The following is a 705,796-nucleotide window of genomic DNA, read 5'->3' on the forward strand; positions in this document are numbered from 1 at the left end:
GCGGCACGCGCCAGGCGCGCCCGACATCAAGCGCCAAAGGCGAGCGGCGATTGACGATGCGGTATTCATAAGCCCGGCGCTTGCAGGAAAAGCGCGCGTGAAAATCATCGTCCGCGGCTTCAGCGGACAAAATCGAAATCGGATGCGGGCGCATGTGATGGTTGATCGCATCGCGCACCTTGTCGGCGCTTACCGCTTTTTCAATCTCGATATGCGCCGTCATAGCCAGCGCATGAACGCCCGCATCCGTGCGCCCCGCCGCAAAGGCCGCCACATCTTCGCCGCAGAACGCCTTCGCCGCGTCCTCCAGCACTTCCTGAATAGACAAGCCGTTGTCCTGGCGCTGCCAGCCGACAAAATTCGTCCCGTCATATTCGAGCGTGAGCTTGTAGCGCGCCATCAGGAAAGCGTGGCGCCCTTCTCGAGCGCAAAGCCGCGCAGGAACTCTTCTGCAGTTTGGGCTTTCTTTCCGGCGCGCTGAAGCGTCACAAGCTCGACTGCGCCCTCGCCGCAGGCGATGACAAGCTTTTCATCCGTATCGAGAATTTCCCCCGGCGCGCTCGCCCCTTCTGCGGGGCGCGACATCAGCACTTTGACGCGCGCGCCTTGCTGCTCGAACCAGGCGCCGGGGAACGGCGCCAACCCCCGAACATGGCGGTCGACCTCCGCCGCCGGCCGCGACCAGTCGATGCGCGCTTCGGCGGGGCTGATTTTCTCGGCGTAAGTGACGCCTTCTTGCGCCTGCTCCGTCTCGGTGAGCGCGCCGCGGTCGAGCGCGGCAAGCGCCCGGGGACCGAGCTGCGCCGCCACGCCGGAAAGCTTGTCATGAAGGCTGCCGGCGGTGTCGTCATCGGCGATGGTCACGGTCTCCGACAACAGGATCGGCCCGGTGTCGAGCCCCGCCTCCATCTTCATCACCTGCACGCCAGTGGTTTTGTCGCCGGCCATGATCGCGCGCTGGATCGGCGCCGCGCCGCGCCAGCGCGGCAACAGCGAGGCGTGAAGATTAAGGCATCCCAAACGCGGCGCCTCGAGCACCGCCTGCGGCAGGATCAGCCCGTAAGCGACGACCACCGCCACATCGAGATCGAGCGCGCGGAACGCGCCGATCTCTTCTTGCGCTTTAAAATTTTTCGGCGTCCTCACGTCAAGCCCGAAACTTTCCGCAAGCTTATGCACCGGCGAGGGCGTCAGCTTATGGCCCCGGCCGGAAGGTTTCGGCGCCTGGGTGTAAACCGCCGCGATGTCGTGGCCGGCCGCTGCCAGCTCCGCCAGAACCGGGACGGAAAATTCCGGCGTTCCCATAAAGGCGAGGCGCATCGCGAGAGCTCCGGCGTGGCGCGGCCTTTAAGAGGCGGCGGCGAGACGCTGTTCTTTTTTAAGTTTCTTCAACACCCGTTCGCGCTTCAGCCGCGACAGATGATCGATGAAAAGGACGCCTTCGAGATGGTCCATCTCGTGCTGAATGCAGGTGGCAAGAAGGCCTTCTGCTTCGAGGATCTGCTCATTTCCGTCATAGTCGAGATATTTGACGCGGCAGCGGGCCGGCCGCTCCACCTCGTCGAAATATTCGGGCACGGACAAGCACCCCTCCTCATAGACATTCATGTCTTCGGACGGGTCGAGAATTTCCGGATTGACGAAATAGCGCGGCTCCGGTTCTTCGTCCTTGCCGGCGAGATCCATGACGATGACGCGCAACGGCACGCCCACCTGGATCGCGGCGAGGCCGATGCCCGGCGCGTCATACATGGTCTCCAACATGTCATCCATGAGCGCGCGCAGTTCGCCGTCGACCGTCTCCACAGGCTTTGAAACCTGGCGAAGGCGCGCGTCGGGCGCAGTCAGGATGGGGCGAATGCTCATGGCTTTGACCTATGGCTGGCCCGGCCCGTCGTCAAGGCGCCCGGGCCGGTCAGGACTACAGGGCGGGCGGCGAAACATGGTTAACGCTAAACCCTCGCTTTTTATGGGAATTTCCCATATTGTGCCATAGTCAGGTGGTGTTTCGTGTTGGGGAATTGACCATGCAATGGCTCGCGCCGTCCGTGCAGACCGAGGGTCCCGGAACTGCGGAGGAAGCCGCGCCCGCTAAACCGGGGCAGGCTAAAAGCCAGGCGCAGGCCGGAACCGCACAGCCCGACCCGCTGATCAGCGGACCGGCGCCGGCTCTCTGGGCGGGCGTCGGCGCCTTTCTCCTGATCTTCCTGATCGCCATGATGCTGATCATCCGGGGACGCGTCACGGGCGCCAAGCCTCGCGCCGGCAAAGCCGGGCCCGCCACCTATTTCGAACCGGCGGGCGAAGACGCCGAAATCACTTTCGATGAGGATGAAGCGGAGACCGAGCCGCAGGACGCGCAAGAGCAATGGCGCGACGACGAGGCCGACGAAGCTGAGATCACTGTCGAGCGCGGCCATGAAAGCGGGTCTTTGCACGAAGACGAGCCCGCGCTTCAGGAAGCGGAACAGTCCGCCCCCGAACCGGCGGCGCCCGAAGAACCGGAAAAGAAGAAAAAGCCCGCCTTCGCCGGATTGTTCGGAAGGAAACCCAAGCCCGCGCCGACGCCGGAAGAGGAAGCCGCGCCCTCTGATGCGGCGCCAGACGACGAGGCGCTCTATCCTGACGAACCAGAAGAACCTGCTCTCGGCTTCTTCGCGCCAGAAGTGGAAAGTGGGCCGCAAAACGCGCCGGAAGAAGCGCCCCGCGACGAACCGCCGGCTTATCAGCCTGCGCCGGAAGTAAAGCCCGCAGAGGCTTTCGCCCATGACGGGGAATCCGAACGCATCGGTCACGCCGAAGAGGCCGCGCGCGAAGCATTGAAACGCGCGGAAGACGCCGAAGCCCTCGCCCGCGATTTGCAGCGCGCCAATGAAGAAGCGCAAAGGGTGATGACCGTCGGCCTCAAGCAACAGGAAGCCGCCCTCGACCAGCGCGCCGAGGCCATGGCCGAGATGGAGCGGCGCCTCTCGGCGATGTCGGACGAGTTCAAAGAGCGCCTCGAGACCGTAAGCGCGGCGACGGCGAAGCTCTCCGAAAGCGCGCCGCAGGCTCAAGGCCCCGCGTTTCACGATGCGCCCGCCGGCGTTTCGGAAGACCATTTCGCCGAATTCGCCAATCTTCTGGGCGAGCAGTTCGACGCCTTGCGCGGCGAAGTGAAAAGCGCCGTCGACAAACTTTCCAAGCGTCTCGATCACCTGCCTTCGTCGCCGGCGGCGGCGACCGCCACGGCGGCGCGGGTTCAGCTTTCGGACCTTCTCGGCGACGCGCTGGCGCCGCAGCGTTACAAGCTCGGCTACAAACTGCCCACGGGCCGCACGGCCGAAGCCGCCATCATCATGCCGGGGCCCATGGCGCCCATCGCCATCGATGCGCGTTTTCCGGTCGAGGCTTTCGACTCGTGGCAATTATCGCGCAACGCCGGCACCGAAACCGAATTGCGCCGCGCGGTCCTGCGCAATATCGCCGATGTCGGCGAGAAGCTGATCGCGCCGGAAGAGACCGCCGACTGCGCCATGATGTTCATTCCGTCGGAGAACATTCTTTCCGAACTGCACGCGCATTTTTCCGATCTCGTTCAGGAGAGTTATCGCGCCCGCGTCTTCATGGTCTCGCCGACCTCGCTGATGGCGACCCTGCACACAATCAGCGCGGTGATGGCCGGCGCGGGGCTCCGCGAATCGAGCGCCATGAGCTTTCTCGACGAATTGCACGCCCTGCGCGAGCGCGTCGCCACGCTCGAAAGCACGCGCCAGAACGGGGCCGGCAAGGCGCCCGAAAAGGCCGAGAAACCGGCGGAAACTCAGCCTGCGCCGCAACAGCCCGTGCAATACTCGGCCGTGTTCGACAGCCCGCCCGCGCGCCAATCCGGTGAAAGCGGCGACGACAAATCGCCCTTCCCCTTACGTTAAGCCGGAAACTCAAGCCGCGTCTTCGCGCCCATCTTCACCTTTGTCTTCACCGACGTCATCCTCGCAATCCTCCGCCTCATCGCGAAGCTGGCGCGGCCTTTCCTCCACCGGCGCTAAAAGCTCGATGTCGGTTTCAACGCCGGGGATCTCATAGTCGGCGAATTTGCGCGCGCGGGAGAGAACGCGGGATTCAAACCCGCCCACCGTCGCATTGTATTTATTAAGCGCGCCCGAAAGCGCCTTGCCGAGCCCGCCGAGATTTTTGCTCATCACCTGCAGGCTGTCGTAAAGATCCTTCGCCATGGCGGCGACGGCCTGGGCGTGTTCGGTCATCTTTTCCTGGCGCCAGTTCAAGGCCGCCGATTTCAGCATGGCGATCAAGATGGTCGGCGAGGCGATGAGGATCTTGCGGTCGAAGGCATCCTGATAAAGCTGCGGGCGCGCCTCGAGCGCGGCGGAAAAGTAATTCTCTCCGGGCACGAACATCACCACATAGTCGAGGGAGTCGCGCAAAGACGCGGCGTATTCCTTTTTCGCAAGGCTCTGGACGTGCTTCCACAGGTCGTCCGCATGCCGCGCAAGATGGCCGGCGCGCGCCTCCTCCGTGTCCGCCTCGATGGCGTCGAGATAGGCGCCGAGCGAGACTTTTGAATCGACGGCGACTTTGCGCCCGCCGGGCAGGCTGACCACCATGTCCGGCTGTTTGCGGCGCTGCTCGGCGTCGTCATGGCTCGCCTGTTCGACGAAATCCACATAGGCGCTCATGCCGGCGATCTCGACCACATTGCGCAATTGCTCCTCGCCCCAGCGGCCGCGGGTTTTCGGCCCGGCGCGCAGGGCGGTCGCCAGCTTGCTCGCTTCGGCGCGCACGTCATGAGTTTGTTTTGCGAGTTCGCCGATCTGGCTTGCGAGCGCGCCGCGGGACTCGGTCTGCTCCTTCTTCAGTTCGTCGAGACCCTTTTGATAGCGCACAAGCGTTTCGCTGACCGGTTTCAGCAAATCGTCGAGCGCCTTCTGGCGCTTCTCGTTGTCGCTTTGCGCGCTTTCGCGGTAGCGCTGAAAAGTTTCCTGCGCGCGTTTCAGAAAAGCTTCATTGGCGCCTTCGAGCAATTGCGCCGTCGTTGCCTTGAACTCGGTTTCCATGCGGGTCTTCAGCTCGCTCAAGGCGCGTTCGCGTTCGGCGATGGTCGCCTTGCTTGCCGCAACATCGCTTTGAAGTTGCTCGCGCAGGCGCTTTTCATGCGCCAGCTCGTCGCGCAGGGCGTCGTAATGGATCGTCTGCTCTTTCGCCGAAGCCAGCGCGATCTGTGTTTCGTGCAGCTCTTCACGCAGGCGCGCCGACCGCTTCGCGGCGCGGCGGGACTGGATGATGAAAAACACCGCGGCGATGAATAGAAAAAGCGCCAGCCAGAAGGCCGGGCCGTCGAGCGGGAATCCCGCCTGGGAGAGCGCATCCATGATCATCTCCAAAGACTAGCAGATTCGCGGGAGCAGCGGCGACTGAGCGCTTTCCCCAGAAGGCCCCGCCGCGCGGGGGCCCCGTAAGGCTTTCTTTAAGCCTCCCGCCTAGGCTCGCAGCCCATGAATCTCGCCGTTTTCAACAGGGCCGACGGAGCCGCGGATATCCGCCTCACCGCGCTGCAGGCGAAGGTCGGCGCGATCGCCGTCATCTTGCCCTTGCTGGCGGTGGGGATCGCACAGATCGTTCTTGCAAAAAACTACATCACCCCGGCCGGCCCGCCGCTCGGCGGCGATTTCATCACTTTCTGGACAGCGGCGAAGGCGGCTGTCGCGGGCCAGGCGACGACGATCTACGACGTGGAGACGTTCCGGGAATGGCTCGCGCGCCTCGCCCCTGGCGGCGAAGGGACGCGCTTCACCTGGCAATATCCGCCCACCTATTTCCTGATCATCGGCCTCTTGGCTTTCCTCCCTTACGGGCTCGCCTATGCGGTCTGGACCGGCGGGGGCTTTGCCTGTTTCGCCGCCGCAACGCGCGCCGCCGGCCTGCGCGGGCTTGCGCTGTTTCTCGTCATCGCGGCGCCCGCGACCTTTCAAGCGGTGATCACCGGCCAGAACGGATTTTTGACGGCGACGCTTCTCCTCGGTGCGACGCTCATGCCGGACAAGCGCCCGCTCCTCGCCGGGGCTTGCGCGGCGGCGCTCACCGTCAAACCGCAACTGGGCCTGTTGATCCCCATCGCCTACGCCGCGGGCGGGCATTGGCGCGCTTTCGGTTACGCCGCGGGCGGCGCGGTTGTCTTCGCCGGCGCCAGCGTCGCGGCCTTCGGCGTCGAGGCGTGGACGGCGTTTTTCGCCAGCATCATGACCGCCGGCGGCAATATCGCGAGCGGCGTCATGCCGCTTTTCAAAATGCCGACCGTCTTCGCCGCGCTGTCGCTGGCGGGGGTCCCGGCGCCGATTGCGCTCGCCTTTCATCTTCTGGGCGCGGGCGCAGCCATGTGGGCCACATGGAGGGTCTGGCGGGAGAGCGACAATCGCGCGCTCAAAGCCGCCGTCGTCTGCGCCGGAGCGTTTCTGGTCGCGCCATACGCCTATTATTATGAGCTCGTCATCATGGCGGCGCCGATTGCATTGCTTGCGGTCGAGGCGTCTCGCGAAGGCTGGCGGCGATACGACCACCTCCTGCTGGCGGGGCTGTTCCTTGTACCGATGATCCTGCCGGGAACGCCGACGCAAGACGGCTTCAACCTCGCCTTCGTCGCAACGGTGTTGGCCTTCATTTTTGTCTTACGGCGCATGCAGCCGCAAAGCCTGACAGCCTAATAAGGCCGGCGGGATTTCATCGCCGCGGCGAGCGTGCCCTCATCGAGATAGTCGAGCTCGCCGCCAACCGGCACGCCCTGCGAAAGCCGCGTGACCTTGACGCCGGAGCTTTCAAGATGATCGGTCAGATAATGCGCCGTCGTTTGACCGTCGACCGTGGCGGCGAGCGCCAGGACGATTTCCGAAATGCCGCCCTCCTTCCCCCGCGCAATGAGCGAGCCGAGATTGAGATCGTCGGGACCGATCCCGTCGAGGGGCGAGAGCAAACCGCCGAGCACATGATAGCGGCCCTTGTGCGCGCCGGCGCGTTCGAGCGCCCAGAGATCGGCCACATCCTGAACCACGCAAAGCACCGTCTGGTCGCGATCGGAATCGGCGCAGACGGCGCAGGGGTCGACCGAATCCCAGTTGCCGCAGACCGAGCAGGCCTTCACTTTGTTGGCCGCCTCGTCGAGGGCGTAAGCGAGCGGGCGCATCACCGGATCGCGTTTTTTCAGGAGATAAAGCGCGGCGCGCTTGGCCGAACGCGGCCCCAGCCCCGGCATCTTGGCGAGGAGGTCAATCAGGCGCTGTAACTCGGGACCGATGGTTGCGGCGGGCATGTTTATTGTTTCACAGTGGAAATTTCGTTGATCCGATCTATCAGAGCTGCACTAATTCTCAAAAACATAATCACAACAGTCTCATTCAGATTCGGCACTTCTTCATGAACTGCCCTGTTTCTCGCCAATTGGAATTCTCGCACGAGACCATACTCTTCTTCACTCAATATACCTTCGCGAAAAAGTGATTGCGCCAAAGATGAAAAAGAATACCTCGGACGATGTGTGGTCCCGGCTGGCTTAAGCTTAGTCCGTAAAGCACGCTCTACCATCGCCCATGCTTCTATTACGACGATGTGAAGCCTGTCAGAGTTATTGCGCAAAAGGTCTTGATATTCTTTTGGCAAATCATCCGGGATATCCAACCCCGCGCTTTCAGCATCCGATTCTAATACTTCAAGCCTGTCTCTGAAGGTGACTTCCCAATCTTTGTACTTTGCGGATTTTATGAATTCTGGAATTCTCGCTAAATATGGTCGGCCCCATACGATCAAGCCAACCAATGTTATTGGCCATACAAGCGTCTCTATTATAGCTGCGACAAATTCAAGAAAATTCATAAGCCATCAAAACGGCAGCTTCATGCCCGGCGGGAGGGGCATGCCGGCGGTGAGCTTTTTCATCTGCTCTTCGGTTTCCTTTTCGAGCTTGGCCTTGGCGTCGTTGATCGCCGCGGCGACGAGGTCCTCTAAAATCTCCGCCTCGTCCTCTTTCATCAAGGAACGCTCGATGGCGACGGCCTTCGCATAGCCCTTGCCGTTCAGGACGACCTTCACCATGCCGGCGCCGGCCTCGCCCGTCGCCTCGATGTCGGCGAGCTTTTCCTGCATTTCCTGCATCTTGGCCTGCATCTCGCCGGCCTGTTTCATGATCTCGTTCAAATCCATTACGCTTTTCCTGTTTCCTGTCTTGCAGCCACCGCTTCGGCGACGGCGTCGTCATCGGGATCGACGGGAGCGTCTTCCTCCTCGTCGGGCTCTGGCGCCGCGGGCGCTTCCGGCTCGCGGATCGCGGTCACTCTGGCGTCGGGGAAGAGCTCCAGCGCCTTCATGACCATGGGGTGCTCCATCACCTCGCGCTCGCGCGCGCCGCGCACCGTCTCCTCGCCCTCATGCTCCGACGTGACGGACACGATCCACGCCTTGCCGGTCCATTCTTTCAACCGCTGGGTCAGCCGGTTGGCGAGGTCCGGCGGCGCGTCGTCATGCAGGCGAAGCTCGATCTTGCCTTCCTTGAAGGAGACGAGGTGAACGTAAGACTCAAGCTCGGTCCGAAGCTTGGCGTCGCGCTTTTCCCCGGCGAGGCGCACCACATCGGCGAAAGCGCGCAGCCAGACTTTGCTGTCCGCCGGGCGCTGCGACAGGGGCGGATGAATGTCGATGACATTGGACGGCGCGGCTTCGCTCGCGCGCGCAGTGACCGGCTCGCGCGACGGCGCCGATGCTGCTGACTGGGCGGATGCGCCGCTTACGCCCCGGTCGCCGCTAGTGTTTTTTTTTAAGGCCTTGAGCGCTTCGTCCGGCGTCGGCAGGTCCGCCGCGAAGCACAGGCGAATGAGCGCCATCTCGCCCGCCGCCGCCGCGTCGGGCGCCATTTGGGTTTCCTGCAACCCCTTCATCAAAAGCGACCAGACGCGGGTCAGCGCGTTCATTTCAAGGTTCGCGGCGAGCGCCTTGGCGCGCTCCGCATCGGCCTCGCCCGCGGGACCGTGGGATGCGGCTTCCGGCCCCGCCGCCTTGATGCGCGTTAAGAGGTGGGTGAGGTCCAGAAGATCGCGCAACACCTGCGCCGGTTCGGCGCCGCCGTCATATTGCACGCGGAAATTTGTCAGCGCAGCCTTGGCGTCGCCCTTCATCGCCGCTTCAAGAAGATCCCAGACGGAGGAGCGGTCGGCGAGGCCCAGCATGTCGCGGATCATGTCGGCCGTGACCGCCTCTCCTCCTTGCGCCGTATGCTGAACGATCGCCTGGTCGAGGATGGAGAGCGCGTCGCGCACCGAGCCTTCCGCGGCGCGCGCGATCATCCACAACCCGTCGCGGTCGACCGCGACATTTTCCTTTTGCGCGATGGACGCCAGATGCTCCGTCAGCACTTCCGGATCGATGCGGCGCAAATCGAAACGCTGACAGCGCGACAGGACCGTCACCGGCAATTTCCTGATTTCCGTCGTCGCGAAAATGAATTTCACATGGGGCGGCGGCTCTTCGAGCGTTTTCAAAAGCGCGTTGAACGCCGCCGTCGACAGCATGTGAACTTCGTCGATGATGTAGACCTTGTAGCGCGCTTCGACCGGCGCATATCTGACGCCCTCAATCAGCTCGCGAATGTCGCCGACCCCGGTGCGCGAGGCGGCGTCCATTTCCATCACATCCGGATGGCGGCTTTCGGCGATGGCGCGACAATGACGGCCCTCGACCGCCATATCGATCTGCGGACCGTCATCCTCGCCGTTCGGGCCCACATAATTGAGGGCGCGGGCGAGAATGCGCGCGGTGGTCGTCTTGCCGACGCCGCGCACGCCGGTGAGGATATAGGCGTGGGCGATACGGTTGGCGGCGAAGGCGTTTTTCAGCGTCTTCACCATGGCCTCATGGCCGATCAGGTCCTCGAAGGTCTGCGGACGGTATTTGCGCGCCAGCACCTGATAGGCGCCGCCGCTCTTTTCCGCGTTGTCTTCCGTTTCGGCCATCGGTTCCGCCATACTTCCCGCTTGAATATGGCGGGGCGGGCCGCGCTTCTCAACCGTCTGTTTTCACCGTTTGTTTTTGGCGCTTCAGAAAGGCGGCGTCTTCATCCGCCCGGTATTGAAAGACCTCGCTAAAGGGAACGCCGAAGGCCGCGGCGATCCGGAACGCCGCCTCGAGCGTGGGGGCGTATTTGCCCTTTTCGATGGCGGCGACGGTCTGGCGCGTCATGCCGATGCGCGCGGCGAGATCGCCCTGGCTCATATCGCCATGTTCAGCGCGCAAGACGCGGATGCGATTGCTGATCGGCGTTTTCCCCATGGGCGCCCTCACGCACCCCGGCGGTAAAGGAAGACCTGATAGAGGGTCTTGACGATTTCCGAGGCGGCGAGCCCCAGAAACAGGATATTGGCGGTCAGATAGGCGCCCTCAAATAGCGCGACGGCGAGCGCGAACAGCGCCGCGAGCCCGAGAACGAAGCCGCCGAGTTCATCGGCCTTCAATTCGATGCGCCGGTCGCGCTCGTCCTCCGCCTCATTGGCCGATTTCGGCGAGAAGATCGCCGCGGCGATATGCGCGGCGACGATAAGCGCCACGAAAGAGATTATCGTCACGACCATGACGTCTGTAGTCCCGGCGCCGAAGCTGCCCGCCTCGTATAGCGACCAGGCGTAGCCCCCGAAGATCCAGATCAGCGCCGCCAACATGATCCAGGCGCTTTTTTCCTTGAAGGTCATATGCCCCTCTCTGTGTTGTATACCCTGTCGAACATAATGTTCGGTATATTTTACATTATGTTAAGAAAAGAGATCATACTTCGTTGCGCGCCTCGACGCGCGACGGTCTTGGCGGACCAAAGCAAGGGTCTGAAATTTCAAGGAAAAAAGGGTGGAAGGCTGAAACGACCCGCGCGGAAACTCGTTGTGGCTGCTTCCTTCCGGACCTGACCAGGTTGGCGAGAAGCGCGTCCGCCAGCCTTCCGGGGGCGTATATCGACGCTCATCTTCGTGATTGCAAGAGGCCGCCTTGTGATGACCGCCTCTGCGCCGCCCATGCTATCGCGAGCGGATGAAATCCGAGGGGGAGGACCCGATGAACAGACTAGTTAAACTTTTCCCGTGGGCCGGCGGGCTCTTCATTTCGGCGATCTTTCTCGATTCGCTGCGCTTCAAATTCACCGGCCATCCGACGCCGCAGCACATTTTCACGACCTTGCGGGAGTGGTCGGGGATCGCGCTTTTCTATCCGGCGGGGCCGTGGATCATCGGGCTTGGCGAGTTGCTGGCGTCGCTCCTCCTCATCGGCCTGCCGGTTATTTTCTTTCTGGCGAACCGCAAGCGCCTGATCGCGCCGGCGCAGTTCCTCGGGGCGCTGATCGCCATCGCCATTATGAGCGGCGCGATCTTCTTTCACCTTTTCACGCCGCTTGGCGTCGAAACGCCGGTGGAATGGAACGGCGATACGCCGACCGCCTTCGCGCCCAATCTTTTTATCGCCGCCTGCATCAGCTGGCTTTGCGCGGCGCTTATTCTCATCATTCGTCGCCGCGCGCTCAGCGTTTTCTCAGGCGGCGCCGTTCACAGTGCATAAAGCTTGCGCGGGGCTCACGCCCTTGCGACAACAGCCGCCATGAAAGAAGGCGACAATCCGAACTGGTTCGCGAACAGCCCCCTGTCGCGGGTCAATATCGAGAAGGATCAGCACGCATTCGTCGAAGCGCGCCTCGCCGATCAGACAAGCCTTCTCCTTCCCATGTGGCGCGGCGATCCGCTGATGAAGGACGGCGCGCCCGCCTTCCTGAACATCGCCGCGCTGTCGGAATTTCCGAAAGACGCGCCCTTGATCCTCCTCGGCCTGATTGGCGAGCGCGCCTATTTCGCCGTCGATATCTCGTCGACCGCCGACAGCGCAGAGACCGCGCCGTTCACGGAGCTCGGCGGCTATATGCCATTGCGCAATGCGGCCGGCGTTTTATCGCGCGACGATCTTGCTGTTGTCGGCCAGGCGCGCTGGTTTTTCGAGTGGCGCCGGAAACATCGCTTCTGCGCCAATTGCGGGGCGGAAACCGAGTTCGACCCCGGCGGCGCGAAGGCTCGTTGCCTCAAATGCGAGGCCGAACATTTCCCGCGCCTTAACCCCGTCTCCATCGTGCTCGCCGTCAATGAAGACGCCTGCCTGCTCGGGCGCGGCCATCAGTTCCCGCCGGGCTTTGTCTCGGCGCTCGCCGGTTTCGTCGAAGCAGGCGAAACACCGGAAGAGTGCGCGCGACGCGAACTTTTCGAGGAAGCGGGCGTGACGATCGACAATGTGCGCTATCTCTTCTCGCAGCCCTGGCCGTTCACCTGTGCCTTGATGATGGGCTTTCACGCCGAGGCGCAAGACCGCGCGCTTACGGTGGATACGGACGAATTGGCCGAAGCGGGCTGGTATGACAGGAAAGACGTCGAGGCGGTCTTGAACGGCGAAGAACGCGGCTTCGTTCTGCCCCCGCCCTTCACCATTGCGCGCCAGCTGATCGAGCGCTGGGTGAAAGACTAGGCGCTAGATGTTCCGCTCGCGGCCCTTTTTGTAGACGCCGAGAATTTTCAGCGACGACGAAAAGAAACTGAGCTCTTCGAGCGCGAGGCGCATGGGTTCTTCGGAAGGATGGCCTTCCGCGTCGGCGTAGAACATGGTCGCCGAGAAGGACCCGCCGAGCTGGTAGCTTTCCAGCTTGGTCATGTTGACGCCGTTGGTGGCGAAGCCGCCGAGCGCCTTGTAAAGCGCAGCCGGAATGTTCCGGACTTCGAAAATGAAACTCGTCACCACCGGGCCGTCCTCGGGCGAGGCGTCCATCGGCTCGCTCGCCATTTCGAGAAAGCGCGTCGTGTTGTGAGGCGCATCCTCGATGTTCTTTTTGAGGATCGTCAGACCGTAAAGCTCGGCGGCGCCTTCAGAGGCCACAACCGCCTCCTCCATATGGCCCGACTCGGCGAGACGCCGCGCCGCGCCCGCCGTATCGCCGGCGGTTTCCGGGCGGATATTGTGGGCATGGAGAAAATCGCGCACTTGCGCCAGGGCGACAGGGTGCGAACGCGCCACCTTGATGTCTTCGAATTTCGCCCCGGGCTTGGCCATGAGATGGTGCTCAACGGGGAGGAAATATTCGGCGATGATGTGGAGCCCCGCCCGCGGCAGGAGATGGTGAATGTCGCCCACCCGGCCGGCGAGGGAGTTTTCCACTGGCAGCATGGCCCGCTCCGCCCGGCCTTCGGTCACGGCTTCCACCGCCTCTTCGAAGGCGCCGCAGGGCAGAGGCTCGAAATCCGGGGCGTAGCGCCGGCAGGCGAGCTCGGAAAAGGCGCCCGGCTCGCCCTGATAGGCGATGCGCTTAGTCTCGGCGGCTTTCTCTTCCGTCATGGTCGGCTTCCCTGATTTTCCCCCGAAGGGCCGTCGGCGCTTATGCACAATGGGAGACGGGCCGGCAAGCGCCGGAAAAGGCCCCGGCCCCTCTCGCCGTTTTCCGCCCCCCCGCGCGAAAAGGCCGCGCTGGCCGCGCCGAGGGACCGCATTGCACAGCGCTAAGAAGACCGGTAAGAACCGCGCGACTTTTCTCGCCGCCCCGATCCGCGGGCCGTAATTGCCGGGATATTCCGATGAAAGATCCGCTTTTTAGCAACAAGGTCGCGGCCGCCGTTTTGACGGCCCTCTTGCTGATTTTCGGCCTGCCGCAGCTGACCAAGGCGCTGTTCGGCGGCGGCCATCATGGCGGCGGTGAAGAGCTTCACCTCGCTTATGGCGGGGAAGTCGACTTCGGCGGCGAAGCAGGGCCGGCCGAAGAAGAGCCGGAAGCCGATCTCGGCACGCTTCTCGCCAATGCGAGCGCTTCCAGCGGCGAGCGCCGCGCAGCGCTGTGCAAGTCCTGCCACACCTTCGAAGAAGGCGGCGCCAACGGCACCGGGCCGAATCTGTGGGGCATTGTGGGCCGCGAAGTCGCGGGGCATGCGGGCTTCAACTACACCAACGCCCTCAAAGAAGCGGGCGGCGTGTGGACCTATGAACGCCTCGACCATTTCCTGGAGAACTCCCAGAACTATATTCCGGGCACGGCGATGGTGCAGCGCTTCGCCAAGCCTGAGCAGCGCGCCGATATTCTCGCTTATCTCGGCACGCTCTCCGATGATCCGGTTCCCTATCCGGAGCCTGCTGCGCCCGCGGAAGACGAAGCCCCGGCTGAAGAAGACCACGCAGCGCTTGAGAGCGACGGCTCAAAAAAAAACGCTCATTAGATGACGATCTCGCCCTCTATTTTGAGGGCGTGAAGCCGGTTCCGGCGAGCGTCGACGTCAATGAGAGAATGGCCCTCCTTGGCGAGGCGCTGTATCACGACACGCTGCTTTCCGGCGACGGCACGGTCTCCTGCGCCACCTGTCACGGGCTCGAAACGGGCGGCGTAGACAGGCTCCCCGTTTCCACAGGCGTCAAGAACCAGCGGGGACCGATCAACGCGCCGACCGTCTACAACTCCGCGCATAATTTCGTGCAGTTCTGGGACGGGCGCGCCGCGACGCTTGAGGAACAAGCCGCCGGCCCTGTCGAAAATCCGCTGGAGATGGGCGATCAATGGCCGGAAGTCGTGAAGAAAGTCGCCGCCAGCGAAAGCTACCGTCCGCAATTTGATGCGCTTTTCGATGGCGAAGTGAACACCGCCACAATCACCAAGGCCATCGCCGAATTCGAACGCACGCTGGTGACGCCGGACTCCGCATTCGACAAATATCTGAAAGGCGACAAGGCGGCGCTCACCGAAAAGGAAAAACGCGGCGCCCTGCTGTTCGCCGAGAGCGGCTGCACGAGCTGCCACACCGGCTCCTATTTCGGCGGGGAAAGTTATCAGAAACTAGCGGACAGCTATTTTGAAGCCCGCGGCGGCGAGATGACCGAAGCGGACAATGGGCGTTTCAATGTCACCGGCGAAGAAGCGGACCGCCATATGTTCAAGGTTCCGATGCTGCGCAACATTGCTGTCACACCGCCTTATTTCCATGACGGATCGGCGCCGGACCTGGAAACGGCCGTCACGATAATGGCCCATCACCAACTCGGTCTTGATCTTTCAAAAGAAGACGCCGCGGCCATCGTTGCGTTCCTGGGCTCCCTTACCGGCGAGTATAAAGGCGTGCCCCTGGACAAGATGGCCAGCAACTAAGCGCTATCGCAGCGCCACCGCCGTGCCGTTGCAGGAAACCAGCAGCATCGCGCCCTTCTGGGTGTCCACCGCCTCGTAATCGATGTCGACGCCGACAATGGCGTCGGCGCCGAGCCGGGCCGCTTCCTCCTCCATGTCGCGCATGGCGTGATCGCGCGCCTCGCGCAGCGCCTTCTGATAGCCCTGCGAGCGCCCGCCAAGAATATCGGTGATGCCCGCAAAAAGGTCGCGAAAAATATTGACGCCGAGAATCGCCTCGCCGGCGACGACGCCGAGACTTTGACGGACCTCGCGTCCCGGGGCGGAATCGGTGGTGGCGACGATCATGAAAAAACTCCCTTGCCGACGTCACGACATAGGACGCGGCGAGCTGGCTTCAAGTTTTGCATGGGCGCGGCGCGATAAAACGCCGATGCTGCGCAATCAAAAGAGGCCGAGAAACTTCTTCCGGCGCTTGTGTTTTTTGAAATGCGCCCTGCCCTCTTTCGATTCGAGGAAGACGGAATAATCGATTTCCGGCCGTTCGATCCGCATGGACGTGGCGCGCAGCCCGCGGATGAGATCGTCGCCCGCGGCGGAAAACGCCGTCGCGGCGACGAAATCCTCCGGTTCGGAAGGAAGCGCCGCATCGGCCTTTTTCTTCTTGCCGGCGAAGAGCTTTTCTTTTTTCGAGAGATTTTCGCGCAGCGCCGAAAACGCCGCCGAGGCCGGCGCATCGAAGTTTTCCGGCAGGAAAGCGGCGTCTTTCGGCGAATAATCCGCGCGCGGCGGCACGGGGATATTGTCGACGCCGCGGCCGGTCAGCTTGCGCGAGGTGGTTTCTTCAAAACCCGACCAGATCTGTTTCAGCCTGTCGCTCATCTCGGTCTCCTAAAGCTCCGCCTTTTCGCGCTTCCATTCGAGCCCGCCATTGCGCGTGATGACCGCGACGTCGATGGGCCCGCCCACGGTTTCGACGGAATGCATCACTTTCTGCTGGAAGGAATTGAGCTTGATCAGCGAGGCCGCCGTCTCGCCCAGCTCCTTTTTCGGCAGGGAATTGATGGCGCGCAGAATCGGGCGCGTATGCACTGCATACTGATAATTATCGACGGAGCGGAAGAACTCGTTCACGGCGACGGCGAGATTGTTGCTTGAATAATCGCGGAAGATGGCGTTCTTCTGCGCGTCGCTCAAATTCGGCGTGCGGCCCACAATGTCGGCGACAAGCCCGCGCGAAAGCTTCAGGGTTTCGGAGTAAACGAACATCCGCAGATACTGGTCCATGCCTGTGAGGAAGGTGCGGATCATCCGGTCCTGCGCGAAGGGCTGGAAGACGGGCCCTGAATCCGCGCCGATATCGGCCTGGCGGTCGCGTTTGCGCTTTAAAATGCCGAGCACCACGGAAGAGGCGAGATAGGAGCGCATGGAAGGAAATTTTTCCTTCGCGCCGAAGCCCGCGAAAACCACGCCCGTATAATGCTCGAAAAACGCGTCTTTCACGACGGCGAAAACGGCGATGTCGCGCAGGCGGTTCATCGTTTCTTCGCTAACCGAAAGGCCGTGATATTCGCTTTTCAAGGACCCCACGAGACTCTGGATCAACTGGTCGATCTCGCCGCCATAGCGCCGGCGCACCTGCTCGGCCATGCCTTTCGGGAAACACGGCAAATCGCCGCGCGGGCTGTCGTCGGGGCAGCGCTGGTAATCCGCATGTAACTCGCCGACCACGAATTCGAAAATCGACGAGATATGATCGTGCACGCCGCCGCGATGCGCCTGTTGAAACTGCTGAACCTGGTAATCGAACTCTTCGGCGAGCACCGTATAGACGACGGCGACGACCTTGAAGAATTCCGTATCCTGATGATCCGCCGGAAAGAGGTCCGGATTGCCGGAGATGAACTCCATGAAATCGTCGGCGTAGGCCGCGACGGTGTCGAGCGGGCGTCCGCGCGACTGCTCGCGATAAAGCGAGATCACCGTCTCCCATGGCGTCGACATGATTTCGGCGTTGTTATAAATCATCACCGCGACCGGCTGGTTCTCGACCAGCGGAAACAGCTTGTCGGCGGAATTATAAGTCTTGAGGTAGCGCTCCCCGGAAATGGTGACGGCGCTGTCTGCGGCCATCGCCACCGCCTGGCGGTTCATCAACACGACTTCGGACGTCATTTGCCCCTCACGACTCCCCCGCGCCCTCATCCGCCGCGCGGGCCGCCCTCCGGCTCTCGCGGCCTCTCGGGCCCCTCACCGCGCCCAAGAAGGGCGCAAGAGCGGATGTTAACGGGAAATTCACCAATTGGAAACGGGCGGAGGGCGCCGCCCGCCCTATCCCCATTTGAGGAGTTTCCATGAGAAGCCGCCTGCCGGAACAGGCGCTTGGCCGGTTACCCGTCCGTTAAGCAAAGCCCCTGAAAAATTAGGAAAAATTTTCATTTCTCGGCCGGAAAGTGGGCCATCGCGCGGATGGAGGCCTTGGCCATGACTCCTGAGATTTTCACCAGCTTCACCCTCATTGAATGGGTGCTTTTCGGCTTTATCGGCGCAAATGTGGCGATTGTCGGAATCTGCCTCGTCCACAACGGTTTCAAGCGGCTGGGCCATCACACCGAAGAATAACCCTCAGGCGTAGCGCGACGCCTCGAAACCATACGCCTCGCGCATCTGCGAAATCTCTTTCAACTTGGCGTCAAAACGCGACCAGTCGTCGTCATCGGCGATCGGCACCCAGATCGCTTCGACCTCGTCGATCAACATGGTCGCGGGGCGCGCGCGGGTGAAATAATCGTGCTTGAGCCGCTCCGGCCTTTCCGGCGTGAAGGCCGTCAGAGCCTCGCGCAGGGGTTTGAATTTTTCCTGGGCGTAAAGCTCGGCGGCTGGACTTTTGTCGGCGCGGGGCTCTGACGGCGCGCCGCAGAACCAGTCGAAAAACACCTGTTCGTAAGGCGCGCCGGTTTCGGTCATCCATTTCAGGAAGTCGGCGACGAAACCGAAATCATTCTCGCCAGTATGTTCAACACCCAGACGCCGGAAAAACGCATCAGCCATGGCCTCCTCATAGGCCGGAGCGAAAGACTGGAGCGCCTTGTTGAGGGGGTCGGACGGCGCGATGCGCGACAGGGCGCCGCCGAGCTGGGCGAGGTTCCAGGCGCCGGCCTCCGCTTGCCGCCCGAAGGCGTAAAGCCCCGTCTGATCGAAATAAGCGGCGGTGAAGGACGGATCGGCGACCGGCGCGAACCGCCATGGTCCGTAATCGAAACTTTCGCCCGTGACGTTCATATTGTCGGTGTTCAAAACGCCATGAACGAAGCCCGCCGCCATCCATTGCGCGCAAAGACGCGCAGTGCGCTGAACGACACCTTCGAAAAAAGCCGCGACCCGCTCCTCGTTCATCTCATGCAGGAGATGCGGATAAAATTGCGCAACGCAGTAGTCGACGAGATCGGCGATCGCCTCGTCTTCCTTTTCATAGGCGAGACGCTGAAAGGCGCCGAAACGCACATGGGAATGGGAAAGCCGCACCATCACCGCCGAGCGCGCCGGCGACGGTTCGTCTTCGCGATATAGGTCTTCCCCGGTCTCGATGAGGCTGAAGGTCTTCGAGGTGTAAACACCGAGCGCTTCGAGCATCTCCGTCGCCAGCACCTCGCGCACGCCGCCTTTCAGGGTGAGCCGCCCGTCGCCGAACCTCGAATAAGGCGTCTTGCCCGAGCCTTTGGTGCCGAGATCGAGCAGCCGGCCCTCGCCGTCGCGCAGCTGCGCGAAAAGGAAGCCCCGCCCGTCGCCGATATCCGGATTGTAGGTGCGGAACTGGTGGCCGTGATAGCGGATGGCCAGCGGCGCTTTCAGATTGTCCGGCAAGGGCTCGAACCGGCCGAAATGAGCGATCCATTGCTCTTCGGAAAGCCCCCCGAGCCCGATTTTCTCCGCCCAGCGCTGATTGCGGTAGCGCAGCGTACAGCTCGGAAAATCCGCCGCCTCCACCGCATCGTAGAAGGGAGCGCCATTTTCCCGCCCGAGACGGTCAAAAATCGGAGCCGGCTTATAATTTTCTTTCGCCAATCTGGACCTTCTTAATCATTTGCGCCAAAAGTCGACGCTGTTCGCGAGCGCGAAAAACCGCGCTTTCATTCCTAACACGCTGACACAGAGATTATACCATGGACGCCGCCCGCCTGCCCGCCGCTCAAGATGTTCGCGCCGCCGCCGAACGGATCGCGGGCCGCATTAAGCGCACGCCGCTCGTCCATGCGGAGAAGCTCTCCGCCTTCACCGGCGCGGATATCTGGCTGAAGCTTGAAAATCTTCAATATACCGGCGCCTTCAAGGAGCGCGGCGCACTCAACAAGCTGCTTGTCATGAGCGAGGAAGACAAAAAGCGCGGCGTCATCGCCGCGTCCGCCGGCAATCACGCCCAAGGCGTCGCCCGCCACGCCGGCGCGCTCGGCGTGCCCGCCGTCATTGTCATGCCGGTGACGACCCCCGATGTGAAGGTCCGCCAGACCCGGGCTCTTGGGGCCGAAGTGGTGCTCACCGGTCACGATTTCGACGAGGCGAAAGTCGAAGCGGCGAAAATCGAAAAGGAGCGCGGGCTCACCTTCGTCCATCCTTTCGACGATGCGGACGTGATCGCCGGACAAGGCACGATCGCGCTCGAAATGCTCGAGGACGGCCCCGATTTCGACGCCATGATCGTTCCCATCGGCGGCGGCGGCCTGATCGCCGGCATGGCCCTCGCGACCAAGGACGCCGCGCCTGACACGCAAGTTGTCGGCGTGCAGACGGCGCTCTTCCCGTCCATGCTGAACGCCATCGACGGCGGCCATCGCGATACGGGCGGCTCGACCCTCGCCGAAGGCATCGCCGTCAAGGACGCCGGCGCCCTCACCCGCGAGATCGTGCGCGAAACGGTGGACGACATCGTGCTTGTGGACGAACGCATTCTCGAACGCGCGCTTTCCATGCTGATGATGGAGCAAAAGCTCCTGGTCGAAGGCGCGGGCGCCGCCGGGCTCGCCGCCATCCTCGCCGATCCGGCGCGGTTCAAAGACAAGACCGTCGGCCTCGTTCTTTGCGGCGGCAATATCGACGCGCGGCTCCTCTCCATGATCTTGATGCGCGACCTCGCCCGCTCGGGCCGCCTTGCCCGTCTTCGCGTGCAGCTCCTCGACATGCCGGGCCAACTCGTCCGTGTAGCGAGCATCATCGCCGAAAATGACGGCAACGTCACCGATGTGGGCCACCACCGCACCTATTCGGACCTGCCGGCGAAAATGACCTGCATGGACGTCACCGTCGACACCCAGGGCGAGGAGCATCTGGGCCGGATTATCCAGAATCTGCGCAAAGAGGGCTACGAGGTCGAGATCGCCTCTTACTAGAGCGCGATCTGGGGCGCGCGATCCTTTTCTTGATTGCGACAGGCGTATGAGAATCCTCACGCAAGTCCTGTCGCAGTGCAGCAGAGAATAAACACGCCTGTTTCACTCTTCTTGCAGCCGGGCGCGCCGCTTTTTCGTTGAATCTGTCCCGCACGACCTTATTTTGATGGCGTACGCGAAGGGGCGAGGGCGATATGACGAAATCCATGCGGCTTTGGGGGTTCACGGGGCTTTTTGTCGTCGCTGCGGCGCTGCTCGGTTTCAGCGCGCTCGCCCAGCCTTCCAACACAAGCGCCCCCTCCGGCGTCATCCTCACCCTCGACGGCGCGGTGACGCCGCCGGCGGCGCAATATCTCGAACGCGAGATCATGGCCGCTTCCGAGGCCGGCAAGGAAATCGTCATCATCGAAATCGACACGCCCGGCGGGCTGATGACGTCGATGAAGACCATCATCAAGGCGATCCTCGCGTCGGAAACGCCTGTGGCGACCTATGTCTCGCCGCAGGGCGCGCGCTCGGCGAGCGCCGGGCTTTACATCATGTATTCCGCTCATGTCTCCGCCATGGCGCCCGCAACCAACACCGGCGCGGCGACGCCGGTGGAAATCGGCGGCTCTCCGTCGAAGGACAACCCGTTCGACGAGAAAGATCCGGGGATCGAAAAAAGCCCGGAAAAGACAGGTAATCCCGACGCTAGCGAAGGCGGCGCCGGCGCGGAAGAAACGGACAATGCCGAAGACCGCGCAGCTGAGTCCGTGCGCGAGCGCGACCGGAGCGTCACCGAAGAGGATTACGAGGAGCTGGCCGGGGACAATCCCGGCGCGCCCGTCGACCGGACGGAAGCCGAGCCGCAATCCTCGCCGATCTCCAGCAACGACGCACTGCGCGCCAAAGCCATCAACGACGCGGTCGCCTATATCCGGGCGCTCGCCGAAGAGCGCGGGCGCAACGCCGACTGGGCGGAAAGCGCCGTGCGCGACGCCGTTTCCGTCACCGCGAACGAAGCCCTGCGCCTCAATGTCGTCGATCTTGTCGCGAGCGACCTCGACGACCTCCTCAAACAGATGAACGGGCGCACAGTGACGACGGCGTCCGGCGAGAAAACGCTGAACACGGAGAATGTCCGGCTTGAACGCGTCGAGGCGACTTTCGTCGAGCGCATCCTGAGCTTCATCGCCGACCCCAATGTGGCGGTCATTTTGATGTCGCTCGCCACCACCGGCATCATCATCGAAATGTGGAATCCGGGATCGATCTTCCCCGGCGCAGTCGGCCTCGTTTGCCTCATTCTCGGTTTTTATTCCTTCCAGGTGCTGCCCTTTAACTGGCTCGGCCTGGCGCTGATGGGCGCCGGCGCGCTGTTCATGCTGGTGGAGGCCTATACCCCGACATTCGGACTCATCGGCCTTGTGGGGCTCTTATTGTTCGGTTTCGGCCTGTTTGTGGTCTTCCCTGAAGGCTTCCGCGTTTCGGGCGCGGTCATCGGGGCTATTCTCGCCATCGCCGGAGGCTTCCTCGCGCTCATCCTGTTTGCCGTCGTCGGCTCGCGCAGCCACGGGCCGCTGATCGGCGCCGAAGCCATCCGCAAGCGCGAAGGCGTCGTCGACGAGTGGAGCGGCGGGGAAGGCTGGATCCTCGTCGAAGGCGAGCGCTGGCGCGCACGCTGCGACAAACCGCTTTCGAAGGGCGACCGGGTGCGCGTCATCGAAGTGGACGGCCTCGTTCTCGTCGTGAAACAGGCCAAGGCCGGCGGTCTGTTGGGCGGATTGCAGCCGAAAGAGGCGTGAACGAATGATTGAGGTCGCCGGATTGCCGGACCACCCGATCCGCTTTGCGGCGATCCTGCTGCTCGCCGGCTTCGCCGCCATTTCCATCGCCAAAATCTACGGCCTCTTCTTCATGCGCTGGAAAAGCCCCTATCGCATGGGACAGTCCATGAACGTGCAGCACGCCGAAGTCGTCGAATGGACCGAAAGCCCGGCCGGCGGCGAAGGCTATGTCAAGGCCGGCGGGGAGTTGTGGCGCGCAACATCCAAGGACTCATTGAAACCCGGCGATGAAGTGAAGGTCGCCGCCGTCAACGGACTGACATTGTCCGTAACGAGAAAATCCGGGTAAGACGCGAACAGCCGTCCCTGCCCGAGGACAAAAGGAGAAATCACATGCCCGGAATTGGCTTTTTAGGAGCGATCTTACTGGCGCTTTTCGTTATCGTGCCGGCCGTCATCAAGGTCCTGCGCGAATATGAGCGCGCGGTCATCTTCACGCTCGGCCGGGTGGGCCGCAAGGCCGCGGGCCCCGGCCTCGTCATCCTGATCCCGATCATCCAGACCATGCGCAAAGTCGACATGCGCACTTTCGTCCATGACGTGCCGACCCAGGACGTCATCTCCCGGGACAACGTTTCGGTGAAGGTGAACGCGGTCATCTATTACCGCGTCGTCGATTCCGTGCGCGCCGTGGTGCAGGTCGAAAACTATATGGCGGCGACCAGCCAGCTCGCCCAGACCACCCTGCGCTCGGTGCTCGGCAAGCACGATCTCGACGAGATGCTGCAGGAGCGCGACAAGCTCAACAAGGACATCCAGGAGATCCTTGACAGTCAGACTGAGGCCTGGGGCATCAAGGTCGCCAATGTGGAGATCAAGCATGTGGACGTGGACACGTCGATGATCCGCGCCATCGCCAAACAGGCCGAAGCCGAACGGGAGCGGCGCGCCAAGATCATCCTCGCCGAAGGCGAATTCCAGGCGGCGGCGAAACTCTCCGAAGCCGCGGAGGTGCTGGCCACCTCGCCGGGCGCCATGCAGCTGCGCTATCTCAACTCGCTGCAGGAGATCGCCGGCGACCAGACCAACACCATCGTCTTCCCGTTCTCCATCAATGAAATCGTCGACCGCATGCGCTCGTAATGCCGGTCGCCTTGGTTTAGGACAGGCGGCGCGCCCGGCCGGGGCGCGCCGTTTTTCATGATGCCGAACGAACCTATTGATAATATTCAGGAACTGGATGCGCGCGGCTATCGCTGTCCGCTGCCGGTGATCCGCATGGAAGCGCGGCTGCGGCGGATGGCGCCTGGGGAAAAGCTTCTCGTCAGGGCGGACGACCCGGTCGCTGCGCTCGACATTCCCCATTTCTGCCGGGAAGCGGGACACGAAGCCCTGCGCCGGCCGGACGAAGGCGGCCCGGGCGCGCCGGTTTGCGTCTTTCTGGTCACGCGGGGGCCGAATCCGGCCTGAATTCCGGCCGTCGCCCCATCCGTTCCGGAGCGGGGGCGCCCTTTTGCTTTCAGAAATGGTAAAGGTTAATATGGAGGGACGCTCCGAGCCGTGCTTTAATGCGGTCTCGGACGCTCGGTGAAGCGCCGAACCGGGACCGCGAAGGCATGACGCCACAGTCGCGAATGCTGGCTCGGGGGAGTCTGTAGGGGAAGCGGGGATATGAAAAGAGATCCGAAGATGCTGTTTGGAAAAGCGCGCCGCCTGATCGGCGGCATTGCGGTCGCGTCCGTGCTGGCGTTCGCCGCCGCCGCGCCGGCGCATGCGACATTCGAGGCCGGTCTTGAAGCCTACAAGAACGGGCAATATTCGCAGGCGCTCGACATCTGGCGGCGCTTCGCCGTTGCTGGCGACATTCGCTCGAAAAAAGTCCTCGGCGACGTCTATTCCGGCAAGGCGCTGGAAGCGGCCCGCGGCTCCGCCGCGCCGCTGGAGGAAATTCCGGTCGACAATGTCCAGGCCCTCGTCTGGTACACGCTCGCGGCCTATCACGATTTCTCCGCATACCAACTTCCCACCGCTGACGAAGTCAACGCGCAGATCCTCGCCGAAGGGCGCCTTACGGAAATCCGCTTCCGCATGAGCTCGCGCGACGTCGACAAGGCCGAAGACCTGATCGCCCGCACTTTTGAAGCCGGCAGCCCTTACGACATCTACCGTCTCGGCGAGATGTATCAGAAAGGCGCCGGGCTCGAAAAAGACAACACCAAGGCGCTTGAAATGTACGCCCTCGCCAAGGAGCGCGGCGTCGGCGAGGCGAGCGCGGCTTACGAATTCCTCGAGCCTTTGATGAACAAAAAGGAAGTCGAGAACGCGCTCGACAAAGTCGCAGACTGGCAGCCGCCCCTGCCGCCCGAACACACGGGCAAAACCCGCCAGCAGGAAGAACTCGAGCGCCTCAAGAAAGAGCTTGAGGAAATCCGCATGGCGGACGCGCTTGAAGCGGTCTCCGACATCGATGTGGAGCTTATCCAACGCGCGCTTAACGCGCTCGGCTATCGCGCCGGCGTCGTCGACAACAAGCTCGGCCCCTCGACCCGCGAGGCGATCCGCCGCTTCCAATACGCCCAGGTCGCCCGCGACCGCGACATGAGCGATGAGGAAAAAGAGGCGGTGGTGACCGGCGTCCTGACGCCGCGCCAGACCGTCGATCTCTTCGGCGAAGCCGCCAAAGCGAAACATCCGATGTCGCAATATGTCTACGGCATCATGCATGTGCGCGGCATCGGCGTGGAGCAGGACGGCCAGCAGGCGGTGAAATGGCTCAGCGACGCGGCGGAGCAAAATCTCGCCATCGCCCATTACGCCCTCGGCGTCGTCTATCGCGACGGCACCACAGGGCTCAACGAAGTGGCGCCGGACGAGCGAAAGTCCGCCTTCCACCTCGCTCGCGCCGCAGCGCTCGGCTACAAGCCGGCGAACGACGCGCTGCGCCGTTTAAGCTTCGAATATACGCGTGACATTCAGTAATGGGGGATCTTGAGATGAACCGCATGAAGTTGAACCATTTCGCCCCCGCTCCGGTCCGCGCCATGGCCGCCGGCTTATTGGCGGCGGCGTTCACGGCGACAAGCGTTCAGGCGCAGTCGCTGGGCGGCTTTCCGATCCGCGAGCCGGACGCCGGCTCGTCGAGCTCCAGCTCCTCCGGCGGCTCGAGCAAAAAAGGCCCGATGCAGATCATCGTCGATGCGAACGGACCGGGCCCTTACAAAACCATTTCCGCCGCGCTTGACGATGTCGCCGAAGGCGGCGTCGTTTATGTGATGCACGGCGTCTACAACGAATCCATCAAGCTCGATAAATCGGTGTTCATCCAGGGCGACCGCGGCCCCGGCTCGGGCGTTGAAATCGCCGCGCCGATGAACGCGCCCTGCCTCACCTTCAAGCCGAAACAGGGAACCGCGCACGCCGTCGTCGCGAATGTCCAGTTCAAGGCGAAGATCAATTCCGGCGCGGCGGCCTGCGTCGATGTCGATCAGGGCGTTTTCACCCTGAAGGAAAGCGACGTCCTCGGCTCCGGCGTCAAGCCCGCGGTGAAAATCAACGGCGGCACGGTGATGCTTGAGAAAAACCGCATCTCCGCCGGCTCCGAAGGCGTTTTCGTCACGCAGCCGCATTCCCTGTCGCAAAGCTTCATCATCGACAACAAGATTTTGCAGAACAAGGTCGGCGTCGACATTGCGAGCGGCAGCCGCGCCGATGTCGTGGTGGCCGGCAACGAGATCTTCGACAATCTCGACTCGGGCGTGAAATCCTCCGGCTATGGCTCGGCCAAGCTGATCGGCAACAAGATCCGCAACAACAAGGGCTCGGGCGTCATCCTCGACAAATACGCCAAGCTCTCGCTGGTTCGCTATAACGAAATCGCCCAGAATTCAGGCGACGGCGTCGCCATTCCGTTCGGCGTCAACGGTGTCATCGAAGACAATGACATTGTCGGCAATGACGGGCTTTCGATCTTCGTGCGCGACGGTCTCGAGCCGAAGATCACCAACAACACCATCGAAAACAACAAAGGCGACCGCTGCTCCAAGAAAGACCGGCGCAAGGGCCGCTGTTAGGCTTTGCTTTCATCCAAACACAAAAACCCCGCTCCGGCGGGGTTTTTTAATCGACCAAAAAAGGAAAACCTAAGACGATGAGCGAGTTGCCGCCCTGCCCGCAATGCGGGTCGACCCTGACTTACGAAGATTCCGGCCTGCTGGTCTGTCCGGAATGCGCCCATGAATGGACCCCGGGGACGGCGGCTGAAGAGGCGGCGTCCGGCGTTGTCGACGCCAATGGCAATGCGCTCAGCGACGGCGACACGGTCACGGTCATCAAGGATCTCAAAATCAAGGGCTCCTCGCAGGTCGTCAAAGTCGGCACAAAGGTGAAGAATATCCGCCTTACAGGCGGCGACCATGACATCGACTGCCGCATCGACGGCGTCGGCGCCATGAAGCTGAAATCGCAATTCGTGAAAAAGAGCTGAGGCGCCGCCGTAAGTTTTGCCGCAAGTTTTGTTTGCGCCGCGCATAGTCCGAAGGACGAAGCGTGGTGCCCCCCGCCGGAATCGAACCGGCACTCCCGAAGGAACTGGATTTTGAATCCAGCGCGTCTACCAGTTCCGCCAGAGGGGCTCATAGCACGGTCGACGTGAGGGCGGCATATTAGGTGGCGCGAAGGCGCGGTCAATGGCTCCCGAAAGATTTGTTAAGGCTCGCCTAGGTATCATCGGCGAAATCCTCTACATGGCTTAACAGGCGGACGATTGTGAGACAGATGACCGAGAACGGTCCGACCCCAAAAGAGAAGATGCGCGGCGCAACCCGCGTCCTCCATGACATCCTCGACGATCTGAAACGCGCGGCGCCCGAAACCGCCGCCGCGTCTTCAGACGCCGCTGCAGCTCCGACAGCCGCCCCCTCCGCCGCTTTGGGCGATGTCGTCGACCGGCTCGACGAGCGGGCCTTCGGCTTCCTCCTCCTTCTCCTCGCCCTGCCCTGCTGCCTGCCTTTCGTTTATCTCCTGCCGCAGATCGTGGCCCTGCCCATGCTGGCGCTCGCCGGACAGATGGCCATGGGGACGCGTCATCCCTGGCTGCCACAAAAGCTCCATGACCGGCGTTTCGAGATCGCCGCTTTTTCGAATGTGCTCGCACGCGCGGAAAAATACGGGGGCTGGCTGGAGCGCATCGCCACTCCGCGCTTGAGGCCCGTTACGAGCCATCTGGCGCTGCGCATCATCGGCGGCCTGATGCTGCTGCCCATCGCCTCGATCCTGATGCCTTTCCCCCTGACCAATACGGTTCCCGGCATCGGCGTCGCCATCGCCGCGCTCGGCATTATCGAGCGCGATGGCGTTCTGGTGACCGGCGGGCTGCTGATCGGCTTTATCTGGGTGCTCCTGCTGATCTTTGTCGGCGCGGAAACCCTGCATCTCGTCAAGGACTGGCTGACCGGCGGGGCCTGAGCCCCACGAAGATGTGACGATCCGTCTTGAGGCCGGCCCTTTGCATCAAGGTTATAACAGCCGTCATGCTCAAGGCTTTCTTCAACCGGATGTCCTTTACCGAGCGCGTGCTGGGGCTGTCTTTCCTTGCAAGCGGCGCGATGCTGGCCGGCGCTCATCTGTTTGAAAAAGTCGGCGGGCTCGTCCCTTGTGTTTTGTGCCTCAACCAGCGCGAGGCGCACTGGACCGCGCTCGCCGTGGCGGCGGCGGGGCTCGTGGCTGCGCGCCTCTTTCGCTCCAAGCTCGGCGCCGCAGCCGCCGTTGGCGCCGCGGCCCTCGTCTACGCTGTCAGCGCGGGCCTCGCCTTTTACCATACAGGCGTCGAATACGGGTACTGGCCGGGCCCGGCGATCTGCGCCGGCGGCGGCGTCGACGCCATCGATCTCGACAATCTCGCCGCCTCTTTAAGCCAGAAGAGCGACGCCCCCTCCTGCGAAGACGTGCAATGGCGCTTTCTTGGCGTCTCCATGGCTGGCTATAATCTTCTGGCGTCGGCCGGGCTTTTCGCGCTGACGCTCCTCGCCGCGCTGACGGAAACCCGCGCGGCGAAACGCACAAGGCATGGAGCCCCCGCATGAAGACGCCGCAAAAGCCGGGCCCTCGCGCCGGACGCATTGCCGAGATGCTGCGCGTCGATCACGCCGGCGAATATGGGGCCGTCGCCATTTACCGCGGCCAGCGCGCCGTCTTCGACAAGCTGACGCACAAAGCGGAAACCGCCGCCCTCTTGAAAGAGATGGAAGAGGGCGAGCACCATCACCTCTCGACCTTTGACGCGCTTCTCGCCGACCGCAAAGTGCGCCCCACCCTGCTCGCGCCGTTCTGGAACGCCGCCGGCTTCGGGCTGGGCGCGGCGACCGCGCTGATGGGCGAGAAAGCCGCCATGGCCTGCACCGCCGCCGTCGAAGACGTCATCGAAAAACATTACGCCGAACAGATCGGCGAGCTTGAAACGGACGAGCCCGCACTCGCAGAGACCGTGCGCGAATTCCGCGACGACGAGCTCGAACACAAGCACACGGCCGAGACCCACGGCGCGCAAGAGGCGCCGGGCTACAACCTCTTGTCCTCGGCGATCCGGTTCGGCTGTCGCGCCGCCATCCGCATCGCTGAAAAAGTCTGAGGCCCGCTCGCCGCCTTTGCGCCCCTGGATGGACCCGGCTAGTATCGCCGCCAACCAATCTTTTCAGGGAGTTTTCATGAGAAAAGCCAAGATCCTGCGCCGGGCGGGCGCCGCCGCCGCCATTTCGGCGCTGGCCCTCGCCGCGGCCTGCAGCCCGGAGCCGGCGGAGCCATCAGGAACCGACGAGACGGCCGCGCCGACGGTCGAAGACGCAAAAGAATTTATCGCGCGCGTCGAAGACTGGTATCGTGATTTCGGCGAATATTCCGCGCGCATTCAGTGGGTCAACGCCACTTACATCACCTACGACACCGACTGGCTGTCCTCGCGCGTCGCCGCGGAAGGCACCGAGATGGGCGTTAAATTCGCCAATGAAGCAAAGCGCTTCAACGATCTCGACTTGCCGGCCGAGATGCGCCGCAAAATCGAGTTCATCAAGCTCGGCCTTAACCTGCCGGCGCCGGAAAAGCCGGGCGCGGCGAAAGAGCTTGCGGACATCAACACCCGCATGGGCTCTACCTACGCCACCGGCAAGATCGAACTGGACGGCGAGACAGTCGCCCGCGTCGACCTTGAAGAGATGATGGGCACGGTGCGCGATCCCGATAAACTCGAGGAAATCTGGGTGAAATGGCGCGAAATCCCGGTCGCCGAAAATGACGACGGCACGACCATGAAGGAAGATTACGCCCGCATGGCCGAAATCGCGAATGAAGGCGCGCGCGAGCTTGGCTTTGAGGATGTCGGCGCCATGTGGCGCGCGCGTTACGATCTTCCGCCTGCGGAGTTTGCGGCCGAGACCGACCGGCTCTGGGAGCAGGTCAAGCCGCTCTACGACCAGCTACACTGCCATGTGCGCGCCAAACTCAACGAGCAATATGGCGATGATGTCGTTCCCCTCGACGAGCCGATCCGCGCCGATCTTCTCGGCAATATGTGGGCGCAAAGCTGGGCCAATATTTATGACCTCGTTGCGCCCGCCGACGCCGACCCGGGCTATGACCTGACCGAGCTTTTGAAGTCGAACGGCTATGACGCGAAGAAGATGGTCGAGACCGGCGAAGGGTTCTTCTCCTCCCTCGGTTTCGAGCCCCTGCCCGAAACCTTCTGGGCGCGGTCGCAGATCACCAAACCGCGGGACCGCGAAGTCGTCTGCCATGCTTCGGCGTGGGATCTCGACAGTCAGGACGACATCCGCATCAAGATGTGCACCAAGGTGAACTCCGACGACTTCCAGACGATCCACCACGAGCTCGGACACAACTACTATCAGCGCGCCTATAAGGACCAGCCGCCGCTCTTCCAGAACGGCGCCAATGGCGGCTTTCACGAGGCGATCGGCGACATGGTCGCTCTTTCGATCACGCCGGACTATCTGAAGCAGATCGGGCTTCTCGACGAGGAGCCGGACGCATCGAAAGACATCGGCCTTTTGATGGCGCAGGCGCTCGAGAAAATCTCTTTCATGCCCTTTGGCCTCCTCATGGACAAATGGCGCTGGGAAGTGTTCGACGGCGAGCTAACGCCCGAAACCTATAATGACGGCTGGTGGCGCTTGCGCGAGCAATATCAGGGCGTGCGCCCGCCGGTCGCGCGAGACGCCCATTATTTCGATCCGGGCGGGAAGTACCACATCCCCGGCAACGTCTCCTATACGCGCTATTTCATCGCCCATATCCTGCAGTTCCAGTTCCACAAGGCCGCCTGCGAACAGGCCGGCTGGACCGGGCCTTTGCACCGCTGCTCGATCTACGGCTCGAAGGAAGTCGGCGAGAACTTCAACGCCATGCTGGAAATGGGCGCCTCGAAGCCCTGGCCCGAAGCGCTCGAAGCCTTCACCGGCACGCGGGAAATGGACGGCGAAGCGGTGGTCGAATATTTCGCGCCGCTGATGGAATGGCTCGAAGAGCAGAACAAGGACCGCACCTGCGGCTGGTAAGCGCCGCTGCGAACTGAAAAAAGAAAAGCCCCGTCGAAGCGGGGCTTTTTTATTTGCGCGAGGCTTTTTCGTCGTGCCCGGACGTTCCTTCGCGCGCGCCGAGCACGGCGGCGACATCGTCGAGCGAGACGCCCTGCTCCGCCAGCATGACCAGTAGGTGGTATAGAACGTCGGCGGCTTCAGCGGTGAGATGGGCTTTGTCGCCCGACACCGCCGCAAGCGCGGCTTCCACCGCTTCCTCGCCGAATTTCTTGGCGCATTTTTGCGCCCCGCCGGCAAGCAGCGAGGCGGTGTAGGACTGATCGGCGCCCGCGCCCTTACGCGCGGCGATGGTCGCCTCAAGCCGCTTCAACACCGCACCGATATCGCTGCTTGCGTCAGTCATTCGCTCCGCCTTTCAAGCCGCCGACTTGGAAAACCGCATGGGAAGCCCCGCCTTCGCCATGGCTTCTTTGGCTTCGAGGATTGAGATTTCCCCGAAATGGAAAATCGAGGCGGCGAGCACGGCGGAGGCTTTGCCCTCTTTCGCTGCTTCCACGAGATGCTCCACCGACCCGGCGCCGCCGGAGGCGATCACCGGCACGTCCACGGCCTCGGCGATGGCCCGGGTCAGCGCGATGTCGTAGCCGGTCTTGACGCCGTCGCAGTCCATGGAGGTCAAAAGGATTTCCCCGGCGCCGCGCGCGACCACGTCTTTTGCGAATTCGACGGCGTTGATCCCGGTCGCATTGCGCCCGCCATGGGTGAAGATTTCCCAATGCCCATTATCAGGGGGATCCCCGACGCGTTTCCCATCGATGGCGACGACCACGCATTGCGCGCCGAACCGCTCCGCCGCGGCGTTAATGAGGTCGGGATTGTTTACCGCCGCGGTGTTGATCGCCACCTTGTCGGCGCCGGCCAGCAGCAGCGCCCGGAAATCGTCGAGCGAGGCGACGCCGCCTCCGACGGTCAGGGGCATAAAGCAATGCTCGGCGACATCGGAGACCTTGTCGAGGAGGATGCCGCGCCCTTCGTGGCTTGCGGAAATGTCGAGAAAGCAGAGCTCGTCGGCGCCGGCGGCGTCATAGGCTTTGGCGGCGTCGGCGGGGTCGCCCGCATCACGCAGATTGACGAAATTGACGCCTTTGACGACGCGGCCGTCCTTGACGTCGAGACAGGGGATGATCCGTATATTGAGCATTCGTGATCTTTGTATTGTGCGTTTTCTGACGGAAAACCGGCTTCCACTTTTCCGGAAAACGCTGGGTTATTCCCGCCAGAAGGGCGTCATCTTTTCGAACGCATCCCAGGCCGCGTCAATCTTTTTGGCCGCCTCGCGCGCTTCGGCGGCCTTATAGCCGGAAATGAAGCCGGCGGCGCGCATCAGCCCTTCGCCGCCCGCGCCTTCGCCTCGAGCCGCCCGTTCGGCGAGCCCCTGCGCCACCACCGCGTCATTCACCGCGCCGAAAGCGTCCTGCAATGTCGAGAGCGCCGCCATATATTCCTTGCGATGGGTCTTCGGATAGATGCCCCGGAAAAGCTGGATCGGGTAGCGCAGTTTTTTGAGCGCGATGCGCAAAGGATGACGCGCGGCAAGCTCATGAGCGCCAATCGCCTCTTTTGCGGTCCGCCTGGCTTTCTTCAACGCCCGGTCGAGGACCTTTGGGGCGAACTCCCGGGCGGGCCGGAAGAGCGATTTTTTCGCGTCCTCGCGCCAGCCCATCAGGGTTCCCGCCGCCATCACGTCGATGAGGAACTGGGTGAACTCCCGCCCGCTGACCGCGGCGACGGCGTCCTGCCACGCCGCCGCGCGGGCGATCTCGGCCCGGGCCTTGAGGGCGCGCAAGCCTTCCGGCGCATAGGCGCCCTCCTGAGCCGCCGGCAGGGTCTCCTCCAGGAAGACGTCCCAGTCCCGGGCGGGGCCCATGGCGCCGGCGATCAGCTTCGCGCGCGCCGCCAGCCGCGCAATCTCGTCCGAGCCGACATAGCGCCGGAAGATCCGCTCGATCGCCCGCAGGCGCCGCAGCGCCACGCGCATCTGATGAACGCCCTCGGGCCTGCGATAGTCGATCAGCGCCGGCTGGAGCTCTGAAAGGCGCGCCGCAATCTGCGTCAGGGACGTGCCGAGAACGTCCGCCGCACTCATTTCGGGATCGATATTATCCTTCTCGCGCTTGGGCGTCGGGTTCGCCGGATCCTGCAGCGCCAGGGCCGTCTCGAGTTTGGTTCCGCCGGACAGTCTCAGCGGCGCATTATCCGTCAGGAGCCGGGCGAAATCGAAAACCGCCGCCGGTTCGCCCTCAATGAGCTCAAGCTCGACCTCCGCCAGCGGTCCCGCAAAGATGCGCCCCTCCCCGTCCCGGCTTTCAGCCTGGCCGAGATCGACGGCGAGCTCAATTTTGGCGTCCCTGTAGGCGATCTCCGCCGCCCAGCGATCCACCGCCGTGCCGGCGACGGGAATGAGCTTGGGGATAAGGCCTTCGATGAGCGCGTCGATCTCCTCTTCGCCGACCGGGGCCGGGAAATCCTCGGCTTTGGCGATCGCAACCTCGTATTCCATGCGGGAGGCGGCGTTCGCCCCCTTCGCCTTGACCGCCTGAATGTAGTCCGCCCCCTCTTCGCGCAGCCTGAGGCTGCGGCCCCGCTTCGCCAGTACGCCGTCTTCGGTGTCGAAATAGGTGGAGGAAAGCCGCTCCCAGGCGCCGTCTTTCGGTGCAATCGCTGAAAAGAAACGGCTTTTCGGCAGCGCCGCCAGATCTGCAGGCGCGCCGACAAATTTCAGCTCAAACTCGGTCCGCCCCGCGCCCATGGTTTCGCGGCCCTCATTCTCCACAACAAGATCACTTTACTGGACTTAGGCAATAAAGGGCAATTGGCCCTACCCGGCGATTTTCAACGCCTCGGCGGTGTCGATGCGCCCGTCATAAAGCGCCCGGCCAATGATAACGCCCTCAATATTCTCATGGGCCGATTTCAGCGCCTTGATGTCTTCGATCCCGGCGACGCCGCCGGAGGCGATCACCGGTATGGCCGCTTCTTCGGCGAGTTTCGCGGTCGCCTCCACATTGACCCCGGCCAGCGCCCCGTCGCGGCTGATGTCGGTATAGACCACCGCGGCAAGTCCCTGGTCTTCATAACGTTTTACCAGGCTGGCCGGGGTTTCGGCGCTGTCGCCGTCCCAGCCTTCGGTCTTCACCCGGCCGTCGCGGGCGTCGACCCCGAGCACGATGCGCCCGGGATAGGTCCGGCAGGCCTCGATGACGAAATCCGGATCGCTGACGGCGGCCGTACCGAGGATCACGCGGGTCATACCGGCCTCGAGCCAGCGCTCTACCGCCGCCATATTCCTGACGCCGCCGCCAAGCTGGGCTTTCGAGCCCACGCGCTTCAGGATCGCATCCACCGCCTCGCCGTTCACCGCCGCACCTGCAAAGGCGCCATCAAGGTCGACAATATGGATCCAGGAAAAACCCGCCACCTCGAAGGCGGCGGCCTGCGATGCTGGGTCTTCATTATAGACTGTCGATTCTTCCATGCGACCCTGAAACAGGCGCACGCATTCGCCGCCCTTGAGGTCGATGGCTGGGTACAAAGTCAGCTTGCGGCTCATGACGGGGACCATTCCAGAAAGGCGCTCAAAAAGGCGAGGCCGGCCTTTTGGGACTTCTCCGGGTGGAACTGCGCGCCCACCAGGTTGTCCCGGCCGATGAGCGCAGGCACCGGCCGCCCGTGATGCGTAACGCCAAACAGATGGGCGTTATTTTCGGGCTCGAAATAAAACGAATGAGCGAAGTAAAAGACCTCGCCATCCAGTCCGTCGAAGACCGGATGGTGTTCGACGGTCTCAACCGTGTTCCAGCCCATATGAGGCGCGCGAAACGCTTCGGAATGGGGTAGGGGAACGACCTCGCCGGGGATCCAGCCGAGCCCTTCCGAGCCCCCGAATTCGAGCCCGCGATTGGCGAGCAGCTGCATCCCGACGCAGATGCCGAGAAACGGCCGGCCCTCGATGAGCGCGACATGCTCCACCGCTTCTATAACGCCGTCCCGGGCGGCGAGCCCGGCCATGCAGGCGGCGAAGGCGCCCACGCCGGGCAGGATGATCCGGTCGGCCTTGCAAATGACGTCCGGATCGTCGGTCACCGAAACATGGCGGGCAAGACCGGCCTCGCGCGCAGCCCGCTCCACCGCTTTTTCGACGGAGCGCAGGTTCCCGGAGCCGTAGTCGATGATCGCCAGCGTTTCAGCCATGGGCGAGGCTTGTACCCGCGCCGCGCGCCAAAACAAGGGGAATGCGAGGCGAGGACGCAAAGAAAACCGCGCGGGGGAAAGGCCCCGCGCGGCTCTTTCATGCCCGAATAGGAACGGGGCCCGTTTAGGCCGCCGGGAAGCAGGCCTCGATGGCCGCCTTGGCGTCGTCGCTCAACCCCTCAAGATCTTCCGGCGCAGCCACGGCCAGGAGTTCCTCCGTGGCGTCAGCGTCCGCGGTTTCTGCAAGGCAGGCGCAGCCTGACGCATCGGTCCCGTTTTCTTCCGCATAGGCCTCGCAATGGCCCTCAAGATCGCCGGCGTAAGCGGGGGCCATCGCAAACCCCGTCAGGGCAAGCGCAAGTGCGATTTTCTTCATGTCGTTTCCTCCGTGTCGGCCCCGTTCTAGCGGGTGCATTTGTCCATGGCGGCTTTGGCGTCGTCCGAGGCGGCGTCATAGCGCTCCCCCGGATCGGCGATTTCGGCGAGCTCCAGAAATTCATCGGCGAGATCGTTCGCAACGATTTCCTCTTCGAGGCAGGAACAGCCCGACGCATCGCGGCCGTCCGCCTCCAATGTCTCGACGCAGGCGTCGGCCCATTCGCCGGCCTGCACGCTTGTCACGCCTGCAGCTATGATGGCGCCCGCCGCGACGGCGATGACGCATGTTTTCTTAATGATCATGAAAGACCCCTGTTGCTTGACGCCTAAACCCGGTCCCCGGGCGGTACGCAACGCACGGCGCCTTCAAGACGCCCCCAACCGGCCGCGATCTGACCTTGAAGACGGGCCAGGGTCAACTGAGCGAGCTGCAATTCCCGCGAATCCTGCAGGGGCGAGAAAGCATTTCGAAAGGTTGAACGCAGATCATGGGCTGGACGGCGAGGGGAGACGCACGATGCGAAGCCGCTTTCTAAAAACCGTTTGTCCGGCAATCCTGATTTTGCTCGCCACGCCTTCGGCGGCCGAACCGCCGGCGCCGGAATTTCCCCAGGCGCTGACCCGCCCGCTCACCGCGAAATACCGCGAGGCCTATCTAAGCCAGCTCCTGACGCAATTGCGCCGCCAGGGCCATGAAGGCCGCTATATCGACCAGGGCGTTCTCGACGAGATCGAGCAGAACAACTACGCCCAGCGGCGGCTCTCGCTTTTCCAGCAGGAGCTGCGCCGCGACAAGAACGGCGACGGCGTCATCACGATCAAGGAGATCAAGGCCGGCCTGCCGAACAACGTCACGCGCATGCGCGGCGCGGAAAGCGAGGATGATGTCCGCCGCCGCGTCGACGCCGAAGTGCAGAAAATTCTCACCGCCGACGCCAATGGCGACAAGAAGATTTCGCTCGCCGAAGCCCACGCTTTTGCGGGGGAGAAGGCAAAACTTTCCACACGCCGCCGGAGCACCGGGCTTGAAGGTCTTCTGGCGCTCGATCCGAACAAGGACGGAAAGCTGACGGCGGAAGAACTTCTTGAGATCGGGAAGGAGACTTTCTCCCATTTCGACGAGAACGGCGACGCCATTCTCGACGACGAGGAAATGGTTGCGGCCCGCGACGCCATCAATGCGAGCAGCCGCGCCGCAATCGCCGCACGGGCAAATCCCAAACAGGCGCTTCACTGCAAACCGCCCGAAGCCGGCCGCAGCGAGGACGTGATTCTCATCAGCGGCTATGAAGGCGATGCGATTTCGTCCGTATCCGTTGCAGGCATGGATCGCACGACGACAACCGGAAAGATGATTATCGAACCCGGAAAGAAGCCGCTTTATATTTTCGCAACCACTTTTGATCCTTTCATCTGGCGCGTTGAAGGCGACGTGAAACGCGTCGCAAAATTCGTCGTTGTCGCCCAGCGCGCCAATAGCGGCGTGGGGGTCGTCGGCGTGCCGAAAGAAAAAATCACTTTTCTCCCGTCCGGCGCTTGTTTCAAATATTTCTCAAAGCCCGCGAGCGGCGCTGCGCTGCAGGCGAAAGCAATTCTCGAAACGCTTGTAAAACGTCCGGTCGCAAAGCTGATCGCCAGTTACGCCATCAGCAGCATCGGCGCGCCCTCCGGCGTCATGCCCGATAAAAAACGCAGCGCCGGCCCCGGCGTCGTCTTTGTCAAAGGTCCGACCCGCTTTCTTGTGGAACAAGACGGAACCGTCACCAATCTCACGGAGAAAACCGAAAAAGAACAGCCTGCGCAAGCAAAGGCGGACGCCAACACGGTGGCCATGTTCAACCGCTTTTCGCCGGGCGGCGTCGTGGAAATCGACAAAAAGACGGTCATCGCATCGCGGCCGGCGGAACCTTATGACGTGCTGCCGCAGCAGGCGGGCCTCATCCAGCTCATGGAGGAAGACAAGATCGAGCGGTTGAGCGACGGGACTTACTATATCAAAAAACCCATCGCCCGCTTTCCAGCGGGTCTCGCCGGCGGCCATTCCGTGAAATTCATGCTGGCGAAGGACGTGCCCATGCCCGCCGGAAGCCCCAGTCACAGCTGCGTTATTTCCGAAGAGACCGGCAAACAGCTGGCGGGAAGCAGTCTGCTCTGCCGCTGATCATATTTTAACCAAGCGCGCGAGCCGCATTCCCCTTGCAGGAACGATTTTCACCGTATGCTGTTTGTTTTTCAGGAGTTGATTAGCTCCTCGTCACGGAGAGGAGGACAGCAATGGCTGTAGAAACGCAGGAAAGACAGCGCAAAGAGCCGGGTGAAGCGGAAAACACCGCTGAAGCAATCCGCGTCTCCGACCACGAGACCGCAGACGGACAGCCGGAAGCCCTTACCACCGAAGAAGTCCGACAGGGCCACACGGGCGACCATGTGCGTTATATTCTGATGGCGTCCGTCGCCGGCGCGGTTTTCGTCATGGCGATTGTGGCCGCCTACTTCTTTAACTAGCGGGACGCTTTAACTGCCCAGCGATCCTTTTGTCGAAGGCGCGCCGCCGTCGCTGCGCGGATCGAGTTCCAGCGCTTCGCGCAAGGCGCGCGCCGTCGCCTTGAAGCAGCTTTCGATAATGTGGTGCGTGTTCTCGCCGTAGAGATTTTCCACATGGAGGCAAAGCCCCGCATTCGTCGCAAAGGCGTGGAACCATTCCTTGAAAAGTTCGGTGTCCATGTCGCCGACTTTCGGGCGTGCGAAATTCACCCGCCAGACGAGATAGGGGCGCTTTGAAATGTCGATGGCCGCGCGCGACAGGGTTTCATCCATGGGGATATAAGCCGCGCCGAAACGGCGAATGCCGGCGCAGTCGCCAAGCGCTTTCGCAACCGCCATGCCCATCACGATGCCGACATCTTCGACCGTGTGGTGCATGTCGATATGAAGGTCGCCTTCGGCCCGCACCTTGAGATCGATCATCGAGTGCTTGGCGAAGCCTTCGAGCATGTGGTCGAAGAAACCGACGCCCGTCTCGACGTCGTAATCGCCGGCGCCGTCGAGATCGAGGGAGATAAAGATCTCCGTCTCCCGCGTCTTCCGCTCAACTGTCGCCGCTCTCATGGCCGTCTCCTTTGACGCCTGCCGCCGGCGGTGGCATTCACCCCATCAGGATATCGTCGGCGCCCGCCGCCATTACTATATAAGCCGCCGCGCCGTCTACGGAACGGCGCGGGAAAGCTGAAGCAAGATGCTGAAAATAGAGCAAAAATCATGAGCAATGTGTCAATGCATGGAACCACGATCCTCGCCGTCCGCAAAAACGGCATGGTCTGCGTCGGCGGGGACGGGCAGGTGAGCCTCGGCCAGACGGTGGTGAAGGGCGATGCGAGGAAGGTCCGGCGCATGGCCGGCGGCAAGGTGATCGCCGGTTTCGCCGGAGCCACCGCCGATGCTTTCACCCTCCTGGAACGGCTCGAAGCGAAACTCGAGCAATATCCCGATCAACTGACACGCGCCTGCGTCGAACTGGCCAAGGACTGGCGCACGGACCGATATTTGCGCCGCCTCGAAGCCATGATGATCGTCGCTGACAAGGGCGTGACCTTGACCCTGTCGGGGGCGGGGGACGTGCTCGAACCGGAATTCGGGGTCGCTGGCATCGGATCGGGGGGCGACTACGCCCGCTCCGCCGCGCGCGCGCTGATCGAGGAAACCGAGCTGTCCGCGGAGGAGATCGTCGGCAAGGCCATGGCCATCGCCGCCTCGGTCTGCGTCTACACGAACGACTCCCTGACGCTGGAGACCATCGTCTCCTAGCCCGAAAAGGCCTCTATCGTCGCCGAAAAGACACACCCCTCAGGAAATCTTACAGGGCTGTAAGGTCAGGCCGGCGGCGTCTGGTCCGGAATAGGGCGGGGGATCCCGCTTAATCTTTTGATAAATAATGTTTTCGCCAACGCTGGCTGTAAGCCCCTGTAATGCGCAGAAAAATCGCCGCCCTCGATACAGCCCAAGGTTGTGTTGCGCCGCAAAAAACAAGATTGACTAACCCGGCTGTTTCACCTTGATACGCCTTATCAGTGAACTTGAGTCTTGTCCGGGGGATATATGAAAAAGCTTCTTGCCATCGCAGCAACCACTGCATTGTGCGGCGCTACCGGCGCACACGCCACGACGATTTCCACCTACAACTACACCGACTACGTCTCGGGCACGTCTTCATCGCAAACTTATGAAGATGACGGCGTCACCATGAAAGTCACCGCCGGCCTTTATGACGACGACGCCGCGGCGACCGTCACCGAAGGCAAGTATAATGCACGGCCGGTTCTTTATCCCAGTTACGGAACAGGCGTCTCTCATGATCAAAATGACGGAGAACACACCGTTGACGGGTATTTCCCAGAAGTTCTGATCCTCGCCTTCGACACGACCGTCAAACTCACCGACCTCGTGTTTAATTACGCGAACAGCTACGCGAAGTTTGATTTCTTTGTTGACAGCAACAATGACGGCTCGCTTGATCAGCGCGTGTTGATCGATTCGGATTTGGATTCGGGCTATGACAGCGTATCGCTGAGCAGCCTTCTTTCCATGGACCTCTTGACCGGCAAGCTTTTCGGCGTCGGCGCCAGCTATACCTATAAATATTGCAACCATTGCAGCCTGCACAAATCGGAATGGAAGCTGAAGAAAGTGAAATTCGACGAAGTGTCCGAAGTGCCGCTTCCGGCCGCGCTGCCGCTCTTTCTGGCGGGCATCGCCGGCTTCGGTTTCGCAAGCCGCAAGAAAAAAGCGTAAAATCGCATTTATCCCTGAAAATCGGGAATTAAAGAGCGTCCTTTGGGCGCTCTTTTTTTATCGCGCGCGCCGCCGGGATTGCGATTTCCCATGGAAGCCCTATGTGAAGGCGGTCATTTTTCACGCCGCTTCAAACCCCGTATCTGGATGTCTGATTTTTCACCACGCGAAATCGTTTCCGAGCTCGACCGTTTTATCATCGGCCAGAAAGCCGCTAAGCGCGCCGTCGCCATCGCGCTTCGAAACCGCTGGCGCCGCCGGCGCGTCGAGGGCTCGTTGCAAGATGAAATCACGCCGAAAAACATTTTGATGATCGGCCCCACCGGCGTCGGCAAAACCGAAATCTCCCGGCGCCTGGCAAAGCTCGCCGGGGCGCCGTTCCTGAAAGTCGAGGCGACGAAATTCACCGAAGTCGGTTATGTGGGCCGCGACGTCGATTCCATTATCCGCGATCTTGTCGAAATCGCCGTCGGCATGGTGCGCGATAAAAAACGCGAAGAGGTGAAAGCCGCGGCGCAGGCGGCGGCCGAAGAACGCGTCCTTGACGCGCTGGTGGGCGACCATGGAACGGAATCGACGCGTGAGGCCTTTCGCCGGAAGCTGCGCGACGGCGAGCTCGACGATCGCGAAGTGGAGCTCGACCTGCGCGAAACGCAAGGCTCTTCGCCGATGTTCGAAATCCCCGGCATGCCCGGCGCGCAAATGGGCATGATCAACCTCTCCGACATGCTCGGCAAAGCCTTCCAGGGACAAAAAACAACGCGCCGCGTGAAAATCCGCGACGCTTACGAACCCCTGGTTTCCGAAGAAGCCGACCAGCTCATGGACGACGAAGCGATCGGCCGGGAGGCGGCGGATCTCGTCCAAAACGACGGCATCGTCTTCCTCGACGAAATCGACAAGATCGCCCGCTCGTCGGACCGGGCGAGCGCCGACATCTCCCGCGAGGGGGTGCAGCGCGATCTGTTGCCGCTGATCGAAGGCGCCACCGTCGCCACCAAATACGGGCCGGTCAAAACCGACCACATCCTGTTCATCGCATCGGGCGCCTTCCATCTGTCGAAGCCTTCGGACCTCCTGCCGGAGTTGCAGGGGCGCCTGCCGATCCGGGTGGAGCTCGATGCGCTGTCGCGCGACGATCTGCGGCGCATTCTGACCGAGCCCGAGGCGAGCCTGATCAAGCAGTATTCGGCCCTTCTGGCGACCGAGACGGTGACCCTTGAATTCACCGAAGACGCCATAGACGCGCTCGCCGACGCCGCGGCGGAAGTGAACGCCGGGGTCGAAAATATCGGCGCACGCCGGCTCGCCACGATCATGGAGACGGTGCTCGACGAGATTTCCTTCGCCGCCGCCAACCGGGCCGGGGAGACCGTCACCATCGACCGAGCCTATGTGGAGAACGAGCTCGGCGAAATCACCAAAAACGCCGATTTGTCCAAGTATATCCTATAGATAGGAAGGCCGCTTTCGGCGCCGGAACGGTCGCCTTTTACGCGGCGATTTTGCATCAGCAGCGGGGATTCCGGCCAGGTCGCCCCTGCCGCCCGATCCCTTTGGCGGCCGAAAGCCCCGGAAACCGGGAAAAGCCCCTTCAAGCCCCGAAAAAGCGGGCTTTCACGATCGTTAATGACAGGTTAATCTATCCGTTCTTGAGGGAGTAGGAGCGGGGAAGAACCATGGCAGACGGCGCAACGCGGCCTTGGAAACGGCGGACGATGATGTCCTACGCCGAGGATGCCGATCCCCGCTTTTCCGAAAAAGCCCCTGAAACGACGACCGCCAGTGAAATCGACAAGGGCAAGAAGCGCCCGCGCATCGCCTTCACCGGCGAGGAATGGGGGTTCGGCTATCAGGCCACGCGGGTTTTTCTGAACCGCGCCAAAGACCGCAAGACCGTCCCTGACGGCGGGCTTTCCTCGATCGGCGCCGGCATTGAACGCGAGATCGACGCCGCCACCAAGAACAGCCGCTTCGACTATGCTCACGCCGTGACGCAGCCCTTGCGCACCAAAGAGCAGTCGCTGATGGCGGTGAAGCAGGACTCTGCCGACTTTGCGGTCGTTCCCTTCTATCATCCGTATACGGGTTATGATTTCGAAACGCTTCGCGCCATGGCGGGGCTTTTCACCGTGCTCGGCGTGGAACAGATCGAGGCGACGGACAATCTCTGTCTCGCCGTGCATGAATCGCAGCTTTACGATCTCATTCAATCGTCGCATCCCGGCACCGGCTTTTCAGCGCTGCAAAGGCGCTTCCGCAAAAGCTGGGGGCTTCTCGATTCCGCGAGCGGCAACGACCCGACAGGCGATTATGACATCGAAATGCCGCGCGCCGGCCTTCCCATTGATATGGCGGATCAGAAACTGATCCGTGACCGGATCGATGTGGTGTTCGCCGGCCCAGAGGCGCAGCGGCGCTGCAAGTCGAAACTCGACGGCCTGCGCTCGGTCGGCGTCGAAGTCCGCGAAACGGCGCAGCTTGTGGAGCCTCACCGGGAGCTGGCGAAGCTCGCCCGTTCGAGCATCAATCCGTCGCGCCAGACCAACACCATGTTCGATCCGGTCAGCGGCGAAACGCGGTTTTACTCAACCCTCGGGGCGGATGCGCAGGGCTCGAGCCTCTTCGCCATGGTGCTGCCTTACGAAGTCGCCATGCGCTCTTCCGACTATGTCATCATCGACGACAATGTCGACGACGCGCCGCCGACAAAGACGCGCTTCATGGTGGTCGAGAACAATCCCGACCCGACGCTGTTCGAAGACAGATACCGCACCACCGACGCCAAGACGGCGTTCTGGGTGCAGCGCCTCCAGAAAGTGGCGCATCCGCAGATCGATTTGCCGGCGGGCCTGATGCGCTTTCTCGGGCTTTGCGCCTCGGCCGTCGCCATTGCGCTGATCGCGCTCGGCGGTTTCGGGCTCTACAATTCCATGCCGCTGCCCATGAGCGATATCGACGCCTTGCCTTACTGGCTGTCCGGCCTCACCGCAGGCGGCGCCGTCGTCTTCGGCGTCGTCACGCTCATGCTCGCCTGGGTGCTGCTTTCGGTGCAGAGCCGCGGGTCGAACGGCGTGCGCGTGCTCCTGCGCATCCTGCGCGACGGCGGCGCCGCATCGCTTGGCGATGTTGAAAACTTCCTCAGAAATTACGGCGTGCGTCATTCGCTCGTGCGCATGGGCGAGGACAGCGAAAACGACAGGCCGGCGCCGGTGGTGCTCGATATCGAATTCGACCCCGAAGACTTCGCCTACGGCCCGTTCGCCATGCTGTCGCGCCGCATGCGCGGCTCCGTCGTCAACGGCGCCATGAAGAAGGTTTTCCAGCGCTGGAAAAACCGCGGCGTCACCGTGCTCGCCGCCATGCCTTTCGAACAGGCGCAATTGCCGCGTCACCGCGCACGCCGCTGGTGGAACGAAGGGGTCAGCGCCTGGCTGGCGGACGCGACCGAAACCTGGTTCATCCGCCTGTCGCGCCTGTTGGTCGTCCTTGTCCCGGCGGCTGCGCTTGTCGCTCTGATCGTCTGGTATATGAACGGCGCGAACTAAACGTTCAACGCTTCAGGAAAACGTAAAACGCGCCGGCGCCGCCATGGCGCTGATGGGCCCGGCTCGCCCGGGAGACGAATTTGCGCACCGGCTCCTCGCCGATCCAGTCGGCGAGCCGCGCCCGCAAGACGCCCCGTCCCACGCCTTGATCGAGCCCGCGGGTCAAATCGCCCGCCCCCTTGCCGGTGATCACCAGCAGACAGCGCGCGCCCCTTGCATGGCCTTCTGCGATGAAACGGTGGAGAACGCCGCGCGCCGTGCGCTGGGTGTGGCCGTGAAGGTCGAGCGTCGCATCGATCGCAAGTCGCCCCCGGGCCGCCAGCTTGTCGAGACGCGGATCGCCCGCCGCAAAAGGGTGCTGCTGTTGAGGCCGGCGCAGCGGGCCCTCCTTATGCGCGAGCGTGCCGCCGGCGGCCTTCGGCGCGGCGCAGCGGGCTTTCGAAGAAACCCCGATAGACGGCTTCGGCCCTGATTGCGGATCCGAAACGAGCTTTTCAGGTCTTGGCTTTTTGGCGTGCGCCGGGGCGACGTCGCGCGTCGCCTTGCGCCACAGCGCCTCTTCATCGGGCGTCAGGCCGCGCCGCCGGCTCATAGCCGGATTTCCCCGGGGTTCGCGGGCAGACGCTCGGCCAGCCGCCGGGGCAGGAGGACGGTCATGGAGCCCCTGGCGTTCATCGCCCCGGCGATCACCGCCGCTTCCTCGCCCGAGCCCCAGAAGACATCGCCCCGCAAAGGCCCCTTGATAGCGCCGCCCGTATCCTGGGCGATGAGGAGACGCCGGATCGGCTTGCCGCCGTCTACGCCGCTCACCGGCTCGATGTCGACCCAGACCGGCGCGCCGAGCGTATGATAGCGCCGGTCGACGGCGAGCGAGCGCCCGGGCGTTAAGGGCGCGCCCTGCGCGCCGAGGGGGCCGAGCGCGGGATCGACCGCATCGAGCCGCCTGAAGAAAACATAGGATGCGTTTTCGTCTCTCACCTCTTCAGCCGCGTCCGCCGGCGCATCGGCGAGCCAGGCGCGGATCGATTGCATCGTCACCTCTTCAAGCGGCATAGCCCCGCGTTCCACCAGAACGCGCCCGATCGCCGTATAGGGATGGCCGTTCTGACCGGCATAGCCGACGCGCATCACGCCGCCGTCATCGAAAACGAGCCGGCCCGAGCCTTGTATCTGTAAAAAGAAAAGATCGTTGGGATCGAGCCAGGCGAGCGCGTTTGGGACCGCATGGGATTCAATGCCGCTGCGTGCTTCATAAGGGTGAAGCCGCCCGGCCTCGACCCTGCCGGCGATGCGCTCGCCTTTCAATTCATCGCGGAAAAGCCCGAGATCGACTTCCACAAGATCGTCCGGACGCGGAAGAACCGGCGCCGTATGGGTTCGCGTGGCTTCATGCGAGGCGTGATAGACCGGCTCGAAATAACCAGTGAATGTTCCTTCGCGATCGACGCGCGGCCCGGCGCGGCGGGCGCGTCCGTCCGGCAAAGGATCGCGCACGGAGAAAAGCTCCACCGGCTGGAAATGAAATTCGAAAAAAGACCGGAAGGCGCCGCGCCGGTTCGCCGGATCGGCATAGGCGCTGACAATCAGAGCCCGCGCCTCGGCGCAAGGACGCAACCAGTCGGCGACGGTTCCGGAAAAGGTCACCGAGGGATCGGAAAGGTTTAAGTTTTCCATGGGGTTGGCCGGGGCCGTGCTGCCCTGCGCTTCGAACCTGGCGCAGGAGCGCACAAAAGCTTCAAGCGCGAGAGTGGGATCGTCCTGACGCCAGCCGGGAATGTCGTCAAAGCTGACGAAGCGATAGCCGGGCGCCGGCGGGCCGTAGTCTTCGTCGGAAAACTTGCGTGCGTAATAGGGCGGGACGACGCCGGTGAAAACAAGCGCCGTCGCAATGGCCGCCAACACAACCGCGCCCGCCAGAAACAGACGCAGCAGCATTCCCGAGGCGGATTTCATGAAAAAATCACGGAGACCGGCGCTCCCCTTCTTACGCGCCGGAAAGTTTTATTCGGCGCCGCCGGTCGCCACAAGCGTCCAGTTGGGGTCGCCGCTCGCGCGCTTGCGCGAAAACGTCCAGCGGTCCTTGACGAGGTCGATGCGGTTGGGATCGCCGTCGACAATCTCGCCGTCGCGGTCGCGCGTGACGCGCACCTGGTTAGACGTGAATTCGACGACCGCCGACATGACGCCGTTCTCCACCGAACTGTCGACAATCGCCGCATGGTCGATGCCGACAAATTTGAGATCGCTCTGGTAACCGGCCGCATCGCGTTCGGAGACGGCGCTCTTGAACGCGCCGTATACGGATTCGCCGAGATAGGGGCGGATCGATTTGAGATCGCCCGACGCGAAGGCTTCCACGACCATCTCATAAGCGCCGCGGGCGCCGGCGAGGAACGCCGCCTCGTCAAAAGCGGGATCGGCGTCGCGCAGGACGCGGGCGTTGGTGGAAACGGGTTTGGGAGGGGCGTCTTCCGGCGCGGCGTTGTCGTCGTCCTCGGCCGGATTGTCCGAGGCCCGCGAGCGCGCGCCTTCGCGAACCGCCTCGAGGTCGTGACGCTGCTCATGGCCGGTGCGGGCGCCAAGCACCGAAATCAGCCGGAAAATGACGAACGCCGCGACGCCTGCAAAGAAGAGAAGCACTGGATCCATAGGGGGCAATATCGCTCCAAAACCTTAATATTGCTCAAGCACGTTCTATATAGGACCTATAGAGCAGAATACACCCGGGGTCCCATGCTGTTTGCCCTTATCGCCGTGTTTATCGTCGGCCCGATCGCCGAAATTTACGTGCTTTTGACCGCTGCGGAGGCCTTTGGGGTCCTGCCGGTCATCGCCATGTGCCTCCTGACGGCCTTTCTGGGGGGCTTTATCATCCGCTGGCAGGGGCTGCACGCCCTCAACGCGGCCCGCGCGGACCTTGAAACCGGCCGCCTGCCGGTGGATTCCGCCGTCGACGGGGCGCTTTTGATCGTCGCCGCGCCCTTCCTGATGACGCCGGGATTTCTCACCGACACGGCGGGCTTCATCCTGCTCGTCCCGCCGGTGCGGCGGATGATCGCCCGCCTGGCCCTCAAGGCGGTGCGCGGGCATATCGTGCGTCATGAGGAAGTCGTCTTACGCGATGACGAGGATTTTCGGCGCTGACGGCCCCCGCACCGCGGATCGCAGGCCAATCGGCGTGCAGGGCCGCCGGGTTGCAGGCGCGCGGCGGTGCGTGTAAGGAGCGCGCTCTTTATTCCGCAAAATCTTAACGGAACGATCTCATGTCCGATACGCCGACCCCGCCTGACGCAAACCCGCAAGGGGGCGCCCCGCAAGACCAGCCCTCGCTCACCGTGCTGGCGCAGTATCTGAAGGATCTTTCCTTCGAAAACCCCCGCGCGCCGGGCGTCTATCAGTCCAACGCCCAGCCGAAGATCGACGTCAATGTGGACGTGCAGGGCCGCGCCCTCAACACCAACCAGTATGAAGTCGAGCTCTCGGTTTCGGCCCGCGCCAATCGCGACAATGAAGAAGCGATGTTCGTCGTCGAGGCGAGCTACGCCGGGGTTTTCGAAATCACGGGCGTGCCGCGCGAACAGCTTGAGATGGTGATGCTGGTTGAGTGCCCGCGGCTGCTCTTTCCCTTCATGCGCCAGATCGTCGCCGACGCCACGCGCAACGGCAATTTCCCGCCGCTGATGCTCGAGCCGATCGATTTCATGAGCATCTATGTGGCGAATGCGCAGCGCCGCAACGCCGAAGGCGCTCAAAATGGCGCAGCCCAGAACGCCGCCCCTGAAGGCCAGGCCTGAGACAAGCCTAGCCGGCCAGCACTTTCTTCCAGACCGCCTCGTCGCCAAGCTCGGCGACGAAACTTTCATGCGCCGCGCGTTCTTCCGCCGTCACCAGAGAGGGAAGGGCGTTGGGGCGCTGGCGCGCCGGGGCGCGGCCGCCATTGAGACGGGCCGCCTCTGCGGCGTCATCGTCGCGCTTGAAATCGAGCCCGGCCTGCAGGCCCCCGGTAAGCTCGATATAGACCGTCGCCAAAAGCTTGGAGTCGAGCAGCGCGCCGTGCCCGTCGCGCTCACGGATCGACGTGTCGATGCCGAAACGCGAGCAGAGCGCGTCGAGGCTCGCCGGCGCGCCGGGAAATTTGCGGCGCGCAAGATGCAGCGTGTCGACGATGTTGTCCTTGGGAAGCGTTCTCAGCCCCGCCGCTTCGAGCTCCGCATTAAGGAAAGGCAGGTCGAAGCCGATCCCGTTATGGGCGACAAGCTGCGCCTCTCCGACGAAATCCAGGAACGCTTCAGCGACAAGCGGGTCGGTGAAAACCGGTTTGTCGCTCAGGAATTCCGCGGAAAGCCCGTGCACCTCGTAAGCGCCCATGGGCATGTCCCGCTTGGGGTTCACATAGGTATGGAAATTACGCCCCGTCACGGCGCCGTTCATCATTTCCACGCCGCCGATCTCGACAATCCGGTGGCCTTCGGAAAATTTAAATCCCGTCGTCTCGAGGTCGAATACGATCTGCCGCATGCCGCCGCCTTTACGCCCGCGCCGCCCCGCGCGAAGCCTCCTGTTTAGCCTTCATCCTCTGCAGACGAATAAAGCGCCTGCTTCACTTCGGCCGCAATCCCCTGCAGCGTGAAGGGCTTTTGGATATAGCCCGCGCCGTCGATGAGATCGAGCTGGTCGCGCACCGCCGCCTCCGCGTAAGCCGACATGAAAATCACTTTGGATTTCAGGCCCAACTCCTCGCGCGCCTGCTTGACCATGCTGGGCCCGTCGATGTCCGGCATCATCACGTCGGAAATGACGAGATCGAAATCCATGTCTTCTTCAAGCAGTTCGAGCGCCTCTTCGGCGTCGGCCGCTTCCGCCACTTCATAGCCGCAATCGGTCAGCGTCGCGACCACGAAATTGCGCACCGGGTCTTCATCCTCGACAATGAGAACGCGGCCCGCGCCGGTGAGATCCTGCGGCTCAGCCGGACGCGTGGGCCGGGCCTCTTCCGCCGTTTTCGACGCTTCCGGCTCGGCCGGTTTTTCCTGGTCATAAGCGGGAAGATAAATGTCGAAGGTCGCGCCCTTTCCGCTTTTCAGCGTGATCACCCCGTCGAGCTGGCGGACGATGCCGTAAACCGTGGAGAGGCCGAGGCCGGTTCCCTTGCCGGTGTCTTTTGTCGTGAAAAACGGGTCGAAGACCTTGCCGGCGATGTCTTCGGGAATGCCCGGCCCGCTGTCGGAGACTTCGATCAACACATAATCCTGGTCGAGAAGCCCCGGCACGTCGCGTTTTTTCACTTCGTCAGCGGTAACGCATTGTGTACGGATGGTCAGCGTGCCGCCTTTCGCGCCCATGGCGTCGCGGGCGTTCACGGCGAGGTTCATGATCGCGGTTTCAAGCTGGTGGCGGTCGACCCGCACGGTGGGCAGGCCGCGCCCGTTGATGAGTTCGAGTTTCACCTTCTCGCCGATGGTGCGCGTCAAAAAGCGGGAGAAATCGCGCAGGATTTCCGTGATCGACAAGACTTCCTTTTTGAGCGTTTGCTTGCGCGAGAAGGCGAGAAGCTGTTTCGTCGTGTTCGCCGCGCGCTGGGCGTTTTCGCGGATCTGAATGAGATCCGCATAAGCCGGATCGCCGGCGGGATGTTTCAGCATCAGCCTTTCGCAATGGCCGATCACCACCTGAAGATAATTGTTGAAGTCGTGCGCGACCTTGCTTGCGAGCTCGCCGATGCCGCGCAGCTTCTGGTCCTGCGCATATTCCTCTTCCATCTGTTTGCGGTCGGTGACGTCGACCGAATAGAGGAGGGTGCGGCGCACCCCATATGAGCCGCGCTTCCTGCGCACGGGCCGGGCGAAAAGCGCATAAGTGCGCGCATGGACGCCGCTTCCCACCGTCGCCTCGATGCCTTTCGGCGCGCCGCCCGCCCGGGTCTTGCGGCGGATTTCGTCGGCCAGTTCTTCCAGCGTCGCCTGCGTCACGGATTTGACGAGCGGCGCGTTTTTCTTCTGCGCGCCGAAGGCGTCGGTGAAGGCCTTGTTCGCCTCGATGACGCGGCCGTCGCGATTGATCTCGCCTTCAACAATGGCGACCCCGAAGGGCGATTCCGAAATATCGCCGGACAACGCCACGTCCTCCACTTCATCGCCGTCTTCATCGATGATCATCTCGACGCAGGCGAAACCTTCGCCGACGCCGCCGCGACGGAACGCGACGAAACTCGCATCGGCGGGCTCGGCGTTTTGCCGGCGCACCTGCGCGCTGATGGGGTCGCGGTCGATGCGCCAGAGCCCGCTCACAATATCCGCCGTTTCGCCGAGGACAATGTCGTCAATGGATTGCAACTCGCCGCGCTTGGCGCCGAGCTTGTCGCGCGCCGCGGCGTTCGCCCAGGCGATCTGGCCGGATTTTTCGAGCGCGAAGACGGGCTGTGGGAAATCCGCATAGGCCGCGGCGAGACTGTCATGCTCTTTTTCGTCGACCGGCAATTCGCGCAGCCGCCAGGTCACATGTTCGTCGGAGCCGCGAATGGGCCGCACGCTCACCTCGAACCGGCGGCGCTCGCCGCCGCCTTCGAGCCCCATGGTCTGATAGATGATCTCTTCGCCGGCCTCGGCGCTTTTCGCCGCCTTGCACAAACGAAAGACCTTGGTCGCTTCGGCGCCCTGCTGCGCAAACAGCCGGTCGATGCGCGGCGGCAGGCCCGCGGGCCCCATGACGCCGGCGGCGCGGGCAAGATGGAAATAGGCGCGATTGGCGTAAGTCACGACGCCGTCCCGGCGGGCGACGAGACGCGCGTCCTGATCGGAATCGAGAACCCGCTCGGCAAGGCCCAGCGCGCCGAGAATTTCCGCGCCGGCGAGTTCCACCGCCTCAGCCGGCTTTTTGCCGGTCGCGCGGCGCAGCATGACGCCGGCGACGAGGACTGGGGAAAACATTTTCATGGCCGCGCCGGTGAGAAAGACGGCGATGAGGAGCGCCAGGCCCCCGGCGAGAATGATGCCCGCCCCGCCGGAATCGCGCGCCGAAAGGATCACATAGATGATCGCTGCGACAGCGGTGAAGACGCCCGCCCAGAGGAGCCAGAAGGTCGCCGCGTTGAAGAAGCCGCCGCCGGGCGCCTTCTCCTTGACCGGTTTGCCGGCCTTGGCCGCCGCCTCGTCCATCATCGCGATGATTTCCTCGCGGGAGGGCGGGCGCGGCGCCTCGGCCGCCGCCTCCTGACCGCGGGGCGTGGCGGGGCCTTCTTCTCGCGAGGATTTGGCGGGCTCTGCGCCGGACAAGGGGCTCTCTCCGATAAGGGTGATTCGAACCCCCGACTATGGCGCGGTTCGAAATCCCGCGCCACCATCCGCCGGCGCGGGTTTTCCCGTGTTGAGGCGGTTTTTCTCTTACGCTTTGCGCCTTTCGCCCTTTCTGCGGCGCGCCTCGCCGCATTATGATTTTGTCAGTCTTGGCCGGAATGGCGGGGGTCCCCATCTCGCCAAGGAAAGCCGGCGGAGAAAGTCGCGATGAGCAAAAAACTTGGACTGGTTCTCGGCTCCGGCGCGGCGCGCGGCTGGGCCCATATGGGCGTCCTCAAGGCGCTGAAGGAAATCGGCGCCGAGCCCTACGCCATCGCCGGCTGCTCCGTCGGCGCGCTGGTGGGCGGGGCGCATCTTATCGGCGCGCTCGACGAGTTCGAGCGCTGGGCGCGCACCTTGAAACCTCTCTCCGCCCTGCAGAGCTTCGCCTTCAAACTGCACAAAGGGGGCTTCATCGACACCGCGCCCGCCTTCGAAGCCTTTAAGGACTACGACAAGGCCATTGAGGACCTCGACGTGAAATTCGGCGCCGTCGCCGCAGACCTTTCCACCGGAGAGGAGGTCGAGATCACATCGGGTTCGGTCATCGAGGCGGCCCGCGCCTCCAGCGCCATTCCGGTGGTGTTCCACGCCGTGGAGAGGCGCGGAAAATGGCTGGTGGACGGCGCGCTCGCCAACCCGGCGCCGGTCTCGCTCGCCCGCAAGCTGGGCGCGGAGGCGGTCATCTGCGTCGACCTTAACGCCGTGCCGCGCGTGCTCGACAGGTTCGACGCGCCCGATGTGCGCTTGCCGGTCCCGGTCAACAAAAGCGAACAGCACCCGGACAATATGGCCGGCGCGGTGACAAAACTCATCGACGATACGCGCGCGGCCATCGACTATCAGTTCGCCATGGCCAAAGCCCGCGCCGGAGCGCGGCCGCATCTTTTCGAAACCGCCTACGCCGCCGCCGACATTTTCCAGATGCATCTCGCGCGCGCCCGCGCCGTCGCCGAACCGCCTGACGTGCTTGTGAAGCCGGATATGCGCGACGCCCTGCCCACGGCCTTTGACCGGGCCGATGAATTCATCGAGGAAGGATACCGCGCGCTGATGAATGAGCGCAGCGCGATCGAGCGCTTGCTTAGCCAGTAAAGGAGGCGGCCTGTGAAACGCCTGACGTCAATTCTCGCCGCAATCATGCTCGGCGCCGGCGCAGCGAATGCGCAAATGCAGGATGGCCCCGCCGGCGGGATGATGAGCCCGTCTCATGGGCCGCATATTCTGCGCCATCAAAGCAGCGCCGGTTTCGATGCGACGCTGGCGCAGTTGCAGGCGGCGGTGGAAACCCGCGGCTTCAAAACTTTCGCTGTTATCGACCATGCGGCGGGCGCCGCCTCCATCGGTCAAACGCTGCGCCCCGCAACGCTGGTGATTTTCGGCAACCCGAAGGGAGGGACACCGGCGATGCAGGCCGAACAGTTGATGGCCCTCGAACTTCCCTTGAAAATGCTGGCGATCGAAGACGAGAACGGCGGAGCGACGCTTGTCTGGCGCGACATGGCGCACACATTTCATGAATATGGCGTCGAGGATCATCCGGCTGCGGAAAAAATGAGCGCCGTCCTGAAAGCGATTGCCGAAGAAGCCGGCCGCTAAAGAATATCAAGAACGCTTTCCGGCGGGCGGCCGATGGCGGCCTTGTCGCCCTTCACCACAATCGGGCGTTCGATGAGGATCGAGTTTTCCGCCATGGCGTCGATCAGCGCGGTTTCCGCCGTCGCGTTTTCCAGATCGAGCTCCACATAGGGCGCTTCCTTGACGCGCATCATATCGCGCGCCGAGCCGAGCCCCAGCTTTTTCACGAGCTCCTTCAACTCCGTTTTTGACGGCGGGTTGTCGAGATAGAGAACCACTTCCGGCGTGACGCCTTTCTCCTCGAGCAGGGCCAGGGTCTGGCGCGATTTCGAGCAACGCGGGTTGTGATAGATCGTGACGGTCATTTCAGTCCTTTTGGCGGGCGCTCCTAAAGAGACAGCCTGTATCCGCCGCTTTCGGTCAGGAGGATCGAGGCGTTCGACGGATCGGGCTCGATCTTCTGGCGCAGGCGATAGACATGGGTTTCGAGCGTGTGAGTCGTGACGCCCGAATTATAACCCCAGACCTCGTCCAGCAACACGTCGCGCGTCACCGGCTTACCGCCGGCGCGGTAAAGAAACTTCAGGATCGACGTTTCTTTTTCGGTCAGGCGGATCTTCTTTTCTTCCGGCGTCACCAGCATCTTCACCGCCGGGCGGAATTCATACGGCCCCACCTTGAAGACAGCGTCCTCGCTCTGTTCGTGACTGCGCAAATGCGCGCGCACACGAGCGAGGAGAACGCCGAATTTGAACGGCTTCGAGACGTAATCGTTGGCGCCGGCGTCAAGCCCGAGGATCGTATCGGCTTCGGTGTCGGCGCCGGTCAGCATGATGATCGGCGATTTGAAGCCGTTCTTGCGCATGATGCGGCAGGCCTCGCGCCCGTCCATGTCGGGCAGGCCCACATCGAGCAGCATGAGATCGATATGGGCCTCGTCCTTGACGCGGTCGACGGCGGCCTGGGCGGTGGAGACCGGCTCCACGGAGAACTCGTCATGGACGGAAAACTGATCGATCAGCGCATCGCACAGGAGCTCGTCATCATCGACCAGAAGAATTTTCTTTACGCGGTTCATTGCTCTCTCGCCCATATCATGAATTGAAGTCCGGGGGACATAGCCCCGACTGACCGGCTTTTGAATTCATCGCGCCTACAACTTTTCGTTACGCAGCCGTGATCCCTTCCTTAGCAGGCCGGGACCCGAAAATCGCCGTTCCAATTCTGACATGGGTCGCCCCGAGCTGGGCCGCGATCAGATAATCCCCGCTCATGCCCATGGAAAGCCCGGGTAGGCCAAGGCTTTTCGCCAGTTTGGCGAGGAGGGCGAAATGCGGCGCCGGATCGTCTTCAGCGGGCGGGATGCACATCAGCCCCTCGATTTCGAGCCCGAATTCCTCCCGGCATTGCGTGAGGAAGCCCCCAACCTCCGCCGGGGCGATCCCGGCTTTTTGCGGCTCCTCGCCGGTGTTCACCTGAATATAGAGCGTCGGGCGGCGGTCCTGTTTCTCCATTTCGCCGGCCAGAATGCGGGCGAGCTTCGGCCGGTCGACGCTCTCAATGACATCGAACGCCGCCACCGCCTCTTTCGCCTTGTTGGTCTGCAAGGGGCCGATCAGGCGCAGTTCGATATCGGGATATTTTTCTTTCAACGCCGGCCATTTCGCCAGCGCTTCCTGCACCCGGTTTTCCCCGAAAACCCTGTGACCGGCTTCGAGAACGGGCAGGATGCGGTCCGCATCGTGGAATTTCGAGACGGCGGTGACGGCGACAGAGCCCGGCGCGCGGCCGGCCTCTTTCAGGGCGGTCTCGATTTCCGCTTTAATGCTTGCGAGATTGGCGGCCGGGTCGACAGGACCGGCGCCGGAAGGATTTTCATGAGGCGACATCAAGGGCTCCGCTTGCGGGCGGCGAAACTAGCAGCGGCAGCCGCCGCGCTCAAACGCCAATCAGGGCCCCATTTGAAATTCGGGGAACCGCCCTTTTCGCTCGCCTTCCTGACCGATGCGCACCGTGCGCCCCATCCCCTGTTGGTCGCGCGGGTCCTGCCTAGGGAATCGGCGGTGATCCTTCGCGATTACACGATGAGAGGCCGGGCGGGTCTCGCCGCGCAATTGAAGTCGGTCTGTTCGGCCCGCGGCGTAAAACTGATCGTCGGCGCAGACATGGCGCTTGCAAAACGCATCGGCGCGGACGGGGTTCACCTGCCGCGCTGGTTTTCACCGGCGGGGCCTTTGCCCGGCGCCATGATCGTCACCGCCTCTGCGCATGACGCCCAGGAACTAAAGCGCGCAAAAGAGCTGGGCGCCGATCTCGCGCTCCTGTCGCCCGCTTTCCCGACGGGCAGCCATCCGGACTCTGAAAGTCTCGGCGCAGCGGCGCTCAAACGGCTCGCCGCCGCATCCCCCGTCCCCGTCCTGGCGCTGGGCGGCGTCGATGAAACGAATGCGCCGATGCTCGCCGGACCCAATGTTGCGGGCCTCGCCGCCATCGGCGCGTTTCTGGATTGATCAGTCGGCCTTGGTCCACACGGCGAGCACATTGCCGGCCGGGTCGCGGAAATGAAACCGCCGCCCGCCCGGGAAGTCGTGACGTTCAGTGATTTCGCCGCCGGCGTCGACGACGCGCTTTTCACTTGCTTCAAGGTCGTCCGCATAAAGAATGACGAGGGTCGAGCCGGCCACGGGCTTTTCCCCGCCGCGAATGCCGCCGTCGAGACCGGCGCCCTCGAAGCTGACATAAGTCTCGCCCCAGTCCTGGAACGTCCAGCCAAAAGCGGCGGCGTAAAACGCTTTCGCGGCGGATAAATCTTCCGCGGCGAGCTCCACATAATCGATGCGATTGTTTTTAGACATCAAGGCGTCTCCCATATCATCAGCAGGCGCACCATCGCCGGATGCGCCGCAAGAAGCCGCCAACGCCGTTACAATAACAGAAAAGCGGACGGCGCCCATGCCGAATTCTCCCCCAGGAAAGCCGGACAAAAAACAGGGCGGCCCAAAAGGACCGCCCTGTTTCATATCCCCTCTAAGCAGCTTAGGCGCTTAGAAACTTTAGAATTTGATCGAGCTTTCGATCACCACCGTAGCGGCCTCTTCCGGGCCGCCTGCGGCGACAGGCTTCTTGGATTCGACATATTGGGCGGCGGCGCCGACCGTAATGCCGCGTCCGAGAACATAGGTCACGCCCGCCTGAGCGGAGCGCGTATCGCGGTAAAGCGCAGGATCCAGCGGGTTCGCGGCGAGCGCGTTCGCTTCCGACTGGCCGACGCCGAGCATGAAGGCGACGTCGCCTTCCTCCTCGCCCGTGCGGAACGTAAGCCCCGCATCGAAGGCGAGATAACCGTCATTTTCAAAAGAGGCGAGGCCGGCGTTGGTCGACTTGACCGACCCGCCGAGCGTGATGCCGCGGAAAGCGAGATTGAGCCCGATGGAATAGGCTTCATAATTATTATAGATCGACGGCGGCGCCAGCGTGTCTTCGTCCGCCGTCACAAAGCTCGCGCCGACGCCAAGATAAAGCCGGTCCCGGCTCGAAAGCTTGATGCCGCGTTCGTAATAAAGCGCCGCTTCGATTGCATCGTCCCAATGGCTTTCGCTTGTCAGCGTGACACCCTCGGGCGAGATCAGGAAGCCGCCTTCCGGCGCGCAGATGAGATCGCCGCAATTGCGCAATTGCGGCGAATATGAAACGCCGAGCTGCAGCCCGCCAAGAACCCCGCCGAGGAAATTCGCCGGCGGCATATAGGTGAACTTGGTGGAATAACCGGTGAAATCGTTGAGCGTGTGAATGTCGTTGAGGCCGGAAAGATCCGTCTGCCAGTTGCTGACATTGACCGAGGTGAAAATCGTCGGCGAGGAGACGGCGAGCATGCGCGCCACGCCTTTTTCGCGTCCGATGATCAACTGGCCGAAAGACCCGCGCGCGTAACCGTAAGCGCCCTGCAGATAAGCGTCGCTGCCGACCGGCGCGATGCCGCGCGGGCCGCCGATAAGAAGGCTCGAATAGCGCCCGCCGCCGAAAAGCTGGCGCGGCTGCTGGCCGTCGAGACGCGCGGAAAGCCCGGCGCCCACTTCGAGGCCGTTATTGAGGATGGTCGAACCCTTGACGTTGATCTCGGCGTCGACATCGCCCCTGGCGTCGCCGTCGACGAGACCGGCGGCGGCGCTCGCCTCGCCGTCGACTTCGATCTTGACCGGGTCGGCGGCATGCGCCGCGCCGGCGGTAATCACCGCCGCGCCTGCGCCTAGCAACACTCTCCGGAAACCGGTCATGCCTCGTTCAATCCGCTGTTCTCGTCTTCGCGCTTCTACCGTCAGTGAGCCCCGATGCAAGGCCGGGACCTCATTCTTTTGTCTTTCGTTCCGCCCGAACCGGCCCCCGCCGATCCAAACGCCGCCGGCGAACCGGCTTCCCCTCACGCAACAGACCCCTGACGCTGCAAGCTCCGCCGCACCCAAAGTCCGCTCTCGCCGCCCCCGCGGCGTTTCGCGTTCAATTTCCGCGCCACAGCATGAGCTTATTTGGCGCGCAAAAAGGTTAACGGCATAAAGTTAACAGCTTTATGACCTTGCCTTATAATGGCGCAGCGATCGGGAGCGTTCAAGCGAAGCGGCGCTTTGGCGTTGTGTAATTGCCGGTTTGTGGTAGGAAAGCCACTCTCCGGCGGCGGGGGCGCGCCCGGAGTTGCTCACAGGAATGGGACAATCATCCATGAAGTCCGAAAAATCTATTATGTTCAAGGTCTTGGCTTTGGCAAGCGCGAGCGCGATTCTCGCTGCCTGCGGCGGCAATTCCAGCGCCAGCGGCACGCGCAACGAAACCCTTGCGAGCTACAAGTCCGGCCACGCCCAGGCCACCACAGTGAACCGCTATCTCTGGGCGGCCTCTCTCGAAACCCTTGATTTCCTGCCGGTTTTTTCGGCCGACCCGATTGCGGGGCTGATCATCACCGACTGGTATGTGAACCCGGAAGTCCCCGGGGAGCGCTTCAAGACCAATGTCTATATTCTCGATTCATCTCTCCGGGCCGACGCGCTGCGCGTCTCCGTGTTCCGGCAAGTGCAGGGCGAAGACGGGGCCTGGACCGACGCCACGGTTAATCCGGCGACGGCCCGCGAGATCGAGAACGCGATCCTCACCCGCGCGCGCCAGCTTCGCCTCAATCAAATCGAAGGCTAGAATTTCGCGCTGGAATGATGGAAAGAACGGCGCTTAGGCGCCGTTTTTTATTGCCGAAAGATCAGGACAATGTCCCGCTACAATCCGAAAGAAGCCGAGCCGAAATGGCAAAAGCGCTGGACCGAAGCCAAAGCCTTCGAGACCAGCGCCGACAAGACCAAGCCGAAATACTACGTCCTCGAGATGTTCCCCTATCCGTCGGGGCGCATCCATATCGGCCATGTGCGCAATTACGCCATGGGCGACGTCATCGCGCGTTACAAAAAGGCCTGCGGCTATAACGTCCTGCATCCCATGGGCTGGGACGCCTTCGGCATGCCGGCGGAAAACGCGGCGATGCAGACCGGCTCGCATCCGGCGAAATGGACCTACGGCAATATCGACATCATGCGCGGGCAGCTCAAACAGATGGGCCTTTCCATCGACTGGTCGCGCGAATTCGCCACCTGCGATCCTGACTATTACGAGCACCAGCAACGCATGTTCCTGGAGTTCTGGAAGGCGGGGCTCGCCTATCGCAAGGAAAGCCTCGTCAACTGGGACCCGGTGGACCAGACCGTCCTCGCCAACGAGCAAGTGATCGACGGCAAGGGCTGGCGCTCCGGCGCGCCCGTGGAGCGGCGCAAGCTGTCGCAATGGTTTTTAAAGATCACCGACTACGCCGAAGACCTTCTGGCGGCGCTCGATGACGGGCGGCTTTCCGGTTGGCCGGACAATGTCCGCCTGATGCAGAAAAACTGGATCGGCAAGTCAAAAGGCTTGCAGATGAAGTTCCGTTTTGCAGACGGAACGATGGCGCCGAAAGGCTTCGAAGACGGGATCGAGGTGTTCACCACCCGGCCGGACACGCTTTACGGCGCGAGTTTCATCGCGATCTCGCCGGACCATCCGCTGGCCGTCGAGCTGGCGCAAAACGACAAGGGTCTTCAGGCCTTCATCGCCGAATGCCAGAGCGCCGGGACCTCCGAAGAGGCCATCGAGAAAGCCGAAAAGCGCGGTTACAAGACCGCGCTCGAAACCGGCCACCCGTTCGACGACCGGCGCCTGCCGGTCTATGTCGCGAATTTCGTTTTGATGGGCTACGGCACAGGCGCGATCTTCGGCTGTCCGGCGCATGATCAGCGCGACTATGATTTCGCGACCAAATACGATCTGGCGATCCCGCCGGTGGTGCTGCCTGAAGGCGAGGACGCGGCAAGCTACGCGCTGGAGGGCGAGCCCTATATCGGGCCGGGAACAATCTTCAATTCCGATTTCCTGAACGGCCTTTCGGTGGAACACGCCATCGCCGCCGCGATCAAGAAGATCGAGGAGATAGGGCTCGGCAAGGGCGTCACGCAATTCCGCCTCAGAGACTGGGGCGTCTCGCGCCAGCGCTATTGGGGCTGTCCGATCCCGGCGATCCATTGCGAGAAATGCGGCGTCGTCCCGGTTCCAGAAAAAGACCTGCCGGTAAAGCTGCCCGATGAGGCCGACTTCTCCGAACCCGGCAACCCGCTCGACCGCCACCCGACCTGGAAGCATGCAGACTGCCCGCAATGCGGCGGCAAGGGACGGCGCGAGACCGACACTTTCGACACCTTCGTCGATAGCTCATGGTATTTCGCGCGCTTCGCCTCGCAGCCGGAAGACAAGCCGGTCGAAAAGCAAGTCGCCGACTATTGGCTGCCCGTGGATCAATATATCGGCGGCATCGAGCACGCCATTTTGCACCTTCTTTATGCGCGGTTTTTCACCCGCGCCATGAAGAAAGTCGGACATTTGTCCGTAGACGAACCCTTCGCGAATTTGTTCACGCAAGGGATGGTGGTGCATGCGACTTATCGCGATCCCGAGACCGGCGAATGGCTGCTGCCGGAAGAGGTGGTCATTGAAAAAGACAGCGCGAAACGCGCCGACAACGGCAAGCCGATCAAAATCGGCCCCATCGAAAAGATGTCGAAGTCGAAAAAGAACGTCGTGTCGCCCGAAGAGATCGCGAAGACTTACGGCGCGGATGCCGCGCGCTGGTTCATGCTTTCCGACTCGCCACCCGAGCGCGATGTCGAATGGACCGATAGCGGCGTCGAAGGCGCGTGGAAACTGATCAACCGCATCTGGGACGCCGTGCAGGCCGCGCCCGGCGCCTTGAAAACTGTCGACCTGTCGAAACCGGAAGCAAACGACGCCGACAAATCTTTAAGGCAGGCCACCCACGCCGCCATCGCCGGCGTCACCGACGACATCGACCATTTCCGCTTCAACAAGGCGATCGCGCGCATCTATGAATTCCTGAACGCGCTGAAAAAAGAGAATGGCGCGTCAGACTGGGCCCGCGCCGAAGCCCTGTCGGCGCTGGCGCGCCTGATTGCGCCCTTCACCCCGCATCTCGCCGAAGAGAGCTGGGAGACCCTCGGCGGGGAGGGGCTTGTCTGCGACGCGCCCTGGCCGAAGGCCGATCCCGCACTCCTCGCGAAAGACGAAGTCGTCCTCGGCCTGCAGGTCAACGGCAAGCGCCGCGGTGAATTGACGGTCGCGGCGGACGCCGACAAGGAGACTGTGGAACAAGCGGCCTTGTCCGATGAGGCCGTAAAGCGGCATATTGAGGGCAAGACCGTCCGCAAGGTCGTGGTCGTGCCCGGGCGGATCGTGAATATCGTCGCCAATTGAGCGGAAAGAAAAGCGTAGGCAGATGAAGCGAACAGCCATCCTCGTCGCGATAACCGCAAGCGCGCTCCTTCTTTCCGGCTGCGGCTTCCGTCCGCTCTATGCGACGGCCGAAGGCGAAACGCCGGTGAGCCGTCTCGTCGCCGTCAGGACCGTCGCCGCGCCGGACATTGTCGCGCCCTATATCGTCGAAGCCCTTCATGGCCGCATGGGCGCTGTCGGCGACGAGACGCCGCGTTACGATCTTTACGTCGAAGCCAATGAACAAGCCCAGCGCCTCGCCGTGCAGATCGACGCCACTGTGACCCGTTACAACTACCGCCTGTCGGCGCGTTACAGGGTTGTCGACAGCGTCACGGGCGAACGCTTCGAAGGATCGGCCCGCGCCGTCACCTCCTACAACATCGTCAGCTCGCAATATTCGACCCTGTTCGCCGAACGGACCGCAATCGAAAAAGCCGCGCGCCTCCTTGCCGAAGAAATCGAACGCGATCTCCTGATCCAGTTCGACCAGACGCCGGAAGAACGGGCGAAATCCAAAGGCCGCGATTACGAAACCGATCTCGATCCGTCAGAAATTCTGAACGAACCGCGGCGCGGCGAAACCGTCGAACCGATTGTCGGCGACGACGGCTTCGACGGGCCCATCGTCATTGAAAACAAAGAAGACGAATAAGCCATGGTCGCGCTTAAGGGCCGCGCCATCAAAAGTTTCCTCGCCGCGCGGGACAAAGACATCGCCGCCGTCCTGATTTACGGGCCGGATTCGGGGCTGGCGCGCGAACGCGCGCTGCACCTCGCCGGGCGCGTCGTCGAGGACCTCAAAGACCCGTTCAACGCGCTGGAGCTTTCCGACGCGGATCTGAAAGACGAACCCGGGCGTCTCGCGGATGAGATTACCGCGCTCTCCTTCGCCGGCGGCGAGCGCGCGATCCGTTTGCGCACGAGCGGGGAAGCCGCGGTGAAGGCCGTGCAGACGTTGCTCGAGGGGCTCGACAGCGGGCATCTGAAACCGAACGGCGTCGTCATCATCGAGGCGGGCGAGCTTTCCCCGCGCTCCGGACTGAGGAAAGCCTTCGAAAAAGCAAAACGCGGCGCGGCGCTGCCCTGTTACGCCGACGGGCCCGCCGACGTGCGCGCCATGGCGCAGGAGGCGGCGGCCGGCGAAGATCTTCGTTTCGATCAGGACGCGCTCGACCTTCTGGTCGCAATCCTCGGCGAGGATCACGGGCTTTCCCGCGCGGAAATCGACAAGCTGATCCTTTACAAAGGGCCGTCCGCGCTGCGCTCCGGGCCGGCGACGATCTCCCTTGAAGACATCAAGGCCTCGCTCGTGGACGGGCTCGGCGACGCCATGGACGACACCGCAAACGCCGCCGCCGACGGCGCGCCGAAACGGCTTGCGGCGGCCCTTTACAAAGCCGCCGCCGCCGGGGCGAGCCCCATCGGCCTGTTGCGCGCCCTGCAGCGTCAATTTGCACGGCTGAAGACCGCCCAGGACTTCATGGATTCCGGCGAAAGCGCCTCGTCGGCCATGAAGAAACTCCGGCCCCCGGTCTTCTTCGCTGAGGAGCGCGCCTTTGAAAACCGGCTTTACAAATGGCGGGGGGCGAAGCTCGAAAAGGCGCTCCGCATGCTGATCGACGCCGAGCTTGACGCCAAGTCCACCGGCGCGCCGCAACGGGAAATCGTCGAACGCGCCGCGCTTCGCCTCGCGGTGATGGGGGCGCGTTAGAAATGTCCGGCCGCAGCGGCTGGTGAAAGGAAATCAGGATGCTGGGCCGGCCTTTTCTGGCGCTCGGACTTTTGTTGTGCGGCCTGTCTTTCGTCGAGTTTTTATTCGCCGCCGCGGACGCCACGGTGAGCGACGAAAACTGGCAGGGCTTTCTGCTCGCCGCCGTGATCTCCGGACTTCTCGGCGGCGGCTGCGTCGGCGCCTTCTGGACCGCGGCGAGCGACAAACGTTTCGACTTGCGCTCGGGGTTCGTGTTGACGGCGCTGTGCTGGACCGTCATTCCGCTGATGGCGTCCCTGCCGTTCCTGTTCAGCAATCTCGGCATGTCTTTCACGGATGCGGTTTTCGAGACCATTTCGGGAATCACCACCACCGGGTCGACCGTTTTAACGGGGCTCGATCATCTCGATCCGATGCTGCTTTTATGGCGCTCGGCGCTGCAATGGATCGGCGGCGTCGGCATCATCCTGATGGCGATCATCATGATGCCTTTCTTGCGGATCGGCGGCATGCAGCTTTTCCAGCTCGAAAGCTCGACGCGCACGGAAGCGAGCTTGCATGCGCGCCCGCTGGCGCTGATCAACTCCATCGCCGCGCTCTATCTCACCTTGACGCTGTTGTGCACGGCGGCCTATGCGCTCGCCGGCATGTCGACCTTCGACGCGATCAATCACGCCATGACGACGCTGTCGACGGGCGGCTATTCCACCCATGACGCCTCGCTCGGGTTTTTCAACAGCACTGCGGTTTCCTGGGCGGCCATCATTTTCATGACCGCCGGCGCGCTGCCTTTCATGGCGTATCTCAAATCCTTTTCGGGCGAGCCGCGCGCCTTTCTGCGCGATCCGCAGGCGATCCCCTTTCTCGCCTTTCTCCTGGCTGTCTCGGCGGCGGGCGCGCTCTTGCTGAGCGACGAGGGCGGCGGCGACGCTTTCACCCGCGTCGCGCTGCATGTGGTGTCCATCGTCACCACGACGGGGTTCGCCAGCGAGGATTATCAATATTGGGGCGCCGGGTTCATCGGGCTTTTCTTCGCGCTCACCTTTATCGGCGGTTGTGCGGGATCGACCAGCGGCGCCATCAAGATCTATCGCTTCCAGCTTTTAGGCATCTACGCCGCCGCGCATTTAAGGCGCCTTCATTCGCCATCGATCGTTCAGGCGACGTCCTATGGCGGCATGAAGCTCGACCGCGAAATCGGGCTTTCGGTGCTCGCCTTCCTGTCGCTGTTTGTGGGCGCTTTCAGCGTCGGCGGCTTCGCGCTCTCGCTCACCGGGCTCGATTTCGTCACCGCCATGTCGGCCTCGGCGACGGCGCTGTGCAATGTGGGGCCGGGTCTCGGCGAGATCATCGGGCCCGCCGGCAATTTCGCCTCCGTTTCCGATATGGCGAAATGGATCCTTCTCGGCCTGATGCTGCTCGGTCGGCTTGAGCTTTTCGCGCTCCTTGTTCTCCTGGATCCTTATTTCTGGCGGTAGTCAGTCCGTAGACGGATCAAACATTCGCGCCCATGAGGCGCCGGCACAGATCGTCGAGCTGGTCGAGGGTGAGATAGTTGATCGTCACCGAGCCCGCGCCTTTTTTCGAATGATCGATGGCGACGTCGAGCCCCAGAATATTGGAGAGATCGCGCTCAAGGGCGCGCGTGTCGGCGTCTTTCGATCCGCTCGAAGCCTTTGATTTTTCTTCTGTTTTCGCCGCGCCACCGGCGGTTTTGCCGGCGCTGGCGCCGCCTTTGATCTCGGCCTCCGCCTGGCGGATATGGGCTTCCGTTTCGCGCACCGAGAGCCCGCCTTTGAGGACGATATCGAGCATCTGTTTCGGCGCGGAAGAGCCGAGCAGGGCGCGCGCATGGCCCATTGTGATCTCGTTCGCGGAGAGCGCATCGAGCGCCTTTTTCGGCAGGTTCAAGAGCCGCATGATGTTCGCCACATGGCTGCGGGATTTGCCGACGGCTTTTGCGATGTCGTCCTGGGTGCGCCCGAAGACGTCGGCGAGGCGCGCATAGGCGGCGGCCTCTTCCACGGGGTTCAAATCCACCCGCTGCACGTTTTCGATGAGGGCGATCTCCGCCGTCTCTTCATCCGTCAGCTCACGGATGATCACCGGGACCTTGTGAAGCTGCGCCTTTTGCGCCGCGCGCCAGCGCCGCTCGCCGGCGACGATCTCATAGCTGTCCTGGCCTTGCGGACGCACGAGGATCGGCTGCAGCATGCCTTTCGAAGAGATGGAGTTCGCCAGTTCCTCAATGGCGTCCTTGTCGAAGGTGCGGCGCGGCTGGTCGGCGTTGGCTTTGAGCTGCTCGATGGGGAGCTCGCGCTTCGGGCCGGGCGCCGCCGCGCCTTCGCGGGACGGGGAGCCGGGAACCGGCTTCGTCGCCGTCACGTCGCCCAGAAGCGCATCGAGGCCGCGCCCCAATCCCTTCATGCCGCTTTTCTTTTTCTCCGCCGCCGCCATGACGTCGCTTTCCTTCTACGCCGCTCTCTAGGCGGCTTGGGGGCGCGCGCGTTCGCGCTGGATGACTTCCGAGGCGAGCTGGATATAGGCTTGGCTGCCCGGACATTTGAGATCGTAAAGAAGCGCCGGCTTGCCATGGCTGGGCGCTTCGGAAATCCTGACATTGCGCGGGATCACGGTCGTATAGACCTTGTCGCCGAAATGGCCGCGCACGTCGTCCTCGACCTGGTTCGTGAGCTTGTTGCGCCGGTCATGCATGGTGAGGACCACCCCTTGCAGTTCGAGCGCCGGATTGATCCTGGTGCGGACCGTCTCGATGGTGCGCATGATCTGCGACAGGCCTTCGAGCGCGAAGAACTCGCATTGCAAGGGGATGATCACCGCGTGGGCCGCAGAAAGGGCGTTCACCGTCAACAGGCTCAAAGAGGGCGGGCAGTCGATCAGGATATAGCTGACCCCCTGGCCGGCCTCGGAGGCCGCATATTCCTCGATGGCGTCGGCGAGGCGGAAATGGCGCCGCTCGGCGTCGATAAGCTCGATTTCCGCGCCGGCGAGATCGACCCCGGCCGGAGCGAGGAGGAGGCCCGGAATGTCGCTTTCGGCCACTGCGGCCTCGAGCCGGTAATCGCCGGAGAGGACTTCATAAGTGGTGACGCCCCGGTCGGCCGCGGAAATGCCGAGCCCGGTGGAGGCGTTGCCCTGCGGGTCGAGATCGATGAGCAACACCTTTTCGCCGACGGCGGCGAGGGCGGTCGCGAGATTGATCGCGGTCGTCGTCTTGCCGACGCCGCCCTTCTGGTTGGCGATAGCGAGAATCCGTGGAGTGGCGCTGTTACCGGACACGGGCGAGATTTCCGATTTCTAAAATGGCGGCGCGCGGGTCTGTGCGGCTCGGATGTTTTATGACGTTCATATGCCAATATTTAGCGGCCTCGGTCAATTCACCCTCAACATCTTGTCCCTTGAGAAAGTAATACTTCGTCTTTTTGCCAGCCAATCCAGCGCTATAGCCAAGTAATTTGTCAAGGCGGGCGAGGGCGCGGGCGGTGACGATATCGGGCTTAAAGCCAAGCCGGGCGGACTCGATTCGCTCCGGTATGACCTGCAAATTTTTTATCCCCATGGCGGCGCCGGCCTCGGTCAGAAAGGCGCATTTCTTCTGCGTCGATTCGATCAGCGTCACCTGAACGCCTTCCGGCTCCAGCATGGCGGCGAGAACGAGGCCCGGAAAACCGGCGCCGGAACCGAGATCGACGAGTGTTTTTGCGCTCTCGGGCAGCAGCGGAACGAGCTGCGCGGAATCCAAGTAATGCCGATGCCACCGGTCTTTTATGGTCGAGCGCGCCACGAGATTGTGCCGCTCCGACCAATCGATCAGCACACGGTCCATTTCCAGAAGACGCTCGAATGTTTCACGTGGAACATTCGTTTCCGCCAGGAACTCCTCAGGGGTCATCCCGCCGCCTTCGCGTTCTTCTTCACCCAGGCCAGCAGCAGCGCCAGCGCCGCCGGGGTCACCCCTTCGATGCGCCCGGCCTGACCGAGGGTCGCGGGCCGGGCGTCGAGAAGCTTCGCCCGCACCTCATTGGACAGACCGGAGATCGCGCCATAGTCGAGATCGGCGGGAAGCCGCAAGCTTTCGTCCCTTTTGAAGGCGACGATGTCCGCCTCCTGCCGATGGAGATAACCGGCATAGAGCGCGTCGAAAGCCAATTGTTCCGCAACCGCATCGGGCATCTCGCCCAATTCCGGCCAGATCGCCGTCAGGGCCGCCAGATCGACTCCGGGCAGGGCCAGAAGATCGATCACCGAGCGCCGCCGGCCATCCTTGTTGAGCTTCAGCCCGTATTTTTCGGCCTCATTAGGGGTCAGCGTCGTCTCGCCCGCCCAGATCCGCGCCGCGTCGAGCGCCGATTGTTTCACGTGAAACATCTCGGCTCTACGCTCGCCCACAATCTCCGCCGCGATCCCGATGGGCGTCAGGCGCTGGTCGGCGTTGTCGGCGCGCAAGGTGAGGCGGTATTCCGCGCGGCTCGTGAACATGCGGTACGGTTCTGTGACTCCGTTGGTTACAAGATCATCGATCATCACGCCGATATAGGCTTGCGCCCGATCCAAGGTGAAGGGCTCGCCGCCAGTCGCCGACCGGGCGGCGTTGACCCCGGCTATCAGCCCCTGCGCCGCCGCTTCTTCATAGCCGGTGGTGCCGTTGATCTGGCCCGCCAGGAAAAGCCCGGGCAGGGCCCGCGTCTCCAGCGTCCGGGTCAGGGAGCGCGGGTCCACATAGTCATATTCGATGGCGTAGCCGTAGCGGACCACTTCGGCGCGCTCGAGGCCGGGGATGGTCTTCAGAAACGCCGCCTGGACGTCCTCCGGCAGCGAGGTCGAGATCCCGTTGGGGTATACCGTGGGGTCGTCGAGGCCTTCCGGCTCCAGGAAAATCTGGTGGCTGTCGCGCTCGGCGAAGCGCACCACCTTGTCCTCGATGGAGGGGCAATAGCGCGGGCCCCGGCCCGAGACGGCGCCCCCATAGACCGCGGATTTACTGAGGTTCGCCTCGATGATCTTGTGGGTCTCGGGGGTCGTATAGGTGATCCCGCAGGAGATTTGCGGCACCTCTATGCGCTCAGTCAGGAAAGAGAAGGGGACAGGGCTTTCGTCCGCCGGCTGCATCTCCAGCCGCTCCCAGTCGATGGTCCGCCCGTCGAGGCGCGCCGGGGTGCCGGTCTTCAGGCGACCCATTTTAAGCCCGAGCCCGTAGAGCCGGTCGGACAGGCCCACGGCCGGCGCCTCGACCCCACCGCCCCATTCCTTATTGGCGGCGCGGGCGTTGGCCCGGCCCGCCGGAATGCGCTTCTCGCCAATATGGATGACGCCCTTGAGGAAGGTCCCGGTGGTCAGCACCACCGCCTTTGCGCGGATTTCGGTCCCGTCGGCGGTTACAATTCCCGTGACGCACTCACCCCCTCCGTCCGCTTCGCGGACACCTCCCCCGTAAACGGGGGAGGAGGATTGCCCTTCTTCTCTTCCCCCGCTTGCGGGGGAAGTCCCGGCGAAGCCGGGGATGGGGGTTTGTGTTCCACGTGGAACATCTTCGACAATCAGGTCCTCCACCGCGGCCTCGAGAATATCGAGCCCCGGATAGCCGCTGAGGATCTCCTGCATGGTCTCGCGATAGAGCCTGCGGTCGGCCTGGGCGCGCGGGCCCCGCACCGCCGGGCCCTTGGAGCGGTTCAGCATGCGGAACTGGATGCCGGCCTTGTCGATGACCCGGCCCATGAGCCCGTCCAGGGCGTCGACCTCGCGCACCAGATGGCCCTTGCCGAGCCCGCCAATGGCCGGATTGCAGGACATCTCGCCGATCGTGTCGCGCCGGTGGGTGGCGAGGAGCGTGCGCGCGCCGGCGCGGGCCGCAGCGGCTGCAGCCTCGCATCCGGCGTGTCCGCCGCCGATCACGATGACATCGTAGTCTCTGGTCATAACTTCACTTTCGCGCGCCCATATAGGCGGGACGCTCGCGCTTGGAAACGGCTTTTGCCGTTTCGGGTGAGGGCGCCGGAATGTTTCACGTGGAACAGCCTAAAGCCTCCCCGGAAGGCGGGGATAGATTTTCATGTCACGAATTGTTGCGGTTTTACCGGGCCTCAGCCTGGAAGTTTACAAATGCGAAAGTAAACGCCGCGCCGCCCGTTTCGGGCATGGCGGCTGCAATACGCCCCCGGCTTGTGCGCAACAAACAGAGAAGGGGTGCGACATGGCTCAGTCAGGTACTTTGCGTTCAAGGGGGAAACCGCTTTTCGGAGAGGCTGTCGCGCCTTGCCCGGAAAAGACGCCGGATCTGGCCGCCGAGCTCAACCGGCGGCTGAGAGAGAAATACCGCAATTACGAGCGGGCCGCCCTGCGGCTGGAGCTCAGGGGGGATTACGACTCCGCCCAGGTCTTGCGCCGGGCGGCAGGCCGGGCGCGGCTCCTCAGGAACCGCCCGGCGAATGACCGGGGCATGGGTTAGCAGGCGGAGTTTGGGGCTGGCGCCTATTTCCCGATACAAAAACTCGAGAAAATCTCGCCGAGGACATCCTCCACGCCCACGGCGCCGGTGATCTTGCCGAGCGCCCGGGCGGCGAGGCGGGCGTCTTCCGCGGCGAGCTCCGGCGCCGTCTCGATATTGGCCTCGGCGCGGGAGAGAGCCCCGAGGGCTTCCTCCACCGCGGCGGCATGCCGGGCGCGGGTGAGGGCGGGGCCGTCGGACGCCCCTTCAGCGGCCTTCTGTGTCAGCGCATGAAGGAGCGCGGCCATACCTTCGCCGGTCTTCGCCGAGACGGCGAGCTCGGTGAAGGGCGATTGTTCTCTTTCAGGACGGGTTTCGGCCCCTTTTGCGATGTCGGCCTTGTTCCAGGCGATGATGTCGCCGGGTTTCAAGAGAGCCAATGTTTCACGTGAAACACTCATCGTTTCGCCCTCAAGAATTGTTTCACGTGGAACATCTTCCGAAGCGTCGAGAACGAGCACGCGAATATCCGCCGCCGCCGCTTTCTGGCGCGCGCGCTTTATGCCTTCCGCTTCAATGACATCCCCGGCCATACCGCGGAGCCCCGCGGTGTCGGCGACGCTCGCCGCCATGCCGGCGAGATCGAGCCGGGTCTCGACGACATCCCGCGTCGTCCCCGCGATGTCGGAGACGATGGCGACTTCCGAACCGGCGAGCGCATTCATCAGGGATGACTTGCCGGCGTTGGGCGGACCGATGATCGCGATCGAGACGCCCTCGCGGATCTTCCGTGCACGGACCGACTGGTTAAGAAACGCGGTTAACGAACTCTTAAGGTTTTTTATGGCGGGCCCGGCCCGGGTCGCGACGGCGGCGGGAACGTCCCCTTCGTCGGGAAAATCGATGTCCGCTTCGAGGGGCGCCAGGACGTCGAGGACCTGCTGGCGCCAGCCTTCCGCAGCCTCGGAAAGCCGCCCGTCGAGCTGACCCAAAGCCTGCATTCTTTGTAGGGTCGTTTCGGAATCGATAAGATCGGCGAGAGCCTCGACCTGGGCGAGATCGAGCTTGCCGTTCCGGAGCGCGCGGAGGGTGAATTCGCCGGCTTCGGCGGGCCGGGCGCCGAGCCGCGCGAGGGCTTCGTAAAGGGCCGTTTCGACTGCGCGGCTGCCATGGAGATGGAGCTCGGCGACGTCCTCGCCGGTGAAGCTCGCCGGTCCTTCGAAAAGTATAGCCAGACCGCGGTCGATCACGGCGCGGCTTTCCGGATCGCACACGCTCACCATATGCGCGGCGCGGTTATCAATCCGTTTACCAACTAACTGATTGAAAATCCCGAACGCGTCGGGACCCGACAGGCGAAACACGGCGACGCCGGCCTTCCCAGCGCCGGAGGCGCGGGCGAAAATCGTGTCGCTCCGCTCTGACATTCACTCTCCGATCATCCCCGCGCAGGCGGGGATCCAGTTAACCATCTCTGGGTCCCCGCTTTCGCGGGGACGAGCGGGAAATTTTTAGCACAAAGAACGCCTACTTCTTCGAGCCCATGCCCATCATCTGCTGGAACTGCTCGAAGCTCTTGCCGGACATGGTGAGCCATTGCGCCACCAGCTTTTCCGGATCGGCGAGGGTGTCCATGTTTTCCTTGGCCCGCTTGGTCATCTCATCGACGATCATCTTGTTCATGGGCTCGAGATCCGGCTGGCCGAAAAAGGCGCGGGCCTCCGCAGGCGTGCAGTCGATATTCACGGTGAGTTTCATGGGACCGCTCCTTTCGGCGTCTCAAAGGCCCGTAGCCAATAGCCTAATTGGTCCTTCGGGAACAGTCTCGCAAGTGCGGAATCGGCGTTATGGGGTTTCGGGGCAAGCGGCGCCGAGATAGCGCCCTTCCCCATCGAACATGGCGACGAAGTAGTTCGCCGACTGGCGCGCCGTCCGGCCATTTTCATCCCTGGGAAAGGTCTGGAATACGTCAATGAACGCCGCCTCTTCAAAAGGCCCGTAGCTCAGTCCGCGGCGAAGCAGAACCAGCTTCGCCGGACCCGTCACGCAAACCTGTCCCGTTCTGGTGTCCCGTACGGACTTCCCCGCCAGCATTTCGCATTCCGGGCGACCGAAATCGCCATCGAACTCGTCAGTACAGAAATCGACCGCCTCTTCACTGCGCCCGAAAGCGTGGACTTCCAAAAACATCCCCATTCGAAAAGCAAATTCATCGCTTTGCCGCCACGCCGGCGTGCTGTCGATGGTCTGGCTCAGCGCTTCATCCGCCCGGCCCAGTTCATAAAGCGCCTCATCGAGCTCGCGTTCCGCATAGGGAATCCGGTCGCGGTGATAGTCGATATTCTTGCGCGCTTTCTTGATCTGTTTTTCCGTGGCGTCCGGATCGCGCAGGCGTTTGCGCGCCCGGCGCAGCTGGTCGCGATGATAATCGAGCGATGAAACCGCGCTGTTATAGGCGTTTTCGGCCCGGTCCCGCGCGGCTTCCGCCCAATAGATGCGCTGGCCCTCAAGATAGCCGCTGAGGAAGGCCGGTTCGCGTTCGGCCCGGCAGACGCCGAGATAAGACTTGCCGGCGCGGGCATAGGCGTAACCGCCGCCTTCGGTGCACAACCGGCCGAGCGCCAGGTCGCGGCCTTGCGCGTAGGCCTCGTAATCGGCGGGCGCGCCATAGCCCTCGCAAAGCCCCGCCCGTTCATCGAAAGCGCGCAGGAGCCGGCCTTCGCCGCCGTCCTCGAGCCCCGCCCCGTACCAGTCGCCGGCGAGACATTCCTCTTCGCTCATCAGCTCCGTGGCGCAGCCGGACAGGAAAACCGCCGCCAGCAATGCTCCGAAGTAACGCTGCATGAAACGACCCCCTCCCTAATCCCCGAACACAGCCTCTTCTTTGAAACCGCCGCGGTCAACAACAAGCCGTGAGCCGCTTGTGGCCGCGCGCCCGACAGGATACGGGAGTCCCATGACAAAAGCGGTTTTCCTCGACGAGCATGGCGGGCCGGACGCTTTCGCCTTGCGCGACCAGACCCTCGCCGACCCGGGCCCCGGCGAAATCCGGGTGCGCCACAAGGCTGTCGGGCTCAATTTCATCGACATCTATCAGCGCAAAGGCCTTTATCCGGTCTCGCTCCCGGCGGTCCTCGGTCAGGAGGCTGCAGGCGTCGTCGAAGCGGTCGGCGAGGGCGTTTCGGACTTCGCACCGGGCGAGCGCGTCGCCTGTCTTTACGGCGTCGGCGGCTATGCGGAGGAAGGCAACGCCCCCGCCGCCCTTTCCGCGAAAATCCCTGACGGCGTATCCGACGATGCGGCGGCTGCACTCTTCCTCAAAGGCTTAACGGCGGAAATGCTGGTGCGCCAGCTCTATCCCTTGAAAGCCGGCAAAACCTGCCTCGTCCATGCGGCGGCGGGCGGCGTCGGCACCATCCTTTGCCAATGGGCGAAACATATCGGCGCGCGCGTCATCGCCGTCGTCGGATCGCCGGAAAAGGAAGCGATCGCGCGCGAAAACGGCGCCGACGAGGTTGTTATCCGTACACAGACGGAAAGCATTGCGGCGGAGGTGCGCAGGCTCACCGGCGGCGAAGGCGTCGAGGTGGTTTACGACTCTATCGGCGAAGCGACTTTCGAAGCCTCCCTCGACAGCCTCGCCCTGCGCGGGCACATGGTGACCTACGGCAACGCGTCGGGCCCGCCGCCGGCGGTGACGCCGCTCGAACTCATGCGCCGCGGCTCGCTCACCCTCACCCGGCCTTCGCTCTTTCATTACGCAACGCCCGAGCGGCTCCCCGCCATGGCCGCCGCGCTGTTCGAGATGGTCGCCAGCGGCGCGGTGAAGCCGAAGATCGCCCATCGCCTGGCCCTGTCCGACATCGCCGACGCCCACCGCCTTTTAGAGAGCGGCAAAACCGCCGGCGCGATCATCCTGACGCCGTAAATTTTGAGTATTTTCATATGGTTAGATGGTTAACCGCCGTTAGTTTTCTGGCACTCGCCGCTTGCGGTGACTCTGTAACCGACACGGAGTCGCAAAGCGCCGGCGGCTGGTCCATCGCGCCGGAGGGGGGCCTCAACGCCTTTTTCGAATGCCTCGAGGCGTCCGACGCCGCCCTCGTTTCAGCCCACCGCGGCGGGGCCTATCCCGGCTATCCGGAAAACGCGCTTGAAACCATGCAGGCGCTGATGGCGGACGTTCCCGCGATTATGGAGATCGACGTCGCGACTTCCGCCGACGGCGTTCTTTATCTCAATCACGACGACACGCTCGAGCGCACCACTACCGGCGAAGGCGCGAGCGACGCCCTTTCATGGAGCGAGATCAAAGAGCTTCGGCTCGAAGACAATGACGGAAAGCTGACGCCCTTCGCCCCGACGCGTTTCCGGGAGGCGCTGAGATGGGCCGGCGGGCGCACCATCCTGCAGATCGATTTCAAAAGGACCACGCGCTATGAAGACGTGGCCGCGGAAGTCAACCGTCAGCAGGCGGAAGACCGCGTCATCCTGATCGCCTATTCCACAGGCGCAGCGCGCAAGCTCCACAGGCTGCTGCCGGACGCGATGATCTCGCTTTCCCTCGACACCCAGTCGGCGCTGAACGCCGCCGTCGCCGCCGGCGTGCCCGACGACCGGATCATCGGCTTCACTGGCGTCGAGGATCCGCGCCCGCGTCTCTTTTCCATTCTGAACGGCCGCGACGTCGAGGTGATTTTCGGCACTTTGGGGGACGCCGATTCCATCGACAACGACATCGCCCGCTCCGGCTATGAAGCGCTTTACGCCGACATCGCCGCGCAAGGCGCCGACATCATCGCCACCGACCGGCCCCGCGCCGCCTTCGCCGCCCTTGAAGAGGCCGGCCGCGCCGTCGAGCCCGGGGAATGCGGGATCACGAAAGGAGTTTCCTCTTGAATATCAGATATTTGATGGGGCTTTCCCTGCTCTCGCTCGCCGCCTGCGGGGGACCCGCGGACGACACGGCGCCCGCCAAACAGGCGGCAGACGCCCCGTCCGCGTCGGAGGCGCCAGCGCAAGCCATAACCGCGCCCGCCGGCGAATACCGCCTCGACAAGAGCCATGCGAACCTCGTCTTCCGGGTCGATCATCTCGGGTTTTCCCATTACACGGGGATTTTCGCCGACTACGACGCAACGCTTCAATTCGACCCGGCTGCGCCCGAAAACATGAGCGTCGAGGCGGTGATCATGGCGCCCTCCCTGACGGTCCCGGCTCCGCCCGAAGGCTTTCATGCAACGCTTCTGGGCCCCGACTGGTTTGATGCCGACGAGTATCCGCAGATCACCTTCCGCTCCACAAAGGTGACGCAGACGGGTCCGCGCAAAGCGACGGTCGAGGGCGAGCTCACCATGCTCGGCGTCACGGCGCCGGTTTCCATGGAGGCGGAATTCATCGGCGGCTATGCCGGCTATCCGCCCTATGACCCTAATGCGCGGATCGGATTTTCTGCACACGGAATATTAAGCCGCTCCGATTTCGGCTTTACCCAGGGCCTGCCGCCCGAAGGCTCGACCATGGGCGTCGGCGACGCGGTTTCTTTTCAGATCGACGCCGAATTCACCGGTCCGCCGACTCCGGCGGAAGGCGAATAGATAATCATTTCAATAGCTTGTGCCATATGTCGCCGACAAGCGGTTTGAAAGGCGCGCCTCTATCTAGAGGCCGCCGGCGGCCTTTCCCGCCCGCTACCCCGCCGCGTCGAGGACGATGCGAAGCCGGGTCAGCTCTTTCAGGATCTTGTCCCAGTCGGCGCCGGGCGTTCCCTCTTTGAGATAGGCAAGCCCCGGCTCGATTGTCTTCACCGCCTTGTCTCGAATGGCGCGGCCGGCGCGCGTCACCTTCACATGCTTGACGCGCCGGTCCTTCGTATCCGGAACGAATTCCACATAGCCCTTTTCGTGAAGCCGTTTCACCGTCGACGACATGGTCGGCTGGGCGACCTGCATCGCGCCGGCGATTTCGCCGATGGTCTGTTGCGCCTTCAAGCGCAGGAGATGATTCAAGACGCCGAACTGCGCTGTCGTAAGCCCGCCGGGCATGCGCCGCTCGAATTCGCGGTCGGCAAGATTGGCGATGATCGAGATTTCGGTCATCACCTTGAACAGCGCGGGATCGCCGGGAAGCCCGGCATCGGCTTTGTCTGCATATTTAGGCATCGGCGTTGACCAGCCTCGTTTCAAGCGGCCATCGCGGCGCGGGCGGCTCGTCCTTCCCATAGCCGAAACGGAAAAGCCCTTGCATCCGCGCGGGCGCGCGAAGCCCGGCAAAGTCATGAATTTCCTCAAGAATTTCCGCCATTTCGGGATATTCCTCGAGCGCCTGACTGAAAGGCTGCATGGAAAGACCCATGCCCGCCGCCGCCTGCTGCAGGCGCACCCAGCCCGCGCCGGACCGTAATTGATCCTTACGGGAATTATTTTCCGTCGTCAGCCAGCCGAAGGCCATCGCGGTGTCGATGTTCTTTTCATAGAATTTGATCGTCTCGGCGAACGCTGTCGAGTCCGGGTCGTCCATGGCGTCCTGCGTCAGAACGCCGAACGCGCCCATGGCCTCCATGACGGGACCGGAAAGAGAAATGCCGTCGGGATGCGCATTGATCTGTTTTTCGCCGATCCGCGTATAGCTGGCGGACTCATGGCGCGGGCCCGGCGTCGTCATTTCCGTTCGCCAGGCCTTGCGGCAGATTTCTTTCAGCATTTCGAGATTGGCGTCGTCATTGGCCCATTCGAACTCGCCGTCTTCGGCGCGCAAGACGCTGTCGAGCGCGTTCAGGGTTTCCGCGCTCACGGGCCGCGACTGATCGAAAGGCGAGCGCGCGGTGCGGCGCTTCAAAAGCGCTGCAAACAAAGGGTCTTTGTCTCTTTCGCCGGTCTTCACAAAGCGCACGGACGCGATCGGGCGCTTGTCGAGAACCGGAAAAGCTTCGCCTTCGGGAAAGGCGTCCGTCTCGAGCGCGTAGCCCATCTCCGCCGCCGCCTGACGCAACAGCTCCAGAAACGCGCCGAGGCCGATAACCGTCTGCCGGTCCAGCGGGTCGGTCTCAGGCAGGCGGCGCTCAAGATCGCAGAAAAGCGTCAGCCCGTCATCGCCGTCAAGCCGGATCAACCAGGGCTGGAGATTGTGCGGGCTCGGCGCCAGCACCGCATAGGAAAGCGCGTCGAGACGCGGATCGTCGTAACCTTCGCCCGCCTCGAACCAGGGCTTGCGCGCCGGGCCGAGATTGGAATGCAGCCGAAACGCAGCGGCGCCGATCAGCGCAACGCCTGCGCCGCCGGTGATCAGCATGACCCGTCTTGAAACCATGAGACTCTCTTTCCAGCGCTGTCTGTGTCCTTTATTATATAGATACCTATCTAATAGATGTCTATGTAATTTCTATGGGAGGCGAAACGGGCCGGTTTTAAAAGGAAAATCAGGGCTGTAGGGCGCTCGCCCGGGTCCAGGCCTCGCGCGCCCGAAGCCGGTCGAAATAGGCCGACACGCGCTCGCCCATAAACTTGCCGTTGCGCGAAACCTTCAGCAGAAAAAGCACATAGCCGACGGAAATGTCGGCGAGAGAAAAATCTTCGAGAAGATAATCGCGGTCATCGAGACTGTTTTCGAGAAAGGCGAGGCAATTCTGCATTTCACCAGTCGCCCATTGCAGCATGGATGTGATGCGGTGTTCTTCCGGCAACAGGAAGGAGTGTCCGAGGAGTTGGTTCACATAGCCGCCCATGCCCGCTTCGCCGAACTGCATCCATTGCAGATAGTCCCCATACTCTTCTTGGGACGCATTTCGCGACAAGGCGCCGCCTGCATATTTGTTGGCGAGATATTCGATAATGGCGACGGATTCGATCATGCGCTTGCCGTAGTCGAAAAAGACCGGCGTCTTGCCGAGCGGATTGAGCGCCAGATAGTCCGGTTCTTTCAGTTTCGCCCGGTCGAAGGGCCGGGTTTCGATCTCCGCATCGAGATCCAGCTCAAAGATCGCCCAGGCGACCCTTAACGACCGCGTCATGGGAAAATGAATGAGCTTCAAAGCCATCGTCGCCTCCATATGATCGAGGCGACAGTAAAGGCTGGAAAGCCGCGGCCGGGCAAATCATTTACGCAGCAAAAAACGCCGAGCGGTCTTGCCGCCCGGCGCTTTCCCAAGGTCAAATTCGACCCCGGAGGGCCTACATTTTTTCGACTTCGCGCTTGAAGCCGCGGCTGACGCCTTTTTTACGCGCGATCGTGTCCCAGCACTTTTCAAAACGGCTATTCGCCGTGACCGCCTCATTGAGGCTTTCCGCAGCCTCGTCGATGGCCGCGGCGTTTCCGCTTTCCAGCGCGTCGCCGAGCGCCTCGTAACGCGAGATCAGGATGTCGATCCGGCGGTTGTCGTTGCGGCCGAACTCTCCGCACTCGTCCGTGCGGTTGGCCGTAATGCGCCGCCAGTCAGCATCCGCGCTGTCAAACGCGCCGGGCACATAAGAGTCCTTAAGGCTCGCCGCATCGGCGAGGGCGTGGCCGCTGAGAAGCATCGCGCCGGCGAAGGCGAAAAGGGCTGTTTTTTTCATCGGGGGTTCCTCCTGGGTTCAAACAAAAGCGCAACAATCCATCGCCGTCTCGTGCGCGGGGTTTTCGCACGAAGCACCGTATACAGATGAATTGCATGATGAAGCTAGAAAGCCGGGCGCGCCGCCGCAACAGCCTTTCGGCGAAGCGAAGCCTCCCTGCGCCAGAACCCATTTAAACGCGACGAACCGAAAACGCAGCGGCGCTGTTTTCCGTCCCCAGGCGCAACGCATGCGGACCCGTCATGATATTTGTAAGACCGTCGCCGCGGAATGTTTCGCGTCGCAACAATGAAGACCGAAAGCCGCCCATGCGGTGAAACGAGAGCTCAATGCGGCGAAACGAAAAAGCCACGGCGCTAAAAACCGCCTATGCTTCTCCGCAACAGCACGAAAAGGGGCGAGACATGATCGGTCTTACAGTGAACGGCGAGAGACGGCGCTATGACGGCGATCCGGATATGCCGCTTTTGTGGTATCTGCGCGACTCGCTTGACCTTAAAGGCGCCAAATTCGGCTGCGGCGCGGCGCTCTGCGGCGCCTGCACGGTGCATGTGAACGGGTCGGCCATGCGCTCCTGCGTTGCGCCCATGGCCTCGCTTGACGGCGCGGAGATCACCACCATCGAAGCGGTGAGCAAAAGCAAGGATGGGGGCGAGACCCTGCATCCCGTGCAGCAAGTCTGGCTCGACGAAGACGTCGCCCAATGCGGCTACTGCCAGACCGGCCAGATCATGGCGGTGATCGACCTTCTCTCGCGCATCCCCGAGCCGACAGATGAAGACATCGACGCCAATCTCACCAATATCTGCCGTTGCGGCACCTATTACCGGTTGAGAAAAGCCGTGCATCGCGCCGCTGCGGCCCTGAAAGAGGAGCGCGCCTCATGAACGCTCCGCTCACCGCCACCCGCCGGGATCTTTTGCGCTACGCCGCCGCCGGCGGCGCCCTCGTCGTCGCCGCGCCGCTCGCCTCCTGCGCGCGGCCGTCATCCACAGAAGAAACAGAAAGCGAAACCGGACCGTTTAAAGGAACCGTCGGGCCTTTCGTAATCATCAATCCCGACGACAGCGTCGTCATCGCTTTTCCCAATCCGGAAATGGGTCAGGGCGTCGACACCTCGCTCCCCATGCTCGTCGCCGAAGAGCTCGAAGCCGATTTCGACAAGGTCGAAACCGTGCAGATGCCGCTTGAACTGAAGGTTGCGGAAGACGGCGAAGGCTTCGCCTGGAAATATGTGGGCCAGGGCTCGGGCGGCAGCTATTCCATCGTCGGCCATTGGGAGGCCCTGCGCCAGGCCGGCGCGCTCGCGCGCCATCTTCTCCTCGCCGCCGCGGCCGAACGCTGGAGCGTTCCCGTTGCAGAGCTTGCCGCGAAGAAAGGCGTCGTCAGCCATGCGGCGTCCGGACAAAGCGCGCGCTATGGCGAGCTCGCCGAAGCGGCCGCAAACATCACCCCGCCACAGGACCCGCCGGCGCTGAAAGGGGCGAAAGACTTCACGCTGATCGGCACGGCGCAGAAGATGAAGAACGCCCGCGCCATCGTCACCGGCAAGGCGGTCTACGGCATCGACGCGCAAATGCGCGGCATGGTCCATGCGGTGATGGCGCGCTGCCCCTATTTCGACGGGACCGCGATCTCCGTCGACGACAGCGCCGCGCGCGCCGTTCCCGGCGTCATCGATGTCGTGAAAGTGCGCCGCCCGGCGCTTGACGGGCCTTACGACGTTCAGGCCGAAGGCTACGCCGTCGTCGCTGAAAATCTCTGGGCGGCGATGAAAGGCCGGCGCGCCTTGAAGATCGAATGGGATCATGGTCCTTATGCGGATGAATCGTCCGACAGCTTCAGGGCCCATTGTTCCGAGTTGCTTGAAGGCGAAGGGCAGATCGTGCGCGACGACGGCGATTTCGACGCCGCCATGGCGAACGCCGCCTCGGTTCACGAGGCGCGCTATTGGGAGCCCTATGTCAGCCATTCCCCGCTGGAGCCGCAAAACTGTCTGGCGCATGTGCGCGAGGACGGCGTCGACATCATTGCGCCCACGCAAATGCCCGGCGGCGCCAACCGCATCGTCGCCAATGTTTTAGGCCGCGAGGACCGGCTCAACATCAAGGTCCAGCCGACGCGGCTCGGCGGCGGCTTCGGGCGGCGGCTCTCCAACGATTATGTGGCTGAGGCCGCGCTCGTCAGCCAGGCTGTCGCGAAGCCGGTGAAGCTCTTCTGGACCCGCGACGACGATCTCCAGCATGACTTCTATCGCCCGGCGGGCATGCATCATCTGAAAGCGGCCTTCGACGCCGACGGCAATCTCGTCGCCTGGACCCACCGCCTTGCGAGCGCGTCGAAATATTACCGTCGTCCCAATCTTCCGGAGACGGATTATTGGCAGGCCGAACTCTATCCGGACGATTTTCCGGCCCATCTCGTCGAGAATTACCGGCTTGAATATTTCTCCGCGAAGTCGGGCGCGCCGCGCGGCTCCTGGCGGGCGCCGGCGCATACGGCAAATGCTTTCGTGGTGCAGAGCTTCCTCGATGAAATCGCCGAGAGCCGCGGCGAAAACCCGCTCGATTTGCGCTTGCGGCTTCTCGGCGCGCCGCGCGAACTTCCCTATGACGGCCATGGCGGGCCGGTCTTCAATCCGGGCCGTCTCGCCGCGGTTTTAAAACTCGCGGCGGAAAAGGGCGGCTATGGAGAAGCCATGGGCCCGGGCCGGGGCCGCGGGATTTCCGGCCATTTCACCTTCGGCGGTTATGTGGCCGAGGTCGTTGATGTGGACGTCGACGAGAATGGAAATTTGCGCGTCCCGCGCGTCGTCGCAGCGGTCGATATCGGCACGGTGGTGAACCCCAACGGCGTCGCCGCCCAGCTTGAATCCGGCGTCAATGACGGGCTGTCGACGGCGCTGCGCCTAGCGATCAATGTCGAGGGCGGACGCGTCACCAACGAGAATTTCGACAGCTATCGGCTGATGCGCATGGCCGACGCGCCGCCGGTCGTCGAAACCCACATCATCGACAATGGCGATGCGCCGTCCGGCATGGGCGAAATGGGCCTGCCGCCGCTGGCCCCGGCCCTGGCCGAAGCGATCTTCCAGGCGACGGGCAAGCGCATCCGCGCGCTTCCCATCGCCGATCAGTTGAAAGCCTAGTCGCCGGCGCTCTCTTCCCCGGCGTCGTCCATGTCGGTTTCCATGGGCTCCTGAGAAACGGCGTCTTCGTCTTCCATTGCTTCGCCGGACGTTTCTTCCATGGCGTCCGCTTCGGCCGCGCTTTCGTCGTCATTCGCACCTTCATCGATCACAATGAAATCGCCAGCTTTCTTGTCCGCTTCTTCGGCTTCTTTTTCCGCGCGTTTTTTATCTTCTTCGCTGAGGACGATCCGTGACTCCTTGTCGGACTCGAGCGGCTCCAGTTCTGCGATCAGCGGGTTGGGGCGAAGATCGAGATTGGCGCCCGTGCCGGCGTCCACGCCGATGCCGATAAGCCCGCCGGCGAGAACATTGCCGGCGCCGGAGGCGACCCCACCGCCGGTCACCCTGGGCTGCAGCACGCCGGTTACCGGCTTATAGCCATCCAGCGCAAACTCAGCATTCCATTCGCGCTTTCTTTTCAGTTCAAGCTCGCATGGCGTGACGCAGTCAAACGGCCCAAGCTTGTCGGCGCTGATGGACTCGACCGTGACGGTCGCGCCGTCAGGCGTGCTTTCAAATTTTGCGTTGTCCTTCGTGCCGCGGATCACGGTTGCGCAACCCGACGCACACAGCGCGGCGGCTGCGATCAAGATTATTTTTTGCATGGGACCCCTTTTTTCCCTCTCCACTTGAAGAGACTAACTGAAGGCTAGAAAAAAGATAGAAAATTATTGCACTGATATTTCAGCCGCTTGTGTATTGCACCGGCAATGTCCGGCGCATGCGGCCTTGCTGTCATGAACCCGCATATCCCGCGCTCGCCTTGTCCGGCCTCCCTTGCGCCCGAACATCCATATGCGCTGGCGACCCGCCGCGCGCTTGGCTCGCAAACCAGCTTCGCCTCAACGGCATGGAGTCATTCAGTTTTTCTCGGCATGGGATCAGGAAATGAATTGCGAATAATTCTCATTTGCCATTGACTCTGGCCGACCCCGCCTCCAAAAACTGCGAATTGTTCGCATTTGCAGTAATCAGGAACGGGGATTTGGGCGATGAAAGACGATAGTGAGCAACAGAGCGCGCACGGCAAGAATGCGGCGTTTTACGGCACCGCAATGGCGCTGTTCGCCGCGGCCGGGGCGGCCCAGCAGCCGGCCCAGGCGCAGGAAACCGCGCTCGCTTATGCCAATGTCAGCGACGAGATTTTCGTCGAGGGCAAGAACGGATCCTACAAGCTCGAAACCGACTCCCCGAAATACACGGCCGATCTTGTCGACACCCCGCGCGCCATTTCCGTTATCGGCGAGGACATCATGCGCGACCTTGCTGCCACGTCGCTCACTGACGCGCTGCGCACCGTGCCGGGCATCACCATGGCCATGGGCGAAGGCGGCCAGCCTTTCGCCGACCGGCCTTTTATCCGCGGCAGCGAGTCGACCTCCGGCCTCCTCGTCGACGGGTTGCGCGATTCCAGCGCCCAGTCCCGCGACGTCTATAATCTCGAACAGATCGAAGTCGCCAAGGGCCCTAACGGCGCGTTCGCCGGCCGCGGCGCGCCGGGCGGTTCGATTAATCTGGTCACCAAGAAAGCCAAGGACGAAACCGGCGTCAGCGGTCTCGTGCGCGCCGGCAACGCCAAGCAAAAGCGCGGCGAAATCGACCTCAATGTCGCCGCAACGGAGAATTTCGCGCTGCGCCTCAACGCCATGTGGCAGAATTCCGAAGTTCCCGGCCGCGACGCCGTTTTTGACGACCGCTGGGGGATCGCGCCTTCCGTCACATGGGGCTTTAACGGTCCGACGCGGGTCACGGCGAGCTATGAGCATTACGAAGGCGACGGGCTGATCGATTACGGCCACCCCCTCGATCCCGTCACGGGCGAGCCCATCGCCGACATCGATCCCGATAATTTCTACGGGCTTGTGGCGCGCGACTTCAACCGGACCGAACTTGACGCCGGCCTTTTGACGATCTCTCATGACTTGAACGACAACGTCACCATACGGAACATCACCCGCTATGCGGAATCGTCGACGGACTACATCGCCTCGAACCCGGACGACAGCCAGGGCAATGTCGTCAACGGCCTCGTCGTGCGCAATGTGAAAAGCAACAACTCGAACAACGAAACCATCGTCAGCCAGACCGACCTGACGGCGCGCTTTAAAACCGGCGGTCTGGAACACTCCATCGCAAGCGGCTTCGAGATTGCAAACGAAGAAACCGTGCGCGCCACTTACGAGGTGGAGCAGGTTGACGCGAATGGCGACCCGATCCCGCGCGGCGGCTGCGATCTCGTGGGCGCGGGCGCGCCGAGCGGCTATAATTGCACCGGTCTTTACAACCCCGACCCTTACGATCCCTGGACAGGCGCAATTTCCTTACGCGAACCGACGACCACCGAAGTCGACACGCTCGGCGCCTATATTTTCGACACTGTCACGGTGACGCAGAAGCTTCTCATCAATTTCGGCCTGCGCTGGGACAAGTTCGACACCGAGACCTCTTCCGGCCTCTCCAACAAGGACGACTTCCTGACCTATCAGGCCGGCGTCGTTTACAAGCCGACCGAAAATTCGAGCCTTTACGCCTCCTACGGAACATCCACGAGCCCGTCGGGCGTCACCGCCGGGGACGGCGGCGAGAACATCAACACGCGCAACGAAGATCTCGAACCGGAAAAGGGCCGCAACTACGAACTCGGCGCCAAGGTGGAGCTTTTCGGCGAGCGGCTGGCGCTGAACGCCGCGCTTTTCCGCACCGAAATCGTCGACGATCATGTGGCGACCGCCGCCGGGCGCGGCGCCCCGCAGGAAGCGATCGGCGAGACGCGGGTGCAAGGCTTTGAGCTGAGCGCGGCCGGCCATATCCTTCCCAACTGGAGCATCTTCGGCGGCTACAGCTATCTCGACAGCGAGATCATCGACGCCGGTCCGGTCAACACCGATACGGTCGGCAACAAACTGCCGAACACGCCCGAACACAGTTTCAGCATGTGGACGACCTATAAACCGGTTGACCGGCTCTCTCTCGGCGGCGGCGTCAATTACGCTTCCGAACGCTTCGGCGACACCGGCAACACCAAACGCGTCGACGGCTATGTGCGCCTCGATGCGGCGGCGACTTATGTCCTGACCGATAACATCGCGCTTCAGCTCAATGTCCAGAACCTGACGGATAAACGCTATTACGAGCGCGTTTACGTCACGCACATGGCGACCGTCGCGCCGGGCCGCTCGATCACCGGCACAGTGCGTTTCAATTTCTAGCCCTCCCTGCTAGTCTTGCGGCTTTCTGCTCTCATGGGCGGAAAGCCGCTTTCCTTTGGATTTCACCCATGCTCGTCAAAATTCCCGATGTCTTGAGCGCCGGCCAGCTCGCAAAAATCCGCGCGCTTCTCGACGCGGCCGAATGGGTCGACGGCAATGTCACCTCGGGCGCCCAGGCCGCGCGCGCCAAGCGCAACGACCAGCTTGCGCCCGGATCGCCGGAGGGAAAACAGGCCGGCGAGATGGTGCTCGACGCGCTGCAGGCGAACCCGACTTTCATCTCCGCCGCATTGCCGCACAGGGTCTACCCGCCCTTGTTCAACCGTTATTCCGGCGGCCAGAATTTCGGCAATCATGTGGACAACGCCATCCGTCCGCTGCCGGGGTCCGACCAACGCATCCGCACCGATGTCTCGACGACGCTGTTCCTTTGCGAGCCCGACGAATATGACGGCGGCGAACTGATTATAGACGACACCTATGGCGCGCATTCGGTGAAACTGCCCGCGGGGCACATGGTCGTTTATCCGTCGTCGAGCCTTCACCGCGTGGCGCCGGTGACGCGCGGCGCGCGCATCGCGTCGTTTTTCTGGTCGCAAAGCATGGTGCGCGACGACGGCGAGCGCACCTTGTTGTTCGAGCTGGATCAATCGATCCAGTCGCTCTATCGCAGCCAGCCCGAAAGCCCGGAGATCGTGCGCCTCACGGGCGTTTATCACAATCTCATCCGGCGCTGGTCGCAGGTTTAAAGCCCGCCATTCCCGACCGCCAAGCTTGTTCCAGGCCATGGCGCATGCGACCCTCCCGCGTGAATGTCACGGACGGGAGGCTCTCATGAATGCTGTGAAACGAAACGCCGGACTTTTCTTCGCCATTGCGCTCGCCCTGGCGCCTTTCGGCGCCGTTCAGGCTGAAGACCCGTCGCTGGGGGCGGGCGGGCGCCCGGTGGGCGCCGACTGGTCGCGCAGCCCCGTCTATGCCCAGCACGGCATGGCGGCGACCGCACAGCCGCTGGCGAGCCAGATCGCCATCGACATCCTGAAACAAGGCGGCAGCGCGGCGGACGCCGCCATCGCGGTGAACGCCGCGCTCGGGCTGATGGAGCCGACGGGCTGCGGGCTCGGCGGCGATCTTTTCGCCATTGTCTGGGACCCGAAAACCGGAAAACTGCACGGCCTCAACGCCTCGGGCCGCGCGCCCATGGGCCGCACGCTTGAAGAAACGAAAATGAAATCCGCTGCGATCATGGGCGAGGGCGAAGGCATTCCGCCCTTCGGCCATCTGCCGGTCTCCGTGCCCGGAACGGCGAGCGGCTGGTTCGCGCTGCATCAGAAATTCGGAAAGCTTCCCATGCGGACAATCCTGGCGCCGGCCATCGATTACGCGGAAAACGGTTTCCCCGTTTCGCCAGTGATCGCCGAATATCTCCGGATGAATCTCGCGCGCTTCGAAGAGTATGAGGAGATGATCGACGAGTTCGACAACGCCCGCGCGATCTGGTTCGCCGACGGCGCGCCTCAAGCCGGCGAAGTTTTCAAAAACCCGGCTCTGGCAAACACCTATAAACTGCTCGCCAAAAAAGGCCGGAAAGCCTTTTACGAGGGGGAAGTCGCCGAGACCATCGACGCCTATATGAAGCGGATTGGCGGCGATCTTCGCTATGAGGATTTCGCCGCGCATGAAGCGAACTGGGTGGAGCCTGGCTGCGTCGATTACAGGGGATATGACGTGTGCGAATTGCCGCCGAACGGGCAAGGGTTCGCGGCGCTGCAAATGCTCAACATCCTGAAAAATGTCGATCTGACGCAATGGCCGCGCGCTTCGGCGGAAGTTTTCCATTACATGGTGGAGGCCAAGCGCCTCGCTTTTGAAGATCTTGCGAAATTCTACGCCGATCCCGACTTCGCCGAGATTCCCCTCGACTGGCTGCTCTCCGAAGACTACGGCGCGGAACGGTTCGCGCTGATCGATCCTGAAAAAGCCATGACCGACCCGGCGCCGGGAACCCCGCCGTCGACCATCGACGGCGAAGGCGACACCACCTATTTCACTGTCGCCGACAAGGACGGCATGATGGTCTCGCTGATCCAGTCGAACTATCGCGGGATGGGCTCGGGGCTTTCCCCCGACGGGCTCGGCTTCATGCTGCAGGACCGCGGCGAGCTCTTCTCCCTCGATCCGGATCATCCGAACGCCTATGCGCCGGGCAAGCGCCCGTTTCACACCATCATTCCGGCTTTCGTCATGAAGGACGGCGCGCCCTTCATGTCCTTCGGTCTCATGGGCGGCGGCATGCAGCCCCAGGGCCATGTGCAGGTGCTGGTCAACATGATCGATTACGGTATGAACGTGCAGGAGGCGGGCGACGCCGCGCGTTTCCATCATTCAGGCGGGCGCAGCCCCACAGGGCTTCACGGCGATCCCGTCGGCGAGCTCGATCTCGAACCGGGCGTGCCGTCCGAGACCGTCGCGAAACTGAAAGCCATGGGCCACAAGGTCAAGATCGTCGATGACGGAATCGTCTTCGGCGGCTATGAGGCGATCCAGCGCGATTCTAAAACCGGCGTTTATTCCGGCGCCACGGAAATGCGCAAGGACGGAACCGTGGCGGGATATTAACGGGAGTTCGTCGCGCTTATCTTTGTCTCGCCAAGGTACCAGCCGTCTTTGTGCAATTCATAAATGGCGTCGCCAACATGCGCGCGCGCACCCGGCATCATTGAGGAAAAATCCAGCGCACGTTCCCGTCTTCCATCAATTTCTGTCATGACTTCCAGAAAAGCAAACCGGTCGTCTGTATCGGGGCGCACCCGAATTGATGTCTTTTCATCATTATAGGCGACGACGATAAATTCAGTATCTAGAAATTTATCCTGACGGACCGGAAAGAGAAAAATGTTTCCGTCAATCTCGAAATCCTGGCCTTTAACCGTCATGGCGGAACCTGCATGTTGACCATATTCGTCAGGCTGCTTGGATGAATCCGCATAGACTTCGACCCATCCATCGCTTTCTGATTTAAACATTGACGGCAATGGAAATGTTCTGCCGTCTTCCGTTACGAGCGATATTTGTGTGAATCTCAGTTGCTGCGGCGAGAACTTGGAAGGCGGCACCATCGGCGCAGGCGGCGGCCACGGCCCTTCATTCATCGCGGGCTTGTTAAGATCGCCTAGATTGCCATCGCAGCCGCCAGAAATGAGCGCTGCTCCGGCAAGCAAGCTTAGCGCAAAAACCTTAGTTGAGACGCTGTAACGCTTAAATGCAAAAAGACGCACCCCCCGAGGCTCCTTCTGTGCAATCGCAAGTCACCATAACCCCCGTGCACCCAAAGTTCAAAACAATACTGGATCCAAAGGGCGCTGGAGATTGTCAGAAACCATGCCTTACGTATTCATCGACTCGAAGAAATCCTGATTGGTCTTCGTCTGCTTTAATTTGTCGATGAGGAACTCGATGGCGTCGGACGTGCCCATGGGCGCGAGGATCCGGCGCAGGACGAAAATCTTCTGCATCGCGCCCTTGTCCGTGATGAGGTCCTCTTTCCGCGTGCCGGACTTGGCGATGTCGATCGCCGGATAAACGCGCTTGTCGGCGACCTTGCGGTCGAGGATCAGCTCCGAGTTGCCGGTGCCTTTGAATTCCTCGAAGATCACCTCGTCCATTTTCGAGCCGGTCTCGATAAGCGCCGTCGCGATGATGGTGAGCGAGCCGCCTTCCTCGATGTTCCGCGCCGCGCCGAAGAAACGTTTCGGGCGCTGCAGGGCGTTGGCGTCGACGCCGCCGGTCAGGACCTTGCCCGAAGACGGCACCACGGTGTTGTAGGCGCGGCCGAGACGGGTGATGGAGTCGAGGAGAATGACGACGTCGCGGCCGTGCTCCACGAGGCGCTTGGCTTTTTCGATGACCATCTCGGCCACCGCCACGTGGCGCGTCGCCGGTTCGTCGAAGGTCGAAGAGACGACCTCGCCCTTCACCGAGCGCTGCATGTCCGTGACTTCTTCCGGGCGCTCGTCGATCAGGAGTACGATCAGATAAGCTTCCGGGTGATTGACCGCGATAGAATGGGCGATGTTCTGAAGGATGACGGTCTTACCCGTGCGCGGCGGCGCGGTGATCAGCCCGCGCTGGCCCTTGCCGAGCGGCGCCACGAGATCGATGACGCGCGCGGTGAGGTCTTTGGTCTTTTCATCGTCGATTTCCATCTTCAGCCGTTCGTCAGGATAGAGCGGCGTCAGATTGTCGAAATGGACCTTGTGACGGGTTTTTTCCGGTTCTTCGAAATTGATGGTGTGAACCTTGAGCAGCGCGAAATAGCGTTCGCCCTCTTTCGGGCTGCGGATCTCGCCTTTCACCGTATCGCCGGTGCGAAGCGCAAAGCGGCGGATCTGGTTCGGCGAGACATAGATGTCGTCGGGCCCGGCGAGATAATTGGCGTCCGGCGAGCGCAAAAACCCGAACCCGTCGGGGAGCACTTCGAGAACCCCGCCGCCGTGGATTTCCACATCATGATCGGCAAGCTCTTTGAGGATCGCGAACAGCATGTCCTGCTTGCGCATGGTCGAGGCGTTTTCGACCTCGAGCTCTTCGGCGAAAGACAAAAGGTCCGCCGGGGTTCTTTCTTTCAGCTCTTCGAGCGTGATGGTTTCGGGCAACATGAAAAGCCTCTAAATCACAGGGATTTTCCCGCGCCGGACAGGCGGGACAGGGGAAGAAGCCGGCAATGGAAATACGGCGCGCGCGGGGGCCGACCATGGGCCGGGCGGCGCTCAAAAGGAAAGTTGGCCTAGATATAGGCTGAAAGGCCTATTCGTCAATGGGTTCTTGCGCCGCGCTGTTCCGGCGTTCAGCGGGTTTTTACGCTTTCGGCCTATCCTTTCCCCATCAGGGAGGCTTTTCATGCCCGCCGCCACGCTTCGCATTCTCGCCGGGATTTGCCCGCTCCTCATCGCCGCCGCCTGCGATAGAGAGCCGGAAACGCGCACCCTTCTCGACGCGGCTGAAATCTACGCCGCCCACGAAACGGTGTTCGAGTCGATCCGCGGCGCCTATCCCGGCCCCTATGAGGACTTCACCCGCATCCCGCGCCGGGACCCGGCGGAGGAAACACCCCAGACCAGGCAATTCATCAAGGCCTTGAGGAAAAACATTCCTGTCGAGTATGTCGACTTTTTCCCGATCGGCGACGGCCATGGCGACGAGCTCGACGTCGTTTTGAACCGCTACAGCGACGGCGATGACTGGCGTACGATAAGCGTGATCTATTTCAGCGAGCCTATGGCCTTTTCAGACACAAGCCCGAATGTGCGGATGTTCGAGACGTGCGATGAGCGCGCCATTGAATGGCTCGAGAGCGGCCAGAGAGAGCCCCCTTACGCCGCCTTCTGCAAGATCAACGACTCCTGGCGCGCCTATCAGCGCGTGGATTAGATCGCGGTCGCCGCACTAATTCGGATTGTCAAACCAGCTCCGCATTCCCGCATCGAGTTCGCCGCTGTAAAACAGAACCTCCGGCGGTTCCTCACGCCATGCAGCGCGATGATCAACAAAGGCAGTGAACATATCAGTCTGATGGGAGGGCTCGCCATACGCGTTTTGCAGCGCCTTTAGAACCGTGTCCCGGTCCTCGGCGTCCACCATCACCCAGACCATTTGCAGCCGATCATCGCCGATCACAAATTCGGTCCAGCGCGGCGCGCCAAGAAAATCAAGGCCGTCGCAGTCAATCTGAACCTGCTTGTCCTCGACATTCTGTAAAAAAGGCGGGTCTATCGGCCGGTTAACAAAGCCGTTGGCGCATTTGCCTTCAAGCGACTTTTCGATATCCGCGGCGCTGGCGCCCCATTCGATCACCTCAGGCCGAAGAGAATCCTCACCGGCCATAGCCTGTGTCGCGATAACCGATAAAGCTCCCCAAGCGGCTAGAAAAACCTTCATCGCGCTCCCTCCTTTTTTCAAGGGAACGTTAGAAGGCTCCTTCCGGCCTCGCAACGACCTTTCGGTCAAGCGAGTTACAAATCAGATCGGCGGTCCTGGGCCGTCCTATCAGAAGGGTTTCACGATCACCATGATCACGATGACGATCATGGCGAGGAAGGGAGCCTCGTTCATCATGCGCCAGAATTTTTCGGTGCGCGGGCGCTCGCCCTTTTCGAATTTCCGGCGCGACGAAGCGTAATAGCCATGGATCGCCGAAATCGCCACCACCAGCGCGAGTTTCACATGGAACCAGCCCTGGCTCAGGATCGCCGGATTAGCGATCAGCATCAAAATGCCGAGCACCCAGACGAAGATCATAGACGGGTTGATGATGCCTTTAAGGAGCCGGCGCTGCATCTGGATGAAATAGCGCTCCGCCTCGCCGCCCTTTTCCGACTGGTGCTGGTAAACGAAGAGACGCGGCAGATACATCATGCCCGCCATCCAGGCGATCACGAAGATCAGATGCGCGGATTTAATCCACAGATAAATCCCGGAGAGAAATTCGGCCATCAGCCGTTCCTTCGCACGAAGTCGACCAGCGCCGCCACATGTTCCGGCGGCGTCTGGGGCGTGAACCCATGGCCCAGATTGAAGATATAGGGAACGTCATGGAAGAGCTTCAGATAAACATCTGCGGCTTCCTCCATAGGCTTGCCGCCCGGTATGACCAGCAGCGGATCGAGACCGCCCTGAACCACGACGCGCTCACCGAGATTGCCGCGCGCCCAGCCCGGATCCATGGCGTAATCGACGCCATACCCGTCGCAGCCCTGTAAAAGCGCATATTCCGTCGCCTTCTCGCCGACGCCTTTGGGGAAAAGGATCACCGGCGTATCCGGCCGCGCTTTTTTCACCGCGCGGGAAATCCTGTCGAGCGGTCTGACCGAGACCGCATCGAGCACCGGCCAAGGCAGACCGCCCGCCCAGGTGTCGAAAAGCTGCACCGCATCCGCGCCGGCGTCGATCTGCGCGATCAGATAATCGATGGTTTTATCCGCAAGGACGTCGATGAGCCCGGTCACGAACTCCGGCTCCTCGTAAAAGCGTTGGCGCAACACGCCCGGATCCTTCATGGGCCCGCCGGCCATCATGTAAGTGGCGACGGTCCAGGGCGCGCCGGCGAACCCGATCAGCGCCTTGTCCTTTGAAAGCGCCGCCTTGGTTTTCGAAACCGTCTCGAATACCGGCGCCAAGGGTTCGAGAACGTCACGGTCCCGAAAGCGCTTAACCTCTTCAAGGCTTACGGGGGGATCGAGCTTCGGCCCTTCATTTTCGACGAAACTCAACTTCTGTCCCAGCGCATGCGGGATCAGGAGAATGTCGGCGAAGAGGATCGCCGCATCGAGATCGAAGCGGCGCACTGGCTGCAACGTCACTTCGCTCGCCAGCGCCGGATCGAAGCAAAGATCGAGGAACGATCCCGCTTGCGCTCGAAGCTTTCTATATTCGGGAAGATACCGTCCCGCCTGACGCATGAACCAGATCGGCGGAGAGGAGAATGTTTCTCCTTCAAAGACCCTGAGGAATTTCGATGAGACTGCCATGAGACGTACAAAGGGTCCTTCTTAACCTTCTATAAAGGATTCTTAATAAAGGATTAATATGAAGAGTCAGGCGGGAAGCCGGGGAAAACAGCGAAGCGGCGATTTATCCTTCATCTTTGCAGAAAACCCTCACAGGAATTTCCCAAGATATTTCCGGGGGAATAAGGCTTCCCGGGTTTGTTGAAAACCCCTCCAAACGCCGCAAGCCACATGAAAAATTTTCACATCCCCTCCTTCAAAACTGGATTCCTCCCATGGACCGAGCCATTCCGGGGATGGAGGTATGACCAGGCAAGATTTTCAGGTAGGGCTGGGCGCCGGACTGGTATGACTCGGAGGTTTTGCGGGGAAGGAAAAACGGGGTCGGCAAACGCCCGGGCTTTCCCCTATAGTTCCACAGGATGAGCGAGCTTAAAGCGCATAAAGAGGAAGAGATGCGGACCGCGAAGAGACGGACGCCGCTCGCCACCTATTTTCACGTTCATCTCGTTTCCGATTCCACCGGCGAGACCTTGAACGCCATGCTGAAAGCCACGGCCTCGCAATTCGCCGCGGCGAAACCGCTGGAACATATCTATGCGCTGATCCGCTCAAGAGCGCAGATGGAGAAAACCCTCGCCGAGATCGAAGCTTCGCCGGGGCTGGTTCTTTATACGGTGATCAACCCGGATCTGCGTCGGCTCCTTGAAATCCGCTGCAGCGAGTTGCAAACCCCGGCGATCTCGGTCCTCGACCCGTTGCTCAACGCTTTCACCGATTATCTTGGCCTCGAACAATCCCTGCGGCCCGGCGCCCAGCACGAACTTAACGACGCTTATTTCAAACGCATCGCCGCGCTCGATTACACGCTTTCCCACGACGATGGGCAGATGGTGTGGGATCTCGAGCCTGCGGATGTCGTGCTGGTCGGGGTCAGCCGCACGTCGAAAACGCCGACCTGCATGTATCTGGCGAACCGCGGCGTGAAAGCCGCGAATGTGCCCCTGGTTCCCACGGCCGACCCGCCGCCGGAGCTTTTCAATCTTCGAAAACCGATGGTCATCGGACTGGTGGCAAGCCCCGAACGCCTGGCGCAGATCCGCCAGTCCCGGATCGGCGGCATGAACGCCGAAGGCGCGGCGGAGGAATATTCCGATCTCGAGCTCATCCGCCAAGAGGTCCTGAAAGCCAAGCGGCTTTTCGCCAAGCACCGCTGGCCGACCATCGACGTTACGCGCAAATCGGTCGAGGAAACCGCCGCAGCGATCCTCACCAAGCTTTCCGCCCGCCAGAACCAATAGAGACGTCATGTCATCGGCCCCCCGCATTATTCTCGCCTCCGGCAGCGCCATCCGCCGGGACATCCTTACCGGCGCCGGCGTCCCGTTCGAAGTGATGAAACCCGAGGTGGACGAAGGCGTCATCAAAGACGAAGGCGGGCGCGAAGGCGTCGATCTCGAAACGCTCGCCATGCGCCTTGCGGAGGCGAAATGCCTCGATATCGCCGCGAAAACGAACGCCATCGTCATCGGCTCCGACCAGATCATGGAGTTTAAGGGCCGCGCCTATGACAAGCCGGCCTCCATGGACGAAGCGCGCGCGCGTCTTCTCGAAACGCAAGGCGCCGCCCACACCCTGATTAACGCGATCGCCGTCGCCCGGGACGGCCGGATTATCTGGCGCAATCTCGACCGGCCGAAACTGGTCATGCGGAAATTAAGCGCGGGTGAAATCGACGCCTATCTCAAGGGCGCGGGCCCGGAGATTCTTCATTCCGTCGGCGCCTATCAGATCGAAAAGCTGGGCGCGCGGCTTTTCGAACGGATCGAGGGCGACCATTACGCCGTGCTCGGCCTATCGCTGTTTCCACTGCTCGATCTTTTGCGCCGTGAAGGGGCGCTTCTCTTCTGATGGTCGAGAAAAAGAATAACACGCCAATTTTAGCGGGCGTCGTCGGCTGGCCGGTGGGTCATTCCCTGTCGCCGCTCATTCATGGAACCTGGGCGAAGCGCGCCGGCGTCAACGGCTATTACATTCCGGTCCCCGTCGCGCCCGATTATGATGATTTCGCCGTCGCTATGGATGCGCTGAAAACGCTTGGGTTTGCCGGCGTTAATATCACCATCCCGCACAAAGAACACGCGCTGCGTTACACCAGCGAAGCAAGCGATGCGGCGCGCCGCGCCGGGGCTGCTAACATGCTGACCTTTGGCGAAAAAAGTTACGCCGACAATTCCGACATTACCGGTTTCACCGAGGCCGTACGCGCAACATCCTCCGCCCCCGGACAATCGGCGCTGGTGCTCGGCGCCGGCGGCGCGGCGCGCGGGGTCGTGCTGGCGCTTCAAAGCCTCGGCTTCGCGGACATCGCCGTCGCCAACCGCACGCGCGCCAAATCCGAAGAGCTGGCGAAGACCTTCGGCCTTTCCGTCGCGGACTGGGAAGACCGTACCAAAGTCCTTGAAAATATTGATCTTCTCGTCAACACGACCAGCCTCGGCATGGCCGGACAACCGCCGCTCGAAATCGATCTTGCAGATCTTAAACCCGGCGCGCTCGTCGCCGACATCGTCTATGCGCCGCTCGAAACGCCGTTGTTGAAAGCCGCGAAAGCGAGCGGACATAAAACTGTCGACGGGCTCGCCATGCTGATGCATCAAGCTGTTCCGGGTTTTAAAACATGGTTCGGCGGCGAGGCGGTCGTCGACGATGCGTTGCGCGCGGTTCTGGTCGAGGACCTCAACAAACGGGGCGGCGCATGATCCGCATCGGCCTGACCGGCTCCATCGGCATGGGCAAGTCCACTGTGCTCGACATGTTCGCCGATTTCGGGGCCGCGACCTGGAACGCCGACGATGCGGTGCACCGGCTTTATGAAAAAGGCGGCGCCGCGGTTCCCTTTATTGAAAAAGCGTTTCCTGAGGTGGTCAAAGACGGCGCCGTCGATCGCGCGGAACTCGCCAAACGCGTGCTCGGCGATGCGGAAGCCGTCAAAAAACTCGAAGCCATCGTCCACCCGCTTGTGGGCGAGGACCGCGAAGCGTTTTTGAACGCGGCGGAAAAAGCCGGCGCCGATGCGGCGGTGCTCGACATTCCGTTGCTGTTCGAAAACGCAAGCGAAAAGTTTTTCGACGCGACCATCGTCGTCAGCGCGCCGGCGGACGTGCAGAAAAATCGCGTTCTCGCCCGGCCCGGCATGTCGGAAGAAAAATTCGAAGCGATTTTAAAGCTGCAAATGCCGGACGCGGAAAAGCGTCAGAAGGCGGATTACATCATTGACACCGGCCTCACGCTCGATGAAACGCGAGGCCAGGTCGACGCCGCCTATGCGGACATTTTGCGGAAATTTACAAAGGCCTAGAGCCTGATCCGGCGGCTCTGCGCGCTTTTGCGACAGAGGAAGACCAGACGTTTCTTTCCACGCCCCGATACGGCTTCGGCTCTAATTCTTAAAGAGAAAGAGCCTTGACCGCATCGGTTTTTTGCAGGCGAACATCTGTCCTTCAGCTTCATGCGGCTGCGCATGTATTTGCGCCAGGCTCTTTAGAGCAGGCCGGCCTTTTCCGCGAGGGCTTTCAGCGGCTGTTCCGGCCGGGCGCCCACATGGCTGATCACTTCGCTCGCCGCGATGGAGCCGAGCGCGCCGGCGGTCTCCAGCTCATAGCCGCGCGCCAGCCCGTAAAGCAGGCCCGCCGCGTAAGCGTCGCCGGCGCCGGTCGTGTCTTCCAGCTGCGGCGGTTTGACGGCCGCAACCTCGACGATGTCGCCATCGCGCGGGATCAGAACCGACCCCTTTTCCGACATGGTGACGGCGGTTAATTCGCACATCTTGCGCGCCTTGTCGGCAATGACGGCGATGTCGTCTGAACCGAACAGCGCTTTCGCCTCGTCGTCATTGGCGAGCAGGATGTCGATATGCTCGGGGATGAACTGTTTGAGTTCGTCGAACTGGCGCTCGACGCAGCCGGCGTCGGAAAGGGTCAGCGCGGAGCGCTTGCCTTCGCGCTTGGCGATGGCGCAGGCCCGCACGAACGCCTTCCTGGCTTCGGGCTGTTCGAAAAGATAGCCCTCGAAAAAGGTGATGGCGGCGCGGGCGATCTGGCTTTCGTCGATATCGTCCGCGGAGACGAGGCCGGCGGAGCCGAGAAAGGTCATCATGGAGCGCTGGGCGTCCGGCGTCACATTGACGAGACAGCGCCCGGTCCCCGGGCCGTCGCCTTCAAGCGGCTTGGTTTCGAATTCGACGCCCAGCGCGCGCAGGTCGTGACGGAAAATATCGCCCAGCGCGTCAGCGGACACCTTGCCGACAAAACCGCCCTTGCCGCCGAGCGAGGCGATGCAGGCGATGGAGTTCGCCGCGGACCCGCCGGAAACTTCAACGCCCGCGGCCATGTCTTCGTAAACCGTTTTCGCCTGGTCCTCGTCGATGAGGAGCATTCCGCCTTTCGGGATGTCGTGGGTCTTCAAAAAGGCGTCGTCGGCTTTGGCGAGAACGTCGACAATGGCGTTGCCGACGCCGATTACGTCGAGTGCGGCGTCTGTCATTTGCTATCCTTCGTGGTCAGCTTGAGCTCAAAAATTCATAAAGGGCGGCTTATAGGAAGCGGGCGGCTGAGAAGCAAGGCGCGCCGCCTTTTCGCTTTATTAATCTGCTCGCGCTTGAGTTGAATGCGGGGCGCCCCTATCGTCCGGCGTCTGTTTATAGAGGATTTACCGGGTCTTATGCGGTTCAGACATTGCGCTTTCTTCGGGCTCTTTTCGCTCGCCGCGGCCTGCGCCTCTGCGCCGGAAAGCGCTGAAGCGCCTGTAACCGCGCCTCCGGCGCCGGCCGAGCCGGTTTATCGTCTCGCTGATATTCTGGGCGCGCGCGCCAGCGCCATTGATGAGATGTTCGGCGCCCCGGCGCTGACCCGCAAGGAGGGCGCGGGTGAATATCGCCGTTACGCGCTCACCACCTGCACGCTGATCCTTATTCTGTATCCGGACGAAACCGGCGTTTCGAAAGTCGCCCATGTGGACGCGACGGCGACCCATTCCGCCGGAGAAAAACCCGACCTCGAAGACTGTCTCGCGGCGGGTTAATCAGCGGCCTCGAGCTCGGCGCTCGCCTGTTTGCGGTCGAAGGAAAAGCGTTCTTCGGAATATTTCAAAAAGAACACGAGGATTGCCGCCGGGATCCCGATGATCGCCGTGACGGCGAAGAACCAGGCGAAACCGAGGCTCTCCACCATGAAGCCGGAGAAGCCGCCGACAAATTTACCGGGCAGCGCATAGAACGAACTGAAGAGCGCATATTGCGTCGCCGTGAAGGCGGTGTTCGTCAGGCTCGACATGTAAGCGATCAGGATCGTCCCCGCCGCGCCGTAAGCGATGTTGTCGATAACGACGGCGAAGGCGAGCCCGCCTGTCGTCGCGTCGGAAAGCGCGAGCCAGCTATAGATGAGATTGGTCAGCGATTGCGCGAGGACGCCGATCAACAAACTCCATTTGAAACTGAGGCGCGCAACCACAAGCCCGCCGACAAACACTCCGCCGAGGGTGGCGAAAAGCCCGACCCCTGACCGGATCGCGCCGATGGTCGTCTTGTCATAGCCAAGATCGATATAGAGCGGGCCCGTCATGTAGCCCATGAGAAAATCCGGCACCCGGAAGAGGGCGATGAACAAGAGAATGACGAGCGCGTGAACGCCATAGCGCTCGAAAAAATCGCGGAACGGGCCGATGACGGATTTGGAGACAGTCTCGGCGAGGGGCGCGCTTTCAGGCGGCACATAATCGCGCACTTCGACTTTCGGCGCGAAAATCGCGGTCAAAAAACCGACGCCCATAAGCAGCGCCATGAACTGATAAGCGGCGGACCAGTTGACGTAATCGGCGACGATCAGCGCGCCGGCGCCCGCCACCATGATGGCGACGCGGTAGCCATATTGATACATCGCCGCCATGACGCCCTGTTCCTCGTCCGTCGCGGCTTCGATGCGCCAGGCGTCGATGGCGATGTCCTGCGTTGCGGCGGCGAAGGCGAGCCCCACGGCGATGGCGGCGACGATGAGAAGATTTCCTTGCGGGTCCGCGGCGGACATGGCGAACAGCGCCAGGGCGACGCCGATCTGCGCCGCCGCCATCCAGGCGCGCCGGCGGCCGACGACTTTTTCAAGCAGCGGCACCGGCGCGCGGTCGACCACCGGCGCCCACAGGAATTTCAAGGTGAAAGCAAATCCTGTCCAGGCGAAAAGCCCGATCTCTCCCTTTTCCACCCCGGCTTCGGCCAGCCAGAGGGAAAGGTTCTGATAGATCATGTAAAACGGAAGGCCCGATGAAAAGCCGAGCAGCAGCATGACGATGCTGCGCGCGCGCAAATAGGCCGAGAGCGACTCGAGCAATGATTTGCGGCTGCTTTTTGCGTTTTCGCCGGCGCTGTTTTCCGCGTCGTCGTCGTGTGCTGCGTCCTGTGTCATGGGCGCGGACGCTAGTCGCGTTTTCCGGCTAAAGAAAGGCGGCCAGCCCGGCGCAAGCAAACCTTGCGCGCATTGAAGGCGCGCTTTTTTTGAACGACCCGCGTCACGTCAGGAGGCTTCGCTCCACGCGCTTTCGCTTTCGCCCCATTTGGCGAGCAGCTCGGTAAGATCGTGGGGCTCGAAAGGTTTGGAAAGGAAATCGTCCATCCCCGCGGCGATGCATTTTTGCCGGTCGGCGGCCATGGCGTTGGCGGTCAGCGCGATAATCGGCGCGCGGCGCATGGGTCCGTCAAGGCGGCGGATGCGCCGCGCCGCCTCAAGCCCGTCCATCTCCGGCATATGCATGTCCATGAGGATGATGTGGTATTCGCCGGATTTCACCGCTTCCACGGCGGCGAGACCGTTCGGCGCGACGTCGACCTGGTGGCCGGCGCGGCGAATGATGGTGGTCGCGAGGACGGCGTTGATCTGGTTGTCCTCGGCGAGAAGCACGCGATAGGACTTTTCCTCGCGGGCCGGGGTTTCGGCTTTTTCTTCGGCGGGGGCGGGCGTTTCCTCTGCGTCTTCGATTAATTGTTTTTGTAAGGACGATTGTCTGATCGGTTTGATGAAATAGCCGTCGAAACCGGCCTCGCGCAGCTCGTTGATGCGGCCGCGCGCCAGCGGCGACAAAAGCACGTAAGACCGCGCGGCTTTTTGGGAAAGCGGCTGGGCGCTTTCCCCGGCGATGTAAATATCACAGAGAAGAACCGCGCCGGGATGTTCTTCGATCGCCTCCATGGCGGCGGCGGGCGTCGTTACGGCGATGACGGTCTCGGCGCCGATGGCGTCGAGCTGCAATTCAAGGCTGCGCGCGAGCACGCAAGAACGCGTGGCGACGATCACCGGCGTTGTGAAGGGCGCGGGGCCCCCTTGCGCGGCCGCCGCGCCGTCCAGGGGGACGGTGAACGTGAAAGCGCTGCCTTCTCCCAACGTGCTTTCTAGCGTGACGTCGCCGCCCATGGCGCGCACGATCTTGCGCGCGATGGCGAGGCCGAGACCGGCCCCTTCGCGCTTGCCGGACGAATCGCCTTGCGTGAATTCATCGAAGATCGCCATCTTTTTGTCTTCGGGAATGCCGATGCCGGTGTCGCGCACGGAAAAGGCCAGCTGCGCGGCGCCGTCTTTTTCGGTTACGAGTCGCGCCTCGATGCCGACGCCGCCCTTGTCGGTGAATTTAACGCCGTTGCCGACGAGGTTGATGAGGACCTGGCGCAGCCGCGCTTCATCGCCGTAAAGCTCGGCCGGCACGGCGCTGTCCACGAAGGCGGTGATCTCAATGCCTTTGTCGGCGGCTTTGGGCGATAGCAGTTCGGCCACCGATTGCACGAGCGCTTGCGGGCTGAACGGCGCGCGGCCGATGTCGAGACGGCCGGCCTCGATCTTCGAATAATCGAGAAGGTCGTTGATCAGCGCCAGAAGGGAGACGCCGGATTCGCGCACGGATTCCGCATAGGCGCGCTGGTTCGGTTCGAGCGTCGTATCGAGGAGCAGCGACGTCATGCCGAGAATGCCGTTCAAAGGCGTTCTCATTTCGTGGCTCATGGTCGCCAGCAATTGCAGTTTCGGATCGGCGTCGCCGCTCTCGACGGCCGCCGCTTCGGCGATGGCTTCGGACATGGCGGCGGCGGTTTTTGTCTTGTCGTTTTCCTCGGCTTGAGGGGCGGCGTCGGAGTCGGCATGGGGCGCGCCCACATAAAGCCGCTCGCCGCCGGAAAGCACGGTTTCCGTCCAGTCGACAATGAAGGCCCGGTCGCCGGCGCGCGCCTCGGTCCGGTAACGGGCCGGCTGGCCCGGCGCCGCGGCGTCGTCGCCGGGCGAGAAGGCGCGGCCATGCCAGCTTTCCGCGCCGGCGCCGAAAAAAGTCGCAAAGCTTTGCGAGACGAAACGAATGACGCCGGCCCTGTCGCATACGACGATCAGTTCCCGGACGGTGTCGGAAGTGGCGCCTGCCTGCCGCATTGATGTGAAGATCCCCGATTACGCAACCGGGCCCATCATCTGCGCCGCGCCTTGAAAATTGATTGACAGGCTTGGTTAACGAACCGCGTTTCAGGGCGCTCGCGGCGCGAAATCCGTAAGGTTTTCCACAGGCTGCGCAACGCCCGCCTTAACCCGGTCCGTCGTTTCGCGTCGCCGGAAGCTCACCGCCTCGGCGATGTGACGGCGCCTGACCCCGCCGCCCCCTTCGAGATCGGCGAGGGTGCGCGCGACCCTTAAGATGCGCATGTAAGCGCGCGCGGACAAGCCGAGGGTCTCGGCGGCGCGGGACAGGAGCGACGCGCCTTCCGCATCCGGTTCGGCGACGGCGGCAAGGTCGGCGTCGGCGAGGGCCGCATTGGTGACGCCGTCCTTGCCGCCGGTTCCCTGCGCGTCCCGCCCCCGTGCATATTGAGCCTCGCGCGCCGCGGCGACGCGCGCGGCGACGGTCGCGGTCGTTTCCCCCAGTGCGGGCGCGGCGAGGTCGGCGGGCGTGACGGCGGGAAGCTCGATCGCGAGGTCCATGCGGTCGAGAAGCGGTCCTGAAATGCGCGACTGATAGATCTCTTCGCAATTGGGGCCCTTCCCGCATGCGCGCCCCGAGGCCCGGCCATAGCCGCAGCGGCAGGGGTTCATGGCGGCGACAAGCTGGAACCGGGCCGGATAGCGCACATGGAAATTGGCCCGGGCGATGAGAACGTCTCCGGTTTCCAGCGGCTGGCGCAGGCAATCGAGAACCGGCGCGGCGAATTCCGGCAGCTCATCCAAAAACAGCACGCCATGATGAGCCAGCGACGCCTCGCCGGGCTTGGCGCGCACGCCGCCGCCGATCATCGCCGCCATGGAGGCGGAATGATGCGGCGCCCGGAAGGGCCGCGCCCGCGAGAGCCGCCCGCCCTCGAGCAGACCGGCGAGCGATTGCACCATGGAGATTTCGAGCATCTCTTTGGGCGAGAGCGGGGGCAAAAGGCCGGGAAGGCGCGCGGCGAGCATGGACTTGCCCGCGCCCGGCGGCCCCACCATCAGGAGATTGTGGCCGCCGGCGGCGGCCACCTCGAGGGCGCGCTTGGCGGTCTCCTGACCTTTGACGTCAACAAGGTCCGGTATGGCCGCCGGAGTCTCGAGCGCCCCGGGTTCCGGCGCGGAGAGAACCTGCGTGCCTTTGAGATGATTGACCAGCTGGATCAATGATTTCGGCGCCAAAATCGCCGCGTCGCCGCCGGCCCATGCCGCCTCCGCGCCGCTCGCCGCCGGACAGATGAGGCCGAGCCCCATGGCGTTGGCGGCGACCGCGGCGGGCAGGGCGCCGGCGCAGGGCGCGATCGAACCGTCAAGGCCGAGCTCGCCCATTACCGCGAAACCGGCGGCGGCGTCCGCCGGCGCGGCGCCCATTTCAATGAGAAGGCCGAGCGCGATGGCGAGGTCGAAATGGCTGCCTTCCTTGGGCAGGTCCGCCGGGGCGAGATTGACAGTGATGCGTTTTACGGGAAGGCCCAGCCCCACGGCGGAAAGGGCGGCGCGCACCCTTTCGCGCGCTTCGGAGACGGCTTTGTCGGGAAGGCCGACAATGGTGATGGCGTTGTTGCCGCCATTGACGAGCTGCACTTGGACGGTCACCGGCCGCGCATCGACCCCGTGAAAAGCGAAAGTGGTGATCTGCGCGACCATGCTCTCTCTCCCAAACGCTGATCGAACATAACAGGAACAAACACATTTGGGAAGCCCGCTCCCGCCGGCGTTTTCCCCAGGCGGGCCGGACCGTTTCTTGCCAAAGTTTTAAGAAAAGCTTCTCGGGGGCGAAGCCGATTCGCCTTAATAGAGCGGGTTGGAGAAAGCTTTCAGCGCTTTGGCGAAAAGGCTCGTCACGCACCAGAAACATTAACCATGATGTCCGTATCGATCATTCATGCGCCGCGCGACGAAGCGCTGGGAGAAAAAATCGCAGCCGCGCTGGCGAGCGCCGGGCATGCGAGCCGCAGGGTCAGCCCCGATCCCAATCTCGGCGATCTGCAGCTCGAAACGGAAACCGTGGTCGAGGATGACGACGAAACGGCGATCGTGGTCTGGACCGAAGCGGCGGCGAAACTTGCGCGCCTTCACCAGCAGGCCGGGGCGGCCATGGCTCGCGGGACCCTGATCCCCGTGGCCGTGGGCGGCGTGCGTCCGCCCGGCGGCTTTGAAGATCTTCCGCCGGTGGATCTGTCCGGCTGGACCGGCGCGCCGGACGATCCGCGCTGGCGCTTCGTGCTCGAAGAAATCCAGCTTGCGAAAGAGCGCACGCTTTTAAAGGACGGCGAGGTCTGGGCCGCGCCCGATAATGACGAGGGAGACGCGGCGCCGGAAGAGGCCGCGCTTTACGCCCGGCCCTTCGTCGAAAAAGACGCAGAGCCGGAAACCATGGACGCGCCGCCGGCCTTCCTGGCGCGCCCGCAGCGTTCCGGCCTCGCCCGCCGGTTCAGCGCGCGCGAAGTGGCGATTGGCGCGACGGCGGGGCTGGTGGTCATGACGCTCGCCACGGCGTTTCTGGCGCCGCTGGTCCTGCCGGGGATCGAGCGCCGCCTATCGAATGCGATCGACGGCGGCGTTGAGCCGGACCGGAGCGCTGCGGCGGCGGGCGATCCGTCGCCGGATGCGGCGACAAATCTGGCGTCCCTGCGCCCTGTGCAAACGGAGGGCGCTCCGTCTACGGATGAAGAGGTTTCTCTGACGCCGGGGCTTCCGGAAGAAGAAGACGCTATCGCCGCGCTGATCGACAGCGAGGCGGCGGATGCGAATGAAGAAACGACGCCGACCTTTCCTGCGGCGGCGAATGAAACGCCTCTTGCGATGGAAGACGGCGCCGGTGACGATGGCGCGCCCGCAGAGACGGCGATCGCCGAGAGTGTTGAAACCGGCTCCGGCCAAACGCAAACGGCCGCGCTGGACAGCGAAGGCATGGAGCGGCTGATCGCGTCAGTGAGCGACGAAGTGCAAGGAGAAGACGGGACGGAAGAAAATGCGTCGGCGCCTGACGCTGCTGCGCAAGCGACTGGCGAGGACGGCTTTTTCCGTGATTGCGTCGACTGTCCCCAGATGGCGCGGCTGCCCGCGGGACGTTTCCGCATGGGCGCGGGACAAGGCGCGCGCGATCCCGCCGAAAGTCCGGCGCGCGACGTGACTATCGCCAATCCCTTCGCGATTGGCGTTCACGAAATCACCTATGAGGACTGGGCGCCTTGCGTCGAGGCCGGCGTCTGTCCGGCCGCGCCCGAGCATGGCTGGGGCGGCGGCCGACGCCCTGTGGTCAGCGTTTCTTACGAAGACGCGCAGACATATGTCGGCTGGCTGTCGACCGTCACGGGCGAGGCCTATCGCCTGCCGAGCGAAGCGGAATGGGAATACGCCGCGCGGGCGGGAAGCGACAGCGCCTTCGCGTTCGGGCCGACCATCTCCGTCGATCAGGCGAATTTCAACGGTCAGTATCCTTATGGCGGCGGCAAAGGCGTGTTCCGTGAGCGGACGACCGAGGTTGCGAGCTTTCCGCCCAACGCCTTCGGGCTTTACGACATGCACGGCAACGCCTGGGAATGGACATCCGATTGCTGGAACCCGACCCATGCCGGCGCGCCGGGGGACGGGTCCGCGGTTGCGACGGGCGATTGCACGAAACATGTTCTAAAAGGCGGCGCCTGGAACACCGGCGGCTGGCGGCTGCGGTCGGCCCACCGTATCGGCAAGGCGTCGACCAAGCGCGAATTCGACAATGGCTTCCGCATCGCGCGGGATTTATAGGCGAATAGGTTACGCCGCGCTTTTGCGGGCGGCCCAGACGTAAATCATCGCCGCCTGATAATATCGAACAGGCCGATCGAACCCGTTCGCCGCGATCAGCGCTTCGACTTCTTCTGGCGTATGCGCCGCCACAGCCTTGCCGAACATCTCTTCATAGCGGTCTCTTCCCGCTTCATCCATGTCGGCGAGCGCCAGCGTGTTAAGCCAGATATCCATTAGCGCCGGATAGGAGGAGTCGCTCCTGTCAGGCGCGAGATCGGCGTTGACGAAAACGCCGCCGGGGCGAAGGCGTTGCGCAACAGCGTGAAAGAAAGCGCCGCGTTCATCCGTATCCGTCAGAAAATGGGAAACCAGAAAACTTGTCGCCGCATCGAAGGGCGCGCTTTGGGGAAGCGTGTCGACAACCCCGTGATGCAGCTCGCAACGGTCTGAAAGACCTGCCGCGTCAAGGTTCGCGCGGCAGACCCCAAGCATGGCTTCGGAAGGATCGAATCCGGTAAAACGCCAGCCCGGATAAATTTTTCCCAGATATAAAATCTCCGCGCCGGTGCCGACTCCGGCGCACAGGATGCGCGCATTGTCCGCAAGGCCGTCCAGCGCGCCCCGCGACAATAGATGCATGGCCTCGCTTAATGGCGAGAGCGGCTTCCAGCGCGCGTCATAAGCTTCGGCGTGGTCTTTATTAAAGGGTTGGCTTGGCGGCTGGTTGTCAGCCATCAGGAGGCTCTCTTTTTGATATTATGTTATATTATCACATTTCTGGGCAAAAGTCTATCCCGTCGCGACGGCGATGCAGCCTCGTCGTTGCGGCCGGGTCTTAAGCCGCCTTTTTCTTCCGCTTACGGAATTTTTTAACCTTGGCGTCATTGCCGCAGGTCGCCATGGAGCACCAGCGCCGGCGGCCGTTTTTCGACAGATCCACGAAAAGCCATTCGCAATTGTCGCCGCCGCAGGCGTGCAGCCGGTCGAGCCGGCCGTCCAGGAGCAGGTCTTCGGCCGCCTCGATGATGAGACGCAGGGCGCGCTCGAGCGCCGGCGCCTCGTCCCGGCAACGACGGCGGAAGCCGTCGCCTTCGCGCACAATGCGGCACTGGCTGGCGGCCCGGACCTTTCCCCGGTCCAGAGTTTCAAGATCCTCTTCGGCGACCTCCCCGCCGGTCGCGACCGCGTTGAAAATCCGCCACAGCGTCGCCCGCAGCGAGACAGCATCGTCAAACAGCGCCGCCGCCTTTTCCGGCTCCTCGGCGAGCTCCTTTTCGAGGAGCGCCATGTCCTCAGTCTCAAGAAGGCCCGCGGCTTGCGCCCAGGCGCCGAAGCCTTCGGGCCCGCCGAGGCGGTCCGCCGGGTCGCCGCCCGCCCATTCAGAGGCCGTATTGACGAAGTCGAGGGCGGCGTTGCCGCCGATCATGTCCTTATCGGACCAAGCATATGGAGAAAATCTCATTCTATAACCAGTAAAAATCGATTGAACAGTTACAATATAGGCGCTATTCCGTAACCGTCAATATGAATTTCAGGAGTTACAGCTCGAAGAGCCATCCGCTCCTACCCGGAAAGCCCGTCTCGAAAGGAGAGCCGCCCATGCCCAACACCTTCGTTTTTTCACTCCTCCTGACAGCGCTCGTCGTCGGGCTGGCGCTTCTGGAAAACGCGCTCAGCAGCGCCTTTTGAAGGAGAGATCCTCATGTCCAACACATTTGTTTTCGCTTTTCAGATCACGGCCCTTGTCTTCGTGCTGGCGCTTATCAGCCAGACCGTCGGCGTTGTGGTGTAACGCCCCGCAAGGGCCGGGACCGGGCGGCGGGCCAACCCTCGCCGCCGCCCGGTCCGTCAAGACCGTAGTCCACGACCGCCTGAAGATTTTGGGCGCGGGTCTTAATTCGGCTCGCCCAGCCGGGCGAGGTTTTCATCCGCAAGGCCCGTCAGCTTTGCGCGGCCGTCAGGCGCGACAAGAACAATCGCAAAATGCGCCGGCTGATAGATATGCGCCTCGCCTTCCTGAAAGAAATAGCTTTCCGGCGCGTAGCGCATGCGCGCATCTGCGGTCTTGATGTAATCGATCCTGATTTCGTCCGTATCCAGAACATCATTCTCGCCCGGAATGCGCGAGAAAGAGGCGACGGCGTTTTCGTCAAGTTTCAAAAAGACCTCGCCGGTTCGCGGCAAAGCCCCGATCTCTTGGGACGGCGGATAGGCCGTGTTGCGGTAATTGAGCGTCATGTAATCGCCCTGAATGAGCGAGCGCGGATCGACCGGGCCCAAGGGCAGATAGATCCGGCGCGCTTCGGCGAAGGCGTTTTCAAGGCGCATGACGGAGTAATTGACATAGGCGCAGGCGAGCGCGAGGAGCGCGGCGAAACCGAGAATGGCGAGCCAGTTGCGCTGTGCGCCGCCGCCGGATTGCGCTTCGCCGCCGGCGCTATCTTTGGAAAGCCTGCGAAAGAAAAACGCGCCGCCAAGGGTCGCCGCGCCCAGCGCCGCCAATAAGGCGGATTTTTCCAGGAGCGTCATCGACAGATCGTAATAAAACCGGCTGATGAACCAGATCACGCCGACGACGGCGACGGCTGCGAGCCCGCGATGATTGGCGGCGAACGCGGCCAGAAGGGCGAGGATGGCGACGCCGCCGGCGTTGGGCAGGACCCAGATCCCGGCGATGAGAAGCGTGCTCGCGGCGGCGAGGGGCGCCGGCGCATAGCGCGCGCGCAAAAGCCAGAGGCAGTAAAGCGCCGAGGCGATGAATGCGATTTTTGCGATCAGCCAATGCGTGTGGATATCGCCGCCTGAAGCCAAGGCAGGGAAGCTCGTGATCAGGGTGTAATAGATCACCGGGCCGATCAGCAGGGCGGCACCGGCGGGCTGTCGCACCGATCCCGGTTCGGCGCGCGCAAACAGCCAGGCGCCGAACGCCGCCGCAGCCGCCGTCGCATAATGATCGGAATGCCAGCCAATGCCGTCATCGGCGTGCAGGACGATCAGCGCGGCGACGGCGACGCCGTAAACGGCGAGCGCGGTCAGAAAGCTCAAAATGCCGTCGCGCACCCGTCTTGTGAGAAAAAAGCCTGCAGCGGCGAGCATGGCGGCGGCGCAAAGACCGCCGGACCCGATGGCGGTCGCTTCCGGCGCGCCGCCCGCATCGAAGATTTTGAACGCGAGATACCAGACCGCGAATGTCGCGGCGGTAAGACCGGCGGCGATGCAGGAAATGCCGAAATGACGCGCGAAATCGCCTTTCTGCGGGCCGCCGACAAAAACCCCGAGCGCGATAAATCCGCCGCCGAAAAGAAGCGCGATCAGGCAAACGGCGATGTCCTGGCCGCCGCTTTTAAAGTCGCCTGCGATTGCAACGCCGATGGCGAAAATCGCGATGGCTGCGAAAATCCCGGCGAGCCACCCGCCGATGGCGAGAAACATCTCCACATACCAAGGTGCGGGCCAGGGCGCGGATTTGTCCGTGCTCATGACGCGCCTCTTTCATCGCGCAGGCGCTTCAAGCCGGGGGCGAGCACCGCCGTGACGGCGACGATCCACAGCGCGCTTAAAAAGAAGAGGCCCGCAATGGCGCCGGCGCTGTCCGGAAAATCGCCGGAAAAGAGCACGCGCAGGCCGAATACAGCAATCCAGGCGGCCGGCGCGAACATCGCCATGGCCTGGACCGGCCGGTCGGGCCGCCAATAGCGATAGGCGGCGAAAAGCCCGCCGGAAACAGCGAAAAGCGCCAGCGACGCAGCGACGCCTGTCTCAAACATCCCGGCGCCGCCGGTCAGGTTGATCACCCCGCCGAACAGGGGCGCGGCAAGCGCCGCGGCGGCGATAAGCCAGGCGAGCCAGCGGGGCGCGCCGTCCGCGGTTATCTCGCGCAGAAATAAAATGACGGCGGCGCCGGCGGCGTAGATCGCAGTGGAGCGGGAGACGACGCTGTTGCCCGCCATGACCGCCCCCCAGGTTTCCTCCGTATAAAGAAAGAAAGCGATGCCGACGATAAGGAACCAGACCGCGAAATGCGCGTCATTGCGCGCGATGATGGAAAGCGGCAGCGCAAAAGCGGCCCAGATCGCGAACAGCCGCCAGGGATCGGCGCCGAGCTGATAGACCTGTCCGACGACGCCCATGGAAACGCCGATCATCGCTGTGGCGAGAATGCCTGCGGCCGCGCCGAGCCGCGAGCGGCGACCCATGACGGCCCAGCCGAGAAAGCCGATCCCCATGGCAAGTTGCGGCAGGGCGATTTTCAACGGGTCTGCGAGCTCGCGCCAGTTATAGGCGAAAAAGAAAATAACGGCGGCGATAATCTGCGCCGCGCCGAACAGTACAAAGAGCGCAAGCGCCCAGTCTTGCGGCTCGGATTGCAGGGTCCCTGGCGTGCGCGGCGCCTCTTTGTCGATTACGGGGCCGATCACCGGTTTTCCCCTCCCCATTGGTCCTCTACGGAGCATAATGGAGCCGGGCTTTCCTGGCGAGGCGTGCGGCCGCCTTTCGTGAGCGCCGGCCCTTTTCAGCTTACGGCCCGGTAATATTCCGCCATGGCGGGCCCGATGCGCTTGCAGTCGGGGTCCATGTTCGCTAGGCGCGTCAGGCCCAGCCATATGCTGGCGGCCAGTGGGGATGATGGCGCAACAGGAAACAGAGCCGGGCGCAAAAGGCGTCGTTCAACTTCTTGCCGCGAAAGCCAATGCGAATTTCGCGGAGAAGATTGCGACCGCTCTTGCGCGCGCAGGATATCGGATCGACGACGGCGCGTTCGATCTGCGCCGCATCGATGCGGTCGTCGTGCTGTGGACGGGCGTTGCGCTCGACGATGCCGATCTTATCGCCAAAGCGCGCGAAGCCTGGAAAGAGCGCCGCCTCGCGCCGGTCAGCATCGGTCGCGTCGAACCGCCTTTCGGCGCCAAAGAAATGACGCCCATGGATCTCGCCGGCTGGCGCGGCGGCGACGACGATCCGCGCTGGGGATTTGTCCTTACCGACATTGAAGAGTTGAAAGCACGCGCCCGCCTTCGGTCGCACGAAGAAGACCCGGCGGCGCCCTCTTCTGCGAAACAGGTTGCGCCTGCGGAGCCAAAATCCGAATCCCGGCCGGTTCCGCCTGCGGTCTCCTCGACAGCCGAGGCGAAAAAACCGCCGGAACCGCAGCCCCATCAGGCGGCTTCCAAGCCAGCCCCAAAACCGGCCCCGAAACTGAAAGCCCCGCCGCGCAATATTCCGCAAACGGAGCAACCGGTCGCGGTCCTGCATCCCGCGCGGCATGCGTGGCGCTATCATATCCTGCCCGCCGCGCCGGCTGTCGCGGGCGTTCTTGTCCTGCTCGGCCTGGCCGCCGGCGGCGCCTATTTCGCCGCGGGGCTGCGCCCATCCGCAAGTCCTGCGCCGGAAAAAACAGCGGCGCCGGCCGCGCCCGAAAAAGACCAATCTGCGCAGGAAAAGCCCGATCCGGACGCCTCTCTGTCGCTTGTGCGCCTCGCCCCGGGGGAAAAGCCGCCGGAAGAGCGGCGGGCGAAAACCGCGCCCGAAAAGGCGGAAACCGACCCGGTGGATAACGCCTTTCCGGCGTCCGCATCGGCCGAAGAAGCTCCGGATGTAAGCGTGACGGCGCGGCTTCGGGAGGCGGCGATCGAAAGCGGCGTCGCCGAGATGCAGGATGCGGCGGATAAGACCGATGCAGAGCAAGGTGAAGAGACGCATCTGGCTGCCTTGTCCGCGCCGCGGCTGAAGCCCGCCGCGCCGCCTGAGGAAGCCGCCGCCGACGATCCCGGCCCTGACGATCCGGATCATGAAGCGGCGCCCGCGCTCGATCAGGCCGCGCTCGCCGAACTCGCCTCCGCGGTGGAGGCGGCGCATACAAATGAAGAAGAGAGCCATCGCGGCGATTTTTTCAGTGACTGTTCAGGCTGTCCCGACATGGCGGCGCTCGACGGCGGCGCCTTTCTCATGGGCGCGCCGCGCGGCGAGGAAGGTCGTCAGCCTGCGGAGGGACCGCAAAGGCGGATCAATATCGGCTATCGTTTCGCCATCGCGACGCGCGAGACGACCTTCGATCAATGGGCCTTGTGCGTCGATGACGGCGGTTGCCGCGATTATGCGCCCCCGGACGAGGGCTGGGGCCGCGCCGACCGCCCGGTGATCAATGTCTCCTATGAAGACGCGTCGGCCTATGCGCGCTGGCTGTCGGCCAAGACCGGTTTTTATTATCGCCTGCCGAGCGAGGCGGAGTGGGAGTTCGCCGCCCGCGCCGGCGGGGAAAAAGCGATGTCTTCCGGCGCCGCGTCCGGGGAGATGGGTCCGTCGCCGGCCTCCCGGGATAACGCCTTCGGGCTTTTCGGCATGCTCGGCAATGTCCGGGAATGGACGCTCGACTGCTGGGCGCCGAGCCATCATGGCGGGCCGGCGACGGGTGCGGCCCGGATCGACGGGGACTGTTCGCGACGGGTCGTGAAGGGCGGCGCCGGGAACGCGCCGGGCTCGGCCTCGCGCCCGGCGGCGCGCCGGCCGGCGGATGTTGAAAGGCGGGCGCCGGACACGGGGTTCAGGGTGGTGCGCGTCCTGGATTGACGCTTGACGGCGTCGGCGCCTGCGCCAAGGCTTGCCAAACCGTAAAGAAGGCGACTTTGATGACGGGGGATTTTTTGCCGCGCCCGCGCGAGCCATGGGTTGCGGGCTTGAACACCCCTACTTATATCCCGCTCGAACGCGGGGGCGCGGTCGGTTTCCGGCTCTCGTCCCCGCATCCATCAACAGTCACCCTTAGGGGCGTTCCGCTTCCGGCGCTTTACGGCGCCAAAAGGGCCGATATGAAGGCCGGAAATAAAGGGACCGCTCGCTGCAACGGAGAGAAGACGAAATGGGCAAAGTTATTGGCATTGACCTCGGGACGACGAACTCCTGCGTCGCCGTCATGGAAGGCAAAGAGCCGAAAGTCATCGAAAACACCGAAGGCGCGCGCACCACGCCATCCGTGGTCGCCTTTACGGAAGACGGCGAGCGCCTGATCGGCCAGCCGGCGCGCCGCCAGGCGGTCACCAACCCTGAAAACACCTTTTTCGCCATCAAGCGCCTGATCGGGCGTCCTTATGACGATCCCACGGCCCAGAAAGACAAGGAGATGGTGCCGTACAAGATCGTCAAGGCCGACAATGGCGACGCCTGGGTCGAAAGCCGCGGCGAGAAATACGCGCCGTCGCAGATCTCGGCCTTCATCCTGCAAAAGATGAAAGAGACCGCCGAAAGCTTTCTCGGCGAGGAAGTGACGCAGGCCGTCATCACCGTGCCGGCCTATTTCAACGACGCCCAGCGCCAGGCGACCAAAGACGCCGGCAAGATCGCCGGGCTCGAAGTGCTCAGGATCATCAACGAGCCGACGGCGGCGGCGCTCGCTTACGGCCTCGATAAAAAAGAAGGCAAGAAGATCGCCGTCTACGACCTCGGCGGCGGCACCTTCGACGTGTCGATCCTCGAAATCGGCGACGGCGTGTTCGAAGTCCTGTCGACCAATGGCGACACCTTCCTCGGCGGTGAAGACTTCGACTTGCGCATTGTCGATTATCTCGCCGACGAGTTCAAAAAGGATCAGGGCATTGACTTGCGCAAGGACAAGCTTGCGCTGCAGCGCCTGAAAGAAGAAGCGGAGAAAGCCAAGAAAGAGCTTTCCTCGACCTCTTCTTACGAGGTGAACCTGCCCTTCATCACCGCAGACCAGTCCGGCCCGAAACACCTGACGATGAAGCTGTCGCGCGCGAAACTCGAAAGCCTTGTCGACGACCTCATCAAGCGCACCGTCGAGCCGTGCAAGGCGGCCTTGAAAGACGCCGGCGTTTCCTCCGGCGACATTGACGACGTCATCCTCGTTGGCGGCATGACCCGCATGCCGAAAGTCCAGGAAGCGGTGACGCAGTTCTTCGGCAAGGACCCGCATAAGGGCGTCAACCCGGATGAAGTTGTGGCGCTCGGCGCCGCGATCCAGGCGGGCGTCCTGCAGGGCGACGTCAAGGACGTTCTCCTGCTCGACGTCACCCCGCTGTCGCTCGGCATCGAAACCCTTGGCGGCGTCTTCACCCGCCTCATCGACCGCAACACCACGATCCCGACCAAGAAGTCGCAGACCTTCTCCACGGCTGAGGACAATCAGTCGGCGGTCACCATCCGCGTCTTCCAGGGCGAGCGCGAAATGGCGGCGGACAACAAGATGCTCGGCCAGTTCGACCTTGTGGGCATTCCCCCGGCCCCGCGCGGCGTGCCGCAGATCGAAGTCGCTTTCGACATCGACGCCAACGGCATCGTCAATGTGTCGGCCACAGACAAGGCGACCAACAAAGAGCAGTCGATCCGCATCCAGGCGAGCGGTGGTTTGTCCGATGACGACATCGAGAACATGGTCAAGGACGCCGAAGCCAACGCCGACGCCGACAAGAAACGCCGCGAGGGCGTCGAGTCGAAAAACCGCGCCGAAGCGCTGGTCCATTCCACCGAGAAAAATCTCGAGGAATACGGCGACAAGCTCGAAGAGACCGACCGCAAAGCCATCGACGACTCGCTGGCTGCGCTGAAGGAAAAGCTTGAAGCCGAAGATTCCGACATCGAGGCGATCGATGCGGCCGCCGGAACGCTGGCGCAGGCGTCGATGAAACTCGGCGAGGCGATGTACAAAGCCGGCGCCGCGCCGGAAGGCGCCGCCGAAGACGTCGAGCACGAAGTCGAAGGCAAAGGCGGCGATGACGACGACGTCGTCGACGCGGACTTCGAAGAAGTCGACGGCGACAAGAAAGACTAAGGACGAGCGGGGCCGCGCCCATGGCGCGGCCCTTTATCGACCGGTCTTTCCGGCTGACCCGGGGAGAGGGGCGCAAAAGACCGACAACCCGAAAAACGGGCGCGTGAAAGTTTATGGCGCAGCAGTGTTATTACGAAGTTTTAGGGATTGAGCGCACGGCGGATGCGGCGTCGATCAAGTCCGCGTTCCGCAAGCGCGCCATGCAATATCATCCCGACCGCAACAAGGACGACCCGGAAGCCGAGCAGAAGTTCAAGGAGCTTGGCGAAGCCTACGAAGTCCTTTCCGACGACCAGAAACGCGCGGCTTACGACCGCTTCGGCCACGCCGCCTTCCAGAATGGCGGCATGGGCGGGGCCAACGGCTTTGCGCGCGGCGGCATGGGCGGCGGCGCCGGCGCCGCCGGTTTTTCCGATATTTTCGACGAGATTTTCGGCGAGTTCATGGGCGGGCGCGGCGGCGGTGGACGCCGTTCCGGTCCCGGTCGCGGCGCCGATCTGAAATACAATCTTGAAATCACCCTCGAAGAGGCGTTCCACGGCAAAAAGGCCGAGCTTACCGTGCCGGGCTCCGTTTCTTGCGAGACCTGCGAGGGCTCGGGCGCAAAACCCGGCTCCGGCCCGGTCGAATGCGGCACCTGCAAAGGCGTCGGCCGCGTGCGCGTGCAGCAGGGCTTTTTCACCATCGAACGCTCCTGCCCGCATTGCAACGGCGAGGGCCGGACGATCTCCGATCCGTGTACGGATTGCGGCGGTCAGGGCCGCGTCCGGCGCGAGCGCACGCTTTCCGTGGACGTGCCGCCCGGCATTGAGGACGGCACGCGCATTCGCCTTTCCGGCGAAGGCGAGGCGGGCCCGCGCGGCGGACCGGAAGGCGATCTCTATATTTTCATCCATGTTGCGGATAACGATCTCTTCGAACGCGACGGGCCCGATCTTTTCTGCATCATGCCGATCCCCATGACGACGGCGGCGCTCGGCGGCGAGTTCGAAACGCCGACCATAGACGGCGGGCGCGTGAAAATCTCCGTGCCCGAAGGATCGCAGACCGGACGGCGCTTCCGCGTCAAGGGCAAGGGCATGACCCAGCTCGATTCCTCGGGCCGGGGCGACATCCGCCGCCGCGGCGATCTTTATGTCGAGATCCAGGTGGAAACCCCGACCAGCCTCAACGCTGAGCAGAAAGACTTGCTGCGTCAGTTCTGCGAAGCCGGCGGCGGCGAAGCGGCCTGCCCCCAGCACAAGGGCTTTTTCGATAAGGCCAAAACGTTCTGGGAGAACGTCACCGAGGGGCGGTAGCGCAAGTCCGCAAAACTTTCCTGCCCCTCTCTGGCGCGCATAAGGAAAAGTCATTCAAGGGTTTCACGACGAAACACGGGCGTTGAGTGACTTGAGGCGCATTCCCGGACTGTGAGCTCAGCCTTTTCTAGTACCGCTCGTTCCGGGCCCCCATAATCAACAGCCAGAAGATCGCTCCCATCTCGCCAATGACGCTGGCCATGGCGACGACGACGCTAAGCGTCGTGCCTACATAAATATCCGGCAGCAGCAAGGGGCCGAGAAAATTCATGAGATATCCCGCCCCGCCAAGAACCAGGAAAAAGCCGATCACGCGCGGGATGGCCCCGGAGACCAGCACCAGATAGCCAAACGGGATCAACCAGAGGCCCCAGAAAATCTCCACGAAACCCATTTCGAGTTCGTATTGTTCGATGCGCTCCATGACGCGCGCCGCCATATCCCCCGACGCGGCTTCGGCGCCCTCGGCAAGCGGCGCGACGGCGTAGAGATTCGTAAAGGCTGAAAAATGCAGCGCTACGCCGACAACCACGAAAACGACCAACAAGCCTGCCGCGAACCGGCCATAGCGCTCAAGCATAAGGAAAAGGCGGACGGCCATTCCCATAAACATGACATCGGAAAAAAGCCCGCTCGCAATCCCAAGCTTCAAAAGCAATGGAGAAGCGGAAATTCTCTCCAGGGTCGCCTGCGGGTCGTCCGCGACGAAGAGCTGGCCTGGAACATAGAGCGTGCTGAACGCGCCTGTCACGCCCAGCAACAGGTATAAAAGGCCCGCTTGCCGACCCGCTGACATCATGGCTTTAACCCCGCTTTTCTTTTTCGCACCGCATCAAACACGCCGCCGAACCGATGGCGCTCGGCCAACGCTGGAAAAGAATATCTATGCGAATTTCAAATAGAAATTGCCGAAATTAGTATTTGAGTTATACAAAAATGTATGAACTGGCAGGCGATCGCCTTCGACTGGAATCAGGTGCGCGCTTTTCTGGCTACGGCTGAGGAGGGTTCGTTTTCGGCTGCCGCGCGGGCGCTAAGACAAACACAACCAACGCTCAGCCGCCAGGTCGCCGCTCTTGAAGAGGAGCTGGGCGTTACGTTGTTCGAGCGCGCCGGCCGCAAAATGATGCTGACCGCCGCGGGCATGGACCTTCTTGAACATGTGCGGGAGATGGGCGAGGCGGCGACGCGCGTTTCGCTTGCTGCGAGCGGGCAAGCGCAAACGGTCGAGGGGCGCGTCGTCATTACCGCGACCGACGGGGTTTCGGCCACAGTTCTTCCTCCGATACTGAAAAAAATTCGTGAAACTGCGCCGGGAATTCAGATCGATATAGTGAGTACTATTGAGATACGGAATATTGCGCAGCGAGAGGCCGACATCGCTATTCGTCACGGCGCGCCGGATCGCTCCGATCTGATGTCAAAACAGGTTGGCCAAACCACGGTGTTTTTATGCGCCGCGAAAGAATATTTGCGCGCTTTCGGGCCGGTCCAGAAACTGGATGATCTTTCTCGAGCCGACTTTATCGGTCTGGGGCGAAACGAAGACATGATTGAATGGTTGCGCCAATACGAGCTTAGACTGACGCCTGAACAGTTTTCCATCAGTTCGACGAGCGGCGTCGTTATAAAGGAGCTTGTGCGTCAAGGTTTGGGCGTTGCTCTTATGCCCTTCGACCGAGGGCTGCGCTCCGAGATCGAACCAGTTCTGCCTGAACAATTTTCCATTCCAGTTCCTGTCTCGCTTACGACGCATCGCGAATTGTACGCCAGCCGCAGGATCAAACTCGTTTTCGATATTCTGTCCGAGGAGTTAAGCAAGGTCGACTGGTAACTTGACGGGCGCCGCTCCTGGCGTAACGTGAAGAATGTTTCTCCAAGGAAAGCTTTAAGCGACGTCCGGCGCCGAGCCTGCTTTACGCTCATTCTCCCCAAACCGATCCGCATTCGACAGCGTCGGGAAGAGTTTCACCATAAGGCGGTTGTGGCGAGGAAACGCCATGCCTCCTCCCGTTCTTCCCCGTGAAAGCAGGGGAGAGGGCGTCTTATGCCGCCGCCCGCCCGCACTCCGTGCCGTTCTTACATATAAGCTTCATATTGCCGGCGGTTATTAACCATCCTTCGGCGATTGTCACAAAACATCTGCATACGTCTTAAAATACTGTCACACGGATCAAGCATAAGCGCGAGCGATTGGGCGGCTCGGCATTTTGCTTATGCAATTCCGAAAACACCGACGCGCGACGGGTGCGATTTTATGGGCGCTGCCTTTTTGCGCATTTGCCGCGCTTTCCAGCTGTTCGTCGCTTCCTGATAATCCGTCTCCCGCGCAGTTGGCTGAGCTGCAGTCCGAGGTGAAGCCGCCGCGCATAGAAATCGATCCTCTGCGCGGAACGGCGTCGACCGAGCTGACCGTGATGACCTACAACGTCGCGGGGCTCCCCTGGCCGATCAAGAAGGGTCGCCGGCGCGCCCTGAAAGAGATCGCGCGGGAGGTCCGGACGCTGCATGCGGCGGGGCGCGCGCCCGACGTCCTGGTGCTGCAGGAGGCGTTCACCGCGCCGGCGCTCGCCATCGGCGAGGCTTACCCGAACCGGTTGCGCGGACCCCTGTCATCCGACCGCAGCAATACGGACGCGCCGCAGATCAGCGAAGACTTCAGGCGCGCGCGCCGCTTCGGGAAGGGCGAGCGTCTGGGCAAGGTCCTGTCTTCGGGGCTCTATGTTTTGAGCGACTTTCCGATTGCAGCCTCTTACATGACGCCGTTTCGGCGCACGAGTTGCGCAGGCTATGACTGTCTCGCCAATAAGGGCGCGATGATTGCCGTCATCGAGATTCCCGGCGCGCCCGAGCCGGTTCAGATTCTCAACACGCATTTGAATTCCAACGGCAAGTCGGGCGTGTCTCCTGAACGCTCCCTCGCGGCCCATTATCAGCAGGTCGATGAAATGGGCGCGCTGATGGCGCGCGCGGTCAACCGGCGCTGGCCGTTCATCTATGCGGGCGACTTCAACACGCGCCATGCGCCGGACCGGTTCGATCATAATGCGCAGAGCTTGCCCGGAGTTTTCGTGCGTCAACATTGCCTTCAGCCGGATGCGGGCTGCGAGACGAATATCGCCTGGGAGGGCGACGAGGCGCCGTGGCTCAGGACCCAGGACCTTCAGGGTTTCACAAGCGGTTCGAAAGTTTCCATCCGCCCGGTCCGCGCCGGGATGGCGTTCGATAAGCCCGTGAACGGGCGCAAATTGTCGGACCATGACGCCTATGTCGTCACTTACCGCCTGGCTTGGAAGCTCGAGAAGCTCGCCTCGGCTAATCACGCCTTTCGAGACGTCGCCGCCGCCGAATAGGGCGGCGCGGCGTGGTATTTGTTGCGTTTTTTCTTCATTTCGCCCGATCTGACGCGCGTCTCGCCCTAAAACGGCTTGCCGGTTTCCGCGCTTTCTTGTTGAGGTCGACAGGCAGGGCGCGAGGGGCTGACGCCCGCGCTTGCCGAAAAAAGGAGACGCTTGTGAAAACTCTTTTCGCCGTCGCCGCCGCTTGCGCGGCGATGCTGTCGCCCGCTTTCTCGCAATCCGTCTTGAAATCGCGGGAAACGATGACGCTTCCCGGTTACGCACAGGCGCTCGAAACGTCGGATGTCGACGTCTACGCCGACGAAGGAACATATGAAGCTGCGCGAAACGACAGCGCTTATATTTTTGAAAAGCTCACCTATGAAAGCGACGGGTTTGAGGTGGTCGCCTATCTGATGCGTGCGCGGAACGGCGGCGCGCGCGCAGGCGTCGTCTTCAATCGCGGCAGCTATATCCGCAACAACGCCGCGCCGGAACTTTTGCCGCTGATGCACCGCATGGCGCGTGAAGGGTTTACGGTGCTTGCGCCCATGTATCGCGGCAGCGAAGGCGCCGAAGGCCGCGACGAAATGGGCGGCGCCGATCTCGACGATCTGATGGCGACGGCTGCGCTGGCAGGGGAGCTCGATTCCATCATCGACGACGCGCTTTATCTTTACGGGGAATCCCGCGGCGCCATGATGGTCTATCAGGCGATTCGCGACGGCTATCCGGCGCGCGCCGCCGCCGTTTATGGCGGCTTCACCGATCTCGAACGGCTCATCGACTCCGATCCCGAACGTTACGCCGGGCTGACGCAGGCGCTCTGGCCGGATTTCGACGAAAACCGCGAAGCGATCATCGCGCGCCGTTCGGCTTTGCGTTTCGCCGACGCGCTCAAAACGCCCTTGTTGATCATGCATGGCGGGCGCGATGATGACATTCCTCTAGCCCACGCGCTTGATATGGCGGCGGCGCTCGCGGCGCGCGGCCGCGATTTCGATCTCGTGGTTTATGGAGACGACAGCCATGTCTTGCCGGGCCACGCCGAGGCGCGGGACGGGCGCGCGGCGCGCTGGTTTCGCGCGCACTAAGATGTCGCGGAAGGCGAGGTTTCCCGTTTCGCTTCTCCCTCCACTTCCTCAAACCGGTCCGCCCTCGACAGCGTCGGGAAAAGCTTCAGCCATGAGGCGACGGTGACCAGCGAGACGACGCCGCCGAGGAAGACGGCGCCGATGGGTCCCAGGAATCGCGCGGCGACGCCGCTTTCAAACTCGCCGAGCTGGTTCGAGGCGGCGATGAAAATGAACGAGACGGAGGAGACGCGTCCGCGCATATGGTCCGGCGTCGCATGCTGGACGATGGACTGGCGGATGAACATCGACACCATGTCCGCCGCCCCGCCGATCGCCAGCATCAGGAGCGACAGCCAGAAAATTTTCGAAAAGCCGAAACCGAGCATGGAAAGCCCGTAAATCACGATGGAGCCGAGGAGCCACGGGCCGACCTTGCGCTCCAGGGGATTGGCCGCGAGGAGAAACGCGACAATCGCGGCGCCGACCGCCGGCGCGGCGCGCAAGAGCCCCAGCCCCTCCGAGCCGACCATCAGAATGTCGCGCGCAAAAACCGGCAACAGCGCTGTGACGCTGCCGAAAAAGACGACGATGAGATCGAGCGTGATCGACCCGAGAACGAGCTTGTTGTTGAAAACATATTTAAGCCCGTCGACGATCATCGACCACCCGCGCACATTATGCACCGGTTCGTGCGGCGGCGTTTCGGCGGTGGCGAACATGACGACGGCGACAGCGGTCAAAAACGCAGCGGCGCCGTAAACCACATAGGCCCCGCCGATGAACAGGAAGCCGCCGATGGCGGGCCCGAGCATCGCCGCCCCTTGCATTCCGAGCGAATTCCACGCAATCGCCAGCGGCAGCTCGTCCCGGGGCACGAGGCGCGGATAGAGCGAGTTCGAGGCCGAGGGCGTGAAGGCGCTCACCGCGCCATTGCCGAAAGCGGCGAAAAAGATCGCCGGGATCGCGATATGGGCGGGCATGAAGCTCGCCGCGAAAAGCGATGAAATGACGAAGAACCGGACGATGTTTGAATAGACGAGGATCTTCTTGCGGTCGAAACGGTCCGCCGCCTGGCCGCCGGGCAGCGACAAAACGAGGATCGGGACGAATTGCGTCAGCCCCACAAGGCCGAGCATGAAAGCCGATTCCTCGATCGAGCGGGTGAGGCGCGACAGATCGTAAATCTGCCAGCCGATGGCGATGGCCACCATCTGGCGCTCGGCGCTGATCAGCTGCCGCGCGATCCAGTAATGGCGATAGCCCTGATGGCGAAAAATCGAAAAGGACGGAACGGAACGCATCTGGGCGCGGACCATAGGCCTCGTTCGCAACGGCGCAACCGAAAAAAAGACGTCAATCTTTTTTCGTCTTGCCATTCCGCCGCCGGCTTGCAACGCTCGCGCGTTTTTTGAAGGGGAGAGGCGGATGGCCTTGAAAGTAATCGGCGCCGGGTTCGGGCGGACGGGAACGGCGTCTTTGAAACTGGCGCTGGAAAAGCTTGGCTTCGGCCCCTGTTATCATATGAGCGAAGTGCTCGCGAACGCCGGGCATATGGATTTATGGAACGAGGTCGCCGCCGGAAAGCCGGACTGGGATGCGATTTTCAAGGACTATGCCGCCACGACGGATTTTCCCGCTTCAATCTACTGGCGCGAACTGGCCGCCTTTTATCCGGACGCAAAAATCGTTCTTTCGCTGCGCGATGCGGAGCGCTGGATCGACTCGACGCAGGAGACCATCCTGAGCCCGAAAATGATGGGGTTGATCGAGGGGACGCCGTGGCGGGCGATGCTCAGGAAAACAGTGGACGCTATTTTCGACGGCGACATCCACGATCACGACACCCTGCGGCGCGTCTTCAATGAACACAACGCGGCGGTCAAAGCCGCCTTCGGGCCGGACCGGCTTCTCGTCTTCGAAGCGAAACAGGGCTGGGCGCCGCTCTGCGCCTTTCTCGGCGTTCCGGTTCCCGACGAAGACTTTCCGCGGGTCAATTCCAAAGAAGAGCTGCAGGGCATGATCGCCATGCTGGAATCCGACATGGGGCGCGACATGATGCAGGGCAAAGGCATGCCGCAGGCTATGCGCGAACAGGTGTTTGGAAAGGACTAGGCGGAGCGGGCGATGGAGATAAGGGAAGACGACCTGACAGGCGAGGCGGTGCGTGATCTCCTCGCCTATCATTTCGAGATGATGCACGAAAACTCGCCGCCGGGCATGGCCTATGTGCTCGATGTCGAGGGGCTGAAAGCGCCGGATATGAGTTTCTGGAGCATCTGGGCGGGCGCCGACCTTCTCGGTTTCGGCGCCTTGAAGGAGCTGGAGCCGGGCTGGGGCGAGATCAAATCCATGCGCACCCATCCCGACCATCTGGGCAAGGGCGCCGGCGCCGCGATGCTCGATCATATTATCGGCGTCGCCAAGGCGCGCGGCTATCAACGCCTCAGCCTTGAGACCGGCTCGACGCCCACTTTCCTTCCCGCGATCGCGCTTTACAAAAAACGCGGCTTTGAAAACGGCGAGGCCTTCGCCGGCTATGCGGCCAGCGATTTCAATCAGTTCCTGCATCTCGATCTGTAGGCGGAGCGAATGAAAAAGGATGTTCTCTTTTTGCTGGCGCCGGGCTTTGAAGCGAAGGGACGGCGCGAGTTCTGTCCCGAATGCGCGGAGATCTGGGGCGTGCTTGCTTATTTTCCGGCGATCCGCGAAGCGCTCGACATCCGCTACGAGCCGCTCGCCCATCCGCGTCCCGGCCTTGTGAAAAGGCTGGGCGAAGGAAACTGGAACTGTCCGACGCTGGTCCTCGCCGACGGCGCGGACGCCGGCCCCCATGCGGCGGTCAAAACCGCCAACGGCGTGCATTTCCTCGATAATTCCCGCGATATCGCGCGCTATTTCGCCCACCGCTTCGGAACGCCCTTCCCGCGGGGAAGCTGATCGCTTCCCATGGGCGTTTGCCTCTCTTGCGGGAGGCCCTAGAGTGAAGTCAGGGCGGATCGAGCAGGGAGAGGCCGATGACTGCCGCATTCACCAGTATCGTGCGCACCAACAGCGAGTTGCAGGAAATCCTCGGAGAGCCGCCGGCGCCGGTGGTGATGAAAACCCTGTCGGCGCTCGACCGGCACTGCCGAGCCTTCATCGCGAAATCGCCTTTCGTGCTGGTTGCCTCGTCTGACAGCGAGGGCCGCATGGACATTTCGCCGAAAGGCGATCCGCCGGGTTTCGTGCAGGTTCTCGACGACAAGACGCTGGCGATCCCGGACCGCCCGGGCAACCGCCGCGCCGACACCTTTCATAATCTTCTCGATAACCCCCATGTAGGGCTGATCTTTCTCATTCCCGGCAAGAAGGAAACGCTGCGCGTTAGCGGCCTTGCGGAAATCGTGCGCGATGAAAGCTTGCGCGAGTCCATGGCGGTGAACGGCAAGACGCCCGACCTCGCGCTCGTGATACGCGTCGAAGAGGCGTTCTTTCACTGCGCCAAATGCGTGACGCGTTCGAAACTCTGGCGGCCTGACGACTGGCCTTCGCTCGAGGGGCTGCCGACGCTCGCCGAGACGATGATCGATGCGGCGAAAATCGATGCGCCGGCCGACGCCGTGCAGGCGATCATCGATGAGGATGAAAAAGAGCGGCTTTATTAACCGCTGAAATCAAGGGAGGCCGGATTGGCGAAAGAAACCACCTTCGTTCTGGTGCACGGCGCCTGGTGGGGCGGCGACTGGTTCTGGCGCGGCGTGGCGGACCGCTTGCGCGCCGAAGGCCATCGGGTTTTCACGCCGATGCTGACCGGTCTCGGCTCGCGCGCGCATCTGAAAGACTGCGGCGTCGATCTTTCCCTGCACATTCTCGACATCGTCAAGCTCATCGAATGGGAGGCGCTGACCGACATCGTCCTTGTCGGCCATTCCTATGCCGGCATGGTCGTCTCGGGCGCCGCGGAAAAACTTCCGGAAGGGACGATCCGCTCCATCGTTTTTCTCGACGCCTTCCTGCCGGAAAACGGCGAAGCGCTTGCCGATATCGCGTCGAACTTCAAAGACCTCGCGGGCGATCATGATCCTGTGCCGCCACCGGTCTTTTTCGCCGGCGACAATGAAGCGTTGAAAGCGATCCTCGAAAAGCGAGGCAGTCCGCAGTCGCGCGCCTGTTTCGAAGAGCCGGTCGTTCTCACCGGCGCGCGCGAGCGCATCGCGATCAAAACCTACGTGCTGGCGCAGGGGCCGGTGTTCCTGCCTTTTTACGAAAAGGCGAAAGCCGATCCAGGCTGGCGGACCGAGACCATCGACTGCGCGCATTTCCCGATGCTCGAGGCGCCGGAAGAGACGGCGGAGATTTTACTGCGCGCCATGGAGTGACGCGACCCGGAGAAGGGGGAGAGATGAGCGACAAACATACATTCGTTCTGGTGCATGGCGGTATGTGCTGTGGTCGGTGGTGGCGTGAGACCGCCGATATGTTGAGAGCAAAAGGCCATGAGGTTTACACGCCGACGCTGACAGGGCTTGGCGAACGCGCGCATCTCACCGGCCGCAAAGTCAATCTCACCACCCACGCGCTTGACGTCGCCAATCTCGTCAAATGGGAAGAGCTGAAAGACACCGTGCTGGTCGGCCATTCCTATGGCGGCATGGTGATCAGCGCCGCCGCGGAACTCATTCCCGAAGGGACCATCCGCTCCATCGTCTATCTCGACGCGATGTATTTGGATGATGGCGAATGTGTTTTCGACGCCGCGCCGGAGTTTAAAGATGCAGTTGGCGATGCCGACGAAATCCCGACGCCGAGCCCTTCTATGTTCGGCTATGACGGCGCAATCGCCGCCTATATGGAGCGCACCGGCTCGCCGCAGCCGGTGGAAACCTTTGCGGAAAAGCTGAAGCTCACCGGCGCGCGCGACCGCGTTCCCGTGAAAACATTTGTGCTGGCCCTTAACAGCGGCATTCCGGCGTTTCAGGACTATTACGATCGGCTGAAACCAGATCCGTCCTGGCGCACCGAAACCATGGATACGCGCCATAACATGATGCTCGAGGCGCCGGAAGAAACGGCGGCGGTGCTGCTGCGCGCCGCCATCTGAATTTTTCAAGCAAGGAGGGGAGCATGGGCCGTCTTGAAGGAAAAACCGCCATCGTCACCGGTTCGGGACGCGGCATCGGCAAGGCGATTGCGCTTGCTTTCGCAAAGGAAGGCGCGAAAGTCGCGGTGGTTTCGCTGACGCCGGAAAAGATCGAAGAGACGGTCGGGGCGATCAAGAGTGCGGGCGGCGAGGCGATCGGCGTCAAATGCGACATTGCAAAACCAGACGACATTACAGTCGCCGTAAAGCAGACCGCCGACGCCTTCGGCGGCGTCGACATTCTCGTCAACAACGCTTCAGCGCATGCGGCGAACGTAAAACCGCTTACCGAGGTGACGGCGGAAGAGGTTCATGCGCAGATGGATCTGGGGCCAATTGCCTGCATGCGTTTCATGCAGGCGGTTTATCCGCATATGGAGCAAAAGGGCGGGCGCGTCATCAATCTCGCGACCATGTTGGGTATCATGGGCGCGGGTCTTCTTGCGCCTTTCGCCATGGCCAAGGAATCGATCCGCACCTTAACTCGCGTCGCCGCGCGCGAATGGGGCCCGAAAGGGATCACGGTCAACGCCATATGCCCTTTCGCCATGACAGACGGGCTCATGGCGATGGGTAAGAAATTTCAGGAGGCCGGCGCCGGCGGCGGCGGACCGCCCATGCCGCCCCTGGGACGCATCGGCTCGCCCGAAGAGGATATCGCGCCGCTCGCCGTCTTTCTCGCCAGCGGCGAGGCGGGCTTTCTCACCGGCTACACCTATATGGCCGATGGCGGCGGAGCCATCGACGCCGCGCGCTAGGCGAGACACGGTTGCGCTTTCGCGCCGTTGCGCTAGGCCATGGCTCCGAAGAATAGAGAGATAAGGTCATGGTCAAGACATCCATTCTCGTCGCCGGCGCCGGCGGGCGCATGGGCCGCGCGGTGGTCGCGGAAATCCTGAAAACCCCGGGGGCGAGTCTCGCCGGCGGCTTCGAACGCCCGGGCGGGCCCGCCGTTGGCAAGGATATCGGCGTTCTCGCCGGGCTCGACGCGCTGGGTCTTGAGATCGAGGACGCGGCGGAAAAGGGCCTCGCGCGCGCCGGGGCGCTGATCGACTTCACCGCGCCCGCCGTCTCCGTTCACAATGCAAAAGCCGCGGCGAAAGAAGGCGTCGCCCATGTCATCGGCACCACCGGCTTTTCCGCGGAAGACGAGGCCGCCATCGCCGAGGCGGCGAAGGCCGTGCCCGTGGTCAAATCCGGCAATATGAGCGTCGGCGTGAACATCCTGACGGCGCTGGTTGAGAAAGCGGCGAAGGCGCTTGGCGAGGATTACGACATCGAGATTTTCGAGGCTCATCATCGCGCCAAGGTCGACGCGCCTTCCGGCACGGCGCTGATGCTGGGCCGGGCGGCGGCGCGCGGCCGCGGCGCCGATTTCGAGGCGAAGCGCGCCGACGCCGACCGCACCGGCAAGCGCGAGGCAGGGGATATCGGCTTTTCGGTGATGCGCGGCGGCGGCATTGTCGGCGAACATCGCGTCGCCTTCGCCGGCATGCAGGAAGTCATCACGCTTTCCCATTCGGCCATCGACCGCGGGCTCTTCGCCCAGGGCGCGGTCACCGCGGCGCGCTGGGCCATGGATCAGCCGCCGGGGCTTTACTCCATGCGCGACGTGCTTGGTCTCGATGGGGATGGTTAACCGTTAACCAAAGAATCTGCGGTTTCGATAGATATTCGCGAAACCAAGCTTTGCCAGAGTGCTCCTTCAGTCGAAGGGGCCTTTATGCGCACCGAGATCATCGCCGCCGCCGGGATTGTCGCCGCCTCCGTCATCGGCGTGCGCGTCTATGACGGGCGCGTCAGCGAAATCGAACGCATGGAAGCGGCCCGGTCCGTGAATACCGAAAACCGTCAGTCCGGGGGCGTAGGCGCCGGCCGCGCCGCCTCTCTCACCACCGGCTGGGGCGATGAAATCCGCATCGCCGCCGCGCCCGACCGCCAGTTCTATGTCGAGGCGGACGTCAACCGGCGCGATTTCAAATTTCTCGTGGATACGGGCGCGAGCTATGTGGCGCTGCGCGACTCCGATGCGCGCGAGGCGGGCGTTTATACATCTTACACGGACTATACCTACCCCGTGCACACCGCGAACGGCCAGACCAAGGCCGCCTTCGTCACGCTCGACGAAATCGAGATCGACGGGATCCGCGTCGAGGGCGTCAAGGCCTTCATCCTCAAGGACGAACAGCTTGCGGTGAACCTCCTCGGCATGAGCTTCCTGTCGCGCCTTGAAAGCGTCGAGGCGAGAAAAGGCGAACTGGTGCTTAGGGGATAAAGTCCGTCAATTCCTAGCTGGCTCGTAAAATCTCTTGTCGAGATCCCGGCTTGATTTTTTATACAAATATTTGTACAAATACTTGTATGAGTAAAAAAGACACATATCCTGATGGCGCTTTTTCCTATGCGGCGGACCTGCGGCCGGCTTTCGCGGCGCATATGGCGAGCCGCCTCGATGTGCTCATCTGCGCGCAGACAAAGCACGTGCTGCAAGAGGCCGGCGTAAAAACCCCGGTGCATTCGGTTTCTGTCATGATGCATCTTTTACGACAGGGCCCGGCAAGCATTGCGGATATCGCCCGCAGGGAGGGACAATCCCATCAGCTTGTTTCGTCGCGCATCGCGCCGTTAGAAAAAGCGGGGCTTTTAAAAACGAAACCGGACCCGAAGGACGAAAGGCGGAAAATCCTCGAATTCACAGTCAAAGGCGCAGCGGACGCGCGCAAGCTTGAAAAGGTTTCTGAAAAGATTGCAGCGGTGTTTCGCGGCCTCAATGAAGAGCTCGGCGTAGATTTAATGGCGATGCTGGAAGACGCAGAACAGTCTTTGCTGCGCAATCCTGTCGCCATGCGTATAAAGACGCCGGCCCTGAAGAAAAAAGCAAAAGCCGCCGCCCGTGCAGCATAATTATCATTCCCTTCGAAGCGCCATGGCTTTGTCTTTGGCGTTATGGATTGGCGCCTGCGCTGCGTTTCCGCCGGGGCATCGCAGATGTGCGCCGGGCGTTTATGAAGGCGGCGGCGACCGGGTTGTGCTTTATGAGCGTGAGAACGACGCCGGGGCGGCGGAGACAAAATACATTTTCACAGACGGCAGGCGCGGCGTATTGGGCGATGTATCCGCCATTTTAACATGCGCAAACGGCCTCGTTTCCGCTTCGGATCAAACGAAGTTTGCGAAAACCGTACTTCGCGAAACAGATACGACATTTTCCAGTAATGAGCTTGCGCTTGCAGGGCGGCTGATCGAGCCCGTTAGCGCCGACGGCGCCCGTAAGCCGCCATTGGCTGTATTCGTTCACGGCTCGGAATCGACGCCGACAATCAGCTATTCCCCATATCCTTATCTTTTTGCTGCTCAGGGTGTTTCTGTCTTCGTCTATGACAAGCGCGGCACAGGGCAATCCGAGGGTGACTATAATCAGGATTTTCAGGCGTTGGCGGCTGACGCCTCCGCCGCCGCCCAAGAGGCGCAGCGGCTGGCCGAAGGGCGGTATAGCCGGTTCGGTTATTTCGGGGGCAGTCAGGGCGGATGGGTTGCGCCGCTGGCGGCGAGGAAAATCGGGGCCGACTTTCTCGTTGTCGGTTTTGGTCTCGTTGTTTCTCCGCTCGAAGAAAATGCAGAGCAAGTTTTCGATGAAATGCGCCGCGCCGGTTATGGAGAAGCGGAAATCGAACTCGCGCGCGAGGTTACGGATGCGACTGGAGAGATTGTCGCATCTCATTTTTCGAACGGTTTCGATGAGCTGAAACGCGTAAAGAACAAATATGGAAACAAGTCTTGGTTTTCGCAAATCGAGGGCGAATTCACCGGGGCTGTTCTTCGGGCTGACGATGAGGGTTTGCGGTCAGGGAAGATTGAGGGGTTTGATGACGCACAAGTTCCCTGGCGCCATGACCCGCTTGCGGTGCTGCGATCCTTGTCCATGCCGCAACTCTGGATTCTTGCGGGCGAAGACAGAGCGGCGCCCGGCAAGGTGACGTATGAGCGGCTGTCCATGTTGCAGGAAGAAGGCTTGCCCGTCACAATCGCCGTTTATCCCCACACGGATCATGGCATCGTGGAGTTCACCCAAAATGATGACGGATCGCGCACCTATACGCGTTTTGCAAAGGGCTATTTTCGCCTTGCAGCAGACATGATGAAAGACGTGTTCAATCCGCCCTATGGGCGCGGAGAGATATCACATCCACATTAGCCTTCCCGCGCCATCAGGCTCGGCAAGGCGCCGAGATCCGCGCCGGCCTGGCGCATGAAAAACGCCCGCAAGGGCTTCACCCTGCCGACCGCGCCCATGCCGATGTCGCGCGCAAAGCGCAGCGGTCCGAAATCATTGGAAAAGAGGCGGTTCAACAGGTCTGTGCCGAGGGCGAGGGAGGCCGAGTCGAAACGCCGCCAGCGCTGGTAGTTCTGCAAAACCGTCAGGGCGCCGATGTCGAGGCCCACATCGCGGCCCTCGGCGAGAACGTCCGTGAGCGCGGCGATGTCTTTGATGCCGAGATTGTAGCCTTGTCCTGCAATCGGGTGGACGGCGTGGGCGGCGTCGCCGATGAGCGCCAGGCGCGGCGCCACATAAGTTTGCGCCAGCGTAAAGGCGAGCGGATAGGACCAGCGCGGGCCCGCCGGCGTCACGGGTCCGAGATAAGGCCCGAAGCGGTTTTCGATCTCTATACGGAAGGCTTTATCATTGAGCGCCATATAAGCGGGCGCGGCGGCTGTGCGTTCGGTCCAGACCAGCGACGATCTGTTGTTCGTCATGGGCAGGATCGCGAACGGGCCGGACGGCAGGAAGAACTCCTGCGCGAACCCCTCATGGGGGCGCTCATGGGCGACGGTGGCGACGATGCCGGTCTGGTTGTAGCGCCATTCATTGGTCTTGATCCCGGCCTCGGCGCGCAGGGCCGAATGGCGCCCGTCCGCGGCGATGACGAGTTTCGCGCAAAGCCGGCGCCCGTCGGCGAGATCGACGACCGCCTCGCCGGGATTGAATTTTGTCGCCGCGCGCCGGGCGGGCGCGAACAGCGTCACGCCGTCTTCGGCCGCGATGGCGTCGAACAGCGCGTCGCGGATGACCCGGTTCTCGATAATCCAGCCGAGCGGTTGATCTTCGCCCAGCTCGCGGCTGTCGAAGTGGAGGAAAAAGCGCGACACCGTCCCGTCGGAAAAGCGCGATTTCGCCCGCCCGTCGGTGACCAGGATGTCGCGGATGGCCTCGGCCTCCGGGGCCATGGCGTCCCACAGCCCCAGGCGCTTGAAGACCCGGGCGGAGGCGTAGGAAATCGCCGAGGTCCGCCCGTCAAAGGGGGCGGCGCGCATCTCCGCGGGGTCCATGGCGTCCACCACCGCGCAGGAAAAGCCCTGAGCCGCCAAGGCGAGGCCGGCAAGCCCGCCGGCGGGCCCGCCGCCGATGATCACGATATCGAAATTTTGGATGTCGCTCATGGGGGCGACCATCGCCTTTCGGGGCTGTTTCGTCCACTGCCGAAAGGACGCATGAATAAAGGGCGCGAATTGTTAACGAAAACCGCCGAAAAATCCGCTCATCCCCGCGAAGGCGGGGATCCAGAAGAAGCGTGCCCTTTAAGCGCGAACAGGTTTAGAGGGGGCCGGAAAGTCTCGCGCCGGCGGGCCAGACGACAGCGGTTTCAAGCAGATCCCCGCCTTCGCGGGGATGAGCGGTGGAAAGCGAAAGACATGACAGCCAGCTTAGCACGCCTGTTGAAGTTTTGCGCTGCGGTTGCGGCGGCGGCCGCCGCGGCTTCGCCCGCCGCCGCCCAGGACATGTCGCCGGCGAGCGACGTCACGCGCTATGTGATCGACTCCGCGCTGTTGATGGCGGCGGGATTTGCGGCGCTGGTCGTGATCGCCGGTTTCGCCCTGCGCGATATCGGCATGTCGCGCACCCAGAACGCACCGCAAGTCTGCCTACGGACGATCGGCGCCCTGGCGATCTCCGTCTTCGCCTTCTGGGTCGTCGGCTATCATCTCCTGTTTTCCATCGAGTCGGGCGGTTTTCTCGGCCCCTTTCAAAGCTGGGCGCCGGCCGACGACGATCCGGGCGCCGTGGGGCGCGCGTCGGGGGCTCACTGGTTCTTTCATGCAAGCCTCGCCGCCATCGGCGCCGTCATTGTCTCCTCGGCGATTTCCGAGCGCGTGCGGCTCTGGCCGTTCGTGTTCTTCGCGGCCATCTGGGCGGGCCTTATTTACCCTATCGCCGCGTCCTGGGTCTGGGGCGGCGGCTATTTCGCCGACGAATGGAGCTTCCGAGATTATGGCGGCGCGGCGGCGGTGCATCTGTCGGCGGGATCGGCGGCGCTCGCCGCCGTCATCGTCACAGGACCAAGGCCCGGCCGTTTCGGCCAAGGCCCGACGCGCCCGCAAATGTCGACGGCGCTGCCTTTGTCGGCTTTCGGGCTGATGCTTTCCGCCGCGGCGCTCATTTTCGTGATGATCGGGCTCGGCGGCTCCCTGTCTTCGGCGGAAGCGGCGATCACCGCCGGCGTCCTTGCTGCAAACGCCATGATCGCGTCGGGCGCCGGGGCGTTGGCGGCGATGATCCTGACGCAGACGGTTTACAGGCGCACCGGGCTTGTTTCGGCGATGACCGGCGCGGTGGCGGGGATTGTCTCCATCGCCGCCGACCCGATCTCGCCCGCCCTCTGGCAGGCGGCGATGATCGGCGCCATTGGCGGCGTGATCGTCACGGTGACGCCGCCCTTTCTCGACCGCTTCCGGATCGACGATGCGGGACTCGTCGTCCCCGCCCATTGTTTCTGCGGCGCCTGGGGAACGATCGTCGCCTTCTGGATGACCGAGCGGATCTGGCTGCCCGGACAGCTTCTCGGAACGCTCGCGACCGCCGGCTTTTCTTTCGTGATGAGCCTTCTCATCTGGACGGCGCTCAAATACACGATCGGCGTGCGCTCGGCGCCGCCGGAGGCGCCGCCGCTCTAACCCCCCGCAAAGCCCAAGCGAAACGTTAACCGGCGTTAACCCTTTTTGAAAAAAGCCATGGCAAAGTGGCGTTAACCTCTTTTCACCGCTGATTTCGAAGCTGATCGCCCCAGAACGTCTATGTCCTCCACCACCCGCACCTATACCCGTTCCGGACGAAGCCGCGGCCGCCGCGATCCCTTCGCCGAGCTTGCCGACCGCCTGAGATCGTTTTCGCGGGCCGTTTTGATGCGCGCCGGCGGCGCGGCGATGGTCCTCATCGGGCTCTGGCTTGTGGTTTCGCTGGCGACATTCACGATTTCCGATCCGAGCTTCAACACCGCCACATCCGCGCCGGTGCAAAATCTCGGCGGGGCGCCTGGCGCGATCATGGCCGATCTCCTGTTGCAATTCATCGGCGGGGCGGCGTTCCTGCTGCCGGCGCCGCTCGCCCTCTGGGGCGCGGTCGCGGCGCTGAAAGGCGCGCCGGAAGAGACCCCGTCCGAGTTCTGGCCGCGCCTCGTCGCTGCGCCGGCGGCGATCCTCGCCGGCGCAGCGTTTCTCGCCACCTGGCCTGTGCCGGCGGACTGGCCTTATGTGGTCGGCGCCGGCGGACTTGTGGGCGGCGTTCTTTTCGACGGCGTCGCGGGCCTTGTTTCCTTCATCGGCGCGGGACTGGCGCGCGCGCTTGTCGGCGGCGTCTTCGCTATGGCGGCGCTCGTTTCCTATTCGATCCTGTGCGGGCTTACCCGCGACCGCCTCGCCGACGCCTGGTGGGCGATTGAGGACAGCGCCTTCGCCTTGCGCGACGCCGCCCTCGACTTGAAAGCGCGTTTCGCCGGGGACGCCGACGACATTGAAGAAGACGAGGACGGCGAAGACTACGACTATGAAGACGACGAAGAGATCGGCGATCTCGAGACCGAATATGACGAGGACGGAGAGCCTGTGCTCGCCGCGCCCGCGCGCAAGCGCAAAATCATCCGCGAGAAAGCCAAGAAGAAAAAAGAAAGCCGCCGCGAGCGGCGCGAGGCCCAACCCTCGCTGCCGGTGTTTTCCGCCGAAGATTACGAGTTGCCGCCGCTCAATCTCCTCGCAAAGCCCAATATCGCGCGCCGGACGGTGATTTCCGATGAGGCGCTGGAACAGAATGCGCGCATGCTGGAAAACGTGCTCGCCGATTTCGGCGTCAGGGGCGAGATCATCAATGTGCGTCCCGGCCCGGTGGTCACGCTTTATGAGCTTGAGCCCGCCGCAGGCGTTAAATCCTCCCGCGTTATCGGCCTCGCCGACGATATCGCCCGCTCCATGAGCGCCGTCGCCTGCCGCGTCGCGGTGGTGCCGGGGCGCAATGTGATCGGCATCGAACTGCCGAACCAGGACCGGGAAATGGTCATGCTGCGCGAGCTTCTGGGCGCGGAGGAATATGAAAATTCAGGCGGGGATCTCACCCTGGCGCTCGGCAAGTCCATCGGCGGGGAGCCGGTCTTCGCCGATCTCGCGCGCATGCCGCACCTCCTGATCGCCGGCACCACGGGCTCGGGCAAGTCGGTGGGGATCAACACCATGATCCTGTCGCTGCTTTATCGTCTGTCCCCGGAGCATTGCAAACTCATCCTCATCGACCCGAAGATGCTCGAGCTTTCGGTCTATGAAGGCATTCCGCATCTTCTCTCGCCGGTCGTCACCGATCCGAGAAAGGCCGTCGTCGCGCTGAAATGGACCGTGCGCGAGATGGAGGAGCGCTACCGCAAAATGTCGAAAGTCGGCGTGCGGAACGTCGAGGGCTTCAACGCCCGCGTCGCCGAAGCCGAAGAGACCGGCGAGGTGCTGAGCCGCACCGTCCACACCGGCTATGACGAGGACACGGGCGAGCCCGTCTACGAGACCGAAGAGCTCGAATACGAGCCCATGCCGTTCATCGTCGTCGTCATCGACGAGGTGGCCGACTTGATGATGGTCGCCGGCAAGGACATCGAAGGCATGGTCCAGCGCCTCGCTCAGATGGCCCGCGCCGCCGGCATCCATCTCATCATGGCGACGCAGCGCCCCTCGGTCGACGTCATCACCGGCACCATCAAGGCGAATTTTCCGACCCGGATCTCCTTCCAGGTGACCTCGAAAATCGACAGCCGCACCATTCTCGGCGAGCAGGGCGCCGAACAGCTTCTCGGCCAGGGCGACATGCTGCATATGGCCGGCGGCGGGCGCCTGCGCCGCGTCCACGGCGCCTTCGTTTCGGATGACGAAGTCGAGAAAATTGTGAAGCACCTGAAGAAACAGGGCGCGCCGGACTATGTCCAGGAAGTCACCGAAATGCGCGACGAGGACGGCGGCGAGGCGGGCGGCTTCGACATCGGCGGCAACACGTCTTCCGGCGACGCGCTTTATGACAAGGCCGTGGCGGTGGTGGTGCGCGACCGCAAGGCGTCGACTTCCTACGTCCAGCGCCGCCTCCAGATCGGCTACAACCGCGCGGCCACATTAATCGAAAAGATGGAGGAGGAGGGGGTCATTTCGGCTGCGAACCATGCCGGCAAACGCGAGGTTCTGGTCGGCGACGACGCCGCCTGACGTCCATTCACGCTTTCTTGCAGCCCGATGCGGGACGGTTTCCTGCGTTTTCCTGATCGCCGTAACACCCCGTATCCGGACGAAATTTACGATTAACAGCTTGAATATCGGCGCAAATCAGGACTTGCGCGATTGCTATTTACGATTTGTTAGGCATACTCTGCCTCGGGGAGCGGTTCTCAATCTGGGTGGCGTATGTCGAAGAGCTATGAACATCTTCCCGGCGCATCGGGAAAGGCGCGGTTTTTCCGCCCCGCCCGCTATGAGGCTTCGGAAATTTTCTCCGGAAACGCGCCCAGACTGATTTTCGAAGATGAAGTTTTCGAACTCGAGAATATCTCGCTGCGCGGCGCGGGCGCGATCGCGCGCCGGCGCGGGGATGACGGGATTGCGCCGGGCGCAAAGGGCGTCTTGCGCCTGACCCAGCAGGGGCGCGAATTGTTTCTCGGCGCCGCCCGCAAGGCGCGCAGCGCGTACGGGTCCGGGGGAACCAGCGCCGGCTTCGAGCTTGAGGCCAACAGCTTCGATCTCGATTGGCTGATCCGTGAAAACGCTTCCGTTCTCGCCCGCGAGGCCGGGCGCGCGGAGCCGGCCCTGGAGCCGGACATCGCCTATAAAACCTTCTGCGCCGACGTCGCCGCTTATGTGGGCGGCTATCTCCTGCGCATCCAGAAATTCGTGGCGCCGATCGAAGACAAGCTGGACGATGAAGAGCGCGGCGACATCGCCCGCGACCTGGCCTCGGCGGCCGAGACCGAATGGCTCGACCTCGTGCAGGAAGGCAATCGTCTGACCGCCGAGATCCACGAGGACAAGCAGCAGCGCATCGGCTATAAATCCTACACTGAGCGCACGGTTTCCCAGATGCTCTTGAACGGTCCCGGCTGGGCGCGCTGCTATTACAAGCCGGCGGGCTATCCCGGCGACTACAAGATCATGAATTACGGCTACGAACAAAGGCCGGAAGGCGAAACCGTCGCGCAGAAATTCCTGCACCTTTTAGGGATGAGCGCTTCGCGGCCGATCATCACTCGGATGGAAATGGTGGCGAGCCTCGTCGCCGATTACGCCAATGCGCGCTCGAGCGGCGGCGACGCGGAATTCGCCATCACCAGCGTCGGCTGCGGGCCTGCGCGCGAGCTTGAAGACATTCTCGACGAAACGCCCGAGAATGTGCGCTGGCGGGTCAATCTCGTCGATCAGGAGCCCGCGGCGCTCGATTACGCCTATGAACGCATCGCAACGATGAAGGGCCGGGACCGGCTCAATGTGACGGGCCTCAACATCTCGTTTCGCGAAATGCTCCGTCCGTCGGCGGACAATGCGGCGTTCGCCAATAATGACGTGATCTATTCCTCGGGTTTCGTCGACTATCTCAACCCGCTTCTCGCCCAGCGTTTCGTCAAGCGGCTTTACGACTTCGTCAAGCCGGGCGGTCAGGTGGTCATCGGCAATGTGAACAACCTGCCGACCGGCATGATGTGGCCGCTCGAATATGTCACCGACTGGAGCCTTTATTTCCGCAATGAGAATGAAATGCGCGCCATGGCGGGCGAGATCCCCGGCGCGAAGGTTTCGGTCGTCTCCGACCCGATGCAGGCGGTTTTCTTCCTGGTGGTCGAAAAGCCGCTTTAAAGTCCGGTTGGAAAAGGCGCCGAAAATCAGCCGGCGGCTTTGTCGCGCGCCGGTTTTTGCTCTTTTTCCCTGGCTTCGAAGCGGATCTTGACGGTCGTGCCGTGCTCGCCGTCGGAAAGCAGCGTGATCGAGGCGCGTTGATCCTCGAAAATCCGCCTGGCGAGCGTGAGGCCGAGACTGAGGCCCTCGCCCGAGCGCACGAGCGTGTTTTCGGTCTGCGTGAAGGGCTTGAACGCCCCGGCGATCTGCTCTTCGCTCATGCCCGAGCCCTCGTCGCGAAGGATCAGTTCATAGGCGCCGTCCGCCGTTTTATCGCCGCTGATCCACAGGGTGGAGCCTTCGGAGGAGGCGTTGATGGCGTTTTCAATGAGGTTGTTCACGGCGTAACAGGTGTGAACGATGTCTATGTAAAGCGCGCTGTCGACAAGGCCTGACGTATCGACGCGCATCGCCTTTTTTTCAAGACCGGCGCGCATCCGCTCAAGCGCCACATCCACCAGCTCGCTGACGGGCGTGTCGACCATTTCGTATTTCATCTTGCCGGCGGTGGCGTCCACGAAACGCAGCATTTTCTGGATGCGCGACAAGAGCACATGCGCCGAGCCGTGAATTTCATTGAGGTGGCGGACATTGTCGTCCATGTCGTTCGCCGCCTTGCAGGAATTGGCGACGACTTCGGTATAGCCGATGATCTGATGCAGCGGCGTCCTCAGTTCGTGACTCATCATCGACAGGAAGTTGATTTTCGACTGGTCGGCCGCCGTCGCCTCGATCAAGAGCTTTTCGATCATTTCCGCATCGCGCTGGCGCTGTTCGTCGCGCAGCCAGATCTGACGCGAACGAATCTCCTGGGCGTAATTGGTCACCACCGCTACGAGGGCGATGGAGATCATGAAAAAATGGCCTGCGATGATGTCCGACCTGTGAAAGTCGGAATCGAGATTGAGCACCAGCAGATAGACGATGGAGGCGCCGATATAGACGCTCGCCGCCAGCCGGAACGGAATCCGCATAAGGCATGACGATGCGATGAAGGTGACGAGCACGCCGATGATATAGGGCGGCGCGTCGTCGCTCTGCATCATGGAGATCATGGCGATGATCGACAGGGCGAAGGCGAGCATGCCGCCCACTGTCAGATAGCTGAAATAGGGCTTGAACCGCTCGACATAGGAAAGCGGGATCATCGACGCGCAGAAGGTCGCCACAACGATCCGCAGCGCGATGATTTCGGTCAGGGACCGGGTGATCGTCGTCAGATCGAGAATAAGATAGAGGAGGAAGGCGATGATCGTCGCCCACCAGTAAAGCCGCTCGGTTTTGAGCTGGTTGTTCACCAGAAAACGGCGGTAGGCCGTCTCGACCTTGCGGTCCTTGAATTCGGCCGTGCCCGCGCTGATGCCGTCGCGCTTGAGACTGGCTCGAAAGCGGCGAAGAAATCCGCGCACGCGCTCTTCTGGCGTGGCGTCAAGGCGGGCATGGTTTTTCATCATGATTGTCATAGACAATGAGCGTTAAGGACTTCTTGGCGCGGCGCCTTTGGACGGCAGGATTGACGCGGCTTTCAGCGCTACTTGCGCCGGCAAGTTAATGCTTTATTAATATTGACTATGGTTGCAGCCGCTAAACAGGAAAACGCCTTCACGCCGCCGCCTTCGGGCGAGGTGGTCGACCTAGGCGTGAAGCCCGGAGCGGGGCTCGGCGTTCACGCCTTTGCGTGGACCAGCCTCGCCGTGTTTTTCGCCATGACCGGCCTGATCGCGCTGACCTCGTTTCTGGCGGTCTCGGGCGCCCTTTCCTACTGGTTCGCGGTCCCGGCCAACGCCGTTTGCCTTTACGTGCTCGCCCATCTCAATCATGAGGCGTTTCACAGCAACATCAGCGGAAGCCAGTACAAGGCGAAATGGCTGAATGAGGCGATCGGCCGGTTCATCAGCTTCGTCTTCTGGTTTTCCATGCCCGCTTTTCGCGCGATTCATTTCGCCCATCATCGCTTCACCAACGACCGGGATCTTGATGCGGATACCTGGATGGCGCGCAAGAATCCGCTGGCGGTGGCGCTCGCCTGCCTGACCCTGCAAATGCGCTATGAAGTGCAGATGCTGCGTCTTTTCCGGAAGGGCGTCATCTCGCGCCGGATCGTGATCGAGTTCTATATTGAACGGGTCATGGACATCACGCTGGTCGTCGCGGCGTTCTGGGCCGGCTACGGCTTCGAGGTCGTGATGCTGTGGCTGCTGCCGGCTTATCTCACCCTGCCGTTCCTGGCCTTCTTCTTCGCCTATGTGGTGCATGTGCCCCATGACGCGGAAGGGGGCAAATACCGCAACACCAGCGTCTGGCTCGCCCGCCGGGCCTGGATGCAGCCGGTGCTGAACGCGGTCTTCGTCTATCAGAATTATCACCTGGTGCATCATTTGCACCCGCGCATCCCGTTCTACCGGTATGAGCGCGCCTTCCGGCAGATCCGCCCGGAGCTGGAGCGCCATCGCGCCGCCATCCGCTGGGTTTGAGGGGCTTGCTTTACGGAGGCGGCCTTGATGCGAAAACACTCCGCCGCAAATTCAAATAGGACATGGATAGTTTTAATCGTGCCAGGCGGACTCAGTGACGCTTCAGCTTGGTAACAAAACCTGCTGCACAAAAATATATTTTCCTATTCGAATTTTGCTCATTGTATTGCTGCGGCGCTCACCTACTTGAAAGGTGCGCTGGCAAATCATTGCCGTGCGAAATGAAAGTCATATAACATGTTTAAGAAAAGCGATAATCAAGGCGATAAAACTCCGAAACAAGAAAAGAAAGATCATGTCGCCAAAGCAGAGCCTGCGGCCAGCCAGCCAGCCCCAACGGCGGAAAAAACCGCAGCGCCTGCGAACGAAGCCAAAAAATCATAAAACGTCTTGCGGAGGGGGCGAGTTTCCTCTCCGCCACTGTCTAATCATGCGGCGCGCCATTGTTAGGGATATTTCCCGATGCGCCCGGCCCGCGACGTCCTTTACCGATTAATTTTCAGCCCTATTTTTGTTAAGAAGGGGCGTTTTCCAAAAAGCATCATCGGTTTGTGCGCGATCATGTCACGCACGCATTATTACTTCCCGCCGCTTTTTGATATGGCTCTCGGCTTGGCCCGAAAAGTTTCCGTCACCTTCGAGAGCGTGCTTTCGATCTTTTTCGGTTTGTTCTGTTTCGGCTTTTTGGGTTCGCGATTGCTGCGCTGTTGACCTTTGGCCATGTATGAAAATTCCTTTTTATGTAAAATGCGTTGCTGGGAGACCGGCCCGCCGGATAGGCGCACCGACGGGCGATCTTTCTCCCCCGGGCCGTCCAAAAGCATCAAGTAAGCGATGGTCGTGAATGTGCGGCGTGTTTGTTCCGCACAAACATCCATGCCACGCGTCGCAATCCGCGCGGATTGGTCTTTTTGCATGAGTGCGCTTAAAATTCGTTATTTGCAAGAGATTTTCCGTATTCGAACAAAATGACGGAAAAACGCTCAATAACTTTGCCGAAAACATCCCAGCCGATTGATCTGCCGAGGATAGATAGCCATCTAAGGCTTTTGAAGGAATTCAGATATGGCGGATGTGATAGTAAGAAGCGACAAAGAGAACGGTTTAGAAACAGAGATGCAGAAATATGGGATCAAGCGCGTTCCCGTCGATTATTTCCACATCAACGGCTTTCGATATACCGATCTGAAAGACGCCGTGGCTCAGGCGAAACGAATGAGCGCTTCAAAATAGGCGCTAGTTTAGGCGGCCATCGTGAAGGTTGCAGAAACCAGGGAAAAAATGGAAAAGCTGGAAATATCGCGAAATGGCGAGACGGACCAATTTTCTGTCGTTCTTTCGAGAGGCGATGACACCATCCGGTGCATGGTTTCAGTCGCTACAGGGCACGGTGAAGACACCCAGTCAGACGAAGATAAACAGCGGGCCGCTCTTTCAAAAGCCAAGGTATTGGCCAAAGCATTGGATGCTGCAATCGAGGCGGATTGATAAGGACGCATGAGTGCCACGGTTGCCGCCTCATTTCGTCATGGATGAATAACAGGCGATCTCTAAAATTGCACATCAATAGATATTTTTTTGAATGGACAGAGCACCAGAGCAGGCGAGTTCTGGCTTATCAGGTTCATTAATCCCAACCCAATGGAGTACAATGTGAGTGATGCTGCACTAGACGAATTTCAATTGCTGAATTGTTCTGAGAGAGGCGACGGCATCTTTTCCACCAGGGAGTTTTTTCGCGGTGACATCGTGATGGTCGGCGTGATCGAAAAGGAACTCCAAGCAAACCATTCCCATGCATCTCAAATCGGAAAGGACAGATATGTGTTCCATGCGGGGTTGATCTCGAAGGTCAATCATTCATGCGCACCCAATTGCGGCATCCGTGTAAATGAAACCGGCGCGCACGACTTCATCGCGATGAAAAGCATCGGCGCAAATCAGGAAGTGACGTTCGATTACGCCATGCGGAACTACGGCGTGGATCATTTTCCGGATGTATGCATGTGCGGTGCGCCGTCATGCCGCGGGCATATAACGGGCTGGAGAGACCTGCCCGAAAGCAAGAAGGAAGAGTATGGAGCCTTTGCGGCGCCGTATCTGCGCGCGCTGGATGCCTCGCACTAGCCGACATTCTGCTGTGGAGATTATAAACCGTACACAGGATAGGGCATTTGCGTTTGCGAAGGCGTGGACGATGCAGATTGACGCGCCGCGAAGGTTCGCTTGCTGTTGCCTCAGTGGCGCCTGAGGCAAAATCGACCAAACGTCAAAATTCGCGGCTTGCAATAATTTGATGTTATTGAGAAATCTGGAGCGGGCGATGCGCTTCCGTGAAATTTTTTTATATAACAAAAACAATAACTTATTTAAATCCCAGTCTCAAAAACTAACACAAATTCTATACATTTTCTATCACAAATGAAGCGCCCGGAATTCCGGCTTTTCCTTTGGAGCGGAAAGCCGGATTCGCCTGAAATTTGGGCTTGTTTCAATAGCCTAGATCAGAGTCATCCCGCCGCTTCCAGATCGAATGCATCGCTGTCCTGACGACGATCAATCCAAAACCTATCACAAGATTTCTCGTTTGTGATTCTCACAGTCGACACGTTTAGGGGTGGTTTTTATCGATGCTGCCGGGCGTTTTCTCGTCAGCGATTTTCGCGGCCAACTGATCGATAAGCCAATCGAACCGTCGCCTGCCGAGCGCATGCGGCTCTGTCCGGATGAGCCAGTAAATAACGTATTGGCGGAAAGCCTCGAAGATGAACGAGACCTCCCGATTGATAGCGGACTTGCGCAGGTCTAAGGCTCCCGGCGCTTCGGAAGGCGCGCCTCCGGCGTGGGCTTTCGAGTAAGGTTCGAACCAGGCGCGCAATGCCTGCTCGATGATGCGGGCCGGAGCCTTCCCCCATTTTGTTGGCTTCCTCACGCAGTCGCACATAGAGATTTGGTGAAAGCAGAATGAGAATCCGCGCTAGAGTCCGTCAATGGCATGGCCCGTTTGGCTGACTGACAGATTGTTTGTGGAACCCACGGACAAGGCCGGAAGCCAAACACCCCAATAAAAACAGTGCTCCATTCGATTGCGGCGCCACTTTATTTCGTCAGAAGCGAAGAGTGGTTGGCGTGCGTGATTCCGTAGGTGGACATGATCAGGAATATGCTTATTCCGCCAATGGACGGCAGAACACACATCACGCAGCGGAGCCATAGCAGCGTTGCGTCGGATTGCTGAACATTTGGCTCGAACCCGATCTGCGTTAGCAGCCATCCGAACAGAAATGCGCTGAGTCCGGTCGCCGCCTTCATGATTACAATCAGGATTCCGAAATAGGAGCCTTCAGCTCGCGTATGGCAGGTCGCTTGCTGCTTGTCGACAACGTTGGGGGCAAGCGCCCACACAAGCGCCCAAATTCCCCCAACCGGAAAACCGATCACAGCGCAGGAGCCAATGAGCGTCGCTGCGGAGGCCGGGGCGGACAGAAAGAATACAAGGGTCGCGGGTAGCAGCATCAAGCCTGCCGCCTTCAACGCGATGGCGTTCTCATAACGTGAAGCAATGCGGCCAAGGCAAATGGAGCCTGCAATTTGCCCGATCATCATGGCCGCCAGGCCGACGCTGACAAGCGCCTCGTTTCCAAGCTCGTATTTTGCGAAGTAACCGAGGCCCTTGCCAAAAACCGAGACGAGCAATGCGCTGGAAAATGCGTAAAGCATGACGGCGCGAGAATCTTTGTCGCGAATGAAGAATACGAGTGAGCGCAATTGCGAGCTTATCGAGTGGTTTGCGCCTTGCGCGGTACGATCAAAACGCCTCACGCTCCACCATGACGCTACGAGGACCGCCGCCGATGCAACGGATACGAGGAGGCCGAACTGCCTGAATCTGTTTTGTTGATGCTCGATCAGATCGGGCGACAGTATGAAGTATGACGAGACGGCGAGAACGAAAACAGCAAGAGAGCTGAACACGAACCTGAGCGACGCCAGACGGGCCCGTTCGCTGCTGTCGTTTGAAAGGGTCGCGATCAGTGCGTTGTGTGGCAAGTCGACCAAAGTATAAGCCGAACGAAACAACAAAAGCGCCCCAAGAGCCCAGAACATTCCGTGCTCCGCCATTGCGGTCGGAAGCGAGAAAACCAGCGAGAACGAGATTGCGCATAGCGGTGCGCCAATCAGGAGAAAAGGGCCATATCGGCCGATCGGCGTCGTGGTTCGGTCCGCTATGAAGCCAATGACGGGGTCGAGGACGGCGTCCCAAATGAGCGAGAGAAAAACGATCAACCCGGCATCCCGGGGCGGCAAGCCGACCAAGTCGGTCAGATAAAAGATCAGGAAGAGTTCAAGCGTGTTCCAGACGATGGATTTTGCGAAGTTGCCGCTCGCATACCCCCAGCGCTCGACCGGGCGCAAACTGGATTTTTTTGCTTGGGTTGCAGAGGATCGAGCGTTCTGAAGATTGCCCATCCACCTGTCACCATCGCCGCGAATTGCCCTGATAGCGCCATCCCATAGCAAGCGGCGACGACAGAAACGTGTCGTCAGGCCGCGTCATCGTTGAAAAGCGCGGCGTAAATCGGGAGGGCCGCAGCCCCAATGACGCCGGCGCGGGCGCCCAGCATCGAGCCGAGTACGCGCGGACGCGGCATTTTTTGTTCGAGCTCCGTTTCCGTGCAGAAATCGGGACGATCGATCTCAACGGCGAGCATGTGATGAACCTCGTTCGGAAGACGCCCGCCAATGATAATCGCTTCAGGATCGATAAGCCTGGCGGGAAATCGAAGGGTTGTGCGCAATTGACCGCCTGCCCGTTTGATCCAGTCGCGGCACGCCGGATCGGCCGCCAGATCGATTTTTTCCAGGTCCTGGAAGTCCTCAACCCCGTGGCCGGCCTCATGGAGGGTATTCATCAGATCCAGCCCCGACGGCCGGGGTTTATTGTCAGGGAAATGGACGCCGATAATGCCGGCGTTATTGTTCATGCCGAAAAAGGGTTCGCCGCGGATCACCAGGCCGCCGCCGACCCCATACCCCAGATAGACATAGATATAGGTTTCGAAGTTCCGGCCTGCGCCAAGGAGTCGTTCGCCAACCGTTGCGCTATTGGAATCGCTGTTCATGAAGAAGGGCAGACCAAGGCGTTTTTCGAATTCGTCTGCAAGATCCCGATGCCGCAGGTCGGCGAAGAGCGGGTGCGCCGCAAGCACGCGGCCCTTCTCTTCGAAATCGCCGGGCAAGGCGACGCCTACCCCGAAGATGCGTTCCACATGGCCGGACTTCGCTTCGGCGAGTGCGTCGATGGTCTCCCGCACGCAGTCGATCAACACCTGCGTCGATGCGGACGAGATTTTCCTGTGACTGTGCTGAAGGAAGTTTCCGCCGAGATCGATCACGCCGACCTCGACGGTCGAACGGGTGAAGTTCAGCCCGACACTGCAACCACCAAGCGGGTTAATTGATAACGGACGCGTAGGGTTTCCTCTTTGGCCCGTGCGAATAATTGCGTCTTTGACAAGCGCCCGCTGTTCGAGGGCCTTGCTCAGGCGCGACACTGTCATCGCCGTCAGGCCCGTTCGGGCCGCGACGTCATTTCGACTGATAGGACCAAGCTTCCAAACGGTTTCAAATATGCGCCGCTCGCTCTCGCTCAGCGGCTCTGTCTGTTTCGTGTTCATGCTTTTTCCTATGTGATTTTATCGCAACAGGCAACGCGGTAGGCAGGCGAATACACGATTAATGATAACATTGTGTTATCATTTTGTCGCACTGCGTCGCTATAGGGCTCCCATGGGTTCTGGGGGGTCTCCAGAATTCTCGGGTCAATCTAACGTGCGAAGGGAATTGTTGTGTCGCGCAAATTTCTACTCTCGGGCGCTGCTGTGACAGCGTTTATGTCAATGTTCATGGGCGGTGCGCTCGCCCAGGAAGCGGAGGAAGCGGATGCTGACGCCGTGCTCGACGTCATCGTCGTTCCAGGCGTTCGCGGCTCGCTGAGCCGGGCGCTGGACCAGAAGGAAAGCGCAACCGGCGTTGTGGACGCCATTTCGGCCGAAGACATCGGCAAATTTCCGGATCTCAATATTTCTGAATCGCTCGCGCGCATTTCCGGCGTGACCATCACGCGCACGCCCGGCGGCGAAGGCAATGTCGTGTCGGTTCGCGGCGGTCAAACCGACTGGACGAATGTCACGGTCAACGGCTTGTCTGTAGCGACGGGCAATGTGGGGCGTGAGTTTTCGTTCGATCTGTTTGCCTCGGAGCTCTTTTCCAACGCAAAAGTCTACAAGTCCTCTTCTGCGGACATCGCTGAAGGGGGATTGACCGCAACCATTGATCTGCGCACGCCCCAGCCCCTCGGCACTGGAAACAAGATCGCGTTTTCCGCCAGCGGAACCGATTTCCACAAAGGCAATGGCGACCTCCAGCCGCGGGTGAGTGGTCTGCTTTCGCGCACTTTCGATAACGACCGTTTCGGCGTCCTCGTGTCCGCCTCCTATTCCAAAACGGCCGCGCGCGGCGACATCTCGCAGGGCTGGGGTTGGGATGACAACATCACCGGTCTTCAGACCTACCTTTCCGGGTTCACCACCGATAACGCCCCGACCATCATGGTGAATGGCGAGGCTGTGAATGACCTCGCCCGTCTTCAGGACATCGCGGCAAACACCATTTCGCCGGAATTGCCCCGCATTGGACCGAACATTCTGGAACGCGAGCGTCTGGGTGTAACGGGTTCGTTTCAATTCCGCCCGACGGAGAATGTCGAGCTCTTCGCCGACATCCTCTATGCGGACTATTCTCAGGACGAAATCCGCGCCACCGTTGATGGTATGCCCGGCTTCGGCACCGGACAGGAATGGACGAGTATCACCATTGAGGACGGGGTCGCCGTCGCAGGTTCGATCAGCAACCAGGATCAACGCTCTGAGACGCTGGACCGTCAGGTTGACTCGACGCTGACTCACATCACGACCGGCGGAAAATGGGATATTGACGGCGTCTGGTCCGCCGATGCGACCTTCGGCTATTCGAAAGCCAAGGAAGATGAGCTCAGCCGCACCTATCTCTGGCATTATGTCGGCGATTTCACCTACGATTTCTCGAACCCGAAATACCCGGAGCTGGGCGGTGATTTTGACTGGCTGGATCCCGATCAGTATTCGCCGAACCAGCTTCGTTTCCGGCCGTTTCAGAGAAACGATGAAGAGATTTCCGTTTCCGCAAATCTGGGAGCTGATTTTGGCGACACGGGCCTTACCGGCGTCAAATTCGGGGTCCAGTACCGGGACCGGGACAAGGGACAGGTGCGCCTGGCCGAGCTTCGCCCCGCCTTCACGGCGAATTTCGCCGACTACGCCATTTCCGCCCGGGACATGTTCGGAAGCAGCTATCATGAAGACGCGCCTTACCGCTCGGACTTCCTGATGACAAACATCGAGACGGCCGGACGCGATCTGCTCCCGGCGGATCTCAGTCTGACGGAAGTCGACAAACTTCAGACATATACGGTCGGCGAAGAAACCCTGGGCGCATATTTCAAGGCCGATCTGGCTTTCGACATCGGTCCGGTCCCTGTCACGATGGATAGCGGCGTGCGTTATGTGAGGACGGACGTCACGTCAGAAGGATATGTGCAGGAAGAGTCAGGTCCGGAAGCGGTGTCCTATCCCGGCAAATACAGCGACTGGCTGCCTGCCATCAATCTCAAGGCGCAATTGCGCGACAACCTGATCCTGCGTATCGCCGCGAACCGGACCATGACGCGCCCGCCGCTCGCCAATCTCGCTCCGGCTGTGAACATTTCGCCGACGGTTCTGTCGGCGAGCCGCGGCAACCCCGCGCTCGAACCCTACCGGTCGAACAATATCGACGCCTCGCTCGAATGGTACTTCGCCGACGAAGCGCTCCTGTCGGCGACTGTCTATTACAAGGATCTCGAAACCTTCATCGTCAACGAAACCCGCCCCGAGATCGTCATCTGCGGCGACATCCGCAACGACGCCGGCGAAAATGTCTGCGGACGCGAGTTTCAGGTTACAACCCCTGTGAACGGCGAAAACGGCAAACTTTACGGGCTTGAGCTTCAATACCAGCAGCCCTTCACGTTCCTGCCCGCGCCCTTCGACGGCTTTGGCGTCCTGGCGAACGCGACATTCTCGGAAAGCGAGCGGACGGACGAAGCGGGCGTCTCCAAGCCGCTGCAGGGGCAATCGGATACATCCTATAACCTGGTCGGCTACTACGAAAAAGGACCGTTCAGCGCGCGTCTCGCCTACAATTATCGCTCCGAATTTTCGGTCACGGGACGCAACGGATTTGACAATATTCAGCAGCCATACGGCCAGGTCGACGCTTCCGCCCGCTACGCCGTCACCGATCATTTCGACCTATTCCTCGAAGGACTGAACCTGTTCGAAGAGGACTGGTACACCTACGCGGCGCGAACAAACTCCGATGGCTCGGTGAATGATTTCGGCAAGCAGTTGAACCAGTATTACCTGACCCAGGGCCGGGTCATTCAATTCGGCATACGCGGCACGTTCTAGGAACGACGTCGGCCCCCGCACGTCTTCGCGCGGGGGCGGGCGACCTTTTTCCGAAAATCAACATACAAGGGTTGAAAGATTACATGCGTACCAAGAAGTTTCTAACGCCAAATGTTCTCAAGGCCGGTCTGCTGGGATTTGCCGTCGTCCTGCTTTCCGCCTGCTCAGCCGCAATGGCCGCGGGCGAAAACAAGGGTCTATATGAGGACTTGCTCAATGATGTGGATGCCGGCCCGATCATGGTCGCAGCCCATCGCGGCTGCTGGACGACCGCTCCTGAAAACACCGTCACAGCCATCGACCATTGCGTAAAACTCGGCGTGGAGATCGTGGAGATCGACGTGCAGCTTACGAAAGACCGTGAGCTGATCGTATTTCATGACAGAACCCTCGACCGAATGACGAACGGTCACGGTCCCGTATGGGACGCGACGCTCGCCGAGATCAAATCGCTGCGTCTCTATGAGCGCGACGGCTCGCCGTCCCAGATCAACGAAAAGAAGCTGATAACAAACCACAAGGTAGCGACGCTGCGCGAGATGTTCGAGGCGACGCGCGGGCGGATTCTGGTCAATCTGGAAATAAAATCGAACGACGTTTTCGGTTTCGAAGAGACCTATCAGGCTGCGCTCGATCTTGCGCGCGATATGGGCGTTGAAAATGAGGTGCTCTGGAAAATTCCATCCACAGCCCGCGCCTACGATGTGGAAATTGTCGATGGATTCTCCGGTTCCGAAGCTCCCGACACGCCGGCGGACGTGATCTATAACGCGATCGATACGAAAGGTTTGCGGCATGTCACGCCGATCGTCTGGCACGGCGCGCGCTCTTTCGAGCAATCGCTTCAGGACTTTTCCGACACTCCGGTGAAGAGTTTCGAAATCATCGCCGACGATCCGTCTCAATGGCCCCTCGGACCGGACGGACGCATCATCGGCGCGGACAAATATCGTTATCTCGGCATCGCCGTTCTGCCGCGCTGGTCGGCCGGTTACGCCGACGACATTGCGATGTCCGACCCGGACGCATCCTGGGGGCGCCTGATCGATATCGGCGCCGACGTCATCATGACCGATCGCCCGGAACAGTTGATCGAGTATCTGGAGGAACGCGGCCTCAGATGAGGATCAGATAAAGCGCCATACACCCGTTCCCGCGGCGCCTCCCGATTGTTGAGTTCCAGTGACAGTACCATTCATTCGTATGCGTATCCAATCATGGCCCCAAACAACGGAAGGAGTTCCAAAATGAAGGAATTGGGGAATAAAGGTCGTTCGCGCAGAAGGTGCGCCGGGATTGCGGCCGCCTTGTATATCGGAACATGCGGTTTTCCCGCTGCGGCTCAAATGATACCGGGCAATTGCGGCGCCACGAATATGCCGCCGGAATCAATCGTGAATGCCTTCCGCAATCGCGAGGTATATCCATCTTTCACGATGATCTGCGCGCATCGCGGCTTCTGGAGCATGGCCCATTTGCCGCAAAACTCCCAGCTCGCTTTCCAGGAGGCGATCGACTGGGGCCTTGACTGCGTGGAAAACGACATCCGTAAAACTGCGGACGGTCAATACGTCATATTCCACGACGCGAAAATGGATGTGATGTTCGCGAAGGATCTGAGCAATACGCCTCTGCCTTCGAACACCCAGATCAATCAGTATACCCTGAGCCAGCTCAAATCCTTTTTCCTGCGCGATCGGCTGCTGAATGTGACGCATGAAAAGATCCAAACGCTCGACGAGCATCTCGATCAAATCAAGGACCGAATCGTCGGGGACCATGAATTTAAAGACCAGGATCTGATGGCGAACAAGGAGGCGTTTAAGTATCTGATCGGTCTGTTGCAATCGAAAGGGATGCTGTCGCAGTCGGTGATCAAGGGAAAGCTCACCGCTGACGATTATGCGTGGGTGTTGAATGAATTGGGATTGGATGGGTCGGAAGTCACATACACGCCTAAATTCTTCAACGACCCGAAGAACACCGTGCCATATCTGACAAGCGAGATCGACAAGTTCAGATCACTGGGCGTGAAGGCCTACGAACTCGTCATAACAAGCGATGACCCACAGAACGACAATCTACGGGCAATTATACCAGATCTTGACCTGCATCATGACCGATATGGTCAGTTCGATCTGTTTCCGGAGAGCGGACGCGGACGCTACAAGGCAATGGGCGACCGTAACGAATGGGACGGGTCGACGCCGGATCCTTTGAAAGAGAAACGCGGAGATTGGGATTGGATCTTCGGGACGCAGGATTACACCTTCATGATTTCCGATCGTCCCTGCTTGCTTGCTCAATATCTCAGCGTCATGGGCAAGCGCTATCCGTTTGACAATCAATAAGACCTTCCCGCTCTCCATCGAAAGAAACGAAGATGCACGTTGCAACCGAATCTCAAAGCGCCGGCTTACCCGCGAAGCAATTTGTTTACGGTCTTCTGGGCGCCAGCATAATCGCCATCTGTTCCTCTTGCACTACTGGCCCGGATCGCGGGCAGACTGCAGAAACAGGCAGCGGACAACCGGCAGGATATGAACAGTTTGACGAGGACTTCTACACAGGGCCAGTCGAACTTATGGGCGAAGACCTGCCCGTCTATGATCCCTATAAGATCGTAGACATCCTTCAGCCATTCAAAACGGCATTTATAAACTCCGACAACTGGCGGGGCATGCATATGCTCCAGGACACTGGAAGATTTTTCATAATCGATAAATACGTAAGCGGATATTATCGGGCGGCATTCAATGCCGTAAATGATCGAACTATATTCAACACTGGAAACTCTATAGGACCCAATATCGGTGATCTCGTCCACAATACGAATATCGAGCTCAGCTTCCTGCTGAACAATTATAGCCCCAATCTTTTCTCAGGTTACAATCAGATCAATGACTATCAGGACTCGATAGCTCTTCAGACCTACGTATCTGGAAAAATTCGAGCGCAAAGCTCGGGACTCTTCGGTCATTATTGCGGCGGTCCGTACCGGTGGCCCTGGACCACAAGCCCGAACGCCAGCACGGGCGACCTTTATTATAGAGCGCAAGACACAGATGAAAACAGAATGATTCTGGTTGAAGATGGCGAAGGGCACATGCCGTTTTATGACTACGATCAAATCTGCGCGAATGGAAGCACCGCCGACGAATACACGAAATTCGAGTTCCGGCGCTTCGTTTCATCTCAAGAAGCCACGCTGCAGGCATACCGATTTTATCCGCTCACGAAAGCAACGGCATTTTGCGATGTGGACGGTCGAGATTGCGGATCGCCCGGACCGGGAGTAAACTTCGGGCCGCGCAATGACGGCGCAGCTGATTCCGCGGTCTATTTCGAAGCGCAAAACTCGGGATCAGGCATTCGCCTTCCGCCCAGCCTCTTGCGCCAGCTCATGCAAAATGACGACTTCACCATAAGCTTCTGGATGAAGACCATAGAGCCGAACCGCTTGAAATATGATAGATATCCATTGCAAAGTGATTTGTGGCAGACGGCCTTCTTCGCGACCGAGCAGAATTTGACGCCGACGCTGGGATTGGTTGTCAATGGCGGCGATCTCTACCACGGGCCGAGCACCGGTCACATTGGCCTGTTGCGAAGTCTAACAGACATCAACAAGACGCGGCGCGGCTGGGTTCAATGGCTCACCGACCCGGTCAGGATCACCAAACCAGTCGGATCGGTGGACGACCAGCCAGTATGGGTCTACGTCGTCTTGGTTTATGAGCGCAACAGGACTCAGGTATATACATATACGCCGGACCTCTACTATCGGGGTGAAGGCGTGAACGGACGGCTTGCGGTGACACGGTACAATTTCTTCACCACCGACGACTACTATCTTGCGCCGATAGCGGAATGGGGGATCGGCGCGCCGGGCAACATGCAGGATGTTCGTTATGTGTCTGGCGTCAATGCAATGTCCGATCTGGCGCTCTTTGAGGACGCCCTGACCGAACCACAGGTCAGGGACCTGATAAACGCCGCGATCATTCATGATGTCCCAATATTCAACTGAACAGAGGGCGACGGAGGTGCAAGACGTTCCGTGACGCCCCGCATATTGTCCACTTCAGGATAACTGGCCGACAGCGCGAGTCTTTGACGGCCAAACTTTGCGGATACTGGGCGCGCCCGGGATTTAGCTTCAGACCGAGCCTTGATTGAACTGATTTAGTTGTTCCAGATAATGCCGCTCCAGCGACTGCATCTGGAACAACTCCTTCAAGGTTGCCCGTCACGCAGCGGCCAGGGGTCTTGGCCCCTCTTTGTCGCAAGCCCTCGACACGGGCGGCCTCAATTTGGCGGTGTCATTTCTTCTCTTAGATTCGCCGCACGGGTGATGTCGCTTCCGTACTGATTTTGACCGCGACCTGTTCGATAAAAAAATCGAAACGCCGTTTTCCAAGCGCATGCGCGGCATCCCGCTCGCCATCGGGAAGCGGCTCGGTCCGGGTGAGCCAGTAGAGGACGTAGTGGCAGAGAGCCTCGAAGGTGAACGACACTTCCCGCTCGATCGCCGACTGGCGCAGGTCGAAGGCGTCCAGGCGTTTTAGAAGGCGCATCTCAAGCGTGACTTTGGTGTCTGGATCGAACCAGGCGTGCAAGGCCTGCTCGACGATATCCTGCAAGCGCATTCAAGCCAAGGGCGGCAGTTCCGCGCGGTTGAACTTCCAGCCGAGACAATTCTCGATGTCGTCCATGGCGTCGTCCGCTTTTCCGCACACGGAAGTCTCCTTGTCATGCAACGCCGCTTCGAGGATGGGCTCGACCTTCACCTTGTTGAGCTTGCCGGTCACACGCGCGAGATGGCCGAAACCGATCATGGCGTTGCCGCGCACGAAAACATCCGGATGGGTGGAAAGCGCGATGCACACGGATTCGACATTCACGTCTTCCGGCGGGTTCATGGAAAAGTCGATGGGCAGCATCGCCAGATATTCCAGCGGCGTGTCGTCATCGTCTTTCGTCTGGTCTTGGTCGGTCAAACCTTATCGGGTAAGAGCGGCTTCAAGCGCCCAAACTGCTCCTCACTGAGCCAGAACAGGGGATCGGACATATCAAGCTCCCTTCAGGAGTCTTGAATCACCGTTTGCGCTGCTGCCGAAGAACCGAGATTGGCCCGAAATTGACGCTGAACCCATAAACCAGCGTCTTAGAACGCCCTGAACGAGACGTTGAGTCGGTAACAAATCGTCTTCGAGAAACTGAGCCCCAACAATCAGAAAAGACGATCCGAAAGAATCAAAAAACGCTCACGCGTTTTCAACGCGTCGGCGACGATATCGGTGTTTCGAAGCAGTCAACGACAGTGTAATATCAGTATGGATAAGTCAGCTTAAGGACATTTATAATGATCACCAATCAGTACATTGATGAGATGGCAAGTTATTCGCGCTGGCAAAACGAAAACATCTATCAATGCTGCGAAGCGATTGGGCGAGAAGAGCGGTATCGCGGAATATTCTTCGGTTCAATACATGATACGCTGGATCATGTTTGTGTTGTGAACCGCTCTATCCTGATGTTTCTCCATGGCACCTTGCCGGATCGCAACCCACCCGGCAAAGCGGTATGGGTTGAACTGGAACGAACTTAAGGCCACCCGACTTGAGCAAGACGATGTTTTAGCGGCAGGTGCCCGCGAGTGGACGCAAGATTGGCTGGCAGACAATACATCCTCGCGGGACCCTGAGGTCAACGAGTTTCCCGCAATACCGCGTTGGATAATGGTGGTGCAGCTGTTCAATCATCAAACCCACCACTGCAGTCAGGTCTCCAGTGCACTGCACTCGATGAATATTGACTACGGTGCGACAGACATTCCTTGGCGTCCTGGTGCCGGCTTTTTCTCCGGATAGAAAATGAAGTTGCGGCAATACGTGATTTAAGATTTGACCTAAGCCGCTTCTGCGCAAGCATGTCAGAGTTACGCTATCGGCAACTCAGCGCAATATTCTCAGCGTCTTAAGCTCGCCCCAAACCGGCCGTTCGAAAACTAAACCGCGGTGTCCGTTCCCGGTGAATTTCTCGCCATTCGTTTGGTGCTTAGCTAGGCAGAGTTAATGGGTCCGGACCCTAGCTCGGCGACGACAGCTTCATTAGCACCAAGCCACTCACGATCAACAATGCGGCGAGAAGGCGCGTGAAGGTGAGCGCTTCACCGAGGAAAATGATACCGACCGTGAACGTACCGATTGCACCGATGCCGGTCCATACCGTGTAGGCCGTACCAAGCGGTAGCGAACGCATGGACCAAGCCAGCAATCCAAAACTGAGCAACATCGTGATGGCTGTTATCGTGCTGGGCCAAAATCGTGTAAAGCCTTCGGAGAGCTTCATCGAGAAAGCCCAACCGACCTCAAGCAAGCCAGCGATAAAAAGTGCAAACCAAGCCACAGCGACCTCCAAGTGGAAATCGCCGGGCCGTCCCGGACTTTGACCCGAAGGGGAGGACGTGGCCTCGCATAAGAGACTTATGCCATTTCTGAGTTCAGTTCAATGTCCGGGATGGCCAATCCGGTCCTTGGGTAACAGCGCCAATGGTGATTTGTGGCTCCTGAAGGAAGTTCTGTATGTCCAATCACTTGTTCTGGCTCAGTGAGGAGCAGTTCGCGCGCTTGAAGCCCGCTCCTGCCTGATAAGGCCCGTGTCGATGATCGCCGCGTTATAAGACCGGAATGCTGTCGAGCGCATGTTTGGGCGGCTGAAAGACTTTCGCGCGTCGGAACGCGCTATGACCGAAGGGCCGACGTTTTCCTATCGGCCGTATGCCTCGCTGCGACTGTCAGTTATTGGTCCGGAGCCTTACAAATTTCATCTTCTGCCGGACTAGCGCGCGTTCATCCTTTGGGCTCACAGCCCAACACGACTCCTCCCTATAGCCATGTGTAGCCATCCATGGCTATAGGTGGCTACAGGAGGATTCGTATGCCAAAATCAGAATGGCACTACCCGCGGGAAGCAATCGCTCAGCAAATCTATGACTTGCTTATCGACAGCCCAGCTTCTGCGATAAGCATTTTTGTTCCGAGGCGCACCGGGAAAACTGAGTTTCTCGAAGATGATCTTGCGCCGCTTGCGCACGGCAAGAAACACCGCGTCGTCTATGCCAGCATGTGGCAGACGCTTGACGCTCCGCTCGCCAGCTTACTCTACGCATTCGATACAGCTCTGCGCGGCGGAAAACTCACAGACCGCCTCGCGGCGGCGGCGCGGGACCTGGCGCCGAAACTGAAACTCAAACCGCCGGGTTCTGGCTCAGAAATTGAAGTCGATGTCGGGGCCTTGCGAGGAAGGCCGCAAAACAATCACCTGTTGTTGCTTGACCAGTATTGCGAGCGACTAGCGAATGACAAAAAGCACGCACCGCTATGCGTTACGACTGGTCCGCCTGACCCAAACGATAAACGGTTGGTGTCACCCCAAACTCTTTTTTGAAAGCGCGGTTGAAGGGGCCAATCGAGGCGAAACCGCTGTCAAAGGCGATTTCGAGGACGGACTGTTGCGCCCCGCTGCCAACGCGCAGGCGCCGAGCGGCATCAGCGATGCGATAGTGGTTCAGGAGCTGGTTGAAATTGGCGTAGCCCAGCCCTGCCGTGACGCACTGGCTGACCTTGTATTCCGGCGCGTTCAGTCGCCGCGCCACATCCGCGATCCGCAAAGCCGGGTCGCGGTAGATGTGGTCACGCTCAAACAGGCTTTGCATCTGCCCCGTCATTCGCGGACAAGCCGTCTGCGCCTTCTGCCTTCGCTTATTATTCTGCTTCTCTACCGGCGCCAGGGGGTGCTGCAGCCTGTAGAGGGTTGCGCCGCTCCCTCCGGTCAGGGCCAGCAGCGCCATGAGCGACTGGACCTGCGCCTCGTGCGCCTGGATCGCAAGGTTCGCCTCGCTCTGAAACAGGATAACTCCGAAAAAGAGCAACGCGCCGTAGCCGGCAAGGAACGCGATGTGAAACCAGCGTTCGCTCACAGCATCAGCACGCCGGATCCCATCGACCGCCTCAAGCAGCGTGAACAGGAGCACCGAAGATCCGATCAGGGTCACGAGGCTGAGCAGGATGTTCTCGACCGCACCGCCGTCATGCCCGGCGAGGCGCACTCCATCGATCAGGAGCATCAGACTGAACAGCGCAGCCACGAGCCCGACAGGCCAGACGTCCCTCCCTGCATCCCGGCGAAAGAGTGCGCGCGACAGGAGCCAGGCGAGACCACAACTGACACTGCTGCCTATGGCCAGGACAGATGAAACAGTCGGGAACGCGCCGCCAAGAGCCGCCTGAACAAGAAACATGGAAACAGAGGCCGAAAACACGGCCCAGCAGAGAAGCAGGTTTTTCGGCGCCCCATCAGGGATCTGCGCGCGCCACCCGCCGCGCACCCGAATTGGGGCGGGCGGCTGTATGATGTCTGCCAGTCTCATTGGCGATCACGACTAGCTGAAATCCGGCGTCAAAGCCATATTTTCATGCATTTACCGGCTCCTTCAGTGAAATCGATAGCCGATTTCCAAATCGGCAAGACGGGTAAGCCCCATTTTTCGTCAGGTGGACCGGCGATTCACAGCCTGAACGAGACCCACCTTGAAAACAAAGACTTCATCAAATCCGGCGTTCCGCCGCATTTTCCGCTTGAGCGGCGCAACATGGTTCTGCGTGGCCGTGATGGGCCAGGCGATATTCGTTATCTACATCCTCGGCTTTTACGGCCTCCGCACGGCGACCGGCGACTATGCGGGCTGGAACGATCGACAAGTCATCACCGGCCATGTCGCCGGCGACGACGTAGGCAACGTCGTGTTTGCACTCCATGTACTGCTCGCGGCGGTTATGACGGCGAGCGGCGTCCTGCAGCTCATTCCGGCGCTGCGCCGCCGCTTCCCGGCGTTTCACCGCTGGAACGGCCGCGTTTTCCTGGCGCTCGCTGTCACGATGGCGCTCAGCGGGCTTTGGGCCACCTGGGTGCGCGGCTCATATTTGTCCATCATATCGGGGCTCAGCGTCTCGCTGAACGGGGTTCTGATCCTCATCTTCGCCGCCCAGACGATCCGTCATGCGGTCGCGAGGCGCATTGCCGTGCATGAGGTCTGGGCGATGCGCCTCTTCATGGTGGCGAGCGGGGTGTGGTTTTTCCGGGTCGGTATCATGGCCTGGGTGATCCTCAACCAGGGCCCGCGCGGCAATAATGAGACCCTGACAGGCCCGGCCGACATCGGCCTGTCGTTGTCGAGCTACCTGCTCCCGCTCGCGGCCTATGAAATCTATCGCGCAGGCAAGCGTACAAAGAGCGCCAGCCTGCGTCTTGCCGTGATGGTGCTGGTCGCAGCGCTGACGCTTGTGACCCTGATCGGCGTGGGCGGGGCGGCCGCTTTCATGTGGCTGCCCGCGCTCACAACGCCGCAATAGACCTGACTGTAGCAAACCGGAGACGCCTGAAGTGATAAAATCCCTCTTTCCTTCGATCGCAGACAACCAGTATCGCGGGCGGTGGACTGCGCTGGCCTTTTTCATTCCAGCCCTGTTTGTAAAGGCTGCCATCGGATGGAACATGGCAGGCCTCAACCCGTACTTTGCGCCCGCCGACATACTGCGCGACATAGACGGTATCCCGCTCGATGCCTTTGCGCCGGAAGCGAGCGAAGCTATTCTGTTTTTCGCCATGGCCTGGGGCTTCGCCACCGTGCTGATCGGCATGGTCGGAGTGCTCGCCCTGGTGCGCTATCGCGCCCTGCTGCCTTTCTCAATTCTGCTTCTTTTGATGGAACAGGGTGGGCGCCAAGCATTTGACAAGGTTACCGCGCTGACCGGGTCAGAATCGACCACCACCGCCGAGGCCTCCTGGATCAACACCGGGTTGACGGGATTCCTGCTGGTCGCCTTTATCCTATCGATCATTCCGAAGCGGAGCACCCTCCAAAATCAATAGGATATGCCCGCCGCAAGGGTAATCCTTCCATTTTTGGCGGAATGGATTCTTCGACATGCTGCCGAGCCTGAAACCAAGGCAGCAGGGCTTCAAGCCGGTTTGCTCTGACAGCCGCAGTTTATGCCCCCCTGTAGCAGAATTCCGGGACGGTTTGGTGCTGACCCGACTTTGTTCTGACCGTCTTGCGATTTCTGGCGAAAACTCTCGATAGCCCTTTTCTTGCTTCGTATGCGGATTTTGAACGTGCGACCTCAATGCTACGTCTGCTGACAATTTATCATGTAGGGTGTCATCCGTGCATCAGGAATAAAGGTGTTGATGACCGCATCAAAATCTTTGTCTTTAATTCCCATTAAATCGAGATCTTCTTCACGAACGCGTAAATTCATATCGATTGATAGTAGCGTCTTCTCACTCTCGCCGCTGACCAATGCGTCTGCAAGGCACACACATCCATTTTCTTTATCCATCTTCATCAGTGAAAACGAGCTTGCGATGAGACTATCCCGACACGCTGCCGTGTAATTGTCCCGGCGGATACGCGTCATAACGTCTCCGGAAGATGCACTCTTCCAGGCGGGGACATCGCCAGATTTCTGTTCACTTTGCTCCTGAACTTTTTCTACTGCTCGAAGTTCTTCCGGCCAGGCCGCAAGCGCCGCTGAATCGCGCGGCTTGATGATGAATTTCGGGACGGGTGCATATTCCCCCGGCTTCGAATAGAACGACATGCGTAGCGGATATGTCCCGCTTGAACAGGGCGGACTCACGGCCGAAAGCACAAATGATAGACTACCTTTGCGGTTAATCGCGCCGCTTTGCGGAACGCAAAGGACCGCAGGCGCGCGTTTATTCCCGTTTGCTGCTTGCGCATCCTGTGGATGGTAAACCGGATTGCCGACCCCGCCATTCATGAGCGCATGGGTAAAGCCGATAGCAATGCCCTGATAGACGGACGTGTTCACATCCTCACATTTGCCTTTGCGGATCGTATGCCAGCCGGAAAGTTGCGCACGATCGCCCTGGCCGAGATTCCAGCGTGTTCTCAAGACGACGTAATGCAGATCGACATCCCCCCGATTACAGACATTCACCCAATGATATTCATTCGACTGGGCAGACGCGCTTTGGACGCCACCCGCAAAGCAGGCCAAAACGCTCAACACAAATAACAAACCACGGATCATGTCTCTTTCCCTCCATCAGGTTGAGCCGCACACCCGACGGATTGGTAAAGATCGAAGAGTGACTGATGGGCTTTTTCAGCCAAAGCGGACCAGCCCTCATTCTCCTGAATCGCCGGATGTTCCAGTAACTCGGCATCAACACTGCGCATCAGGAACGAAGCCATGTGCAACGCTTCATGCGTGAGTAGCGGATCGGGTGTCATCTTTGTCATCGGTCTTGCCGTCATTCTATTGGCCTGAATCTTGTCCGTTTGTCATTGTGCAGGCCATAGGCGCGCTTCCGTCAGAGCTTTTGCCGACAGGCAGTTCAAAACACCCGTTTGGCCAGTCCACGGTAAGGGGTGCAGCTTGTTCGGTTGAAGCACAGGCGCCAAGCAAGAGCATCAAACCGAAACACACTGAGCGCGTCATTCAACACCCATTGTTTGGTTGATGTAAGCGCGGCGGGACTCGCAGCGCCGGGCGCTCGTAAGAAAGAACGCATAGGTCGCATCTCTGATATCGGAGTCTACAATATTCAGCCCCGAATTCTGCAAATCTTTGAGGATGGCGATCACGTCGAGCCTAGAATTCGCGGCATATTGCTTCCCTGTGATTTGTGCATCCCAGAACAAGGCGTGCGCTGTGTGTTTTGCAATCAGCACATCGGCTGGGTCCGTTTCATGAGCTGTGAAGATGTCCGGCGTCGCCTTCAGGACATCTACGGCCTTGGTCATCACGGCGCGGCACCAGTATTGTTCATCCCGGCGCAGCACTCCGAAATATGCCTTATCGTCAATAATCGCTTCCATATGCCGTGTTAAAGCCGCATCCCATTGCGGTGCGTAGACAGACATGAGGAGACCGTTCATTCCCGGCAAGATCGTCTGAACCTCAGCCGCACAATCATCATAGTCATCCTCGCCAAATAAAAGGACGAGTTCCATCGCAGTGGGGTCCAGTTTGAGACCGGTCTTTCCTTGGTATCCGGCTCCAAACAAGCCATAGCCGTGCAGGACCGAGATGAACTGTGCCGCCAGAAAAACACGACGCCAATCTTGTTGATAGGAAGTGAGTTTGTCATCGTCCCCCCAGTAATCGGCATCGGGATCAATCGCATAGCAGAATTGAGCACGCCGCATCAGCTTGAACGGATCAGGATATTCGGTGGAGAGCTTCTGAGAGAACGGTTGCGGGGTGGCTTCAGCTTTCGCGCTATTAAATCCGACACCGATCACAACACCTATGATCAGAGAAATGGTGATGGCCCTAGAGAAGATGCGGTTGAAGCGTGCGGCATGCTCCCGAAATCCATTCTGATCACTCATGATTTAACTCTTCAGCGATTGAAAAGGTGACAAACCCAAACACGGCATTTCGCGAAACCTGGCAACAAACCAATATGGTTATTTTGCCGCCGCTATAGTTCTGGTCTACCTTGCAGCCAGATATTCCGAATCTTTCTGAGGCAAGCGAAAATGGCTCATCACAAGCGGAAAAAGCCGAAATCGGCACACGCGGGCTGTCTCTTGTGCAAACCTCACAAGCGGCAAGACGCTCCCAAATCGGATCGCCGGCGCTTTGCGGATCGCCGCCGCGCGATGCGGGGCTTATGACACAGAAAGGAAAGTCTTGAGATCATGGACAGGAGCGATATCACCACCTATCGGCCTGCATGGGCTTCATACTGGAAGGCATGGCTCGCGGTCGCCGCGCTAGCCGCAAGCGCATATGCTTTCTCGCAGGTCAGGGGGACTTATCTAGACACACCAACACAACGTCAGGAAATCGCGCCGTTAGTAGGCCTTGCACCAGCCTTGCTGATCATCGCGGGGGTTTTGTTCCACCGCTACACGCGCGCTTACCAGATCGAAAGTGGGCGGCGGCTTCGCACAACCATCGGCTTTATCGCCCGCGACCGCCGTGAGTTTCTGATATCTGACAAAATCCAGACTGACTTGAAACAGACCGTGCTCAGCCGATTGCTTGGTTACGGCACCTTGCGTTTCTGGACGGGAGACGACCAAAGCGGCCAGAGCTGGGTGAATGTCGCCGCCCCGAACCGGCTGGAAGCCGAGATCAAGGCGCTGGCGCTAAGTACAGACGACGCTGCGCGTAAGCCTTCGAGAACCGCCGCGAACGCACGAACAGAAAAGCCCAACTTTCATCTGAATCCGACCACCCTCACCATCCCGCCGCTCCCTAAGCCGCCGGCAGGAACGATATTCGCCAACCACGCGGTTATCCTGCCCCGGTTTCCATCCTCCTTCGTGCGCCACATCGGCTCACTTGATACAGCCGTTGAGCCTCAACAGTTTGTAACCAAAGGCGAGCCGTTGCTCACGCTGACGCTGATGACGGAAGACGAGAAACTCTTTGGCGGCGGCAAGGTTGAGGATGTCGTCATTCCGGCTCCTGTGTCCGGCCTCGTGCTAAGGCGCAGTCACTTCGCCAGCAGGCTCTCCCATGAAACGGCACTGAACCCTGCGGACGAGATGCGCGCCACCTTGTTGCCGGTCGAAGGCGAGTCAGTGGAGAACGGCGCCTTCATCTTTGGTGCATTGTGCAATGCGATGTGGAAGCACCGCGATTTCCTATTCCGACGCCAGAAAAAACTGAAGGAAATTTCAAAACACAGCCCTGGCTCTGCGCAATGGGTCGCCACATGGGCTGACGATAACACCATTCGCGAAGCCCTTGATAAAATGCTGACCCAGGCTTGCGATGAAATTCCCGCGCGCCCCGCGTTTGACGACTATCTTTGCGAGGCGTGGATCAAGCGACCGTATCTGCGCGACTTTCTCGCGCCGTTCGTTGACGAATCAGCCCTGAGAAAGGTGAATACGCATTACAAGCTGGAACAGCCGGAAATGGTCAACGAGGCAATCCGCACCCATCGCGAAACGCTTCACAAGCTCGCCGGAAGTGATTGATTTCGACCCTGCCAGACAAAGACCGTTCGTGACGAAACCACTCGTGCTCAGATGTTCAGGATAATGAAGGTGCCATACTCCGGCGCGGCCGGTGTCCAGTAACTGCTCCGGGTAGCGAACCAGACAACTTCGTACGGCGGCGGCTCGGCGGGATAGCGAATGGCCATGTCGGAGAGCACGATCACACGTTCGGTGTCCGGATCTTCCGACAGCCTGTCGAAGGCTGCCGTCAGATCACTCCCGCCATAGCCTCGGACTTCGAAGCTTTCGAGACTGTCGATATCAACGGTTTCGTCCGCCGTGACATCATCCGATGCCTGAATGATCCGCACTTGCGACACACCGGCGGCCTTGGCCGATGCCTTGATCAGCGACAGGAGCCGCGGCAGCACCCCGGTCATCGAGCCCGATGTATCGAGGATCAGGTTGAGCCCCCATCCCTCGTGCCGCCGGCCCGGCAGGACAATATCCCGCCGCGTGCCCTGCCGACGCGAGGCCCGGCGATAGGTCCTGACCTTCGGGGCGATCCTGTCGATCCCGCTCTGCAGGGCAAGTTCGACCGGTATCCGGTCATTCGTCGCGATAATATCAAGCGTCGCGGTCAAGTGCGGATAGGTGAAATCCGGATGGCGGTACCGCAGGGCGGAGGTGACAACGGCATGCGTGCCGAGTGCGGCATCTGCTGCCAGCCGCAATGCCTCCGCACGGTCTGCGATGGCATCACCGGCCGATCCTCCGCCCGAGGCCAGCGGGGCCGCGATCACCGGCACAGTGATGGACAGGCGCCTGAGATCTTCTTCGGTCAGGATATCACCCGGGCAGTCCGCTGGCGCGTCATCGCCGGAGGAAGCCTCCGAGGGGGCAAGATGTGTTCCACGCAACGCCTCTTCGAAAGGCGTTGGCATTCGCTGTTCGGGTCTGCCAGCCTCGTCATCCCAGACTGACCGGCGCCCAGGCAAAGGGACGTTGCCATCCTTCAGCCACCGCACCAGCTCCTCTGCCGAGTGATTGTCGGCATCTCCCAGCCACAGGCCATTCTTTGGCGGCATGATGCCCAGCTCATCCGTCAGTATCCTGTTGATGATCCAGTCGTGTGCGACATTGACATGCCAGGCATCATCCGGCCCCGCGCGCGCATGGCTTTGCAGGACGAGATGCCACAGTTCATGGGACATGACATAGATCGCCTCTGGCCCGGACAGCGACAGGAACCAGTCCGGATTGACGAACAGGCGGCCATCGGCGGTGATGCCGGCCGTCGGGATGCGGGGTTCGACATGGATCGCCACCATGTCGGCGAGGCCGCCCAGATAGGGCTGGAGATTGCGGACATTGTTCAATGCGCGCTGCGCATAATCCAGCGCCAGCCTCAGAGTGTCCGCCGCCGCGCTCATCTCAGGCCCGTCGCCTCCTTGAGGGATGACAGCAGGCTGTCGCTCGCCCCCAGATCCCCCCAGATACGGACCAGGCCGACCAGCAGAGAGAACCTGACCTCGCCCGGCAGGGACGACAGGAAGCGCTCGATCTCATCCGGAGAGAACTCGCTGAGGCCGCCTTCTGCTGCCATCTTCCGGATGATGCGGATGATGAACCATTTCTTCGCCGGCTCGACAGGCAGGAGCGACGGATCGCGGATATAGGCGGATGCGGGCTTCAGGTCTTCCATGCCGCTTTCCGCCAGCCCGCAGAACAGGCTCGCATCCCCGGCGCTGACCTTGCCATAGGTGAGTGCGCGGCGGGTCTGCTCCAGCGGAAGGCCCGCGCGTTCGGCAAGGTCCAGGCTGGCCGACAGCGACGCCCAGGCCCGCGGTGTGGAAAACGGCACAGGCTCGGCCGGGATGGGCCGCATCAGCGCATCGGGCACCGCAGCGATGAAGGCAATGATCTCTGAACGGATATTATTGGCGCGCGCCCAGCTGATCCATTCCTCATTGTCAGCGCGCACGTGCAGGATCAGGACGCGATTGACGAGCGCGGACGAGATGGTACGCACCAGCGCGCGGTCTTCCGCCCGGTTGCCCGCCGCAACGACCCATGTGCCTTTCGGCAGGTCGAACTCGCCGATCCGACGCTCCAGCAGCAGGGCGTAGAATGCCTTCTGCACATCCGGCCCGGCGGCGGGCAATTCGTCGAGGAAGAGGCAGAACGGTTCCCCACTTTCGGGCAGCAGGATACGCGGCGGGCAGAAGACAGAGCGCTCGCCATCGATCTTCGGTACCCCGCTGACATCCTCCGGCGCGATCTGCGTGCCCAGGAGCGAGCGGCATTCGAGCCCCGCCTCTGCTGCGGCGCTGCGCACAATGTCTGATTTGCCGAGGCCGGGCGACGACAGCAGCAACACGCTTTCGTCCGCCGCAAGCGCCTTGATGATTTCCCTGGCCTGAGAGAGCGTCACGGTCTCATTCATGATTTTCCCCTGTGGACTTCCAATCGTCAAATACTTCCGACGGGCGGTAGGTTCTGTCCCATACGTCGAAGGCGATCAGCCCCTTCATGGCAGCCCTGCTGGCTTCCGGCACCGCGCTCACACGGCCATTCTGGAACCGGGACAGGAGCAATGCCGTAACGGGATGAAAGTCGTCATTCAGGACGGCCTGCTTCTTGCCGCCGCTGGTTGCGCCGAGGGCGAGGTCCATGAGGCGGTAGAGGTCATCGAAGGCTGGCAGCCTGTGCGGCCGCGGCGCGATGATGCCAGGCACCCATGCATCGCCCTCGCCTGCCCGCTTTGCCGTGAGTAGCAGGCAGAGGAACCAGAAGGCCGCCGGCTCAAAGGGCACGATGGCGCATGCAAGGACCTTGTCGTCCTCGTCCAGCAGGCGGCCGAGCGCATCGGCAAGGCGGGCCTGCGCGCGGACCATCGCATAGGCGGCAGCGATTTCCGGCTCCCTCAGGATCCAGCCATACTTCCCGACGGCGCTGATATCGCGCGCGGCGATGAGCTTCTGGTAGGCGCGGACGGCGGGGCCCACGCGACCCTCCAGTTCGATATGGACATAGTTGCAGGCAATGATCCGCGTGACCGCCGAGAGGCCGTCTCCGGCCCCTGAGAGGACCTGCGCAACGGCGCGGACTGTTTCATCCGGACCCGCATGCGCGAGACGGTTCACCACATCACCCGCAGCCTCGGCACCAGCGCCTTCCGGAGAGAAGCGCGTAAACTCCTGCAGCACATCGGCCGCTTCTTCCCGCCGGACCGCGAGGTGCATGACCAGATCATCGACCAGCGCCTTGCCGCCGGCAGACGGTCCCGACCGCCTGCGGGGCTTCCGGTCTTCGAACGCGTCATAGTCTGCCTCTTCGCCGGCATCATCATCCTGATCGTCCGCATAGCGGGCACCGTTATCATAGTCACCATAGTAGAGGTCGAAATCGTCGCAATAGCCATTGTTCGCCAGCCATGTCATGTCATCGACATCCAGCCGGCGTGTTCGCCAGAGATAGCTGATGAGCTCGTCGATCACGCGCATGGCAGAGACTTCCCGGAGGGTGGACAGGCGGACATTCTCATTCCGGGTTGAGGCGGCTCACCAGGCAACTTCTTCATCGACGGTTTCCGGCGCGCGCATTTCGCCCCCAGTCAGGCGGCGAACGAACAATGCGCCGCGCAGATCGCCGACCTTGAAGTCACCCACCGGCATATGCCCGTCATAGGCCCAGGCCAGTCCACCTCCCAGACCGGTCGCCGTCCATAGGTGGACATTGGTCTCGAACAGCTCCGGATACAGGCGCTTGGCCACCGCGAAACTCGCCTTGCCTTTCCAGCCCCACAGATAGGCATCGTCTTCCGACATGGCGGCTTCCGCTTCGCTCATGTCGTCATCCCGGCGGTGATGGAATGGTACAAACTGGTCCAGCTCTGCCGCTGTCGGCAGGCGCCAGTCCGTGTACCCCGCTGCATCGATCACGCACTTGCCTTTCCTGTAGCCATGCTCAAACGCCGAGGCGACCCGCTTTCCGCTGCCCATATAGGCCATGGTGCTGCCGACGGCGGTGCCCACTCCGAACAGATCGGTCGCATCGCTCCACTTCATGCGGATAGGTTCGCCGGCAAATCCGCTTCCGGTCCACACCATGCCCCATGGCGCACGCAACCACATGAGTCCACTGTCAGCGTGGGACACTGTGCCATCGTCATTGTCGATGTAGTCACCCAGTGGCGTCCTGATCCGCTGGGCAACCATGTCCTTGAGGTCTTTGTATTCGACCGATTTTCCGAAATGCGTGACCTTGGCAGACTTCGCCTCTTTCAGTGTCGGAGGCTCGGGCATGCGGGATACTGGACGCGCCGTTTCTCCGGCCTGGTGGGCTGCAGGCGCATACGACGTGCCCTGTGGCCCGGATTTAAGCAGGTCGAGATAGGCGATGACACGATCGGGGTCGGACGTATTCCGCCATTCGAGCCGGCTGCGGTCATCGCCGGTCCAGAAGGCAATCGTTCCATAGTTGAGGAGACGCCCGGCAATTGTCTGACCCATGTCAGTCTGGACTTTGTCCGTCAGCGGAAATTCCCGTTTCACACGGGAAATGAAGCCGGCGAGCAGGCGAAGCTTGCGTCCGTTCTCGATCTCATAGGCGTGGGTATAGCGGTGATAGATCACACCCGCGAGGATCGGCACCAGCGCAATGGCAAGCCCGAGGCCCGAAAGCTCCACAGGAATGCCAAGGCGCTGCGCCAGTCCGTCGAACAGTTCACGCTGCACGAACCAGAGGCCTGTCACCACCACAGCCGCAAGGCCGCTCCGCCAATAGCTGGTCCATGCGGGACGCATCCGAAGAACTGTCTGTCCCTTGCGAGACAGCTGTTTGAACTGACCTGGCTGCACGTTGTGATGTCCCCTTCACACGAGAATATTGATATGCCGTGCGGAACTGCTTCCCCACGCTTTTCTGTATCGGCGGTTAGGCTAGATGACGCAACTTACCAGACGGGTTATGTCGGCCGCACGAAAGCGATGGACACTTTCAGGCCCGGATTCGTGTTAGCGAGTGTCAGCCGCGCCCCATGGCGGATCGCAACCGCCTGTACATGCCTCAATCCGAATCCATGACTGCCGGGGCCAGCCTTGCGGCCCGTTCCGGCAAGTTCCGCAATACTGGTCGTCACAACACCCGGCCCCCCATCCTGAACCGTCACTGTAAAATGCCGGTCGGTCGCGGCAAGTATCAGCGAAACTGTTGACCCTCCCGGGGCGAATTTCGCGGCATTGGACAGGAGATTCGTGATGGCACTGGCGAGCAGCGGCGCCGATGCGAGGATTTCCATCCGGTCATCCGGCGGCAGCTGCAGTTCGAAACGGATGTTCCGGTCTTCGAACGTATCGGCATAGAGTACGGCCACCGATGCCGCTGTGTCCGTGAGTGAAACGGGCTGCATGGCATAGCCCGGTGTCGACTCGATCTTGGCCAGCTCCAGGATGTGCGAGACGAGGTCCAGCAATTGCTCGGCCTCCTGCGCCGCGCTGGTATTGCCAGCAGCAAGGAACCGGTCCCGCATGATCGAGACGGCATGGTTCAGCTCATGCGCTGCGACCTGGCTGTAGGAATCCAGCCCCCTCATAAGGCGCGCCACTTCGGTCAGCGCTTCAGTCACGTTTGCGCCGAGGGTCGACAGCTCGTCTTCCTCGGGGGTGAGGAAAGCGGGCTCGACACGTGCAGCGATCTCGCCGGTACGGACCCGGTCGAAAACGCGGTTGAACGCCCGGACGCGGCGCAGGTAGCGGCGGTTCAGGAGGACGAAAAGAAGCGTGCTGACCACGCCAAGACACAGGACGGCACCAACGAGGATCGGCACGTAGTTCTGAATCAGCGCCTGCCGCGCCGTCAGCCGCCGGCCGACGAACAGGAAAAACCCGTCATCGACAGCCTCGACCCGCGCGAGCAGGATCCCCTTGCCCATGCCAAGCCCGGCGGCATCCATTTCGATCCATCCTTCGGCCAGAGGCGTGCCAGGAGGCCAGGTCGGCGCATTTCCGGCAACGGTACTTCGGTCGGACCGGACAAGCAGGTAGACGGACTGTGCATCCTCTCCGCCATCCTCGAACAAGCGTTGGCCCAGCGATGCGGTCAGGCTGGCCACGGGAGGCAGGACGTCCCGGTCCTGCGTCCGCTCTGTCAGCAGGGCGATGTCGCGGCGAATTTCCTCGCGGAGAGTCCGCTCGACCGCGCCATCAATCGCCGCCGTCGCTGCGAGACCGGCAATCACGGCCAGGCCGAGCGTCACGATCAGATTGATCAGAAGGGAAATCTGGAAGGGGGACCGAAAACTCCGGATCAAATCTCAGCGCCTCATCTTTCCGGCATTCATGCAATCGTCCAGCCACTCTGTACCGGCCGCACCACCACCTGTCACATAACCGTTCGGGTTGGCTCCTATTCGCTCGCGAGGGCCGTGCCCACGCTCCGCGCATCGCCGCTGACAAAGACGACGACGCTCACCCGTGAATCGCTGCGGTTGGTTATGACAAGGTCGATCTCCGTATGTGCGCCCGCCGGCACGAAGCAGGCAAGACGTCCACCATCCGAGATCGTCTCGCATCCTTCAGCGGCGGTCTCGCCGGGGGCCACTACCGGCAAAACCGAGAGCACGAGATCCGGCACAAAGCCGGCGAATTCCCGTGACGGTTCGACAAATATTGTTGTCCCGGCATCCTTGACGACGGGCAGGCGCAATTCCTCAGTCATGCCGGGCGACAGAAAGATGTCCATTTCCATCCCGACCGTGACATCCACCTTGCGCAAGGACCTGACCACCCCTTTACCGAATAGCCCGGAAAACACACCTTCCTCGGCTGGATTTTCCATCGCGAACATGCGTTCGATCTCGGCGAGGATCTCTGCCTCGTCTGCTGCCATCTCCCGGGTTTCGTCCATCATTATCCGGGTCGATGCGAGGAATGCCTCGCGCACCCCGGGGTGAATCCGACTGGATATCTCCATTGCGTCCAGCACCGTCATGCGGTCACGCACAGCCTCGGCCATTCCGATCGCATCGTTTTCGCTGCGGCTGGTGCGGTAAGCTTCCTCGGCGCGGAAAAGTGATGACGCGACAGATGAGTCAACGGGCGCATCCGCCATGCCGGGTGACGGCGTGACAACGCATCCTGCCAGAAAAAGGCAGAGCATTGCTATCGTGCTGAAAACCCTGAACCCCGGCATGTCTCTGCAAACCTCGTTTGTTAGGTGGAGAAACTCAATCGCAGTGCTAGGTAAAAGAGGCAATCCCATAGAGGCGGGAAAACATGGATATACGCAATTACGTGCTCGTTGTGGAAGATGATGCCGATATCGCCAGTCTTGTGGTGCACGAGGCCGGCCAGCTCGGATATCACGTCACCACAGCTGACACGGTCAATGGCGCCAAGCGCCGGACATCCGAACAGATGCCCGACATCGTGATCCTGGACCGCATGCTGGCTGACGGGAGCGAAGGCCTCGATTATCTCGCCTGGCTGAATGCGCTGGAAGGCCCGCGCCCTGGTATCCTTGTCACCAGCCGGCTGACCAGCGTCAACGATCATGTCGCCGGGCTTGAAGCCGGTGCCGATGATTATATCGACAAACCCTTCCATCCGGAGGAATTGCGGGCGCGCCTGCGCGCGGTTGCGCGCCGCGCATCATTGAGCCGTGCGCCGAACAGCGTGCTGTTTTTCGACACGCTTGAACTCCGGCAGCTGAGCGCGACGGCGCTGGTCAGGGACACACCACTGGACCTTCGCCCGCAAAGCTTTGCGCTGCTGAACGCCATCGCGACGCGGCAAGGCGAATGGGTCAGCCGGAAAGCGCTGTGGCGCGAGGTCTGGACCGACTATCCGAACCTGCCGCCTCAGGACACCGTCATCAATACGGCCATCAGCCGGCTGCGGCGCGCGCTGTCCGCGATTGATGGCGCCCCCGGCCTCCTCAGCGAGGATCTCGGCTATCGCCTGGTACCCGGCTCACAGGCCTAGCGACAGCCTGCCCCGAACGATAGAAAGCAACAAATCAGTTACCGTGGAGACAGCATATGAGCGATGGCGTCATCGGAAGATTCAAGCAATCACGCCCCCTGCAGGTTGGCCTTGCCCTGGCTGTTGCATACATCGCGGTAACATGGGGATTGTATCAGAGCTGGCTGGGTTCGGTTGAAACCTTCCTTGACGGCGCGACGAGCGGGCTCTCCCGCAACGATCCAGACCGCACACGGCGCATTATCGACGCAACCGGAAATGCGCCGGAATGGCCGTTTATCCTGAAGCTGCTGGCCTACCCCATTCCGGGGCCCGCAACCGTCGAGAATGGCGGCGCGATGCCCTTCTGGGCGGTCGCACTGCAGGGGATCTGGCTCGGCGTTGTTGGCTGGTCGGGCTTCAGCCGGACGAATGGCATGCTGCTCGTCCTTTCCGCATTTCCCTTTGCAGTCCTGGTGCTGATGAGCGGAAATGTATTTGCCAGCCTGTTCCTGGGCGCACTCGGCCCGGTCATCGTAAGCGTTGTCTGGTGGATGCTCAGCCCCTTCGCCAAGCCTGCATAGGGCAGCGCATCGGTCCGCGCGCGGGCATTTCATTCCCCGTCATAAGCAGCGCCCCGGTAGGGAATGTGGCAATCGGACTCAACCGTCACGAAGTATCGCGGGCGATCCGGATCGAACACCAGCGCGGTTAGTCCGCCACCATGCACGGCGCCGGTATCGATCCCCGTTGCGTGGGGAAATTCCGCCGGTCCATCCGGAAAGGGTTGGTGCCCGAAGACGACATGTCCGAAACGCCCGTCATAGACTTCCGCCCAGAATGGGTCTCCTTCGGCCTGCTTGCCAAGCGCGAGAAATTCCCCGGTGTCCGCATCGAGGTACCGCGTGCGTAGGATCTTCTGAAGCCGCTTTGCTTCATGGCCGGCGAGCATGGACGCGGCTTCGAGAGAAGCCGGAAACTCCTGCATCGTTCCGGGGATGCCACCATGGACGATCAGCACGCCATAGGCCGCGCAGCGGTGGAATGGCACGGACCAGTCCAGAAACGCTTCACCGGCATCGTTCAATTGCGCCCTCAGCTCTGCAAGTTCGGGCGCGCGTTCAGCCTGCGCCTTTGCCACGGCGGGACGCACATCAAGATTGCGAAGATAGCGGCGCATGCGGTCTTCATGGTTTCCTTCGACGAGCACCACTTCACAGCCCGCGCTGCGGCGAAGGCCCTCGACATATAAGACCACGCCTGCGGGATCCGGCCCCTTGTCGATCAGATCGCCAACGAAGACGAGCTTATCAGAGGGCTGAATATCTAGCTTGCAGACAAGCGCGCGCAACGGCGCCAGCATCCCGTGTACATCACCGATAATGCATAAGCGGCTCATTTCCCGACCTCACCTACCTTCCAAACCGAGCCGCGATCCTACGGGTCACCTGCCGGCACCCTTCACCTTTTCGAGCAGATCGCCAAGCCTGTCCTTCGATTTGACGTATGCGCCCTTGCCAGGCGGACCCTTGTAGGAAAGCCAATGCGGCTGCATCAGGCTGAACAGTTCTTCGACAATCGCCTGACTCCCTTCCGGCCATTCGGATACCGGAATATCCTCAAGCATATAAGCCGCCTTCGCCGCCATGAACTTGTCGGCAGAACGCAGTCCCCAGGCCATGAAATCACGCCGGTCCTGCGGACTTCTGAGAATATGCACCCGTTCAGATATGACCACATCAAGGATCGCCTTCTGCGTCTTCGTGTACTCCTCTGTTCGCGAAAGCGGCCCGGAATGCTGTTCGGGAGGCAAACAGCTTCGCGCCCATGCGATAAAGCGCTGGCATTGCTTATCGCTCATGTTCAGGAGCCAGTAGCGAGCGTTGGATAGCGCGAGCTCAGGATAGTGCTTCGAGGCGAAACTCATATACAGGTCGAATTCGTCGGCGCCGTAGAACCAGCCGGCAATGGATATGAGATAAACGAAATCCGCACGCGTTGTATCGTCCAATGCGTCCTCGATTGCGTTCCGGTGTCTTTCTTCCTGGAACAGGTCCGACAGCGCCTGAATGGAGTGACGTAACCACGGGAGGTGATCCGGACCTGTGCCCTCTTGCTCATAGTCGAAGAAGCCTTCGATAAGGTCGAACACATAAAAAAGGTCATCAAGATCGAGCTCCGTCACCGATAGGTGACCAACCAGAACAGAAAACGCTCTCAGCGCCTCGTCATAATGGTCATCCTGCTTCCAGAAGAGGGTCTGAGCGGCATCAGCATAGAAGAGCAGGAGATTGTGGACGATATCCCTGCCCGGATATTCTGCAGCGAGCCTTTCACAGAAATTTTCTTTATACAGATCGTCCAGATAGATGCGAAGATTGTATTCGAATGCGGCGCCCGGCGTGCCCGAACTGAAAAACCGAGTAGCGAATGGATGGGATGATTGCCCGGAAGACATTCTGGCACGTATCCTTTTACTTGTACTGGCTCTCTAGCCTGGCGAACGCTCCGGAGCGTTGCAATCGCTCTCGGACTGTTCCGGTTCCGGATCGCGCTGAGGCTTCCTGCGGCAGACGAATGGGCAGATCAGGATGGGCTGGCCGTCATACTCCCTGTCACAGCATGTGCGAACCTTCGACTCCCGTGCTGCGGGCTGCTCTGATGGCGGCGCTGTCGCACAGGCAGAAAGGCCAAGCAGCGCCGGCAAGAGTAAGCGCCGGTAACCGGTCCGCATCAGCCGTCGTAGCGATGCCCTGTCACTTTGCATCTGCGAACGGCCTGCACTGGCCATCGTTGAACTTCTGGTACATGGCGCCCCGGCTCGCCTCCAGCGTGCTCGTCAGTTCCTCGCTGAAATCAAGACTGAGATCAAACTGCCCGACATACTCTTGCTCGTATTCGTCCCAATCCAGCCAGTCATCTTCATAACGGACCAGCTTGACCGTGATCATGGGCGCCGGGTCGTTAGCAAACCGGCGCGCCGGGAACTTGCCCGCGAATTTAGACACTTCGATGGAGCATTCGGCATCCATGTATTCATCCTTCATGCGCATCACATTGAAACTGTCAGAAACGTCGCCGACCTTTCTGTTGCTGACATAGTATTCGCACGCATCCACCAGCGGCATCTTGGTGAGGGAATGGCTAATCCGGAGTTCCATAGTTTCGGTGACATCTCCGGTCTTGAAATCGTGTATGCGCTCAATCCACGCCGACTTGTAGACGACCTTGTCTGTAAACGCCCGGTCGGCGCCGGTGATCGGCGAATCCGGAAAAGCGAGTTTGAGGCGCGCATGAACCAGGTTCGTCTCCGGCGAATACAGAAGCTCGCCGTTCAGGCTGCGCCCCTCCACAGTGTTGCTGAACCGGCAGTATTCGGTCGCCTGTGCCGCGGAATCGGCGGAAGCTGTGCCAGCCCCTCCAGCGATTGCCGATGAGATGGCTGCAAGACAGGCCGATACGAGCCTTGTACGTTTGAACGCAGATTTACGCATATTCCATGGGTCCCCGCATTGTGGTCATCACAAGGATCCTAGCCATGGTTCACGGACCGCCCAAGTAACCAATCCTGTTAGGCTGCCAAGCGTTTGGCACCTGCAGTGATCGGTGAAGGCCCTTACCGGCGCCCGAGCCGCCGGCTGACATCAGAATAATAGGCAATCATACCCTGCTCCAGGGCTTCGACTGCCGGGCTATCACACCCGTGCTGCTTCATTGCTTCGTCCAGACCGTCGATCAACCTGTTGGTCTTCTGGTCGTTCAGCAGCCAGTCCATGAAGCGGGCATCAGAAGTCCGCACATCAGAACGCCATAGGGTCCGGAAGTGCGGCTCCAGAGAGGCTGGCACCTTGTATTGATCCCGCGTCGTCCAGTTCGTGACCCGGGATATTTCCTGGCCAAATTCGTTTCGCGTCACTGTCGACTGGCTTTTCGTCACCTCGAAAACCGGGTCGCTGGATTTCAGGCATTTCGGCCAAGCATCCTGATAGTTCAGGAGATAGGCGCCGAATACGCCATGAATGGCCGACAAATTGGCCAGTTCCCTTTCAAGCGCAGGACCGGCAGCGGGGTTCAACATGGAGAGACTGGCCCCGGCGAGTGCAATCATCGGCCGGTAGCCGCGCGTATAATGTGCATCGAGCTCCCGCAAACGGATGATGTCCTGATTGACCAGGGCGTTGAGGTAATCGCCACCTTCCAGGCCCCGGAAAGGGGCCTCATTGGCAAGGCGCGCATCGAGCGTCTCGGAGACTTTGCGGACACTCCCCCGCCCGAGATCATCGCCGAAGAAGTAGCGGCGCTCGAACCCGACCAGCGCGTCAGCCCCTGAAAGGCCATCAAGCTCCGCCTGCAACGGCTTTGCGAGGCGCTTCTGCAGCTGCTGGCGGGTATCCGTCACATCCGCCCAGCTATCCGTGAGTTTTCCAATCTCCAGAAGGTCGCCATAGAGCATGTCCATATCTCCGGCGAACATGACCTGCGTCGCCAGCTGTTCGAGCGACCGGTCATGCTTGTCAGTGCGGCGGGCTGCGGCCTGTTCCAGGGCCTCGGCGAAGTCCTTTGCCATGTCGGTCACGCGGCCCTCAAACCGCTTGCCGATCCTGCGACACGTGGCGGGCTTGCTCAGCGGGCACAGTTCGGCGGTTCCGGCCTGCGCGGCCCAGGCCAGCATGTATTCTGCTTCGCTGACATAATTCGCGTCGCGGGCATAGACCTCACTCGCGGGCTCAAGATAGGCATCCAGCTTGTCCTGCACCTCAGCCAGAAAATCCTCATCCTGATTTGCGTGATTGCGAGCGACTTCGATAAGCAGGTCAAACCGGTCCTTGTAGCGGTCATAGAAAGCCAGCCTGTCGGCGCGGTTTTCTTCAGCCCGAAGGATCGCTTTGCGCCGTTCAATGTCGGCATTCAGTTCATTGATATCGTAGCCATACCGGCTGATCCCGATCCCGCGCCACATCGTATCCAGCAAGTTGAGCTGCCCGGGCGTCATGGGAGTATCGCTCTTCAGGATATCTGATCGTGTCTCAACCCACCGGCTGGCCGTCGCGCTTTCAAAACGCCACAGGAGATGGTCCTGATGCGGCTGGCCCAGTCCTATCATATAGGCAAGCTGGTTCGTCTTGTTGCCCCGCACCCGGTCTTCCGGCCGGCAGGCGCCGCGCAACAAGCTGGCATTCTGCTTCAGCCGCTCCGGGTCGACGGTCTCATACGGCGCACCAAAAGCTCTCCTGAACGCATCTGTATAGAAGATATCATACTGTTCCACAGGGTCGCGGCGCGTCTCCTGGAACGCCAGCGCTTCGTCGCGCCAGGCCGCCAGTACGGCGGGACAGCTTCCCTCCGCCATTTCCGGGCGCCAGCCTTCGAAAGCCACAGACAGAACCGCGATCCTCTCCAGCGCGGCCTTCGCGTCCCGGTCCGTCGCAAATACCGCACGTGCCCGCTGCGCACCGCGTACATTGATATGGCGTTGTTCAGACGCAACAGCGATGGAACCGGCATCGCTCACCGCAACATCTAAGATCAGTTCGCCACGGCGGTCTCCCGACTGCGTGGTCAGCGACAGAACTCCGACGACGGGGTCATATGCCCCTTCGACTAGGATATCCGCATCAGCCGTAGTCAGGCGTGGCACGGCGCCGTTGAAGGATTCAACTCTGAGCACGCCCTGCACATCGGCTCCATCGACGTCCAGACTGAGCGTCGCTGGATAGGACTTGCGCGACTCCAGCACCAGGCCAGACCAGGATGCCGGCAACTCGACAATCGCCGCTTTCCCAAGCGGCTCCGGTCGTCCCTCAGCGGAAGAGCCATCGCAGGCCGCCAGCATCAACAGCACGCCTGCACATACGACCTGCAGGACAGTCGCGGTCGCTACCTTGCCCTGCCTCACATGCCCGACTGTCCCCCGGCAATTGCCCATGACGTCCCTCTCAATGGCCTCTTTCCATTCAAGCCCATGACTGAGCCTGAGAAAAGGGCCATCCCCAATAACCGTTTTGGTGACTTTCTCTTTCCGGAGCGCGCCATATGCTGGCCGTCTCCCCAGAGGACTGCTGCCTTGTCGTCGCCAGAAAGGATATCATATGCCGAGAACCGTTATCCTGCTTTTGATCTCGGCAATGCTGTCACTGCAAACTACGTTCGCCCAGAGCCTGGCAGATCGCAAAAACGACGATGGATCGCATACCACTTTCAGGTCATCTGAGGATTTTCTGGAGCTGCCCGCGACAATCAAAACAAAGCCTGAGACAACCACTTCCAAGGATATTGTTTCCACCTCATCAGAGACAAAAGAGAGTGTCGATTACGATGCTGAAATCCAAAAGGCACGTGGTTCAGGAGACCCACTTAAAGCGTCTATTTTAGAGGAATGCCGTGATACGCCGCCAGGCGAAACCCTGACGCTACCCTCGGCGTTCGCGGCGTTAATGCGGCAATATTGTCCGTCGCGCGATTTTCAAATTGTCACTGAAAAAAGCTATTCGAGCGCGAATGGCGCAGCGCAAGCTTCGCCCCCGTCTCGTCCGGAGGAAAGCGAGGTAAAAACCGCTGCCTGTCGTGCTGAGGCGCGCAAGCACATCATTACATGCGCCAAGATTACGGATTATCAAAATTGCGAAACATGGGGCTGCCCGGAAACCATCCAGTGCGACAAACGGCTGACTTCGTGTGATGATCATGGCGCTCCCTATGATCGCTCCGGCAATTTCTATTGTGATATGCGCGATTGGCGTACGCGCGATTTTGATCTTGAAGCTGTCTTAGAACGTGCGTGCCCTGCGCACTGAATCATAAAGGGAATACAGACGTCATGAAGCTACGAGCCTTATTTTCCATTATCTGCATGCTCACCAGTACGGGAGCAATCCATGCGCAGGATGCACAGCAATGGAGCACCACTGGAGGCTGGCAGGTTCGTTATAGCGCCTCCCCTGAATTCTGGCGGCTATATCACAATGATAGCGCCTGGAGAGATACGATCAGCGTACTCTGGGCTGACAGGCGACAAGGCGTTTCTCTGGCGCAGGCTTTTGAAGAAGTAAAAGCAACACGCGCAGAGCTGGATTCGTGTCCCGCATTACTAACAGCCGAGACTAAAGCTGAATATGAGCCCTTTGCTAAGGCTATGCTTGCTCTGACAAAAATCAAAGACCCCGAAGCCTATGCCGCAATGGATAAGAACATCCCCATCATTGGCTATGAGGCGGTGGATGCTGTGACAAAGCCGCATTGCGTTTTAATCGCACGCGAATTTTCAGGGGGTGCGATGCTGTATGCACTCATCAAAGAAGATACGGGCAGGTTAAGCACCCAGCTTGGGACGATCAGATTGGCTGTGCACGATTTGATGGATGAGATTAACAAGCGTGAAGCTTCTATAACGTCGAGCACGCAATCCACTCCGACAACATCAGGCAAGGACGTTCCGGTTCAATGTAACGGGCAACGGGCCTATGAAAACTTTGTTGTTTCCTGGTCTGCCAAAAGCGCAATTGTGTATGTGCGCAATCCGGTTTTCATTGATTCTGAACAACGTTCTTCGGATCAGTTTCGCCTTGGCGTGAGTGTTGGTGGCAACATAGATGCGACACGCGGCAGAGAAGAGACTTATTACAGCATTATAATTTCCGCAAAAGAAAATGGACAAAACACTATACCAGAAAAACGTACGCTGAGTGTTGATGGAGAAGTGGTTGAGGAGTGGGACAAAGGCGGTGGTCAGTGGAAAGCTCTATCCGAAAGCGCCATGAGCGCACTCTATTCAGGTCAGGATGCTGAGCTTGATACGGGCGGGCTGGGGCGTATTCGTTTCGACTTAGGCGGGCTTGAGACGCATTTAAAACGCGCCGATATCGCTCAACAAAAAGCTGTTATTCATAAAGCGCTCGGAGAGTGTCACAGTGAGTGATCTCCCCCGAGATTCCCAATGGTGAGTTCTAACTCTAAGCGTCGGGTTCCGGTTCGTTTTGACAATTCGCTTTCTTCAGCAGGTCGCCAAGCCGTTCCTTTTGCTTTGTATAACTGCCCTTTTTGCCCTGTCTTTTGAAAGTCGTCCAATTTGGCTCCATCTCTTCGAACAGAGCGGCAACGACGTCCTGGCTACCGGCAGGCCACTGGCTGACGGGAAGTTCCTCCAGCAAGTAAGCGGCCTTCGCCGCCAAGAATTTGTCGGCAGAGCACAATCCCCAGATTGCAAAGTCCTGTCGGTCGCGAACTGATTTCAGCGCATCGTCCGCCTTCCATATGATACGATCAAGAAGACTGGTAACCGTTTCGGAATATTCTTGCGTCCGAAAAGGCGTCTTTGACAGAAGCTCTGTGGACATATGGCTTCGCGCCCAGGTGATTAGCCGAGTGCGCTGGTCATCATTCATCTCGATCATCCAGTAGGGGTTTCTGAGCGCCTGTACTGGCTGGATCTCAGCAAAACTGAAGAACAACTCAAACGCATCCTCTCCATAGAACCAGTTGGCCATGGAGATGAGTTCATAAAAATCGGAACGGGATTTGTCCGCCAGAGCGGCATATATCGCATTTTTGTACCTGTCCTGATGGAAGAGGTTTATAAGAGACCCTATCGGCTCGTTCAGGCTGGCGAGGTGAGCGGGTCCGTCCCCTTCAGGTTCCCAGTCAAAAAAGTCCTCCACGATTTGAGAGACATAGTAGAGGTCGCTCAGGCTGAGGTCGGTTTGCAGTATGTGAGCTGCTAGATGCGGAAAGGCCTCAAGGGCTTCCCGGTACGTCTCATCCTTGATCCAGAAAATCTCGTGACCGATTTCGGCATAGGTTTCTACGAGATTGAGGATGATCGCTTCGCCCGGATACCCTGACGCGAGCGTTTCATAAAGCTTGCCCTCGTACAGGACGCCCAGATAAGTACCGATATTGTCCGAAACAGGATACCCGATTTGTCCAAAACTGGTGATCGGTACAGCCAGAGGATGTGGAGAATCTTTGGATGGCATTTTTCACTCCTGCTTTCACGCCAGCACTCTCTGAGACGTCTACCGACACGTGCCTTTTTCCTTCGCCAGGATCCGGTCGAGCCTCCCCACAGTGACTTTTTTTACTGCTTCACGAATGTTACTGGGATCAAAGCTGCTGGCCGCGATCACACGCTTACCTTCGGGGTCAGCTGACACCATGATGATTGCGGTCGCCTCCGGCGGCATGTCGAGGAGCATCGCAAGCGGGACCTTCTTCTTGAGCGACAACGAACAACATGTGGGTTCTGTTTTCTTGATCCACTGCCCCTGATAGACAGGCTGTTCATCAACAAACAGCGTGACATAGTCTTCGTTCTGCCCTGGCCAGTGAGATTTGCGAAAACTTGGCGTCACCTCGCCCTTGCTGATGTTGAACTGGCCGGCAACCATGTCATATTCCGTCGAAACCGGCCTGAGCGCAGGTTCTATCGACGAATACTTGTCCGACCAACTCAGTTCCCAGCCCGGCAATCCATCGCTCTGCCGGCAACTGTCGGGATCGGGGGCCAGATTGGCAATGATGCTTTGCCGGGTGTTGGGATGAGATTTGCTTTGAACCGTGAACTTCACTGACGAACTTGTCTCGGATACCTCGAACAGCAAATCTCCGACCTCAAAGACATCCTGCCCCCGAACATAAGCTGAGTAGGTCTCCCGCGTGTTCAGCGTTCGGGCGACATCCTCGCCAAAGAAGCCGGCAAACCCAATCAGCCCGCGAAAGGACGTGTCGCGAATAAGCCGGCGCTTGGGGATGTCGAAGATGTACGCAACGACGCCTCCGGTCAGCGGCGCTGACAAGTGCCTGACCTGCACATGCAGATCGACCAGCCCGATCCCCTGCCCGACATTGATCTTGGTCTGGCACGTCCAGTATCCCGATGACTCCCGGATATCATCACAAACGTATTTTTGAGTGACAGCTTGCGTTGCCGGGTCTGCCGGCCCGCCAAAGAAATCCTGCGGCGCCGCGTGCGCGGAAGCAGCAGCGAGCGCGCTTATCAGAATAGCAATAATCGTTCGCATGATTGGTCCCCGAAGTGAGTGTCGCCTGATTTAATACTGGCTTTCGAGCAGGCCGTGAAATCGGGCATGGATTCAGTTCCCAGTCCGCAGCCAATCCGCACGCCTGCTGGTCCTGCGCATCGACTTACGTCCACAGACATTATCTCTTGATGCCCCCAACCTGCCTTCATCCTGTATTTCTATACTTCCCCCCCCCTCGACAACCAAATAACCATGGTGGTTATGGCAGCATCTCCCATCTTCCAGAACGAACCGGGACAGATCCATGAATTGTCGCGATGCGCCGCTCATGCTTTTGATCAGTCTGCTTGTGCAATCTTCTGCGCTACCTGATCGATGAAAAAATCAAACCGCCGCTTGCCAAGCGCATGCGCGGCATCCCGCTCGCCGTCGGGCAGCGGCTCGGTTCGGGTGAGCCAGTAGAGGACATAGTGGCATAAAGCCTCAAAGGTGAACGACACTTCCCGTTCGATTGCTGACTGGCGCAAGTCGAAGGCGTCCAGGCGTTTTAGAAGGCGCATCTCAAGCGTGACTTTGGCGTCTGGATCGAACCAGGCGTGCAAGGCCTGCTCGACGATATGCGCCTGCGACTCGCCTGTTTTGGCGGCCTCCTCGCACAGCCGCGCATAGAGATTGGTCGGAAGGCGGACATGAACACGCGCTTTCGTCATGGCGCATCAGAAGTCCGGCAGAAAATCCGGGTCGTCGCGGTCGAGCGCGGCGGCGCGCCGGACGGCGTCGATGTGTTTGTCACCGACCGGATCGGCCGGTTCGTCCTCGTCGATATCCGACGTCGGCTCCGGCGTGCGATGCGGCGTGGCGGGGGTGAGCGGCAACTCCGGCTCATGAACCAGTTTACGTTCCGGGCCGTCCGCCGCCCCCAAACCCTCGGGACCGCTGTCATCGTCGGGTCCGACATTGCCTGTCCATGCCGTGGCCTCGCTATCGTCTTCGCGCGGCTGGCGCGGCGCTTCGGGGAGGGCGCGGCTCCTGAAGTTCCGGTCTTCATAATAGCGCAGCTTTTTGGCGCGAACGGGCGGCGAACCGGAGGCAAGGACAATCTCGTCATCCGGAGAGAGCTGCATCACCTCGCCGGGGGTGATGAGGGCGCGTTGGGTTTCCTGGCGCGAGACCATCATGTGGCTGAGCCATGGCGCCAGCCTGTGACCGGTAAAGTTCTTCTGCGCGCGCAGTTCGGTGGTCGTGCCGATGGCGTCGGAAACGCGCTTCGCCGTGCGTTCATCATTGGTGGCGAAGGCGACCCGGACATGACAATTGTCGAGGATCGAATTGTTCGGCCCGTATGCTTTTTCGATCTGGTTTAGAGACTGCGCGATCAGGAAGGACCGGATGCCATATCCCGCCATGAAGGCGAGAGCGCTTTCGAAGAAATCGAGCCGGCCGAGCGCCGGAAACTCATCGAGCATCAACAGTAGTTTTCGGTGCGACGGTCCCGGCAACTCCTCGGTGAGGCGCCGGCCGATCTGATTGAGGATGAGGCGCATCAACGGTTTGGTGCGCGAGAGGTCCGACGGCGGTACGACGAGATAGAGCGAGACCGGCTGTTTCGCTGTCATCAGATCCTCGATCCGCCAGTCGGACCGGCTGGTGACGTCGGCGATCAACGGATCGCGATAGAGGGATAGGAAGCTCATGGCGGTCGAGAGGACGCCGGAGCGCTCGTTTTCCGATTTATTGAGGAGTTCCCGCGCCGCCTGGGCGACGATAGGGTGAACGCCGGCGGCGCCGAGATGCGGCGTCGTCATCATAGCGCGCAAGGTGGCGGCGAAGGTCCGGTCCGGATCGGACAGGAGGCGGGCGCATCCGGCCAGCGTCTTGTCTTTCTCCGCATAGAGGATGTGGAGGATGGCGCCGACCAGCAGCGAGTGTCCGGTCTTCTCCCAGTGGTTCCGCCGTTCGAGCGAGCCTTCCGGATCGACGAGAATGTCTGCGATGTTCTGAACGTCGCGGACCTCCCGTTCGCCGCGGCGCACCGCCATCAACGGATTGTAGCGCGAGCTGTTCCGGTCGGTCGGATCGAAGCGGATACAGCGTGAGAATGTGGCGCGCCATCCGGAGGTCAGCTCCCAGTTCTCGCCTTTGATGTCGTGGACGACGGTGCTGCCCGTCCAGGAAAGCAGCGTCGGGATGACAAGACCCACCCCTTTGCCCGACCGTGTCGGCGCAAACGCCATGACGTGCTCCGGCCCGCCATGCCGGAGATAGCGGCCTTCCCATTGTCCTAGAAAGACGCCGGTGTCGTTGAACAACCCGCCTTTCCGGATATCCGATGCTGTCGCCCAGCGCGCCGAGCCATAGGTGGTGACATTTTGCTCATGCCGGCTGCGCAGGACCGAGCCGATGATTGCGGCCAGAATGCCCAGTCCTGCGCCACTGATCGTGATCAGCCCGCCGCGCGCGAAGACGTTCGGCGCGTAGGCATCATACGCGTACCACCACTGGAACAGTCTCCAGGGTTTGTAGACCGGATAGCCGGACAGCTCGAACCAGGGCGCGCCAAGCGCCGCCTGAAACTGAAGCTCTTCCGCCGTCAGTTGCGTTGCTGTCCAGAGCGCGCCGATAATCAGCGCAAAGACGATGAGGATCTGGCCGATAAGAATTCGTGTGCCGGTCATAGGTCGCTCCTGAGGTCTGATTGCGGGCTTCAGAAGGGTCGCGCCTGCGCGCGCGCGGGCCTAGTTGGACGCACGGCAAATTGCGGCAATTGCATACAAATCAGGGGCACGCTGAGGCAACCTCATTCGTCGCCCGCGGGCAGATGAGGTTCGGCGCGCAAATGGCGTTTAGCAGTCATCTAGATAGGGCGTCTTTGCGGGGCCAGAAGATTTGGCAGGCATCGCATCCCACACATCTTAATCCCCAGAGTTAATGAAGCGGAAACCGGCTTCTCCGAAGATATGGCAGGCTTCGCGCCGGGCTGTGTGAATTGCTGCCTTGGTCCGCTGCTATATGCCGACCAAACGTCTCATCTCCCGGTGGGCAGATGTGTTGGGTAGCGGCTTTTCAATGGAGATGAAAATGATGCTAGCTCCCTGGACCGGCAAGTCCCTCCGTTACTGGATTGCTGTTGGAATGAGTGTCGCCATCGCGCCTTTGGCGCTGTCCGCGCTCATCGGATTTGTGCTGCTGAACACCTACGTTGTTGATCCGTTTCATGATGTTTCGAAGCGCGAGCGCATACAGGTTGCGCCAATCCAGAATTTGAGGGTCCTGGTCTGGGACACGCTCATCCCCGTTGACGAGTTCGTCGATGAAGGCGGCGCGCAGCGCGCCGCCGCCTATCGCGCCGCCCGAGCGCGCATTGAGAATGCTTTTGCGGAACTGCAGGAAAGCCTGGCCGGGGAACCCGCCCTGCTCATGCCGGTCGAACGCGCGCTTCAGGACTGGACTGAAGCCGACCGGCTGGCGACCGAATTGGTCTCCGTAGAGCGCCCGCCTGGAGATCCCAGCGCCGCCGAGATGATGGAGCGCTTTCATGGTCGGGTTGCCGCGGCTTCCGACCGGCTTGGGGTTGCCTATAATGTGGTCGCAGAAAAGATGCAGGCCGATCACGACAGGGCGACGCGCGCTTATATGCGCTCGCAGGAACTGGCGTTGCTGGCTGGTGTCTTGTCGGCGCTCGCGGTCATAGCGGGCGTCGTTCTGATCGGGCGCGTGATGGCGGCGAGCGTGGATCGGCTGGTGGATGGAGCGGCGAAGGTTTCAGAAGGAGAGAGGGATCACCGCATCGACATTCGCGTGCCGCCGGAATTGCGCCGCGTCGCAGACGAGTTCAACCGCATGATCAAGCGCATTGAAGAGTCTGAATCCGCGCTCGCCGAACTGGCGCGGCGCGACGGCCTGACGGGCTTGCTCAATCGGCGCGCTTTCGATGAAGCGCTTTCCGAGATGTATGCGCGGATGGATCGCACGGGCGAGGAGGGCGCGCTTCTCACAATCGATGTCGACCACTTCAAACGGGTCAACGATACTTATGGTCATTCGGCCGGCGACGACGTGTTGCGTGCGTTCGCAACGCTGGCAACGTCAAGTCTGCGCCCGTTTGATCAGGTCTATCGCGTTGGCGGCGAAGAATTCTCGGTCCTGCTGCCCGGTACAAGCACAATCGTTGCCCATGATCTGGCGGAGCGGCTTCGGAAAGAGATGGCTCGACACGCGATAGCGACAGAAGCGGGCGAAGTCAGCGTAACGATCAGCATCGGCGGCGCAAAAGCCACGACGGGGCTTGAGCCGGGCAAACTCATTGAAGCCGCGGACGCCGCGCTCTATCGCGCCAAGACAACCGGCCGTAACCGGGTCGTTCTGATTGATGAGTTTGGTGCATACGAGAATCCGACAGAAAACTCGGGGAAAACCGTCGATAAGGAACAGGCCGGAGGCTGAGGCTCCCATCTGTATCCGCTTGCTCATCGTGAAAGGCCGCGCTGTCGCTCCGGTCCTATCGTCCAGCCGATGCCCCGCGCCGCCTGCTCAATAGTCAGTCTACGTCCAATCTGGCGCCCGAGCGTGTCGCGCCACGGGACCAGGACGAAGGCTATCTCATTGCCGATGATCGCCATCCTGCCTTGGGCAAGATTGACATGGCCTTCCAGCCGACCGTCGAAACGGTCGCCGACCCGCATCGAAACGGCCTGACGTCCCGAGGAGGACGCCTGCCGCGCCTGCGCTCCCTCACGCTCGCTTCGGCGCAGCTCTGCGCGCTGGCTGTCTGTGAAGCTGTCCTTGCCGGGCGCGAGCAAGCCCTCACGGCGCAGGAAGGCGAGGCGGGCGGCGCGCTGCGGTGCGAGGCCCGGATGGTTCGCCGCAGCGCTGTCGAGCCAGGTGTCGGCCTTGAGGCTCGCCTGCCGTTCGAGCGACATCCAGGAAAGGGTTCTAAGACTCAAGCCGCTTGCGCGTCGCCCCTCATAGGCCGCCGAGCGTTCAAGGAAGTCTTCCGGCACGTCCCAGGCGCCGTCTGCATTGCGCTCGACGATGCCCGCCCGGCGCAAGGCTTCGAGCCTGCGCTTGTGCGCGAGCCTGTACTCGCTTGTGGCCCCCGGATCGGCCTCTGCGTGCAGCGCATCCGACCATAGGCCGCCGCTGCGTTCCGCGATCTCTGCAATCGTCCTGTCGGCCCGGCGCGGCTCAGCGGGGCTGCGTCGCACTTCGACCACGGCTCCGGCGGGCGGCGCATTGGTCTGGTCGAGGGCGGCCGCCGGCACATGCCAGGCGCGGCCGTCGAAATCCTCCATCAACACATATCGCGTGTCCCGCAATTCATCTTCGGGACCGCTGTCGAGGACGATTCCAACAAGCGGCGCGGCGTCCGGCGCCAGCGTCTCTGCGTAGCTGAAGTTTCTGCGCTGTCCATGCTCGCGCGAGAGCGTCCGGATAATGTCGCCGCGCCGGCCCATGTCCCGAAGCGTTTCGGACCAGCCTGCCTTCATCGTCCATTCGTCCGGCCCAGCGGGCTCAGCGAGGCCAAGTGTTTTGAGGTGACGGAGGCGCGCCAGGGTGAGATGGCGCTCGAACCGGCCAGCCTCGTTTTGCGCGCGCGCGATGATGACCCGTCCATCGCTCATGGCGCGCTCCAATTCCCGGTCGATGCCTGTGAAGCGGTCCTTGTCGATTTCGCTATGCCGGGCGCGAAGAATTTCGAGGTCGCGGCGAGGGCCGAGGCGGGAGGTGACGATGTCCTCTGCCGCTTCCCGGAGCCCGTGCATGAGATAGTCCTTCGCGATCACAATATCCTTCATGCGCGCGTCCCTGCCCCGGATGACGATATGGGTGTGGGGATGACCGGTATTGTGGTGATCGACTGCGATCCAATCGAGCCGCCGTCCCGTGTCCTTCTCGATCTGCGCCATAAACTCTCGGATCGCGGGCTTCAGATCGCCGAGCGCCGCGCCGTGTTCGGGCGAGACGATGATGCGGAACTGGTGACGGTCATTTTCGCTGCGCTCCAGAAATTTTTTCGCATCGAGATCTTCGCGCTCGCGATCATAGAGACGCCCGCCGCTTCCATCACGCTCGACGCCGTCGCGCTGAATATAGCCGATATGGGCGCGATAGACGCCGGGGCCTGACTTTCCGGCGCGGGCGATATGCACTTTGACAACGACGCGACGCACGCGCTGGCGGGCGAGATGCCGGCTTGTGCGCGCCCGCGTTCGCGCCGCGCCGCCTGCGCCATAGCGCTTACCTGTAAACGCGCTTTTCTTGCCTGACTTTTTGAGCCGCGCGACGGCCCGCCTGAGCTGGGTGTGGACGCGCTTGCCGCCAGCCTTGCCGACATCCCGGATGCGTCCGAGACGCGGCGTGAAGTCGTCCGGCCCCGTCATGTCGTGTAAAAGCGCACCTGGCGCCACCTCGATTCAATAAATTCAAAGCGGTGCGAGAAAAGCGGCGCCACAACGCCGGGCAACAGGCGCCGCAAAAAAAGATGTGCAGACAAGGCGCTACCAATGAAGTGGCGCCACAGCTTTAATCTCGCCCTACCGGGTCCGCTTTTCCTCCGCTTGCTGAGCGTTTCCGCGCCTTGCATAGGCTTGCTACCCTGTCAGTCTGAAAGAAGGATGAGGGGGACGGCGACGCCGTCCACGTCTTCCGATTTTGTGACGCCGAAATACCGCCCGTCGAGGGAGCGCGGATGCGCGTTCAGGAGAAAGAACTCGCCGTCCTGGAGCGTGACGCATCCGCGCCAGACGGGCATGTCGCGGCCAAGATTGTCGCTCGCAAGCGCTGTCGCGACATGCTCTCCGTCGATGAAAATTTCGAGATTATCGCGGCAGATTTCAGCGCCGGAGGCCGCTGCAACACGCTTTAATAATGGCCAGCCGGGTCCTGTATAGCCGCGATGACTGGCCCAGAGCGCCGCATCGCTATCGGCTGAGACGGCGACCCAGCGGCCGGGGGTGATGGGCGCGCCGCTCAGCCGATAAAGCCCGAGCGGGGCGGATCGTGTCCGGTTCCAGACAAGCCAATGATGATGGGAGAAAAGGACGCCTGACAGCGCCATCGCTATGCCGGCGAAGGCGGCGGCGGCGAGCGCCCGGCGTCTCACCTGTCGCGCCGGACGCGTTGCGAGGTGGATTTGTACCGGTCGCGCCGGGACCATCGTCTGAGGCTGCGTTTGGTGTAGAACACGCGCGATCCATGCTTGCGGTAAATCGGCCCGCGCCCTTCGCAGCGATAGCGATTGAGCGTCGATTTTCCCATGCGCAATTCCCGAGCTGCTTCTTCGACGGTAAAGAGCTGATCGAGATCGTCGTCGTCTTCGTCGTCGCCATCGTTGCCGTATTCGGGGTCTTCGTAACTTTCGGTTTCCTTTGTATTGCGGGTCATTGGTCTGCCTTTCCACTCAACGCTCGAACATGACGAGAGTTTGCAGAAAATTTCAGAGAACGGGGAGCCGGAATATTCGAATTCGAATTTTCCGACATCTGCCTTTTTGCGCGCATGCACAGCAAAGCCGCCCCGGATTTTCATCCGGGGCGGCGCGCTGCTTGGGTATCGAGACCTAGTTGCGCGGGTTCCACAAGATGACGTGCCGGCCTTCGCGGTCTTTGACGGGGGCGAGATTGGCGTAGATTTTCCGTGGGCCGATCTGCGGGTCTGCGAGCGTGAGCGAGACATATTCGCGTCCCGAGGATTTGGCCTTGCGGAGCCATCCGCCGCCGACTTCGACCGAGGCTTCGCCTGCGTAGATGCGGAAGTCCGGCTGGCTTTCCATCGTCTTTTGAGCGTTCGGCTCAATCCGGATCGCAGCGACGAGGTTCATCATTGCGAGCGTGCCCTGAAAGCCGGTTTCGGTTTCGGAGACGTATCCAAGTGCGTTTGCCATAGTGTCGTTCCTTTCGTTTCTGGCTGTCTCCGGGAACCCCTTGTCCCCGTCGACGCCGGACCGTCAGGACGGCGGCGCGCGGCCCTGAACCTTCGAAAAAACCAAAACAAAAATTCGGGCGAAGCGCAGCGGAGCACCGGCGCGTGGATGAAATTTGGCTCGCGAGGAAGGCGCGTCAGCGCCGGGGAAATTTCTTCCGCGCGCCGGTTTCGGGGCCGGGCGTCGTCGTCCAGGTCTGAAGGCAGAGACGGGAGCAAGGGGGACGCGGATGGGCCAGGAACATGCGGATGGAACGGACCTGTGGCGCCCGCCGGATCGGCTCAGATATGGCTGCGGTATCGTGGAATGTTTGAATGAGGAACCGGGATGTTACATTGCGCCGTCGCGCGAGGCGGGAGTCCGCCTGCGGCAAGCAGGGGCGAACTGGCATCGCCCTCCAACGAGATCAGGCGGCCTGCGCCGTTATCCCGGAGGCAAAACTCGCGATGGAGGGTGCGATGGGACTTCGTATTCCGATCAGTTCCGCTGCTGCGGCGTGAAACACCCGCCCATGCGCTTCGGCCGGGACATTCGACAATTCGAGGGCGCTGTCTGTGACGGTGACGATGACGCCTGGAAACATCAGCCGAAGCTCGGCCGCTGCTCTCTGGACCGATGCGAGTTGCGCAATGGCGTAGGGAAACCGGAGTGTCATTGCTCATTCCCCCATGGATGAGTTCGCGGCCGCATAGACCGATTCTCGACGCGCAGCGACTCTGCGATTTCAGGTCCGCCCCTTCCGGCCGACAACTCGAAACGATCTGTCGCGGGCCTGAAATTCAGATATTGAGGACTCGCGGCGGCGGATCAGAGAAGCGTTCGCGGCGCAGCGAGAATGATGACGGAGCCCAGCAGACAGACGCCGGCCCCGATCAGGTCCCACCGGTCGGGCGGCACGCGCTCGACCAGCCACAGCCAGACGAGCGAAGCGGCGATGTAGACGCCGCCATAGGCGGCGAAGGCGCGCCCGGCCGCGGCGCTGTCGACGAGGGTCAACAGGAAGGCGAACAGGGCGAGCGAAGCGAGTCCGGGGATCGCCCACCATGCCGGTTTGTCGAGCCGGAGCCACATCCAGAAGGCGAAACATCCGGCGATTTCGGCGATGGCGGCGCCGATATAGGCGGCGATGGTCAGCATGAGTTCGTCCTTCGTTGGGGCGCGCGGCAAGCTATCCTGCAAGTGCACCCAAGCCAAACGCCGCAATAAAGAAAAGCCGCCCGGCAGTTATTGCCAGGCGGCTTCGTTCGAGCCTGACAGGGGAAAAGTCGTGAGACGGCGCCCACCTCGTTCATAGATGAAGCCCACGCCGGACGCGGGTCGAGCCGGTCTATGAGACAGCGCAATCCGCCCAATTATAGGCGATCATGATCGGCTCTGATCCGGATCGCTCAAAAGTCCCGACAAGGGCGTTCGCCGCCGCCAGATCCGGCATGTCGCAGGGAATGCAGCCGTAACGTTTCTCCATGGCGTCAGTCCATCGCCCCACATGATTGATGGCGGCGACAAGGCAATAAAGCATGCGGTAGGGCGAAGGCTCGAAACGGCCTGCGGTTTGCGCTTCCGCGAGGCGCGCGCGGGCGTCCGCCAGCCTGGCGTGAAAGAAGCCGACGCGATCGAGGCCCTCGCCTTGCAACAATCCAAGCGAAGCGCCTGCGGCGGGATAGATCAGCGGCGCTGAGAGCCGCCAGAGAGAGAAGAAAGCGGCGTCGAACGGCTCGCCGGCTTGATGTCTCCGCGCAATCTCGGCGGCCATGGCCGCGGCCTGCGCGCGCATCGGCGCGATCTCGGCGAACAGCGCCCGCTCCAGCGCGCGCGTTTCGCGCCGGCGCCGCCAGCCTTCGACGCCGGCGACGGTTCCGATGATCGTCAGAATAAGGAGAAACGCATAAACTACGGTCATTGGTCGGTCATGAACTCGCGGAACAGCGCATAGACATAGCGGTCATGGGCGCCGACGGGAAAGCCGGCCATGAACTGTTCTTCCGTCAGCCATTTCTGGGCGATCCCTTCTTCGGGCGGCCAGACATTATCGACGCGATCGCACAGATAAGCGCAGCATATGATTTCGAGCCAGTCGAGATATTTGTGATCTTCCGCGCCCTTCAGTGTCAGCGCCTGGACGATAGCGCTTTCATTGAACTCATTGGATACGTTCAGCCAGACCTTTTTTTGCCGGGCCATCCACAGTTCCTCAAGCTTCTTCGCTCTCGGCGGCGGCTCCCGCATCAGGCTGTAGCCGGGCAAACGCCATTCATAGCCATGGGAAAGCCCGCGCGGGTCGGGCGCGAATTTGTCTGAGGGCGCCCTGACGCCGGGAAGTTTGTCTGCTGGCGCCGCAACGCCGGGAAGATCGTGGCGTTCCACAAGGATGTTCGATTCCTCGTCGAGGACGAGACAAACGCAATAGACAGCCTTGGTGATGATGGTTCGCGGCGCAGGAATCGAAACGCGCGGCCGCTTGCGGTTGAACGTCCAGCCGAGGAAATTTTCGATGTCGTCCATGGCGGCGTGCGCCTGTCCGCGCACGAAGGCGTCTCTGTCACGCAACGCCGCCTCAATGATCGGCTTCACCTTCTTCTCGTCGAGCTTGCCCAGCGTGCGTGAAAGGTGGCCGAAACCGAGAATGGCGTTGCCGCGCACGAATACATCCGAATGGCTGGAAAGCGCGATGCACACGGATTCGACATTCACGTCTTCCGGCGGGTTCATGGAAAAGTCGATGGGCAGCATCGCCAGATATTCCAACGGCGTGTCGTCATCGTCTTTCGTTTGGTCTTGGTCGGTCATGCTTGTTCTTTCGCTAAAGCGCGCCGCGCGTCACTTCTTCGAGTACGCGCTCGATGACGTCGACGATTTCCGCGCGGTCTTTGGTTTCGTGTTTCCGAAGAAGCGTCCCTGTAAAGTCGCCTTCGTAAAGCTGCGTCACGAAGCGGCCGTCGGGTTCGCCCTCCGGATACCAGCCGAGATCGAGAAGCCGGTTGCGGCGCTGGTGTTTAAGCTGCAGCAGCGATTCTTTCAGCAGCGTCCAAGCATCCGGGTGATCGATGTCGACTTTGCAAAAGGTGTTATAAGCGACCGTCCAGCCTTCGGGGATGCGCAAGGGCTGCAACGGCTCGTCCGCGGCGAGCGGGATGACTGTAACGAGCCGGGCCATTAGTCGCCGCAATCCATGGGCGCGTCGAGGCTGTCGCTCGAACAGGTAAGGCGTGCGCGGCAAATCTCTTTCACGCCGTCGGCGAGACGCGCGGCGAATACGTCCGGTCTGTCCCTGAAAATGGCGCGCTCTGCGATGGGCCGAAAGCCGTCGCGCCAGCCGAGGGTCAGTGCGCCGAGATTGGCGTCCAGCGCCTTGAGGTCTTTTTCGTCGCCCTCGCCGCTCTTCATCGTCAGGAGCAAGTCCTCGACCACGCTGAAATAGGTCAGGAAGGCGGCAATGCGGGGCCCCGGATCGCGCGCGGTCTGCGCCGGAACGTCGAGCATTTCGCGCGCCAGCGCGACGCGCAGATATTCGGTGTGGTGATCGCCTCGTGGATCCCAGACCGCGCTTTCAAGCATCTGGTGGATCATGGGATTAATGTCGAGCGGACGCTCCATGCGCGGCAGAAGCCGGCCCATGCGGGGAATGAGGTCCGTGACCTGTTCATGGAGGAAAGCGTAGCTTTCGAGGCGCTGGCTTTCGTCCTTCATCGCAGCAGCGGTTTCAGCGCGTTTCGCGGCAGTTCCAATAAAGGCGCGAAACCGCACATCGAGATCGTAATAGCTGTCCCTGAAATAGGTCCGGACCGCCGCATCCACGACCCACTGGCCATCGTCGCGACAGGCGTCGATTTCCGCATTTTCAAAGCCGTCAAAGACCGGTTGCGCAAGCGCGGCGGCGGGAAAGACCAGGGCGGCCGCGGCAAGCAGCGCGGCGCATCGCCGTAACGGGATTTCATTCATGTCGCGACTCCTGTGGGTCTTTCGCGCTTTTGGCCTCGATCTCCAGCGCCAGAGCGCGCTCGGCGCAAAGGCGGCTGATCCTGCCGGCGAGGCGGCTCGACAAATCGGTGTGGTAGGGGCCCGAGATCGCCGTCTCGAACACGGGACGGAGGTCTTCCTCGTAGGTCTCAAGCACGATGCGAGGCATTTCGCGAACAGCTTCGCGCTCGGTTGGCGTCGCATTTCCGCTTGTCTGGATCTCCAGAAGATTCCGCGCAAGATCGAGGTCGGCCATGAAGCGAATGATCCGCCGTCCGGCGTCGGGAAAGGCGTCCAGCGCCTCGTAGGCAAAAGCGATGCGCATCACAGTATCCGCGTCGTTTGCGTTCGGGATGTCTATCTGGTCGAAATAGATGCGGTCGGTGAAGTCCGCCATGTCGGGTTTGCCGGCTTCATCCATCTCGAACGGCAGCAGTCGCCCGAGGAGAACGATCGCCTCTTCCGCCTCAGCAAGGAGGCGAGCGTCATGGGCGGCGATCTGATCGGCGCGCAGGCGTTTGCGGACCTCGAAGCCGCCGACAAAGCGGCGTATATGCACGTCGAAATCCTGATGCCGGGCCTCGAAATCGACGGTCTTTTTCGCGTCGCGTACAAAGTCCCGGGCGTCGCCGGAACACAGGCGCAGCGCGCGTTGATCGGCGGCGGATGCGAAAGGTGGTGCGTCGCTGCGCACTGCGTCGTGAGCGCAGGCCGAGAGGGCGAATGCAGCAAGGAGCGAAAGCATAACGTAGTGAGGGGACATGTGCTATTCACCCCACATATTGAGAGGGTCATCATCCGGATCTGTGCAGACCCCGCCTTCAACGCGTTCTTCATCAACATAAAGATACGCATAGGCTTCCTTATAATAGCGGTTGGGGTCATCTGGGTATTCACACCCAACGTCGCTGAAGCGGCTCATCGCCACGGCCGGCACCGCCAGTGTTCCATTACGGATGACGGGCTCACGAATATCGTATTCGATCGATCCGCGCAGACCGGGGAAAAGCAAGGACGGATGCTCAATCAAGACTTTTTTCTTGAGCAAGGAGTATACAAAACCGGGGCCGACACGAAACAAGCCCGCGTCTACGAAGCGCTTACTCCCAAAGCTCTCGCCATAGGGGCCCCTGTATAGGAGATTCCCATCATTGTCATAGAACAGCGAGCATGAAGTGCTGCCGCATGCTTCGCTCTTTTGGGAGGCGTCGGCGGATCCCACATATATTCCGTATCCCTCGGCCAATTGCTTCAGGCAATAATACCGGTTGTAGTCAAATGATTGCGCGGGAACGGCTATTGAACCGTCCGGACGTTTAAGTCCGCACCGCCGGTCATCCGGATAAAAAGGAACAAGGGTTGCTGTTCTATATGCCGCCATGGGATCGGGCTGGACAGGCTCGTTTACCTTGCGTCGTTGCAGTTCGGTAAAGTAGCGCGAAAAGGCCTTATCTTCGCCTGCCGCTACCGCGTCACGTTTCTTCAGGCGTTTGAGCTGTTCGCTCACAAGGGCCTTTTCCCTCTGGCGCCAGTCTTTCTCGACTGCGGCGTCGCCTGCATTTTCGGCGACGATCGCCCGCCACGCCGTCTCATAGGCCAGGAGCTGCTCCGTTGTCGGATCCTTTACGGGCAGGTGCGGCAAGCGGCGCATGGCGTCGTTCCTGCGGGCAGACCAGCCGGCAGTTCCTTCACCACCCCGCGCCGGAAAACTGGCGAAATAAGCCTTTGCACGCTCTAGCTTGAAAGCGGCGGACTTCTCCCGCCATAGGCGCTTTTCGACGCGCTTCATGACCGCCATGCCGCTGACTTCGCCTTTCAGAACGCCGACGGAAATTTCGTCGTGAGCCCGCTCGTTTGGCCCGAGCGCGCGCCCACCACTGTTGGAGATGAGCAGGCCTTTTCGCGCGACCTCTCTGGCGCTTGCGGCATTAAGCCATTTTCCCCCCATCGCCTTGCAGACATCGCCATCGGCGTGTTTCAGGGCAATGCGCGCATCCGGCAGAGCGCAGAGAAATTTGTCCCAACCGGGGCTGCCGGCGACGTTGAAACCGCTGCGGCCGTTCTGGGCGACGACGCCAGCGTCGCACGGAACCGCGATGGTCTTCGATGAGCCAACGCCATATCCCGTGTCGCGCGGATCGGGCCAACTCGCGGCGAGCATGAGATTGTAGACTTCGACCTCGCCGTCTTCAGCGGATTCGATGCGGACGCCGTCATCAGCAGGGAGACTGACATTGCCGCCCGTCGAATTCGTCCAGCGCGCCGTGCAGTTCACCACGGGCTCGCCGAGCAGATACCAGATCCTGAAATTTCCTTCGAATTTCAGGCCGTCCATGAACCAGGCGACGGCTTCGGCGCCATCACGCCGATCGGGCGGCGACCAGCTTGTTGCATAATCGGTCTGAAGGGATTTCGGCGACTGCGCCGCTGCGGCGCCCGCAAAAAGGACGAAAATCAGGACAAGGATGGCCCGCATCACCAGTACTCCACAAGTTCATCGAGATCGGCCGCGCTCGTATTGTCCGCGTTGAGGCCCGAGAAAAACGCGCCATTGTCGATATCCTGCGGGCCTTCCTCGCCGCCACCGACCGTATCGTTTTCTGCTGCGTATGCGCCGGGCGTTCGGGCAATGCCGCCGGCGCCGCCTGTTGAGCGATCTGCGAGAACTCTTTCGCGGCTTTCATGGATCGGGAGAAATTCGGCGATCAGGAACAGAAGGCCGCCGAACAGGGCCGGGAATCCGAAGACGGTAAGCGCGACCGAGGCCCATCGCCCCGTACCGGTGAGGAGCCGGAACCCGCGATAGACCCCGAAGTAAAAAGCAATCGACAGAGCCGCGCCGCCGAGGGCGAGCCATGCGGGCGGGTCTTCAATGTTGCGCGCCCCGAAGGCGATGGCGCCCATCGCGACCAGCGCGCTACCGATCAGGATAGCGAGTCCCAGTCCGACATTGCTCGCCGGCTTCGGCGCCGCTGCGGCAGAAACACTCGCCTTTGGGGATGCAGGGGCGGAAGCTGCACGCAGGTCGCGGTCGATCTCATTGGCGAGCGCGATGGCGCGAGGGTAAAGCGACGAACCCGCTTCCCCGTACAGGATCAACCGCCGGTCGCTTTCGACAGGCGTATCGTAAAGCCGGTGACCGAAAGCGCGGAGCTTCAACAGTTCGGCGCCGATGTCGTCAATGTTGAGTTCAAGCGCGATCAGCGCTGCAAGAATGAGCGCGTCCTTTCGCTCGGCCGTGCAACCTGCTTTGACGCGCGTGAAAATCGGCTCACTAACAAGCCGGTCAAGACAGGACCGGACATCCGCGCCGGCCCACCGAACGGCGTCTTCGACCAGGTCGCGGGCATAGGCTGGGCCAAAGACCTTCTGACCAGCGAGAAGACTGGTTCCCGCAATCCTTTCGGGATCGACGGTTCCCTGGATGGCGCCGCCGGGACCGTCGGCCCGTCTCACCTCGCCCAGCAACGTTCCCGTGACCAGGCGAGCCGCTAGTTGCAGATAATCCGTATCAAGCATGTCAGGATCGCTTCAATTCATGCGATAGATCGTCGTGGCGGCGCCGCGCATCGCGCAAAGCCGCCGCGATCTGCTCTCCCATCACCGCAAACGAGAACGCCCTTTGAGCAAAGGTAAGATCAGTCATATCGGATTTTCTCCTGGTCGGCGGCGCTCTGCGCCACGATTACCAGCGTTGTCTCGCGCTCGGTGCAGATCAGGCGCAATTGCGCGGCGAGGCGCGTCGACAGATCGGTAAGGTGGGCGCCGTAGATCGTTATTTCGAGCGTCGGCCGGAAATCCTGTTGATAGGTCTCCAGAAGCATGCGCGGCAATTCGCGAAGGGCGTCCTGCTCAGCGGGCGTGGCATGCCCGCTTGCTGCAGCAGCGAGCAGGTTCCTCGCAAAGTCGAGATCGGTCAGGAAGCTGATGACGCGTTTGCCTGCATCGGGAAAGGCGTCGAGACTCTCGGCGGCAAAGGCGACGCGCATCATGGTTTCGGCATCGCTGGCTTCCGGGATGTCGAGTTCGCGGACATAAATCCGGTCGGCGAGTTCGGACAAGTCGGGATCGCCATTCTCTGTCCCGATGAGCGGCAATAGCCCGCTCAGAAGCTCAATCGTTTCCTGGGCCTGCCGATACAGGGCGGCGTCATAGGCCTCGACTTCGTCAGGTCCCACGCGCTTGCGGTTTTCAAGCTCTGCGATGAGAGAGGTCATTTGCCTGTCGAAGGCATTGTACCGCTCCTGAAAATCGATGCTCTCTTCGGCTTCCCTCACCCATGCAAGCGCATTGCCCCTGCAAAACGGCGCCGTCGCGCCGCCATGCACGCATCCAGCCAGGATAAGCGTTGCGAGAGCGAGCCCTATCGATTTCGATTTCCGGGGCATCATGTATCCAACCTTCGCGCCCGGCAGGACCTTGTTCGGACCCGTCAGAGAATTCTGCGGCTTTGCGCTCTGTTTCCCGCCCAGCAGGGCTTTCGTGACCCGGCGGGGAGCAAATTGAAAATCGTCCGTTTCGTGCATGTCAGGATCACTCGAGAGCAGAAGAGGAATCGCCAAGCAAGCGCCTTGCATGGCCCAAAGCCGATGCGACCTGATCGCCATAGGCGCAAACCAGGGTGGCGCGCCCGGTCGTCTGGACCGGTTCGGCGCGGCTCGCGACAGAGGTCTCATAGGCGATGCAGTCGTCCTGGCACTCGAAACGGATTGACGTGTATTGCTTGCTTGTCACCGTATCGGTGAATTCGTGTGCGCTCATGGCGACATCCCCAAGCAGGAACCAGCTCGAAGACTCCACGCCGCCAGCGCGGTAGCGGGTCGACAGCGTGAGTTTGCCATTGCGATCGAGCGACACCGGAAGCGTGGTGACCTTGACGCTGGCTGCAGAACCCGTTTGCCAATAGGTGAAGCCGGCGCATCGCTCGTTGATATAGGCGACGGTTTCCTCAAAGCTGAGCTCGGTCACATCGACCGAAAGGTCGATCTCGCGCACCGGCGCCTTTTTTGAGGGGGCCTTATCCTCGTTCATCAGTCTGAGGCCGATGCCCAGGACCGGCAGGATGAGGATCAGGATCACGGCGGTGCGAACGCTGCGAGGTTTTCTCCTCTCGCTCATTGGAATTTGAACGCCTTGCAGAACATGTTGGAGGACTTGCCGTTGCAGACAGCTTCGTGTTCGGATTTTGTGAGCGTGACGCTACTGCCGCATCTGGCGCTGTAATTGCTTGTCACGCGATTGGTCTCGTCTACGTAGCGACTGGTTTCTTCAGCGTATCGTTCAAGATCGGCGCGCTTGGCCTCGAGGTTGCGGTAATTCCATTCCACTCCGGAACCGACGCCCGCGCCATAAAGATAGTTTTCCGATTCTACGAGGTCTTTATCTCTTTTCCTGATTTCCCTGTTCATTTGCGAAACCCGGTTCTTCATGCTTTGAACGTCATCCGCCCAGGGAATACATTCCCTGGCCAGCGCGATCCGGTCCGGGCGCAGGACGGGCTGTGCGGCGACGGGCGCAGGCGCAGGCTGGGGCGCAGATTTGTAAGGCGCATCAGGGCCGGGCGCGGGCGTGCCGTCGTCATAGATATATCTGACTTTCGCTTCCGGCGCGGGCTTGGGCGCAACCGGCGCTGACATTGGTTGTGTCGCAGAGGACGACGCGGGGGTTGAGCGTGGCTTTGCCGGCGCGTCTTTGAGCATCGCCAGTTTTTCATCGATCTTCGTTTGCTGGGCAGCGGTCGGGTCTTCGGCGCGCGCACGCTGATAGAAGAAATCCGGATCGCTGTAGCGAATTTTTTTTCCGGTGCCTTCCGTGGCGCTCATGGCGAAAAAGATATCGGCAAAGGGACGCTCGGCCCCATACGTCTCCCGCAGTTCACCGAGCGCAAACCAGCCGTCAACCATACCCAAGCGGCCGGCCTTGAGATAATGAGTTGCGGCCTCTTGTATATCGGGTTCCCCGAGCTTGCCGCCCATGATGAGCGTTGCGGCGCCATGATGCCCAATCGGATGGTCGAATTCGGCGGCGAACGCGTAATGATCATAGCTGCCCTGAATGTCGGCCTCACCGAGCTTGCCGTTCGCGAGGATCCATCCGATGTTGACGGCGGCAGCGGCCGCGTCGATCTGCACCGCACTCAAATTCGTCAGCTTGCGGCGGCAGCGGTCAAGCGCCTGCTCGGGGCTAAGCGGATAGAAGAGGCCGGGCTTCTCCTCGCAGGCCTTCCACGCGCTCTGGAGCCGTAGCCGCTCCGTCTCCGGCATTTGCCCGCGATTGCGGAAACAGTCCGTGTCTGGTGCACAAGTGGTCACCGCCGACACGAGCAGCGCTTCGGCCTGCTTATCTCCCGCGATCGCCTTGTCAGCAACTGCATTCCAATTTTCTCGGGCTTCGATCCAGTGAGGCGCCAGCACATCGGCGGACGCCGGCGCAGCGGCGCCCATCCACAGGATCGCGAATATAACAAAAGGGGTTTTGATACGCATGCCCCGCACTCCTCTATCAAACTGACAACGCTCGGCGCCAAGGCGCAAACAGGCAACCCGAAAGTATGCTCCCAGAGCGGAAGTGATCCCGCGGCCCAAGTTTGGGACGGCGCGGCGAACGCGGACCCGTGGCTCTATCCGGCGAGTGCGCAGTGTTTCCCATGGGACGCTCAATAATAGCCCGTGCCACGATAGGCCGGGTTCGGGATGCAGGGCCGGCCATCACGGGTGGCGTCATAGGTGTAGTATCCGGTGAGCTGCGGCGGGCGACCATCGGAATACCAGGTGGCGTTGTAGCCATTGCCGCCATTGGCCCAATAAGGGCAGTAATAGACGTTCGTATAGGCGCTCTCGCCGTAATAGCGCAGCTTCGCGCGGCGCCGTTCGAGGCAGACGCTGTCATAGCCGACAAACTCATCATCCTGGTTGTAGACCGAGCAAATTTCGTAGTCGCCGTCGGACAGTCGCTGCGCGCTGGCGGGTGACATCGTCATCGGCGCTGCGCAGCAGGCGGCGATCGCGATGGCGGCTATTTTTCCAGGGAGACTCATCATGGGTTCGGCGCTCCTTTGAATAGGGCGTGCGGCGTCATTTGCGGACGAGCACTTCGAAATCGAGGCGGCAGGTAAAACCTTCGTCTTCGGGGGCGCCGGTCGTCAGACGACAGGCGCAGTCCTTGATGTTGAGGCCGAGATGAGCGCGCGCCTCATCCGAAGCGGCGATGCGCGCCTGCCGGCAGGCCTCGGCCTCGGTCGGGCCCTGCGCGTCGAGGCGCCGGGGCTCCCAGACCGCTTCCTGCGCGATGGCGGTTCCGGCGGCCTGGACGATGAGCGTGAGCGCGAACGCGCCGCCGATCCGGGCCGTTTGCGGTCCGCACTTTGCCGCCGATGAGCGCCAGCTGCGCCTGCTTGTGATGCGCCTGCCGCGCGTCATGGTCGGTGCGTCCCTTCACATCCAGCCTGTTCAGGCCTTGGGATGCGGGAAACCGGTCGGGCGGTCTTTCCCCGGCCCCTGAAATCTTCCTGAATTCCCGGGAAAGACATTCTGAAGATTCTGAAACCCGTTCATTTGCAACGGGTTATGGCCTGCAGGGCCTGCGGCGCCTATCCGCGTTTAAGGAGCTCGCGCGCTTCCATGAGCGCCGGATAAGTGTCCGGCATGACCTGCGCGGCTTCGAGGCCGGACCGGCAGGCGGTCGCCTCCTTGCGGATTTCGGCGGCGTCCTCGCCGGCCATATGCGCCGAGATGCAGTGGAGGCGCGCGCGCCAGGGGTGGTCGGGCGCGAAACGGGCCCGGTCCATGGCGTCTTCGGCACGGCGGCGCTCATCGGCGGCCTCTTCGGTCCGTCCCGACACGGCGAGGGCCCGCGCCCAGCGCAGGTGGAAATGCGCCGCCTTGGCGTCCCGGCCATAGAGCACGCGCGCGCCGGTCTGACGCGCTTCGCGCATGAGCGCATCCGCCGCGCCCTTGTCGCCACGCATAGCCTCGGCGAGGGCGAGTTCGGTCATCGTATAGAGCGTCCAATAATGATCGGCGCCGAGGGTTTCCCGATAGCGCGCGAGCATCGGCGAGAGGATCGCGCGCGCCTCGTCGGCTTCGCCGCGCCAGAGATGCGCGATGGCGCGGCTATAGGCGGGCGACAGGGATTCCGGATGATCGGCGCCGAGCGTCATCGCAAAAATCCGGTCGGCTTCATCGAGATGGGGAGCGGCTTTGTCATAGGCGCCGATGGAGACGAGGAAGTCGCCATAATCGGCATGAGCCCAGGCGGTGAGCGGATGCCCAGCGCCATGCAAGGTCTGGCGCAAGGTGAGATGCCGCCGGAACGCCGGATCCGCGAGATCGTAGCGTGCGAGCTTGCGCAGACTGAGGGCGTAAAACCATTCGGCGTCGGCGCGCTCGGCGCCCGACAGGTCCGTCTTCTCCAGGACGCCGGCGAGCGCGGTCGCCGCTTCCTCGTATCGCCCGATTTCGAACAGGAGCTTGGCGCGGGTGATGCGCACGGTTGTGAGTTGCGGCGCGCTGGTGCGCAGCGCCGTCTGCTCGGCGCGGTCGCAGACGCTTTCAGCGCGGCGTGTGTCGCCAGCGAGGCGGAGGTTCTGGCAGAGCGCGCCGTCCACGGGCACGGTGTCGGCGGTTTCACGGCCCGAATTGAGATCGTGGATCAGCGCATAGGCCGCATCGAGATGCGTGACGGCCTTTTCGTATTCGCCCCAGCCGGAGAAGGCGTTGGCGAGGGCGCGATGCAGCACGATGCGCGTGGCCGGGTCATCGCGAAATCGGGTCTCCATTGTGGCGGCGGTGCGTTCAACGACCTCCCTCAGCGACTCGCCCGTCCCGGCGGACGCGTAGGGATCGGCCGGACCGAGGATGTCGACGGAAAAGAAGGCGAGCAGCGCGTCGACCTGCCGGGCCTTCATGTCGGCGGCGCGCTTTGCATTTCCGGACGCCTGCAGCAAGAGGCCGCCGCCGACAAGAAGAACAAGGAGAGCTCCAATGCTCGCCGCCGCGATTGGCGCGCGCAACGACTTCCCCAATCGCCACGGCGTCGGCGCGTCGGCTCCAACGACGGATACATCGGTCTGTTCGAACGCAACGGGCGCGTTCAGCCGGTATCCTGAGCCGTAGACGGCTTCGAGACTGGCGGCATCCTCGCCGAGCGTCTGACGCAGGCGGCTGATCGCCTTGGCGAGGGAGTTTTCATGGACAAGACGTCCCGGCCAGCCAGCGGCGAGGAGATCGTCCTTGCTGACGGCCTCGCCCGCCTTGCGCGCAAGCGCCAGGAGGACGGTGCGGCTGTTGCGATCCATGGGCGCAGGCTGGCCGGACACGCAAATCTCAGCTGAGGGATCAGCAATTTCGACGGCGCCGAATTTCCAGATGCCTGACAGTGTCTCGGTCACGCCGGTCCTTTCCCGAAGTCCGCCGGTAAAATCGGCGAGATCGCGCCGGAAGGCAATTCGGAATGTCCTTTGTAGGGAGTGGAGCAGCGGGCTCGGCAGGTGATCGCATCACCGTCTTGACGCCGTATGACGCAAATCAAAAAACCGCCCGGCAGGCATTGCCGGGCGGCTCTATCAAGCCTGACAGGGGAGAATTCGTCAGGCGGCGTCGGAGTGTGGCACGGACTGCGGTTCGGAGGAAACCTCCGCTTCGCGCGGTTCGAACAAAGCGGCGACGCGCTTCCATGCATCGGCGGGCGCAGACTCCGCGCCGCGCACGAGGCGTTGCGGCGGCGTCTGCATCCAGCCCGGACGCCAGTCCGGATTTGCATCGCAGGCTTTGCCTGCAATCCGGTTTTCGATGATGGCTTTCTGCACCTTCGCCGGATCGTTGCGGCAGGCTTTCGCGGCGGATTTCGTAGCGATGTCGGCCACCATGGCGTTGAGCGCCCGCTTGTCGCGGCAGAGGTCGAAGAAGACGGGTTCGGGCTTCCAGTAGGCGGAAAGGTCGGTCTCGCAGACATGCAGAACCGCCTCGACCAGCGCGCCGCCGGGTTCGAGGGTTTCCGCCATCGACCATGCGAGCACTTCCATGACTTCCTCGTCCGCCATGGCGAGCAGCGCGACGAAGATCTCGCACAGCCGGTAGGCGTCGCTGTTGCGCCGCGCTTCACCATTATCGCCAAGCGCCTCGAACATCGACGCGATGCGCTCGCGCTTCGCTTTCATGTCTGCGGCGGCTTTCGAGGCTGCGAGACTGGCCTCGGTTTCCGCTTTGCGGGTGCGGCATTCGTGGGCGCGAACGTCCCACAAGGCGGAGCCTGCAAGTGTGTGGGCGACCATGAGCCGGAGCGCGATGGCGGGCTCGCCCGCGAGGCTCGCCTGCGCCGCGCCATGGCGATGCAGGAGGATGTATTCCGCGAGCGGGCCGGACATTTCGGGCTTAACCGGATCGGGTTTCGCCGGTTTCTCTCCATTGGCGTTCGCCGCATGCCGCCGGGCTTCGGCTTGCCGCAACAGCCCTTCATGGAAGTTGACCGTGCCGTCATGGCGGATTTCGACAAACACCTTGCCGCCTTGGCTTTTCGGCGTCTTCACAAAGTCCCAACTCGCGAATTGCGCGCCCCGTTCGAGGGTCACAACGTCCTTCCAGCCGCGTTCGCGATAGGCGTCGATGCGGGCGGCGACGGCGTCCGATTGCGCCTTCCAGAACGCGCCTGCATCGGCAAACACATCATGGTCGCCGAAGAGGTCTGTTGTGACGGCCCCGTCATAGGTTTCGAGGTCAAAGAGGGCCTTGTCGGTGGTGATCGCCGCGCCGCCCGCGATCCATGCGCGGCAGGCCCGGCCCACAGGCGCGCGTTCGTTGTCGTCCTTGAAAAGCCGCAGCCATTCGGTCTGCTGGCTCTTGCTGGCGAGGGTGAGCGCGCGGGCGGTTTCCGCCACGATTTCCTCGTCGGCGTAGAGCTTGCGGATCGCGGGCGAAAGGCTCGCGAGCGCGAGGACACGGCGCACATCCGCCGGAACAATGCCGAAGAATTCGGCGATGGTCTCGACGCTGTCGCCTGCGTCATGGAGGCGTTTGAAGGCGACATATTCCTCCATTTCATGGGCGTCGCGGCGTCCGACATTCTCGATGATTGACGCGGCGATGGCGCTGGCGTCATCATCATCGGTCATCAGTTCGCAACGGACCATCGGGGCTTGCCCGGTTTCGGCCTCGACCTGTTTGAGGGCGTAGTAGCGCCGCCGTCCGGCGACAATACCGAACCCTTCGCCTTCGGGGCGGACCAGCAAGGGCTGGCGAACGCCCTTGGCGCGGATCGACGGATAGATGTCGCTGACGTCCGGGGCCTTGCGTGCGTAGCGCATATTGGTCTTCGAAATATGCAGGCTCGAAAACGGAATGTCCCGGCTGACGGTGTTTGGCGTGGCGTTATTAGTGGTCATGAGTCTGGTCTCCTTTAAGGGTGGTGGTGGGAAAAATGGCGGGCGGCGTCAGCCGCGCGCCTGTCGGGATTGAGGGGGGCGGCTGAGGCGTTCGGCGATGTCGTTTCCGGCGTCGATGGCTTCGGGAAGAAGCTCGCAGGCGATTTCGGTCAGGTAGGCGTTGTCCGTCCCGGGATAGTTCGCCTCGACGCCCCACAGGCTCGCGGCGGCCTCATCCAGCATGACGCCGTCGAGCGAGACGGAGAGAACGACGCCGCAATAGAACCATTCGTCATTGCGCCATGCTTCCATGATCGCCTCGGCCCTCGCCTGCGCGTCGGCGAGCCGCATACGCCAGTTGTTTCCGGGTCCGATGAAACCCGGGTCGCCGATATATTCCGATGGCCAGAATCCGTCCTGGCGCTGGTCGGGTGCGTCGCCGCAATCGTCGCGCACGATGCGCGCGACGATCTCGAAGCCCTGCGTCTCGCATGAAATGCTGTCGCCTTCGCAGACGAAGGCAGCGAAGCGTTCTGTGAAGCTCATGACGCCCTCCGCAAGTCGAAGCCTTCGCGGGCGCAGAGGTCGGCGAGGTTTTCCGCCTCCTTGGCGGTGAGGTCATCGCCAAGCTGGCGGTAGATGGTCCCAAGGGCGAAGCCCTTGGGGGTTCTGACGACATGCGCCCAGCGATAGGGCCCATGTCCGTCTTCGCGCGGTTTCGCCTGATAGCGGGCCATGGCGGTCACCGCGTCCAGAACACATGGACTTCATCGAAGCCCGTTCGGATGACGAGGATTTCGCCGGACATTTCCATGTCGCGGGCGAGCGCTTCCCAATCGATGTAGTATTCGAGGGATTTCGGGATGTCGGTCCCGCATTCGCGGGTGATGTCCTCGGCGAAGTCGGCGGTGGATTTGAACTCGCCCGCATAGTCCTCGAAGGCGGCTTTCGCCTCTTCGAGGTCATCGCCGAAATGGGTGCAGAGCTTCGCGGCGACTTCGCCATGTTCGCCGATGAATTCGGCAAGGTCGCAGACGGTTTCGAATGAGGAATATTCGGAAAGGCTCGCGTCTTCGAACCCTTCATAATCGTGTATGCTCCACTCCTCCGCCTGCGGAATAGGTGAAGCGGCAAGCATGGCCTGCACCTCTTCCATAATTTCGTCGGGCGTCGTGGCGTCTATCCAGCGGCCATGCAGAAAGCCGTTATTGTAGGCGGCAAGACACGCCACATAGATGCGCGGCCCATCGGGCCGCGCCTGCTGCGGGCTCTCCGCAAAAGGCGCGGGGCTCATTGGTTGGTCACTCATGTCTCAGCTCCTTCTCCCCGCCCGCGCTCCTTTCCCCGGAAGGGGGCGGAGGCAGGCGGCGAAAAGGCGCGTCGCCGGGGCGCATAAGGCCGCGGCGCAAGGGGGGCTGAAGGTATGAGGCCTAAAGACGATCCGGACGAAAGAGATCCCGCCCCCTTGCGGCGCGGACGCGCCCCGGCAAAAGCGCCGGCCGCCTGCAACCGCCCCCTCCGGAGAAGATACAGATGCTTACCGGCGTGGTTGACGCGTTTTTTTCATGCCGGATCGACCGGGACACAGAGTATGAGAACGGAAACCCTCGCCGAACAAATTCGACGAGGGCTTTCGATAATGCCAAGCTCATCTAGCAGATCGGCGACAGCGTCCCGTGACCAAAGAGCGTATTGGGGTATTGCGGCTCGAACGCAAATCAAACGAATTGATTTACAGACCGCTAGAGGTCGACATCTCCACTCTTCGGCTGGGATTCGCGCGTAGCGATCCAGTCCGCGATTTCCGAATGGTTTTGTGCTCCGACTTCACTCCAGAACCAATTCATGAGGCGGCGCGGAGCGAACATGGTGAGGTCGTATCGTTCGACCATGCCGCTCTCGCGATCATACACCGTCGTGTTGATAACCGAGACGCCGCATTTCGGTTCGATGTACATTGACCTTCCATCGACTTTGAACCGGGTGATGTCCAATGACTGGTAGGGCAAATCAGGGCATTCGCGCTTGTAGTCAGCGTTGTATTTCTGGATCAGCGTCCCGTCGGGCTGATAGCTGCGCATGGTCTCCCAGCGATTGCCGTTGGTGGAGCGCTGCTGCTGCACCTCGCCGAACTTGCTATTGAAGGCCGAAATGTAAGTTGGCACGTCGATGCCGACATTCGCGCCTTTCATGGCGCCGACGGAGCGGCGCACGATCATCGCGCGCATTTTCCCATCATTGATATCGGGATAATAGTCGATGATATATTGATCGCTGCGCGTGTCGGTCATGGATTCATAGAACCAGGTGGTCTCGAGCCCTTTGGGCAGCATGAAGATCTTGTCTTTCTTCTCAAGCCCGCGCTCGCTGACCAGGATCGCATCGATTTCATCCTCGGTCATGCCGACAACAATGTCCCCGACGGCGACGTCGTCGCCGAAGGTCGCGTAACTTTCCGGCGGCAGCGGCCCGGCCATGAGTTCGAGCGTGATAGTCTTTAGAAGCTCGCTCTCTTCGTCCACGGTTACGGTTACGTTATTGAGCCCGTTGCGGGTTAGGTCGATGCTCGCCTTCGGGACGCAGCGGGGTGCGGATGTGCCTGTGTTGAGCATCAGCGTGCTCGAATTCCCGTCGACACGGCCGTAATATTCGCAAGACCGGCGGCTGCTCTTTTGTTCGGTCGTCAGCTTTAGAACGTCCTCGGCGACGAGGAGAGAAGCGGTGACAATTTCGGGGCCGATCTGCACGCCGCCGCTCCAGAAGCCGTTGAACGGCGCAGTGAGGGGCGACCCGTTTCGTGATGCGGGCGCTGGTTTTGACGTGGCGCTTGCGGTCTTCGCATTCTTCGCCGAAGCGGATGTTTCTTTCCCGGAGGGCGCAGCCTGTGCTGCGGGCTCAGCCGATTGGGGCGCCGCTTCGGCGCCTTCGCTGCTTGCTCCGCAAGCGGCCGCTAAAATACTGAACGCTGCAATTGCAGCTCCCCAACGCGTCATCAGCCCATCTCCTGTTTACCCGTGCTGTCTATGCAGAGCGTACTTTCGCGGCTCACGCTTCCTGTGTCCAGCGCTGCACGCCTCAATGAATAAGGGCTATCTAGCAGCGGTTCTGGACTGAAATGTGTCAGCGCCGCTCCTAAACGCCGATAATCGGAAATTCATTGCACCGACTGGTGGTCTGCTCCCGAAAAAGTGGTCCGTTATTTGAGTTAGTCCCGGCTTCGATTAAGACGCTTGGGATCGGTGGTCCGGCCTTGGTGTTAAAATCCAGCGGCGATGAGACGCTTGGGATTGGTGGTCCGGCCCTGACGTTAAAATCCAGCAGCAAGTTGGACCTGTCCACCATGGCACAGGCCTGAGATTTCGGCAAATTCTGCCGGCGTTTTTCCATTGTGAGCCATGTGAGGCCGGCTCTCATTGTAATCGACCCGCCACGCCTCTGCGAGCCGCTGCGCTTCGCCCGGCGAGGCAAACCAGTTCACGTTCAGGAACTCGTCGCGCAGCGTCCCATTGAACGATTCAATGTGCGCATTGTCCGTCGGCGTGCCGGGGCGGGAGAAGTCCATCCGAACCTTGTGGTGATAGGCCCAGAGATCGACGATCTGACCGGTAAATTCCGCGCCATTGTCGCAGAACATCGCGTCGGGGCGTCCGCGCAGATAAACCAGCCGGTTCAACGCCCGGACCACATCTTCACCGCGAAGGCGCGAGCCGACTTCAATAGCGAGCGCCTCCCGCGTGAATATGTCCACGACGGTCAGCAGGCGGATCTTGCTCCCATTCGACAGTTGGTCGTGGACAAAATCCATGCTCCAGGCCTGGTTCGGCCGGGAGGGTTGGCAGCGGGCTTCCCGATGAACCGCCATCTTGCGCCGGCGGGGCCGTTTTGACCGTAAACACAGGCCTTCTTCGCGATAGAGACGATAGACGACGTTCTTGCCCACCTGCCAGCCCTCACGCTTCAGCATGACATGCACCCGCCTGTATCCGAACCTGATCCGTGTCGCCACGATCTCATGCATGCGCTGGCGTAAAGCCGTCAGGGGATCCCGCCTGGACGGCTTACGCTGGGTGGACCGATGCTGGCGTGTCAGCTTGCAGGCCCTTCGCTCGGAGTAGCCGTGTGACGCCCGCACATAGTCTACAACCTGCTTCATGAGCGATGGCCGGGGAACTTTTTTGACAGAACGTCCTGAAGAACGGCCTTGTCGAGGCTGAGCTCTGCGACAAGCTTCTTCAAACGGGTGTTCTCTTCCAGGACCTGTTTCAGCTCCCGGACCTGGTCCGACTCCAGCCCGCCATACTTCTTCTTCCAACGATAATACGTCATCTCGGAGATGCCGAGTTGGCGGATCAGGTCCGCTACAGGCATCCCCATCTCGACCTGCTTCAGGGCCGCCACGATCTGCTCGGTTGAATATCGCTTCTTCTTCATCGCGAACTTCCTCCTTCAGGAAATCCGCTGGAAAACTAACATCAAATCCGGACCACTTTCACCCGGTCACGTCACTTCTTCATAGCTTGTCGGGGTGGGGTAATTGACATTTGCGCCAAGAAGCTGAGTCACTTTCTGAAGCAGTTTCTGCTCGTCCCAAGTCGTGTTGACATTTGACAGCGGCATTTGGCTCTCCCCCGATATGAATAAGAAAAAAGGTCAGTAGGCAGGATAATACTTTGGATGAAAGCGACAGATTTCCGTCTGCCGCTCCGGCGAGTCGATTTGAAGAAGCCTGAGGTCAACGATGTGTTCGAGCGGGCGCTTTCCGCCTAACCGCCCGCCGATGAGCGCATAAGCCCGCTCATCAATTACGACCACGTCAAAAAAGCCGCCCAGATCCGCGTTTGATGCGATCGGCGCCGGGTCATCAGTGCTAATACTTGCTGACGTGATCGAAAGTTCACGCCCGATCGTGGTTTCAGGCATCCGCAACTTTGATTTAACTTCGTCGGGATCGGCTCCAAGCACCAATGGCTGGTCCAGTATGAAAGCGCTTGATGCTGTCCAACCATACAGTCTGTCGACGAGCAAAATCAGCGCATCCCTTGTGCCGTCATTGTCGACATCTGCAACTTCAGTGTACCAAATCGGCCGTGGCTCACCGTTCAGGACGGACCAATTGACTGAAAAAGCATTGCCCAACAACAAATCACGGGTTTCAAAAGCTTCGACCATCGTCGCGCGCTGATATATCGGCGTACGCTGTTGGTTGAGCGATGCGAGAAGCTTACCGCATGCGGCGTCACCGGTGGTGTATGCAAGTTCATACGTATCGGCAGGCCGACCTTGGATATAGAAATCGTACTTTTTCGGCTTCGTCGCGTCCGCAGCATCCAGGGCATCTTGATTGGAACTTTTCGCCGATAGTAGCTCATTCTGTGACACCGTCTGCCCAAGCGATCCAGATATGGGGCTCCCATCCATTTGCGCATGCGCGGATGGAACATTGAAGAGAACCGAGAGCATCGTGAGGGTAAAAAGCGGGAACGAGAATTTCACAGACATTGGAAAACACTCCGATTAGAGATGAAGCCGTGACGATCATGCGGCAGAGGCGGAACGTCGCCGCAAACGCAGTGTATAAAATCCGCATGACATCTGGACATTTTTGGGTCCGGCCCTTCCTATTCTGTTAAGTTAGCTCGTCGTGTTTGTTCTGGTTCCCTCTTTATTTTTCCCGATCAGGGCACGGCATCGGCCCCCCCTCCGCCCAACCATCTGATCGCCTGAAGGCGCAGAGCCTGGAGGCGGCGTTTGCGCCAGCAACAGCTGAAACTCAGCGATCTGTTCGTCCGTAAAGGAAAAATCAGTAAAACCATCAGCCATTTGAACTTCTCCCACCATTGGTTCATGAGCGCACCACGAGCTGCGTTCATGTTATCTGGTCTAGCCAGCCGTTTATTGACTCGTAAATTTCGATCAGAGACTGCTCGAACATCTTCGAACGCGCAGGATCTTGCATGCTTTCGCCGAAGCGAATTGAAAGTTGAACGGAGCTCACAATATCTTTGTCGAAACGAGCGGTATATTCACACACTCCGATGTCCGAGCACTCGAAGGTCAACGGCGCGCCGGACGTGGTTCGAAGGCTTCTCGATACGTAGTACAGTGTTGTTCGATTTTGCGCGTTTGCAACCTTCACAATGTCAAAAGCTTGTGTTTCGGAGGGCTCGCTGCTTTTGAGAGACGCATCGACATCACCGACGATCGCGGAAAGCCGATTATAGGTATCAGCGAACCGCCCGGCAGCACTGTCCGGTCGTGTTCCGTCATCATCGAGATCAAGGAACTTAACTTTCTCCGCGGACAGCAATTGAAGTTTAACACCAACAGCATGGGCATCTGTTAGCCCCAATTCATCAACCCGATTTTCGGTTTCAGTCTTCCAACCAAAGTCGTCGAGGTCTCCAGAAACCTGGATCAGGCGTGGATTGATTGGTTCATCTGTTGTCGATTGACAGTAGACATAATCGAAATGGCGATCCGATTCAGTCTTTGCGCGAAATTCAGATGCGTTCCCGCCTTGGAAGCTCGGTTCATACGATTGCGGGATGCGAATTGACGAGCTGCCCATTTCAATGCGCCATATCTCGGGTGTCTCGCACTCCCTCTTGGGGACGCGCTCATCGCCGCAAGCAGACAACAGAGTGCTGCAGAAAATAGAGAAAATGCACGAGATGGAAAATGAGGAAATCAAACGCATGGAAAAACACTCCGATCAGAGATGAAGCCGTGACGATCATGCAGCAGAGGCGGAACATCGCCGCAAGTGCAGGGTATAAAATCCGCATGACATCTGGACATTTTTGGGTCCGGCCCTTCCTAATTTATTAAGCTAGATCGTTGTGTTTGTTCTGGTTCCCTTTTTAAATATTTCCCGTTCAGAAGGCAGCACTCGCACGCCGCGACCCATAACCGGCCGGAATTGCTGCGCACCTGTCGATTGGACGCGTAACTCAGTCTGAATGGCGCGGCTGATCAGGCGTCGCGCATTTTCAATCAGGCGACATTCACTAAGAAATCCCGCCCTATTTCGCCCCCCAGGCGATTTATTTCTTCGACACTCAACCTACTGTACTCGACCTGCATTGCAATCAAAGGTTTTGTGACAAATCAAGTATTATTTTCCCCTTTTGATTTAATGTGATTGTAATTGCCTGAACTTTTTTGAGAGAGCGCTCTAAGTTTACATCTGAATTTTTATTCCGCCGCGGCGCGGTTCGTATCTGGAGACGTGTTGAACGTTTTGCCGGTTTGGCCATGCGAACGTCGCGCGGGCCCACGCATGTTCGCGCCAAGCTGCTCCTGCGCCGTCCGGTTTGTCGCGCACCTTCCAGACCAGACCGCGAGGGCTTTCAAGCAGCGTCTTCCCGAACGAATGTCCAGGTCGCATCATGACGGCGGCAGTCATTGATTCGTCGCGGGCACGATGCAACACAACGAACCAGCAGAGACAGAGGAGATCAGCGCGCTTGAGATCGCGCCGATGCGAGATGTATCTGATCCGCCGCGGATTCTCACGATCCGACCGGCGCGACCCGGTGAAACGCCGGACCTCTGGTGTGTGATCGCCCGGATGAAGGGCGGCGCGGGGCGCGTTCTCAAGGATGAGCGCGACCAATCGGCGGCGCTCGCTTTCGCCGAAGCCTTCCGGGAGCGGCTGCGCGGGACACAAACACATCCGCTTCCTGCGATTGTTGCGATCTGAACGATGCGCGGCGTCGCTCCGGGCGCCGCAAAGGTCTGATCAGCGACATGCTAGCGCAGAAACGGGTCTGCGCGCAGCAGGTCCTCCCGATAGCCGCCATCGCGCAGCGCCTCGGCTTTCTTCACCAGATACCGAACGGCATGTTTCATGGAAGGCCCGTTCCACTCTTCGCGGACCCGGATTTGGCCGTAGAGCGCGGCCGCGACATCCCTGTGATTGCCGCCGAGGGCCAGGCAATCGAGGGCGATAAGACCGTCGCGAAGAATCTGGGTGGTTTTGCTCCATTGCGCCGGCCGCGTCGGATAGACCCCGTTATAGACGTCAAAGGCGGACTGGAGCAGTTTCGACCGTCGCGGAAAACTCTGCATGTCGGTGATCATCAAGCGGACGCCAACGGGTTCAAGGCCGAGCAGCGAGACGCCGGTGCAGCAGTTTTGAATCACCGATCCGTCGCAGCGGCAAAGAAGATACTCGCGACCGGAATAATCGGTGACGTGCGTGGATTTGGAGACCGCGTTGACGCGTTCCCAGATTTCGCACGGCTCATGCGGAGCGCGGGTAACGCAGTAGATGATGATCTGGTCGGGAAAGGCGGCGAGATTCCAGACGACATCCGCGTCATGACCGTTGAGGTTGGGATCCGGCATCATGACAAGGCCCCAACGATCGGCCAGGGGCTGCGGCTCTCGCGCGCGCAGAATTCGGGCGTTTACGCATGGCGCCTTGCGCTCTGAAATATCGTCATCGCGCCGTGTCGCCGCATCGCGTCTGAAATCAGGATTTCGGCGCAGGAATTCCCAAGCCCACCGATCAGGCGAGAGACGCCAGAGATAATCGTATCGGCTGAGTTCGACCCGATCGCCGATCGTGAAGTGTTCCATCTCCCTTACCGTTTGATCCTGTGATGTTGGCCGGAGGGCGCATCAGAGGCGACCGTTGTTCTATTTTTAGTTGTTCCGCCAATATACAGTATGAGTCAAGTAAAGACGCACGCCGCCACGCCTTCGGCGGCGTCGACCGTCGTCTTCGGGAAGTTCGACTCAATTGGCTCTGAGGCCACCTGTCATGGACGCATTTACAACCAGCGGGATGATCCTGCATTGCGTGCGAGATGCGGCGTGTCGTCAGGCAAGTGAAAAAATAATGCTGCGGCAGGTTGTCGGCAGCGCGGGAGTCTGATCGCGAGCGTGCGCGATGGCGCGAGCGAACGTGTTGAGGAGACAGGCAAAATTTGCCGATGGATCGATCGCAAACACAAAACTTGTCTTTGCACCGGGGCAGCAACTCTAAAGAGTAGGCGCGCGCGGTTGAAAGCGCTTCCATGCCATGTTTGGAGGCTGGCGATGAGAGCGGCATTATGGGCTTGCGACGATATTCTGGTGGATCTTGAAGACCGCGACGTCACCGTCCGGTTCGTCCATTTCAAAACCCATGCGACGGTTACGGTTGCATTGCGGATCAACGCCCGAGCGCTCGACACATCGGTCGAAGAACTCAAGCGCAGGGTGGAAGCGCTGGCGGGCGACTGTGTCAGCGATCTTGCCTCGTTTCTCGATGGAGGGTGAGCGAACGCCGTTTTCACGCAGCGAAGACGGCGAAATACAGAACCGCAATCACAAGGATCGCGACGAGTATCCAGAAGGCGCGCGGCGGCGGTGCGGGGGTATAATCGCCGCTTCGATCCCTGTCCCATCCGCTCATGGCTGTTTTCCGTGACTTTGACTCAACAGGCGCGGCGAGGGGGCGAGGATTTGTTGGCGCCCCCGCCCCGTCTTAGCGCGCGAATGGGTCGGCGAGAAGCAGCTCGTGGGCGTATCCGCCATCGCGCAGCGCTTCGGCCTTTTTCACGAGATATCGAAGCGTATGTTTCATGGACGGCCCGTTCCATTCCTCGCGCACGCGGTCTGATCCGTAAAGGGCGTTGGCGATGTCCTTGCGCGATCCGCCGAGGGCCAGGCAATCGAGCGCAATCAGCCCGTCCCGCAACACCTGGGTCGTCTTGGTCCATTTCGGCTCAGCCGGGCCCGGCGGATCGTTGTAGACCCGGAACGCCGCCTCAAGGAGTTTGAGGCGGCGGGCATATCCGTCCATGTCGTCGATGATGAGTTTGATCCGGACCGGCTGGTCGCCGAGAAGGGACACGCCCGAACAGCGATGCTGAATCACGGCGCCGTTGCATCGCACGAGAAGATATTCCGGGCCGGTGTAATCGGTGACATGGGTGAAGGTGGAAATCAGCGTTACGCGGTCCCAGAGTTCGCAAGGCTCATGCGGCGCGCGGGTGATGCAGTACAGCTCGATCTGGTCGGGGAACGCCGTCCGGTTCCAGACGACTTCGGCGTCGCAGGCGTTGAGATCCGGGTCCGGCATGAGGACAAGCCCCCAGCGATCCGCGAGCGGCTGGGGCTCCCGGGGGAGCAGGATCTTCGCATCGACGCAAGGGGCGCGCCTGACAGAGATCGCATCATCGCGGCGAAGCGCAGCGGCGCGCTTGAACTCCGGGTTTCGCCGCAGATACTCCCAAGCCCAGCGGTCCGGGGAAAGGCGCCAGAGATAATCGTATCGGCTGAGTTCGACGCGATCGCCGAGCGTGAAGTGTTTCATCTCCCTAACCGCTGCAGCCTCTGAGGCCAGCGGGCGCATCAAAGGCAGGTCTTGTTCTATTTTCAGTTGTTTGGACGATAATCCGGATGAGTCAAGTAAAGGCGCGCGCCGTACCGGATTCCGATCCAGTCAGAAACGGTCGCTGGAATCATGCAAATGTCGCGCTTTTTCAGGCATAACGGACGCCGCTCGCCTGCAGCCGTGCGCCGTGGCGCGATCACCGGCCGCCATGAGCATTTCAGCACCAAAATAGGATCACAAAAGAGATAACGGTTGATCCAGTGCTTGCGGACAATTCGAGCAAAATCCGCAGCATAAAATACTTGAGCGCCCGGAAAGCTGACTGTAGCATCCAAGCAGGTTAGCTACCCCGCTCTGCAAATCCGCAACGGGGCATAAAGGGCCGGGCGCGGCCGGCGGACATTGCAATCCGTCTCCCGCGCGAAGCCCGACAAGAACCCGCTAGCGACCTGACAATTCGAACAACAAAGACTCTGCCGGCGCCGCAATCGCGCCTCGCAATGCATTTGCCCGCCTTCAGGTGCGCAAGGCAGCGGCGGTGATTTTTCAGTGTGGGAATTTGATATGGACGACCGTAATTCCAGGCAGCGGCACCGACGGCTTCGAACGCGTTCGCGCCGTAATGTTCGAAGACTGAAGGCGTCGAATATCCAGCCGGACGAACAGGACGCCCCGGAACACGAAGCGGCGCCGAGGACCTGGCGTGAGCTGATGGAGGACGGCAAGGCGCTGATGGATGCGGGCCGAGCTGAGGAAGCGGCATTGTCCTTCTGCTACGCACATGATCTGCGGCCCGATCATGTGGTGACGATCCAGCATCTCGGCGCGGCGCTGTTGCGCGCCGGCGATCCCAAACGCGCGCTTGGCTGGTTTGACGAGGGACTTTGGGCCGCGCCGGGCAATCCAATCCTGCTGCACGGCAAGGGCCTCGCCTATCACGCGTTGCGCGCGCGGGGCCGCGCACTTGAGGCGTTCCGGAGCGTTGTTGCGCGCGACGCGGACGCCTCGGCGTCCTGGCAATCGATCGCGGACCTGACGCCGGACGAGTGCGAGCGCCTTCATGCGATTGGCGCAGCGGCGGATGCGCTGCTGCGCGCATGCACGCGGCCGACGGCGGGCGCCGAGGATTTCTTCCGCGGCGCGACAGCTTTGATTGAGGCGCGCCGGTTCGATGAGGCGGTGTGGTTTGTCGAGAAGCATTTTCATTGCTTCGCGGCCCCGCGCATCGCTCATGACAAGCTGGCGAGCGCGCATTATCGCCGCGGCGCATTCGCGGACGCGTTCTTTCACAAGCTGCGAGCGCTGCAATGCCTCGCGCCGGAAGATGTCGGGTCGGCCGGTGCTGCTGGTCAGTTCGATCCCGGCGCGGCTCGGGCTGCGCTCGCGGACATCTACGACATACTGGGGGCGGCCGGCGTGCCGGCGTTTCTGGCCGCCGGCACGCTGCTCGGATTTATGCGGAGCGGCGGGCCGCTGGCACATGACCGGGATATCGATCTCGGCGTCATGCGTGATGATGAGGGCGGCCCCGACATTGCAAAGATCCTGCGCGAGCATCCAGCGCTGATGCTGCCGCGCGCCGCCCGTCCGGGCGACCGGTATTTCGGTCTGACGCACAAACATGTCGGCATCGATATCTTCCTCTACGCGAACGACGACGACGCCGGCGTTTGCGGTTTTTCGGACCACCCCGGCGACATTGAGTGGCGGTTCTCGGCGTTCGACGCCATTGCGCAGCGTTTCAGCGACCGGACCTTCCGCATTCCCTCCGGCGCAGAGCGCTATCTGGCGGAAACCTACGGCGCCGACTGGCGTCGCGCTGACAAGGGGTTCGCTTCGGCGATCAGCTCGCCGGCGCTTTCCGGCGTAGATGACTATGCGCGCGCTTTTTACAGCGTCGCGCGCGCAGAACGCAGCCTGCTGCTTGGCGACCGGGAAAAAGCCGCCGCGCTGATCGCCCAGTCACCCATAAAAATCGAATTCAACATTCCGCTTTCGGCGCCGCCGGCGATTGCCGCCACGCCCGCCAAAGCGACGAACAGCAATGACGCGGAGGCGTAGAAAGGCGCAGACGATGCCCTAATCCATTCGTACACGTTCCTTTTTGAAAAAGACCTGGCCAGGCAACCTGCTCCCTCGGCGCGAGAATCGTGCGAACCCTATAACTATATATTATATTTAGACTTTTTCCGATTTTCCAATTGACTCCCGGTATTGATGCGCGCACGCTGAAATTGTCTCCGGAGACGTTTGAACCCTGAAAAAGGGAAACCCCAAACCAGAAAGGAGGTGCTGACATGAAAACCAGCAAAGACAATCATCAGTCTGACGACGAATTCGAACCGCTCGAACTCGGGACGGTTTCGGAAGAAACGAAGGGCGACATTTATCCTGGCGTCGAATCCTTGGATCCGAACAGCAGGATCAACTAAGAGGCCGAATGCGAGGGTGTGAGCTCACACCCTCGCTCTTCGGTCAAACCGAGTCGCAGTCTTTTAGTCCTTCATTGGCAATATGATATGTTCGAACTCGCACAAAATGCATGTTCATGCGAAATCGGCGGCACAACGATCATTCTTGACGTTTCGGCGGATAAATTCATCCAAACCAACCAGCGTCAGTCACAGTGGCTTGATGAAATCCTAACGCATGACGATCGGAATGGCGCTCTTTCGGATTCGGCTACTCAATTCGCCGAACGACTAATTGCACGAGGAATACTGGTTCGCACAACATCAACAACAAACATGCCGAACCGAATCCGCCAAGAAGCTCCTACTGCATCAATCATGGTGAGAGCGGCTGCGGAGCCCACCCATATCGAATTGCGTCTCCTTGTCACATTCTGTCGAGCATTGATCGAGTGTTGGGCTTTGGAGCATTTTGAGTCATTTGAAGACCAGGTGCGTGCTGCGAAGAAATGGAGTTTGCGAAACCCAAAGAGCAAACCGTGCAACTCTGAAGAGGCCTACTCCGCTATACATGCCTTCCACGCGCTCACCCCATACTTTTTCTCCTTAGAGGATGCGTGCCGCTTCCGAAGCCTCGTCTTGTTGCGCTATATCTCACTGCTTCGGTATGATGCGAGCTGGGTGTTTGGAGTTCAACTCTCTCCATTCCGCGCTCATTGTTGGGTAGAAAGCCAACGGGTCGTGCTGAATGATGAACTTGAGAACATACTAGGCTTTCACCGGATCATGTTGGTGTAGGGGCCTATATCATGCATGCATTTATCGCCCTCTTATGGCACGCTGATCATCCCTCAGCGTGCCATTCAGCACACAAATTTTTGGGACGGATGGAGCAGGCCTTCGACGCCGATCACCCATGTATCAAAACTCCCGGCTTCATGCTGTTCGATCTAGGTTCAAATACCACGCGCGATACCATCATTCGTGTTAACGGGGCTGATCACAAACCGGTCGGCGCCATATTTGGCACGCTCTTTAGGCGATCTAATGCTCTGGCTCCAAGCCGCCCCATAACGAATTTTGCGCAGGATGAAATGCTACGGCTTTCGCGGTCTAGAAATGAATGCGTGCTATCGGACTATTGGGGAAGCTACTTGGCATTTCATTCGGATCAAGATGGAGGTTCCGTTATTGCGGATCCAACATCTTCGATTCCTTGCTTCTTCCTAGTGCATCAGGGGGTATTGATTGTGTTTTCTCACCTAGAGAAATGCACATTCATTGATCCAGAATCACTTTCTCTAAATTATAAATTCGTTTCTGATCTGCTAGCCTACGACAAAATTCAAAGCGGAGCGACGGGCTTCAACGAAATCCAGGAACTACGGGGTGGTGAAAAACTGGTATTCCACGGACCAAGGCTATCAAGACATCTGATATGGGATCCTCGCGTCATTGCCTCTAACCATATCGCGCCATGTTACGAAGACGCAGCCGCCGAATTGCGCGCAATGACACGGTACGTCGTTCAGTGTTGGGCCTCCGCATTTGAGCAGACGACTGTGAGTCTGTCGGGTGGGCTTGATTCCTCCATTGTCCTTAGCTGTTTGTCAGATACTCCTTTCGCGTCGAACGTGCGTGCAATTCACTTCGTGATGGGAACCGATGACCTGACTGAAGTCAAGTTTGCACGGGCCAGTGCCTTAAAAGCAAAATTGCCGCTAAAGGAAATCCAATTTGGCGCGCTCAATTTACCGCGGCTAGATAGCCATCCACGGTCAGCGCGACCATTTCGAAAGTTCCTTACTCTCATTCCGAAGCTGGCAGATATTGCCGATATTCTGAGTCCCGATTCAGCAATTCTTACTGGACAGGGCGGCGATCACTTGTTCCGAGCCAGAACTACAACGCTGGGCTTTGCAGATTTTCTAATAGATAGCGGCGTATCGCGCAACGCGTTGCGCGAATTGTTGAATAGCGCCCGATTGTCCAGAAAATCGATTTGGGCGGTACTGAGGGAAGCAATTCCATCATTGGCTCTGGGAGCAAGGAAAAGCACGCTGATAACGGGAATCGAGCACGCTTGCACGCCGGTCAACAGGAGTGCGCTCGCTAGCCTAGATCCAAGGACCTGCGCCCCAGTCTGGGCGTTAGAGGCAAACGGCCTCCCTCCCGCTAAATTTGAACAGGTCAGCACACTGATTCATTTGTTTCTTGTGCGAGAAACTTTAGATCAGCCATTTCATAGGAATTTTGTTCACCCACTAATATCGCAGCCACTGATCGAATTATGTCTGAGATTGCCTATCTACTTGCTTAGCTGGAACGGCGTTAGCCGCGGGTTGGTTCGCGAAGCGTTCAAAGGCGAGATTCCCGATTGCGTTCGAACTCGAACGGCAAAGGGAGCATCAACCCAGTTTTTCGTTAAACAGGTAACGTCCAATATTGTGGAGTTGAGGGAAGCCCTTCTGAATGGAAGACTTGTCGAAGCGAAATTACTGTCCAGAAACGACGTATCAAAATTTGCGACCGTCGAATCTGTGCAAACGCATGAATTTGGGCACAAGATGCTTATCTACTATACAATAGAGGCGTGGCTAAGAAATTGGATCGAAAAATTGGAGAACGTTCGTACATCGGCCTAGTAATAGTTATTCCTGACTCACGCTTTCTGCCAGGAATGCGTCTACCCTTTGCCAGAAGTCGATAATGTTTGCCGGCGATGAGAGTGCGTGACCTTCGCCCCAGTAGCGAACGTAGCGGGCATCTTTATCGGCTCGCTTTAGCGCTCCGAACATCTCATCGAACTGCGACATTGAAAAGCTGTCCATATCGGTCCCGACCAGCATAACCGGACACTCTATTTTCGGTGCGAGAAAGGCCGGGCTATTTCGATAGTAAACTTCCGGAGCGATAAAAGGTGTTTCTCCTATTCCGAATTCCCCGCCTTCGATTTCGTCATAGCGACCAAAATTTCCGAATAACGATCCGTAGACATAGGAATATATGCCATTGGGGCCAAAATAATGGCTGAAAAGATCGGCCCAACTGTTTGCTGCAATGACGGCTTTGTATCTGCTGGATTGCGTTGCAACGTAGAGCGCCGACACGCCCCCCTGACTGAAGCCAAATAGCGTCACCTGATCGGGATCGGCTATTCCTTGGTCGACAAGCGCATCGACCCCGGCATCTGTAACTTCATCCAATCCCGCGATAGGCCCATCTTCTGTCGTAATAAACTCGCTGGGAGTGGCGAGACGCGCATAAACATAGCCCCGACTTGCCCATAGATAAGCAGAATATGGGTCTGGATACGAGAATTTCCCCATGGTGTTTGAGCAATCTGGCCGCGCGCCCGGATAAACATCCACTATTAAGGGAAGCCGCTTCCCGGGAACATAGTTTGGCGGTAGCAATACACAGCCATTGATCGTTTTAGGCGCGAGCGTGCTTTCAGGGTCAGCGATCACATAGGTAATGGTCTTCCAGCTTCCGAGATCAATCCCCGAAAGGTGTACATTCAAATCTGCGATGCCTCTTTCCTGATTGGTTGCATCGGCAACTACAGCCAAGCGAGTCGCTAGATTGTCTTCGGTGCTCAATAGGAGCGTCCGGGCGTCAAGGCTTCCCGCCATCGGGTGTACTTCCGAAGTTTTGGCAGGGACGATGATGTTTTGCCCATCTCGACCGGCACGGAGATCGATCATTGCAACCTTAGTCTGTCCGTCGTAGCGAACATTGAACAGAGCTCCATTTTGGAATTCTGGACGATTTACTCCGCTTGCAGTCGAAAATGTACCGGGCGGAAAATACGTAAACGCGCCAGGTAGATCAGGCGTTAATTTGATACGCCTTCCGTCGGCGTCAACTCGCCATACTCCTTCCTGTCCAAACACTGTAATTGCCGCCTCGCTCGCTTGTAATAATATTGGCGAGACGCTCTTGATCGTGGCTGTGAGATTGCGATGGGTTCCAGCAGGCGCGAGTGCGTACCAGTCTGCTTTGGATAGACCGTTTTCTTCGAACCCTCGATAAGAGAATCTGGGCGCTTGAGCTTCGTCGTTCGGGATTTCGCGGGCATAGACAGCTAAGTTATCGCCAAGGAAGGCGGTTCGTTCCGGCCGCTGCATCCACCCCCGCTCTCGCTCCGACGCCAAGTCTAGTCCGATATGGTCATATCGCGTGACCTCCCCGGAGGAGAGGTCAATAGCATAGAAGCGGCCATTGCGAGGCTCATCGCCAACTCTCCAACCAAATGCAGCTAGGCGTGTCCCGTCTGGCGCCCATTCAACTGTGTAGGGAAAGAACTCCAATCCTGGGGCCAGCCTACGCTCGTGGTCGATTGTAAGGTCAAAGACCGACAAAGTGTAGGAACGGGAATCTGTGGTGACTAGCGTATCTGCACTAAGCGGCCGAGGTTTGGAGACAGCTAGCGCAGCCATATAACGGCGATCCGGAGACAACTTTAAATCTGCATACAGTCCGATTCCAATCAGTTGTTCTTTGCCAGTTTTGGCATTGGCTAGGATCAATGCGCCGTCTTCTTGTTGATCGGACTCGTCTTGAATTTTTGTTCGCACTTCGCTTGCCGTGCTCGCCGCGCCTTCCCATGCGTCATGCCAACGCCGGTAAAGTGTTTCTCCGGTATATCCTCGAACGCTTGTGAACATCGGCTCGCGACCATCAGGGAGTGCGGCAAACACAATCTCTTCGTCAGATATCCACAGAGGATTGTGACTTCCAGTTCGATCAAATGCCGGCGTGGATTTGAACTGCACCGACATATCCCGCGCCATATCGTACGCCGAAATGGATAAGTCACCCCGATAATACTGCATGATGGCAAGGTAACGTCCGTTTGGCGAAAACCCTTCTATGTAACTGCTCGGTCGTGGATCGAGGCTAGGCAATAGCTCTGGCTGTCCTCCCTTCTCTAAATTATATCGCCAGATTTGATGTCCAGATTTCGCGAAAGCATAGGTGCGGAAGCTATAGTCGACATTTTGATTGTACGGGCGTAGGCGCTCATACATGAGCCAGTTTCCGGTCGGATCGAACAGTGCGCCGCCTAAACCTTCAACCGCGAGCATGTCGTCAAGAGTGAGCTGCCTCGGTTCTGAAAGTGCGGAAATCCACGATGCGGCTAATGCTGTGATCGTCGCCAAAACGCCTGCGCGGACCATCCTACTCATAGGAAATACTTTCATGATCTGTGGAAAGGGGCGCCTTAATGGCGAAGACGCTACAGAGTGCGCCTTCGCCTAGAGAGTATGAGCTTCTAAAAGCGCTTCGCGATCTCAACCATTGCAAACCGCCCAATCGGAGAAGCATTGGTTGGGTCATAGCCTGCTATCCGATAGGCGCCCAAGGTCGGCGTAACCGGCGGGGGTTCATCAAAGAGATTTGACACGCTTAGGCTTATCCTTACACCGCCTAACCAATCGGATCTCTCGCGGTCAAACCCATAAGAAAGCGTACAATCGACTGTTGTCCAGGAATTGATGGAAACAGCATTAGTCGACTCGTCCGATTCATAACTGTCGGTATAGTTGATAATAACCGCGCCGGAGAAGGCGTCCCGCGACAACCCGAATTTAGAGCGGATTTTGAGATCAACCGGATTATATAGTGTGTTCAGGGTTGCGACTTCAGGTGTTGAGGGGGCCGCTTGCTGAACGAATTCTGCGATATAATTGGCGTTCAGCGATGCAGAGACGTTTCCAAGTGCTGTGTTCCAATCGCCATCAATATGAAAGTCAAACCCGCTCGTATCGATCGATGAGAGATTCCTGGTGATGCTCGCGTTGTTGATGATAGCTACTTCATCGAGCTGAGCGCCGAAGTTCAAGTTCGGATTATACTGCACAGCATACTGATTGATCTGATCAAGCGTCGGAAAAAAGAGAATCGTGCCATCTGGGAAAGACCCTGGGCTGTCGCTTTCAATAAATGGTGCGAATGCCGGATCTTGGTTCAACGGAATAGGAACGCGACCCAATCGATCATCAAAGCGAAGGTCATAATAGTTCAAGCTAACGGAAATGCTTTTGTCAGACCGACGTTGACTATATTCAACGCCTGCGGTGAACGCCTCAGACGTTTGCGGCTTCAAGTCGTCTGCAGTACCGAAGGTCAAGAAGTAAGCTCCATCTTCCAGAGCCGGGTACTGTCCAGTAAGCCCCAGCGCGCCGAGAACGAACGAAGTGGGGTAAACGTCACCGGCGCTGGTCAACGAGCCGACCCGCCCAAGAGGTGGGGGAACAAAGGAAGTGCTATATGTGCCGCGCACTTTTAGGCCAGAGGCGGGCGACCATAACAAACCAACCTTCGGATTGGATGTGGAGCCGAAGTCTGAGTAATCGTCGAATCGTGCTGACAAATTCACCTCTAGCCGATTGATGCCTGGAAGTTCGTTCCCGGCACCGACGACAGGAATCAGCATTTCGGCATAAAGTGCTGAAACGTCACGCGAACCTTCGGCAGTCCTACCATTCAGGCTCGTCTCGCTTGAAAACTCCTCATTGCGGAGATGACCGCCAAACGCCGTCTTCACTGCGCCACCAGGCAATGAGAAGAGATCTCCTCGCAACACAGCGTCGAGCGACGAAGTAGACGCCTCCACCTTTAGCACCGAGGACACCGGTCGATTAGATCCTGACGCCAAAGTCTTGTTGTCGAGCTTGCTATATGTAGCATCGAGCGAGACCGACCAAACATTTGACAAGTCATAGTCTGCACCACCGTGCGCGACGAGACTTTTCGTGTTTGCATCGGACGACTGAGTCACTATCGGGAACTGGGTCGTAGTGCTTTTGCTATCCACCGAGCGCCTGGAATAGAGAACATATCCAGATGTCGAGAGTGATGCCGAGACTTGCTGCTTAGCAGAAACCAAGCCGCTGAAGCGATTCTGAGCGGGCAATAATTGGAAAAGATCCAGATCTTGAAGCTGGCTGCCGTTGGACAACTCAGGGCTCGAAATCTCTGGACGGTCTGCGAGGGTCAGATTTGTGCGATCAAGGACTTCCGCAACAGCCAGAACATTGCCCCCAGTCCATGATCCACCGACTGTTTGGCTAAGGCGATACTCATTCAAACCACCATCGGTTACCGATCCATATCGGGCTGTCGTTTCCGCACCGTCAAAGTCATCTCTTAGAACAAAATTCACAACACCGGCCACGGCGTCTCCGCCATAAATCGAAGACGCGCCATCTGTGAGAATATCAATCCGCTCTAGCGCCGAGACCGGAATAAGGGATATGTCGACAAAGTCCCCAATTGCCGATGTCGGTGCAAGACGGCTCCCATTGAGAAGAACGAGTGTGCTTCCCGATCCCAGACCACGAAGGTTTGCGCCAGTGCCAAGTGTGTCGTTGGAGCCAGAGTTGGCGTCATTGGGCAAACCAACCGAAACGAACTCCGATGAGCCGCCACCAAAGTTTTGTGGCAGCGAACGCATAAACTGCTCAGTGGTCGCAGCGCCAGATTCAAGTATGTCCGCACGGGTATAGATATCGAGCGGCGAGCTTTCCGGCGCAATCCCTTGAATAAGAGACCCTGTGATCGTCACCTTCTCCTGACGAAGCGCAGCTTCCTTCTCTTCGTCACCGCCAACCTCGTCGACTCGTACCGGCGTCTCTTCGACTGGTGATGCGCGACCCTCTTCGGGCGTTCGCGTATCAGATAGCTCAGCAGCCGCCTGACCGGCGTTCCCCATCGTCGACGGACGAACAATGATGTTTTGATCCGGCCCGGAGACGAATTCCAGCCCGCTGCCCTGGAGGAGGACCGCGAGCGCAGCCTCCGGCTCATATGTTCCCTTCAGTGAGGGCGCGGTCAGGGGAGCCACCGCCGTTTCCGAGAACATTATCGCCACGCCCGACTGCTGGCCGAAGGCTCGCAGGGAATCGCCGAGCGGGGCCGGATCAAGATCGAAATCGACCGGCTCATCCGCCAATGCGGTTCCAGTCGATAGAAGCGCCCACAGCAACGCCGCCGCGCTTGCTGTCATCGTGCCTTTTCGCACGCTCGTTTTATCCCGCATGTCATTCTCCATCCCTCAGTCGGCTGAGGGTCCCATCACCTATCGCAGCGCCCCGTGGCTGCAGATCTCAGGGGTTCAACGAGCGAGGCGACAAAGCGGACGGTGTTTTTTTATGATCGCGGCGTGCGAGATACGGGCGAGCGTGGCCGATCGTGACGCAGCCGGAACCTTCGCGCGCGGAAATTGCTTTAAATCTCAAGTCGCTCGACGAGATGTCGTGCCATGAGACGTTGTCGAAACAGGCAAGAAGAAAATTCGGCGACAAGCAGGCCGGCGGCTTAGTCTTTCGCGTCAACGATGAACGTGTCGCCGACTTCGACAACTTCAATCGGCAGATACAATCCGAGCGTCGAGAGAAATTTTTCCTGGTCTCCGACCGGGAACACGCCGGAGATGCGCTCCCGCGCAATGTCCGCATCGCCGATGCGTATCTGTCGCCGGGAGTAGCGATTGAGTTCTGCGACCGCTTCTGTGAGCGGCATATCCCGGAACTCGATGCGGCCTTCACGCCATTTCAAAGCGGTTTCTATATCTGCGGGCTCGACACGCACGGGCGCATCGCCGACGAGGGTGGCGCGCTCGCCGGGCGCGAGAATGTGACCTTCGTCGCTGTCGTCACCCTGCCCCAGGGCGTTCAGGACACCGCGAATGCCGGTCGCCGCCTTGATTTCCGAGACAACCACCGAGCCTTCAACAAGCGTGACGGAGACCTGGCCGGGCTGGGCATAGACCTCGAATTGGGTGCCGAGCGCGGTTGTCCGGCTTTCAGCCGCCGCGACAATGAATGGCCGGTCGGCATCGTGCGCGACATCGAAATAGGCCTGGCCTTCGGTGAGCGTGATGTTGCGGCGGCGCGCGGTAAAATCGATGTCGATGCGGGAATCCGTATTGAGCGTGACGTGGGAGCCGTCGGCCAGATCGATTGTACGGATCTCGCCGAGCGCGGTCTCGTAGGATTCCAGATCATGGCCTTGACGCCCGGTTGCGATCAGGAGCGTCGAACTGAGCGCGACGAATGCACTTGCGGCGAGAAGGACGCCTTTGGGATTTAGGGCGAAGCGCCGGCCGGCCTGTCTTGCTCCGTCGCCGGCGTCGTGTTCGCTGCGTCCGGCCATTTCCGAAACATCGAGCATGCGCAAGGCGTCTTCGAGTTGCGCGAAGGCGGCTGCATTTTCCGGCACCTCGCGCCAGAGGACGAATTCGTCCCAGGTTTCGATCGGCAGGTCGGTTTCCTGCAAACGGGCATGCCAATGGGCCGCCGCTTCCAGGCGGCTTTCGTCCGGAGCTGGTTTCTCGCACGCCTTCATCGGCGCCGTCCTTCGGCGCGTTCAATTGATCGCGCGATGGCTTTCATGGCGGCCATGAGATCGGTTTTCGCGGTTGTCGGCGAGATCGAAAGCCGCGCCGCAACGGCCTCGACGGTCAGTCCCTCATAGCGGCGCAGGTGCAGCACCTCGCGCTGGCGCGGGCTCATCGCTTCCATTGCCTGGCTGACGAGTTGCAGGGTCTGCGTGTCGATTAACCGCTTTTCCGGCGTCACGGAGCTGCTGCACGGCAACAGATGCCCGTAATCACTGATCTCAACCGAGGTATTGCGGCGCTTCGTGTCGTGCGATTTCAGGTGATCGTTCGTCCGATTCCTGAGCGCCGTATAAATGAGACGGCGCAGTTCTTCGCCCTGCTTTTCGGGATAGGCGCGCCGGATGGAAAGGAAGGCGTCGTGCACGAGATCGCAAGCGTCTGCTGCGTCCCGGATGCGAATGCGAACGAACGCAAGGAACTGATCGTAGTTCTCGCGATAGAGCGTTTCCAAATCCCATGCGGATGTGTTTCCCGGCTCGCTTCGTTCAGCAGGCTGCGCGCTTGCATCGCGCGCAGGCACCGGTCCGGAAGCTTGCGCCCCCTGTGCCGGGGATGAGGGCGACCCACGCACAGGCCCCGGCATGAAACGAGATTGACTCATGATCGTTGAGACCGTCTGAGAGTTCGGGAGCCTTCAGATGAACCTGCCCCCCTGCTTTTAGTGGGCATATCCTCCAGCGCTTCGTCAACCCCGCTTGGATAACGCCAACAAATTTGGGCGACAGCCGACCGTACACGCAGAGCGCTCGCTCCATTCATCCGAATACGCTCTTTTGAACGCCCAAGATCAAAGTGTTGCCTGCTGCGGATTAAACTTAGCACGCACAGCAGGCAAAACCGAAAACCCGTTGCAGAGTCCGCAAAACTTTAACTTGCGTGTTCACCCCAAAGATGTATCGACCTCCATTAAGACGGCAAAAAACGTCGATACTTCCGAATAATTGTGGGGAGGCATAATCCGCATGGCGAAGCCTGCGAACAGCAGAAGCGTGCAAAAGCGCAGGACCGATCCGCGGCGATCTGCGAGACGCGGCTCATCTCGTGCGCCTACCGAGATCGACAAAGGCGTCGGTGAGACTATTCGAAAGCTGCGAACAGAGCGAAACCTGACGCTCGCCGAACTCGGAAGCGCCCTGGGCATCAGCCATCAACAACTTCAGAAATACGAAACCGGCGCAAATCGATTGAGCGCAGGCATGCTCCATGCGGTTGCGACGGTGTTCAATGTGCCGATCGATGCGCTGTACGACGGCGTGCGTCAGTCCGGCTCTGAACGCACGAAAAATCCCGCGGACGAACTCCGGCGGGAATGCGCCTATTTCATCGACCGGACGAAGTCCAAAACCACGCTCCACCAGATGGCGAAAGTGCTAAAAGCAATCGCCAGCGCGTAAGTGAAACGATTTGCAACCGGTGATATACACGGCTGCGATACGGGGTGGGCGCTGTACGCAGAACTGAGGACAACAATAGCGTTTCAGCCGGAATGCGTGGCGGTTAATTCAAATCAACCAAGAGATTAATGCCGTCCCCTCTTTATAAGAATTGTTTTTATTACAAATTTCTACCTATTGGATTCTTTAATTAGTCGCACCGCAACCTCTGTGCTACGGTTACAACACCGCTGCTTTCGAATTATCGATCCTCCCAGCGAGCATTTCCGAACAACGCCCGGAAGGCGTTTGCGGCCCGGCGGCGTGCGAGGCCAAAGAGCTTCGCACGCTCAGTCGTCCCCCTGCGTGCGTCTTCTGGCTCTACAAGAAGACTACGCCGTTGACGCCGTGCTTATCCCACCTGCCTCGCTTTCCATTCCAGGTCGGCCGCAATTCCCTTTGCAATTCCGCTTGGCGGCTCGATCATGTTTGACGAGGCGGCCCCGCATAGCGAGACGAAGTCAAAGAAGACCGAGGCCTGGCGAGACGCCATGCGAGCGGGATTGACGCTTTTGTCCGGCGGAAGGCCGGAGGAAGCTGTCGCGCAAATCGAGCGCGCCGCTGGCGAATGTCCGGAGCACATTCCAACCGCGCTCAATTTAGCCGCGGCGCTGCATTGCAGCCGAGCGCATGACCGCGCGCTTGCAGCGTTCGAAGCCGTATTGCGGCGCGATACTGGTGCGCCGGAGGCGCATCACGGACGCGGCCTTGCCCTGCACGCCCTCGGGCGGCGCGAGGAAGCGCTGGAGGCGTTCCGCAGCGCCACGCGCCTTGCGCCGGGTCTCGCCCGGAGCTGGGCGTCGATCGCCGACATCACGCCCGACGAAGGGGAACGGCAGCATGCGATCGGCGAGACGGCGCGGGCACGGGAGTGCGCCTGCCATAAGGATGGCGCAAAGACACGAGATTTGCAGAAATGCGTTAGCGCGATGCTCGCGGCGAAGCGGCATGAGGACGCTACCGGATTTGTGGAAGCGAACCGCGATTATCTTGACGCGCCAACGTATCATGACCTGATGGCGCGCTGCGCCTATCGCCGCGGCGCGTTCGAAGCCGCATTCCACGCGTCATTGGACGCGCTGCACAGTCTCGATGTGCAATCGATCCCCCCTTGCCCGAAACCCAACCCCTTCGATCCGGACTGCGCCGTCGAGGTTGTGGCGGAGCTTTGCGGGATCCTCGAAGGCCAGGGCGTGCAGGGTTTCCTTGCCGCGGGGACGCTGCTCGGCATGTGGCGCGAGGGTCATCCGCTCGGCCATGACCGGGACGCGGATGTTGGCGTCATTCGCGGACCCGACATCGCAGGGATTATCCGGCGGCATCCGGATTTGATGCTGGCGCATGACGCCCGGCCAGGCGACCGGTACTTCGCACTCACCTATAGGCAGGTCGCGATAGACATATTCGTCCATGACGTGCGCAACGATCATCTCGTCTGCGGGGTCAGCGATATACCCGGCGACATTCAGTGGAGGTTTTCGCCTTTTGCGTTGCGCCGTATCGAAATCTCGGGGCGCGAATGGATGATCCCTCATGACGCCGAACGTTACCTCACAGAGAGCTATGGCCGCGGCTGGCGAACGCCCGACAAGGGCTTCGCCTCTGCGATCAACTCGCCGGCGCTTTCCGGCGTGAACGTCTACACGCGCGCCTATTACGCCGCGACGCGCGCGAAGCGCGTGCTGCTTCAGGGCGATCGCACCAAGGCGCGTGCGCTGCTGCGCCAATCCCCTGTCGCCATCGACCAAGCCGTCGTCGAAAACTAACCGGAGGAGACAGCATGCAAGAAAGTTGAATGAAGCGATTCTTGACCGCCTTTCCCGCGAAACCGTTCCGGATCCGACGATCGAATGAGCATTATTCAGTGCACTGATTGCACGATATGGACCGACCTGCGCCGCAGGCCGGATGAGGGTGCTGGAGAGCCGCAACCCATTGTTTTATCGACCCTTTTTAATATTTTTGACAATTGACTCCCCTCTGGATTGAGCAGACTTTCTCCTGGTCGCCTGACAAGCGACATCCAGCAACTCAAGTCCTCGCAAAGGAGAACTGCAATGGACAGGATCAACGAAGACCGGCTCGATGACGAATTCGAGCCGATCGAACTCGGCTCCGTCTCGGAAATGACGATGGGCGAACCCGGCGACGATGCCGAGTTCACAGGCGAAGGCAACACGAAGCCTCTGGCCTGAGCGAGCCGAAATCTGGTGGGGGTGCGGAAGCACCCTCACTCCTCATCGAAGGTCCAAACCATATTATACGCGCCAATAGAGCTACCGCCATGCCCGACAATGCCTTCTACCTTATGCAGAACGTGCATTTTTGCGATGTCGACGGCACAATTGTCTTCCTTGATGCAAATCGAAACCGGTACTCCTCGCTCACCAAAGTTCAGTCCGGATGGTTTCGAGCTCTGCAATGCGGCGAAGAATCTACGGAGACCCTCGGACTCGCGATCAGACTTCAGCAACGGGGCCTCCTCACGGCTGACAAGGTCAACGGAAAGCCAATTGCTCCCGGACAACATTCTCGAACGACCTCCTCGCTGAGTGACAAGGCGCTGTCATCAAACAAGGAGGTTGTGTTAGAGGACGTGACTCACTTTCTCTGGGCTCTGATGTCAACGTGGCTGCTATGGCGGACACAGCGATTAAAAATCAACACAGTACTGCGTGTTTCTCAGCGTTGGACGACGTCGAATGGCTCCAGTGCAGACCATGCTGATGATCGGCTCGCTCGCGCCGTATCGGCCTTCAAGCAGCTCTCCGTATTCTTCATAACGACTCACGACCAATGCCTGTTCCGAAGCTTGTTACTTGTTCGTTTTCTGGCATTGAAAAATCTCCATGCCGAATTGGTTTTCGGCGTTCGAACGGCGCCCTTCCAGGCTCATTGCTGGGTCGAATCTCGCGGCTGCGCTTTGAACGAATTCTACGATGCCACCCATGAATTCACCAAAATTCTGTCTCTGTAGGAGATTGGCGGATTGAGATCATTCATCGCAATCTTTTGGGACGAGGACGATCCCCGAAGCGACGCTTTCGCCGCAAAGGCGAAAAAAGTGACTGAAGATGCTGAGCAGGGCTCTTGCAAGTTGGTCGAGCTCCCAGGATTCGCGGTCTATGACACTTCTGAGTGCTCATCAGGAACATCGTTTATTCACGCGCGCGACCTTGATATGGAGCAGTCTGTGGCGGTGTTTGGCGCTTTGTTCGCCAAAAGCGGAAATGGCGACGCGCAACTGTCGAATTTAAAACAAGATGAGGTGGCGCGAATTTTTAAGTCCGATGGCGCATCGATTTTTGCGGACTTTTGGGGAAACTACATTTCGTTTGTATGGAAACGTAATTCCTTGTCCGTAATAACCGACCCAACGTCGTCCATACCCTGCTTTTACACGAAAATTGACGATGTGCTCATTGTGTTTTCTCACCTGGAGAAATGTCACTTCCTGAGGCCTTCGCAGTTCACGGTGAATGAGCATTTTATTTTGACCTTGTTGGCGTACGACAAAATTCAAAATGGAGAAACCGGCCTAAACGAAGTGCGAGAGCTCATGGGTGGGAAACGCCTCCGAGCCGACAGGACGAAATATTCGGAAGACACACTTTGGGATCCAAGGGATTTTGCATTGGATGTCTTTGAACCCGCCGTGGGTGTCGCCGCGGAAGCATTGAGGGAAACCGTCAAGGGTTGCGTTAAATCCTGGGCGACTACGTATGATAGCATCTCTGTGAATTTGTCCGGTGGATTGGATTCCACGATCGTGTTGTCTTGCCTGAGGAATGGAAACACTCGGTACAACGCAATTCACCATGAGCTTATGTCCGGCGATCGTTCGGAGGCCGGATTCGCGCGAATGGCTGCTGACTATTGCGGTGTCGACCTCAAAACGATCGCGACCACCTCTGATGCGTTGGTCCCTGACACTTCAGAGCACCCATTTTCTGTTCGTCCGCACCGGTCTTTTTGCTCGCAAAACGTTCTCGCGAACAACGCCGAGAACATTGAAGCGATTGGTGATGGTTTGTTCACCGGCCAAGGAGGGGATCACCTCTTTTTTGCCCGGCGCGATAGTTTGGTGTTCGCAGATTTTCTCAAGGCGCACCGGCTTTCAAGCTCTGTGGGCAGAGAGCTAGTGAATGCGGCAAAGGTTTCAAATAAGTCTATCTGGCAGGTGATGCGGGAAGCGTTTCCATACTGCTTCGGAAAGCCGCCTATGTGTAGCATCCTGAGCTCAATTCACGAGCGCACGACCGGCGTTAGTCGCAACGTGGCTGAGATTTTGAATGGAGAGTTTCACCTGCCGGACTGGGTTTTGAACGCGCGGCAAATCCCGCCAGGGAAGTTTGGGCAGATCAACAGTTTCTATCACCTCCTCCAAATCAGGAATCTCTTCGACCGCACTGGCGGCCGGGATGTCGTTCATCCATTGATGTCGCAACCAATCGTCGAACTTTGTCTGCGGACTCCGAGCTATCTGTTGTGTAGCGGTGGAACCAGTCGGGGGTTGATACGAGAAGCCTTTAAAGGTGAGATCCCGGATGAAATCCGAATGCGCGTGACAAAGGGGAGTGCGTCTCGATACTTCGTTGACCGCATTGAAAAAAACCGCACACAAATTGCGAATACTCTTCGAGACGGAAAATTGGTCCAACGAGGCTTGGTTCGGAGTAGCGATATCGATGCATTCTTGTCGGACCAGAATTACCGGCTCGGCACCTTTGGCAGGTTAGCCCTGATATATTACGCAATTGACGCTTGGTTATTGCGCTGGCTGCCGGAGGACGACGCAACGGGTCCAATTAAGCCAGCGAATGCATGACGCGCCGAGCGCTCTTCTCAATGGCCTGTTTCAATTACGCCAGCTTCCGTCAGGAAGCGGTCAATCCGGCGCCAAAGGTCTCTTATATTCGCCGGCGACGAGGGCCCGTGCCCTTCTCCCCAGTATCGTACATAGCGGGCTTCCTTGCCGGCACGATAAAGCGCACCAAACATTTCATCGTATTGGGACATATCAAAATAATCGAGGTCGGAGTGCACCATCAGCACAGGCGCCGTTATATTCCGGGCCAAGGCGACAGGGCTGGATTGGGCGTAAATGCCCGGCGCAGACAAGGCAGACGCGCCGAAACCGTAGGGACAGATATTGTTGACCCCTTCGCCAACACATTCGTATCGCCAACGGTTGTCCCCGCCATTCTGATCAAGATGGAAATACCTCGTGAGGCCCCGTGACCCGAAGTAATGACTAAAAAAGTCAGCCCATCCATTCATGGAAATGACGGCGGAAAATCTGTCTGATTGGCTTGCGATATAGAGAGCAAGCACTCCGCCCTGACTAAATCCGTACAGAACGACGCGTTTTGAATCAATGAACCCTGTATTGGCCACGGCGTCGAGAGTTTGCTCCACCAGTTCGTCCGAGCCCGCAATTGGTCCGGCCTGATTTCGGGCAAAATCCAGCGGGATGGCCGCTCGCAAATATACGAACCCACGGGCGGTCCAGAGATCCTTGACGGACGCTGCTGGGTAGGGCGCGTCCTTGAGTGTTTCACAGGTGCTGCCGCTGCCAACCGGATAAACTTCTACTAGGAGCGGATACTTCAGTTTCGCATCAAAGTCCGGCGGCAGGATCAGGCAACTACGTATGTTCCTGGTTGCTTGGGGATCGGCAGGATTCGTCAGAGCATAAGTAATCTCCATCGTCTTGGGATGATCGACTTGATTTAGATGTTCATTAATCCGCGCAAGTTCCTCAGTGCTGTGATCTTTTCGGATTATCAGCAATCTCGTTGCAGCCCCATCGCTCACCGTGACTGCGGCCGCACGAGCCTCACGCGACGCAGCTAATACGCGTGCATCGGGATAAACAATGTTGAGTGTTTCCGTCTGAGCGCTTGGCACCGAATATTGCAGGAACTCGACCCATTGTTCGATACCATCTGCCGAAACTACCGCACCGTCCGCATCGAATGCGTTTCTCCGCTTCTCGGATGAGACACGAAATTCGTTAGACCAGCTATGAGTAGGATTGTACGTATACGAGATCGTGCTGATGTTGCGAGCACCATCCTCGGTCAGCCTCTCAATGCCCCCTTCAGCGTCGACTCTGTAGACGCCGTCGTCAGCTTTTACGACGATTGCGCTGGAATCTGAATACAACGGATAGCCTGACACATGCTCCAGGTTAGCGGTCAGATTTCGTGCCTTTCCGTTGCATGAAAAAAGGAACCAGTCGTATCGGTTGCCTCGGAGTGGACGCGCGAAAGCGACCACGCCATCGTCTAAGAGTACCGTTCGAGCCGGGCCCGTTTCCAGGAAATAGTCGGGTTTGAGTTGGTCATTTGCCAAAACAAAATCAGCGGCATCGCACCTGTGCGCCACCGGAACGCCGGCATCAAATACATAGAAATCACCATCCGCCGGGGTCTCTCCGGCTTGCCAGCCAAACACGGCGAACCGGTCGCCGCGGCTCGCCCAGACCAGGGAATTCGGGTCAACCGAGAACGGATGATCAATTTTAAGCTTGTCGACGCTCTTCAATTTCATCATCACAAGTGCATACCGGCGGTCGAAGACAGGGTGTGTCTCATTGGCGACCGGGCCGGCATCACCGGAAGGTCTCTCTCGCTCCGCCACCCTTGCGGAAATGATATACTTTTGGTCAGGTGATACGCGGGCGCTGGCGTAGCGCCCTTCAGCTATTACTCTCGACTTTCCTGTGGCGACATTAAATTCGATGAGTTCTCCCGGCGCCCAGTCCTCCGATCGATCTTGCTTTGTACTGATGACTTCTGAGGAGGTTGGCCGGTCACCGCGCCAGGCAGCGTTCCACTCCCTCCAGAGATATGTCCCGGTGGTGGGACGGGAATACATCTCGGATCCGGGTTGGAGATCTCCTCGTGTCGGAAAAACAAACGAGTTCGAAGATGTCCACTCGATCCTCTCGTTCCAACGCAGCGTCGAAACATAGCGGTCACGAATGTCGGGCATCTGATTGAGGCGTACACATCGGTTCCGTCCGATCTCGCACGCGATTAATCTGTAGCGACCGAGTTTGTATTCGAGAACGACGACGTGGGTGCTCCCCGGTGATATTGCGAACAGGTAATTAGTAGCGGCCAGATCCAGACCGGGTTGAAGCACCGGCGCACGGTCATGCCCGATGTCCTTGATCCAGAGTTGATGCCCGCTCAGACGGTAGGCATACAGAGCATATGAGTAATCATGTAGCGCATTGTACGGTGGTATTTGATTGTATACGAGCCATCGGCCATCATGCGAAAATTGCGCTTCTCCAATTCCCTCAACGCCAAGCACGTCTTCCACGGTAATGGGGCGACTGGGAATTTTTGTCGACGCCATCGCTACCGTCGGCTGCAGACCAGAGCACAAAAGGCAGCCAAGCGCGATAATAAGGCTACGTAAAGCGCTCCGTATGGCAGCATCAAAGCACATTGGTTCAATTCCCTATTTCGGCGCTTATTAAATGGGATGACCGAGAGTCAGATCCAGCTCTCGGTCACTTCTTGTTTCGTCGCTCAGCTAGCTAAAAGGACTTGCGTATATCGAACGCGACGAAGCGACCGAGCGGAGAGGCGTTGGCCGGGTCGTAGCCTGTGAGTCGATATTGCAGATATGTCGGTGTTTCAGGGGGGCTTTGATCCAGAATATTGAGGATCGTCAGATTGAAAGCAGTGTTGTCCAGCCAGCCCGCTTGTTTGTTGGCAACACGATACGAAAGGCTGAGGTCAGCGGTCGTCCACGGATCGATCGAAACAGAAGCATCTGAATCGTCTGTGCGATAGCTCGCCTTGTGGTTGATAAAGAGGTTGGCGCCGAAGCCACCTTGGGCGACGCCCAAATGCCCACGCAATTGTAAATCGATGGGGTTGTACAGTGAATTGATCCTCTCAACCGGAGCGGAAGTGACCGACGCCTGTTGAATGAAATCGATGATATAGTTCGCGTTAATCCCTGCAAAGTACCGACGGCGTCCTGTATCAAATTCATAGTCAAGCTGGACTTCGACGCCCCTGGTGATGGTCGAGGCCAGATTTCGGATGATCAGCGCGTTGTTGATAAAGCCGATGTTTTCAAGATCGGTGGCGCCACTCCTGAACTGGAGCGGCGTGGTGAAGGTCGAAATGAGGGATTGGACTTCCTCGTCAGACGGAAAGAACACGATGGTGCCCGGAGGGAATGCATCGGGATTGTCAAACGCAATTCCAGGTGCGTGGTTGAAGGTCAAGTTTTGGGGTATTGGCGTGGTTCCCAGCCTGCCATCGAATTTTATGTCGTAGTAAGTCGCTTTGGTTGTCAGCGAATGACCGCCATGATCGAGAGAATAATCCATGCCCGCCGTGAAAGCACGCGAGGTTTCGGGATCAAGGTCTGCGGCCACGCCTTGAGCAATCAGATAATCAACATTCTCCAGAGAAGGGTCCGGGAGGTCGATATTCAAAAGACCTCTGATAAACGAGTACGGGAAGACGGCACCGGCCCTAGAGGCGTAAGACCTCCCCAATGCAGGAGGCGCAAAGGAAGTGCTGTAAGATCCCCGCAGAGAAAATCCGTCGACGGGCGACCAAAGCACTCCGACCTTTGGATTCACGGTATTTCCGAAATCGGAATAGTCATCAAATCGTCCGGATGCGTTGACCTCCAAGCGCGCGATCCCCGGTATTGCGTTCGTCTGGCCGACAACTGGGAGATAAAGTTCGCCAAAGACCGCCGTGACGTCGCGCGTCGCGTGTCCGCCAGATCCGCTGGAGAGCCTGTTCCTCAAGGTCTCTCTTCGAAACTGACCTCCTACGGCTGCCTTTATATCTCCGGCGGGGAGTTCAAAGACTGATCCAGAGGTCAATACATCGACGGACCACATACTCGAATTGGTGCGGGTCCAGGTCGGGTCATTCAGCGGAGCGATGCCTTGCGCCAGTTCGTATGCCTTAACCTGACTGAAATTGGCGTCAACTGACGCGGTCCAGGTGTTGCCAATCTGATAGTCGGCACCGAGATTGGCCGAGAGGCTGTCGGAGGAAATTTCTCGCTGCGTGATGTCACTGGACGCTACGCCGCCAACGGTCAGACTTTCGGCATGGCGGCTCGAAACGAGCGTCATAGCATCGATCTCAAGTTTTGAGCCAATCTCCTGCCGCGCGGAAAACACGCCGCTGTGTCGTTTTTGGGCCGGCATTAAATCGAGCTGATCCAATTCCTCAATGGGATCTCCGTTGCTAAGGGTTGGTGTTGGGATGTCAGGTTTGTCCGAGAGCCGAAGATTGTCACGATCCAAATACTCATAGGCCGCCATCACGTTGCCAGTCTTCCATCCCTTGCCGAGAAGCTGGCTAATTCTGTACTCGTCAAGATGCCCTTCCGTGACCGTACCATACCGGACGCTCGTCTCTGCCCCTTGAAAATCATCTCTCAATACGAAGTTTATGACCCCCGCTACCGCGTCACCGCCATAGATCGAAGAGGCGCCATCAGTCAGCATTTCAATGCGCTCCAGGGCCGAAACAGGAATTGCCGACAGGTCGACGAAGTCGCCAATCGTTGACGAAGGAGCAAGTCTATTCCCATTGAGCAATGTGAGCGTTGCTCCCGACCCCAGTCCGCGCAAGTTCGCCCCAGTAGCATAGGTATTGTTCGAACGAGAATTCGTATCGTTGGGCAGTCCGGCGGGTGTGAACTCAGTCGAGCCGCCACCGAAGTTTTGAGGTAGCTGCCGAAGAAAGGCCTCCGTAGTGGTCACACCTGATCCGATGATGTCGTCGCGATCAAAGCTCAACGTCGGCGAACTTTCCGGCGCGATCCCCTTGATCAAAGTGCCGGTGACGGTGATCTCGTCAGACGTTTTTTCCTTCTCGGTGACATCTCCTTTAGAGTCGAGAGGCCTGTCTTGCTCGACTTCGTCAACGGCTGTTGCTCCGGCGCCGCGATCAATCACGGCTTGCTGTTCAGCCGTGCGGACGAGGACAACATTTGTATTCCGCGTTTCAAAAACGAGCCCGGATCCGGCGAGCAGTTTCTGAAGCGCTTCGGCGTCGGTCATTTCGCCTTCGACCGGCGTCGCCTGCTTGCCTTCGACGATGTCAGTCGTGAACATCACCTGCTTGTTGGTTGTGAAGGCGTAGCTTTTGAGCGCAGCATCGAGGCTTTGGGCCGCGATGTGGAACTCTTTTACGGGTTCTGCCGGCTTTTGCGCGGCGGCCGCCGACATCATGAAGCAGCCTGCGAGCGCCGATAGACCGCTGCCCATAAGAAACTTTTTGCGATTAGAACGAGTACGATACGTCGTAGCCTGATTTTCCGTCGACATCACTGCCCCACCTTGCCTTCTGGAACACGGCGCTCCGCCCCAATAGCGGCGCCTTTACTTTGTGTGAAACGGATGACCGCGGGGATATGTCAGCTTCAATTCAAAGAAAGTTTTAAGAAATCTCCCTTGAGCTAATTCTGGCTAGTGGCGCGAATAAAATTCTATCTGCGTGGCCGAGAGGCGGCGCGCATCGACGGGCAAATAGGCTTCGACGGCGTCCACGAACGCGTCTGTGTCGCCGGCGTGGAAGACCCCGCTGATCCGGTATTGCTCAAGGCCATCGCTCGCGATGCTGAGACGGATACGCGAGTAGCGGTTCATCTGCTCAACCGCTTCAGCGAGCGTGTCGCCGTCAAGGATCACCTTGCCGTTTCGCCAGGCGCTGGCTTTTTCCATATCGGCGTTCGTCTTGATTCCGGGCAAACCGGCATCGGGAACGACAAGCTGTTCGCCCTGCCGCAATTTGACCGGAGGGGCGACCGGGCCGTCTTCGGCATCCGGGCGCTCGCCGGTGACGACGACTTCCCCCTCGACAAGCGTTACGCGAACTTCGCGGCCGATCATGCTCACATTGAACTCGGTTCCGGTGGCGAGCACTCGTTGCGCCCCCGCGCGAACGCGGAATGGCCGGCTCTTGTCCTTAGCAACATCGAAGAACGCCTGACCGGCGAGAAGTTCAATCTCCCGGGCTTCTGCGGTGTAGCGGACGATAAGCTGCGTCGCCGCATCGAGCGTCACCCGGCTGTTGTCTGTGAGGGTGACAATGCGCGTTTCCGCTATGCCAGTCTTATAGGTTTCGCTTGCGACCACGGCTCCCGGATCGGAGACCGGTTGCGAATTCGGGTCACTGCGCAGGCCGACAAACAGAACCGGCAGCGAGATTGCGGCGACGACCGCCAGCGCTGCGGCGGCGCGCATCGCGACCTTGAAGGGTCGGCTCTGCGCCGTCAGCCAACGGCGCGTGATCGTGCCGCGGGAGCGGTCGATGGCGTCGCGCCGGACCTTGAGGATTTCGGGGGCGACGGCATTCTCTCCCATCGACGCCCAGATTGAGCGGGCCCGATCCATCGCTGCGGCGTTCACGGGCGAGGCTTCGAGCCATTCACGAAAGGCGTCGTCGTCTTCCCGGACCTCGCCATTATGCAGGCGCACTTGCCACTCGGACGCCTGCTTTCGCGCCGTTCGGCGGTCATCGGCATTGTTCGTTGGTTGCGCCGGGTTCATTCGTCTTCGACCATCTCAAGAAGGAGTTCCATTGCCCGGAACAGACGCTTGCGTACGGCGCTTGCGGAAATTCCGTAGAGATCGCCGATTTCCTGATAGGTCATGCATTCCAGACGGTTCAGGACGAGCATGTCGCGGGTTTGCTCACCAAGCGCTGACAATTGAGACAACACGAGCGCGAGTTCCTGGCGACCGCCGACGACGCGCTCGGGATTCAGCTTTTCGACTGTTTCCTGGCGCAGCCGGATTTCGGAGTAATTCTCCTGCCGGACTTTGGCGTATCGGGTTCGATCCAGCATCAGGTTGCGCGCGGTCTGGAAGATAAAGGCGTCAGGCTCTTCGATCGGTGCGCGTTCGTTTCGGCGAACGACGCGCAGGAGCACTTCCTGCGCAAGATCTTCGGGTTCGCCCGCCACGGCGGTGCGGCGCCGGAAAAAGGCGATCAGCGGTCCACGGTAGCGTTCGGACAAGGTCTTGGCTAGATCGTCCCCGGCCGCGCTGTCCGGCGTCGGCCGCCTGCCGTCCTCCAGTTTGTCCGAGTTCGCCATTCCGCCACCCCTGCGGCGCCAGTCCAGGACGGGCTCGCCGCTTAAACTGCCCGATGAGGAAAACGTTTCAAAACGCCAATGCGCCCTTGCGGCACAAAATTTTTTGGCTTTGCGCCGCCGCGCTTCCCTGCCTGCTGGCAACTGTCTGATATGATGAGGTTATTACAGCCTACAGACGTTCTCAAGCGCCGGTCCCTCTTGCCCGGTCGGGACCATGGGCGGCGTCGTCGGTCTGGGCGCGCCATAGGCTTGCATACAGGCCGCCGCGCGCCAGCAGGTCTCCATGGCGGCCACGTTCGACGATCCGGCCTTGATCGAGCACGATGATGTCGTCCGCCTTGACGATGGTGGAGAGGCGATGCGCGATGACGAGGGTGGTGACGCCCCTGGCGGCGATGGCGAGGTTATCGACGATTTCGGCCTCGGTTCTGGAGTCGAGCGAGGAGGTCGCCTCATCCGCAATGAACAATCGGGGTTGCTTCAGCGAGGCGCGGGCGATGGCGACGCGCTGTTTTTCGCCGCCGGAGAGCTTGAGGCCGCGTTCGCCGACGATGGTGTCGAACCCGTCGGGAAGCTTGTCGATGAGGCCGTCGAGATTGGCGAGGCTGGCGGCGCGCGCGATGTCGTCCTGAACGCCGTCATATTCGGGAAAGCCGATATTGTAGGCGAGGCTGTCGTTGAAGAGCGACGTGTCCTGCGGGACGAGGGCGATCCACTTACGCAGTTCTGTGGGCGGGATTTCGGCGATCGGGACGCCATCGAAGAGGATGCGGCCGGCGTCGGGATCATAGAAACGCATGATGAGGCGGACGACGGATGACTTGCCCCCGCCAGAGGAGCCGACGAGGGCGGTCATGGAGCCGGGCGCGATTTCGAAGCTGAGGTCCGTCAGCACGCGCCGGCCTTCATGATAGGAGAAGGTCACATGCTCAAAGGTGATCCTGGCCGGGCCTTCCTGAGGCCCGATGGCCGGGACGGACGCACCGGCGCCGCTTTCCGGCTTCTCGTCGAGGAGATCGAGCATGCGCTCGATGAAGGCCGCCCCCTGCCCGATGTCGCGGACGCCGAGGCCGAGGAGTTCCAGCGGCCGGACGATCTGAAGCATGTAGGCGTTGACGAGGACGAAATCGCCGACGCTCATGGCGCCCGATTGCACGCGCGCCAGGCCGAGCCACAAGGTCGCTGCAAGCCCGCCCGAGAAGATGAACGCGATTGCGATCCCGTTGACAAAGCGCGCGCGATAGAAGTCGCGCCAGCGGCTTTGCGCGATCTTGAGCGTGTCGTCGTAGCGGCGGGTGACGGCCGCTTCTCCGGTGAAGGACTTGACGGCCTCGAAATTCAGAAGGCCGTCGGCGAGCTGGGCGTTGGCGTCGATGCGGGCGGCCGAGACGCTTCGGCTGGCGCGCAGCACTTTCCGGGCGCCGTCTGCAAAGACAAATATGTAAAGCACCGCACAAGCCGCAAAGACCGCAAGAAAGACAGGATCGAGAACGAGGGCGACGACAAGCGACATGATGAGAATTTCGATAAGCCCCGGCAGCAGCGTGAACACGGCGTGCTGCATGACCAGGCGATAGCCCTGAATGCCGTTTTCGAGCGTCTGCGCGACGGCCCCGGTGGCGCGGGCGAGATGAAACCTCAAGGGCAGCGCCATGGCGTGCGCGAAGAGTTTTCGGCTCAGTTTGCGGGTGATCGATTGTTCGGATGCGCCGAAGAGGAACATCCGCATTTCGCTGGCGACGCGGCTCGCGCCCTGCGCGCCCACGTAGAGGGCCAGCAGCGTGAGCGGGTCGAGGGCGAGCATGTGGGTTGGCGCCCCGCCTGACAATGTGTCGATGAGGAGTTTGAGGGCGACCGGTCCCAGCGCTGTCAGCGCAGCGCCAAGAACGACGCAGGCGAAAGCCGCAGCAAACCGGGCGACATCGAGCCGATCGAGTTCGGGTCGGATGACGGCGAACGCCCGGTTGAAGAAGCCTTTCTGTTTGCTATGCGCTTCGACCAAATGTGTGAGACCTCTCCTTTTGCTGGAGACAGGGTGCAATATACCACAGGTTTATTGCATAATGCGACCGCAACGCGAGTTACATGTCCAATAGGTGCGCGCGGACGCAGTCGCGGCTGGATGGTATCGAAAGCGGACCTCCATGGAGCGGTCCTTTGGCGGCGCATCCCGCGAATGTTGCTGCGATGAAGGGTGAATCGCCGGTCGAACAACCGACCTGTAATCGCGGCGACGTGACTGCGCGCAAGAGTGAGGTGTTGGCCGGTTACGGTCTTTGTTTCGGGGCCGGGCATTTCAGGCGATGCGGGCCTTCCAGCTTCACAATCTCGATTCCATATGCGGCGGCGGCGCGGTGAATGTCGGCGTTTGGGTCGTGCGAGTTCACGATTTCCGCGACTTCACCGAAGTTCTTTGTGCGCATCTGTTGCGCGGCCCAAGCCTGCATGCGGCCGACAAATTCTGGCGTCTCTTCGACGATCGGATCTCTTTCCAGCCTGTGGGCTTGAGCGGCCAGGACGAAGTCTCGATTGCGATATAGAAGCGCAGTTCCCTCTATTTCACATGTCCTGCCGTCATAGGTTTCAACCGGAATGGGTCGCAGGGGAGCATAGAAGACTTTCAGACTGACGAGTTTGTAATCGGAAAACGGCCGGCGCAGCCTCCATGCAGAAAAGTCGCTCCGTGGCGCAACGGAATCCGGCCACCCATCCTTATAAAGAACGAGTTCCTTGTCGGCCGTTACGTGAATGAGAGAGTTTGCTGCAACGACGACGGCGCCTGCTGCGACCAACGTTCCGATTGCGATCGCTGCGCGATGCTTCATGCTTTCGACCTTCCCACCTCTGTCGGCGCTACTCGACCGGACCGATCAGGTCTCCGCCCTGGTTCCTGACACTACCTACAGCCTTCCCAGTGTTCCAGGCGTGCATGTCCTGCGATCAGTCGCCAAAACGAAGTACGATGGCGATTCTCGTTTTCTCCGAAATAACGCCAACACGCGTTCTGCTGGTTGAATAGTATGATCCGTGCTCGTTAAACATACCTTGGATTACCTTGGTATAATCGGGGTTTATTTCATGCAAACAATTGTCGAACATCGCCTTCAACCGGCTGTCGTCTGGCATGGGGGTTGGCCGCCATTCTCCATCCCAATATGCGGCGCTATTGGCCTTTGACCGATCAGGTTTACTGAACAACGCATCTGGACCCGATGTCCTGATTTTTTTCGCAGTTTCTTCCGTAAAAACCACAGCGGCATAGGTACAGCCAAAGCCGCCATCATGCCACCGCTTTGATGCGATGACCTCCTCAATCTGAACGCGCCTAGAGAAAAACGTTCGCGCATAGGTGAGATTGTCAAACGAAGTGATTGACCAAATAGCGAAAGAACCGGCGACATACAGGAACATCGGCGCCAGCAATGCGATCAGACACCCTATGGCCATACGTCCCGGCTTTTTAGCGGCCTCGTTCATAACTTTCTCTTTGTCGTTAACTACGCAGTAGGCTGAGTATAGGAGTTGTTTCTAAGCAAACCCTTTTGGCCATAACGAGGCAAAAATGTAACTCAGGCCGGAATCCTGTCAGAATAGCAGAAGGCGCCGAAGACAGGCCGGCGCCACTTCTCGTTCAAAGCGGCGGAATGAGATTGTAACCGCGCGCCGAGAGCACTTTCCGCGCCCAGGCGCGATCGACGGGGTCGTCGCTCGTTCTGTCCTTCAGCGCATCGCCCGCCCGGTCGAACAGGGCCACGCAGCGGTGATTGGTGTCGAAGCGAGAAAGATATTCTATTCCGTCGAGACGGGTGTTCTTGTGAACCCAGGCCGAAATCCGCTGCGGCGTGTCATAGCCGTCCGGGTGGGTCGCCGGATCGAAATGGGAGGCGACGTCGGCAATTGTCGTCCGGAACCAGGCGAGCCCCGGTCCATGAAGCTTTGCAAGTCGGACCATCCTCGTCAGGGTAAATGATGCGAAGCGCTTTTTTTCAACACGGTCCCATAAGACGTCGCGGTCTGAAGGCGTTCGCAGCAAGGTTTCTGCAAAGGGGCCGATTTCGGTCCGGCCGAGATACATGACGCCGTAGTTGCAATCGGGATCGTCCCACCGCCATGTGGCGTCGCGATTGCCGAAATAGCGTGCGCCATGCGACGGCTGATGCATCCGATGCAGAATCTGGCCTGCATTGATCCGCGCGACAGGCGGTTTGTCCCCCGAGGCCGGCATCAGGCTTCAAGGGCGCGCGCAAACCGGGCGACGCGTTCAGCCTCCGCCGGTCCTTTCCGGAGCAGTGCAATCGGCGACGCTTTGCCAAGGCCCTCATCGCCGCTGACGAGGAATTGCAAGATCGCCCAACCGCTTGTGTTCGGCGCCGCGCCGAGCACGTCAGCAATTGCAGGATTGAGCACGCCTCCGGCGAACTGGAATTTCGGAAACAGTTTCACGCCGCCATCTTCGACCACGAGCATCCTGCGGTTATTCGCGGCCTTGTAGACGGCTTGCACGCTTTTGTAGCCGAGAAGCTGGCGTACATCCTCGGCCTTTAAAGCGCCTCCCGCCGCCTTCAGCATCCGCTGTCTGAACCGGACGGCGTTGGCGGCGTCCTCGACCTTTTCGGCGTCTTCGATCGACACCGGCATGAGTTTGAGGATGGAATAGAGCAATTCCGGCGTGTCGGCGCTCTTGAGAATCTTACGTTTCTTTTCCGCTGACAACCGTCCCAACACCTTGCCCATGCCGGTTTCGAGCCGTTGAATGAGAAGATGATCGAGTTCGTTAGCAGATTTTTGTGTTGCGCTAGCCATGAGGATCATCCGGTTGAATAGGTACAATATATCAGCACTATTAGCCAAATTCAACCTTCGACGTGGCCCACCAGATTTGCTAGCCCAGCGATTTCTTGACGCGCTTGGGATTGGTGATCCGGCCCTGGGGCTAAAATCCAGCGGCAAGTTGGGCCTGGCCACTATGGAGCAGGCCAGAGATTCCGGCAGATTCTGCCGGAGTTTCTCCATTGTGAGGCCTGTCAGGCTTGCAGGGCGCGTTTTGCTTCGTCGTGGACGAACGCGTCTTCATAACTGCGCGCTTCATTTGCCAACATGCCCTCGTCGAGGAGCGCCTGTTTCCAGTCTGCCGCGATGAGTTCGGCCATTTCCCGCGCCTGTTGTTTCGCTTCGTCGCGCGTCAGGTCGAAGAATTCGCAGGCGCCGAGCGCGATGTCGTATGAGGCGTCGAACGCACCGCCCTCGACGATCCCTGTTTCAAGCACGCGCTGGCGGGACGGCGACGGATTGATGTCGAAGGCGGGCGACAGACGCCAGCGGTCGCCGCCGGCATAGAGGAAGCCGTGGTTCTGCAAGTGATCGTCCTTGTTCGAGACAAGGACCGTGAACACGATCCGGCGCCAGAGTTCGTGGAGGTCGTCGATCGGTTTTGCGGAAATCTGGCGGATGACATCGCCGATGTCGGTGTAGAACGCGCCCTCCTCGCGCGACCAATCGAGGGCGGTGCGCGCGGATATATAGGGAATTCTGGTGGGGCCGCGGCGATCGAACCGTCTGATGAGCGCGATGGGACTGTCGCTCGCCCTGAGCTCCAGCCTTGCTTCGGGGACGCGCAGCCCGCAGCGCTTTGCGAGCCGGAGCGTTGCGATTTCGGCGCGCTCGATGGGTTTCGTATCCTGGACGGATGTGAATTTGGCGATCCAGAGATGGCCGTCGGCTTCGGTGATGTTGGCTTTCGGCCGCGCGCCGCCGAGCGAGCCGCCGGCGCCGGCGAGCCTGCGCGCTTCGGCTTCGGCGCCTTCCGGGTCGCGTTCGAAGCGGTGCGCGAGGGCGCGCAGCTCTTCGAGTTCGACGAGCCGCGGAATGGGCGGGTTGAGCGCCGACAGCGGTTCGAGATCTTCACCGAGAAAGCGCAGGGCGCCCTGACGGGTCCGATCGTCGGCGAGCACGAGATAGTCGAATTCGGTGAGGCCGCCGCCAAGCGCCTTGCGCATCAGGGCCCGGCCCCAGGCGTCGGGCGCGGCGTCGGCGAAACAGCCGGACAGGGCGGAGGTTTTGTCGTCGCGTCCCGAACTGAAGAAGCCGCCGGTCCGCAAGGGGAGTGCGGGCGAGAGCGCAAAGCGGTCGGGATCGGCCAGCCATTCGGGGGCGTATTCGAACTGCGAATGCTGGCGCCGCCCGTCGGTTTCGAAACGCAGGCGTCCGACAATGCGTTTGCTTTCGCCGAGTGCGACGATGGCTTCCGGCATCAGAATCCGACCCCGCCATCATCGTCCGCGTCGGTCCCGCGGGCCGGCGCGGCGGCCGGCCGGGAGCCGCGTTTGCGGTCGATGCGTCTCGGCAGCGCTTCTTTCTCCATCAGCAGGCCGGTGTCGTCCGAACCGGGATCGAGGAATTCGGAGATCCGGCCGAGTTCGCCGAGGACGAGGCAGGCCATGGTCAGGGCTCCGATGCTGACCCCTTCATCGCCTTTTTCCAGCCTGATAAGGGTGCTTTCGGACACGCCGATCCGTTCGGCGAAATCCTTGAGGGCGATCCGCCGTTTCAGCCGGGCGGTCTTGAGGTTCGCGCCGAGCGATTTCAGCGCCCGCCGGGCGCTGGGAGATGCGATCTTAGCTGCCATATTTGAAAGCCATATACCATTTAATTGTCATATATGGAAATTAGTGTTTCAGAAGACTTAATGCAAGGCGCCGCCGCCGGAGGTGCCCGACCGGGCCGGCCTCAGCGAAAATCTCGGCTATTCCCTAATCCCGAGCCTTTTCAAGGCCTTGCCATCAGGTCTCGGGCGGCAGTGAATTATTCATTGAAAAGTGTCAGAAACTACACTACGTTTCTGACAATTGGAGACCTGAGATGAAAACCACCGAAGCCATTCTTCGATACGCCGAAGGCCTGCCGGAAGGCGCGCCGATTGCGGCAAAGGCGCTCCTGCATCTTGGCGAGCGTGCGAATGTCGATCAGGCGTTGTCGCGGCTCGTGAAACGCGGCGTGCTGATCCGCGCGGGACGCGGCGTCTATACCCGTCCTGTCGTTTCGCGCTTCGGCAAGCGTGCGCCGACGCCTGAGAAGTTCGTGGAACAGCTTTCCGCGCACACTGGCGAGGCGGTGGCGCCGAGTGGCGCAGCGGCGGCGAACATGCTGGGGCTGACAACTCAGAACCCGGCATCCATGGTGTATCTCACATCCGGCCGCACCCGGTCGCTGGCGCTTGGCCGGCAGAAGGTCGAGCTTCGTCATGCTCCGGCGTGGCTGCTTCAGCGGCCGATGGCGCGTTCCGGTCAAGCGGTGCGCGCGCTCGCATGGATGGGACGGGAACATGCGCCGGAGACCGCGCGCCGGCTCGGCGCGGCGTTGAACGAGAAAGAAAAGCAGGAACTCCTGTCCATGCGCCCGCTTGTGCCCGGATGGATGGCGAAGGAGATCAGCGTCCTTGCCGTCTGACGAACAGCTTCAGGCATTTCTGTCATTGGCCGACGCGGAGCGCGCCGAAGCGCTGGCGGTCGCGGCTGACATCACCGGGCGGCCCGCGCATCTTCTCGAAAAGGATGTGTGGGTCGTCTGGACACTGAATAAATTGTTTTCAGCGCCGTTCGGCGGCGACCTGGTCTTCAAGGGCGGGACATCGCTCTCGAAGGCGTATGATGTCATCAGCCGGTTTTCCGAAGACATCGATCTGACTTACGACATCACCGCCTTTATTCCCGATCTAGCGACGAAAGAATCTGGCGGCATCCCGCCCAGCCGCTCCCAGGCAGCCAAATGGACGAATAAAGTCCGGGAGGAGCTTCCGGCATGGGTGAGCGGGACCGCCATGTCAGCGATAGAGGCTGCGCTGAAGGCAGATGGATTGACGGCTAATCTGACCGCTGAAGGTGAAAAGCTGACCATTGCATTTGCGCCTGCGGCCACGGGCAGCGGCTATGTCAAACCCGAAGTCGTTGCCGAGTTCGGAGCGCGCTCGACGGGAGAACCTGCAACCGCGGTTGAGATTTCCTGCGACGCAGCGCCAGCCCTTCCGATGCTGACATTTCCAACCGCGTCTGTCCGCGCCATGGCCCCTGAACGGACGTTCTGGGAAAAAGCCACGGCCGTTCATGTTTTCTGCGAAGGCGGACGGCATCGCGGGCGTCCGGCTTTCGCCCGGCACTGGCACGATCTGACGCGGCTCAAACGAAAAGGCGTTGCCGAGAAGGCGATCGCCGATAAAGCGCTGGCTTCCGCCGTCGCAACGCACAAATCCCTCTTCTTTCGCGAGAAGAAAGCCGACGACGCAGAGATCGACTATGCGGCGGCTGTGCAGGGCAAACTGAACCTCGTGCCGACGGGCGACCGCCTCGAAGAATTGCGCAAAGATTATGAAGCGATGATCGCTGATGGCCTGCTGTTTGACGATGCAGATGGCTTTGATGCGCTGATGGCGGAGATCGGCGAACTTCAGGAGCGCGTAAATAGGAAGGCGTAGTAGCGGCGAGCGCTAGCGCGGACGCTCGCACGGGTCTGCTCCCGTTTCGTGTCGATGCTCAGGCGCAATGCGGGCCCGCTGGCGCGAGATCCGAGCCCAGCAATTCTTTCCGAAACCCGCCGTCGCGGAGGCCCTGTCCTTTCTTCACGAGATAGTGGATCGCGTGTTTCATCGAAGAGCCGCCCCAGTCCTCCTCTACACGCTTTGAGCCATAAAGCACGATGGCGATTTCCTTGTGGCTCATGCCCTGCTCCAGACCGTCGAGTGTGATCACGCAGTTGCGAAGGACTTCCGTGGTCTTGGTCCAGACCGGTCCCGGCGGGTGCGGCCCGTCGCCATAGATGTCGAAGGCCGCTTTCTGGAGTTTCACGCGATGGTCGTAGCCGTCGACATCCGAGATCGTGAGCCGCATTTTCACGGGCTCCAGCCCGAGCAATGAAATCCCCGTACAACAAAGCTGAACGACAACGCCGTTGCGTCGGACCAGCAAATATTCGCGGCCCATCATGTCCGTGATGTGGGTAATGTCGCAAATCGGAATGGACCGATCCCAGAGTTCGCAACGCTGATCGAGCGCGCGCGGCCTGCAATTGACCTCGACCTGATGCGGAAAGGCCAGACGATTCCAGACCGCGTCCGCATGATAGGCGTCGCGTTCCGGGTCGGGCATGAATATGAGCCCCCAACGCTCGGAAAGCGTCTGGTCGGTGCGCGGCCGCAAGAGCCGGACATCGACGCAGGGCGCGGTCTTTTCCGAGATGTCCTCAGCATTCACGCAGGCCGCGTCGCGCCGGAATTCTTCATTTCGCCGAAGAAACTCCCACGCCCAGCGGTCCGGGGAAAGCGGGCTCAGATAATCATAAGCTTCAAGTATCTCTGCGGAATCGAGGTCTGAACGGGTCATATTCCGCCTCCTTCCCATGGGGTTGAGGCAAGAATGGCGCCAGCCGCTCAGCCGTCTTTATTTGCCGCCAGCGCGACCGGAAAATGCTCGACAACGCTTTATTTGCGCTGCACTGGCCCGTTTACCGGTTTCTTCATAAGCGCCGCTCGGCTGCGTCGTATCTGCGGTTATCAAGCGTTCCCGAACATTGCCGAAAATGGTCCGCGCTCCAACTCCCTAACGCGTCTCAAACCCGAGATGATCTGCATCGAGACGATGAAAGGGAGCGGTGACATGCCGGCGAACACGCAAAAGCAGGAAACGGACGAACGCCACATCACGATGTTACGTACAGCGTTCTCGTCCGTCATCCGCGATGCGCTCGCCGATCCCGACACGATCGAAATCATGGCCAATCCCGATGGATCGGTCTGGATCGAAAAGGCCGGGCGCGGCGTCGTCGCTTCCGATCATCGTCTTGAGCCCTCCGACCGGGAGCGAGTTATTCGCCTGGTCTCCTCCGGGGCGGGAGAAGCCGTCGGCCGTCATTCCCCTATCGTCTCCGCAGAACTCCCCGGCGGCGGCGAGCGGTTCGAAGGGCTTCTCCCGCCCATTTCTTCGGCGCCCTGCTTTTCGATCCGCAAAGCGGCCGCGACGGTTTTCAGCCTTGATGACTATGTCGAACAGGGCGCGCTCAAGCCGTCGCTGGCGGGCGCATTGCGCGACGCGATTGGCTGTCACCGTAACATTCTGATCGCCGGCGGCACGTCGTCGGGCAAAACCACGTTCACGAACGCGCTGCTCGCCGAGCCGGCCTTTCGCGACGAGCGGATCGTCATTCTCGAAGATACGCGCGAACTGAAATGCGCCGCGCGCAATGTCGTACAGTTACGCACGTTGAGAGACCATGTCTCGCTCAAGCAGCTTGTGCGCTCGACCATGCGCTTGCGTCCCGACCGTATCGTGGTCGGGGAGGTGCGCGGGCCCGAGGCGCTCGACCTACTGAAGGCGTGGAACACCGGCCATCCGGGCGGCATCACGACCTTGCATGCGAATTCCGCGCGCGGCGCGCTTGCCCGGCTTGAACAATTGACGCTGGAAGCGGCGCGCCAGGCGCCCGTCGCCCTGATCGCGGACGCCATCGACGTGGTTGTCTTCATGAACCGGTCCGGCGGCAAGCGCCGCGTCGAGGAAGCGCTGCGCGTCACCGGACTCGATGGCGGCGGCTATGCGACCGCGCCGCTCATTTCCCCCGCTCTTTCCATCGTGAACCAAGGAGACGCGTCATGACGCTCTATTCAAATATAAAGGCTCTGAACCGGACAGTGCAGGCAGCGGCCTGCATCGCGGCCCTGACGATCATCGCCGGTCCCGCGCATGCGGCCGGCACCGGCATGCCCTGGGAAGGCCCCCTCGATCAGATCCTTCAGTCCATCGAAGGCCCGGTCGCGCGCATCGTCGCCGTCATTATCATCACCCTCACCGGTCTGACGCTGGCCTTCGGCGAAACGTCCGGCGGCTTCCGCAAGCTCATCCAGATCGTCTTTGGCCTCTCCATCGCCTTCGCGGCGACGAGCTTCTTTCTCACCTTCTTCTCCTTCGGCGGCGGCGCGCTCGTCTGATGACTGAGGGTTACGAAATCCCGCTCCATCGCTCACTCGCCGAGCCGATCCTGATGGCGGGCGCGCCGAGGGGCGCCGCCATCGCCATCGGGACGCTGGCCGCCGCCCTGGCGCTGGGCCTGCGGCTCTGGATACCGGGCCTCGCGCTTTGGGCGCTCGGCCACAGCGCCGCCGTCTTCATCGCGCGAAACGATCCGGATTTCATGGGCGTGGCTGCGCGCTCCACCCGACACCGGGAGCATCTGTCATGCTGAACCTCAGGGAATATTCGCAAACGCCGCGTCTTCTCGCCGACTATCTGCCCTGGGCGTGTCTTCCGGCGCCGGGCGTCGTCCTCAACAAGGACGGCTCGTTCCAGACGACGTTCCGCTACCGCGGGCCGGACCTTGAGAGCTCGACCGAAGCCGAACTCGTCGCCGTCATGGCGCGCGTCAACAATGTCTTACGCCGGTTCGGGTCAGGCTGGGCTCTATTCTTCGAGGCGCAGCGCGAAGAAGCCGGCGATTACCCCGTCAGCGCGTTTCCCGACGCGGCCTCATGGCTCGTCGATATGGAGCGCGCATTACAAGCTGACGAAGCCGGCGCGCGGTTCGAGAGCCGCTATTACCTGACGCTGCTCTGGCTGCCGCCGGCGGATGCAGCGGGCAATGCGGAACGCGCGCTGATCCAGCGCCCACAGGCGAAGAGTTCGGCCACCTGGCGCGAAAGGCTGGAGACGTTCCAGCAGCAGGCGGCGCGGGTCTTCGATCTTCTGTCGACATCGCTCGCCGACATCGCGCGCCTCAGCGATGACGAAACGCTGACCTATCTTCATTCGACGATCTCGACCAAGCGCCATCCCGTGACGGCGCCGGAGCTGCCGGTCTTCCTCGATACGATCCTTGCCGATGAACCGTTCGCAGGCGGGCTCGAACCGATGATCGGCGACGCGCATCTGCGCACGTTGACCATTCTCGGCTTTCCGGCCTCGACCCTGCCGGGCATTCTCGACGAACTGAACCGCCAGGGATTCGCTTATCGCTGGGCGACGCGCTTCATCGCCATGGACAAGGCGGAGGCCGAGAAGATCCTGGGGCGCAAGCGCCGGCACTGGTTCGCCAAGCGCAAATCCATCGGCGCGGTGCTGCGCGAGACCCTTTTCAACGAACAGGCCGCGTTGCTCGATACTGACGCCGACAACAAGGCGGCCGACGCGGATGCGGCGCTTCAGGAACTCGGCAGCGATCTCGTCTCCTATGGCTATGTCACGACCACGATCACCGTCGCCGATGCGGACGCGAAAGCCGTTGAAGAAAACATCCGCATCGCCGAGCGGATCGTCAATGGCCGCGGCTTCACGGCGATCCGGGAAACGCTGAACGCGGTCGAAGCCTGGCTCGGCTCTCTGCCGGGGCATGTCTACGCCAATGTGCGCCAGCCCATTCTTCATACACTGAACCTCGCTCACATGGTCCCGCTTTCCGCGGTGTGGGCCGGCTCAGCGGAGAACCCGCATCTTGGCGGCGCGGCGTTGATCGAAGCGCAGACTGACGGGACGACGCCGTTTCGTTTGAATCTCCATGTCGGCGATGTCGGTCATACACTGGTGGTGGGCCCGACGGGCGCCGGCAAATCGGTGCTGCTCTCCATGCTGGCGCTGCAATGGCGCCGCTATAAGGGCGCTCAAATTTTTCTCTTCGACAAGGGCCGCTCGGCCCGCGCCGCGACACTCGCCTTGGGCGGCGCGCATGTGGATCTTGGCGGGACCGAACGGCCGAGCCTTCAACCCCTGAAGGACATCGACACGGAATCCGGCGCGCGGTTCGCCGCCGACTGGCTGGGCGGTCTCTGTACGCAGGAAGGCGTTGTCATGACGCCGGACCTAAAAGCCCGCCTTTGGGAAGCGGTCGCGGCGCTGGCGAGCGCTCCGGAACGCGAACGCACTTTAACGGGGCTGTCGCTAATGCTCCAGGAGGACGCCCTGAAGGCGGCGCTTCAGTCCTATACGCTCGAAGGCGCGCATGGGCGCCTGATCGACGCGGACATGGACAGCCTGTCGCTCGCTGACACGGTCTGCTTCGAAATGGAAGAGCTGATGCATTCGGGCGGCGCGGCGCTTGCAGTGCTGACCTATCTCTTCTATCGGCTCGAAGCGCGCTTCGACGGACGGCCGACGCTGCTCGTCCTCGATGAAGCCTGGCTGTTCCTCGACAATCCTGCTTTCGCCGCGCGCATCCGCGAATGGCTGAAGACGCTGCGCAAGAAAAACGTCGCCGTCGTGTTCGCCACACAATCGCTGGCGGATATTTCAAATTCGTCGATCGCCCCGGCGCTGATCGAATCCTGTCCGACGCGGATATTCCTGCCGAATGAACGCGCGGCCGAACCGCAATCGCAGGAATCCTATCGGCGCTTCGGTCTCAATGACCGCCAGATCGAGCTGATCGCGCGGGCGACGCCGAAGCGGGACTATTATTACCAGTCGCCGCTCGGCGCGCGTGTGTTCGATCTGGGGCTCGGCCCGATCGCGCTCGCCATTTGCGGCGCGGCCGATCCGGTCAACCAGAAACGCATCGACAAGGCGCTGAAAGAGGCCGGTCCGAACGGCTTCGCGGGCGCCTTCCTGCGCGCCAGGGGCCTCGACTGGGCGGCGGACCTACTCGGCCGCTGGCCCCGGCTCCATGTCCGCGAACCGCTGGCGGACGCACCTGATTGTTTCGATCCCGTCGAACTGGAGATGTCGCCATGAATTATCACAGATTCATTCAAGGCGCATTATGCGCGGGCCTCCTTACCATCGCGCCGGCGGCGCAGGCGCAATGGTCCGTCTACGATCCATTGAATCACGTCCAGAACATCCTTCAGGCGGTGCGCACGCTGGAAGAGGTTGAGAACCAGATCCAGCAGCTCGCTCATGAGATCGAGATGCTGGAGAACATGGCGCGCAATCTCGAAACGCTGCCCGTCAATGTCGCCGAAGCGATCATCCTCGACCGCATCAATCGCATCAGTGAGTTGATGCGCGAGGCCGAAGGCATCGGCTACGGCGTCGAGACGGTCGAACGCGATTATGATGAAGCCTATCCGGATTCCTATAGCGAGCCGCCCTCGCAGGCGGCGCTCGTGGAAGACGCACGGCGCCGCTGGAGCCAGTCGCGGCTCGCTTATCGCGACACGCTCGTCACGCTCTCGGCCGCGCTCGCCGACAATGAAACCGACGCCGGCGCCATCGCCGGTCTTGTCGAGCGCAGCCAGAGCGCGGCGGGGGCGCTTCAGGCCGCCCAGGCCGGAAACCAGATCGAGGCCATGCAGACCGAACAGCTCATGCAGATGGAGGCGATGATGGCGGCGCAATACCGCGCCGACGCCCTCGATCATGCGCGCGAGTTGGCCGAAGAAGAGCGCGCCCGCGCCCGCTTCAGAAGCTTCATGGGAGATTGAGGCGCGATGGACGTGATCGATACATTTCTCGCGACGTTTATCGCCTATATCGATTCAGGCTTCGGCCTGCTCGCGGGCGACGTCGCCTATCTGTCGACCACGCTGATCGTGATCGATGTGACGCTGGCGGGTCTCTTCTGGGCCTTGTCGCAAAACGCCGACGTGATCGCGGGCCTCCTGAAGAAAATTCTATATGTCGGGTTCTTCGCCTTCATCATCGGCAATTTTTCGATGCTGTCCGGCGTAATCTTCGACAGTTTCGCCCGGCTCGGGCTAACGGCCGGCGGCGGCGCGATGACGCCGGACGATCTGATGCGCCCCGGCTACATCGCCGGCGTCGGCTTTGAGGCGGCGAAACCGCTGCTCCAGAACATCGCCGACCTGTCGGGACCCATCGCCTTCTTCAACAACTTCGTGATGATCGCGATCCTGCTGATCGCCTGGGCGGTGATCATGGTCGCCTTCTTCGTCCTCGCCGTGCAGCTTTTCATCACCATCCTGGAATTCAAGCTGACGACGCTAGCGGGCTTCGTGCTCGTGCCCTTCGCGCTCTGGAACAAGACCTCGTTCCTCGCCGAACGGGTCCTTGGCAATGTCATCACGTCCGGCGTCAAACTGATGGTGCTGGCGATTGTCATCGGCATCGGCTCAACGCTGTTCGGCTCGGTGGCGGATGCCTTTCATACGGGCGATGACGTGACGCTGGCGCAGGTCATGGGGACCGTGCTCGCCGCGCTCGTCTTCTTCTGGATGGGTGTCTTCGCACCCGGCATCGCGTCGGGCCTCATCACCGGCGCGCCGCAGCTCGGCGCAGGCTCGGCGGCGGGCGCAACAGCGGGCGTGCTCGCCGGGACCTACGCCGCCGGTCTTGGCGGCAAGGCGCTGATCGGCGCGGGCGCGAAAGGCGTCTCCGGCGCGGTCAAGGCGGGCGCATCCGTCGCCGGCGGCGCGCGCACGTCCTATGCGATGGGGTCGGTCGCCTCCGGCGCATCCGGCGCCGGCGCGGTTGCTGCGGGTCTTGCGGGCGTCGCCCGCGCGGGCGGCGATGTCGTTCGCCGCACCCTCTCGCGGCCGGGCGACGCGATCCGCGACGCCTACACACATGGCGCGCGCGGCGCATGGACCGCGACGGGCGGATCGCCGGTCGGCGGGCCGCCGCCTCAGCCGTCCGCATCTGCGGGCAGTCCGGCCTGGGCGCGACGCATGCAGACCCAGCAGCACATGGCCCATGCCAGTCAGGCGGCGGCCCACACCTTACGCGAAGGCGATCACGGCTCGTCCGGCGCGGCGCCGACCCTCACAGACAAGGACGACTGACCCATGTTCTTCAAACGCTCATCGACCAGCTACGGCCAGAGCCCGTTCCCGGAAACGCCTTATCAGAAAGCCGGACAGATCTGGGACGAACGGATCGGATCGGCGCGCGTGCAGTCGAAGAACTGGCGTCTGATGGCGCTCGGTTGTCTCGCGCTCTCCTTCGCGACGTCCGGCGCGCTCGTCTGGCGCAGTCTGCAATCGACCGTGACGCCCTATGTGGTCGAAGTCGACGAAACCGGCGCGGCGCGTGCGGTTGCGCCGGCCGTTGAGCGCTACAATCCGAGCGATGCGCAGATCGCGCATCACCTCGCGAACTTCATACAGGATGTGCGCGGGCTATCCGTCGATCCGGTCGTGGTGCGTGAGAACTGGCTCCGGGCTTACGACTTTGTAACCGACCGCGCGGCGACGACGCTCAGCGAATATGCAAACGCCAATGACCCTTTCGCGGACATCGGGCGCCGTTCGCGCACGGTCGAGATCGTCAGCGTCGTCCGCGTGTCGGCGGACAGCTTCCAGGCGCGCTGGATCGAGAAGACTTACGAGAATGGCGCGCTGATGAAGTCCGACCGCTTCACCGGGCTCTTCACCATCGTCACCCAGCCGCCGCGCGATGCGGCGACGCTGCGCGCCAATCCCCTCGGTTTGTATGTCCACGAGCTCCATTGGGGCCAGGACCTTGTCACAGGAGACTGACCCCATGCGTATTCTGTTGTCCTCATCCATGCTCGCCCTGACGGCGGCCTGCGCGTCGGCGCCCGCCGATGACGGGTTCGACCGCGCCGGTTTTGTCGGCGCCGTTCCGTTCGAGGAGACGGAGGATTACCCGGTCGAAATCGTCGAAACCGCCGTGCCGCTTCCGCTGCCGGGCCAGTTGAAGAAGATCGACGCCGCGCCGCCGGAACCGCCGGTCCCGCCCGAGGAGGCGATCGAGCAAGGCCGCGCGCATGCGCTGATGGAGCCGACGGTGGATGGCTATGTCAATGCGATCCAGGTCTATCCTTACACGGAAGGCGCGCTTTACCGGCTCTATGCTAGCCCCGGTCAGGTCAGCGATATTGCCTTGCAGCCGGGCGAAGACCTCGTGTCCGTGTCGGCCGGCGACACGGTGCGCTGGGTCGTGGGCGACACGCTGTCCGGCTCAGGCGCCGAAGCCCGCGCGCATGTCCTCGTAAAGCCGATCAATGCCGGCATCCGCACCAATCTGATGATCGCGACTGACCGCCGGACCTATCATCTGGAACTCGAAAGCGTTGCGAGCGGCTATATGGCGGCGCTCTCCTGGCGCTATCCTGCCGACGAGCTGACCCGGCTCGCCGCGCGCAATCGCGACGCGCTGGCGCGTGACGCCGGAACGGTCGAACGCGGTCTTGCGCTGGACGGGCTTAACTTCGAGTACAGACTGACCGGCGACGATCCCGACTGGAAGCCGGTGCGCGTCTTCGATGACGGCCGTCAGGTCTTCATCCAGATGCCGGCAGGCGTGACGACCACCGACATGCCGCCGCTGTTCGTTCTCAATGACGAGAACGACGCCGAACTCGTCAATTACCGCGTGCGCGGGACGTACTATGTCGTCGATCGCCTGTTCCGCGCGGCGGAACTTCGCCTCGGCGAGAAGCCGCAGACGGTCGTACGCATCATCCGGGTCGAACGCACCGCCTCGCTCGGCGCCGGATCGAAGGGCTGAGCGCGATGGCCGATCCTGTTCCCTTCGACGAGCATGCCGAGCGGCTGAAAATCCGCGCGGCGCCGCGCCCGGTCGCGAAGATCAATCGCAAAGTGCTGATGGCGGGCGCAGCCGCCGGCGCGCTGCTCCTGTTCGCGGCGGCCAGCATTGCGCTCGCCCCGCCCAAAGCCGTCGATCCCGCCGACCGGCAGGAGATCTACAATACCGGCAATACGCGAAAGCCGGACCGGCTCGCCTCGCTGCCGGCGAGCTATACCGATCTGCGCCTGACGCCGAAGGATGACGCAACGCCGCCGGACGTTGCACTCGGGCCGCCGCTCTCCGGCGATCTCGGCGCGACCGTGCTTCAGGCCGAACGCGAGCTTGGCGTCGAGCCGCAATATGCGCGCCGGATCGATGACGATTTCCGGCCGAACCCGGAAGACGAGGCCGAACGTGCCCGGCGCATGCGGCTTGCCGCGCTCGAAGAGGAAGCGGCGCGCGCGCCGGTCTTCTTCCGCCTGGAATCGGAAACCGGCGGCGCCGCGAAAACCACGGACGGCCGGTCCGCCGATCGGCTCTCTCTGGAGCGCGCGGCGCTCAACGGGATCGGGTCGGACCTCCTGGCGCTGGCGGGTCTGCCGCAGGGCGCGCCGTCGGCCTTCGGCGCCGAGCCCGATCCGAACTTGCAGGACCGCAAGCGTGCGTTCGCGGGCGAAACCGGAAGCGCCGACATCTATAATCCTCACGGCGTTGAATATCCCGTCTCGCCTTATCAGGTGATGGCGGGCACGCTGATCCCGGCGTCTCTCATAACAGGCATCAACAGCGACTTGCCGGGTGTGATCATCGCCCAGGTGACGCAACCGGTCTATGACACGGTGAGCGGCGACTATCTGCTGATCCCCCAAGGCGCCCGGCTGCTCGGACGGTATCAGTCTGAAGTCTCGTTCGGTCAGGACCGCGCATTGGTGATCTGGGACCGGATCATCTTCCCGGACGGGTCCTCTGTGGTGATTTCAGAGCCGGGCGCCGATGCGCAAGGCTATGCCGGCGTTTCCGACCGCACCGATCATCATTGGGGCCGCGTGTTCACCGCTGCCGGTCTCGCGACCATTCTCGGGATCGGCGCCGAACTCGGCTCCGGCGATGACAGCGACATCGAACGCGCAATCCGCCGCGGAACGAGCGACACAGTGAACCAGGCCGGCCAGCGCGTCGTCGAACGCAATCTTGGCATTCAACCAACGATCCGTGTGCGTCCCGGCTGGCCCGTTCGGGTCGTGGTGACGCGCGATCTTGTCCTGCGGCCGCACTGAAGGAGGCGATCCATGAGTTTGCGCATCGATAAACTGCCTGACCGCACGCCGGTCAAACTGACCATCAGCGTCGATCCCGATCTCGCACAGGCGCTTACCGACTATGCGGCGATCTACCGTCAGACCTATGGCGAGGAGGAAAAGCCCGAAACGCTGATCCCGGCCATGCTCGAAAACTTCCTCGGCGCGGACGCCGGGTTCAAGCGGGCCCGCAAGGCCCTTCACGCCAACGCTAGCAAAGGAGAGTAACCCATGGCGCAGATCGGCTCATTCAATCTCAAGGATGGAAAATATACCGGCACCATCCGGACCATGACGATTAACGTCAAGGCCCAGCTCATCCCCAACAAGGACAAGGTCAATGACGATGCGCCCGACTTCCGGATCTATGCCGGCGGCGCAGAACTTGGCGCGGCCTGGCGTCAGGACTCGAAGGATGGCGAGACGCCTTATCTCGCCGTGAAGCTCGACGATCCGAGTTTCGACAAGCCGATGCGGGCCGCATTCTTCGAAAACGAGACGGACGGCACCGGCGTCATGGTCTGGAACCGGCCGAAGGCGCGTTGAGCGGCGCAAATCATCCGGCGATCCGAGGCGGCAATGGCGTTTACGGATGAAGAGCTGCGAAGAGCGCGGATGATTCTGGCGCAGGTCGTGATGACTCATGACCGGAAATATCTTCCGCTGTTCGAAGTGCTCGACACCGAGGTGCGCAGACGGGAGGAGAGCGCTGCCCGGATCTCAGAAGTCGCCCGGAGCGCCGTTGCGGGGCGCGGCCTCCGGCGGCGCAAACGGCGCAAAAACCTGGCCGACGCGCGCCGGAAACCCGCGCAGTCGCAACAGAAGCCGGACGACCGCTTGGCGTCGAAAAATTAGAGCGGCGGCGAACAGGCCCGCGCGTCAAAAGCCGGACCGCGCCGGCCGCATTCAGGCTGTCGCCCGCCCGTGTTTGGCGTCGAACGCCGCGAAGAAATCGTCCGGAAACGGGTGCGCGATTTTCAGAATCTCGCTCTGGCGATAGGCCATAGAGCCGCCATCGCCATATTTGGGGCGGTCATGGTCGTGCCCCATCAGGAGGCATCGCAATTCATAGTCGATGCCTGCTTCTTTCATCCGGTTCTCGAAGGCGTGGCGGAAGGAATAGGCGACATGATTCGGCGTCTCGAAAAGACCGCGCCGCTTGAAGGTCGCGCTCAGCGCGGCGGAGAAACTGTTGGTCTTGTCATGATAGTGGGGGAAGCCCTTCGGCGCTCGTCTTGCGGCCTCCAGGGCGACGCCGACCAGCGGGATTTCGCGTTCGGACTCGGCCGCTTTGATCTCGCGATCTTCGCGGAACGGAATGACGAGATGAGGGACATTCGCTGTCAGGCGGATGTCTTCGGGCCTGAGATTGATGACTTCTCCTGGACGGCAGCCGGTTTCGATAAGGATACAGGTGATCAGGAAGAGGTCATCGGAAATCCCGTCGAACGCGCCGGTTTTGAGAATATGATTGCGCACCCAATCGTCGCTGAAGGCGGGGCGCTTTTTCTTTTTTCCGCGGGCGGTTTTGAAATTGAGATTGCGGAAGGGATTCGCCCTGTCCTCTTCGCCGAGATATTTGAAATAGCGCTGATAAAGGTCGCGGATGTCGCCAAAATGGCGCGCAGCGGTTTTGGGGGACTTGGCCTTGGCGCCCATCTTCTCGCGCGAGATCTGATCCGACCACCAGCCGAAATATTGCTGTGCGTGGTCGCGGGTAATGTCGGTCATGGCGAGATCGCCGACCACCTCGACGAAATAGTTCAGCGACCGGTCTTTGGTTGCCTTCCAGAGCCGCAATTGCGCGCGCGACTTGCGCCGATTGTCGGTCGGCGCGATTTCGTCCTGATAGAGCCGCATGGCCCCGCTGACGGTCAATTTTGGCGTGTCGACGCCGCCAAGGACAGCGTCGGTGAGTGCGGGAATCACGCGCCCGTCCGCGGTGGTCTGATTGCCGATGGCCAGCGAGCGGCGCACCAGTTCTTCGATCATGGCGGGGTCTGCGAGTTCGTGCAGCGGGCGGTATTTGAAGCCGACGGCCATGGCGCGGGCTTTGGCCAGCTCGTACCGTCTGGCGGCGGGCTCGATGTCCATGTCCTGACCGGCCGCTTCGAGCCGCATTTTCTGCTTCAGCGCGTGCCAGTATTCGTCGTCGGCGCGAGCGAGACCGTCGCGTTGTTCGCGGGCTTCCGGGAGGGCGCGCGTGCCGAGCGAAACGCGGATCAGCGGGGCGTCATAGAAGGGGGCGAGCTTGCGGGGAACGGCGCGCTGATAGTGATACCAGCCGTTGCGCAGGAGGAGGTAGCGGTCGGGATCGGATTGCTTCGACATCCCTGAATTCTATCACAAACTCTATCCATTTTCTATCACAAATCTGGCGCTTTCGAGCGGACACGAAACCTAACAAGGCCGAAAAGGCCTGTGATTTCAATGTGTTGTTTTGAATTTTGGGTGAAGAGAATGGAGCGGGCGATGAGATTCGAACTCACGACCCCAACCTTGGCAAGGTTGTGCTCTACCCCTGAGCTACGCCCGCTCGGCGCCTGCGCCCGGCCCGCTTGAGCCTCGGCAGGGGCCGCTATATGCACGAGGGCCGGGCGCTTTGCAAGCGCGGAATGCGCCCGATATGACGTCTGGACAAAAGAGGGGCTGGAGCGGCGATGGCGGGCGATATTCAAGAAGGCGAAGCGGGCGAAAGCGCGGAGGAGAGGGCGGCGGGCGTTCCCGCCGGGGCCGCTGACCGGGCGGCGCTCTTCGCCTTTCTCGACGAGCTCGGGATCGCACACAGGACGGTAGAGCATCCGGCGATTTTCACCGTGGAGGAGGGGCGCGACTACAAGAAAGACATGCCCGGCGGGCACTCTAAAAACCTCTTTTTGAAAGACAAAAAAGGCAAGCTGACGCTCGCCGTTGCGCTCAGTGAGACCCAGGTCGATCTCGTCGGTCTCGGCAAGCGGATCGGGGCCAAAGGCCGGCTCTCCTTCGGCAAGCCGGACCTGATGACCGAGACGCTCGGCGTCATTCCCGGCGCGGTGACGCCGTTCACGCTGATCAATGACAGCGCCAAAGCGCTCACCCAGGTGATCCTCGACGAGGCGCTGCTCGCCCACGACCCGGTCTGGTTTCATCCGCTCGAAAACACCGCCTCGACGGCGATTTCCCCGGGCGATCTCGTCAGCTTTGTCGAGGCCTGCGGCTTCGAGCCGCTGATATTGCCGCTTTCCGGGCCGTTTGAGGACTGAAACGGTCTGCGCGGGCGGTTGCGTTTCGCCGCGCGCGCCCTCATTTAATGAAGGAGAGCCCGACAGCGGGCGGATTTTAGACGATCGCGGGCGCGGAGGCCTGGCATGAGCGAGATTATCGGCGGCGGACAAGGTGGAGCAGGGGCTCCGGACGGAGACCTGATCAAGGACGCGACTATCGAGACATTCGAACAGGACGTTCTCGCCGCGTCCATGCAGGTTCCGGTGATTGTCGATTTCTGGGCCGACTGGTGCGGGCCCTGCAAGCAGCTCGGGCCGCATCTCGAGAAAGCCGTGAAGGCGGCGGGCGGCAAGGTCAGGCTCGTCAAGATCGACATCGACAAGAACCAGATGCTCGCCTCGCAGATGCGCATCCAGTCGATCCCGACGGTCTATGCATTCTTCCAGGGCCGCCCGGTGGACGGGTTCCAGGGCGCGCTGCCCGAAAGCGAAATCAAGGCCTTCGTCGACCGCCTGCCTCAGGCGGACGGCCGGTCCGAGAGCGACCCGAACCAGGATTACCTTGCGGCCGGCGACGCCGCGTTCGAGGCTGGCGATATGGCGACGGCGGCGCAGCTTTACGCGCAGGCGGCACAAGCCGACCCGCAAAACGTCGCCGCCATCGCCGGGCTTGCGCGCTGTCACCTGGCGCTCGGCGACAAGGAGAAGGCGCGCGAAACTTTCTCCATGATCCCTGAAGACAAACAAAACGAACCAGCCGTCGCGAGTTTGAAAGCCGCGCTGGAGCTCGCCGAAAGCGGCGGGGAGACGGGCGATATCGCCGCGCTTGAGGCGGAGGCGCAAGCCAATCCGGAAGACCTTGAAAAACGCTTCGCGCTCGCCAACGGGCTTTTGAGCGCCGGCTCCATGGAGCCCGCGATTGAACAATTGCTGGCGATCATCGAGCGCGACCGTGAATGGAACGACGCGGCGGCGCGGGAAAAACTCCTGACCGTGTTCGAAGCGCTGGGCCAAACGCATCCGGCGACGGTGCGAGGACGGCGCAAACTTTCATCCATCCTGTTTTCGTAAAGGCGGCGCATGGCGGCAGGGGCGGGAAAGCCCGGAAGACTGAAGGCGGCGCCGGAGACGCTGCCGCTGTTTCCGCTGACCGGCGCGCTTCTTTTGCCGGGCGGGCAACTGCCCCTCAACATTTTCGAGCCGCGCTATCTCGCCATGGTCGACGCCGCGCTCGCCGGCGACCGGCTCATTGGCATGATTCAGCCCATCGAAGAGACGGACTCAGGTCGCCCCGAGCTTTACCGGGCCGGGTGCGCCGGGCGCATCACCTCGTTCGCCGAGAGCGGCGACGGGCGTTATCTCATCAATCTCACAGGGACGCGGCGTTTTGCGCTGGCCGAAGAGCTGGCGAGCGATACGGCTTACCGTCTCGCCCGGCCCGACTGGGACGCCTTCGCGATTGATGGGCAAGGCGATCCGACCGAAGACGAGGTCGACCGCGAGGCGTTGCTCGAGGCCTTGCAGGAGTATCTGGCTGCAGAAAACCTGCACATTGAATGGGACAAAGCGGCCGAAGCCTCGCCGCAGGCGCTGGTCGTATCGCTGGCTATGGGCTGTCCGTTTCGGCCCAATGAAAAACAGGCGCTGCTTGAAGCGAAGACGCTTGCGGAGCAGGCTGAATGCCTTATGGCGCTGATGGCTTTAGCGGGCGGCGATGACAATGGCGCCCCGCTGCAATAAGACATTACCAAAGAAAGGTCCGGGCGATGAGTGAAGCGCAAGACAAGCCGGAAATTGATAGAAAGCTTCTGGAAATCCTGGTCTGCCCGCAGACGAAGGCGCCGCTCGACTATGACCGCGAAGCCGGCGAGCTGATCAGCAAGAAAGCGGGGCTCGCCTATCCGATCCGTGACGGCGTGCCGATCATGCTGATCGAGGAAGCGCGCACCCTGACCGACGAGGAAATGCGCGCGCGTTAACAATCGGCGCTCGAGCCGCCGGCAAGGTTAACGGTCCGGTCTATGCATGACGTCTTCAGGAGCCGGTTCATTTCGCCGGCGCTGTCCTGAATTCGGAGACCGGCGTCTTGTCCGCTGAGCTGGAAAGAATTGAAACGCTTAAGACGCGCGGCGCGCTTGTCGCGCCGGGAGAGGCTCCGGGCCTGTGCGATGCGTGGGCGGCGCTCTGCGGCGACCTTCTGGAAGAAAACCCGTTCTTCGCGCCGGAAGCGCTCTTGCCGGCGCTCAAGGCTTACGCAAGCGAGCGCGTGCGGCTCGCCTGCATCTGGTCGGGGGAGGCGCTGATCGCGCTTTTGCCGGTCGTCAAAAGGCGGGTCTATGCGCGCCTTCCCGTCGCCTATTGGGCGACCTGGACTCATCCGCATTGTTATTACGGCGCGCCGCTCATTCGCCGCGGCTTCGAAGAGGCGGCGTTCGCAGGACTTTACGAGCTTTTGTGCGAGGGCGAGGAGGGTCGCGCTTTCGTGCGGCTGGCGCGTCTCGACCGCGACAGGCCGGCGATGAAAGCGGCGCAAAGCGCGGCCGAAACGGAGCGCCGGCTCGCCTATGACGCGGGCGCCGTCGCCCGCGCCATGCTGCCTTCGGGCGCCTCGGCGGAGGCGACGCTCGCCGTTCATGTGCGCAAGAAAAAGCGCAAGGAATTGGCGCGCCTGAAAAAGCGGCTCGAAGAAAAGGGAACGCTGACGCTGCGCCTGCTCTCGCTGGCGGACGATCTCCGTCAGTGGACGGAAGACTTTCTCGCGCTTGAAGACAAGGGGTGGAAAGGCAAGGCGAAAACGTCGCTGAAATCGGACGGCAAGGACGCGGCGTGGTTTCGCGAAACCCTTGCGGCCATGGACAAGCGCGCGCAGCTACATTTTCTTCGGCTCGACCTTGACGAAAAACCCGTCGCCATGCTGGCGACATTGATTTCGAATGGCGCCGCCTATTCCCTGAAGATCTGCCACGACCCCGACTATGCGCGCTATTCGCCGGGCGTGATGATCGAGATCGAGGCCATGCGTTCGCTCCTGACGCGGCCCGATTTCCGTTTCGCCGACAGCTGCGCCGCGCCGGACCATACGATGATCAACGGCCTCTGGCGTGCGCGTCGCGTCGTCACCGGCCTTAATGTCAGCGGCCGCAGCGTTTCCGCTCGTGGAAGCCTCGGCCTTGCACGGTTGTTGGAGGGCGCCCGCGCCCGCCTGCCGAAAGGATGAAAGCGATGAGTGCGTTCAATCCCCGATCTCTTGACGATTTCGCCGAGCGCTATCCCGCGTCTCCGGCGACGCTGCAGCACCGCTTAGCGGGTCATCCGCTGTTCGCCATGCACCGGCTGACGACGCTCGCCCGCGCCCTGCCGGCTGACCGCATCGAATATAATTCGGGCGACCTGCCCATCGGGCAGGATCCCGGCGAAACGCCGATGAACGGGCTCAGCGCCGAAGAAACCCTGCGCCGCATCGCCGAAAATAAATCCTGGATGGTTCTTAAAAATATCGAACGCGATCCATATTATGCGAGGCTGCTTAACGCCTGTCTCGATGAGCTTGCGCCCGTAACGGCGCAAACCACCGGCGCCATGCACAAACGCGAAGGCTTTATCTTCATTTCATCGCCCGGTTCCGTGACGCCTTTCCACATGGACCCCGAACACAACATCCTGATGCAAATTCGCGGCGCCAAAACATTCCGGATTTTTCCGGCGGCGCGCGATTTCGTCAGCGACGAACAGCACGAAGCGTTTCACCGGGCCGGCGGCCATCGCAACCTTCCCTATAAAGAGGATTTCGACGATTGCGCGACGGCCTATAAACTCTTTCCGGGCGACGCGCTTTATGCGCCGGTGAAGGCGCCGCACTGGGTCAGGGTCGGCCCGGACGTCTCCATTTCGCTCTCGATCACCTGGCGCAGCGAAGCCTCCGACGCTGAAGCCTCGCTCCGCCGCGCCAATGGCTGGCTGCGCGCCCATGGGATTGCGCCGCCGGCGCCGGGGGCGGTTCCCTTGCACGACCGGCTGGCGTCGCTTGGGGCCCGGGCTGCGGCCCGGCTTGCGCGCTGAGCTCCAGCCATTGAGGGGCTTGCGGCGCTGGCCTATTCTCTCCGGGCGGTGTAAGGGACGGGACTTTTTATCCTGACGGAGGAAATAGTGTCCTCAACCATAGAATTCGACGCCCCGGCCAGCGATCTTCAGCTTTGCGCAAGTCCTAAGGAGGCGATCGACCGGCTCATCGCGCTTTATGACGAGGCTTACGACAGCACGCGGCAGCGCTTTGAGCAGTATCTCGCCGGCGACGCGGCGGTCGACCGAAGCAGCGGCGCCGTCTATCCTTATCTGTGCGCAGTGGTGCCGGCGGAGGCCGCGCCCCAGACCTCGAAGCTCGCCCTCGGCCAGATCGCGGCGCTCAGCGTTCACGGCGCGACAGTGACGCATCCGGCGCTCTTCGCCGATTATTTCTCGGCGCAGCTCGCCTATATCATAGAGCGCTATTCCGCGAAGATTTATGTGGGGCGCTCTTTCACGCCGATCCCGCTCACCTTCGCGCTTGAAAAAGCGACGGCGGCCCTGACGCCGGAAAAGCGCAACCGCCTGCAGCAATATTTCCACACGCCCAATCTCGTCGCCACCAATGACGACATTGTCGACGGCCATCTCATCTTGAAGCGTCACGGCGCCATGCCTTTGTCGCTCTTCACGGCGGAGCGGGTCGATTATTCCCTGCATCGCATCCAGCATTACACGGCGACGAAGCCCGAACACTTCCAGAATTATGTTCTGTTTACGAACTATCAGCGCTATGTGGACGAATTTGTCGACTACGCAAAAGGCGAGATCGCGGCGGGCCGCGCCGAGGCGCTGATCGAGCCCGGCGACCGCGTCACGACCAAGGATAAAAAGCCTGAAGGGCCCGAACCCCGCCTGCCGCAAATGCCGGCCTATCACCTCGTTCAGCCGGGCCATGACGGCATCACGCTCGTCAATATCGGCGTCGGGCCCTCGAACGCTAAGACGATTACCGACCATCTTGCGGTCCTGCGCCCCCATGTCTGGTTGATGATCGGCCATTGTGGCGGTCTCCGGCGGTCCCAGCGGCTCGGCGATTACGTCCTCGCCCATGCTTATTTGCGCGAGGACAATGTGCTCGACGATGTGTTGCCGCCCTCGGTGCCGCTGCCGACCCTTGCTGAAGTGCAGCTCGCCATGACCCAGGCCGTGCAGGAAGTGTCGGGCATCGAACAGAAAAAGCTGAAAGAGCATTTGCGCACCGGCACCGTCGTCACCACCAGCGACCGCAACTGGGAGCTGCGTTTTGAAAAGAACGCCGTGCGCCTCAACCAGGCGCGCGCCATCGCCATCGATATGGAATCGGCGACCATCGCCGCCAACGGCTATCGCTACCGCGTGCCTTACGGAACGCTTTTATGCGTGTCCGACCGGCCGCTTCATGGCGAGGTGAAGCTGCCCGGCATGGCCGACGCTTTCTATCGGGAGCGGGTGAGCCAGCATCTCGACATCGGCGTCAGGGCCATCGAGCTCCTGCGCGAAGAGGCGCGGGCCGGAACGCTGCACTCGCGCAAGCTCAGAAGCTTCGATGAGCCGTTTTTGCGCTAATTGAGCATTTCGAAGATTTCGATCTTGAAAAGCTTCGGCCAGTATTTGCCGGTGACGTAGAGGACGTCTTTTTCGCCCTTATAGGCGATGCCGTTCAGAACGTCGGTCTTGCCGCGTTCATAATCTTCATCGGGCAGGAGGCCGCGCAGATCGACGATTCCGGTGACCGCGCCGCTCGACGGATCGATGCGGACAATGGCGTCGGTCTGCCAGACATTGGCGAAAATCTCGCCGTCGACCCATTCAAGTTCGTTGAGATTGCGCAAGGGCTTTCCGCGCAGAGTGACGTTGAGACGTCGCGTCTCCTCGAAGGTTAAAGGATCGATGAAGCGCAATTGCGCGCCGCCGTCGCTCATCACCAGTTCTTCGCCGTTGAAGGCGAGACCCCAGCCTTCGCCGTCATACTGGTAACTTTTTTCGAGCGTGAAGTTTTCCGGATCGAAGCGGAAGGCGGTTCCGTTTTTCCAGCTCAGAACGAAAATGTTGCCATGCGCCATGGCCGCGCCTTCGCCGAAATGCGATTGCGGCAGAGCGGTTTTTTGCAGGACTTCGCCTGTTTCAAGATCGACCCGCCGCAGGGAAGATTCGCCGTACTGGCCGGTCGTCTCGTAAAGGTCGCCATCGTCGAAAAAGAGGCCTTGCGTGAAGGCGTCGCGCGCATGGGGATGGGTTTCGAGGACGCGGTAGCCGTAACGGAAGGGCTCGACAGGCTCTGCGGCCGCTGCTGCGCAGCACGCCAGAAACGTGACAAAGACGGCGGCCAGCCTTGTTGCAATATGCCGCCTTGCAACAACGGGTCTCACAGCGGCTTCTCGTACATGCGATAGGTCTTGTAGATCTCGGCGCCCATGTCGAGGAGCATCGACAGCATGGATTCGTTGCTGTCGAGAATCCAGGAGAGCTCGGAATGAACGACGCCGCGGGAGACATTCTCTTCTTGGGCGATCATAATCATTTTGTAAGCGAGCGCCGTGCCGACCGGGCGGCGGTGAAGCTTGCGGACGACGCCCATGAGCGGCATGCGCGCGCGCGGAACGGGCTGCAGTTTCAGCCGCCAGATCAGCTTCGCCCAGTTGAAGGGCAGCAATTTGCCGCCGAAATCGCGGGTGACGTAATTGACGTCGGGCAGGACGAGGCTGAACGCCGCCGGTTCGCCGTCATAATCGCAGAACACCACATTATAAGGCTCAATGATCGGCCTCAGCTCCTTCGCCATATGGTCGATCTGATCCTCCGTAAACGGAATAAACCCCCAATTGTCGAACCATGCGTCGTTGAAAATATTGACGAGGGTGTGAATCTCCCTGTCGAAATTCTTCATGTCTATGGTGCGGAACGAGACTTTCGGGTTGGCGAGCGCCTTGTCGATAAAGCGCTGGCGTTTTTCCGGCATCAGTTGCGGGCGCGGAATATATTTAAGGGCGTGCATGTCGACGGCTTTTTGAAAGCCGTTCTCCTCCATCAGGCGCGCATAATAAGGCCGCCCGTGGGGCATCATCACGTAGGGCGGCGTGTCGAAACCGCTGATGAGAAGCCCGGATTCCTCATTGATCGTATTGTTGAAGGGGCCGAGAATTTTCTCAACGCCTTCGGATTTCAGCCAGTGCGAGGCCGCATCGATGAGGGCCTTGGCGACGCCCGGGTCGTCAACGCTCTCGAAAAAGCCGAAATGGCCGGCATTGTCCCCATGGCGCTCGATATAGGCCCTGTTGACGAGCGCGGCGATGCGTCCCGCCGGCTTGCCGTCCTTCTCGGCGATCCAGAGTTTGCGCGGAAACCCCTTGATCGACGGGTTCTTCTCGGCGTCGAGGCGCGCGGCGAGCTCATATTCAAGCGGCGCGACGTAATTCGGGTCGTCGGCGTAAATGTCGTTCGCCAGCCGGATGAAGGTCTTCATGTCGGCGGGCGTTTCGACAGGGCGGATGGCGAGAGAGGCGGCGGTGTCGAGCATGCGTGTTTCCGAAAGGGCGTTAAAGTCCGATCTTACCCCTAAACCGCGCTGAGGCGAAACGGCCCGGCGCAAATTCCGCGCGCGGTTAATTCAGCTTGATGACGACATGCGCGCCGTCCTGCGGCGTCACTTCGAAAAGCGCTTTTTCGACCGGCGGCGGCCCGAAGCGGACTTTCGGATTGTTGGAAATGCCCCAGGGCTCGGCGGGAAAGCCGATGGCGGTCTTGTCGAAATCGCCATTGGCGTTTTCATCGTGATACGTCGACATGGCGAAAAGACCGGACTCCGGCGCGTCGATGCAGAATTTCGTCATCGGCGACTTGGCGGCGTATTTCACCTGTTTCAGGCGCCCGCGTCCGTGCAGGAACCCTTCCTGCCTGTTCGGGAAGAGATCGGCGGTGATGAGGCCGACACTGTCTTCCACGCCTACAATGATGACGCGGATTTCGTTCTCCGCGCCCTTGCAGCTCACATGGTCGAAGTTGAAATCTTCTTCCGTCACTGCCGTGGCGTCGTCGGCGAAGGCCGCGCCTGCGCCAGCGGCCACTATCAGGGCGGCGATTATTCCGGCACGCGTCACTTCCATGTCCTCCTTAACTCCGCCCGGCCTTAATTAGGCGTCCGAGACGCCGCGGCGAAGGCGCAAATGCGGCGATTTTGCGCCGCAGGCGTCTTTTGCGGGCCCCTGACGGGATCGTGAACACGCCGCCCGGGGCCAGCCGGCGTCCTAGCCGGTAATTGCGACAGGCTTGTGTAAGCGCCCGCGCGCCCGGTGCGGCGGCGAGGCCTCCTTGTCCCGTTTCGAAGGAGAGCAGCAAGTTCCGGGCCGTATGACAAAGCGTACAATTTACGGGGGCCTTGATGTTAAGCGTCTGTGTCGATGCGGGCGGACGGGAACGCTTCGGCAAGCGCCCCATAAGCGGAAACAAGGCGGTCGATGTCGTCACTGGTGTGCGCCGAGGAAACCGCGAGGCGGAGAAGAGATTCCTTGCCGGGGGTTCCCGGCGGGATCGCCATATTGACGTAAACGCCGTGCTCCAGGAGGAAGCTCCACGCCTCGAAGGCGTCTTCCCGGGTCGGCAGAAGCACCGAAATCACCGGCGCGGGCTCGGCCGCGAGCCGGAGGCCGAATTGCGTGAAGGCGGCGTGCAGGCGCTTGGCGTTTTCCCAAAGCTTCGCTCTGATTTCCGGATGCGCCTTGATGTTGGCGAGCGCCGCGCTCGCCGACGCGATCGTCGCTGGCGACGGGGAGGCGGTGAAGCGGTAGGGGTTGGACGAAATGCGCAGATATTCCGCTTCCGGATGGTTTGAGGCGACGAAGCCGCCGATCGACGCGAGCGCCTTTGAAAAGGTGCCGGTGTAAAAGTCGACTTGATCCATCACGCCTTCGGCTTCGGAAACGCCTTTGCCGGTTTCCCCGTAAACGCCGAAGGAATGGGCTTCGTCGACAAGAAGAAAGGCGTCATGCTTGTGCGCGACCTCGACGAACTCCTTTACCGGCGCGATGTCGCCATACATCGAATACATGCCCTCGATGCAGACGAGCTTGCCCTTGTATTTCGGATCGAGGCGCGAGAGGCGTTTATCGAGATTTTCCGGATCGTTGTGACGGAAACGGATGGTTTCCGCGCCAGAAAGCTGGCAGCCGTCATAGATGCAGGCGTGACAGTCGGCGTCGATCAGGACGGCGTCCTGGACGCGGTCGACGAGCCCGGCGATGGCGCCGAGATTGGCGGCGTAGCCGGTCGAGAAGACCAGGCAGTGCTTCATGCCGAGATAGGCTGCAAGATCCTCTTCGAGCTTTTTGTGGCCGGCGAAAGTGCCGTTGGCGACGCGCGATCCGGTGGTGCCGGTGCCGTCATGATCAAGCGCGTCTTTCGCAGCCTGGATCGCGCTCGCCTCGAAGGTCTGCCCGAGATAATTGTGAGTGCCGGCGAGCACCGTTTCGCGGCCCTTGATCCGCGCGCGCGTCGGACCGAGGACTTCCTCCATCACCACCGTGAAGGGGTTTTTCCCGATCGCCGACAGATGGTCGTAGAGCGCCGCGTTCTTCTCGAATTTTTCAAACAGGCTCATCGTCAGGATTGTTCTTTCTTGATCGCATGAATGGCGTCGACCAGTTCCCCGATGGTCTTGATTTCAGAGATTGTGTTGACCGGGATCGAGATGTCGTAATTGTCCTCGATGTCCATGACGACGTCGAGCAGCGAGACGGAATCGATCTCCAGATCGGCGATGATGTCGGTGTCGCGCGTCAGCTTCACGCCCTTTTCGTTGAGCGGCTCCAAAAGGGAGGTGATCTTGTGGAATACGAGATCGTCGTCTTCTTGAATGCCGGACATGGCTTCGTCTCCTTTGCGGGGCGTCGTTCCGCGCGCCCGCGCGCCGATTAAAGCAAACCGTGTTCTTGATACCAACGGGCGGTTTTTGCAAATCCTTCCTTTAGGGGCGTTTTCGGCCGCCAGCCTGAGGCCTCGCTCAGGAGGTTCTCCCGCGCCGTCCAGTCCGGGTGGAAGAACTCGTTGACCTGGCCTTCGCGGACGCTGGGGCCCTTCCCAAGCGCGCTCTCGACGGCGCGCGTCGCGCCATGATAGGCCGCAATCGCCGGGCGCGGAACCGCAATCGCGCGGGGATGCTTGCCCAGAACCTCGCCCAAAATCTCGCCGATTTCCCGCCAGGAATGGCCCTCTTCGCGCTCGTCGCCGACCTCGTAGACAGCGCCGGGGGCCGCGCCTTCCGCGGCTGCGAGCATCGCCCCGGCGGCGTCCTCCACATAGAGAATGGAGGCGCGGGCGGCGGGATCGGTCTTGGGCGCGAGGGCGAAGCCGGCCTTGACCAGCTTGAAAAAAGGCAGGGTGACCATGTCCCGCGGCCCGTAGATGGCGGGCAGCCTGAGCGCGCGCCAGTCCCCGCCGGCGCGCGCGACCGCCGTCTCGCTGTCGAACTTGCTTTTGGCGTAAGGCGAGACTTGCGGCTGGCGCGCCGACATGGACGAAGCATGGACAAGCCGCGCGTTAGCGTCTTTAGCGGCCCGCGCCGCTTTCGCCGCGCCTTCCACATTGACGCGCGCATAGTCCTCGCGCGCGCGCGCATGGGTGAGGCCGGCGAGGTGGAAGAAAACATCGGCGCCGGCGGCGAGCTCGGCGAGCGCCGTCTCGTCTTCGAGCGCGCCCTTGACGATGCGCACGTCCTTGGCGGCGGGAAGGCGCGCCGGATCGCGCGCCAGCGCGGCGACGTCCCATCCTTGTTCCAAGAGCAAATCAATCAGCGCGGCGCCGACAAAGCCGGTTCCGCCTGTCACCGCTGCTTTCACGGGACCGGTCCTAAACGCGCGCCTCAGCGAGGCTGCGCGGGGCTTCTTCGTCTTCCTGAACGTCTCCGGCAAAGGCGCCGTCGAGATATTTCTGCTTCACCTTGGCGCGGGAAAGCTTGCCGGAAGAGGTCATGACCATGGAGTGCGGCCGGGCGAGAACGATTTCCGCCGGCGCGCCGACGGCGTTCTGCACGACAACGCCGATTTCGCGTTTCAGGGCCGCCAGCGCTTCGGCGTCCATGCCGCGGCGTTCGGCGACGACGACGATGCGTTCGCCGTGGCCGTCATCGACGGAAAACGCCGCCACGCCGCCGCCGCGCACGCCTTCGACTTTTTCGACGGCCCATTCGATGTCCTGCGGCCAGATATTGCGGCCGTTGATGATGATGAGATCCTTGGCGCGGCCGGTGATGACGATCTGGCCGCCCAGGAAATACCCCATGTCGCCGGTGTCGAGCCAGTCGCCGTCATACATCTCGGCGGAGGCTTCGGCGTCGGAGTAATAGCCGGGCGTCAGGCTCGGTCCCTTGATGAAGATGCGGCCCACATGACGTTCGTCGCAGGGCGCGCCGCTTTCGTCGCGCACTTCGATGGCGTGACCGGGCAGCGCGCGTCCGCACAGGACGAAGCCGCGCTTGTGTTCCGGCGAGGTCAGCGTCGAGGCCGGCTGCGCGACGCCGGAGCGCGTGTAATGGCGCATGTCGACTTCGTCGACTTTCACCGCCTCGCCAAGTTTCGGGAAGGAAATGGCGAGCGTCGCTTCGGCCATGCCGTAGCTCGGCGTGAAGGCGTTGCGGTTGAAGCCCACGGGGCCGAAAGCCTCGGCGAAGGCGTTCAAGGCCTCCGGGCGCACCATGTCGCCGCCAATGCCGGCGACGCGCAGATTAGTGAGATCGATGGCGCCGGGTTCGGCGCGCGCCGAGCGCTTGGCCGCGAGTTCGTAGCCGAACGACGGGCTGTAGGTGATCGTCGTCTTGTTGTCGGTCATGATGCGCAGCCACAAAAGCGGTCTGCGGACGAAATCGGACGTCGCCAGGAAATCGACGGAAACCTGCGTCGTCATCGGGGTCAGGACAAAGCCGATGAGCCCCATGTCGTGATAAAGCGGCAGCCAGCTCGTGGCGCGGTCGCCCTGCGTAAGATACATGCCGTCGCGGGCGATGGCGGTGAGATTGGCGCAGACCGAGCGCTGCAGGCCGATAACGCCTTTCGGCGCGCTCGTCGAACCGGACGAGTACTGAATATAGCAATAGTCGTCGGCGCCGAAGCGCTGGGGGCTGGCGCCCTTGTCGTCGAGCGCGTTGAGCTCGTCAAAGCTCATGACTTTCGCGCCGCCCGCCTGGCCGGCGGCTTCTTCCAGAAATTCGCGCAAGGTTTCCGGTCCAACCGCAGCGGCGGCGTCGGCGCCGGCGATCATCTGGCGGATCTGATTGATGTAGCCGTCCTTGCCGCCGAGATTGACCGGCATCGGCATCGGCGCCGGAACGAGTCCGGCATATTGGCAGGCGTAGAAGGTGACGAGAAAATCGGGGCTCGTTTCGGCGATGACGGCGAGCCTTGCGCCGCGCTCGAAATTGCCGGCGAGTTTCGCCGCGAGCGCCAACGCGCTTTCGCGCAACCCGGAGAAGGGAAGCGCCGCGGAGACGTCGCCGCGCAGATTGAAGAAAGTATAGCCGGTGTCGCCTTGCGCCGCATAATCGAGCGCGTCGCAAATTGTGGAAAATCCGCTGGCCTTCGCCGGCAGCGAAGCGTTTTGACTCGGCAAGGCCGCCGTCTTTTCCGGGCCAAGCTTCTTCTCCGGCCCCTCGTTAGGAATGACGGTCATTCAACGCCCCGCACTTCGCCGGCCGCCGCCGGCCGTTCTTGATTTATCACCGCCGCAAAGACCCCTCGAGGAAGCCTCTCGCAGAATGCCTGCTGGAAGACCTCGCCCCGGCGCGTCTTACACGGCGCATCTCCACGCCCCTGCGCCAAGACGCAGGGCTAATTTTGAGCCGATACAAGCCCTTGGGTCAACGGGCAAGACCTTGACCTGCCTCTGCTTATCAAGATTTGCAGCCGGATGTTACAGCTTGTTGCGTCAATGCCGGAATATTTGACTGCTTTTTCCGGGACGGCGGCGTTTCGGCGCTTGAACCGGCCAGTTTCCGCGCCTAATTTCGCAATTGCGCAAAGGCCAGCCAACAGGCCCCTGCGCCGCCCCCGCATTACGAATTAGTCAGGAGCGCGAAAATGCGCCTTTTCATCGGCTACAAGGCTTGGAAAGAAGAGGAATATCTCCTCAACCGCATGACTTTCGACGACCTCGTCAAAGCCTATGTCACCTATCCCGCGATCCAGGTCTACGCGTTGATCCTGATCGCCGCGCTTGTCGCCGGAATCGCGACGATCGGCTCTATCTCGTTGTTTTTAGCCGCTTTTGCCGCCGGCGCGGTTCTGTTCCCGATCGCCTGGTACTTCGTTCACCGGTTCGTCCTGCATGGCAGCTGGATGTACAAGACGCCCTGGCTCGCGGGGTTGTGGAAAAGGGTCCATTACGACCATCATCTCTATCCCAACGATCTTTCGGTCCTGTTCGGAGGGCTGCACACCACCCTGCCGACGATCCTTCTGGTCGCGGGGCCCGTGGGCTGGCTGATCGGCGGTTTTCCCTGCGCCTGCGCCGCTGTGGCGGGCACGGTGGTGATGACGATGTACACCGAATTTCTGCATGCGGGCGAACATCTCGCCTTCCAGCCCAAGTCGAAATTCTGGAAAGACATGAAGCGGCGCCATCTCGCCCATCATTTTCACAACGAGCAGGGCAATTACGGCATCGCGGAATTTTTCTGGGACCGCCGCTTCGGCACGTTCTATGACGACACCAAAGATGCGCCGCGCACCGCCACGGCCCGCAATCTTGGTTACACAAGCGAAATGGCCGAGAAATTCCCTTGGGTTAAGGAGCTGACGGACGCGGAGCCCGAACCCCGCAAGTCGATGCGCAGCCGCGGCGCGGTCTCTTAAAGACAGGGGCCGCAAACGCCCGCTAGGCCGAACTTCCGTGGCTTTTATTCAGATTCCGGGCTGAGCCCGGAATAATCCGCCGCGCATTGGCGGCGCAGAACTTTTTGTTGATTTTGCCGGGGGGCTTTGTCAGTTTCCCGCGGACATCAACAGGGGGCCGGTTGAAGCGCGCGCGGGGAGTTCGATTCCGTTGCTGCGGCCATACCGGCGGACATCCATCCATCAACGATAAAAATCCGAAGAAAGGTACATCATGAGCTTAGCGCTATGGTTGGTCATAGGGGCCGGCTTGCTCGCCATCGCCTATGGCGCCTTCACCATCAATCAGGTGATGTCGATGCCTACGGGCAGCGACCGTATGAGGGAGATCGCCGCCGCCATTCAGGAGGGCGCGCAAGCCTATCTCAACAAACAATACACGACCATCGCCATCGCCGGCGCGGTCGTGTTTATCGTGCTGCTCGTTGCGTTTAAATTCGACTTCATTCCGGCGTTCGGTTTCGCCATCGGCGCGATCCTGTCGGGCGCCGCCGGTTTTATCGGCATGCTCGTTTCGGTGCGGGCCAATGTGCGCACCACGCAGGCCGCCAGCGAAAGCCTCGCCAAGGGGCTTTCCGTTGCGTTCAAGTCAGGCGCCATCACCGGCATGCTGGTCGCCGGCCTCGCGCTTCTGGGCCTTGCGTCCTACTACATGATCCTGACGGGCCCCATGGGCCATGCGCCGGAAAGCCGGTCTGTCGTGAACGGCCTCATCGCCCTGTCGCTCGGCGCCTCGCTGATCTCCGTCTTCGCGCGTCTCGGCGGCGGCATCTTCACCAAGGGCGCCGATGTCGGCGGCGACATGGTGGGCAAGGTCGAAGCCGGCATTCCCGAAGACGATCCGAGAAACCCGGCGACCATCGCGGACAATGTCGGCGACAATGTCGGCGACTGCGCCGGCATGGCCGCAGACCTTTTTGAGACGTATGTGGTCACCGTTGCGGCGACCATGGTTCTCGGTTCGATCCTGTTCACGGCGAATGCGGCGGAATTCATGTTCTATCCGCTCGCCATCGGCGCGGTGTGCATCGTCACCTCGATCGCCGGCACGTTCTTCGTGACGCTCGGCAAAGGCTCCACCAACATCATGGGCGCGCTCTATAAAGGCCTCGTCGTCACCGGCGTCTTGTCGCTCATCGCGGTAGGCATTGTGACCTTCCAGATGTTCGGTTTCTCCGAGCCCATCGGCAATACCGAAGCGGGCAAGCCCTTTACCGGACTGTCGCTTTATTTCTGCGGCGTTCTCGGGCTTGCGGTCACCGGCCTCATCGTCTGGATCACTGAATACTACACCGGCACCGCCTATCGTCCGGTGAAATCGGTGGCGAAATCGTCGGAGTCCGGCCACGGCACCAACGTCATCCAGGGCCTTGCGGTTTCCATGGAAGCGACGGCGCTGCCGGCCCTCGTCATCGTCGTCGGCATCATCACCGCCTATAATCTCGCAGGCCTCTTCGGCATTGCGACGGCGGTCACCACCATGCTGGCGCTCGCCGGCATGATCGTCGCCCTCGACGCATTCGGTCCGGTTACGGACAATGCCGGCGGCATCGCGGAAATGTCGGGCCTTGAAGGATCGGTCCGCGACACCACCGACGCGCTTGATGCTGTGGGCAACACCACCAAGGCCGTCACCAAGGGCTACGCCATCGGCTCGGCGGGCCTCGGCGCGCTTGTCCTGTTCTCGGCCTATACGAAGGACATCGAACATTTCTCGTCGCATGCGGCGGAGTATCCGTTCTTCGAAGGCGTCAACGTCACCTTCTCGCTGTCCGATCCTTATGTGATCGCCGGCCTCCTCATCGGCGGCCTTCTGCCGTATCTCTTCGGCGGCATCGCCATGCAGGCCGTGGGTCGCGCGGCGGGCGCCATCGTCGAGGAAGTGCGCCGCCAGTTCAAAGAAAAGCCGGGCATCATGCAAGGCACGGAAAAGCCCGACTACGCCCGTGCAGTGAACATGCTCACCGGCGCGGCGATCAAAGAGATGGTGGTGCCGTCCATGCTGCCGATCTTTTCGCCGCTGGTTCTTTACTTCGTCGTCTACGGCGTTGCGGGCAAGGCTGCGGCCCTGTCTGCGGTGGGCGCGATGCTGATCGGCGTCATCGTCACCGGCCTCTTCGTCGCCATTTCCATGACGGCCGGCGGCGGCGCCTGGGACAACGCCAAGAAATACATCGAAGACGGCAATCACGGCGGCAAGGGCTCGGAGGCCCACAAAGCCGCTGTCACCGGCGACACGGTGGGCGATCCGTACAAGGATACGGCGGGCCCGGCGGTGAACCCGATGATCAAGATCACCAATATCGTGGCGCTGCTGCTCCTGGCGGCGCTTGCCGGCTAAGGCCGACGCAAACAAACATAAAAAAGGCCGCGCTTGTTTGCGCGGCCTTTTTTATTGGCGCTCTTTCAAGGCCGCGGCGAAACGGGCGTTAACCTAATTTTTCAGCTGCGGCGGCAGGATGAAAGCGATGCCTTATATCGTTTTCATCGCTTTTTTCTGTCTCGGCGTCGGCCTGCGCCAGGGCGCCCTGATGGACCCGGACACCGGCTGGCATATTGCCGCGGGGGATTATATCCGCGCGCATGGTCTGCCGGCGAGCGATCCCTGGTCCTACACGGCGGGTGACGCGCCCTGGTACAATCTCTCCTGGCTCTTCGACGTCGTTCTCAGCCTGGTGCACGGGTTTGGCGGGCTCGATGCGGTGGTTGTCGCCGCCGCGCTGTTTTACGCCCTCGCTGTGGCGTTCGTTTGCTGGATCGCGCAAAAAAGTTCGGGGAGCCTCATCGCCTCGCTCGCCGTAACTGCGCTCGCCGGGTTCGTGCTCCTGCCCGGCATGCTGGCGCGCCCGCAGTTGTTTACGTTTCTCCTGATCCTCGGCTTTTACTGGGTCCTGCGCTTTGGCGGCGCGCGCATGCTTTTGGCGCTGCCCGTTCTGACGGCGCTGTGGGCCAATGTGCATGGCGGTTTTCTCGCCGGGTTCGTGATGCTCGGCATGTTTTTTCTGGAAGCGCTCGTCGGCGGCGAGCGCAAGCGCGCCCTCTATCTTGTCGCGGCGGGCGCGGCGTGCCTGCTGGCGCTGCTCCTCAATCCCTATGGCTGGCATATTCTCGAAGCCGCGAGCCTCACCATGAACAGCGCCCTCAAAGACGTGCTTTTAGAATGGCGCCCGACGGAACTGACGGCGGGCAGTCCGGTCTGGCTGCTTGTCATTGTCTTCGCGGGCGTGTCGGCTTTGTTCGAAAAAAGCATTCCGCTTGCGGATAAACTGCTCGCCTGTTTCTGGCTCGCCGCGGGACTGATGAGCGCCCGCATGATGCAGATCGCGGCGCTCATGAGCGCGCCTTATCTTGCGCAGGCCCTCGCGCTGCGCCTCGGCCAGTCGCCGGTTGGCGGCGCCATCGAGGCGCGCGACCGCGACTACGCCGCCGATCTTTCGAAAGCGGCTGTGCGGGGCGTTCTGGCTTGCGCCTCCGTCATCTTCGTCGCGGCGGCTTTTGCGCCGCCCGTGCAAAAGGCCCTTGCAGGCGGCGAGGCCTTTGTGGAGACGCCCGCTTCCCATGCGCCGGAAAGCGCCCTTGCTTACGCGGACGGGCATTTCCCCGAGGCGCGGCTTTTCGCTAATTACGGCTTCGGCGGCTATATTCTTTATTGCTGCCGCGATGTGCGGCCTGTTTTCGTCGACGGGCGCGCCGACACCGCCTATCCGAGAAAAGTGCTCGAAGACGCCATCGTGCTCGGCTTCATGGACGGCCGCGGCGAGACGGATGAGCAGCGTGCGGCCGAATGGAAGGCTTTGACTGAAACCTACGGGATCGACGGCTTTCTCGCGTCGACCAGGTCGGCCCTGCTCGGGCATCTCATGGCGACGCCCGGCTGGGCGAAAGTCTATGAAGACGATGACGCCGCGCTTTTCATGCGGGCGGAGCTGGCGCGCGCGAAAACGAAGCATATGGCGAAATGAAAAAGAGCCCGCTTCAGCGGGCCCTTTTCCGTAATGGCGCGCATAAACGTCAATCGTTGAGGCAGGCGTTCAAGGCTGCGTCATAAGCGGCCTTTTGCTGCTCATATTGCGCTTTTGCCTGCGCGTAGCGTTCATCGGCTTTTTGTTGTTTATCGGCCTTCACCGCCTGACCGCCGGCTGCGCCCGCCGCGGCGCCTGCGGCCGCGCCATAGCCGGCCTTGTCGCCGATCACTTCGCCGGCGACGGCGCCGACAGCCGCGCCTGCGGCCGTTCCTTTCAGCACCTGCTTGTTGCCGGCGTCTTCGCGTACCGGCACAGGGGTGGTCGCGGGATCGAAGCCGGTCTCTGCGGTTGCGCTCGCGCGGCAGTCTTTTTGGACGCTGTCCACGACAGCCGCGCTGTCTTCTGAAGCGAGCTGCAAATCTTCTTCCTCGTCCAAATTCGTTGCAACGACAGCGCCGACGGCGGTGGCGGTTAAGACGCCCGCGGCGCCGAGAGCGATCAGGGTTCCTTTACGCATGTCCGGTCTCCTTTCGTTGTTCGAAAGGGCGAACACGCGAAGACGTCAAAAGAGCCGAAACTTACGAGAATTCAATATTGGCGCGCGCCGTCAGCGCCAGTCCCAGCCCCAATGCCAGCCCCCGCCCCCGCTCCAGCGATGGGGCTTGCGCGTTTCAACATAGAACACGTTGTGCGGGAGTTCGCGCCGGCGGATGCCTGTGTTCGCTGCGATGATGTCGCCGAGACGCACATGGCGCACCATCGCCTGCTCCGTGCGCGTCAGGTCGCGCTCCCACCAGAAACGGTCATGATCGCGCAGGGCCGCAAACTGTTTCACCACAATGGCGCGGAAAGTTTCGCCGAGCTGCGAGCCCCGCCAGAAAAGCGCATCTTCGGAAATGCCGCCGACCCACAAATCGATGTCGTCCACTGTTCCATAAGCCTCGCGCAGTTTTTGCTGCAGTTCAGGGTTGCGCGTAATGTCGCTGAAATCTTCATGGCGTTTCAGCCCCATCTCTTCGCGCACCTCGTTGAGCGAGGGCAGGCCGCGATCGCGCCCGCGCTGGATGTTGAGCGCGGCGAGGTCGAAACCGCCGGCGCCCGGCGGGCCGAACAGGAAGTTGCGCAAATCGTCGACAATCATGTTGTCGTAGGTCTGGCTCTTCTGCGAGGCGAGGCCGCGCAGGATCGGCTCGATGTCGCCGCGTTCCGTGAGGATCAAGGACGCGTTGAAGAAGGCGTCGCGAAGCTGGAGATGGCCTTCGGGAATTTCGCGGCCGCGCGCGTCGACACGCATCAGCCGCGCATTGATCAGCGTATGGCCGAGCCGCCAGGCGGCGCCGGAAAACTCGGTGAAAAGCCCGGGATCGCCCGGCTCATAGCCGCGATAACGGGGCAGGGCGCGACGGCCGATAAGCGCAGGCAAAAACTGCTCATAGGTGATGATCTGGATTTCCGCGTTCACCATGCGTCGGGCGGCGTAATAAACATCGTCGCCGGAAAACCAGGGCCGCGTCTTTCTGATATAATCCGCCCACCGATTATGCTCGCGCATGAACAGCGTGTGCATGGAGGTAAGCCCCACCTGCTCGTTCGAGCGCACGTCGCCGGCGAGAAACAGGGTCGCCGGGTCGATGGGGCCTTCATTGGCGTTGGGAAGAAGATCGGTATTGAACGGCAGGAGATCGCCGTCGCTGGTCTTCAGGCGTCCCGTCCCGTCATTGGCGCGCAGGGCGTGGGCCCGTTCGTCGCTCGAGCCATAGACATTGGAGCCGTCGAGCCATGACGTGATCTCGTTCATCTGCTGGCGCGGATTGGAAAGATCCGTGCCGGTCTCTTCGTCATAGATGGCGCGGTCGAAATGAATCCATTTGTCGCCTTCCCAGCCCGGGTCGAACCACGGATCGCCCATGGGCACGGGGATGTCGTGGGAGCGGTCGTCGGACCTGACGCCGTCGCCGAGCGCGAAATCATGGTCGATGAACTGGCCCCATTGCCAGAGGAAGTCGCTCGTGCCGAACGGGTTCGGATAAGACTGGCCGGCCTGATCGACGACGATGTTCGAGATTTCACGCGGGCTTTTGCGAAGCGGTCCCGCCATGGCCGAAATGCCGTCGGCGTAATCATTGGGCGCCATGCGCGTCAGCTGGTGAAAAGTGGCGCCCGCTTCCGGATCTTGTCTGTTGTTGCCACTTCCGTCGAAGCTTCTGACTTCGCGGCCCTGATGAAAGGCCGGGCGCCGGCCGAAATAACGCCGCCATTTCGCGCGCGCCTGTTCATGGGCGTCGCGCTCGATATTTTGCGCCGGCCCGTGGTCCCGGCGACCGTACTCCCGCTCCTTGCCGGACCCGTGCGCCGCCGCCATGGGGGCCGCCGCGCTCATCAGCGCCATCGCCGCCGCGGCAAACAGAAACTTCGCCCTTTTCATTGTGACCTCTTCCTCGACCCCTAACGCCGCCAGTATCGGATGGGATGGCGTTTGATTTCAAGCGGCGCCATAAGCGCGGGGCGTGCGTTAAGCATGTTATTTCTTGCGGCGGGCGAGGCCGGCTGCGGCCCCGCCCGCGAAAGGTTTAAAGCGTATGGCGTTCGAAGCGGTGATTTTCGATTGCGACGGGGTGCTCGTGGACAGCGAGGTGTTGTCCATTCGCGGGGAGCGCGCGGCGCTTGAGCCCCTCGGTCTTTCCTATTCGCCGGAAGAATATGTCCGGAAATTCGTCGGCCTTCACGACGGCGCGTTTTTTGCGGCGCTGCGGGAGGATTTTCAGCGCGCGCATGGACGCGATGCGCCGGACGGTTTTGAGGAACAGATCCTCGAAGGGCGCCGGCGCGAGAGCCATTTGCTGGCGTCAATCAAGGGCGCGGCCATGGGGCTTGCGGCGGCCCGCGAACGCGTGGGGACCATCGGCGTCGCCTCGTCTTCTCGGGCGCATTTCCTGCAATCGAAGCTTGAGCGCACGGGGCTTTACGATCTCGCTGGCCCCCATGTCTATTCCGCCGATCTCATCACGCATGGCAAGCCGGCGCCGGATATTTTCCTTTACGCAGCGGAGAAAATCGGCGCCGATCCGGCGCGCTGCCTTGTTCTGGAAGACAGCGAGAACGGGGTGAAGGCCGGGCGCGCGGCAGGCATGACGGTCTGGGGTTTTCTCGGCGGCGGGCACTGCTTTGACGGTCATGGCGAGCGGCTCGTGGGCGCCGGAGCGACAAGCCTCGCGCGCGACTTCATGTCTTTTGTCGACTTGCTTGACGAAGTCGTCGCCCCCGCGGAAGAGTGAGCCTCATGAGTTTTGCATCCGACAACTGGGCGGGCGCGGCCCCGGAAATTCTCGAGGCGATCGCGCGCGCCAATCACGGCGCCGCGCCCGGTTATGGCGGCGACGCGCTGACTAAAAAGGTCGAGACGCGCTTCGCCGAGATTTTCGAAAAAGACTGCAAGGTCTATTTCGTCGCGACGGGCGGGGCTGCGAACGGCCTCGCGCTTTCGGTGATGACGCCGCCTTACGGCATGGTGCTCTGCCACGAAGAAAGCCATGTGCAGATGGACGAATGCGCCGGGCCGGAATTTTTCACCGGCGGCGCCAAGCTTCTCCCCATTGTGGGCGCTGACGGCAAACTGACGGCGGATGCGGTTAGGGAGACCATCAAAGGCTTTCCCTATCGCCCGCCCCATGGCGCCCCCATCAGCGCGCTGTCCATCACTCAAGGGACTGAATGCGGCACATGTTATTCCGTTGACGAATTATCGGCTGTCTGCGCCGCGGCGCATGAGGCGGGGCTTTCGGTGCATATGGACGGCGCGCGTTTCGCCAACGCCGTTGCTGCCTCAGGTAAGAGCCCGGCGGACCTCACCTGGAAGGCCGGCGTCGACGTCCTTTGTTTCGGCGGCACCAAGAACGGCTGCATCGCGGCGGAGGCGGTCGTTTTTTTCAACCCTGACAAGGCGAAAGATTTTGAATTCATGCGCAAGCGCGCCGGGCATTTATGGTCGAAAATGCGCTTCATCTCGGCGCAGTTCGACGCCTATCTCGAAGACGGGCTGTGGCTGAAGCTCGCGGCGCACGCCAACAAGATGGCGCAACGTCTGGCGGCGGGGCTGAAAGAGGCGGGCGCCGAATTCCTCTATCCCGTCGGCATTAACGAACTTTTCGTGGTCCTGCCCGAGGGCGCCGCGCCGAAGCTCAACGAGGCGGGCTATCTTTTCTATCCCTGGGTGACGCCCGGCGATCCGGCGAATGGCCGCGCGCACCGGCTTATCTGCTCGTTCCGCACGAGCGAGGAAGAGGTGGACGGGTTTGTGGAAGCGGTGAAAAATAATTCGAATAGGCAATGAGTTTCAGGGGTTGTCATGCTGCCGCCGGGAGAGGACTTAAAAGACAGACAACCAGTTTGGGATTATCTCCAATATTTTTGGATGGATACCGATCCGGAAATTTTATTCCCGCGTATTGTCAATATATGTGCAAACTCAAAATACTCGCTTGACGAAATCGAACAGATTTTTTGGAATGAGCTTGAGCCTGCAGTTGGCTTTAATCTCTGGGGCATAGCAGGAGAATGGGCAGGCTTTGAAATTGATTGGCTGAGCGAGCGCATACTCAAGAAAAACCGCTTTGGACGGCCTTTGCCTTTACGCCAGTTAAGACCACATGCAAGCCACTGGTGGGGGAGGTTAAAGAGCGCTGTTTCAGCAAGGCGTGATTCTGAACATGCAGGGTCTGTCGCCTAAACCCATCCCGCAGTTTCGCGCCGGGCGATCATTTCCAGCATGGAAATCGCTTCCGGCGTTGCATTGAGGCAAGGGATCGCGGTGAAGGCCTCGCCGCCCGCCTCCATGAAGGTCTCGCGGCCCGCAATGTCGATTTCTTCCAGCGTCTCGATGCAGTCGGCCATGAAGCCCGGCATAATCACGGCGAGCTTTTTGACGCCTTGCCGGCCAAGCTCTTTGATCGTCTCGTCTGTTGCGGGCTCCAGCCATTTTTCACGCCCAAATTTCGACTGAAACGCCAGGGGCGCGAATTCTTCCGTCCACCCCATTTTCCCGCGCAACAGGCGCGAGGTCTTGGCGCAATGGCAATGATAAGGATCGCCGAGGTCGAAATAACGCTGCGGCAGGCCGTGATAGGAAAGGATCACCCGCTCCGGCGCAAAATCCAGCGTCTCGAGATGCCGTCGCGTCACGGCGGCGAGGGCCTCGACATAGGCGGGATGGTCGTGAAAGGCGGGGGCCATGCGGATCGCCGGCTGCCAGCGCATTTTTTTCACGGCGTCGAAAACCGCGTCGGCGACGCTCGCCGTCGTGGTCGCGGAATATTGCGGATAAAGCGGAATGACGAGAATGCGCTCGCACCCATCCGCCTTCATGGCGTCGAGGCGCGAGGCGATGGAAGGATTGCCGTAACGCATGGCCCAGTCGACGTTGACCCCTTCAAAGCTTGCGGCGAGTTTTTCGGCTTGTTCCCGCGTGTAATAGCGCAAAGGGCTTTCATTGCTTTCCTGGCGCCAGATCTTGGCGTAGTTGCGCGCCGTCGCGGCGGGCCGGACATTGAGGATGATCCCGTAAAGGACCGGCAGCCAGATGGCGCGGGGGAGGTCGACAATCCGTTCGTCGCTCAAAAACTCCCGCAAATAGCGCCGCACCGCCCCCGCTTCGGGCGTGTCCGGCGTGCCGAGATTGACGAGCAAAACGCCGGTTTTCGCCGCCGGGATCGCCGGGTGGCCTTCGGGCGTGTGATTGGCCTTAGAGGAAGATGCGGCGTCTGCGCCCATCGCGGGGTTTTCCTTTCAAATCGTCGTGCGCTGGCGGCCTTGTCGCAAAAAAACGTCCCGTTGTCACAATAGTGAAACATAAAAAATAGAGGGTGCGCCGCAAATCGGGCCGGCGCGCCCTGTGCGCCGGCGAAGCCTTGACCGGAGCCCGGAAGGGCCGGTCAGACGAAGGAACAGGCATGGACATCGATATCGGGTTGTGGGCCGCCATCGGTTTTGCGTTTGCGGCCTATGCGGTTGTGGGCAATGACGCGCTGCAAACGCTAGGCACGTTCATTAATTCCAACCGCCGCCTGCCATGGTGGGCGCTGTTTCTTTACGCGGCGACGGTGCTCGTCGTGGTTTTCGCCTTCGGCTATATGGCGAATGGCGGCGATCCGTCTTTCGGCCGTCTCGACAACACGGCCAAATATCCGATTTTCGAGCCGCATTGGTATCACGTCCTGCCGCCCTTGATGCTGCTTGTCCTGACGCGGCTCGGCATTCCGGTCTCCACCACCTTCATGGTGCTGGCCATTTTCGCCACCATGGGCGGGCTTTACAGCATGCTGGTGAAGTCGCTGATCGGCTACGCCGTCGCCTTCGTGTCGGGCGGGGTCATCTATGCGGCTTTGGCGCCCACTATCGAGCGATGGTTTTTAAAAACGGCCTCGCAGCAGCATGCGCCGATCTGGGTGCTCGGCCAGTGGATCACCACCGGCTATCTCTGGTCGGTCTGGCTGATGCAGGACCTCGCCAACATCTTCATCTTCCTGCCCCGCGGCGTGGACGCGGCGGGCGCGCCGGCGCTCAATCCGACGGAAGCGGGTATCGCAGTTGCGGGCATCGTCGTGCTGCTCGGCTATACGTTCTGGAACGGCGGCGGCCCGGTGCAGCGCATCCTGAAATCGAAGACCGCCGTCACCGACATCCGCTCGGCGACGATCATCGACTTCATCTTCGCGACGCTGCTGTTCTATTTCAAAGAGCTCAACAACATCCCCATGTCGACGACCTGGGTGTTTCTGGGGCTTATTGCGGGCCGCGAATTCGCCATTGCGACGCTCGATCAAATCCGCTCTCCGGCGGGGACGTTCCGCATTGTGGCGACAGACGCCGGCAAAGCGTTTTTAGGTCTCGTCATCAGCGTGGTGATGGCGGTGGGCCTGCCGGAGCTGGCGAAGGCCTTCACCGGCTGATTGGCCGGTTTCAGTCCCCCGGCTTATAGCGCGCGGCTTTGTCTTTCACCCGGTAACGGGCCTCGTCCTGGCGGCGATAGCGCCGGCGCATGCGCTCGCCTTCATCCAGCGTGCGATAGGTTTTGGGCGCGGCGTCTTCCGTCCGGCTGTCGCGCAAGTCCGCGGCCCTGGTCCGGGCGCGGGGTTTGAGGCGGTAGGCTTTGCGGCGCGGGCGCGCGTCGATTTCCGGATCGTCCTTTAAGGCCAAAAGGCCCAAAAGCCCGTCGGACTTCGCGCGGGCGTTCTTCAGATACCAGTGAAGAACGACGGCGAAGACGGCGAGGATCAGGATGAACTCTATGGTGTCCATGGCGTGTCCGGTCTTGCAATCCTCATGCTAGGGCCGCCCGCCATTAACCAATGGCGCTCTCCATAGACGGGGCGGGCCGGATCGCCGTAAATTCCGCCTCATGACATATAAAAACAAATGGGCGCTCGTCACCGGCGCCTCGGCGGGCATCGGCGCGACGTTCGCGCGAAGCTACGCCGCAAAGGGAGCGAATATCGTTCTGGTCGCGCGCCGGGAAGAGCGTATGCGCGATCTCGCCGCCGAGCTTGAGGAAAGGCACGGCGTCAAAACCAGGATCGTCGCCGCCGATCTCGCCGAGCCGGACGCGCCGCAGCGCATTTACGACGCGCTTTCGGCGGACGGGATCGTCGTCGACATCCTCGTCAACAATGCCGGATTCGGGTTGCCCGGCGTTTACACCGAAAACGACTGGGCGGCGCATCGCGCCTATCTGGAGCTGATGCTGGTTTCCTACGCGCATATGACGCGGCTCTTCCTGCCGGGCATGCTGGCGCGCGATTACGGGCGCATCATTCAGGTCGCCTCGCTGGCGGGGCTCGTGCCGGGCTCGGCGGGCCATACGCTTTACGGGCCGTCGAAAGCTTTTCTGATCAGTTTCGCGCAATCGATCGCCGCCGAATGCGACGGGACCGGGGTGAACTCTTCGGCGGTTTGTCCGGGTTTCACTTATTCGGAGTTTCACGACGTCAACAAGACGCGCGGCCTCGTCTCGCAGCTTCCCAAACACATGTTCATGGAAGCCGAACCGGTCGTCGAAGGCGCGATCGATGCGGTGGAAAAGGGGCGGGCGGTCTATGTCCCCGGCGCCTGGAACAAGTTCACGGCCTGGCTCGCGCGCACCCTGCCGCGGTCATGGGCGGAAAAGATGGTGACGAACCAGTCGAAGCGCTTCCGTAAGCAGACCGGCCATTAAGCCGTTTTTTCCGCCCAGCTGCGGTGTTCGGAATCGAGCTCGTACGCGGCCATGGCCGCGAGCGTGACGATGTCGCCCACGGCGGCACCGACCTGGGCGATCTGAACCGGCCGGTCGAGACCGATCAGGACGGGCCCGAGGACGAGCGCGCCGCCAACCTCGCCCAAAAGCTTGGTCGAGATCGCGGCGGAGTGAACGCCCGGGGTGATCAGCACATTGGCTTCGCCTTTCAGACGCGAGAAAGGATAAAGCGTGCGCAATTCCTCATTCAGCGCCATGCGCGGGGTCATCTCGCCCTCATATTCGAAATCGATATCCGTGCGCTTGTCGAGAATCTCGACGGCGCCGGCGACGCGCCGCGAATGCGCCGTGTCCGGATTGCCGAAATTCGAATAGGAAACGAACGCGACTTTCGGCGGAAAGCCCATATGGCGCGCCGCATGAGCCACCTGCATGGCGATTTCCGCGAGATCTTCCGGTCCGGGCAGTTCGGTGACGTTGGTGTCGGCGACGAACAGCGTGCGGTTCTTGGTGAGAATGATGGAAACGCCGATCATGCGCTCGCCGGGCCGCGGATCGAGGGCGAGCCGGACATTGTCCAGCGCCACGTCGTAATGGCGCGTCACGCCGGTCACCATGCCGTCCGCATGGCCATGGGCGAGCATGCAGGCGCCGTAGACATTGCGGTCGGTGTTCACAAGCCGCACCGCGTCGCGGTGGAGATAGCCTTTGCGCTGCAGGCGCTTGTAGAGATACTCGACATAGAGATCGCTGTTTTTCGCGGTGCGCGAATGGTGGATCTCGAAATCGGCGTCTTCGGGAAGGCCTGCGTCTTTCAGGCCCTGACGGATATATTCCTCGCGGCCGATGAGGATCGCGCGTCCGAGATTTTCCTGCTGGAAACCATAGGCGGCGCGGATCACCGCTTCTTCCTCGCCTTCCGCGAAAACGACGCGCTTCGGCGTTTCGGACCCGCGCAGGGTCGCTTGGATGCGCTGCAGGAAGGACGCCGCGGGGTTGAGACGCGCGGCGAGGTTTTGTTTGTAGGTGAAGAGATTGTCGACCGGCCGGCGGGCGACGCCGGAATCGGCGGCCGCCTTCGCCACCGCCGGCGGGATTTCGGAGATCAGGCGCGGGTCGAACGGTGTCGGGATGATATAGCCCGGCCCGTATTTCAGGCGCTTGCCGTAAGCGGCGGCGACCTCGTCGGGCACGTCTTCGCGTGCGAGCCGCGCCAGCGCCTCGGCGCAGGCGATTTTCATCTCGTCATTGATGGTGCGCGCGCGCGCGTCGAGGGCGCCGCGGAAGATGTAGGGAAAGCCGAGAACGTTGTTCACCTGGTTCGGATAATCGGACCGGCCGGTGGCGATGATCGCGTCGTCGCGCACGGCTTGGATGTCTTCCGGCGTGATTTCCGGATTCGGATTGGCCATGACGAAGATGATCGGATTTTTCGCCATGGACCTGATCATGTCCTGGGAGATGGCGCCGGCGACCGAAAGCCCGATCACAACATCGGCGCCGTCCATGGCGTCGGCGAGGCTTTTCTTGTCTGTTTCGACGGTGTGCGCCGAGCGCCACTGGTCGAGCTGGCGGCTCTTGGTGAGGATGCCTTTGGAGTCGCAGACGAACGCGTTTTCCGCCGGAAGGCCCATGGCCTTGATGAGGCCGATCACGGAAAGCGCCGAAGAGCCGGCGCCGGAGACGGCGACCTTGATGTCCTTGATCGACTTGCCGGTGACGTCGAGCGCGTTGAGGAGGCCCGCCGCGGCGATGATCGCCGTTCCATGCTGGTCGTCATGGAAGACCGGGATGTCCATCTCCTCCTTGAGGCGCTGTTCGATGATGAAGCTGTCGGGCGCCGCGATGTCTTCGAGATTGATGCCGCCGAAGGCGGGGCCGAGATATTTGACCGCGTTGATGAAGGCTTCCGGGTCCTTCGTGTCGACTTCGAGGTCGACGGAATCGATGTCCGCGAAACGCTTGAAGAGGACGGCCTTGCCTTCCATCACCGGCTTTGCGGCGAGCGCCCCGAGATCGCCCATGCCGAGGATCGCCGTGCCGTTGGAAATGACGGCGACCATGTTGCCTTTCGCCGTGTAGTCGTACGCCTTGTCCGGATCGTCGGCGATCGCCTGCACCGGCGCGGCGACGCCGGGCGAGTAGGCGAGCGAGAGGTCCCGCTGCGTCGCCATGGGCTTGGTCGGCGTGATCTCGATCTTGCCGGGCTTGCCGCGGCTGTGAAAGGCGAGGGCTTCCTCGTCGGTGAATTTCTTGGTGTTTTCGTCCATTTGGGATCTCGTGGCGGGGGTTAGATTGTGGCATACGCGGCTCGCCCGGCCCCTGCAATGCTTCATGGGCCACGAAAGCGGAACGATCTTAGCGACATGGCGTTTTCAAGACGTGAACCGCACTGACGTCCCCTCCCGGCCCGCCCTCGGCGCTTTTGTCTTGCTGGCGGCGGGCATGATCCTGTTCGGCTCGGCGACGCCGGTCTCCAAAATCGTCACCGGCGCCATGCCGGTCTTTATCGGCTCGCTCTTGCGCGTCGGGCTCGGCGCCCTGGCGCTCGCGCCTTTCGCGCTGCCCCGGCTGGGTGAGCTCAAAACCGTCTCGCGCGGCGACATCGCCGCGATGGCGGCGATCGCGCTTTTCGGCATGGTCGGCTTTTCAGCCTTCATGCTTTACGGCATGCGGATGATTTCCGGCGTCGGCGGGGCGGTGGTGATGGCCATGACCCCGGCGGTGACGGCGGCGGCGGCCATTGTCTTTTTCGGCGAGCGGGCCAGCCGACGAAAACTGATTGCGTTGGCGCTCGCCGTGGGCGGCGTGCTCATTCTCCATGTCTCCGGCGCCGCTGGCGAGGAAGACGGCGGCGCAAATGCGCTCCTCGGCATCGCGATGATCTTCGCAGCGGTCTGCTGTGAAGCGGCCTATACGCTGCTGGGACGCAAAGTCAGCGCCGACATTTCGCCGGTGCTGGTCGCCTTCGTCGCCTCGGCGGCGTCCATTCCGCTCTTCGCCGTCGCCGCCGCGTTTCAATGGTCAGGCTTCGATGCGCTTGCCGTCAGCGCCGGCGAATGGGCGGCGGTCGCCTGGTACGGGGCGGGCACGCTCGCGCTTGGCACGGCCCTCTGGTATTCGGGGCTTTCGAGAACCCAGGGCTCGACAGCCGCCGTCTTCATGGGGCTGATGCCGGTGTCGGCGCTGGTTTTGTCCTATGTCCTTCTCGGCGAGGCGTTCCGCTGGGTCCATCTGCTCGGTTTCGGCGTGGTTTTCGCCAGCGTCCTCCTCATTTCCCGGGAGCATATGGGTCACGATTAGGCGCGCGAGAGTTGCGGGCGGCCCGGCGAGCGCTTAGGTAAAGCCTCAAGAAAACCCGCGGAAAATCCCATGTTTATTCAGACCGAAGACACCCCGAACCCGCAATCCATGAAGTTCCTGCCCGGCCAGCCGGTGCTGGGCGAGGGCGCGACGGGCGTCGATTTTCCCACCGCCGAAAGCGCGGCGGCTTCGCCGCTGGCGCAACTCCTGTTCGAGACCGACGGCGTCATGGGCGTTTATCTCGGCGCCGATTTCATCACGGTGACGAAAACCGAGGCCGTCGAATGGCTGCATATCAAGCCGGCCCTTCTCGGCGCCATTGCGGATTTCATGACCGCGGGCCTGCCGGTGATTGCGGAAGGCGCCGCGCCCTCCGATGCGCCGGCGACGCCGCTCGAAGAGTATGAAGGCGAAGACCGCGAGGTTGTCGAACAGATCGTCGAGCTGATCGAAACCCGCGTTCGGCCCGCCGTGGCGGCCGACGGCGGCGACATCGTCTTCAAGCATTTCGAGCCGCGCACCGGCGTCGTCTTCCTGTCGATGCAGGGCGCGTGTTCGGGCTGCCCGTCCTCGACCATGACCTTGAAAAGCGGCATCGAAAACATGCTGAAACATTACGTGCCGGAAGTCGTCAGGGTGGAGGCGGCGTAACGCGCCGGCGGGGGAGATGGCGAAAAACATCCTGATCGTTCAGGGCCATCCAGATCCCGCCAAGGGCCATCTCTGCCATGCGCTGGCCGACGCTTATGCGCGCGGCGCGCGCGAAGGCGGCGCGGACGTGAAAACCGTCGAGGTCGCCGCGCTCGATTTTCCGTTTTTGCGCAGCGAGGCCGACTGGCGTGGCGACGCGCCCGAAAGTTTGCGCCCCGCCATCGAAGATCTGCGCCGGGCGGATCATTTTCTGTTCATTTATCCGCTCTGGATGGGAACCATGCCGGCGCTCCTCAAAGCCTTTCTGGAGCAAACCTTCCGGCCGGGCGTTGCGCTCGGGTCCGAGCCGCAAGGCTTTCCCAAGCCCGGTTTCAAAAACAAGTCGGCGCGCATCGCCATCACCATGGGCATGCCGGCGCTCGCCTATCGCTGGTTTTTCAGCGCCCACAGCCTGAAAAGCCTCGAGCGCAACCTCCTGCGCCTTTGCGGGATCAAGCCGATCCGGGAAACCCTGTTCGGCCTCGTTGAGGCGACAGGCGAGGAAGGCTGGAAAAAGCGCATGGCCGCCTTCGCCGAAATCGGCCGCCGCGACGCGAGGCCCTGAGCCAGGCGCGCGCGAACCGCGAGGGGCGCGGCGTGTTCTGAGAGAGGCGCGTTTTCAAGCGCGTGGTTTGAAACAAGGGAGATTTTCCATGTCGGATAATGTCTACGCCGTTTCGAAAGTCGTCGGCACGTCGAAAAATTCGGTCGAAGACGCGATCCAGAATGCGATTTCGACCGCCGCGTCGACGCTCAAAAATCTCGACTGGTTCGAGGTGAAGGAGGTCCGCGGCCTCATCGACGACGACAAGGTCGCCTATTATCAGGTCTCGCTGGAGCTTGGCTTTCGCTATGAAAAATAGCTAGAAGACCGGGAAGTAAATCGCCCGGCTGAGCAGGCCCCAGGAGACCGAAATGTCCGACAAAATGATCAATGACGAAGCCCTCGACCTCATCTTCCGCGAGGCGCGCACCCGCAATGGCTGGGAGGAGCGCAAGGTCACCACGACCCTGCTGCAGGCCGTCTACGATCTCACCAAGATGGGCCCGACCTCGGCGAACTGCTCGCCGGCGCGCTTCGTTTTCGTGACCTCGGACGAGGCGAAGGCGCGGCTGAAGCCGCATCTGATGGAGGGCAATCAGGCCAAGACCATGGCCGCGCCCTGCTGCGTCATCATCGGGCACGACATGAAGTTCTATGAAAAGCTGCCCGAGCTTTTTCCGCATACGGACGCGAAAAGCTGGTTCGAAGGCAATGACGCGCTGATCGAAGAGACCGCCTTCCGCAACGGCACGCTGCAGGGCGCCTATTTCATGATCGCCGCGCGTTCCCTCGGCCTTGATTGCGGGCCGATGTCCGGTTTCGACAAGAACGGCGTCGACAAGGCGTTCTTTGCGGGAACCACGATCAAGTCGAATTTCCTCTGCAATATCGGCTATGGCACGGACGAGAATCTTTTCCCGCGCGCGCCGCGGCTTGAATTCAACGACGCGTGCCAGGTTGTCTAAGACCTGACACGCCGCAAGGCTAACGCCCGCGCACTCTTTCCATAAATTCCGTCCACGGAAAATTTACGCCGGGGTCGGTGCGCCGCCCGGGATCGAGCCGGGCGTGGCTCGTGACATGAGCGAGGTTCGGGTATTTCGCCCAGGCGTAACGCACGATCGCGGCGGCGGCCTCGATCTGCCAGTCCGAAAACGGGTCTTCGCCGTCCTGCCGGTTGACGACTTCGATCCCCAGCGACGCGCGGTTCAGATTGTTCGCGCCGTCGCAGATATCCGGATGCGCGCAGGACCGGCGCACATGCCAGGCGGCGAGCCTTTCGGGGCAGGTCGCCCAGACATGGCGTCCGTGCGCCGGTTCATCCTTGCCCGGCACCACCCAGTGAAAGCTGGCGCGTCCGGCCGCCATGACCGAGACAGCGCCGTCAGTGGTCGAGCCCGCCGTCGCATGAATGACGATAAGACGGACCGTCTCTTCCGGCGGTCCCCCGCGCAAAGAAGCGACGGTGCCCGCAACCGCCCAGGCGCGCTTATGGATGGTTTCCGCAAGGGGCGCCGGCTCAGGTCTGAAAGGAAGGTCGAACTGGTAATTTTTCGGATCGGCCGCGATGCGGGTCTCGGGCTTGGTCATGAGGACCTCCGTGGGAAGGTTTTTTCGGTTTTGCGCCGGCGCCGGCGTCGAGTAGGTAAGCGGCCATGCTGGTGATGGGTCTCGATACGGCGTTGAAGCGCTGCTCGGTCGCTATTCTAAGGGGCGATCAGGTGCTCGCGGATGAATCCGTCGGGCTCGAACGCGGCCATGCGGAATATCTGGCCCCCATGGCGGCGGCGGCGCTCGCCAAGGCCGGCGTCGCCGTGCGCGATCTCGACCGGGTCGGGGTCGTCATCGGCCCCGGCGGTTTCACCGGCGTGCGCGTGGCGCTCTCCTTCGCCCGCGGGCTCGGCGTCGGGACCGGCGTCGCCGTCGTCGGGGTGACCAGCCTTGCGGCCCTGGCTGCTCCTGTAGGCGCGCCGCTGGTCGCGCCGGTGATCGACGCAAGGCGGGGACAGGTTTACGCCGGGCTTTACGGGGAAGACGGCGAGGTTCTCATGCCGCCATTCGTTACGGATCCGGAAGAAGCGTTGAAAAGATTGAAGGAAAAGGCCGTCGGCGCGCCGCTGGCGCTGGCCGGCTCCGGCGCCGCGCTGATCGAGCCTATGCCCCCGGGCTGGGCCGTTTCCGGGGCGGAAGACATCGACGCCAAGGCGGTCGCGCGTCTCGCCGCCGCCGCGCCGGCGCCGGAAGGCCCGCCGGCGCCGCTTTACCTGCGCGCGCCCGACGCCAAGCCCGGCCGGCCGGGCCTCTTCAAAGGGGCATCCGGCGCATGACCGGCTGGCGCATCTGGACGGCCATCAAAGAAGACGCCGATGCGCTGGCCGAGCTTGAAGCGCTCGCCTTTGGCGGGAGGAGCTGGGGCGCGGACAATGTGAAGGAGAGCTTTGTCGCGTCCCGCGTGACAGTTCTTTTCGGTGGCGAAAGCAAATCGAAACCGCAAGGCTTCGCCGTCTGGCGCGATCTCGGGGACGAGGCGGAGCTTTTGACCATCGGCGTCGCCGCCGCGGCGCGGCGCAAGGGCCTCGGCGCGGCGCTCCTCGCCGCCGTCCTCGATGCGGCGCACGGCGTCGGCGCCAATCGCTTTTTCCTTGAGGTCGGCGCGGACAACGCCGCCGCTCGCGCTCTTTACGCGCGCGCCGGTTTTTCTCAGGTTGGCGTCAGGAAAGCCTACTATGCCGACGGCGCCGATGCGGACGTTCTGGCGCGGGACTTGTAGGCCCATCAGTCTTCGCTTTCGAGTTGCATGGCGGGGCCGGCGCGTTGATAAAGGGCTTTGGCGCATAGAGCGCATAGGACCGCTTTCACCGGGGAAGACGACATGGACCGGCTCGAAAAACTTTGCACCGAAAAAGGCATGCGCATGACCGAGCAGCGCCGGGTGATCGCCCGCGTTCTGTCCTCGGCGCACGACCATCCCGATGTGGAGGAGATCCACCGGCGCGCCACCGAGATCGACGCCAATATCTCGATCGCCACGGTTTACCGCACCATGCGTCTTTTCGAAGAGGCAGGCGTCGTCGAGCGCCATGACTTCCAGGACGGGCGGGCCCGCTATGAAGAGGCGACGGAAAGCCACCACGACCATCTCATCGATCTGCGCTCCGGCGAGGTGATCGAATTCGTCAATGACGAGATCGAGGCGCTGCAAAGAAAGATCGCCGAACAGCACGGCTATAAGCTCGTCGACCACCGGCTGGAGCTTTACGGCGTGCCCTTGGAAAAGAAGAAAGACTGAGCTCCGGCGGCGTTAGCCGAATCTGCTAAATTGCAGCGAAAAAGCTTGACGCCAGTGGGTAAACTGGTCAGTGTACCAGCCAAGACGTCAAGTCAGGCAAACCGGCTGTCCGCGGCTGCGCCTATAAGAGCAAGAATGTCAGCCGCCGCGAGCCCTTTGGAGGAAACGCATGGCTTCTTTGCGCGAGCTTTACCCGATCCCCGATATCGATCCTTGCTGGACCGTGCCCCAGAATTTCGAAGCGTCCTTCGACTGGGAATATGACGACGGCCGCAAGCAGATGATGCACCTTTATCAAAAGGGCAAGGACATGCAGTGGGATGCGCTCGAGCGCATCGACTGGTCTTTGGACCTCGATGAAGAAAACCCCATGCAGATCAAAGACGAGATGGGCGGCATCGCGCATCTGCCGTTGTGGGAGAAGATGAGCCGCAAGGAAAAGGCCGAGCTTCGCCGCCATCAGCAGGCTTGGACCACGTCGCAATTCATGCAGGGCGAGCAGGCGGCGCTGATCTGCGCCGCGAAGATCGTGCAGCAGGTGCCCGATCTCGACGCCAAGTTCTACGCCTCGACCCAGGTGATGGACGAAGCGCGCCATGTGGAAGCGTATAAAAAACTCCTGCAGGCTTTCGGCGTCGCCTATCCCATGACAGGCCCGTTGCAGACGCTGGTGGATCAGGCCTTGCGGGATTCGCGCTGGGACATGACGTATCTCGCCATGCAGGTGGTGATCGAGGGGCTGGCGCTCGCCGCCTTCAACAATATCCGCGAGACCGCCGGCAATCCGCTGGCGCAGCAGGTCAACGCCTATGTGATGCAGGATGAATCGCGTCACGTCGCCTTCGGCCGGCTGACGCTGAAGGAATATTATCCGCAGCTGACGCAAAAAGAACGCGATGAGCGCGAGGAATTCCTCGTCGAGGCCTGCTATCACATGCGCGACCGGTTCGAGGCGCGCGAGCTTTACGAAGCGCTCGACCTGCCCGTCGACGAAATCGTCGAAGCGCAAATGGCGTCGGGCTATCAGCAGATGTTCCGCACCATGCTGTTCTCGCGCATCGTGCCGATCGTGCGCGACATCGGCCTGTGGTCAGACAAGATTCAGAAAGCCTATACGGAGATGGGCGTCATCGGCTTTGCCGATGTGGATTACGGCGAGCTCATGCAGCACGACAATGAGCGCGCCGAAGAATTCGACGAAATGAACAAGCGCAAGCGCCAGGGCTATGTCGAAGAAGTCGCCGCGCTTGGCGAATCCGGCGGCGTCGCCGCGGCGGAATAAAACGCAGGCTGCCTGAGTACGAAAAAAGCGATAGACTCTGTTCAATCGCTTTTTTTCGTATTCCCCATTTCGGAAAAATCAAACGCCCGAGAAGTTCCTGCGGTGAAGCGGTTCCGGCGCGGCGTAATTCTCCGTGCTGTCCTGTTCGATCTTGTCGGCGAGGGCGTCGGCGGAGCGGCCCAGTTCGCGGATTGCGGACGCATAGGAGTCGCGGATGGCGTTGAGCCGGGTTTCATCCACCGGCTCTCCGTCTTTTTCGAGTTGTTTGGCGGCGTTCACGTAAATCTGCCGGTTTTCCCTCAGCGCCTGGATCGCGGTTTCGAGCATGACGACGTCGTTCATGGTGAGCCGCGGCGCGGCGAGCGCCCCGTCCGCCGCCGCGAGCAGCCGGTCGGCGGCGGCGAGATTGGCGTTGGCGTCGCCCGCCAGCATGAAAAAGCGCGCGCCTTCAGGCTGCAGGGCCTCGAGATAAACGTCCACAGCCTTGCTGCGGGTCATCCGATCGTCGGACGCGGCGCCCGTTATGCGGGAAATGAAAGAGACTTCTTCAACGCGCGGCCATGGCGCGGTCTCCACCGCTTTGACGGCGTCGGCGAGCACCTCGCGCTCGGCGACGACTTCACGCCGCGCATCAGATTGTGAAGTGAGCGGATTGACGGCGCAGCCGCCTGATAAAAGCAAGACAAATGCGGCGAAACCGCCGACTAGCCCTGAACCCCGTTTCAACAAACCCCGACTCCGCAGAAAGACTTGTTACACATGTCTCTCCCCACTAAACGCTAACTCATTAAATAGGACTTGTCAGCATGGAATCAAATGGGCTTCGCAAATTATATCCTCCTTTGGAGCCTTTTGACGCCGGCATGCTGCGCGTCAGCGATGCACATGAGATTTATTACGAGGTTTCCGGCGCGCCGGACGGCAAGCCTGTCGTCGTCTGCCATGGCGGCCCCGGCGGCGGCACGACGCCCTCCATGCGCCGCTATTTCGACCCCAAGCGCTATCGCATCGTCCTGTTCGACCAGCGCGGCTGCGGCAAGTCGCGCCCCCATGCGGATCTCACTGACAACACGACCTGGGATCTCGTCGCCGATATGGAACGTTTGCGCGCGCATCTCGGGATCGAGCGCTGGCAGGTGTTCGGCGGCTCCTGGGGCTCGACCCTGGCGCTGGCTTACGCCGAATCGCATCCGGCGCAGGTGAGCGAGCTTGTGCTGCGCGGGATATTCACGCTCCGCCGCGAAGAGCTCCTCTGGTTCTATCAGGAAGGGGCGAGCTGGCTCTTCCCCGATCTGTGGGAGGGGTATCTGAAACCGATCCCCGAGGATGAGCGCGGCGATCTGATCTCAGCCTATTACAAGCGCCTCACCGGCGATGACGAGGCAGAAAAACTGCGCGCCGCGAAAGCATGGAGCCTATGGGAGGGCGGCACGGTTTCGCTGATGCCGTCCGAAGAGCGCATGCAGAGTTTTTCCTCCGACGCATTCGCGCTCGCCTTTGCGCGCATTGAGTGTCACTATTTCGTCAATGGCGGGTTCTTCGAGCGCGACGACCAAATCCTCGCCAATATCGACCGGGTGCGGAATATTCCGGCGGTGATCGTACAGGGGCGCTACGACGTCTGCACGCCAATGAAGACCGCCTGGGATTTGCATAACGCCTGGCCGGAGGCGGAGTTCAATCTGATCCTCGACGCCGGTCACGCCGCTTCGGAACCCGGCGTCATCGACGCGCTGATCAGGGCGACGGATAAGTTTGCGGTCTAGGACTTTGCGGTTTTTAGCTCGATCCGAGCGCCGGTTTTTCTGAACGCTGACGGCGGTTTGCCGAATTCGCGCTTGAACGCGCGAATGAACGCCGCTTCGGATTCATATCCGGCGTTAACGGCGACCTTCGAGACTGGATTATCGTCGCCGGCAAGCTCATTCGCCGCCTGCTGCAGCCGGCGCGATTGCAGATATCGGATTGGCGACACGCCGAGATGGTGTTTGAAGCGGCCCGCCAGCGCCGAGCGTGAAATGGCGACCTCTTTCGAGAGCGTTTCCAGTGACCAGTCGCGCGACAATTGACTGTGGATCAGGCAAAGCGCCTTTGCGAGCGCCGGGTCTTTCAGCGCGACAAGCAATCCGCGGTCTTCATCGCTAAGCGCGCAAAGATATTCCCGAACCGCCTCTACGAAAAGCAGCTCCGCCAGCCGGCCAAGTTCGGCCGCCGTTTGGCTCCCGTCCCTGATCATTTGCCGGACCGCGAATCGTATGGACCCTTCTATCCAGTCTCCGGCGATCGCGTCTTCCAAATTGAGAACCAGCATCGGCGGCAGTTCCTGGAGGAGCGGGTTGTCGCCATCGAAGGTGCCGAGATAGCCGCAGTAGATTCTGCAAATCCGCCCGCCGCCGCCATGCCGGATGCGCATCAGACCGTCGTCTCCCGCCGGCGCGACGAGCTTTTCTGAATCGATCGCGTCAATGCTTTCCGTGCTGCCGGCGCTGTGAACGTCGTTGCGCGGAAAAATCACGAGATGCCGGGCTTCAATCAGCTTCGGCTCATTCTCGCCGACGCGCACCCATGCGCTTCCCTCCGCGACGTAGTGATATGCGATGACGCCTGAAGGCGTCGGCATCATCGGACTGAGCGCGGCGGGATCGACTTGCGAATTGACGCGCCATGGAGCCGTGAATTCAGCATCTAAAAAAACGGCGCCCGACAGGCGCATCGTTTTCAATATTTCCGAAACGGCTTCCATCGCGCCGGATTTCTCCCGTGAAAAAGCAGAGCCGCAAAGCTTTTTGGCATTTCGGCAATTCTCCGCATCGAACCGCCGGCATATGCCCCCTCGAAACGATTTAACACAAACACCGCCTTTCGACGACAGGCGCGTTCAGCCGCCGCTGCAACAAGAGGCAAAGCTACCGGCGGAAAGGAACCGGCCATGAAACCAGCGCTTTATCTCATTTACGCCCTTGTGGGGTATATCATCGGGCTCGCCAATATCGCTTATATTGTCGGTTTTCTGGCCGACATCGGGGTGCCGAAGGGGATCGGCGACGGGCCTCAAACTCCGATGTCTCAGGCGACGGTCATAGACGCGGGGTTGGTGTTGTTGTTCGGACTGCATCACTCCGTCACCGCCAGAACGGCGTTCAAGAAGCAGTGGACGAAAATCATCCCGGCGCCCATCGAGCGGGCGACTTATCTTTACATGACCGCTTTTATGTCAGTCATCCTGGTCGTGTTCTGGCGGCCTATTCCAGTCACGGTCTGGCATGTCGACTATCCCTGGGCCGGCGCCATTTACAGTCTTTATTTGCTGGTTTGGGCGCTGATGTTCTCAGCGACTTTTCATTTCGGTCATTTCTCGTTTTTCGGCGTTGCGCAGGCCTGGGCCGAATTCAGAAAATCTCCGCCCCGGCAGGGAGGGATGACGGCTCGTTTTCTTTACGCGCTCGTACGCCATCCGATCAGTCTTGGCTGGATGATCACGCCTCTGATTGTTCCGCATTTGACCGTCGGCCACCTTGTGTTTGCCGGCGCGACCTTTGTCTACATCATGGCCGCAACGCCATTTGAAGAGGCGGATCTCATCGAAGAGCTCGGCGACGAATATCGTGAATATAAAAAGCGCACGCCCGCTTTCGTTCCGCGTCTTGGAGCAAACAAGACGGATGACGGCGTCGTCGCGGCGGAAGGGAGGAAGATGTGAACGAAACGATTTACGGCGCCATGCTCCGGCGGCGAACTCTGCTCACGACGTTGATGGCCGCGCCTTTCGCCGCCTGCGGCGCGCGCAAGAAGAATGAGGCGATGAATATGAGAACAAGCAAAGCGAAGGCCGGGGACGGCGTGACTATACGTTATGCAGTGATCGGCGAGGGAAAGCCGCTCGTGTTGTTGCATGGCTTTTCCGATCAGATCGATTCCTGGACGGAATTCGGTTATGTCGATGCGCTGGCGTCGGCGGGGCGCCGGCTCGTTCTCATCGACCAGCGCGGCCATGGCGGAACGAGCGCGCCGCATGATATTGACGCTTATGCGCCAGCGCGGCGGGCGGGCGACATCGCCGCCGTGCTGGACGAAATAGGCGCTGAGCGCGCTGACATATTCGGCTATTCCATGGGCGGCTGGACGGCGCTCAATGTTGCGCGCTTTCACGCCGGCCGCGTCGACCGTCTGATTGTCGGCGGCTGCCATCCGTTCGGTCAGAATATGGCGTTTTACCGGGAGGCCGTGGCCGGCGATATTGGAAAATGGATCGGCATTGTCGAACAGCTCGGCGGCCCCATGCCCGCCCGATGGAAAGAGCGGGTGCGAAACACGGACATTATCGCGTTGCGTGCGGCCGTCGCCGAAGACCGGCCGGATATTTCGAACGCGTTCTCCGGTTTCGAGCGGCCGGCGCTGTTTTTTTCAGGCGGCGACGATCCGTTGCACGATGCGGTTGCGCGCTGTGCGGAATTCTTTCCCGATGCGCGTTTTGCTGAAATCGAAGGCTGCAACCACATGACGGCCTTTCTGCGCGCCGACCTTGTCGCGCTGCGGCTGAACGCCTTTCTCGCAGAACGGGCTCCGACTTAAGACCTTCGGCCGGCCTGGCTCACCCCGGACAATAGGCCGCCGCGACGACGCCTTTTTGTCCCGGTTCCTGAACGATAAGGGCGCAGCCTTCGCCTTCCGCCGGCGCGGGTGCCGTCAAATCTCCGCCGCGCCGGCGCACAAGGCCCAAAGGCTCCATGCCGGTCACCACATTCACTTCGTCGAAGGTCTTGCCGGCGTTTTTGCCGCTGGTGATGTCGGTGACGACGTGTTTTTTGAAGGTGACGAGATAGGCGTTGCCGCCGGCTTCGCTTTTTCCGATGTCGAACCGGACGGCGCCGTCTTTGTTGATATGCGCGAAAACTTTTGCGCCATCATCCGGCGCGGCCTCGATCAGTTCCCTGATTTTTTCCTCGCTGGCGCCGACAGTCTGCGCCGCGCCGTTGACGATCGCCTGCGGCGTGTAAATCGAACTCCTGTGGCGGATGTTCATGTTGTAGCGCTTCTGGCGCTTGGTGTAGGCGGCCTCGGAAAAGGGGTCGACCCAGCGGCCGTTCTCCGAGGTGGTCATGTTCCAGTAGTCCACATGCCAGGACAGCGCGACCACGTCGTCGCGCGCGGCGATTTTCGGAAAGAGGGCCGCCGCGGGCGGGCACATATTGCAGGCCTGGGAGAGGAAGAGCTCGACGAGGACAGGGCTTTCCGCGTCTTCACGGGGTTGGGCCTGCGCCGGGAAGGCGCAAAGAACGGCCGCAAAGAAAAATCCTGCGGCGGCGCTTTTGCCGTGCAAGCGGATCGAAATCCGGCGATTTTCGCCCATGTCACCCTCAAGAAAGCAGATACGCGCTCTCTCCCTCGCCGCAACATGCCGCGCACGCGGTGCGCGATCAAACCAAAGTTTCTCACAAAAATGCGAGTTTTCGCGCGCCCTTGCAGGCATGTTGCAGGATGATTGCATCGCGCGGCCCGCCCGCCTAAATAGCGGGTCTTTCGCAAATGCCAGAGAAACATGACCGATCCGCGGCCAAAACAAGGTAAATCCGTCTTCATCCGCACCTATGGGTGCCAGATGAACGTCTATGATTCCGAGCGCATGGCCGGGCTGTTAAAACCGCTGGGCTATGGGCTTGCGGACAAGCCCGAGGGCGCGGATCTCGTTATCCTCAACACCTGCCATATCCGGGAAAAGGCGGCCGAGAAGGTCTATTCGGAGCTGGGGCGGCTGAAACGGCTGAAAGCTGACAAAGCAAAGACCGGCGGCGAGATGAAAATCGCGGTGGCCGGCTGCGTCGCCCAGGCCGAAGGCCCGGAGATCGCCGCGCGCGCCCCGCAGGTGGATATGGTCGTCGGCCCCCAGGCCTATCACCGCCTGCCGGAGCTGATCGCGAAAGCGGCGCGCGAGCGCGGCGATGTTCTCGACACGGATTTTGCGGTGGAGGAGAAATTCGACCGGCTCGCGGCCCGCGAAGCGGCGGGGCCGTCCGCGTTTCTCACCGTTCAGGAGGGCTGCGATAAATTCTGCACCTTCTGCGTCGTTCCCTATACGCGGGGGGCCGAAGTCTCGCGCAATGTGGACGCCATCGTCGCCGAAGCCCGGTCGCTCGCGGCGCAAGGGGTGCGCGAGATCACGCTGATCGGCCAGAACGTCAACGCCTGGGCCTCGGCGCCGCCGGCGGGCGTTTCGGGCGATCAATGGGGGCTCGGCGAGCTTTGCCGGCATCTCGCCAAAATCGACGGGATCGAGCGCATCCGCTTTACCACCTCCCACCCGCGCGACATGGATGACGGGCTGATCGCCGCCCTCGCGGAAGAGGAAAAACTGATGCCCTATCTGCACCTGCCCGTGCAGGCGGGCTCGGACAAGATTTTAAAGGCCATGAATCGCGGCCATAACGGCGAGCACTACGTTCGCTTGATCGAGCGCATCCGCGCTGCACGCCCCGACATCGCCCTTTCCGGCGACTTCATCGTTGGTTTCCCAGGCGAAACGAACGAGGATTTTGAAGCGACTTTGGCCCTTGTGGAGGAAGTCGGCTACGCCTCGGCCTATTCCTTCAAATATTCCCGCCGGCCGGGAACGCCCGGCGCGGCGATGGGCAAGCAGGTCGCCGAAGACGAGAAGGACGCGCGCCTCGCGCGGCTCCAGAGCCTTCTGGAAAGCCAGCGCCAGGCTTTCAACGCCGCCCAGATCGGGGCCGAATTGCCGGTCCTTTTTGAAAAGCCGGGCCGTAATGAGGGCCAGCTTGTGGGGCGGTCCCCATATTTGCAAAGCGTTCACGTCCGGGCGCCACACTCTCTTCTTGGAAAGATTGTTAAGGTGAAGATCGAGGATGTGACGCCGAATGCGCTTGCGGGCGCATTGAGCAGCAAGGAAGAGGCCGCCGCTTGAGCGAACACGACAAGGCAACTGGGCCTTCCGGCGATATCGAGCATATCGACTTTGACGACAACCTTCTGGTTGCGGCGCTTTCCGGCGAACATGACGCCCATCTCGTGCTTTTGGAAAACGCGCTTGGCGTCAGGATCGATCCCAAGGGCAACCGCTTTGCGGTGAGCGGCCCGCCGGCGGCGCGCGAGCGCGCAATCGCCGCGCTTTCCGCGCTCTATGCCAAGCTTGCCCGCGGCGAGACGGTGGCCGAAGGCGAAGTGCGGGCGGCGGCGAAACTCTCCGAAGCGCCGGCGGAAGTGCACGCCATGAAGCCCGGCATCAAGACGCCGAAACGCCTGATCAGCGCGCGCACGGCCAACCAGGCGGCGTATTTGCGCGCGCTTGGCGAAAACGATCTCACCTTCGGCGTCGGGCCCGCCGGCACCGGCAAGACCTATCTCGCCGTCGCTCATGCGGTGAGCCTGTTGCTTTCCGGCAAGGTGGAGCGGGTGATCCTGTCGCGTCCGGCGCTCGAGGCGGGCGAGCGCCTCGGTTTTCTGCCGGGAGAGATGAAGGAGAAGCTCGATCCTTACATGCGTCCTCTCTATGACGCGCTCCACGATATGATGCATGCGGATTATGTGGAGCGGCGCATGGCTGCGGGCGATATCGAGATCGCGCCGCTTGCGTTCATGCGGGGGCGGACGCTCGCCCGCGCCGCGGTCATTCTCGACGAGGCGCAGAACGCGACGCCCGCGCAGATGAAGATGTTTCTCACCCGTCTCGGCGAAGGCGCCCACATGGCGATCACCGGCGATCCGAGCCAGACCGATTTGCCGTCGGGCGAAATGTCCGGCCTCGCCGACGCGCTCGGCGTTCTCGCAGGGCTAAGGGGCGTCGCGGAAATCCGCTTCGAGGCGGCCGACGTCATCCGCCATCCGCTCGTGGCGCGGATCATCGACGCCTATGACAAGCGCGCCCGGCGCTCTTCCCGGCCATGATCGAGAGTCTTGTGGAAGACGAGGGCTGGTTTGAAGCCCTGCCCGGCCTTGAGGGGCTCGTGGGGGACTGCCTTTCCGCCGCGGCCAGCGCCGAGCCGGCGCTCGACCGGGAAATCGCGCTCCTTTTCTGCGACGATGCGGCCATCATGGAGCTTAACAGCCGGTTTCGCGGCAAGGACCGGCCCACCAACGTGCTCTCCTTTCCGTCGGGGCAGGAGAAGGGGTTTCTGGGTGACATTGCGATCGCGAGGGAGACCTGCCTCGCCGAGGCGGCAGACAAAAACATCCCGTTGCGCGACCATGCCGCTCATCTCATTATTCATGGCATGCTGCATCTGATCGGCTATGATCATGAGACGGAGGGCGAAGCCGCCGTCATGGAGCGGCGCGAGGCGGAAATCCTCCGCGCCATGGGGATCGCCCATCCTTATGGCGGCGAGTGAACGGACGAAGACAATGAACGGCGAAGAGAGCGACGACGAGAACGGATTTGGCGACAGTATTCTGGCGCGGCTGCGCTCCATGATGGGCAAGACCGGCCGCGCGGAAGACCTCGCCGCCGCCATTGAAAATGGCGATGACGAAACGGCGGGCGCCCTTTCCCGGTCGCGCCGGGAGATGATCGAACGGGTCATCGCCTTCGATGAGAAGAAAGTCTTCGACGTCATGGCGCCGCGCGCCGATATTTCCGCCGTCGAGATCGACACGCCTTTGCAGGAGCTCATTCGCCTGTTTTCCGAGGCGGGGCATTCGCGCATGCCGGTCTATCGCGGCGATCTCGACGATCCGGTGGGCATGGTTCACATCAAGGATGTGATCGGGCTCATCGCCGATGCGGCGAAACCGCTTCCCGCGGCGGGGCCGATCCTTAAAACCCTGCGCCGCGACGTGCTTTACGTGCCGCCTTCCATGCGGGTCACGGACCTCCTCCTTCGGATGCAGGCTTCGCGCATTCATATGGCGCTCGTCATCGACGAATATGGCGGCACTGACGGGCTCGTCACCATCGAAGACCTCGTCGAGGAGATTGTCGGCGAGATCAATGACGAACATGACGACGATGACGAGGTGGTGATCGCGCCGCTTGCGGGCGGCGGCTGGGAAGTGGACGCGCGCGTCGAGCTTGCGGATTTCGAGGAGGAAACCGGCCTCAATCTCGACAATGAAGACGATGATGTCGATACGGTGGGCGGCTTTGCAGTTTCGCTGGCGGGCCGCGTGCCGCAGCGGGGGGAAGTGCTCCAGGCGCCCAACGGTTTTGATTTCGAGGTGACAGAGGGCGATGCGCGCAAGGTCAGGAAACTGCGCATCCGGCCCTCCGCTCTCGCCGCGCCTGCTGGCAAAGCCGCGGAGTAGCGGCTTGGATTCTTTCTTTTCCCGATTGTCAGGGCTCCTCGCCGGTTCTGCGGAAAAACTCCGCGCGCTGAAAGGCTGGCGGCGCAGGCTGGCGGCGTTTCTCGCCGGGCTCGCCGGGGCGCTCGCCATGGCGCCGGTCTATGCGCTGCCGCTTCTGGCGGTTTCCTTGAGCGTTTTCGTCATCCTCATCGACGGGGCGAAAGCCCATGCGCGCCCGCGCGCCAGCGCCTTTGCGGCGGGCTGGTTCTGGGGCTTCGGCTATTTCCTCGCCGGGGTTTACTGGATGGCGTTTTCCTTCTTCGTCCAGGCCGACCAGTTCGCCTGGATGGCGCCCTTCGCCATGACCGGCATGCCGGCCTTCCTTGCGCTCTTCACCGGGGTCGCCGCTCTCGTCTCGGTTCCTTTCGAGAAAACGGGCTGGGCGCGCATCGCATTGTTCGCCGCAATTTTCGCCATGGTCGAATATTTGCGCGGGCATATCCTGACCGGTCTTCCCTGGAACCTCGCAGGCCAGGCGTTGGCCGGAAGCGCGGCGGGGTCGCAAACGGCGGCCTGGTATGGCGCATACGGATTAAGTCTTGTGGCGATTTTTCTGGCAATGGCGCCGGCGGCCGGGCTCGGGCCCCGCGACAAGCCCCATGCGCTGTCGGGCCTTGTCGTCATGCTCGCCGGAACGGCGGTTTTATATGCTGTCGGCGCCGCGCGGCTCGCCCTGCCGGACCCTGAAGGCGACGCGCGCAATATCGTCCGCATCGTTCAGCCGAATATCCCCCAGCGTGAGAAAATCGACTGGGACTACTGGGCGAAAAATTTCGAGCGCCAGATGGAGCATTCGAGAGGCGCCGTTCCGCCCGATGCGCAGCTCTATGTCATCTGGCCGGAAAACGGCGCGCCGCTGCTCGAAGAAGCGGCGACGGCGCTTCAAGCGATTGGCGACGATTTTCCGGAAAACTCGGTCTTGATCGCCGGCGCGGTGCGGCGCGCGCGTGGGGCCGAAGGCGCGGAGCGCTGGTACAACTCCATCGCCGTCGTGGAGGAAACGCCGCGGGGCCGCGCCGTGACGGCCCATTACGACAAGCATCATCTGGTGCCTGTCGGCGAATATCTTCCCTTCTTCGAGTTTTTCAAAAGCATCGGTCTGGCGGCGCTGACCCCTTATCAGGACCGCGGGTTTTATGCGGGGGCGGGGCCGAAAACCATCGAAGCGGGCGGGACGCGCTTTTCGCCCATGATCTGTTACGAGGCGATTTTCCCCCATGCCTCTTATCCGGCCGGCGAGCGTCCCGGCTGGCTCGTCGTCGTCACCAATGACGCTTGGTATGGCGACACCTCCGGGCCCCGCCAGCATCTCGACATGGCGCGGCTGCGCTCGATCGAAACCGGCCTGCCCATGGCGCGCTCGGCGAATACGGGGATTTCCGCGCTGATCGACGGCAAGGGCCGCATGCTCGCCCGGCTGGCGCTCTATCAGGCCGGCAAGATCGAGGCGCCCCTGCCGCCGGCCCTGCCGCCCCCGCTTTATGACCGTTTCGGCGACTGGGTCTTCTTCGTGATGCTGCTCGGCTTTCTGGCGCCGGCGCTCGCTGCGAAGCCGTCTGCGCGCAAATAGGCATGAGGCGCAACCTTTGCGGGACGTTTCTCCTCCGTTATAAAGCTTTGGTGGGATGTGTTGGGCCAGAAGGCCCGTAAATCAAGGCATATGGGGGACGCCATGGCCAAACCGCAGAAAGCGGAGACCGGCGTGAACGCGCAGGAGGGCGGCAAGCGCAGCGGTCCGCACCCGATCGACGTTCATGTGGGCTCGCGGGTCAAGCTCCGCCGCATGATCCTCGGCATGAGCCAGGAAAGTCTCGGAAAATCGCTCGGGCTCACCTTTCAGCAGATCCAGAAATACGAAAAAGGCGTCAATCGCATCGGGGCCAGCCGGATGTTCGAATTGTCGCAGCTTCTCGAGGTGCCGGTGCAGTTTTTTTACGACGAATACGGCGCCGGCGCGGACAGAGCGCCCGGTTTCGCCGAAACAGGGGGCGGGGAGGTCATGAATCTCCTCAATTCCCCCGAGGGCGTGCAACTTTGTCGCTATTTTTCCGGAATCCGCGATCCTGAGGTGAAAAAACGGGTTCTGGAGCTGGTTCGATCCATCGCGGAAACCGAGGAATCCGGGGTTTCCGCGCCCTCATCGGGATAAACACCGAAATCTTTTCCCTTACGGTTGGACATGGGGCCGATGTTTCGTTATAGCCCCGCATATAAAGTTTTCCTTATATGTGAGGTTTGCCATTTCCATGACACGCCAGTCTTTTCTTTTCACCAGCGAAAGCGTTTCCGAAGGCCATCCGGACAAGGTTTGCGACCGCATTTCCGACGAAATCGTCGACCTGATCTACCGTGAGGCGCAAAACGGCGAGATGAACCCGTGGGACGTGCGGGTCGCCGCTGAAACGCTGACAACCACCAACAAAGTCGTCATCGCCGGCGAGGTCCGCGCGCCGGAGCACCTGATGGACGGCAAGGGCGGGGTCACGCCCGAACCCTTCGAAAAGGCCGCCCGCGACGCCATCAAGGCGATCGGCTACGAACAGGACGGCTTCCACTGGAAGACCGCCGACGTCGAAGTGCTGCTTCACGGCCAGTCCGCGGACATCGCGCAAGGGGTCGACAAGGCCTCCGATGCGAACGCCGAGGGCGCGGGCGACCAGGGCATCATGTTCGGCTACGCCTGCCGTGAAACGCCGATGCTGATGCCGGCGCCGATCTATTACAGCCATAAGATCCTTGAGGACCTGGCCAGGGCCCGCCATGCGGGCGAGGGCGACGCCGGCCGGCTCGGCCCCGACGCCAAGAGCCAGGTCAGCGTGCGCTATAAGAATGGCGAGCCGGTGGAGATCACCTCCATCGTCCTGTCGACCCAGCATCTCGATCCGAGCTGGGATTCCGACAAGGTGCGCCAAGTCGTCGAGCCTTATATCCGCAAATCCGTGGCCGATCTTCCGATTGCGGACGATTGCGCCTGGCACGTCAATCCGACCGGCAAGTTCGTCATTGGCGGGCCGGACGGGGACGCAGGCCTGACCGGCCGCAAGATCATCGTCGACACCTATGGCGGCTGGGCCCCTCATGGCGGCGGCGCCTTCTCCGGCAAGGACACCACCAAGGTCGACCGGTCGGCGGCTTATGTGGCGCGTTATCTCGCGAAAAACGTCGTCGCCGCGGATCTCGCCGACCGCTGCACCATCCAGCTCGCATACGCCATCGGCGTTGCGCAGCCGCTGTCGATCTATGTCGACTTGCACGGCACGGGCAATGTCGCGGAAGAAGCGCTCGAAAAGGCGCTGGGCGACGTGATGGACCTGTCGCCGTCCGGCATTCGCCGCACGCTCGATCTCAACAAGCCGGTTTATGCGCGCACCGCCGCATACGGCCATTTCGGCCGCGAGCCGGACGCCGAGGGCGGCTTCTCCTGGGAGAAAACCGATCTCGTCGACGATCTGAAAAAAGCGCTCTAAAGAACGCTTTCCCGATCAGGAAGAATTTTCGCCGCGCCTTGCAATAGGCGCGGCGTTTTTCGTTGTTGAGCCGGTCGCGCCGGACCGCTAAGCACGGCGCGACATGGCCGAAGAGAAATATATTCCCCGCCTTTACGGGCGCCAGCAGGACAAGCCCCTAAAGCCGCGCCAGCGTCGGCTGATGGAAACGCTCTTGCCGCGCATCGCGGTTCCCATGGCGGGGCCTATCGATCTGAAGGCGCTTTTTCCGCAGGCGGAGGAAGTTCACTTAGAGGTCGGTTTCGGCGGCGGCGAACACCTCGCCTGGCAGGCCGCGCGTCATCCTGAGATCGGCTATATCGGCGCTGAGCCGTTCAACAACGGCGTCGGCAAGTTGCTTGGCCTTATTGACGAAGAAGGTCTTGAAAATGTGCGCGTCCATCATGGCGACGCGCGGCCTTTAATGGAGGCGCTGCCGGACGCCTCGCTTGCGCGTCTCTATGTCCTCCATCCCGACCCCTGGCCGAAAAAGCGCCATCACAAAAGGCGGATGATTTCGCCGTGGTTTTTCGAGGAGGCGGCGCGCCTTATCAGGCCCGGCGGGACCTTGCGCGTCGCGTCCGACATTCGCGACTATATCCGCTGGACCCTGATGCACGCGCAAAACGCGGCCGGTTTCGAATGGACGGCGCAAAGCGTGAGCGACTGGCAGACGCGGCCCGAAGACTGGCCGCAGACACGTTATGAAGCAAAGTCCCGGCGCGAGGGCCGCAGCCCCGCCTATCTCATCTTCCGCCGCAAATAAGGCTCCCTTTACGGCATTTTGACTTGCGCGCGCTTGCGGGCGCAGGACTAATGCGCAGATGTTTAAGCCTTTCCCGCGTCTCTTGCTGGCCGCCGCATTCTTTCTTGCGCTTCCCGCCTGCGCCAGGCTGACCCTCGCCTGGACGAATTTGAAGCCGGAGGGCGAGCCGGCGCGGCCTCAAGCGCTCGGCGCGTTCGACGGCGCGCCGCCGGTCAAAACCATTGGGGAGTGGCGCACCAGCCGCGCGCCCGTTTTCCGCGAAGCGCTGCAGCGCGAGGTTTACGGTTTCTTGCCAGACGCATCGCAGACGCGCGTCCTCTCTCATGAGGTGATCAATCCGTCGGCTTTCGGCGGCCGCGCAGTGCTTGAGGAATACAGGCTCGCGGTGGCGGCGACCTTTAACGGCGTTTCCGTGGAGACAACCGGCGCCGATGAAGAAACAAGTTTCGTCATGGATGTGGCGCTGCCGGTGAATGCAAAAAGGCCGGCGCCGGTCATCCTCATGGAAACGTTTTGCCAGCGCTGGAACACGCTGCCCGACCCGGCTGTCGCCGGCGCGCCGGAACAGATCGAGCGGGGCGGCGGGATAATGACTTACGTCTTCGGGCGCTATATCTGCACGCCGCCCGTCGATGCGATCCTCGATGCGGGATACGCTGTGGCGACGATTTATCCGGGCGAGATCGTTCCCGACAAAAGGGAAGAAGGCCTCAAACAGTTGCGTCGGCTCTCCGCCGGCTATGAAGACGACGAAACGCGCTGGGGCGCCGTCGCCGCCTGGGGCTGGGCGTTTTCGCGCATGGTTGATGTTCTCGCAGACGATCCGCGCATCGATCAAGATGCTGTCATCGCCTGGGGCCATTCGCGTTACGCCAAGGCCGCGCTTGTCGCCGCCGCTTTCGACGCCCGCATCGACGGCGTCATCGCCCATCAGTCCGGCACGGGCGGGGCGTCCTTGAACCGCGAGAAGAAGGGCGAAAGCGTCAAGGCCATCACCGACACTTACCCGCACTGGTTCTCCAGAGCTTATGCCGGTTTTGCAGGCCGCGAAGACGAGATAGTCATCGACCAGCATGCGCTGCTCGCGCTGATTGCGCCGCGGCCCGTGCTTCTCGGCAACGCCCGGCGCGATGTTTGGTCGGACCCCAACGGCGCCTTTCGCGCCGCGATGGGCGCTGATGCCGTTTACGAAATGCTGGGGAGCGATGGCCTTGAACAGGGACGGCTCGACATATGGAAGCCCGGCGCCGATCTCGCCTTCTGGATCCGTCCGGGCACCCATGGGGTGGTTGAAGAGGACTGGCCGGCCTTCCTTGAATTTCTCGACGCGCATTTCAAAGCGGATGCGCCCTCGCTTGCGGCCGATTGAACGCCGCCGGGAGGGTGACGAATGCGGACGGACGCCTTAGGGTCCGCCGCCAAACTGTCATCGAGCGGGTCAACAATCTCTCATGCCTGAAAGTCTTGCAGAATTCTGGAGCCATGTGGAAGCCGTCTGGGACATGGCGTTTTTCGGCTTCAGCGCCGGGCGCATTCTCGCCGCCTTTTTCATCCTGTTCATCGCTTATGTGCTGCGCCGGCTGATCGCCCGCGTCCTCGCCGTCTGGCTGCGCCGTCTCGCCGCCCGCACCAAAACCACATTTGACGATGCGCTGATCGGCGCGGTCGAAAAGCCGCTGGCGCTGGCGCCGATCGCGCTCGGCGTGTTTTTCGCCGCGCGGGTTCTGGGGCTGTCGGAGGATTTGCTTTTATTCGCGGATCGTATTGTCCGTTCCCTGATCGCCATTGTGATTTTCTGGAGTCTGGCGCGGCTGGTCGAGCCTATCTCCTCGCTCTTCGCGGCGCGCGGCGGCAATCTCACTGAAACCATTCTCAACTGGTTCCGTCAGGCGCTGCGCATCTTTTTCCTGTTCGCCGGCGCCGCCGCTATCCTGCAGGTCTGGGGCATTCCGATTCTGCCGATCCTCGCCAGTTTCTCGCTCCTTAGCGTCGCGATTGCGCTCGGCGCCCAGGACCTTTTCAAGAACCTGATCGCCGGCGCGACCATTCTCATGGAGCGGCGTTTTTCACTCGGCGAATGGGTGAAGGTCGACGGCGTCGTCGAGGGCACGGTGGACAAGATCAACTTCCGCTCCACCCAGATCCGGCGTTTCGACAAGGCGCCGGTGCAGGTGCCGAACGCCGTCTTTTCCGACAGCGCGGTGACGAACTTTTCGCGCATGACCCACCGGCGCATCTACTGGATGATCGGGCTCGAATACCGCACCAGCGTCGATCAGCTGCGCGAAATCCGCGATGGCGTCGAGGCTTATGTCACGGGGAATGAAGACTTCGCACCGGCGTCGGAAGTCTCGACCTTCGTGCGGATCGACAGCTTCGCCGATTCCTCGATCAACATGATGCTCTATTGTTTCACCAAGACGACGAACTGGGGCGAATGGCTCGAGATCAAGGAGGCGCTCGCCTGCAAGATCATCGAGATCGTCAAGGGCGCCGGCGCCGGGTTCGCCTTCCCCAGCCAGTCCGTCTATATCGAGCATCTGCCCAAGGGCGCCGAAATCTTCGACCCGGAAAGTTCGATGGCGAATGACGAGCGAAACGGAAACTGACGCGCCGGCTGAGGCGGCGCCGGAAGCCGCCGAGGGCTTGCCGCGCGTTTATGCGGGCGCGCCGGCCTCTGTTTCGTTCAAGAAACTCAGAAAACGCCTTTTGCGCCAGACCCAGGAGGCGATCCGCCGTTACGGCATGGATGGCGCGCGCAAGGACGGGGCGCCCCAGAAATGGCTGGTCTGCCTTTCCGGCGGCAAGGACAGCTATACGCTCCTCGCCGCGCTTCTGGATCTTAAATGGCAGGGCGCTTTGAAGGCGGACCTCATCGCCTGCAATCTCGATCAGGGCCAGCCGGGTTTTCCCAAACACATCCTGCCTGATTATCTTGCAGGGCTCGGCGTCGAACACCGGATCATCACCGAAGACACCTATTCCATCGTCACCGACAAGCTGCCGGAAAACAAAACCTATTGTTCGCTGTGTTCGCGGCTGCGCCGGGGCATTCTCTATCGCGTCGCGCGCGAGGAAGGTTGCGACGCCATCGTCCTCGGCCATCACCGCGACGATGCGCTCGAAACCTTCATGATGAATTTGTTCCATGGCGGACGCATGGCGGCGATGCCGCCGAAGCTCGTCAATGACGAGGGCGATCTTTTCGTCCTGCGCCCGCTCATTCTCTGCGCCGAAGATGACATCGCGAAATTCGCCGCGGCGCTGAAATTCCCGATCATCCCCTGCAATCTGTGCGGGTCTCAGGAAGGGCTTCAGCGCGAGGCGATGAAGGAGATGCTGGACGAATGGGAGCGCCGCCGGCCGGGGCGGCGCGAGGTGATGTTCCGGGCGCTGCAGAATGTGCGGCCCAGCCATCTCGCCGATGAAAAAATCTGGGATTTCGAAGCTTTAATGCGAGAAGACTAGCGTTCGAAGACGGTACCGCCGACGCTGTTTATTCAGCCTTGCTTCGTTCCGCGCCGACCTGCAGAAACCGCCGGATATTAGCGAGAACCGCGGAGGCGTCCTTGCCGGTGACGAGGCGTTTGCCCGCATAAACAAGCGAGCCGAGAAACCAGCCCATATCGGCGAAAAACGCGTAGACGGCCCCGTGATTGGCGCGGAAATAATGCCGGCGCGAGCGGAACCAGTAAGGCGGCGAGACCTCGTCCGCGCCTTTGCCGTCGATGACGCCGCTCGACTGGCCCACAAGATGCACCGCGCGTCCGTCATGCACATACCAGGTCTCCCATCCGGCGCGCCGAGCGCGCAGCATGAAGTCGGTCTCTTCGTAATAAAGGAAATAGCTTTCATCGAAGAGGCCGATCGCGTCGAAAACCTCGCGGCGGATCAGCGCCGCGGCGCCGCAGACCCACTCCGTCTCATAAGTCTCGTCGCGCTGGGGCGGCGCAATTACGCGATTGGGGAACAGATTGAAAAACAATCCGGCGTGGGTGGCGTTTACGAATTCGCCGAGCGCCGTGAAAAACCGGAACGCGGAAATCTGTTCCGTGCCGTCCGCGCCTTCCAGCTTCGCGCCGGCGATCCCTGCGCGGGGCGTGCGGTCCATGAACGCGGTGAGCGCGGCCAGCGCCCCCGGCTGCGGATAGGCGTCCGGGTTCAGCAAGAACACATAATCGTAGGGCGAGCCGTCGATTAGGATTTCGCGCAAGGCGACATTGTTGCCTTTTGCAAAGCCGCCATTCTCGTCATGGGCGATGAGGCGGACTTTGTCTTCAAGGCGTTCGCTGCGAATATATGCGGCGAGTTTTTCCGCGTCGCCGTTCGGCGAAGCGTTATCGACAATATAGATCATGGAGCCCGGAAAACCGGCCTGCTCTTCCAGCATGCGATGCAGGTGTTCGGTGATCAGATCGCCGGTCTTGTAATTGACGATGATTGTCGCAACCGCTGGGCTGGTCTCGGGGCTCATGCTCATGTCTTGTGCTCGATCAGCGCCGTTTTCGCGCCTGTGATGCGGTTCGCATGATATTTTAGCACGCCCCAGGCCTCGGCGAATTTTCCGAAAGTCAAAAGCGCGGCGTCGGCCCAGTCAAAGGGCGCGCCGCCCCTGGAAAAGGCGAGGCGGGCGATCTGCAACGGATAAAGGAGGAGCAACAGCAACGCCGCCGGGTGAACGAGCAGCGCCGCGAGCAAGGCGGCGGGCGCGACGGCGGACCATAAAACCGCGCGCCTCGTTTCCGCCGCCCAGATGCGTTTGGGCGAGGTTTTGTGCATGTGGGAGACTTCCGCAAAGGCGTGGCCGGCGCGCACGGCGCGTCTCCACCATTGCGATAGTTTCTTTATGGCGGCGTCATGCCGCGCCATTTCTTCGTCAAGGCGCATGATGCGCCAGTCTTTTTCGCGCAGGCGCAAACATAGCTCCGGCTCTTCGCCGGCGATCAGGGCGCGGTCGAAGCCGCCGACCGCAGAGAAGGCCGAGGCGCGCATCATCGCAATGCCGCCGCAGGCGAGCGTGTCGCCAATGGGCGTCGCCCATTCCCGGTCGCATTGCCGGTTAAAGATGCTGGCCTCGGGACATTTCTCCCGGCAGCGCCCGCAGGCGACGGCGTAATCGGAATGGGCGTCAAGAAAGGCGGCGGCTTTGTCGATCCAGCCCGGAGCGAGCTCGCAATCGCCGTCGATGAACTGGACATAGGCCGGCGCGGCGATGTCCTTAAGCCGGGAATAGCCTGCGTTGCGGGCCCGCGCGGCGGTGAAGGGAAGGCTCATGTCGAGGGCGACCACATCGGCGCCTGCTGCGCGCGCCGCCTCGACGCTGCCATCGGTGGAGCCGGAATCGACATAGACGACCGTGTGAGCGGACCCGACCGAGTTGAGACAGGCGACCAGCCGCTCCCCCTCGTTGCGGCCGATAATCACGACGCCGATATTGGAGCCTGAAGAGGCTGCGCCGTTGTTATGGTCCTGATCGTCGCTCATGCGTCCCGTTCATACATGGACGCAAATATCGTGCAAGAAGGGTTAATTGGCGGTGCCAGGGGTTATTGCTGTTGCCCATAATTCTCAGATGCGGGCTGTTCTGTTCCGTTCGGCAAGCTGTCAATGACCACGTTGATTTGGTTCTTCTCCAGAAAGGAAGGATTATTGATGATTAGGATGCCGCCGAAAATGTATAGAGTTGAATAGGCGAACAAGATTGCCGCAATCCATGCCCAAATTGCTGAGCGATTTGAGTGGGGATTAAAAAAGCCTCTGAACTCACGAATGTCTTGTTTTGCCTGTTCAGTTGCGGCCTTTCTAATGGCAGGCAGGTCGATCTGTTCGTCTGAATATAATTCGTCTTGTATAAGTCTGGATCGTACAGACATTGTCTTCATACGCAGCCGCAGCATTCTGAGAGTCAGGAAACTGAAAAGGCTTAGCAATGCAATGCATATCCCACCAAGAGTTACGATAAGGCCTTTGGTGGAGGAGGCAAAGGCGAGAAAAAGTGGCGCGTTCAACAGCACCGGTGCGATGGCTACCAGAACGGTGATCGTGTTATTAGCTCTTACATCGTAATGTCTGTAGAGTGTCTCGTATTCCGCAATTAGGCTCAGCTTTACTGAGGTGTCTCTGTCTGTTTGAAGCAACAACGAAGGGTCTGGGATGCTTTTGTCCTGATCACCTCGGTTTAAGGGGATTGTAACTATTGGCGCTACTTTTCCAGCTTCGATAAGAGCATCGATTTTCCGCAGCCGTTCTTTGCGATAGCTATGCCCCCACACGGTTTCCCCCTGCTTCGCTACATGTGATGCCCGAAACCTGAATTTAATTCTAGCGAGATTTACTTACGCGTAGCGCCTTGCGCCGAACATGCCGCCCAAAAGCCAGAACAGGAAGGATGCGCCACCCCACAGCAGGGCGAATCCGCCACCCGCATAAATGACGCCGTCGATGGTCGCCGGCACGGCTGGCTTGAACTGTTTGTAGGCGGAGTTTGTGATATCCGGCATCTGCTTGCGCGCGAGGATCAGCGGCCGGACCGTGTCGCTGACGGCTTCGAGCTCCGCCATATGCGCGGTCAAAAGCTCATAGCGCTCGACTTGGGCGACATAGCCGCCGCACAGCGCGTCGAGGAGGCCGTCGGCGCTCCTGCATTCGTCAAGAGCGCGGGCGCGGGTGTAGCCATATTGCGCGATATTGGCGTCGAACTCTCCGACGGCCTTTTCAAGGGATGTGATCTGGCCCTGCAGGTTCTGCATGTATTGCAGCGTGAAGCCCGGCCCCTGGCTGCCGATCACGGCGCCGGCGATGCCCAGCAAAAAAGCAAGAAAGCGTCCCATCAGCGCGGCCCCCTCCACAAACGATGCCCCTAGGGCTGAGTTTGGCCGATCGGGCGGCCAAAATCCATAGCGTTAATGAAGGGTGAATTGGCGGGGCTCAGCGCTTGCGCCGGCTCGCAGCGATGAGCCCGCCGAGCCCGGCAAGCATCAGCGGCAGGGCCGGGGGCAGCGGCGTCACCAGCACCGGCGGCTCCGTATCGGGCGGACCTGAGGGAGGGCCCGAAGGCGGCCCTGTCGGCGGTCCCGACGGAGGCCCCGAAGGCGGGCCCGAGGAGGGCGGGTCTGATGGGCCCGGCAGGCCCGGAACGAGAAAGCCGGGAAAACCCCCGGAGGGCGGGACGGCGCCCGGCCCCCAGGACGCGCCAGGGCCGCCGCCGGGCGTCAGGTCCGGCGCAAGGGCGAGGCTGAGAGGATCGCCCGGAAAGGCGTCGCCGCCGGTTGCGCCGCTTCCCTCATCGTTTCCAGCGAGGGCGCGCAGCACAGCCTGCTGCAAGGGGCCGTCCTGCGTCTTGCGGGCGCGCGCGGCGCCGTCGCCGCGCTGCCTTTCCGCCGCAGCGGCATGCTGCGCCGCGACAGGGGCCCCGGCGGGCGTTCCGCCGTCGCCGCCATAAGGCCGGCAATAGACTTCCCAGACGCCGTTGCGCATGACCGCCGGATCGGCGTTGCTGCAGGCGGCTCCGGCTTTCCGCGCCCGGACAAGGCTTTCATAATCGGGGGGGATATCTGTCCCAATCAGGGACGCATCGGTGAGATCGCGCGCCTCGGCTGCGCCGCGGTCTTTGCCCGCAAAATACGCAAGAGGCGCGCAAACGCTCGTGATTAACGCAAAATAGACGACGAGCGTCAGGGCGCTGTGTCGCGAAAGTCGGCTTTCCATGGCCTGTCCGGCTCCTCATTTGAGGACCGGACATTCAATTTTCAGGCCTTTTTTAACGGTTTTCGGGCGCGCGGCCGGCATAGGGGCTGACAAAAGGTCTTTTCAGGCCTATATACGCATTCAAACGCTATCGGATTTGATAAGCGGGCCCCGCGGGGCCCGCTTTTTCGTTACCAAAAGGGCCTTTATATTGCTGCTTGAGGACCGTCTTGTCGCGCTCATCGAACCGGTCGTGAACAACGCCGGCTTCGAACTGGTGCGCGTGCGGATCACCGGCGGCCAGAAAAAGACGCTTCAGGTGATGGCCGAACGCCCGGACAGGACGATGAGCGCGGAGGATTGCGCCAAGCTTTCCCGCGCGCTCTCGCCGGTCCTCGATGAGGCCGACCCGATCGAGGGAAACTATAATCTTGAGGTCTCTTCGCCGGGCATCGACCGGCCGCTCGTCAGGCTGAAGGATTTCGACGACTGGCAAGGCTGGCCGGCGAAGCTCGAATTGAACCGCCTTGTTGAAGGCCGCAAGCGCTTCAAGGGCGTTGTCGCCGGCGTCGACGAAGGCAAGGTCGCCTTCGACATCGAGGGCGAAGAGGACACGGCGCTGTTTCCGCTCGAATGGATCGCCAGCGCCCAGCTCATTCTCACCGAAGAGCTGATCAGACAAACGATGAAGGCGGACAAGGAAACCCGCCAAACCACAGGAGAAGATGAGATGGAGACCTCTCAATGAACGCGGTAAGCGCCAACAAGCTGGAGCTCATCCAGATCGCCGATGCGGTCGCGCGCGAAAAGTCCATCGACAAATCCCTCGTTATCGAGGCCATGGAAGACGCGCTGGCGCGCGCCGCGCGCACCCGCTACGGCCATGAAACGCTGGTGAGAGCCGAGATCAATCCGCAGACCGGCGAGACCAAGCTGTGGCGCCTTCTCGAAGTGGTTGACGAGATTGAAAACGACCAGACCCAGATGACGCTGGAAGAAGCCCGTCACCGCAATCCGGAAGCGGAAGTCGGCGACTTCATGTCCGAGCCGCTGCCGCCGATCGATTTCGGCCGCCAGGCGGCCATGGGCGCGAAACAGGTGATCACGCAGAAAGTGCGCGAGGCCGAACGCGACCGTCAGTATGAAGACTTTAAAGACCGCATCGGCGAGATCATCAACGGCATCATCAAGCGCGTGGAATACGGCCATGTGATCGTCGATCTCGGCAAGGCCGAGGCGATTATCCGCCGCGACCAGCAATTGCCGCGCGAGAATTACCGCAATGGCGACCGCGTGCGCGCCTATATCATGGATGTGCGCCGCGAGACGCGCGGGCCGCAGATCTTTCTGTCGCGCTCCCATCCGCAATTCATGGCCAAGCTCTTCGAACAGGAAGTGCCGGAGGTTTATGACGGCGTCATCGAGATCAAGGCTGTCGCCCGCGATCCGGGCAGCCGCGCCAAGATCGGCGTTTTCTCCAAAGACCCGGGCATCGATCCCGTGGGCGCCTGCGTCGGCATGCGCGGCTCCCGCGTCCAGGCGGTGGTGAACGAGCTCGGCGGCGAGAAGATCGACATCGTGCCGTGGAACGAGAATGAAGCGACCTTCGTCGTCAACGCGCTCGCCCCGGCCGAGGTTTCCAAGGTCGTGCTCGACGAGGACTTGAAACGCATAGAAGTGGTGGTGCCGGACGAGCAATTATCCCTCGCCATCGGCCGGCGCGGTCAGAATGTTCGCCTCGCCTCGCAGCTCACCGGCTACGAGATCGACATCATGACCGAAGAAGAGGAAAGCGCGAAACGCCAGGAGGAATTCCGCGAGCGTTCCGAACTCTTCATGACCGGCCTCGACGTCGACGACATGATGGCGGGCCTTCTCGTGTCCGAAGGTTTCTCCAAGATCGAGGAGATCGCCTATGTGGACCTTGAGGAGCTGATGGAGATCGACGGTCTCGATGAAGAGACCGCTGAAGAACTCCAGGCCCGGGCCCGCGATTTCATCGAGGAAGAAAACAAGAAGCTCGACGAAAAGCGCAAAGAGCTTGGCGTTGAAGACGACCTCCTTGAAATGGACGGTCTCGATCTCAAAATGATTGTCACGCTCGGTGAAAACGACGTGAAATCGGTGGAAGACCTTGCGGGTTGCGCAACGGACGATCTCACCGGCTGGACGGAGCGCGTCGACGGAGAGCGCAAGCATTACGACGGCATGCTTGAAGCCTACAAGATCACGCCGGAAGACGCCGAGGATCTGATCATGCGCGCCCGCATCCAGGCCGGGTGGGTCACGCAGGAAGATCTCGACGCCATGAAGGCGGCGGAAGAAGAAGCTGAGGAGGCGGAGGCTGAAGCCAGCGCTTAAGGCAAAAGAGCCGGAGCGGCGCTGCGTGGCGACCGGCGCCGCCTTGACCCCGGAGACGGGGCTGCGGTTCGCGCTGTCGCCGGACGGCGAGCTCGCGCCGGACTTTTCGGCCAGGCTGCCGGGCCGCGGCGCCTGGCTGACGCCGGACCGGGCGCTGCTCGACGCGGCGCTCAAAAAAGGCGCCTTCGCGCGGTCGTTTAAAGCCGGCGTCACCGCCCCGGCGGATCTCGCCGAGCGGGTCGAGGCGGGACTGGCTAAACAGGCGCTTTCGGCGCTGGGCCTTGCGCGCCGCGCCGGCGATGTGGCGACGGGCTTTGAAAAGGTCCGCGCCATGCTGGCGGACGGGACCGCCGCGGTCCTTGTCAACGCCGCCGACGGCGGCGAGGACGGGCGGCGCAAGCTCGCGAGGGTCGCGGGCGATGCGGCGGTGGTGGAGCTGTTCAGCGAGGCTGAACTCGCCGCCGCGCTGGGCCGGGACGGGCCGACAGTGCATGTCGGCGTCAAAGCCGGCCCGGCGGCGCAGCGTTTCCTGAAGGAGGCGCGGCGCCTGACGGGATTTCGACGCGGCGAGAAAGCCGCGCAGAACTAAGGGTTCGCTGTGGACCCCGGCCCTTCGGGGCTGTATGTCGAAGGCGGTTTTCGCGCGAGGAAACGGGGTTTCCGGCGCGGGAGCCGAAAACAGGGCGCCGCATGGCGGCGCATTTGGAGATTGGATGAGCGACGACGTCGAAACTGAAACCAGCAAACCGCGCCGGCCCCTGACTTTGCGCCGCACGGAAACGGGCGCCGTGAAGCAGAGCTTCAGCCATGGCCGCTCGAAGACGGTTGTTGTCGAAACGAAAAAGCGCCGCGTCCTTTCGCCCAAGAAAGAAGCGGCGGAAGCCAAGCAGCCTGAGGAAAAGGAAGCGCCTGAGAAAAAGGCCGCCAAGCCTGAGGCCAAGAAAGCTGCGCCCGCCCCGTCCAAGACCAAGGAAGCCGAAGACAAGGCCAAGAAAGGCGCAGTCTTAAGGACGCTTTCCGATGACGAGAAACAAGCCCGCGCCCAAGCGCTCGCCAAATCCCGCAAGGAAAAAGCCGAGCGGGAAAAACGCGAAGCCGAAGAACGCGCCGAACGCGAGGCCCGCGAAGCCGAAGAACGCGCGCGTCTTGAAGTAGAGCGCAAACGCCAGGCCGAAGAAGAAGAAAAGCGCGCCCGCGAAGCCGAAGAACGCCGCAAGGCCGAAGAAGCCGCGCGCGAGGCGCTGGAAGAAGAAGAACGCGAGCGCAAAAAGCGCAACGCCGCAAAAACGGATGCGCGCGCCAAAGGCCGCGAAGAAGAAGAGCAGAAAGCGGACGCCAGCAAGGCGGAAGCGGACAACCCGCTGGCCCAGCTTGGCGGGCGCATCAAGACCCGCCGCAAGGGCGCCGGCGGCGACGACCGCCGCGACGCGAGCAAAGCCAAAGAGACGCCGCGCCGCCGCTCCGGCAAGCTGACCATCGCCAATGCACTTGACGACGAGGAGCGCCAGCGCTCGCTCGCCTCGGTGAAACGCGCCCGCGAACGCGAAAAGCTCGCCCGCCAGCAGCGCGGCGGCGAACGGGTTGTTCGCGATGTCGTCATCCCCGAAACCATCACCGTGCAGGAACTCGCCGCGCGCATGTCCATGCGCGCTGTCGACCTCGTCAAGGAATTGATGAAAGAGGGCCAGATGGTCACCGCAAACGCCACGCTCGACGCCGATACGGCGCAGCTCGTGGCGGAGGATCTCGGCCACTCCGTGAAGCGCGTTTCCGAAGCCGATGTCGAAGAAGGTCTTGAAGGCGCGGCCGACAAGCCGGAAGACATGAAGCCGCGTCCGCCGGTCGTGACCATCATGGGCCATGTGGACCACGGCAAGACGTCGCTGCTCGACGCCATGCGCCAGACCGACATCGTCGCGGGCGAAGCCGGCGGCATCACCCAGCATATCGGCGCCTATCAGGTCGATCTCGGCGACAACCGCAAGATCACGTTCCTCGATACGCCGGGCCACGCAGCCTTCACGCAAATGCGCTCGCGCGGCGCCCAGGTGACGGACATTATCATCCTCGTCGTCGCCGCAGACGATTCCATCATGCCGCAGACGGAAGAGGCGATCAGCCACGCCAAAGCCGCGGGCGTGCCGATCATCGTCGCCATCAACAAGGTCGACAAACCCGACGCCGATCCGAACAAGGTTCGCACCGATCTTCTCCAGCACGAGATTCAGGTCGAAAGCATGGGCGGCGACGTGCAGGACGTCGAAGTCTCGGCGCTGAAAAAAATGAATCTCGACGCGCTGCAGGACGCAATTTTGCTGCAGGCGGAGCTTTTGGAGCTCAAGGCCAATCCCGACCGCCCGGCCGAGGGCGCAGTGGTCGAGGCGCGTCTCGACAAGGGCCGCGGCGCCGTGGCGACCTTCCTGGTCGAACGCGGCACGCTGCATCGCGGCGACATTCTCGTCGTCGGCTCCGAATGGGGCAAGGTGCGCGCCATGCATGACGACAAGGGTCAGCAGGTGAAAGAAGCCGGGCCCGCTTATCCGGTGGAGGTTCTCGGTCTCGACGGCGTGCCCGAGCCCGGCGACAAGTTCAATGTTGTCGAGTCCGAAGCGCGGGCGCGCGAAGTGGCCGAATTCCGCAAGCGCCAGCGCCGCGACAAGGCCGCCGCCCAGACCTCGGGCACCTCGCTCGAGCAGATGATGGCGCAGCTTCAGGATGCGGAGATCAAGGAACTGCCGATTGTCATCAAGGGCGACGTGCAGGGCTCGATCGAGGCGATTGTCGGCTCGCTTGAAAAGATCAACACCGACGAAGTGCGCGTGAAAATCCTACATACGGGCGTCGGCGGCATTTCCGAAAGCGACGTCATTCTCGCCGAAGCGTCTTCCGCGCCGGTCATCGGCTTCAATGTCCGCGCCAACAAGCAGGCCCGCGACGAAGCTGAACGCAACGGCGTCGAAATCCGCTATTACTCGGTGATCTATAATCTCATCGACGACATCAAGGCGGCGCTTTCCGGCATGCTCGAGCCGGAGCTTCGCGAGACGTTCCTCGGCAATGCGGAAATCCTCGAGGTCTTCAATATCTCGAAGCAGGGTAAGGTCGCCGGCTGCCGGGTCACCGAAGGCCAGGTGCGCCGCGGCGCGAAAGTCCGCCTCATTCGCGACAATGTCGTCATCCACGAAGGCGAGCTGTCGCAATTGAAGCGCTTCAAGGACGACGTGCAGGAAGTGCCCGCCGGCCAGGAATGCGGCATGAGCTTCGCCAATTACGAAGACATGCGTCCCGGCGACGTCATCGAATGCTTCTCCGTTGAGAAGGTGACGCGGACGCTGTAAGAGCCGTGGCGGGAGAGGGTGAATGCTCCGCCTTTTCGATCCCGACCGCGACGGTCCTGCGCTTCACGCCGTGTTCGGCGATGAGGCGTGCTGCACTTATCTCGCCGGCCCGGCGGCAAAGTCCGTCGAAGAGACCGTCAGTCAGCTGAAAAAATGGAATGAGGGGACGCAAGAGACCACTTGGGCGATCGTCGAGCGCGAAGACGGCGAGGCGATGGGCCGCGCGACGCTGATCCCCCGCGAGCGCAATGTCTGGGAGATCGGGATCATGCTTTGTCCGGCGGCGCAGGGGCGCGGCCTCGCGACGAAGGCGCTCGCCGACATCATCGACCGCGGCTTCGATAAACTCGGCGCGCGGCGCATTTTCGCCGACATAGACGAAGAGAACGTTCCCTCGATCCGCCTGTTCGAGCGGCTCGGTTTCACCCGCGAAGGGCTCTTGAGGGCCAATTGGAAGACCCATATCGGCGTGCGCCATTCCGTCATTATGGGACTGGTCGAAACGGATGCGCGCCTCTGGAAATAAGGCCGTTGCCGGTCCCGAAATTCCGCGTCCGGCCCCTTTTTCTTAAGCTTTTGAACGCCTATCTTGCCCCCATGAGCCGGTTCTCCAGCAAAAAAGGCCCGTCCCAGCGCCAGTTGCGCGCCGGCGAGCTGATCCGTCATACGCTTTCCGAGATCATGCAGCGCGAGCCCCTGCGCGATCCGGCGCTTCAGGGCGTGTCGGTCACCATCACTGAGGTGCGCGTCTCGCCGGATTTGAAACAGGCGAGCGTTTACGCTGAGCCGCTCGGCGGCTACGCCGAAGACGAAGTCATCGCCGCGCTCAATCGCGTGGCCCCGCATTTGCGCGGGCTTCTCGGCAAGAAGATCGACATGAAATTCACGCCGGCTTTGAAATTCCGCCGCGACGACACTTTCGCCGAAGCGCAGAAGATCGACGAACTGCTGGCCCGGCCCGACGTCGCCCGCGACCTTCAGAAAAAATAGCGCCGGTTTCTGACGGCGCTTTTCTTGACCTTTTTGAGCGGAGCTGTTTGAAGGCTTGCCAAGCATCCGTTCCGCCGTCCAATCCGGCGCGGGAGCAAGAAGACTTAAGAACACGCGAGCATGAAGGAGGTCCGTCGCAATGGGCAGACGGCGCAAAAAGGGCCGGCCGGTCTCGGGCTGGCTGATCGTCGACAAGGCGTATGATTTCGGCTCGACTGAAGCGGTGTCGAAAGCGAAATGGCTGTTCCAGGCCCAGAAAGCCGGTCACGCCGGCACGCTCGACCCGCTGGCGACGGGCGTCTTGCCGATCGCCTTCGGCGAGGCGACCAAAACCTCCGCTTATGTGATGGATGCGGAAAAACATTACCGTTTCACCGCCCGCTGGGGCGAGGCCCGCGCGACCGACGACGCCGAAGGCGATGTGATTGCGACTTCCGACAAGCGACCGAGCCGAGAAGAGATTGAAGCGGTCATTCCGCAATTCACCGGCGAGATCGAACAGGTTCCGCCGAAATTCTCCGCCATCAAGGTCGGCGGCGAACGCGCTTACGACATCGCCCGCGACGGCGAGGAGGTGAAACTCGAGCCGCGCCTTGTGACGATTTACGATCTCAAGATCGTCGATACGCCGAGTGAAGATGAAACCGTCTTTGAGGCGGTGACCGGCAAGGGCGCTTATGTGCGCGCGCTGGTGCGCGACATGGCGCGCGCGCTTGGCACGGAAGGTTATGTGGCCGAACTGCGCCGTCTTGCGGTCGGCCCCTTGCGCGCTGAAGACGGGGTGACGCTCGCTGAGCTGGAAGCGATGGAGACGATGGAGGAACGCGACGGCGCGCTCCTGCCGATTCTCGACGCGCTTTCCGGCATGCGCCAGGCGCCGGTTGACGGTCCGCAGGCGGACAAGCTGCGCCGCGGCCAGCCCGCCGTGATTTCGCCGGCGACGGCGAAGGGCGTGCGGGGAGACGAGGCCGGACTTGTGGAAGGCGTCCTCGCCGTCATGCATGACGAGGCGGTGGCGGTCTGCGCGCTTGACGGGCTGAAGCTTAAACCCACCCGGGTCTTCAACGCCTGAGCCCGTCAGGGGCGGCGCGCAAACGACGGCGGCGAGCTTTTCTCGCGGGCTCAGACCGGCGGAAAGAACTGACTTAGCCGCAGCGGCAGGCTTCGTCGTCTATTGATTGATCTTCCACGCCGTCACCGTGCCCGGCCGCCAGTTCGGCGCGATGGCGATGTCGCCGTAAACATTGAGATCGTTCTGGCTGATTCCGGCCTCACGCGTGTCGATGAGTTTGGTCGGTTCGCCTTCGGGCGAAACGTAAAAAATCTCGCCGACTACGGTGGAGACGAGCCATCCGTCGTCTTCGACGAGGCCGACGCCGTCGGCCGTCATCATGCCGTTTGCGATTTCCGTTAACCGGCCTTGCGCGTCGACGACGTAGAGCGAGCCGGTGTCCATGGTGACGGCGTACAGCGTCTCGCCGGCGCCGAGAACGCCGTTCACTTTGCCGAGCCGGTCGTCGGTGATCCAGACGGACGCTGCGCCGTCCTCGATTTTGAGGATTGAGTTCGTCAGCGAGTCCGAAACGTAAACGGCGCCGTTCCAGACGGTGGCGTCGTTCAGGAACTTCGCGCCTTCAACGGCGATGTCGCCTTTGTCTTCGCCGCTTGCGGCGTCGATCATCCGCACCCGGTCGATATCGGCGATATAAAGAACGCCGTCCAGCACCGCCATGCCTTTTGGCGCGTTGAAACCGTCGGCGAAGCGCTCCGTAATCATCGCGCCGTCCGCCGAAATCAGGGATATCCAGCCTTCGCCGTCCTTGTCGGGGCCTTCGCCGGCGACATTGGAGATGAAATAACCACCGCCGGGCGCCGCGGCTGAGCCTTCCGGCGCGGAAAAGCCTTCGGCGAGCCAGAGCTGTTTGAGTTCTGGCTGAGCAGGGGCGATATTCTCAGACGCGGCCGGCTTTTCGGCGGAACACGCCGCGGCGCTAATGGCGAAAATAGAAATAAGCAGTGAATGACGCACGTCTTTCTCCCTGGCGCGGTCCAACCGGGATCGCATGAGCCTCAAAAAGGGTTAAGAAAAGCGGCAAGCAGCGTTTAGTTGCCGCGTTTGCGGCGGAACGCAAAGCCTGCGCCCGTCAATCCGGCGAGGAACAGCGGCGCCGCAGCGGGCAGCGGCACGTCCGAGACCGGCTCGGTCGAAGTGTAAAATTCGCCGAAAAACTCGTTCTCAACGCCGCCGACCAGCTCGCGTATAATGACCGAGTCAAACGCAAGGCTTGAGATGACGCCGATAAAGGCAGCGGCATCATTCGGTGCGTTGAACTGAACGGAATCGAAACAGCTTCCGCCGTCGCAAAGCGAGATTTCAAAAGTGGAGTCGACAAACGGCGCATTCACCAGGGGATCGTTTTCGGGTTCGACAAAATCGAAACCGAACGAAAAGACGTCGCCGCCGAAATCGGCGTTGATGTCTTCATCGCCGTTGACGGCGAACTGGTTGCCGGCGATCCGGTTCGTCCAGTCTTGCGTGAAGTTCAGCGTGCTCGGGTTTTCCGCAGAAAATGTCGTCGATCCCACCGTATAGGAGGTCAGGCCGCCGGCGACGATCGGGATCGGGCCGGTGGCGCTGGTCGCGCCTGTGGTCGACAGGAAGCCGGCCTTGTTTGTGACAAGCACGGCGGCGTCGGCGGCGGCGAGAGCGGCGGAAAAAGCCGCCGTTCCGGCGAGCGCCGCTTTAAGGCATGGATGCATGATGATCTCCCCCAAATGCAATCTGTTAACCCTAAACCTTCCTCTTGCGGGCGGCAACCGCCGGAGGATTTCAGTCCAGGAATGCAGTCTGTCGCGTCTTTGCCGGATGTCAGAGACGGCCGCTTCGGTTCGAGGGCGTCCCGCCGTCATTTATGATGAAGCGGCGGCGATCGGCGCGCTCAAGATGAAGCCGACGCGGGCGTTCAGCCTTTAAGCGGGGGCAGGCTCGACCGGTCCGATCGCCTTCGCGATCGCTGCGAGATCGCGGTCGAGTTTGTCGGATTTCACGTCGAAGGCGGCGGCGATCTCGCGAAACCGCCAGCGCCAGTCAAGGCGGGCGAGCGCCATACGGTGATTAAGCGCCGCCCGCTCGGGCGACCATCCGGCAATCGCGTCGGTGATTTCCCCGAGAGACTTGTCCCGGTCGGGTGTTGAAAGGTTGACGGTCGCTTCCGGCCAAAACAGTTTTTGCATCGTCATGTCGGAAACGGGCTGCACGCCGATCACGGTCGCGCCGCAGGCGAGGGCGTCCGTCCAGCGTCCTGTTACATATTCCTTGTTCGGGTGGGTATTGGCGCTTTCGTCTGTGAAATTGCTGTGCGCCAGCACGAATTTCGCGCGTTTGTAATAATCGAACGCATTTTGGTAATCCGTTTTCGGGCCTTTCGGCTCCGGCGGCCGGCCCTGATAGCGCAGGCCCTTCGTCTCGAACAAGGCTTTGGCGTCGTCGTCGTTTTCCCAGGAGGCGGGCTGGCGGCCTATGCGCAGCAGGTCGATATCCTTATGCGGCGGGTTTTCGCCGATGCCGAGCACGTCCGATCCCCAGCTGAGGTAAGTGGTCGGAATTTTGGTCGCTGCTTCATATTCCTCAGCGTCGTTGCCATAGGTGATGAAAAGCCGGTCATAGTTGCGCAGGACGCCGGCGTTCGGTAGGTAATTCAGCCAGAAAGAATCGATAATCCAGGCCCCGACCTGTCGAAATGCGGTTCGCCAGCCCTCATAGCGGGAGAGCATCTTGAGCTCCCCCGGGTGTCTCGCGATGAAGAGGCAATCGGGTTTGTCAGCGCCTTTCCGGCGGGGGATCGCCTGAAACAGCTTGCCGAGCGGATTGGCGGATCGCTGTGAAGGGACCGTCAGGGGGGCGTCGAAAAGGTCGGCGGCGAGATTGATCATATGGGTGATCGGCACCCATCCGGGATCGCTCGCTCCAGGGTAAATAATGACGAGATTGCTCATGCGAAGTCCGGCCAGCCTGCGCGGCTCCGCTTACAGGGTAGGGGGGAAAAGCGCAACAAAAAGCGCAATTCCGGGGCTTTGGCGGGCGCGGCTTCGCCGCCCCAGCCCTTGCATCCAGTTCCCTTTTCCCCCATAAGCCGCCCATCTTTTGCGACCCTGCTGGACGGCGTCCCGGCGGGGCCGGTATTTTCTTGGGACGCCGCGGAGAAATTTTATGTCGATTACGGCTGGCCGTAAGGCTGAACTCATCAAAAAATTCGCTGTGAAATCCGACGACACGGGCTCGCCCGAGGTCCAGGTTGCGATCCTGACGGAGCGCATTACGAACCTCACCGAGCACTTCAAGGAACACAAGAAAGACAACCACTCGCGCCGCGGGCTCCTCAAAATGGTGTCCCAGCGCCGCCGGCTTCTGGATTATGTGAAGCGCAACGACGAAGCGCGTTATAAGAAGCTGATCGAAGAACTTGGCCTGCGCCGCTAGGCCGCGCGCCGCGCGTCCGCAAAAGACGCGCGGCTCTTAAATCTGGCCCGGCCAGGAGATGCTTATATGAAACTTTCCGGAACCTCCGCGATTGTCACCGGCGGCGCGTCGGGTCTTGGCGGCGCCACGGCGCAAGCGCTGGCGAAGGAAGGCGTCAAGGTCGCCCTCTGGGACCTTAATGAGGATAAGGGCGAAGAACACGCCAAAGCGCTTGGCGGGATCTTCTGCAAGACCAATGTCGCCGAGGAAGAAAGCGTCGCCGACGCGCTCGCGAAAACCGTCGCAGCGCATGGAACGCCCTGGATCCTCGTCAACTGCGCAGGGATCGCCACGGCGGGCAAGACCGTCGGCAAGAACGGTCCGCACTCGCTTGAGATGTTTAAAAAGACGCTCGACGTCAATCTCGCAGGCACCTTCAACTGCATCCGCCTTGTCGCTGCGGAAATGGAAAAGAACGAGCCGCAGGATGACGGCGAACGCGGCGCGATTATCTGCACCGCGTCCGTCGCCGCTTATGAAGGGCAGATCGGTCAGGCGGCGTATGCGGCGTCGAAAGCGGGCGTCGCGGGCATGACCCTGCCGATCGCGCGGGACCTGATGAACGCCGGCATCCGTGTCAACACCATCGCGCCCGGCATTTTCTGGACGCCCATGCTCGCAGGCATGGACCAGAAGGTGCAGGACGCGCTCGGCGCCATGGTGCCGTTCCCGAAACGGCTTGGGCGTCCCGATGAATACGCCTCTCTCGCTGTAGAGATGTGCAAGAACACGATGATCAACGGCGCCGTCTTTCGAATTGACGGGGCCATCCGAATGCAGCCGAAATAAACGCCGCGCCGCCGAAAGGGCGGCGTTGTCGTTTTCGGCTTCATACCCACGGCGTCATGCGATCCGCGTATGGCGCATTACGAGAAGAGAAGAGAAACTATGTTCAATATCACGAAAAAATCGATTGAGTGGGGCGGACGCACGCTGACCCTCGAAACAGGGCGCATGGCGCGCCAGGCCGACGGCGCCGTGCTCGCCACCTATGGCGACACGACCGTGCTCGCCGCGGTCACCGCCGCGAAGGAACCGAACCCGAATTTCGATTTCTTTCCCCTCACCGTGCATTATCAGGAGCGTTATTACGCGGCCGGCCGCGTTCCGGGCGGCTATTTCAAGCGTGAAGCGCGCCCGACCGAAAAAGAAACCCTGACGTCGCGTCTGATCGACCGTCCCGTCCGTCCGCTTTTCGTCAAGGGCTTCAAAAACGAAGTGCTTGTCGTCGCGCAGGTTCTTTCCCACGATCTTGAGAACGATCCGGATGTGGTGGCGATGATCGCCGTTTCCGCCGCGCTGACGATTTCCGGCGTTCCTTTCATGGGCCCCATTGGCGCGGCACGCGTCGGCTATATCGACGGCGAATATGTCTTGAACCCGCAGCTCGACGAGATGCCGGAAACCAAGCTCGATCTCGTCATGGCCGGCACCGCCGACGCGGTGATGATGGTGGAATCGGAAGCGAAAGAACTCTCCGAAGACGTCATGCTCGGCGCCGTCAATTTCGGCCACAAGGCGGCGAAAGAAGCGATCGGTCTCATCATCGATTTCGCCGAAGAAGCTGCGAAAGAGCCGTGGGATTTCACCCCGCCGGACAATTCCGACGTTGAAAGCAAGGTGCGCGCGCTCGTCGAAGACGACGTTCGCGCCGCTTACAAAATCGTCGTCAAGCAGGACCGTCAGGACGCGCTCGCCGCGGCGAAAGCGAAAGCGGTCGAAGCGCTGTGCGATGAGGAAGACGACAGCGCGCCGTCGAAATCGGTGGTCGGCGGCGCCTTCAAGGCGATCGAGTCCGACATTGTTCGAAACGGCATCCTCGATACGGGCGAACGCATCGACGGCCGCGACACCAAGACGGTCCGTCCGATCGTCGCCGAAGCCGGCCTCCTGCCGCGCACCCACGGTTCGGCGCTGTTCACTCGCGGCGAAACACAGGCGCTTGTGGTCGCAACGCTCGGCACCGGCGAGGACGAACAGTTCATCGACGCGCTCGCCGGCACTTACAAAGAGCAGTTTCTCCTGCATTATAACTTCCCGCCCTATTCGGTCGGCGAAGTCGGGCGCATGGGCTTTACCGGACGCCGTGAAATCGGCCACGGCAAGCTCGCCTGGCGCGCCATGAAGGCGGTGATCCCGCCCCAGGAAGAGTTTCCTTACGTCATCCGTCTCGTCTCGGAGATCACCGAGTCCAACGGCTCGTCCTCCATGGCGACGGTCTGCGGCTCCTCGCTGGCGCTGATGGACGCCGGCGTGCCGGTGAAGCGGCCGGTGGCCGGCATCGCCATGGGCCTCATCCTCGAGGGCGAGAAATTCGCGGTCCTCTCCGACATTCTCGGCGACGAGGACCATCTCGGCGACATGGACTTCAAGGTCGCCGGCACCGACGAAGGCGTCACTTCCCTGCAAATGGACATCAAGATCGCGGGCATCACCGAGGAGATCATGAAGACCGCGCTCGCCCAGGCGAAAGACGGCCGCATGCACATTCTCGGCGAGATGTCGAAAGCGCTCGATCACGCCCGCGACGATCTCGGCGATTATGCGCCGCGCATCGAAACGATGCAGATCGCCAAGGACAAGATCCGCGACGTCATCGGCTCGGGCGGCAAGATCATCCGCCAGATCGTCGAGGAGACCGGCGCCAAGGTCGACATCAATGATGACGGCCTGATCAAGATCGCCTCCAACGACAAGGAAAAGATCGATGCGGCGTATAAATGGATTCACTCCATCGTCGCCGAGCCGGAAGTCGGGGAGATCTACAAAGGCAAAGTGGTCAAGACCATGGATTTCGGCGCCTTTGTGAACTTCTTCGGCGCCCGCGACGGCCTCGTCCACATCTCGCAGCTCGCCGACGGCCGTCCGGAAAAGACGACCGACGTCGTGAAAGAGGGCGATGAGGTCTTTGTGAAGCTTCTCGGCTTCGACGACCGCGGCAAGGTGCGCCTTTCCATGAAAATCGTCGATCAGGAGACGGGCAAGGAAATCGAGCGCGATTAAGCGCTTGAACCTGTTGAAAAACAGTCCGAAAGCGGCGCCTGTGGCAAACGGGCGCCGCTTTTCGTTTTTTCCGGCCCCCGCCCGCCTTCCGCGCTTTGGCGCCGGGGCGGAGAGCGCTAAGGTCAGCCTTATTCGCGGCCGTTCATGAAGGAGAGCTCAATCATGCGCGTTCACCGGAACATCGGTCTTTCGCTCATCGGGTCTTTGTCCTTGTTCGCGCTGGCGGGGTGCGGCGAGCGCGGAGCTGAGGCGCCAAGGGCGGAAGCGCCTGCCGAAAACGCGGCGCCGGAAGCCGCGCCCTTAAGCGCTGACGAACAGCTCGCCGCCATGGCGGAGCGTCATGCGAAGGCCGTGCTGGCCGTGACGCCGGAAGCCGCGACCATGCTGGGCGTCGGCGAGGACATGGCGGGCGAAGGCTTTTCCGCACGGCTGGGCGGTTACGGCTTCGAAGCGAATGAACGCATCCGCGCCATGAATGAAGAGTTTCTGCAGGAGATCAGGAGCCTCGACCGGCGCGCGCTGAGCGATGAGGCGGTCATCACCTATGACGTGTTGCGCAACGCCTATCAGACCGGGGCCCGGCGCAACCAGTTTCCCTTCGGCGGCGCGACGCCGTTTGCGTCCGCAAGCCCCTATCCGGTGACGCAGCTTTCCGGCCCGCATCTCTACCTGCCGCGCCTCATGCTGACCCAGCACAAGATCGAGAGCCGTCAGGATGCGGAGGACTACCTGTCGCGCCTCGCCGAGTTCGGCCGGGTTTTCGACGAAACCGTGGAGACGATCAGCGGCGATGCGGCGCTCCTGGTGACGCCGCCGGGTTTCGCCATTGACGGCGCTCTCAACGCCATTGCGGGTTTCACCGCGCCGGCGCCGGCGGAAAATCCGCTGGCGACGAATTTCTTTGCGAAGATCGAGGCGGTTGACGGCCTCTCCGATGAAGATCGCGATAATCTTTCGGCGCGCGCCGTCCAGGCGGTGGAGCAAAATGTCTACCCCGCCTATGCGCGGCTCGCCGCGGCGCTTGAAAATTTAAAGCCGCAAGCGGGCCCCGATGCGGGCGTCTGGCGGCTCGGGCCTGACGGCTCCGCGTTTTACGCCCATGCCCTGACGTCTTACGGCGCGGGGCGCCTGACGCCGGACGAAGTGCATGAGCTCGGTCTCTCCGAAGTCGCGCGCATCACCGGCGAAATGGATGCGATCTTAAAGCGCGAAGGGCTCTCCGAAGGTACGGTCGCGGAACGGTTTGTCGCCATCGGCGCGCGCGAAGAGATGCGCTATCCCAACACCGACGAGGGCCGTGAAGAAATCCTTTCCGATCTCAACGGCCAGGTCGAGGAAATCATGGCGCGCGCCGGCGACTGGTTTGGGACGCTGCCCGAGCAGGCGGTCGAGGTGCGGCGCATTCCGGTTTACGAACAGGATTCCTCATCGGGCGGGTATTATTCTTCGCCGCCGCTGGACGGCTCGCGGCCCGGCATTTTCTGGATCAACCTGAAAGACACCGCCGACTGGCCGAAACACACGCTGAAGACGCTGACCTATCACGAGGCGGTTCCGGGCCACCATTTCCAGCGTTCGCTCGAGCGCGCCGCCGGTCTGCCGCTGATCCGCAACATGCTCGGCTATTCGGAGTTCGCCGAGGGCTGGGCGCTTTACGCCGAGCAGGTGGCCGCGGAGATGGGGCTTTACGCCGACGATCCGCTCGGCGATCTCGGCCGTCTTCAGTCGGAACTCTTCCGCGCCGCGCGGCTCGTGGTCGACACCGGCCTGCATCACAAGCAATGGACCCGCGAACAGGCGATCGACTACATGCAGGGCGTCACCGGCGATACGCGCGCCTCGGTGACCCGCGAGATCGAGCGTTACGCCGTCTGGCCGGGCCAGGCCTGCTCCTATAAGCTCGGTATGCTGAAGATCAATGAACTACGCGACAAGGCGGAAGAGGCGCTTGGCCCCGATTTCGACATCCGCGAGTTTCATGACGAGATCCTGCTGACCGGCTCCATGCCGCTGCCGGTTCTGGAGCGCAAGATCAAGGACTGGATCAAAGAAAAGCAGGGCGCCTGACCGGGCGTTGAAGCATAAAAAGGAAGACCATTGTTTAGAAAATTGCTCGCCGCCATCCTTTTGATTTTTCTCTATGCCGGCTGCGCCGCCGCGCAGGAGGAGGAGAAAAAGCAGGAAGAAAAAGCCGAAAACGCGAAAGAGGCGCCGCCGGAGCCGCGGGTTTTCGAAAACAAGGGCCGCGTGAGCGTCAACGGCAAGACGGTCAGCTATCGCGTGATTGCCGGCGAGACCTATCTCAAGGACGACAAGGGCGAGCCGGTGGCGTCGATTTTCTCCACCACCTACCTCGCCGACGGCTACTCCGACCCGCGCCAGCGCCCGGTGGCCTTCATCTTCAATGGCGGGCCGGGCTCCGCGTCGCTGTGGCTTCATATGGGCATGTTCGGTCCGAAGCGGGTCGTTCTGCCCGATCATGGCGATGACGGCGCGGCGCCGTTCAACGTCACAGCCAATACGCAGTCCATCCTCGACGTCGCTGACATGGTGTTCATCGATCCTGTGGGCACCGGCTGGTCGAAAACCCTCGGCGAGACCAAGACCGACGATTACTGGGGCGTCAAACAGGACGCCGCCTCCGTGCGCGAATTCATCCGCCGCTGGCTGATCGAACACAAGCGCTGGAACTCGCCGAAATATCTGATCGGTGAAAGTTACGGCACGACCCGCTCGGGCGCATTGCTCGACGCGCTCGAAGGCGGATGGAACGACATCGCCATGAACGGCGTCGTGCTCATTTCCTCTGTCCTGAATTTCAGTCTCGACGCCACCGACAACGGCAACGATGTCGGCTATATCGGCATCATGCCGAGCTATGCGGCGGCGGCCTGGTATCATGAGAAAGTCGACCGCGCCAAATGGGACGGCGATTTCGACCGCTTTTTGAAAGAAGCGCGCGCCTTCGCGACCGACGAATACATGCCTGCGCTTCTAAAGGGCCAGCTTCTGGCGCCGGAAGCGCATGATGCGGTGGTCGACAAGCTCGCCGGTTTTATCGGTCTGACGCCCAGCTATATCGACCGCTCGAACATGCGCGTGCCGCTGTTCCGGTTCATGCGCGAGCTTTTGCGCGACAAAGGCGTCACGATCGGCCGTTTTGACGCCCGCTTCACCGGCGTCGAGCCCGACGGCGTTTCGGAGTTTCCGGAAGACGATCCGTCCGGCTACGGCATTGACGGCGCTTATACGGCGGCGATGCTCGATTATTACACCCGCGATCTCGGCGTCGACATCACCGACCGCTATGTGACCCTCGGCGGCGTCACCGAATGGAACTGGGACGCCGATGAGGGCGGCGGCGACAATTCCTATGTGAATGTTGCGCCCTGGATCGAGCGCGCCATGCGTCAGAACAAGGACCTGCGCGTTCTTTCCGCCAACGGCTATTACGATATGGCGACGCCTTTCTTCGGCACGGAGATGACCCTGGCGCAGCCGGGCTTTGACCGGTCGCGCCTAAAGATCGCCTATTATCCGGCGGGCCACATGATGTATCTGCACCAGCCCTCTTTCGAAAAGCTGGCGGCGGATGTGAGGGCCTTTATTTCCGGGGAATAAGCGGTCCGGCGCACCATCCGCACGGGCGCTCTTGATCGAGATCAAGCAGGGGTTATCTTGCCTGGTGGATAAAGAGCGAGCCATGACGAATAACGCGCAACTGACCGGCCGGCCCTTTGAGTGGTTGAGCGAGGAAGACCGGAAGGCGGTGGAAACGCCTTCCTGGTCCAAGGGCGCGCGCATCGCGATTTTCCATTTCGCGTTTTATATCGCGACGCTTTATCTCGCCATCGGCCCGTTTCCGCTTTGGGCTAATTTGATCGGCGGTTTTCTCAACGGCTTCGCGCTCGGTCTTCTTTTCATCATCGGCCATGACTGCGTCCACAAATGTTTCTTTCCGAATTTGCGCGCCAATCAGATCATGGGCCGGCTGACCTTTCTGCCGACCGCCCATTCGGCGAGCCTGTGGGAGGCGGGACATAACCGCTTCCATCACGGCAAGACCAATTTCAAGGGCGTCGATTATGTCTGGACGCCCATGTCGCTAGAGGACTACCGCGCAGCCTCGCCTTGGCGCCGCTTCCTCGAACGTTTGAATCGCGGCCTCGTCGGCCAGTTTTTCAACTATCCGGTGACCATCTGGATCCCGAAATTGATCCTGCCCGTCGCCCCGGAAGTGCGCGCGCAATGGAAGCGCTATGCCTGGGATTCGGTGCTGGTGGTGCTCGGTCATGGCGCGATCATCGCGGCGATCCTCGCGCTTGGCAAAATGTGGAACCCCGAGATGAGCTATCTGGCGATTTTCGCGGTCGCCTGGCTCCTGCCGATGATCGTCTGGAATTTCCTCGCCTCGTTCAGCTTTTACCTGCATCATGCCCATGAGGATCAGCACTGGTTCGACAGGCCCGAAGACTGGTCGTTCTACCAGTCGGTCATTGAAGGCACGACGCATCTGGAAATCCCGGCGCTGAAATGGCTGGGGCTTTATTACAACGTCATGGAGCACACAGCCCATCACGCCCTGTCGACGATCCCGATCTACCATCTCGACAAGGCGGGCAAAATTTTACGCGCCCATTACGGCGATGCGGTGACGGCCTATGAGTTTTCCTTCCGCGACTATTTCCGCATTCTGAAAGCCTGCAAGCTTTACGACTATCGGAACCATCAGTGGACGGACTTCGAAGGAAATCCCACAGGTCCGGCGCTCAATGAACGCCGCGAGCCGGTGCTCGCTGCTGCGCAGTAAGGCTCAGACGCCCGGCGCCCAGTCCGGCGGGGCCATTTCAAAGCCTGAAAACTCGAAGGCCGGGGAGACGGTGCAGCCCACAAGCGTCCAGTCGCCAAGGCTTTCCGCCGCCTGCCAGCACAAAGGCGGCAGGATGATCTGCGGGGCTTCGCCCTTGTTGAGGTCGGGGCCGAGAATGGCGTCCTTGCGAGTCTTGCCGTCTTCGGAGAGGGAAAGGCGGAGGCCCGCCCCGGCGTAATAATGCCAGGTTTCGGTCGCGTCCACGCGATGCCAGTGGGAGCGTTCGCCGCGTTTTAAAAGATAATAGATTGCCGTGCCGCTGGCGCGCGTCCCTTCTTTTGCCGGGGCGCGCCAGGTTTCGCGAAACCAGCCGCCTTCGGGATGAGGCTGGAGGTTCAGTGCGGCGATGATCTCGTCTGCGGTCAAGGCTGGGGCGGTCAAGAGTCGGAAAGGCTTGAGACGTCGGGAACGGCGACGGCGTGAAAGCCCGCATCCACATGCAGGGTCTCGCCGGCGCAGGAAAGGCCGAGATCGGACAGCAGATAAAGCGCCGCGCCGGCGACGCCTTCCATCGTCGTGTCCTCCTTCAGAAGCGACCAGTCGCGTCCCGTGGACATGAGCTGGCGCCCGCCGGTGATGCCCGCCATGGCGAGCGTTTTCATCGGCCCCGCCGAAATGGCGTTGACGCGAATGCCCTTCGGCCCGAGATCGCGCGCCACATAACGCATGGAGGCTTCGAGCGCGGCTTTCGCAACGCCCATCACATTGTAGTTCGGCACGATGCGTTCGGACCCCAGATAGGTGAGGGTAATCATCGCGCCGCCATCGGTCATCAGTTCGCTCGACCGGCGCGCCGCGTCGACGAACGAGAAAGCCGAGACGTCCATGGTGTCCTTGAAGTTCTGGCGCGTCGTATTCTCGACGAAGGAGCCTTTCAGCGCCTCCTTGTCGGTAAAAGCGATGGCGTGGACGAGAAAGTCGAGCTTGCCCCATTTGTCTTTGATTTCGGCGAATGTCCTGTCCATGTCCTCGTCGCTCATGACGTCGGTCTGAACGTAGAACTCGACGCCGATCGACTCGCCGAGCTGACGCACCCGGCTTTCCATGGCGGGGATATAGGAAAAGGCGAGCTCGGCGCCTTGCGCGGCGAGCTGCTGTGCGATGCCCCAGGCGATGGAGTTCTTGTTGGCGACGCCCATGATAAGGCCGCGCTTGCCTTTCATCAGATCGCCCTTGGGGAAAGCGGTGTCGCTCATGGGTCTTATCCTTTGCCAGCGCGGCGGGTCAGGCGCCGCTGCGATTAATCACCAGAATAGTGAGAATGAAATAAGCGAGCCAGACCAGCGCGTAAACGCCGAACCGCGTGGTTTTCGGCTGTTTTCGCACCACCGGCAGGATGAGACGGAACCACCACAGGCCGGCGCTTGCAATCGCCGCTGCAACAAGGCTGGCGATTAGCGATTCCAGGGTCAAAATCTAGATCCTCGAGATGACGAGGCAGCCATTGGTGCCGCCGAAGCCGAAAGAATTGGTCAGGAAGCAGTCGACTTTCGCATTGTCGACGCGCTCGCGGATGACCGGCAGGTCTTCGAAATCCGGGTCAATGGTCTCGATATGCGCCGACGCGGTGAGGAATTTGTCGCGCATCATGATGAGGCCGTAGACGAGTTCCTGCGCGCCGACGGCGCCCAGCGAATGGCCGGTCAGGGATTTCGTCGAGGAAAAGGGCGGCACTTCCGCACCGAAAACGTCGCGGATGGCTTGCGTTTCTTTCTTGTCGCCCACCGGCGTCGAGGTGCCGTGCGGATTGATGTAGTCGATGGGCTGGCGCACCTGTTCGAGTGCGCCGCGCATGCAGCGAACGGCGCCTTCGCCGGAAAGCTGCACCATGTCGTAGCCGTCGGAATTGGCGAAATAGCCGGTGATTTCGCCGAGGATCGGCGCGCCGCGCTTTTTCGCATGCTCATATTCTTCAAGCACCACCGTCGCGGCGCCGCCGGCGATGACGAAGCCGTCGCGGTCTTTGTCATAGGCGCGGCTCGCGACCGTAGGCGTGTCGTTAAAGTTTGTGGACATGGCGCCCATGGCGTCGAAAAGGTTCGCAAGCGTCCAATCGAGCTCTTCACCGCCGCCGGCGAAGACGATGTCCTGCTTGCCCCACATGATCTGCTCGGCCGCCGCGCCGATGCAGTGGAGCGAGGTGGTGCAGGCCGACGAGATCGAATAGTTGAGGCCGAGAATCTTGAACGGCACGGAAAGCGTCGCCGAATTGGTGGACGACATGGCTTTCGGCACCACGGTGGGGCCGATTTTCTTGGTGCCGCCGGTCTTGCGGGTGATGTCCGCCGCTTCGACGATGGCCTTTGTCGACGGCCCCCCTGAGCCCATGATGATGCCGGTCATGGGATGACTGACCTGGTCTTCAGAAAGCCCCGACTGTTCAATCGCCTCTTTCATGGCGATGTAATTCCAGCCCGCGCCCTCGCCCATGAACCGCCTTGTGCGCCGGTCGAGGATCTCTTCATAGTTGATCTTCGGCCGCGCCGAGACCTGACATTTAAATCCGTGCTCGGCGAAACTGGCGTCACGACCGACGCCGGAGCGCCCTTCGTAAAGAGCGTCTTTGACTTCATTCACATTGGCGCCGATGGAAGAAACGACTCCCATGCCGGTGATCACTACGCGCCGCATAAATATCCTTTCGCCTTCATCCGAAAACGTAAAAAGCGCCGCTTCCTTAAAGCGACAGTCCCGCGTCGAGCTGTTCACGCGAGAAGAGCCCGACCCTGAGGTCTTTCGCCTCGTAAATCTGGCGGCCGTCGACTTTCATGGCGCCGTCGGCGATGCCGAGGATCAGGGGCCGCGACATCATCCGGCGGACATTGAGCTCATAGGAGACAATCTTGGCCGACGGCACGACCATGCCGGAAAAGCGCACGTCCTTGGCGCCGAGCGCGCGTCCATGGCCGGGATGGCCGGACCAGGTCAGGAAAAAGCCCACCAGCTGCCACAGCGCGTCAAGGCCGAGACAGCCCGGCATGACCGGATCGCCGGGAAAATGGCAGTCGAAGAACCACAGGTCCGGATTGATGTCGAGTTCGGCTTCGATCCGGCCCTTTCCATAATCGCCGCCGTCGCCATTGATCAGCGTGATGCGGTCAAACATCAGCATCGGCGGCACGGGGAGCTGTGCTGTCCCGGGGCCTCTGAGGCCATGATAGCCGCACTCGAGGAGCTCCTCGCGGCTGTAACTGTTTTTCTGTTCGCTCATGCGTCCTTAACTGCCGAATTTCGCCCAGCGCGCGGATTGTCGCGCGGGTAGACCGCTTGGTAAAGGCGGGCATGCACAGGGTCAATTATGCGTTGCAACATTCCCTCAGGGGGTGTTTCGCACAAAGGCGGGGCCGCTTGAGGTCAGACCGCTTAAGGAAGCGGCGCCCCGGCTTGGGCCCCCCAGAAGGCGGAAGCCCGGGCCCAGCCTTTGCGGCCGTCGGCGGAGACCTTGAGCCAGCCGTCGCGCTCCGCCTCGACCCGGGCGATGACGCCGCGGCCGAGGCGCGCCCGGGCCGGGGCTCTGGCGTCGGGCTTGGCCCGCAAGGCGAGGCCGTCTTCGAGCACCAGCGCCGTTTCCGCGCCGGAGAGCTTCGATTTATGGGTCCAGCACTCATCGCCTTCCGAATCGCGGATTTTGCGCCAGTGATCCCGGGTTTCGGCGATGATCATCACCGGCAGCCCCTGGCGCTGATAGGTGAGGCGCACCTGATGGGCGAAACTCGGGCCCGCGCGGCAGAAGGTGGTTTTCGATTTGAGCGAGACGAGGCGCGGCACAGGCAGACCGGAAGGGGTGTCCAGACGGACGGTCATTTCCGGCTTCACAGCGGCGGCTTGCGTCCCCATCTTGGAATTGGCGGCTTGCGCCGCCGGGGCGGCTCCGGTCAAATAGAGACAAAGCGTCAGGCTGAAATATAATACGGAACGAATACGCGGCATGCTGAGGCGCTCAAAAATCTATCGAATGATGAATAAACCCTTACTCAACGCCAAAGCCGTTAATCGCAGGTTAACTATGGGCTCTTTTTCCGGTTCGCGGGCCGGCGCAAGGGGCCCTTTTGACGCCCGGGCGGCGGGGCGGCGCCCATGAGCGGCGCAACCGGCGGCAAAACCGTCAAGGTCGCGGTCACCCGCAAGCTGCCCGAGCCCGTGGAGGCGCGGCTTCGCGATCTTTTTGACGCCGTTTTTCACGAGAGCGACGATCCTCTCTCGCCGGCGGCGCTGATCGAGCGCGCCCGCGATGCGGACGTTCTGGCCCCGACATTGGGCGACAGGCTCGACGCGGCCTTTTTCGAGGCGGTGGGCGACCGCTTGAAGCTGGTGGCGAATTTCGGCGCCGGGGTCGATCATATCGATGTCGCCGCCGCCAACGCCCATGGCGTCACCGTCACCAACACGCCGTCGGTCCTCGCCGAGGACGCCGCCGACATGGCCATGGCGCTGATCCTTGCCGTGCCGCGCCGTCTCGTCGAAGGCGTGCGCGCGCTCGAAGCCGGAGAATTTCAGGGCTGGTCGCCGACCTGGATGCTGGGCCGCCGGGTGCGCGGCAAAAAGCTCGGCATTATCGGTTTGGGCCGCGTCGGCGAGGCGATTGCGCGCCGGGCGAAAGCCTTCGGCCTCTCCATCCATTATCACAACCGCTCGCCGATCAATCCGCATATCGAGGACGAACTCGACGCCACTTATTGGGACAGCCTCGACCAGATGCTCGCCCGCGTCGACATTGTGTCGGTGAATTGTCCGCACACCCCGGCGACGTTTCATTTGCTCTCGCGTCGGCGTCTCGAACTTTTACAACCCCAAGCCTATGTGGTGAATATTTCCCGCGGCGAGATCGTCGATGAAGAAGCGCTGGCGAGCATGATCGAGGAGGGCCGCCTCGCCGGCGCCGGGCTCGATGTCTATGAGCGCGGCGCGCCCAGCGAAAAACTCCTGAAAGCGCCCAATGTGGTGCTTTTGCCGCATATGGCCTCGGCGACGGTGGAAAGCCGCATCGAGATGGGCGAGCGCATGATCATCAACATCAAGATGTTCTCCGACGGCCATAAGCCGCCCGACCGCGTGATCCTGGGGCTCGATGATGGCCGCCTGCCCCAGGCGGGCTAAAGGCGGGCTAAGTTCAGAATTTCATGGAAAGGCTGACCGCGCCGAATTGCTGCGCGCTTGTCTGCGTTTCGAATTCCTTTGTGCGCGTCACAAAGGTGTAGGCGACCTGAAAGCGCCGGAACTGCAGGGCGAGCCCTGCCTGCACTTCGCCTACAAGCACGTTCTTCTCCACGGAAGGATCGCCGTCGCGAAAGAGACTCCCGTCGAGAAAGATGTTGTGGGCGACGGCGCTGCCGTTGACGCCTAAAAACAGATACCAGCTGAAATCGTCCACGGGCGAGAAAAAGCCGGCGCCGGCGAGCGCCGGGCGCACGCGCGGCGGTCCGTAGTCGGATATAAGATCATTGCCGATGCGCAGCGTGAGACCGCCGCGGGCGCGCGTGTCCACATTGCCGAGGGACGCGCCGATGCTCGGCGTAAGATCGGCGCCGAAACCATTGTCGCCGAATTCGCGCAGCGCGCGAAACTGCCGGTCATAGGAAAGAACGAAACCGGGCTCGTTGCCGATCTGGTTGTCCCAGCCGTTCACCGGATCGCCGTTGATCAAGTCATGCCAGTTGTTCTGCAGCCATTCGCCCTGCGCCGCCGGGCCGACCACGCCGGCCTGCAGCGTGATCTGCTGCACGCGCTGGCGCTGTTCGACGACCACGGAATATTCGCCGTAAAGCCAGCCGGCGTAAGGATGCTGGTCCGGCAGCGGTTCCGTCGCCAGCGTGTCTTCGGGCGTGAAGATCGAATGGCCGACCGCGAAGCCGCGGCGAATGCCGGCGTCCGGTCCGGCGCCGAGAATGTCATGGGCGAGCGTGCTGGAGACGCCGTGCGGCTGCTTCAGGCCGGAAAGATAGGAGATCCGGACGCCATTGGTGTAATTGCGGTCCGTATTGGCGAAATAATCGTTTTCCCAGACAAAGGACCAGGTGGCGCGCTCGTCCATGGGAAGCGGCGGCGCGTCCTCTGCGGCGTCCTGCGCCAGATCCTGAGCTTGGGCGGCGCCGGCGCTGATCGCAAGGGCGCATGCAAACAGCGCTGAAAAGCCGGTTCTTCTCTTCATGGATCCCCGTTTGGGCGGCGTTGAATCGGGACGCCATAACACCCGTCCGGCCATAACAAAAGTTAGAGACGGTTTAATATCGGATGACTGTTCAGTGGCGCGCGCCTAAAGAGTAGCCAGCGCGGTCTGAATAGAGGAAACGCGAATTATGGGTTTTTACAGCGATCATATCGAGCCGGCGCTTGTCTCCTGCGCCTGCGGGATGAAGGCGATTTCGCGCGAGCGCGAGAAGATCGTGCCGGCGGCGGCGGGAAAGGTGCTCGAGGTCGGCTTCGGCTCCGGCCTGAACGCGCCTTACTACGACCAGTCGGCGATCACCCATCTTTACGCGCTGGAGCCTTCGGCGGCGATGCGCGCGCGCGCCGCGAAACGGATCGCCGGGCTTTCCTTCCCGCTGGAATGGCTGGACCTGCCCGGCGAAGAGATTCCGCTGCCTGAGGCCTCGGTGGATACGGTCCTCGTCACCTATACGCTGTGCACCATCCCCGGCGTCGAGGCGGCGCTCCAGGGCATGCGCCGGGTCTTGAAGCCCGGCGGCAAGATGATTTTTCTGGAGCATGGCCTCTCCCCGGACGCCGGCGTCGCCAAATGGCAGAACCGCCTCGACGGGATCTGGGGCAAGCTCGCCGGGGGATGTCATTTGAACCGCGACCCGGCGTCACTCATCCGTGAGGCGGGCTTTAAAATATCGGCCCTCGACCAACATTACGCCCCAGGAGCGCCGAAATTCGCGGGCTACATGACCGGCGGCGTGGCGGCGAAGTAACAGATGCGTCACAACCGTGCGGATGTCTGCAATTTTAGTTGAATCGCAAGGTTCCAGGCGCATCATTCGGTTAAGGTCCGGTTAAGGCTGTTTCCGGCCCGCCGGATTTTGTATAGGCGGCAACAAGAGGGGGGCGCAAAAGAACGCCCCTCATAAAGGTCAGACGGGAACGTAACGTGCGTAGGTTTTTAGGCATCGGGATTTTATGCGTCGCAGCGGGCGCCGCCCAGGCGGATTCCGTTCCGGGCGCCATGAACAGCTTCGCTAAATACGCCGACCCGGGTCAGGCGGTCGCCGCGGTGAAAACGGAATTCAGCGCCGCGCCGGGCCAGGCCGTGCGTCTCGCCATCTATGACAGCGAGGAGGCCTTTCTCGAACGCGCGCGGGCGAAGCATGAGGCCCGGCTCGACGAAGAAGGCGTCGCGGTGCTGCCGCTCGCGGATCTGGAGCCCGGCGAATACGCCTTCGCCGCCTATCTCGACGAAAACGGCGACGGCAAGCTCAATCGCGGCAAAATCCTCGGGCGTCCGAAAGAGCCGGTGGCGTTTTCCAATGGCGTCAAGCCGAAGCTCAGAAAACCGCGCTATGACGAAACCAAGGTCGCCGTCGGCCCCGGCCGCGTCGTCGTCATCACCCTCGAAGACTGAGCCGGTTCGCTTGCGCCAGCACGCAGGGCGGCCAATTCGCATCGCCGTCCTTCGAGACGCAAAATCCTTCATCCTGAGGAGGCGCGGCAGCGCCGTCTCGAAGGGCGAAGGATTTTTGCTCCTCAGGATGAAGAGGCGATGCGGATTGGCCGCCCTGCGCTCTAATTCATCCGTGTACGCTGCAATCGGGGCAGGCGGGATCCGCCGGCAGTTTGACGGTGCGAAAGGCGCCGCCGAGCCCGTCATAAAGCATCAACCGCCCGGCGAGGCTGTCGCCGACGGAGAGCAGCTCTTTTAAAACCTCCATGGCCGCGAGCGTTCCCATGACGCCGGTGACCGCGCCGAGGACGCCTTCCTCGGCGCAGTTCACCTGTTCCTCGCGCGGCGGCTCTTCCGGCACGAGGCAGCGGTAACAGGGCAGGACGCCCGGATCGGCGAAAGGCTTGAAGGTCGAAAGCTGGCCTTCGAAACGCCCGACCGCGGCGGAGACGAGGGGCGTTTTCTCAGCGATGCAGGCGCGGTTCAGCGCATAGCGCGCCGCGAAATTGTCGACGCCTTCGACGACGAGGTCGTAACCGGAAACGATCTTGCGGGCGTTCTCTTCGGTGACCCGCGGATGCGCGTCGCTTTTCACATGCGGGTTCAGCCGGGCTATCGCTTCGCGCGCCGCTTCCACCTTGTCGCGGCCGACATCTTCCGTGCGGAACAGGGTCTGGCGCTGCAGGTTCGACAGGGAAACGACATCGTCGTCTGCAATGCCGAGCAGGCCGACGCCCGCCGCGGCGAGATAGGACAGGATCGGACTGCCGAGCCCGCCGGCGCCGACCACAAGCACGCGCGCGGCGAGGAGCTTTTGCTGGCCCTGTCCGCCCACCTCGCGAAGGAGGATATGGCGGGCGTAGCGTTCGCGTTCTTCCGGGGTCATGCGCGCGCCTTCTATTTCGATAACAGCTCTTCGCGCACTTTCAGCGCGCGCGTGCCCAGATAAATCTCGCGCAGGAAAAGCGACAGCCCGCCCGCCATGGAGACCATGGCGGCGATGAACATCACCGCGACGATGGCGCCGGCGGGGACGTCGATGAAGTCGCCGATGAAAAGCGTCGCCACCACGAGGCAGACAAGAAGCGCGGCGATGGAAAACAACAGGACCGCGCGCTGGGCGAGCTGCATGCGCCGGTCGAGACTGACAAGCTCGGCGCGGATGCGTTCGGCTTCCTGATCGTTGCGCGGCTGAAGCGCGCGTTCCTCAAGGTGACGCGCCCGGTCGATGACGCGCGCAAGACGCGTCGTCACGACGCCGAGCAGCGAGCCGATCCCCGCGAGCAGGAAAACCGGCGCCACGGCGAGCTCGATAATGTGGGCGATGTCGGAAATCTGGTTCATGGCGGTCTTCTAACGGATGTTGCGCGAGGCCGCATCTCCTGCCGGGGCCTTCGGCCCCGTGAAACAATTTTGCGTCATTTCAATCCCGGCTTCGTTTAAAACGGCGTCATTGCTGGCGTTCAGGGAAGTTTGGCGCCATTTGCGTAAAAATGTTTCACGGGGGTGTTTCATCGGTCGCTCCATCTTTTTCGATGTCATCCCGCACGCGTCCGCAGCACCGAAGATGACGCCGCGCAGATGCGGGATCCATAATTGCAGACCACTATAAAGCCGTTTCGTTCCCCGTGGATAAGTCCGCACCGAATGCGGGTTTGCGGCAAGAATTCATCGCCTTTGAGGTGGACCGAAGCCTCCATTCCCGTTTTTGGGGCGCCCTGCTCATCCGAAGAGTTCGTAAAGCACGCGGTTGAGGAGGCGCCGCCCGTCGGCGGCAGCGCAAAGCGTCCGGCCGTCCCAATGGAGAAGGCCGTCGCCCACAAGCCGGTCGAGTTTTTCGTAAGCCCCGGCCTCGGCGAAAAACGCGTCCGTCTCGGCGAAGGCGACTCCCTTGTGCAGCCTGAGCCCCATGGAAAGCCGCTCCATCTCCGCCTCGCGGGGGGAAAGCGCGGTTTCCTCATGGGGCGCGCCGGCGAGATAGTCTTTCGGGGAGAGCGGCGTTTCCACAGCGATGCGCGCGCCGTTTTCGGTGAGGCGTCCATGGGCGCCGGGACCTGCGCCCACATAATCGCCATAGGTCCAGTAGATGAGATTGTGCCGGCTTTCTTCTCCGGGCGCTGCGTGGTTCGAAATCTCATAAGCGGGAAGGCCCGCCGCCGCGGTCATCTCCTGCGCCGCGTCGAACATGTCGGCGCAAAGATCGTCGCCGGCGGGCGCCCAGCGGCCCTTGTCGACCGCGACGTCGAAGGCCGTGCCCGGCTCGATGGTGAGCTGGTAGAGGGAGAGATGGCTAGCGCCGAGGGCCAGCGCTTCGGCAAGCTCTGCGCGCCAGTGATCGAGGCTCTGGCCGGGCCGCGCATAGATGAGATCGAAGGTGACGCGGGGGAACGCCTTTTGCGCCGCCTCGATGGCGCGGATCGCCGCGGCGGCGTCATGATCGCGCCCGAGAAATTGCAGGGCGCCGTCGCGCAGGGATTGAACGCCGAGCGACAGACGGTTGACCCCGGCGCCCGCGAACGCCTCGAAACGCGATTGCTCCGCATCCGTCGGATTGGCTTCGAGGGTGATCTCGGCGCCGTCCTCAAAGCCCCACAGGCGCGCGCAAACCTCGATGACGCTTTCGATGACGGGGATCGGCGCCAGCGACGGCGTGCCGCCGCCGAAATAAAGACTTTGAAGTTTCCGGCCCTGCGTGCGCTTTGCGTAATGTTCGAGATCGCGGGTCAGTGCTTGGCCCCACGCGCCTGCGTCTACGGGGCGGTTCTTGTAGACATTGAAATCGCAATAGGGGCAGATCCGGGCGCAGTAAGGCCAGTGGACATAAACCCCGAGCGGCGCGGTCATGGCGCGGCGGCCGCCGATTCGGCGAGGTCGATGGTGTGGTCGAGAAGCTCGCGCCCGCCCATAGGGCCGTGACTGGGGATGACGATCTCGGCTTCCGGAAAGGCTTCCGCGACGTTCCTTGCCGCTTGCGCCCAATGGTTCACATCGCCGTCGGCGGTGTTGCCGAGATCGCTCGCTTCGCCCGGGCGAATGAGGCAGCCGCCGAACAGCACTTTCGCCGGGGCGTAATAGACGACGATATTGTCGCGCGTGTGTCCGGCGCCGGGGTAATAAACCTCCAGCGGCGTCCCGGAATAGCCGGCGAAATAAAGCTGTTTCCCCTTTTCCAGAAGATGCATCGAAGTTTGAGCGGGCGTTAAACCGCGCGCCGGCGCATCCTCGTTTGAAAATTTATGCGCGATGGTTTCGACGCCATGGGCGTGAAGGGCTTTCATGCCGCCCATCTTGTCGGCGTGGGCGTGGGTGACGATGGCTTTCGCCGGCATCGCGCCGGTCTCCGCTTCGATCAGCGCCAGCAAGTCTTCCGTATCCGCATCGGTCCATGCTGTGTCGATCAGAACGACGCCCGTGTCGACTTTCACGACAAGCCCCTGTGACAGGACAAGGCCCCACCCGTTCACATGACGCCAGCTTTTGTGAATCCAGACATCGTCTGCGATCTTTTCGAGAACAGGCGCTTGATGCGTTTCGCCTTGCGCCGGTTCCTCAGCAGCGCGCGCCGATGCGGCGATGAAAACCAAAAAAGCGGCGAGAAAAACTTTCCACATCAAAAATGCGCTTTCATCAGTTTACGGAAGGCGTCGGCCCGGTGGGAGATCGCGTGTTTCTCCTCCGGCTCCATTTGCCCGAAGGTGATATGATAGCCGTCGGGCGTGAAAATGGGATCGTAGCCGAAGCCTTTCTCGCCGCGCCCGGGAAACACCAACACGCCCGTCACCTCGCCTTCGAAGGTCTCGGTGTGCCCGTCCGGCCAGGCGAGCGTCAGGGCGCAGACGAAGCGGGCGGAGAAGTCTTCGGTCCCGGTGTCGAAAACCGCCGTTTCGACCTTTTTCATGGCCATCTCGAAATCCCGGGGCTCGCCGGCCCAGCGGGCGGAGAAAATCCCCGGCGCGCCGCCGAGCGCGGTCACGGAGAGCCCTGAATCGTCGGCGAGGGCGGGAAGCCCTGAGGCTTTTGCGGCGGCCAGCGCCTTCAATTCGGCGTTCTCGGCGAAGGTCGTTCCGGTCTCTTCGGGGTCGCCCAACCCCAGTTTTTTGGCCGAGACCGCCTCGATCCCGAGCGGAGAAAGCAAGTCATTGATTTCTTTTACTTTTCCATCATTGTGGGAGGCGATGACAAGCCGTCCCGGCCCTAATTTGCGCACAGTTTCGCCCATCTTTTTATCCCTTATCGAAAAAAAATTATCGTTTTTCGGCAAAAACCCCTTGCATCGTTTTTCGATAAGTGTATATCGATAATCAACAAGACGGCAAAACCAACGCCGCATCAGGAAAACCCAAAGGCTCCATAGCAGCCGGCGGGAAAAAAGAAAAAGGGCCATCAAGAGCCCAAAGGAGAAACCCAAAGGGGCAAGGCCGTCCCCGCCCGCAAATCCGGCGAAACGGCCAGATAAAAAAAGAGCGGCAGGAAAAACCTGGCCGCTCAAAGAGATCAAACGAGTCGCTAACACAGGAAAGAAAAGGAGAAACCCATGCGCTTTGCTAACTCAGACTTTAGTTTCGGTAAATTCGCCGGTTTTGTCAATGGACTGGTCGTCGTCTCGGCCATCGTTCTCATCGGCTCCGGCTATGTCTCGGCCCTCGGTTCCTTTGCAGGAGTGGCGTAATGTCGAGATTGATCCAGACCGCTTCGGCGGGCCTGTTCGCAGCAGTTGCGGCGGCCTGCCTTTACTCCCTCGCAGTCGCCGCTCCGGGCGACGGCGTGAAGGAAGAAAGAGCTGACGGCGTTCGCCAAAGCTGCGAAAAGGCGTTCTGTCTGGTCGCGTTTTTCTAAAGTGGCGCGCGCTAAGCTGGTTAGGGCGCGCCATTTCCAGGCTTTGCGCCGGCCCTCTTTTCTTGGCGCGCATTAACGGAGACCCCCCGTCATGAAAGCGATAGGCAAAGGATCCCTGTCCTCCATCCTCGCCATGGGCCTTCACATCACGCGCATCATCATGTGGATCGCATTTGGCGGCGTGACGATAGCGCTCATCGTCCTGCCCTTCGTTCCGGCGCTGACAATGATGTTCGGCGGCGATGCGGATATCGAGGGCGATGAATTTTTCGACGTGGCGCTCGCCTTCGCCACCATCGCGGTGATGCTGTTTGTCGTAAACCGGCTTCTCGAAATCCTGAAAACCCTGCGCTTCGGATCGCCTTTCGTGAAGGAGAACGCCGACCGGTTTCGCGGCGTCGGCTATGCGCTCTTGATCGGGGAGGGCGCGAAATTCGCCTTCGGCTTTCTGTCGATGATTTACGACGCGGAAGTCAGCATCAATTCGTCCTTCATCACCTGGCTCGCGATTATTGCGGTGTTCGTGCTTTCGGAAGTCTTCCGCGAAGGCGCGCGCATGAAAGAAGAACAGGACCTCACCGTTTAATGTCGATTTCGGTCAAACTCGATCGCGTCCTTCTGGATCGCGGCATGTCGCTGACGGAGCTTTCCGAGCGCGTCGGGGTGACCATCGCCAATCTCTCGATCCTCAAAACCGGCAAGGCGAAAGCCATCCGCTTTTCGACGCTCGAAGCGATCTGCAAGGAGCTCGACTGCCAGCCGGGCGACATTCTTTTCTTTGAAGACGACGGCAAACCGTCCCCCGACTAGCGGGCTTTACCGATAAGGGGCCGCGGCAGTGTCTTCCGCCGCTTCCTCCGGCTCGTCATCGTTGAGCGGCACGGCGGCGCCGACCTTGGGGCTCATCCAGGCATAGATCAAAAGCGCGAACGCCGCAGCGGCGGTGAACATGAAAGGCGCGGCGGGCGCCAGCCCGTAAAGCGCAAAGCCGACCACCGGCGAGACGATGAACCCGACCGCCCCGAAAGAACTGGCGATGCCGATGGCGCCGCCTTGTTCCTCCGGTTCCACAGCAAGCGAGGTCGCCGCCGTCGCCGCGGGCACCGCCAGCCCCGCGCCGAAGCCGCTCCCGACATCCCGATCACCACCGGCCACAAATGATCCGTGAGGAAGATCAGGCAATGCCCCGCGCCCATCAGGGCCGGGGCGATGCGCATCAGCGTCGCCGGCGGCAGATGCAGGCGCTGCACCACGATGAGCTGGGAAAACAGCGAACAGACGGCGCCGGCGGTGAGCCCGATGCTCACATAATGCGGTGCGTCCGCGGTGGAATAGCCGAGCCGGTCGATGAAATAAAAAGCGATGGCCTGCATCGGGATCGCATTGATGATGCCGAACGAAAGCGCGAACAGGAAAAACGGAACGAGGCGCGCATCCAAAAGGCGCACATTCACGGAGCGGCTGTGTTGCTTTGGCCCCGTGCGTTCGGGCAGGAAAAAATAAACGGCGGCCAGCATCACGGCGCCGATGGCCGCGGCGGCGTAAAACGGCGCCGCTGGACCGATCAACGAGGTCGCCGCACCGAAGCCGGGCCCCAGCATGGCGCCGAACCCGAAGGCGGCGGAAAAGCTGGCGATCCCCGCCGTGCGCTCGCGTTTCGAGGTGCGGTCGGCGATATAGGCCTGCGCCGCCGGCGGGCTCGCCGAGCCGATCAGCCCGTAAAGCGAACGCATGGCGACGATCAGCACATAAAGCGGCAGGCCGGAGAGGACGCCCGCAAGGCCGAGCGCCAGCGAGGCGCCGAACAGGGTCGTCGAAAAGGTGAAGCCGAAAAGGCCGATCAGGATGAAAGGCTTGCGGCCCCGGCGGTCGCTCATTTTTCCCCAGCGCGGCCCGCAAAAGACCCAGGCCGAAGCGGAGATGGCGAAGATCGCCCCGACCTGAAAATTCGACAGGCCGAGCTCGCGCCCCAGCGGCGGCAGCACCGAAAAGACGATGGTCTGGCCCATGCCGGCGCAGACGGCGCCGACGAGCAGCAGCATGATGGCGATCCGCCGCTGCAGGGGGCTCGTGACGGCGCGCGCGGATGCGTCCGGCGCAGAAGAGGGCGCGTGAGGGTCCATCGGGTTGGGGCTCCGGTGATGCGCGCACACTCACCACGCCGGCGCGCAATTGGCAATCGGCAATGGCGCCTTTTGCGAGTTCCCAGACGGGCGTCCTCCCGGTAAGGTGTTCGGGACCCTAAAAAGGAGGCGCTTATGTCGGAATTCGTTCCACTCGAAGGCGGCTGCGCCTGCGGCGCCGTTCGATACCGGCTGACCGCGCCGCCGCTTTTCGTTCATTGCTGCCATTGCCGCTGGTGCCAGCGCGAGACCGGGTCTTCCTATGCGCTGAACGCCATGATCGAAATGGATTGCGTTGACATGTTGGGCGAAGAGGCGGTCCGCATCGACACGCCGTCGGAAAGCGGGCGCGGCCAGAAAATCCATCGCTGCCCGACATGCCATCTGGCGCTGTGGAGCCATTATGGCGGGGCGGGCGAGGCCATCGCCTTCATCCGTGTGGGAACGCTCGACGACCCGGATGCGGTTCCGCCCGACATCCATATTTTCACCGAGTCGAAACAGCCCTGGGTGACGCTCTCCCACGAGGTTCCGGCGGTCAAAACCTATTACAAGATGAGCGAATACTGGCCCGAAGAGAGCCAGATAAGGCTGAAAGCGGCGAAAGACGCTTTCGCGGCGGGACAGGGGTAAGCCTTGCGGGCAGCGTCTCAATTCGCCTTCGCCCTTCGAGACGGCGCTGCTCCTTCATCCTGAGGGCGCGCCTGAAAAGGCGCGCGTCTCGAAGGACGAAGGTGCAGGGCCCCTCAGGATGAAGGCGAATTGAGGCGTTGCCGGTTTGCGGGCCAATTGCGGGATGGGCCTCAAACCCTTATATCCCGCCCCTTATGGCGACGCTCGACCTCTCCAAAAGCCCTGAAACAACGGGCCCCTTGAACTTTGCCGGGATGACCCGCGGCGAGATCGCGGGGGTTTTGGGCGAGGCGTTCGGGCTCGACGAGAAAAAGGCGAAGATGCGCGCCACCCAGCTCTGGCGCTGGATCTATCATTATGGGCAGACGGACTTTTCGGCGATGACCGACATCGCCAAGGAGATGCGCGCCGGCCTCGCCGAGCGCTTCGTCGTGGCGCGCCCGGAAGTGACCGAACGCCTCGTCTCCGTCGACGGCACGCGCAAATATCTGATCCGGCTCGGCCCGGGCGTCGAGGTCGAATGCGTCTTCATCCCTGATGTGGGCCGCGCCGGGGCGCTGTGCGTGTCGTCCCAGGTCGGCTGCACGCTCGCCTGCACCTTCTGCCATACGGGCACGCAAAAACTCGTCCGTAACCTGACATCCGCCGAAATCGTCAACCAGGTGATGGCGGTCAAGGACGATCTCGAGGAATGGCCCTCGGGCAAGGAAGACCGGCGCCTCTCCAACATTGTCTTCATGGGCATGGGCGAGCCGCTCTATAATCTTGATAATGTCGCGAAGGCGATCGACGTCATTTCCGACGGCGACGGGATTTCCCTCTCGCGCCGGCGCATCACGGTGTCGACCTCGGGCGTGGTGCCGGAGATGCATCGCCTCGGCGAGGAAACCGCCGCCATGCTGGCGATCTCGCTCCACGCGACCAACGATCCCCTGCGCAACGAACTGGTGCCGATCAACAGGAAATACCCCATCGCCGAGCTGATGGAGGCCTGCCGGAATTATCCGGGCGTCGGCAATGCGCGGCGCATCACCTTCGAATATGTGATGCTGAAAGACGTCAACGACTCTGACGCCGAAGCGCGCGAACTGGTGCGGCTCCTAAAGGGCGTTCCCGCCAAGATCAACCTGATCCCGTTCAACCCGTGGCCCGGCGCGCCTTACGAGTGCTCAAGCTGGGAGCGCATCGAAGGCTTCGCCGACATTCTCTCGCGCGCCGGCTACGCCTCGCCGATCCGCACGCCCCGCGGCCGGGACATCTTCGCCGCCTGCGGACAATTAAAGTCCGAAAGCGTCAAGAAACGTGCGAGCGAGGCGAGGAAAGAGCGGATGGGTGCTGTCTAGGGGGGATAAATGCCGTCTGGAACTCTTGAATGGAAGCGTGGTCTATTCGGCCCTGTTACTCGCATCGAATATACGCCGGAAGCAATTATATTTCAGCGCGCCGACAAAACAGAAACAATTCTGTATACTGATATAAAAGATATTTATTTTAAACACGAAAAGGCAATGTATCCTTTTCTGCACGTGATCTCCTTTGATCTTGCATCAAGTGATGAGCGACAAATACGTTTAGATATGTCTGTCTTTGGGCTTGGCGGCGAGAAGTATTCTCTGCTCAAGAAATCTATTTCCGACATTCTGTTTAACTATCAGGCCGTATATAGAGATGCGAAAGTTCATATAGGGATCCGGCAAAATAAAATTATGAGTCTCGTGTTTTTCGGCGCGCTAGCGCTTTCATTGCTTTTTTCATTCTATCAAATGAAAGAAGAAGAATACGGAGATTGGTGGATTAATCTCTTGGCGGTTGCGCTGGTTTTTGCAATAGCTATTCCAGTTTGGTATTTTGGTATGAAGCCAAAAATTAAACCTGTTGATGAGATAATAAACCGGCTGAATTAAATTCAGTATAGCAACCGATTTTGAGTGTGGCAGCTAAGCCCTCCCCTTCCGCCGCGCCTCAAACGCCGCCATCTGTTCCGGCGTCGCTTCCTTCTGATATTTCGATTTCCACTCCGAGTAAGGCATGCCGTAGACGCGTTCGCGGGCTTCTTCCTTGGTGAGGGAAAGGCCTTCGGCTTCGGCGGCTTCTCTCCACCAGTCGCCGAGGCAGTTGCGGCAGAAATCGGCGAGGATCATGAGGTCGATATTCTGCACGTCGGTGCGGTTTTGAAGATGCGAAACGAGGCGCCGGAAGGCGGCGGCGTCGAGCTTGTCCTGCAGCTCCGGGGAAATCTCGGTCATGACGTTTATCCTCAAAATCAGTTTTCGTTCATCGGCCTGAAGTGTATTCAAGCCTGATGGCGATTTCCATCGGCGACATAACGATTCCCGACTGGGAGCTTGTGGAGACCTTCATCCGCGCCTCCGGGCCCGGCGGGCAGAACGTCAACAAGGTCGCGAGCGCGGTGCAGCTTCGCTTCCAGGTGAAAAATTCGCCCTCGCTCCCGGACGATGTAAAAGCACGGCTCAAAGCCATCGCCGGCCGGCGCATGACCGCCGACGGCGAGCTTATTATCGAGGCGAAGCGCTTCCGGACGCAGGAGCGCAATCGAGAGGATGCGCGCGCCCGTCTCGCCGCGCTGATCGAGCGCGCCGCGACGCCGCCGAAAAAGCGCGTCAGGACCAGGGTCTCGGCCAACCAGAAGAAAAAGCGCGTCGAGGAAAAACGCCGCCGCGCCAAAACCCTCGCGGCCCGCAAAAAGCCCGGCATTGACGAAATCTGAGCCTTTCAGGGCCCGCAATCTTAAAAAGATGCAATGCGGGCCCCATGGCGCGCGCCGCGATTCATGTTTACTTTCAGGCCGTAAGTTTCACTCATGAGGGGAGTTCTGACATGCTCAAAAAAGCCGCGTTCGTTGCGGGATCGTTTTTTCTTTTCGTTTCACACGCCGTCGCCGCCGACGCGCTGACGGTCGATGCGGCCCAGCGCTTTGTCGAGAGCCTTCATTCGGTGAAGGCCCTTGGCGACCGGCTTGAGGCGGAAGGCAAGGCCGAACAACTGCAGCTGGATATGCAGCCGAAAGCCGGCGAGCCTTTCGCGCCTTATTCGAAATCGGTGACGGCGTTGAAAGCCAAGTATCCGGATGAGTATTCGGAGTTGAAATCAGCCGTGAAGCCGCACGGTTTCAGCGCCGAGGAATGGGGCGTGACGGGCGATCAGGTGATGGTCGCTTATTTCGCGCGCAAGATGGAAAAGGAAAATCCGGGGGCGATGGCGCAGATGGAGGCCATGGACCCGGCCATGCTCGAACAGATGCCGCCGCAGATGAAAGAGCAGATCATGCAGGCGAAAGCCATGATGGAGACGATCTCCAAGGTTCCGCCCGAGAACAAGGAAGTGGTCGCTGAAGTCGAGGACGATCTCGACGCCTATATGGAAGCCGAAGAAGCGGCGCAGGCCGGCCAGTAAGGCGCCGCGCCAAAACAAGTCTTTCCTGAGCCCGGGCGCGCCGCGCCCGGGTTTTCTTTTTTAAAAGGAGGGCGGCGCTCCCGCCTTTTCAGGCGTCAAAGGGGCGGATGACGCCCGCGGCGGAAGCGCCGGGAAGGACGTCCGGACGGCGCTTGAGGGGCTGGGCGCAATCAACGGTGCGCCGCCCTCAGACAAATATAAAACGCGAAAGGCGGGTTTATTCCGTCGCGGTGCGGCGTATTATTTTTTCCGACGGAACAGCGCTGGCGAGGCGTTTAAAACCGGCGCGTCTTTGCGCTCAGCAACGAGGCTTTCATGAAAATGCTCTCTTCCTCCCGGCTTCTGGTTTTGGTTTGCGCCGCGTCTCTCGCCGCTTGCGCCGGGGGCGGGCCGCGCGGCGGCCCTCAAGGAGGGCTTGCCGCCGGCCCTGTGGGCGTCAATCAGCCTACGGCGCTTCTGGCGAAAGCGCGCGACTTTCAGGCGCGGGAGGGATGCGCCAGGGCGGCGCCGGTTTACCGCATCGTTGCGAGTCACGGCGCCGGCCATGACGTCGCGCAATATGAACTCGGCGCCTGTCTTCTTGAAATGCAGGGCGAAAGCGATGCGGAAACGGGGCTCTTCCGTCAGGAGGCGTTGTTCTGGCTTTCCCGCGCCGCCTGGGCCGGCAATCCGCGCGCGCAGGGCAAGCTTGCGGAAATCCTGAGCGGCGCGCCCGCCTATGCGGCGTCTCATGTGGCGCCCGATCCCGAAAAGGCGATGATGTGGGCGATCGTCTATGGGGATAATGGCGTGCGGAATGTCTACGGGCTGGCCGATACGCCGCAACTCGTCAGCAGTCATCTGGATGCGGTCCTGTCGCCGGAGGCGCGCGCGCAGGCGAAACGCGAAGCGGCGTCTTTCAGGAAAATCACCATGGCCGAATTCGAGCCTATGGCGCGCGAGGACGAAGACGGCGCAGAGCGTCGGACCGGCGATTTTGGCGCTTCGCCCGACGGCCGGCGCAAGCCGCCCCGGCGATAGTTTAAAGCCGCAACAAGTGCGCAGTGTCTGGCCGGCGCCGCGGCGCTTATTCGGCGCGTGAAGCAAACGGGCGTTCGCACAACCCGGAAGCGATTTTTCACAGCCGTGTCCAACCCTGCTGCGTTTGTAGGAATCGTTCGCGTGCATTTACCAAATGCAACACACGCTAAAGGCGGCGAGTGCGTTCTTTTGCCTCTGACTCTGCGCACACTTAACCATGAATTCAGATTGCCCGCGCGCCGCAACATTTTTAGCGTTGCGACACTGATGCGTTTACCGCGCACAGAGCCGTTGCCGCGCTGAGAGCCGTGGGGGGACGGTGTTGTTTGTAACCTGAGTTGTGGAGTCTGTTCAGTGTCTAAGTCAGTTTTCGGGCGCGTCCTCCTTGGCGCGTCTTTTTTGTCAATCCTCGCCGCGGGGGCGGCGAACGCCGCAACCATCACAGGCTGGAACACCGATAATGTCGTCGTCGGCCCGACCGCCGCAGACGGCGAGACCGGCGCCAGCGTCGTCTATGACGCCGATGTGACCGGCGGCGTCGGGTCCGCATCGACCTATGGCCAGGTCGTTTACGCCGCGCCGGAGGCGAACACGCCGGGCCTTAAGGTGGTGAACGGCGATTTCAACTCGGGCGGCCAGACGACGGCCGGCTGCGTCATGGCGTCGAGCGACGCCACTTGCGACAGCCCGTTCCAGAGTGGCAAGCGGTTCAAAAACCAGATCACCGGCTTCGGGCCGATCGATTTCGTCTTCAATGTCGATCCGGACGCCGACAGCGCCGCGCCCGGCTCTCCCTATCAGGTCTATCACCGGCTGGTGAATCTCACCGGCGAGGCGATCAGCAACTTCAAGGTCTCGCTGGGCTTTGGCGTCGGCGATGATTTCGTCGCCTCCGGCGCCGATGACGGGCTTGCGTTTTCGTCAAGCTTCGAATTCGGCCCGAACGATCTGAACGCCTCGAGCCAGTTTCCGTTCGGCCTGTTTGGCGACGCGTCGACCAATCCGAATTTCACGCTGGACGGCTTTTTCGCGTCGGAACGCACCGGCCTCAACATGACCTTCGGCGAAGACATGCTGAGCAGCAACGGCCTTTACGGCCCTTACGGCGATATTTTCGGCAGCTGGATGTCGCAGGATGACGTGCCGACGGGCGCGTTCTGGGAATTCGATCCCACGAAAGACCCGCTCCTCCTGGCCTGGCTGAACGAAGACGGCAAATGGGAGCAGCGCCGCGGCCTCGATCAATTCGACGTCGCCTATACGCTCGCAAACCCGGTGCTGTTCGACAGCTTTGCGGACCTTCAGGCGGCTTTCAACGTGACGCTGTTTTCGGATGTGATCGAGGATCTCGCCAATCTCAATGTGAACTATGCGATTTCGCTCGCCGACATCGTGGATTTCAGCAATTTCACGCTTCGGGTCGAAGCCTCGCCGGTTCCGGTCCCGGGCGCGCTGCCGCTCCTCTTGACCGGCCTTGCCGGGTTCGGCTTCGCACAGCGCCGGCGCAAGACCGCTTAAGCCGGTCTCGCGTAATCTGAAAACAAAGCGCCGCGAGCGAGAGTTCGCGGCGCTTTTTGTCATCAGGGGGTCACAGACGCGCTTTCCAATCGTTTCCGGTCTATAAAGGACCGTGCAGGAGTGATCGGGGGCGGGTGATGAAAGCTGTTTTTCGTTCTTTTGCGCTGGCTTTGGCGATCCTTGCCGCCGCTTGCGGCGGGGTTCATAAAACAACCATGGCGCCGACCGGATGGAATACGCTGAATGGAAAGCCGCCGCTGATCATCGCCCATCGCGGCGCCAGCGCTTATCGGCCCGAACATACGCTCGCCGCTTACGATCTCGCCATCGAGCAGGGCGCGGACGTGATCGAGCCCGATCTCGTTTTTACGAAAGACGGAGTCCTGGTCGCGCGCCATGACCGCTACCTTTCCACGACGACGGATGTCGCCGATCATCCCGAATTCGCCGACCGCAAAAAGCCGAACGCCGATCCAAACGACAGCCCCCGCGACGACTGGTGGGTGGAGGATTTCACCCTTGCGGAGCTCAAAACCTTAAGCGCCGTGCAGCCTTTCCCGGGCCGCTCGAAGGAGTTCGACGGACGATATGAAATCCCGACTTTCGAGGAAATCCTGGCGCTTGCCTCCCGGCGCGCGGAGCAAACCGGACGGCCCGTGGGCGTTTATCCCGAGACCAAGCATCCCGGTTACTTTGCGTCCACCGGCATGGATTTCGAACAGCCTTTGCTCGCCGCGCTCGACGGTTTCGCGGCGGGGCCGGTCTTCATCCAGTCTTTCGAGCCGGAGATCTTGAAACGCCTTAAGGGCAAGACGGACGCAAAACTCGTTCAGCTTGTCTATGAGGAAACGCTAGGCGCCGGACCAAATATTCCGTTTACGGAGATTGCGGACTATGCGGACGCGGTGGGGCCGTCGAAAAATATAATTCTACCGCATTTAAACGAAACAACGACTTTTGTTACGGACGCGCATGCACTCGGACTCATGGTTCATCCATGGACATTCCGAAACGACGTCGCAAACGATAATGTCGGCGTGTCAATCATGTTGATGACGACTCCTGTTCAGAAAGGCAAAGGCGCGCCGCGAGAAAAATTAGAGAAATCCGCACCCAGCGCCGACTCCCTTGAAGCTGGGTTTGAAAAGGCGAAAATCAACAATGAATATGAGTTGTTTTTCCGCGCTGGCGTCGACGGCGTTTTCACCGATTTTCCCGATACGGCCGTAAAAGCGCGCGCGGAATATCTGACGGAAGGCGAATAAGCCCGCCGGCCGCCAGCGCCCTGTTTGCGGGGCTCGCGTTTTCTTCTATGCCTGACGCCATGACCGCGTCTGATTCGTCTTTGCCGATTTCCGCCTATATCCGCACGCTCAACGAGGCGCGGATGATCGGCGATGTGGTGCGCGCCGCGCTGCAGATCGCGGACGAGGTCGTGGTGGTCGATTCAGGTTCGACGGACGCGACGCGCGAGATTGCAGTCGAAGCGGGGGGCAAGGTGATCGAGCAGGCATGGCTCGGCAATGGCGGTCAAAAGCGCGCTGGCGAAGAGGCCTGCCGGAACGACTGGCTCCTCGATCTCGATGCGGATGAGATTGTCACGCCGGCGCTGGCGGCGGAAATCAGGAGCCTTTTCGCCGGCGGCGAGCCGCCGTTCAAAATCTACCGCACCATGCTGGCGCTGGCGCCGCCGGTTGGCGCGCCCTGGCGCGATTTCGGGCTGCAGACCCGCCACAAGCTCTATGACCGCCGCACGGTCAGGGCCCCGGACCACAAGGCCTGGGACCAGTTCGACATCCCGGCGGGGGTCGCGGTCGGGCGGCTTTCGGAACCGATCCTGCATCACGCCTTCACCGGCGCCGAGCAGTTCATGGCGAAGCTCAACCGCAATTCGTCCGTGCGCGCCGAGGCGTTGCCCTTGAAATCGAAGCCTTATCTCGCCTTGCGCATTCTCTTCGGCATGCCGTTTTACGTCGCCAAGAAATACTTTCTGCAGCAATATTTCCGCGGCGGGATTTACGGGCTGGCGCTTGCGGTCATGTCCGGATACGGACGATGGCTGAGAGACGTGAAAATGTGGGAGCGCGCGGCGAAGGAAAAATAAGCCTTGCGCCTTAATCCTTGTAGTAATCGGTGACGAGATTGAGCTCTTCGAGTTCCGGCTCGTCATAATCGGTGTCTTCGATTTTCGGGCGCTCGGGCAGCTCGATCGGGTCGAAAGCGTCCTTGTTGAACTCATACGGCACGCGGTCGAGGATCGCGCGGATGATGTTGAGCCGCGCCTTTTCCTTGTCGTCGCCGTCGACCACGAGCCAGGGCGCGTCTTTGGTGCTGGTCAGCGTGAACATCTGGTCGCGATATTGCGTCGCCTCGATCCAGCGCTCGCGGCCTTTAAGGTCTATGGGCGAAAGCTTCCAGCGCTTGCGCGGATCGCAGGCGCGGTCCTGAAAGCGCTCTTCCTGCTCCTCCTGCGAGACGTGAATCCAGAACTTGATCAGGATGATTCCGCTGTCGACCAGCATTTTTTCGAATTGCGGGACCTCGCGCATGAAGAGGCCGTATTCCTCTTGGGTGCAAAACCCCATGACCGGTTCGATGACGGCGCGGTTGTACCAGGAGCGGTCGAACAGCGTGATCTCCCCGCCCGAGGGCAGGTGCTTCACATAGCGTTCGAAATACCATTGCGTGCTTTCGCGGTCGGAAGGCTTCGGCAGGGCGACGACCCGCCAGATGCGCGCATTCATGCGGTGCATGATGGTCTTGATGGCGCCGCCCTTGCCGGCGGCGTCGCGGCCTTCGAAGATCACCGCGATCTTAAGGCCCTTGCGCGCCACGGTTTCCTGCAGCTTGGCGAGCTCGAATTCGAGGTCTTCGAGCTCTTTCTTGTACTCTTTCTTTTTCATCTCGGCTCGCTTTTCCGGCCGCGCGCCTCCCGGCTTCGGCTTAGCCGGCGGGCGCGCCTTCCGGCGTGAATTTGTAAGCCTTGCGGCAAAACTCGCAGGTCACGGTGATTTCGCCGTCCTCCACCATATCGCTTAAATCGTCTTCGCTGTAGCGCGAAAGCACCGCCTCGATCTTCTCCCGGTTGCACGAGCATTCGGCGCGCAGGGGCTGCGGCTCGAACACCCTGACGCCGTCTTCGTGGAAGAGGCGGTAGAGCAGGGTTTCGGCGCTGATCGCCGGGTCGAGAAGCTCGTCGTCCTGCGTCGTTTCGATAAAGGCGCGGGCGCGCTCCCAGGTTTCGCCGTCTTCGCCCGAAAGAAGCGCCGCTTCGCCGCGTTCGCGGGTTCCGCCTTCATGGGGAACGAACTGGGCCATCAGCCCGCCGGCGCGCCAGCGCTCTTCCTCGCCCGGCGCCTGGATGCGCCCGACGGCGAGCTTGACGATGGTGGGGATCTGTTCGGACTGCATGAAATAGGCGACCGCCGCTTCGGCGAGGCTTTCGCCTTCGATGGGCGTGACGCCCTGATAGCGCTCCATGTCCGGGCCCTGATCGATGGTCATGACGATGGCGCCCTTGCCGACAAGCGCTTTGAGGCCCCGGGGCAAATCGCCGTCTTGCGTCTTGGCCGTGCCTCTGAGCGCCCCGCCGGTGGAATAGTCGGCGACGATCATCGAGGCCGGTCCGTCGCCTTGCGCCTGGAAAATCAGCTTGCCGTCGAATTTCAGGGACGCGCCCATCATCGCCGTCAGCGCAATCGCCTCGCCCAGCAGCGCCGACACCGGATCGGGAAATCGGTGTGCGGACAAAATCTCGTCGATGGCGCCGGAGAGGCGGACAATGCGGCCCCTGACGGCGGTGTCGGCGATCTGGAACGGGACAATGACGTCGTCCATGACGGTTCGGCTTTCCGGGCGGGCCGCGAAGGCGCGGCGCCTAATCCTTGATATTGTAGCCTGAGCGGATCAGGAGATAGGCGGCGAAAGAAATCAGGGCGGAAATCCCCACCGTGGCGGCGATGGAGGCGGCGAGCGGCGCTTCGGCGACGCCGGTGAAGCCCGAACGGAAGCCGTCGATCAGATAATAGACCGGGTTGTAATGGCTGATGGTCCGGAACGGCTCCGGCAGGTTGGCGACGGAATAAAACGTGCCCGACAGAAAGGTCAGCGGCGTGATGACGAAATTGGTGATCGCCGCCATCTGGTCGAATTTCTCCGCCCAGATGCCGCCGATGACGCCGACGGCGGCGAAAATCACCGATGCGGCGATAGCGTAATAAAGGATCGGCCAAAGGGACTCGACCGCCATGGGCGCGCCGTAGAGCGCCATGTAAGCGGCGCAGGTGACGGCCGTGACGGCGCCGACCAGGAGCCCGCGGGTCGCGGCGCCGGCGATGAAAGCGATGGTCAGTTCGCCTGCGGACAATGGCGGCATCAGGACGTCGACGATCGAGCCCTGCACTTTCGAGATCATGATCGACGACGAGGAATTGGTGAAGGAGTTCGTCAGGATCGCCATCATGGTGAGGCCCGGCGCAAGAAACTCAACAAACGGCACGCCGTTGACGTCCGGCCGGACGCCGCCGAAGGCCTGCGTGAAAACGACGAGGAAAAGCAGCGTCGAAATCACCGGCGCCACCACGGTCTGCGTCACCACTTTTAAAAAGCGGCGCACTTCCTTGACGTAAAGCGTCCACAGGCCGAGCCAGTTCACGGCGCCGAAACGCCGCACGCCAAAGGCGTAGCGCGTCTCGGCGGGGGCGCGCGCGGTCTCGCTTTCAGGCTGGGCTAGGGTCATGGGAATTCATCTTTTTTGCGTTGCGAAAGATGTCTCGCGCCTCATCCGGCGCCCGTCAAGTCAACAGCTTGTGCGCGCCGGGGCAGTTATCAACATATGGTGGGCAAAAATTTGTTAAGGCGCCATGTTGTGTTTCCGTCCTTATTCGATACTATATTTAGGCGCATAAGGGACGGCGCACACTTACGATACCAAATATTGAGATTTTGGCCAGCGCAGGCAAGCGCAATCCGGAAAAAAGCGAGGAGACGGGCGACATGGCTTGGACGGATGAGCGGGTAGAACTTTTGAAGACTTTATGGGCCGAGGGCCTATCGGCGGCGCAGATCGCCAACAAGATGGGCGGGGTGACCCGCAATGCGGTGATCGGCAAGGTCCACCGCCTCGGGCTTTCGGGCCGGGCGACGCCGGCCAAGCCGCAGCGCGGCTGCGGCGCTTCCCAGCCGCGCCAGGAAGAAGCGCCGGTCGCGAAACCGGCGCGCCAGGAATACAAGACGGTGATCCCCGAGCCGGAGTCGATCAGCGCCGTGGTGCTCGACTCGGGCGATCTGACCACCGTGTCGACCATCAAGAACAATATGTGCAAATGGCCCATTGGCGATCCGGCTAAAGACGACTTCCATTTCTGCGGCCAGCCCTCGGCCATGGGCAAATCCTACTGCGCCCATCATGCGCGCCTTGCTTTCCAGCCGCCGCAGCGCCGCGAGCGCGAGCCGGCGCGCCGCCCGGCCGCCCAGATCGCCCAGCGCCGCGCTGCGGGATAAAAACACGCCGCGCAGCGGGATAAGTTGCGCCGCAAGGCGCGCCGCCAGGCCAGATTGAAAAACCCGCCTTATGGCGGGTTTTTTATTGGGATTATTTGACGTCGAGGGCGTAGCCGGCGGAGCGCACTGTGCGGATCGCATCGCCCTGCTTGTATTTATTAAGGGCTTTCCTGAGGCGGCCGATATGCACGTCGACCGTCCTGACCTCGACAAAAACGTCCGATCCCCAGACCGCGTTCAACAGCTGCTCGCGGGAAAACACGCGCCCGGGATGCTGCATCAGATGATCGAGCAGGCGGAATTCCGTAGGCCCGAGATGGATCTCCTTGCCGCCGCGCGTCACCTTGTGGGAGACGCGGTCGATGGAGATGTCGCCATGTTCGACAATGTCGTCGGCGAGCCCCGGGCGGATGCGGCGCAGGATGGCTTTGAGGCGTGCGATCAGCTCGGCGGTGGAAAAAGGCTTGGTGAGATAGTCGTCGGCGCCGGTTTCAAGCCCCCTGATGCGGTCCGCCTCTTCGGAGCGGGCGGTCAGCATGATGATGGGAATGTTGCGGGTTTCCGGCTTGGAGCGGATGCGCCGGCAAACCTCGATGCCGGAGACCTTGGGCAGCATCCAGTCGAGAATGATGATGTCGGGGCCGAACTCCTCGACCTTCAAAAGCCCTTCCTCGCCGTCCGTGGCGATGGCGACCTCGAATTTCTCCTTGGCGAGGTTGTATTCGAGGATGGTGGAGAGGGCGTCCTCGTCCTCGACGATCAGAACCTTGGTCTCAGGCATCTCGTTCGTCCGTTAGTTTCCAGCCGCTAGCCTGCAGCCGATCCGGACTGCTTAGGCGGCGAAACCACGGTTGTCGAGGTCTTGTCCCCCTTCGGCCGGTTCTCGATGATGCGCGAGCCGGTCAGCAGGAAATGCAGCGCTTCGGCGATGTTGGTGGCATGGTCGCCCACCCGCTCGAAATTCTTGGCCGTAAAGACAAGATGGGTGCAGGCGTTGATGTTCGAGGAGTCGTGCATCATCGCCACGAGGATTTCCTCGAAAACCGAATTGTAAAGCTGGTCGAGATCGTCGTCCCCGCTCCACACCGCGATGGCGGCGGAGAGGTTGCGCGCCGCATAGGCGTTGAGGATGTCGGAAAACTGCCTGAGGCTCGCCCGGCCCATGCGCGCCACGCCCGAGGTGGGGCGGGCCGGCGCTTCGCGGCTGACGACGAGGGTGCGCTTGGAGACGTTTTTGGCGAGGTCGCCGACCCGCTCGAGCTCGCCGGCGAGCTTCGAGACGGTCATCACCTCGCGCAGCGCGTCTTCCGGCAGAGGACCCTTTTGCAGGAGCTCCATCACCTTGGCCTCGATCGCATGGTCGAGCGCGTCAATGCGCTCGTCGCCCTCGATCACCTTCTCGGCGGCGGCGAGGTCGCGGCGCTCGAACGCGGTCACGGCGTTGGCGAGCTGGTTTTCCACCTGGGCGGCCATGCGCGACAGCGACGTCTCGAGATCGAGACGCTCCTGATGGGATGATTGTGGCGAAAGGGTCGCCATGGGTCGGCTTTCTCCGCGATGGCGGGGTCAAGGGATCGCTTACTTGCCCATTTTTTATGACATATTCTTGTCAGGCAAAAAGATAAGGCGCATTTTTTGCGCCCTTAGCTCTTTAATATTTTTTCCCTGCGCCGGAAGTCAAGGGGCGCGCTGAAAATAGCAGGTAAAGGCGGCGCCGCCGGCGAGCCGGCTTTCGATCTGAAAGCCGCCCTTATGGCGGTTCATGATGTGCTTGACGATGGCGAGGCCAAGCCCCGTGCCGCCGCTCTTGCGGCTGCGCTCCACATTCACCCGGTAGAACCGCTCAGTGAGGCGCGGCAGGTCGGCGCGCTCGATGCCCGGTCCGAAATCGCGCACCTGAACATAGACGAGATCCTCCACATCGACGCCGAGCCGGGCGGCCACCTGTTCGGCGCTGTCGCCCGACCGGTGGGCGGGCGGGCCGTCGGTGAACGGCGTCGGCGCGGCGCCGCGGCCGACGCGGATTTTCACCATGGCGGGCTCGCCGCCATATTTCACCCCGTTGTCGATGAGGTTCTGGATCGCCTGAAAGATTTCGTCGCGCTCGGCGCGGATCGTCGCCGGTTCGTCCGTGTCCTTCGTAAAATCGACAATCGCGCCGGCGGCTTCGAACAGGGGCGCAAGGCTGTCGATGACGTCTTCGGCGATTTCGGCGAGATCGATGCTCTGGCGCGGCGGCACATGTTCGTTGAGTTCGATGCGCGACAGCGACATCAGGTCGGCGACAAGGCGCTGCATGCGTTCGGCCTGGGCCTGCATGGTGGACAGGAATTTCTCCCGCGCTTCCGGGTCGTCCTTGGCGTGGCCGCGCAGGGTTTCGATGAAGCCGAGCATGGAGGCGAGCGGGGTTCTGAGCTCGTGGCTGGCGCTGGCGATGAAGTCCGCGCGCATCTGCTCCACGCGCCGCTCGCTGGTGAGGTCGCGGATAAAGACGAGGGCGCGCGGCGGCGCTGTCGCCCCGTCGCCGGAATCGATCGGCGTCACATAGGCGCGGCAGGTGCGCTCAACGCCGCCGGTCGTCGTGAATTCAACGCTTTGCGGCTCGTGGGTTGAAAGCACCGCTTCCGCCGCCTCGAAGACATTGGGCGCGCGCAATACGGAGGCGAAGTGGCGCCCGGCGACTTCCGTCAAGCCCACAAGCTCAAGCGCCGCCGGATTGGCGTGTTCGACGATGCCTTGCGAATCCAGGATGAACAGCGGTTCGGGCAGGGCGCGGGCCACCCCTTGCGCCATCCTGAGATGCGCCATCTCGGATTTCTGCGCATTGAGTTCGGTTTCGACGATGCGCTGCACCGGCGCCGCCCAGACGCTGCCCGAGGAAAACCGGTAGCGCACGGCGAGCGCCGCCATAAAGGCGATCCAGGCGAGCAGCGCGATGCGCCAGTCGGCGATCCCGGCGAGCGTCAGCGCCGCGCCGACCCCGGCGCTGATCCCCGCCGCCCACATGAAATCGCGGCCGCGCACGCGCGCGGCGGTATGGCGAATGAGGCTGGCGAGATCGTCTTGCATGAGGGAGGGTTTTACCGCGGGCGTTTGAAAGCGAAAGCCGCGCCGCCGAGAAATCCGGCGAGCCCCTGCAAAGAGAGCCCCACAGCGTCGCGGGCGCCGCCGATGACCCCGGCGCCGCCGCCCGCCACCGATCCTTCAATATAAACAAGCAGCGCGACGACCGCCGCCGCGCCGGCGACCGGATAAGCGACGGGCGCCAGCGGCTTTATAATCCGTTTGACGACAAAGCCGACGGCGAAGCCGATGGCGAGGGCGACGGCGAGCATCATCCCCAGGGAGGGCTGATCGCGAAAGGCGAGCCCTAAAAAATTCTGCACAAAGGTGTCGATTTTCTGCTGCGGGGAATAGACCGCGCCGATCGCCGCCATCTTCGCGATGACCTGCTGGGTGTAAAAGGCGACCGACAGCACATAGGTGACGGCGACGGCGAGCACATAAGCGAAGATCGTGTTGGCGATTTTCATTGGTCTCTCTCCAGAACCGGGATTTTCCCTTGTTATGCGGCGCCCGCGTCCCCTGACATCCATATTGACGTCATATGCCCGGGCCGCCTACCCATGACGGCGATGTCTTATGCCATATGAAAGGGCGTGACCATGGCGAGCTTGTCCGAGACGAAATTCTCCCGATTTGCGGCGCTTGGCGCCTGCGCGGCGTTGATGGCGGCCTGTTCCGGCGGCGGCGCGGCCTCCGACGCCAAGGGCGGCGGCGATCCCGAACTGCAGGAAACCCTCGCCGAGCCGGCCCCGGCGGGCGAGACGGCTCTCGATGTGGAGGTGCTGGCGGACGGTCTCGTCAATCCCTGGTCCATCGCCTTCCTGCCTGACGGCGCGCTGCTGGTGGCCGAGCGCGAAGGGCGCCTGCGCCTCATTCGCGACGGCGCGCTTCTGCCGGAGCCGGTTGCGGGCGCGCCTGAGGTGCTGGTCTGGAACCAGGGCGGGCTCTTCGACATTCTTCTGCATCCGGACTTTGAAGAAAACGGCGTTCTTTATCTCAGCTACGCGCACGGCACGCGCGACGCGAACGGGACGCGCATCGCCCGCGCCGTTTTCGACGGATCGTCGCTGTCCGATCTCGAAGTTCTTTACGACGCCAAGCCGCCCAAAGACACCGGCCACCATTTCGGCGCGCGCATGGTCTGGGGCGGCGACGGCAAGCTTTACATGACCATCGGCGAGGGCTCGAAATACAAAGAGAAAGCCCAGGACATGTCGACGAGCTACGGCGCCGTCATTCGTCTGAACGAAGACGGGTCGATCCCGGAGGACAATCCCACCTTCGGCGACGGCGAGCGCCCGGAGCTGTTCACCAAGGGCCACCGCAATGCGCAGGGCTTCGCCTACGACGCCGAGCGCGGCGTTTTGTGGGAGCACGAACATGGCGCGCGCGGCGGCGACGAGATCAACATTATCGAAGCCGGCAATAATTACGGCTGGCCGCTGGCGACCTACGGCATCGATTATAACGGCGCGAAAATCACGCCCTTCACGGAATATGAGGGCACGACCCAGCCGGTGAAATACTGGACGCCGTCCATCGGCCCCTCGGGGCTGGCGGTTTATCGCGGCGATCTTTTTCCCGCCTGGAACGGCGATCTTCTGGTCGGCGCCATGGCCGGGCGCGCGCTCCATCGCGTCATCATGGAGGGCGAGGAGCCGGCCGGCGAAGAGCGCTATCTGCTCGACCGCGGCGAGCGCGTTCGCGATGTGGCGGTTGGCCCGGACGGCGCGATTTATCTGGCGACGGAACAGAGTAACACCGGCGCGGAAAAAGCCGGCAAGATCCTGCGCCTTACCCCGCAATAGAGGGCCGCAATAATCCGCTTACGGAAGGACCGGGGCGGAGAGGGCCTTCGCCGCCGCCTGTCTTGCGAAGCGCAAGGTCACCGCCTTGCGCCGCGCGGCGTTCAAGGGGCGGTCTTCCGCGGCCCGCGCGATGGCCGCGCCGTAATCGTCGGCGACGATCAGCCCTTCGCTTTCGGGCAGGAGCGCGCGCGGAAAATCCGGGTCCACGGCGAAATAGAACTGATCGCAGAAAGCGAGATAATCGGGCCATTTCTGATCGACCTCGAAATCGGCGCGGCAGGATTTCACTTCGGCGATGACGAGCTTGCCGCGCCGGTCGAGCCCCGCGACGTCGGCGCGCCGGCCATTGGCGAGGCGGAATTCGCAAAGGGGCGACAGGCCGAGATCGATGAACAGGCGCGTGACCCCGCGGGTCAGCGCGACGGTGCGGTCCGGCCTCGCCAGGTCCTCGCTGGCGGCGTTTCGGGCGGGATCGGGCAACGGAAAGACGTTCTGCATTTGTTCATTGAATCCCGCGAAAAGCGCGAGCGTCAAGATTAAATGCGTTAACGGGGGAAGGTTTAGCCCTGGAATTCGGGCAGGCGCACGACGAGGCCGTCGAGCGCGTCGGTCACCGTGATCTGGCAGGAAAGGCGCGAATTTTCCTTCGGCTCATAGGCGAAATCGAGCATGGATTCCTCCATCGCCTCCGGCTTGCCGGTTTTTTCCCGCCAGGCCTCGTCCACATAGACATGGCAGGTGGCGCAGGCGCAGGCCCCGCCGCAATCGGCGTCGATCCCCGGCACCATGTTCTTGATCGCCGCCTCCATCACCGAGACGCCGGTCTCGGCGTCAACGACATGTTCGGTTCCGTTCTGTTCAATATAGGTGATTTTGGGCATGGAGGCTCGGGGCTCGTGACTGGATTGCAAAACGAAGCTGTCGATGTAAGCGATCAGGGCGTGAGGGCAACCCTTTTTTGCCCAAAGACCCCGAGATGACGCAGGGAGCCTCATGGCGCTTGAGACCATAGATCTTCCGGACGAAGCGGCGACAAAGGCGCTGGGGGAAAGGCTGGCGCGGGTTCTCGCCGCCGGCGACGTCGTCAGGCTCGAAGGCGATCTCGGCGCCGGGAAATCGACCCTCGCCCGCGCCCTGATCGCGGCGCTGACGGGCGTTACAGGCGCGCCGAGCCCCACTTTCACCCTTGTGGAGACCTATGAAGGCCCGGATTTTGCGCTCTGGCATTTCGATCTTTACCGGCTCGAAAAACCGGAAGAGGTCTATGAGCTGGGACTTGAAGAGGCGCTTGACGGTGGGGCGGCGCTGGTCGAATGGCCGCAGCGCGCGGAAGGGCTTCTCCCCGCCGGGGCGCTGACCGTGCGGCTCGAGATCGCCGGCGCCGGGCGGCGGGCCGTGATGGAGGGAAACGACGCCTGGGGCGCGCGCCTCAAAAAGGCGGGAATCGCGTAAAGAATGAACCCGATGACAAAAACCGAAGACAGAGATGAAGCGCGCCGGGCGTTCCTGGAAAAAGCCGGCTGGGCCGAGGCCGAGGCCGCGCCGCTGGCGGGCGACGCCTCGACGCGCAGCTATCAGCGCCTCATGCTCGACGGCCGGCCGGCGGTGTTGATGATCGCGCCGCCCGGCGCAGAAGCCCCGGCCTGTCCGCCGGACGCCGACGAGGCCGCGCGGCGCGCGCTTGGCTACAACGCCATGGCGCGGCTCGCCGGGCCGAATCTCAACGCTTTCACGGCTCTCTCCGAAGCCCTGCGCGCGGCGGGTCTTTCCGCGCCGGACGTCTACGCCGCGGACGCCTCGGCGGGCCTCGCGCTGATCGAGGACCTCGGCGACGATCTTTTCGCGCGGGTCGTCGGGCGCGTCGAGGAGGAAAGGCTTTACCGCGCCGCCATCGATGCGCTCGCCGCGCTGCACCGGCAGGCGCCGTCGAAACCGTCCGGCGCCGGCTATCGAATGCTCGATTATGACGCGCTCGCCATGGAGGCCGAAGCCGCGCTCCTCATCGACTGGTATTGGCCGCTCAAGAAAGGCGCCCCCGCTGAAGAAAGTCTGACTGCGGAGTATTTCGACATCTGGCGCGCGACGCTCGCCGGGCTCTCCGCGCCGCATGCTTTTGTCCTGCGCGATTATCATGCGGAAAACCTCTTATGGCTGCCGGACAGGTCGGGCGTCGAACAGGTCGGGATCATCGATTTTCAGGACGCGCTCTTCGGCCATGCGGCCTATGACGTCGTCTCGCTCCTCGAAGATGCGCGCCGCGATGTCGACCTGGAACTCGCCGAGGCGATGATCGTCTGTTATCTTTCGATTTCGAATGCCGATCGGGAGGCTTTCATGCGCGATTACGCAATTCTTGCGGCGCAGCGCAACGCCAAGATTCTCGGCATTTTCGCGCGGCTGGCGAAACGCGATAAAAAGCCCCGCTATCTCGATCTGCTGCCCCGCGTGGAAGCGCATTTCGCCCGCGATCTCGCCCGTCCCGAGCTCGCGCCCTTGCGCGCCTTCTTCGCCAAGCACCTGCCGGATCTCGTCTCATGAGCGAGGGATCGAACAGCGTTCCCAAAACGGCGATGGTGCTCGCCGCCGGGCTCGGCACACGCATGCGGCCTTTGACCGACGCGACGCCGAAGCCTTTGATCGATGTCGACGGCAAGGCGCTGATGGATTACGCGCTCGACCGTTTCGCGCGCGCCGGCGTCGAGCGCGCGGTGGTCAATGTTCATTATCTCGCCGACAAGGTCGAACGTCATGTGGAAGGCCGCCCTGCGCCGGAAATCGTCATTTCCGACGAGCGTGATCTTATCCTCGAAACCGGCGGCGGTCTTAAGAAGGCGCGGGGCCTCTTAGGTGACGAGCCGGTTTATTGCACCAACACCGATGCGATCATGATCGACGGCGGCGGAACGGAAGCCTGCGCCCTGCTCGCGAATGAATGGAACGATGCGGCGATGGATGCGCTGTTGTTGCTCGTGCCCATCGACCGCACCAGCGGGTATGACGGAAGCGGGGATTTCGACCGTTCCGAAGACGGGCAGATCTCTTTGCGCGCGGGCGAAACCGCGCCTTACGTCTTCACCGGGCTGCAGATTATTGCCCCGTCGCTCATCGACGAAGGGCCGGAGGGACCGTTCTCGACGCGGGTCCTGTGGGACAAGGCCGCCGAGCGGGGCCGGCTGTTCGGCGCGGTCTATGGCGGCGAGTGGCTGCATGTAGGCGATGCGGCGGGCCTCGCCGCCGCCGAAGCGCGCCTCGCCGGACCGTTTCTGTAATGGCGGGCGGGGTTTTCACGGCGCCCGGGCCCCGGATTTTCTCCATCGCCTCCGGCCGGCCCTTTCTCGCCGATCTTGCGGGAGAGCTGACGGCCTCGATTAAAGCCGCCGGCTTCGTGGCGCCCGAGGCGACCGTCTATCTGCCGACCCGGCGCGCGGCGCGGGCGCTCGCCGCCGCCTTTCTCGAGGCGTCGGGCGCGGACGCCGCGCTGACGCCGCATATCAAGACCCTCGGCGATATCGACGAAGACGAATTCGCCCTCGACGGCGAGGATGTCGCCGCCGCGCTTGAGGACGAACTGGCGCTGGCGCCGCCGGTTCCGTCTGCGGAACGGCGTCTCTTGCTGGCGCGGCTGATCGCGGAAAAGGAAAAGAATTATTTCGACGGCCAGCGTCACTGGGCCGGCGCCATCGCCGCCGCCGACGAGCTCGGGCGGCTTCTGGATTCTCTTTACACAGAGGAAATTGATCCCGCGGCGCTGCAAGGCTTGACGCCGGATCATCTCGCGAAACACTGGCGGGACTCGCTCGAATTTCTCGAAATCGTCACGCAGCTCTGGCCCGCCCATCTCGCCGCTGAAGGGTTGAGCGATCCGGCGGCGCGGCGCATCGCCTTGATCGACGCGCAAAGAAAACGCTGGGAGGCCGAGCCGCCGCAAAAGCCGGTGATCATCGCCGGGACTACCGGCTCGACCCCGGCGGTGGCGCGGCTGATGAAGCTGGTCGCCGGCTTTAAGTGCGGCTGCGTCGTTCTGCCCGGTCTCGATCTCGCTGCCAGCGCCCATGTCTGGGAGGCGGTGGACGAGCCCCATCCCCAGAGCGGGCTGAAAGCGCTGACCGAGGCGCTGGAGATTTCCCGCGAGGACGTGAAACCCTGGCCCGGCAGCGAAACGCCGGGCGCCCGCGCGGGGCTCGTCACCGTCGCCTTGCGGCCCGCCGGCGCCTCCGATGACTGGCGCCAATGGGCGGAAGACGCGAAGGCGGCGGGTCCGGAAATCAAATCCGCTTTGCACGGATTATCGCTGATCGAAGCGCGCGACGAAGACGAGGAGGCGAGCGTCATCGCGCTTAAATTCCGCGAGGCGATCGAAACGCCGGAGTTGACGGCGATGCTGGTGACGCCGGACCGCGATCTCGCCCGCCGCGTCTCCATGAAGATGCGCCGCTGGGGCGTTCAGGTCGACGATTCCGCCGGCGCGCCTTTCGCCAATACGCCTTGCGGCGTTTATCTGCGCCTCGTCGCGGCCTGGCTGTGCGATCCGACGGACCCGGTGAAGCTGACGGCGATGACCGATCATCCCCGCTTCGGCGGCGGGCTCGATGAAGCGGGCCGTCACAAGGCGGCGCGGCGCATCGATCTCGGCCTGCGCGGGCTGCGCCCGCAAAACGGTTTCGACGGCGTCAGGGCGAAGCTCGAAGCGGAGAAGAAACTTTCCGAAGATGTTTCGGCGATCATCGACCTCCTGGAGCGCGTCGCGGCGGACTGGCCCCCTGCGGAAGCGAGTTTCGCCGAGCGTTTTGAGGCGCATCTGAAAGCCGCGGAAGCGTTAAGCGCCGGCGCTGAGGAGACCGGCGCCGAGCGGCTCTGGCGCGGTGAAGACGGCGAGGCGGGCGCCGCCCTGATGGCGCAATTGCGGACGGGGCTGCCCCTCATCGTTCATGACGCCGCAAACGAATATGCCGACATTTTCGCGCGACTCATCGCCGGGGGCGCGGTGCGCCGCCGCGCCCCGGCCCATCCGCGCCTCTCGGTTCTCGGGCCCCTCGAAGCGCGGCTTCAAAGCGCCGATCTCGTCATTCTCGGGGGGCTCAATGAAGGCGTCTGGCCGCGCGACGCCGCCATCGATCCGTTTCTGTCGCGGCCCATGCGGAAAGACTTGGGCCTTCCCTCGCCGGAGCGGCGCATCGGCCTCGCCGCGCATGATTTCGCGCAGCTCGCCGCCGCGCCGGAGGTGGTTTTAACGCGCGCGGGCCGCGCGGCGGGCAAACCCACCAAACCTTCGCGCTGGATCGTCCGCCTGAAGAACATCCTGAAAGGCGCCGATCTTTTGAAGGATGTCGAGGAAACGCATGGCGCCTGCGCGCTCGCGGCGCTCCTGGACCGGCCGGAGACCATCACGCAGATCGGCGCGCCGCATCCCAAACCCCCGGTCGCGGCGCGGCCGGCCTCGCTGTCGGTGACGCAGGTGGAAAAACTGCTGCGCGATCCCTATTCGATCTATGCGCAGAAAATACTGCGGATCAGAAAACTCGACCCTCTGGGCGAGGATTTCGACCAGCGCCATCTCGGCAATCTCTTTCACAAAGTGCTGGAAGATTATGCGAAGGAAGCGCCGCCATCCTCGCGCGAGGCGGCGATTGCGCGTCTCGCCGCTTTGTATGAAGAACACGCGCCAGCGCATGGCCTCGACGCCAGCCACGAAGCCTTCTGGCGCGCCCGGGCGGCGGCGGCGTTCGATTTTCTCGCGGACTGGGACGCGGCCCGGCGGGCGCAAGGCGCGCCTGCGGTGACAGAGGACAAGGGGACAACGACAATCGATATCGCCGGCGCCGAATACGAGCTGACGGCGCGCGCCGACCGCATTGACCGTCTCGAAGACGGCTCGGCCTTCATTGTCGATTACAAGACCGGCGCCCCGCCGAGCCTTAAACAGGCGCAGGCCTTCAGCCCGCAATTGCCGCTGACCGGGATGATCGTCGAGGCGGGCGGCTTTGAGGCGCTGGGTCCGGCGCGGGTCGCGGGTTTTGAATATGTGCGCGTCGTCTCCCGCAAGGCGAATGAGAAATTCGCCGGCGCCGAAGGCGATGAGGCGGCGGATCACATCGCCGAGGCGCGGGACGGGCTCATGAAACTCTTCGGCCATTTCGCCAACGCCGATCAGGCTTATCCCTCCCAGCCGCGCCCGCAATTCATGAACGAGTATGGCGATTACGATCACCTGGCGCGCCGGCGCGAACGCAGCGCGCAAGGCGAAAGCGGCCCAAATGGAAGCGGGGAGAGCGAATGACCCCTCTTGAAGAAACCACCAACAACCAGCGCACAGCGGCGGATCCGGCCCGCTCCGTTTTCGTCATGGCCAATGCAGGCTCGGGCAAGACGCGCGTTCTGACCAACCGCGTGGCGCGGCTCCTCCTCGCCGGATCGCCGCCGGAAAAGATTCTGTGCATCACCTTCACCAAGGCTGCGGCGGCGGAAATGGCCGAGCGGCTTTTCGAGGTGCTCGGCGCATGGGCGCTCGCCAGCGACGAGGAGCTGGTTGAGGCGCTCAAAGAACTGGAAGGAAAAGAAGCGACGGAGAAATCCGCCGACGATCTCGCCCATGCGCGCCGGCTGTTCGCGCGCGCGCTGGAAACGCCGGGCGGGCTGAAGATCCAGACCATTCACTCTTTCTGCGAAAGCGTCTTGCGCCGTTTCCCGATCGAGGCGGGCGCGCCGCCGGGCTTTGTCGTCGCCGAGGACGCGCAGGCCATGGCGCTCCTGAATGACGCGCTCGACTGGCTCGCCGCGAAGGCGCGCGAGGACGCGGCGCTCGCCGCCGATTTCGATCTTCTGTCGCTTAAACGCAACGAGCAGGATCTGCGCGCGCTGCTGATCTCCGCCTCGAAGACGCCGGACGATCTGGAAGAGGCCGCGGCGATGCTGGCGAAGGCGCTCGCCGTCAATCCGAACGAGACGCCAGGGACCATCAAGCGCAAATTCTTGGGCGAGATTTCCGTCGACGATCTGCGCCGCGCCCATGACGGGCTCGCCGCGGAAGGCAAGCAGCCCCAGGCGGCGGCGAAACGCCTGTCGGCGTTTTTCACGGCGGCCAATGATGAGGAGCGCTGGGACGCGCTCGTCAAAACCTTTCTGGTGGCCGACCAGTCGAAGACCGTGGACCGCATCGCCTCGAAAGCGACGGACAAGCACGATCCCTGGGTCGGGCCTTATGTGAACACGCTGAAAGAGCTCGTTTTCGACGAGGTTCAGGCGCTTCGGGCCCAGGCGATTTACGAAGATACGCTGGCCTTGAACCGTCTCGCCGGCGCGTTGCGCGCCCGCTACGCCGAAACGAAAGCGGCGCGGGCGATGCTCGATTTCGACGATTTGATCGCCCGCGCGGACAGTCTTTTCCGGCGTGTCGAAGCGCAATGGATCATGTACAAGCTCGACTATGGCATCGATCACATATTGATCGACGAGGCGCAGGACACCTCGCCCGGCCAATGGGCGGTGGTTGAAAATCTGTTTACAGACTATTTCTCCGGCGCCGGCGCGCGCGACGATCTGCGCAGCTTTTTCGCCGTCGGCGACATGAAGCAGTCGATCTATTCCTTTCAGGGCGCCGATGTCAGCCTCTTCAAGGAAAAGGAGCACGATCTCGGCGAACGGCTGGCGAAAGTCACGGCCTACGCCAACATTCCGCTGACCCTTTCCTTCCGCACGACCGAGCCGGTGCTGTCCTTCGTGGATGCGGCCTTCGCCGACCGCGACGCGGCGGAGGGACTGGGCGAAGAGGGCGATCTTCTCCACGGCGTCTGCCGCGAAGGCGTCGCGGGGCTGGTCGAACTCTGGCCGCTGACGCCGCGCCCGGACAAGCTGGCGGTCAACCCCTGGGACGCGCCGGTGGACGCGCCTGAAGCCGATCATCCGGTGCGGGTCCTGTGCGACCGCGTGGCGGCGACCGTCAAGGGCTGGCTCGACCGCAAGGAGCATCTGGAATCGCGCGAACGCCCGATCCGCCCCGGCGACGTCATGATCCTGGTGCAAAGCCGGGGCGCGCTTTTCCGCGACGTCATCCAGCGCCTCTCCGCGGCGGGCGTCCCCGTGGCGGGGCCCGACCGGCTGAAGCTCGCCGAGGACCCGGCGGTGGAGGATTTGCTCTCCTATGCGCGGTTCGCCCTGTCGCAGGATGACGATCTTTCGCTCGCGGAAATCCTCAAAAGCCCGCTTTTCGGTTTCGACGACGACGCCGATCTCTTTCCACTCGGTTTTGAGCGCGGGAAAAATCAGTCCCTGTGGTCTTCCTTGCGCGAACGCGCCGGCGAAAGAAACCACTGGAAAAAAGCGGCGGATGAAATCGCCGAAGCGCGGGCCCTGGCGCGCGCGCAAGGGCCCTATGCGTTCTTCTCGCACATTCTCGAAACCGGTTCGCCTTCCGGACGCAAACGGTTCTTCGCGCGGCTCGGCGAAGCCTCGTCGGACGCCATTGCCGAACTGTTGCGTCAGACGCTCGATTTCGAAAACGGCGCCCCGCGCAGTCTTCGCGAATTCGTCGCCTGGTTCGAAGCGGCCTCGGGCGACATCAAGCGCGAAATGGAGCGCGAAAACACATCCGTCCGTGTGATGACGGTGCACGGCGCCAAGGGGCTGGAGGCGGACATCGTGTTCCTGCTCGACGCCCATCGCGACGTGGATTTGAAAACCATCGGCCCGCTTTTGCCGCCGCCGCGCGAGGCGGGCCTGCCGGAAAACCTGTCGCTCCTCGCCTGGTCGAAAGCGGGCGACGCCATGCTCACCGAAACCGCGCGGGCGGAGAAAACGCGCCTTGCCTTCGAGGAATACCGGCGCCTATTTTACGTCGCCGCGACGCGCGCGCGCGATCGGCTATACATTTGCGGCGTCGAACAGGGCAACAAGAGCGATCCGCAGGCGAAAGCCACAGGCGTCAAGTCCTGGCATTCGCTGGCGATCGATGCGTTCGGGCGGCTGGGCGGCGTCGAGGCCGGCGAAGAGCCCTTCTGGAACGGCGGAACCGAGCCCGCCTTGCGGCTTTCCTGTCCCCAGACAGCGCCGGTTGAAAAAGAAGATCACGCTGCAGCGCCCGCCGCCGCCGGCGCGCCGCCATGGCTTTATAAAGAAGCGCCGAAGGAAGCGCCGCCCCTGCGCTTCGCGCCGTCGAAACTCGAAGGCGAGGAAGAAAACGAATGGCGCGGCGAAGCCCAAGGCGCGGCCTATTCGCCGGTTGCTGGCGGCGATAGATATTTCCGCGGGCGCACCTTGCACCGGCTTCTGGAGCTATTGCCCGATGTCGCGCCGGCGGCGCGCGAGGCGGCGGCGGACCGTCTGCTCGAAAGGCTCGCGCCGGAGATCGCCGAAGACGAACGCGCGCGCTGGCGCGAGGAAGTGATGCGTGTGCTGAGCGATCCGCAATTCGCGGACGTGTTCGCGCCGGGCTCCATGGCCGAAACGCCGATTGCGGGCCGGCCCAGCGGCGCGCCGGAAAGCTTTATGCTGAACGGGCAAATCGACCGGCTCGCGGTCAGCGACGCGCGCGTTCTGGTTGTGGATTACAAAACCAATCGCCCGCCGCCGGCGCGCGCCGAAGACGCCGACCCCGCCTATATCGCTCAGCTTGCGGCCTATCGCGCGCTATTGCAGGAAATCTATCCGGGTCGTGAGATCGTCTGCGCCTTGCTCTGGACCTATGACGCAAGACTCATGGACATACCGGCCGAAATGCTCGATCACGCTTTTGCGCGTTTAAAACTTGCGGGTTGAAACAGGGCCCCCGCGCGCTATCTTCGGGGAAACAGCATTCAGGAGTATGCTTCATGGCTACCAAAACCGTCACCGACGCCAGCTTCGCCGCCGATGTTCTCGATAGCGGCGAGACCGTATTGATTGATTTCTGGGCGGAATGGTGCGGCCCCTGCAAGCAGATCGCGCCGGCGCTCGACGAGATCGCCCAGGAATATGAAGGCAAGCTCACCGTCGCCAAGGTCAATATCGACGAGAATCCGGAAACGCCGGGCAAATACGGCGTGCGCGGCATTCCGACCCTGATGATTTTCTCCGGCGGCGAACATGTCGCGACCCGCGTCGGCGCCGCGCCGAAAAGCCAGCTCGCGGCCTGGGTCGAGGAAGTGCTGAAAGAAGCCGCCGCCTAGAGCCTGATCGGAAACTCTTCAAGCTTCCCGGGATTTGAATAATCAGACGTTCCTGTCAGCGAATCGATGCGTTGGCGGCTCTAAAGTTCAAAAGAGAAGAGCCCGAGCCGCATCGTTTCCCGGCAAGCGGACGTCTGACCATCATACTTCTCGGTCTGTTCAAAATGTTTTGGTCGGGCTCTTAACCGTTCTCGCTTAGGATCTCGCCCGCCAGATAGAGCGAGCCGCTGATGAGCAATCTCGGCGGCTCGTTTTGCGTTTCCGAGCAGGCCTTTTTCATGGCCTCTTCAAGAGAGGCGCACGGCTCCACCGTCAGCCCGCCTTTCTTCGCCGCGGCGGCGACCTCTTTTGGCGCGAGGACGCCGTCATGATCGGCGGCGACGCAGAACACCTTGCGGGCGAGCCCGGCGAAGGGCGCGAAATAGCCCGCGGCGTCCTTGTTTGCCTGCATCCCGGAAATCATCACGAGCGGTTTCGGACTGCGCGCCTCGAGATCGGCCATCAGCGCCGAAATGGCGCGGCCTGCATGAGGGTTGTGCCCGCCGTCGAGCCAGACTTCCGGCTCTTCGCCGAGCGCGCCGCGCGCCAGATCGATGAGCGGGCCCCTGGTCAGGCGCTGCATGCGCGCCGGCCAGCTTGCGTTCACGAGCCCTTTCGAAAGCGTTGCATTGTCGAGTTTCAGGTCCGCCGCGCGGATGGCGGCGACGGTCGTGCCGGCGTTTTCGATCTGGTGCGCGCCGGGCAGGCGGGGCGGGTCGAGATCGCACAGCCCGTCATCGTCCTGATAGATAAGCCGTCCGTGCTCGGAATGAACGCTCCATTGTTCGCCATAGGCGTGGATGTCGGCGCCGATTTTCTGTGCGTGCGATTGCAGCGCCGCCATGGCGTCCGGGCCTTGCGGGGAAATCACCGCCGGTGCGCCGCGGCGGAAAATGCCCGCTTTTTCGCCGGCGACTTCGAGCAGCGTGTCGCCCAGAAACGCCTGATGATCGAGATCGACGGGCGTGACGATAGCGGCGAGTGGCGCTTCCATGACATTGGTGGCGTCGAGACGCCCGCCTAAGCCCACTTCGATGACGGCGTAATCCGCTTTCGTTTCGGCGAAGGCGAGGAACGCCGCGCAGGTCGTCGTTTCGAAATAGGTGAGCATGTCCTCGCCCATGGCCGCGTCGACGCGTTTCAGCGCATCGATCAGCGCGTCGTCGGAGATTTCTTTTCCGGCGACGAGGATGCGCTCGTTGAACCTGACGAGATGCGGCGAGGTGTAGACGTGAACCGACTTGCCGGCGGCGTCTAAAATTGCGCGCAGGAAAGCGACGGTCGAGCCTTTGCCGTTGGTGCCCGCCACATGGAAAAACGGCGGCAGTTTCTTTTGCGGATCGCCGAGACGCGCGAGCGCCCGTTTGATGCGGTCGAGCGATAAATCGATAACAATCGGGCGGCGGTTCGCGATTTCCGCGAGCACGGTTTCAACGTCGCTCACGCGCGTCTTCCTTTGTCCAAGATGAGGGGAGTGTTGCGCCTATTCCGCGGCCTTGTCGAGCGGCGGCGCCTTCTTGGCGTCTTTGGTCTTCGCCGCCGGTTTCTTGTTTGCGTTCGGGGCGGCCTCGGGCTTATGCGTATCGGCGGCGGCGGGCAGCGCGGCGGCGGCCTGACGGCGCTCCTTGATCAGGAGGCGGATAAGCTTCGACAGGGTGGATTTCATGTCGGCGCGGCTGACCACCATGTCGACCATGCCTTTTTCCAGGAGGAATTCGGCGCGCTGGAAACCCTCAGGCAGTTTCTCGCGGATCGTCTGTTCGATGACGCGGGGGCCTGCAAAGCCGATCAGCGCGCCCGGTTCGGCGAGATTGACATCGCCCAGCATGGCGTAAGACGCGGTGACGCCGCCCGTCGTCGGATTGGTGAGAAAGACGATGTAAGGAAGGCCCGCCTCCTTCACCATCTGCACGGCGATGGTGGTGCGCGGCATTTGCATCAGGGAGAGAATGCCTTCCTGCATGCGCGCGCCGCCGGAGGCGGCGAAGACGACCAGAGGCGCGCGTTTTTCGACCGCGACCTCGGCGGCTTTCAGCATCGCTTCGCCGAGCGCCATGCCCATGGAGCCGCCCATGAATTTGAAATTCTGGATCGCCGCCACGACGCCGACGCCGTCAACCGTTCCGTATGCGGCGCGCATGGCGTCCTGCTGGCCGGTCTTGCGGCGGTTTTCTTTCAGCCGGTCCGCATATTTTTTCTCGTCGCGGAATTTTAAAGGGTCGGTGACCGGGTCGGGCAACTCGATCTCTTCATAGGCGCCGTCATCGTAGAGGAGCGCCAGACGTTCCGACGGCGCGAGCGCGAGATGATGGTCGCAGGACGGGCAGACCTGATGCGCCGCATCGAGGTCGCGCTGGAATATCATCTCGCCGCAGCCCGGACATTTGCTCCACAGCGTATCGGAGCTGTCGTCCTTGGGTTTGAAGATGTTCTTTATGCCCGGAGGGATGTTGGAGAGCCAGCTCATATCCGACAGCGCTTTCTACTTGCCTGCTACAGTATCCGTGGTTCTGGACCGTCTACGCTTACACGCGCGCGGCGCGGATCGCCCCCGATATTTCCTGCGCCAGCCTCAAAACCGCGTTAACGGCATTATTAGACTCGCCGGGGTTTGCTTCAAGGGCTTTAGCAAATTCGTCCACAAGCGCGGAGCCAACCACTACGGCGTCCGCAAAAGCGGCGAATTCCCGCGCTTTCTCGCCTGTTTTGATGCCGAAACCGACCGCGGCTGGCAAGCCCGATGCGGTTCTGAGGCGCGCGAGGGCGCCTTTGACGGTCTCTGTCTGGCCCGCCGCCTTGCCGGTGATGCCGGCGACAGAGACGTAATAAACGAAACCGGAGGTGTTTCTGACGACCGCCGGCAGGCGCTCATCGTCCGTCGTCGGGGTCGCGAGGCGGATGAAATCGAGGCCGGCGGCGCGCGCGGGGAGGCACAGCTCGGCGTCCTCTTCCGGCGGCAAATCGACGATGATGAGGCCGTCGACCCCGGCTTCCTTGGCGTCGGCGACGAATTTCTCCGGCCCGTAGGAATAGAACGGGTTGTAATAGCCCATCAGGATGATCGGGGTCTCATCGTCTTCGGCCCGAAATGAGCGAACTATTTCAAGGGTTTTGCGCAAGGTTTGCCCGGATTTGAGGGCGCGCTGGCCCGCGGCGGCGATCGACGGGCCGTCCGCCATGGGGTCGGTGAAGGCGACCCCGAGCTCGATCAGATCCGCCCCGGCGCCGGGAAGTTTTTTGAGAAGCTCGAGCGAGAGGGCCCCGTCCGGATCCCCGGCCATGATGAAGGGGATGAAGGCGGCGCGGTTCTCGGCCTTCAGCTTGTCGAAACGGGCTTTGATGCGGGACATGGGAGCGCGCGCCTGACTGGGTTAAAAGACGGGGGCTAAACCTTGTGGAAATCGAAGCCGCCTGCCTAACGCGCTGGCGGCGGATTGCAAGGAAAAGCTTGAGGGCGGCGCGCCGTCCCGGCATTGAAAAGACATGAACAGCGCGAAATCAGGACTGGCGGGCCGGGCGGCTCTCGGCGCCATCTGGCTTTACCGGCGGAGCCTGTCGCCGTTTCTCTATGCGCTCGGCGTCCGCTGCCGGCATGCGCCGAGCTGTTCGCAATACGCCGCCGAAGCCTTTCGCAAACATCGTTTCGGCCGCGCCTTCTGGCTCAGCCTGTCGCGGTTCAGCCGCTGCCATCCTTTCGGCTCCCACGGTTTCGATCCGGTTCCCGATGACGCGCCGCAGGTCGGCTGGCGTTTCTGGAGGCTCGGCGACTGGGCGTGGACGGAGAGGATGGGGCCGCAAAAGAAAACGGAGCAATGTTCGCACATTGCTCCGTCTACAGAAGATTAGTCCGTTACTTGCGCAGATAGCGCATGGACGGATCGGGCCGGCCGACAAAGCAGGACTTCGTAAAGCCGTAATATTTGATCGCCTTGATGACCGTTTCGGCTTCTTCCTGGCTCGGCGCGGTGAAGGCGTAGTGATTGCCGTTCGAAACGATGGTGAAATGGCCGCCGGAATTTTTGACGGATAACCCGTTCGGGTTGATCGAAACGCAGTCCTCTCCGGCAAGACCGCCTGAAGGCGCAGCGTTGCCCGCAAGCCAGTATTCAAGCGAGGCGTCGGGACGGCCGACAAAGCACTGCTTGTTCATTCCGTAATGCTGGACGATGGTCTTGGCGCGGTTCATTTCCGATTTCTTGGACCCTGCATCGAGCATCCACATGGAGCCCTGGACCAGTTTCCAGCTGCCGTTCTTTTTTGCAACGGAAACGGCGTCCGGGTTGAAGGAGATGCAGTCTTCCTTAAACGGCTTTAAGGGCCGGGCGATGATCGGCCCGCCGGGCAGAGGCCGCGCGATCAGCATTTTTTTCTTCAGCGAGACATGGGCGACATAATCGCTGCGCCCGCTATTATCGGTGAAATGCGTATAGATATGCGCGCGCAATGTGTTCCCGGCGCGCCCGTCGAGCACGATGGTTTTGGTCGCAAAGCTCTGATTGTAAACGGCGGTGATCGCCTCGGTGTTCGAGGCGGGATCGCCGCCCGCGCTGTCGGCGAAGGCGACAGCCGGCGCCGATCCCCAATCGCACGGGTTTGGCGTGCATTCGCCTTTGACGGAAATCTCTAAGGCTCCGCCATTATTCGTAATCGACAGGCTGTGAAGCCCGTCGGTGTTTTTCTCGTAAGCGCCGGTCCACTGGTTCAGCGGCATGCCGGCATATGCGGATGTGATGGTGATGAAGGCTGCGGCGCCCGCAGCGAGTGCTTGTTTGATCATGGTGTTCCCCCTGTTGATCGAGAGCGGCGCTTTTCCTGTTCGCCGCTGACGAGATTGAATCTCGTCGCCAAAGGTGACGCAATTGGGGCTTTTAAAGGGAGATTTCCCGGCTCCCTGTGACGGGGAACACAAGCAGGGCCAGATGAAAAACAGGGCGTGGCGGTGCGTTATTTCTCCGCGCGCTCAAATGTTAGCGAGAAGCCGCCTTCTTCGCCGTCCTGCACGAGGACGATGTCCGCCTGCAGCGTGTCGGCGTCAGGCATCCAGTAGCGGATGGATTTGACGCTCTCCGACGGCGGGTCGGCGCTGAAGGTTATGTCGTTTTCGCCGAGTTCGGTCAGCGCCATGACGATCGGGCCGTTTTCCTCCCAGGTCGAATAGTCGGCGCCGAAATGTTTGAAGCGATAGGCGACGCCGTCCGCTTCTTCGGAAATGACGATATATTCGAGGACGCGCAGGGCGCTGTCTTCGCCTGTGGAGACGCCGCGCGCCATGCCGGTCATGACGCCGCCTTCCGCGGCGGACCAGATTTCCTCGAAGACAAGCCCCTCTCGGCCGCCGCGCCAGTGGCCTTCGAGAAAGGCGAGATCGTCAAGGGAGGCCTCTTGCGCCGCTGCAGCGCTCATGCCCGCCAGGGCGCACAGCGCCGCCGCAAGACCTGTGATGCGTTTCGTCATGGGTTTTCCTTCCCTTTCAATCCGGCCTAAGAAGGGCGCGGTCCGCGCCGTCTCAATCACTCGAGCTTCAAACTACGTCAGATGCAAATGATTGTCTTTGCAACCTGCGCCGCCGAACCGGCGCTTCAGGAAAGCGATCGGGTGCTCGCGGCGGCGCTCGGCGCGCGCGGCTTCGCGGTCGCCGCCGCGCCCTGGAACGGGCCGCAGGACGCGTTCGTGGCCGCCGACGCTGTCGTCATCCGCTCGACCTGGGACTATCAGAAGACGCCGGACGCCTTTGCGGACTGGCTGGCGCGGCTGGAAGGCCGCCCCAATGTCTTCAACCCGCCGGCGATGATGCGCGCCAATATGTCGAAGCGCTACCTTCTGGACCTTGCCGGCAAAGGCGCGCCCCTGCCGCCGACCATGGCGGTCGAGCCCGACCCGGACGCCATCGCGGCGGCGATGGACGCGCTGGGGCTCGCGGAAGCGGTCGTGAAACCCGAGTTCGGCGCGACGGCAAGCGGGCTCTCCGTCGTCCGGCGAGAGGATGCGGCGGGTCTCGCCGCGGCGGCGGCGAAAATGGCCATGCCCGGCCTCGTTCAGGCCCTCGTCCCGGAAATCACGACCGCCGGGGAGACCTCTTTCATTTTTGCCGGGCGCGCGTTCACCCATGCGGTGACCAAGCGCCCGAAATCGGGCGATATTCGCTGCCAGGCCGACCATGGCGGCGCGGCCGCCCTGGCCGATCCGCCGGATTGGGCTGTCGCAGAGGCGCATCGCCTTCTCGCCATGGTTTCCGGCGATCCGCTCTATGCGCGCATCGACGCCGTGACGCTTGACGGGGAGATGCGGCTTATGGAAGTCGAACTCATTGAGCCGGAACTGTTTTTCACCTATTCCCCGGATGCGGCGGCGCGCCTTGCCGGCGCGCTCCTTGAACGCCTCAACTAACGAAGTCTGAAAGCCATGGTCGCCATTACTCTTCCCGACGGGTCTGTCCGCCAGTTCGACGGACCGGTGACGGGAACCCTGATCGCCGAGAACATCTCGAAATCGCTCGCCAAAAAGGCGCTGGCGGCGAAGGTCGACGGCGTCGTCTCGGACCTTTTCGGGACCATCGACCATGACGCGACAGTCGAGATCGTCACCCGCGATCATCCGGACGCGCTCGAGCTTGTGCGCCATGACGCCGCCCACCTGCTCGCCCAGGCCGTGCAGGAGCTTTATCCGGGCACGCAGGTCACCATCGGGCCGACCATCGAGGACGGGTTCTATTACGACTTCGCCCGCGACGAGCCGTTCTCCACCGACGATCTCGCCGCCATCGAAAAGCGCATGATGCAGATCGTCGACGAGGACCGGGCGACCCGCAAGGAAGTCTGGGACCGCGACGAGGCGATCAAACATTTCAAAGAAATCGGCGAAAAATACAAAGCCGAGATCATCGCCGATCTGCCCCAGGACGAAGACGTCAAAATCTACTTCCACGGCGACTGGCACGATCTCTGCCGCGGCCCGCATCTTCCCTCGACCCGCCATATCGGCAAGGCCTTCAAGCTGATGAAGGTCGCGGGCGCCTATTGGCGCGGCGATCACCGCAATCCCATGCTGCACCGGATTTACGGCACCGCATGGCTGAATGACAAAGAACTGAAGGCTTATCTCCACCGGCTCGAAGAGGCGGAAAAGCGCGACCACAGAAAGCTCGGGCGCGAAATGGACCTCTTCCATTTCCAGCAGGAGGCGCAAGGCTCCGTTTTCTGGCATCCCAAAGGCTATCTCGTCTGGCGCCAGCTCGAGGCGTATATCCGCCGCCAGCTCGACGCCGACGGTTATGACGAGGTGAAGACCCCGCAGATTCTCGACTCCGTTTTCTGGGAGCAGTCGGGCCACTGGGCGAAATTCCGCGAGAACATGTTCGTGGTGCCGGACGAAATTCCGTCTACGGATGAAGAAGCGCCGGTGCTCTCCGGCAAAGCCGATCTCATGGCCTTGAAGCCCATGAACTGTCCGGCGCATGTGCAGATCTTCAAGCAGGGCATCAAATCCTATCGCGACCTGCCGATCCGCATGGCGGAGTTCGGCTGCTGTCACCGCAACGAGGCGCATGGCGCGCTGCACGGGCTCATGCGCGTGCGCCAGATGACCCAGGACGACGCGCATATCTTCTGCCGTGAAGATCAGATCACCGACGAGACCCGGCGTTTTCTCGATCTCTTCTCCCGCGTCTATGAAGACATGGGGATGACCGACATCGCCTATAAGCTGGCGACCCGTCCGGAAATGCGCGCCGGCGACGACGCGACCTGGGACCGCGCGGAAAAAGCCCTCGCCGACGCGCTGACGGCCGCCGGGCTCGAGTTCGAATATGCCGAGGGCGAGGGCGCCTTTTACGGGCCGAAGCTCGAGTTTCACCTGACCGACGCCATCGGGCGCACCTGGCAGGCGGGCACCTTCCAGCTCGATTATGTGCTGCCCGAACGGCTCGATGCGACTTATGTGGACGAGGCCGGCGCGCGCCAGCGCCCGGTGATGCTGCATCGCGCGGTCTTCGGCACGTTCGAGCGCTTTATCGGTCTCCTGATCGAACATTATGCGGGCCGCCTGCCGCTCTGGCTGTCGCCGGTGCAGGCGGTGGTGACCACCATCACCTCGGCGGCGGACGAGTATGCGAAAGAGGTTGCGGACGCCCTTTCCGCCGCGGGGCTGCGCGTCGATCTCGACATCCGGTCGGAGAAAATCAACTACAAGGTGCGCGAACATTCCCACGCGAAAATCCCGGTGATCGCAGTGGTCGGCGCCAAGGAGGCGGAAGAAAAGGCGGTGTCCCTGCGCCGCCTCGGCTCGAAGGATCAGGAAACGCTGTCTCTCGACGAGGCGGCGTCGAGGCTGGCGCGCGAGGCGCTGGCGCCGGACCTGAAACGCGCCTAGCCTTTTCAGATGGCCTCAAGCTGGCGCGAGACACGGGACAAGGCGAGCCGGCGCTGGTTTTATGCGCTGTTTTTCCTCTTGCCGTTGACGGCGGTGTTCGGTCATCGCGGCGTCGCGCCTTGGCTGTTGCTCGCGAGCCTTCCCGCCTTCGCCCGGGGCGATTTCTGGCAAGGCGCCTTCGGCAAGCTTTTCGACAACCCGTCGCTTTCCGATCCGCGTTTCGCGAGTTTCGTCGCGCTGTTGTTTTTGTGTTTCTGGATTTTCCTCTCCGCGTTCTGGTCGCCGAAACATCAATACGATCTGTTTTTATACGTGCTGGCGCCGGCGCTGGTCGGCGGCAGCATTGTGTGGTTCTCGCTCAATCTGTCGCGCATATGGGCGTGGCGCTTGGGCCGCGCCTTTTTGCTGGCGATCGCCGGGGGCATGATCATTCTCGCCTTTGAGGGCGTGACGGATGGGTTCCTGCGCCGCGCCTTGCCGCCTTATGAGAATAACAGCGGACGCGACATCATCGCGCTCGGGCGCGGCGTCACTGCGCTCGCCCCGTCGCTCTTTCCCGCGGCGGCCATTGCGGTGCGGCTGTGGTCGCGCAAAGCGGCGCTTTTCGTGCTGGCGCTCGGCGTCGCCGCGGCGGTGAGCAATGACGTTCTCGCCAATGTCGCGGCCTTGAGCGCCGGCTTCGTCGCCGTCGTCATCGCGCTTCCCGCCCCGCGCACGGCGTTGCGCCTGACCGGGTGGGGCGCGATCGCCCTGTTGCTGGCCGCGCCGTTCATGGCGGCGATGATCCCCGTCGATGCGATTTACGCCCGCGCGCAAGCGTCGATGGCGCCGGACGCGCTGGCGGCGGCGTCCTCTTCCCTGCACCGGCTGGCGATCTGGCATGCGACGGGGCTCGAGTCGCTTTCCTGCCTGCCCGCCGGGTGCGGCGCCGATTATGCGCGGATATGGAATGACACAGCGCCTCTGGTCGAGGTGCCGGGCGCGGCGCCGGCGCTCTCCGTCATTCCCATTCACCCGCATAATGTTTTCCTGCAGATCTGGCTCGAACTCGGCCTGCCGGGCGTCGCGGCGACGGCGCTGTTTCTTTATTTCTGTCTTGCGGCGCTGTTGCGCGCGCAATTGTCGAAGGCGGTGAGCGCGGCTGCGGCCGGCGCTTTTGTCGCCATCATCGTCTCGATCCTCGTTGAAGGCAGCCTGTGGCAGGTCTGGCGCCTCGCCGCGATGGCGCTTGCGGCGTCCGGGGTCGCGCTCGCTCATTCGCTGGAGAAACGATGAACGCGCGGGCAGGGTCCGACGCCGCGCAGACGCCTTGCGTCTCGGCGATTGTGGTCAGCTATTTCACCGGTCCGCTCCTGGCGCGCGCGGTCGCCTCCTTGCGCGCCCAGCCTGAGACGGCGGAGGTCATTCTCGTCGACAACGGCAACTTTCCCGGCGAAGTGGAAAAGGCGGTTGAAGGAGGAGGCGCGCCCGTCCGCGTCATTTCCGGCCATGGCAATGTCGGCTTCGCCGCCGGCTGCAATCTCGGCGCGAAGGCGGCAGGCGGCGACTATCTCCTGATTTTCAATCCCGACGCGGTGATGCCCGAAAACGGCTTAGGACAGTTGCTTGACGACGCCTCGACGCTCGAACGCCCCTGGCTCATGGGCGCCAAGCTTGTGGGGCCCGACGGGATCGAACAGCAGGGCTCGCGCCGGCGCGTCCTGACGCCGTGGCGCGCTTTCGTCGAGGCGACGAAGCTTTACCGGCTCGCCCCGCAGCACCCTTATTTCCAACGCTTTAATATGCATACGGACGAATGTCCGGAAAAAATGGGCGAGACGCCGACGCTGTCCGGCGCCGTGATGTTTCTGCCGCGCGGCGACTATGAGGCGGTCGGCGGCATGGACGAGCGCTATTTCCTGCATGTCGAAGACGTCGATTTCTGCCTGCGTTTCGCCAAGGCCGGCGGCAAGGTCTGGTTCAATCCGCATGTGGCGGTCACCCATTATAAAAGTTCCAGCCGGGCGAACCCTGTAAAGATCGAGGCGCGCAAGACCGCCGGGATCATCCGTTATTTCCACACGCATTTCGAGAACGCCTATCCGAAACCTTTCCTCTGGCTTGTGGACGGCGCGCTCTGGGCGATGTTCGGCGTTCTGTTCGTCAAGCGCGCCATCGCCAAGGCGCTGCGCATGGCGCGGTTTTCCCTGAAAGCCGGACGGCGCGGGCTTTCCCGCGCGCTGGCGCTCGGCCGGCGCCGCTCGGAGCGCTAATTCGCGGCTTTATCCGCGCCCGGTCCGAAATAGCCGGAGAGTTCATAAACCGCATAGCGCCGTTTTTCATTGCCGGTCCCGTCATCGACGGTTCCGAGGCGTTTGATGTCGTGAAAGCGGTAATTCACATGCGCATCGTCATTCCGGGTCGTCACGAAAAGAACGCGCTTCATGCGCTGCGGGTCGAAAGGCATGGTGATTTCATAATAAGTGTCGATGGCCGGCGTCGGGCTTAAGGCGGCGAAGGCGATCGGACTCTTCGGCTGGTGATAGAGCATCTCGCCCATGAGATAGCGGTCGTCGATGACGACGGCGTCATAACCCGGGGCATAGGCCATGACGGCGTCGGTCTGCGCCTCCCAGCCGCGCAGGTCCTTGACCGCGCGGGAAAGCCCCAGCCCGTCGATCAGGCCGGGCGCCATGACGGCGGCGGTGAAACCGGCGAACAAAGCCGCATGGAGCGCCGCGTTCGCTTTCACCCAGACGTCTTGCTTGCGCTCCAGCAGAAATTCCGTGACGAGAAGCGTCGCGGCCGGATAGGCGGTCGCCGCCCAGTTGGCGTGGGCGCGCGAGAGAAAAGCCTGCCCGGCGACGATGATGAGCGGCGTCAGCGTCACGATGAGCAGCATGATTTGCCGTTCGTTGAGGCGGCGCCATCGTGTGCAGATATAGAGGAACGCAGCGAAGAAAATAACGCCGAAAACCGCGAACTGCCCGCCGAGAAATTCCAGCAGGGAAAGCGGCTTGAAAAGCTCGTCGTCCCAATCGGCGTTGGCGGCGGTGTGCGAGACGGTCTGAAAATCGTTCGCCGCATTCCAGACGAGGTTCGGCAGGAAAAGCGCGGCGGCGATAAGGGCGGTCAGAACAAGATGCGGCTTTAAAAGGCGGCGGCGAACACCCGGCAGGGCGAGCATCAGAACCAGCGCGACGGGAAAATAGATCATGGCATATTTCGACATCATGCCGAGGCCGATCATCGCGCCGAGCCCGGCGAAATCGGGCGCGCTCGTTTTCTCGGCCTGTGTAATCCGCACGAGAAAGAAAAGCGCCGCCGACCAGAAAAAGAGGAGCGGCGCATCCGTCGCGATGATGAAAGAAGAAAGGATGACGCCAGGCATCAAAAGCCAGCCGAGGCCCGCCCAGAAGGCCGCCCGCTCGCCGAACAATCGTTTCGCCGTCAGGAATAAAAACGCCGCTGAGCCGACATGAAACAACGGCGCCGACAGTCTCGCCGCCCAGTCGGCGTTGCCGAAAAGGCCGGTGGTGAGCGCGATGGCCCAGGCGATGGCCGGCGGTTTGGAAAAATAGCCGAAGTCGAAATTGCGCGACCAGACCCAGTATTGCGTCTCGTCGGGACCCAGCCCTAACGGCGTGACGATCAGCGTCACAATGCGCAGCGCCAGAATCGCGGCGGCGGCGATCCAGAACGTTTTCGTCCACTGGAACCGGGTTTGTCCGTCAGTCGTCATGAGTCTCCGGACATCTTTGCGGGCGCGAGCGCGTAGATGGTTAGGGTCGCTTGATCGCCGTTGGAGTAGTTGAGCCCGTCTATGACCGCAAGCGCCGTCACGGGCGCGCCGTCAAGCGCTGCTTTGAAGGCCGCGTCTTCGCGCGCTTCGACGACCGCCGCGCTCGCCGCGCCGGAAAGGAGGCGCCTGGCGGCGTCTTGCGGGTCCGTAAGCGCCGTTTGCGTGCCGAGAAGGAACACGGCGGAGGGTTCGGCATAGCCGGTGATGGCGACGGGCGCGCGGCCGTCATGGATCGGATGCCTGTCGGCGAGCTCGAGCGCCGCCGACAGGCGCGGGGCGATGGTGAGTTGCGTCAGCCCGGGCAGGACGGCGCCGAGCAGCGTCCAGGCGTAAAGCGAAGCAAGCAGAGAGGCGGCGACGGCGCCTTTGACGGCGCGCCCGCGCCAGAACAGGACGGCGATGAGAAGGGCGGCGATGGCGGTTATGGCGGCGGCGGCGAAATACAGCGCCGCCGGGCCTGCGCCGCTAAAAGCGAGCGGCGGGAGCGCAATCAGCGCCGCCGCCGCAAGTCCGACGCCGGCGTAAAGGAGCGCGCTCGCCTTGCGAACCCAGCCATCGGGAACGCCCGACACCGCCGCCCGCGCCGCCATGATCGCAAGCGCCGGATAAAGCGGCATCACGTAATGCGGTAATTTCGTTGCGGCGATCTCGAAAACGATCCAGGCGGGAATCGCCCAGGCGAGCAGGAAACATTGGCGCCAGTCCGTCCGCGCGCGCCAGCTCTGCAAGAGGCCGGGCAGGATCAGCGCCGCCGCGGGCCAGAACAAAGGCCAGATAAGAAGCGTGTGATAGCCCGGCGGGCCATTATGGCCTTCCTGCGCGTCGCCGATCTTGCCCAGCATGTCGCCGCCGACGGCTTGCGTAAAGAACCGGCCGTCCGTCGCCTGCCAGATGGCGAGGCCCCAGGGCAGGACCATCAGTATAAAGAGGAGAAAGCCGGAAACGGGCCGCATGGCGGCGAGCCAGTTGAACCGCCATTTGCCGCCGGCGACGCCGAGCCCCGTGACGAGGGAGATCATTGGCGCGATCGGGCCTTTGACGAGCGCGGCGGCGCCCTGCGCGGTCCAGAAAAGGAGCGCTGCAGGCCAGCCCGGCTTTCGTCCTTCCTGAACCGCGCCGAAAATCGTGAGAAAAGCGTATTGGGCCATGGCGACAAGCCCTAAAAGCACGCCGTCGGTCTTGGCGATGGTGGCTTCCGCCGCCACGACGGGCGCGCTGGCGAGGAGCAGTCCGGCGAGAAGCCCCGTGCGCGCGTCAAAGGCGCGCGCGCCGGCGAGGAAGGTGAAGATCGCGGCGATGACGACCCCGATCATCGACGGGATGCGATAAGCCCAGATCTCGCGGGCCTCGACGTTCGAAAACGCCTTGACGCTCGCCGCCTGCAGCCAGTAGACGCCGGCCGGCTTTTTGTTTCGCTCCCGGCCCTGAAAGCGGATCGCGACATAGTCGCCGCTCTCGATCATCTGCGCCGTCGCCTGCGCGAAGCGCGCTTCGTCGCGGTCGAGCGGCGGCAGGGCGAAGAGCCCCGCAAAAGCGGTGAAGGCGGCGAAGGCCGCGACGCACAGCAGGCAAAAGCGCCATGTCAAAGGCGCGCCCGCCGTCATGCGAGCCCCCGGCGTCGCGCCGGATGGTGTGAAAGACCCCTCATGGCGGCGGAGCGTAACGCCATCCGCGAGTCTTGTCTCGTCTGTGCGGAAGCAGTGGTGACCCTCGCGGCGCTATCGTTTATGAGCGTTGGTCATGAGCGATGCGCCCTCTCTCACGCCCTCGATCAGCGTCGTCGCGCCCATGCATAATGAGGCGGGCGGGGCGGGCGCGCTTGCGGCCGAAATCGCCGCCGCGCTGGCGGATGTCGATCACGAGATCATCCTCGTCGACGACGCCTCGAGCGATGACACGCTGAAAGTCTTGAAAGCCGCGCGCGCCGGCCTGCCGCAATTGCGCATCTTGCGCCACGAAAAAAACGCCGGGCAGAGCCGCGCCGTCAGGACCGGGGTCCTCGCCGCGAGGGGCGCCGTCATCGCCATGCTCGACGGCGACGGCCAGAACGATCCGGCGGATATTCCCGCGCTTTACCGCCAGCTCATGGAATCGAACGGCGGTCTCGCCATGGTCGCCGGGGAAAGGCGGGGGCGCCAGGACTCGGCGGCGAAGAAGGCCGCCTCGCGCGCCGCCAATGCGATCCGCAAAAAGCTGTTGAACGACGGCTCGGCGGATACGGGCTGCGGCCTCAAGGTTTTCCGGCGGGATGCGTTTTTGCGCCTTCCCTATTTCGACCACATGCACCGCTACCTGCCTGCGCTGATGGCGCGCGAGGGCTTCGGCGTCGCCTTCGCGCCGGTCTCTCACCGGGCCCGGGCGCATGGGCGATCAAAATACACCAATTTCGGCCGGGCGCTGGTCGCCGTGCGCGATCTGATGGGCGTGATGTGGTTAAGGGCGCGGGCGAAGCCGCCGGGGGAAATCACCGAAGAGGCGTAAGGAATGCGCTTGAAATCGGGGCCGGATTTCCGTTTTGGCGCGAGCGCGCGCCCGTGTTAAGCTTACCCGAAATTGGGGCCGCCGGGCCGATCCGGCCATGGGGGGCGGCGTGAGGAAGGAACACAATGTCCATGTATCAGATGTTTCCATTGCTGGCGATTAGCCTGGTTGTTTATGCGGTCCTGGCGCTGACCGGCGCGGCGGGCGCGCTCTGGTATGACTCGACCATTCTTGAGCTGACCATGGTGTCCGGCGAGGTATGGATCGTGAGCGCCGGCGATATTTTCCTGCTGGTCAGCATGGGGCTTTTGTTCGTTGAGCTTTTGCGCTCGACCAAGACCGGATCGGAATCGATCATGAACCACGCGCTGTCCGTGGTCGTGTTCATCGCCTCGCTGCTGCTCTTCATCATCGTGAAAGGCTTCGGCAATTCGGTGTTTTTCCTGTTCATGACCATGACGTTCCTCGACTTCATGGCGGGCTTCATCGTCACCACGGTGACGGCGCGGCGCGACCTCGCCGTGGGCGGCGGTCTTTCCGGTTAGCTGGCGTCACGCCTCGATTGAGGTGAAGAGGCCCGGCTGAAGCGTCCGCGCCAGCTCTTTAAAGATAAATATCGAGCGCTTGCGGTCCGGTCTGGGCCGCAAGCGCTTTCGTCTGGCCGTAAGCTCTGCGCGCGTCGGCAAAGGCCGGATTTGAGGGCTGCGGGGATGTCCGGCGGGCTTTAATCGCGGGTTCGAGGCGGCGCGCCTGTTCCGTCGGGACCGGCGCGTGAAAGGGCGGTCTGGCGGCGTCTGCGCGGGCCGGAAGGTTAAGAATTCGTTTCACGGCCCTGAAAGGGGCAAGTTCCGCGCCAGAATCCTCCTTTGCATGCCAGTATTTATGCGCTTCACGCTTCAAATTTTATTTACGGCTTTGCGGCTAATGTCGTGACCTAAACATGTGAGTGGGTTTGATGGCTGACAGCGCGAAGGCGTTCTCCTTGAAACACGGGCGGGAAACCGTAACCGGCGAGACCGGCGCCGCCGGCGTTTCGGCGCGCGGCGTTTCCACAATCGCCGAGGCGGGCGACAACGCCGGCGGCCTTCAGACCATGTTCGAATTCGATCCGGAGGCGGGCGGCCTCAAATGGTCCGACGAAGAAGCGGCCGCGCGCATTTTCGGCGTCGCCCCCGGCGAGGTTGCGGCGAGCGTCGACGCTTTCTCCGCCTGCATCGAAGGGGAAGAGGACGAAGCCCGCGCCGCCGCCTTCGCCGGCGCCCGCGCCAGCTATTCCTGCGAATACCGTTTAAAGCGCGCCGACGGCGCCGGCCATTGGGTCGAGGAACGCGGCGGCTGGATCGGCTACGGTCCGGGCCGGCGCCTCATCAGCATCATCCGCTCCATTGAAAGCCGCAAGCGCCGCGAAGAGCAGCTTTCCTGGCTCGCCGTCAATGACGAGCTGACCGGTCATCTCAACCGCGCGCATCTCAGGAAAGCGCTTGAAGAAACCATCGCCGATCTCGTCTCCAAAGACGGGACCGGGGCTTACCTGATGGTGGGCATCGACGATCTCGGCGCCGTCAACGCCGATTTCGGTTTCGAAGCCGCCGACAAGGTGATCGCCGAAGTCGGCGCGCGGCTTGCGAGCGTGCTCGGCCCCGAGGACAGGATCGGCCGCGTCGCCGGCACCAAATTCGGCATCATCATCGCGGAAAGCGACGCCGACTATATGCGCCAGATCTGCGTGCGGCTCTTGAACGTCGTGCGCGAGAGCGTCATCGAAACCAAGGGCGGCGCCGTCGCCGCGTCCGTATGTCTCGGCGCGGTCAGCCTGCCCGAGCAGGCGGACGCGTCCAACATCGCCATGACCCGGGCGGAGGCCGCGCTCGATGCGGCCAAGCGCATCGGCAAGTCGAGCTGGGCGGCCTTCACCGACAAGACCGACGTCATTTCCCAGCGTCGCCGCAACACGCATATGTCGGACGTCATCCTGACCGCGCTCAACGAGCGCCGGGTGCGGCTCGCTTTCCAGCCGATCGTCGCCGATCTCGACGAGGCGCCGAAAAAATTCGAATGCCTCATCCGCATGCGCGGCGATGACGGCCAGAACATCCCGGCGCCGGAATTCATTCCGGCTGCGGAGCGTCTCGGCCTCGTTCATCTTCTCGACCGGCGCGTGCTTGAGTTGGCGCTTAACACGCTCGCCATCTGCCCGAACATCCATCTCAATGTGAACATCTCCATGGAGACGGTGAAGGATTTCGTCTGGGCGGAAGGCTATATCGCGCTTTTGCGCTCCAATCAGGAGCTCGCGCGGCGCATTACGGTGGAACTCACCGAAACCCAGGTAATCGACGCCATCGACGCCTCGATTGAGTTCGTTTCCGAGATCAAAAAGCTTGGCTGCTCCTTCGGCATCGACGATTTCGGCGCCGGTTACACGTCCTTCCGCAACTTGAAAGCGATGGACATCGACATTTTGAAGATCGACGGGTCTTTCGTCACGGGCGTTTCCTCATCCCGCGAAAACCAGCTTTTCGTCAGGACGCTTCTCGATCTCGCCCGCAATTTCGGCATGCAGACCGTGGCGGAATGGGTCGACAACGAAGCCGACGCCATGCTTCTGAAAGGGCTCGGCGTCGATTACCTGCAAGGGTTTTTGCTCGGCAAGCCGGAAACCAATCCGGACTGGCTGCCCGACGGCGCGCCGAACGATCCGCCTCAGCGGACCGAACGCGGCCAGTCGTAAAAATCCGGAAGCCGCGGCTTCGCCGTTACTCGTTTCCGCCTTCGAGCTTGTCGAGCTTGCGCTGCAGCGCTTCGACCTGCGACTTCAACGCATCGATATTGGGGTCTTCTTTCGCCTCGTCGCCGGGCTTTGGCGCCGGCGTCGTGCGCTGCGGCGAATAAGACGGCCCGAGCGGCGAGAACATTTTCATCGCCTGCTCGTAAAGCTCCATGTTCTTCCGGACGCTTTCTTCGAACATCGCATAGCCCGGCGCGCCGCCGAAGGCGTCGCGCATGCGCGAGCGCATTTCTTCCTGATTGCGCGAAAACGCATCCATGCTCATTTCGAGATAGGACGGCACGAATGTCTGTAAGCTATCGCCGTAAAATTTGATCAGCTGACGGAGGAACTGGATTGGCAAAAGATTTTGCCCCTTGCTCTCTTCCTCGAAAATGATCTGGGTGAGGACGGACCGCGTAATGTCGTCGCCGGACTTGGCGTCAAAGACGACGAAGTCCTCGCCCTGTTTCACCATGTCGGCGAGAAAATCGAGCGTCACATAGGACGAGGTTGCGGTGTTGTAGAGACGCCGGTTCGCGTATTTCTTGATGACGACGGCGTCGCCGTCGGTCTTGGAGCGGCCCTTGGTCTTTTCAGTCATATAGCTCTTCCCTCCCGCGCCTTTGCGGCGCCGCCGAAGAACTGCGGCGCTGCAGCGCAGATTTTGTGCGCTTGCTAATCCTGCTATACCATGAAATGAAGATTTTCATACGCGTTAAGGATAAGTTTTCCACGCGGTAAGTCTTTGAGATTGTTTACCCTTCGCGCCCGGGAAGACGCTGCGACGCAGATTGACGGGCTTTCCGGCGCATAAAATCGAGGTCAGGAGGCTCTATGAGCGGGGCAGTCATCGTTTCGGCGGCGCGAACAGGCGTCGGGTCTTTCGGCGGCGGATTGGCGGCCGTTCCGGCGGCGAAACTAGGAGAAACCGTCATTGCGGCGGCCCTCGAGCGGGCCGGGCTCGCGGGCGGGGATGTGGACGAAACCCTTATGGGCCACGTCCTCCAGGCCGGCCAGGGCCAGAACACCGCGCGCCAGGCTTCCATCGGCGCCGGGATCCCTCAGGAAAAGCCGGCCATGACCGTCAACCAGGTCTGCGGCTCCGGGCTGCGGGCCGTGGCCATGGCCGCGCAGGCGGTGCGTCTTGGCGACGCGGTCACAGCGGTCGCCGGCGGGCATGAGAACATGTCGCTCGCGCCCCATGCGGCGCATTTGCGCGACGGCGTGAAAATGGGCCCCAAGAATTTCGCCGACACCATGATCACCGACGGTCTGTGGGACGTGTTCAACGACTATCACATGGGCGTGACCGCGGAGAATCTCGCCGAGAAATACCAGATCACCCGCGAGGACCAGGACGCCTTCGCGGTTGCGAGCCAGAACAAGGCGGAGGCGGCGAAGAAAGCCGGCAAGTTCAAGGACGAAATCACGCCGGTGACGATCAAGACCCGCAAGGGCGAGGTCGTCTTCGAGGAAGACGAATATATCCGCGAAGGCGTGACCGTTGAGGGCATTGCAGGGCTGAAGCCCGCCTTCAAGCGCGACGGCGGTTCGGTGACGGCGGCGAATGCGTCGGGCATCAATGACGGCGCGGCGGCGCTTGTCGTCATGTCGGAAGCCGAGGCTGACAAGCGCGGCCTTGAACCGCTGGCGCGCATCGCCTCCTGGGCCCATTGCGGCGTCGATCCCTCGATCATGGGCATCGGCCCGGCGCCGGCCACGCGGCTTGCTCTTGAAAAAGCCGGCTGGAGCCTCGACGATGTGGATCTGATCGAGGCCAACGAAGCCTTCGCGGCGCAGTCCCTTGCGGTCGGCAAGGAGCTCGGCTGGGATCCGGAGAAGGTCAACGTCAATGGCGGCGCCATTGCCATCGGCCATCCGATCGGCGCCTCCGGCGCGCGCATCCTGACGACGCTGCTTTACGAGCTGAAACGCTCGGGCAAGTCGAAGGGTCTTGCGACGCTGTGCATCGGCGGCGGCATGGGCGTCGCGCTTTGCGTCGAGCGCTGACGCGCTTCAGGCGAAGGACGCGGTGAAAAACAAGAGGGAGAAACAAAATGGCAAGGACGGCGATCGTTACCGGCGGCACGCGCGGCATCGGCCATGCGATTTGCATCGCGCTGAAGGACAAGGGCTGCAAGGTCGCCGCGACGTATGCGGGCAATGACGAAGCAGCCGCGAAGTTCAAGGAAGAGACCGGCATCCACGTCTTTAAATGGGATGTGGGCGATTACGACGCCTGCAAGAGCGGCGTGGCGGAAATCGAGGCCGAACTCGGGCCCATCGACATTCTCGTCAACAACGCCGGCGTCACCCGGGACGCCATGTTCCACAAGATGACGCCGGATCAGTGGTCGCAGGTGATGCGCGCCGATCTCGATAGCGTTTTCAACATGGCCCACCAGGTGTTTCCGGGGATGCGCGAACGCGGTTTCGGCCGGATCATCAACATCTCTTCGATCAACGGTCAGAAAGGCCAGATGGGCCAGGCCAATTACTCCGCGGCGAAAGCCGGCATGATCGGCTTCACCCGGGCGCTGGCCCAGGAAGGCGCGCGCAAGGGCGTCACGGTGAATGCGGTCGCGCCGGGCTATATTGCGACGGACATGGTGGCGGCCATGGACGAGAAAGTCCTGCAGTCGATTGTCGCGCAAGTGCCGGTGGGCCGCCTCGGCAAGCCGGAGGAAATCGGCCATTGCGTCGCCTTCCTCGCCGACGATCAGTCGGGTTTCATCACCGGCGCGGTGCTGACCGCCAATGGCGGCCAGTATATCGCCGCCTGATTGGGCGGACGCCTGAAATCAAAAGGGCTCCGGCGCGGGAAAACCCGTTCCGGGGCCCTTTTTTCACCAAAATCGCTCTATAGGATGCGCAGGATTATGTTTCGGGAGCGTCCTTTGATCCGTTCCTTCCGGGGACGGCTTGCAGTCTTTGCGCTCGCTGCGCTGGCGGCGGGCGGCTTTGCGCACGCTCAAGAAAAGGGGACGGAACAGCCGTCGCGTCTTTCCCTTGCTCAGACCTCTGACAATCCGTTTTCCGCGCTTGTGGGCAAGCGCCGCGCGCGCAGTCTTGAGGATCAGGCGGGGCATGGGGTGGAGCGCTATGTGCTGACCAGCGACGATCGCGCCTTTCTGTTCGAAGAGCGCGGGCGCACGGCCAGGGTGCGTTTTCTGTGTTCGCCGGAAGACGCGCGCATCGACTGCGCGCTCGACGGCTCGGCGCCGTCGCCGGAAATTCACCTGCTGACAGCGACAAGAGGCCCGCGCGGCGACGTCATCTACAAAACCCAAGAGGGCGAGACCCTGCTGCGGATCGCGGCCTATGGCGGCGCCACCGTGTTCTGGCCGGGCGAGGCCCAAGGCATCGCCGCGTCCAAATCCTTCGGCGACGACGAGCCGTTGACGCTGGCGCCCCAAAACTACGATGCGGCGATGCGCCGGGCGCAGAGCGCGTCGGCGCAGGTGAGCGCGATTGTCGGCGCGGCGATCCATTTCGATGTGGGCGCGGGCCGGCGCGCCGCCGATCCGAATGCGGCGGTGCTCGCCGATGCGGTGCTGACCGCCGCGAAGGGCCTCGCCGAAGTGGCGGACGATCCCATCGGCGCGCGCATCATCGCCGAGCGGATCAAGCGCGTCGCCTTCCTGCCGGGGGCGGCGCCCGGCGTGGCGCTTAACGGCTCGGTGCTGGAAATCCTCTATGTCCCGACTCTGGACATCAAGGGGCGCCCTTCATCGGCCAAGGTGGCCCACTATCTTGAGCAGACGCTCTGACCCGGTCCTTGCGTCTTTTGGCCGGTTGTTATGAATTTCGCAGAGTTTCGGTCTTAAAACAGCCGCATTGAAGGTGAAGATTGACCGGATGATGAGACCCGCGCCCAACCCGAAGCTCGCCGCCGCGAGGGCGGTTTGCGTCTTTGCCGCGGGCGCCATGCTCGCCGGCGCGGCGAGCCCCGCGTTGACCGCCCAGTCGTTGAAACAGATCCGGGCGCAACAGGCCGAAGAGCGCATGCTTGAAGACCAGGCGGGCTACACCCAACAGCTCTGCGGCATCCGGTTCAGCGTCTCGATTGACTGGTCGAGCTTCGACCATTGGCCGGAAGGCGCCGGCGTGGCGCGCGCCTGCGACCGCGGGCTTTCCGAAATCGAAACCCAATGCCGCAACGGCGAAGCCCCGCGCGTGACGCGCTTTGTGTGCACGGGCGACGGCTCCGGCTCTTACAAGAGCGGCGGCACGGTGGAATACGGGGCGAGCCCGCGCTGACGCTTAGCCGGCGGCCGCCGCCTGTTCCAGGATGCCGACCCGCACGCCGTCGAACACATATTGCGTCGACAGCGCCATCAGCAACATGCCGAGAATGCGGGTGATGGCGTTCATGCCGGTGCGCCCCAGAACGTCGCCGATGCGGCTGGCGAAGCCCATGGTGACGACCGCAATGATCAGCACAAGGATCATGGCGACAAGCGCCGCCAGCTTGTGATCGAGCGTCGCGCCGGGGCCCATCAGGAGCATGACCGTGGCGATGGCGCCGGGGCCGGCGAGCATCGGGATCGACAAGGGGAAGAAAGCGATGCTGTCGCGCGCGGAGGCCCTCGGACCCGGCGTTTTCGCTTCCGTTTCGCCGTCCGGATCGAAGAACATCCGGAAGCCCATGATGAACAGGATAATGCCCATGGCGGCGCGGAAGGCGGCGAAGCTGACGCCCAGATGGTGCAGGAGCGCGTTGCCGGCGAGACCGAAGAACAAAAGGATGGCGACGGAATAAAGCGCGGCCATGACCGCGATGCGCAAGCGCTCGCGCGGCAACTCGCCCTTCGTCAGCGACGCGAAAATCGGCGTCACCAGGATCGGATCGATGACGATGAACAGCGTCACGAACGCGGTCGTGAAGGCGGGCAAGATGCTGGCGAGCATGGAGGGCTCCTCTTCCCGCCTTTTGCCTAAGTCCTGAGGCGGACGCAAGCCGGGCCGGACAAAGCTGCGCAAAAGAAAAAGGGCGGCTCGACAGAGCCGCCCTTTCTTTAGGCTGATAGGCTTTGGGAGCCGGGCTTACATCATGCCGCCCATTCCGCCCATTCCGCCCATGTCAGGCATTCCGCCGCCGCCGCCCGCGGCGCCCTCTTTTTTTGGCGCTTCTGCGACCATCGCCTCCGTCGTGATGAGGAGGCCGGCCACGGAAGCCGCATCCTGAAGGGCCGTGCGAACGACTTTGGCCGGGTCGACGATGCCGGTGGCGATGAGGTCGCCATATTCGTCGGTCTGGGCGTTGAAGCCGAACTTGAAGTCGGTCTGTTCAAGCAGCTTGCCGATGACGATCGAGCCTTCGCCGCCCGCATTGTGGACGATCTGGCGGATCGGCGACTCAAGCGCCTTGCGCACGATGTTGATGCCGGCGGCCTGGTCGGGGTTTTCGCCCTTGAGGCCTTCGAGCACTTTCGCCGCATAGAGGAGCGCGGTGCCGCCGCCGGGGACGATGCCTTCTTCGACGGCCGCGCGGGTCGCGTTGAGGGCGTCGTCGACGCGGTCCTTGCGCTCTTTTACTTCGATTTCCGTCGCGCCGCCGACCTTGATCACCGCAACGCCGCCGGCGAGTTTCGCCAGACGTTCCTGCAGTTTTTCACGGTCGTAATCGGAGGTCGTGTCCTCGATCTGCTTGCGGATCTGCGAGGTGCGCGCTTCGATATCGGCTTTCTCGCCGGCGCCGTCGACGATCGTGGTGTCGTCTTTGTTGATCGTGACTTTCTTCGCCGTGCCGAGCATGTCGAGCGTGACGTTCTCCAGTTTAATGCCCAAGTCTTCAGAGATGACCTGGCCGCCGGTGAGGATCGCGATGTCTTCGAGCATCGCCTTGCGGCGGTCGCCGAAGCCCGGCGCTTTCACCGCAGCGATTTTCAGGCCGCCGCGCAGCTTGTTGACCACGAGGGTCGCGAGCGCTTCGCCTTCGACGTCTTCCGCAATGATGAGGAGCGGACGCGAAGACTGCACCACTGACTCAAGAAGCGGCAGCATGGATTGCAGGTTCGAGAGTTTTTTCTCGTGCAGCAGGATGTACGGATCTTCAAGCTCCGCCACCATCTTGTCGGCGTTGGTGATGAAGTAAGGCGAAAGATAGCCGCGGTCGAACTGCATGCCTTCGACGACGTCGAGTTCGGTTTCGGCGGTTTTCGCTTCCTCAACCGTGATGACGCCTTCATTGCCGACTTTGTCCATCGCTTTCGCGATCATTTCGCCGATTTCTTTTTCGCCATTGGCGGAAATCGTGCCGACCTGGGCGATTTCGTCGGACGAGGCGATCTTGGTCGCGCGGGCGCGGATTTCCTCGACGACCTTGGTGACGGCGAGATCGACGCCGCGCTTCAGGTCCATCGGATTCATGCCGGCGGCGACGGCTTTCGCGCCTTCCTTGACGATCGCCTGGGCGAGAACGGTTGCGGTGGTGGTGCCGTCGCCGGCTTCGTCGTTGGTTTTCGACGCCACTTCGCGCACCATCTGGGCGCCCATGTTTTCGAACTTGTCTTCAAGCTCGATTTCTTTCGCCACGGTGACGCCGTCTTTCGTCGTGCGCGGGGCGCCGAACGATTTTTCGATGACGACATTGCGGCCTTTGGGGCCGAGCGTCACTTTCACCGCATTGGCGAGAATGTCGACGCCGCGCAGCATTTTATCGCGCGCCTCGACGTCGAATTTGACTTCCTTGGCAGCCATTGTTGCTTCTCCTTAAAAATACTTGTGCTGATGGGGGCTAGTCGATGATCCCGAGGATGTCCGACTCTTTCATGATCAGGAGATCCTCGCCGTCGATCTTCACTTCCGAGCCCGACCATTTGCCGAACAGGATTTTGTCGCCGGTCTTGACGTCGAGCGGGATCAGTTCGTTGTCGTCGCCGCGCGCGCCGGCGCCGACGGCGACCACTTCGCCTTGCTGGGGTTTTTCCTTGGCGGTGTCGGGAATGATGATGCCGCCGGAGGTTTTCTGGTCTTCTTCGATGCGGCGGACCAGCACGCGGTCATGGAGAGGCCGAAAAGCCATGGTCTACGTCTCCCTGGGTCGTGTTTTTGAACAAAAACAACGGGTTAATCTGAAAAAAGCAGGCTTGGAGCGCCTGCTGGCACTCACATGAAGAGAGTGCTAGCGGCGATTTAGGAGCGGAGAGGCGAAGCGTCAAGAGGGAGAGGCCATGCGGCTTCCGGCGTTGGCGCTGACGCGGTTGTGACCGGCGGGCGGGACCGGTGTGAAACTTCCGCCGCAATTACATGTTTTTAATGCTTCGGCGCCTTCAATCGGCCCATATTCACGCCGAAAGAAGCCGCTTTCCGGGGGGAGCGCTCCTGCCGGACCGGACAATGACATTGCAACGCCTGAAAGGAGCTTCAGCAATGCGGAAAATGCTTATCCTTGCGGCGGCCGCCATTTTTGCGGTCGGCTGCACCACCAATCCTTACACCGGCGAGAAACGCGCGAGCCGCACGGTGACCTCGGGCGCCGCGGGCGCGGGCGCGGGCGCGGCGGCGGGCGCGGTTATCGGCGCCATCGCCGGGGACGCCAAGAAAGGCGCGATCATTGGCGCCGGCGTCGGCGCGGCCACGGGCGTCGGCATCGGCGTCTATCAGGACCGCCAGCAGGCCAAGCTGCGCGAACGGCTCGCCGCGAGCGGCGTTTCCGTAACGCGCCAGGGCGACAACATCATTCTCAACATGCCTTCCGACATCACCTTTCCGGTGAACCAGTCGGACATCAATCCCGGCTTTTACGAAACCCTCAATTCCGTGGCGATCGTGCTGAAAGAGTTCGACAAGACGACGGTCAGCGTTTACGGCCACGCCGACTCCACCGGTTCGGAAGCTTACAATATGGAGCTTTCCAAGAAACGGGCGTCGTCCGTTGCGACTTATCTCGCCGGCCAGGGCGTCGCCCCGGCGCGGCTGCAGGCGGTCGGCTATGGCGAAATGCATCCGATTGCAGACAATTCGACGGAAGCCGGCCGCGCCGCCAACCGTCGCGTCGAGATCGTCATCGATCCGGTGGACAGCGCGTTCAATAGCTAAAACCGGCCTTAATTCCGGTCATCGAACCGCCGGGCGGAAACGCCCGGCGGTTTTTTCATGTCCCGTTTTGGAACGTGGTCCGTTCTGGACGATGCCAACAAAGTTAAGTGCTTTTTTAGAGTGTTTTCCTAAAACTGTTGATGTCAGGCGCGCGACGGAAAAGCGGCGCAGCACAGAAGGAAAGACGGGGCGCGTCCATGAATTTACGCCAGAAAAGTTCGCGATATTGCGCGGCGGTCCTGTTCTGCGCCGGCATTGCGGGCGCGTTTCTTGTGCTGGCGACCATCAGGTCCGGCTTTCGTCCCGATTTTGAAATCTGGCTCGCCGCCGCGCTTGTCGTATCGCTGATTTTGCATGCGCGCGCCGGCTTCGCGCTATCAAACGCTCAGCAGGAACTCGAACTGTTGCGCGGGCTTGTCAAAAAATTCAGCCCGTCTCACGCCAAGGCGCCGCCGTCGCTCAAATTCGAGCCGGTTGAAAATGTCGGCAAGGACGACGCCGTCATTCTCGATGAGGTCAAGGACGCCATCGAAAACGACCGCATCGATCTTTATCTGCAGCCGATTGTCAGTCTGCCCCAGCGCAAGACCCGCTGCTTTGAAGCGTTTTCCCGTCTGCGCCGCGCTGACGGCGGGGTTTTAAGGCCTTCCGATTATATTGACGCCGCCGAACGCGCGAACCGCATCGGCGTCGTCGACAATATGATCTTGTTGCGCGCGGTGCAGTCCCTGCGCCAGCTCGGGCCGGAAAGCGCCCAGTATCGCATGTTCTGCAACATTTCTCCGGCGACGATTTTCGACCAGGATTTCTTTACGCGGTTCACGGACTACCTTGACGCCAATCACGACCTCGCCCAGCGGCTGGTGTTCGAATTCACCTATCCGGCGGTCGAAATGATGCATGATCGGGTGAAAAAGAATATGAAAGCGGTCGCCGATCGCGGCTTTGCGTTTTCCGTCGATCATATCCGCCGTTTCGATCTCAACTGGGCGGCGCTTCGCGAGCGCAATTTCCGCTTCGTGAAGGCGCCGGGCTCGCTTCTCCTGGCCGAAAGCGCCAAGGGCGATGTGGGCCGCGCCCGGATCAAGGCGTTCAAAACGGCGCTCAGAGAGAACGACATCGACCTCATTGTCGAAAAAGTCGAATATGAAACCCAGATGCCGGAAATCCTGAGCCTGGGGATCGACTACGGTCAGGGCGCGTTGTTCGGCGCGCCGCGTTTTGCGGCGGACTATGTCGGCTCGGCCGATCCCGGAAAGGAACCGGAGCCGGCGCTGCCGAGCTTTGCCGCGGCCTCCTGATATAGCGGCGAGGCGGCGGCGCCTCTCGCTTGACCGCCAGACCCATCGGCCTTATCGGCCATGGGCCTTATGAGCGATGTTCCGGTCATTCAATCCTTGAGCGAGATCGCAGAGCGCTATGACGCGCTTTTGTGCGATGCGTGGGGCGTCATTCATGACGGCGTCAATCTGTTTCCGGGCGCCGGCGAGGCGATGACCCGGTTTCGCGAAACGAGGGGCCCTGTGGTGATCCTCACCAACGCGCCGCGCCCGTCTTCGATCATCCCGGCCCAGCTTGACCGGCTCGGCCTGCCGCGCGGCGCTTATGACGCGGTCGTGACGTCGGGGGATGCGACCCGCGCCGCCATCAAGGCGCATCTGCCCGAGCCGGCTTTGCGCATCGGCCCGGCCATGGACGATCCCCTCTATGAGGGGCTTGAGATCGATTTCCGGCCGCTCGAAGAGGCCGCCTTCATCATCTGCACCGGCCTTAACGACGAAGAGAACGAAGAGCCGGAGGCCTATCGCGATCTCTTAGGCCGTGCGGCGGAACGGCGCCTGCCCATGGTCTGCGCCAATCCGGACATTATCGTGAACTGGGGCGGGCGGATGATGTGGTGCGCCGGCGCCATTGGCGAGCTTTATAAGGATATGGGCGGCGAGGTGATCTATGGCGGCAAGCCGCACTGGCCGGTTTACGACTTGGCGTTGAAAGAGATCGAGACGAAGCGGGGACCGACGCCGCGCGCGCGCATTCTCGCCGTGGGCGACGGCCTCAAGACCGACATTCTGGGCGCCAATAATCACGGCTTCGACGCGCTCCTGATCGCCGGGGAGGGCGGCGTTCACGAAGGCGACAAGGACGCGGCGGCGGTCTCGGCGCAATTGGCGAAGGCGGGGCTGAAAGCGGCGGCTGTCGCGGGAGCGCTGCAATGGTGAGCGCATCGAACGTCATTGCTGCCCCAGTCATTGCCGCCATGGGCAATTTCGACGGGGTCCATCTCGGCCACCAATATTTGTTGAAAGAAACGGCGGCGTTTGCGCGCGCCCATGGCGCGGCGCCGGGCGTCGTTTTGTTCGAGCCGCATCCGCGGCGCTTTTTCCGGCCCGGCGACCCGCCTTTTCTCCTGACCGCGCCGTCGCAGCGGGACAGGCTTTTGCGCGAGGCCGGGGCCGAGGCGATTTATTCGGTGACTTTCGACCGGACGCTGGCCTCCATGTCGCCGGCGGAATTCGTCAAGGACGTGTTGAAAGACCGGCTCGGCCTGAAAGGCGTCGTCGCCGGCGCCGATTTCCGCTTCGGCAAGGACCGGGCTGGCGACGGCGCGGCGCTGAAGCGCTTGAGCGAAGCGGCGGGCCTTGAGGCGAGGCTTATCGATGTCCTTAAAGAGAGTCCGCAGACGGAGAAATTCGGCTCCAGCGCCGTGCGCGCGGCGCTTCAAAGCGGCGAGGTGGAAAAGGCCGCAACCATGCTCGGCCGACCCTGGTCGGTCGTCGGCGCAGTGGCCGAAGGCGCCAAGGTCGGGCGCACCATCGGCTTTCCGACGGCGAACATGACGCTGGGCGAGTTGATCGAACCGCGCAAGGGCGTTTACGCCGTGCGCGCGAGCGTCGACGGCGAAACTTATAATGCGGTCGCCAATTTCGGCCGCCGGCCCACCGTCGGCTCGGAGGCGCCCTTGCTTGAAACCTATCTCTTCGATTTCGACGGCGATCTTTACGGCAAGGAGATGGAAGTCGCCTTCATCGCCTTCCTGCGCGACGAACAGAAATTCGACGGGCTCGACGCCTTGAAGGCCCAGATCGCCGAGGACTGCGTCCGCGCGAAGTCGTTATTAGGTTAATTTCCCTCGCGAAATCGTGCCGCCGGGAAGGGCGGGACCGCCTCATTCTCGACACAATAGGCTCGAAAAATGCATGCTGGATCAGTTCCCCCGGGCCGGGCCAAAGGCGCGGGGGCCCCGTGTTGGAGGCGTTCCATGGCCAGGCTCTCTTTGGTGAAAAAACTCAGCCTTTGTGCGGCGGCGTCCGCCATGGCGATGGGCGTGACGGCCCCGGCTTTCGCCGGCGGCGGCCATTACGGGCATGGCTATTACAAGCGCCATCACGGCCACCATTACAACTATCGCCGCCATCATCACCGGGGCGGCGGCGGCAAGGCGGCGGCCATCGCGCTCGGCGTCGTCGGCGGCGCCATCATTTTGAATGAACTTGCCGAGGCGAACGCCCGCGACCGCTATTACGAAGACCGCTACTACCGCGACCGCTATTACGACAGCCAGGCCCGCGCCCGCGCCTATGACCGGGGTTACGCCGCCGGCCGTTATGACGGGAGCCGGTACGAGTCTTACGAAGACGACGCCTATTACGGCGAGGAGCCTTATGCGGACGAGCCTTACGAAGACGAGGCTTATGACGACAGCGGCCTCGCCGGCGGCGAACCGGCGGCGCGCGGCCCGGTTTATCGGACCCCGGGCTCGGGCGCTTATGACCGCGCGCCGCGCGCGATCTCGGCGAGCGCGGCCTATCGGACCTGTCTCGATCACGCCCGCCGGGCGCTGGGCGAGCGCGGCTTTGTGGTGACCGCCCCTTACCGGCCCGAGACCGTGGAGGATCGCGGCGGCGCCCTGATGATGACGGCGACGGTCACCGCCCAGCGCGGCCGGGACCAGTGGGCCCGGGCCATGTCCTGCGAGGCCAGCGAAAGCCGCGTCTACAGGATGGAGCTGATTTAACTGCGGGGCTCCCCCCACCCAAAACCGCCAAGCGGTTTTGACCTCCCCTCCAGGGGGAGGTGATCTCGTCGCAAGCTCAATGCCCTACCCCCCCCTTGAGGGGAGGTCGAAAGTGCGCCAGCGCTTTCGGGAGGGGGGTGAACCCGCTTATTCGGTATATGCGTCGACAAGGGCCTGAACGGCCCTTTTCCCCGTGACGGGGCCGCATCCCCCTGATAAGAGGGCGGCCATGCCCAAGAGCATCCTCATTATCGCGGCGCGGCGCGCGCCAGCTCCCGAACCGGCTCCTCTCGGCTGAGACGCCGCCTCACGCCTTTCAAGGCTTGACAAAGGCGCCCGGGACCGGGCCTTCCTGAACCCTCGACGACCAGTTTTTGAAGAGAGATTTGACGATGCCAGATGCATCGAAAAACGGCGCATCGAAAGGCGCCGCTTCTGAGGGGCGCGACTACAAGGACACGCTGTTCCTCCCCGAAACCGAATTTCCCATGCGCGCGGGGCTGCCGAAGCGCGAACCGCAATGGCTCGAGCGCTGGGCGAAGCTCGGCATGTATGAGCGCTTGCGTGCGGACGCGAAGGGCCGCGAGAAATTCATTCTCCATGACGGCCCGCCCTACGCCAACGGCCATATCCATATGGGCACGGCGCTCACCAAGGTCCTGAAAGACCTCATCGTGCGCTCGAAACAGATGGCCGGCTACGACGCCAATTTCGTGCCCGGCTGGGATTGTCACGGCCTGCCCATCGAATGGCAGGTGGAGCGCGAATTCGCCGAAAAGGGCCGCAAGAAACGCGACGTGCCCACGGCGGAATTCCGCAAGGCTTGCCGCGACTACGCCCAGAAATGGCTCGATATCCAGCGCGAGGAATTCAAGCGCCTCGGCCCCGAAGGCGACTGGGACAATCCGTACACCACGATGGCTTTCGCTTCGGAGGCGAAGATCGCCGGCGAGCTTTTAAAGTTCGCCGAACTCGGGCTTCTCTATCGCGGCTCGAAACCGGTGATGTGGTCGCCGGTGGAACAGACCGCGCTCGCCGAAGCCGAGATCGAATATCACGACCACCAGTCGACGACGATCTGGGTGAAGTTTCCGGTGAACTCCGTAATTCTTCGGGAAGGAGACGAACCAACAAATTGGGATCTGGTAAGCAACCCAGATGATCCACTCAATGTGGTAATCTGGACAACAACCCCTTGGACTATTCCTGGCAATAGAGCGATCTGTTTTGGCCCTAAGCTGAGCTATAGCGTTTATAAAGTCGTCGAGATGCAAGCTGATCTCGATTTCGAACCTTGGGCTAAGCCAGGTGAGCGGTTTGTTGTTGCAGATGCTTTGGCCGAGAGTGTTCGAGAAGCGGGCCTTATTGCTAAGTGGGAACGTGTTGCAGAATTGTCAGCACAGCAACTGCGTTCGATGCACTGCGACCACCCTTTGAAAGGCTTTTCCGGCGGCTACGAGTTCGACGTGCCGCTCCTCGCGGGCGATCACGTCACCGACGAGGCGGGGACGGGCTTCGTTCACACCGCGCCCGGCCACGGTCAGGAAGACTATATCGCCTGGGTTTCCGCTTTCGGGACGCAAAAGGAAATTCCGCATACGGTGGATGAGTTCGGCGCCTTCACCGAAGAAGCGCCCGGCTTCACCGGCGAGCAGGTGCTCGTGATCGAGGGCAAGAAAAAGGGCAAGGACGGCGGCGCCAACAAGGCGGTGATCGACCAGCTCATCGCGCACGGCAAACTCCTGGCGCGCGGGCGGCTGACCCACTCCTATCCCCATTCATGGCGCTCGAAAGCGCCGGTGATCTTCCGCAACACGCCGCAATGGTTCATCGCGCTCGACAAACCGACGGCGAACGGGAAAACCTTGCGCGAAAACGCGCTCGCCGCCATCGACGCGACCGGCTTCACGCCCGCGGCGGGACGCAACCGCATCCGCTCCATGGTGGAAGGCCGGCCCGACTGGCTGATCTCGCGCCAGCGCGCCTGGGGCGTGCCGATCACCATCTTCGTCCATAAGGAGACGGGCGAGGTGCTGGTCGACGAGGCGGTCAACAAGCGCATCACCGACGCCATCACCACAGGCGGCGCCGACGCCTGGTTCGAAACCGACAGCCAGGACTTCCTCGGCGCCGACTACAAGGCCGGCGATTATGAGAAGGTCGAGGATATTCTCGACGTCTGGTTCGATTCCGGCTCCACCCACGCTTTCTGCCTCGAAGAGCGCGAAGACCTCAAATGGCCGGCGGACGTTTATTGCGAAGGCTCGGACCAGCATCGCGGCTGGTTCCAGTCTTCGCTCCTCGAGGCCTGCGGCACGCGCGGGCGCGCGCCTTACGATCATGTCGTCACCAACGGTTTCGTGGTCGACGGCGAGGGCCGCAAGATGTCGAAGTCGCTGGGCAATGTCATGGCGCCCGACGAGGTCATCAAGCAATATGGCGCGGAGATCATCCGCATCTGGGTGGCGAGCTCCGATTACACGGACGATTTGCGCATCTCCAAAGAGATCATCGGCTCGGCTGTCGATTCCTACCGGCGCTTGCGCAACACGCTGCGTTATCTCCTCGGCGCCCTCAACGGTTTTGAAGACGCCGAACGGCTCGACGCGGCTGAGATGCCGGAGCTTGAGCGCTACATCCTTCATCGCCTCGCGGTTCTTGATGAGGAAGTGCGCGAGGGCTACGACAAGTTCGACTTCAAGGGCGTCTGGCGCAAAATTTTCGACTTCGCTTCGCTGGAGCTGTCGGCCTTCTATCTCGATGTGAGGAAGGACTCGCTTTACTGCGACGCGCCCGGCGACAAGCGCCGCCGCGCCGCGCGCACGGTGATGGCCGAAGTCTTCGACCGGCTCGTCCTCTGGCTCAGCCCCATCTGCGTTTTCACTGCGGAAGAGGCGTGGCTGACGCGCTATCCATCCGAAGACGGATCGGTGCATCTGGCGCTGTTCCCGGAAACGCCCAAGGGCTGGCGCGACGACGCGCTCGGCGCCAAATGGAAAAAGATCCGCGAGGTGCGCCGCGTGGTGACGGGCGCGCTTGAAGTGGAGCGCCGGGAAAAACGCATCGGCGCCAGCCTCGAGGCCGCGCCCATCGTGCATGTCGCCGACGCCGATTTGCTGAAGGCCTATCACGGCCTCGACGCGGCGGAGCTCTTCATCACCTCCGGCGCGAGCCTTACCGGCGACCCGGCCCCGGAAACCGCGTTCCGCCTCGAAGGCGAAAGCGGCGCCGTTGCGGTGGAGCCCGTCGAAGCCGAAGGCGAGAAATGCGCGCGCTGCTGGCGCATCCTGCCGGAAGTGGGCGTCCATGAGTCTCATCCGGATCTGTGCGAACGCTGCATCGATGCGGTGGAGGCGGTTGATGCAAAGGCCGGCGCATGAAACCGGCCGATGTCGTCGCGCTGATGAAGAACTGGTGGTCTGAGGCCCGCGCCAACAAGCTGTTCTGGTACGGGCTTGCGGGCGCGGCGCTGGTCATCGCGCTTGATCAGGCGACAAAGTTCTGGATTCTTCACGGGGTGAATCTGCCCGACCTCGGCAAGATCGAGATTTCCGGCATTTTCGATCTCACCTATGTCGAGAACCGCGGGGCGAGCTTCGGCATGCTGCACGGCGCGCGCTGGCCGCTCGCGATCATCGCCATCGGCGTCTCTTTAGGGCTCGGCTGGTGGCTGGGGCGGATCCGGCGGCCTTTTGCGGCGGTTGCGGTCGCTTTCATCATCGGCGGGGCGCTGGGCAATCTCTATGACCGGCTCGCTTACGGCTATGTGGTCGATTTTCTCGATTTTTCGGGGCTTTACTTCCCGTGGGTCTTCAATGTGGCCGATGCGGCGATCAATGTGGGGATCGCCTTTCTCCTCTATGACGCCTGGCGGTCGGGCCGTGAGGAGAAGCAGACGGGCTGACGGGTTTTGCGCCTTTGCGCGAGGCGTCGCCCATGTCTATAGTGCGCGCCAATCTACCGGGTGGGCGCCAAAAGAGGTCTGGAGTTTACGGCATGAATAAAGGTTCTGCGTTGCGCTTTGTCTGCGCCATGGCCCTGATGGGGCTCGCGACAAGCGGCTGCGGCATCGGCAAGGCGCTGGGCGGCGGCAAGAACGCCCCCGACGAATTCGCGATTACGACGAAGGCGCCGCTGGTGGTGCCGCCCGATTACGGCCTCCGCCCGCCGCGCCCCGGCGAGACCCGGCCGCAGGAATTATCGCCCTCGGAGCGCGCGCAGCAGGTCTTGCTCGGCGACGCTTCCGCCGCGCCGCCGTCGCAAGGCGAGCAGCTGCTCCTCAGAAAGGCGAACGCCCTCGGCGCCGATCCGTCGATCCGCCAGCTTCTCGATGCGGAAAATGGCGGGCGCGGCGACAAGGACCGCAGCCTCGCCAACCAGATCCTGTTCTGGAAATTCATCGACGGCAAAGTCGACGATTCCGCCGCGCCCTTGCGCGTCGACAATCCCGACGAGTGGATGGCCGCCCGCGAAAAATCCATCAAGGCGGTGATCGGCGAGGAAGGCCATGTCAAAATCGAGCAGTCGAAATCGCTCGGCCTGCCTGGCGTCTTCTGATTGCAGTTCGAAATTCCGGCGTAAAAAACGCGGCTCTTTCAGGGGCCGCGTTTTTCTTTGAAGGGGCCTAGATCATCGGGCGATAAGTAAGGATCGCCGATGATCTCGTTTTTTAGCGGTCGCGCCGGATGAGCGAAAAACCGGATTCCACTTTTTCGCCCGGCGCTCTAAAACGAGAAACGCGGCCTCCGAAGAGGCCGCGCTCCCTCGTAAGACATCGATGCTTCCCGGGACGGGGGAGAAAGAAAATTCCCGTTAAGCGTCAGTTTGCCTTATCGAAGTCTTTGAGAACGGTTTCGTCGCCCAGCGTTTTGGCGAGGTCGCGAAAGGCGGAATAAAGGATCGCGTCGCTGCGGCTCATCTCCTCGACCGGTCTGTCGAGGTCCGGCGCGTCCCAGCGCCAGAAGGCGAGCTTGTAGAGAAGGTCGCGCTTGCAGCGCGCGTGAATAACGGCGGCCGTGCGGATGACGACGGTCTGCGCCTCGATCAGGCCGGCGGCCTTCGCATCGCCTTCCTCGCCGGCGCAATCGGCGAGAACCGCGTCGATCTGGCGAAACAGGTTGAAGAGCTTTTCGAGATGGTCTTCCTGGGCGTCAGGCCGTTGAGCGGCTTTCGCCTCAATCTCTGAAACAGCCCGCTGCAAGCTTGCGACAGGCATCGCGTGTTCTCCCTTCCACGATTTTCCAAGCTGAGCGCGTGGTCATAGGCTGGGGCCCCGGTCCTGTCTGTCACGTGGATGACCGACATTTTTAGGACGCATGACCTATATAGTAACGGAAAATGATAGTGCAATGCAGCATAAATGCGCAAAATGACGCATCTCGCCCGTCATTATCTCAGCCTATTGGCGAATAATTAGCGGAAATGGTCAGGCGACCATGGAAAAGCCGGCGCGGGCCGCGGCGATTGCGGCTTCCGTTCGGTTGTGCGCGCCGAGTTTTTCGTAGCAGCGATGGACCAGCGTGTTCACCGTGCTCAGCGAAATTCCGAGCTCCCGGGCGATTTCCTTGTTGCCGGCGCCCGCGGCGAGATAGCCAAGGACGTCCTGCTCTTTCGGCGACAGCGCGCGGCCAGGCTCGTCGTCGAGGAGCGCGCCCGCCTGGCGCATGAACATTTCGAGGAGCGCGCGCAGCCGCCGCCCTTCGAACTCCGAGACGTCACCCAGAAGCCGGTCATAGGCGAGAGCGATGTAAACCAGCCGTCCCGGCCGGTCGCAGACATGCATGCCCAGCATGTCCTCGATCCCATATTGCCTGAAAAGAGCGTGCAGCCCCTGTCTCGCCGGGGATATCTCGAAGCCGTCGACGATGTCCGAGAGGCGCACGGGCGCGTAGGAGCCGAACGCCGCCCGGGCCAGATTGTCGTCCATGACATAGCGGCTTTTGCGGTAATAGTCGGTGATTTCGGCCGGGAAGCTCACATAGAGCGGCGTCCACTCGTCCGCGGCGGACTGAAGGCCGCGGTCGAAACGGTAAACCATGGCGTATTTCGCGCCGCAGTCCGCAAGCAATTCGCCGAGAAGGGCGATAACGCTATCACGATCAGCGCATTCGGCGGCCGCCGCGGCGAGGGCGGACATAGACAGAGTGCCAAGCATGGTTGGATCCTGGTCGAAAAACTATGATTTTCGAGAATGTCTCGGGCCAATAGATGAATATTTTTTCTATGTCTGTCCCGCGATCGCGGGACAACCCCCATTTTCTTAAATTATGGCAGGATAAGGCCCATGGCGACGGCGGCGAGCGCCGCCTCGACCCGGGAGGAAACCCCGAGTTTCTCGAAACAGCGCCGCACGAGGGTGTCGATGGTGTTGGGGGAGACCCCCAGCGCCTTGCCCATCAAGGCGTTGGATTTGCCTTGGGCGATGAGCTCCAGGACCTGGGTTTCGCGTTTTGAGAGCTTCGGCGTTTGCGCACGCTCCGTCAGTTCGTTGTACCGCAGATGCATCTGCTGGCAGATCGCCTGTAGCTCGAGCATCTCCGCCTTGGAAAAATCCGGATCCGTCGCGGTCGAGCCGAGGCCGAAATAGGCGATGTCGCCGGGGCGGGCGAAAACCGGAATCGCGACGCCGTCGCGAACGCCGAATCGTCGTCCGGCCGCGAAGAACTCTCTTTCTTTCTCCGAAAGCTCGGGACTCGCCTCGACCTCGCTCCAGAAAAACGGAACGCCGCGCTTGCGCGCTTCCTCCATCAAGGGATCGAAGTCGAAGCTGTTCGTAGAAAGATAATGGCTGATATAGCCTTCCGGAAATCGCGAAATGCGAAAGCCTTTTTCGCGCGAGACCCGTTTGAAGCCTTCCGCGAGATAATGATAGGCGACCAGGTCGAAACCGAAGGGGGCGACGAAATCGACAAAATACCGCGTCAGCGCGCCCGTATCGTTAATAGCGAGCGTGTCGCGAATGAAGGCGTCTATATGGTCGCGCAAGGCCTGATCCCCCTGAATATGTTCAGTTTGGCTCTGCAGCGCCCCCCTTTCGATTACTCCCGTCTCTACTGATTTTGGCCGCTCCTGATCATGCGGCGGCGGGCCAGCTAATTTACCGGGGGAAAAGCCGCCTGCGCAACGAAAATCGGTGTCACGATCCTGTGCAAAACCGGTTTTTCGGCGCGGTTTGCGGCGGCTTTGCATCTTGCCATAATCGGGCATGGCGAATCGCGCGCATCAGGCCTCGGCCGAAACCACTCACATTCAACGCCTGCCCCCCGGGGCGGTGAACCGCATTGCGGCGGGCGAGGTGATCGAACGCCCGGCGGCGGTCGTCAAAGAAATCGTTGAAAACGCAATCGACGCCGGCGCGACGCGCATCGACATCGAGATCGAGCATGGCGGCAAGTCGCGCATCTGCGTCACCGACGACGGCTGCGGCATGGGGCCGGAAGACCTGGCGCTTGCGGTGGAGCGTCATGCGACCTCGAAACTCGCGCCTGGCGCCGACGGCGATTACGACCTCATGAACATTGCGACCATGGGGTTTCGCGGCGAGGCGCTGCCGTCGATCGGCGCCGTTGCGCGGCTGTCGATTACGTCGCGCCCAAAAACAGAGAAGGGCGGCGCCGACGCCTGGACGCTGTCGGTTGAAGGCGGCGCCTTGTCCGGACCGGCGCCGGCCGCCTTCGGCGGCCATGGAACCCGCATCGAAGTGCGCGATCTTTTTTACGCGACGCCGGCGCGCTTGAAATTCCTGAAATCCGATCAGGCGGAGACGACGGCGATCGGCGAGACCGTGCGCCGGCTCGCCATGGCGCGCCACGACGTTGCGTTCACGCTTGTCTCGGGCGGGCGCAAAATGCTGAATCTCGCCGCCGAAGCGCCGGGCGAAGACGGGCGCCTGAAAAGGCTGGCGGCGATCATGGGCCGCGAATTCGGCGACAATGCGCTCGCCATCAACGCCGAGCGCGACGAGGCCAGGGTGTCGGGCTTCGCTGGCCTCCCGACCTACAATCGCGGCCTGCCCGACAAGCAGTTTTTGTTCGTGAACGGACGGCCGGTGCGCGACAAGCTGATCGTCGGGGCGGTGCGCGGCGCCTATGCCGACTTTCTCGCCCGCGACCGTCATCCGGCGGTGGCGCTATTTCTCGACCTTCCCGCCGAAATGGTCGACGTCAATGTGCATCCCGCCAAGACCGAAGTCAGGTTTCGCGACGCCGGCGGCGTGCGCGGGCTTTTGGTGGGCGCGCTGCGCCATGCGCTCGCCGAGGCGGGCCATCGCGCTTCGACCACGGTGAGTTCCTACGCGCTCGGCAAGATGACGCCGCAATCTTCCGGGCCGGTGACGCCCATGCGGTCGGGCTACCGTCCGCAGGCTCCGGCGAACCCTTACCGGCCTGACCCGTCTGCGCTCGCTGACGCCGCGGAAGGTCTCTATGACCGCGTGCGCGATTTTGACGGCGGTTTTGACGATGTAGGCGCGCCGAGCGCGCGCATGGAAACCGGAAGGTCCGAAGCGCCGCAGCAAAGCCATCCTTTAGGCGCGGCGCGCGCGCAGCTTCACGAAACCTATGTGGTCGCGCAGACGGAGGATGGGCTCGTCATTGTCGATCAGCACGCCGCCCATGAGCGCCTCGTTTATGAAAAGATGAAAGCCGCATTGGACGGCGGCAAGGTTGCGAGCCAGGGGCTGCTGCTGCCGGAAGTCGTCGATCTGACTACGGACGAAGTAGACCGGCTGGCGCCGCGTCTGGAAGAGTTCGCATCGCTCGGCCTCGTCATGGAGCGCTTCGGCGAGGATGCGGTGATGGTGCGCGAAACTCCCGCCATGCTCGGCGAGGTTGACATCAAGGGGCTCGTCCAGTCGCTCGCCGACGATCTTTCTTCGCTCGGCGAAAGCCTCGCTCTGAAAGAACGCCTTGAAGAAGTCTGCTCCTCCATGGCCTGTCATGGTTCGATCCGCTCCGGGCGGCGCATGACAGGCGAGGAGATGAACGCGCTCCTGCGCCAGATGGAGGCGACGCCCCATTCCGGCCAGTGCAATCACGGCCGGCCCACCTATGTGGAACTGAAGCTCGCGGATATCGAGCGCTTATTCGGGCGGCGCTAGCAGGCCTGTTCGTCAAGCGCCCATTCCAGCGCATCGTCGATCCGGTCTTCGCCCCAGAACAATTCCTCCCCGACGGTGAAGCTCGGCGCGCCGAAAATCCCGAGTTCCTTCGCGGCTTCCACTTGCGCGCGCAGGCGGGCCTTGTTGTCCGGCGTTGTCGCCTTGTCCGCGAGATCGGCCGGCAGGCCGGCGCCGCGGGCGATGGCGCTTAAGACCGCCGGGTCCGAGATATCCCGCCCCTCTTCGAATTCGGCGAAGAAGACGCGCCGGCAGAACTCTTTGCCGTAGGGGCCGTCAAGCGCGATCAGCGCCATGCGTGCGGCGAGCACCGTGTGCTGCGGAAACTCGCGGGGGTCGTTTGCATCGGGCCGCCGGAACGGGCGGCCCAGCTTCGCGGCGCGGCGTTCGACATCGCGCCACATATAACGGCCCTTGAGGGGATAGACGACGAAAGGCGAGGTGTCCCAGCCATGCAAAGCGAAGATCGGCCCCAACAGGATCGGGCGCCAGCGCGTCTCGATCCCGCGCGCAGCAGCGGCCTCTTCCAGATGCGCGGCGGCGAGATACGCGTAAGTCGAGGCGAAATCGAACCAGAAATCGACGGGTTTGGGCATTCAGGGGCTCGCGGGGTTTCATTGCGCGGGGCGCGTCAGCGTCTATAGTTTCGGCAATGTTCAAGGGAGGAGCAATGATGAAGCACAGCCTTATTGCAACGGCGGTCTTCGCCGTTCTGATGCTTGGCGGACGCGGTTTTCGGCAAACGCGCGGATGTTAAAGACGCTCATGACCGATATTCAGACGAGGATTGATGGCTGAAACAAAATTCACCGCCCTCTCCGCGCTCGGCGATCATATCGAACGCTCGGACGATGAAATGCGCGAACGCGCCGCGGCGTTTTTCGAAGACATGAAACGTCGCCATACGGTGCGCGCGTTTTCAGACCGCCCCGTGCCGCGCGCGGTGATGGAGGCCTGTATCGCAACGGCGGGGCGCGCGCCGTCCGGCGCCAATCACCAGCCCTGGTTCTTCGGTCTTGTGGGCGATCCTGCGTTAAAGCGCGACATTCGTCTCGCCGCGGAAGAAGAAGAGCGCGCCTTTTATGCGGGCCGCGCCGGGGAGGAATGGCTCGAAGCGCTCGAACCTATCGGCACCGACGCCGAGAAGCCGTTTTTGGAAACCGCGCCCTGGCTCATCGCCGTCTTCGCCCAGCGCCGCGGCGGCGTCGAAGCCGGCATGGACAAGAAAAACTATTATATCCATGAGAGCGTCGGCATCGCCTGCGGTTTTCTCATCGCCGCGCTTCATCATGCGGGGCTGGCGGTCTTAACCCACACGCCAAACCCCATGAGTTTCCTGAATGAAAAGCTCGGTCGTCCGGCTACGGAGAAACCTTATCTTCTGATCGTCGCGGGCCATCCGGCGCCCGATGCGCAAGTGCCCGATCATGCGCTGATCAAGAAGCCTTTGTCGGACATCATGAAGGTCTACTGACGCGCGCCAAGCTTTCCCCAGCCGCTGTGCGCGGGCTTTTCCACTTTGCCCGGACCCGCAAATCAGACTAAGCATCCGAAATGCATGATTCGGCGCGGGGGGAAAACGCGCCGGGCGCGGCCCGGAACAAGCGGAGCGCCCGTCAGGAGGGAGGCTTCTATGGGCATGATCAAGGAATTTCAGGAGTTCGCGGTCAAGGGCAATGTCGTCGACATGGCCGTCGGCATCATCATTGGCGGGGCTTTCGGCACCATCGTCAAATCGCTCGTCAACGACGTCGTCATGCCGCCCATCGGGCTCCTCCTTGGCGGCATCGATTTTTCCAGCATCGTCATCACGCTGAAAGAAGCGACGGCGGATGCGGAAGCCGTGACCATGAATATCGGTCTTTTCATCAACAATGTGATTTCCTTCCTGATTGTCGCCTGGGCCGTTTTTCTCTTGGTCAAAGGCATGAACAGCCTCAAGAAGAAAGCCGAAGAAGACCCCGCCGCCGCGCCGGTCGCGCCCCCGAAGGAGCAGGTGCTGCTCGAGGAAATTCGCGATTTGTTAAAGGCGCGCGCTTAAAACGACACCGAACTACCCCACCCAGTGAGAAGAGGCCCGGCCCCGAGCAATCGGCGGCCGGGTCTTTTTTGAGGCCCGCCTTCCCCGCGTCCAGTGCGCCCCGCCCATTGTCCCTGGGCCATTGTCGCCGGGGCTGGGGCCGTCTATATGCCTCGCTCGTTTGCCCGTTTCCTGTAGCCGCCATTCCCCTCAAGCCCCATGACCCCGCTCAAAAACATCCGCAATTTCTCCATCGTCGCCCATATCGACCATGGCAAGTCGACGCTGGCCGACCGCCTGATCCAGGTGACCGGCGGGCTGACCGTGCGCGAGATGAAAGAGCAGGTGCTCGATTCCATGGAGCTGGAGCGTGAGCGCGGGATCACCATCAAGGCCCAGACCGTGCGGCTGAAATACGAGGCCAAGGACGGCGAGACCTATATCCTCAATCTCATCGACACGCCGGGCCATGTGGATTTCACCTATGAGGTCTCGCGCTCGCTCTACGCCTGCGAGGGCGCGCTCCTCGTGGTGGATGCAAGCCAGGGCGTCGAGGCCCAGACGCTCGCCAATGTCTATCAGGCGATCGACGTCGATCTCGAAATCGTGCCGGTCTTGAACAAGATCGACCTGCCCGCCGCCGATCCGGACCGGGTGAAGGCGCAGATCGAGGACGTGATTGGCATTGACGCCTCGGACGCGATCGAAATCTCCGCCAAGACCGGCATGGGCGTGCCGGACGTCCTCGAAGCGATCATTGCGCGCCTGCCCGCCCCGAAGGGCGACGAGACGGCGCCGTTGAAGGCGCTGCTCGTCGACAGCTGGTACGATCCTTATCTCGGCGTCGTCGTTCTCGTGCGCATCTATGACGGCGTCATGAAAAAGGGCATGCGCATCCGCATGATGGGCGCGAAGGCGACTTACACGCTGGAACAGGTGGGCGTGTCGACGCCGAAGAAAACCCCCGTCGACGAACTCGGCCCCGGCGAGATCGGCTATTTCACCGCCTCCATCAAGGAAGTCGCCGAAACGGCGGTGGGCGACACCATCACCGAGGAAAAGCGGCCCTGCGAGAAGGCCCTGCCGGGCTTCAAACCTTCCGTGCCCGTTGTTTTCTGCGGCATCTTTCCAGTCGATGCGGCGGATTTCGAAGATCTGCGCGAGGCCATGGGCAGGTTGCGCTTGAACGATTCAAGCTTTGAATATGAGATGGAGACTTCCGCCGCGCTCGGTTTCGGCTTCCGCTGCGGTTTTCTGGGGCTCTTGCATCTCGAAATCATCCGCGAGCGCCTTGAGCGCGAATTCAATCTTGACCTCATCACCACGGCGCCGAGCGTCGTCTACGATATCTTCCTCACGGACGGCGAGAAGATCGAGCTTCACAACCCGGCGGACATGCCGGACCCGGTCCGGATCGACCATATCGAGGAGCCGTGGATCAAGGCGACGATCATGGCGCCGGACGAATATCTCGGCGGCATCCTGAAGCTCTGCGAGGAGCGCCGGGGCGTCCAGAAAGACCTCACCTATGCGGGCAGCCGCGCCATGGTGGTTTATGAGCTGCCTTTGAACGAGGTTGTGTTCGACTTCTATGATCGCCTGAAATCGATCTCGAAAGGTTATGCGAGCTTCGATTATCAGCTGATCGATCATCGCGCCGAAAGCCTCGTGAAGATGCAGATCCTCGTCAATGAAGAACCGGTGGACGCGCTTTCGATCATCGTTCACCGCGACAAGGCCGAAGCGCGCGGGCGCGCCATGTGCGAAAAGCTGAAAGATTTGATCCCCCGCCACCAGTTCAAAATTCCGGTGCAGGCGGCGATCGGCGGGCGCGTCATCGCGCGCGAAACCATCGCGGCCTTGAGGAAGGACGTCACCGCGAAATGCTATGGCGGCGACGCGACGCGCAAACGCAAACTTCTGGAAAAGCAAAAAGAGGGAAAGAAAAAGATGCGCCAGTTCGGCCGCGTCGAAATCCCTCAGGAAGCGTTTATTAAAGCGTTGAAAATCGACAGTTGATCGGCATTTTCATGTGGATCAGCCCTGATAGGGACGGTTTCGCTTGCGCGCGTTTTGGCTCGCCTTGTATTCGTCAAGGCGGTCGACGACATCGCGCCACTCGCCTGCTTGCGCGCGAAGGCGAATATAGTCCTGCACGTCGATTTTAGCGGCCTCCATGGCCGCTTCGAAAGAGCCAAGCTTTTCGGCCAGGGTCCGCAATTCTTTCAGGCTTGCAACGCCTTTTCCGTTCCTCGGAGGCTCTGAAAATTTACGCCGTCCAAACATGATGAGTCCTTCCTATCAGGCCTGCGACAAGCTAAGCGAGGCGAGAGATCCATGCAGCTTGGGGACGTACGCCTTAGTCGAACCGTCTTCCAAGCGTAAGATAATATAGTTGTCGCGTTCTGTAAGCGCTGCTTCCATGTTTTCCAGCCACTCCCGGCTTTCGAGACGCCCGACATCTGGACTGACCGCATCCAGAAGGCGCATGGCGATGTGCGAGCGTCCTTTCAGGATTTCGCGAAAGATACTGCTGACATCGTCATTTTTTGGCAGCGCGCGATAAGCCTGCATAATCCATGCGGCGCCGAAGTTATAAAATACATCCGTCACATGATCCGGGCCCAATTTTTCGGCTGTTCCGGATGTCGGAACATACTGCTTCCTTTGCAGCATCATGCCAATATAGTCGCTGCTTCTATACGTGTCAGGCATCAATGTTAGCGCCTCAATTGCATCAATTGCGGTTATGTCGGACGCCCAAGCGCTCAATAAGTGGCCGATCTGATACAGATCCGGCTCGAGCAGGCCTTTTTCGACGCCATGGTTCTGAGGCAGGTTTTTGCGGATATAGGTGAGGCCGGTCTCGTCATTATTCGACCGTTTAAGGCTTTGTTGCAAAATGATTGGCGCATAGAGATCTTTCTTGGACTGGCCGATGGCTGCTTGAAGCTTTTCCAATTCGTCGCAAAGCGATTCTCTGGGTTTGCTGAACTGCTCCTCAGTTAATTCAATTAAGCCGTCGAGATCGAAATTGCCATCTTCGTCTTCAATCTGGTGTATCTTGGAAGAAACCAAAGAGTAGATAACATCGCTGACAACGTTGCCGGTCAGAAAAGTCGCATGCAATGTATTTAAGATGCGCAGGAAGACTTCGAGTGCTCCCTCGACCTTTTCTTCTGCGAAGCGGAGCGTGTCGATATCGCCCTGCCTTTCCGTAATCTCGCCGCCGATGACCGCTGCGGCTAACGCGACGATCACAGATAGGGGCACTCCGATAAGGAAACTGTAGAATACGCCGGCATCGCCCGCCAATTGCAGGAAGGTCTCGTCATTATTTTGGATTTTCTCCCGCAAAAGCGGCACCAGTTCGAAAAGGCCGACATAGCCGCATACAAATAGAAGGATGACCGAAATGGCCAAAATACTCAGAAAAATTTTTCTTTGAAATGACATGCCCCACACGCCCCCGCGCTGTTGTTCTTTGACGAACAAGTTTGATGGTAAAACAAAGCGTGGGCTTAAAGGTCTGTCAAGCGACAGAAATATTTAGGTCGCCGTGTTCGATTGCAGTCGCATTGGAACTCAAACAGCTGCAGTGTCCTAAAACCGCACCGTAAATCCAAGACTTAAGATCGGATGGAACGGGAAATCGTCGAGGTCGTCGGCGAGCCTTTGCTCTTCTTTATCGAGATCGGCCTGAAAGGTCGGATCGCTGGCGAGGAGCCCGCCGGTTGCTTCGAGCGTCACGTCCGGATCGCCGATATAGGCGGCGCCGAGCATCGCCTGAAAGCCGAAGCGCTTGACGGCGTTAAGCCCGTTATTGAAGCCGAGCCCGAGAAACGGCGCGGCGTTGTTCCAGTCCGAAGAGCCCGTCAGAACGCCGACTTCCGCCGGCGTATAAGTCCGGTCGCCGATCTCGACAGGCCGCGCAGGCGTCGCGCCAAGATCCACATTGCGGCCGGAGAAATAAGCGCCGCCCGAAACCCGGAATCCATTCGCAAACGGATGAATGTCGAGCGCCGCCAGCCCGCCCGTAAAACCGAAATCGAGATCGTAACGCACATCGTCGATGGTTTTGGAAATCGAGATATCGGCGTAGCGGAAGCCGGCCCGCGCGGCGACGAACGGGCTGATCTTGTAAAATGCGTCCGCGCCGATCCCATCGGTGCCGGCGGAGGGGCCGACGGATATGCCCGTCGTTTGCGCCATGGCGGCGCCCGGCGCGGCGATGGCCGCCAGCGCCGCCGCGAAAAGTTGCAGATGTTTTTGCATGAGGACCCTCGCCAATCCGCTTCTGGTCGGGCGCGGATGGTATCGGCGCAGCGGTAAAAGAGAGGACAAGCCAGTCGCTAAAGTTCTAAACGGCCCGTGGCGGTTTATCCTGTTTTGCGAATCTGCTACATATGTAGCGTATTTGCCAGGAGTAGCTTATGCGTCTGTTTTTATTGATCTTTCTTCTTGGGTTCGCCGCCGCGCCGTCGGCATTGGCGGAAGTCCAGGTCGGCCGGCCTTATGTGCTGCCGCATTCGCAGGTCATTCCATTCACCGCGAAAACAAACGGCGTCGATTACGAGCTCTATGTCAGCCTTCCGAAAGGCTATCCGTCATCGGATAAACCCTATCCGCTGCTCGTCACGCTCGATGCCGATTACCAGTTCGCCATCGCCTCGAACCAGATCGCGCGGCTCGCCAGCCACAACGGACAGGCGCCGGAGATGATCGTCGTCTCCATCGGCTACGCCTATGACCCGGACGACAAGCACGCCTATCGTCTGAACCGGACGCGGGACTACACGCCGGCGCATGCGGACAAGGGCGGATACGGCCCGGCCTATCAAAAATTCTCCGGCGGCGGGCCGGCTTTTGCGGCGGTCATTGAAAAAGAAATTCTTCCGTTGCTTGGCGCGCGCTATCGCATTGACGAGGAGGAACGCGTTTTCATCGGCCATTCCTATGGCGGGCTTTTCGGCGCGTATCTGCTTTTGGAAAAGCCGGCGCTTTTCAAGCGCTATATCCTGGTCAGCCCGTCGCTCTGGTATAATGAGAAAATGATGATCAAGGCGGCGGAAAAGGCCCGCCCGTTCAAGCGCAAAACATATGTCTATATGGGCGTCGGCGCCTGGGAGAACCAGGCGGGGCTATACATGATGGTCGATGATTTGAACGCTTTCGCCGCGGCGCTCAAAGCCCGCGACGATCCCAATCTCGTCATGGAAACGCGCGTCTTCGAAGACGAGACCCACGCCAGCATCTATCCGGCGGTTCTCTCCACAGGGATGCGCCATCTTTATCGCGAGATGAACGACTAGAGAGCTTTGTCCGCCGCGGCGTCTTTCGCCGCCGGCATGTCGGGGGCGGGCGGGCGCGGGACGCCCGCGCCTTTGGGCTTTCTGAAAGGATCGAAGACCAGATTGCCGAAGGTGTCGGCCTTCATCGCTTCCGGCCCCTCGACCCCGAAGCGCTCGTCCTCGCGCAGATTTTCCGGCCCGGAAAACGTGCCGAACATCTGGTCCCAGATCGTAAAGGCCGTGCCGAAATTCGAACATTGCCTGGAAAGGTCTGTGGAATGGTGCTGGCGATGCACGGCCGGCGTCGTGATGATCCGTGACAGGATGATATCGGCTTTGCGCGGCAGCGCGACATTGGCGTGGGTGAAGGCGTTCGCAATGACGTGGATGAGATAGATCAGCAAGATGCCTTCCGGCGGGACGCCGAGCGCGAAAACGACGGCGACTTCGATCATCGCCCGGAACAGCGTCTCAAAGGGGTGAAAGCGCAGGGAAGTGCTGACATCGATATTAATATCGGTGTGATGGGCCCGGTGCGTACGCCACAGGACATACCATTGATGCAGCATGCGGTGCTGTCCGTAGGCCATTAGGTCGAGCGCGAGGACCGAAATGATGAGCCTGGCGGAAAACGGAAGCCCGAGCTGGTTCATCAGTCCGACGCCGTTCGCCTCCGCCGCCGTTGCAGCGCCAAAGGCGGCGATCGCGGGGATGGCGCTCAAAAGGATCGTCCCATAGACCGTCATGGAGGCGTTGCGCAGCCAGCGCGCCAGATTGATCTTGAGGCCCTTGCGCCATGGCAGCGCGCACTCGATCGCGACCGCCGCTGCAAGGACGATAAGGAGGTAGTAAACGCCGCCGAGCCCCTTGACGAATTCCATGGTTTTTTCCTCTTGAGGGAGTTTCGGGAATTGCGCGCCTCCATGCAAGCCGTCCGCCAGCGCGAGGAATCCCGGGCGCTTATGCGCGCAGGGCGTGCGGTGCGCTGCAGCGGCGCAGCCTGCGGCTGCACGCTCTTGTGTAAGGTTACGGTCCGATTTACCCTTTCCTGTCTACGGGACGAAGGGAGAGCGGACGATGAGACTTACTGCATTGGTCGGGGGCATGATCCTCTTGGCGCAACCGGCGCTGGCGACATCGCCGAATTCCGTGCCGGAAATGGATGTCGGCGCCGGGTTCGCCGCCATCGCGCTTCTTGCAGGCGCTGCTGCGCTCATTCGCGAACGCAGCCGCCGGAAGTAACTGTCCGCATATTTTTGCTGCTGAAGAGAGGGCGATTGCTATGAAACGTATTGTGATGACTGCAATGTTTGCGTTGACCGCATCTCCGGTGCTTGCGGCCGAACCGTTGCGTGTTCCTGAGATGGATATCGGCGCCGGGTTCGCCGCCATTGCGCTTCTTGCGGGCGCCGCCGCGCTCATTCGCGAACGCGGCCGCCGTAAATAACCGATCGATCTTTGTAACTGAAAGAGGGGGTAATACCTATGAAACATGCACTTTTGACCGCCGCCGTAACCTTGATGGCGACGCCGGCTTTCGCGGGCAGCAACTACGCTGTTCCTGAAATGGACGCCGGCGCAGGCGTTGCGGCAATTGCACTGCTCGTGGGGATCGGCGCGATCCTTCGCGAGAAGATGAAAAAATAACCGGCCTTTTCGCCGGAAGGAAAAGCCGGCCTTCGGGGCCGGTTTTTTCATGCCTGGAATTCAGAGGCACGCGGCGCAAAGCTTGCTTGCCATTGACCCTGGCCGCCGGTGGAGGAACCTTAAGGCCGGGGCGAGGAGAGGCATGAAGCAGACGCCGGCAGCAGAAAACGAGAGTCCGGGTGCGGGACGGAGGCCAGGGCCGCTTGTCTGGCGCGCGGGTTTTCTTGGCTGTCTCGCCGTTCTCGAGCTCCCCTTCGTCGCTTTTCTTTACAATCCGACGGCGATCAGCGCGGCGCCGGCCTGGCGCGAGGCGCATATGGTGATGCGCGAAGCGGTGCCGTTCACGCTGTTCTTCCTGGCTGCGCTGGCGCTTTTGTTTACGCCGCAGCGCCTTGAGGCCTGGCGCGAATGGGCGGCCTCGGCCGGGACGCATTCATGGCGTCTGCCGCTTATCGTTAACCTTGCCCTGATTACGGGGCTCGCCGCGGCGACGCTTGTCTTCAATCGTTATGACGGCGATGCGAACGGCCCGCCATGGGGGCTTTTTGCTTTGTGGAGCGCCGCCGCGGTCGCCGCCTATGGCGCGCTGGCGCTCGCCGCCGCGCCGCTTTCTTTCTGGCGCGGTTTCCTCGACCGCGAACGCGCGCGCCTCGCGCTCGCCGGTTTCGCCGCGATGATGATCGAGGCGGCGGCGGTTCTGTCGCGCCAGTCCTGGAGCCTTTTGTCCGACGCAACCTTTCATTTTTCCGCGGCGATCCTGCGGCTTTATGAAAGCGATGTCGCGACGGTTCCCGAGAGCCGCGTCATCGGCGTGAGCGGCTTTAAGGTCAATATCGCATCGGCCTGTTCCGGCTATGAAGGCATCGGCCTCGTCGTCACGTTTTTGATGATTTACTTCTGGGTGTTCCGGCGCTCATTGAAGTTTCCCAATGTATTCCTCGTGCTGCCTATTGGCGTCGCGGCGATCTGGGTTTTGAACTGCGTGCGGATCGCCATGCTGGTCAGCCTCGGCGCCCATGTCTCGCCGGAAATTGCGATCACCGGATTTCACAGCCAGGCCGGCTGGATGATGTTCCTTGTGGTGACGATTGCGATCATGGCGGCGACGCACCGGCTTTCCTTTTTCCACCGGCTGGATGGGCGAGAGGAGGCGAGCGTTTCGCCCGCCGTGAAACTGGCGGCGGCCCTGCTCGCGCCGTTTCTCGCCATGACCGCGGCGACAATCCTCGGTTCGGCCTTTTCCGCCGAAGGCCATTACTGGGTCTATGGCATGCGCGTCGCGGCGCTGCTGCTTGCGCTCTTTGCGTTCTGGCGCGTCTATAAGGCGATGGACTGGCGCGTCGGCGTTGAGCCTGTCCTATGGGGAGTGGTTGTGGGCGCCTTATGGATCGCAACCGATCCGGGCCTCAAGGAGGAAAGCGCGCTGGGGCTGTGGCTCGCCGGGTTGCCGCCGGCGGCGCTCGTCCTGTGGCTCGCCATGCGGCTTCTCGGGACGGTGCTGCTTGTGCCGCTGGCCGAAGAGCTCGCCTTTCGCGGCTATGTGCACCGCAAGCTGATCGCCGAGAAATTCGAAACCGTCGCGGAAAACGCTTTTGCGTGGAAGGCCTTTCTCATCAGCTCAGGCCTGTTCGCGCTTCTCCATGAGCGCTGGCTCGCCGGCGCATTCGCGGGCGCGGTTTTCGCCGTCGCCATGTATCGCTCCGGCAAGCTTGCGGGCGCCGTCGCCGCGCATATGGCGGCGAACGCCGTCATCGCGGCGTGGGCGATCGTCTTCAAACAGTGGACGTTGTTGTAACAGGCGAGCGCTAGTCGGCGCGCTTCACATATTCCATCGTTTCGGTGTTGACGACGATCTTCTCGCCGACAGTCATGTAAGGCGGGATCATGATCCTCAGCCCATTGTCGGCGATGGCGGGCTTGTAGGAGGACGACGCGGTCTGACCTTTCACCGTCGGTTCGGTTTCCACCACCTCCAGCGTCACCTGTTCGGGAAGCTGCACGCCGATGGGGCGGCCTTCATGGCTTTCGACAACCACGGCCATGCCGTCCTGAAGGAACGCCACGCGCTCGCCGATCATGTCTTTGGGGATCGAGATCTGCTCATAGCTTTCAGAATCCATGAACACCAGCATGTCGCCTTCGGCGTAAAGATAGGTGTGGTCTTTCTGCTCAAGGCGCACGCGCTCGATCGTCTCGGCGGCGCGGAAGCGTTCGTTCAGCTTGCGTCCGTCTTCGAGGTTTTTGAGTTCGACCTGGGCATAGGCAGGGCCCTTGCCGGGCTTCACCGCGTTCACCTTGACCGCGGCCCACAGGCCCCCCTGATGTTCGATGACATTGCCGGGACGGATTTCGTTGCCGTTGATTTTCATGGGGTCGCCTTGCCTTCGGTCTTGTTTTTCGGGCCTTGGTTGTCAGGGAAGGCGCGCCTTTACCAGCCGCGAGCCGGACTGGCAAGGACGGCAAAGAAGCCCGGGGCTACATCCGGAAGGTGTGGCCGAGCCGCAGAGCGAGGCTGGAGCGCCGGGAGGTGAAATCGCGCGGGAAATCCGTGCGCTCGATCAGCGCCGTATGGCCGATGGACAGGAAGATTTCCCGCTCCGGCATCGGCTCCCAGCTGAAGCGGGAGAAAAAGGTGAAGGCCTCGGAAATATTGTCGTACTGGATTTCCGTCTTGATGGTCATGTCGGGGGTGAACGCGATGGTCGAATTGACCGAGGCGATATGAACGCCGATCTCGCCCGAGGGCAGGTCGAAATCGGAATATTCATATCCCGCCGCAAGTTCGAAATACCGGCTCGGGCGCAGGCTGAGTTCGCTGCGGATGTTCAGATAATCGCCGTCATAGATGCCGCCCCAGCGCGCCTCGACTTCCGCCCCGACCATGCGGGCGTTGGTGGCCGAGGCCTCGACCTCGTACTGGCTCCAGCGATAGTCGCCCGGCGCAACCGGAACCTCGCCCGCAATGGAAAACGGGTCGACGATGTCGACGAAGCCATTTTCGTAGCGCAGCCAGAGCTCGTCCCCGGGATTGTTGGAGCCGCCCATCCAGGCGCCAAAAAACCGGTCGAGCGTGCGCCCGTTGCGGTCGGTGATGATGTTTGCAAAGCCGCCGGTCTCGGCTTCGCGAATGAAGCCGCCCGAAGGCCGGTATTTTCGCCAGCCATTGGCGTTGTACCGTCGGATGTCGGTGCGGTTCACGAAGCCGAGCTTCGGCGCGTAATCCGCGCCGATGTCGCGGAAGCGGAAGGTTCCGTTCCAGGTCTGGCTGCGATAGGCGGTTTCATGGGCGAGCATGTGGTCGCTCTCGCCGCCGGTGAAGCTGTGCGTGTAGGCGGTGTCGGCGAAAAGGGTCCCGTCGCCGAAGAGATTGAGTTTTTTGAACTGGAAGTCGGCGCCGGCGACGGTGCTCTCGTCTTCGCCGGTGGGATCGCCATGGGTGAAAACGAGCCCGAGTTTCGAGGCGGAAAGAACGGGCACGGACAAACGCGCCGACGACAGGAACTGGCCGTCGACGCCGATCGCCTCCGACGCGCTCGTGCGCGCCGAAATCGCGCCGATATTGGCGGGGCCGAGCTTGCCGCTTAGTTTCGCGCCGGCGAGGAGGTCGACGGGCTGGCCGTCGACAATGCCGATATTGCGGGAGAAGAACGGCATGCCGTTGACGAGATCCTGGAATATCCGCCCGCCGAATTCGAAAACCTGCGCGTCCTGCAAGAAGAAATCGCGGGTCTCGGGAAAGAACAGCGAAAAGCGTCCCGTATTGACCTGGCGGTCGTCGAGTTGGGTGTCGGAAAAATCCGTATTGACGGTGAGCGAGCCGGTCAGCGACGGCGTAATCTTGTAAAAGGCGTTGCCGCTCGGATTGAAATCGTAATCCTTATCGGCGGTTCGCCAGTCATAGGCGGCGGCCCCGGTCACATAAGCCTGGAGTTCAAGGCCGATCCCGCTTTCGACGTCGCGCACGCCGGCGAGGCGGCCCGGATTGGTCATGTCGATGCGTCCGCGACTGCGGTCGATATTCGACCAGCGGATTTCCTCGTTCTTGCGCCGGATATTGCGGACGATCTGCATGTTCCATTCTTCGAGGTTAGGGTCGAAGGAAATGGACTGAAAAGGAATGACGATTTCCGTCATCCAGCCGTCGTCGGCGAGACGGGATTCGGCGCGCCAGATCGTGTTCCACTGATTTTGATAGTTGCTGTTGTTTTCGATCAGCGCGTCGGCGCGCGCGCCATTGGCGTTGACGCCGAAGAAATAGGCGTCGCGAAAGGAGCCGAAAGTGTCGAGATAGACGCGCACGGCGTCGTCGTCGCGCAGGATGAAATCGCGCTGCATTTGCGAGCGGCGGATCAGCTCCGGCTCGCTGTCGTAATTATAGATGCCGATATAAAGGTTGCGCTCGTCAAAAAGAACATAGGCCTTGGTGGGCTCCGTCGGCGCGGCGCCCTCCACCGGGTCGACCTGGTAAAATTCCGTAATCGGCTGCGCCCGGCGCCAGACCGGGTCGGACAAATCGCCGTCGATGACGGGCGCGTCTTCATGGGCGATGCGCACGGCCTGAACGCATGGCGTGAAATTCGCGAAATTGCGGTCCGAAGACCGCCGAACGCTTGTGTCCTGTGCAGCGCCTGCCGGCCCGTTGGCGCAAAGCGCGGCAAAGGCGGTGAGCCAAAATATCTGTCGGCGCATACTGTCCCCTGAATTCGCCGCTGATGCGTGGACGGCGCAATGACGCGACGCAGCTTTCGAAAGTCTTCGAGCATCCTAATGTTCATGCGAGTCATCAGGATTCTCTAGATTCTTTATTTACGCGTTTTGAGACGGAAAACCGGTGAACCACTTTTCCTTCAAAACGCTTTAGAACCAAAGCTCGCGGCGGCTATCAAGAGGCGGATTTTATTTGGCGGTATCTGCCACGGCCGTCGAACATATCGCGCGGGGCGCGCGATATTTGCCTGAGAGGGGCGGGACGTTTCGCCTTGATCCGGCGGATGGCGGCGTCAGCTCGCCAGCCGCTCCATCTCCTCATCGGAGATCTCGAAATTGGCGTAGACGTTCTGGACGTCGTCATTGTCTTCCAGCGCGTCGATCAGCTTCATCAGGGTCGCCGCCTTGTCGCCTTCGATGTCGATGGTGTTCTGCGGGCGCCAGAAGGGTTTGGCGGATGTCGCCTCCCCGAACTTTTCTTCGAGCGCCGCGCTCACTTCGGCGAGCTGGTCGAAGGCGCAATAGATTTCGTGGCTTTCTTCCGAAGACTGAACGTCCTCGGCGCCGGCTTCGATGGCCGCTTCCAGCATTTCCTCTTCCGAGGCCTTGGCCGCCGGGTATTCAATATAGCCGACGAGATCGAACATGAAGGAGACCGAGCCCGTCTCGCCCATATTGCCGCCATTCTTGGAAAAGATCGCGCGGATGTCGCTCGCGGCGCGGTTGCGGTTGTCGGTCAGCGCCTCGACGATGACGCCGACGCCGGCGGGCCCGAAACCTTCGTAACGGATTTCCTCGAAATTGGCTTCGTCGGCGCTGGTCGATTTCTTGATCGCCCGGTCGATATTGTCCTTGGGCATGGACTGGGCTTTCGCCGCCTGGATGGCGAGGCGAAGGCGCGGGTTAAATTCGGGGTCGGGCGCGCCCATTTTCGCGGCGACGGTGATCTCTTTCGATAGTTTGGAGAACATTTTCGACCGCTTGGCGTCCTGGCGGCCTTTGCGGTGCTGAATGTTCGCCCATTTGCTGTGCCCGGCCATGGGGGTCCTCATTGGCTGAAAAGGGGTTGATTTTCCGCCCGTTATGGCGCGGGCTCGCAAAAATTCAAGTGTGGAGGATTTATGGGCGGCCCAACCGGGAATCTGGACGGAAAAACAGTGCTGGTGACGGGGGCCTCGCGGGGGATCGGCGCGGCGGCGGCGAAGGCCGCCGGCGAGGCGGGGGCGAAAGTCCTCCTTCACGCCTCGGGGCCGAGCGAGGCCGCGGAAAAGGCCAAGGCCGCGGCCGGCGGCGAGATGCTGTTCGAGGATTTGTCGGCCCCCGGCGCGGGCGCGCGGCTCATGGCCCAGGCCATCGCGGCGGCGGGCCGGCTCGACGCGGTGGTCAATAATGCGGGGATTTTCATCCCTTCGCCCATCGACGGCAGCGATGAGGGCTGGGCCGAAGGCTGGGCGCAGACCATGGCCGTCAACGTTCAGGCGCCGGCGGACATCTGCCGCGCCGCCATTCATCATTTCCGGGAGAAGGGCGGCGGGATCGTCGTTAATGTGGCGAGCCGCGCCGGCCATCGCGGCGACGGGCCGGACCATGCGGCCTATGCGGCGTCGAAGGGGGCTGTCCTCGCTATGACCAAGACCTTTGCGCGCGCCTTTTCCGGGGAGAACATGCTGTTCTACGCCATTGCGCCCGGCTGGGTCGAAACGCGCATGGCGCCGCAGGACATCGAAAACCGCAAGAATGCGGTGAAGGATATTCCGCTGGGCCGCGTCGCTTCGCCGGAAGAAGTCGCGGCGATGATCGTCTTCTGCGCGTCGGGAGCGTGCCCGTCGGCGACCGGCGCCACGTTCGACATTAACGGCGCCAGTTACGTGCGATGAAACGGCGCCGCCTTTAGACGAATTTTAAACCCTCGCGGCTTATGGTGAATGAAAATCAACCAAAGCCGTTGGGGTCTCCATGCAGGTCACGAATGTCTCTTCCTATGCCGGCGTCGCTGCGCTTCAATCAAAACAGAACACGGACGGAACGAACGGCGCGGACTTTTTTCTGGAGATGGAAGAGGAAGCCGATCCCATCGCCGCGGTGATGGCGACTTACGATCTCACAAACATCACGCCCGCCGAGATCGACCAGCTTGTGGACGAGCTGAAAGCGGCGGGCCACCCCTTCGATGAAAATCTTTTGATGCTGTCCTCGCGCGGCGCCGGCTTTCGGTCGCATCTCGCCGGTTTGGCCGGCGGCGACTACGATCCGCATCAGCGCGTCAATCTTGTGGATCTGACGCAGGACCAGCTTGCCATGGCGCGCCGCTTCGAAGATCCGACAGAATCGATCGAACGGTTTCTCGAATTTTTGAAAGTCCATGACAAAGGCGAGGCGCTGAACGCCGACGCCATGCAGCAGCGGCTTATGCATGAAAGCATGATGCGCCAGATGATTGGCGCAAGGGCCGGTTAGCGGCGGTCTGTAAATAGAATGCGGGGGGCGCAAAAAAGCCGGCGCGAAGCCAGTTTTCTGTGTGTGCGCAAGATTGAGGGCCGGTCAAACCGCTTAAAGCGCTTGGCGCCGCTAAAGATTATTCGCCGGATGAGGAATGCCGGTCGCGCCACTTCTTGAAGTGCGCCGCCGCCGCCGCATCGTTTTCAATGCGCAGCTTGCGTAATTTTCTGGTTCGTTCGCGTTTGCGTTCGGCTTGTGCGTCAAACTCGCCAAGCGCCTCAGCTTGCGCCCGCTCTTGCCTGGCGCGCCGGAAAGCAACCGATTGACTTGTCAGGGGCTTGGCCATGAGACGTCTTTTTTTCCGGGGTTGAGGAGGCATAGAGCGCTGAATGCGCTCTATGCCGGGTAGGGGTTAGCTTTTGACGCTAAGCTGGCCTGCGGAGATTTTGCCGCGCTCAGTTTGCGTTTCGAAGCTGACTTTCTGGCCGTCATCCAGACCGCGGATGCCGGCGGCCTCAAGGGCGGTCGCATGGACGAACACGTCCTTGCCGCCATCATCAGGCTCGATAAAGCCGAAACCTTTTTGGGAGTTGTACCATTTCACTGTTCCAGTCGCCATGTCGTTATTCCTTTCAAACAGGCTGAAGCGCCCGGAAATGTTCCGAGCGCGGATTGGCTGCCGATGTTTGGAGGAGAATAAGAAGCTTGCTTCCGCGGCCTAATAGACGGCCTTCAATCATGGCATATCCACCATATGCGCTTTAAAGGCCGGGAATGCAAGGTTTTCCGCGTGCAATGAACGCCGGCCAGGGAAAACCGGGGCTGCGCGCCGCTCCGGGGGGCGTTCTTTCGTATGAAAAAAGGGCCGGCTCCCCCCGCCGGCCCAACAGGCTGCGCAACTCTACTGACGGTCAAACGGCTTAGTTAATGCGCGGATGACGCTTCATCCGCGTTTGCCGGCGCCGCATGGACCGGAAACGATCCATGCAGCGCGGGGGTTAGAGCGCGCCTTTGCGCCAGGGCCCGCGAATGGCGAAGGTGACGCCCGGCGACTGGACGTTGGCGAACAGCCAGTCGTCATGGAAGGTCGCGCCGCACCATTCCCGGCTGGAGTAGTTGCCGACCGGATTGTCCCAGAAGTTGGCTTTGGCGCCCGGGAAGAAGGCGTCGATCTTGTCGATGTCGCCGTCTTTCAGGTCGATGATGTTTTCCGCGAACGGGAAGATGTCGCCTTCGGTGGTCAGCCCGATGAGACGCTTCGGATTGGAGCCGCCGTCCTCGCACAGAACGATGCCGCCGCGCGGGGAGATGGCGATGTTGTCCGGACCGTCGACGTCTTCGCGGTCAGCCGATTCATAAACGAGGCTGACCGTTTCCTGGCGCGGATCATAGACCCACACCTGGCCGAGGCCGGCGGCGCCGCCGCTGGTCGAGACAAAATAGATCTTGCCGCCGTCTTCCCAGCAGCCTTCGCCGCGGGCGATGATCGCCGCATCCGGCGCAGAGTCGAAAGCCCGGCCTTCCTTGCCTTCCGGGTCTTCGACTTTCTGCCAGCTCACCTTGAACGTATCGCCCGGCTGATAGCCGAGGCGAAGGTCCTTGCGGGGCTCGCCCTCGATGACCATGGCGAAAAGCTCGCCGCCGTCGCGCAAGGGGCCGCGCTGGCGCCATCCGCCCCAGCCGCCCCAGCCGAAATGACCGCGGCCATGACCGTGACCATAGCCGCGGCCCCAGCCGCAGGACGCGTCATGGGCGCCCGGCTGCACATATTTGTAGAACGCGGACGTGCCGGCGTCTTCGGTCTCGTAGACGACGCCCGTCCACGGATCGACGGCGACGGCTTCGTGCGAGAAGCGGCCGGCGGCCTTGATCGGCTGGCCGTTGGAGGTTCCGAAAGCCGGCACGTCGAAGATGTAGCCATGGTTGAAACCGTCCGCGCGGTCGTTCCAGCTATGGAAGGTTTCTTCGCAGGAGAGCCAGGAGTTCCACGGCGTGCGCCCGCCCGCGCAATTGCGGATGGTGCCGCCGAGGCTGGTGTAATGGCGCACGAAACGGCCGCGGCGAAGATCGAAGACGAGGTTCGTCGTGCCGCCATATTCGTTCGGGTTGTAAACGCCGCCGGGAACCTGGCACGGCGTGCTTTCGCCGGTCGACAGTTCATGGTTGCGCACAAGCGCGATGTGATGGCCGAATTTCGCGCAGACCGCCATGCCGTCATGATCGGTCGGCGTCGGACGGCCGTCATCCATGACCTGGCCGGTCCAGCCGAAGGACATGTATTCAAAGCCTTCCGGCAGGGCGAGCAGTTTAAGACCGGTGACGAGGTCTTCTTTCGGCGAAACCGGGCCGTAGTCCGGCGAGAAGTCCCAGCGGCGGCCTCTGCGGCGGCCATGGGCGTCGGCGGACGACAGCGCCGAAAAGGCGAGACCGGCGGCGCCAACGGCCGACGCGCCTTTTAAAAGATTGCGGCGGTCGAGGGACGGCGATTCACTGTTTGATTGCGACATCAGCAGATTTCCTCAGCTTTCAAAATGAAAGGGGCCGCCGCGCATGCGGACGCCATGACGAACGCCGCGTCAGCGTTCGCATCCACACCGTCCTCACGCGTCGCCCCTTGGGTCAGGACGAATGGAGAACCGCTCTCCCTTGCCGGGGCGAGCGGTGTGCTTATGCGCGGACATTCGAATGAAGCGGCCGCGCGAAGATCATCCTTGTCCGGATGATGCGGCGGACCCTAGGGCGATTTCCTGACACGAATGTCTCAGAACGATTACGGCTTGATGACAATCCTTCCTCGCGATCTTGAGGGCTTGTCACGAGGGATGCGGCGCACTAAATAGACGGCTTGGAGAAATTATGTCCGAGCTTGTCACCCGCTAAACCGTTTTAACGGCGTTTATGAAACGAAGCCGACGCACAAAGTGCAGAGGCTGACGCATATTGTGCGGCTTTCTTTCATTGCGCCCGGTTTAGCCTGTTATTCGGACTCTCTATCCATGAACATTTCAAAAGCGGAGCAACGCACGTTGCATGTGTTGGCGCGTGGCGGCGCCATTCTGTTTGACAAAGACGACAGAGGAAAAATCGTCGAGATCAATTGCGCCAGTCCCGAAGGCTGGACGCTGGCGGACTGCACGCTCGACGTCTTCAAAAAGCTGAAACGGCGCCGGCTCATCGCCTCTTCCAATGGCGGTCCTTACCGGATCACCGGGCTCGGGCGGCGGTCGGTGCGCGCGCAGCTGGATAATCGGGCGTAAATCCCCGCGTCCGGTTTGGGAAACGCGCATTCTCTGTTAGAGTTTTCCTCTAAGGGAGAAAAAGAATGCGCCTTTCCTTGGTTGTCGCGTTTGTCATCGCCGTCTTCGCCGGAGCGGCGTCCGCGCAGGTTCCGTCGCCGGACGCCGCGCCCTCGACCCCGGTCGCCACGGTCGAGCTCGATCCTTTCGAGCCGACCCGCGAGGAGGCGGTGCTTGAATCTTATGTGGACGGCGTCGTCGCGGCCCACCGGCGCGAGCACGACGCGCCGGCTGTCGCCGTGAGCGTCGTCCGGGACGGGCGCATTCTGTTCGCCAAGGCCTATGGAGACGCCGATGTGGAAACGGGCGCGCCCGCAAGCGGAACACGCTCGCTCTTCCGCATCGGGTCGGTCTCCAAGACGTTCACCTGGACGGCGGTGATGATGCTCTATGAGCGCGGGCTCATCGATCTCGACGAGGACGTGAACCGTTATCTCAAGGGCATGCAGATCCCGGAGGCTTTCGATGCGCCGGTCACCATGAACGACCTGATGGCGCATCGCGCCGGTTTCGAAGATACGCTCGAAGTTTTCACCGTGCCCGACACGACGGATAAATCCCTGACGGATGTGCTGGCCGAGCAGATGCCGAAGCGCGTCTATCCGCCGGGAACGCGCACGTCTTACTCTAATTGGGGCGCGGCGCTCGCCGCCAAGATCGTCGAGGACGTGTCGGGCGTTCCTTATGAAAAGTTCCTGCAGGATGAAATCCTGACGCCGCTCTCGATGACGCATACGACGCTCAAGGGGCCGGCGCTGATGAATGACGAGACGCGCGCGGCGCTGGCGAAGGCATATGAGCTCAAGGCCGGCGACTATGCGCCTGCGGACTATATGGAGATCGGGCCTTACGCGCCGGCGGGCGCCATGGCCTCGACCGCAAACGACATGGCGCAATGGATGCTCTTGCATATGGGGCGTGGGGAATATAACGGCGCAAAACTGATGCGCCCGCAAACCCATGATTTCATGTGGACGCGAGCCTTTGACGACCGGCCGGCGGGCGCCGATCTCGCTCACGGCTTCATGACCCGGCATTACCGGGACGTCGTCAGTTTCGGCCATGGCGGCGCCACCTCTTCCTATTACACCGATATGACCATGGTTCCCCAGTTCGGGATCGGCGTTTTCGTCTCGCAAAGCGGAACCATGGACCGCACGCTCGTGAGCGATCTTCCCTGGCTCGTTATCGATCATGTTCTGGACGCCCCGCCGGACTTCGCTCATGACGATCCGGGCTTTGCGGACAAGGCCGAAGGGTTCGCGGGAGCCTATCTCGACAACCGGCGCTCCTTTTCGCGGTTCGAAAAACTCTTCGCCACGGACAGTACGGCCGAGGTCGCGCCGGCGAAAGGCGGACTGACCGTCAGCATAGAGGGAAAGACTTTCCATTATGCGCCGGTCAAGGGCGCGGCGGACACCTTCGAAAACCGCCATGGCGCACGCCTCGTTTTCGGCCGCGACGAAAAGGGCCGCGTCACGCATTTTACCGGAAGCTGGGGCGTTCACTCCTATGAACGGGTCGGCTTTGCGACCAATCCGCTATTGCTCAATCTCGCCTTCGGCCTCGCGCTTTTATTCAGCGTCACGACCGTCGCCGGCGCATGGCGGCGGCAGGGCCGCGGCGCCTTGAAGACGCGGGCGGGCGCGCTTGTCGGCCTGGGCGCGATCGTCGCCGCAGGCCTCGTTTTTGCGCTCGCCGGCGCGTTCGTCTGGATGGCGGTGCAAATGGCGAATGCGGACGCCGCGATGTTGCTTTCCTATCCGCCGGCGTCGATCGTTATTCTGCGTCTCGTCGCGCTCGGCGTCTTTGCGGTTGCGATCGCCGGGCTGGTCAGCCTGTGGCCGGCCTGGAGCGGATCGGGCTGGCGCGTCTGGCGCAAGCTTCACCATACGGCGTTCGCGCTGGCGCTCGCCTATTTCGCATTGATGCTCGTGGTCTGGAACGTGATTTTCGCCCCGACGGCGTAAGGCGCAAAGCCTGGCGCCTTACGTCAGGCCGGCATCGCCCGGCGCAACCGGCCGTCGACGCGGATCGGTTCGATGGTTTTGGCGAGCCCCGTCGCCGGATCGGTTTCGACCATGACGCCGCAGATCGTCGCTTCGCCGTTTGCCGGGGCGAAGCGTCCGGCGTTCATTTTAGTGATGAAGCGGCGCAGGGGCTCCGATTTTTCCATGCCGATGATGCTGTCATAATCGCCGCACATGCCGAGATCAGTGATATAGCCGGTGCCGCGCGGCAGGATCTGATCGTCCGCGGTCGGAATATGAGTGTGCGTCCCGACGACAAGGCTCGCGCGTCCGTCGAGGAAATGACCCATGGCGCATTTCTCGGAGGTCGCTTCGGCGTGAAAATCGACGACGATCGCATCCACGTCTTTACCAAGGACGGCGCCGGCAAGTTCGCGCTCCATGGCGGCGAAAGGATCGTCGCTCGGATGCATGCCGATCTGGCCTTGCGCATGCGCCACCAGAACGCTGGCGCCGTTTTTCGCTTCGAAAACGCCGCTGCCGCGGCCCGGATTGCTCGGCGCGAAATTGAGGGGGCGAAGCAAGCGGTCCTCACGGTCGAAAATGTCGATTTCGTCACGCTGGTCGTAAGCGTGATTGCCCGTGGTCAAGACATCGGCGCCGGCCTCGAGCACCGCCTCGGCGATATCGCCGGTGACGCCGAACCCGCCGGCGGCGTTCTCCACATTGACGACGATGAAATCGAGGGCGAGCTTCTTTTTCAGGCCCGGCAGCCGGTCGAGCAGCGCATTGCGCCCGCTCCTGCCCATGATGTCGCCGAAAACCGCAATCCGCAAAACGCGCCTCGCTTTTTTAATGGTCGCGTTTTCTGCGGAAAACCGGTCTCCACTTTTCCGGAAAACGCTCCGTGACTACCCTGAACACCGGGTCGCGCCGCGCTCGGTGACGATCCAGTCCAGCGGCTGATCTAGGGGCGAGAGGGGGAGCGCGTCAACTTCCTGCGCCCCGAAGGCGTAGCCGACGGCGAGCGGGGCGCCGGACTGGCGCAAAGCCTCAAGCGTCCGGTCGTAATAGCCGCCGCCATAGCCGAGCCGGCCGCCCTCTGGCGTGAAGGCGAGAAGCGGGATGACGAGGATGGTGGGCGTCACGGCGGGCGCGGTTTCAACCGGAACGAGCTCGCCGTAAGAGCCGTCGACGAGATCGTCGCCCGGCTGATAGGCGCGAAAGACGAGCGGCGCCTTTTTCTTCTCGACCACGGGAAGTGCCACCGCCGTTTCCTCTTCGACGAGAGCGGCGACCAAAGGTTCGGTGTCGAGTTCCTCGCGCATTGGGAAATAAACCGAAACGACCGTCCCTTCCGGGCGTTCGATGGCGCTCATGAAATTGGCCGCCGCATGGACGCCGGCGTCGGGCCGGGCTTTCGCCGCGGCGCGGCGTTCGCCTTTCATGCGCTCGCGCAGGATTTTTTTCGGGCTCGGGAAAGAGGCGATGGGCGGCAGCATGAAAGCGGCTCTCCGCTTTTTTGAAAATAAGGCGCCGCCCTGGCCGTCGGACTTTTATTCGCCCTGGACCCAAAGGACCAGGTGGGCGCCGCGGTGATAGGGACCACGGTCCCAGTCAGAGGCAGCTCCCGTTCTAAGTGATAAGCCCCGGGGAATGTCGTCCTGACGGGCCGGGCAGCCCGCCACAAATAAGCCTCTGAACGGGCTTCGTAAAGGGATCAGCCTGCGGTGTTTTCGCTGCGCTTGGCCGCGGATTTCTTGGGATCGTCGTTCATGGAGCGCCAGCTCGGATAAAGCAGGCAGCCAAGGAAAGAAAAGGATGCGGCGATAAGCAGTCCGAGGGCGAAAACGCCGCCGCCCGCTTCGCCCAGCCAGTTCGCGACAAGGCAGGTGCAGGCGATGATGAGATATGGATAAACCGGCGGATCCTGCGTCATATAGCGTTTGACGAACAGGCCCATGGAAACCAGCAAAAGCACCAGCGAATAGATGTCGAAAATCGTGAACATGGGGTTCCCCTAAATCACGCAACCGTTTCGACAGTAAGCATCTGAAGTTAAACCGGCCTTAACCGAGAAAAAGGCGTGGTTAATGCAAGCCTGCCTGTTCAGGTTTCGTTAAGGCTATGACCGCCAAGCCTGGTTTAGCCCGCATGCCGATAAACGCCGATCTGCGCGGCGCCATATTGGCGCCGATCGTCTTCGATGAAGCCTTGCATTTGCGCCGGGACCTCGTCCTTGCCCTGTTCGACGACCGCGACGGCGCCGGGCGCCAGCCAGCCTCCTTCATGCAGCGCCTTCAGGGCCGGTTCAGCGAGCCCCTTGCCATAGGGCGGGTCGAGGAAGGCGAGGGTGAAGGGCGGGCCGACGCCGGCAGGCTTGGGGCCGAGATCCGCAGCCGAGCGCCGGTGAATGCGCGTGACGCCGAATAAGGACAAGCTTTCCGCATTGTCGCGAATGGCGCCGCGCGCGCCCGCATCCGTCTCCACGAAAAGGCACCAGGCGCCGCCGCGCGACATGGCTTCAAAGCCGAGCGCGCCGGAGCCGGCGAACAGATCGATGATGCGCGCGCCGTCGAAGTCCACATCCTCGCGGGACGAAAGAATGTTGAACAGCGCTTCGCGGGTGCGGTCCGCCGTGGGGCGCGATGTTTGTCCCTTCGGCGCCGCAAGGCGCCTGCCGCTGAACTTGCCGCCGATAATGCGCATGGGTGTTTCGTTCTCTTAAAGGATGCTTTTATCCGCTAGCGCAGGGCGGAGGCTTTCGCCAGTTCTTCCTCCACTTTCGCGCCTTCCGCCGCCCGCGGCTTGGAAAGCCGGGCGAAGAGCAGGAACGAGACCGGCGTCAGGAACAGCGTGAAGACGGCGGCGAAGCCGAGCCCGCCGAAAATCACCCAGCCGAGCGCCGCGCGCGCTTCCGACCCGGCGCCCGATCCGGTGATCAGGGGAAGGCTCGCCAGGAGCGTCGAGAGCGCCGTCATCAGGACGGGCCGCAGGCGCGTCATGGCGGCGTTTTCGATGGCGTCGCGCACGCTCATGCCCCGGTCGCGCAGCTGGTTGGCGAATTCGACGATGAGAATGCCGTTTTTCGCCATGATGCCGATCAGCAGGACGAGCCCGATCTGGCTGAAATAGTTGATCGACCCGCCGGTGAGAAGAATCGCGTAAATCGCCGCTGCAAGCCCGAAAGGCACCGTCACCATGATGATCAGGGAGCTGACGAAACTTTCGAACTGCGCGGCGAGCACCAGGAACACGATAATCGCGGCGAAGCCGAAGACGAGAAGCGTCGTTCTGTTGGATTCCTGCAGGACTTTCGCTTCGCCGAGCAGGGTGATGGATTGCGATCCGGTGAGGACCTCCGGCGCGATCCGGCGCAATTCGCGGACCGCCTCGCCGATGCGCGCGCCGTCGGCGAGATTGGCGGAAACCGGCACGGCGCGCCGGCGCTGTTCGCGCGAGAGATTGGCTGCGACGGCTTCTTCGCGGATGGAGGCGACCGAGGACAGGGGCACGAAATCGCCCGTCGCCGTGCGCACGTAAAGATTGGCGAGATCGATGGGATCGTTCACCGGGGCGCCGCCGGACGACACCATGATGTCGAGGGCGTCGTCGCCGATGAAAACCTGCGCGGCGCGAAATTCGTCGGCCATGGCCTGGACGGTCGTCGTGATGGCGTTGACGGGCACGCCCAGCGCCGCCGCCGCCTCGCGATCGATATCGATGGAGACCTGCGGCTGCGAGGTTTCGAAATCGAGACGGGCGTCGGTGAAGAGCGGGCTTTGTTGCAAACGCCCGGCGAGCGCTTCGGCGGTTTCCCCCGCAGCGTCGTAATCATCGCCGGCGACCGCGAATTGCAGCCCCTGTCCGCCGCCGCGGATATTGAGCGAATTGCCACCTCTCAAAAACGCCATCACGCCCGGAATATCGCCGAGAAGCTGACGGATTTCGGCCTGGTATTCCTGTTGCGTCTTGTCGCGTTCCGACCAGTCGTTGAGCCGCAGGAGCAGGAACGAAAAATCGCCGCCGCGCACGCCGTTCATGGACATCATGAAAGGCGCTTCGCCGGTCTCCACATAAGGTCTGAGGCGTCGTTCGATTTCGAGAACCTTGGAGTCGAGATAATCGAAACTGGCGCCTTCCTGGGCCCGCACCATCATGAAGATGCGGCCGCGGTCCTCATCCGGGGTCAGTTCGCGCGGCGTCAGGTTGAAGGCGGTGAAGGCGCCCGCCGCAAACAGGACGGAGAGAAGGGCGGGAATGACCGGCCGGTCGAGGCATAACCGCAGGGCCGGCCCGTAAATCGCGGCGAGCGGGCCTTTCGGTTTTTGCGGCCGCTCGGCGGGATCGTCGCTGTCGGCAAGGGCCATCTCTTCACGGAATTCGCGGCCGAGCTTCACCGTCAACACCGGACACAAGGTCAACGCCACGAAAGACGAGACCATGACGGCGAAAGCGAGGACGAAGCCGAATTCGGAAAACAGCTTGCCCGCCTGGCCAGGCAGGAAGGAGATGGGAATGAAGACGGCGACCAGCGTCGCCGTGGTGGCGAGCACGGCGAAGACGATCTCGCGGGTGCCGAGCACCGCCGCGGCGCGTTTGCCTGCGCCCATGCCGCGCCAGCGCTGGATGTTTTCGGTGACGACGATGGCGTCGTCGACCACAAGGCCGGTCGCCATGACGAGGGCGAGCAGCGTGATGATGTTGATGGAAAAACCGGCGAGCCACAACGCGGCGATGGTGCCGAGAAGCGAGACCGGAATGGTCACCGCCGGGATCAGCGTCGCGCGCAAGGACCGCAGGAACAGGAAGATGACGATGACGACGATGCCGGTGGCGAGAAGCAGGCTGCGGAAAACTTCTCTGATGGCGGCGTTGATGAAGATGGAATCGTCGATCGTGACGTCGACGGACACATTCGGGGGCAAAGACCGGTTCAATTCGTCGACGGCGGCGCGCACATCCTGCGAGACTTTCACCGTATTGGATTGCGCCTGACGGACAATGCCGATGCCGATGCCCGACACGCCGTTGACGCGCGCCGTGGTGGTTTCGTCTTCATAGCCCCATTCCACGACAGCGACGTCGGACAGGCGCGTTTCGTCGTCTAGACGCAGTTCGCCCACCTCTTCGGGCGTTTTGGCCGAGGATTCCGCGCGAATGAGCAATCGCTGGGCGTCATTGCGCAGGCGCCCGCTGGGCGCGCTCAAGGTCGCGCTGCGCAGGACATTCGCCACATCGACCACCGTAAAGCCGCGCGCGGCGAGGGAGACCGGCATGACGCGCACGCGGATAAGGCGGTTCTTCACGCCATAGGCGTCGGCCTGGGCGACCCCTTCCACCCCTTGCAGGCGCGGCACGATGACGTCGTCCACAAGATCGGCGAGATCGCCGGGGTCCATGTTTTTCGCGGCGACGGAAAGGCGCAGGATGGGCGAGGCGTCGGTGTCGGCCTTGATGACCTGCGGGTCTTCGATGTCCTCAGGGAGTTCGTCGATAATGCCGGATACGGCGTTTTTCACGTCCGTCGCGGCGAGATTGACGTCGACATTCGAAGAAAATTCGGCGGTGATGCGGCTGCGCGCGAAACTTGAAGACGAAGAGATAGATTTGACGCCGTCCACCTGGGAAACGGCGCCTTCGAGGATGGCCGTCACTTCCGCGTCGATCGATTCCGGCGTGGCGCCTGGGTAAGTCGTGCGGATAGAGACGACGGGCCGGTCCACATCCGGCAATTCGCGCACTTCAATGCCATTGATCGCGGCGAGCCCGGCGATCACGATGAGCATCGACACAACGGCGGCGAGGATCGGGCGCTGAATGAAGATGCCGACAAAGCCGGCGTTGGTGACGGGGTCGGCGGGCTTTTTGCTCATGGCGGGATTAATCGCCTCCGCCGCCGGCCGCAGCGCCGGTCCCGCTGGCGCCGACGGCGGCGGCGCCTTCGCGGGCGTCTTCCTGCGATGCGTCGCCGGGCAACGGGAAGCCCGCGCGCACCCGGTCGGAGCCTTCCCAGACGATCATGTCGCCGGGCTCGACGGCGCCCCTGACGAGAACGATATTATCCGTACGCTGAATGATAGAGACGTCGGCGCGCTCGGCGCGGCCGTCCTCGCCGCGCTTCCAGACATAAGGGCCGTTGCGGTCCCATTGAATGGCGAGGCCGGGAACGGAAACCGCCGGTTCGCCCTTGCTCGTGGTGGAGACTGCGAAAACCGCGCCCGGCAGCATGGCGCCGTCTTCATTATCGAAGGTCGCCTCGATCTTCAGCGTGCGCGTTTCCGGATTGACGCGGCTGTCGATGGCGGTGACCCGGCCTTCATGGGTCCCGCCGCCGGAGGAGGCGAGCCCGGCCGTGACTTTCTGGCCGATTTCGACAGCGCGGGCGGCTTCCTGGGGAATGGCGAACTCAACGACGATGGAGGAGGTGTCGTCGAGGGTCGTCACCTGGTCGCCGGCCCTTAGATAATCGCCCGCTTCGATTTCCGTAAGGCCGATGACCCCGTCGAAAGGCGCGCGGATGGCGCGCTGCTGAAGGGCGTATTGCGCGGCGCGCAGATCGGCTTCGATGGTCTTGTATTCATTATAGGCGGCCTCGGCCTCGAGCGCGGAGGCGGCTTCGGTCTCTTTCAGATCGGCGTAACGCTCGGCGTTTTCCTTGGCGATCGGATATTGCGCCCTGGCGCGTTCGAGCGCGATGCGCTGCTGGCGTTCGTCGAGCCGCAACAAGACGTCGCCTTCGGATACTTTTGCGCCCGGCGCGATATTCACTTCGACGACATTGCCGGTCGCCTCCGACGTCAAAGCGACGCTTTTCAGCGCCCGGCCTTCGCCGATAACGTCGAGCGTGCGCCCGACCGAGGCTTCTTCGGCCGCGACCATGCTGACGGCGGGCATGAAGCCGCCGCGTCCGCCGCCCGGGCCCCCGGGACCGGCCATGGAGGCGTCCGGGGCGCCGCCGCGCATCGTCAGGACGACGGCGGTCGCGCCCGCGCCGATGACGAGGCCGGCAAGAGCGCCGGCGACAAGCGAGCCAGGCAATTTCATGGTCGAACTCTCTCCCAACCGGCCTTCCGGCCGCTCATGGCGACAGGTCTAATACAGACTAACGTATGAACCCTTACGTTCCGTCGCCGATGCCCGGTCTTTCATGCGGCGGCGAAAATCAGGCTAGTCTGCTGAATTTGCTAAGAAATTCCGCCCTCAAAGAGGGGCGCCGCAGACCGGTCCGTATGTGACGCATCCAAAATCTACTGTGCAGGCGCAAAAAACACCAATCCCTCCGGGAAAAATCGGCGTTCTCACGCCGATTTGAAGCCGATATTCCCGGCGTCGAAACCGCAAGAATCGGGTGGTGCGCGCCTTGTCCGCCGGTAGCGTCAGCGCCGGCGAGAAGGAAAGGCCTGTTTCATGATCACCTGTTTCATCAAATACGAAATCGACCCCTTCAGGAAAGATGCGTTTGAAACCTACGCTCGAAACTGGGGGCAGGCGATCCCGCAATGCGGGGCCGACCTGATCGGTTACTTCACGCCTCATGAGGGCTCGGCAACGACCGCTTACGGCGTGTACACGCTTCCCTCGCTTGCTGCATACGAGCAGTATAAACAGCGTCTTGCCGAACATCCGCTTGGCAGGGAGAATTACGATTTCGCGAAAGCCGAGCGGTTCATCACGCGTGAAGACCGTATTTTTCTGAAGCTTGCTTCCGGGCCCCATGCGCCGCTGAAACCATACTGACCAAGAGACAACGGAATTCGATCATGACCGACGCCAAAACCGCCGCCTTTCGCGCCCTTCATAAACCCGGCGCGCCTTTCGTCATCCCGAACCCATGGGACGCCGGCTCTGCGCGCATTCTTGAAGGCTTGGGTTTCAAGGCGCTGGCGACGACGAGCTCCGGTTTTGCGATGACGCTCGGCCGGCGCGATTATGGCGTCACGCGAGAGGAAGCGATAAGCCATGGCGCCGCGATTGCGGACGCTGTCGGCGTTCCCGTATCGGCGGATCTTGAAAACGGCTTCGGCGTCTCGCCTGAAGCCGCGGCCGCGACCGTGCGCGAGGCGATGATGACCGGTCTCGCCGGCGGCTCCATTGAGGATTCGACCGGCGATAAGGACGAACCCGTTTTCGACGAGGCCCGGGCCGTGGAGCGCGTCGCCGCTGCGAGCGAGGCCGCGCGCGCCGGCGATCGCGATTTCGTCCTCACCGCGCGCGCCGAAGCGTTTCTCTACGGCGTTGGCGAGATCGACAAGGTGATCGCGCGCTTGAACGCCTTCGCCGAGGCCGGCGCCGACGTTCTTTATGCGCCGGGCCTTCCCGACATGGCGGCGGTGCGCGCCGTCTGCAAAGGCGTTTCGAAGCCGGTGAATGTGCTTATTCTCGGCGCGCTGACCCAGCATAGCGTGGAAGAGTTCGCGCAAGCGGGCGCGGCGCGGCTTTCCATCGGCGGCGGGCTCGCCTGGAACGCTTATGGGACGCTCGCCGCTGCGCAGAGCATGCTGAGCGACGGGCGTTTCGATTGCCTTGGCGTAAACCGCGACGGCGCGAAAAAGGTCGCGCCGTATTTAAAAGGGTGACCTTTTTGCAACCTTTACGGCGAAGCGCGCCGGCAAGCCTTTCGCCGTTGCGCAGGACCCGCTAAAGACGCTTCGCGCGCCCCGACGCGCATAGTAACGGCATTCAAATGACGATGAACGAAACTTTGGCGCCGGCCCCGTCGCAAGGGCCCTGGCGGCGCGAGTTTTTCGCGCTCATGGCTATCGGCTTGCCGATGGGCCTGACGCAGCTCGTCCAGTTTTCCATCAACACCGTCGACGTGGTGATGATCGGCCAGCTCGGGCCCGAGCCGCTCGCCGCCGCGGCGCTCGGCCTCGTCATGTTCTATGTTCTTTATGTCGCCGGCATGGGGCCGGCCATGGCGGTCTCGCCCATGGTCTCCCAGGCGCTCGGCGCCGACGCGGAAGAAACGCGCGACGTGCGCCGCTCGGTGCGCATGGGGCTGTGGCTCGTGGGGATCGGCGCGCCCATCCTGTCGCTGATTTATTTGTTCGCGGAAGAATTCGCGCTGATGACCGGCCAGCCGGCGCATGTGGCGGCGCTCGCCGAGCCTTATGTGCTGGCGCTGGTGCCGGGCCTTCCTTTCGCGCTCGGCGTCATCGTCCTGAGGAATTTTCTCGCCGCCATCGAGCGCGCGCGGGCGCCGCTTTATGTCATCATCCTGACGACGCTGCTGAACGCGCTTCTCAACTATCTCCTGATCTACGGCAATTGGGGGTTCCCGCGGCTTGAGCTGGTGGGCGCGGGGATCGCCTCGTCGCTGTCTCACGCCATCGGCTTTTTTGCGCTCGTCGCTTACATCTCCTGGGAAAAGCGTGCGAAACGGTTCGAGCTGTTCCATAATTTCCAGCGCTCCGACTGGCCGCGATTCGCCGAAGTTGCGCGTCTCGGCTGGCCGATCTCCATCACCATCGGTTTCGAGGCGATGCTGTTCAACGCCGCGGTGTTTTTGATGGGGCGCATCGGCGTCAATGAAATGGCCGCCTATCAGGTGGCGCTTAATGTCGCCGCGCTCGCTTTCATGATGCCTTTGGGCTTGTCCATGGCAGGCGGCGTGCGCGTGGGGCTGATGGAAGGCGCGAAAGACAGGGCCGGCGTGCGGCGCGCGGCGGCTATGGCGGTCTTGTGCAGCATCGGCGCGATCATGCTCGTCGCCGTGCCGGTGATGCTCTGGCCCATGGGGGTCGCCGGATTTTATCTGGAGCCGGGCGATGCGAACAACGCGGCGGTGTTGGCGCTGGTCGCGTCTTTCCTGCCGATCGCTGCGGCGTTCGCCCTTTTTGACGCAATCCAGGTGGCGGCGGGGCAGGCTTTGCGCGGCCTTAAGGACGTCCGCATACCGATGATCCTGACGGGAATCAGCTATTGGCTGATCGGGTTTCCCATCGCGGCGTGGCTCGGGCTTGGAACGCCGCTCGCCTCCATCGGCGTGTGGTGGGGCCTTCTCGCCAGTCTTGTCGCCGCGGCGCTGTCCCTCGGCGGACGGCTGTGGCTCGTCACCCGCGATTAAGCACGGCGTCCAGATTCGGCATGAAGGGAATGTCCGTGTCGTCCGGCTTTGCGCCGGCGGCGGTCAGCATGGCGTGAACCTGTCCCCGGTGATGGGTCTGGTGATTGAAGAAATGGGTGATCAGAACCCAGCGCGGCAAAGTGATCTCGCGGTTCGCCGCGCCGGAAAACCAGGTGAGGCCGCCTTCGATTTCGGCCCCGGTCATGGCGTCCGCCCAGGCGAGGATGTGCGCGTCCGTCTTGTCGCGTTCGGCGCGCAGGATGTCCCAGTCTTCAAAAAGGGAGGCCGATTCCTTGATGCCTGCATCCGGCGCCTCGGACGGTGTAAAGCGGCTGAGCCACATGCGGTCGCCCCAGAGCACATGGTTCAAGCTGCCGTGGATGGAGCCGAAAAAAGCGCCGCGGCCTTCCCGGCGCTCCGCATCGCTTAATGTTGCGGCGGCGTCATAGAGGCTGCGGTTCTGCCATTCATTGTAGGCCGCCATGAGCCGCATATGAGCGGGGGAGATCATGGAAGGTTTCCCATCGCCGGCGCGCCTTTGCGGTCAGGATGTGTCACGACGCGAACTGCTTGCGGCGCTGGTCGACCACGTCTTTGGATTCTTTCAGGCCCTTGCCTGTGTTCTCGCGGATCACTTTGACGGCTTCGATGATTTTCTTTTCCGCCAATAATTGGTCCACATCGGCCTGAACCGACGGGGAGAGGGAGGCGAAGGCGTCTTCCGCCGCCTGTTCTTCCTGCATGCGCCGCATCTCGCGCTCGCCGGCGGTTTCGCCTTTGGCGGCGCTCATCCGGCCGATCATGAAGGCGACATAAGCGACCGCCGCCAGCGCCAGCCATCCGCCCGTGGGGTCGAAATCGAACATGGGACGCGTCTCCTTTTTCTCTTACGGGGCCGCAGGAAGACGAGTGTAGGCGATTTCGGCGAGATGCAAAATATCAGTTGTGCTTCTCGCCTTCAGGCTTTGCCCCCGTCATTCCGGGGGAAATGGAAGACGCGGCCGACTAAACCGCCAACAGAGCGATCACATTGCGCGCCGCGATGATCATCAAAATCACCGACCCGGCGGCGAAAATGAAAAAGCGCAAGGGCACTTTCTTGATGACGATCTGCGCCAGGGAATGGGCGACGCGCGCGGCCACATAGCCCCAGGCGAGCCAGACATTCAGCGGATCGCCGACGCCGACGAGAAAGGAATAGATCGCGAGCGCGTAAAACAGCGTCGGCTGTTCGTGGAGATGATTGTAATTGTCGGCGACGACGCGCGCCTCAGAGGGCAGCGTCGAGAGCGAGCCCGGATGAATGGCGTCCTGCGGGTCGATTTTCGCTTTCTGCATGGCGGGGATGCGGGTCGCATACATCCAGATCCAGACGATCAGGGTCCAGACGATCAGTGCAAGCACGGGGGTGAGCATTGTCATGGCGGGGCCTCCCTTTTTTCTTTGTCTCTAGCACATGTTGCGGCAAAGCCTACGCTCAAACGCAGTGAGGGCGCAGTCGCGGCGCCGTCAGGCGGCGTTGGCGGCTCGCGTGCTGGCTTTCGGGTTGGAAAGCAGCATGACGCCCGAAACCGTCAGCACGAGCGCTAGCGCATGGGTGAGCCCGAACGGTTCGTTGAGAATGAGCGCGGCGGCGAGCGCCGTGGCGGCGGGACCGATCCCGCCGGTGGCGCTGGTCAGGCCCGGGCCGATGCGGGCGATGGCTTCGGCGATCATCAGCGCGGGGAGGACCGTGCAGGGGATGGCGAGAAAGAGCCCCGTCGCAAGAATCGCCGGGGACAGCGGCGCCGTTTCAAAAGCCGAAATGACAATGCTGTGAATGACGATGGGAACGGTTGCGGCGCTCATCGCGATGCTGATGAACAGCGGCGAGCCGAGTTTCCCGATGACCGGTTTGCTCGCCGTCACGTAGAAGGCGAAGAGGACGGCGGTGGCGAAAACGATTCCGGCGCCGAGCATGGCGTCGCTTCCGCCCAAGTCGAATTCCCGCAAGGCCAGCAGCGTCACCCCGCCATAGGACAGGATCAGCGCGACCGCATGGCGCCAGGTCACCCGGTCGCCATAAGCGATCCAGGCGAAGAGCGCGACGACGGTCGGATAAAGAAACAGGATCAGTCTTTCGAGCTGTGCGGAAATGAATTTGAGCCCCGTAAAGTCGAGCCAGGTGCACAGATAATAGCTGAGGACCCCGAGCGCGGCGGAGATCGCGATCAGCCGCTTTGTGGGTTTTACCTCCCGGCGCTTCGCCGACCGCCAGCCGATGATGAGAAAGAACGGCAGGGCGATCCCCATGCGCAAGGTCATCATCTGTTCGACGCCGGCGCCGAGCGAGAAGGCGATCTTCATCGCAACGCCCTTCAGGGAGAACAGCGCCGCCCCGCCGGCGGCGAGCGCCAGACCGGATGTGTGGCGGCCGAGAGGATTGCGAAAAAAGGCGGGCATGGGCGGCGGCTTATCGGCTTTTCAAAGCTGCCGCAATCGCTCTTGCTTTTGCCGTTACCGCGCCGCGTTCGAATGTTTCTTGAATTCGAGCCTTGAGATCGCGCGGCAATGGACTTCGTCGGGACCGTCGGCGAGGCGCAGGGTGCGGATGCCGGAATAAATCTGCGCAAGGCCGAAATCGGTGGTGACGCCCGCCCCGCCATGGGCCTGGATCGCGTCGTCGATGACTTTCAGCGCCATGCGCGGCGCGGCGACCTTGATCATGGCGATTTCCCCTTGCGCGACCTTGTTGCCGACGGTGTCCATCATCCAGGCGGCCTTCAGCGTTAAGAGGCGCGCCATTTCGATGTCGATGCGCGCTTCGGCGACCCGCTGCTCCCAGATCGAATGTTTGAAAATCGGCTTGCCGAAAGCCTCACGCGTCAAAAGCCGTTTCACCATTTTCTCGAGCGCGACTTCCGCCGCGCCGATGGTGCGCATGCAGTGATGAATGCGGCCCGGTCCGAGGCGTCCTTGCGCGATTTCGAAACCGCGCCCCTCGCCGAGAATAAGGTTCTCTTTCGGCACGCGCACATTATCGAGCTCGACCTCCATATGTCCATGGGGCGCGTCGTCATAACCGAAGACCGGCAGGTGTCGCAGGATTTTAACGCCCGGCGCGTCGGCGGGGACGAGAATTTGCGATTGTTGCACATGGCGCTCGGCGCTCTTGTCGGTCTTGCCCATGACGATAAAGATCTTGCAGCGCGGATCGCCCGCGCCCGACGACCACCATTTGCGCCCGTTGATGACATAATGGTCGCCGTCGCGGGTGATCTCGGTTTCGATATTGGTGGCGTCGGAGGAGGCGACGGCGGGCTCGGTCATGAGAAAAGCGGAGCGGATTTTCCCGTCGAGGAGCGGGACCAGCCATTGCTCTTGCTGCTCCGGCGAGCCGTATTTCATCAGCACTTCCATATTGCCGGTGTCCGGCGCCGCGCAGTTGAACACCTCCGGCGCGATGTGACAGCGCCCCATCTGTTCGGCGAGCGGCGCATAATCGGCGTTGGATAGGCCGGGGCCCCATTTCGGATCGGGGTGGAACAAATTCCACAGGCCTTCCGCCTTCGCCTTGTCTTTCAGCTCTTCGATGATCGGCGGGACTTTCCAGCGGCCTTCGCCGGGGCCGAATTCCGCATGCTGACGTTCGTAGATTTCGTTTCCTTCATAGACGTGGGCGTCCATGAAATCGGAAACGCGTTTCAGGTAATCCTTGCAGCGGTCGGAATAGGCGAAATCCATCGGGGAGGCTCCTTCTTTTGCGGCGCATCTTGGGGAAAAGCTAAAGGAAAGAAAAGCGCGGCGTGCAGTGCGGGGGGCGCGGCAAAGAGCGCGCCGCTGGCGGCCCCGGGCGAACGGGATATAGTCGGTTCCGCCATAACCAATGGGGAGAGCGACTATGGCCAAAATCCTGTCTTTTCTGTCTTGGAATGTGGAGCATTTCAGCAACAGCCAGTCCCGCGTCGAGCTTGTGGTCGAGGCGATTGCGGCGAAGAAGCCGGACGTCTTTGCGCTTTACGAAGTGAAGGGCAAAGCGGTTTTCGCGGCCATGCAGGAAAAAATGCCGAACTACAATATCTCCATCACCGAAAGCGAAAGCGTCGTGGAGATTCTTGTGGGCGTGCGCAACAGCCTTTCGAGCTTCGTCACCCAGCGCAACGAACTGCAATCGAAAACGCCCACCTTGCGGCCCGGGGCGCTCGCAACCATCACCAAGAATGACGAGGTTTACAGTTTCCTGTTCCTCCACCTTAAAAGTTTCGCCGACCCGCGCGACTGGGGTTTGCGCGACGACATGCTGCAACATGTCTGCAGTCTGAAACGCAAGATTGAAAGAAGCCTGGATGGAGACAAAAAGGCGAATTTCATCGCGCTCGGCGATCTCAACACCATGGGCATGAGCGCGGCCTATAACAACGATTTGGATATCGACGGCGCGAAGGAGCTCGATTATATCGACAACCGGCTCACCGCATCAGTGAACGGCATGCGGCGACTGGCGAAGAGCTATGAAGCGACATGGTGGAACGGCAAGTCGAACTGGCAGCCGTCCAATCTCGACCATGTGCTCGCCGCCGACCATTTAAAGTTCAAAAAGTTCGGGACTGCGGAGGTCGAAGTTTCGGGTTGGGTCGATGAAGCAACGACGGCCGCCAGGAAAAACTGGATCGCCAAGCATTCCGATCACTGCATGCTTTACGGCGAAGTCAGGAGCTAGGCGGGGTTTAGCGGCGCGCCTTGAAAAAGGCGCGCAGCATGTCGCCGGCTTCGTCGCCGAAGGGCCCTTCGGCGACTTCCGGGCGCCAGTGGCAGGTGGGCTGTTCGAAGTATTTCGGCCCGTGCCAGACGGCGCCGCCTTTCGGATCGCTTGCCGCAATCACGAGCCGTTTGACGCGCGCGATGGAGATCGCGCCGGCGCACATGGCGCAGGGCTCAAGCGTCACATAAAGCGTCGTCTCGGGAAGGCGGTAATTGCTGGTTCTGGCGGCGGCTTTGCGCAAGGTCCGGATTTCCGCATGGCCCGTGGGGTCGTGCGACGCGATCGGCGCATTGCCCGCCGCGGCGAGGATTTCGCCTGCAGCGCTGACAAGCACCGCGCCGATAGGCGCTTCGCCGGCTTCGCCAGCTTGGCGCGCCTCGTCGAGCGCGCGGGCCATGAATGTCTGATCGTCGCTCACGGAAAAGGCTTTTACGCCGCCGCTTTCGGTTGCGCCAGCGCTGCGGCGGCTTCCGGCTTTTCCGCAAGGCAGAAAGCCGAGACGCCGGCGAGGCGGTTAAAGGGGAAGAGCGTCAGGCGCTCCACATCGTGCACGGCGATGAGCGCGCTGTTGAGCCAGTCGGGCGCGGGCTTCAACTGGCTCGCCTGCGCCGGGCCGTCCGGCTTTTTCTCCGCCAGGCGCATGGCGGCGACGGCGGGAAAAAGGAGGCCGAAGAAATAACGCATTTTGACCGGCGCCAGCCCCGCCGCTTCCACGGCGCGTTTCAGGCTCTCCAGGGTGTAGCGGCGGCGATGCTCGAGAAACTCGTCATGGGAGGACCAGAGAAACTGGAAAGCCGGGACCGAGATGAGGAATCGCGTTCCCGGCGCGGCTTTGTCGGCGTAGTCGCGCATCAGCGCGACATCGTCGTCCACATGCTCGATGACGTCGATCATCAGGACCGTATCGGCTTCGACCTTGTCGACACACCGGACATAGGAAATATTGTCCGTCGCGCGCCGGCCGAGAAATTCGTCTTCGTAATTGGGATCGACGCAAACCGCGCTGTCGGCAAAGCCGTCGGCGACCAGCATTTTGGAGAAAACCCCGGAGCCGGCGCCCACATCGAGGAGCGCGGCGCCCGTTTTGCGGCCGAGAAGGCCGTGGAGCGCGCGGCCTTTGGCGATATAATACCAATGGGCGCCCGGATCGCCGCCAATCGCCTTTTCCTCTTTGAGATCCATTATGCTATCGCCTTGTTTTGCGGCTTCTATCAAAGGCCGGTGATTTTAAGGACTGTTTAACGATGGCGGAAAAGAGCGGCGAAGGAAAGCTCGGGGGCGAGGGCGAACGCATTGCGAAATTTCTCGCGCGCGCCGGCGTCGCCTCGCGCCGGGACGCTGAAAAGCTCATTGAGCAGGGCATCGTCACGGTCGACGGCAAGATTTTAACGACGCCAGCCTTTAAGGTGACGCCGGAGATGGAGGTCCGCGTCGATGGAACCCGGGTCGGCAAGCCGGACGCCCCGCGCCTGTGGCGCTATCACAAGCCGGACGGGCTGGTGACCACGCATAAAGATCCGCAAGGAAGACCGACGGTATTCGAGGCGCTCCAGGGCCGCCTGCCGCGGGTCATCTCCGTGGGGCGTCTCGACCTCACGACCGAAGGGCTTTTGCTGTTGACCAATTCCGGTGCGCTCGCCCGGCGGCTCGAACTGCCGTCCACGGGCTGGACCCGGCGCTATCGCGTGCGCGCCTTTGGCAAGGTGACGCAAAGCCAGCTCGACAGTTTGAAAGACGGCGTGGAGATTGACGGCGTTCAATACGGGCCCGTGCGCGCGACGCTCGACCAGACGCAGGGCGGCAATGTCTGGATCACCTTGTCGATCAATGAAGGCAAGAACCGCGAAGTGCGGAACCTCATGCGCCATCTCGGGCTTCAGGTGAACCGGCTCATTCGCACCGCCTACGGACCGTTCCAGCTCGGCAAGCTGGCGAAAGACACAGTGGAAGAAGTGCCGGGCAAGCAGTTGAAAGAACAACTTGGCAAGAAAATCTGCGAGGAAATCGGGCTGTGACGAAGGTCGTCAACCTCAATAATTTCCGCAAAAAGAAGTCCCGCGCCGAAAAGGAAAAGCAGGCGGAAGAAAACCGCGCCAAATTCGGGCGGACGAAAGCGGAAAAGAAAACGTCGAAGGCGGAAGAAGACCGCGCCCGGCGCCGTCTCGACGAGCATGAAGCCGCCGAAGACGACAAAAAAGATTGATCCCGCTCGCGGAAACTATCGTTGCGCGCTACTGTTTGCGGCCTATGGGGAAAGAGGTCTCCAGCCAGAGCGAAAACTATCCAAGGCTCGCCTTTCTGAGGCTTCAGGCGCGTCACTGGAAGCGCCTGCCGGGACGGGTCGTCTCGCAGATCAACAATGACCGCCTGGGGCTCACCGCGGCGGGGATCGCCTTTTACGCTCTGCTTGCGATTTTTCCGGGGCTCGCCGCAGTGGTCTCGCTCTGGGGGCTTTTTGCCGATCCCGCGACCATCTCCGAAGAGATTTCAAGCTTTTCCGCGATCCTGCCCGCCGAGGTGGCGCGCGCGCTGCGCGCCCAGGCGGCGGAAGTGGCGCGAAGCGATGACGGCGCGGTCGGCGCGGCGCTGATCTTTTCTCTTGGCCTCACGATCTTCAGCGCCTCGCGCGCGCTCAAGGCGATCATGCAGGCGCTCAACATCGTCTACAACGAACAGGAAACGCGCGGCTTTTTATGGTTCAACGTTCAGGCTTACGCCATGACTTTCGCCGTGGCCGTGGGCTTCATCACGGCGCTGGCGGCGGTCGCGGTCCTGCCGATCCTGTTCGGGCTCGTCGGGCTCAATTCGTTTCTTGAACCGGTCATCGGCTATGCGCGCTGGCCGATCCTGTTTGTCGGCGGCTGGTTCGGCATCGCCGCGCTTTATAAATTCGCGCCCGCCCGGCAAAGCCCGGGCTGGCAATGGCTGAGCCCCGGCGCCGGCGCGGCGGTGATCTTATGGATCGTCGCTTCGGTGCTGTTCTCCGTCTACGTCCAGAATTTCGCCAACTACAACGAGACTTACGGCTCCATCGGCGCCGTGGTCGTGTTGCTGATGTGGTTCTGGGTGTCGGCTTTCGTGTTTCTGGTGGGCGCCGAAATCGACTCGGAAATCGAGCAGGAGGCGCATATGCGCCCCCAGCGTCCGGACCCGGAAGAGGGCGCGCCGCCGAACTGAGACCGGCCGTTTAAACGGGAAAGCCGTTAAAGCGCTTCGGCCGCGTCCGCCGTTTGCTGGCGGGCGTCCTTGTCCATGCGCTTCATCGCCTTTTGCAGTTTTTCGAACGCCCGCACCTCAATCTGGCGCACACGCTCGCGGGAGACGCCGTATTCCTGAGACAGCTCTTCCAGGGTCGAAGGATCGTCCTTGAGGCGCCGCTCGGTGAGAATGTGCTGCTCACGCTCGTTCAGCGTCGCAAGCGCCTGTTCAAGCAGTCCCATGCGCATGTCGTACTCGTCTTCATTGGCGAGTTTGGCTTCCGGATTGACGGCGTTTTCGTCCACCAGCCAGTCCTGCCATTCGCCGCCGCCCTCGGCGTCTTTGCCCATGGGCGCGTTGAGCGAGGCCTCCCCGCCCGACATGCGCCGGTTCATGGAGATGACGTCGTCATTGGTGACGCCGAGCTTGGTGGCGATATGCTCGACCTGTTCGGCGTTCAGATCGCCTTCGTCCACGGCGTCGATCTGGCCCTTGAGTTTCCGGAGGTTGAAGAAGAGCTTTTTCTGCGCCGCGGTGGTGCCGATTTTCACGAGGCTCCACGAGCGCAGGATATATTCCTGGATCGAGGCGCGGATCCACCACATGGCATAGGTGGCGAGACGGAAGCCCTTGTCCGGGTCGAAGCGCTTGACCGCCTGCATCAGGCCCACATTGCCTTCGGAAATCACTTCGCCGATGGGCAGGCCGTAGCCGCGATAGCCCATGGCGATCTTGGCGACGAGCCGCAGGTGAGAGGTGATCAGCTTCTGCGCGGCGTCCGCGTCTTCATGCTCGGCGAAGCGTTTCGCCAGCATGTATTCCTCGTCCTTTTCCAGCATCGGGAATTTGCGGATTTCGGCGAGGTAGCGCGACAGACTGCCTTCCGGCGTCAGCGCGCCTGGCGTGGTGGTTAAAGCATTGCTCATAGCGCATCTCTCCAGTACGCCCGGTCTAAAGCATCGTCAGACACAACAGGGCGCGTCTCAAATAACAGGTCCGATTGAGGCTGTCGCGGTCAGGAAGTCCCCAAGAGGCGCCTCTTTTCGGGCGCTTGCTATCCTCATATAGGGACACCATGCGCGAGCCCCAAGGGGCCGCTTTCTATCTTGTTGGAATAACACGGATTTTCGGCCAAAATGCGGCCGATGACCAGTCAATTTCGCGTGACGGGACGCCTTGTCGCGGCGAATTGAACGGATCCTGGTCCATCCCTAAATATATAGGGTAGCGATAAAAGGGCGGATTTTGACGATTGATCGCCGGACATTGATGACGGGCGGCGCAGCGGTTCTGGCCGCGGTCGGGGGGCTTGGCGCAATGCCGGCCGCCGCGAAAGCGGCGCCGTCGGGGAAAGAATTCGCCGCGTTCGCGCAACGGCTTGTGGCGCAGAATGCGGGCCGCATTTCGCTGACCGACCGGGTCGGCGTTGTCGATTACGCCGCGCCGTCCTGGCGTCCGCGCTTTTACCTTGTGGATATGATCAGCGGCGAGGTGTCGTCTTATCTCGTTTCGCATGGACGCGGTTCGGACCCTGGCCACACAGGCTGGCTGCAACGTTTTTCCAATAAAATCGGATCGAACGCCTCCTCCGGCGGCGCCTATCGCACCGGCGCGAACTATGTCGGCAAGCACGGGCCCTCGATGCGGCTCGACGGGCTCGACCCGGAAAATTCGAACGCCAGAAGGCGCGCCATTGTCGTCCACGCCGCCTGGTATGCGGCGCCGGACATGATCGACAAATACGGCAAGCTCGGCCGCAGCGAAGGTTGTTTCGCTTTCAGCGAAAAGGACCGCCAGGAAGTGATGGCGCGGCTCGGCGAAGGACGTCTTCTCTACGCCGGCAAATTCTAACGCGCCGCCGGCGCGGCGCCCGGACAGGCGTCGATCATGGCCTGATTATTTTCAGAAGGCGGCGGGGCGTCCGCGCCGAAGGCCGGCAGAAGCTCGGCGTCGAGCCCGTATATGTCCGGATAGAAGGTCGCCGTCCCGTCCGCCGCCGCGACCGCGGTGAAATAAACCACGTAAACAGGCATCGGCTTTTCAAGCGCGACTTCGGTCGGCGTTTTCGAGGCGAGGATCTCGTCGACAGCCTCGTCGTCGAGCACGCCCTTGACGAGCCCGCGGGCGAAATCGACGGCGTCCTCGACCCGGATGCAGCCATGGCTCAAGGCGCGCGCATCTTTCTCGAACGCTGTCTTGCCGGGCGTGTCGTGCAGGAAAACCGAATAGGGGTTCGGCATCAGGAGCTTCATTTGTCCGAGCGCGTTCGCCGGGCCCGGTTTCTGTCTGACATTGCCGTCTTCGCCCAGATAATAGCCTTTGGCTTTCGCCGCGTCGGGGTCGTTTTTTAAAAGCGCGCCGACGCTTTCGGCGACGATGCTCGCCGGCACGAACCAGGTGGGGTTGAAGGCGACGCCCGTGACGGTCGCGGCGAATTGCGGCGTCGGCAGCGCCTTCGTTCCGACGATCACTTTCCGGCGGTCGACGATTTCGCCATCGCGGACGACCGTCAGTTCGTAAGCGGGCGCGTTGACGAGAATATAATCGGGCCCGAGATCACGCGGCATCCAGCGCCAGCGCTCCATGTTGAGTTTGATGCGCGCTTTTCTTTCGGCGTCGGCAGGCGGCGTTTTATCGAGCGCCGCCTTCAGCGCGCGATATTGCGCATGGTCCGGCGCGAGCCGGGCGAACGCGCCCGCAAAGTCAAGACTGCGCGCGGCGCGCTCTTCCGCCCGGTCGATGGCGTCGTTGTCAATCTCGGGGCCGGGGATGCGCCAGCGCGTTCTTTCTTCCGGCGGGATAATCCCTATGCTGATGTCTTTCGCGGCTTGGCGAAACAGCGCCGCAGCAGCATGTTCCGCGGCGGCGAAATTTCCGTCTTCAAGATCGGTCCTTAAGGCTGAAAGATCATAACCGGCGGGGTCTAGGCCTTCGGCGGCGACATGGTCGAAGTCGGAGGCGAGGGCCTGCGCCGCCCAGGGGCTCATGGCTGCGGTCGCGGCGGAAACATCGTCCGGTTCGGCGATCTGCGCGCAACAGACGGTTACAAGACTTAAAAGGGGTGCAAACATGATGCTGGCCTTAGCGCCCACAGTCCGGCTCCGTTCCTCATGCCCCGCGCCCGTTATAAGGCTCTTAAAGCGGCAAGCAATGTTTGAAAATCCTCCGGGCCCGCGCGCTCGAAGCGCATGGCCTCGCCGGTAATCGGGTGTTTGAAGCCCAGCACCTTCGCGTGGAGCGCCTGGCGCTTGAAGTTGCGGAGCGTCTCGATGGCGCAGTCGGCGGCCGGGTCGCCCGGTTTCAACCCGGAAAGGCCGGGCCCGCGCCCGTAAGACTGATCGCCGATCAGCGGACAGCCGATATGGCTGAGATGCACGCGGATCTGGTGCGTCCTGCCGGTTTCCAGCGTGCATTCGATCAGCGAGGCGAGGGCGTCGCCTTTCAGTTTCGCGCGCGTCCGCCCGAAGGTTTCAATCACCTTGTAATGGGTGACCGCATGGCGCCCGCCATGTTTGGGCACATAGTCATCCGCTTCATCGTCCCAGACCATCGTGTCGACCACGGTCATTTTCGTGCGGTCCTGGGGCTTGCGGGCGATGGGCGCGTCAATGGTTCCAACGCCGGGCCGCGGCGCGCCGACGGCGATCGCCTCGTAAACGCGCTCGATGTCATGGGCGGAGAAAAGCGCCGACAAGCCCTGATGCGCGGCGTCGTGTTTGGCGACAACCAGAAGCCCCGACGTGTCCTTGTCGATGCGGTGGACGACGCCCGGCCGGCGCGCGCCGCCAATGCCGGAAAGACTGTCGCCGCAATGATGTAGGAGCGCGTTGACGAGGGTGCCGGTCCAGGCGCCGGGCGCGGGATGGACGACCATGCCCGCCGGCTTGTTGACGACGATGAGATCGTCATCCTGGTAAACGACATCGAGAGGGATCGCCTCCGGCTTCGGGGCGGGTTCGACCAGCGGCGGCGGGACGAGGCGGTAGCGCTCGCCCTCGCGCAGCTTCCAGGAGGGATCGGTGAAAACCTCGCCGCCCTTTTCGAGCGCGCCTTCCTCTATGAGGGCTTTCAGGCGCGTGCGCGTCAACTCGGCGATATTGTCCGACAGCCATTTATCGAGGCGCGCGCCGGCGGCATCCGCGTTTACGGCAAACGCATAGGCGCCGGTTTCATCCGGCTTTAAGGGTTCGCCGGGCTTGAGGGTTTCGTCGTCTGCGGTCATAGAGAGGGCGGTGTAGCGGGCTTGCGCCCGGCCCGCCAGCCCGGCGGGCGTAAGAGCCAGGATCAGGAGCGATTTTTTCCCGTGAGCGAACAGGAAAACAGCCAGCAGGAAACGCAGCCGGACCCCGGTTTCGGCGGGCTCGCCCAGTCCATCGGCGCGCGCAATCTGTGGATCGTCATCCTCGCCATGCCGGCGGTGTTTCTGGTCGTCGTTGCGGCGATCATTGCGGTGTTCGGCAAACCCCGCGGCGCCGAAGGGACGCAGACGGAAGCGCCGGCGGCGGAGAGCGTTGCGGCGACACCCGTTTCGCAACCGCTTCCGGCCGGAATCGCGATCCCGGCGGGCGCGGCGCCCGGGGCCATCGCGCTTGACGGCGACCGTCTCGCCGTGCGTCTCGACGGGCCCGACGGCGCCGAGGTGGTGATTTACGATCTCGCGAAAAGCGAAGTCGTCGCCCGCGTGCCGTTCAAGCGGGAAGACTAATTCGTCCGCATCCGTCTTTTAAGCTTAAGGCGGCCGAAATTGGCGTCTATTTGCGCGACGACAACAGCCGCATGACGAGCCAGATCGGCACGACGATCCCGGCGCCGATGAGAAGATAGGTGAGGACCGTCAGCGCGATCTCGCCGAAGCTTTCGCCGAGCATGCCGACGGCGTCCTTCACATTCTCGAAAACGCCGCTCCAGAACTCGCGCACGCCAATGCCGAGAAAAGAGAAAACGGCGCCGACAATGATCGAGGCGATGACGAGCTTTATAATCGTGCGGCCTGTTCCGCCGCGCGTCAGCCGCTCCTTCAAACTGTCTTGCTTGGTCATCGTCTGCTCCCGCTCGCGGCGCCCCTCGCCGGACGGATAATCTAGGCGCGAACGGGAATGCATTCAACAACCCGCGCATGCGGCGCGCGCTTAAGGCCGCCAGTCGAGGCGCCAGCCGATGGAAAACCGCCAGTCCTGGCCGTAGCCCGGAACCGGCTGGTCGTAAGGATGGGAGGCTTCAAGCTCAAGGACGCCTTTGTCTTTGAAAGCGGCGCGAAGCCCTGCGCCGTAAGAGCCGATGTCATAGGTCCGGTTCGCGCCGCTGAGCCTTGAGAAAACATCCGCCTGCGCATAATCGGCGAAGGCGTAGATTTCGCTTTTCGAAAAATCGCCGCCGCCGATCGGCCGCCAGGCCGGTTCGAGAAGAAAAGCGTAGCCGCGGTCGGCGTTGATCAACGAATTTTTGAAGGCGCGTCCGAAACGCGGGCCGCCGAGGGAAAAGCGTTCATTGGCGGGCAGCGCGTCTCCGGTCCATTGCCCAGCGCTCTTGAGGCGCAGATAAAAACCGTCGCCGAAACGCCGCGCCAGCGAAACGTCGCCTTTAAGCTTGAAATAATTTTCATCGCCGATCCGTTCGGTGACGTTCGCGCCGGCGACATCGATCCCTTGCGCGCCTTCGAGCTTCACGCGATAGGAAAACCGCCCGGGCCGGTCCGAAAAAGCGAGGGAAAGGCGCAGGGCCCGCGTTTCTTCCGTTGCGATCAGGGATCCGAACGCCGCATTGTCGCTGTTCACCGCATCGAACGAGGCGCGCAACAGCATGTTGCGTTTGAAGGAGCGGATGAGCGGCGCCGTGAGCGCGGCGCTGTAAAGCTCCGCATCGCCTTCGATGCCGGTTCCCGCCGGTCTTGAGCGCAGCACCGTCGCGCGCGCTTCGGCCCGGACGCCGTTGCGCCCGACCGGCGTCGAATGGGAAAGCCCGGCTTGCAGGCTGTCCTTGAAATCCACCGAGGCGCCGAGACGCAACGTCGTCATGTCGCCGTCGCGCAACAGGCGATAGGCCTTGCCGACCGCGGTGAACTGGCCGTCCTCGACGAGCCGCGTCGTGCGGTTGTTGAAGCCGAAACTCACCGTCGGGCGCTTGTAGTCGAGCTTCATGTCAATGGCGAGTTCGCCGGGTTCGTCGCCATAGCGCAGGACGGGCTCGACCGTGAGGCCGGGAATGTCGCGGGCGAGGGAAAAGGCGCGTTCCAGCTGCGCCCGGCTTGCGGGGCCGGGGCTTTGCAGCCGCTCCGCATAGGCGGTGATCATCTTGTGTTTGCGACCCTCGGTTTCGCCGACGAAGCGAACCTTGCCGATGCGCCCTTCGGCGACGCGCACCCGCACGACGCCGTTTTTAAAGCTCTGGTTTGGAACGGCCAGGGTGAAGAAGGCGACGTCCGACTCTTTGTAGGCTTTGCTCATCGCCGCGGAGAGTTCGTCCAGCGTTTCTTTCGTCGCCATGCGCCCGATGAAAGGGCGGGCGGCGTCGGCGACATTGGCGGGAACCTCCGTTCCCTCGAAGCGCAGGCCGCGAATGAGAAACGGCCGGACGGCCTGCGGCTTGCTCTCAGCCGCACCGCCTTCCTCTGCGATTTCGCCGGGCGCCAGCCGCTCTTCCGCCGCAAGAGCGGCGGCGAAAGAAGCGGCGACGGCCGTACAGAGAAGGCAAATCCTCCGTATCAGGAAAAAACCGGAACGCATGAGGCGAGCTCACAATGATGAAAAAGGGGCGGCGGCGCATTGGGGAGGCTGCGCCGCCGCCGGGAGGGCGGCTTATTCGCCGCCGCCCAGAAGACCGCCGAGAAGGCCGTCTTCGCCCGTGACGCCATCCAGCGTGTCGCCGAGAACGCCGTCCTCGCCGGCGACAGGCTCGAGAACGGGATCGAGCGCCCCGGCCAGATCGCCCGTATCGCCGCTGAGCACAGGGTCCAACGCTCCTGTAGCGTCGCCGGTTCCGTCGAGCACGGGGTCGAGCGCGCCCGTCAGGCTGTCGCCGCCGGAAAGCACGGGCTCCAGAACGCCGGCCGCATCGCCGCCGGCGAGAACCGGTTCAAGCGCGCCCGTCACATCGTCGCCGGCCAGCGCCGGATCGAGCGCGCCGGTCAGACCGTCGACGCCGTCCGCGCCGTTAACGATTCCGCTCGCCGTGTCGACGATGGCGACATCGCTGTCGACCGGCAGGCCGTCGCCGATGGTCAGGCCAAGACTCGAATCGTCGCTGATGGAGACGAAGTCCTGATCGGGCAGGGCGCCGTTCAGCGTTTCGCTGAGGTTGAGCGTCTCAAGGTTGAGCGTTTCCGTTGCCGTATCGAGAAGCCCGCCGGCCTCCGCCGCCGCAAGTTCGCCGTCGCTGCCGCCACCCAGCGTGAGCAGGCTGCCTTCCGCCTGGCCGTCGGAAAAGCCGCTGAGGGCGATCAGGCTTTCCGTATCCTGATCGCCAATCGGCGTTGCGCCGCCAATGGCGGCGGTGATTGTGTCGCCCGGCGCGGCGAGAAGGCCGTCGACAAGATAAGCGTCGCCATTGGCGGTTTGAACAAGCGTCTGTCCGGTGTCGTCAAGGACGCCGAGCACGGTTCCGGTCAGCGGCGCGCCGCCTGGAACCGTCTCGTCAACGACGCTTGCCAGGAAAACCGATGAGCTGCTGAGCTCTTCGCCCGTCTGGGTGAGAAGCGCGGACGTGGTTTCGTTGGTGTTGTCGAGATCGCCGGTGTTGGCGAGCAGCCCTGTGCCGCCGACGCCATTGGGTCCGACGAGGCCTCCGAAAGACAACGCGCCGGCGTCGCCGACGTTGAAATTGCCGTCCTGGCCGTCCGCTCCGCTTGCGCCGTCGGTTCCGGCCGCGCCGGCCGCGCCGGACGCGCCATCTGCGCCGCTTGCGCCATCTGCGCCGTCTTCGCCTGTCGCGCCCGTTGCGCCGGCCGGGCCGGCGGGACCGATGGCGCCGACGCGAACGGCGCCGTCAGACGAACAGGCGGGCGCAAGAAGGCCGAGACTGGCTGACAGCGCAAACGCGCTGATAAGAGATTTGGATTTTGACATGAGGTTTCCCCTTTATGCGGCCTTGCCTTGCGCATGAGCAGGCAAAGCGCTTTCACACAACGGTTTGACGAACCCCGCATGTCAAATTCAAATCATGTTCAGAATTCGCATGCAGTTTTCTGCATACGGACATGCGCATAAAAATGCGCGGAAAGAACCACCCAAATAAGGGTGAATTTTTATTTGTATTCCATCTAAATGAGGGGGGTCGGCCGAAAGAAACTATTCATCTTTTGGCCGGGAAAAGGCCTCAGGCCGCGTCTTTTTCCATATAAATGCTGCGGCAGGGGAAGGGGATCGAAACGCCTTCGGCGTCGAAGCGCTGTTTCACCGCCTTGGTCAGCGCCCATTTGACGCCGAAATAGTCGGCGCGGTCCACCCAGGGACGGCATATAATGTCCACGGAAGAATCGCCGAGATTATCCACTTCGATGACCGGCGCCGGATCGACTTTGACGCGATCTTCTTTTTCCAGTTCCGATTTGATGAGCGCGATCGCTTTGTCGATATCGTCGCCGTAGGAAATGCCGAAAACCAGATCCACGCGGCGCGTATCATAGCCGGCGTAATTGGTGATGATGTCATCGAAAATCTTGCCGTTCGGCACAATGATTTTCTTGTTGTCGGGCGTCGCCATTTCCGTCGTGAAAAGGCCGATATGCTTCACGGTGCCCGCAACGCCGGCCGCCTCCACATAATCGCCCACATCGAAAGGCCGAAAGCCCAGCATCATCACGCCCGAGGCCACATGGCCGAGCGTTCCCTGCAGGGCGAAACCGACGGCGAGGCCGGCGGCGCCGATAATGGCGGCGAAGCTTGTCGTCGGAACGCCGAAAACGCCGAGCGTCGTGATCAGGACGAGGGCGATCAGGCCGTAATGGATGAGGCTCGACAAAAAGCCGGCGAGCGTTTCGTCGATCCGGCCGGTGCGCTTCATGGCGTTGGCGGAAATCTTTTTGATCCGGCCGGCGATCCACAGGCCGACGACGAGAACCACCAGCGCGCCGAGGACGCTCGGCAGAAAGGCGGCGGCTTTCTCGGCCAGCCCCTGCAGGAATGTCATCGCCATGGTGAGGCTGGGTTCGGCGGTTTGGGTTGCTGTCGATCCGTCTTGCATCTTGGTCTCCTTTCCGGCTTTCGGCGGGTATAGGCGGTTCCTCTGGGGACGCAACATTTACCGCCCCAATAAGTTGAGCCGGCCTCGCGAAATTACATCCTATGTGATGAATTCTTCCCGGAATCCCGCATTCGGTGCGTAGTTATCCACGGGTTTCGGGACGGCCGTATCATGCGCGGCAGTTGAATTTCGCGAAGCCCGGAGCCCCGCACGCATGGAACAATCGCCCCGCCTTTCCTTTTCCTATGTGGCGCCCAGTCAGGCGCAAAAACATGTGACCGTGAATGAGGCCCTGCGCCGGCTCGACGCGCTCGTCCAGGCGGCGGTCCGCTCACGGACCGAAACGGCGGAGCCGGCGTCTCCGGCGGAAGGCGACGCCTATATCCTGCCGGGGGACGCCAGCGGCGATGCGTGGGATAACTTTGACGCGGGCGATGTCGCCGCCTGGCAGGACGGCGCCTGGACGCGGATCGCGCCCTTCGAAGGCATGCGCGTCTGGGTCGGCGATGACGGCGAATTCGTCATTTATGACGGCGGCGCCTGGGGCGCGGTGTCCGGCGGCGGGGCTTCGGAAATCGCGGCGAAATTCGGAATCAATACGAGCGCCGATGCGACCAACCGGCTCAGCGTGAAATCCGACGCGGTGCTGTTCAGTCATGACGACGTGACGCCCGGCTCCGGCGACGCGCAGGTGAAGGTCAACAAAGCATCGGCGGGCGACACCGCCTCGCATCTGTTCCAGACGAATTTTTCCGGACGCGCGGAATTCGGTCTCACCGGCGACGATGATTTTCACATCAAGGTCAGTCCTGACAATTTTTCGACAAGCTATGAAGCGATCGTCATCGACAAGGATAATGGCTTTGTCGGTCTGGGAGGCAGCCCTTCATCAATTCTGCACACCAAAAGAAACGGGTCTTCGGCGTTTTCGCTCGAAAATACCGACATCGGCTCGAAAATTGTCGTGGGCGCGGCAAGCGTGGGCGCGGTTTATATGGGAAGCGCGTCCTCCCACGCCGTGCGCATTCTATGCGATAATAACGAAGTCGCCCGATTGAAAACCGACGGCAAGGTAGGCGTCGGGGAAAGTTCGCCCGACGCGCTGTTTCATGTGGATGGCGGCGGCGCGCTTTTCGGCAACCCGACCGGCGGCGACAAAGGAACGGGCACGGTGAACGCCGAGGCCGTCTATGACGATAACGCGCTGCTCTCCTGCTATGTTTTCGATCAGGCGCTCGACGGCGCCGTCGATTTGGCGAAATGGGACGCCAAAGTTCCCGACCGGCGCGTGCCCGCCGAAATCGACAAGCGCGGCGTGGAAGAGACGCCAGACAAAATCGTCAGTCCCGAACGGGTAGAGCCTCGCCTGCACGCGCCTTTGCGTAAATTCGCCGCCCGCGCCGGCACGCCTTATGATCCTCTGACGCTCGACGGCTATGCAAGGCACTGGCGCGAAAAGCGCCATCTCTCAAGCCTGCCGAACGAAGCGGCGTACGATCCGGAAAACGGCCTTTCCAGCGGCGAATGGATACAGCGTCTCGTGGAGACCGTGGAAATTCAGGCGGTGCTGATCGAAGAGCTCAATCAGCGCACGAAAGCGCCAGAGAGACTATGACGTCAGGCAGGCTTGAACGTGAGCGCCACGCCGTTGTTGCAATATCTGAGCCCCGTTGGCTCCGGCCCGTCCTTGAAAACATGGCCCTGATGGCCGCCGCAGCGCGCGCAATGATATTCGGTGCGCGGAAGGATAAGTTTCAGATCGGTCTTGGTGCCGAGCGCGCCGGGAATGTAATCCCAGAAAGACGGCCAGCCGGTGCCGCTGTCGAATTTATGCTCGGATTTGAAAAGGTCGTAGCCGCAGCCGGCGCAGGCGAAAATTCCCTCGCGCTTTTCATTGTCGAGAGGGCTCGAGCCGGCGCGCTCCGTCGCTTCCTTGCGCAACACCGCATAGGCTTCGGGCGACAGGCGCTCTTTCCATTCCGCATTCGACAATTGCCATTTGTCGTAGTCGGGGATGGTGGCGGGATCGGGGTCTTTGGCCATTGCTGTTCCTTGTGTCTGGACGCCGCAGCCGGCGGCTGCGCCGAGAATGCCGAGCGTCAGATGTCGGCGCGTCAGTGCGGCCATGGGATGCTCCTCATTTCGCCCATCGAAATCAACGCCGTTTATCTAACGCTATCGGGAGTCAAAAAGAACTAAGGCCGAGTTCACAAAGCGGCGAGAGAAGCAGCAACAGGCCGGCGTCCCGGTTCGACTTAAACAGGGTCAAGCAGACGTGATTGTCGTGAATGTCGAGATGCTTCAATTGCCAGACGAAATGCGCCGCGCCGGGGCCGAGCGCCAGATAATAGATCCAGTGCGCATGGATGAGCGTTCCGGCGAGCGCGAAGAAAACCAGCGTCATGGCGAAGAAAAAGCCGAGCGCGGGTTTGGTCTTCTCGCCGAGCCTGAGCGCCGTCGATTTGACGCCGATCAGCGCGTCGTCCTCCGTGTCCTGGTGGGCGTAGATCGTGTCGTAAAAGAGCGTCCAGAAAAGCCCGGCGGCGTAGAGCGCGAAAGCGGCGGCGTCGAGCTTGCCCGCCGCGGCGGCGTAGCCGACAAGCGCGCCCCAGTTGAAGGTCAGGCCGAGCCAGGCCTGCGGCCACCAGGTGATGCGCTTCATGAAAGGATAGGCGGCGACAAGCGCCAGCGAGCCGAGCCCCACGAAGATCGCGACACGATTGAACTGCAACAGCACCGCAAGACCGATGAAAGACAGAAAGACGAGAAAGGCCCAGGCCTGTTTCACGCTGATCTGTCCGGCGGGGATGGGGCGCGCCGCCGTGCGCTCTACTTTCGCGTCAAAGTCGCGGTCGACGATGTCGTTATAGGCGCAGCCCGCCCCGCGCATCGCATAGGCGCCGATGCTCATCAGGACGGCGTACCAGAGAAGATGAAATCCGGCGTAACCGCCCGCGGCGGCGAGCGCGAGGCCCCAGAAACAGGGAATGAGCAAAAGCCAGGTTCCCACCGGCCGGTCGGCGCGCATCAGCCTGAGATAGGGCTGAGCGAAAGCCGGCGCGCGCGCCACCCAATTGCCGGGAACGGCGTCGGGTGTCGCAGCGGAGGGGGCGGGGCTGGTCATGGCTTGCGGTTTAGCGCCGGAAAGGCGGGGATGCAAAACGGCGATTTATCCAGGCTCCGGTATTTCCGCCGCTCATCCCCGCGAAGGCGGGGATCCATCATGGTCTGCCGTCATGGAAGTCCTATCATGGATTCCCGCCAGCGGGGGAATGATCGGAGGGAGCATGGCTTTTTATGTCTATATATTAGCCAGCAAGAAATACGGCACGCTCTATATCGGCATGACCGACGATCTGGAAAAAAGGATATGGGAGCGCAAAGAGAAAGTGCTTAAAGGCTTCACGGCGAAATATGACGTCAACCAACTGGTCTGGTATGAAATGCACGATACGCGCGAGAGCGCCTTCATCCGCGAAAGGTCGATGAAGAAATGGAGCCGCAACTGGAAGATTAATCTGATTGAGAGAGAAAACCCTGATTGGGAAGACCTTTCAGAAACATGGAGCAGCTAACCCCAGCCGCTTATTCCCGCGCAAGCGGGAATCCATAGCTGTTAGCGGCAAACTTTTATGGATCCCCGCTTTCGTGGGGATGAACGGAGACGAAGAGATAAGAAGAGATGATCCCGCGTCTTTACATCGACGGCCCGTTGCATTCAGGGCTGCCTGCGCCGCTGACGGCGGAGCAGGTCCATTATCTCAAAAACGTCCTGCGCCGTCAGGAGGGCGACGAGCTGCGCCTGTTCAATGGCGAGGACGGGGAGTTCGCCGCGCGGATCGTCGAGCTCAAAAAGAAGACCGGCGCGGCGCAGGTGGGAGAACAGACGCGCGACCAGGAAGCCGAGCCGGATCTCGTGCTTTATTTCGCCCCGGTGAAACGGGGCCCGCTCGAGACCATCGTTCAAAAAGCGGTGGAGGTCGGGGCCGCGCGTCTCGTCCCCGTCATCACCGAGCGCACCATTGCGCCGAAACTCAATATCGCCCGGCTGCAGGCGATCGCGACGGAGGCGGCGGAGCAGTGCGGGCGTCTCAATGTTCCTTCCGTAGGCGAACCGATCAAATTCGCCGCGCTCCTTAAAACCTGGACCGAAGACCGCCGGCTTCTTTTCTGCGACGAGGCGGGCGACGAGGAAGAAAAAGAATGGGGCGGGCGCGAAGGCCGCGCCGAACCGGTGTTAGATGTGCTAAAGAGCATCGATAGCAAAACTGACGGCGGCGTTGAGCCATGGGCCATTCTCACCGGACCCGAAGGCGGCTTTTCTCCCGGCGAACGCCGTGAACTGAGAGCGAAGTCATATGTGACCGCCGCCACCTTGGGCCCGCGCATATTGCGCGCCGATACGGCGGCGATCGCCGCGCTCGTCCTGTGGCAGGCGGCGCTTGGCGACTGGCGCCGGTCTTAACGTCGCAATAGCGTGATGGGTTTAAGGCTTGGCGGATCGCCCTTCGCGGGATAGAGCGGAAACTCGGCAAAGTGTTGTACGCAAGAAAGACGGGCCGGAGAGAGACGTGACCACTGCTGCGGAACAGACCGGCCAGTCGCCGAAGATTGAATCGCTTGACCAGCTGACGGCGCATCTTGCGAGCGGCTGCAAACCCAAAGACCGGTGGCGCATCGGCACGGAGCACGAGAAATTCGTCTTCTGCCGCACCAGCCTCGACCCCGTTCCTTACGAAGGCGAGACCGGCATCCGCGCGATCCTCGAAGCGCTCGCCGCGGAAACCGGCTGGGACATCCTGCGCGAGGGCGACAATCCTATCGGGCTCAAGGGCGAGGGGGCGAGCGTTTCGCTCGAACCCGGCGGGCAGTTCGAACTTTCGGGCGCGCCCTTGGAAAATATTCACCTCACCTGCGACGAGGTGCACCGTCATCTCGAAGCGGTGAAAAAAGTCTGCGATCCCATGGGCGTCGCGTTTCTCGGCATGGGCTTCACGCCCACATGGACGCGCGAGGAAATGCCGAAAATGCCGAAGGCGCGCTACACCATCATGCGCAATTACATGCCGAAGGTGGGTTCGCTCGGTCTCGACATGATGCACCGGACCTGCACCGTGCAGGTCAATCTCGATTTCGCGTCGGAAGCCGACATGGCGATGAAGTTCAAGACGTCGCTGGCGCTGCAGCCGATCGCGACGGCGCTCTTCGCCAATTCCGGGCTCTATGAAGGAAAGCCCTCCGGCTACGCGTCCTATCGCGCGCATATCTGGACCGACACCGACGCGGACCGCACCGGGCTGTTGAATTTCGTTTTCGAGGACGGGTTCGGCTTCGAGCGCTATCGCGATTACATGCTCGACGTGCCGATGTATTTCGTGCGCCGGAACAATAAATTCATCGATGCGGCGGGGCAGTCTTTCCGCGACTTCCTCGCGGGCAAGCTGCCGGCCCTGCCGGGCGAAGTTCCCACTATGGAAGACTGGGAAGATCATCTGTCCACGGCCTTTCCGGAGGTGCGGCTTAAAACTTTCCTTGAAATGCGCGGCGCGGATGGCGGGCCCTGGGCGCGCATCTGCGCCCTGCCGGCGTTCTGGGTCGGGCTTCTTTATGACGACGACGCGCTCGCCGCCGCCTGGGATGTGGCGAAGGGCTGGAGCCGCGAACAACGCGAAGCGCTGCGCGACGACGCCGCAAGATTCGGGTTGCAGGCGAAAGTCGGCGGCCGCACCGTGCAGGACGTGGCGCTGGAAGTCCTTGAGATTTCCCGCGAAGGCTTAAGGAAACGCGCGCGCATGGGCAATCTGAAAGAAGACGAGACCACCTATCTCGACCCGCTCGTGAAGATCGCCAAAAGCGGCGTCACTATGGGCGAGTATACGGCCGAGCATTTCCTCAAGGATCTCGATGGCGACGCGAAGAAGCTGTACGAAGAGTGCAAATACTGAAGACGGCTGCAAAACAGAAACATCTTCATCCTGAGGAGCAGATCGCAAACGAAAGTTTGCGGTCTGCGTCTCGAAGGATCGGCCGCGAATGCAACGCCTGCCGCCGATCCTTCGAGACGCGTTCGCCATTGCTTTGCAATGCCAAACGCTCCTCAGGATGAAGGAGGTGCTTGCGAATAAGGATCGCCTCGACGTTTTCGGCGACACCGCCGAGGCTTGTGCGACGCTCGCGAAAAAAGACGCCTGTCTCGCCCGCGCCCTCGACGCCATCGGCGAGCCGCATATCCGCCGCCGTCCCGGCGGGTTCGAGGCGCTCTTCCGCATCATTGTCGAACAGCAGGTTTCCGTGCCGAGCGCGCAGGCGATCTGGGCGCGATGCCAGGCGGGGATGGACCCGTCCGATCCTGACCACGCCCTCCATCATGGCGAAGAAGGGCTTCGCGGTTTCGGTCTTTCGACGCCGAAGGCGCGTTATGTGACGGCGCTTGCCGGCCATTGGCGCTCTGGCGGGATCAGCGAGGAGAAACTCGCTGAAATGAGTGACGAGGAAGCGGCCGCAGCGCTGCAGGAAATCAAGGGGATCGGCCCCTGGACGGCGGCGATCTATCTTCTTTTCTGCGAAGGCCGGGTCGACATCTGGCCGCCCGGCGACGTGGCGCTGCTCGGCGCCTATCGCGCCGCAAGGCGCCGGGGCCCCGAGCCGGACATGAAATTTCTCGATTCCCGTGCGCAAAAATGGCGGCCCTATCGCGGCCTTGCTGCGCATATTCTCTGGACTTATTACGCCCATCTGCGCGGGCGCGCGCCGATTTAAATGTTTTTATAGACTGTTGCGAAAATATCCCGATAATCGTCAAACTTCTGTCATGCAGAATCATATATAGGCATAAGCACGCCGAAACGTTTAAACTAATCCGACAGCAGGGGAGTTCCCGCTTTCAAGAGTTCGAGTCGACATTTTCGGTTTGACCTTTCCGCTTCGCGGGAGCAGCGCTGATGTCTGCTGCGCTTAAATCCCCCGACGCCTGCCCCGCTCTTGTTCTGAATGCGGATTTTCGTCCCTTAAGCTATTTTCCTTTATCGCTCTGGTCATGGCAGGACACGCTGAAAGCGGTGTTTCTCGACCGCGTCGACGTGGTCGCGCAATATGACACCAAGGTGCATTCGGCCAAGTTCGAAATGCGCCTGCCTTCGGTGGTCTCGCTCCGGAATTATGTCAGCCATTCGCGCGCGCCGGCCTTTACGCGCTTCAACGTGTTCCTGCGCGACAGCTTCACCTGCCAGTATTGCGGCTCGAATGCGCGCGATCATTTAACCTTCGATCACGTCATTCCGCGCTCGCAGGGCGGGCGCACCACCTGGGAAAACATTGTCGCGGCCTGTTCGGGCTGCAACATCAAAAAGGGCGGACGCACCCCGCGCGAGGCGAAAATGTTCCCGGACCGCGCGCCGAAGCGGCCGAGCATGTTCGAGCTCAATGAGCGCGGGCGGGCCTTTCCGCCCCACTACCTGCATGAAAGCTGGCAGGATTTTCTCTATTGGGACTGCGAACTCGAGCCCTGATAGGGCTGTTGTCCCCCATGGCTGTTCTTTTGGCGTTCGCGTTGAGGCGGCGGCGGCCTTGGCCTATGATCATTGTCAATTCATTGAACTGGCGGGAGGATGCGTCCGATGAAAACCCTGTTTCACTCTTTTCCGGCTGTGCTGAAGCGCGGCCTCGTTGTGCTCGGCGTTCTGGCCGCCGGCGCCTGCGCTTATAACGAGACGCTCGGACGCAACCAGCTTCTGTTCGTTTCCCAGGGCCAGATGGCCCAGCTCGCAAGCTCGGCCTGGACCGATTTGAAAAAGCAGGAGCCGACCACCAGCGATCCGAAATATCTGAACCGGGTCAATCGGGTCGCACCCAAGATCATCCGGGCGGCCGGCGAGAATCCGGCGGAGTGGGAAGTCGAGGTTTTCAAGTCGGATCAGATCAACGCGTTTGCGCTGCCGGGCGGCAAGATCGGCATCTATACCGGCATTCTCGATCTCATGGACAATGACTCGCAAATCGCGGCGGTTCTCGGCCATGAAGTGGCGCATGTGAAATTCAACCATTCGGGCGAGCGCTACAGCCAGACGGCGGCGGCGCAAACGGCGCTCAGCGCTGGCGGCGCGCTTGTCGGCGACAGCCAGGTCGGCACGACTGCGCTTCAGGCGCTCGGGCTCGGGGCGCAATATGGCGTGCTTTTGCCCTTTTCGCGCAAGCACGAGCTCGAAGCCGATAAATTCGGGCTGCGCTACATGGCCCGGGCCGGCTACGACATGGATGAAGCCGTGCGCTTCTGGCAGAAAATGTCGGCCCAGAAAAACGGCGCGCCGCCGGAATTCATGTCGACTCACCCCTCGGACGCGACCCGCATCGCGCAGTTGAAACGCGAAATCCAGCTGATCCGCTCGGGTTCATGAACGCCTTGCGCCCCGCGCGCAAAATCCGGCCCGAAATCCGGCCCAAAATCCGGTCAGGGCCCGCTTGAAATAGCGCCCGCCCGCGCGTAGGTTCCGCGCCTCTCGAAAAGGGCCGCCTTAGCTCAGTAGGTTAGAGCGCTTGATTGTGGATCAAGAGGTCCCCCGTTCGAACCGGGGAGGCGGTACCATCCAGGCGGCGGCGTTTCATCGCGCCGGCCCGCTTGAGAAAAGAAAATCCAGAAACTTTTCAAGGGCTTGACCCGTTTCAGCGCGGGGCGTATGGCGGCGCGGCTGAGCGCCCGGCGCGGACGCCGCCGGCGCTTTAACAAATCCTTTCGCAAAAGCCGCCAATATCGCGCCCTCATGTGTTAGCTCTCGTAAAACCCTGGCCCGTCAAACCCCATGCGAATTGCCTTCCTGACGCCTCTCTGGCCCGTTTCTCTGGCGCAAAACGGCATTGCGACCTATGTCGATGCAATGCGCCGCGCGCTTGAGGCTGAGGGCCATGAATGCGTCGTCCTGGCGATGCGGCCGCTGGAAGAGCTTCGCGATCCGGGCGTTTTTGCCGTGCCCAAGCCGGCGCGCGGTTTCGTCGACAAGCAATTGAGCCGCATCAAGGGCGCACTCGACAGCCGTTTTTTCGATTACGGCTATGCGCAAGCTCGAGTGGCCCACGCGCTCGCCGAGCTCCATCGCCAGAAGCCGATCGATATTCTCGAAACGGAAGAGAGTTTCGGCATCCCTCTGGCTGCGGTCGGCGCTACCTCGGCATCGGTCGTCATCCGCTCCCACGGACCGCATTTCCTGGTCAAGCAGCCGCCGCATGACAGCCGCGACGCCAGGCGCATCCAGGAGGAGGGGCAGGCTTACGCCGCCGTCGACGCCGCTTCTTTTCCTTCAAAAGCGCTGCGCGACGCGGTGGCGGCGCGTTACGGGCTGACCTTTCAGGCGAGCGCCGCTTTTCCCAATCCCGTGGATATTCCGCCTTCGGGCGAGACCTGGACCCTTGACGGCTGCGAGCGCAACAAAATCCTGTTTGTCGGGCGCTTTGACTCGCTGAAGGGCGGCGATCTTGCGTTGAAAGCGTTCGATGCGTTGCTTGCGCGTTTTCCCGATGCGCGCCTCACCTTGGCCGGCGCCGATCACGGCGTCGCCGGGCCGGACGGGGCGCCGCAGAATTTTGCAGACTTTGCGCGGGCGAACCTGTCGGAAAAAGCGCGCTCGCAAATCGAGTTTCTTGGGCGCGTGCCGCATGAAGAAATCCCGGCCCTGCGCCGCAAGGCGCTCGTCAGCCTGTCCGCATCCTTGTTTGAAACGTTTTCCTATGCCGTTGCCGAGGCTTTGGCGCTGGGCGCGCCGGTCGTCACCAGCGCAACGGCGAGCCTTACGGAATACCTGACCCATGATGAAGAGGCGCTGTTCGCCCCGCCCGGCGATGCGGACGGATTGCGTGTGCAGCTTGAGCGCTGTCTCGCAGAGCCGGAATTCGCCGCCCGCATCGGCGCGGCCGGGCGGCGGACGGCGGAACGCATGTTCGCGCCGGCGGCTGTCGCCGCCGGTGCTCTCGATTTTTATCAGCATGTTCTTGAGACGGCGCAACGCCGGAAGAGGGCGCGCGCATGAGCTTCACCATCGTCGCCGTCATATTCACGGGGATCGCTGCTTCCTTCGCGTTGATTATGGCGAACCGGGAAGACCGCGGCATGACCGCCGCCATCGGCGCCGTTTGGGTGATCGCGGCCGCGATTGCGTTTAACCTGCCGGAGCGGTCATTGATTTTCGTCGCGCTTGGGTTTGTGCTTGCGATTGCGGGCGCCGCAAGCCCGCGCGGCGCCGTTATCCTTTATCTCGGCGTCCTGGCGGCGCTTCCCGTCAGCATGACATACAAGGTTCCGTTTCCGGGACTGAATTTTCTTATCTCGCTTGATCACATAAGGCTTGCGACGCTCGTTCTGCTCGGTCCGGTCTTTGTGCGGGCGATGTTCGAAAAGGCGCCGCGTGAGAATAGAAACATAGAGCGCCTCTTGTTGTTTTTCACCCTGCTGACCGGGGTGATGTCGATACGCGACCTTCCCTTTACCAGCATGATGCGAATGGTCACCTACCAATTCCTCCTGATTTACATGCCTTTTGTTGCTGTCAGCCGCACGCTGAAAACGAAAGAAGACATGAACCATGCGCTGTCGGCATTGTTTGCATCTTTCCTTATAATGGCCATGATTGGCGCGATCAGCGCGCTGCGGTCGTGGAATTATTATGCGGCGCTCGCCGATTATGGCAGCGGCAAGGATTATTTCGATTACAGGAACGGATTTCTCCGCGTTGGCGCGACGATGATGCCGGCATTGCTCGCCTTCACATGCGCCGGAGGGTTCTTGCTGGCGCTGCGCGCGCGCGCCCGGAAATTGATGCCGGCGCCTTTCTTTTTTGGCGCCGCCGCTATTTTCGCCTTCACTGCTTTCGCCACAGGCGCGCGCGGCGGCTGGCTTGCTGCTATTTTATGCGTTGTTACGTATTTCGTTTTCCTTCACGGCGGCGCCGTCATGCGCAAGCTTTATTACGCCACAGGCGTTATTATGATTCTGGCCGGTTTCTTCCTGATCTTCAGCGGAAGCAGCCTCTTGAATGACGAATACGGCACGTTCAGTTACAGGGCCGAGCTGATCCGCACCAGCGTGGAGCAGGTTAAGGTTCGTCCTCTTTTCGGGTCGAGCGCTATTTATGAATTGCCGAGTTTTCAGCATTTGCGACAGGGCGAAGGCATTATCGATCTGGTGAACGGATATGTCTTTATCGTTCTTTTCTATGGACTTGTGGGACTTGGCGTCTTTCTGGGAGTGAATTACCTGGCGATGAAGCGCGGGCTGAAGGAGCTAAGCCTGATGCCTGAAATGCGCGTTGCCGATCCTGTGCAACAGGACTTGCGGCGGGGACAGGCTTTTCTGCTCGCGCTGCAAGTCAGTTACCTGGCGCTTATCGCCACGATCAGCTTGGTCAACCAGCTTCCGAATTACGGTTATCTCATTCTGGCTCTTGTTGTCGCGCATGCGAATATGGCCTCCGCAGAGCGAAACGCTGCCGGACTGTCAAAGAGCGGCGCCGGTGAAGCGCCCCCGCTTGAGCCAGGCGAGTCAAATATAAAAGCGCCGCCGCTGCGCGATGCAGAGGCCAAGCCGGTTCCCTATGGAGCGAGATTTGTTCGCCGTTTCTAGTTTTCGCACATTCGCCGCCCGCATCCGGCCGGCGCTTGGGGACGGGTCGCAAGTCTTGATTGCGTCGCACGTAACGCGCATGGCGCTGCGCGTCGGCAGCAGCCTCATCGTGACGCGCCTGCTTGCGCCCGAGGCCTATGGCGTCATCGGCATCGTCAATTCCATCGCTTACATCTTGGGCATGGTCTCGGATATGGGGCTGCGCTCCTATGTGATTCGGCACGAAAACGGCGGCGACGAAGCTATGCAGACGGTCTGGACCGTTCGCCTGATCCGCAATTCGATTCTTTTTGCGATCATGTTTTTCGGCGCCGGAATTTTTGCCGATCTTTATAATTCACCGGAGGTTACGCTTGCGATCCGTGTTTGCGCATTCCCCTTTCTTCTGGATGGTTTGTGCAGCCTTTCCATCAATCTTACCGAACGCAATCGCGGCGTTATCAGGCTGACGGCGATCGACTTTGCAAAATTCCTCACTATGATGCTCACCACCATCGTGGCGGCGTATTTCCTGCGCACTTACTGGGCGATTGTCATCGCCATGTTGGTCAGCTCCGTCTTTGTCCTTATCGCCAGCTATACTCTGCTGAAAGGGCCGCCTATACGGTTCCGGCTCGATCCGGAGCATGTGCGCGATTTGTGGAAGTTCTGGCGGATTATCATTCCCGCCAGCATGATCACGATTTTGATGACCCAGGCGAACACCGTCGTCATGGCCCGGTATTTTCCCATCGCCGAGCTCGGAAAATTCACGATCGCCTCAACGCTCGCCATGGCGGCGGGGGGGCTGATCAGCGAATATGTCATACGGGTTTTCATGCCGCGGTTTGCCGCGGCTAATCGCGAAAACCCGGAAACCGCCAAAGACGTCTATTACGACGCCAAACGGAACATCGTCCTGCTTTTGGCCTTCGGCGTTGGCGGCCTTCTTGGCGGTGGGGAATTGCTGGTGCGCATTCTCTATAATGACCAATATCTCGGAGCGGGACTTTATCTCTCGCTTTTGTGCCTCCGGCTGCTCGGACAGCTTTACGGCGAGCCAGTGCAACAGGCGGTGGTGACGAAAGGGTTTGTCAGGGTCGCTCTCCACGCCAATATGATCCGTCTTTGCTGGATCATGCTTGCGGGGTTCGCTGCTTATATCCTGGCGGGGCCGCTGGCGCTGGTCGCCGCCTTGTGTCTCGCGGAACTCTCGGCGGTTCCTTATCTGCTCTGGCAGTTGAAGCGCTTCGGTCTCCTGCGCCTCAAGGAGGAGACGTTCATTCTGGGGGCCGCCGCTGCAGGGGCGGCGATCGGATTCGCCTGCTACGCCGGCGTCGAAGCGCTGATCGCCGCCGGGATCATCCCAAATTTCTAGGGCGCGGCGGCGCTGATTCGTTTCGGAAGCGAAGAAATGCCGATTTTTCGGGGTTTTCCGCCTGCAGAGCCTCTTCCCGGCCTTGGGAAATTGCCTAAAAACTATTTAAATCCTGAGGCTTGGAATTTTAAGAAACTTTCATTTCCCATCATATCTTCGCTCGTGCAGAAAAACCGCCGGTTAAGCCTTTCTCAGTGATCTCGCCCTATTTCAGGTTTTAGTTAACCTTAACGCGATCGCTGTCTTTTCCGGGGGAGCGGTTGACGTAAAGTCGCGGGTGCGTTCGATGTTCAGGCTTCAGGCGATCTTGTTGAGTGGCGCTGCGTTCTGGGCGGCCGCCGCCCCGACCGCCGCGGCGACGCCTGCAGATCCGAAATATTACGGCTCCCTCTATCCCGAAGACATGGTCGAGCCGGTGAACGAGGAAGTTTCCCGGCAGGCGCCCGTCCGGCGCCGGGACGCCGACCAGAGTCTCGTCAAGGCGCTCGGCGCGGCGGGGTATCTTGTGTCGACGCGATATGCGCCGGCGGATTTCGCCGCCGCCATCAAGCGCGCCATCGGCCGTCAGCCGGCCTATCATGCGCAGGCGAGCAATCTCGACGAAGCAAGCGCGCTTCGCCGCCAGGCGCGCTCCAGCCTTTATCCGCAGCTGTCCGCGCAGTTTCGCGGCGATTACGCCGTCTCGCGCAGTTTCGATGCGAATACGAACAATGTCGTTGAATCGCTGCGCCCGCGAGAACAGTTCACCGCCGGTGTTTCCGCTTCTCAGCTCATCTTCGACGGCGGCGCTGCGATCAACCGCATTCGCAGCGCCCGCGCCACCAGCGCCGAATATAAAAATGCGCTCAGCACACAGATCAATGACCTCGCCATGGCGGTCTTGACCGCCTATTACGATGTCGCCGCCCATCAGGCGCTGACCGCGTTCAGCAAGAGCTTCATCAGCCGCCAGGAAAAAATCCTTGAAGACGTGAAAGAGCGCGAGCGGCTGGGCGCCGGATCGAAGGCGGACATCACCCGCGCCAGGGCGCGTCTCGCCGCCGCCCGCGCGCGCCTTGCCGAGATCCGCGAAAGCATGCGCCTTGCCGAAATCCGGTATGAGGAGTTTTTCGGCGAAGCCCCGGAACAGCTGCGCCGCCCGGCGATTGCGGAGCCGGCGCTGTCAAACCGCAATGAAAGCGTGGCCGAGGCCCTCGAGAGCAACCCGGAAGTCGCCGCGGCCGAGGCCCGCGCCGATGCGCGCAAGGCGGATTTCAAGGCGGCGCGCGCCGCGCGCCTGCCTGAGGTGCGCCTCTCGGTTGATGCGGTGAAATACGATGTTTTCCAAACCGGCGATGATTTCGACGTGCGGGCCGGCGTCACCGTCAATTACGATATTTTCGGCGGCGGCGCCCGCGCTGCGGACATCGCCATCGCCCGCTCGCGCGCCAAACGCGAACGCTTCAACGAAGAACAAAAGCGCCAGGACGTGGCGCGCGAAGCGGCCATGGCCTTCGAGCGGGTGCGCGGCGCCGACGAGCGCCTCGCCGCGCTTGGTGAAGCGCTTGTCGCGCATGACATTACGCGCGAGCTTGTGCTCGAACGGTACAAATATTCCAGAGGCGATCTCATCGACGTTCTGCAGGCGGAAAGCGATTATTTCGAGGCGGGCGTCGATTATGTCATTGCGCTCTCGAGCAGCGACATGGCCGGCTACGCCCTGATGGAGCAGACCGGCGACCTCATCGGCCTGTTCTCGCCGCAGACCGAGTATGGGGACGAGCGATTGGGAGCGGCGCAATGAAAAAACCGTCCTTCCTGAAAGATCTCGCGCCGACCTCGCACTGGCTTTTCGGGCCGCTGCGCGATAATGCGAAAATCTACGGCCAGACCATTCTGGCGGCGACCATCGTCAATCTGCTTGGCCTCGTCTCGTCATTCTTCATCATGACGGTCTATGACCGCGTTCTGCCGAACCAGGCGATTGAATCGCTGATCGCGCTCACCATCGGCGTCATCCTCGCGCATGTTTTCGATTTCCTCTTAAAGTCCCTGCGCGGCTATTTCATCGACATCGCCGGCCAGCGGCTCGACGCGACCGTGGGCGCCAGCGTTTTCGACAATTTGATGGCGATGCGGCTCGATGCGCGCCGCGGCGCCACCGGCCAGATCGCCGGTCTCGTCAAGGAATTCGACAATCTCAGGGATTTCTTCTCTTCCGCGACCCTCGTCGCGATCGTCGATCTTCCTTTCATATTCCTTTTCATCGGCGCCATCGCCCTCGTTGGCGGGCCCATCGCGCTGGTGCCGCTCATCGGCGTTCTCGGCGCGATCATTTCCGGTGTCCTCATCCAGCCGCTGATCATGAAACGCACGCAAGAGGCGATGGCGGAAGGCCATCACAAGAATGCGGTGCTGATCGAAACCCTGGGCGGGCTCGAGACGATCAAGTCGGTGAAGGCCGAAGGGCTGATGCGCGCGCGCTGGCGTTCGGGCGTTGCGCGCCACGCCAAGATTTCCGCCATCGGCCGTTTCCTGAACCAGTTTGCGGTCAACGCCTCCGGTTTCGCCCAGCAGGCGAGCCAGGTCGGCGTGGTCGTCATCGGGGTTTTTCTTGTCGCCGGTCAGGAGATCACCACCGGCGCGCTCATCGCCAGCGTGATCCTCACCGGGCGCGCCATGGCCCCGCTCGGCCAGGTGGCGTCGCTGTTGAGCCGCGTCAGCGGCGCCATGGCCTCCTACAAGTCGCTCAACCATCTGATGACGTCGCAGAGCGAGACCGAAGCGGGCCGCGAATATCTCGCCCGGCCGGAGCTTAAAGGCAAAATCGAATTCCGCGACGTCAATTTCACGTATCCGGGAACGACCACAAAGGCGCTCGACGAAATCTCGTTCACGATTGAACCCGGAGAGCGCGTCGCCATTCTCGGCAAGAACGGGTCCGGCAAGAGCACGATCGTGCGCCAGATCACCGGCGTTTATCAGCCGACGGAAGGCTCCGTCCTCGTAGACGACACCGATGTGCGCCAGCTTCGTCCTGCGGATCTGCGCGCCAATATCGGCGCCGTGTTGCAGGACGTCTGCCTCTTCTCCGGCTCGATCCGCGAGAACATCGCCCTCGGCCTTGAAGGCGTGTCCGACGAAGACATTCTCGAAGCCGCGAGCATCGCCGGCGTTCATGAATTCGTGGGCGCCACGGCGGGCGGCTACGACCAGCGGCTCGCCGAACGCGGCGAGGGCCTTTCCGGCGGCCAGCGCCAGGCCATCGCGCTCGCCCGCGCGCTTGCGCCGAAACCGTCGATCCTGCTCATGGACGAGCCTTCAAGCTCCCTCGACGCGCAGGCCGAAGCCGCGCTCATCTCGCGGCTCGAAAAAGCCACGCAAGGCAAGACGCTGCTCGTCGTCACCCACCGCATGTCCATGGTCCGGCTTGTCGACCGCATCATCGTGCTGGACAAAGGGCGCATTCTTGTGGACGGGCCGCGCGACACGGTGATGCGCGCCATGGCTTCGGCGCGTGAATTGAAGACGCGCCGCATCGGCAATCCGAAGCTTGTTCCGTCTTCCGACACGAGGGCCGCTTAAGTCATGACCGGACGCGAGATGGCCCCCATCGATGTCGACGACGAGATGCCGATCGAACCGGCCAAGGCGGCGCAATATCTCCTTTATCTCATTGCGGCCTTCGTCATTGTGACGCTGACCTGGGCTTCGCTCGCCAAGCTCGACCGCGTGACGCGGGGGCAGGGCTGGGTCGTCACCTCGAACCAGTTGCAAGAGCTGCAATATCTCGAGGGCGGGATCGTCGAAGATATCCTGGTCTCCGCAGGCGACAAGGTTGAGGCGGGCGACATCCTCGTCAAACTCGACCCGACGCAGATGAACGTCAAATTCGCGCAGGGCCAGGACGGTTATAACGCCCTTTCGGCGAAGATCGCGCGGCTCGAAGCCGAAGCGGCCATGGAGCCGCTCGAATTTCCCGAAGCGCTCGTCAAGGCGGCGCCCCAGGCCGTCGCGAATGAGCGCCAGCTTTACGAGGCGCGGGCGGCCGAGCTCGACGCGTCGCTGGAGATCGAAGAGAAAAAACTCGACCAGCGCAAACGCGCGCTCGAGGACGCCCGCGTGTCATATGAGACCGCCAAGGAAGCGGCGGCCCTCGCGGCGGAAGAGCACAAGATCATGGAAACGCTCGTCGGCAAGGGCATTGAGCCGCAGGTCGAGTTGTTGCGCGCCCGCCAGCGCGATGCGTCCGCGCGGGGCGAAATGCAGCGCGCGGAAATCGCCGTCAGGCGCATCCAGCTTGAGATCGGCGAGGCGGAAGGCGAGGTCCAGCGCATCCGCAAGACCTTCGCCGCAAAGGCGGCGGACGAGCTTAATGAGACCAAGGGCGATCTTGAAGACCTGAAAGGCGAATTGCCGGCGCTTCGGGACAAGGTGGCGCGCACCGATGTGCGCGCGCCGGTCGCGGGCGTCGTCAACCGGGTTCTCGTTTCCACTATCGGCGGCGTCGTTTCGCCCGGCGAAACCATTGTCGAGTTGGTGCCGAGCGAGGACACGCTGCTCGTCGAGGCGAAGATCAAGCCTTCCGATATCGGCTTTCTGCATATCGGACAGGAGGCGCGGGTTTCGATCAGCGCTTATGATTCTTCCGTTTACGGGCAGCTCGACGGGGTCATCGAAAATATCAGCCCCGACGCCATCGAGGACGAAAAAACCGGCGAACGGTTTTACAATATCACTGTGCGGACCACGGCGGAAAAAATCAAAAGCAATCGCGGCGATCTGCAGATATTGCCCGGCATGGCGGCCGAAGTGGCGGTGCTGAACGGCAAGCGGTCGGTGCTCGCTTATATCGTCAAGCCGATGAATGTGGTTTCCCAAAAGGCCCTGCGGGACAAGTAAGCCTAGCGGGTTTTGAGGCGGGTGCGGATGTCCGCCTCCCGGCGCATCATTTTCAATGGCGACCAGGTGAGGGCGCGCGCAATGTCTGCGACGCTCGCTTCGCGGGCGCGCTGGCGCGCTTTTCGCCGCTCCCATATCTCCGGCAGGCCTTTGGCGGCGTCCTTCATGGCGCGCAAATACGAGCCCGCGCCGCCGGAAACCGTGAACCGGCCGAGCAGGTAGAGATTGAGGAGCAGGTGAAACGGCGCCGTCAGGACGAGCAGCGGCAAGGGCATGTTGAGGACGTAAGTCCAGACCCGGTTGCGGTGGCCGTGGTAGAGCGTGAAGTCGCTTTCCTTGCCGGTGACGCCCGATCCTTCGTGAAGCACGACAGCTTTGGGCGCCTGCATGGCGCCGCCGCCGGAAAGGCGCAGTTTGAAGCCGAGATCGGCGTCTTCGGCGTAGCAGAAGAACCGTTCTTCAAAACCGCCGAGCCTGTCGAACGTTGCTTTGCGGTAGAACGCCGCCGCGCCGCAGGGCGCGAAGCATTCGCCTTCCGGCGGCAGTTTGTCTTTCGGCCAGGCGTAACAGCCGCGCCAGGAAACGCCGAAAGCGTGATAGGCGTCGCCGGCGCCGTCGATGCGATCCGGGCGGGCCGCGTCGAGCTGGGTCGAGCCGAAGGCGTCGATTTCCGGATGACGCGCCGCGGCGGCGAGAAATTCCGAAAGCCAGTCCGGTTCGGCGTAAGCGTCCGGGTTTAAAAAGGCGAGCCATTCGCCTTGGGCGCTTTTGGCGGCGAGATTGTTTCCCGCCGCAAAGCCGAGATTGCCGCCCGCCTCGATCAGCGTCACTGCGCCGTCGTCGCGCGCGAAAGCCGCCGAGCCGTCCGAGGACGCGTTGTCGATGACGATGGTTTCGAAATCCCGAAAATCTTGCGCCTTCAGACAGTCGACGCAGCGCCGAAGGCGCGCGCCCGAATTGTAATTGACGATGATGACCGAGATGTGCGGCGCCATGGGAGTCCTTTATCGCGCGCCGCGCCCAGAGGCAATTTCACGCCCGGCGCGGCGGTTTGCGGCAATCTTGCATGCGAGAGAGCCTAGGCCGCGTTTGGGCCGTTGCAGCGCCGATGATGCGTCCGCCGATACAGCGGCCGCCTTACGCGTCCGTTTTCGGCTTGATGGTTTCGACATCGCGCACGAGCTTTTCATAGCTCACTGTCGGATCTTTCGTGCGTTCATCGGGCAGGGATCCGGCGATCACGCTTTCCATTCGGTCCAGCGAATAGCATAGCCGCTCCAGGCTGGCGTTGATTGGCTGGCGCAAATGAGCGATAAGTCATGATCCTGCACTGTTCTCACCGTCTGGAGTGAGCGCAGCTATCATCGACTGAACTGAAGGCATTATAATTCGAATGTTTTTCTTTATAGGATCATCACGGACCGGATCAACATGGCTTGCGCGTGCGCTAAAACAGCATAAGCAGATTAGGATGCCTGTGAACAAACCGGCATTGATTGCCTATAGCGCCGACAGTGCATTAGTTTTTGCAGCAAAGAGGCAATTAGTGTAGCGGTGCTGGAATATCAAAATGGTGCCTTATGACGACAAATGAAAAAATACTTCTGGCCAACGATGCTGCTATGCGGGAGCGAAAGAATGTCACGCCCACAACCACAAAAGATATGCTCGAATTGCGTCATAAGTATCCATACAGGGGGTTCGTAACTTGTAAGGCTGGGGGCGTAGAGTTTGCGCTCTTCTGCAATAATGACGAGCTGACGGCTCTGCATTTTTTCTGGCTGAAAGATTATGAATATGAGCCTTGCTCGCTGAATGTATGGTCTAATCTTTCTAAACGCAGTGCTAAAATCGCCGATATCGGCGGGCACGTTGGTGTCTATTCAATCGTAGCAGCGCTATCTAACCCTTCCGCTGAAATCATTGCTTTCGAGCCGATTGATTATATCTATGCCCGCCTCTTGCTGAACGCATTCACTAATGGTGTTAAAAATATTGATGCGCGCGCCTTGGGCATATCTGACAATGCGGGCTGGACTGAAATCAATCTGCGATTCGGTCCGCAGACGCTATCCAGCGGATCTTCAATTGAGATGCGGCACAATCTTCCCAGCACCGCAAGCAAGAAGCCTATTTTCATCACCACGATTGACGAGCAGTTTCGCGATGCGGCTGTTGATCTGATGAAAGTCGATATTGAAGGCCATGAAATAGCCGCTTTGCGAGGGGGCGCGCATGTGATTGAGCGGGACAAGCCGTCGGTGCTATGCGAGGTTTTGCCCTCGGAGGTGAAAGAAGGAGAGGTCTTCACTTGGTTCGCCGAGCGCAACTATGAATGTTATTCCATTCACGAGGAAACTAATACGGTTGATCCATTCGAATGGCGCGGCGAACTTCCGGCGGGTGTTTTGAATTACCTATTTTTAAATCGGTCTCGTGATATTGCCCTCTCCAGTATCGTGTGAATTTGGCGTTGGGGGCTCTTTTTGGGAAATTGACGAGGAGGGGACTGCCTCACGTGACCGGCGGATTACCCGGTTTTTTCCTTGATGCTTTTTAGTGCGCTTTGCAGTTCTTCATTGTACGGATTAAGGCGAAGTGCGTGGCGAAGTTTTTTGAGAGCGAGATCGGGGTTATCTTTCGCCTCGACAAGCGCTTCTGCATGCAGTGCCCGAACAAGATGGGCCTGACTTTCATTAGTGAGGTCGGACACAAGAAGCGCGAGCGATTCTATGGTTTTAGGCTCGAGCGCAAGAGGGGGGTCTTCCCTTGGCGCGACTGGGGCGAACTCGAAATTGAACTCGTTCTTCAGCCACGCCAGATCGGTCGAAATCGCTTCCTGCATTGTTTCCTTTAAATCGTCGGGCAGCGAAAAGCGGCTTCCCTTGATCTTCTTGAAGGTGCTGTAATCGTTGATTGAACGGTTTGGGGCGACGGCTCCTTCTTTCATGTAGGGACGGACCTCGTTCAATTTGCTCAAGAGAGCGGCCGCGACATAGGACATGCTCTCGTTCGATTTTTTCTGCTGAAAGGCGTATATCTCTTCATCGATGTTCAGCAGGCGGCAAATATCGCCAACGATGCTGCCTCTTTCTTTCGCGGCGAGTCCGAAATCCCGCAAAATGAGCGCATCATGTCCGAATGTTTCTAACCAAGGCGCGATCCTCTTTTCATAAGAAACCAGGGGAGGAGCATTGTGAATATCTTGCAAAGTTTTTCCGCCGGTCAGGCTTTGCTGCGCCCCGCTGGACGCCCAGTCAAGGGGATGCCTGAGGTAGGCGATGACCAGATATTTGGAGTATTGTCTATTCAACAGTTCTTTAAATTTTTTGACCTCGTCTGCCCGAAGGGCCGACAACCCTTCCGCCGAGATCATGAAATGCATGCCTTGGGCCGCCTCTAAATCCTGCCAAAGGTCGGCCAAGTATGACTCATTCTGTTTCTTGGCAAGTTCCGGCGTGTTGGCTCCTCGTATGATATTGCCCAAATATTTTTCCGGATGAGACTGAAAAAGCGATCTGAGCGGGGGCGTATAATTTGGCCATTTGCTTGAACAATAAATTCCATACTGTTCAGCTAACAAATCGCGTTGTTCGACGGTTAGCACCTGCCAGGAACTGGAGCCGGTTTTGTGAACGCCTATATGGAGAATGCATGTCGGTTCGGAAAGCGGCGCGGCTCGCTCTGTCATCCTCAGTTCCTCCTAAAGCGCCTTTAACAAACCGTCTGCCGCATTTGCGCGTGGAGAACTCTCTGGAGAGTGAGCTTTGCACGTACCCGCACCAGCGACAGGCCATTTTATAGATTGTTCTAAATGCGTGAAGCTAAATTTTGCGCCACAGGTTTGAAACCACAAAGGAATAGGCTTCTTCCGCAAGGAGGTTGGGATGGCTTTTCTCCCCAAACCAGTCAAGGCTAATGTCCTTGGCGGTGAAGCGGCCCGTCTTCTTGATTGCGTTAACTACAGACGGGGGAAAAACGTCCCTTTCGGCAAGTTTTGACATGCTGGTGATGCGACCCTCTTCTTCGGGCGCATAGTTTGCTGCTTTGCGCACTAACGCACGAAGGTGAGACCGTGATTTAGTAAAACACTTTGTCGAAGTGTCGAAACCTGCAACGGCGAGAATATAAACTAGGAGCGGCAAATTGAAGCTGGTTATGTGGCCCGACGACATGGTGAGGCCGATTTCCGGAACGGTCAGAAACAAGGTCCCGTTCTCGCAGAGCATCTTCCGCCAAGAAATGAGAGCACCGATCGGATCGGGAATATGTTCAAGGCAGTGGTGGGACCAAACTGCATCAAAGACGGCGTCGCCGACATCGTCCGGTTTCATCCACTTCAGGTCGTAAGCGGGTTTAAGGTAATCGATGCAGGTAACGTCAAGGCCAAGCTGCGAAAAGACGAACGCTTGATGCCCCGGACCCGATCCCGTATCTGCGATCGTGCTGATGCCGTCAAATTGTATCTTTTCGATAAACTCCATCGCGCTTCGGAATTGGAGAAGGTCATGATCGCTTTCCGCCAAGAGGCCGCGATCTTTCCATTCAGGCACTATGTCCGGCATACGTTGTCTCCTAGTTCGCGTATTTCTTGATTGCATCTTCGAAAGGCATATAGTCGACATAAGGCCGGATAAGCGATTTTTCGCTGCATGAAAGCAACCGCCTTGAGTTCTTTTTAAAAACCCGGGCGGCGTTGGCGATATTCCACAATTGCACATTCAGCATCTTGTCAACGGGCTGTGGCTTCTCTTCGTCATAAAACCGCTTATTTTCGAAAATATACGATAAATCGGTTCCAAGCATGATAACCGGATCGCATCCGCACCAAAAGGCGAATTGCACCGCGAGCATCGTTGACGTGCAGCCGAAAAAATAACCATTCGCCAAATCGGTTGAAAAGCCGTTCCGGCCCAGGCTGTAAACATATAAAGTCCGTAAGCGCTCTTGATAAACGTCGATCGGGCGACATTTGTCGCGGACAATGCGTGGTATGTCCTTGTCGAGCTGAGCGGATGTGAGCGCCTGATTCTCCGGGCTGGATAAAAACCTTTCGTCAGACGTGACGAAATACTGCGACGCGCAATTGGTTTCATTCAAAAGCCGGACGGCTCCATTGACGAACAGGCCGACGCCATTTGCAATCAACGACAGGTCGAGCGGCTTTATGCTCGGGCCGGACGAAACGATCCAGGCCGCAACACCTTTGTGGAGATTGTGAAAATCTTTAGCGGATGGCCCGATATGCTTCGTCATAACGCTGAATCAGTTTCGCTGGCGGCAGGAATTCTTTGCTATAGGCGAGTGATGCTTCCGCTATTTCAGCCAGGCGGGCGTGGTTCTCCAATAGCTCTGAAAGCGCTTTTTCAACATTTGCTTCATTCATGATCACAAAAGGCGGGCGCTTTTTGGTTTTTGTCCAGCCCCGCATCACCTGAATGGAAAATTCGTCGCTTCCGTTGATCACGACATTTCCGCAGAGCAGTCCTTCAAGGGAAATCTGATGGAAGCCGCCTGTTGTTATTTCGTCAATCGTAATGTTCATGCGCTTTCTGAGTTCGCCGAGCTGGTATGGCAGAATTGGGCTTTTGAGATCATATATTTCCGCCAGTCCCTGCGCTTCAATTTTGGATAATGCTTCATCGAGCGCTGGCGACACCTTTGTTCCCCACCGACCGTCTCTGCGATGGCTTGGGCTGTACAGCACCTTCAAGCATTCACCAATAGAGGCGGGGGAGTCGGGGGGCGAAATCGGAATAAGGTTCGGCATCGGCATAGCTTCAGGATAGAGGCGCGGCCATATCTGGCCGACAACAAAAAATGCTGACCAGTCGAAGCGGAAATCGTCCATCCGTCGGAAATAGAGCGGGCCTTCACGAAGCGGGGAGTGTACGTGATATATAAACTTTGCAGTCGGACGCAGGTCCAAAATCCGTTGTTCCGTCGCAAAGGAACACTGATTATGGATATGGATAATGTCAGCCGATCGAATGGCCTCGTCAAACAAGAGCATTAGCGCGGGGTTGTCGTAATCGATGTGAAGGCTTGTGCTTGTAAAAAAATTAGTCAGCGGTTCGGGATAGTCATTTTCAAAAAAATGAAGCGAGTGGCAATCGAGATGGTCCCGGATTGCAGCGCTGAGACGCGCGGGGGCGCCAACGAGTGGGGTTTTAGATATGTGAATTATCGTTTTCATACCGAACGTCTATCCGCGCGCCGTCGAGCAGTGCAATTTCCAGAAAGTCTGCAATCGTATTGGGAAATCCCTGAATTAGATTGCTGTAGCGATATATTTGTTGTTCCGTGCAGAGAATATTCGACACTGATTTGGAGATGTCCCGCAAGTAATCGCGAAATGCGCCGTCACAGGCGGGAGCTGATTCAGGGTCGCAGCTCAGGATGAGTGCGATATCGTGATTTTCTGGATTGTCAGGATCGAGTTTTTCTTCCGGAGAAAGCGGAGGACCGTGAATGGGGGCGAGTATGTTGAAATCTTTCGGCGCAAATTCGGCGAGCGTATCCACCAGCGCCAAATAAGCCGCCATTGGCGTGGCCGCCTTGACAAATCGCCGAATAGGCCGGCGCCCTGCATTAAATATGTCTATTTCCGGCGCGATTATGATATCCGAAAAGGATGGGTCGAAGGTAATTTGTTCTGTTGAAAAGTCATCTGTGTAAATGCTGATGACGATGCCGTATGCGGAAATGCTTCTAAGAGTTTCGGTTAGGGGGAAGCGCTGATTGATAGAAATTATATATTTGAAGTTTTGGAGGAATTCCAAAGATTCTTTATGGAACCGTTGAAGGAAGCGTGTCGGCTCCCGTTTGGTGCTTGCTATCGGTTTCGGTTCGTCTCGAAGTTGTATGCGATATAAATGCTGTCCGGTTAGAGAATAGCTTCTTGGCTCATTTGCTTGGATAAGCCGCTGTAATTGAATTTCGTCTTTTGTCAGCGGTTCGCGGCGCTGCACGAGCAGGGCGGAGTGGGCTTTCGACGGTAAAAAGCTGCTGTCGAACGAAATCCCCCTATCGTCCCAATAGTCAATCTTCGACACGATATTGTAGGGATATTGCTTGTTGTCGGCCTTGCCTTTTTGAGCGTGAGGTTTCGCTCTTACCCGTTGTAAGAGCTTGTTATAGCTTCTTAGTACGAATGCTTTTGATTTTTTGATTAATTTAAGCGCAAGCGTCTCGGGCTTGTCCGGCCTTTCGGTATTCATTCGCCATTCCCCGTACGCGCAGAAATCTGATCCGGCTGGTTGCTTGCGCTCACGGTTAGATGAAGAATCGCATTTTGGCTACCCGCCGGGCTGTTCCCGTGGGGGAGGGGCGCCGGAACCGGAGTCCGGCCCCCGTTTCGGCCGTCTGCGCGGCCACGCGCGGGGACCGCCTGGTTTCAGAGGGCGGTCTCCCGGCATCCGGCCGTCTGCTGCACGGAGTTCAAGCTGTTTGGTGGCCAGTTCGACGTGGTCAAGGATCTGATGCCGGACGGCTCGCAGCGGTTTCGCAAAACTCGCAGCGGTTTCGCAAAAGAAGCTGCCTCGACAGCTATCTCGAGGCGGCCTGGCCGCCGCTCAATCTGGCGGCCGCCGGGGTGGAGAGGGGCGATTATGAGCGCGACCTGACCCGCATCATCACGGGCGGCCTCGCCGGCTATATCGCCGACAAGACGGGCGCCTCCGTCGTGGTGGACAAGATGACCCCCGTGGAGCGCGAGGACGTTGCAGAAAGAATCAAATCCGTCTTTCCGGACGCCAAATGCGCATATCTCGTGCGGGACGGGCGCGACATCGCCGTCAGCTTCCTGTTCGACTGGCTGACCAAGGCGCATAGGGCAAGCGGCGCCATCGACACCGAAAGCGCGCGTTTCAAGCGGTTTGTAGCGAAGGAGGAGGTCGACGTCTTTCGTCTGTTCACGGACGAGGAGATCGCCGAATATGCCGGGCGCTGGGTCAAGGCCATCCGCATCTTTCGCCCGCTGGCGACCCATGTCTTCTCCTATGAAGACATGAAGATCGATCTCGGCGCGGTTTTGCGGAATTATTTCGATTTTCTCGGCGTCGGCAGCGACGACGCCGTCATCGAAGCCTGCCTTGAAGCCTCCTCCTTTAAATCCATGTCGGGCGGCAAGGGCGAAGGCGACGCCAGCCGGGTTTCCTCCGCGACGCGGCGCGGCGTGGCGCGCGGCTGGGTCGACTATTTCACCCGGGAAGACGGAAGGATCTTCAACGAGGCCGCCGGAGACCTGCTGCTCGAATTCGGCTATGAAAGCGATCCCGCCTGGTTCGAAGACTTGCCGGACAAGCTCCAGACTTTCTCGGCGCCGCCTGATCTTTTGGTCCTGCGCCCCTAGCGGGAAGGGCGGGATTTCTGTAAGCCGGAGACCGGTTTCGCGCCTTTTTTACGGGGCGCAGGCGCGGTCCCCGGAATTGTCATGAATATCGAATTTTGATTAAAGACCCGAGCGATAACGCGGTTTTGGTGAAGCGTAAGGCATATGAACAACAGCAGCGGCGATCACGAGAATATCGAATTCGGTCTCGACATCATTGCCACGGAAATCGACGGCCTTGAGGCCCTGCGGGCGGTGCTGGCCGACCGCAAGGGAGCCTTCGCCGCCGCCTTTGACAGCGCGACCGAGCTCCTGCTGCGCAATACGGGCCGCGTGATCGTCACCGGCATGGGCAAATCCGGCCATGTCGCCCGGAAAATCGCCGCGACGCTCGCCTCCACCGGCGCGCCCGCGGCTTTCGTGCATCCCGGGGAGGCGAGCCACGGCGATCTCGGCATGATCGGCGCCGGCGACGTTGTGCTCGCCCTCTCCAATTCCGGCGAGACCGCCGAACTCGGCGACATCATCGGCTATGCGGGGCGCTTCGACATTCCGTTGATCGCCATGACGGCCGGCGCGCAATCGACCCTGGCGCGGGCCGCGGATATCGCGCTCATTCTGCCCGGCGCGCGCGAAGCCTGTGCGATTACCGGCGCGCCGACGACGTCGACGACCATGACGATGGCGCTCGGCGATGCGCTCGCGGTGACGATCCTGCGGCGCAAAGGCTTCACCGCCAACGATTTCCATCAGTTTCACCCGGGCGGCAAGCTCGGCGCGGCGCTGAAACATGTGACCGAACTGATGCATCACACCGACATGCCGCTGTGCCGGCCGGCCGATACGGTCGCGCATGCTGTGGACGTCATTTCTAAGATGGGGTTCGGCTGCACCGGCGTCGTCGATGACGACGGCGCGCTCATCGGCATGGTGACGGACGGCGATTTGCGCCGCCATTTCAGCCGTTCGTTAAAAGACGCGCAGGTCAAGGACATCATGACGGCGGATCCGCAGGTGGTGCGCGAGACGAGCCTCGCCGCCGAAGCGCTGGCGCTTCTCTCCGGGCGCAAGATCACCGCCGTTTTCATCGTCGACGAAAACCGCCGTCCGCTCGGTCTTCTGCATGTGCATGACTGCCTGTCGGTGGGAGTGCTCTGAATGCCTGGCGGGTTTCGCAAATGAGAGTTCTTGTCTGGACGCCGCCATGGGTCGGGCAGGGCGGCGATCTTTTTTTCTTCAGCAACGCATTCAAGAAACATTTGCTGGCGCAGGCGAACACGCTCGCCGAAGCGGGCTGGGACGTCACCGCCGCTTTCCCGGATATTTATCAGTATGAGCTCGGCGCGGTTAGCCCGCGGGTCAAGCTGGCGCCGCTGCCCGCCATCGAGGCGATCGGCGCCGTCGGCGCCTGGGAGGACCCCTCGCGCGCGCTTTATCGCGACGGCGAGGCGTCCGAGCTGTCTCGCGGGCTCGCCCGGTGGCTCGAGGGGCGGCTGCCCGAAGCGGTCGACATCGTCCTTTTGTGGGAGACCCCGGCGCCGTATCTGAAGACGCTTTATCCGGACGCGCTGATCGTCCACCAGATGCCGGGCGCCTTTTCGCGCGCGCCCTATCCGCATCTCGTCACCTTCGATCCGAACGGTCTTTACCGCACCGGCACGATCAACCGGTGTGCTGAGGATTTCGCCGGAACGGGCGCTGACGAGGCGGGGCCGGGCGCGCAATTCGCAGCCGCCTGCCGCGCGCTTTACAGCAACTATCCGGCGCGCCTCAGCCGGGAGTTTGAAGACGCCCGGGCCGGGCGCAAGACGACGCTCCTGCCTCTGCAGATCTCCGGCCATTACGCTTTTCAGGAAGAGACCGGCTATCATTCGCAGGCGGAATATTGCCTCGACGCGCTGTCGCGCTTGCCTGCGGAAAACGCGGTGCTTATCACGCAATACATCTCGCGGCTCTATTCCGATAAGCCGATCACGCCCGAATTCTATAGGCATATCAAAGAAAAATTCCCGAACGCCTGTTACGACTTCGAACTCGAAAAGCTGCCCTCCGCGTCGCAATATCTGTTGCAGGAAGTCGATGAGATCGTCGCCGCGACCACGGCGTTGTCGGTTCAGGCGCTTGCCTGGGACCTGCCGATCAGGGTTTTCAAGGACACGCACTTGGCTGTGCTGGACGAATCCAGGTTGAACAGGACCGACCAGCGGCTCGGCGTTCTTTCCAATGTGCTTGACAAGCTGCAGCCGCTGGCGCGCCTGGTGACGGAGGACAAAGCCTTCCTTGCGGCGCTGCTCGAAGAGCTGCACGCCCGGCGCCACGCGCCGCCGGCGGAGCGGCTTGTCAGCTACCGGTCCATCGATCCTGATTATTTTGACACGGTCATGGGCGCGTTTCGTGAAGACGAGTTGCCCGTCCGCAGGCTGGCGCCCGGCGCCGGGGCGGCGGCGCCCGCCGCGCAAAGCCCCGATGCGCAGCTTGCCGAAGCGCTCGCCGCCGCCGACATCGCGCTTGTCTCCTTCGATCTTTTCGACACGCTGATTTTCCGCAACATCGAAGCGCCGGCGGACCTCTATGCGTTTCTGGAGATGCGGCTTCGGCAAAAAGGCTTCGCGGTTCCTTTCGAGTTCGCGCAAAAACGCCTCGATGCGGAGTTGCAGGCGCGCAGTCTTGCGACCGGCGAGGAAATCGAGCTCCGGGACATCTATCGCTGCCTGCAGGAGGAAACAGGCGTTCCTGATTCGCTGTTGGACGCGTTTTACAAAGAAGAAGTCGAGATTGAAGTCGATTTCTGCGCGCCCCGTCCGGTCGGCCAAAAGCTATGGGAGGCGGCGAAAAAAGCAGGCCCGCGGATCTGCGTGACGAGCGACATGTATCTGCCCGAAACCTGCATCCGGCGCATCCTCGACAAATGCGGGTTTGGCGACTTTGAAACGCTCTATTTGTCGTCATCGCTTGGCGCGACCAAGAAACACGGCACTTTGTTCAAACATATCGCGAAAGAGACGGGACTTGAGCCCGGCAAAATTCTTCATGTGGGCGATACGGTGAAAACCGACATCACCCCGGCCAAGGAAGCCGGGCTTGAAACGCTCCACCTCCCAAAAAGCATAGAGCATTTTCGCCAGAACGATTTTCTCGCAAGCGCTTACGCGAAAAGAGGCGCCATCGCCGAAGCCGACCGCAGCGCCATCGTCGGCACGGTCGCCTGCAGGCTTTTCGGCGAAGGGCGCGCGAGCGAAGAAGACTCCGCCTTTAACGGCGACCCCTGGGCTATGGGCTACGCTTGCATCGGGCCGATGCTGCTCGGCTTCTCGCAATGGCTGCGCAGGCAATCGGCGCAGCATGATGTCCGCATGCTGCATTTTCTGTCGCGCGAAGGCCTGATCATGAAAAAGGCGTTCGACAGGCTTCAGGCGGTCGCGCCGACGGGCGTTGGCTCGAATTATCTTTACGGCTCGCGCCGCGCCATCCGCATCGCCAATCTTGCGACGCGCCAGGACATCACGGAGCTTTTAAATCAGACGATTGACGTCAACGCCACCGTGGCCGCCCTGATGGAGGGCCGTTTCGGCGCGCCCGCGAGCGCCCTGACGCCGGCGGTGCTTCGCGAGGCGGGCGTCAGCTCGGCCGAGGCAATGATTCGCACACTGCCCGATTACAAGGCGAAGCTTTACAAAATCTGCGCCGCCTTGTCCGACGAAATTCTGGAGAACGCGGCCGAAGAGCGTAAACTCTATCTGGAATATTTGACCGAGAACGGATTTGACAATCCGCAGGAGACGGCGCTTGTCGATATTGGCTGGAGCGGCAACATGCAGGGCGCGCTCGGCCGCCTTCTCGAGACGCCCTTGCGCGGCTATTATTTCGCCACCTTGTCGAGCGCGCATAAATGGTCTGTGCAAGGGCAAAACCTGCATGGCTATTTTGCGGAATTTTGCGCCAATCCCGTCTCTATGCCGATTTTGAACTACCGCCTGCTGCTTGAAGACATGCTGTGCGACATCACGCCGAGCGTCGTGCGGGTTGAAAAAGGGGAGGACGGCGCCTTTCGCCCCGTCTTCAAAGACCGGCAAGAGGACGCCGACCGGATCGCCGCCGTGGCGCCGTTGCAGGAAGGGGCGCTCAAATTTGTCGACGATGTTTGTGCGCAATTCGGTCCGCTGGTCGCCGACATGGAGCTGCGCCCGGATCTGACGACGGCGTTCCTCAGCGCTTTTGTGAACCGTCCCCGTCCTGAAGACGCGCGCATTTTCATGGGGCGCCGGCTCGACGATGCGTTCAGCGGTTCGGTGGGCCGCTATCTCCTAGCCCCTGACGCAAAGGGCGGCGCGAATCCGAAAAACTCCTATTGGCGCGCAGGCGCGGCGGCGTTCGCAGAGCCGCCTGCGCCGGCGGGCGCGGGTTTTCTCGCCGGCGACGATACGCTGGAGCATCAGCCTTTCCTGTCGCGTCTGGTCCTGAAAATCGCTTATGCGCTGCTCAAAGACCGCTTCACGGATTATCAGCGGCGGTTATATAAGGATGCGCCGCGTGAGCTGTTCCGCAACTTCAGCAATCCGCTGCTCGTGGGACTTGGACGCATAGCAGGCGTGCGCTGAGCCGCGATTTGTTTCGGGATAGCCTTATGGCCGGAAATGAGGACAACATGAAGATCGACGGCCCGCGCGGATTCGAAGAGCTGAGCCGCAACAAGGTCGAGCAGATCAAGAACTCGCCCGAGCAGATGGAGAGAGTTCTCCTTTCCTCCGCGCGTCAGGCGGTCTCCAACCGGCTGAGCAAAGGGTTTTTCGAAAACTGCTATCAGATGCTTTATGCTGAGGAGGAATTGGCGCGCCGGCCGTTTTTGAATATCGGCCCGGGCTCTTTCAAGCATCCGCACTGGCGTCTCGCCGACAAAAAATATGGCGACGACAACGCCGCCTGGACCGAAAAGCGGCGCGGCGTCGAACAGACGTCGACCGACTATTACTGGGACGCCTATTCGGGAAAGCCGCTGGACGAAAAGGACGGTTTTTTCAAGATCGTCTATTCGAGCCATGTCATAGAACACATGTTCGAGGACGACGCGGCGTTTTACTTGAGCGAGGTCAAGCGCCTGCTGGAGCCGGGTGGAACCGTGCGGCTCGTCTGCCCGGACGCCGATCTTTATGTCGGCGCCTATGCGCGCCGGGATTGGCTGTTTTTCTTTCACTATCTGCAGGTGAAGACACAGCGGCTGAAAAAAGACATCATGGCGCTCACCGAACAAGAGAAGAAGCGCGTCTGCGCCAAGTTCTTCCTGGAGTCCTTCAGCCTGCTGACCGCGCCTGGAAACCCGACTTCCCTGAAGCCGGCGCAGTGCGTCGAATTCATCGAACAGTTCGACGATCTTTACGCCTGCCTCACCGAGGCGTCGAAACTCTCCTCGCGCGAAGTCAACGCCAAAGTCGGCGCCCATGTGAACTGGTTCAACGAGGACAAGCTGCGGCGCGCCATGGAAAAGGCCGGTTTCAAAAACATCCGCCGCTCGGGCTATCTGCAAAGCGCCGCGCCGGTCCTGCGCGATCCGCGCTATTTCGACCGCACCGATTACGAGATGTCGCTTTACATGGAGGCGGACGCGTAAGGGGCGCTTACTCGTCGAAGGAGTAGCCGAAAAAGCGGATGTCTTCCCCGTATAACTGCGCCACCGTGCGCCGGTCAGCGGCGTTGTAATAAGACATATAGTCTTTTCGCCGCGAGCGGTTCACATGACGGAGTTCGATGTCCTTGTCGTAGCGCTGTTTAACAAGCGCTTTCAATAATTCGAAATCCTCCTCGATGCGTTCGAGGCGCATGATGAAATCCGGCATGAACCGGCCGCGCGGAGAGAAGCATAGTTTCGTCTGCGGCATGACATGCACGTCGCGAATTTCGTCCCAGTTCGAGTCCAGCGCTGCGACATATTCCTCGAACGGCATCTTGTGGCGAAAGGCCGGGAATTTCTGCAGCCTCTTATGCATGGTCTTGCTCGCCACCTTGTCGGAGTAATGCGAGACGACGCGGTCCCAAGGGTTGCGGACGATCGTGAAGGTGAAGGTGCGCGGCGTGATCAGCTCGCTCTTGTCATAATTCCGGATGACGTTTGGCAGAAATTTCTTCTGTACGGAATCTTTTTCCGTAGCATCAGCCTTGCGCAAGTCTTCTTCCGTCAGGAATACCGACAAGGCCGCCAGGATGGAGCTGTTGCCGGCTTTCGGCATGGCGATGAAGACAAGATCCGAATTCGGAATGGCGAAAATGGTTGGCTGCACAGTCAACTCGTTCCCTGGGTCATACAAACGCGCCCGACATCATCGAGCAAACAGCTTCTGCTCATGCAATGAATTGGAATGAAGGCCCGGCGCCAACAATTCAGCAATGCAAATCAATGGGATAAAACCTAGGCAGGCGCGCCGGGTCAGTCAATGAGCTTGGGTTCGCGCCGCTCGAGCTTGGCGAGGACCTCTTCAGGCGGTCCCAGCGCGCGGACCCGCCCGCGATTGAGCCACAACACCTTGTTGCATTCGCTCTGGATGAGTTTGTGATTATGGGTCGCGAGCACGAGAATGCCGGCCTGGTCCACCAATTCGCGCATTCTTTCCCGCGCTTTTCTCCGAAATTCCGTGTCGCCGGCGCCGAGCCATTCGTCCATCAGCAGGATTTCCGGCGTGAACGCTGTGCCGCAGGCGAATTTCAGCCGCATCGCCATGCCGCTCGAATAGGTGCGCACCGGCAAATCGATAAACGGGCCGAGTTCTGCGAAGTCGGCGATCTCGTCGGCCTTCGCGCGGATCTCGCGCAAGGAGCGTCCGGCGGCGAGCCCCATCAGTTCGATATTGCGCCGGCCCGTCGCTTCGCGCTGCATGCCGATGCCGACATTGAAGAGCGAGGCGATGTTGCCCGAAACGGAAACCCGGCCGAGCGACGGCTCGTAGACGCCCGCCATGACGCGCAGGAGCGTCGACTTGCCTGAGCCGTTGCGCCCCACAAGCCCCAGCCGGTCGCCGTCGCGCAGATCGAGCGACAGATCGGAAAAAGCGACGACGCTGCTGCGGCCCTTTTGGGTGACGACATTCGATCCGGGCTTGCGCGTGTTGGCCGGCGTTCCGCCGGGCGTGCGGCCCAGCAAAGGATAGGCGACCGTAACGTTCTCAAGAAGGATGCGCGCCATTACTCAAACCCAGAAAGCGATTTTGGCGCGCGCATAAGCGAAAAACAGGAACGCCGTCAATGATCCCGCGGCGGTGATGGCGAGGACGACGGACAGGCTGTCGAACGGAATCGTTCCATAGAGCACCGGATCGCGAAAGATGAACAGGAAGTGGGCGAAGGGATTGTACATCAGGTACTTGGCCAGTTCGCCCATGCGGTCGGGATGCCAGAAAATCGGCGTCAGGAAAAACATCATCCGCATGATGGTGGAAACAAGGTGACTCAAATCGCGAAACCGCGCGGAGAGCATCGACAACAGCATCACCGCCCACAGGCCGTTGATGAGAAACAGGAGGCTGGCGGGGAAGAGGAAAAACGCTGCGGGCGTCAGCCGGACGCCGCTGGCGATCAAGGTTACAATCACCACCAGCGAGTTGAGGAGCGTAATGATGGAAACCCGCGTTACGGTTTTAAAAAAGAAAACAAAATAGGGGATGCGGCCGCCCTTGATCCAGTTCTGCGCGCCGGTGACGGCCGAACACCCTTCGCCGACGGCTGAGGCGATGAAGCTCCAGGCGAGAAAACCGAGCGCCACATAAGGAGCGAAGGACCGCACGTCTCCTCCGCCCAGCGGCAGAAAGATAAGGACCTTGATGCCGAGAAACACGGCGAAGGACACTAGAACCCAGACAAGCCCGAGATAAGAGCGCCGGTAAGAATTGCGAATATCCTCGAGCGCCAGCGATATCCATAGATTCGCCTCGGAAACGCTCTGCGAAATATCTGCGAGCGCAGCCTCGAATTTGTTGCTTTCCGTGCTGAACGCCGTCTGTCTCATCGTTCGTTCCAATCAAAGGCGCCGGCAGGCGCGGTGAAGCTTATTTATCGAATCTGACGGAATGGCAAAGTCCTTATCGACGCGCCGGATTCGTCTCGTGCGGGAGCAGCCTAATTTCTGAGGTTCCAGGCGACGACGCGCGCGCCGCCGCCGGGTCCGATCCGCACGACGCCGTAAGCGGCGGTTTTGAGTTTTTGCGGGAAATCGCCGTCTTTTTCATCGGCCGCGGCGAGCGCGAAACGCGCGACGCCATTGGAGGTGACGGCGAGAACCGGTCCCGGCCCGCCCGCGAGCTTTTCGAAAAACGCCCGCCAGCTTCCCGTCAGCGCCGCCGGATCGACCCGCCAGCCGGGCGGCGGCGCGGCGCTTTCCTCCCATGCGGCCAAAGCGTCGGCGCCGATGCGCGCGACGACCTCTTCCTCGGGCTTGCCTTCGTCCGGTCCGTAATGGATTTCGGTGAGGCTTTCTTCCGTCTCGATGGCGGGCGGCGCGTCTTGCGCGGCGCAAACCCGCCTTGCGGTCTCCATGGTGCGCTTCAAAGGCGCGGCGAAAATGCGGGAGAACCCGCCGAACCGTTCGGCGAGCGCGCGCCCGACCGCGTCCGCCTGCTCGCGTCCCGAGCCAGAGAGCGGCAGGTCCGTGCCCGCGCCTACGCGCAAGACCGCGTCGCCTTTGTCGAAAGTGTTGCCGTGGCGCAGGATGACGAGGTCAGGCATCGGCGAAATACTCCGCATCCGGATCGCCATGGGCCGCAATCAGCGCTTCGACCCGCGCCAGATCTTCGGCCGTGTCGACGCCGCTCGAAGACACCGCCGGCGCGTCCACAAGCACGCAGCGGATGGTCATGCCGTTTTCCAGAAGACGCAGTTGCTCCAGGCCCTCGAGTTCTTCGTAGCGCGAAGGGGGAAGCTCCGTGAACTTTTTCAGGGCGGCGTAGCGGAAGCCGTAAAGGCCGATATGGCGATAGACGGGCGATGTTTCGCTTTGCTCGCGCAGCGCCGCCTCCTTGCGCATCGCCGGCTGGATCGATTTCGAAAACCACAGCGCGTTCCCGTCCGGCCCGATGAGGCAGGTGGTGCCGCTGAAGGGCGTCGTCTCCTTCGCCTTGCGCAAGGCGTCGAGTCCCCTCCAGTCGAGCTGGATGCAGGGCGTCGCCGCATCGGCGTCGCTCTCTTCGAGGGCGCGGATCACCGCCGTTATGTGGCCGACCGGCGTGAAGGGGGCGTCGCCCTGTAGATTGACAACGATGTCGGGGCGGGTCTGCATCGCATTGGCGGCGGCCAGCGCCCGGTCGGACCCGCTGGCCAGCGCCGGATCGGTCATCACCGCAGGGATGCCGGTTTTGTTGCAATGATCCATGATGCGTTGATCGTCGGTGGCGACCGCATAGGCCGCCTTGTCGATGCCGGCCTCTTCGATGGCGCAGGCGGCGGCGCGGGCGCGGGCCGCCACGCGATCCAGCATGGTCCGCCCGGCGATTTTCGCCAGGGGTTTGCCGGGAAAGCGCGTCGAGCCGTATCGCGCGGGCACGACAATAAGAACAGACATCGCGAAATCGTCCTTTGGGAAGCGGCCTCAGCCACTTCCTGTTAGGGGATCGCAGCCCTCATGGCCAGACTTGCGGCGGGCCGCGCCAAATTGATTCCCCATGGCCAATCAGATAGGTCTCTTGGCAAGCATGGGGCGGCGCCCGCCCGAGCCCCGCAACGCCTCCAATCCTCACAGGAGTCCCGTCTTGTTGACCTTGAAAGAATATGGCTGGTCCATCGGCCCCGGCGCGCCGCTCGCGGTGATCGCCGGCATCAATGTGCTCGAAGACCTCGATCTCGCCCTGACGATCGGGAGCGCGCTCAAAGAAAGCTGCGCCGCGCTCGGCCTGCCTTACATGTTCAAGGCGAGCTTCGACAAGGCGAACCGCTCGTCGATCAAATCCTATCGCGGGCCCGGCCTCGATCAGGGCCTTGAGCAGCTCGCCGCGGTCAAGGAAAAACTCGGCGTTCCGGTCTGCACCGACATTCACGAACCGGATCAGGCGGCGCGCGTCGCCGAGATTGCGGACCTAATCCAGATCCCCGCCTTTCTGTGCCGCCAGACAGATCTCGTGCGCGCCGTCGCCGAGGCGGCGGAGGCGAAGGACAAGCTGATCCAGGTGAAAAAGGCGCAGTTCCTGGCGCCTTGGGATTGCAAAAACATCGTCTCGAAAATCGGCGAGGTGACAAAGACAGAGCGCGTGATCCTGTGCGAGCGCGGCGCGAGCTTCGGCTACAACAATCTCGTCGTCGACATGCTGGGCATTGGCGAGATGAAAAAGCTGGGGACCCCGGTGACCATCGACGCCACCCATGCGGTGCAATTGCCCGGCGCCGATCCGCGCACCGCCGGCGCGTCCACCGGTGGGCGGCGCGAGGGCGTGGCGGTGATCGCCAGATCGGCGGTGGCCGCCGGCGCCGACGGCGTCTTCCTCGAATTCCACACCGATCCCGACAAGGCGCTTTGCGACGGGCCGTCCTGCCTCGCCATCGAGACGGCGAAACCGCTTTTGACGACGCTGAAGCAGCTCCACGAGATCACTGCGGCGGCCTCCTGACGGCGGGGCGAAAGGCATGGGCGCCGCATCCCTCTCCCGCTACGCCGACCATCTTTCCGCCGCGCTTCGGAACCTGCCGGCGATGCTGCGCGTCAAGGCCTCGGGGCTTTTCGACGCCGAAGACTACAAGCGGGTCAATCCCGAATGCGATTTCGGCGCCTTGCGGTGTCTGTGGCACTGGGTCCGCCACGGTTATCCGGAAGGGCGCATCCCCAGCGAATCGCCGGTGACGAACTGGCTTTTGCCCCATGTGACGAGCGGCGATATTTCCCTGCGCGCTGCAAAAGACGTGAGTCGCGCCGGGCGCGGCGAGGATTTGCGCGCAGCGAGCGCGGCGGCGGGGCTCGACCTCAGCGAGCTCGACTATCTCGACAGTTATCTGCATTGCGATTTCGAGGCGGCGGCGCGCCATCTCGAAAAGACAAGCGGCCTTTTCTATCTGCGAGCCGTCCATCAGGCCCTCAGGGCGATGCCGGCGATCGACAATTTTCGGCCGGCTTACGAAAAGATCCTCGCCGACCCGGCTTGCGCGCCCGAACGGCTCTCCGCGCCGGACATGACGCGCCTGCGCAATATCGCCTTCGCCGCCGGCGCGCCCTGGGCGCAGATCGCGCGCTACAACCGGCCAATCGCACAAGCCTCGCCGGCGCCGGCCATCGATCCCGGCTGGGAGATTTTTTCCGCCGTCGCCGGCGACAATGCCGTTTCCGCTGAGGCCTTCACCAGCATCACGCTTGAGGGCGAGGCCTTCGCGAAGCGGCCCGCTATGCCGGACGACGCAATTCTCTTCATGCCGGACGATGCGCTCTGGCGGGCCGCGGGCGAGAATGAAAAGCTGATCCGCGAGGCGTTCAAGCTGACGGCCCGGCGCATCCTCGCCAGCGGCGCCGGCGCCGTTGTCCTGCCCGCGCCGTTTACGCGCGATTTGTCGGCGGTCGACCTGCCGCCTTTCCGCGTCGTTTCCTATCACACCTATGCGGCGGACCGGCCGGAGATGCTGCATTACAAAGAATCGAGCCTGCGCGGCGTCTTTTTCTTCGATGCGAAAGGCTATAGCGGCGCGTCGGCCGCCGGCGACGCGCGTTTTGCCGATAGGCCGGTCAATCGCGATCTCGTCGCGAGGATGCGCGAGCGCTACCAGTCATCCGACATGACCAAATACAGGCCTGCGCCGTCTGAGGAAACGCAAGGCTTTGACGCGCCCGAAGACTATGTCTTCGTTCCCTTGCAGGTGCTCGACGATTCCTCGCAACGCTGGCAGGCGCTGCAATCCTGGCGATTGCTGGAGATCGCGGCGGATTATTATGCGGGCTCCGCCACAAAAGTCGTCGCCAAGCGCCACCCTTACGATCGCACGCCGTTTACCAGGGAGCTGCTCGCTCGCCTGGCTGGCGAGCACAAGATTATCGTTACGGATGAGCCGATCCAAAAGCTGCTTGCCGGGGCGAAGGCAGTTTGTGTGGCGAATTCCGGCGTTGGTTTTGAGGCGCTTTTGTACGGCAAGCCGGTCGTCAGCACCGGGCGCAGTGAATATCATGCCTGCACTTATTTTTGCGAAGACAAGACGCAGGTCGCCGCCGCGCTTGAAGCGATCGGGCGCGCGGACGGCAATCCGAAAGAAGAAGAAACCGTGCGCTATCTGTCGGGGTTTTTCGAAACCGCCGCCTTCGAGGTCGGCGCGGACGGGAGCGGCCGGCTGGAGGGCGGATTCGGCGCGCTTGACCGGCATCTGCGCCGCTCATGAGGCGCGCCGTTAGCCGCCTTTAAAAAGGCGATGTGAAGTCGGCCCAGCCCGGCGCTCCGGCGTCCTTAGCCGAAAGCGAGACCTCGCTTTCTTCAAAGCCCCAATCGATGGCGAGGGCCGGATCGTTCCATCTGACCGAGCCGTCGCTGGCGCCGTCGTAAAAGGCGTCGACCTTGTAGGCGACCTCCGTATCGGGCTCGAGCGTGACGAAGCCGTGGAGGAAGCCTCTGGGCACGAAGATCTGCCTGCCGTTTTCGGCGGAGAGCTCGGCCTTCACCCATTGGCCGAAAGTGGGCGAGGCTTTGCGGGCGTCGACGGCGACGTCGATGATCGAGCCGCGCAAGACCCGCACCAGTTTCGACTGGGCGTGGGGCGGCGCCTGGTAATGGAGGCCGCGCAACGTGCCTTTTTGCGCCGAATAGGAGTGGTTGTCCTGGACGAAATCAACGTCGATCCCGGCCTCTTTGAAGGCGCGGGCGTTGTAGGTCTCGGAAAAGAATCCCCGGTCGTCGGAAAAGCGCCGTGGCGTGATGACCTTTACTTCAGGAATTTCAAGACTGTGGACGTCCATCGGGGCCTCTCTTGCAGATTTTCCCCCATCAAGCCCAGCCCGTTGGCGATTGCAAGCCGGGCGGAATCGCCCCCGGAATTCCTCTTGAAATCACGCGGTGGAAAATTTCCCCGTGTCGTCCCCAAAACAATCCCCAGCCTTTGGGGAAGGCTATTTGAAAACAAGAACCCACATCATCTTGCGATATGCCTCAAAACAAATCACAAGATATAGGCAACATCCCGTCCACCCCATGCTCATTGCAGGACCTTCGAAAAATGGCTGACGCTTCCTCTTCGCCGCATGAAATCTCCGCCGATCTGCCGGGCCTCATGACCCCGTCCTACGCCTACAAGCCGTTCCGCTATCCGTGGGCCTACGATTTCTGGAAGAAGCAGCAGCAGGTCCACTGGATGCCCGAAGAGGTGCCTTTGGGCGAGGACTGCAAGGACTGGGCGAACAAGCTCGACGACGGCGAGCGCAATCTCCTGACGCAGATTTTCCGCTTCTTCACCCAGTCGGACATCGAGGTGAACGACAATTACATGGAGCGCTATTCCCGCGTCTTCAAACCCACCGAAGTGAAGATGATGCTGTCGGCCTTCTCCAATATGGAGACGATCCATGTGGCCGCTTATGCGCTGCTGCTCGAGACGATCGGCATGCCGGATTCGGAGTTCACGGCGTTTCTTCAGTACAAGGAAATGGCCGACAAACATGACTATATGCAGCGTTTCGGCGTCGACAGTCACGAAGACATTGCGCGCACGCTCGCCATGTTCGGCGCCTTCACCGAAGGGCTTCAGCTTTTCGCGTCCTTCGCCATGCTGATGAACTTCCCGCGCTTCAACAAGATGAAAGGCATGGGCCAGATCGTCACCTGGTCGATTCGCGATGAGTCGCTGCACTGCGAGGGCATGATCAGAATGTATCACGCCTTTGCGCGCGAGACCGGCTGCGTCACGAAGCAGGTCGCCGACGACATCATCGAATGCTGCGAGACGGTGGTGGGGCTTGAGGACAAGTTCATCGATCTTGCCTTCGAGATGGGCCCGGTGCAGGGCATGAATGCGCAGGACATCAAGAACTACATCCGCTATATCGCCGACTGGCGTCTCGGCCAGCTTGAGCTGCCGAAGCTTTACGGCGTCGAGAAGCACCCGTTGCCCTGGCTGACGGAAATCCTCAACGGCGTCGAGCACGCCAATTTCTTCGAGGCCCGGGCCACGGAATATTCCAAAGCGGCGACCCGCGGCGAATGGCACGGCGATGACGGCGTGTGGTCGAATTTCGACCAGATGATGGCCCGCCGCAACGAAACGGCTAACGCCTGAGCCTCTGGGCGATGTTCACAAAGCCGGCGGGGCCCTTTAAGCGGTGTCGCCGAAGGTAAGACACCTGCAAGGTTGCGGGTGCTAAGCTGCGGCGGTGATGACCCAGAGCTCGACATCCCGGACGGCGCCGGAAGCGTCCTTGGCGCGCCTTCGCGACTGGTTCGTGCAGGACGCGCTGCCGCTCTGGGCGGCGGAAGGCTATGACGAGGCGGGCGGCGGATTTTACGAGGCGCTGCATTTCGACGGGCGTCCCTTTACGGGCCGGCCCCGCCGGGTGCGCACCCAGGCGCGCCAGATCCATACATTCTCGCAAGCGAGTCTTCGCGGCTGGCGTAACGGCGCCGAAGCGCTGGCGGCGGAAGGCTTCGAGCATTTCCTCTCGCGCGCCTGTCCCGATCACGGCGCGCGCGGCTGCGTCCATCGTCTCGATGACGAGGGGGCCGTCATCGACGACCGCCGCGATCTTTACGATCAGGCTTTTCTGCTGCTCGCCTGCGCCTCGCGCTGGGAAGCGGCGCAGGACGAACGCGCATTAAAGCTTGCGGACAAGACCATCGCGTTTCTCGACAGCGAACTCGCTGCGCCGCAGGGCGGCTGGCGCGAAAGCGACCAAGGCGAACTGCCGCGCCGGCAAAACCCGCACATGCATCTGTTCGAGGCGTTCCTGGCGCTTTATCGCGTGACGGGCCGCGAGGAATTCCTCGCCCGCGCCGGACAGATTCGCGAGCTCTTTGCGCGCGTTTTTTATGGTGCGGAAAAAGGCGTCATCCGCGAATTTTTCGATGAAGACTGGCGTCTTCAGGACAAGGATCAGCCGGTCGAGCCCGGGCACATGCTGGAATGGGTCTGGCTCCTGCGCGCTTATGACCGCGCCCATGATCGGACCCATGACCGGACCGCCGGCGCGGACAGCGGCAGCGTCAGAGAAAAGCTTTACGCGCGCGCCCTCGCCCTCGGCGCCGATCCGGGCTTTTTCGGTTTCTTCGACAACAAATCGCCGCTGACGGGCGGGGTTCACGGCGCGAAACGGCTCTGGCCCCAGACCGAAGGCTTTCGCGCCGCGCTTGTTCTCGGCCGGCGCCAAGAGGCCGCCGCGCTCGCCGACAATCTCTTCATGACCTATCTGGCGGTGGAGACGCCGGGCCTGTGGGTCGACGAATTCGACGCCGAAGGGCGTCCCGTCGCCAAAGACACGCCCGCTAGCATCCTCTATCATCTCTACGAGGCGGTCGCCGAAGCGGACGCGGTTTTGAGTATGGGAGAGGCGGGATGAAAATCCAGCCGGTGATTATGTCGGGCGGCGCGGGCACGCGGCTCTGGCCGCTTTCGCGCAAGGCGCGGCCGAAACAGTTCCTCAATCTGGCGGGCGACACGTCGCTGTTTCAGGAAACGGCGCAGCGCCTTTCCGATGACGGGGACGTCTTCGCGCCGCCGCTGGTGATCGCCGGACGCGGTCACGGAGGGCTCGTTGCGGAGCAGCTGGGCGCCGTCGGGATTGCGCCGGCGCAAACCATTCTCGAGCCTTGTCCGCGGAATACGGCGGCGGTCGCCGCCGTCGCAGCCCTTTGGACGGCGCGCGCCGCGCCGGATGCGCTGATCCTCCTGGCGCCGGCGGATCATCATATCGAAGACGCCGTCGGTTTTCGCCGGGCGGCGGCGCGCGGCGCAAAAGCCGCGGCGGCGGGGCGAATCGTCACCTTCGGCATCAAGCCGACGCACGCTCACACGGGATACGGCTATATTCAGGCTGCGGAGGAAATCGGCGAAGAGGTTTTCCGCGTTCAGGCATTCAAGGAAAAGCCCGATGGAAAAACCGCGCAAACCTATCTCGATGCGGGCGGCTATTACTGGAACGCCGGCATTTTCCTGTTCAGTCCGCAGGCGATGATTTCAGCGCTCGAAGCGCATGCGCCGTCCATTCTGAAAGGCGCCGGCGCGGCGCTTTCCGAGGCTCAGTCGCAGGACGGCGGCCTTCTTCTGGATGAAGAGGTGTTCTCGAAAATTCCGAGCGATTCCATCGACTATGCGGTGATGGAAAAAACCGACCAGGCCGCCGTCGTCGCGCCGGTCGATGTGGGCTGGAACGATATCGGCAGCTGGACCGAAGCGGCGTCCGATCCCGACAGCGCGGGCCACATGTTCGAGGCGTGCCGCAATGTGACGGCGCGCTCCGACGGGCCGGTGATCGGCGCCATAGGCGTCGAGGATCTCATCATCGTGGCGACCGGCGATGCGGTGCTGGTGGCGCGCAAGACACATGCCCAGGACGTTAAAAAGCTGGTTGAAGAATTGAAACGCCGCGGCCGGGAGGACCTCCTGTGAGCGCGCCGAAGAAGGTTTTCGTCACCGGCGCGGCGGGCTTTATCGGTTTTTACGTCGCCAAAGCGCTCCTCGAAAAAGGCGTCGAAGTCATCGGCGCCGATAATCTCAACGATTATTACGACCCGGTGTTGAAAAAAGCGCGCCTTCAAGAGATCGGCGCCCATCAGGGTTTTCATTTCCATGAAGCCGACATCGCCGATCATGAAGCGCTGAAGAAAATTCCGGGCGCCATGGGCGCCGATGTTATCATCCATCTCGCGGCGCAGGCGGGCGTTCGCTATTCGCTCGAAAACCCTTTCGCTTACGCATCGTCCAATCTTACCGGTCATCTTTCGGTATTGGAGCTGGCGCGCCATGCAAACAACCTGCAGCGGCTCGTCTACGCGTCTTCAAGCTCCGTATACGGCGCCAATGAAAAGACGCCTTTTTCGGAAAGCGATCCTGTCGATCATCCGGTCTCGCTTTATGCGGCGACCAAACGCGCCGACGAGATGATGAGCGAAGCTTATGCAAGGCTCTATGGCATTCCCCAGATCGGCCTGCGGTTTTTCACCGTCTACGGCCCCTGGGGGCGGCCCGACATGGCCTACTGGTCTTTTTCGGACAAGATCATGAGAGGCGAGCCGATCCGGGTTTTCAACCATGGGCGTCTCGAGCGCGATTTCACCTATATCGACGACATCGTCGCCGGCGTCGTTGCAACGGCGCTCGACCCGATGAAACCGGCGCCAGGCGCGCCGCACAAGCTTTACAATATCGGCAACAACCGGCCGGTGAAACTGGAGCGGTTCATCGAAGTGCTGGAAGACGCGATCGGCCAAAGGGCCGAGAAAATCTACGAGGATATGGCGCCGGGCGACGTCGCGAGGACCTGTGCGGATATTTCCGCCATCGCCGCCGATTACGGCTTTGCGCCGACGACGCCGCTTGAAGAAGGCATTCCGAAATTCATCGGCTGGTTCCGCGCCTGGCGGGGAAACGCCTAGAAGTCGAACCGGCTGCGGATCAGCGCCGTCGTTTCGGGGGATAGGCCGTATCCGCCGAAAGTCTGGTGAAGGACATTGATGTCGACGGCGCCCAAAGGCCCGGCGATGAGCCGGTAGCCTGCTTCGAAATCGAGCCGGCGGCCTTGCGGCGCCAGCGACGCGCTGACCGGCGTGAAGATGAGCGTTTCTGTTTTCTGATCGAAGCCGGTGGGCAGCATCAGCTCTATGGCGCCCGCCTCGATCTGCAAAGGCTGGCTGACGCCGAGCCACAGCGCGTCTGCATCCGAAAAGAGTTTTGCGCGGCTCACCGCGGCGGAAAACTGGGTCGTTTTCAGCGTCGGCGCGTCCGCAGCAAAGGCGTCGAAGCCATAGGCGTCCGCGAAGGTGAGCCCGGCGGCGAAACGCCCCTGCAGGCGCCAGAGGGCGCTGAGCGGCCATGCGCCTTCGATGGCGGCGTAGGCGGTGGCGGCGCCATCGCCATCGCCGAAACGGGCGTTGAAAACCGCGCCCTTTTCCCGGCGCAATCCCTGTTCGAAACGTAAAACGCCGCGCCCGAGCGCGAGATTGACGCCGCTGCGCAGGACGAAAATATCCGGCTTGTCGAGGGGAAGCCCCTGTGCAAGCCGGAGCCTTTCCGCTTGCGAGTCGCGGTCTTGCCCCCGCGTCATCAGAACGTCGATGCTGATCTTTTTCGTCGCCTGAAAGCGCGTCAGCGCGGTGACGGCGTCGGTTCCGCGCGGCAGGAAGGCGTCCGAAAACGCGCTGTCGCTCAAAAACGGCGTCGCGTGTGTTGGATTGCTCATGCGGTCGACGGCGGCCGCTGAAAAGCCCTGGGCCGTGAAGAGGCGCGCCCCGGCGATCTCGCCGGAAACGGCGAAACCGAGCGTCCGGTCGTACATGTCGGCGTTCGGGTCGGCGCCTTTCGCAAAGGCCATCTGGTTGTTGAGAAGCGAGGAAGCGGACCGGTCGCGCGCGGTAAGGCGCATGCGCATGGACCAGCCGTCTCCAAGCGCCATCGATGAGTAGCGGTGATCGTTGAACGGGCTGTAGCGGCCTTCAAGATCGAACCGCGCCGGTCCTGATCGGCTGACCAGCCCGTCAAGCGAGAGGCGGAAATCGCGGTTATAGGAATCGAGCACGACAATGTCGCCAAGGCCGGAAAAGGATGATCCGTATGCGCCTGAAAGCGTTGCGCCGAGCGCCGCCGGATCGACTTCCGATCCCGTTATGCTGGATGTTGAAACGCCGCCCATAGGACTTACTGCGGCGCCGACATTCAAAAGGCCGCGGCCATAGACCGGGTCCGTGCCCGGCGCGCCGAGATCGGTGGCGGACGTCAGGAGAATATCGACCGCTTCTTCGGCGGTGAGATTGGGCCAGAGCGCGCGGATCAGGGCGACCGCGCCGGAAATCACCGGCGTTGACGCGCTGGTGCCGGAAAAAACACGGACTTCGTCCGCCGCAGCGCCAGGATAGACGCCGCTCAACAGCTCGCCCGGCGCGACCAGATAGATATCGGCGCCTTCGCCGGCGCGGTTTGAAAAATCCGAAATGACATTCGAGGAATCGACGGAGCCGGCGATGATCGCCGCCGGCGCGCCGGAAACGTCGAACGCGCCGAGCGCCGAGTCATCGGGATCGGCGTCGCCGTCATTGCCGGCGGCGAGCACCGTGACGACGTCGTTATCTTTGAGGAAAGCGACGATATTTCGGAAGTCGTCGCGGGCGCTGGTTTCGTTCGATCCGAAGGACATGTTCACCACGTCGGCGCCGATATTGACCGTGCGGTCCACGGCTTCCGAAATGGCGGCGCCGAGCAGGGATAATTCGTCATCGCCTTCGTCGTCGACGCGGAACACAAGGAGCGTCGCTTCCGGCGCGACGCCATGGGCGCCGACATCGTTTTTCGCCGCGCCGATGATGCTGGCGACGGGCGTGCCGTGATCGTCGTCGTCGTTGAGGTCCGGCCCGCCTGGCCGTTCGTCGCCGGGCGACACCACGCCCGCGATGACGAGATCGGCGCTTTGCGGATGAATGCGGCCGGCGAATTCCGGATGGTCGGTGTCTATGCCCGTGTCGATAATGGAGACGATGGCGCCGTTGCCGAGCGTTCCTTCTTCATAGGCGGGGATGACGTTGATCTGCTCCAGCGCGGCCTGGCGCCGGTATTCCGCCGTAATGAAGTTTTCAGTCGTTGTCGTCGGCGTCGGCGGCGTGCTGGCCGCGGGAGGCTGCATGGGCGAGCTGTCGCTGTTTCCCCCGCTCGAACAGGCGCTGAGCGCAGCGCCCGACAGGGCCGCCAAGACCAGTGAGAAAGCTCTGAAAAACAACGGCGTAACTCTATACATGCGGCTCTCTTGGGGTTGCGCCTGCGGAGCATAAGGCGGCTTTTATGGCAAATCGTAAACGCCAGGGCGCGGGGAAGTAGGCCTGCCCCTCAATATGGACAACCCCCATTTGGGCGCCCTAGGTTGCGCTGCGCCGCAACAGGTTTATACCCGGCGAAAACAGGCGCTTACAGTTTACAAATAATGAAGGTCCGGCATGTCCAACGATCCTGAACGCATCACCATTCTCGCCCGCGAATTCACGGCGGCGGCGCTTGAGTTCCATCGCGGCAAGATGGCGGAAAAGGGCTATCGCATGGAAGGCTCGATCACGCCGCGCGTCTTCAAGATGATCGACGGCATGGAAGCGCCCAAGGACATGTTCGAGGGCGAGCCGCTTTTCGCCGTCACTTTCGTCAAAAAAGACTAGCGCTCCTGGCGAAATTCGACATTTCGGCCGGTCTTCGTTAGACAGATGTCTTCCGCCTTTTGCTGAAGACAAGTCCAGCGAGAGACATGATCGAATGGCTTAACGCCTTGCTCTGGGGCAAGGTCCTGATTTTCGTCCTCATCCCGGTCGGGTTGTGGTTCACCTTTCGCTCCCGTTTCGTGCAGGCCCGCCATTTCGCGGAAATGTTCGCGATTTTCGGCCAGGCTTTTAAACACAAGACCGATCACCCATCCTCCTTTCAGGCGCTCGCCCTTTCGGTGGCGGGGCGCGTCGGCGCCGGCAATATCGCGGGGGTTGCGGTCGCAATCACGCTGGGCGGACCCGGCGCCGTTTTCTGGATGTGGCTTGTGGGGCTGGTGGGCATGGCGACGAGTTTTTTCGAGTGCTCGCTCGCGCAGCTTTTCAAACGCAAGGAGCCGTCCGGCGATTTCCGCGGCGGCCCGGCTTTTTACATTCAGCACGGATTGAAAAAACGGCTCGGGCCTGTCGCGCCGGTGCTGGCGGGCGTTTATTCGGTCCTGCTCCTTGTCGCTTTCGGTTTCGCCTTCAACGTATTGCAAAGCTACGCGGTCTCCACCTCGGTGAGCGGCGCCTTCGGCGTTGACGCGCGCATTGTCGGCGTCGTTCTTGCGGTGTTCGTAGGGCTCGTTATTTTCGGCGGCGTCAAACGCATCACCAGCGTCGTCGAATTTATCGTGCCGGTGATGGCGTTGAGTTACATTCTCCTCGTTCTGTTCATTCTGGCGACGCGCATTGCGGACGTGCCGCATGCGCTTTTGACGATTGTCGAAAGCGCTTTCGGTTTTAACGAAGCCGTGGCCGGCGGCGTCGGCGCGGCGCTGACGCAAGGCATTCGCCGCGGGTTGTTCTCGAACGAAGCCGGACTCGGCTCGGCGCCCAATGTCGCCGCCGTCGCCTATGTGCCCCATCCCGCGCAGCAGGGCGTGGTGCAGGCGTTTTCGGTCTTTATCGACACGATCATCATTTGCACCTGCACGGCTTCCATCATTCTTTTGTCCGGCGTCGATCTTTCCAATCCGGATGTCGACGGCGTTATTCTCACCCAGACGGCGCTGGCGGCGCATGTGGGCGGCTGGGCGGACGAGTTCGTGGCGACGGCGCTTTTGCTCTTCGTCTTCTCCTCGATCATGTACAATTATTTTCTGGGCGAGAACGCGCTCGACTTTTTCACCCATGAAAGCCGCATGGTCTTCACGGTCTTCCGCATCGCCACGCTCGGTTTCGTGCTGGTCGGCGCCAATCTCGACTTAAGCGCCGCTTTCGGTTTCGCGGATGCGGCCATGGGGCTCTTGGCGCTCGTCAATCTCTTTGCGCTGGTTCTTCTGTTCCCCATCGGCCTGCGCGTCATGCGCGACTTCGACGGGCAGCGCAAAAAAGGCCTGACGCCGGTCTTCGATCCGGCGGATTATCCCGATCTCGATATCGATGAAGCGGCCTGGAAGCTCGAGCCCGAAGACGCGGCGCGGCTTCAGCAAAAAAGAAACGCCTAACGTCCGCCGGTCAGCCGCCCGTAAAGCTCCGGGCGGCGGTCGCGGAAAAAGCCCCAGCTCGCGCGATGCTCGTCCATCTCGTCAAGGTCGACCGTCGCCGCCGCAAAACCTTCTTCCTTGCGCGACATGTCGGCCAGAAAATCGCCGCCATCGTCGACAATGAAAGACGAGCCGTAAAAGATTTGTCCGTCTTCGTCGCCGATGCGGTTCGCCGCGGCGACCGGAACGACATTGGAAACCGCGTGGCCGGTCATGGCGCGCCGCCAGCGCTCCCGCGTGTCGAGAGACGGGTTCTCCGGCTCCGATCCGATGGCGGTGGGGTAGAACAGAACTTCCGCGCCCATGAGCATCATCGCGCGCGCGGCTTCAGGAAACCATTGGTCCCAGCAGACGCCGACGCCGAGGCGTCCGAATTTCGTGTTCCAGACTTTGAAGCCGGTGTCGCCGGGGCGGAAGTAGAATTTCTCTTCGTAACCGGGCCCGTCGGGAATGTGGCTCTTGCGGTAAAGGCCGAGGAGCTCGCCGTCGGCGTCAACGGTGACGAGGCTGTTGTAATATTCCTGCCCGTCGCGCTCGAAGATCGACAACGGCAGCACGACGCCGAGCTCTTTCGCCAGCGGCGCCAGCGCCGTCACCACCGGGTGTTCGCGCCAAGGATAAGCAGTCTGGAAATGGCCTGTGTCCTCGGTCTTGCAGAAATAAGGTCCCTGAAAGAGTTCCGGCGGCAAAATCACTTGCGCGCCGTCTTTCGCTGCGTCGCGCGTCAGTTTTTCGACGGTCGCAATGTTCGCGGCCATGTCGTCGCCGAAGGCGGCTTGCAGGACGGCGAGGCGGAGCGTGCGGGCCATGGTCTTCTCCTGGGTCGTCTCCTGTTCGGAGCGCTTGACGCGATAGCGAGGCGGCGGTGATGGTGCAACGACGCCGGATATAAAACAGGCGAGCGTAAATAGGCGGCGGAAATAGGCCTGGGGGCGAGGAAATTCAATATGGCGGTGCTGGATATCTACTGGTCTTTCCGCAGTCCCTATTCCTATCTCGCGATTGACCGGCTTTGCCATATCGCCGGGACCTACGACATCGAGACGAAGTTCCGCCCGGTGCGCCCGCTCGCCATGCGCGAGCCCGATTTTTTCGAGCGCGGGCGAAAGCAGTTCGTGCCATATTTGATGCGCGATTTTCCGCGCGAAGCGGAGCGGCTGGGGCTGCCCTTCGGCCTGCCGCAGCCCGACCCCATCGACATGGACATGGCCACGGGGCGGGTCGCGGCGGACCAGCCCCTGATGGACCGCCTGATGGCGCTCGGGCTTGCGGCGTGTGAAAAAGGCAAGGGGCTCGATTTCGCCAAAGCGGTTTCGGCGCGCGTCTGGACCGGCAAGCCATGGTCGGACGATGCGGCGCTCGACGCGGCGGCGGCGCAGGCGGGGCTCGATCTTGCGGAACTCGAAGCCTTCGCGCGCGCTCGCAAAGATGAAATCGCTGCAACGATAGAGGCGAATGAAACTGGGCAACTTACGCATCATTGGGGTGTTCCCTTGATGGTGCTCGACGGCGAGCCGTTTTTCGGGCAAGACCGGCTCGATTCCCTTGTCTGGCGGCTCGACAAGCTTGGGCTGAAGCGCGTGGACGGCGGAACGCAATCGGACTAGCCTTTTCAGACCTCAAAGGAGGGGAGCCATGAAAAAGATAAGTCTTGTTTTTGCGGCGCTTGGCGTTGCGGCCTGCGCCACCCTGTCGCCGCGCGTGCGCATCGAAAACCGTTTCGTCGAACTGGGGCTGTCGGAGAACAAGGCCGAGTGCATGGCGCATGAGCTCGACGAACGGCTCGACCGGGACAATATGAAAGCGGTCGCGGATTTTGTCGGCGAATTGAATGCGGCCGGAAGCGCTGGCGGCGTTCTCGATGCGATGCTCGGCATCGACAACGCCCGCGCCGCCGCCGCCATTGCTGCGTCCGGCGTCGCCTGCGCCTTTGAATAGTTATCGGGTCCAAAACGTCTCATGAGGTCATCCGGATTTGTAAGAGACGGCTTTTCCGCCGTCGGCGAAGCGTTCGAGAAGAATTTCGAAGAAGGGCTCGAGCTCGGCGCTTGTTTCGCCGTGGTCATTGACGGGGAAACGGTCGTCGATATTCGTGGCGGATTTTCCGACAAGGTGAAAGAAACGCCGTGGACGGAGGATACGCTCGCCTGCATCTATTCCAGCGGCAAGGCGGTGCTGAGTTTTTTAATGGCGCGCGCCGTCTCGGACGGGCTTCTCGATTATGACGCGCCGGTCGCGCAATACTGGTCGGACTTCGCCGCCGAGGGGAAAGAAGACATTACCGTCGCGCAAATGCTGTCGCATCAGGCGGGCCTTTGCGGCTTTCCCGAAGAAATGTCGCCCGAGACATGGCTCGACTGGGATGCGATCTGCGCCAAGCTTGCGGTCATGGCGCCGCTCTGGGAGCCGGGGACGGCGAACGGTTATCACCCGCAGACCGTTGGCTTTATGGCAGGCGAATTGTTGCGCCGGGTGACCGGGAAAAGCGTCGGCCAACATATCGAGGGATATGAGGCCTCGGATGGGCTGCAAATTTTTTGTGGCATGCGGGCGGACCAAATGGCGCGCGCCGCCTATATGCCGAAACCGCCGAAGGCCCCGGACCTCGGGACCATAAACGAGTTCAAGCAGGCAGCTTTTCTGAAGCCCTGGTCGGCGCCGGCGAAAGTCGCCCGCGAAGACTGGATGGCGGCGGAACTGCCCGCCTCGAACATGCACGCCGATGCTCGCTCGCTGGCGAAAATCGTTCATCCCTTTGCTAATAGCGGGAATTGGACAGACGGCGACCCGTGTCTTTCAAGAGAGGCGATAGACGCCGCGCTCGCCGAGCGCATTCGCGGCGACGATCTCGTCCTGCCGTTTCATCTGTCGTGGGCGGCGGGCTTAATGCGCAACATCAACCGCCATTTCGGGCCTAATGAAAACGCCTTCGGTCATGCCGGTTTCGGCGGTTCCTGCATTGTCGTCGATCCGGAAAACAATCTCACCGCTGCTTATGTGATGAATAAAATGTCGCCTTCTCTCGTGGGCGATCCGCGCGCGGTGCGACTGCTCGATGCGGTCTATACTTGTCTTTGATTAAAAATTGAGACGAATATCGAGGCTGACGAAAGCCGGCTGGGGATAGCCCGGCATGACTTTCGCCATGGTCGCGCAATTGTCGAGATGGGCCCGCCTGCGGGCCGTGTCGGCGCGGGCCCGCCGCGTCACGGCGAGCAGCTCTATATTCCGCTCAGCCAGCGTAAAGCTTGTGACGGGTTTGGGTTCGGCCCGGAAAGACGTTTCATGACGGAGCCGCTCCCCGGCGGCGGCGGGCGTCGCCCAGAACGCCAGACTTACGGCCAGAATCGTCAGAATAAAGCCCATTTTTTCCCTCCGCATCACCTCATCGTGAGGCAAGCGTGGCAGGCGCGGATGACCGAAAAATTAGACCGACAGTCGGATTTTATCTCAAAGTCCGACGGGAAACTCGCTTAAATTAAATTGAAAAGCGGCGCATCAGCCAGTCGAGCATGAGCGCGTTCGCCTCTGTCGGTTTCTCCCACATCATCCAGTGGCCGCAGCCCTCGATGATGTGTTTTTCGAGATTGGGAACGAGCGTCTCCATGCCCTCGGCGCTTTCCGGCGGCAGGAACATGTCGAGCTCGGCGCCGATCCACAAAGACGGCGCGCCGACGGTTTCATCGCGCCCTTCCATGGCGCGCCAGTTGGCGTCGATATTGCGGTAAAGATTGATCCCGCCGTGAAAGCCGCTGCGCGTGTAAGTTTCGACATAAACGTCAAGATCGTCTTGTGAAATCAGCAAGCCTTGTTCCGGCGCAGGCGCGTCGCGAAATCGTCCGGGCAGGTCGTAAATCTGCGGCGTGAGGTCGGGCCAGCGGTCGCGCGGCGCGGGACGGCGAAACATCAACCGGAAAAAGCGCTCGGGATCCGTCTCGAAGAGCCGTTCCGGCGTCTCCGGCTCCTGGAACTGGACGATATAATGCTTCGGGCCGAAGCGCTGCTCGAAAATGGAGAGCGGGGCGGCCGGCGGGCGCGGGCGAAGAGGCGTGCAAAGGCCGATGATCCCCGCAGTTTTGCCGGGATGAAGCTGGCCCATGGACCAGACCAGGGCGCCGCCCCAGTCATGACCGCAGAATATGGCCTTCTCGATCTCCAGGACGTCCATCAGGGCGCAGAAATCGCCGGTCATGTGAAGCGCATCGTAAAGGGCCGGATCTTCCGGCGCGTCGGAACGCCCGAAGCCTTTCAGATCCAAGGCGATGGCGCGAAAGCCGGCCTCGGCGAAGGCGCCGATCTGGTTTTTCCAGGCATAGGCGATTTCCGGCCAGCCATGAACGAAGAGAACGGGCGGGCGCTTGCGGCCCGGGTCGCCGTCAGCCTCATAGACGGCAAGGCTCGCATCGCCAGCCTCGATCAGTGTCGGGTCGGGAAAATCCGTCATGGGTTGAGCTTCGCCGCCGTCCGGCATGCGCGCAAGGAGAATTCACAGCGCCTCTTGCGCGAAAGCGTTTTGCATGGCGGCGCAATCGGCTAAGCAGGGATGATGAGCAAGAGCGAAAACAAACCCGCGAGAAAGGCCGCGCCGGACGGCTGGACGCTGCAATCCCACAACGAAACGTTCAGCGGCCATGCGGGCCCGTTTTTCTTCCGGGAGGAGGGCGGCGCGCCCGGCGTCGGCTTCTTCTCCGAACCGCATCACGCCAATCTCGGCGGCATCGTCCATGGCGGCGCGCTTTTAACGCTCGCCGACATGGCGCTGTGGGATATTTGCCGGCGCGAGGTCGGTCTTTTCAGAGGCGTCACCGTGACGCTGAATGCGGAATTCGTCGGGGCGGGCCCTGTCGGCGAGTTTATCGAGGCGACCGGCGAAATGGTGAAGGCGGGCCGCAAGCTGATGTTTGCGCGCGGGACCGTCAGCGCCAAGGGGAATGTTCTTATGAGCTTTTCGGGTACGCTGAAGCGGGTGGGGTAGCCGCGGCCGCGCGCCGCAGCTTCCGGTTCTCCCGTACGGCGTCGAGGCTGAAGACGGCGAGCGCCGTCCAGATGAGCCCGAAACAGACCGCGTGATACGCTGTAAACTCTTCGCCGTAATAAAGCCCGAGAATGAACTGACCGGTCGGGCCGATATATTGCAGGAACCCCAGGGTCGAAAAACGCAGCCGTCTCGCCGCGAGCGCAAACAGGACGAGCGGCACGACCGTGACGGGCCCCGCGAGGATGAGCAGGACATCCATGCCGATGTCGCCCTGGCCGAAAGCGAGGCCGCTGGTTTTCGAAAACCACACGAGAAACAAAAGCGCGAAGGGCGACAAGAGCGCGGTCTCGATAAAAAGCCCCGGCATGCCCCCGACATCGAGCATCTTGCGCACATAACCGTATGTCGTGAACGAAATCGCGAGCAGCAAAGACACCCACGGAAAAACCCCGGCGCCGAAGGTCAAGACCGAAACGCCGACAGCAGCGAGCGCGACGGCGATGCGCTGCGCGCGGTTCAGTTTTTCCTTGAGAACGATCACGCCCGCCGCGACGAACATTAAGGGATTGATGTAATAGCCGAGGCTCGCCTGCAGGACGCGCTCATGGGCGACGGCCCAGACATATAAGAGCCAGTTGGCGGCGATGACGGCGGCGGAAAACCCAAGCAGCAGGACAACGCGCGACGAGGCGAAGGCCCTGAACGTTTCGCGCCATTGCTTGCGCAAGGTGAGAATGAGCGCGCCGAAAGGCACGGACCACAAAATGCGGTGGCCGACGATTTCTATCGGATCGACGCCGCCAAGCGCTTTCAGATAGATCGGCAGCATGCCCCATAGACCATAGGCGAAGACGCCGCAGATGAGGCCGAGCCTCACCGCGCTGTCGCCTGCGTTCTGTCCGTTTGCGCCTGACATAAAAACTCTGAGCTGTTGCGGATGACGGGGGTAGAGGTCTGCGCCGGCCCTGTCCGCCCGGAACTTGCGATCAGCCTATGCGGCGTCATCCCTTGGCATGCAAGCCCGCGGCTCAGTATTTATCGTATCAGGCGGGATAGGATTTCTATTGGGTGACGCCGTCGGCGCGCAGCTTCCGGACGATGCGGTCGAAAGTCGAACCGTCGCCATTGGCGCGGTAAAGCGCGGTGATGACGATGCGTCCGTCCTTTGTTTGCGCGGCGGAAATATCCTCATAGACGAAGCCTTCGCCCGCAAGCGGCTGCGGCGCGCGATAGAATTTCGGATTGTCGTTGAGTTTTGCCAGCTCCTGCTCGAGCGCGCGGCGCACGACGAATTCGAGCGGTAAATATTTCGAGAGGCCCGTCTGTTCGGAAAGATCGAAAACGCCGAGCCGCGCCTGCAGCTTTCCGTTTTCGATGTAAGGGATGAGCGTGACGTCGACGCTGCCGGTTTCCTGGGCGAGCCGGGTCGGCGCGCCCTGGCCGCGCAGTCCGCAGGACCAGTATTCGATTTCGAGATAGATGCCGAAGCGGATGGCGCTTTCGGGAAAGCCGATGCGCGGCGGGCCGGACTTCCAGCGTTCTCCGCATGTATTGCGGCGCGCGGCGATCCAGTTTTTGAGATCGTCTTCGGTCTGCGTCACGAATTCGGTGACGTCGGTGACGAGCGCCAGTTTTAAATCGCCGCGCCGCGTCGCCGCCCTGTCGGCATGGAACGCGATGTCCGCGATGACCGGCCGTCCGGCGAGATTCACCGTCGTCGGTTCGTCATAGATTTTCTCGTAGCCTGGCGGCGCCTGAGCAGAAGCGGCGCCGGCAAGGAACAAAGCCGCCAAAAAGATTGCGATGAGGCGCATGGGCCGAGCCTAGCAGGACGGGCTTTCGCCCGTCCAGTTCGGCGTTTCGCCTGCAGTTCAGGCCGCGTCTTGCACGATGCCGCGATTGAGGAGGAGTTCGGCGATCTGCACGGCGTTGAGGGCCGCGCCTTTTCTGAGATTGTCGGAGACGCACCAGAAGGCGAGGCCGTTGTCCACCGTCGGATCGACGCGAATGCGGCTGATGAAAGTGGCGAAATCCCCGACGCATTCGACCGGCGTCACATAGCCGCCGTCTTCCCGCTTGTCGACGACGAGAATGCCCGGCGCTTCGCGCAGGATCTCGCGGGCTTCGTCGTCGGAAAGCGGTTTTTCGAACTCCACATTCACCGCCTCGGCATGACCGACGAAAACCGGCACGCGCACGCAGGTCGCCGTGAGCTTGATCTTCTTGTCGAGGATCTTTTTGGTCTCCGCCGTCATCTTCCACTCTTCTTTGGTGAAGCCGTCTTCCATGAAGACGTCGATATGCGGGATGACGTTGAAGGCGATCTGCTTGGTGAATTTCGACGGGGTCGGCTCGTCATTGACGAAAATGCCTTTCGTCTGATTGAAAAGCTCGTCCATGGCCTCCTTGCCGCCGCCCGAAGTCGACTGATAGGTCGACACGACCACGCGCTTGATGGTCGCCGCGTCGTGCAAAGGCTTCAGCGCCACGACGAGCTGCGCCGTGGAACAGTTCGGATTGGCGATGATGTTTTTCTTGCGCGCGCCGGCGACGGCGTCGGCGTTCACTTCGGGCACGATCAGCGGCACGTCCGGGTCCATGCGGAAATGCGACGAGTTGTCGATGACGATGGCGCCCGCGGCGGCGGCTTTCGGCGCCCATTCCTTGGCGACCGCGCCGCCCGCGGCGAACAGCGCGATGTCGACTTTCGAGAAATCGAATTGCTCGAGGTCCTGGCACTTCAACGTTCGCTCGCCATAGGAAACCTCGCGGCCAACAGACTGGCGCGAAGCGAGGGCGAAGACTTCCTTCGCCGGAAACAGGCGTTCTTCGAGAATGGCCAGCATTTCCTGGCCGACATTGCCGGTGGCGCCGACAACCGCGACGTTGACTTCCATTAGAGGTGCTCCAGTTAACGGGGCGCGAAAAACGATGTTGAGGCGATGATGTCAACCCGTCCGAAGGTCCCGGCCTTTGAGGTGGGTCATTTAAGGCTCGTGGGCTTTTGCGCGGTCCCGGCCGGGATTTCCAGCGAAAAAATATCGCTGCGGGATCAGTCAGGTTATATTGCGTGTTCCTTGCCCTCAAAGGAGCCGTCATGCCCGACCTCGCCGCCGACATTTCATTGAGCGATCTCATTCATCTCGCGGTTGCGCTGGCCATCGGTTTTCTCATCGGTTTCGAGCGCGAGCACGCCCATCGCATAGAGGCGCGCGAGCGCAGCTTCGCCGGCGCCCGGACCTTTTCCCTGACTGCGCTCTCGGGCGCTCTTGCCGGGCTGCTTGACGGCAGCCTGCTCCTGCCTTCGGTCCTTCTTGCGTCGATCGCCGTCCTGACCGCCGTGGCTTATTGGGCGATGGCGCGGGAAAAACCGGGCGCCGGGGGAACCACGGAAATCGCTCTTTTCGTAACCTTTCTTCTCGGCCTGGCGGCGACGCGCGAGCTTGTTGTCGAGGCGGCGATCGGCGGGGTGGCGACAGCGATCATCCTCAGCATGAAGGCGCGCGTTCAGCGCGTGGCGTCGGCGCTCAGCGAGGGGGAATTGCACGCGGCTCTGCGTCTGCTGGCGATTTCGGTCATCATTTTGCCGATTCTGCCGGATCAGGATTTCGGCCCTTACGGCGCTCTCAATCCGCGCACGATCTGGCTGATGGTGGTGTTCATCAGCGGCCTGTCTTTCCTCGGCTATTGGCTCATCAAGTTTCTTGGCGAAGGCCGGGGCGTTCTTCTGACGGGGCTCGCCGGGGGCCTCGCTTCGTCCACGGCGACGACGCTTTCCTTGTCGCGTTTCGCCAAGGAAGGGGCGGAGGGGCGCGCTGTGGCGGCGGGAATCATTGCCGCGAATGTGATGATGCTGATTCGCGTCGGCGTGCTGACGGCGGCGATTTCGAGGGCCGTGCTGGCGACGTTGTGGCCTGCGCTTCTCGCCGGGGCTGCGGTCGGCGCGGCTGCGGCGCTTTATCTCTGGCGCGGCCGGAACGCATCGAGGGAAGCTGAGACGCCGCTCGAGATCGGCAACCCCATGGAGATCCGTCCGGCGCTTGTTTTCGCCGCGCTCCTCGCCGTCATCTCCCTCGCCGCGGGGTTCAGCGCCGATGAGTTCGGCAATGCGGGGCTGGTCGTTGTGGCGCTCATTTCAGGGCTGGCCGATGTGGACGCGCTCACCCTGACCGCCGGACGGCAGGCCGCGTCCGGGGCTGTCGGCGTTGATCCGGCGGCGCTTGCGGTAATGGCGGCGGTCGCCTCGAACATTGTCGTCAAAGGCGGCATGGCCTGGGCCATTGGCGGGGCGCGCGCGGGAACCCCCGTCGCGATGGCCCTTGCGGCGATCATCGCGGCCGGCGGGGTTGTTCTTTTCGTTTTCTAAGAGCCTGACCGAAAATCCAGCAATGGAGCAAAAATTAAGATGACCGGACGTCAGCCAGCCGCAGCACGATACGCCGTCAGGCTCTTCTTCTTTCATGTGAGAGGCTGAGACGCATCGTTTTCCGGCTGACGAACGTCTGACAAACCCTCGTCTGCATTGTTTTAGTGAATATTCGTTCGGGCTCTAGGAAACAGGGGCCGCGCCGAAAGGCACGATCTTGTTTTGCCCGTCATGGCCGATATCGGCGCGGCCGAGATAGGGAACGCCGGCGCGCGCGCACCAGTATTTTATGACCTCTTCTTCGCTTGCGCCGAAGGGCCGGTCGTTTTCGGGAATATCGCTGAGCCGCCCGAGCATGATCCCTTCCGCGTTATGCACGTTTTTATCGCCCATGATGGAGAACAGCGCCCGGTCGGTGCGATAGAGATATTCGCCCACATCCTCGAGCATGACGATGTGGCCGGATAAATCCGGCATCCAGTCCGTGCCGGAAAGATGCGCGAGAATGGTGATGTTGAAGGCCGCGCATTTTTTGCCGGATCTCGCCGTCGGTTCGACGCCCGACGCGTCGCCTTCGACGAGAAAGGCGAGGGCGCGCGCAATCGCCTCTTCGCCGCCTTCGCGGGGCAAGTCCGCCGGGATGGGGCCATGCACAGGGCGGCCGATCCCGTCATTATAGAGACGCGCCAAGAGCATCCCGTTGTCGGAATAGCCGAGATAGGTTTTCTTTCGGGCGTGATCGTTCAGCTTCGCGAAAAGCGCTTCGTCGAAGCGGCAGGCGCCATAGCCGCCGCGCGCGAACCAAACGGCGTCATAGCGCGGATCGTTGGCGACCTCCAGAAACGCGGCTGAGCGCTCGGCGTCGCTTCCGGCGAAATGCCCGGCGGCGGAAAAACACTGGTCGTGGAAGTGGAGTTTCACTGAATCGCCAAAGCGCGCCGCGGCGATAGAGGCGGTCTTTTCCGCCAGCTCGCGCGTCACGGGTCCGCCGGGGCAGACAAGAGCGATATGTTTGGCAGATTTTATCATTCCAATCTCAAAGTAATAAAATCAGATTGTTTTGTCAGTTGCCCAAAGCTCGCATCTTTCGTCGCGATCCGATTGCCCTCAATCGGTACTAAGCGTCCGCCGCGTGCCGGCTCTAGCCAAGCTAACCTTTGCGCGATCTTTTCCGTCATCGGTTCATCCACCAATTCAAGCGTAAGGCCCGTCAGTTCAACGCCCGGCCCGAACGCGTCGGCGAAATCGTCCGGATCGACTTCATACACTGTCGCAGGGTCCGTTTCGTCCTTAAAGGCGGCGATTTTGGGGTATTGTTTGCGCGGCACATCGATGACGCCGGATGCGGCCTGCAATTTGTCAAACGATGTCTCGTCAACGCTGCCTGCTGAAGGCGCAACGTCGTATCCATTCAGGATGTCGTGAACATAGTCCTTCAGCAGAAAATAGGCGGTCCGGTCTCGCCCCATATCGAGGATCACCGCTTCGCCTTTCAGCTTCATGCTCATAGCCATGCCGGAAAGGGAATTCGGCGTGCGGCGCAGCTTGATCTCGAGAACGCTTGAGCCTTCATGAGGTACGCCGTCCGCGAGCGCATGGGCTGTCACCTTCACATTCAGCGTAATCTTATTTTCGCCGGCGGGCGCGCATCCGGCGAGCATGAGCGCCGCGATGAGCGCGCTAAGCATCGGGGGCAAGGCTGGCCAAAATCCGGTCAATTTCATGAGGCACACGCTTGATGAAAGAGGGCGAAACGGGCTTCTTGGCCCAAACTAGCCCATGGCAACTGTTTATTTCTTAATTTTCGCTAGGACGGCCCCGTGATGACTGATGCGAAAGACTATTTCTTCTGCGGAATCGGCGGGTCGGGCATGCTGCCGTTGGCCATGATCGTCGCCGCGCGCGGCACCCATGTGGAGGGCTCTGACCGGGCCCTCGATCAGGGCCGGACCGGCGCGAAATTCGATTATCTGCGCTCGCTCGGCATCGCGCTCCACCCCCAGGACGGCTCCGGCGTCAACCGGCCCTCGCAGACCCTTGTCGCCTCCGCGGCGGTGGAGGAGACAGTGCCCGATGTGGTCGCGGCGAAGGCGGCGGGCGCGGCGCGAGTGTCGCGCGCGGAACTGCTGGCGGAACTCTTCAATGAATCCGAATGCCCCATCGGCGTCGCCGGCACCAGCGGCAAGTCGACCACGACGGGCATGATCGGTTGGATTCTGCATCACGCCAGGAAATCCCCCACGGTGATGAACGGCGCCGTGATGAAGAATTTCGTCAAACCCGATGCGCTCTTTGCGAGCGCGGTGGTAGGCGAGGGCGAGGCTTTCGTCTCGGAGGTCGATGAGAGCGACGGCTCCATCGCCATGTTTCGCCCAAAGATTGCTGTGCTGAATAATGTTGCGCTCGATCATAAATCCATGGACGAGCTGCGTAAGCTGTTCGGCGATTTCATCGGTCATGCGGAGACGGCGGTGCTCAATCTCGACAATGACGAGACGGCGCGGCTCGCCGCCTCACGCGAGGCCGGCGCGCTCACCTATTCGCTTACCGACAAAAAGGCGGATTTTTACGCCGACAATATCGAGCCGGAGCCTTTCGGCGTTTCCTTCGATGTTCACGATGAAAACGGCCATGTGCGCGTCGTGCTGAAAATGCCCGGTCGGCACAACGTGTCGAACGCGCTGGCGGCCATTGCGGCGTCGCGCGCCTGCGGTCTTTCGCTGACCGAAACCGCCGCCGGGCTTGGAACATTCGAAGGCGTCAAACGCCGGCTCGAATATGTCGGCGAGGCCAATGGCGTTACACTGATCGACGATTTCGGTCACAACCCGGACAAGATCACGGCGAGCCTGAAAACCCTGCACGAATTTCCGGGGCGGCTGCTCGTCATGTTCCAGCCCCACGGCTTCGGGCCGTTGCGGCTTATGAAAAAGGAATTCATCGAAACCTTTGCGTTGCAGCTCGCGCCCGACGATGTTCTGCTGATGCCCGAGCCCGTCTATTTCGGCGGCACCACGGACCGGTCGGTGTCGAGCAAAGACATCGCGGAAGGCGTCAGCGCCGCGGGGCGGACCGCGCAAGCGCTTGCGACGCGCGAAGATTGCGGCGCGAAACTGTTGAAGCTGGCGGAGCCCGGCGACCGCATCGTCGTCATGGGCGCGCGCGACGACACGCTCTCGGTCTTCGCCGCCGATCTTTTAAAGCAGCTCTAGCTTAAACTTCTTTCAGCTCGCGTTCGTCGGCGGCCCACATGGTGCGGCTGACAAGTCCCGCGCCGGCGAGCGCCGCGCGCCAGGCTTTCAAGTGCGGCTTTTCGAAATGCGCTTCCAGCGTTTCCCAGCTTTCCCATTTTTCCAGCACCAGAAAAGCGTCAGGGTCTGAAAGGTCAGGGCCGTAATGATATTCGATGCAGCCGGGCTCGGCGCGGCTCGCGGCGAGCATAGCCTGCATGACGGGGCGCAGTTTTTTAAGCGCGCCCTCTTTGACGACAATCCGCCCCGAAACGACAATCATAAATGCATCAGCCCATCAGGTTGCGTTCTTCGCCCGCTTCGATGAAACGGATTTCCTGGGAGACGACGCCGATCTCGCCAAGCTTTGCGAACCATGCGCCCATATGGGGCTGCTTCACATGGGCGTCGAGCGCCGCCCAGTCCTTCCAGTATTCAAGGACGATGAGCGTGTCCGGCTCCATGACGTCCGCGCCGAAGGAATAGCCGATGCAGCCGTCCTCTTGCCGCGTCGCGGTGACGACGGTCTCCATCTCCTTTTGCACCTTTGCAAGGCCGCCGGGAGACAATTGGGCCTTGCCGGAAACGATAATCATGGGCGATGCTCCTCTTTTTCGCAGCGAACTATGGGCGCCGCAAAGAGCCGCGTCGATATCAAAACACAACTGATCATGGCATGAATAGCGAACTCGACTGGTCTGAACGGCCGCCGCCGGCGCTGCCGCAAAGGCGGGGACGCTTTGTCGCGATCGAGCCGGCGATCTTCCCCGAAGCGGCGGAGGCGCTGTTTTCCGTCCTTGGCGGGCCGGGAAATGACGATCTTTGGACTTACATTCCCTTCGGCCCTTTTAAGAGCACGGCGGCGCTCGGCGCCGCCATGGCCGCCGCCGGGAAAAAGGGCGGCTGGCTGACCCATCTTTTCCGCGATGCGCAGACCGGCGCGCCGCTCGGCATGGCGAGCTATATGCGCATCCGTCCCGAGGCGGGTTCGGCGGAAGTCGGCTGCGTCGTGTTTTCGAAAAAGCTGCAGAAAACGCCCGCCGCCACGGAGGCCATGTATCTGATGGCGAAACATGTCTTCGACGATCTTGGTTATCGCCGTTACGAGTGGAAATGCGACAACGCCAATGAGGCGTCGAAACGCGCCGCCCGCCGGCTCGGCTTTTCCTTCGAGGGCGTCTTTCGCCAGGACCTGGTGGTGAAGGGGCGCAACAGGGACACGGCGTGGTTTTCCATCATCGACGGGGAGTGGCCGCAGGCAAAAGCTGCTTTCGAAGTCTGGCTCGCGCCGGAGAATTTCGACGACGAGGGGCGCCAGCGCTGTCCTCTCAGAGCCTGAGCGAAAATGCATCAAGATCCCGGGAGGGGGCGTAATCAGACGTTCGCTCGCCAGGAACCGATGCGCCTCAGGCTCTTCAGTCTTAAGAATGAGCGCCTGACGGGCATCGGGTCCGGGCCCGCAGACGTCTGACCATCAGGCAGGAATGCATTTTTTGACTTTTCGGTTGGGCTCTCAGGGGCATCCGCAACGCGCTGTGAACTTTCCCGGGCCCTACGCCATGTTGCGTCGCAGAAGCGGCAGGGTATAAGGCGGGAGACCGCCATTCCTTCCCCGCTTTTCGGAGCCGCAAGATGAATATCCACGAATATCAGGCAAAACAGGTCCTTAAAAGCTTCGGCGCGCCCGTCTCCGACGGCCGCGTGGTCACCAGGGCGCAGGAGGCGGAAGCCGCGGCGAACGCGCTGCCCGGCCCGGTCTATGTGGTGAAGGCTCAGATCCATGCGGGCGGGCGCGGCAAGGGCAAGTTCAAGGAGCCTGAAGCGGGCGAGGGCGGCGGCGTGCGCCTTGCGAAGTCGCCGGCGGAAGCGGCGAAATTCGCCAAGGAAATGCTCGGCGCGACGCTTGTCACCAAACAAACCGGCGAGACCGGCAAGCAGGTCAATACGATCTATATCGAGAACGGCTCGGACATCGAGACCGAGCTTTATCTCTCGGCGCTCGTCGACCGCGGCACGGGCCGCATCGCGTTCATCGCCTCCACCGAAGGCGGCATGAATATCGAGGAAGTGGCCGAGGAAACGCCGGAGAAGATCGTCACGGTAGGGATCGATCCGGCGACCGGCTGCATGCCCCATCACGCGCGGCGCATCGCCCAGGCGCTGGGCCTGAAAGGCGCTGCGGCGAAACAATGCGGGCGCCTCATCCCGGCGCTCTACAAGGCGTTCGTTGAAAAGGATGCGAGCCTTCTCGAGATCAACCCGCTGATCGTCACCAAGGGCGGCGATCTTCTGGTGCTCGACGCCAAGATGGGCTTCGACCCGAATGCGCTCTTCCGCCATGAAGACATTCTCGAGCTTCGCGACATTTCCGAAGAAGACCCGATGGAAGTGAAGGCTTCCGAATACGATCTTTCCTATGTGAAGCTCGACGGCAATATCGGCTGCATGGTCAACGGCGCCGGTCTCGCCATGGCGACCATGGACATCATCAAGCATTACGGCGCGGAGCCTGCGAACTTTCTCGATGTGGGCGGCGGCGCGACCAAGGAGAAAGTCACCGAAGCCTTCAAAATCATCACCACCGATCCCGGCGTCAAAGGCATTCTCGTCAATATTTTCGGCGGCATCATGCGCTGCGACATCATCGCCGAAGGCATCGTCGCGGCGGTGAAGGAAGTCGGCCTCGAAGACCCGCTGGTCGTGCGCCTTGAAGGCACCAATGTGGAGAAGGGCAAGGAAATCCTCGCCAATTCCGGCCTCAAGATCACCCCCGCCGACGATCTCGAAGATGCGGCGAAGAAGGTTGTCGAAGCGGTGCAGGGGTAGATATGAGTAAAGCGCGAAGCTCCACAGCTGATGCGCTAGAACGCTATGAGGGCCAAGCCGCCTTTGGCGAGGCGATAAATCTTTTGGGATGTGCGTTGCCTCATCCTGAAGGACGTAATTTTCAAGGGCATAGGGGTGCGCATACGCTTTCTACAGCAGTACGATTTGCTGTCCACTGTAGGCGACGGTTGGAGCTGAAATCAGCGCCAAACGATAATAATTTATGCTGCGCTTTAGAGTTTGAAGGTGACTTTGCTAGGGGAGCTTGTGCCTTAAATCTAAAGCAAGCGCTGCACCAACTCATACATAACGATCATGTCCTAATATCGGATGTTCGCGCGACCTTTAAAAACAATTCAAAAGGCGCGGTTCATTTTCAGAAACAATTTTTCGATAGCCGTAAGAAGGCCTCTGCGGTTGTAATGAAAGTGACCACGCCCGAACGCGATGCTATGATTATTCCTTTGGTGGTTATGCTGGATGCGTATTTTCTCTTGTTGCCAGGTGGTGAAAGCCTTGAAAAATAGTTTCACCCTCCTCCACCCCTTGCGCGTGCGCTGGGCCGAATGCGACGCGCAGGGCATCGTCTTCAACGTCAATTATTTTCTCTATTTCGACGTCGCCATGACGGAATGGCTGCGCGCGGCGGGCTTTCAGGGCGACAAGTTCATGGACTTTTTCACCGTCCATGCGGAGGCCGATTACAAAGGCTCGGCGAAGTTCGACGACATGCTCGAAATCGGCGCGCGCTGCGTGAAACTCGGGCGCACCTCAATGACGGTCGAAACGGCGATTTTTCGCAACGACGAATTGTTGACGACCGGCAAGCTCGTCTATGTGCACGCCGATCCGAAAAGCCAGGAAAAATCTCCGCTACCGGACGATTTCGTGGAAAAGGTTCTCGCCTTTGAAAAGACCGCGCCGACGCGCGGCTAGCTGTGCGGCATTCTAAAAAACTGATCGCCAGCTGGCTTTGGCGGCGCGAGAATCGGTTTGACGCAGGTGATTTTCAACTGTCTAAATGGCGCGGGAGAGAGCGCGGTCCGCGCCGCCGGGAGGGCTTGGTGAAACTCGAGTTTTTGCACAGACTTCGTAAGTCGCGATACTTCATTCCGGCGTGTCTGGCGGGACTTGCCATGCTGGCGGGGATTTGCGGTCTCGCTACATTCTATACCGGTTACGCTATCGGCCGGTATGAAATCGGTCCCTTCGAAACAGCGCAGAGAGGCGAATACAAACTTTTCGGCGTCCGGTTCGCAAGAGCGGCCGAAGAAGCTGCAAAGCAAGACTGGGCAACGTCGCTAAAAAGACTTCCCACGATTTTCTTCGACCTTGATGTCGAGATCGCCTCCGTGCCGGTCGACGATCAGGGCTGGGGAGGCGGCATGACCTCGTTCGGCGATGCGGCGCTGCTCGTCACGCAGGAGGGAGACATTTTCGTTGTCCGCGGCGCTGACGACATCAAGCCTGCGGCGATTGAAGCGCCTGACAATGGTTACGCCGCCTACAAGGCCGCCGCCGAAGGGCCGCTCAGCGATTTGCAGCACACCGTTAATTATTTTCGTTTCAACGACATTCTGCATTTTCAATCCCCGGAAAGGCGGGGGCTGGCGTTATCCTACAGCGAGTGGGACGAGGATAATGCGTGCTACCGCAACGCTGTCGCGGTTCTTGATATTGATCAGTCTGTCCGGTCGATTGACGAGGTGCGCGCAAGCGCCAGTGATTGGAGTGTTGTTTTCCGCGCGAAGCCCTGCTTGCCGCCGAAAGAAAAGTTCCGCGCCGTCGAAGGCCTTGTGGCCGGCGGGCGGATCGCCTTTAAGGCGCCGGACATCATCTATCTTGGGAGCGGCGATTATCACTGGGACGGCGTCTATGGGCCTGAAGCCCTCGCGCAGGATCCCGACAACAATTACGGCAAGATCGTTGAAATCAACCTTTCCTCCGGCGCAGCGAGAAACATGGCGAGCGGCGTGCGCAACCCGCAGGGCGTTCTTGTCGATAAATCAGGCCGTCTATGGACCGTCGAACACGGCATGCGCGGCGGCGACGAGCTTAATCTTATTGTGGACGGCGGCAATTATGGCTGGCCGCTGGAAACGCTGGGCACGAAATATTCAGGTCTGCCCTGGCCGCTCACTTCTCATATCGGGCGCCATGATGCGTTCATTCCGCCCGTTTACGCCTGGCTGCCGTCGGTTGCGATCTCGAGCTTGACGCAGATCGAGAATTTTCATGAGGCGTGGGACGGCGACATGCTGATGGCGAGTCTCAGCAGCGGCAATCTTTACCGCATTCACACCAGCGGGGACCATGTCGAGTTTATTGAAATCATTCCTGTGGGCCAGCGCATCCGGTACGCCCTCCAGCATACGGACGGACGCATCATCCTGTGGACGGACGATCACTATCTGGTCTTTCTGACGCCTTCCGGAATGGACGCAACGGCGCTGTTTGTGCAGGATTACCTTGCCGAGGCGTCGATGTCGGAAACCTTGCGCAATAAAGTTTCGGGCGCGCTCGATGCATGCATCACCTGCCATTCCCTGCGCCCTGACGAAAATCGCGCGGGTCCGCCTTTGGGGGCTGTCGCCGGGGCGAGGCCGGGGGGAACCTCTTGGACGGGATATAGCAGCGCCATGCGCGCCGCCGGGGGCGTTTGGGATGAAAAGCGGCTGGCGGCGTTTATTGACGATCCGGATTCTGTCATTCCGGGGTCCACGATGCCCGACCCCGGCATCGAAGATCCTGACGTGCGCGCTGAACTGGTGGAATTGCTGCAGGCGCTGGAGAGGCGGCATCACAAATAGAACCTGCTTTCGCCGCGTCTAAGCGCCTGCGCCTTAACGTCCGGGGGGCGCCTTCAGGCCCGCCGCTTACCAATAGCGTTCGGCCTTGTAATAGTCATAGGCGGCGTCGCGCGCGCCCAGGCCGTCATTTTCCGTCAGCTCGTGGAGCGAGTCCTTCGGCGCCTGTTCGAGCTGTTCCTTGGTGTAAGGCACGACATAGCCGCCCTTGTCCTTTTCGAAATTGAGGCTCGCCCAGGGAATCGGGTGATATTTTTCTCCGACGCCGAGAAAGCCGCCGAAACCGACGACGCCGAACATGATGTTGTTCGTCGTCTTGTCGAGCATGACGTCTTCCACTTCGCCGATCTGGTCGCCCGCCGTGTTGTAGACAGGCGTGCCGATGACGCGCGAGGCGCGAATGGCGGTTGTATGTCCGGTTCCTGTCGGCATACTGATCCTCCTTGATGATGGTGACGTGAAAACAACAGGGGCGGGCGGCCCTTCGTTCCGGCCGGCTCCGCGCATTTCAGCGACGGTTTATGATCAACTGATGGTGACGCCATGACTGTGAAAAAGATCAATATTCCCGCCGCCTTCGATCGCATCGACGAGACGTGGTCGCCGCATATCGCCGCGCGCGTCAACGGACAGGAGGTGCGTCTCGCCAAAATCGACGGCGCGTTCGAGTGGCATCGCCATGACGGCGTCGAAGAAGCCTTCTTCGTCGTCAAAGGCGGCTTCACCATGCGCTTTCGCGCCAAAGACGAACAATGGGATGTGGCGATGGAGGAGGGGGACTTCATCACCGTGCCGGCGGGCGTTGAGCACATGCCCGTCGCTGAGGAAGAATGCTGGATCATGCTGATCGAAAGCGCTGGCGCGCTGAACACCGGCGAGCATGTCTCCGCGCGCACCCGGACCGACCTGCCGGAACTGTGACGGCGCGCGCGGGGAGGGCCTGAAAAGAAAAAAGCCGCGCGGGGGCCCGCGCGGCTTCAAGTTGGGAGGGGCTATAAAGCATGAGCTTTCAGCGCGCTCTCTTTCGCAGGGGATTGTTGCGCCGGCGCGACCGTTTCATGACAGTTTGGTGGCGAAGGGACCGCTCCCATGCGGCAGGCCGCCGCAGCAGGCCAGCCGGCGCCTCCGGCCCGCCGGCGAGCGCCATTGAGCACAATTGAGAACAGGGCTTGCTTTTAAGCGGCCTTTACTGTTGCGGTGCGACAAAGGCGCGGTTAAACCCGGCCCGGTTCAAGCCTCAAGAGCTCGCCGGAGCATCCATGTCCATTCTTATCGACAAGAACACCAAGGTTATCTGCCAGGGCCTCACCGGCAAGACCGGCACCTTCCACACCGAACAGGCGATCGCCTACGGCACCAAAATGGTCGGCGGCGTCACCCCCGGAAAGGGCGGATCGGTCTGGGAGGCGGGCGAGCCCGCAAAAGGCCAGACCCTGCCGGTGTTCGACACGGTCGCCGAGGCGCGTGAGAAGACCGGGGCCGACGCCTCGGTGATCTATGTGCCGCCCCCCTTCGCCGCGGATTCGATCCTCGAGGCGATCGCAGCCGAAATCCCCCTCGCCATCTGCATCACCGAGGGCATTCCGGTGCTCGACATGGTGAAGGTCAAGCGCGCCCTCGACGGCTCGAAGACCCGGCTCGTTGGGCCCAACTGCCCCGGCGTCATCACCCCGGACGAGTGCAAGATCGGGATCATGCCCGGCCATATCCACCGCAAGGGCCATGTGGGCGTCATTTCCCGCTCCGGCACGCTCACCTATGAGGCCGTGCATCAAACGACCGCCGCCGGTTTAGGTCAGTCGACCTGCGTCGGCATTGGCGGCGACCCGGTCAAAGGCACGGATTTCATCGAAGTCCTCGATATGTTCCTTCACGATGACGAGACCCACTCGATCATCATGATCGGCGAGATCGGCGGCTCGGCGGAGGCCGACGCGGCCAAATTCCTGGCCGGCCACAAGATCAAAAAGCCGACAGTGGGCTTCATCGCGGGGGTCACGGCGCCGCCGGGCCGGCGCATGGGGCACGCCGGGGCCCTTGTCTCGGGCGCGGACGACACGGCGGCGGCGAAAATCGAGGCGATGAAATCGGCCGGCGTCGCGGTTTCGCCCACGCCGGCCGCGATGGGCCGGACGCTCCTCGAAGTTCTCAAAAAATAAATGATTTTATCGTTAAAGGGCGGGACCGATAGAGATTGAAACGCGCGAAAGTTGGCGTATCTAGGGGAGCTATCGTCACAAAGACGAAAAGACGGATAGGGTCATGGCCAAAGACGGGAACGCTCCCGCATCTCCGGCGGCAGGAAAGCCGGAAAATGAAACGGTTCTTTCGGGGTCCAATGCGCAATATCTCGAAGCGCTTTACGCCCGTTACGCTGATAATCCGTCCTCGGTAAGTCCGGAATGGCGCGCTTTTTTTGAAAGCGAGAACGACGCCGCGCCGGCCTTCGAAGGGCCGAGCTGGGCCCGCAAGGACTGGCCGCCCAAGGTCAATGGCGAGCTGACGGCGGCGCTCGACAGCGACTGGTCAGCGCTTGAAACCCAGCTAAAGGCGAAAATCGAAGAGCGCGCCCGGGTCAATCCGGCGGCGGCGCCGGGCGGCGATGTCCATCAGGCCACCAAAGACTCGCTTCGCGCGCTGATGCTGATCCGCGCCTATCGCATTCGCGGCCATCTCATCGCCGATCTCGATCCCCTGGGGCTTCAGAACAAGACGGTCCATCCCGAACTCGATCCGGCCTCTCTCGGCTTCACCGACGCCGACATGGACCGGCCGATCTATATCGACTACGTCCTCGGCCTTGAAACGGCGACCCTGCGCGAGATCCTCGGCATCCTGCAGCGGACCTATTGCGGCACTTTCGCGGTCGAGTTCATGCACATCACCGACCCGGAGCAGAAAGCCTGGCTGCAGCAGCGCATCGAAGGCCCCGACAAGGACATCACTTTCACCAAGCAAGGCAAGCGCGCCATCTACAACAAGCTGGTGGAGGCGGAAGGCTTCGAGCAGTTCCTGCACACCAAATATACCGGGACCAAGCGTTTCGGGATCGACGGCGGCGAAGCCATGGTCCCGGCGCTTGAGCAGATCATCAAACGCGGCGGCGCGCTCGGCGTTAAAGAGATCGTCATCGGCATGCCGCATCGCGGGCGCCTCAATGTTCTCGCGGCGGTGATGGGCAAGCCCTATCACCATATTTTCCATGAATTTCAGGGCGGCTCGGTGACGCCGGACGATGTCGCGGGCTCCGGCGACGTCAAATATCACCTCGGCGCCTCCTCCGACCGGGAGTTCGACGGCAACAAGGTGCACTTGTCGCTCACCGCGAACCCGTCTCACCTCGAGGCGGTGAACCCGGTCGTCCTCGGCAAGGCGCGCTCCAAACAGGACCGTATCGAAGCGCCCGATCTCGACCAGCCGCGCACCCATGTGCTGCCGCTTTTGCTGCACGGCGACGCGGCTTTCGCCGGCCAGGGCGTCGTCGCGGAGTGTTTCGGTCTCTCGGGGCTTCGCGGCTATCGCGCTGGCGGCACCGTTCATTTCATCGTCAACAACCAGATCGGTTTTACGACGAGCCCGAAATTTTCGCGCTCTTCGCCTTATCCGTCGGATGTGGCGAAAATGGTCGAGGCGCCGATTTTCCATGTGAACGGCGACGATCCGGAGGCGGTGGTCTACGCCGCGAAAGTCGCGACCGAGTTCCGCCAGAAATTCGCCGCCGACGTCGTCATCGACATGTTCTGCTATCGCCGTTTCGGCCATAATGAAGGCGACGAACCCGGCTTCACCCAGCCGAAGATGTACAAGAAGATCCGCAAGCTGGAGACGACCCAGGCGGTTTACGCCAAGCGCATGGTCGCCGAAGGCATTCTCAGCGAAGAAGATGTCGAAGCGGAAAAGACGAAATTCCGGGAATTCCTCGACAGCGAATTCGCCGCCGCGGAAAGCTTCAAGCCGAACAAGGCCGACTGGCTCGACGGGGCCTGGTCCGGCTTCGTGCCGCCGGTGGACGATGATCGCCGCGGCGATACGGCGATCGAGATCGAAGAGCTGAAAGACATCGGCGCGTCGCTCACCCGCTATCCCAAGACTTTCAATATCCACAAGACGCTCGCCCGCATCCTCGACCATAAAAAGAAAATGTTCGACGCCGGCGACGGGATCGACTGGGCGACGGCGGAAGCGCTTGCCTTCGGCTCGCTCGTCAAAGAAGGCTTTGGCGTGCGCCTGTCCGGTCAGGATTCGCGCCGCGGCACCTTCTCCCAGCGCCATGCGGTCTTCATCGATCAGGAGACGGAGAAAACCTTCACGCCGCTCAACCATCTCGACGGCGCCGAAGCGACCTTCGAGGCGCATGATTCGAACCTCTCCGAATTTGCGGTGATGGGCTTCGAATACGGTTATTCGCTGGCCAATCCGAAATTCCTGGTGCTCTGGGAAGGCCAGTTCGGCGACTTCGCTAATGGCGCGCAGGTGATCATCGACCAGTTCATTTCTTCGGGCGAGCGCAAATGGCTCAGGATGTGCGGGCTCGTGCTTCTATTGCCGCACGGCTATGAAGGTCAGGGCCCGGAGCACTCCTCGGCGCGGCTCGAGCGCTTCCTGCAGCTTTGTGCGCAAGACAACATGCAGGTCGCGAACTGCACCACCCCGGCGAACTATTTCCATATTCTGCGCCGCCAGATGCGCCGCAATTTCCGCAAGCCACTCATCCTGATGACGCCGAAATCGCTGCTGCGTCACAAGAAATGCGTCTCTTCGCTCGATGAGATGGGGCCCGGCTCCTCCTTCCATCGCGTTCTCTGGGACGATGCGGAATACCGGCCGGGCTCGACCGTGAAGCTGGTCGCCGACTCGAAAATCAAGCGCGTCGTCATCTGTTCCGGCAAGGTCTATTACGACCTTCTCGAAGAGCGCGAAAAGCGCGGGCTGGACAATGTCTATCTTCTGCGCGTGGAGCAGTTCTATCCGTTCCCGGCGATGTCGCTCATCAACGAGCTGCAGCGCTTCCGCAACGCCGAGATGGTCTGGTGCCAGGAAGAGCCGAAAAACATGGGCGCCTGGTTCTTCATGGAGCCGAATATCGAATGGACGCTCCAGCAGATCGACGCCAAGCACAAACGCCCGCGCTATGCGGGCCGCGCCGCCGCCGCTTCGCCCGCCACGGGCCTGATGATCCGGCACAAGCAGGAACTCGAAGAATTTTTGAATGACGCGCTGACGCTTTAGCGCAGTTGGAGAAAGACATGGCCACCGAAATCCGCGTTCCGACGCTCGGCGAATCCGTCACCGAGGCGACGATTGCGAAATGGATGAAGAACGAAGGCGATGAAGTCTTCGCCGACGAGCCGATTGTCGAGCTTGAAACCGACAAGGTCTCGGTGGAGGTGCCGGCCCCGGCGGACGGCGTTCTCACGTCGGTCTCCGCGAAAGAGGGCGACACGGTGGAAGTGGACGCGCTTCTCGGCGCCATCGAGGAAGGCGCCGCTGCGGCGCCGAAAAAGCCGCAGCCAAAAAAGCCGGCGCCGTCTCACGAGGGCGAAGAGGTCGAAGTGAAAGTGCCGGCTTCGGGCGAGAGCGTCAGCGAAGCCGATGTCGGCGAATGGCTGAAAAAGGAAGGCGACGCCGTCACGCTCGACGAGCCGCTTGTGAGCCTCGAAACCGACAAGGCGGCCATGGACGTGCCGTCCCCGGCTTCGGGAACTTTGAAGGAAATTCGCGCCCAGGAAGGCGACACGGTCGAAGTCGGCGCCGTTCTCGCGGTGATCGTCACCGGCGAGGCGCCGGCGAAAGCCAATGGCGGGGGTAATGGCGCAGCGGGCGCCGCCGAAGTTTCAGGCTCGGGCGAAAACCGGCCGAGTCCGCGCGAAGTCGCCGCATCCGGCGAGAGCGTTATGGAAGGCGACCGCAAACGCGCTTCCGCTGAATTGTCGCCGGCGCCGCGCCGCGTCGTCGCCGAGCGCGGCCTCGACCCTTCCGCGATTGAAGGCACCGGCAAGGACGGGCGCGTCACCAAGGCCGACGCCTTGAAAGCCAAAGCCAAGCCGCAACAGGCGAAACCCGCTGAGACGCGCGCGCCGCAGACCCCGCGCGATTTGGGGCCGCGCGAAGAGCGGGTGAAAATGTCCCGCCTGCGCCAGACCATCGCCCGGCGCCTGAAAGAGGCGCAGGACACGGCGGCGATGCTGACCACGTTCAACGACGTCGACATGACGGCGGTGATGGAGCTACGCAATCAGTACAAGGATCTTTTCGACAAGAAGCACGGCATCAAGCTCGGTTTCATGTCCTTCTTCGTAAAAGCTTGCGTCCATGCGCTGAAAGAGGTGCCGGACGTCAACGCCGAGATCGACGGAACCGACATCATCTACAAGAACCATTATGACATCGGCGTTGCGGTGGGCTCCGACAAGGGCCTCGTCGTGCCGGTGCTGCGCGATGCGGATCTGAAATCCATGGCGGAGATCGAACTTGAGATCGCCGATTATGGCCGCAAGGCCCGCTCGGGCGATTTGAAGCTCGAAGACATGCAGGGCGGCACCTTCACGATCTCGAATGGCGGGGTTTACGGCTCGCTCCTGTCGACGCCGATCTTGAACCAGCCGCAATCGGGCATTCTCGGCATGCATCGCATCGAGGAGCGCCCGGTGGCCCGCAACGGCGAGGTTGTCATCCGCCCGATGATGTATCTCGCCATGTCCTACGATCACCGCATCGTCGACGGCAAAGGCGCCGTCACCTTCCTCGTGCGCGTCAAGGAAAATCTCGAAGACCCGCAGCGCCTGCTGCTTGATCTATAACGGCGCGGCGACGCTGCTGCCTGATTTCAAGGAACTCTTATGACTGACACATACGACGTCGTCATCATCGGCGCCGGGCCCGGCGGCTATAATGCGGCGATCCGCGCCGGCCAGCTCGGCCTGAAAACCGCGATCATCGAAAAGCGTGACAACAAGAAACTGGGCGGCACCTGCCTCAATGTGGGCTGCATCCCTTCGAAAGCGCTGCTCCACGCCTCGCAGCTATATGAGATTGCAGAGAAGGATTTCGACGGGCTCGGCATCAAGGCCACCGGCCTCAAAGTCGATCTCGTCCAGATGCTGAAACAGAAAGACGACGCCGTTGAAGGCCTCACCAAGGGCGTCGAATTCCTGATGAAAAAGAACAAGGTCGAGGTGTTTTACGGCGCCGGGGAAATTCTTTCCGCTGGGCGCGTCCTCGTCTCCGGTCCTGACGGCGATAAAGAACTTGATACGAAAAACATCGTCATCGCCACGGGCTCGGAAGTCACGCCCCTGCCGGGCGTCGAGATCGACGAAGAGCAGATCGTCTCTTCCACCGGCGCGCTGGCGCTTTCGCCCGTGCCGAAACATCTCGTCGTCATCGGCGGCGGCGTCATCGGGCTTGAGCTCGGGAGCGTCTGGCGCCGGCTCGGCGCGAAGGTGACCGTGGTCGAGTTCCTCGACAAGATTCTGCCGACCATGGACGGCGAGGTCTCGAAACAGTTCCAGCGCATCCTCAAAAAGCAGGGCGTCGCGTTCAAACTCTCCTCAAAAGTGACCGGCGCTGAAAAACTGAAGACCAAAGTGAAACTGTCCGTTGAACCGGCCAAGGGCGGCGAGGCGGAGACGATCGACTGCGATGCGGTGCTGGTCGCCATTGGACGGCGTCCGCACACGGACGGGCTGGGGCTCGAAACCGTCGGCGTCAAAACCGACAAGCGCGGCTTCATCGAAACCGATCATTTTCAGACCAATGTCAAAGGCATATGGGCCCTCGGCGATTGCATCACGGGGCCAATGCTCGCGCACAAGGCCGAGGACGACGGCACGGCCTGCATCGAACTGATCGCCGGCAAGGCGGGGCATGTGAATTACGACACCGTGCCGAGCGTTGTTTACACCTATCCGGAAGTCGCCGCCGTCGGCAAAACCGAAGAGCAGCTGAAAGAAGCGGGCGTCAAATACAAGACCGGCAAGTTTCCGTTCATGGCGAACTCGCGCGCCAAGACCAATCATGAAACCGACGGTTTTGTGAAAGTCCTCGCCGACGCGGAAACCGACAAGGTGCTCGGCGTTCATATCATCGGCGTCGAGGCGGGCGAGCTCATCGCCGAAGCGGTGAGCGTCATGGAGTTCGGCGGCGCCTCCGAAGACATCGCCCGCACCTGTCACGCCCATCCGACGCGCTCGGAAGCCGTGCGCCAGGCGGCCATGGGCGTTGAAGGCTGGACCATGCAGGCCTGACGGGGCGGGCCTTCCCTGTCTCATTGTCTCCGGTCTTGCCGGAACGGGCCGGGTCCGCCAGTGTTGGGCTGCTATGTCCGAAACCGCAAAATCCGCTGATATCGGAGACGGCGTCGCGCCGCTGGAAGAGATCATCGACGACGCCATCGCCCGGTCCGAAGACGGCCGGGTCTCGTTGCGCGCGCTGCTCCTCGCCTGGGGCGACCGCAGCTACGGGCCGCTCTTCATCATTCTTGGGTTTGTCGGCGGCACGCCGCTCGCCGTCGTGCCCGGGGCCGCGGCGGTCGTCGGCGTCGTCATCGCCATTCTCGCGCTGCAGATGACCTTCGGGCTGAAACACCCCTGGCTGCCGAACGTTGCATTGAAGCGGTCCGTTTCCGAAGAAAAGCTGCGGGACGTGCGCCAGAAAATGGACAAGCCGCTGCGCTTTCTCGACCATCTCATCACCGAGCGCTGGACCTGGGCCGCAAGCGAAGCGATGCGCCGGGCGGCGGCGATCTTCGTCACCGTGCTCGGCGTTTTGATGATTCCCTTTGACGCCGTCCCCTTCGCGGTCGCGGCGCCGGCCTGGACCGTGGTGCTGTTCGGCGTCGCCATCACCGCCCGCGACGGTCTTGTCATGACGCTCGCCCTGGCGGGGTGTCTCGGCGTCGGTCTCCTCGCCATGCGCGCATTCTGAACCGGCCTCGCGCTTGCCTGCGGAATACTCTAAACAGGCGCCATGCATTTGACCCTCCCGGATTTTATCGGCTTCGCTGGCGTCGCGCTTGTCGTCGGCACCTATTTTCTCTCGCAAGTCGGGCGGATGGAGGTGCGCCGTCCGCTCTATCCGGGGCTGAACGGCCTCGGCTCGCTGCTCATTCTTTATTCCCTGTCGAACACCTTCAACGCGGCTTCCTTCGTCATCGAAATGTTCTGGCTGTTGATTTCCGCCATCGGGCTGTTTCGCGCCTTCAGGCTGAAGTCGAAGGAATAGCGGGCGCGCGCCCGGCCCTCGTCAAAACTCGTACGAAAGGCGAACATGGAGGCGCCGCCCTCGCGCAGCGGATCACGAGCCTGCGCGCATCCGGCTGAAACTCATCCTAAACGCTGGATTCCTTGAGCATTTTCAGCCTAAGGTGCGCGCTAATCGTGCGCGTCCGAACTGGGCGCCGGGGGTGAGAATCGAACGCGGCGCCTTGCCGGGTCGCCGCTAGAGGGAGTTCATATATGTTTTATCTGGTCCTGGGCGGCATCGCGCTTATTGGCCTTTTGATGACGCTTTTTCAGATGCGCAATCATCCGAAAGGGCTGTTCATTCTGTTCTTCGCCGAAATGTGGGAGCGCTTTTCCTATTACGGCATGCGCGCCCTGCTGGTTCTTTATCTGACCCAGCATTTTCTTTTCGGGGAGCGCGCCGCTTACGGCCTTTACGGCGCCTATACGACGCTCGTTTACATCCTGCCGGTGATCGGCGGGGTTCTCGCCGACCGCTATCTCGGACAGCGGCGTGCCGTGCAGGTCGGCGCCGTCCTTCTTGTGATGGGGCATCTCGGCATGGCGGTGGAAGGCGAGCCCGTGGCGCCCGGCGGATCGCCCGATGCGACCATCATCAACATCTTCTATCTCTCGCTCGCGCTCATCATCATGGGCGTCGGTTTCCTGAAAGCGAATATCTCCACCATTGTCGGCGAACTTTATCCGAAGACCGACACACGCCGCGACGGCGCTTTCACGCTGTTTTACGTTGGCATCAATCTCGGCGCCGCCTTCGGCGCGCTGCTCGCTGGCTATCTCGGCGAAACCTTCGGCTGGAAATACGGTTTCGGCCTTGCGGGCATCGGCATGCTCGCCGGTCTTGTCGTCTTCGTCATCGGCAGGCCGCTTCTCAAAGGCGCAGGCGAGTCGCCCGATCTGGAGCTGTTGAAGAAAAAACGGTTTGCAGGCCTTTCCACCGAATGGCTCATCTATGTCGGCACGCTGGCCATGACGATTTTCGTCTGGTGGGTGGTGCGCGATCAGGACACGGTGAATGTGCTCCTGATGATTGCCGGCGCGCTGACAGTGGCTTATATTCTGTATCGCTCCGTCTTCACCCTGGAACCCCATGCGCGCGACCGCATTTTCGCCGCCGTTTTCCTGATTTCGATACAGGTTCTTTTCTGGGCGCTCTTCGAACAGACCGGCTCGTCCTTGAACATCTTCACCCGCGACCAGGTGGACCGCACCATCTTCGGCCAAGAGATCGTGACCTCGGTGTTCCAGTCGATCAATGCGATCTACATCATTCTGCTCGGTCCGGTCTTCGCCATGTTGTGGGTTTATCTCGGCAAGCGCGGACTTGAACCGACGGCGCCGCAGAAATTCGGGCTCGGCGTCATTCAGCTCGGGCTTGGCTTCCTCGTGCTCGTCTGGGGCGCCACCAGCAACGCCGGTCTGACGCCGGTCATCTTCATCTTCCTGATTTACCTGTTGCACACCACCGGCGAGCTTTGCCTGTCGCCGGTGGGCCTCTCGGCCATGACGCGGCTTTCCACGCGGTCCATGGTGGGCCTTATCATGGGGACCTGGTTCCTCGCTTCCGGCGCCGGCAATGCGGTTGCAGCGCTCATCGCCCAGGCGACGGCGGCCGTGGGGCCTGACGGCGAGCCCGTGGTGCTCGACGTCTACTCCAATGTGGGCTGGCTCGCCGTCTGGGTCGGCATCGGCCTGATCGTCGTTTCGCCGGCGATCAACTGGCTGATGCATCTGAAGACGCTGAAAGACGAAGAACACCCCCTCGCCGGCGAGCGGGAGATCGGCGAGCCCATGGGGCCGGGCGTCCATCCGCCCACAAAAAGCTGATTTCATTCCATCTTGTGAAGCGCCCGGCGGTCGAACCGCCGGGCGTTTTCTTATAGGCTGAGACCCATGTCAGACAGGCTCAATAAAATCGTCACCCGCGGCGGCGACAAGGGCGAAACCTCGCTCGCCGACGGAACCCGCCTTAAAAAGGACGATGCGCGCATCGCATTGATCGGCGAGGTGGACGAACTCAACTCCCATATCGGCGTCGTCATCGCCCATCTTGAAAAAGGCGCGCTCGCCGATCTTCTGACCGGGGTGCAGCACGATCTGTTCGATCTCGGCGGAGCGCTGTCCTTTCCGGGCGCGCCGGTTTTGTCGGACGACCACCTGGCGCGTCTCGAAGAGGCGGCGGCGGCGTTGAACGAAGAGCTGCCGCCGTTGAAAGAGTTCATTCTGCCCGCCGGCGCGCCGGTCATCGCTTTTGCCCATGTGGCGCGGGCGGTCTGCCGACGGGCGGAGCGGGCCATGGCGGCGTTTCATCGCACGGCGCCGGAAGCCTCGCTCGGACTTCAATATCTCAATCGCCTGTCGGATGTTCTGTTTATCGCCGCGCGGGCGGAAGCGAAGCGTCAGAACATTCCCGAAGTCTATTGGCGCAAGGAAAAAAGCGCGGGCGCAAATTAATTTTCGAGCGCGTGAATGGCGAGGCCGCCTTCCGCATCGAACCGCGCACGGATTCTGAAAACCTGCTGCAACTGATCGTCCGTCAAAACGTCTTTCGGCGCGCCGTCCGCGGCGACGCCGCCCTCATGCACCATCACGATGCGTGTGCAGTAGCGCGCCGCCAGCGTCAGATCGTGCAGCGCGGCGATGACGGCTTTGCCTTCTTCCGCCTTGGCGCGCAGCAATTGCATCACCGATAGCTGATGCGCGGGATCGAGCGCGGCGGCGGGTTCGTCGGCGAGAAGCAGCGGCGTTTCGCCCGCAAGCGCGCGGGCGAGATGCACGCGCGACAGCTCGCCCCCGGAAAGCTCGCTCGCCGGACGGTCGGCGAGATGGCCGGCGCCGCAGGCGGCGAGCGCGCAGTCCACGGCTTCAGCGTCGCGCGCATCCTCCGTTAGCGGATTGCCCCAGGCGAAACGCCCCAGCGCCACAAGACTGCGCACGGGCATGGCCCAGTAAAGCGGGCGCGTCTGCGGCAGATAGGAAAGCGCGCGCGCCCGTTCGCGCGGCGAGAGCGTCTCCATCGCCGCGCCGGCGAGCCGCCGCGTTCCGGCCTCGACCGGCAAAAGCCCGGCGGCGGTTCTAAGCAGCGTCGATTTGCCTGCGCCATTGGGGCCGATAAGGCCGATGAACTCGCCTTCGCGCGCGCTCATGGAAATATCATTGAGGATGCGCCGGCCTTTGAGGGAGACCGAGATATGATCGAGCTCGAGGATCATGAGGCGATCCTTTTCGTCGTCGCCGCAACCCAGACGAAGCCGGGCGCGCCGATCAGCGCCGCCGCGACGCCGAGCTTCAGCTCCTGATCGAAAGGCAGGAGGCGGATGACGATGTCGGCGCCGGCGAGCATGACGCCGCCCATCAACGCCGATGGCAAAAGCAGCCGCGCCGGGTTCTGTCCGGCGAAGGCGCGTACGAGATGCGGCGCGACAATGCCCACAAAGCCGATGGCGCCGGCGGTGGCGACGCTGGCGCCTACCAGGAACGCCGCGCCGATAATGACAAGCGCGCGCGTGCGTTTGAGATCGGCGCCGAGACTGTCGGCGGTTTCCTCGCCCAGCGTCAGGGCGAGAAGGCCCGGCGCCGAGGCGACGATCATGATGAAGCCGAGCAGGGCGAAAGGCGCGGCGAGGGCGAGATCGTGAAAGCTCCGGTTCGCCACTGTGCCGAACAGCCAGTTGATGAGATCGGAGAGCGCGAAAGGGTTCGGCGAGAGATTCATGGCGAGCGAGATCAGCGCGCCGCAAAACGACGACAGCCCGACGCCGATAAGGATGAGCCGTGCAGTGGTGACGCGCCCCGCGCCCAGCGCGTAAAGCGCCGCCGTCGCGCCGAGCGCAAAGAGGATCGCCATCATCGGCGCCGCCCAGAAAGCGAGCGCGGCGAGATTGAAATAGATGGCGATGACGGCGCCGAGCGCCGCGGCGGCGGAGACCCCGAGCACGCCCGGATCGGCCAGCGGGTTGCGCAAAAGCCCTTGGAGGCCCGCCCCCGCCGCGCCGAGACAGGCGCCGGCGAGAAAGGCGGCGAGCGCGCGCGGCAGGCGGATTTCGCGGATAATCGCGGAGACGGCGCCCTGATCGGTGAAAAGCGCGGCGAGCGCGTCGCCGGGCGCGATCGCCGCCGGGCCGATAAACAGCGACAGGAGGACCAGCAGCACGCTGGCGCCCGCCAATATGGCGTTGAGGGAAAGCGCGCGCATCATTCAGCGCCTTTCGCGATCATTTCCGCCGCATCGACGGAGAACCAGGCGGCGCAGCTTACAAGGTCCGCCGGCAATTGCACGGAAGGCGTTTTCTCGAGAAGACGCTTCAAGGCGGGGTGGCGCGCCGCCGACCAGTGATTGATGTCTTCATCGCGGGAGACGAAAAACCCGCCGACAATGAAATCCGGCGGCGCCAGCAGAACCTCCTCGGCGGGCAGGGCCGGCCAGTAGGATTCTCCTTCCTCCGCCGCAACATTGACGAGCCCCGCCGCGCGGATCATTGCGTCGATCATGGTGTGGGCGCCGGCGGTGACGCCGCCGGGCGTCACATAAAGCGCGCGCTTTTTTGAGTCGGATGTGCGTGCCAGCGCGTCGAGCCGCGCCTCCATTTCGCCGATCAGCGCTTCGCCGCGGGGCTCTTGGCCGAGCGCATCGGCGACAAGACGGATATTGTCTTTGACGCCTTCGAAATCTTCCGGGTAGCCAAGGGAGACGACGCGCGCGCCAAAGGCGGTGAAATTTTTCTCCGCATTGGCGCCGCCGCCCCACTGGCGCAGGACAAGATCGGGCGCCAGCGCGAAAACTTCTTCGCGGGACGGACGGATTTGTTTGCGGTTCACCGCCTCGGCTCTGAGATGAGAATAATCCTTGTCCGCGCCGCGCGAGACGGCGAGGACCTGGTCTTTATCGGCAAGTTTCAAGAGATACTGGTCGGTGCAGTAATCGAGGGAGACGGCGCGGGGCTTCGCCGCCGCCGGAAAGGCGGCGGCGAGCGCCAGTAGAAGGACCGTCAGCCGGATCACAGCCGCACCCTGACGCCGCCATAGGCGGCAAGCCCCGGCTCGCCATAGCCGGAGACATCCTGATACGCCGCATCGGTTGCATTTTCCACGCGGCCGTAAAGCTCCAGCGCATCCGTCAGCTGATAGGCGCCGCGCAGATCGAGACGGACAAACCCGTCATTCGGCGCCGGGCTGTCGTTTTCGCGGCCATTGACGATGACGCTGGCGGAAAGGGACAGCTTGTCCGCCGGCTTATAGGTGACGACCGCCGTTCCTTTATGCTTCGGCTGGCGCAGAAGCTGCGCATCCGTTGAAAGATCGACAGCGTCCGTGAAGCTGTAGGTCAGATCGGCGGAAAGGCGCGGGGACAGCGCGAAATTTCCCTCGACCTCGACGCCGCGCGCGCGGGTTTTATCGATATTGTAATAGCCATACTGGATGAGATCGAAATCGATCTGGTCTTCAACGCGCGTGCGGAAGAAGGTCACCGCAAGGCGCTGGCGCCCGTCATCTCCGAACAGCTTTTCAACGCCGATATCGAAGCCGTTGGCTTTTTCCGGGCGAAGGTTCGGATTGGGCGTGGCTCCGAACTGATCGTAATTAAGTTCGAACAGGCTTGGCGCGCGGAAGCCCTCGCCCCAGCTTGCGCGCAGGCGCCATGTCTCGTCGACGCGCCAGACGGCGGAGGCGCGCGCGGTGGTTGCGCCTTTGAAATTCGAGAACTCGTCGCGCCGTCCGCCGACCGAAAGCGTCACGGCCTCGACCGGTTTTACCTCGACGGCGGCGAAAACGGCGCCGGCTTTCGCGCTTTCATCGACGCCGGAAACCTCGGCGCTTGTGCGTTCCGCCTCGGCGCCGGCGAGGAGGCGCAGATTGTCGCTCAAGGCGATGTCGGCGAGATAATCGACGGTCAGGCGCCCGCCCTTCGCAGAATAGGTCTCAACGCCGTTATCGGTGTTGCGCCGGTCGATGGCGTTATAGGCGAGGGTCAGCGCGCCATCGAAATTCGTGAAGGACTGCAAAAGCCTGCCGCTCGCGAGATAATCTTCCGTGCGTTCGATTTCTTCGGTGTCGCCGAGCGTGTAAGCTGGCGGCGGGAAGCCGTCGATCTTGGCGCGCGAATGGGTGGTGCGCAAGGCAATCTCGCCGCGCCAGTGCTCGGCAAGCTCCGCGCCGGCGGACAGCGTTGCGGTTCCGGCGCGATAGCCGTCTTTTTCGGTTCCTGCGTCGGCGCGGGAGACGCCGTCCGTGGTGACGCCGCTTAAAGAGAGGCGGCCATAGAAGTCTTCGTTTTCAAAGCCGGCGGCGAGGCCGGCGCGCGCAGTTCCGAAGGAGCCGCCTTCGAGGAAGCCTTCGGTTCCTTCATGCTTTGTTGTGACGGAGATGACGCCGCCGATGGCGTCGGCGCCGTAAAGCAGGGATTGGGGGCCTCGCAGAACTTCGATGCGTTCGACTGTCGAAGCGTCGAGATTGGCGAAGTTGAAGCCCCCTTGCGGCGCCGACGGGTCGTTGGCGACAACGCCGTCAATGACGATTAGCGTCTGGCCGCTCGAGGCGCCGCGAATGCGCGCGCTCGAAGCGCCGCCGGCGCCGCCGTTTTGCGCAATCGCGACGCCCGCCGCATCGCGCAGCGCGTCGGCGGCGAAGACATATTGCCGGTCGATGATCTCTTCGGCGGTTATAACGGATACGGACGATCCGGTTTCCGACAGGGGCGTCGGCGCGCGCAAGACGGAAACGATGATTTCGTCTTCGGCGAGTGCGGGCGACGTTGCGCAGGCAAGGGCGCTGGCGATTGCGGGCGTGATGGTGTTGCGCAAAGCGCGCGGGGAAAATGCAGTCATGGCGACTCTCCTTTAAGGTTGGATGTCGCCCTGACGGAGGTTCCGCTCGCCATGGCTGATCCCGGCCGGACGAGAGACGACGCGGACGGCAGGTCTCCTGGCTTGCGGATGGTCGGCGCCGCCTGCCTTCCCGGAGCTCAAGAGCTTCCAGTGGCTTCGTAGCGGGCGCCTGGCCGCTTACAGTTGCGGGCACAGCCGCGGATTTACACCGCGTTCCCTATTCTCTCCCATATGCGGGAGCACCGTCAGCGGCTTTCATAGAAAACGCCCCGGAACAGCGCAACCCATGACGGGGGACTGTTCCGGGGCGTCGGGAAAAAGTTTTGCGCCGGCCTTATTCGGCAGGCGCTTCGGCGGCGGCTTCAGGCGCCACGTCGATCATCGGCACGTCATACCAACCGAAATAATCGACAATCGACGCCACGCCGACGACCGCCAGCAGCAAAAGAATAATCCAGAGGATAGCTTTCATTGGAACACCCCACGTTTTGAATCGGTTTCCCCGCGGCGAGCCTAACCGAGGGAAATTCATATGGCCAGAATAAAGATTAACGCCGCCTCGCCGCACAGACACGCGCATTTGCGCGTCTTTCGCAGTTAAGTTGCGCGGATGCGGGGCTTATCGCGCAGCCCCGCGCATATTGTGCGCATGCGAAATAATCGTCAGTCGCCAAAGCTCCCGGCCGCGCCCGGAAACACCACCGGGCTTTCCGCGCCGTCCTTCGAAAGCGAGGAGACGCCGAAGAAATAATTGTCGATGACGGTGTTTTCGAGCGTGAACTCTTCGACATCGCCGACGTCGACGCTGTGCGTCCATTGCGGCGCGTCGGTAAGGCGCCAGTGGATGCGATAGCCTTCGAGATTGCGCGCGGCTTTGCCTTCGGGACGCGTCCATTTCAAGGTTGTCGAGGGTTTGACGGCGCCTTCGATCTCGACATTCGCCGGGAAAGGCGGCGCGGACGCCATGGCGGCGAGCGCGACCACATTGAGGGATGTCAGCTTGCGCGCGTAATCGAAATTGACGCCTTCGATCACGTCGCCATAGGCGATCCCGCCTTCTGTGCGCAAATCCTGATGCTGGCGTGTGTAATTCTCATGGGTCTCCATGATCCTGACGCCCGGGATCCCGACCGCGTTAAAGGGTCGGTGATGACCGCCGCGGCCGAAACGGTCGAGGCGATAGACCATCATCACATCGAGATTGGGAATGAAGTCGTCCGCAAGCTGATCGATATGCCGGGCGAGGTTGCGCGACGGGCTGTCGACTTCGCCGCCGGTGAAGCGCCGGGTCTTCGCCTCTTCCGGCGTTTCCGTCGCGCGCACGCCTTCGGAAAAGACGCGGGCGGTGGAATTGTCGATCACCCCGTCGAGACCTTCGATATTGCCGATCATGTCGTTGTTGAGCACCGCCTTGACGCGCCAGCCATGATCGAGCGCGTAGCGGGCGAGAATCTTGCCGCCGAACAATCCCTGCTCTTCGCCGGAAAGGCCCGCATAGACGATGGTGCCGGCGAATTTCTCCTTGGAAAGCACCCTTGCGGCCTCGAGAACGCCGGCCAGCCCCGAGGCGTTGTCATTGGCGCCGGGGCTGTCGGAGGTTGCGTCGAGCGGATCGGAGACGCGGCTGTCGATGTCGCCGCTCATCATTACGATGCGGTCGGGGTCGAGCCGGCCGCGCTGGACCGCCACGACATTCACGACTTCGGTGCGCTCGGGGATGCGCTCCTCGCCCTCGACGAAATCGCTCACCGTGATGACCTCGAGGCAGCCGCCGCATTCGGACGAGATCTTCTCGAATTCCGACTTGACCCAGCGCCGGGCGGCGCCGATTCCGCGGGTCTCGGAGTCCGTCACGGACAGCGTATGCCGGGTGCCGAAACCGACAAGACGCTCGATATCGGCTTCAATGCGGTCAGCGGACACTTGGCCCTGAAGGCGGGCGAGGCGTGCGGCGTTGTCCCCTTCGGCGGCGGCGAGAGGGCCTGAAATCATTAAGAAAAAGACAGCTATCGGCGCGCGCATGGACGACTCCGGTTATTTTCAGCCCGTCTTGGAACTTACGCCCCGCGACGGGCGTTAGCCCGCAAATTCGGCCAGCTTGCGGGTGGAGATGCGTTGATGCAACAGCGTTAATCCGTTATTAATCCTTTTGGAGAAATTCGTGAGAGTTAGGCTATATTTCGGGCGCTAAACCCGCTACGGAATGCGTGAAATTCACCGAAAGCCGCCCCGATCTTCGCGGGTGCGGCAATCGTTCTGTCCACCTGAGGAGGGGAACAATGAAACTCAAGACGACTCTGCTAGCGGCTGCCTCGGCCATGGTCTTCGCGCCGGCCGCGCACGCTTATGAAGGTCTTTACGGCGCGATCGGCGCCGGCCTTAATTACATGGGCTACGAGAACGATGTCAGCAATGACAGCGTCTTGAACCCCGGGCCGGTCGTCTTTGACAGCTCCGCGGACATGGACCTCGGCATCGGCGTTTACGCCGCGCTCGGTTATGACTATGCCGGCCCGTTCCGTACGGAGCTCGAATTCTCTTACCGTTCCAATGACATCGACCAGATCGATCCCCTCGCCCCGAATTTCAGCGGCTGGCCGTCCGGCTCGATAAGCGGCGATTACAAAACCATGGCGATCATGGCCAATGGGCTCTTTGATTTCGAAACGCAAAGCGCGTTCACGCCGTATCTGGGCGCCGGCGTCGGCGTCGCTTTCGTGGATCCGGACGTGACGGGCTCCGTCAATCCGGGCGCGCCGACCTCGCCGCTGAGCATCTCTTATGGCGGCAGCAAGGGCGCTGTCGCCTATCAGGGCATCGCCGGCGTTGCGGTGGATCTCGCCGAAGGCCTCGCCCTCGACCTGTCCTATCGTTACTTCGACACGCTCAAGGAAACCTACACCGCGACCATCAACGGCGCGCCGGCCGGCGTCGACGTCGCCACCCAATCGCATACCCTGTTCGCCGGTCTGCGCTGGAATTTCGGCGCGAGCGAACCGGCCCCGGCGCCGGTCGAATATAAAGACTGCTGGGACGGCTCCAGCGTGCCGGTCTCTGCGGCGTGTCCGCCGCAGCCGATGGAAGACACCGCGGCCGATCTCGAACCCATCGATTTCACCGTCTATTTCGACTATGACAAGTCGAACCTGACGCCGCAGGCCTCGACCCTCGTTCAGGAAGCCGCGGCGCGCGCCCTTGAAAACGACATCGAAACCGTTGTCGTCGCGGGCAACACCGACACGTCGGGCAGCTCCGCTTACAACCAGGCGCTTTCCGAACGCCGCGCCCGCACGGTGCGCGACGCGCTGATCGCCAACGGCGTTCCGGCCGACCGCATCACGCTTGAAGCTTACGGCGAAACCAACCTCGCCAAGCCGACGCCGGATGGCGTGCGCGAGCCGCTGAACCGCCGTTCGGACGTTACGATCTCCTTCGAGTAAGCGAAGGCGAAAGGCTTTCAGGTGAATTTCAGAGCCGGCGCAGCGTCACGCTGCGCCGGTTTTCTTTTGCGCGAAATTTCAGCTCTGCAGCGCCGGCTTATTCCGGCGCGTAGATTTTCTTGAAGGCTTCGACGCCGTTTTCGATCTGGGCGTCGATGGCGGCGTCGAGATCCGCCGGCGGATCGCCAAGCAGGACGCGCGTGTAAAGCGGTTCGGTAATCAGCGCGCCAAGGCGCCAGATCGCGTCCGCCGCGTCATCGATCTTGACGAAGCCGCGCTTTGCAAGCCGTTCGAGGATGGGCGCGCATTGCGCCACCATCCATTCCGCGCCGCGTTCGAGATACATCTTGCCGATAGCGGGATTGCGCCCCGCTTCGAAGGCGGCGATCCGGCGCAGCGACAGGGCCTCCGGATCAAGGACGCCTTTTACGAATTGCCGGCTCAAGGCGCGCACCAGGTCGTCCGGCGGCAGGGTGAGCTCGATTTCGTCGACATTGACCGGCAGGAACGTCTTGCAGGTTTCGGTGATGGCGGCGCCGAAGAGTTCTTCCTTGGAGCGGAAGCGGTTATAGACCGTGCGCTTCGAGACCCCGGCGGTGAGCGCGATCTGATCCATGCTCGCGCCGTCGAATCCGAGCGTTAAAAACATCTTGCGCGCCGCCGCGACAATCGCCTCGGTTTTTTCGTCTGGCCCCGTTTCCACGACCGTCGCCGCTTCCGGCATAGCTTCGTCCCCGTTTCTTTTCGGCGCGTCCCCGCCCCGCGTTTTCGGCCATTTCCGGCGGCGCAGCCGCCGGTTCAACAGTATGGCGCCTTTTCTGGGCGAGTGAAATGTCAGGCGCGCCAAGGATTTGCGTCATTTACGCCTCGTTAACCACGAAGTTCGAAGCATGGAGCTTATGGCCCGCCGCAAGACCACGCGAAAGAAGACCAAGGCCCGCAAGGCCTCCCCGCTGCGCGCCCGCCGTTCCGCGGCGGGCGGGCGCCGTCGCGCGCGCCGCACGCGCAGGCGGAAGACAAGGGGAGAGGCCTTTGCGCCTTTCGCCCGGGCGGCGTCGGAGCTCGGCGTGTTCGCGCTCACCGGGCTGATCGGCCTTGCGGCGCTGTTCGCTTATTTCGCCAGCGACTTGCCGGATACGGGGGCGTTGTGGCGCGAGGGCGACGCGCCGCGGATCACGCTGCTCGCCGCCGACGGCACGCCGATCATGATGCGCGGGAGCGCGCAGGGCGCGCCCGTCAGGCTTTCGGAATTGCCGGATCACGTGCCCGAAGCGGTGCTCGCTGTCGAGGACAGAAATTTCTATCACCATTTCGGCGCCAATCCGGTGTCAATCGTCCGGGCGCTGATCGTCAACGCGAATGAAGGTGAGGTGCGCCAGGGCGGCTCCACCATCACCCAGCAGCTTGCCAAGAACGTGTTCCTGTCGAGCGACCGGACCATGAAGCGCAAAATCCAGGAATTGATGCTCGCCTTCTGGCTGGAGCGCAAATTCCGCAAGGATGAAATTCTGACGCTTTATCTCAATCGGGTTTATTTCGGCGCCGGCGCTTATGGCGTCGATGCGGCGAGCCACCGCTATTTCGGCAAGTCGGCGCGTCATCTGAATGTGGGCGAGGCGGCGGTGCTGGCGGGGCTTTTGAAGGCGCCGTCGCGGTATGCGCCGACATCGAACCCGGAAGACGCCGGCAAGCGCGGCCGCCTTGTCGTCGAACAGATGGTCGAAGCCGGCTTCCTGTCCCGCAAAGAAGCCGATCGCGCGATCCGCAAGCCCATCCTGCTCGCCGCGCCGCGCTTTGAGGCCGCACCCTATTTCGTCGACTATGTGATGAAAGAGATGCGCCCGCTCGCCGCCGGAATCGACGCCGATTTCGTGGTGCGCACGACTTTCGACCCGAAAGTGCAGGAAGCGGCGGAGACCGGCCTTGTCGCCGGCTTTGCGCTGGCGGGCGAAGGTCTTTCCGAAACGGAGGCCGCGGCGGTCATTCTCGACGGCGAAGGCGCTGTGCGGGCGATGATTGGCGGGCGCGATTATGCAAAGAGCCAATATAACCGCGCGACTCAGGCGCGCCGCCAGCCGGGGTCGGCCTTCAAGCCTTTCGTCTATCTCGCCGCGCTGGAGCAAGGGCAAACGCCGGACGACAAAGTGCTCGACGCGCCGGTGAAGGTCGGCGACTGGGCCCCCGGCAACTATCACGACAAGTTTTACGGCGAGGTCACCTTGCGCGAAGCGCTCGCCCGGTCCTTGAACAGCGCCGCGGTGCGCGTGCAGGAAAGAACCGGCCGCGCCCATGTGCGCGAAACGGCGAAGGCCATGGGCTGGCCTGGCGACCTCAATCTCGGCCCCGCCCTGGCGCTCGGCGTCGATGAAATCTCGCCTATGGATCTCGCCGGCGCTTATGCGCCATTTGCTAATGGCGGCTTTCGCGTCGAACCTCATGTGATCGACCGCATCGAAACGACTGACGGCGATCTCGTTTACCGCCGCAAGGGCTCCATCATAGGCGAAGCCGCGCCGTCATACGCGATTGCGCAGGCGAACGACATGCTGATGAGCGTCGCCGAATGGGGCACGGGCCGCGGCGCGCGCATTCCCGGCTACCCCGTTGCCGGCAAGACCGGCACCTCGCAGGACAGCCGAGACGCCTGGTTCGCCGGTCACGCCGGGGGCCTCGTGGGTGTCGTCTGGGTCGGGCGCGACGACAATGCGCCCATGAAAGGCGTCACCGGCGGCCGCGCGCCGGCGGTCATCTGGAAGGAAATGCTGTCGCGCGCCCTGCCGCCGCCTTATGTCCGCAAGCGCGAAACCGAGGGCGACCCGATCGCCAGTCTGCTCGACGCCAGCGGTTAAAACAGGACTCCTTTTCGCTTGAACAGGACCCTGCTCCGGAGTCTTGATGGTCGCGTGATCGAACCGGAGAACCGGTTTCTGCTTTTCCTGATCACGCTTCAGTCTATTTTTCTGAAACGACGCCGTAGGTGAACAGCGAAGGTCCGTGATCGCCGAGCCAGCGCGCGGCGCCGCGCGCGTCGACGCCAAGCTCGCGCACCACGCGCCAGAACGCCGGCGAATGATCCAGATGGATAAGATGCGCGCATTCATGCGCGGCGACATAATTTAGGATTTCCGGCGGCGCCATGATCAGCCGCCAGCAAAACGACATGTCGCCATCCGACGTGCAGGAGCCCCAGCGCGTTTTGGTGTCGCGAATGCGAATGGCGCGGCGCTTTTTGCCGAGTTCGCTGCAATAATAATCGGCGCGGTCGGTGAGGCGTTTTCTGGCTTCGCGTTTCAGCCAGTCGGTGACCCGGCGGTTTAAATGTTCCGCGCGGCCGCCGACGCGAATCGCGGGAAAAAGCTCATTATCGAGCCGCGCCGCTGCGCGCAGATTTTCATCATGGATGATGACATGGTCGGCACCCTGAAATGGAATGGACATGCCCGCCTGAAACGGCTTTCCGCGCAAATCGTCGGCGAGCTGGCTTGTAATCCAATCGATGCGTTCATGGGCGAAGCGGATGGCTTCGGGCAGGGCGCGTTTCGACGGCGCCGTCACATGAATTTCCCCAGTTACGGCGTCAACCTTCAAAATCAACCGTTTGGCGCGGCGATTGACGCGCGCGATCAGGGGCGCCGCGCGGGCGCCGATATTGATTTCAGTTCGGGTGATGTGATTTATCGACATAAAGGGTACGCTCACGAACCGCTCATCCTTACCGTTTTCGCGGAAAGATCAATTCTTAAGTTGCACAAAGGGCGAAAGATTTCCGCCGGACGGCTTATTGTTTGAAAAAGGACGGCCGGAAAAGAGAACGAAGGGTAACAGCATAGTATGAAAACGGCCGCCCAGCCGACGCCGATGATGATGCAGTATCTCGCCATTAAAGAACAGGCGGGGGATGCGTTGTTGTTTTATCGCATGGGCGACTTTTACGAGTTGTTTTTCGACGATGCGGTGACGGCGGCGGGCGTTCTCGATATCGCGCTTACGAAACGCGGCCAGCATGGCGGCGAAGACATTCCCATGTGCGGCGTGCCGTTTCACGCTTATGAATCCTATCTGGCGAGGCTTATTCGCGCCGGTCATAAAGTCGCCATCTGCGAGCAGATGGAAAAGCCGGAAGAGGCGAAGAAGCGCGGTTCGAAGTCCGTTGTCAAACGCGAAATCATCAGAACGGTGACGCCGGGCACGATTGTCGAAGATGCGCTGCTCGACGCGCGCTCGAATAATTTTCTCGCCGCGCTCTCTTTATTGCGCGACGGCGCCGAGGCGGCGCTCGCCTGGGTCGACGTGTCGACGGGCGAATTATCGGTGCGCGAAACGGGTCTCGATCGCATTGCCGCCGATCTCGCCGCGATTGCGCCGAAAGAACTGGTGCTGCCTGATCTCGATGAAGGAAGCCCGTGGCGCGAGGCGGTGATGGCGCGCGCCAATGCGATGACGCTGACTCCCCAGGCGGCGCATCTGTTCGATTCCGCCGCCGGCCAGCGGCGCATCATGGAGACCTATGAGGTCGCCTCCCTCGACGGGTTTGGCGCGTTCTCGCGCGCTGAATGCGGGGCGTTGGGCGCGCTTTTAAGCTATGTGACCCTGACCCAGGCCGGGCGCCTGCCCGCGCTCGACCCGCCCCGGCGCTCGGCGATTTCCGATGCGATGGTGATCGACGCGGCGACGCGCGCATCGCTGGAGCTGTTGCAGACGCAAACCGGCGCGCGCAAAGGCTCGCTTCTCTGGGCCGTCGACCGCACGGTGACGGGCGCGGGCGCAAGGGCGCTCGCCGCGCGCGTGTCTGCGCCGCTCACCGATATCAACGCCATTGCCGCGCGCCATGACGCCGTCGGTTTTTTCGAAAATGAGCGCGATCTTTGCGAAAAAATCCGCGCAAGCCTGAAAGAAACGCCGGACGCCGCGCGCGCTTTGTCGCGGCTGGCGACAGGCCGTGGGGGCCCGCGCGATCTCGCGAGCCTTCGCGATGCGCTCATCCGCGCGCGCGAAATTTCAGGGGCTTTAACGGAAGGCGAAGGATTGCCCGACGCCTTGAACCGCGCCGGCGAGGCGCTTGAGGACCGGCGGGGCGAAGGCTTTTCCGCGCTCATCACCATGTTGCGCGAGGCTTTGGCGCCAGAGCTTCCCATGCTCGCCCGCGACGGCGGCTTCATCGCCAAAGGCTATGACGAAGGGCTCGATTCTGTCCGTATGCTGAGAGATGAATCGCGCCGCGTCATCGCCGGACTCGAGTCGCAATATAAAGAGCTCGCCGGCGTCAAGACGCTCAAAATCAAACACAACAATGTGCTCGGCTATTTCGTCGAGACGCCGCCCTCGCAGGGCGACAAGCTGATGACGGCGCCCCTGAACGAAACCTTCATTCACCGCCAGACCCTGGCGAGCGCCGTGCGGTTTACGACGACGGAACTTGCCGATCTCGACGCCAAGATCACCCGCGCGCGCGACGAATCGCTTGCCCGCGAGCTTGAGCTGTTCGATGATTTATGCGCCGCGGTGCTGGGCCGGCGGGACGCCATTGCTGCGGTCGCTGCGGCGCTGGCGGAAATCGACATCGCGGCGGCCGGCGCCGTGCTCGCCTTAGACCAGCGCTATGTCCGTCCGCATCTCGACGACAGCTTCGCTTTCGACATCAAGGCCGGGCGTCATCCGGTGGTCGAACGCGCGGCGAGCGAGGCCTTTATCGCCAATGACTGCGATCTCGGCGGCGACGAAGAAACGAAGCTCTGGCTCGTCACCGGCCCCAATATGGCCGGCAAATCGACTTTTCTGCGCCAGAACGCGCTGATCGCCATTCTCGCCCAGGCGGGGCTCTATGTCCCGGCCGACGCCGCGCGCATCGGCGTCATCGACCGCGTCTTTTCGCGCGTCGGCGCCTCGGACGATCTCGCCGGCGGCCGCTCGACCTTCATGGTGGAAATGGTCGAAACCGCGGCGATCCTCAATCAGGCGAGCGACCGCTCGCTTGTGGTGCTCGATGAAATCGGGCGCGGCACGTCGACCTTCGACGGCATGTCCATCGCCTGGGCGGCGGTCGAACATCTCCATGACGTCAATCGCTGCCGCGGTCTCTTCGCAACCCATTATCACGAACTGACGGCGCTCGCGGAAAAGCTTGCGCGGCTCGTCAATGTGTCGATGAAGGTGCGCGAGTGGAAAGGCGACGTCGTCTTTTTGCATGAAGTCGCATCGGGTCCGGCGGACCGGTCCTACGGCGTGGCGGTGGCGCGGCTTGCGGGACTTCCTCCAAAAGCGGTGAAACGCGCCGAAGCGGTTTTGAAAATGCTCGAAGCGCGCGGAAGCGCGGGCGGCGCCGTCAGCGAATTGCCGCTCTTCGCCGCCGCTCAAGACGCCCCATCGGACAGCGAAGACTGTCATGAAAATGTCACGCAAGACGGCGTTCGTCATGAAACTGTCATCGTAAACGCACTGGATGCGCTCGATCCCGATTCCCTTTCGCCAAAAGATGCGCTGGATGCGCTTTACCGGTTGAAATCCATGTTGGATGAGCTATAGCCCGCGCCAACAAGCGGCGTTCCGCGCCCGCATTTCGGCAAGGGCTTCGGCATGAAAAACCGGATTTTGGTCAGCTTCGCGGCGGCGCTTTCTCTTGTGTTTGCCGGCGGCGCTTCGGCGCAACCCTCCGCATCCGGACTAACTGACGGGATCGCGGCTTACCGCGCCGGCGATGTCGAGACGGCCTGGCCCCTGCTTGCGGCGGCGTCGGAGGACGGCGCGATTAAAGCCAAGCGCTACCTCGCCTATATCATGCTCGACGGCGAAACGCCGAAAGGCCGGGAGGCGGACCTCTTCAAGGGCGTTGCGCTGTTGAAAGAGGCGGCCCTCGCCGGCGATTACGCCGCGCTCATCCGGCTAGAAAATCTCCGCCGCAAACACCTCGCCCACAGCCCCTCGCTTGACGATATGATCGCCATAGAAGAGGCGCGCGCCGAAGAGGGCGATCCGGTCGTCGCCTGGCGTCTCGCGAAACGCTTCGAAATGGGCGACGGCGTCGAGGTTTCCGAAGCCGGCATGACGAAATGGCTCGAAGTCGCCGCCTCGGCCGAGCCGGCGCGTTTTCCCAAGGCGGGAGAGGCCGCCTACCGGCTTTGCGAGCTGAATGCGCTCGGGCGCGAGGCCAAAGACCCGGACGCGGCCCGGCGCTGGTGCGCGGTTGCGGCTGAAAACGGCCATATGGGCGCGGCGATTGTCCTCAAGCGGCTGGCGCAGCTTCAGGGCTGACATTTTTAAAATTACGCAAGATTGTCTCAGGCGGGGCCAGTTGAAATCATGGGCCCGGCGCGCGACAATGCGCACCCTAGCGCAGCCCGGTTCTTTAAGCCCTTTCTCCAGTGACAGCAGAGCCAACGCCCCCCGGCGACACATCCTTTCTCTCCGGCGATTCCCTCGAAGAGCAGATCGCCGCCGCCATGGCGGCCGAACGCGCAGGCCAGGCCCATGGCGCGACCGGCAAGGTTTTAAAACACGCCTTTGTCGATTTGCGCCGGCGCACCTTGCGCGAAGTTGTGCGCGGCGACCGCATTGCGGCGCGTCTCGCCAAAGGCGTCGACGACATCGTCCGCACGCTTTTCGCGCTCTCGAAAGAGGGCGTCGGCAAAGACATCGCCGTCTGCGCCGTCGGCGGCTATGGCCGCTCCGAACTGGCCCCCTATTCGGATATCGATCTCCTTTTCCTGCACCGCCCGCAGGTCGAAAAGACCCTGCGCGACACGTTGAACCGCCTGCTTTATCCCTTGTGGGATTCCGGCGTGAAGCTCGGCTATGGCGCGCATACGCCGGCGAGCGCCGTGGAGTTCGCCAAGAGCGACATTGTCGCGCGGACGGCTTATCTCGATGCGCGGTTCCTGTGCGGGGCCAGGGACGTCTATGACGAATTTCACGCCGGTTTCGACAAGCTGCGGCGCAAGACCGTGCCGGAATTCGTCGCAGCCAAGCTCGAAGAGCAAAATGAGCGTCAGGCGAAATTTTTCGAAACCCGCTATCTGGTCGAGCCCGACATCAAAGAGGCGAAGGGGGGCCTCCGGGACGTTCAGACGATCCGCTGGATTTACCGCTACGCCTATGGCGACATCCTGAACGATGCGAAAGAGGCCGAAAGAATTGTCGGCAAGGCGGAACGCCAGGCGCTTTTGAAAGCTAAGCGGTTTTTGTGGTCGGTGCGCGTCCATCTGCACGATCTGCGCGGGCGCGCCGACGAAAAACTCACTTTTGACGTGCAGCCGGAAATCGCCGAACGCCTCGGCTATGCCGACCGCAAGAACATGACCGCCGCCGAACGGCTGATGAAGCATTATTTTGTCAATGCGGTCGAGGTTGGCCGCCTGACGCGCATTCTCTGCGCGCGCCTCGAAGAGGAGAAGGCCAAGCGCCTGCCGCGCCTGCCGCGCTTCCTGCCGCGCGCGCTGCAGGAGGACGAGGCGCCGGGCAAGCCGAATTTGCGCATCAATAACGGCCGTCTCGATTTTGAAAGCGCGGCCAAGGCGCGCCGCCAGCCGCGCGATCTTTTCCGGCTTTTCCGGGCTTACGGCAAGCAGCCGAAAATCGACTTCCACCCCGATGCGCTCGCCATCGTCACCGAGCAGGTTCCGAACGTCACGACGCCGGTGCGCCGCGACCCGGTCGTCGCCAGGCTTTTCGCCGGCATTCTGACGGACAGCGAAGACTCGGTGCGGGTCCTGCGCATCATGACCGAGACGGGGCTTTTGGGAAAATACATTCCCGCTTTCGGATCGATTGTCGGGCGCATCGATTACGGGCTCTATCGCCGCTTCACCATCGACGAACATGTGCTGCGTTGCGTCGGCCTCTTAAGACAAATTCACCGTTGCGAAATCGAGGAAGAGCATCCGATCGCCTCGGTGATCGTCAGCAATGCGCAAAATCCGCTGCTCTATTATTACGGGGTTCTTCTCCATGAAGCGCGCTGGTCCTTAAAAGAAAGCTCCGTCGACGCCTGCGAAAAGCTGGTTATTCGCGTGACCAAGCGTCTGGGCCTCAATGATGAAGAGGCGGCGCTCGCCGGCTGGGCGGCGGCCCGCCATCTGATGCTCGTGCGGACGGCGGAACGGCGCAACATCACCGAACCCCGTGCGATTTCCGCTTTCGCGCAATCGGTGGGTTCGCGCGCGCGGCTCGACATGATGCTTGTCCTGTCGGTCTGTCATTTGCGCGTCGTCGGTTTTCAGTCCTGGGACGAGATGACCCGGCTGCGTCTCGCCGAGCTTTATGACGCTGCGGCCCTTTGGTTCGACCATGGCGAGGAAGCGCTCGGCAAAAGTCTCAATGACCGTGCGAAACATGTGCGCAAGGAGGCGAAGGAACGGCTTTCCGGCTGGAGCGAAAAGGAAAAGACGGCGTTTTTGGACCGCCTCGACGATTCCATGATGCGCTCGCTCGATCCGGACATCATCGTGCGGTTTGCGACGCTCGCCCGCGCGGCGGAAAAAGACGCGGCGAACAGCGCCGTCGTCGTGACGCCGCGCGACGGCGATCTCGAGGCCATTGTCTACACCGACGACCGGGCGGGGCTGCTTTCCGATCTCGCCGGCGCCGTCGCCTCGACCGGCATGAGCGTCAGGACCGTGCAGGCGCTCACCACGGATGACGGCAAGGCGATCGATATTTTCATTGTCCAGTCGCCGGACGGCGTGCCGGTTGAAGACATGGAGCAGGGCAAGCGGCTTCACGAAGCCTTGTTTACGGCCGCCGCCGCGCCGCCCGACAGGCCGCCGGAACTGCGGCGGCGTCTCGGCGACCGGCGGGAGATTTTCTCGGTTAAATCCGAAGTGCGGATCGAGCGGGAAGCCTCCGAAGAGGCGGCGGTGGTGGAGGCCGAAGGGCTTGACCGGCCCGGGCTTCTTTACGAGCTGACCCGGGCGCTGGCGCGCGAAGGCGCGACCATCACATCAGCCCATATTGCGACATATGGAGAACGCGCCGTCGACGCATTTTACCTTCAGACGAAGGACGGGCGGAAGCTCGAAGACGCCGCCGCGCTGGCGCGCATCAAAAAAGCGCTTGGCGAGGTGTTGGCGGCTGGCTCCGACGACTGAACAGGGCTATCGGGGCTCTTTAAAGCGCGAAAATCTCCATGAGCGGCAATATATTCAAATCCCTTGCGACCGTGAGCGGCATGACCATGGCGAGCCGCGTTTTGGGATTCGCGCGCCAGATCCTGATGGCGGGGATCATCGGCGCCGGCGGCAACCCTGTGGCCGACGCCTTCTGGGCGGCGTTCCGCCTGCCCAACATGTTCCGGCGCCTGTTCGCCGAAGGCGCTTTTCACGCCGCCTTCATTCCGATGTTTCAGGGCCGGCGCACCGATGGCGGCGAGGCGGAGGCGAAAGCCTTCGCCGAAGAAGTGCTGGCCGGGCTTATCTTTATACTGACGATCCTGACGGCGCTCGTTGAAATCGCCGCGCCGCTTTTCGTATATCTGATCGCCTCGGGCTTTGAGGACAATCCGGACAAGTTCCAGCTGACGACGCTCTATACGCGCATCATGTTTCCCTATCTGATGCTGATGTCGCTGGTCGGACTTTACAGCGGCGTTCTGAATTCCCTAAGCCGCTTTGCGGCGTCGGCCGCGGCGCCGATCGCGCTCAACGTGTTCATGATCGGCGCGCTCCTCCTTTACGCCGACGCCGAGACCGAAATCTCGGGGCTCGCCGTCGCGTGGGGCGTCGCGGCGGGGGGGCTTGCGCAATTCATGCTGCTGCTTCTCGGCGCCTGGCGGCAAGGCTATCTTTTAAAACTCAAAACGCCGCGCCTGACGCCCGCCATGAAGCGGCTCTTTGCGCTCGGCGCGCCGGGCTTCATCAGCGCCGGGGCCTTGCAGATCAATCTCATCGTCGGCACCAATATCGCCAGCCAGGAGCAGGGCGCCGTCTCCTGGCTGATGAACGCCGACCAGCTTTATCAATTGCCGCTCGCCGTGATCGGCATTGCGCTGGGCGTCGTTCTTTTGCCCATGCTGTCGGCGCGGGTGAAGTCGGGCGACGAAAAGGGCGCGGCGCGCGCGCTCAATCGCGCGCTGGAGCTTTCCGCATTGCTCGCGATCCCCGCCGCCGCCGCGTTTGTCATCATGGGCGAGGCGATCTGCGACGCGCTTTTCCGCGGGCTCGCCGGCGACGCCCTGTCGCTTGTCGGCGTAAGACGTTCGGCCTTTACGCAGGAAGACGTCGCCATGACCGGCGCGGCGCTCGCTATTTTCGGAGCCGGGCTGCCGGCCTTTGTCTGGCTGAAGATTTTCGCGCCGGCCTATTTCGCGCGGGAAGACACGAAGACGCCCATGAAATACGCGCTCATCGCCATCGCCGTGAACACGGGGCTCTCCCTTGCGCTTTTCCCTTTCTTCGGATTTCTCGCCGTTGCGGGCGCCACGTCCTTCGCCGCCTGGCTGCAGGTGACGCTTCTCGCCCAGCGCCTTTACCGGCTGCATCTCTTCCGTCCCAGCGCCAAGCTCATGGCCCGTTTCGCCCGCATTCTCCTTTCTGTCGCGGGGCTTGCGGCTTTTCTCCTCTGGGCCCTGCCGCAGACGGAGGCGATCTCAGCGTTTCTGTGGGGACGGGAATGGCTGGCGGTCGCCGCGCTTGTGGGGGCGGGGCTTGTTCTTTACGGCGCGCTCGCCCTGGCGCTTGGCGCCGCGCGCCCCGGCGACTACAAGACCGGCGCGGCCGGCAAGTAAGGCCGGCGATCAAAGAAGACAAACGAGTTTTTGATATGAGCGGTTACCAGGGTCCCATGCGCGTTTTTTCGGGCATTCAGCCATCGGGCGGGATGCATCTCGGCAATTATCTCGGCGCGATCCGCAAATTCGTCGAATTGCAGCATCAATATGAATGCTATTACTGCGTCGTCGACATGCATGCGATCACCGTCTGGCAGGAACCGGAAAAACTCCGGGAACAGACGTTTCACATCGCCGCCGCTTATCTCGCCGCCGGCATCGATCCGGAACAGGCCGTGGTGTTTCACCAGTCGGGCGCGCACGCTCATGCGGAACTCGCCTGGATATTCAATTGCGTCGCCCGGCTCGGCTGGCTCGACCGCATGACCCAGTTCAAGGACAAGGCCGGCAAAAATTCCGAGCGCGCCTCGGTCGGGCTCTACACCTATCCGGTGCTGCAGGCGGCGGACATTCTCGCCTATAAGGCGACCCATGTGCCCGTGGGCGAAGACCAGAAGCAGCATCTGGAATTGTCCCGGGATATCGCCGGCAAGTTCAATCACGACTTCGATAAGCCGGATTTCTTTCCGCTGCCGGAACCGCTGATCAAGGGGCCCGGCGCGCGCATCATGTCCTTGCGTGATGGCGAGAAGAAAATGTCGAAATCGGATCCATCGGATAACGCCTGCGTGTTTCTGACCGACGAAGCCGACGCGATCGCCAAAAAGATCAAGAAGGCGAAGTCGGATCCGGACGCGCTGCCTTCCGAACCGGATGGTCTCGAAAACCGTCCCGAGGCGAAGAATCTCGTCGGCATCTATGCCGCGCTTTCCGGCAAGTCGGAGGCGCAGGTGCTTTCCGAATTCGGCGGCCAGGGTTTCGGGGTCTTCAAGCCGGCCCTCGCCGAGCTGGTTGTCGAGAAGATCGCCCCCATCGGCGCGGAGCTGCGTCGGCTCGAGGCCGATCCCGGCCATTTACAGGGCGTCCTGCGCTCAGGCGCGGAAAAAGCCTCGGCTGTCGCCGATCCCATCGTCCGGGAGGTCCGGGAAATCGTCGGCTTGCTCGTTTAGCCGCCCGAAGCCCGATTGAAGCGGCTTCAGACGGCCGAGTCCGCTGACCGTTCGGCCTTTTCGCGAATCGGCGCTTTGTTTCAGGCGTTACTTGATTGTTAACGCCTCCGGGCGATGGTCGCGCGAAGGATGGTTAACCTCGGGCGAAGGCCATGAGCGACGGCGCGATCGACAGGATTGAGGAAGCGGCAGGGACGGCGCCAAGGGCGCGGCCCCGGCCTGCGCGTCCGCTGATTTCCATTATCGCCCCCTGTTATAACGAGGCGGATGCGCTCGGGCCTTTCATGATGGAAATTGCGCCGGTTCTCGACGGCGCCAATTTCGATTATGAGCTTGTCTTTGTCGATGACGGTTCGACCGACGACACGCGCGCAAAGCTTGAAAAGCTGGCGGGGGAAAACAGCCATGTGAAGGTCGTGATTTTCTCGCGCAATTTCGGCAAGGAAGCCGCGCTCACCGCCGGGCTCGATCATGCGAAAGGCGATGCGGTTGTCGTCATCGACACCGATTTGCAGGACCCGCCAGAGCTGATCCGCGATTTCGTCGCCAAATGGCGCGAGGGCGTCGACGTGGTTTATGGCAAGCGCGAGGACCGCGGCGCGGATACGGCGGCCAAGCGCATGACGGCGGAAGGGTTTTACCGGCTTTTCAACCGGATTTCCGTTGTCAATATCCCGGAAAACACCGGCGATTTCCGCCTCATGGACCGGCGCGTCGTTGAGGTGATCAAAACGCTCCCCGAACGCTCGCGCTTCATGAAGGGCTTGTTCGTCTGGGCCGGCTTTTCCTCCGTCGCCGTTCCCTATGCGCGTCCGGCGCGCGCCGCAGGCGAAACCAAGTTCAATTTTTGGAAGCTCTGGAATTTCGCGCTTGACGGCTTTGTCAGTTTCTCAACGGCCCCTTTGCGGGTGTGGAGCTATATCGGCGCGGTTGTCGCCTTTTTATCGTTTCTCTATGCGTCTTTCATCATTATACGGACAGTGTTCACCGGCGTTGATGTCCCGGGCTACGCCTCCCTGGTGGTGCTTATCCTTTTCTTCGGCAGCGTGCAGATGATCTCCGTGGGCGTGCTCGGCGAATATATCTCGCGGCTCTTTGTCGAAGTGAAGCGCCGGCCGATTTATATCGTCGATGAAGTGCTCGGCGACGACGGCGCTTCGAATCAAAATGACTGACCTCGCAACCCCGCCGACGGTGAGTTGCATTTGACGCGGATGCAAGGCAAAGAAACCGCCTGACCGGGTATTGCGGGGGAGGCGGGCGTTGAGATTCCCAGCGGCGATGATAGCGTTCATTCTGCTCGCGGCTTGCGGAAACGAAGCCGCGCCAGCGCCGGAAAAGACCGCCGCGGCCCCCGTGGCGCGCTTCGCCGCCTTCAACGCCTATCTCAACCGGCCGGAAGAGGGCGGGCTGATCGCGGATCTGAGAGCGCCGGACAATATTCAGGCGCAGAAGGTCGCCGAGATCATCCAGCGCGCCGCGCCTGACATCCTTCTCCTCAGCGAGTTCGATTACGACGAGCGCGGCGAGGCGCTGCGCCTCTTCCAGGAGAATTATCTCGAACGCGGCTGGAACGGCGCCGCGCCGGCGGTTTATCCTTACGCCTATCTCGCGTCGTCGAATACGGGGGTCCCTTCCGGCCATGACCTCGATCGCGACGGCGTTGTGACGGTCGAACCCGGCGCGCGCGCCTATGGCGGCGACGCCTTCGGCTATGGCGCCTTTCCCGGTCAGTACGCTTTTGTCCTCTTGTCGAAATATCCCATCGATGAAGCGGGCGTTCGAACGTTTCAGGCATTCCTGTGGAAAGACATGCCGGGCGCCATGCTGCCTGACGATCCGGCGACGCCTGAGCCCGAAGACTGGTACAGCGCCGAGGCGCTTGAGGATTTCCGGCTTTCGTCAAAAACCCACGCGGACATTCCGGTGATCGTCGACGGCGCGCGCGTGCATGTGCTGGCGAGTCATCCGACGCCGCCGAGCTTCGACGGCGAGGAAGACCGCAACGGCAAGCGCAATCACGACGAAATCCGTCTCTGGGCGGATTATATTGAAGGCGCGGACTACATTTACGACGATGCGGGCGCATCCGGCGGGCTTCCCGCCGGGGAGCGCTTCGTCATCATGGGCGATTTGAACGCCGATCCGCACGACGCCGGAGCGGTTCCGGGCGCTGTCGGGCAATTGTTGTCATCGCCCTTGATCGCCGGCGCGTCGTTTCCGAAAAGCGAAGGCGGCGCCGAACAGGCCGCGCTTCAGGGCGGCGTCAATGAAACCCACAAAGGCGACCCAGCCGAAGACACCGCCGATTTTGCCGACGATCCCGAAACCGGCGTCGGCAATCTTCATCTCGATTATGTCTTGTTTTCAAAAGCGGGCTTCAAGGAAGAAGCCTCCGGCGTCTTCTGGCCGGCGTCCGATGAGCCCCATTACGATCTCGTCGGGCCCGGCTATCCGGTGGAGAGCTCCGATCACCGCCTCGTCTGGCGTGATCTCAAGATCGTCGAATAAGACAAATTGACGGCTCGCTTCTGAAACGAAGCGAGCTCGCACGTTAAGTTCAAGCGTTAAACCTGGGCCGCAAGTTTCGGCTGGCTCAGTTTGCGGAAGCGCAAGAATCGTCCGCCGAAAAGCAAGCCGCCGAGCATCAATAGGCCTGCGCCCGGCAGCGGCACGGGCGTCATGTCCGGGGGCGCCCAGTCATAGGCGATCGAAAAATCGACCTCGCCGCCCGCAGAGCTTATCAGATTGCCTGTAATGACGCCGTTGATCGTATCGACAACCAAAAGATAGTCGATCAGTTCAACCGCGAGGCTGATGTCAGAATCCCCGGGGCCGTCGAACATGCCCAAGGTCGAGCAGCAAGCGTCTGAAAGCGTATAGATATTGCCCCCGGCGCTGATGCTGCCGGATCCGTCAAGGATAGAGGTCGTTGTGAACTCTGTGGGCGACCAATTGAAGCGAGGGTTGACGCCGGTGAAATTCAGGCCGTTGACAGAAAAATGCATGCCCGGAAGGTCGAGGCCGTTCGGCTCCACCGTGAACAGGCCGTCCGGAATGTCAAATTCAAAGACCAGCATGTCGCCGACCAGTGCAATATCGTCTGTATTCAGAACGCCATCGCCGCTGGTGATTTGAACATCCGTGACAAAGGTGTCGAGTGAAAGGGTCGCCGCATTGGCGGCGCTTTGACACATTAAGAAACTAAGGACGCTGAACAGCGCCAGTTTAAATACATTCATCGGAATTCTCCCACCATATTCCGATGGAAAGCATAGCAACCGCATGCGGCGCGCGCAAATTCACTCGTCTTTATCCGCCTTGCGCCGGCAAGGTTTCCGGCGTTTAAAACGTAGCGGCGAAGAGAGCCTGATTGGGTCCGAAGCCGGCGCGCTTCATGCCTTCGGAATTCCAGGCGAAAGCGACCTCGCCTTCGTTCGAGACGGCGATGACGCCGCCGTCGCCGCCGAGCTTGGCGACGTCCTTGATCAATCCTGAAGCGGCGGTCTGAAGATCGGCGCCCTGATAGCGTACGCGGCTTGCGACATCCTGCGCGCCGCCGGCGAGAATGAAATATTCCCCGAGCCCGGTGCAGGACGCGCCGACAAATTCGTCGGCCCAGGTTCCCGATCCGATCAGCGGCGTGTCGCCGACCCGTCCTTCGAGCTTGCCGAAGACCCCGCCGGTGGAGGTCGCCGCCGCAATGCGGCCCGCCGCATCGAGGGCGACGGCGCCGACCGTGCCGTGGCCGAGCTCGGCCTGGGTCATTTCTTCCGGTTCGACGCCCACGGGCACGACGTAATAGCTTTCCGGGTTTTCGACGAAGGCGAGGCCTTGGCGGCTGCAGAAATTCTCCGCGCCGCGCCCGGCGAGCATCACATGCGGCGTCGCATCCATCACCGCGCGCGCGGCCCTGATCGGGGATTTCAGGTGCTTCACCGCCGCGACGGAGCCTGCCTTGCGGGCGAGACTGCCGCTTTCGCTCGCCATGATCGAGGCGTCGAGCTCGGCGTAGCCCGCCCGGTTCGGGGGGGCGCCTTTGCCGGCGATATAAAGGCCCGACGTCTCCATGGCTTCGACCAGCGTCTCGACGACGTCGACCGCCGGCGCGCCGTCCTGGAGCAGCGCCTCGCCGCGCCCGGCGAGCTCGAGAAGATGCGCCTCGGCTTTTGAATAGTCGCGGCCCTTGCGGGCGCCGGCGCCGCCATGCAGGGCGAGCGCGACTGTCGGTTTTTTTGTCATTTTTAAGGTCCGCCTGTTGCCGCTCCTATGTAGGCGCAACCCCATGCCTAGCCAACGGGCGTCGGAGCTTTTATGAGGACGCCCGACTCTAGTTTTTAGGAGACAGACATGACCCGCCTCGCCTTGATCCGTCACGGGCAAAGCCAGTGGAACCTCGAAAACCGCTTCACCGGCTGGGTCGATGTGGACCTGACGGAAAAAGGGATCGCCGAAGCGAAAAAGGCCGGCGATCTCTTAAGGGACACAGGCGCCGAATTTTCCGCCTGCTACACCTCGGTGCAAAAGCGCGCGATCCGCACGCTCTGGATCGCCCTCGACGAGATGGACCGCATGTGGCTGCCGGTGACCCGGGCCTGGCAATTGAATGAGCGCCATTATGGCGGGCTCACCGGGCTCAACAAGGCCGAGACCGCCGAGAAACACGGCGAGGACCAGGTGAAAATCTGGCGGCGCAGCTATGATGTGCCGCCGCCGCCCATGGAGCCGGGCAGCGAGTTCGATCTTTCGAACGATCCCCGCTACAAGCTTTATGGCTGCGACGTGCCGGCGACGGAGTCCCTCAAGCTCACCCTCGAGCGGGTTCAGCCCTATTACGAAAAAGAAATCGCGCCGCACCTTAAAGCCGGCGACTCGCTGATCATCGCCGCGCACGGCAATTCCCTGCGCGCGCTCGTCAAAATCCTCTTCAACGTCGCCGATGAGGACATCGTCCATGTGGAGATCCCCACCGGCAATCCCCTGCTGATCGATCTCGATAAAGGATTGAAGCCGACGCAGGCGCGCTATCTCGACGAAGATAGAGCGCAGCCGATTCCAGCGGTCAGTTGAAGATCAGTTATCGAGCTTCGACGCGATGTCGTTGACGCGCTTGGCGGCCGCTTCGACGGCGCGGCTCGCTCCGCCCATGGTGTCGGGATCGAGCGCCTCGCCGGCGCCGTCCATATCCTCAAGCTGCTCGCGGGCTTCGAAAAGCTCGTCGCAGATGGTCAGCGCGGATAAAAGCATCAGCCGCGCATCGGACACGTCGGGCAGCTCCGCAGCCATCGCAGAGGCCCGCTTGTCGAGAAACGCCGCAAGCTGCTGCAGGCGCTCTTCCTGGCCCGCCTCGCAGGTGACGCGGTATTCCCGGTCGTTCACGCGGATTTCAACCTGGCTCATGTGTCACCGCCTTTCTTCTCGTCCTCGGCGAGAATCGCCTTGAGGTCGCTGATCGCCGCGGCGACGCCGCGGGCGGCGTTGTCGGTCTGCTTGCGGGCGGCCAGCGCCTGGCGCCGGGCGGCCGTCATCGATTCTTCGGTGAGCGCCGCCTCATCCAACTTGACGTCGAGCCGCGATTCGAGGGCTTCGATCGCCTCGGCGAGATTTTGCACCGCTTTTTCGAGCACTGTCATGGCCGATTTTTTCCGTTCACCCGCTGAAAGCAGGGCCAATTTGGCCCTCGGCGCTGATTCTGTCCAGCCGGGCCCAAAGCTCTTCACCGGCGAGCCTTGACCCCCGCACGCCCGCGATGCATGAAGCCCCCGAAATTCTACGCTTTTCGAGACAAATGGGGGTTTCCCGCATGACCGGCGCCGGCCCAGATCGGGCTGATTTTCCACAGATGGCGAATGCGATCCGCGCTCTGGCGATGGACGCAGTCGAAAAAGCCAAATCCGGACATCCGGGCATGCCCATGGGCATGGCCGATGTGGCGACGACCCTGTTCGCCGAACACCTGAAATTCGACGCAGGCAATCCCGACTGGCCGGACCGCGACCGCTTCGTGCTTTCCGCCGGCCACGGCTCCATGCTGCTTTATTCCCTCGCCTATCTTTTGGGCTATGAAGGGATGACGCTGGAGGAGATCAAGAATTTCCGCCAGCTCGGCAGCAAAACCGCGGGCCACCCGGAATACGGCCATGCGCCGGCTGTCGAAACGACGACCGGCCCCCTGGGGCAGGGGCTCGCCAACGCCGTCGGCATGGCGCTCGCCGAAGCGCATCTCAACGCCCGGTTCGGCGACGACGTCGTCGATCACCGCACTTATGCGATCGCCGGCGACGGCTGTCTCATGGAAGGGATCAGCCAGGAGGCGATTGCGCTCGCCGGGCATTTGAAGCTCCGTAAGCTGACTGTCCTGTGGGACGACAACAACATCTCCATCGACGGGCCGATTTCGCTTTCCGATTCGACCGATCAGCTTGCGCGCTTTGCGGCGAGCGGCTGGGCGACGACGCGCGTCGACGGCCACGATCCGGCGGCGATTTCCGCGGCGATCGAAAAGGCCAAAGCGTCCGAGCGGCCGACGCTGATCGCCTGCCGCACCACCATCGGCTATGGCGCGCCCACCAAGGCCGGCACCGCCGGCGTGCATGGCGCGCCCCTGGGCGAAGGCGAAATCGAAGGCGCGCGCCAGGCGCTCGACTGGCCTTACGCCCCGTTCGAAATCCCCGAAGAGCTTCTCGCCAAATGGCGCGCGGCGGGCGCGCGCGGCGCCGAGACCCGCGCGGCCTGGGAGGCGCGCGTCGCCAAAGACGCGCATTGCGAGGCCTTCAAGACCGCTATGGCGGGCGATTACGCCGGCGCGCTCAACAAGGCGATCGCGAAATACAACGCCTCGCTCGTGGAAACGCCGCAAAAGCTCGCGACGCGCAAGGCATCCGAGCTGGTGCTCGATGTGGTCAACGAGGTTGTGGTCGACACGGTCGGCGGGTCGGCGGACCTCACCGGCTCCAACAACACCAAGACCAAGAATATCGACGTTCTGTCTGCGGAGAATTACGCCGGACGGTATGTCTATTACGGCATTCGCGAGCACGGCATGGCCGCGGCCATGAACGGCATGGCGCTGCATGGCGGCGTCGTTCCCTATGGCGGCACCTTTCTCGTCTTCACCGATTACTGCCGCCCGGCGATCCGCCTGTCGGCGCTGATGGGCGTGCGCGTCGTCTATGTGATGACGCACGATTCCATCGGTCTCGGCGAAGACGGGCCGACCCACCAGCCGGTCGAACATCTCGCGGCTCTGCGCGCCATTCCGAATTTGAATGTCTACCGTCCCTGCGACGGCGTCGAGACCGCCGAATGCTGGGAAATGGCGCTGAAAACCATCGCAACGCCGTCGGTCGTCGCGCTCACCCGCCAGGGGCTTGAGCAGGCGCGTCTCAAACCGTCCGATGAAAATCTTTCGGCCAAAGGCGCTTATGTGATCGCCGGCAAGGATGCAAACGACGTGACCCTGATCGCGTCAGGGTCGGAAGTTTCGCTGGCGCTGAAGGCGCGCGAGGCGCTTGCAAAAGACGGGATCAAAGCCCGGGTCGTGTCCGCGCCGTGTTTCGAACTCTTTTCCATGCAGCCGGAAAGCTATCAAAAAGAAATTCTCGGCAAGGCGCCGCGCATCGGGATCGAAGCGGCCATTCGCCAGGGCTGGGACGTTTTCCTGCGGCGTAAGGACGGCTTTGTCGGCATGACCGGTTTCGGCGCCTCGGCGCCGATCAACGATCTATACGAACATTTCGGCATCACACCCGCGGCGGTCGCGGCGAAAGCAAAACGCTTGATCAGTTAGGAGAAACGAAAAATGGCGCTCAAGATTGCAATCAACGGCTTTGGACGGATCGGACGCCTCGCGCTCCGCTCGATCGTCGAGACCGGACGCAAGGGCGTTGACATTGTCGCGATCAACGATCTGGGGCCGGTGGAGACCAACGCCCATCTCGTCCAGTACGATTCGATCCACGGCAAGTTCCCGCATGAAGTGAAAGTCCGCAACGACACCATCGATGTGGGGATCGGCCCCATCAAGGTGTTCGCCGAACGCGATCCGTCGAAGCTGCCCTGGGGCGAGCTCGGCGTCGACATCGTTTATGAATGCACGGGACTTTTCGCGTCGCGCGAAAAAGCGGCGATGCATCTCGACGCGGGCGCCAAGCGCGTTCTCGTTTCCGCGCCGGCGTCCGGCGCCGACAAGACCATCGTTTTCGGCGTCAATCACGGCTCGCTGACGGGCCAGGACCATGTCGTCTCCAACGCGTCCTGCACCACGAACTGCCTCGCGCCCGTGGCGAAGGTCCTCAATGACGCGGTCGGCATCGAACGCGGCTATATGACGACGATCCACTCTTATACCGGCGACCAGCCGACCCTCGACACCATGCACAAGGATCTCTACCGCGCCCGCGCCGCGGCGATGAACATGATCCCGACCTCGACGGGCGCGGCGAAAGCGGTGGGCCTCGTCCTGCCTGATCTCAACGGCAAACTCGACGGCTCGTCGATCCGTGTGCCGACGGCCAATGTCTCCGTCGTCGATCTCGTCTTCACGCCGAAGAGGGACACGAGCGTCGAAGAGGTCAACAACGCCATCATCGAAGCGGCGAACGGCAAGCTCAGGGGCGTGCTCGGCTGCACCGACAAGCCGCTCGTCTCCTCGGATTTCAACCACGACCCGCATTCCTCGACCTTTGCGCTGAACCAGACGCAGATTCTCGAAGGCAAGCTCGTGCGCATCCTCACCTGGTACGACAATGAGTGGGGCTTCTCGACGCGCATGACCGACACGGCGCTTGAAATGGCGCGTCACATTTAAAGGGAACTGAAACCGCTGGAACCTCGTTCTTTCAGGGGCGGTTTTTCAGCGGAGACCGGCGATGACCTTCCTTTCAAAGCACGCAAAATGTCTTGTTCCTCTCGCGCTTTTCGGCGCGGCGGCGTGCAACGAGAAAATCGTCGTTGAAGAACCCGAAGCGACCGAAGAAGGCGACGTCCTGATCGGCGAGAACGCCGAGCCTCTCTATATCGGCGTCTGGGCGGCGCAGCCGGATTGGTGTGAGGCTGCGCCGGGCGAGCCGGGGCCGGTGGAGTTCACTGAGACCCGGTTTCTGGGCTATGAAAACACATGCGATATTCTCTCCTCCGAGGAGGGAACAGACGGCGGCTGGCGCCTTGAAATGCGCTGCGCGGGCGAGGGGGAGACCATGATGGAGACCTTCGATGTCGATCTCGACGCAGAGCGCCTGCGCGTTTCCCGCAATGGCGGTGATCCCGTGACGTTTGTTTCCTGTGCGGATGATAAAGACGAGGACTGACCCGAATGGCGCATCGCACTCTTGACGATCTCGACGTCGCCGGAAAACGCGTTCTTGTGCGCGTCGATTTCAACGTGCCTATGAAAGACGGAGAGGTGACCGACGCGACCCGCATCGAGCGCGCCCTGCCGACCATCAACGAGCTTTCGAAAAAGGGCGCGAAGGTCATCCTTCTTTCCCATTTCGGCCGTCCGAAAGGCCAGGTCGCGCCGGAAATGTCGTTAAAGCCGGTCGCCAAGGCGCTTGAGAAATTCTTGGGCGGCCCGGTTGAGTTCGCCGCCGACTGCATCGGCGAGGAAGCGAAGAAAACCGTCAAGAAAATGCTCGACGGCGACGTGGCGGTGTTCGAGAACACCCGCTTTCACGCGGGCGAAGAGAAGAACGATCCGGACTTTGCAAAAGCCCTCGCCGAAAACGGCGACGCTTATGTGAACGACGCCTTTTCCGCCGCGCATCGCGCCCACGCCTCGACCGAAGGGATCGCGCATCTCCTTCCCTCGGCGGCGGGCCGGGCCATGGAGCGCGAACTCGATTATCTGAAAGCCGCCTTGTCCGAGCCGGTGCGCCCGATGATGGCGGTGGTCGGCGGGGCGAAAGTCTCGACCAAGATCGAGCTTTTGTTGAACCTTGTCGGCCGGGCGGACATCCTCGCCGTCGGCGGCGGCATGGCGAATACGTTTCTCTTTGCGAAGGGGATCAGCGTCGGCAAGTCGCTCTGCGAGCCGGACCTCGTCTCGACGGCGCGCGAGATCATGGAGCAGGCGAAAGCCAAGGGCTGCGAGATCGTCCTGCCCCTCGATGTCGTCGTCGCGAAAGAATTCAAGGAAGGCGCGGACCGGGAGGTCAAGGCGGCCGACGCCGTCGCCGCCGACGACATGATCCTCGATCTCGGCCCCGACACGGTCGATCGCATCGCGGACAAGATCGAAAGCGCCAAGACGCTGGTCTGGAACGGGCCGCTCGGCGCTTTCGAGATCAAGCCCTTCGACACGGCGACGGTCGAAGCGGCGCGCTTCGCCGCCAAGCGCGTCAAGGATGACGGCCTTGTCGCGGTGGCCGGCGGCGGCGACACGGTCGCGGCGCTCGCCGCAGCCGGGGTCGAAGACGATTTCACTTATGTTTCGACCGCCGGCGGCGCGTTTCTTGAATGGCTGGAAGGCAAAACCCTGCCCGGGGTCGCGGCGTTGGAAGAGTAGCCGGCGCTGAGCGCTTTGGGAATTTTTCGAGTTCGGAGAGAGAGATGACGCAAGAAAAGATGGCCGATCAGGCCGCAAACAAAGACGGGTTTATCGCGGCCCTCGACCAATCGGGCGGCTCGACGCCGAAAGCGCTGAAACTTTACGGCGTCGATGACAGCCAATGGTCGAATGACGAGGAAATGTTCGGCCTCATTCATAAGATGCGCGCGCAGATCATCAAATCGCCGGCTTTCTCAGGCGACAAGGTGATGGGCGCCATTCTCTTCGAGCGCACCATGGACGGCGACATCGACGGCGTCCCGACGGCGCAATATTTGTGGGAAAAATGCGGCGTCGTGCCGTTCCTGAAAGTCGACAAAGGGCTTGCGGAAGAAAAAGACGGCGTGAAGCTGATGAAGCCCATGCCCGACCTCGACGCGCTGTTGGAGCGTGCCGTTAAAAAAGGAATTTTCGGCACGAAAATGCGCTCGGTCATCGACGCCGCGGACCCGAAAGGCATTGCTGCGATCGTCGATCAGCAGTTCGAGGTCGGCAAACAGATCCTGTCGCACGGGCTCGTCCCGATTCTCGAGCCGGAAGTGACGATTTCGATTGCCGACAAGGCGGAAGCCGAAGACATTCTGCTCGCGGAAATCACCAAGCATCTGGACGACATCCCCGCCGGCAAACAGGTGATGTTGAAGCTGACCCTGCCGACCAAGGCGAACCTTTATAAGCCGCTCATTGACGATCCGCGCATCATGCGCGTCGTGGCGCTCTCCGGCGGCTATTCCCGCGAGGAAGCCAATGAGAAACTGGCGCAGAACACCGGCATGATCGCCAGCTTTTCGCGCGCGTTGACCGAGGGCCTGTCGGCGCAGCAGAGCGACGAGGAATTCAACGCCAAGCTGGCGGCGGCGATCGACAGCATTTTCGAAGCCTCCCGGGCCGGCTGAGGCGGGGGGCGGTTTTGCGCCGGATCGATCCCCGCTAGACTTGCGCCGCGGCCGCGGCGCCTTGCGCCGCGCCCGAGAGAGCAATCAAGGGGAGATCCGATGAGCCTGGTAGAATTGAACAAGATCGCCAACGCCATGGTCCTGCCAGGCAAAGGCATTCTCGCCGCGGACGAAAGCACCGGCACGATCAAGAAGCGCTTCGATTCCATCAATGTGGAATCGACGGAAGACAATCGCCGCGATTATCGCGAGATGCTGTTCCGCACGAACGAGGCCATGGAGAATTACATCTCCGGCGTCATTCTTTATGACGAGACCATCCGCCAGAATGCAAAAGACGGAACGCCGCTCGTCAAACTCATTCAGGATGCGGGCTCGATTCCGGGCGTTAAAGTGGACAAGGGCGCAAAAGACCTCGCCGCCGCGCCGGGCGAGAAAGTCACCGAAGGCCTCGATGGCCTGCGCGAGCGCTTGAAGGACTATTACGATCTCGGCGCCCGTTTTGCGAAATGGCGCGCGGTGATCGATATCGGCGGCGAAGGTAATCATCGCATTCCGAGCCCTTATTGCATTCACGCCAACACGCACGCGCTGGCGCGCTACGCCGCGCTTTGCCAGGAAGCGAACATCGTCCCCATCGTCGAGCCAGAAGTGTTGATGGACGGCGATCACGACATCGACCGCTGTTATGAGGTGACCGAATACACGCTCAAGAGCCTGTTCGCCGAACTCTATGAACAGCGCGTCGCGCTCGAGGGAACGATCCTCAAACCCAATATGGTGATCTCCGGCAAGCAGTGCGAAACGCAGGCGGGCGTTGCGGAAGTCGCCGAAAAAACCGTCAAATGTTTCCGCGCCGCTGTGCCGGCCGCGCTGCCGGGCATTGTTTTTCTGTCCGGCGGCCAGTCCGATCAGGAGGCGACGGCGCATCTGAACGCCATGAATGCGGAGTACAAGAATGCAATTCCCTGGGCGCTCTCCTTCTCCTATGGCCGCGCGCTGCAGGCCGCGCCCTTGAAAGCCTGGAGCGGCAATGAGGCGAATGTCCCGGCGGCGCAGGCGGCGTTCCTTCACCGGGCCAAGATGAACGGCCTCGCCCAGCTCGGCGACTGGTCTGACGGCCTCGAAAACGCGGCCTGATCAATGCGAAAAAAACGGCGCCTCAAGGGCGCCGTTTTCGTTTTGGCTTTTGTTTCGCCCGCTTACGCGGTTTTGCGTTTGCGGCGGCCGTGAAAGCCGAGCGCGCCCGCGCCCATCAGGAACAAGGGCAAGGCCGCCGGAAGCGGCACTTCCGAAATCGGATCTTCAAAAATTTGGATGCCGCCTTCGGCGAGTTCGCCATTGTCGCCGACTTCGCCGATATAAAGATAAAGCGGCGATGCGGCGGCGATGGCGCTCATGAAGTTAAAGCCGATGCTGCCGTTCACGCCGAGGCTCAAAAAACCGTCGGGCGTTATTGTCGAGCTGTAGCCGTCAAATGAGCCGAGCGTCGCCGTCGCATTGTCCACATTAGAGCCTGTGCCGTCCGTGCCGTAGAGCTTCGGATCGGTCGGCGCGAGCTGCGTGCCGGGCGTGAATATCGAAGCGGCGTAGTTGAACACCACATCCGACGTCAACGCGGCGACGCAGGCGGCCGAAGCGCAGTTTGTCGCCGAGATGATGACGGCGTCGAGATCGAAGCCGGAAAATTCGCCGGGCGAAGACCCGCCGATAACGCCGCTGTCGGAAATCGACAGCGCCGAAAAGCTTGCAAGGCCGGCCGTAGACAGATCGGCCTTGAAGACGGCGGTCTGGGCGGCGCCCGGATCGCCGGTCACGCCGGTGAGTTTGGTGAAGGACACAGGCGCCGCTTGCGCTGCGCCATGCGAAAAAACCGCGGCCACAAGGCCGACGGCGAACGTCTTTAGTTTCATGACTAAGTTCCCCCTAAGTCACTATGTACAAGTGCAACATTGCACTGCACACATCTTTCAGCATGTTCGCGGAAATGGCAAGAGCGGCCCGAAAGACGGCGCTGCTGGCCCAGGGGTCTGGGCCCCGCCTCACGGAAATTCCATGACGGCGCCTCTTGCAATTCGCCTTTGATGAGACGACATTCATCAAAGGTAAACTGGTCAGTGTAACGCTATCTTGTAACGCGATTTGGACAGGCCCCATGATGGAAGCTGCAGAAGCGGAAAAACCGCCGAAAAAGGAAGTCCCGCCGGAGGACTATGTCTGGATCAACGGGTTTCCGACGCCGCCGTCGGAGCCGGTGCGTCCTTTCCACGCTTTTGCCTCCGTCCTGCGGCTGATCCGCAACAAGGAAGACACGCGCCAGGTGTTCGAAATCGTGCAGGCGCTGTCGGGCGATTCCTCGAAGCGGCTTTTCAAGCGTTTCACCGATACGGCCTATGGCCGTCGCGTGGTGACCGAGCCGGTGAAGCTCGAGGAAGCGCTCGGCGACCGCGAGCGCCTTCGCGCGTATCCCGAAGGCACGCTGGCGAGGCGCTATCTCTCTTTCATGGAAGGCGAGAACCTGACGCCCGAGGGCCTGCGCGCCGCGGCGGAAGAAGCCGACATCGATTACGACGCCTATCCCGAATTCGCCGAGCTGATGCGCCTCTTCATGCATCTCCAGGTCAATCACGATCTCTGGCATGTGCTCTCAGGCTATGGCCGCGACGCGCTGGGCGAGCTTTGCAATCTCGTCTTCACGCGTCAGCAGACGAAAAATCCGGGCTTCCGCCTGATTGTCCTCATCGGCGGTCTTGCGGTGAAGCTCGATGACTGGTCGGTCCCGACTATCAAGGCGTTGAGGGAAGCGGGCCGCAACGCGAAGAAGACCGAATGGATTTTGGCCCACGATGTCGAGGAATTGCTGGCGCTGCCTCTCGCTGAGGCGCGGGCGCGGCTCAATATTGCGGAGCCGGCAGTCTATAACGCTATTCCGGCCGATGTGCGCTATGGTCTTTTGAAGCCGAAAGTCGAACAGACGCAGACGGAGCGCGAAAAAGCGGCGCGCGAGCGCGCGGCCCTGCAATCGGCGTAATCTCTTTGCAGCGCATGTGTGCTTTCCTATATAGCGCCTCATGCCTCACGATTGCCGCCTCTATCTCATGACGCCGCCGCAAATCGCCGATCTCGGGCGGTTTTGCGGCGAATTCGAAAGCGCGCTCGGCGCCGGCGACATCGCCTGCGTGCAGCTGCGGCTGAAAACGCTTGAAGGCGAGGCTGTGGGCGACGACGACGTGCTGGCGGCGGCCGAAGCGCTTTTGCCGATCGCGCAAAGACATGACGCGGCTTTCCTCATCAATGACCGGCCCGACCTGGCGCTGAAATCCGGCGCCGACGGCGTTCATGTGGGACAAGGGGATGCGAGCTGCGAAAAGGCGCGCGCGGCGCTCGGCGACGACGCGACCGTGGGCGTCACCTGTCATAATTCGAAACATCTGGCGCTTCTCGCCGGCGAGGCGGGGGCGGACTATGTCGCCTTCGGCGCTTTTTATCCGACCAAGACGAAGGAAGCGCCGACCAAGGCCGAGCCTGCGCTGCTTGAATGGTGGGCTTTCGCGACGACCCTGCCGTCCGTGGCGATCGGCGGGATCACGCCGGAAAATTGCGGGCCCCTGGTGCGCGCCGGCGCGGACTTTCTCGCCGTCTCAAATGCGGTTTGGGCGCATGAAGAAGGCCCCGCCGCGGCGGTCAAAGCCTTCGAAAAGGCGATCTCCGCCGCGCATTCAGGAAAAGTGTGAGCGGTTTTCCGTTTAGAATGCGCGTAAAATAAGCGCTTGACCCCTTTTGGAACAGATCTTGCGTGACTTCCCGCCGGGCAAGGTGTGGAGGCGCGAGGCCGGGGAGGTTTCGCGCGCAAGATATGAAACCTCAATGGATCATGGCGGGCTGCGCCGCGGCGATCATCCTGATCTGCTTTGCGGCGGCGTTTCTCGAAGGCGCGAATATCGCTTTCGACGCCGTTCAGTAACCCCGCTTAGCGGAGGGGCGCTAGGCTTGCCGGACGAAACCGCGTAAACCGGCGCCGATGATCGCCCGTTTTGCGATAATTTTCTGCCTTGTCTTCGCCGCCGCTCCCGCCTTTGCGCAGGATGAGCGCGCGGGCGCGGCTTACGCTGCTCTTATGGACGGGCGTCATGAAGAGGCGTTCAGGGAAGCGCAAAAGCTTTCCGAAGCCGGGAACGCCGACGGCGACGCCATTCTTGCTTACATTTACGAAAACGGGCTCGGGGTCGAGCGCGATCTTCAGCATGCGGTGGATCTTTATACGAAAGCCGCGCGCGCCGGGCAGCCGGACGCGCAGTTCGCGCTGGGCGAGCTCGCCATGTTCGCCGAAGGCGTCGAGCGCAATGCGGAAACGGCGGCGGGCTGGTACAAGCTCGCCGCGCGCCAGGGTCATGCCCGCGCAAAGTTGCGTCTCGGCGTCATGCACGCCGAAGGCGACGGCGTGGAAAAAGACAAGGCGCGCGCCATCGAACTCTTTCGCGAAGCGGCGGAGGCGGGCGAACCGGAAGCGGCGCGCAATCTCGCCATCGCCTATCTTTCCGGCGACGGCGTCGCGCGCGATTACCGGACCGCGGCGGACTGGTTCGAAAAGGCCGCCGACGCGGGCGATGCGGTGGCGAGCTACAATCTCGGGCTCTTGCTGCAGTCGGGTTCGCTCGGCCCCCCGGATATCGACAAGGCGGCGGCGCGCATGCGCGAGGCGGCCGAGGCCGGTTTCGCTCCGGCCATGGTCGGGCTCGGCCTTCTCATCCATGACGGCGCCGAGGCCGAGGGCGCGCCCGCCGACTGGTTCGAACGCGCGGCGAAGGCGGGCGACAGCCAAGGCATGTTCCTTTACGCCGTGGCGCTGGCGGAAGGCGACGGGCGCGACGTCGACATTGACGCCGCCATCGCTCAGCTCGACGCGCTGATCGCGTCGCCCGCGCCGGTGGACCCCGCCCTGATGCAGCAGGCGAAAGCCCTGCGCAAAGATCTCGAGCGCCGCAAAGGCGGCGGGCTTTTCGGCTTCGGCAGGAAAGAGAATTGAGACTCTTGGGGAAAGAGCATTCCCCTTTTGTTCCGAACCCCGTTATGGTCCGGCTATGAGCGCAGTGATTCGCATATTGGGCGTCGATCCGGGCTCGGCGGCCACCGGCTGGGGCGTCGTCGACATGGCCGGCGCGCGGCTTTCTTATGTGGCTTCCGGCGTCATTCGTCCCAAAAAGGGCGCGGCGCACGCCGAAAAGCTCAGCGTCATCTTCGAGGGCCTGCAAGCCGTCATCGCGGACTACGATCCGGGCGAGGCGGCGGTGGAGGAGACATTCGTCAACGCCTCGCCCCGCGACGCGCTGGTTCTGGGCCAGGCGCGCGGCGTCGCGCTCCTGGCGCCGGGGCAGGCGGGGCTTGCGGTCGCTGAATACGCCGCGAATTCGGTGAAGAAATCGGTGGTCGGCAAGGGCCATGCGGACAAGGCCCAGGTCGCGGCCATGGTGAAAGTGCTGTTGCCGAAATGCGGGGAGCTGGCGAGCGACGAGGCGGACGCGCTCGCGGTCGCGATCTGTCACGCGCATCATTATGGCATGCGAAAATTGGAGGCGTCTTAAATGATCGGCAGGCTGAAGGGTTTGGTCGTCACGGTCACGGAAGAGACGGCGCTGATCGACGTCAATGGCGTCGGCTACGAGATTTACGCGAGCCCGCGCGTTTTGCAGAATTTGGCGCCGGGCGAGGAGAAGGTTGTCTCCATCGAAACCCTGGTGCGCGAGGACATGATCCGGCTCTACGGTTTTCCGTCGGAGAATGAGCGTCAGGCGTTCCGGCTGTTGCAGAGCGTGCAAGGCGTCGGCGCGCGCCATGCGCTCGCCGTGTTGCAGGTCCTGGCGCCGTCTGAGCTATACGACGCGGTGACGGCGGAAGACGTGACCGCGGTCGCCCGCGCCCACGGCGTCGGCAAGAAACTCGCCCAGCGCATCGTCACCGAATTGCAGTCGAAGGCGGGCGCGCTCGCCGGCGCGACCGGCGAGGTCTATTCCCTCGCGGCGCGTAAAAAGGCGGCGGAGGCCGCGCCGTCCGATCCCGTTCTGGCGGCGAAAGCCGACGCGGTCTCGGCGCTCGCCAATCTCGGCTATGACGGCGTCGAGGCGCGCAAAGCCGTCGCCCGCGCGGCGGAAAGCATGGACAGTCCCGGCGTCGAAGCGCTGATCAAGGCGGCGCTCAAAGAACTGGCCGCGGCGTGAGGATTGGGCCGGAAAATATAAACAAGTTCCCTCTCCCCATCGGGGAGAGGGGTAGGGTGAGGGGGAAGAGATGGTGAAATTGGAAAACAACGGCGACATCTCTTCCCCCTCGCCCGAAATCAAAGATTTCGACCTCTCCCCGAGGGGGAGAGATAATGATTCGGCGCTAACCGGCAGCGAAAATAATGGCTGAACCCGCTTACGATAATGACCGGCTGATCGACGGCGAGCGCAAAGGCGAAGACGCCGATGCGGCGCTGCGCCCCAAGAAGCTCGACGATTTTGTGGGCCAGCCGAGCGCCAAGGATAACTTACGCGTTTTCGTGCAAGCGGCCCGTGCGCGCGCCGAAGCGCTCGACCATGTTCTCTTTCACGGGCCGCCGGGTCTCGGCAAGACGACGCTGGCGCAGATCGTCGCCAATGAACTCGAAGTGAATTTCCGCGCCACCTCGGGCCCGGCGATCACCAAGCCCGGCGATCTCGCCGCGCTCCTCACCAACTTGGAAGCTGGCGACGTGCTCTTCATCGACGAGATTCACCGCCTCTCGCCCGCGGTCGAGGAAGTGCTTTATCCGGCGATGGAAGACTTCGCCCTCGATCTCATCATCGGCGAGGGGCCCGCGGCGCGCTCGGTCCGCATCGAGTTGCCGCGCTTCACCCTGATCGGCGCGACGACGCGCTCAGGGCTCCTCGCCAAGCCTTTGCTCGACCGGTTCGGAATCCCTGTGCGCCTCGATTTCTATTCGGAAAAAGACCTCGCTCATATCGTCTCGCGCGGGGCGTCTCTGTTGAACGCGGAAATGTCCGCCGACGGCGCCGGGGAAATTGCAAGACGCGCGCGAGGCACGCCCCGCGTCGCCGGGCGCCTCCTGCGCCGGGTGCGCGATGTGGCGACGGTCGAAGGCGCCGGCGTGATTGACGCCATTGTCGCCGACAAGGCCTTGAAACGCCTCGAGATCGACAAGCTCGGCCTCGACCCGCTCGACCGTCGCTATCTTCGTCTGATTGCGGAGCATTTCGGCGGCGGCCCGGTGGGCGTCGAGACCATCGCGGCGGCCTTGGCGGAAGCGCGCGACGCCGTCGAGGATGTGGTCGAACCCTTCCTGTTGCAGCAGGGCCTTATCCAGCGCACCCCGCGCGGGCGCGTTCTCTCCGTCAGCGCCTGGACGCATCTCGGGCTCCCTGCGCCGAAGGAGTCTTCTTCCAGCCTGTTCGACTAATCCCGCTCATCCCCGCCCTTCAGCCTGAGGAGCAAGAAATCCTTCGTCCTTCGGGACGTTCGCTGCGCGAACCCTCAGGATGAAGGATTTCTTGCGTCTCGAAGGACGCCGGGATGAGCGGGGGGGCGGGAAGTTGATTAAGTTTGGTCATCATCTGGTGACCATTGCGCCGTACCCTGACGGGGCCATCAGGGGAGGCGCAAACACATGGGCGGATCGGTTTTTCTGACCCTTTTTTTCGGGCTGTTTCTGGCGGTCGGCGTCGGCATTCTGGGCTTCGGCCTGCATTCGCTGCACATGTCGCAGCAGGCCGAGCACTGGCCGACGACGCCGGGGACCATCACCGCGTCGGACTTCAAGGTGAATTCCGACAGCGACGGCGACACCTATCAGGCGAAAGTCGAGTACACTTATAATGCCGACAGCTATGAACGCACGGGCGAGAAAATCGTTTTCGGCTATGCGGCCTCGTCGAGCCGCGGTTTTCATCAAGACATTCACGACGCGCTGCCCGTGGGGAGCCAGGTCGCGGTGCGCTACAACCCGGCCAATCCCGACCAGGCCGTCCTCTCCTTCGGGGTCAACCAGTCGATCAAGTTTTTGATGATCTTCGGCGCCGTCTGGACAATGTTCACGCTCGGCATGGTCGCCATGGTCTGGCTCAGCGGCCAGGGCGCAACCACCCTTCTTGACAATATGCTGATCTATTCCACCGGACGCTGATGCGCCGGTCCTGAAAGGATGTCTTGCCTTGCGGGGGCGGGCGCCAGCATGATCGGCCCATGAGCGACAAGGTCTTCACCCTGCCGATCCGCATCTATTACGAGGACACGGATTTCTCCGGCGTCGTCTATCATGCTGCCTATCTCAAATTCTTCGAGCGCGGGCGCACGGAGGCTTTGCGCGAATGCGGCGTTCATCATTCCGAGCTTTTGGCGCGCGAAGAGCCGCTCGCCTTCGCCGTAAAGAAGATGACCACCGAATGGCTCGTCCCGGCGAAGATCGACGATATGCTTGAGGTCCGCACCCGGTTCGTCTCGGCCAAGGGCGCGCGCATGATCCTGGCGCAGGAAATCTGGCGGGAGGAAACCCTCCTGGCGCGCGCGGAGGTTGAAGCGGCGTGCATGTCCCTTGAGGGCAAGCCCCGGCGCCTGCCCGCGGATATAGCGACCAACTTGACCCAGAAGGGTGCGAAGCCTTCATCCTGAGGAGCAAAAATCCTTCGTCCTTCGTGACGCGCGCCTTTCAGGCGCGCCCTCAGGATGAAGGATTTTTGCGTCTCGAAGGGCATTAACCGTCATTAAACTTTGGAAATCGCCGTCTTGCGGGCGTTCGCCGGCCCTGCAATCGCCCAAATTCCGGCCATAAGGGGATTAAATGTAAAGGCGTTCGATGTTAACCATGGCCTGGGCGTTTTGAAGGAAAGCTGCGTTTGCCGGTTTTCCGTCTCAAAACGCCCAAATGTTGAATATAGAGCATCCTGAATGTCAGGATGCTCGAGGCCCGGCGCGGGGCGAACGCGTAAGAGGGCGGTTTGCGCCGATTTCCCGGGACTTAATGGGGAAAGCGGCGGAGAATTCTGTATGTCCCGCTCAGTGAAGCGGGCGGCTTGAGGGATAAGGTAAGCAATGGAAACAGAAGTCGTAAGCGCTGCAGCCGGAGTAGGGGGCGATTTCAGCCTCTGGAGCCTGTTCCTGCGCGCGGACCCGGTGGTGAAAACGGTGATGGGCATTCTCGTCATCGCCTCGGTCTGGTCATGGGCGGTGATCTTCAACAAGTCGATCACCTTCAGCCGCATCAAGTCGAAATCGAACAAGTTCGAAGACCAGTTCTGGTCCGGCAAGCCGCTCGACGAGCTTTACCGCAAGATCCGCGACAAGCAGGATCATCCCATGGCGCGGGTCTTCGCCGCCGCCATGGAGGAATGGGGCCAGACGAAATCGACCGGCCGCACCGACAGTCTCGTCGTCGGCGCGCGCGATCGGCTCGACAAGATTTTGAACGTTTCCGTTTCGCGCGAACTGGAAAAGGCGGAAAAGGATCTCGGCGTTCTCGCCACGGTCGGCTCGGCGGCGCCGTTTGTCGGCCTGCTCGGCACGGTCTGGGGCATCATGAACGCTTTTCAGGCGATCGCGCTCACCAAAGACACGAACCTCGCCGTCGTCGCGCCCGGCATCGCCGAGGCGCTGTTCGCCACGGCGCTTGGCCTTCTCGCCGCGATCCCGGCGGTGGTGGGTTACAACCGGTATTCCGCAGCCCTCAATTCCTTCGCCGTGCGCCTGCAAGGCTTCGCCGACGAATTCTCCACGATCCTGTCGCGCCAGCTTGACGAGAGGGCGCGCTGATGGCCGTCAATCTCAACACCGGCGGCGGGCGCCATCGCCCCGGCCATACAAAGCCCATGGCGGAAATCAATGTGACGCCGCTTGTCGACGTCATGCTCGTGCTGCTTATCGTTTTCATGGTCGCCGCGCCCTTGCTGACTGTCGGCGTCGCCGTCGATCTTCCCGAAACGTCGGCCAACCCGATCCAGGACCAGGGCGAGCCCCTGACGGTGACCATCTCCGCCGACGGCGTGATCTATGTGCAGGAAACGCCGGTGGAATACGAAAACCTCGTCGCGCATCTCGAGGCGGTGGCGACGGCCGGCTACGACCAGCGCATTTTCATTCGCGGCGACCAGAACCGCGCCTATGGCGATATTGTCCGCGTCATGGGCCGCATCAACGCCGCGGGGTTCCGCCGCATCGGTCTCGTAACCGATCCGGAAATGGAATAACGCATACGGACGTTTTGTAATCAGGGCCCGTAAGGTTCATGCGTTTTGGCCTCTTCGCATCGGTGCTGTTTCACCTCGCCATTATTTTTGGCGGGCTTGTCTGGCTGCCGTCCTTGCGCAAGCTGCCCGATGTGGCGCCGGAGCCTTACATTCCCCTCGAGCTTATCGAGGAGGCTGAGCTCGATCTCAAAACCAGCGTGCCGGCCGCCGCGCCCGAACCCGTCGAGGAAGAAGAGCCGGAACCGGATCTGCCCGAACCTGTTGAGGAAGACGAGCCGGCCCCGGCGGAGGAGGCTTCCGAGCCGGTCTCCGAACCGGAACCTGAGCCGGAGCCGGTCGCAGAGGAGCCGGAGCCCGAACCCGAGCCGGTAAAGCCTGAGCCGGAGCCTAAACCCGAGCCGCCTAAGGAAACGCCGAGCGTGAAGCCGGAGCCCAAAAACGACGAGCTTGATCTCGACGCCCTGTCGAAACTGATCGACAAGGAGCGCGAGACCGAGCAGGCGCAGCAATCGCGCGAAGCGCCCTCGCAGACGACGGAACAGGCGGACAAGGCGCGCCCGGCCATCGGCGCCGGCGACCGTCTCACCGCCAGCGACGAAGCCAAGCTGAAAGCGGCCATGGCCGGGTGCTGGAATGCGAGCGCGATCATCGGCGCGCCGGAGCCCGAAAGGCTTCTCGTCGTCATCGATTTTGAATTGAACCGCGACGGCACGCTCTCCTCGCCTCCGAGGGTGGTGAACGAGCTGCAAATCAATCTATCGGGAAATCGCTTCTGGCGGGTGGCGCAGCGCGAGGCGGTGAGCGCGGTGGTCAAATGCGCGCCTTATGATTTTCTGCCGCCGGAGCGTTACGAGACGTGGAAGGAATTCCGCTTTAATTTCAGTCCATCCGACATGGTTGGGCGCTGACGCGCATGCCGGAAACGTGTAAAGCGGGTTTTCGTCGAAATGCGCGTTGAACAAAATTTGGGCGAACAGTTTTCAGGGGGCCTGAAAGAGAGCAGCGATATGAAAAAGTTTTTGACCATCCTCCTGATCGCCGTCGGGGTCTTTGTCTCGCCGGCTTTCGCGCAGCGCGCGACCATCGACATCACGCAAGGCAATGTCGATCCGATGCCCGTCGCGGCGCCGGATTTCATCGGCGCGGACGATCAGACCATGGGGCTCGGGCGCGACATCACCGGCGTCATCATGAACGATCTCGACCGGTCGGGCCTGTTCCAGGTGATCGACCAGCGCGCCTATATCCAGAAACCCGAAAGCGTCAATGAACGCCCGCGTTTCGCCGACTGGCGCCTGATCAAGGCGCAGGTTCTGATCGTCGGCGAGGTGCAGGAGCTCTCCGACGGACGCATCCAGGTTTCGACCCGCGTCTGGGACGTCTATTCCGACGAACAGCTCGGCGCCGTCGCTTTTAAAACGCCCGCCGACAACTGGCGGCGCGCCGCGCACAAGGTTGCGGATTTCGTTTATAAAACGCTCACCGGCGAGAGCGGCTATTTCGATACGCGCGTCGTTTTCGTGCATGAGACCGGGCCGAAGGAGAATCGCGTGAAGCGCCTGATGATCATGGATCAGGACGGCGCCAATCCGATTCCCCTGACCGACGGGCTCAACTATCAGGTGCTGACGCCGCGCTTTTCGCCGACGCAGCAGCAGATCACCTATATGGCCCTTTTCGACAACCGGCCGGGCCAGGTTTATCTCTTCAACATCGAAACCGGCGAACAGGAACAGCTCGGCAATTTCCGCGGCATGACCTTCGCGCCGCGTTTCTCGCCGGACGGGCGCGAAGTTTTGATGTCGATGGAGCGGAACGGCAATTCCGACATCTTCATCATGGATCTGTCGACGCGGCGCTTAACGCGCCTCACCGACAATCCGGCGATCGACGTCTCGCCGACCATGTCGCCGGACGGAAGGCGCGTCGCCTTTACCTCGGACCGCGGCGGCACCCAGCAGATCTATACGATGAACGCCAACGGCACGAACCAGAAGCGCATCACCTTCGGCCAAGGCCGCTATCAGACGCCGGTCTGGTCGCCGCGCGGCGATCTCATCGCTTTCACGCGGCAATATAACGGGCGCTTTTATATCGGCGTCATCCGCCCCGACGGATCGGGCGAACGTCTCCTGACGGAAAGCTATCTGGAGGAAGGGCCGACCTGGTCGCCCAATGGCCGGGTCATCATGTTCTATCGCCAGACGCCGACCCGGCGCGACGGCTCGGGCGGGCAAACCCAGCTCTGGTCGGTTGATCTGACCGGCAGAAATCTCAGACGGATCAAAACGCCCGGCGACGCATCGGACCCCGCCTGGTCGCCGCTTTTGCCTTAACTCGTTCGAATCGGGAGGTTTTTCTGGTCAATCGTAACCGAAAATTCATTTTCGCGCCGGAACGGGCGTTCTTGATTGCTGGCGCGGGTCTCGCTACGATTCAGATGTTGGTTAAATTTTATCCTTTGACCGACACTGAATTGTAATGCGGGGGACTTAAACCTTCCGTTGCAAGTATGCGCCACAATAGCGTGCGGCATTGTGTGAAATGTGGCTTAGGGGCGGGGGCGCGCTCGCCGGGCCGGATCAAAAAGCCCAGCGGTTGAAACCGGTGACTGGGGAAGTGGAGCTGAAGAATGAACAAATTTTTGAAAGTGGCTGGAATTTTCGCCTCGCTGGCGCTGATTTCCGCCTGTGCATCGACTGGACCTGACGTCGACACGACCGATAGCGCCGACACCATGGTCGACACCGGCCCCTCGGGCCCGGTTCCGGGCACCCAGGCCGATCTCGAACAGTCCGCCGGTCATCGCGTGTTTTTCGCGTTTGATCAGTACACCCTGACGCCGGAAGCGCAGTCGACGCTCGCCAAGCAGGCGGCCTGGCTGAAAGAATATCCGGAAACCCGTATTCTCGTCGCCGGCAATTGCGACGAACGCGGCACCCGCGAATACAACCTCGCGCTCGGCGCCCGCCGGGCCGAAGCCGCAAAATCCTATCTCGTGAGCCTCGGCGTCGACGCCGCGCGCATCACCACGGTGTCCTACGGCAAGGAACGCCCGATCGACCCGCGGTCGACGGAAGCGGCCTGGTCGCTGAACCGGAACGCCACGACGACGATCACGTCCACCGGCGCGTAAGCGCGTTGGCGGCGCCGTCAGGCGAAGAAATGGGGGCGCGCCGTTACGCCGGCGCGCCTTTCTTTTTGTAATTTGGCCGCAGAAACGTTTTTTCGCCTTGTTTTCGTGGCATAGTGAATACGCTGCTGTTTTGGGTTTGAGGTAAGATCATGACTTCGATCGGAGCTGGTTTAAAAACTGGGCTGCTGGCGCTCTGCGCCGCGCTTTTCGTCGCCGGGCCCGCGAGCGCCGGCACGAAAGACGACATTCGCGATCTGCAGGCGCGCCTTGCTGCGGCCGAGCAGGCGCTGGCGGCGCAATCGCAGACCACGGTGAAAATCTCCCAGCTCGAGCGGCAGATCCAGCAACTGACCGGCCAGGTCGAAGAGTTGAGCTACAGGCTCGATCTCGCCAATCAGCGCCTCGATGCGGTGAGCGCGGTTCTTGCGGGCGACGCCAATTATACGCCGCCAGGCGATTACAGCGGCGCCGGGGCGAGCGGTCCCGGCGGGGGGCCTGTGTCGCTCGTGCCCGGTTCGGATGCTGAAGAAGGCGGCGAGGACCCCATCGGCAAACAGATCGCGCAATCGTCTGAACAGGCGGCGCCGGACGACGTCTCGCTGCCGCTCGATCCCAATGCGGCGTTCGATTACGCCTCCAGCTTCCTGCTCGCCGGCGACTACGCCCGCGCCAAAGCGGCCTTCACCATGTATGTGGAGGCGTTCCCCAATCATCCGCGTACGGCGGATGCGCAATTCCGCCTCGGTGAAATTCATCTGGCGCTGGGTGAAAACGCGGCCGCCGCCGACGCCTTCATCGCCCATATCCGCAATTATCCGAACGACCCGCGTTCGGCCGAAGCCTATCTGAAGCTCGGCACGGCTTTCGCGCGGCTCGATAAGACCAAGGAAGCCTGCACGGTGTTCAAGACCATGAAGTCGAAACATCCGAATGCATCTTCGCCGGTCCTGCAGCGCGCCAATCTCGAAATGGCGCGCATCGACTGCAAGTAATTGGCGACGCAGAACGCGCTGACGCCGGAGGCTTTCGCCGCGCGGCTCGATGCGCTGGTCCCCCCGAAAAAACTGGCGCTCGCCCTGTCGGGCGGGCGCGATTCCGTCGCGCTTTTGCAGCTTTGCGCGGACTATGCGCGGCGCAAAGGGCTCGCGCTTTTCGCCTATACGGTCGATCACGGGCTGCGGGCCGAAGCGGGGCGGGAAGCGCAACAAGCCGCCGGCTGGGCGCGCGCAGCCGGCGCCGCGCATCGCATTTTAAAATGGACGGGCGACAAGCCCGCAAGCGGCGTTCAGGCGGCGGCGCGCAAGGCGCGCTATCGCCTCATGATCGAGGCGGCGCAGGCGGACGGCTGCGAAGCGCTGGTGACGGCGCACACGTTGGACGATCAAGCGGAAACGCTTTTCATGCGGCTTTCCCGGGGCGCGGGGACAAACGGTCTCGCCGCCATGCGCGAAGAAACCCTCGCGGCGAGCGGCGCCGGCGCGCCGATCCGCCTGTTGCGCCCGCTGCTTTCTTTTTCGCGCGAAAACATCACGCAATGGCTTGGGGCTATCGGACAGGACTTTGTCGACGACCCGTCTAATCTGGACCCAACCTTCGAGCGGGTGCGCGTGCGCGCGGTCTTGGCGGCGCTTGGCGAACAGGATCTGTTGACGGGGGCCGCGCTTGCAGAGACGGCCGCAAAAGCCGCGAAAGCCGCAGACCGGCTGGCGGGCGAGGAAGACGCGCTCTTCGATCGTTTCGGCGGCTGTTTTTACGGCTGGGGCGGCGTCTCGCTCGATCGCTGGCGGGGTGATGCGCCCGGGTCCGCCGGTCTCGCCCGGCGGCTCATTCATGCGGCGGGCGGCGGCGAGTTTGCGCCCGATGAGGAGGCCGCCGCAGACGCGGTGGAGAACGCCGCCGAGACGGGCGGGGGCGCGCTTGGCGGCGCGCTCATCCGTCTTTTTAAGGGCCGGCTCTGGTTCTTGAGAGAGCCGGCGGCGCTCCTCGGCCGCGCCGGCCAGGCTGCGGCGTCGCCCGAACCGCTTGAAGGCGCGCTCTTATGGGACCGCCGTTTCATCATCTCGGTCCGGGGAGAGTCTGAAGGGCTCGAAATCGCGCCCCTCGGCACAGCGGCGCCGGAATTTCTCGGGGCCCGGGCGGGGCTTTTCAGGGGGCCGGCGGAAGGGCTCTCCGCCCTGCCGGGGCTTTATCAGCGCGGCGTATTGATTGGCGCGCCGTCGCTCCCATTTATGGGCAAAGGGCCAAAGACGGCGGGCGCCGCCGCAACGTCGCTGGCCAAGGAACGCTATATGGGCGGAATTGTTAGGTTTTATTAGATTTGGCGGGTTTTGCGCCATTTATCATGGCGCTGGCATTTCTTAACGCCTATCTAATAAGCTCTAATTCAGTGCGGATCGGCGCGCCGCCGGAAGGGCGGGCGACGAAAGGAACGGGATCGAATGAACGGACGCAATCTACTTATCTGGGGCCTTGTCATCGTCTTTTTCGTGGTGGCCCTGCAATTGTTCGAGTTTTCGACCCCCGGCCCGCAACAGACCCAGCTTAAATATTCGGATTTCATCCAGCGGGTGGACGCTGGCGGCATCAGCACCGCCGCGGTGTCCAAGGGCGAGGTCACCGGCGAGCTCGCCGACGGCAGCGCCTATGTCACCACCATCCCCGAAGACGGCCAGATCACCATCGCCGACAAGCTCGATGCGGCGGGCGTCGACACCGAAATCCAGAAAGAAGAAGAGCTGCCGCTCCTGCTCTCGCTTCTGATCAATATTCTGCCGCTTTTAATCTTCCTCGCCTTCTTCCTGTTCATCATGCGTCAGATGCAAGGCGCGGGCGGCAAGGCCATGGGCTTCGGCAAGTCCAAGGCGAAGCTTTTGACCGAGCGTCAGGGCCGCGTCACTTTCGATGATGTCGCCGGCATCGACGAGGCGAAAGAAGAGCTCGAGGAAATCGTCGAATATCTGAAAGACCCGATGAAGTTCCAGCGCCTCGGCGGCAAGATCCCGAAAGGCGCGCTGCTTGTGGGCCCGCCGGGCACCGGCAAGACGCTGCTCGCCCGCGCCATCGCCGGCGAAGCGAACGTGCCGTTCTTCACCATCTCGGGCTCCGACTTTGTCGAAATGTTTGTCGGCGTCGGCGCGAGCCGCGTGCGCGACATGTTCGATCAGGCGAAAAAGAACGCGCCCTGCATCATCTTCATCGACGAGATCGATGCGGTGGGCCGTCACCGCGGCGCCGGGCTCGGCGGCGGCAATGACGAACGCGAGCAGACCCTGAACCAGCTTCTCGTCGAGATGGACGGTTTCGAGGCGAATGAAGGCATCATTCTCATCGCCGCCACCAACCGTCCCGACGTGCTCGATCCGGCGCTGTTGCGTCCGGGCCGCTTCGACCGTCAGGTCGTGGTGCCGAACCCGGATGTGGCGGGCCGCGAAAAAATCCTGAACGTCCACGCCAAGAAAGTCCCGCTGGCGCCCGATGTGAACATCCGCACTATCGCGCGCGGCACGCCGGGTTTCTCCGGCGCCGATCTCGCCAATCTCGTCAATGAGGCGGCGCTCCTCGCCGCGCGGCGCGGCAAACGCTTCGTCACGGCGAAGGAATTCGACGATTCCAAGGACAAGGTCATGATGGGCGCGGAGCGCCGCTCCATGGTGATGACCGAGGACGAGAAAAAGCTCACCGCCTATCACGAGGCGGGCCACGCCATGGTGTCGATCTGTGTTGAGGGCAACGACCCCGTGCACAAGGCCACCATCATTCCTCGCGGCCGGGCGCTCGGCATGGTGCAGTCGCTGCCCGAACGCGACCGCTATTCCATGACCCTGCAGCAGATGACCGCGCGCATCGCCATGGCCATGGGCGGGCGCGTCGCCGAAGAGCTGAAATTCGGCCGGGAGAAAGTGACTTCCGGCGCCTCCTCCGACATCGATCATGCGACCAAAATCGCGCGCGCCATGGTCACCCAATACGGCCTTTCCGAAAAACTCGGCCCCATCGCCTATTCCGAAGACGAGGGCGAGGTTTTCCTCGGCCAGTCGATTGCGCGGAACAAGTCGATCTCCACCGAGACGGCGAAGCTCATCGAGGACGAAATCAAGCGTTTCGTCACCGAAGGCTATGAAAAGGCGAGACAGGTGCTGACCGACCGCCGCGATGACTGGGAGCGGCTGGCGCAGGCGCTGCTCGAGTTTGAAACGCTGACCGGCGAGGAGATTCAAAAGCTCCTTAATGGCGAAACCATTGTCCGCGAAGACCCTTACGATCCGAAAGATCACACGCCGCCCTCATCGGTGCCGAACACCGGCGCCCCCGCCGGCGGCAAAAAGAAAGACGACGACGGAACCGGCGGCATGGAGCCGAGCCCGCAAGGGGCCTAGCCGATAAAATAGAACGGCGTCCGCGCTTGGGGGTGCGGACGCCGCCTTTCATAGCCGCCAGCGCGTATGCGCCGGCGGCTATTCTTTTAAAAGCCGATGCCGTTTTGGTCTGCGATCGCGCCCGCAAAGGCCCAGCCGCCGAAGGTTTCCGACACGGCGATCATCAGTTCATTGTCGCCCTGTTTAAGATCAAGACCGGCGATGTCGAAAAAGCCGACCGTGCCGAGAAAGCGGTAATCGCGCACCGCCCAGCCGGCGTCGCCGAAATAAACGCGCTTGCCGTTGAGATAAATCCGTACACGGTCGGAATAACCGAAGCGCAGTTCTTTCATCTGCGCCGCATCGGAATTGATGGTGAGGCGAATAAAGACCGTTGAATCGGCGCCCGGCAGCCGTTCGTGCAGTCTTGAGATATTAGCGATTCCGTTGGTTTCGACCGCGAGCGGCGCCCAGGAAAGGTCGGCGCCGGCGGAAGGGCGCAGCGTCAGCGCATCGGCGATTTCCGCTTCGGGAAAGACCGACGAAACGGACCATTTTTTGATCAGCCCTTCCGGCAAGGGGGCCGTTTCTTTCGCTTCGCCGACGATCTTTTCGCCTTTGCGCAAGGGGCGGAAGACGATGTTCGAAAACCGGACGGTTGCGGCCCCCGTGACGCGCAAGCCCACATAGCCGGATTTCACATCGGTTTTGAGGTCCGGCACATGCAGGGCGGGCTCATCGCCGTTGAAATAGAAATCCGCCTTGTCGCCTTTGACGACGACTTTCACATGGTTCCAGTCATCGTAATTTTGCGACACGGGCGCGATGGCGTTTTCATCGGAGAAAATCTGCCAGGCGGAATTGCCGTTTTCGACGGGCGTGTACTGCACCGCATCGGGCTTTTCATTGAGGTGAGAGCGGAAATAGATTTCTTCGAAACGCCGGTCGCTTTCGGCGCGCCAGAGAGGGCCGATAAAGCCCTGAACCTCGTCGTAAGCGGCGTCGAATTCGATGACGCCGTCCTTGAACGCAATGTCGTCGAGCCAGACGCGCCCGCCTTTAAGGACAAGAATCTCGCGGCCATTATACGTTTCGGCGCGGGCTTCCTGGGCGGTCACGCGCCAGGTCTTGCCGTCGAAATCGAGGGTTTCCGGCGCGCTTCCGCTTTGCGCGCATGCGCAGACAGGCGTCAGGGAGAGGAAAAGAGTTGCAGGCGTTAATCGCATTGCTGGCTCCGCATGAAGGTGGGAAGCCAGCTTGGCCTATTGCGCGGGCGCGGTATTGCAAAAAGCGGACAAGGCCGGGTTAAAGCAGGGCGCGCCGTTCGGCGTGAAACGCCGTGGGGGTCAGCCCGGTTTCCGCTTTGAAGGCGTTGATCATGTGCGCCTGGTCGTGAAAACCGGCGCCGGCGGCGATGTTCGCCCAGTCGGGCGCCGCATGTCTTTCGGCGGCGAGCGCGGCGGCGGTGATCTGCAAATAACGGGCGTAAGCCTTGGGCGCGCAGCCGACATGATCGGCGAAGCGGCGGCGCAAATGGCGCTCGCTGACCCCGAGCGCGCCTGCAATCTCGCGCAGGCGAATCCGCCCCTCCGTCTTGCGCATTGTTTCGGCGGCCCTGCTTTCGGGTCCGTTCTTAAAGGCGCGTCCTTGCGTGAAGCGCTGCACATCGTCTTTCAGCGCATCGAGGACGGAAAAAGCATCGGCGGTTTCGCCAAGCCGCAGCGTGCGCGCGCAGGCGTCCGTCAGGACCGGAGGCGCGTTTGCAATAGCGGCATTCGAATAATCGGCAGGCGCGATCCCGAAGAGGGCGGCGGAGACTTCCGGCTTTAACCGGACGGCGATGAGCTCTTCCCGCGGCGAAGGGCGATACTGCTTCGCCTTGTAATAGGGGCCGCAGACAACGACCCGCAATTCGCTGACCTCGCCGTCAAGGGTTCGCCGGCGCAAGAGTGCAAGGCTCGGCTCGCCATGGGGGAGAAGCCGGTGCGCGCAGGGCGCGCCGGCGCCGGCGGCGCTGATCCAGGCGAGATCGGCGGGTGCTTCAGGCCCGTCCGCAATTTTCCACGCGCGGTACTGGCCCAGCGCATGATCCGGGGCGTCAACGCCGCTAGGTTTTAAAAGGCTCGCCATTGCGGGAGCTTAGCGGAAAGCCCATAAAACCGCATCAAGCGGTGCGGCGAAACGGCGTTTAATCGCGCCGTGTTGAAAGGAGAGGCGATGAAGGCCTGGCGGATCATGGGCGTCGTTAATGCGACGCCGGACTCCTTTTCGGATGGCGGACAGTTTCTCGACGCGCAAGCCGCGCTCGCGCACGGGCTGAAGCTTGCGGAAGAAGGCGCCGACATTCTCGACATTGGCGGGGAGTCGACGCGGCCCGGCGCCGATCTCGTCGCCGTCGAGGATGAAATCGCCAGAACCGTTCCGGTGATCGAAGGGCTGGTCCGCGAAGGCGCGGACGCCGTCATTTCCATCGACACGCGAAAGCCGGATGTCGCCAAAGCGGCGGTGCAGGCCGGCGCGTCGATCTGGAACGATGTCACGGCGCTTTCTTTCGCGCCGGACAGTCTTGAAACCGCGGCGGCGCTCTCCTGCGACGTTGTTTTGATGCACGCGCAGGGCGATCCGAAAACCATGCAGAAAGATCCGTACTATGACGATGTGGTGGAGGAGGTTTACGCCTATCTCGCGGCCCGCATCGAGGCTTGCGTCAAGGCCGGCATAGACGAGCGCCGCATCATTACCGATCCGGGGATCGGGTTCGGCAAGACGCTCGAGCACAATCTTCTCCTGCTCGGCAATCTGGATCGGTTCTGCGCGCTCGGCCGGCCGGTCCTCCTCGGCGCGTCGAGGAAGCGCTTCATCGCCGCCCTCGACAGGAAGAGCCCCGCCGAGAGCCGTCTCGGCGGCTCGCTGGCGGCGGCGCTGGCGGGGCTGCGTCAGGGCGTCTCCATTTTCCGGGTGCATGACGCCGCCGCCACAAGGCAGGCGTTAACCGTCGCTAACGCCATAGAAAATCCTCAATTTTCCCGTTAAGGCATTGATCAAGCCCTTATGCTAGGATCGGGGCGAAGACCAGGGAGCTCATGGCCCATGCGGGGCGACGACCAGATGACCGGCAAGCGGGAAATTTTCGGAACGGACGGCGTGCGCGGCCTCGCCAATGCGGGCGCGATGACGCCGGACAACATCCTGGCGCTCGGCCTCGCCGTGGGGCGGGTGTTCAAAAACGGCGCGCACCGCCATCGCGTGGTGATCGGCAAGGACACGCGCCTGTCCGGCTATATGATCGAGCCGGCGCTGACGGCCGGTTTCGCCGCTTCGGGCATGGATGTGTTTTTGCTGGGGCCTTTGCCGACGCCGGCCATGGCGATGCTGACGCGGTCCCTGCGCGCCGATCTCGGGGTGATGATCTCCGCCTCGCACAATCCTTATGAAGACAACGGCGTTAAATTTTTCGGGCCCGACGGGTTCAAGCTTTCCGACGAAACCGAGCTCGAAATCGAGCGGCTGATGAAGGAAGGCCCCGATGCGGGGCTTGCGGGCTCGGCCGATCTCGGCCGGGTGAAACGCGTCGACGATGCGCGCGCGCGTTATATCGAATTTGCAAAGGCCGCTTTCCCGCGGCGCTGCTCGCTCGACGGCGTGCGCGTCGTCATCGATTGCGCGAACGGCGCCGGTTACAAGGTCGCGCCCACCGTGCTCTGGGAGCTCGGCGCGGAAGTGAAGGAGATCGGGGTCGAACCCAACGGCTTTAACATCAACCAGAATGTGGGATCGACGGCGCCGAAGAAAATGCAGGAGGCGGTGCTCGAATATCGCGCCGATATCGGCATTGCGCTCGACGGCGACGCGGACCGGGTCATCATTGCGGATGAACGGGGCCGGCTTGTGGACGGCGACCAGATCCTGGCGCTGATCGCGCGCGCCTGGAACAAGAGCGGCGATCTGAAAGGCGGCGGCGTCGTCTCCACCGTGATGGCCAATATGGGCCTCCATAAATTTCTCGAAGGCCAGGGCTTGTCCTTGAGGCGCACCAAAGTCGGCGACCGTTACGTCGTCGAGGAGATGCGCGCGAGCGGCGCCAATGTCGGCGGCGAGCCGTCGGGCCATGTGGTCCTGTCCGATTACGGCACGACGGGCGATGGGCTCGTCACGGCGCTGCAGGTCCTTGCCGTGGTGGTCGCCGAAGGCCGCAAGGTCAGCGAGGTCTGCAATTGTTTCGACCCGTTCCCGCAAATCCTCAAGAATGTCCGGTATAAGGGCGGCGATCCTCTGGAGGCCGAAGGGGTCAAGCTTGCGATCAAGGCGGGCGAGGACAAATTCGGCGAGAAAGGCCGTCTCGTCATCCGCAAATCCGGCACCGAACCTTTAATCCGGGTCATGGGCGAGGGCGAAAACGGCCCGCTTGTGCAGGCGGTGGTGGACGATATCTGCGCCGCTGTCGAAGCGGCGGCTTAAGCTCCCCGAATCTGAAAAAACGGCCGGGCGCGGGGAGCCCGGCCGTTTCCACGCCCCCAGGTTACGCAGCTTCCTGCGTGCGCACCACGGGGAAATCGATATCCGTTTGAGCGACGTGATTGATGTAATTGGTGAGAATATTGGCGACCGCGACCGCGACGGTTTCCACGATCTCGCCTTCGCTGAGCCCTGCATTGCGGGCGTCGGAAAGATCCGCGTCCGAGACGAGGCCGCGCTTGTCCACGACGGCGACGGCGAATTTGAGAATCGCATTCAGTTTGGGATCGGACGACCGGCCTTGAAGGCGCGCGGCGATTTCCGCCTCGTCCACTTTGATGCTTTTTGAAATCGCCGAGTGAGCCGAAGCGCAGTAATCGCAGGCGTTTGCGCCGGCGACGGCGAGCGCCAGCGCCTCGCGGGTTTCCGGGGTGAACGAGCCTTCGCCGAGCGTGTCATTGAAATTGAGCGCGGCGGCGAGCACGGCCGGCTCATGCGCCATGACGCGGTAAAGATTCGGAACCATGCCGACTTTCGACTTGATGGCGGTGAAGAGATTGGCGGCGTCGGCGGAAGCGGCGTTGTCTGAAATCTGGGTAAGGCGGGACATCGGGTTTCTCCTGGTTTGTTGCAATCGGTTGGGTTTTGTTCTCTTGCCCCCGGTCTTGTCGCCCGGACGCCTGCTCCATATGTAATTACGGACCGTTTGGTCAATAATTGAAACCGGACTATTCGGTAACGATAGCGTGAGAGGATCGGTCGATGGCGCGTTTGCGGGAGTTCGACATTGACGAGGCGCTGGACGCGATGATGGGCGTCTTCTGGCGCGAGGGCTTTGAAGGCGCCTCGATGCAGGACATCGAGGCGGAGACCGGGCTGAACAAACAGAGCCTTTATCGCGTCTTTCCGGACAAGCGGGCGATGTATCTCGCCGCGCTCGTGCGTTATGAGGAAATTGCGGCGGCCGAAACCGAAGCCGTGCTGACCGGCGAGGGAACGGCGCAAGAGCGGTTCCGCAGACTTTTTGACGGCGTTTTAGGGCTGGCTGCGAAAGGCGAGCGGTCGGGTTGCTTTCTGTGCAATGCAGCCGCCGACCAGGGCCAGCAGGATAAGGAGACGACGGAGCGGGTCGCCGCCGCCATGCGCCGCATTGAAAAGATCTTCCGGGCGGGGCTCGCCGATGCGCCGCGCTATAAACGCGATCCAAAAGCGTGCGAGGAAAAAGCGGCGAGCCTGATCGCCGTTTATTTCGGCCTGCGCGTCCTGACGAAAGCGAATGCGCCCTTGCGGCTTTTGAAGGAAGCGGCGGCGGACGCTGTTGCGGGCATATAAAAGCCCGCCGGCAAGATACGCATGCCGGCGGGCTCCAGGCGCTTCAGCGCGCGCCCCTGTTTAGGTGAGAACGCGGATGTCGGCCCGGCGCGAACATTCCCGGCGCGCGATCCGGTGCAGGCGCCGGTTCGGCACATAACGGGCTTGGGGTCCGCGCGCGTCGACGGTGCAGATAAGGCGCGGGCCGCGGCGGGTGCGGACCACCCGTTCGCTCAAGACGATGCGGGCGCGATAGCGCGTATCGTAAACCTCGCGGTTGACGAGGCGTCCGCCGCCCCGGCCGCGATGCGCGCCGCGATAACCGTTGCGGCGGCCGCGATCGTCGTAACGGTCATAGCGGTCGTGATGACGGCTGCGGCGGTCGTAATCGTGATCGCCAAAGCGGATCGAGAAAGTGACGCCCGACGGCCGATACGCGCCGGCGCGGTAATATTTGTCCGCCGCATAATAGTTGTAATAATTCGCGGCGTGGCTGCGGTGGTCGTGGTCGATCCGGCAGGGATCGGGCCTGTGCGCGGCCGAAGCCGCCCCGAAGCCCAACGCCGAAATGGCGAGCCCGCCGGCGATCAACGGTTTCAGAAATTTTTTCATGTCGCTCTCCGTGCTTGCCCCAGCCGGATGCCGGTAAGCCTCAAGATGGCGGCGGAATGGGGCGAGATTGGCGCGATTTCAGGTCCAAAAGCCGCCATGGTCCCGTCCGCCGCGCAACTCTTTGTGAACGGCGCGAGCGGGCGAAGGCGGGCGGCGGGGCGAGACGGGGGGGCGATTGCGCAAGCTGTGCAAATCGTCTTATTAACTTTTCATGGGTTTTGCGAATGGAGAGTCGAAAGACAGCGCAGACGCGCATGACGGCGCGCCGCCGCTGGCGCATTGCGGGCTCGCCGCGGCGATCGACGTTGTCGGCGACCGCTGGACGCTGCTCATCATCCGCTCCGCGCTTTACGGCGTCACGCGGTTCGATGACCTGCAGACCTCGCTCGGCATGCCGCGCACGGTTCTGTCCAACCGGCTGAAGCGGCTCGTGGAGCGCGGGGTGTTGCGCCGGCGCGCCTATAAGCAAGAGGGCCAGCGTACGCGCCACCAATATGTGCTGACCCAGAAAGGCGTCGATCTCGCCTTGCCGCTGATGGCGCTGATGCAATGGGGCCAGAAACATGTCCTCACGGAAAAGGGCGCCGCCGGCATCATCAGCCGGCGCACGGGCGAGCCCTTGCAGCTCGGGCTTGTCGACAATACCGGCTCGACCGCGTCGCTGACCGACGTCCAGTTTAAAAAAGCGTCGTAAGACGCTTTATCCGCTCGCGGAAAGCTGGCGAAAAACCGAAAGCCGGTCGGCGATCTGCCAATGGCCGCAGATTTTTCCATCCTTGAAAAAATAAACGGTGGCGCCCGACATCTTGATGGTTTTGCCGGTGGGGGCGAAGCCGGCGATTTCGCCCAGATGCGTCGCCCGCCAGGTCCAGGTCATCGCGATCCTGTCGCCGCCGTCGAACATGTCGACGCTGGCGAAGGCCTGGTCCGGGCAGGGCGCGCGCGAGACGCGCACGCGCTCTGCAAAGCCTTCGCGGGTCAGCGTTTTTCCGTCCCAGGGGTCGCCCGGATCGTGGCGGATTTCATAGCTCTCGCCGACAAAGTCGCCGAGATTTGAAAGGTCGCCGCGATTCCAGACCGTCTCGATGAAACGGCGGAGCGTTTCGCTGTTGTCGTGCGTCATCACACCGCCTCCATCGTCAGCTGCGCCGCGCCGTCGGAGGTTTTCTCCGCCGTGACGCCTTCTTGGTTGATGATCGCCGAAACCCGGCTGCGATAGGCGGAAAAGCTGTCGAAGGTGACGACATCCACCGGTTCGTCGAAATTGATGATGACGCGCAGATGGTCGCCGGCCATGGTTCGGAGCGCGACGATCTCGCCGGTGAAGGTCTGGCCGAGATAGCGGCCTTTGACGCGCGAGCCCAGTTGGAACCGCTTTAAAGGCGGCCGGTTGCCGACCGCCGCATGCAACGTGTTCCAGTCGCGGAAACCATATTGCTTCGCGATCAGCTCCAGGCTTTCGCTGTGGGTGAGAAAATCGCCGTCTTCATCAAGGCCGGCGCGCAGGCGTTTCGCCTGTCGTTTGAGCGCGTCCAGAGACGGCAAAGAGGGATCGGTCATGGCAAGCCTCGTCTTTCGCCATGCGGAAATCACTGATGGGGCTCGCATTGCCATCGGTCCGCAGGCTTTGAAAGCGGGCTGAACCAAGCAAAAAATCGAAGGACTTCACCAAAAGCTATAACGCTCGCGAGCGGCGGGGGCCTTCACCCATGCTCGCGCAAATAGGCCCGGCGGCGGGGCTTGTCAATCGGCTTATTTCGCGCGCCGTCCGCCCGTGGAGGTTACGGCCCCCCGCCACAATCAGGAAAATTCCGAAGCCGAAAACCAGCCAGGACGCCGCCGGATCGGCCCCGAGCCGGAAGGCGGCGTCCGGAAACAGCTGGACGGCGAGCGCCGCCAGGCAAGAGACAAGGCCGGTTGAAATCAGCATATTGCTCATGAAATGGTCTCTCTCGCGTTCGTCCCGGTAGCCTCTATTGCGCAATTCGGGCGCATGTTTGAAAACCGTAAGGCGACATTGGGAAGGTTTATGAAAGGCCGCGTCCTTATCATCGCCGGATCGGACCCTTCGGGCGGCGCCGGCATCCAGGCCGACATCAAGACCGTGACGGCGCTTGGCGGCTATGCGGCGACGGCGATCGCCGCGCTCACCGTGCAGAACACCAAAGGCGTTTCCGCCGTGCATGGCGTCGCGCCGGAAATCGTCGCCGCGCAGATCGAGGCGGTAATGACGGATATCGGCGCCGACGCCATCAAGATCGGCATGATCGGGGATGTGGAAACCGCGCAAGTCATCGAAAACGCCTTAAAAAAACATCCTTCCGTTCCCGTCATCCTCGATCCGGTGCTGGTCGCGACCAGCGGCGACGCGCTCGCCAAAGACGGCGTCGCGGCGTTTATCCGTGACCGTCTCCTGCCGCTTTCTTTCGTCGTTACGCCGAATACGGATGAAGCGGCGGCGCTGACCGGTCAGACCGTTGAAACGCAGGACGACATGATCGAGGCGGGCAGGGCGTTGCGCCGCGCCGGCGCCGGCGCGGCGCTGGTGACGGGCGGACACAAGGCGGGCGAAACGGTGGAAGACGCGCTCGTGCTTGAAGGCGGCGAGCGCATCTATTCCAACCGCCGCATCGAAACGACGTCTACGCACGGTACGGGTTGCACGCTCGCCTCGGCGATTGCGACGGGCCTGGCGCAGGGCATGGCGCTGCCCGCCGCCGTCAAACGCGCTGTCGATTATACGCACAAGGCCATCGAAACGGCCCCGGGATATGGCGGCGGTCATGGGCCGCTCAATCACGCCCATACGATAAAGCCATAAATCCCAGCGGCTTGGCGAAAATTTGGACGCGCCATTTTGCCAGTGATAGGCTTGGGGCTTCGCAATCTGGGGAGAAACGCGAATGACCTTCAAGCATGTTTTGTTGACGAGTTGCGCCGCCGCGATGATCGCGGCTTGCGAGACGACGATTCCAGGCGATGATTCCCAGCCGCCAACTGTAAAGATCAGCGTGCCGCGGGACGGCAACGAGATTATCGCCAGCACGGAGGCGGACGAAGTGCTGTCGGTGGACCTGACCTGCGGCGCGCAGACCGACCTCGGCGTGAATGTTTATGTCATGCGCCGGGATTTTCCGGCGCGCCTGATGCTGACCGTCGGCGACAGCGGCGGCGTCAGCCTGGCCCGCGCTGTCGTGACGGGCGGCTCGATCAGCAATGTGGAGCCCGCCGACGCCACGGTCAGGAGCGACACATTTTCCGGCCAGCCGGCGACCGTCGTCGAGAAGTCCTATGACCGCGCCGATCCGCGGACGGGTCAGGTCATTTTGTTCGATGTGGAGCCGACCACGGGAACCATACGCGGTCCGAACACGGTCGCCGTGCACGGCGTGGGGTTCGATTTTTCGGGCAATGGCCGGTCCTCGTCGCGCACGCCCATGGGCGTGCAGGAAGCTTTGTGCGGCAATATCTAGCCTGTTGAGGCTTTCTAATCTTTCAGCGATGATTTTTCGTTTGCCGGGGGCGCCGCCCCCGGCGATATGGGTGCGGATAACAAGGAAAAGGAGACCGCGCTCATGACCGCTTATGATTTTGTCACGCTCGACGTTTTCACGGACAAGAAATTCGCCGGCAATCAGCTTGCGGCGGTGATGGATGCGCGCGGTCTTTCCACTGAGCAGATGCAGACCATTACGCGTGAGTTCAATCTCTCCGAAACGACGTTCGTCCTGCCGCCGGAAAACCCCGATAACACGGCAAGAGTTCGCATTTTCACGCTGGGCTATGAAATGCCTTTCGCAGGCCATCCGACCGTCGGAACGGCGATTGCGGTCGCGCGCGCCCGGGGGCTGAAAGGCAAGGTCAGGCTGGAGCTCAATACCGGCGTTTTTCCGGTCGAGGTGGATGCCTCGGAAGAAGGCGGCTTCGCCGAATTCGAAAATCCCAATCTGCCGGCGGAAACCGGCGCGGCGCCGGGGATAGAAGACATCGCGGCAGCGCTCTCCCTGCCGGCGGATGCGATCCTTCAGGGCGCGAAGGCGCCGCGCCTCTGCGGCGCCGGGGTCGATTATCTTTATGTCTGCGCGCCCCTGGAGGCGGTCCGGCGGGCGACGCCGAACACGGCGGCCTGGGCGGCGCTGGGGCTTGAGGATGTGGTCGGCGTTTATCTTTACGCCGAAGGCGGCGAGGCGGCGGACGCCGACTATCATGCGCGCATGTTTGCGCCGGACGCCGGCATCATGGAAGACCCGGCGACGGGCAGCGCCGCGGCGGGCTTTCCGGGGCAAATCGTCCGTAGCCAGACTGTCCCGGACGGCGTTCATCGCTGGGTGATCGAACAGGGCTTCGAAATGGGCCGGCCGAGCCGCATCCGGGCGAGCGTCGCTGTCGAAGGGGGCGCTGTTCAGTCGGTGCGCATCGGCGGCGACGCGGTTTTCATGCAAAAAGGTCAGATCTTCATTTGAGTTCTTTTGGCGTCCGCCTTTTCAATCACCGGCTCAAGCTCGCCAGCGATGCCGTCGCCTGCTTCGAGGCCTTGTTCGCGTTTTTTGCTGAACGGCCCGCGCTGGGTGACGGCGACGCCGGCGAGAATGATCGCAAGGGCGAGGAATACGCGTGCATCGAGCCGCTCATGATAGGCGAGAGCGCCGACCGCCACGGCCCAGAGCGGGGTGATGTAATTGGACAGCGCCATGAAGCCCGCCCCGGCGCGCCGGATCAGCATGATGATCAGGACCCCGTTAAGGCCTGTCGGGAAGACGCCGAGAAAAACGATGCTGCCGAGGCTCGATAGCGCCCAGTCTTCGCGGTGAAGATCGGCGAGAAAGAGCGCCGGAACCGAGAGGATCGCCGCGACGATCAGCATGCCCGAGGCGAAGACGCGGGGGGCGATGGGCGGCGCGCGCCGCGATAAAACCGCCGAGACGCCATAAAGGAAGGTCGCGAGCAAAAGCCCCGTCTGCGCCCAAAAGCTGCTGGTCAGGGCGCCCTTCAGCGCTTCGGGCCCCATCAGCACGAGGACGCCGAGAAAGCCGAGGGCGAATCCGGCGAGCTTGCGCCCGCTTAAATGTTCGTTTGCGAAGAAATAAGCGAGCGCGATGGTCCAGATCGGCATGAAGGCCATGTAAACGCCCGCAAGCCCGCTCTCCACATGCTGTTGCGCCCAGGGAAAAAGATAAAATGGCAGAACATTGCCGCTCGCGCCGACGGCGATCATCCAGATCCAGGACCGGCGCACCCGCCAGTTGTTCCCGCTACGGATAAAAAAGGGCGGCAGGCGCCGTCCGCCCGCGCGGCAGATTGCGTAAACGACGACAGCCGCGACCCATAGCCGCCCCGAAGCCACGGCGGCGGGCGGCATGGTCTCGACCGCCTTCCTGATAAAAGCGAAGGACGAACCGCCGAAAGCGACGATGAGGGCGAGCAGCGTCCAGTCGAAAAGGCCCGCTTCTTTGGGGCCCGCTGTTTTAAGGATTGCGCGTTTACCGTTCATTCACGATCCGCGCTATCGGGCCTCCTGGTTTCCCGCAAGAGAGAAAACCTCTTCATGGTGTAAAATATTACCATTTGACGCCGGCGCCCCATCCATGCAATGCCATGCGTGGGCCACGCCTCCCCAACGAGGCGCGACCCATCTGAGAGGATGGGAGTAAAAACATGACTCAGAAACCGTCTGCGCGCCCGCAGCGCGCTACTTTTTCGTCCGGCCCTTGCGCCAAGCGCCCCGGATGGTCTGCGGAAAACCTGCAAACAGACACCCTCGGCCGCTCGCACCGTTCGAAGATCGGCAAAGCCCGTCTTCAGGAAGCGATTGCGCGCACCCGCGCGCTGCTCGGCGTGCCGGACGATTACCGCATCGGCATTGTGCCGGCGTCGGACACCGGCGCCATGGAAATGGCCATGTGGTCGATGCTGGGCGAACGCCCCGTCGACATGCTCGCCTGGGAAAGTTTCGGCGAAGGCTGGGTCACCGATGCGGTGAAACAGCTGAAACTCGATGCGCGCATGTTGAAGGCGCCGTATGGCGAAATCGCCGATCTCGCCGCCGTCGATCCGAAGCATGACGTCGTCTTCACCTGGAACGGCACCACCTCCGGCGTGCGCGTTCCCGGCGCCGACTGGATCAGCGACAAGCGTGAAGGGCTCGCGATTTGCGACGCGACCTCAGGCGTTTTCGCGCAACAGCTCGACTGGCCGAAGCTCGATGTGGTCACTTATTCCTGGCAGAAAGTGCTGGGCGGCGAAGGCGCCCATGGCGTCCTGATCCTTTCCCCGCGCGCCGTCGAACGGCTTGAAACCTACAAGCCCGACTGGCCGCTGCCGAAAATCTTCCGCCTCACCAAGGCCGGCAAATTGAATGAAGGCATCTTCGAAGGCGCGACCATCAACACGCCGTCCATGCTCTGCGTCGAGGATTATCTCGATGCGCTGAAATGGGCCGAAAGCCTCGGCGGGCTCAAGGCGCTTTGCGCCCGCGCCGACGCAAACGCCGCGGCGCTCGGCGATTTCGTCGAAAGCGCGGACTGGCTCGATCATCTGTGCGCCGACCCGGCGATCCGCTCCAACACCTCGGTCTGTCTGAAGATCGTCGATCCCGACATCGCCAGGCTCGACGAGGCGGAACAGCGCGCTTTCGTGAAATCCATGGAAAAGCTGCTCGACGCCGAAGGCGCGGCCTACGACATCGGCGGCTATCGCGACGCGCCGCCGGGGCTTCGCATCTGGTGCGGCGCCACGGTCGAGACCGCTGACATCAAGGCGCTCGGCCCCTGGCTCGACTGGGCCTTCGCCGAAGCCAAGAAATCCCTCAGTTAACAGATTAAACCCGCTCATGCCGGCGCGAGGCCGGCGCCCATGTGTTCTCGTATGAGAAGATCCCGGCTTTCGCCGGGATGAGCGGGTGAAAAAGGAAAAAAACCCCATGCCCAAAGTTCTCGTATCCGATAAATTGAGCGAAACGGCTGTCCGCGTTTTCAAGGAGCGCGGCGTCGATGTCGACTATGAACCGACGCTCGGCAAGGACAAGGAAAAGTTGCTTTCCGTCATCGGCGACTATGACGGTCTCGCGGTGCGCTCCGCCACCAAGGCGATGGCGCCGGTGATCGAGGCCGGCAAGAAGCTGAAAGTTATCGGCCGCGCCGGCATCGGCGTCGATAATATCGACATCCCGGCCGCGACCGCGGCGGGCGTCGTCGTCATGAACACGCCTTACGGCAACGCCATCACGACCGCCGAGCACGCCATCGCCATGATGTTTTCCATGGTCCGCCTTATCCCGCAGGCCAACGCCTCCACCCATCAGGGCAAGTGGGAAAAATCGGCCTTCATGGGAACGGAAGTCTACGGCAAGACCCTCGGCGTCATCGGCTGCGGCAATATCGGCTCCATCGTCGCCGACCGCGCCGTCGGGCTGAAAATGCGCGTCGTCGCTTACGACCCCTTCCTCACCGAAGAACGCGCCATCAAGCTCGGCGTTGAAAAGGCCGATCTCGACACGCTGCTTTCGCGCGCCGACATCGTCACGGTGCACACGCCCCTGACCGACCAGACGCGCAACATCCTGAGCCGCAACAATCTCTCCAAGCTCAAGAAAGGCGCCTTCGTCATCAACTGCGCCCGCGGCGGCCTCCTCGACGAAGAGGCCCTGAAAGACATGCTCGACGAAGGCCATATCGCCGGGGCGGCGCTCGACGTTTTCGAAACCGAGCCCGCGACCGACCACCCGCTTTTCGGCAATCCGAAAGTCGTGGCGACGCCGCATCTCGGCGCCTCGACCAAGGAGGCTCAGGAAAATGTCGCGATCCAGATCGCCGAACAGATGGCCGATTATCTTGTGCGCGGCGCGGTTTCGAACTCCCTGAACTCGCCGTCGGTGACCGCCGAAGAGGCGCCGCGGCTGAAGCCCTTTATCGCGCTTGCCGAAAAGCTCGGCGCCTTCGCCGGCCAGCTGACGCGCACCGGGCTGAAAAAGATCGAGGTGATTTACGAAGGCGACATTTCCGAACTCAATCTGAAGCCGCTTACCGCGTCGGCTGTGGCGGGCGTTCTGAAGCCGATGCTGTCGGAAGTGAACATCGTCAATGCGCCGGTGATCGCCCGCGAACGCGGCGTTTCCATCGCCGAGACGGTGCGCGACGACGCCGACGCTTACGACAGCATCATCCGCCTCAAGATCACCTCGGAAACCCAGACCCGCACCGTGTCCGGCACGCTCTTCGGCGGCGCGCCGCGCATTGTCGAGATCAAGGGCGTCGACATGGAGGCGTCTTTCTCGCCGCACATGCTCTACACCACCAATGAGGACAAGCCGGGCTTTATCGGCGCTCTCGGGCGCGCGCTCGGCGAGGCGGGCATGAATATCGGCACCTTCAATCTCGGCCGGGAGGACTCCGGCGGCGGCGCCATCGCGCTCGTGGCGGTGGACGAACCGATTTCGGACGACCTGCTCGAAAAGGTCCGCGCCCTCCCGCATGTGACCCAGGCGACGGCGCTGGCGTTTTAAGCCGCCGGCCGTTCCGAAATGACCGGTTTGCGGGTTGCATTGACCGGGCCTTGAAAGGCCTTATGGTGCGCCCGCAATTACCCGATTTTGGAGGCTTGAATGGCGGATGTCGCGGTCGTCGGCGCGCAATGGGGCGACGAGGGCAAGGGCAAGATTGTCGACTGGTTGTCGGCGCGGGCCGATGTGGTGGTGCGCTTCCAGGGCGGCCATAACGCCGGCCATACGCTGGTCATCGACGGGGCGGTCTACAAGCTGTCGCTGCTGCCGTCCGGCGTTGTGCGCAAGGGCTGCGTCGGCGTCATCGGCTCCGGCGTCGTCGTCGATCCCTTCGCGCTGCTCGCCGAAATCGACCGCATCCGCGCGCAAGGCGTAGAGGTCAGCCCTGAGACGCTGATGATCGCGGAAAACGCGACGCTGATCCTGCCTGTGCATCAGGAGCTCGACGCCCTGCGCGAAGGCGCGGCGACCGGCGTCAAGATCGGCACCACCAAGCGCGGCATCGGCCCGGCTTATGAAGACAAGGCCGGGCGCCGGGGCTTGCGCGTCATCGACCTTGCGGACCTGTCGAGCCTCAAGGCGAAGATCGAGAACCTGCTCGTTCATCACAACGCCCTGCGCCGCGGCTTCGGCGTCGAGGATGTGGATGCAGATGCGCTCTTCGAACAGTTAAGCGCGCTGGCGCCCAAGGTCGCGCCATTCGCCAGGCCGGTCTGGCGCGAGCTTGACGCCGCGCACAAGGCCGGCAAGCGCATTCTCTTCGAGGGCGCCCAAGGCGTCTTGCTTGACGTCGATCACGGCACTTATCCTTACGTCACCTCGTCCAACACGGTGGCGGGCCAGGCGGCGACGGGCTCCGGCCTCGGGCCCCGCGCGGTTCATTATGTGCTGGGCATCGTCAAGGCGTATACGACGCGGGTCGGCGAAGGGCCGTTCCCCACCGAACTTCACGACGACACCGGCAAGCGCCTCGGCGAGCGCGGCCATGAATTCGGCACGGTGACGGGGCGCCAGCGCCGTTGCGGCTGGTTCGACGCCTGCCTCGTGCGCCAGTCCCTGAAAGTCTCCGGCGTCGACGGCATTGCGCTGACGAAACTCGACGTGCTCGACGGGTTCGACGAGATCAAGGTCTGCGTCGGCTATCGCATTAACGGCGAGGAATACGATTACCTGCCCGCCGGCGCCCATATTCAAGCGGCGACCGAGCCCGTCTACGAGACCATGGAAGGCTGGAAAGGCTCCACCGAAAAGGCGCGGAGCTGGGCCGATTTGCCGGCCGAAGCCGTAAAATATGTCCGCCGCATCGAGGAGCTCATCGAAACGCCGGTGGCGCTTGTCTCCACCAGTCCCGAACGCGACGACGTCATTCTGATGAAAGATCCGTATCAGGATTGATTGTCAGGATTTTTGGCTTTCCACGATGCGCTGGGCGACTTGCGCGTGGCCGGCGAGCATTCTGAGGCGTTCCGTCTCGCGCGGCTCCAGCGACCAGTCTCCGTGATCCACCGACCCGCCGAGCAGGATCGAGCTTTTGCGCGGAAACATATAGAGAAGCCCGGTTTCCGGCGACGCGCTCACATAGCCGTAATCGACTTCCGGCTGCGGCAGGAGCATGGTTAGCTGTCCGCGCGCTGGTTCCATTGCCTCATCGCCGAACAGCGCCTTCGCGCCGAGCCCGGTGCAGTTGAAGATGAGTTTCTCCTTCAGGTCGAAAACATCGCCGGCGGTTTCGAAACTTTTCCGCACGATGCGCCCGCCGGCGTTTTCGACAGCGCGCATCAGCGCGCGCAGATAAATATCCGGGTCAATCATGATGGCGTGGTGGCGCTCCACATAACCATAGCCGAAATATTTTTCCGGCGCGGTTTCGACGGCGAGCCCCGCATAAAGATCGTCGCCTTCGAGATAGGGCGTGCGTTCTTTCAAGGGCGGCTCTTCGCGAAGGCCGAGATAACGCATGTAATAAACGCCGTAAGCCGGGTCGTTTGCGAGATGCTGAAACTTACGCTGGGCGATCCGCGCCGCGCGCACGAACTGCCGGGCGAAGTTGTCGCTGATCGCGTCGCGCCCGTCATAGAGGGTCGTCGGATGCCAATAGGCGCCGGCGATATTGGACGTCGTATAAGGCGGCAGGGCCGCGCCATAGACGCTCACCTCATAACCGCGGCGCAAAAGCAGGAGCGCCGTCGTCAATCCATTGACCCCGGCGCCGATGACGGCGGCGCGTTTCCGGTCGATGCTTGCGGCGAGCTCGACCGCGAGCTGCGCGCAGCCCCATGACAGCGTCACGCCACAGCCGCCATGGCCGTAATTATGGATGACGTCGCGCCGGCCGAATTTTTCATGCTCCAGCCGGAAACCGCTCGGCCGATAGGGGCGAAGGCCGACGACGGTGCGGATCTCGCGGGAGGGCTGAGACAGGACCGGCGCGTAAGGCGCGTCGAAGGGACGCGCATGATCGTCTGCGGCGCGCGCGGGAAAGGAAGCAAGGGCGGGCGTCAGCGCCGCCGCGGTCAGAAACTGGCGCCGTGCGATCATGGTCGAAACTCCTTGATGACTATCCCCTTCAGCCATCTTTTCGCGCCCCGCGCAGGCGCGCAAGCTCCCGCGCTCGTGAGGCGAACCATCTGGCGCTCTCCATGCGCGCCGCCTATGATGCGCGTCATGAACAAGGTCAAAACTTTCATTTTCCCGGCCGTTCTTGCCGCCGGCGCGCTGTTTTTCGCTCTTTCGGGGCGGACGGCCGCGACCGGCGCCGAATACGGGCTCGACCGCGAGCCGGAACTGGTCGCCGCCACCTTTTCGTCGGCCTGGTGCTCGTCCTGCAAGATCCTTGAGCCGCGGCTGGCGAAAGTGATCCCCGATTTCGCCGACAAGCCTGTGAAATTCGTCGAGCTCGATTTCACCTTCGGCCAGCGTGACGACATTGCGGAGAAGGCGCGCGCCGAAGGGTTGGCGGAAATCTATCCGCGCTTTAAAGGCGCGACCGGCTTCACCTTGCTTGTGGACCGGGATACGGGCGAGGTTATCGATATGCTGACCATCGATTATTCGAAATCCGCCATGCGCGCCGCGCTCGCCCAGGCGCTCGCCGTTGCGGCGGTCAGCAAGCCGGCCGATTAATTGTTCCTTATACGAAGTTTCCAGATTTGATACGGGGGTTGCGGCCGCCAAAACCCAGTTCGGGACGCGTTGACAATCGTCCATGACGGGCGATTTTGCTTGCGCTTTTTCGCCTTTTGAGGCACGATAAAAGCCGTTCCGAGGGGCGTCCCGCCTGTCGCCAATGGACGACGGCTCGTGCGACGCGCAACTCGTTTGCCCTTTAAGGGATCCTTGGGGGAGCAACGAGCAATACGCGCCAGGGAGCCAGGGCAATTGGGACTGAGAAAGACCCTTTGAACCTGAACCGGGTCATGCCGGCGCAGGAACGGAACCGCGAAAGACTTGGAAAACCCTGCATTTGACATGCAGCGTTGGCTGAGCCTGACGTCGATTTCCTCATCGCTGGGCCTGAAAGCTTAAGCGGCGATGAGGAGACCGGCCCGTTAGTCGGATTTGTTTTGACGGTTGCGCCGTCTGTTTTGACCGCAACGATGCAGAAGTTGTTGCGGCTGCTTTCCGTCACCGGAAATAGAAAATCAGCGCGATGGTCAGGAGCGCGAGCCCCAGCGCCTGCCAGCGATAATCGTGACGCCATTTGCGCATTGAGCCCTCGTCATGGTCATGGGCAAGATCGGGCAGGCGAAAATGCGTATGCGCTTTCGCCGCCGGTCCGCGCCAGCGCACGCTAAGGCCGGCGAGCAAGGCGCAAGCGGCGAGGAACAACAGCCCCGCCATGATGGTGAAGTGAATATCCGGTCCGCCGGCCGCCGCCCAGAGACCGGTGACTTCTTTTGCGACAAAGAGGGCAAGTCCCGTAGGGATCATGATGAGGAGCGTCCAGAAGGCGGCGCGGGCGCTCACCCGCGAAACGAAAAGCCCGCCCATGAAGGTCGCGACGACCGCCGGCGTGATATAGGCGAGCGTCGACTGGAAATAGGAAAAGAGCGAGCCGAAACGCTCCACCAGCGGCACGACGCCCATGCCGAAAATCATCATGGCGCCGGTGACCGCGCGCCCGATCCATAAAAGCGTATGATCGCCTGTTTCGGGGCGCGCCGGTTTGACGAAATCCATGGTGACGATGGAGGCGCCGGCGTTGAACGCGCTGTCGAGGCTCGACATGATGGCGGCGATCAGCGCGGTGACGATGAGGCCTTTGAGCCCCGCCGGCAACAGCTCGACGATCAACGTCGGGAAGGCGAGATCGGGGCGGTCGAGCGCCGGAAACAGAACGAAGGCGATGAGCCCCGGGAGCATCATGAAGAAAAGGTTCGGCAGCTTCAAAAAGCCGCCGAAGAGGGCGCCCCGCCGCGCGGCTTTCAAGTCCCGCGCGGCGAGAACGCGCTGCACGAAATACTGGTTGAGGGTCCAGTAATAAAAGCCGAGCAGCAAGACGCCGAAAAGCCCCGTCCAGGGGAGAAAGTCGTCGCTTGCAGGCTTGATCATCTGCGTGCGGCTCGCGTCGAGTTCTGCGAACAAGGCGTCCCAGCCGCCGACGGCGCCCAGCCCCGCCCAGAGAATGACGAGAGAGCCGACGATCATCAGCGCGGCCTGCACCGCGTCGGTGACGACGACCGCGCGAAGCCCGCCCGCCACCGTATAGACGCCGGCGAGAAGCGCAATCAGCGCCGCCGCGCCCCAAAGGGAAAGCGCCGGGATGAACATGGAGATGACGAGCCCGCCGGCGAACAGCGCCCCGGCGATGTCGATGAACATCAGCGTGAACAGCGTGAAGGCGGCGTAAAGCCGGCAGGTGCGCTCGTCAAAGCGGGTTTTCAGATATTCTGGCACGGTGAAAAGTTTCGCGCGCAGGAATACCGGCGCCATGAAAAGCGCAAAGAAAATCAGCACCGCCGCGGCGGTCCATTCATAATTGAAAACGACGAGCCCGTATTCGTAAGACGCGCCGATCAGCCCCACGAAACTCGCACCCGACATGTTGGAGGCGTAAAGCGAGGCGCCGATCAGCGGCCAGGCGAGGGAGCGTCCGGCCAGGAAATAATCGTCGGCGTTGCGCTCGCGCCGTCCGGACCAGAAGCCGTGCGCCAGAACCGCCGCAAAATAGACAATAATGACGGCGATATCGAATGTGGCGAGATCGGCGTGCATGGCGCGTCCGCTGCGGCTTCGACCCTTTCGCGCCGCGGGCTACCGCGCGGCGGCTTGAGGCTGTTATAACGGATTCCCTGGAGAATGCATGGGGCCGGCCTGATGATTTGGAAGACGATGGCGATTGGGTGCGCCCTGATGCAAGCGGCGGCGGGCGCCGCCTTTGCGCAAGAGCGCGCCCCGCATTGCGTCGAGAGGGCGCGCAAAGACATTGATTATATTGTTTGCCGTTTCGGTCCGCAGGCGGGCGGCGTTCGTCTGTTCCTGAATGACGCGGAAAGCGAGCCCTACGGCCACTTCAATTTCGTCAGGGACGCGCTGGCGGCGAAGGGCGAACGCCTGGTCTTCGCCATGAACGCCGGCATGTATCATGCGGACAGGCGGCCCGTGGGGCTTTATGTGGAAGAGGGCGAAGAGGCCGCGCCGCTCAACGACAATGACGGCCCCGGCAATTTTCACTTAAAACCGAACGGCGTGTTTTTCATCACAGAGGCCGGCGCGGCGGGCGTTTTGGAGACCGAAGCGTTCGTGAAGCGTTTTCCTCCCCCGTTCACGGAGGAGCGGAATATTGCATACGCCACGCAATCGGGGCCCATGCTGGTCATCGACGGCAAGCTTCATCCGCGTTTTCTGCCCGATTCGGATTCGCTCAAACGCCGCAACGGCGTCGGCGTGACGGAAAAAGGCGAGGTTATATTCGTCCTCTCCGACAGTCCGGTCCGGTTTCACCATTTCGCGCTGTTCTTTCGCGACGCATTGAAAACGCCGAACGCGCTCTATCTCGACGGAACGATCTCGCGGCTTTACGCGCCGGAGCTTGACCGCAACGATCCGGGCGCCGCGATGGGGCCGATTGTCGGCGCCGTTGCAAAAGAAGACTGAACGCCAGAGGAGGTCCGACATGCCCTTGACGCTCAAAGGCGGCTGCCGCTGCGGCGCCGTCACCTTCACCGTCGACAGCCATACGCCGGTTCCCTATCAGCGCTGTTATTGCAGTATTTGCCGCAAGACCGCGGGCGGGGGCGGCTACGCCATCAATCTCGCCGCCATCGCCGGCACGCTGAAAATCGAGGGTGAAGAAAATTTAGGCGTTTATCGCGCCGTGATCGATCGCGGCGGGCGGCGCGAGACAAGTTCCGGCGAGCGCAATTTCTGCAAAGCCTGTGGAACCGCGTTGTGGCTTTACGATCCGACCTGGCCGGAGCTCGTTCATCCGCACGCTTCGGCCATCGACACGGATCTGCCCGAGCCGCCTTCGCTGGTGCATTGTCTGCTCAAAGACAAGGCGAATTGGGTGCGGCCCGAAATCGGCCCGGACGATCAGGCGTTTGATCATTATCCGCAAGACAGCATCGAGGACTGGCACAAGACGCGCGGGCTCTGGGCGGACTAAGAACCGCAAAGGGCCCGCCCCGTGCGGCAAGCACGACTGCGCGCCGGCGCTTATGCGCCGAATGCGCGGATGAGCCGTCATCCGCGCTCATAAGAAAAGAGCGCGGCTTTGCAATTCGCGTCGAAACCGGCATGCTGGCGGCGCCGGCAACAAAGGAGTCGTCCTTCCCGTGAAACAGATCGTCCCCGCTCTTAGTCTGATCCTTTGTCTTGTTCTCTCCCCCGCCGCCGCTTTCGCGCAGGCCGAGCCCGCCGCAACGCCGCCCGCGCTCACCGAAGAGGAAGCCGCGATCGTCGCCCGGGTGGAGGCGAATTTCGGCGACTCCATCGCCTTTCTCGAAGAGGTGGTGAACATCAATTCCGGCACCATGAATCATGAGGGCGTGCGCGCGGTTGGCCACGCCTTCGCCGGGCCTTTCGAGGCGCTCGGCTTCAAGGTGAAGTGGATCGAGCAGGACAAGGTGAACCGGGCGGGCCATTTCGAGGCTGTCAAAAAGGGCGATCAAGGCGCGAAGCTGCTCCTTATCGGCCATCTCGACACGGTCTTCGCCAAAGACGGCGACTTCCTCGAATGGAGCCGCGACGGCGACGTCGCCAAAGGGCCGGGCGTCGTCGATATGAAGGGCGGCGACATCGTCCTTCTCTATGCGCTGAAAGCGCTCGACGATCTCGACCTTCTGGACGGCGCCGGCGTCACCGTGCTCATGACCGGCGACGAAGAGATGAGCGGCAAGCCCATCGATATCTCCCGCAAGGACCTCATCAAGGCGGCGAAGCGCGTCGATGTCGCGCTCAATTTCGAAGGCGGCGCGGAAGGCGAAGTCGTCACCTCGCGCCGCGGCGCTTCCGGCTGGACGCTGACGACGACCGGCGTGCGCGCGCATTCGAGCCGCATCTTTTCCGAAGAGGTCGGCGCCGGCGCAATCTTCGAAATGGGACGCATTCTGAACGACATCTATGAAGCGCTCGCGGAGGAAGAATATCTCACCTTCAATCCCGGCGTCGTCGTCGGCGGCACGGATGTGAAATACGACAAGGAGGCGACGCGCGGGAGCGCCTTCGGCAAGACCAATGTCGTCGCGCAAAAGGTCGTGGTCGACGGCGGCCTTCGTTTCATTTCAGAAGAACAAAAAGAAGCGGCGCGCGAAAAGATGCGCGAAATCGCCGCCGAACACCTTCCGGAAACCGGCGCGGAGTTTGCGTTCGAGGACAGCTATCCGGCCATGAGTCCCACGGACGGCAATATGGCGCTGCTCGCCCTTGTCTCCGATGTGAGCGAGGATCTGGGCCAGGGCCCTTTGAAAGGCAACGATCCGTCAAAACGCGGCGCCGCGGACATCTCCTTCGCCGCGCCGCATGCGCCCGCCTCCATGGACGGGCTCGGCCCGGAAGGCGGCGCGGGCCACACGCCCGACGAATGGCTCGATATTCCCTCCGTCAAGGCGGCGACGGCGCGCGCCGCGCTGATCATCTACCGCCTCACCCGCGAAGACGCGCCGAGCTTCGAATAGGCGGCGAAGGAAAGACCCGTGACGGATGCGATCAAAACCGTGCGTATCGACAAGCGGTTCTGCGGGCCGAAAAGCTCCGGGAATGGCGGCTATTCGGCGGGGCTTTTTGCGCAAGCGATAGACGGGCCGGCGTCCGTGACCCTGAAGGCGCCGCCGCCCCTCGAAACGCCCATTGAATTGCGCGTGGGCGAAGGCGGGAAAGTCGAAGCGATCGCGGGCGAGACGCTGATCGCTGTCGCCGAGCCGGGCGAGGTGAGCGTCGACCCGCCGGCGATCCCCGATGACGCCGCTGTCGCCGCGGCCCATGACGCCTTTGTGGAGACGGTCACGGGCCGGCACATCATTCCTTATTGTTTCGTTTGCGGCGACCGCCGCGCCCCCGGCGACGGCCTCAGGATTTTTTCCGGTCCCGCGCCGGACAGTCCCGTCAACGCCGATTTCTGGACGCCCGCGGCCGACCTCGCCGGCGAAGACGGGCTTGTGCGTCCTGAATTTTTATGGGCGGCGCTCGACTGCCCCACGGCTTATGCTTTGCGGGTCGGCGAGCGCATGACCCTGCTTGGGCGCATGACGGCGGAGATTCGCCGCCGCCCGAAGCCCGGCGAGCGCCTCATCGCCGCGGCCTGGCGGACCGGCGAGGACGGGCGCAAGCATTTCTCGTCCTCGGTGCTGCTCGATGAAAAGCGCGAGATCGTCGCCGCGGCCAATGCGATCTGGATCGAGCTGAACGACCCCGCGCTGGTGGAGAAGATCAAGGGCGAGAACGCCTGAAAACGGCGGGTTTCACCCCTGGCTTCACTGTGCGTGGCTTTCCTTGATGGACACCCGCCGATTTGCTAGAAAGCGACCACATTCCGAGGGGCGCCGGCGGCACCGGCTGAGACCTTGTTTTTCCTCTTCCGGGAGGAAACGGCACAGGGGCACCCTTTGAACCTGATCGGTTAACACCGGCGTAGGGACGGAGGCGCTTATGATCACCACATCCACCGTGCTGACCCTGTCGCTCGCGAAGGCGATGGGCTTTTATTTCATCGCCGGCGGGCTGTCGGGCTTCATCAGCCGCACCCGCTGGGCGGCGATCCTCGATGAATTTATCGCGCGGCCGGCGCTCACCTTTATCTCCGGCGTCTTCGTTTTCGTCCTCGGCGCGGCGCTCATCATGGCGCACAACATCTGGACCGATCCGCTGGCCATCGCCGTGACGTTGATCGGCTGGGCCGCGGCGATCGAGGGGATCGTCCTCGTCGCTTATCCGGACCCGCTCTTGAGATGGGCGGTCAAATTCGTGCGCCCCGGCGCGGTCCGCGCCTTTTCCGTCTTCACCATCCTCCTCGGCGCCGTCTTCCTGGCGCTCGGCTTCACCGGCCGGGCGGGGCTTTGAGCGTCATGACGGCTGAGGATGACTTGAAGGATGTTTTGCTGCCAGACGAGCATGTGCTTTGGACGGGAAGGCCGCAAAGAGTGTCGCGAATTGCGCTCTGTTACGGATTGTTTGCGGTCGTTTTGATTTGCGTGGTGGCCGCCCCGCTCGCGCAAGCGGCGCTGACTGGCGACATGTCTATATTTGAAAGCGTGAACTTCACGGTCAATGGGGAAAAGCTCACACAAGAAACGCCAATATCAGATGTCTATACGAGCTTGATAATGATTGCTGTTATTTTCGTGACTGTTGTTTCCGCTGCAATCCTTTGGGCCCTATCAAGCCGCCGGAAGTCATTTGCGTTGACTGACAAGCGCGCAATCATAAAAAGCCATTTTCCCGTGTCGAAGGCATCGAGCATTCCCTTGAAGAATATCTTTGTGGTCGAGCGAAGCGGTGGGAAAAGGATAGGCATCATAAAGCTTTTTCCTACCGATCCCAATCTTCTGTCCCGCATAATGAGTTTGTATCAAATCCCGGCAAACTCATTCTCGAATATCGAAAATCCGCAGGTTACTGAGGCGACAATCCTCAGTGCAGTCGCGCAATCGCGCATGGAGCAAGTCTAATGAACAAGCATATCCCCCAATCCGAATTCAAAACTCCGGAAGTCACGACCGGCCCCTTGCCGTCGAGCCGCAAGACTTACGTTGCGGGCGATCAGTACAAGGACATCCGCGTGCCCGTGCGCGAGATCGACCTGCACCCCTCGGCGAACGAGCCGCCCTTGCCGGTCTATGACACGTCGGGCCCCTATACCGATCCGGAGGTTTCCATCGACGTTGAAAAGGGCCTCGCCCGCACGCGCACGGCGTGGATCAAAAAGCGCGCGGGCGAACACGGAAACAATATCGAGGAATATGACGGCCGCGAGGTGAAGCCGGAGGATAATGGCGGCGCCAGCGGCAAGCATCTCGCCCGCGAATTCCCGGTCCGCAATCGCCCCTTGCGCGGCACGGGCGAAGGCCCCGTCACGCAATATGAATTCGCCAAGGCGGGCGTCGTCACCGCCGAAATGGAATTCGTCGCGATCCGCGAAAATCTCGGCCGCAAGCAAATGCTGGAAGACGCGGAGCGGCGCGTCGCCGAGGGCGAAAGCTTCGGCGCGGAGATCCCGCCCTTCATCACGCCGGAATTCGTGCGCTCGGAAATCGCGCGCGGGCGCGCCATCATCCCGTCCAACATCAACCATCCGGAGCTCGAGCCGCAGATCATCGGCCGCAATTTCCTGGTGAAGATCAACGCCAATATCGGCAACTCCGCCGTCGCGTCGTCCGTCGAGGAGGAGGTCGATAAGATGGTCTGGGCGACGCGCTGGGGCGCGGACAATGTCATGGACCTGTCGACGGGCCGCAACATTCACAACACCCGCGAATGGATCATCCGCAACTCGCCGGTGCCCATTGGCACGGTGCCGATCTATCAGGCGCTGGAGAAGGTGAACGGCGTCGCGGAGGATTTAAGCTGGGAGGTCTATCGCGACACGCTGATCGAGCAGGCCGAGCAGGGCGTCGATTATTTCACCATCCACGCCGGCGTGCGCCTGCCCTTCATTCACCTCACCGCCGACCGGGTTACCGGTATTGTTTCGCGCGGCGGGTCGATCATGGCGAAATGGTGCCTCGCCCATCACCGCGAGTCGTTCCTCTACACGCATTTCGAAGAGATCTGCGAGATCATGCGCCGCTATGACGTCTCCTTCTCGCTGGGCGACGGGCTGCGCCCCGGTTCGGTCGCGGACGCCAACGACAAGGCGCAGTTCGCGGAGTTAGAGACCCTCGGGGAGCTGACGAAAATCGCCTGGGACCATGGTTGCCAGGTGATGATCGAGGGGCCGGGTCACGTCCCCATGCACAAGATCAAGGTCAACATGGACAAGCAATTGAAGACCTGCGGCGAGGCGCCGTTCTACACCCTTGGGCCGCTGACGACCGACATTGCGCCCGGCTACGACCACATCACGTCCGGCATCGGCGCGGCGATGATCGGCTGGTTCGGCACGGCGATGCTTTGCTATGTGACGCCGAAGGAGCATCTGGGGCTCCCCGACCGCGACGACGTCAAGGTCGGCGTCGTCACCTACAAGCTCGCGGCGCACGCCGCGGACCTCGCCAAGGGCCACCCGGCGGCGCAACTGCGCGACGACGCGCTCAGCCGCGCGCGCTTCGAATTCCGCTGGGAGGATCAGTTCAATCTCTCCCTCGACCCGGAGACCGCGCGCGACTTCCACGACCAGACATTGCCCAAGGAAGCGCACAAGGTCGCCCATTTCTGCTCCATGTGCGGGCCGAAATTCTGCTCCATGAAGATCACGGCCGAGGTCCGCGACTATGCGGCCGGGATGAGCGACAACGAGAAAAAAGACCTCGAAAAACTCTCCGAACAGGGCATGGCCGAAATGAGCGAGAAATATAAGGAAATGGGCTCGGAGCTCTATCTCGAAGAAGAGGCTGTGACGAAAGCGAATAAGGGGTTGTGATTTAAGCCTGAGATGCCTGCTTTCGTTACTTTGTAACGGTTGCGTGTTTGCGTTTTGTTCTTATATTGCTGTGGGGCGTGTATATACATTGCTGAAATAGGTGCAGAACAAAATGTCAAAATTCAAAGTAAAAATGAAAATCCAAGGATTTGAGCTTGAATTAGAGGGAAGTCGTGAAGACGCAGCTGTCATCAATGAACAATTAGGAAGACAGCTTGCAGGCATGTTGCCTCCCATCGAAGGTATAATTGAAGGCAAGGTGGAGCAAGTAGCTTCGCCGGGGCAGGCTCATCAAGATGTTGATGAAAAGCCAAAAAGAAAGCAGTCGAGGAAGCGCCGGGTGGCTAGTTCTGGAGAGGCGGCTGAGGCTCCGAAAATTGAATACCGTCACGATAGCTCTAAGTATGGCAATCCCAAGCAGGATTGGAATGTTACGAAAAAAGTTCTCTGGCTTTTGTATGTCTTGAAGCAAGAGGTAGGCAGAGATGAGTTTTCAGCCGGTGAGTTGGCTGGCGTATTCAATTTATATTTTAAACAGTTCGGAACTATACGAGCATCTAACGTCAGCCGTGACTTAGGTAGTGCAAAAAAGAAGTCACCATCACCGGTTGCGGACGATCCGACAAAAAATCCAGTTACCTGGTATCTTACCGATGCAGGGAATAAAAATGCGCAGGCTTTGGTTGAAGAAGCATTGGGGTCTGACGAATTGAAACTCTGATATTTCAGTATTATGGGACTTATAGAAAAAAAGGCTTTAATAAGCCAAATTTCGCCACCTATGGATCATCTTCTTGCCACCCAGTTGGTGGATGAGTTCATATCGTCGGAACGTCGGTTTATTCAGCGTGATTGGGAACCATCTCAGTTAGATGGCGGGCAATTTGCAGAAACACTTGCCCGTATATGGTATCATGCAGATTCAAAAAATTTGAATCGGGGAAAAGATTTCAACGAATGTTTGAAGTACATCGAGAACGATCAGGTTACTCATACCATTCAACCAAGGCAAGATGCATTGCACATGGCAAGGGTATTGCGAACTTTATATAAGTTTCGAAGCCAAAGGGGGGCAGTTCATATTTCCCTTAATTATACGCCAAACCATATGGATTCAAAGTTTGTGATAGAAATGGTGCGTTGGTGTATGAATGATACGCTTAGAGTCTTCTGGTCCGGCGATAGAGAGGCTGTTGCAAAAGCAATTAGAGAGTTGCTCCAATTCGATGTGCCTGCAATTGGTGTTTTTGGATCCGTCACACTTGTGCAGCGTACAGACTTAAGAGTCGAAGAGGAAGTTTTGTTGATATTGCATTTTGCTGGTGAGAACGGAATGTCCCGTCGAGATGTTGGCAAAATTGTTTTGGCTGCTCCTGCTTCAGTCACGACAACTCTTAAAAAGTTGATGAGTAAGGAATTTCGCCAGATTGTGTTAGACGAAAATGTTTATCGTCTTACAGATTTAGGATCTCGGCGAGTCCGAAACGAATTGTCTGAGAAGCTCTTGGCGCAATAATCATATTATCAGATACGGTTGATTGATTGCCTAAAACTCATCGCTAGGATTACTAACCCCAACAAAGAGATACAATCCGTAGACCGTCTTTGCGGGCCTACTCATCCGCCCCTACAAAATTTTACGCGGGCCCTCTTGTGTTCCGTGATTCATATGTATATACATTGTCTATCGAAGTGATAACGAAATGGCGCCGGTCCCATGGCGGATGACAAGAAGGATGGCGGCAAGACCCCGAAAAAAGGGGTGGTGAAAAAAGGGTCCTCCAGAAAAGAGGCCCTCAAAAAGCCGGCTGCAGAAAAACGCGAAAAGAAAAACAAGAAAGACAGCCAGCTTGTCATCCGGCTGAACCGGGAGATGCGCGACCGTTTCGTTGCGCTTTGCGAAGAGCTGGACACTAGCGCGGCCAGAGAGCTGCGCGGGTTCATGAAGGAGTTTGTGCGCAAGCACGAGGACAAAGAAAAGTAAGGAGTCCATTCAAATGGCGAAGAAGAGCAAAGTCAAAGCCCTCAAAAAAGAGATCAAGTCGCGCAAGAAACGCATTGCGCGCCAGGAATCCAAACTGAAAAAAGCAAAAAAAGCGCTGAAAAAAGCAGCGTAACGCGCCGCTCTTTTCAAAAACTTTTTCAAGCCGCCGGTCGCGCCATCGCGTCCGGCGGTTTTTTGTTGCGAGGTCAGCTGAGGCCATCGCTATGTCACTGAGTGCATAAAGCAGCGGCAAACACCCTCTTCCCCCGCTTGAGCGGGGGAAGTACCGCCCCGGACTTGATCCGGGGCGGGGATGGGGGTGAGGCGGTGGAGCGATAAACCGGTTTTGTACGGCTTTGGCGAAACCCCCTCCGTCCGCTGCGCGGACACCTCCCCCGCAAGCGGGGGAGGAGGGCGCTTCTGCTAAAGATCAGAGCAAGCTCCTCTTCCCCCGTTTACGGGGGAAGTACCCGCGAAGCGGGGGATGGGGGTGAGGCGGGGAGCATTCGGGTGGTTTTGCGAAACCCCCTCCGTCATCCCGGGCTCGCGCCCGGTCTGACACCTCCCCCATTGTCATGGGGGAGGAAGAGAGGCCCTTGAGGGCTTAGTTTTCGTCGCCGCTCTCGTCAGGCTTCGATCTCAAAAATAAAACCGACTTCCGCGCGGCGTCGTGGATGGTTTCGAGAACGCCGTCCATATTGTCGTGGATTTCGCGGTTCCAGAACCGCAGCACGGTCCAGCCTTCGCTCTCCAGAAAGGCGTCGCGCTTTGCGTCATGGGCGCGGAACGCATCGAAGCCATGCTGCTCGCCGTCGCATTCGATCACGAGCATCGCTTCAATGCAGGCGAAGTCGGCGATGTAAGGGCCGATTGAGTGCTGGCGGCGGAAACGGAAATCGCCAAGCTGCCTGTTGCGCAAGCGAACCCATAGCCGCCGTTCCGCTTCGGGCATGGTCTTGCGCAAATTGCGCGCGCGTTTGTGCGGTTTGCGGATGGGCATGGGGTTGAGGCTAACCCCCTCCGGCCCTTCGGGCCACCTCCCCCGCAAGCGGGGGAGGAAGGAAGCATGGTTGTTGGCTTCGGCCCTTAAGCAAGGTTCGTCGCCACAATCACCGCGCCCAGCACCAGGCATAATCCGTAGACCGCCTTTCCCATCCGGTCGGCCGAAATGTCTGCCGTGAGGCGCTTGCCGATGAAGCTGGCGGCGATAACGGCGGGGATGCTTGCGGCGCAGAGGAGCAGGATCTCGCGGCTCCAGAAGCCGGCGGCGGCGTGGCCCGCCGCAACCATCACCGTGACGGGCAGGAAGAAGGCCTGCGTCACCGCGAGGAAACGCTCGGGCGGCCAGCGCCGCATGGCGCCGTAAAAGATGATCGGCGGGCCGGGAATGTTGTAGGCGCCGCCGAGGACGCCGCCGGCGAACCCCGCGGCGAAACGCCAGCGCCGGTCCCTGATCTCGATCGCCGCCGGGCGCGCCAGCGAATAAAGGCTGAAGGCGATGATGATGAGGCCGAGCGCGATGAGGAGCGGCCCGCGCGGCGCGTGCGCGAGGAGGAAGACGCCCAGCGGCACGCCCGCCGCCGCCGCCGCGATGAGCCCCGCCGCCTCGCCGATGTGAAGGCCTTTGCGGTTCTGGATCAGCATCACGGTGCTCAAGGAGATGCCGGTGAGCGCCACCAGCGCCGCCGCCGAGGGCGCGTCCATCATCAGCGCCAGCGCCGGCATGGCGACCAGCGCATAGCCGAACCCGACGCCGCCCTGCAGGATGCCGGCGACGAAGAGAATGGCGATGACGGGAAGCATGGAAGCGGGCATCGCCAAGGGCTAGCCGTTTCGCGCGGGATAGGGAAGGGCGGTCCCCCGCAAGAATCGGGTTGACGGTCCCCGCGGCGCCCTACCGCCGCGCCGCCATCCGCGGTAAAGAGGCGTCTCATTCGAAGCGCCCAAAGGGAAGAAACCCATGACCGACGAAACGCCGAGCTACAAATTCGAAACCGCGCAGCTGCACGCCGGCGCCGCGCCCGATCCGACGACGAAATCGCGGGCGACGCCGATCTATCAGACGACCTCTTACGTTTTCGACGATGTGGACCAGGCGGCGCGGCTCTTTAACCTCGAAGAGTTCGGCAATGTCTATACGCGGATCATGAATCCGACCACGGACGTTCTCGAACAGCGCGTCGCCGCGCTCGAGGGCGGCTCGGCGGCGCTCGCCGTCGCGTCGGGCCATGCGGCGCAGCTTGTGGTGCTGCACACGCTTTTAGAGCCCGGCGACCGTTACGTCGCGGCGCGCCAGCTTTATGGCGGCTCAGTCAACCAGTTCGATCACGCCTTCAAGCGGTTCGGCTGGGAGGTGGACTGGGCCGACGGCGCGGACCCGGAAAGCTTCAAAAAGGCCGTGGGCCCGAAGACGAAAGCGATCTTCATCGAAAGCTTCGCCAACCCCGCGGGCGCGCCGACGGATATCGCCGCCATTGCGGCTGTTGCGAAAGAGGCCGGCGTGCCGCTGATCGTCGACAACACCATGGCGACGCCTTATCTCGTGCGGCCCTTCGAGCTCGGCGCGAATATTGTCGTTCATTCGCTGACCAAGTTTCTCGGCGGCCACGGCACCTCCATGGGCGGGGTGATTGTCGACGGCGGCAATTTCGACTGGTCGGCCGATGCGCGATTCAAACATCTCGTGGAGCCCAATCCCGATTATCACGGCATGGAATTCTACAAGACCTTCGGGCCCATGGCCTTCGCCATCGCCTGCCGCGTCCTGGGGCTTCGCGCGCTGGGGCCGGCGATCTCGCCGTTCAACTCCTTCATGCTCCTGCAGGGGATCGAAACGCTTTCCCTGCGCATGGAGCGCCATTGCGAAAACGCTTTGAAGGTCGCGCAGCACCTCGAAGCCCACGACAAGGTCGACTGGGTCGCTTATGCGGGGCTGGAAAGCCATCCGGCCCATAAGCTGATGAAAAAACTCTCGCCCAAGGGCGCGGGCTCGGTTTTCACCTTCGGCGTCAAGGGCGGCTATGCGGCCGGCGTCGAAGTCGTGAAAAATGTGAAGCTGTTCAGCCATCTCGCCAATATCGGCGATGCGAAAAGCCTGATCATCCATCCGGCCTCGACAACGCACCGTCAGCTGACGGACGAACAGAAGACCGCCGCCGGCGCCGGGCCGGACGTGGTGCGCCTTTCCATCGGCATCGAAAACGCCGATGATATCATCGCCGATCTCGATCAGGCCCTGGCCAAAGCATGAGCAAAGGGGATGATCGGGCAAAGTATTGAATTAAATAGAAAATTTCGCAAGCGAACTCATTCGCGCGCGGATTGTTAGCGTGACTGTGTTTTTAACCCAAGGGGATTTGACTATGAACAGGAAGCAATTTTTGTTGAGCGCAGCCTTCGGTCTCGCCGCGACGGGCCTCGTCGCCTGCGGCGATGACAGCGCCGAAGACCAGATGGAAGACGCGGCCGACGATATGGAAGACGCCGCAGATGAAGTCGGCGACGATGTCGAAGACGCTGTGGACGATGCGGGCGACGCCATGCAAGGCGCAGCCGAGGATGTGAAGGAAGGCGCTGAGGAAGCGGCCGAAGACGCGGGCGACGCCATGGAAGACGCCGCCGACGACATGGAAGATGAAATGGAGGAAGACCCGCAGCACTAATCGCTCTGCGCGTTTTCTCTAACGATTGAACCGGCGTTGTGCGGCGTTTCGCGCAGCGCCGGTTTTCTTTTCGGCGTTATTGCGCCGAGACCAGCCAGAGAACCAGCGGGATCGTTGCCGCGGAAAGAATGACGCCCGCGGCGATCGCGCCCGAGACGGCGGCGACGCTGGCGTTCTCTTTCACGGCGAAGAGATAAGGGTTCATGCCCGTCGGCAGTGCGGCGAAGATCGTGACGAGCGCCGTCTCACGCGGAGGCAGGTGAAAAATGAACGCCGCCAGCATCCAGGCGATCAGCGGAAACACCGCCATTTTAAGCGCCATGATGGTCGCGACCCCGGCGATATTGCCGCGCAGGGGATAGGCGGCGACCGCGAGACCCAGCGCGAACAGCCCCGTCGGGATCGCCGCGTCGCCGCCGAGATCGATGATGCGTTGGCCGATCACCGGCATGGTCCAGCCGCCGGCGTTCCAGACCGCGCCCGCTGCGAGCGCCAGCACCACGGGATTTTTGGCGAGCGAAACGAGGACGCCGCCGGTGGTCTTGAGGAGATTGACGTCGCGCCTGCGGTTCGCCAGCTCCGACCACAGCGTGCCGAAAAACCAATGGCTCGCCGCATGCACGGCGATGATCAGCGCGGCGATGATGAGGCCCTCTTCGCCATAGGCGAGATAGGCGATGGAAAGGCCCATCATGCCGAGATTGCCGAAGGTCGCGGCGAAGGCGGTCGCCGATCCGCCCGCGTCGCCGAGACCTTTGACGCGGTTCGCGCCGATGAGAACGATCAGCCAGATGATCGCCGCGGCGGAATAATAGGCGCTCCACACGCCGGTCGCCGAATGGGTGATGTCGACCTTCTGCATGGTGCGGAACAAAAGCGGCGGCACGCAGAAATACAGAACGAAGTCGTTGAGTCCCTTCGCGCCCTCGCGGGCGATCAGGCTGATCTTCGCTGCGCCATAGCCGCAGGCGATGATGAAAAAGACCGGGATGATGACATTGAGAATGTCGGCCATGCTTTTCTCGCGCTTTCTTCGGGCTCAGATGTCATTTCTGCGCGTTTATGTCGAGCCGGGCTTGCTCTCGGAGGATGACCGGACGCTCCTGTCTTGCTAGAGAGGGGGCATGACCCGGTCCTTTAATCCTGTTTATTCCGATCGCGCCGAATCGATCTTTCCGACCATGTCGAAGCTTGCGCGCAAGGTTGGGGCCATCAATCTCGGCCAGGGTTTTCCCGACGAGGACGGGCCCCTGGCGATCCGGGAGGCGGCGGCGCAGGCGATCATCGACGGGCCGAACCAGTATGTGCCGGTCGAAGGCACGCCGGAGTTGCGCGAAGCGGTGGCGCGCGACAACAAGCGCTTTTACGGCCTCGACATCGATCCCATGAGCGAAACCCTGGTCGTCTCCGGCGCGACGGAAGGGCTCGCTGCGGCGTTTCAGGGATTGCTGGTTCCCGGCGACGAGGCGGTTCTCCTGGCGCCGTTTTATGAAAGCTACGCGCCGCAGATCGAGGCGGCGGGCGGGGTTATCCGCTTTGTCGATCTGGAGCCGCCGTCATGGCGGCTCGACGCAAAGGCTCTTGAAGCGGCGATCACGGCGAAAACGAAACTCATCGTCATCAACACGCCGCATAATCCGCTGGGCAAGGTGATGAGCATGGCGGAGCTCGAGATCGTCGCCGACGCGGCGCGCCGTCACGATCTCTATGTCGTTTGCGACGAAGTCTATGAAAGGCTTGTCTTCGACGGCGAACGTCATGTCCCGCTGATGACGCTGCCCGGCATGCGCGAGCGCGCGATCCGCATCGGCTCGGCCGGCAAGAGTTTTTCGCTCACCGGCTTTCGCATCGGATACGTGACGGCGTCGGCGCCGCTCATCACCGCGCTGATGAAGGCGCATACGCATCTCGCCTATACATCGCCCGGCGCGATCGAGACGGCGGTCGCCGCGGGGCTCAATCTCGGCGACGATTATTTCGAAAATTTCGCCGCGGACATGCAAGGAAAACGCGATCTCTTCGCTTCGGGGCTCGCCGCCGCCGGTTTTGAAACGCTTGCTTGCGAGGGGACTTATTTCATCACCGTCGACATCCGGTCTGTCGGGCGGGATGATGACACAGCGTTCTGCAAAGAGATTACGGAAAAGGCGAAAGTCGCGGCGGTGCCGATTTCCGCCTTTTATCATCCCTCCCAGACAGGGGCGCCGCGTTATTACGCCCGCTTTTGCTTCTGCAAACGCCCCGACGTGCTTGAGGAAGCCTCGCGCCGCCTCAAGGCCTATTTCGGCGGGCGGTGAAGAAGGCATGACAATGAAAACGCGCCTGTTTCTCGCCCTCGCCGCCGCGGTCTTCATATCGGGGTGCGCCGTTGCGAAAACCGCGACGGGCGCCGCCGCAGGGGTCGGCAAGACGGCGGTGAAGACGACGGCGGGCGTGACGGGCGATGTCGCCGGGGCGGCGTTTGCGTCCGGCGACAACGATGATGGCGATCCGCGCCCTTTCGAGGCGGACCGCAACGCCATGATGGATGTGGATGCGGCGCTTCAGGCCGCAAAGGTCAGCAGGCGGAATGTTTTGTTGGTGCTCGGCGCCAATTGGTGTCACGACAGCCGCGGGCTCGCGGCGCAATTCGAAAGGCCGGAACTCTCCGAAGTGATTGCGCAAGGCTATGAGTTGGTCTGGGTCGACACCGGCTACCGGGACCGCAATCTCGACGTCGCCGCCCGCTTCGGCGTCATGGAGCTTTACGGCACCCCGACCGTCTTGATCGTTTCGCCCGAAGGCGCGCTCTTGAACCGCGACAGCGTTCATGACTGGCGCAAGGCCGCCTCGACGCCTTACGAAGAGACGCTTTCCTATTTCAGACAGTATGCCGGCGGGCGCTGAAGCGGTTTAAGCGCCCGCTTTGCCCTGCTGCTCCGAGGTCCAGTAGGAGACGCACGGGATCTTGGTCTTGTCGCAGCGATGGGCGTATTTCCTGGCGATTTCCGTGACTTCCTCGAGAAGGCCGTCCTCAAGCGTGATCGGATCGAGACCTAACCCCAAGAGCCGCTGGTTTTCGACATGAAGGTCGTTCTCGGCGTCTTCCTTGCGTGGATTGTTCACATATTCGATTTGCGCGCCGGTCTTTTTCTCGATCAGCTGGGCGAGCTCGCGCACCCGGTGGGTCTCGGTCATCTGGTTCAGGATCCGCACCCGTTCGCCATGCTGCGGCGGGTTCTCGATGGCGAGTTCGATGCACTTCACCGTGTCCTGAATATGGATGAAGGCGCGCGTCTGCCCGCCCGTGCCGTGCACCGTCATGGGAAAGCCGACAGCCGCCTGCATGAGGAAGCGGTTGAGGACCGTGCCGTAATCGCCGTCATAATCGAAACGGTTGATCAGGCGCTCGTCCTTTTTCGTTTCTTCCGTCTGCGTGCCCCAGACAATGCCCTGATGCAGATCGGTGACTTTGAGCCCGTCATTCTTGTTGTAGAAAGCGAACAGGAGCTGATCCTGGGTCTTGGTCATGTGATAAATCGAGCCCGGATTGGCCGGATAGAGAATCTCCTGGCGGATCTCCTTGCCTTCGTCGGTTTCGATCTTGATCGGCAGATAGCCTTCCGGGATTTTCATGCCCGCCGTGCCGTAGCCGTAAACGCCCATGGTGCCGAGATGGACGAGGTGCGCGTCGACACCCGACTCGACGATCGCGGCGAGGATGTTGTTGGTGGCGTTCAGGTTGTTATCCACCGTGTAGCGCTTGTGATAGGACGACTTCATCGAATAGGGCGCGGCGCGCTGTTCCGCGAAATGGACGATGGCGTCCGGTTCGAAATCCTTGATCAGGTTCAACAGCCGCGAATAGTTCCGCGCCACGTCGATATGCTCGAACATAATGCGCCGGCCGGAGACCTCCTCCCACGCGGCGAGCCGCGTCGAGACCGGTTTGATCGGGGTCAAGGACTCCACTTCGAGCTCGATGTCGATCTTGCGGCGCGAGAGATTGTCCACAATCACCACATCATGGCCGATATTCGACAGATGCAGCGCCGTCGGCCAGCCGCAGAAACCATCTCCCCCAATCACCAGGATCTTCATATCGCTTCCCAATTCCAGATATCCCGCACCGCTTCGCGCCCCGGCTTGCAGCGCTTAATCGAGCCGTCTTAGAGCCCCGGGGGCGTTTTGCGCAACCCCTGCGCGTGCCATTTCGCGCCGGTTTTGGGCCGGGCGGCGATTGACGCCGCGCGCCGCGCGCCGCTAGCCTTTTGCGGCGCAGCGAATGGTTTGCGCCCGGATGACAGGAAGCCTTGCTTGACGGCGATTGAAGACAAAGCGGAGAGCCTCAACAGCCTTTATCGGGGCTGGGGCGCGGCGGCGATCATCGCCCATGCGGCCGGGGAGGCGTTTCCGGGCCGGATCGCCTTCGTTTCCTCTTTCGGGGCCGAATCGGCCGTGCTTTTGCACCTGATGGCGTCGGCCGATCCGTCGATTCCGGTGCTGTTCCTCGACACCAACAAGCTCTTCGGCGAGACGGTGCGGTACCGCTCGCGCCTGCAGCATCATCTGGGGCTCGAGGACGTGCGGGTGATCGGCCCCAGAAAGCGCGACCTTGAACGCGACGACCCGCAAGGGGTCCTGTCCATGAAGGATCCCGACGAATGCTGCCGCTTGAGAAAGGCCGAGCCGCTGACGCGCGCCCTGAAAGGCTTTGACTGCTGGGCCACGGGGCGAAAGCGCCACCAGACCGAGTTTCGCAAGGAAATGGAGACCGTCGAGCATGACGGGTCGTCCTTTAAGCTGAACCCGCTGGCGAACTGGACTCGCGCCGACATCGCCGATTACTTCTCCGCGCACAAACTGCCCGAGCATCCGCTCGTCAAACAGGGCTATCATTCCATCGGCTGCATGCCCTGCACGTCGAAAGTCGTCGACGAAAACGACGCCCGCTCCGGGCGCTGGGCCGGCCAGGCGAAAACCGAATGCGGGATTCATTCAAAGAAAAAGTAGGGCGGTGCAATATCGCCTTTGATCCTTCGAGACGCAAAAATCTCTTCATCCTGAGGGGCTCCGCGAAGCGGAGGCGTCTCGAAGGACGAAGAGATTTTTGCTCCTCAGGATGAAGGCTAAGCGAGCGTTGCGTTCAGAAAGCGCCGGCAGGGAGAAAAGATCTACTCGCCGGCGAGGCGCAGGAGATACTGCCCGTACTGATTTTTCTTCAAAGGCTCGGCGAGGGTTTTTAACTGATCGCGGTCGATGAAGCCGGCGCGATAGGCAATTTCTTCAGGACAGGCCACTTTAAGCCCCTGCCTGGTTTCGATGGTCTGGACGAAATGCGACGCTTCGAGCAGCGATTCATGGGTGCCGGTGTCGAGCCAGGCGAAGCCGCGGCCGAGCATCTCGGCGCTGAGCTGGCCGTCTTTCATATACATCTCGTTGAGCGTGGTGATTTCAAGCTCGCCGCGGGCTGAGGGCTTCACGTTTTTCGCGCGCTCCACCACGGTCTCGTCGTAGAAATAAAGTCCCGTCGCGGCGAAATTCGATTTTGGCTTCGCCGGTTTTTCCTCGATGGAGACAACCTCGCCGCTATCGTTGAATTCGACGACGCCGTAGCGTTCGGGGTCGGTCACCTGATAGGCGAAAATGACGGCGCCTTTATCGAGCGCCGCGGCCTTGCGCAGATGATCGGTGAGGCCGTGGCCGTAAAAGATGTTGTCGCCGAGAACGAGCGCGCATTTGTCGCCTGCGATGAAGTCTTCGCCGATGATGAAGGCTTGCGCGAGTCCGTCCGGCGAGGGCTGGACTTCATAGCTGATCTTCACGCCCCATTCCGAGCCGTCGCCGAGCAGGCGCTCGAACGAGGCGCGGTCTTCCGGCGTCGTGATGATGAGAATGTCCCGGATCCCCGCCAGCATCAGGACGCTTAAAGGGTAATAGATCATCGGCTTGTCGTAGATCGGCGTCAGCTGTTTCGAAACGCCGCGCGTCACCGGATAAAGCCGCGTCCCCGATCCGCCGGCGAGAATGATCCCCTTCATGACGTCTGTCCTTCTGTATTCAACGCATCGATGACGCGGCGCAGGCTTTCGCGCCAGTCCGGCTGGCCGATCCCGAATTCGCGTTCGATCTTCGCGCAATCGAGCACGGTGTAGCGCGGCCGCGCCGCCGGCGTCGGATAATCCTCGGTTTTGATGTGCGAAACCTTTACGGCGCGCCCGGCGATGTCGAAAATTTTCTCGGCGAAGTCCGCCCAGCTGACCGCCGGGGCGCCCTGGAAATGATAGATCCCGGCGCCGGGCGCGCCGCGGTGTTTTTTGCCGGCGATTGCGAGAAGCGCCTTGGCGATGTCGCCCGCCTCGGTCGGCCCGCCGATCTGGTCGGCGACGATGGATAATGCGTCGCGGCTTTCGGAAAGGCGCAGCATGGTTTTGACGAAATTGCCGCCATATTCGGAAAACACCCAGGAGGTTCTGAGAATCACCGCCTGGCCGTGCGCGGCGCCGACGGCGATTTCGCCTTCGCGTTTCGTCGCGCCGTAAATGTTGAGCGGCGCGGTCTCTTCGTCTTCGGCGATGCGGTCTTCGGCTTTTCCGTCGAAGACGTAGTCGGTCGAGAGGTGAATAAACGGAACGCCGGCCGCCTGCGCGGCTTCGGCCATTTCCGCCGGCGCGCCGGCGTTAAGGCGCCGGGCGGCGGCTTCCTCTTCTTCGGCCTTGTCGACGGCGGTGTAGGCGGCGGCGTTGATGACGAGATCGGGCTTGTGCGCGGCGATGGCCTCGCGCGCCGCGCCGGGGTGCATCAGGTCCGCCTTGTCGCGGCCGAGCGCCGTCACCGTCTCTCCGCCGGCGGCCTGCAAGGCTCGGGCGACTTGACCGTTCTTGCCGAAAACCAGCATGCGCATGATGCGTCTTCGCTTTCTGTGTCGTCTTCTTTGCGGGGCGTATCGCTCAGGCCGATTTCAGGCCCTGGCGTTTTGAGGTGTCGAAGCCGCCCTGGCGGATCTTTTCCCACCAGTCGCGATTGTCGAGATACCATTTCACCGTGTCGCGCATGCCTTCTTCGATGGAATGCGCCGGGGTCCAGCCGAGCTCCCGGCCGATCTTGTCGCAATTGATGGCGTAGCGCTTGTCATGGCCCGGCCGGTCGGCGACGAATTTGATGAGGCTGTCATGGGGCGCGTGCGCTGAGTCTTTCAGTTCTTCGTCGAGCACCTTGCAGATCGTCTTGACGAGGTCGAGATTGGTCCGCTCCGCGCGCCCGCCGACATTGTAGGTCTCGCCGGGCTTGCCTGCGCGCGCCACGAGCAAGAGCGCCTGCGCGTGATCCTCCACATGCAGCCAGTCGCGGATCTGGTCGCCCTTGCCGTAGATCGGGATGTCTTTTCCTTCGAGGGCGTTGATGATGACCACGGGGATGAGTTTTTCGGGAAACTGGTACGGCCCGTAATTGTTCGAGCAATTGGTGACGACGACCGGCAGGTTGAAGGTCTCGCGCCAGGCGCGCGCCAGCATGTCCGATGAGGCTTTGGCGGCGGAGTAGGGGGAGTTCGGCTGATAGGGCGAGGTTTCTGTGAACTCGCCGGTAGGTCCCAGCGATCCGTAAACTTCGTCGGTGGAAATGTGATGGAAGCGAAAGGTTTCCGGCGCGTCGCCGCTTTCCACATAGCCGCGAGCCGCCTCGAGCAGCGCATAGGTTCCGACGATATTGGTCTGGATGAAAGCGCCGGGCCCGTCGATGGAGCGGTCCACATGGGTCTCGGCGGCGAGGTTCATGACCGCATCCGGTTTGAACTCGGCGATGAGTCGCGCCATCGCCGGAAAGTCGCAGATGTCTTCCTGGGCGAAGCGGTAGCGCGGATCGTCGGCGACCATGGCGACATTGTCCGGATTGGCGGCGTAGGTGAGCTTGTCGACGTTCAACACCTCATCGCCGTCGGCGATCGCCTGGCGCACCACGGCCGAGCCGATAAAGCCGGCGCCGCCGGTAACCATAAGCCTCATGGCTTTGTCTCCCTCTTGCGTCTGTCTCGCGCGGATTTCCCCCGCGGCGCAGCAAGAAACGCGCCGCCGCGCCTCCCGCATCACGTGTCTAACACGGCGCAGCGGCGTTTAAAGCGGAGATGACCGGAAAATAAGGTTAAAGATTGACGCGGCGGCTGAAAGCCGGACGCGCGTCCTTGCTTTCCATCGCCCTGTGCGACAGGTTTCGCCCCGTCCCATCCTGTTCCGTCCCGTTCAGTCTCTTCCCGTTGCATAGGCGCGACATGCCCGCCGATCCGCTGCACTTCCTTAACGCCGTCTATGGCTATGACTCTTTCCGGGGGCGTCAGGCGGAGATTATTGCGCATGTCGTAGCCGGCGCGCACGCCTTCGTAGTCATGCCCACGGGCGGGGGAAAGTCGCTGTGCTATCAAATTCCCGCCTTGTGCCGGAACGGCGCGGGGCTCGTCGTTTCGCCCCTGATCGCGCTGATGGACGACCAGGTGACGGCGCTCGCCCAGGCGGGCGTCAGGGCCGCCGCGCTCAATTCACGGCTCGCCGGCGCGGAGCGCGAGCAGGTCTGGCGGGATCTCGAGAGCGGCGCGCTCGATCTTCTCTATATGGCGCCGGAGACGCTGCTGAGGCCCGGAACCCTTAACCGGCTGAAAGGCGCGCCCCTTTCCCTCATCGCCATCGACGAGGCGCATTGTCTCTCCCAATGGGGGCATGATTTTCGTCCCGAATATCGCGCGCTCGACTGTCTCGTCGATCTCTTCCCCGAGACGCCGCGGATTGCGCTCACCGCCACGGCCGACGCGCCGACGCGCGCCGAAATCGTCTCGCACCTGAAGATCGGGGAGGAAAACAGCTTCGTCGCCGGCTTCGACCGGCCGAATATCCGCTACAGCGTCGCCGAAAAGCGCGACACGACCCGGCAGATGCTGCAGTTTCTGAACGCCCGCAAAGGCGAAAGCGGCATCGTCTATTGCCTCAGCAAACGCAAGACCGAAGAGGTCGCCGAGACCCTCAACGCCCATGGCTTCACGGCGCTCGCTTATCACGCCGGCATGGAGATGAAGACCCGCGAGGCGAACCAGCGGCGTTTCCAGCTTGAGCCCGGCGTCGTCATGGTCGCCACCATCGCCTTCGGCATGGGGATCGACAAGCCGGATGTGCGGTTCGTGGTGCATGCGGACCTGCCGTCGAGCATTGAAGCTTATTATCAGGAGACCGGACGGGCCGGGCGCGACGGGCTGCCCGCCGAGGCGCTGATGTTCTACGGCGCGCGGGACATTTCGCTGCGGCGCATGTTTATCGACGAGTCGGATGCGCCCGACGCCCGCAAGCGCATGGAGCACGCCAAGCTCGAAGCGCTTTTAGGCTTCGCCGAAACCTGCGGGTGCCGCCGGCGCGTGCTGCTCGATTATTTCGGCGACGACAGCGGTCCTTGCGGCAATTGCGATATCTGCCTCGATCCGCCCGAGACCTTCGACGGCGCTCTGGCGGCGCAAAAGCTTTTGTCGTGCATCTATCGCACGGGCGAGCGGTTCGGCCAGGCGCATGTGATTTCCGTGCTGCTGGGCGAGGCGGACGAGCGCATCGAACGCCTCGGCCATGACAGCGTCTCCACTTTCGGCATCGGCAAGGAGCATGGTCGCGCGAGCTGGCGCTCGATCATGCGCCAGCTCATCGCGCAAGGGCTCGTCACGGCGGATGTCGCCGGCCATGGCGGTCTTTCTATCGCGCCCAAGGGGCGGGACTTTCTGCGCGACAAGCCGCCGCTTAATCTCCGTGTACTGAAAAAACCGAAACGGGGGAAAGGCGCGAAACAGGGCAAACAGGGCGAGGCCGCCGCCGATCTGGCGCCCGCCGACGCGGCCCTTTTCGAAGAGCTGCGCCGCAAGCGGCTTGAGCTTGCGAAAGCGCAGAACGTGCCGCCTTATGTGATCTTTCACGACAAGACGCTGCGGGAAATGGCGCGCCTGCGTCCGCGCGCGCCGTCCGACCTCGCCGGTCTCGCCGGCGTCGGCGAGACCAAGCTCGAGCGCTACGGCGCCGCCTTCCTCGACGCGATCAACGCGCATGACGGCGGCGATGCAGGCGTCTCTGGCCCTTAACGGGTGAGAGGGCGAAACGAGCTGTCGCGAACGATAAGATCGGAGTGCCGCATGATGAAATGTCGAACCCGCAGGGTTCGTAAGCGCGACTGCGCGCCGACCGGTCAGGTCGCCCCATCGGAGACGTGAGCGAAGCGAACTGTCGTGAGATATGAAAAATGGTGGAGCTAGTCGGAATCGAACCGACGACCTCTTGCATGCCATGCAAGCGCTCTCCCAACTGAGCTATAGCCCCGTCCTTGGTCCTGGAGCGCTTTGGGGAGCGCTCGCGGAGGGTTCTTGCCGGGCCCTCGGCCCTTTAAGAGCGGCGGAACCTAGCCACGCCGCTGCGCCGATGCAAGACGAAAATGAAGGCTGTCTTAGAGCCTGACCAAAAATCCTTCACGCATTCCGGAAATCGGATGATCAGACGTTCCTGTCGGCGACCCGATGCGACGACGGCTCTTAATATTTAAGAATCAAGAGCCTGTGAAGCATGGGGTTCGCGGCCGGCTGACATCCGCCGATCCCGCCCCTGAAGGTGCGGCCAAGTTTTGAGCCGGGCTCTTAGTCTTCGTCGTCGCCGCCTTTTTTGACGATGCCGGTGACGTCGTCGTCGTCATCGTCGTCGAGCAGGCCGCTATTGTCGCTCTCATCGTCGTCGTCGTCGAGATCGACGCCGATATCGCCGATGCCCGCCAGTTCGTCGTCCTCGTCCTCCTCGTCGTCGCTATCGTCATCGAGGGCCGGCCGGCGGTTCGACTTGGGCGCGCGTTTTTCCTTCTCGGCGTTTTCGAGCGAGGTTTCCTTCTCGGTGGGCTTGGCCTCCGTCGTCTTGTCCTCTTCTTCATCTTCCTTGCGGGGCCGGCGCGGCTTCAACAGCGCTTCCGGGACGAATTCGTGGCCGCATTTGGGACAATGCGCGGGCTCTTTGTTGAGGTCGTAAAAGCGCACCCCGCATTCAGGGCAATCGCGTTTCACGCCGAGTTCAGGTTTGGTCATGGATGGTCATCCGTAGGGAAATGTCTGATGAAAGCCGCCCTGTTGCCACGGGCAGGGGCGGCTGTCAAAAGGATTGCGCCCGTTTTCCGGCGGCGCTTCAGGAGAGCCTAGAAAATGACCGCACCCCAGGCGAAACCGGCCCGTCTCGCGACAGGACGCGTCGAGGCGCGCCGTTCGGGGCCCTTGAGCGGGGCGGCGTCCGCGCCGGGGGACAAGTCGATTTCCCACCGGGCGCTCATTCTGGGCGCGCTCTCAGGCGGCGAGACCCGCACCACGGGCCTCCTCGAGGCGGACGACGTCCTGAGAACGGCCGCCGCCATGCGCGCTCTCGGCGCTGAGGCAGAGCGCGACGGCACAGGGGGCGGGCCAGGGGGCGGGAGCGTATGGCGGGTGACGGGCGCGCCCTGGCGGAGCCCCGAACGCGCGCTCTATCTCGGCAATTCCGGCACCGGCGTCCGGCTGATTATGGGCGCGGTTGCCGGCGCAGGCGTTGCGGCGACCTTTGACGGCGACGTTTCTCTGCGCGCGCGGCCCATGGGCCGGGTGCTCGAACCCTTGCGCATGATGGGGCTTGAAACGAGCGACGAAAACGGCCGCCTGCCGGTGACCATAGAGGCCAATGGCGGGCTGAAGGCTGTCGATGTGAAGCTGGCGGCCCCGTCGGCGCAGGTGAAATCGGCGATCCTGCTCGCCGCGCTCGGGGCCGAGGGCGTCACCCGCATTCACGAGCCGGAGCTCTGCCGGGACCATACGGAGCGCATGCTGTCGGCCTTCGGGGTCGACCTGGCGACGCAGCCGGACGGCGAAGGCGGGCGCTTTATCGAGATCGCCGGCGGCCAGGCGCTTGTCTCCTGCGACATTGTCGTGCCGGGCGATCCGTCCTCCGCGGCGTTTCCTGTGGCGGCGGCGCTGATCGTTCCCAATTCGGACGTCACGATCAAAGGCGTCCTCGTTAATCCGTTGCGCGCGGGCTTTTACGAAACCCTGCGCGAGATGGGCGCGGACATCTCTTTTGAAAACACGCGGGTCGAAAACGGCGAACCGGTCGCCGACATTCGCGCGCGCCATTCCGTCTTGCGCGGCGTCGAGGTGCCGGCCGACCGCGCGCCGTCGATGATCGACGAATATCCGATCCTCGCTGTGGTCGCGGCGCACGCCCATGGCGAGACCATGATGACCGGCCTTGAGGAATTGAGGGTCAAGGAAAGCGACCGCATCGCCTGCGTCGAGGCGGGCCTCGCCGCCAATGGCGGCGACGCGGCGAGCGGGCCCGACTGGCTGCGCGTGCGCGGGCAGGGCCAGCCCTTGAAAGGCGGCGCCATGGTGAAGACCCATCACGATCATCGCATCGCCATGAGCTTTCTCGTCGCCGGGCTCGCCAGCGAAAAGCCGGTGGAGATCGACGACGCCTCGATGATCGCCACCAGCTTTCCCGACTTTTTCGATCTCATGACGTCGATCGGCGCCGAGATGGGTGCGGCGTGACAATGAGTTTGACGTCGCAACAGATCACAATGCTGAAGCAACAGGCGGGCGAAGCGATGCGCGGCAACGACGCCCGCGCCGCGGCTGAGGCCTTCGCGCAGCTGATCAGCGCCGGCGCCGCCGACGGGCAGGTCTGGTACGGGATGGCGCTTGCGTCGCGTGCGCTCGGAGATTTTGAAAAAGCCCATGCGGCGGTCGATCAGATCCTTACGCGCGAACGCGGCCATGTTCAGGCGCTGATCGCCAAGGCCGATATTTACGCGGCGCAAAACGACACGCGCGCGGCGGCGAGTTTTTACGATGAAGCGGTGCGGGCGGCGGGGCCCATTGACCGGCTGCCGCCGCAGGTTGCGGGCGAAGTGCGCCGCGCCAAGGCCGAAGCTGACAAGGCTGCAGACGCCATGCTGGCGCATCTGAAGACGCGACTGAAAGACGCCGGTTTCGATGAAGCGGCGTCAAGCAAGCGCTTTCGCGACTCCGTCGAAATTCTCGCTGGCAAGCGCGAGCGCTACCCGGAAGAGCCGCGGGTTTTTTATTTCGATGGCCTGCCGGCGCGGGGCTTTTACGATCCGGCCGAGTTCGACTGGACGGCGACGATCGAAGCGGCAAGCGACGACATCGCCGCCGAGCTGTCCGCGGCGATGAATGACGAGGCGGCGTTTGAGGCTTATGTCAAAGGCGAAACGGACCGGCCCCAGCGCGCCCATCGCCTTTTGAACAACAAGGATTGGAGCGCGCTTTATCTCTGGCGCGAAGGCGTTCGCGAGGAAGCGGCCGCCCGTTTTCCGAAAACGATGGCGGCGCTCGATGCGGCGCCGCTCGACCGCGTCGACGGACGCGGCCCGATGGCGTTGTTTTCACGGTTAAAGCCCGGCACGCGGATCGATCCGCATACGGGCTTTTTGAACACCCGTCTCATCTGTCACTTGCCGCTCGTTATGCCCGGCCAGTGTGGATTGCGAGTCGGCGCGGACGTCCATCACTGGCGCAAGGGCGAGCTTTGCATCTTCAACGACACGATCGAGCATGAAGCCTGGAACGACAGCGACGAGACGCGGATCATTCTTCTGTTTTCCATCTGGCGTCCGGAACTGACCGAGGAGGAGCGCCGCCTCGTCGGCGCGCTGCTGCAGTCTGTCGCGAGTTTTTCCGGCGGCGGCGCCTGAGCGGCGCTTTTCTTTCACCGTCCTAAACGTTAAGACGAGCCGCCATGACCGCCTCTTTCGTGATTGCTCTCGACGGACCCGCCGCTTCCGGCAAGGGAACGCTGGCGCGCCTTATTTCGGATCATTACGGCTTTGCCCATCTCGACACCGGCACGCTCTATCGCGGCGTCGCCTGGGTGGTCCTCGATGCGGGCGGCGACCCGGCGGATCCCGAAACCGCCGCCGCGGCGGCCCGCGATTACGCGGTGGACAAGATCGCCGGCGCCGATATCCGCACCAAGGAGGTGGGGGCGGCGGCGAGCGTTGTCGCGGCCAACAGCGCGGTCCGGGCGGCCCTGCTCGATTTCCAGCGCCGCTTCGCCGGGAGCCCGCCCAGAAGCGCCGCCGGGGCGGTGCTCGACGGGCGCGACATCGGCACCGTCGTCTGCCCCGACGCCACGGTGAAATTCTTCGTCACGGCGAGCCCTGAAACCCGCGCCCACCGGCGCTGGCTGGAGCTTGTCGCCTCCCGGCCGGGGCTCCAGGAAACCGAGATTTATCAGGACCTTCTGGACCGGGACGCGCGGGATGCGGCGCGCGACGACGCGCCCATGGCGGCGGCCCCGGATGCGGAGTTGCTAGATACGACTCATTTGTCTATAGACGCGGCCTTCGCGGCGGCGCGCCGCGTGATTGACGGCGTTTTCCGGCGCTGCGGCTGAGTTTCAGCCCCCGCCGACAAAATTTCAGAAAACGTGTTTTTGTGTCCGTCTATCCGGCATTCGCGCCGCCATAACTTTAACTCGGCTCAATTGTCCGGGGGCGCCCAACTTGCCCGGAAAGACCGCCGGATAAACCGGCAGGCATTGAAAAGCTGAAACTGGAGACACGTTTTACCTTATGTCCGAAACCCTTAACCCGTCCCGCGACGATTTCGCGGAAATGCTCGAAGCCTCCCTCGTCGACCGCCAGGATTTTGAAGATACGGTCGTCAAAGGCAAAATCACCGCCATCGAAAAAGACGTCGCCGTCATCGATGTCGGTTTGAAAACCGAGGGGCGCGTCCCCTTGAAAGAATTCTCCCAGCCCGGCAAGCCGGCCGACCTTTCCGTCGGCGACACTGTCGAAGTCTTCATCGAGCGCGTCGAGAACGCGCAGGGCGAAGCGGTGATCAGCCGCGAAAAAGCGCGCCGCGAAGAAGCCTGGGACCGTCTCGAAAAAATCTTCGAGAAAAACGACCGCGTCGACGGCGAGATTTTCAATCGCGTCAAAGGCGGCTTCACCGTGGATCTCGGCGGCGCCGTGGCGTTCCTGCCAGGCTCTCAGGTCGACATTCGTCCCGTGCGCGACGCCGGTCCGTTGATGAACATTCCGCAGCCTTTCCGCATTTTGAAAATGGACAAGCGCCGCGGCAACATCGTCGTCTCGCGCCGCGCCATCCTTGAAGAAGACCGCGCCGAACAGCGTCAGGAAGTCGTCAAGGAGCTCAATGAGGGCGATGAGCGCGAAGGCGTTGTGAAGAACATCACCGAATACGGCGCGTTCGTCGAACTGGCGCCGGGCGTTGACGGCCTTCTGCACGTCACCGACATGTCCTGGAGCCGCGTCAACCATCCGTCGGAAGTGCTCAATGTCAACGACACGGTGCGCGTGAAGATCATCAAGATCAATCCGGAAACCCACCGCATCTCGCTCGGCATTAAGCAGCTGACGCCGGATCCGTGGGAAGGCGTCGCCGCGAAATATCCGATCGGCGCGAAGTTCAAGGGCAAAGTCACGAACATCACCGATTACGGCGCGTTCGTGGAACTCGAAGACGGCATCGAAGGCCTCGTCCACGTTTCCGAAATGAGCTGGGTGAAGAAGAACGTTCACCCCGGCAAGATCGTTTCGACCTCGCAGGAAGTCGAAGTGATGGTGCTCGAAGTCGACGAGCAGAAGCGCCGCATCTCGCTCGGTCTCAAACAATGCGCCGACAATCCGTGGGAGCGTTTCGCCGAAGAACATCCCATTGGCTCGATCATCGAAGGCGAGATCAAGAACATCACCGAATTCGGTCTGTTCGTCGGTCTCAACGAAGAGATGGACGGCATGGTCCACCTTTCCGATCTCGACTGGAACCGGTCGGGCGAAGACGCGATCAAGGACTATCAGAAAGGCCAGGTCATTCAGGCCAAGGTTCTTGACGTCGATCCCGAAAAGGAACGCATTTCGCTCGGCGTCAAACAGGTCGGCTCCGACCCCATGGACGCCATTGGCGGCATCTCGCGCGGTTCGGACGTGACCTGCACCGTCACCGCCATCGAAAATGGCGGCATCGAAGTTCAGATCGGCAGCGAGGAAGGCCCGAAAGCCTTCATCCGCAAATCGGATCTGTCGAAAGACCGCGGCGAACAGCGTCCCGAACGCTTTGCGGTCGGCGACAAGGTCGACGCCCGCGTCACCGCGATCGACTCCAAGACGCGCCGCATCAACGTGTCGATCAAGGCGCGCGAAGTGGCGGAAGAAAAGCAGGCCGTGGAGCAGTTTGGGTCTGCGGATTCCGGCGCCTCGCTCGGCGACATTCTCGGCGCCGCGTTGAAAGACGCGAACAAGGACGATTAAGCGCCAAGCAATTGCCGTTCGTTCCAGCGCCCCCGCGTCGACCGCGGGGGCGTTTTTTTTGAAGAAAAAGCGGGCGCGCCTTGCGCAGGCGAACATGGTTAAAAAATCACCAACTCGCGCAAGCCGTCTCAGGGCGCGCCCGCCTTTTCAGCCCCCGTTTCGCAAGCGAAACGCGCCTTTTAATAAGAATTTAAATGCTGGCCTATAGGACCGTGTCTCAGAAACAGCCGCAACCAGGATGGTGTTTATGCCGTTTCCGGGCATGTCTCAGGACGATATGCGCAAGGCGCTGAGCGAACTCGATCAGGCGTTGTTCAATCACCAGCAATGGAGCGAAGAGCTCAATCGCACTCTGATTTGCGCGCTGCCGCCCGACGAACGCGATGTGGCGGACGAGTCGTACCGGCATTGCCGGTTCGGCCAGTGGCTTTACGGCGCCGGCGCGGCGCTGATTTCAAAGCATCCCTCCTTCAAAGAAATCGTAGACGCGCATGAACGCATGCATCAATTAACCACCGACATGCTAGCCGCTATGGCGACACACGGGAAAGTGCCGCTCGATCTCTATGAGCGCTTTATGAATTCTCTCAACCAGATGCGCCTGGAAATCCTGACCGCCAAGCGCGAGCTTGAAGACAGCGTCTATAATATCGACCCGTTGAGCGGCGCGGCGAACCGCGCCGGAATGCTGACCCGGCTTCGCGAACAACAAGCGCTCGTCAAACGCGGCATCCATTCATGCGCGCTCGCCATGATGGACTTCGATAATTTCAAGCGCGTCAATGACGTCTACGGCCATGCCTCAGGCGATGAGGTGATCGCCAAAGTCGCAAAGCTGGTGATGAGCGGCATGCGGCCATATGATTTGTTTTTCCGTTATGGCGGCGAAGAATTTCTGATTTGCGAACCCGGCGCGAATCTCGAGGAGGCGCACGCCCTGCTTGAGCGTTTGCGCGCCGATATCGAAGCGCTGCAGTTCACCGCTTCCGACGGCCAATCCTATCAGATTACAGCGTCATTCGGCCTCGCCCTGCTCGATCCCGATATTTCCGTGGAACAGGCGATCGAGCGCGCCGACAAGGCGATGTATGCGGCCAAGAAGGCGGGACGCAACCGGGTGGAGGTTTGGGAGCCGTCCATGTCGGCCGCCGCTTGAGGGCGTTGTGGCGGCCGGGCCCGGAGGGTAAAGAGCTGGCGCACATCGCGCTTCACCCCCCGCCCAACGGCCGCCGCCATGCCCGAACTTCCCGAAGTCGAAACCGTCCGCCGCGGCCTGGCGCCCGTGATGGAGGGCGCGGTCATTGCGGACATAGAGGTCCGGCGTCCGGATTTGCGGTTTCCCCTGCCGTCCGATTTCGCAGCGCGGTTAACCGGCCGGCGCGTCGACAGTCTCGATCGTCGCGGCAAGTATCTGATTGCGCATCTGTCTTCGGGCGAGAGCCTGATCATGCATCTGGGCATGTCGGGCCGCTTCGCCATAGAGGAAACCGGCCGGTTTCGCCCGGGCGGCTTCGCGCTGGCGCAGGCGTGCAATCCGAAACACGATCATGTCCTGTTCCGGATGGAAGGGGCCCGCCCCGCCCGGGTGACCTACAACGATCCCCGCCGCTTCGGTTTCATGGACATCGCCGCGCCGGGCGCGCTTGAAACCTGCCGTCATTTCAAGGGGATGGGGCCGGAGCCCTTAAGCAACGGCTTTTCCCCGGCGGTCCTGAAAGCGGCGCTTAAGGCCAAGGCGGCGCCGATCAAGGCGGCGCTTCTCGATCAGCGGGTGGTGGCCGGGCTCGGCAACATCTATGTCTGCGAGGCGCTGTTCCGGGCCGGGATATCGCCCCGGCGCAAGGCCGCCTCGGTGGCCGGCAAGCGCTCCGACCGGCTTTATGGCGAGATTGTCGCCGTTTTGAACGACGCCATCGAGGCGGGAGGATCGTCATTAAGGGATTTCGCCGCAGCCGACGGGGCGCTCGGCTATTTCCAGCATCGTTTCGACGTTTACGACCGGGAAGGCGAGCAATGTCGCCAATGCGACACTCCTGTGCGCCGGCTTGTCCAGTCCGGCCGGTCGACCTTTTTCTGCCCGTCTTGCCAGCGCTGAATTTCGGCGGAAAATAAGGCCCCACGACGTGTTGACGCCCATGCGGGGGAGGTCTATACACCGCCGCTCGCGCCGCCCGGCGGCTCCCAAAATTCGAGTGACGAAATATGGCTAATACAGCTTCCGCTAAGAAGATGGTTCGCAAGATTGCGCGCCGCACCGCCGTGAACAAATCGCGCCGCTCACGCGTGCGCAGTTTCCTGCGCAAAGTGGAGGAAGCGATTTCGGCCGGCGACAAGGCGGCTGCGGAAGCTGCGTTTAAAAGCGCGCAGCCGGAATTGCATCGCGCCGCCGGCAATGGCGTGTTTCACCAAAAGACGGTTGCGCGAAAACTGTCTCGTCTTTCTGCGCGCATTAAAGCGCTTGCTGCGTAAAATTATCCTGCGCGACACATTTTGTTTTTCGTTCGGCGCGCGCGCAAATCTTTGCGGGCGCGTTTGTTTTTTTGCAGTTTTTTAAGATGCGAATTGCGCACGCCATGCATGAGCATCAATTGCGCTTAGCACGTTTCGTACGCATAGTTCCGTAACGATTTGTTTTTGTTGTAAGCGTGATTTTTATTGGCGTTCAGCGCCGTTTACGCTTGCAAAAAAAATGACACAAAAAACGCCGTAGAGGCGAATCAAAGCTTGACGCTCATCCTTAAGATTATCTATGCTGGTTAAAGTCAATTATGACGGGTGCGGACGAATTTCCGCGCAATCAGTTTCAGTTTTGATCTTGTGTTTTTGGTCGGCCGTTTCGACTCTCAACGAGCGGTTGCCGCGTAGACACGCTGTGTGACTTTAAAAAGTCGGGGACAATTAGAATGAAAAGCGGCGGCTCTCTTCCATTAGCATTTTTACATCTTGCATTTATGGAAGCGAGCGGGCTTCTCCTCTAACCTAATATGCTTGCGCCGGCGCGTTAAGTCGGCAATCACCAACGCGACAACAACCAAGTTAAAGAAAATCAAGGCGCACGATTTCCGTTTGTTCGGAAACGCGCGTTCCGTGGGGATTTGACTTCAATTTTGGGCGGTTTCAAACATGAAAAGCGAAAACGATATGAGCGGGCGGGAGACACAGTCGGAACTATTCAAGCGGTATCATGCGGCGCTGCGCACGCGCGTCGGCGATGCGAAATACACGTCCTGGTTCAAGGATCTCGGGCTTGAAGAATACAGCGAAGACTGCGTGACGCTGTCGACCGGGTCTGAGGCCAAGCGCGACATGCTCGACCATCGGTTCTTTCCGGTGCTGAAAGAGACCTGGCTGAAGGAAGTCGGGCCGTTCCGGAAGATGCAGCTGACGGTGCTGAAAAACGCGCTCAGCGCCCATGCGGCGCGCATAGACGCGCAGGAAGAACAGCGCGCGGCGAAAGCGGAAAACGCAGCGGCGCCGGCGGCGGGTTTGCGCGGGCCGAAAGAAACGAAAGACAAGGACGCGGCTTTTGAGGATCTGGCGACGCCCCTCGATCCGCGGCGCACCTTCTCTTCTTTCGCCGTCGACGCATCGAACCGCATCGCCTGGGCGGCCGCGCAGGAAGCCCTTTCGGAAGGCCGCGCGCGCGAGCTCATCTATGTTTACGGGCCGTCCGGCGTCGGCAAGACGCACCTTTTACAGGCGATCGCCCACGCCTGGCTTGAAGAGGCCGAGCGCGGCGCCGCCGGGTACGTCACCTACAACAATCTTTCGAACGCTTGCGTCAGCGCGGTATGGTCCAATGCGACGTCGGCGCTGCACAAGACGCTGCTCGCCCATAATTTTCTCGCTTTTGACGACATCCATTTCTTGAATGGCAAAAATCGGACACAGGAGGAGTTATTGATCGTGATTGACGCAGCGCTCGACAGCGGCAAACAGGTTGTCATCGCCGGAGAACTGCCGCCCGCCAAACTCGCCGAGGCGGGCCTCAACCAGCGTCTCGCCGACCGGCTTGCGGGCGGCATTTGCGCCCCGGTCCATCCGGGCGACGAAACCCTGCGCATGGCGGTTCTGAAAAAACGCCTCGAGCAGAGCCCGGCCGCCTGCACCGTTTCCGAAGACGCGCTCGCGTTCATCGCCCGGACCTTCACCCAGTCCATGCGCGAGACCATCGGCGCCTTGAACCAGCTTCTCCTGATGTATGGCGCGGAGGAGATCGTGGTCGACCTCGACGAGGCGAAATCGGTTCTGAAATCCCGGCTCGACGACCGCCGCCGGGCGGCCACCATCGAAGACGCCATCGCCGCGGGGGCCGAAGCCTTCGGCCTCAAGCTTGAGGACATGACCGGCCGCTCCCAGCCCCAGCGCATCGTGCGGGCCCGTCACGCGGTGGTCTGGTGCGCCCGCGAGGTCTTGAAAGAGTCCTTTCCGCGCATCGGCAAGGCCTTGAAGCGCGATCATACGACGGTCATGTCGTCCTATCGCCGGGCGCAAGCCCTGATTGAGCGCGACAAGGCGTTTCAGGACGGCGTCAAGCGGATTCGCGAGGCTCTTGAGGACTAATTTTCCGCGTCTTGAAGGCGCGCGAAAACCGCTTTGAAAACAGCCCTATACCGGCCCGGCGCCGGCGCGCGAAATGCGCGCCGGCGCTAGCCTTTTCGGGGCTTTTTCGGCTATACTCGGCGAGGATTTTTCGCCCTTCGATTCGTCCCTTACGCGCCCTCGCCGACGGCGCGCTGAAGCGCCGGACCGGGAGGCTTCACACTAGCGGCGGCGGGCGGTTTTTCTTCGCCAAAGACCATTTCGAGAGAGCATTCCGCATATGAAAGTCACGATTGAACGGTCAGCCCTATCGAAAGCGCTGGGGCATGTGCAGAGCGTTGTCGAGCGGCGCAATACGATCCCGATCCTCTCCAATGTGCTTTTGCAGGCCGACGGCGGCGCGCTGACCCTGACGGCGACCGACCTCGACATCGAAATCTCCGAAGAGGCGCCGGCCGATGTCGCCGAAAAGGGCGCGACCACGGTGTCGGCGCTGACGCTTTTCGAAATCGTCAAGCGCCTGCCCGACGGCGCGCAGGTGCGTCTTGAACTGTCGGCGGAGGAAGGCCGGCTGCAGGTCTCGTCGGGCCGTTCGCAATTCGCGCTTGCGGTTCTGCCGGACGACGATTTCCCGTCGCTGACGACCGACGATCTGGAAACCAAATTCTCCATGCCGACCGCCGATCTGCGCCGCCTTCTCGGCAAGGCGCGTTTTGCGATGTCGCAGGAGGAAACGCGCTATTATCTGAACGGCGTTTATTTGCACGCGCATACGGACGGCGACGCGCCGGCCCTGCGCGCGGCGGCGACGGACGGCCACCGGCTGGCGCGCATTGACGCGCCCTTGCCGGACGGCGCGGCGTCGATGCCCGGCGTGATCGTGCCGCGCAAGGCGATCGCCGAGCTTGGCCGTTTGCTGGAAGACGCGGAGGAAAATGTCGAGATTTCCGTGTCGCCGGCGAAAATCCGCTTCGGCTTCGGCGCCGGCTACATGACGTCGAAACTCATCGACGGCTCGTTCCCCGATTACGAACGCGTCATTCCGAAAAACAATCCGAACGTCCTGCGCGTCGAAACCAAAGATTTCTCGCAGGCCGTCGATCGCGTCTCCACCGTCTCGGCGGACCGCACGCGTTCGGTGAAACTGGCGCTGGAAGCGGATCGTCTGCGCCTCACCGTCAACAATCCGGAAGCGGGCTCGGCGCTTGAAGAGTTGTCCGTCGATTATGGCGGCGATGCTTTGGAGATCGGTTTTAATGCGCGTTATCTCCTCGATGTCGCACAGCAGGTCGACGGCGAAACCGCGACCTTCCGGCTCGCCGATCCGTCCTCGCCCACGGTCATTCTCGATGAAGAGGATGAGAACGCGCTTTACGTCCTCATGCCGCTAAGGGTTTGATGTTGAGCGAAGCGGCGGTCACACAGTGGGAGACTGAAACGCAGGAGGATGCGGGGGCGGCGAGGCGCGCGCGCATCACGCGGCTCACGGTCACCGACTTTCGCTCCTACCCCCGCGCCGAGATCGGTTTCGACGGCCGGCCGGCGGCGATTTCCGGCGCCAACGGCGCAGGCAAGACCAACATCCTCGAAGCGATCTCCTTGCTCGGTCCGGGCCGCGGCGTGCGCGGCGCCAAGCTCGATGAATTGCCGCGCATCGGCGGCGCCGGCGGCTGGGCCGTGTCGGCGCGGGTCGATGACGGCGAAGACGAACGCCGCTTCGGCGTCGGCGCGGCGGCGGCCAACCCATCGCGGCGCATCTGCCGCATCGATGACGCGGACGCGTCGGGGCCGGGCGCGCTCGCCGAACATTTGCGCTTTATGTGGCTGACCCCGGCGCAGGACCGTTTGTTCATGGAGGGCGCCGGCGAGCGCCGGCGTTTTCTCGACCGCATGACGCTCGCCCACGATCCCGCTCATGGCAAACGCTCCACCGGCTATGAACAGGCCATGCGCCAGCGCCAGCGCCTTCTCGAAGAGGGCGGGCGCGACGAGGGCTGGCTTGGGGCGGTTGAAAAACAGATGGCCGAGGCGGGCGTCGCCATCGCCGCGGCGCGCCGGGCCATGGTCTCGCGTCTTGCCGCGGCGGAAGTTGCATCCGAAGAAAGCGTTTTCCCGTGCGCGGATATCGCGCTCGACGGCGCGCTTGAAACCGCGCTCGCCGCTGCGGCGCGCGAGACGGTCGAGGCGGACTTCGCTGAAGGCTTGCGCGCCGGGCGCCGCCGCGACGCGGAAGCGGGGCGCGCGCTTTCCGGACCGCATCGCAGCGATCTTCTCGTGACCCATCGCGAGAAAGGCCGGCCGGCGAAATTGTGCTCCACCGGCGAGCAGAAGGCGCTGCTGATCGGCCTTGTTCTCGCCAACGCCCGCGCGCTCAGCCTCTCTGACCCGAATGCGCCGCTCATCCTGCTGCTCGATGAAATCGCCGCCCATCTCGACGAAGGACGGCGCGCCGCGCTGTTCTCGATCCTCGACGATCTCGGCTTCCAGGCCTTCATGACGGGAACGGACAAGTCCCTGTTCGAGGCCTGGGGCCCGCGCGCCCAGCATTTCGACGTGTCGGGCGGCGCGGTTCATGAAACCCAATTGACGTCATAAAGAAAGAAACGACCATGGCGGAAAACGCCGCGACCACACCCTCAGACGAACCTCAATCCGCAGGCGGCGGCGACGATTACGGCGCCGGATCCATCAAGGTCTTGAAAGGCCTCGATGCGGTGCGCAAGCGCCCGGGCATGTATATCGGCGACACCGATGACGGGTCGGGCCTGCATCACATGGTCTATGAAGTCGTCGACAACGCCATCGACGAAGCGCTCGCCGGCTATTGCGACACCGTCGAGGTGATCCTCAACGAGAACGGCTCCGTTACGGTGACTGACAACGGCCGCGGCGTCCCCACGGACATTCATGAAGGCGAGGGCGTTTCCGCCGCGCAGGTGATCATGACCCAGCTCCATGCGGGCGGGAAGTTCGACCAGAATTCCTACAAGGTCTCCGGCGGGCTTCACGGCGTCGGCGTTTCCGTCGTCAACGCCCTCTCGGAATGGCTTGAACTCAGGATCCGCCGCAACGGCAAAGAACACTTCATGCGCTTCAAGATGGGCGAGCCCGAAGGCGATCTCGAGATCGTCGGCGACGCCATCAAAACCGGCACGGAAGTCACCTTTCTGCCGTCGGATGAAATTTTCACCGGGACGGAATTCGATTTCGACACGCTCGAACACCGCCTGCGCGAGCTCGCGTTCCTGAATTCCGGCGTTTCGATCCGGCTCATCGACGACCGTCATGTGGAAAAGCGCGTCGAGGAGATGCATTATGAGGGCGGGCTCGAGGCGTTCGTGCGCTATCTCGACGACGCCAAGGCGCCGCTGATCGAAAAACCGATCTCCTTCACGCTCGAAAAGGAAGGGGTCACGGTCGACGTCTCCATGTGGTGGAACGAAAGCTACCACGAGAAAGTCCTGTGCTTCACCAACAACATTCCCCAACGCGACGGCGGCACGCATATGGCGGGCTTTCGCGCGGCGCTGACCCGCATTATCAACGGCTATGTGCAAAGCTCCGGCGTCGCCAAAAGGGAAAAGGTGACGGTGACGGGCGACGATGCGCGTGAGGGGCTGACCTGCGTCCTCTCCGTCAAAGTGCCCGATCCGAAATTCTCCTCGCAGACGAAAGACAAGCTGGTTTCCTCGGAAGTGAGGCCCATCGTTGAAAGCGCGGTCGCGGAAAAGCTCGGCGAATGGTTCGAGGAGAACCCGGGCCAGGCGAAGCGCGTCGTTCACAAAATCGCCGAAGCCGCCGCGGCGCGCGAAGCCGCGCGCAAGGCGCGCGAACTGACACGGCGCAAATCGGCGCTCGACGTCGCCTCGCTGCCGGGCAAGCTCGCGGACTGTCAGGAGCGCGATCCGGCCCATTCCGAGCTTTTCATCGTCGAGGGCGACTCGGCCGGCGGCTCCGCCAAACAGGCGCGCAGCCGCGAAAACCAGGCGGTTCTGCCCCTGCGCGGCAAGATCTTGAACGTAGAGCGCGCGCGCTTCGACAAGATGCTCTCGAGCCAGGAGATCGGCACGCTCATCACCGCGCTCGGCACCGGCATCGGCCGCGACGATTTCAATCCGGACAAGCTGCGCTACCACAAGATCGTCATCATGACCGACGCCGATGTCGACGGCGCGCATATCAGGACGCTTTTGTTGACCTTCTTTTTCCGGCAGATGCCGGAGATCATCCGGCGCGGCCATCTCTATATCGCCCAGCCGCCGCTCTTCAAGGTCTCGCGCGGCAAGTCCGAGCAATATCTGCTCGACGAAAAGGCGCTGGCCGATCATCTTTATGCGGAAGGCATCACCGAGGCCTCGCTGGCGCTCGACAATGGCGAGACTGTCGCCGGGCCGGATCTCGCCGAGCTGGTGGCGAAAGCCCGCAAGGTGCGCAACGCCATCGACGAATTCCCCTTGCGCTTTAATCGCGACATCATCGTGCAGGCGGCGCTCGCCCGCGCCCTTTCCGAAGCGCCGGACGGCGAGGCGGCGCAAGCGCTCGCCGACAAGGTGGCGGCGCGCCTCGACATGGTCGCCGAGGAGTTCGAGCGCGGCTGGGAAGGCCGGCCGGACGGCGAGGGCGGGTATGTGTTCGAGCGCGAATTGCGCGGCGTCAAAGAGACCCATCCGCTGCCCCGCGATCTTTTGATGTCGGCGGACGCCAAAAAGGTGCAGGCCGGCATGGAAGAGCTCGCCGACGTTTTTGGCAAGCCCGCGAAGTGGATGCGCAAGGACCAGCGCGCGACCGTCACGGGCCCGAACAGCCTGTTGCGCGCGGCCTGGACCGCCGGCGAAAAGGGCGTCGCCGTGCAGCGCTACAAAGGTCTTGGCGAGATGAACCCGGACCAGCTCTGGGAGACGACGCTCGATGAAAATGCGCGCGTCCTCTTGCAGGTGAAGATCAAGGAAGCCGACGACGCCGACAGCATCTTCTCGCGTCTCATGGGCGACATCGTCGAGCCGCGCCGGGAGTTCATTCAGGACAACGCGCTTTCCGCCGCGCTCGACGTTTAAGCGCCAGTTTTTCAGCTCTCAGCGGACAAATCACTGCTCTCCCGGCAACTCAAGATAGACAAGTCTTGAAGCGTGCAGGGTTTTATCAATCATCGCTGTTTTTTCGCTCGTATTCATAATAAGCGAGTGCAACAATGCATGTACCAAAAAATATAAATCCAAATAGCTGCGGGGGGATATCTTTTAATGGGTCAGCTATGCCGGGAAAAATATATGAATCAAGCAATAATAAAAAAGTTGATACGCTGACGGTAAGAAATAGAACGCTCAAAAATATCTTCGTAATCGGATTCAATTTAAACATTTCCACATCGCATTATATAGATAGGTAAAAAATCATACGCTCTTTCTCGTCTGGCGGGGATGAGCGGGGTTGGCGGCGCGCGACTTTTAGTTGTCGTTCGCCGCTTCAGCGCCATAGCGCGTCACCTCATACCCCATCTCTTTCAGCAGCGCCGGCACCGAGTCTTTGCCGCCGACGAGATGGCCGGCGCCGACGGCCACAAAGCCCTTGCCGCTCTCGGCTTTGAGGACCGCGTCGAGCTGCTCCGCCCAGTTGCGGTTGCGCTCGGCGATCAGCCTTTCGTAAACCGCCGGCGCTTTCTCGCGCATGTCTTCATTCATGTCCGTGTCGATAAGATCGACATCGGCTTGCGCCCAGGCGCGGAACAGATCGTCAAAGGCGGCGGCCTGTTTATCCCAGTCGCGGATGGTGAGAATGAGAAGGTTCTTTTCGGTTTCGGGATCGAGCGTCGTAAAAAGCGCGAGCTGTTCCTCGATGGTTTCGAAAAACCGCACCTCCTTACCGGCGGCCTTGGCTTCCTTCGTCAAAACGCTGTCGGCGCCGTGGCTCGGGTCGAAACCCTGATCGATGATGAACTGCACGCTTAAACTCAAAAAAGCGTTCCACGGGCGCATGGTGTCGATGGCGGCGAAAGGCAGGTTCACTTCGCTGGCGATTTCGCGCAGTTTTTGCGCGTCCTTCTTTTCAAGCATGCCGGAAAGCGTCACGCCGGCCTTGTTGAAGCCTTGCGTCATGATGGTGTTGAGGGTCTTGGCTTCGGCGTCGCGTGTGTCGGCTTCGACTTCGAAATAAACCACATCCGCCTCGGCGAAGGCTTCGTTGAGCGCCTCCCGGCGCCAGTCGAGGCCGGGCGGCAGAATGTGGAAGGTGCCGAACAGGATGTAATCGGAATCGGCGTCGCGGACCCGCCACATGGCCGGCGCCGCGGTCTCGACTTCGAGGATGTTTTCCTTCGTTTCCGGCGTCTCTCCGGCGGCCCCGGCAAGCGGGCCGAGGCCCATGGTCAGGGCGGTTGCGGCGGCGATAAAAAACTTCATGACGGCGGGCCTTTCATGGCTTCGCTGGTGATGACCGCGCCGGTGATGAGCGCGGGAGGCCGCCCCGGAAAATCGGCGCTTGGCCTATCTGGCGCCTTCATCCTGCCGCATCAAGAGGGCGGAATTCGGGCCCCGCGAAACCCGGCGGCCAGGGCCTTGCGGGCGCGGATTTTTTGAGCGGATTCGGAGGCGCTCGCCCTTCTCCTGCTTGCCCGGGAGAGCCCAATCGCGTAAACCCCGGAACCTTGAGCGGGTCCCGTAGCTCAGCTGGATAGAGCGCTGCCCTCCGAAGGCGGATGTCAAGTGTGGCGATTGCTGGTGGTGTTGGAAGAAAGAAGTGACTAAACAACGGTTTGAGAGAATGTCGGGTTCGCTCTTTAGCCCGATGAAAATCTCGCGTAAGCATGGCGTAAGCATCTCGCGAACGGTATGCACCCGTAGCTCAGCTGGATAGAGCGTCGCCCTCCGAAGGCGAAGGCCACAGGTTCGAATCCTGTCGGGTGCGCCATTTTCCGTCGAATTGCAAAGACTTAGTTTTCTATCGGGGCTAACTACGAAACGGCTCGCCGCAATGTGACCGAACGTTGGCGAGGAGGTTTCTAACGCCAATGGTTGGATTGCCAATCATTCTAGGGGACATTTCCCAGTTCGAACGTGTGTAGGATCAAGGGAAGCCGTGAATGCGGCTTTCGAAATGACGTTGACTTCCGGACGATCCAACGAAGCCGAATGCCGCAGCTATAGCGCCGACAGTAACCTCGTAAGCTTCATTGCTTCTTTAGTTGTCAACTTCGATCCGATTGCGTCGGATAGGACCCGGGCATAGATGGGCCACATAGCCCGCCGGATGGATCGCCCCTGTTCTGATATAACGACGATCTGCCCGCGGCCGTCGCCCTCACAATCCTGCCGCTCCACCAATCCTGCCTTCACCATGCGGTCCAACAGTCTCGACGTGCCGTATTGAGGCAGCAGAAGTCGGTTCTTGAGTTCAAACGGGCGCAGGCCTTCTGGGCCTGCCTTCTCAAGTTCAAGTAATGCATCATACCATGAAAGCGGCGGATGTCCGGCCGATTTGAGGGCAGCCTCAACCGCTTCCAGCAGCTTGCGGCTGGTTGATATCAAAGCCGCCCAGGCAGCTTGGGTCGCTCTATTAGGTTCACTCATAAACTAATCATGCCATATCGATGCAATTGCATCAACCTTGACGGCGCGCGGTGATCATGCTTAAAGTGAATGCAATTGCATCTATCAACGGAGTGTGTCCATGTCACAGCACCAACTCAACCAGACCGGCGCTTTCCTGCTCCGCGTGGCGCTCGGGATCATGTTCCTAGCCCACAGCCTGCTCCTGAAGCTCTTCATCTTCACACTGGCCGGCACAGCCCAATTCTTCGTTTCAATTGGGCTGCCCGGCTGGCTCGCTTACGTAATTTTCGCCACAGAGGCGGTTGCCGGCGTCCTTCTGGTCCTCGGTGTACAGACGCGGTGGGTCGCGCTAGCGACCGTGCCCATTCTCGCAGGGGCGACATGGGCTCATTTCGGCAATGGCTGGATGTTTGGGTACGAGAACGGTGGCTGGGAGTATCCGGCCTACCTGACTTTGCTCGCCGTTGCGCAAGGGCTTCTGGGTGACGGCCGGTTCGCGCTCAGTCCCTCTGTCACGCCTAACTGGATTGGACACACCGGGAAAGGAACGGTTGAATCATGAAATTCCCTTCTGCAAGACCGGCGACGTGCCGCCGGAAGGAGAGGGCGCGGGTCTTCCCGGACTTTGGCCGGGAGGTCCAGGTCTGGCGCGTGGATGTCCGGATCTGCGCATCAGCAAACGCGTGCCTTCACCTCGGGGGACCGCTGGAGTGCAAGGATGGAGCGTTCGTCTGCCCGTGGCAAGGCGCGCGGTTCGACACGACCAATGGACAAAGGCTCGACGGCCCGGCGCCGGCGGGAGCGGGTACCCACCTAATGTTACCGCCAACAAGGATCGAGGGTGAGGAACTGCTGTACGTCTGGGGAGAGACACCATGAGCCTGCATTTGATCAGTCACACGCTTTGCCCATACGTTCAGCGCGCGGCGATCTCGCTTGCGGAGAAAAAGGTCAGGTTTGAGCGGACTTACATTGACCTCGCGAACAAGCCTGACTGGTTCCTCGCAGTGTCGCCTTTGGGCAAGACGCCGGTGCTACTGAAGGGCGAGGTCCCGATCTTCGAATCTGCGGTGATCCTCGAATATCTAGAAGAGACACAACCCAATCCGCTCCATCCCCATGACGCCCTCGAACGGGCACGCCACAGGGCTTGGATGGAGTTCGGCTCAGCCGTCCTCAACGACATCGCGGGCTTCTATTCGGCATCCGACGAGGGAGTATTCGACGCGAAAATTGCGGTTCTGCATGAGAAGTTCAGACGGGTGGAAGCAGAACTTGAAGCAGGACCTTACTTTGCCGGCGACAGGTTCAGTCTCGTCGATGTCGTATTCGGCCCGGTCTTCCGGTATTTCAACGTGTTCGAAGAGATTGGCGCCTTCGGCATCCTAACCGACCTTCCCAAGATCGACCGTTGGAGGCAAGCGCTCTGTAGCAGAGATAGCGTTGAGAAGGCCGTTGGCGAGGACTATCCATCTCTGCTGCGCGCATTTCTACTTCGGCGGAACTCATACCTATCTTCGCTCATGCGGACGAATGAAGGTAGGCATCGCGCAACTGCCGGGTTGGAGTCCCAAGTTAAGCCATAGTCTCTTTTTCGAGGTTGCGAGATACCCGAATTGTTCCTGCGGCCTTCCGTGGTGATCGAGATTAGGAGCAAGCGCCGCCGAAATTTCTAGGACCTGAGAACTCGAATGCAATGCCTCTCTGTTTTGGACCTCAAAGCGATTGAGACCGTCGCGGAAACAGGCAGCTTCCGCAAGTCGGCCCTTCGACTTGGCATTGGTCAACCTGCTATTTCCCGTCGGGTGGCTCGAGTGGAGGACAGGATTGGGGTTTCGCTGTTCGAACGGCGTCGGAGTGGAGCGAGGCTGACCCTTGCGGGACGTGTATTTGTGGGACGAGCGCGTGGCATCTTGAATGACCTGAGTGCAGCATGGGACATGGCGCGCAGTGTGGGGGAAGCCAAAACCGGAGAGTTGCGGATCGGACTAATCGCCTCGTTATCAAGAGGAACTCTTCGATGCGTCATCGAAGAGTTTTTGCTTGGTCACCCGGACGTCCACCTGAGCTTTACTGAGGCAGAGCGCGGCGAACTTCTCAGCTTGCTGAATCATCGTGAGATCGACGTCTTCATCGCCACAGGGACCAATTCTCTAGCAATCGGTGACACGATGGTCCTCGACGAGGAAAGAACTTATCTTGCTGTGCCGTCCAATTCGCATTTGGCCGTGAAGACGCAGCTTACCTGGACCGATGTCGAAGACGAAACTTATCTCGTCAGCAAACGCGAGGCCGGTCAGGACATCCACGACTACATCCACCGCCGAATATCCGATCTTGGCAAACCCGTCAGTTTGCAATGGCACCGGCTCGGACACGAAGGAATCATGACCTTAGTTGGACTTGGGCTCGGTATCAGCCTCATCGCCGATCATTGGCGCGGAGTCTCATATCCGAATGTGACATTTGTTCGGATTGGTGAGGCAGACGAGCGCATACCGTTCTCCTTGGTTTGGCGACCCGAGAATGACAATCCGGCGCTCAGGCGTTTTTTGAGTTTGGCGCGGGTTCATGCGAAGGGGGCTGCCTCCTCTCTTTCCGAAGTTTCGCAAAACCGCGATCCGTGGCCATGAACCGCGCCAACATAGGCGCGATAAGCTTTCCGGCTTCGTTCTTCTGCCCAGTCTCGCAGGCCAGCACATCAGCATAGGCGACAAGATCGCGATGCACGTCTGCTGGCAATTCAATGCTCAGCTTGACAGGTTTGTTGTCTGGGATAGCGCCCAGTTTTAGTTTGCTCATGGATCAATTCCGATAGGGTTCGAGGATGAGGTCGCGCGTGACCATGACGCGGACCGGAAAACCGGGGCGAATCGTCAAGGTCGGCGGGATGGAAATCTGACGGCGGACGATCTCGTCCCCGGCGCGCCCGATTGTGTCCTGGGTTCCCTCACGAATGGCACGGGCGATGTCGTCGTCGTCATCGGCGCCCAGTTCCACACCGATGTTCAGGACGGTGGCGAGCCCAGCCGCCATGAATAGCCGACCCCAGTGGTTGTTGACGCCGTCTTCCAGCCCGGCATAGCCCGCTTCGTCGGCGCCGGGCTGGCGTTCGAGAACGATGGAGCGCCCATTGGGCAGGATCAACCGTGTCCAGGCCAGCAGCACGCGGCTTTGCCCGAAAGCGACGCGGCTGTCGTATTCACCGATGAGGCGCGCCCCTTGGGGGATCAGCAGGAACCGTCCGGTCGGGCTGTCATAGACATTGGACGTCACCTGCGCGGTGATCTGGCCGGGAAGATCGGATCGCAGGCCGGTCACGAGGGCCGCCGGAACGACCGCTCCGGCTTGCACGACATAAGGGCTTGGAGGGTCGACGAGTCGATCCGCGGCGGTCGTTCGGCGCTCAACGGGTTCGTCGAGGAAGGCTTCCTGTCTGTCCGTGGCGTCTGGCGTGACGCCGGTTGCACTCGCGGGAAAGAATGATCCGGCGCCGGATGGTGTCGGAGAAACTGCGGTCGAATTTTGCTGGGGTCCGCTGGTGGAGGTCTTGGCTTCGGCGAAAAGGCGACTGAGCCGGGCGGCCTCCAATTCTTGCAACCGGCGCTGTTCGTCAGGATCGACGGCAGGCGCAGTGACGACCGCCGGCACAGGCTGACCGCGTTGTTGAGCTGACAGGATCGGCCGCCCGAGCTCACCGGGCAGTGGCGGTCCAAGTCGAGGTATGCGTGTATAGTCGGTCGGAAGGCGCGACAGACCTTCGGCTGCCTGGATGCGCTCGGTCGAATAGAGCTCCGTCGGTCCATCGGCCGGTTTGCGATCTTGCAGAGCCACAATCAGGATGGCGCCGAGACCGAGTCCGCTGGCCGCGCCAAGAACCGTCAGCGTGCGACGTGAGAGACGCATGACCCTTGGCGGATCGGCGCGCAGCCGCAAGGAGGCGGCGATCCTTTTGTCCTCACGGGGTTCTCTATCCTCGCTCATTTGCGCGGCCCCACGGCGCGAGGACGTGACGCGGTAGGGGCGTTGCGGCTCACCCCGTCGGTACGGACGATCCGCACACGTTTCTGCCTGTCACCGAGACGCAGTTCGGCGGCGGCGAAAAGCCGATCGACGATCATGTAGTTGCGGGCGATACGGTAGTTGACGAGCTGGCCTTCGCCTTCCGGTCCGATGACGAAGAGCGGCGGCATTTCCCCCTGACCGATCCCGCGCGGGAACTCGATGAAGACCTGCCGCCCATCGTCGAAGGCGCGAAGCGGCCGCCAGGGCGCGCGGTCGCCCTCGATCCGGTAGCGGAAGCTCAAGGAGTCGAGCGCCACGTCGCGTCCGATCGGGAAGGCTGCTTCCGCCTCGGCGTTGCGCCGCCTGAGCGCGATCAAGGCGTCTTCGGCATAGGTCCAGGAGACGGACGCCATGTAGGCGGACGGGTTCGCTCTCAGTTCGAGATGATAGGTCCGCCGATCCGTATTGATGACGAGGTTGGTCTGAAGATCCGGTCGCGTCGGTTTGACCAGGATGTGGATCCGCTGGCTGTCGCCTGCACCGCTCTGGGTGTCACCGATGATCCAGCGCGCCGTGTCGCCGGCCGCGATCGACCCGGAGCCAACTAGGCTCTCTCCGGGCTGCAGGGCGATATCGGTGATCTGCCCCGGCGATGCGTAAACCTGATAGAGCGCACCCTCGTTATAGGGATAGAGTTGTACGGCGTTGATGAAGCCGTCGCGTACCGGCTCCATCCGGGCAGCGGCGTTCGCTTCGTTCACCCGTTCGGCGGGATCGGCAGATTCCGGCGCCCGGTCTCCCCCATTGATCGGCTTGAGTTGACCGGGCAGCGGCAAGGGACTGGTGCGCTCGACGATCCGTACCGGACGCTCCGGTTCAGGAAGAAGCGTCGCTTCGATCGGAGGGGTGTCGTAAGCGATCTCAGGCGGCTTGAATGTCGAGCATCCCGAGAGCGCGGTCGCGGCGAGAAGCACCGTCATGGAGGCACTGTTCAGGCGAAGTGTTTTTATCATTGGGCGGACTCCCGGGACCAGTTGATGGCGTTGACGAAGATACCGAGCGGGTTTTTGCGCAGGCGCTCGGCATCGCGCGGCTGTTGCAGAACGATGGTGAGAATGGCGGTCCAGCGTTCCGTCGCGGCGAGTTGTCCGTTGGCGTAGCGGCGCTCGATCCAGGCGATGCGGAAGCTGCTCTCGGAGGCGCGGATAACGCTGGAGACTTCGACCGAGATCTGCGTGTCGCCGACCTTGGCGAAGGGATCGTTCACCCGGGCGTAGTCGTTGAGCGTCAGCGCGCCCTTGTCGGTCGTGAAGTCGTAAGCGTGCAGCCAGTTCTGGCGCAGCACGATCGGATCGGCGGGAATCTGGCGCACATTCTCAATGAAACGCGAGAGGTGATAAGCGATCTGCGGATCGGTTGGACGGAAGTCCGCGGTGGCGGGCGCCACGGCTTGCGCCGCGCCGAGCCTGTCAACCTCGACAACATAGGGCGTGATCGTCCCTTGTGTGGACTGCCAGACCAGAGCGGCGCTGAGGCCGCCTGAGAGCAGCAACGACCCGAACGCCATCAGCCGCCAGTTCCTGGCCTGCACGCGGGCGGACCCGATGCGCTCGTCCCAGACCTGCGCGGCTTTCTGATAGGGCGTGATGGGCTCGGGGGTCTTGGAATAGCGAACGCTCGGGCGACGGAACATCATGATTTCTCCGAAAGGCTGACAGCGGTCCCGCCGCCGCCATGGTCGCCGGAGCGAACGGCATGAGCGGCGACGGCGGCGCCGTGGTGAAGGGTTTGTTGTTGTTTCATGCGGCGCGCCCAGGCTGGCGGTCCGTCACTAGCTGAGGGCGAGACGTCGGGGCTGTTGCTGAACCTGCCGCCGGTCGCTTCGAAGGCGGCGCTTGAGCCGGAGCGGTAGCTTTCGCTCATGGAACGGCGAAGCGGGTTCGTTGCCGCGCCGACGCCGGCTTTTCCGACGCTGGCGAGACCGGCGGCGACACCGGAAGCGCCGCCGCCAGCAGCGGCGTTTCCCATGCTGTAGGCGGTCGAGGCGCCGCCAGCGACTGCCGCCGCGCCGCGCGCTCCTGCGCCGGCCGCTCCCACGGCCATCCGGGCGCCGGCGACCCCGCCGACAGCGAGCCCGCCGGCGGCGAGGCCTGCGCCAACCGCAGCGCCTGCGCCTAGTTGCGGTCCGCCCGAGACGATGCCGTTGGCGATGCCCGGACCGAAGATGCCGAGCGCCAGCATTGAAAGCGCGGCCAGAACGATGGCCATGGCGTCTTCTATGGTCGGCTCGCCCGTGAACCCAGCGGTGAACTCGCCAAAGATGGTCGAGCCGATGCCGACGATCACGGCGAGCACCAGCACCTTGACGCCGGACGAGATCACCAGCCCGAGCACCCGCTCGGCCATGAAGGCGGTTTTGTTGAAGAGGCCGAAGGGCACGAGGATGAAGCCGGCCAGCGTGGCGAGCTTGAACTCGATCAGCGTGACGAAGAGCTGAATCGCAAGGATGAAGAAGGACAGGAGAACGACCAGCCAGGCGAACAACAGAATGATGATCTGGAGGAAATTCTCGAAGAAAGAGACAAAGCCCATCAGATCGGAAATCGATGTGAGAATTGGACGGCCCGCCTCAAGGCCGATCTCGGCGATGCGGCCGGGCTGAAGCAGTTCGCCGGGGCTGAGGCTGCCGCCCGAAGCGATGAGGCCGAGCCCGGCGAAGCTTTCGAAAACGATGCGGGCGAGCGCGTTCCAGTTGCCGATGATGTAGGCGAAGACGCCGACGAAGAGCGTTTTCTTGATGAGCCGGGCGAGAATGTCGTCGTCGGCGCCCCAGGCCCAGAAGAGCGCAGCGAGCGTCACGTCGATGACGATCAGGGTCGTTGCCAGGAAGGCGACGTCGCCGCCGAGCAGGCCGAAGCCGCTGTCGATGTAGGAGGTGAAGACCTGCAGGAACCGGTCAATGACGCCAACGCCGCCCATATCCTACTCCTTCTCGGGATCGTCGCCGGGAAGCCCGAGAAATCGGCGGCGCTGCTCTGCCCAGGCGGCGCGGCACGTCGTGTCGGTTTCCAGCTCTTCCGGCGTCAGCGTCCGGCAGCGAGAAAGCTCAGCCTGCAACGGTTCGTCGGTCACGGGCGGAACCGATGGCGTTTCCGAAGTGACCGTGTTCGCCAGTTCAACCGCGGCGAAGAGCGCAGCGAGCCCGCCCAGGGAGATAGCGACGAGCCTGATGATTTGGTCGGGAGATCTGCGCACGGAACTTACCGGAACATGGTGACGGCGGTTGGCGTGTAGCCGGACCCGTAGTCGAGGAAGCGATTGAGGTTTTCGCGCCCCTGCGCTTCAGCGGAGGCTCGCCGAGCCGCGTCCAGCGCGTCCGCGCGGTTCTGCGCGGCGATGGCGGCGGTAAGGTCCGTCATCTGTTGGCTTTGCAATGCGAGAAGTTGATTGCCGGCCTGCGCTGCCTGCAAGGCGCCGACCGCACCCTGGCTTTGCGAGACGAGAGTGCTCAGTTCCGTGCGCGTCGCTTCAATGTTGCCGACGACGCCGGCCTGGACCTTCAATGCGTCTTCATAGCCAGCAACCGAGGTCCGCCAGCGCGCCTCGGCATTGGCGTTCATGGCGGCGAAATCGCCCGTTGCTGCGGCGTCTCCATATTGTTCTGTGAAGACGCGTTCGATTTCGGAGACGACGTATCCAACGCGTTGCGCTTCGCCCAACAGATCTTCCGTCTGCTGCATGATCGACCGCAGACGCGCCAGCGATGAGTGCGGCAGGTTTGCGAGGTTGCGTCCCTGGTTGATCAACATCTGCGCTTCGTTCTGAAGCTGCGTGATCTGATTGTTGATCATTTCGAGGGTGCGCGCGGCGGTCAGAATATTCTGCGCGAGGTTGGTCGGATCGATGACGACGTCGCCGACGCCGAACAGCGCATAGGCCGGTTGCATCGGCGCTAAAGCGATGGCTCCGGTCAGCATGAGGGCGGCGAGTTTCTTACGCATGAGTCGTCTCCGTGGTTTGAGGGGATGGGATCGGATCAGGTGCTTGGCCGAGCAGTTCGACGGCCCAATCGAGACCGCGACGGGCGAGCCAGGCTGCGGCGAAACCGTCTCGTCCGTGTTCGGCGAGGATATCGGTGATGGCGGCGTGATCGGTCTCCGACGATGCGGCGGTGAAGGCGAGCGCGACCTCGCCGAGATCGAGCGAGAAGAGTCGATTGCCGCGCCGCGACTGGCAGTAATAATCGCGCTTCGGCATGGCCCGCGCGACGATCTCGATCTGGCGTTCATTGAGGCCGAAGCGACGATAGATGCCGGCGATCTGCGGCTCGAAGGCGCGCTCGTTCGGCAGGAAAATCCGCGTCGGGCAGCTCTCGATGATGGCCGGCGCGATTGTGGAATTGTCAATGTCGGCGAGCGACTGCGTGGCGAAGAGGACGGACGCGTTCTTCTTCCTTAGAGTCTTCAGCCATTCGCGGAGCTGGCCGCCAAACGTCCCGTCATCGAGCGCGAGCCAGCCTTCATCGACGATGATGAGGCTGGGGCGTCCGTCGAGGCGATCCTCAATCCGATGGAACAGATAGGCGAGCACGGCGGGCGCTGCCGCCGATCCGATCAGTCCTTCTGTCTCGAAGGCCTGGAAGTCGGCTGTTCCGAGTTCTTCTGTTTCGGCGTCGAGCAAACGCCCGAAGGGGCCGCCAAGACAGAATGGCGCCAGCGCCTGTTTGAGTTCGGTCGACTGCAACAGGACGGATAGCCCCGTGAGCGTTCGTTCTGCGACGGGCGCCGAGGCGAGCGAGGTCAGCGCCGACCAAAGATGATCCCGCGCGACCGGATCGATGGTTACGCCTTCGCGCGCGATCAGGCCGGACAACCAGTCCTGCGCCCACGCGCGTTCGCCGACATCAACGATGTTGCGCAGCGGCTGAAGCTGGACGGCGGCTTCGTCATCCGAGAGCGCGCCGGCGAGATCCTGCCAGTCGCCGCCACAGGCGACGGTCGCACAGCGGATCGAGCCGCCGAAGTCAAAGGCGAAGACCTGGCTGCGCTCGTAGCGACGAAATTGCAGCGCCATCAACGCCAGCAACACGGATTTGCCCGAGCCGGTCGGACCGACGACCAGCGTGTGTCCGACATCGCCGACATGGGGTGAGAAGCGGAACGGGGTCGAGCCTTCTGTCTCCGCATAAAAGAGCGGCGGACCGTTCAGATGATCGTTGCGCGCCGGTCCTGCCCAGACCGCCGAGATCGGGATCATGTGGACGAGATTGAGCGTGGAGACCGGCGGTTGACGGACATTGGCGTAGAGATGGCCAGGCAACGAGCCAAGCCAGGCCTCGATGGCGTTCAAAGTCTCGGGCATGCAGGTGAAGTCACGACCCTGAATGACCTTTTCGGCCGCCTTTAGCTTGGCGTCCGCGACGGCTTCGTCCTCATCCCAGACGGTCAGCGTAGCGGTGATGTAGGCGGCGCCCGCCATGTCGGCGCCGAGTTCCTGCAATGCCTCATCGGCGTCGGCGGCCTTGTTCGCCGCGTCGCTATCGAGCAGCGTCGACGCCTCATTGGTCATCACCTCTTTCAGAATCGCGGCTATGGATTTGCGCTTGGCGAACCATTGCCGACGAATGCGCGTCAGCAGCTTGGTGGCGTCGGTCTTGTCGAGGCAGATAGCGCGCGTGACCCAGCGATATTCGAAGGGTTGGCTGTTGAGCTCATCCAGCAGTCCTGGCCAGGTGGCAGTGGGGAATCCGATGATGGAGAGGCTGCGCAGATGCGCCCCGCCCAAACTCGGCGCCAATCCGCCGACAAGCGCGCTATCGGCCAGGAGCGCGTCGAGGTGCATCGGCGTTTCTGGCACGCGCACGCGCTGTCGGCGTGTCGAGATTGTGGAATGCAGATAGGTCAGCGTTTCCTCGTCGGAGAGCCAGGCCGTTTCCGGCATGAAGCCGTCGAAGAGATCGAGCAGACGATCCGTCCGCGCCGCAAAGCTCGCGATGTGCTCCTGCGGGTTGAGGCCCTTGTCGGGTGCGTCCTCGTAGAGCCACCGACCGGCGCGGCTGGCGTCGTCCGCCGGGGGCATCCAGACGAAGGTCAGGAAATAGCTGCTTTCGAAATGACTCGACGCCTCCTCGAACTGAGCCCGCCGCTCCGCATCGACGAGCGCGGACACGGGATCGGGAAAACGCGAGAGAGGATAGTCGCGCGCCGGCAGGCGTTGCGCCTCGACGAATATCGCCCAGCCCGATCCGAGTCGGCGGAGTGCGTTGTTGAGCCGGCCGGACACGGCGACGAGTTCCGACGGTGTCGCGGAGTCGAGGTCAGGCCCCCGAAACCGTGCTGTGCGTTGCAGACTGCCGTCCTTGTTGAGGACGACGCCGGGCGCGACGAGCGCCGCCCACGGCAGGAAGTCGGCGAGGAGCGAGGATTTGGAGCGGTATTCAGCGAGGCGCATCATCGCTCAGACTCCGAACCAGGTTGGGAAACGAAGGTGCCGGCGCGCGACATCGACGATCTGGGCGTCGCGTTTTGCGGCCCAGACCGCGAGGAGATGGCCGACAAGCCAGAGCGCGATCCCGACTGCCCAAAGCCTGAGCCCGAGTCCGACGGCCGCTGCGAGCGTGCCGTTGGCGATGGCGACTGTGCGGGGCGCGCCGCCCAGCAGGATCGGTTCGACCAAGGCGCGGTGTACGGGCGCGTAAAAGCCCGGAATGTCGGCCTCGTCCCGCATCAGATCAGCGCTCCACCGCCGAACGAGAAGAAGGACAGGAAGAAGCTCGACGCCGCGAAGGCGATGGAGAGGCCGAAGACGATTTGCACGAGGCGGCGAAAGCCGCCAGAGGTGTCGCCGAAGGCGAGGGTCAGTCCCGTAACGATGATGATGATCACCGCGACGATCTTGGCGACCGGCCCTTCGATGGATTCCAGGATCGACTGGAGCGGCGCCTCCCAGGGCATACCCGAGCCGGCCGCGTGGGCGGGCGCGACGAGCAGAAGGCTAAATGCGAGGGCCATCGCGTAGAATGGCCAGCGCGGATAGAGGATGGTGGTTTTGGTCATGGATGGTCTCCTGTGCGGGGGTGAAGAAGTGGTTGGATCTGGTAGTCCCCGGTCGCATCGAGTCTTTCCACGCGAGCGAGCTCGGAAAGCCGACGCGCTGATCCGCGTCCCGACAGAACGGCGATCAGGTCGATCGTCTCGGCGATCATCGCGCGGGGCACGGTGACGACGGCTTCCTGGATGAGTTGTTCGAGGCGGCGCAGCGCGCCGAGCGCTGAACCGGCATGGATGGTGCCGATCCCGCCGGGATGGCCGGTGCCCCAGGCTTTGAGGAGATCGAGCGCCTCAGCGCCGCGCACCTCGCCGATGGGAATGCGGTCAGGTCGCAGGCGCAGCGAGGAACGAACGAGATCGGAGAGTGACGCCACGCCATCCTTGGTCCGCAGAGCGACAAGGTTCGGCGTCAAGCATTGGAGTTCGCGTGTGTCCTCGATCAGAACGACGCGGTCGGAGGATTTGGCGACTTCCGCCAGCAGGGCATTGGTGAGCGTAGTCTTACCGGTCGAGGTGCCGCCGGCGACGAGGATATTGGCGCGCGACGCAATGGCTTCGCGCAATGTCGTTGCCGCTGTTTCCGGCATGATCCCGGCGGCAGAATAGTCTTCGAGCGTGAAGACCGCGACGGCGGGCTTGCGGATCGCGAAGACCGGCGCGGCGGCGACAGGCGGCAGCAATCCCTCGAACCGCTCCCCCGTTCCCGGCAGCTCTGCGGACACGCGCGGGGATCCCGCATGAACCTCCGCGCCGACATGGTGCGCGACCAAACGGACGATGCGCTCGCCGTCAGCGGCGGAAAGCTTTTCGCACGTGTCGGCGAGACCTTCGCTCAGCCGGTCGACCCAAAGCCGCCCGTCGGGATTGAGCATGACCTCGACAACCGCAGGGTCTTCGAGCCATGCGGCGACGTCGGTCCCCAGAGCGGTTCTGAGCATGCGAGCGCCACGGGCGAGCGCTTCGGCTTTGAATGTTTGGACGGACATTGGCGGCCCCGCGTTTGAGTACGGGGTCGATCAAGAAGACCGTTAAAGGCTCATCGGCAACAGTATTTACGGCGTAGTAGTACTACGGCGCGCAACGGCAGGGAAAAGCGAAAATCGGCCGGGACAGTTCAGCCTAAAATACCTGGGAAACAGGCTGGAGGTTTACTCTTTCGGTTTGAAATCTTGCGACACTTCTTTGGCAAATGAGCTCCCCTTCGCCAACCGCCTTCCAAGCGTCTCCACAAAGCCTTCATACCGCTCGCGGCCTTTCGCCTGCGCGGCATCGCGCATCGTATCTGGCAGTGGTGGCGTCGTCGTGAGCCAGAACCGGACGAACAATGCTATCGCTTCGTTGCCGATGGTCACGTCGCGTTCGAGCCTTTCGACGCCGCGGGTCAGCCTATCGAGACGTCGAGTAATAGCGGCCTCGCGCTGATCGGCAGCGTCCGGCGAGAGATAGGAGGCCAGCGCCGCCTCGACGATCTGGGACTTGGATATCTTGTGCCGCGCCGCCAACGCGTCGAGTTCCGGTGATAGCGACGGATCGAAATACACATTGAGCCGATCTTTCTTCATGGTGAACCTCAAAGATCGATGCCGTCATCGGGATCAAGCGAGGCCTGCCGGGCGATGCTGCGGAATCGGCCCTGCATCTGGCGAGCGCGCTGCGCGTCGTCATCCGGCTCGTCATCGAGGCTCGCGAACTCCTCACGTGCCGACTGTGCCGGTTCCGGCGCGATATCTTCATGCTCGGGCAATTCAGGCTCGCGGCGAATTCCCCCATCGGCGTCTTCGCCTGCTTCGCCGGACTTCTTCTTCCGGGGTTTGGGCGCCGCGATGGGCGCTCGGCCGCTCCAATCGTCCGTCGTCGTTGGGTTCGGTGGTGTTGCTTCAGCAATCAGGTCGGGCGCTGAGAGGATGCGTGTCTTGAGCTGCGGATCGGCATAGTAGCGCGCCTTCTTTCCCCGGATCGGCGGTGCGCCGGAGACGAGTACGATTTCATCATCCGGCGGCAATTGCATGATCTCGCCGGGCGTCATTAGGGGCCGCGCGGTCTCCTGCCGGGAGACCATGAGATGGCCGAGCCAGGGTGACAATCTGTGTCCGGCATAGTTCTTCATCGCCCGCATCTCGGTCGCAGTGCCGAGCGCGTCGGACACGCGCTTGGCAGTGCGTTCGTCATTCGTCGCGAAGCTCACCCGGACATGACAGTTGTCGAGGATGGCGTTGTTCTGGCCGTAAGCCTTCTCGATCTGATTGAGGGATTGCGCGATCAGGAAGGCTTTCAGACCATAGCCCGCCATGAAGGCGAGCTGGCTCTCGAAGAAATCGAGACGCCCGAGCGCCGGAAACTCGTCGAGCATGAGCAACAGGCGATGGCGCTTGCGGTTGGCGTTCAACTCTTCTGTCAGCCTGCGCCCGATCTGGTTGAGCACGAGCCGGACGAGCGGCTTGGTGCGGCTGATGTCGGAGGGCGGCACGACGAGATAGAGCGTGGTCGGCCGCGCGCCTGAGACCAGATCCTTGATCCGCCAGTCGCAGCGGCTCGTGACCCTGGCGACGACGGGATCGCGATAGAGGCCCAGAAAACTCATCGCCGTGGACAGGACGCCAGAGCGTTCGTTCTCCGACTTGTTCAGGAGCTCGCGCGCCGCCTGCGCCACGACGGGGTGCGGCCGGTCGCCCAGATGCGGTGTGCGCATCATCGCCGCGAGCGTCGCCTCGATCGGCCGGCCCGGATCAGAGAGGAAGGCGGCGACGCCGGCGAGCGTTTTGTCGGCCTCGGCGTAGAGCACATGCAGGATCGCGCCGACGAGCAGAGAATGGCTGGTCGTCTCCCAATGGTTCCGGCGTTCGAGCAGGCCTTCGGGATCGACAAGGATGTCGGCGACGTTCTGGACGTCTCGCACTTCGCTGTCGCCGCGCCGGACTTCGAGCAGTGGATTGTAAGCCGCGCTCTTCGTGTCGGTCGGATCGAACAGGATGGTGCGGGTGAACCGCGCCCGCCATCCGGCCGTGAGCTGCCAGTTCTCGCCCTTGATATCATGGACGATGGCCGAGCCCGGCCAGGTCAGGAGACTCGGCACGACGAGGCCGACGCCCTTACCGCTGCGGGTTGGGGCGAAGCAGAGCACATGCTCCGGCCCGTCGTGCCGGAGGTAGTGATTTTCGAAGCGGCCAAGCACGACGCCGTCCGCAGCGAGCAGTCCGGAGGACTCAACGTCCTTCCGCTCCGCCCATCGAGCTGAACCATAGGTCGTCACGTCGCGCGCCTCGCGAGCCCGGAGGACAGAGAGGAAAATCGCGACACCGATCGCGGCGATCCCGCCGCTGCCGGCAATGATCGCGCCTTCGACGAACACACGCGGCGCATAGGCGTCGTAGAAATACCACCAGACGAAGAAGCTCCAGGGCGGATAGATCGGCCATCCGAGAATGTCCGTCGCCGGCGCGCCGAGCTGAGGCTGGAAGCCGAGCCGCCATGCGGTCCACTGTGTCGCGGCCCAGATGAAACCGACCACAACGAGCGAGACAATGATGATCTGGCCCCAGAGGATCTTGGTGGCCTGTGTTGTCTGCGTCTTGATCGGCATGTTTTTTCCTTCCGGGGCAATGCTCAGATGCCGAGCCCACGCTTGCGGCCAAGGCTCCAGTCGATCCCGCCACCGGGCGTCATCGTTCCCGTTACGGTTTGGCTGAGGTGACGTTCGAGCTGGGGCTTCCACGGGACGAGTTCGAAGCCGAGACCGTCATCGACGATGGCGAAGCGACCCGAGGCGAGATCGAGCCGCCGGCGATAGGTGCCGGAGATGCGGTCACCATCGGCAGGCTTGCGGCGAGGCAAGCCGGTCTCGGCTTCGATAGCCGCCGCCGCCGTGTCGAGGTCTCGGTCGCGCAACGTCTTCAGGAGATTGCGGGCGAAGGTGACGCGCCGACCATTTCTGGTCGCGAGCCCTTCTGCGACAAGATGATCGGCGCGCCGGTCGAGCGCTTCGCTAACTTCAGCGCCGAAGCCGCCCTTGCTGAGCGGCGCTTTGGTCCGGGCGAGTTGCAGCCGGTCGAGCCAGGTCGCGCCATCCGCGCCGATCTGGGTTTCGAGATTGAGGTCGGAGCGGCCGACGAGGGCCAAACGCTGACGGCCGCCATCGTTCGAGCGCCAGGCCCGCGTTTCGACAATGCCGCCTTCGGGCGTGTCGCCCGTGGCGTCGAGATCGTTGAAGCGCAGATGATGGACGCGGCCGTCCACCGCGTCGATCACGGCATAGGCTTCACCGCTCAGCTCGTCATGGAGGCCACGTTCGACGAGTCTTCCCAGCACCGGGGCGTGAGGCGTGTCTTCAATGGCGAAGTCCGCTTGCGCGCGATCAGGTCCGCCCGCCATGGCGCGATGCATGGTCTTGATGATGTCGCCCCGGATGGAAAGTTCGCGCAACGTCTGTTGGGCGCCGGGCTTCAGCGACCACACGGCGGGGGCGAGCTTGTCGGCGAGGCCGAGCCGTTCGAGCGTCTGCGCGCGGCCGATCAGCAATTTGCGTAGTTCTGGATCGCGCGGCTCCGGCGAGCCGGGACGCAGATCAGCAACCCCGGCGCCGTCATCGGCGAGCCCCTGGAGCGCGCGGTCAAGACCCGTCCAGCGTTCGGCTTTCACCTCCGCCTGAAGCCCGGATGCGATCTCCTGCTCGGTGCGCGGCCCGAGCTGCAGTTCGACCAATTGCTCGGCGCGGCTGCGGAACCCTCGGCTGATATAGTCGCGGGCGATGACGAGGTCCTTGCCGTCATCGGCTCGGCCCCGCACGAGAACATGGATGTGCGGATTGTCGGTGTTCCAATGATCGACGCCGATCCAGTCAAGCTTCGTGCCGAGATCGCGCTCAGCCTGGCTCAACAGGTCGCGTGTGTAGGCGCGCAGGTCTTCGAGGCGGTCGGCGTCTTCAGGCGAGACGATGAAGCGGAAATGATGCCGGTCCTCTTCGCAGCGTTCGGCGAAGGCGCGATCATCGACGCTGTCCGCTTCGGCGTTGAACATGCCCGCATCACGCCCGTCGCGGGTCACACCCTCACGCTTGAGATAGGCGATGTGTTTGGCGAGCGGGGCGGAACGGAAACGTGCGCCACGATGACGGACGACGCGCGCCTTGATGACGACGCGCCGCTGGGTGCGTGACAGTCCGCGCGCTGCGCCGGCGAAGCGGCCCCGGCCGAATTGCGATCCGCGCCCGCGTCCCTTCGAACCGCCCAGCTTGTATCCGGTGTGTCCGGCCTTGCGGGCCGCGCCCATGACCTGGCCGACGAAGCTTTGCGCCTTGCGGACGTTTGTCCCCTTGTTGCGGATGCGGCCGGGCCGGATGCGCATGTCATTGTCGCGGTCGCTCATGACAAAGCGCCCGCTTGAAAGCACGCGGCACGGTAAAATCCGCATAAAAACAGTGGGTTGGGCGGTGAGATGGCACTGTGCCTATGATCGCGGCGGGCGAAATACCCAACAACAACAACGGCATAGCGGGCATCGGTGCCGCGCCTTTTATCTCGCCCTCCCGTTGTTGTTGCGCCTTCCGTCCCCGTCCTGCCTCCCGGAAACCCGCCATCGCGCGACGGACTGCGCGAGAGTGCGATCAGCGCGGTCATCGCTGATCCCCGGTTCCGTGTGGCGGGAAAAGGCTGTCAGAGGAGCCTGATGTGTGCGGTGGATAAACGTCGGCGCCGCTGCCTGGGTGCGTTTCGTCAGCAACCGATTGTCCATCATTATGCGCGGTGAAGAGTGGCGCCGCGCGCCAATCCACGGTCAGAAGCGCACTCTGTTCATGCCGTTCCGCTGCAACCGATGCGCCGATGAGCGGCGCCAGCGCCGCAACATAATCGCGGGTTTCTCGGGGCAACGGTCGGCCTGTAGCTAGATGCTCGACATAGCGTGTCGGTCCCGCATTGTAGGCGGCGAGGAAGCCCGGCGATCCGAAGCGGTCATGCAGTTCACGGAGATAAGCGGCGCCCGCCAGAATGTTGTCGCGAGGATCGAACGGATCGCGCCCCAGACCGTAACGCGCGCGCAGCTCATCCCATGTGCGGGGCATGATCTGCATCAGTCCCATCGCGCCTTTCTCAGGACTCACGGCGCGCACGTCTCCGGCGCTTTCCTTGCGCATGACAGCGAGGATCCAATGCGCCGGGACGCCGAAGCGCTGCGCAGCCTCGGCGATATAGGCAGCATAGGAATTCCCGCCGTGTTCCGTCCTGGAGGACGCCGTTTCTGCTGATACGGCGTGAGAGACAACCGCGCAGGAGAGCAGACCGCAGAGGAGGAACTTCGCCATAATCGCGCAGCGCCGAGACGGTCTAGCCGCGCTCATCGCGTTTCTCGGCGCGCTTTGCGGGGCGATTCCAAAGGAGCGCCCAATGTCCGTCCTCGGCGTCGGTCTTGAAAAGATTGGCGCGGATCGGAAACGCAAAGGTCGGGTCGTCGATCTGCAAAGAGATGTATTCGCCGGCTTTCTCGCCGGTGCGTTTCCAGCCGGCGCCGATTTCCGGTCCGTCTTCATCGCCGTGATGGATGCGATAGTCGGGTGCGTTTTCGCTGTCTGACGGCGTTGCAGGAACGAGCGTGAGTTCTCGGTAGAGAATGAGCGTGTGAAGGCGTCCGGTGAAGCCAGATTCCGTGCAGGTGAATTGACCGATCTGAGCCATGGGGCAGTTCCTTTCATTTGCGGTCGGAAGAATTTTCGGGAGCGTCGGCGTCGTTATCGGCGCGCCAGACATACCGGCCGTCTCCGTCTTCATCGGTGAGGATCGGAACGGCGCGCCCGATCACGGCGTCCGCCGGGAGTGCGCCGAAATAGCGACCATCGAGACTGTCGGGATGGCTGGGATTCAGGAGGAAGAGCTCTGTGCTGGCGACGATGTGGCAGCCCCGCCAAACGGGCAGGTCGCGTCCGAAGCGGTCGCTCGGCCTAGCCTGCGCCAGGGAGATGTCGTCGACAGTGACGGCGGCGCCATTGCGGCAGACACGCTGTCCTGGAAGCGCAGCGATATGCTTGAGGAGCGGCACGCCTTCGGGCAGGTAGCCACGCTCGTCGAGATAGATCGCAAGCGACTTCGGCGGATCGACGACGACCAGATCGCCTACGGCAAGATCGTCGTCCGACGCGACGGCGTAGAGTCCAATGGGCGCGCTCGCGGACGCGTTCCAGATCAGCTTTGGGCTCACATGGACGAAGGCCAGTCCGCCGATCGCGAGCACGGAGAAATAGGTCGTCATGACGTATCCGAACCGGGTCATGACGCGCTCCCCGCCGATGTGGCGTGCACTGTCTTTGGAGCGGGCGGACAGGTTTGGCGCAGGAGCCAGGCGCGATGTTGAACAGCTGTGTAGCCGCGCGGCTCCAGGCCTGCAGACAGCCTGTTGTGAACGTGGCGCCAATAGTCCGGCGCGGCGTCAGCCGGGTCGATGCCGAGCGCTTCGATCACATCGGCGAACTGAAGAACCCGTTCGACCCTAGGCCAGCCGGACTGGCGCAGCAGACTTTCGCCGCCGGGCATCACATGCGGCACGGTCGCATAGGGCTCACCGGCTCGGCGCGCGCGCAGGATGTCGATCCGGCTTTCCGTCGTTCCGAAGTCATTCGCCTGCCAGCGGACGAAGGCGAAGACGGCGTCGGGGTCGAAGCTGACGATGCTGCGGGCGCGACTCTGGATTGTTGTTTGGACGATCCGGCCGAAGCGAATCCAGTACTCGACCTGCTTCTCGATCCAGACGAGCTCGACAGTGGCGCCGCCGCTCATGAGCCGGCCTTCCGTGCATAGGCGGGTGAGATCGCTGCATGACGCTTGGCGGGCAGAACTTCATCGCCGGTGTCGTCCGAGGTCGAGTTCTTCTCTCCCCGGCTAACCCAGGCTTGCAAATCCTCGATCGCGTAGACGACACGCCCGCCGATTTTCGAGTAGCGCGGCCCCGTGCCGTAGGTGCGGTGTTTTTCAAGCGTCCGCCCCGAAAGGCCGAGAAAACGGGCCGCTTCAGGCGTTCTCAAATAGCGAGGAGGAAGTCCGGCATTGGGATCGGGCATGGGTCGCGTCTCCGGTTAGGCCATCCCGCTGCGGGAAGCGCGGGACCGTCGGAGACGAGAAAAGCGTAAGATGCGCGCCGGGAGGGATGACGATCAGAGCGCGGCGAAAACGTCACCCCATACCGTCATCAGCACATGCACATTCCCGACGCGGTTGGGTGGTGTTCCAAAGGACGGAGATCGGTCGTGCGAGATGTCAGACTGACGTGTATTCTAGAGATCAGCTTGGTCTGTAGACGTGACGAAGCTGCACACAGACGAAATTCAGATCAACAGCGAGCTTTGCGAGCTCGCCCATGATCTCGTCGCACCGTGCCTGCGAGAGATCTTCCTGCGTGAAATCTACATCGTATCCCCGACGACGGACGTCAGACCGCATGATGGGCTGTCCGATTGCCAAGAAATCGAACAAGAACTGTGAGTGGAGGATGCCGTTTCGCCGCTTGCGCTCTGTATGTAAACGATTGACCACTTGCTCGAAGTGTTCATACCAGCCGTCAATCTGAATGCGATCGAAGGGTTCGTCAGCCTGCACTAGGTCGCGGAACGCATTGACCTTGTCGACATTCCTGAGCCCAGCGAGCCAATGGTGGGTTTCGTTCCATTTGTCATGGCCGCGCGCGAGCAGAAAAATTTGATCGATCTGCCCTTCCAGCCATTGAAACGAGATTACGTATTGCCCCACAAAACTATAGAAACGCTCTGCTTCGGCGATTGCGGCAGGATCATCTTCCCAACGGTTTCTGGTCATGTTTTCCCTCTCTACGACTGCCGCAGGGAAAAGATAGCAATCTTTGCGGGGTCTGATGACTACTTGCCGCGCAACAGATTTCTATACCCCTGATCAATCATCATGCGACCGTAGGCGGCAAGTCTTGCGATTTGTGCTTTGAGTGAGCTGGTCTTCCACGGTTCTGCGGCGACGCGGTCGGTGCCGAAAAAGGCCGTCGCGACTGCGCGATAGGTTGCGCCGCTTTGGCGTCCGTCGATGGTTCGCAAGGCGCGTTTCAGGCGGTCGCGTCGCTGCCGTGTGATTGGCGGATCGGCATCGCGGTCGATGATTTGGTGATACAGTTGATCAGCTGCAGCGAGCCTAGTGGGCCAGTCGGCATCGAATGGCAGCAGGAGGCCAACGGGCCGATCACCGACCTGATCGCCGACAAGATTGACGCCTTCCTTCAGCCGAACCCATGACAGTCCCTCGGCGTCGATCTTGCGGTCCGCGATGCTCTCGGGAGGTATGGATGCGGTCAGGCCGATGTCCGGCAGAACGGCGATGAGTTGGACCACGGCAGGCGCTGCGGATGGGAGCCAGTAGATCGGTGCGTTGAGCGCATTGAGCTTTGGATCTGCAAGGAAATCGCAACCCCCAGTCGGCTGGAGCGCTGCCGCCCTCCCGCATCAGGTCATAGTCCTTGCGATAGTGCAGGTTTCGTCGAAGGCATTCCCAGGCCAGTCCGGATATGCCGAGATCATCGAAATGATCGTACTGGTGATCGTCGCGCCAGTCGGTCGGCATGGCGAACTCCTCCCAATCACGCGCCGAAATGTGGAGCGGCGTCAGTTGTTTGGGATGTTTCGAAATAAATCTGCGGTTGCATAGTATGGCCGCAGGCATCGTGTGATGCGTTGGACGCATCAGAGCACTCTTCAACCCGTGGGAAGGCCGTTTTTCAGCAGGTCTCGATAACCTTGCTCGGTCATCCAGCGAGCGCGTGACAGGTGACTGTCATGGACACGGCGGGCGCGTTCCGGTTCCTCATCCGCATCAATGCCGAGCAGAAGCGACGACACTTCTTCCAGCGATGCTCCCGCGTCATTCGCGTCGAGAAGCCGCATGTAAAGCGCGAAGTGATCACGGTCATAGACGGTCACGGCCGCGTCGTTCGGTGGAGCGTCAGCGATCATGATCTGGGTGGCGGGCATCGGTGTCCTTACGGGGCTGGCGCTCTTATTTAATGAACCGGAAACCATAATCGACGCAAGCGCCGGTCGGTTGAAAATTCCAGATCCGTCTGCGGCAGAGCTGGCGGGCCCGCCTCAGTTCCGCGTATTATAGTACGTCGCATTAAAATACGCGATCCGCATGTTACTGGCGGATGGATATTCGGGAAGTATTTGGCGCGAACCTACAGTTTTTTCGGGAAAAAGCTGGCCTCAGCCAAGCTGCTTTGGCGGACAAGATGGGCGTCGATCGCGCGCATATTAGCGCGATGGAGCGGGGTCAGCAGAACGTCACTATCATCACGCTCTGGCACGTGGCCGAGGCCCTTAACGTCAAACCGGCGGCGCTTCTGGACGATCAGCGAAAGAGCCGAAAGGCATGATGGCTGCCCCTCCCGGCTAGTCCGGGAGGGGCTACCGGGGGGCGTCAATCGCCGTTCTGGCGACGTGACCGCGACCAGATGAGGCTGTAGCTCTCTTCGCCTTCGATGACCGTGTCGTCGAAAAGGTTGGCGTAGATCGGGGCGGTGAAGCTCGGATCGTCGAGCTTGAGGCTCAGATAGTCGCGACCCTCGTTCGAGCGCTTGGACCAGGCGGCGCCGATCTCGGCGCGGCCGACAAAGACGCGGTGGCTGGGGGCGTTGTCATTCGCATGATCCTCTTCCGGGATGATCCTTACATTTTTCGCCTGAACGCTGAGGGTGACGATCTCGCCGACGTACTCGTTGGCAGACTTCTTGAAGGTTCCGATGGTGGCCATGTCAGTTCTCCTTTTGGCTTTCGAGCCCGCGCCCGTCGCGGCCTCGATGGCGATCGACAAGGCCGGGGCGACCGCCGACGCAGTCCGGAGGACCCGCAGCGCATGCGAAGGACGGCGGAGACGGAGTTTCTTGGTCCGCGAGGAATGGGCGCAGCCCAGGGGAAGAAAGTCCGTCTCCGCCGTTGCGGCCTAGGCGGTCGAGGCGTCAGCCGATCCCGGCCAGATCAGTCCATGAGAGGCCGTGTCGGGCGTGGGTGATGAGCAAAGGACAATGCTGGCCGCTACAGGTAACGTCCGAGAGGTGCCTGCATAGACTTGAGACGATGAGACTTTGAAATCGGTTCGAACGGAATGCCGACTTTGCAATGGGCAGGACTAGAGTACAGCGGGCGATAGGGCACAGATCCGTCTTTCCCGTTAGCGCAGAAATCTGGCTACAACTGCAAGGGGAACCAAGTTTTGATCAACCAGCTTAGTGACACCAATGCGTCGAGTGTAACTCGATCAGCGGTTTGAGCTGTTGGGCATGCAGTTTTTCGCCTATACAGATACTGCATGAAATGTGTCGAAACGAATGCCGTTTAGCACCGCTTCGTAGGGGGCGCCTAATGAGATAAGAATTGAATCGAAGCTTCGCCTGCCTCCCCCGAAATCGAAAATGTAGCGTGTCGAATAGATGTCCCCCTTCCGGGGATTGGCCCACCGTTCGGGAAAACCAGGCATCAAGGCCACGCGGTCCAGCACCGCTTGAAATGCTGGATTGTCCATGGCCATGCCGATTTCGTGGTGTACATGGCATACGGTCGCGTCGGCGACGTCTTCCCAATTCGTCAAGCGCTCGCGCAAGATGCCGGGTGTGAATATGAGTTCAAGCACATTTACGTAGCTATCTCCTGCGAGCAGGTCCCGGCCCGTGGCTTGGGAAAGCAGCATTCGTGCTGCTTCATTCGCATCGATAATGTCCCATATTTGATCCTTGACCAGCAGAGGGACGTCCTGATGCGCCCGCTTGACCTGATCGATCACCTGGCGAATGCGGCCACGGTCTTCCGGACGTGAAGGACCGGCGTCGGGGCGCGGCCTGAAACTCGCAGCAAGGCGCAACGTGTTGCGTTCCGAAAGCGGAACGTCGAGCACCTCTGAAATGGCATGCAGCATGGTTTCACTCGGTCGCGCCTTGTCGCTTTCCAGGAAACTCAGATGTCGGGCAGAGGCGCCGAGCTCCAGCGCGAGGTCAAGCTGGCTCATCTGCGCCACGGCTCGCCAATGACGCAGCAGCCCTCCCAGCGTCATGGATAACCGATTTTTCTTTCTACTGTCCAATGCAGTGTTCCCTCTGGAGCCTCCACTCACCTTCGACACTCTAACACAGCTGTATAATGCGCCATTACCTGAAAGGTTATCGCGACGGGCCCATCAACTGGGCGAGAATGCATTTTGTGCAGCGAGGGAGCGAGCAAAATGCAGGAAAAGGCGGTTTCATCCGTAGCGCTCATCGGAACCGGCGCCATGGGAAGCCGAATGGCGACGCGGCTTCTCCAGGCAGGGTTTTCCCTTACAGTCTGGAACAGGACGGCGGCGCGAGCAGAACCACTCGTCGCGTTGGGTGCGCGGCTCGCGTCATCTCCTAGTGAAGCCGCGCAGCAAGCGGCATTTGTACTGGTCATGGTTGAAGGTGACGAGGCCTCGCATGCCGTATGGTCGGGGCCGGATGGAATAGGTGCTGGGCTTTCAGCCGAGACCATTGCAGTTGAGTGCAGTACGCTTTCGGTCGGACGCATAGAAGCGTTGGCTGAAGAAGTAGCGCGCAAAAGCTGGCGGTTTGTCGAGGCTCCTGTATCCGGCTCCTTGCCGCAAGCAGAAGCCGGCATGCTTGCGTTCTTCGCTGGCGGTGACTTCTATGACGTTAACGAAGTCACCCCGTTGTTGCGGTCTATAGGACGCGTCGTACACCATGTTGGAACGCCACCAGTGGCGACCAAAGTTAAGCTGGCCGTAAACGGCATGCTTGCCTGCCAGGTCGCTTCGACGGCCGAGACACTTGGTTTTTTTGCTCGAGCAGGTCTCCCTCTCCACACGATCAGAGCATTGTTGGAGGATACGCCGGTGATGAGTCCGATCGTTGCCGCAACAACACGGCAGATCGCGGCTGGCGACTATGCGCCTCTCTTTCCAATCTCCCTTGTCCTCAAGGACCTCGGCTATCTGGCCGCAGTGGCCGAGGCAGCTAACGCTCCATCACCTTTGGCTCAAACTACGCGCAACGTTTTTGAAGAAGCCGACACTTGGCGCTCAGAGAACATTTCCGCCGTCGCAAAGCTCTTCGCAGCATATCTTCCTGAAAGGATCCCCTCGTTATGATCAAGACAATCATGTGTATTCGCCGCAAACCCGGTCTCAATCGGAAAGACTTCGAACATCACTGGAAGAATGTTCACGCCCCGCTTATCACACGCCTGAGGGAGGAGCTGCGAATATTGCGCTATGTCCAGTCCAACGCTAACGAGGAAACTGTGAGCGAGGTTCTCCGCCAACAGCGGAACGGTCCAACCAAGTTCGATGGCATCGGTCAAGCTTGGTTCGCGTCTCTCAACGATCTCGTTGAGGTCGCAAATGATCCTGCTTCGAGAGCAGCTCTTGAAGCCTTGCGGGAGGACGAACTTAACTTCATCGACCTTGAAAACTCACCTATGTTCGTGGTGGAAGAAGAGACCGTATTCGACGCCGTGCAACTGTAAGTTAGCTGAAATAGCGTCCAAACAATCACCTTGCATAGGGAACGCCTCCACCACGAGGCGTTCCAAAGGACATCACAATGCGGCGCGCGCCGGATACTTCCGGCGCGCATCGAGGACGTGGTGTGTGCATCACGCTGCCTGCGCCGTGTTTTTCTTCGGCCTGAAATCGAAGAGCGGGACGCCGAGTTTCTTGGCCTTGTCGGCGAGATTGTCAGTGATCCCGGAGCCTGCAAAGAGGATGAGGCCGATGGGCATCGCCTCAAGAAGTGCGTCGTTGCGCTTGAACGGCGCCGCCTTGCCGTGGCGCTTCCAGTCCGGCTTGAAGACGATCTGCTGGCATTTGCGGTTATCCGCCCAGCAGGCGGCGATCTTCTCGGCGCCTTTGGTCGAGCCGCCATGCAGGAGCACCATGTCGGCGTGCTTGGCCTTCACACGGTCCAGCGCATCCCAGATCGCCCGATGGTCGGTGACGTCCAGTCCGCCGGAGAACGCAACCCGTGGTCCGCTTGGCAGGAGGGGTTCGATCTCCGCGCGCCGCTTCGCCGAGAGATAGTCGCGGCTGTCGATCATGGCCGCGGTCAGCGTGCGGTGACTGATCCGTGATCCAGAGTGCGGTCGCCAGGTCTGACCGATATAGGTTTCGAAGTGATCGGCGGCGATATCGCGCATGAGCTCGTAGGCGTTGCGCCGTTCGATCAGCGTGCCCCCCTGCGCCGTCAGAGCTTCGAGTTCGACCGAGCGAAATTCCGAGCCGTCCTGTTCCCGCTGCGAGCGCTTCTGGGCCTGCTCGTTGTCGTCAAGGTCGCGGTCGACGCGGGCGGCCGTGCGATGAAACAGGTTGGTCATGGACCAGAGCAGGTCTTCGAGATCCGGTTCGAGACGCGTGTCTTCCAGCGTGGCGGCGAGCGCGTCGAAGATGTCGGCGATTGCTCCCTGGAGGGCGTCGGCTTCAGGCAAGGGTCTCGGGTCGGGTTCGTCGGCGAAAGGCCGATAGCCATAAAGCTGCAATTCTTCGAGTACGGCCGCGGTTGCGGAGCTGGCCATTGGTTCGGTGGTCTCGGCGGTCATGGGATCGTCTCCTGTTCGGCGTGAGGCCGCGCCTCTCGCGGCCTTCCCGAGCGACGGGAAAGCGGGGGCTGGCCGGGACTGCACCGCCGGTCACGGCGGCCGGAGCCAGAGGCGGAGGACGGCGGAGGCGGCGCTCTTTTGCTTCGCGATGCAAAGCCGGGCCTCTATGCCCGGCGGCGGAAAAGAGTGTCGCCGCAGCCGTTGCCGGCCCGACCAGTCTCCGCTCCGTCTCGCTCCTCTCGGAAGGCCGAAGGCGACGCTCTCGAATAGGGAGAGATCGTGACGACACGGACGAGGGCGCCAATTGGCCTGCTCAGTCGTCGAGGTGTTGCACCCACCACCGCCATTCAGCGAATGGCCGTACCGATGGCGTGAATTTGCTGCAAGGCGAGAGAGCCAGCATCGTGTCACATGGATTTGCGCGCGGCTTCGCAATACCGTCCCGCCTGTGCGCACAGATGACGAGGAAATCTCAGTATGGATGATGCATTGCTGCTTGCTGCGGCGGTATTGTGTGTGGTTACCGCTTCGGTCCATTCGTACTTCGGTGAAAAGAGGTTGATCGCGCCGGTGATCAATTCAGACCATGGCGTAATGGTCAGGCCTTTAGCCAAACAGGTGATGCGCTTTGCATGGCATTGGACAAGCGCGTTGTGGATATTGGTCGCGGCCTATTTGGCGCTCTCCGCGCAAGGCGAGATATTCCATCGGCCGCTACTTTTTGGAATTGGCTTTTTCCATCTCGCCGCAGGACTTCTTGATGGGCTCCTCACACGCGGCAAACATATTGGCTGGCCGCTGATCACGTTGATGGGGGTGTTGGTGCTGGCGGCTTGCTTGTGATCCGGTCCCGCATATTTCGACCGAACTGTGTCGATTAACATGCGACTGGCGGTTTAGGGCGCGAGTCAGTCGAATTGGCCCCTTTGCCCTTTGTCTCCTTTCAGGAAAGCAACCGCAATAAATCGGGCTCGGCCAGTTGCTGACCCAGATGCGTCCTTAGGTCGTCCCGTCCGAGCTTGCGGAGGTCTTCGTTGAAGTCGCCGCCAAGAGAAAAAAGCCGGATTGTTTCGACACCAACGGCTCCTGCGCGTTCGATCAGATTGGCGGTGGCCACGTCGCCTGCTTCGTCGGCGTCGGCTGCGATGTAAAGACGCTGAAGCCCGGTCGGCAGGATCAGCGCGGCGAGATGATTGGCCGACAACGCGGATACGACGGGCATGTTGGGCAACGCCATGCGCACGGAGAGCGTGCTTTCCAACCCTTCGCCAACGGCGACGATGTCGGTCACGGTTCCTATCCGCACGCCATGGCCGAGCAGATTCCCCATCGCCTTGCGTGATGGATCGAGGGGCGCCTTGCGAGCCGTCGCCGGATCGAGCCATGTGCGGTGAACGCCGGTGAGATTGCCGTTCAAGTCCGTGACCTTGGCGAGCAATGCAGGCCAGGTCTCCGGTGGAGAGTCCTTGAGCTGACCTTCTCGCCAATAGTAGCAGCACGGATGAAATCGCAGCGCTGGCGCGTCGCCAATCCCGGAAAGACCGCGCCGATGGAGATAGCGCTCGGCGAGCGTTCCATCGACCGGTCTTCCCATGGCGAAGAGGCGCCGTGCAGCCTCCGGTGATCCGGTGGGTGCGACCACGCGTTCGCGAGTTGGCGGTTCAGGTCGTGGGAGGCTCAGGAAGATCCTTGCTTCATCAAGCGTCTCGCCGAAGGTGTGAAGTTGCCGGGCGCCGGCGATCAGATCTAGCAGATCGCCATGCTCGCCCGTGGCGGCGTCGGTCCATTTCCCGGCGGCGCCCGGACCGTGGGCTGGTCCCGTCAGGCGAACATACAGACTGCGACCGGGCGTGTTTTCGATGTCGCCGACGATCCAGTATCGGCCCTGCTTGCGGCCGTTGGAGAGGTAGTGGCGACAAACGGCCTCCGCCTCGCGGCCGAGCCGTCGTGCGATTTCGGATGCAGCGCTGTTCATTTGCGCCTCCATGCTGAGAGCAAAAAAGAAGGAGCCCGCCACAGTGGGCGGGCTCCAGGGGCGGCTGCGGGAGCCGTTGGGGGGCTTGGCTCCCGGTCACTCGGCCGCAGTGGCGACAGGAGCGTGCGCCGGGCGATGTCCTCGGCGAGCTCCTCGATCGAGACGCCGGCCTTGACGCGGCGGACATTGGACTGGCTCAGCACCAGCTTGTTGAAGGGGATGTCGCGCGAGGCGCTGAGGGTGATTTTCTGAGACTTGGTCATGTCAGTTCTCCGCGACGGGCTGGCCGAAAGCCTCTCTCTCGACCTCCAAACCCGTCACGAAAAACCCGGCCCGCCTCTTCCTCTTGAGGAAGCGACGGACCGGAAAGGCCGAGCGCTGGCCGCAGCTACGCTGCGCGCTCCAGAAGCTTCTTCGCCTTGCCCTCCATTTCGAGCCGGGCGTCCTGCTGCGGCTTCGACCGGGCGACGGCGGTGATGCCCTGCACGAAGTCGAACACGGACTCGGGCGGCCGGCCTTCCTCGGCCAACACCGTTTCGACGATCCTGGCCGTCTCCGCCTTGGAGAAGCCGCGCTTGCGCAGGAAGTCGGTGCGGTCGTCGTCACTACGCGCGACGATCCGCTCGCGCGCTGCTCGAATGCCTTCGACGAAGGGTCGTGGCGAGGAATCTGCGAAGCGGGTCAGCGCCGGCGCCGCCTCGTGTGCGAAGCGGTTGGCGGCGTATTTGGAATGGCGGATGCTGATTTCCTGGAAGTCCTCAACGCCCCAGAGATTGCGGTTCTGGCAGACGGCGCGCAGATAGAAACTGGCGATGCCGAGCGTCTTCGCGCCGACCTCCGAGTTCCAGCAATAGAAGCCCCGGAAATAGAGATCGGGCGATCCGTCGGGCAGCTTGCCCGCCTCAATCGGGTTCATGTCGTCGACCAGGAAGAGGAAGACGTCTCGGTCGGAGGCGTAGAGCGTGGTCGTGTCCTTGGTGATGTCGACCATCGGGTTGTAGACGCCGCTCGACCAATCGAGCGTGCCGGGCACTTTCCAGCGCGTATCGCCAGTTCCGTTCCCCGCGATCTTCTGCACGGCCGCCACGAGTTCGTGGTCGTAGATGCGGCCATAATCCGGGCCGGTGACGGCGCGCAGTTCCGTGCGCCCGTCTTCGGTTTCCAGCGTCTTGATCTGCTCGGCTCGGTGCGAGGTGAGCCCGTATTGCAGGTTGATGCCCGCAAGCGGCGCCGGGAGCTGGCGCAGATAGGCCGCCGGCGCGCTGACCAGGCTGGCGAGCTGGCCGAAGCTCCAATGGGTCGGCGCGACCGGCGCGTCGGCTTCGGGCAGGATGAGCGCCAGGTTTTCCGGATCGTCGCGATGGGCTTCGACGCGGATCGCCGCGCTCTCGACCGTCCGTGTGCGGCTGCGCTCGGCGCGGCCTTTCACCGATGCATAGAGCTCCGACAGGGACAGATAGCGCTCGTCATCCGGCCGGGAAAACCATTCCGAGGAGACGCGGCCGATCCGCTCTCCGCGCGAGATATCGACATTGTAACCGCCGCTCGCGTCGCGCCGGCCGTCCAGGGTTTCAAAGTTGGTCATGGGTCAATCTCCGTGGGCGGGCCGGCCGGGAGCCTCTCTCTCGACCTCCAAACCCGTCACGGCGAAAGCCGCCGAACTCTCACTCTCTGGGGGCGTTGCGGGGTCTCCCCGCAGAAGGGGTAGGCCGAGACCCGCGCTCGGACGCAGGGGAAGGCTTTCCCCTCCCCATCATCTAGATTGTCACTCACACTTCCAATCGGCGTCCCATTGGCTCCCAATCAGCCGGGGGGAGCCTCACCATGGAGCGATCTATGCGGCCGGGCCGGTGCTTCGTCTGGCCTGTGAGATTTCCCTTACTCTTGCCACCAGGGGCAGAGGATTGGTCACGCTACCCACGTGGCCTCAACTCACTATTCTCGCGTGCATGCAGGAGCAGCGGGCTACTCGAAGGCCACCCGACCAGATTGCCAACTCGATACGAAACCTCACAGCCTGAATGCTGAAGTGCGAGGATTTATATCGTTGCACCGTCGCGATCCGGGCGCGCAGGAACCTGCGGATTCCTCACAGCACAGGAAATTCTGCGGCAGCCGGAACTCAAAATACGGGCATGCCTGTAGCCAAACCCCGTCCGAAATCTGCCTACAGATTTCGGACAAGAGTCTCTCCGGATAAGGCGCCGGGCGTGCCACTGACCAACCATTGCAACGCCACGACGGATATGCTAAACGCCATATATGGCAGTTTATATGGAATTGGCGGCCGAATATGGCAGTTAAGGTAAGTTCTCTCAATGCGCGTCGAGCCTTGGAGGCGCTGGGAGCAAACATCAAGACGGCTCGTTTGAAGCGTCGGATCTCCGTGAAGGGATTCGCCGAACGGATCGGTGTGTCCGAGAGAACCGTCATCCGACTGGAAAAGGGAGACGACGGCGTCAGCATCGGCACGCTGGCCATGGCCTGCCTGGTGCTCGGCGAGATCGATCGGATTTCGGAGTTCCTCGATCCGGGCTCCGACGATACCGGACTGCTGCTTGACAGAGAGGCGTTGCCTAAGCGGATTGACCGGAAGCGAGGGGCCAAGCCCGCTGGATCGGGCAAGGAAAAAACTGCCCTTCCGGCCAGCGACGATGATGAAGGGGTCGGTTTCTGATGCCCGAAGCGATCGTCGCCCTTGGCGAAGGCAAGCGGATTGTCGGGCGATTGCGGTTCGAGACTGACGGCCGCCGCCAGCATTCGCAATTTGAATATGCCGCCGAGTGGTTGGCGGCGCCCGATCGCTTCGCGCTCTCTCCCGGCCTGCCTCTGCGTGAGGGCGGTCATTTCAGCGCGGGCCGCGGTGACCGTCGTTCGGCGCTGCCCGGATGTTTCTCCGACGCCGCACCGGACTCATGGGGGCGTGCACTGATGACCAAGGCGTTGGGCGGCGGTCTCAGCGAGTTCGACTATCTGGTGCTGTCCGACGACCGCACCCGGCAGGGCGCACTACGCTTTCTCGGAGAGGATATGGAGCCGCTGTCCGATCTGACGCCACCGATTCCAAGACTGGTCGAACTGGATCGCCTGCGCATGCTCGCCCACCGCTTCGAGCGCGATCCCGGTGGCGCAGAGGAAGAAGCGCGCGATCTGGCCGGCGTCGCCGGATCGCTCGGCGGCGCTCGTCCGAAGGCCAATGTCGAAGGCGACGGACATCTGTGGATCGCCAAGTTCACGTCCGCCCAGGACACCAAGCCGGTCGAGCGCGTCGAGGTCGCCACGCTGAAGCTAGCGGCGAAATGCGGCTTGCGGGTCGCCGAAGCAAAACTCGAGATGCGCGATAGCGACAGCCCGATCGCGTTGATCCGACGGTTCGATCGCCGCGGTAACACGCGGATCCCGTTTATTTCGGCGCGTACCGCGCTCGACTGGGACAGCGACGAAGGCGGGTTCTACACGGACATCGCAGACGTGATCCGTCAGATTTCGAGCAAGCCGGTCGACGATCTACATGAACTCTGGCGACGAATTGTCTTCACGATCCTCGTCTCCAACAAGGACGACCATCTGAAGAACCACGGCTTCATCTATGCCGGTGGGGATCGGTGGCGGCTGTCACCGGCTTTCGACATCAACCCCTCGCCGTCACGACACAGAGTGCTGGAGACCGGCATCATGCAGGGGGGCTCTTTCGACGCGTCGCTCGAAATCGCGCTGGAGGCATGCGAGTTCTTCGACCTTACACTCACCGATGCTAGGCAGCAGGCATTTCAGATGGCCGAGACGCTCGCCAACAACTGGAAACGAGCCTTGCGAGATGAAGGTTGCTCTGCAGCGGATGCGCAGAGCTACGCCGACGCCTTTGAGCACACGGCAGTAGAAGAGGCACTGAGCCTTGATAGTTAATCTGACTCATATCGGCATGGAGGCCTGACGGTGCCGATTTCCTTTACTCCGATTAACAAGGAAGGCTGTTGGTACGGGTCGACCTGGATAGTCGATGATGAGGATGCTTTAGCCGAGATGATAGCCCGAGTTGCGCTCGGTCAATCGCGTGGTGTCGAACGCATCCTAAAGGCCACTGATGCACTGCCTGCAGGCTATCCAACCGGTGGATTTGCAGGTGCAAAAGCCTTGCTAACGGTGGAAGAAGGCGTGGACCCATACCATAGGGACGGATGGGTTTTTCAGGTGATTTCGTGGATCGCAGCGCATCGTCAGGACGCTGATGCGCTCATTCGCGCTCCACAGATGATAAAGGCGGACAAAGGGCTTGATGGTCTGATCGTTGAGTTCGACGATGATGATGTGGCGCGCGTGGTGATCTGTGAAGAAAAGGCTACAGAGCACGCTAGGCAAAAAATCAAAGGAGCAGTTTGGCCTGAGTTTGCGGAATTCGAAACTGGCGCGCGCGACAATGAGCTGGTGGCAACCGTAGCTGCCCTGCTGGAGAGATCGGGTGATCCTGAGCTTGATAAAACCGTCGCTGATATTTTGTGGAGCGATAAGCGCTCCTTCAGGGTCGCGGTGACCGTTGGCGGGGCTTACGCCACCGCTAAGGGACGAAAGCGGTTGTTTAAGGGATACGAAGACGTCGTGTCAGGGGGTGTCGACCGCCGTCGAGCTGAGACCCTTCCGCTTGATGACATCCGGCTGTGGATAGCTTCGATTGCGGAGAAGTCTGCAGCGATTGTATCCGAAGCCGAAGGACTGGCCGATGTATGATCCAGATACAGCCGCGCTGATCCGATCAGCACCAGAACTTCCTGATCTGGATAGAGAGAGTTTGCCGGATGAACTGTCCCGAGCCTTCGCCGAAATTGTGTCAGCTCGGGTGTTGCTTCGACAAGGGGTCGAAGAGCCAGACGGGCTGAACGTAACGATCAACTTTGCAAAGCGGCTTGCGCAGTCCTACGAGGCTTTGGTTTCTATCGATCCAAGGCGTGAAAATAAAGCTGCGGCAGGCTTTGTAGCAGCCACAGCGTACCAGTTGGTCTATCAAGCTACCGCCCTGTCGGCCGATACCCGACCTAACGCTTTCCTCGGCGCCAATGGCATCAGCCCAGACATTTCTGCGATGCTGCTGTTCTTAGTGGCGGAAGCATCCGCTGACGCGTCCGAAGTCGCGCGCGCAATACGGCGCCCAAGGGACTCACGGCTGCAGTCCGAACTTATCCTTCACCTAATCTGGCTTGCGCGCGGACAGGTGGGGCAAATTGCGGATCGTACGCGTGTTTCAATGTCATCTGTGGTCACGGGATCAGGCGCTGAGCGCGCGAATGCAGCGCTCTACTATCGCCTTTTGCGCGGAGTTCGTGCGTTGGCATTTGCGCTTCAAGGACGACGGATTCGGGGCATGGCAGATCCAATTGCAGTCTTTGCGGAAGTGAAAGCGTTGGCGGCGCCTGGAGCCGATGAAGAAATCGACGAACTTCACCATGGTACGCTGGTGGTCTTTCCCGGGCCCTTTCATCTCGCCAGTCTTTTGATCGCGGCTGGCTCGGCGCTGCTGGAAGGTGCGGTTGTGAACTTACCGCCGCCAAGCGGCGTCCCGCCAAATCGGTGGCAGATCGCCATGAAAGGCGTTGCGAAAACGCGACCGTATCTTTGGCGCAACCATAAAGAAGCGACCGAGCGCGGATACCTCGAAAATGGCACCTCCTCCGCAATCGGGTTCCCGACAGGTGCCGGAAAATCGACTACCGCGCAGCTCAAGATACACTCGGTGCTTCTCTCCGGACGGAAAGCAGTTTTCCTCGCACCAACCCATGCGCTTGTTGACCAAACTGCGCGAGATCTGCGCGAGGCGTTTCCAACGGCCAGTGTCCAAGGTGAGCGCGTCGATGAGTTCGGCTTTTCAAGCGGCGAGGATGAGTTGCCCGACATTATGGTGATGACGCCTGAGGCATGTCTGTTGCTGACCCATATGGAGCCAGAGAGGTTTGCGGACGTCGGGCTTCTCATCTTTGACGAGTGCCACTTGATTCACCCGGATGATGGAGCGGATCGACGCGCGATCGACGGCATGCTTTGCATTTTGGGATTTGTCCGCGTCGCGCCGGAGGCCGACCTCGTCCTTCTGTCAGCCATGATGAAAAATACGGACGAAATCAGTTTATGGCTTGCGGACCTGACAGGCCGCGATGCGCTGGCATTGGATGATGCCTGGAAGCCAACGCGCCAACTCCGCGGCTGCGTCGTCTATGACATTGCCCGTATTCGAGAGTTAGAGAAGCAACTTCGTAAAGGGCGTCGCAACAAGCCAAGCGGAGGTGCTCCTGCCGCGCTTAAGCGAGAGATGACCGCACTGCCGAGCGGATTTTTCAGCGTTAAGCAGACATGGGCGTCACAGCTTCGGAGCGACTATGCGCTTGTACCACTATTCTCAGATCCGTTGCCACTGGCGGTCAACACCAATTGGGGCCTTACCCCGAATTCCGGCGTCGTCGCTGCATCGATCGCGGCAGCGGCCGCCGAAACTGGGATCAGGACTTTAGTTTTCTCACAGTCAATTCCCAACGCTGTGTCGATCGCCGACAAGACAGCCGCCGCGCTTGGTCAATGCAGCGTTGAACTGACCGAGGCGGAGAAGCGCTTGCTCGATATCGCTATTGATGAGCTTGGCGATGCCGACCAGCTCTATCTGGAGCTCAACGAAGGGAAGCTCGCGGTTCAGGCCGCAACTCATCATGGGCAATTGCTGCCCGAAGAAAGGCAATTAGCGGAGTCTCTCTACAAGCGCAAAGGGGCCTTGTCCGTCCTCGCCGCGACGCCGACGCTCGGTCAAGGCATGAACTTGCCAGCGGAACTGGTCATTATTGCCGAAGACAGTCAGTATAATGCAGATGCAGGTCGCAGAGACATTCTAGACCCCGAGGACTTACTCAACGCGGCTGGCCGAGCTGGTCGCGCCGGTGAGAGCGCGACTGGGATTGTGTTGGTGATCCCTGGAAAGGTCGTTGGCCTCAACGATAAGGAAAACAAGATTGGCAACCGATGGTCGCGTCTACGGGATATATTTGGTCAATCCGATCAATGCTTGGTACTAGACGATCCTTTTACTGCGTTGATGGACCGAATTCACGACAAAGCATCGGACGTCGGCGACCTTGAAAAGTACGTGGTCGCTCGCCTTGCTGAAACGAGTGAAGGTGAGAACGGCGTCAAGGATGTGCGCCTTGGCCTCGCACGCAGCTTCGCAGCATTTCGCAAAAAGCAGGCCGACAACAAAGACTGGGTTGCTAGTAGAACCGCTTCGGCTTTGGCGCTCTTGAACAACGAGGAAGGTCAGTCAGCCGTGGAGCGTCAGCCTTTGCGTGATCTGGCGTCTATGCTCGGCATGCCGGAAGACGTTTTGGCGAAGCTTGCGAAGGATGTTGTGGAGAGCGGCTTCGACGCGAACACGACAGTAAAGGACTGGTGCGAGTGGATGCTTGAGTGGCTACAAACACATCCTGACGAGATGTTCCGGCTCCTGAAGTTTGAGAGCATCGAGTATCTGCTAGGAAAAGACTTCAAGAGTTTGGGAACAAATGTGGAGCGGGCGAAGTTGGCCGTACCTTTGTTGCGATCGGCGCTTGAGGAATGGATGAATGGTGCAGCGCTTCTGGATATTCAGAAGGTGCTTTCACAAAAGTCACGCGATCTCAAGCGCAGCACAAGCGCTCGAAAATTTGTAATCCGAGTAGTGCCTGACCTGGCACACGTGCTGTCTGCCCCGTACCAGATATATCTCCGCATTGTCAGCGTTGAGAAAGACGAACCCGTCGAAGCTAGCCCGGGCCTAGCCTATATGAACCGGTGCATCCGGCGCGGCTACAGCAGTGCCGAGATGGCCGCTTATGCGATGCAGATGCGGTCTGCCAAATGGGCGAGACGCGAAACACACAGGAGATTCTCTAAGATCGCGGCGCATCTCAAACCGGCTCCAAATGGGGAAACCGCATCTTCGCTGGAGGCACGTGTGGAAGCGGCTTTAGAGGAGGAATTGAACTATAGAGGTTTGCCGTAGTTCTGCCGGTGCAAATCTGGAAAAATAAAAATCGATCTCAGAGGGAGATGCACCATAGAATGCATTGTGGATAGAAAGATAAAAAGTGATTCAGGAACAAAGCAAGCTGTCCGCGAAGGCAGATAAAGCCAGTGGCAGATAAAAGCCTTAAAGGGACTCACAGTGTATAGGCTCGGTAAACGCGTCATCTCTCAATACATCCGAACCGGATGCAAACGCCGCTTGCGGCTTGATTTGTACGCTGGCCGGGAAGCAAGGGCTGCGGCAAACGCGCCAGAGAAGGATGCCGCGAGGCCAGGTCTGGCCCTAATCACCCAGCAAGGACGGGATTACGAGCACCAGAAATATGCAGAGCTTCAGATGTCGTTTCCGGAGCTTGCGATTGCAAACTCCGACGATGGAGCGGTCCCTGGGACTTCGGAAGCTTATCGAACGCTCGATCTCGAGTCCATTTTGGAGAATGCTCCGGAAAATGGCTTCCTCTTGGAGGCAGAGTTTTCTGTTACGCCAACGTTCATAGCAGCGCATGATCTAACTGCCCTGTGTGGTGGGGCGGAGCCGCTCGTCGCCTTGGCCAAGGTCAGGCCTGACATCATCCATATTGCTCCAACAAATGGTGAGGTTAGACGCGTTATTGGGCCAGATGGAGCCATTGAGACTCTCAGCGGCGAGGATGAACGGCTCGGCCTTCGGATCATTGATATCAAGATTTCCGGAGAAGCTAGTCCAGCGCATTTTTCCGAACTCGCCTATTACAGCATGACGCTCGCGGGGTGGCTTGTCGACACCGGTTGGGCCGACGATTTCGTTGTTCTAGCTAATGCAGCGATTTGGCCTGGAAAACACGAAGCATCGTGCCTCCATGAGCAAGAGGAGACTGATCGACGGAACTTGGTGTTTGACCGGAATTTGGCGCTGTATTTTCAGGCTCTTGAGGAAGACCTAGAGACAATGCCCCCAGAAGTCGTACTGGGGCGCGTACGTAGGTTCTTGAAGGTTGACCTTCCCGCGGTGATTGAGCCGGAGGATTGGTGCAGTCTCGACTGGCATGTCGACCAAAAGTGTGGCGGCTGTGACTATCTCGGATACGCTTGGGGAAATCGCGAACAGATCGATGAACGCTACTGCTGGCAATCTGCAGAACGTGAAGAACACCTCAGCCGCGTTGCAGGTGTGACCCGTGGGGCGCGAGGAAAACTGGTTGAACACAATGTCACTAACGTTCCGCATCTAGCGGCGCTTCCAGCAGGCAGCCCTGCCTATGAGACGCACCAGGCACTGAAGGCAAAACGCACGGTGTTCAAAAGCCGGGCGGAGAGGCTGAACGTAGGCGGCGATGCAGAGATTCCAGATCGTTCGGGAACCAGTGGAACGCTTCCGAGATTCGCAGATATTCGGATCGCAATGTCGGCGGACTTCGATATTGGAAGCGGACTGACGTTCGCCTTCGGGTATCGCATATCCTATGGCGTTCCGACGGGACAACGACCAGATGGCCAAGGTTGGAGCCGGGAGCGTCGCGACCCGTTTAGCCGAGAACTCCTTGTCATGGAGCGATCAGTTGAAACCGAAGGCGCGATCTATACGCAGCTACTTGAATTCTTGCTGGCCGATATTCAGAGGGCGAAAGCCGCCATTCTAGAAGGCTATCAGCAAAACGGAGCCCCTGACAAAACGGACGTGAGCCTGCAGTTCTATCTTTGGGACCGGCTTACCTATGAGCATTTGCGCAGGGTTACAGGGCGCCACTTGGATCGTTTGCAGGCACCTGTGAGAATGGGTGACGAAGACGTGAGCGTTATGTCGTGGCTGTTTCCGGCAGAGCAGTCGATGGACTCACCAGACTATGTTGGGCGATCATCGCCGGTCACCATCGTCGCGAATGCCGTCAACAGTTTGCTGTCTGCACCGATCCCGCATCACTACGGTCTTGTCGAGTTGGCCAACACACTCGACTCAGAGGGGCGAGAGCGTGACGACGGTTCGACATGGGAGTATCGGGTCAGCGATTTCTACAAGGACCCGTTGTCGGATCAGATCCCATCGGAACGGGGACACGAGATCTGGGAGCGGTCGGCTCCGTTTCGAAATCAAGACTTCCAACAACACCAAGAGCAGGTGCGCCGGGTCGTTCGTACTAAGCTGTCTGCCGTCCTCTATGTGGCGATGCAGCTCGCAATTGAGTTGCGAGACACGCTGAGCGCAGACGCCCCGCTCGTTGATTCCGTCTTCACGCCCTTACGCCGAATGACTGGCACGGGGGATGACGAGGAAATCATCTATCAGCATGCCCGACTTATGGCGGCGGTGCAGAGGATGGAGATTGAGCTACTGATGGCGATGCCTCCGCATGAGCGAGAGGCGCGTTATGCGAGCTTGAGAGCGACACGGCGCTTGGAGGGCGAGGAGCGACGGGCAGCATTGGAGCAACTCAACGTTCGCGGTGCAAACCATGAGACGCTTGTTTTCGAAATGTCCGAGCGCTCGCGAGACGCTAAGATCAAGGATGGAGAGTACACATGGTCGCTCCTGCCGGAGCGTGAGCTTGGCCTACTTCAAAACCTGACTACTGCACAGTTCAAGAGCCGGACCGGCCTGGAGCGTCAAAACCCGATTCGGCCATGGGAATGGCGCCGGTTGGTCAGGGAGGATCTTACGGTTTCGGTTCTGAAGATATCGAGGAGCGGCCGTCTCATTGCACTACAACCTTCTGATCTTTTGGCATCAGCGATACGGGGCGCACATATCGATTTTGACATAGATGGAATGGCGAGTGACTTCGCCATACTCGACCCGATTTCGATGGATGCCTTTACGGGTAAGTTGAAAAAGACGCTTTCTGACCCAACGGGAATTCGATTCCCACAGATTGCGGCTGATACACCACTTTTCCCGGCTCTATCGGTCGCTCGGGTCAGACAAGGAAACCCGCGCCGCGCGCCTCACACACCCGCAGCAGACTTTATATGGAACGCAGAACGACTTGCTGTCACTGACTTGGATAGTCACAGTGCTAACGCTATCGTTGCGGGAGCGTTGACGTTCCGCTCGGATCTGACAGACGCGCAAAGGCAAGCCATTCGAACGGCAAGCTCGCGACGGCTGTCCGTTTGGTGGGGGCCTCCGGGAACGGGGAAGAGCGCGACGGTGACAGCCTATGTTGCCGGTTTACTTCAGGATGCCAGAGACCGCGGCCAAAAGCTGCGTATCGCCATCACGGGTTTTACGTGGGTATCGATCGATAATATCGCCAAAAAGCTGCCTGAAGTGTTCGAAACGCTTGGCATATCGGACAATGTGACATTTGCCCGACTATCCAGCACACCTAATCCTCAAGTCGACACCGAACTGCAAAACCATGTGGTGAGAGTGAAGGCGGAAGAAGGCGGTTTGAGCGTCGAAGCTCAAGAGCTGATTGGTGCTCTGGAAGGCGATGGAATTACGGTCGTCGCCACAACGGTCGATCAGCTTCACAATCTAGGCGGGGATGCATTGTGCCAAGAGCTATTCGACGTGATGGTCATTGATGAAGCGTCCCAACTCGACATCGCACATGCCATTGTCGGCTTTAGCAAGCTGGCCAGGGATGCGAGGTTGACGGTCGTTGGCGATGACAAACAAATGCCGCCAATTCACCCGGTGGCTCCTCCGATAGGATTGGAGCATCTGCTAGGTTCAGTATATGATTTCTTCCGTCACTATCGCATATTGGAAGGACGTCCCGGAATCGAGCCTGTCATGCTGGACACGAGCTTTCGGTCCAACAGCGAAATTATTGAGTTCGTGCGCGAGGCTGGTTACGGGCCAGAGCTTCAAGCGAGCCCCCAAACGGCGCAGCGACGCGTGCAATTGGCGCGACCGATCGGTCCAGTAGCCCCTTTGGGTTGGCCGACTGATTTGTCCTTCACCAGCGAATTCGCTCGCATACTCGAACCTGCACAGCCGCTGGCAGCCATTATTCATGAGGATGAGTATTCCAGCCAGCGCAACGATGCTGAAGCCAATCTTATCGCCGGTTTGGCGGTGTCTTTATGGCGCGCCGGTATGATTGATCAAAACGAAGGGGCCGGGACAGAGTTCGATCCTGACGCCTTCTTAGTCGAGGGGTTGGGAATCGTTACGCCTCACCGCGCGCAGCAATCGGCGGTCTTTGAGCTTTTAGACCGTGCGCTTCCACCCGAGTTTGACAGAGAGCTTCTTTTTTCAAGCATCGATACAGTGGAGCGATTTCAGGGTCAGGAGAAGGAAGTTGTTCTCGCTAGCTTTGGGCTCGGTGATGCCGACCAAATCGCTTCCGAAGAAGAGTTCCTATACAGTCTCAACCGATTCAACGTGACTGTTTCCCGCGCTCGGTCGAAATTCGTGGCGGTGCTGAGTCGCCCACTAGTGGATTATCTTCCGCGCGATCGCGAGGTGCTCGAAGAATCCCGTTTACTAAAACACTTTGTGGACGGTCATCTATCAACTGGGCACGAAATTGAATTGCCGGGTCTGGGCATATGTATGGTGAAGACCCGATGACAGGTGCTCTCACCAAAACTTCTCTTCTAGACGCCTGTGCGCTTCCAGTTGAACAATTGGCGCGTATCGCCATGAAAGAAGGTGTTCGTCCTCGTGCAGAGTATCAAGCCCATAAGTGGTTCGCGCGACGATTGGCTGTGACAGCGAGAGGCCTGCTCGCTGGTTTTGGAACACGAGCTGGTGAGGATTTTTGGAAGACGTTTTATTCAGGCACCGGATTTGAAGATCTGCGCGTATTGGATCCGTTTTGCGGTGGCGGCGTCATGTTGCTGGAAGCGCAACGACTGGGTGCCCATGCGATCGGTTTTGATGTTGAGCCGGTTGCGGCGGCAATTTCGGCTTTCCAGGCAGAGCTCGGCACTTTGCCAGATCTGTCAGATGCTCTTAAAAAGCTCGAGCTCAATGTGCTCGATGAAGTCGGAAAGTATTATCTGACGCAATCCGAGGATGGCGTAGACGAGACCCTCCTGCATGCATTCTGGGTACAAACTGTCAGTTGCGGAGAATGCGGAACTGAATTCGATGCTCACCCTCGGTTTCGTTTGGCGCGGACAGAAGCAACGAAGCGTCAGTGGGTAGCTTGTTCTTCCTGTAGCCGATTGATCGAAGCCGATGGCGATGCGGACCAAGTTACGTGTTCATGTGGTGCGGTGACGGATCCGAGCGGAGCGCATCAACGCTATGGCGCGGCAGTGTGCCCAGCCTGCGGACATTCAGAACCTTTGATTGATATAGCGCGAAGGGAAGGAAAACCCAATTTTCGGCTGTTCGCTGTGGAAAGTCTGCCGAGCAATGATGAGCGTGTCACGCCAATGGCAGAACGGTCGCTTCGGACTGCGACTGCGTACGATTTGAACCTCTTCAAGAAGGCTGAAGCTGCGCTCGCAAGTAGACTCGCGGCGAAAGCCGACGCGCTGCCTCGGTCTCCAATACCTAAGTCAGAACGCGCTGATGACCGTCTACTATCTTACGGATATGTCGACTATACGGAACTTTTCAATGCTCGGCAAAAGCTGCATTTAGTTGCATTGAGTGAAGAAATTGATGCGTTGCCAAGAGATATACGCGGAGCCTTCTCCGTTGCATTTTCCGATCATCTCAAGACCAATAACATGATGTGCGCGTATGCCGGAGACTGGCGTCGCCTGACACCACTCTTCTCGATCAGGGCATATCGCCATATTTCGCGTCCGGTTGAGCTGAACCCATGGCTGAATAGAAATGGCCGAGGAACGTTCCCTAATGCGGTCAGATCGGTTCAGCGCGCTGGTGCTGCCTTCAGAGAGCACCGCGTAGCGTCAAGTGTGCTTTATGACGAGCCAATAGCCTACCATACAGGGCGCAGTGAGATCGCATGTCGAGACTCTAAGTCTATGCCGGCCGTTGATGATGGTTCGATCGATCTCGTTCTTACAGATCCGCCTTATCTTGATTACATTGCATATTCCGAGCTTGGTCACTTCTTTGCGCCTTGGATGCATCGGTTCGGGCTCATCGACGGAAACAGCATAGATCGCTTCCCAAGTGGACAGCTAGCCGCTCCCGCCAATACGAAGGATCGCGCAGAACGATTCGTTCGTCATTTGGGACAGATTTTCGAAGAGTTGCGGCGAAAAATGAAGCCGGACGGACGCTTCGTGTTCACCTATCAGAACTTGGACGGACGAGGTTGGAAAGCAATCGGGACAGCGCTGGCTCGCGCAGGGTTTCAACCCGTTTCGGTGTTTCCTTTGTACGGTGAGAATGGGTCAAGATTGCACAAGCGTGACAACTCGATCTCTTGGGATTGTGTTGTTGTATGCGCGAAGGCCGACCCTGTTCGCAACTTTCGAACGACCAAAGGCGATCGAAGCCAAGGGGCATCTTTTGCATTGAGTTGGAAGAAAAGGCTTGAGGATGCCGAATTGCCATTTGGTGCGGGTGATGTCGTAAATCTGACGTTGGCGGGAGAAATTCTTTTTGCATTAAGTCGACGACAGCGTGGTAATTTGCAGGGCTGCGTTGTCCACGAAGAGGATGGGTTTGGGAGCGTTCTCGCTTGCGGAGCATCCCTCGCAAAGTAGCCGTCTCAGTCTCTTACTTTCTCTCGGTTTCGCACAAGCCAGTCGACATCGCTCCGCTATCAGGTGCGGAGTAGTGATGGCTCTTTTCCTTTAGAATCTAGGCTGCCGAGGGTCGTGAAAATGAGTGGCGATTAAGTGGATGGATGGCTTTCGTTCAACATTTCATTGATAGCGCTCTGACGGGATTGCCGATCCAGCGTATAAGTGTTCCGCCTGAACTCGACCCCTTCGAGTAGCGCCTTCACGTAGCCAGACACCGTGTCCGCAGCCATGATCAATGTGGAATCGAGCGTGTGGACGTACTTGCTCGTGACCGACCCTTTGGCGTGACCAATTAGGGCGGCGATCGTGATCTCAGTGAACCCCAAGTCGTTCGCGATGCTCGCGAAACTGTGCCGCAGGACATGAGGTGTCACGTCCCAAAGCGGCGTGTCCTTGAACATCTTCTTCCAACTCTGTGGGAAGTTCCCGACGGCGTTGTCCAAGCCCTTGCCGGGAAAGACATACGTGCCTGCCCGCCGCTTCCGTTCGTCTTCGAGATACTCGACAACAGGCAATCCGACAGGACGGACGGAAGATCCCTCCTTGCTATCGATCAGCCGCAGGCAGCTACCCTCAAGATCGACCTCGCTCCATTTGAGATTTACGATTTCTCCGCGACGGCAGCCAGTCAGCGCGATCAGCCTGAGGATATCGGCGTGTATGCGGTAGTGGTCGCTCTCCCGCGCCTCGCGAAGAATGCCGCCTAGAACCCGATACTCGGCTTCGCTGAGCCTTCGGTCACGGACCTGATATTTCGGTTTGCGGAGACCATGCGTCGGGTTGTGCTCAATCACGCCAGCCTCGACGGCATAAGAGAAAATGCCACCGAGCAGGCCCATGGTCCGGATCGCGGTGCCGCGGCCGCCGCGAACGATGGCCTTGCCACGGAGCTTTTCGGTTTTCATGGTCACGCGCGTCTTACCGGCAATGATGTCTTTCATCAGGTTGTTCATGTCCGGCTTTGTGATGTCCCGCACACGTCGTGTCCCAAGAAGAGGAATGATGTGCCTGCGGATACGGCCGACATCGGTGGCAATGGTGGTCTCCTTCTTCGGCCGGCCGCCTTTCCCTAAGATGAGGCCAGCTTCCATGTCGGCGATGTACTGCTCGCAGAGCTGCTTGATGGTAAGCGCCTTCCGGTCTTCTTCCCGTTCTTCGGCGGGGTCGTCACCATGAGCGACCCGGCCAAGTTGCGCTTTCGCTTCACGACGCGCGGTCTCCGGAGTCCATACGCCATGCAGACCTATCGTATAGCGACGCGAACGTCCTCTTGATCGATACTGAATCACATAGCTTCTCTTCCCGGATGCGAAGACGCGTAGACCAAAGCCAGGGAGTTCATCATCCCAAATGACGTAATCTTTAGTGCCTGTTTCAGCCGTATCGACGACCCGCTTGGTGATCTTCGCCATGGTTCCAGTCCCTGCCGGACCCGACTTCGCGTAAGCACCACGTAAGCACTTGGCGGCAAATTCGGGCGTATTCTCGGATAGGGATTTCGGAGAGCGGATTCTAAAAATCAATAAGTTTCAGGTGGTTATCGCACTCTGGCGTGCCCTATCGCGTAATTCGGATAGGGCAATGAACCAGCTCCGAAGGCAGAGGCCAAAGGTTCGAATCCTTTCGGGACCGCCATTTTCACATCTCTCGCCAGCTTGCTTTGCTCGCGGCGCCGATGGGGCGGGCTGCCTGTCCGGCGGGCGGCGCGGGCGAATCGGCGCGGCGCCTGGGCGGCCCCCGAGCGTCGGCGTAAGCGAAGTCAGCTATTCAGTATAAGGAACTATGAGGCGTAGAAAAACCGCCGCGGGCGCAGCAGCCGCGCGGCGGTTGAAATGCATGAAAAGGCGGGGCGTCAGACCGCCTTCAAATTGCCAGCGGATGTTTTCCCCCGCTGCTCCACAAGTTCGTACTCGATTTTCTGGCCTTCCTGCAGATCGGGCATGCCAGCTTGTTTGACGGCGGATATGTGAACAAACACGTCTTTGCCGCCGTCGTCAGGGGCGATAAATCCGTATCCTTTTGTGGCGTTGAACCATTTGACAGCGCCTGTAGCCATTCTTCGATCTCCTATCATGGCGTCTTCCCCCTGCTTGTCCGCATACTGCGTTTTAGCGAGGGGCTTGGGTCGGCAACCATGTCTTGGGATCTAACGTAACGGCCAGTCTTCCCGGAAGGGGCGGGGTCGTGAAGGTCAGTCAAAACAAAGTCGCAAATAGATTTGAATACAGAGGCGGCTCGCCGTCAAGTTGTGTTGCGTGCGCTGGGTGCGCATCGCGAAAAATACAAATGTTATAATTTAATCAGTATTAAGGCGCCCGCCCGCCTGGTTGCGCACGTCATTGCCTTCAATTACCGGGACTACCCCCGTCTCGTTGCGCAACAACCGCCCGTTGCGGTTGCGGTTGACGATCCGGTTGCCGGTTATAACCAGCGCATCGGCGGTTCCGCCCCGCGTCTGATCATAATTGATAAGCGTGGAATTGTCGCCGTTTGCGGCCTGAATAAAGCTGTTTCCTTGAATTAGGACGCGCCCGCCGCGCGACGCGTCCACGGAATAGCTGGTTTTGCCGTCGGCGTCGTCGAAACTCGAATTAACGATGCGCGTCACCGCGGCGAGGGATTTGACGTGATGGCCGATGCGCGTGCCAATGAATTTGCTGGCGCGAATGTCAAGTTCTTGACCATCTGCGACGTAAATCGCGTGCGAATAGCCGTCGCCATAACCGTTGTCGATGAACGCCGACCCGGTGATCGTGATCACGCCCTTTGCCTGGCCGGTGGCGAGAATGCCGTCTTCATTGTCTTCAAAGACGCAATTGACGACGGTGAGATGAAGGCCGTCATGGCGGATGCCGGCGCCGTTGAGGTCCGGCGACCGCGCGCCCTCGAAGCGGATATTCTCGACACGGAGCGATGTGTCCCAGAGCGGGTTTAAGATCCCCTTTTCCGTCGGGCGGCTGGAATGGAAAACCACTTCGCCCTCGCCCTTCAGCGTCACGTCCCGCGGGAGTTTCAGGTCGGTTAGGTCGTAACGCCCGGATGCGATCACGATTGTTTCGCCCTTGCGCGCTTTTAGGACAGCGCGTTTGAGGGCAGGCGCTGAGTTTGCGGCGATCTCCGCTGTTGCTGGAGAGACGCAGGCGGCGAAAAAAAACAGGATGCAAAGAGCGGTTCTTTTCATGACCGGCGTCTTTGCGATTTTCATGCCGTCCGCGCGGCGCTTACTGGGCGCGCGTCGCGCGCGCCGCCTGACGCAGCGCATCCGCGAGCCGCGCCGGGGGCAGGGCGCCGGAAAAGCCGGTGCGTTCGTTAACGATGAAAGTGGGCACGCCGGTCACCCCCGCCTGGCGAAAGGCGTCGGCCTCCGCTTTGACCTCGCCGGCGCTTTTCGGGTTTTGAAGGTCGGCGAGGGCGTTGTCGCGGTCGAGGCCGGCTTCCCCGGCGATCTTAACGAGCGTCTCGTCGTCGCCGATATCGGCGTTCTTGTCCCAATAAGCGGCGTAAAGCATCAGCGCGAGGCGCTCCTGCGCCCCGTCGAAATGAGCGAGGCGGATCAGCTGATGGGCCTTCAGCGTGTTGGGCAGATGCGTCGGCAGGGACGGATCGAAGGCGAAACCGGCGCCCAGCGCCGCGGCTTTCAACTGGTGGGCCATTTCCGCGCGCTTGGCCTCATCGGGAAATTTCTTCGCATAAAATTCGCGCCGGTCGACGCCGTCTGCGGGCGTGTCGGGATTGAGCTGGTAGGCGCGGATGCGCGGCAGGACGATAAATTCGTCCTTGAGGCGGTCTTTCGCCAGCTCAAAGGATTTCAGGCCCACATAACACCAGGGGCAGACGGGATCGGCGACAATGTCGATGAGAAGACGCGGCCGGTCCGGATCGGTCATTTGGAAAATCCTTTCAGCCGCGCCGCCGTGTCGGTGATCTCGGGGTAATCGCGCCGCTGTTCTTCTGCGAGCGCTGTCTCCAGGGCGGGGTTTTCCTCGGCGAGCCGGTAAAGGTCCTTATAGGCCGCGACGGCGCCGGGACTGGCCGCCGCGATGGCGGCGGCGCGTTTCGCGGTTTCGGCGTCGAGCGTTTCCTTGTCCGGGAAGGCGGCGTTGGCGAGCCCCCAGCGCTCGGCCTCGGCCCCGGTGAAGCTTGCGGCGGTGAAGGAAAGCTCCCGGGCCCTTCTGACGCCGACCGCGCGCGCGAGATTCTGGCTCATGCCCCAGCTCGGCCGCAAACCCCATTTCGCATGGGTGTCGCCGAATTTCGTCTCCGCCGTCGTCAGGATGAAATCGGCGTGCAGCGCCAGCTCAAGCGCGCCCGTGAAACAAAACCCGTGCACCTTGGCGATGACCGGCGCTGACGCATGGCGGATGGCGTCGATGGCGGCGAAGGAGACATTGTCGAAAATGTCGTCGACCTTGCCGTTTTCAAAGGTCGCCCCCTGCAGCAATTTCAGATCGACGCCGGCGGAAAAGGCGCGGCCCGCGCCGCAGAGCACGATCACGCGCGCCTTTGCTTCGGCCTCTTTCAGCGCGGCGATCAGCGCCTTCAGCAGGTCGGGCGTGAAGGCGTTGAGCGCATCCGGCCGGTTCAGCGTCACGTTGGCGACGCCGTTTTCCATATGGGATTTGACGAGCGGTTCGGACATGGGCCTATACTCCTTGATGCGGATTATAAGCCGGTTGCGTCCTGGGAGACCAGTTTTGGGGCCAGCCTGGCGCTTACAGGCAACGGGACTGGAATTCATGAAAAAACTGTTCGGGCTTTGCGCCCTGCTCGCCGCCGCGTCTGCGGCGCTGTCGCCGGCGCAGGCGGACTTTTCGGCCTTTTCCAAAGGGCCGGTGTTCGAGGATTTCGGTCCCGTCGCGGATGTGGATGCGGATTTCGAAATTCCGGAAGGGACCGAATTCAAGATCGTCTACGACACGAACAAGGGCGCCGCGCCGGGCCAGTTGAATAAGACGCTGGTGACGGCGGCGCGCTTTTTCAACATGCATGCGCGGGCGGGCGTTCCTGAAGAGAACATCGCCCTCGCCATCGTAGTGCACGGCAAGGCGGTGCAGGACCTGACCGGGGATGCGCATTACGCCGAGGCTATGGGCGGCGAAAACGCCAATGCGCCGTTGCTGGCGGCGCTGATGGAAAAGAACGTGCGCGTCATCGTCTGCGGCCAGAGCGCCGCTTATTACGGCGTCACGAAGGAAGACCTGCTGCCCGGCGTTGAAATGGCCATCTCCGCGATGACGGTTCACAGCGTTCTGCAAAACCAGGGCTACACGCTGAACCCTTTCTAAAGGGAAGGGTTTCAAGCCGTCACGGAAACCGGATCCTGCGGCGCTTCGCCGTCGCCGGGCCCCGCGGCGCGGCGGATATTTTCGAGATAATCTTCCGCGGCGGCGCGCCCTTTTTCATGCAGGGAGCGGATGAGGGACGGCGTCGGCCGGCTCGAAATCTGCACCTTGGTTTCGTATTCGCTAAGCGCGATGACATCGAGATCGCGCATCTGCGGATGGTCGTCCTGAAGCCGCGCCAGCTCCTCGTCGAGCGAGCGGTTGAAGAGGAGGTTCTTCATATAGGCGTCAACCTCCGCGCCGCTTTTCGGCAGGCCTTCGGCGCCGGATTCGATGAGGCGCACCAGAAGCGTCCTGTCGGCGTCGATGCGCGCCAGCGGCTCCAGCGCCGGATTGGCGGAAAAGCCGCCGTCCCAGTAAGGCTCGCCGTCGATCCACACCGTCGGGTGAAGATTGGGCAGGCAGGCCGAAGCGAGAAGCGCGTCGATGGTGATGTCCGCATTCGTAAAGATGCGCGCCTGCGCCGTCTTCACATGGGTCGCCGACACGAACAGCGCCGGGGCTTCGGCCGAGCGCAGGGCGTCGATGTCGACGTTCTTGGCGAGGGCTGAGCGCAAGGGATTGACGCTCATGGCGCCGGGATTGGTCATCGCCTGGCGCCACATATCCGATTGCGCGCTCATCAGCATGGGTGAAAACATGAAAGTCGAAAACGACGACGCATCGGCGATGTCGGTCCAGAAGCTTTTTAGCGCATGGCGCGCGCCGGACGCGCCGCCGGTGACGAAGCCGGAAATGAAAAGCGCGGCGTTGAGCGCGCCTGCCGAGGCGCCGGTGATGGCTTTCACGTCGAGAGCGCGTTCATGGCTCAAACGGTCAAGGACGCCCCAGGTGAAAGCGCCGAGCACGCCGCCGCCCTGCAGCGCGAGATTGAGCGTCGCCGGCTTTACGGTCCGCCGGTCGAATTCGCGCGCCGCCCGGAGATAAGCGAGCTTGAGGCGCCGCGCCGGGCCGGAGCCGTGAAGCCAGCTGTTGATGGTCTCGCGCATGCTCATAAAGCCTGGCTCCTGCTAAGCTTGAGCCTTCAGGCTCGCAGCAAATCTTTACAGGATGTTGTGCGCCGCACAATAAATTCGAAAAAGTAATATTGGCGGACGGCGTCAGGGCCGGCGCTAAAACCCGACGACCCAGGCGGCGTCGGCGGGCGTCTCGCCGGCGCAGAGCTGTTTCCAGGCGCGTGCGACCGCTTCAGAGCCGTTTTCGCGCCGGATGATCAGCCAGTCGTGCGATTTGATCGCGGCTTCTTTCCAGAAGGCGAAAGCCTGTTTTTCGAAACCGCCGGGGCCCCATTCCTCGGCGCGTTTTTGAATATGGCCGGGGGCGAAAAACATCTCGCTGCGCTCGGCGATGAAGTCCGGGCCCATGGCGTTCTGCTCGTAATGGGTGACGCCCACATTCGAGGTGAATTTCATGTTGTCGCCGAGATGTTTGTGGAGCCGTCCCAGGACCTCGCCATTGCCGGACATGTCGATGATGAGGGCGGGTCTGGAAGCGTCGATCTTTTCGATCTCGTCATAAGTGAAAACGTCGGCGTAAAGTTTCAGCTTTTCCACCGCCGGTTTGTTGCGCGCCGACGTCAGACCCACAAGGCGCGGCGCCGACTTGTCTCCGGCGATGGCGTAAGCGGTTCCGATCGCGGTTTTCGAGGACGCGCTCGCGATGATCGCCTGCTCGGCGCCGAACCAGCCCTTGTCCTTCATGAAATCGTAGAGGCAAAAGGAGGTCGCATAGAGCGGGAAGAGCACCATGCGGTCGTCGTCCATCTCGCGATTATAGCCGGGCTCGGCTTTGACGCGCGCATAGGAATTATAGACCGGCGGCAGGCCCGCCCGATGCGCCGCCCCGTCGAAGAGGCGCGTTTCGCTCGCCTTTTCCGGTTTCATGACGAGATGGCTCGCCATGGGAAAATAACCGTAAAGACGTTCGCCGACGGGAACCTCCGGATTGTTCGACTCGACGACGTCGGCAAAGCCCCAGACCGGGATGATCCCGTCGCCTTCTTTCGCAACGGGAAAGAATTTCCAATAGCCGATGCGCTCGCCAACGACGCCATAGGTGACGTTGTTGGCGGTCAGCGCGAAGCGGTCGATTTTCGCCAAGACCTCGCCGTCTTTTAGCGCCGGGGCCTCGCGGGTCTCGACCCGCCCCTCGGATAGCTTGTCTTTGCGGACGATGAATTCGCTGATGGTCGTCATGGATCGCTCCGGCGGCTTTCGCGGGCGAGGCTAACATCCGCGCCCGCAAAGGTTGAGGGCCAAACGCAGCCTTTTCCGCAAGACGCGAAAAACGCCCGGAATCCCGCTTTCGGTGCGTAGTTATCCACGGGTTTCGCAGCGGGGTTATGCTCTTGGATGTCATTCTGCACGCGCTGCGGCGCGCTGATTGTCTTCATCCTGAGGGCGTTCACGAAGTGAACGCGTCGCGAAGGGCGAGGACAATCAGCGCCTCAGGGCGAAGAGTGTCGCCGCGCATGGTGCGAGATCCCGTGACGCCGCCCCGGGATGACAGGGAAGCGAAGGAGCAGAAAATCGCGTGGAACATTTTACGCAAATGGCGCCAAACTCTTCTGAAAGCCAGCAGCCAGGCCAAAAAAAGAGATCGAGACGTCGGTTTGCGTTGAAATGTTTCACGCTTGCGCGTTTTCAAGGGGCGCGCCCGTTTCAGGCGAATGTCACGTCAGGCGGCGGCGCGAAGTCCTCGCGCATCATCGCCATGCGCGCCGACTCCGCTTCGCCGCCACGGCCGAGCGAAAACTGTTTGCGCGTCTCGCCGGTTTTGCGAAAGCCCGTCTTTTCAAGAACGCGGCCCGAGGCGGGATTGTCGGTGAAATGACCGGCAAGGAGTTTTTCGGCGCTACGCTCTGCAAAGGCGAAATGCGAGACGGCGCGCGCGGCCTCCGTCGCGACGCCGCAGCCGCGCGCCGGGGCCGAGACCCAGTAGCCGAGCTCGTAAAGCTCGATGGTGATCCGGGTGACGCCGCAGCAGGCGATGAGCTCGCCATTGTCGCAAACCGCGAAGGCGAACTCTTTTCCCAGCGCAAAGGCCTGGGAGATCGCCGCGGTGAAGCCTTCCGCGTCTTCGAGCGTGTAGGGGTGCGGAATGCGCGAAGTGTTGCGGGCGATCTGCTCGTCATTGCAGAGCCGCGCGAAAACGGGCGCGTCGATTTCTTCGATGGGACGCAGGAGAAATCGTCTGGTGTGGATGAGAGTCATGACGCGCCTCGGACAAAAGGAAAAACGGCGAAAAGAAAAAGGGCGCCGCAGGGGGCGCCCTTTTTCCAAAACCCTCATTTTGCGGCGCCCCGGGCGCCGCGGACGGCGCGATTAATTGTCGGCCGGAATAATGGAGACGTAGTTCTTGCCGCCGCGCTTTTGCGCAAAGGCGACGCGTCCGCCGGAAAGGGCGAACAGCGTGTGGTCCTTGCCCATGCCGACATTGTCGCCGGGATGATATTTGGTGCCGCGCTGACGCACGATGATATTGCCCGGAACGACGCCTTCGCCGCCGAACTTTTTCACGCCGAGACGCCGGCCCGCCGAGTCGCGTCCATTGCGCGAGGAACCGCCTGCTTTTTTATGCGCCATTGTCTACTCCTATTCGCCTTTGGCGAGTTTCTTCGCCTGTTCAACCCAGCCTTCGCGCTCGATGCGGCCGTGAAAGGCGAGTTTCTCATCCATATCCGCAATGTCTTTTTCGGTCCAGCCGGCGATCTGCGCGAAAGACGTCACGCCCGCTTCGTGCAGCTTTTTCTCCAGCACCGGGCCGACGCCGGAAAGCTGTTTCAGATCGTCCGCGCCTTCGCTCGGCGCGGCGGTTTTCGGGGCCTCTTTCGGCTCTTCCTTTTTGGCCGCTTTCTTCGCCGCCGGTTTCGGCTTGGCGCCGCCGGTCAGGATGTCGGTCACTTTGAGGACCGTCAGATGCTGGCGGTGGCCGGCTTTGCGGCGGTAATTCTGGCGGCGGCGCTTTTTGAAGACGATGATCTTCCGGTCGCGCTTTTGCTCGAGGATTTCGGCGGCCACAGAAGCGCCGTCGACTTTCGGCGCGCCGACGGTCACATCGCCGCCGTCGCCGACCATCAAAACCTCGTCGAGCGTGACCACGTCGCCGGCCTCGCCGGGCAGGCGCTCGACTTTCACAATATCGTCTTTGGAAACGCGGTATTGCTTACCGCCAGTCTTCACGACTGCGTACATATCCGACTCCGTGAGGCGTCTGTTCCAGCCTCAGTGTCCTTTTTCGCCCCGGTTTCTGCCGCCCGGTTGTTAAGAAGAAGCGGGTCTCTAGCCCGGGGGACGGGTCTCGTCAAGCGGGATAAAGCGGGCTGGGCGTTTGCCAGAGGCGCTTTCCGGCGAAGGCATGGCCGGAACCGGATTTCAATTATTTTTCAATGGCTTGGGCGTTGGCCGGGCGCGCCGCCTGAAAGCGCTGGAGAAAGAGAACCGGCGTCTTCGCAAGGCGGTTTTTGATCCGACCCTCGGCAACCCGATCCTTTTGGCGGTCAATCGTCTTGGCGGTCAGCTGTCCCGTTCGCCTGCGATCTGACGCCTGGCCTTGGCGAGCAGGCGTAAAAGCCGATCCTGTTCGTCGGGGCGGAGCGTATTGAAGGCGCATTCCTCATGGTCCGCCATGATCTTTTTGATCCGCCTGGCGGTCGCTTTGCCTTGCGCCGTGCAAATGAGACCGTAGGAGCGGCCGTCGCTTGCCGTCTTGGTGACAAGGCCCTCGTTTTCAAGTTTCGCAATTAGCGGCGCAATGTTGGCGCGTTTGATTGCAAGCGCCCGGCCGATGCGCGCCTGCGTCTCCCCAGGATTGGCTTTGATCATCAAGAGGACCGTTGCGGCGACCGGCGAGAAGTTTTCCCTTGCAAGGGAGTTGGTCAGCTGCGCCATGGACGCGGCTGAAACCCGCCGGAGTTGATAGCCGAGAAAGCATTCAAGCGGGTCTTTCAGGGCGGTTTCCGTCAAATCTCCCATGGGCCTCAAGGGGTAGGACTATTGTCTGGGGCGAACAAGAATGCTATGAATAATAGCAATATATTCATCGGGAGGACAAGATGGAATTCGAGCGCAAAAATCCTCTAACGGGAGAGACGGCGAGCAAGGCGATCGCCATGAAGTCGGGCGATATTCCCGCGATCGCGGAGCGTGCGTCGGCGGCCTTTTCCGTGTGGTCGGCCCTAGGCCCCAATGCGCGCCGCGCCGTCCTCATGAAAGCCGCCGATGCTCTTGAGGCGAAAGCCGATGATTTCGTTCAGGCGATGATGGGCGAGATCGGCGCGACCGAAGGCTGGGCGCGGTTTAACCTGATGCTGGCGGCGGGCATGATCCGCGAGGCGGCGGCGATCACCACGCAGATCGGCGGCGAGGTTATTCCGTCCGACAAGCCCGGCTGTCTCGCGATGGCGCTGAAAGAACCTGTTGGCGTCATTCTGGGCATCGCGCCCTGGAACGCGCCGATCATTCTGGGCGTCAGGGCCATCGCCGTGCCGCTCGCCTGCGGCAACAGCGTGATATTGAAAGCATCCGAAAGCTGTCCGCGCACCCATGAATTGATCGTTGAGGCGTTCGAAGAGGCGGGCTTCCCCGAAGGCGCGGTGAATATCGTCACCAATGCGCCGGAAGACGCGGGCGAGGTCGTTGGCGCGCTGATCGATCACCCGGCGGTGAAGCGCATCAATTTTACGGGCTCGACGGCGGTGGGCAAGATCATCGCCAAGCGTGCGGCGGAGCATTTAAAGCCTGTGCTTCTGGAGCTCGGCGGCAAGGCGCCGCTGATCGTGCTCGAAGACGCCGATCTCGACGAGGCGGTCAAAGCTGCGGCGTTCGGCGCCTTCATGAATCAGGGGCAGATCTGCATGTCGACGGAACGGATTATCGTCGTCGACGCCGTGGCCGACGAATTCGCCAGGAAATTCACTGAGAAAGCGAAGTCGCTGGCGACCGGCGATCCGCGAGAGGGCAAGACGCCGCTTGGGGCCGTGGTCGACAAGAAAACCGTTCAGAACGTCAACGCGCTGATCGATGACGCCGCCTCGAAAGGCGCAAAAATCCTGACCGGCGGGACGGCGGACAGCGTGCTCATGCCGGCGACCGTCGTCGACGGCGTCACCGCAGACATGAAAATTTATCGCGACGAAAGTTTCGGCCCGGTTGTAGGCGTGATCCGCGCGAAAGACGAGGCCGACGCCATCCGGCTCGCCAATGACAGCGAGTATGGGCTCTCCGCCGCCGTTTTCACGCGCGATTCCGCGCGCGGCTTAAAAGTCGCGCGGCAGGTTCATTCAGGCATTTGTCATGTGAACGGCCCGACCGTGCATGACGAGGCGCAGATGCCGTTCGGCGGCGTGGGCGCTTCCGGCTATGGGCGTTTTGGCGGCAGGGCCGGGGTCGACAGCTTTACCGAGTTGCGCTGGATCACGGTGGAAACCGAGCCCGGCCATTATCCGATTTAACTGCTTGTAGAAGTGAGGAGAACGCGCGTGAGCGAACGCACGGAAGAAGAAACGGTATCCTACGAGATTGTGGACCGAGTGGCGTGGGTGAAATTCAATCGCCCTGAGAAGCGCAACTGCATGAGCCCGAAGCTGAACCGGCAGATGCTGCGGGTGATCGAAAAGCTCGAATTCGACGACAATGTGGGCGTTCTGGTGCTGACCGGCGAGGGGACGGCGTGGTCGGCGGGCATGGACCTGAAAGAATATTTCCGGGAAACCGAAGCGCTCGGTCTTCAGGGCACGCGGCATGCGCAGCGCGAAGCCTATGCCTGGTGGAAGCGGCTCAGATGGTACCAAAAGCCGACCATCGCCATGGTCAACGGCTGGTGTTTCGGCGGCGGCTACGGCCCGCTCTTCGCCTGCGACCTCGCTTACGCCTCGGAAGACGCCCAGTTCGGCCTTTCCGAAATCAACTGGGGCATTCTGCCCGGCGGCGGCGCGACCAAGGTGGCGCAGGTTCTGATGCCCTTCCGCAAGGCGATGTATCACGCCATGCTGGGCGAGAACCTCACCGGCAGGGAAGCCGAGGAGGCGGGGCTCGTCAATGAAGCGCTGCCGGCGGACAAGCTGAAAGCGCGCGTCGGCGAAGTCGCCAACAAGCTGCTCGAGAAGAACCCCTGGGCGCTGAAAGCCACCAAGGACGCGATGCGCCGGGTCGGCGAGATGACCTACGAGAATGCCGAGGATTACCTGATCCGCGCGCAGGAGGCGCTCAATTTCTTCGACAATGAAGCGCGCAAGGAAGGCATGCGGCAGTTCCTTGACGACAAAACCTACAAGCCCGGCCTTGGCGCCTATGATCTGTCGAAACAGAAAAAGTAAG

The 705,796-nt window shown here is 61.5% G+C and carries 693 protein-coding genes, 5 tRNA genes, 2 other RNA genes, 4 pseudogenes and 2 riboswitches (1 of these 706 only partly in view); of the genes and pseudogenes, 371 read left to right on the top strand and 333 right to left on the bottom strand.

The window, feature by feature from the left end; all coding sequences use genetic code 11:
* The 3 genes in view from truA to def are tightly spaced (at most 27 nt apart) and all read right to left on the bottom strand, a layout consistent with a single transcriptional unit that may run on beyond the window.
* Nucleotides 1–400: the 5' portion of a tRNA pseudouridine(38-40) synthase TruA gene (gene truA, locus CW354_RS07335; RefSeq protein ID WP_104829369.1), read on the bottom strand. The gene continues 338 nt to the left of window position 1, outside the view; 400 of the gene's 738 nt are visible here — the first part of the coding sequence; the start codon lies at nt 398–400; the stop codon falls past the left edge of the window.
* A complete protein-coding gene (fmt, locus tag CW354_RS07340; RefSeq protein ID WP_104829370.1) occupies nt 400–1,320 on the bottom strand; it encodes a methionyl-tRNA formyltransferase in 921 nt (306 codons plus the stop codon). The genes truA and fmt overlap by 1 nt, the downstream gene beginning before the upstream one ends.
* Nucleotides 1,321–1,347: 27 nt before the next feature.
* Nucleotides 1,348–1,866 (bottom strand): peptide deformylase, encoded by a 519-nt coding sequence (def, locus tag CW354_RS07345; protein ID WP_104829371.1) that lies wholly within the window; start codon nt 1,864–1,866, stop codon nt 1,348–1,350.
* Nucleotides 1,867–2,027: 161 nt separating this feature from the next.
* On the opposite strand from def, the gene rmuC reads away from it, so the two are divergent.
* Complete coding sequence (gene rmuC, locus CW354_RS07350) at nt 2,028–3,911, top strand: DNA recombination protein RmuC (RefSeq protein WP_165793572.1); 1,884 nt, start codon at nt 2,028–2,030, stop codon at nt 3,909–3,911.
* Between the two features lie 9 nt (nt 3,912–3,920).
* Here rmuC and CW354_RS07355 read toward each other — a convergent pair whose 3' ends face one another.
* On the bottom strand, nt 3,921–5,369 hold the full coding sequence (locus tag CW354_RS07355) for a DNA recombination protein RmuC (RefSeq protein ID WP_165793573.1): 1,449 nt from the start codon (nt 5,367–5,369) through the stop codon (nt 3,921–3,923).
* Nucleotides 5,370–5,492: 123 nt separating this feature from the next.
* Here CW354_RS07355 and CW354_RS07360 point away from each other — a divergent pair, with 123 nt between their 5' ends.
* The gene (locus CW354_RS07360; RefSeq protein ID WP_104829374.1) at nt 5,493–6,698 is read left to right on the top strand and encodes a glycosyltransferase family 87 protein; all 1,206 of its coding nucleotides are present in this window, start codon (nt 5,493–5,495) and stop codon (nt 6,696–6,698) included.
* Here the strand turns inward: CW354_RS07360 and recR are convergent.
* From recR to ffs, 7 genes are all read right to left on the bottom strand, one after another.
* Nucleotides 6,695–7,300: a recombination mediator RecR gene (recR, locus tag CW354_RS07365; RefSeq protein ID WP_104829375.1), complete on the bottom strand. Its 606-nt coding sequence runs from the start codon at nt 7,298–7,300 to the stop codon at nt 6,695–6,697. The two genes, CW354_RS07360 and recR, sit on opposite strands and share 4 nt — an antisense overlap.
* Before the next feature lie 2 nt (nt 7,301–7,302).
* Nucleotides 7,303–7,860, bottom strand: a complete 558-nt coding sequence (locus tag CW354_RS07370) for a hypothetical protein (RefSeq protein ID WP_104829376.1) — start codon at nt 7,858–7,860, stop codon at nt 7,303–7,305.
* Between the two features lie 6 nt (nt 7,861–7,866).
* Nucleotides 7,867–8,187, bottom strand: a complete 321-nt coding sequence (locus CW354_RS07375; protein WP_104829377.1) for a YbaB/EbfC family nucleoid-associated protein — start codon at nt 8,185–8,187, stop codon at nt 7,867–7,869.
* Complete coding sequence (locus CW354_RS07380; protein WP_104829378.1) at nt 8,187–10,001, bottom strand: DNA polymerase III subunit gamma/tau; 1,815 nt, start codon at nt 9,999–10,001, stop codon at nt 8,187–8,189. Before CW354_RS07380 ends, CW354_RS07375 begins: the two co-directional genes overlap by 1 nt.
* 37 nt (nt 10,002–10,038) lie before the next feature.
* Nucleotides 10,039–10,305: a helix-turn-helix transcriptional regulator gene (locus CW354_RS07385; protein ID WP_104829379.1), complete on the bottom strand. Its 267-nt coding sequence runs from the start codon at nt 10,303–10,305 to the stop codon at nt 10,039–10,041.
* 8 nt (nt 10,306–10,313) lie between these two features.
* Complete coding sequence (locus CW354_RS07390; RefSeq protein WP_104829380.1) at nt 10,314–10,721, bottom strand: hypothetical protein; 408 nt, start codon at nt 10,719–10,721, stop codon at nt 10,314–10,316.
* 148 nt (nt 10,722–10,869) lie between these two features.
* Nucleotides 10,870–10,967: signal recognition particle sRNA small type (gene ffs, locus CW354_RS07395), an RNA gene on the bottom strand.
* Between the two features lie 109 nt (nt 10,968–11,076).
* Here ffs and CW354_RS07400 point away from each other — a divergent pair.
* Nucleotides 11,077–11,574, top strand: coding sequence for a hypothetical protein (locus tag CW354_RS07400; protein ID WP_104829381.1), 498 nt, complete (start codon nt 11,077–11,079; stop codon nt 11,572–11,574).
* Between the two features lie 39 nt (nt 11,575–11,613).
* On the top strand, nt 11,614–12,522 hold the full coding sequence (nudC, locus tag CW354_RS07405; RefSeq protein ID WP_104829382.1) for an NAD(+) diphosphatase: 909 nt from the start codon (nt 11,614–11,616) through the stop codon (nt 12,520–12,522).
* Between the two features lie 3 nt (nt 12,523–12,525).
* Here the strand turns inward: nudC and CW354_RS07410 are convergent, their stop codons facing one another.
* Nucleotides 12,526–13,383 carry a prephenate dehydratase gene (locus tag CW354_RS07410; RefSeq protein WP_104829383.1) on the bottom strand — a complete coding sequence of 286 codons (858 nt, stop codon included), beginning with the start codon at nt 13,381–13,383 and terminating at the stop codon, nt 12,526–12,528.
* 236 nt (nt 13,384–13,619) lie between these two features.
* Here CW354_RS07410 and CW354_RS07415 point away from each other — a divergent pair, with 236 nt between their 5' ends.
* Together CW354_RS07415 and CW354_RS07420 are read left to right on the top strand one after the other, a co-directional pair.
* Nucleotides 13,620–14,252, top strand: a complete 633-nt coding sequence (locus CW354_RS07415; protein WP_104829384.1) for a c-type cytochrome — start codon at nt 13,620–13,622, stop codon at nt 14,250–14,252.
* Nucleotides 14,253–14,320: 68 nt separating this feature from the next.
* Nucleotides 14,321–15,172 (top strand): cytochrome-c peroxidase, encoded by an 852-nt coding sequence (locus CW354_RS07420; protein ID WP_104830044.1) that lies wholly within the window; start codon nt 14,321–14,323, stop codon nt 15,170–15,172.
* Nucleotides 15,173–15,175: 3 nt separating this feature from the next.
* Here CW354_RS07420 and CW354_RS07425 read toward each other — a convergent pair whose 3' ends face one another.
* The 3 genes from CW354_RS07425 to CW354_RS07435 all read right to left on the bottom strand — a co-directional run bounded on the left by CW354_RS07425 (nt 15,176) and on the right by CW354_RS07435 (nt 17,326).
* The gene (locus CW354_RS07425; protein WP_104829385.1) at nt 15,176–15,499 is read right to left on the bottom strand and encodes a YbjQ family protein; all 324 of its coding nucleotides are present in this window, start codon (nt 15,497–15,499) and stop codon (nt 15,176–15,178) included.
* A 96-nt stretch (nt 15,500–15,595) separates the two neighbouring features.
* On the bottom strand, nt 15,596–16,033 hold the full coding sequence (locus tag CW354_RS07430) for a hypothetical protein (protein ID WP_104829386.1): 438 nt from the start codon (nt 16,031–16,033) through the stop codon (nt 15,596–15,598).
* Nucleotides 16,034–16,042: 9 nt separating this feature from the next.
* Nucleotides 16,043–17,326, bottom strand: a complete 1,284-nt coding sequence (locus CW354_RS07435) for a hypothetical protein (RefSeq protein ID WP_104829387.1) — start codon at nt 17,324–17,326, stop codon at nt 16,043–16,045.
* A gap of 309 nt (nt 17,327–17,635) precedes the next feature.
* Here CW354_RS07435 and CW354_RS23335 point away from each other — a divergent pair, with 309 nt between their 5' ends.
* Nucleotides 17,636–17,773 carry a hypothetical protein gene (locus tag CW354_RS23335; RefSeq protein ID WP_165793574.1) on the top strand — a complete coding sequence of 46 codons (138 nt, stop codon included), beginning with the start codon at nt 17,636–17,638 and terminating at the stop codon, nt 17,771–17,773.
* A gap of 3 nt (nt 17,774–17,776) precedes the next feature.
* On the opposite strand, the gene CW354_RS07440 is transcribed toward CW354_RS23335, so the two are convergent.
* A complete protein-coding gene (locus CW354_RS07440; protein WP_207764712.1) occupies nt 17,777–19,216 on the bottom strand; it encodes a protein adenylyltransferase SelO in 1,440 nt (479 codons plus the stop codon).
* A 98-nt stretch (nt 19,217–19,314) separates the two neighbouring features.
* On the opposite strand from CW354_RS07440, the gene CW354_RS07445 reads away from it, so the two are divergent.
* The 8 genes from CW354_RS07445 to CW354_RS07480 all read left to right on the top strand — a co-directional run bounded on the left by CW354_RS07445 (nt 19,315) and on the right by CW354_RS07480 (nt 26,787).
* Entirely contained in the window at nt 19,315–20,535 is a 1,221-nt protein-coding gene (locus CW354_RS07445; protein ID WP_104829388.1) for a threonine ammonia-lyase, read from the top strand.
* A gap of 194 nt (nt 20,536–20,729) precedes the next feature.
* Nucleotides 20,730–22,322, top strand: coding sequence for an NfeD family protein (locus CW354_RS07450; RefSeq protein ID WP_104829389.1), 1,593 nt, complete (start codon nt 20,730–20,732; stop codon nt 22,320–22,322).
* A gap of 4 nt (nt 22,323–22,326) precedes the next feature.
* Nucleotides 22,327–22,653 carry an NfeD family protein gene (locus CW354_RS07455; protein ID WP_104829390.1) on the top strand — a complete coding sequence of 109 codons (327 nt, stop codon included), beginning with the start codon at nt 22,327–22,329 and terminating at the stop codon, nt 22,651–22,653.
* A 44-nt stretch (nt 22,654–22,697) separates the two neighbouring features.
* On the top strand, nt 22,698–23,447 hold the full coding sequence (locus CW354_RS07460) for a slipin family protein (protein ID WP_104829391.1): 750 nt from the start codon (nt 22,698–22,700) through the stop codon (nt 23,445–23,447).
* 57 nt (nt 23,448–23,504) lie between these two features.
* A complete protein-coding gene (locus tag CW354_RS07465; protein ID WP_207764713.1) occupies nt 23,505–23,774 on the top strand; it encodes a sulfurtransferase TusA family protein in 270 nt (89 codons plus the stop codon).
* A 219-nt stretch (nt 23,775–23,993) separates the two neighbouring features.
* The gene (locus tag CW354_RS07470; RefSeq protein WP_165793575.1) at nt 23,994–25,283 is read left to right on the top strand and encodes a peptidoglycan-binding protein; all 1,290 of its coding nucleotides are present in this window, start codon (nt 23,994–23,996) and stop codon (nt 25,281–25,283) included.
* A gap of 14 nt (nt 25,284–25,297) precedes the next feature.
* Nucleotides 25,298–26,374: a right-handed parallel beta-helix repeat-containing protein gene (locus tag CW354_RS07475; protein WP_165793576.1), complete on the top strand. Its 1,077-nt coding sequence runs from the start codon at nt 25,298–25,300 to the stop codon at nt 26,372–26,374.
* 77 nt (nt 26,375–26,451) lie between these two features.
* Nucleotides 26,452–26,787: a zinc ribbon domain-containing protein YjdM gene (locus CW354_RS07480; RefSeq protein ID WP_104829394.1), complete on the top strand. Its 336-nt coding sequence runs from the start codon at nt 26,452–26,454 to the stop codon at nt 26,785–26,787.
* A 63-nt stretch (nt 26,788–26,850) separates the two neighbouring features.
* Here CW354_RS07480 and CW354_RS07485 read toward each other — a convergent pair.
* Nucleotides 26,851–26,935: transfer RNA gene (locus CW354_RS07485), tRNA-Leu, on the bottom strand.
* A 142-nt stretch (nt 26,936–27,077) separates the two neighbouring features.
* Here CW354_RS07485 and CW354_RS07490 point away from each other — a divergent pair.
* The 4 genes from CW354_RS07490 (at nt 27,078) to CW354_RS07505 (ending at nt 30,868) form a co-directional block, all read left to right on the top strand.
* Nucleotides 27,078–27,767 carry an exopolysaccharide biosynthesis protein gene (locus CW354_RS07490; RefSeq protein ID WP_104829395.1) on the top strand — a complete coding sequence of 230 codons (690 nt, stop codon included), beginning with the start codon at nt 27,078–27,080 and terminating at the stop codon, nt 27,765–27,767.
* Nucleotides 27,768–27,832: 65 nt separating this feature from the next.
* Nucleotides 27,833–28,384: a disulfide bond formation protein B gene (locus CW354_RS07495; RefSeq protein ID WP_104829396.1), complete on the top strand. Its 552-nt coding sequence runs from the start codon at nt 27,833–27,835 to the stop codon at nt 28,382–28,384.
* Nucleotides 28,381–28,929 (top strand): demethoxyubiquinone hydroxylase family protein, encoded by a 549-nt coding sequence (locus CW354_RS07500; RefSeq protein WP_104829397.1) that lies wholly within the window; start codon nt 28,381–28,383, stop codon nt 28,927–28,929. The genes CW354_RS07495 and CW354_RS07500 overlap by 4 nt, the downstream gene beginning before the upstream one ends.
* Nucleotides 28,930–29,005: 76 nt before the next feature.
* A complete protein-coding gene (locus CW354_RS07505) occupies nt 29,006–30,868 on the top strand; it encodes a M2 family metallopeptidase (RefSeq protein ID WP_104830047.1) in 1,863 nt (620 codons plus the stop codon).
* A 49-nt stretch (nt 30,869–30,917) separates the two neighbouring features.
* Here the strand turns inward: CW354_RS07505 and CW354_RS07510 are convergent, their stop codons facing one another.
* The 7 genes from CW354_RS07510 to CW354_RS07540 form a co-directional block, all read right to left on the bottom strand.
* Nucleotides 30,918–31,253, bottom strand: a complete 336-nt coding sequence (locus CW354_RS07510; RefSeq protein ID WP_104829398.1) for a phosphoribosyl-ATP diphosphatase — start codon at nt 31,251–31,253, stop codon at nt 30,918–30,920.
* Nucleotides 31,254–31,265: 12 nt separating this feature from the next.
* Nucleotides 31,266–32,051 (bottom strand): imidazole glycerol phosphate synthase subunit HisF, encoded by a 786-nt coding sequence (gene hisF / locus CW354_RS07515; protein ID WP_104829399.1) that lies wholly within the window; start codon nt 32,049–32,051, stop codon nt 31,266–31,268.
* A gap of 66 nt (nt 32,052–32,117) precedes the next feature.
* A complete protein-coding gene (locus tag CW354_RS07520; protein ID WP_104829400.1) occupies nt 32,118–33,683 on the bottom strand; it encodes a CYTH and CHAD domain-containing protein in 1,566 nt (521 codons plus the stop codon).
* Nucleotides 33,684–33,728: 45 nt separating this feature from the next.
* The gene (gene hisA, locus CW354_RS07525) at nt 33,729–34,460 is read right to left on the bottom strand and encodes a 1-(5-phosphoribosyl)-5-[(5-phosphoribosylamino)methylideneamino]imidazole-4-carboxamide isomerase (RefSeq protein ID WP_243396328.1); all 732 of its coding nucleotides are present in this window, start codon (nt 34,458–34,460) and stop codon (nt 33,729–33,731) included.
* The gene (hisH, locus tag CW354_RS07530; protein ID WP_104829401.1) at nt 34,457–35,101 is read right to left on the bottom strand and encodes an imidazole glycerol phosphate synthase subunit HisH; all 645 of its coding nucleotides are present in this window, start codon (nt 35,099–35,101) and stop codon (nt 34,457–34,459) included. Before hisH ends, hisA begins: the two co-directional genes overlap by 4 nt.
* Before the next feature lie 124 nt (nt 35,102–35,225).
* Nucleotides 35,226–35,477 (bottom strand): hypothetical protein, encoded by a 252-nt coding sequence (locus CW354_RS07535; RefSeq protein WP_104829402.1) that lies wholly within the window; start codon nt 35,475–35,477, stop codon nt 35,226–35,228.
* A gap of 26 nt (nt 35,478–35,503) precedes the next feature.
* The gene (locus tag CW354_RS07540; protein ID WP_104829403.1) at nt 35,504–35,782 is read right to left on the bottom strand and encodes a hypothetical protein; all 279 of its coding nucleotides are present in this window, start codon (nt 35,780–35,782) and stop codon (nt 35,504–35,506) included.
* Nucleotides 35,783–35,996: 214 nt separating this feature from the next.
* On the opposite strand from CW354_RS07540, the gene CW354_RS07545 reads away from it, so the two are divergent.
* Nucleotides 35,997–37,640 carry an EF-hand domain-containing protein gene (locus CW354_RS07545; RefSeq protein ID WP_165793577.1) on the top strand — a complete coding sequence of 548 codons (1,644 nt, stop codon included), beginning with the start codon at nt 35,997–35,999 and terminating at the stop codon, nt 37,638–37,640.
* A 113-nt stretch (nt 37,641–37,753) separates the two neighbouring features.
* Nucleotides 37,754–37,984 (top strand): hypothetical protein, encoded by a 231-nt coding sequence (locus CW354_RS07550; RefSeq protein WP_104829405.1) that lies wholly within the window; start codon nt 37,754–37,756, stop codon nt 37,982–37,984.
* A 9-nt stretch (nt 37,985–37,993) separates the two neighbouring features.
* On the opposite strand, the gene hisB is transcribed toward CW354_RS07550, so the two are convergent.
* Nucleotides 37,994–38,587 carry an imidazoleglycerol-phosphate dehydratase HisB gene (hisB, locus tag CW354_RS07555; RefSeq protein ID WP_104829406.1) on the bottom strand — a complete coding sequence of 198 codons (594 nt, stop codon included), beginning with the start codon at nt 38,585–38,587 and terminating at the stop codon, nt 37,994–37,996.
* A 150-nt stretch (nt 38,588–38,737) separates the two neighbouring features.
* Between hisB and hslV the strand changes: the two genes are divergently transcribed.
* The 4 genes from hslV to CW354_RS07575 all read left to right on the top strand — a co-directional run bounded on the left by hslV (nt 38,738) and on the right by CW354_RS07575 (nt 43,815).
* Entirely contained in the window at nt 38,738–39,283 is a 546-nt protein-coding gene (gene hslV / locus CW354_RS07560) for an ATP-dependent protease subunit HslV (RefSeq protein ID WP_104829407.1), read from the top strand.
* Nucleotides 39,284–39,574: 291 nt separating this feature from the next.
* A complete protein-coding gene (locus tag CW354_RS07565; RefSeq protein WP_108723953.1) occupies nt 39,575–40,267 on the top strand; it encodes a VPLPA-CTERM sorting domain-containing protein in 693 nt (230 codons plus the stop codon).
* Between the two features lie 147 nt (nt 40,268–40,414).
* Complete coding sequence (gene hslU / locus CW354_RS07570; RefSeq protein ID WP_104829409.1) at nt 40,415–41,722, top strand: ATP-dependent protease ATPase subunit HslU; 1,308 nt, start codon at nt 40,415–40,417, stop codon at nt 41,720–41,722.
* 263 nt (nt 41,723–41,985) lie between these two features.
* Nucleotides 41,986–43,815 carry a hypothetical protein gene (locus tag CW354_RS07575; protein ID WP_133162215.1) on the top strand — a complete coding sequence of 610 codons (1,830 nt, stop codon included), beginning with the start codon at nt 41,986–41,988 and terminating at the stop codon, nt 43,813–43,815.
* Between the two features lie 4 nt (nt 43,816–43,819).
* Here the strand turns inward: CW354_RS07575 and CW354_RS07580 are convergent, their stop codons facing one another.
* The 3 genes from CW354_RS07580 to CW354_RS07590 are packed head-to-tail and all read right to left on the bottom strand — an operon-like array spanning nt 43,820 to nt 46,464.
* The gene (locus tag CW354_RS07580; RefSeq protein ID WP_104829411.1) at nt 43,820–44,407 is read right to left on the bottom strand and encodes a Smr/MutS family protein; all 588 of its coding nucleotides are present in this window, start codon (nt 44,405–44,407) and stop codon (nt 43,820–43,822) included.
* Complete coding sequence (gene mltA / locus CW354_RS07585) at nt 44,404–45,768, bottom strand: murein transglycosylase A (protein ID WP_104829412.1); 1,365 nt, start codon at nt 45,766–45,768, stop codon at nt 44,404–44,406. The genes CW354_RS07580 and mltA overlap by 4 nt, the downstream gene beginning before the upstream one ends.
* A gap of 48 nt (nt 45,769–45,816) precedes the next feature.
* Entirely contained in the window at nt 45,817–46,464 is a 648-nt protein-coding gene (locus CW354_RS07590; protein WP_104829413.1) for a Tim44/TimA family putative adaptor protein, read from the bottom strand.
* Between the two features lie 84 nt (nt 46,465–46,548).
* Here CW354_RS07590 and CW354_RS07595 point away from each other — a divergent pair, with 84 nt between their 5' ends.
* On the top strand, nt 46,549–46,959 hold the full coding sequence (locus CW354_RS07595; protein WP_165793578.1) for an FxsA family protein: 411 nt from the start codon (nt 46,549–46,551) through the stop codon (nt 46,957–46,959).
* A gap of 119 nt (nt 46,960–47,078) precedes the next feature.
* Entirely contained in the window at nt 47,079–47,609 is a 531-nt protein-coding gene (gene secB, locus CW354_RS07600) for a protein-export chaperone SecB (RefSeq protein WP_104829414.1), read from the top strand.
* A gap of 7 nt (nt 47,610–47,616) precedes the next feature.
* Here secB and dnaQ read toward each other — a convergent pair whose 3' ends face one another.
* Both dnaQ and CW354_RS07610 read right to left on the bottom strand, forming a co-directional pair.
* Nucleotides 47,617–48,333 carry a DNA polymerase III subunit epsilon gene (gene dnaQ / locus CW354_RS07605; protein WP_104829415.1) on the bottom strand — a complete coding sequence of 239 codons (717 nt, stop codon included), beginning with the start codon at nt 48,331–48,333 and terminating at the stop codon, nt 47,617–47,619.
* Nucleotides 48,334–48,377: 44 nt separating this feature from the next.
* Entirely contained in the window at nt 48,378–51,086 is a 2,709-nt protein-coding gene (locus tag CW354_RS07610) for an ATP-binding protein (protein ID WP_104829416.1), read from the bottom strand.
* Nucleotides 51,087–51,314: 228 nt separating this feature from the next.
* On the opposite strand from CW354_RS07610, the gene CW354_RS07615 reads away from it, so the two are divergent.
* Together CW354_RS07615 and CW354_RS07620 are read left to right on the top strand one after the other, a co-directional pair.
* Complete coding sequence (locus CW354_RS07615) at nt 51,315–52,241, top strand: patatin-like phospholipase family protein (protein ID WP_104829417.1); 927 nt, start codon at nt 51,315–51,317, stop codon at nt 52,239–52,241.
* Between the two features lie 12 nt (nt 52,242–52,253).
* Entirely contained in the window at nt 52,254–52,745 is a 492-nt protein-coding gene (locus CW354_RS07620) for a DUF302 domain-containing protein (protein ID WP_104829418.1), read from the top strand.
* Here CW354_RS07620 and arsC read toward each other — a convergent pair.
* The 3 genes from arsC to CW354_RS07635 form a co-directional block, all read right to left on the bottom strand.
* Nucleotides 52,742–53,089, bottom strand: coding sequence for an arsenate reductase (glutaredoxin) (arsC, locus tag CW354_RS07625; protein ID WP_104829419.1), 348 nt, complete (start codon nt 53,087–53,089; stop codon nt 52,742–52,744). The genes CW354_RS07620 and arsC overlap by 4 nt on opposite strands.
* Before the next feature lie 23 nt (nt 53,090–53,112).
* Complete coding sequence (locus CW354_RS07630; RefSeq protein ID WP_104829420.1) at nt 53,113–53,802, bottom strand: response regulator transcription factor; 690 nt, start codon at nt 53,800–53,802, stop codon at nt 53,113–53,115.
* A gap of 88 nt (nt 53,803–53,890) precedes the next feature.
* The gene (locus tag CW354_RS07635) at nt 53,891–54,613 is read right to left on the bottom strand and encodes a YggS family pyridoxal phosphate-dependent enzyme (RefSeq protein ID WP_104829421.1); all 723 of its coding nucleotides are present in this window, start codon (nt 54,611–54,613) and stop codon (nt 53,891–53,893) included.
* Here CW354_RS07635 and CW354_RS07640 point away from each other — a divergent pair.
* Nucleotides 54,602–55,234 (top strand): thiamine phosphate synthase, encoded by a 633-nt coding sequence (locus CW354_RS07640; RefSeq protein ID WP_104830050.1) that lies wholly within the window; start codon nt 54,602–54,604, stop codon nt 55,232–55,234. The two genes, CW354_RS07635 and CW354_RS07640, sit on opposite strands and share 12 nt — an antisense overlap.
* Here the strand turns inward: CW354_RS07640 and CW354_RS07645 are convergent, their stop codons facing one another.
* Nucleotides 55,235–55,579, bottom strand: a complete 345-nt coding sequence (locus CW354_RS07645; protein WP_104830051.1) for a VOC family protein — start codon at nt 55,577–55,579, stop codon at nt 55,235–55,237.
* A 198-nt stretch (nt 55,580–55,777) separates the two neighbouring features.
* Nucleotides 55,778–56,998, bottom strand: coding sequence for a porin (locus CW354_RS07650; RefSeq protein WP_104829422.1), 1,221 nt, complete (start codon nt 56,996–56,998; stop codon nt 55,778–55,780).
* A 439-nt stretch (nt 56,999–57,437) separates the two neighbouring features.
* On the opposite strand from CW354_RS07650, the gene CW354_RS07655 reads away from it, so the two are divergent.
* From CW354_RS07655 to CW354_RS07675, 5 genes are all read left to right on the top strand, one after another.
* Nucleotides 57,438–57,905 carry a DUF3576 domain-containing protein gene (locus tag CW354_RS07655; protein WP_104829423.1) on the top strand — a complete coding sequence of 156 codons (468 nt, stop codon included), beginning with the start codon at nt 57,438–57,440 and terminating at the stop codon, nt 57,903–57,905.
* A 69-nt stretch (nt 57,906–57,974) separates the two neighbouring features.
* Entirely contained in the window at nt 57,975–60,554 is a 2,580-nt protein-coding gene (leuS, locus tag CW354_RS07660; protein WP_104829424.1) for a leucine--tRNA ligase, read from the top strand.
* A 22-nt stretch (nt 60,555–60,576) separates the two neighbouring features.
* Entirely contained in the window at nt 60,577–61,227 is a 651-nt protein-coding gene (gene lptE / locus CW354_RS07665) for an LPS assembly lipoprotein LptE (RefSeq protein ID WP_104829425.1), read from the top strand.
* A 3-nt stretch (nt 61,228–61,230) separates the two neighbouring features.
* Nucleotides 61,231–62,286, top strand: a complete 1,056-nt coding sequence (gene holA, locus CW354_RS07670; RefSeq protein WP_104829426.1) for a DNA polymerase III subunit delta — start codon at nt 61,231–61,233, stop codon at nt 62,284–62,286.
* Between the two features lie 38 nt (nt 62,287–62,324).
* The gene (locus CW354_RS07675) at nt 62,325–63,764 is read left to right on the top strand and encodes a TrkH family potassium uptake protein (protein WP_104829427.1); all 1,440 of its coding nucleotides are present in this window, start codon (nt 62,325–62,327) and stop codon (nt 63,762–63,764) included.
* Between the two features lie 16 nt (nt 63,765–63,780).
* Here CW354_RS07675 and CW354_RS07680 read toward each other — a convergent pair whose 3' ends face one another.
* The 4 genes from CW354_RS07680 to mnmG form a co-directional block, all read right to left on the bottom strand.
* Entirely contained in the window at nt 63,781–64,743 is a 963-nt protein-coding gene (locus CW354_RS07680; protein WP_104829428.1) for a ParB/RepB/Spo0J family partition protein, read from the bottom strand.
* Between the two features lie 27 nt (nt 64,744–64,770).
* Nucleotides 64,771–65,586 (bottom strand): ParA family protein, encoded by an 816-nt coding sequence (locus CW354_RS07685; protein ID WP_133162216.1) that lies wholly within the window; start codon nt 65,584–65,586, stop codon nt 64,771–64,773.
* Complete coding sequence (rsmG, locus tag CW354_RS07690; RefSeq protein WP_207764714.1) at nt 65,576–66,133, bottom strand: 16S rRNA (guanine(527)-N(7))-methyltransferase RsmG; 558 nt, start codon at nt 66,131–66,133, stop codon at nt 65,576–65,578. Before rsmG ends, CW354_RS07685 begins: the two co-directional genes overlap by 11 nt.
* A 62-nt stretch (nt 66,134–66,195) precedes the next feature.
* Entirely contained in the window at nt 66,196–68,223 is a 2,028-nt protein-coding gene (gene mnmG, locus CW354_RS07695) for a tRNA uridine-5-carboxymethylaminomethyl(34) synthesis enzyme MnmG (protein ID WP_207764715.1), read from the bottom strand.
* A gap of 274 nt (nt 68,224–68,497) precedes the next feature.
* On the opposite strand from mnmG, the gene CW354_RS07700 reads away from it, so the two are divergent.
* Complete coding sequence (locus tag CW354_RS07700) at nt 68,498–68,752, top strand: hypothetical protein (RefSeq protein WP_104829431.1); 255 nt, start codon at nt 68,498–68,500, stop codon at nt 68,750–68,752.
* 23 nt (nt 68,753–68,775) lie between these two features.
* On the opposite strand, the gene mnmE is transcribed toward CW354_RS07700, so the two are convergent.
* From mnmE to CW354_RS07715, 3 genes are all read right to left on the bottom strand, one after another.
* Nucleotides 68,776–70,158, bottom strand: coding sequence for a tRNA uridine-5-carboxymethylaminomethyl(34) synthesis GTPase MnmE (mnmE, locus tag CW354_RS07705; protein ID WP_104829432.1), 1,383 nt, complete (start codon nt 70,156–70,158; stop codon nt 68,776–68,778).
* 100 nt (nt 70,159–70,258) lie between these two features.
* Nucleotides 70,259–70,489 carry a DUF6489 family protein gene (locus tag CW354_RS07710; RefSeq protein ID WP_104829433.1) on the bottom strand — a complete coding sequence of 77 codons (231 nt, stop codon included), beginning with the start codon at nt 70,487–70,489 and terminating at the stop codon, nt 70,259–70,261.
* 87 nt (nt 70,490–70,576) lie between these two features.
* Nucleotides 70,577–71,575, bottom strand: a complete 999-nt coding sequence (locus CW354_RS07715; protein WP_104829434.1) for a DUF2799 domain-containing protein — start codon at nt 71,573–71,575, stop codon at nt 70,577–70,579.
* A gap of 112 nt (nt 71,576–71,687) precedes the next feature.
* On the opposite strand from CW354_RS07715, the gene CW354_RS07720 reads away from it, so the two are divergent.
* From CW354_RS07720 to CW354_RS07730, 3 genes are read left to right on the top strand one after another with little or no spacing between them, the layout of a single operon-like run.
* Entirely contained in the window at nt 71,688–72,659 is a 972-nt protein-coding gene (locus CW354_RS07720; protein WP_104829435.1) for a quinone oxidoreductase family protein, read from the top strand.
* Nucleotides 72,660–72,676: 17 nt separating this feature from the next.
* Nucleotides 72,677–73,630 carry a glycerophosphodiester phosphodiesterase family protein gene (locus CW354_RS07725; protein ID WP_104829436.1) on the top strand — a complete coding sequence of 318 codons (954 nt, stop codon included), beginning with the start codon at nt 72,677–72,679 and terminating at the stop codon, nt 73,628–73,630.
* Complete coding sequence (locus CW354_RS07730) at nt 73,627–74,328, top strand: YceI family protein (RefSeq protein WP_207764716.1); 702 nt, start codon at nt 73,627–73,629, stop codon at nt 74,326–74,328. Before CW354_RS07725 ends, CW354_RS07730 begins: the two co-directional genes overlap by 4 nt.
* 93 nt (nt 74,329–74,421) lie before the next feature.
* Here CW354_RS07730 and CW354_RS07735 read toward each other — a convergent pair whose 3' ends face one another.
* From CW354_RS07735 to CW354_RS07745, 4 genes are all read right to left on the bottom strand, one after another.
* Nucleotides 74,422–74,892 (bottom strand): MarR family winged helix-turn-helix transcriptional regulator, encoded by a 471-nt coding sequence (locus CW354_RS07735; protein WP_165793579.1) that lies wholly within the window; start codon nt 74,890–74,892, stop codon nt 74,422–74,424.
* Nucleotides 74,885–76,039: an Acg family FMN-binding oxidoreductase gene (locus tag CW354_RS23340; protein ID WP_165793580.1), complete on the bottom strand. Its 1,155-nt coding sequence runs from the start codon at nt 76,037–76,039 to the stop codon at nt 74,885–74,887. Before CW354_RS23340 ends, CW354_RS07735 begins: the two co-directional genes overlap by 8 nt.
* A 109-nt stretch (nt 76,040–76,148) precedes the next feature.
* Nucleotides 76,149–76,766 carry a glutathione S-transferase family protein gene (locus CW354_RS07740; protein ID WP_165793581.1) on the bottom strand — a complete coding sequence of 206 codons (618 nt, stop codon included), beginning with the start codon at nt 76,764–76,766 and terminating at the stop codon, nt 76,149–76,151.
* 133 nt (nt 76,767–76,899) lie between these two features.
* Nucleotides 76,900–77,283: a hypothetical protein gene (locus CW354_RS07745; protein ID WP_104829439.1), complete on the bottom strand. Its 384-nt coding sequence runs from the start codon at nt 77,281–77,283 to the stop codon at nt 76,900–76,902.
* Between the two features lie 404 nt (nt 77,284–77,687).
* Between CW354_RS07745 and CW354_RS07750 the strand changes: the two genes are divergently transcribed.
* Nucleotides 77,688–78,170 carry a (2Fe-2S)-binding protein gene (locus tag CW354_RS07750; RefSeq protein ID WP_104830054.1) on the top strand — a complete coding sequence of 161 codons (483 nt, stop codon included), beginning with the start codon at nt 77,688–77,690 and terminating at the stop codon, nt 78,168–78,170.
* Nucleotides 78,167–80,431, top strand: coding sequence for a xanthine dehydrogenase family protein molybdopterin-binding subunit (locus tag CW354_RS07755; protein ID WP_104829440.1), 2,265 nt, complete (start codon nt 78,167–78,169; stop codon nt 80,429–80,431). The genes CW354_RS07750 and CW354_RS07755 overlap by 4 nt, the downstream gene beginning before the upstream one ends.
* Here CW354_RS07755 and CW354_RS23650 read toward each other — a convergent pair.
* Nucleotides 80,428–81,078 (bottom strand): hypothetical protein, encoded by a 651-nt coding sequence (locus tag CW354_RS23650; protein ID WP_207764717.1) that lies wholly within the window; start codon nt 81,076–81,078, stop codon nt 80,428–80,430. The two genes, CW354_RS07755 and CW354_RS23650, sit on opposite strands and share 4 nt — an antisense overlap.
* Before the next feature lie 387 nt (nt 81,079–81,465).
* On the opposite strand from CW354_RS23650, the gene CW354_RS07765 reads away from it, so the two are divergent.
* The 3 genes from CW354_RS07765 to ggt all read left to right on the top strand — a co-directional run bounded on the left by CW354_RS07765 (nt 81,466) and on the right by ggt (nt 86,301).
* Entirely contained in the window at nt 81,466–83,682 is a 2,217-nt protein-coding gene (locus CW354_RS07765; protein WP_104829441.1) for a TonB-dependent receptor, read from the top strand.
* Nucleotides 83,683–83,750: 68 nt separating this feature from the next.
* The gene (locus CW354_RS07770) at nt 83,751–84,431 is read left to right on the top strand and encodes a Fe2+-dependent dioxygenase (protein WP_104829442.1); all 681 of its coding nucleotides are present in this window, start codon (nt 83,751–83,753) and stop codon (nt 84,429–84,431) included.
* 85 nt (nt 84,432–84,516) lie between these two features.
* Nucleotides 84,517–86,301 (top strand): gamma-glutamyltransferase, encoded by a 1,785-nt coding sequence (gene ggt, locus CW354_RS07775; RefSeq protein WP_207764718.1) that lies wholly within the window; start codon nt 84,517–84,519, stop codon nt 86,299–86,301.
* Here the strand turns inward: ggt and CW354_RS23005 are convergent.
* Together CW354_RS23005 and rho are read right to left on the bottom strand one after the other, a co-directional pair.
* The gene (locus CW354_RS23005) at nt 86,298–86,960 is read right to left on the bottom strand and encodes a hypothetical protein (protein ID WP_133162217.1); all 663 of its coding nucleotides are present in this window, start codon (nt 86,958–86,960) and stop codon (nt 86,298–86,300) included. The two genes, ggt and CW354_RS23005, sit on opposite strands and share 4 nt — an antisense overlap.
* A 108-nt stretch (nt 86,961–87,068) precedes the next feature.
* Nucleotides 87,069–88,340 (bottom strand): transcription termination factor Rho, encoded by a 1,272-nt coding sequence (rho, locus tag CW354_RS07785; protein WP_104829444.1) that lies wholly within the window; start codon nt 88,338–88,340, stop codon nt 87,069–87,071.
* 241 nt (nt 88,341–88,581) lie between these two features.
* Here rho and CW354_RS07790 point away from each other — a divergent pair, with 241 nt between their 5' ends.
* Nucleotides 88,582–89,112, top strand: a complete 531-nt coding sequence (locus CW354_RS07790) for a hypothetical protein (protein WP_104829445.1) — start codon at nt 88,582–88,584, stop codon at nt 89,110–89,112.
* 15 nt (nt 89,113–89,127) lie between these two features.
* Here the strand turns inward: CW354_RS07790 and CW354_RS07795 are convergent, their stop codons facing one another.
* The 3 genes from CW354_RS07795 to hemE all read right to left on the bottom strand — a co-directional run bounded on the left by CW354_RS07795 (nt 89,128) and on the right by hemE (nt 91,208).
* Entirely contained in the window at nt 89,128–89,640 is a 513-nt protein-coding gene (locus tag CW354_RS07795; RefSeq protein WP_165793582.1) for a hypothetical protein, read from the bottom strand.
* 87 nt (nt 89,641–89,727) lie between these two features.
* Entirely contained in the window at nt 89,728–90,174 is a 447-nt protein-coding gene (gene hemJ / locus CW354_RS07800) for a protoporphyrinogen oxidase HemJ (RefSeq protein ID WP_104829447.1), read from the bottom strand.
* Nucleotides 90,174–91,208: a uroporphyrinogen decarboxylase gene (gene hemE / locus CW354_RS07805; protein WP_104829448.1), complete on the bottom strand. Its 1,035-nt coding sequence runs from the start codon at nt 91,206–91,208 to the stop codon at nt 90,174–90,176. The genes hemJ and hemE overlap by 1 nt, the downstream gene beginning before the upstream one ends.
* A gap of 434 nt (nt 91,209–91,642) precedes the next feature.
* Here hemE and CW354_RS07810 point away from each other — a divergent pair, with 434 nt between their 5' ends.
* Genes CW354_RS07810 through coaE form a run of 4 tightly spaced genes read left to right on the top strand, consistent with a single transcriptional unit; the run spans nt 91,643 to nt 94,548 of the window.
* On the top strand, nt 91,643–92,488 hold the full coding sequence (locus CW354_RS07810; RefSeq protein WP_104830056.1) for a pyruvate, water dikinase regulatory protein: 846 nt from the start codon (nt 91,643–91,645) through the stop codon (nt 92,486–92,488).
* Nucleotides 92,489–92,495: 7 nt separating this feature from the next.
* Entirely contained in the window at nt 92,496–93,098 is a 603-nt protein-coding gene (locus CW354_RS07815) for a Maf family protein (protein ID WP_104829449.1), read from the top strand.
* Nucleotides 93,098–93,949 (top strand): shikimate dehydrogenase, encoded by an 852-nt coding sequence (locus CW354_RS07820; protein ID WP_104829450.1) that lies wholly within the window; start codon nt 93,098–93,100, stop codon nt 93,947–93,949. The genes CW354_RS07815 and CW354_RS07820 overlap by 1 nt, the downstream gene beginning before the upstream one ends.
* The gene (gene coaE, locus CW354_RS07825; RefSeq protein ID WP_104829451.1) at nt 93,946–94,548 is read left to right on the top strand and encodes a dephospho-CoA kinase; all 603 of its coding nucleotides are present in this window, start codon (nt 93,946–93,948) and stop codon (nt 94,546–94,548) included. Before CW354_RS07820 ends, coaE begins: the two co-directional genes overlap by 4 nt.
* A gap of 182 nt (nt 94,549–94,730) precedes the next feature.
* Here coaE and CW354_RS07830 read toward each other — a convergent pair whose 3' ends face one another.
* Complete coding sequence (locus CW354_RS07830) at nt 94,731–95,732, bottom strand: adenosine kinase (RefSeq protein WP_104829452.1); 1,002 nt, start codon at nt 95,730–95,732, stop codon at nt 94,731–94,733.
* A gap of 177 nt (nt 95,733–95,909) precedes the next feature.
* Between CW354_RS07830 and CW354_RS07835 the strand changes: the two genes are divergently transcribed.
* Nucleotides 95,910–96,269: a hypothetical protein gene (locus CW354_RS07835; RefSeq protein WP_104829453.1), complete on the top strand. Its 360-nt coding sequence runs from the start codon at nt 95,910–95,912 to the stop codon at nt 96,267–96,269.
* Here CW354_RS07835 and CW354_RS07840 read toward each other — a convergent pair.
* The 3 genes from CW354_RS07840 to CW354_RS07850 all read right to left on the bottom strand — a co-directional run bounded on the left by CW354_RS07840 (nt 96,266) and on the right by CW354_RS07850 (nt 101,332).
* On the bottom strand, nt 96,266–97,645 hold the full coding sequence (locus tag CW354_RS07840; protein WP_104829454.1) for an AmpG family muropeptide MFS transporter: 1,380 nt from the start codon (nt 97,643–97,645) through the stop codon (nt 96,266–96,268). The genes CW354_RS07835 and CW354_RS07840 overlap by 4 nt on opposite strands.
* 108 nt (nt 97,646–97,753) lie before the next feature.
* Nucleotides 97,754–99,646 carry a response regulator gene (locus CW354_RS07845; protein WP_104829455.1) on the bottom strand — a complete coding sequence of 631 codons (1,893 nt, stop codon included), beginning with the start codon at nt 99,644–99,646 and terminating at the stop codon, nt 97,754–97,756.
* 90 nt (nt 99,647–99,736) lie between these two features.
* Nucleotides 99,737–101,332, bottom strand: a complete 1,596-nt coding sequence (locus CW354_RS07850; RefSeq protein ID WP_104829456.1) for a YifB family Mg chelatase-like AAA ATPase — start codon at nt 101,330–101,332, stop codon at nt 99,737–99,739.
* A gap of 216 nt (nt 101,333–101,548) precedes the next feature.
* Here CW354_RS07850 and CW354_RS07855 point away from each other — a divergent pair, with 216 nt between their 5' ends.
* The gene (locus CW354_RS07855) at nt 101,549–103,435 is read left to right on the top strand and encodes a formylglycine-generating enzyme family protein (protein WP_104829457.1); all 1,887 of its coding nucleotides are present in this window, start codon (nt 101,549–101,551) and stop codon (nt 103,433–103,435) included.
* 9 nt (nt 103,436–103,444) lie between these two features.
* On the opposite strand, the gene CW354_RS07860 is transcribed toward CW354_RS07855, so the two are convergent.
* The 4 genes from CW354_RS07860 to CW354_RS07875 all read right to left on the bottom strand — a co-directional run bounded on the left by CW354_RS07860 (nt 103,445) and on the right by CW354_RS07875 (nt 107,835).
* Nucleotides 103,445–104,152, bottom strand: coding sequence for a class I SAM-dependent methyltransferase (locus CW354_RS07860; protein WP_104829458.1), 708 nt, complete (start codon nt 104,150–104,152; stop codon nt 103,445–103,447).
* A gap of 100 nt (nt 104,153–104,252) precedes the next feature.
* Entirely contained in the window at nt 104,253–104,879 is a 627-nt protein-coding gene (locus tag CW354_RS07865; protein ID WP_104829459.1) for a CGNR zinc finger domain-containing protein, read from the bottom strand.
* A gap of 431 nt (nt 104,880–105,310) precedes the next feature.
* Nucleotides 105,311–106,897, bottom strand: coding sequence for a GDYXXLXY domain-containing protein (locus CW354_RS07870; protein ID WP_104829460.1), 1,587 nt, complete (start codon nt 106,895–106,897; stop codon nt 105,311–105,313).
* The gene (locus CW354_RS07875) at nt 106,894–107,835 is read right to left on the bottom strand and encodes a DUF2157 domain-containing protein (RefSeq protein WP_165793583.1); all 942 of its coding nucleotides are present in this window, start codon (nt 107,833–107,835) and stop codon (nt 106,894–106,896) included. The genes CW354_RS07870 and CW354_RS07875 overlap by 4 nt, the downstream gene beginning before the upstream one ends.
* A 205-nt stretch (nt 107,836–108,040) precedes the next feature.
* Between CW354_RS07875 and CW354_RS07880 the strand changes: the two genes are divergently transcribed.
* The 3 genes from CW354_RS07880 to dnaJ all read left to right on the top strand — a co-directional run bounded on the left by CW354_RS07880 (nt 108,041) and on the right by dnaJ (nt 113,497).
* A complete protein-coding gene (locus CW354_RS07880; RefSeq protein ID WP_104829462.1) occupies nt 108,041–109,984 on the top strand; it encodes an SUMF1/EgtB/PvdO family nonheme iron enzyme in 1,944 nt (647 codons plus the stop codon).
* Nucleotides 109,985–110,273: 289 nt separating this feature from the next.
* On the top strand, nt 110,274–112,199 hold the full coding sequence (gene dnaK, locus CW354_RS07885) for a molecular chaperone DnaK (protein WP_104829463.1): 1,926 nt from the start codon (nt 110,274–110,276) through the stop codon (nt 112,197–112,199).
* A gap of 113 nt (nt 112,200–112,312) precedes the next feature.
* Nucleotides 112,313–113,497 carry a molecular chaperone DnaJ gene (gene dnaJ / locus CW354_RS07890; protein ID WP_104829464.1) on the top strand — a complete coding sequence of 395 codons (1,185 nt, stop codon included), beginning with the start codon at nt 112,313–112,315 and terminating at the stop codon, nt 113,495–113,497.
* Nucleotides 113,498–113,624: 127 nt separating this feature from the next.
* Here the strand turns inward: dnaJ and CW354_RS07895 are convergent, their stop codons facing one another.
* Nucleotides 113,625–114,296, bottom strand: a complete 672-nt coding sequence (locus tag CW354_RS07895) for a DUF4386 domain-containing protein (RefSeq protein ID WP_104829465.1) — start codon at nt 114,294–114,296, stop codon at nt 113,625–113,627.
* A gap of 141 nt (nt 114,297–114,437) precedes the next feature.
* On the opposite strand from CW354_RS07895, the gene CW354_RS07900 reads away from it, so the two are divergent.
* From CW354_RS07900 to CW354_RS07910, 3 genes are all read left to right on the top strand, one after another.
* Nucleotides 114,438–115,331, top strand: a complete 894-nt coding sequence (locus CW354_RS07900; protein WP_104829466.1) for a LysR family transcriptional regulator — start codon at nt 114,438–114,440, stop codon at nt 115,329–115,331.
* Between the two features lie 499 nt (nt 115,332–115,830).
* On the top strand, nt 115,831–116,850 hold the full coding sequence (locus tag CW354_RS07905; RefSeq protein WP_104829467.1) for an endonuclease/exonuclease/phosphatase family protein: 1,020 nt from the start codon (nt 115,831–115,833) through the stop codon (nt 116,848–116,850).
* 161 nt (nt 116,851–117,011) lie between these two features.
* Nucleotides 117,012–117,929 (top strand): alpha/beta hydrolase family protein, encoded by a 918-nt coding sequence (locus tag CW354_RS07910; RefSeq protein WP_104829468.1) that lies wholly within the window; start codon nt 117,012–117,014, stop codon nt 117,927–117,929.
* Here CW354_RS07910 and CW354_RS07915 read toward each other — a convergent pair.
* Nucleotides 117,926–119,227, bottom strand: a complete 1,302-nt coding sequence (locus tag CW354_RS07915) for an MFS transporter (RefSeq protein ID WP_207764719.1) — start codon at nt 119,225–119,227, stop codon at nt 117,926–117,928. The two genes, CW354_RS07910 and CW354_RS07915, sit on opposite strands and share 4 nt — an antisense overlap.
* Nucleotides 119,228–119,336: 109 nt before the next feature.
* Between CW354_RS07915 and CW354_RS07920 the strand changes: the two genes are divergently transcribed.
* The 11 genes from CW354_RS07920 (at nt 119,337) to CW354_RS07970 (ending at nt 127,225) form a co-directional block, all read left to right on the top strand.
* Nucleotides 119,337–120,023 (top strand): sulfotransferase family protein, encoded by a 687-nt coding sequence (locus CW354_RS07920; RefSeq protein ID WP_165793584.1) that lies wholly within the window; start codon nt 119,337–119,339, stop codon nt 120,021–120,023.
* Between the two features lie 12 nt (nt 120,024–120,035).
* Nucleotides 120,036–120,491 (top strand): GNAT family N-acetyltransferase, encoded by a 456-nt coding sequence (locus tag CW354_RS07925; RefSeq protein WP_104829469.1) that lies wholly within the window; start codon nt 120,036–120,038, stop codon nt 120,489–120,491.
* A gap of 9 nt (nt 120,492–120,500) precedes the next feature.
* Nucleotides 120,501–120,848 carry a DUF3088 family protein gene (locus CW354_RS07930; RefSeq protein WP_104829470.1) on the top strand — a complete coding sequence of 116 codons (348 nt, stop codon included), beginning with the start codon at nt 120,501–120,503 and terminating at the stop codon, nt 120,846–120,848.
* 77 nt (nt 120,849–120,925) lie between these two features.
* Complete coding sequence (locus CW354_RS07935) at nt 120,926–121,555, top strand: pyridoxamine 5'-phosphate oxidase family protein (RefSeq protein ID WP_104829471.1); 630 nt, start codon at nt 120,926–120,928, stop codon at nt 121,553–121,555.
* A 24-nt stretch (nt 121,556–121,579) separates the two neighbouring features.
* The gene (locus CW354_RS07940) at nt 121,580–122,269 is read left to right on the top strand and encodes an alpha/beta fold hydrolase (protein ID WP_165793585.1); all 690 of its coding nucleotides are present in this window, start codon (nt 121,580–121,582) and stop codon (nt 122,267–122,269) included.
* Nucleotides 122,270–122,292: 23 nt separating this feature from the next.
* Nucleotides 122,293–122,991: an alpha/beta fold hydrolase gene (locus CW354_RS07945; protein WP_104829473.1), complete on the top strand. Its 699-nt coding sequence runs from the start codon at nt 122,293–122,295 to the stop codon at nt 122,989–122,991.
* 23 nt (nt 122,992–123,014) lie between these two features.
* On the top strand, nt 123,015–123,788 hold the full coding sequence (locus CW354_RS07950) for an SDR family NAD(P)-dependent oxidoreductase (protein ID WP_104829474.1): 774 nt from the start codon (nt 123,015–123,017) through the stop codon (nt 123,786–123,788).
* Between the two features lie 68 nt (nt 123,789–123,856).
* Complete coding sequence (gene dapB / locus CW354_RS07955) at nt 123,857–124,669, top strand: 4-hydroxy-tetrahydrodipicolinate reductase (RefSeq protein ID WP_104829475.1); 813 nt, start codon at nt 123,857–123,859, stop codon at nt 124,667–124,669.
* 84 nt (nt 124,670–124,753) lie between these two features.
* Nucleotides 124,754–125,305, top strand: coding sequence for a TIGR02281 family clan AA aspartic protease (locus CW354_RS07960; RefSeq protein ID WP_104829476.1), 552 nt, complete (start codon nt 124,754–124,756; stop codon nt 125,303–125,305).
* Nucleotides 125,306–125,391: 86 nt separating this feature from the next.
* Complete coding sequence (locus CW354_RS07965; RefSeq protein ID WP_104829477.1) at nt 125,392–125,934, top strand: MarR family winged helix-turn-helix transcriptional regulator; 543 nt, start codon at nt 125,392–125,394, stop codon at nt 125,932–125,934.
* Nucleotides 125,935–125,956: 22 nt separating this feature from the next.
* Entirely contained in the window at nt 125,957–127,225 is a 1,269-nt protein-coding gene (locus CW354_RS07970) for an alpha/beta hydrolase family protein (protein WP_133162219.1), read from the top strand.
* Here the strand turns inward: CW354_RS07970 and CW354_RS07975 are convergent.
* Complete coding sequence (locus CW354_RS07975) at nt 127,222–128,469, bottom strand: UbiH/UbiF/VisC/COQ6 family ubiquinone biosynthesis hydroxylase (protein WP_104830058.1); 1,248 nt, start codon at nt 128,467–128,469, stop codon at nt 127,222–127,224. The genes CW354_RS07970 and CW354_RS07975 overlap by 4 nt on opposite strands.
* A gap of 252 nt (nt 128,470–128,721) precedes the next feature.
* On the opposite strand from CW354_RS07975, the gene CW354_RS07980 reads away from it, so the two are divergent.
* From CW354_RS07980 to CW354_RS07990, 3 genes are all read left to right on the top strand, one after another.
* Nucleotides 128,722–129,981 (top strand): ammonium transporter family protein, encoded by a 1,260-nt coding sequence (locus CW354_RS07980; RefSeq protein WP_165793586.1) that lies wholly within the window; start codon nt 128,722–128,724, stop codon nt 129,979–129,981.
* A gap of 120 nt (nt 129,982–130,101) precedes the next feature.
* Complete coding sequence (locus CW354_RS07985; protein ID WP_104829480.1) at nt 130,102–132,534, top strand: FtsK/SpoIIIE family DNA translocase; 2,433 nt, start codon at nt 130,102–130,104, stop codon at nt 132,532–132,534.
* Nucleotides 132,535–132,729: 195 nt separating this feature from the next.
* Nucleotides 132,730–134,169: a class I SAM-dependent methyltransferase gene (locus tag CW354_RS07990; protein ID WP_104829481.1), complete on the top strand. Its 1,440-nt coding sequence runs from the start codon at nt 132,730–132,732 to the stop codon at nt 134,167–134,169.
* Between the two features lie 26 nt (nt 134,170–134,195).
* On the opposite strand, the gene CW354_RS07995 is transcribed toward CW354_RS07990, so the two are convergent.
* Nucleotides 134,196–135,662: a sensor histidine kinase gene (locus tag CW354_RS07995; protein ID WP_165793587.1), complete on the bottom strand. Its 1,467-nt coding sequence runs from the start codon at nt 135,660–135,662 to the stop codon at nt 134,196–134,198.
* A gap of 117 nt (nt 135,663–135,779) precedes the next feature.
* Between CW354_RS07995 and CW354_RS08000 the strand changes: the two genes are divergently transcribed.
* Both CW354_RS08000 and CW354_RS23345 read left to right on the top strand, forming a co-directional pair.
* Nucleotides 135,780–136,682, top strand: coding sequence for a fatty acid desaturase (locus CW354_RS08000; RefSeq protein WP_104829483.1), 903 nt, complete (start codon nt 135,780–135,782; stop codon nt 136,680–136,682).
* Between the two features lie 237 nt (nt 136,683–136,919).
* Nucleotides 136,920–137,066 (top strand): hypothetical protein, encoded by a 147-nt coding sequence (locus CW354_RS23345; protein WP_165793588.1) that lies wholly within the window; start codon nt 136,920–136,922, stop codon nt 137,064–137,066.
* Nucleotides 137,067–137,260: 194 nt separating this feature from the next.
* Here the strand turns inward: CW354_RS23345 and CW354_RS08005 are convergent, their stop codons facing one another.
* Nucleotides 137,261–137,599, bottom strand: a complete 339-nt coding sequence (locus CW354_RS08005) for a hypothetical protein (RefSeq protein WP_104829484.1) — start codon at nt 137,597–137,599, stop codon at nt 137,261–137,263.
* 148 nt (nt 137,600–137,747) lie between these two features.
* On the opposite strand from CW354_RS08005, the gene CW354_RS23350 reads away from it, so the two are divergent.
* The 3 genes from CW354_RS23350 to CW354_RS08015 all read left to right on the top strand — a co-directional run bounded on the left by CW354_RS23350 (nt 137,748) and on the right by CW354_RS08015 (nt 138,809).
* Nucleotides 137,748–137,915, top strand: a complete 168-nt coding sequence (locus tag CW354_RS23350; protein ID WP_165793589.1) for a hypothetical protein — start codon at nt 137,748–137,750, stop codon at nt 137,913–137,915.
* A 21-nt stretch (nt 137,916–137,936) separates the two neighbouring features.
* A complete protein-coding gene (locus tag CW354_RS08010) occupies nt 137,937–138,170 on the top strand; it encodes a hypothetical protein (protein ID WP_133162220.1) in 234 nt (77 codons plus the stop codon).
* A 165-nt stretch (nt 138,171–138,335) separates the two neighbouring features.
* On the top strand, nt 138,336–138,809 hold the full coding sequence (locus tag CW354_RS08015) for an SET domain-containing protein-lysine N-methyltransferase (protein ID WP_207764720.1): 474 nt from the start codon (nt 138,336–138,338) through the stop codon (nt 138,807–138,809).
* A gap of 484 nt (nt 138,810–139,293) precedes the next feature.
* Here CW354_RS08015 and CW354_RS08020 read toward each other — a convergent pair whose 3' ends face one another.
* From CW354_RS08020 to CW354_RS08030, 3 genes are all read right to left on the bottom strand, one after another.
* On the bottom strand, nt 139,294–139,560 hold the full coding sequence (locus CW354_RS08020) for a hypothetical protein (protein WP_104829486.1): 267 nt from the start codon (nt 139,558–139,560) through the stop codon (nt 139,294–139,296).
* Nucleotides 139,561–139,781: 221 nt separating this feature from the next.
* Complete coding sequence (locus tag CW354_RS08025) at nt 139,782–141,152, bottom strand: MFS transporter (protein ID WP_104829487.1); 1,371 nt, start codon at nt 141,150–141,152, stop codon at nt 139,782–139,784.
* Nucleotides 141,153–141,226: 74 nt separating this feature from the next.
* The gene (locus tag CW354_RS08030; RefSeq protein ID WP_165793590.1) at nt 141,227–142,237 is read right to left on the bottom strand and encodes an ROK family protein; all 1,011 of its coding nucleotides are present in this window, start codon (nt 142,235–142,237) and stop codon (nt 141,227–141,229) included.
* A 327-nt stretch (nt 142,238–142,564) separates the two neighbouring features.
* On the opposite strand from CW354_RS08030, the gene CW354_RS08035 reads away from it, so the two are divergent.
* The 4 genes from CW354_RS08035 to CW354_RS23010 all read left to right on the top strand — a co-directional run bounded on the left by CW354_RS08035 (nt 142,565) and on the right by CW354_RS23010 (nt 149,261).
* On the top strand, nt 142,565–145,231 hold the full coding sequence (locus CW354_RS08035; protein WP_165793591.1) for a TonB-dependent receptor: 2,667 nt from the start codon (nt 142,565–142,567) through the stop codon (nt 145,229–145,231).
* An 83-nt stretch (nt 145,232–145,314) separates the two neighbouring features.
* The gene (locus CW354_RS23655; RefSeq protein WP_133162221.1) at nt 145,315–146,355 is read left to right on the top strand and encodes a glycerophosphodiester phosphodiesterase family protein; all 1,041 of its coding nucleotides are present in this window, start codon (nt 145,315–145,317) and stop codon (nt 146,353–146,355) included.
* A gap of 123 nt (nt 146,356–146,478) precedes the next feature.
* The gene (locus tag CW354_RS08045; RefSeq protein ID WP_165793592.1) at nt 146,479–147,582 is read left to right on the top strand and encodes a glycerophosphodiester phosphodiesterase family protein; all 1,104 of its coding nucleotides are present in this window, start codon (nt 146,479–146,481) and stop codon (nt 147,580–147,582) included.
* A gap of 32 nt (nt 147,583–147,614) precedes the next feature.
* On the top strand, nt 147,615–149,261 hold the full coding sequence (locus CW354_RS23010) for a LamG domain-containing protein (RefSeq protein WP_133162222.1): 1,647 nt from the start codon (nt 147,615–147,617) through the stop codon (nt 149,259–149,261).
* A 304-nt stretch (nt 149,262–149,565) separates the two neighbouring features.
* Here the strand turns inward: CW354_RS23010 and CW354_RS08060 are convergent, their stop codons facing one another.
* Nucleotides 149,566–149,874 carry a hypothetical protein gene (locus tag CW354_RS08060; protein ID WP_133162223.1) on the bottom strand — a complete coding sequence of 103 codons (309 nt, stop codon included), beginning with the start codon at nt 149,872–149,874 and terminating at the stop codon, nt 149,566–149,568.
* Between the two features lie 6 nt (nt 149,875–149,880).
* Complete coding sequence (locus tag CW354_RS08065) at nt 149,881–150,231, bottom strand: hypothetical protein (protein WP_104829495.1); 351 nt, start codon at nt 150,229–150,231, stop codon at nt 149,881–149,883.
* Between the two features lie 365 nt (nt 150,232–150,596).
* Between CW354_RS08065 and CW354_RS08070 the strand changes: the two genes are divergently transcribed.
* Together CW354_RS08070 and CW354_RS23015 are read left to right on the top strand one after the other, a co-directional pair.
* The gene (locus CW354_RS08070; protein ID WP_104829496.1) at nt 150,597–150,842 is read left to right on the top strand and encodes a DinB family protein; all 246 of its coding nucleotides are present in this window, start codon (nt 150,597–150,599) and stop codon (nt 150,840–150,842) included.
* Nucleotides 150,823–151,104, top strand: coding sequence for a DinB family protein (locus tag CW354_RS23015; protein ID WP_133162224.1), 282 nt, complete (start codon nt 150,823–150,825; stop codon nt 151,102–151,104). The genes CW354_RS08070 and CW354_RS23015 overlap by 20 nt, the downstream gene beginning before the upstream one ends.
* Before the next feature lie 217 nt (nt 151,105–151,321).
* Here the strand turns inward: CW354_RS23015 and CW354_RS08075 are convergent, their stop codons facing one another.
* Nucleotides 151,322–151,642: a DMT family transporter gene (locus CW354_RS08075; protein WP_104830060.1), complete on the bottom strand. Its 321-nt coding sequence runs from the start codon at nt 151,640–151,642 to the stop codon at nt 151,322–151,324.
* A gap of 277 nt (nt 151,643–151,919) precedes the next feature.
* On the opposite strand from CW354_RS08075, the pseudogene CW354_RS08080 reads away from it, so the two are divergent.
* Nucleotides 151,920–152,041: pseudogene (locus tag CW354_RS08080) on the top strand (IS5/IS1182 family transposase); the annotation flags it as partial.
* 132 nt (nt 152,042–152,173) lie between these two features.
* On the top strand, nt 152,174–152,683 hold the full coding sequence (locus CW354_RS08085) for a hypothetical protein (protein ID WP_207764721.1): 510 nt from the start codon (nt 152,174–152,176) through the stop codon (nt 152,681–152,683).
* Here CW354_RS08085 and CW354_RS08090 read toward each other — a convergent pair.
* Complete coding sequence (locus tag CW354_RS08090) at nt 152,622–153,665, bottom strand: AraC family transcriptional regulator (protein ID WP_104829497.1); 1,044 nt, start codon at nt 153,663–153,665, stop codon at nt 152,622–152,624. The genes CW354_RS08085 and CW354_RS08090 overlap by 62 nt on opposite strands.
* A 160-nt stretch (nt 153,666–153,825) precedes the next feature.
* Here CW354_RS08090 and CW354_RS08095 point away from each other — a divergent pair, with 160 nt between their 5' ends.
* A complete protein-coding gene (locus CW354_RS08095) occupies nt 153,826–154,647 on the top strand; it encodes a DUF2306 domain-containing protein (RefSeq protein ID WP_207764722.1) in 822 nt (273 codons plus the stop codon).
* 31 nt (nt 154,648–154,678) lie between these two features.
* The gene (locus CW354_RS08100) at nt 154,679–155,167 is read left to right on the top strand and encodes a hypothetical protein (protein ID WP_104829498.1); all 489 of its coding nucleotides are present in this window, start codon (nt 154,679–154,681) and stop codon (nt 155,165–155,167) included.
* Nucleotides 155,168–155,424: 257 nt separating this feature from the next.
* Here the strand turns inward: CW354_RS08100 and CW354_RS23020 are convergent, their stop codons facing one another.
* The 3 genes from CW354_RS23020 to CW354_RS08120 all read right to left on the bottom strand — a co-directional run bounded on the left by CW354_RS23020 (nt 155,425) and on the right by CW354_RS08120 (nt 157,661).
* Nucleotides 155,425–156,354, bottom strand: a complete 930-nt coding sequence (locus tag CW354_RS23020) for a hypothetical protein (protein ID WP_133162225.1) — start codon at nt 156,352–156,354, stop codon at nt 155,425–155,427.
* A complete protein-coding gene (locus CW354_RS08115; RefSeq protein WP_104829501.1) occupies nt 156,351–156,566 on the bottom strand; it encodes a hypothetical protein in 216 nt (71 codons plus the stop codon). Before CW354_RS08115 ends, CW354_RS23020 begins: the two co-directional genes overlap by 4 nt.
* Before the next feature lie 195 nt (nt 156,567–156,761).
* Entirely contained in the window at nt 156,762–157,661 is a 900-nt protein-coding gene (locus CW354_RS08120) for a hypothetical protein (RefSeq protein WP_104829502.1), read from the bottom strand.
* Between the two features lie 312 nt (nt 157,662–157,973).
* On the opposite strand from CW354_RS08120, the gene CW354_RS08125 reads away from it, so the two are divergent.
* The gene (locus CW354_RS08125) at nt 157,974–159,266 is read left to right on the top strand and encodes a PH domain-containing protein (protein WP_104829503.1); all 1,293 of its coding nucleotides are present in this window, start codon (nt 157,974–157,976) and stop codon (nt 159,264–159,266) included.
* Nucleotides 159,267–159,313: 47 nt separating this feature from the next.
* On the opposite strand, the gene CW354_RS08130 is transcribed toward CW354_RS08125, so the two are convergent.
* The 6 genes from CW354_RS08130 to CW354_RS08155 all read right to left on the bottom strand — a co-directional run bounded on the left by CW354_RS08130 (nt 159,314) and on the right by CW354_RS08155 (nt 166,340).
* Nucleotides 159,314–160,660, bottom strand: coding sequence for a DUF2201 family putative metallopeptidase (locus CW354_RS08130; protein WP_104829504.1), 1,347 nt, complete (start codon nt 160,658–160,660; stop codon nt 159,314–159,316).
* Nucleotides 160,657–161,673, bottom strand: a complete 1,017-nt coding sequence (locus tag CW354_RS08135) for an ATP-binding protein (protein WP_104829505.1) — start codon at nt 161,671–161,673, stop codon at nt 160,657–160,659. Before CW354_RS08135 ends, CW354_RS08130 begins: the two co-directional genes overlap by 4 nt.
* Nucleotides 161,666–162,733: a hypothetical protein gene (locus tag CW354_RS08140; protein WP_104829506.1), complete on the bottom strand. Its 1,068-nt coding sequence runs from the start codon at nt 162,731–162,733 to the stop codon at nt 161,666–161,668. Before CW354_RS08140 ends, CW354_RS08135 begins: the two co-directional genes overlap by 8 nt.
* A 57-nt stretch (nt 162,734–162,790) precedes the next feature.
* The gene (locus tag CW354_RS08145) at nt 162,791–163,966 is read right to left on the bottom strand and encodes a PH domain-containing protein (RefSeq protein WP_165793593.1); all 1,176 of its coding nucleotides are present in this window, start codon (nt 163,964–163,966) and stop codon (nt 162,791–162,793) included.
* Nucleotides 163,967–164,196: 230 nt separating this feature from the next.
* A complete protein-coding gene (locus CW354_RS08150) occupies nt 164,197–165,540 on the bottom strand; it encodes a sensor histidine kinase (RefSeq protein ID WP_104829508.1) in 1,344 nt (447 codons plus the stop codon).
* A gap of 95 nt (nt 165,541–165,635) precedes the next feature.
* Entirely contained in the window at nt 165,636–166,340 is a 705-nt protein-coding gene (locus CW354_RS08155; RefSeq protein ID WP_133162227.1) for a hypothetical protein, read from the bottom strand.
* Between the two features lie 164 nt (nt 166,341–166,504).
* Here CW354_RS08155 and CW354_RS08160 point away from each other — a divergent pair, with 164 nt between their 5' ends.
* Both CW354_RS08160 and CW354_RS08165 read left to right on the top strand, forming a co-directional pair.
* Nucleotides 166,505–167,212, top strand: coding sequence for a response regulator transcription factor (locus tag CW354_RS08160; protein WP_104829510.1), 708 nt, complete (start codon nt 166,505–166,507; stop codon nt 167,210–167,212).
* 56 nt (nt 167,213–167,268) lie between these two features.
* The gene (locus CW354_RS08165; protein WP_104829511.1) at nt 167,269–167,775 is read left to right on the top strand and encodes a hypothetical protein; all 507 of its coding nucleotides are present in this window, start codon (nt 167,269–167,271) and stop codon (nt 167,773–167,775) included.
* 29 nt (nt 167,776–167,804) lie between these two features.
* On the opposite strand, the gene CW354_RS08170 is transcribed toward CW354_RS08165, so the two are convergent.
* The 4 genes from CW354_RS08170 to CW354_RS08185 all read right to left on the bottom strand — a co-directional run bounded on the left by CW354_RS08170 (nt 167,805) and on the right by CW354_RS08185 (nt 173,024).
* Nucleotides 167,805–168,590, bottom strand: coding sequence for a metallophosphoesterase (locus CW354_RS08170; protein WP_104829512.1), 786 nt, complete (start codon nt 168,588–168,590; stop codon nt 167,805–167,807).
* 45 nt (nt 168,591–168,635) lie between these two features.
* Nucleotides 168,636–169,649 (bottom strand): hypothetical protein, encoded by a 1,014-nt coding sequence (locus CW354_RS08175; protein ID WP_104829513.1) that lies wholly within the window; start codon nt 169,647–169,649, stop codon nt 168,636–168,638.
* A 298-nt stretch (nt 169,650–169,947) separates the two neighbouring features.
* On the bottom strand, nt 169,948–170,685 hold the full coding sequence (locus CW354_RS08180) for a hypothetical protein (protein ID WP_133162228.1): 738 nt from the start codon (nt 170,683–170,685) through the stop codon (nt 169,948–169,950).
* 122 nt (nt 170,686–170,807) lie between these two features.
* Nucleotides 170,808–173,024, bottom strand: a complete 2,217-nt coding sequence (locus tag CW354_RS08185) for a hypothetical protein (protein WP_104829515.1) — start codon at nt 173,022–173,024, stop codon at nt 170,808–170,810.
* A gap of 256 nt (nt 173,025–173,280) precedes the next feature.
* Here CW354_RS08185 and CW354_RS23025 point away from each other — a divergent pair, with 256 nt between their 5' ends.
* Both CW354_RS23025 and CW354_RS08190 read left to right on the top strand, forming a co-directional pair.
* The gene (locus CW354_RS23025) at nt 173,281–173,985 is read left to right on the top strand and encodes a hypothetical protein (RefSeq protein WP_133162229.1); all 705 of its coding nucleotides are present in this window, start codon (nt 173,281–173,283) and stop codon (nt 173,983–173,985) included.
* A 23-nt stretch (nt 173,986–174,008) separates the two neighbouring features.
* The gene (locus CW354_RS08190) at nt 174,009–175,106 is read left to right on the top strand and encodes a hypothetical protein (protein WP_104829516.1); all 1,098 of its coding nucleotides are present in this window, start codon (nt 174,009–174,011) and stop codon (nt 175,104–175,106) included.
* Nucleotides 175,107–175,140: 34 nt separating this feature from the next.
* On the opposite strand, the gene CW354_RS08195 is transcribed toward CW354_RS08190, so the two are convergent.
* The 4 genes from CW354_RS08195 to CW354_RS08210 form a co-directional block, all read right to left on the bottom strand.
* Nucleotides 175,141–176,163 carry a hypothetical protein gene (locus CW354_RS08195; RefSeq protein ID WP_104829517.1) on the bottom strand — a complete coding sequence of 341 codons (1,023 nt, stop codon included), beginning with the start codon at nt 176,161–176,163 and terminating at the stop codon, nt 175,141–175,143.
* 39 nt (nt 176,164–176,202) lie between these two features.
* Nucleotides 176,203–177,207, bottom strand: a complete 1,005-nt coding sequence (locus CW354_RS08200; protein ID WP_104829518.1) for a hypothetical protein — start codon at nt 177,205–177,207, stop codon at nt 176,203–176,205.
* Between the two features lie 299 nt (nt 177,208–177,506).
* Nucleotides 177,507–177,878, bottom strand: a complete 372-nt coding sequence (locus tag CW354_RS08205) for a ribbon-helix-helix protein, CopG family (protein WP_104829519.1) — start codon at nt 177,876–177,878, stop codon at nt 177,507–177,509.
* 6 nt (nt 177,879–177,884) lie between these two features.
* On the bottom strand, nt 177,885–179,843 hold the full coding sequence (locus CW354_RS08210; RefSeq protein WP_104829520.1) for a conjugal transfer protein TraG: 1,959 nt from the start codon (nt 179,841–179,843) through the stop codon (nt 177,885–177,887).
* A 391-nt stretch (nt 179,844–180,234) separates the two neighbouring features.
* Here CW354_RS08210 and CW354_RS08215 point away from each other — a divergent pair, with 391 nt between their 5' ends.
* Nucleotides 180,235–181,611: a sensor domain-containing diguanylate cyclase gene (locus tag CW354_RS08215; RefSeq protein ID WP_165793594.1), complete on the top strand. Its 1,377-nt coding sequence runs from the start codon at nt 180,235–180,237 to the stop codon at nt 181,609–181,611.
* A gap of 23 nt (nt 181,612–181,634) precedes the next feature.
* Here the strand turns inward: CW354_RS08215 and CW354_RS08220 are convergent, their stop codons facing one another.
* The 28 genes from CW354_RS08220 to CW354_RS23030 form a co-directional block, all read right to left on the bottom strand.
* Nucleotides 181,635–183,548 (bottom strand): DUF3363 domain-containing protein, encoded by a 1,914-nt coding sequence (locus CW354_RS08220; RefSeq protein WP_104829522.1) that lies wholly within the window; start codon nt 183,546–183,548, stop codon nt 181,635–181,637.
* A 218-nt stretch (nt 183,549–183,766) separates the two neighbouring features.
* Nucleotides 183,767–184,270, bottom strand: a complete 504-nt coding sequence (locus CW354_RS08225) for a S26 family signal peptidase (protein WP_165793595.1) — start codon at nt 184,268–184,270, stop codon at nt 183,767–183,769.
* Entirely contained in the window at nt 184,267–184,551 is a 285-nt protein-coding gene (locus CW354_RS08230; protein ID WP_104830062.1) for a helix-turn-helix domain-containing protein, read from the bottom strand. The genes CW354_RS08225 and CW354_RS08230 overlap by 4 nt, the downstream gene beginning before the upstream one ends.
* Before the next feature lie 175 nt (nt 184,552–184,726).
* Nucleotides 184,727–185,050 (bottom strand): DUF736 domain-containing protein, encoded by a 324-nt coding sequence (locus CW354_RS08235; protein ID WP_104829524.1) that lies wholly within the window; start codon nt 185,048–185,050, stop codon nt 184,727–184,729.
* Nucleotides 185,051–185,495: 445 nt separating this feature from the next.
* Complete coding sequence (locus CW354_RS08240) at nt 185,496–185,744, bottom strand: hypothetical protein (protein WP_104829525.1); 249 nt, start codon at nt 185,742–185,744, stop codon at nt 185,496–185,498.
* 152 nt (nt 185,745–185,896) lie between these two features.
* Complete coding sequence (locus tag CW354_RS08245; RefSeq protein ID WP_207764723.1) at nt 185,897–186,226, bottom strand: YnfA family protein; 330 nt, start codon at nt 186,224–186,226, stop codon at nt 185,897–185,899.
* Between the two features lie 190 nt (nt 186,227–186,416).
* Entirely contained in the window at nt 186,417–186,989 is a 573-nt protein-coding gene (locus CW354_RS08250) for a hypothetical protein (protein ID WP_104829526.1), read from the bottom strand.
* The gene (locus CW354_RS08255) at nt 186,986–187,876 is read right to left on the bottom strand and encodes a HEAT repeat domain-containing protein (protein WP_104829527.1); all 891 of its coding nucleotides are present in this window, start codon (nt 187,874–187,876) and stop codon (nt 186,986–186,988) included. Before CW354_RS08255 ends, CW354_RS08250 begins: the two co-directional genes overlap by 4 nt.
* A gap of 13 nt (nt 187,877–187,889) precedes the next feature.
* Nucleotides 187,890–188,243, bottom strand: coding sequence for a hypothetical protein (locus tag CW354_RS08260; RefSeq protein ID WP_104829528.1), 354 nt, complete (start codon nt 188,241–188,243; stop codon nt 187,890–187,892).
* A complete protein-coding gene (locus CW354_RS08265; protein WP_104829529.1) occupies nt 188,243–189,028 on the bottom strand; it encodes a hypothetical protein in 786 nt (261 codons plus the stop codon). The genes CW354_RS08260 and CW354_RS08265 overlap by 1 nt, the downstream gene beginning before the upstream one ends.
* Nucleotides 189,021–189,809: a hypothetical protein gene (locus tag CW354_RS08270; protein ID WP_133162231.1), complete on the bottom strand. Its 789-nt coding sequence runs from the start codon at nt 189,807–189,809 to the stop codon at nt 189,021–189,023. The genes CW354_RS08265 and CW354_RS08270 overlap by 8 nt, the downstream gene beginning before the upstream one ends.
* A 3-nt stretch (nt 189,810–189,812) precedes the next feature.
* Entirely contained in the window at nt 189,813–191,381 is a 1,569-nt protein-coding gene (locus CW354_RS08275; protein ID WP_133162232.1) for a hypothetical protein, read from the bottom strand.
* 140 nt (nt 191,382–191,521) lie between these two features.
* Nucleotides 191,522–192,565: a hypothetical protein gene (locus tag CW354_RS08280; RefSeq protein ID WP_104829532.1), complete on the bottom strand. Its 1,044-nt coding sequence runs from the start codon at nt 192,563–192,565 to the stop codon at nt 191,522–191,524.
* 1 nt (nt 192,566) lies between these two features.
* Entirely contained in the window at nt 192,567–192,692 is a 126-nt protein-coding gene (locus CW354_RS23910) for a hypothetical protein (protein ID WP_279303119.1), read from the bottom strand.
* A complete protein-coding gene (locus CW354_RS08285) occupies nt 192,685–193,608 on the bottom strand; it encodes a hypothetical protein (protein ID WP_133162233.1) in 924 nt (307 codons plus the stop codon). Before CW354_RS08285 ends, CW354_RS23910 begins: the two co-directional genes overlap by 8 nt.
* Entirely contained in the window at nt 193,580–194,164 is a 585-nt protein-coding gene (locus CW354_RS08290; protein WP_133162234.1) for a hypothetical protein, read from the bottom strand. Before CW354_RS08290 ends, CW354_RS08285 begins: the two co-directional genes overlap by 29 nt.
* Nucleotides 194,161–195,579: an SEL1-like repeat protein gene (locus CW354_RS08295; RefSeq protein ID WP_133162235.1), complete on the bottom strand. Its 1,419-nt coding sequence runs from the start codon at nt 195,577–195,579 to the stop codon at nt 194,161–194,163. Before CW354_RS08295 ends, CW354_RS08290 begins: the two co-directional genes overlap by 4 nt.
* A gap of 122 nt (nt 195,580–195,701) precedes the next feature.
* Nucleotides 195,702–196,085 (bottom strand): hypothetical protein, encoded by a 384-nt coding sequence (locus CW354_RS08300; protein ID WP_104829536.1) that lies wholly within the window; start codon nt 196,083–196,085, stop codon nt 195,702–195,704.
* A gap of 34 nt (nt 196,086–196,119) precedes the next feature.
* Complete coding sequence (locus CW354_RS08305) at nt 196,120–196,464, bottom strand: hypothetical protein (RefSeq protein WP_104829537.1); 345 nt, start codon at nt 196,462–196,464, stop codon at nt 196,120–196,122.
* Between the two features lie 170 nt (nt 196,465–196,634).
* Nucleotides 196,635–198,434 (bottom strand): tetratricopeptide repeat protein, encoded by a 1,800-nt coding sequence (locus CW354_RS08310; RefSeq protein ID WP_104829538.1) that lies wholly within the window; start codon nt 198,432–198,434, stop codon nt 196,635–196,637.
* A gap of 198 nt (nt 198,435–198,632) precedes the next feature.
* Entirely contained in the window at nt 198,633–200,423 is a 1,791-nt protein-coding gene (locus CW354_RS08315) for a ParB/RepB/Spo0J family partition protein (protein WP_104829539.1), read from the bottom strand.
* A gap of 48 nt (nt 200,424–200,471) precedes the next feature.
* The gene (locus tag CW354_RS08320; RefSeq protein ID WP_104829540.1) at nt 200,472–200,948 is read right to left on the bottom strand and encodes a hypothetical protein; all 477 of its coding nucleotides are present in this window, start codon (nt 200,946–200,948) and stop codon (nt 200,472–200,474) included.
* Nucleotides 200,945–201,139, bottom strand: a complete 195-nt coding sequence (locus CW354_RS08325; RefSeq protein ID WP_104829541.1) for a hypothetical protein — start codon at nt 201,137–201,139, stop codon at nt 200,945–200,947. Before CW354_RS08325 ends, CW354_RS08320 begins: the two co-directional genes overlap by 4 nt.
* A 5-nt stretch (nt 201,140–201,144) precedes the next feature.
* Nucleotides 201,145–201,711, bottom strand: coding sequence for an antirestriction protein ArdA (locus tag CW354_RS08330; protein WP_243396330.1), 567 nt, complete (start codon nt 201,709–201,711; stop codon nt 201,145–201,147).
* A gap of 433 nt (nt 201,712–202,144) precedes the next feature.
* The gene (locus CW354_RS08335; RefSeq protein ID WP_133162236.1) at nt 202,145–203,395 is read right to left on the bottom strand and encodes a hypothetical protein; all 1,251 of its coding nucleotides are present in this window, start codon (nt 203,393–203,395) and stop codon (nt 202,145–202,147) included.
* A 314-nt stretch (nt 203,396–203,709) separates the two neighbouring features.
* Nucleotides 203,710–204,833 (bottom strand): IS3 family transposase gene (locus CW354_RS08340; RefSeq protein WP_423793522.1). Its coding sequence is split into 2 segments (ribosomal slippage): nt 203,710–204,581 and nt 204,581–204,833, totalling 1,125 coding nucleotides; the frame shifts between segments, so codons are not numbered across the junction.
* A 219-nt stretch (nt 204,834–205,052) separates the two neighbouring features.
* Nucleotides 205,053–205,901 (bottom strand): hypothetical protein, encoded by an 849-nt coding sequence (locus CW354_RS08345; protein WP_133162237.1) that lies wholly within the window; start codon nt 205,899–205,901, stop codon nt 205,053–205,055.
* Nucleotides 205,902–206,268: 367 nt separating this feature from the next.
* Nucleotides 206,269–207,099 (bottom strand): hypothetical protein, encoded by an 831-nt coding sequence (locus CW354_RS23030; RefSeq protein ID WP_133162238.1) that lies wholly within the window; start codon nt 207,097–207,099, stop codon nt 206,269–206,271.
* Between the two features lie 726 nt (nt 207,100–207,825).
* Here CW354_RS23030 and CW354_RS23035 point away from each other — a divergent pair.
* Nucleotides 207,826–208,104: a hypothetical protein gene (locus tag CW354_RS23035; RefSeq protein ID WP_133162239.1), complete on the top strand. Its 279-nt coding sequence runs from the start codon at nt 207,826–207,828 to the stop codon at nt 208,102–208,104.
* A gap of 50 nt (nt 208,105–208,154) precedes the next feature.
* Here the strand turns inward: CW354_RS23035 and CW354_RS08360 are convergent, their stop codons facing one another.
* Nucleotides 208,155–208,985, bottom strand: coding sequence for a DNA -binding domain-containing protein (locus tag CW354_RS08360; protein ID WP_104829548.1), 831 nt, complete (start codon nt 208,983–208,985; stop codon nt 208,155–208,157).
* A gap of 462 nt (nt 208,986–209,447) precedes the next feature.
* Here CW354_RS08360 and CW354_RS08365 point away from each other — a divergent pair, with 462 nt between their 5' ends.
* A complete protein-coding gene (locus CW354_RS08365) occupies nt 209,448–209,669 on the top strand; it encodes a hypothetical protein (RefSeq protein ID WP_104829549.1) in 222 nt (73 codons plus the stop codon).
* Between the two features lie 13 nt (nt 209,670–209,682).
* On the opposite strand, the gene CW354_RS23915 is transcribed toward CW354_RS08365, so the two are convergent.
* The 3 genes from CW354_RS23915 to CW354_RS23040 form a co-directional block, all read right to left on the bottom strand.
* Nucleotides 209,683–209,805: a hypothetical protein gene (locus CW354_RS23915; protein ID WP_279303120.1), complete on the bottom strand. Its 123-nt coding sequence runs from the start codon at nt 209,803–209,805 to the stop codon at nt 209,683–209,685.
* Nucleotides 209,806–209,877: 72 nt separating this feature from the next.
* The gene (locus CW354_RS08370; protein ID WP_165793596.1) at nt 209,878–210,708 is read right to left on the bottom strand and encodes a DNA -binding domain-containing protein; all 831 of its coding nucleotides are present in this window, start codon (nt 210,706–210,708) and stop codon (nt 209,878–209,880) included.
* A gap of 62 nt (nt 210,709–210,770) precedes the next feature.
* Entirely contained in the window at nt 210,771–211,064 is a 294-nt protein-coding gene (locus CW354_RS23040) for a hypothetical protein (RefSeq protein WP_133162240.1), read from the bottom strand.
* Nucleotides 211,065–211,293: 229 nt separating this feature from the next.
* Here CW354_RS23040 and CW354_RS08375 point away from each other — a divergent pair, with 229 nt between their 5' ends.
* The 4 genes from CW354_RS08375 to CW354_RS08385 all read left to right on the top strand — a co-directional run bounded on the left by CW354_RS08375 (nt 211,294) and on the right by CW354_RS08385 (nt 215,785).
* Nucleotides 211,294–212,790 (top strand): LicD family protein, encoded by a 1,497-nt coding sequence (locus tag CW354_RS08375; protein WP_133162241.1) that lies wholly within the window; start codon nt 211,294–211,296, stop codon nt 212,788–212,790.
* A 236-nt stretch (nt 212,791–213,026) separates the two neighbouring features.
* Nucleotides 213,027–213,161, top strand: a complete 135-nt coding sequence (locus CW354_RS23920; protein WP_279303121.1) for a hypothetical protein — start codon at nt 213,027–213,029, stop codon at nt 213,159–213,161.
* An 87-nt stretch (nt 213,162–213,248) separates the two neighbouring features.
* The gene (locus CW354_RS08380; protein WP_104829552.1) at nt 213,249–213,938 is read left to right on the top strand and encodes a lasso peptide biosynthesis B2 protein; all 690 of its coding nucleotides are present in this window, start codon (nt 213,249–213,251) and stop codon (nt 213,936–213,938) included.
* 11 nt (nt 213,939–213,949) lie between these two features.
* Nucleotides 213,950–215,785, top strand: a complete 1,836-nt coding sequence (locus CW354_RS08385; RefSeq protein WP_104829553.1) for an asparagine synthase-related protein — start codon at nt 213,950–213,952, stop codon at nt 215,783–215,785.
* Between the two features lie 6 nt (nt 215,786–215,791).
* Here the strand turns inward: CW354_RS08385 and CW354_RS08390 are convergent, their stop codons facing one another.
* The 4 genes from CW354_RS08390 to CW354_RS08405 form a co-directional block, all read right to left on the bottom strand.
* Nucleotides 215,792–218,323 (bottom strand): alpha/beta hydrolase family protein, encoded by a 2,532-nt coding sequence (locus tag CW354_RS08390; RefSeq protein ID WP_165793597.1) that lies wholly within the window; start codon nt 218,321–218,323, stop codon nt 215,792–215,794.
* A gap of 95 nt (nt 218,324–218,418) precedes the next feature.
* The gene (locus CW354_RS08395; protein WP_165793598.1) at nt 218,419–221,187 is read right to left on the bottom strand and encodes a TonB-dependent receptor; all 2,769 of its coding nucleotides are present in this window, start codon (nt 221,185–221,187) and stop codon (nt 218,419–218,421) included.
* Between the two features lie 278 nt (nt 221,188–221,465).
* Nucleotides 221,466–222,494, bottom strand: coding sequence for a FecR family protein (locus CW354_RS08400; protein WP_104829556.1), 1,029 nt, complete (start codon nt 222,492–222,494; stop codon nt 221,466–221,468).
* Nucleotides 222,491–223,069, bottom strand: a complete 579-nt coding sequence (locus CW354_RS08405; protein WP_165793599.1) for an RNA polymerase sigma factor — start codon at nt 223,067–223,069, stop codon at nt 222,491–222,493. Before CW354_RS08405 ends, CW354_RS08400 begins: the two co-directional genes overlap by 4 nt.
* Nucleotides 223,070–223,511: 442 nt before the next feature.
* Between CW354_RS08405 and CW354_RS08410 the strand changes: the two genes are divergently transcribed.
* From CW354_RS08410 to CW354_RS08425, 5 genes are all read left to right on the top strand, one after another.
* Nucleotides 223,512–223,943, top strand: a complete 432-nt coding sequence (locus CW354_RS08410; RefSeq protein WP_104829558.1) for a helix-turn-helix domain-containing protein — start codon at nt 223,512–223,514, stop codon at nt 223,941–223,943.
* A 464-nt stretch (nt 223,944–224,407) separates the two neighbouring features.
* On the top strand, nt 224,408–225,748 hold the full coding sequence (locus CW354_RS08415) for a tetratricopeptide repeat protein (protein ID WP_104829559.1): 1,341 nt from the start codon (nt 224,408–224,410) through the stop codon (nt 225,746–225,748).
* A gap of 291 nt (nt 225,749–226,039) precedes the next feature.
* Nucleotides 226,040–226,177 carry a hypothetical protein gene (locus CW354_RS23360; protein ID WP_165793600.1) on the top strand — a complete coding sequence of 46 codons (138 nt, stop codon included), beginning with the start codon at nt 226,040–226,042 and terminating at the stop codon, nt 226,175–226,177.
* 89 nt (nt 226,178–226,266) lie between these two features.
* Nucleotides 226,267–226,959, top strand: a complete 693-nt coding sequence (locus CW354_RS08420) for a lasso peptide biosynthesis B2 protein (protein ID WP_104829560.1) — start codon at nt 226,267–226,269, stop codon at nt 226,957–226,959.
* A 12-nt stretch (nt 226,960–226,971) separates the two neighbouring features.
* On the top strand, nt 226,972–228,810 hold the full coding sequence (locus CW354_RS08425) for an asparagine synthase-related protein (RefSeq protein WP_104829561.1): 1,839 nt from the start codon (nt 226,972–226,974) through the stop codon (nt 228,808–228,810).
* Between the two features lie 17 nt (nt 228,811–228,827).
* Here the strand turns inward: CW354_RS08425 and CW354_RS08430 are convergent, their stop codons facing one another.
* The 5 genes from CW354_RS08430 to CW354_RS08450 all read right to left on the bottom strand — a co-directional run bounded on the left by CW354_RS08430 (nt 228,828) and on the right by CW354_RS08450 (nt 238,089).
* Complete coding sequence (locus tag CW354_RS08430) at nt 228,828–231,446, bottom strand: alpha/beta hydrolase family protein (RefSeq protein ID WP_104829562.1); 2,619 nt, start codon at nt 231,444–231,446, stop codon at nt 228,828–228,830.
* 91 nt (nt 231,447–231,537) lie between these two features.
* Nucleotides 231,538–234,315 carry a TonB-dependent receptor gene (locus CW354_RS08435; protein WP_104829563.1) on the bottom strand — a complete coding sequence of 926 codons (2,778 nt, stop codon included), beginning with the start codon at nt 234,313–234,315 and terminating at the stop codon, nt 231,538–231,540.
* 141 nt (nt 234,316–234,456) lie between these two features.
* The gene (locus CW354_RS08440; RefSeq protein WP_104829564.1) at nt 234,457–235,539 is read right to left on the bottom strand and encodes a FecR family protein; all 1,083 of its coding nucleotides are present in this window, start codon (nt 235,537–235,539) and stop codon (nt 234,457–234,459) included.
* Nucleotides 235,536–236,087 carry an RNA polymerase sigma factor gene (locus CW354_RS08445; RefSeq protein ID WP_104829565.1) on the bottom strand — a complete coding sequence of 184 codons (552 nt, stop codon included), beginning with the start codon at nt 236,085–236,087 and terminating at the stop codon, nt 235,536–235,538. The genes CW354_RS08440 and CW354_RS08445 overlap by 4 nt, the downstream gene beginning before the upstream one ends.
* A 181-nt stretch (nt 236,088–236,268) precedes the next feature.
* The gene (locus CW354_RS08450; RefSeq protein ID WP_133162242.1) at nt 236,269–238,089 is read right to left on the bottom strand and encodes an ABC transporter transmembrane domain-containing protein; all 1,821 of its coding nucleotides are present in this window, start codon (nt 238,087–238,089) and stop codon (nt 236,269–236,271) included.
* Nucleotides 238,090–238,390: 301 nt separating this feature from the next.
* Here CW354_RS08450 and CW354_RS23045 point away from each other — a divergent pair, with 301 nt between their 5' ends.
* On the top strand, nt 238,391–238,627 hold the full coding sequence (locus CW354_RS23045) for a hypothetical protein (protein ID WP_133162243.1): 237 nt from the start codon (nt 238,391–238,393) through the stop codon (nt 238,625–238,627).
* A gap of 400 nt (nt 238,628–239,027) precedes the next feature.
* Here CW354_RS23045 and CW354_RS08460 read toward each other — a convergent pair whose 3' ends face one another.
* From CW354_RS08460 to CW354_RS08480, 5 genes are all read right to left on the bottom strand, one after another.
* A complete protein-coding gene (locus CW354_RS08460) occupies nt 239,028–239,564 on the bottom strand; it encodes a hypothetical protein (RefSeq protein WP_133162244.1) in 537 nt (178 codons plus the stop codon).
* Between the two features lie 154 nt (nt 239,565–239,718).
* Nucleotides 239,719–240,312 carry an RES family NAD+ phosphorylase gene (locus tag CW354_RS08465; protein ID WP_104829569.1) on the bottom strand — a complete coding sequence of 198 codons (594 nt, stop codon included), beginning with the start codon at nt 240,310–240,312 and terminating at the stop codon, nt 239,719–239,721.
* Complete coding sequence (locus tag CW354_RS08470; protein WP_133162245.1) at nt 240,312–240,890, bottom strand: hypothetical protein; 579 nt, start codon at nt 240,888–240,890, stop codon at nt 240,312–240,314. The genes CW354_RS08465 and CW354_RS08470 overlap by 1 nt, the downstream gene beginning before the upstream one ends.
* A 221-nt stretch (nt 240,891–241,111) precedes the next feature.
* On the bottom strand, nt 241,112–242,338 hold the full coding sequence (locus tag CW354_RS08475) for a type II toxin-antitoxin system HipA family toxin (RefSeq protein ID WP_104829571.1): 1,227 nt from the start codon (nt 242,336–242,338) through the stop codon (nt 241,112–241,114).
* A complete protein-coding gene (locus tag CW354_RS08480; RefSeq protein ID WP_104829572.1) occupies nt 242,338–242,712 on the bottom strand; it encodes a helix-turn-helix domain-containing protein in 375 nt (124 codons plus the stop codon). The genes CW354_RS08475 and CW354_RS08480 overlap by 1 nt, the downstream gene beginning before the upstream one ends.
* A 233-nt stretch (nt 242,713–242,945) precedes the next feature.
* Here CW354_RS08480 and CW354_RS08485 point away from each other — a divergent pair, with 233 nt between their 5' ends.
* Entirely contained in the window at nt 242,946–243,533 is a 588-nt protein-coding gene (locus tag CW354_RS08485) for a DUF6088 family protein (RefSeq protein WP_104829573.1), read from the top strand.
* On the top strand, nt 243,523–244,554 hold the full coding sequence (locus CW354_RS08490) for a nucleotidyl transferase AbiEii/AbiGii toxin family protein (protein ID WP_104829574.1): 1,032 nt from the start codon (nt 243,523–243,525) through the stop codon (nt 244,552–244,554). Before CW354_RS08485 ends, CW354_RS08490 begins: the two co-directional genes overlap by 11 nt.
* A gap of 58 nt (nt 244,555–244,612) precedes the next feature.
* Here the strand turns inward: CW354_RS08490 and CW354_RS08495 are convergent, their stop codons facing one another.
* Nucleotides 244,613–245,458, bottom strand: a complete 846-nt coding sequence (locus CW354_RS08495; RefSeq protein WP_165793602.1) for a DNA -binding domain-containing protein — start codon at nt 245,456–245,458, stop codon at nt 244,613–244,615.
* A 273-nt stretch (nt 245,459–245,731) separates the two neighbouring features.
* Here CW354_RS08495 and trbB (CW354_RS08500) point away from each other — a divergent pair, with 273 nt between their 5' ends.
* The 12 genes from trbB (CW354_RS08500) to CW354_RS08555 all read left to right on the top strand — a co-directional run bounded on the left by trbB (CW354_RS08500) (nt 245,732) and on the right by CW354_RS08555 (nt 255,660).
* Nucleotides 245,732–246,727 (top strand): P-type conjugative transfer ATPase TrbB, encoded by a 996-nt coding sequence (gene trbB, locus CW354_RS08500; RefSeq protein WP_104830064.1) that lies wholly within the window; start codon nt 245,732–245,734, stop codon nt 246,725–246,727.
* Entirely contained in the window at nt 246,724–247,059 is a 336-nt protein-coding gene (locus CW354_RS08505) for a TrbC/VirB2 family type IV secretion system protein (protein ID WP_104829576.1), read from the top strand. The genes trbB (CW354_RS08500) and CW354_RS08505 overlap by 4 nt, the downstream gene beginning before the upstream one ends.
* A complete protein-coding gene (locus tag CW354_RS08510) occupies nt 247,059–247,313 on the top strand; it encodes a VirB3 family type IV secretion system protein (protein WP_104829577.1) in 255 nt (84 codons plus the stop codon). The genes CW354_RS08505 and CW354_RS08510 overlap by 1 nt, the downstream gene beginning before the upstream one ends.
* Nucleotides 247,307–249,787, top strand: coding sequence for a conjugal transfer protein TrbE (trbE, locus tag CW354_RS08515; RefSeq protein ID WP_104829578.1), 2,481 nt, complete (start codon nt 247,307–247,309; stop codon nt 249,785–249,787). Before CW354_RS08510 ends, trbE (CW354_RS08515) begins: the two co-directional genes overlap by 7 nt.
* On the top strand, nt 249,784–250,479 hold the full coding sequence (trbJ, locus tag CW354_RS08520) for a P-type conjugative transfer protein TrbJ (protein WP_104829579.1): 696 nt from the start codon (nt 249,784–249,786) through the stop codon (nt 250,477–250,479). Before trbE (CW354_RS08515) ends, trbJ (CW354_RS08520) begins: the two co-directional genes overlap by 4 nt.
* A gap of 6 nt (nt 250,480–250,485) precedes the next feature.
* Nucleotides 250,486–251,796, top strand: coding sequence for a P-type conjugative transfer protein TrbL (gene trbL / locus CW354_RS08525; protein ID WP_104829580.1), 1,311 nt, complete (start codon nt 250,486–250,488; stop codon nt 251,794–251,796).
* A 3-nt stretch (nt 251,797–251,799) separates the two neighbouring features.
* Nucleotides 251,800–252,492, top strand: coding sequence for a conjugal transfer protein TrbF (gene trbF, locus CW354_RS08530; protein WP_104829581.1), 693 nt, complete (start codon nt 251,800–251,802; stop codon nt 252,490–252,492).
* A 4-nt stretch (nt 252,493–252,496) separates the two neighbouring features.
* The gene (gene trbG, locus CW354_RS08535) at nt 252,497–253,486 is read left to right on the top strand and encodes a P-type conjugative transfer protein TrbG (protein WP_104829582.1); all 990 of its coding nucleotides are present in this window, start codon (nt 252,497–252,499) and stop codon (nt 253,484–253,486) included.
* Between the two features lie 5 nt (nt 253,487–253,491).
* Nucleotides 253,492–254,784 carry a TraB/TrbI/VirB10 family type IV secretion system protein gene (locus CW354_RS08540; protein ID WP_104829583.1) on the top strand — a complete coding sequence of 431 codons (1,293 nt, stop codon included), beginning with the start codon at nt 253,492–253,494 and terminating at the stop codon, nt 254,782–254,784.
* A 12-nt stretch (nt 254,785–254,796) separates the two neighbouring features.
* Nucleotides 254,797–255,033: a DUF2274 domain-containing protein gene (locus tag CW354_RS08545; RefSeq protein ID WP_104829584.1), complete on the top strand. Its 237-nt coding sequence runs from the start codon at nt 254,797–254,799 to the stop codon at nt 255,031–255,033.
* 3 nt (nt 255,034–255,036) lie between these two features.
* Complete coding sequence (locus CW354_RS08550; protein WP_104829585.1) at nt 255,037–255,351, top strand: DUF736 domain-containing protein; 315 nt, start codon at nt 255,037–255,039, stop codon at nt 255,349–255,351.
* A 69-nt stretch (nt 255,352–255,420) separates the two neighbouring features.
* Complete coding sequence (locus tag CW354_RS08555) at nt 255,421–255,660, top strand: hypothetical protein (RefSeq protein ID WP_104829586.1); 240 nt, start codon at nt 255,421–255,423, stop codon at nt 255,658–255,660.
* A 51-nt stretch (nt 255,661–255,711) separates the two neighbouring features.
* Here CW354_RS08555 and CW354_RS08560 read toward each other — a convergent pair whose 3' ends face one another.
* Nucleotides 255,712–257,136, bottom strand: coding sequence for a DUF6538 domain-containing protein (locus CW354_RS08560; RefSeq protein WP_104829587.1), 1,425 nt, complete (start codon nt 257,134–257,136; stop codon nt 255,712–255,714).
* A gap of 130 nt (nt 257,137–257,266) precedes the next feature.
* Nucleotides 257,267–257,341 (bottom strand) — tRNA-Gly (locus tag CW354_RS08565).
* Nucleotides 257,342–257,465: 124 nt separating this feature from the next.
* Between CW354_RS08565 and CW354_RS08570 the strand changes: the two genes are divergently transcribed.
* From CW354_RS08570 to CW354_RS08600, 7 genes are all read left to right on the top strand, one after another.
* Nucleotides 257,466–258,047 carry a prolyl-tRNA synthetase associated domain-containing protein gene (locus CW354_RS08570; protein ID WP_104829588.1) on the top strand — a complete coding sequence of 194 codons (582 nt, stop codon included), beginning with the start codon at nt 257,466–257,468 and terminating at the stop codon, nt 258,045–258,047.
* 105 nt (nt 258,048–258,152) lie between these two features.
* Nucleotides 258,153–259,079: a thioredoxin family protein gene (locus CW354_RS08575; RefSeq protein ID WP_104829589.1), complete on the top strand. Its 927-nt coding sequence runs from the start codon at nt 258,153–258,155 to the stop codon at nt 259,077–259,079.
* A 9-nt stretch (nt 259,080–259,088) separates the two neighbouring features.
* The gene (locus tag CW354_RS08580; RefSeq protein ID WP_104829590.1) at nt 259,089–259,748 is read left to right on the top strand and encodes an LON peptidase substrate-binding domain-containing protein; all 660 of its coding nucleotides are present in this window, start codon (nt 259,089–259,091) and stop codon (nt 259,746–259,748) included.
* Nucleotides 259,749–259,774: 26 nt separating this feature from the next.
* Nucleotides 259,775–259,987: a Trm112 family protein gene (locus CW354_RS08585; RefSeq protein ID WP_104829591.1), complete on the top strand. Its 213-nt coding sequence runs from the start codon at nt 259,775–259,777 to the stop codon at nt 259,985–259,987.
* 107 nt (nt 259,988–260,094) lie between these two features.
* Nucleotides 260,095–261,225 carry a GNAT family N-acetyltransferase gene (locus CW354_RS08590; protein ID WP_104829592.1) on the top strand — a complete coding sequence of 377 codons (1,131 nt, stop codon included), beginning with the start codon at nt 260,095–260,097 and terminating at the stop codon, nt 261,223–261,225.
* Nucleotides 261,226–261,230: 5 nt separating this feature from the next.
* Complete coding sequence (locus CW354_RS08595; RefSeq protein ID WP_165793603.1) at nt 261,231–262,067, top strand: cupin-like domain-containing protein; 837 nt, start codon at nt 261,231–261,233, stop codon at nt 262,065–262,067.
* Nucleotides 262,068–262,154: 87 nt separating this feature from the next.
* Complete coding sequence (locus CW354_RS08600; RefSeq protein WP_207764724.1) at nt 262,155–263,618, top strand: AMP nucleosidase; 1,464 nt, start codon at nt 262,155–262,157, stop codon at nt 263,616–263,618.
* On the opposite strand, the gene CW354_RS08605 is transcribed toward CW354_RS08600, so the two are convergent.
* The 7 genes from CW354_RS08605 to CW354_RS08635 form a co-directional block, all read right to left on the bottom strand.
* On the bottom strand, nt 263,615–264,421 hold the full coding sequence (locus tag CW354_RS08605; protein ID WP_207764725.1) for a glutaminyl-peptide cyclotransferase: 807 nt from the start codon (nt 264,419–264,421) through the stop codon (nt 263,615–263,617). The genes CW354_RS08600 and CW354_RS08605 overlap by 4 nt on opposite strands.
* Nucleotides 264,418–265,569, bottom strand: coding sequence for a GNAT family N-acetyltransferase (locus CW354_RS08610; RefSeq protein ID WP_104829595.1), 1,152 nt, complete (start codon nt 265,567–265,569; stop codon nt 264,418–264,420). Before CW354_RS08610 ends, CW354_RS08605 begins: the two co-directional genes overlap by 4 nt.
* Nucleotides 265,570–265,654: 85 nt before the next feature.
* Nucleotides 265,655–266,155: a DUF2141 domain-containing protein gene (locus CW354_RS08615; RefSeq protein WP_104829596.1), complete on the bottom strand. Its 501-nt coding sequence runs from the start codon at nt 266,153–266,155 to the stop codon at nt 265,655–265,657.
* A 278-nt stretch (nt 266,156–266,433) separates the two neighbouring features.
* Nucleotides 266,434–267,645, bottom strand: a complete 1,212-nt coding sequence (spt, locus tag CW354_RS08620; RefSeq protein WP_104829597.1) for a serine palmitoyltransferase — start codon at nt 267,643–267,645, stop codon at nt 266,434–266,436.
* Between the two features lie 2 nt (nt 267,646–267,647).
* Nucleotides 267,648–267,911 (bottom strand): acyl carrier protein, encoded by a 264-nt coding sequence (locus tag CW354_RS08625; RefSeq protein ID WP_104829598.1) that lies wholly within the window; start codon nt 267,909–267,911, stop codon nt 267,648–267,650.
* Between the two features lie 47 nt (nt 267,912–267,958).
* Entirely contained in the window at nt 267,959–268,882 is a 924-nt protein-coding gene (locus CW354_RS08630) for an NAD-dependent epimerase/dehydratase family protein (protein WP_165793604.1), read from the bottom strand.
* A 10-nt stretch (nt 268,883–268,892) separates the two neighbouring features.
* A complete protein-coding gene (locus tag CW354_RS08635) occupies nt 268,893–270,707 on the bottom strand; it encodes a fatty acyl-AMP ligase (RefSeq protein ID WP_104829600.1) in 1,815 nt (604 codons plus the stop codon).
* 407 nt (nt 270,708–271,114) lie between these two features.
* On the opposite strand from CW354_RS08635, the gene CW354_RS08640 reads away from it, so the two are divergent.
* The 3 genes from CW354_RS08640 (at nt 271,115) to CW354_RS08650 (ending at nt 275,889) form a co-directional block, all read left to right on the top strand.
* Entirely contained in the window at nt 271,115–271,888 is a 774-nt protein-coding gene (locus CW354_RS08640) for a sterol desaturase family protein (RefSeq protein WP_104829601.1), read from the top strand.
* 253 nt (nt 271,889–272,141) lie between these two features.
* On the top strand, nt 272,142–274,268 hold the full coding sequence (locus CW354_RS08645; protein WP_104829602.1) for a sodium-translocating pyrophosphatase: 2,127 nt from the start codon (nt 272,142–272,144) through the stop codon (nt 274,266–274,268).
* A 127-nt stretch (nt 274,269–274,395) separates the two neighbouring features.
* A complete protein-coding gene (locus CW354_RS08650) occupies nt 274,396–275,889 on the top strand; it encodes a Re/Si-specific NAD(P)(+) transhydrogenase subunit beta (RefSeq protein WP_104829603.1) in 1,494 nt (497 codons plus the stop codon).
* Between the two features lie 49 nt (nt 275,890–275,938).
* On the opposite strand, the gene CW354_RS08655 is transcribed toward CW354_RS08650, so the two are convergent.
* Together CW354_RS08655 and CW354_RS08660 are read right to left on the bottom strand one after the other, a co-directional pair.
* Entirely contained in the window at nt 275,939–276,409 is a 471-nt protein-coding gene (locus CW354_RS08655) for a YMGG-like glycine zipper-containing protein (RefSeq protein WP_104829604.1), read from the bottom strand.
* Between the two features lie 90 nt (nt 276,410–276,499).
* The gene (locus tag CW354_RS08660; protein WP_104829605.1) at nt 276,500–278,317 is read right to left on the bottom strand and encodes a peroxidase family protein; all 1,818 of its coding nucleotides are present in this window, start codon (nt 278,315–278,317) and stop codon (nt 276,500–276,502) included.
* A 154-nt stretch (nt 278,318–278,471) separates the two neighbouring features.
* On the opposite strand from CW354_RS08660, the gene CW354_RS08665 reads away from it, so the two are divergent.
* From CW354_RS08665 to CW354_RS23050, 3 genes are read left to right on the top strand one after another with little or no spacing between them, the layout of a single operon-like run.
* Nucleotides 278,472–279,167 (top strand): HAD family hydrolase, encoded by a 696-nt coding sequence (locus tag CW354_RS08665; protein WP_104829606.1) that lies wholly within the window; start codon nt 278,472–278,474, stop codon nt 279,165–279,167.
* 5 nt (nt 279,168–279,172) lie between these two features.
* A complete protein-coding gene (locus CW354_RS08670; RefSeq protein ID WP_104829607.1) occupies nt 279,173–280,222 on the top strand; it encodes a threonine aldolase family protein in 1,050 nt (349 codons plus the stop codon).
* A gap of 15 nt (nt 280,223–280,237) precedes the next feature.
* Complete coding sequence (locus tag CW354_RS23050; protein WP_133162246.1) at nt 280,238–280,618, top strand: DUF7079 family protein; 381 nt, start codon at nt 280,238–280,240, stop codon at nt 280,616–280,618.
* On the opposite strand, the gene hemH is transcribed toward CW354_RS23050, so the two are convergent.
* Nucleotides 280,615–281,658: a ferrochelatase gene (gene hemH / locus CW354_RS08675; protein WP_104829608.1), complete on the bottom strand. Its 1,044-nt coding sequence runs from the start codon at nt 281,656–281,658 to the stop codon at nt 280,615–280,617. The two genes, CW354_RS23050 and hemH, sit on opposite strands and share 4 nt — an antisense overlap.
* A gap of 185 nt (nt 281,659–281,843) precedes the next feature.
* On the opposite strand from hemH, the gene CW354_RS08680 reads away from it, so the two are divergent.
* Nucleotides 281,844–282,836, top strand: coding sequence for a hypothetical protein (locus CW354_RS08680; protein ID WP_423793527.1), 993 nt, complete (start codon nt 281,844–281,846; stop codon nt 282,834–282,836).
* A 10-nt stretch (nt 282,837–282,846) separates the two neighbouring features.
* On the opposite strand, the gene CW354_RS08685 is transcribed toward CW354_RS08680, so the two are convergent.
* The gene (locus CW354_RS08685; protein WP_104829609.1) at nt 282,847–283,185 is read right to left on the bottom strand and encodes a hypothetical protein; all 339 of its coding nucleotides are present in this window, start codon (nt 283,183–283,185) and stop codon (nt 282,847–282,849) included.
* Between the two features lie 100 nt (nt 283,186–283,285).
* On the opposite strand from CW354_RS08685, the gene CW354_RS08690 reads away from it, so the two are divergent.
* Nucleotides 283,286–284,098: an SDR family NAD(P)-dependent oxidoreductase gene (locus tag CW354_RS08690; protein WP_104829610.1), complete on the top strand. Its 813-nt coding sequence runs from the start codon at nt 283,286–283,288 to the stop codon at nt 284,096–284,098.
* On the opposite strand, the gene CW354_RS23925 is transcribed toward CW354_RS08690, so the two are convergent.
* Nucleotides 284,095–286,389, bottom strand: a complete 2,295-nt coding sequence (locus CW354_RS23925; RefSeq protein ID WP_104829611.1) for an NADP-dependent malic enzyme — start codon at nt 286,387–286,389, stop codon at nt 284,095–284,097. The genes CW354_RS08690 and CW354_RS23925 overlap by 4 nt on opposite strands.
* 112 nt (nt 286,390–286,501) lie before the next feature.
* Between CW354_RS23925 and CW354_RS08700 the strand changes: the two genes are divergently transcribed.
* The 5 genes from CW354_RS08700 to CW354_RS08720 all read left to right on the top strand — a co-directional run bounded on the left by CW354_RS08700 (nt 286,502) and on the right by CW354_RS08720 (nt 289,621).
* Nucleotides 286,502–287,422, top strand: a complete 921-nt coding sequence (locus CW354_RS08700) for a DMT family transporter (protein ID WP_165793605.1) — start codon at nt 286,502–286,504, stop codon at nt 287,420–287,422.
* Nucleotides 287,423–287,491: 69 nt separating this feature from the next.
* Nucleotides 287,492–288,073, top strand: coding sequence for a NifU family protein (locus CW354_RS08705; protein WP_104829613.1), 582 nt, complete (start codon nt 287,492–287,494; stop codon nt 288,071–288,073).
* A 16-nt stretch (nt 288,074–288,089) separates the two neighbouring features.
* Complete coding sequence (locus CW354_RS08710; RefSeq protein WP_104829614.1) at nt 288,090–288,677, top strand: NAD(P)H-dependent oxidoreductase; 588 nt, start codon at nt 288,090–288,092, stop codon at nt 288,675–288,677.
* A gap of 88 nt (nt 288,678–288,765) precedes the next feature.
* Nucleotides 288,766–288,975: a dodecin gene (locus CW354_RS08715; protein WP_104829615.1), complete on the top strand. Its 210-nt coding sequence runs from the start codon at nt 288,766–288,768 to the stop codon at nt 288,973–288,975.
* Nucleotides 288,976–289,027: 52 nt separating this feature from the next.
* The gene (locus CW354_RS08720; RefSeq protein WP_104829616.1) at nt 289,028–289,621 is read left to right on the top strand and encodes a malonic semialdehyde reductase; all 594 of its coding nucleotides are present in this window, start codon (nt 289,028–289,030) and stop codon (nt 289,619–289,621) included.
* 19 nt (nt 289,622–289,640) lie between these two features.
* Here the strand turns inward: CW354_RS08720 and CW354_RS08725 are convergent, their stop codons facing one another.
* A complete protein-coding gene (locus tag CW354_RS08725) occupies nt 289,641–290,246 on the bottom strand; it encodes an N-acetylmuramoyl-L-alanine amidase (protein ID WP_104829617.1) in 606 nt (201 codons plus the stop codon).
* Between the two features lie 65 nt (nt 290,247–290,311).
* On the opposite strand from CW354_RS08725, the gene tsaB reads away from it, so the two are divergent.
* The 4 genes from tsaB (at nt 290,312) to CW354_RS08745 (ending at nt 293,227) form a co-directional block, all read left to right on the top strand.
* Nucleotides 290,312–290,983 (top strand): tRNA (adenosine(37)-N6)-threonylcarbamoyltransferase complex dimerization subunit type 1 TsaB, encoded by a 672-nt coding sequence (tsaB, locus tag CW354_RS08730; protein WP_104829618.1) that lies wholly within the window; start codon nt 290,312–290,314, stop codon nt 290,981–290,983.
* Nucleotides 290,980–291,426 (top strand): ribosomal protein S18-alanine N-acetyltransferase, encoded by a 447-nt coding sequence (gene rimI / locus CW354_RS08735; RefSeq protein ID WP_104829619.1) that lies wholly within the window; start codon nt 290,980–290,982, stop codon nt 291,424–291,426. The genes tsaB and rimI overlap by 4 nt, the downstream gene beginning before the upstream one ends.
* A 102-nt stretch (nt 291,427–291,528) precedes the next feature.
* A complete protein-coding gene (locus CW354_RS08740) occupies nt 291,529–291,945 on the top strand; it encodes a Fur family transcriptional regulator (protein ID WP_104829620.1) in 417 nt (138 codons plus the stop codon).
* A gap of 169 nt (nt 291,946–292,114) precedes the next feature.
* Nucleotides 292,115–293,227: a ferritin-like domain-containing protein gene (locus tag CW354_RS08745; RefSeq protein ID WP_104829621.1), complete on the top strand. Its 1,113-nt coding sequence runs from the start codon at nt 292,115–292,117 to the stop codon at nt 293,225–293,227.
* Between the two features lie 78 nt (nt 293,228–293,305).
* Here CW354_RS08745 and CW354_RS08750 read toward each other — a convergent pair whose 3' ends face one another.
* Nucleotides 293,306–293,956: a hypothetical protein gene (locus tag CW354_RS08750; RefSeq protein WP_104829622.1), complete on the bottom strand. Its 651-nt coding sequence runs from the start codon at nt 293,954–293,956 to the stop codon at nt 293,306–293,308.
* 77 nt (nt 293,957–294,033) lie between these two features.
* Between CW354_RS08750 and pip the strand changes: the two genes are divergently transcribed.
* A complete protein-coding gene (gene pip, locus CW354_RS08755; RefSeq protein WP_104829623.1) occupies nt 294,034–294,993 on the top strand; it encodes a prolyl aminopeptidase in 960 nt (319 codons plus the stop codon).
* On the opposite strand, the gene CW354_RS08760 is transcribed toward pip, so the two are convergent.
* Complete coding sequence (locus CW354_RS08760; RefSeq protein ID WP_104829624.1) at nt 294,990–295,970, bottom strand: AraC family transcriptional regulator; 981 nt, start codon at nt 295,968–295,970, stop codon at nt 294,990–294,992. The genes pip and CW354_RS08760 overlap by 4 nt on opposite strands.
* Before the next feature lie 186 nt (nt 295,971–296,156).
* Between CW354_RS08760 and CW354_RS08765 the strand changes: the two genes are divergently transcribed.
* Together CW354_RS08765 and CW354_RS08770 are read left to right on the top strand one after the other, a co-directional pair.
* Nucleotides 296,157–296,927 carry a methyltransferase family protein gene (locus CW354_RS08765; RefSeq protein WP_104829625.1) on the top strand — a complete coding sequence of 257 codons (771 nt, stop codon included), beginning with the start codon at nt 296,157–296,159 and terminating at the stop codon, nt 296,925–296,927.
* The gene (locus tag CW354_RS08770; protein WP_104829626.1) at nt 296,924–297,799 is read left to right on the top strand and encodes an alpha/beta fold hydrolase; all 876 of its coding nucleotides are present in this window, start codon (nt 296,924–296,926) and stop codon (nt 297,797–297,799) included. Before CW354_RS08765 ends, CW354_RS08770 begins: the two co-directional genes overlap by 4 nt.
* Nucleotides 297,800–297,818: 19 nt before the next feature.
* On the opposite strand, the gene CW354_RS08775 is transcribed toward CW354_RS08770, so the two are convergent.
* Nucleotides 297,819–298,577, bottom strand: coding sequence for a DUF1223 domain-containing protein (locus CW354_RS08775; protein WP_165793606.1), 759 nt, complete (start codon nt 298,575–298,577; stop codon nt 297,819–297,821).
* A 189-nt stretch (nt 298,578–298,766) separates the two neighbouring features.
* Here CW354_RS08775 and miaB point away from each other — a divergent pair, with 189 nt between their 5' ends.
* From miaB to ttcA, 11 genes are all read left to right on the top strand, one after another.
* Nucleotides 298,767–300,146 carry a tRNA (N6-isopentenyl adenosine(37)-C2)-methylthiotransferase MiaB gene (miaB, locus tag CW354_RS08780; protein WP_104829628.1) on the top strand — a complete coding sequence of 460 codons (1,380 nt, stop codon included), beginning with the start codon at nt 298,767–298,769 and terminating at the stop codon, nt 300,144–300,146.
* Nucleotides 300,143–301,126: a PhoH family protein gene (locus CW354_RS08785; RefSeq protein ID WP_243396333.1), complete on the top strand. Its 984-nt coding sequence runs from the start codon at nt 300,143–300,145 to the stop codon at nt 301,124–301,126. Before miaB ends, CW354_RS08785 begins: the two co-directional genes overlap by 4 nt.
* Nucleotides 301,123–301,569 (top strand): rRNA maturation RNase YbeY, encoded by a 447-nt coding sequence (gene ybeY, locus CW354_RS08790; RefSeq protein WP_104829629.1) that lies wholly within the window; start codon nt 301,123–301,125, stop codon nt 301,567–301,569. The genes CW354_RS08785 and ybeY overlap by 4 nt, the downstream gene beginning before the upstream one ends.
* A 13-nt stretch (nt 301,570–301,582) precedes the next feature.
* Nucleotides 301,583–302,482 (top strand): hemolysin family protein, encoded by a 900-nt coding sequence (locus CW354_RS08795; protein WP_165793607.1) that lies wholly within the window; start codon nt 301,583–301,585, stop codon nt 302,480–302,482.
* Nucleotides 302,483–302,486: 4 nt separating this feature from the next.
* Nucleotides 302,487–304,091 (top strand): apolipoprotein N-acyltransferase, encoded by a 1,605-nt coding sequence (gene lnt, locus CW354_RS08800; RefSeq protein WP_165793608.1) that lies wholly within the window; start codon nt 302,487–302,489, stop codon nt 304,089–304,091.
* Nucleotides 304,092–304,304: 213 nt separating this feature from the next.
* Entirely contained in the window at nt 304,305–304,670 is a 366-nt protein-coding gene (locus CW354_RS08805) for a helix-turn-helix domain-containing protein (RefSeq protein WP_207764754.1), read from the top strand.
* A 97-nt stretch (nt 304,671–304,767) separates the two neighbouring features.
* Entirely contained in the window at nt 304,768–305,988 is a 1,221-nt protein-coding gene (metK, locus tag CW354_RS08810) for a methionine adenosyltransferase (protein ID WP_104829632.1), read from the top strand.
* Nucleotides 305,989–306,091: 103 nt separating this feature from the next.
* Complete coding sequence (trmB, locus tag CW354_RS08815; protein ID WP_104829633.1) at nt 306,092–306,772, top strand: tRNA (guanosine(46)-N7)-methyltransferase TrmB; 681 nt, start codon at nt 306,092–306,094, stop codon at nt 306,770–306,772.
* A gap of 58 nt (nt 306,773–306,830) precedes the next feature.
* The gene (locus CW354_RS08820; RefSeq protein ID WP_104829634.1) at nt 306,831–308,141 is read left to right on the top strand and encodes a glucuronyl esterase domain-containing protein; all 1,311 of its coding nucleotides are present in this window, start codon (nt 306,831–306,833) and stop codon (nt 308,139–308,141) included.
* Between the two features lie 82 nt (nt 308,142–308,223).
* On the top strand, nt 308,224–309,381 hold the full coding sequence (locus tag CW354_RS08825; RefSeq protein ID WP_104829635.1) for a mechanosensitive ion channel family protein: 1,158 nt from the start codon (nt 308,224–308,226) through the stop codon (nt 309,379–309,381).
* Nucleotides 309,359–310,240, top strand: a complete 882-nt coding sequence (ttcA, locus tag CW354_RS08830) for a tRNA 2-thiocytidine(32) synthetase TtcA (RefSeq protein WP_104829636.1) — start codon at nt 309,359–309,361, stop codon at nt 310,238–310,240. The genes CW354_RS08825 and ttcA overlap by 23 nt, the downstream gene beginning before the upstream one ends.
* A 28-nt stretch (nt 310,241–310,268) precedes the next feature.
* Here the strand turns inward: ttcA and CW354_RS08835 are convergent, their stop codons facing one another.
* The 5 genes from CW354_RS08835 to CW354_RS23365 form a co-directional block, all read right to left on the bottom strand.
* Nucleotides 310,269–311,252, bottom strand: coding sequence for a glycosyltransferase family 2 protein (locus CW354_RS08835; RefSeq protein ID WP_104829637.1), 984 nt, complete (start codon nt 311,250–311,252; stop codon nt 310,269–310,271).
* The gene (locus CW354_RS08840) at nt 311,249–312,256 is read right to left on the bottom strand and encodes a glycosyltransferase family 2 protein (protein ID WP_104829638.1); all 1,008 of its coding nucleotides are present in this window, start codon (nt 312,254–312,256) and stop codon (nt 311,249–311,251) included. The genes CW354_RS08835 and CW354_RS08840 overlap by 4 nt, the downstream gene beginning before the upstream one ends.
* A gap of 62 nt (nt 312,257–312,318) precedes the next feature.
* Nucleotides 312,319–313,044: a hypothetical protein gene (locus tag CW354_RS08845; protein ID WP_104829639.1), complete on the bottom strand. Its 726-nt coding sequence runs from the start codon at nt 313,042–313,044 to the stop codon at nt 312,319–312,321.
* Nucleotides 313,045–313,107: 63 nt separating this feature from the next.
* Complete coding sequence (locus CW354_RS08850; protein ID WP_104829640.1) at nt 313,108–313,602, bottom strand: DUF2937 family protein; 495 nt, start codon at nt 313,600–313,602, stop codon at nt 313,108–313,110.
* 97 nt (nt 313,603–313,699) lie between these two features.
* A complete protein-coding gene (locus CW354_RS23365; RefSeq protein ID WP_165793527.1) occupies nt 313,700–314,479 on the bottom strand; it encodes a hypothetical protein in 780 nt (259 codons plus the stop codon).
* Nucleotides 314,480–314,669: 190 nt separating this feature from the next.
* On the opposite strand from CW354_RS23365, the gene rimP reads away from it, so the two are divergent.
* From rimP to truB, 7 genes are all read left to right on the top strand, one after another.
* Nucleotides 314,670–315,206, top strand: a complete 537-nt coding sequence (rimP, locus tag CW354_RS08860) for a ribosome maturation factor RimP (protein WP_243396334.1) — start codon at nt 314,670–314,672, stop codon at nt 315,204–315,206.
* Nucleotides 315,203–316,819 carry a transcription termination factor NusA gene (gene nusA / locus CW354_RS08865; RefSeq protein ID WP_104829643.1) on the top strand — a complete coding sequence of 539 codons (1,617 nt, stop codon included), beginning with the start codon at nt 315,203–315,205 and terminating at the stop codon, nt 316,817–316,819. The genes rimP and nusA overlap by 4 nt, the downstream gene beginning before the upstream one ends.
* A 25-nt stretch (nt 316,820–316,844) precedes the next feature.
* Nucleotides 316,845–317,408 carry an RNA-binding protein gene (locus CW354_RS08870; RefSeq protein ID WP_165793609.1) on the top strand — a complete coding sequence of 188 codons (564 nt, stop codon included), beginning with the start codon at nt 316,845–316,847 and terminating at the stop codon, nt 317,406–317,408.
* 124 nt (nt 317,409–317,532) lie between these two features.
* On the top strand, nt 317,533–320,157 hold the full coding sequence (gene infB, locus CW354_RS08875; RefSeq protein ID WP_104830069.1) for a translation initiation factor IF-2: 2,625 nt from the start codon (nt 317,533–317,535) through the stop codon (nt 320,155–320,157).
* A 22-nt stretch (nt 320,158–320,179) separates the two neighbouring features.
* Nucleotides 320,180–320,683, top strand: coding sequence for a GNAT family N-acetyltransferase (locus tag CW354_RS08880; protein ID WP_104829645.1), 504 nt, complete (start codon nt 320,180–320,182; stop codon nt 320,681–320,683).
* A 71-nt stretch (nt 320,684–320,754) separates the two neighbouring features.
* Nucleotides 320,755–321,147: a 30S ribosome-binding factor RbfA gene (gene rbfA / locus CW354_RS08885; protein ID WP_104830070.1), complete on the top strand. Its 393-nt coding sequence runs from the start codon at nt 320,755–320,757 to the stop codon at nt 321,145–321,147.
* A 139-nt stretch (nt 321,148–321,286) separates the two neighbouring features.
* Nucleotides 321,287–322,219, top strand: coding sequence for a tRNA pseudouridine(55) synthase TruB (gene truB, locus CW354_RS08890; RefSeq protein WP_104829646.1), 933 nt, complete (start codon nt 321,287–321,289; stop codon nt 322,217–322,219).
* Nucleotides 322,220–322,318: 99 nt separating this feature from the next.
* Here the strand turns inward: truB and CW354_RS08895 are convergent, their stop codons facing one another.
* From CW354_RS08895 to CW354_RS08905, 3 genes are all read right to left on the bottom strand, one after another.
* Nucleotides 322,319–323,176 carry an SMP-30/gluconolactonase/LRE family protein gene (locus CW354_RS08895; protein WP_133162250.1) on the bottom strand — a complete coding sequence of 286 codons (858 nt, stop codon included), beginning with the start codon at nt 323,174–323,176 and terminating at the stop codon, nt 322,319–322,321.
* A gap of 74 nt (nt 323,177–323,250) precedes the next feature.
* Entirely contained in the window at nt 323,251–323,907 is a 657-nt protein-coding gene (locus CW354_RS08900; protein ID WP_133162251.1) for a VPLPA-CTERM sorting domain-containing protein, read from the bottom strand.
* A gap of 210 nt (nt 323,908–324,117) precedes the next feature.
* Nucleotides 324,118–325,143, bottom strand: coding sequence for a glycosyltransferase (locus tag CW354_RS08905; RefSeq protein WP_104829649.1), 1,026 nt, complete (start codon nt 325,141–325,143; stop codon nt 324,118–324,120).
* A gap of 148 nt (nt 325,144–325,291) precedes the next feature.
* On the opposite strand from CW354_RS08905, the gene rpsO reads away from it, so the two are divergent.
* The 6 genes from rpsO to CW354_RS08935 all read left to right on the top strand — a co-directional run bounded on the left by rpsO (nt 325,292) and on the right by CW354_RS08935 (nt 333,479).
* Nucleotides 325,292–325,627: a 30S ribosomal protein S15 gene (gene rpsO / locus CW354_RS08910; RefSeq protein WP_423793523.1), complete on the top strand. Its 336-nt coding sequence runs from the start codon at nt 325,292–325,294 to the stop codon at nt 325,625–325,627.
* Nucleotides 325,628–325,693: 66 nt separating this feature from the next.
* Nucleotides 325,694–326,455 carry a 3-hydroxyacyl-CoA dehydrogenase gene (locus tag CW354_RS08915; protein WP_104829651.1) on the top strand — a complete coding sequence of 254 codons (762 nt, stop codon included), beginning with the start codon at nt 325,694–325,696 and terminating at the stop codon, nt 326,453–326,455.
* Between the two features lie 99 nt (nt 326,456–326,554).
* The gene (gene pnp / locus CW354_RS08920) at nt 326,555–328,669 is read left to right on the top strand and encodes a polyribonucleotide nucleotidyltransferase (RefSeq protein WP_104829652.1); all 2,115 of its coding nucleotides are present in this window, start codon (nt 326,555–326,557) and stop codon (nt 328,667–328,669) included.
* A 162-nt stretch (nt 328,670–328,831) separates the two neighbouring features.
* Nucleotides 328,832–330,736 carry a DUF885 domain-containing protein gene (locus CW354_RS08925; RefSeq protein WP_165793610.1) on the top strand — a complete coding sequence of 635 codons (1,905 nt, stop codon included), beginning with the start codon at nt 328,832–328,834 and terminating at the stop codon, nt 330,734–330,736.
* Nucleotides 330,737–330,766: 30 nt separating this feature from the next.
* Nucleotides 330,767–332,290 (top strand): S10 family peptidase, encoded by a 1,524-nt coding sequence (locus tag CW354_RS08930; RefSeq protein WP_165793611.1) that lies wholly within the window; start codon nt 330,767–330,769, stop codon nt 332,288–332,290.
* A gap of 82 nt (nt 332,291–332,372) precedes the next feature.
* Nucleotides 332,373–333,479: a fatty acid desaturase gene (locus CW354_RS08935; protein ID WP_104829654.1), complete on the top strand. Its 1,107-nt coding sequence runs from the start codon at nt 332,373–332,375 to the stop codon at nt 333,477–333,479.
* A gap of 3 nt (nt 333,480–333,482) precedes the next feature.
* Here CW354_RS08935 and CW354_RS08940 read toward each other — a convergent pair whose 3' ends face one another.
* The 6 genes from CW354_RS08940 to CW354_RS08965 form a co-directional block, all read right to left on the bottom strand.
* Complete coding sequence (locus tag CW354_RS08940; RefSeq protein WP_207764726.1) at nt 333,483–333,905, bottom strand: cupin domain-containing protein; 423 nt, start codon at nt 333,903–333,905, stop codon at nt 333,483–333,485.
* Between the two features lie 11 nt (nt 333,906–333,916).
* Nucleotides 333,917–334,735 carry an enoyl-ACP reductase FabI gene (locus CW354_RS08945; RefSeq protein WP_104829656.1) on the bottom strand — a complete coding sequence of 273 codons (819 nt, stop codon included), beginning with the start codon at nt 334,733–334,735 and terminating at the stop codon, nt 333,917–333,919.
* 28 nt (nt 334,736–334,763) lie between these two features.
* A complete protein-coding gene (locus CW354_RS08950) occupies nt 334,764–334,952 on the bottom strand; it encodes a hypothetical protein (protein ID WP_104829657.1) in 189 nt (62 codons plus the stop codon).
* A gap of 3 nt (nt 334,953–334,955) precedes the next feature.
* Nucleotides 334,956–336,170, bottom strand: coding sequence for a beta-ketoacyl-ACP synthase I (gene fabB, locus CW354_RS08955; protein ID WP_104830072.1), 1,215 nt, complete (start codon nt 336,168–336,170; stop codon nt 334,956–334,958).
* Between the two features lie 46 nt (nt 336,171–336,216).
* Nucleotides 336,217–336,750 carry a bifunctional 3-hydroxydecanoyl-ACP dehydratase/trans-2-decenoyl-ACP isomerase gene (fabA, locus tag CW354_RS08960; RefSeq protein WP_104829658.1) on the bottom strand — a complete coding sequence of 178 codons (534 nt, stop codon included), beginning with the start codon at nt 336,748–336,750 and terminating at the stop codon, nt 336,217–336,219.
* A gap of 152 nt (nt 336,751–336,902) precedes the next feature.
* Complete coding sequence (locus CW354_RS08965; RefSeq protein ID WP_104829659.1) at nt 336,903–337,469, bottom strand: SH3 domain-containing protein; 567 nt, start codon at nt 337,467–337,469, stop codon at nt 336,903–336,905.
* A gap of 147 nt (nt 337,470–337,616) precedes the next feature.
* Here CW354_RS08965 and CW354_RS08970 point away from each other — a divergent pair, with 147 nt between their 5' ends.
* Nucleotides 337,617–338,636, top strand: a complete 1,020-nt coding sequence (locus CW354_RS08970) for a 2-hydroxyacid dehydrogenase (protein WP_104829660.1) — start codon at nt 337,617–337,619, stop codon at nt 338,634–338,636.
* A 13-nt stretch (nt 338,637–338,649) separates the two neighbouring features.
* Here the strand turns inward: CW354_RS08970 and CW354_RS08975 are convergent, their stop codons facing one another.
* A complete protein-coding gene (locus CW354_RS08975; protein ID WP_165793612.1) occupies nt 338,650–339,687 on the bottom strand; it encodes a lipid A deacylase LpxR family protein in 1,038 nt (345 codons plus the stop codon).
* Nucleotides 339,688–339,835: 148 nt separating this feature from the next.
* On the opposite strand from CW354_RS08975, the gene CW354_RS08980 reads away from it, so the two are divergent.
* Both CW354_RS08980 and CW354_RS08985 read left to right on the top strand, forming a co-directional pair.
* Nucleotides 339,836–340,453 carry a class I SAM-dependent methyltransferase gene (locus CW354_RS08980; protein ID WP_104829662.1) on the top strand — a complete coding sequence of 206 codons (618 nt, stop codon included), beginning with the start codon at nt 339,836–339,838 and terminating at the stop codon, nt 340,451–340,453.
* 176 nt (nt 340,454–340,629) lie between these two features.
* Nucleotides 340,630–341,100 (top strand): DUF2141 domain-containing protein, encoded by a 471-nt coding sequence (locus CW354_RS08985; RefSeq protein WP_104829663.1) that lies wholly within the window; start codon nt 340,630–340,632, stop codon nt 341,098–341,100.
* A gap of 166 nt (nt 341,101–341,266) precedes the next feature.
* On the opposite strand, the gene CW354_RS08990 is transcribed toward CW354_RS08985, so the two are convergent.
* The 5 genes from CW354_RS08990 to rdgB form a co-directional block, all read right to left on the bottom strand.
* Nucleotides 341,267–342,025: a HesA/MoeB/ThiF family protein gene (locus CW354_RS08990; RefSeq protein ID WP_104829664.1), complete on the bottom strand. Its 759-nt coding sequence runs from the start codon at nt 342,023–342,025 to the stop codon at nt 341,267–341,269.
* Between the two features lie 11 nt (nt 342,026–342,036).
* Entirely contained in the window at nt 342,037–342,483 is a 447-nt protein-coding gene (locus tag CW354_RS08995) for a DUF2721 domain-containing protein (protein WP_104829665.1), read from the bottom strand.
* 378 nt (nt 342,484–342,861) lie between these two features.
* Nucleotides 342,862–343,983: a radical SAM family heme chaperone HemW gene (gene hemW, locus CW354_RS09000; RefSeq protein ID WP_104829666.1), complete on the bottom strand. Its 1,122-nt coding sequence runs from the start codon at nt 343,981–343,983 to the stop codon at nt 342,862–342,864.
* A complete protein-coding gene (gene bla / locus CW354_RS09005) occupies nt 343,980–344,750 on the bottom strand; it encodes a subclass B1 metallo-beta-lactamase (RefSeq protein WP_104829667.1) in 771 nt (256 codons plus the stop codon). The genes hemW and bla overlap by 4 nt, the downstream gene beginning before the upstream one ends.
* Nucleotides 344,750–345,358 (bottom strand): RdgB/HAM1 family non-canonical purine NTP pyrophosphatase, encoded by a 609-nt coding sequence (rdgB, locus tag CW354_RS09010; RefSeq protein WP_104830073.1) that lies wholly within the window; start codon nt 345,356–345,358, stop codon nt 344,750–344,752. Before rdgB ends, bla begins: the two co-directional genes overlap by 1 nt.
* A gap of 315 nt (nt 345,359–345,673) precedes the next feature.
* Between rdgB and CW354_RS23930 the strand changes: the two genes are divergently transcribed.
* From CW354_RS23930 to CW354_RS09020, 4 genes are all read left to right on the top strand, one after another.
* Nucleotides 345,674–345,808: a hypothetical protein gene (locus CW354_RS23930; RefSeq protein ID WP_279303122.1), complete on the top strand. Its 135-nt coding sequence runs from the start codon at nt 345,674–345,676 to the stop codon at nt 345,806–345,808.
* Entirely contained in the window at nt 345,808–345,975 is a 168-nt protein-coding gene (locus CW354_RS23370; protein WP_165793613.1) for a hypothetical protein, read from the top strand. The genes CW354_RS23930 and CW354_RS23370 overlap by 1 nt, the downstream gene beginning before the upstream one ends.
* A 91-nt stretch (nt 345,976–346,066) precedes the next feature.
* Nucleotides 346,067–346,561 carry a DUF2975 domain-containing protein gene (locus tag CW354_RS09015; RefSeq protein ID WP_104829668.1) on the top strand — a complete coding sequence of 165 codons (495 nt, stop codon included), beginning with the start codon at nt 346,067–346,069 and terminating at the stop codon, nt 346,559–346,561.
* Nucleotides 346,561–346,785, top strand: a complete 225-nt coding sequence (locus tag CW354_RS09020; protein WP_104829669.1) for a helix-turn-helix domain-containing protein — start codon at nt 346,561–346,563, stop codon at nt 346,783–346,785. Before CW354_RS09015 ends, CW354_RS09020 begins: the two co-directional genes overlap by 1 nt.
* Nucleotides 346,786–346,791: 6 nt before the next feature.
* Here CW354_RS09020 and CW354_RS23935 read toward each other — a convergent pair whose 3' ends face one another.
* The 3 genes and pseudogenes from CW354_RS23935 to CW354_RS23800 form a co-directional block, all read right to left on the bottom strand.
* Nucleotides 346,792–346,926: a hypothetical protein gene (locus CW354_RS23935; RefSeq protein ID WP_279303123.1), complete on the bottom strand. Its 135-nt coding sequence runs from the start codon at nt 346,924–346,926 to the stop codon at nt 346,792–346,794.
* 9 nt (nt 346,927–346,935) lie between these two features.
* A pseudogene (locus tag CW354_RS24040) lies at nt 346,936–347,130 on the bottom strand (MFS transporter); the annotation flags it as partial.
* Nucleotides 347,121–348,098: pseudogene (locus CW354_RS23800) on the bottom strand (MFS transporter); the annotation flags it as partial. The pseudogenes CW354_RS23800 and CW354_RS24040, both read right to left, overlap by 10 nt.
* A gap of 135 nt (nt 348,099–348,233) precedes the next feature.
* Here CW354_RS23800 and CW354_RS09030 point away from each other — a divergent pair.
* The 3 genes from CW354_RS09030 (at nt 348,234) to CW354_RS09040 (ending at nt 350,635) form a co-directional block, all read left to right on the top strand.
* On the top strand, nt 348,234–348,731 hold the full coding sequence (locus CW354_RS09030; RefSeq protein WP_104829671.1) for a GFA family protein: 498 nt from the start codon (nt 348,234–348,236) through the stop codon (nt 348,729–348,731).
* 194 nt (nt 348,732–348,925) lie between these two features.
* Nucleotides 348,926–350,074, top strand: a complete 1,149-nt coding sequence (gene rlmN, locus CW354_RS09035; protein WP_104829672.1) for a dual-specificity RNA methyltransferase RlmN — start codon at nt 348,926–348,928, stop codon at nt 350,072–350,074.
* A gap of 9 nt (nt 350,075–350,083) precedes the next feature.
* Complete coding sequence (locus tag CW354_RS09040; protein ID WP_104829673.1) at nt 350,084–350,635, top strand: hypothetical protein; 552 nt, start codon at nt 350,084–350,086, stop codon at nt 350,633–350,635.
* 33 nt (nt 350,636–350,668) lie between these two features.
* Here CW354_RS09040 and CW354_RS09045 read toward each other — a convergent pair whose 3' ends face one another.
* Nucleotides 350,669–350,977, bottom strand: coding sequence for a DUF1244 domain-containing protein (locus CW354_RS09045; RefSeq protein ID WP_104829674.1), 309 nt, complete (start codon nt 350,975–350,977; stop codon nt 350,669–350,671).
* 56 nt (nt 350,978–351,033) lie between these two features.
* Here CW354_RS09045 and arfB point away from each other — a divergent pair, with 56 nt between their 5' ends.
* The 6 genes from arfB to CW354_RS09075 all read left to right on the top strand — a co-directional run bounded on the left by arfB (nt 351,034) and on the right by CW354_RS09075 (nt 356,787).
* Nucleotides 351,034–351,459 (top strand): alternative ribosome rescue aminoacyl-tRNA hydrolase ArfB, encoded by a 426-nt coding sequence (gene arfB / locus CW354_RS09050; protein ID WP_104830074.1) that lies wholly within the window; start codon nt 351,034–351,036, stop codon nt 351,457–351,459.
* Between the two features lie 110 nt (nt 351,460–351,569).
* Nucleotides 351,570–352,145, top strand: a complete 576-nt coding sequence (locus CW354_RS09055) for a hypothetical protein (RefSeq protein ID WP_133162252.1) — start codon at nt 351,570–351,572, stop codon at nt 352,143–352,145.
* A 315-nt stretch (nt 352,146–352,460) separates the two neighbouring features.
* Nucleotides 352,461–353,165 carry an SEL1-like repeat protein gene (locus CW354_RS09060; RefSeq protein ID WP_104829676.1) on the top strand — a complete coding sequence of 235 codons (705 nt, stop codon included), beginning with the start codon at nt 352,461–352,463 and terminating at the stop codon, nt 353,163–353,165.
* 354 nt (nt 353,166–353,519) lie between these two features.
* Nucleotides 353,520–354,683 carry a VPLPA-CTERM sorting domain-containing protein gene (locus CW354_RS09065; RefSeq protein ID WP_104829677.1) on the top strand — a complete coding sequence of 388 codons (1,164 nt, stop codon included), beginning with the start codon at nt 353,520–353,522 and terminating at the stop codon, nt 354,681–354,683.
* Nucleotides 354,684–354,820: 137 nt separating this feature from the next.
* Nucleotides 354,821–355,948: a glycerophosphodiester phosphodiesterase family protein gene (locus CW354_RS09070; RefSeq protein ID WP_104829678.1), complete on the top strand. Its 1,128-nt coding sequence runs from the start codon at nt 354,821–354,823 to the stop codon at nt 355,946–355,948.
* 59 nt (nt 355,949–356,007) lie between these two features.
* On the top strand, nt 356,008–356,787 hold the full coding sequence (locus CW354_RS09075) for a glycosyltransferase family 2 protein (RefSeq protein ID WP_165793615.1): 780 nt from the start codon (nt 356,008–356,010) through the stop codon (nt 356,785–356,787).
* Nucleotides 356,788–356,797: 10 nt separating this feature from the next.
* Here the strand turns inward: CW354_RS09075 and ppk2 are convergent, their stop codons facing one another.
* Genes ppk2 through CW354_RS09090 form a run of 3 tightly spaced genes read right to left on the bottom strand, consistent with a single transcriptional unit; the run spans nt 356,798 to nt 359,421 of the window.
* Nucleotides 356,798–357,586: a polyphosphate kinase 2 gene (gene ppk2 / locus CW354_RS09080; RefSeq protein WP_104829680.1), complete on the bottom strand. Its 789-nt coding sequence runs from the start codon at nt 357,584–357,586 to the stop codon at nt 356,798–356,800.
* Nucleotides 357,587–357,626: 40 nt separating this feature from the next.
* Nucleotides 357,627–358,520, bottom strand: a complete 894-nt coding sequence (locus CW354_RS09085) for an Hsp33 family molecular chaperone (protein WP_104829681.1) — start codon at nt 358,518–358,520, stop codon at nt 357,627–357,629.
* A 40-nt stretch (nt 358,521–358,560) separates the two neighbouring features.
* On the bottom strand, nt 358,561–359,421 hold the full coding sequence (locus CW354_RS09090) for an ABC transporter permease (protein ID WP_104829682.1): 861 nt from the start codon (nt 359,419–359,421) through the stop codon (nt 358,561–358,563).
* Nucleotides 359,422–359,678: 257 nt separating this feature from the next.
* Here CW354_RS09090 and CW354_RS09095 point away from each other — a divergent pair, with 257 nt between their 5' ends.
* Nucleotides 359,679–360,185 carry a GcrA family cell cycle regulator gene (locus CW354_RS09095; protein ID WP_104830075.1) on the top strand — a complete coding sequence of 169 codons (507 nt, stop codon included), beginning with the start codon at nt 359,679–359,681 and terminating at the stop codon, nt 360,183–360,185.
* A 91-nt stretch (nt 360,186–360,276) separates the two neighbouring features.
* Here the strand turns inward: CW354_RS09095 and phoB are convergent, their stop codons facing one another.
* The 4 genes from phoB to CW354_RS09115 form a co-directional block, all read right to left on the bottom strand.
* Nucleotides 360,277–360,966: a phosphate regulon transcriptional regulator PhoB gene (phoB, locus tag CW354_RS09100; protein WP_104829683.1), complete on the bottom strand. Its 690-nt coding sequence runs from the start codon at nt 360,964–360,966 to the stop codon at nt 360,277–360,279.
* A 26-nt stretch (nt 360,967–360,992) separates the two neighbouring features.
* Nucleotides 360,993–361,724, bottom strand: a complete 732-nt coding sequence (phoU, locus tag CW354_RS09105) for a phosphate signaling complex protein PhoU (protein WP_104829684.1) — start codon at nt 361,722–361,724, stop codon at nt 360,993–360,995.
* Between the two features lie 138 nt (nt 361,725–361,862).
* The gene (locus CW354_RS09110) at nt 361,863–363,254 is read right to left on the bottom strand and encodes an ATP-binding protein (protein WP_104829685.1); all 1,392 of its coding nucleotides are present in this window, start codon (nt 363,252–363,254) and stop codon (nt 361,863–361,865) included.
* An 11-nt stretch (nt 363,255–363,265) separates the two neighbouring features.
* Nucleotides 363,266–363,718, bottom strand: coding sequence for a hypothetical protein (locus CW354_RS09115; protein ID WP_104829686.1), 453 nt, complete (start codon nt 363,716–363,718; stop codon nt 363,266–363,268).
* Between the two features lie 132 nt (nt 363,719–363,850).
* Here CW354_RS09115 and CW354_RS09120 point away from each other — a divergent pair, with 132 nt between their 5' ends.
* A complete protein-coding gene (locus CW354_RS09120) occupies nt 363,851–365,059 on the top strand; it encodes a PQQ-dependent sugar dehydrogenase (RefSeq protein WP_104829687.1) in 1,209 nt (402 codons plus the stop codon).
* A gap of 18 nt (nt 365,060–365,077) precedes the next feature.
* On the opposite strand, the gene CW354_RS09125 is transcribed toward CW354_RS09120, so the two are convergent.
* Entirely contained in the window at nt 365,078–365,557 is a 480-nt protein-coding gene (locus CW354_RS09125) for an MmcB family DNA repair protein (RefSeq protein ID WP_104830076.1), read from the bottom strand.
* Between the two features lie 62 nt (nt 365,558–365,619).
* Nucleotides 365,620–365,940, bottom strand: coding sequence for a 2Fe-2S iron-sulfur cluster-binding protein (locus tag CW354_RS09130; RefSeq protein WP_104829688.1), 321 nt, complete (start codon nt 365,938–365,940; stop codon nt 365,620–365,622).
* 112 nt (nt 365,941–366,052) lie between these two features.
* Here CW354_RS09130 and tsaE point away from each other — a divergent pair, with 112 nt between their 5' ends.
* Genes tsaE through trxA form a run of 6 tightly spaced genes read left to right on the top strand, consistent with a single transcriptional unit; the run spans nt 366,053 to nt 375,198 of the window.
* On the top strand, nt 366,053–366,511 hold the full coding sequence (gene tsaE / locus CW354_RS09135; RefSeq protein WP_104829689.1) for a tRNA (adenosine(37)-N6)-threonylcarbamoyltransferase complex ATPase subunit type 1 TsaE: 459 nt from the start codon (nt 366,053–366,055) through the stop codon (nt 366,509–366,511).
* A gap of 12 nt (nt 366,512–366,523) precedes the next feature.
* Nucleotides 366,524–367,597, top strand: coding sequence for an aminoglycoside phosphotransferase family protein (locus CW354_RS09140; protein ID WP_104830077.1), 1,074 nt, complete (start codon nt 366,524–366,526; stop codon nt 367,595–367,597).
* Nucleotides 367,594–368,328, top strand: a complete 735-nt coding sequence (locus CW354_RS09145; protein WP_104829690.1) for a nucleotidyltransferase family protein — start codon at nt 367,594–367,596, stop codon at nt 368,326–368,328. The genes CW354_RS09140 and CW354_RS09145 overlap by 4 nt, the downstream gene beginning before the upstream one ends.
* Nucleotides 368,328–371,336 (top strand): double-strand break repair protein AddB, encoded by a 3,009-nt coding sequence (gene addB / locus CW354_RS09150; protein WP_104829691.1) that lies wholly within the window; start codon nt 368,328–368,330, stop codon nt 371,334–371,336. Before CW354_RS09145 ends, addB begins: the two co-directional genes overlap by 1 nt.
* The gene (addA, locus tag CW354_RS09155) at nt 371,333–374,809 is read left to right on the top strand and encodes a double-strand break repair helicase AddA (RefSeq protein ID WP_104829692.1); all 3,477 of its coding nucleotides are present in this window, start codon (nt 371,333–371,335) and stop codon (nt 374,807–374,809) included. The genes addB and addA overlap by 4 nt, the downstream gene beginning before the upstream one ends.
* Nucleotides 374,810–374,862: 53 nt before the next feature.
* Complete coding sequence (trxA, locus tag CW354_RS09160; protein WP_104829693.1) at nt 374,863–375,198, top strand: thioredoxin TrxA; 336 nt, start codon at nt 374,863–374,865, stop codon at nt 375,196–375,198.
* Nucleotides 375,199–375,379: 181 nt separating this feature from the next.
* Here the strand turns inward: trxA and CW354_RS09165 are convergent, their stop codons facing one another.
* From CW354_RS09165 to trpA, 3 genes are read right to left on the bottom strand one after another with little or no spacing between them, the layout of a single operon-like run.
* A complete protein-coding gene (locus CW354_RS09165; RefSeq protein ID WP_104829694.1) occupies nt 375,380–376,681 on the bottom strand; it encodes a bifunctional folylpolyglutamate synthase/dihydrofolate synthase in 1,302 nt (433 codons plus the stop codon).
* Between the two features lie 39 nt (nt 376,682–376,720).
* Complete coding sequence (gene accD / locus CW354_RS09170) at nt 376,721–377,704, bottom strand: acetyl-CoA carboxylase, carboxyltransferase subunit beta (protein ID WP_104829695.1); 984 nt, start codon at nt 377,702–377,704, stop codon at nt 376,721–376,723.
* Between the two features lie 58 nt (nt 377,705–377,762).
* Nucleotides 377,763–378,587 (bottom strand): tryptophan synthase subunit alpha, encoded by an 825-nt coding sequence (trpA, locus tag CW354_RS09175; RefSeq protein WP_104829696.1) that lies wholly within the window; start codon nt 378,585–378,587, stop codon nt 377,763–377,765.
* A gap of 133 nt (nt 378,588–378,720) precedes the next feature.
* Here trpA and yidD point away from each other — a divergent pair, with 133 nt between their 5' ends.
* A complete protein-coding gene (yidD, locus tag CW354_RS09180) occupies nt 378,721–379,083 on the top strand; it encodes a membrane protein insertion efficiency factor YidD (protein WP_104829697.1) in 363 nt (120 codons plus the stop codon).
* A 4-nt stretch (nt 379,084–379,087) separates the two neighbouring features.
* Here yidD and CW354_RS09185 read toward each other — a convergent pair whose 3' ends face one another.
* The gene (locus CW354_RS09185) at nt 379,088–380,014 is read right to left on the bottom strand and encodes a hypothetical protein (protein WP_104829698.1); all 927 of its coding nucleotides are present in this window, start codon (nt 380,012–380,014) and stop codon (nt 379,088–379,090) included.
* A gap of 167 nt (nt 380,015–380,181) precedes the next feature.
* Nucleotides 380,182–380,691: a DUF6265 family protein gene (locus tag CW354_RS09190; RefSeq protein WP_104829699.1), complete on the bottom strand. Its 510-nt coding sequence runs from the start codon at nt 380,689–380,691 to the stop codon at nt 380,182–380,184.
* An 87-nt stretch (nt 380,692–380,778) separates the two neighbouring features.
* On the opposite strand from CW354_RS09190, the gene CW354_RS09195 reads away from it, so the two are divergent.
* The 4 genes from CW354_RS09195 to CW354_RS09210 are packed head-to-tail and all read left to right on the top strand — an operon-like array spanning nt 380,779 to nt 385,856.
* Nucleotides 380,779–381,624 carry an ATP-grasp domain-containing protein gene (locus CW354_RS09195; RefSeq protein ID WP_133162253.1) on the top strand — a complete coding sequence of 282 codons (846 nt, stop codon included), beginning with the start codon at nt 380,779–380,781 and terminating at the stop codon, nt 381,622–381,624.
* Nucleotides 381,625–381,639: 15 nt separating this feature from the next.
* Entirely contained in the window at nt 381,640–383,604 is a 1,965-nt protein-coding gene (gene thrS, locus CW354_RS09200; protein ID WP_104829701.1) for a threonine--tRNA ligase, read from the top strand.
* 9 nt (nt 383,605–383,613) lie between these two features.
* Complete coding sequence (locus tag CW354_RS09205; RefSeq protein WP_104829702.1) at nt 383,614–384,879, top strand: O-antigen ligase family protein; 1,266 nt, start codon at nt 383,614–383,616, stop codon at nt 384,877–384,879.
* Nucleotides 384,876–385,856 (top strand): glycosyltransferase family 2 protein, encoded by a 981-nt coding sequence (locus tag CW354_RS09210; RefSeq protein WP_104829703.1) that lies wholly within the window; start codon nt 384,876–384,878, stop codon nt 385,854–385,856. The genes CW354_RS09205 and CW354_RS09210 overlap by 4 nt, the downstream gene beginning before the upstream one ends.
* Here the strand turns inward: CW354_RS09210 and CW354_RS09215 are convergent.
* Both CW354_RS09215 and CW354_RS09220 read right to left on the bottom strand, forming a co-directional pair.
* On the bottom strand, nt 385,853–387,325 hold the full coding sequence (locus CW354_RS09215) for an ArnT family glycosyltransferase (protein ID WP_104829704.1): 1,473 nt from the start codon (nt 387,323–387,325) through the stop codon (nt 385,853–385,855). The genes CW354_RS09210 and CW354_RS09215 overlap by 4 nt on opposite strands.
* Nucleotides 387,322–388,989 (bottom strand): ArnT family glycosyltransferase, encoded by a 1,668-nt coding sequence (locus CW354_RS09220; protein WP_104829705.1) that lies wholly within the window; start codon nt 388,987–388,989, stop codon nt 387,322–387,324. The genes CW354_RS09215 and CW354_RS09220 overlap by 4 nt, the downstream gene beginning before the upstream one ends.
* A gap of 136 nt (nt 388,990–389,125) precedes the next feature.
* Here CW354_RS09220 and CW354_RS09225 point away from each other — a divergent pair, with 136 nt between their 5' ends.
* From CW354_RS09225 to CW354_RS09240, 3 genes are all read left to right on the top strand, one after another.
* Nucleotides 389,126–389,866 (top strand): glycosyltransferase family 2 protein, encoded by a 741-nt coding sequence (locus CW354_RS09225; protein ID WP_104829706.1) that lies wholly within the window; start codon nt 389,126–389,128, stop codon nt 389,864–389,866.
* Between the two features lie 131 nt (nt 389,867–389,997).
* Entirely contained in the window at nt 389,998–390,411 is a 414-nt protein-coding gene (locus CW354_RS09230) for a hypothetical protein (RefSeq protein ID WP_104829707.1), read from the top strand.
* Between the two features lie 410 nt (nt 390,412–390,821).
* Complete coding sequence (locus CW354_RS09240; protein ID WP_104829709.1) at nt 390,822–392,597, top strand: EAL domain-containing protein; 1,776 nt, start codon at nt 390,822–390,824, stop codon at nt 392,595–392,597.
* Between the two features lie 25 nt (nt 392,598–392,622).
* On the opposite strand, the gene phaR is transcribed toward CW354_RS09240, so the two are convergent.
* Entirely contained in the window at nt 392,623–393,237 is a 615-nt protein-coding gene (gene phaR, locus CW354_RS09245) for a polyhydroxyalkanoate synthesis repressor PhaR (RefSeq protein WP_104829710.1), read from the bottom strand.
* Between the two features lie 233 nt (nt 393,238–393,470).
* On the opposite strand from phaR, the gene CW354_RS09250 reads away from it, so the two are divergent.
* The 4 genes from CW354_RS09250 (at nt 393,471) to CW354_RS09265 (ending at nt 396,896) form a co-directional block, all read left to right on the top strand.
* Nucleotides 393,471–394,646: an acetyl-CoA C-acetyltransferase gene (locus tag CW354_RS09250; protein WP_104829711.1), complete on the top strand. Its 1,176-nt coding sequence runs from the start codon at nt 393,471–393,473 to the stop codon at nt 394,644–394,646.
* A 47-nt stretch (nt 394,647–394,693) separates the two neighbouring features.
* The gene (gene phbB / locus CW354_RS09255; RefSeq protein ID WP_104829712.1) at nt 394,694–395,419 is read left to right on the top strand and encodes an acetoacetyl-CoA reductase; all 726 of its coding nucleotides are present in this window, start codon (nt 394,694–394,696) and stop codon (nt 395,417–395,419) included.
* 114 nt (nt 395,420–395,533) lie between these two features.
* Nucleotides 395,534–396,406 (top strand): DUF4908 domain-containing protein, encoded by an 873-nt coding sequence (locus CW354_RS09260; protein WP_165793616.1) that lies wholly within the window; start codon nt 395,534–395,536, stop codon nt 396,404–396,406.
* Nucleotides 396,407–396,494: 88 nt separating this feature from the next.
* The gene (locus tag CW354_RS09265) at nt 396,495–396,896 is read left to right on the top strand and encodes a hypothetical protein (protein ID WP_133162254.1); all 402 of its coding nucleotides are present in this window, start codon (nt 396,495–396,497) and stop codon (nt 396,894–396,896) included.
* 3 nt (nt 396,897–396,899) lie between these two features.
* Here CW354_RS09265 and CW354_RS09270 read toward each other — a convergent pair whose 3' ends face one another.
* The 3 genes from CW354_RS09270 to groES all read right to left on the bottom strand — a co-directional run bounded on the left by CW354_RS09270 (nt 396,900) and on the right by groES (nt 399,663).
* On the bottom strand, nt 396,900–397,547 hold the full coding sequence (locus CW354_RS09270; RefSeq protein ID WP_104829715.1) for a MarC family protein: 648 nt from the start codon (nt 397,545–397,547) through the stop codon (nt 396,900–396,902).
* A gap of 135 nt (nt 397,548–397,682) precedes the next feature.
* A complete protein-coding gene (gene groL, locus CW354_RS09275) occupies nt 397,683–399,338 on the bottom strand; it encodes a chaperonin GroEL (protein ID WP_104829716.1) in 1,656 nt (551 codons plus the stop codon).
* Between the two features lie 37 nt (nt 399,339–399,375).
* Nucleotides 399,376–399,663: a co-chaperone GroES gene (gene groES, locus CW354_RS09280; RefSeq protein ID WP_104829717.1), complete on the bottom strand. Its 288-nt coding sequence runs from the start codon at nt 399,661–399,663 to the stop codon at nt 399,376–399,378.
* A gap of 347 nt (nt 399,664–400,010) precedes the next feature.
* Here groES and CW354_RS09285 point away from each other — a divergent pair, with 347 nt between their 5' ends.
* From CW354_RS09285 to CW354_RS09320, 8 genes are all read left to right on the top strand, one after another.
* Nucleotides 400,011–400,679: a YiaD family glycine zipper/OmpA-like lipoprotein gene (locus CW354_RS09285; protein WP_104829718.1), complete on the top strand. Its 669-nt coding sequence runs from the start codon at nt 400,011–400,013 to the stop codon at nt 400,677–400,679.
* 197 nt (nt 400,680–400,876) lie between these two features.
* Nucleotides 400,877–401,980, top strand: a complete 1,104-nt coding sequence (locus CW354_RS09290; protein ID WP_165793617.1) for an EAL domain-containing protein — start codon at nt 400,877–400,879, stop codon at nt 401,978–401,980.
* Between the two features lie 69 nt (nt 401,981–402,049).
* The gene (locus CW354_RS09295; RefSeq protein WP_104830078.1) at nt 402,050–402,898 is read left to right on the top strand and encodes a TIGR01459 family HAD-type hydrolase; all 849 of its coding nucleotides are present in this window, start codon (nt 402,050–402,052) and stop codon (nt 402,896–402,898) included.
* Nucleotides 402,892–403,803 (top strand): bifunctional riboflavin kinase/FAD synthetase, encoded by a 912-nt coding sequence (locus CW354_RS09300; protein ID WP_104829720.1) that lies wholly within the window; start codon nt 402,892–402,894, stop codon nt 403,801–403,803. The genes CW354_RS09295 and CW354_RS09300 overlap by 7 nt, the downstream gene beginning before the upstream one ends.
* A gap of 135 nt (nt 403,804–403,938) precedes the next feature.
* The gene (locus tag CW354_RS09305; protein ID WP_133162255.1) at nt 403,939–404,694 is read left to right on the top strand and encodes a hypothetical protein; all 756 of its coding nucleotides are present in this window, start codon (nt 403,939–403,941) and stop codon (nt 404,692–404,694) included.
* Between the two features lie 392 nt (nt 404,695–405,086).
* The gene (gene ileS / locus CW354_RS09310) at nt 405,087–408,074 is read left to right on the top strand and encodes an isoleucine--tRNA ligase (protein WP_104829722.1); all 2,988 of its coding nucleotides are present in this window, start codon (nt 405,087–405,089) and stop codon (nt 408,072–408,074) included.
* Nucleotides 408,071–408,598 carry a signal peptidase II gene (gene lspA / locus CW354_RS09315; protein WP_207764727.1) on the top strand — a complete coding sequence of 176 codons (528 nt, stop codon included), beginning with the start codon at nt 408,071–408,073 and terminating at the stop codon, nt 408,596–408,598. The genes ileS and lspA overlap by 4 nt, the downstream gene beginning before the upstream one ends.
* A 92-nt stretch (nt 408,599–408,690) precedes the next feature.
* Nucleotides 408,691–409,251 (top strand): DUF3035 domain-containing protein, encoded by a 561-nt coding sequence (locus tag CW354_RS09320; protein WP_165793618.1) that lies wholly within the window; start codon nt 408,691–408,693, stop codon nt 409,249–409,251.
* 262 nt (nt 409,252–409,513) lie between these two features.
* Here CW354_RS09320 and CW354_RS09325 read toward each other — a convergent pair whose 3' ends face one another.
* From CW354_RS09325 to CW354_RS09335, 3 genes are all read right to left on the bottom strand, one after another.
* On the bottom strand, nt 409,514–409,909 hold the full coding sequence (locus CW354_RS09325) for a hypothetical protein (protein WP_104829724.1): 396 nt from the start codon (nt 409,907–409,909) through the stop codon (nt 409,514–409,516).
* 210 nt (nt 409,910–410,119) lie between these two features.
* A complete protein-coding gene (locus tag CW354_RS09330; RefSeq protein WP_104829725.1) occupies nt 410,120–410,848 on the bottom strand; it encodes a helix-turn-helix transcriptional regulator in 729 nt (242 codons plus the stop codon).
* Nucleotides 410,849–410,958: 110 nt separating this feature from the next.
* Nucleotides 410,959–411,678 carry a helix-turn-helix transcriptional regulator gene (locus CW354_RS09335; RefSeq protein WP_165793619.1) on the bottom strand — a complete coding sequence of 240 codons (720 nt, stop codon included), beginning with the start codon at nt 411,676–411,678 and terminating at the stop codon, nt 410,959–410,961.
* Between the two features lie 220 nt (nt 411,679–411,898).
* On the opposite strand from CW354_RS09335, the gene mutL reads away from it, so the two are divergent.
* On the top strand, nt 411,899–413,791 hold the full coding sequence (mutL, locus tag CW354_RS09340; RefSeq protein ID WP_104829727.1) for a DNA mismatch repair endonuclease MutL: 1,893 nt from the start codon (nt 411,899–411,901) through the stop codon (nt 413,789–413,791).
* Here the strand turns inward: mutL and CW354_RS09345 are convergent.
* Nucleotides 413,788–414,405, bottom strand: a complete 618-nt coding sequence (locus tag CW354_RS09345) for a 2-hydroxychromene-2-carboxylate isomerase (protein WP_104829728.1) — start codon at nt 414,403–414,405, stop codon at nt 413,788–413,790. The two genes, mutL and CW354_RS09345, sit on opposite strands and share 4 nt — an antisense overlap.
* Before the next feature lie 194 nt (nt 414,406–414,599).
* On the opposite strand from CW354_RS09345, the gene CW354_RS09350 reads away from it, so the two are divergent.
* From CW354_RS09350 to lepA, 3 genes are all read left to right on the top strand, one after another.
* Nucleotides 414,600–415,283: a nitroreductase family protein gene (locus CW354_RS09350; protein ID WP_104829729.1), complete on the top strand. Its 684-nt coding sequence runs from the start codon at nt 414,600–414,602 to the stop codon at nt 415,281–415,283.
* A gap of 159 nt (nt 415,284–415,442) precedes the next feature.
* Nucleotides 415,443–415,850: a large-conductance mechanosensitive channel protein MscL gene (gene mscL, locus CW354_RS09355; protein WP_104829730.1), complete on the top strand. Its 408-nt coding sequence runs from the start codon at nt 415,443–415,445 to the stop codon at nt 415,848–415,850.
* Between the two features lie 198 nt (nt 415,851–416,048).
* Nucleotides 416,049–417,848 (top strand): translation elongation factor 4, encoded by a 1,800-nt coding sequence (lepA, locus tag CW354_RS09360; protein ID WP_104829731.1) that lies wholly within the window; start codon nt 416,049–416,051, stop codon nt 417,846–417,848.
* Between the two features lie 18 nt (nt 417,849–417,866).
* On the opposite strand, the gene CW354_RS09365 is transcribed toward lepA, so the two are convergent.
* From CW354_RS09365 to CW354_RS09375, 3 genes are all read right to left on the bottom strand, one after another.
* The gene (locus CW354_RS09365) at nt 417,867–418,115 is read right to left on the bottom strand and encodes a hypothetical protein (RefSeq protein ID WP_104829732.1); all 249 of its coding nucleotides are present in this window, start codon (nt 418,113–418,115) and stop codon (nt 417,867–417,869) included.
* Nucleotides 418,116–418,130: 15 nt separating this feature from the next.
* Nucleotides 418,131–419,285, bottom strand: a complete 1,155-nt coding sequence (locus CW354_RS09370) for a hypothetical protein (protein WP_133162257.1) — start codon at nt 419,283–419,285, stop codon at nt 418,131–418,133.
* A 147-nt stretch (nt 419,286–419,432) separates the two neighbouring features.
* Entirely contained in the window at nt 419,433–420,104 is a 672-nt protein-coding gene (locus CW354_RS09375) for a hypothetical protein (RefSeq protein ID WP_104829734.1), read from the bottom strand.
* 158 nt (nt 420,105–420,262) lie between these two features.
* Here CW354_RS09375 and CW354_RS09380 point away from each other — a divergent pair, with 158 nt between their 5' ends.
* A complete protein-coding gene (locus tag CW354_RS09380; protein ID WP_104829735.1) occupies nt 420,263–421,141 on the top strand; it encodes an alpha/beta hydrolase in 879 nt (292 codons plus the stop codon).
* Here the strand turns inward: CW354_RS09380 and CW354_RS09385 are convergent.
* Nucleotides 421,138–422,001, bottom strand: a complete 864-nt coding sequence (locus CW354_RS09385; protein ID WP_104829736.1) for a sterol desaturase family protein — start codon at nt 421,999–422,001, stop codon at nt 421,138–421,140. The two genes, CW354_RS09380 and CW354_RS09385, sit on opposite strands and share 4 nt — an antisense overlap.
* Nucleotides 422,002–422,197: 196 nt before the next feature.
* Between CW354_RS09385 and CW354_RS23380 the strand changes: the two genes are divergently transcribed.
* The 4 genes from CW354_RS23380 (at nt 422,198) to xrtE (ending at nt 424,562) form a co-directional block, all read left to right on the top strand.
* Complete coding sequence (locus CW354_RS23380; RefSeq protein ID WP_165793620.1) at nt 422,198–422,362, top strand: hypothetical protein; 165 nt, start codon at nt 422,198–422,200, stop codon at nt 422,360–422,362.
* Nucleotides 422,363–422,402: 40 nt separating this feature from the next.
* On the top strand, nt 422,403–422,567 hold the full coding sequence (locus CW354_RS23385; RefSeq protein WP_165793621.1) for a hypothetical protein: 165 nt from the start codon (nt 422,403–422,405) through the stop codon (nt 422,565–422,567).
* Between the two features lie 38 nt (nt 422,568–422,605).
* The gene (locus tag CW354_RS23390; RefSeq protein WP_165793622.1) at nt 422,606–422,767 is read left to right on the top strand and encodes a hypothetical protein; all 162 of its coding nucleotides are present in this window, start codon (nt 422,606–422,608) and stop codon (nt 422,765–422,767) included.
* A 142-nt stretch (nt 422,768–422,909) separates the two neighbouring features.
* The gene (gene xrtE, locus CW354_RS09390; protein WP_165793623.1) at nt 422,910–424,562 is read left to right on the top strand and encodes an exosortase E/protease, VPEID-CTERM system; all 1,653 of its coding nucleotides are present in this window, start codon (nt 422,910–422,912) and stop codon (nt 424,560–424,562) included.
* A gap of 10 nt (nt 424,563–424,572) precedes the next feature.
* On the opposite strand, the gene efp is transcribed toward xrtE, so the two are convergent.
* The 3 genes from efp to CW354_RS09405 form a co-directional block, all read right to left on the bottom strand.
* A complete protein-coding gene (efp, locus tag CW354_RS09395) occupies nt 424,573–425,136 on the bottom strand; it encodes an elongation factor P (protein WP_104829738.1) in 564 nt (187 codons plus the stop codon).
* 106 nt (nt 425,137–425,242) lie between these two features.
* A complete protein-coding gene (locus tag CW354_RS09400; protein WP_104829739.1) occupies nt 425,243–427,456 on the bottom strand; it encodes a carbohydrate binding family 9 domain-containing protein in 2,214 nt (737 codons plus the stop codon).
* 311 nt (nt 427,457–427,767) lie between these two features.
* Nucleotides 427,768–428,514, bottom strand: coding sequence for a YebC/PmpR family DNA-binding transcriptional regulator (locus CW354_RS09405; protein ID WP_104829740.1), 747 nt, complete (start codon nt 428,512–428,514; stop codon nt 427,768–427,770).
* Nucleotides 428,515–428,595: 81 nt separating this feature from the next.
* Here CW354_RS09405 and CW354_RS09410 point away from each other — a divergent pair, with 81 nt between their 5' ends.
* Nucleotides 428,596–429,351, top strand: coding sequence for an SDR family NAD(P)-dependent oxidoreductase (locus CW354_RS09410; protein WP_104829741.1), 756 nt, complete (start codon nt 428,596–428,598; stop codon nt 429,349–429,351).
* A 79-nt stretch (nt 429,352–429,430) separates the two neighbouring features.
* Nucleotides 429,431–429,931, top strand: a complete 501-nt coding sequence (locus CW354_RS09415) for a hypothetical protein (RefSeq protein WP_104829742.1) — start codon at nt 429,431–429,433, stop codon at nt 429,929–429,931.
* A gap of 118 nt (nt 429,932–430,049) precedes the next feature.
* Here the strand turns inward: CW354_RS09415 and CW354_RS09420 are convergent, their stop codons facing one another.
* The 3 genes from CW354_RS09420 to CW354_RS09430 form a co-directional block, all read right to left on the bottom strand.
* The gene (locus CW354_RS09420) at nt 430,050–430,259 is read right to left on the bottom strand and encodes a hypothetical protein (protein WP_104829743.1); all 210 of its coding nucleotides are present in this window, start codon (nt 430,257–430,259) and stop codon (nt 430,050–430,052) included.
* Nucleotides 430,260–430,325: 66 nt separating this feature from the next.
* A complete protein-coding gene (locus CW354_RS09425; protein ID WP_104829744.1) occupies nt 430,326–430,532 on the bottom strand; it encodes a cold-shock protein in 207 nt (68 codons plus the stop codon).
* Nucleotides 430,533–430,911: 379 nt separating this feature from the next.
* A complete protein-coding gene (locus CW354_RS09430; protein WP_104829745.1) occupies nt 430,912–432,420 on the bottom strand; it encodes an alkaline phosphatase PhoX in 1,509 nt (502 codons plus the stop codon).
* 489 nt (nt 432,421–432,909) lie between these two features.
* Here CW354_RS09430 and CW354_RS09435 point away from each other — a divergent pair, with 489 nt between their 5' ends.
* Together CW354_RS09435 and CW354_RS09440 are read left to right on the top strand one after the other, a co-directional pair.
* Nucleotides 432,910–433,170, top strand: a complete 261-nt coding sequence (locus tag CW354_RS09435) for a YjhX family toxin (protein ID WP_104830080.1) — start codon at nt 432,910–432,912, stop codon at nt 433,168–433,170.
* Between the two features lie 65 nt (nt 433,171–433,235).
* Nucleotides 433,236–435,179 carry a serine hydrolase domain-containing protein gene (locus tag CW354_RS09440; protein WP_104829746.1) on the top strand — a complete coding sequence of 648 codons (1,944 nt, stop codon included), beginning with the start codon at nt 433,236–433,238 and terminating at the stop codon, nt 435,177–435,179.
* Between the two features lie 23 nt (nt 435,180–435,202).
* Here CW354_RS09440 and CW354_RS09445 read toward each other — a convergent pair whose 3' ends face one another.
* The 7 genes from CW354_RS09445 to CW354_RS09475 form a co-directional block, all read right to left on the bottom strand.
* Nucleotides 435,203–436,015, bottom strand: coding sequence for a TIGR00282 family metallophosphoesterase (locus CW354_RS09445; protein ID WP_104829747.1), 813 nt, complete (start codon nt 436,013–436,015; stop codon nt 435,203–435,205).
* A 75-nt stretch (nt 436,016–436,090) separates the two neighbouring features.
* Entirely contained in the window at nt 436,091–436,681 is a 591-nt protein-coding gene (locus CW354_RS09450; protein ID WP_104829748.1) for a 5-formyltetrahydrofolate cyclo-ligase, read from the bottom strand.
* Between the two features lie 27 nt (nt 436,682–436,708).
* Nucleotides 436,709–436,865: non-coding RNA, 6S RNA (gene ssrS, locus CW354_RS09455), on the bottom strand.
* Between the two features lie 34 nt (nt 436,866–436,899).
* Nucleotides 436,900–437,190, bottom strand: a complete 291-nt coding sequence (locus tag CW354_RS09460; protein ID WP_104829749.1) for an XrtV sorting system accessory protein — start codon at nt 437,188–437,190, stop codon at nt 436,900–436,902.
* A gap of 134 nt (nt 437,191–437,324) precedes the next feature.
* Nucleotides 437,325–437,888, bottom strand: a complete 564-nt coding sequence (rsmD, locus tag CW354_RS09465; RefSeq protein WP_104829750.1) for a 16S rRNA (guanine(966)-N(2))-methyltransferase RsmD — start codon at nt 437,886–437,888, stop codon at nt 437,325–437,327.
* A 35-nt stretch (nt 437,889–437,923) separates the two neighbouring features.
* A complete protein-coding gene (locus CW354_RS09470; protein WP_104829751.1) occupies nt 437,924–441,055 on the bottom strand; it encodes an efflux RND transporter permease subunit in 3,132 nt (1,043 codons plus the stop codon).
* A 7-nt stretch (nt 441,056–441,062) separates the two neighbouring features.
* Nucleotides 441,063–442,226, bottom strand: coding sequence for an efflux RND transporter periplasmic adaptor subunit (locus CW354_RS09475; protein WP_104829752.1), 1,164 nt, complete (start codon nt 442,224–442,226; stop codon nt 441,063–441,065).
* A 363-nt stretch (nt 442,227–442,589) separates the two neighbouring features.
* Between CW354_RS09475 and CW354_RS09480 the strand changes: the two genes are divergently transcribed.
* The 3 genes from CW354_RS09480 (at nt 442,590) to CW354_RS09490 (ending at nt 445,248) form a co-directional block, all read left to right on the top strand.
* Complete coding sequence (locus CW354_RS09480; protein ID WP_104829753.1) at nt 442,590–442,919, top strand: NIPSNAP family protein; 330 nt, start codon at nt 442,590–442,592, stop codon at nt 442,917–442,919.
* Nucleotides 442,920–442,942: 23 nt separating this feature from the next.
* Nucleotides 442,943–443,758: an isocitrate lyase/PEP mutase family protein gene (locus tag CW354_RS09485; protein ID WP_104829754.1), complete on the top strand. Its 816-nt coding sequence runs from the start codon at nt 442,943–442,945 to the stop codon at nt 443,756–443,758.
* A gap of 107 nt (nt 443,759–443,865) precedes the next feature.
* Nucleotides 443,866–445,248 (top strand): MATE family efflux transporter, encoded by a 1,383-nt coding sequence (locus CW354_RS09490; protein ID WP_104829755.1) that lies wholly within the window; start codon nt 443,866–443,868, stop codon nt 445,246–445,248.
* On the opposite strand, the gene CW354_RS09495 is transcribed toward CW354_RS09490, so the two are convergent.
* From CW354_RS09495 to CW354_RS09515, 5 genes are all read right to left on the bottom strand, one after another.
* Nucleotides 445,235–445,759, bottom strand: a complete 525-nt coding sequence (locus CW354_RS09495; RefSeq protein WP_104829756.1) for a DinB family protein — start codon at nt 445,757–445,759, stop codon at nt 445,235–445,237. The two genes, CW354_RS09490 and CW354_RS09495, sit on opposite strands and share 14 nt — an antisense overlap.
* A gap of 43 nt (nt 445,760–445,802) precedes the next feature.
* On the bottom strand, nt 445,803–446,114 hold the full coding sequence (locus CW354_RS23395) for a hypothetical protein (protein WP_104829757.1): 312 nt from the start codon (nt 446,112–446,114) through the stop codon (nt 445,803–445,805).
* 139 nt (nt 446,115–446,253) lie between these two features.
* Nucleotides 446,254–446,670, bottom strand: a complete 417-nt coding sequence (locus CW354_RS09505) for an MAPEG family protein (protein ID WP_104829758.1) — start codon at nt 446,668–446,670, stop codon at nt 446,254–446,256.
* Nucleotides 446,671–446,757: 87 nt separating this feature from the next.
* Nucleotides 446,758–447,690 carry a DMT family transporter gene (locus tag CW354_RS09510; protein ID WP_104829759.1) on the bottom strand — a complete coding sequence of 311 codons (933 nt, stop codon included), beginning with the start codon at nt 447,688–447,690 and terminating at the stop codon, nt 446,758–446,760.
* A 54-nt stretch (nt 447,691–447,744) separates the two neighbouring features.
* A complete protein-coding gene (locus CW354_RS09515) occupies nt 447,745–448,971 on the bottom strand; it encodes an acyl-CoA dehydrogenase family protein (protein ID WP_104829760.1) in 1,227 nt (408 codons plus the stop codon).
* Nucleotides 448,972–449,128: 157 nt separating this feature from the next.
* Here CW354_RS09515 and CW354_RS09520 point away from each other — a divergent pair, with 157 nt between their 5' ends.
* The gene (locus tag CW354_RS09520; protein WP_165793624.1) at nt 449,129–449,947 is read left to right on the top strand and encodes an endonuclease/exonuclease/phosphatase family protein; all 819 of its coding nucleotides are present in this window, start codon (nt 449,129–449,131) and stop codon (nt 449,945–449,947) included.
* Between the two features lie 7 nt (nt 449,948–449,954).
* On the opposite strand, the gene CW354_RS09525 is transcribed toward CW354_RS09520, so the two are convergent.
* The gene (locus tag CW354_RS09525; protein WP_243396337.1) at nt 449,955–450,407 is read right to left on the bottom strand and encodes a nucleoside deaminase; all 453 of its coding nucleotides are present in this window, start codon (nt 450,405–450,407) and stop codon (nt 449,955–449,957) included.
* Nucleotides 450,408–450,418: 11 nt separating this feature from the next.
* Nucleotides 450,419–451,171, bottom strand: coding sequence for a class I SAM-dependent methyltransferase (locus tag CW354_RS09530; RefSeq protein ID WP_104829762.1), 753 nt, complete (start codon nt 451,169–451,171; stop codon nt 450,419–450,421).
* A gap of 62 nt (nt 451,172–451,233) precedes the next feature.
* Between CW354_RS09530 and CW354_RS09535 the strand changes: the two genes are divergently transcribed.
* The 3 genes from CW354_RS09535 to CW354_RS09545 are packed head-to-tail and all read left to right on the top strand — an operon-like array spanning nt 451,234 to nt 453,166.
* Complete coding sequence (locus tag CW354_RS09535; protein ID WP_104829763.1) at nt 451,234–452,004, top strand: pseudouridine synthase; 771 nt, start codon at nt 451,234–451,236, stop codon at nt 452,002–452,004.
* The gene (locus CW354_RS09540) at nt 452,001–452,192 is read left to right on the top strand and encodes a DUF4169 family protein (RefSeq protein WP_104829764.1); all 192 of its coding nucleotides are present in this window, start codon (nt 452,001–452,003) and stop codon (nt 452,190–452,192) included. Before CW354_RS09535 ends, CW354_RS09540 begins: the two co-directional genes overlap by 4 nt.
* 44 nt (nt 452,193–452,236) lie before the next feature.
* Nucleotides 452,237–453,166 carry a YihY/virulence factor BrkB family protein gene (locus CW354_RS09545; protein WP_104829765.1) on the top strand — a complete coding sequence of 310 codons (930 nt, stop codon included), beginning with the start codon at nt 452,237–452,239 and terminating at the stop codon, nt 453,164–453,166.
* 26 nt (nt 453,167–453,192) lie between these two features.
* Here the strand turns inward: CW354_RS09545 and rpoH are convergent, their stop codons facing one another.
* A complete protein-coding gene (gene rpoH / locus CW354_RS09550; protein WP_104829766.1) occupies nt 453,193–454,113 on the bottom strand; it encodes an RNA polymerase sigma factor RpoH in 921 nt (306 codons plus the stop codon).
* A gap of 319 nt (nt 454,114–454,432) precedes the next feature.
* Between rpoH and CW354_RS09555 the strand changes: the two genes are divergently transcribed.
* Complete coding sequence (locus tag CW354_RS09555; protein WP_207764728.1) at nt 454,433–455,038, top strand: murein L,D-transpeptidase catalytic domain family protein; 606 nt, start codon at nt 454,433–454,435, stop codon at nt 455,036–455,038.
* On the opposite strand, the gene CW354_RS09560 is transcribed toward CW354_RS09555, so the two are convergent.
* The gene (locus CW354_RS09560; protein WP_104829768.1) at nt 455,035–456,258 is read right to left on the bottom strand and encodes a L,D-transpeptidase family protein; all 1,224 of its coding nucleotides are present in this window, start codon (nt 456,256–456,258) and stop codon (nt 455,035–455,037) included. The two genes, CW354_RS09555 and CW354_RS09560, sit on opposite strands and share 4 nt — an antisense overlap.
* 53 nt (nt 456,259–456,311) lie before the next feature.
* Nucleotides 456,312–457,409 carry an RluA family pseudouridine synthase gene (locus CW354_RS09565; protein WP_104829769.1) on the bottom strand — a complete coding sequence of 366 codons (1,098 nt, stop codon included), beginning with the start codon at nt 457,407–457,409 and terminating at the stop codon, nt 456,312–456,314.
* A gap of 81 nt (nt 457,410–457,490) precedes the next feature.
* On the opposite strand from CW354_RS09565, the gene CW354_RS09570 reads away from it, so the two are divergent.
* Nucleotides 457,491–457,892, top strand: a complete 402-nt coding sequence (locus CW354_RS09570; RefSeq protein ID WP_104829770.1) for a hypothetical protein — start codon at nt 457,491–457,493, stop codon at nt 457,890–457,892.
* Nucleotides 457,893–457,938: 46 nt separating this feature from the next.
* On the opposite strand, the gene CW354_RS09575 is transcribed toward CW354_RS09570, so the two are convergent.
* The 4 genes from CW354_RS09575 to CW354_RS09590 form a co-directional block, all read right to left on the bottom strand.
* Complete coding sequence (locus tag CW354_RS09575; protein ID WP_133162258.1) at nt 457,939–458,226, bottom strand: DUF6460 domain-containing protein; 288 nt, start codon at nt 458,224–458,226, stop codon at nt 457,939–457,941.
* Between the two features lie 90 nt (nt 458,227–458,316).
* A complete protein-coding gene (locus CW354_RS09580; RefSeq protein ID WP_104829772.1) occupies nt 458,317–459,909 on the bottom strand; it encodes a ShlB/FhaC/HecB family hemolysin secretion/activation protein in 1,593 nt (530 codons plus the stop codon).
* 72 nt (nt 459,910–459,981) lie between these two features.
* Nucleotides 459,982–461,247 (bottom strand): autotransporter outer membrane beta-barrel domain-containing protein, encoded by a 1,266-nt coding sequence (locus CW354_RS23660; RefSeq protein ID WP_104829773.1) that lies wholly within the window; start codon nt 461,245–461,247, stop codon nt 459,982–459,984.
* Between the two features lie 250 nt (nt 461,248–461,497).
* Nucleotides 461,498–462,364, bottom strand: a complete 867-nt coding sequence (locus CW354_RS09590; protein ID WP_207764729.1) for a mechanosensitive ion channel family protein — start codon at nt 462,362–462,364, stop codon at nt 461,498–461,500.
* 214 nt (nt 462,365–462,578) lie between these two features.
* Between CW354_RS09590 and CW354_RS09595 the strand changes: the two genes are divergently transcribed.
* Nucleotides 462,579–463,979 (top strand): DUF2793 domain-containing protein, encoded by a 1,401-nt coding sequence (locus tag CW354_RS09595; protein WP_104829774.1) that lies wholly within the window; start codon nt 462,579–462,581, stop codon nt 463,977–463,979.
* 2 nt (nt 463,980–463,981) lie between these two features.
* Here the strand turns inward: CW354_RS09595 and msrB are convergent, their stop codons facing one another.
* Entirely contained in the window at nt 463,982–464,407 is a 426-nt protein-coding gene (msrB, locus tag CW354_RS09600; RefSeq protein ID WP_423793528.1) for a peptide-methionine (R)-S-oxide reductase MsrB, read from the bottom strand.
* A gap of 142 nt (nt 464,408–464,549) precedes the next feature.
* Nucleotides 464,550–465,488 carry a 4-hydroxybenzoate octaprenyltransferase gene (gene ubiA / locus CW354_RS09605; RefSeq protein ID WP_104830083.1) on the bottom strand — a complete coding sequence of 313 codons (939 nt, stop codon included), beginning with the start codon at nt 465,486–465,488 and terminating at the stop codon, nt 464,550–464,552.
* On the opposite strand from ubiA, the gene CW354_RS09610 reads away from it, so the two are divergent.
* From CW354_RS09610 to CW354_RS09670, 13 genes are all read left to right on the top strand, one after another.
* The gene (locus CW354_RS09610) at nt 465,487–465,939 is read left to right on the top strand and encodes a GIY-YIG nuclease family protein (protein ID WP_243396338.1); all 453 of its coding nucleotides are present in this window, start codon (nt 465,487–465,489) and stop codon (nt 465,937–465,939) included. The genes ubiA and CW354_RS09610 overlap by 2 nt on opposite strands.
* 107 nt (nt 465,940–466,046) lie before the next feature.
* Nucleotides 466,047–466,829, top strand: a complete 783-nt coding sequence (locus CW354_RS09615; protein WP_104829777.1) for a 16S rRNA (uracil(1498)-N(3))-methyltransferase — start codon at nt 466,047–466,049, stop codon at nt 466,827–466,829.
* Nucleotides 466,830–466,935: 106 nt separating this feature from the next.
* The gene (locus CW354_RS09620; RefSeq protein ID WP_207764730.1) at nt 466,936–468,309 is read left to right on the top strand and encodes a glutamate--cysteine ligase; all 1,374 of its coding nucleotides are present in this window, start codon (nt 466,936–466,938) and stop codon (nt 468,307–468,309) included.
* An 88-nt stretch (nt 468,310–468,397) separates the two neighbouring features.
* Entirely contained in the window at nt 468,398–469,123 is a 726-nt protein-coding gene (locus tag CW354_RS09625) for a DNA-3-methyladenine glycosylase family protein (protein ID WP_104829778.1), read from the top strand.
* Nucleotides 469,124–469,305: 182 nt separating this feature from the next.
* Nucleotides 469,306–469,872 carry an HNH endonuclease gene (locus tag CW354_RS09630; RefSeq protein ID WP_104829779.1) on the top strand — a complete coding sequence of 189 codons (567 nt, stop codon included), beginning with the start codon at nt 469,306–469,308 and terminating at the stop codon, nt 469,870–469,872.
* Between the two features lie 108 nt (nt 469,873–469,980).
* Nucleotides 469,981–470,757, top strand: a complete 777-nt coding sequence (locus CW354_RS09635; RefSeq protein ID WP_104829780.1) for a M48 family metallopeptidase — start codon at nt 469,981–469,983, stop codon at nt 470,755–470,757.
* Between the two features lie 111 nt (nt 470,758–470,868).
* Nucleotides 470,869–470,945 (top strand) — tRNA-His (locus CW354_RS09640).
* A 214-nt stretch (nt 470,946–471,159) separates the two neighbouring features.
* Entirely contained in the window at nt 471,160–472,380 is a 1,221-nt protein-coding gene (locus tag CW354_RS09645; RefSeq protein ID WP_104829781.1) for a glycosyltransferase family 4 protein, read from the top strand.
* Nucleotides 472,377–473,969 carry an O-antigen ligase family protein gene (locus CW354_RS09650; protein WP_104829782.1) on the top strand — a complete coding sequence of 531 codons (1,593 nt, stop codon included), beginning with the start codon at nt 472,377–472,379 and terminating at the stop codon, nt 473,967–473,969. The genes CW354_RS09645 and CW354_RS09650 overlap by 4 nt, the downstream gene beginning before the upstream one ends.
* A complete protein-coding gene (locus CW354_RS09655; protein WP_165793625.1) occupies nt 473,953–475,326 on the top strand; it encodes an oligosaccharide flippase family protein in 1,374 nt (457 codons plus the stop codon). Before CW354_RS09650 ends, CW354_RS09655 begins: the two co-directional genes overlap by 17 nt.
* A 310-nt stretch (nt 475,327–475,636) precedes the next feature.
* Nucleotides 475,637–477,109, top strand: coding sequence for a TolC family protein (locus CW354_RS09660; RefSeq protein WP_165793626.1), 1,473 nt, complete (start codon nt 475,637–475,639; stop codon nt 477,107–477,109).
* Complete coding sequence (locus CW354_RS09665; RefSeq protein ID WP_104829785.1) at nt 477,106–478,890, top strand: type I secretion system permease/ATPase; 1,785 nt, start codon at nt 477,106–477,108, stop codon at nt 478,888–478,890. Before CW354_RS09660 ends, CW354_RS09665 begins: the two co-directional genes overlap by 4 nt.
* A gap of 3 nt (nt 478,891–478,893) precedes the next feature.
* Complete coding sequence (locus tag CW354_RS09670; RefSeq protein WP_104829786.1) at nt 478,894–480,207, top strand: HlyD family type I secretion periplasmic adaptor subunit; 1,314 nt, start codon at nt 478,894–478,896, stop codon at nt 480,205–480,207.
* A gap of 2 nt (nt 480,208–480,209) precedes the next feature.
* Here CW354_RS09670 and CW354_RS09675 read toward each other — a convergent pair whose 3' ends face one another.
* Complete coding sequence (locus CW354_RS09675) at nt 480,210–481,202, bottom strand: glycosyltransferase family 2 protein (protein WP_104829787.1); 993 nt, start codon at nt 481,200–481,202, stop codon at nt 480,210–480,212.
* A 585-nt stretch (nt 481,203–481,787) separates the two neighbouring features.
* Here CW354_RS09675 and CW354_RS09680 point away from each other — a divergent pair.
* Nucleotides 481,788–482,672, top strand: coding sequence for an FkbM family methyltransferase (locus CW354_RS09680; RefSeq protein WP_104829788.1), 885 nt, complete (start codon nt 481,788–481,790; stop codon nt 482,670–482,672).
* Nucleotides 482,673–482,737: 65 nt separating this feature from the next.
* Here CW354_RS09680 and CW354_RS09685 read toward each other — a convergent pair whose 3' ends face one another.
* The 5 genes from CW354_RS09685 to CW354_RS09705 form a co-directional block, all read right to left on the bottom strand.
* Nucleotides 482,738–483,898 carry a hypothetical protein gene (locus CW354_RS09685; RefSeq protein WP_104829789.1) on the bottom strand — a complete coding sequence of 387 codons (1,161 nt, stop codon included), beginning with the start codon at nt 483,896–483,898 and terminating at the stop codon, nt 482,738–482,740.
* Nucleotides 483,899–484,031: 133 nt separating this feature from the next.
* Nucleotides 484,032–484,772 (bottom strand): class I SAM-dependent methyltransferase, encoded by a 741-nt coding sequence (locus CW354_RS09690; protein WP_104829790.1) that lies wholly within the window; start codon nt 484,770–484,772, stop codon nt 484,032–484,034.
* A gap of 10 nt (nt 484,773–484,782) precedes the next feature.
* Nucleotides 484,783–485,463, bottom strand: a complete 681-nt coding sequence (locus tag CW354_RS09695) for a 6-hydroxymethylpterin diphosphokinase MptE-like protein (RefSeq protein ID WP_104829791.1) — start codon at nt 485,461–485,463, stop codon at nt 484,783–484,785.
* Nucleotides 485,435–486,403, bottom strand: coding sequence for a hypothetical protein (locus tag CW354_RS23060; protein WP_133162259.1), 969 nt, complete (start codon nt 486,401–486,403; stop codon nt 485,435–485,437). The genes CW354_RS09695 and CW354_RS23060 overlap by 29 nt, the downstream gene beginning before the upstream one ends.
* The gene (locus tag CW354_RS09705; RefSeq protein WP_104829793.1) at nt 486,378–487,427 is read right to left on the bottom strand and encodes a hypothetical protein; all 1,050 of its coding nucleotides are present in this window, start codon (nt 487,425–487,427) and stop codon (nt 486,378–486,380) included. The genes CW354_RS23060 and CW354_RS09705 overlap by 26 nt, the downstream gene beginning before the upstream one ends.
* Nucleotides 487,428–487,801: 374 nt before the next feature.
* On the opposite strand from CW354_RS09705, the gene CW354_RS09710 reads away from it, so the two are divergent.
* The 4 genes from CW354_RS09710 to CW354_RS09725 all read left to right on the top strand — a co-directional run bounded on the left by CW354_RS09710 (nt 487,802) and on the right by CW354_RS09725 (nt 494,144).
* The gene (locus tag CW354_RS09710; protein ID WP_165793627.1) at nt 487,802–488,560 is read left to right on the top strand and encodes a sulfotransferase domain-containing protein; all 759 of its coding nucleotides are present in this window, start codon (nt 487,802–487,804) and stop codon (nt 488,558–488,560) included.
* Between the two features lie 144 nt (nt 488,561–488,704).
* Nucleotides 488,705–489,697, top strand: a complete 993-nt coding sequence (locus CW354_RS09715) for a KpsF/GutQ family sugar-phosphate isomerase (RefSeq protein ID WP_104829795.1) — start codon at nt 488,705–488,707, stop codon at nt 489,695–489,697.
* Nucleotides 489,698–489,717: 20 nt separating this feature from the next.
* Nucleotides 489,718–493,137, top strand: a complete 3,420-nt coding sequence (locus CW354_RS09720) for an HAD family hydrolase (RefSeq protein ID WP_104829796.1) — start codon at nt 489,718–489,720, stop codon at nt 493,135–493,137.
* A gap of 26 nt (nt 493,138–493,163) precedes the next feature.
* Nucleotides 493,164–494,144, top strand: coding sequence for a class I SAM-dependent methyltransferase (locus CW354_RS09725; protein ID WP_104829797.1), 981 nt, complete (start codon nt 493,164–493,166; stop codon nt 494,142–494,144).
* Nucleotides 494,145–494,151: 7 nt separating this feature from the next.
* On the opposite strand, the gene CW354_RS09730 is transcribed toward CW354_RS09725, so the two are convergent.
* The 5 genes from CW354_RS09730 to kdsB all read right to left on the bottom strand — a co-directional run bounded on the left by CW354_RS09730 (nt 494,152) and on the right by kdsB (nt 498,077).
* Nucleotides 494,152–494,811 carry a sulfotransferase family 2 domain-containing protein gene (locus tag CW354_RS09730; protein ID WP_104829798.1) on the bottom strand — a complete coding sequence of 220 codons (660 nt, stop codon included), beginning with the start codon at nt 494,809–494,811 and terminating at the stop codon, nt 494,152–494,154.
* A 146-nt stretch (nt 494,812–494,957) separates the two neighbouring features.
* Nucleotides 494,958–495,710, bottom strand: coding sequence for an ABC transporter ATP-binding protein (locus tag CW354_RS09735; protein ID WP_104829799.1), 753 nt, complete (start codon nt 495,708–495,710; stop codon nt 494,958–494,960).
* A gap of 3 nt (nt 495,711–495,713) precedes the next feature.
* A complete protein-coding gene (locus CW354_RS09740; RefSeq protein WP_104829800.1) occupies nt 495,714–496,529 on the bottom strand; it encodes an ABC transporter permease in 816 nt (271 codons plus the stop codon).
* 110 nt (nt 496,530–496,639) lie between these two features.
* Nucleotides 496,640–497,245 carry a histidine phosphatase family protein gene (locus tag CW354_RS09745; RefSeq protein WP_104829801.1) on the bottom strand — a complete coding sequence of 202 codons (606 nt, stop codon included), beginning with the start codon at nt 497,243–497,245 and terminating at the stop codon, nt 496,640–496,642.
* Nucleotides 497,238–498,077, bottom strand: coding sequence for a 3-deoxy-manno-octulosonate cytidylyltransferase (gene kdsB / locus CW354_RS09750; RefSeq protein ID WP_104829802.1), 840 nt, complete (start codon nt 498,075–498,077; stop codon nt 497,238–497,240). Before kdsB ends, CW354_RS09745 begins: the two co-directional genes overlap by 8 nt.
* 130 nt (nt 498,078–498,207) lie before the next feature.
* Here kdsB and kdsA point away from each other — a divergent pair, with 130 nt between their 5' ends.
* Both kdsA and CW354_RS09760 read left to right on the top strand, forming a co-directional pair.
* Nucleotides 498,208–499,116, top strand: coding sequence for a 3-deoxy-8-phosphooctulonate synthase (gene kdsA, locus CW354_RS09755; RefSeq protein ID WP_104829803.1), 909 nt, complete (start codon nt 498,208–498,210; stop codon nt 499,114–499,116).
* A 16-nt stretch (nt 499,117–499,132) separates the two neighbouring features.
* A complete protein-coding gene (locus tag CW354_RS09760; protein ID WP_104829804.1) occupies nt 499,133–500,860 on the top strand; it encodes a capsular polysaccharide export protein, LipB/KpsS family in 1,728 nt (575 codons plus the stop codon).
* Nucleotides 500,861–500,879: 19 nt separating this feature from the next.
* On the opposite strand, the gene rfbC is transcribed toward CW354_RS09760, so the two are convergent.
* On the bottom strand, nt 500,880–501,431 hold the full coding sequence (gene rfbC, locus CW354_RS09765; RefSeq protein WP_104829805.1) for a dTDP-4-dehydrorhamnose 3,5-epimerase: 552 nt from the start codon (nt 501,429–501,431) through the stop codon (nt 500,880–500,882).
* A gap of 257 nt (nt 501,432–501,688) precedes the next feature.
* Between rfbC and CW354_RS09770 the strand changes: the two genes are divergently transcribed.
* The 4 genes from CW354_RS09770 (at nt 501,689) to CW354_RS09785 (ending at nt 506,052) form a co-directional block, all read left to right on the top strand.
* Complete coding sequence (locus CW354_RS09770; protein WP_104829806.1) at nt 501,689–502,744, top strand: ribonucleotide-diphosphate reductase subunit beta; 1,056 nt, start codon at nt 501,689–501,691, stop codon at nt 502,742–502,744.
* 139 nt (nt 502,745–502,883) lie between these two features.
* A complete protein-coding gene (locus CW354_RS09775; protein WP_165793628.1) occupies nt 502,884–504,017 on the top strand; it encodes an AGE family epimerase/isomerase in 1,134 nt (377 codons plus the stop codon).
* On the top strand, nt 504,014–505,066 hold the full coding sequence (locus CW354_RS09780; RefSeq protein ID WP_104829808.1) for a mannose-1-phosphate guanylyltransferase: 1,053 nt from the start codon (nt 504,014–504,016) through the stop codon (nt 505,064–505,066). Before CW354_RS09775 ends, CW354_RS09780 begins: the two co-directional genes overlap by 4 nt.
* Complete coding sequence (locus tag CW354_RS09785) at nt 505,063–506,052, top strand: SDR family NAD(P)-dependent oxidoreductase (RefSeq protein WP_104829809.1); 990 nt, start codon at nt 505,063–505,065, stop codon at nt 506,050–506,052. The genes CW354_RS09780 and CW354_RS09785 overlap by 4 nt, the downstream gene beginning before the upstream one ends.
* On the opposite strand, the gene CW354_RS09790 is transcribed toward CW354_RS09785, so the two are convergent.
* Nucleotides 506,049–508,400: a S8 family peptidase gene (locus tag CW354_RS09790; RefSeq protein ID WP_104829810.1), complete on the bottom strand. Its 2,352-nt coding sequence runs from the start codon at nt 508,398–508,400 to the stop codon at nt 506,049–506,051. The genes CW354_RS09785 and CW354_RS09790 overlap by 4 nt on opposite strands.
* A 196-nt stretch (nt 508,401–508,596) precedes the next feature.
* On the opposite strand from CW354_RS09790, the gene CW354_RS09795 reads away from it, so the two are divergent.
* Nucleotides 508,597–508,809 (top strand): AMP nucleosidase, encoded by a 213-nt coding sequence (locus CW354_RS09795; protein ID WP_104829811.1) that lies wholly within the window; start codon nt 508,597–508,599, stop codon nt 508,807–508,809.
* An 86-nt stretch (nt 508,810–508,895) separates the two neighbouring features.
* Entirely contained in the window at nt 508,896–510,341 is a 1,446-nt protein-coding gene (locus tag CW354_RS09800; protein WP_104829812.1) for an alanine/glycine:cation symporter family protein, read from the top strand.
* Here the strand turns inward: CW354_RS09800 and aguB are convergent.
* Complete coding sequence (aguB, locus tag CW354_RS09805) at nt 510,338–511,189, bottom strand: N-carbamoylputrescine amidase (protein ID WP_104829813.1); 852 nt, start codon at nt 511,187–511,189, stop codon at nt 510,338–510,340. The genes CW354_RS09800 and aguB overlap by 4 nt on opposite strands.
* 138 nt (nt 511,190–511,327) lie before the next feature.
* On the opposite strand from aguB, the gene CW354_RS09810 reads away from it, so the two are divergent.
* The 3 genes from CW354_RS09810 to CW354_RS09820 are packed head-to-tail and all read left to right on the top strand — an operon-like array spanning nt 511,328 to nt 513,458.
* Nucleotides 511,328–511,987, top strand: coding sequence for a DsbA family protein (locus CW354_RS09810; protein ID WP_104829814.1), 660 nt, complete (start codon nt 511,328–511,330; stop codon nt 511,985–511,987).
* 28 nt (nt 511,988–512,015) lie between these two features.
* Nucleotides 512,016–512,318: a hypothetical protein gene (locus tag CW354_RS09815; protein ID WP_104829815.1), complete on the top strand. Its 303-nt coding sequence runs from the start codon at nt 512,016–512,018 to the stop codon at nt 512,316–512,318.
* 21 nt (nt 512,319–512,339) lie between these two features.
* Nucleotides 512,340–513,458, top strand: coding sequence for a serine hydrolase domain-containing protein (locus CW354_RS09820; RefSeq protein ID WP_104829816.1), 1,119 nt, complete (start codon nt 512,340–512,342; stop codon nt 513,456–513,458).
* On the opposite strand, the gene CW354_RS09825 is transcribed toward CW354_RS09820, so the two are convergent.
* Together CW354_RS09825 and CW354_RS09830 are read right to left on the bottom strand one after the other, a co-directional pair.
* Nucleotides 513,459–513,746 carry a hypothetical protein gene (locus tag CW354_RS09825; protein ID WP_104829817.1) on the bottom strand — a complete coding sequence of 96 codons (288 nt, stop codon included), beginning with the start codon at nt 513,744–513,746 and terminating at the stop codon, nt 513,459–513,461.
* A gap of 112 nt (nt 513,747–513,858) precedes the next feature.
* Entirely contained in the window at nt 513,859–514,824 is a 966-nt protein-coding gene (locus CW354_RS09830; RefSeq protein WP_165793629.1) for an alpha/beta fold hydrolase, read from the bottom strand.
* A gap of 102 nt (nt 514,825–514,926) precedes the next feature.
* Between CW354_RS09830 and CW354_RS09835 the strand changes: the two genes are divergently transcribed.
* A complete protein-coding gene (locus tag CW354_RS09835) occupies nt 514,927–515,355 on the top strand; it encodes a PaaI family thioesterase (RefSeq protein WP_165793630.1) in 429 nt (142 codons plus the stop codon).
* Here the strand turns inward: CW354_RS09835 and rarD are convergent.
* The 3 genes from rarD to CW354_RS09850 form a co-directional block, all read right to left on the bottom strand.
* Entirely contained in the window at nt 515,318–516,274 is a 957-nt protein-coding gene (gene rarD, locus CW354_RS09840; RefSeq protein WP_104829820.1) for an EamA family transporter RarD, read from the bottom strand. The genes CW354_RS09835 and rarD overlap by 38 nt on opposite strands.
* A 145-nt stretch (nt 516,275–516,419) precedes the next feature.
* Complete coding sequence (locus tag CW354_RS09845) at nt 516,420–517,172, bottom strand: hypothetical protein (protein ID WP_104829821.1); 753 nt, start codon at nt 517,170–517,172, stop codon at nt 516,420–516,422.
* Between the two features lie 57 nt (nt 517,173–517,229).
* On the bottom strand, nt 517,230–518,255 hold the full coding sequence (locus CW354_RS09850) for an aspartate-semialdehyde dehydrogenase (protein WP_104829822.1): 1,026 nt from the start codon (nt 518,253–518,255) through the stop codon (nt 517,230–517,232).
* A 200-nt stretch (nt 518,256–518,455) separates the two neighbouring features.
* On the opposite strand from CW354_RS09850, the gene CW354_RS09855 reads away from it, so the two are divergent.
* Nucleotides 518,456–519,724 carry an MgtC/SapB family protein gene (locus tag CW354_RS09855; RefSeq protein ID WP_133162260.1) on the top strand — a complete coding sequence of 423 codons (1,269 nt, stop codon included), beginning with the start codon at nt 518,456–518,458 and terminating at the stop codon, nt 519,722–519,724.
* A 183-nt stretch (nt 519,725–519,907) separates the two neighbouring features.
* Here the strand turns inward: CW354_RS09855 and CW354_RS09860 are convergent, their stop codons facing one another.
* Both CW354_RS09860 and CW354_RS09865 read right to left on the bottom strand, forming a co-directional pair.
* On the bottom strand, nt 519,908–520,753 hold the full coding sequence (locus tag CW354_RS09860; protein ID WP_104829824.1) for an LD-carboxypeptidase: 846 nt from the start codon (nt 520,751–520,753) through the stop codon (nt 519,908–519,910).
* Complete coding sequence (locus tag CW354_RS09865; protein ID WP_133162261.1) at nt 520,750–521,448, bottom strand: hypothetical protein; 699 nt, start codon at nt 521,446–521,448, stop codon at nt 520,750–520,752. The genes CW354_RS09860 and CW354_RS09865 overlap by 4 nt, the downstream gene beginning before the upstream one ends.
* A gap of 99 nt (nt 521,449–521,547) precedes the next feature.
* On the opposite strand from CW354_RS09865, the gene CW354_RS09870 reads away from it, so the two are divergent.
* The gene (locus CW354_RS09870) at nt 521,548–522,936 is read left to right on the top strand and encodes a UDP-N-acetylmuramate--L-alanine ligase (RefSeq protein WP_104829826.1); all 1,389 of its coding nucleotides are present in this window, start codon (nt 521,548–521,550) and stop codon (nt 522,934–522,936) included.
* Nucleotide 522,937: 1 nt separating this feature from the next.
* Here CW354_RS09870 and CW354_RS09875 read toward each other — a convergent pair whose 3' ends face one another.
* On the bottom strand, nt 522,938–523,237 hold the full coding sequence (locus CW354_RS09875) for a putative quinol monooxygenase (RefSeq protein ID WP_104829827.1): 300 nt from the start codon (nt 523,235–523,237) through the stop codon (nt 522,938–522,940).
* Between the two features lie 7 nt (nt 523,238–523,244).
* Nucleotides 523,245–523,550, bottom strand: a complete 306-nt coding sequence (locus CW354_RS09880; RefSeq protein WP_104829828.1) for a putative quinol monooxygenase — start codon at nt 523,548–523,550, stop codon at nt 523,245–523,247.
* 80 nt (nt 523,551–523,630) lie between these two features.
* Here CW354_RS09880 and CW354_RS09885 point away from each other — a divergent pair, with 80 nt between their 5' ends.
* The 5 genes from CW354_RS09885 to CW354_RS09900 all read left to right on the top strand — a co-directional run bounded on the left by CW354_RS09885 (nt 523,631) and on the right by CW354_RS09900 (nt 528,590).
* Entirely contained in the window at nt 523,631–524,293 is a 663-nt protein-coding gene (locus tag CW354_RS09885) for a GNAT family N-acetyltransferase (protein ID WP_104830085.1), read from the top strand.
* 293 nt (nt 524,294–524,586) lie between these two features.
* Entirely contained in the window at nt 524,587–525,780 is a 1,194-nt protein-coding gene (gene sucC / locus CW354_RS09890; protein ID WP_104829829.1) for an ADP-forming succinate--CoA ligase subunit beta, read from the top strand.
* A gap of 2 nt (nt 525,781–525,782) precedes the next feature.
* Entirely contained in the window at nt 525,783–526,307 is a 525-nt protein-coding gene (locus CW354_RS23065) for a hypothetical protein (RefSeq protein ID WP_133162262.1), read from the top strand.
* Nucleotides 526,288–526,716 carry an acyl-CoA thioesterase gene (locus CW354_RS09895; protein ID WP_423793524.1) on the top strand — a complete coding sequence of 143 codons (429 nt, stop codon included), beginning with the start codon at nt 526,288–526,290 and terminating at the stop codon, nt 526,714–526,716. The genes CW354_RS23065 and CW354_RS09895 overlap by 20 nt, the downstream gene beginning before the upstream one ends.
* A gap of 128 nt (nt 526,717–526,844) precedes the next feature.
* Entirely contained in the window at nt 526,845–528,590 is a 1,746-nt protein-coding gene (locus CW354_RS09900) for a PQQ-dependent sugar dehydrogenase (RefSeq protein ID WP_133162263.1), read from the top strand.
* Between the two features lie 66 nt (nt 528,591–528,656).
* Here the strand turns inward: CW354_RS09900 and CW354_RS09905 are convergent, their stop codons facing one another.
* Nucleotides 528,657–529,019: a PRC-barrel domain-containing protein gene (locus CW354_RS09905; protein ID WP_104829832.1), complete on the bottom strand. Its 363-nt coding sequence runs from the start codon at nt 529,017–529,019 to the stop codon at nt 528,657–528,659.
* A gap of 111 nt (nt 529,020–529,130) precedes the next feature.
* On the opposite strand from CW354_RS09905, the gene CW354_RS09910 reads away from it, so the two are divergent.
* The 9 genes from CW354_RS09910 to CW354_RS09950 all read left to right on the top strand — a co-directional run bounded on the left by CW354_RS09910 (nt 529,131) and on the right by CW354_RS09950 (nt 540,283).
* A complete protein-coding gene (locus tag CW354_RS09910; RefSeq protein WP_207764732.1) occupies nt 529,131–529,508 on the top strand; it encodes a cupin domain-containing protein in 378 nt (125 codons plus the stop codon).
* Between the two features lie 338 nt (nt 529,509–529,846).
* Nucleotides 529,847–530,746: a succinate--CoA ligase subunit alpha gene (gene sucD, locus CW354_RS09915; RefSeq protein WP_104829833.1), complete on the top strand. Its 900-nt coding sequence runs from the start codon at nt 529,847–529,849 to the stop codon at nt 530,744–530,746.
* 103 nt (nt 530,747–530,849) lie between these two features.
* Entirely contained in the window at nt 530,850–533,816 is a 2,967-nt protein-coding gene (locus CW354_RS09920) for a 2-oxoglutarate dehydrogenase E1 component (protein WP_104829834.1), read from the top strand.
* A 17-nt stretch (nt 533,817–533,833) separates the two neighbouring features.
* Complete coding sequence (odhB, locus tag CW354_RS09925; RefSeq protein WP_104830087.1) at nt 533,834–535,387, top strand: 2-oxoglutarate dehydrogenase complex dihydrolipoyllysine-residue succinyltransferase; 1,554 nt, start codon at nt 533,834–533,836, stop codon at nt 535,385–535,387.
* A gap of 39 nt (nt 535,388–535,426) precedes the next feature.
* Nucleotides 535,427–536,833 (top strand): dihydrolipoyl dehydrogenase, encoded by a 1,407-nt coding sequence (gene lpdA, locus CW354_RS09930; RefSeq protein ID WP_104829835.1) that lies wholly within the window; start codon nt 535,427–535,429, stop codon nt 536,831–536,833.
* A 73-nt stretch (nt 536,834–536,906) separates the two neighbouring features.
* Entirely contained in the window at nt 536,907–537,512 is a 606-nt protein-coding gene (locus CW354_RS09935; protein ID WP_104829836.1) for an exopolysaccharide biosynthesis protein, read from the top strand.
* A 42-nt stretch (nt 537,513–537,554) separates the two neighbouring features.
* On the top strand, nt 537,555–537,809 hold the full coding sequence (locus CW354_RS09940; RefSeq protein WP_104829837.1) for a CBU_0592 family membrane protein: 255 nt from the start codon (nt 537,555–537,557) through the stop codon (nt 537,807–537,809).
* Nucleotides 537,810–538,042: 233 nt separating this feature from the next.
* Nucleotides 538,043–539,656: a peptide MFS transporter gene (locus tag CW354_RS09945; protein ID WP_104829838.1), complete on the top strand. Its 1,614-nt coding sequence runs from the start codon at nt 538,043–538,045 to the stop codon at nt 539,654–539,656.
* 66 nt (nt 539,657–539,722) lie between these two features.
* Complete coding sequence (locus CW354_RS09950) at nt 539,723–540,283, top strand: cob(I)yrinic acid a,c-diamide adenosyltransferase (RefSeq protein WP_104829839.1); 561 nt, start codon at nt 539,723–539,725, stop codon at nt 540,281–540,283.
* Here CW354_RS09950 and CW354_RS09955 read toward each other — a convergent pair.
* From CW354_RS09955 to CW354_RS09975, 6 genes are all read right to left on the bottom strand, one after another.
* Nucleotides 540,280–541,041, bottom strand: a complete 762-nt coding sequence (locus CW354_RS09955; RefSeq protein WP_104829840.1) for an ABC transporter ATP-binding protein — start codon at nt 541,039–541,041, stop codon at nt 540,280–540,282. The two genes, CW354_RS09950 and CW354_RS09955, sit on opposite strands and share 4 nt — an antisense overlap.
* Nucleotides 541,038–542,027, bottom strand: a complete 990-nt coding sequence (locus tag CW354_RS09960; protein WP_207764733.1) for a FecCD family ABC transporter permease — start codon at nt 542,025–542,027, stop codon at nt 541,038–541,040. Before CW354_RS09960 ends, CW354_RS09955 begins: the two co-directional genes overlap by 4 nt.
* Complete coding sequence (locus tag CW354_RS09965; protein WP_104829841.1) at nt 542,024–542,830, bottom strand: ABC transporter substrate-binding protein; 807 nt, start codon at nt 542,828–542,830, stop codon at nt 542,024–542,026. Before CW354_RS09965 ends, CW354_RS09960 begins: the two co-directional genes overlap by 4 nt.
* Nucleotides 542,827–544,653 carry a TonB-dependent receptor plug domain-containing protein gene (locus tag CW354_RS09970; RefSeq protein WP_104829842.1) on the bottom strand — a complete coding sequence of 609 codons (1,827 nt, stop codon included), beginning with the start codon at nt 544,651–544,653 and terminating at the stop codon, nt 542,827–542,829. Before CW354_RS09970 ends, CW354_RS09965 begins: the two co-directional genes overlap by 4 nt.
* A 70-nt stretch (nt 544,654–544,723) precedes the next feature.
* A riboswitch (cobalamin riboswitch) is annotated at nt 544,724–544,915 on the bottom strand.
* A gap of 72 nt (nt 544,916–544,987) precedes the next feature.
* Nucleotides 544,988–545,125, bottom strand: a complete 138-nt coding sequence (locus CW354_RS23405; protein ID WP_165793631.1) for a hypothetical protein — start codon at nt 545,123–545,125, stop codon at nt 544,988–544,990.
* 191 nt (nt 545,126–545,316) lie between these two features.
* On the bottom strand, nt 545,317–546,675 hold the full coding sequence (locus tag CW354_RS09975; RefSeq protein ID WP_104829843.1) for a M28 family metallopeptidase: 1,359 nt from the start codon (nt 546,673–546,675) through the stop codon (nt 545,317–545,319).
* Between the two features lie 257 nt (nt 546,676–546,932).
* On the opposite strand from CW354_RS09975, the gene CW354_RS09980 reads away from it, so the two are divergent.
* Complete coding sequence (locus tag CW354_RS09980) at nt 546,933–548,093, top strand: OmpA family protein (protein ID WP_104829844.1); 1,161 nt, start codon at nt 546,933–546,935, stop codon at nt 548,091–548,093.
* Nucleotides 548,094–548,190: 97 nt separating this feature from the next.
* Here the strand turns inward: CW354_RS09980 and CW354_RS09985 are convergent, their stop codons facing one another.
* Nucleotides 548,191–548,817, bottom strand: coding sequence for a TetR/AcrR family transcriptional regulator (locus CW354_RS09985; RefSeq protein WP_133162264.1), 627 nt, complete (start codon nt 548,815–548,817; stop codon nt 548,191–548,193).
* A gap of 175 nt (nt 548,818–548,992) precedes the next feature.
* On the opposite strand from CW354_RS09985, the gene CW354_RS09990 reads away from it, so the two are divergent.
* Nucleotides 548,993–550,942: a transglycosylase domain-containing protein gene (locus CW354_RS09990; protein WP_165793632.1), complete on the top strand. Its 1,950-nt coding sequence runs from the start codon at nt 548,993–548,995 to the stop codon at nt 550,940–550,942.
* Nucleotides 550,943–551,045: 103 nt separating this feature from the next.
* Here the strand turns inward: CW354_RS09990 and CW354_RS09995 are convergent, their stop codons facing one another.
* Nucleotides 551,046–551,792 carry a M48 family metallopeptidase gene (locus tag CW354_RS09995; RefSeq protein WP_133162265.1) on the bottom strand — a complete coding sequence of 249 codons (747 nt, stop codon included), beginning with the start codon at nt 551,790–551,792 and terminating at the stop codon, nt 551,046–551,048.
* Nucleotides 551,793–551,924: 132 nt separating this feature from the next.
* Here CW354_RS09995 and mutS point away from each other — a divergent pair, with 132 nt between their 5' ends.
* From mutS to CW354_RS10030, 7 genes are all read left to right on the top strand, one after another.
* On the top strand, nt 551,925–554,615 hold the full coding sequence (gene mutS, locus CW354_RS10000; RefSeq protein ID WP_104829848.1) for a DNA mismatch repair protein MutS: 2,691 nt from the start codon (nt 551,925–551,927) through the stop codon (nt 554,613–554,615).
* Nucleotides 554,616–554,666: 51 nt separating this feature from the next.
* The gene (locus tag CW354_RS10005) at nt 554,667–555,341 is read left to right on the top strand and encodes an SEL1-like repeat protein (protein WP_104829849.1); all 675 of its coding nucleotides are present in this window, start codon (nt 554,667–554,669) and stop codon (nt 555,339–555,341) included.
* A 110-nt stretch (nt 555,342–555,451) separates the two neighbouring features.
* On the top strand, nt 555,452–558,172 hold the full coding sequence (gene glnD, locus CW354_RS10010) for a [protein-PII] uridylyltransferase (protein ID WP_104829850.1): 2,721 nt from the start codon (nt 555,452–555,454) through the stop codon (nt 558,170–558,172).
* A 38-nt stretch (nt 558,173–558,210) separates the two neighbouring features.
* Nucleotides 558,211–559,806, top strand: coding sequence for a murein biosynthesis integral membrane protein MurJ (murJ, locus tag CW354_RS10015; RefSeq protein WP_104829851.1), 1,596 nt, complete (start codon nt 558,211–558,213; stop codon nt 559,804–559,806).
* A gap of 35 nt (nt 559,807–559,841) precedes the next feature.
* Nucleotides 559,842–560,858, top strand: coding sequence for a tryptophan--tRNA ligase (gene trpS / locus CW354_RS10020; protein WP_104829852.1), 1,017 nt, complete (start codon nt 559,842–559,844; stop codon nt 560,856–560,858).
* Between the two features lie 152 nt (nt 560,859–561,010).
* Nucleotides 561,011–562,033, top strand: coding sequence for a glycosyltransferase family 2 protein (locus tag CW354_RS10025; protein WP_104829853.1), 1,023 nt, complete (start codon nt 561,011–561,013; stop codon nt 562,031–562,033).
* Between the two features lie 106 nt (nt 562,034–562,139).
* On the top strand, nt 562,140–563,369 hold the full coding sequence (locus tag CW354_RS10030) for an endonuclease/exonuclease/phosphatase family protein (protein WP_104829854.1): 1,230 nt from the start codon (nt 562,140–562,142) through the stop codon (nt 563,367–563,369).
* Between the two features lie 56 nt (nt 563,370–563,425).
* Here the strand turns inward: CW354_RS10030 and CW354_RS10035 are convergent, their stop codons facing one another.
* Together CW354_RS10035 and CW354_RS10040 are read right to left on the bottom strand one after the other, a co-directional pair.
* Nucleotides 563,426–564,100, bottom strand: a complete 675-nt coding sequence (locus CW354_RS10035; RefSeq protein WP_104829855.1) for a hypothetical protein — start codon at nt 564,098–564,100, stop codon at nt 563,426–563,428.
* Between the two features lie 103 nt (nt 564,101–564,203).
* Nucleotides 564,204–565,100 carry an isoaspartyl peptidase/L-asparaginase family protein gene (locus CW354_RS10040; protein ID WP_104829856.1) on the bottom strand — a complete coding sequence of 299 codons (897 nt, stop codon included), beginning with the start codon at nt 565,098–565,100 and terminating at the stop codon, nt 564,204–564,206.
* Nucleotides 565,101–565,208: 108 nt separating this feature from the next.
* On the opposite strand from CW354_RS10040, the gene gpmA reads away from it, so the two are divergent.
* Nucleotides 565,209–565,928, top strand: coding sequence for a 2,3-diphosphoglycerate-dependent phosphoglycerate mutase (gpmA, locus tag CW354_RS10045; RefSeq protein ID WP_104829857.1), 720 nt, complete (start codon nt 565,209–565,211; stop codon nt 565,926–565,928).
* A 3-nt stretch (nt 565,929–565,931) separates the two neighbouring features.
* Here the strand turns inward: gpmA and CW354_RS10050 are convergent, their stop codons facing one another.
* Nucleotides 565,932–566,258 (bottom strand): cell division protein ZapA, encoded by a 327-nt coding sequence (locus CW354_RS10050; protein ID WP_104829858.1) that lies wholly within the window; start codon nt 566,256–566,258, stop codon nt 565,932–565,934.
* On the bottom strand, nt 566,255–566,491 hold the full coding sequence (locus CW354_RS10055; RefSeq protein WP_104829859.1) for a hypothetical protein: 237 nt from the start codon (nt 566,489–566,491) through the stop codon (nt 566,255–566,257). Before CW354_RS10055 ends, CW354_RS10050 begins: the two co-directional genes overlap by 4 nt.
* Nucleotides 566,492–566,661: 170 nt before the next feature.
* On the opposite strand from CW354_RS10055, the gene tkt reads away from it, so the two are divergent.
* The 6 genes from tkt (at nt 566,662) to CW354_RS10085 (ending at nt 573,440) form a co-directional block, all read left to right on the top strand.
* Nucleotides 566,662–568,647, top strand: a complete 1,986-nt coding sequence (gene tkt / locus CW354_RS10060; protein WP_243396341.1) for a transketolase — start codon at nt 566,662–566,664, stop codon at nt 568,645–568,647.
* A gap of 12 nt (nt 568,648–568,659) precedes the next feature.
* Nucleotides 568,660–569,667, top strand: coding sequence for a type I glyceraldehyde-3-phosphate dehydrogenase (gene gap / locus CW354_RS10065; RefSeq protein ID WP_104829861.1), 1,008 nt, complete (start codon nt 568,660–568,662; stop codon nt 569,665–569,667).
* 61 nt (nt 569,668–569,728) lie between these two features.
* Entirely contained in the window at nt 569,729–570,166 is a 438-nt protein-coding gene (locus tag CW354_RS10070) for a hypothetical protein (RefSeq protein WP_104829862.1), read from the top strand.
* Nucleotides 570,167–570,171: 5 nt separating this feature from the next.
* Nucleotides 570,172–571,362: a phosphoglycerate kinase gene (locus CW354_RS10075; protein ID WP_104829863.1), complete on the top strand. Its 1,191-nt coding sequence runs from the start codon at nt 570,172–570,174 to the stop codon at nt 571,360–571,362.
* A 44-nt stretch (nt 571,363–571,406) separates the two neighbouring features.
* A complete protein-coding gene (locus CW354_RS10080) occupies nt 571,407–572,300 on the top strand; it encodes a fructose bisphosphate aldolase (protein ID WP_104829864.1) in 894 nt (297 codons plus the stop codon).
* Between the two features lie 99 nt (nt 572,301–572,399).
* Nucleotides 572,400–573,440, top strand: coding sequence for a class I fructose-bisphosphate aldolase (locus CW354_RS10085; protein WP_104829865.1), 1,041 nt, complete (start codon nt 572,400–572,402; stop codon nt 573,438–573,440).
* Nucleotides 573,441–573,502: 62 nt separating this feature from the next.
* On the opposite strand, the gene CW354_RS10090 is transcribed toward CW354_RS10085, so the two are convergent.
* Nucleotides 573,503–574,213, bottom strand: coding sequence for a VPLPA-CTERM sorting domain-containing protein (locus CW354_RS10090; RefSeq protein WP_104829866.1), 711 nt, complete (start codon nt 574,211–574,213; stop codon nt 573,503–573,505).
* A 242-nt stretch (nt 574,214–574,455) separates the two neighbouring features.
* Here CW354_RS10090 and CW354_RS10095 point away from each other — a divergent pair, with 242 nt between their 5' ends.
* The 17 genes from CW354_RS10095 (at nt 574,456) to ftsH (ending at nt 590,026) form a co-directional block, all read left to right on the top strand.
* Nucleotides 574,456–575,331: a Coq4 family protein gene (locus tag CW354_RS10095; RefSeq protein WP_104829867.1), complete on the top strand. Its 876-nt coding sequence runs from the start codon at nt 574,456–574,458 to the stop codon at nt 575,329–575,331.
* Nucleotides 575,332–575,371: 40 nt separating this feature from the next.
* Nucleotides 575,372–576,034, top strand: a complete 663-nt coding sequence (gene thiE / locus CW354_RS10100; protein ID WP_104829868.1) for a thiamine phosphate synthase — start codon at nt 575,372–575,374, stop codon at nt 576,032–576,034.
* 287 nt (nt 576,035–576,321) lie between these two features.
* The gene (locus tag CW354_RS10105; protein ID WP_104829869.1) at nt 576,322–577,326 is read left to right on the top strand and encodes a tetratricopeptide repeat protein; all 1,005 of its coding nucleotides are present in this window, start codon (nt 576,322–576,324) and stop codon (nt 577,324–577,326) included.
* A gap of 55 nt (nt 577,327–577,381) precedes the next feature.
* Nucleotides 577,382–577,882, top strand: coding sequence for a crossover junction endodeoxyribonuclease RuvC (gene ruvC, locus CW354_RS10110; RefSeq protein WP_104829870.1), 501 nt, complete (start codon nt 577,382–577,384; stop codon nt 577,880–577,882).
* A complete protein-coding gene (gene ruvA / locus CW354_RS10115) occupies nt 577,883–578,515 on the top strand; it encodes a Holliday junction branch migration protein RuvA (protein WP_104829871.1) in 633 nt (210 codons plus the stop codon).
* A gap of 70 nt (nt 578,516–578,585) precedes the next feature.
* A complete protein-coding gene (locus CW354_RS23940; protein WP_279303124.1) occupies nt 578,586–578,708 on the top strand; it encodes a hypothetical protein in 123 nt (40 codons plus the stop codon).
* Nucleotides 578,701–579,735, top strand: coding sequence for a Holliday junction branch migration DNA helicase RuvB (gene ruvB / locus CW354_RS10120; RefSeq protein WP_104829872.1), 1,035 nt, complete (start codon nt 578,701–578,703; stop codon nt 579,733–579,735). The genes CW354_RS23940 and ruvB overlap by 8 nt, the downstream gene beginning before the upstream one ends.
* Nucleotides 579,736–579,942: 207 nt before the next feature.
* Nucleotides 579,943–580,458: a DUF3592 domain-containing protein gene (locus tag CW354_RS10125; protein ID WP_104829873.1), complete on the top strand. Its 516-nt coding sequence runs from the start codon at nt 579,943–579,945 to the stop codon at nt 580,456–580,458.
* Between the two features lie 59 nt (nt 580,459–580,517).
* The gene (gene ybgC / locus CW354_RS10130; RefSeq protein WP_104830089.1) at nt 580,518–580,943 is read left to right on the top strand and encodes a tol-pal system-associated acyl-CoA thioesterase; all 426 of its coding nucleotides are present in this window, start codon (nt 580,518–580,520) and stop codon (nt 580,941–580,943) included.
* Between the two features lie 420 nt (nt 580,944–581,363).
* The gene (gene tolQ / locus CW354_RS10135) at nt 581,364–582,080 is read left to right on the top strand and encodes a protein TolQ (protein ID WP_104829874.1); all 717 of its coding nucleotides are present in this window, start codon (nt 581,364–581,366) and stop codon (nt 582,078–582,080) included.
* The gene (gene tolR / locus CW354_RS10140) at nt 582,080–582,514 is read left to right on the top strand and encodes a protein TolR (RefSeq protein ID WP_104829875.1); all 435 of its coding nucleotides are present in this window, start codon (nt 582,080–582,082) and stop codon (nt 582,512–582,514) included. Before tolQ ends, tolR begins: the two co-directional genes overlap by 1 nt.
* A gap of 38 nt (nt 582,515–582,552) precedes the next feature.
* Nucleotides 582,553–583,422 carry a hypothetical protein gene (locus tag CW354_RS10145; protein WP_104829876.1) on the top strand — a complete coding sequence of 290 codons (870 nt, stop codon included), beginning with the start codon at nt 582,553–582,555 and terminating at the stop codon, nt 583,420–583,422.
* 99 nt (nt 583,423–583,521) lie between these two features.
* Nucleotides 583,522–584,850 carry a Tol-Pal system beta propeller repeat protein TolB gene (gene tolB, locus CW354_RS10150; RefSeq protein WP_104830090.1) on the top strand — a complete coding sequence of 443 codons (1,329 nt, stop codon included), beginning with the start codon at nt 583,522–583,524 and terminating at the stop codon, nt 584,848–584,850.
* A gap of 296 nt (nt 584,851–585,146) precedes the next feature.
* On the top strand, nt 585,147–585,650 hold the full coding sequence (gene pal / locus CW354_RS10155) for a peptidoglycan-associated lipoprotein Pal (protein ID WP_104829877.1): 504 nt from the start codon (nt 585,147–585,149) through the stop codon (nt 585,648–585,650).
* 149 nt (nt 585,651–585,799) lie between these two features.
* A complete protein-coding gene (gene ybgF, locus CW354_RS10160) occupies nt 585,800–586,642 on the top strand; it encodes a tol-pal system protein YbgF (protein ID WP_104829878.1) in 843 nt (280 codons plus the stop codon).
* On the top strand, nt 586,643–587,965 hold the full coding sequence (tilS, locus tag CW354_RS10165; protein WP_104829879.1) for a tRNA lysidine(34) synthetase TilS: 1,323 nt from the start codon (nt 586,643–586,645) through the stop codon (nt 587,963–587,965). It begins immediately after the preceding gene.
* A gap of 123 nt (nt 587,966–588,088) precedes the next feature.
* On the top strand, nt 588,089–590,026 hold the full coding sequence (gene ftsH / locus CW354_RS10170) for an ATP-dependent zinc metalloprotease FtsH (RefSeq protein ID WP_104829880.1): 1,938 nt from the start codon (nt 588,089–588,091) through the stop codon (nt 590,024–590,026).
* 86 nt (nt 590,027–590,112) lie between these two features.
* On the opposite strand, the gene CW354_RS10175 is transcribed toward ftsH, so the two are convergent.
* Both CW354_RS10175 and CW354_RS10180 read right to left on the bottom strand, forming a co-directional pair.
* The gene (locus CW354_RS10175; RefSeq protein WP_104829881.1) at nt 590,113–591,231 is read right to left on the bottom strand and encodes a 3-keto-alpha-glucoside-1,2-lyase-like domain-containing protein; all 1,119 of its coding nucleotides are present in this window, start codon (nt 591,229–591,231) and stop codon (nt 590,113–590,115) included.
* A 79-nt stretch (nt 591,232–591,310) separates the two neighbouring features.
* Nucleotides 591,311–592,135: a helix-turn-helix domain-containing protein gene (locus tag CW354_RS10180; protein WP_104829882.1), complete on the bottom strand. Its 825-nt coding sequence runs from the start codon at nt 592,133–592,135 to the stop codon at nt 591,311–591,313.
* A gap of 87 nt (nt 592,136–592,222) precedes the next feature.
* On the opposite strand from CW354_RS10180, the gene folP reads away from it, so the two are divergent.
* Together folP and glmM are read left to right on the top strand one after the other, a co-directional pair.
* Nucleotides 592,223–593,038: a dihydropteroate synthase gene (gene folP / locus CW354_RS10185; protein ID WP_207764735.1), complete on the top strand. Its 816-nt coding sequence runs from the start codon at nt 592,223–592,225 to the stop codon at nt 593,036–593,038.
* A gap of 57 nt (nt 593,039–593,095) precedes the next feature.
* Nucleotides 593,096–594,463, top strand: a complete 1,368-nt coding sequence (gene glmM, locus CW354_RS10190; RefSeq protein ID WP_104829883.1) for a phosphoglucosamine mutase — start codon at nt 593,096–593,098, stop codon at nt 594,461–594,463.
* Between the two features lie 61 nt (nt 594,464–594,524).
* Here glmM and CW354_RS10195 read toward each other — a convergent pair whose 3' ends face one another.
* Nucleotides 594,525–595,070: a carboxymuconolactone decarboxylase family protein gene (locus tag CW354_RS10195; protein ID WP_104829884.1), complete on the bottom strand. Its 546-nt coding sequence runs from the start codon at nt 595,068–595,070 to the stop codon at nt 594,525–594,527.
* Between the two features lie 152 nt (nt 595,071–595,222).
* On the opposite strand from CW354_RS10195, the gene CW354_RS10200 reads away from it, so the two are divergent.
* Complete coding sequence (locus tag CW354_RS10200; RefSeq protein ID WP_104829885.1) at nt 595,223–595,792, top strand: TetR/AcrR family transcriptional regulator; 570 nt, start codon at nt 595,223–595,225, stop codon at nt 595,790–595,792.
* Between the two features lie 60 nt (nt 595,793–595,852).
* On the opposite strand, the gene CW354_RS10205 is transcribed toward CW354_RS10200, so the two are convergent.
* Complete coding sequence (locus CW354_RS10205) at nt 595,853–596,383, bottom strand: hypothetical protein (RefSeq protein ID WP_104829886.1); 531 nt, start codon at nt 596,381–596,383, stop codon at nt 595,853–595,855.
* A 211-nt stretch (nt 596,384–596,594) separates the two neighbouring features.
* On the opposite strand from CW354_RS10205, the gene CW354_RS10210 reads away from it, so the two are divergent.
* Complete coding sequence (locus CW354_RS10210) at nt 596,595–597,077, top strand: winged helix-turn-helix transcriptional regulator (RefSeq protein WP_104829887.1); 483 nt, start codon at nt 596,595–596,597, stop codon at nt 597,075–597,077.
* A gap of 6 nt (nt 597,078–597,083) precedes the next feature.
* Here the strand turns inward: CW354_RS10210 and CW354_RS10215 are convergent, their stop codons facing one another.
* The 3 genes from CW354_RS10215 to CW354_RS10225 all read right to left on the bottom strand — a co-directional run bounded on the left by CW354_RS10215 (nt 597,084) and on the right by CW354_RS10225 (nt 598,322).
* Nucleotides 597,084–597,506, bottom strand: coding sequence for an ester cyclase (locus tag CW354_RS10215; RefSeq protein ID WP_104829888.1), 423 nt, complete (start codon nt 597,504–597,506; stop codon nt 597,084–597,086).
* Nucleotides 597,506–597,943: a glyoxalase superfamily protein gene (locus tag CW354_RS10220; RefSeq protein WP_104829889.1), complete on the bottom strand. Its 438-nt coding sequence runs from the start codon at nt 597,941–597,943 to the stop codon at nt 597,506–597,508. The genes CW354_RS10215 and CW354_RS10220 overlap by 1 nt, the downstream gene beginning before the upstream one ends.
* Before the next feature lie 115 nt (nt 597,944–598,058).
* Nucleotides 598,059–598,322: a hypothetical protein gene (locus tag CW354_RS10225; RefSeq protein WP_133162266.1), complete on the bottom strand. Its 264-nt coding sequence runs from the start codon at nt 598,320–598,322 to the stop codon at nt 598,059–598,061.
* Between the two features lie 90 nt (nt 598,323–598,412).
* Between CW354_RS10225 and thiD the strand changes: the two genes are divergently transcribed.
* From thiD to CW354_RS10240, 3 genes are all read left to right on the top strand, one after another.
* A complete protein-coding gene (gene thiD, locus CW354_RS10230) occupies nt 598,413–599,204 on the top strand; it encodes a bifunctional hydroxymethylpyrimidine kinase/phosphomethylpyrimidine kinase (protein WP_104829891.1) in 792 nt (263 codons plus the stop codon).
* A gap of 82 nt (nt 599,205–599,286) precedes the next feature.
* Entirely contained in the window at nt 599,287–599,856 is a 570-nt protein-coding gene (locus CW354_RS10235; RefSeq protein ID WP_104829892.1) for a hypothetical protein, read from the top strand.
* A 102-nt stretch (nt 599,857–599,958) separates the two neighbouring features.
* On the top strand, nt 599,959–600,846 hold the full coding sequence (locus tag CW354_RS10240) for a PhzF family phenazine biosynthesis protein (RefSeq protein WP_104829893.1): 888 nt from the start codon (nt 599,959–599,961) through the stop codon (nt 600,844–600,846).
* Here the strand turns inward: CW354_RS10240 and CW354_RS10245 are convergent.
* Nucleotides 600,831–601,874, bottom strand: a complete 1,044-nt coding sequence (locus CW354_RS10245) for a DMT family transporter (RefSeq protein ID WP_104829894.1) — start codon at nt 601,872–601,874, stop codon at nt 600,831–600,833. The genes CW354_RS10240 and CW354_RS10245 overlap by 16 nt on opposite strands.
* A 164-nt stretch (nt 601,875–602,038) precedes the next feature.
* Here CW354_RS10245 and CW354_RS10250 point away from each other — a divergent pair, with 164 nt between their 5' ends.
* The 3 genes from CW354_RS10250 to CW354_RS10260 all read left to right on the top strand — a co-directional run bounded on the left by CW354_RS10250 (nt 602,039) and on the right by CW354_RS10260 (nt 606,275).
* Nucleotides 602,039–603,196 (top strand): phosphoserine transaminase, encoded by a 1,158-nt coding sequence (locus tag CW354_RS10250; protein ID WP_104829895.1) that lies wholly within the window; start codon nt 602,039–602,041, stop codon nt 603,194–603,196.
* A 106-nt stretch (nt 603,197–603,302) separates the two neighbouring features.
* Nucleotides 603,303–604,883: a phosphoglycerate dehydrogenase gene (serA, locus tag CW354_RS10255; protein ID WP_104830092.1), complete on the top strand. Its 1,581-nt coding sequence runs from the start codon at nt 603,303–603,305 to the stop codon at nt 604,881–604,883.
* 99 nt (nt 604,884–604,982) lie between these two features.
* Nucleotides 604,983–606,275, top strand: a complete 1,293-nt coding sequence (locus CW354_RS10260; RefSeq protein ID WP_104829896.1) for an adenylosuccinate synthase — start codon at nt 604,983–604,985, stop codon at nt 606,273–606,275.
* 3 nt (nt 606,276–606,278) lie between these two features.
* Here the strand turns inward: CW354_RS10260 and CW354_RS10265 are convergent, their stop codons facing one another.
* Nucleotides 606,279–607,418 carry an FAD-dependent oxidoreductase gene (locus CW354_RS10265; RefSeq protein WP_165793633.1) on the bottom strand — a complete coding sequence of 380 codons (1,140 nt, stop codon included), beginning with the start codon at nt 607,416–607,418 and terminating at the stop codon, nt 606,279–606,281.
* 126 nt (nt 607,419–607,544) lie between these two features.
* On the opposite strand from CW354_RS10265, the gene CW354_RS23410 reads away from it, so the two are divergent.
* Nucleotides 607,545–608,003 (top strand): thioredoxin domain-containing protein, encoded by a 459-nt coding sequence (locus tag CW354_RS23410; RefSeq protein ID WP_165793634.1) that lies wholly within the window; start codon nt 607,545–607,547, stop codon nt 608,001–608,003.
* Between the two features lie 501 nt (nt 608,004–608,504).
* Here CW354_RS23410 and CW354_RS10270 read toward each other — a convergent pair.
* Nucleotides 608,505–610,094 carry a sodium:solute symporter family transporter gene (locus tag CW354_RS10270; protein WP_104829898.1) on the bottom strand — a complete coding sequence of 530 codons (1,590 nt, stop codon included), beginning with the start codon at nt 610,092–610,094 and terminating at the stop codon, nt 608,505–608,507.
* 102 nt (nt 610,095–610,196) lie between these two features.
* Here CW354_RS10270 and CW354_RS10275 point away from each other — a divergent pair, with 102 nt between their 5' ends.
* From CW354_RS10275 to CW354_RS10320, 10 genes are all read left to right on the top strand, one after another.
* Complete coding sequence (locus tag CW354_RS10275) at nt 610,197–610,976, top strand: phosphodiester glycosidase family protein (protein WP_165793635.1); 780 nt, start codon at nt 610,197–610,199, stop codon at nt 610,974–610,976.
* A gap of 19 nt (nt 610,977–610,995) precedes the next feature.
* Entirely contained in the window at nt 610,996–611,487 is a 492-nt protein-coding gene (locus tag CW354_RS10280; protein ID WP_104829899.1) for a GFA family protein, read from the top strand.
* A gap of 169 nt (nt 611,488–611,656) precedes the next feature.
* A complete protein-coding gene (locus CW354_RS10285) occupies nt 611,657–612,997 on the top strand; it encodes a M20/M25/M40 family metallo-hydrolase (protein ID WP_104829900.1) in 1,341 nt (446 codons plus the stop codon).
* 18 nt (nt 612,998–613,015) lie between these two features.
* Nucleotides 613,016–613,768, top strand: coding sequence for a hypothetical protein (locus CW354_RS10290; protein WP_104829901.1), 753 nt, complete (start codon nt 613,016–613,018; stop codon nt 613,766–613,768).
* A 76-nt stretch (nt 613,769–613,844) separates the two neighbouring features.
* Nucleotides 613,845–613,973, top strand: a riboswitch (TPP riboswitch).
* The gene (locus CW354_RS10295; protein ID WP_207764736.1) at nt 613,968–614,378 is read left to right on the top strand and encodes a hypothetical protein; all 411 of its coding nucleotides are present in this window, start codon (nt 613,968–613,970) and stop codon (nt 614,376–614,378) included. (Overlaps the previous riboswitch by 6 nt.)
* A gap of 5 nt (nt 614,379–614,383) precedes the next feature.
* On the top strand, nt 614,384–614,986 hold the full coding sequence (locus CW354_RS10300) for a hypothetical protein (protein ID WP_104829902.1): 603 nt from the start codon (nt 614,384–614,386) through the stop codon (nt 614,984–614,986).
* Nucleotides 614,986–616,896, top strand: a complete 1,911-nt coding sequence (gene thiC / locus CW354_RS10305; RefSeq protein ID WP_104829903.1) for a phosphomethylpyrimidine synthase ThiC — start codon at nt 614,986–614,988, stop codon at nt 616,894–616,896. Before CW354_RS10300 ends, thiC begins: the two co-directional genes overlap by 1 nt.
* Before the next feature lie 112 nt (nt 616,897–617,008).
* Nucleotides 617,009–617,617, top strand: a complete 609-nt coding sequence (locus CW354_RS10310; protein ID WP_133162269.1) for a hypothetical protein — start codon at nt 617,009–617,011, stop codon at nt 617,615–617,617.
* A 12-nt stretch (nt 617,618–617,629) separates the two neighbouring features.
* Nucleotides 617,630–618,412 carry a hypothetical protein gene (locus tag CW354_RS10315; protein WP_104829905.1) on the top strand — a complete coding sequence of 261 codons (783 nt, stop codon included), beginning with the start codon at nt 617,630–617,632 and terminating at the stop codon, nt 618,410–618,412.
* 201 nt (nt 618,413–618,613) lie between these two features.
* Nucleotides 618,614–618,880: a hypothetical protein gene (locus CW354_RS10320; protein ID WP_207764737.1), complete on the top strand. Its 267-nt coding sequence runs from the start codon at nt 618,614–618,616 to the stop codon at nt 618,878–618,880.
* Between the two features lie 604 nt (nt 618,881–619,484).
* Here CW354_RS10320 and CW354_RS10325 read toward each other — a convergent pair.
* Nucleotides 619,485–619,874: an endonuclease domain-containing protein gene (locus tag CW354_RS10325; protein ID WP_423793529.1), complete on the bottom strand. Its 390-nt coding sequence runs from the start codon at nt 619,872–619,874 to the stop codon at nt 619,485–619,487.
* A gap of 92 nt (nt 619,875–619,966) precedes the next feature.
* Complete coding sequence (locus tag CW354_RS10330) at nt 619,967–620,695, bottom strand: sulfite exporter TauE/SafE family protein (RefSeq protein ID WP_104829907.1); 729 nt, start codon at nt 620,693–620,695, stop codon at nt 619,967–619,969.
* A gap of 145 nt (nt 620,696–620,840) precedes the next feature.
* Here CW354_RS10330 and CW354_RS10335 point away from each other — a divergent pair, with 145 nt between their 5' ends.
* Entirely contained in the window at nt 620,841–622,130 is a 1,290-nt protein-coding gene (locus CW354_RS10335; protein WP_104829908.1) for an O-acetylhomoserine aminocarboxypropyltransferase, read from the top strand.
* A gap of 112 nt (nt 622,131–622,242) precedes the next feature.
* On the top strand, nt 622,243–622,542 hold the full coding sequence (locus CW354_RS10340) for a hypothetical protein (protein WP_207764738.1): 300 nt from the start codon (nt 622,243–622,245) through the stop codon (nt 622,540–622,542).
* A gap of 76 nt (nt 622,543–622,618) precedes the next feature.
* Here CW354_RS10340 and CW354_RS10345 read toward each other — a convergent pair whose 3' ends face one another.
* Nucleotides 622,619–623,557 (bottom strand): AEC family transporter, encoded by a 939-nt coding sequence (locus tag CW354_RS10345; protein ID WP_104829909.1) that lies wholly within the window; start codon nt 623,555–623,557, stop codon nt 622,619–622,621.
* A 109-nt stretch (nt 623,558–623,666) separates the two neighbouring features.
* Here CW354_RS10345 and CW354_RS10350 point away from each other — a divergent pair, with 109 nt between their 5' ends.
* Together CW354_RS10350 and CW354_RS10355 are read left to right on the top strand one after the other, a co-directional pair.
* Entirely contained in the window at nt 623,667–624,839 is a 1,173-nt protein-coding gene (locus CW354_RS10350; RefSeq protein ID WP_104829910.1) for an aminotransferase, read from the top strand.
* A gap of 13 nt (nt 624,840–624,852) precedes the next feature.
* The gene (locus CW354_RS10355) at nt 624,853–625,428 is read left to right on the top strand and encodes a thioredoxin family protein (RefSeq protein WP_165793636.1); all 576 of its coding nucleotides are present in this window, start codon (nt 624,853–624,855) and stop codon (nt 625,426–625,428) included.
* A gap of 6 nt (nt 625,429–625,434) precedes the next feature.
* Here the strand turns inward: CW354_RS10355 and CW354_RS10360 are convergent, their stop codons facing one another.
* On the bottom strand, nt 625,435–626,622 hold the full coding sequence (locus CW354_RS10360; protein ID WP_104829912.1) for an NAD-dependent epimerase/dehydratase family protein: 1,188 nt from the start codon (nt 626,620–626,622) through the stop codon (nt 625,435–625,437).
* A 216-nt stretch (nt 626,623–626,838) separates the two neighbouring features.
* Here CW354_RS10360 and CW354_RS10365 point away from each other — a divergent pair, with 216 nt between their 5' ends.
* Entirely contained in the window at nt 626,839–627,534 is a 696-nt protein-coding gene (locus CW354_RS10365) for a phosphoadenylyl-sulfate reductase (protein WP_207764739.1), read from the top strand.
* A gap of 161 nt (nt 627,535–627,695) precedes the next feature.
* Here CW354_RS10365 and rfbA read toward each other — a convergent pair whose 3' ends face one another.
* Genes rfbA through rfbB form a run of 3 tightly spaced genes read right to left on the bottom strand, consistent with a single transcriptional unit; the run spans nt 627,696 to nt 630,524 of the window.
* Nucleotides 627,696–628,562: a glucose-1-phosphate thymidylyltransferase RfbA gene (rfbA, locus tag CW354_RS10370; protein ID WP_104829913.1), complete on the bottom strand. Its 867-nt coding sequence runs from the start codon at nt 628,560–628,562 to the stop codon at nt 627,696–627,698.
* A complete protein-coding gene (gene rfbD / locus CW354_RS10375; protein WP_104829914.1) occupies nt 628,559–629,425 on the bottom strand; it encodes a dTDP-4-dehydrorhamnose reductase in 867 nt (288 codons plus the stop codon). The genes rfbA and rfbD overlap by 4 nt, the downstream gene beginning before the upstream one ends.
* A gap of 46 nt (nt 629,426–629,471) precedes the next feature.
* The gene (gene rfbB, locus CW354_RS10380) at nt 629,472–630,524 is read right to left on the bottom strand and encodes a dTDP-glucose 4,6-dehydratase (RefSeq protein WP_104830097.1); all 1,053 of its coding nucleotides are present in this window, start codon (nt 630,522–630,524) and stop codon (nt 629,472–629,474) included.
* A gap of 263 nt (nt 630,525–630,787) precedes the next feature.
* On the opposite strand from rfbB, the gene recQ reads away from it, so the two are divergent.
* The gene (gene recQ / locus CW354_RS10385) at nt 630,788–632,620 is read left to right on the top strand and encodes a DNA helicase RecQ (RefSeq protein WP_104829915.1); all 1,833 of its coding nucleotides are present in this window, start codon (nt 630,788–630,790) and stop codon (nt 632,618–632,620) included.
* A 159-nt stretch (nt 632,621–632,779) separates the two neighbouring features.
* Here the strand turns inward: recQ and CW354_RS10390 are convergent.
* Nucleotides 632,780–632,855, bottom strand: a tRNA-Ala gene (locus tag CW354_RS10390).
* Between the two features lie 311 nt (nt 632,856–633,166).
* Nucleotides 633,167–633,601: a TIGR02300 family protein gene (locus CW354_RS10395; protein WP_104829916.1), complete on the bottom strand. Its 435-nt coding sequence runs from the start codon at nt 633,599–633,601 to the stop codon at nt 633,167–633,169.
* Between the two features lie 114 nt (nt 633,602–633,715).
* On the opposite strand from CW354_RS10395, the gene aroA reads away from it, so the two are divergent.
* The 11 genes from aroA to gyrB all read left to right on the top strand — a co-directional run bounded on the left by aroA (nt 633,716) and on the right by gyrB (nt 648,431).
* The gene (gene aroA / locus CW354_RS10400) at nt 633,716–635,086 is read left to right on the top strand and encodes a 3-phosphoshikimate 1-carboxyvinyltransferase (RefSeq protein ID WP_104829917.1); all 1,371 of its coding nucleotides are present in this window, start codon (nt 633,716–633,718) and stop codon (nt 635,084–635,086) included.
* A 2-nt stretch (nt 635,087–635,088) separates the two neighbouring features.
* Nucleotides 635,089–636,252 carry an aspartyl/asparaginyl beta-hydroxylase domain-containing protein gene (locus tag CW354_RS10405; RefSeq protein WP_104829918.1) on the top strand — a complete coding sequence of 388 codons (1,164 nt, stop codon included), beginning with the start codon at nt 635,089–635,091 and terminating at the stop codon, nt 636,250–636,252.
* A gap of 44 nt (nt 636,253–636,296) precedes the next feature.
* Nucleotides 636,297–636,953: a (d)CMP kinase gene (cmk, locus tag CW354_RS10410; protein WP_104829919.1), complete on the top strand. Its 657-nt coding sequence runs from the start codon at nt 636,297–636,299 to the stop codon at nt 636,951–636,953.
* A 178-nt stretch (nt 636,954–637,131) separates the two neighbouring features.
* The gene (gene rpsA, locus CW354_RS10415; protein WP_104829920.1) at nt 637,132–638,835 is read left to right on the top strand and encodes a 30S ribosomal protein S1; all 1,704 of its coding nucleotides are present in this window, start codon (nt 637,132–637,134) and stop codon (nt 638,833–638,835) included.
* A gap of 247 nt (nt 638,836–639,082) precedes the next feature.
* On the top strand, nt 639,083–639,991 hold the full coding sequence (locus CW354_RS10420) for a diguanylate cyclase (protein WP_165793637.1): 909 nt from the start codon (nt 639,083–639,085) through the stop codon (nt 639,989–639,991).
* A 78-nt stretch (nt 639,992–640,069) separates the two neighbouring features.
* Complete coding sequence (mutM, locus tag CW354_RS10425) at nt 640,070–640,930, top strand: bifunctional DNA-formamidopyrimidine glycosylase/DNA-(apurinic or apyrimidinic site) lyase (RefSeq protein WP_104829922.1); 861 nt, start codon at nt 640,070–640,072, stop codon at nt 640,928–640,930.
* Nucleotides 640,931–641,037: 107 nt separating this feature from the next.
* The gene (gene rpsT / locus CW354_RS10430) at nt 641,038–641,304 is read left to right on the top strand and encodes a 30S ribosomal protein S20 (RefSeq protein ID WP_104829923.1); all 267 of its coding nucleotides are present in this window, start codon (nt 641,038–641,040) and stop codon (nt 641,302–641,304) included.
* A gap of 654 nt (nt 641,305–641,958) precedes the next feature.
* Nucleotides 641,959–643,398: a DnaA ATPase domain-containing protein gene (locus CW354_RS10435; RefSeq protein ID WP_104829924.1), complete on the top strand. Its 1,440-nt coding sequence runs from the start codon at nt 641,959–641,961 to the stop codon at nt 643,396–643,398.
* Nucleotides 643,399–643,657: 259 nt separating this feature from the next.
* A complete protein-coding gene (dnaN, locus tag CW354_RS10440; protein WP_104829925.1) occupies nt 643,658–644,776 on the top strand; it encodes a DNA polymerase III subunit beta in 1,119 nt (372 codons plus the stop codon).
* A complete protein-coding gene (gene recF, locus CW354_RS10445; RefSeq protein WP_104829926.1) occupies nt 644,776–645,972 on the top strand; it encodes a DNA replication/repair protein RecF in 1,197 nt (398 codons plus the stop codon). The genes dnaN and recF overlap by 1 nt, the downstream gene beginning before the upstream one ends.
* Before the next feature lie 14 nt (nt 645,973–645,986).
* Nucleotides 645,987–648,431, top strand: coding sequence for a DNA topoisomerase (ATP-hydrolyzing) subunit B (gyrB, locus tag CW354_RS10450; RefSeq protein WP_104829927.1), 2,445 nt, complete (start codon nt 645,987–645,989; stop codon nt 648,429–648,431).
* Nucleotides 648,432–648,821: 390 nt separating this feature from the next.
* Here the strand turns inward: gyrB and CW354_RS10455 are convergent, their stop codons facing one another.
* Nucleotides 648,822–649,772, bottom strand: a complete 951-nt coding sequence (locus CW354_RS10455) for a TraB/GumN family protein (RefSeq protein ID WP_104829928.1) — start codon at nt 649,770–649,772, stop codon at nt 648,822–648,824.
* Nucleotides 649,773–650,203: 431 nt separating this feature from the next.
* Between CW354_RS10455 and CW354_RS10460 the strand changes: the two genes are divergently transcribed.
* Nucleotides 650,204–650,280, top strand: a tRNA-Arg gene (locus CW354_RS10460).
* 230 nt (nt 650,281–650,510) lie between these two features.
* Here CW354_RS10460 and CW354_RS10465 read toward each other — a convergent pair.
* A complete protein-coding gene (locus CW354_RS10465; protein WP_104829929.1) occupies nt 650,511–650,939 on the bottom strand; it encodes a MarR family winged helix-turn-helix transcriptional regulator in 429 nt (142 codons plus the stop codon).
* A gap of 100 nt (nt 650,940–651,039) precedes the next feature.
* Between CW354_RS10465 and CW354_RS10470 the strand changes: the two genes are divergently transcribed.
* From CW354_RS10470 to CW354_RS10485, 4 genes are all read left to right on the top strand, one after another.
* The gene (locus CW354_RS10470) at nt 651,040–651,483 is read left to right on the top strand and encodes a DoxX family protein (protein ID WP_051599566.1); all 444 of its coding nucleotides are present in this window, start codon (nt 651,040–651,042) and stop codon (nt 651,481–651,483) included.
* Entirely contained in the window at nt 651,480–651,800 is a 321-nt protein-coding gene (locus tag CW354_RS24045; protein WP_197020211.1) for a Rieske (2Fe-2S) protein, read from the top strand. Before CW354_RS10470 ends, CW354_RS24045 begins: the two co-directional genes overlap by 4 nt.
* Nucleotides 651,797–652,507, top strand: a complete 711-nt coding sequence (locus tag CW354_RS10480) for a glutathione S-transferase family protein (protein WP_104829930.1) — start codon at nt 651,797–651,799, stop codon at nt 652,505–652,507. The genes CW354_RS24045 and CW354_RS10480 overlap by 4 nt, the downstream gene beginning before the upstream one ends.
* 123 nt (nt 652,508–652,630) lie before the next feature.
* On the top strand, nt 652,631–653,554 hold the full coding sequence (locus CW354_RS10485) for a LysR family transcriptional regulator (RefSeq protein WP_165793638.1): 924 nt from the start codon (nt 652,631–652,633) through the stop codon (nt 653,552–653,554).
* On the opposite strand, the gene CW354_RS10490 is transcribed toward CW354_RS10485, so the two are convergent.
* From CW354_RS10490 to CW354_RS10595, 23 genes and pseudogenes are all read right to left on the bottom strand, one after another.
* Entirely contained in the window at nt 653,463–653,723 is a 261-nt protein-coding gene (locus tag CW354_RS10490; RefSeq protein WP_081812931.1) for a DUF2274 domain-containing protein, read from the bottom strand. The genes CW354_RS10485 and CW354_RS10490 overlap by 92 nt on opposite strands.
* A 3-nt stretch (nt 653,724–653,726) precedes the next feature.
* Nucleotides 653,727–654,905: a TraB/TrbI/VirB10 family type IV secretion system protein gene (locus tag CW354_RS10495; protein ID WP_034761999.1), complete on the bottom strand. Its 1,179-nt coding sequence runs from the start codon at nt 654,903–654,905 to the stop codon at nt 653,727–653,729.
* On the bottom strand, nt 654,902–655,939 hold the full coding sequence (gene trbG / locus CW354_RS10500) for a P-type conjugative transfer protein TrbG (RefSeq protein WP_104829932.1): 1,038 nt from the start codon (nt 655,937–655,939) through the stop codon (nt 654,902–654,904). Before trbG (CW354_RS10500) ends, CW354_RS10495 begins: the two co-directional genes overlap by 4 nt.
* Nucleotides 655,936–656,619, bottom strand: coding sequence for a conjugal transfer protein TrbF (trbF, locus tag CW354_RS10505; protein WP_104829933.1), 684 nt, complete (start codon nt 656,617–656,619; stop codon nt 655,936–655,938). Before trbF (CW354_RS10505) ends, trbG (CW354_RS10500) begins: the two co-directional genes overlap by 4 nt.
* On the bottom strand, nt 656,619–657,905 hold the full coding sequence (gene trbL, locus CW354_RS10510) for a P-type conjugative transfer protein TrbL (protein ID WP_104829934.1): 1,287 nt from the start codon (nt 657,903–657,905) through the stop codon (nt 656,619–656,621). The genes trbF (CW354_RS10505) and trbL (CW354_RS10510) overlap by 1 nt, the downstream gene beginning before the upstream one ends.
* A 3-nt stretch (nt 657,906–657,908) precedes the next feature.
* Nucleotides 657,909–658,181 (bottom strand): putative entry exclusion protein TrbK-alt, encoded by a 273-nt coding sequence (trbK-alt, locus tag CW354_RS10515; protein ID WP_104829935.1) that lies wholly within the window; start codon nt 658,179–658,181, stop codon nt 657,909–657,911.
* 5 nt (nt 658,182–658,186) lie between these two features.
* Nucleotides 658,187–658,927, bottom strand: a complete 741-nt coding sequence (gene trbJ / locus CW354_RS10520; protein ID WP_104829936.1) for a P-type conjugative transfer protein TrbJ — start codon at nt 658,925–658,927, stop codon at nt 658,187–658,189.
* Nucleotides 658,920–661,379, bottom strand: coding sequence for a conjugal transfer protein TrbE (gene trbE, locus CW354_RS10525; protein ID WP_104829937.1), 2,460 nt, complete (start codon nt 661,377–661,379; stop codon nt 658,920–658,922). The genes trbJ (CW354_RS10520) and trbE (CW354_RS10525) overlap by 8 nt, the downstream gene beginning before the upstream one ends.
* Nucleotides 661,380–661,382: 3 nt before the next feature.
* The gene (locus tag CW354_RS10530; protein ID WP_104829938.1) at nt 661,383–661,652 is read right to left on the bottom strand and encodes a VirB3 family type IV secretion system protein; all 270 of its coding nucleotides are present in this window, start codon (nt 661,650–661,652) and stop codon (nt 661,383–661,385) included.
* Nucleotides 661,652–661,936: a TrbC/VirB2 family type IV secretion system protein gene (locus CW354_RS10535; RefSeq protein ID WP_243396351.1), complete on the bottom strand. Its 285-nt coding sequence runs from the start codon at nt 661,934–661,936 to the stop codon at nt 661,652–661,654. Before CW354_RS10535 ends, CW354_RS10530 begins: the two co-directional genes overlap by 1 nt.
* Nucleotides 661,937–661,977: 41 nt before the next feature.
* A complete protein-coding gene (gene trbB / locus CW354_RS10540) occupies nt 661,978–662,961 on the bottom strand; it encodes a P-type conjugative transfer ATPase TrbB (protein WP_104829940.1) in 984 nt (327 codons plus the stop codon).
* A 162-nt stretch (nt 662,962–663,123) separates the two neighbouring features.
* Nucleotides 663,124–663,537 (bottom strand): ribbon-helix-helix domain-containing protein, encoded by a 414-nt coding sequence (locus CW354_RS10545; protein WP_104829941.1) that lies wholly within the window; start codon nt 663,535–663,537, stop codon nt 663,124–663,126.
* Between the two features lie 8 nt (nt 663,538–663,545).
* Nucleotides 663,546–665,555, bottom strand: a complete 2,010-nt coding sequence (locus CW354_RS10550; RefSeq protein ID WP_104829942.1) for a conjugal transfer protein TraG — start codon at nt 665,553–665,555, stop codon at nt 663,546–663,548.
* 23 nt (nt 665,556–665,578) lie between these two features.
* A complete protein-coding gene (locus tag CW354_RS10555; protein ID WP_104829943.1) occupies nt 665,579–667,336 on the bottom strand; it encodes a relaxase/mobilization nuclease domain-containing protein in 1,758 nt (585 codons plus the stop codon).
* A gap of 247 nt (nt 667,337–667,583) precedes the next feature.
* On the bottom strand, nt 667,584–668,270 hold the full coding sequence (locus tag CW354_RS10560) for a lytic transglycosylase domain-containing protein (protein WP_104829944.1): 687 nt from the start codon (nt 668,268–668,270) through the stop codon (nt 667,584–667,586).
* 22 nt (nt 668,271–668,292) lie between these two features.
* Nucleotides 668,293–668,640, bottom strand: a complete 348-nt coding sequence (locus CW354_RS10565; RefSeq protein WP_104829945.1) for a DUF736 domain-containing protein — start codon at nt 668,638–668,640, stop codon at nt 668,293–668,295.
* 13 nt (nt 668,641–668,653) lie between these two features.
* On the bottom strand, nt 668,654–669,232 hold the full coding sequence (locus tag CW354_RS10570) for a S26 family signal peptidase (RefSeq protein WP_104829946.1): 579 nt from the start codon (nt 669,230–669,232) through the stop codon (nt 668,654–668,656).
* The gene (locus CW354_RS10575; RefSeq protein ID WP_104829947.1) at nt 669,229–669,735 is read right to left on the bottom strand and encodes a DUF2840 domain-containing protein; all 507 of its coding nucleotides are present in this window, start codon (nt 669,733–669,735) and stop codon (nt 669,229–669,231) included. The genes CW354_RS10570 and CW354_RS10575 overlap by 4 nt, the downstream gene beginning before the upstream one ends.
* On the bottom strand, nt 669,732–670,016 hold the full coding sequence (locus tag CW354_RS10580) for a helix-turn-helix transcriptional regulator (protein ID WP_104829948.1): 285 nt from the start codon (nt 670,014–670,016) through the stop codon (nt 669,732–669,734). Before CW354_RS10580 ends, CW354_RS10575 begins: the two co-directional genes overlap by 4 nt.
* Before the next feature lie 220 nt (nt 670,017–670,236).
* The gene (locus CW354_RS10585) at nt 670,237–670,767 is read right to left on the bottom strand and encodes a hypothetical protein (RefSeq protein WP_104829949.1); all 531 of its coding nucleotides are present in this window, start codon (nt 670,765–670,767) and stop codon (nt 670,237–670,239) included.
* Between the two features lie 59 nt (nt 670,768–670,826).
* Nucleotides 670,827–671,306, bottom strand: coding sequence for a DUF2285 domain-containing protein (locus CW354_RS10590; RefSeq protein WP_165793639.1), 480 nt, complete (start codon nt 671,304–671,306; stop codon nt 670,827–670,829).
* A 76-nt stretch (nt 671,307–671,382) separates the two neighbouring features.
* Nucleotides 671,383–671,655, bottom strand: a pseudogene (locus tag CW354_RS24050) (transcriptional regulator domain-containing protein); the annotation flags it as partial.
* Between the two features lie 11 nt (nt 671,656–671,666).
* A complete protein-coding gene (locus tag CW354_RS10595; protein WP_104829951.1) occupies nt 671,667–671,942 on the bottom strand; it encodes a DNA -binding domain-containing protein in 276 nt (91 codons plus the stop codon).
* Nucleotides 671,943–672,115: 173 nt separating this feature from the next.
* On the opposite strand from CW354_RS10595, the gene CW354_RS10600 reads away from it, so the two are divergent.
* Entirely contained in the window at nt 672,116–672,343 is a 228-nt protein-coding gene (locus tag CW354_RS10600; protein WP_104829952.1) for a helix-turn-helix domain-containing protein, read from the top strand.
* Between the two features lie 44 nt (nt 672,344–672,387).
* Here the strand turns inward: CW354_RS10600 and CW354_RS10605 are convergent, their stop codons facing one another.
* Together CW354_RS10605 and CW354_RS10615 are read right to left on the bottom strand one after the other, a co-directional pair.
* The gene (locus CW354_RS10605; protein WP_104829953.1) at nt 672,388–672,720 is read right to left on the bottom strand and encodes a DUF736 domain-containing protein; all 333 of its coding nucleotides are present in this window, start codon (nt 672,718–672,720) and stop codon (nt 672,388–672,390) included.
* A 540-nt stretch (nt 672,721–673,260) separates the two neighbouring features.
* The gene (locus CW354_RS10615) at nt 673,261–674,043 is read right to left on the bottom strand and encodes a helix-turn-helix domain-containing protein (protein WP_133162271.1); all 783 of its coding nucleotides are present in this window, start codon (nt 674,041–674,043) and stop codon (nt 673,261–673,263) included.
* 138 nt (nt 674,044–674,181) lie between these two features.
* On the opposite strand from CW354_RS10615, the gene CW354_RS10620 reads away from it, so the two are divergent.
* Both CW354_RS10620 and CW354_RS10625 read left to right on the top strand, forming a co-directional pair.
* A complete protein-coding gene (locus tag CW354_RS10620; protein ID WP_104829956.1) occupies nt 674,182–675,081 on the top strand; it encodes an NAD(P)-dependent oxidoreductase in 900 nt (299 codons plus the stop codon).
* Complete coding sequence (locus CW354_RS10625) at nt 675,078–675,458, top strand: EthD domain-containing protein (protein WP_104829957.1); 381 nt, start codon at nt 675,078–675,080, stop codon at nt 675,456–675,458. Before CW354_RS10620 ends, CW354_RS10625 begins: the two co-directional genes overlap by 4 nt.
* Nucleotides 675,459–675,587: 129 nt before the next feature.
* On the opposite strand, the gene CW354_RS10630 is transcribed toward CW354_RS10625, so the two are convergent.
* Entirely contained in the window at nt 675,588–676,526 is a 939-nt protein-coding gene (locus CW354_RS10630; RefSeq protein WP_104829958.1) for a DUF2493 domain-containing protein, read from the bottom strand.
* A 477-nt stretch (nt 676,527–677,003) separates the two neighbouring features.
* Here CW354_RS10630 and CW354_RS10635 point away from each other — a divergent pair, with 477 nt between their 5' ends.
* Nucleotides 677,004–677,369, top strand: coding sequence for a hypothetical protein (locus tag CW354_RS10635; RefSeq protein WP_104829959.1), 366 nt, complete (start codon nt 677,004–677,006; stop codon nt 677,367–677,369).
* A 100-nt stretch (nt 677,370–677,469) separates the two neighbouring features.
* Here the strand turns inward: CW354_RS10635 and CW354_RS10640 are convergent, their stop codons facing one another.
* The 3 genes from CW354_RS10640 to CW354_RS10650 form a co-directional block, all read right to left on the bottom strand.
* Nucleotides 677,470–678,501, bottom strand: a complete 1,032-nt coding sequence (locus CW354_RS10640; protein ID WP_104829960.1) for a DUF7146 domain-containing protein — start codon at nt 678,499–678,501, stop codon at nt 677,470–677,472.
* Complete coding sequence (locus tag CW354_RS10645) at nt 678,498–678,764, bottom strand: hypothetical protein (protein WP_104829961.1); 267 nt, start codon at nt 678,762–678,764, stop codon at nt 678,498–678,500. The genes CW354_RS10640 and CW354_RS10645 overlap by 4 nt, the downstream gene beginning before the upstream one ends.
* A 125-nt stretch (nt 678,765–678,889) precedes the next feature.
* Nucleotides 678,890–680,086, bottom strand: a complete 1,197-nt coding sequence (locus CW354_RS10650; protein WP_104829962.1) for a DUF932 domain-containing protein — start codon at nt 680,084–680,086, stop codon at nt 678,890–678,892.
* A 708-nt stretch (nt 680,087–680,794) separates the two neighbouring features.
* Between CW354_RS10650 and CW354_RS10655 the strand changes: the two genes are divergently transcribed.
* From CW354_RS10655 to CW354_RS23075, 6 genes are all read left to right on the top strand, one after another.
* Nucleotides 680,795–681,178, top strand: a complete 384-nt coding sequence (locus CW354_RS10655; RefSeq protein WP_104829963.1) for a helix-turn-helix transcriptional regulator — start codon at nt 680,795–680,797, stop codon at nt 681,176–681,178.
* Nucleotides 681,178–682,407: a type II toxin-antitoxin system HipA family toxin gene (locus CW354_RS10660; RefSeq protein WP_104829964.1), complete on the top strand. Its 1,230-nt coding sequence runs from the start codon at nt 681,178–681,180 to the stop codon at nt 682,405–682,407. The genes CW354_RS10655 and CW354_RS10660 overlap by 1 nt, the downstream gene beginning before the upstream one ends.
* 30 nt (nt 682,408–682,437) lie before the next feature.
* Nucleotides 682,438–683,226 carry a hypothetical protein gene (locus CW354_RS10665; RefSeq protein WP_104829965.1) on the top strand — a complete coding sequence of 263 codons (789 nt, stop codon included), beginning with the start codon at nt 682,438–682,440 and terminating at the stop codon, nt 683,224–683,226.
* The gene (locus CW354_RS10670; protein WP_104829966.1) at nt 683,219–686,512 is read left to right on the top strand and encodes a DEAD/DEAH box helicase; all 3,294 of its coding nucleotides are present in this window, start codon (nt 683,219–683,221) and stop codon (nt 686,510–686,512) included. The genes CW354_RS10665 and CW354_RS10670 overlap by 8 nt, the downstream gene beginning before the upstream one ends.
* A 162-nt stretch (nt 686,513–686,674) precedes the next feature.
* Nucleotides 686,675–691,033, top strand: coding sequence for a bifunctional RecB family nuclease/DEAD/DEAH box helicase (locus CW354_RS10675; protein WP_133162272.1), 4,359 nt, complete (start codon nt 686,675–686,677; stop codon nt 691,031–691,033).
* Nucleotides 691,012–693,096, top strand: coding sequence for a hypothetical protein (locus tag CW354_RS23075; RefSeq protein WP_133162273.1), 2,085 nt, complete (start codon nt 691,012–691,014; stop codon nt 693,094–693,096). Before CW354_RS10675 ends, CW354_RS23075 begins: the two co-directional genes overlap by 22 nt.
* A 131-nt stretch (nt 693,097–693,227) precedes the next feature.
* Here the strand turns inward: CW354_RS23075 and CW354_RS10680 are convergent, their stop codons facing one another.
* The 5 genes from CW354_RS10680 to CW354_RS10700 all read right to left on the bottom strand — a co-directional run bounded on the left by CW354_RS10680 (nt 693,228) and on the right by CW354_RS10700 (nt 697,777).
* Complete coding sequence (locus CW354_RS10680; protein WP_104829968.1) at nt 693,228–694,550, bottom strand: tyrosine-type recombinase/integrase; 1,323 nt, start codon at nt 694,548–694,550, stop codon at nt 693,228–693,230.
* Nucleotides 694,551–694,990: 440 nt separating this feature from the next.
* A complete protein-coding gene (locus CW354_RS10685; RefSeq protein WP_104829969.1) occupies nt 694,991–695,194 on the bottom strand; it encodes a cold-shock protein in 204 nt (67 codons plus the stop codon).
* Nucleotides 695,195–695,434: 240 nt separating this feature from the next.
* Nucleotides 695,435–696,319 (bottom strand): right-handed parallel beta-helix repeat-containing protein, encoded by an 885-nt coding sequence (locus CW354_RS10690; protein WP_133162274.1) that lies wholly within the window; start codon nt 696,317–696,319, stop codon nt 695,435–695,437.
* A gap of 40 nt (nt 696,320–696,359) precedes the next feature.
* A complete protein-coding gene (locus tag CW354_RS10695) occupies nt 696,360–697,025 on the bottom strand; it encodes a DsbA family oxidoreductase (protein ID WP_104829971.1) in 666 nt (221 codons plus the stop codon).
* Nucleotides 697,022–697,777 carry an enoyl-CoA hydratase/isomerase family protein gene (locus tag CW354_RS10700; RefSeq protein ID WP_104829972.1) on the bottom strand — a complete coding sequence of 252 codons (756 nt, stop codon included), beginning with the start codon at nt 697,775–697,777 and terminating at the stop codon, nt 697,022–697,024. The genes CW354_RS10695 and CW354_RS10700 overlap by 4 nt, the downstream gene beginning before the upstream one ends.
* Before the next feature lie 97 nt (nt 697,778–697,874).
* Between CW354_RS10700 and CW354_RS10705 the strand changes: the two genes are divergently transcribed.
* Complete coding sequence (locus CW354_RS10705) at nt 697,875–698,423, top strand: DsrE family protein (RefSeq protein WP_104829973.1); 549 nt, start codon at nt 697,875–697,877, stop codon at nt 698,421–698,423.
* An 11-nt stretch (nt 698,424–698,434) separates the two neighbouring features.
* Here CW354_RS10705 and CW354_RS10710 read toward each other — a convergent pair whose 3' ends face one another.
* The 6 genes from CW354_RS10710 to CW354_RS10745 all read right to left on the bottom strand — a co-directional run bounded on the left by CW354_RS10710 (nt 698,435) and on the right by CW354_RS10745 (nt 703,453).
* Nucleotides 698,435–699,475 carry a patatin-like phospholipase family protein gene (locus CW354_RS10710; RefSeq protein WP_104829974.1) on the bottom strand — a complete coding sequence of 347 codons (1,041 nt, stop codon included), beginning with the start codon at nt 699,473–699,475 and terminating at the stop codon, nt 698,435–698,437.
* 117 nt (nt 699,476–699,592) lie between these two features.
* Nucleotides 699,593–700,675, bottom strand: coding sequence for a DUF2855 family protein (locus tag CW354_RS10715; protein WP_104829975.1), 1,083 nt, complete (start codon nt 700,673–700,675; stop codon nt 699,593–699,595).
* A 465-nt stretch (nt 700,676–701,140) separates the two neighbouring features.
* The gene (locus CW354_RS10725; RefSeq protein ID WP_165793640.1) at nt 701,141–701,692 is read right to left on the bottom strand and encodes a GNAT family N-acetyltransferase; all 552 of its coding nucleotides are present in this window, start codon (nt 701,690–701,692) and stop codon (nt 701,141–701,143) included.
* A gap of 111 nt (nt 701,693–701,803) precedes the next feature.
* Nucleotides 701,804–702,064, bottom strand: coding sequence for a 50S ribosomal protein L27 (gene rpmA, locus CW354_RS10730; protein ID WP_104829978.1), 261 nt, complete (start codon nt 702,062–702,064; stop codon nt 701,804–701,806).
* A 9-nt stretch (nt 702,065–702,073) separates the two neighbouring features.
* Nucleotides 702,074–702,673: a 50S ribosomal protein L21 gene (locus tag CW354_RS10735; RefSeq protein ID WP_104829979.1), complete on the bottom strand. Its 600-nt coding sequence runs from the start codon at nt 702,671–702,673 to the stop codon at nt 702,074–702,076.
* A gap of 321 nt (nt 702,674–702,994) precedes the next feature.
* Nucleotides 702,995–703,453, bottom strand: a complete 459-nt coding sequence (locus CW354_RS10745; protein ID WP_104829981.1) for a MarR family winged helix-turn-helix transcriptional regulator — start codon at nt 703,451–703,453, stop codon at nt 702,995–702,997.
* An 80-nt stretch (nt 703,454–703,533) separates the two neighbouring features.
* On the opposite strand from CW354_RS10745, the gene CW354_RS10750 reads away from it, so the two are divergent.
* Both CW354_RS10750 and CW354_RS10755 read left to right on the top strand, forming a co-directional pair.
* Nucleotides 703,534–704,931 carry an aldehyde dehydrogenase gene (locus CW354_RS10750; protein ID WP_104829982.1) on the top strand — a complete coding sequence of 466 codons (1,398 nt, stop codon included), beginning with the start codon at nt 703,534–703,536 and terminating at the stop codon, nt 704,929–704,931.
* A 27-nt stretch (nt 704,932–704,958) separates the two neighbouring features.
* The gene (locus tag CW354_RS10755) at nt 704,959–705,795 is read left to right on the top strand and encodes a p-hydroxycinnamoyl CoA hydratase/lyase (protein WP_104829983.1); all 837 of its coding nucleotides are present in this window, start codon (nt 704,959–704,961) and stop codon (nt 705,793–705,795) included.
* Nucleotide 705,796: the final 1 nt, after the last annotated feature.

The organism is Hyphococcus luteus (genome assembly GCF_002943565.1).
Classification (GTDB): Bacteria; Pseudomonadota; Alphaproteobacteria; order Caulobacterales; family Parvularculaceae; genus Hyphococcus; species Hyphococcus luteus.

Excerpts from the sequence above, each read along its gene's own strand:
- CW354_RS07700 (WP_104829431.1), top strand. The coding sequence starts at position 68,498 with ATGGCTCAGTCAGGTACTTTGCGTTCAAGGGGGAAACCGCTTTTCGGA.
- CW354_RS07390 (WP_104829380.1), bottom strand. The coding sequence starts at position 10,721 with ATGACCTTCAAGGAAAAAAGCGCCTGGATCATGTTGGCGGCGCTGATC.
- CW354_RS08025 (WP_104829487.1), bottom strand. The coding sequence starts at position 141,152 with ATGGGCAATCTTCAGAACGCTCGATCCTCTGCAACCCAAGCAAAAAAA.
- CW354_RS07465 (WP_207764713.1), top strand. The coding sequence starts at position 23,505 with ATGATGCCGAACGAACCTATTGATAATATTCAGGAACTGGATGCGCGC.
- CW354_RS10715 (WP_104829975.1), bottom strand. The coding sequence starts at position 700,675 with ATGACGACCATCAGCGAATTCATCGTCCGCAAAGACAAGCTATCCGAG.
- CW354_RS23390 (WP_165793622.1), top strand. The coding sequence starts at position 422,606 with ATGAAACATGCACTTTTGACCGCCGCCGTAACCTTGATGGCGACGCCG.
- coaE (WP_104829451.1), top strand. The coding sequence starts at position 93,946 with ATGATCCGCATCGGCCTGACCGGCTCCATCGGCATGGGCAAGTCCACT.
- CW354_RS08385 (WP_104829553.1), top strand. The coding sequence starts at position 213,950 with ATGCATGCATTTATCGCCCTCTTATGGCACGCTGATCATCCCTCAGCG.
- CW354_RS08555 (WP_104829586.1), top strand. The coding sequence starts at position 255,421 with ATGATTCTGGCGCAGGTCGTGATGACTCATGACCGGAAATATCTTCCG.
- hisH (WP_104829401.1), bottom strand. The coding sequence starts at position 35,101 with ATGGCTGAAACGCTGGCGATCATCGACTACGGCTCCGGGAACCTGCGC.
- CW354_RS10700 (WP_104829972.1), bottom strand. The coding sequence starts at position 697,777 with ATGTCCGAACCGCTCGTCAAATCCCATATGGAAAACGGCGTCGCCAAC.
- CW354_RS23370 (WP_165793613.1), top strand. The coding sequence starts at position 345,808 with ATGTCGAGATTGATCCAGACCGCTTCGGCGGGCCTGTTCGCAGCAGTT.
- CW354_RS10560 (WP_104829944.1), bottom strand. The coding sequence starts at position 668,270 with ATGGCGAAGTTCCTCCTCTGCGGTCTGCTCTCCTGCGCGGTTGTCTCT.
- CW354_RS10695 (WP_104829971.1), bottom strand. The coding sequence starts at position 697,025 with ATGACCGATCCGGACCGGCCGCGTCTTCTCATCGACATTGTCGCCGAT.
- CW354_RS07975 (WP_104830058.1), bottom strand. The coding sequence starts at position 128,469 with ATGAGCGACATCCAAAATTTCGATATCGTGATCATCGGCGGCGGGCCC.
- CW354_RS09880 (WP_104829828.1), bottom strand. The coding sequence starts at position 523,550 with ATGATTATCGTTTCCGGCAAGGCCCAATTGTCTCCCGGCGGCCTTGCA.
- CW354_RS10690 (WP_133162274.1), bottom strand. The coding sequence starts at position 696,319 with ATGAAAAGAACCGCTCTTTGCATCCTGTTTTTTTTCGCCGCCTGCGTC.
- mutL (WP_104829727.1), top strand. The coding sequence starts at position 411,899 with ATGGCGAATCGCGCGCATCAGGCCTCGGCCGAAACCACTCACATTCAA.
- CW354_RS10555 (WP_104829943.1), bottom strand. The coding sequence starts at position 667,336 with ATGAGCGACCGCGACAATGACATGCGCATCCGGCCCGGCCGCATCCGC.
- CW354_RS10145 (WP_104829876.1), top strand. The coding sequence starts at position 582,553 with ATGCGTTTTGGCCTCTTCGCATCGGTGCTGTTTCACCTCGCCATTATT.
- CW354_RS07990 (WP_104829481.1), top strand. The coding sequence starts at position 132,730 with ATGTCGAAGAGCTATGAACATCTTCCCGGCGCATCGGGAAAGGCGCGG.
- CW354_RS08480 (WP_104829572.1), bottom strand. The coding sequence starts at position 242,712 with ATGGCAGCTAAGATCGCATCTCCCAGCGCCCGGCGGGCGCTGAAATCG.
- CW354_RS10345 (WP_104829909.1), bottom strand. The coding sequence starts at position 623,557 with ATGGCCGACATTCTCAATGTCATCATCCCGGTCTTTTTCATCATCGCC.
- CW354_RS09015 (WP_104829668.1), top strand. The coding sequence starts at position 346,067 with ATGAAAGCGATAGGCAAAGGATCCCTGTCCTCCATCCTCGCCATGGGC.
- CW354_RS08965 (WP_104829659.1), bottom strand. The coding sequence starts at position 337,469 with ATGCCGCGTATTCGTTCCGTATTATATTTCAGCCTGACGCTTTGTCTC.
- CW354_RS08430 (WP_104829562.1), bottom strand. The coding sequence starts at position 231,446 with ATGTGCTTTGATGCTGCCATACGGAGCGCTTTACGTAGCCTTATTATC.
- rsmD (WP_104829750.1), bottom strand. The coding sequence starts at position 437,888 with ATGCGCATTATCGGCGGCAAGTTCAGCGGCAGGCGCCTTGCGGCGCCG.
- CW354_RS08990 (WP_104829664.1), bottom strand. The coding sequence starts at position 342,025 with ATGACCCCGGAAGAACGCGAACGCTACGCCCGCCATATCCTCCTTCGC.
- CW354_RS10750 (WP_104829982.1), top strand. The coding sequence starts at position 703,534 with ATGGAATTCGAGCGCAAAAATCCTCTAACGGGAGAGACGGCGAGCAAG.
- hslU (WP_104829409.1), top strand. The coding sequence starts at position 40,415 with ATGTCTGATTTTTCACCACGCGAAATCGTTTCCGAGCTCGACCGTTTT.
- CW354_RS08370 (WP_165793596.1), bottom strand. The coding sequence starts at position 210,708 with ATGAAACACTTCACGCTCGGCGATCGCGTCGAACTCAGCCGATACGAT.
- CW354_RS09055 (WP_133162252.1), top strand. The coding sequence starts at position 351,570 with ATGCTCAAAAAAGCCGCGTTCGTTGCGGGATCGTTTTTTCTTTTCGTT.
- CW354_RS09950 (WP_104829839.1), top strand. The coding sequence starts at position 539,723 with ATGTCAGACAGGCTCAATAAAATCGTCACCCGCGGCGGCGACAAGGGC.
- CW354_RS08655 (WP_104829604.1), bottom strand. The coding sequence starts at position 276,409 with ATGCGTAAAGGAACCCTGATCGCTCTCGGCGCCGCGGGCGTCTTAACC.
- CW354_RS07415 (WP_104829384.1), top strand. The coding sequence starts at position 13,620 with ATGAAAGATCCGCTTTTTAGCAACAAGGTCGCGGCCGCCGTTTTGACG.
- fabB (WP_104830072.1), bottom strand. The coding sequence starts at position 336,170 with ATGCGGCGCGTAGTGATCACCGGCATGGGAGTCGTTTCTTCCATCGGC.
- CW354_RS07915 (WP_207764719.1), bottom strand. The coding sequence starts at position 119,227 with ATGGTCCGCGCCCAGATGCGTTCCGTTCCGTCCTTTTCGATTTTTCGC.
- CW354_RS10735 (WP_104829979.1), bottom strand. The coding sequence starts at position 702,673 with ATGTACGCAGTCGTGAAGACTGGCGGTAAGCAATACCGCGTTTCCAAA.
- CW354_RS10075 (WP_104829863.1), top strand. The coding sequence starts at position 570,172 with ATGGCGCATCGCACTCTTGACGATCTCGACGTCGCCGGAAAACGCGTT.
- CW354_RS07850 (WP_104829456.1), bottom strand. The coding sequence starts at position 101,332 with ATGGTCGCGCAGATCACCACTTTCGCTTTTCACGGGGTCGATGCGCGG.
- CW354_RS08835 (WP_104829637.1), bottom strand. The coding sequence starts at position 311,252 with ATGAGCATGAGCCCCGAGACCAGCCCAGCGGTTGCGACAATCATCGTC.
- CW354_RS09370 (WP_133162257.1), bottom strand. The coding sequence starts at position 419,285 with ATGTCATTTCAAAGAAAAATTTTTCTGAGTATTTTGGCCATTTCGGTC.
- CW354_RS07590 (WP_104829413.1), bottom strand. The coding sequence starts at position 46,464 with ATGGATCCAGTGCTTCTCTTCTTTGCAGGCGTCGCGGCGTTCGTCATT.
- CW354_RS10395 (WP_104829916.1), bottom strand. The coding sequence starts at position 633,601 with ATGACCAAACCTGAACTCGGCGTGAAACGCGATTGCCCTGAATGCGGG.
- CW354_RS08465 (WP_104829569.1), bottom strand. The coding sequence starts at position 240,312 with ATGCCGGCCTCGGGGGACAAACCGCCTGTCGCGCGGATCAATGCAGGC.
- CW354_RS09815 (WP_104829815.1), top strand. The coding sequence starts at position 512,016 with ATGAAAAAGATAAGTCTTGTTTTTGCGGCGCTTGGCGTTGCGGCCTGC.
- CW354_RS10745 (WP_104829981.1), bottom strand. The coding sequence starts at position 703,453 with ATGGGAGATTTGACGGAAACCGCCCTGAAAGACCCGCTTGAATGCTTT.
- CW354_RS10250 (WP_104829895.1), top strand. The coding sequence starts at position 602,039 with ATGACTCAGAAACCGTCTGCGCGCCCGCAGCGCGCTACTTTTTCGTCC.
- CW354_RS10200 (WP_104829885.1), top strand. The coding sequence starts at position 595,223 with ATGGCGCGTTTGCGGGAGTTCGACATTGACGAGGCGCTGGACGCGATG.
- CW354_RS10530 (WP_104829938.1), bottom strand. The coding sequence starts at position 661,652 with ATGCGGGACGAGGCCGACATTCCGGGCTTTTACGCGCCCGTACACCGC.
- CW354_RS08275 (WP_133162232.1), bottom strand. The coding sequence starts at position 191,381 with ATGGACGGCCTGAAATTCGAAGGAAATTTCAGGATCTGGTATCTGCTC.
- CW354_RS09450 (WP_104829748.1), bottom strand. The coding sequence starts at position 436,681 with ATGCTGCCGCCCATCGCCTCTTTCCCGAGCCCGAAAAAAATCCTGCGC.
- hemE (WP_104829448.1), bottom strand. The coding sequence starts at position 91,208 with ATGGCAGTCTCATCGAAATTCCTCAGGGTCTTTGAAGGAGAAACATTC.
- CW354_RS07510 (WP_104829398.1), bottom strand. The coding sequence starts at position 31,253 with ATGACTGACGCAAGCAGCGATATCGGTGCGGTGTTGAAGCGGCTTGAG.
- CW354_RS07675 (WP_104829427.1), top strand. The coding sequence starts at position 62,325 with ATGCTGGGCCGGCCTTTTCTGGCGCTCGGACTTTTGTTGTGCGGCCTG.
- CW354_RS23385 (WP_165793621.1), top strand. The coding sequence starts at position 422,403 with ATGAAACGTATTGTGATGACTGCAATGTTTGCGTTGACCGCATCTCCG.
- CW354_RS10090 (WP_104829866.1), bottom strand. The coding sequence starts at position 574,213 with ATGAAACTAAAGACGTTCGCCGTCGGCCTTGTGGCCGCGGTTTTTTCG.
- CW354_RS09225 (WP_104829706.1), top strand. The coding sequence starts at position 389,126 with ATGAGCGATGCGCCCTCTCTCACGCCCTCGATCAGCGTCGTCGCGCCC.
- CW354_RS08260 (WP_104829528.1), bottom strand. The coding sequence starts at position 188,243 with ATGGCCCGGCTCGTTACAGTCATCCCGCTCGCCGCGGACGAGCCGTTG.
- CW354_RS10220 (WP_104829889.1), bottom strand. The coding sequence starts at position 597,943 with ATGACCGATCCCTCTTTGCCGTCTCTGGACGCGCTCAAACGACAGGCG.
- CW354_RS10705 (WP_104829973.1), top strand. The coding sequence starts at position 697,875 with ATGAAAAAACTGTTCGGGCTTTGCGCCCTGCTCGCCGCCGCGTCTGCG.
- CW354_RS08205 (WP_104829519.1), bottom strand. The coding sequence starts at position 177,878 with ATGACGAAAGCGCGTGTTCATGTCCGCCTTCCGACCAATCTCTATGCG.
- trbB (WP_104830064.1), top strand. The coding sequence starts at position 245,732 with ATGCCGGCGAACACGCAAAAGCAGGAAACGGACGAACGCCACATCACG.
- CW354_RS09635 (WP_104829780.1), top strand. The coding sequence starts at position 469,981 with ATGAAAACCCTGTTTCACTCTTTTCCGGCTGTGCTGAAGCGCGGCCTC.
- thiE (WP_104829868.1), top strand. The coding sequence starts at position 575,372 with ATGCCTCACGATTGCCGCCTCTATCTCATGACGCCGCCGCAAATCGCC.
- mnmG (WP_207764715.1), bottom strand. The coding sequence starts at position 68,223 with ATGACCAGAGACTACGATGTCATCGTGATCGGCGGCGGACACGCCGGA.
- fabA (WP_104829658.1), bottom strand. The coding sequence starts at position 336,750 with ATGAGCGAACAGAAAAACAGTTACAGCCGCGAGGAGCTCCTCGAGTGC.
- dnaN (WP_104829925.1), top strand. The coding sequence starts at position 643,658 with ATGAAAGTCACGATTGAACGGTCAGCCCTATCGAAAGCGCTGGGGCAT.
- tolR (WP_104829875.1), top strand. The coding sequence starts at position 582,080 with ATGGCCGTCAATCTCAACACCGGCGGCGGGCGCCATCGCCCCGGCCAT.
- CW354_RS08495 (WP_165793602.1), bottom strand. The coding sequence starts at position 245,458 with ATGACCCGTTCAGACCTCGATTCCGCAGAGATACTTGAAGCTTATGAT.
- CW354_RS08820 (WP_104829634.1), top strand. The coding sequence starts at position 306,831 with ATGTTTAAGCCTTTCCCGCGTCTCTTGCTGGCCGCCGCATTCTTTCTT.
- CW354_RS08190 (WP_104829516.1), top strand. The coding sequence starts at position 174,009 with ATGAAGCTACGAGCCTTATTTTCCATTATCTGCATGCTCACCAGTACG.
- CW354_RS10565 (WP_104829945.1), bottom strand. The coding sequence starts at position 668,640 with ATGGCTCAGATCGGTCAATTCACCTGCACGGAATCTGGCTTCACCGGA.
- CW354_RS07430 (WP_104829386.1), bottom strand. The coding sequence starts at position 16,033 with ATGAGCGACAGGCTGAAACAGATCTGGTCGGGTTTTGAAGAAACCACC.
- CW354_RS08980 (WP_104829662.1), top strand. The coding sequence starts at position 339,836 with ATGGGTTTTTACAGCGATCATATCGAGCCGGCGCTTGTCTCCTGCGCC.
- tsaB (WP_104829618.1), top strand. The coding sequence starts at position 290,312 with ATGCTGGTGATGGGTCTCGATACGGCGTTGAAGCGCTGCTCGGTCGCT.
- CW354_RS07770 (WP_104829442.1), top strand. The coding sequence starts at position 83,751 with ATGCTCGTCAAAATTCCCGATGTCTTGAGCGCCGGCCAGCTCGCAAAA.
- CW354_RS10580 (WP_104829948.1), bottom strand. The coding sequence starts at position 670,016 with ATGCCCGATCCCAATGCCGGACTTCCTCCTCGCTATTTGAGAACGCCT.
- CW354_RS07545 (WP_165793577.1), top strand. The coding sequence starts at position 35,997 with ATGCGAAGCCGCTTTCTAAAAACCGTTTGTCCGGCAATCCTGATTTTG.
- CW354_RS10175 (WP_104829881.1), bottom strand. The coding sequence starts at position 591,231 with ATGCGATTAACGCCTGCAACTCTTTTCCTCTCCCTGACGCCTGTCTGC.
- CW354_RS08580 (WP_104829590.1), top strand. The coding sequence starts at position 259,089 with ATGGCGGCAGGGGCGGGAAAGCCCGGAAGACTGAAGGCGGCGCCGGAG.
- CW354_RS09425 (WP_104829744.1), bottom strand. The coding sequence starts at position 430,532 with ATGGCGACTGGAACAGTGAAATGGTACAACTCCCAAAAAGGTTTCGGC.
- CW354_RS10535 (WP_243396351.1), bottom strand. The coding sequence starts at position 661,936 with ATGGCCCTCGCATTTAGCCTTCTGCTCGTCGCGCCCGCCCACGCGGCC.
- CW354_RS08850 (WP_104829640.1), bottom strand. The coding sequence starts at position 313,602 with ATGGGACGCTTTCTTGCTTTTTTGCTGGGCATCGCCGGCGCCGTGATC.
- CW354_RS08240 (WP_104829525.1), bottom strand. The coding sequence starts at position 185,744 with ATGACACTCCGGTTTCCCTACGCCATTGCGCAACTCGCATCGGTCCAG.
- addB (WP_104829691.1), top strand. The coding sequence starts at position 368,328 with ATGGCGGGCGGGGTTTTCACGGCGCCCGGGCCCCGGATTTTCTCCATC.
- CW354_RS08725 (WP_104829617.1), bottom strand. The coding sequence starts at position 290,246 with ATGACCAAGCCCGAGACCCGCATCGCGGCCGATCCGAAAAATTACCAG.
- CW354_RS07720 (WP_104829435.1), top strand. The coding sequence starts at position 71,688 with ATGACAAAAGCGGTTTTCCTCGACGAGCATGGCGGGCCGGACGCTTTC.
- CW354_RS07385 (WP_104829379.1), bottom strand. The coding sequence starts at position 10,305 with ATGGGGAAAACGCCGATCAGCAATCGCATCCGCGTCTTGCGCGCTGAA.
- CW354_RS09490 (WP_104829755.1), top strand. The coding sequence starts at position 443,866 with ATGACGATGAACGAAACTTTGGCGCCGGCCCCGTCGCAAGGGCCCTGG.
- mltA (WP_104829412.1), bottom strand. The coding sequence starts at position 45,768 with ATGAAATCCGCCTCGGGAATGCTGCTGCGTCTGTTTCTGGCGGGCGCG.
- CW354_RS10055 (WP_104829859.1), bottom strand. The coding sequence starts at position 566,491 with ATGACAGTGCTCGAAAAAGCGGTGCAAAATCTCGCCGAGGCGATCGAA.
- CW354_RS07580 (WP_104829411.1), bottom strand. The coding sequence starts at position 44,407 with ATGAGCCGGCGGCGCGGCCTGACGCCCGATGAAGAGGCGCTGTGGCGC.
- trpS (WP_104829852.1), top strand. The coding sequence starts at position 559,842 with ATGAGCGGTTACCAGGGTCCCATGCGCGTTTTTTCGGGCATTCAGCCA.
- rmuC (WP_165793572.1), top strand. The coding sequence starts at position 2,028 with ATGCAATGGCTCGCGCCGTCCGTGCAGACCGAGGGTCCCGGAACTGCG.
- tkt (WP_243396341.1), top strand. The coding sequence starts at position 566,662 with ATGACCGGCGCCGGCCCAGATCGGGCTGATTTTCCACAGATGGCGAAT.
- CW354_RS08375 (WP_133162241.1), top strand. The coding sequence starts at position 211,294 with ATGGACGACCGTAATTCCAGGCAGCGGCACCGACGGCTTCGAACGCGT.
- CW354_RS07815 (WP_104829449.1), top strand. The coding sequence starts at position 92,496 with ATGTCATCGGCCCCCCGCATTATTCTCGCCTCCGGCAGCGCCATCCGC.
- CW354_RS10355 (WP_165793636.1), top strand. The coding sequence starts at position 624,853 with ATGAAAACGCGCCTGTTTCTCGCCCTCGCCGCCGCGGTCTTCATATCG.
- CW354_RS07725 (WP_104829436.1), top strand. The coding sequence starts at position 72,677 with ATGGTTAGATGGTTAACCGCCGTTAGTTTTCTGGCACTCGCCGCTTGC.
- CW354_RS23065 (WP_133162262.1), top strand. The coding sequence starts at position 525,783 with ATGAGTAAAGCGCGAAGCTCCACAGCTGATGCGCTAGAACGCTATGAG.
- CW354_RS08330 (WP_243396330.1), bottom strand. The coding sequence starts at position 201,711 with ATGAGTGACCAACCAATGAGCCCCGCGCCTTTTGCGGAGAGCCCGCAG.
- CW354_RS10245 (WP_104829894.1), bottom strand. The coding sequence starts at position 601,874 with ATGAACGGTAAACGCGCAATCCTTAAAACAGCGGGCCCCAAAGAAGCG.
- CW354_RS07370 (WP_104829376.1), bottom strand. The coding sequence starts at position 7,860 with ATGAATTTTCTTGAATTTGTCGCAGCTATAATAGAGACGCTTGTATGG.
- CW354_RS09535 (WP_104829763.1), top strand. The coding sequence starts at position 451,234 with ATGGCGGAAAAGAGCGGCGAAGGAAAGCTCGGGGGCGAGGGCGAACGC.
- CW354_RS23020 (WP_133162225.1), bottom strand. The coding sequence starts at position 156,354 with ATGATCCGTGGTTTGTTATTTGTGTTGAGCGTTTTGGCCTGCTTTGCG.
- rho (WP_104829444.1), bottom strand. The coding sequence starts at position 88,340 with ATGTTGCCCGAAACCATCACGCTCGAAGAGCTGAAAGAAAGAACCCCG.
- odhB (WP_104830087.1), top strand. The coding sequence starts at position 533,834 with ATGGCCACCGAAATCCGCGTTCCGACGCTCGGCGAATCCGTCACCGAG.
- CW354_RS08400 (WP_104829556.1), bottom strand. The coding sequence starts at position 222,494 with ATGAAGGCGTGCGAGAAACCAGCTCCGGACGAAAGCCGCCTGGAAGCG.
- CW354_RS08690 (WP_104829610.1), top strand. The coding sequence starts at position 283,286 with ATGACATATAAAAACAAATGGGCGCTCGTCACCGGCGCCTCGGCGGGC.
- folP (WP_207764735.1), top strand. The coding sequence starts at position 592,223 with ATGAAGGCCTGGCGGATCATGGGCGTCGTTAATGCGACGCCGGACTCC.
- bla (WP_104829667.1), bottom strand. The coding sequence starts at position 344,750 with ATGTGGAAAGTTTTTCTCGCCGCTTTTTTGGTTTTCATCGCCGCATCG.
- CW354_RS09955 (WP_104829840.1), bottom strand. The coding sequence starts at position 541,041 with ATGATCCTCGAGCTCGATCATATCTCGGTCTCCCTCAAAGGCCGGCGC.
- CW354_RS09705 (WP_104829793.1), bottom strand. The coding sequence starts at position 487,427 with ATGAATACCGAAAGGCCGGACAAGCCCGAGACGCTTGCGCTTAAATTA.
- CW354_RS10595 (WP_104829951.1), bottom strand. The coding sequence starts at position 671,942 with ATGCCCGCCACCCAGATCATGATCGCTGACGCTCCACCGAACGACGCG.
- CW354_RS09820 (WP_104829816.1), top strand. The coding sequence starts at position 512,340 with ATGAGGTCATCCGGATTTGTAAGAGACGGCTTTTCCGCCGTCGGCGAA.
- CW354_RS07845 (WP_104829455.1), bottom strand. The coding sequence starts at position 99,646 with ATGCGGCAGGCAGGCGCCACTTCCGACACCGTCCGGGAACTGATCGTC.
- CW354_RS07810 (WP_104830056.1), top strand. The coding sequence starts at position 91,643 with ATGCGGACCGCGAAGAGACGGACGCCGCTCGCCACCTATTTTCACGTT.
- CW354_RS08315 (WP_104829539.1), bottom strand. The coding sequence starts at position 200,423 with ATGACCACTAATAACGCCACGCCAAACACCGTCAGCCGGGACATTCCG.
- CW354_RS09885 (WP_104830085.1), top strand. The coding sequence starts at position 523,631 with ATGAATAGCGAACTCGACTGGTCTGAACGGCCGCCGCCGGCGCTGCCG.
- kdsB (WP_104829802.1), bottom strand. The coding sequence starts at position 498,077 with ATGTCTGTTCTTATTGTCGTGCCCGCGCGATACGGCTCGACGCGCTTT.
- CW354_RS08715 (WP_104829615.1), top strand. The coding sequence starts at position 288,766 with ATGTCGGATAATGTCTACGCCGTTTCGAAAGTCGTCGGCACGTCGAAA.
- CW354_RS07505 (WP_104830047.1), top strand. The coding sequence starts at position 29,006 with ATGAGAAAAGCCAAGATCCTGCGCCGGGCGGGCGCCGCCGCCGCCATT.
- CW354_RS23380 (WP_165793620.1), top strand. The coding sequence starts at position 422,198 with ATGAGACTTACTGCATTGGTCGGGGGCATGATCCTCTTGGCGCAACCG.
- spt (WP_104829597.1), bottom strand. The coding sequence starts at position 267,645 with ATGAGCCTGTTTGAAAAATTCGAGAAGAACGCGGCGCTCTACGACCAT.
- CW354_RS10650 (WP_104829962.1), bottom strand. The coding sequence starts at position 680,086 with ATGACCAACTTTGAAACCCTGGACGGCCGGCGCGACGCGAGCGGCGGT.
- CW354_RS10035 (WP_104829855.1), bottom strand. The coding sequence starts at position 564,100 with ATGAATGTATTTAAACTGGCGCTGTTCAGCGTCCTTAGTTTCTTAATG.
- CW354_RS09970 (WP_104829842.1), bottom strand. The coding sequence starts at position 544,653 with ATGACTGCATTTTCCCCGCGCGCTTTGCGCAACACCATCACGCCCGCA.
- CW354_RS08320 (WP_104829540.1), bottom strand. The coding sequence starts at position 200,948 with ATGAGCTTCACAGAACGCTTCGCTGCCTTCGTCTGCGAAGGCGACAGC.
- CW354_RS08880 (WP_104829645.1), top strand. The coding sequence starts at position 320,180 with ATGCTCCGCCTTTTCGATCCCGACCGCGACGGTCCTGCGCTTCACGCC.
- CW354_RS08175 (WP_104829513.1), bottom strand. The coding sequence starts at position 169,649 with ATGTCTTCCGGGCAATCATCCCATCCATTCGCTACTCGGTTTTTCAGT.
- CW354_RS09380 (WP_104829735.1), top strand. The coding sequence starts at position 420,263 with ATGCGTCTGTTTTTATTGATCTTTCTTCTTGGGTTCGCCGCCGCGCCG.
- rsmG (WP_207764714.1), bottom strand. The coding sequence starts at position 66,133 with ATGGACCGTGTGCTGATCGATTGGTCGGAGCGGCACAATCTCGTGGCG.
- CW354_RS08645 (WP_104829602.1), top strand. The coding sequence starts at position 272,142 with ATGAGCTTAGCGCTATGGTTGGTCATAGGGGCCGGCTTGCTCGCCATC.
- CW354_RS23940 (WP_279303124.1), top strand. The coding sequence starts at position 578,586 with ATGGTGAAATTGGAAAACAACGGCGACATCTCTTCCCCCTCGCCCGAA.
- CW354_RS07900 (WP_104829466.1), top strand. The coding sequence starts at position 114,438 with ATGAACTGGCAGGCGATCGCCTTCGACTGGAATCAGGTGCGCGCTTTT.
- CW354_RS09545 (WP_104829765.1), top strand. The coding sequence starts at position 452,237 with ATGGGGAAAGAGGTCTCCAGCCAGAGCGAAAACTATCCAAGGCTCGCC.
- CW354_RS08935 (WP_104829654.1), top strand. The coding sequence starts at position 332,373 with ATGACGAATAACGCGCAACTGACCGGCCGGCCCTTTGAGTGGTTGAGC.
- CW354_RS23010 (WP_133162222.1), top strand. The coding sequence starts at position 147,615 with ATGCACGTTGCAACCGAATCTCAAAGCGCCGGCTTACCCGCGAAGCAA.
- CW354_RS07710 (WP_104829433.1), bottom strand. The coding sequence starts at position 70,489 with ATGAAACTCACCGTGAATATCGACTGCACGCCTGCGGAGGCCCGCGCC.
- CW354_RS23410 (WP_165793634.1), top strand. The coding sequence starts at position 607,545 with ATGAACAAGGTCAAAACTTTCATTTTCCCGGCCGTTCTTGCCGCCGGC.
- CW354_RS09575 (WP_133162258.1), bottom strand. The coding sequence starts at position 458,226 with ATGACCAAGCAAGACAGTTTGAAGGAGCGGCTGACGCGCGGCGGAACA.
- CW354_RS23335 (WP_165793574.1), top strand. The coding sequence starts at position 17,636 with ATGACTCCTGAGATTTTCACCAGCTTCACCCTCATTGAATGGGTGCTT.
- CW354_RS07995 (WP_165793587.1), bottom strand. The coding sequence starts at position 135,662 with ATGATGAAAAACCATGCCCGCCTTGACGCCACGCCAGAAGAGCGCGTG.
- CW354_RS08435 (WP_104829563.1), bottom strand. The coding sequence starts at position 234,315 with ATGTCGACGGAAAATCAGGCTACGACGTATCGTACTCGTTCTAATCGC.
- CW354_RS09120 (WP_104829687.1), top strand. The coding sequence starts at position 363,851 with ATGGCGAGCTTGTCCGAGACGAAATTCTCCCGATTTGCGGCGCTTGGC.
- gap (WP_104829861.1), top strand. The coding sequence starts at position 568,660 with ATGGCGCTCAAGATTGCAATCAACGGCTTTGGACGGATCGGACGCCTC.
- CW354_RS23660 (WP_104829773.1), bottom strand. The coding sequence starts at position 461,247 with ATGTCAAAATCCAAATCTCTTATCAGCGCGTTTGCGCTGTCAGCCAGT.
- CW354_RS08005 (WP_104829484.1), bottom strand. The coding sequence starts at position 137,599 with ATGCAAAAAGACCAATCCGCGCGGATTGCGACGCGTGGCATGGATGTT.
- CW354_RS07935 (WP_104829471.1), top strand. The coding sequence starts at position 120,926 with ATGACTGCCGCATTCACCAGTATCGTGCGCACCAACAGCGAGTTGCAG.
- CW354_RS07500 (WP_104829397.1), top strand. The coding sequence starts at position 28,381 with ATGAAGACGCCGCAAAAGCCGGGCCCTCGCGCCGGACGCATTGCCGAG.
- CW354_RS10490 (WP_081812931.1), bottom strand. The coding sequence starts at position 653,723 with ATGAGCAAACTAAAACTGGGCGCTATCCCAGACAACAAACCTGTCAAG.
- CW354_RS10050 (WP_104829858.1), bottom strand. The coding sequence starts at position 566,258 with ATGAGCCAGGTTGAAATCCGCGTGAACGACCGGGAATACCGCGTCACC.
- trbL (WP_104829580.1), top strand. The coding sequence starts at position 250,486 with ATGGACGTGATCGATACATTTCTCGCGACGTTTATCGCCTATATCGAT.
- CW354_RS10585 (WP_104829949.1), bottom strand. The coding sequence starts at position 670,767 with ATGACCAGAAACCGTTGGGAAGATGATCCTGCCGCAATCGCCGAAGCA.
- CW354_RS08000 (WP_104829483.1), top strand. The coding sequence starts at position 135,780 with ATGGTTGCAGCCGCTAAACAGGAAAACGCCTTCACGCCGCCGCCTTCG.
- glmM (WP_104829883.1), top strand. The coding sequence starts at position 593,096 with ATGCGGGGCGACGACCAGATGACCGGCAAGCGGGAAATTTTCGGAACG.
- CW354_RS09075 (WP_165793615.1), top strand. The coding sequence starts at position 356,008 with ATGACCGCGTCTGATTCGTCTTTGCCGATTTCCGCCTATATCCGCACG.
- CW354_RS10620 (WP_104829956.1), top strand. The coding sequence starts at position 674,182 with ATGCAGGAAAAGGCGGTTTCATCCGTAGCGCTCATCGGAACCGGCGCC.
- CW354_RS09365 (WP_104829732.1), bottom strand. The coding sequence starts at position 418,115 with ATGTTTGGACGGCGTAAATTTTCAGAGCCTCCGAGGAACGGAAAAGGC.
- lepA (WP_104829731.1), top strand. The coding sequence starts at position 416,049 with ATGACCCCGCTCAAAAACATCCGCAATTTCTCCATCGTCGCCCATATC.
- trbG (WP_104829582.1), top strand. The coding sequence starts at position 252,497 with ATGCGTATTCTGTTGTCCTCATCCATGCTCGCCCTGACGGCGGCCTGC.
- CW354_RS08195 (WP_104829517.1), bottom strand. The coding sequence starts at position 176,163 with ATGCCATCCAAAGATTCTCCACATCCTCTGGCTGTACCGATCACCAGT.
- CW354_RS23925 (WP_104829611.1), bottom strand. The coding sequence starts at position 286,389 with ATGGACGAAAACACCAAGAAATTCACCGACGAGGAAGCCCTCGCCTTT.
- trbF (WP_104829581.1), top strand. The coding sequence starts at position 251,800 with ATGTTCTTCAAACGCTCATCGACCAGCTACGGCCAGAGCCCGTTCCCG.
- CW354_RS10125 (WP_104829873.1), top strand. The coding sequence starts at position 579,943 with ATGGGCGGATCGGTTTTTCTGACCCTTTTTTTCGGGCTGTTTCTGGCG.
- CW354_RS10360 (WP_104829912.1), bottom strand. The coding sequence starts at position 626,622 with ATGAAGATCCTGGTGATTGGGGGAGATGGTTTCTGCGGCTGGCCGACG.
- CW354_RS07480 (WP_104829394.1), top strand. The coding sequence starts at position 26,452 with ATGAGCGAGTTGCCGCCCTGCCCGCAATGCGGGTCGACCCTGACTTAC.
- CW354_RS07435 (WP_104829387.1), bottom strand. The coding sequence starts at position 17,326 with ATGACGTCCGAAGTCGTGTTGATGAACCGCCAGGCGGTGGCGATGGCC.
- CW354_RS08215 (WP_165793594.1), top strand. The coding sequence starts at position 180,235 with ATGGAGATGAAAATGATGCTAGCTCCCTGGACCGGCAAGTCCCTCCGT.
- CW354_RS09910 (WP_207764732.1), top strand. The coding sequence starts at position 529,131 with ATGACTGTGAAAAAGATCAATATTCCCGCCGCCTTCGATCGCATCGAC.
- CW354_RS23655 (WP_133162221.1), top strand. The coding sequence starts at position 145,315 with ATGCGTACCAAGAAGTTTCTAACGCCAAATGTTCTCAAGGCCGGTCTG.
- secB (WP_104829414.1), top strand. The coding sequence starts at position 47,079 with ATGTCCGATACGCCGACCCCGCCTGACGCAAACCCGCAAGGGGGCGCC.
- trpA (WP_104829696.1), bottom strand. The coding sequence starts at position 378,587 with ATGTCCCGCATCAAAGCCCGTTTCGACAAGCTGAAGGCCGAGAACCGC.
- thiC (WP_104829903.1), top strand. The coding sequence starts at position 614,986 with ATGAACAAGCATATCCCCCAATCCGAATTCAAAACTCCGGAAGTCACG.
- CW354_RS10420 (WP_165793637.1), top strand. The coding sequence starts at position 639,083 with ATGCCGTTTCCGGGCATGTCTCAGGACGATATGCGCAAGGCGCTGAGC.
- CW354_RS10710 (WP_104829974.1), bottom strand. The coding sequence starts at position 699,475 with ATGAGCATGCGCGAGACCATCAACAGCTGGCTTCACGGCTCCGGCCCG.
- CW354_RS09295 (WP_104830078.1), top strand. The coding sequence starts at position 402,050 with ATGAGCGATGTTCCGGTCATTCAATCCTTGAGCGAGATCGCAGAGCGC.
- CW354_RS09480 (WP_104829753.1), top strand. The coding sequence starts at position 442,590 with ATGATCACCTGTTTCATCAAATACGAAATCGACCCCTTCAGGAAAGAT.
- CW354_RS07960 (WP_104829476.1), top strand. The coding sequence starts at position 124,754 with ATGCGCACCGAGATCATCGCCGCCGCCGGGATTGTCGCCGCCTCCGTC.
- CW354_RS10495 (WP_034761999.1), bottom strand. The coding sequence starts at position 654,905 with ATGAGCGAGGATAGAGAACCCCGTGAGGACAAAAGGATCGCCGCCTCC.
- CW354_RS09690 (WP_104829790.1), bottom strand. The coding sequence starts at position 484,772 with ATGCCGGACATAGTGCCTGAATGGAAAGATCGCGGCCTCTTGGCGGAA.
- CW354_RS08650 (WP_104829603.1), top strand. The coding sequence starts at position 274,396 with ATGCCTTATATCGTTTTCATCGCTTTTTTCTGTCTCGGCGTCGGCCTG.
- CW354_RS09975 (WP_104829843.1), bottom strand. The coding sequence starts at position 546,675 with ATGCGCGCGCCGATAGCTGTCTTTTTCTTAATGATTTCAGGCCCTCTC.
- ruvC (WP_104829870.1), top strand. The coding sequence starts at position 577,382 with ATGAGCGCAGTGATTCGCATATTGGGCGTCGATCCGGGCTCGGCGGCC.
- CW354_RS10215 (WP_104829888.1), bottom strand. The coding sequence starts at position 597,506 with ATGACGCACGACAACAGCGAAACGCTCCGCCGTTTCATCGAGACGGTC.
- CW354_RS10180 (WP_104829882.1), bottom strand. The coding sequence starts at position 592,135 with ATGGCGAGCCTTTTAAAACCTAGCGGCGTTGACGCCCCGGATCATGCG.
- CW354_RS10480 (WP_104829930.1), top strand. The coding sequence starts at position 651,797 with ATGAGCCTGCATTTGATCAGTCACACGCTTTGCCCATACGTTCAGCGC.
- efp (WP_104829738.1), bottom strand. The coding sequence starts at position 425,136 with ATGAAAATCAACGGCAACGAAATCCGTCCCGGCAATGTCATCGAACAT.
- CW354_RS07740 (WP_165793581.1), bottom strand. The coding sequence starts at position 76,766 with ATGGCTTTGAAGCTCATTCATTTTCCCATGACGCGGTCGTTAAGGGTC.
- CW354_RS08805 (WP_207764754.1), top strand. The coding sequence starts at position 304,305 with ATGATCCTCGGCATGAGCCAGGAAAGTCTCGGAAAATCGCTCGGGCTC.
- CW354_RS07930 (WP_104829470.1), top strand. The coding sequence starts at position 120,501 with ATGAAAAAGGATGTTCTCTTTTTGCTGGCGCCGGGCTTTGAAGCGAAG.
- CW354_RS23920 (WP_279303121.1), top strand. The coding sequence starts at position 213,027 with ATGAAAACCAGCAAAGACAATCATCAGTCTGACGACGAATTCGAACCG.
- CW354_RS08420 (WP_104829560.1), top strand. The coding sequence starts at position 226,267 with ATGCCCGACAATGCCTTCTACCTTATGCAGAACGTGCATTTTTGCGAT.
- CW354_RS07355 (WP_165793573.1), bottom strand. The coding sequence starts at position 5,369 with ATGGATGCGCTCTCCCAGGCGGGATTCCCGCTCGACGGCCCGGCCTTC.
- CW354_RS08335 (WP_133162236.1), bottom strand. The coding sequence starts at position 203,395 with ATGACGCGTTGGGGAGCTGCAATTGCAGCGTTCAGTATTTTAGCGGCC.
- CW354_RS07735 (WP_165793579.1), bottom strand. The coding sequence starts at position 74,892 with ATGCCTAAATATGCAGACAAAGCCGATGCCGGGCTTCCCGGCGATCCC.
- CW354_RS09960 (WP_207764733.1), bottom strand. The coding sequence starts at position 542,027 with ATGATGCGCGCGCTTTCCCTCAACGCCATATTGGCGGGCGCCAGCGTG.
- CW354_RS09595 (WP_104829774.1), top strand. The coding sequence starts at position 462,579 with ATGGAACAATCGCCCCGCCTTTCCTTTTCCTATGTGGCGCCCAGTCAG.
- CW354_RS08775 (WP_165793606.1), bottom strand. The coding sequence starts at position 298,577 with ATGGGCGAAAATCGCCGGATTTCGATCCGCTTGCACGGCAAAAGCGCC.
- trbE (WP_104829937.1), bottom strand. The coding sequence starts at position 661,379 with ATGATGCGCCTCGCTGAATACCGCTCCAAATCCTCGCTCCTCGCCGAC.
- CW354_RS09385 (WP_104829736.1), bottom strand. The coding sequence starts at position 422,001 with ATGGAATTCGTCAAGGGGCTCGGCGGCGTTTACTACCTCCTTATCGTC.
- holA (WP_104829426.1), top strand. The coding sequence starts at position 61,231 with ATGGTCGCGCTTAAGGGCCGCGCCATCAAAAGTTTCCTCGCCGCGCGG.
- CW354_RS09510 (WP_104829759.1), bottom strand. The coding sequence starts at position 447,690 with ATGCCCGCCTTTTTTCGCAATCCTCTCGGCCGCCACACATCCGGTCTG.
- sucC (WP_104829829.1), top strand. The coding sequence starts at position 524,587 with ATGAATATCCACGAATATCAGGCAAAACAGGTCCTTAAAAGCTTCGGC.
- CW354_RS09560 (WP_104829768.1), bottom strand. The coding sequence starts at position 456,258 with ATGTTTGCACCCCTTTTAAGTCTTGTAACCGTCTGTTGCGCGCAGATC.
- pip (WP_104829623.1), top strand. The coding sequence starts at position 294,034 with ATGGAATCAAATGGGCTTCGCAAATTATATCCTCCTTTGGAGCCTTTT.
- CW354_RS10275 (WP_165793635.1), top strand. The coding sequence starts at position 610,197 with ATGATTTGGAAGACGATGGCGATTGGGTGCGCCCTGATGCAAGCGGCG.
- CW354_RS09990 (WP_165793632.1), top strand. The coding sequence starts at position 548,993 with ATGGCCCGCCGCAAGACCACGCGAAAGAAGACCAAGGCCCGCAAGGCC.
- CW354_RS09790 (WP_104829810.1), bottom strand. The coding sequence starts at position 508,400 with ATGTATAGAGTTACGCCGTTGTTTTTCAGAGCTTTCTCACTGGTCTTG.
- CW354_RS07595 (WP_165793578.1), top strand. The coding sequence starts at position 46,549 with ATGCTGTTTGCCCTTATCGCCGTGTTTATCGTCGGCCCGATCGCCGAA.
- CW354_RS08410 (WP_104829558.1), top strand. The coding sequence starts at position 223,512 with ATGGCGAAGCCTGCGAACAGCAGAAGCGTGCAAAAGCGCAGGACCGAT.
- CW354_RS23350 (WP_165793589.1), top strand. The coding sequence starts at position 137,748 with ATGGCGGATGTGATAGTAAGAAGCGACAAAGAGAACGGTTTAGAAACA.
- CW354_RS09130 (WP_104829688.1), bottom strand. The coding sequence starts at position 365,940 with ATGCCCAAAATCACCTATATTGAACAGAACGGAACCGAACATGTCGTT.
- CW354_RS23045 (WP_133162243.1), top strand. The coding sequence starts at position 238,391 with ATGCGGGCCTTCCAGCTTCACAATCTCGATTCCATATGCGGCGGCGGC.
- CW354_RS23060 (WP_133162259.1), bottom strand. The coding sequence starts at position 486,403 with ATGAAAACGATAATTCACATATCTAAAACCCCACTCGTTGGCGCCCCC.
- trmB (WP_104829633.1), top strand. The coding sequence starts at position 306,092 with ATGGCCGAAGAGAAATATATTCCCCGCCTTTACGGGCGCCAGCAGGAC.
- CW354_RS09220 (WP_104829705.1), bottom strand. The coding sequence starts at position 388,989 with ATGACGGCGGGCGCGCCTTTGACATGGCGCTTTTGCCTGCTGTGCGTC.
- CW354_RS08120 (WP_104829502.1), bottom strand. The coding sequence starts at position 157,661 with ATGAGTGATCAGAATGGATTTCGGGAGCATGCCGCACGCTTCAACCGC.
- CW354_RS10080 (WP_104829864.1), top strand. The coding sequence starts at position 571,407 with ATGACGCAAGAAAAGATGGCCGATCAGGCCGCAAACAAAGACGGGTTT.
- CW354_RS08380 (WP_104829552.1), top strand. The coding sequence starts at position 213,249 with ATGTTCGAACTCGCACAAAATGCATGTTCATGCGAAATCGGCGGCACA.
- CW354_RS08280 (WP_104829532.1), bottom strand. The coding sequence starts at position 192,565 with ATGCTTGATACGGATTATCTGCAACTAGCGGCTCGCCTGGTCACGGGA.
- trbJ (WP_104829579.1), top strand. The coding sequence starts at position 249,784 with ATGAATTATCACAGATTCATTCAAGGCGCATTATGCGCGGGCCTCCTT.
- CW354_RS09795 (WP_104829811.1), top strand. The coding sequence starts at position 508,597 with ATGTCCAACGATCCTGAACGCATCACCATTCTCGCCCGCGAATTCACG.
- tsaE (WP_104829689.1), top strand. The coding sequence starts at position 366,053 with ATGGCGCTTGAGACCATAGATCTTCCGGACGAAGCGGCGACAAAGGCG.
- CW354_RS23340 (WP_165793580.1), bottom strand. The coding sequence starts at position 76,039 with ATGGTTTCAAGACGGGTCATGCTGATCACCGGCGGCGCAGGCGTTGCG.
- arsC (WP_104829419.1), bottom strand. The coding sequence starts at position 53,089 with ATGACCGTCACGATCTATCACAACCCGCGTTGCTCGAAATCGCGCCAG.
- lpdA (WP_104829835.1), top strand. The coding sequence starts at position 535,427 with ATGACTGACACATACGACGTCGTCATCATCGGCGCCGGGCCCGGCGGC.
- CW354_RS08510 (WP_104829577.1), top strand. The coding sequence starts at position 247,059 with ATGACTGAGGGTTACGAAATCCCGCTCCATCGCTCACTCGCCGAGCCG.
- CW354_RS08740 (WP_104829620.1), top strand. The coding sequence starts at position 291,529 with ATGGACCGGCTCGAAAAACTTTGCACCGAAAAAGGCATGCGCATGACC.
- CW354_RS09205 (WP_104829702.1), top strand. The coding sequence starts at position 383,614 with ATGGCCTCAAGCTGGCGCGAGACACGGGACAAGGCGAGCCGGCGCTGG.
- CW354_RS09745 (WP_104829801.1), bottom strand. The coding sequence starts at position 497,245 with ATGCCTGACCTCGTCATCCTGCGCCACGGCAACACTTTCGACAAAGGC.
- CW354_RS08270 (WP_133162231.1), bottom strand. The coding sequence starts at position 189,809 with ATGTCCCCTCACTACGTTATGCTTTCGCTCCTTGCTGCATTCGCCCTC.
- lptE (WP_104829425.1), top strand. The coding sequence starts at position 60,577 with ATGAAGCGAACAGCCATCCTCGTCGCGATAACCGCAAGCGCGCTCCTT.
- CW354_RS08155 (WP_133162227.1), bottom strand. The coding sequence starts at position 166,340 with ATGGCGGATGCGCCCGTTGACTCATCTGTCGCGTCATCACTTTTCCGC.
- CW354_RS08665 (WP_104829606.1), top strand. The coding sequence starts at position 278,472 with ATGGCGTTCGAAGCGGTGATTTTCGATTGCGACGGGGTGCTCGTGGAC.
- CW354_RS09670 (WP_104829786.1), top strand. The coding sequence starts at position 478,894 with ATGACCGGACGCGAGATGGCCCCCATCGATGTCGACGACGAGATGCCG.
- CW354_RS07615 (WP_104829417.1), top strand. The coding sequence starts at position 51,315 with ATGAGCAAAAAACTTGGACTGGTTCTCGGCTCCGGCGCGGCGCGCGGC.
- dapB (WP_104829475.1), top strand. The coding sequence starts at position 123,857 with ATGGTCAAGACATCCATTCTCGTCGCCGGCGCCGGCGGGCGCATGGGC.
- CW354_RS09350 (WP_104829729.1), top strand. The coding sequence starts at position 414,600 with ATGGCTGAAACAAAATTCACCGCCCTCTCCGCGCTCGGCGATCATATC.
- CW354_RS23050 (WP_133162246.1), top strand. The coding sequence starts at position 280,238 with ATGCTGCCGCCGGGAGAGGACTTAAAAGACAGACAACCAGTTTGGGAT.
- CW354_RS08300 (WP_104829536.1), bottom strand. The coding sequence starts at position 196,085 with ATGATGAGTCTCCCTGGAAAAATAGCCGCCATCGCGATCGCCGCCTGC.
- CW354_RS23395 (WP_104829757.1), bottom strand. The coding sequence starts at position 446,114 with ATGTTCGATTTCGACCCCACGGGCGGATGGCTGGCGCTGGCGGCGGTC.
- CW354_RS23910 (WP_279303119.1), bottom strand. The coding sequence starts at position 192,692 with ATGACTGATCTTACCTTTGCTCAAAGGGCGTTCTCGTTTGCGGTGATG.
- CW354_RS08045 (WP_165793592.1), top strand. The coding sequence starts at position 146,479 with ATGAAGGAATTGGGGAATAAAGGTCGTTCGCGCAGAAGGTGCGCCGGG.
- CW354_RS08915 (WP_104829651.1), top strand. The coding sequence starts at position 325,694 with ATGAAACTTTCCGGAACCTCCGCGATTGTCACCGGCGGCGCGTCGGGT.
- CW354_RS08170 (WP_104829512.1), bottom strand. The coding sequence starts at position 168,590 with ATGAGCCGCTTATGCATTATCGGTGATGTACACGGGATGCTGGCGCCG.
- trbF (WP_104829933.1), bottom strand. The coding sequence starts at position 656,619 with ATGTTCCGTCGCCCGAGCGTTCGCTATTCCAAGACCCCCGAGCCCATC.
- CW354_RS07790 (WP_104829445.1), top strand. The coding sequence starts at position 88,582 with ATGCCCGCCGCCACGCTTCGCATTCTCGCCGGGATTTGCCCGCTCCTC.
- CW354_RS08185 (WP_104829515.1), bottom strand. The coding sequence starts at position 173,024 with ATGCTGGCGGCCTGCGATGGCTCTTCCGCTGAGGGACGACCGGAGCCG.
- CW354_RS07655 (WP_104829423.1), top strand. The coding sequence starts at position 57,438 with ATGAAGTCCGAAAAATCTATTATGTTCAAGGTCTTGGCTTTGGCAAGC.
- trbJ (WP_104829936.1), bottom strand. The coding sequence starts at position 658,927 with ATGCGTAAGAAACTCGCCGCCCTCATGCTGACCGGAGCCATCGCTTTA.
- CW354_RS09770 (WP_104829806.1), top strand. The coding sequence starts at position 501,689 with ATGGCTGACGCTTCCTCTTCGCCGCATGAAATCTCCGCCGATCTGCCG.
- CW354_RS09185 (WP_104829698.1), bottom strand. The coding sequence starts at position 380,014 with ATGATCAAACAAGCACTCGCTGCGGGCGCCGCAGCCTTCATCACCATC.
- CW354_RS09760 (WP_104829804.1), top strand. The coding sequence starts at position 499,133 with ATGGGCGCCGCATCCCTCTCCCGCTACGCCGACCATCTTTCCGCCGCG.
- CW354_RS09980 (WP_104829844.1), top strand. The coding sequence starts at position 546,933 with ATGAAACTCAAGACGACTCTGCTAGCGGCTGCCTCGGCCATGGTCTTC.
- CW354_RS07870 (WP_104829460.1), bottom strand. The coding sequence starts at position 106,897 with ATGAGCACGGACAAATCCGCGCCCTGGCCCGCACCTTGGTATGTGGAG.
- CW354_RS09060 (WP_104829676.1), top strand. The coding sequence starts at position 352,461 with ATGAAAATGCTCTCTTCCTCCCGGCTTCTGGTTTTGGTTTGCGCCGCG.
- miaB (WP_104829628.1), top strand. The coding sequence starts at position 298,767 with ATGACCGATCCGCGGCCAAAACAAGGTAAATCCGTCTTCATCCGCACC.
- CW354_RS09935 (WP_104829836.1), top strand. The coding sequence starts at position 536,907 with ATGTCCGAAACCGCAAAATCCGCTGATATCGGAGACGGCGTCGCGCCG.
- CW354_RS07635 (WP_104829421.1), bottom strand. The coding sequence starts at position 54,613 with ATGTCGCCTCATGAAAATCCTTCCGGCGCCGGTCCTGTCGACCCGGCC.
- CW354_RS09800 (WP_104829812.1), top strand. The coding sequence starts at position 508,896 with ATGATCGAATGGCTTAACGCCTTGCTCTGGGGCAAGGTCCTGATTTTC.
- CW354_RS07755 (WP_104829440.1), top strand. The coding sequence starts at position 78,167 with ATGAACGCTCCGCTCACCGCCACCCGCCGGGATCTTTTGCGCTACGCC.
- CW354_RS07950 (WP_104829474.1), top strand. The coding sequence starts at position 123,015 with ATGGGCCGTCTTGAAGGAAAAACCGCCATCGTCACCGGTTCGGGACGC.
- CW354_RS10105 (WP_104829869.1), top strand. The coding sequence starts at position 576,322 with ATGATCGCCCGTTTTGCGATAATTTTCTGCCTTGTCTTCGCCGCCGCT.
- accD (WP_104829695.1), bottom strand. The coding sequence starts at position 377,704 with ATGAGCTGGCTCTCCAACATCCCTCCGGGCATAAAGAACATCTTCAAA.
- CW354_RS09410 (WP_104829741.1), top strand. The coding sequence starts at position 428,596 with ATGGGCGGCCCAACCGGGAATCTGGACGGAAAAACAGTGCTGGTGACG.
- CW354_RS08685 (WP_104829609.1), bottom strand. The coding sequence starts at position 283,185 with ATGGACACCATAGAGTTCATCCTGATCCTCGCCGTCTTCGCCGTCGTT.
- CW354_RS09070 (WP_104829678.1), top strand. The coding sequence starts at position 354,821 with ATGAAAGCTGTTTTTCGTTCTTTTGCGCTGGCTTTGGCGATCCTTGCC.
- CW354_RS09665 (WP_104829785.1), top strand. The coding sequence starts at position 477,106 with ATGAAAAAACCGTCCTTCCTGAAAGATCTCGCGCCGACCTCGCACTGG.
- phoB (WP_104829683.1), bottom strand. The coding sequence starts at position 360,966 with ATGCCTGAGACCAAGGTTCTGATCGTCGAGGACGAGGACGCCCTCTCC.
- CW354_RS07715 (WP_104829434.1), bottom strand. The coding sequence starts at position 71,575 with ATGCAGCGTTACTTCGGAGCATTGCTGGCGGCGGTTTTCCTGTCCGGC.
- CW354_RS09625 (WP_104829778.1), top strand. The coding sequence starts at position 468,398 with ATGCAACGCCTGCCGCCGATCCTTCGAGACGCGTTCGCCATTGCTTTG.
- rpsT (WP_104829923.1), top strand. The coding sequence starts at position 641,038 with ATGGCTAATACAGCTTCCGCTAAGAAGATGGTTCGCAAGATTGCGCGC.
- CW354_RS09850 (WP_104829822.1), bottom strand. The coding sequence starts at position 518,255 with ATGGAAGTCAACGTCGCGGTTGTCGGCGCCACCGGCAATGTCGGCCAG.
- hemW (WP_104829666.1), bottom strand. The coding sequence starts at position 343,983 with ATGACCGCGCCGCTCGGGGTTTATGTCCACTGGCCTTACTGCGCCCGG.
- CW354_RS08560 (WP_104829587.1), bottom strand. The coding sequence starts at position 257,136 with ATGTCGAAGCAATCCGATCCCGACCGCTACCTCCTCCTGCGCAACGGC.
- CW354_RS09320 (WP_165793618.1), top strand. The coding sequence starts at position 408,691 with ATGAATAAAGGTTCTGCGTTGCGCTTTGTCTGCGCCATGGCCCTGATG.
- mscL (WP_104829730.1), top strand. The coding sequence starts at position 415,443 with ATGGGCATGATCAAGGAATTTCAGGAGTTCGCGGTCAAGGGCAATGTC.
- CW354_RS09215 (WP_104829704.1), bottom strand. The coding sequence starts at position 387,325 with ATGACGACTGACGGACAAACCCGGTTCCAGTGGACGAAAACGTTCTGG.
- CW354_RS23345 (WP_165793588.1), top strand. The coding sequence starts at position 136,920 with ATGTTTAAGAAAAGCGATAATCAAGGCGATAAAACTCCGAAACAAGAA.
- CW354_RS10005 (WP_104829849.1), top strand. The coding sequence starts at position 554,667 with ATGAAAAACCGGATTTTGGTCAGCTTCGCGGCGGCGCTTTCTCTTGTG.
- CW354_RS08710 (WP_104829614.1), top strand. The coding sequence starts at position 288,090 with ATGGCGAAAAACATCCTGATCGTTCAGGGCCATCCAGATCCCGCCAAG.
- CW354_RS09845 (WP_104829821.1), bottom strand. The coding sequence starts at position 517,172 with ATGCGCCTCATCGCAATCTTTTTGGCGGCTTTGTTCCTTGCCGGCGCC.
- CW354_RS23935 (WP_279303123.1), bottom strand. The coding sequence starts at position 346,926 with ATGTTCACCGCCGCTGCGGCGTTCGCGCTTTTGATCTATGCCTGGATG.
- CW354_RS08905 (WP_104829649.1), bottom strand. The coding sequence starts at position 325,143 with ATGAGCAATCTCGTCATTATTTACCCTGGAGCGAGCGATCCCGGATGG.
- addA (WP_104829692.1), top strand. The coding sequence starts at position 371,333 with ATGACCCCTCTTGAAGAAACCACCAACAACCAGCGCACAGCGGCGGAT.
- CW354_RS23930 (WP_279303122.1), top strand. The coding sequence starts at position 345,674 with ATGCGCTTTGCTAACTCAGACTTTAGTTTCGGTAAATTCGCCGGTTTT.
- CW354_RS09905 (WP_104829832.1), bottom strand. The coding sequence starts at position 529,019 with ATGCCGACAGGAACCGGACATACAACCGCCATTCGCGCCTCGCGCGTC.
- CW354_RS09460 (WP_104829749.1), bottom strand. The coding sequence starts at position 437,190 with ATGTTCACGATTTTCGACATCTATTCGCTGGTGCTTTTGCTGGTTTCC.
- CW354_RS10685 (WP_104829969.1), bottom strand. The coding sequence starts at position 695,194 with ATGGCTACAGGCGCTGTCAAATGGTTCAACGCCACAAAAGGATACGGA.
- CW354_RS10605 (WP_104829953.1), bottom strand. The coding sequence starts at position 672,720 with ATGGCCACCATCGGAACCTTCAAGAAGTCTGCCAACGAGTACGTCGGC.
- CW354_RS08825 (WP_104829635.1), top strand. The coding sequence starts at position 308,224 with ATGCCTGAAAGTCTTGCAGAATTCTGGAGCCATGTGGAAGCCGTCTGG.
- CW354_RS08575 (WP_104829589.1), top strand. The coding sequence starts at position 258,153 with ATGAGCGAGATTATCGGCGGCGGACAAGGTGGAGCAGGGGCTCCGGAC.
- rarD (WP_104829820.1), bottom strand. The coding sequence starts at position 516,274 with ATGTCAGGCGCAAACGGACAGAACGCAGGCGACAGCGCGGTGAGGCTC.
- CW354_RS07855 (WP_104829457.1), top strand. The coding sequence starts at position 101,549 with ATGATGTCCGTATCGATCATTCATGCGCCGCGCGACGAAGCGCTGGGA.
- CW354_RS09565 (WP_104829769.1), bottom strand. The coding sequence starts at position 457,409 with ATGACCGCAGACGACGAAACCCTCAAGCCCGGCGAACCCTTAAAGCCG.
- CW354_RS09435 (WP_104830080.1), top strand. The coding sequence starts at position 432,910 with ATGAACATTTCAAAAGCGGAGCAACGCACGTTGCATGTGTTGGCGCGT.
- trbL (WP_104829934.1), bottom strand. The coding sequence starts at position 657,905 with ATGGGCGGCGTTGGCGTCATTGACCGGTTCCTGCAGGTCTTCACCTCC.
- CW354_RS09630 (WP_104829779.1), top strand. The coding sequence starts at position 469,306 with ATGTCTGCTGCGCTTAAATCCCCCGACGCCTGCCCCGCTCTTGTTCTG.
- CW354_RS08615 (WP_104829596.1), bottom strand. The coding sequence starts at position 266,155 with ATGGAAGTGACGCGTGCCGGAATAATCGCCGCCCTGATAGTGGCCGCT.
- CW354_RS08070 (WP_104829496.1), top strand. The coding sequence starts at position 150,597 with ATGATCACCAATCAGTACATTGATGAGATGGCAAGTTATTCGCGCTGG.
- ybgF (WP_104829878.1), top strand. The coding sequence starts at position 585,800 with ATGACTTCGATCGGAGCTGGTTTAAAAACTGGGCTGCTGGCGCTCTGC.
- CW354_RS09715 (WP_104829795.1), top strand. The coding sequence starts at position 488,705 with ATGAACAACAGCAGCGGCGATCACGAGAATATCGAATTCGGTCTCGAC.
- CW354_RS10300 (WP_104829902.1), top strand. The coding sequence starts at position 614,384 with ATGACGGCTGAGGATGACTTGAAGGATGTTTTGCTGCCAGACGAGCAT.
- recF (WP_104829926.1), top strand. The coding sequence starts at position 644,776 with ATGTTGAGCGAAGCGGCGGTCACACAGTGGGAGACTGAAACGCAGGAG.
- CW354_RS08795 (WP_165793607.1), top strand. The coding sequence starts at position 301,583 with ATGAACGGCGAAGAGAGCGACGACGAGAACGGATTTGGCGACAGTATT.
- CW354_RS09020 (WP_104829669.1), top strand. The coding sequence starts at position 346,561 with ATGTCGATTTCGGTCAAACTCGATCGCGTCCTTCTGGATCGCGGCATG.
- CW354_RS07680 (WP_104829428.1), bottom strand. The coding sequence starts at position 64,743 with ATGGCGGCGGCGGAGAAAAAGAAAAGCGGCATGAAGGGATTGGGGCGC.
- CW354_RS09430 (WP_104829745.1), bottom strand. The coding sequence starts at position 432,420 with ATGTCGCAATCAAACAGTGAATCGCCGTCCCTCGACCGCCGCAATCTT.
- CW354_RS09345 (WP_104829728.1), bottom strand. The coding sequence starts at position 414,405 with ATGCCCAAACCCGTCGATTTCTGGTTCGATTTCGCCTCGACTTACGCG.
- CW354_RS07860 (WP_104829458.1), bottom strand. The coding sequence starts at position 104,152 with ATGGCTGACAACCAGCCGCCAAGCCAACCCTTTAATAAAGACCACGCC.
- pnp (WP_104829652.1), top strand. The coding sequence starts at position 326,555 with ATGTTCAATATCACGAAAAAATCGATTGAGTGGGGCGGACGCACGCTG.
- CW354_RS07470 (WP_165793575.1), top strand. The coding sequence starts at position 23,994 with ATGCTGTTTGGAAAAGCGCGCCGCCTGATCGGCGGCATTGCGGTCGCG.
- CW354_RS09650 (WP_104829782.1), top strand. The coding sequence starts at position 472,377 with ATGAGCTTCACCATCGTCGCCGTCATATTCACGGGGATCGCTGCTTCC.
- CW354_RS07460 (WP_104829391.1), top strand. The coding sequence starts at position 22,698 with ATGCCCGGAATTGGCTTTTTAGGAGCGATCTTACTGGCGCTTTTCGTT.
- CW354_RS07830 (WP_104829452.1), bottom strand. The coding sequence starts at position 95,732 with ATGACAGACGCCGCACTCGACGTAATCGGCGTCGGCAACGCCATTGTC.
- CW354_RS10550 (WP_104829942.1), bottom strand. The coding sequence starts at position 665,555 with ATGCCGATCAAGACGCAGACAACACAGGCCACCAAGATCCTCTGGGGC.
- CW354_RS09475 (WP_104829752.1), bottom strand. The coding sequence starts at position 442,226 with ATGAAATTGCCTGGCTCGCTTGTCGCCGGCGCTCTTGCCGGCCTCGTC.
- CW354_RS07450 (WP_104829389.1), top strand. The coding sequence starts at position 20,730 with ATGACGAAATCCATGCGGCTTTGGGGGTTCACGGGGCTTTTTGTCGTC.
- CW354_RS10240 (WP_104829893.1), top strand. The coding sequence starts at position 599,959 with ATGACCGCTTATGATTTTGTCACGCTCGACGTTTTCACGGACAAGAAA.
- CW354_RS10235 (WP_104829892.1), top strand. The coding sequence starts at position 599,287 with ATGACCTTCAAGCATGTTTTGTTGACGAGTTGCGCCGCCGCGATGATC.
- CW354_RS09530 (WP_104829762.1), bottom strand. The coding sequence starts at position 451,171 with ATGGATCTCAAAGAGGAAAAGGCGATTGGCGGCGATCCGGGCGCCCAT.
- CW354_RS09285 (WP_104829718.1), top strand. The coding sequence starts at position 400,011 with ATGCGGAAAATGCTTATCCTTGCGGCGGCCGCCATTTTTGCGGTCGGC.
- CW354_RS08290 (WP_133162234.1), bottom strand. The coding sequence starts at position 194,164 with ATGAGCGAGAGGAGAAAACCTCGCAGCGTTCGCACCGCCGTGATCCTG.
- groES (WP_104829717.1), bottom strand. The coding sequence starts at position 399,663 with ATGGCTTTTCGGCCTCTCCATGACCGCGTGCTGGTCCGCCGCATCGAA.
- CW354_RS08085 (WP_207764721.1), top strand. The coding sequence starts at position 152,174 with ATGCCAAAATCAGAATGGCACTACCCGCGGGAAGCAATCGCTCAGCAA.
- CW354_RS10225 (WP_133162266.1), bottom strand. The coding sequence starts at position 598,322 with ATGAGCAATATGCTGATTTCAACCGGCCTTGTCTCTTGCCTGGCGGCG.
- CW354_RS09045 (WP_104829674.1), bottom strand. The coding sequence starts at position 350,977 with ATGACCGAGATTTCCCCGGAGCTGCAGGACAAGCTCGACGCCGCCGCC.
- CW354_RS09860 (WP_104829824.1), bottom strand. The coding sequence starts at position 520,753 with ATGATAAAATCTGCCAAACATATCGCTCTTGTCTGCCCCGGCGGACCC.
- yidD (WP_104829697.1), top strand. The coding sequence starts at position 378,721 with ATGAACAGCGCGAAATCAGGACTGGCGGGCCGGGCGGCTCTCGGCGCC.
- CW354_RS23025 (WP_133162229.1), top strand. The coding sequence starts at position 173,281 with ATGCCGAGAACCGTTATCCTGCTTTTGATCTCGGCAATGCTGTCACTG.
- mnmE (WP_104829432.1), bottom strand. The coding sequence starts at position 70,158 with ATGTCAGAGCGGAGCGACACGATTTTCGCCCGCGCCTCCGGCGCTGGG.
- aroA (WP_104829917.1), top strand. The coding sequence starts at position 633,716 with ATGACCGCACCCCAGGCGAAACCGGCCCGTCTCGCGACAGGACGCGTC.
- CW354_RS07495 (WP_104829396.1), top strand. The coding sequence starts at position 27,833 with ATGCTCAAGGCTTTCTTCAACCGGATGTCCTTTACCGAGCGCGTGCTG.
- CW354_RS07565 (WP_108723953.1), top strand. The coding sequence starts at position 39,575 with ATGAAAAAGCTTCTTGCCATCGCAGCAACCACTGCATTGTGCGGCGCT.
- CW354_RS09940 (WP_104829837.1), top strand. The coding sequence starts at position 537,555 with ATGCATTTGACCCTCCCGGATTTTATCGGCTTCGCTGGCGTCGCGCTT.
- CW354_RS08925 (WP_165793610.1), top strand. The coding sequence starts at position 328,832 with ATGCGCGTTCACCGGAACATCGGTCTTTCGCTCATCGGGTCTTTGTCC.
- CW354_RS07360 (WP_104829374.1), top strand. The coding sequence starts at position 5,493 with ATGAATCTCGCCGTTTTCAACAGGGCCGACGGAGCCGCGGATATCCGC.
- CW354_RS07865 (WP_104829459.1), bottom strand. The coding sequence starts at position 104,879 with ATGAGATTTTCTCCATATGCTTGGTCCGATAAGGACATGATCGGCGGC.
- CW354_RS10270 (WP_104829898.1), bottom strand. The coding sequence starts at position 610,094 with ATGCACGCCGATCTCGCCACATTCGATATCGCCGTCATTATTGTCTAT.
- CW354_RS09040 (WP_104829673.1), top strand. The coding sequence starts at position 350,084 with ATGCCGTCTGGAACTCTTGAATGGAAGCGTGGTCTATTCGGCCCTGTT.
- CW354_RS23405 (WP_165793631.1), bottom strand. The coding sequence starts at position 545,125 with ATGAAAGCTATCCTCTGGATTATTCTTTTGCTGCTGGCGGTCGTCGGC.
- tolQ (WP_104829874.1), top strand. The coding sequence starts at position 581,364 with ATGGAAACAGAAGTCGTAAGCGCTGCAGCCGGAGTAGGGGGCGATTTC.
- CW354_RS09085 (WP_104829681.1), bottom strand. The coding sequence starts at position 358,520 with ATGGACGACGTCATTGTCCCGTTCCAGATCGCCGACACCGCCGTCAGG.
- CW354_RS07575 (WP_133162215.1), top strand. The coding sequence starts at position 41,986 with ATGATGTCCTACGCCGAGGATGCCGATCCCCGCTTTTCCGAAAAAGCC.
- CW354_RS23365 (WP_165793527.1), bottom strand. The coding sequence starts at position 314,479 with ATGGAAAGCCGACTTTCGCGACACAGCGCCCTGACGCTCGTCGTCTAT.
- CW354_RS09415 (WP_104829742.1), top strand. The coding sequence starts at position 429,431 with ATGCAGGTCACGAATGTCTCTTCCTATGCCGGCGTCGCTGCGCTTCAA.
- CW354_RS10725 (WP_165793640.1), bottom strand. The coding sequence starts at position 701,692 with ATGACTCTCATCCACACCAGACGATTTCTCCTGCGTCCCATCGAAGAA.
- CW354_RS09240 (WP_104829709.1), top strand. The coding sequence starts at position 390,822 with ATGGCTGACAGCGCGAAGGCGTTCTCCTTGAAACACGGGCGGGAAACC.
- CW354_RS07420 (WP_104830044.1), top strand. The coding sequence starts at position 14,321 with ATGGCCCTCCTTGGCGAGGCGCTGTATCACGACACGCTGCTTTCCGGC.
- CW354_RS08900 (WP_133162251.1), bottom strand. The coding sequence starts at position 323,907 with ATGCATCCATGCCTTAAAGCGGCGCTCGCCGGAACGGCGGCTTTTTCC.
- CW354_RS10625 (WP_104829957.1), top strand. The coding sequence starts at position 675,078 with ATGATCAAGACAATCATGTGTATTCGCCGCAAACCCGGTCTCAATCGG.
- groL (WP_104829716.1), bottom strand. The coding sequence starts at position 399,338 with ATGGCTGCCAAGGAAGTCAAATTCGACGTCGAGGCGCGCGATAAAATG.
- rlmN (WP_104829672.1), top strand. The coding sequence starts at position 348,926 with ATGGCGACGCTCGACCTCTCCAAAAGCCCTGAAACAACGGGCCCCTTG.
- infB (WP_104830069.1), top strand. The coding sequence starts at position 317,533 with ATGAGCGACGACGTCGAAACTGAAACCAGCAAACCGCGCCGGCCCCTG.
- CW354_RS07840 (WP_104829454.1), bottom strand. The coding sequence starts at position 97,645 with ATGACACAGGACGCAGCACACGACGACGACGCGGAAAACAGCGCCGGC.
- CW354_RS09520 (WP_165793624.1), top strand. The coding sequence starts at position 449,129 with ATGGCCAAAATCCTGTCTTTTCTGTCTTGGAATGTGGAGCATTTCAGC.
- rimI (WP_104829619.1), top strand. The coding sequence starts at position 290,980 with ATGACCGGCTGGCGCATCTGGACGGCCATCAAAGAAGACGCCGATGCG.
- CW354_RS10025 (WP_104829853.1), top strand. The coding sequence starts at position 561,011 with ATGAGCGACGGCGCGATCGACAGGATTGAGGAAGCGGCAGGGACGGCG.
- CW354_RS09030 (WP_104829671.1), top strand. The coding sequence starts at position 348,234 with ATGTCGGAATTCGTTCCACTCGAAGGCGGCTGCGCCTGCGGCGCCGTT.
- CW354_RS10335 (WP_104829908.1), top strand. The coding sequence starts at position 620,841 with ATGACCGACGAAACGCCGAGCTACAAATTCGAAACCGCGCAGCTGCAC.
- lspA (WP_207764727.1), top strand. The coding sequence starts at position 408,071 with ATGAAACCGGCCGATGTCGTCGCGCTGATGAAGAACTGGTGGTCTGAG.
- CW354_RS07765 (WP_104829441.1), top strand. The coding sequence starts at position 81,466 with ATGAAAGACGATAGTGAGCAACAGAGCGCGCACGGCAAGAATGCGGCG.
- CW354_RS10545 (WP_104829941.1), bottom strand. The coding sequence starts at position 663,537 with ATGAAGAAAGATCGGCTCAATGTGTATTTCGATCCGTCGCTATCACCG.
- CW354_RS08220 (WP_104829522.1), bottom strand. The coding sequence starts at position 183,548 with ATGACGGGGCCGGACGACTTCACGCCGCGTCTCGGACGCATCCGGGAT.
- CW354_RS07945 (WP_104829473.1), top strand. The coding sequence starts at position 122,293 with ATGAGCGACAAACATACATTCGTTCTGGTGCATGGCGGTATGTGCTGT.
- trbG (WP_104829932.1), bottom strand. The coding sequence starts at position 655,939 with ATGATAAAAACACTTCGCCTGAACAGTGCCTCCATGACGGTGCTTCTC.
- thiD (WP_104829891.1), top strand. The coding sequence starts at position 598,413 with ATGAAAGGCCGCGTCCTTATCATCGCCGGATCGGACCCTTCGGGCGGC.
- CW354_RS10210 (WP_104829887.1), top strand. The coding sequence starts at position 596,595 with ATGGGTTTTGCGAATGGAGAGTCGAAAGACAGCGCAGACGCGCATGAC.
- rdgB (WP_104830073.1), bottom strand. The coding sequence starts at position 345,358 with ATGGGCGAAACTGTGCGCAAATTAGGGCCGGGACGGCTTGTCATCGCC.
- CW354_RS09115 (WP_104829686.1), bottom strand. The coding sequence starts at position 363,718 with ATGAAAATCGCCAACACGATCTTCGCTTATGTGCTCGCCGTCGCCGTC.
- CW354_RS09485 (WP_104829754.1), top strand. The coding sequence starts at position 442,943 with ATGACCGACGCCAAAACCGCCGCCTTTCGCGCCCTTCATAAACCCGGC.
- CW354_RS08305 (WP_104829537.1), bottom strand. The coding sequence starts at position 196,464 with ATGACGCGCGGCAGGCGCATCACAAGCAGGCGCAGCTGGCGCTCATCG.
- CW354_RS07650 (WP_104829422.1), bottom strand. The coding sequence starts at position 56,998 with ATGACCGGTTTCCGGAGAGTGTTGCTAGGCGCAGGCGCGGCGGTGATT.
- CW354_RS09325 (WP_104829724.1), bottom strand. The coding sequence starts at position 409,909 with ATGCCTGTCGCAAGCTTGCAGCGGGCTGTTTCAGAGATTGAGGCGAAA.
- CW354_RS08265 (WP_104829529.1), bottom strand. The coding sequence starts at position 189,028 with ATGAATGAAATCCCGTTACGGCGATGCGCCGCGCTGCTTGCCGCGGCC.
- CW354_RS08550 (WP_104829585.1), top strand. The coding sequence starts at position 255,037 with ATGGCGCAGATCGGCTCATTCAATCTCAAGGATGGAAAATATACCGGC.
- CW354_RS09720 (WP_104829796.1), top strand. The coding sequence starts at position 489,718 with ATGAGAGTTCTTGTCTGGACGCCGCCATGGGTCGGGCAGGGCGGCGAT.
- CW354_RS10030 (WP_104829854.1), top strand. The coding sequence starts at position 562,140 with ATGATAGCGTTCATTCTGCTCGCGGCTTGCGGAAACGAAGCCGCGCCA.
- CW354_RS08165 (WP_104829511.1), top strand. The coding sequence starts at position 167,269 with ATGAGCGATGGCGTCATCGGAAGATTCAAGCAATCACGCCCCCTGCAG.
- CW354_RS08365 (WP_104829549.1), top strand. The coding sequence starts at position 209,448 with ATGAGAGCGGCATTATGGGCTTGCGACGATATTCTGGTGGATCTTGAA.
- CW354_RS07645 (WP_104830051.1), bottom strand. The coding sequence starts at position 55,579 with ATGTCTAAAAACAATCGCATCGATTATGTGGAGCTCGCCGCGGAAGAT.
- CW354_RS10330 (WP_104829907.1), bottom strand. The coding sequence starts at position 620,695 with ATGCCCGCTTCCATGCTTCCCGTCATCGCCATTCTCTTCGTCGCCGGC.
- thrS (WP_104829701.1), top strand. The coding sequence starts at position 381,640 with ATGGTCGCCATTACTCTTCCCGACGGGTCTGTCCGCCAGTTCGACGGA.
- aguB (WP_104829813.1), bottom strand. The coding sequence starts at position 511,189 with ATGGCCCGCACGCTCCGCCTCGCCGTCCTGCAAGCCGCCTTCGGCGAC.
- CW354_RS09825 (WP_104829817.1), bottom strand. The coding sequence starts at position 513,746 with ATGGGCTTTATTCTGACGATTCTGGCCGTAAGTCTGGCGTTCTGGGCG.
- fmt (WP_104829370.1), bottom strand. The coding sequence starts at position 1,320 with ATGCGCCTCGCCTTTATGGGAACGCCGGAATTTTCCGTCCCGGTTCTG.
- mutS (WP_104829848.1), top strand. The coding sequence starts at position 551,925 with ATGAAAACGGCCGCCCAGCCGACGCCGATGATGATGCAGTATCTCGCC.
- CW354_RS08970 (WP_104829660.1), top strand. The coding sequence starts at position 337,617 with ATGAGCGGCGCAACCGGCGGCAAAACCGTCAAGGTCGCGGTCACCCGC.
- CW354_RS09875 (WP_104829827.1), bottom strand. The coding sequence starts at position 523,237 with ATGATTGTCGTTTCGGGGCGGATTGTCGTCAAAGAGGGCGCGCTTAAA.
- CW354_RS07895 (WP_104829465.1), bottom strand. The coding sequence starts at position 114,296 with ATGATGTCAGCGGGTCGGCAAGCGGGCCTTTTATACCTGTTGCTGGGC.
- CW354_RS10340 (WP_207764738.1), top strand. The coding sequence starts at position 622,243 with ATGAACAGGAAGCAATTTTTGTTGAGCGCAGCCTTCGGTCTCGCCGCG.
- CW354_RS08395 (WP_165793598.1), bottom strand. The coding sequence starts at position 221,187 with ATGCGGGATAAAACGAGCGTGCGAAAAGGCACGATGACAGCAAGCGCG.
- CW354_RS07490 (WP_104829395.1), top strand. The coding sequence starts at position 27,078 with ATGACCGAGAACGGTCCGACCCCAAAAGAGAAGATGCGCGGCGCAACC.
- CW354_RS08705 (WP_104829613.1), top strand. The coding sequence starts at position 287,492 with ATGTTTATTCAGACCGAAGACACCCCGAACCCGCAATCCATGAAGTTC.
- CW354_RS09780 (WP_104829808.1), top strand. The coding sequence starts at position 504,014 with ATGAAAATCCAGCCGGTGATTATGTCGGGCGGCGCGGGCACGCGGCTC.
- murJ (WP_104829851.1), top strand. The coding sequence starts at position 558,211 with ATGAGCGGCAATATATTCAAATCCCTTGCGACCGTGAGCGGCATGACC.
- CW354_RS10350 (WP_104829910.1), top strand. The coding sequence starts at position 623,667 with ATGACCCGGTCCTTTAATCCTGTTTATTCCGATCGCGCCGAATCGATC.
- CW354_RS09270 (WP_104829715.1), bottom strand. The coding sequence starts at position 397,547 with ATGCTCGCCAGCATCTTGCCCGCCTTCACGACCGCGTTCGTGACGCTG.
- CW354_RS08245 (WP_207764723.1), bottom strand. The coding sequence starts at position 186,226 with ATGCTGACCATCGCCGCCTATATCGGCGCCGCCATCGCCGAAATCGCC.
- CW354_RS10205 (WP_104829886.1), bottom strand. The coding sequence starts at position 596,383 with ATGAAAAAATTTCTGAAACCGTTGATCGCCGGCGGGCTCGCCATTTCG.
- CW354_RS08135 (WP_104829505.1), bottom strand. The coding sequence starts at position 161,673 with ATGAATGAGACCGTGACGCTCTCTCAGGCCAGGGAAATCATCAAGGCG.
- CW354_RS09615 (WP_104829777.1), top strand. The coding sequence starts at position 466,047 with ATGATCCCGCGTCTTTACATCGACGGCCCGTTGCATTCAGGGCTGCCT.
- CW354_RS10455 (WP_104829928.1), bottom strand. The coding sequence starts at position 649,772 with ATGAAGTTTTTTATCGCCGCCGCAACCGCCCTGACCATGGGCCTCGGC.
- CW354_RS10405 (WP_104829918.1), top strand. The coding sequence starts at position 635,089 with ATGAGTTTGACGTCGCAACAGATCACAATGCTGAAGCAACAGGCGGGC.
- rpoH (WP_104829766.1), bottom strand. The coding sequence starts at position 454,113 with ATGAGCAATGCTTTAACCACCACGCCAGGCGCGCTGACGCCGGAAGGC.
- ruvB (WP_104829872.1), top strand. The coding sequence starts at position 578,701 with ATGGCTGAACCCGCTTACGATAATGACCGGCTGATCGACGGCGAGCGC.
- hisA (WP_243396328.1), bottom strand. The coding sequence starts at position 34,460 with ATGAGCCGCAAGCTGACTTTGTACCCAGCCATCGACCTCAAGGGCGGC.
- CW354_RS09300 (WP_104829720.1), top strand. The coding sequence starts at position 402,892 with ATGGTGAGCGCATCGAACGTCATTGCTGCCCCAGTCATTGCCGCCATG.
- CW354_RS10320 (WP_207764737.1), top strand. The coding sequence starts at position 618,614 with ATGGCGGATGACAAGAAGGATGGCGGCAAGACCCCGAAAAAAGGGGTG.
- phaR (WP_104829710.1), bottom strand. The coding sequence starts at position 393,237 with ATGACTGAAAAGACCAAGGGCCGCTCCAAGACCGACGGCGACGCCGTC.
- CW354_RS10630 (WP_104829958.1), bottom strand. The coding sequence starts at position 676,526 with ATGACCGCCGAGACCACCGAACCAATGGCCAGCTCCGCAACCGCGGCC.
- CW354_RS07980 (WP_165793586.1), top strand. The coding sequence starts at position 128,722 with ATGACAGCCAGCTTAGCACGCCTGTTGAAGTTTTGCGCTGCGGTTGCG.
- CW354_RS08585 (WP_104829591.1), top strand. The coding sequence starts at position 259,775 with ATGAGTGAAGCGCAAGACAAGCCGGAAATTGATAGAAAGCTTCTGGAA.
- CW354_RS07475 (WP_165793576.1), top strand. The coding sequence starts at position 25,298 with ATGAACCGCATGAAGTTGAACCATTTCGCCCCCGCTCCGGTCCGCGCC.
- ftsH (WP_104829880.1), top strand. The coding sequence starts at position 588,089 with ATGAACGGACGCAATCTACTTATCTGGGGCCTTGTCATCGTCTTTTTC.
- mutM (WP_104829922.1), top strand. The coding sequence starts at position 640,070 with ATGCCCGAACTTCCCGAAGTCGAAACCGTCCGCCGCGGCCTGGCGCCC.
- leuS (WP_104829424.1), top strand. The coding sequence starts at position 57,975 with ATGTCCCGCTACAATCCGAAAGAAGCCGAGCCGAAATGGCAAAAGCGC.
- CW354_RS10635 (WP_104829959.1), top strand. The coding sequence starts at position 677,004 with ATGGATGATGCATTGCTGCTTGCTGCGGCGGTATTGTGTGTGGTTACC.
- CW354_RS09865 (WP_133162261.1), bottom strand. The coding sequence starts at position 521,448 with ATGAAATTGACCGGATTTTGGCCAGCCTTGCCCCCGATGCTTAGCGCG.
- CW354_RS09725 (WP_104829797.1), top strand. The coding sequence starts at position 493,164 with ATGGCCGGAAATGAGGACAACATGAAGATCGACGGCCCGCGCGGATTC.
- CW354_RS10315 (WP_104829905.1), top strand. The coding sequence starts at position 617,630 with ATGGGACTTATAGAAAAAAAGGCTTTAATAAGCCAAATTTCGCCACCT.
- def (WP_104829371.1), bottom strand. The coding sequence starts at position 1,866 with ATGAGCATTCGCCCCATCCTGACTGCGCCCGACGCGCGCCTTCGCCAG.
- CW354_RS09375 (WP_104829734.1), bottom strand. The coding sequence starts at position 420,104 with ATGCAAAAACATCTGCAACTTTTCGCGGCGGCGCTGGCGGCCATCGCC.
- hslV (WP_104829407.1), top strand. The coding sequence starts at position 38,738 with ATGAGCAATGTGTCAATGCATGGAACCACGATCCTCGCCGTCCGCAAA.
- CW354_RS10640 (WP_104829960.1), bottom strand. The coding sequence starts at position 678,501 with ATGAACAGCGCTGCATCCGAAATCGCACGACGGCTCGGCCGCGAGGCG.
- CW354_RS09945 (WP_104829838.1), top strand. The coding sequence starts at position 538,043 with ATGTTTTATCTGGTCCTGGGCGGCATCGCGCTTATTGGCCTTTTGATG.
- CW354_RS09505 (WP_104829758.1), bottom strand. The coding sequence starts at position 446,670 with ATGACAATGCTCACCCCCGTGCTTGCACTGATCGTCTGGACCCTGATC.
- CW354_RS09305 (WP_133162255.1), top strand. The coding sequence starts at position 403,939 with ATGGCCAGGCTCTCTTTGGTGAAAAAACTCAGCCTTTGTGCGGCGGCG.
- CW354_RS08230 (WP_104830062.1), bottom strand. The coding sequence starts at position 184,551 with ATGACCCGCAATACAAAGGAAACCGAAAGTTACGAAGACCCCGAATAC.
- rbfA (WP_104830070.1), top strand. The coding sequence starts at position 320,755 with ATGAGCCGGTTCTCCAGCAAAAAAGGCCCGTCCCAGCGCCAGTTGCGC.
- CW354_RS07630 (WP_104829420.1), bottom strand. The coding sequence starts at position 53,802 with ATGAACCGCGTAAAGAAAATTCTTCTGGTCGATGATGACGAGCTCCTG.
- CW354_RS08440 (WP_104829564.1), bottom strand. The coding sequence starts at position 235,539 with ATGAACCCGGCGCAACCAACGAACAATGCCGATGACCGCCGAACGGCG.
- dnaK (WP_104829463.1), top strand. The coding sequence starts at position 110,274 with ATGGGCAAAGTTATTGGCATTGACCTCGGGACGACGAACTCCTGCGTC.
- arfB (WP_104830074.1), top strand. The coding sequence starts at position 351,034 with ATGGCGATTTCCATCGGCGACATAACGATTCCCGACTGGGAGCTTGTG.
- CW354_RS07820 (WP_104829450.1), top strand. The coding sequence starts at position 93,098 with ATGGTCGAGAAAAAGAATAACACGCCAATTTTAGCGGGCGTCGTCGGC.
- CW354_RS23030 (WP_133162238.1), bottom strand. The coding sequence starts at position 207,099 with ATGCGTTTGATTTCCTCATTTTCCATCTCGTGCATTTTCTCTATTTTC.
- CW354_RS08445 (WP_104829565.1), bottom strand. The coding sequence starts at position 236,087 with ATGGCGAACTCGGACAAACTGGAGGACGGCAGGCGGCCGACGCCGGAC.
- CW354_RS09420 (WP_104829743.1), bottom strand. The coding sequence starts at position 430,259 with ATGGCCAAGCCCCTGACAAGTCAATCGGTTGCTTTCCGGCGCGCCAGG.
- msrB (WP_423793528.1), bottom strand. The coding sequence starts at position 464,407 with ATGGCCAAAGACCCCGATCCCGCCACCATCCCCGACTACGACAAATGG.
- cmk (WP_104829919.1), top strand. The coding sequence starts at position 636,297 with ATGACCGCCTCTTTCGTGATTGCTCTCGACGGACCCGCCGCTTCCGGC.
- CW354_RS07380 (WP_104829378.1), bottom strand. The coding sequence starts at position 10,001 with ATGGCGGAACCGATGGCCGAAACGGAAGACAACGCGGAAAAGAGCGGC.
- CW354_RS09580 (WP_104829772.1), bottom strand. The coding sequence starts at position 459,909 with ATGCGTTCCGGTTTTTTCCTGATACGGAGGATTTGCCTTCTCTGTACG.
- CW354_RS07985 (WP_104829480.1), top strand. The coding sequence starts at position 130,102 with ATGTCCTCCACCACCCGCACCTATACCCGTTCCGGACGAAGCCGCGGC.
- CW354_RS08640 (WP_104829601.1), top strand. The coding sequence starts at position 271,115 with ATGCGCCTTTTCATCGGCTACAAGGCTTGGAAAGAAGAGGAATATCTC.
- CW354_RS08540 (WP_104829583.1), top strand. The coding sequence starts at position 253,492 with ATGGCCGATCCTGTTCCCTTCGACGAGCATGCCGAGCGGCTGAAAATC.
- CW354_RS09440 (WP_104829746.1), top strand. The coding sequence starts at position 433,236 with ATGCGCCTTTCCTTGGTTGTCGCGTTTGTCATCGCCGTCTTCGCCGGA.
- trxA (WP_104829693.1), top strand. The coding sequence starts at position 374,863 with ATGGCTACCAAAACCGTCACCGACGCCAGCTTCGCCGCCGATGTTCTC.
- CW354_RS09735 (WP_104829799.1), bottom strand. The coding sequence starts at position 495,710 with ATGGCGCGCATCCTTCTTGAGAACGTTACGGTCGCCTATCCTTTGCTG.
- CW354_RS23035 (WP_133162239.1), top strand. The coding sequence starts at position 207,826 with ATGCAACACAACGAACCAGCAGAGACAGAGGAGATCAGCGCGCTTGAG.
- CW354_RS09680 (WP_104829788.1), top strand. The coding sequence starts at position 481,788 with ATGACGACAAATGAAAAAATACTTCTGGCCAACGATGCTGCTATGCGG.
- recQ (WP_104829915.1), top strand. The coding sequence starts at position 630,788 with ATGCCCGCCGATCCGCTGCACTTCCTTAACGCCGTCTATGGCTATGAC.
- CW354_RS08570 (WP_104829588.1), top strand. The coding sequence starts at position 257,466 with ATGGCGGGCGATATTCAAGAAGGCGAAGCGGGCGAAAGCGCGGAGGAG.
- CW354_RS10070 (WP_104829862.1), top strand. The coding sequence starts at position 569,729 with ATGACCTTCCTTTCAAAGCACGCAAAATGTCTTGTTCCTCTCGCGCTT.
- CW354_RS09590 (WP_207764729.1), bottom strand. The coding sequence starts at position 462,364 with ATGCAAGACGGATCGACAGCAACCCAAACCGCCGAACCCAGCCTCACC.
- CW354_RS08595 (WP_165793603.1), top strand. The coding sequence starts at position 261,231 with ATGAGTGCGTTCAATCCCCGATCTCTTGACGATTTCGCCGAGCGCTAT.
- CW354_RS09090 (WP_104829682.1), bottom strand. The coding sequence starts at position 359,421 with ATGACCCTAGCCCAGCCTGAAAGCGAGACCGCGCGCGCCCCCGCCGAG.
- CW354_RS10085 (WP_104829865.1), top strand. The coding sequence starts at position 572,400 with ATGAGCCTGGTAGAATTGAACAAGATCGCCAACGCCATGGTCCTGCCA.
- xrtE (WP_165793623.1), top strand. The coding sequence starts at position 422,910 with ATGAAGCAGACGCCGGCAGCAGAAAACGAGAGTCCGGGTGCGGGACGG.
- CW354_RS09470 (WP_104829751.1), bottom strand. The coding sequence starts at position 441,055 with ATGAGCAAAAAGCCCGCCGACCCCGTCACCAACGCCGGCTTTGTCGGC.
- CW354_RS10655 (WP_104829963.1), top strand. The coding sequence starts at position 680,795 with ATGGCAGTTAAGGTAAGTTCTCTCAATGCGCGTCGAGCCTTGGAGGCG.
- CW354_RS10670 (WP_104829966.1), top strand. The coding sequence starts at position 683,219 with ATGTATGATCCAGATACAGCCGCGCTGATCCGATCAGCACCAGAACTT.
- CW354_RS10645 (WP_104829961.1), bottom strand. The coding sequence starts at position 678,764 with ATGACCAAGTCTCAGAAAATCACCCTCAGCGCCTCGCGCGACATCCCC.
- CW354_RS09140 (WP_104830077.1), top strand. The coding sequence starts at position 366,524 with ATGACAAAAACCGAAGACAGAGATGAAGCGCGCCGGGCGTTCCTGGAA.
- CW354_RS09495 (WP_104829756.1), bottom strand. The coding sequence starts at position 445,759 with ATGATCTCCCCCGCTCATATGCGGCTCATGGCGGCCTACAATGAATGG.
- CW354_RS08140 (WP_104829506.1), bottom strand. The coding sequence starts at position 162,733 with ATGCGCGTGATCGACGAGCTCATCAGCTATCTCTGGCGAACACGCCGG.
- CW354_RS08765 (WP_104829625.1), top strand. The coding sequence starts at position 296,157 with ATGAAACCAGCGCTTTATCTCATTTACGCCCTTGTGGGGTATATCATC.
- CW354_RS08325 (WP_104829541.1), bottom strand. The coding sequence starts at position 201,139 with ATGGCCCGCTATCAGGCGAAACCGCGCGAAGACGGACATGGGCCCTAT.
- CW354_RS07445 (WP_104829388.1), top strand. The coding sequence starts at position 19,315 with ATGGACGCCGCCCGCCTGCCCGCCGCTCAAGATGTTCGCGCCGCCGCC.
- CW354_RS09920 (WP_104829834.1), top strand. The coding sequence starts at position 530,850 with ATGGCCAAAGACGGGAACGCTCCCGCATCTCCGGCGGCAGGAAAGCCG.
- ybeY (WP_104829629.1), top strand. The coding sequence starts at position 301,123 with ATGATCGAGAGTCTTGTGGAAGACGAGGGCTGGTTTGAAGCCCTGCCC.
- CW354_RS07425 (WP_104829385.1), bottom strand. The coding sequence starts at position 15,499 with ATGATCGTCGCCACCACCGATTCCGCCCCGGGACGCGAGGTCCGTCAA.
- CW354_RS08250 (WP_104829526.1), bottom strand. The coding sequence starts at position 186,989 with ATGACCGTAGTTTATGCGTTTCTCCTTATTCTGACGATCATCGGAACC.
- CW354_RS10310 (WP_133162269.1), top strand. The coding sequence starts at position 617,009 with ATGTCAAAATTCAAAGTAAAAATGAAAATCCAAGGATTTGAGCTTGAA.
- CW354_RS10280 (WP_104829899.1), top strand. The coding sequence starts at position 610,996 with ATGCCCTTGACGCTCAAAGGCGGCTGCCGCTGCGGCGCCGTCACCTTC.
- CW354_RS09515 (WP_104829760.1), bottom strand. The coding sequence starts at position 448,971 with ATGGATTTCGCCTATTCCGACCGCTGCAAGGATTACCTGAAACGCGTT.
- dnaJ (WP_104829464.1), top strand. The coding sequence starts at position 112,313 with ATGGCGCAGCAGTGTTATTACGAAGTTTTAGGGATTGAGCGCACGGCG.
- CW354_RS09195 (WP_133162253.1), top strand. The coding sequence starts at position 380,779 with ATGATTGTCTTTGCAACCTGCGCCGCCGAACCGGCGCTTCAGGAAAGC.
- gpmA (WP_104829857.1), top strand. The coding sequence starts at position 565,209 with ATGACCCGCCTCGCCTTGATCCGTCACGGGCAAAGCCAGTGGAACCTC.
- truB (WP_104829646.1), top strand. The coding sequence starts at position 321,287 with ATGGGCAGACGGCGCAAAAAGGGCCGGCCGGTCTCGGGCTGGCTGATC.
- CW354_RS23360 (WP_165793600.1), top strand. The coding sequence starts at position 226,040 with ATGGACAGGATCAACGAAGACCGGCTCGATGACGAATTCGAGCCGATC.
- CW354_RS10680 (WP_104829968.1), bottom strand. The coding sequence starts at position 694,550 with ATGGCGAAGATCACCAAGCGGGTCGTCGATACGGCTGAAACAGGCACT.
- CW354_RS09145 (WP_104829690.1), top strand. The coding sequence starts at position 367,594 with ATGAGCGAGGGATCGAACAGCGTTCCCAAAACGGCGATGGTGCTCGCC.
- CW354_RS23650 (WP_207764717.1), bottom strand. The coding sequence starts at position 81,078 with ATGCAAAAAATAATCTTGATCGCAGCCGCCGCGCTGTGTGCGTCGGGT.
- CW354_RS08390 (WP_165793597.1), bottom strand. The coding sequence starts at position 218,323 with ATGGTCCGCGCAGGCGTTTTGGCGACGATCACAGCATTAGCCGCATCG.
- metK (WP_104829632.1), top strand. The coding sequence starts at position 304,768 with ATGACACGCCAGTCTTTTCTTTTCACCAGCGAAAGCGTTTCCGAAGGC.
- CW354_RS07745 (WP_104829439.1), bottom strand. The coding sequence starts at position 77,283 with ATGAAAAAAACAGCCCTTTTCGCCTTCGCCGGCGCGATGCTTCTCAGC.
- CW354_RS07535 (WP_104829402.1), bottom strand. The coding sequence starts at position 35,477 with ATGAAGAAAATCGCACTTGCGCTTGCCCTGACGGGGTTTGCGATGGCC.
- CW354_RS07750 (WP_104830054.1), top strand. The coding sequence starts at position 77,688 with ATGATCGGTCTTACAGTGAACGGCGAGAGACGGCGCTATGACGGCGAT.
- CW354_RS07410 (WP_104829383.1), bottom strand. The coding sequence starts at position 13,383 with ATGACGGAAGAGAAAGCCGCCGAGACTAAGCGCATCGCCTATCAGGGC.
- CW354_RS08505 (WP_104829576.1), top strand. The coding sequence starts at position 246,724 with ATGACGCTCTATTCAAATATAAAGGCTCTGAACCGGACAGTGCAGGCA.
- nudC (WP_104829382.1), top strand. The coding sequence starts at position 11,614 with ATGAAAGAAGGCGACAATCCGAACTGGTTCGCGAACAGCCCCCTGTCG.
- nusA (WP_104829643.1), top strand. The coding sequence starts at position 315,203 with ATGAACGCGGTAAGCGCCAACAAGCTGGAGCTCATCCAGATCGCCGAT.
- ttcA (WP_104829636.1), top strand. The coding sequence starts at position 309,359 with ATGACGAGCGAAACGGAAACTGACGCGCCGGCTGAGGCGGCGCCGGAA.
- dnaQ (WP_104829415.1), bottom strand. The coding sequence starts at position 48,333 with ATGCGGCAGATCGTATTCGACCTCGAGACGACGGGATTTAAATTTTCC.
- CW354_RS10660 (WP_104829964.1), top strand. The coding sequence starts at position 681,178 with ATGCCCGAAGCGATCGTCGCCCTTGGCGAAGGCAAGCGGATTGTCGGG.
- phoU (WP_104829684.1), bottom strand. The coding sequence starts at position 361,724 with ATGGCGACCCTTTCGCCACAATCATCCCATCAGGAGCGTCTCGATCTC.
- CW354_RS09675 (WP_104829787.1), bottom strand. The coding sequence starts at position 481,202 with ATGGCGCCGCACATCTCGGTCATCATCGTCAATTACAATTCGGGCGCG.
- CW354_RS08160 (WP_104829510.1), top strand. The coding sequence starts at position 166,505 with ATGGATATACGCAATTACGTGCTCGTTGTGGAAGATGATGCCGATATC.
- CW354_RS08360 (WP_104829548.1), bottom strand. The coding sequence starts at position 208,985 with ATGGAACACTTCACGATCGGCGATCGGGTCGAACTCAGCCGATACGAT.
- CW354_RS10470 (WP_051599566.1), top strand. The coding sequence starts at position 651,040 with ATGTCACAGCACCAACTCAACCAGACCGGCGCTTTCCTGCTCCGCGTG.
- CW354_RS07970 (WP_133162219.1), top strand. The coding sequence starts at position 125,957 with ATGGCTTTGTCTTTGGCGTTATGGATTGGCGCCTGCGCTGCGTTTCCG.
- CW354_RS10570 (WP_104829946.1), bottom strand. The coding sequence starts at position 669,232 with ATGACCCGGTTCGGATACGTCATGACGACCTATTTCTCCGTGCTCGCG.
- hisF (WP_104829399.1), bottom strand. The coding sequence starts at position 32,051 with ATGCTCAATATACGGATCATCCCCTGTCTCGACGTCAAGGACGGCCGC.
- CW354_RS10435 (WP_104829924.1), top strand. The coding sequence starts at position 641,959 with ATGAAAAGCGAAAACGATATGAGCGGGCGGGAGACACAGTCGGAACTA.
- CW354_RS10260 (WP_104829896.1), top strand. The coding sequence starts at position 604,983 with ATGGCGGATGTCGCGGTCGTCGGCGCGCAATGGGGCGACGAGGGCAAG.
- CW354_RS08255 (WP_104829527.1), bottom strand. The coding sequence starts at position 187,876 with ATGACCGACCAAGACCAAACGAAAGACGATGACGACACGCCGTTGGAA.
- CW354_RS08760 (WP_104829624.1), bottom strand. The coding sequence starts at position 295,970 with ATGGAAGCCGTTTCGGAAATATTGAAAACGATGCGCCTGTCGGGCGCC.
- CW354_RS09095 (WP_104830075.1), top strand. The coding sequence starts at position 359,679 with ATGGCTTGGACGGATGAGCGGGTAGAACTTTTGAAGACTTTATGGGCC.
- CW354_RS23075 (WP_133162273.1), top strand. The coding sequence starts at position 691,012 with ATGTATGGTGAAGACCCGATGACAGGTGCTCTCACCAAAACTTCTCTT.
- CW354_RS09645 (WP_104829781.1), top strand. The coding sequence starts at position 471,160 with ATGCGAATTGCCTTCCTGACGCCTCTCTGGCCCGTTTCTCTGGCGCAA.
- CW354_RS10095 (WP_104829867.1), top strand. The coding sequence starts at position 574,456 with ATGATGGAAGCTGCAGAAGCGGAAAAACCGCCGAAAAAGGAAGTCCCG.
- CW354_RS09830 (WP_165793629.1), bottom strand. The coding sequence starts at position 514,824 with ATGACGGATTTTCCCGACCCGACACTGATCGAGGCTGGCGATGCGAGC.
- hemH (WP_104829608.1), bottom strand. The coding sequence starts at position 281,658 with ATGGGCGCAGACGCCGCATCTTCCTCTAAGGCCAATCACACGCCCGAA.
- serA (WP_104830092.1), top strand. The coding sequence starts at position 603,303 with ATGCCCAAAGTTCTCGTATCCGATAAATTGAGCGAAACGGCTGTCCGC.
- CW354_RS07455 (WP_104829390.1), top strand. The coding sequence starts at position 22,327 with ATGATTGAGGTCGCCGGATTGCCGGACCACCCGATCCGCTTTGCGGCG.
- CW354_RS09290 (WP_165793617.1), top strand. The coding sequence starts at position 400,877 with ATGAATTTACGCCAGAAAAGTTCGCGATATTGCGCGGCGGTCCTGTTC.
- CW354_RS07925 (WP_104829469.1), top strand. The coding sequence starts at position 120,036 with ATGGAGATAAGGGAAGACGACCTGACAGGCGAGGCGGTGCGTGATCTC.
- CW354_RS08635 (WP_104829600.1), bottom strand. The coding sequence starts at position 270,707 with ATGACCGTCATTCCTAACGAGGGGCCGGAGAAGAAGCTTGGCCCGGAA.
- ggt (WP_207764718.1), top strand. The coding sequence starts at position 84,517 with ATGAATGCTGTGAAACGAAACGCCGGACTTTTCTTCGCCATTGCGCTC.
- hisB (WP_104829406.1), bottom strand. The coding sequence starts at position 38,587 with ATGAGAGCGGCGACAGTTGAGCGGAAGACGCGGGAGACGGAGATCTTT.
- CW354_RS07540 (WP_104829403.1), bottom strand. The coding sequence starts at position 35,782 with ATGATCATTAAGAAAACATGCGTCATCGCCGTCGCGGCGGGCGCCATC.
- CW354_RS10295 (WP_207764736.1), top strand. The coding sequence starts at position 613,968 with ATGATCACCACATCCACCGTGCTGACCCTGTCGCTCGCGAAGGCGATG.
- CW354_RS08670 (WP_104829607.1), top strand. The coding sequence starts at position 279,173 with ATGAGTTTTGCATCCGACAACTGGGCGGGCGCGGCCCCGGAAATTCTC.
- CW354_RS09250 (WP_104829711.1), top strand. The coding sequence starts at position 393,471 with ATGAGCGGGGCAGTCATCGTTTCGGCGGCGCGAACAGGCGTCGGGTCT.
- ubiA (WP_104830083.1), bottom strand. The coding sequence starts at position 465,488 with ATGACCAGCCCCGCCCCCTCCGCTGCGACACCCGACGCCGTTCCCGGC.
- CW354_RS23915 (WP_279303120.1), bottom strand. The coding sequence starts at position 209,805 with ATGAGCGGATGGGACAGGGATCGAAGCGGCGATTATACCCCCGCACCG.
- CW354_RS08545 (WP_104829584.1), top strand. The coding sequence starts at position 254,797 with ATGAGTTTGCGCATCGATAAACTGCCTGACCGCACGCCGGTCAAACTG.
- CW354_RS09685 (WP_104829789.1), bottom strand. The coding sequence starts at position 483,898 with ATGACAGAGCGAGCCGCGCCGCTTTCCGAACCGACATGCATTCTCCAT.
- gyrB (WP_104829927.1), top strand. The coding sequence starts at position 645,987 with ATGGCGGAAAACGCCGCGACCACACCCTCAGACGAACCTCAATCCGCA.
- CW354_RS07920 (WP_165793584.1), top strand. The coding sequence starts at position 119,337 with ATGGCCTTGAAAGTAATCGGCGCCGGGTTCGGGCGGACGGGAACGGCG.
- ppk2 (WP_104829680.1), bottom strand. The coding sequence starts at position 357,586 with ATGAAAAAGAAAGAGTACAAGAAAGAGCTCGAAGACCTCGAATTCGAG.
- CW354_RS08975 (WP_165793612.1), bottom strand. The coding sequence starts at position 339,687 with ATGAAGAGAAGAACCGGCTTTTCAGCGCTGTTTGCATGCGCCCTTGCG.
- CW354_RS10600 (WP_104829952.1), top strand. The coding sequence starts at position 672,116 with ATGGATATTCGGGAAGTATTTGGCGCGAACCTACAGTTTTTTCGGGAA.
- CW354_RS09190 (WP_104829699.1), bottom strand. The coding sequence starts at position 380,691 with ATGACGAAACGCATCACAGGTCTTGCGGCGGCGCTGTGCGCCCTGGCG.
- CW354_RS08625 (WP_104829598.1), bottom strand. The coding sequence starts at position 267,911 with ATGTCCGGCATTCAAGAAGACGACGATCTCGTATTCCACAAGATCACC.
- CW354_RS07835 (WP_104829453.1), top strand. The coding sequence starts at position 95,910 with ATGCGGTTCAGACATTGCGCTTTCTTCGGGCTCTTTTCGCTCGCCGCG.
- rpsA (WP_104829920.1), top strand. The coding sequence starts at position 637,132 with ATGTCCGAAACCCTTAACCCGTCCCGCGACGATTTCGCGGAAATGCTC.
- ruvA (WP_104829871.1), top strand. The coding sequence starts at position 577,883 with ATGATCGGCAGGCTGAAGGGTTTGGTCGTCACGGTCACGGAAGAGACG.
- CW354_RS07640 (WP_104830050.1), top strand. The coding sequence starts at position 54,602 with ATGAGGCGACATCAAGGGCTCCGCTTGCGGGCGGCGAAACTAGCAGCG.
- sucD (WP_104829833.1), top strand. The coding sequence starts at position 529,847 with ATGTCCATTCTTATCGACAAGAACACCAAGGTTATCTGCCAGGGCCTC.
- rfbB (WP_104830097.1), bottom strand. The coding sequence starts at position 630,524 with ATGAGGCTTATGGTTACCGGCGGCGCCGGCTTTATCGGCTCGGCCGTG.
- CW354_RS09985 (WP_133162264.1), bottom strand. The coding sequence starts at position 548,817 with ATGCCGGAAGCGGCGACGGTCGTGGAAACGGGGCCAGACGAAAAAACC.
- rfbC (WP_104829805.1), bottom strand. The coding sequence starts at position 501,431 with ATGGACGTCCACAGTCTTGAAATTCCTGAAGTAAAGGTCATCACGCCA.
- CW354_RS09400 (WP_104829739.1), bottom strand. The coding sequence starts at position 427,456 with ATGCGCCGACAGATATTTTGGCTCACCGCCTTTGCCGCGCTTTGCGCC.
- CW354_RS24045 (WP_197020211.1), top strand. The coding sequence starts at position 651,480 with ATGAAATTCCCTTCTGCAAGACCGGCGACGTGCCGCCGGAAGGAGAGG.
- rfbD (WP_104829914.1), bottom strand. The coding sequence starts at position 629,425 with ATGCGCATGCTGGTTTTCGGCAAGAACGGTCAAGTCGCCCGAGCCTTG.
- CW354_RS08470 (WP_133162245.1), bottom strand. The coding sequence starts at position 240,890 with ATGGCTAGCGCAACACAAAAATCTGCTAACGAACTCGATCATCTTCTC.
- CW354_RS09330 (WP_104829725.1), bottom strand. The coding sequence starts at position 410,848 with ATGCTTGGCACTCTGTCTATGTCCGCCCTCGCCGCGGCGGCCGCCGAA.
- CW354_RS09210 (WP_104829703.1), top strand. The coding sequence starts at position 384,876 with ATGAACGCGCGGGCAGGGTCCGACGCCGCGCAGACGCCTTGCGTCTCG.
- CW354_RS07375 (WP_104829377.1), bottom strand. The coding sequence starts at position 8,187 with ATGGATTTGAACGAGATCATGAAACAGGCCGGCGAGATGCAGGCCAAG.
- CW354_RS08200 (WP_104829518.1), bottom strand. The coding sequence starts at position 177,207 with ATGCGAACGATTATTGCTATTCTGATAAGCGCGCTCGCTGCTGCTTCC.
- CW354_RS09810 (WP_104829814.1), top strand. The coding sequence starts at position 511,328 with ATGGCGGTGCTGGATATCTACTGGTCTTTCCGCAGTCCCTATTCCTAT.
- rpmA (WP_104829978.1), bottom strand. The coding sequence starts at position 702,064 with ATGGCGCATAAAAAAGCAGGCGGTTCCTCGCGCAATGGACGCGACTCG.
- CW354_RS08415 (WP_104829559.1), top strand. The coding sequence starts at position 224,408 with ATGTTTGACGAGGCGGCCCCGCATAGCGAGACGAAGTCAAAGAAGACC.
- CW354_RS08610 (WP_104829595.1), bottom strand. The coding sequence starts at position 265,569 with ATGCTCGACACCGCCGCCTCTCTCGCCATCCGCCCTGTCGAAACGCCC.
- CW354_RS10465 (WP_104829929.1), bottom strand. The coding sequence starts at position 650,939 with ATGAGTGAACCTAATAGAGCGACCCAAGCTGCCTGGGCGGCTTTGATA.
- CW354_RS08210 (WP_104829520.1), bottom strand. The coding sequence starts at position 179,843 with ATGACCGGCACACGAATTCTTATCGGCCAGATCCTCATCGTCTTTGCG.
- CW354_RS08090 (WP_104829497.1), bottom strand. The coding sequence starts at position 153,665 with ATGAGACTGGCAGACATCATACAGCCGCCCGCCCCAATTCGGGTGCGC.
- CW354_RS07550 (WP_104829405.1), top strand. The coding sequence starts at position 37,754 with ATGGCTGTAGAAACGCAGGAAAGACAGCGCAAAGAGCCGGGTGAAGCG.
- CW354_RS09835 (WP_165793630.1), top strand. The coding sequence starts at position 514,927 with ATGAGCAAGAGCGAAAACAAACCCGCGAGAAAGGCCGCGCCGGACGGC.
- CW354_RS10265 (WP_165793633.1), bottom strand. The coding sequence starts at position 607,418 with ATGATCGCACGGCGCCAGTTTCTGACCGCGGCGGCGCTGACGCCCGCC.
- trbE (WP_104829578.1), top strand. The coding sequence starts at position 247,307 with ATGCTGAACCTCAGGGAATATTCGCAAACGCCGCGTCTTCTCGCCGAC.
- tolB (WP_104830090.1), top strand. The coding sequence starts at position 583,522 with ATGAAAAAGTTTTTGACCATCCTCCTGATCGCCGTCGGGGTCTTTGTC.
- CW354_RS09110 (WP_104829685.1), bottom strand. The coding sequence starts at position 363,254 with ATGCAAGACGATCTCGCCAGCCTCATTCGCCATACCGCCGCGCGCGTG.
- CW354_RS08745 (WP_104829621.1), top strand. The coding sequence starts at position 292,115 with ATGGCTTCTTTGCGCGAGCTTTACCCGATCCCCGATATCGATCCTTGC.
- CW354_RS08840 (WP_104829638.1), bottom strand. The coding sequence starts at position 312,256 with ATGAGCGACGATCAGGACCATAACAACGGCGCAGCCTCTTCAGGCTCC.
- ileS (WP_104829722.1), top strand. The coding sequence starts at position 405,087 with ATGCCAGATGCATCGAAAAACGGCGCATCGAAAGGCGCCGCTTCTGAG.
- CW354_RS08345 (WP_133162237.1), bottom strand. The coding sequence starts at position 205,901 with ATGTCTGTGAAATTCTCGTTCCCGCTTTTTACCCTCACGATGCTCTCG.
- CW354_RS09230 (WP_104829707.1), top strand. The coding sequence starts at position 389,998 with ATGTATCAGATGTTTCCATTGCTGGCGATTAGCCTGGTTGTTTATGCG.
- kdsA (WP_104829803.1), top strand. The coding sequence starts at position 498,208 with ATGGGGCGGCGCCCGCCCGAGCCCCGCAACGCCTCCAATCCTCACAGG.
- CW354_RS08125 (WP_104829503.1), top strand. The coding sequence starts at position 157,974 with ATGGACAGGAGCGATATCACCACCTATCGGCCTGCATGGGCTTCATAC.
- CW354_RS08485 (WP_104829573.1), top strand. The coding sequence starts at position 242,946 with ATGAAAACCACCGAAGCCATTCTTCGATACGCCGAAGGCCTGCCGGAA.
- CW354_RS09405 (WP_104829740.1), bottom strand. The coding sequence starts at position 428,514 with ATGGCCGGGCACAGCAAATGGGCGAACATTCAGCACCGCAAAGGCCGC.
- CW354_RS08180 (WP_133162228.1), bottom strand. The coding sequence starts at position 170,685 with ATGCGTAAATCTGCGTTCAAACGTACAAGGCTCGTATCGGCCTGTCTT.
- CW354_RS08475 (WP_104829571.1), bottom strand. The coding sequence starts at position 242,338 with ATGCCGGAAGCCATCGTCGCACTCGGCGAAAGCAAACGCATTGTCGGA.
- rfbA (WP_104829913.1), bottom strand. The coding sequence starts at position 628,562 with ATGAAGGGGATCATTCTCGCCGGCGGATCGGGGACGCGGCTTTATCCG.
- CW354_RS09125 (WP_104830076.1), bottom strand. The coding sequence starts at position 365,557 with ATGCAGAACGTCTTTCCGTTGCCCGATCCCGCCCGAAACGCCGCCAGC.
- CW354_RS07880 (WP_104829462.1), top strand. The coding sequence starts at position 108,041 with ATGATGGCGCAACAGGAAACAGAGCCGGGCGCAAAAGGCGTCGTTCAA.
- CW354_RS10195 (WP_104829884.1), bottom strand. The coding sequence starts at position 595,070 with ATGTCCCGCCTTACCCAGATTTCAGACAACGCCGCTTCCGCCGACGCC.
- phbB (WP_104829712.1), top strand. The coding sequence starts at position 394,694 with ATGGCAAGGACGGCGATCGTTACCGGCGGCACGCGCGGCATCGGCCAT.
- CW354_RS07965 (WP_104829477.1), top strand. The coding sequence starts at position 125,392 with ATGAGTAAAAAAGACACATATCCTGATGGCGCTTTTTCCTATGCGGCG.
- CW354_RS08995 (WP_104829665.1), bottom strand. The coding sequence starts at position 342,483 with ATGAACCAGATTTCCGACATCGCCCACATTATCGAGCTCGCCGTGGCG.
- CW354_RS09265 (WP_133162254.1), top strand. The coding sequence starts at position 396,495 with ATGATGAGACCCGCGCCCAACCCGAAGCTCGCCGCCGCGAGGGCGGTT.
- hemJ (WP_104829447.1), bottom strand. The coding sequence starts at position 90,174 with ATGGCCGAATTTCTCTCCGGGATTTATCTGTGGATTAAATCCGCGCAT.
- CW354_RS09740 (WP_104829800.1), bottom strand. The coding sequence starts at position 496,529 with ATGAGACAGACGGCGTTCAGCACGGAAAGCAACAAATTCGAGGCTGCG.
- CW354_RS07400 (WP_104829381.1), top strand. The coding sequence starts at position 11,077 with ATGAACAGACTAGTTAAACTTTTCCCGTGGGCCGGCGGGCTCTTCATT.
- recR (WP_104829375.1), bottom strand. The coding sequence starts at position 7,300 with ATGCCCGCCGCAACCATCGGTCCCGAGTTACAGCGCCTGATTGACCTC.
- CW354_RS08460 (WP_133162244.1), bottom strand. The coding sequence starts at position 239,564 with ATGAACGAGGCCGCTAAAAAGCCGGGACGTATGGCCATAGGGTGTCTG.
- CW354_RS10040 (WP_104829856.1), bottom strand. The coding sequence starts at position 565,100 with ATGACAAAAAAACCGACAGTCGCGCTCGCCCTGCATGGCGGCGCCGGC.
- CW354_RS10575 (WP_104829947.1), bottom strand. The coding sequence starts at position 669,735 with ATGAGCGGCGGCGCCACTGTCGAGCTCGTCTGGATCGAGAAGCAGGTC.
- ybgC (WP_104830089.1), top strand. The coding sequence starts at position 580,518 with ATGAGCGACAAGGTCTTCACCCTGCCGATCCGCATCTATTACGAGGAC.
- CW354_RS09870 (WP_104829826.1), top strand. The coding sequence starts at position 521,548 with ATGACTGATGCGAAAGACTATTTCTTCTGCGGAATCGGCGGGTCGGGC.
- CW354_RS08115 (WP_104829501.1), bottom strand. The coding sequence starts at position 156,566 with ATGACAAAGATGACACCCGATCCGCTACTCACGCATGAAGCGTTGCAC.
- CW354_RS09855 (WP_133162260.1), top strand. The coding sequence starts at position 518,456 with ATGCCCGACCTCGCCGCCGACATTTCATTGAGCGATCTCATTCATCTC.
- CW354_RS08130 (WP_104829504.1), bottom strand. The coding sequence starts at position 160,660 with ATGAGCGCGGCGGCGGACACTCTGAGGCTGGCGCTGGATTATGCGCAG.
- CW354_RS09610 (WP_243396338.1), top strand. The coding sequence starts at position 465,487 with ATGGCTTGCGGTTTAGCGCCGGAAAGGCGGGGATGCAAAACGGCGATT.
- pal (WP_104829877.1), top strand. The coding sequence starts at position 585,147 with ATGAACAAATTTTTGAAAGTGGCTGGAATTTTCGCCTCGCTGGCGCTG.
- CW354_RS08720 (WP_104829616.1), top strand. The coding sequence starts at position 289,028 with ATGTCCGACAAAATGATCAATGACGAAGCCCTCGACCTCATCTTCCGC.
- CW354_RS08945 (WP_104829656.1), bottom strand. The coding sequence starts at position 334,735 with ATGAGCGACACCGCTTTCCCCAAGGGCGATCTGATGAAAGGCAAGCGC.
- trbB (WP_104829940.1), bottom strand. The coding sequence starts at position 662,961 with ATGTCCGTCCAAACATTCAAAGCCGAAGCGCTCGCCCGTGGCGCTCGC.
- CW354_RS08235 (WP_104829524.1), bottom strand. The coding sequence starts at position 185,050 with ATGGCAAACGCACTTGGATACGTCTCCGAAACCGAAACCGGCTTTCAG.
- CW354_RS09695 (WP_104829791.1), bottom strand. The coding sequence starts at position 485,463 with ATGACGAAGCATATCGGGCCATCCGCTAAAGATTTTCACAATCTCCAC.
- CW354_RS08660 (WP_104829605.1), bottom strand. The coding sequence starts at position 278,317 with ATGAAAAGGGCGAAGTTTCTGTTTGCCGCGGCGGCGATGGCGCTGATG.